This is a genomic window from Roseateles depolymerans, assembly GCF_003387155.1.
Taxonomy (GTDB): domain Bacteria; phylum Pseudomonadota; class Gammaproteobacteria; order Burkholderiales; family Burkholderiaceae_C; genus Roseateles; species Roseateles depolymerans.
In genome coordinates this window covers 67694-990439 of sequence record NZ_QUMT01000002.1, presented here as the reverse complement: position 1 = coordinate 990439, position 922746 = coordinate 67694, and the positions used below count along the sequence as shown (strand labels likewise).

At 66.8% G+C, this 922746-nt stretch carries 780 protein-coding genes, 10 tRNA genes, 2 other RNA genes, 3 pseudogenes and 1 riboswitch (1 of these 796 running past the window's edge); of the genes and pseudogenes, 385 read left to right on the top strand and 410 right to left on the bottom strand.

What is annotated here, in order from left to right:
• From DES44_RS12300 to DES44_RS12290, 3 genes are all read left to right on the top strand, one after another.
• Positions 1-1146, top strand: the 3' portion of a protein-coding gene (locus DES44_RS12300; RefSeq protein WP_083525589.1) for an FAD-binding domain-containing protein. It extends 180 nt beyond the left edge of the window; 1146 of the gene's 1326 nt are visible here — the last part of the coding sequence; the start codon falls outside the window, past its left edge; it ends in the stop codon at positions 1144-1146.
• Between the two features lie 72 nt (positions 1147-1218).
• Positions 1219-1950, top strand: a complete 732-nt coding sequence (locus tag DES44_RS12295) for an SDR family NAD(P)-dependent oxidoreductase (RefSeq protein WP_058935187.1) — start codon at positions 1219-1221, stop codon at positions 1948-1950.
• Between the two features lie 153 nt (positions 1951-2103).
• The gene (locus DES44_RS12290) at positions 2104-4131 is read left to right on the top strand and encodes a hypothetical protein (RefSeq protein WP_147307063.1); all 2028 of its coding nucleotides are present in this window, start codon (positions 2104-2106) and stop codon (positions 4129-4131) included.
• Between the two features lie 38 nt (positions 4132-4169).
• Here the strand turns inward: DES44_RS12290 and DES44_RS12285 are convergent, their stop codons facing one another.
• Entirely contained in the window at positions 4170-4613 is a 444-nt protein-coding gene (locus DES44_RS12285) for a DUF2726 domain-containing protein (RefSeq protein WP_257720742.1), read from the bottom strand.
• A gap of 562 nt (positions 4614-5175) precedes the next feature.
• Positions 5176-6504 (bottom strand): outer membrane protein transport protein, encoded by a 1329-nt coding sequence (locus DES44_RS12280; protein WP_198164768.1) that lies wholly within the window; start codon positions 6502-6504, stop codon positions 5176-5178.
• A 192-nt stretch (positions 6505-6696) separates the two neighbouring features.
• Between DES44_RS12280 and DES44_RS12275 the strand changes: the two genes are divergently transcribed.
• The 13 genes from DES44_RS12275 to DES44_RS12205 all read left to right on the top strand — a co-directional run bounded on the left by DES44_RS12275 (position 6697) and on the right by DES44_RS12205 (position 20570).
• Complete coding sequence (locus DES44_RS12275; protein ID WP_058935183.1) at positions 6697-7296, top strand: TetR/AcrR family transcriptional regulator; 600 nt, start codon at positions 6697-6699, stop codon at positions 7294-7296.
• Positions 7297-7560: 264 nt separating this feature from the next.
• Positions 7561-9000 carry a pectate lyase family protein gene (locus DES44_RS12265; protein ID WP_198164766.1) on the top strand — a complete coding sequence of 480 codons (1440 nt, stop codon included), beginning with the start codon at positions 7561-7563 and terminating at the stop codon, positions 8998-9000.
• A gap of 221 nt (positions 9001-9221) precedes the next feature.
• On the top strand, positions 9222-9971 hold the full coding sequence (locus DES44_RS12260) for a hypothetical protein (RefSeq protein WP_058935180.1): 750 nt from the start codon (positions 9222-9224) through the stop codon (positions 9969-9971).
• A gap of 226 nt (positions 9972-10197) precedes the next feature.
• On the top strand, positions 10198-11028 hold the full coding sequence (locus tag DES44_RS12255) for a MipA/OmpV family protein (protein WP_058935179.1): 831 nt from the start codon (positions 10198-10200) through the stop codon (positions 11026-11028).
• A 103-nt stretch (positions 11029-11131) separates the two neighbouring features.
• Positions 11132-12334: a sterol desaturase family protein gene (locus DES44_RS12250; protein WP_083525588.1), complete on the top strand. Its 1203-nt coding sequence runs from the start codon at positions 11132-11134 to the stop codon at positions 12332-12334.
• A gap of 158 nt (positions 12335-12492) precedes the next feature.
• Positions 12493-13779 carry a hypothetical protein gene (locus DES44_RS12240; RefSeq protein ID WP_147307062.1) on the top strand — a complete coding sequence of 429 codons (1287 nt, stop codon included), beginning with the start codon at positions 12493-12495 and terminating at the stop codon, positions 13777-13779.
• A 26-nt stretch (positions 13780-13805) separates the two neighbouring features.
• The gene (locus DES44_RS12235) at positions 13806-14093 is read left to right on the top strand and encodes a hypothetical protein (RefSeq protein WP_198165055.1); all 288 of its coding nucleotides are present in this window, start codon (positions 13806-13808) and stop codon (positions 14091-14093) included.
• Between the two features lie 9 nt (positions 14094-14102).
• Positions 14103-15167: a DUF2169 family type VI secretion system accessory protein gene (locus DES44_RS12230; RefSeq protein ID WP_058935176.1), complete on the top strand. Its 1065-nt coding sequence runs from the start codon at positions 14103-14105 to the stop codon at positions 15165-15167.
• A complete protein-coding gene (locus DES44_RS12225; RefSeq protein ID WP_058935175.1) occupies positions 15164-16309 on the top strand; it encodes a hypothetical protein in 1146 nt (381 codons plus the stop codon). Before DES44_RS12230 ends, DES44_RS12225 begins: the two co-directional genes overlap by 4 nt.
• Positions 16300-17349 (top strand): DUF4150 domain-containing protein, encoded by a 1050-nt coding sequence (locus tag DES44_RS12220; protein WP_058935174.1) that lies wholly within the window; start codon positions 16300-16302, stop codon positions 17347-17349. Before DES44_RS12225 ends, DES44_RS12220 begins: the two co-directional genes overlap by 10 nt.
• Before the next feature lie 17 nt (positions 17350-17366).
• Positions 17367-18368: a type VI immunity family protein gene (locus tag DES44_RS12215; RefSeq protein WP_232309766.1), complete on the top strand. Its 1002-nt coding sequence runs from the start codon at positions 17367-17369 to the stop codon at positions 18366-18368.
• Between the two features lie 120 nt (positions 18369-18488).
• A complete protein-coding gene (locus tag DES44_RS12210) occupies positions 18489-19274 on the top strand; it encodes a putative signal transducing protein (RefSeq protein ID WP_147307061.1) in 786 nt (261 codons plus the stop codon).
• A 195-nt stretch (positions 19275-19469) separates the two neighbouring features.
• Positions 19470-20570, top strand: coding sequence for an ABC transporter substrate-binding protein (locus tag DES44_RS12205; protein ID WP_058935172.1), 1101 nt, complete (start codon positions 19470-19472; stop codon positions 20568-20570).
• A gap of 19 nt (positions 20571-20589) precedes the next feature.
• Here the strand turns inward: DES44_RS12205 and DES44_RS12200 are convergent, their stop codons facing one another.
• A complete protein-coding gene (locus DES44_RS12200) occupies positions 20590-21486 on the bottom strand; it encodes a LysR family transcriptional regulator (RefSeq protein ID WP_058935171.1) in 897 nt (298 codons plus the stop codon).
• Positions 21487-21606: 120 nt separating this feature from the next.
• On the opposite strand from DES44_RS12200, the gene DES44_RS12195 reads away from it, so the two are divergent.
• Both DES44_RS12195 and DES44_RS12190 read left to right on the top strand, forming a co-directional pair.
• The gene (locus tag DES44_RS12195) at positions 21607-22404 is read left to right on the top strand and encodes an NAD(P)H-dependent oxidoreductase (protein ID WP_058935170.1); all 798 of its coding nucleotides are present in this window, start codon (positions 21607-21609) and stop codon (positions 22402-22404) included.
• A gap of 196 nt (positions 22405-22600) precedes the next feature.
• Positions 22601-25414 (top strand): TonB-dependent receptor plug domain-containing protein, encoded by a 2814-nt coding sequence (locus tag DES44_RS12190; RefSeq protein ID WP_232309765.1) that lies wholly within the window; start codon positions 22601-22603, stop codon positions 25412-25414.
• A gap of 7 nt (positions 25415-25421) precedes the next feature.
• Here DES44_RS12190 and DES44_RS12185 read toward each other — a convergent pair whose 3' ends face one another.
• A complete protein-coding gene (locus DES44_RS12185) occupies positions 25422-25997 on the bottom strand; it encodes a hypothetical protein (RefSeq protein WP_058935169.1) in 576 nt (191 codons plus the stop codon).
• A gap of 205 nt (positions 25998-26202) precedes the next feature.
• Here DES44_RS12185 and DES44_RS12180 point away from each other — a divergent pair, with 205 nt between their 5' ends.
• Together DES44_RS12180 and DES44_RS12175 are read left to right on the top strand one after the other, a co-directional pair.
• Positions 26203-27795, top strand: coding sequence for a hypothetical protein (locus DES44_RS12180; protein WP_058935168.1), 1593 nt, complete (start codon positions 26203-26205; stop codon positions 27793-27795).
• A 118-nt stretch (positions 27796-27913) separates the two neighbouring features.
• Positions 27914-28918, top strand: a complete 1005-nt coding sequence (locus tag DES44_RS12175; RefSeq protein WP_058935167.1) for an alpha/beta hydrolase — start codon at positions 27914-27916, stop codon at positions 28916-28918.
• Between the two features lie 24 nt (positions 28919-28942).
• Here DES44_RS12175 and DES44_RS12170 read toward each other — a convergent pair whose 3' ends face one another.
• From DES44_RS12170 to DES44_RS12160, 3 genes are all read right to left on the bottom strand, one after another.
• Positions 28943-29800, bottom strand: coding sequence for a hypothetical protein (locus tag DES44_RS12170; RefSeq protein ID WP_147307060.1), 858 nt, complete (start codon positions 29798-29800; stop codon positions 28943-28945).
• Positions 29801-29816: 16 nt separating this feature from the next.
• Positions 29817-30491, bottom strand: a complete 675-nt coding sequence (locus tag DES44_RS12165; protein ID WP_058935165.1) for a DUF6345 domain-containing protein — start codon at positions 30489-30491, stop codon at positions 29817-29819.
• Positions 30492-30634: 143 nt separating this feature from the next.
• Entirely contained in the window at positions 30635-31138 is a 504-nt protein-coding gene (locus tag DES44_RS12160; protein WP_058935164.1) for a cupin domain-containing protein, read from the bottom strand.
• Between the two features lie 1087 nt (positions 31139-32225).
• On the opposite strand from DES44_RS12160, the gene DES44_RS12155 reads away from it, so the two are divergent.
• Positions 32226-32486 carry a hypothetical protein gene (locus tag DES44_RS12155; RefSeq protein WP_058935163.1) on the top strand — a complete coding sequence of 87 codons (261 nt, stop codon included), beginning with the start codon at positions 32226-32228 and terminating at the stop codon, positions 32484-32486.
• Between the two features lie 169 nt (positions 32487-32655).
• Here DES44_RS12155 and DES44_RS12150 read toward each other — a convergent pair whose 3' ends face one another.
• On the bottom strand, positions 32656-33561 hold the full coding sequence (locus DES44_RS12150; protein ID WP_058937414.1) for a LysR family transcriptional regulator: 906 nt from the start codon (positions 33559-33561) through the stop codon (positions 32656-32658).
• A gap of 122 nt (positions 33562-33683) precedes the next feature.
• Here DES44_RS12150 and DES44_RS12145 point away from each other — a divergent pair, with 122 nt between their 5' ends.
• Positions 33684-34070 carry a RidA family protein gene (locus tag DES44_RS12145; protein WP_058935162.1) on the top strand — a complete coding sequence of 129 codons (387 nt, stop codon included), beginning with the start codon at positions 33684-33686 and terminating at the stop codon, positions 34068-34070.
• A 35-nt stretch (positions 34071-34105) separates the two neighbouring features.
• On the opposite strand, the gene DES44_RS12140 is transcribed toward DES44_RS12145, so the two are convergent.
• Complete coding sequence (locus tag DES44_RS12140; protein ID WP_058935161.1) at positions 34106-35581, bottom strand: GntP family permease; 1476 nt, start codon at positions 35579-35581, stop codon at positions 34106-34108.
• A 290-nt stretch (positions 35582-35871) separates the two neighbouring features.
• Here DES44_RS12140 and DES44_RS12135 point away from each other — a divergent pair, with 290 nt between their 5' ends.
• Genes DES44_RS12135 through DES44_RS12115 form a run of 5 tightly spaced genes read left to right on the top strand, consistent with a single transcriptional unit; the run spans position 35872 to position 43200 of the window.
• Complete coding sequence (locus DES44_RS12135; RefSeq protein WP_058935160.1) at positions 35872-37029, top strand: efflux RND transporter periplasmic adaptor subunit; 1158 nt, start codon at positions 35872-35874, stop codon at positions 37027-37029.
• Between the two features lie 15 nt (positions 37030-37044).
• Positions 37045-40191, top strand: a complete 3147-nt coding sequence (locus DES44_RS12130) for a multidrug efflux RND transporter permease subunit (protein ID WP_058935159.1) — start codon at positions 37045-37047, stop codon at positions 40189-40191.
• Between the two features lie 30 nt (positions 40192-40221).
• A complete protein-coding gene (locus DES44_RS12125) occupies positions 40222-40941 on the top strand; it encodes a response regulator (RefSeq protein WP_058935158.1) in 720 nt (239 codons plus the stop codon).
• Complete coding sequence (locus DES44_RS12120) at positions 40938-42050, top strand: ATP-binding protein (RefSeq protein ID WP_058935157.1); 1113 nt, start codon at positions 40938-40940, stop codon at positions 42048-42050. The genes DES44_RS12125 and DES44_RS12120 overlap by 4 nt, the downstream gene beginning before the upstream one ends.
• Before the next feature lie 34 nt (positions 42051-42084).
• Complete coding sequence (locus tag DES44_RS12115; RefSeq protein WP_083525584.1) at positions 42085-43200, top strand: glycosyltransferase family 4 protein; 1116 nt, start codon at positions 42085-42087, stop codon at positions 43198-43200.
• On the opposite strand, the gene DES44_RS12110 is transcribed toward DES44_RS12115, so the two are convergent.
• The 8 genes from DES44_RS12110 to DES44_RS12075 all read right to left on the bottom strand — a co-directional run bounded on the left by DES44_RS12110 (position 43161) and on the right by DES44_RS12075 (position 53219).
• Entirely contained in the window at positions 43161-43619 is a 459-nt protein-coding gene (locus DES44_RS12110) for an SgcJ/EcaC family oxidoreductase (protein WP_375137525.1), read from the bottom strand. The genes DES44_RS12115 and DES44_RS12110 overlap by 40 nt on opposite strands.
• Before the next feature lie 251 nt (positions 43620-43870).
• Positions 43871-44566 carry a response regulator transcription factor gene (locus DES44_RS12105; protein ID WP_198164764.1) on the bottom strand — a complete coding sequence of 232 codons (696 nt, stop codon included), beginning with the start codon at positions 44564-44566 and terminating at the stop codon, positions 43871-43873.
• A 2-nt stretch (positions 44567-44568) separates the two neighbouring features.
• The gene (locus DES44_RS12100) at positions 44569-46290 is read right to left on the bottom strand and encodes a sensor histidine kinase (protein ID WP_083525583.1); all 1722 of its coding nucleotides are present in this window, start codon (positions 46288-46290) and stop codon (positions 44569-44571) included.
• Between the two features lie 84 nt (positions 46291-46374).
• On the bottom strand, positions 46375-47244 hold the full coding sequence (locus tag DES44_RS12095) for an alpha/beta hydrolase (RefSeq protein WP_211326935.1): 870 nt from the start codon (positions 47242-47244) through the stop codon (positions 46375-46377).
• 304 nt (positions 47245-47548) lie between these two features.
• On the bottom strand, positions 47549-49981 hold the full coding sequence (locus DES44_RS12090; RefSeq protein ID WP_147307059.1) for a DOMON domain-containing protein: 2433 nt from the start codon (positions 49979-49981) through the stop codon (positions 47549-47551).
• Between the two features lie 78 nt (positions 49982-50059).
• Positions 50060-51691 (bottom strand): hypothetical protein, encoded by a 1632-nt coding sequence (locus DES44_RS12085; protein ID WP_058935152.1) that lies wholly within the window; start codon positions 51689-51691, stop codon positions 50060-50062.
• A gap of 176 nt (positions 51692-51867) precedes the next feature.
• Positions 51868-52734, bottom strand: coding sequence for a DUF2145 domain-containing protein (locus tag DES44_RS12080; RefSeq protein WP_232309764.1), 867 nt, complete (start codon positions 52732-52734; stop codon positions 51868-51870).
• Positions 52735-52760: 26 nt separating this feature from the next.
• The gene (locus tag DES44_RS12075; protein WP_058935151.1) at positions 52761-53219 is read right to left on the bottom strand and encodes a hypothetical protein; all 459 of its coding nucleotides are present in this window, start codon (positions 53217-53219) and stop codon (positions 52761-52763) included.
• A 341-nt stretch (positions 53220-53560) separates the two neighbouring features.
• On the opposite strand from DES44_RS12075, the gene DES44_RS12070 reads away from it, so the two are divergent.
• From DES44_RS12070 to DES44_RS11995, 16 genes are all read left to right on the top strand, one after another.
• Positions 53561-55489: a methyl-accepting chemotaxis protein gene (locus DES44_RS12070; RefSeq protein ID WP_058935150.1), complete on the top strand. Its 1929-nt coding sequence runs from the start codon at positions 53561-53563 to the stop codon at positions 55487-55489.
• Positions 55490-55512: 23 nt separating this feature from the next.
• Complete coding sequence (locus DES44_RS12065; protein WP_058935149.1) at positions 55513-57201, top strand: chemotaxis protein CheW; 1689 nt, start codon at positions 55513-55515, stop codon at positions 57199-57201.
• 9 nt (positions 57202-57210) lie between these two features.
• The gene (cheB, locus tag DES44_RS12060; RefSeq protein WP_058935148.1) at positions 57211-58389 is read left to right on the top strand and encodes a chemotaxis-specific protein-glutamate methyltransferase CheB; all 1179 of its coding nucleotides are present in this window, start codon (positions 57211-57213) and stop codon (positions 58387-58389) included.
• A 22-nt stretch (positions 58390-58411) separates the two neighbouring features.
• Positions 58412-59035, top strand: a complete 624-nt coding sequence (locus tag DES44_RS12055) for a HEAT repeat domain-containing protein (protein ID WP_116001526.1) — start codon at positions 58412-58414, stop codon at positions 59033-59035.
• Positions 59032-59913: a CheR family methyltransferase gene (locus tag DES44_RS12050; protein WP_058935147.1), complete on the top strand. Its 882-nt coding sequence runs from the start codon at positions 59032-59034 to the stop codon at positions 59911-59913. The genes DES44_RS12055 and DES44_RS12050 overlap by 4 nt, the downstream gene beginning before the upstream one ends.
• A complete protein-coding gene (locus DES44_RS12045) occupies positions 59910-60350 on the top strand; it encodes a response regulator transcription factor (protein ID WP_058935146.1) in 441 nt (146 codons plus the stop codon). Before DES44_RS12050 ends, DES44_RS12045 begins: the two co-directional genes overlap by 4 nt.
• Positions 60347-62950: a chemotaxis protein CheA gene (locus DES44_RS12040; protein WP_058935145.1), complete on the top strand. Its 2604-nt coding sequence runs from the start codon at positions 60347-60349 to the stop codon at positions 62948-62950. The genes DES44_RS12045 and DES44_RS12040 overlap by 4 nt, the downstream gene beginning before the upstream one ends.
• Positions 62950-63210 carry a hypothetical protein gene (locus DES44_RS12035; protein ID WP_058935144.1) on the top strand — a complete coding sequence of 87 codons (261 nt, stop codon included), beginning with the start codon at positions 62950-62952 and terminating at the stop codon, positions 63208-63210. The genes DES44_RS12040 and DES44_RS12035 overlap by 1 nt, the downstream gene beginning before the upstream one ends.
• A complete protein-coding gene (locus DES44_RS12030) occupies positions 63207-63575 on the top strand; it encodes a response regulator (protein WP_058935143.1) in 369 nt (122 codons plus the stop codon). Before DES44_RS12035 ends, DES44_RS12030 begins: the two co-directional genes overlap by 4 nt.
• A gap of 13 nt (positions 63576-63588) precedes the next feature.
• Positions 63589-65007 carry a methyl-accepting chemotaxis protein gene (locus DES44_RS12025; protein ID WP_058935142.1) on the top strand — a complete coding sequence of 473 codons (1419 nt, stop codon included), beginning with the start codon at positions 63589-63591 and terminating at the stop codon, positions 65005-65007.
• Positions 65008-65033: 26 nt separating this feature from the next.
• On the top strand, positions 65034-66266 hold the full coding sequence (locus DES44_RS12020; RefSeq protein WP_083526045.1) for a patatin-like phospholipase family protein: 1233 nt from the start codon (positions 65034-65036) through the stop codon (positions 66264-66266).
• A gap of 316 nt (positions 66267-66582) precedes the next feature.
• Positions 66583-72885, top strand: a complete 6303-nt coding sequence (locus DES44_RS12015; RefSeq protein WP_058935141.1) for a DUF4347 domain-containing protein — start codon at positions 66583-66585, stop codon at positions 72883-72885.
• Positions 72886-72917: 32 nt separating this feature from the next.
• Positions 72918-74438, top strand: coding sequence for a TolC family protein (locus tag DES44_RS12010; RefSeq protein WP_058935140.1), 1521 nt, complete (start codon positions 72918-72920; stop codon positions 74436-74438).
• Positions 74435-75241 carry an efflux RND transporter periplasmic adaptor subunit gene (locus DES44_RS12005; RefSeq protein ID WP_116001524.1) on the top strand — a complete coding sequence of 269 codons (807 nt, stop codon included), beginning with the start codon at positions 74435-74437 and terminating at the stop codon, positions 75239-75241. The genes DES44_RS12010 and DES44_RS12005 overlap by 4 nt, the downstream gene beginning before the upstream one ends.
• 10 nt (positions 75242-75251) lie before the next feature.
• Positions 75252-76586 carry an efflux RND transporter periplasmic adaptor subunit gene (locus DES44_RS12000; RefSeq protein ID WP_058935138.1) on the top strand — a complete coding sequence of 445 codons (1335 nt, stop codon included), beginning with the start codon at positions 75252-75254 and terminating at the stop codon, positions 76584-76586.
• Positions 76571-78700: a site-2 protease family protein gene (locus tag DES44_RS11995; RefSeq protein WP_232309762.1), complete on the top strand. Its 2130-nt coding sequence runs from the start codon at positions 76571-76573 to the stop codon at positions 78698-78700. The genes DES44_RS12000 and DES44_RS11995 overlap by 16 nt, the downstream gene beginning before the upstream one ends.
• 31 nt (positions 78701-78731) lie before the next feature.
• On the opposite strand, the gene DES44_RS11990 is transcribed toward DES44_RS11995, so the two are convergent.
• The 5 genes from DES44_RS11990 to DES44_RS11970 form a co-directional block, all read right to left on the bottom strand.
• Positions 78732-80297, bottom strand: a complete 1566-nt coding sequence (locus tag DES44_RS11990) for a methyl-accepting chemotaxis protein (protein WP_058935137.1) — start codon at positions 80295-80297, stop codon at positions 78732-78734.
• A 240-nt stretch (positions 80298-80537) separates the two neighbouring features.
• Complete coding sequence (locus DES44_RS11985) at positions 80538-83018, bottom strand: sensor histidine kinase (RefSeq protein WP_083525581.1); 2481 nt, start codon at positions 83016-83018, stop codon at positions 80538-80540.
• A gap of 3 nt (positions 83019-83021) precedes the next feature.
• Entirely contained in the window at positions 83022-83894 is an 873-nt protein-coding gene (locus tag DES44_RS11980; RefSeq protein WP_232309760.1) for an ABC transporter substrate-binding protein, read from the bottom strand.
• A gap of 150 nt (positions 83895-84044) precedes the next feature.
• Positions 84045-84782: an HD-GYP domain-containing protein gene (locus DES44_RS11975; RefSeq protein WP_058935136.1), complete on the bottom strand. Its 738-nt coding sequence runs from the start codon at positions 84780-84782 to the stop codon at positions 84045-84047.
• An 11-nt stretch (positions 84783-84793) separates the two neighbouring features.
• Positions 84794-85165 carry a response regulator transcription factor gene (locus DES44_RS11970; protein ID WP_058935135.1) on the bottom strand — a complete coding sequence of 124 codons (372 nt, stop codon included), beginning with the start codon at positions 85163-85165 and terminating at the stop codon, positions 84794-84796.
• A 201-nt stretch (positions 85166-85366) separates the two neighbouring features.
• Here DES44_RS11970 and DES44_RS11965 point away from each other — a divergent pair, with 201 nt between their 5' ends.
• From DES44_RS11965 to DES44_RS11950, 4 genes are all read left to right on the top strand, one after another.
• Positions 85367-86428, top strand: coding sequence for a cyclopropane-fatty-acyl-phospholipid synthase family protein (locus DES44_RS11965; protein WP_058935134.1), 1062 nt, complete (start codon positions 85367-85369; stop codon positions 86426-86428).
• Positions 86429-86521: 93 nt separating this feature from the next.
• Entirely contained in the window at positions 86522-87346 is an 825-nt protein-coding gene (locus DES44_RS11960) for a DUF1295 domain-containing protein (protein WP_058937407.1), read from the top strand.
• A 30-nt stretch (positions 87347-87376) separates the two neighbouring features.
• Positions 87377-88069, top strand: a complete 693-nt coding sequence (locus DES44_RS11955; protein ID WP_058935133.1) for a DUF6134 family protein — start codon at positions 87377-87379, stop codon at positions 88067-88069.
• A 184-nt stretch (positions 88070-88253) separates the two neighbouring features.
• Complete coding sequence (locus tag DES44_RS11950) at positions 88254-88796, top strand: DUF2177 family protein (protein WP_083525580.1); 543 nt, start codon at positions 88254-88256, stop codon at positions 88794-88796.
• Here the strand turns inward: DES44_RS11950 and DES44_RS11945 are convergent.
• Positions 88759-89454, bottom strand: coding sequence for a ChrR family anti-sigma-E factor (locus tag DES44_RS11945; protein ID WP_058935132.1), 696 nt, complete (start codon positions 89452-89454; stop codon positions 88759-88761). The two genes, DES44_RS11950 and DES44_RS11945, sit on opposite strands and share 38 nt — an antisense overlap.
• A gap of 10 nt (positions 89455-89464) precedes the next feature.
• Positions 89465-90175, bottom strand: coding sequence for a sigma-70 family RNA polymerase sigma factor (locus DES44_RS11940; protein ID WP_232309757.1), 711 nt, complete (start codon positions 90173-90175; stop codon positions 89465-89467).
• Between the two features lie 266 nt (positions 90176-90441).
• Here DES44_RS11940 and DES44_RS11935 point away from each other — a divergent pair, with 266 nt between their 5' ends.
• The 8 genes from DES44_RS11935 to epsC all read left to right on the top strand — a co-directional run bounded on the left by DES44_RS11935 (position 90442) and on the right by epsC (position 102381).
• A complete protein-coding gene (locus DES44_RS11935) occupies positions 90442-91827 on the top strand; it encodes an NAD(P)/FAD-dependent oxidoreductase (protein ID WP_058935131.1) in 1386 nt (461 codons plus the stop codon).
• Positions 91824-92660: a DUF1365 domain-containing protein gene (locus DES44_RS11930; RefSeq protein WP_058935130.1), complete on the top strand. Its 837-nt coding sequence runs from the start codon at positions 91824-91826 to the stop codon at positions 92658-92660. Before DES44_RS11935 ends, DES44_RS11930 begins: the two co-directional genes overlap by 4 nt.
• Before the next feature lie 32 nt (positions 92661-92692).
• A complete protein-coding gene (locus DES44_RS11925; protein WP_083525578.1) occupies positions 92693-93961 on the top strand; it encodes an SAM-dependent methyltransferase in 1269 nt (422 codons plus the stop codon).
• Between the two features lie 181 nt (positions 93962-94142).
• The gene (locus tag DES44_RS11920; RefSeq protein WP_232309755.1) at positions 94143-95717 is read left to right on the top strand and encodes a methyl-accepting chemotaxis protein; all 1575 of its coding nucleotides are present in this window, start codon (positions 94143-94145) and stop codon (positions 95715-95717) included.
• Between the two features lie 99 nt (positions 95718-95816).
• Positions 95817-98486, top strand: coding sequence for an excinuclease ABC subunit UvrA (locus tag DES44_RS11915; RefSeq protein WP_083525577.1), 2670 nt, complete (start codon positions 95817-95819; stop codon positions 98484-98486).
• A 393-nt stretch (positions 98487-98879) separates the two neighbouring features.
• Complete coding sequence (locus tag DES44_RS11910; RefSeq protein ID WP_058935128.1) at positions 98880-100706, top strand: M4 family metallopeptidase; 1827 nt, start codon at positions 98880-98882, stop codon at positions 100704-100706.
• 227 nt (positions 100707-100933) lie between these two features.
• Entirely contained in the window at positions 100934-101329 is a 396-nt protein-coding gene (locus DES44_RS11905) for a hypothetical protein (RefSeq protein ID WP_058935127.1), read from the top strand.
• Between the two features lie 122 nt (positions 101330-101451).
• Positions 101452-102381, top strand: coding sequence for a serine O-acetyltransferase EpsC (gene epsC / locus DES44_RS11900; RefSeq protein WP_116001522.1), 930 nt, complete (start codon positions 101452-101454; stop codon positions 102379-102381).
• Here epsC and DES44_RS11895 read toward each other — a convergent pair.
• The 3 genes from DES44_RS11895 to DES44_RS11885 all read right to left on the bottom strand — a co-directional run bounded on the left by DES44_RS11895 (position 102360) and on the right by DES44_RS11885 (position 105153).
• Complete coding sequence (locus tag DES44_RS11895) at positions 102360-103589, bottom strand: NAD(P)H-dependent flavin oxidoreductase (RefSeq protein WP_058935125.1); 1230 nt, start codon at positions 103587-103589, stop codon at positions 102360-102362. The genes epsC and DES44_RS11895 overlap by 22 nt on opposite strands.
• Positions 103590-103680: 91 nt before the next feature.
• Complete coding sequence (locus DES44_RS11890) at positions 103681-104790, bottom strand: S-(hydroxymethyl)glutathione dehydrogenase/class III alcohol dehydrogenase (RefSeq protein ID WP_058935124.1); 1110 nt, start codon at positions 104788-104790, stop codon at positions 103681-103683.
• An 87-nt stretch (positions 104791-104877) separates the two neighbouring features.
• Positions 104878-105153: a metal/formaldehyde-sensitive transcriptional repressor gene (locus DES44_RS11885; protein WP_058935123.1), complete on the bottom strand. Its 276-nt coding sequence runs from the start codon at positions 105151-105153 to the stop codon at positions 104878-104880.
• Between the two features lie 185 nt (positions 105154-105338).
• Here DES44_RS11885 and DES44_RS11880 point away from each other — a divergent pair, with 185 nt between their 5' ends.
• The gene (locus DES44_RS11880) at positions 105339-106781 is read left to right on the top strand and encodes an FAD-containing oxidoreductase (RefSeq protein WP_083526041.1); all 1443 of its coding nucleotides are present in this window, start codon (positions 105339-105341) and stop codon (positions 106779-106781) included.
• Here DES44_RS11880 and DES44_RS11875 read toward each other — a convergent pair.
• The gene (locus tag DES44_RS11875; protein WP_058935122.1) at positions 106708-107607 is read right to left on the bottom strand and encodes a LysR family transcriptional regulator; all 900 of its coding nucleotides are present in this window, start codon (positions 107605-107607) and stop codon (positions 106708-106710) included. The genes DES44_RS11880 and DES44_RS11875 overlap by 74 nt on opposite strands.
• 193 nt (positions 107608-107800) lie before the next feature.
• On the opposite strand from DES44_RS11875, the gene DES44_RS11870 reads away from it, so the two are divergent.
• Positions 107801-108922, top strand: a complete 1122-nt coding sequence (locus DES44_RS11870; RefSeq protein ID WP_058935121.1) for an ABC transporter substrate-binding protein — start codon at positions 107801-107803, stop codon at positions 108920-108922.
• Positions 108923-108962: 40 nt separating this feature from the next.
• Here the strand turns inward: DES44_RS11870 and DES44_RS11865 are convergent, their stop codons facing one another.
• Entirely contained in the window at positions 108963-109646 is a 684-nt protein-coding gene (locus DES44_RS11865) for a TetR/AcrR family transcriptional regulator (RefSeq protein ID WP_058935120.1), read from the bottom strand.
• Between the two features lie 252 nt (positions 109647-109898).
• Here DES44_RS11865 and DES44_RS11860 point away from each other — a divergent pair, with 252 nt between their 5' ends.
• The 9 genes from DES44_RS11860 to DES44_RS11820 all read left to right on the top strand — a co-directional run bounded on the left by DES44_RS11860 (position 109899) and on the right by DES44_RS11820 (position 120279).
• Positions 109899-111083 carry an MFS transporter gene (locus DES44_RS11860; protein WP_058935119.1) on the top strand — a complete coding sequence of 395 codons (1185 nt, stop codon included), beginning with the start codon at positions 109899-109901 and terminating at the stop codon, positions 111081-111083.
• 221 nt (positions 111084-111304) lie between these two features.
• Entirely contained in the window at positions 111305-111787 is a 483-nt protein-coding gene (locus DES44_RS11855; RefSeq protein WP_232309751.1) for a DUF2147 domain-containing protein, read from the top strand.
• An 87-nt stretch (positions 111788-111874) separates the two neighbouring features.
• Entirely contained in the window at positions 111875-112783 is a 909-nt protein-coding gene (locus DES44_RS11850; RefSeq protein WP_058935118.1) for a TorF family putative porin, read from the top strand.
• A gap of 14 nt (positions 112784-112797) precedes the next feature.
• The gene (locus DES44_RS11845) at positions 112798-114405 is read left to right on the top strand and encodes a xylulokinase (RefSeq protein ID WP_232309749.1); all 1608 of its coding nucleotides are present in this window, start codon (positions 112798-112800) and stop codon (positions 114403-114405) included.
• On the top strand, positions 114402-115055 hold the full coding sequence (locus DES44_RS11840; RefSeq protein WP_058935116.1) for a class II aldolase/adducin family protein: 654 nt from the start codon (positions 114402-114404) through the stop codon (positions 115053-115055). Before DES44_RS11845 ends, DES44_RS11840 begins: the two co-directional genes overlap by 4 nt.
• A complete protein-coding gene (locus DES44_RS11835) occupies positions 115052-116599 on the top strand; it encodes an aspartate aminotransferase family protein (protein ID WP_083525576.1) in 1548 nt (515 codons plus the stop codon). Before DES44_RS11840 ends, DES44_RS11835 begins: the two co-directional genes overlap by 4 nt.
• A 12-nt stretch (positions 116600-116611) precedes the next feature.
• A complete protein-coding gene (locus tag DES44_RS11830; protein ID WP_058935115.1) occupies positions 116612-117244 on the top strand; it encodes a hypothetical protein in 633 nt (210 codons plus the stop codon).
• 217 nt (positions 117245-117461) lie between these two features.
• On the top strand, positions 117462-118730 hold the full coding sequence (locus DES44_RS11825; protein WP_083525575.1) for an MFS transporter: 1269 nt from the start codon (positions 117462-117464) through the stop codon (positions 118728-118730).
• A gap of 364 nt (positions 118731-119094) precedes the next feature.
• Positions 119095-120279 (top strand): SRPBCC family protein, encoded by a 1185-nt coding sequence (locus tag DES44_RS11820; RefSeq protein WP_058935114.1) that lies wholly within the window; start codon positions 119095-119097, stop codon positions 120277-120279.
• 1 nt (position 120280) lies between these two features.
• Here DES44_RS11820 and DES44_RS11815 read toward each other — a convergent pair whose 3' ends face one another.
• A complete protein-coding gene (locus DES44_RS11815; protein ID WP_058935113.1) occupies positions 120281-121456 on the bottom strand; it encodes an MFS transporter in 1176 nt (391 codons plus the stop codon).
• A 302-nt stretch (positions 121457-121758) separates the two neighbouring features.
• Here DES44_RS11815 and DES44_RS11810 point away from each other — a divergent pair, with 302 nt between their 5' ends.
• Both DES44_RS11810 and DES44_RS11805 read left to right on the top strand, forming a co-directional pair.
• On the top strand, positions 121759-122859 hold the full coding sequence (locus tag DES44_RS11810; RefSeq protein ID WP_083525574.1) for a glycosyl hydrolase: 1101 nt from the start codon (positions 121759-121761) through the stop codon (positions 122857-122859).
• A 125-nt stretch (positions 122860-122984) separates the two neighbouring features.
• The gene (locus tag DES44_RS11805) at positions 122985-123614 is read left to right on the top strand and encodes a DUF4142 domain-containing protein (RefSeq protein ID WP_083525573.1); all 630 of its coding nucleotides are present in this window, start codon (positions 122985-122987) and stop codon (positions 123612-123614) included.
• Between the two features lie 36 nt (positions 123615-123650).
• Here DES44_RS11805 and DES44_RS11800 read toward each other — a convergent pair whose 3' ends face one another.
• Positions 123651-124172: a Rossmann-fold NAD(P)-binding domain-containing protein gene (locus tag DES44_RS11800; RefSeq protein ID WP_147307058.1), complete on the bottom strand. Its 522-nt coding sequence runs from the start codon at positions 124170-124172 to the stop codon at positions 123651-123653.
• A gap of 262 nt (positions 124173-124434) precedes the next feature.
• On the opposite strand from DES44_RS11800, the gene DES44_RS11795 reads away from it, so the two are divergent.
• Positions 124435-125301 carry a Crp/Fnr family transcriptional regulator gene (locus DES44_RS11795; protein ID WP_232309747.1) on the top strand — a complete coding sequence of 289 codons (867 nt, stop codon included), beginning with the start codon at positions 124435-124437 and terminating at the stop codon, positions 125299-125301.
• Between the two features lie 44 nt (positions 125302-125345).
• Here DES44_RS11795 and DES44_RS11790 read toward each other — a convergent pair whose 3' ends face one another.
• The 5 genes from DES44_RS11790 to DES44_RS11775 are packed head-to-tail and all read right to left on the bottom strand — an operon-like array spanning position 125346 to position 130649.
• The gene (locus DES44_RS11790) at positions 125346-126809 is read right to left on the bottom strand and encodes an ATP-binding protein (RefSeq protein WP_233441648.1); all 1464 of its coding nucleotides are present in this window, start codon (positions 126807-126809) and stop codon (positions 125346-125348) included.
• Complete coding sequence (locus tag DES44_RS25610) at positions 126755-127429, bottom strand: PAS domain S-box protein (protein ID WP_232309743.1); 675 nt, start codon at positions 127427-127429, stop codon at positions 126755-126757. Before DES44_RS25610 ends, DES44_RS11790 begins: the two co-directional genes overlap by 55 nt.
• An 8-nt stretch (positions 127430-127437) precedes the next feature.
• Entirely contained in the window at positions 127438-128262 is an 825-nt protein-coding gene (locus DES44_RS11785; RefSeq protein WP_058935111.1) for a winged helix-turn-helix domain-containing protein, read from the bottom strand.
• Between the two features lie 31 nt (positions 128263-128293).
• Positions 128294-129919 (bottom strand): hybrid sensor histidine kinase/response regulator, encoded by a 1626-nt coding sequence (locus DES44_RS11780; protein ID WP_058935110.1) that lies wholly within the window; start codon positions 129917-129919, stop codon positions 128294-128296.
• Between the two features lie 10 nt (positions 129920-129929).
• Positions 129930-130649: an MEDS domain-containing protein gene (locus DES44_RS11775; RefSeq protein WP_233441647.1), complete on the bottom strand. Its 720-nt coding sequence runs from the start codon at positions 130647-130649 to the stop codon at positions 129930-129932.
• Between the two features lie 103 nt (positions 130650-130752).
• On the opposite strand from DES44_RS11775, the gene DES44_RS11770 reads away from it, so the two are divergent.
• Positions 130753-130983, top strand: a complete 231-nt coding sequence (locus tag DES44_RS11770) for a DUF2789 domain-containing protein (protein WP_058935109.1) — start codon at positions 130753-130755, stop codon at positions 130981-130983.
• A gap of 170 nt (positions 130984-131153) precedes the next feature.
• Positions 131154-133229: a sensor histidine kinase gene (locus tag DES44_RS11765; protein WP_211326934.1), complete on the top strand. Its 2076-nt coding sequence runs from the start codon at positions 131154-131156 to the stop codon at positions 133227-133229.
• On the opposite strand, the gene DES44_RS11760 is transcribed toward DES44_RS11765, so the two are convergent.
• The 3 genes from DES44_RS11760 to DES44_RS11750 form a co-directional block, all read right to left on the bottom strand.
• Complete coding sequence (locus tag DES44_RS11760) at positions 133204-134406, bottom strand: YuxH family protein (RefSeq protein WP_058935107.1); 1203 nt, start codon at positions 134404-134406, stop codon at positions 133204-133206. The genes DES44_RS11765 and DES44_RS11760 overlap by 26 nt on opposite strands.
• Positions 134407-134506: 100 nt before the next feature.
• Positions 134507-137440 carry an Ig-like domain-containing protein gene (locus tag DES44_RS11755; RefSeq protein WP_170156658.1) on the bottom strand — a complete coding sequence of 978 codons (2934 nt, stop codon included), beginning with the start codon at positions 137438-137440 and terminating at the stop codon, positions 134507-134509.
• A 486-nt stretch (positions 137441-137926) separates the two neighbouring features.
• Positions 137927-138292, bottom strand: coding sequence for a four-helix bundle copper-binding protein (locus tag DES44_RS11750; protein WP_058935105.1), 366 nt, complete (start codon positions 138290-138292; stop codon positions 137927-137929).
• A 349-nt stretch (positions 138293-138641) separates the two neighbouring features.
• Here DES44_RS11750 and DES44_RS11745 point away from each other — a divergent pair, with 349 nt between their 5' ends.
• The 6 genes from DES44_RS11745 (at position 138642) to DES44_RS11720 (ending at position 146809) form a co-directional block, all read left to right on the top strand.
• Positions 138642-139946, top strand: coding sequence for a TolC family protein (locus DES44_RS11745; protein WP_058935104.1), 1305 nt, complete (start codon positions 138642-138644; stop codon positions 139944-139946).
• A 143-nt stretch (positions 139947-140089) separates the two neighbouring features.
• The gene (locus DES44_RS11740; protein ID WP_058935103.1) at positions 140090-142531 is read left to right on the top strand and encodes an ATP-binding cassette domain-containing protein; all 2442 of its coding nucleotides are present in this window, start codon (positions 140090-140092) and stop codon (positions 142529-142531) included.
• A gap of 21 nt (positions 142532-142552) precedes the next feature.
• Positions 142553-143710, top strand: a complete 1158-nt coding sequence (locus DES44_RS11735) for a beta-barrel domain-containing protein (RefSeq protein ID WP_058935102.1) — start codon at positions 142553-142555, stop codon at positions 143708-143710.
• 114 nt (positions 143711-143824) lie between these two features.
• Entirely contained in the window at positions 143825-144493 is a 669-nt protein-coding gene (locus DES44_RS11730; protein WP_058935101.1) for a response regulator, read from the top strand.
• Positions 144494-144663: 170 nt separating this feature from the next.
• Positions 144664-145929, top strand: a complete 1266-nt coding sequence (locus tag DES44_RS11725) for an EAL and HDOD domain-containing protein (protein WP_083525570.1) — start codon at positions 144664-144666, stop codon at positions 145927-145929.
• Positions 145930-146131: 202 nt separating this feature from the next.
• Entirely contained in the window at positions 146132-146809 is a 678-nt protein-coding gene (locus tag DES44_RS11720; RefSeq protein WP_058935099.1) for a YiaD family glycine zipper/OmpA-like lipoprotein, read from the top strand.
• A gap of 136 nt (positions 146810-146945) precedes the next feature.
• On the opposite strand, the gene DES44_RS11715 is transcribed toward DES44_RS11720, so the two are convergent.
• Together DES44_RS11715 and DES44_RS25835 are read right to left on the bottom strand one after the other, a co-directional pair.
• A complete protein-coding gene (locus DES44_RS11715) occupies positions 146946-147188 on the bottom strand; it encodes a hypothetical protein (RefSeq protein WP_058935098.1) in 243 nt (80 codons plus the stop codon).
• Between the two features lie 27 nt (positions 147189-147215).
• Complete coding sequence (locus DES44_RS25835) at positions 147216-147764, bottom strand: hypothetical protein (RefSeq protein WP_058935097.1); 549 nt, start codon at positions 147762-147764, stop codon at positions 147216-147218.
• 342 nt (positions 147765-148106) lie between these two features.
• Between DES44_RS25835 and DES44_RS11705 the strand changes: the two genes are divergently transcribed.
• The 5 genes from DES44_RS11705 to DES44_RS11685 all read left to right on the top strand — a co-directional run bounded on the left by DES44_RS11705 (position 148107) and on the right by DES44_RS11685 (position 153224).
• Positions 148107-148283 (top strand): DUF1328 family protein, encoded by a 177-nt coding sequence (locus tag DES44_RS11705; RefSeq protein WP_083525569.1) that lies wholly within the window; start codon positions 148107-148109, stop codon positions 148281-148283.
• 91 nt (positions 148284-148374) lie between these two features.
• Positions 148375-148914, top strand: coding sequence for a ferritin-like domain-containing protein (locus DES44_RS11700; RefSeq protein WP_058935096.1), 540 nt, complete (start codon positions 148375-148377; stop codon positions 148912-148914).
• A gap of 7 nt (positions 148915-148921) precedes the next feature.
• Complete coding sequence (locus DES44_RS11695) at positions 148922-150451, top strand: phospholipase D-like domain-containing protein (RefSeq protein ID WP_058935095.1); 1530 nt, start codon at positions 148922-148924, stop codon at positions 150449-150451.
• A 5-nt stretch (positions 150452-150456) separates the two neighbouring features.
• Positions 150457-152802, top strand: coding sequence for an AsmA family protein (locus tag DES44_RS11690; RefSeq protein ID WP_116001518.1), 2346 nt, complete (start codon positions 150457-150459; stop codon positions 152800-152802).
• An 11-nt stretch (positions 152803-152813) separates the two neighbouring features.
• Positions 152814-153224 (top strand): response regulator, encoded by a 411-nt coding sequence (locus DES44_RS11685; RefSeq protein WP_058935093.1) that lies wholly within the window; start codon positions 152814-152816, stop codon positions 153222-153224.
• Here the strand turns inward: DES44_RS11685 and DES44_RS11680 are convergent.
• The 5 genes from DES44_RS11680 to DES44_RS11660 all read right to left on the bottom strand — a co-directional run bounded on the left by DES44_RS11680 (position 153190) and on the right by DES44_RS11660 (position 161061).
• Positions 153190-155613: a PAS domain-containing protein gene (locus tag DES44_RS11680; RefSeq protein ID WP_170156657.1), complete on the bottom strand. Its 2424-nt coding sequence runs from the start codon at positions 155611-155613 to the stop codon at positions 153190-153192. The genes DES44_RS11685 and DES44_RS11680 overlap by 35 nt on opposite strands.
• 210 nt (positions 155614-155823) lie before the next feature.
• Positions 155824-157443: a DHA2 family efflux MFS transporter permease subunit gene (locus DES44_RS11675; RefSeq protein ID WP_058935091.1), complete on the bottom strand. Its 1620-nt coding sequence runs from the start codon at positions 157441-157443 to the stop codon at positions 155824-155826.
• 74 nt (positions 157444-157517) lie between these two features.
• Entirely contained in the window at positions 157518-158867 is a 1350-nt protein-coding gene (locus DES44_RS11670; protein ID WP_083525568.1) for an HlyD family secretion protein, read from the bottom strand.
• Positions 158868-158944: 77 nt separating this feature from the next.
• Positions 158945-160432 carry an efflux transporter outer membrane subunit gene (locus tag DES44_RS11665; RefSeq protein ID WP_058935090.1) on the bottom strand — a complete coding sequence of 496 codons (1488 nt, stop codon included), beginning with the start codon at positions 160430-160432 and terminating at the stop codon, positions 158945-158947.
• Positions 160433-160530: 98 nt separating this feature from the next.
• Entirely contained in the window at positions 160531-161061 is a 531-nt protein-coding gene (locus DES44_RS11660) for a MarR family winged helix-turn-helix transcriptional regulator (protein WP_058935089.1), read from the bottom strand.
• A gap of 258 nt (positions 161062-161319) precedes the next feature.
• On the opposite strand from DES44_RS11660, the gene DES44_RS11655 reads away from it, so the two are divergent.
• The 5 genes from DES44_RS11655 (at position 161320) to DES44_RS11635 (ending at position 166354) form a co-directional block, all read left to right on the top strand.
• Positions 161320-163059: an ABC transporter transmembrane domain-containing protein gene (locus DES44_RS11655; protein WP_232310032.1), complete on the top strand. Its 1740-nt coding sequence runs from the start codon at positions 161320-161322 to the stop codon at positions 163057-163059.
• Positions 163060-163153: 94 nt separating this feature from the next.
• Positions 163154-163963, top strand: a complete 810-nt coding sequence (locus DES44_RS11650) for a thymidylate synthase (RefSeq protein WP_083525567.1) — start codon at positions 163154-163156, stop codon at positions 163961-163963.
• An 82-nt stretch (positions 163964-164045) separates the two neighbouring features.
• Positions 164046-164954 (top strand): CPBP family intramembrane glutamic endopeptidase, encoded by a 909-nt coding sequence (locus DES44_RS11645; RefSeq protein ID WP_232309997.1) that lies wholly within the window; start codon positions 164046-164048, stop codon positions 164952-164954.
• A gap of 39 nt (positions 164955-164993) precedes the next feature.
• Positions 164994-165599, top strand: a complete 606-nt coding sequence (locus tag DES44_RS11640; protein ID WP_058935085.1) for a hypothetical protein — start codon at positions 164994-164996, stop codon at positions 165597-165599.
• A 155-nt stretch (positions 165600-165754) separates the two neighbouring features.
• Positions 165755-166354 carry a hypothetical protein gene (locus tag DES44_RS11635; protein ID WP_058935084.1) on the top strand — a complete coding sequence of 200 codons (600 nt, stop codon included), beginning with the start codon at positions 165755-165757 and terminating at the stop codon, positions 166352-166354.
• Positions 166355-166391: 37 nt separating this feature from the next.
• Here the strand turns inward: DES44_RS11635 and DES44_RS11630 are convergent, their stop codons facing one another.
• From DES44_RS11630 to pcaC, 3 genes are all read right to left on the bottom strand, one after another.
• Positions 166392-167639 carry a PrpF domain-containing protein gene (locus DES44_RS11630; RefSeq protein WP_058935083.1) on the bottom strand — a complete coding sequence of 416 codons (1248 nt, stop codon included), beginning with the start codon at positions 167637-167639 and terminating at the stop codon, positions 166392-166394.
• Positions 167640-167750: 111 nt separating this feature from the next.
• Positions 167751-169277, bottom strand: coding sequence for a methyl-accepting chemotaxis protein (locus DES44_RS11625; RefSeq protein WP_058935082.1), 1527 nt, complete (start codon positions 169275-169277; stop codon positions 167751-167753).
• Between the two features lie 164 nt (positions 169278-169441).
• Positions 169442-169861, bottom strand: a complete 420-nt coding sequence (gene pcaC, locus DES44_RS11620; RefSeq protein ID WP_058935081.1) for a 4-carboxymuconolactone decarboxylase — start codon at positions 169859-169861, stop codon at positions 169442-169444.
• 151 nt (positions 169862-170012) lie between these two features.
• Between pcaC and DES44_RS11615 the strand changes: the two genes are divergently transcribed.
• The 3 genes from DES44_RS11615 to DES44_RS11605 all read left to right on the top strand — a co-directional run bounded on the left by DES44_RS11615 (position 170013) and on the right by DES44_RS11605 (position 173659).
• Entirely contained in the window at positions 170013-170522 is a 510-nt protein-coding gene (locus DES44_RS11615; RefSeq protein WP_058935080.1) for a dihydrofolate reductase, read from the top strand.
• A gap of 130 nt (positions 170523-170652) precedes the next feature.
• The gene (locus DES44_RS11610; protein ID WP_058935079.1) at positions 170653-171231 is read left to right on the top strand and encodes a DUF4337 domain-containing protein; all 579 of its coding nucleotides are present in this window, start codon (positions 170653-170655) and stop codon (positions 171229-171231) included.
• A gap of 484 nt (positions 171232-171715) precedes the next feature.
• Positions 171716-173659, top strand: a complete 1944-nt coding sequence (locus DES44_RS11605) for a secretin GspD/PilQ domain-containing protein (RefSeq protein ID WP_170156656.1) — start codon at positions 171716-171718, stop codon at positions 173657-173659.
• Positions 173660-173823: 164 nt separating this feature from the next.
• Here the strand turns inward: DES44_RS11605 and DES44_RS11600 are convergent, their stop codons facing one another.
• The 6 genes from DES44_RS11600 to DES44_RS11575 form a co-directional block, all read right to left on the bottom strand.
• Positions 173824-174762: a glucosamine inositolphosphorylceramide transferase family protein gene (locus DES44_RS11600; RefSeq protein WP_058935077.1), complete on the bottom strand. Its 939-nt coding sequence runs from the start codon at positions 174760-174762 to the stop codon at positions 173824-173826.
• Complete coding sequence (locus DES44_RS11595) at positions 174755-175831, bottom strand: glycosyltransferase family 4 protein (RefSeq protein WP_083525565.1); 1077 nt, start codon at positions 175829-175831, stop codon at positions 174755-174757. Before DES44_RS11595 ends, DES44_RS11600 begins: the two co-directional genes overlap by 8 nt.
• 230 nt (positions 175832-176061) lie before the next feature.
• On the bottom strand, positions 176062-176799 hold the full coding sequence (gene arsH, locus DES44_RS11590; RefSeq protein ID WP_058935075.1) for an arsenical resistance protein ArsH: 738 nt from the start codon (positions 176797-176799) through the stop codon (positions 176062-176064).
• A complete protein-coding gene (locus tag DES44_RS11585) occupies positions 176792-177487 on the bottom strand; it encodes an aquaporin (protein ID WP_058935074.1) in 696 nt (231 codons plus the stop codon). Before DES44_RS11585 ends, arsH begins: the two co-directional genes overlap by 8 nt.
• Before the next feature lie 2 nt (positions 177488-177489).
• Positions 177490-178002: an arsenate reductase ArsC gene (locus DES44_RS11580; RefSeq protein WP_058935073.1), complete on the bottom strand. Its 513-nt coding sequence runs from the start codon at positions 178000-178002 to the stop codon at positions 177490-177492.
• A gap of 11 nt (positions 178003-178013) precedes the next feature.
• The gene (locus tag DES44_RS11575) at positions 178014-178340 is read right to left on the bottom strand and encodes an ArsR/SmtB family transcription factor (RefSeq protein WP_058937394.1); all 327 of its coding nucleotides are present in this window, start codon (positions 178338-178340) and stop codon (positions 178014-178016) included.
• Positions 178341-178499: 159 nt separating this feature from the next.
• On the opposite strand from DES44_RS11575, the gene xth reads away from it, so the two are divergent.
• Positions 178500-179273, top strand: a complete 774-nt coding sequence (gene xth, locus DES44_RS11570; RefSeq protein ID WP_058935072.1) for an exodeoxyribonuclease III — start codon at positions 178500-178502, stop codon at positions 179271-179273.
• Positions 179274-179294: 21 nt separating this feature from the next.
• Entirely contained in the window at positions 179295-179717 is a 423-nt protein-coding gene (arsC, locus tag DES44_RS11565) for an arsenate reductase (glutaredoxin) (protein WP_058935071.1), read from the top strand.
• A gap of 82 nt (positions 179718-179799) precedes the next feature.
• Here the strand turns inward: arsC and DES44_RS11560 are convergent, their stop codons facing one another.
• The gene (locus DES44_RS11560; RefSeq protein WP_058935070.1) at positions 179800-180435 is read right to left on the bottom strand and encodes a bifunctional 4-hydroxy-2-oxoglutarate aldolase/2-dehydro-3-deoxy-phosphogluconate aldolase; all 636 of its coding nucleotides are present in this window, start codon (positions 180433-180435) and stop codon (positions 179800-179802) included.
• A gap of 35 nt (positions 180436-180470) precedes the next feature.
• Positions 180471-182291: a phosphogluconate dehydratase gene (gene edd, locus DES44_RS11555; RefSeq protein ID WP_058935069.1), complete on the bottom strand. Its 1821-nt coding sequence runs from the start codon at positions 182289-182291 to the stop codon at positions 180471-180473.
• Between the two features lie 139 nt (positions 182292-182430).
• On the opposite strand from edd, the gene DES44_RS11550 reads away from it, so the two are divergent.
• Together DES44_RS11550 and DES44_RS11545 are read left to right on the top strand one after the other, a co-directional pair.
• Complete coding sequence (locus DES44_RS11550) at positions 182431-183336, top strand: DMT family transporter (RefSeq protein ID WP_058935068.1); 906 nt, start codon at positions 182431-182433, stop codon at positions 183334-183336.
• A 74-nt stretch (positions 183337-183410) separates the two neighbouring features.
• The gene (locus DES44_RS11545; protein WP_083525564.1) at positions 183411-184088 is read left to right on the top strand and encodes a gamma-glutamylcyclotransferase; all 678 of its coding nucleotides are present in this window, start codon (positions 183411-183413) and stop codon (positions 184086-184088) included.
• 47 nt (positions 184089-184135) lie between these two features.
• On the opposite strand, the gene DES44_RS11540 is transcribed toward DES44_RS11545, so the two are convergent.
• Positions 184136-184804 carry a nucleotidyltransferase family protein gene (locus tag DES44_RS11540; protein ID WP_058935067.1) on the bottom strand — a complete coding sequence of 223 codons (669 nt, stop codon included), beginning with the start codon at positions 184802-184804 and terminating at the stop codon, positions 184136-184138.
• A 145-nt stretch (positions 184805-184949) separates the two neighbouring features.
• On the opposite strand from DES44_RS11540, the gene pdxH reads away from it, so the two are divergent.
• Positions 184950-185585, top strand: coding sequence for a pyridoxamine 5'-phosphate oxidase (pdxH, locus tag DES44_RS11535; protein ID WP_058935066.1), 636 nt, complete (start codon positions 184950-184952; stop codon positions 185583-185585).
• Positions 185586-185685: 100 nt separating this feature from the next.
• Here the strand turns inward: pdxH and DES44_RS11530 are convergent, their stop codons facing one another.
• The 5 genes from DES44_RS11530 to DES44_RS25060 form a co-directional block, all read right to left on the bottom strand.
• Positions 185686-188058, bottom strand: coding sequence for a TonB-dependent receptor (locus DES44_RS11530; protein ID WP_116001514.1), 2373 nt, complete (start codon positions 188056-188058; stop codon positions 185686-185688).
• 337 nt (positions 188059-188395) lie between these two features.
• Positions 188396-188815 (bottom strand): hypothetical protein, encoded by a 420-nt coding sequence (locus DES44_RS11525; protein ID WP_116001512.1) that lies wholly within the window; start codon positions 188813-188815, stop codon positions 188396-188398.
• 156 nt (positions 188816-188971) lie between these two features.
• The gene (msrA, locus tag DES44_RS11520) at positions 188972-189526 is read right to left on the bottom strand and encodes a peptide-methionine (S)-S-oxide reductase MsrA (RefSeq protein ID WP_058935063.1); all 555 of its coding nucleotides are present in this window, start codon (positions 189524-189526) and stop codon (positions 188972-188974) included.
• Positions 189527-189911: 385 nt separating this feature from the next.
• Complete coding sequence (locus DES44_RS11515; RefSeq protein ID WP_058935062.1) at positions 189912-190718, bottom strand: DUF3800 domain-containing protein; 807 nt, start codon at positions 190716-190718, stop codon at positions 189912-189914.
• 233 nt (positions 190719-190951) lie between these two features.
• Entirely contained in the window at positions 190952-195337 is a 4386-nt protein-coding gene (locus DES44_RS25060; RefSeq protein ID WP_058935061.1) for a DUF748 domain-containing protein, read from the bottom strand.
• A gap of 64 nt (positions 195338-195401) precedes the next feature.
• On the opposite strand from DES44_RS25060, the gene DES44_RS11490 reads away from it, so the two are divergent.
• Complete coding sequence (locus DES44_RS11490; RefSeq protein ID WP_058935060.1) at positions 195402-196169, top strand: YdcF family protein; 768 nt, start codon at positions 195402-195404, stop codon at positions 196167-196169.
• Positions 196170-196430: 261 nt separating this feature from the next.
• Here DES44_RS11490 and DES44_RS11485 read toward each other — a convergent pair whose 3' ends face one another.
• On the bottom strand, positions 196431-197984 hold the full coding sequence (locus DES44_RS11485; protein WP_058935059.1) for a UbiD family decarboxylase domain-containing protein: 1554 nt from the start codon (positions 197982-197984) through the stop codon (positions 196431-196433).
• 267 nt (positions 197985-198251) lie between these two features.
• Here DES44_RS11485 and DES44_RS11480 point away from each other — a divergent pair, with 267 nt between their 5' ends.
• The 3 genes from DES44_RS11480 to nrdR all read left to right on the top strand — a co-directional run bounded on the left by DES44_RS11480 (position 198252) and on the right by nrdR (position 201179).
• Positions 198252-199115: a lytic transglycosylase domain-containing protein gene (locus tag DES44_RS11480; protein ID WP_058935058.1), complete on the top strand. Its 864-nt coding sequence runs from the start codon at positions 198252-198254 to the stop codon at positions 199113-199115.
• 69 nt (positions 199116-199184) lie between these two features.
• Positions 199185-199330: riboswitch (ZMP/ZTP riboswitch) on the top strand.
• Positions 199331-199471: 141 nt separating this feature from the next.
• Complete coding sequence (gene glyA, locus DES44_RS11475) at positions 199472-200722, top strand: serine hydroxymethyltransferase (RefSeq protein ID WP_058935057.1); 1251 nt, start codon at positions 199472-199474, stop codon at positions 200720-200722.
• A 13-nt stretch (positions 200723-200735) separates the two neighbouring features.
• Positions 200736-201179: a transcriptional regulator NrdR gene (gene nrdR, locus DES44_RS11470; RefSeq protein WP_058935056.1), complete on the top strand. Its 444-nt coding sequence runs from the start codon at positions 200736-200738 to the stop codon at positions 201177-201179.
• A 39-nt stretch (positions 201180-201218) separates the two neighbouring features.
• On the opposite strand, the gene DES44_RS11465 is transcribed toward nrdR, so the two are convergent.
• The gene (locus DES44_RS11465) at positions 201219-201488 is read right to left on the bottom strand and encodes a hypothetical protein (protein ID WP_058935055.1); all 270 of its coding nucleotides are present in this window, start codon (positions 201486-201488) and stop codon (positions 201219-201221) included.
• Positions 201489-201573: 85 nt separating this feature from the next.
• Here DES44_RS11465 and DES44_RS11460 point away from each other — a divergent pair, with 85 nt between their 5' ends.
• Positions 201574-201954, top strand: coding sequence for a T6SS amidase immunity protein Tai4 family protein (locus tag DES44_RS11460; RefSeq protein ID WP_198164950.1), 381 nt, complete (start codon positions 201574-201576; stop codon positions 201952-201954).
• A 120-nt stretch (positions 201955-202074) separates the two neighbouring features.
• Here DES44_RS11460 and DES44_RS11455 read toward each other — a convergent pair whose 3' ends face one another.
• Positions 202075-202527 (bottom strand): OsmC family protein, encoded by a 453-nt coding sequence (locus tag DES44_RS11455; protein ID WP_269465244.1) that lies wholly within the window; start codon positions 202525-202527, stop codon positions 202075-202077.
• Positions 202528-202931: 404 nt separating this feature from the next.
• Between DES44_RS11455 and DES44_RS11450 the strand changes: the two genes are divergently transcribed.
• The 14 genes from DES44_RS11450 (at position 202932) to tolA (ending at position 214182) form a co-directional block, all read left to right on the top strand.
• Positions 202932-203549 carry a GspH/FimT family pseudopilin gene (locus DES44_RS11450; protein ID WP_058935053.1) on the top strand — a complete coding sequence of 206 codons (618 nt, stop codon included), beginning with the start codon at positions 202932-202934 and terminating at the stop codon, positions 203547-203549.
• Positions 203549-204016: a type IV pilin protein gene (locus DES44_RS11445; protein ID WP_083525563.1), complete on the top strand. Its 468-nt coding sequence runs from the start codon at positions 203549-203551 to the stop codon at positions 204014-204016. The genes DES44_RS11450 and DES44_RS11445 overlap by 1 nt, the downstream gene beginning before the upstream one ends.
• 293 nt (positions 204017-204309) lie before the next feature.
• Complete coding sequence (locus DES44_RS11440) at positions 204310-205023, top strand: hypothetical protein (protein WP_058935051.1); 714 nt, start codon at positions 204310-204312, stop codon at positions 205021-205023.
• Positions 205020-206219, top strand: coding sequence for a hypothetical protein (locus DES44_RS11435; RefSeq protein ID WP_147307057.1), 1200 nt, complete (start codon positions 205020-205022; stop codon positions 206217-206219). Before DES44_RS11440 ends, DES44_RS11435 begins: the two co-directional genes overlap by 4 nt.
• A gap of 296 nt (positions 206220-206515) precedes the next feature.
• Entirely contained in the window at positions 206516-206896 is a 381-nt protein-coding gene (locus tag DES44_RS11430) for a hypothetical protein (protein ID WP_058935049.1), read from the top strand.
• A 10-nt stretch (positions 206897-206906) separates the two neighbouring features.
• Complete coding sequence (gene ribD / locus DES44_RS11425) at positions 206907-208070, top strand: bifunctional diaminohydroxyphosphoribosylaminopyrimidine deaminase/5-amino-6-(5-phosphoribosylamino)uracil reductase RibD (protein WP_058935048.1); 1164 nt, start codon at positions 206907-206909, stop codon at positions 208068-208070.
• Between the two features lie 45 nt (positions 208071-208115).
• A complete protein-coding gene (ribBA, locus tag DES44_RS11420; protein ID WP_058935047.1) occupies positions 208116-209210 on the top strand; it encodes a bifunctional 3,4-dihydroxy-2-butanone-4-phosphate synthase/GTP cyclohydrolase II in 1095 nt (364 codons plus the stop codon).
• A gap of 12 nt (positions 209211-209222) precedes the next feature.
• Positions 209223-209687 carry a 6,7-dimethyl-8-ribityllumazine synthase gene (gene ribH, locus DES44_RS11415; protein ID WP_058935046.1) on the top strand — a complete coding sequence of 155 codons (465 nt, stop codon included), beginning with the start codon at positions 209223-209225 and terminating at the stop codon, positions 209685-209687.
• Positions 209684-210190, top strand: a complete 507-nt coding sequence (nusB, locus tag DES44_RS11410) for a transcription antitermination factor NusB (RefSeq protein WP_058935045.1) — start codon at positions 209684-209686, stop codon at positions 210188-210190. Before ribH ends, nusB begins: the two co-directional genes overlap by 4 nt.
• A gap of 128 nt (positions 210191-210318) precedes the next feature.
• Positions 210319-211527 carry a pyridoxal phosphate-dependent aminotransferase gene (locus DES44_RS11405; protein ID WP_058935044.1) on the top strand — a complete coding sequence of 403 codons (1209 nt, stop codon included), beginning with the start codon at positions 210319-210321 and terminating at the stop codon, positions 211525-211527.
• On the top strand, positions 211524-211979 hold the full coding sequence (gene ybgC, locus DES44_RS11400) for a tol-pal system-associated acyl-CoA thioesterase (RefSeq protein ID WP_058935043.1): 456 nt from the start codon (positions 211524-211526) through the stop codon (positions 211977-211979). Before DES44_RS11405 ends, ybgC begins: the two co-directional genes overlap by 4 nt.
• Positions 211980-212099: 120 nt before the next feature.
• On the top strand, positions 212100-212792 hold the full coding sequence (tolQ, locus tag DES44_RS11395) for a protein TolQ (RefSeq protein WP_058935042.1): 693 nt from the start codon (positions 212100-212102) through the stop codon (positions 212790-212792).
• Positions 212793-212826: 34 nt separating this feature from the next.
• The gene (gene tolR / locus DES44_RS11390) at positions 212827-213264 is read left to right on the top strand and encodes a protein TolR (protein WP_058935041.1); all 438 of its coding nucleotides are present in this window, start codon (positions 212827-212829) and stop codon (positions 213262-213264) included.
• A 6-nt stretch (positions 213265-213270) separates the two neighbouring features.
• Positions 213271-214182 carry a cell envelope integrity protein TolA gene (tolA, locus tag DES44_RS11385; RefSeq protein ID WP_232309995.1) on the top strand — a complete coding sequence of 304 codons (912 nt, stop codon included), beginning with the start codon at positions 213271-213273 and terminating at the stop codon, positions 214180-214182.
• 82 nt (positions 214183-214264) lie between these two features.
• Here tolA and pcp read toward each other — a convergent pair whose 3' ends face one another.
• A complete protein-coding gene (pcp, locus tag DES44_RS11380) occupies positions 214265-214903 on the bottom strand; it encodes a pyroglutamyl-peptidase I (RefSeq protein WP_058935039.1) in 639 nt (212 codons plus the stop codon).
• A 120-nt stretch (positions 214904-215023) separates the two neighbouring features.
• On the opposite strand from pcp, the gene DES44_RS11375 reads away from it, so the two are divergent.
• Positions 215024-217612, top strand: a complete 2589-nt coding sequence (locus DES44_RS11375; protein ID WP_083525562.1) for a GspE/PulE family protein — start codon at positions 215024-215026, stop codon at positions 217610-217612.
• A 193-nt stretch (positions 217613-217805) separates the two neighbouring features.
• On the opposite strand, the gene DES44_RS11370 is transcribed toward DES44_RS11375, so the two are convergent.
• The gene (locus tag DES44_RS11370) at positions 217806-219191 is read right to left on the bottom strand and encodes a 3-deoxy-D-manno-octulosonic acid transferase (RefSeq protein ID WP_058935038.1); all 1386 of its coding nucleotides are present in this window, start codon (positions 219189-219191) and stop codon (positions 217806-217808) included.
• 95 nt (positions 219192-219286) lie between these two features.
• Positions 219287-220675, bottom strand: coding sequence for a phosphomannomutase/phosphoglucomutase (locus DES44_RS11365; protein WP_058935037.1), 1389 nt, complete (start codon positions 220673-220675; stop codon positions 219287-219289).
• A 259-nt stretch (positions 220676-220934) separates the two neighbouring features.
• On the opposite strand from DES44_RS11365, the gene DES44_RS11360 reads away from it, so the two are divergent.
• The 3 genes from DES44_RS11360 to DES44_RS11345 are packed head-to-tail and all read left to right on the top strand — an operon-like array spanning position 220935 to position 224490.
• Complete coding sequence (locus DES44_RS11360; RefSeq protein ID WP_232309994.1) at positions 220935-222725, top strand: Ada metal-binding domain-containing protein; 1791 nt, start codon at positions 220935-220937, stop codon at positions 222723-222725.
• Positions 222722-223600 carry a methylated-DNA--[protein]-cysteine S-methyltransferase gene (locus DES44_RS25975; RefSeq protein ID WP_310732362.1) on the top strand — a complete coding sequence of 293 codons (879 nt, stop codon included), beginning with the start codon at positions 222722-222724 and terminating at the stop codon, positions 223598-223600. The genes DES44_RS11360 and DES44_RS25975 overlap by 4 nt, the downstream gene beginning before the upstream one ends.
• Positions 223597-224490, top strand: coding sequence for a DMT family transporter (locus DES44_RS11345; RefSeq protein ID WP_058935036.1), 894 nt, complete (start codon positions 223597-223599; stop codon positions 224488-224490). The genes DES44_RS25975 and DES44_RS11345 overlap by 4 nt, the downstream gene beginning before the upstream one ends.
• 5 nt (positions 224491-224495) lie before the next feature.
• Here the strand turns inward: DES44_RS11345 and ligA are convergent, their stop codons facing one another.
• On the bottom strand, positions 224496-226562 hold the full coding sequence (ligA, locus tag DES44_RS11340) for an NAD-dependent DNA ligase LigA (protein WP_058935035.1): 2067 nt from the start codon (positions 226560-226562) through the stop codon (positions 224496-224498).
• Between the two features lie 249 nt (positions 226563-226811).
• On the opposite strand from ligA, the gene DES44_RS11335 reads away from it, so the two are divergent.
• The 9 genes from DES44_RS11335 (at position 226812) to DES44_RS11290 (ending at position 238076) form a co-directional block, all read left to right on the top strand.
• Entirely contained in the window at positions 226812-227486 is a 675-nt protein-coding gene (locus tag DES44_RS11335; protein WP_170156654.1) for a prepilin-type N-terminal cleavage/methylation domain-containing protein, read from the top strand.
• Positions 227487-227565: 79 nt separating this feature from the next.
• Positions 227566-228285 (top strand): toxin co-regulated pilus biosynthesis Q family protein, encoded by a 720-nt coding sequence (locus tag DES44_RS11330; RefSeq protein WP_083525560.1) that lies wholly within the window; start codon positions 227566-227568, stop codon positions 228283-228285.
• Positions 228282-230087 carry a secretin GspD/PilQ domain-containing protein gene (locus DES44_RS11325; RefSeq protein WP_147307056.1) on the top strand — a complete coding sequence of 602 codons (1806 nt, stop codon included), beginning with the start codon at positions 228282-228284 and terminating at the stop codon, positions 230085-230087. Before DES44_RS11330 ends, DES44_RS11325 begins: the two co-directional genes overlap by 4 nt.
• A gap of 10 nt (positions 230088-230097) precedes the next feature.
• A complete protein-coding gene (locus DES44_RS11320) occupies positions 230098-231510 on the top strand; it encodes a type IV pilus inner membrane component PilO (RefSeq protein ID WP_058935031.1) in 1413 nt (470 codons plus the stop codon).
• Positions 231488-232273 carry a hypothetical protein gene (locus tag DES44_RS11315; protein WP_058935030.1) on the top strand — a complete coding sequence of 262 codons (786 nt, stop codon included), beginning with the start codon at positions 231488-231490 and terminating at the stop codon, positions 232271-232273. The genes DES44_RS11320 and DES44_RS11315 overlap by 23 nt, the downstream gene beginning before the upstream one ends.
• A gap of 1 nt (position 232274) precedes the next feature.
• A complete protein-coding gene (locus DES44_RS11310) occupies positions 232275-234104 on the top strand; it encodes a GspE/PulE family protein (RefSeq protein ID WP_058935029.1) in 1830 nt (609 codons plus the stop codon).
• 54 nt (positions 234105-234158) lie between these two features.
• On the top strand, positions 234159-235244 hold the full coding sequence (locus DES44_RS11305) for a type II secretion system F family protein (RefSeq protein WP_058935028.1): 1086 nt from the start codon (positions 234159-234161) through the stop codon (positions 235242-235244).
• A gap of 308 nt (positions 235245-235552) precedes the next feature.
• Complete coding sequence (locus tag DES44_RS11295) at positions 235553-236116, top strand: lytic transglycosylase domain-containing protein (RefSeq protein ID WP_083525559.1); 564 nt, start codon at positions 235553-235555, stop codon at positions 236114-236116.
• A gap of 88 nt (positions 236117-236204) precedes the next feature.
• Positions 236205-238076, top strand: a complete 1872-nt coding sequence (locus DES44_RS11290; protein WP_170156653.1) for a helicase HerA domain-containing protein — start codon at positions 236205-236207, stop codon at positions 238074-238076.
• A 7-nt stretch (positions 238077-238083) separates the two neighbouring features.
• On the opposite strand, the gene paeA is transcribed toward DES44_RS11290, so the two are convergent.
• Complete coding sequence (paeA, locus tag DES44_RS11285) at positions 238084-239427, bottom strand: polyamine export protein PaeA (protein WP_058935026.1); 1344 nt, start codon at positions 239425-239427, stop codon at positions 238084-238086.
• Between the two features lie 30 nt (positions 239428-239457).
• Positions 239458-239934 (bottom strand): SixA phosphatase family protein, encoded by a 477-nt coding sequence (locus DES44_RS11280; RefSeq protein WP_058935025.1) that lies wholly within the window; start codon positions 239932-239934, stop codon positions 239458-239460.
• A gap of 163 nt (positions 239935-240097) precedes the next feature.
• On the opposite strand from DES44_RS11280, the gene DES44_RS11275 reads away from it, so the two are divergent.
• Positions 240098-244042 (top strand): ATP-binding protein, encoded by a 3945-nt coding sequence (locus DES44_RS11275; RefSeq protein WP_058935024.1) that lies wholly within the window; start codon positions 240098-240100, stop codon positions 244040-244042.
• Between the two features lie 120 nt (positions 244043-244162).
• Here the strand turns inward: DES44_RS11275 and ligD are convergent, their stop codons facing one another.
• Positions 244163-247054: a DNA ligase D gene (gene ligD / locus DES44_RS11270; RefSeq protein WP_058935023.1), complete on the bottom strand. Its 2892-nt coding sequence runs from the start codon at positions 247052-247054 to the stop codon at positions 244163-244165.
• A 64-nt stretch (positions 247055-247118) separates the two neighbouring features.
• On the bottom strand, positions 247119-248075 hold the full coding sequence (gene ku, locus DES44_RS11265; protein ID WP_083525557.1) for a non-homologous end joining protein Ku: 957 nt from the start codon (positions 248073-248075) through the stop codon (positions 247119-247121).
• Positions 248076-248468: 393 nt separating this feature from the next.
• Here ku (DES44_RS11265) and DES44_RS11260 point away from each other — a divergent pair, with 393 nt between their 5' ends.
• The 3 genes from DES44_RS11260 (at position 248469) to DES44_RS11245 (ending at position 251330) form a co-directional block, all read left to right on the top strand.
• Positions 248469-249314, top strand: a complete 846-nt coding sequence (locus DES44_RS11260) for a pectate lyase (RefSeq protein ID WP_083525556.1) — start codon at positions 248469-248471, stop codon at positions 249312-249314.
• Positions 249311-250330, top strand: a complete 1020-nt coding sequence (locus DES44_RS11255) for a hypothetical protein (RefSeq protein ID WP_058935021.1) — start codon at positions 249311-249313, stop codon at positions 250328-250330. The genes DES44_RS11260 and DES44_RS11255 overlap by 4 nt, the downstream gene beginning before the upstream one ends.
• A 577-nt stretch (positions 250331-250907) precedes the next feature.
• Entirely contained in the window at positions 250908-251330 is a 423-nt protein-coding gene (locus DES44_RS11245; protein WP_147307055.1) for a DUF7684 family protein, read from the top strand.
• Positions 251331-251366: 36 nt separating this feature from the next.
• Here DES44_RS11245 and DES44_RS11240 read toward each other — a convergent pair whose 3' ends face one another.
• Together DES44_RS11240 and DES44_RS11235 are read right to left on the bottom strand one after the other, a co-directional pair.
• Positions 251367-252368, bottom strand: coding sequence for an NADP-dependent oxidoreductase (locus DES44_RS11240; protein WP_058935018.1), 1002 nt, complete (start codon positions 252366-252368; stop codon positions 251367-251369).
• Between the two features lie 113 nt (positions 252369-252481).
• Positions 252482-253282 carry an SDR family NAD(P)-dependent oxidoreductase gene (locus DES44_RS11235; protein WP_058935017.1) on the bottom strand — a complete coding sequence of 267 codons (801 nt, stop codon included), beginning with the start codon at positions 253280-253282 and terminating at the stop codon, positions 252482-252484.
• 129 nt (positions 253283-253411) lie between these two features.
• Between DES44_RS11235 and DES44_RS11230 the strand changes: the two genes are divergently transcribed.
• Complete coding sequence (locus DES44_RS11230; RefSeq protein WP_058935016.1) at positions 253412-254101, top strand: TetR/AcrR family transcriptional regulator; 690 nt, start codon at positions 253412-253414, stop codon at positions 254099-254101.
• 86 nt (positions 254102-254187) lie between these two features.
• On the opposite strand, the gene DES44_RS11225 is transcribed toward DES44_RS11230, so the two are convergent.
• The 3 genes from DES44_RS11225 to smc form a co-directional block, all read right to left on the bottom strand.
• The gene (locus DES44_RS11225) at positions 254188-254583 is read right to left on the bottom strand and encodes a hypothetical protein (RefSeq protein WP_058935015.1); all 396 of its coding nucleotides are present in this window, start codon (positions 254581-254583) and stop codon (positions 254188-254190) included.
• A 179-nt stretch (positions 254584-254762) separates the two neighbouring features.
• Positions 254763-255848 (bottom strand): hypothetical protein, encoded by a 1086-nt coding sequence (locus tag DES44_RS11220; protein WP_058935014.1) that lies wholly within the window; start codon positions 255846-255848, stop codon positions 254763-254765.
• A 93-nt stretch (positions 255849-255941) separates the two neighbouring features.
• Positions 255942-259454: a chromosome segregation protein SMC gene (gene smc, locus DES44_RS11215; RefSeq protein ID WP_058935013.1), complete on the bottom strand. Its 3513-nt coding sequence runs from the start codon at positions 259452-259454 to the stop codon at positions 255942-255944.
• 298 nt (positions 259455-259752) lie between these two features.
• On the opposite strand from smc, the gene queF reads away from it, so the two are divergent.
• Together queF and DES44_RS11205 are read left to right on the top strand one after the other, a co-directional pair.
• Positions 259753-260184, top strand: coding sequence for a preQ(1) synthase (gene queF / locus DES44_RS11210; protein WP_058937390.1), 432 nt, complete (start codon positions 259753-259755; stop codon positions 260182-260184).
• A 10-nt stretch (positions 260185-260194) separates the two neighbouring features.
• Positions 260195-260620, top strand: coding sequence for an SET domain-containing protein (locus tag DES44_RS11205; RefSeq protein ID WP_198164948.1), 426 nt, complete (start codon positions 260195-260197; stop codon positions 260618-260620).
• 70 nt (positions 260621-260690) lie between these two features.
• Here the strand turns inward: DES44_RS11205 and DES44_RS11200 are convergent, their stop codons facing one another.
• Positions 260691-263687 carry an ImpA family metalloprotease gene (locus tag DES44_RS11200; RefSeq protein ID WP_147307054.1) on the bottom strand — a complete coding sequence of 999 codons (2997 nt, stop codon included), beginning with the start codon at positions 263685-263687 and terminating at the stop codon, positions 260691-260693.
• Positions 263688-263925: 238 nt separating this feature from the next.
• Between DES44_RS11200 and dapC the strand changes: the two genes are divergently transcribed.
• From dapC to DES44_RS11160, 8 genes are all read left to right on the top strand, one after another.
• Positions 263926-265155: a succinyldiaminopimelate transaminase gene (gene dapC / locus DES44_RS11195; protein ID WP_058935011.1), complete on the top strand. Its 1230-nt coding sequence runs from the start codon at positions 263926-263928 to the stop codon at positions 265153-265155.
• Positions 265156-265272: 117 nt separating this feature from the next.
• Positions 265273-266094: a 2,3,4,5-tetrahydropyridine-2,6-dicarboxylate N-succinyltransferase gene (gene dapD, locus DES44_RS11190; protein ID WP_058935010.1), complete on the top strand. Its 822-nt coding sequence runs from the start codon at positions 265273-265275 to the stop codon at positions 266092-266094.
• A 162-nt stretch (positions 266095-266256) separates the two neighbouring features.
• Complete coding sequence (locus tag DES44_RS11185; RefSeq protein WP_058935009.1) at positions 266257-267417, top strand: PilT/PilU family type 4a pilus ATPase; 1161 nt, start codon at positions 266257-266259, stop codon at positions 267415-267417.
• 269 nt (positions 267418-267686) lie between these two features.
• Positions 267687-268838, top strand: coding sequence for a succinyl-diaminopimelate desuccinylase (dapE, locus tag DES44_RS11180; RefSeq protein ID WP_058937389.1), 1152 nt, complete (start codon positions 267687-267689; stop codon positions 268836-268838).
• The gene (gene prmB, locus DES44_RS11175; protein WP_058935008.1) at positions 268835-269704 is read left to right on the top strand and encodes a 50S ribosomal protein L3 N(5)-glutamine methyltransferase; all 870 of its coding nucleotides are present in this window, start codon (positions 268835-268837) and stop codon (positions 269702-269704) included. Before dapE ends, prmB begins: the two co-directional genes overlap by 4 nt.
• Entirely contained in the window at positions 269701-271845 is a 2145-nt protein-coding gene (locus DES44_RS11170) for an ABC-F family ATP-binding cassette domain-containing protein (RefSeq protein ID WP_058935007.1), read from the top strand. The genes prmB and DES44_RS11170 overlap by 4 nt, the downstream gene beginning before the upstream one ends.
• Positions 271846-271960: 115 nt before the next feature.
• Positions 271961-272479, top strand: coding sequence for a MarR family winged helix-turn-helix transcriptional regulator (locus DES44_RS11165; protein ID WP_058935006.1), 519 nt, complete (start codon positions 271961-271963; stop codon positions 272477-272479).
• Between the two features lie 46 nt (positions 272480-272525).
• On the top strand, positions 272526-272960 hold the full coding sequence (locus DES44_RS11160) for an organic hydroperoxide resistance protein (RefSeq protein WP_058935005.1): 435 nt from the start codon (positions 272526-272528) through the stop codon (positions 272958-272960).
• A 165-nt stretch (positions 272961-273125) separates the two neighbouring features.
• Here DES44_RS11160 and DES44_RS11155 read toward each other — a convergent pair whose 3' ends face one another.
• Positions 273126-274061, bottom strand: a complete 936-nt coding sequence (locus DES44_RS11155) for an asparaginase (RefSeq protein ID WP_058935004.1) — start codon at positions 274059-274061, stop codon at positions 273126-273128.
• Between DES44_RS11155 and lexA the strand changes: the two genes are divergently transcribed.
• Positions 274047-274793 (top strand): transcriptional repressor LexA, encoded by a 747-nt coding sequence (gene lexA / locus DES44_RS11150; RefSeq protein ID WP_083525554.1) that lies wholly within the window; start codon positions 274047-274049, stop codon positions 274791-274793. The two genes, DES44_RS11155 and lexA, sit on opposite strands and share 15 nt — an antisense overlap.
• Positions 274794-275603: 810 nt before the next feature.
• Here lexA and DES44_RS11145 read toward each other — a convergent pair.
• From DES44_RS11145 to DES44_RS25050, 25 genes are all read right to left on the bottom strand, one after another.
• Positions 275604-275680, bottom strand: a tRNA-Asp gene (locus DES44_RS11145).
• A 112-nt stretch (positions 275681-275792) separates the two neighbouring features.
• A tRNA-Glu gene (locus DES44_RS11140) sits at positions 275793-275868 on the bottom strand.
• Positions 275869-275915: 47 nt separating this feature from the next.
• Positions 275916-275991, bottom strand: a tRNA-Ala gene (locus tag DES44_RS11135).
• Positions 275992-276066: 75 nt separating this feature from the next.
• Positions 276067-276143 (bottom strand) — tRNA-Asp (locus tag DES44_RS11130).
• A 202-nt stretch (positions 276144-276345) separates the two neighbouring features.
• A tRNA-Glu gene (locus tag DES44_RS11125) sits at positions 276346-276421 on the bottom strand.
• Positions 276422-276458: 37 nt separating this feature from the next.
• Positions 276459-276534 (bottom strand) — tRNA-Ala (locus tag DES44_RS11120).
• A gap of 310 nt (positions 276535-276844) precedes the next feature.
• Complete coding sequence (gltX, locus tag DES44_RS11115) at positions 276845-278272, bottom strand: glutamate--tRNA ligase (RefSeq protein WP_058935002.1); 1428 nt, start codon at positions 278270-278272, stop codon at positions 276845-276847.
• The gene (locus tag DES44_RS11110; RefSeq protein WP_058935001.1) at positions 278269-279531 is read right to left on the bottom strand and encodes an O-succinylhomoserine sulfhydrylase; all 1263 of its coding nucleotides are present in this window, start codon (positions 279529-279531) and stop codon (positions 278269-278271) included. Before DES44_RS11110 ends, gltX begins: the two co-directional genes overlap by 4 nt.
• Positions 279528-281039 carry an amidophosphoribosyltransferase gene (gene purF, locus DES44_RS11105; protein WP_058935000.1) on the bottom strand — a complete coding sequence of 504 codons (1512 nt, stop codon included), beginning with the start codon at positions 281037-281039 and terminating at the stop codon, positions 279528-279530. Before purF ends, DES44_RS11110 begins: the two co-directional genes overlap by 4 nt.
• A 51-nt stretch (positions 281040-281090) precedes the next feature.
• Entirely contained in the window at positions 281091-281588 is a 498-nt protein-coding gene (locus DES44_RS11100; RefSeq protein WP_058934999.1) for a CvpA family protein, read from the bottom strand.
• A 7-nt stretch (positions 281589-281595) separates the two neighbouring features.
• A complete protein-coding gene (locus DES44_RS11095) occupies positions 281596-282579 on the bottom strand; it encodes an SPOR domain-containing protein (protein WP_058934998.1) in 984 nt (327 codons plus the stop codon).
• A 46-nt stretch (positions 282580-282625) separates the two neighbouring features.
• On the bottom strand, positions 282626-283924 hold the full coding sequence (gene folC / locus DES44_RS11090) for a bifunctional tetrahydrofolate synthase/dihydrofolate synthase (protein ID WP_375137523.1): 1299 nt from the start codon (positions 283922-283924) through the stop codon (positions 282626-282628).
• 249 nt (positions 283925-284173) lie between these two features.
• Positions 284174-285046 (bottom strand): acetyl-CoA carboxylase, carboxyltransferase subunit beta, encoded by an 873-nt coding sequence (accD, locus tag DES44_RS11085; protein ID WP_058934997.1) that lies wholly within the window; start codon positions 285044-285046, stop codon positions 284174-284176.
• A gap of 41 nt (positions 285047-285087) precedes the next feature.
• Complete coding sequence (trpA, locus tag DES44_RS11080; RefSeq protein WP_058934996.1) at positions 285088-285885, bottom strand: tryptophan synthase subunit alpha; 798 nt, start codon at positions 285883-285885, stop codon at positions 285088-285090.
• Positions 285882-287198, bottom strand: coding sequence for a tryptophan synthase subunit beta (gene trpB / locus DES44_RS11075; RefSeq protein ID WP_375137522.1), 1317 nt, complete (start codon positions 287196-287198; stop codon positions 285882-285884). Before trpB ends, trpA begins: the two co-directional genes overlap by 4 nt.
• A gap of 107 nt (positions 287199-287305) precedes the next feature.
• A complete protein-coding gene (locus DES44_RS11070) occupies positions 287306-287947 on the bottom strand; it encodes a phosphoribosylanthranilate isomerase (RefSeq protein WP_058934995.1) in 642 nt (213 codons plus the stop codon).
• 91 nt (positions 287948-288038) lie between these two features.
• Complete coding sequence (gene truA, locus DES44_RS11065; RefSeq protein WP_058937386.1) at positions 288039-288821, bottom strand: tRNA pseudouridine(38-40) synthase TruA; 783 nt, start codon at positions 288819-288821, stop codon at positions 288039-288041.
• A gap of 119 nt (positions 288822-288940) precedes the next feature.
• Complete coding sequence (locus DES44_RS11060; RefSeq protein WP_232309993.1) at positions 288941-291589, bottom strand: motility hub landmark protein FimV; 2649 nt, start codon at positions 291587-291589, stop codon at positions 288941-288943.
• A 427-nt stretch (positions 291590-292016) separates the two neighbouring features.
• On the bottom strand, positions 292017-293147 hold the full coding sequence (gene asd / locus DES44_RS11055; protein ID WP_058934994.1) for an aspartate-semialdehyde dehydrogenase: 1131 nt from the start codon (positions 293145-293147) through the stop codon (positions 292017-292019).
• Between the two features lie 112 nt (positions 293148-293259).
• Positions 293260-294372: a 3-isopropylmalate dehydrogenase gene (gene leuB / locus DES44_RS11050; protein ID WP_058934993.1), complete on the bottom strand. Its 1113-nt coding sequence runs from the start codon at positions 294370-294372 to the stop codon at positions 293260-293262.
• A gap of 63 nt (positions 294373-294435) precedes the next feature.
• A complete protein-coding gene (gene leuD, locus DES44_RS11045; protein ID WP_058934992.1) occupies positions 294436-295086 on the bottom strand; it encodes a 3-isopropylmalate dehydratase small subunit in 651 nt (216 codons plus the stop codon).
• Position 295087: 1 nt separating this feature from the next.
• The gene (leuC, locus tag DES44_RS11040; protein WP_058934991.1) at positions 295088-296518 is read right to left on the bottom strand and encodes a 3-isopropylmalate dehydratase large subunit; all 1431 of its coding nucleotides are present in this window, start codon (positions 296516-296518) and stop codon (positions 295088-295090) included.
• A 98-nt stretch (positions 296519-296616) separates the two neighbouring features.
• On the bottom strand, positions 296617-297510 hold the full coding sequence (locus DES44_RS11035) for a LysR family transcriptional regulator (RefSeq protein WP_058934990.1): 894 nt from the start codon (positions 297508-297510) through the stop codon (positions 296617-296619).
• A gap of 126 nt (positions 297511-297636) precedes the next feature.
• Positions 297637-299307 (bottom strand): NAD(P)/FAD-dependent oxidoreductase, encoded by a 1671-nt coding sequence (locus DES44_RS11030; RefSeq protein ID WP_058934989.1) that lies wholly within the window; start codon positions 299305-299307, stop codon positions 297637-297639.
• Positions 299308-299396: 89 nt separating this feature from the next.
• Complete coding sequence (locus tag DES44_RS25050; RefSeq protein ID WP_170156651.1) at positions 299397-299561, bottom strand: hypothetical protein; 165 nt, start codon at positions 299559-299561, stop codon at positions 299397-299399.
• Between the two features lie 606 nt (positions 299562-300167).
• Here DES44_RS25050 and DES44_RS11025 point away from each other — a divergent pair.
• Positions 300168-301805 (top strand): vWA domain-containing protein, encoded by a 1638-nt coding sequence (locus tag DES44_RS11025; RefSeq protein WP_232309992.1) that lies wholly within the window; start codon positions 300168-300170, stop codon positions 301803-301805.
• Between the two features lie 246 nt (positions 301806-302051).
• Here DES44_RS11025 and DES44_RS11020 read toward each other — a convergent pair whose 3' ends face one another.
• The 7 genes from DES44_RS11020 to scpA all read right to left on the bottom strand — a co-directional run bounded on the left by DES44_RS11020 (position 302052) and on the right by scpA (position 313544).
• The gene (locus DES44_RS11020; RefSeq protein ID WP_147307053.1) at positions 302052-302714 is read right to left on the bottom strand and encodes a hypothetical protein; all 663 of its coding nucleotides are present in this window, start codon (positions 302712-302714) and stop codon (positions 302052-302054) included.
• 294 nt (positions 302715-303008) lie between these two features.
• A complete protein-coding gene (locus DES44_RS11015; RefSeq protein WP_058934986.1) occupies positions 303009-306008 on the bottom strand; it encodes a sensor histidine kinase in 3000 nt (999 codons plus the stop codon).
• 141 nt (positions 306009-306149) lie between these two features.
• Complete coding sequence (locus DES44_RS11010) at positions 306150-306614, bottom strand: VOC family protein (RefSeq protein WP_058934985.1); 465 nt, start codon at positions 306612-306614, stop codon at positions 306150-306152.
• Positions 306615-306624: 10 nt separating this feature from the next.
• Entirely contained in the window at positions 306625-308673 is a 2049-nt protein-coding gene (locus DES44_RS11005) for an acetyl-CoA carboxylase biotin carboxylase subunit (protein ID WP_058934984.1), read from the bottom strand.
• Positions 308674-308685: 12 nt separating this feature from the next.
• Entirely contained in the window at positions 308686-310218 is a 1533-nt protein-coding gene (locus DES44_RS11000) for an acyl-CoA carboxylase subunit beta (RefSeq protein WP_058934983.1), read from the bottom strand.
• Positions 310211-311290 carry a methylmalonyl Co-A mutase-associated GTPase MeaB gene (gene meaB / locus DES44_RS10995; RefSeq protein WP_083525549.1) on the bottom strand — a complete coding sequence of 360 codons (1080 nt, stop codon included), beginning with the start codon at positions 311288-311290 and terminating at the stop codon, positions 310211-310213. The genes DES44_RS11000 and meaB overlap by 8 nt, the downstream gene beginning before the upstream one ends.
• A gap of 4 nt (positions 311291-311294) precedes the next feature.
• A complete protein-coding gene (scpA, locus tag DES44_RS10990) occupies positions 311295-313544 on the bottom strand; it encodes a methylmalonyl-CoA mutase (protein WP_232309991.1) in 2250 nt (749 codons plus the stop codon).
• Positions 313545-313707: 163 nt separating this feature from the next.
• Between scpA and DES44_RS10985 the strand changes: the two genes are divergently transcribed.
• The 7 genes from DES44_RS10985 to DES44_RS25970 all read left to right on the top strand — a co-directional run bounded on the left by DES44_RS10985 (position 313708) and on the right by DES44_RS25970 (position 333946).
• Positions 313708-314391, top strand: coding sequence for a GntR family transcriptional regulator (locus DES44_RS10985; RefSeq protein ID WP_375137517.1), 684 nt, complete (start codon positions 313708-313710; stop codon positions 314389-314391).
• Between the two features lie 448 nt (positions 314392-314839).
• Positions 314840-324298 (top strand): beta strand repeat-containing protein, encoded by a 9459-nt coding sequence (locus DES44_RS10980; RefSeq protein WP_058934981.1) that lies wholly within the window; start codon positions 314840-314842, stop codon positions 324296-324298.
• 146 nt (positions 324299-324444) lie between these two features.
• A complete protein-coding gene (locus DES44_RS10975; RefSeq protein ID WP_058934980.1) occupies positions 324445-328869 on the top strand; it encodes an SPM autocatalytic domain-containing protein in 4425 nt (1474 codons plus the stop codon).
• 242 nt (positions 328870-329111) lie between these two features.
• Positions 329112-330269, top strand: a complete 1158-nt coding sequence (locus DES44_RS10970) for a glycosyltransferase family 4 protein (RefSeq protein WP_157592954.1) — start codon at positions 329112-329114, stop codon at positions 330267-330269.
• A gap of 11 nt (positions 330270-330280) precedes the next feature.
• Complete coding sequence (locus tag DES44_RS10965) at positions 330281-331171, top strand: DUF5672 family protein (protein ID WP_058934978.1); 891 nt, start codon at positions 330281-330283, stop codon at positions 331169-331171.
• Positions 331172-331225: 54 nt separating this feature from the next.
• The gene (locus tag DES44_RS10960) at positions 331226-332203 is read left to right on the top strand and encodes a hypothetical protein (protein ID WP_058934977.1); all 978 of its coding nucleotides are present in this window, start codon (positions 331226-331228) and stop codon (positions 332201-332203) included.
• A gap of 168 nt (positions 332204-332371) precedes the next feature.
• The gene (locus DES44_RS25970; protein ID WP_058934976.1) at positions 332372-333946 is read left to right on the top strand and encodes a methyl-accepting chemotaxis protein; all 1575 of its coding nucleotides are present in this window, start codon (positions 332372-332374) and stop codon (positions 333944-333946) included.
• Here the strand turns inward: DES44_RS25970 and DES44_RS10950 are convergent.
• On the bottom strand, positions 333915-334703 hold the full coding sequence (locus DES44_RS10950) for a PEP-CTERM sorting domain-containing protein (protein ID WP_083525548.1): 789 nt from the start codon (positions 334701-334703) through the stop codon (positions 333915-333917). The genes DES44_RS25970 and DES44_RS10950 overlap by 32 nt on opposite strands.
• Positions 334704-334810: 107 nt before the next feature.
• On the opposite strand from DES44_RS10950, the gene DES44_RS10945 reads away from it, so the two are divergent.
• On the top strand, positions 334811-335155 hold the full coding sequence (locus tag DES44_RS10945; RefSeq protein WP_083525547.1) for a 4a-hydroxytetrahydrobiopterin dehydratase: 345 nt from the start codon (positions 334811-334813) through the stop codon (positions 335153-335155).
• Here the strand turns inward: DES44_RS10945 and DES44_RS10940 are convergent.
• The 9 genes from DES44_RS10940 to DES44_RS10900 form a co-directional block, all read right to left on the bottom strand.
• Positions 335106-336032 carry a S1 family peptidase gene (locus DES44_RS10940; RefSeq protein WP_058934973.1) on the bottom strand — a complete coding sequence of 309 codons (927 nt, stop codon included), beginning with the start codon at positions 336030-336032 and terminating at the stop codon, positions 335106-335108. The two genes, DES44_RS10945 and DES44_RS10940, sit on opposite strands and share 50 nt — an antisense overlap.
• 17 nt (positions 336033-336049) lie before the next feature.
• On the bottom strand, positions 336050-337351 hold the full coding sequence (locus DES44_RS10935) for a GNAT family N-acetyltransferase (protein ID WP_058934972.1): 1302 nt from the start codon (positions 337349-337351) through the stop codon (positions 336050-336052).
• 43 nt (positions 337352-337394) lie between these two features.
• On the bottom strand, positions 337395-340343 hold the full coding sequence (gene prsT / locus DES44_RS10930) for an XrtA/PEP-CTERM system TPR-repeat protein PrsT (protein ID WP_058934971.1): 2949 nt from the start codon (positions 340341-340343) through the stop codon (positions 337395-337397).
• 43 nt (positions 340344-340386) lie between these two features.
• Complete coding sequence (gene prsR, locus DES44_RS10925; RefSeq protein ID WP_058934970.1) at positions 340387-341748, bottom strand: PEP-CTERM-box response regulator transcription factor; 1362 nt, start codon at positions 341746-341748, stop codon at positions 340387-340389.
• Between the two features lie 82 nt (positions 341749-341830).
• Positions 341831-343999, bottom strand: coding sequence for an XrtA/PEP-CTERM system histidine kinase PrsK (prsK, locus tag DES44_RS10920; protein WP_058934969.1), 2169 nt, complete (start codon positions 343997-343999; stop codon positions 341831-341833).
• A gap of 73 nt (positions 344000-344072) precedes the next feature.
• Entirely contained in the window at positions 344073-345452 is a 1380-nt protein-coding gene (locus DES44_RS10915; RefSeq protein WP_058934968.1) for a TIGR03013 family XrtA/PEP-CTERM system glycosyltransferase, read from the bottom strand.
• A 686-nt stretch (positions 345453-346138) separates the two neighbouring features.
• Positions 346139-347239, bottom strand: coding sequence for a branched-chain amino acid ABC transporter substrate-binding protein (locus DES44_RS10910; protein WP_375137521.1), 1101 nt, complete (start codon positions 347237-347239; stop codon positions 346139-346141).
• A gap of 862 nt (positions 347240-348101) precedes the next feature.
• A complete protein-coding gene (locus DES44_RS10905; RefSeq protein ID WP_058934966.1) occupies positions 348102-348542 on the bottom strand; it encodes a DNA polymerase III subunit chi in 441 nt (146 codons plus the stop codon).
• Positions 348543-348561: 19 nt separating this feature from the next.
• Entirely contained in the window at positions 348562-350022 is a 1461-nt protein-coding gene (locus DES44_RS10900; RefSeq protein ID WP_058934965.1) for a leucyl aminopeptidase, read from the bottom strand.
• Between the two features lie 28 nt (positions 350023-350050).
• Between DES44_RS10900 and lptF the strand changes: the two genes are divergently transcribed.
• Genes lptF through DES44_RS10875 form a run of 5 tightly spaced genes read left to right on the top strand, consistent with a single transcriptional unit; the run spans position 350051 to position 355198 of the window.
• Complete coding sequence (gene lptF, locus DES44_RS10895; RefSeq protein ID WP_083525545.1) at positions 350051-351256, top strand: LPS export ABC transporter permease LptF; 1206 nt, start codon at positions 350051-350053, stop codon at positions 351254-351256.
• On the top strand, positions 351253-352416 hold the full coding sequence (lptG, locus tag DES44_RS10890) for an LPS export ABC transporter permease LptG (protein ID WP_058934964.1): 1164 nt from the start codon (positions 351253-351255) through the stop codon (positions 352414-352416). The genes lptF and lptG overlap by 4 nt, the downstream gene beginning before the upstream one ends.
• Positions 352417-352435: 19 nt before the next feature.
• Positions 352436-353041 carry a sirohydrochlorin chelatase gene (locus tag DES44_RS10885; RefSeq protein WP_083526033.1) on the top strand — a complete coding sequence of 202 codons (606 nt, stop codon included), beginning with the start codon at positions 352436-352438 and terminating at the stop codon, positions 353039-353041.
• Entirely contained in the window at positions 353038-353982 is a 945-nt protein-coding gene (locus DES44_RS10880; RefSeq protein WP_058934963.1) for a CysB family HTH-type transcriptional regulator, read from the top strand. Before DES44_RS10885 ends, DES44_RS10880 begins: the two co-directional genes overlap by 4 nt.
• Before the next feature lie 7 nt (positions 353983-353989).
• Positions 353990-355198 (top strand): pyridoxal phosphate-dependent aminotransferase, encoded by a 1209-nt coding sequence (locus DES44_RS10875; protein WP_058934962.1) that lies wholly within the window; start codon positions 353990-353992, stop codon positions 355196-355198.
• Positions 355199-355264: 66 nt separating this feature from the next.
• Here the strand turns inward: DES44_RS10875 and DES44_RS10870 are convergent, their stop codons facing one another.
• Complete coding sequence (locus DES44_RS10870) at positions 355265-357427, bottom strand: type IV pilus assembly protein FimV (RefSeq protein ID WP_147307052.1); 2163 nt, start codon at positions 357425-357427, stop codon at positions 355265-355267.
• A 315-nt stretch (positions 357428-357742) separates the two neighbouring features.
• On the opposite strand from DES44_RS10870, the gene DES44_RS10865 reads away from it, so the two are divergent.
• The 3 genes from DES44_RS10865 to DES44_RS10855 all read left to right on the top strand — a co-directional run bounded on the left by DES44_RS10865 (position 357743) and on the right by DES44_RS10855 (position 362223).
• Positions 357743-360169 (top strand): TonB-dependent receptor plug domain-containing protein, encoded by a 2427-nt coding sequence (locus tag DES44_RS10865; RefSeq protein ID WP_198164946.1) that lies wholly within the window; start codon positions 357743-357745, stop codon positions 360167-360169.
• Between the two features lie 187 nt (positions 360170-360356).
• A complete protein-coding gene (locus tag DES44_RS10860; protein WP_058934960.1) occupies positions 360357-361073 on the top strand; it encodes a Crp/Fnr family transcriptional regulator in 717 nt (238 codons plus the stop codon).
• 115 nt (positions 361074-361188) lie between these two features.
• The gene (locus tag DES44_RS10855) at positions 361189-362223 is read left to right on the top strand and encodes a phosphotransferase (protein ID WP_058937381.1); all 1035 of its coding nucleotides are present in this window, start codon (positions 361189-361191) and stop codon (positions 362221-362223) included.
• Between the two features lie 136 nt (positions 362224-362359).
• Here DES44_RS10855 and DES44_RS10850 read toward each other — a convergent pair whose 3' ends face one another.
• The gene (locus tag DES44_RS10850; protein ID WP_058934959.1) at positions 362360-363106 is read right to left on the bottom strand and encodes a hypothetical protein; all 747 of its coding nucleotides are present in this window, start codon (positions 363104-363106) and stop codon (positions 362360-362362) included.
• 58 nt (positions 363107-363164) lie between these two features.
• Here DES44_RS10850 and DES44_RS10845 point away from each other — a divergent pair, with 58 nt between their 5' ends.
• Positions 363165-363857 (top strand): glutathione binding-like protein, encoded by a 693-nt coding sequence (locus DES44_RS10845; protein ID WP_058937380.1) that lies wholly within the window; start codon positions 363165-363167, stop codon positions 363855-363857.
• Between the two features lie 43 nt (positions 363858-363900).
• Here the strand turns inward: DES44_RS10845 and DES44_RS10840 are convergent, their stop codons facing one another.
• Positions 363901-364119 carry a hypothetical protein gene (locus tag DES44_RS10840; protein WP_058934958.1) on the bottom strand — a complete coding sequence of 73 codons (219 nt, stop codon included), beginning with the start codon at positions 364117-364119 and terminating at the stop codon, positions 363901-363903.
• A 192-nt stretch (positions 364120-364311) separates the two neighbouring features.
• Between DES44_RS10840 and DES44_RS10835 the strand changes: the two genes are divergently transcribed.
• A complete protein-coding gene (locus DES44_RS10835) occupies positions 364312-364590 on the top strand; it encodes a hypothetical protein (RefSeq protein WP_147307051.1) in 279 nt (92 codons plus the stop codon).
• A 109-nt stretch (positions 364591-364699) separates the two neighbouring features.
• Here DES44_RS10835 and DES44_RS10830 read toward each other — a convergent pair whose 3' ends face one another.
• Positions 364700-365071 (bottom strand): hypothetical protein, encoded by a 372-nt coding sequence (locus tag DES44_RS10830; protein ID WP_058934956.1) that lies wholly within the window; start codon positions 365069-365071, stop codon positions 364700-364702.
• Positions 365072-365287: 216 nt separating this feature from the next.
• Between DES44_RS10830 and DES44_RS10825 the strand changes: the two genes are divergently transcribed.
• The gene (locus DES44_RS10825; RefSeq protein ID WP_157592953.1) at positions 365288-366868 is read left to right on the top strand and encodes a methyl-accepting chemotaxis protein; all 1581 of its coding nucleotides are present in this window, start codon (positions 365288-365290) and stop codon (positions 366866-366868) included.
• Positions 366869-366974: 106 nt separating this feature from the next.
• On the opposite strand, the gene DES44_RS10820 is transcribed toward DES44_RS10825, so the two are convergent.
• On the bottom strand, positions 366975-367739 hold the full coding sequence (locus tag DES44_RS10820) for an SOS response-associated peptidase (RefSeq protein WP_083525544.1): 765 nt from the start codon (positions 367737-367739) through the stop codon (positions 366975-366977).
• Positions 367740-367953: 214 nt separating this feature from the next.
• Here DES44_RS10820 and DES44_RS25965 point away from each other — a divergent pair, with 214 nt between their 5' ends.
• Positions 367954-369834, top strand: coding sequence for a methyl-accepting chemotaxis protein (locus DES44_RS25965; RefSeq protein WP_083525543.1), 1881 nt, complete (start codon positions 367954-367956; stop codon positions 369832-369834).
• 153 nt (positions 369835-369987) lie between these two features.
• On the opposite strand, the gene DES44_RS10810 is transcribed toward DES44_RS25965, so the two are convergent.
• From DES44_RS10810 to DES44_RS10625, 40 genes are all read right to left on the bottom strand, one after another.
• On the bottom strand, positions 369988-370632 hold the full coding sequence (locus DES44_RS10810) for a hypothetical protein (RefSeq protein ID WP_147307050.1): 645 nt from the start codon (positions 370630-370632) through the stop codon (positions 369988-369990).
• 319 nt (positions 370633-370951) lie between these two features.
• Positions 370952-371398, bottom strand: coding sequence for a hypothetical protein (locus DES44_RS10800; protein WP_058934952.1), 447 nt, complete (start codon positions 371396-371398; stop codon positions 370952-370954).
• Positions 371395-371751 carry a ubiquitination-like system serine protease family protein gene (locus DES44_RS10795; protein ID WP_058934951.1) on the bottom strand — a complete coding sequence of 119 codons (357 nt, stop codon included), beginning with the start codon at positions 371749-371751 and terminating at the stop codon, positions 371395-371397. The genes DES44_RS10800 and DES44_RS10795 overlap by 4 nt, the downstream gene beginning before the upstream one ends.
• A gap of 9 nt (positions 371752-371760) precedes the next feature.
• Entirely contained in the window at positions 371761-372186 is a 426-nt protein-coding gene (locus DES44_RS10790) for a D-Ala-D-Ala carboxypeptidase family metallohydrolase (RefSeq protein WP_058934950.1), read from the bottom strand.
• Positions 372183-372533 (bottom strand): hypothetical protein, encoded by a 351-nt coding sequence (locus tag DES44_RS10785; protein WP_058934949.1) that lies wholly within the window; start codon positions 372531-372533, stop codon positions 372183-372185. Before DES44_RS10785 ends, DES44_RS10790 begins: the two co-directional genes overlap by 4 nt.
• Positions 372530-372901 carry a hypothetical protein gene (locus DES44_RS10780; RefSeq protein WP_058934948.1) on the bottom strand — a complete coding sequence of 124 codons (372 nt, stop codon included), beginning with the start codon at positions 372899-372901 and terminating at the stop codon, positions 372530-372532. Before DES44_RS10780 ends, DES44_RS10785 begins: the two co-directional genes overlap by 4 nt.
• Complete coding sequence (locus tag DES44_RS10775; RefSeq protein WP_058934947.1) at positions 372898-373251, bottom strand: hypothetical protein; 354 nt, start codon at positions 373249-373251, stop codon at positions 372898-372900. Before DES44_RS10775 ends, DES44_RS10780 begins: the two co-directional genes overlap by 4 nt.
• Positions 373251-373505, bottom strand: coding sequence for a hypothetical protein (locus DES44_RS10770; protein ID WP_058934946.1), 255 nt, complete (start codon positions 373503-373505; stop codon positions 373251-373253). Before DES44_RS10770 ends, DES44_RS10775 begins: the two co-directional genes overlap by 1 nt.
• A gap of 1 nt (position 373506) precedes the next feature.
• On the bottom strand, positions 373507-375696 hold the full coding sequence (locus DES44_RS10765; protein ID WP_058934945.1) for a hypothetical protein: 2190 nt from the start codon (positions 375694-375696) through the stop codon (positions 373507-373509).
• Between the two features lie 169 nt (positions 375697-375865).
• Positions 375866-378256: a hypothetical protein gene (locus tag DES44_RS10760; protein ID WP_058934944.1), complete on the bottom strand. Its 2391-nt coding sequence runs from the start codon at positions 378254-378256 to the stop codon at positions 375866-375868.
• Between the two features lies 1 nt (position 378257).
• Positions 378258-379712 carry a hypothetical protein gene (locus DES44_RS10755; protein WP_058934943.1) on the bottom strand — a complete coding sequence of 485 codons (1455 nt, stop codon included), beginning with the start codon at positions 379710-379712 and terminating at the stop codon, positions 378258-378260.
• 12 nt (positions 379713-379724) lie between these two features.
• Entirely contained in the window at positions 379725-380408 is a 684-nt protein-coding gene (locus DES44_RS10750) for a hypothetical protein (RefSeq protein WP_058934942.1), read from the bottom strand.
• 1 nt (position 380409) lies between these two features.
• Entirely contained in the window at positions 380410-381168 is a 759-nt protein-coding gene (locus DES44_RS10745; protein WP_058934941.1) for a hypothetical protein, read from the bottom strand.
• Between the two features lie 66 nt (positions 381169-381234).
• The gene (locus DES44_RS24650) at positions 381235-382434 is read right to left on the bottom strand and encodes a hypothetical protein (RefSeq protein ID WP_157592952.1); all 1200 of its coding nucleotides are present in this window, start codon (positions 382432-382434) and stop codon (positions 381235-381237) included.
• Position 382435: 1 nt separating this feature from the next.
• A complete protein-coding gene (locus DES44_RS10735; RefSeq protein WP_058934939.1) occupies positions 382436-382924 on the bottom strand; it encodes a hypothetical protein in 489 nt (162 codons plus the stop codon).
• Positions 382921-384429 (bottom strand): hypothetical protein, encoded by a 1509-nt coding sequence (locus DES44_RS10730; protein WP_058934938.1) that lies wholly within the window; start codon positions 384427-384429, stop codon positions 382921-382923. Before DES44_RS10730 ends, DES44_RS10735 begins: the two co-directional genes overlap by 4 nt.
• 42 nt (positions 384430-384471) lie before the next feature.
• A complete protein-coding gene (locus DES44_RS10725; RefSeq protein WP_058934937.1) occupies positions 384472-385158 on the bottom strand; it encodes a phage adaptor protein in 687 nt (228 codons plus the stop codon).
• A gap of 3 nt (positions 385159-385161) precedes the next feature.
• Complete coding sequence (locus DES44_RS10720) at positions 385162-385461, bottom strand: hypothetical protein (RefSeq protein ID WP_058934936.1); 300 nt, start codon at positions 385459-385461, stop codon at positions 385162-385164.
• Between the two features lie 35 nt (positions 385462-385496).
• Complete coding sequence (locus DES44_RS25045) at positions 385497-386108, bottom strand: hypothetical protein (protein ID WP_157592951.1); 612 nt, start codon at positions 386106-386108, stop codon at positions 385497-385499.
• 152 nt (positions 386109-386260) lie between these two features.
• Positions 386261-387319, bottom strand: a complete 1059-nt coding sequence (locus DES44_RS10715) for a phage major capsid protein (protein ID WP_170156649.1) — start codon at positions 387317-387319, stop codon at positions 386261-386263.
• 182 nt (positions 387320-387501) lie between these two features.
• On the bottom strand, positions 387502-388503 hold the full coding sequence (locus DES44_RS25285) for a hypothetical protein (RefSeq protein ID WP_058934933.1): 1002 nt from the start codon (positions 388501-388503) through the stop codon (positions 387502-387504).
• Positions 388504-388707: 204 nt separating this feature from the next.
• Complete coding sequence (locus DES44_RS10705) at positions 388708-390819, bottom strand: hypothetical protein (protein ID WP_116001498.1); 2112 nt, start codon at positions 390817-390819, stop codon at positions 388708-388710.
• Between the two features lie 30 nt (positions 390820-390849).
• Complete coding sequence (locus tag DES44_RS10700) at positions 390850-391461, bottom strand: hypothetical protein (protein ID WP_058934931.1); 612 nt, start codon at positions 391459-391461, stop codon at positions 390850-390852.
• Between the two features lie 185 nt (positions 391462-391646).
• Positions 391647-392153, bottom strand: coding sequence for a hypothetical protein (locus tag DES44_RS10695; RefSeq protein ID WP_147307048.1), 507 nt, complete (start codon positions 392151-392153; stop codon positions 391647-391649).
• Positions 392154-392191: 38 nt separating this feature from the next.
• Complete coding sequence (locus DES44_RS10690; RefSeq protein WP_058934929.1) at positions 392192-393727, bottom strand: terminase large subunit domain-containing protein; 1536 nt, start codon at positions 393725-393727, stop codon at positions 392192-392194.
• On the bottom strand, positions 393724-394278 hold the full coding sequence (locus DES44_RS10685) for a terminase small subunit (protein ID WP_083526032.1): 555 nt from the start codon (positions 394276-394278) through the stop codon (positions 393724-393726). The genes DES44_RS10690 and DES44_RS10685 overlap by 4 nt, the downstream gene beginning before the upstream one ends.
• Before the next feature lie 5 nt (positions 394279-394283).
• Positions 394284-394607: a hypothetical protein gene (locus DES44_RS10680; protein ID WP_058934927.1), complete on the bottom strand. Its 324-nt coding sequence runs from the start codon at positions 394605-394607 to the stop codon at positions 394284-394286.
• A gap of 34 nt (positions 394608-394641) precedes the next feature.
• Positions 394642-394818, bottom strand: coding sequence for a hypothetical protein (locus DES44_RS25035; protein WP_157592950.1), 177 nt, complete (start codon positions 394816-394818; stop codon positions 394642-394644).
• Between the two features lie 2 nt (positions 394819-394820).
• Positions 394821-395039 carry a DUF7696 family protein gene (locus DES44_RS10675; RefSeq protein WP_058934926.1) on the bottom strand — a complete coding sequence of 73 codons (219 nt, stop codon included), beginning with the start codon at positions 395037-395039 and terminating at the stop codon, positions 394821-394823.
• A complete protein-coding gene (locus tag DES44_RS10670; RefSeq protein WP_058934925.1) occupies positions 395036-395224 on the bottom strand; it encodes a hypothetical protein in 189 nt (62 codons plus the stop codon). Before DES44_RS10670 ends, DES44_RS10675 begins: the two co-directional genes overlap by 4 nt.
• Position 395225: 1 nt before the next feature.
• Positions 395226-395642, bottom strand: coding sequence for a hypothetical protein (locus DES44_RS10665; protein ID WP_058934924.1), 417 nt, complete (start codon positions 395640-395642; stop codon positions 395226-395228).
• A gap of 50 nt (positions 395643-395692) precedes the next feature.
• Entirely contained in the window at positions 395693-396163 is a 471-nt protein-coding gene (locus DES44_RS10660) for a RusA family crossover junction endodeoxyribonuclease (protein WP_058934923.1), read from the bottom strand.
• Positions 396160-396378 (bottom strand): hypothetical protein, encoded by a 219-nt coding sequence (locus DES44_RS24645; protein ID WP_058934922.1) that lies wholly within the window; start codon positions 396376-396378, stop codon positions 396160-396162. Before DES44_RS24645 ends, DES44_RS10660 begins: the two co-directional genes overlap by 4 nt.
• 11 nt (positions 396379-396389) lie before the next feature.
• A complete protein-coding gene (locus tag DES44_RS10655) occupies positions 396390-396617 on the bottom strand; it encodes a hypothetical protein (RefSeq protein ID WP_058934921.1) in 228 nt (75 codons plus the stop codon).
• Positions 396611-397123, bottom strand: coding sequence for a hypothetical protein (locus DES44_RS10650; protein WP_058934920.1), 513 nt, complete (start codon positions 397121-397123; stop codon positions 396611-396613). Before DES44_RS10650 ends, DES44_RS10655 begins: the two co-directional genes overlap by 7 nt.
• Positions 397120-398124, bottom strand: coding sequence for a YdaU family protein (locus tag DES44_RS10645; protein WP_058934919.1), 1005 nt, complete (start codon positions 398122-398124; stop codon positions 397120-397122). The genes DES44_RS10650 and DES44_RS10645 overlap by 4 nt, the downstream gene beginning before the upstream one ends.
• An 18-nt stretch (positions 398125-398142) precedes the next feature.
• Positions 398143-398997 carry a DNA adenine methylase gene (locus DES44_RS10640; RefSeq protein WP_058934918.1) on the bottom strand — a complete coding sequence of 285 codons (855 nt, stop codon included), beginning with the start codon at positions 398995-398997 and terminating at the stop codon, positions 398143-398145.
• Positions 398994-399257 carry a hypothetical protein gene (locus DES44_RS10635; protein WP_058934917.1) on the bottom strand — a complete coding sequence of 88 codons (264 nt, stop codon included), beginning with the start codon at positions 399255-399257 and terminating at the stop codon, positions 398994-398996. Before DES44_RS10635 ends, DES44_RS10640 begins: the two co-directional genes overlap by 4 nt.
• Positions 399254-399562: a hypothetical protein gene (locus DES44_RS10630; RefSeq protein WP_058934916.1), complete on the bottom strand. Its 309-nt coding sequence runs from the start codon at positions 399560-399562 to the stop codon at positions 399254-399256. The genes DES44_RS10635 and DES44_RS10630 overlap by 4 nt, the downstream gene beginning before the upstream one ends.
• Positions 399559-399987, bottom strand: a complete 429-nt coding sequence (locus DES44_RS10625) for a hypothetical protein (protein ID WP_058934915.1) — start codon at positions 399985-399987, stop codon at positions 399559-399561. Before DES44_RS10625 ends, DES44_RS10630 begins: the two co-directional genes overlap by 4 nt.
• Before the next feature lie 148 nt (positions 399988-400135).
• Here DES44_RS10625 and DES44_RS25830 point away from each other — a divergent pair, with 148 nt between their 5' ends.
• Positions 400136-400270 carry a hypothetical protein gene (locus DES44_RS25830; protein ID WP_257720736.1) on the top strand — a complete coding sequence of 45 codons (135 nt, stop codon included), beginning with the start codon at positions 400136-400138 and terminating at the stop codon, positions 400268-400270.
• 11 nt (positions 400271-400281) lie between these two features.
• Here DES44_RS25830 and DES44_RS10615 read toward each other — a convergent pair whose 3' ends face one another.
• Positions 400282-400494, bottom strand: coding sequence for a helix-turn-helix domain-containing protein (locus tag DES44_RS10615; RefSeq protein WP_058934913.1), 213 nt, complete (start codon positions 400492-400494; stop codon positions 400282-400284).
• 68 nt (positions 400495-400562) lie between these two features.
• Between DES44_RS10615 and DES44_RS26060 the strand changes: the two genes are divergently transcribed.
• The 18 genes from DES44_RS26060 to DES44_RS10545 all read left to right on the top strand — a co-directional run bounded on the left by DES44_RS26060 (position 400563) and on the right by DES44_RS10545 (position 411446).
• Positions 400563-401171, top strand: coding sequence for a LexA family transcriptional regulator (locus DES44_RS26060; protein WP_058934912.1), 609 nt, complete (start codon positions 400563-400565; stop codon positions 401169-401171).
• Positions 401168-401716 carry a hypothetical protein gene (locus tag DES44_RS24640; RefSeq protein WP_147307047.1) on the top strand — a complete coding sequence of 183 codons (549 nt, stop codon included), beginning with the start codon at positions 401168-401170 and terminating at the stop codon, positions 401714-401716. Before DES44_RS26060 ends, DES44_RS24640 begins: the two co-directional genes overlap by 4 nt.
• A gap of 136 nt (positions 401717-401852) precedes the next feature.
• Positions 401853-402026 (top strand): hypothetical protein, encoded by a 174-nt coding sequence (locus tag DES44_RS25030; protein ID WP_157592949.1) that lies wholly within the window; start codon positions 401853-401855, stop codon positions 402024-402026.
• On the top strand, positions 402023-402247 hold the full coding sequence (locus tag DES44_RS10605; protein ID WP_058934911.1) for a hypothetical protein: 225 nt from the start codon (positions 402023-402025) through the stop codon (positions 402245-402247). Before DES44_RS25030 ends, DES44_RS10605 begins: the two co-directional genes overlap by 4 nt.
• Positions 402244-402492, top strand: coding sequence for a hypothetical protein (locus DES44_RS10600; protein ID WP_058934910.1), 249 nt, complete (start codon positions 402244-402246; stop codon positions 402490-402492). The genes DES44_RS10605 and DES44_RS10600 overlap by 4 nt, the downstream gene beginning before the upstream one ends.
• Positions 402493-402601: 109 nt before the next feature.
• Positions 402602-403459 carry a RecT family recombinase gene (locus DES44_RS10595; protein WP_058934909.1) on the top strand — a complete coding sequence of 286 codons (858 nt, stop codon included), beginning with the start codon at positions 402602-402604 and terminating at the stop codon, positions 403457-403459.
• Complete coding sequence (locus DES44_RS10590; protein WP_058934908.1) at positions 403456-405396, top strand: YqaJ viral recombinase family protein; 1941 nt, start codon at positions 403456-403458, stop codon at positions 405394-405396. The genes DES44_RS10595 and DES44_RS10590 overlap by 4 nt, the downstream gene beginning before the upstream one ends.
• A gap of 151 nt (positions 405397-405547) precedes the next feature.
• Positions 405548-406180: a 3'-5' exonuclease gene (locus DES44_RS10585; protein WP_058934907.1), complete on the top strand. Its 633-nt coding sequence runs from the start codon at positions 405548-405550 to the stop codon at positions 406178-406180.
• Positions 406181-406294: 114 nt separating this feature from the next.
• A complete protein-coding gene (locus DES44_RS25025; RefSeq protein WP_157592948.1) occupies positions 406295-406468 on the top strand; it encodes a hypothetical protein in 174 nt (57 codons plus the stop codon).
• A gap of 55 nt (positions 406469-406523) precedes the next feature.
• On the top strand, positions 406524-406880 hold the full coding sequence (locus tag DES44_RS24635) for a hypothetical protein (RefSeq protein WP_147307046.1): 357 nt from the start codon (positions 406524-406526) through the stop codon (positions 406878-406880).
• Entirely contained in the window at positions 406877-407245 is a 369-nt protein-coding gene (locus DES44_RS10580) for an ASCH domain-containing protein (protein ID WP_198164944.1), read from the top strand. The genes DES44_RS24635 and DES44_RS10580 overlap by 4 nt, the downstream gene beginning before the upstream one ends.
• Before the next feature lie 3 nt (positions 407246-407248).
• Positions 407249-408274 (top strand): replication factor C small subunit, encoded by a 1026-nt coding sequence (locus DES44_RS10575; protein ID WP_058934905.1) that lies wholly within the window; start codon positions 407249-407251, stop codon positions 408272-408274.
• Complete coding sequence (locus tag DES44_RS10570) at positions 408267-408929, top strand: hypothetical protein (protein ID WP_058934904.1); 663 nt, start codon at positions 408267-408269, stop codon at positions 408927-408929. Before DES44_RS10575 ends, DES44_RS10570 begins: the two co-directional genes overlap by 8 nt.
• Positions 408922-409149, top strand: coding sequence for a hypothetical protein (locus DES44_RS10565; protein WP_058934903.1), 228 nt, complete (start codon positions 408922-408924; stop codon positions 409147-409149). The genes DES44_RS10570 and DES44_RS10565 overlap by 8 nt, the downstream gene beginning before the upstream one ends.
• The gene (locus tag DES44_RS10560; RefSeq protein ID WP_058934902.1) at positions 409133-409564 is read left to right on the top strand and encodes a hypothetical protein; all 432 of its coding nucleotides are present in this window, start codon (positions 409133-409135) and stop codon (positions 409562-409564) included. The genes DES44_RS10565 and DES44_RS10560 overlap by 17 nt, the downstream gene beginning before the upstream one ends.
• Before the next feature lie 154 nt (positions 409565-409718).
• Positions 409719-410237, top strand: coding sequence for a hypothetical protein (locus DES44_RS10555; protein ID WP_058934901.1), 519 nt, complete (start codon positions 409719-409721; stop codon positions 410235-410237).
• Positions 410230-410466: a DUF4224 domain-containing protein gene (locus tag DES44_RS10550; RefSeq protein WP_058934900.1), complete on the top strand. Its 237-nt coding sequence runs from the start codon at positions 410230-410232 to the stop codon at positions 410464-410466. Before DES44_RS10555 ends, DES44_RS10550 begins: the two co-directional genes overlap by 8 nt.
• Positions 410463-411446 carry a tyrosine-type recombinase/integrase gene (locus DES44_RS10545; protein WP_058934899.1) on the top strand — a complete coding sequence of 328 codons (984 nt, stop codon included), beginning with the start codon at positions 410463-410465 and terminating at the stop codon, positions 411444-411446. Before DES44_RS10550 ends, DES44_RS10545 begins: the two co-directional genes overlap by 4 nt.
• 69 nt (positions 411447-411515) lie before the next feature.
• Here the strand turns inward: DES44_RS10545 and DES44_RS10540 are convergent.
• The 3 genes from DES44_RS10540 to DES44_RS10530 form a co-directional block, all read right to left on the bottom strand.
• Positions 411516-411592: transfer RNA gene (locus DES44_RS10540), tRNA-Arg, on the bottom strand.
• 111 nt (positions 411593-411703) lie between these two features.
• Positions 411704-413689, bottom strand: coding sequence for an OPT family oligopeptide transporter (locus DES44_RS10535; protein WP_083525542.1), 1986 nt, complete (start codon positions 413687-413689; stop codon positions 411704-411706).
• 238 nt (positions 413690-413927) lie between these two features.
• The gene (locus DES44_RS10530) at positions 413928-415007 is read right to left on the bottom strand and encodes an acyltransferase family protein (protein ID WP_058934897.1); all 1080 of its coding nucleotides are present in this window, start codon (positions 415005-415007) and stop codon (positions 413928-413930) included.
• 218 nt (positions 415008-415225) lie between these two features.
• Here DES44_RS10530 and DES44_RS10525 point away from each other — a divergent pair, with 218 nt between their 5' ends.
• The 8 genes from DES44_RS10525 (at position 415226) to DES44_RS10490 (ending at position 424847) form a co-directional block, all read left to right on the top strand.
• The gene (locus tag DES44_RS10525) at positions 415226-416050 is read left to right on the top strand and encodes an NAD-dependent epimerase/dehydratase family protein (protein ID WP_058934896.1); all 825 of its coding nucleotides are present in this window, start codon (positions 415226-415228) and stop codon (positions 416048-416050) included.
• A 208-nt stretch (positions 416051-416258) separates the two neighbouring features.
• A complete protein-coding gene (locus DES44_RS10520) occupies positions 416259-417170 on the top strand; it encodes a TRAP transporter substrate-binding protein (RefSeq protein ID WP_058934895.1) in 912 nt (303 codons plus the stop codon).
• A complete protein-coding gene (locus tag DES44_RS10515; RefSeq protein ID WP_058934894.1) occupies positions 417167-417697 on the top strand; it encodes a TRAP transporter small permease in 531 nt (176 codons plus the stop codon). Before DES44_RS10520 ends, DES44_RS10515 begins: the two co-directional genes overlap by 4 nt.
• A complete protein-coding gene (locus DES44_RS10510; RefSeq protein WP_058934893.1) occupies positions 417688-418989 on the top strand; it encodes a TRAP transporter large permease in 1302 nt (433 codons plus the stop codon). Before DES44_RS10515 ends, DES44_RS10510 begins: the two co-directional genes overlap by 10 nt.
• Positions 418990-419261: 272 nt before the next feature.
• Positions 419262-419768: a sigma-70 family RNA polymerase sigma factor gene (locus DES44_RS10505; protein WP_058934892.1), complete on the top strand. Its 507-nt coding sequence runs from the start codon at positions 419262-419264 to the stop codon at positions 419766-419768.
• Positions 419750-420703: a FecR domain-containing protein gene (locus DES44_RS10500; protein WP_083525539.1), complete on the top strand. Its 954-nt coding sequence runs from the start codon at positions 419750-419752 to the stop codon at positions 420701-420703. The genes DES44_RS10505 and DES44_RS10500 overlap by 19 nt, the downstream gene beginning before the upstream one ends.
• A 285-nt stretch (positions 420704-420988) precedes the next feature.
• Complete coding sequence (locus DES44_RS10495; protein WP_211326932.1) at positions 420989-423724, top strand: TonB-dependent receptor; 2736 nt, start codon at positions 420989-420991, stop codon at positions 423722-423724.
• Complete coding sequence (locus DES44_RS10490; protein ID WP_058934889.1) at positions 423714-424847, top strand: cytochrome-c peroxidase; 1134 nt, start codon at positions 423714-423716, stop codon at positions 424845-424847. The genes DES44_RS10495 and DES44_RS10490 overlap by 11 nt, the downstream gene beginning before the upstream one ends.
• A gap of 4 nt (positions 424848-424851) precedes the next feature.
• Here the strand turns inward: DES44_RS10490 and DES44_RS10485 are convergent, their stop codons facing one another.
• The 5 genes from DES44_RS10485 to DES44_RS10465 are packed head-to-tail and all read right to left on the bottom strand — an operon-like array spanning position 424852 to position 430799.
• Entirely contained in the window at positions 424852-426618 is a 1767-nt protein-coding gene (locus tag DES44_RS10485; RefSeq protein ID WP_058934888.1) for an ATP-binding protein, read from the bottom strand.
• A gap of 16 nt (positions 426619-426634) precedes the next feature.
• Positions 426635-428302, bottom strand: coding sequence for a 5-oxoprolinase subunit B/C family protein (locus tag DES44_RS10480; RefSeq protein WP_058934887.1), 1668 nt, complete (start codon positions 428300-428302; stop codon positions 426635-426637).
• Positions 428299-429063: a LamB/YcsF family protein gene (locus DES44_RS10475; protein WP_058934886.1), complete on the bottom strand. Its 765-nt coding sequence runs from the start codon at positions 429061-429063 to the stop codon at positions 428299-428301. Before DES44_RS10475 ends, DES44_RS10480 begins: the two co-directional genes overlap by 4 nt.
• Positions 429064-429085: 22 nt before the next feature.
• Positions 429086-430042, bottom strand: coding sequence for a DUF979 domain-containing protein (locus DES44_RS10470; protein ID WP_058934885.1), 957 nt, complete (start codon positions 430040-430042; stop codon positions 429086-429088).
• A gap of 1 nt (position 430043) precedes the next feature.
• The gene (locus DES44_RS10465; protein WP_058934884.1) at positions 430044-430799 is read right to left on the bottom strand and encodes a DUF969 domain-containing protein; all 756 of its coding nucleotides are present in this window, start codon (positions 430797-430799) and stop codon (positions 430044-430046) included.
• A 332-nt stretch (positions 430800-431131) separates the two neighbouring features.
• Between DES44_RS10465 and DES44_RS10460 the strand changes: the two genes are divergently transcribed.
• Positions 431132-431764 (top strand): GntR family transcriptional regulator, encoded by a 633-nt coding sequence (locus DES44_RS10460; protein WP_232309990.1) that lies wholly within the window; start codon positions 431132-431134, stop codon positions 431762-431764.
• 7 nt (positions 431765-431771) lie between these two features.
• Here the strand turns inward: DES44_RS10460 and proX are convergent, their stop codons facing one another.
• From proX to proV, 3 genes are all read right to left on the bottom strand, one after another.
• A complete protein-coding gene (proX, locus tag DES44_RS10455; RefSeq protein ID WP_058937377.1) occupies positions 431772-432806 on the bottom strand; it encodes a glycine betaine/L-proline ABC transporter substrate-binding protein ProX in 1035 nt (344 codons plus the stop codon).
• 83 nt (positions 432807-432889) lie between these two features.
• Positions 432890-434092: a glycine betaine/L-proline ABC transporter permease ProW gene (gene proW, locus DES44_RS10450; protein ID WP_058934883.1), complete on the bottom strand. Its 1203-nt coding sequence runs from the start codon at positions 434090-434092 to the stop codon at positions 432890-432892.
• Positions 434093-434108: 16 nt separating this feature from the next.
• Positions 434109-435374, bottom strand: a complete 1266-nt coding sequence (proV, locus tag DES44_RS10445; RefSeq protein ID WP_058934882.1) for a glycine betaine/L-proline ABC transporter ATP-binding protein ProV — start codon at positions 435372-435374, stop codon at positions 434109-434111.
• A gap of 544 nt (positions 435375-435918) precedes the next feature.
• Between proV and DES44_RS10440 the strand changes: the two genes are divergently transcribed.
• Entirely contained in the window at positions 435919-436683 is a 765-nt protein-coding gene (locus DES44_RS10440; RefSeq protein ID WP_170156647.1) for a DUF481 domain-containing protein, read from the top strand.
• A 98-nt stretch (positions 436684-436781) separates the two neighbouring features.
• Here DES44_RS10440 and infA read toward each other — a convergent pair whose 3' ends face one another.
• The 4 genes from infA to DES44_RS10420 form a co-directional block, all read right to left on the bottom strand.
• Positions 436782-437048, bottom strand: a complete 267-nt coding sequence (infA, locus tag DES44_RS10435; RefSeq protein ID WP_058934880.1) for a translation initiation factor IF-1 — start codon at positions 437046-437048, stop codon at positions 436782-436784.
• A gap of 174 nt (positions 437049-437222) precedes the next feature.
• Complete coding sequence (locus DES44_RS10430) at positions 437223-437435, bottom strand: cold-shock protein (protein WP_058934879.1); 213 nt, start codon at positions 437433-437435, stop codon at positions 437223-437225.
• A gap of 391 nt (positions 437436-437826) precedes the next feature.
• Positions 437827-440046, bottom strand: coding sequence for a PhoX family protein (locus tag DES44_RS10425; protein WP_058934878.1), 2220 nt, complete (start codon positions 440044-440046; stop codon positions 437827-437829).
• 123 nt (positions 440047-440169) lie between these two features.
• A complete protein-coding gene (locus DES44_RS10420) occupies positions 440170-441609 on the bottom strand; it encodes an APC family permease (protein ID WP_083525534.1) in 1440 nt (479 codons plus the stop codon).
• A gap of 195 nt (positions 441610-441804) precedes the next feature.
• Here DES44_RS10420 and DES44_RS10415 point away from each other — a divergent pair, with 195 nt between their 5' ends.
• From DES44_RS10415 to DES44_RS10400, 4 genes are all read left to right on the top strand, one after another.
• Complete coding sequence (locus DES44_RS10415) at positions 441805-444264, top strand: TonB-dependent receptor plug domain-containing protein (protein ID WP_211326931.1); 2460 nt, start codon at positions 441805-441807, stop codon at positions 444262-444264.
• 227 nt (positions 444265-444491) lie between these two features.
• Positions 444492-445505: an acyltransferase family protein gene (locus tag DES44_RS10410; protein ID WP_058934877.1), complete on the top strand. Its 1014-nt coding sequence runs from the start codon at positions 444492-444494 to the stop codon at positions 445503-445505.
• Positions 445506-445757: 252 nt separating this feature from the next.
• Entirely contained in the window at positions 445758-446060 is a 303-nt protein-coding gene (locus DES44_RS10405; protein ID WP_058934876.1) for a DUF4258 domain-containing protein, read from the top strand.
• A gap of 13 nt (positions 446061-446073) precedes the next feature.
• Positions 446074-446553: a helix-turn-helix domain-containing protein gene (locus DES44_RS10400; RefSeq protein ID WP_058934875.1), complete on the top strand. Its 480-nt coding sequence runs from the start codon at positions 446074-446076 to the stop codon at positions 446551-446553.
• A 58-nt stretch (positions 446554-446611) separates the two neighbouring features.
• Here the strand turns inward: DES44_RS10400 and DES44_RS10395 are convergent, their stop codons facing one another.
• Positions 446612-448159, bottom strand: coding sequence for a methyl-accepting chemotaxis protein (locus DES44_RS10395; protein ID WP_058934874.1), 1548 nt, complete (start codon positions 448157-448159; stop codon positions 446612-446614).
• A gap of 291 nt (positions 448160-448450) precedes the next feature.
• On the opposite strand from DES44_RS10395, the gene DES44_RS25960 reads away from it, so the two are divergent.
• Together DES44_RS25960 and DES44_RS10385 are read left to right on the top strand one after the other, a co-directional pair.
• The gene (locus DES44_RS25960) at positions 448451-450013 is read left to right on the top strand and encodes a methyl-accepting chemotaxis protein (protein ID WP_058934873.1); all 1563 of its coding nucleotides are present in this window, start codon (positions 448451-448453) and stop codon (positions 450011-450013) included.
• Between the two features lie 155 nt (positions 450014-450168).
• Positions 450169-450354, top strand: a complete 186-nt coding sequence (locus tag DES44_RS10385) for a hypothetical protein (RefSeq protein WP_058934872.1) — start codon at positions 450169-450171, stop codon at positions 450352-450354.
• A 191-nt stretch (positions 450355-450545) separates the two neighbouring features.
• On the opposite strand, the gene DES44_RS10380 is transcribed toward DES44_RS10385, so the two are convergent.
• The 3 genes from DES44_RS10380 to DES44_RS10370 all read right to left on the bottom strand — a co-directional run bounded on the left by DES44_RS10380 (position 450546) and on the right by DES44_RS10370 (position 457110).
• A tRNA-Pro gene (locus DES44_RS10380) sits at positions 450546-450622 on the bottom strand.
• Positions 450623-450649: 27 nt separating this feature from the next.
• The gene (locus DES44_RS10375; protein ID WP_116001490.1) at positions 450650-454429 is read right to left on the bottom strand and encodes a UvrD-helicase domain-containing protein; all 3780 of its coding nucleotides are present in this window, start codon (positions 454427-454429) and stop codon (positions 450650-450652) included.
• On the bottom strand, positions 454426-457110 hold the full coding sequence (locus tag DES44_RS10370) for a PD-(D/E)XK nuclease family protein (protein ID WP_058934869.1): 2685 nt from the start codon (positions 457108-457110) through the stop codon (positions 454426-454428). The genes DES44_RS10375 and DES44_RS10370 overlap by 4 nt, the downstream gene beginning before the upstream one ends.
• Before the next feature lie 401 nt (positions 457111-457511).
• Here DES44_RS10370 and trxA point away from each other — a divergent pair, with 401 nt between their 5' ends.
• The 4 genes from trxA to DES44_RS10350 all read left to right on the top strand — a co-directional run bounded on the left by trxA (position 457512) and on the right by DES44_RS10350 (position 461780).
• Positions 457512-457838 carry a thioredoxin TrxA gene (gene trxA, locus DES44_RS10365; RefSeq protein ID WP_058934868.1) on the top strand — a complete coding sequence of 109 codons (327 nt, stop codon included), beginning with the start codon at positions 457512-457514 and terminating at the stop codon, positions 457836-457838.
• A 371-nt stretch (positions 457839-458209) separates the two neighbouring features.
• The gene (rho, locus tag DES44_RS10360) at positions 458210-459472 is read left to right on the top strand and encodes a transcription termination factor Rho (RefSeq protein ID WP_058934867.1); all 1263 of its coding nucleotides are present in this window, start codon (positions 458210-458212) and stop codon (positions 459470-459472) included.
• A 207-nt stretch (positions 459473-459679) separates the two neighbouring features.
• Entirely contained in the window at positions 459680-459946 is a 267-nt protein-coding gene (locus DES44_RS10355; protein ID WP_058934866.1) for a type B 50S ribosomal protein L31, read from the top strand.
• Positions 459947-460127: 181 nt separating this feature from the next.
• A complete protein-coding gene (locus DES44_RS10350) occupies positions 460128-461780 on the top strand; it encodes a hypothetical protein (protein WP_058934865.1) in 1653 nt (550 codons plus the stop codon).
• Between the two features lie 59 nt (positions 461781-461839).
• On the opposite strand, the gene phoR is transcribed toward DES44_RS10350, so the two are convergent.
• The 11 genes from phoR to DES44_RS10295 all read right to left on the bottom strand — a co-directional run bounded on the left by phoR (position 461840) and on the right by DES44_RS10295 (position 474477).
• The gene (gene phoR, locus DES44_RS10345; RefSeq protein ID WP_058934864.1) at positions 461840-463228 is read right to left on the bottom strand and encodes a phosphate regulon sensor histidine kinase PhoR; all 1389 of its coding nucleotides are present in this window, start codon (positions 463226-463228) and stop codon (positions 461840-461842) included.
• 10 nt (positions 463229-463238) lie between these two features.
• Positions 463239-463940: a phosphate regulon transcriptional regulator PhoB gene (phoB, locus tag DES44_RS10340; protein ID WP_058934863.1), complete on the bottom strand. Its 702-nt coding sequence runs from the start codon at positions 463938-463940 to the stop codon at positions 463239-463241.
• A gap of 28 nt (positions 463941-463968) precedes the next feature.
• Entirely contained in the window at positions 463969-464676 is a 708-nt protein-coding gene (phoU, locus tag DES44_RS10335; protein WP_058934862.1) for a phosphate signaling complex protein PhoU, read from the bottom strand.
• A gap of 62 nt (positions 464677-464738) precedes the next feature.
• Entirely contained in the window at positions 464739-465524 is a 786-nt protein-coding gene (gene pstB / locus DES44_RS10330; RefSeq protein WP_058934861.1) for a phosphate ABC transporter ATP-binding protein PstB, read from the bottom strand.
• Positions 465525-465589: 65 nt separating this feature from the next.
• The gene (gene pstA / locus DES44_RS10325) at positions 465590-466450 is read right to left on the bottom strand and encodes a phosphate ABC transporter permease PstA (RefSeq protein WP_058934860.1); all 861 of its coding nucleotides are present in this window, start codon (positions 466448-466450) and stop codon (positions 465590-465592) included.
• On the bottom strand, positions 466447-467463 hold the full coding sequence (gene pstC, locus DES44_RS10320; RefSeq protein WP_083526031.1) for a phosphate ABC transporter permease subunit PstC: 1017 nt from the start codon (positions 467461-467463) through the stop codon (positions 466447-466449). Before pstC ends, pstA begins: the two co-directional genes overlap by 4 nt.
• A gap of 156 nt (positions 467464-467619) precedes the next feature.
• Positions 467620-468654: a phosphate ABC transporter substrate-binding protein PstS gene (gene pstS, locus DES44_RS10315; RefSeq protein WP_375137516.1), complete on the bottom strand. Its 1035-nt coding sequence runs from the start codon at positions 468652-468654 to the stop codon at positions 467620-467622.
• A 600-nt stretch (positions 468655-469254) separates the two neighbouring features.
• Entirely contained in the window at positions 469255-470589 is a 1335-nt protein-coding gene (gene glmM / locus DES44_RS10310) for a phosphoglucosamine mutase (protein ID WP_058934857.1), read from the bottom strand.
• Between the two features lie 62 nt (positions 470590-470651).
• On the bottom strand, positions 470652-471500 hold the full coding sequence (folP, locus tag DES44_RS10305) for a dihydropteroate synthase (RefSeq protein ID WP_058934856.1): 849 nt from the start codon (positions 471498-471500) through the stop codon (positions 470652-470654).
• 135 nt (positions 471501-471635) lie between these two features.
• The gene (gene ftsH, locus DES44_RS10300; RefSeq protein ID WP_058934855.1) at positions 471636-473540 is read right to left on the bottom strand and encodes an ATP-dependent zinc metalloprotease FtsH; all 1905 of its coding nucleotides are present in this window, start codon (positions 473538-473540) and stop codon (positions 471636-471638) included.
• 265 nt (positions 473541-473805) lie between these two features.
• Entirely contained in the window at positions 473806-474477 is a 672-nt protein-coding gene (locus DES44_RS10295) for an RlmE family RNA methyltransferase (RefSeq protein ID WP_058934854.1), read from the bottom strand.
• Positions 474478-474712: 235 nt separating this feature from the next.
• On the opposite strand from DES44_RS10295, the gene yhbY reads away from it, so the two are divergent.
• On the top strand, positions 474713-475189 hold the full coding sequence (gene yhbY, locus DES44_RS10290; protein ID WP_058937374.1) for a ribosome assembly RNA-binding protein YhbY: 477 nt from the start codon (positions 474713-474715) through the stop codon (positions 475187-475189).
• A 50-nt stretch (positions 475190-475239) separates the two neighbouring features.
• On the opposite strand, the gene DES44_RS10285 is transcribed toward yhbY, so the two are convergent.
• The 5 genes from DES44_RS10285 to DES44_RS10265 all read right to left on the bottom strand — a co-directional run bounded on the left by DES44_RS10285 (position 475240) and on the right by DES44_RS10265 (position 481645).
• Positions 475240-475677, bottom strand: a complete 438-nt coding sequence (locus DES44_RS10285) for a DUF4149 domain-containing protein (protein WP_058934853.1) — start codon at positions 475675-475677, stop codon at positions 475240-475242.
• Positions 475677-476153, bottom strand: a complete 477-nt coding sequence (greA, locus tag DES44_RS10280; RefSeq protein ID WP_058934852.1) for a transcription elongation factor GreA — start codon at positions 476151-476153, stop codon at positions 475677-475679. The genes DES44_RS10285 and greA overlap by 1 nt, the downstream gene beginning before the upstream one ends.
• Positions 476154-476236: 83 nt before the next feature.
• Positions 476237-479503: a carbamoyl-phosphate synthase large subunit gene (gene carB, locus DES44_RS10275; protein WP_058934851.1), complete on the bottom strand. Its 3267-nt coding sequence runs from the start codon at positions 479501-479503 to the stop codon at positions 476237-476239.
• Positions 479504-479515: 12 nt separating this feature from the next.
• Positions 479516-480676, bottom strand: a complete 1161-nt coding sequence (gene carA / locus DES44_RS10270) for a glutamine-hydrolyzing carbamoyl-phosphate synthase small subunit (protein ID WP_058934850.1) — start codon at positions 480674-480676, stop codon at positions 479516-479518.
• A 567-nt stretch (positions 480677-481243) separates the two neighbouring features.
• Positions 481244-481645 (bottom strand): GlcG/HbpS family heme-binding protein, encoded by a 402-nt coding sequence (locus DES44_RS10265; protein WP_058934849.1) that lies wholly within the window; start codon positions 481643-481645, stop codon positions 481244-481246.
• Positions 481646-481753: 108 nt separating this feature from the next.
• Between DES44_RS10265 and DES44_RS10260 the strand changes: the two genes are divergently transcribed.
• Positions 481754-482470 (top strand): Bax inhibitor-1/YccA family protein, encoded by a 717-nt coding sequence (locus tag DES44_RS10260; protein ID WP_058934848.1) that lies wholly within the window; start codon positions 481754-481756, stop codon positions 482468-482470.
• Between the two features lie 413 nt (positions 482471-482883).
• Here the strand turns inward: DES44_RS10260 and rlmD are convergent, their stop codons facing one another.
• The 5 genes from rlmD to surE all read right to left on the bottom strand — a co-directional run bounded on the left by rlmD (position 482884) and on the right by surE (position 488307).
• The gene (rlmD, locus tag DES44_RS10255; protein WP_058934847.1) at positions 482884-484248 is read right to left on the bottom strand and encodes a 23S rRNA (uracil(1939)-C(5))-methyltransferase RlmD; all 1365 of its coding nucleotides are present in this window, start codon (positions 484246-484248) and stop codon (positions 482884-482886) included.
• Positions 484249-484301: 53 nt separating this feature from the next.
• On the bottom strand, positions 484302-485273 hold the full coding sequence (gene rpoS, locus DES44_RS10250) for an RNA polymerase sigma factor RpoS (protein ID WP_083526030.1): 972 nt from the start codon (positions 485271-485273) through the stop codon (positions 484302-484304).
• Between the two features lie 448 nt (positions 485274-485721).
• Entirely contained in the window at positions 485722-486675 is a 954-nt protein-coding gene (locus DES44_RS10245; RefSeq protein ID WP_058934846.1) for a peptidoglycan DD-metalloendopeptidase family protein, read from the bottom strand.
• 49 nt (positions 486676-486724) lie between these two features.
• Entirely contained in the window at positions 486725-487555 is an 831-nt protein-coding gene (locus DES44_RS10240) for a protein-L-isoaspartate(D-aspartate) O-methyltransferase (RefSeq protein ID WP_058934845.1), read from the bottom strand.
• Positions 487552-488307 carry a 5'/3'-nucleotidase SurE gene (gene surE, locus DES44_RS10235; protein ID WP_058937372.1) on the bottom strand — a complete coding sequence of 252 codons (756 nt, stop codon included), beginning with the start codon at positions 488305-488307 and terminating at the stop codon, positions 487552-487554. Before surE ends, DES44_RS10240 begins: the two co-directional genes overlap by 4 nt.
• A gap of 101 nt (positions 488308-488408) precedes the next feature.
• On the opposite strand from surE, the gene DES44_RS10230 reads away from it, so the two are divergent.
• The 5 genes from DES44_RS10230 (at position 488409) to DES44_RS10205 (ending at position 492691) form a co-directional block, all read left to right on the top strand.
• Positions 488409-489389, top strand: a complete 981-nt coding sequence (locus DES44_RS10230; protein ID WP_058934844.1) for an NADPH:quinone oxidoreductase family protein — start codon at positions 488409-488411, stop codon at positions 489387-489389.
• A 121-nt stretch (positions 489390-489510) separates the two neighbouring features.
• A complete protein-coding gene (locus tag DES44_RS10225) occupies positions 489511-490251 on the top strand; it encodes a LuxR C-terminal-related transcriptional regulator (RefSeq protein ID WP_058934843.1) in 741 nt (246 codons plus the stop codon).
• A 232-nt stretch (positions 490252-490483) separates the two neighbouring features.
• Positions 490484-491140, top strand: coding sequence for a DUF4145 domain-containing protein (locus DES44_RS10220; RefSeq protein WP_170156646.1), 657 nt, complete (start codon positions 490484-490486; stop codon positions 491138-491140).
• 409 nt (positions 491141-491549) lie between these two features.
• Positions 491550-492062 (top strand): META domain-containing protein, encoded by a 513-nt coding sequence (locus tag DES44_RS10210; protein ID WP_170156645.1) that lies wholly within the window; start codon positions 491550-491552, stop codon positions 492060-492062.
• Positions 492063-492184: 122 nt separating this feature from the next.
• Complete coding sequence (locus tag DES44_RS10205; protein ID WP_170156644.1) at positions 492185-492691, top strand: DUF3592 domain-containing protein; 507 nt, start codon at positions 492185-492187, stop codon at positions 492689-492691.
• Positions 492692-492929: 238 nt separating this feature from the next.
• Here the strand turns inward: DES44_RS10205 and DES44_RS10200 are convergent.
• The 7 genes from DES44_RS10200 to uvrC all read right to left on the bottom strand — a co-directional run bounded on the left by DES44_RS10200 (position 492930) and on the right by uvrC (position 499338).
• A tRNA-His gene (locus DES44_RS10200) sits at positions 492930-493005 on the bottom strand.
• 137 nt (positions 493006-493142) lie between these two features.
• On the bottom strand, positions 493143-495074 hold the full coding sequence (locus tag DES44_RS10195) for a peptidylprolyl isomerase (RefSeq protein ID WP_058934839.1): 1932 nt from the start codon (positions 495072-495074) through the stop codon (positions 493143-493145).
• Positions 495075-495158: 84 nt separating this feature from the next.
• Positions 495159-495234, bottom strand: a tRNA-Val gene (locus tag DES44_RS10190).
• 77 nt (positions 495235-495311) lie between these two features.
• Complete coding sequence (locus DES44_RS10185; protein ID WP_058934838.1) at positions 495312-495584, bottom strand: HU family DNA-binding protein; 273 nt, start codon at positions 495582-495584, stop codon at positions 495312-495314.
• Positions 495585-495804: 220 nt separating this feature from the next.
• Positions 495805-496371 carry a CDP-diacylglycerol--glycerol-3-phosphate 3-phosphatidyltransferase gene (gene pgsA / locus DES44_RS10180; protein ID WP_058934837.1) on the bottom strand — a complete coding sequence of 189 codons (567 nt, stop codon included), beginning with the start codon at positions 496369-496371 and terminating at the stop codon, positions 495805-495807.
• Positions 496372-496473: 102 nt separating this feature from the next.
• The gene (locus DES44_RS10175; RefSeq protein ID WP_232309988.1) at positions 496474-497034 is read right to left on the bottom strand and encodes an energy transducer TonB; all 561 of its coding nucleotides are present in this window, start codon (positions 497032-497034) and stop codon (positions 496474-496476) included.
• Between the two features lie 234 nt (positions 497035-497268).
• Positions 497269-499338, bottom strand: coding sequence for an excinuclease ABC subunit UvrC (uvrC, locus tag DES44_RS10170; RefSeq protein WP_058937370.1), 2070 nt, complete (start codon positions 499336-499338; stop codon positions 497269-497271).
• 181 nt (positions 499339-499519) lie between these two features.
• Here uvrC and earP point away from each other — a divergent pair, with 181 nt between their 5' ends.
• Both earP and efp read left to right on the top strand, forming a co-directional pair.
• Positions 499520-500779, top strand: coding sequence for an elongation factor P maturation arginine rhamnosyltransferase EarP (earP, locus tag DES44_RS10165; protein ID WP_116001486.1), 1260 nt, complete (start codon positions 499520-499522; stop codon positions 500777-500779).
• Between the two features lie 210 nt (positions 500780-500989).
• Entirely contained in the window at positions 500990-501544 is a 555-nt protein-coding gene (efp, locus tag DES44_RS10160) for an elongation factor P (protein WP_058934835.1), read from the top strand.
• A gap of 101 nt (positions 501545-501645) precedes the next feature.
• Here the strand turns inward: efp and DES44_RS10155 are convergent, their stop codons facing one another.
• From DES44_RS10155 to DES44_RS10125, 7 genes are all read right to left on the bottom strand, one after another.
• Entirely contained in the window at positions 501646-502185 is a 540-nt protein-coding gene (locus tag DES44_RS10155; RefSeq protein WP_147307045.1) for a hypothetical protein, read from the bottom strand.
• Positions 502186-502293: 108 nt separating this feature from the next.
• On the bottom strand, positions 502294-503154 hold the full coding sequence (locus tag DES44_RS10150) for a 2OG-Fe(II) oxygenase (protein ID WP_058934833.1): 861 nt from the start codon (positions 503152-503154) through the stop codon (positions 502294-502296).
• A 44-nt stretch (positions 503155-503198) separates the two neighbouring features.
• Positions 503199-503984 carry a peroxide stress protein YaaA gene (yaaA, locus tag DES44_RS10145; protein ID WP_058934832.1) on the bottom strand — a complete coding sequence of 262 codons (786 nt, stop codon included), beginning with the start codon at positions 503982-503984 and terminating at the stop codon, positions 503199-503201.
• 516 nt (positions 503985-504500) lie between these two features.
• A complete protein-coding gene (locus tag DES44_RS10140) occupies positions 504501-505847 on the bottom strand; it encodes a TolC family outer membrane protein (RefSeq protein ID WP_058934831.1) in 1347 nt (448 codons plus the stop codon).
• 44 nt (positions 505848-505891) lie between these two features.
• The gene (locus DES44_RS10135) at positions 505892-506221 is read right to left on the bottom strand and encodes a rhodanese-like domain-containing protein (RefSeq protein ID WP_058934830.1); all 330 of its coding nucleotides are present in this window, start codon (positions 506219-506221) and stop codon (positions 505892-505894) included.
• 69 nt (positions 506222-506290) lie between these two features.
• A complete protein-coding gene (locus tag DES44_RS10130) occupies positions 506291-506944 on the bottom strand; it encodes a protein-L-isoaspartate O-methyltransferase family protein (RefSeq protein WP_058937369.1) in 654 nt (217 codons plus the stop codon).
• 47 nt (positions 506945-506991) lie between these two features.
• Positions 506992-507672: a TetR/AcrR family transcriptional regulator gene (locus DES44_RS10125; RefSeq protein WP_058934829.1), complete on the bottom strand. Its 681-nt coding sequence runs from the start codon at positions 507670-507672 to the stop codon at positions 506992-506994.
• A 276-nt stretch (positions 507673-507948) separates the two neighbouring features.
• On the opposite strand from DES44_RS10125, the gene DES44_RS10120 reads away from it, so the two are divergent.
• The 4 genes from DES44_RS10120 to mnmH all read left to right on the top strand — a co-directional run bounded on the left by DES44_RS10120 (position 507949) and on the right by mnmH (position 513787).
• Positions 507949-508776, top strand: coding sequence for an undecaprenyl-diphosphate phosphatase (locus tag DES44_RS10120; RefSeq protein ID WP_058937368.1), 828 nt, complete (start codon positions 507949-507951; stop codon positions 508774-508776).
• A gap of 156 nt (positions 508777-508932) precedes the next feature.
• The gene (gene map, locus DES44_RS10115) at positions 508933-509751 is read left to right on the top strand and encodes a type I methionyl aminopeptidase (RefSeq protein ID WP_058934828.1); all 819 of its coding nucleotides are present in this window, start codon (positions 508933-508935) and stop codon (positions 509749-509751) included.
• Between the two features lie 76 nt (positions 509752-509827).
• On the top strand, positions 509828-512464 hold the full coding sequence (locus tag DES44_RS10110; protein WP_058934827.1) for a [protein-PII] uridylyltransferase: 2637 nt from the start codon (positions 509828-509830) through the stop codon (positions 512462-512464).
• A 219-nt stretch (positions 512465-512683) separates the two neighbouring features.
• Entirely contained in the window at positions 512684-513787 is a 1104-nt protein-coding gene (gene mnmH / locus DES44_RS10105; RefSeq protein WP_058934826.1) for a tRNA 2-selenouridine(34) synthase MnmH, read from the top strand.
• A gap of 144 nt (positions 513788-513931) precedes the next feature.
• Here mnmH and DES44_RS25575 read toward each other — a convergent pair whose 3' ends face one another.
• From DES44_RS25575 to DES44_RS10080, 7 genes and pseudogenes are all read right to left on the bottom strand, one after another.
• The gene (locus DES44_RS25575; RefSeq protein WP_232310027.1) at positions 513932-514285 is read right to left on the bottom strand and encodes an FKBP-type peptidyl-prolyl cis-trans isomerase; all 354 of its coding nucleotides are present in this window, start codon (positions 514283-514285) and stop codon (positions 513932-513934) included.
• Between the two features lie 24 nt (positions 514286-514309).
• Positions 514310-514654: pseudogene (locus tag DES44_RS25570) on the bottom strand (FKBP-type peptidyl-prolyl cis-trans isomerase); the annotation flags it as partial.
• Between the two features lie 265 nt (positions 514655-514919).
• A complete protein-coding gene (locus tag DES44_RS10095; RefSeq protein ID WP_116001484.1) occupies positions 514920-515882 on the bottom strand; it encodes a lysozyme inhibitor LprI family protein in 963 nt (320 codons plus the stop codon).
• Positions 515883-515949: 67 nt separating this feature from the next.
• The gene (locus DES44_RS24630; protein ID WP_147307044.1) at positions 515950-516534 is read right to left on the bottom strand and encodes a hypothetical protein; all 585 of its coding nucleotides are present in this window, start codon (positions 516532-516534) and stop codon (positions 515950-515952) included.
• Positions 516535-516585: 51 nt separating this feature from the next.
• Positions 516586-517443, bottom strand: a complete 858-nt coding sequence (locus DES44_RS10090; protein ID WP_058934824.1) for a hypothetical protein — start codon at positions 517441-517443, stop codon at positions 516586-516588.
• 177 nt (positions 517444-517620) lie between these two features.
• On the bottom strand, positions 517621-518574 hold the full coding sequence (gene gluQRS / locus DES44_RS10085) for a tRNA glutamyl-Q(34) synthetase GluQRS (RefSeq protein ID WP_058934823.1): 954 nt from the start codon (positions 518572-518574) through the stop codon (positions 517621-517623).
• Complete coding sequence (locus DES44_RS10080; protein ID WP_058934822.1) at positions 518571-519533, bottom strand: LysR substrate-binding domain-containing protein; 963 nt, start codon at positions 519531-519533, stop codon at positions 518571-518573. The genes gluQRS and DES44_RS10080 overlap by 4 nt, the downstream gene beginning before the upstream one ends.
• Positions 519534-519633: 100 nt before the next feature.
• Here DES44_RS10080 and DES44_RS10075 point away from each other — a divergent pair, with 100 nt between their 5' ends.
• On the top strand, positions 519634-520356 hold the full coding sequence (locus DES44_RS10075; protein WP_058934821.1) for a pirin family protein: 723 nt from the start codon (positions 519634-519636) through the stop codon (positions 520354-520356).
• Positions 520357-520872: 516 nt separating this feature from the next.
• Here DES44_RS10075 and clpB read toward each other — a convergent pair.
• From clpB to DES44_RS10050, 5 genes are all read right to left on the bottom strand, one after another.
• On the bottom strand, positions 520873-523467 hold the full coding sequence (clpB, locus tag DES44_RS10070; RefSeq protein ID WP_058934820.1) for an ATP-dependent chaperone ClpB: 2595 nt from the start codon (positions 523465-523467) through the stop codon (positions 520873-520875).
• A 111-nt stretch (positions 523468-523578) separates the two neighbouring features.
• On the bottom strand, positions 523579-523980 hold the full coding sequence (locus tag DES44_RS10065; RefSeq protein WP_198164940.1) for a hypothetical protein: 402 nt from the start codon (positions 523978-523980) through the stop codon (positions 523579-523581).
• 65 nt (positions 523981-524045) lie between these two features.
• Complete coding sequence (locus tag DES44_RS10060) at positions 524046-524921, bottom strand: CheR family methyltransferase (RefSeq protein ID WP_083526028.1); 876 nt, start codon at positions 524919-524921, stop codon at positions 524046-524048.
• Between the two features lie 17 nt (positions 524922-524938).
• Positions 524939-528502, bottom strand: a complete 3564-nt coding sequence (locus DES44_RS10055; RefSeq protein WP_058934819.1) for a response regulator — start codon at positions 528500-528502, stop codon at positions 524939-524941.
• Positions 528503-528591: 89 nt separating this feature from the next.
• On the bottom strand, positions 528592-529785 hold the full coding sequence (locus DES44_RS10050; RefSeq protein ID WP_058934818.1) for an ATP-binding response regulator: 1194 nt from the start codon (positions 529783-529785) through the stop codon (positions 528592-528594).
• A gap of 187 nt (positions 529786-529972) precedes the next feature.
• On the opposite strand from DES44_RS10050, the gene DES44_RS10045 reads away from it, so the two are divergent.
• The 6 genes from DES44_RS10045 to DES44_RS10020 are packed head-to-tail and all read left to right on the top strand — an operon-like array spanning position 529973 to position 535551.
• Positions 529973-530854 carry an STAS domain-containing protein gene (locus DES44_RS10045; protein ID WP_058934817.1) on the top strand — a complete coding sequence of 294 codons (882 nt, stop codon included), beginning with the start codon at positions 529973-529975 and terminating at the stop codon, positions 530852-530854.
• A gap of 3 nt (positions 530855-530857) precedes the next feature.
• The gene (locus tag DES44_RS10040; RefSeq protein ID WP_058934816.1) at positions 530858-531259 is read left to right on the top strand and encodes an STAS domain-containing protein; all 402 of its coding nucleotides are present in this window, start codon (positions 530858-530860) and stop codon (positions 531257-531259) included.
• Positions 531222-531656 carry an anti-sigma regulatory factor gene (locus DES44_RS10035; RefSeq protein ID WP_232309987.1) on the top strand — a complete coding sequence of 145 codons (435 nt, stop codon included), beginning with the start codon at positions 531222-531224 and terminating at the stop codon, positions 531654-531656. The genes DES44_RS10040 and DES44_RS10035 overlap by 38 nt, the downstream gene beginning before the upstream one ends.
• A 3-nt stretch (positions 531657-531659) precedes the next feature.
• Positions 531660-532685 carry a SpoIIE family protein phosphatase gene (locus tag DES44_RS10030; RefSeq protein WP_058934815.1) on the top strand — a complete coding sequence of 342 codons (1026 nt, stop codon included), beginning with the start codon at positions 531660-531662 and terminating at the stop codon, positions 532683-532685.
• Positions 532686-532693: 8 nt separating this feature from the next.
• On the top strand, positions 532694-533584 hold the full coding sequence (locus DES44_RS10025) for an ATP-binding protein (protein WP_058934814.1): 891 nt from the start codon (positions 532694-532696) through the stop codon (positions 533582-533584).
• Positions 533581-535551 (top strand): hybrid sensor histidine kinase/response regulator, encoded by a 1971-nt coding sequence (locus tag DES44_RS10020; RefSeq protein ID WP_058934813.1) that lies wholly within the window; start codon positions 533581-533583, stop codon positions 535549-535551. The genes DES44_RS10025 and DES44_RS10020 overlap by 4 nt, the downstream gene beginning before the upstream one ends.
• Before the next feature lie 22 nt (positions 535552-535573).
• Here DES44_RS10020 and DES44_RS10015 read toward each other — a convergent pair whose 3' ends face one another.
• Positions 535574-537694 carry a TonB-dependent receptor family protein gene (locus DES44_RS10015; RefSeq protein ID WP_233441646.1) on the bottom strand — a complete coding sequence of 707 codons (2121 nt, stop codon included), beginning with the start codon at positions 537692-537694 and terminating at the stop codon, positions 535574-535576.
• A 324-nt stretch (positions 537695-538018) separates the two neighbouring features.
• Between DES44_RS10015 and DES44_RS24625 the strand changes: the two genes are divergently transcribed.
• Positions 538019-538717 (top strand): hypothetical protein, encoded by a 699-nt coding sequence (locus DES44_RS24625; RefSeq protein ID WP_147307043.1) that lies wholly within the window; start codon positions 538019-538021, stop codon positions 538715-538717.
• Here DES44_RS24625 and DES44_RS10010 read toward each other — a convergent pair.
• Entirely contained in the window at positions 538653-539726 is a 1074-nt protein-coding gene (locus DES44_RS10010) for a M15 family metallopeptidase (protein WP_170156643.1), read from the bottom strand. The two genes, DES44_RS24625 and DES44_RS10010, sit on opposite strands and share 65 nt — an antisense overlap.
• A 295-nt stretch (positions 539727-540021) precedes the next feature.
• Here DES44_RS10010 and DES44_RS10005 point away from each other — a divergent pair, with 295 nt between their 5' ends.
• Positions 540022-541365: a PQQ-dependent sugar dehydrogenase gene (locus DES44_RS10005; protein ID WP_058934811.1), complete on the top strand. Its 1344-nt coding sequence runs from the start codon at positions 540022-540024 to the stop codon at positions 541363-541365.
• Between the two features lie 130 nt (positions 541366-541495).
• Here DES44_RS10005 and DES44_RS10000 read toward each other — a convergent pair whose 3' ends face one another.
• Positions 541496-541693 (bottom strand): DUF6496 domain-containing protein, encoded by a 198-nt coding sequence (locus DES44_RS10000; RefSeq protein WP_232309986.1) that lies wholly within the window; start codon positions 541691-541693, stop codon positions 541496-541498.
• A gap of 538 nt (positions 541694-542231) precedes the next feature.
• Here DES44_RS10000 and DES44_RS09995 point away from each other — a divergent pair.
• Positions 542232-544640, top strand: coding sequence for a catalase (locus DES44_RS09995; protein ID WP_058937363.1), 2409 nt, complete (start codon positions 542232-542234; stop codon positions 544638-544640).
• 340 nt (positions 544641-544980) lie between these two features.
• Positions 544981-545880, top strand: coding sequence for a DNA/RNA non-specific endonuclease (locus DES44_RS09990; protein WP_058934810.1), 900 nt, complete (start codon positions 544981-544983; stop codon positions 545878-545880).
• Positions 545881-545904: 24 nt separating this feature from the next.
• Here DES44_RS09990 and DES44_RS09985 read toward each other — a convergent pair whose 3' ends face one another.
• The 3 genes from DES44_RS09985 to DES44_RS09975 all read right to left on the bottom strand — a co-directional run bounded on the left by DES44_RS09985 (position 545905) and on the right by DES44_RS09975 (position 548381).
• Positions 545905-546465 (bottom strand): hemerythrin domain-containing protein, encoded by a 561-nt coding sequence (locus DES44_RS09985; RefSeq protein ID WP_058934809.1) that lies wholly within the window; start codon positions 546463-546465, stop codon positions 545905-545907.
• The gene (locus tag DES44_RS09980) at positions 546462-547091 is read right to left on the bottom strand and encodes a hypothetical protein (RefSeq protein WP_058934808.1); all 630 of its coding nucleotides are present in this window, start codon (positions 547089-547091) and stop codon (positions 546462-546464) included. The genes DES44_RS09985 and DES44_RS09980 overlap by 4 nt, the downstream gene beginning before the upstream one ends.
• 303 nt (positions 547092-547394) lie before the next feature.
• Positions 547395-548381, bottom strand: coding sequence for an SDR family oxidoreductase (locus DES44_RS09975; RefSeq protein ID WP_058934807.1), 987 nt, complete (start codon positions 548379-548381; stop codon positions 547395-547397).
• Positions 548382-548506: 125 nt separating this feature from the next.
• On the opposite strand from DES44_RS09975, the gene DES44_RS09970 reads away from it, so the two are divergent.
• From DES44_RS09970 to otsB, 4 genes are all read left to right on the top strand, one after another.
• Positions 548507-548725, top strand: coding sequence for a hypothetical protein (locus tag DES44_RS09970; protein ID WP_157592945.1), 219 nt, complete (start codon positions 548507-548509; stop codon positions 548723-548725).
• Positions 548726-548868: 143 nt separating this feature from the next.
• Positions 548869-549402, top strand: coding sequence for a hypothetical protein (locus tag DES44_RS09965; protein WP_058934805.1), 534 nt, complete (start codon positions 548869-548871; stop codon positions 549400-549402).
• Positions 549399-551684: an alpha,alpha-trehalose-phosphate synthase (UDP-forming) gene (locus DES44_RS09960; protein ID WP_058934804.1), complete on the top strand. Its 2286-nt coding sequence runs from the start codon at positions 549399-549401 to the stop codon at positions 551682-551684. Before DES44_RS09965 ends, DES44_RS09960 begins: the two co-directional genes overlap by 4 nt.
• Positions 551681-552445 (top strand): trehalose-phosphatase, encoded by a 765-nt coding sequence (gene otsB / locus DES44_RS09955; RefSeq protein ID WP_058934803.1) that lies wholly within the window; start codon positions 551681-551683, stop codon positions 552443-552445. Before DES44_RS09960 ends, otsB begins: the two co-directional genes overlap by 4 nt.
• Positions 552446-552480: 35 nt before the next feature.
• Here otsB and DES44_RS25020 read toward each other — a convergent pair whose 3' ends face one another.
• The 5 genes from DES44_RS25020 to DES44_RS09930 all read right to left on the bottom strand — a co-directional run bounded on the left by DES44_RS25020 (position 552481) and on the right by DES44_RS09930 (position 560185).
• On the bottom strand, positions 552481-553971 hold the full coding sequence (locus DES44_RS25020; RefSeq protein ID WP_170156642.1) for a hypothetical protein: 1491 nt from the start codon (positions 553969-553971) through the stop codon (positions 552481-552483).
• A gap of 125 nt (positions 553972-554096) precedes the next feature.
• A complete protein-coding gene (locus tag DES44_RS09945; protein ID WP_116001478.1) occupies positions 554097-555770 on the bottom strand; it encodes a hypothetical protein in 1674 nt (557 codons plus the stop codon).
• Positions 555770-557191 carry a hypothetical protein gene (locus tag DES44_RS09940; RefSeq protein WP_058934800.1) on the bottom strand — a complete coding sequence of 474 codons (1422 nt, stop codon included), beginning with the start codon at positions 557189-557191 and terminating at the stop codon, positions 555770-555772. Before DES44_RS09940 ends, DES44_RS09945 begins: the two co-directional genes overlap by 1 nt.
• 158 nt (positions 557192-557349) lie before the next feature.
• Positions 557350-558471, bottom strand: coding sequence for a mechanosensitive ion channel family protein (locus DES44_RS09935; RefSeq protein WP_116001476.1), 1122 nt, complete (start codon positions 558469-558471; stop codon positions 557350-557352).
• 94 nt (positions 558472-558565) lie between these two features.
• On the bottom strand, positions 558566-560185 hold the full coding sequence (locus DES44_RS09930) for a hypothetical protein (RefSeq protein WP_147307040.1): 1620 nt from the start codon (positions 560183-560185) through the stop codon (positions 558566-558568).
• A gap of 156 nt (positions 560186-560341) precedes the next feature.
• Here DES44_RS09930 and DES44_RS25280 point away from each other — a divergent pair, with 156 nt between their 5' ends.
• Positions 560342-560737 carry a hypothetical protein gene (locus tag DES44_RS25280; RefSeq protein ID WP_058934798.1) on the top strand — a complete coding sequence of 132 codons (396 nt, stop codon included), beginning with the start codon at positions 560342-560344 and terminating at the stop codon, positions 560735-560737.
• 69 nt (positions 560738-560806) lie between these two features.
• Here the strand turns inward: DES44_RS25280 and rpoN are convergent, their stop codons facing one another.
• Positions 560807-562219: an RNA polymerase factor sigma-54 gene (rpoN, locus tag DES44_RS09920; RefSeq protein ID WP_058934797.1), complete on the bottom strand. Its 1413-nt coding sequence runs from the start codon at positions 562217-562219 to the stop codon at positions 560807-560809.
• Positions 562220-562831: 612 nt separating this feature from the next.
• Between rpoN and DES44_RS09915 the strand changes: the two genes are divergently transcribed.
• The 3 genes from DES44_RS09915 (at position 562832) to DES44_RS09905 (ending at position 567052) form a co-directional block, all read left to right on the top strand.
• Positions 562832-564058 carry an AI-2E family transporter gene (locus DES44_RS09915; RefSeq protein WP_058934796.1) on the top strand — a complete coding sequence of 409 codons (1227 nt, stop codon included), beginning with the start codon at positions 562832-562834 and terminating at the stop codon, positions 564056-564058.
• A gap of 107 nt (positions 564059-564165) precedes the next feature.
• Positions 564166-566523, top strand: coding sequence for an ATP-binding protein (locus tag DES44_RS09910; RefSeq protein ID WP_058934795.1), 2358 nt, complete (start codon positions 564166-564168; stop codon positions 566521-566523).
• 67 nt (positions 566524-566590) lie between these two features.
• The gene (locus DES44_RS09905) at positions 566591-567052 is read left to right on the top strand and encodes a PA2169 family four-helix-bundle protein (protein WP_058934794.1); all 462 of its coding nucleotides are present in this window, start codon (positions 566591-566593) and stop codon (positions 567050-567052) included.
• A gap of 92 nt (positions 567053-567144) precedes the next feature.
• Here DES44_RS09905 and DES44_RS09900 read toward each other — a convergent pair whose 3' ends face one another.
• The 4 genes from DES44_RS09900 to DES44_RS09885 all read right to left on the bottom strand — a co-directional run bounded on the left by DES44_RS09900 (position 567145) and on the right by DES44_RS09885 (position 569389).
• A complete protein-coding gene (locus DES44_RS09900) occupies positions 567145-567852 on the bottom strand; it encodes a hypothetical protein (protein ID WP_058934793.1) in 708 nt (235 codons plus the stop codon).
• A complete protein-coding gene (locus tag DES44_RS24620) occupies positions 567824-568426 on the bottom strand; it encodes a hypothetical protein (protein ID WP_147307038.1) in 603 nt (200 codons plus the stop codon). Before DES44_RS24620 ends, DES44_RS09900 begins: the two co-directional genes overlap by 29 nt.
• Before the next feature lie 13 nt (positions 568427-568439).
• Positions 568440-568808 carry an ElaB/YgaM/YqjD family protein gene (locus tag DES44_RS09890; RefSeq protein ID WP_058934791.1) on the bottom strand — a complete coding sequence of 123 codons (369 nt, stop codon included), beginning with the start codon at positions 568806-568808 and terminating at the stop codon, positions 568440-568442.
• Positions 568809-568879: 71 nt separating this feature from the next.
• Entirely contained in the window at positions 568880-569389 is a 510-nt protein-coding gene (locus DES44_RS09885) for a hypothetical protein (RefSeq protein ID WP_058934790.1), read from the bottom strand.
• 157 nt (positions 569390-569546) lie between these two features.
• Here DES44_RS09885 and DES44_RS09880 point away from each other — a divergent pair, with 157 nt between their 5' ends.
• From DES44_RS09880 to DES44_RS25565, 3 genes and pseudogenes are all read left to right on the top strand, one after another.
• Positions 569547-570098 carry a response regulator gene (locus DES44_RS09880; RefSeq protein WP_058934789.1) on the top strand — a complete coding sequence of 184 codons (552 nt, stop codon included), beginning with the start codon at positions 569547-569549 and terminating at the stop codon, positions 570096-570098.
• 356 nt (positions 570099-570454) lie between these two features.
• Positions 570455-571261 carry an SDR family oxidoreductase gene (locus DES44_RS09875; RefSeq protein WP_083525526.1) on the top strand — a complete coding sequence of 269 codons (807 nt, stop codon included), beginning with the start codon at positions 570455-570457 and terminating at the stop codon, positions 571259-571261.
• Positions 571258-571761, top strand: a pseudogene (locus DES44_RS25565) (D-glycero-alpha-D-manno-heptose-1,7-bisphosphate 7-phosphatase); the annotation flags it as partial. The gene DES44_RS09875 and the pseudogene DES44_RS25565, both read left to right, overlap by 4 nt.
• A 268-nt stretch (positions 571762-572029) precedes the next feature.
• On the opposite strand, the gene DES44_RS09865 reads toward DES44_RS25565, so the two are convergent.
• The 3 genes from DES44_RS09865 to DES44_RS09855 form a co-directional block, all read right to left on the bottom strand.
• On the bottom strand, positions 572030-573241 hold the full coding sequence (locus tag DES44_RS09865) for a DNA topoisomerase IB (RefSeq protein ID WP_083525524.1): 1212 nt from the start codon (positions 573239-573241) through the stop codon (positions 572030-572032).
• Between the two features lie 145 nt (positions 573242-573386).
• Positions 573387-574880, bottom strand: a complete 1494-nt coding sequence (locus DES44_RS09860) for a sigma-54-dependent transcriptional regulator (RefSeq protein WP_058934787.1) — start codon at positions 574878-574880, stop codon at positions 573387-573389.
• 305 nt (positions 574881-575185) lie between these two features.
• Positions 575186-575500 (bottom strand): hypothetical protein, encoded by a 315-nt coding sequence (locus DES44_RS09855; protein ID WP_170156641.1) that lies wholly within the window; start codon positions 575498-575500, stop codon positions 575186-575188.
• 248 nt (positions 575501-575748) lie between these two features.
• Here DES44_RS09855 and DES44_RS09850 point away from each other — a divergent pair, with 248 nt between their 5' ends.
• From DES44_RS09850 to DES44_RS09830, 5 genes are all read left to right on the top strand, one after another.
• Entirely contained in the window at positions 575749-578169 is a 2421-nt protein-coding gene (locus DES44_RS09850) for a hybrid sensor histidine kinase/response regulator (RefSeq protein ID WP_116001472.1), read from the top strand.
• Between the two features lie 34 nt (positions 578170-578203).
• Entirely contained in the window at positions 578204-578743 is a 540-nt protein-coding gene (locus tag DES44_RS09845) for a nucleotidyl transferase family protein (protein WP_233441645.1), read from the top strand.
• 115 nt (positions 578744-578858) lie between these two features.
• Entirely contained in the window at positions 578859-579869 is a 1011-nt protein-coding gene (locus DES44_RS09840; RefSeq protein ID WP_083525523.1) for a bifunctional heptose 7-phosphate kinase/heptose 1-phosphate adenyltransferase, read from the top strand.
• Positions 579866-580516, top strand: coding sequence for a D-sedoheptulose-7-phosphate isomerase (locus DES44_RS09835; protein ID WP_083525522.1), 651 nt, complete (start codon positions 579866-579868; stop codon positions 580514-580516). The genes DES44_RS09840 and DES44_RS09835 overlap by 4 nt, the downstream gene beginning before the upstream one ends.
• A 7-nt stretch (positions 580517-580523) precedes the next feature.
• A complete protein-coding gene (locus DES44_RS09830; RefSeq protein WP_058934783.1) occupies positions 580524-582809 on the top strand; it encodes a hypothetical protein in 2286 nt (761 codons plus the stop codon).
• Between the two features lie 3 nt (positions 582810-582812).
• On the opposite strand, the gene DES44_RS09825 is transcribed toward DES44_RS09830, so the two are convergent.
• From DES44_RS09825 to DES44_RS09785, 8 genes are all read right to left on the bottom strand, one after another.
• On the bottom strand, positions 582813-583460 hold the full coding sequence (locus tag DES44_RS09825) for a hypothetical protein (protein WP_147307037.1): 648 nt from the start codon (positions 583458-583460) through the stop codon (positions 582813-582815).
• Positions 583461-583927: 467 nt separating this feature from the next.
• Entirely contained in the window at positions 583928-585013 is a 1086-nt protein-coding gene (locus DES44_RS24615; RefSeq protein ID WP_147307036.1) for a hypothetical protein, read from the bottom strand.
• Positions 585014-585382: 369 nt separating this feature from the next.
• Positions 585383-586354: a UDP-glucuronic acid decarboxylase family protein gene (locus tag DES44_RS09810; RefSeq protein WP_058934779.1), complete on the bottom strand. Its 972-nt coding sequence runs from the start codon at positions 586352-586354 to the stop codon at positions 585383-585385.
• On the bottom strand, positions 586351-587304 hold the full coding sequence (locus tag DES44_RS09805) for a glycosyltransferase (RefSeq protein ID WP_198165002.1): 954 nt from the start codon (positions 587302-587304) through the stop codon (positions 586351-586353). The genes DES44_RS09810 and DES44_RS09805 overlap by 4 nt, the downstream gene beginning before the upstream one ends.
• Positions 587225-588433 carry a glycosyltransferase family 9 protein gene (locus DES44_RS09800; RefSeq protein WP_232309984.1) on the bottom strand — a complete coding sequence of 403 codons (1209 nt, stop codon included), beginning with the start codon at positions 588431-588433 and terminating at the stop codon, positions 587225-587227. Before DES44_RS09800 ends, DES44_RS09805 begins: the two co-directional genes overlap by 80 nt.
• A 50-nt stretch (positions 588434-588483) precedes the next feature.
• A complete protein-coding gene (locus DES44_RS09795; RefSeq protein WP_083525521.1) occupies positions 588484-589545 on the bottom strand; it encodes a glycosyltransferase family 2 protein in 1062 nt (353 codons plus the stop codon).
• Positions 589542-590678 carry a glycosyltransferase family 9 protein gene (locus DES44_RS09790; protein WP_058934776.1) on the bottom strand — a complete coding sequence of 379 codons (1137 nt, stop codon included), beginning with the start codon at positions 590676-590678 and terminating at the stop codon, positions 589542-589544. The genes DES44_RS09795 and DES44_RS09790 overlap by 4 nt, the downstream gene beginning before the upstream one ends.
• Positions 590675-592072 (bottom strand): glycosyltransferase, encoded by a 1398-nt coding sequence (locus DES44_RS09785; protein WP_232309983.1) that lies wholly within the window; start codon positions 592070-592072, stop codon positions 590675-590677. The genes DES44_RS09790 and DES44_RS09785 overlap by 4 nt, the downstream gene beginning before the upstream one ends.
• Here DES44_RS09785 and DES44_RS25825 point away from each other — a divergent pair.
• Positions 592071-592199 (top strand): hypothetical protein, encoded by a 129-nt coding sequence (locus tag DES44_RS25825; protein WP_257720734.1) that lies wholly within the window; start codon positions 592071-592073, stop codon positions 592197-592199. The two genes, DES44_RS09785 and DES44_RS25825, sit on opposite strands and share 2 nt — an antisense overlap.
• A 95-nt stretch (positions 592200-592294) precedes the next feature.
• Here the strand turns inward: DES44_RS25825 and DES44_RS09780 are convergent, their stop codons facing one another.
• The 5 genes from DES44_RS09780 to DES44_RS09760 all read right to left on the bottom strand — a co-directional run bounded on the left by DES44_RS09780 (position 592295) and on the right by DES44_RS09760 (position 597959).
• The gene (locus DES44_RS09780; RefSeq protein WP_058934775.1) at positions 592295-592780 is read right to left on the bottom strand and encodes a hypothetical protein; all 486 of its coding nucleotides are present in this window, start codon (positions 592778-592780) and stop codon (positions 592295-592297) included.
• Positions 592781-592929: 149 nt separating this feature from the next.
• The gene (locus DES44_RS09775; protein ID WP_170156640.1) at positions 592930-594144 is read right to left on the bottom strand and encodes a glycosyltransferase; all 1215 of its coding nucleotides are present in this window, start codon (positions 594142-594144) and stop codon (positions 592930-592932) included.
• 47 nt (positions 594145-594191) lie between these two features.
• Positions 594192-595133, bottom strand: a complete 942-nt coding sequence (locus DES44_RS09770; protein ID WP_058934773.1) for an amidohydrolase family protein — start codon at positions 595131-595133, stop codon at positions 594192-594194.
• 2 nt (positions 595134-595135) lie between these two features.
• Positions 595136-596320, bottom strand: coding sequence for a glycosyltransferase (locus DES44_RS09765; RefSeq protein ID WP_058934772.1), 1185 nt, complete (start codon positions 596318-596320; stop codon positions 595136-595138).
• Between the two features lie 205 nt (positions 596321-596525).
• A complete protein-coding gene (locus tag DES44_RS09760; RefSeq protein WP_058934771.1) occupies positions 596526-597959 on the bottom strand; it encodes a hypothetical protein in 1434 nt (477 codons plus the stop codon).
• Positions 597960-598188: 229 nt separating this feature from the next.
• Between DES44_RS09760 and DES44_RS25015 the strand changes: the two genes are divergently transcribed.
• Positions 598189-598356, top strand: coding sequence for a hypothetical protein (locus tag DES44_RS25015; RefSeq protein WP_157592943.1), 168 nt, complete (start codon positions 598189-598191; stop codon positions 598354-598356).
• Positions 598357-598503: 147 nt separating this feature from the next.
• On the opposite strand, the gene DES44_RS09755 is transcribed toward DES44_RS25015, so the two are convergent.
• Positions 598504-599493: a YihY/virulence factor BrkB family protein gene (locus DES44_RS09755; protein ID WP_233441644.1), complete on the bottom strand. Its 990-nt coding sequence runs from the start codon at positions 599491-599493 to the stop codon at positions 598504-598506.
• A gap of 42 nt (positions 599494-599535) precedes the next feature.
• On the opposite strand from DES44_RS09755, the gene DES44_RS09750 reads away from it, so the two are divergent.
• The 3 genes from DES44_RS09750 (at position 599536) to DES44_RS09740 (ending at position 604719) form a co-directional block, all read left to right on the top strand.
• A complete protein-coding gene (locus tag DES44_RS09750) occupies positions 599536-602253 on the top strand; it encodes an ATP-binding cassette domain-containing protein (RefSeq protein WP_083525518.1) in 2718 nt (905 codons plus the stop codon).
• 128 nt (positions 602254-602381) lie between these two features.
• On the top strand, positions 602382-604337 hold the full coding sequence (locus tag DES44_RS09745; RefSeq protein ID WP_083525517.1) for a carbamoyltransferase family protein: 1956 nt from the start codon (positions 602382-602384) through the stop codon (positions 604335-604337).
• Between the two features lie 40 nt (positions 604338-604377).
• Complete coding sequence (locus DES44_RS09740) at positions 604378-604719, top strand: PRC-barrel domain-containing protein (protein ID WP_058934769.1); 342 nt, start codon at positions 604378-604380, stop codon at positions 604717-604719.
• Between the two features lie 127 nt (positions 604720-604846).
• On the opposite strand, the gene DES44_RS09735 is transcribed toward DES44_RS09740, so the two are convergent.
• Positions 604847-605173 (bottom strand): hypothetical protein, encoded by a 327-nt coding sequence (locus tag DES44_RS09735; protein ID WP_147307035.1) that lies wholly within the window; start codon positions 605171-605173, stop codon positions 604847-604849.
• A 581-nt stretch (positions 605174-605754) separates the two neighbouring features.
• Here DES44_RS09735 and DES44_RS09730 point away from each other — a divergent pair.
• Entirely contained in the window at positions 605755-605967 is a 213-nt protein-coding gene (locus tag DES44_RS09730) for a hypothetical protein (protein ID WP_058934767.1), read from the top strand.
• Between the two features lie 136 nt (positions 605968-606103).
• Positions 606104-606319, top strand: a complete 216-nt coding sequence (locus DES44_RS09725; protein WP_058934766.1) for a CsbD family protein — start codon at positions 606104-606106, stop codon at positions 606317-606319.
• A 203-nt stretch (positions 606320-606522) separates the two neighbouring features.
• Here the strand turns inward: DES44_RS09725 and DES44_RS09720 are convergent, their stop codons facing one another.
• The 13 genes from DES44_RS09720 to uvrB all read right to left on the bottom strand — a co-directional run bounded on the left by DES44_RS09720 (position 606523) and on the right by uvrB (position 619729).
• The gene (locus DES44_RS09720; protein ID WP_083525516.1) at positions 606523-607200 is read right to left on the bottom strand and encodes a response regulator; all 678 of its coding nucleotides are present in this window, start codon (positions 607198-607200) and stop codon (positions 606523-606525) included.
• A gap of 57 nt (positions 607201-607257) precedes the next feature.
• Positions 607258-608550, bottom strand: a complete 1293-nt coding sequence (locus tag DES44_RS09715; RefSeq protein WP_083525515.1) for an MFS transporter — start codon at positions 608548-608550, stop codon at positions 607258-607260.
• A gap of 178 nt (positions 608551-608728) precedes the next feature.
• The gene (locus DES44_RS09710) at positions 608729-610000 is read right to left on the bottom strand and encodes a branched-chain amino acid ABC transporter substrate-binding protein (protein ID WP_375137515.1); all 1272 of its coding nucleotides are present in this window, start codon (positions 609998-610000) and stop codon (positions 608729-608731) included.
• Positions 610001-610055: 55 nt separating this feature from the next.
• A complete protein-coding gene (tsaD, locus tag DES44_RS09705) occupies positions 610056-611096 on the bottom strand; it encodes a tRNA (adenosine(37)-N6)-threonylcarbamoyltransferase complex transferase subunit TsaD (RefSeq protein WP_058934764.1) in 1041 nt (346 codons plus the stop codon).
• Positions 611097-611110: 14 nt separating this feature from the next.
• Positions 611111-611449 carry an ISC system 2Fe-2S type ferredoxin gene (gene fdx / locus DES44_RS09700; protein WP_058934763.1) on the bottom strand — a complete coding sequence of 113 codons (339 nt, stop codon included), beginning with the start codon at positions 611447-611449 and terminating at the stop codon, positions 611111-611113.
• 33 nt (positions 611450-611482) lie between these two features.
• Complete coding sequence (hscA, locus tag DES44_RS09695) at positions 611483-613339, bottom strand: Fe-S protein assembly chaperone HscA (RefSeq protein WP_058934762.1); 1857 nt, start codon at positions 613337-613339, stop codon at positions 611483-611485.
• Between the two features lie 67 nt (positions 613340-613406).
• Positions 613407-613931 carry a Fe-S protein assembly co-chaperone HscB gene (hscB, locus tag DES44_RS09690; protein ID WP_058934761.1) on the bottom strand — a complete coding sequence of 175 codons (525 nt, stop codon included), beginning with the start codon at positions 613929-613931 and terminating at the stop codon, positions 613407-613409.
• 280 nt (positions 613932-614211) lie between these two features.
• Positions 614212-614535, bottom strand: coding sequence for an iron-sulfur cluster assembly protein IscA (gene iscA, locus DES44_RS09685; protein WP_058934760.1), 324 nt, complete (start codon positions 614533-614535; stop codon positions 614212-614214).
• 17 nt (positions 614536-614552) lie between these two features.
• A complete protein-coding gene (iscU, locus tag DES44_RS09680) occupies positions 614553-614939 on the bottom strand; it encodes a Fe-S cluster assembly scaffold IscU (protein WP_058934759.1) in 387 nt (128 codons plus the stop codon).
• Between the two features lie 49 nt (positions 614940-614988).
• Positions 614989-616209 carry an IscS subfamily cysteine desulfurase gene (locus tag DES44_RS09675; protein ID WP_058934758.1) on the bottom strand — a complete coding sequence of 407 codons (1221 nt, stop codon included), beginning with the start codon at positions 616207-616209 and terminating at the stop codon, positions 614989-614991.
• 23 nt (positions 616210-616232) lie between these two features.
• Positions 616233-616766: a Fe-S cluster assembly transcription factor gene (locus tag DES44_RS09670; RefSeq protein ID WP_058934757.1), complete on the bottom strand. Its 534-nt coding sequence runs from the start codon at positions 616764-616766 to the stop codon at positions 616233-616235.
• A gap of 306 nt (positions 616767-617072) precedes the next feature.
• Positions 617073-617462 (bottom strand): hypothetical protein, encoded by a 390-nt coding sequence (locus DES44_RS09665; protein ID WP_058934756.1) that lies wholly within the window; start codon positions 617460-617462, stop codon positions 617073-617075.
• An 83-nt stretch (positions 617463-617545) separates the two neighbouring features.
• Complete coding sequence (gene uvrB, locus DES44_RS09660) at positions 617546-619729, bottom strand: excinuclease ABC subunit UvrB (protein ID WP_083525514.1); 2184 nt, start codon at positions 619727-619729, stop codon at positions 617546-617548.
• A gap of 204 nt (positions 619730-619933) precedes the next feature.
• Here uvrB and DES44_RS09655 point away from each other — a divergent pair, with 204 nt between their 5' ends.
• From DES44_RS09655 to DES44_RS09620, 8 genes are all read left to right on the top strand, one after another.
• Positions 619934-621136: an amino acid aminotransferase gene (locus DES44_RS09655; protein ID WP_058934755.1), complete on the top strand. Its 1203-nt coding sequence runs from the start codon at positions 619934-619936 to the stop codon at positions 621134-621136.
• A 353-nt stretch (positions 621137-621489) separates the two neighbouring features.
• Positions 621490-622803: a polyhydroxyalkanoate depolymerase gene (locus tag DES44_RS09650; RefSeq protein WP_058934754.1), complete on the top strand. Its 1314-nt coding sequence runs from the start codon at positions 621490-621492 to the stop codon at positions 622801-622803.
• A complete protein-coding gene (gene rsxB / locus DES44_RS09645; protein WP_232309981.1) occupies positions 622800-623468 on the top strand; it encodes an electron transport complex subunit RsxB in 669 nt (222 codons plus the stop codon). The genes DES44_RS09650 and rsxB overlap by 4 nt, the downstream gene beginning before the upstream one ends.
• A gap of 13 nt (positions 623469-623481) precedes the next feature.
• A complete protein-coding gene (gene nth / locus DES44_RS09640; RefSeq protein WP_058934753.1) occupies positions 623482-624120 on the top strand; it encodes an endonuclease III in 639 nt (212 codons plus the stop codon).
• 81 nt (positions 624121-624201) lie between these two features.
• Positions 624202-624420, top strand: a complete 219-nt coding sequence (locus DES44_RS09635; protein ID WP_058934752.1) for a cell division protein ZapB — start codon at positions 624202-624204, stop codon at positions 624418-624420.
• Positions 624417-624794: a cell division protein ZapA gene (locus DES44_RS09630; protein WP_058934751.1), complete on the top strand. Its 378-nt coding sequence runs from the start codon at positions 624417-624419 to the stop codon at positions 624792-624794. The genes DES44_RS09635 and DES44_RS09630 overlap by 4 nt, the downstream gene beginning before the upstream one ends.
• A 28-nt stretch (positions 624795-624822) precedes the next feature.
• Positions 624823-625001: non-coding RNA, 6S RNA (gene ssrS / locus DES44_RS09625), on the top strand.
• A gap of 12 nt (positions 625002-625013) precedes the next feature.
• Positions 625014-625499, top strand: a complete 486-nt coding sequence (locus DES44_RS09620) for an EVE domain-containing protein (RefSeq protein ID WP_058934750.1) — start codon at positions 625014-625016, stop codon at positions 625497-625499.
• A 93-nt stretch (positions 625500-625592) separates the two neighbouring features.
• Here DES44_RS09620 and DES44_RS09615 read toward each other — a convergent pair whose 3' ends face one another.
• Positions 625593-626618, bottom strand: coding sequence for a GGDEF domain-containing protein (locus DES44_RS09615; RefSeq protein WP_083525513.1), 1026 nt, complete (start codon positions 626616-626618; stop codon positions 625593-625595).
• Positions 626619-627224: 606 nt separating this feature from the next.
• Between DES44_RS09615 and rpsU the strand changes: the two genes are divergently transcribed.
• The 5 genes from rpsU (at position 627225) to DES44_RS09590 (ending at position 630758) form a co-directional block, all read left to right on the top strand.
• Positions 627225-627437, top strand: a complete 213-nt coding sequence (rpsU, locus tag DES44_RS09610; protein WP_012346814.1) for a 30S ribosomal protein S21 — start codon at positions 627225-627227, stop codon at positions 627435-627437.
• A 159-nt stretch (positions 627438-627596) separates the two neighbouring features.
• A complete protein-coding gene (locus tag DES44_RS09605; protein ID WP_058937352.1) occupies positions 627597-628043 on the top strand; it encodes a GatB/YqeY domain-containing protein in 447 nt (148 codons plus the stop codon).
• 69 nt (positions 628044-628112) lie between these two features.
• A complete protein-coding gene (locus DES44_RS09600) occupies positions 628113-628454 on the top strand; it encodes a protein tyrosine phosphatase family protein (protein WP_058934749.1) in 342 nt (113 codons plus the stop codon).
• 178 nt (positions 628455-628632) lie between these two features.
• A complete protein-coding gene (locus tag DES44_RS09595; RefSeq protein WP_058934748.1) occupies positions 628633-629241 on the top strand; it encodes a TRAP transporter small permease subunit in 609 nt (202 codons plus the stop codon).
• Entirely contained in the window at positions 629241-630758 is a 1518-nt protein-coding gene (locus DES44_RS09590; RefSeq protein WP_058937351.1) for a TRAP transporter large permease, read from the top strand. The genes DES44_RS09595 and DES44_RS09590 overlap by 1 nt, the downstream gene beginning before the upstream one ends.
• A gap of 121 nt (positions 630759-630879) precedes the next feature.
• On the opposite strand, the gene DES44_RS09585 is transcribed toward DES44_RS09590, so the two are convergent.
• Positions 630880-631377 (bottom strand): hypothetical protein, encoded by a 498-nt coding sequence (locus DES44_RS09585; protein ID WP_058934747.1) that lies wholly within the window; start codon positions 631375-631377, stop codon positions 630880-630882.
• Between the two features lie 307 nt (positions 631378-631684).
• On the opposite strand from DES44_RS09585, the gene DES44_RS09580 reads away from it, so the two are divergent.
• Positions 631685-634717: a ligand-binding sensor domain-containing protein gene (locus DES44_RS09580; protein ID WP_211326930.1), complete on the top strand. Its 3033-nt coding sequence runs from the start codon at positions 631685-631687 to the stop codon at positions 634715-634717.
• Here DES44_RS09580 and DES44_RS09575 read toward each other — a convergent pair.
• From DES44_RS09575 to DES44_RS09555, 5 genes are all read right to left on the bottom strand, one after another.
• Positions 634708-635772 (bottom strand): amino acid ABC transporter substrate-binding protein, encoded by a 1065-nt coding sequence (locus DES44_RS09575; protein ID WP_147307034.1) that lies wholly within the window; start codon positions 635770-635772, stop codon positions 634708-634710. The two genes, DES44_RS09580 and DES44_RS09575, sit on opposite strands and share 10 nt — an antisense overlap.
• 4 nt (positions 635773-635776) lie before the next feature.
• Positions 635777-637147, bottom strand: coding sequence for a replication-associated recombination protein A (locus DES44_RS09570; protein ID WP_083525510.1), 1371 nt, complete (start codon positions 637145-637147; stop codon positions 635777-635779).
• 65 nt (positions 637148-637212) lie between these two features.
• Positions 637213-637893, bottom strand: a complete 681-nt coding sequence (gene lolA, locus DES44_RS09565) for an outer membrane lipoprotein periplasmic chaperone LolA (protein WP_083525509.1) — start codon at positions 637891-637893, stop codon at positions 637213-637215.
• Positions 637894-637919: 26 nt separating this feature from the next.
• Positions 637920-640112 (bottom strand): DNA translocase FtsK, encoded by a 2193-nt coding sequence (locus DES44_RS09560; RefSeq protein WP_232310024.1) that lies wholly within the window; start codon positions 640110-640112, stop codon positions 637920-637922.
• Positions 640113-640425: 313 nt separating this feature from the next.
• The gene (locus DES44_RS09555) at positions 640426-641094 is read right to left on the bottom strand and encodes a Crp/Fnr family transcriptional regulator (RefSeq protein ID WP_058934744.1); all 669 of its coding nucleotides are present in this window, start codon (positions 641092-641094) and stop codon (positions 640426-640428) included.
• 170 nt (positions 641095-641264) lie between these two features.
• Here DES44_RS09555 and trxB point away from each other — a divergent pair, with 170 nt between their 5' ends.
• The 3 genes from trxB (at position 641265) to rpmG (ending at position 642944) form a co-directional block, all read left to right on the top strand.
• A complete protein-coding gene (gene trxB / locus DES44_RS09550; protein WP_058934743.1) occupies positions 641265-642224 on the top strand; it encodes a thioredoxin-disulfide reductase in 960 nt (319 codons plus the stop codon).
• A gap of 296 nt (positions 642225-642520) precedes the next feature.
• The gene (rpmB, locus tag DES44_RS09545) at positions 642521-642754 is read left to right on the top strand and encodes a 50S ribosomal protein L28 (RefSeq protein ID WP_058934742.1); all 234 of its coding nucleotides are present in this window, start codon (positions 642521-642523) and stop codon (positions 642752-642754) included.
• Positions 642755-642773: 19 nt separating this feature from the next.
• Positions 642774-642944: a 50S ribosomal protein L33 gene (gene rpmG / locus DES44_RS09540; RefSeq protein WP_058934741.1), complete on the top strand. Its 171-nt coding sequence runs from the start codon at positions 642774-642776 to the stop codon at positions 642942-642944.
• Between the two features lie 111 nt (positions 642945-643055).
• Here rpmG and DES44_RS09535 read toward each other — a convergent pair whose 3' ends face one another.
• Both DES44_RS09535 and acs read right to left on the bottom strand, forming a co-directional pair.
• The gene (locus DES44_RS09535; RefSeq protein ID WP_058934740.1) at positions 643056-643577 is read right to left on the bottom strand and encodes a DUF3016 domain-containing protein; all 522 of its coding nucleotides are present in this window, start codon (positions 643575-643577) and stop codon (positions 643056-643058) included.
• A gap of 115 nt (positions 643578-643692) precedes the next feature.
• Positions 643693-645651, bottom strand: a complete 1959-nt coding sequence (acs, locus tag DES44_RS09530; protein WP_058934739.1) for an acetate--CoA ligase — start codon at positions 645649-645651, stop codon at positions 643693-643695.
• Between the two features lie 224 nt (positions 645652-645875).
• On the opposite strand from acs, the gene DES44_RS09525 reads away from it, so the two are divergent.
• Positions 645876-646502, top strand: a complete 627-nt coding sequence (locus DES44_RS09525; RefSeq protein WP_058934738.1) for a TIGR00645 family protein — start codon at positions 645876-645878, stop codon at positions 646500-646502.
• 76 nt (positions 646503-646578) lie between these two features.
• On the opposite strand, the gene nhaA is transcribed toward DES44_RS09525, so the two are convergent.
• Positions 646579-647757, bottom strand: coding sequence for a Na+/H+ antiporter NhaA (nhaA, locus tag DES44_RS09520; protein ID WP_058934737.1), 1179 nt, complete (start codon positions 647755-647757; stop codon positions 646579-646581).
• 161 nt (positions 647758-647918) lie between these two features.
• On the opposite strand from nhaA, the gene DES44_RS09515 reads away from it, so the two are divergent.
• From DES44_RS09515 to DES44_RS09490, 6 genes are all read left to right on the top strand, one after another.
• Positions 647919-648179 (top strand): hypothetical protein, encoded by a 261-nt coding sequence (locus tag DES44_RS09515; RefSeq protein WP_058934736.1) that lies wholly within the window; start codon positions 647919-647921, stop codon positions 648177-648179.
• 1 nt (position 648180) lies between these two features.
• Complete coding sequence (locus tag DES44_RS09510; protein ID WP_058934735.1) at positions 648181-648627, top strand: DUF4265 domain-containing protein; 447 nt, start codon at positions 648181-648183, stop codon at positions 648625-648627.
• A 16-nt stretch (positions 648628-648643) separates the two neighbouring features.
• Positions 648644-648847 carry a hypothetical protein gene (locus DES44_RS09505; RefSeq protein WP_058934734.1) on the top strand — a complete coding sequence of 68 codons (204 nt, stop codon included), beginning with the start codon at positions 648644-648646 and terminating at the stop codon, positions 648845-648847.
• Positions 648848-648908: 61 nt separating this feature from the next.
• Complete coding sequence (locus DES44_RS09500; protein ID WP_058934733.1) at positions 648909-649478, top strand: hypothetical protein; 570 nt, start codon at positions 648909-648911, stop codon at positions 649476-649478.
• A gap of 71 nt (positions 649479-649549) precedes the next feature.
• A complete protein-coding gene (locus DES44_RS09495) occupies positions 649550-651091 on the top strand; it encodes a fumarate hydratase (protein WP_058934732.1) in 1542 nt (513 codons plus the stop codon).
• Positions 651092-651382: 291 nt separating this feature from the next.
• Positions 651383-651967, top strand: coding sequence for a protein tyrosine phosphatase family protein (locus DES44_RS09490; RefSeq protein ID WP_083525507.1), 585 nt, complete (start codon positions 651383-651385; stop codon positions 651965-651967).
• Positions 651968-652605: 638 nt separating this feature from the next.
• Here the strand turns inward: DES44_RS09490 and DES44_RS24610 are convergent.
• On the bottom strand, positions 652606-653046 hold the full coding sequence (locus DES44_RS24610) for an STY0301 family protein (protein WP_147307033.1): 441 nt from the start codon (positions 653044-653046) through the stop codon (positions 652606-652608).
• Positions 653047-653297: 251 nt separating this feature from the next.
• On the opposite strand from DES44_RS24610, the gene DES44_RS09480 reads away from it, so the two are divergent.
• Positions 653298-655880 (top strand): PKD domain-containing protein, encoded by a 2583-nt coding sequence (locus tag DES44_RS09480; RefSeq protein WP_170156638.1) that lies wholly within the window; start codon positions 653298-653300, stop codon positions 655878-655880.
• A 39-nt stretch (positions 655881-655919) separates the two neighbouring features.
• Here DES44_RS09480 and DES44_RS09475 read toward each other — a convergent pair whose 3' ends face one another.
• The gene (locus DES44_RS09475) at positions 655920-657230 is read right to left on the bottom strand and encodes a mechanosensitive ion channel family protein (RefSeq protein ID WP_058934729.1); all 1311 of its coding nucleotides are present in this window, start codon (positions 657228-657230) and stop codon (positions 655920-655922) included.
• A 7-nt stretch (positions 657231-657237) separates the two neighbouring features.
• Complete coding sequence (locus tag DES44_RS09470; RefSeq protein WP_083525505.1) at positions 657238-658191, bottom strand: histone deacetylase family protein; 954 nt, start codon at positions 658189-658191, stop codon at positions 657238-657240.
• Between the two features lie 90 nt (positions 658192-658281).
• Between DES44_RS09470 and DES44_RS09465 the strand changes: the two genes are divergently transcribed.
• The 4 genes from DES44_RS09465 (at position 658282) to mltB (ending at position 663695) form a co-directional block, all read left to right on the top strand.
• Positions 658282-659220 (top strand): AAA family ATPase, encoded by a 939-nt coding sequence (locus DES44_RS09465; RefSeq protein ID WP_058937347.1) that lies wholly within the window; start codon positions 658282-658284, stop codon positions 659218-659220.
• 58 nt (positions 659221-659278) lie between these two features.
• Positions 659279-660340 carry a DUF58 domain-containing protein gene (locus DES44_RS09460; protein ID WP_083526025.1) on the top strand — a complete coding sequence of 354 codons (1062 nt, stop codon included), beginning with the start codon at positions 659279-659281 and terminating at the stop codon, positions 660338-660340.
• On the top strand, positions 660337-662388 hold the full coding sequence (locus tag DES44_RS09455) for a transglutaminase TgpA family protein (RefSeq protein ID WP_058934726.1): 2052 nt from the start codon (positions 660337-660339) through the stop codon (positions 662386-662388). The genes DES44_RS09460 and DES44_RS09455 overlap by 4 nt, the downstream gene beginning before the upstream one ends.
• A 155-nt stretch (positions 662389-662543) precedes the next feature.
• Positions 662544-663695, top strand: a complete 1152-nt coding sequence (gene mltB / locus DES44_RS09450) for a lytic murein transglycosylase B (protein ID WP_058934725.1) — start codon at positions 662544-662546, stop codon at positions 663693-663695.
• Here the strand turns inward: mltB and DES44_RS09445 are convergent.
• From DES44_RS09445 to DES44_RS09430, 4 genes are all read right to left on the bottom strand, one after another.
• Positions 663680-664291 (bottom strand): class I SAM-dependent methyltransferase, encoded by a 612-nt coding sequence (locus DES44_RS09445; RefSeq protein ID WP_198164938.1) that lies wholly within the window; start codon positions 664289-664291, stop codon positions 663680-663682. The two genes, mltB and DES44_RS09445, sit on opposite strands and share 16 nt — an antisense overlap.
• 150 nt (positions 664292-664441) lie before the next feature.
• Positions 664442-666334 carry a M48 family metallopeptidase gene (locus DES44_RS09440; RefSeq protein ID WP_058934724.1) on the bottom strand — a complete coding sequence of 631 codons (1893 nt, stop codon included), beginning with the start codon at positions 666332-666334 and terminating at the stop codon, positions 664442-664444.
• 133 nt (positions 666335-666467) lie between these two features.
• Positions 666468-667496 carry an alpha/beta hydrolase gene (locus tag DES44_RS09435; RefSeq protein ID WP_083525503.1) on the bottom strand — a complete coding sequence of 343 codons (1029 nt, stop codon included), beginning with the start codon at positions 667494-667496 and terminating at the stop codon, positions 666468-666470.
• 120 nt (positions 667497-667616) lie between these two features.
• Positions 667617-668525, bottom strand: a complete 909-nt coding sequence (locus DES44_RS09430; protein ID WP_058934722.1) for a LysR family transcriptional regulator — start codon at positions 668523-668525, stop codon at positions 667617-667619.
• A 102-nt stretch (positions 668526-668627) separates the two neighbouring features.
• Here DES44_RS09430 and DES44_RS09425 point away from each other — a divergent pair, with 102 nt between their 5' ends.
• Complete coding sequence (locus tag DES44_RS09425) at positions 668628-669398, top strand: enoyl-CoA hydratase/isomerase family protein (protein ID WP_058934721.1); 771 nt, start codon at positions 668628-668630, stop codon at positions 669396-669398.
• 33 nt (positions 669399-669431) lie between these two features.
• Entirely contained in the window at positions 669432-670115 is a 684-nt protein-coding gene (locus DES44_RS09420) for a peroxiredoxin-like family protein (protein WP_058937345.1), read from the top strand.
• Between the two features lie 28 nt (positions 670116-670143).
• On the opposite strand, the gene DES44_RS09415 is transcribed toward DES44_RS09420, so the two are convergent.
• From DES44_RS09415 to DES44_RS25010, 3 genes are all read right to left on the bottom strand, one after another.
• Complete coding sequence (locus DES44_RS09415; protein WP_058934720.1) at positions 670144-672720, bottom strand: DNA internalization-related competence protein ComEC/Rec2; 2577 nt, start codon at positions 672718-672720, stop codon at positions 670144-670146.
• Positions 672721-673092: 372 nt separating this feature from the next.
• On the bottom strand, positions 673093-673593 hold the full coding sequence (locus DES44_RS09410) for a hypothetical protein (protein ID WP_157592942.1): 501 nt from the start codon (positions 673591-673593) through the stop codon (positions 673093-673095).
• Between the two features lie 70 nt (positions 673594-673663).
• Positions 673664-673834, bottom strand: a complete 171-nt coding sequence (locus tag DES44_RS25010) for a hypothetical protein (protein ID WP_157592941.1) — start codon at positions 673832-673834, stop codon at positions 673664-673666.
• 112 nt (positions 673835-673946) lie between these two features.
• Between DES44_RS25010 and DES44_RS09400 the strand changes: the two genes are divergently transcribed.
• Both DES44_RS09400 and DES44_RS09395 read left to right on the top strand, forming a co-directional pair.
• Positions 673947-674348 (top strand): hypothetical protein, encoded by a 402-nt coding sequence (locus DES44_RS09400; protein WP_058934717.1) that lies wholly within the window; start codon positions 673947-673949, stop codon positions 674346-674348.
• Between the two features lie 742 nt (positions 674349-675090).
• Positions 675091-675906: a DUF72 domain-containing protein gene (locus tag DES44_RS09395; protein WP_083525501.1), complete on the top strand. Its 816-nt coding sequence runs from the start codon at positions 675091-675093 to the stop codon at positions 675904-675906.
• On the opposite strand, the gene DES44_RS09390 is transcribed toward DES44_RS09395, so the two are convergent.
• From DES44_RS09390 to DES44_RS09370, 5 genes are all read right to left on the bottom strand, one after another.
• Positions 675830-676072 (bottom strand): hypothetical protein, encoded by a 243-nt coding sequence (locus DES44_RS09390; protein ID WP_058934715.1) that lies wholly within the window; start codon positions 676070-676072, stop codon positions 675830-675832. The two genes, DES44_RS09395 and DES44_RS09390, sit on opposite strands and share 77 nt — an antisense overlap.
• Positions 676072-676779 carry a glycosyltransferase family 2 protein gene (locus tag DES44_RS09385; RefSeq protein WP_058934714.1) on the bottom strand — a complete coding sequence of 236 codons (708 nt, stop codon included), beginning with the start codon at positions 676777-676779 and terminating at the stop codon, positions 676072-676074. Before DES44_RS09385 ends, DES44_RS09390 begins: the two co-directional genes overlap by 1 nt.
• The gene (locus tag DES44_RS09380; protein WP_058934713.1) at positions 676776-677399 is read right to left on the bottom strand and encodes an SAM-dependent methyltransferase; all 624 of its coding nucleotides are present in this window, start codon (positions 677397-677399) and stop codon (positions 676776-676778) included. Before DES44_RS09380 ends, DES44_RS09385 begins: the two co-directional genes overlap by 4 nt.
• A 74-nt stretch (positions 677400-677473) precedes the next feature.
• Positions 677474-678547 (bottom strand): PIG-L deacetylase family protein, encoded by a 1074-nt coding sequence (locus DES44_RS09375; protein WP_083525500.1) that lies wholly within the window; start codon positions 678545-678547, stop codon positions 677474-677476.
• On the bottom strand, positions 678535-679731 hold the full coding sequence (locus tag DES44_RS09370; RefSeq protein WP_116001461.1) for an acyl-CoA dehydrogenase family protein: 1197 nt from the start codon (positions 679729-679731) through the stop codon (positions 678535-678537). The genes DES44_RS09375 and DES44_RS09370 overlap by 13 nt, the downstream gene beginning before the upstream one ends.
• A gap of 250 nt (positions 679732-679981) precedes the next feature.
• On the opposite strand from DES44_RS09370, the gene DES44_RS09365 reads away from it, so the two are divergent.
• Both DES44_RS09365 and DES44_RS09360 read left to right on the top strand, forming a co-directional pair.
• The gene (locus DES44_RS09365; protein WP_058934710.1) at positions 679982-680461 is read left to right on the top strand and encodes a RidA family protein; all 480 of its coding nucleotides are present in this window, start codon (positions 679982-679984) and stop codon (positions 680459-680461) included.
• Positions 680461-680961, top strand: a complete 501-nt coding sequence (locus tag DES44_RS09360; protein WP_058934709.1) for a disulfide bond formation protein B — start codon at positions 680461-680463, stop codon at positions 680959-680961. Before DES44_RS09365 ends, DES44_RS09360 begins: the two co-directional genes overlap by 1 nt.
• A 327-nt stretch (positions 680962-681288) precedes the next feature.
• Here DES44_RS09360 and DES44_RS09355 read toward each other — a convergent pair whose 3' ends face one another.
• Positions 681289-681912, bottom strand: coding sequence for a LysE family translocator (locus tag DES44_RS09355; RefSeq protein WP_058934708.1), 624 nt, complete (start codon positions 681910-681912; stop codon positions 681289-681291).
• Positions 681913-682023: 111 nt separating this feature from the next.
• Between DES44_RS09355 and DES44_RS09350 the strand changes: the two genes are divergently transcribed.
• Positions 682024-683613, top strand: coding sequence for an alkaline phosphatase D family protein (locus tag DES44_RS09350; protein WP_058934707.1), 1590 nt, complete (start codon positions 682024-682026; stop codon positions 683611-683613).
• Positions 683614-683718: 105 nt separating this feature from the next.
• Here the strand turns inward: DES44_RS09350 and DES44_RS09345 are convergent, their stop codons facing one another.
• The 3 genes from DES44_RS09345 to DES44_RS09335 all read right to left on the bottom strand — a co-directional run bounded on the left by DES44_RS09345 (position 683719) and on the right by DES44_RS09335 (position 687708).
• Entirely contained in the window at positions 683719-684378 is a 660-nt protein-coding gene (locus DES44_RS09345) for a helix-turn-helix transcriptional regulator (protein WP_147307031.1), read from the bottom strand.
• 195 nt (positions 684379-684573) lie between these two features.
• Positions 684574-685962: a DUF1501 domain-containing protein gene (locus DES44_RS09340; RefSeq protein ID WP_058934705.1), complete on the bottom strand. Its 1389-nt coding sequence runs from the start codon at positions 685960-685962 to the stop codon at positions 684574-684576.
• A gap of 15 nt (positions 685963-685977) precedes the next feature.
• Positions 685978-687708: a DUF1800 domain-containing protein gene (locus tag DES44_RS09335; RefSeq protein WP_083525499.1), complete on the bottom strand. Its 1731-nt coding sequence runs from the start codon at positions 687706-687708 to the stop codon at positions 685978-685980.
• 363 nt (positions 687709-688071) lie between these two features.
• Here DES44_RS09335 and DES44_RS09330 point away from each other — a divergent pair, with 363 nt between their 5' ends.
• On the top strand, positions 688072-688461 hold the full coding sequence (locus DES44_RS09330; protein WP_058934704.1) for a hypothetical protein: 390 nt from the start codon (positions 688072-688074) through the stop codon (positions 688459-688461).
• Positions 688462-688548: 87 nt separating this feature from the next.
• Here DES44_RS09330 and DES44_RS09325 read toward each other — a convergent pair whose 3' ends face one another.
• Positions 688549-689187, bottom strand: a complete 639-nt coding sequence (locus DES44_RS09325; RefSeq protein ID WP_058934703.1) for a 3-oxoacid CoA-transferase subunit B — start codon at positions 689185-689187, stop codon at positions 688549-688551.
• A gap of 10 nt (positions 689188-689197) precedes the next feature.
• Positions 689198-689899: a CoA transferase subunit A gene (locus DES44_RS09320; RefSeq protein ID WP_058934702.1), complete on the bottom strand. Its 702-nt coding sequence runs from the start codon at positions 689897-689899 to the stop codon at positions 689198-689200.
• Positions 689900-690009: 110 nt separating this feature from the next.
• On the opposite strand from DES44_RS09320, the gene DES44_RS09315 reads away from it, so the two are divergent.
• From DES44_RS09315 to DES44_RS09300, 4 genes are all read left to right on the top strand, one after another.
• Positions 690010-690423 (top strand): PaaI family thioesterase, encoded by a 414-nt coding sequence (locus tag DES44_RS09315; protein WP_058934701.1) that lies wholly within the window; start codon positions 690010-690012, stop codon positions 690421-690423.
• A gap of 2 nt (positions 690424-690425) precedes the next feature.
• Positions 690426-690977: a LuxR C-terminal-related transcriptional regulator gene (locus tag DES44_RS09310; protein WP_058934700.1), complete on the top strand. Its 552-nt coding sequence runs from the start codon at positions 690426-690428 to the stop codon at positions 690975-690977.
• 200 nt (positions 690978-691177) lie between these two features.
• Positions 691178-691543, top strand: a complete 366-nt coding sequence (locus DES44_RS09305; RefSeq protein WP_375137514.1) for an HU family DNA-binding protein — start codon at positions 691178-691180, stop codon at positions 691541-691543.
• 93 nt (positions 691544-691636) lie between these two features.
• Positions 691637-693553 carry a B12-binding domain-containing radical SAM protein gene (locus DES44_RS09300; RefSeq protein WP_058934698.1) on the top strand — a complete coding sequence of 639 codons (1917 nt, stop codon included), beginning with the start codon at positions 691637-691639 and terminating at the stop codon, positions 693551-693553.
• Positions 693554-693577: 24 nt separating this feature from the next.
• On the opposite strand, the gene DES44_RS09295 is transcribed toward DES44_RS09300, so the two are convergent.
• Positions 693578-694285 (bottom strand): winged helix-turn-helix domain-containing protein, encoded by a 708-nt coding sequence (locus DES44_RS09295; protein ID WP_058934697.1) that lies wholly within the window; start codon positions 694283-694285, stop codon positions 693578-693580.
• A gap of 483 nt (positions 694286-694768) precedes the next feature.
• Between DES44_RS09295 and DES44_RS09290 the strand changes: the two genes are divergently transcribed.
• The gene (locus tag DES44_RS09290; RefSeq protein WP_058934696.1) at positions 694769-696418 is read left to right on the top strand and encodes a DEAD/DEAH box helicase; all 1650 of its coding nucleotides are present in this window, start codon (positions 694769-694771) and stop codon (positions 696416-696418) included.
• A gap of 229 nt (positions 696419-696647) precedes the next feature.
• Positions 696648-698630 (top strand): bifunctional tRNA (5-methylaminomethyl-2-thiouridine)(34)-methyltransferase MnmC2/FAD-dependent 5-carboxymethylaminomethyl-2-thiouridine(34) oxidoreductase MnmC1, encoded by a 1983-nt coding sequence (mnmC, locus tag DES44_RS09285; RefSeq protein WP_058934695.1) that lies wholly within the window; start codon positions 696648-696650, stop codon positions 698628-698630.
• Between the two features lie 81 nt (positions 698631-698711).
• Here mnmC and DES44_RS09280 read toward each other — a convergent pair whose 3' ends face one another.
• Positions 698712-699023 carry a putative quinol monooxygenase gene (locus DES44_RS09280; protein WP_058937343.1) on the bottom strand — a complete coding sequence of 104 codons (312 nt, stop codon included), beginning with the start codon at positions 699021-699023 and terminating at the stop codon, positions 698712-698714.
• A gap of 407 nt (positions 699024-699430) precedes the next feature.
• Between DES44_RS09280 and DES44_RS25955 the strand changes: the two genes are divergently transcribed.
• Positions 699431-700981: a methyl-accepting chemotaxis protein gene (locus DES44_RS25955; RefSeq protein WP_058934694.1), complete on the top strand. Its 1551-nt coding sequence runs from the start codon at positions 699431-699433 to the stop codon at positions 700979-700981.
• A 123-nt stretch (positions 700982-701104) separates the two neighbouring features.
• Here DES44_RS25955 and rpiA read toward each other — a convergent pair whose 3' ends face one another.
• Complete coding sequence (gene rpiA, locus DES44_RS09270) at positions 701105-701764, bottom strand: ribose-5-phosphate isomerase RpiA (protein ID WP_198164933.1); 660 nt, start codon at positions 701762-701764, stop codon at positions 701105-701107.
• Positions 701765-701942: 178 nt separating this feature from the next.
• Here rpiA and DES44_RS09265 point away from each other — a divergent pair, with 178 nt between their 5' ends.
• Positions 701943-702539, top strand: coding sequence for a DUF6088 family protein (locus DES44_RS09265; RefSeq protein WP_058934692.1), 597 nt, complete (start codon positions 701943-701945; stop codon positions 702537-702539).
• Positions 702532-703557: a nucleotidyl transferase AbiEii/AbiGii toxin family protein gene (locus tag DES44_RS09260; RefSeq protein WP_058934691.1), complete on the top strand. Its 1026-nt coding sequence runs from the start codon at positions 702532-702534 to the stop codon at positions 703555-703557. The genes DES44_RS09265 and DES44_RS09260 overlap by 8 nt, the downstream gene beginning before the upstream one ends.
• Positions 703558-703631: 74 nt before the next feature.
• On the opposite strand, the gene DES44_RS09255 is transcribed toward DES44_RS09260, so the two are convergent.
• Both DES44_RS09255 and DES44_RS09250 read right to left on the bottom strand, forming a co-directional pair.
• Entirely contained in the window at positions 703632-704069 is a 438-nt protein-coding gene (locus DES44_RS09255) for a hypothetical protein (RefSeq protein ID WP_116001459.1), read from the bottom strand.
• A gap of 179 nt (positions 704070-704248) precedes the next feature.
• Complete coding sequence (locus DES44_RS09250; protein WP_058934689.1) at positions 704249-705388, bottom strand: 3-deoxy-7-phosphoheptulonate synthase; 1140 nt, start codon at positions 705386-705388, stop codon at positions 704249-704251.
• 166 nt (positions 705389-705554) lie between these two features.
• Here DES44_RS09250 and DES44_RS09245 point away from each other — a divergent pair, with 166 nt between their 5' ends.
• Entirely contained in the window at positions 705555-706595 is a 1041-nt protein-coding gene (locus tag DES44_RS09245; RefSeq protein WP_058934688.1) for a quinone-dependent dihydroorotate dehydrogenase, read from the top strand.
• Positions 706596-706642: 47 nt separating this feature from the next.
• Here the strand turns inward: DES44_RS09245 and DES44_RS09240 are convergent, their stop codons facing one another.
• A complete protein-coding gene (locus DES44_RS09240) occupies positions 706643-707563 on the bottom strand; it encodes a helix-turn-helix transcriptional regulator (RefSeq protein WP_058937342.1) in 921 nt (306 codons plus the stop codon).
• 167 nt (positions 707564-707730) lie between these two features.
• Between DES44_RS09240 and DES44_RS09235 the strand changes: the two genes are divergently transcribed.
• Both DES44_RS09235 and DES44_RS09230 read left to right on the top strand, forming a co-directional pair.
• Positions 707731-708627 carry an SDR family oxidoreductase gene (locus DES44_RS09235; RefSeq protein ID WP_058934687.1) on the top strand — a complete coding sequence of 299 codons (897 nt, stop codon included), beginning with the start codon at positions 707731-707733 and terminating at the stop codon, positions 708625-708627.
• A gap of 74 nt (positions 708628-708701) precedes the next feature.
• Positions 708702-709448, top strand: coding sequence for an ion channel (locus tag DES44_RS09230; protein WP_198164931.1), 747 nt, complete (start codon positions 708702-708704; stop codon positions 709446-709448).
• A 62-nt stretch (positions 709449-709510) separates the two neighbouring features.
• Here the strand turns inward: DES44_RS09230 and parC are convergent, their stop codons facing one another.
• From parC to DES44_RS09210, 4 genes are all read right to left on the bottom strand, one after another.
• The gene (gene parC / locus DES44_RS09225) at positions 709511-711838 is read right to left on the bottom strand and encodes a DNA topoisomerase IV subunit A (RefSeq protein WP_058934686.1); all 2328 of its coding nucleotides are present in this window, start codon (positions 711836-711838) and stop codon (positions 709511-709513) included.
• A gap of 71 nt (positions 711839-711909) precedes the next feature.
• Positions 711910-712692, bottom strand: a complete 783-nt coding sequence (locus DES44_RS09220; RefSeq protein ID WP_232309980.1) for a lytic transglycosylase domain-containing protein — start codon at positions 712690-712692, stop codon at positions 711910-711912.
• Positions 712689-713231, bottom strand: a complete 543-nt coding sequence (locus DES44_RS09215; protein ID WP_058934685.1) for a GNAT family N-acetyltransferase — start codon at positions 713229-713231, stop codon at positions 712689-712691. Before DES44_RS09215 ends, DES44_RS09220 begins: the two co-directional genes overlap by 4 nt.
• A 15-nt stretch (positions 713232-713246) precedes the next feature.
• Positions 713247-715235, bottom strand: coding sequence for a DNA topoisomerase IV subunit B (locus DES44_RS09210; RefSeq protein ID WP_058934684.1), 1989 nt, complete (start codon positions 715233-715235; stop codon positions 713247-713249).
• 222 nt (positions 715236-715457) lie between these two features.
• Between DES44_RS09210 and DES44_RS09205 the strand changes: the two genes are divergently transcribed.
• The 6 genes from DES44_RS09205 (at position 715458) to bamC (ending at position 722255) form a co-directional block, all read left to right on the top strand.
• Positions 715458-716954 carry an amidohydrolase family protein gene (locus DES44_RS09205; RefSeq protein ID WP_058934683.1) on the top strand — a complete coding sequence of 499 codons (1497 nt, stop codon included), beginning with the start codon at positions 715458-715460 and terminating at the stop codon, positions 716952-716954.
• A 36-nt stretch (positions 716955-716990) separates the two neighbouring features.
• Entirely contained in the window at positions 716991-718274 is a 1284-nt protein-coding gene (locus tag DES44_RS09200; RefSeq protein WP_058934682.1) for an MFS transporter, read from the top strand.
• Between the two features lie 271 nt (positions 718275-718545).
• Positions 718546-719349, top strand: a complete 804-nt coding sequence (locus DES44_RS09195) for an SDR family oxidoreductase (protein ID WP_058934681.1) — start codon at positions 718546-718548, stop codon at positions 719347-719349.
• A complete protein-coding gene (locus DES44_RS09190; protein ID WP_083525498.1) occupies positions 719346-720014 on the top strand; it encodes a class I SAM-dependent methyltransferase in 669 nt (222 codons plus the stop codon). The genes DES44_RS09195 and DES44_RS09190 overlap by 4 nt, the downstream gene beginning before the upstream one ends.
• 135 nt (positions 720015-720149) lie before the next feature.
• Entirely contained in the window at positions 720150-721031 is an 882-nt protein-coding gene (dapA, locus tag DES44_RS09185) for a 4-hydroxy-tetrahydrodipicolinate synthase (RefSeq protein WP_058934680.1), read from the top strand.
• A gap of 69 nt (positions 721032-721100) precedes the next feature.
• Positions 721101-722255: an NlpB/DapX family lipoprotein gene (bamC, locus tag DES44_RS09180; protein WP_232309979.1), complete on the top strand. Its 1155-nt coding sequence runs from the start codon at positions 721101-721103 to the stop codon at positions 722253-722255.
• Between the two features lie 308 nt (positions 722256-722563).
• Here the strand turns inward: bamC and DES44_RS09175 are convergent, their stop codons facing one another.
• The 3 genes from DES44_RS09175 to DES44_RS09165 form a co-directional block, all read right to left on the bottom strand.
• Complete coding sequence (locus DES44_RS09175; protein ID WP_058934679.1) at positions 722564-722764, bottom strand: hypothetical protein; 201 nt, start codon at positions 722762-722764, stop codon at positions 722564-722566.
• Between the two features lie 196 nt (positions 722765-722960).
• Positions 722961-723458 (bottom strand): hypothetical protein, encoded by a 498-nt coding sequence (locus DES44_RS09170; RefSeq protein ID WP_058934678.1) that lies wholly within the window; start codon positions 723456-723458, stop codon positions 722961-722963.
• Between the two features lie 20 nt (positions 723459-723478).
• Entirely contained in the window at positions 723479-724615 is a 1137-nt protein-coding gene (locus DES44_RS09165; protein ID WP_058937337.1) for a JmjC domain-containing protein, read from the bottom strand.
• Positions 724616-724855: 240 nt separating this feature from the next.
• Here DES44_RS09165 and DES44_RS09160 point away from each other — a divergent pair, with 240 nt between their 5' ends.
• Complete coding sequence (locus tag DES44_RS09160; RefSeq protein ID WP_058934677.1) at positions 724856-725377, top strand: FKBP-type peptidyl-prolyl cis-trans isomerase; 522 nt, start codon at positions 724856-724858, stop codon at positions 725375-725377.
• 80 nt (positions 725378-725457) lie between these two features.
• Here DES44_RS09160 and dut read toward each other — a convergent pair whose 3' ends face one another.
• The 11 genes from dut to DES44_RS09105 all read right to left on the bottom strand — a co-directional run bounded on the left by dut (position 725458) and on the right by DES44_RS09105 (position 736515).
• Complete coding sequence (gene dut, locus DES44_RS09155) at positions 725458-725907, bottom strand: dUTP diphosphatase (protein ID WP_058934676.1); 450 nt, start codon at positions 725905-725907, stop codon at positions 725458-725460.
• Positions 725908-725947: 40 nt separating this feature from the next.
• Positions 725948-727177, bottom strand: coding sequence for a bifunctional phosphopantothenoylcysteine decarboxylase/phosphopantothenate--cysteine ligase CoaBC (coaBC, locus tag DES44_RS09150; protein WP_058934675.1), 1230 nt, complete (start codon positions 727175-727177; stop codon positions 725948-725950).
• A gap of 153 nt (positions 727178-727330) precedes the next feature.
• Positions 727331-728074, bottom strand: a complete 744-nt coding sequence (trmB, locus tag DES44_RS09145; RefSeq protein WP_058934674.1) for a tRNA (guanosine(46)-N7)-methyltransferase TrmB — start codon at positions 728072-728074, stop codon at positions 727331-727333.
• A 131-nt stretch (positions 728075-728205) separates the two neighbouring features.
• Positions 728206-729525, bottom strand: coding sequence for a thymidine phosphorylase (gene deoA, locus DES44_RS09140; protein ID WP_058934673.1), 1320 nt, complete (start codon positions 729523-729525; stop codon positions 728206-728208).
• 13 nt (positions 729526-729538) lie between these two features.
• Positions 729539-730303, bottom strand: a complete 765-nt coding sequence (gene deoC / locus DES44_RS09135) for a deoxyribose-phosphate aldolase (protein ID WP_116001568.1) — start codon at positions 730301-730303, stop codon at positions 729539-729541.
• Between the two features lie 44 nt (positions 730304-730347).
• The gene (locus tag DES44_RS09130) at positions 730348-731205 is read right to left on the bottom strand and encodes a purine-nucleoside phosphorylase (RefSeq protein WP_198164929.1); all 858 of its coding nucleotides are present in this window, start codon (positions 731203-731205) and stop codon (positions 730348-730350) included.
• 11 nt (positions 731206-731216) lie between these two features.
• Positions 731217-731648 carry a cytidine deaminase gene (gene cdd, locus DES44_RS09125; protein ID WP_232309978.1) on the bottom strand — a complete coding sequence of 144 codons (432 nt, stop codon included), beginning with the start codon at positions 731646-731648 and terminating at the stop codon, positions 731217-731219.
• Between the two features lie 174 nt (positions 731649-731822).
• On the bottom strand, positions 731823-732788 hold the full coding sequence (locus tag DES44_RS09120; RefSeq protein WP_058934671.1) for an ABC transporter permease: 966 nt from the start codon (positions 732786-732788) through the stop codon (positions 731823-731825).
• Positions 732781-733920, bottom strand: coding sequence for an ABC transporter permease (locus DES44_RS09115; protein WP_058934670.1), 1140 nt, complete (start codon positions 733918-733920; stop codon positions 732781-732783). Before DES44_RS09115 ends, DES44_RS09120 begins: the two co-directional genes overlap by 8 nt.
• Positions 733917-735518: an ABC transporter ATP-binding protein gene (locus DES44_RS09110; protein WP_058934669.1), complete on the bottom strand. Its 1602-nt coding sequence runs from the start codon at positions 735516-735518 to the stop codon at positions 733917-733919. The genes DES44_RS09115 and DES44_RS09110 overlap by 4 nt, the downstream gene beginning before the upstream one ends.
• A 16-nt stretch (positions 735519-735534) precedes the next feature.
• Positions 735535-736515 carry a BMP family lipoprotein gene (locus tag DES44_RS09105; RefSeq protein WP_310732355.1) on the bottom strand — a complete coding sequence of 327 codons (981 nt, stop codon included), beginning with the start codon at positions 736513-736515 and terminating at the stop codon, positions 735535-735537.
• 415 nt (positions 736516-736930) lie between these two features.
• Here DES44_RS09105 and DES44_RS09100 point away from each other — a divergent pair, with 415 nt between their 5' ends.
• From DES44_RS09100 to DES44_RS09085, 4 genes are all read left to right on the top strand, one after another.
• Positions 736931-737233 carry a FeoA family protein gene (locus DES44_RS09100; RefSeq protein ID WP_058934667.1) on the top strand — a complete coding sequence of 101 codons (303 nt, stop codon included), beginning with the start codon at positions 736931-736933 and terminating at the stop codon, positions 737231-737233.
• Positions 737226-739112, top strand: a complete 1887-nt coding sequence (feoB, locus tag DES44_RS09095; RefSeq protein ID WP_058934666.1) for a ferrous iron transporter B — start codon at positions 737226-737228, stop codon at positions 739110-739112. Before DES44_RS09100 ends, feoB begins: the two co-directional genes overlap by 8 nt.
• 226 nt (positions 739113-739338) lie before the next feature.
• Positions 739339-741237, top strand: a complete 1899-nt coding sequence (locus DES44_RS09090) for a DUF885 domain-containing protein (RefSeq protein WP_058934665.1) — start codon at positions 739339-739341, stop codon at positions 741235-741237.
• Positions 741238-741285: 48 nt separating this feature from the next.
• Positions 741286-741534: a SlyX family protein gene (locus DES44_RS09085; protein ID WP_058934664.1), complete on the top strand. Its 249-nt coding sequence runs from the start codon at positions 741286-741288 to the stop codon at positions 741532-741534.
• A gap of 87 nt (positions 741535-741621) precedes the next feature.
• On the opposite strand, the gene DES44_RS09080 is transcribed toward DES44_RS09085, so the two are convergent.
• Together DES44_RS09080 and DES44_RS09075 are read right to left on the bottom strand one after the other, a co-directional pair.
• Complete coding sequence (locus DES44_RS09080; protein WP_058934663.1) at positions 741622-742326, bottom strand: glutathione S-transferase N-terminal domain-containing protein; 705 nt, start codon at positions 742324-742326, stop codon at positions 741622-741624.
• Positions 742327-742392: 66 nt separating this feature from the next.
• The gene (locus DES44_RS09075; RefSeq protein ID WP_083525497.1) at positions 742393-743838 is read right to left on the bottom strand and encodes a cytochrome-c peroxidase; all 1446 of its coding nucleotides are present in this window, start codon (positions 743836-743838) and stop codon (positions 742393-742395) included.
• A gap of 261 nt (positions 743839-744099) precedes the next feature.
• Here DES44_RS09075 and acpA point away from each other — a divergent pair, with 261 nt between their 5' ends.
• From acpA to DES44_RS09045, 6 genes are all read left to right on the top strand, one after another.
• The gene (gene acpA / locus DES44_RS09070; protein WP_083525496.1) at positions 744100-745806 is read left to right on the top strand and encodes an acid phosphatase; all 1707 of its coding nucleotides are present in this window, start codon (positions 744100-744102) and stop codon (positions 745804-745806) included.
• Between the two features lie 63 nt (positions 745807-745869).
• Positions 745870-746499: an alpha-ketoglutarate-dependent dioxygenase AlkB gene (locus DES44_RS09065; protein ID WP_058934662.1), complete on the top strand. Its 630-nt coding sequence runs from the start codon at positions 745870-745872 to the stop codon at positions 746497-746499.
• A gap of 93 nt (positions 746500-746592) precedes the next feature.
• Positions 746593-747507: a non-homologous end joining protein Ku gene (ku, locus tag DES44_RS09060; protein WP_058934661.1), complete on the top strand. Its 915-nt coding sequence runs from the start codon at positions 746593-746595 to the stop codon at positions 747505-747507.
• Positions 747507-748472, top strand: a complete 966-nt coding sequence (locus DES44_RS09055) for a tetratricopeptide repeat protein (RefSeq protein WP_058934660.1) — start codon at positions 747507-747509, stop codon at positions 748470-748472. Before ku (DES44_RS09060) ends, DES44_RS09055 begins: the two co-directional genes overlap by 1 nt.
• Before the next feature lie 83 nt (positions 748473-748555).
• A complete protein-coding gene (locus DES44_RS25005) occupies positions 748556-749218 on the top strand; it encodes a CAP domain-containing protein (RefSeq protein ID WP_083525495.1) in 663 nt (220 codons plus the stop codon).
• A gap of 189 nt (positions 749219-749407) precedes the next feature.
• Positions 749408-751678: a S8 family serine peptidase gene (locus tag DES44_RS09045; RefSeq protein ID WP_083525494.1), complete on the top strand. Its 2271-nt coding sequence runs from the start codon at positions 749408-749410 to the stop codon at positions 751676-751678.
• A gap of 84 nt (positions 751679-751762) precedes the next feature.
• Here DES44_RS09045 and DES44_RS09040 read toward each other — a convergent pair whose 3' ends face one another.
• Positions 751763-752938 (bottom strand): DUF4126 family protein, encoded by a 1176-nt coding sequence (locus DES44_RS09040; RefSeq protein WP_147307030.1) that lies wholly within the window; start codon positions 752936-752938, stop codon positions 751763-751765.
• An 83-nt stretch (positions 752939-753021) separates the two neighbouring features.
• On the opposite strand from DES44_RS09040, the gene DES44_RS09035 reads away from it, so the two are divergent.
• From DES44_RS09035 to DES44_RS09015, 5 genes are all read left to right on the top strand, one after another.
• Positions 753022-753729: a DNA adenine methylase gene (locus DES44_RS09035; protein ID WP_058937332.1), complete on the top strand. Its 708-nt coding sequence runs from the start codon at positions 753022-753024 to the stop codon at positions 753727-753729.
• Positions 753726-754562, top strand: coding sequence for an 8-oxoguanine DNA glycosylase (locus DES44_RS09030; RefSeq protein WP_058934657.1), 837 nt, complete (start codon positions 753726-753728; stop codon positions 754560-754562). The genes DES44_RS09035 and DES44_RS09030 overlap by 4 nt, the downstream gene beginning before the upstream one ends.
• A 514-nt stretch (positions 754563-755076) precedes the next feature.
• Complete coding sequence (locus tag DES44_RS09025) at positions 755077-757203, top strand: TonB-dependent siderophore receptor (RefSeq protein ID WP_058934656.1); 2127 nt, start codon at positions 755077-755079, stop codon at positions 757201-757203.
• Between the two features lie 166 nt (positions 757204-757369).
• Positions 757370-758152 (top strand): DeoR/GlpR family DNA-binding transcription regulator, encoded by a 783-nt coding sequence (locus DES44_RS09020; RefSeq protein ID WP_058937331.1) that lies wholly within the window; start codon positions 757370-757372, stop codon positions 758150-758152.
• Positions 758149-759360 (top strand): MFS transporter, encoded by a 1212-nt coding sequence (locus tag DES44_RS09015; RefSeq protein WP_232309975.1) that lies wholly within the window; start codon positions 758149-758151, stop codon positions 759358-759360. Before DES44_RS09020 ends, DES44_RS09015 begins: the two co-directional genes overlap by 4 nt.
• A gap of 94 nt (positions 759361-759454) precedes the next feature.
• Here the strand turns inward: DES44_RS09015 and DES44_RS09010 are convergent, their stop codons facing one another.
• Complete coding sequence (locus DES44_RS09010; protein ID WP_058934655.1) at positions 759455-761551, bottom strand: MASE4 domain-containing protein; 2097 nt, start codon at positions 761549-761551, stop codon at positions 759455-759457.
• Between the two features lie 117 nt (positions 761552-761668).
• The gene (locus DES44_RS09005) at positions 761669-761953 is read right to left on the bottom strand and encodes a MerR family transcriptional regulator (protein ID WP_058934654.1); all 285 of its coding nucleotides are present in this window, start codon (positions 761951-761953) and stop codon (positions 761669-761671) included.
• A gap of 346 nt (positions 761954-762299) precedes the next feature.
• Here DES44_RS09005 and DES44_RS25950 point away from each other — a divergent pair, with 346 nt between their 5' ends.
• Positions 762300-763907: a chitinase gene (locus DES44_RS25950; protein ID WP_269465242.1), complete on the top strand. Its 1608-nt coding sequence runs from the start codon at positions 762300-762302 to the stop codon at positions 763905-763907.
• A gap of 59 nt (positions 763908-763966) precedes the next feature.
• On the opposite strand, the gene DES44_RS08995 is transcribed toward DES44_RS25950, so the two are convergent.
• The 8 genes from DES44_RS08995 to ompA all read right to left on the bottom strand — a co-directional run bounded on the left by DES44_RS08995 (position 763967) and on the right by ompA (position 771005).
• The gene (locus tag DES44_RS08995) at positions 763967-764734 is read right to left on the bottom strand and encodes a PqiC family protein (protein WP_083525492.1); all 768 of its coding nucleotides are present in this window, start codon (positions 764732-764734) and stop codon (positions 763967-763969) included.
• Positions 764731-766893 carry a PqiB family protein gene (locus tag DES44_RS08990; protein WP_310732353.1) on the bottom strand — a complete coding sequence of 721 codons (2163 nt, stop codon included), beginning with the start codon at positions 766891-766893 and terminating at the stop codon, positions 764731-764733. The genes DES44_RS08995 and DES44_RS08990 overlap by 4 nt, the downstream gene beginning before the upstream one ends.
• Positions 766877-767545: a paraquat-inducible protein A gene (locus DES44_RS08985; protein WP_083525490.1), complete on the bottom strand. Its 669-nt coding sequence runs from the start codon at positions 767543-767545 to the stop codon at positions 766877-766879. Before DES44_RS08985 ends, DES44_RS08990 begins: the two co-directional genes overlap by 17 nt.
• The gene (locus tag DES44_RS08980; protein WP_058934652.1) at positions 767538-768215 is read right to left on the bottom strand and encodes a paraquat-inducible protein A; all 678 of its coding nucleotides are present in this window, start codon (positions 768213-768215) and stop codon (positions 767538-767540) included. Before DES44_RS08980 ends, DES44_RS08985 begins: the two co-directional genes overlap by 8 nt.
• Before the next feature lie 95 nt (positions 768216-768310).
• Positions 768311-768684: a transfer-messenger RNA gene (ssrA, locus tag DES44_RS08975) on the bottom strand.
• A 61-nt stretch (positions 768685-768745) separates the two neighbouring features.
• Positions 768746-769432, bottom strand: coding sequence for a phosphoglycolate phosphatase (gene gph / locus DES44_RS08970; RefSeq protein ID WP_232309974.1), 687 nt, complete (start codon positions 769430-769432; stop codon positions 768746-768748).
• A gap of 104 nt (positions 769433-769536) precedes the next feature.
• The gene (ubiG, locus tag DES44_RS08965) at positions 769537-770238 is read right to left on the bottom strand and encodes a bifunctional 2-polyprenyl-6-hydroxyphenol methylase/3-demethylubiquinol 3-O-methyltransferase UbiG (protein WP_058934651.1); all 702 of its coding nucleotides are present in this window, start codon (positions 770236-770238) and stop codon (positions 769537-769539) included.
• 113 nt (positions 770239-770351) lie between these two features.
• Positions 770352-771005 carry an outer membrane protein OmpA gene (ompA, locus tag DES44_RS08960; RefSeq protein WP_058934650.1) on the bottom strand — a complete coding sequence of 218 codons (654 nt, stop codon included), beginning with the start codon at positions 771003-771005 and terminating at the stop codon, positions 770352-770354.
• Between the two features lie 293 nt (positions 771006-771298).
• Between ompA and gyrA the strand changes: the two genes are divergently transcribed.
• The 12 genes from gyrA (at position 771299) to DES44_RS08900 (ending at position 786237) form a co-directional block, all read left to right on the top strand.
• Positions 771299-773986: a DNA gyrase subunit A gene (gyrA, locus tag DES44_RS08955; RefSeq protein WP_058934649.1), complete on the top strand. Its 2688-nt coding sequence runs from the start codon at positions 771299-771301 to the stop codon at positions 773984-773986.
• A 5-nt stretch (positions 773987-773991) separates the two neighbouring features.
• Positions 773992-774591, top strand: coding sequence for a DUF2059 domain-containing protein (locus tag DES44_RS08950; RefSeq protein WP_170156637.1), 600 nt, complete (start codon positions 773992-773994; stop codon positions 774589-774591).
• Positions 774592-774613: 22 nt separating this feature from the next.
• Positions 774614-775747, top strand: a complete 1134-nt coding sequence (gene serC, locus DES44_RS08945; RefSeq protein ID WP_116001455.1) for a 3-phosphoserine/phosphohydroxythreonine transaminase — start codon at positions 774614-774616, stop codon at positions 775745-775747.
• Positions 775740-776864: a prephenate dehydratase gene (gene pheA / locus DES44_RS08940; RefSeq protein ID WP_058934646.1), complete on the top strand. Its 1125-nt coding sequence runs from the start codon at positions 775740-775742 to the stop codon at positions 776862-776864. Before serC ends, pheA begins: the two co-directional genes overlap by 8 nt.
• A 222-nt stretch (positions 776865-777086) precedes the next feature.
• Positions 777087-777983 (top strand): prephenate dehydrogenase, encoded by an 897-nt coding sequence (locus DES44_RS08935; RefSeq protein ID WP_257720732.1) that lies wholly within the window; start codon positions 777087-777089, stop codon positions 777981-777983.
• Between the two features lie 172 nt (positions 777984-778155).
• Positions 778156-780201 carry a bifunctional 3-phosphoshikimate 1-carboxyvinyltransferase/cytidylate kinase gene (locus tag DES44_RS08930; protein ID WP_058934644.1) on the top strand — a complete coding sequence of 682 codons (2046 nt, stop codon included), beginning with the start codon at positions 778156-778158 and terminating at the stop codon, positions 780199-780201.
• 200 nt (positions 780202-780401) lie between these two features.
• On the top strand, positions 780402-782081 hold the full coding sequence (gene rpsA / locus DES44_RS08925) for a 30S ribosomal protein S1 (protein WP_058934643.1): 1680 nt from the start codon (positions 780402-780404) through the stop codon (positions 782079-782081).
• Between the two features lie 364 nt (positions 782082-782445).
• Entirely contained in the window at positions 782446-782754 is a 309-nt protein-coding gene (locus tag DES44_RS08920) for an integration host factor subunit beta (RefSeq protein WP_058934642.1), read from the top strand.
• Positions 782755-782783: 29 nt separating this feature from the next.
• Complete coding sequence (locus DES44_RS08915; RefSeq protein ID WP_058934641.1) at positions 782784-783071, top strand: LapA family protein; 288 nt, start codon at positions 782784-782786, stop codon at positions 783069-783071.
• On the top strand, positions 783061-784218 hold the full coding sequence (lapB, locus tag DES44_RS08910) for a lipopolysaccharide assembly protein LapB (protein WP_058934640.1): 1158 nt from the start codon (positions 783061-783063) through the stop codon (positions 784216-784218). Before DES44_RS08915 ends, lapB begins: the two co-directional genes overlap by 11 nt.
• 127 nt (positions 784219-784345) lie before the next feature.
• Complete coding sequence (locus tag DES44_RS08905) at positions 784346-785098, top strand: hypothetical protein (protein ID WP_058934639.1); 753 nt, start codon at positions 784346-784348, stop codon at positions 785096-785098.
• Between the two features lie 11 nt (positions 785099-785109).
• Positions 785110-786237 carry a glycosyltransferase family 2 protein gene (locus tag DES44_RS08900; RefSeq protein WP_058934638.1) on the top strand — a complete coding sequence of 376 codons (1128 nt, stop codon included), beginning with the start codon at positions 785110-785112 and terminating at the stop codon, positions 786235-786237.
• Between the two features lie 60 nt (positions 786238-786297).
• Here DES44_RS08900 and DES44_RS08895 read toward each other — a convergent pair whose 3' ends face one another.
• Positions 786298-787440, bottom strand: coding sequence for a glycosyltransferase (locus DES44_RS08895; RefSeq protein ID WP_058934637.1), 1143 nt, complete (start codon positions 787438-787440; stop codon positions 786298-786300).
• Positions 787441-787869: 429 nt separating this feature from the next.
• Here DES44_RS08895 and glf point away from each other — a divergent pair, with 429 nt between their 5' ends.
• From glf to DES44_RS08870, 5 genes are all read left to right on the top strand, one after another.
• Entirely contained in the window at positions 787870-788982 is a 1113-nt protein-coding gene (glf, locus tag DES44_RS08890) for a UDP-galactopyranose mutase (protein ID WP_058934636.1), read from the top strand.
• A gap of 140 nt (positions 788983-789122) precedes the next feature.
• Entirely contained in the window at positions 789123-790826 is a 1704-nt protein-coding gene (locus DES44_RS08885) for an ATP-binding cassette domain-containing protein (RefSeq protein WP_232309973.1), read from the top strand.
• A 180-nt stretch (positions 790827-791006) separates the two neighbouring features.
• Positions 791007-792002 (top strand): intradiol ring-cleavage dioxygenase, encoded by a 996-nt coding sequence (locus tag DES44_RS08880; protein WP_116001453.1) that lies wholly within the window; start codon positions 791007-791009, stop codon positions 792000-792002.
• 140 nt (positions 792003-792142) lie between these two features.
• Positions 792143-792847 carry a response regulator gene (locus tag DES44_RS08875; protein WP_083525488.1) on the top strand — a complete coding sequence of 235 codons (705 nt, stop codon included), beginning with the start codon at positions 792143-792145 and terminating at the stop codon, positions 792845-792847.
• Positions 792844-794292: an ATP-binding protein gene (locus DES44_RS08870; RefSeq protein ID WP_116001451.1), complete on the top strand. Its 1449-nt coding sequence runs from the start codon at positions 792844-792846 to the stop codon at positions 794290-794292. Before DES44_RS08875 ends, DES44_RS08870 begins: the two co-directional genes overlap by 4 nt.
• A 12-nt stretch (positions 794293-794304) precedes the next feature.
• Here the strand turns inward: DES44_RS08870 and DES44_RS08865 are convergent, their stop codons facing one another.
• The gene (locus DES44_RS08865; protein WP_083525487.1) at positions 794305-795600 is read right to left on the bottom strand and encodes a patatin-like phospholipase family protein; all 1296 of its coding nucleotides are present in this window, start codon (positions 795598-795600) and stop codon (positions 794305-794307) included.
• A 111-nt stretch (positions 795601-795711) separates the two neighbouring features.
• On the bottom strand, positions 795712-799266 hold the full coding sequence (gene dnaE / locus DES44_RS08860; RefSeq protein WP_058934633.1) for a DNA polymerase III subunit alpha: 3555 nt from the start codon (positions 799264-799266) through the stop codon (positions 795712-795714).
• 110 nt (positions 799267-799376) lie between these two features.
• On the opposite strand from dnaE, the gene DES44_RS08855 reads away from it, so the two are divergent.
• From DES44_RS08855 to DES44_RS08820, 8 genes are all read left to right on the top strand, one after another.
• On the top strand, positions 799377-800645 hold the full coding sequence (locus DES44_RS08855; RefSeq protein ID WP_232309972.1) for a peptidylprolyl isomerase: 1269 nt from the start codon (positions 799377-799379) through the stop codon (positions 800643-800645).
• Between the two features lie 93 nt (positions 800646-800738).
• Positions 800739-801527 carry a sulfurtransferase gene (locus tag DES44_RS08850; RefSeq protein ID WP_232309971.1) on the top strand — a complete coding sequence of 263 codons (789 nt, stop codon included), beginning with the start codon at positions 800739-800741 and terminating at the stop codon, positions 801525-801527.
• A 5-nt stretch (positions 801528-801532) separates the two neighbouring features.
• Complete coding sequence (locus DES44_RS08845) at positions 801533-802507, top strand: alpha/beta fold hydrolase (RefSeq protein WP_058934632.1); 975 nt, start codon at positions 801533-801535, stop codon at positions 802505-802507.
• Positions 802508-802575: 68 nt separating this feature from the next.
• Positions 802576-803370: an L-arginine-binding protein AotJ gene (aotJ, locus tag DES44_RS08840; RefSeq protein WP_058934631.1), complete on the top strand. Its 795-nt coding sequence runs from the start codon at positions 802576-802578 to the stop codon at positions 803368-803370.
• 144 nt (positions 803371-803514) lie between these two features.
• Positions 803515-804207 carry an ABC transporter permease gene (locus DES44_RS08835; protein ID WP_058934630.1) on the top strand — a complete coding sequence of 231 codons (693 nt, stop codon included), beginning with the start codon at positions 803515-803517 and terminating at the stop codon, positions 804205-804207.
• 40 nt (positions 804208-804247) lie between these two features.
• The gene (locus tag DES44_RS08830) at positions 804248-804934 is read left to right on the top strand and encodes an ABC transporter permease (protein ID WP_058934629.1); all 687 of its coding nucleotides are present in this window, start codon (positions 804248-804250) and stop codon (positions 804932-804934) included.
• Between the two features lie 21 nt (positions 804935-804955).
• A complete protein-coding gene (locus DES44_RS08825) occupies positions 804956-806077 on the top strand; it encodes a succinylglutamate desuccinylase/aspartoacylase family protein (protein ID WP_058934628.1) in 1122 nt (373 codons plus the stop codon).
• A complete protein-coding gene (locus DES44_RS08820; RefSeq protein WP_058934627.1) occupies positions 806077-806847 on the top strand; it encodes an ABC transporter ATP-binding protein in 771 nt (256 codons plus the stop codon). Before DES44_RS08825 ends, DES44_RS08820 begins: the two co-directional genes overlap by 1 nt.
• A gap of 69 nt (positions 806848-806916) precedes the next feature.
• On the opposite strand, the gene DES44_RS08815 is transcribed toward DES44_RS08820, so the two are convergent.
• The 3 genes from DES44_RS08815 to DES44_RS08805 all read right to left on the bottom strand — a co-directional run bounded on the left by DES44_RS08815 (position 806917) and on the right by DES44_RS08805 (position 810754).
• Positions 806917-807939 (bottom strand): hypothetical protein, encoded by a 1023-nt coding sequence (locus tag DES44_RS08815; RefSeq protein ID WP_147307029.1) that lies wholly within the window; start codon positions 807937-807939, stop codon positions 806917-806919.
• A 109-nt stretch (positions 807940-808048) separates the two neighbouring features.
• The gene (locus DES44_RS08810; protein ID WP_058934625.1) at positions 808049-808927 is read right to left on the bottom strand and encodes a flagellin N-terminal helical domain-containing protein; all 879 of its coding nucleotides are present in this window, start codon (positions 808925-808927) and stop codon (positions 808049-808051) included.
• 117 nt (positions 808928-809044) lie between these two features.
• Positions 809045-810754 carry a hypothetical protein gene (locus tag DES44_RS08805; RefSeq protein WP_147307028.1) on the bottom strand — a complete coding sequence of 570 codons (1710 nt, stop codon included), beginning with the start codon at positions 810752-810754 and terminating at the stop codon, positions 809045-809047.
• 524 nt (positions 810755-811278) lie between these two features.
• Between DES44_RS08805 and ampC the strand changes: the two are divergent.
• Positions 811279-812424, top strand: a pseudogene (ampC, locus tag DES44_RS08795) (class C beta-lactamase); the annotation flags it as partial.
• Positions 812425-812465: 41 nt separating this feature from the next.
• Here ampC and DES44_RS26055 read toward each other — a convergent pair.
• Complete coding sequence (locus DES44_RS26055; protein ID WP_058934623.1) at positions 812466-813167, bottom strand: hypothetical protein; 702 nt, start codon at positions 813165-813167, stop codon at positions 812466-812468.
• A 102-nt stretch (positions 813168-813269) separates the two neighbouring features.
• The gene (locus DES44_RS08790; RefSeq protein WP_083525485.1) at positions 813270-814607 is read right to left on the bottom strand and encodes a class I SAM-dependent methyltransferase; all 1338 of its coding nucleotides are present in this window, start codon (positions 814605-814607) and stop codon (positions 813270-813272) included.
• Positions 814608-815008: 401 nt separating this feature from the next.
• Between DES44_RS08790 and acnA the strand changes: the two genes are divergently transcribed.
• A complete protein-coding gene (gene acnA / locus DES44_RS08785) occupies positions 815009-817729 on the top strand; it encodes an aconitate hydratase AcnA (protein ID WP_058934622.1) in 2721 nt (906 codons plus the stop codon).
• A gap of 135 nt (positions 817730-817864) precedes the next feature.
• On the opposite strand, the gene DES44_RS08780 is transcribed toward acnA, so the two are convergent.
• Positions 817865-818578: a CerR family C-terminal domain-containing protein gene (locus tag DES44_RS08780; RefSeq protein ID WP_058934621.1), complete on the bottom strand. Its 714-nt coding sequence runs from the start codon at positions 818576-818578 to the stop codon at positions 817865-817867.
• Between the two features lie 131 nt (positions 818579-818709).
• On the opposite strand from DES44_RS08780, the gene DES44_RS08775 reads away from it, so the two are divergent.
• The 5 genes from DES44_RS08775 to DES44_RS08755 all read left to right on the top strand — a co-directional run bounded on the left by DES44_RS08775 (position 818710) and on the right by DES44_RS08755 (position 825002).
• Positions 818710-819882 carry an HlyD family secretion protein gene (locus tag DES44_RS08775; protein ID WP_083526019.1) on the top strand — a complete coding sequence of 391 codons (1173 nt, stop codon included), beginning with the start codon at positions 818710-818712 and terminating at the stop codon, positions 819880-819882.
• The gene (locus DES44_RS08770; RefSeq protein WP_058934620.1) at positions 819875-821443 is read left to right on the top strand and encodes an MDR family MFS transporter; all 1569 of its coding nucleotides are present in this window, start codon (positions 819875-819877) and stop codon (positions 821441-821443) included. The genes DES44_RS08775 and DES44_RS08770 overlap by 8 nt, the downstream gene beginning before the upstream one ends.
• A gap of 14 nt (positions 821444-821457) precedes the next feature.
• Positions 821458-823032 carry an efflux transporter outer membrane subunit gene (locus DES44_RS08765; protein ID WP_058934619.1) on the top strand — a complete coding sequence of 525 codons (1575 nt, stop codon included), beginning with the start codon at positions 821458-821460 and terminating at the stop codon, positions 823030-823032.
• A gap of 123 nt (positions 823033-823155) precedes the next feature.
• A complete protein-coding gene (locus DES44_RS08760; protein WP_058934618.1) occupies positions 823156-823722 on the top strand; it encodes a nucleotidyltransferase family protein in 567 nt (188 codons plus the stop codon).
• Between the two features lie 176 nt (positions 823723-823898).
• A complete protein-coding gene (locus tag DES44_RS08755; RefSeq protein ID WP_147307027.1) occupies positions 823899-825002 on the top strand; it encodes a hypothetical protein in 1104 nt (367 codons plus the stop codon).
• Between the two features lie 475 nt (positions 825003-825477).
• On the opposite strand, the gene DES44_RS08745 is transcribed toward DES44_RS08755, so the two are convergent.
• The 16 genes from DES44_RS08745 to DES44_RS08670 form a co-directional block, all read right to left on the bottom strand.
• Positions 825478-826440 carry a polysaccharide deacetylase family protein gene (locus DES44_RS08745; protein ID WP_083525484.1) on the bottom strand — a complete coding sequence of 321 codons (963 nt, stop codon included), beginning with the start codon at positions 826438-826440 and terminating at the stop codon, positions 825478-825480.
• Positions 826440-827756, bottom strand: coding sequence for a putative O-glycosylation ligase, exosortase A system-associated (locus DES44_RS08740; protein ID WP_058934615.1), 1317 nt, complete (start codon positions 827754-827756; stop codon positions 826440-826442). Before DES44_RS08740 ends, DES44_RS08745 begins: the two co-directional genes overlap by 1 nt.
• Positions 827749-828951 carry a glycosyltransferase family 4 protein gene (locus DES44_RS08735; protein ID WP_058937319.1) on the bottom strand — a complete coding sequence of 401 codons (1203 nt, stop codon included), beginning with the start codon at positions 828949-828951 and terminating at the stop codon, positions 827749-827751. Before DES44_RS08735 ends, DES44_RS08740 begins: the two co-directional genes overlap by 8 nt.
• A 31-nt stretch (positions 828952-828982) precedes the next feature.
• Entirely contained in the window at positions 828983-830179 is a 1197-nt protein-coding gene (locus DES44_RS08730) for a glycosyltransferase family 4 protein (protein WP_058934614.1), read from the bottom strand.
• Between the two features lie 27 nt (positions 830180-830206).
• On the bottom strand, positions 830207-832123 hold the full coding sequence (locus DES44_RS08725) for an XrtA/PEP-CTERM system amidotransferase (protein WP_058934613.1): 1917 nt from the start codon (positions 832121-832123) through the stop codon (positions 830207-830209).
• Between the two features lie 13 nt (positions 832124-832136).
• Complete coding sequence (locus tag DES44_RS08720) at positions 832137-833351, bottom strand: TIGR03088 family PEP-CTERM/XrtA system glycosyltransferase (protein ID WP_058934612.1); 1215 nt, start codon at positions 833349-833351, stop codon at positions 832137-832139.
• Entirely contained in the window at positions 833348-835096 is a 1749-nt protein-coding gene (gene xrtA / locus DES44_RS08715) for an exosortase A (RefSeq protein ID WP_058934611.1), read from the bottom strand. Before xrtA ends, DES44_RS08720 begins: the two co-directional genes overlap by 4 nt.
• Positions 835093-836322, bottom strand: coding sequence for a TIGR03087 family PEP-CTERM/XrtA system glycosyltransferase (locus DES44_RS08710; protein WP_058934610.1), 1230 nt, complete (start codon positions 836320-836322; stop codon positions 835093-835095). Before DES44_RS08710 ends, xrtA begins: the two co-directional genes overlap by 4 nt.
• Positions 836323-836333: 11 nt before the next feature.
• Positions 836334-837368 carry a FemAB family XrtA/PEP-CTERM system-associated protein gene (locus DES44_RS08705; RefSeq protein WP_058934609.1) on the bottom strand — a complete coding sequence of 345 codons (1035 nt, stop codon included), beginning with the start codon at positions 837366-837368 and terminating at the stop codon, positions 836334-836336.
• Complete coding sequence (locus DES44_RS08700) at positions 837365-838270, bottom strand: XrtA system polysaccharide deacetylase (RefSeq protein ID WP_375137513.1); 906 nt, start codon at positions 838268-838270, stop codon at positions 837365-837367. Before DES44_RS08700 ends, DES44_RS08705 begins: the two co-directional genes overlap by 4 nt.
• A 49-nt stretch (positions 838271-838319) precedes the next feature.
• Positions 838320-839408 (bottom strand): XrtA/PEP-CTERM system-associated ATPase, encoded by a 1089-nt coding sequence (locus DES44_RS08695; protein WP_058934608.1) that lies wholly within the window; start codon positions 839406-839408, stop codon positions 838320-838322.
• A gap of 12 nt (positions 839409-839420) precedes the next feature.
• The gene (locus DES44_RS08690) at positions 839421-841016 is read right to left on the bottom strand and encodes a TIGR03016 family PEP-CTERM system-associated outer membrane protein (protein ID WP_058934607.1); all 1596 of its coding nucleotides are present in this window, start codon (positions 841014-841016) and stop codon (positions 839421-839423) included.
• Positions 841017-841027: 11 nt separating this feature from the next.
• Positions 841028-842110 carry an XrtA-associated tyrosine autokinase gene (locus DES44_RS08685; protein ID WP_058934606.1) on the bottom strand — a complete coding sequence of 361 codons (1083 nt, stop codon included), beginning with the start codon at positions 842108-842110 and terminating at the stop codon, positions 841028-841030.
• 4 nt (positions 842111-842114) lie between these two features.
• Positions 842115-843704 carry an XrtA system polysaccharide chain length determinant gene (locus DES44_RS08680; protein WP_058934605.1) on the bottom strand — a complete coding sequence of 530 codons (1590 nt, stop codon included), beginning with the start codon at positions 843702-843704 and terminating at the stop codon, positions 842115-842117.
• Positions 843705-843817: 113 nt separating this feature from the next.
• Complete coding sequence (locus DES44_RS08675) at positions 843818-844465, bottom strand: XrtA/PEP-CTERM system exopolysaccharide export protein (protein WP_083525482.1); 648 nt, start codon at positions 844463-844465, stop codon at positions 843818-843820.
• A 138-nt stretch (positions 844466-844603) separates the two neighbouring features.
• Complete coding sequence (locus DES44_RS08670) at positions 844604-845509, bottom strand: ThiF family adenylyltransferase (RefSeq protein WP_058934604.1); 906 nt, start codon at positions 845507-845509, stop codon at positions 844604-844606.
• Positions 845510-845775: 266 nt separating this feature from the next.
• Here DES44_RS08670 and DES44_RS08665 point away from each other — a divergent pair, with 266 nt between their 5' ends.
• Positions 845776-846732, top strand: a complete 957-nt coding sequence (locus DES44_RS08665; RefSeq protein WP_058934603.1) for a PEP-CTERM sorting domain-containing protein — start codon at positions 845776-845778, stop codon at positions 846730-846732.
• 311 nt (positions 846733-847043) lie between these two features.
• Here the strand turns inward: DES44_RS08665 and DES44_RS08660 are convergent, their stop codons facing one another.
• The 4 genes from DES44_RS08660 to DES44_RS08645 form a co-directional block, all read right to left on the bottom strand.
• Positions 847044-848441, bottom strand: a complete 1398-nt coding sequence (locus DES44_RS08660) for a TolC family protein (protein WP_083525481.1) — start codon at positions 848439-848441, stop codon at positions 847044-847046.
• 302 nt (positions 848442-848743) lie between these two features.
• Positions 848744-849952: a beta-barrel domain-containing protein gene (locus DES44_RS08655; protein ID WP_058934601.1), complete on the bottom strand. Its 1209-nt coding sequence runs from the start codon at positions 849950-849952 to the stop codon at positions 848744-848746.
• 2 nt (positions 849953-849954) lie between these two features.
• Complete coding sequence (locus DES44_RS08650) at positions 849955-852387, bottom strand: type I secretion system permease/ATPase (RefSeq protein WP_058934600.1); 2433 nt, start codon at positions 852385-852387, stop codon at positions 849955-849957.
• A 19-nt stretch (positions 852388-852406) separates the two neighbouring features.
• Complete coding sequence (locus DES44_RS08645) at positions 852407-854296, bottom strand: O-linked N-acetylglucosamine transferase, SPINDLY family protein (protein WP_058934599.1); 1890 nt, start codon at positions 854294-854296, stop codon at positions 852407-852409.
• Positions 854297-854891: 595 nt separating this feature from the next.
• Here DES44_RS08645 and DES44_RS08640 point away from each other — a divergent pair.
• The gene (locus tag DES44_RS08640) at positions 854892-855425 is read left to right on the top strand and encodes a hypothetical protein (RefSeq protein WP_157592940.1); all 534 of its coding nucleotides are present in this window, start codon (positions 854892-854894) and stop codon (positions 855423-855425) included.
• A 95-nt stretch (positions 855426-855520) separates the two neighbouring features.
• Here the strand turns inward: DES44_RS08640 and DES44_RS08635 are convergent, their stop codons facing one another.
• Entirely contained in the window at positions 855521-856024 is a 504-nt protein-coding gene (locus DES44_RS08635) for a DUF1993 domain-containing protein (protein WP_375137512.1), read from the bottom strand.
• Positions 856025-856187: 163 nt separating this feature from the next.
• On the opposite strand from DES44_RS08635, the gene DES44_RS08630 reads away from it, so the two are divergent.
• Entirely contained in the window at positions 856188-857195 is a 1008-nt protein-coding gene (locus DES44_RS08630; protein WP_058934596.1) for a D-2-hydroxyacid dehydrogenase family protein, read from the top strand.
• A gap of 180 nt (positions 857196-857375) precedes the next feature.
• Here the strand turns inward: DES44_RS08630 and minE are convergent, their stop codons facing one another.
• From minE to minC, 3 genes are all read right to left on the bottom strand, one after another.
• Positions 857376-857633: a cell division topological specificity factor MinE gene (gene minE, locus DES44_RS08625; RefSeq protein WP_058934595.1), complete on the bottom strand. Its 258-nt coding sequence runs from the start codon at positions 857631-857633 to the stop codon at positions 857376-857378.
• Between the two features lie 18 nt (positions 857634-857651).
• On the bottom strand, positions 857652-858464 hold the full coding sequence (minD, locus tag DES44_RS08620) for a septum site-determining protein MinD (protein WP_058934594.1): 813 nt from the start codon (positions 858462-858464) through the stop codon (positions 857652-857654).
• A 93-nt stretch (positions 858465-858557) separates the two neighbouring features.
• Positions 858558-859574 (bottom strand): septum site-determining protein MinC, encoded by a 1017-nt coding sequence (gene minC / locus DES44_RS26050; RefSeq protein WP_058934593.1) that lies wholly within the window; start codon positions 859572-859574, stop codon positions 858558-858560.
• A gap of 709 nt (positions 859575-860283) precedes the next feature.
• Between minC and DES44_RS08610 the strand changes: the two genes are divergently transcribed.
• From DES44_RS08610 to DES44_RS08595, 4 genes are all read left to right on the top strand, one after another.
• Positions 860284-861315, top strand: a complete 1032-nt coding sequence (locus DES44_RS08610; RefSeq protein WP_058934592.1) for a bile acid:sodium symporter family protein — start codon at positions 860284-860286, stop codon at positions 861313-861315.
• A 64-nt stretch (positions 861316-861379) separates the two neighbouring features.
• A complete protein-coding gene (gene metG / locus DES44_RS08605; protein WP_058934591.1) occupies positions 861380-863425 on the top strand; it encodes a methionine--tRNA ligase in 2046 nt (681 codons plus the stop codon).
• 75 nt (positions 863426-863500) lie between these two features.
• Positions 863501-863704: a DUF3460 family protein gene (locus tag DES44_RS08600; RefSeq protein ID WP_058934590.1), complete on the top strand. Its 204-nt coding sequence runs from the start codon at positions 863501-863503 to the stop codon at positions 863702-863704.
• A 65-nt stretch (positions 863705-863769) separates the two neighbouring features.
• A complete protein-coding gene (locus DES44_RS08595) occupies positions 863770-864642 on the top strand; it encodes a segregation and condensation protein A (protein ID WP_058937316.1) in 873 nt (290 codons plus the stop codon).
• A 365-nt stretch (positions 864643-865007) separates the two neighbouring features.
• Here DES44_RS08595 and DES44_RS08590 read toward each other — a convergent pair whose 3' ends face one another.
• From DES44_RS08590 to DES44_RS08580, 3 genes are all read right to left on the bottom strand, one after another.
• On the bottom strand, positions 865008-865751 hold the full coding sequence (locus DES44_RS08590) for a response regulator (RefSeq protein ID WP_058934589.1): 744 nt from the start codon (positions 865749-865751) through the stop codon (positions 865008-865010).
• 210 nt (positions 865752-865961) lie between these two features.
• Positions 865962-866414, bottom strand: a complete 453-nt coding sequence (locus tag DES44_RS08585; protein ID WP_058934588.1) for a MaoC family dehydratase — start codon at positions 866412-866414, stop codon at positions 865962-865964.
• 39 nt (positions 866415-866453) lie between these two features.
• Positions 866454-867098, bottom strand: coding sequence for a ParA family protein (locus DES44_RS08580; protein ID WP_058934587.1), 645 nt, complete (start codon positions 867096-867098; stop codon positions 866454-866456).
• Positions 867099-867223: 125 nt separating this feature from the next.
• Between DES44_RS08580 and kefF the strand changes: the two genes are divergently transcribed.
• The 3 genes from kefF to DES44_RS08565 are packed head-to-tail and all read left to right on the top strand — an operon-like array spanning position 867224 to position 870177.
• Complete coding sequence (gene kefF, locus DES44_RS08575) at positions 867224-867862, top strand: glutathione-regulated potassium-efflux system oxidoreductase KefF (RefSeq protein WP_058934586.1); 639 nt, start codon at positions 867224-867226, stop codon at positions 867860-867862.
• Positions 867862-869721, top strand: a complete 1860-nt coding sequence (gene kefC / locus DES44_RS08570) for a glutathione-regulated potassium-efflux system protein KefC (protein WP_058934585.1) — start codon at positions 867862-867864, stop codon at positions 869719-869721. The genes kefF and kefC overlap by 1 nt, the downstream gene beginning before the upstream one ends.
• A gap of 24 nt (positions 869722-869745) precedes the next feature.
• Positions 869746-870177 (top strand): DUF1841 family protein, encoded by a 432-nt coding sequence (locus DES44_RS08565; protein ID WP_058934584.1) that lies wholly within the window; start codon positions 869746-869748, stop codon positions 870175-870177.
• 105 nt (positions 870178-870282) lie between these two features.
• Here DES44_RS08565 and DES44_RS08560 read toward each other — a convergent pair whose 3' ends face one another.
• The 3 genes from DES44_RS08560 to flgA form a co-directional block, all read right to left on the bottom strand.
• Positions 870283-870675, bottom strand: coding sequence for a hypothetical protein (locus tag DES44_RS08560; protein ID WP_058937315.1), 393 nt, complete (start codon positions 870673-870675; stop codon positions 870283-870285).
• Positions 870676-870753: 78 nt separating this feature from the next.
• Entirely contained in the window at positions 870754-871134 is a 381-nt protein-coding gene (gene flgM / locus DES44_RS08555; protein ID WP_058934583.1) for a flagellar biosynthesis anti-sigma factor FlgM, read from the bottom strand.
• Between the two features lie 204 nt (positions 871135-871338).
• A complete protein-coding gene (gene flgA / locus DES44_RS08550; RefSeq protein WP_058934582.1) occupies positions 871339-872505 on the bottom strand; it encodes a flagellar basal body P-ring formation chaperone FlgA in 1167 nt (388 codons plus the stop codon).
• A 247-nt stretch (positions 872506-872752) separates the two neighbouring features.
• On the opposite strand from flgA, the gene flgB reads away from it, so the two are divergent.
• From flgB to DES44_RS08480, 14 genes are all read left to right on the top strand, one after another.
• On the top strand, positions 872753-873136 hold the full coding sequence (flgB, locus tag DES44_RS08545; RefSeq protein WP_058934581.1) for a flagellar basal body rod protein FlgB: 384 nt from the start codon (positions 872753-872755) through the stop codon (positions 873134-873136).
• A 36-nt stretch (positions 873137-873172) separates the two neighbouring features.
• Positions 873173-873595, top strand: coding sequence for a flagellar basal body rod protein FlgC (flgC, locus tag DES44_RS08540; RefSeq protein ID WP_058934580.1), 423 nt, complete (start codon positions 873173-873175; stop codon positions 873593-873595).
• Positions 873596-873653: 58 nt separating this feature from the next.
• On the top strand, positions 873654-874310 hold the full coding sequence (locus DES44_RS08535) for a flagellar hook assembly protein FlgD (RefSeq protein WP_058934579.1): 657 nt from the start codon (positions 873654-873656) through the stop codon (positions 874308-874310).
• A 56-nt stretch (positions 874311-874366) separates the two neighbouring features.
• Positions 874367-875770, top strand: coding sequence for a flagellar hook protein FlgE (gene flgE / locus DES44_RS08530; protein WP_058934578.1), 1404 nt, complete (start codon positions 874367-874369; stop codon positions 875768-875770).
• A gap of 49 nt (positions 875771-875819) precedes the next feature.
• Positions 875820-876548, top strand: coding sequence for a flagellar basal-body rod protein FlgF (gene flgF, locus DES44_RS08525; RefSeq protein ID WP_058934577.1), 729 nt, complete (start codon positions 875820-875822; stop codon positions 876546-876548).
• Between the two features lie 109 nt (positions 876549-876657).
• The gene (gene flgG, locus DES44_RS08520; RefSeq protein WP_058934576.1) at positions 876658-877440 is read left to right on the top strand and encodes a flagellar basal-body rod protein FlgG; all 783 of its coding nucleotides are present in this window, start codon (positions 876658-876660) and stop codon (positions 877438-877440) included.
• Positions 877441-877549: 109 nt separating this feature from the next.
• The gene (locus DES44_RS08515; protein ID WP_083525478.1) at positions 877550-878311 is read left to right on the top strand and encodes a flagellar basal body L-ring protein FlgH; all 762 of its coding nucleotides are present in this window, start codon (positions 877550-877552) and stop codon (positions 878309-878311) included.
• A 46-nt stretch (positions 878312-878357) separates the two neighbouring features.
• The gene (locus DES44_RS08510) at positions 878358-879512 is read left to right on the top strand and encodes a flagellar basal body P-ring protein FlgI (protein WP_058934575.1); all 1155 of its coding nucleotides are present in this window, start codon (positions 878358-878360) and stop codon (positions 879510-879512) included.
• Position 879513: 1 nt separating this feature from the next.
• Positions 879514-880395: a flagellar assembly peptidoglycan hydrolase FlgJ gene (gene flgJ, locus DES44_RS08505; RefSeq protein ID WP_058934574.1), complete on the top strand. Its 882-nt coding sequence runs from the start codon at positions 879514-879516 to the stop codon at positions 880393-880395.
• Between the two features lie 17 nt (positions 880396-880412).
• Entirely contained in the window at positions 880413-882386 is a 1974-nt protein-coding gene (gene flgK / locus DES44_RS08500; protein WP_058934573.1) for a flagellar hook-associated protein FlgK, read from the top strand.
• Positions 882387-882441: 55 nt separating this feature from the next.
• Complete coding sequence (gene flgL / locus DES44_RS08495; RefSeq protein WP_058934572.1) at positions 882442-883689, top strand: flagellar hook-associated protein FlgL; 1248 nt, start codon at positions 882442-882444, stop codon at positions 883687-883689.
• 13 nt (positions 883690-883702) lie between these two features.
• Complete coding sequence (locus tag DES44_RS08490) at positions 883703-884866, top strand: EAL and HDOD domain-containing protein (protein ID WP_058934571.1); 1164 nt, start codon at positions 883703-883705, stop codon at positions 884864-884866.
• 11 nt (positions 884867-884877) lie between these two features.
• The gene (locus DES44_RS08485; RefSeq protein ID WP_058934570.1) at positions 884878-888324 is read left to right on the top strand and encodes a PAS domain S-box protein; all 3447 of its coding nucleotides are present in this window, start codon (positions 884878-884880) and stop codon (positions 888322-888324) included.
• A 269-nt stretch (positions 888325-888593) separates the two neighbouring features.
• Positions 888594-889310 carry an ANTAR domain-containing response regulator gene (locus tag DES44_RS08480; RefSeq protein WP_232309967.1) on the top strand — a complete coding sequence of 239 codons (717 nt, stop codon included), beginning with the start codon at positions 888594-888596 and terminating at the stop codon, positions 889308-889310.
• A gap of 85 nt (positions 889311-889395) precedes the next feature.
• Here DES44_RS08480 and DES44_RS08475 read toward each other — a convergent pair whose 3' ends face one another.
• Complete coding sequence (locus DES44_RS08475) at positions 889396-891030, bottom strand: ATP-binding protein (RefSeq protein WP_147307026.1); 1635 nt, start codon at positions 891028-891030, stop codon at positions 889396-889398.
• A gap of 260 nt (positions 891031-891290) precedes the next feature.
• Here DES44_RS08475 and DES44_RS08470 point away from each other — a divergent pair, with 260 nt between their 5' ends.
• The 5 genes from DES44_RS08470 (at position 891291) to DES44_RS08445 (ending at position 900572) form a co-directional block, all read left to right on the top strand.
• Positions 891291-891659 (top strand): Hpt domain-containing protein, encoded by a 369-nt coding sequence (locus tag DES44_RS08470; RefSeq protein WP_198164924.1) that lies wholly within the window; start codon positions 891291-891293, stop codon positions 891657-891659.
• Positions 891660-891684: 25 nt separating this feature from the next.
• Entirely contained in the window at positions 891685-893865 is a 2181-nt protein-coding gene (locus tag DES44_RS08465; RefSeq protein ID WP_232309966.1) for a putative bifunctional diguanylate cyclase/phosphodiesterase, read from the top strand.
• Between the two features lie 15 nt (positions 893866-893880).
• Positions 893881-895731, top strand: coding sequence for a GGDEF domain-containing protein (locus DES44_RS08460; RefSeq protein WP_058934566.1), 1851 nt, complete (start codon positions 893881-893883; stop codon positions 895729-895731).
• Positions 895732-896318: 587 nt separating this feature from the next.
• Complete coding sequence (locus tag DES44_RS08450; protein WP_147307025.1) at positions 896319-898157, top strand: hypothetical protein; 1839 nt, start codon at positions 896319-896321, stop codon at positions 898155-898157.
• A gap of 390 nt (positions 898158-898547) precedes the next feature.
• Positions 898548-900572 carry a hypothetical protein gene (locus DES44_RS08445; protein ID WP_058934563.1) on the top strand — a complete coding sequence of 675 codons (2025 nt, stop codon included), beginning with the start codon at positions 898548-898550 and terminating at the stop codon, positions 900570-900572.
• 25 nt (positions 900573-900597) lie between these two features.
• Here DES44_RS08445 and DES44_RS08440 read toward each other — a convergent pair whose 3' ends face one another.
• Genes DES44_RS08440 through DES44_RS08430 form a run of 3 tightly spaced genes read right to left on the bottom strand, consistent with a single transcriptional unit; the run spans position 900598 to position 903053 of the window.
• Positions 900598-901383 (bottom strand): metallophosphoesterase family protein, encoded by a 786-nt coding sequence (locus DES44_RS08440; RefSeq protein WP_058934562.1) that lies wholly within the window; start codon positions 901381-901383, stop codon positions 900598-900600.
• Positions 901380-902495, bottom strand: coding sequence for a diacylglycerol/lipid kinase family protein (locus DES44_RS08435; protein ID WP_083525477.1), 1116 nt, complete (start codon positions 902493-902495; stop codon positions 901380-901382). Before DES44_RS08435 ends, DES44_RS08440 begins: the two co-directional genes overlap by 4 nt.
• Before the next feature lie 24 nt (positions 902496-902519).
• Positions 902520-903053: a pyridoxamine 5'-phosphate oxidase family protein gene (locus DES44_RS08430; protein WP_058934561.1), complete on the bottom strand. Its 534-nt coding sequence runs from the start codon at positions 903051-903053 to the stop codon at positions 902520-902522.
• A gap of 101 nt (positions 903054-903154) precedes the next feature.
• On the opposite strand from DES44_RS08430, the gene DES44_RS08425 reads away from it, so the two are divergent.
• Positions 903155-903880, top strand: coding sequence for a PA4824 family protein (locus DES44_RS08425; RefSeq protein WP_147307024.1), 726 nt, complete (start codon positions 903155-903157; stop codon positions 903878-903880).
• Here the strand turns inward: DES44_RS08425 and DES44_RS08420 are convergent.
• Positions 903861-904871, bottom strand: coding sequence for a SphA family protein (locus DES44_RS08420; protein ID WP_083525476.1), 1011 nt, complete (start codon positions 904869-904871; stop codon positions 903861-903863). The genes DES44_RS08425 and DES44_RS08420 overlap by 20 nt on opposite strands.
• Positions 904872-905237: 366 nt before the next feature.
• Between DES44_RS08420 and DES44_RS08415 the strand changes: the two genes are divergently transcribed.
• Entirely contained in the window at positions 905238-905831 is a 594-nt protein-coding gene (locus tag DES44_RS08415; RefSeq protein ID WP_058934558.1) for a chalcone isomerase family protein, read from the top strand.
• Positions 905832-905870: 39 nt separating this feature from the next.
• Here DES44_RS08415 and DES44_RS08410 read toward each other — a convergent pair whose 3' ends face one another.
• From DES44_RS08410 to flhC (DES44_RS08335), 16 genes are all read right to left on the bottom strand, one after another.
• On the bottom strand, positions 905871-907115 hold the full coding sequence (locus DES44_RS08410; RefSeq protein WP_058934557.1) for a DUF445 domain-containing protein: 1245 nt from the start codon (positions 907113-907115) through the stop codon (positions 905871-905873).
• A gap of 68 nt (positions 907116-907183) precedes the next feature.
• The gene (locus tag DES44_RS08405; protein WP_058934556.1) at positions 907184-908569 is read right to left on the bottom strand and encodes a methyl-accepting chemotaxis protein; all 1386 of its coding nucleotides are present in this window, start codon (positions 908567-908569) and stop codon (positions 907184-907186) included.
• A gap of 129 nt (positions 908570-908698) precedes the next feature.
• Entirely contained in the window at positions 908699-909412 is a 714-nt protein-coding gene (locus tag DES44_RS08400; RefSeq protein ID WP_058934555.1) for an RNA polymerase sigma factor FliA, read from the bottom strand.
• Positions 909413-909435: 23 nt separating this feature from the next.
• On the bottom strand, positions 909436-910254 hold the full coding sequence (locus DES44_RS08395; RefSeq protein ID WP_116001441.1) for a MinD/ParA family ATP-binding protein: 819 nt from the start codon (positions 910252-910254) through the stop codon (positions 909436-909438).
• Positions 910255-910438: 184 nt separating this feature from the next.
• Positions 910439-912139, bottom strand: coding sequence for a flagellar biosynthesis GTPase FlhF (flhF, locus tag DES44_RS08390; RefSeq protein ID WP_058934554.1), 1701 nt, complete (start codon positions 912137-912139; stop codon positions 910439-910441).
• The gene (gene flhA / locus DES44_RS08385; RefSeq protein WP_083525475.1) at positions 912136-914235 is read right to left on the bottom strand and encodes a flagellar biosynthesis protein FlhA; all 2100 of its coding nucleotides are present in this window, start codon (positions 914233-914235) and stop codon (positions 912136-912138) included. The genes flhF and flhA overlap by 4 nt, the downstream gene beginning before the upstream one ends.
• Positions 914236-914258: 23 nt before the next feature.
• Positions 914259-915458 carry an EscU/YscU/HrcU family type III secretion system export apparatus switch protein gene (locus DES44_RS08380; RefSeq protein ID WP_058937311.1) on the bottom strand — a complete coding sequence of 400 codons (1200 nt, stop codon included), beginning with the start codon at positions 915456-915458 and terminating at the stop codon, positions 914259-914261.
• A gap of 295 nt (positions 915459-915753) precedes the next feature.
• Positions 915754-916392 (bottom strand): protein phosphatase CheZ, encoded by a 639-nt coding sequence (locus DES44_RS08375; protein WP_058934553.1) that lies wholly within the window; start codon positions 916390-916392, stop codon positions 915754-915756.
• Between the two features lie 18 nt (positions 916393-916410).
• Positions 916411-916803, bottom strand: coding sequence for a chemotaxis response regulator CheY (gene cheY / locus DES44_RS08370; protein WP_058934552.1), 393 nt, complete (start codon positions 916801-916803; stop codon positions 916411-916413).
• Between the two features lie 64 nt (positions 916804-916867).
• Positions 916868-917812 carry a flagellar motor protein MotB gene (gene motB / locus DES44_RS08365; protein ID WP_058934551.1) on the bottom strand — a complete coding sequence of 315 codons (945 nt, stop codon included), beginning with the start codon at positions 917810-917812 and terminating at the stop codon, positions 916868-916870.
• 21 nt (positions 917813-917833) lie between these two features.
• The gene (motA, locus tag DES44_RS08360) at positions 917834-918691 is read right to left on the bottom strand and encodes a flagellar motor stator protein MotA (protein WP_058934550.1); all 858 of its coding nucleotides are present in this window, start codon (positions 918689-918691) and stop codon (positions 917834-917836) included.
• Between the two features lie 104 nt (positions 918692-918795).
• Positions 918796-919596, bottom strand: a complete 801-nt coding sequence (locus DES44_RS08355; RefSeq protein WP_147307023.1) for a class I SAM-dependent methyltransferase — start codon at positions 919594-919596, stop codon at positions 918796-918798.
• A gap of 111 nt (positions 919597-919707) precedes the next feature.
• Positions 919708-920244, bottom strand: coding sequence for a flagellar transcriptional regulator FlhC (flhC, locus tag DES44_RS08350; protein ID WP_058934548.1), 537 nt, complete (start codon positions 920242-920244; stop codon positions 919708-919710).
• A 67-nt stretch (positions 920245-920311) separates the two neighbouring features.
• Positions 920312-920635, bottom strand: a complete 324-nt coding sequence (gene flhD, locus DES44_RS08345) for a flagellar transcriptional regulator FlhD (protein WP_058934547.1) — start codon at positions 920633-920635, stop codon at positions 920312-920314.
• 291 nt (positions 920636-920926) lie between these two features.
• Positions 920927-922030 (bottom strand): glycosyltransferase family 2 protein, encoded by a 1104-nt coding sequence (locus DES44_RS08340; protein WP_058934546.1) that lies wholly within the window; start codon positions 922028-922030, stop codon positions 920927-920929.
• Positions 922031-922039: 9 nt separating this feature from the next.
• On the bottom strand, positions 922040-922576 hold the full coding sequence (gene flhC / locus DES44_RS08335; protein WP_058934545.1) for a flagellar transcriptional regulator FlhC: 537 nt from the start codon (positions 922574-922576) through the stop codon (positions 922040-922042).
• Positions 922577-922746: the final 170 nt, after the last annotated feature.

The following is a 922746-nucleotide window of genomic DNA, read 5'->3' as shown; positions in this document are numbered from 1 at the left end:
AACGCGATCGAAGGCGCGGTCACAGGACTGTCGCCCTACATCACCCATGGCCTGCTCACGCTGCCGCAAGTGCTGGCCGATGTGAATGCCCGGCATGCGCTGGAGATCGACCACAAGTTTGTTTATGAGCTGGGGTGGCGGGAGTTTTTTCGGCATGTCTGGCGTCATCGGGGCGAGGCCATTGCGTCTTCGCTGCACGACGGGCCATTGCCGGACTCGGCCTATGCCCGCACCCTGCCGGACGACATCCGCCAGGCGCGCACCGGTGTGCCGGTCGTCGACCAGGCGGTGAAGACGCTTTATGTCACCGGCACGCTGCACAACCATGCCCGCATGTGGCTGGCCAGTTATGTCGTGCATCTGCGCAAGGTGCATTGGCGCGCCGGCGCTGACTGGATGTACGGCCACCTGCTGGACGGCGACCTGGCCAGCAACCATTTGAGCTGGCAATGGGTGGCTGGCACCGGCAGCACCAAACCGTATCTGTTCAATGCGGACAACGTGGCCCGTTATGCACCGCCGCATTGGCACAGCCCGGGCAGCGTGGTGGACACGTCCTACGACGCGCTGGAGGCATGGGCGCGAACGGCCTCCCGGCGAGCCGAACCGGAGATCGACCCGGAAGTCGACCCAGCATGGGCCACGCCCGTGGACGGCGTCGAGGAGCCGCGGCTGCACAGTGCGCCCCCGCCCTCCATGGCGCGCAATCCGCTGGACGCGGTGCCGGTCGACGGACGCGAGGTGTGGCTGGTCCACCCCTGGAGCCTGGGCGAGCTGCCGCAGGACCTGCCACCGCAGACGCTGGTGATCGGCGTCTATCTGAAGGAGTTTCACGAGGCCTGGCCGTGGAGTGACGTGCGCTGGCGCTTCGTGGACGAGCGCATGGCCGCGCTCACCCCCATTCGCTGCTGGAGCGATGCTGCCGCGCTGCAGCACCAGCTCTCCCGCGCTGCGCAGGTGCGGGGCCAGTGGGACGAGCACCTGCGGCCCTGGGCCGGCAGCTGGGCGGACTGGATGCCGCCGCCGTCGCTGTTTCCCGACGTGCCGCAGCGCTGCGACAGCTTCTCGCAATGGTGGCGCCGGGCCGTGAAAGGCCTGCACACCGCGGAGGAGCTGCTCTCGCAGCGCCCACGACCGGCGTGGTGAGGCGCTCCCGGGCCCGCCGCGCGCGCATGGCCTCTCATTCCCCGGACATCACGACCCCAAGGACCCGACATCATGACTTCCATTGCACTCATCACCGGCGCTTCGGGCGGCATCGGCCGCGCACTGGCCGGCCAGCTCCGCGCACAAGGCCTGCGGGTGGCCGGCGTGAGCCGGGATCCTGAGCGGCTGGCCGATGTGCCGGTCGATTTGCGTATCGGCTCCGACGTCACCACGCCGGAAGGGGCTGCAGCGGCCGTGCAGGCTTGTGTGGAGGGGCTGGGCGCAGCGCCCACCGTGCTGGCCCATTGCATCGGCACCACGCTGATTGCGCCGCTGCATCGCACCAAGCCCGAGGTCTATCGCGACATCATCCGCGTGAATCTGGACAGCGCCTTTTTCATGCTGCAGGCGTGGATGGCGGCGCTCAAGGGCGCTCCCGGGGCGGCTGTCTTCGCAAGCTCGGTGGTGGCGCGCATCGGCGTGGCCAATCATGAAGCCATTGCCGCGGCCAAGGGCGGCGTGGAGGCGCTGGTGCGCAGCGCCGCCGCCACGTATGCCGCGCAGGGCGTGCGCGTCAATGCCATCGCGCCTGGCATGACGGAAACGCCCATGACCGCCGGCATCCTCAGCATGCCGGCGATGCGAGAAGGGGCAGGGCGGCAGTACCCGCTCGGAGGCGTGCAGTCGGCCGAGCAGGTGGCGCAGGTGCTGGCCTGGTTGCTTGGAGACCAGGCCAGCCGCATCACCGGGCAGATCATCCCGGTGGACGGTGGCTTCACGACCATCCGTCCGCTGGTGAAGTAAGCCGTCGGGTCCAGGAAAGCCCTTACAGGAAACTCCCAAGCGTCTCCACCGACTCCAGCGAGAACCCCGCCCGCAGCCTGCTGACTAATCCGGACCAATGTCTGGATGCCATTCAGGGAGACCACTGTGATGCGGATGTCGATGAGTGCGGACGTGCCCGCCAGCGCGGATGCGTGGGTCGCGGGGGAGGCGGAGGGGAGCGGGGAGACCTGTCGAGAAGCGGCTGGACCCGCAGGGGCCAGGGCCTTGTCGCTCGATTCTGAGACGCTGTCGGGGCTGCGAAAAGACTACCTGGAGCGCGTCGCCACGACCACTGGCGACATGCTGGCGACCTTGGCGGGCACCGCGCGATCGGACGTCGTGCGAGAAGCCGCCACGCAGCGGCTTCAGAAGTCGCTGGAGGGTCGTGCGCAGGCCCTGCTGGAAAGCCAGCTGCAGCAAGCAGCGTCGAGCCTTCAGGCTGCAAGGCAACAAACGGAGGAGGGCTCCCCCGTTTTTTGCGGTGCTGATCCGGACTTGCAGCCCTGGATCGTTCAAGCGGCTGCGGAAATGGCGCGGCGCGTGAACGTGGAAGTGCCGCGCAAGCAACTGACGGAGGCGCTGTGCATCACGAGCAACCAGTGGCGGCAAGCGCTGTCCAACGCGTCGGAACAGGCGCTCGCCAATCTGCATGTGCAGATCGACAGCGATGCGGGCGCTGAGGACGGCAGCCGGTCCGGGTCGGAGATCAGGTTCGACGCGCTGGTCGAGCAGGTGCGGCGTCGGTATCACCTTGCTGAAGCGGGATCTCTGGCGTCGGGTGCAGGGGCACGTTCAGACTTGAAAGCCGGGCAGGGGGCCGGGAGGGAGACCGGGCCGAGCGCGAAGGCGCTGCGTACGGCTGCTGCCATCGAGCCGGAGGTACGCAAGCTGGTGGGCCACCTCACGCCGGGGCTGACCGATGCCATGCAGCGGATGGGGTTGGATGCCAAGGCGCATGCGGCCGAGGGCCAACAGGCGTTGCGGGAAGCCGCCATCATCCTGGTCGATCACGGGTTGAACACGCCCGAGCAGGTCCGGGCGTTTCTGGATCAGGTGAATCGGCACGACGACAGGCTGGCCTTTCTGACCGGTGTGCTGGCACAGGTCGGTTATCCGGCGGGCATGGCCGCCTTCCTGTGGGGTATCGCGCCCCAGTTGGCGCCCAGCCTGCTGGGGTCGGCCGGTGGCGTTCCGGGTGCACTGGCGTTTGGCGCGCTGGCGGGCGCCATGATCGGATGGACCGACTCGGCCGCCGGTAGCGGCGCGTCGGCTGTGTATCGTGCGCTGGCGTATGGAGGCTCCGGGGCGTCTGTCAGTCCGCTGGCGCAGAAGCTGCATTTGCCCAAATCGCGTGACCTGCGGGTGCGCGCGGGGACATCCGCAGCAGCGACCTTTGTGAAGAATGCGCTGCTGCGGGCGGTGATCCCGTCCGTGGTGTATGGCGCGGCGTTTCCGGACGGCGTGGATCGTGCATTTCGGGACCATGTGGATTTCGTGGGCGACGCGGGCGGCGGTTTCTTTTCCGGAGGCGCGACAGCGTTGCTCACACGGCGTCGGCTGGATAGCCGCCCTTCTAGGGACTTCAAGGTTCTGACCCAGGACAACCTTCCCGACATGATTGAACGGTCTCAGCAGGGAGACGGATGGCGGCGCACGATGGGGAAATCCGTGTCCGCCTTCGGCCAGGGGCTCGGTGCCGGGGCCCTGGCGCCTTCGACCTGGGCGGTGACAGGGCTGGTGATGACGCCGTTGGTGGCCTTGCTCATGGGCATCAACCTGGGGCTGGTGCCGAAACTGGGATGGTCGGAGGGGCTCGGGGCGACGGGAGCGCCTTTAGGGCATGAGGGTGTGCCGGGCACGGCGGTCAATGGGACGACGGCGGCTGGCTCGTCAGCCGACATGATCGCGGCGGCGGAGCATGCGCTGAAGGCGACGGTCAGCACGCTGTTGATGGCGGTGCTGGCAGGCGGCGCCACGGGCGTCGGCAACTGGGTGGGACGCCGTGCAGATGCGGATTGTCTGGCGGCGGTGTTCGGTGCGGTGCGCACGGCCGCGGAGCGATTGCGAGCGGCCGTGGAGCCCGCCAAGGCGGGCGGCGATGTGATGCTGACGGGGTTGAGGCGGCGCAATGCAACGGAGACGGAGTGGGCGCGGTATTGAGGCGTCTACGCCGGCACCGTTGCCAGCGGCGGCTTGCGTTAGACCGCGCGTGTGGCCTTGCGACGCGGGGCGGTGTCGGCGCTTTCAGATACCACTGAGGGTGCGTGCTGTTGTGATGAGACAGGGTGTTGCTGAGGGTTCGCCGCACTGGGCGCGGGCGGCATCAGCCTGGCACGTAGAACGCCTGCGTCAGGGATTTGAGCGAAACGTTCCACGCGGTAGCCGGCACGGGTCAGCAAGGCCTGGCGCTTGGCATCGGCCTGTTCGCGCCCTTGATGGCTGGCATCGTCCAGTTCGATCACGGCGATGACCTCAAACCCCTTGGAGCAAAGAACGAAGTCGCAGACCTTGCGGTCGAACGTCGCGCGTGTGGGTCGGTCCTTGGTGGTGAGGATGGCGGAAAACGCTACCTGCGCCAGCACCACGTGGTCTGGAAATGTCTCGACCAACCGAAAGTACATGGACTGTTCACGCGGGGTCAGCGGACTGGGAAGTTGGGATGGGTCACTGCATGCGTCGCAACGCGTGAGGATTGCTCGGTGAAGCTGGGGGCGTTGGGGGATGGAGCTGAAGTGCAGCGCGGTGATCCTGGGGTGGATGAGCCGGGAAGCTGTCGGCTGGGCACATGGGCCTTCGGTTGGTCAATTGCCCCTATAGATACTACAAGGTGCATTATGTGACCTTTCAAAGAAGGCGGGGCTGTCTGAATTTCTGTGTTCGAGGCTCTATATCGGCCTCAGCGCCGCCGGCGCGGTACGCCGCCGTAGTTGCCGCGCTTCGAGAGTTGATCCGCCTGCAGCATGTCCCTCATCTGCCCGTCCTCAACAGGGTTCCGCGGCCCGCCATACCGCACCGCCCTACTTCAGACTTAAAAAAAGCCCCAGACGTTGCCGTCTGAGGCGAAGGAGTTGTCGCAGCGAAGACCGCAGACAACCCTGGATCGGTATCGAATCGCTCCGGACCTCACGCCTCGCTTGGCGAGACGCTCAGTTGCCGCCGGGCTGGCGACCAGCCAAGATCCCGGAGGCAAGACCGACCGAACGGTCAGAAGCTGTAGCGGCCCGACACGGCCAGGATGTCGCTCCCAAGCTTGTAGCGACCCTGCAAGGTGCTGGCCGAGGCGGAGGTCAAGTTGACGGTGGTATCGCTGATGAACAGGTGGGTGTAGCCCAGGCTGTACGTCAGCTGCGGACTCGCCCGCCATGTGGCCCCCAGCGACAACCAGCGACGACTGACGTCAGGCACCCGCACGTCCCGCACGGCATCGGTCACCGGCGTCTGGTCGTAGGCGAAGCCACCGCGCAAGGTCCACGCGTCGTTGAGCTTGTAATCAGCGCCCACGGAATAGAAGGACGCATCGCGGTAGCCGAAGTTCAGGGTCTGGTTGGGCAGGTTGGAGGAGAAATCCAGCACCACCTTGTCGAACTTGCCCCAGTAGGTCCGGGAGTAATCCGCCATCACCGTCCAGCGGTCATTCAGGCGCTGGCTGATGCTGAGCGTCCAGGAGTCCGGCAATGTGATGTCAGTGTCGACCGAGCTGTTCACGAAGGTGTTGGGAGCGGCCACCGACAGCACCGCATTCGCAGCGGTCGGCACGGTGAACGTCGCGTCCACGCCCCGTGCCTTGTGCTTGACTTCGGAGCGATAAGCCAGCCCCACTGCGGTGCCAGCCGCCGGCCGCCACAGCGCGCCGAGCGTGTAGCCCACTTCGGTGTTGTCTCCCTTGATCTTCAAGCGCCCATCGGCGCTGGTCGGCAGGAAGCCCGGCACCTTGGACGCCGCCAACTGGGCGCCAAAATCCACGGCATTCCCAAGTTCCACATCCAGCCGTTCGGCAAAGACCGAGACACCCAGCGACAGCGTGTCGTTGACCTTGTACGACCCCGACACGCCCACGTCGACCGTCTTGAGCGACGTCTTCAGGCCTTGATAGCGACCGACCCATCCGTCGTCGTATTCCGTCTTGAACCCGAAGGGCGCCGTGACGGAGAAGCCCAGATGGAACCGGTCGTTCACGGGCGTGTGGAAATAGATCGAAGGAATGACGGCGGTCGTGCCGGCGTCACCGCCATTGCCGCCCGACAGCGGTCGCCCCAGTGCGTCACGCCCACTGCCGCTGAACTTGGCGGAGTAGTTCACGACGAAAGCGTCCGCCTGGAAGATGTTCCCGCCCATGAAGGCCATGGCGGCAGGATTGTTGGCGATGACTGCGGCGTCGTCCGCCTCACTCACCGAGCCCGCAAAGGCCCGCCCCTGCCCGACTGCACTTTGCTCCTTGAGCTTGAAGGCAGCGGCATGGCCCAGGCTGGCGCAGGCGAGTCCTGCAGCCAGCACCAGCAGGGAATGGGGCCGAATCTTGGGCAAAGTCTTCACACGGATCTCCTCTGTTCTCGCTGGCCGCATCCCACCCACAGGATGAGTGCCAGGCAATGCTTGGTTATTGAATGTTGGGCATCATATAACGCTTGTAATGGTGTACGCTAGGACCGCCGAGTCCTGCCCGTATGATTTGCGCATCGCAAGGCACCAGGTGCAGTCGGCCTGGGATCACCCCCCACCAAGCACATGCGCTACGACGCCCAGCACAAGCAACGGACCCGCGAAAAGGTGGTCGCCGCCACCGCCAAGGCGATCCGGCGACACGGACCGGAGTCCATCGGCATTGCCTCCCTGATGGGACAGGTCGGCCTGACGCACGGAGGCTTTTATGCGCACTTCAGCAGCAAGGACGACCTTCTGCGAGAAGCCATTCTGTGGATGTTCGATGAGAGCTACGCCCTGCTGCTGGAGGCGTTGCAAGACCTGCCACCGCCGCAGCGGCTGGTGGCCCTCGTGGAGCGATACCTCAGTCCAGAGCACTGCGAGCAACGGGACATGGGCTGCCCGATGGCGGCACTGTCGGGCGATCTCCCGCGCATGACGCAGACGGTACGCGCTGCCTTTCTGGAGGGTGCAAAACGGTCGTTGAATCGCCTCGCATCCCTTCTGGAAGAAGCGGGTTACGCCGACACACAGGCATTGGCCCTGTCAATTCAATCCGAGATGCTGGGTGCTGTGGCCCTGGCCAGAGCCATGCCGGACACGGCCTTTGCGCAGACGGTCCTGACTTCCTGCCGGGACCAGATCGTGCACCGGCTTCAGCTGCGGGACGTTCCCGCACCGTAGCCGTTTCATCGCACTTTTTACGGCTTGTAACGGGTTCGTTAAGCGTTCAACCCGTAGAGTTCCGTGCGCTGGCGAACACACCAGCCCATACAGAGAGCGAAGGCCAACCACCACAATCACAACGGCCCTTTGCCACGAGACGAGGGGCCTGAGCACGAGCATGGACGCGAGGTACGTGCGTGTCGGCGAAGGCATGGAGCAGCGGTTGGGACGTCGCAGTGGACGGCTCGGCGGAGCTGCGCTCATTTGCGACAACTGACCTTTATGACACGCACTCAACTTGGACCGGTGGAGCTCGCCCAGCTCCGCTATTTCGCGGCTGCACTGGCCGCTGCAGCCATCACCGTCGGTTGCGGTGGCGGCGGCAGCAACGCTGAGACCGACACCTCTACCTCCGGCAGCGGCGGCGGCACGCCGGTGGCTGCACCTTCGCCCTCGCCAGCCGCCTCGGGTGGCACCACCAGCCTGGCGCCAGCGCCAAGTCCCACGACCTCGCCCGCACCCGCGCCCGGCTCATCCGCTTCACCGGCGCCGAGCCCAACGACTTCACCGGCGCCGAGCCCGGCCGCAACACCGGCCCCTGCCCCGTCCCCCACGACCTCCCCAACCCCTGCGCCGAAGCCGGCCCCATCGCCTTCAACCCCGCCGGCACCGTCGCCGGCCCCTTCCGCGCCCACCACCACCGACACCAATACCGGCGGCTTTGCAGGCACCGTCACCGGCGGCGGCAGCAAGACGGCCGTCAGCGTCAGCACGGCTGCGCAAATGCAGGCCGCCATCGATGCCTACAGCGGCAGCGGCGGTCTGGTGCTCACCTACACCGGCACCTTTGATTTCTCCACCATTCCAGACCCCTGCACGCAGTGGAAAAAGGCGGCGGGCGACATCGTTGAAATCAAGAACAAGAACGACATCACCATCCAAGGGGCCAACGGATCGGCGGCCAACTTCGGACTGGCGATCAAGGCAGCCTCCAGCAACATCATCATCCGCAACATGACCATCGGCCTGCTGCCCGGCTCCATCGATGCCATCGGCATTGAAGGCCAGAGCGGCAAGTATCCCGGCTACATCTGGGTGGACCACAACACGCTCTTCAGCTCGATGGCGGAGTGTTCCGGTGCTGGCGACCTGGAGTTCGATGGCCTGGTGGACAACAAGGCAGGCGCCCACCACATCACCTACAGCTACAACCACCTGCACGACCACCACAAGGTCGGCCTGATGGGCAGCAGCGACAGCGATGTGAGCGACCGGTACGTCACGTTCCACCACAACTACTTCGCCAACATCGGTTCGCGGGTGCCGCTGCAGCGGGGCGGCTACACCCATCTCTACAACAACCTCTACAGCGGCATCAGCGCGTCGGGGGTCAACATCCGCATGGGCGGCTATTCGTTGGTGGAGTCCAACTATTTCGAGAACGCCAACAACCCGGTGACCTCGCGGGACAGCTCCGCCATCGGCTATTGGGAACTTCGCAACAACAACATCACCAAGCCGGCGGACTTCAGCACCTACGGCATCAAGTGGAGCGATGGCAGCAGCAGCCCGTGGGTCAATGCCACCGCATGGACCACCACAGCCACTTTCCCGGTGGCGATTCCCTACACCTACACCCCGGACGCCCCGAGCTGCGTGAAGGCGCGGCTGCCGTCCGTGGCGGGTGCTGGCACCAATCTGGCCAAGCTGACCTGCCCCTGATCAGGAGGAATCTCCGCGGACTGACGCGCGCATCAAGAACCGGGCTCTGGCCCGGTTTTTTTTTGATAAGCGCCAGCTGCCGCAAGTTCTCCCCCTCGGAGAAACTGCCGGGCTTCATCGGCCCTTCGCCTTACGCTTCTGCCGCATCCTCTGATTCCGGTTCGCCACTTTTTGGAGACCCTCAGGTTCGCGATGTCGCGTATTTTTGAAGAGGCAACCTGATGATCTACCTGTTCTCCAAAAAGCCTGGCCCGCTGTCTGATGGCGCCCAGTTCATGAAGCTGAAGCATGCAGCGCTGCACCCCGCCGACCCTGCTTTCTACCTGGCCTCGCAGAGTCACCCGTTGCACGGATGCCTGGGTAACCTCGGCCCCGACAGTGACTTCAAAAATGTGGATTGCCGACTGAACGCAGGCGAGGCGGTTATCGTCATTGGCCACGGCGGGAGCGATACCAACCTATACGATGAAGCCGGCAATGACGTGACGCAAGCCGCGCTGCGGCTCATGGCCAAGATCGCCGCGGACAATCAGGATCAACGGTACCGATTCTTCCTGGCGGCCTGCGGCGGAGGCGTCCGCCAGCCCAAACAGGAGACCTCCTTGCTCACCACACTGGTCAAGGCCACTCCACCCACGGCAGACCGGCTGAAAAATCGCACCGTCGAGTGCCATGCCTACACCGCGTCAGCTGGGCTTGTGGACCTGGGCGCTGGAGTTCCCGTAAACCGTCAGGGCACCCACATCTACGGCACCCTGACGGACTCGCAGAACGTGGAGCATCACTGCGGCTATGACTGCCGCATCACGACGCAGCTGTTTCGGCTCACCAACGGCACCTACCTCACGATCTACTTCTCGCCCAGCCTCTACCCGCTGAGCGACGTCGTCAGCTGGGCGGAAAAAGGCTTCAAGCCAGACATGGATCAGCAGTTTCCGTTACTGCTCGAAACGGTTCAACCGGTGCAATAACGCGCGCCCCCAAAGACGCCGACCCCAGGCCGCTCGTCGCATGAAAGCGGGCGTCCGGGGCCGCCCTGCCGTCCAATGTGACGAACGTCAGTCTTGACGACACGAGCGCGGCCCGGCGAGCTTGACCGCCTGCCTGGCAGCCGGACGCGCCCCGTCGACGGCCCGTCGACGGCCAGCCGACAGCCTCAAGCAAGGTCCGCACTGCCCCCGCTCCCTAGAATTCGGCGTGACCTTCCCAACGCCCGCCAACGCCCTGCCCCGCTTGCTCCGCCTGCCGCTGCTCTGCGCCGGCGTTCTGGCCAGCGCCACTTCGTCCTGGGCCGCTGGAAGCCTCGTGCTGATGGACGCGCCCCCCGCCGAATCGACCTGGTCGGGCGGTGTCTCCACCCGCAGTTGGCCGTCGGCGCCGGGCTCCCGCGCCCGGAGCAACGACCTGTTGCCTGCCGTCGAATACCTCGCGCCCAGCGGTGCCTTCGTCTCCACGGACCTGGGGGTGGGATGGAACCTGGTCCCGCTGCTGGCAGATGCTGAGGCCGCCAAGACCTGGCAAGCAGGCGCACGCCTGTGGCCGCAGTTTGGCCGGCCTTCGCGGGTGACGCCGCAAGGCATCGACCGCCTGGGCTCGCGCATCACCACCGAAGCTTTTGCCAATGTGCAGGCGACCTCCTGGCTGCTGCTGCAATCGGGCGCGTCCTGGGGAAGCGGGCGCCATCACGACGGTCAACAGCTGGAGCTCGGCATGACTTCGGGCATTCCCATCGGCGATGACCTGATCGGCGTCACCCTCGCGACGACGTTCGCCAACGCCGCGCATCTGCGCAGCAGTTATGGCATTGGCCCGCGTGAGGCGCTGGCCAGCGGCCTGCCGGAATGGCATCCACGCGCCGGGATGATGGACTGGAGCATTGCGCTCAATGGCGAGCACAAGTTTTCCTCTCGCTGGTCGATCAGCGGCCAGTGGCTGGATGCGCGGCTGGTGGGCGATGCGGCGCATTCGCCGCTCACCAAAGCCAAGTCGCAACAGACCTTCAGCGCCAGTCTCTGGTACCGGTTCTGATCGCGGAAGGCCGGATCTCGATTCAGCGGCCCCTGCGAAAACCTCACTCCCGCCGTCCTCCGCCGTCCATCCGCCCTCCCCACCGTCGACAGCGCTTCTTGCCATGCATCGTGTCCTCCTGATCGCCGTCCCGCTGTTCGCGCTCTGCATTGCGCTCGAATGGCTGTGGGGCCGTTGGCAGGGCCGCGACACCCACGACCTGGCGGACTCGCTGAGCAGCCTCAGCCAGGGCCTGATGAGCCTGGCGGTGGCCGCGGTGACGCCGCTCTTCCAGACCGGGCTGTATGCCTGGACGCTCCCGCATGTGGCCCGGCTGCCGGCATCCGCCTGGTCGGGCTGGTGGGCATGGGCGGCGGCCATCGTGGTCTACGACTTCTGCGATTACTGGCTGCATCGCGTCAGCCACGAGAGCGCGATTTTCTGGGCGGCCCACGCGGTGCACCATCAGAGCGAACGCTTCAACCTGACGACGGCCCTGCGGCAGGAGAGCTTCTACGCGGTGATGGGGGCGCCCTTTTTCCTGCCGATGGCGCTGCTGGGCATGCCGGTCGATCTCTACCTGGGTGCGGGTCTGTTCGTGCTGCTGTACCAGTTCTGGATCCACACGGAGCTCATCGGCAAGCTCGGCTGGCTGGACCGGGTGATTTCCACCCCGTCCAACCACCGGGTGCATCACGCGGTGAATCCGGGCTATCTCGACAAAAACTACGGCGCGGTGCTGGTGATCTGGGACCGTATCTTCGGCAGCTTCGTCGAGGAGACCGAGCCCTGCGTGTACGGGACGGTGAAGCCCCTGCACAGCTGGTCGCCGCTGCGCGCCATCGGGCAGTTTTACGGTGAGTTGTTCGAACGAGCGCGGGCCACGCCGCGCTGGCGCGATCGGGTGCGGGTGCTGTTCAAGTCACCCGGGTGGGCGCCGCCGGGGCTCCCGCCCTTCGCGCCGCCGGATGAGGCACGGCTGCGGCAGCCGCGCTTTGCCTCGCACATGGAGGCATTGGATGTGGGCAGGGCCATCAGCCTGTTCCTGGTCACAGCGGCGGCGACGGCAATGTGGCTGGAGGTGGCCGATGATCTCGGCGAGGGCCCCAACCTGCTGGCTGCCGCGGTGATCACCATCGGCTTGTCGGCCACAGGGGCGATGCTCGCGCGCGACGTGCGGGATGGGAATCCGGGCAGGGAGCGCGACGGCAACGGGCCTCGCGACGGCCATCGTTCCTCCCAGCGGCGAGCCTGGGGCCTCTACCTCGGTGCAATGGCCCTGTGCATGGGGCTGCTCGGGACGCTGCTGCTGCAGATGCCGAATTGATCGACCCACTGCTGCCAGGTTGACGACATGACTTTGGTCAGCTCACACGGGCCCTCCCCCGCATGGTCTGACCCCTACACTGCGAAACGCCTCATCCATGAGGACTCGGCCGACGACCGCTTGCTGGCGCCGGCTGTTCTCAGTTCCTTGGCGCGAGCATGTCGTTGTTGCATCCACTCACAAGCACTGCTGCCAAACTCGTCGACCACCACCTCGACGGGCTGGGATTCGGTTGGCGCCGCCGCTCCGATCGATTCATTCATCCTGACGCCGACGTCGCCGACCTGGTCGCGTACGACGACAGGATGCTTGCGTCCCAGGAAGCGCTTCGCGAATTGCACCAGGCGGGGAGCTTCGTCACCGACCATGCGCATCTTCGGCTGAAGCATCCACTGCGGCTTGCCGAGCTTTTTGCGCTCACCGTGCATGCGGTGGTGTCCGATGAAAGGTGGCTGCTCAACACCTGCCACGACCTCAGTGTGGGGCTCCCGGACTATTCGGAAGCCTTTGATGCAGCGCTGGCCTGGGCGCCCGCGTCGGACGGCGTGGCCCAGGCGATCCAAGCCTTGCCGCCGCAGCGTCGCCTGGCGCTGGCAGCCCGCCGCCGGCTCGACATGCCTCGGTTGGTGGACGCAACGCTGGTTGAACTGTCCGCAGCGCCGTGGAATGAAGAACTCCTTCCCGCGACGATCGCCTTTGCCTGCGACATCGGACGCCGCGATCTCACTGACCGCTTGGCACCGCTGCTCGATCATTCCAATGCTGCGGTACGCCTGGAGACCGCGCGTTATCTCGTCATGCTCGCGCCTCGGGATGACAGAGCACTTGCCGCGCAGGTCAGCGCGACGCTGCAAGCGCTGATTGCATCCAGCGCCCATGAACACGGGCCGTCGAGTCGTGTGGCCCAGGCCCTTTGCCTTCACCAGCCGGACGCCGCACGGGAAGTCCTGCCGGATCTGTTCACCCAAGCGCCGCGGCTGGCCGTTCAAATGTTGGGTTGGCTGGGCAATCCCGCCGACATGCCGACCCTGATCCACGCCATGCGCCACGCAGACTTGGCGCGCGTTGCAGGGGCGTCGGCCAGCCTGATCACGGGATCTCATCCGGGTCGTGACGGCTGGTCGATGCGCGGTCCTGATCGTGCCCCCCGTGAATCAACCCCTGATGCGATTCCCGCCATCGAGGCTGATGACGCCCTGCCTTGGCCGGATGCTCACGCTTTTGCGGCATGGTGGCAGGCTCACGCCGATTCCTTCGGCACCCACCAGCGATTCGCCGGTTTGCCGGCGGCGCCGCCCGGGTGGCGCGAGGTGTTGCGCCGCGGCCCCTTGCGTTGGCGACCGATGGCCGCCGACCGACTGCAACACCATCACCAAGGGCCGGGCTTTCCCACCGACGCGCCAGCGTTCCGCCAATGGACCTGGATGGCCGGCTTTCCCGCTTGACCCGCCCACCACAGAAGGAGCGCACTGTGACCGTTTCCATTGACCTTTCGACTGCCGCGCCTGAGGCGCCAGTCGGCACCGCCACGCCCGCCCAAGCGCCCGCCTCCGTGCCCGCCCCAAGGTTGGATACCCCAGAGCCCGCGCTGATGCCGCAGGAACTGGTTTTCGAGGCGAGTCAGCAAGTCACCATCCGCTGCGGCAAGTCCAGCATCACGCTGTATCCGAACGGAAAGATCGCGCTGCGCGGTGAGTACATCGTGAGCGACGCGGAGGGCGTGAACCGTATCGTCGGCGGCCAGATCGAATTGAACTGAGCGCTCGTCATGTGGCAGGTCGACAACCGCACGCGCTATGTCGCCGATGGCGCTTGGCATCGAGATTCCGAAGGGGCCGAGGTCTGGGTGGTTGCCGTGAAGGCGACGTATGAGGTGCTGCCCTCCGGAGCCCTGCGTATCGCGCGTGTTCAAGAGCCGCTTCGTTCGGGGCCGGAGCCCTTTCCGGGGCTGGTGAGTCCCCGCTGGGAGAGCGACTTCGGTCCGCGAAAGGCGGCGACCGACATTGTGTTGACCGGCCATGCCTACGCCCCCACCGGCGCGGACGGACAGCCGCATCCGGTGGATCAGTTGGTGGCGGGGTTCAGTGTCGGCCCCGTGCATCGGCGCCTGCGCGTCTGGGGCGACCGCCACTGGTCGTCCAACGCAACAAACGCCTCGCCATCGAGGCCGACGCCGTTCCTGCGGATGCCATTGGTGTTCGAGCGTGCGTTCGGCGGTCCCGGCGAGGTCGGCGGCCGGTTGGCAGCAAACCCCGTTGGCCTGGGATGGCCGGGCGCAGCCGGATCGGAGCGGAGCGGGCTGCCCAACTTGGAGATGGACGATCATCCGATCCGTGGCCCTCGCGATCAGCCGGAACCCGCTGGCGTCGGCGTGGTCGCCAGCCATTGGCCGTGGCGCAGCCGTTATGCGGGCACGCATGATGACCGGTGGATGCAGGAACGCTATCCGTTGCCTCCGCTCGACCAAGATCCCAGGTTCTTCCAGATTGCTCCGCCCGCGCAGCAGGTGCCGGGGTACTTGAGAGGCGGCGAGCCGGTCTCCTTGTTCAACCTCACCCCGCCAGGCTGCGCACAGGAGGGCCGTATCGACTTCCGGCTGCCGCGGCTGAGCCTGGCTTTCACGACGCAATTCAATCAGGGTCCCAAGGAGCGAAGCCGATCGGTCATCCACACGGTGATCCTCGATACCGATGCGCCGAGGCTGATCGTCGTCCATCACATGGCCCTGCCCTGCCACGCGCGGGTGAATGATTTGCGCAAGACAGTCGTCGAGGAAATGGCGCGGCCGCTCGACCGCGATGCGTCGCTGGCCAATGACGAGGGGGCGGCATGAGCAGCGATACCCCTGTGTGGATGCTGGCGGCGTCCTGCTGCTTTCCGTCGGGTCCCAACGTCGCGCTGGCGGACGCTGCGCTGCGGTCCCAGGTGAGCCTCACGCGCCGTCATCCAACCTACCGGGACCGCGCAGGCATTCCGGTCCGCGTGAGCAGCTTTCCGGACTCGGAGGATCGTATCGAAGGCAGTCCGGATGCCCATCGCTGGGGGTGGTTGGCGCGCCATGCGCTCGCGCAGCTCACCACCTCGCTGGCGCCGCATTGGGAGGCGCTGCTGGACCACCCGCGGTGGCTGTGGCTGGTGCTGCCCGACGAGCAGCGACCGGGCGTGCCGACCGACCTGCCTGCCGCATTGCGACAGGCCATGACCCACGAGCTGTGGCCTTGGTCCCAGGTGAATGTGGTCCGCGGCGGCCATGCAGCCGGGCTGCTTGCGCTCGAGCAGGCGCACAACGCGCTCCGGGAGGCGTCGATGCGGTCGGGCGAGCCGCAACCCCTTGCCGTCGTGCTGGCCACGGATGCGGCGACCGACGCTGAATCCCTGGCCTGGCTGGACGCCCAGAATCTACTGCATGGCGCGCATCTGCATCGCCCTGCGGGCCCTCGCGCGATCGCGCATGGGCGAGTGCCCGGCGAAGGTGCTGCGGCGCTGGCCTTGATGAGCGCGCCTGATCCCTCCCGCTTTCGCGCACAGCCCTGGGCGCGGGTTCTGGGCTGTTCGACGGCGCTAGAACCGACGGAGCGTCATGGACAGCGTCCCGCTGTGGGCGCTGGACTCTCCGGTGCTGCACGGAACGCATTGGCTCAGGCCGGGGGCGGCCGTCCTCCAATCGGACTGCTGTTCTCCGACCTGAACGGCGAGCCCTCTCGCGCCGACGAGTTCGGCTTCACAGCGCTGCGTCTGGGTCCGGATCTGCGCGACGGGTGGCAGCGGCGAACGCCGGCGCTGGTGAGCGGCGACCTGCATGGTGCCAGCGGCGTGACGAACCTCGCAATGGCGGCCTATCAGCTCTCGAAACTGACGACCCAGCAGGGATGCCTGGTGCTGTCGAGCTCGGACGATCCGCTTCGCGGCGCCGCCCTGCTCGCCAGCGCTGGGACCGGAAACAATCTGCCTTTGGAGGTGCAGGCGTGGCGGTAAGCATCAACATCAACGGGCTGACGCTCTGCCACAAGGGCAGCGGTGGCGTGACCCTCAACACCTTGCCGGACGTCTGCAAAACGCCCGACAAGGGCCTGCCACTGCCCTACCGCAACGAGGCCTACTCACGCGATCTGGTCAAGGGCACCACCAGTGTCTTCGCCGATGGCCACATGAGCATCGCGAAGTACGGCAGCCAGTTCCACAAGAGCGTCTACGACGAAGCGGGCAGCATGGGCGGCGTGGCATCGGGGACGCACAAGGCGGAGGCCGAGTGGATCACGCACAGCTTTGACGTCTTCTTCGAAGGTCAACCGGCTTGTCGACTGACAGACAAGATGTTCATGAATCACCGAAACACGGTGAACATGGCCGGGCTCAAGCAGCGTGATCTGCCGCAGTCGGATCAGGAGTTCTATGACGAGCTCTGTCGAATGGCGTGTGAGTGCTTGGCGCTGAAGGGGTCGATGACGAAGGGGCAGACGTTTCAGGACTGCGTGCGAAAGAAGATCGATGAGGCGCACTACGAGGGCCGCTACCCGAAGCCGGATGCGAAAATGTGGCGAGAGGTTCCGTATGACCGGGGGTCGGGTTGGGACATGATCGGTAGCCAGTCAAATTCCGGGGTGCCGACATCTAACTTCATTCGGCCCGACTCTCGTCGCCTGGACGTGGTGCGGCTCGGTCCGGATGGGAAGCCGACCAAGATGATTGATATGAAGTTTGGGGACGATTCGCTGACGGCAGAAGCGGAGAAGGACTACAAGCGCATTGCAAAAAAGCACACCGGCTCGAGCGACGGCTTCGAAGAGTTTCGAGTGGAAGAGAAATGCGACTGTGACGATGGAGAGAATCCGCCGAGGCAGCCGGTGCCGGTCACAGCGCCGGCTCAACAGAAGGAGGGGTTCCTCGACAAGTTCGGCAAGGCTCTGGAGCAGTCGACCGGCATTAAGCTTGCCGGTGGCGCCCTGCTCGCCTTCTTCGTCGTCTCCGAGGTGTCGCGGCTCTTCCCTGCTCGTAACCTCGTGCCGGTTCCCTGAGCGCACGATCCCATGATGTGACCATCGAAATGACCACCACAACGACCATTGCCGAGTTTGTTCGTGCCAACGGCGGCGCTGCCGTCTTGGACGGCATTCATCTGCCCTATGCCGATGCGAAGGCTGGCCCCGCAGCCAAATTCGGTTTGCGCGCAGAACTTTATTTGCCCGATGAGGACCGATCACTGCTGCGCACCCAAGCCGCCGAGTTTCTCCATGAGTTCTGGGCGATGTTCCCCGATCAGGTCAACGAATTCCTTCAGCGGGATAAAAAGCGTTCGACGCGTTTCGGGGGCGATCCTGGCGCGGCCATAGAAGCAGACATCGCAAGTTCCGCACCGAAAACTGGTTACTCCGGGGCACTGTTTGGCCGAGCCGACATCGGATTGCCAAACGACGACATCCCTGTCTACCAAGCCAATGTATTGGTCAACCGAGCGGGGGACAGTGATCTTTCCTTCTTCGACCTCAGCATGCCGCTGGCATCAGTATCCGGATCCTTGCACACCGTACCGCTGCTCGAGCGATTCTTGGGTTGGTGCCGTCGTTTCAAGCCGCGCCACGGGTCGGCAGGCTTTTCATTCATCGTGTGTCCAGGGATGTCGCAAAACAGCGTCTATGCCCTGCAGCTCATGAACCGTTTCCCGGGCTTTGATTTTCCGAGCGCAGTCGATTTCACGATGGAAGTGGGCGGCGTGCACGATCGGATCAAGTCCGTGAATTGGCTGACGGCATTGGGCGACGAACTCGTGGCACAACTGGGTGGTCTGGAGATGATGCGACAGGCGCTGGAGCCTGCATGCACGGTGCACGGATACGACGGCGGTGTCGTGATCCAGGCCGGGCCGACGCCGCGGCTCGGGGACACCCACGCCAACGACGTTCCAGCGGAATACCGACTCGCCGCACGTGTCACGCGCCCGGTTCGGTTCGAGGACTACGACGAAGGACTGTTCCGCGTTCCGAAGGAACTCAACAAGCGAGATGAGACCCTCAAATGGATCAGGCGTTTTGATTGATTGCGCTGCCATCCGATCTCGACTGACGCGACTCATCGCCATCCATCCAGCGGTAGAGCAACACGTCCTCGCGGCCCTTCTCTGCAGATGCTAACGTGCGCATCGGCGAGAAGAACCGTCATGACAACAAAACACACTACCAGCGATCAAACCGATCCCCATCAAGCCCTCGTGCAGCCTCCCGTGCTCGAAACATCCGGAACACCTCAAGCTCCCGAAGTCCCAGCGCCGACGGAAGACTTCGTGCGCATTGCCGCTTTCGCCACACCCGCTGAAGCACATGTGTTGCGCGGCCTGCTGGTCTCTGCCGGCCTCTCGGCCGTCGTCACCGACGCCAATACCGGTCAGGGCAACCCCTGGGTGACTCAATCGACTCATGCCGTCGGCGTGCTGGTGCCAGAGTCCCAAGAGGCTGCGGCGCGCGAAACGCTGGCCGCGTTCGAGTCTGGCGCCTACACGCTGGCAGATGACACCGCACCGGCCCCCTCCCCTGCCAAAGCTCAGCCGGCGCTGATCTTCAATCCCGATCGTGCCGCCTTGCTGAGCTTCGTGCTCAGCCCCATCTTCGGCGTCTTGGTCCTGATGGCCAATGCCCGCGCGGTGGGCTGGACGTCATCCGGCTTCTCCCGCTGGATGTGGCTGTTGGTCACCACGACGGTGACCGCCACTGGCGTGTTTCTGCTGAACGGGATTGCGCCGGGATGGTTGGTGGGCTTTCGCGCCAATCTGGTTTTTGTAGGGGGGCTCACCGTCCTTTGGTACTTCTTCAGCGCGCAGGCACAGACCCGACAGATCATCGAAGCCTACGGGCCGCACTATCGGCGCAGGTCCCTGCTGGTGCCGGCCGCCGGCACTGCGCTCGCCTGGCTGGTGCTGGGAATGCTGCTGACGCACTGGCCGGACTGACACCTTCGCGCCCGTCGAGCGCCATTACAGCTGCTCACAAGTCGTTGGTAACAACACGGTGACTGCAAGCGCTTTCACCGTTGAAATGCGCACTCCGTCACACCCAATGATGACCTTAGGGGAATCCCTTGGAGCTTTGAAGGAAAGTCCGTCGAGCATCCGCTCCCATAACCATCCATACCCAGGGAGACGTGAATGAGACTGCTGTCCTTGCTCGCATTGGCCGTGCTGCCGCTGGCCGCCCAAGCGGACATCCTGATCGGCCAGACGGCCGGATTTACCGGGCCCGTCGCGGCCAGCGTCACCGAGACGACGGACGGCGCGAAGCTCTACCTCGACTCGATCAATGCGTCCGGCGGCGTCAATGGCCAGACCGTGAAACTGGTGTCGATGGACGACAAGTTCGACCCGCCCACTGCCGCCGCCAATGCGCAAAAGCTGATCACCGGCGACAACGTCCTGGCGCTGTTCCTGACGCGCGGCACGCCGCACAACCAGGCCATCCTGCCGCTGCTGTCGACGCATCATGTGCCGCTCATCGCGCCCTCCTCCGGCGCGGCCCTGCTCCACTTCCCCGTCAATCAGTGGGTCTTCAACGTGCGCGCCACCTATCAGCGCGAAGCGGAACGGGCAGTGCGTCACCTGAGTCTCATCGGCATCGAGCGCATCGGCATCGTGCAGGTGGACGATTCGTTTGGCGCTGACGCCGTGATTGGCGCCAACAATGGTCTGGCTCAGGTCAACAAGACCGCTGTGTTCTCGACCAAGTTCGACCGCGCCAAGCCCGACTTCAAGGCGACTGCCCAGAGTGCGGTGTCTAGCAATGCGCAGGCCATCCTGTTCCTGGGCTCCGGCAAGGCCGTTGCAGACGGCATTGCCGCCATTCGCGCAGCGGGCTCCAAAGCGCAGATCGTGACGCTGTCCAACAATGCCGCACAAGGTTTTGTGAGCCAACTGGGCGAGAACGCACGCGGCGTGATGGTGACCCAGGTCTTCCCCTACGAGCGCTCCAAGGTCAGCAAGATCGTGACGGAGGCATCCCAGCTCGCCCAGGCCAAGGGCAAGGGCGAGATCACCCCCGCCATGATGGAAGGCTATGCCGCTGCCAAGGTGCTGGTGGAAGGCCTGCGCCGCGCCGGACCCAATCCCACCCGCCAGAAACTGCGCGATGCGCTGGAAGGCATGCGCAAGCTCGATATCGGCGGTCTCGAGGTCTCCTTCTCGCCGAATGATCACACCGGTCTGGACTACACGGACCTGTCGATCATTGGCCCGGACGGCAAGTTCATGCGCTGACGCATCTTCCTGGGCTGCGTCACCCAACCAGCGCCAGGATCTCCTCCCTCACCCACCGCTGCGCGACATGCCCATGGTTTCGCTCATGCCAGACCATCGCCATCTCGAACCCTTCGATCGGCACCGGGCATTCCAGCACCTGCAGCCGGCTGGAGCGGCCTTTCACCAGCCGCTCCGGCACGAGCGCCACGAGGTCCGACTTCATCACAATGTCGGGCACGAAGAGGAATGAAGCCGCAGACAACACCACGGTGCGCTTGAGGCCCCGCGCCGCGAGCGCCTGGTCCACCGGTGACGAAAACGCCCCGCCCGAGGGCGACACGATCACCTGCTCCAGCTTCGCGAACTGACGCGCTGTCAGCGTGCCCTGCACGCCGGGATGATCCCGCCGTGCAATGAGCACATACCGCTCGTGAAACAGATGCCGCTGTCGCGCCGAGGGGGGCGCCTCGCTCGGCATCAACAGCCCCACATCCACATCCCCCCGCGACAACTGCGCATCGATCTGATGCGGGTCCAAGTGGCGCACCGCCACCCGCAGGCCGGGGGCCCGCTTGCGAAGCCGCAGCACCAGCGGCTGCACCACGGCCGTCTGCATGTAGTCCGACCCGGCCATCGTCACCACCAGCGAGGCCGTCGACGGATCGAACTCGAGATGGGACGTGACGGCGCCGCGCACCTGGTCCAGCGCGGCGCGCAGCGGTTCCAGGATCTCCAGGGCCTTGGTGGTCGGGGTCATGCCGCGCTGCGCCGGCAGCAGCAGCGGGTCATCAAACACATCGCGAAGCCGGTTGAGCTGGGCGCTCACCGCCGGTTGGCTCAGGTGCAGGCGCGCCGCAGCCCGGGTCACATTGCGCTCGGTCAGCAGCGCTTCCAGGGTGACCAGCAGGTTGAGGTCCAGGCGGTTGGTATCCATGCCGTGGATAGTAGGACATCAAACAGACGATTTCACGGATGGCAGGCAAAGACCCACACTGCGATGCATCGGCCTCCCGGCCTTTGTTCATGTTCCCTCCTTCCCACCATCGAGCCTGCCATGTCCATCCCCACCCAGCGCCGCACCATCCTCCTCGTCCATGCCCAGCCGGAGCCCACATCACTGACCCGGTCCATGGTCAATACCGCCCGATCCACCTTCGAGCAGGCGGGCCACGAGGTGCTGGAGTCCGACCTCTACGGCATGGGCTGGAAGGCGGTGTATGACGCGCAGGACTTTCCCAACCGCGTCGACGCCGAGCGGCTGTCCTTCGTGCAGGAGAGCGGCCATGCCTACACCAGCGGTACGCAACCCGCCGATGTGGTGGAGGAACAGCGCAAGCTGCTCCGTGCCGATCTGGTGATTCTTCAGTTCCCGCTTTGGTGGTTCGGCATGCCGGCGATCATGAAAGGCTGGATCGACCGCGTCTGGGCGCAGGGCCTGGCCTACGGCTACCAAGGCGCCGGCAATCGCCACCGGTATGGCGAAGGCGGCTTCCAGGGGCGCCGGGCGATGCTGGCCGTCACCACAGGCGGGCCCGCCGCCGATTACGGCCCACGCGGCATCAACGGGCCGCTGGAGGACCTGCTCTTCCCCATCACCCACGGCGTGCTCTTCTACCCCGGCATGGACGTGCTGGCCACTCATGCCGTGCATGGCGTCGGGCGCATGGGCAGCAGCGACATCCGCGCCGCGCTGGACACCTGGAGCTCACGCCTGGCCCACATCTTCGAGGAGTCGCCCATCCCCTATCGGGCCCAGAACGGCGGCGACTTCGATGAGCACAGGCATCAGTTGCGCGATGAGGTCCAGCCGGGCGTGGTGGGATTCGCGGCGCACCTTCGGGACAGCGTCTGATCCCGCCCAGGCTGTTGGGAAACCCCAACCTCCTGGGTTTCTCAACAGCCACGCAGGGCCGGCCCCCCGGCCCTTCTGCATCGGGGCAATAAACAAATCAGAAACCCTTCTTTCACGGGAAGGACATGCATTTCTAGAGTGCGCTGCTTTCGCAGATCCCGGCCCGCCCAGGGCCCCGCACACAAAAGGAATGCCCTTGACCCCGACCGTTGACCCCGCGCTTCGTGCCATTGCGCTGGCCGCCACCCTGACTTGCCTGGGCAGCACGCTGGCGTTGGCCCAGACGACGCCATCCCCCGCGCCCGCGTCCCCTGCACCGGCCTCGGCTGCGGCGAGTGAACCCACCCGCACGGCCGCCCCTCGCACGAAATCCGCCGATGCGGCGTCCTCGACCCCGAACGCCGCCCCGGCCACCGACAAGACGCTCTCCACCGTCGTGGTCACCGGCTCGCGCATCTCCCGCATCGGCTCGGAAGGCCCCAGCCCCGTCACCGTGCTCAAGGGCGAGGACCTGGACCGGCTGGGTTATCGCAACGTGTCCGACGCGCTCTCCGGCCTCACGCAGAACACCGGCTTCACCCAGGGCGAGGACTTCGGCAACACCTTCACGCCGGCCGCCAATGCCATCAGCCTGCGAGGCCTGGGCCCGAATCACACGCTGGTGCTGGTCAATGGGCGCCGCGTGGCGGACTACCCCAGTCCCTACAACGGCTCGGTGAACTTCGTGAACATCGCCAACATCCCGTCGGCGCTGATTGACCGCATCGAGACGCTCAGCGGCGGCGCGTCGGCCATCTACGGCTCCGATGCCATCGCCGGCGTGGTCAACATCGTGCTCAAGCGCCACGTCGACGGGGTCACCCTCAACCTGCGGGCCGGTGCCAGCCAGCAAGGCGGCGGTGAAAACGCCCGCGCCCAGCTGACAGGCGGCTTCGAAGCCGGCGCGCTCAGCGGGGTCTACGGGGTCGAATTGAGCGGGCGACAGCCCATCTGGAGCCGTCAACGCGACTTCATGGCGGACACCACGCTCCAGGGCGCTGCACCGAGCGTGGTCATCGGGCGCCGCGATGCCAGCTCCGGACGTTATCTGGCGCCGACTGACGGCTGCGACGCCGGCAGCGGCCTGTTCCAGGGCTCGACGTCGGCCTACAGCTCGCGCAGCGGTGTGTACTGCGGCAGCGGCCGCACGTCCCCCAGCTTCTGGACCACCCAGACCGGCAACCGCAGCGTCCAGGCGGCTGGCGCGCTGACCTATGCGCTGGGCAATGGGCTCGAACTGTTTGCGGAAGGCCAGTTCGGCTGGGCGCACACTGAGAACAACACCCGCGGTCCCTCGTGGACGTCGCAGGCCGCAGGACTGGGCTATTTCCGCAACGCCAACACCGGATTGCTGGAGACCTGGACGCGCCGCTTCTCCCCGGAGGAAATCGGCGATATCGACCGCTACAACCGGATCTGGCAGGACTCCACCCACAACGTGGTGGCCGGCGTGCGCGGTGACCTGACCGGCACCTGGACCTTCGAGCTGTCCGCCTCCAGCGCCTACTACCTGAACAAGACCACCACGCCGCGCCTGCTGGCCAGCGTTGAGCAACTGTTGCTCGGCCCGCGCCTGGGCACCGAGGCCAATGGCACCGCGATCTACGCCGCGGACCCGGCGCGACTGTTCACCCCGCTCACCAACGCGGAATTCGACAGCGTGCTGGGCAAGAGCCGGGGCCGCAACAACAGCTGGAACCAGCAGGTCAGCGCCAGTGCCAGCGGTGAATGGTTGAAGCTTCCCGCCGGTCCGCTGCGCGCCGCTGTGGTGGCGGAAGCCGGCACCCAGGGCCTCACCAATGTCACCGATCCGCGTCTGGGCCAGGGCGTCTTCTACAACACCACGGAGGGGACCAACATCCGCGGCACCCGCGACCGTTTCGCCGTCGGCGCGGAACTCAATGCGCCCATCACCCGCCAGTTGACGGCCACGGTGGCCGGACGATACGACCGCTATCACTTCGACGGCCGCAACGAAGGCAAAACCACCTACAACGCGGGTCTCGAATTCCGCCCCGTCGATTCCCTGCTGCTGCGCGCCCAGCACGCCACGAGCTTCCGGGCACCGGACATGAACTACGTGTTTGCGCCGGAGACACGCGGGTATTACTCGTCCTCGACCGACTATTACCGCTGCGCCCAGAGCGGCGTGCCCTTGGCGCAATGTGATTTCGTCAATGTCTCGCCCGGCTTCAATTTCGTGCGGACCGGCGGCGATCTGAAGTCCGAACGCGGCCGGTCCTGGGGACTGGGGACAGTCTGGCAGCCGACGTCCAGCTTCGACGCCTCTCTCGACCTCTGGAAGGTCCGCATCAACGACCTGGTCACCGACCTGGATGCGGACCAGGTGCTGCGCAACGAAGCTGACTGCCGCACCGGCAAGCAGGAGGCGACCTCCCCGGTGTGCGTGGACGCCATCAGCCGCGTGACGCGCAACCCCGACAATGCGCTGGTGCGGCCCGGAGAGGTCACGCTGGTGCGAGTCAATCCAATCAATGCCGCACGCGAATCGACCTGGGGCTTCGACCTGGGCGCCCGCTACAGCTGGACGCTGCAGGACTGGGGCCGGTGGACGCTGGACGTGAAGTACACGCAGGTGCAGGACTACCGCTACCAGCAGTCCAGCGGTGACCGCGACTACAACCAGGTCGGCACCACCGACTTCACCGACTGGCGCAACAAGCTCAATGCGAATCTGACGTGGAAGGTGGGCGCTTGGACCCACACCCTGGCGGCGCAGCGCAACAGCAAGATTCCGCAGGCGGACGAGGAAGGCTATCTGCCCGCCTACTGGAATTTCAATGGCAGCACGCAGTGGCAGGTGAGCAGGCGCACCAGCGTCAGCCTGACGGTGAACAACCTGTTCAACAAGATCCGCAAGGACTCGACCTCAAGCTGGCCCTACTACCCGGTGGGCTACTACTTCCCGTACGGACGGCAGGGCTGGATCGAACTGGACCACCGGTTCTGATCGCGGATCAACGTCCCACCAGCCGGAAGTCGAATTGGATCGACAGCCGGCTGTCGGTGACCTGGACGGCATCGATCTTGAGCATCTGCACGTCGGCCTGAAGTCGGCTGCCAGTGCTCTTGAGCATGTCCTCCACCGCTTTCTTGACGTTGATCTCGACGGCGCCTGGCAGCGTCGGCGCGAGGCCCAGGTTCAACAGGTTGCGCGTGTTGGCGTCTTCTACTTCGTCGACGCGGATGTCGGTCAACCGTACGACCTGGCCCTGGGCGGCAGGGACGGCCGAGACGGTGGCGCCGCTGTTCAGCGAGACGCCGACACACTCCTTGCCCGATGGCACGCCCAGCCGGCTGTTCAGATGCGCGCGGATGATCACGCGCCCGCCTTGCAGCGACACCTTGGGGTCGTCAAGGTATGCGAAGCAGACGCCCTTTTGCAGATAGAGCCGGCCGTTGTCCTTGAACAGGCCTTCCACGACGAGCGACTGCACCGCGGACTGCTCCAGCACGATCTCGGCGCAGCGTGCGCTCAAGGGCCAGGCCAGTACGGCAGCGGCGAATAGGGCAGCAGGGAGCGCAGTCTTCATGGGCGGGTGTCCTCGATAGGTCTGTTGATCAGGGCAAACCGCGTGCGATGGCCTGCCGGGACGTGCGCGGGCGCGAACAGGTTACAGCGCCTTACGCCTTCCCCTAAGCCAGACAGTTTCGAGACAGCTTCCCGACAGGTTGTCCGTCAACTGCGCCTCTAAGGTGTCCGTTCTGACAACATCCTTTGGCAGCACGGACACCCTCATGCGTTGTTCCCTCAGCATTCTCGCCACTGCAACCGCCGCCCTGCTGGCCGCCTGCGCAGCGCCTCACCACACCAGCGTGCACGCGGACGTCGCCGTCGGCCGGCCCTGGACGCCGCCGCCACCGGCCTATCCGCCGCCACCGCCGCCGGTCAGCGTCTACGTGGAACCGCCTCTGGTGCAGCCGCCGCCGGTGCTCATCGATGTCGCGCCGCCGCCCATGCTGGTGGAAGTGCCCCCTCCGCCGCCCTACCCCGGCGCCGTCTGGACCGGCGGTTATTGGGGATGGCAAGGCCGCTGGGTCTGGTGCGCCGGCCGCTGGCTGGAACCGCCGCGGCCGGGGTATGTGTGGATGCAGCCCTACTATGAGCATCGCGACGGTGCCATTGTCTTCGTACCGGGCTTCTGGGCAGCGGAGCATGTGGCCTTCGTGCCGCCGCCGCGAGGCCTGCATCTGTCGCTGGAGATTGCCATTGGCGGCGGTAGTCGTCCGATGGGGCCGGAAGGCGTGTTCGTGCCACCTCCACCTGGCTCGCGCCCCGGCCTGATCGTGCCGGCCCCTGTGGGCACCGCGCCGGCCGTGGTGGTGAGCGCACCGCCCATCGTGAACGTGGGCATGCGGGTGCAGCAGAACGTCACCAACACCACCAATGTCACCAACGTCACCAATGTGACGAACGTGACCAACGTCCGGAACGTGACGAACAACGTCAACACGGTCAACAACGTGACCATCGTGGCCCCCGCCTCGGCGACCGCGAACGGACGGGCGTTCGAGGGACACGCACCGGCAGCGGCCCATCTGGCGGCGGCCATGCCACCAGTGGTCCGTGCTGTAGCGCCAGTGCCGACCAATCCGACGCCGGTGCCGGTTTACAGCGCGCAGCACATGGCGCCTGATCGCAATGGTGGCCCGGCCTTCGGTGCTCCTGGGGGGCACGGGGCATCGGGCGCCCCTGTCGGACCGCAAGGCCTGCCAGAGCAGCCGCCAGCGCAGGCCGGTCCACACCCGCAGATGGACCGGCCAGGATCCCAGCCGCCCCAGGGGCAGCCCGCTCAAGGCTTCGGCAATGCGCCGCAGATGCAGCCTCAGGCGCAACCGCACTCGCCTGCGCCTCAAGCGTGGGAGAACGGCTCGCAGCATCCCTCCTCGCCTGCAGAGGCCGGTCGCGAGTCGCCCGAGATGCAGCGTGGCCAGGGCACCCGCCAGGCAGCTGGCATGCATCCGCCTGCGGACCTGCGGCAAGCGCCCGACGCACGATGGACGCCCGACGCAGCGCCTGCAAATGATCGCCATGACAGCCACGATGGCCACGACGGACATGGCGCTCGCGATGGTCGCGATGGTCGCGACTACCGTGACGCCCACGCCCGCCCCAGCGATGTGAGGCCGGACGCCAACGAAGCCCGCGGCTCCCACGGTGGGCATCCCCAGGAGGCCCGCCCGCAGGACGCGCATGCTCACCCCGCGCCCCAGCATGCGGCGCCTGCGCGTCCAGGTGCGCCTTCGCATGAAGAGGGCAAGAAGGCCCCTGGCAAGGACAAGGAGCATCCGCGCAAGGAGGAGGCCGAACGGGCTGAGCGGGAACGCTGAGTGCTGCGTGCCACCGGGGCCCGCGCCCGTCTGGGCGTCGGCCCCTGTGGCAGTGGAGGTAGCGGGTGATAAGCTCCATCGACCCGCCCTCCACCGCCCCTCAGCCCTCAGGACCACCATGCATCGTGACCCCCTCACCCCCGCCGGCACCGTCCATCGACTGACGCTCAACAGCGAAGTGCTCGCCGGCAATCTGGTCGGCGCCCCCACGCGCCGGCAGATCGACGTTTACCTGCCGCACGGCCACGACGGACGCGGTCTGCCGCTGCTGGTGGATGTGGTGGGCTTCACCGCGGGTGGCCCCGTCCACACCAACTGGAAGAACTTCGGGGAAAACCTGCCGGAGCGGCTGGACCGTCTGATCGCTTCCGGCCAGATGCCGCCGGCCGTGGTCGCCTTCCCGGACTGCTTCACCCGCCTGGGCGGCAACCAGTATGTGAACTCAGTGGCCATGGGCCGCTGGGACGATTTCCTCCGCGACGAGGTGGTGCCTTTTGTGGAGTCCAGCTTCTCCTGCGGCGGCACGGGCCGACGCGGCATCTTCGGCAAATCCAGCGGTGGCTACGGCGCCATGGTGCACGCCCTGCTGCATCCGGACTTCTGGGCGGGCGCGGCGGTGCATTCGGGCGATATGGGCTTTGAGCTGCTTTACCGGCACGAATTCGTGCTGGTGCTGCGTGCCCTGGCCAAGGAACCGGACATCGGCCGCTGGGTCGACGGCTTCTGGAACGGCAAGAAGTTCAAGGACAGTGATGTCTACATCCTCATGATGCTGGCGCAGGCCGCCAGCTTCGATCCGGACCCGACCGCGCCCTATGGCGTGCGCCTGCCGGTGACCTTGGACACCTGCGAGCTGATCCCCGAACGCTGGGACAACTGGCTGGCCTGGGATCCGCTGTCGCTGGTCGAATCCCACGGCCAGGGGCTGAAGGCCCTCAAGGCGCTCTACATCGACTGCGGCGACGTCGATCAATACAACCTCGTGTACGGCGCCCGGCGGATGCACAAGCGCCTGACGGCGCTGGGGGTGGCTCACGTCTACGAAGAATTTCCCGACGACCACACCGCCGTGGACTACCGGATGGACGTGAGCCTGCCCCTGCTGGCCAAGGCGCTGGGCTGAGGCGCCGGGCCAAGGCCGTCTCCCTCAGGCCGCCAGCAAAGCGGGCCTGGCTTGCTGCCAGCGGCGGCGCTTGATGTCCGCATCGCCCATCTCGGTCGCCGCCACATACCGGACGAAGTCGTACTGCGGCAGCATGCGGGTGCTGATGCGGCCCTTGATCACATAGACCGGCACCAGCACGCTCTGCACCTCCGTGGGCGGGATCGACAGCAGACCCAGTTCCAGAGACGTGATGCTCACCTTGGACTTCGCGTCCAGCTGCGCGAACATGTCGGTGGCTGCGAACCGGCGCAGCACTTCCTCCGCCGGCACCGTGGCCCGGCTCTGGATGCGTTCCACGGCGCGCGCGAAGCGGTAGGCCTGCATCATCTCTCCGTCGCCACCTACGGTTACCTGCGCCTTCGCGCCGGGGCCGACCAGCGGCATGCCGTCCAGCGCGTAGCGGTAGTTGACCTGCAGGCCCACCACCTGGCGCTCTTCTTCCTTTTGCCCTCGGACGGCACGCCGCACTTCCAGCTCGGTCACGGAGTGCACCTGCGGCTTGGCATAGTCTTCGCCGATCATGCGCATCACCCGCTCGGCCATGGCAAGCGCGCGCTCGCGGTCCGGCGGCTCCTGCGGACCTTGGGACTTGCCGCGCCCTTCGCCATCGACATCCAGGCGCTCGATGCGCAGCGAGTGGCTGGCCTGGTAGACCTCCAGCATCTGCCGGTCATTGCGGCACACCCACCAGAGCCCGGCATCGGCCACGTCGCCCTTCAAGTCGAAGCGCTCGGCCAGTTGGGCCACCTGATCCGGCTTCCAGGCCGGCGGCAAGGCGGCATACACCGGCAGCTCGGACGGGGCATGAGGAAACTCGGGGAATTGGATCTTGACTGTCATGGTGTTCTCCATTGCCTCAGCAGGCGCCGCGTGCGTAAGCCAGGACCGTCGGGTTGACGGGGTCGGACGAGACGCTGCCCTTGCCCCACCAGTGGTCGTTGTAGGTGTCGGTGCCGGCGGCATCCGCGCGCAGGTAGGCCCACTCGGTGTCCGACGACTCGGTGTCCTGGCAGGCCTTGATCCAGGCGCGGCGCATGGTCTCGCCGGCATTGAGGTACTGCGCCAGCAACCGGCCGCGATCCGGTTCGTCCGAGGTCGTGGTGTGAAAGCCCAGGATGTAGTGCAGGCCCTTGAACACAGGCCAACCCCAGCGGCCGAACACGCCATCGGCCTCCAGCACATTGCAGGCATCGAGCGCGATGAATTCGAGGTCCTGGTCGCCCCAGCGGATCTCGGTCGGCCGCGCCCGCGCGTCATCGATCTTCACGCCGAACATGAAGCCGCCCGGGGATCCGTGGCCGGAGAAGAACACCATGTCGACGTTGTCGGCCCAGGTGGTGTCAGTCCCGGAGGACGGGCTGCCGACGCCCTGCTGCTCGAAGTCCCGGTCCCAGGCCAGGTCGTCTCCCCACTGGAAACGCCGCGTGGCGCTGAGGGTGTTGTAGAAGCCTTCAGCCTGAGGCTTGGTGTTGTTGAGGTTCGATGCCAGACCGTGGTACTGGCGAACCCATTCGATTCCGATACTGCCCATTGCACTACTCCTTCAGAACCGGCGCATTGGCCGTGCTAGAGAGGGCGCAACGATGCGCCTTCGGTTCTGCGGTCGACATCCACAAAGGAGTGGACGCGGAGGGGCTGAGGGAGAAGAAGCTAGGGGGGCGAAGTTAGGGGCCTTCAGTCGCGGGGGAGCGGGGGTTCGGTGCTTTCGCCGTCGTAGTAGTCGACCGTGCTGGCGGCGCGGAACATCTTGTGCACGCCGGGGGATGGTGCGTCTGCGTGGACGCCGATCTTGTCTGAGTCGGGGTATTCGCAGACCTCGATCTCAGCGAGCGTGGACAGCGACAGATACCGCATCGTTGTGCTGCCGGTGTTGATGATCTGATGGGCGGTGGAGCGGTCGCCGGTGGGGCAGGCAATCACGTCATGCGGGCGGATTTTGTAGCGCTGGTCGCCGTAGCGCAGTTCCCCTTCTCCCTCCAGGATCAGGAACATCTCTTCCTCCGCGCGGTGGTTGTGGAAGGGGCACTGGGCTTTGCCGGGGGGCAGTTCCGTCAGGTTGTAGCCCAGCTTCTTGGCGCCGATGGCGGCGCTGAACTGCGCGCGTTTGGAGGTGTAGTAGCCGTTTTCTTCGATGTCGGTGAAGACGACGTCGTTGAGGTTGACAAGGGGCTTGGGCATGGGGGCTCCGTGGGCGTTTGAGGGCGTAGACAACGGGATGACGGGGATGGCCAGGGCATCGTGCCCCCCAGCCGTTGCCTCCGCAAGGACCATACGCGTCAAGTCTTTGCAGCCACGAGGGGCACCCAGCAACGCAGTGCCAGTATGGCCAAAAGCCCGCCGAGGACCATGAAGGCAGCAACCCACACAACATCGGAGGTGAATGCGGCAAACAGACCGAATGGAAAGAGGATCACCTCACTGAGAACGCTGCTGGCCGTCCGAGCTGGATGAAATCGCCCCCCGCATTGCTTGCATTTGGCAGGGAAGCGCGCAGTTGAACCTTAGGCTATGAGCGGATTTACACGGTGAGGTCGGTTGCAGGTAGGGCAGTCGCTCATGGAGCTTGGACGAAGGCAGTGCTTGCAAATCGTAGCCGACCGAGGTTGCGTGCCCTCGGGTCTATCGCGGCAAGGTAACATTTCCGGATGACGTTTTACGCTGGCGGATTTGAGAGTCCGACTTTTCGTCGGTTTGCAATGGAGCAGCGTTCTTACAGGGCCCGGTCTATAGCGTTCAGCCGACAGCCGCCGCGTGAAGGACCGCTCTTACTCTAAAGCGCCTACGAACCATGAAGGGCCGCTTTGCAGCGAAATCGGACCCCGTACCATCTAGGGCCATGAAGCTTCTCTTTGTCGTAGAGCACGCCTTTCAAATCGCTGGAGGGGGCTGCGTTCTCGCGCCCGGCCCGGCCGCGGGTACTGGAGGTAGAGTGATGAAAGTTGGATCGGCAATTCGACTTGAGCTAGACGATGGCACGGTGCGTGACACATATGTCAACGGCATCGAGATGCTCCACTATGGCTCACGTCCCCGGCCCACAGTCCTCACGGTGCCAATCCTTCTTCCGAACGACCTGAAGAAGGATGACGTTCCTCCCGGAACACGGGTCTTCCTTCTCTCGGACTGACTTCCGTTTTCAGCCTGAATCTGCGGCGAAATCGCAGCTTCATTGGACTCGGATGATTTAGGCTTCCAACTTTGCAGGCGCACGCGCTCGTACCATTCCCCACGGCCCCAAAAGTCGATGTTGCTCCTTCAACAACAAATGAAGCTGTTCTATGAGGCTGCCAATCGCTACCTCGACGGGGATGCGAATGTGCAGGAGCTGAATGGCATCGTGGCGTATTGCGCGTGGCTTGCTTCGCAGGGCGATGCGCCATCGAGCTTCCGTGAGCTGATTGCCGAGTGGGGTGACACGGTGAGCCGGCGATGGAATGAATGCGGCATGGAGGAACGACCATTGTCCGAAGGCGAGTTCAGGGCATGGCTACGGGAGCAGCTCCCCTTCCGTGCTGATAGTTCTTGACTTCCGCTTCCAGCCTGAAGCTCCCCGCACCTTGAAGCGCGGCCTTACAGCAGAAGCAAACTCCCGGTGTACTACCAGTCACCGCATGCACCTACGCTCAGAGACCCGTAAGCGTTCCGAGAAGTCATATTGACGCGCGCGGAGCGCCGACAAGGCCCCAAAGCAAGCGTTAGCCCGGAAGGTTCTTCATCAAGCTGTCCATCCACTCGATGAAGACCTGCAACTTCGCACTCCGATGCCGATGCGGCGGAAACGCCACCGACATCGGCATCGGCTCACATTCCCACCCCTCAAACAGCCGCACAAGCGCCCCACTGGCGACAGCATCCACCGCCATATAGGTCGGCAACCAGAGCACCCCCATCCCGGCCAAGCCCGCACCGAGGTAGGCATTGCCATCGTCCAGCGCCACCGCGTAGCGCCCTTGAATCTCGACGCGCGTGCTGCCCTGCCGCAAGTTCAGCGGCAACACCCGCCCGCTTCGCGAGCTTAAGAACCCCACCACCCGGTGATGCGAATCCTCCAAGTCCTTCGGGTGCCCCGGCGTTCCCGCAAGTGCCAGATACCCCGGCGCGGCATAGACGCCCAGCTGCAGCTCCCCGATGCGCCTGGCCACCAGCGTCGAATCCGCCAATTGGCCGCCACGCACCACGCAGTCGACGTTGTCCCCGATGACATCGACCTCCCGGTCACTCACCCCTACTTCCAGCTGCAGGTCCGGATACCGCGCATGAAAAGCCGGCAATGCCGGCACCAGCACCTTCAATGCAAACGGACTGGGCACATCCACCCGCAACAAGCCACGCGGCGAAGACGACGCTGTCCTCACGCTGGTATCGGCCTCATCCAGATCCGCCAGCAGCCTTACGGCACGGTCGTAATAGGCGGCGCCTTCCGCCGTCACCTTCACCTGCCGCGTCGTCCGATTCAGCAGCCGGACCCGCAGGTGGGCCTCCAACTGCTGGATCTGCTGTGTCACCGTGGTCTTGCTCAGCTGCAAGGTGTCAGCCGCTCTGGTGAAGCTGCCCGCCTCTACGACGCGCACAAAGGCCTTCAGCGTGTCGAAACGATCCAAGGCGCACCCCATTGTTTGGTGGATTCAAACAGTGATTGTGCGACAGCCCTGTTTATTCGCATCCGACAAATTCCTACAGTCCCCGCAGCCCTTCATTCTTTTCACTGCCAAGGACGCTTTGCATGTCACGCGACGTTGTTTTCCCCACCGGCCGTCAGGCGCTGTACGAGCGCAACCGCTATTCCCCCGCCATTCGCTCCAATGGCTTCCTGTTTGTATCGGGACAGGTGGGTAGCCTGCCGGACGGCGCGCCAGAGGCCGACCTGGAAGCCCAGGTCAAACTGGCCTTTACCAACCTCAATGCCATCCTGGAAGCCGCAGGCTGCAGCTTCAAGGACGTTGTGGATGTGACGGTGTTCCTGGTGAACCCGGAGGCCATCTTCGACCGCGTCTGGCCGGTGGTGATGTCCCACTGGGGCGAAGCGCCCTACCCCACGCTGACCGGCGTGGGTGTGACCTGGCTGTACGGCTTCCAGTTCGAGATCAAGGTCATCGCACGGATTCCGTAATCAGCCTCCGACAAGACCGCGTCCTGACCAGCAGGCTAGCCCAGCGGCGGCATTAGGTTCAGCAAGAACACCATCCCCAGGCCCACCAGCGACACGATGGACTGCACCACCGAGATCGTCTTGGTGGCCTCCCCCATGCTCATGCCGAAGGATTCCTTCACCAGCCAGAAGCCGGCGTGATTGGCGTAGTTGAAGAAAAGCGATCCGCAGCCGATGGACAGCGCCAGCAGCGGCTGGTTGATGCCGCCCCCGGAAGCGGCCAGCGGGGCCAACAGCCCGGCGGCTCCCACGATGCCGACAGTCGCCGAACCGGTCGACACGGACAGCAACATCGAGATCAACCAGCCCAGCAGCAGCGGCGAAACCGCGAACTGATGGCTCATGTGGACAATCGCATCGCCCACCTGCGCATCGGTGAGCACCTGCTGGAAGGCGCCGCCGCCGGCAATGATGAGCAGCACATTGCTGATCGGCTTGACGCTGGCGCTCAGCGACCTGCGCACGGATTCCGGATCACCGGACCGCAGCAGGACCATCGCCAACAGCAGGCCCAGCAGCATGGCCACGATCGGATTGCCGACAAAGGCCGACACGTGAAGCAGGCCTGAGGTCTTGTCGAGCAGCACCTCGGCCACCGCATGGAACAGCATCAGCAAGGCTGGCAGCAAGGCGCACAACACGCCGATCCCCACGCCGGGCCCGCCCGTCGATGGAGCGTGAGTTGCCTCAACGGCCCCGGTCTTCCCGTGTGCCTCCCTCGTAGCGGACCCCGACGAATTTGACGCTTGGGCAGAGCCGTCTCCGTGACCGTCCTCCCCGTCATGCGGCACATACTGATGAATCATCGCCTCGTCCGGACGAGCCTTCATGCGCGGCGCGATGAAGGCCGCGTATAGCGGCCCTCCCAGAATGATGGCCGGGATGGCCGCCACAAAGCCATAGATCATGGTGGCCCCCACGCTCGTCTTGAGCGTCGCAATGGCCGTCAGCGGCCCAGGATGTGGCGGCACCATCCCATGCATGGCCGCCAGCGCGGCAATCACCGGCACTGACACATACACATAGGCCGACCCGTTGCCCTGGCGGCTGGTCTCCAGCTTGCGCGCCACACCGAAGATCAGCGGTAGCAGCACCACCAGCCCCACCTCGAAGAACATGGGAATGCCGATGATGAAGGCCACGCCTGCCATGGCCCAGGGCAGAGCGCGGTAGGACGACCGGCTCACGATCGCGTCGGCGATGCGGCTGGTGACGCCGGAATCCGCCAGCAGCTTGCCCAGCATCGCCCCCAGCGCGACGACCAGACCCACCGCCCCCAGCGTTTTCCCGGCGCCGGACGAGATGGCCGAGGCCAGCTTGTTCAGCGGCATGCCGGTCGCCAGCCCCACGGCCATGGACACGACCAGCAAGGCTACGAGCGGATGCAGTCGCGGTTTCAGCACGATCAGGCCCACCAGGCCCAGCACGCTGAACAGCGCAATCAAGAGTAGTTCGATGTCGGCAAGGCTCATGGGCCAGTCTCCTGAGTCGTCACGCCTGCGCCAGGGAAGAAGGTCCTGCGGGCAAGCGTGCGGTGCTCCACGTTATCAGTGCCTCAGCCGCTCCCGGGCGAAGGCTGGCCACGCAGGGGGCGGCGCCGTCATTCGCGTGCGCTTATCGCCTGCCAACCGCGGCCCGCAATCGCCCCCACCTCCACGCAATCTCCACACGCCCGCAGCGTCCGCTCCATCCCCCGCTTTCAAACTTCCGGGCTTTGTGACCGTGACCGAACCCGGTTGCGGCCAACGACGCTTGGAGTGACATGAGCAGAACCCTGCCCCGATGCGGGCACCGCCCCCCCTGGATCGCCGCTGCCCTGCTGGCGGCTTGCAGCGCCCAGGCTCCCACGGAGCCCGGTGCACCCGCGCCTGCGCAAGCACCCGCACCGGTCGTCAGCACGCTGACCGTCCAACCGGCGCCGCTGGAGGTGAGCGACGTTTTCCCGGCGCGGGTCAGTCCCGTGCGGGTGGCGGAAATCCGTGCGCAGGTCAGCGGCATCGTCACGGAGCGCCGGTTCGAACAAGGCGCCGACGTCCGCGCCGGACAAGCCCTCTTCACCCTGCAATCAGCGCCCTTCAAGGCCGAGGCCGCCATCGCCGCGGCCACGCTGCAACGCGCCGAGGTGGCCCTTCGACACGCCCAGGCGCAAGTCGCCCGCCTGTCGCCACTGGCGGCGGAGCGTGCCATCAGCCAACAGGCCTTCGAGGAGGTCAAGACGCAGCGCGACCAGGCGGCGGCCGAGGTCGCGCAAGCCAAGGCCACGCTGGAACGCCGGGAGCTGGATCTTGCCTTCACCACCGTGCGGGCCCCGATCTCCGGCCGCGTCGATCAAGCCTTGCAGACGGAAGGCGCGCTGGTGGCGGCCACCGACACCATGCCGCTGGCGCGCATCGTGCAGTTGGACCAGGTCTACGTGGATGTGCGGCAGCCCGCAGCCCTGCTCACGCCGCTGCAGCAGTCACCACAGTCCCGCGCCTCCGCGCCTGCGCCTGCGCGCGCCGCATCGAAGCCGATCACCCTGCTCCGCGCGGACGGCAGCGAGGTGCAAGCGACGGGCCGCGTGCTGTTCTCCGGCGTGAGCGTGGATGCCGGCTCGGGCGATGTGCTGGTGCGCGTCCTCGTGGACAACCCCGATCGCGCCTTGCTGCCCGGCATGTTCGTGCGGGTCCGGATGCCGATGGCGTCTTATGCGCAGGCGATGACCGTCCCGCAGGATGCCGTCCTTCGCAGCGGGGCAGACACTCGGGTCTGGCGGGTCGACGCCCAGGGCCAGGTGAAAGCGGTTCCCGTCCAGCTCGCGGAAGTCGTGGCGGGACGCTACCGTGTCGTGAGCGGGCTATCGGCCGGCGACCGACTCGTGACGGGCGGCCTGGACAAACTGACGGACGGCATGCGGGTGACCCCGTCTGCCCACCCCTGACCCGGAGCGCCCGTCATGGCTGACTTCTTCATCCGGCGCCCGGTATTTGCATGGGTGCTGTCCCTGTTCATCGTGCTCTTCGGCGTGCTGGCCTTGCCCCAGTTGCCGATCACGCGCTACCCCTCGGTCGCGCCCCCCACGGTGAGCATCCAGGCCACCTATCCCGGCGCCACGCCCCAAACCCTGAACGACAGCGTCGTCACCCCCATAGAACGGGAGCTGTCCAGCGTCAAAGGCCTGATCTACTTTGAATCCTCCGCGGACGCATCCGGCTCGGCGTCGATCACCGCCACGTTCAAGCCGGGCACCGATCCGGCCATGGCTCAGGTCGAGATCCAGAACCGGCTCAAGTCCATCGAGCCCCGATTGCCGCAGGTGGTGCGTCAGAACGGGCTGGGCGTCGAGTCGGCCTCGGCCAACTTCCTGATGATCGTGGGGCTGACCTCCGACGACCCCAGCGTCTCCGAAGTCACCCTCAGCGACTACATGGCCCGCACCACCCTGGAGGAGCTGCGTCGCATCGAAGGCGTCGGCCGCGTGCAGCTGTTCGGCGCCGAGCAGGCCCTTCGCGTGTGGGTGGACCCCGCCAAGCTGATCGGCTATGGCCTGACCCTGTCCGACGTCACCACGGCCCTGAGCCGGCAGAACATCCAGATCGCGCCGGGACGGCTTGGCGATGCGCCGACGGTGCCCGGTCAGCGGATCTCCGTGCCGCTGACGGTGCAGTCCCAGCTCACCTCGGTCGAGGAGTTCGCCGCCGTGGTGATCCGGGCGCAGGAGGACGGCTCGCGGGTGCTGTTGCAGGATGTGGCCCGCGTGGAGCTGGGCGCGCAGTCGTATGGCTTCTCCAGCACCGAAAACGGTCGGACCGCGACCGCCGCCGCCGTGATGTTGTCCCCGGGCGGCAATGCGGTGCGCACGGCGCAGGCGGTGTCCGACCGTCTGGCGCAGCTCGCCCCCTCCCTGCCCACGGGCATGCACTACACCGTGCCCTTCAACACGGCGCCTTTTGTGAAGATCTCCATCCACCAGGTGCTGACGACCCTGGCCGAAGCCATGGTGCTGGTCTTCCTGGTGATGCTGCTGTTCCTCCAGAACGTGCGCTACACGCTGATTCCGGCCATCGTGGCGCCTATCGCGCTGCTGGGCACCCTGACGGTGATGCTGCTGGCGGGCTACTCGATCAACGTGCTCACCATGTTCGGCATGGTGCTGGCCATCGGCATCATCGTGGACGACGCCATCGTGGTGGTGGAGAACGTCGAGCGGCTGATGGCCACCGAAGGTCTGGGGCCGAAGGAGGCCACTCGCCGGGCCATGAAGGACATCAGCGGCGCGGTGGTGGGCATCACGCTGGTGCTCACAGCGGTGTTTCTGCCGATGGCCTTCTCGAGCGGGTCGGTGGGCGTCATCTACCGGCAGTTCAGCCTGTCGATGGCCGTGTCCATTCTGTTCTCCGCGTTCCTGGCCTTGACGCTGACGCCGGCCTTGTGCGCGACGCTGCTGACGCCGGTGTCGCACGGGCACGGGGATGGGCCACGCCGAGGCTTCTTCGGGCTCTTCAACCGGCAGCTGGCACGCATGACCGACCGCTATGCGTCCGGTGTCACCCGGCTGATCCAGCGCCCGATCCGGATGATGCTGGGCTTCGTGGCCGTGTCGGTGGCCCTGCTCCTGGGGTTCCGTCTGCTGCCGGCCGCCTTCCTGCCGGAGGAAGACCAGGGCTATTTCATGACGATGTTCCAGCTGCCCGCCGACGCCACGGCTGAGCGCACGATCGCGACGGTGAAGGCCTACGAGCGACATCTGGCCACGCGCCCCGCCATCGACAGCAACATGTCGATCGTCGGCTTTGGCATGTCCGGCTCCGGCGCCAATACCGCCATGGCCTACACCAACCTCAAGGACTGGTCGGCGCGCCAGGGCGCCACCACGGCTGACGAAGCGAAGAAGGCGCAGGAGGCCATGGCGTCCCAGGAGGGGCTGATCATGACCCTGATGCCGCCCGCCATCGAGGAACTGGGCAGTGCGTCCGGCTTCTCGCTGCGCCTGCTGGACCAGGCCAATCGCGGGCCGCAAGCGCTCAAGGCCGCCCGGGACCAGTTGCTGGCCCTTGCCGCTGGCAGCCCCCTGCTGGCCAACGTGTATGCCGAGGACTTGCCCGACGGCAGCAGCATCCGCCTGGACATTGACCGTCAGAAGGCGCGCGCGCTGGGGGTGGACTTCAACGACCTGAGCGACACCCTCAGCACCGCGATGGGCTCCCAGTATGTCAACGACTTTCCCAACCGCGGCCGCATGCAGCAGGTGATCGTGCAGGCGGAGGCCGGTGCCCGCATGCAGATCGGGGACGTACTGCGCATGACGGTGCGCAATGACAGAGGAAGCCTCGTGCGCCTGTCCGAGATGGTCACCCCGGTGTGGCAGGAAGCGCCGCTGCAAAAGGTGCGGTACCAGGGCTATTCGGCGGCCCGCATCACCGGGGCTGCCGCTGCGGGAGTGTCCAGCGGCGCCGCGATGGCCGAAATGGAGACCCTGGCAGCGCAGTTGCCCAGGGGCTTTGCGCTGGCCTGGGTCGGACAGTCGCTGCAGGAGCGGGAATCGGCCGCGCAGGCCCCCCTGTTGATGGCCTTGTCGATGCTGGTGGTCTTCCTGGTGCTGGCGGCGCTGTATGAAAGCTGGTCGATTCCGCTGTCCGTCATGCTGGTGGTTCCACTGGGACTGATCGGCGCCGTGGCGGCGGTGCTGCTGCGCGGGCTGCCCAATGACGTGTTCTTCAAGGTCGGGCTCATCACCGTGATCGGCCTGTCGGCCAAGAATGCAATCCTGATCGTGGAATTTGCCAAGCAACTGCGAGACCAGGGCTTGAGCCTGCAGGAAGCCGCGGTGCAGGCCGCACGCCTGCGCCTTCGCCCGCTGCTGATGACCTCGCTGGCATTTGCGCTGGGTGTGCTGCCGCTGATGCTGGCTTCCGGCGCGGCCGCTGAGTCCCAGCGCGCCATTGGCACCGGGGTGTTCGGGGGCATGCTCGGCGCGACAGTGCTGGCGATCTTCTTCGTGCCGGTGTTCTTCGTGGTCGTGCTCAGTGCCGCGGACCGCCTGTCGGCCTGGCGACGCCCCCGTGACGCCGGGGCCGCAGACGGACTGCCCCCCGCCGCGTGACAATCAGACCCTCCTGGAGATGAAGACACCATGCTCGATGTGCTGACCTCGCCCCTTGTGCTGATTGCCGAGGACGAGAGCGAAATCGCCGACATTCTGGAGGCCTATCTGCAACGGGCGGGGCTGCGCACCGTCCGGGCCGCGGACGGGCGGCGCGCGCTGGAACTGCACCTCTCCATGCGCCCGGACCTCGTGCTGCTGGATGTGCAGATGCCGCTGATGGACGGATGGCAGGTGCTGGCCACCCTCCGTCAGCGCGGCGACACCGCCGTCATCATGCTCACCGCCCTGGACCAGGACCTGGACAAGCTCACCGGGCTGCGCATCGGTGCCGACGACTACGTGGTCAAGCCCTTCAATCCAGCGGAGGTGGTCGCGCGGGTGCAGGCCGTGCTGCGTCGCAGCAGCCGCAGCGCCCGCAGCAGCCCCGTCGCTGCACAGCTGCTGCGCGTGGACCCGTTCGAGATCGACCTGGAGAACCACGTGGCGACCGTCACCGTGGACGGCAGTGCCCACACCCTCAACCTCACCCTGACCGAGTTCCGGCTGCTGGCCACGATGGCCCGCCACCCCAAACGCGCCTATGCCCGGATGGAGCTGCTGGAAGCCTGCCTGCCCGAAGGCGACACGCTGGAGCGCACCGTGGACAGCCACGTCAGCAAGCTGCGCAAGAAGCTGGAAGACCTGGGCGTGGTGGGCGTGCCGGCGAGCGTGCGTGGCGTCGGTTATCGATTCCGGGATCTGGGATGAAAACACCCAGCCTCAGCCGGCAGATGGTGCGCGCCATGGCGAGCCTGGCGCTGCTGATCAATCTGTCGGTGGTCATCACCTCGTATTCGTTCTACTACCTCGTCTTCAACTACTTCCCCGAGTGGAGCCCGGACGAAGTGGACAGTCTCGCGCCCACCGCTCCGGAGCTGGTGTGGATGGCGGTCACGGCCGTTCTGGCGGTGGTCGCGGCTACCGCAGCCGCCACGCGGCTCGCGCGCAAGATGCTCATTCCCGTGACCTCGGTCGCCGAGAGTCTGCACAAGATCGCGGATGGGGACCTGAGCGCCCGTGCCAGTGGCGGCGACCCGGCCTTCGGGGAGGTGACGCGCCTGGTCAAGGACTTCAACACCATGGCGGACCAGCTCGAGCGCGTCACCCAGGAGCAGGCGCAGTGGAGCGCTGCCATTGCGCATGAGCTGCGCACCCCCGTCACCATCCTCAAAGGCCGGCTGCAAGGGTTGGCCGACGGCGTCTTCGAGCCCACGCCGTCCCTCTTCCTCAAGCTGCTGGCCCAGGTGGAAGGGCTGAACCATTTGATCGAGGACCTGCGCCTGCTGGGCTTGTCCGACATCGGCCATCTGCACATGCAGATCACCCAGGCGGACCTGGCGCAGGAGGTGCGCAAGGTGGCGGAGGTGTTTGAGCCGACGCTGCAAGGCTCGGGGCATCGCCTGGCCTTGCAACTGGGCGAAGGCGTTGCATTTTTCGATCCGGTCCGCATCCGGCAGGCGCTGCTGGCCCTGCTGCACAACGCCAGCCAATACGCGGTGGCGGGTACGGTGCGGGTGTCGGTGATGGTGTCGTCCGCCACCTGCGTCCTGCGGGTGGAGGACGAGGGACCGGGCATCCCGGCAGGCAGCGCGGAGCGGATGTTCGACGCCTTCTGGCGCGGCGAGGCCTCGCGTTCGCGACACAGTGGCGGCTCCGGGCTGGGCCTGGCGGTGGTGGCCGCCATCGCCCGTGCCCATGGCGGCCATGCCCTGTGTGTGCCCTCAGCCCATGGAGGCACGGCGATCGAGTTGTCCTGGCCCAGCCGTCTCCATCATTCCTCAATGAACCCTCCACCGGACCTGGACCCTGCCCGCTGAGACTGAACGCTCTTCTTGAGCCTTCAGTCTCCGCATGTCCTCCTTCTCCAGTTCCCCTCTCACCATCGTTCACGCGGTGTTCTCCTCCCGCATTGCAGGGGCTGAGCGCCACGCCATGGACCTGGCCGCGGCGCAGGCCGAACGGGGCCACCGTGTGCATCTGGTCGGACCCTGGCGGTCGGACCTGCGCGCGGGCCTCTCCCCGCAGGTGACGTATCACGGCCTCATGTCACCGCTGTGGCGCGCCGCGCGCCTGCGCGCGCTGGTGCATGAACTGCAGGCCGACATCGTGCACGGCCATCTGGGGCCTGCCTGCAAGAGCGTGGCTCGCTGCGAAGGCGCGGCCCGGCTGGGCACGCTGCACGTGGGCTACAAGGCCCATCAGCACGGGCGGCTGGACGGCGTGATCTGCGTCAACAACGCCCAGAAGACCTCCACACGCACCTTCCAGGGCGAGGTCCGCGTCATCCACAACTGGCCGCCCAAGCCCACTGCCCGGACCACACGGCCAGGCGCCCCACGCAACATTCGGGAGGAACTGGGCCTGTCGCATCATCGGCTGCTGGTGGGTTGCGTGGCCCGGCTGCACCCCAGCAAAGGGGTGGATGTGCTGATCAATGCCTTCCTGTCGGACGCCAGTCTGGATGCCACGCTGGTCATCGTGGGAGAGGGCCGTGAAGCCCGCAGCCTCAAGCGACTGGCCGCCTACGACTCGCGCATCCGTTTCCTCGGGTTCCGCGACGACGTGGACGAGATCCTCACGTCGCTGGATCTGCTGGTCTCACCGTCGCGCGAGGAGGCGCTGCCGCTGGCGGTGCTGGAAGGCATGCGAGCGGGGCTGCCGATCGTGGCCACGCGCACCGACAGCGCCCTGCAGTTGCTGTCCGACGAGACCGCGACCCTGGTGGCGCTGAACGATCCCATCGAGATGGGCGCGGCCCTGCGGGCGGCCCTTCGGACCATGACCACCCAGCACGGCACCCGCATCCTGCCGCCGTGGCGCGTGCGATACGACCTGTCCCGTTACGACCGCACCTTCGCCATCGATCAGGTCGACGCCCTGTATCGGGACCTGCTGCTTCGCCGGGTGCCGGGGCACCTGCCGAGCGATCAGCTCGACTTGGCCTCAGGCATGGCCGATGAATGGTGATGGGCGATCAGCCACTGCCCGTCCTTCCATTCATAGACATAGGTGTAGCGCGCCTTCACGGTCTGCCCGTCGCCAAAGCGGAAGGTGTAAGTGCCGACGTCCTGCGCCACATTGCAGCCGATCTTGATCACCCGCTTGTCGATGGTGCCCTGAGGTTGATTCTTCAGGAACTTCACGAAGTAGTCGCGGATCTCCGCCGGCGTGGTGCGCGGTTCATTGGTCACCGTGGGCAGCAGCACCGCATCCGGCGCGTAATTGGCAGCCACCCGCTCCGGGCTCCCGGTGGCCAGCGATGCATTCCAGCGATCGAACAGGCCTGCGATCTGCGCCGGCTGGGCGCTGACGCACGCCGGGGCCTGCGCGGCGACGGGCGTCGGTGCCTGAGCCGAGGCCGTGCCAGCGGCGGCCAGCAGGACCATCGCTGCGGCGGGCGTCCAGCGAGCACGGGTCATCGGGCTTTGGACCCGGGCGGCAGCGCGTGGGCGGGAAAAAACGGTCATGAGCAGGAACTCCAGAAGTGGGTTGAGACCAGGCACCGGTGGGTGCCGCACCGGACGTGTCCGCCCGACGCCTTCACGATTCTGGAAAGCCGCGATGAACCGCAGCGCATGGATCGATGAAGCTTTGGTGAGCGCAAGATGAACTGAAAATGAACGCGCTCGCCGCGCGCTCACTCCGCCGCGTCGTCCATCCGGTAGCCCAGGCCGCGCACCGTCTTGAGCAGCGGCAGCGCCTGGTCCTTGTCGATCTTGGCCCGCAGCCGCCGCACATACACATCCACGATGTTGGTCAGCGGATCGACCTGCGCCCCCCAGACGTTGGCCAGGATCCGCTCGCGGCTGAACAACCGGCCAGGAGCGGCCATCAGCAGCTCCAGAAAGGCCAGTTCCTTGGCGGTCAGGGTGATGGGCCGCCCTGCGCGCCGCACCTGGCGTCGCTCGCGGTCGAACTCCAGGTCCGCCAGCCGCAGCACCGAGGCCTCCACCCGCTGCTCCCGTCCCCGGCGCTGCAAGGCCAGCAGACGGGCCAGCAGTTCTTCGAAGTCGAAGGGTTTGACCATGTAGTCGTCCGCGCCCAGCCGCAGGCCGCGCACCTTGTCCGCCTGGGCGTCCATGGCGGTGAGCATCAGGATGGCGGCATGATGGCCCTCGGCCCGGAGCGTCTGGCACAGCTCCAACCCGCTCAGACCCGGCAGCATCAGGTCCAGGATGATCAGCGCGGGCTGGCTGGCGCGGGCCCGTGCCAGGCCCTCCGGCCCGGTGGTGGCCACCTCCACCACATAGCCCTCGGCACTCAGGCCGCGGCACAGGAAGTCGGCGATGCGCGCGTCGTCCTCGATGAGGAGGAGTTGTCGGTTCAGGGTCATCGTCAGAGGTCGGCGTGGGAGCGAGGCGAAGGGTCGGGAGCCGTGGGGACCGCGGAGCCGGCCGGCACCGCTGATGCGGTCGAAGGCGTCGAATGGGGAGTTGCTGTGAGCAGCGCAGGCGCGGTGTCGCTGCCCACATCCGGAATCAGGATCGAGACACAAGTGCCCTGCCCTTCGAGACTGCGGAACTCCAGCCGTCCGCCATGCGCCTGCAGCAGCGTCGCGGCAATGGACAGCCCGATGCCGGTGCCGTCCGCACGATGCGCCCGGGCCAGGCGGCCGCGGTTGAAGCGCTCGAACAGGTGCGGCAGTTCATCGTCGGGGATGCCGATGCCGTCATCCTGGACCTGGAGGCAGTGCATGCCCTCGGCCAGCGTCCATGACACCCGCACCTCCCCACCGGGTCGGGAGTAGCGAATGGCATTGTCCAGCACGATCACCAGCACCTGGCGCAGGCGCATGGCGTCGACCTTGACGTCCACCCCGTCCGGCACTTCCTGCACGCTGAGCGTGAGGCGCTGCGCGGCGGCCTGCGCCTGCACCTGTCCGACCGCGTCTTCCAGCAGCACGCTCAGGGGCAGCCAGTCGGGCGCGATGTGGAGGTCATTGGCCTGGGCGCGGGCAATCAGCATCAGGTCATCCACCACGCCGGTGAGTTGCTTGACGGCGGCGACGATGCGGCCGAGTGCCAGCCGGTAGTCGTCCACGCGCCCCGAATTCGAGCGCAGGGCCACATCCGCCTCACCCCGGATGACCGTGGCAGGCGTTCGCAACTCATGCCCCAGGTCCGCGAAGAGCTGGCGTCGACGCTGGTCCAGCTCCTGCAGTTCCCGGTGGGCCCGGGCCAGTTCCCCGGTGCGCGCCTGCACCTCGTCCTCCAGCCCGCGGCGGATCGCCTCTGCGGACTCCCGGTGCTGCTGCACTTCCTGGGCCATGTCGTTGAAGCGCTGCGCCACCTGATCGAACTCGTCCCCGGCGCCCACGGGGATGCGGTGGTCCAACTGCCCGGCGCGCACTGCCTGGGCCCCGGCCACGAGTGCGTCCAGCGGGCGCTTGAGTCGGCGCCCCAGATGCAGGCTCAGGCCCACCGCCAGCAGGAAGGTCAGCGCGGCCAGGGCCACGGCCTGCACACGCAGCCGCTCGATGCCTTGCTCGGTCGAGGCGCGGGCGATGGGCACGGCCTTGCGCTGCACCTCGATCGCGCCGTTGAGCAGGTCCCGCAGGTCGCGGCCGTGGGTCATGTCAAAGACCTGGTTCAGGCGGCGCCAGACCTCCTCGAAACCTTCGCGGTCCTGATGGGGGGTGAGTTCGCGCAGCTGCTTGCGCACCTGCGCAATGTTGTCGGGCAGCAGGCGACTGATCTCGACCAGGTGGGTAACTTCAGGCGGCACCGCTCCGCCGTCCTGGGCGGTGATGTCCTGCCAGGAGGCCAGGTGGCGACGAGACATGTCGTCCAGCCGCCGGGCGCTGCTGTCCATCGCGTCGAGCAGGCGCTCCCGGGCAGCATCGGTGGCGCCCACGCCCATGACCCGCTGCGCCGCCCAGTTGCGCAGCCGCTGCTTGTTGGCCGACAGGTCCAGCAGCTCGGACAGCAGGTCGCTGGTGAGCCGGCTGTGGCGCGCGTAGCCTTCCACGCGCACCGACCCCCAATACACAATGCCAGCCTGCAAACAGACCAGCGCCAGCATCAGGCTCAAGGCCAGGTTGAGTCGAAGACGGTACATGGCGCCGATTCTAGGGATGTCGTCTTCGGGTGCCGTCTGCGGATGCGGCGTGGGACAGGCGGAAGCGGCCCGTGCCTCAGAGGGTCAACCCGGCAGCGACCAGAGCAGGCCCCGCGTAGCGCCGGAGGGTGCAACGGTCAGGTGGTCTTCGCCCGGCAGCACCTGGCTGTGGATGCGCAGCGACGAAAAGCGGCCACGTGCCAGCACGGCCTGAAACCGACGGGTGTCCGCCACCATGTCTTCGTCCCGGCTGTTGCGCGCGCCCGGGCCGGGCCTTTCGTCCGCACCGACGTACTGGAAGAGCCGCGCGTCCAGGTCCCGATGCGACCGGACATATGCGGCCGCCATCTCCAGCAGCACGCCATCGTCGAACCAGTAGGAGGGGCTGCCCAGAATGTAGTGACTGAACAGCTCGGTGCGAGTGAGCAGGGCCTGGGCGGCCAGCAGCGCGCCATAGGAATGCCCCAGGATCAGGCGCCGCCGAGGGTCGAGCCCGTAGTGCGCAGACACGGCCGGCACGGCGATGTCAGCCAGGTACCGCAGGTAGGCCGGTCCGCCGCCGTACCCCTGGCCGCCGTAGTGCTGGGTGCGCCGCGCCGTGCGTCGAAGCGGATCCGTCGGCGTGTAGTCGCGGTTGCGCATGTCGACGGCGGATTCGTCAGGCGGGCCGGCGAGACCGACCAGCACGAAATCAGCGATGTTCTGGCCGCGCTGGCCCACCCGATGCCGCAAGGCGCGGACCATGGGGAAGGCATACGGCGCATCGGTGACAAACACGGAAGGCAGCATGGCCGACTGGGCGGCGGACACACCAGGGGGCAGGTCCACCCACACCTCATACCGCCGCCCGCTTGCGGGGTCAGGCAAGCGGTGAACAAAGGTGTTGGGCAGCGCATACGGGCCGATCGCCGCAGGCAAGGGCACGGCGGGCGGGTCTCCCGCACGCAAGTCCAAGGCGCCGGCTGCGCTGCTGGGGGATGTGCGGGAAGATGGGTCAGTGGATCGCCCGGAGGCTGGGCCAGAGGATGCGGCGTTGAGAGGTGTTGAATCGCCGGGGCCTGGGAAGGCCGTCAGCCCGGCCAGGGCCGATAAAAGGAGATGCCTGCGGGATGTGTTGGAGGTGTGCATGAGAAGGTCGCGATTGTGAAGCGACCCTCCCGCGACGCTCGACCTGAGATGGGTTACCGCCGTGACACGCTGCGGCGGCCCTCCCCGCTCGCCCCTCAGCCGTCAGCCCTCAGCCTTCATCCGCCCACCTTCACCCCTCCTCACCCAGCGCCGCCTCCAGCTTGAGGAACACCTCCCGCGTCGACGGCTGCTGCGGCCGCGATTCCCACTGCGCGCCCAGCGCAAGCTGCCAGCGGGACGACACCCGCTTCTTCCACATCAGGGACCGGTGACGGCTGGTGTCCGACACCGCGGCCTGGAGCGCCGTCGCGCCGCGCCCGCTGCGCTCGTTCTGCACGATCACCCGCAGGCTCTCCCGCGCATTCAGATGCAGCAGCGTCAGCAGCCGCACCCCGGTCTCGCGCAGCGCCGGGAACGGCCCCTCGCCCGCGATCCGGGTGCCGGTGAGCACCGGGTCGATCTCCAGGCTCCGGTCTCCCGGCAAGGCCCACCGCGTGCTGGCCTGCAGCGACCACCAGCCGCCCTGCCCCACACGGTCCAGGTCGGTGTCGAGCTGCCGCCCGACGCTGCCTTCGGCCGTCAGCCGAGCCATCCAGGCGAAGGGCGTGGTCTCGATGCCGCCGTGCCAGGCAGGCACGTCGTGCAGCCGGCCACCACTGCGGGCGCGCTGCTGATCCAGCCCGAGGTGCAGCCAGGCATTCGTGCGGCGCGTCGTGGCCAGCCAGAGGCCGGTGCGGCGTTCGCGAAGGATCACCTCGCCGCCCGGTTCATCGCGCGAGGCATCGCGCAGGCTTCGGGCCTCCTTGAAGCCCCAATGCCATTCCAGCTGATTCAGCAGCAGGTCGCCAGGCAGCCGGAATTCCCCGAGACGCCGATTCAGCTCGCCCGAGGCTCGCCACAGCCCGGCCTGGTCCACAAAGCCCAGCAGATTCACGAAGTCCGGGCCGATCACCGAGACCTCGGCCGCATTGAGCCAATCGTCGTCGCTGTAGAGCAGATTGGCCCAGGCAGAAGCGTCACGCCGCAGCGGACCTCGGCCGGTAGTGACGCGGTCGTCACCGTCGACGGACAGCGTGTGCCGGCTGGCCATCAGGCTCCATTGTGCTTTCCAGTGGCGACCCTGGTGGCTCTGTCGCCAGAGTCCGTCCACGCCCAGCAACTCGCCCTGTCCTGCGCCCTCCAGCGTCCTTCGGGACAACAAGGTGCCCAGGGTCAGCGCCTGATGGTCGCCTGTCTTGCTGGCATCGTCGCCGCCTTCATAGCCGCGCTCATTGCCGCGCTCATTGCCGCGTTGCGGGTCGCGCTCCTCGACACCGACTTTGCCGCCTACCGGGTTGTGTTCACTGCGGTCGGGATGGCCGCCCGCCGCGCCGACCTGCCAACGGCTGCGCAGCACCTGGGCGCTGCTCGGCGCGCCCAAGGTCCATTCGTCCGTCCCCCAAGGGCGCCCACGCGTGACCACGGTGCCCGCGCGATCTTCCGCCAGCAGCAAGGTGGCGTCCGCCTGCTCGCCCCGCCAGGTGGCGCGTACGCCCCAGCGCGGGTCGGCCACGGTGCGGGAGTAAAAGCCGGACAAAGGCAGCCCCAGCACGTCCGCGCTCTCCAGAAAGTAGCGTCGCTTCTCCGGCAACGCGAGCGCCACCGCGCGGTTGCCACTGGTCTGCGGCGCGTCGATGTCCACCTGCGCAAAGTCCGGATTCAGCGTGGCATTCACCAGCCAATCAGCGCGCGGACGCCACCAGCCTTCCACGCCCACACTGCCGCGGTTCGACGTGGCGCCTTCGGACCGCACCGATCGGCCGGTCCATTCCACCGTCACGTCGCCCTCCGGCTGGTCCCGATGGCGGGACAGCACCGTCGTCAGTCCGGTGACCGGCTCACTGGCATGCAGGAAGCTCAGCGCCTCGGCGTCCGCTTCGCCGCTGACCAGCAGCAGATCATTGGCACTGGGCACCGCGCGGGCCACCACCATGCGCCACGGGGCCGCCGCCTGATAGGGATACCTCAGCGCCGACAGCGGCCAGCGGATCTCCATGCTGTAGCCGTCGGGCAGCCGAACGGCCGCCACCTGGACGGGGAAATCCGGCCCCAGGTCCTCTTCATCATCCGAGGCGCGATAAAGCCCGTCGGTCACGACGCCCGCCAGGCTCGCCTTGACGAACATGGCGGACTCGCCGCGGCCGTTGGTGTCGATCCACACGCCGACCATGTCCTGGTCCCGCTGCACGGCGTCCCGCCGGGACAACAGGCTGCGCGGCGGCTGGGCCGACCACGCGCGGATGCCGATGACCAGCGCCCGAGCGTCGGCCACCACCCGGACTTCGGTCCGAAGATCCTGCGGATGGCCGGCGCCCGCGGTGGGCTGCAATTGGGCAAAGCGGCCATGCACCGCGGCACGTTGCCAGACCGCCTCGTCCAGACGGCCATCGATCACCACCGGCGCGTCGTCGCGGCCAAGGGGCAGCACCTCGAAGGCCTGGGCGGCCGCTGTGCTGCCCAGCAGGCACAGGGCTGGTGCCCAACGGCGCGGCCACGGTGACAAAAGACAAGACAGCAACTTCACTCCCCGGATCCTGCTCACTCCCCGGTCGATGTGTGCCGGAGTGGCCGGGAGTATGTCACCGTGGGCGACGCAGGGCTGTTATTTCACCGTCACAAAGATCGGGTTCGAATAGAACCACAGGCTGCCGTAGTTCCGGTCGTTGATCTGGTCATGCCGGGTGGCGTTGTCGGTGGTGGTGATCTTCTGGTCGGGCAGCGGCTCGCCGGCGGCACTCAGGCCCGCCACGTTTTCCGCCAGGTTGGTGCCACGCAGCCGGAAGTACTGGCTCTTGCTGGCCGTGACGGTGGTGGTCACGCTGTAGTAGCCGTCGGCGTCCTGCTTCCAGTCGGCGCTGGTGAAGCGCTTGAGCACCCGGGTGCTGGGGTTGGTGGCCAGGTTGTAGGCCTCGGTGCCCGGCGCGGCCTTCGGTCCCACATCGCCCACGATCAGGTCGACGTGATGCACCTTCGGCACCATGTTGCCCAGGTTGCCGCTGTTCACCGGACGCTGGTAGTTGTTCACCGCCGGGCTCTTGAAGCGAATGGTCAGCGTGACGGTGCGACCCGCTGCCGTCGGCAGGTCCTGCCCCATGGCGGCCTTGGCCGAATCGGCGCTGGCGGTGAAGTCCAGCGCCTGGATCAGGTCGCCGAACACCCCGAAGCTGCGGCCGGCGCGCAGGCTGTCGAGCAGGCCGGCCACGCCAGTGTTGCCCTTCGGCACCCACACATGGTTCTTCGCATACTCGCCCGGGAAATACCCCGAGCTGTTGCCCGCCGCGTCGATCTCGAAGTGGGAATCCGAGTTGGCCACGTTCCAGATGCGGCGGCCCTCCCCCAGCAGCGCATCCCACACGCCCCCGACCTTGGCCACCACTGCATCGGTGCCGCCATAGGTGCGGTTGGGCAGGTTCGCATCGACATAGGCAGAGGTGTAGCCGCCCCGGTCCGGCTCCATCTGGTTGCCCACCATGCCCTCGATGGCAAACACGATCTTCGGCGCCAGGTCATTCATCTGGCGGAAATCGGCAATCGTGTACTTGCCGGGATTGCGGGACGGGTGGTTGATCAGCGCGTAGCTGGTGTCCGGATAGTTGTCCTTCAGCCAGCTGATGCCCTTGAGCGTGTCCGCGGCCGTGCTGTTGAACCGCTGCGGGTATTTCGCCTGGAAGCGGGTCACATCCTCCGCCTTGAACAGCGATGCATCGGCCGTGGTGAAGACCCACTGGAATTCCTTGAAGGCACTGGGCGACGACGTCAGCGGCGTGCCTGCGGTGCCGCCGTCGAAGATGCCGACGCCGATATGGTCATGCGCCGGGGCATCCCATTCGAAGCCGGAGAAGATCAGCTTGTTGCTGTAGGTGCCCGCCGCCTGCAAGGCCTTGATGCGGGGCATCTCGTACGCTTCCATGCCGTAGGCAAAGGCCACCGGCGCGGTCAGCAGCGTGCCGTTGTTGTCGTACTTGGACGAGCGCAGGTGGTTGGTCACCGCCATCCAGTCCAGGCCATGCGTCGTGAAGGCCTTGCCGAGGACGAAGTCCAGGGTCTGGGTGGTGCGGGAGTCGTCCGATTGCACCGTGTGCACATGCAGGTCGCCGGTGGTCCAGGCGCCCTGTTCCATGGGGTCGGTGCTGTCGCTGCCGCCGCAGGAAGCGAGGGCCACTGCGGCCGCCATGGCGACGGAGGACAGGAAGAAACGGCTGCGGGCCGTCGAAGAGGCGCGGAGGAGGTGCATCACGGAAGCGGGGCCGAAACGGCGCGTTGACAACAGCGCAGCACTGTGTCGGCCGCCGGTGTCACGTCCGTGACAACAGGGTCCGGGGCCACGTCTTGCGTGCGAATGTCAGAGCGGCGGCCGGGCGCACCCCACCGCGCCCCCCCGCACCATTCCTCGCCATCGCCCTCGCCCGATCAGCGCGGCATGCGCACGATGGTCGGCGCCGCTCCCCAACCGCTGCGGGATAACCACTGGAAGATCGTGTCCGCCGTGGTGGTGTCGATATGGCCGCTGTAGCGCCGGGCGGACGGATGGTCGTCGAAGGCCACATTGGCCATGCCGATGCGCGCCCCCAGCCGCTTGAAGGTGGAGATCTTCAGGTCGCTGGGCTGGTAACCCGCGCTCTTGAGCCACTGCTGGGCCTGCGGCCGGTTGAAGACTTCACCCGGCGCCGCCGCGCCCGCCAGTGTCTCCAGCGCCCACTGGTTGCTCTGCTGGTACTGCTGCGACCACGGATAGGCCAGCATGCTGTAGGCCGGGGTGTGCAGGGCGGCGGCACGGGCGTTGTCCTTGAGCACCGGCAGCAACGCGTCCTGCAGGGCCGGCTTGAGCACCGAGAACGCGCCCTCCATCCGGTAGGGGCGGTCCATGAAGAACTCCGCCAGCCCTTGCCGATACAAGTCGGCCTGCGCGGTGCCGCACTCATTGAGCTTGTGCATCACGCGCCAGACGGGCTTGCCGCCCGCATCGACGTCCCGGTAGACGTAGCCGACATGGGACCAGCGCAGCCCGTATTCATCGAGGTTCTGCCCGGCACGCGCCAGCAGCACCACCTGCGCGCCGGACCGGTCCAGCGCCTCGGCCGTGGCCTGCGCCAGGGCCATGCCGTTGCGCACCTGCTCGGGCGTCAGCGGGGTTTCTTCGCAGGTCCGGCCGGCATGGGCGGCGCCGGGCATCGCCAGCGCCATGGCGACCGCGGTGGCCCCCACAAGCAAAACGGGCCGCAGGAAAGCCCCCGCCGTGTCGGCGAGGTGGCGCAGCGACGGGCGCTGAATCGACATCCGCTGAATCGCCCACCCCTTCGCGCTCATCGCAGCACCTCGTCCTTGCGAGTGACACGCTCGTTGTGCAGCAGCGAGGCGCCGATCTCATTGGGAATGAAGGCAATCACCTCCCCCGCCTTGGACAGGATGTAGCCCGTCCCCACCACGCTCACGGTGACCGCCGTACCCACGCCCACGACGGACGCGCCCACCGCATCGCTGACGAATCGCACGCTGAACTGCACGCCGTCGGAAGCCCGCTCCAGCACCCAGACCGTGCCCTGCGCCGTGGACTCCACGGCCTTGACCGTGAGGCCCACGGTCACGCCGATGGCCGCGCCGATCAGGATGGCCGGCACGGCGACGGACACCGCCACCGGCACCAGCGAGGCTTCACTCGCACGGCTCAAGCCGCCGCGATGCGCGTGGGCGGGGGTGGCCAAGGCGGCGGTCAGCAGCAGGGCCGCCGTCACAGCGCTGCCGGTACGTTTCATCACAGTCATTCATGTCCTCCCAGGCGTTTCGTTGGGCATCCCCGCGTGGTTCGCAGGTGATGTCGCCGAGCCTCTGCGCAGGAGCGAGGGCTGGCTGGCAAATGCTACTCAACTTTGAGGGGTGGCCCACAGACGCGCGCGTTACGGACAAGACGGGAAGCTGGATCGATCAAAATCATTTCTATTAACTTGAAACCGCCACATTCATCACATTAGTGAGGCAAATATGCCGATTTGAGGGATTTGATACTTTCTCTTTTACTGTTTGAGGATTTAAATTTTTGCTCGTGGACGCGCCCCAAGCACCGAGGGACGGTGCCGCGCCCCACGGCAGATCAAGGAGCTCAGACATGTCTTTGGTGATGAAAAACCGCCAGGCCCTGGACACTCAACCCGCGCCGGCGATCGTGGCCAAAGGCCTGAATCGTCAGGTCAACCGGGATGCAGAGGCGAACCGCCGCCGGGCCCGGACCCTGGCCAAGCAGCAGCAGGCCGCCGAGCGGGTGGCCAGTGCCAGTGCGCAACTGGCCGCCGGCATCAACGAAGCGGCCTCGGCCGCCGAGGAACTCAAGCGCGCCTCTGACCAGATTGCGGGCGGCGCGGAAGAAGCCTCCGGGGCCGCCCAGGAATCGCTGGCAGCCATCACCCAGATCAGCGCTGCGTTGACCCGCCAGCTCAATGCCTGCCAGCACTCGCAGGCCAAGGCGGAAACCATGCGCGACCTGGCGGCTCGCATCAACCAGGATGTGTCCGCCGCGATCGGCGCCGTGGGCGTGGCCGCCGAGCGGCAGGCCAATTCGGTCAAGATGGTGGCCGAGCTGGAACGCCAGGCCGCCAACATCGGCGACATCGTCAAGGCCGTGGCCCGCATCGCCGACCAGACCAACCTGCTGGCCCTGAACGCGGCCATCGAGGCGGCCCGCGCCGGCCAGCATGGCAAGGGCTTTGCGGTAGTGGCCGATGAGGTCCGCACCCTGGCCGAGACCAGCGAAAAAAGCGCCAAGCAAATCCAGGATCTGGTGGCCCAGATCCAGACCGAAGTGCAGAGCATTGCCGGCGGCATCAATGAGTCGGCCGACACCATCCAGAGCGAAGTCCAGAAGAGCCAGGTCATCACCGAGCAACTGGACCGCATCCGCACGGACGCCGGCGAGATCGTCAGCGGCGCGCTGCAAATTGCCACCGCCGCCAGCCAGAGCAGCGTGGCGGCTCAGCAGGCCCTCAAGGGCGCCGAGCAGATCGCCGCAGCCGCCACCGAACAGGGCTCTGCCTGCGAGGAATCGGCCAAGACCATCGAGGAGCAGGCCACCGCCCTGGCCGAATGCGAGCAGACCGCCGCCAGCCTGTCCGAGATCGCCGAGGAACTGAAGAACTCGACCGACATCGCCAAGAGCGCCGAGGAAGTGGCGTCGGCGGCGGAGGAACTCTCCAGCACGGTGCAGGAAATCACCCGCGCGGCCAGCCAGATCATGATCGCGCTGGAGCAGATCCGCAAAGGCTCCCAGGCTCAGGCCGCCGCCACCGCGCAGTCGGCCGCCGCCATCACCCAGATCACCAACGGGGCGGAGCTCTCCGAACGCCGTGCCAATGAGGCCAGCGGCCGCGCCTCCACCATCCGCGGCCTGATGGGCGAGAACAAGCAGCACATCGATTCGCTGGTCGCCAGCATCGGCCGCGGCGTGGACTCGACCCGCATCAGCCTGCAGCAGATCAAGGAACTGGAGCTGGTCAGCCGCAAGATCGACAAGATCGTCGACGCCATCACCCAGGTCTCGGTGCAGACCAACATGCTGGCGGTCAACGGCAGCATCGAAGCCGCCCGGGCCGGCGAATACGGCAAGGGCTTCGTCGTGGTGGCCACCGACATCCGCAACCTGGCCCACGATTCCGCCGAGAACGCCGACCGCATCAAGGATCTGGTCAAGAGCATCCAGGACCAGATCGCGCTGGTCGGCCGGGACCTGGTGGAGATCATGTCGTCCGCCCAGGCCGAGATCGAAAAGACCCGCGCCATCACCCAGAACCTGCAGACGATGGAGCGGGATGTGGCGGACCTGGAGCGCGGCAATGTGGAGGCCGCCCAGACCTCCGCCGAGATCGTCACCGCGCTGGGCCAGGTCCGTACCGGCGTGGAGCAGATCTCGGCCGCGGCCCACCAGGCCGAGAAGGCCGCTGAACAAGCCGCCACCGCCGCCCGCCAGCAGTCCCAGGGCGCCGATGAACTCAGTGCCGCCATCGAGGAAATCTCCTCCCTGGCCGATGAGCTGCAGAGCAACTGAGCCGGTCCGCGGGGGAGTTGAGCATGAATGACCACGTCCACCACGGTCACCAGGATCCACACAGTCACCCGGAACAGGCAGGCGCACCGGCCGACCGCCAGTTCGTCAGCTTCGAGCTGGCCGGCGAGCGCTTCGCCGTGCCGATGGGGCCGGTGCAGGAGATCATCCGCCTGCCGGAGGTGGCACGACTGCCGCTGGCCCCGACCGCCCTGCTGGGCCTGGCCAACCTGCGGGGCCGGGTGCTGCCGCTGATGAGCCTGCGGCGTCTGCTGGGACTGCCGGACCAGGCGCACAGTGACACCGCGCGAGCCTTGGTGATCCACTGCGGCCAGGCGCTGGGCTTCCTGGTGGACCGCGTCTGCAGCGTGCTGCAGGTGGAGGCCGATGAGCTGGAACCTGCCCAGGCGCTGGGCCATGTGCACAGCACCGAATCCCTGGCCGGCCTGATTCGCCGACCCGGTGCGGACGGCCAGGACGAGCTGCTGATGGTGCTCGACTTCGACCACCTGGTGCGCACCGCCTTCGCGATGACCCAGCCGCAGGACGATCGCGGGGCCGCACGCGGCGGCGCCGAAGCCGCGCAGCTGCTCGCGGACACGCCGTCCCAGGCACAGGGTCAGGAAGCGGAGCTGCGGCTGGTGAGCTTCACCGTCGATGCGCAGGAGTACGGCGTCCCCATCGAGGACGTCCAGGAAATCGTCCAGATGCCGGAGCAGATCACCGTGCTGCCGCAGGCACCGGCGCACATGCGGGGCGTGATGACGCTGCGTCGGCGCCTGCTGCCGTTGGTCGATCTGCGCAGCCTGTTCGGTCTTGGGCGCCAGCGCCAGGACGAGCATCAGCGCATCGTCGTGGTGGCGCTGCCGGGCTGCGGTCCGGTCGGGCTGGTGACCGACACCGTCAAGGAAGTGATGAGCGTGCCGCGTCAGCAGACCAGCGGCATGCCGGACCTGCTGGCCCGCGACGGCCAGCACCATGAATTCGATGCCATCTGCCAGCTGGACCAGGGCCGCCGCCTGATCTCGGTGCTGTCCGCGCCCCGCCTGCTGGGACTCGATGCCCTGCGCGACGCCAGCGCGGCCGCACAGGCGCTGGCCCATACCCACGGCGCCTCCGCGCCCGCCCCTTCCTCGATGCAGACAGGAGACGCCATGCCCGCCAGTGTCCCCCTCAACGCCGCCACCCCAACGACTGCCGCCCCTGCTGAAGACATGCAGCTCGTGGTCTTCCGCCTGGGCGCCGAGGAATTCGGCGTGCCCATCATGTGTGTGCAGGAAATCGTGCGGGTGCCGGAACAGCTCACCCGGGTGCCGCGCACACCGGCCTTCGTGGAAGGCGTGATCAATCTGCGGGGCGCCGTGCTGCCGGTCATCGACCTGCGCGGCCGGCTGGGGCTGGAAGGCGTGGCCCGCAACGACGGCCAGCGGATCATGGTGTTCGCGCAGGGCAGCCAGCGCACCGGCTTCATCGTCGATGCGGTGGCCGAGGTGCTGCGGGTGTCGCACGGCAGCCTGGCCCCGGCACCGGACCTCAGCGGCCCGCACAGCCGGCTGATCCATCAGGTGGCGCGGCTGCACAACGGCCAGCGCCTGGTCATGCTGATCGACCCGGAACTGCTGCTGGGCTGGCAGCGGGAGGCGCATCCCGACCTGCCCTCCTCCGCGCCGGCGGCTGCCGGGGCCCCGTCGTCTTCGCTCCCCCTGGCTGCTTGAGGAGGCCGCATGCCCAGGTCTGCAAGCACGCCCAAGAAGGTGCTGGTGGTCGATGACTCCGCGCTGATGCGCAAGGTGCTGCGCGAAGTGCTGACCGACGCCGGCTTCCAGGTGGAGGCCGCCCGCAGCGGCATGGAAGGGGTCGACCTGGCCCAGCAGTTCCTGCCGGATGTGGTCACCCTGGACATCAACATGCCGGAGATGGATGGCCTCACCGCCCTGTCGCTGTTGATGAGCATCCGGCCCACGCCGGTGGTGATGGTCTCGTCGCTGACCCAGCAGGGCACCATCAGCACGCTGGAGGCGCTGGCGCTGGGGGCGGTCGACTATGTGGCCAAGCCGGGCGGCACCATTTCACTGAACCTCAAGGACATCTCGGACGAGCTGGTGCGCAAGGTGCGGACCGCCAGCACGGCCCGGGTGCGCTCCGGCGTGCGGCCGCCCGGTCAGACGCAGGCGACGGCGCTGCGGCGGGCGCCGGGTCGATCGCGGCCGCCAAGCGCCTCCAGCGAGCACGCAGAACTGCGCAGCGGCCGTGCTGGAGGAAGCCTCTCCTTCAAGCCGGCTCTCACGCCCGGCCTGGCGGCACCGCCCGCCCGCCTTGGCATGCCGGAGGGGCTGGTCGTCATCGGCGTGTCCACCGGCGGCCCGCGGACCCTGGAAGAAGTCCTGCCCCGACTGCCTGCGGACTTTCCCTGGCCGGTGCTGGTGGCCCAGCACATGCCGCCGCATTTCACCGCGGCCTTCGCCCAGCGCATGGATCAGCTCTGTGCCCTGCAGGTGCGGGAATGCAATGGCCCGATGCCGCTGCAAGCCGGACAGATCCTGGTGGCCCAGGGCGGCCACGACATGGTGGTGGTCGAGCGCCTGGGGCGTCTGCTGGCCCAGCCGGCGCCGGAGGCCCGGGCCTACCCCTGGCATCCCTGCGTCGATGTGCTGATGGACAGCGCCATGCAGCACATGCCCTGCGAACGACTGGTGGGCGTGCTGCTCACCGGCATGGGCGACGACGGCGCGGCCAGCATGGCCCGGCTGCGCCAGCGCGGTGGCCACACGATTGCCGAGTCCGCCGAGACCGCGATCGTCTACGGCATGCCGCAGGAGCTGGTGAACCGGCAAGGCGCGGAATGCGTGCTGCCGGCGCATCACATCGGCGACCAGTTGCGAAGCTGGGCCCGGCCCCATTAAGACGAGGACGCATGAGGACGCCATGGCACTGCGTAAAGCCCACACCCCTGCCCTGCATCCGGTGCACGCCCGCGAGCATGCCCGCGACTTTGCAGGCTTGACCCAGCAACTGGCCAGCCCCGATCCGGTCCAGCGCCGCCACGCCGCGCGGGACCTGGCCGCTCTGCCCCAAGCCAGCCAGGTGCTGGGCCAGGCGCTGGCCCGGGAGACCGACCCGTCGGTCCGCCAGGCTCTGTTCACCAGCCTCGGGACCCTGGCCAGCGCTGCCGCGGTGCAGGCCCTCATTCCCCTGCTGCGCAGCGAGGATGCGGGCCTGCGCAACGGCGCCATCGAGACGCTCAGCAGCATGCCCGAAGTGGTGGGACCGTCCATCCAGCACCTGCTGCGCGATCCGGACCCGGATGTACGGCTGTTCACCGTCAACCTGCTGGGCGACCTGCGCCACGACGAGGTCAACGCCTGGCTATGCCAGGTGCTGCGGCAGGACAGCGAGGTCAATGTGGTGGCGGCTGCCATCGAGGTGCTGGCCGAGACGGGCAGCGGCGCCGAACGCGCCGCCCTGCTCGAGGCCCGCAGCCGCTTTGCGGACGACCCTTTCATCGGCTTTGCCACCCAGGTGGCGCTGGAACGCATCGAGGCCCCATGAACCAAGCCCTGCGGACACCGGCCGGCCGATCCAAGCTCGCCATCACCGACGCGGACTTCCAGAAGTTCCGCGAGTTCTTCTATCGCAAGACAGGCATCCACTTCGACGACAACAAGCGCTACTTCGTGGACAAGCGGCTGGTGGAGCGGATCGAGGCCACCGGGTCCGAGGACTTCCGCCACTACTTCGTCGGCCTGCGTTTCGAGAGGGACGGCCGCGAATTGCAGCAGCTGGTCAATTCGATGACGGTCAACGAGACCTACTTCCTGCGCGAGAGCTACCAGTTCGACTGCATGACCAACAACCTGCTGGACGAGCTGCTGCGCCACAAGCCGCGGGGCGAGCGCATCCGCATCTGGTCGATTCCCTCTTCCACTGGCGAAGAGCCCTACTCCATCGCCATGCAACTGCTCGAGCGCTGGCCCGGCATCGACCAGCATGAGGTGGAGATCTTTTCCTCCGACATCGACACCACGGTGCTGCAGGCGGCCCAGCGCGGCATCTACAGCCAGCGCTCGGTGGCCAACGTGCCCAAGGCCTGGCTGGACCGCTACTTCAAGCCGGTGGGCAACGGGGAATGGGCCATCTCGCGGGACCTGGTGGCCGCCGTCGAATTCAGCCAGGTCAACCTCAGCAATCCGGCGGACACCGCGCGCTTTCGGGACATCGACCTGATCTTCTGCCGCAACCTGCTGATCTATTTCGACGACGTGTCCCGCCGCGCCGCGGCCGAGGCGCTCTATGACGCGCTGCGACCCGGCGGCTTCGTGTGCCTGGGGCATTCCGAATCGATGAGCCGCATCACGTCGCTCTACAAGGTGCGCCGCTTTGCCGACGCCATGGTCTATCAGAAGCCCTTGACCGGGGAGGCCCCATGACAAGCACAACCCGCATCCTGGTGGTGGACGACGCCGCCACCGTGCGCATGTACCACCGCAAGCTGCTGGGCGATGCCGGCTGGAGCACCGATGAGGCGGTCAACGGCATGGAGGCGCTGGAGAAGGTGGTGGCCGCCGGCGACCAGCGTCCCTTCGACCTGTACGTGGTGGACATCAACATGCCCAAGCTGGACGGCTACGGCTTCGTGCGCGAGCTGCGCCGGCTGCAAGCCGCCGTGCAGGCGCCGGTGATGATGGTCTCCACCGAGTCCCAGCTGCAGGACGCCGAGGCCGCCCGGCAGGCCGGCGCCAACTGCTACATGATCAAGCCGGCCCGGCCGGCGGAACTGGTGCTGAGCGCCGCCCTGCTGCTGGGCGACGGTCCGGCGGCGGCGCGGGCCGCTGCCTCGATTCCGGTGAAGGGGAGCCAACGATGAACGACGCCGCCGAGATCCTGGCGCAATTCATTCTGGAAGCGCGCGAATGTCTGGAGACCATCGGGCAGCGACTGTTGCAGATCGAGCGGGATCCGACCCACCTGGAACTGCTGAACGACCTGTTCCGTTCGGTGCACACGCTCAAGGGCAACTGCGGCATGTTCGAGTTCGGCGCGCTGGAGCGGGTGGTGCATGCCGGCGAGGACGTGCTGGACCGGGTGCGGGCCGGCAAACTGCCCTACACCAGCGCCATGGCCGACCTGCTGCTGGCCGCCATGGACCACAGCGCCGAGATGATCGATGCGCTGGAGTCCACAGGCGAGCTGCCGGCGTCGGCCGAGCAGCGTTCCCATCAGTTGGCGCGTGATCTGCGTGCGTTCCTGCAGGACGGACCGACGGGGACAGCGTCGGCATCGACCGCAGTGGGCGGATCGGGAAGCGGGGCGGCCTCTCCTGCGGCGTCCCGCGCGGCTTCTCACGCAGATGCCGCAGCGGTGCAGGCCATTGCCGCGGCGGCCTTGTCCGCCGGGGCGTATGCCGCCGCGCCACAGCCGGCCGTGCCGCTGGTGCCGCCTGCGCCCGATTGGGTGCTGGCCCTGCCGCAGGACTGGCAGCGCCCCGGTGCCTGCGTGGTGCGGTATCTGCCGGAGCCCGAATGCTTCTTCAAAGGCGAGGACCCCTGGGCGCTGGTGCAGCAAGCCCCGGGCCTGCTGGCCCTGCAGGTGCTCCCGCCAGCGGACTGGGGCCCGGCCGATGCCTTTGACTGCTACCAATGCCGCCTCGGTTTCCTGGTGCTGTGCGATGCGCCGCAGGCCTATGTGGAGGAGCATTTCCGGTATGTGCCGGAACAGTGCGAGTGGCACGTGATCCAGCCCGTCGCCACGGCGGCCTCGGGAGCTGGTGCGGCAACGTCAAACGGCCTGGCGGGTTCGGACCCGCAGGGGGCCACGGGCAGCCCGGGGGCTTCGGCGCTTGCATCCGGGGGACCGTCCAGCGCGACCGCGAACGCGTCGGCAAACGGGTCGACCAACGGGTCCGCAGCCAGATCCGCAAACGGGGCTCCCTCTGGCGCTGGCACCGGCGACACCGCCACCGACGCCGGCACCGCCCCCTCCAGGACCGCGCTGCTGCTTCGCGCCGCCGAGATCTGGCAGGAACAACTCGCCCTGCTCGACCGCCCCGGATGCAGCGCTGGCACGCTGGAGGCCGTGGCCCAGGTGTTGAGCCGCCTGCTGCCGCTGCTGAACGACGCCCAGGGCGCCGCTGCCGTCACGTCCATGCCCCTGACGACCGAGGGAGCCCCCGCCCTGGCGGCATGGGCGCGACGCGTGCGCCCAGAGGCCGCCGACACCGCTCTCCCCAGCGGATCCGCCGGCCCGGTCCGCCTCAGCACGGGCGACGAAGCCCTGGCTCAGGACCGCGGCGGCCATCGGGTCCTCAAGGTCGCACAGGACAAGATCGACCGCCTGATGGACCTAATCGGCGAAATGGTCGTGGCCAAGAATGCCCTGCCCTATCTCGCCCAACGTGCCGAAACGCAGTTCGGCCAGCGCGAAATGGCCCGCGAGATCAAGAACCAATATGCGGTCATCAACCGCATCGCCGAGGACATGCAGCACGCCATCATGCAGGTGCGCATGCTGCCGGTGGGCACCGTCTTCCAGCGCTTCGGCCGCCTGGTGCGAGACCTCTCCAAGCGCCTGGGCAAGGAGGTGCAACTGGTGATCGAAGGCGAGGACACCGAGGCCGACAAGAACGTCATCGAATCCCTGGCCGATCCGCTGATCCACATCCTGCGCAACAGCCTGGACCATGGCATCGAACTGCCCGCCGACCGCGTGGCTGCCGGCAAACCCGCACAAGGCACGCTGCGGGTGCAGGCACGCCAGGAAGGCGACCGGGTCATCCTGGACATCAGCGACGACGGCGCCGGCATCAACACCGCCCGGGTTCGAGCCAAGGCGGTGGAGCGCGGACTGATCCCCGCCGACCGGGCCGATGCCCTGAGCGAGGCCGAGGCGGTGCAGCTCATCTTCCTGCCCGGCTTCTCGACCACCGACAGCATTTCCGACCTCTCCGGCCGCGGCGTCGGCATGGACGTGGTGCGGTCGGCGGTGGAGCGCATCAACGGTACCGTCAGCCTGTCCAGCGAACGTGGCCAGGGCACGCGCATCCGCTTGACCCTGCCGCTGTCGATGGCGGTCACCCACGTGATGATGATCCGAGCCGCCGGCTGCCGCTTCGGCGTGCCGATGGACCTGATCGTGGAGACGGTCCGGGTGCCAGCCGAGGACATCCACCGCTTCAAGCAGGCACAAACGGTGGTGCTGCGCGGGCGGGTCGTCCCGCTGCGTCCGCTCAACCAGATGCTGGCGCTGGAGGAGCCGCCCCGCCTGAATGCCGAAGGCGAGCATGCGGTGCTGGTGCTGCGCTGGGGCGGCGAGCAGATCGGCCTGATCGTCGATGAATTCGACGGGACCTGCGACATCATCCTGCGCCCGCTGGAAGGCGTGCTCGGCGGCCTGGCCGGATTTGCCGGCTCGGCGCTGATGGGCGACGGCAGCGTGCTGATGATCCTCAACCCCAAGGAGCTGCTCTGATGGCCATCGACTATCTCAAGACCGTGGCCCGCCTCCAGGGCCATGTGGATGCTGAAGCCGCCGAAGGACTGCAGCAGTGGCTGCGCGCGGGAAAGAAGCGCACGGTCGATCTGGGCCGCTGCGACAGCCTGCATACCGCCGTGCTGCAGACCCTGCTCGCTTTGGCGCCCCCCATCAAGACACCGCCGCCGCACGAGCGGCTGCGCCAGGCGCTGGGACTGGACCCGGCGCCGCAGGTTTCCGAAAGGAGTGAGACATGAGCAAGAAAATCTTCCTGGTGGATGACTCCGCCACCATGCTGATGAGCCTGAGCAAGACGCTCAAGATCAGCGGCTTCGAGGTGGAGACCGCCTCGGACGGCAGTGCGGCGCTGGAGCGCCTTCAATCGGGCTTCAAGCCGGACCTGATCATCACCGACATCAACATGCCCAAGCTCGACGGCCTGGGACTGATCCGCGAAACCCGCCGCCTGCTGCGCTTCACGCCCATCCTGGCCCTGACCACCGAAAGCCAGCAGCACAAGCGGGACGAAGCCAAGCGCAATGGCGCCACCGGCTGGCTGGTCAAGCCGGTGGGCGGCAATGACCTGCTGCAGGTGATCCGGCAGGTGCTGCCGGGCGCTTGATGGGAGGTGTGCCATGGACGACTTGAAGGTGATTGCGATGCCGACTGCCCGGGACAGCAGCACAGGCAGCGACTCGAATGAAGGCGGCGATACGCTCTCCCATACGGCCTCCCACACGCCCTCCATCACGCCCTCCATCACGCCCGAAGCGGACCAAACGGCCCGGCGCCTGACCGCGCACTGGCGCCGCTGGATCTGGCCGCTGGTGGGCGCCGTGGTGCTGACCCCGCTGGTGATGATGGAATGGCCGCAGGTCCAGCCCCTGGACCGGCTCGACCCACTGGGCTGGGTCGGCCTGGGCCTGCTGCTGGGCTGGGCCCTGCGCAGCTGGATGAGCTGGCGGCGTTTCCGGTCCCAGTCGGCCGCGGCGGCCTTCCCGGCGGAGCTGGTCACCCAGGACATCTCCACGCTGCAGCAGGCCTTCGCGGTGCTGACGCAGCAGGTCAATGCCACCATCCAGACCTCCGAGACGGCGGTGATGGACATGGGCGAACGCCTGACGCGGGTGCATGACCAGACCGGCGAGCTGCATCAACGCATCGTGGCGGCGGTGGCGCGCTCCGAAGAGCTGTCCGCCCATTCCCTCAGCCAGGCGGACCAGCATGCAGCAGCGGTCAACCAGTTGGCCCAGCACCAGGCGCTGTTCGAGCAGACCCGCCAGAGCCTGCTGGACCGGGTCCGTGCCTCGGCCGAGCAGGTGCGCCGTCTCTCGCCGCTGGCCGAGATGATTTCGGACATCGCCCGCCAGACCAACCTGCTGGCCATCAATGCCGCCATTGAAGCGGCTCGGGCTGGACCCGAAGGTTCGGGCTTCAAGGTGGTGGCGGCCGAGGTGCGACGCCTGAGCGGCCAGACCGCCGAAGCCGCCCGCCAGGTTACCGATGGCATCGGGCAGGCCGCGCAGGCGATCTCGCAGGAGGCCGGAAAGCTGGAAGAGAACATGGGCGAAAGCGCCGCCGCGCAGATGGGGCAAATTGCCGAGCACATCCAGGGCATGAGCCGCACGCTGGGCGAGGTGGTGCCTTATCTGAGCCAGCTGTCGCAGGACATGGACGGCGGCGTGGACCGCATCACCTCCGACATCATCGACACCCTGGGCGACATGCAGTTCCAGGACATCAACCGGCAATTGCTGGAACAGATCAACAATGCGCTGGGCGGGCTGTCGACCCACTTTGCCCAGATCTACCAACTGATCGACGGTCGCGCGCCGCCGCCGCCGGTGCAGCTGGAAGAACTGCTGCAGATGTGGACCAAGGACTATGTGATGCATGCCCAGCGGGTGGCGCATGTGCTGGCCGGGCAGGAACGCCGGTCGCCAGCGGGGGGTGGTGCCAGTGGTGGCGGTGGCGGTGCCCAGGTCATCCCGCTGCATGAACCGCGTCCGGTGGAACTGGCCGTGGCCAACGGGCCGCGCATCGAGCTGTTCTAAGCCTGAGTCGAGAGGCCACGTCCATGATGTATGAACTCCCTCTGACCGGCCTGGTGCTCAGCGGCGGCGGTGCCCGCGCTGCCTACCAGGTGGGGGTACTGCGGGCCATTGCGCAACTGCGCCGCGACCATCTCACCCCGCAGGCGCGCAAGCGCAATCCCTTTGGTGTGATCACCGGCACCTCGGCCGGCGCCATCAACGGCACCGCCCTGGCCTGTTATGCCGATGACTTCGAGGAAGGCGTGGGGCGGCTGGTCAGTGCCTGGTCGCAGATGCATGCGGAGCAGGTCTACCGCTGCGATGCCCTTCACATGCTGGGCAATGGCGCCCGCTGGCTGTCGATGATGTCGCTGGGCTGGGCCCTGCGGCGCTGGCGCCCACGCTCGCTGCTGGACAACACGCCGCTGGCCTCCCTGCTGCGGGACCTGGTGCCGATGCAGCGCCTGCCCACGCTGCTGGCCCGACGCTATCTGCATGCCGTCGCGGTGACCGCCTCCAGCTACAGCAACGGGCATCACGTCAGCTTCTATCAGAGCCGGGCCGCCATCACGCCGTGGGTGCGCACCCAGCGTCTGGCAGCGCCCACCATGCTGGTGCATGAGCATCTGCTGGCCTCGTCGGCCATTCCCTTCATCTTTCCGGCGACGCGGCTGCATCACGAGGGCGCTGGCGCCTGGTATGGCGATGGGTCGATGCGGCAGAGCGCGCCGCTGTCTCCGGCCATCCATCTGGGCGCCAAGCAGCTGTTGATTATTGGCGCCGGTCGCATGCATGAGCCGGCCGTGAGCGACGCCCAGGACCATCGCTACCCCAGCCTGGCCCAGGTGGCCGGGCATGCGCTGTCCAGCATCTTCCTGGATGCGCTGTCGGTCGACATCGAGCGGATGGAGCGCATCAACCGCACCTTGGCCATGCTCACGCCGGAGCAGCGCGAACAGCATTCGCTGCGACCGGTGAATGCGCTGGTCATCGCGCCCAGTGAACGGCTCGATGCTATTGCCGCGCGGCATATCGACAGTCTGCCCAGGCCGGTGCAGTTGCTGCTCAAGTCCGCGGGCGCTCGGCAGGGCCATGCGCAGGGCGGCGCCCTGGCCAGCTATCTGCTGTTTGAACCGGGCTACACGCAGGAGCTGATGGCCCTTGGAGAAAAGGACGCGATGCAGCAGAAGGACAAGCTGCTGGCCTGGCTGCATCCGTCGGAGCTGGCGCAGGCCAGGGACCGGAGACTGGCGCCGGCCCTCAGTCTGGCCGAAGGCTGACTCAGGCGCGCCTCAGCGCTTGCTCCCATCGTATGTTGCACAGGGTTTTCCCTGAGGGCGGCGGACCGACAGTCTCCGCTTGGCCCCCTGCTGTCCGTCAGACCCTTCCCGTATGATTCTCAGACAAAGGGAACAGGACAATCGGGGAGGTTGAATGGACAAGTTCTGGAAGCGCGTGCTTGGCGCGCGCGTGGGTACGCTCAGCCGGGCATTGCGTCCATACGATCCTCCGTCCCATCGACCCTCGCAGCGCCCGACCGGCGCCGCATCCACCGAGTCCTCCACCGCAGGCATGGCAGGTGGAGGCAGCCCGCTCATGATGGCGCTGGAGCCGCGGCTGATGTTCGACGCCTCGGTGGGCGTGACCGCAGCCGCCGTGGTGGCCGACCACCCCGCGCAGGACCACAGCCGTGACGCGTCCATCGACGTGCGTCCGACCCTCGCACAAGCGACACCAGCGACACCAGAAACCCCGCAGGCGTCAGAAACGACGACTGCGGCGGCAACCGCTGGGGCCGCCCCTGCGCGTCATGAGATCGTCTTCGTGGACGGTCAGGTGGCCAACGCCCAGCAGATCATCAGCGCACTGCCCGCCGGCATCGAAGTCGTCGTTCTGGACGGCAGCAAAGATGGTTTTGCGCAGATGGCCAGCTACCTGAGCGGCCGCCACGACATCGATGCCATTGCACTGATTTCCCACGGCGATACCGGCCGGGTACAAGCCGGCACGGTCTGGCTCACGAGCGATTCCATCGCCGCCCATGCAGACGCGCTCAGGGCGATCGGCGCCGCCCTGTCGGCAGATGGTGACCTGCTGCTCTACGGCTGCAAAACCGCAGAAGGCAGCGCGGGTCAGCACTTTCTCGACCAGATCGCGGCCATCACCTCGGCGGATGTGGCCGGCTCCACCGACAACACCGGCGCGGCGGCCTACAGCGGCAATTGGACGCTGGAACGAAGCACCGGCGCCATCGAGGCGGCCAACCTGGGCCGCGCGCTCGCGGGCTACAACGCGTTGTTGGCCGCACCGAGCTATGAGACGTTTGATGGGCTGATCCTGCCGGATGACGGCGGCCAGCGTTACTTCATTCCTTACGGCCAGGAACTTGTCTTCAACGGCTGGCGATTCGGCATCACGGACCAATTCGGCAATCTCGATGCTGGCAGCCGCCTGTTTGGCACCAATCAGTCGCTGGACACCAATCTCGCCAATGACAGCCAGGACAAAGCCCTGATCGTGGAGGGTCCTAACTCACCCAACGCCTATCAGTTGGTCATCAAGTCAAACAGCGGGGAGGAGTTCGCCTTCAACTCGATCACCGTGGAAGATCTGCTGGGCGGCGACACCCGCTACAGACTGTTGGGTTACAGGAATGGTGTCCAGGTCAGCGGTGCCATCTTTGACTTCACGGCGCCTTACGCAGGTGGCGCCGGCGGCAATGGCCTGGTGGTGGATCCCACGGACCAATTGCCCTGGAACTCGGTGGATGAAATTCGCATCGTTCACCTCGACACCACCTTAGGCACTCAATTGGCGATCGATGACCTCAATGTCTCAGCGGCGATCAGCAATGCCGTCCCGGTGATTGCCAATCTCAACGGCGACGCCTTCACCTACCTGGAAGGCAGCGGAACGGTGAAGATCGACGTGGGCCAGAACGCCACGGTCACCGACACCGACAGCACCGATTTCTCCGGCGGCAACCTGACCGTCCAGATCGTCACCAATTACCAGAGCGGGACCGGCGCGCAGGACTCCCTCAACATCGTGAACGAGGGGACGGGTGTCGGCCAGATCGGCCTTTCCGGCACCAACGTCACTTATGGCGGCACCATCATCGGCACGGCGACCGGCAATGGCACCGGCACGCTGGTGGTCAGCTTCAACGCCGCTGCCACGCCCGCCGCCGTCCAGGCCTTGGTTCGCGACATCGGCTTCAACCACGACGGGAACAATCCGGCTGCACTGGTCCGCACCGTCCAGTTCAGACTCAATGACGGTGATTCCGTCGACAACAGCGTCAGTTCCAACGTGTCGATTGATGTTCGGCCCGTCAACGATGCCCCGACGCTGACGGCGACTGGCCAAAACCCGGCCTTCACAGAAAACGGTTCCGGAGTCGTCCTCTTCGGCACCACGGCGATCAGCACCATCGAAAGCAGCCAATCGGTGCGGACCTTGACGCTCAACGTCAGCAATGTGTCGGACGGCGCCAGCGAAAGGCTCACCATCGACGGCACCACGGTGGGCCTGTTCAACGGCAACAGCCTCACCACCGCCACCCTCGGCATTGCCGTGTCGGTCAGCGTCAGTGGTGGAGTGGCCACGGTGACCCTGGACAAATCCGGCGGGTTGTCGGCGGCCCAGGCGCAGACCCTGGTGAACGGACTGACGTACAGCGACACCAGCGAAGCCCCAACGGCCGGGAACCGTGCCATCACGCTGACCTCGGTCAAGGACACCGGCGGCACGGCCGATGGCGGGGCCGACACCACCGTCCTGGCCATCACCTCCACCGTCACCGTCGTGGCGGTGAACGACGCCCCGATCCTCACCACCTCCGGGGGCAATGCGGCCTTCACAGCGGGTGACAACACGGCCTCCACCCCCGTGGTGGTGGACAGCGGCCTGACCCTGTCGGACGTCGATAGCAGCACGATGGCGTCCGCCACCGTCCGCATTTCCGGCAACTTTGTCAGCGGTGAGGATCTGCTGATCTTCTCCAACAACAACAGCGCGCTCTACGGCAACATCAGCGCCAGCTTCAACAGCGCCACCGGCGTGCTGACCATGACCTCGGCCGGCAGCACCGCCACCACCGCCCAGTGGCAGGCGGCCATGCGCAGCGTGCGCTACACCGACACCGCGGTCACCCCCAACACCGCCACCCGCACGATCAGCTTCCAGGTCAACGACGGGACGGACGACAGCCTGACCAGCACCCGCAATGTGAGCGTGGCGGCGACCGACCAAACCCCGCTGCTGAGCAACAGCGGCGGCAGCGCCACCTTCACCGAAAACCAGGGCCCGGCTCAGGTGGACCCTGGCCTGACCGTCTCCGACCTGGACAACGCCACGCTGAGTTCCGCGGCGGTGCAGATTGCCGGCAATTTCCGCAGCGGCGAAGACCTGCTGCTGTTCACCAACACCAGCAGCGTCACCTACGGCAACATCATCGGCAGCTATAACGCCGGCACCGGCGTGCTGACCCTGACCTCGGCCGGCAGCACCGCCACTGTGTCGCAATGGCAGGCCGCGCTGCGAAGCGTCAATTACGCCAACACCTCATTCGACCCGGACACGGCCACCCGTACCATTGCCTTCACCGTGAGTGACGGCACCAAGACCAGTGCGGCCGGCACGCGGAACGTGAATGTGGTCTCGGTGGACATCCCACCGGTGCTCGGCGCCTCGGGCGGCAGCGCCACCTTCACCGAAGGCAATCAGGTGGCTGGCACCCCGGTGGTGGTCGACAGCGGCCTGACCCTGTCGGATGCGGACAGCACCACCCTGGCCAGCGCCACGGTCGCCGTCACGGGCAACTTCCAGTCCGGCGCGGATGTGCTGGGTTTCATCAACACCAACTTCACGACCTACGGCAACATCATCGGGAGCTACGACGCCTCCACTGGCGTGCTCTCGCTCAGCTCGGCCGGCGCCACCGCCACCGTGGCGCAGTGGCAAGCCGCGCTACGCAGCGTGAGTTACGCCAACACGTCGGACACACCCAGTGCCTCGACCCGCACCATCAGCTTCACCGTCAACGACGGCGGCGTCGACAGCAACTCGGTCAGCCGCACCGTGAATGTCGTACCGGTGGACGACACCCCCGTGCTCAGCGGCGGCACCGGCACCCCGGTGTTCCAGGAACTCGATGGGCAGGCCGCATCGCCCGTGGCCATTGCGCCGGCGCTAGTCATCTCCGATGCCGACAGCCCGACGCTGGTCAGCGCCACGGTCGCCATCACCGGCAACCTGCAGACGACCCAGGACCTGCTGAGCTTCATCAATGGGGACGCCACGCAATTCGGCAACATCAGTGGCAGCTACAACGCGGCCACCGGCGTGCTCTCCCTCAGCTCCGCCGGCGGCACCGCCACGGCCGCGCAGTGGCAGGCCGCCCTGCGCTCGGTCACCTACAGCAACAGCTCGGAAGCGCCCAACACCGCCACCCGTGCCATCAGCATCACGGTGAATGACGGCAGCACCGACAGCAACACGGTGGTGCGCAGCGTGGCGGTCACCAGCACCAACGACACGCCGGTCAACCAGACCCCGGTGGCTGAGCAGCATGTCTTCCAGGACGGCACGCTGGTGTTCGGCACCGCGCAAGGCAATGCCCTGTCCATCAGCGATGCAGACGCCGGCAACGGCCTGGTGCAGGTCACCCTGACCGCCAGCCATGGCACGCTCAGCCTGTCCGGCGTCAACGGCCTGAGCTTTGCCGTGGGCACCGGCAGCGCCGACGCCACGATGACGTTCACCGGCAGCGTGGCCGACATCAATGCGGCGCTGCAAGGCCTGAGCTTTGCGCCGACGGCAGGCTATCGAGGCCCGGCCAGCCTGCAGATCACCACCGATGACCTGGGCAACAGCGGTGGCCCGGCGCGCACGGACACCGACACGGTCACCGTCAGCGTCGATCCCACCTTCCCGACCATCACCGGCGTGAACACCCCCACCCCGGATGGCGGCTACAAGGTGGGCGACATCGTCACCACCACCATCACCTTCGACCAGGCGGTGGTGGTCGACGCCAGCAACGGCACGCCCAGCCTGTTGCTGGAAACCGGTGCGGTGGACCGGCAGGCGGTCTATGTGTCCGGCTCCGGCACCAACACCCTCACCTTCCGGTATGTGGTGCAGGCTGGCGACACCACGACGCGCCTGGACTACGCCTCGTCCGCCGCCCTGGCCCTGAACGGCGCCAGCATCCGCAGCGCCACGCAGTTCGACGCGGTCCTCGCCCTGCCGACGCCCGGCGGCGGGGATTCGCTGGCCGCCCAGCATGCCATCCGGATCGACGGCGTCGCGCCGACGGTGACGGGGGTGCAGTTGCCGGCCGCCGGCACCTATGTGGCTGGGCAGGCGCTGGACATCACCGTCAACTACAGCGAAGCGGTGACGGTGTCGGGCAATGGCGCGGCACCGCGCCTGGCCGTGACGCTGGAGGATGGCCGCATCGCCTACGCCGACTATGTGTCCGGCTCCGGCAGCAATGCGCTGCTGTTTCGCTACACCGTGCAGGCAGGCCAGCAAGCCGCCACCGGCATTGCCCTGGCGGGCAGCCTCGATGCCAACGGCGCCGCGTTGCGGGATGCAGTGGGCAATACCGCAGCGACCACGCTCACCGGCGTGGGGGCCACCAGCGGCATTCGCGTCGATGCGGTCACCCCGACCGTCGCCGCCATCACCCGACTGGACGGCAGCGCCACCTCCGGCCAGCCGGTGCGTTATCAGGTCAGCTTCACCGAGAACGTCTCCGGCGTGGATGCGGCGGACTTCACCCTGAGCACCACCGGCAATGCCAGCGCCGCCGTGCTGGGCGTGACGCAGGTGGACGGCCGCACCTATGTGGTCGAAGTGGGGCAGATCGTGGGCGCCGGCCAGGTCAGCCTGAACCTGGCGGCCACGGCCAGCGGCATCGCGGATACCGCCGGCAACGCGCTGGCGTCCAGCGCCAGCGGCCCGGCCTATGCGGTCTCACCGGTCGCTCCCCCGCCGCTGCCCGCCGACCCGCCTGCCCCGGCGCCGGCGCCGGTCGCCATCCCCGTGATCGCGCCCTACTCGCCCCCGATCACCTTCGATGCGGGTCCGTCCCTGCCCAGCGTGGACGCGCCCCAGGCTGCGACCCTGAGCGGCCGCGACAGCTCGGCCTCCACGGCCTTGCCGGTGGCGCTGGGCCTGTCGGTGCCGCTCCAGCCCAATGCGCTGGACCGAAACGTGGTCGCAACGCCGGTGCCGGTGCCTTCGGGCCCGGCCCGCGACACGGCCGAGTCCGCCACCCGCAACCTGTCGGGCCTGGAAGCGACCCGGGGCTATTCGGTCAACGCCGGCGAGCCGATGCGCATCGCCCTGCCCATCGACACGCTGTCCGCCCTGGGCCGTGACGGCCCGGTCACCGTCGAAGTGAAACTGGCCAATGGCCGTCCGCTGCCTGCATGGCTGAAGTACGACCCGGTGACCAACACCCTGGTGGGCCGTGCCCCGGCCGGTTTGAGCCAGAAGCTGTCCATCGAGGTGGTGGTGCGGGACAGCAAGGGCCAGCGCGTCTCCAATGTGGTGGAGGTGGACGTCAAGCCGAGCAGCGGTCCGCGCAGCGCCGCACCGCTGGAGTCGCGTCCCTCCGCACAAGGGAGCGACGCTGAGCGTGCATCGGTGGCCGGCAAGGCCCCGGAGTCGCCCGAAGCGCGTACGGCCGCGGCCCTTGCCACGGCCCCCGGTGCAGGCCGCCTGAGCGACAGCCACAGCGGCAGCGACAGCGACCCCGCAGCGCCCGCGCCCGCAGGCCGCCCCGGCCTGGCCGCCCAGTTCAATCGCCACGGCCACGCCGCCTGGCAGGCCGAGCGCCAGCAGTGGGAGCAGTTCCTGGACGCCGCCCGACACACAACGGCCTGAGGCCACGACAAGATTCAGAGGAGAAGCACAAGATGACGATGGAACGACTGCCCCGCCGCACCCCGATGGCGCTTGCCGCGCTGGCCCTGCTGGCCGCTGGACTGACCGGATGCGCCGTGGGGCCGCAGGCCTTGACCTTTGATGAGCGGCAAAGCCTGATCCAGGCGGACCGCCAGCAGCTGACCCAGGAGCAGGAGCCCATCCAGGGACCGATCTCGCTGGAAGAGGCGATGGCCCGTGCCATCAAGTACAACCTGGACCATCGCGTCAAGCTGATGGAAGCGGCGGTGGCCCAGCGACAGCTGGACCTCTCGCGCAGCGACCTGCTGCCCAAGCTGGCCTTGTCCGCCGGCTACAACTGGCGCGACAGCGAGCTGGCGTCCTCCTCCCGCAGCGTGCTGAGCGGCCAGCAGTCCCTGGAGCCTTCCACCTCCTCGGACCGTGAACGCAACACCGCCGACCTCACCTTGAGCTGGAACGTGCTGGACTTCGGCGTCAGCTACTACGGCGCCCGTCAGCAGGCCGACCGTGTGCTGGTGGCCGAAGAACGCCGCCGCAAGGTGCTGCACCTGTTGATGCAGCAGACCGCGCAGGCCTACTGGCAAGCCGCCGGCGCCCAGATGCTGGAAGGCAAGATCGAGCCGGTGCTGGAGATGTCCCGCCGGGCGCTGGAGGATTCGCGCAAGGTGGAGGTCGAGAAACTCCGCTCGCCGCTGGAAGCGCTGAATTACCAGCGCCAGTTGCTGGACATCGTGCGCCAGCTCGAAGCGGTGCGGGATGAACTGGCCCAGGCCAAGCCCCGCCTGGCCGCCATCATGAACCTGGAGCCGGGCAAGAGCTTCACCGTGCAGATGCCGTCGTCGATGCAGGCGCCCCGCATCAGCCTGCCGGCGGCCGGCATGGAAGAAGCGGCCCTGATGCGTCGGCCGGAACTGGTCGAGGCGCAGTACAACGAACGCATCGGCGTGCTGGAGACCCGCAAAGCCCTGGCGCGTCTGATGCCCGGTCTGGAATTCAGCGTCGGCGGGCATTACGACAGCAACAGCTTCCTGGTGAACCGCCAGTGGGGCGATGCTGGTCTGCGGGTGAGCTGGAACCTCTTTAACGTGCTGAATGCCAGCAACATCCGCGGCATGGCGCAGGCCCAGCTGGATCTCGTGCGCCAGCAGCGTCTGGCGCTGAACATGGCCGTACTGACCCAGGTGCATGTGGCTCGCCTGGATTACCAGGGGCGCCTGCGCCAGTTTGAACTGACCGAGCAGCTCAACGGCGTGGAGCAGCGCATTCTGGGCTACACCCGCAATGCCGCCACTGCCAACAGCCAGGGCAAGCTGGAGGAAATCCGTGCGTCCGCGGCGGCGATGATGTCGGAGCTGCGCCTGTATCAGACCTACGGTGCACTCCAAGGCGCCTACAGCCAGCTGGTGGCCACGCTGGGTCTGGACCCGCTGCCGCAGTCGGTGCCCGGCCACGACCTCAAGAGCCTGGGGGAAGCGGTGAAGGCGTCCGAACAGAACTGGACCAAGACGATGAATCCCGAGGGCGGCGCATGACGGTTTGCAGGGAGGGCCAGGTCGGGCAGTTTGGGGATCTTGGGCACTGGGCCCTGGGTCTCATGCTCACCAGCCTCATGGCCGTGGCGCAGGCACAGACTGCCGCGCCAGCGGCGCCGGCAGGACCGGCCGCCGACAAGGACGGACGCATTCGCACCCAGCTCAATGCGCGCAATGCGGTGACCATCGCCGCCGAGATTCCGGCGCGGGTGGCCACGCTGCGCCTGCGTGAGGGCGATGCCTTCCGCGCGGGTGAACTGCTGGTGGGACTGGACTGCTCGCTGCACCAGAGCCAGCAGCGCAAGGCGGAGGCGGCGGTCGAGGCCGCCAGCGCGGTGGTCGCGTCCAACCAGCGGCTGTCCGAGCTCAATTCCATCGGGGCGCTGGAGGTCCAGCAGGGCCAGGCGCGATTGAAGGAAGCCCAGGCCGAACTGGCAGGCAACCGCCTGCTGGTCAACCGCTGCAACATCTCCGCGCCGTTCTCCGGCCGGGTGGCCAAGCGCCATGTGGCGGCCCATCAGTTCGTATCGCCGGGCAACCCGTTGCTGGACATCATCGACACCGGTCAGCTGGAAGTGCAGATGATCGTGCCCTCGCGCTGGCTCGCCTGGCTGCGGCCGGGCGCCGCCTTCCAGGTGGATGTGGAAGAACTGGGCAAGCGGTATCCGGCCCGCGTGCAGCGGCTGGGCGCCCAGATCGATCCGGTGAGCCAGACCGTGGCCGTGTTCGGTGTCATGGACGGCAACCAGCCTGGCCTGCTGCCAGGCATGAGCGGTTGGGCTGTGTTCCCGGGTCGTCCGTGAAGGTCCAGGCATGACCGCGCCGGAACGCTCGGCCCCGCTGGTCAGCCTGCTGCAGTTGCAGCGACGGGCCCGCCAGGCCGCCACGCCGCAGGCCCTGGGCTTCGTGGCGGTGAATGAAACCCTGCAGTTGGTGCCTTACCGGCAGGCCGCCTTGTGGACGGCCTCGGGGCTGGGTCAGGTCGCGGCCGTGTCCGGCCCTCCCCTGCCCGACCCGCAGGCGCCCTATGTGCAGTGGCTGGGCCAGTTGTTCCGCCACCTGATGCGCGAGCAGCCGGCCGCCGGCGAAGTGCAGACCGATACCCTGCCGGAGACCCTGCGCACCGAATGGCAGGAATGGCTGCCGGCCCATGCCCTATGGCTGCCGCTGGCGGTGCATGATCGGCCGCCCGCGGCCGGCCTGCTGTTGGCGCGAGACACGCCCTGGTCCCCGCATGAGCTGGGCCTGCTGACCGAACTGGCCCATGCCTACGGGCATGCGCTGGATGCCCTGCAGCCCCGCCGCCCCTGGCGCGAAGGCCTGCTGGGGGTGCTGCGCCGCGCCCGCACCCGCCGCTGGCTGGCGGTGGGAGTGCTGGCGGTGTGTCTGTGCCCGGTCCGGCTGACGGCCCTGGCGCAGGCGGAAGTGGTGCCGTCCGATCCTTTCATGGTGCGGGCGCCGCTGGATGGCGTCATCGACCGGTTCAATGTCCGCCCCAACCAGGCGGTGCAGCCCGGCACCCCGCTTTTCAGCCTGGACACGACGGCCCTGCGGGCCCGTATGGAGGTGGCCCGCAAGGCCGTCGACACCGCGCAGGAGGAATACCGCCAGTCCGCCCAGGCGGCAGTGACCAATGACAAGACCCGCGCCGACCTGGTGCTGCGCCGCGGCAAGGTCCAGGAAAAAACGGTGGAGCTGGACTACACCGCCGAGCAGCTTGCCCGGGTCCAGGTGAAGGCCGACCGGGCCGGCATCGCCGTCTTTCCCGACGCCAACGACTGGGTCGGCAAGGCGGTGACGCTGGGCGAGCGGGTGCTGCTGGTGGCGGACCCGGCGAAGGTGGAACTGGTCGCCTGGATGCCGGCGGCGGATCGGCTGCCGGTGTCCCCCGGCGACACGCTGACGCTGCATCCGCAGGGCGCGCCCCTGCAGTCGTTTGAGGCGCAGGTGATGACGGTGGCCTACCGCGCCGAACCCACCCGCGACGGCTTCATGGCCTACCGCATCAAGGCCAGCTTCGTGCCGGGCCAGGCCTTGCCCCGCATCGGGCAGCTCGGCAGTGCCCGGGTCCAGGGCGGCTGGGCGCCGCTGCTGTACGTGGCCCTGCGCCGGCCCCTGTCGACGGCGCGGCAATGGCTGGGCTGGTGATGCTGCCGCCGCTGCGGGAAGACCTCGGCCTGCATCCGGGCCCCGAGGCCCTGGACGGCTCGCCGACCTGGACCCTGCATGACCCGGCCAGCCACCGGTTTTTTTCCCTGAGCTGGCCGGCGTTCGAGCTGCTGTCGCGCTGGGGTCTGCGCGACCCGTCGGCGCTGCTGGCGGCCGTGCAGCGGGACACGCCGCTGCAGGTCACGGAGCAAGACCTGCAAGCCCTGCTGGACATGCTGCGCTCCAATCATCTGCTGGTGGCCAGCGATGCGCAGAACACCGAGCAGCTGGCACGCCAGGCTGCCGCCACGCGGATGTCGCCGGGGCAATGGCTGCTCAAGCACTATCTCTTTTTCCGCGTGCCGGTGCTGCAACCGATGCGCTGGCTGCAACGCAGCAGTCGCTGGGTGCGATGGGCCTTCCAGCCCGCATTCTGGGCCGGCTGCCTGGCCCTGACGGTGCTGGGCCTGGTGCTGGCCGGCCGACGCTGGGATGAGTTCAGCCACACCCTCACCAGTTATGCGAGCTGGGAAGGCCTGCTGGCCGTGGGCCTGGCGCTGAGCGGCGCCAAGGTGCTGCATGAACTGGGACATGCCTTCACCGCCACCCGCTTCGGCTGCCGGGTGCCCACCATGGGCGTGGCCTTCCTGGTGATGTGGCCGGTGCTCTACACCGACACCAACGAGGCCTGGAAACTCACCTCGCGCCGCCAGCGGCTGCTGGTGGGCGCGGCCGGCATGCTCAGCGAGATGGCGCTGGCCTCGGTCGCCCTGGTGGCCTGGAGCGTGCTGCCGGACACGCCGGCCTGGGCACCGATCCGCTCCGGCGCCTTCTTGCTGGCCACCACCACCTGGCTGCTGACGGTGGCGGTCAATGCCAGCCCCTTCATGCGCTTTGACGGCTACTTCCTCCTGTCGGACGCCATCAACATGCCCAACCTGCATGACCGCGCCTTTGCGCTGGGTCGCTGGCGGCTGCGCGAAGCGCTGTTCGGCTGGGGCGATCCGCCGCCTGAGCGCTTCAGTGCCGCGCGGCAGCGGGGGTTGATTGTGTTTGCCTTTGCCACGTGGCTTTACCGGCTGGTGCTGTTCTTCGGCATTGCGCTGCTGGTCTATCACGCCTTTTTCAAGGCGCTGGGACTGCTGCTGCTGGCGGTGGAGCTGGTGTGGTTCATTGCGCGTCCGGTGTGGCGCGAATGGCAGGTCTGGTGGCAGCAGCGACAGCGCTGGCGCTGGAACGGCGCGACCCGCCGGACGGTGGCCTTGCTGGCGGGGTTGCTCCTGCTGTTGTGCTGGCCCTGGAGCGGCTCGGTGCGGGTGCCCGGCGTGCTGTCTCCCAGCGAGGTTCAGGTGGTGGCGGCGAGCTATGCGGCCCAGGTGGTGGGGCCGGCGCCGCGCGAAGGTCAGGCCGTCCGGGCCGGCGACCTGCTGCTGCAACTGCGTTCTCCCGAACTGGAGCAGCAATGGCAGCAGGCGGTGGTGCAGGAGCAGCAACTGCGGCTGCAGCTGGAACAGCAGCCCTTTGATGAACGCCTGCGGGAACTGGGCCCGGCCCTGCGCAAGCAGTGGGAAGGCGCGGTGGCGGCGGTGCAGGGCCTCAGCGCCCAGAAGGATCAACTGGCCGTCCGGGCGCCCTTCGCAGGCACCGTGGTGGAGGTGGACGAGGGGCTGCATCCGGGCGTCTGGGTGCCCGCCGGCGAGCGGTTGCTGAGCCTGGCCGGCCCTGGTGGCCTCAAGGTGGACGCCTATGCCGACGAGACGGCCCTGCCGGGTCTGGAGACCGGCACCCCTGCCACCTTCGTGCCGGCCGTGCCGGAAGAGCGCAGCCGCCGCTGCGAGTTGAGCCGGATTGATCCGGTGCAGTTGGCCACGCTGGAGGAGCCGGGCCTGGCCGATGTGCATGGCGGACCGGTGGCGGTGCAGCGGCTGCCGGACGGCCGTTACGCACCGCAGCGACCGACCTTCCATCTGCGACTGGACCATTGCGACACGCAGGCCGCCCCGCGCCGCGAGATCTTCGGCACCGTGCATCTGGCGGCATCCGAACGACGGTCCTGGCTGGGCAGCGGGCTGCGCTACCTCATCGCGTTGTGGCACCGCGAAGCAGTGCTGTGATGGCGCATCAAACAGCCCATCAAACAGCCCATCAAGCCTTGAACAGCACCACCGCAGAAGCCAATGCCTGAGTCTGGCTGTTGAGGCTGTGCGCCGCCGCGGCCATGCGGCCCACCAGCACCGCGTTCTGCTGCGAGTCGGCATCCACGCTGCCGACGTCATCGGTGGCGCTGGCGATTTCATGTGTCTGGCGCTGGGCTGCCTCGCTGATGTCGCTGATCAGCGCCGCCAGCCGGTTGACCTGGCTGACGATGTCGCCGATGGCCGTGCCCGCCGACGTGGCCAGCGCACTGCCGGTGGACACACTGGCGACGTTCGCATCGATCAGCGTCTTGATCTCCTTGGCCGCATCCGCGCTGCGCTGCGCCAGGGTCCGGACCTCGGCTGCGACCACCGCAAATCCCTTGCCGTGGCTGCCCGCCCGTGCTGCCTCCACCGCCGCATTCAGGGCCAGCAGATTGGTCTGGAACGCGATGGCTTCGATCAACCCGACCATCTCGATCATGCGATGGGACTGGGTGGAGATGTTGTCCATGGTGCTGACGACCTGATGGACCACCGCCCCGCCCCGCTGGGCCGCGGTCTGGGCGGACTGGGCCAGCTGCGTCGCCTCCACCGCATTGCTCGACGTCCCCCGTGCCGAATCGGTGACCTGGGTCATGGCGCCGGCGGTGTGGCGCAGCTTGCTGACCTGGTTTTCAGTGCGGTTGGACAGGTCCTGATTGCCCTCGGCAATCTGGGCGGCATCTTGCGCAATGGCCAGGGCACTGGCGCGGACCTGGTTCACGATCCCTGCCAGCGAGCGCTGCATCTTGGACAGCGAGGCCACCACGCTGTGGGATGGCGCATCCGGCACCGCGGTCTGCGAGCTCAGGTCCCCGGAGGCCAGACGGTCCGCGATCTCGCGCAGCACGCCGGGGTCCACCCCGAGCGAGCGCAGCAGGCGCCGGGTGATCACCACCGACAACACCACCGCGGCCAGCACCGCAGCCAAGGTGATGATGGCGGTGGTGATCCTCTGGCGTTCAATGCTGGACGTGGTCTGCCGCATCTCTTCATTGCTGGCCGAGGTGATGAAGGACGAGTAGGCCGAGGTGGCCTGGATCAGCTGCCTGAGCAGGGGTCGGCACTCGGCATTCATCTTGGCAATCGCCTGCTCACGTTGCCCGGCGAGGGCCATGTCGACGATGGCCAGCGCCACCCGGCCGTATTCCGCCTCCACCTGCTCCATGCGTTGGAAAAGCGCCCGTTCTTCGGCGGGGACAGTCGACAGCTTGAGGGCTTCGCGAAGCTTTTCCAGGCTCTGGGTGACCCGTGTGTGGGCGGCCAGCACGGCCACCCGTTCTTCTTCCACCGAGGCGCGGTCGGTCACCAGGATGAGGTTGCGCGCGGCAATGGCACGCGCACTGGCGGCTGCCCGCACGTCGCGCCCCAGCATGGCTCGCTGCAGCTCATCCCCGACCACGGACTGCAACCGATGTTGCGCGCCGCTGAGTCCGTAGACCGCGTACAGCGCAACCACCAGCAGCAGGCTCAGTTGAAGCGCGAAAGAGAGCACCAGCACTTGGCGCATGGACAGCCGTTGAATCCAGGACATCGTCACTTCCTCATCCCTCCGGCGTTTACGACGCCTTCAATGCGGCTGGGGCGGCGAATCGGCGTGCCAGCCATGGTGGGGTCCTGGACCTGCCGGGAACCGGTCAGGTCGCGACGCCCGGATGGAAGGGCGTCTCAGGTGATTCGCCAAACCAATGTAGGCGCTGCACCCGGGATATTGATTGAAGTGATAAATACGAAATCCACAAAACGCTAATCGTGAGAACAATGTCGCACCGACTCAAGTCTCCACCGCAACCCCCAGCGGCATCAGCACGTGGAAGACGGCGCCGCCGCCGGGCCGGTTTTCGGCATAGATCCGCCCGCCCAGCGCCGCCATGATCTTGCGGCAGATCGCCAGGCCCAGGCCGGTCCCGCCCGCGCCGGTGCTGGTGGCGCTGGACTGCACGAAGGCGTCGAAGATGCGCTCGAGCTCCGGCTCCGGAATGCCCGGCCCGCGGTCCATGATGGCCAGGTGCGCCTGGCCCTGCGACTGGCGCAGGGAGCGCACCGTGATGGCGCCCCCCTCCGGCGAGAAACGGATGGCATTGGCCAGCACGTTGCGGATGACCTGCTGGAATCGCAAGGGGTCCACCCGGGCCACCAGCGGCTCCGGCGCCTGCGACATCTCCAGCGTCAGGCGCCGCGCCGTCATCAAGGGCTTGAGTTCCCGCACCACCGCGGTGATGTGCGGCCGGATGTCGCAGCGCTCCAGGCTGAAGGTGCCTACGCCGCTCTCCAGCGCCGACACATCCAGCAGGTCGTTGACCAGGTCCAGCATGCGCCGTCCGGAATCGTGGATGTCGCCGAACATGGCGGACAGCTTGGGACAGGTGGCCTCGCCGCGGCTGCGCCCGAGTTCCGAATAGCCGATGATCGATTGCAGCGGGGTGCGCAGTTCATGGCTCATGTTGGCAATGAACTCCGACTTGACCCGCGAGGCTTCCTCCGCCGCTTCCTTGGCTTCCAGCGTGGCCCGTTCGGCGCGACGGAATTCGGACACGTCCGTCAGCGTGAACAGCACGCCGGCCGGTCCGTTCTCGTCGCCGGGCACCACCACCTTGGATTGCACCACGTCGCGGCAATCGTGATTGCGGTCGTAGAACTGCGTCTCGTAGCGCAGCAGGCTCTGGCCCTGGATGCCTTCCATCGGCACCCAATCCGACGTGGGCGGCTCCATGCCGCATTCCGGCAGGTGCCGGTCCACCGGCTGACCCACCACCTCTTCGCGTCGCCGGCCGGTGAAGTCTTCCCAGGCACGGTTGACGGTCACATAGCAGCCTTCGCGGTCGACCATGGAGGTGGGCTGCGGGCTGAGCTCCAGCAGCAGCGCCACCAGATGCAACTGCTGCTGCAGCCGGGCTTCGGCTTCGTACCGCTCGGTCACGTCCACGGCGGAGCCGGCAAAGCCGTCGATGCGGGACCCGGTCCTCAGCGGCACGACGGCCAGCGAGAACCGTCGCAGCTCGCCAGGGGAGACCGGCACACTGACCTCCGCGTGGCGCACGCCGTCCGGCGCCGTTTCGGAAAACAGCCGCTCCACCTGGGCCCGGTCCGCCGGCGCTGCCAGGGTGGAGATCTTGCGCCCCAGGATCTTCTGGGTCGGCTCCCGGGTGACCAGGCTCCACCGGGCATTGACGAAGACGAGTTCCCCGTCGGCATTGGTGCGGAAGATCAGTTCCTGGATGCTGCGTAGCACCAGCGACATTTCCTGCTCGCTGGCCGACAGCTTGGCATAGGCCTCATCGAGGACCTTCTGCGCCTGGGCCCGGGTGGCCAGCGCCCGCAGCGCGGCCGCCATGCCGCCCAGGATCAGCAGTTCCATCACCAGCAGCGCGCCCGCGTTCCACCAGAGTCCGTCCCGCCATTCGGCCAGCAGTCGGCTGCGCTCCTGCTCCACGACCACGACCATCGGGCGCGACCGCGAAACGCGATAGGTCACCATCTGATGGCCCTCGCTGAATCCAGCGCCCTGCCATCCCCCGATGGCCTGGGCCGGCAAGGCTTCCCGGAACAGCCGATGCGCCTGCTGCCAGGTGCCGGGCTTGAGCGGGAATTCGGTGGTGGCCGCCAGCAACTGGCCCTGGTAGCTGAACAAGGCGGCATGCCATTCCGGCTCCGCCACACCCTGTTGGTAATTGGCCAGCGCGTCAGGGTTGACCAAGGCCACCAGGTACAGGCGCCGTGCATGCGACTGGAAGGGCATCACCAGCGGCAGGTAGGACACCTGGTCGATTCGCTGCGGCCGTCGGCCTTCCAGCAGACCGCGCCCGCCCTGCAGGTGCATCAGGGTGACCTTGCCATCGCCGCCCGGCAGCGGCCCCCATTCGCCCAGCCGCACCAGGCTGCCCGGGGGGTGACCAGCGGAACTGCTGATGATCTGGCCGCTTTCGCTGAGCAGCGCCGCTTCCCGCAGCGCCGGCTGGGCCAGCAGCATCTGGCCGAGCATCTGCGACACATGCGTCGGGTCCACCGCCGGCTGGGTGCGGATGGCATCGCCCAGGGTGCCCAGCGCCAGCGCGGCGGATTCGATCGTCTGCGTGGCATGGTCCTCCAGCACGCGGGCAATCAGCCGGCTGCGTTCCTGTGCCGCGTCCAGCGCCTCATTGCGGCTCTGCCACGTCAGGAAGCCGACGCCCAGTGCAGCCGCCAGCGCCAGGGCCGCACCGACCCCGCGGGCCAGCCACACCAGCGAGACGGTCTGCGGGCGGCGGTTGGCCATGAGTCAGCGCGCGACGATGTCGGTTAAGCCGTGCCGGCGGGCCGCAGCGGTCAGGCGGCCGTCCGCCTTGATGGCCGCCACGAACGCATTGATGCGGGCCAGCCAGGGCTCGTCACCGGGGCGCACCGCATAGGCATAGGGAATCACGTGAAAGGGCTTGGGCGGGGGGATCAGCCGCATCCAGTCGGCGTTCTCCAGCAGCCGCCGGCTGTAGGGATAGTCGGTCATGAAGACATCGATGCGCCCGGCCGCCAGTTCCGCCTCACGGGTCTTGGGCGGGCGAATGACCACCAGCCGTGCCTGCTTCAGCCGCGCCGTCATCACCGGCTCCATGAAGGTGCCGGCCTGCACGGCGACCGCCACGCCGGGCTGGTCGATGTCGTCCCAGGACTTCACCAGGCGGCTGGACCGGGTGGTGATGCCGTAGATGTCGCTTTGCAGGTAGGCCGTGCTGAAGGCCAGGCGCTCCCGGCGCTGCGGCGTCACGCCGATGGCAAACATGGCGATGTCGCAGCGGCCCTTGGTGACGTCGTCAATCAGGGTCGCAAAGGACGACTCCACATAACGGAGCTTGACGCCCAGGTCCTTGGCAAAGGCCTCGGACAGGTCGACGTCGATGCCGCTGAGCTGTCCGGTGTAGGGATTGCGGAAGGTGATGCCGTAGTAGTCCGGCCAGACGCAGACCGGGAGTTCACCGGTGGACTTGAGACGGTTCAGCACCGGCACGCTGAGGTCGGGCGCGGGGGCCGCGGCCGCGACGGCTTTGCCTGGCGGCGGCGGGGGCGGTTCCGGCGAGGCCGCGCGGCTGGCGCCGGACAGTCCGAACAGGCTGAACACGCCGAACAGCCCGCCCATGCTGCCGGCCACGGCCAGCACCAGGGCCCGCGCTTTCCTGCGGCCTGAGGCCAGAGTCAGGCCTGGGTGCCTCGCGCGCGCAGCCGGGGTGGATTCAGCGGTCCTTGGACGCCGCGGCGTCCCGTGCAACGAGAGCGATGACATGGAACCTCCCTGTGTCCCGACAGCCGTTCAGAGGCTGCCCAGCAATTCGTCGTGGGTTGGAGGGGCCGCATTGATGCGGGCCCGCAGCGCCAGCAGTTCTTCGAAATGGTCGGTGAAGGCCTGCACCACCTGCGGATCAAAGGCCTTTGCGCTTTCCGCCTGCAGCATGCCCAGCGCCACCTCGGGCGCGAAGGCGGACCGGTAGCAGCGGTCCATGGCCAGCGCGTCGAAGAAGTCGGCCACGGCCACGATGCGCGCGGAAATCGGAATGTCCTCGCCCTTGAGGCCGCGCGGATACCCCAGCCCGTTCCAGCGTTCATGGTGGCAAAGCGCCACTTCGGCGGCCAGCACAAAGATCGGGATGTTGGACCGGCCCAGGATGTCGGCGCCGATTTCCGGATGACGATTCATGATCGCCCGCTCCTCCACGGTCAGCGGCCCCTGCTTCTTGAGCACATGGTCCGGAATGCCGATCTTGCCAATGTCATGCATGGGCGCGGCACGGCGCAGCAGCCGGGCAAAGGACTCGCCCTGCCCCAGCTTGAGGGCCAGGGCCTCGGCCAGATAACCGATGCGGAAGATGTGCACGCCGGTATCGTCATCTCGGAGCTCCGCCGCGCGGGCCAGTCGCATCAGGGCATCGTGATGCGCACGGGTGACCTGACGCAGGGCTTCATTGCGCTCACGATACATGATGCGCAGGTCGGAGACGATGCGCTCCATCTGCGCAAACGCCTGGGCATCATATGAATTGGTGTCGGACATGGTCACGGTCGTCAGGCGGCCTTGGCACTGGCCCGGCTCAGTTCATGAATCAGCTGCAGCGGACTGAACGGCTTGACGAGGTAGGCGCTGCCGCCGGCCTTGAGACCTTCGTCGGTGTCCCGCGCATGGCCGCGGGCGCTCAGGAACAGCACCGGGATGTGGCGGGTGGCCGGCTGGTCGCGGATGGTGCGGCACAGGGTGAAGCCGTCCATGCCCGGCATCATCACGTCGATGAGGATGGCGTCCGGCGTCCAGTCCTGCAGCACGGCCAGGGCGCCGGGGCCGTCCGGCGCTTCGCGCACCTCGAAATCCTCGAAGTCCAGCGTGAGCCGGATCAGCCGACGGATGTCGGCGTGGTCGTCCACCACCAGCACTTTCTTCATGACAACACCTCCCAGATGGCTCGGACTATACGGGCGAGCTGCGCTTCGAATTGATATCCATGACACGCGAGTCGTGACTGAATCGATAAAAGCGCTCGAATCGCTGCAGCGTTCAAGCATTCAATCGAATTGCGTTTCCCCTCAGATCCAGCAGCCCTCGGCGCGCGTACAAGTGCACAAGTCCACCTGCCTACGCGCTCCATGACGCTCAAACTGTCTTCCCTCGCCGTCCACATGGCCGAACGTGGCCTCTTGCCCGATGTGGCGCTGCGTGCCGGCATTCGCCAACTGCTGCGACAGCGGCTGGATGAATCGCAGGCCCGGCATGCGGAGTCCGCAGCCCAGCTGACGGCGCAGTTCCTGGCCTCCCTGGACCGATCGGCCCTGGCGCTGGTGCCGGAGAAGGCCAATGAGCAGCACTACGAGCTGCCGGCGGCGCTCTACCTGAACATGCTGGGCCCCCATCTGAAGTACAGCTGCTGCTGGTGGCCCGAAGGCGTGGAGACGCTGGAAGCCGCAGAGGCCGCTGCGCTGCAGGAAACCGCGCGCCGCGCCGGGCTGGCGGACGGCCAGACCATCCTGGAACTGGGCTGCGGCTGGGGGTCGATGAGCCTGTGGATGGCGGCGCATTACCCGCAGGCGCGCATCACCGCGGTGTCCAATTCCGCTTCGCAGCGGGAATTCATCTTGGCGCGTGCCCAGGAGCGCGGCCTGCACAACCTGCAGGTGCTGACCATGGACTTCAACCGCCTGGGCGACGATGGCGCCATGGACGGCCAATTCGACCGCATCGTCTCGGTCGAGATGTTCGAGCATCTGCGCAACTGGCCGCAGGCCTTCCGCAAGGTCTCGCGCTGGCTGCGGGACGACGGCCGCTTCTTCATGCATGTCTTCGCCCACCGCGGTGCTCCCTACGCCTTCGAGGTGCGGGACGAGACCGACTGGATGAGCCAGTATTTCTTCTCCGGCGGCATGATGCCCAGCGACGATCTGGCCCTTCGCTGCCAGGGCGACCTGGCCCTGCAGCAGCAATGGCGCTGGGACGGCCGGCACTATGCGCGCACCGCAGGCGCCTGGCTCGAGAAGTTCGATGCAAACCGCCTGGCGGTGATGCCGGTGCTGGAGTCGGTCTACGGCGCGGCGCAGGCCCCCATGTGGTGGCAGCGCTGGCGGCTGTTCCTGCTGTCGGTGCAGGAGCTGTTCGCCTATGACCAGGGCCAGCAGTGGTGGGTGAGCCACTACCTGTTCGCGCCGCGTCGCTGACCGGCGGCCTGCCAGCCCCTCCCCCCTGCTGGCGCCCCACTTGCCCTCTGACAGCAGCTTCCTTCCTTGCAGCCGACCCTGCAGAAACCCGACATGGACCTCCTCGACGCCGTGCTCCACCCCTCCAGCCTCTGGGCCGCCGCTGGCGGCGGGCTGCTGATCTGCGTGCTGATTGCGCTGCCAACCTGGCTGATCAGCATTCCCCTGCGCGACGCCAGCGTGGCCGACCGGGTCTGGTCCGCCTTCATCACCGCCCCGGCGCTTTGGTACGTCTGGCGCCTGGGCACCGACCCGCGCACGCTGGTCATGGTGGGCATCACCCTGGTCTGGGCGGTGCGGCTGGGCGTGTACATCACGGCGCGCAACTGGGGGCATGGCGAAGACCGGCGCTATCGCGAGATGCGCGAGCGCAACCAGCCCGGCTTTGCCTTCAAGAGCCTGTTCCTTGTGTTCCTGCTGCAGGCGGTGCTGGGCTGGATGGTCAGCCTGCCGTTCCTGGCGGCAGCCGCGCCGGACCGCGCAGCCTGGGGCCCGCTGGACACGCTGGGGGCTGTGCTGGCCGCCGTCGGCGTGCTGATGGAAGCGGTGGCGGATGCGCAGCTGGCGCGCTTTCGGCGCGTGCCGCGCCAAGGGGACCGTGTGCTGGACACCGGCCTGTGGCGCTACAGCCGCCACCCCAACTACTTCGGTGAATGCTGCCTGTGGTGGGGCGTGGGGCTGATGGCGATGTCGGCCGCCGGCTTGTCCGGCGCCTGGGCGCTGATCTCCCCGTTGCTGATGACGGTGCTGCTGCTGAAGGTGTCCGGCGTAAGCCTGCTGGAAAAGGACATCGGCGAGCGCCGCCCGGCCTACCGCGACTACATCGCCCGCACCAGCGCTTTCATTCCCTGGCCGCCCCGGCGCAAGGGTGCGGCCTGACCCCCATTCGTTCACTTCCGGTGCCTTCTGATGCAGATGCCCTCTTCCGTCCATCGTCCGCTGGGTGTCCTGGTGCTGAGCTCGCTGCTGGGGTTCAGCGGCATGAGCCAGGCCCAGACCTGGAATTTCGACATTCGCCTCGATGGCAAGCCGATCGGCACCCATCGCTTCGAGGTGTCCGGCCCGGCCGACGCTCGCACCGTCACCAGTGACGCCACCATGGCGGTGAAGATGCTGGGCATCACCGTGTTCCGCTACCGCCATCAGGCGCAGGAACGCTGGAAGGGTGACTGCGTCGACGCGGTGCAGAGCACCACCGACGATGACGGCAAGGCCGAGAAGGTGGATTGGCGCCGGGACGGCAGCGGCAGCGGCAGCAGCTCTGGCAATGGCAGCGGCGCCAGCGCCGACGGTGCCGCCAGCGCGGCCAAGGGCGACTGCGTGATGAGCTACGCCTACTGGCATCCCGCCTTGGTCCAGCAGACCCGCCTGCTCAATCCGCAGACCGGCAAGATGGATGAGGTCAAGGTGGAGCGCCTGCCCGACGCCACCATCCAGGTCGCCGGCCGCGAGGTGATGGCGGCGCGCTGGCAACTGGTCACCAAGCCGCCCAAGGGCGACCCGCAGCGCCTGACGCTCTGGCTGGACCGCAGCGACCAGCGCTGGCTGGGGCTGGATGCCCGGGTGCGCGGCGACCGCCTGCTGACCTACCGATTGCTCTGAACCTGTGCGCCGGCCCGCTGCCGGGCGGCGCAGGTCTTGTTGTTGATCGCGCAAGAGGGCAGCGATCCGCATCCGGCTCGGAGTGCGGGCCTGCCCCTCGTTCCTCTTTTTTCGGCTTGGTGCTGCTCATGGCGGCTCTTTAAGCTTCCCCTCCCTGTTCACCGCTGCTCATCAGGAGTTCCTCATGCCCCCCGCCCACAGTGCTTCTCCCTCCGCCGGCAACGCCGGCAACCGGCCACGCGCCCCGCAGCCAGGCCGTGCTTTTGCGGCCGACGGCTCCGCGCCCGTGGCAGCGCCCGTCTGGCGCTGGCCGCTGGCCTACGGGCTCACCGCCGTGATCTTCCTGGGCATGGACGCCGTCTGGCTCAGCCAGGCGAACCAGGCGCTCTACCAACCCGCCATCGGCCACCTCATGGCGAGCTCGGTCGACTGGGCGGCAGCGGCGCTGTTCTACCTGCTGTATATCGGGGGGGTGGTGTTCTTTGGCGAGGCGCCGGCGCTGCAGCAAGGCCGCAGCCTGGTGGCGCTGGGCCGGGGCGCGCTGTTTGGCCTGATGGCCTACGCCACCTACGACCTCACCAACCAGGCCACGATGCGCGACTGGCCGTGGTCGGTGACGGTGATGGACCTGATCTGGGGATCGTTCGCCAGCGGTGTGGCCGCCTGGGCCGCCACCGCCCTCACCCTGGCTACATGCCGACGAGTGAGCCGAACCAGCGGGCGATAAACCCGTCAAAGCTCAGCCGTCCCTCGACGGCAGCGATGCAGATGCATTCGCTGCCGTCCTGCACCACCGGCTGATGGTGCACATCGCCATCGGCCATGTCGAAGTCCCCAGGGCCAAACAGCTCGCGGCCGTCATGGAAATGGCCGTAGATGACCTGGGTCAGTTCCACGCCCTCGTGGGTGTGCTGCGGCAGGTACTTGCCGGCACCGATGCGCAGCAGAAAGACATTGGCGTCCGGCGACTCCGGCACGCTGACCCGGCTCCATCGCATGCCCGGGCCCAGCCAGCGCCACCGGGTGGCACTGCAGTGGGACAAGGCCTTGGGCCAGACCGCGCCGGCGGGCAGCGGCGGCGGGCCGGCCACCTTGAGCGGGCGCGGCGCTTCCTGATCCAGGGCGTCGATGGCGGCGAAGGCCTTCTCCAGCGCATCGTCCCGCATCGGGGCGGGCGGCTGGTCTTCCAGCACCACACCCCCCAGCGCTTCCAGCATCGCCACGCGGTCGCGGCAGCTGCGGCACAGCTCCAGATGGGTGAGGGTCACCAGCCGGATGCCGACGGGCAGCGTGCCCGCCGCCAGCGCCAGCAGATGCTCATCAAAGGGATGGTGTTGGATGCCGGCCTTGGAGCGGGTCGGTGCGACAGGGGCGGAAACGGTCATGGCTAACATGTCAGGCGTCCAGCATCTTGCGCAGCTGCGCCACGGCCAGCCGGATGCGCGACTTCACGGTTCCCAGCGGGAGTCCGAGTTCGGCGGCAATCCGGGCATGTGGCTCGTCGTCGTAATAGGAAAGACGCAGCACCTGGGCCTGCTCGGCAGGCAGCCGGCCCAGCGCGTCACGGATGCGCCGGCTCAGGCGGACGGCGTCGGTGTGCTCACCCACGTCCCGCTGATCGGCTTCCAGGCGGTCAAAGTCATAACTTTCATCGCCGGTGTCCTCCAGCCGATGCCGACGGGCGGCATCGATCCGCAGGCGGCGGGCGATGGTGAAGATCCAGGTCGACACCGCCGCCTGGGCAGGGTCGAACAGGGCAGCCTTGCGCCAGACGGTCACCAGCGCTTCCTGCGACAGGTCTTCGGCCATCTGTTCACTGCTGCCGGTGCGCATGAGATAACTCTTCACTCGCGGGGCAAAATGCTGGAACAAACGGGCGAAGGCATCACGGTCCTTGTGCTCGGCAATGCGCCGGGTCAGTTGGGACCATTCGTCGCCGGAGACCGCAGAGACGCCAGGCGCCGCGGCTTCCACGGATGCAGACGCGGACCCGGGCGCAAAATTGGCCGGATCTTTGGCCGGATCTTCGGCAGCCCCACCACCGCCGGGCGGCTGACCGCGCAACGGATCCAGGGGAGGCTCGCCATGGAGGGAAACAATTTTCAAGTGAGGCACGGCCGACGGGGACGGCTTGGGCAAAGCCGTCGTGCCCGGCGGTTCAGCCGGGGTCTGTGCCAGGGAGTCGCGTCGCAGGGTGCCCATGCAGCCTATACGCGTCAGGTGGCGGTTCGGATCATCGCTGATCCATGACACGATCGCCACCCGGGCGATTCGCGCCCAGGCTGCCCGCCCGGTCAAGGGTTCTCCCGAATCGGGAGGACGATCCAAAAGTCGTTGGCGCGCGTACAAGTGAAAATTCAACGAAACGCCTCATGGACCGCCCCCACCTTCACGCCCTTCCGCCCCACCCCGCTCCGGCGAACGACCGCCCGCTGCGCATTGCGGTGGTGGGCAGCGGCATCTCCGGACTGTCCTGCGCCTGGCTGCTGTCGCAGCGTCATGAGGTCGAGGTCTTCGAGGCCGACGGCCGCATCGGCGGCCACAGCAACACGGTCGACGCGCCCTGCGGCATCCGGCAGGTCGCGGTGGACACCGGCTTCATCGTCTACAACGAACCCTCCTACCCCAACCTGACTGCCCTGTTCCAGCACCTGGGCGTGCCCACCCGGGCGTCCGACATGTCCTTCGCGGTGAGCCTGGACAACGGCCGGCTGGAATATGCCGGCACTGACCTCAACGGCCTCTTTGCCCAGCGCAGCAACCTGGTGCGCCCGCGTTTCTGGCGGATGCTGCGCGAGCTGCTGCGCTTCTACCGCGAGGCACCGGCCGATGTCGCCCAGTGTGGAGACCTGGCCCTGGACGACTACCTCGACGCTCGCGGCTATGGCCGGGCCTTCCGAGACGATCACCTCTATCCGATGGGCGCGGCGATCTGGTCGTCCACCGCGTCGGACATCGGGCGCTATCCGATGGCGTCCTTCGTGCGCTTTTGCGAGAACCACGGGCTGCTGAAGGTCTCGGGCCGGCCGGTCTGGCGCACGGTGGACGGCGGAAGTCGCGAATATGTCCGCCGCCTGGCCGAGCCGCTGGGGGACCGCATCCATCGCAATGAATCGGTGCTGGCCGTGCTGCGGGAGCCCGGCGGCGTGCGCCTGCACACACGCAGCGGCGCGCTGAGCCGGCTGTTCGACCATGTGGTGATCGCCGCGCATTCGGACCAGGCCCTGCGCATGCTGCCCTCGCCCACCGCCGATGAGCGCCGGGTGCTGGGCGCCCTGACCTACAGCCGCAATCTGGCCGTGCTGCACCACGACCCGGCCCTGATGCCGCGCCGCCGGTCGGTCTGGTGCAGCTGGAACTATCTGGCCGGCAGCGGCGAGGCGGCCAGCAAGGCGCCCCCCACCGTCACCTACTGGATGAACCGGCTGCAGCCGCATCTGCCGCAGGGCCCCCAGGCCACGCCGCTGTTCGTGACCCTGAACCCGACGGTGGAGCCGCGTGCGGACCTGCTGGTGTCCACCGAGGTGTATGAGCATCCGCGTTTTGACGGAGCCGCCATCCAGGCGCAGCGCCAGCTCTGGAGCCTGCAGGGGCAGCAGAACACCTGGTTCTGCGGCGCGTATTTCGGCTCGGGCTTCCATGAGGATGGCCTGCAGGCCGGACTGGCGGTGGCCGAGGCGCTCGGCGGCGTGCGCCGGCCGTGGACCGTTGCGGGCGAGTCGGCCCGCATTCACCTGCCGCAGGTGGCGACCGCATGAGTCAGACCCAGGACGTGTCCGGCGCATCCGCCATCTACCGCGGTGAGGTGATGCATCAGCGCCTGCGGCCGATGCGGCATCGCCTGCAGTACCGCCTGTTCACCCTGCTGCTGGACCTGGACGAGCTGCCGGACCTGGACCGCCGCCTGCGCTGGTTCAGCATCGGCCGCTTCAATCTCTTCAGCTTCCGTCCGTCCGACCATGGCGACGGCCAGGCGCCGGACGTGGCGACACTGCGCGCGCAGATGGACGCCCACCTGGCCCGCGCCGGCCTGCCCACCGGCGGCCCGATGCGGCTGCTGACCATGCCGCGCCTGCTGGGGTATGCCTTCAATCCGCTGAGCGTCTGGTTCTGCCATGCGCCCGACGGCGACCTGCAGGCGATCATCTACGAGGTCAACAACACCTTCGGACAGCGGCACAGCTACCTGGCCGAGGTGGCCCCGGAGCAGCGGCAGGCCCGGACGGTGCAGCAGCGCTGCGACAAGCAGCTGTATGTCTCGCCCTTCCTGGGCATGGACCTGCACTACCGCTTCCGCATCGATCCGCCGCGGGAGCAGCTGTCCTTGGGCATCTCGGTCCACGACAACGCGGACGGGGCGCCGGTGCTCAACGCCCGCCACGATGCCCGCCGCGTGCCGCTGACCGACCGGGGGCTGCTGAGCCTGCTGGTCGCCTATCCGCTGCTGACGCTCAAGGTGATCGTCGGCATCCACTGGGAAGCGCTGCGCCTGTGGATCAAGGGCGCCCGCCTGCATGACCGCGGACAGCCGCCCCAGCCCCCCCTCACCATCGTGCGACCCGCCCAGCCGGTCCCGACCGATCTTCCCTGAGCGGTGCCCCCGCGACCGCCCATCACGACTTCATGAAACAGGAACGAAGCGCCATGCCCCACCACAGCCGCACGCTCCCGGACAGTGCCGCCAGCACCGCCACCCGGAAACACTGGCTGTTCCGCCTCCCGGCCGTCCGCCGCGCCTGCGAGCGGATCCGCCACGGCCAACTCGATCTGACGATGCCCGACGGCAGCACGATGGTGCTGGGCGGCGCCCTGCCCGGACCGCGGGCGGCCCTGCATCTGCACCGCTGGCGGCCCCTGCTGCGCCTGGCGATGGAGGGCGACCTGGGCCTGGCCTTTTCCTACCGCGACGGGGACTGGACCACGCCCGACCTCACCGCGCTGCTGTCCTTTGGTCTGGCCAATGAATCCGCGCTGAAGAGCCAGGGCCGCGCCCGCGGCCCGGCGCGCTGGCTGGGCCTGCTGCTGCACCGGGCCAATGCCAATACCCGTCGCCGCAGCCGCGACAACATCTCGGCGCACTACGACCTCGGCAACCGGTTCTACGAGCAGTGGCTGGACGCCAGCATGCTCTACTCGAGCGCCCTGTATGAGGCGGAAACGCCCAACGCCGCCCCCTCGCTGGAAGCGGCCCAGCAGCGCCGGCTGGACCGCATCGTGTCCCTGCTGGACGCCCAGCCGGGTCAGCGCGTGCTGGAGATCGGCTGCGGCTGGGGGACGCTGGCGGCCACGCTGGCCCAGCGCTGCCAGGCCGACGTGGTGGGCCTGACGCTGTCGACCGAGCAGCTGGCCTTTGCCCAGGACCGGGCCCGGGAGTGGCAGGTGGCGGACCGGGTCGACCTGCGTCTGCAGGACTACCGGGATGTGGACGGCCAGTTCGACCGCATCGTGTCCATCGAGATGATCGAGGCGGTGGGCGAGTCGTATTGGCCGGTGTATTTCCAGACTCTGAAGGACCGGCTCAAGCCCGGCGGCTCGGCGGTGCTGCAGGCCATCACCATCGACGAGGCGCATTTCGAGGCCTACCGGTCCAGCCCGGACTTCATCCAGCGCTGCATCTTCCCGGGCGGCATGCTGCCAACGCCGGAGCGCATGGCCGAGCAGGCCCGCCGCGTGGGCCTGACCTTCAGCACCGAGCTGCGCTTCGGCCGCGACTATGCCCGCACCCTGGCCGACTGGCGCCAGCGCTTCCTGGCGCAGTGGCCGGCGATCGAAGCGCTGGGGTTCGACCTGCCGTTCAAGCGGATCTGGGAGTACTACCTCAGCTATTGCGAAGCCGGCTTCCTCGCGGGACGCGTGGATGTGGGGCTCTATCGGCTGGAACGGCCGGCCTGAGGAATTTTCCTCGCCCCCTTGCGCCGAGAGGACAGCTGCCCCACCCCGCGCGATGATCGCCCACGTACGATCAACGGTTGGGACGTCAGGGAGAAAGACGGGCGACAGGCGCGGCATGCCGACGCTGGATCGACCGCTTGCATCGGCTTGAAGCCTTCGTACGGCTTCCGGGGAGATCACCTTGGTAACCACAGCACCGGCGGGCGGTCTGGGCGCGCGTTTCAGCATCGCCCAGCAGTTCGTACTTCTGGTGGCGTTTGCCGCCGCCATCCTTCTGGGCCTGAGCGGCGTCAGCCTGGTCCGGGTCAATCAGTTGGGCCACACGGTCGATCAGCTGGCCAACGAGCAGGTCGAGCGGCTGCAGCTGGCCCAGCGCTGGCGCACCAACATCGCGGTCAACTCCACCCGGGTCTTCGCGGTGATCATGTCCGACGGCGACGAGCTCCAGAACTATTTCAAGGACGCCATCGCCGCCACCACCAAGGACACCTCGGAGACCCAGAAGCGCTATGTCGAGCTGGAAAAGAGTCCGGAGGGCCTGGCCATCCTGGAGGAACTCGGCGACGCCCGAAAGCCCTATCTAGAAGCCCGGGACAAGTCGCTGGCGCTGAAGAAAAGCGGTGACCTGGCCCAGGCCAAGTCCCTGGCGCAGAGCAGCTATGCGCCCCTGATGGACAAGTACAACGCCATGGCGGAGAAGATGGTGGCGTACCAGGCCCGTCGCTCCGCCGAGCAGGCAGAGCAGGCGCTGCAGATGGTCAACACCTACCGCTGGATCATCATCGTTTCCGCCGGCAGTGGCCTGGCCCTGCTGGGGTTCCTGGCCTGGCTGGTGGTGGCGGGCATCCGGCGCTCGCTGGGCCAGGCCATCCAGGCGGTGAAGGCCATCGGTGACGGGGATCTGTCCCAGGACATCCACGTGGTCGGACGCGGTGAGGTGGCAGACATGCTCAGCGCCACGCGCCACATGCAGACCTCGCTGGCCCGCATCGTCAGCACGGTGCGCCAGGGCAGCGAGAACATCGCGACCGGCTCCAGCGAAATCGCCAACGGCAATGCCGACCTCAGCCAGCGCACCGAGCAGCAGGCGGCCAATCTGGAGGAAACCGCCGCGTCGATGGAAGAGCTGACCAGCACGGTCCGCAGCAATGCCGACACCGCGCAGGAAGCGGCCCGGCTGGCGACGGAAGCGTCCGCGGCGGCGGCCGGCGGCGGCGTGGTGGTGGGCAACGTGGTCTCGACGATGCAGGACATCGTCAGCTCGTCGCGTCGCATCACCGACATCATCGGCGTCATCGACGGCATCGCTTTCCAGACCAATATCCTGGCGCTGAATGCGGCCGTCGAGGCGGCGCGAGCGGGTGAACAGGGCCGCGGCTTTGCGGTCGTGGCCTCGGAAGTGCGGACGCTGGCGCAGCGTTCGGCCAGCGCCGCCAAGGAGATCAAGCAACTGATCGAGGACAGTTCTCAGAAGGTCGAGACCGGCACCCGCCTGGTGGACGAGGCCGGACGCAGCATGACGTCCATCGTGTCGCAGGTGCAGAAGGTCAATGACCTGCTGGGCGAGATTTCCCATTCCACCACCGAGCAGACCTCCGGCATCAGCCAGGTCAGTGATGCGGTGGCGCAGCTGGACCAGGTGACCCAGCAAAACGCCGCGCTGGTGGAACAGAGCGCCGCTGCGGCGGACAGCCTGCGGCATCAGGCGGAAGCCCTGGCGCAGACGGTGCGGGTGTTCAAGCTCAGGGCGACCTAATGGGCTGAGCGGCTGAGCGGCTGAGCGGCGGATCAGGCACCTGGTTTGCTGAAGGGGCGCAGGTCCGATACTCCTGCTCCCTCTTCCTCAGGTGCTGCCTTGCCGAAACAACCGACCCGCCCCGCACGCCCCGCTCATCCCTCCAGCACCGAAGGCACGGCAGGCGCCTCACGCACGTCACACCCCGGCCGCGCAGCGGGTGCCGCAGGGGCTCCACGTGCTGGAGGGGCTGCCCGCGCGGACCGCCCGGACTGCGTCCAGGTCCGCGGGGCGCGGGAGCACAACCTCAAGAACGTGGACGTCGACATCCCCCGCGACGCCCTGGTCGCCTTCACCGGCGTGTCCGGCTCCGGCAAGTCCTCCCTGGCCTTCGGCACCATCTACGCCGAGGCCCAGCGTCGCTACTTCGAATCCGTCGCGCCCTATGCCCGCCGCCTGATCGACCAGGTCGGCGTGCCGGCGGTGGACGCCATCCACGGCCTGCCGCCCGCAGTGGCGCTGCAGCAGCAGCGCGGCACGCCCAATGCGCGGTCGTCGGTCGGCAGTGTGACCGGTCTGTCCTCGCTGCTGCGCATGCTGTATTCACGCGCCGGGCGTTATCCCGCCGGTCAGGCGATGCTGTATGCGGAGGACTTCTCCCCCAACACCCCGCAAGGCGCCTGCCCCCACTGCCACGGCCTGGGCCGCGTCTACGAAGTGACGGAAGCCTCGATGGTGCCGGACCCGAGCCTGACCATCCGCGAGCGGGCCGTCGCCGCCTGGCCGCCCGCCTGGCACGGGCAGAACCTGCGCGACATCCTCGTCACCCTGGGCATCGATGTCGACACCCCGTGGCGGGACCTGCCGCGCAAGACGCGCGACTGGATCCTCTTCACCGACGAGCAGCCCACCGTGCCGGTGTATGCCGGCTTCACGCCCGCCGAGACCCGCGCGGCGCTCAAGCGCAAGACGGAGCCCAGCTACCAGGGCACCTTCAGCAGCGCCCGGCGCTATGTGATGCACACCTTTGCCACCACCCAGAGCGCGCTGATGAAACGCCGGGTGTCGCGCTACATGATCGGCGGCGCCTGCCCGGTCTGTGACGGCAAGCGGCTCAAGCGCGAGGCACTGTCGGTGACCTTTGACGGGCTGGACATCGGCACCTTGTCCCAGCTGTCCCTGGCCGACGTCGCACAGCGGCTCAAGGCGGTGCGCCACACCGGCAGCTCCCAGGAAAAACGCATCGCCGCGGAACGCATCGTGGCCGATGTGCTGATGCGCCTGGCACCGCTGCTGACCCTGGGCCTGGGCCATCTGTCGCTGGACCGCGCCACGCCCAGCGTCTCGCCCGGCGAGCTGCAACGGCTGCGGCTGGCCACGCAGATCTGCTCCAACCTGTTCGGGGTGATCTATGTGCTGGATGAACCCTCCGCGGGCCTGCATCCGGCCGACGGTGAAGCCTTGATGGCGGCGCTGCGCCAGCTCCAGGCGGCGGGCAACTCGGTCTATGTGGTCGAGCATGACCTCCACCTCATGCGGCAGGCCGACTGGCTGGTCGACGTCGGACCGCAGGCCGGGGAGCGCGGCGGACAGGTGCTCTACAGCGGGCCGGTCGATGGCCTGCGCGGGGTCAAGGGGTCGAGCACCGCCGCGCATTTGTTCCCTCCCAGCGAGGGCAAGGGCCAGCCCGCGCGACCGCCTCGCACGCCGCAGGCCTGGCTGCGCCTGGAGGGCGTCACCCAAAACAACCTGAACGATCTCGCCGCAGAGTTCCCGCTGGGTGTCTTCACCGCGGTGACCGGCGTGTCCGGCTCCGGCAAGTCGTCCCTGGTGAGCCGGGCGCTGGTGGACCTGGTGTCCGAGCACCTGGGCCAGGACACCACCAGCCCGTCCGAGGAGGACGAGGACCTCGATGGCGAGCCCGTCGCCAGCACTGGCGGACGCATCGTGGACGGTGCGGCCCACATTCGGCGGCTGGTGCAGGTGGACCAGAAACCGATTGGCCGCACACCCCGCTCCAACCTGGCGACCTACACCGGCCTCTTCGACCACGTGCGCAAACTGTTTTCCGCCACGCCGGCGGCGCGGTCGCGCCGGTTCGACGCCGGTCGCTTCTCCTTCAACGTGGCCAAGGGCCGCTGCGAGACCTGTGAGGGCGAAGGCTGCGTCAGCGTGGAACTGCTGTTCATGCCCAGCGTCTTTGCGCCCTGCCCCACCTGCCATGGCGCCCGCTACAACGAGGCGACGCTGAAGGTCCGCTACCGGGACCAGTCGATCGCCGACGTGCTGGGCATGACGGTGGAGTCCGCCCTCGCGTTCTTCGCCGACGAGCCCGCCCTTGCCCGCCCGCTGGGGCTGCTGCAGGGCATCGGGCTGGGGTATCTGCGGCTGGGTCAGCCCGCCACCGAGCTGTCCGGCGGCGAGGCGCAGCGCATCAAGCTGGTGACCGAGCTGCAGCGCACGGCACGCGGGCACACGCTGTATGTGCTGGATGAACCGACCACCGGGCTGCACCCGTCGGATGTCGACAAGCTCATGGCGCAGCTCAATGACCTGGTCGAGGCCGGCCACAGCGTCGTGGTGGTGGAGCACGACATGCGGGTGGTCGCGCAGGCTGACTGGGTGATCGACCTCGGCCCCGGCGCGGGCCAGGCCGGGGGCCGCATCGTCGCGGCAGGGACGCCGCAGGCGGTGGCGAAGGTGACGGCATCGGTCACGGCGCCCTACATCGAGGTGACACCGGTCGTCGGCAGCAGCCGCGCAGGCCGAGTGCCGGCGGCGCAGGGCTGACGAGGGCACGCGCCCTGCACGCGCCGCGCCGCAAGCGCCCGGCGTCCCCTGATGAAGTGGCAGTTGCACCTCGGCGCCTGCGGCGAACGAGCCACACGGGGTTCCCCGGAGTCGTGATCCCGCCCGCAGGGCATTCCTGCGTCTTCCGACGCACGCCGCACATGGGCTGTTACCGACTGCGCCCACCAAATCCATGACACGGGTTATCACGGATGTCAGATCTGACAGTCCGTTCGAGCCATCGGACTGCCTACATTCGCAGCCTTGCAGTCACCAACACCCACCCCTCTCCGACACCCGGCGAGCAAGTGGGGGACCAGCCCCTCCACCACAGTTCAAGGGCTGGATTTGTATTCGGGAGATCTTCAACCACGATCTATCGAAAGCACACCCATGAAGAAGGCATCCCTTCACCGCTTCCTGCAGGCCAGCCTCCTGGCCGCCGCCGCCTCGGCCACCTGCCAGGCCTGGGCCGCGAACCGTGTCAACCTGGACGACACCACGCCGGTCAGCACCTTCCAGACCGCCACCGCCGCCAGCGGACCACAAGCCGCGGCAACCGCGCTGGGTCTGGCCCCGACCGACCTCCAGGCGGTGCGCAGCCAGATCTATCCCAACGGCCGGGTCATCACCCGCCATCAGCAGTACTACCAGGGCGTGCCCATCTGGGGCGAAGCCGTCGTCGAGCACCGCGACCCCGGCGTCAGCGCCGCCCGCTTCTCGGGCAGCCTGGTGACCGACATCCAGCAGGACCTCAACACCACGCAGGCCAGCATTTCTCCGGCCAGCGTGCTGACCATCGCCAAGAGCGCGATCAACGCCACCATCACCGAGAACGAGCAGGTCAAGCTCTACATCAAGCTGGACGACAGCAACAAGGCCCAGCTGTTCTACCTGGTGTCCTTCGTGCGCCATGACCGCAGCAAGCCCAGCCGGCCGCACTTCATGATCGACGCCAACACCGGCGCCGTGTTGCAGCGCTGGGAAGGCCTGGCCCACCGGGATGCCACCGGCCCCGGCGGCAATGCCAAAACCGGCAAGTATGAATACGGGACCAACTACCCCGCGCTGCAGGTGACCGACACCTGCCAGATGAACACCAACAACAATGTGATCACCGTCAACCTCAATGGCGGCACGAGTGGCAGCACGCCGTTCCAGTTCACCTGCCCGCGCAATGAGTACAAGCAGATCAACGGCGCTTATTCGCCCATCAACGATGCCCACTTCTTCGGCAACGTGATCTTCAACATGTACCGGGACTGGTTCAATCTGCGGCCGATCTCCCAGACCCTCTACATGAAGGTGCACTACAGCAGCAACTACGAGAACGCTTTCTGGGACGGCACCGCGATGTACTTTGGTGACGGCGCCACCACCTTCTATCCGCTGGTGTCGCTGGATGTGTCCGCCCACGAGGTGAGCCACGGTTTCACCGAGCAGAACTCCGGCCTGGTGTATTCCGGCCAGTCGGGCGGCATGAACGAAGCTTTCTCCGACATGGCCGGTGAAGCCGCCGAGTACTACGCCCGCAATGGCGTGAATGACTGGCTGGTAGGCTCGGAAATCTTCAAGAGCAGCGGCGCCCTGCGCTACTTCGCCGACCCCACCCGCGATGGGCGCTCCATCGACAACGCCAGCAAGTACACCAGCGGGCTGGATGTGCACTATTCCAGCGGCGTCTACAACAAGGCCTTCTACACCCTGGCCAAGACCGCCGGCTGGAACACGCGCAAGGCCTTTGAGGTGATGGTGGATGCCAACCGTCTGTACTGGACGCCCAACAGCACCTTCAACCAGGGCGCCTGCGGCGTGGAAAAGGCCGCGACGGCCCGTGGCTACGTCACGGCGGATGTGACCAAGGCCTTTGCGGCCGTGGGCGTGAGCTGCAGCGGCGGCACCACGCCGACCACCACCGTGCTGTCCACCGGCGTGCCGGTGACCGGTATCAGCCTGACCAAGAACGCGACGCGGCTGTTCAGCATCTCGGTGCCGGCCGGTCGCAGCACGCTGGTGGTGAAGCTGTCCGGCGGTTCGGGCGACGGCGACATCTATGTCCGCCGTGGCTCCGCCCCGACTACCTCCACCTATGACGGCAAGTCCGACGGCAGCACCAATGCAGAATCGGTGACGCTGTCGGCGACCACGGCAGGCACCTACTACATCCTGCTCAATGCCTACGCCACGGTGAGCGGCGCGTCGCTGGTGGCGACCTACTGATCCACTGAGATCCTGAAAAGGCCCGTCGGGACGCAGGTCCCGCGGGCCTTTTTTCATGGGGCACATCGCGCACGGGTAGGCACGGGTAGGCGTGTCCGGCGGGGTCCGGCGCGCCCCACCCCGCCGCCCCTGGCTGTTGCGTCGTGAAACGGTCATGAAACGGCTGGCTGCGACAGTTCGTATCCATCGACAGACCGGGACTGATCCCGGCGATCAGGACATGGGTCATGCAGGTTCAGCTTCATCAATTCCGGCAGGTCAACGGCAGCATGTCGATGGTGACCTTCGAGTCGCCCCTGGGCTGGGGCACCGCCCAATGGGTGGGGCAGCGGCCGGAGGAAGGCGCGCGTCGCCAGGTGGAACTGGCCGTGCCCGGCATGCTGACCTGGGGCTATGAAGTGGCGGGCAGCCCCCACGAGGAAGAAGCCATCTTCGAGGAAGAGGGCCGGGTCTGCCTGGTCGGACGGGTGCGCTGGAGCAGCGAGGACGGCGTGACCGCCGTGAAGCTGGGCAACGACCTGGTGCTGGTGGGCATCGCCAACGCGCCGGCGCTGATGCCCACCCATCTGCTGCTCCGGGTGCCGCGGCTGCAGCTCTTCGATGTGCTGGCCTGCGCGGCCTGAATGCAGCCCTGAACGCAACAACGGTTACCTCCTGCTTCCCTAAGCAGCTTGCCCAGGCCTCGGCCTGGGTTTTTTTTGTTTGTTAGGCTTGGGCACTCATTTTTCTTCTCCAGGACTTCTCAGTGAGCAATGCCCCCAAACGCCATGGCGGCGACTGGCCTTTGGACGATGTGGTCGCGGGCCTGCGGGCCGCCCGGCAAGCGTGGCGCGAGCATCACCGTCCGCATGAACCGCGGGGCCGCGAGCTGCCCTCGACCGAAGTGCTGGACGGCATCGTGCAGGGGCTGCGCGGCGTGCTCTTCCCGCTGCGGCTGGGTCCGCCCACCCTGCGGCCGGAAGCGGAGGACTACTACATCGGCCATACGCTGGACACCCAGTTGCAGGCGCTGCGGCAGCAGGTGCTGCTGGAGCTGACCGCCGCCGCCGGCGCCGACCCCGCGGACCCGGAGATGCTGGCCCGGGCGGACCAGGTGACGGCGGACTTCGCGCGGGAGCTGCCGACCATCCGCCGCCTGCTGGATGCCGACGTGCTGGCCGCCTTCCAGGGCGACCCCGCCGCTCGCAGCGTGGACGAGGTGCTGCTGTGCTACCCCGGCATCGCCGCGATGATCCATCATCGCCTGGCCCACAAGCTCTACACGCTGGGCGTGCCGCTGCTGGCCCGCATCGTGGCCGAGCTGGCCCACAGCCGCACCGGCATCGACATCCATCCGGGCGCGACCATCGGCCCGGGCCTGTTCATCGACCATGGCACCGGGGTGGTGATCGGTGAGACGGCCGTGATCGGCGAGCGGGTACGCATCTACCAGGCGGTGACCCTGGGCGCCCGCAGCTTCCCCACCGACGAGCAGGGCCAGATCCGCAAGGGTGCGCCACGCCATCCGGTGGTGGAGGACGATGTGACGATCTATGCCGGCGCGACCATCCTGGGCCGCATCACCCTGGGCAAGGGCTCGGTGATCGGCGGGAATGTGTGGCTGACCCGCAGCGTGGAGCCCGGCAGCCACGTCAGCCAGGCCAACTCACAGAGTCAGGTGCCCGGGCTGGTCTGAGGCGTCGGGAGGGCGACGCCGGGGGTCAGGACCCGCTCCAGCAGCTCTCGCACCGACGCGATCTGCGACCCGAAGGGCAAGGCGCCCTTGCCCCGGAAGAACAGCCCTTTGTCGACCTCGCCCCGCAGCGCCGCGGCCAGCCGCTGGTCGATGCAGAACTGCCCCCAGCCCTTGAGCCCGTCGCGCAGGCCGCATTGGGCCAGGCAGTCGAAGGCCATGGTGCAATGCTTCTTCAGCTGGGCCACGGTCTGCAGCCGCTGCTCTGCCCCGAGGTATTTGCGCAGCCAGGGCGTCATGACGGCACGGGCCGGCAGTCCGGCCACGCTGGTGAATTCCACCAGTGCGTCGTCCGGCGCCTCGGCCAGGACCCGCTTGAATTCAGGATGGGCATCGCATTCATGGGTGGCCACAAAGGGCGTGCCCATCTGCACCCCATCCGCACCCAGGGCCTGCAGGCGCTGGATGTCCTCGCAGCGACGGATGCCACCGGCGGCGATCAGCGGCACGCGGCCTTCCATGCCGGCGTCCCGGATCCATTGGCGCACCGCGGGGATGACCACCTCAAAATCGAAGCGGCTGTCGGAGACGTCCGCCACCCGGGCCGCGCCCAGATGCCCGCCCGCGTGGCCGGGATGCTCGATGATGAGGGCGTCCGGCACCCGCTTGCGGCGTTCCCATTTGCGCCACAGCAGCGACACGCCGCGGGCGTCGGAGAGGATGGGGATCAGCGCGGTTTTCGGATGGTCACTGGCCAGGTCCGGCAGTTCCAGCGGGAGGCCGGCGCCGACGACCAGCGCGTCCACCCCCTGCTCCAGCGACGTGCGCACCGAGCTGGCGTAATCACTGACGGCCCGCATGATGTTCACCGCCAGCAGCCCGCTTTGCTTGCACAACTCGCGGGCCCGCTGGATTTCCCGGGCCAGAGCCATCTGGTTGGCGGCCACGATGGCCGTCTTGCGGGCCTCCAGGTCGTGGCCGACCTCGGCAGCGCTGCACTGGGCCATCAGGTCCGGATGATGGCGACGCAGGTCGACCGAGGAGATGGTGCCCATCGCCCCTTGCGCCGCCACGCTGCCCGCCAGCCGGTGGGCGGATACCCCCACCCCCATGCCCCCCTGCACGATGGGGAGCAACTGGCGCCCGGCCAGGGTCAGCGGCTGGAGACCGGCCAGCTTGAGACGGTCGAACAGGGACAAGGTGCTGGGCATGGACAGGCCGATTCAGTCATGAAGCGGACCATCCTGCCAGCGACCTCCTCGCCTGTCCTTGCACTAAATCAAGGCTTGCAGCGAAGCCGGGTCAGAAGTGCACGACGGAGCGGATCGACTTGCCTTCATGCATCAGGTCGAACGCCTCGTTGATGCCGGTCAGTGGCATGGTGTGGGTGACGAACGGCGCCAGCTGGATGTCGCCGCGCATGGCTTCCTCCACCATGCCGGGCAATTGCGAGCGGCCCTTGACGCCGCCGAAGGCCGAGCCCTTCCAGGTGCGGCCGGTCACCAGTTGGAACGGACGGGTGGAGATTTCCTGACCCGCGCCTGCCACGCCGATGATCACCGACTGACCCCAGCCGCGGTGGGCACATTCCAGCGCCGCGCGCATGACATTCACATTGCCGATGCACTCGAAGGAGTGGTCCACCCCCCAACCAGTCATCTCCACGATCACCTGCTGGATGGGCTTGTCGAAGTCCTTGGGGTTGATGCAGTCGGTGGCGCCGAACACCCGGGCCAGGTCGAACTTGGTGGGGTTGGTGTCGATGCCGATGATGCGGCCGGCCTGCGCCAGCTTGGCACCCTGGATGACAGCCAGACCGATGCCGCCCAGTCCGAACACGGCCACCGTGTCCCCCGGCTGCACCTTGGCGGTGTTCTTCACTGCGCCCAGGCCTGTGGTCACGCCGCAGCCCAGCAGGCAGACCTGCTCCGGATTGGCATCCGGGTTGATCTTGGCCAGCGACACCTCCGCCACCACCGTGTACTCGCTGAAGGTGGAGCAGCCCATGTAGTGATAGAGCGGCTGGCCGTTGTAGGAGAAGCGGGTGGTGCCGTCCGGCATCACGCCCTTGCCCTGGGTGGCCCGCACCGACACGCACAGGTTGGTCTTGCCGGACTTGCAGAACAGGCATTCGCCGCATTCGGCGGTGTAGAGGGGAATGACATGGTCGCCCGGCTTGACGCTGGTCACGCCCTCGCCCACTTCCACCACGACGCCGGCCCCTTCATGGCCCAGCACCACCGGGAACAGACCCTCGGGGTCGTCGCCGCTCAGGGTGAAGGCGTCGGTGTGGCAGACGCCCGTGTGGGTGATGCGCACCAGCACTTCGCCCTTTTGGGGCGGCGCCACATCGATCTCGACGACTTGCAGCGGCTTGCCGGCCTCGAATGCAACAGCGGCACGTGATTTCATGGGACAACCTTTCAAAACAGAGTGAGGGCCCGGCAGAGAGGCCAGACCGGCGATTCATGGGCAATTCAGGAGCGATTCAGGGGCGATTCATTTGAGATAGGTGCGCACCAGCGTGGTCATGTCCTGCGCCAGCTGGGCATGGCGATCATCCGCCTCCGGCAGCGCCCCCAGTTCCTCGCGGATATGGGATTGCAGGATTTCCGACATCAGACCGTTCACGGCCCCGCGAATGGCCGCCAGTTGCACCAGCACCGGGCCACAGTCCTCCCCGGCTTCCAGGGCCCGGGCCAGAGCCTCGGTCTGCCCCTGGATGCGGCGCACCCGCAGCAGGGCCTTGCGTTTGTCTTCCGGGGCATGTGGCATGGGGCGAAGTCTATACCCCCCTGGGGTATGGTCAAGCCCCATCCGCGCCGTCATCCCCTCCAGACGGGACACCATTCGCCCACCCACCTGGGGCGAGGGTGCGCCATCCGGCTTGCGCACCGCGCCGGATGCTTCTAGGCTGGGCCACCCCTTCGTGGAAACACCCCTTCTTGGAAAGCGCCCGCATGGAAGCCACCACGTTTGACGCGATCATCATCGGCGCCGGTCAGGCCGGCCCGCCCCTGGCGGAACGCATGTCCCAGGCCGGTTGGCGGGTGGCGGTGATCGAGCGCAGCCGCGTCGGCGGCACCTGCGTCAATACCGGCTGCATTCCCACCAAGGCCATGGTCGCCAGCGCGCATGCCGCCTGGGTGGTGCAGCACGCGCAGCGCTGGGGCGTGCGGGTGCCCCCGGGGGCGGAGGTCGACCTGGCGGCGGTGCTGGCGCGCAAGGACCGCATCTCGGGCAAGTCCCGGCAAAGCGTGGACCAATGGCTGCGCGGCATGCGGCAGGTGGAATTGATCATGGGGCATGCGCAGTTCGAGGACGACCACACCGTGCGCGTCGGCGAGCGCCGGCTGCAGGCGGAACGGATCTTCCTCAATGTCGGCGGACGGCCGGCGCAGCCCGGCGTCGAAGGCCTGGACCAGGTGCCCTGGCTCACCAATGCCAGCATCATGCAGCTGGACCGCCTGCCGCGGCATCTGGTGGTGGTGGGCGGCAGCTACATCGGGCTGGAATTCGCGCAGATGTTCCGCCGCTTTGGCGCCGAGGTGACGGTGGTGCAGCGCGGCGCGCAACTGGTGCCGCGCGAAGACCCGGACGTGGCCCAGGCGCTGCAGCAACTGCTGGAAGGCGAAGGCATCGCCATCCGCACCGGGGCCGAATGCGTGCGGCTGGCCCCGGCCCGGGACGAGATCGCGGTGGATGTGAACTGCAACGACGGCGCGCCCCGCCTGCTGGGCACCCATGTGCTGGTCGCCACCGGCCGCCAGCCCAATACCCACGACCTGGGGCTGGACCGGGCCGGCGTGGCGGTCGACGCGCGGGGGTATGTGCAGGTCAACGACCAGTTGCAGACGAACAAGCCGCACATCTGGGCGCTGGGAGACTGCAACGGCCGCGGTGCGTTCACCCACACCGCCTGGAACGACTTCGAAGTGCTGGCGGACAACCTCTTCAACGGCACCCAGCGCAGCATCAAGGACCGGCTGGTGACCTATGCGCTCTACACCGACCCGCCGCTGGCGCGCATCGGGCTGAGTGAGCAGGAGGTGCGCAAGAGCGGCCGCCCGGCCCTCATCGGCACACGCCCAATGACACGGGTGGGTCGCGCGGTGGAAAAAGGCGAGGACGCCGGCTTCATCAAGCTGATCGTGGATGCCGAGACCCGCGCGCTGGTGAGCGCCACGCTGTTCGGGGTGGATGGCGACGAAGCGATCCAGTCCCTGCTGGACGTGATGGCCGCGCGCCGTCCCTACACCGAGATCCTCACCGGCGGGGTCCGCATCCACCCGACGGTCAGCGAGCTGTTGCCGACCGTGCTGCAGTCGCTCAAGCCGATGCCGGTGGAGGCTCCGTGGGCGGCGAGCCCGACGCCGGACCGGACGCCGAAGCAGGGTTCATGACGGCGCGCAGCCCCTCCAGCGCGGGCCGCACCACGGACATGTCCGCCCCTTCGGCAAACACCGCATAAGCCGGATAGAGAAACTCCGGCGCGCCTTGAATGCGCCGCATGCGGCCGCTCTTCAAATGCGGCGTGACCACCTGCAGCCGGAAATAGGCGGTGCCCCCGGCGGCCAGCACATATTCCCGGCCCAGCGGGCCCAGCCCCACGCTGATGCCGGCATTGACCAGATGCGGAAAGGCCAGCCCGTGCTGCGCCGCGAACTCGGGGCCCCAGTCGACGTAGACGTAATCCTCGGGATGCAGGGTGGCGGATTCGCGGGTGGTCACCAGCACCAGCTTCTCTTCCAGCAGCAGCTCGATGCGCAGACCCGGCCGCAGCTGCGGTGCATAGACCACCGCCACGTCCAGCGTGCCATTGGCCACGCGGTCGATCAGCGCATCGGTCTGGCCCACCTCGGTGCGCAGCGCCAGATGGGGCGCGGCCGTGCGCATGTGCAGCAGCCAGTCCAGCAGCAGCGGGTCCCAGAGGCTGAGTTCGCAGCCGATGGTGATGATGGACTCCCGCCCCGGCGGCAGGGCCACCTGGTGACGCGCCCGTTCCCAGATCTGCACCAGCATGGCGGCATGGCGGGTGAACTGCTCACCGGCATGGGTGAGCGTGGCCCCGGCCTTGTTGCGCACGAACAGCTTGGCGTCCAGATGCTCTTCCAGCGTGCGCACCCGGGCGCTCACCGCCGTTTGGGTGATGTGCAGGTTCTCGGCCGCACGCACGAAGCTGCCGGAGGCAACGATCTCGAGAAAGGTCTGGGCGAGCGTGATGTCCATGGCGTGACAAAAATTGAATGCAGTATTTTTGCATTGAACAAGCAATAAGAATCGCTTTACCGAAGGGCAATAGTTCGCCACCATGCACAACTTCGCGATTACCCTAATTGCCAAGCTTGACAATTCGTGAAGCTTGTCACGAAACGTCAATCAGTCCTCCACCCCAGCCGCCAGGCTGCCGCAGACATTCCCGATGAACCTCGCCTTTGCTCCCCGCGTTCGCCGCCTTCTCGCCTTGTTGTGCCTTGCTGCCGCTCCCGCCGCGCATGCCGACATCGTCATCGGCCAGGTCGCTCCGTTCAGCGGCCCGCAGGCAGTCACCGGCAAGGCCATTCGTGCCGGCGCCAAGCTCTGGCTGGACGAGGTCAATGCCCGTGGCGGCATCAAGGGCCAGAAGCTCAAGCTGGTCACGCGGGACGACGGCCAGAAGCCGGAAGAAACGGTGCGCCTGGTCAAGGAACTGATCGAGCAGGACAACCCCGCCGCGCTGATCGGCACCATCGGCACCAGCAATCTGGAAGCGCTCAAGCAGGACGGCATCCTGGAAAAGAGCAAGATCTCGATGCTGGGCGCGGTCTCCGGCGCCACCAGCGTGGTCAGCGCCCGCAACATGTACCCGGTGAAGGCCACCTACCGTGAGGAGGTGGAACGCCTGTTCAAGCAGCTCGGCGAAATGGGCCGCACCCGCGTTGGCGTGGTCTACCAGGACGACGGCCTGGGCCGCGACGCCCTGGCTGGCGCACAGGCCTCCGCCAAGATGCATGGCCTGACCCTGGTGGCCCAGTCCGGTTACGCCCGCAACACCACCGAAGTGACGGCAGCCGTCAATGAGATGGTCAAGCAGCAGCCGGACGTGATCTTCCTGGCCGCCACCACCGCCGCCGCCATCGAGTTCACCAACCGCTACCAGACTGCCGGCGGCCGCGCCGGTCTGTATGGCATGTCGATCATCGACGTGCAGGAACTGCTGACCAAGCTGGGTCCGGACCGGGCTCGCGGTTTCGCCTTCTCGATGACGCTGCCCACCGACGACCGCCAGGACCGCGAAGTCATGCGCGACTACGCCCGCCTGCGTCAGAACGCCAAGGACCCGGACCTGTCCGCCCGTTCGGTGGAAGGCTTCATTGCCGCCAAGGCCCTGACCAAGGCGCTGGAGCGCAGCACCAGCCTGACCGCTGCCAGCCTGTCCGAGGTTCTGGAACGCGGCATGGACACCGACATCGGCGGTCACCGCCTGAGCTTTGGCAAGGGCCAGGCCACGTCCAAGTATGTTGACTTCGCCATCCTGGGCTCCGGCGGACGCCTGGTGCGCTGAGGTCCCGCGCTGCGGCTGACCGGCCGCAGCCCACAACCGCTCAGGCGCCGGGCATCACCCGCTGCAGGTGGCTGGCCATCATGCCGGCCGCGATGCGCGCCACGTCCTTGGGCTTGAGCGATTCGTCGAAGAGCATTTCCACGGTGGCGTAGATCAGCTCCACCACGATCCGGCTGGCGAGCTTCAGCTCCGAGCGACGAGCCCCCGGCAGCGCCTTCACCAGCAGCTGCGTCTGGGCTTCCGTCACCGCGGCATGCGAGGCCAGCCGCACTTCCTGCAGCGCCGGGACGGCGCGCATGGCCCGCATGATCCACACGCCCCCCTCAGTCCGGCGCGTGACCTCATACGTCTCCAGCAGCAGACCGGCCAGGGCTTGCTCCAGCGCCGGCACGCCGGCCTGGATCACCTCCGGCGACATCCACCGCGCGACGCACTCATTCTGGCGCTGCATCAGCCGCTGGCCGAGCTCATGCAGCAACGCATATTTGTTGGGGAAGTAGCGATACAGCGCCGGCGGCGAGACGCCCGCCCGCTCACACACCAGATTGGTGGAGAGGCGCTCGATGCCCACCTCGATCAAGGTCTGGGCAGCGGCTTCCAGCAGCCGCTCATAGGTTTCCGTGGCCCGTTGCTGGGCGGGTTGCAGCTTGGTGGCCAGGTCCGGGCCAGCAGGCGGCACCGGGGCCGGTGGGGGGACAGCAGTCTTGCGGCGGGAAGTGGGCATTCAAAGCACTACGAGGCAGGCGTCGATTCAAGAATACCGCGACCGACGCGTCCACGGCGACGCCGTCCGGTGCAGGGATTCTCCCAGGGTGGCCCGAGCGGCCACAAAGATAGCCATGACTATAAGATCGTTCCACCAGCCAGGATGTGACGCAAGGACGTGACGCCAGGAGGTGACCGCGCAGGTCACGCCTGATGCGGTGTCAGGCACGGCGACACAGGCCCGGCATCACTCTTCCATGGGACAGGGGCGATGCAAGCATCCAGACATACCGGGCGGACCGAGGCCGCGCTGGCCATCACCGTGGGGTCGGTCGCGCTGCTGATGTTGGGCCTGCAGCCCCTGCTGCTGGGCGCCCTGCTGGAAGCCGGCGCAGTGACGCTGGAGGGCGTGGGGCTGGTGGCCATGGGGGAAATCGTGGCCCTGGGCGTGGGCGTGTTGATCGGGGACCTGCGGCTGCCGGTGCGCTGGCTGCGGCCCGTGACGGTGCTGGCGGCCCTGGCGGCGGCGGCGCTGGACCTGGCCACGACACGCGCCCATGGCGACCTGCTGCTGGGCGGCGTGCGTGCGGCGGCAGGCATTGCGGAAGGTCTGCTGGTGTGGAGCACCACCGCCGTCATCGTGCGTTCGGCGACGCCGGAGCAGCTGGCGGGTCTGTTTTTCGTGGTGCAGACGCTGGCGCAGGCCCTGCTGGGGCTGGTGCTGGCGCATGCGGTGATGCCGCGGCTGGGTTGGCCCGGCGGCTTCCAGACACTGGCCGGACTGGCCGTCGTGGCGGCGCTGCTGGCGGCGGTGTGGGCGCGACCACTGGACCCCTTGACGCCGACGGTCAGCCAAGCCGGCGTGGGGATGCGCTGGACGGCGCCCCGCATCGGCACCTTGCTGGTGGTGTTCCTCCAGCTCGCCACACTCGGGTCGTTCTGGGCCTATGCCGAGCCGCTGGGCACCCGCGCCGGCTTTTCACCAGTGGCCGTGCAGACCCTGATCGCTGCCGGGCTGGGCATGCAGGTGCTGGGCGGGAGTGTGGGCACCGCCTTGGTCAAGCGGCTGCCGCCCGTGCCCACCCTCCTGGGCTGCTGCGTCACCCTCGGCGTGTGCGCCCTTGGCGTGGCCGGTGGGGCGCAACACGGGCCCCTGCCCTTTGCCGCCCTGTGCGGCGTGTTCACCTTCACCTGGCTGTTCATGCTGCCCTTCCAGATGGCACTGGCCTTTCGCACCGATGGCAGCGGGCAGGTCGCGGCCCTGGTGCCGGCCGCGCAGTTGTTTGGCAGCGCGTTCGGTCCTCTGGTGGCTTCGCTGATGTTGTCCGGCGAGGAGGTCGGACCGGTGCCGATGGTGGCCACCGGATTTGCCGCCGCCGCTGGCGCGGTGCTGGTCGTCACCCAGCGTTTGCGCGCGCGCCCCGAAGCAGTCGCGACAGCCGAGCGAGGACGCTGACACGCCGTACAGACCCGGCGGCGCTCCGCGCGCTTGACTCGCCGTCGCGCTTCGTGCCTGCGAGGGTTTTTCCCCAGATCCAAAAAAAATAGCCATCGCTACGATAGTTATCACTATCCAATCAATGCGGGACGTTCTCCCGCAGGAGATCCGCGATGCCTGGAACGTCTGGCCAAGCGCCTGGCCATTCCCTCCGCTCTTTCATCACTGGCCTGCGTGCCATGCGGACGCACCTGCGCACCGCGCCGACGGCCGCACCGACGGCCGCGCGGATGACCGCGCGAATGGCCGCGCTGGTGACATCGCTCGTGACTGCGCTGGCCCCCGCCTCCGCCGCCCACGCCACCACTCCGGACGAGGCCAAGGGCCTGTGGCTCAGCGCCGACGGCGGCGCCGTGATCGAGTTCAAGCCCTGCGCCGACCGACCCACCGCGCTGTGCGGCCGCATCGTCTGGGACAAGGACGCAGGCAAGCCGGCCGACACCTGCGGCATCCAGATTGCGCAGCTCGACCGATTCGAGAACGACGCCTGGCGCGACGGCTGGGTCTACGACCCGCGCGACCGCAAGAAATACAAGGGCGCGCTGCGCATCAAGAACGGCGATCTGCACATCCGCGCCTACATCGGCACCGAGATCCTGGGGCAGACCGAGCAGATGCGCCGGGTGACGGAGCTGCCGGCCACGCCGGTGTGCAAGTCCTGAGCGTGTGCGCCGCCGCCTTGCCCTTCCCCGGACCCCAAGCGTCGAGTCCCCCTTTCGATCTCCCATCTCCCCAAGAGGAGCCGCCCCATGCCCTGCACAGCCCTGCGCCCCGCCGCGCGCCGCCGCCCGTCCCTGATCACGCTCGCCATGCTGCTCGCCACGACCGCAGCGCCGGTGTTGGCCGACACGTCCGGCACGGCCACCATGGCCATCGACACCGAGGTGAAGCTGCTTTCCGACCTGCGCAATCGCGGCATCTCCGACTCCGGCCGCAAGCCGTCCGCCCAGCTGAACCTGCAACTGGCGCACGAGAGCGGGCTGATTGCCCTGGCCCAGCTGTCCACCGTCAGCGACAAGGCCTTCACCGGCTCGGACGGCTACAACCTTTTGCTGGGCACCGGCTACCGCTGGGGCGACCCGGACGGCTGGCATTTTGGCGTGGGCCTGGCCAAGGAATTCTTTCCCGGCGCCCGGTTCGACGCACCGCATGCCATCGACCTGGAGGTCGGCGAGCCGGTGGACTTCCGCCGCACCCGCTACGACACCGCCTATGCCGTGCTGGAGCTGGGCTGGGGCAAACTGGAGGGACGCATCCTCAACGTGATCTCCCGCACCTATCGCGGCGCGGACACCGGCGGGGTCTGCGGTCAGATCCTGGCCGCCGCCGTCGACCCCACGCCCGCCATCGAGTGCTACCTGCGGGGTGACAAGAACTCCCGCGGCAGCATGCTCTACGACATCGGCTACAAGCTCGACCTCACGCCCACAACCACGCTCAATCTACATGCCGGCACCCAGCGCATCCGGCATTTCAAGGAAGCGGACTTCAGCGACTACAGCCTCGGCGTCACCCACCAGCGCTGGGGCATGAGCTTCACCGCCGAATGGGTGACCACCCGCACCCACCGCCCGGAGCTGTTCCTGATTCCGGACGGCAACGGCTGGAAGCGGCAGGATGACGACCGGCTGGTGGTGTCGGTCGGCTACAAGTTCTGATGGCGGGAGCGCCTGTGACTGCTGAGCCGGACACTGCCCCGCTGGTCCTGTCCATCGACCTGGGCACCTCCGGCTGCAAATGCGCATTGGTGACCCTGGACGGCGAGGTGCAGGGCTGGGCCTTCCGCCCGGTGGCCTTGCATGTGCAAGGCGTGCAGGCGGAGCAGGACCCGCATGACTGGTGGCAGGCGCTGCTGGGGGCCGCCGACGAACTGCTGGCGGCGGACGCCCAGCGCCGGCGCCGCGTCACGGTCGTGTGCTGCTCCACCCAGACCGAAGTGACGGTCTGCGTGGACCGCCAGGGCGAGCCGATCGGCCGCGCCTTCAGCTGGCTGGATGCACGCGGCGCGCAGGCGATGGCCCGGCGCACGCGGGGCCGCTGGCTCAACATCGAAGGCTACGGGCCGCTCAAGCTGTGGCGCTGGCTGCACCTGACCGGCGGCGCCCCGTCCACCACCGGGCGCGACGGCGCCGGCCACATGGCCTATGTGCGGGACCATCTGCCGCAGGTCTATGAACGCACCCATCAGTTCCTCAATGCGCTGGACTACCTGAACTTCCGGCTCTGCGGACGCCTGTGCGCCACGCAGGATTCCATCCTCACCAGTTGGGTGACCAACAACCGCGACCCGGCGCGGGTGCACTACGACGCGCGGCTGATCCGCATGCTGGACCTGGATGCCGCCAAGCTGCCGGAGATCGTCTCCTCCACCGACGTGCTGGGCCCCTTGCGACCGGAGGTGGCGCAGCGGCTGGGGCTCGCGCCCGACACCCGCGTCGTGGCGGGCGCGGTGGACACGTCGGCGGTGGCGGTCAGCGCGGCGGTGCGGGACTTCGAGACCCATCTGTACCTGGGCACCTCGTCCTGGCTGGGCGCTCACGTCCCCACCATGCGCACGGACGTGCGACACAAGATTGCCGCCGTCCCCTGCGCGGTACCGCAGCGCTACCTGGCGCTGGCGCTGCAATCCACGGCCGGCGCCAACCTCTCCTTCCTGCGCGACCGCATCCTCTTCCATCCCGATGAACTGGCCAGCGACGAGGAGCATCCCGCCGTCTACGAGGTGCTCAACCGCATCGCCGCGCGAGTGCCGCCCGGGGCCCGCGGACTCATCTACACCCCGTGGCTCTTCGGGGAACGCACCCCCGTGGATGACCCGCTGCTGCGCGCCGGGCTGCTGAACCTGTCGCTGGCCCATTCGCGGGAGGACATCTTCCGCGCCTTCCTGGAGGGCGTGGCCTTGAACACCCGCTGGATGATGGAGCCCTTTGCCCGGTTGCTCGGTCGCTCGCCGGGCACCATCGCCGCCGTCGGGGGCGGCGCGCAGAGTGATGTGTGGTGCCAGATCCTGGCGGATGTGACCGGGCAGCCGATCCGGCAACTGGCGCAGCCCATCCAGGCCAATGCGATCGGCGCCGCCTTCCTCGGCGCCATCGGCATCGGCGAGCGGCGTTTCGACGACCTGCCCGAGCTGCGGCGCACCCGCCGGGTGTATGAGCCCGCTGCGTCGCTCAGCCGGCTCTATACCGACCAGTTCGAGACCTTCAAGGAAGTGCGGCAGCGACTGGCACCGCTGTACCACCGGCTCAACCGCGTGCCGGCGGCAGGAGCGCCCGCATGATGCATGCATCCACCCGGCAGGCGGTCGTGGCACTCTGCTTGCGGCTGTCGGAGCGCGGCTATTTCGCCGGGACCGGTGGCAACCTGATGCTGCGTATCGACGACGTGCTCGTGGCCGTCACGCCCTCGGCCACGGACTATCTGACGATGGCGCCGGAGGATGTCTGCCTGCTGCGCCTGGCCGACCTGGGCGTGGTGGACGGCGAGCGGCCGCCTTCGGTCGAAACCGGCCTGCATGCCCGGGTGATGCGGGCCCGCCCGGACGTCGGCTGCACCATCCACACCCATCAGCCGCTGGCCAGCGCCTGCGCGCTGATCGGGGAGCCGCTGGAGGTGCCGCGATCCCAGCATGCCGTGCTGGGACGCACCGTGCCGGTCGTCGGGTATGCCCCCTCGGGCACCGGATGGCTGGCTGGCAAACTCGCCGCTGCGGTCCGTCCCGACCGGCAGGCCTGGCTGTTGCGCAATCACGGTATCGTGTGCTGCGGGCGGGACAGCACAGCGGCCCTCGAAGCGGTCGAGCAATTGGAGCAACTCGCGCGAGGGCATCTGGCCGCGCGCATCGAACGGCAGATGCAGCAGCAGCCGGGCTCGCGGGCCCAGTTGGCGGCACTCAGGCAACTGCTGCTTTCGTCGAAGGAACTGTCATGATCGAGACGACTCGTGGGGCGCATGCAGAGGCGCCGGCATTGTTGAATTCCCAAGCGAAGGGGCTCGCCGGCAGCACACCGCCCTCCCCGCCTGAGGACACCCAGCAATACGCCGTCTCCGAATGGCCGGACACCCACGCGCTGTACGCCCGCCTGGCCGAGCTGGTCCGCCAGCCGATGCGCCCCATCCGCCCCGACGCCCTGCCCAAGGTGATGCGCTGGTTCGACGAGCGCTGCGCCGGCTCCAAGGCCATGGCCACCCGCGCCCAGGCGGTCATCCCGGGCGGCGTGCAGCACAACCTGGCCTTCAACCATCCGTTCCCGCTGGCCATCCGCCAGGCCGAGGGCGCGTGGCTGACCGACATCGACGGCAACCGCTACATCGACTTTCTGCAAGCCGGCGGCCCGACCCTGCTGGGCAGCAACCCGCCCGCCGTGCGGGAGAAGGTGCATGCCGTGCTGGACGAATGCGGCCCGGTCACCGGCCTGCTGCATGAATACGAGGTGAAGCTGGCAGAGCTGGTCTGCCGCCACATGCCGGGCGTGCAGATGCTGCGCATGCTGGGCTCCGGCACCGAAGCGGTCATGGGCGCCGTGCGGCTGGCCCGCACCCACACCCGCAAGCGCTGGATCATCAAGATCGGCGGGGCCTATCACGGCTGGAGCGACCAGCTCGTCTACGGCATGCGGCTGCCCAAGACCGGCCGCATGGAGGCCACCGGCATTCCGCGCGGCGCAACGGCCTACACGCAGGAGTGCCTGCCCAACGACCCGGAGGCCTTGCGACGGCTGTTGCGCTGGAACCGCCTGCGCGGCGGCACGGCGGCGGTGATGGTGGAGCCCTTCGGCCCGGAAAGCGGCACGCGGCCGGTCCACAAGGCCTTTAATGCGCAGGTGCGCGCGCTGTGCGATGAATTCGGCGCGCTGCTGATCTTCGACGAGGTGGTGACCGGCTTTCGCGCCGGCATGGGCGGCGCACAGGGCTATTTCGGCGTCACGCCCGACCTGACGGTGCTGGGCAAGTGCCTGACCGCGGGCTACCCGATGTCGGGCGCCATTGGGGGCCGAAAGGACATCATGATGTCGCTGGTGGGCGGCATCGGCACCACCTCGCGCCGGGCGTTTGTCGGGGGCACGCTCTCGGCCAATCCGCTGACCTGCGTGGCGGGTTACCACGCGCTGCTGGAGACCGAACGCACCCGCGCGCCGGTGATGGCGGGACGGGCGGGTGACCGGCTGCGGCGCGGGCTGGACGAGATCATCCAGCGGCGCGGCCTGCCCTATGTGGCCTACAACCTCGGCTCCATCGTCCACCTGCAGACCTCCGGCGTGCTGCTGCTGGACACCAGCAGCCTGCTGAAGCTGCTGCGGGTCAAGGAGGAGGCCAAGCGGCGCAAGCACATGATGGAGGAGATGGGCGCGGCCTTCACCGCGCACGGGCTGATCTCGGTGGCCGGCAGCCGCCTCTACACGAGCCTGGCCGATACCGACGAGATCATCGACGAGGCGCTGAACCGCTTCGACGATGTGTTTGCGCTGGTGTGAGGGCGTCGCCCGATGCAGGACCAATGGTTCGCGCTGCGCCACCGGCTGCTGAGCCGGGGGTTGATGCCGTCGCCGGCTGACAGCCTCTCCCTGCGGCTGCCCGGTGAGGACGCGATGTGGTGGGGAACGGCCGGGGATGCACAGCCGCAGCGGGTGGCGCTCGACGGGTCCCAGGGTCCGCCGGACACGTCTTGGCCGATTTCCGTTCACCGCCAGGTCTATGCCTGGCGACAGGACGCCTGCGCGATGCTCTACGGGGGCGGCGCCTTTGGCCGCCAGTTGCCGCACTTTGGCGGCCACATGCCGGCCGTGTTTGATGAACAGATCCGGCAACTGGGCATCATGGGCCCGGCCAGCGGCGATCTCGTTGGTCTGCACCGTTCGCTGGCCCAGGGCGGCAATGCTGCCGTCCTGGATGGACAGGTGCTGCTGCTGGGAATGACGGCCTCCCGGCTGGCGCTCAATGCGGAGCTCTTCGAGAAGTGCGCCAAGGCGTATGTGTGCGCGGTGGCCGGCGGTGGCCGCGTCCGTCCGCTTCCCTGGCTGGTCCGCACCATCGCCAACGGTCGGCTGATGAAGGAGGAAGGTGCGGCGCGGGTCATGGTGCGGTCGGGACGGCTCCCAGCGGAAACGCGGGGCTATTGAGTCGAATCGGGGCGACAGCAGGACGGCAGACAGGCGCACCTCTCACCGCGGACGGAGGGCTCAGCGCGGAACACGGAGATTACCAATCGCCCAACCAGCCATCGGTGGCCGATTCTCGACAGAACTTGGCCCGTTGACGACAAGCAGCCACCCTAGACTGCAAGGCCCTCTCCTGTTGTCCCCGCGTCGGTCCCTGCACCGCCGCGGTTCCCGATCCATGAGCACCTTGTCCGACCGCCTGCAGCCCGGCGCTGCCGACGCTGCCGCATCCACGACCCCGCCCGCCGCAACAGCCGCCGCTTCCAGTGGCAATGCCCCGGCCAGCGCCAGCACCCTGGTCCTGCCCATCGTGGGCGCCGTCGCCTTCGTGCATCTGCTCAACGACCTGATCCAGGCCACGCTGCCCGCCATCTATCCGATGCTCAAGGACCAGTTCGGCCTGAGCTTCACCCAGGTGGGGTTGATCTCGCTGGTCTACCAGTGCACGGCGTCGCTGCTGCAGCCGTGGATCGGCCTGTATACCGACAAGCATCCCAAGCCTTACCTGCTGCCCATCGGCATGTTCTTCACCCTGGCGGGCCTGGCCCTGCTGGCGGTGGTCCACAGCTTCCCCCTGCTGCTGGGCGCGGCGGCGCTGATCGGCATTGGCTCCAGCACCTTCCATCCAGAGGCGTCGCGCGTGGCCCGCATGGCCTCGGGCGGGCGCTTTGGCCTGGCGCAGTCCTGCTTCCAGGTGGGCGGCAATACCGGATCGGCCTTCGGGCCGCTGCTGGCCGCGGCCATCATCATCCCGCGCGGGCAAGGCGCCATCGGCTGGTTCACGCTGTTTGCCATGCTGGCCATCACGGTGCTGTTCCGCGTCAGCGGATGGACGGTGCGCCACCAGGCCGCGCGGGGCCACAAAGGGGCCGCCAAGGCCAACGGGCTGAGCAACCGTCAGGTGGTCCTGGCACTGGCGGTGCTGGCGCTGCTGGTGTTCTCCAAGTTCATCTACATGGCCAGCCTCAGCACCTACTACACCTTCTATCTGATCGACAAATTCCAGTTGTCGGTGCAGGCGGCCCAGCTCTATCTGTTCCTGTTCCTCGCGGCGGTGGCGGTCGGCACCTTCGCCGGCGGACCGCTGGGGGACCGCATCGGGCGCAAGTATGTGATCTGGGTGTCGATCCTGGGCGTGGCGCCGCTCACCCTGCTGCTGCCGCATGCGAACCTGTTCTGGACCGCGGTGCTGACGGTGATGATCGGACTGGTCATGTCCTCCGCCTTCTCCGCCATCGTGGTGTATGCGCAGGAGCTCGTGCCGGGCCGTGTCGGCTTGATCGCAGGCCTGATGTTCGGCCTGATGTTCGGGGTCAGCGGCATTGCCGCGGCGGGGCTGGGCCAGGTGGCGGACCACTACGGCATCCGCCAGGTCTACGCCCTGTGCGCTTACCTGCCGCTGCTGGGCATCATCACTGCGCTGCTGCCGAACCTGGAGCGCCGCTGATCGGCCGACGGCAGAAAGAAGACGGCCCTGGTTTTGCGACCAGGGCAGAAAGAAAAAGGCCCTGATCTTGCGATCAGGGCCAAATGGTTGTCCGTCCGCAGAGGGAAGAGACGGACCATGCGAGAGAGAAGCATGAACAGCGAAGCTCGAGTTCCGCTGTCAGGATCAACTCTACGCAGCCGGCCCCGTCGCCGCACGTCGCAATCCGCCGATGGCACCCGCTGGCTTCGACCGAAAGCCTTGAAGGGTTTTTACCTACACCCGGTTGATGATCCCGGCTCCGCGCTGTCGCTGCGGGTCGGCGCAGGCGCCGGTGTGGGTTAGCATCCCGCGGCCCATGAGGGGGCCAGAGGGAGCAGAGCGCATGAGCGCCGATCAGAACCACGATCCAAGCCAGGATCAGCAGAACCACCACAGCAACGAGCCGAGCATCCACCCGCGGAACGCTCTTCAGCCCGTCCACACCGGCGGCGGCCCGGCATCCACCTCCGAGCAGGCCGCCGAGCCGCAGCAGCAGCCGCAGCAGGCCCTGGACGGCGGCGACACCCCCATGGCGCCGCTGTATTGGATCGCCCCGCTGACCGGCGGCCTGTACGGGCTGGCCATCCGCTACCTGGCGGGTTGGGCCGGGCCCTTCCTTCAGTCCATCGGCGTCAACAGCCGCATGGCCGGGGTGATGAGCATCGGTTTCATCATGCTCACGCCGGTGATCCTGGGTGCCCTGACGGTCTATCTGCTGCGCAACACCCGGCCCAGCTGGATGGCGACCTTCTTCACCCCCTGGATCGCCACCGCGCTGATGATGATGGGCTCGATGCTGACCCTGATGGAGGGCTCCATCTGCGTGGTGATCCTGTCACCGGTGTTCCTGGTGCTGTCCTCGCTGGGCGGCCTGCTGATGCGGGCCATCCTGAATGTCATGGAGGTGCAGGGACGCCACATCGGCGGCCTTGCGGTGCTGCCGCTGCTGGCCCTGGTGGTCGAAGGGCCGGTCACGCCGCAGGACCGCTGGCAGCGGATCGAGCGGTCCACCGTCGTTGCCGCCGCGCCGCAGCGGGTGTGGAACGAGATCGTGCAGGCCCGCGACATTCGCCGGGAGGAACTCAAGCCGACCCTGGCCCATCTCATCGGCGTGCCGCGCCCGGTGGAGGGCATCAACCACACGACCGCGCAGGGCGAGGTGCGCGAGTCGCGCTGGGAACGGGGCGTGCATTTCCGCGGCCGGGTGACCGACCGCGTCGAAGGCCGGACCCTCGCCTGGCGTTATGAGTTTTCCCCAGACTCCTTTCCGCCGGGCACCATGGACGACCATGTGGTGCTGGGCGGCCAGTATCTGGACCTGGGCGAGACGCGCTTCACCCTCACGCCGATCGATGCCGACCATACCCGGCTGGACGTGGTGGCCCATTACCGGGTGACGTCCACCATCAATGTCTATGCGGTCCCGGTGGCCGACCTGCTGGGCCGTGACTTCGTGGACATGCTGCTGGACCTGTATCGCCGGCGCAGCGAAGCGGCGGGGCCTTTGGCATCCGGTCCGCCGGCCTGATTCAAGGCGACCCGGCCTGCCGCAGCGCCCGCGGCGCCGCCACCGCCATGAAGACGGCGAACAGCACGACGCAGCCCAGCCCCAGGGTCAGGGAACTGTGCTCGGCGACCAAGCCAATCAGCGGCGGCCCGGCCATCATGCCCAGGTAGCCGACGGCGGACACGGCGGCAATGCCATGGGCCGGCGCCATGCCGGGGATCCGCGATGCCGCGCTGAACAGCACCGGCACCACGTTCGACAAGCCCAATCCCACCAAGGCGAAACCGAGCAGGCCTGCCTGCGCCGCCGGCACCAGCAGCGCCATCGCCATGCCCGCCGCGGCCAGCACGCCGCTCAGCACCATCAGCGGGATGGGCGCCACGCGGGCCCGCACGGCATCCCCGCCAAAGCGCCCCAGCGCCATCGCCAGGCTGAAGCTCGCATAACCCAGTGCGGCAAGGCTGACGTCGCTGTGGCGCTCCTGCTTGAGGAACAGCACGCTCCAGTCATACATCGCGCCTTCCGCGATCAGGCCCAGCGCCGCCAGCAGGCCGATCAGCGCCAGCGGCCCACGCGGCAGGCTCAGCGGGTGGGTGTCGTCCGCAGGGCCTTGCATCGGCAGCATCGCGGCGCAGGCGCCCCAGACCATCAGCAGCGCGAGGACGGACGCCAGCATCAGATGCATCGCCGCTCCCATGCCCCATGCGGGCAGCAGGCTGCCCACGCCCGCGCCCACCATGCCGCCCAGGCTGAACAGGGCGTGGAAGCCGCTCATCAGGGGACGGCCGGCACGGGCTTCGATCTCGCTGGCTTCGGCATTGATGGACACATCGAACAGACTGGCGCTGCAACCGAACACCACCATCGTGACCACAAGCCCGGCGTAGGCCTGGGTCAACAGCAGGCTGGCGATGGCTGCGCACAGCAGCAACCCCATCGCCGCCGCCACCCGACGAGGCCCGAAACGCCCCACCACACGGCCGGCCTGGGTCAACGCCAACACGGCGCCCACGCCCGAGGCCAGCATGGCCAGCGCCAGCGATTGCTCGCCGAGCCCGTAATGGGCCTTCACCGTGGGGACATGGACGCCCCAGGTCGCAAACATCGCGCCGGCGACGAAAAACTGCGTGCGCAGGGCCCAGGCGGCGGGGCGGAGAGACGGGGGGAGAGACGGGGCGGCATGAACGAGGGAGGTCATCGGCGGACATTGTGACGCTGCTGAACAGGTGTGCCGGAAGGTCCGCCGGAAGCTCCCTCGGACTCGCGCAAGACTCGTGCCGTCCCCCGCGCGCAGCTCGCCCGAAACACAACATTTTTTGTCAACGGGTGACGCGCTTGGGTCGATGCGAGGCCGCCAGAAAAGTCAGTCTTTTAGACGTCTGTCAGCAAGATTAACAAGATGTGTCCGGCTCATCCGTACGGCGTCAGGCGCCGCCATACTCCGGCCCGCATGGACTTCCCCTGACTCCGGGGACAGCCTCTTTGGCCAGGTAGCATCGAATGAACCGTTCACAGACTCCTCCCCGTCCCCTGATCGCCCCTCTGCCGCCAGAAGGCAGCGAAGCCGTGGACAGCCGACGCCGCACGCTGGTCGCAGCGGCCGGTGCAGCCTTGCTGACCGCGTGCGGCGGTGGCGGAGGCGGGAGCGGAACGGATTCGACGCCCGCGGCGCCGACGCCGACACCTTCGCCGTCACCGTCGCCATCGCCATCGCCGTCTCCCTCCCCTTCCCCTTCGCCGTCCCCCTCGCCGACGCCTTCGCCGTCTCCCTCCCCGTCCCCGTCGCCAAGCCCGGCGCCATCGCCCACGCCCAGCCCCGCGCCGCCGCCCGTCGGCAAGCGCGGTATCGCCTATGACCTGAAGGACGCTGGCGATTTCGTCGCCCTCAGCGGCCCGGTGGGCTGGTGGTACAACTGGGCGTTGGACCCCGCGTCCTCCGTGCAGGCCAATCCTTCCATCGCCCAGGCCATGACCCATGTGCCGATGCTGTGGAACTTCAATTTCGACAGCGCGCAGGTCATCGCGGCGCTCAAGGCGCGTCCCACGGTCAAGCATCTGCTGGTGCTCAATGAACCCAATCTGAAGACCGAGGCCAACCTCAAGCCAGCGGAGGCCGCGGCCCTGTGGCCCCGGTACGAAGCGATTGCGGCCCAGACCGGTGTCCAGATCGTCGGCCCGGCGATCACCTGGGGCACGATGGACGGCTTTGCCGATCCGGTCGTCTGGCTGGATGCCTTCTATGCGGCCTACCGCGCCAACAATGGCGGTCGCGATCCGCAGATCGATGCCCTGGCCTTCCACTGGTATGACTACGGCCTGGGCGGCCAGCTGGACCGGCTGAAGAAATATGGCAAGCCGTTCTGGGTGACCGAAATGGCCAACTGGCATAGCCAGGCCGACGGCGCGCAGATCGACACCGCCGCCAAGCAGATCGCCCAGATGGCGGACATGGTCAAGACCTGCGAATCACGGACGGATGTCGTGCGCTACGCATGGTTTACCGGACGCTGGGACAACGATACCCACTACACCAGCCTGCTGGCAGGCACCGGTGCGCTCACGGCCCTGGGCCAGAGTTACAAGCAACAGCCCACCAGCTAAGCGTCTGGGTCGCCTCTGGGTGGCCATTGGCGCCTTGAGCGGCCTTGAGCGGCGTTGTGCGGCCGTTGTGGCAGGAATCCCGATTGCTTGGAGAGGCCATCTCCCCAACAAGTCTGGAGTCCTCCATGAATGACGTCGTGATCCGCAGCAGCCGTCCCCATTCCGCCGTCCGCTGGGGCCGTGTGGCTTTGGCGGCCGCCGCCGTCGGCCTGATTGCCAGCGTGCAGGCCCCTGCGGCCTTCGCCCAGGCCGTGGTGCCGGGCGCCTCTGCTTCGGCGGCAGCCGGCAAGATCAGCCACAAGGATTCCGCCTTCCTGAAGCAGGCCGCTGAAAACGGTCATGCCGAGGTGGAAAGCAGCAAGCTGGCGCTGCAGAAATCGGGCAATGCCGACGTGAAGGCATTCGCTCAGAAGATGGTGGATGAGCACACCAAGGCCGGCGAGGAGCTGTCCGCGCTGGCCGCCTCCAAGGGCGTGGACCTGCCCAAGGACCCGTCGATGACGCAAAAGGGCAAGATGAAGGTGCTCAGCGCCCGCGATGGCACCAGCTTCGATCGCCACTATGCGGAGTCGGTGGGTGTCGAGGCGCACCGTGACACCGTCAAGCTGTTCGACAAGGCCGCCAAGCAGTCCGACGATGCGGATGTGAAGGCTTTCGCCGCCAAGACGCTGCCCACCTTGCAGCACCATTTGCAGGAAGCGCAGGCGCTGCAGACCGCCACCCGTGCGGCAGACGGCAAGAAGCCGAAGCAGTAATCGAGAGACGGCGACACCGGGCGGCTGGGGCCGCCTTTAAAGTGCGCTCAACAAGGCCTGCCGCACACGCGCCAGGCCTTGTTCCCATTCGGGCGTGCCGCATTCGGGCGCTTGATCGGCGTCCTGTTCCAGCGCCCGGGCCCCCAGATTCGCCAGCACCGGCACGGCGACCCGCTCGGCAATGTGCCGCACGGCGGCCGAGGGCAGGTCCTGGCACTCGATCACGTCATACAGGCGCGACAGCATGCGCATCAGCTTGTCCTGCTGGGCTTCGCCGGCGTCCAGGACGTCGGTGGCCTGCAGCACCGCCACTTGCGCGCCCAGGCTTTCGGCCGCCTGGATGAACAGCGCCGCTGCCGGCGCCTGTCGGGACGCGCAGATCAGGCCGATGCGGCGGCCGTTCAGGGCCTGACCGTTCGCCCCGGCGCCTCCCCCCGCGGCTGCACCCTCCCCCCCGATCGACCGATCGCCATCAGCAGGCGTGCCGCCCACCGGCTGCGCCGTGGCTGCCGCAGGACAGCGGGACGGTTCTCGATCGGACGGGGGAGCATGAAGCATGGCTGGCAGGGGATGCCACGGGCGGTGGCACGACTTGTACGTGGACGACAGCCTAAGTGCCTCACCGCCAGCAATCGTTGATTGTTGTCAATCAACCAACTCCTCTTCGGGAGTACAGGCCCAAACAACGGACGGGGATGCGCAAAGACATCTGATCGTTACCGTCGGTTCACTCAGTGTTACCCAGCGATGTTGTCGATTGCCACGCCAGTTGCGGCCGTTTTTTACGATGCGTGTCAACACCTCAACCACCGAAACGATCATGTCCGAAGCCGCCCAACTCATTCACCACGACCGCTCCCATCAAATTTCGTCGCGTGAGCGTCTGCCGTCCTTCCCCTCCCGCGCCCCCGCCGGCATGCCGTCGCCGATGATGGATGACTCGGCAGATCTGCAGGACAGCATCCTCCCGTTCCAGGGATTCCAGACCCTGCAAGACCCGCAGCAGCGCATGCTGGAAATGATGCGCACGGTCCGCGAGCTGGTGCAGCCCGCTTCCAAGGTCGTGCGCCCCGGGGATGTGCTCTATCACTCCGGGCTGCCCTTCAACACCGTGTTCCTGATCAACTCCGGCGCCTACAAGCTGGTCAGCCGCAGCCTGGACGGGCGCGAGCAGATCGTCAGCCTGAAGTTCCGCGGCGACTGGCTGGGCTTCAGCGGCATCGCCCACGGCCGCCATGCCTGCGATGCCGTGGCCATGGACACCGGCAACGTCTCCATCATCCCCTACGCCACCCTGCTGGAAGGCTGCGTGCGTCACCCCGAACTGATGGCGGTGGTCCATGAAGCCATGAGCACCGAAATCCGCCGCGAGCGTGAATCGCTGATGTCCGTGTGTACCCTGGCCTCGCAGGCCCGCGTGGCGGAATTCCTCTGCGCCTGGGCGCGCAGCATGGCCCAGCGCGGCCTGCGGGCGGACGAGCTCACCTTGCGCATGACCCGCGCAGACCTGGGCAACTATCTGGGCATGACGCTGGAAACGGTCAGCCGTTGCCTGTCCCGCCTGAACCGCGAACAGCTGATCCGTTTCGGAGAGCGCGGCCGTCGCCAGATCAGCATTCCGGACCTGGCCCGCCTGGAGCAGTACGTAATCAGCGGTTCGTCCGCCCGCACCGCACGCCTGCAGTGAGGTCGTGGGTCATGGGCGCGGGCGCAGTGCCGCAGCACTTGCGCTCAGTCCCGCAGCACGCGGGCCAGCGCCTCGGCCAGTTCCGCCCGGTTGTAGGGCTTGGGCAGCAGTGGCCACGGCCAGTCCGACGCCCCTTGCAGCAAGTCGGCTGAAAAGCCCGAGGTCAGCAGAATCCGCAGCTCCGGCCAGTGGTCCTGCACCTGACGCGCCAGCTCGGTGCCGCGCATGCCCGCGCCCAGCGCCACGTCGCTCAGCAGACAGGCCGGAGAAGGGTCCCCGCGCTCCCGCTGCTCCTGAAGCCAGGCCAGTGCTTCTTCGCCGCTGGCGCAGGCGGTGACACAGCAGCCGAGATCCTTGAGGAATCGGCGCGCCACCAGCCTCACTTCCGCATCATCTTCCACCAGCAAGACCCGGGTCCCCGGCGCCAGTTCGCTGGCTGCGGGCAATTCGGCGCGAGCGTCCAGTGCCTCCACAGGCGGTTGCGGCAGCACGATGCTGAGCACCGTGCCATGGCCGGCTTCGCTGTCGATCAGCACCGTGCCTTGCGACTGCCGTGCAAATCCATACACCGTACTCAGACCCAGCCCGGTGCCCCGGCCGGCCTGCTTGGTGGTGAAGAACGGCTCGAACGCGCGCTCCTTCACCGCCTCCGGCATGCCGGTGCCGGTGTCGCTGATGGCGATGCGCACATAGTCGGGTGATGGGTCCTGCGGCCCCAGCTCCAGTTGCTCCCGCAATTCAGCGGTCAGCGCCGGCAGGGGGGCGGCGGAGAAAACCAGGTCGCCCCCGTCCGGCATTGCATCCCGCGCATTGATCGCAATGTTGAGGACCGCGGATTCAAGTTGACTCGCATCCGCCAGCACATCCGGACAGCCGCTGGCGACATCGACATGGATGCGGATGCGCTGGTCCAGCGTCCGGCGCAGCATGTCCGCCAGCGAACGCAGCAGCGCCTCCACATCGACAGCGGTCGGTTGCAGCACCTGCCGCCGGGAGAATGCCAGCAGCTTGCCGGTCAGATCAGCCCCTCGGCGTGAGGCGCGGGTCGCCGCCGCCACCAGTTGAGGCGCCAGCGGGTCGGCCGTGACGGAGGGCAGGTCCGCCAGCACCTGCAGGTTGCCCTGGATGACGGTGAGCAGATTGTTGAAGTCATGCGCGATGCCGCCGGTCAACTGCCCTACCGCCTCCAGGCGCTGGGAATGGCTGAGGGCCTCTTCGGTCTGGGCCCGCTGCAGGCAGGTGCCCAGCAGGTTCGCCACCGATTCCATGAAACGCAGCTCCGCATCCCCGAAGCGCCGGTCCAGCGCGGACCAGACCGTCAGCGCCCCCACCACCTTGCCCCGGTCCGAGACGGGGACCGACAGCAGGGACAAGCGGCCGAGCCGCAGCGCATGCTCGACCGGGAAGCGCGTTTCCTGCCGCAAGTCCTCCACCATCAGGGGTTCGGAGCGGGTCAGCACCAGGCCTTCCGGAGAGTCGGCGCGCCAGGCCTCGCTGACGCCCAGCACTTCCCGGCGCCCAGTCCCACGCCGCCCGCGAGCCGCAGCAAGGTGCGCCCCGGGTCCAAAAGATGCAGCATGGCCGTGCGCAGTTCCAGCGCTTCGGCGGCAATCGCAGGCGCCTGGCCCAGGATCTCCTGCGGGTCCCGCGAGTCCACCGCCAGCTTGCCCAGCTGGGCCAGATGCTCGCTGCAGCGCGCCCGCTGCAGCGCCTGCCGCACGCGGGGATATTCCCCAATGCCGCGCACCGACGCCATCACATACGGCAGTCCATGCGACTGCAGCGGGCTGAGCGCAATTTCCACCATGACTTCGGTGCCGTCGCGGCGCTTGGCCACCAGGTCCATCTGCGTGCCCATGGGCCGGGCTCGCGGCGCGTGGCCGTACCGCTCGCGGAATTGGGCATGACGCGGGCGGATGCTGTCGGGCACCAGCGCTTCGATATGCAGGCCGGCCAGGGTGCCGGATTCATAACCGAGCAAGCGCTCGGCGGACGGACTGGCCAGCAGGATGGCGCCCTGCGCATCCACCAGCAGGATGCCGTCGGGCGACGCGACAAACAGCGAGCGAAAGACAGTGGTGGCGTCGATACCGGGCGGCAGCGGCGCCGAGACGAGCGGCTCGTTCACCGCCCCGCTCATGGGGCCGTCCGCGTGGTGGTAACCCGGGGCACGAAGAGGTAGCCAGCGCCGCGAATGGACTTGATCCACTTGCCGTCGTTGGCATCCGTGCCCAGCTTGCGACGCAGGCGTCCCACCTGCACGTCGATCGTGCGGTCGAACGGTGAAGATTCCCGTCCGCGGGTGTGCTCCAGCAGGAAGTCGCGGGACAACACGCGGCCCGGATGCTGGGCAAAGGTCAGCAGCAGATCGAATTCACCGGTCGTCAGCATGACTTCCTCTCCGGCCTGATCGTTCAGCCGCCGGGCCGCCACGTCCAGCGACCAGCCATCGAAATGCAGCAGTTCCCGGTCATCCGGCTCGTCCGGCAGCCCGCTCGGCGCTGCCGCGACGCCCACGGCGACTGGTGCCGGCGCGGCTGCGGGCTCGGCCTGCAGCCGGCGAAGCACGGCCTTGACCCGCGCCACCAGCTCGCGCAAGTCAAAGGGCTTGGTGACGTAATCGTCCGCGCCAATTTCCAGGCCGACCACCTTGTCCACCGCATCGCCCCGGCCGGTGACGATCACCAGGCCGCAGCGCCAGTGCTCCCGCAGCTGCCGTGCGATGGCAAAACCGTCTTCGCCGGGCAGGCCCAGGTCCAGCAAGACCAGATGGGGCGGGTCGCTGGCCATCAGGTCCATCAAGGCGCGGCCGCTGTGCAGTTGCGTCGTCCGGAACCCATGCGTGCCGAGATAACCCGCCAGCAGCAGGGTGATGTCGGGCTCATCATCCAGGACGGCGATGTGGGTGGGCGCCGGCGTGCCGGACAAAGGAGCAACAGGAGAGGGACCGGTCAAGGACATGGGCGCCAGCGCGCAAAAGTTCAGGGGGATTCTAGGGGGACTGGCGGGGGATCATCCCCTCCAAGGTGTGGAGCAGGCGCTCCAGGTCGATGGGCTTGACCATGTGTTCGTCGAACCCGGTGGCCAGCGCCTTGTCGCGGTCAGACGACTGCCCGTAACCGGTCAGCGCGATCAGCCGCGGGGTCCGCTCCGCCATGCCCGCGCGGATCAGCGCGGCGAGTTCATAACCGTCGATCACCGGCATGCCGATGTCCAGCACGGCCACATCGAAGCGGTGCCGGGCCAGCAGGCCCAGTACTTCCTGCGGCAAGGTGGTGGTCTCCACCTCGTAGCCGCTGTAGCGCAGCGCCAGGCCGAGCGTCTCAGCGGCATCGCGGTTGTCATCGACCACCAGGATGCGACCCGGCGCCCCCTGGTCGAGGCGTTGGGGCGTCTGGGGCGCGTGGGCCGGCGCTTCGGCCGACACCCGCACCGCCGGCAGCATCACCCGGAAGCGGGCCCCCTGCCCCACGCCTTCGCTGTGTGCCTCCACGCGCCCGCCGTGCAGGTCGACCAGTTGCTTGACGATGGCCAGGCCAATCCCCAATCCACCTTTGGCACGATCCAGCGTGGTGGTGCCTTGCTCGAACAGGTCGAAGATGCGCGGCAGCAGTTCGGGGTCGATCCCGGCACCGTTGTCGCTGACCTCGATCAGCACCTGCTGCGCGCCCAGCACTTCGGCCCGGATGCTCACCTGACCGTGCACCGGTGTGTATTTGGCGGCATTGCTGAGCAGATTGACCATCACCTGGCGCAGGCGCCCCGGGTCGCCCACCAGTTGGACGTCGGCCGGCACCTCGAAGCGGGTGCTGAGCAATTGCTGGCGCTCCTCCAGCAGCGGACTGACGCCCTCGATGGCATCGGTGAGCAGCGCTTCCACCTCCACCGGCTCACGGCTCAGTTCCACCTTGCCGCGGGTGATGCGGGTGATGTCCAGCAGGTCGTCCACCAGCTTGGACAGGTGGCCGACCTGACGCTCGATGATCTGGTGCTCGCGGCCCAGGCCGTCGTTGCGCATCTTGATGAGGTGCAAGGCGGTGGAGATGGGCGCCAGCGGATTGCGCAGTTCATGGCCCAGCATGGCCAGGAACTCGTCCTTCGCTCGAGCGGCGCGCTCGCGTTCCTGGTCCAGCCGGGCCGCATGCAGGCCGGTGCCGGCCAGCGTGGCGGCGGCGCGCATGAAGGCGCTTTGATGCAGGGACGGAAAGTCCGCCCGCGAGGAGCCGAACCACAGGCCGCCGAAACGTCCGGCGGGCCCGAGGTGCAAGCGCACCACCCTGAGCGTGCCCAGGGGCGACGAAAGGCTCACCGGGTCTTCGGGCCCTTCGTCGATGCGCAGGCAGGTGTCGATGAAACCATCCCAGGCGGATTCGGCATCCACCTCGACCCCGCCGACATACAGCCAGGTGGACGCCTCGGCACCCGCCGACAGCGGCGCCCGAACCAGGCAGACCGCCGTGCTGACGATGCTGTTCACCGCCTCCGTGGTCAGCTGCAGCACGGTGGCGGCATCGCGTCCGACCCACAGGGCAGGCAGCGCCAGCAGGCCCATCAGGTCCCGCAGCGCCTCGTCGGCCGGCGACGTCGGCCGGCCCGTATCAACATGCAGTGCGCGCATTGGAGGGTCGTCAGGTCATCGTGAGCCGCACCGACGCCGCACCCGCTTCGGCGCCGCCCCCTCGGCGGGCGGCCAGCTCCCTCAGCATCTGGGCGGGTGGCGTGTAGAAAGGGTTTTCCCGGAGCGCGCCGCCGATCAGGGTCAGCGGATGGGTGCGCAGCAGGTCCATCATCATCGCGCCGTCCAAGGTGGCAATGTCGTAGACACAGATGGCCGGCTGCTGATGCCGGGACAGTACTTCGTTGACCTCGGCTTCATAGGCAATGACTTCGGAGCGGTCCACGCCTGGCTGGACGATCCAGTCCATCTGGCCCATCACCCGCACCGGCACCGAGCCGGGGGCACTGGCCTCGCGGGTGACCTGCTCGATCAGCGTCAGCACGCGCTGCCGGTCGAAGACGCCCGCATCGTCCAGATAGGCATGGTGCCAGGGCATCATGACCAGTTGCCCGCAGGCCTCACAGCCCGGCACATCCATGCCGCCTGCAGCCAGATGGCCGCGATGCGCCACCATAGAACCCGACTCCACCAGATGCAGATTGCGCTCGCCCAGCCGCACGCCGTCCCGGTAAAAAGAGCCCAGCACCTGATGTTCCTCTTCCCGGCTGTTGAAGAACGCGCAGACATGGAAGTGTCGCAGCCGGCTGCCCGCGAGCCGCAGGCGTGACTCGTCCGCCGCGTCGCTGGCGGGCGGTACGGGCTGTCGCTGGACCTGGCTTGTTGTCATCATTCCTCCGCTGGAGACCCCAGGCACGATGTTAGCCTTGACGGGAGGTCTCTCGTGCGAGAGGCAAAGCAGCATTTTCAAAGAACTGACCGACCAGGAGTCTTGAATGGAACCCAGCGTCCATCCCTTTTCCGAACTTTTCGATCAACTCGGTCTGCCGTCCTCGGAATCCGACATCCAGGCCTTCATCGACGAGCACCGCCCCCTGCCCAATGACGTCAAGATCACCGACGCCCCGTTCTGGACGCCTTCTCAGGCGCGCCTGCTGAAGGACCTGCTGCTGGAGGACGCCGACTGGGCCGAGGTGGTCGACCAGCTGAATCTGGCGCTACATTAATGACGTTGTACGTCAGCGCCTCTGACTCTGATTGAGGCGCGCGCCCTGCCCGACGCTGGTCGGTGCCCGCCGGCAGGACCCACCGACCAGGCAGCGGCACCGAAGGGCCGTTTCGCCATGGCACGTCAGGGCCGGGGCGGCCACCTGACCCGGGGGGTGAGATGTCCACGATGCCCGTTTTGCCGGCCTGGCCCTCGCAGGAAACCGCGGGCCGGCGATTCTGGTGGAGCCCGCTCCTGGCCTTGAGCATCGTGATGGTGTTCATGGGCCTGATGGTCTGGAACATTGCCTCGGAGCTGGCCGCGATCCACACCATTCCCTCCGCCGAGCGGTACGAGCTGCGCGTGGTGCCGGCAGACGACCCCAAGGCCCTGAGATTCGACGGCCCGCTGGTGGACAGCGAGGTCGATGCGCCCCTGCCCTTGGTGGACCACGAAGAAGGACCGTCGCAACTGCGCAAGGCCCGATTGGTCATTGACCTCGACGCCTACCTGGAACCCTCCGACAGTTTCGATGACACGCTGGAGGGCAACCGCGAGGTGCATCTGCGCGGGCCGTCCAAAGCCATTCTCGTCAGCCAGGCGGTGCATGGCCTGGATGTGTTCCTGAATGGCGTCTGGCTGGACGGCTTTCCGCGTTCCACGGCGGACGACCGCTTCATGTGGTTCCGTCCCATCATGGTGCCGCTGCCGGCCAAAGTCTTGCGGCCTCACGGGCCGAACCGACTGACCATTGAATACACCAGTTGGGAACCCCACCTCACCTTTTCCCCGGTCTATGTCGGGGAAGTGGGCCACATTGCCTTCATCACCGAAGTGCTGGACTTCATCGGTGGGTCCCTGGCCAATGCCAGCAAGGCGTTCTGCCTGCTCACCGGGCTGTTCATGGTGGGCATCTGGATGGTCAACCGGCGGGACGACACCTTCGGGCTGATCGGAGCCGTCGCGCTGCTCTGGGCCACGGTCTACACGCTGTCCCTCTGGGTGCACCTGCCTGCGTCGTGGCGCGATGCCTGGCTGTGGGCCTTTTATGCCTGCACCGGGAGCCTGAACGCGCTGACCCTCCTGTTTGTGTTGCGTTTCATCCAGGAACCTTTGACCCGGCCGATGGCGGTGCTGGTCACGCTGTCATCGTCCGCGGCGGCGGTCATCTCCCCGTTTCTGGGCAGTCGCGGGGAGGTGCATCTGGCGCATGTCTGGATCTGGCTGATGTTGCCCCTGCAGGTCTGGGTCCTGCTGCGACTGGTGAAGTACATTCGCAGGACCCGCAGCCGTTCAGCCATCCTGCTGCTGCTGCATATGCTGCTGGCGGGCTTGTTGATCGTTCACGATTTCCTGGTGATGGCTCACCAGGTCAGCCCGCCCAGTGGCATTGCCGAAGGCTCCTTGCTCCGCCTCCTCGGCACCCCGATCTACCTCACCCACCTGGTGCTGCCGCCGCTGCTGATCGTGATGGCACGGGTGCATTTGCTGAAGTACGGTGAGAGCATCCAGCGGGTGAAAGAAGCCAACCAGGTCCTGGCGGACAGCCTGCGGCGGCGTGAAATGGAGCTGACGCTGGCCTATGACCGCCAGAGTGGCCTGGAGCGGCGGGAGGCTGCGCAGGAAGAGCGGGAACGGCTGTATCGCGAGCTGCATGACGGCATCGGCTCGCGCCTGGTCACGACGCTGTTCTCGGTCCGGGATGGTCATCTGAATGCAGCGCAACTGGAGCAGAACCTGCTGGACCTGCTGCAGGGCGTGCGCAGCCTCGTGTCCAACAGCCCGCAGCGGGAGGAGCGGGAATTCCAGAACATCCTGTTTGATTACTGCGTCAATCTGGACTCCCTGCTGAGCGGCAAAGACTTCCAGCTGGAATACGAGGTGCCGTCCGGGCAGGAATTCGTGTTGCTGGAGGATGGGGCCAAAGAGCTGCTGCGGGTGGTGGAGGAGACAGTGGCCAACACCCTCAAATATGCCAACGCCACCCGCGTCACCATCCAGATGCAGCAGACCGACCACAGCATGAGTCTGCGCATCACCGACAACGGCCGGTCGGCGCTGGCCCAGTCCCTGCCGCAACGGCCAGCCTTCGGCACCTCCACGGGCATGGGCCTGACCCATATGCGCAAGCGGATGGAGAGCCTGGGCGGACAGTTCGACTTTCAGCTGACCGACACCGGTGCCGTGACCCGGGTGGAGCTTCCCCTGGTCCAGGCGGCGGTCCCGACACCGGCCAGGGTCAGCCCGGATGCCGCAGCGTCTTGAGGTAGTGGCTCGGGCTGCACAGGCGCCGCAGAAACAGCCACACGGATGCGTCGACCGCTTCGCGATCTTGTGAGTCGCTCTGGCGCAGGACTGACCGCTGATAGACCTCGACCTGATCACGGACCGCACGGCCCCACCCGAGATGGTGGCCATGGCAGGCGGTGCGCCGAAGGATCTCCAGCCAGGCCGACAACACGCCCCGGGGCAGCGACTTCACCAGCGCAGCCAGGGACACCGGTTCCTCCTCGCGACGGCCCACATAGAGGCGATGCAGCACCAGCAGCCGCATCACCAGGGCCGGGTCGGCGGACAGTGCCGTGGCCATGGCTTGCGCGGAGACATGGTTGGCCTGCAGCAGCTGCATGCGGCGCAGGACCGCCTCATCGCAGCCGGGCAAGGCGGGGACGATCAACTCCAGCGGCGCAGCAATGACGGGGCCCTGCAGCTTGGTCACCACCAGATGTTCCAGACGTCGGTATCCGGTCATGGACTGGACACCGCAGCCGATCACCTCCAGCCCTTCGGCATCGGCCCGGGCGACTAGCGTATGGAGCATGTCGGGCGCGGTCTGGTCCAGGTGCAGGCGGACCGAGTCCGCATAGGGCGCGAGCAGCCAGCGGGGATCGTCCAAGCTGCTGACGCCGTCGATGCTGAAGCGGATGCCCAGCGCCCGCAGCTGAGCCACCCGCATCAGGACCTGCGTGGTCACGGCGAGTGACGGGTGCAGCAGGATGGCACCAATATCCGGGGTCAACGCTGGCGCGATCGGCGAGCTCAGCACCGCTTCGTCCATGGGCACCAGCAACTCGCCGGTCGGGAGACTGTTGGCGGCGTAGCCCTCCAGCAGGGCATTGGCCAGCGAGCAGCTCACGCGGGTGATCGAATCATGGTCGGCGGTGGGCAGCACCATGCTGTCACGTCGGAACAGCAGGTCCCGGCCGTGCACACGGCCGTGATCATCGGCAATGTCCAGCAGCGCAAACCGTCGCTCGGCGCTGAGGCCGCGAGAGTGTGGCCTGGGGGTGACGCAGTGGCCGGGGCGGATGGCTGCATCGTTCAAGGGGGTGGCAACGTCCAGCAGGGAATGCTGGGACGGCAACGGCAGCGCAATGGCGCCGGGCGGCAGGCCTGTCCGGGTGGGAGCGCTGGAGGTCGGGGCGGTGGAGGGGAAAAACATGGCGGTGTCCTGGATCTGTGAGGCACGGTGGGGCGGATTTGGCTGATGCGGCGGATGCGGCGGATGGAGTTGAGATGCGATGGAAAGGCCGGAGCGGGTGTCAGACCCCGGCCACGGGGGGTACCAAGGCCGCGCCGCCTGCGAAGGGGCTGCCCGACAACGCGTTCACCCACAACGCTTCCGTCGCCGAGAGCGCGTGCGCGCTGTTTCCGGCGTCGGGATCCGCGCCGAATACCGCCGCACCGCTGCTGCGGCTGACGTCGCCGGCCTGTGGGGCGACCTGCCAGGCCACGGACGCGGTGGTTGCGGCATTGCCAGCCGCATCGGTCACCACGGCCCGGAAGACGTAGTCCCCCGCCGCCAGTCCAACACTGTGGGCCGAGACCGGCTGCCAGGTCTGCCCATGGTCCAGGGACACCTGATAAACAAGGGTGTCCGGCGTCTCGGCACCGGCCCATTGGAGGTCCACACCGTTGGATCCGATCACTGTCAGGCTCAAGGCCCCTGCGTCCGGCGCTTGGGTGTCCACCGTCACCACCCGGGGGGCTCCCAGGCGGGTGTTGCCGGCCAGGTCGGTGACCTCGGTACGGAACCAGTAGTCGCCATCGGCCAGCCCTTGCTGCGAGGCGTCGGTGGGGGACCAGCTCAAGCCATCGTCCGTAGACCGCAAGTAACGCACCGTGGCCCCGGCCTCCAGCGGCGGCGTGGTGAGGGTGAAACTGGCATCCGACGTGACACGGTCCCCAACGGCGCCGGTGTCGTCGAAGTCGGCCAATTGCAAGGGCGCGGCTGCGGGGGCGTCACGGTCCACCACGACTTTCAGCGTCTTGCTGGGCGCCAGGGCCCCGCCCACTTCGACGGAGGTCGCCTTGAACCAGTAGGTGCCCGAAGGCAGGTCCTGCTGCGCCGACGTCGGCAGCCAGCCGCCGTTGCCGGTGAAGGACACTTCGAAGACGGTGGTGGCGTCCGGAGAGGCACCCGAAGCGGTCAGGGTGAAGCGGCCGTCCTGCGTGATGAAGTCGTTGCTCGAGGCGCCCGTGTCGTCCAGGCCGGTCAGAGACAGGGTCGGCACAGGCCCTGGCATCGCGTCCACGGTGACATCCACGCTGCGGGTGGTGTGGACCTGGCCTTGATCGTCCGTGACCAGCGCGCGGAAGACGTAGTGGCCGTCGGTGCTGATCGTCTGGGGGAGGCTCGTCTGGGTGCCGCCTCGGATGTTGGACCAGTTGACGCCATTGTCGAAGCTTTGCTGCCACTGAATGGCGGTGACCGGGCCGCTGGGCACATGAACGAGGGTGAAGCTGTCGTCCGTGGAGATGCGGTCCGACGCATTCCGACCGGTGTCCTGGTAGTTGCCGAGCGTGATGGTGCCGGCGCCCGGCTGGCGGGTATCCACCTCCACGATCACGGTGTTGGAGTAAGTGATGTTGCCAGCGGGGTCGCGAAGGCCAGCCCGGTACTCGTATCGGCCATCCAGCATGCCTACGCCGTGTAGATCCGTCCGGCTCCAGGCGAGCGTGCCTTCCACCCGGAACTCACCGATCAGCTGTGCATCCGGATCGGTGCGGTCGGGCATGATCTGAAAGTTGCCGTCCCGGGATAGATAGCTGCTGGTTCCGTTGACCTGCCCGTTCTGCATGACGGCGGAGATGGACAGACCCGGCAGCGGCGTCTTGTCCACGGTGAGCTTGACTGGATCCAGCGCAGTCTCGTTGCCAGCAGCATCCCTGAGGATGGCGCGGAAGCTGTAGTTGCCCTCCGCCAGGCCGCTCACGCTGGACGGCACGGTCGTCCAGTTGTGTCCGCCATCGGTTGACTGCTGGTACACCGCCGTGACACCGGCTGGCAAGGCGAGCTTGAGGTCGACCGCGCCGGTGCTGCTCAGTGGAGAGAGCGCATCCCAGCCCTGCTCCCCGACCTTGCGCAGTTGCAGCGGTATGGGCGCGGGGGCCGTGGTGTCCACGGTGATGCTTTGTACGGCAGTGAAGCTCTGGTTGCCTGCGGCGTCGGTGACCACGCCGCGCAGCAGGTAGTCGCCGTCCAGGAGCCCGGACAGCGCGTCTTTGGTGCGATGCCAGGTGCGTCCCTGGTCCAGCGAGATGTCGTAAGCCTGTGTGGCGCCGGCCTCGACGCCACTCATCGCCAGATTCACCAGGCCCAGGGCCGGTCTGCCGGAGACCAGCAACTCGGCGGTCGCGGGGGCCTGGGTGTCGAGCGTCAGGGGCACGGACGCGGTCACGGATTCCGCGGCGCCATTGTTGACGACCGCTCGCAGCAGGTAGGTTCCGTCGGGCCAGGGTGCCGTCAGGCCGGTGTTGTCCTGCCAGGTCCGTCCGCCGTCCAGTGAATGCTCATAACGAACGGTCGTGCCGGGATCCGCATCGATCACCGCCAGCTGGAATTGCGCGTCGGCGGTGATGCCGTCCACGGCGCTGCGGCCGGTGTCGGCGGCGAGTTGAACCTTCAGGTGGCCTGCGCGCGGAGGCGTCGCGACGGGGGGTTGCGTCGGGCTGGTGGGGTCAGGGACGGATGGGGCTGCGTTGGAGGGATCCGGCACCGACGGCTGCGCCTCGCCGGTGCCGGGCTGGGATGGAACGCCGGGCGTGCCCGGCAGCGGCGCGGTGGGCCCTTCCCCAACCGGCGACGGGCCTGACGCTGGACCGTCATGCGACGACGACTTGCCCCCGGCCATCAGCACAATGCCGCCGATGCCGGCAGCCCCGCCCAGCGCCCAGAGGGCCAGACCTTTGTGACGGTCGTCGTCCTCGGCAGCGGTGGTTTCGGCGGTGGCGGCGGTCGGGGATGCCAGGTCAGCCAGCGTGGCGCTTGGCACGCCCGCGGATGGCGCCTGCAGGGAGCCTTCCTGGTCCGCGTGGGACACCGGGGAAGAGGCCGCGTCAGCCGCTGCAGCCAGGGGCGCCGACGTGTCAACGGACGCGTCAACAGACGTACCCGCTGATCCGTCCGCGGCCTGATCCGCCGAGTCGTCCACCGACTCTTCCGCCCGACGCTTGGCGCGCGGAAGGTCAGCCACAGCGATGCTGGATGCCTCCTGTGCAGCCCGGAGGCCCACCGCCTTCAGGCGGAGCGTGCGTGTCAACGGCGTAGGCGCTGCATCGGTAGCAGCCGCTGCTGAGGCAGACGCTGCGGGATTCGAGGAGGCTGCAAGGCGATCTGGGGTGCTGACGGGATGGGTCATGGCGCTTCAGAAGTGGGTGGCGCAATTGCAGCCCTGAGAGAGCCGCAGCGATGTGCCCAACTGCTGAAACATGCCAGCCCATTTCCGTCGCCATGCTCTGCAAATGCTTCAAATCCGGGTTTGAAACCGAGATTGAACGCGAGCACGGAACCGAGATTGGATTAGCGACTTAATAAAACCTGAAGGATGGAATATTCGGCAGACGGGCAACGAGGAAAATTCTATAAAGCCCGCCTGCCGACTTGGATAGCAAACTCTTCGCGCAGGTCTTTCTAAACTGCCACTTCTTTGCGCCCAATTAGCACCTTTGTGCTATCCAGTTCAGTGGGTGCCCGGCAAGGCATGGCGCTCACCCGAATGCACGGCACACGCCGCCTCACAGGCCCGGCAGGCGGCAGCGCAACGGCGGCAGTGCGCATGCTGATGCTGTTCGCAGGCCTCGGCGCAGGCCCGGCAGATGTGCTGGCACAGGGCGCAGAAATCACCATGGTGCGGCGACTGTCGCAGCAGCACATTGAGGGTGGCCTGGCAGATGGACGCACAGTCCAGCGCCGCCAGGGCACACGCCTCCAAGGAACGGTCACCGGAGCGGATGCAGGCATTGGCGCAAGCCTGGGTCTGCTCCAGCGCCGCCAGACAGGCGCTGACGCAGGCGGAAAGGTCTTCAGTGGTCGGGTCGGTGTGCATGGATCCTCCTAAGTAGGGTGTGCCGCATCGGCAACTCCCATTCCTTGGGGGGTGTTCCGCGATTTTTCTGCTTCGCATGTGCAGATAAAACCCCGGTTTCCACGCAGTGATTGGGCGTCTACCTACAAACTATTGCTAGCCACCAATGCTGATGTCAGCTGAATACCCAATACTTTGCAGTTAACTAGCACATCGATGCTATTGTTGCCTTTGCAAGCGGCGCTCGAAACTCTCGGCATACCCCAGCCAGGAGAGTTTTCTCATGACAACCCACCGATTGTTTAGCCCAACTGCTCATTGCCCTCAAAAGAGTGGGATCAATCCCAAACAACAGTGGGTAATCGTCTTGATGGCCTGTGGCCTGACCGGGACGCCGACCTTTGGCGCTGAAACCACCGAAACCAGCGCCGCCGCGCCGGTCAGCACCGAAGTGGTGAGCATCGGGCTGGACGATGGCAAGGCCGCCGCCGCGGCGCCCACCGAGCCCGCCGTGGCCGCTGACGCAGCCCTGCCCTGGGGCCACGCGATGGACGACTTCATCGCCACCGCACTGTCCGCCGACCCCTCCATGGACCGCGCCCGCGCCAACATGAACGCCGCCACGCAAGGGGTGACCGCCGCCAAATGGCAGTTTGGCCCCACCCCCAGCCTGACGGTCGAGCCTGGCGGCGCCGGTCATTACGTTCAAGTGCTGCGCATCCAGCAGCCGCTCTACACCGGCGGTGCCCTGACCGCCAATCTGCGGTCCGCCCAAATTGCGGTGCAAAGCAGCCAACAGGAGCTGGCCGCCGCACGGCGTCAGCTCAAGATCAACCTGGTCACCACCTGGGCCGATTGGGTCAAGTCCAGCCAGCGAGCCGCGGCCCTCGAACAGCTGACGCAGCAGCACAAAGATCTGCTGGCCATGATTCAGCGCCGTGCCGCTGCCGGCACAGCCACCAACGCCGACGCCGCCCTGGCGGCGGCCCGGCTCAGCGCCGTCCAGGCGGAATGGAACCAGGCACGGCTGGAGTCGGACATGCAGCGACAGCAACTGCAGCGCCTGGCCCATCGGCCGGTGGAAACCTCCCTGATGCAGGCACTGGATGGCGATGCCCCTCCGGCCCCGACGCTCGCCGGCATGCTCGACAGCATCCAGCTGTCGCCCGACATGGCCATCGCCCGGGCCGGCGTCGATCAAGCCCATCAGGAACTGGCCAAGTCCAAGGCCAGCCTGCTGCCCACGCTGAGCCTGCGCATCGACAAGCAGACCGGCGTCGCCAATGACCGCCGCGTGGGCCTGGTGCTGCAGTCGGGTCTCACCGGCGGGCTGGGCACCTTCGCTGGCATCAACGCCGCGCGCAGCCGCATCCTGGCTGCCCAGGCTGCCGTTTCCGCCACCGAGCAGGAACTGTTCAGCCGTTACCAGCTGGAGTTCACCCGCCATGCCTCGGCCAGTGCATCCGCCCGCAGCGCGGTGGACACGGCGGCCAGCAGCGATCAGGTGCTCGCCTCCTACCAACGTCAGTTTGCCGCCGGCAAGCGCGCCTGGCTGGACCTGCTCAACATGGTCCGTGAGAACCACAGCGCCCGGCAGTCGCTGCTCGAGGCCGCCATCGAGGAGCGCGCCAGCCTCTACCGCCTTCGCGTCCTGATGGACACCCGCACCGATTGAGCAACGCGGTGGCCACATGGGCCGCCGCCCCCGATATCGCCCGACATCAACCGGTGGGCCGGCTGCAGCGCCTCACGCGCGCCTGCTCCGCCCCGCTGCCCTCCCCGATTTCTTCCCCAAGTTCGTCCAGAAAGGTTGGCCCCATGTCCTGGTTCTTCTCCTCCCGGCAGACCGCCGCCCCCGACGCCACGCAGGACTCCGCTGCGCTGGCCCACTGCTTCCAGCAATGGATGCGCCTCAAGGGCTTCGCGCTGCCGGCCGATCGCATCCGTCAGCAGTTGGTGGCGATGACAAGCGCCGGCTCCTCCTCTGCCACCGGCGTCGCACTGGCCCGGGACCTGGCAGTCGTCCTGGACGAACACACGCGCTTCGTGTCGCTCAAGGCGCCCCAGCAGGCGGCTCTGCCGCTGCTCACCCACCACGCCGAGCACGGCTGGCTGGTGATCACCGCCCGCACCGTCGAGGGGCTGTGGCGCTGCACCGATGCCAGTGGCACGCGCCATGAACTGGTGCTGCAAGACAGCCCCTGCTTACATGCCATTGAGGATCACGGCGCCGAGCACGACGACATCCGCAGTGCCCGCGGCCTCATGATGGCTCAGATCCGAGGCAACTGGCCGGTGTTCCTCGAGGCGGCCGGCCTGTCCGTGGTGCTGGCAGCGGTCAGCATCGGCGTGAGCTTCTACAGCATGCACGTCTACGACCGGGTCATTCCGAACCAGGGGCTGCAGACGCTGTGGGTGCTGACCCTGGGCGTGGCGCTGGCCATCGGCCTGGAATGGCTGCTGAAGCTGGCGCGAGCGGGGTTGCTGGAGCCACGGCTGAAGTCGCTGGACGTGAGCATTTCCAAGGCCTTGATGAGCCGTCTGAATGCCATTCGTATGGATCAGCGCCCGGGGTCCATCGGCACCCTGGCCTCGCAGATTCAGAGCTTTGAATCGATCCGCGCCATTCTGTCCACCTCGACGCTGTTCCTGCTGTTCGACCTGCCTCTGGCGCTGCTGTTTGCCGCGGTCATTGCGGCCGTGGGCGGCCCCTTGATGGCTGTGCCGGCCGTGGTGCTGTTCGGCATGACCCTGCTGACCGGCCTGCTGCGCGCCCGCCGCATTGCGCGGCTGACCGCCAGCAACCAGACTGGCGCGAACGCCAAGACCGGCCTGCTGGTGGAGGCGATCGAAGGGGCCGAGGCCATCAAGGGCATGGGGGCTGCGTGGCGCTTCGAAGCCCGATGGGCCGGGATGTCCGACGCCAATGCCGTGCAGAGCCTGGCGCTCAAGCACGAGACCGACGGTGCGGGGTACCTGGCCGCCGGTCTGCAGCAGGTGAGTTATGTCGCGCTGATCTGCACCGGCGCGGTGCTGGCGGTGGACGGCCACATCACCCAGGGCGCGATCGTAGCGTGCTCGATCCTCTCCGGCCGCGTGCTGGCGCCTATGGCCTCGATCCCTGGATTGCTGGTGCAACTGGGCAACGCCATCAGCTCGATGAAGGCGCTGGATGCCATCTTCCGACTGGAGACTGACAACCATGACGTCGCCCGGCCCCTGGTGCCGGAACACACCGACGGCGATTTCGTCTTCGACAACGTGGAATTCGCCTACCCCGGCCAGAAGCAAGGCATCCGCGTGGGCAACCTGCGGGTGCGCTCCGGTGAGAAGGTGGCCATCCTGGGTACGGTGGGCGCCGGAAAGTCCACGCTGCTGGCCCTGGCCTGCGGCCTGACCAAGCCCACCACCGGCACCGTCTATTTCGGCGGTGTGGACCAGCAACAGCTGCATGCGGGCTGGCGCAGTGAACACATGGCCTACTGCCCGCAACACGCCTGGCTGTTCTCGGGCACCCTGCGGGACAACCTGGCCTTTGGCCTGACCGATGTCAGCGACGAACAGATCATGCGTGCCGCTCAGCGGACCGGCCTGCTGGGCCTCATCGCCCAGCATCCGATGGGTCTGGACCGCAAGCTGTCCGAAGGCGGGCGGGGGCTGTCGGGCGGGCAACGCCAGCTGGTGATGCTCACCCGGCTGCTGCTGGCCGACCGTCGCCACTGGCTGCTGGACGAGCCCACCGCCAGCATGGATGACGGCATGGAGCAGGCCACCATCGCGCAGCTCAAGTCGGCGCTGAAGGCCGACACCACGCTGCTGCTGGTGACCCACCGCCTGTCGCTGCTGGCGCTGGTGGACCGAATCATCGTCATGACGCCGGGCGGCATCGTGATGGACGGCCCTCGCGACGAGGTGCTGGCCCGTCTGCGCCAGCGTCCGGACGCACCTGCGGCGGCCGCAGCCGCTCCCTCATCGGCTACGGCATCGGCCGCGGCATCGGCCACTGCAGCGGCCACCGCCCCAGGTGCCGCACCGGTCGCTGCGCCGGTCGCTACACCGGTCGCTACACCGGTCGCTTCTCCAGCCGTTGAACCGGCCGCTGCACCGGCCAAGCCGGCCCGCTACACCGTCGCCCTGCCCACGGTTCAGCGCGTGGCTGCTGTGACCACGCCCGTGACCGTGTTGCCGGTCACACCGCCGTCGGCTGCCCCAGGCGCAGCACCGAAGACCGCCCTGGCGGCCACCACCACCGCCGGCTGACCGGCCATCCGGAGAACCATCATGAACGATTCCGCATTCACCCACCACAACGCCAGCCGTATCCGCTTCACCATGCTCACCGTCGTGGCCGTCCTCGGCGCCGGAGCCTTCTGGGCCTCCCGCGCGAGCATTGATGAGGTGACTCGCACAACCGGCAAGGTCATGGCATCCTCACGGACACAAGTGATCCAGGCCGCCGACGGAGGCATCGTGGAGAAGATCTTTGTGCGGGAAGGTGAGACGGTCAAGCAGGGCGACCTGCTGGTGCAACTGGACGACACCAAGTCCAGGGCCGCGCTGGCCGAGGCCAGCCAGAAGTCCGCTGCGCTGCAGGCGTCGCTGTCCCGTCTGCGCGCCGAGACCCTGGGCACGAGCTACCAGCCGCGGTCCCAGACCAGTTTCGACGTCATCCAGGGCCGCCTGTACGAACGCCGCTTGACGGCGCTGCAGGAAGACCTGGCAGTGCTGGAAAAGTCGGCCCGCCTGGCCGCCGAGGAAGTCCGTCTGAACGAGCCGCTTTTCAAGGCGGGCGACATCAGCGCGGCCGAATTCCTGCGCCTGCAACGTGCCGCCAACGAGGCGGCCGGTCAGGTGACCACCCGCCGCAACAAATTCCTGCAAGACGCCCAGGCCGAACTGGCCAAGACAGAGGAAGACCTGGCCACCGTTCATCAGCAGCTGAATGACCGCCAGGGCATGGTGGAGCACACCCAGTTGCGTGCACCGCAGGACGGGGTCGTCAACCTGATCACGCAGACGACGCTGGGCGCCGTGCTGCGACCGGGTGACGAAATCATGCAGTTGCTGCCCACGGGCGGCGACCTGATCATCGAAAGCCGGCTGAAAGCGGCCGACATCGGTTTTGTGCGTCCCGGCATGCAGGCCACCATCAAGCTCGATGCGTTTGACTACAGCATTTATGGCAGTCTGGAGGGTGAAGTGACCTATATCAGTCCCGACGCCTTGACCGAGCGCACGCCTCAAGGGACGGAAGTGCCCTACTACCGCACTCACATCCGCATCAAGGGCACCCGTTTCAAGGGGGAACTGGCCCACACCATCAAGGTGCAACCCGGCATGACGGCCACCGCGGAAATCATCACCGGCAAGCACACGGTCTTGGACTACTTGCTCAAACCTGTCAAGAAAACACTGTCTGAGTCGATGGGGGAGCGCTGAGGCTCATGCGCATGAGGGGGGTTTTTCCCACTGACACCCACCTGAACCGCGCAGGTCCAGCGTCCGCGCCTCAGGCCTGACTGCCACAACCCCGACCCTACAAGAGGGATTTTCATGACCATTTCCGTCACCATCATCGAAGACGACGCCAATGTGCTTCAGCGCCTGATCGACGTCGTGTCGGCCAGCAGCGCCTGCCAGATCGTCGGCATTGGCCGCAACCGCGGCGAGGCGGTGTCCGCCATCCTGGCCAACCGGGCCGACATCTATCTGGTGGACCTGGGCCTGCCCGATGTCGACGGCATCGACTTGATCAAACTGATCAAGGAAAAATGCCCGGACGCCCACAGCATCGTGGTGAGCACCTTTGGCGACTCCAAGCACGTGATGCGCAGCCTGCGGGCAGGTGCCACCGGCTACCTGCTCAAGGAAGAGATCCAGCCCTCGCTGATCGAGAAGATCATCGCCACCCACAACGGCCACGCGCCGCTGAGTCCGGCGGTGTCCCGCCTGGTGCTGGAAAAGCTGGAGAGCCTGGAAACGGGCGTGAAACCCAAGGTGGACCGCAGCCAGAAGCTCAAGGAACTCGGGCTGGGTCAGCGGGAATGGAGCGTGCTGAACCTGCTGATCGAGGGCCTGCCCATCGTGGACATCGGCAACCGTCTGTCCATCTCTCGCTTCACCGTCAACCAGCATCTGCGATCGATCTATCGCAAATTGAATGTGAACTCCCGTGCGATGGCCACCAGCGTGGCGCGCATGCACGGGCTGGTGGACGACTGAGCGCGGACCGGCCTGGCCCCCTCCCCGCCCCGACCTGCACAACAGGCCGGGGCTTTTGCTTTTTGGGTTGCCGACCGCCAAGCGCGGGGTCAAGGACTGCAAACATTTGCTAGTCGAGTGAAGGGGCCGACCTCCATGGGTTATTCAGCCCGGCGGCACTGATCCCTAGCATGAGGATCAGTACAAACCAGCAAGGCAGCATCATGTGGAAGGACGATTTCTCTCGACCCGGTCAGCCGTTGCCGACCTCCCTCTGGACGGGGACGCATCCCTCCATCCTGCGGCCTTGGGACCGTCGCGAACGGCCCACCAGCGCCCTGCGCGCTGGGCACCTGGGCACTGGCACAGCGGTGCCCGTTGCGCTGAAGGCACCCGCGGTGCAGCACCAGGCAACGCCGGCGGCCCGCCCCCCCTCGGCGGACGTCGAGCACGCCACCTCCCACCTCCGGTTTGCGGTGCAGCCCATCGTCACCGCGCAGGGCCATGTCACCGGCCATGAGCTCCTTTTCCGGTGGAACAGTGCGGATGCGCCGGTCCACCCCTCCCTGGGCGCCTACGCCACCGCCTCGGCCCTCAGTCATGCCCTGGTCGACGGCCAATTGCTGACGGTGCACCCGCTGGCGCCTTCCGTCGGCACCCTCTATGTCAACATGGACGAGCGCTTCCTGCTCAGCCCGATGGCGGAGGTGATGACCCCCGATCTGGGCGTCATCGAACTGCTCGAAACCATCACGCCCACCGACACCGTGCAGAAACGGGTGCAAGCCCTGCATCAACGCGGCTATCGCTTCTCGCTGGACGATGTGGAGTCGACGGACGACCCGCGCTGGGTGCTGGCTGAATACGTGGAGAGCATCAAGATCGATGTCCGCGCCACGCTGCCGGACGAAATCCCCCGCATCATCTCGCTGGCCCGCGCCGCCGGCCTGACCGTGGTGGCCGAGAAGGTCGAGACGCCGGAGCAGATCGAAGAACTGGCCGCGCTGGGCGCCCAGCTGTTCCAGGGTTATGCCGTCCAGCGCCCCATCGTCACCCAAGTGCCGGCCCTGCCGGGCTGCAGCGGCCGTGTGCTGGGCGTGCTCCATCAGATGATGGCCGACGGTGCCGGGCCGGAGGCGCTGTCCATGGTGGCGGACACCGACCCCGCGCTGGTGGCCCGTCTGCTGCGTCTGCAGGCGCTGCACGCGCCGCGGGAGGTTGCGATGGCGCAGGATCTCGCCCAGGTGCTCGCCAGCCTTCCCCGCCCGGTACTGGCCGGATGGCTGACGCAATGGCTGATCGCAGCCCAGCACGTCCGGCGACAGGATGCGGTCGCCCGCGTGTCCAAACAACTGTCCCTCTACCGGGGCGAGCTGGCCGCTCAGGGTGTCATGTTCGGCGTGGAGCGCCGCTCTCGCGTGTTCAACCGCTACAGGGAACTGGTCCAGACGCTCTGAGCCGCTCTGGATCCCGCACGGTATTGCCGCGCCGGGTCATGCACGGTCTACCGCACTGGAACCCCATTGAAAGCCGCATCCCGCACCGCGCCGCTGCGCCAGGACCGGTTCTTGCCCCTGAGCGGGCCCGAGCGGAGATACTCGGCCCCGAGGCATCACCGCCCCTGGCGGCGCCTCATCGAACAGACAAGGAGATCCCAACATGCGATTCACACACCCATCCCGGCGAACCCAAGGCGCCGCATGCGCCGCTGTGCTGCTGGCCCTGCTGGCGGGCTGCGCCAACATGGATGAACGCCAACGCGGCACCGCCGGTGGTGCGGCCATCGGTGCGGCTGCGGGCGCTGTGCTCAGCTCCGCCACCGGCGGCAAGGCGGGCACGGGCGCCCTGGTGGGCGGCGCGCTCGGCGCGGTGGCCGGCAACATCTGGTCTCGGCGCATGGAAGAAAAGCGCCAGGCCATGGAACAGGCGACCCAAGGCACCGGTGTCGAGGTGACTCGCACCGCGGACAACCAGCTGAAGCTGGACGTGCCCAGCGACATCTCCTTCGCCACCAACAGTGCTGCGGTGGAGCCGCGCCTGCGCCCCGTGCTGGACGGCTTTGCCAATGGCCTGGGAAGCGGCCCAGCCACGGTGGTGCGCATCATTGGCCACACTGACAACACCGGCAGCGACGCCATCAACGATCCGCTGTCGCTGCGCCGGGCGGAGAGTGTTCGCAACTACCTGATCGATCGTGGCGTGCCCGGCCATCGGATCGAAGTCGCCGGACGCGGCTCGCGTGAGCCGCTGGTCTCCAACGACACCGCTGAAAACCGCGCCCGCAACCGCCGCGTGGAAATCTTCTTGCGCGAGCCGCAGCAAGGCACGGGCGGCTAAAGCTCTCCTGCAGCCCGCAAGCAAAATGGCCACCGCAAGGTGGCCATTTTTCGTTGGGCGTTTCTGACCTGTCACGCCCGCGCCTGGGCTCGGCGCAAACGGTGAGGGTCAGCGGTTGAGGGTCAGCGCTGCGGACTCAGTGCAGTCCCGCCGCAGCCGCTGCTGGGCCGCCACGCGGATCTTCCACGATGGCTTTGCTGTGCGTCGGCTCCGGTCCGAGCTGGGCGCCGGTCTGATGCAGGGCGCCGCCCTCACCTTCCCAGGTCGTCACTTCCTCGGGTTTCTTACCCACCGCGGAATGCTGCTCGCGGCTGCGCGACTTCTGCCATTGCCACAGGGCATAACCGGCCAGGGCCAGCGGAACAATGCGTTTGAACATCAGAGTCTCCTCGACGTGGGATGAAGATCAACGGGCCGAAGCACTGGCCGGCGGCAGCGGATGCGGCGGGGCCTTGGGGCGCTGCGGCTTCTGGTCGGGGGCCACCGGCGGGGCCGGCGGTGCAGGAGGAGCCGGCGGTGCCGACGCAGCCGGACCGGCGGCGGTCGGGTTCTCTTCCACCATCCGGTCGATGCGCTTCAAGATGCCGCCACTCTGCACGCTGCCGTCCTCGGTCCCTTGACCCAGCACCATGTCGCGGCAGTCCTGCCGGTCTTCCTCGGCCACGCGCTGGCACCGCAGCAAGGCGTTGTTGGCCAGCTCTTCCTCACTGGCCGTCTTGAGGTGGCCTCGACGGGCTTCTTCCCGTGCGGCAGCCGCTTCCTTCAGGCAGGTTTTCTGGTCCTGGCCGGTACGGCCGGCCAGGCAGGCGGCGCGCTCCTTGTTGTAGGTGGCATCGACCGAGGCCTGCGCCCCGCCGGTGGCAGCGAAGGCCGTGGTGGCCACCATCATCACCGCGGACAGCACCGCACCAGCGGTCACCAGCGCAGTCGTGGACGTGTTCGTCAGCAGCTTCATGTCTTCTCCTTGCGCCGGTCCCCCAGGGGCCGGTCTGATGCCTTCACATCAGGGAAGGCGGGTCTTGGACGGTCACGAGGACCTTGGATGACTGAAGCGTACCGACCGGTCCCACCCCCGTCTGTCGTACCGCGCCGTCGCCGGATGTAGGACATATCCGGCAACGCATCGCTGCAACGGGGCAAGGCCGCAGACAGACGCGGACCAGCTGCCCACGCATTTGCAGCCGGCGGCGTCCTGTCCTACAGACGGACGTGGGCCTCGCTGATCCCTTCACGAACGCCGCATCCCTACAGTGACTTCGAGTGCCGCGACGCGGTTTCGAAGTGAAAGGACATCATCATGTTGAAGTGGGCCCTGATCTTTGCCGTCATCTCCCTGGTGGCAGGCGTGCTCGGCTTTACCGGTATCGCTGCAGGTGCAGCGGGTATTGCCAAGATTCTGTTCGGCATCTTCCTGGTCATCTTCCTGGTGCTCCTGGTGCTGGGCATCACCGGCGTCAACGCCATCCGCAAATAACCCCCGGTGACCGGCGATCCGGCTCGCGCCGGCGGGGCATCTCCCCAACGCCCGTCACCGCTTTCAGCCACTCCCAACCTGGAGCCAGCCAATGGAACAGAACACAGACAACACCACGATGCAACTCGACGAAGCGGCCCTCGACCGGGCCCGCAAGCACCTGGACGACGGCGCCGTCACCCCCAGCTACGGACCCTGGCGTGACCAGATCGTGAAGCTGCTGAACGACGCACTGGCCACCGAGCTGGTGTGCGTGCTGCGCTACAAGCGCCACTACTTCACCGCCCATGGCCTGTCGTCGCCGAGCATCGCCGAGGAGTTCCTCGAGCATGCCAACGAGGAAAGCGCCCACGCCGACAAGCTGGCCGAGCGCATCGTGCAGTTGGGCGGCGAGCCCGACTTCAATCCGGATTCGCTGACCAAGCGCAGCCACGCCGAGTACGACGATTCGGACGACCTCAAGGCCATGGTTCGCGCCAACCTGGTGGCTGAGCGTGTGGCGGTGGAGAGCTATCGCCAGATGATCAACCTGATCGGCGACAAGGACCCGACCACCCGTCGCATCCTTGAAGAAGTGCTGGCGGACGAGGAAGAGCACGCCGACGAGCTGCTCGACATGCTCAAGGACTGAGCCTCCCATGTTCGTGCCCTGCCTGCCCGCCGCCAGCGATGTGCCCACCGCCTCCCAGCGGGGCTCCCGATGGAGCGGGTGGCCGGGGTTCGCGGTCGGGCGTTCGGCCGCGGTGCTGGTCAGTCTGCTGACGGCGGTCGCTTTGTCCGCCTGCGCGACACCCGCCCCCCCGGTGCAGGGCCCGCTGCCGCCCCCGCCCGCCTCCACCCCCGCCATGGCGAAGGTGGCCAGCGCGGTGGAGGTGGTGGGCGCCCAGGGCACGCTGGGTCCGCAGCGACGGGAACAGGTCATCCGCAACGCGGCGGCGCAGGGCAGCGCGGATCTGCTCAAGCGCCAGCTGGCTGCGATGGCCTCGTTCGGCGACGTGGACCTCTACGCCAACAACGATACCCGGCTGCTGATTGACGGCCCGGCCACTTTCGAGGCCATGTTCGCCGCCATCAGCCAGGCCAAAAAGCAAATCCTGCTGGAGAGCTACATCATCGAGGACGCGGCCGTGGCCCAGCGTCTGGCCGACCTCTTGGTCCAGCGCCAGCAGCAAGGGGTGCAGGTGGCGGTCATCTACGACGCCATCGGCTCGCTGTCCACGCAGGACGCCTACTTCGACCGGATGCGACAGTCCGGCGTGGCCGTCTGCGCCTTCAATCCGGTCAACCCACTCAAGAGCCGCCGCTACCAGGACATCACCAAGCGCGACCATCGCAAGATTTTGGTGGTGGACAACGCAGTGGGTTTCACCGGCGGCATCAACATCAGTGCGGTGTACTCGTCGGGCTCTGGCTCCTTCGGGGGCAGCAAGGGTCGCCAGAAACCGTCCAAGGACGGACAGGACGACAGCAAGGCCAAAGATCGCGGCTGGCGCGACACCATGATCCAGGTGCGCGGCCCAGCCGTCCAGGCATTGCACGGCCTGGTCCTGCAGACCTGGCAACACCAGGCCTGCGGCGGCGCCCTGCAGCCACTGCCGCCGCCGGAAGGCGTGGCCGGCCAGCAGCTGATGCGCATCATCCCCAGCACGCCGCAGGACAAGGAAAACCGCATCTACACCCTGCTGCTGGGCAGCATCCGCGCCGCGCAAAAAAGCGTCTACCTGACCATGGCCTACTTCGCACCGGGTCAGGACATGGTGGATGCCTTGAGCGATGCCGCCCGGCGTGGCGTGGACGTTCAGCTCATCCTCCCCTCGCAGAGCGATTTCTCGCCGGTGATGCATGCAGGCAGGAGCCACTATGAGCGGCTGCTTAAGGCCGGGGTGAAGATCCACGAGCTCAAGGACGCCGTGCTGCATGCCAAGACCGCGGTGATCGATGGCGTGGTCTCCACCGTCGGCTCCAGCAACATGGACTGGCGCAGCTTCGTGCACAACAACGAAGTCAATGCGGTGGTGCTGGGGGAAGACTTCGGCACCGCCATGACCCGCATGTTCGAAAAAGACCGCGACGCCTCTCACCACATCGACCTGACCGCCTGGCAGCACCGACCGGTGCTGCAGCGTGGCAAGGAATATTTCTACAGCCTGCTTGAACATTGGTGGTGAACACAATGACAACAATCCCGCCAACGCCCACGGGCGCAACGACTCCGCCGCCATCTCCCTCGCCCGCTCCTGCATCGCCGCGTCGCCGTTACCCCTGGCTCAAGGGCGCGGCGGTGGTGATCGCACTGCTGGTCGGCGGCGTGGCCGTGTGTGAATGGATGGGCTGGCCATTCCTGCGCCGTCCATTGGAGAACTGGCTGAGTCAGAAGCTGGACCGCATGGTGAGTTTCGACGGATCGGGCGAAACCCGCTGGACGCTGCGCTTCATCGGCGGGCTGCGTCTTCAGACGGACAGCCTGACCATCGCCGGTCCGAGCTGGAGCACGATGGGCCCGATGGTGGTGGCCCGCGATGCCAGCCTGTCCCTGCGCTACAGCGACCTGCTGGACCTGCGCCACGGCGATCCGCTGCGCGTCAAGAGCCTGCAGGCGGGCGATCTCGCCCTGCGTCTGGCGCGCGATGTGGAGGGCCGTGCCAGTTGGCAGTTCGGTCCGCAGCCGGACAGCAGCACGCAGGTGCGCGAGCGGCCGAAGATGGACGGCATCCGCTTCGACCTGCTGGAGGTGCGCCAGGGGTCGGCCACGGTCGACGACAAGATCCAGCAACTGTCACTGCTGGTGAAATTCGCGCTGCGGGAAGCCTGGGAGCTGCCTCCGGCCGACGAGCATCTGTTGGACCGCGCCGATATCCAGTTTGGCGACTCCGCCCGAAGGGCCGCGTCATCGCCGCTCCTCGCGTCCACCTCCACGTCCACCTCCCCGCCCGCAAACACGTCCGCAAGCAGGTCCACCGCAGCGGCTCGCAACACGGCCGCGGCATCCGGCCAGCCCGTGCCAACTGCCCCCAATGGCGCCGCCTCCACCGCCAGTGGCCCAGCAGCCGGTCGCGATTCACGCACCCCAACCGCCGGCGAGCGCCGCCTGGGCGTGATCGCCACGGCCGAGGGCCATTTCCACGACATGCCGGTGAAGGCCGCGCTGCGCACCAGCTCGGCCCTGCCCTGGCTCTCGTCAGACCCCAATGCCCCGGCCGTGGCGGTGACGCTGCGTGGGGACATCGGCCGCGCCAAGCTCTCCTTTGACGGCGAAGTGCGGGACCTGCTGGGTAGCCAGGGGCTCGCTGGGCGTTATCAGCTCTCGGGTCCGTCGCTGGCCGCAGTCGGTGAACCGCTGGGCGTCACGCTGCCCACCACCCCGCCGTTTGCAATGAAGGGCACGCTGCGTCGTTCGGGTACCCTGTGGTCCACCGTGGTGCAGACGGCCACCATCGGCAAGAGCAAGCTGAACGGCCACTTTGAATTCAATGCACCGCGCAACCAGAAATCCAAGTTGACCGGGGAGCTGCGGGGCAGCGAGCTGTGGATGGCCGACCTGGGCCCCTCCATCGGTCTGCCCACCGAGCCCAAGGCGCGTCCGTCCACCCGCCCCAACCGGGTGTTGCCGGACCGCCAGTTCGACCTCCCCTCCCTGCGGGCCATGGATGCCGACGTGACGGTCAATCTGGACCGTTTCGAATCCGGCACCGCCGTCCTGCAGGCCGCGCGGCCGCTGCGAGGCCACATCGTGCTGGCGGATGGTGTGCTGCAGATCCGCGACATCGACGCGCGCGTGGCCAAGGGCCAGTTTGCCGGCAGCATCACCCTGGACGGCCGGCAACCCACCGCCCGCTGGCAGGTGCGCCTGCGGGTGGCGGGGGTGCATCTGGAGCAATGGCTGCAGGTGGAGCGTCCGGGCAACAAGCCGCCGTACGTGACCGGCCTGATGGGCGGTCGCATCAACCTGGACGGTGAAGGCCGCTCCACCGCAGACCTGCTCGCCACCGCGGACGGCCGCATCGTCTTGTATTGGACCCAGGGCAGTGTGTCGCACCTGATCGTGGAAGCCGCCGGCATCGACCTGGCCCAGGCCGTGGGCGTGCTGATCCGCGGCGACAAGGACCTGCCGGTCCAATGCGGCATTGCCGACCTGACGGTGAAGGACGGCCGGGTGACGCCGCAGCCGATGATCGTGGACACCCGCGACTCCCTGGTGCGGGTGGAAGGCGACGTCTCGCTGGCGACCGAACGGATGAAGCTCCGCGCGAAGGTGGAGCCCAAGGATGCGAGCCCGCTCACGCTTCGCACACCGCTGAAGGTGGAAGGCACCCTGTCCGACCCGGACATCAGCCTGGAAAAGGCGCCGCTCCTGCGCCGCGTGCTGCCGGCCGCCGTGCTGGGCGTGGCCGTGACGCCGCTGGCCGCCCTGCTGCCGCTGGCGGACCTGGGGGAAGAACCGGATGATCAGACCAAGGCAGCGCTGTCTGAATGCAACGCGGCCTTCGCACGGCGCGCCAAGCAGGGCGCCGGTTCGTGATAATCGCCCCCATGTCCGTGACGCTTCCGACCCACGCAACGCCTGGCCCCCTCAGCTGCTTCCTGGTGGAAGACAGCCCGCTCATCCGCGAAAACCTGGTGGCCACTCTGCAGGAGATGGTGAATCTGCAGGTGGTCGGCCAGGCGGAGGATGAAGCGGGCGCCCTGCGCTGGCTGCTCGACGAGGCCGTGCCCTGCGATGTGCTGATCATCGACATCTTCCTCAAGCGCGGCACCGGCCTGTCCCTGCTGCCCAAGGCCCGCAAGCTGCAGCCGGAAGCCAAGATCATCATCCTGAGCAACTACGCCACGGCGGACATGCGCACCCGCTGCCGGGAGCTGGGCGCCGACCGGGTGTTCGACAAGTCCAGCGAGCTGGACGACCTGATCACGTACCTGGTGGATCTGCCGATGCCGGGCTGAGGCTCTCCGGCGCAGCGCCGAACTGGCCGTTGAGCGTGCGCCGCAGGGTCTCGATGTCGAACGGCTTGCGCAGCACCACGGCCTCGCGGCCGGTCGCCGCATGGAAGGCATCCGCGTCCGGATGGCCGCTGGCAAACACCACTTTCAGGTCGGGCCGCAGCGCCAGCGCATGGCGGGCCAGCTCGGCGCCGTCCATCTGCGGCATGGAGAAATCCGCCAGCAGCAGGTCCACCCGTTCCGTGCCCAGCACGCGCAGGGCTTCCCGGCCGTCGGCGGCAGCCACCACGTCGTGCCCGAGCGCGCGGACCGCATCGGTGAGGAAGTCCCGCACATCGGCGTCGTCATCCACCACCAGGACATGATGGCGGCGCGCATCCCCTTGCGGATTCGGACGCTCGGCATCACAGGCGGACGGATCCGGCTGGGCCCGGCGCAGTCGCAGCGTCACGGTGGTGCCCTGGCCCGGCGCACTCTGCACATCCACCGAGCCGTCCACCCGCTTGCACATGCCGTAGACCTGGCTCAGCCCCAGGCCGCTGCCCTTGCCCACGGCCTTGGTGGTGAAGAACGGATCGAAGCAGCGTGCCAGCACGTCCGGCGTCATGCCGGCGCCGTCGTCGGTCACCCGGATCAGCACGCTGTTGCCGTCCTCCTCCACCGCCAGCACCAGGCGGCCGCCGTCGCTCATCGCGTCCCGCGCATTGATGACCAGGTTGAGCAGCGCCATTTCCAGCTGCACCGCATCCGCCAGCACACACACGTCCAGCGACTGCGCCTCGCGGCGATAGTCGATGCGGGCCCCCAGCGTGGTGCGGAACAGCGGCTCCAGGTCCTGCAGCAGCCGGCGCAGGCTGACGGGTTTAAGATCAAAACTGTGTTCGCGTGAGAACGCCAGCAACTGCGAGGTCAGCTTGGACGCGCGCTCGGAGATCGACTGCCCCTTCTCGGCACAGCGGGCCACCAGCTCGGCGTCCGAGGCCCGCCGCGCGATGATGTCGAAGTTGCCGCGGATGGCCTGCAGCAGGTTGTTGAAGTCATGGGCAATGCCACCGACCAACTGGCCGATGGCCTCCATCTTCTGCGCCTGCGCCAGCGCGGCTTCGGTGCGGGCCAGGCGCTCTTCCTTCTCGATGCGCTCGGTCACGTCATAGACGAACTGATAGGCGCCGATGCGGCGGCCATCCCGGTGCAGCGACCGGAAATGCATCTCGTAGTGACGGCTGCGCCCTTCCCGCCCGAACTCCCGCACCTCGGTGAATTCCTCCCCGGAGAGGGCACGGCGCCAGAGGGTCTCCACCCAGCGCTGCTGCTCCGGAAAGTCCTTCAGCAGGACCAGCATGTTGTCGCCGACCTTGGGGCGCACCCCGAAGATGCGCTCGAACTCGCTGGCCGAGGCATGGTTGATGGCCATGAAGTTGTAGTGATGGTCGGACACCTGCACCATCGCATCGGTGCCCTCCACCAGGTCGCCGAACAGCCGGCGCTCGGCCAGGTACAGCGACAGCTTCTGCTCCAGCGCATCGTTGAGGTCGCGGATGCGCTGCTCGTCATGCTTGCGCTGGGTGATGTCGATCACCGAGCCCACCACCCGCTTGATCTGCCCATGGGCATCCATCACCGGCACACCGCGGGCGGCCACCCAGCGGACGTGCCCGTCCTCCTTGCCCACCGTCCGGTACTCCACGTTGTAGAGCTTGGCACCGCCGGGCACGGTCACGGCGGCGAAAGCCTCGGACGTGGCCTTGAAGTCGGCCGGATGCAGGCCTTCGTAAAAATCGCGCAGGGACACCGGCCGGTCGCTGAAGATGCCGAAGAGCTCACGGGTGCGGGTGGTCCAGTAGATCATGCCGCTGGCCAGGTCCACGTCCCAGACGCCCACGCCGCCGCCTTCAGTGGCCTGACGGAGCTGCTCTTCCTTGGCCGCCAGCTTGTCCTGCGCCTGCGCGCGGGCCGTGACGTCCGAGCCCAGCACGAACACGCCGGTCACCTGCCCGGCTTCGTCCAGCAGCGGCTGGCAGACAAAGTCCACCGTCACCCAGCGGGGCGACGTTCCCGGCGCTTCGATCCGGTAGGTCACCTCGGTGCCGGCATGCGGCCGGCCGAGGCGGTAGACCTGGTCCAGGATGTCCAGATAGCCTTGCTCACGGGCCTCGGGCAGCGCGTCCCGCGCCGCACGCCCCAGCAGCGGACGCTGACCCACCAGATTCAGATAAGCCGGATTGGCCATGGTGAAGACATGGTCCGGACCGCTGTGCAGCGCCATGAAGGACGGCGCCTGCTGGAACAGCCGCGCGAACTGCATCGGATCGCCCCGCATCAGGCGGGCCACCTCGCTCTCACCGACTTCGGGGGTGGGCGGGTCGAGCGGGCTGAGCCCGTCGGTCGGCATGGAAGGGTCCCCGGCCATCGCTGTCCCTCAAGAATGCCTGGGCAGGCGGTCATCGAACCGCACGCGATCCGGGGCGGAGGGCGTGTCGGAAAGCGCCGATCTTAAGGGGCGAAAGACCCACCGCGCAGCAAAAACGCCGGACGACCTGGCGGCCGACCGGCGTTGACTGCGAGCGCTGGGCCCCTCAGGGCCTGCGGACCCAGCGGGGTGTCAGTGCGCCCCGCCCGCGTCCACCGGACCGGCCATCTTCGGCGGCCGCTTGGTGAGCCATACGAAGGCGATCAAGCCGACGAACAGCACCGCCGAGGCCAGGAAGATGTCGTCCGCGGCCCGGGTGAAGGCCTGCTGGTCGACCAGCCGGTTGAGATAGGCCAGGGCCTGGTCATAACTCATGCCGGCGCTTTGCAGCGTGCTCAGCGACTGCCCCGCCACCGGATCCCCCAGGCCGATGTGCTCGACCAGATGGGTGTGATGCAGCGTCGCCCGGTTCTCCCACAGCGTGGTGGAGATGGACGTGCCCATCGCACCCGCGGTGATCCGCACGAAGTTGGACAGGCCGGCCGCCGCCGCGATCCGGTCCGGCGTGATGCCCGACAGCGTGAGCGTGGTCAGCGGGATGAAGAAGAAGGCCAGCGCCGCGCCCTGCAGCACCGTCGGCACCATGATGATGCCCAGGCTCGTGTCGGTGGTGAACATCGAGCGCATGAGCAGCACGATGAAGAACATCACGAAGGCGAAGCTGGCCATCAGGCGCGGATCCCAGACCGACACCTTGCGCCCCACCACCGGCGACAGCAGGATGGCCAGCACCCCCACCGGCGCCAGCGCAAAGCCGGCCGCCGTGGCGGTGTAGCCCATGAACTGCTGCAGCCACAGCGGCAGGAGCACCACGTTGCCGAAGAACAGGCCATAGGCCACCGACAGCACCGAGGCCCCAAACAGGAAGTTGCGCCGTCCGAAGAGCCGCAGGTCCACCACCGGGTGTTCCGCCGTCAGCTCCCACACCACGAAGACGGCGAACCCGACCACGGCCAGCACGGCCAGGATCTGGATCTGCCCGGACTCGAACCAGTCCAGCTCCTTGCCCTTGTCCAGCATGATCTGCAACGCACCGACCCACAGCACCAGCAGGGCCAGGCCCACGCTGTCGATCGGCAGCTTCTTGGTCGGGGTTTCGCGGGTGCGGTAGATGCTCCAGGTCAGGCCCGCGGCAAACAGGCCCACCGGGACGTTGATGTAGAAGATCCAGGGCCAGGTCATGTTGTCGGTGATCCAGCCGCCCAGCAGCGGCCCGACCACCGGCGCGACCAGCGTGGTCATGCCCCATAACGCGAGCGCCGTGCCCGCCTTGTGCTTGGGATAACTGGCCAGCAGCAGCGTCTGCGACAACGGGATCATCGGACCGGCCACCAGGCCCTGCAGCACCCGGGCCGCCACCAGCATCTCCAGCGAGTGGGCGAAGCCGCACAGCCAGGAGGCCAGCACGAACAGCAGCACGCTGGTGGTGAACAGCCGCACCGCGCCGAAGCGCTGGGTCAGCCAGCCGGTGAGCGGCACGGAGATCGCATTGGCCACGCCAAAGCTCGTGATCACCCAGGTGCCCTGCGTCGCACTGACGCCCAGGTCACCGGCAATGGCCGGGAGGGACACGTTGGCGATGGACGAGTCCAGCACGTTCATGAAGGTCGCCAGGGACAGCGACACGGTGCCCAGCACCAGGGCGGAACCGCTCAGCGGCTGCGGACCTGCCGGAGGCACGGGTGCGGCCGCGGGGGGCGGCGGGGCCGTCGGGCCCGAAGGCCCCGATGCGGCCGAAGCGACATTACTCATCTTGTTTCGCTTTTTCTCTGGTGGCGGGACGGGACAGCGACGCAGTCGCCCTGCCCTGGCCTGCCGTCCGAGGATCAGGCCTGTGCGCCGTGGGCAGCCGCACGCTGAGCGGTCGTCTTGGCGGCAGGGGCTGCGCCGGACGTCTTGCCCGACTTGCCGGCCTTTTTGCCAAGGTTGGCGGCAATGATCTGGTTCACCTGCTCATCGGCGGCGCGTTCCTGGGCGTCGAAGATGTTGGTGGTCAGTGCCGGCGCCTGACGCTGGCCCTGCGACAGCGTCTTGCCGTCCTGGTTGCGGATGTCGACCTGCACGTCCATCGACAGGCCCACGCGCAGCGGATGCTCCGCCACTTCCTTCGGATCCAGTGCAATGCGCACCGGCACCCGCTGTACCACCTTGATCCAGTTGCCGGTGGCGTTCTGGGCCGGCAGCAGCGCAAAAGCTGCGCCGGTGCCCGCGCCCAGGCCCTGCACGGTGCCGTGGTATTCGGTCTTCTTGCCGTAGACGTCGGCTTCCAGCGTCACTGCCTGGCCGATGCGCAGCTTGGCCAGCTGGCTTTCCTTGAAGTTGGCATCCACCCAGACCTGCTGCAGGCCCACCACCGCCATCAGCGGGCTGCCGGCGGCCACGCGCTGGCCCAGTTGCACCGAGCGGCGGGCGACCCAGCCGTCCACCGGCGCCACCAGGTCTGCACGCTGGTAGGCCAGGAAGGCCTCGCGGAAACGGGCGGCGGCGCGTTGCACGTTGGGATGCTGTTCCACATCCACGCCATCGGTCAGCGCCTGGTTGGACTGCAGCTGTTCCTGGGCCGCGAGCATGGCCGACTGGGCGGCGGTGTAGGCGGCGCGAGCGGCGGTCAGCTGGGCCTGGGTGTGGTCCAGCTCTTCCTTGCTCACCGCGCCGGTGGCCAGCAGCGGCTGGCGGCGGGCCAGGTCGGCCTGCAGGCGGGCCATTTCGGACTGGGCGCGTTGCTGCTCCGCCTGACGCACCTGCACCTGCGCGGCCAGGCTGCTGTTGTTGGCAAACAGGGTGCGCACTTCACGCACCGTCTGGGCCAGTTGGGCCTGGGCCTGTTCCAGCGCGACGCGAGCATCGGCCGGGTCCAGGCTGACCAGCTTCTGGCCGGCCTTCACATAGTCGGTGTCGTCGGCATAGACGGCGCGCACCGTGCCGCCCACCAGCGGCGTGATCTGCACGACATTGGCCTGCACGTAGGCGTTGTCGGTTTCTTCATAACGGCTGCTGACCAGCCACTGGTAACCGCCGTAGCCGATGCCGGCGATGATCACGGCCGCTGCGATCAGGGCCAGGCCCTTCTTGCGCTGGCCATTGGCCTTGCCGTTGCCATTGCCGTTGGCGTTGCCGTTAGCGTTGCCATTCGCGGCGGGAGTCTTGGACGGGTTGTTGTCGGGCGTGGCGCTCATGATGATGTTCTGACCTGTTCTTGGATGTTGCTTACGGCGGCGACCGGCTCACACGGGCGGTCGGCCGCTGATGGGGTTCAGCTGCGAGAAGCGGATGTCTGGGGGGCCGGCGAGGTGCTGGCGGATGCGGAGGGCTGGGTGGCCGGGTCGGCATACCCGCCGCCCAGGGCGCGGATCAGGTTGATCTGGGCATCCACCGTCTGCGCCTGCAGATCCAATTGACCGCGCTGCTGGGTGACGCGCGATTGCTGGGCATTGATCACCGCCAAGCGGTTGACCAGTCCGGCCTGGAAACGCTGCTGAGCCAGGCTGTACTGGCTGTCGGCGTTGGCCACCAGGGCGTCCTGCGCGGTCTGCTGCTGGCGCAGCGACTGCAGGCTGGCGAACTGGTCGCTGGCGTCGCGAACGGCATCCAGCACGGCGGCGTTGTAGCTGGCGATGGCGGCGTCCTGCTCGGCAGCACTGCCGCGCAGGTTGGCCCGCAGATGGCCGGCATCGAACAGCGGCAGGCTCAGCGCCGGGCCACCGCCCCATTGGCGGCTGCCGGACTTGAACAGCTCATCCAGCCCGATGGCATTCAGGCCGACAAAGGCGCTCAGCGACACGCTGGGATAGAACCGGGTGCGCGCCGCCCGCACGTCCTGCGCGCTGGCTTCCACCCGGGCACGGGCGGCGGCCAGGTCGGGACGACGTCCGAGCAGGTCCAGGCTTGGGGCCTGTTGCCAGTCCAGCGAGCGGGGCAGCGTGGCCTGCAGGGTGGCGGTGCCGGACGGCCCCTGGCCGGTGAGTGCAGCGATCTGGTTGCGCAGCAGCGTCTGCTGTTCCTGCAGCACCAGTTGCTGGCGCTGAAGGTCCGGCAGCGGCGCTTCGGCCTGGCGCAGCTCCTGGGTGTTGTCCAGGCCAGCCTCGGAGCGCTGGCGCACCAGCTCGAAGCCCTGTTGGCGCAGGGCGACCTGCTCCTGCAGCAAGCGGCTCTGGGCCTGGCTGCGCGCCAGGGCCACATAGGCCTTGGTGATGGCGTTGGCCACGCTCAGGCGGGCCGCGGCGGCGTCCGCTTCGGCGGCGCGCTTCTGGCCCAGGGCGGCCTTGAGCTCCGCTTCATGGCGGCCGAAGAAGTCCCATTCATAGCTGAGCCCGGCCTGGACATTGCCAAAGGTGCGGATGCTGCCGGCCAGCGGCACGGGGTAGATGCCGTTTTCAGTGATCCGCTGGCGGGTGACGCTGGCATCCAGCGCCGCATTCGGACGCTCGTTCGCTTCAGCGTTTTCGGTCATGGCGGCGGCGCGGGCAATCCGGGCACGCGCCAGGGCCAGCGACGGCGACTGGGCCATGGCCTGGTCCACCAGCGCATCCAGCTGCGCATCCCCGAACTGCTTCCACCACTGCTGGTCCACCGCCTGGCCGGAACCGTTCGTGAGACCGAGCTGGCGGGCGGCGATGTCGCCGTCCAGCGTCTGGCCGGGTTGTTCCAGCTTGGGGATGGGCGCGCAGGCGGCGAGCACGAGCAGCAAGGCGGCGCCCATGGCCAGCGCCAGGGTGGTTCGGTGGAGGGAACGGGGCGTCATGGAGAGAGTCCTCGACATCATGTTGTTGTTCTCTATGAGAGGCAGTGTGGGTGTTGTTCTTGGGGATCAGGAGGCGGCTGCGGCGGACCTGTGGGGCTTCAGCTGTCGTCCTCCGTGCTGCAGGACAGCGACGATGAATCAGAGGCATTGCCCCCGTCCCGGATGGCCTGACCATTGGCCACGACGCGCTGCAGCAGGCCGATCAAGGTGCGGAATTCCTCGTGGGTGAAGCCCGCCAGATGCTCGTTGGACACCTGGGACAGCACCGCCGGTGCACGGGCCATGGCGTTCTGGCCATGGTCGGTGAGCGACACCATCACCACGCGGCGGTCTTCGGTCGAGCGCTCGCGCTGCACCAGGTTCTTGGCTTCCAGCCGGTCCAGGAGCCGCGTCATGGCGCCGCCGTCCATGGCCAACTCCCGCGCCAGAGCGGCGCTGGACATCGGCCCGTGGAAACGCAGGCGCAGCATCGGCGCCCATTGGGCATGGGTCAGGTCATGGGCGCCGAGCAGCTTGTCGGCCTGGCAGATCATGGACTGCTTGATCTGGCGCAGCAGCCAGCCGATGCTCGGTTCCTTGGTGAAACTGTCGGCGGTATAGAACTCAGGCGTTGGCGGGCGGGGGCTCACGGCATTGACTCAGTGGCTGTCGGTGCGCAATTATTGCCTAGGCAGTATTTGCCTTGCCATGTAGTTGTCGCCAAAGGCCTGGATTTCGCAGGGGTATTCCCTGCTTTGACCGGACCGTGCGATGCGTCACAGACCTGCCCCTACACTGTTTCGATGTCCGCGCACCCTGCCAACGCTTCCACTTCGGCCCCCAATGCAGCCCCGACTTCGGCGGCTGGTTCGGCCGCCGCCCCTGCAGCCAGCCCGCCCCTGCGCGCCATGTGGCCGGCGCTCTGGCCCTTTCTTCGTCCCTACAAAGGCCGGATCGCTGCAGCGGTGCTGTTCCTGATCCTGGCGGCGGTGGCCACCCTCATCTTTCCGCTCGCCCTGCGCCAATTGATCGACCAGGGCCTGATCTCCGCCGACCCGGGCGACCGGATGATGGCGCTGCGGGAGCACTTCCTGGGTCTCTTCGCCGTGGGCGCCGCATTGGGCGTTTTCTCGGCCCTTCGGTTCTATGCCGTCACCTGGCTCGGAGAGCGGGTCAGCGCGGACCTGCGCAGTGCGGTGTACGCCCACGTGCTGCGGCAAAGCCCCGAGTTCTTCGAAACCACGCAGACCGGGGAAGTCATCAGCCGGATCACCACGGACACCACCGTCATCCAGAACATCGTCGGCTCCAGCCTGTCGATGGGCCTGCGCAACATGATCATGGGCCTGGGCGCGGTCGGTTTGCTGATCGCCACCAACCCCTGGGTGATGAGCCAGGTGATGGGCATTCTGGTGCTGGTGGTGCTGCCGGCGATGTTCTTCGGACGCCGGGTGCGACGCCTGTCGCGGGCCAGCCAGGACCGGGTGGCCGACACGAGCGCCATCGCCGCCGAGATGCTCAACGCGATTTCCGTGGTGCAGTCCCATGCGCAGGAGGACCGGGAAGCCCGGCGCTTCGGCGTTGCCAGCGAGGCGGCGTTCGACACCGCCCGCAAGCGCACCAAGGTCCGGTCGCTGCTGGTGGCCTTCATCATCACCGCGACCTTTGGGGCGCTGCTGTGGGGGCTGTACCAAGGCACGCAGGCGGTGATGGCCGGGCACATCACGGCGGGTCACCTGGGGCAGACGGTGGTCTATGTGATCTTGCTGGTGTCGTCGGTGGCGGTGCTGGCGGAAGTGTGGGGCGACCTGCTGCGGGCCGCCGGCGCGACCGAACGGTTGATGGAACTGCTGGCCGCGCGCTCACCGGTGGCTGACCCCGCCGCGCCGCTGGCGATGACCCCGGTGGAAGGCCCGGCCCACGTGCAGTTCCGCCAGGTGCGGTTCCACTATCCGTCGCGTCCGGATCGCGCGGCGCTGAATGCGTTCGACCTGGACATCGCGCCCGGGGAAACCGTGGCCCTGGTCGGCCCCAGCGGCGCCGGCAAGAGCACCGTGCTGCAGTTGCTGCAGCGCTTCTACGACGTGCAGGACGGGGACATCCTGGTCGACGGCCTGCGCGTGGACCGCGTGCGCCTGGCCGACCTGCGTGCACGCATGGCGCTGGTGCCGCAGCAGAGCGTCATCTTCTCGGCCACGGCCCTGGACAACATTCGCTATGGCCGCCCGGACGCCAGTCGTGAAGAGGTGGTGGCCGCGGCCCAGGCGGCCCATGCCCACGAGTTCATCGAGCAATTGCCGCAGGGCTATGACAGCTTCCTGGGCGAGCGCGGCGTGCGGCTGTCCGGCGGACAGCGCCAGCGCATTGCCATCGCCCGGGCGATGCTGCAAAACGCCCCGCTGCTGCTGCTGGACGAGGCCACCAGCGCCCTGGACGCCGAAAGCGAGCGGCTGGTGCAGCAGGCCCTGGACGAAGCCATGCGGGATCGAACCACGCTGGTCATTGCCCACCGGCTGGCAACGGTGCAGCGGGCGGATCGCATCATCGTGATGGACCAGGGCCGTATCGTGGAGCAAGGCCGGCATGCGGAACTGGTGGCGCAAGGCGGGCTGTATGCGCGGCTGGCGGCGTTGCAGTTCAATCATTGAAGAGGTGTCGCAGGCGGACGCCCCACTAAAATGCGCCTTTGACCGCCCCCTCAAGGCCTTAAAAGGCCTCCCTACAAGGCCCACCGAGCAGCCCATGACACGCCCCGTCCGCCACCAATACGAAGATTTCATGCGCCATGTGTTCGAGCATGGCGTGGCCAAGGGCGACCGCACCGGCACGGGCACCCGTAGTGTCTTCGGGCATCAGATGCGGTTTGACCTCAGCGAGGGCTTCCCGCTGGTCACCACCAAGAAGGTGCACCTGAAGTCCATCATCCTGGAACTGCTGTGGTTCCTGCGCGGCGACTCCAATGTGAAGTGGCTGCAGGAACGCGGCTGCACCATCTGGGACGAATGGGCGCGCGACGACGGCGACCTGGGTCCGGTCTATGGCGTGCAGTGGCGCAACTGGCCGACGCCCGATGGTGGCCACATCGACCAGATCAGCCAGGTGGTGCAGCAGCTCAAGAGCAACCCCGATTCACGGCGCATCATCGTCAGCGCCTGGAACGTCGCGGACCTGGACAAGATGGCGCTGATGCCCTGCCACGCCTTCTTCCAGTTCTATGTGGCGGACGGCAAGTTGTCCTGCCAGCTGTACCAGCGCAGTGCGGACATCTTCCTCGGCGTGCCGTTCAACATCGCCAGCTATGCCCTGCTGACGATGATGCTGGCCCAGCAGTGCGACCTGGGTCTGGGGGACTTCATCTGGACGGGCGGCGACTGCCACATCTATTCCAACCATTTCGAGCAGGTGCAGACGCAGCTCAGCCGCGAACCGTTCCCCTACCCCACGATGCACATCAAGCGCCGGCCGGCTTCGATCTTTGACTACGAGTTCGAAGACTTCGAGCTGCAGGACTATCAGCATCACGCGCCGATCAAGGCGCCGGTGGCCGTTTGAAGCCCTGAGGGGATCCGCCGTGAGGCGTGGGCGCTTGGCCGCTTAACCCGGACTGACAATGCCGGCTCCTTTTGTCCTGCTGATGCTGGCCATCGCGGCCGTGTGGCTGCCACCTTTGCGTGTGGGCGCCCGGTGGCATGTGGCGCCGTGGGGCTTGCTGTATGCGGCTGCGACCGGCCTGGCGCTGGTGCAGGGCTATGTCGGCCCGGCGGGCGTGGCGGCGCTCGTTGCGCTGGTGGGGCTGGCGGAAGTGCTGCGACGTCAGGCGCGTTTGCCGTCAGGATCGGCCGCTCCCCCCGTTGCGAGCCCTGCGCTTTATTGGTCGGCGTTTGCAGCGCTGCTCGTCCTGGCGGTCGCACTGTCGCTACATGCGGTGCCGGGTTTCAGGAACCCGGTGGCCATCGACGCTGTGAAGTTCTCCGAAGACGGACGAGCCTTCACGCAATATCTGAACTTCGACAAGGGGTCGGTCGGCCTGGTCCTGCTCGCCCTCCTGGCGCCGCGACTCCACCGCGGCGATGCAGTGCTGAGAACGGTAGGCAGCACGCTGCTGCAAACCGCGGTCGTTGCGATCGCTGTACTCGGCTTGGCGACCGCGCTGGGCATGATCCAGTGGGATCCGAAATGGCCGCCGCAGACGTTGCAGTTCCTCGTGACCAATCTGCTGTTGACCTGCGTCGCTGAGGAGGCGCTGTTTCGTTGGATGGTGCAGGACCGGCTGGCATTTGGATCCCGCCCGCCTGAGCAGGCGGATGCCATCGCGGCGCCCCGCTGGGGAGGGCGCCCGCTGACCGCACTCGTGGTCTCCGCCCTCCTCTTCGGGGCCGCGCATGCCGGTGCAGGGCCCGGCATGATCGTCGTTGCAACGGTGGCAGGCCTGGGCTATGCCGCGGCTTATCAGTGGCATCGGCGGATCGAGTCGGCCGTGCTGATGCACTTCGGCGTCAATGCCCTGCATTTTGTGCTGTTCACCTATCCCCTCAAGGCCTGAACGCTGCCCCGCTCCCATCAAACGTCAGGAAATCGCCCCATGCCCCCGCGTCAACCCTGGGCCTTCGAGCTGCTCGCGCATCATGATGGCTCCTACATGCTGGGCGACGCCACCTTCAAGCCGCCCCCTCCCCTGACCGACTGGCGATTCGGCTCACCGGGTCATCCGCATCCGGCCACTTGCGCCACCTGCGGAGCGAAGGTGGACAAGACCTTCGTCGCAGCGCACTTCCGCGTGAACAAGCGCCGCCGGGACATCACGGCGACTTACGATGGCTACACACTGGTCTCGGCACGGCTGCGAGACACGCTCCTGCGCCATGGGGCCACTCCGGAGGACTTTCGGGCTCTGCCCGCCGACCCCGCTTATTGGTGGTTGTCGCCGCAGCAAGTGCTGGACTTTTCGGCGGCTAAGCGGAACAACCCCTGCCGCGCCTGCGGAGAGTATTTCGATGAAGTGGTACCCGAACCTCGTTTTCTGGAACGCCTTGCAGGGCCTTTGTCCATGGGCGTGTACCGTTCTTCGCTGGAGTTCGGGTCCGTGCCGCTGAAAGGGACGGCGCTGGTGATCGGCGTTGACACGGCCCAGGCGCTTCGCGACGCCTCCCTGACCGGACTGATTCTGGACCCGCTTCGTTGCCCCTGACGCAGCGAAGCAGCGGACGAAGCGGCGGAGCAAAGCGGGCCCGCGTTGCTGGCCGGTAAACGAATTGCAACGGCGAGTGATGTTTGTGGAGGCGGTCATCGGCCGTGTGAACCGGTTCGTTGTATCGACACCGACACACTCTCTGGAGCCTCTCCATGAACCGCAACCTTCTTGTCACTGCCCTGATCGCCACCGCTGCCATCGGCAGCAGCTTTGCGGCATCGGCCCAAACCAACGCCGCCGCCACGACGCAGCGGGACGTCAAGCAGGAGCAGCGCATCGAAAACGGCCTGCGCAACGGCACCATCACCGCCCGTGAGAATGCCAAGCTGCAAAGCGACGAGGCGCGTGTGGACCGTCTGGAAGCCAAGGCCCTGAAGGACGGCAAGATGACCGCTGCCAAGCGTGCCCAGGTCACGGAAGCGCAGAACAAGGCCAGCCGCGACATCCATACCGCCACGACCAACGGCGTCAATGGCAATCCGCTGTCGGCTTCGTCGCAGCGTGCCCAGGCCGATGTGCAGCGCAACATTGGGCAGGAACAGCGCATCAACCAGGGCGTGCGCAGCGGCAGCCTGACCAACCGCGAAGCCGCCACCCTGGAACGTGGCCAGGCGCATGTGGATGCCCGTGAAGCACATGCCGGCGCGGATGGACACATCAGCGCCCGCGAGCAGCGCAACATCCAGCATGCTGAGAATCGTCAGAGCGCGCGCATCTACAACAAGAAGCACAACGCGGCCGTCAAGGACTGAGGTCGGTCCTGAGGCCAGTGCCACACGGCCCCTGGCCTCAGAATGCCGCTGCTCCAGACGCCACAGCCGCCAACGCCTGCTTGAGCCGTTCCGACGCGCCAGGCAGCGGCACAAACCCCCGCATCAACACCTGCGCGCTGCGCTGGTAGGCGGCGGATGCAATCTTCACGCTTGTGCCGTGGGCGTCGATCGCGCCGTCGCCGGCATCGGTCGCAGCAACCACTGTGGTGGACAACACGCCCGCCGGGTTTTCAATGTCGACAGCAAACTCGCTCAAGCTCGGCGTGGCCGTCTTCGGCGCGAGCTGCCAGGCCACCGATCCTGGAATCAAGGTCGCCGAAGCAAGGCAGCAACCACCGGACACGGCCAGCGACGGATGCCCCGTCTGCGGCGTGAAGTAGCGGACCGCCAGATCCGCCTCGCCCGATGCCGGGCCCACGATGCAGACCTTCGGAATGGTCTCGCTCAGCGCCAGGTCTTCAGCGGTCATGAGGCCACCGTCCTTGCGCCGCAGTCCCATCCGAAGGCCGGCCGCCACCCACAACTGACGCAGACGCTGCATGAAGACGGTGTCGCCCGTCAAGGCGGACATCGGTTCCTGCGCGGTCTTGCCCAGATCACTGGCGCGGATGATGACCATCGGCACCGCCACATCGACGCAGCTGAGGTGCACGCCATCGATCACCTCCAGCGCTTGACCCGTCGGCAGCAGCCGGCCGGTCTTGGCACCGGCGGGGGCATGCAGGAACAGGTCCACGGCGGGGTGCTGGCCCAGCACGCCGGGAATGCCGGTGGTGGCGAGCGTTCCGTCCGGCTGGATCAGCATTCGGGAGGTGGTCAGGACGCCGGTGTTGGTGTTGCGGATGTCGAGGGTCTGCGGTCCTGTTCCGGACGGCAGCATCCGTTCGGTATCCAGCGCCCAGAGCTGCAAGGCGGAGGACATGTTGCCGCAGTTGACGCTCCAATCGACCCGGCCATGCTCTGCGGCCAACTGCGCCAGCGTGCTCACCAGGCGCGGACCGGAGGGTGTGTCTTCCATCTCCGCAAAGAAGACTTTATTGCTCGTGGCCGAGCCGCGGCCCAGGCCGGTGGTCTGCCGGTTCCCAGGCTGCTCGCCCGCCAGCGGCACGCCCATCAGGTGTCGCAGCAGCTCTTCCCGCAGGGCCTCTTCGGCAGGGGCGATCGGCGCCCAGATCACCAGCCCCGTCGACGTGCCCCCGCGCATGTGATGCACCGGGAATTCCCAGGTGTGATGGCGGAACTGGGGGCGAAGGAGCACAGACATGCGGGAGCGGTGCAAGCGTTGCCGAGCGGCACGATGCCAGAGATTATGCGGTGCGCCCCAGAGGAGGGCCGGGAGCGGCCTTCTTGCGGGTTCGTGCGGGTTCAGGCGGGTTCAGGCGGTCCTGAATTTCGCCATCAATGCGACCAACTGCTCTGACCGACGGCGCAGACTCTCCGCTGCCGCGCTGGTCTCCTCCACCATCGCCGCATTCTGCTGCGTGCCATGTTCGAGCCGGCGAATCGCCTCATTCACCTGCCCCACTTCGGCACTTTGCTGGGCGCTGGACGCGCTGATCGCCTGGATGAGCCCACTGAGTCGGCCGATCGACGATTCCACGTCCCGGATGGTGACGCTGGCGCCCTCCACTTCCTGGGCACCCGCACTGACCCGCGCCGTGCTGGCCAGGATCAGTTCGCGAATCTCCCGGGCCGCGCTGGAACTGCGCTGGGCCAGCGAACGCACCTCCCCGGCCACCACCGCAAAGCCGCGTCCCTGGCTGCCGGCCCGCGCGGCTTCAATGGCGGCATTCAGCGCCAGGATGTTGGTCTGGAAGGCGATGCCGTCGATGACCTCGATGATGGGAACCACCCGCTGCGACGCGTCCTGGATGCTGGACATGGTGCCGATCACCGCCGCAATCGCCTGCCCGCCGCGGGTGGCGACCTCGCTGGCTTGCTGCGCCAGTTGATGGGCCTGCTGGGCATGCACATCGTTGTTGCGTACGCCGCCGGCCAACTCTTCCATGGAGGTCACGGTGGTGAGCAGGGCCGACGCCTGGTGTTCAGTGCGCTCGGCCAGGTTGCCATTGCCGGCAGCGATTTCGGAACTGGCCGATGCCACCTGCTCGGCATTGCCACGCACTTCATTGACCAAGGCACTCAGGTCCGCCTGCATCGCGGCCAGCGCGCGCAACAGCTGACCGACTTCGTCGGAGCGGTCGGTGGTGATCGTCTCCACGAGGTTGCCCTGCGCCACCGCCGTGGCCACGCTGACGGCTTGCTCCAGCGGTCGGACCACCGCACGGGTGATGCGCCAGGCGATGAACACACCCAGCACTGCCGCCACCACCATCATGCTGAAGCTGAGCCAGATCGCCTGGGTGCCGAAGGCATAGGCCTTGTCGGCCACGGCACGGCTCTGCTGCGCAATCGCGGTCTTCAGTTGCTGCAACTGCTGGGCCGGCTCCCGGTCCACGCCCTTGACAGCCATGTCACCGACGGAGGAGTCAAAACCCACCATCTGGAACTTGTCCAGACCGGTTCGAAAGCCCGCCGCCATTTTCTGATGCTGGGCCTGGAACTGCTCCACCTGCTGGCGCAGGTCCGGGTCCGCGAGCATGCCTTTGAGCACTGCGGTCTGTTCCTGCACTGCCTTCTCGTGCGCCTGGAAACCGGCCCAGTGCTTCTCAAAAAGCGCGGCATCGGAGCCGCGAAGCAGCACGTCTTTCCATTCCTGGATCTGCCCCTTGAAATGACTCTCCACGTCCGCTGCCACCCGCTCGGCGGCGGCGTGGCCTTGCACGTCGTTCTGGAAGGTGCCCAGCGATTGATGGGCCGTCCAAAGACCGAAGAGTCCGGCAGCGAGGGTGAGGATCAAGGCCATGGCGATGGCCAAGGGCAATTTGTGACGGAGGTTCATGCGGCTTCCCAAACAACTGGATCAGGGCCTTCTTATTGAGGCCCTGGACCGCCGGGATTCTGCGCAGCCAGCCGCGCACGCTGCCATCACGGCTCTGTGACAGTTGCTTACGATCTCGGCCAGTCTGTGAAATCCGTCCGACCTTGACAAGCGTCCTTCAAAGGTCAACCGGCGCCATGCGAGCGGGCTGCGTCCGCCTCCTTCAGCACCTCAGCCGCCGTGCGAAACGCATCCATCGCGGCAGGGACGCCGCAGTAGATGGCGGTCTGAAGCAGCACCTCCTTGATCTCGTCCTGCGTCACGCCGTTGTTCAGCGCGCCGCGTACATGCAGCTTCAGTTCGTGGGGCTTGTTCAGCGCGGTCAGCATCGCCAGGTTCAGCATCGACCGCGTGCGGCGGTCCAGTCCGGGGCGATTCCAGACATCCCCCCAGCAGTACTGGGTGACCAGTTCCTGCATGTCCAGGGTGAAGTCGGTGGCGTGCGCCAGCGCGTTGTCGACCACCTGGTCGCCGAGCACGGCCTTGCGGGTGGCCAGGCCCGCATCGAACAGGGCCTGATTCTTGGGGGCGAGAGGACGGGTCATGAGGGGCTCCGCAGTTTGGGGGTGTTTGGGGGATGTTGGGGTGTCTGGGGGTCCAGTCTCCCCCGAAATCGTTGACGATCCGTCACAGGCGGCAGGGTCGCGCGCCCTAAAATCCTTCGTCGTTTGCTGACCTACCCTGGAGTGTTTCGCCATGCCTCATCTCATCCTCATCGCGGCGCTGGACCGTGCACGAGGCATCGGCCGTGACAACGAACTGCTGTGCCGCCTGCCGCAGGACATGGCCCGCTTCAAGGCGCTCACGCTCGGCCACACCGTGCTGATGGGCCGCAAGACCTGGGACTCCATTCCCGCACGCTTTCGTCCGCTGGTGCAGCGGCGCAACCTGGTGCTGTCCCGGCAGCCGGGGCTCACGCTGGAGGGGGCTGAAGTGTTCTCCACCGTGGACGCCGCCCTGGCCGCATGCGCCGCGGACGAGACGGTCTACGTGATGGGCGGGGCGCAGATTTACGCACAGACCCTGCCCCTGGCAGACGCTCTTGAACTCACCGAGATCGACCACAGTTTCGTCGCCGACGCGCATTTCCCGGCGGTCGACCCCGCGCAGTTCCGCGAGACGAAGCGGGAGCGCCACTTCAGTCCGGCCGATCAAGGCCATGGATGGCACTTCGACTTCGTTCGGTATGAGCGTGTGCATCGCTGATCCACGGACCCACTCATGGGCCTGCGGCGGGAATCGATGCGCGACTCGCGTTGATGCCTGGCGGTCCATCCACTGAGCTTGTGGCCGCCTTTCTGATTTCTCTTTGACTCTTTCTCTCTCTGGAGCCCGAATGTCCGGCAGTCATTTCCACGTCCACGGCCCGCATGACCACGAACTGGAGCACGCCGCCCAGCACGAACCCAAGGGTCTCGGTGGGCAGTTGGCCGTCATCACCGCCATCCTGGCGACGGTCGGCGCCTTCTTCAGCTACATGGGCGGCGCCACGCAGGCCAATGCGGGCCTCTACAAGAACAACGCGGCCATCACCAAGACCGAAGCCGCCAACCAGTGGAACTACTTCCAGGCCAAGAGCAGCAAGCAAAGCCTGGCGGAGCTGGCCGTGGAACTGGCGCCCAGCGAAGAGCAGAAAGCCAAGTACCGCGACAAGGTGGCCCGCTACGAGTCCGAGAAGAACGAGATCAAGACCAAGGCCGACAAGCTGGAAGCCCAGTCGCAGGAATGGGACCACCGCAGCGAAGAGCAGATGCATCTGCATCACCGCTGGGCCCAGGCCACGACCGCGCTGCAGATCGGCATCGCACTGGCCGCCATTGCGCTGCTGACGCGTCGCCGCTGGATGGAATACGCCACCATTGGCGTCGGTGTGGTCGGTGTCGGTCTCGGCATCGCGGCCTGGCTGCATCTTTGAGTGCACACGAGCATGTCAGGCCTGACATGCGCCAGCAGCGCTGCGCTGTGAACGGGCGCTTGAGGCAGGGCTTGTGTCAGCCGCCTGCGTGTTTCACCCCTTCGCTTCACAACTCTCGGCGCTCAAGCAACCGCGCAGCAACTGCGCGCGGTTGAAATGACTGGACGGATCGCCCGATGTCCCGGGCGACCGCAGCCAGCATTCCGAGACGTTGAAGAACACTGCCTCCGCCCCTGCCATCGGCCCTGCCCCCGGCTCTGCCCTCTCTTCGGCCTCTCCCATGGACCGACGGCTACCCCTCGTCGGGTGGATGCTTCTGGCGGTTCTTTGCGGCGCGTCCGCAAGCGCTGCAGCGGACACACCAACCAACGGAAAGAGTGACGCAGGCACCGCCACCTGGTCACGGACGCCATCGCCATCCGGCAAGGCAACGCCAAGCAAACCCGGCGCCCCGGCCGCGATGAGCACCTCATCGCTCGCCGTCGTGAAATTCATTGACGCCGACGTGGATGCCGTCGCCCGCGCCGTCGCCGCCATCCTGGGTCGCCCCATCCTCGTGGACCCTCGCGTCAAGGGCAAGATGACGCTGGTGAGCGACGAAGGCCTGACCCGCCCGCAGGTCTACCAATACTTCGCCAGCACGCTTCGCGGCCTCGGCTATGCCGTCGTGGAAAGCGCCGGCCTGCTCAAGATCGTGCCGGAGAGCGACGCCAAGGTGCAGTCCGGCACCGTGGTCGCCGGCCCCGATGCGCGCAGCCAGGACCAGATCGTCACCCGCATCTTCCCGCTGCAATACGAGAACGCCAGCAACCTGGTGTCGGTGCTGCGGCCTTTGATCGCGGCCAACAACACCATCAACGTGAACGCGGGCAACAACTCGCTGGTCATCACCGACTATGCGGACAACCAGGCCCGACTGGCGTCGATCATCGCCGCGCTGGACACCCCCAGTGCCACCGATGTCGAGGTCATTCCCCTCAAGCACATGCAGGCGGCCACGGTGGCGCAGATCGTCTCCAAGATGGTCGATGGCGTGCAGCGGGCGCAAGGGGCATCGGGCAGCGGCACGGCGACGGTCACGGGCGGCAACAGCCCCGCGCAAGGCAGCACGGCCGGCAGCAGCGCCGCGCAGGTTTACGCCGACATCAGCAGCAACGCCCTCCTCGTGCGCGCGCCCAGCCAGGCACGGCTCCAGGCCATTCGTGCCCTCGTCTCGCGGCTGGACAAACCCGGCACCAACGGCATTGCCGGCAGCAGCATCCATGTGATCTACCTCAAGCATGCGGAAGCCACCCGGCTGGCTTCGGTGCTGCGGGCGGCATTCTCGGCACAGGACAGCAACAACGGCTTGAACGACAGCGGCAGTGGCGCCAGCGGCGGAGGCGGCAGCCGCTCGAGCAGTGCTTCGAGCGGATTGGCGTCCACGTCGGGCGGGTCCGCGAGCACTTCAGACAGCAGCACCGGCAGCGGCGCCAGCAGCAAGCAGGCCACCGCGCCGGTCTCGGCCACGGCCGATCCCTCCACGGGAGGCTTCATCCAGGCGGATCCGGCCACCAATGCGCTGATCATCACCGCCTCCGAGCCGCGCTTTCGGGAACTGAGTGCCGTGGTCGATCTGCTCGACGCCAACCGGGCGCAGGTCTATGTCGAGTCGCTGATCGTCGAGGTGGATGCCAGCAAGGCGCTGGACGTGGGCATCCAGTGGAAGCAGATCTTCAACATCAGCGCCACCACCACCGACATCACCCTCGGCACCGTGGTGAATGCGCTGGAATCGATGTCCGGCACCAACATTCTCTCCACCGCCAACCTGGTGACGCTGGACAACGAAGAAGCCAAGATCGTCGTGGGCCAGAACGTGCCCTTCGTCACCGGCTCCTACACCACCACCAGCAGCTCCAGCAGTTCCCCGTTCCAGACCATCGAACGCAAGGACGTCGGCATCACGCTGCGCATCCGTCCGCAAATCGGCCCGAATGGCAGCATCCGGCTGACCATCTATCAGGAATCGTCGTCGGTGGCCTCCACCACCACGCCGGGCACGACCAATGCGGGCCCCACCACCAACAAGCGGTCGGTGGAATCGACGGTGACGGTCAAGGACGGGAAGATCATCGTGCTGGGTGGCCTGATCGAGGACAGCGACACGGCGGATGCGGATCACCTCTACGGACTGGGCCGCTTGCCGCTGGTCGGCAGCCTGTTCAGCAGCCGCAGCCACACCCGCAAGAAGACCAATCTGCTGGTGTTCCTGCGGCCGGTCATCATGCTGGACGACGATGCCGCGGAGCGCCTCACCCTGGACCGCTACGACATGATCCGCGCCCGCCAGCAGGCCCAGCCCGCCGATGTGCGGAACGTTCTGAAGGACGAGCCGCCGCCAGCGTTGCTGCCGACTCAGGATGCGGCCAAGGCGTCGCAGCCTTGATGCGGGTCCGCGCGGCGGGCTGGAGGGCGGCCGCGCTAGCGCGACCGGCGTGACCAACATGACCGGCGCAGTCGGCGTGGCCGGCGTGACCGACCGCCCCAAGTGCCATGACCGCGTGATCGGAGTCCGGATCCCTGGCGATCAGGGGCCGAGGGACCAGGAGATCAGGGCATCACACGCCGCACGGCGCGGCGGAAGCGGCGCTTCATGTCGATCAGCGTGCGGGCGCGCGAGCGGTCAATGCGCTTGACGTCCAGCAGCGTCACGTCTCCGCAGGCGGTGAGCGTGTGCAGCCCGTCGGGGAAGTCCGAATGGGCCAGGTCGCCGGTGTAGCGGGTGCCAAGGTCTTGCACCTCGATGGCCGACGGGCTCAGCCCATCCACGCGCACCAGCCGCGCGCCAGAGCCGTACCCGAATCGCCGGTCCTGCACCGGCAGATGGATCTTGCCGTCCCGCCCGACAAACGGCGTGCCGCCGGGTCGCGCGCCCTGCTCGCTGGTCAGCACCGGATTGGCGGGGTGGACGGACCAAGGACCGGTCAACTCAGGCGCGTGGGCCACATGCAGCTCACGCTGGTCCTTCTTGTGGGGGCCGATCACGGCATAGAACATCCACCAGCGTCCGTCGTGCTGGATCAGCGAGGCATCCACCCCCGGCACGTCGGCCAGCAGCGGGCCCACACGGGTCCAGCGCGAGGTCGGATCCTCCGACGGGCCATCCGCTCGGTAGAGCGCAATCTCGCCGGCCTGGCTGGACTCCGGCACCATCCACCACTGGCCTTCGTGCTGCAACACAAAGGGATAGGACAGGTGGCACGGTAGCTGCAGCACGCACACTGGTGCGGTCCAGGTGCCGGTGGCCAGGTCCAGCGTCAGGCGCCGCAGCTCTCCCTTCTTGCTGCGGTAATCGAAGTGCTCCACGAACACATGCAGCCGATCGCCCTCGCGCAGGCCAAAGGGATCGGCGTAGTACTGCCAATCGCCGGCCAGGGGCATCCACTGAATCTGGTCTTTGAGCGCCCGCAGCCGCTCGGGCGTCAGGTGGGAGAGCTTTTCGGGAACAACACCAACGGTCCAGAAGTCGGTCTTGGGCCGTTTAAGCACGCGCGTCTTCCAGCGTCGTTTCCTTGAGTTCGGGTCGGGTCGCACCGCGGTGCTGAGCGACTTCCGTGTAGAAATCCAGCGTCGATTTCACGGCGGTGGCGCGGTCGAACCGGCTCATGTCGTATTCAATGTGGCGTTGCACGCCCTGCACACCGGGCACCAGCGCATGGGCAATGGCCTGGCCCATGGCCGGGACGTTGCCAATCGGGACGATGGCCGACTGCGCCGGCGACAGCATTTCACAAGCGCCCTGGGTGGCGGTGGCCACGATCGGCAGGCCAGCTCGCATGGCCTCCAGCATGGACAGCGGGAACTGCTCTTCCAGCGAGGCGGAGACGTAAAGGGTCGCATCGGCGAGCAGCGCATCCACGTCCCAGCGGAACCCGACAAGGTGAATGCGGGCATCACCCGCCGCCAGGGTTTCCAGTTCCTGCCGCTGCGGGCCTTCGCCGATCAGCACCAGATGCGCCTGGGGAGGCGCATACACCTGGAACGCCTGGATCAGCGAATGCATGCCTTTGGACGGATGCAAGCGGCCGACGGACACCACCACCGGGACCTCTGCCGGAATGCCGAGTTCGGAACGCAAGGGGCTGGCGCTGGTCTGGCCGGTGGACACGCACGAACCGCGTTCCGGCGCCCAGTTGTAGATGACCTGATGCGGCCCTTTGTAGCCGCCCAGCGTGTCCACCTGCTTGATGTTGACGCAGATGACACCGTCCATCTTCGCGTGATGATGCGGCTTGTAGCCGACATGCAGCGTGCCCACGCGCACATGCGGCGTGGCGCAGGCCGTCGCCTTGCAGGCGGGGCCCAGATGGCCGTGAACGACGTCGGCCCCGAGCGCACCGGCAAGGCGCCTCAGACGCCATCCCCGCAGCAGCGGAAAGCGCATGCCGTGATAGGTCACTCGCGCACACAGTGCCTTGGACACCTGGGCGCCAGCTGGCCCCACCACATGCACTTCATGACCCAGCTCCGCTTGCGCGTTGGCAAGGTCAGCACAGTGCTGCTCTCCGCCGGCCAGTTTTGAAGAGAACACCGCGTGAACGATTCGAAGCCGCGTCATGAAATCCAGAGACGTACGTCGTAATTTTCGAAGTGTATCGCTTCACATTCCTTAACGTACCAAGACGTTTCCCTTAGTCGCGGGCTTGTGCAGCAATTGAGGCCTAGGTGCGCACTTCAGCACACCCGGTTCTCCAGCGAAAACAACGATGTGCGACCTGCGGTGCACTCGTGTCGTGACCGAGGTCCGATGGCAGCTGGGACCGCCTGCGTCATCAGGCGGGACCAGGGTCAGCCAGCCGCCGCCGGCAGGTTGACCCGGCGGGACAATTCCTCCGCGCTTTCCTTGCGCTCGCTGTAGCGGTCCACGAGGTACGGACCCAGGTCGCGCGTGAGCAGCGTGAACTTGAACAGCTCTTCCATCACGTCCACGACACGGTCGTAGAAGGGTGAAGGCTTCATGCGGTCGTCCTCGCCGAATTCGCTGAACGCTTTCGCGACCGAGGACTGGTTGGGGATGGTGAGCATGCGCATCCAGCGGCCCAGTACCCGCATCTGATTCACCGCGTTGAAGGACTGCGACCCGCCGCACACCTGCATCAGCGCGAGTGTCTTGCCCTGCGTGGGGCGCACCGATCCGGTGGACAGCGGAATCCAGTCGATCTGGGCTTTCATGATGCCGGTCATGGCGCCGTGGCGCTCCGGGGAGCACCAGACCATGCCTTCGCTCCAGGCGGCCAGGCTGCGCAGTTCCTGCACCTTGGGATGGGTGTCGGGGGCATCGTCGGGCAGCGGCAAGCCGCTGGGGTGGAAGATCCGCACTTCGGCGCCCATGGCTTCCAGCAGCCGTGCGGCCTCGAAGGTCAGCAGCCGGCTGAAGGAGCGCTGCCGCAAGGAGCCGTAGAGCATCAGGATGCGCGGCGGGTGCTGCGACGGCTGAGCGACGGTCAAGCGGTGCTGACTGGGAATGTCCAGCAGTCCGGCGTCGAGGGCTGGAAAGGTCGCATCGGGGAACAGAGCGTCAGGCATGTCGTGCGGGAGGGGTTGGGTGGGCGCTGGCCTCATCGACGGGCCGGGCTGGCGACAGCAGGCGATTCACGCCCACGGCCAAAGCGGCGCCGATCAGCTCGGCGATGACGAAACCAGGCGCGCTGGTCGGAGCGATGCCCGCAAAGCTGTCGCTGAACATGCGCCCGACCACGGCTGCGGGATTCGCGAAGGACGTGGAGGCCGTGAACCAGTAGGCAGCGCCGATGTAGGCGGCGACCATGGCAGACGCACGGCCGGCCGGCGCGCGCAGGATGACCAGCAGCAGGCCGAAGGTGGCGACGCCCTCGGCGATCCACTGGCCGGTGCCGGTACGCAGCTTGGTGGACCACTGCAGCACCGTCATGTCGAACATGGCGTGAGCCAGCCAGGCGCCCAGCACGGCACCGATGAGCTGGGCAGCGATGTAAGGCACCAGGGCGGTCTTGGGCAGTTCACCGCGCCAGGCCATGACGGCGCTGACAGCAGGGTTGAAGTGGGCCCCGCTGAGAGGGCCGAACACCTCGATGAGGATGTAGAGGCCACCGACGGTGGCCAGCGTGTTGGCCAGCAGCGCCATTGCAACGTTGCCGCCGGACAGCCGCTCGGCCATGACGCCAGAGCCGATGACGACGGCGAGCAGCAGCGCGGTGCCCAGGGCTTCAGCGAGCAGCTTGCGGGGCAGGCTCATGCTCAGTCCTTGGAGATGCCGACCAGGGCTTGCTGCAATTCCGCCCTGCTCATGCTTTCCAGCGGCAGCATCAGCATTTGCAGCATGCGGTAGCCGATGGCCTGCCGGGTCAACTCGAACGCGCGGCGCTTGCCTTCGTCGCCGCCCTCGGCGCTGGACGGGTCGGGGTAGCCCCAGTGCACCTTGACGGGCTGGCCTGTGCCGCCAAAAAAGACGGGGCATTGCTCGGCCGCCGCGCTGTCGCACACGGTGATGACGATCGACAGGGGCGCGGCCTCAGGCGTGGTGAACTCGTCCCAACTCTTGCTGCGGTAGCCGCTGGTGTCGATGCCGGCGTTTTGCAGGGCTTCGACGGCGAAGGGGTTGATGCGGCCACTCGGGGCGCTGCCCGCGCTGTGGGCCTGCACGTCCTTGCCCAGGCGCTTGGCCCAGTGGTTGAGCATGCCCTCGCCAAGGACGCTACGGGCGGAGTTGTGGGTGCAGAGGATGAGGACGTGGACAGTCTTTTCAAGCATATGGACCCCAGTCAGCAGCCGCAGGACGCAGCGGTCGCATCCACGGCGCAGGCAGCGCCCTGGCAGCAGTTCTGGGTGAGGTAGCCCAGCACGGCGTTCATCCGCTCGAAATTGGCGCGGTAGATGAGATGACGGCTGGCCCGCTCCTGGGTCACCAGGCCGGCGGAGACCAGCTCCTTCAGATGAAAGGACAGCGTGGCCGGCGGCACACCCAGTGCGTCGTTCATCGCTCCAGGCGTCAGGCCCTGCTCGCCCACCACTACGAGGGCACGAAACACCTGCAGCCGCAAGGGCTGGGCCAGGGCGGCCAGACCCTTGATGACGTCTTGTTCTTCCATCATTCCATTTTTATGGAAATACGAAATAGATGCAAGCGGGGGCCCCCGGATGGGCCGGCGGCACAGGGCGCTTTCCTATACTGCTCGAATTGCCTTGGTGACCCACCGGCGCTCGTGCCTCCCGCCGAAGGCCGGCACTTCAATTGAAATTGGACCGTCATGAAACTCGCCACCTGGAACGTCAACTCCCTCGCGGTGCGGCTGCCGCAACTGCTGGACTGGCTCGCCGCCAACCCGGTCGATGCCATCGTGCTGCAGGAGACCAAGCTGACGGACGACAAATTCCCCGCCAAGGAAATCCAGGACGCTGGCTACCAGGTGCAATGGTTCGGCCAGAAGACCTACAACGGCGTCGCCCTCATCAGCAAGGAGCCCGCCACCGACATCGCCCGCAACATCCTGGGCTATGCCGATGAACAGGCCCGGGTCATCTCCGGCACGGTCGCCGGCGTACGGGTCATCGGCGCTTACTTCCCCAACGGCCAGGCGCCGGACAGCGAGAAGTTCGTCTACAAGATGGCCTGGCTGGACGGCCTGCGCGCGCAGGTGAAGGAAGAGCTCAAGACCCATCCCAACCTGGTGCTGATGGGCGACTTCAACATCGCCCCCGAAGACCGCGACGTCTACGACCCGGTCGCCTGGGCCGGACAAATCCACTGCACGCCGCAGGAGCGGGAACATTTCCAGCAGCTGCTGGCGGCCGGTCTCGTCGATGCCTTCCGGCTCTTCGAGCAACCGCCCAAGAGCTGGAGCTGGTGGGACTATCGCAACCTCGCCTTCCGCAAGAACCAGGGCCTGCGCATCGACCACATCCTGGTGAGCGAAGCGCTCAAGCCGCGGGTCACGGCCTGCGTCATCGACAAGGCACCGCGCAAGAACGAACGGCCCAGCGACCACGCACCGGTCATCGTGACGCTGGATACGGCGGCCTAAGCAAGGTCCAGGACAACCGCCATGAGCAACATCGTCATCTATCACAACCCCAAGTGCGGCACGTCCCGCAACACGCTGGCGCTGATCCGGCATGCGGGGCTGGAGCCGACCGTCGTCGAGTACCTGAAGACGCCGCTGGGCAAGGAAGAGCTGCGTGCGCTGGTCGCCGCCACCGGGGAGCCGGTGCGGGCGCTGCTGCGGGCCAAGGAATCGCAGGCCACGGAGCTGGGCCTGAATGACCCCACCGTCTCCGATGAGGCGCTGCTGGACGCGATGGCTGCCCATCCCATCCTGATGAACCGGCCCGTCGTCGTCACGCCCCTGGGCACCGCGCTGTGCCGGCCGTCCGAGCGGGTGCTGGAGCTCTTGCCTGTCGGTCCCCTGCCCCCCTTCACCAAGGAAGACGGCGAGGTCGTGAACGACAGTGGCGCTCGCCGCGCCTGAAGTCAAAAAAAGGCCGACCCAGCGCCGCTACAGGGCGCCGGGTCGGCCTTCTTCTTTTGGGTGGCGTGGTGTGGCCGTGGACTTAAGCGCGCAGCGCTCCCGCTTCCTTCGCCAGACGCGTGATGCGGTCCCAATCGCCGGCCTTCACCGCGTCACCAGGCGTCAGCCAGGAGCCGCCGCAGACCTTCACATTGGGCAGCGCCAGGAAGTCCGGCGCCGTCTGCACGGTGATGCCGCCGGTCGGGCAGAAGGCGATGTCCGGGAACGGCCCGGCCAAAGCCTTCAGCAGGCTGGTGCCGCCCACGGCGGTGGCCGGGAACAGCTTCAGGAAGCGATAACCGGCATCCGCGGCCATCATCACTTCGCTGGCAGTGGAGACACCCGGCAGCAGCGGCAGGCCCTGCGCTTCGCAGGCCTGGGCCAGTTCCGCAGTAAAGCCCGGGCTGACCGCAAACCGGCTTCCCGCCTGCTTGGCCGCTGCCGCATCCGCGGCGGTGCGCAGCGTGCCGGCACCGACGATCGCTTCGGGCACCTCCCGGGCAATGGCCGCGATGGCGTCCAGCGCCACCGGCGTGCGCAGCGTCACTTCCAGCACCTTCACGCCACCGGCCACCAGGGCCCGGGCCAGCGGCACCGCATGGGCCAACTGGTCAATGACGATCACGGGAATCACCGGGCCGTGCTGGGCCAGGCTCAGGGTGTCGAGGGTCTCGCTCATGGGTTCTTGTCCTTGTCGATCATGGGATAACCGGCTCAGAGCCAGGTCACCGCGCCCTCTTCGGCGCTGGAGACATTGCGGCGCATGCCGGCAAACAGCTCGCGGCCCAGGCCCTCGCCGTTGTCGCGCACCGCTTCAGGCGTGATCTGGGCGATCTCGCGGGCGGCCCAGGTGGCTTCGTCCACCAGCGCGGTCAGTGCGCCGGTGTTGGCGCAGACCCGCACCAGATCGCCGTCCCGCAGCTTGGCCAGCGGACCGCCAGACAGCGCCTCCGGGCTGACGTGGATGGCCGCCGGCACCTTGCCGGACGCACCGCTCATGCGGCCGTCCGTCACCAGCGCCACCTTGAAGCCCTTGCCCTGCAGCACGGCCAGCGGCGGCGTCAGCTTGTGCAGCTCCGGCATGCCGTTGGCCTGAGGGCCCTGGAAGCGCACGACCACCACCACGTCGCGCTCGAGCTCGCCATTCTTGAAGGCGACCTGCATGGCTTCCTGGCTGTCGAAAATCCGGGCCGGGGCTTCCACCGTGTGGCGGTCTTCCGGCACGGCGGAGACCTTGATCACCGCACGGCCCAGATTGCCGGCCAGCAGCTTCAGGCCACCGGTGGCCGAGAACGGCGCCGCGGCGGTGCGCAGCACGGTCTCGTCGCTGCTCGCGTCGGGCAGGTCCTGCCAGTGGACGCTGCCATCTTCCGCCCGCTTGGGCAGACGGGTATAGGCACTGAGCGATTCACCGGACACGCTGGTCAGCACATCGCCGTGCATGGCACCGGACTTGAGCAGTTCGCGGATCACGAACCCCGGCCCACCCGCGGCCTGGAACTGGTTCACATCGGCGCTGCCGTTCGGATAGACGCGGGCCAGCAGCGGCACGACGGCGGACAGGTCGGAGAAGTCGCTCCAGTCGATCAGGATGCCGGCCGAACGGGCCACGGCCACCCAGTGGATCAGATGGTTGGTCGAGCCGCCGGTAGCCAGCAGCGCAACCATGGCGTTGACGATGCAGCGCTCGTCCACCACACGGCCGATCGGACGGTAGTCGCGCTGCGGGATGATGCCCAGCAGTTGCCGGACGGCCTCGCGGGTCAGCGCCTCGCGCAGCCCGTCATGCGGATGCACGAAAGCGGCCCCCGGCACATGCAGGCCCATGGCTTCCAGCAGCATCTGATTGCTGTTGGCCGTGCCGTAGAAGGTGCAGGTGCCGGCGCCGTGATAGGCGGCGGACTCGGCCTTGAGCAGCTCGTCGCGGCCCACCTTGCCCTGCGCATACAGCTCGCGCACCTTGGCCTTGTCGTTGTTGGACAGACCCGAGCTCATCGGCCCGGCCGGCACGAACACGCAGGGCAGATGACCGAAATGCAAGGCGCCGATCAGCAGGCCCGGCACGATCTTGTCGCAGATGCCCAGCAGCAGCGCGCCGTCGTAGACATCGTGGGACAGGGCCACGGCCGTGCCCATCGCGATGGTGTCGCGGGAAAACAGGCTCAGCTCCATGCCGGGCGTGCCCTGCGTGACGCCGTCACACATCGCCGGCACGCCGCCGGCCACCTGGGCCGTTGCGCCCTGGCGATGCACCTCGTCCCGGATCAGCGCCGGATAGGCTTCGTACGGCTGATGGGCCGACAGCATGTCGTTGTAGGCCGTCACGATGCCCAGATGCGGCGCCTTCTCGGCGACGATGCGCAGCTTGTCGTTCTCCGGCAACGCCGCCACCGCATGGGCGACGTTCGCGCAGCCCATGCGCTGCACGCCGCGTTGACGGCCGGACATGCGGTCGATCAGATCCAGATAGCGCTCGCGGCTGGCGGCGCTGCGGGCACGAATGCGTGCCGTAACCTCGAGTAGCGTCTTGTTCATGCCTGCTGCCGATGTAACTCAGCTTGGGTTGGATTGGTAACCATATTACACGCTCGACAGAGACCCTTCGAGCGTTTTTGGGGTACGAAACGGTTACGGGCCCGGGTGAAGGCCAGTCCTTTTCGGCCACACTCGGGGCATGCGAGATTCCCGACCCGCGGTGGAAGCGCTCTACCCGCTGTTGTTCGTGGTGCTGTGGAGCACCGGCTTCATTGGTGCGAAATTCGGACTGCCCTATGCCGCGCCGCTGACCTTCCTGGCGTGGCGGTATGCCGCAGTGATTGTCCTGATGGGGTTGATCGTCGCGGTCACCCGCGCGGCCTGGCCGCCCGACTGGGGCGCCAGGGGCCACATCGCCGTCTCGGGCCTGCTGGTGCACGGGGTGTACCTCGGCGGCGTGTTCACCGCCATCAGCCACGGCCTGCCGGCAGGCATTACGGCGCTGGTGGTGGGCTTGCAGCCGGTGGTCACTGCGCTGGGCGCGCGAGCAGTGCTGGGCGAGCAGGTGCGCCCAGCCCAGTGGGCGGGGCTCGCACTGGGTTTCCTGGGCGTCGGCCTGGTGGTCGCTGCCAAGACCCGGTCCGTGCCCTCGGACGCGCTGGTGACGATGCTGGTGCCGGCTGTCATCGCCTTGCTGGGCATCACCGCCGGCACGCTCTACCAAAAGCGCTACTGCCCTTCTTTCGATCTGCGCACGGGCGCCGTCATCCAGTTCGTGCCTTGCCTGGCGGTCACGGCCGCGCTGGCCCTGGCCACCGAGGACACGACGGTGCACTGGACCCCCTCCTTCCAGTTTGCGCTGGGCTGGCTGGTGCTGGTGCTGTCCATCGGGGCGGTGAGCCTGCTGAATGTGCTGATCCGGCGCGGCAGCGCCGTCAACGTGGCCAGCCTGTTCTATCTCACGCCTCCGACCACGGCGGTGATTGCCTGGGCCCTGTTCGGGGAAACGCTCGCAGGCCTGGCCATCGTGGGCATGGGCCTGTCGGTGTTTGGCGTCTGGCTGGCGCGCAACACGCCGCCTGTGCGAGGGTCGCAACAGCGGTGATTTCCTGTGTCACCCCCGCTCGGATTGTGACTACCTGAGGACGAGCGGCAGGTCCTTGTGGCAGGATCAAGGCCATGTTGAATGCGCCCGCTCCCGCCGCCCAGGGGCATCCCACGGCGGCGCATGCCCAGGACTGCCCGGTGGACCCGCTCGCGGGGGCCCGCATCGAGGACCTTCCTCCCCACAGCCGCGAGTGGCTGGACCAGTTCCAGCAGGAATGGGACCGCTCGACCGGCCTGTGGATCTTTGCCTACGGTTCGTTGATGTGGAACCCGGGCTTCACGCCCGCCGACACCTTGGTCGCCAAGGTGCAGGGCTATCACCGTGCACTGCGGCTGCGGTCGCTGGTCAACCGGGGCAGCGCCGAGCAGCCGGGGCTGGTCATGACGCTGCTGTCCGGCGGTAGCTGCCGCGGGCTGGTCTACCGGATTGCGCCGGAACGCGCCCAGGCCGAGCTGCAGCGCCTGTGGCTGCGCGAGATGGTCGTAGGCACCTATGTGCCGCGCTGGCTGCCCTGCTTCACCCAGGACGGCGAGCACCGTGCGCTGGCCTTTACGCTGTCACGGCGCAGCCCGGGATGGGCTGGTGACCTGCCGGACGAGCGCCTGCTGCACATCCTGCGCCATGCGCGCGGGCGGTACGGCACGACGCTGGACTATCTGGAGCGGGCCGTGCATTGCCTGCGCCAGCACGGCATTCACGACCGGTCGCTGGAACACCAGTTGGCGCTGGCGCGGGCCCACGGGCTCTGAGGCCGGCGCCGCGACGCAGCGCTTGCCCGATGATCGCCGGCAGCCGCTCACCCTGCGGCGCTGCCCCCCGCCCGTTGCAGACGGTGCCGCGCGGACGCCGGGGTCGGCACGTCGGGATGCACCGACAGCACCCGCTGCAGGTCCTCCACCGTGTCCACATCCACCAGCACCCCGGGGTCATTCACATCCACGGCCTGCGCCGGGAAGCGCGCCAGCAGCTTGCGGGCGCCCTCGTCGCCCTGCAGGGCGGTCAGCTCGGAAAACAATTCCGCACTGAAGCCCACCGGATGGCCGCGCTGGCCGTCGTACTGGGCATAGGCAATCGGGTCGTGCTCCAGCGCTCGCGCAACGGCCAGCAGCGTGCTGGTCTGCAGCAGCGGCATGTCCGCCGGCACGATCAGCCAGCCTTGCGCATCACCGGTGGCGGCCACGCCGGCCGCGATCGAATGGCCCATGCCCACCGGCACTGGGCGTCCCAGCCGGTCCTGCGTCGGCAGCACCAGCATGTCGCGTTCCGCCACATGGCCCCGCACCAGCGGCGCCAGGGTTGCGGACGTCACCACCAAGAAACGCAATCCGGAGGCCATCGTCTGGCGCAGGGTGTGAGCCAACACCGTCTCCCCACCCACCAACTGCTCGAGCTTGTGACCCTCGCCGCGAAAGCGCTGGCCTCGTCCTGCCGCGAGCACGACGACAGCCGGTCGTCGCTGATCCATGCGTACTTCCTTCAGGTTGATTCCTCGCTGCGGCTGACTCTTTGGCGATCAGTTGGCCTCAGCATGCCTGCCCGGGGCGCATCATCACACCCGGAGTTTCACGGTTGGGAACGTTACCTAAGGATTCGCCCCATACTTCACCCTTATGGACAAACTTGCCGACCTCCGAAAGAGCTACGAGCGGGACGAGCTCGATGAAAACGCCTCGGCCTCCGAGCCACTGGTGCAGTTCCAGCAATGGCTGCGCCAGGCCATGGACGCCCAGATTCCCGAACCCAACGCCATGACCCTGGCCACCGTGGGTCCCGACGGACGCCCGTCCACCCGCATTGTCCTCATCAAGGACATGGATGAACGGGGCCTCGTCTGGTACACCAACTATGACAGCCGCAAGGGTCAGCAGCTCGCAGGCAATCCGTTTGCCGCCCTGCAGTTCCACTGGGTGGAGCTGGAGCGGGTGGTGCGCATTGAAGGCGTGGTGGAGAAAGTGGACGCCGCACAGTCGGACGCCTACTTTGCGTCCCGCCCGCTGGATTCGCGCCTGGGCGCCTGGGCCTCGCCTCAGAGCCAGGTGATCAGCAGCCGCGCCGTGCTGGTGGCCAATGCGGCCAAGGCGGCCGCCCAGCACGGACTCAGCCCGAGCCGGCCGCCGCATTGGGGCGGCTACCGGCTCAAGCCGGATCGCTGGGAGTTCTGGCAGGGCCGCAGGTCGCGTCTGCATGATCGGCTGTGCTATCGGCTCGAGGACGGGCGCTGGGTGCGGGAGCGACTGGCGCCCTGACTGGGCTGACTAGCCCGGTTACCCGGCCTGGTTACCCAACCCGACTGCCCAGCCCCGGGAACGCCAGGGCTGGGCGGCTCAAGGGCCAGGGCTCACGCCCTCAGAACTTCACCTGCACGCCGGTGAAGATGCTGCGGCCCGGCAGCGGCGTCAGATCGCGGATGGTGGCCACGCTGCTGGCGCTGTAGGCCAGCTTGTTGGCCAGGTTGTCCAGCTTCACGTACCAGAGCGCGTCGTAGCTGCCCAGGTCGAAATGCCGGGCCACATTCAGACGCAGCGTGCCGTAGCCGCCCGTCGGCGTGTCCAGCGCCGGCACCCGGTTCTGGCGCGCCGCACCGCGCACCTCCGCCTGCACCATCCAGGGTCCGCGCTCGGCCTGCAGCGACAGCGAGCCATGCAGCGGGGCCAGCCGCGGCAGCGCCTCGCCCGTCTGGCGGTTGGTGCCGCGCACCAGGTCCACGGTCGTGCCCAGCGTCAGGTCCCAGCCGGCCAGCGACGGCAGCGGCTGGCGTCCTTCAAGCTCCACGCCGTGCATGCGCGCCGGCACGCCGCGGTAGACATAGACCGGAATGGATTCCGCCTCACCGGCATCGTTGACTTCGGTGCGGGTGTCGCCGTTGGCATCCATGGCGATGAAGTTGGAGAAGCGCGTCTGGTAGACCTGCACGCCCCACTTCGCGCCGTTCTGTTGCCAGTGCAGACCCAGGTCCACCGACTTGGCCTTTTCTGGGCGCAGCGACGCATCGCCGATTTCAAACGCGCCGGAAGCCACGTGCACGCCGTTGGCGAAGAGCTCGTAGAAGGTCGGAGCACGCTCGGAGCTGCTGATGCTGCTGGAGAGGCTGAAGCCGCTGCCCACGTCCACCGCACCGGACAGCGAGAAGCTCTTCGGGCTGAAGCGCTTGGAGGTCGGCGCACCGAACTTGTCCTCATCCCCGCCGGTGGACGACACCGTGACCCGCTCGGACCGGGCGCCGGCCTGCAGGCTCCATGGGCCGGACTTGAAGTTCTCGATCAGGAACAGTGCGCCGCTGCGGGTGGTGGTGTTGGGCACAAGGGCTTCGTCCCCCAGCGCGGAGAAATCGCTGTTCTCCCACTGCCAGCCGACAACGCCCTGCAACGGCCCCCACGGCGTTTGCACGGCGGCATGCTGGGCCTCGATGCGGGCATCCTTGCCGTCGGACTGGAAGGTGGTGCCGACGGCGCCGTCGCCCTCCACCTCCTGGTGTTTGTAGCGGCTGCTGGCGAACTGCCACTGGACGCGCGCAATGCCCGGCGCCACATCCCGCCACTCACCGGCGGTGGCAATGCGCTGGCGCTGCATCTGGATGCGGGTGTCGGGCTCGACGGTCACGCCGTAGTTGGTGTGATAGTCCTCGACCGAGACGCCGGCATAACCGTCGGAGAAAAAGAACGATCCGCCCAGCGCGCCGCTGCGGCTGTGGCTGTCGGAGTTGCGCACGTGCGTGCTGGTGGTGCCTTCGTTATCGGTGAAGCGGGGCACGCGCTGGTCGTCGGCGTGACGGTCGGCGGCATCGACGTGCCATCCGAACTGCTGCGTGCCCCCGTCCAGCACCGCAGCGCCGCCGTATTCATTGGCAGCGCCGCCCAGGCGGACCTCGGCCGCGCCATTGATGCCGGGCTGCGGTGCGCGCGGGATGCGGTTGTCCAGGGTGTTCACCACGCCGCCAATGGCGTTGCCGCCGTATTGCAGCGCGGCGGCACCGCGCAGAACCTCGACACGGGTCAGCACCAGCGGGTCGACCGGCAGGGCATGGTCGAAGCTGAGGCTGGACGCATCGACCGACGAGCCGGAGTTGCTCAGCATCTTGACGCGGTCCCCGTCCAGGCCGCGGATGGTCGGACGGTTGCTGTTGGGGCCGAAGTAGGTGGAGCCGACGCCGGACATGTCCTCCAGCGTGTCACCTAGCGTGGCGCCGCGTTTGAGGGTCAGCGCGTCGCCGCTGAGGGTCTGCACCGGGATGACCAGGTCCCGCAGGCCCAGCGGGTTGCCGGTGACGACCACGGGCTGCAGGCTCTGCTTCTGGCGGGGCTTGGGCTGGGCGGCATTGCTGCCGCTGCTGCCGCCGCTCCCGCCTGCGTCGGCGCTGGAGGCGTCTGCGGGTGCGCCGCCGCCGTCTGAGGATGCGGATGCGGATGTGGATGTGGCGGCAGATGTGGAGTTGCCCGCTGCGGATGCGGTGGCACCGGTTGCGGAAGCGCCGCTACCGGCCGCTGCCTCGCGGCTGGAGGCAGTGCTGTCAGCACGAGCCGAGGTGACGGGTGCTGACGTCTGCGCGATGGCGGCGCCGCAACTCATTGCCAGAGCCAGGCCAAGCGCCTGCGTCAGTGGGGACAAGGTCAGACGGGGCGACGGAGAAACGACGCTTCCAGCCCCTGCAACGCTGCGGGCGGATGCGGTGGAGGTGGCGGAAATGGCAGAGGACAGAACCAGCGAAAAAGACTTGGACATAGAAATGCTTTCGGATCGGCAGCGCGCGGCCAGGGGCCGGCCTCATCCCTCGATGAAGGCCCATGCCAGGCAGCCCAGGTCCAAGGCCCGAAGACGGGCCCTGACCGGAGCGCGCCGCGGCGCCAGGAACAGGGTTGCGCTCCGTGATCCAGACGGCGGCATGCCGGCGACGGGATCAGCGGATCGATGACAGTCAGGGGTGGGGTGCCGATGCCGCCAGCCGCAGCGCAGTCACGGTGAAACACCGGCTCGTGCGAAGGACTTCGACAGCGATCAGCCCCGGGGACAGCCCGGGACAGCCCGGGGACAGGTCCGGGCAGGCCCGGAACACGCCCGTTCAGGCGACGGGCGGAGCGCGCGCGGGTGCGCGCCAGGTCTGGGCGACCGTGGCGCTGTGAGGCTGCGGCGTCGAAACCGGATGGTCCGGCAGCAGCGCGGTCCAGGCGAGCGCCTGGGTGATCGGGCCCAGCGCGGTGCTGAGCTCGTCCAGCAACTGGCAGTCGGTGCTGCCCGGCAAGTGGCCGAGGCTGGGGGATTTCAGGATGGCCGGCGTACCGGTGGCCTCCGCCACCAGCACGGCACGCGGCGCTCTACTCCCGCCGTGCAAACTGCGGTGCACCAGCCCCAGGGACTGGAAGCCCAGCAGCGACACCAGGCACAGCATCACCCACCACCGCAGCGCAGGCGGCAGTGCTGGCATGCCGGTGTGGGCATGACGGGGGTGAGGCCGGCGCGCGGCTGCAGTCGGGGTGAACATGGTGGGGTTCAGAGCAGCCGCGATTGTGCCTGCGTCACAGGCTCGCTGACTGAAGTCACCGACTTCTGGAGGGGGACCTCCCCTCACCGGAGGGTCGAGACGGGCGCCATCCGCCCATCTCATCCGAGAAAGACCCCGACGGAGCGGGGACTGGGATCAGGCCGAGTCCGCCCGCACCAGCTCGCGGAACTTCTTCAGGAACTTGTCGACCTTCGGGGCCACCACAAAGGCGCAGTAGCCCTGCTCGGGATGGTTCTCGAAGTAGCGCTGGTGGTAGGCCTCGGCGGGCCAGTAGTTCTGCTCCGGCTGCACCTCGGTGACCACCTTGCCGCCATGCGCCGCATTGGCTTCGTCCAGCACCTGGCGGATCTCGCCGAGCTGGTCGGGCCGGTGGTAGTAGATGCCGGAGCGGTACTGCGTGCCCACATCCGCACCCTGCCGGTTCAGCGTCGTCGGATCGTGAATGGCGAAGAACACTTGCAGCAGCTCGGTCAGGCTGACCACGGACGGGTCAAAGCGCACCCGCACCACTTCCGAGTGCCCGGTCTGGCCGGAACAGACCTGCTCGTAGTTCGGATGCTGGACGTGGCCATTGGTGTAGCCGGACTCGACCGACAGGACGCCCTTGACCTTCAGGAAGACGGCCTCGGTGCACCAGAAGCAGCCGCCGCCGAGGGTGATGAGGTCAGTACCGCCAACTTCTTGATTCATATCGCGTTTTTCCATTTCTCTTCACCGTCCTGATAGGGCGTAACACCGCAAAGGCTGGGCAGGGATCTGCCAAGAAGAAACGCCAATCGCGTCCGCCCTACCCCTATGCATCGCTTCCGAGACATGGAAGAACGGGGGAACAGGGATCAGCCATTGCAGCCACTGTTTGAAAGTGAGGATACAGCCCAGAGATTTCAATGCTGACCGGTTGTTCGATGACCTTCAAGCGGCGCCCCAGTTTTAGGACGCTGCAGTGGAGTTGCGCTACAGCACCGCCGCGACAACCAGCGGGCGCTGAAGGCCCAGCCACTGCCGATGCGGCTGGGCGCCTGTATCGATGCGAGCGGCACGACTCGCGGCACAGGGAGTGGCCAGCTTCAGGATCTCATAGGCACGTCGCAGGCTCGACGGACCGCGCGCCTACCAGTGCGCCGGTAGGGTCAGGAAACGGATATTTGTGCGGCTCGATGGCAGCCAAAGCCGCCTCGGTGGCGGGCGTCACCGAGGTCACCAAGCCGACCCGTTGATGTGCGCGGCGCAGGATGGAGGGCTCGATCAATCGGAAGCCACGGTCATCCTTCGATTGGTAGTACCGGAAGATCCAGTACGCGACCAAGTCGGCCATCTGAATGAGGCGCGACGCCTTTGAGTCCAAGAACAGCGGGACCTCAGCAAAGTTGCGCAGGCGGCCCAACGCGTGGCCCTGATGTTTGAACAAGGACGAAAGCGCTTGCAGCTTTTGCTCGTACGAAGCCTTGTCGCAAATGACCAGTCCACGTTGCGCATCGCCGCGCCGAACCCACATGTCCGCTAGATACTGGTCGAACTGATGCGCGACGGCTTCAAATGAGCGCTCGAGGATCTGATCCTCCGGCATCGTAGACTTTTCGATGACGGAGGCGAATACACGAAGCTGCAGTTGTCGATTGCTGAGCAAGCTCAGCACATCGACTAGCGCCTGGACACGATCCGTCGGAGCGATGCCCGCCCACTCGTCCTTGGCCGAATGCATCGGCGAGCCATGGAACTCAATCGTGGAGGGGTCCCGCGGCCTGAACCGCGCGGCGATCGGGTTGATCTTTGACTCCAGCCAGTGCGTGGAACGTTCGAATACCGCAAAGCCTGCCAAGACAAAAAACTGCGTGCTCGGATCCTGTGGATGGCCCGACTCGTCGAGGTACAAGAGATGCACTGGCCGCCTCGCAAATGAAAACGGGCCGCGATAACGCGACCCGTCAAGATGGGGGAGCCAGGTGGAACAATCGTCCAACGCACCGTGATCGACAGCGCTCCCGACTCGAGGGCAATTCTATCGCAGGCCATCCGAGGCCGCAATGCCGCCCGTGCTGGCGCGCGTCCACGCGCACCCCGTCCAACGCCTGGTAGAACTTCCGACGCAAGCAAGGGCACGTCTCCGCCCTGCCCTCATTGGGTCGACAGCGACAGATCCACCTTGGGGCTCCAGGGAGATCCGCGCCCCTCCCCGGCGTCGCTCGCCTCGGTCACGTGCAATTTGGGCGAGGACAGGAACATCCGCGCATTGGGCACGCCTTTGGCAATCAGCGCATCCCGCACAGCCACGGACCGCTGCAGCGCCAGCTCGCGCATCTGCTCGTCCGTGACCGTATAGCTGTCCATCAGCAGCTCCCGCATCTCGGCAGGCGGCAAGTCCTTGGCCAATCCCAGCAGGTTGCGTGGCTTGTTGGGCAGTCTGGCGTTGTCGTAGACCACCTTGAGCAGGCGCTGACGCTGGGTGTCGTCCAGGGTGATCGGGGGCGTGCTCGCCGGGACACCGGCTCCTGCTTCGGTACCCGCAGCAGCGCCAGCGGCCGAAGCTGCGGATGCCGACGCGGACGCGGATGTGGGAGCAAGTGCGGATGAGCCAGGCGACGCAGAGGACGCAGAGGACGCTGGGGACGCGGACGCCGGCGCCGGCGCGGCTGCCGCCGCTGCCGGCTCCCGCAACTGCTGCCGGCGCAGTTCCCTGCGACGTTCATTCAGCAACGCCTCCTCCAGCCGGGCCGCCTGTGCCGCACGCCGCTCCGCTGCCGGGTCCACCCAGCCGGTGATGCTCAACTGCAGGCCCGGTTTTTCCTTGAGCACCTTGGCCACCTTGTCCAGCGCCTGGTCGGTTGCGGCGGGCAGCGCGGCCGTTCCCGGATCAAAGGCCAGATGGCTCATGTCCACACCCCGCCCGCCGGAGAGCAGCGAGAACGGCGAGGTCAACGCCTTGGCCAGCAGATTCACGATCAGCTTGCCAATCACCCCGCCAACGCTGAACTCCGGATCATTGATGGAACCGCTGACCGGCAGATCCACATCGATCACGCCATTGCTGTCCTTGAGCAACGCCACCGCCAGCCGCACCGGCAGTTGCGTCGCCACCGGGCTGTCGATGCGCTCCCCAAAACTCAGCTGGTTCAGCACGATCTTGTTGTCGGCCACCAATTGACCGCTCGGGTCGATCCGGTAGTGCACGCGTGAAGACAGTTTGCCGCGTTCGATCGCATAGCCGGCGTATTTGCCGGCATAGGGTGACAGCGGCGCCAGCTCGATGTCGGTGGCGCTGGCGGTGATGTCCAAGGTCAGCGGCAGGCTGCCCGGATTAATCTGGCCGCTGACATCCAGCTCGCCCGTCCCCGCCACCCGGCCCTTGAGCTGCAGCGGCGCCATGTCGCTGGCACCTGCGCTGAAGCGGCCCAGCGTACCGGTCAGGTCGCTGACCTGCGCGGTGTAGTTGGGCTTGATGAAGCGGTCGGTGAAGTCCACGCGCCCGCCGGTGAGCTCGGTGCCGTTGATGCTCAGGCGCAGCGGCGGCCCCGATGCAGCCGGGGCAGCCGCCGGTGACGCACTGGCAGACGCAGCACTGGCAGACGCAGCGCTGGCAGCCGTCGATCCACCGGCCGCCGAGACGAGGGCGGACACCGGCGCCGATGCAGCCGCCGTCCCCGCCACCGCAGCCACCGCCTGCCCCTGCGACGTCTGCCGCAGGTCCCGCAGGTTCAAGCGCCCTTGTTCATTGATGATCAAGCGCGCATAGAACTCGTCCAGGCTGGCCAGCCGGATGGCGATATCGGGCACCTGGGTGGGTGCCATCTGGAGCTTGAAGCCAGCCAGCCGCAGCGCCTGCCAGCTCAGCAGGTCTTCAGCAGAACGGCGGCGCCCGTCGAGCAGACGGGTCTGACGCAATCGCAGCTCGGACAGTTGCAGGTCTCCGGTCGCCTGCACCTGCGGCCCGGCTGCGGGCAATGCCAGCGACAGGTCGCCCTTGAAGCTGCCCTCGGCGCGCTGCAGATGGATGCCGATAGACGGGTCCAGGTACGGATCGGCCCAATGCAGCGGCAGGTGCTCCGCCTGCAGCTTTCCGGTCAGCCGCAGCGGGGCCAGGGCGAGTTGGCCGTCCCACTGCAGCCGGGCGGGGTCTCGCACATTGCGGATCTTCGCGTCCGGGCGGCGGGCGATCAGCGAGACGCGCATCGGGAGCGGACCCCGCAGTTGCGATCCATCCCAATCGACCCCGGTCAGGCGCACATTCAGGTCCTGCACGCCGATCGGGCGGGCGGGTTCGTCATCGAGCATGTGCGCGGATTGGTCCAGCAACTGGACCTGCCCGCCTTCGAGCACCAGTTCCGCCACTCGGGCTCGCCAGGGACCCTGCGGCGGAGCCTGCGAAGGCGCGGCAGGGGTGGACGCTGCGGTGACGATGCCCGGCGAGGAATCTGAAAGCGGCGCCGAGCCCGAGCCCGAGCCCGAGCCCGAGCCCGAGCCCGAAGCCGAAGCTTGAGCCTGAGCCGAAGCCGAAACCCCGACGACTGCCTCTGACGGATCCGACAGTCGCAGCACTGGACGTCCGCTGGGCGCCGCCCGGACCGGCTGCCGTACAGGCTGAGGCTGGGTCATCCAGGAAGCCCAGTTCCACCCGCCCCCCGCATCGCGGGCCAGACGAACCTGCGGCTGCTTCACGGTGAGACGTCCAATCTGAAGCTCCCGGCTCACCAGATTGACATCCAGCTTGTCCAGGGATGCGTCCGCCAGACTGATCACTGGCGTTGCCGCTTCCACCACCTCCAGTTGCGAAACCTGGATCTCCTTGAATCCCAGCGGACGCATCTGGCCGTTGGCATCCGTCTGGATCTGCCCTTGCAGCGCCAGTTGGCCCCGCAACTGCAATGCGGTGACGGGACGCAGATAGGGCGCGACCCAGGCCAGCGACAGGCGGTCCGCCTTCCAATCCACCGAAAGGCCGGACGGGCTGGCCTGACCATTGGCTTTGAGCGATGCGCCGGATGGCTCGGCGTCGGAACGGGACCGGGGAGCCGCCGCGGCTGCTGCGTGAAGTGAAGCCGTCAGTTCGACGCTCCCGGCGGGCGCCGCCAGCGGCCAGTTCAGAGCGCGGCCCTTGATCGCCAGATCGCTCAGGCGCCATTGAGCAGCCGGCGCCACCGACGCGTCCTGCAGCGCCACGCGGCCTTGCTTCAAGTCCAGCTCACGGATGCCGATCCGCCAGACTCCCTCGGCAGGCGGTGATGAAGCCAGCGAGGAAGACGCGGCTCCCGATGCACTTGGGGCGGCCTGTGCCTGCGCCCGTGTGATCGCCTGCTGTGCGCGCGCCTGCTGTTCCTGTTTCTGCTGTACCTGCTGTGCCGGTGCTTGTGCCTGCTGTGCCTGTGCCTGTGCCTGCTGTGCCTGCGCCGCCGGCACCTCCCCAGGCATCTGCCCGACCTTCACCGGCTCCCCCTGCGGCACGGGCAGCCAAACCTGTCCGCTCGCATCACGAGTCAGGCTCAGCGACGGTGCGTCCACCACCACCTTGTCCAGCAGCACCTGCTTCTTGAGCGGCTGTACATCCGCCAGACCCACGCTGAGCCGCTTCCATTGCAGCCAGTCGTCCCAGCCGCCGCCCTTGTTGTCGGCATCCGACCGTCCAGCGCCGTCCAGCCGCCGCTGCAACACCAGGTCCCGCACATCCGCCAGGCCGCTGATCTTGAATTCCGGGGACTGGTCCTTGGGCAGTTGGAATTTCAGCGTCAGGTTGGCGTCCACCTTGCCGGAGGCCAGCCGCACCGGCAAGGTCTTGGGCCAGTAGGCCCGATACGCCGCCAGGTCCAGCGCTTCCATCTTGAAGCTCAGGCTGGCCACTCGTTTTTGTGCAAACGGCTGCAGCTGACCTTCGGTGCTGAATGCAATGCCGTTGAGCTGCCCCGACAGATGCGGGGCCACGGTGACCTCCACATCGGCATCCAGGGTGGAAATGAAGGGCAGGCCCAGTTGCAGCCCGGTCAGTTGGTGCACCATGCCGGCTGGCCTGTCTTCCAGTTGCACCCGCCCGTCCACGAGTTCCAGGTTGTACAGCGCCAGCGGCGTGTCCTTGGACGCCCCCGGGGGAGGAGCTGGCCGGCTGCGCAGCCGCGCCAGGATGTCGTCGATATCGGTGTGCCCCTGCCCCAGCAAACCCAGTTGCACCGACGGCTGCTCGATCCGGAGCGACGACACAATGGGTGTGAAACGCCACAGCGTGCGCGGCGACAGCACCAGCTCCACCCGCTTGACAGTCAACAGGTCAGCCCCGCCCGGCTGGGCGCCGCCGATGCGCAGGCCGTCCAGGCTCAGCGCCAGCCGCCAGGGCGTGAAATGCGCCGCGTCGAGTGTCACGGGCCGACCGAGTTGCTCGCTGACGCGTCGCACCCCCGGACCTTCCAGCCATAGCGGCAGCGCCCCCCAGGCGATCAGCATCAGGGTCAGCAGGAGCAGCAGGAATGCGGCCAGGCCTTGAATCAGGCGCCGAAGCCAACGGGGGAATGCAGCAAACAACAAGTTACAGCCGGATCAGTCGTGTGGGCTCCGATTATGCTGGCGGGCTCAACACCTGACACTGATGAACGACATCATCCATAGCGTGGCCGCCTGGCTGCTGCCGCCCATGGGGGCGGTTCCCCTTTTGCTTCTGGCCTGGTGGTGGCGCTCGCGACGGCCCCGGCTGGCCAATGGCCTCTTTGCCGTGTCCCTGTTGGCCCTGTGGGTGGGCAGCAGTGACCTCGGTGCCCAATGGCTGCAAGACCGGCTGATGGGGCGTTACGAGCCGCTGGCCCTGGAGCGCCTGCAGCAAGGTCCGCCGGAGCAGACGGCGATCGTGGTGCTGGGCGCCGGCGGACGGCTCATGGTGCCCGAATATCAGATCGCGCAGCTCAAGACCCTCTCCATCGAGCGCCTTCGCTATGGCATCTGGCTGGCCCGCCGCTGCAATTGCCCGTTGCTGTTCACCGGCGGCACCGGCCGCGCGGCCAAGCCCGGGCAGCCCAGCGAGGCGGCGCTGGCCGACCATCTGGCCCGAGAGCAGTTCGGTTTTGAGCCCCGCTGGCTGGAAGACCGCGCCTTCGACACCCGGGAGAATGCGCTCTACAGCGCCGACATGCTGCGCGGCACCGGGGTGAAGCGCGTCATCCTGGTGACCCACGACCTGCACATGCGTCGCGCCCTGCGCGCCTTCCGTGCTGCATTGCCCCCGGAGGTGGAACTGGTGCCGGCGCCCATTGGCCTGAGCGGCGAAGGATGGGAATGGCGGGACACCCTGCCTTCTGCCGAAGGCATCACCCGCGCCCGCTACCTGGGCTATGAATGGCTGGGCTGGATCGCCGGCCACTGAAGCGCCTGGCGGGCCCCCAAATAGAAACCCCTCCCCACCCGGAGAACCGGACTGGGAAGGGGTGGGCGGACCAGCCGCCTTTGGGGCTCCGTGGCCATCTGCCACAGGGCTCCTGGCGCGCAGTGACTGCGCCAGAGGGAATGCCTCGAAAGGCCTATTCACATTAGGTGGGCGGGCCCGCAGTTTCAAGGCGGTGACGCTTGCACCCCCTCAAATCAGTCCCCGGTCCGGCCTTCCTTCACGCCGCTGCGCCAGCCCTCTTCAACCGCCGAACAAACGTGCATAGAGCGCCTTCGCGCGGGCCGTCTGCTCGGCCGGCATGTCGATCACACGGCCCCATTCCCGCGAAGTCTCGCCCGGCCACTTGTTGGTGGCATCCAGCCCCATCTTGCCGCCCAGTCCACTGACCGGGGATGCAAAGTCCAGATAGTCGATCGGGGTGTTTTCCACCAGGGTCGTATCCCGGGCGGGGTCCATCCGGGTGGTGATGGCCCAGATCACGTCCTGCCAGCTGCGGATGTTCACATCCTCATCCACCACGACGATGAACTTCGTATACATGAACTGCCGCAGGTAACTCCACAGGCCGAACATCAGCCGCTTGGCATGACCGGGGTAAGCCTTGCGGATGGAGATGACCGCCATGCGGTAGCTGCAGCCTTCGGGGGGCAGATAGAAGTCCACGATTTCCGGGAACTGCTTCTGGAGGATGGGCACGAACACCTCGTTCAGCGCCACGCCCAGCACCGCAGGCTCGTCCGGCGGCTTGCCGGTGTAGGTGGAGTGATAGATGGCGCCGTCCCGCTGGGTGATGCGGTTGACCTCGAAGACCGGGAACCAGTCCTGCTCGTTGTAGTAGCCGGTGTGGTCGCCGAAGGGGCCTTCCAGCGCGTGCAGGTAGCCGCCCTTTTCCTTGAGCGGCACACCGTCCTCGCTGTGCCCGGTGAACCCGGGGGCGGCCGGTGGAATGCAGCCTTCCAGCACGAATTCGGCGCTGGCAGGCACCTGCAGCATGCGGCCGGCTTCGCCCGCCTGCGTGTCCGCCAGTTCGGTCCGGGAGCCGCGCAGAAGACCAGCGAACTGGTATTCAGAGAGGGTGTCGGGCACCGGGGTCACCGCGCCAAGGATGGTGGCCGGGTCCGCCCCGAGCGCCACGACGATAGGAAACGGCTGTCCCGGATTCGCGAGGGCAAAGTCCCGGAAATCCAGGGCGCCGCCGCGGTGGGCCAGCCAGCGCATGATCAGCTGGCGACGCCCGATGAGTTGCTGGCGGTAGATGCCCAGGTTCTGGCGAAGCCGGGGCTGCGCGATGGTCTGCGGCCCCCGCGTAACCACCAGGCCCCAGGTCAGCAGCGGGCCGATGTCTCCCGGCCAGCAGGTCTGGATGGGCAGGCGTTTGAGGTCCACGTCGTCCCCCTCGATCACCTGCTCCTGGCACGGCGGGCGACGCACGACGGACGGTTTCATGTCCCACAGCGCCTTGGCCATTTGCGCCAGTCGTCCCACGTCCTTCAGGCCACGCGGCGGTTCCGGCTCTTTCAGGCTGGCCAGCAGCTGTCCGACCTCCCTCAATTGAGTGGTGGACTCCGCGCCCATGCCCAACGCCACCCGGCGCGGGGTACCGAACAGATTGGCGAGGACGGGTGTGCGATATCCGCTCGGGTGTTCGAACAGCAATGCAGGCCCTTCCGCCTTCAACACCATGTCACTGAGGGCTGTCATTTCCAGCACTGGAGACACCGGCTCCGCGACACGGCGCAGCTCGCCCATGCCTTCCAGAGCGCCGATAAAGTCACGCAAATCCCGATACTTCATAACTAAAAGAAATTTAGAAGAGCCCCCATCAGCTTGACGGGTTATTTTTGGTCCATAGAATCGCGCCCTGCCCTGACTTCAGGGTAATCCCGGTCCTTGCTTTGGGACAGCAGGACCGGCCCGCTGCCAATGGACGCCGGAAGTCCTGGTGCCAGTCTCGTCGTTCTCGACGATGCCGGTGCAGGTCAGACCCGGCCCATTATCGCCAGCCCTGGTGGCGACCTCCTTCAAGGGGTTGCTGACGGGGATGTCGGAGAAAGGAGTCGCATGACAGCGCGTTCACATGTTCTTTCCCTCTCGCTCCAGGCGCGTTCCGCCCTGGTCCTGTTCATCAAGGATATTGGCCAGGGTCTTCTGGTCGTCAGTCACAACACGCTCGCCCTGCTCGGTTTTGCCGTCCTGGCCGTCGGCATCGTGTTCGCCAGCCAGGCGGACCTGCGCCAGGACACCGAAAGCAAGGTGCTCGGATGGCTCAACGCCCGGCATGAAGCCCGGGTGGAAGCGTCCGGCGACGTGCTCGCCCTGATGGCCGAGCCGGACGCGATCAGCCGCGCCACTGCGGTGGATCCCAAGCAGCTCAATCGTCAGCAGGCCGCCGTGGCCCAGTATTTGGCCCGCCGCTACCGCGTCGCGCCGGAGCCGGTCAGCCGTCTGGTCAAGGAAGCCTACGACGTGGGTCAGCGGGCGCGGGTTGATCCCACGCTCATCCTGTCCATCATGGCCATCGAATCGGGCTTCAACCCGTTTGCCCAAAGCTCCGTCGGCGCTCAGGGCCTCATGCAGGTGCTGACCCGCGTGCATGACGACAAGTACGAGGCCTTCGGCGGCAACCTAGCGGCCTTCGACCCGATCACCAACCTGCGGGTGGGTGTGCAGGTGTTGAAGGAATGCATCCAGCGCGCCGGCAGCGTCGAAGAAGGCCTGCGCCGGTATGTGGGCGCCGCCAACCTGCCTGACGACACCGGTTACGCCGCCCGCGTGCTGGCCGAGCAGGACCTGCTGAAGATGGTGGTGGCCGGCCGCAACGTGTCGCCGAACGCCCCGCGCCCCGCGCGTGAGCCGTCTTCCTCGCCAGCCCCGAGCGCGCCGAATGGCGAGCAGGTGGCGATGGTGAGCCACACGCCCAACTGATGTCCCTCCTACGGACGTCTCTCCACTGACGCCCTTGTTCCCTCCCCGCTGACGCGGCGGAGGTACACTTGGCGTTCGCGCAACTGGCGATGAGGTCGGGCTTGTCTGGTCCGGCCAAGGTGGGTCACCACCGGGGAGCGCGAACAATGGGGACCACAGCGGTGCAAAGCCGCCAGCGGCCCTCGTTGTCCGTGCCGTTCGCCTGGGCCGCCACTCGCAGTGGATGCAGGTTCGTCCCTTGTTGCTGTCCTGGTGCCAGGCCTGCGCTGTCAGGTCTGTGCGGTCAGGGCGGTCTGTCACCCTGGGCGACCCCGCGGCCACCGCCGGGCGGCGCCAACCCTTGAGCCGACACCATCATGTTTGACCGCAATCAACACACCCTCGCCAACGTGGACGCGGAAGTCTTTGCCGCGATCCAGCAGGAAACCCAGCGCCAGGAAGATCACATCGAGCTGATCGCTTCCGAAAACTACACCTCCCCGGCGGTGATGCAGGCCCAGGGCAGCCAGCTGACCAACAAATATGCCGAGGGCTACCCCGGCAAGCGCTACTACGGCGGCTGCGAATACGTGGACATCGTGGAACAGCTGGCCATCGACCGCCTGAAGCAGCTGTTCGGCGCCGAATACGCCAACGTGCAACCCAATTCCGGCTCGCAGGCCAATCAGGGCGTGTTCTTCGCCCTGCTGCAGCCCGGTGACACCATCATGGGCATGAGCCTGTCCGAAGGCGGTCACCTGACCCACGGCATGCCGCTGAACATGAGCGGCAAGTGGTTCAACGTCATCAGCTACGGTCTCAACGACAAGGAAGAGATCGACTACGACGCCATGGAAGCCCTGGCTCGCGAGAAGAAGCCCAAGCTGATCATCGCTGGCGCCTCCGCCTACGCCCTGCGCATCGACTTCGAACGCTTCTCCCGCGTGGCCAAGGAGATCGGCGCCTACTTCATGGTGGACATGGCCCACTACGCCGGCCTGATCGCTGCTGGCGTCTACCCGAACCCCCTGCCCTTTGCCGACGTGGTCACGTCCACGACGCACAAGAGCCTGCGCGGCCCGCGCGGCGGCATCATCCTGATGAACGACGAGGCGATCGCCAAGAAGATCAACTCGGCCATCTTCCCCGGCATCCAGGGCGGCCCGCTGATGCATGTCATCGCCGGCAAGGCCGTGGCCTTCAAGGAAGCGCTGACCCCGGAGTTCAAGGCCTACCAGCAGCAGGTGGTGGCCAATGCCAAGGTGCTGGCTGAAACGCTGATCGAGCGCGGCCTGCGCATCGTCTCCGGCCGCACCGAAAGCCATGTGATGCTGGTGGACCTGCGTCCCAAGGGCCTGACCGGCAAGGAAGCGGAAGCCATCCTGGGCGCGGCCCACATGACCTGCAACAAGAACGGCATCCCGAACGACCCGCAAAAGCCGATGGTCACCAGCGGCATCCGCCTGGGCACGCCGGCCATGACGACCCGCGGTTTCAAGGAAGAGCAGGCCCGCCAGACCGCCCATCTGATCGCCGACGTGCTGGACAACCCGCACGACGAAGCGAACCTGGCCAAGGTGCGCGAGCAAGTGGCCGAACTGGCCCGCCGGTTCCCGGTCTACCGCTAAGAGGACGGCGCACATGCGTTGCCCGTTTTGCGGCCATGGCGACACGCAAGTGTCGGAGACCCGTGAGTCCGATGAAGGTGACGTGGTGCGCCGGCGCCGCCGGTGCCAGTCCTGCGACAAGCGTTTCACCACCTACGAACGGGCGGACATAGCGCTGCCCATGGTGGTGAAGAAGGACGGCACGCGGGCGGACTTTGATCCGGCCAAGTTGCGCGCGTCGATGGCACTGGCCTTGCGCAAGCGGCCGGTGAGCATCGAACAGGTGGATGCGGCGCTGGAGCGCATCCAGGAAAAGCTGCTGACCAGCGGCGCACGGGAAGTGGCGTCGACCAAGCTGGGCGAGCATGTGATGCGCGAACTCAAGCGCATCGACAAGGTGGCCTACGTGCGCTTCGCGTCGGTCTATCGCAGCTTTGAAGATGTGGATGAGTTCCGGCAGTTGATCCGGGATATCTGAGCCACGTCCTGAGCCACTTACTCAGCCGGCCCTGCCGCATCACTCCAGCGGCAACGACGTCAACCGTGACGCAAGAACTTCGAGGGACGTGCCACCACGGTAGTTTCCGGGGTCTGTCCTCTCACCGCCGTTTGGATTGTCGTAGGCGCTCCAAGAGGCTGCAATCAGCTCACGAAAGCTGACCTTGCCTTCCAACTGAGTGCGAACGTCCTTGAAGTTGTAGGTCATCGTCCGACCGGTGTAGCCATTCTGGCCCGTGAAAGCGGTGTTGAGGTCGGTCGTCTCCAGGTACGACTCCGCAGCGTCCATGTAGCGGCCAACCGCGCCCCACCAAGCTCTGGTCCTTGTTCAGGCATTTTTAGTCGGCTGCGACTGCTCCCATTTGGACCACGCGATGAAACTTCATTGGCTTGCCGCCGCCCTCTTCTCGATGTCCGTTTTGGCTCAAGCCCAGACGCAAAAAGAGACGGCTGACCCACCCGCTACGGCGAGCTACTCCCAAAAGGTCCTGCTCAAAAACTGGGCGTTCAGCGTGTGTCTTGCCAAGGTTGCCAAGACCCAAGATGCCAAAGACGCTGCAAACGCAGCGGCAAGCGCCTACCTCGAGTTTGGCAAGCTTCCCATAGCGTCTTATGAGCCGCTGCGAGCGCTCGCCGACCGCTATGCCAAGCGGGTGTACGGCGGAGCCACCCCGGGTGAATTCAACACAATGAAGTGCATTGACCTGATGCACAGCGAGGAACTCGAAGCGTTGGCGTCGAAGCTCGCCAGGTAAGGTTTTACGCAAGGCTCGTGATTGCCTGCACCTATCGGCGCACCGACGCATCCGATTGTTCTAACCAGACGATGCAGCTTTCTGAATTCACCTCGATGCCAGCGTCCGCGGCATCCATCGCTAAGTCCCCGCCCCACCCCCACTGCCTTCATCGGCGAGTGCCGCCGACAAGGAAATCTCCGTCTTGAGCGCTTTGGACACCGGGCAACCGACCTTGGCCAAATTTGCGAGTTCTACGAACTTGGCGTTGTCGATTCCCGGCACTTCGCCGCGCAGTGTCAGGTGAACGCTCGTGATGGCAAAGCCATCCTCGACCTTTTCCAGCGCCACATCGGCAGACGTCTTCAGCGAGGTGGCCTTCAAACCTGCCTCTGTCAGGATGAGCGACAGCGCCATCGTGAAGCAGGCGGCGTGGGCCGCGCCCAGCAACTCCTCCGGATTGGTGCCCGGCCCGCTCTCGAATCGGCTGCTGAAGCCGTAGGGCACCGCGGCCAAGGCGCCGCTTTTGGTCGACACGCTGCCGACGCCGTCCTTGATGCCGCCGGACCAGCCGACCGAACCCGTTCTGACGATCTTCATCACGCTCTCCTGGGTAGTGCAGCGACCTGCACGAAATGACTCCATAGAGTCCTCTCATCACGCGGCGCTCACATCAGACGTTTCGGGGTGAGGACTCTCCCTCCTATGGGGTAGTCATTCGGCGCAACACACATGCGCCGCATCACACCCCCGGCACCTGGCTCCCCTGCCTCCTGGCCCCCATCTCCGGCTCATCGGGATCCGCCAAAGCACACGGATGCCCTCCACGGAGTGCCCCGGCTCCTCCTTGAAGGGGGCCTGATTCCCACAGTCAGGGCGAAGCGCTGGGAGGCGCAAGTTCTTAGAGTCATGTCCATGCCGACAGCGCCGCTGCCGGCCTCGTTTCCGGGCCTGCATCAGCCATCGCATCAGGCCCGGCGTCCGGGAAGGATTGGCTCATGACTCCACCACCTCGATTCCATTCGCCGCTCTGGCTGCACACCGCAGGCAAGCGTGATGCGCGCCTGCGTCTCCACACTGCCCGGCCGCGTGGCTTCACGCTGCTGGAAGCCCTGGTGGCCGTGCTGCTGCTGAGCCTGTTGTTGGCCTTTGCGCTTCCGGCAGGTCATCGCTGGTTGCAACGTCAGCGGCTTTGGCATGCGGCGGAAACTGTGCTGGCGGACCTGTACTTCGCCCGCAGCGAATCCCTGCACGGCAGCCGCAACGTGATGCTGCGCTTCCTCTCAACACCCTCCGGTGCGTGCTACGTCATCTACAGCGGGCCGCAGAACAGCTGCCAGTGCGAGACCGAAGGGCCCTCGACCTGCCTGCCCGGCGGCCAGGCGTACCGGACCTACCAGACACCGCGTCGCGACGGCTTTCCTATGTTGAGCAGTAATGTCTCGTCCATGCTGTTCAGCAGCCGCCTGGGCACCGTGGCGCTGGCCGCGACGTTCCGACTGAGTACGGAGGGGGTCGGGGAGGTGCGGCATATCGTGGGCATCACGGGCCGCGTGCGCAGTTGCTCCGCCGACCGCAGTTTCACCCGCTGGCCTGCCTGCGAGGGAGTGGTGTGATGCGATCTGCGACATCAACCGGATCAGCCAAATCCGCTCAATCCTCACAGCAGGCACAGACCGGAATCACCCTGCTGGAGCTGCTGGTGACGCTTCTACTGATGAGCGTCCTGGTGAGTCTGGCTGTGCCGGGCTTTCGAGCCCAGTGGCGCGCTGCCCATCGCTCGGAAGGCGTGCAGGCATTAACGGCGCTCCAGATGGCCCAGGAAAACTTTCGAAGCCGTCAGACCCGCTACGCCCAAAGCCTGGCCGAACTGGTGATGCCCGAGCAGTCCGCCAACGGGCGATTCCGGCTCAGCGTGGTGCAAGCCAGCGCGAACGCCTTCACGCTGGAAGCCCAAGCCGAAGGGGATCAGGCCCGAGACGACCGCTGTCAGCGTCTTCGCCTCGTGCAGACCCAGGGGCAGGTCAGCCTGCTCAGCTTTGCCCCCGGTCAAGTGCCGACGAGTGGCTGCTGGCCGCAATGAGTGGACTGGAGAGTACTGCGATGCACATACCCCCGATCTGCGTCAGGGTCCGAGTCCTTGATGACCCCATTCCTATGCGACCGCGTACGGCCAGGTGGCGATGGCCATCGCGGGCCCACCAATCGGAACGTCAAACGGAACGCCAAGCGAGACACCCGTGGAACCGCCATTCGGAAGGCCATTGGGAGCGCCATTCGGAACGCCAGTTGGACCGCCCATCCGAGCGCCAATCAGCACGCTACCGGACGTTGCGCTTCAGTTCGCCACGCCGCCGGTCAAATGGCTTCACGGTGATGGAACTCCTGGTGGGTCTCGCACTGGGACTGAGCGTGGTGTCTGCCGCGCTGGCATGGGCCGGCCAGTCCTTGGGCGCGATCGTGCGCCAGCATCGCGCTTGGCAGCTGCACCAGGACCTGCGAGCGATAGCCCAGCCGCTGCAGATGGAGCTGCGCCGCGCTGGCGCGCACGGTCGCCCGTCGCTGTTGGTGTGGCAGCCGGACGCCACCGCGGCCACCGCCTCTGCCTCTTCCGTCAGCGCCAATGCCAATGCCAATGCCAGCGCCAACACAAGCGCAAACGCAAGCCCGCCCACCAACGCAGGCACGTCACCAAGCGCGGGAGCAGCACCCACCTCCAATCCCTTCACCACCCTCGCGGTGACCGACGCCGGCACCACGCTGCGCCTGAGCCGCGCCCTCGACGCAAACGTGGTCCAGCCGGACGCTGGCACTGAGGTCGCATTCCGCTGGATTGATGGCCGTATGGACCAGACCGTCGGCGGCCGCTTCCAGCCGATGACCGACCCGGTCCTGATGCAGCTTCAGCAATTCCGCGCGGACATCCAGTCCACCGCCCACCTCGGTGACCGTCCCTGCGCAGACACGGTGCTGTCGCGGACGGTCCAGTTGCAGGTTCAGGCACAGCCGACGCAGGACGCCACATTCACCGCAGCGGCCACCTGGTCGGTGCATGTACGCAATGACCAGATTGCCGGAGCTTGCCCATGAGTCCCCGAACGCCATGCGGCAGTGGCCGCCGACAGGGGCTCTCGGGCGCCCAACGGGGAGTGAATGCCCCGCCGCCCAAGATCGCGCGCCCTCAGCGCGGCGCCGCCACCCTGCTGATGTGCAGCCTGCTGCTGATGCTGCTGGCATTGGCCGTTCTCTGGTCCGCGCGCCCCTTGGCCGCCGCCCAGCGCATCGCGGCCAACGACCACCGCTCGACCGCCGCGGTGCAGGCCGCCGATGCCGGCCTGGCCTGGGCGGCTGCCATGCTGAACACCGGCCGGGTGGACGACAACTGTCGCCCGGCTTTCGACGCCGGCCTGGACTTCCGTAGCCGCGTGCTCAAGTCGGACACCTCCGGCTCCCCCGTGGCCCGGTCCTCGACCTCCTGGGTCGCTGCCTGCACCCACAACGGATCGCTCCGCTGGAGCTGCCGATGCGACGGGCAAGTACCTGCGTCGGCCTCGAGCACGGCTGGGCCTGGCCTGGAAACCACCTTCGCCATCCGGGTCACGGATGCCGATGTCCCGGGCCAGTTCATCCTCCTGGCTCGGGGCTGCAGCGGTGCACCGCCGACCTGCGCCGTCAGCGACCTGCCGCCACCCGACGGCACCGGGCTGGCGGAACACAGCCAACATCTGGCGCTGCTGAGCGCGCTGCGCCGCCCGCCGTCCACCGGCTTGATCGAAGGCGGTCAGGTCGCCTCGCAGAATCAGCCGAATCAGCCGAAGCAGACCAGCCCAGCTTTCGTTCGCGTGTTTGGCTTCCCATCCAGCCAGTACCGACTGCAGCCCGCGCTCACCCGTCTGGCGTGCGGGGACCACTGCGGGCCAGAGCTGCGGCAGGCCTTGTCACGGGGGCGCCGACTGATCTGGATCGACGGCAACGTCACACTGCGGGAAGCGCTGCCGCCCCCATCGGACGGACAGCCGCTGGTGTTGCTGGTGGATGGGCAGCTGGACATCGAGACCGCCCAGTCTTTCTCCGGATTGATCTATGCGCGCAGCGACGTGCGCTGGGCGTCACCGACCGGCAGCAGTTCGGTGGTGCGCGGTGCCTTGGTCACGGATGGCCGCCTCATCCGCACCGGCGATGCGGGCACCCTCCAGCTGGAATGGGACGAAGCTCTGCTGCGGCGCATCCAGTGGGAGATGGGCAGCTATCTTCCCGTGCCGGGTGGGTGGAGCAACAGTCGATGAACCCGCTCACGCTCCCCCGCCGTCAACGGTCTGCCGCTTTCGGAGGCGGGCCAGAGCTCGGCTTGCCGAGTTTCGGCTTGCCTAGGTACGACCTGCCTGGGTACGACTTGCTTAGCCACGGCGCCGCTGGCTACGGCTCGTCAAGGTACGGTCGGCCAAGGATTGGCGGGCCCAAGATAGGCCTGCAGGGAAACCGTTGCCGGCGCGCATGCGCAGGCCTGGCTCTCCTCGAAGCCCTCATCGCCGCCGCGCTGCTCGCCACCGGCGCCGCCGGGCTGATCCGACTGCAGGCGCAGTTGGCATGGGCCGGTGAGGAAGTCCGTCACCAGGGCGAGGCCTTGTGGCTGGCCCAGCAGGCGCTGGAGCAGGGCCGGGACTCGCTGCAAGTCACCCCCACGCGCTGGACCGGTCGCACCGCCACCTTCGACCTGCAAGGCGAAGCCACCGACACCACGCCCGACGGCCTGCCTGCCACCTCGGCACCGACGCCGATGCCGATTCCCACACCAACATCATCACCAGCACCACCCCTCACCGATCCTTTCCCCCTGCGCGCCCTCAGCGTGCACGTCTCCTGGACCGACCGCCGCGGCCACCCGCAGCGCCTGGACCTGCACACCCTGGTGCCGTCCGCCAACCGCTCCCTGACGGCCTGGCTGACCCGGGCCGACAGCTAGACTTCACCCCATGCATCCCGATTCCTCCCCTTCCGGCACGCCGCTGTCCCCGCAGGACCTCCAGCACCTCGCGGCGGCCCTGGCGCTGGCCGAGCAGGCCATCGGCCTGACCGATCCGAATCCGCGTGTCGGCTGCATCATCACCACGGCCCATGGCGAGGTCCTGGGTGCCGGCCACACCCAGCCCGCCGGTCAGGCCCATGCCGAAGTGATGGCGCTGCGCGACGTCACCGACCGCGGTCACGACCCGCGCGGCGCCACGGTCTACGTCACGCTGGAACCCTGCGCCCACCACGGCCGCACGCCGCCCTGCTGCGATGCGCTGATCGCCGCTGGCGTGGCGCGGGTGGTCGTGGCGCTGGGAGACCCCAATCCGCTGGTCGGCGGTCACGGCCTGGCCCGGCTTCGGGCGGCCGGGGTCCAGACGCATCTGCTTGAACCGGACCACGCGCTGGCCGTCGCCGCCCGTGAGCTCAACATCGGCTTCCTCTCCCGCATGGAGCGCGGACGTCCGTTCGTGCGCATGAAGATTGCCGCCTCGCTCGACGGACGCACCGCCCTGCACAACGGCGTGAGCCAATGGATCACCGGCCCGCAGGCCCGGGCGGACGGCCACGCCTGGCGCCGACGTGCCGGCGCGGTGCTGACCGGCATCGGCACGGCCAAGGAAGACAACCCTCGCCTGGATGTGCGGGAGGTCCCCACCGCCCGGCAGCCGCAGCGGGTGCTGGTCGATTCCCGCCTGACCCTGTTCCCGGAAGCCCGCCTGCTGGACCCCCCGGGCACCCTCTGGGTCTACCACGCACAGCCCGATGGCGGCGCCCTGGGGGACGCCCTGACTGCCCGCGGCGCCGAACTCATCTCACTGCCCGACCCCAACGGCAAGGTCGACCTGACCGCGATGATCCAGGACCTGGGCCGTCGCGGCATCAATGAACTGCACCTGGAAGCCGGCAACAAGCTCAATGGCTCCTTGCTGCGCACCGGGCTGGTGGACGAGCTGCTGGTCTACTTGGCGCCCATGCTGATGGGCGACGGCCGCGGCATGGTGAACCTGGGCAGCCTGACCGCCCTGGACCAGGCGCCGCGTTACGAGGTGGTCGATATGCGCCCCATCGGCGCCGACATCCGCCTCCGCCTGCGGCCCACCACCGTCCCCCGCGACGCCCGGTAGCCCCACCGCCCCGCAGCCCCGCCCCGCCCGCCTACAATCACGCCCATGCCTATTTCTCCGATTCCTGAGCTGGTTGCCGAACTGGCGGCCGGCCGTATGGTCATCCTGGTCGATGAGGAAGACCGCGAAAACGAGGGTGACCTTGTCATCGCGGCCGACCATGTCACGCCCGAAGCCATCAATTTCATGGCCAAGTACGGCCGCGGCCTGATCTGCCTGACGCTCACCCGCGAGCGCTGCGAGCAGTTGCAACTGCCCCCCATGGCCACCCGCAACGGCACCAAGCACGGCACGGCCTTCACCGTGTCGATCGAAGCGGCCACCGGCGTCAGCACCGGCATTTCCGCGGCGGACCGCGCCCGCACCGTGCAGGCCGCCGTGGCCCGCAATGCGGTGGCGGCGGACCTGGTCCAGCCCGGGCACATCTTCCCGCTGCAGGCCCAGGACGGCGGCGTGCTGATGCGCGCTGGTCATACCGAAGCCGGTTGCGACCTCTCCCGCATGGCCGGCCTCACCCCCGCCAGCGTCATCTGCGAGGTGATGAACGACGACGGCACCATGGCCCGCCTGCCGGACCTGGAAGTCTTCGCCCAGGAGCACGGCCTGAAGATCGGCACCATTGCCGACCTCATTGAATACCGCAGCCGCAATGAATCGCTGGTGCAGCGCGTCACCCAGCGCCCGCTGGAAACCCGCCAGGGCCGCTTCGACTGCCACGTCTTCCGCGACCGCACCGGTGGCGTCCACATGGCCCTGATGCTGGGCGAATGGAAGCCCGAGGACGAGGTTCTGGTGCGCGTGCACGAGCCCTTCTCCGCGCTGGACCTGCTGGAAGCCGGCCGCTGTGGCCACTCCTGGCCGCTGCCCGAAGCGCTGTCCGCCATCCAGTCTCAGGGCCGCGGCGTCGCGGTGCTGCTGAACTGCGGCGAAGAACCGGACGGCCTGCTGGGTCGCCTGCAGGCGCCTGCGGGTGAAGAGGCCCGCCCTGCGGTGGACCTGCGCACCTACGGCGTCGGCGCACAGATCCTTCGCGACCTGGGCGTGCAACGCATGAAGCTGCTGGGCAGCCCGCGCCGCATGCCCAGCATGACCGGCTACGGGCTGGAAGTCACCGGCTTCCAGGCCGCACAGAACTGCTGAGACGAGGGCTGCATGCAAGGATCTGACAAGGGTCATTCGACCCCCCTGAACGGCCAAGGCCTGCGCGTGGGCATCGTGCAGGCGCGTTTCAACGACTCGCTGACCACCGCCCTGGCCAAGGCCTGTCTGGCGTCGCTGCATCAGCACGGCGTGGCAGAGGCGGACATCCGTCACGTCACCGTGCCGGGCGCGCTGGAAGTGCCGGTGGCCCTCCAGGCCATGGCCCGCAGCGGACGCTTTGACGCCCTGGTGGCCCTGGGCTGCATCATCCGCGGCGAGACCTATCACTTCGAGCTGGTGGCCAATGAAAGTGGCGCCGGCGTCACCCGCCTGACGCTCGACCACGGTCTGCCCATTGCCAATGCCATCCTGACCGTCGAAAACGAAGCCCAGGCCTGGGCTCGTGCCGAAGAAAAGGGCCGGGATGCCGGCACCGTTGCGGTCGAAATGGCCCTGCTGCTGAAAGAACTCCAGTGACCTCCAAGGACAACCTCCCCTCCACCGGCGCCAAGTCTGCAGGTGGCAAGCCCGCGCCCAAGCGCCCTGCCGTCAAGTCCGCCCGCCGCCGTGCCCGTGAACATGCCCTGCAGAGCGTCTACCAGTGGCTGCTGACAGGCGACGACCTGGGCGTCATCGATGCCCACACCCGTGAGCAGGAAGGCTTCGACAAGAGCGACCGCGGCCACTACGACAAGCTGTTTACCGGTGCCGTCGAAGAAGCCGCTTCGCTGGATGAAGTGCTGGCCCGCCATGCGGACCGCAAGACGACCGAGCTGTCGCCCATCGAGCATGCCATCCTGATGCTGGGCGCGTACGAGCTCAAGCACTGCATCGACATCCCCTACAAGGTCGCCATCAACGAAGCGGTCGAGCTGGCCAAGTCCTTCGGGGGCACCGACGGCCACAAGTACGTCAACGGCGTGCTGGACCGCGCCGCGGAAGATCTGCGTCCGGTGGAAGTCAAGGCCGCGCGCGGCTGAGCGCCGGGGCGGCGTCCGTCGCCCGCCCCGTCACGACGGGCGGCGTGCATCGCGAAGCGGTTTTTCGGGGCTCACGAGGTCTTATCATCGGGGCCACGCCAGTGACCGCATCGCACGCGCCCCACCCCATGTCGCACGAACTCAGGCTTTCTCAACGCGTCGCCCGCATCCAGCCGTTCTACGTGATGGAGTGCGCCAAACGCGCCGACGAGATCGCGCGCTCCGCCGTCTGTGACCCGGCCCAGGGCGGCCGGCACATGATCTACCTGAACATCGGCGAGCCGGATTTCGGCGCCAGCGCCGCGGTGCGCGAAGCTGCCTCCCGCTTCACCGCCGCCGGCCAGGTGCCCTACACCCAGGCCACCGGGCTGGTGGCGCTGCGCCAGCGGCTGTCCGACTGGTATCGCAACACCCAGAACCTGAGCATCGCGCCGGAGCGCATCGTCATCACCGCGGGCGCCTCCGCAGCCCTGCAGCTGGCCTGCCTGGCCCTGTTCGAGCAGGGCGACGACGTGCTCATGCCGGACCCCAGCTACCCGTGCAACCGGCACTTCGTCGCGGCGGTGGACGCCACGCCGGTGCTGCTGCCCGCTGGCGCGGAAGACCGCTTCCAGCTCACCGAAGCCCAGGTGCGTCACCACTGGACCAGCCGCAGCCGCGGCGTGCTGCTGGCCTCGCCCAGCAACCCCACCGGCACCTCGGTCGCGCCGGACGAACTCGCCCGCATCCACGCCTTCGTGCGGGAACGCGGCGGCGTGATGGTGGTGGACGAGATCTACCAGGCGCTGAGCTACGACGACCGCTATCGCCGCAGCGCCCTGGCCCTGGGCGATGACGTCATCTCCATCAACAGCTTCTCCAAGTATTTCGGCATGACCGGCTGGCGACTGGGCTGGTTGGTGCTGCCCGAATCCCTGGTCTATCCGGTGGAGAAGCTGGCGCAAAACCTCTACATCTGCCCGTCCACCATCGCCCAGAAGGCGGCGCTGGCGAATTTCGAGCCGGAGTCTCTGGCCGAGTTCGAGCGTCGCCGCGAAGAGCTGCGCCGCCGTCGCGACCTGGTCGTGCCGGCCCTCAACGCGATGGGCCTGCCGGTGCCGGTGGTGCCCGACGGCGCGTTCTACGCCTGGGCCGATGCCTCCGGCACCCGACTGAGCAGTTGGGATCTGTGCATGGACCTGATGCAGCATGCCCAGGTCGCCCTCACCCCTGGCCGCGACTTCGGTCCCGCCCTGGGCGAGCGCTTCCTGCGTCTGTCTTTTGCCAGCAGCATGGACGACCTGCGCGAGGCCCTGAGCCGGATGCGCGTCCGTGTGGCTCAACTCCAATCGTCATGACCAGCACCGCCCTCCTCGACCCCAACGCGCCCACCGCCGCCGCGAAGGCCGGCCTGCCCGCCTTCCAGCATGAGCTGCGCATCTACTGGGAAGACACCGACGCCGGCGGCGTCGTCTTCTACGCCAACTACCTCAAGTTCATGGAGCGCGCCCGCACCGAATGGCTGCGCGCACTCGGCTTTGAGCAGGAAGTGATGCGGCGCGAAGAAGGCCTGATGTTCGTGGTCAGCGACACCGCCCTGCGCTACCTCAGCCCGGCCCGGCTGGATGACTGGCTCCGCGTCACCGTCAACCCGGCGGAGATCGGCCGCGTCAGCCTCACCATCGACCAGCAGGTCTGGCGCGGCGAGACGCTGCTGACCGAAGGTCGCATCCGCATCGGCTGCGTCGATGCGGCCAGCCTCAAGCCCGCCCGCATCCCGGCACGCATCCTGCAATGTCTGCAGCGCTGAAACGCTTCAGCCAACATCCAGACACAGGACCGGTCGTATTTCGAGCAAAAATGACCGGTTTGCAGACAGACCTCCAGCGCCGACCTGGCGTCGGCCCCTCGTTGAGCTTCCTCTGACTCCATGAACCAAGACCTTTCCATCATCTCCCTGATCATGCATGCCAGCCTGACGGTGCAGCTGGTCATTGCAGCGCTGCTGCTGGTGTCGCTGGCCAGTTGGAGCGTCATCTTCAGCAAGCTGATCTCGCTGTCCCGCGTGAAGGCCCGCAACGAGCATTTCGAGCAGGAGTTCTGGTCCGGCAAGAACCTCAACGACCTCTACAACAGCGTCTCCAACCATCAGGACGGCGCCCCGCTGGAGCGCATCTTCGCCTCCGGCATGCGGGAATTCCTGAAGCTGCGGGAACGCCGCGTGTCCGAGCCCACCGCCCTGCTGGACGGCGCCCGCCGCGCCATGCGGGCCAGCTTCCAGCGCGAGCTCGACGCGATGGAATCGCACCTGTCCTTCCTGGCCTCGGTCGGGTCGGTCTCGCCCTATGTGGGCCTGTTCGGCACCATCTGGGGGATCATGCATGCCTTCGTCGGCCTGTCCAACCTCACCCAGGTGACGCTGGCCACCGTCGCCCCCGGCATCGCCGAAGCCCTGGTGGCCACCGCCATCGGCCTGTTCGCCGCCATTCCCGCGGTGCTGGCCTACAACCGCTTCGCCCGCCAGATCGACCGCAATGCCATCACGCTGGAGAGCTTCATCGAGGAGTTCTCCAACATCCTGCAGCGCAATGCCGGCCAGCCGGCACCTGCCGCCGCCCGCTGAAGCCTGAAGTCGATACCCCGGAAAGCGCACCGCCATGCCCGCGATGTCCTCCCGCAGCGGCTCCCGCCGCCGCACCATGAATGAAATCAACATGGTGCCCTTCATCGACGTGATGCTGGTCCTGCTCATCATCTTCATGGTGAGCGCCCCGCTGATCACCACGGGGGTGGTGGACCTGCCCAGCGTCGGCACCAGCAAGCAGCAACCGACCCATGTCATCCAGGTGGTGGTGGGCAAGGATGAGCAGCTCAAGATCAAGCTGGACGGCGACCAGGATCCCCAGCCGGTGCCGCTCAAGGCCCTGGCCGCCCGGGTGAAGGACGCCCAGGCCGGCGATGCCAACACGCCGGTGGTGATCTCCGCCGACCGCAATGTGAAGTACGAGGCCGTGGTCAAGACCATGGACGTGCTGCAGCGCGCCGGCATCCAGCGGGTGGGCCTGTCGGTCAAGAACGGCCCTTCGGACAGCTGATCGCCCATGAGCAGTCTCGTTTCCCGTTTCCCGATGGACCGCGACCCGCTGCGGCCGCCGCCCGCGCCCGGGCTGGGCCGCGGCATGGCCCTGGCCGCCGTCGCCCACGTGCTGCTGGTGCTGGCGCTGAGCTTTGGCGTGAGCTGGCGGTCGGCCCCGATTCCGGCGGCGGAAGCGGAGCTGTGGGCGTCCGTGCCGGTGGCCGCTGCCCCCAAGGAGCAGCTGCCGCCGGAGGAATCTCCCCCGCCCAAACCCGAGCCCAAGCCGGAACCCAAACCCGAGCCGCCCAAGCCCACGCCTCAGGAGGTCCAGGCGCAGCGCGATGCCGACATCGCCATCGCCAAGGCCAAGGAACGCAAGCTCAAGGAAGAGCAGGAGCAGCGCGAGCTGGAGGACAAGAAGCGCAAGCTCGAGCAGCAGAAGAAGGACGAGGCCGAGAAGCAGGAGCGCGAGCGCAAGGAGAAGGACGAAAAGGCCAAGAAGGACAAGGCGGAGCAGGCCGACAAGGCCAAGGCCGAGAAGGCCCGCAAGGACGCCGAAGCCCGGGCCGAGCAGGCGCGCCAGGACAATCTCAAGCGCATCATGGGCATGGCCGGCGCGACCGGCGCGCCCAATGCCACCGGCACGGCGCAAAAGAGCGCCGGACCGTCCGCCAACTACGCCGGCCGGATCAAGGCACGGGTCAAGCCCAACATCGTCTACCAGGACCCGGGCGGCGCGGCCAACCCCGAGGCGGAAGTGGAAGTGCGCTGCAGCCCGGACGGCACGATCATCGCGCGTCGTGTGATCAAGTCCAGCGGACTGCCGGACTTTGACGCCGCCGTGCTGCGGGCGCTGGACAAGACCGAGGTCCTGCCCCGCGACACCGACGGCACCGTGCCGCGGGTGATGACGCTGGTCTTCCGGCCCCGGGAGTAAGAAGCGGGATCAGGGGTCGGGGCCAGGCCGCAGGGGCCGCCATTCAGCGGCTGGGCCCACGTCTGCGGTCAGTCCCGTCCGATCAGTCCAGTTGCCCGGCGCCCATCCGGATCTCGTTCTGGGTGAGTGCCGTGTGCAGCGCCAGCCGGGTGGCTGCGACGAGCGTCTCCAGCGGCAGGCTGGCCGCACCGGGATGCTGCGCCGCCTGCTGCGGCAGATACGGAATGTGCATGAAGCCGCTGGGCACGCCCTGCCCCGCCAGCCGGTGCTGCAAGCCGTAGAAGACATGGTTGCAGACGAAGGTGCCGGCCGTCTGCGACACCGAGGCCGGATACCCGGCCGTGCGCAGCGCCGCGACCATCGCCTTGATGGGCAGCGTGCTGAAGTAGGCCGCCGGCCCGTCCGGCACGACCGGCTCATCCACCGGCTGCGCGCCGGCGTTGTCCGGAATGCGGGCATCGTCCACATTGATAGCCACCCGCTCCAGGGACAGGTCACAACGCCCCCCCGCCTGCCCCACCGCCAGCACCAGCGCTGGCCTCACGCGCACCAGCGCCTCGTCCAGCGTGCTCAGTGCGACACCGAACACACAAGGCAGTTGCAGGGCCACGACCCGGGTGTCCGCGATGACCTCGCCCCCCAGCGCATGGGCCAGCTCCCAGGACGGGTTGACCGCCTCGCCACCAAAGGGCTCGAAGCCCGTGATCAGGATGTTCTTCACGGAACCGAGTCTAGCGGGCCTCTCCCATGCTTTTCCTTGTGATGCATCATCGACAAACGCGTTAGGCTTAGGCCTACGGCGTCCTTTGGCCGTCAAGAGAATCACCGCGGAGACCGCTACATGTCCGACCCGTCCGTGCCACTGAAATGGCCCCAAACCGAGCCTGGAGCGCTTGTCGAGCCCTCACGGCCCGCGTCGCTGGGCGCCACTCCGGTGGCCAGGACCGCGGCGCGTCGCAATGCCGACGGCGACTTCGAATGGCCCACGCCCCCCTTTGCCGCCTACCCCCGGCCCAAGCCGCAGCGCGATCCGCTGGCCTGCGAGATCCTCGGCCTGAACGGCAGTCGCACGGTCGGTAAGGTCATCCTGATGGTGCCGCAGGAGCGCCTGGCCCAGGTGCTGGTGCCGCCGGCGCGCAATGCGATGCCGCTGAAGTTCTCGCAGTTCCGGGCGCTGAAGCTGCTGCACGCCATTGAAGTGCCGCCCCGGGATCCCGCGTCGGTGGACGACCCGATGTCCCTGGACCAGCGGCCGCGGGACGAATTCCGCCTCGTCTATCAGGGCGGCGAGGAATTCAAGGGTACGACCATCGGCCATGTGGAAAGCGACATCGGCCTCTTCCTGTTCCCGCCCGTCAGCGACACCAGCGACTGGGTGCGCTGCATGTTCGTGCCGCGCGAGGTGCTGACCAGCTACGAGGTCGGCGACCGCATCGGCGACCTGCTGGTGCGCGAGCAGGTCGCCACCACCGCGCAGGTGGAAGAAGCCGTGCAGGAACAGAAGGACCTGCGCGACCGCCGCGTGGGCGACATCCTCGTGGCCCAGCACCTGGTCAGCAGCGAGCAGCTGATGCAGGCCATCGAGCAGCAGGCCCGCATGCCGATGGTGCGCATCGGCGAGGCGCTGCTGGCCCTGGAGCTGGTGACGCAGGCGCAACTGGACGAAGCCCTGGCCCAGCAGAAAAACGACCGCTCGGTGCCACTGGGTGAGTTGCTGGTGCGCAAGGGCGTGGTCACCCGGGCGCAGCTGCAATCGGCGCTGGCCCGCAAGATGGGCTATCCGCTGGTGGACGTGGACAACTTCGCCATCGAACCCGAGGCGGTGCTGAAGCTGCCGCTGTCGGTGGCGCGTCGCCTGGAAGTGCTGCCGCTGGTGGTGCGGGATGGCCGCCTCATCGTGGCGATGGAAGACCCGACCCGGCGCGACTGCATCGACGAGGTGGAATTCATCACCCAGCTGAAGGTGGTGCCGGCGCTGGCGCGCGTGGGCTCCCTGCAGTTCGCCCTGCCCTCCGCCTACGAGCGCTACGGCAACCAGCCGGTGTCCAGCCGCGACACCGGCCTGCCCACCCTGGGTATCGACTTCGAGCTGGACAGCTCCGACAAGCTGATCGAGACCCTGGAGCGCGAAGGCCAGGAGCAGGTGGCGCGGGAGGCGGCCCGCGAGGAAGAGCGCCCGATCGAGCAGAGCGACAACTCGCTGGTGCGGCTGATCAACACCATGATCATCGATGCCCACAACCAGCATGTGTCGGACATCCACATCGAGACCTATCCGGGCAAGGACAAGGTGCGCATCCGTTTCCGCAAGGACGGCGTGCTCCAGCCCCACCTGGAACTGCCGCACACCTACCGCAGCGCCCTGATCGCGCGGATCAAGATCATGTGCGACCTGGACATCTCCGAGCGTCGCAAGCCGCAGGACGGCAAGATCAACTTCGCCCGCTTCTCCTCGCAGCATCCGATCGAGCTGCGGGTGGCCACCATCCCGACCAACAACGGGATGGAAGACGTGGTGATGCGGATCCTGGCCTCGGCCAAGCCCATCCCGATGGAGAAGCTGGGCCTGTCGCCCTACAACTTCGAGCAGCTCAAGATTGCCTCGGCCCGGCCTTATGGAATGGTGCTGTGCGTGGGCCCGACCGGCTCCGGCAAGACCACCACGCTGCATTCGGTGCTGGCCCAGATCAACACGCCGGACCGCAAGGTCTGGACGGCGGAAGATCCGGTGGAAATCACCCAGGCCGGGCTGCGGCAGGTGCAGGTCAATCCGAAGATCGACTGGACCTTCGCCAAGGCCTTGCGCGCCTTCCTGCGGGCCGATCCGGACGTGATCATGGTCGGTGAAATCCGGGACGAGGAAACCGCCGAGATTGCGGTGGAAGCGTCCCTGACCGGCCACTTGGTGCTGTCCACCCTGCACACCAACAGCGCTCCGGAAACCGTGACCCGTCTGCTGGACATGGGCATGGACCCCTTCAACTTTGCCGACTCGCTGCTGGCGGTGCTGGCCCAGCGTCTGGTGCGTCGCCTGTGCCCGTCCTGCCGCAAGGCCGAGCCGATGCCCGACGAGAAGCTGCAGGAATTGCTGGACGACTACCTGCATGTGTTCTCGGCGGAGAACCGGCCGACCCGCGAATCGGTGCTGGCCCAGTGGCAAGGCGCCTATGGTCAGCCGGGTCTGCTGCACTATCACAGCCCGGGCTGCGCCAAGTGCGACAACACCGGCTTCAAGGGCCGTGCCGGCCTGCATGAGCTGCTGGTGGTGTCTCGCACGCTGCGCCGCCTGATCCAGACCGGGTCTCGCGCGGAGGAACTGATGCACCAGGGCATGGCCGAGGGCATGCGCACCTTGCGTCAGGACGGCATCGCCAAGGTGCTGCAGGGCGTGACCACGCTTAGCGAAGTAAGGGCGACCAGCAACCAGTAGCGCAGCTTGCCCGCTGTGGCATTGCTGTGGCGCGATGGCGCTGCGGTGCGGCGTCGCGGTTTCGTGGCGCGGTATCGCGGTGTCGCGGCGCTGTGCGGCTGTGTCGCTGTGTCGCGGCAGGGTGGCGCTGTGGCGCGGCGGAGTGGCGCGGCGGAGTGGCGCGGGGTCGCAGCGGGGTGGTCACCGCGGCCGGTCAGCGGATGAGGTCCAGGATGCGCGCGGCCATCCGCTGCGCTGCGCCACGATGCGCAGCGGCAAATGCCGTGGCGGCCGCGGCCATCCCGGTCCGCGTGGGCGCATCAGCCAGCAAGGACAAAGCCTGTGCCACACCCTGGTCCAGCGATTCCACCCGCCGGGCAGCGCCCGCCTCCAGCGACAGCGTGGCCGCTTCGGCGAAGTTGAAGGTGTGGGGGCCCATCAGCAACGGCACGCCGCATGCGGCCGCCTCGATCAGGTTCTGCCCGCCCAGCGGCTCGAAGCTGCCGCCCAGCAGGGCCACGTCGGCCAGGCCGTAATACAGCGCCATCTCCCGCATCGAATCCCCCAGCCACACGTCGGCCGCCTGGTCCTGCGCCGACGGACCCTCCGCCCCCCAGGCACTGCGACGCGCGAGTGACCAGCCAGCTTGTTGCACCAGCACAGCCACCTCGTCGAAACGCTGCGGATGCCGGGGCACGATGACGAGCAGCGGCGGGCGGGCGCCTGCCGTGCTTTCAGCGCCGAGGGACACGCCGCTGGAATTCGAACCGGCAGGACGCGATCCGTCGACCGACAAGCCTGGCGCTTGGGCTTTGATTTGGGCCCACTGCGCCAGCAGCGCCGCCTCTTCCCCTTCCCGGGAAACTGCCATGAGCACCACCGGCCGTCCCAGGGCTGCGCGCCAGGCGCGGCCTTGCGCCAGCAGCGCCTCGTCCGGCTGCAGATCAAACTTGAGGTTGCCGCACACCTGCACCTCCGGCACTCCGGCCTGGGTGAGCCGCTGCGCGTCCTCGCGGGTCTGCGCCAGTGCCAGGCGCAGCGTGCGGGCAGCCGGGGCCAGCAGCCACTTGAAGCGCTCGCCGCGACGCAGGCTGCGGGCCGACAGCCGCGCATTGGCCAGCACCATCGGCACGCCCGCCTGCGCGGCGGCCTGCTGGAGATTGGGCCAGATTTCGGTTTCCATCAGCACGCCCACCGACGGCTGAGTGCCTTGCAGGAAACGCCGAACCGCGCCGGGCGTGTCGAACGGCAGCCAGCGCTGCACATCCCCCGGACGCAGCAGCGCCTGCCCCGCCTCCCGGCCGGTCGCCGTCGTATGGGTCAGCAGCAATCGCATGCCCGGGCGTTCCTGCCGCAGCCGCTCGATCAGCGGCGCCGCGGCCCGGGTCTCGCCCAGCGACACGGCATGCACCCAGATCGAGCCGGGCTCCACATCCAGGCCAAAGCCGAAACGCTCCGGCAGATGGGCCCGGTACAGCGGCTCGGCCCGGCCCCGACGCATCAGGCGCAGCAGGTACAGCGGCGTTCCCAGCCGCAGCACCGTGCTGAAAAAACCGCGAGCCAGCCGCTCACGCCAGGAATCACCAGGGGGCGGAGTCATCAGGGGCCGCTTTATCAGGCTAGACAGAATTCAGATCTTCAACGGCTGCGGCCGGCGGGACCTTGGCCCCGCCCCGGCCGCGCCGTGGCCGCGGATCAGTGACCGGCGGTGAAGGTGATGTCCGGCTTCACCCGCTTGAGCTGGGCCAGCACTTCCTTCTGGATGCGCTCCAGCGCTTCCTGGGTATGACCCTCGAAGCGCAGCACCAACACCGGCGTGGTGTTGGACGCGCGCACCAGGCCAAAGCCGTCGTCGTATTCCACGCGGATGCCGTCGATGGTGATCACATCCTTGGCATTCGGGAACTCGGCGATTTCCTTGAGCTTGGCCACCACTTCATGGTGCTCGCCCTCGGCGCAGGGCACGTTCAGCTCCGGCGTGTTGATGCTGTTGGGCAGGTCGTTCAGCACCTGGCTGGGGTCGTCGCTGCGCGAGAGGATTTCCAGCATGCGGGCGGCGGTGTACATGGCGTCGTCAAAGCCATACCAGCGTTCGCCGAAGAAGATGTGGCCGGACAGCTCACCCGCCAGCGGTGCACCGGTTTCCTTCAGCTTGGCCTTGGCCAGCGAATGGCCGGTCATCCACATCAGCGGCTTGCCGCCATGTTCCTCGATCCACGGACCCAGGCGCTGCGAGCACTTCACGTCGAAGATGATCTCGGAACCCGGCTTGCGCTTGAGGATGTCGGCGGCCAGCAGCATGATCTGGCGGTCCGGCATGATCATCGTGCCGTCCTTGGTGACGATGCCCAGGCGGTCGCCGTCCCCGTCGAAGGCCAGGCCCAGTTCCGCATCGGTGGCATGCACGATGCGCTTGAGGTCTTCCAGGTTTTCCGGGCGCGACGGGTCCGGATGGTGGTTGGGGAAGTCCCCGTCCACCTTGGAGAAGATGTCCACCACCTCGCAGCCCAGGGCGCGCAGGATGGCCGGCGCGGTGGCGCCGGGGATGCCGTTGCCGCTGTCCACCACCACCTTCATCGGGCGCGACAGCTTGGCGTCGGTGACGATGCGGTGGGTGTATTCCGGCACGATGTCCATCTGGCCGACACGGCCCTTGCCGGTTTCATAGTCTTCGGCTTCGATGCGACGCTTCAGGCCCTGGATCTGCTCGCCATACACGGCGGCGCCCTTGAGCACCATCTTGAAGCCGTTGTAGTCCTTGGGGTTGTGGCTGCCCGTGACCTGGATGCCGGAATGGCAGCCATGCTTGCCACGGGTGGCGGCCACGTAATAGAGCATCGGGGTGGTGACCGCACCGATGTCCACCACATCCAGACCGGTCGAGGTCAGGCCGCGGATCAGCGCTTCCACCAGGCCCGGGCCCGACAGCCGGCCGTCCCGGCCCACGGCCACGGCCGTTTCGCCGGCCCGCTTGGCCTCGGTCCCGAAGGCACGGCCGAGGTGCTCGGCCAGCTCTTCGTTCAGGGTCTGACCCACAACACCGCGAATGTCATAGGCCTTGAAAATGGAAGCATGAACTTGCATGAGCGTCCCTGTGCAAATGTGATCAAGTAACGAAAACTGGGGCGGATTGTAGGCAGTAGAAACGACTGTCCCGTGTAACCCCGGGTGATGAATCGCGTCTCCGGATGTCACCTGCCGTAAACCCGGTGGCATGGAGGGCAAAAAGCGGACCTGCCCGGGCGCACGGTCCGGTCGTCCACCCAGCCAGCTGTCATGCCTTGTCAGGGACATGTCCGAAAACGGCCAGCGCCTGTCACCCGCGCTGCCTATGATGCCCAGCATGGTCTCCCCTCTCACTCCCCACCATTGCTACCCGGCCCTGCTGGCCCGGGACGCGCGTTTTGACGGCCAATGGTTCGTGGCGGTGAAGACCACCGGCATCTACTGCCGGCCGATCTGCCGGGTTCGTGCGCCCAAGCTGGAAAACTGCCTGTTCTTTCCCACGGCCAGCCAGGCGGAAGCTGCACGCTTCAGGCCCTGCCTGAAGTGCCGCCCTGAATTGGCGCCCGCCGCCCGTCCGTGGAGCGCGATGGACGCCAGCGAGGTGCTGGCCCGAGAGGCCGCACGCTGGCTGGATGAATGCGCGCCGGACCAGGCCAGCCTGCCAGCGCTGGCCACGCATCTGGGGGTGAGCGAGCGGCATGTGCGGCGCATCTTCACCGCCGTGCATGGGGTGGCGCCGCTCCAATACCTGCAGACCCGCCGTCTGCTGCTGGCCAAGCAGTTGCTGACCGACACCCGGCTGCCGGTCGCCCAGGTGGCGCTGGCGGCGGGGTTTTCCAGCCTGCGTCGATTCAATGCGGCGTTTTCGGAACATTACCGCTTGAGTCCGACCGCCCTGCGGGACGGCGGAGCGCGACGCCGTCCGGCCTCGGAGGACGACGCGCTTGAACTGCGTCTGGATCTGCGCCCGCCGCTGCTGACGACTGCCCTGCTCCAGTTCCTGGCCGCGCGGGCGGTGCCGGGGGTGGAGCAGGTGGACCTTGCGGGGCTGCGGGTGCTGCGCAGCGTGCGTCTGTCGCTGGCCGACCCGCCTGACGTCCTGGGATGGGTGACCGTAGCGCTCCCGCCCGACGGCGCTGAGCGTCCCCAAGTTCGCGTGCGGCTGAGCGCATCGCTCTGGCCTCACGTGGCGGCCTTGATGCCGAAGTTGCGGCGCTGGCTGGACCTGGACGCGGACCCGCATGCCATTGCCGCCGCCCTGGGCGACGAGCTGGGCCCCTCCGCCCTGGGGCTGCGGCTGCCGGGTACGCTGGACCGCTTTGAACTGGCGGTGCGGGCGGTGCTGGGTCAGCAGGTCACGGTGGCCGCGGCGCGGACCTTGGCAACGCGCCTGGTGGCGGCTTTTGGGGAACCGCTGCCTGCAGCACTGGACGCACCGGCGCCGGTCACCCATGCCTTCCCCGCTGCCGCCCGCCTGGCCTCCGCCACGGTGGATGAGGTGGCCGCGCTGGGCATGCCGGGCAGGCGGGCGCAGGCCCTGATCCATCTGGCGGCCGAATGGCCCCGACTGGCGTTTGCACAGGGCCGCGGCACGGTCGAGGACGCGATGGCCGAACTGGCGGCGCTGCCGGGGCTGGGCCCCTGGACGGCGCACTACATGCTGATGCGCGGCTGGAGCTGGCCCGATGCCTTCCTGCCGGGCGATGTGGTGCTGCGCCAGCGGCTGGAAAGCCGCGCTGGGGATTCGATGCGGCCAGCCGCGCTGGTCGCCGCCGCCCAGCGTTATGCACCGTACCGCAGTTACGCGGTGCTGCAGTTGTGGCGGGAAGCGAGCGCGCTGGGGAAGGCCGGCACCAGCACCAGCACCAGCACCAGCACTAGCGCCAGCGCCGGTACCAGCACGGGCAGCATCGGTAGCAACAGCAGCACGGGCACAACGTCTAGCAGCATCAGCACGGGCTCCACAGCTAGCAAGAGCAGCACGGGCACCCCTGGTAGCACCAGCAGCACCAGCAGCAACAGCAGCAACAGGAGCACCGGCACCATCAGCACCACCGGCAGAACTAGCGCCAGCAACCGCAAGCGCATCCGCCGTAGCGCGTCTCTCGCGGAAGGACCCCTCTCATGAGCTCGCATCGACTGACCCAGCAAACCGACGTCGCCACCCCACTCGGACGCATGCTTCTCGCGCGGGATGCCCGTGGGCTCTGCGGCGTGTGGTTCGAAGGCCAAAAATACCATCCCGGAACGCTGACGGTGCCGCGTGACGATCAGGATCCGATCCTGAAACAGGCTGCCGACTGGCTCCGGGCCTACTTCGCCGGCATGACGGACATCGAGCGAGGCGTCATGCAGGAGGCCAGGCGCGAAGGACCTGCGGCCGCGCTGCCCCCGCTGTCGCTGCTCGGCACGGATTTTCAGCAGGCGGTCTGGCGCGAGCTGCTCCAGATCCCCTTTGGGCATACCGTCAGTTATGGCGACCTGGCTGCTCGCCTGGGGCGACGGGAAGCGGTGCGAGCCGTGGCGGCGGCGGTCGGGCGCAATCCGATCTCGGTGCTGGTGCCTTGTCATCGCGTGGTCGGCGGCAACGGGCAGTTGACCGGTTATGCCGGCGGCCTCGATCGCAAGCGGGCGTTGCTGGGGATGGAAGCGCAAGCGCCGTTTGCAGGGGAAGCCCTGTCGCTGTCTGCGGCGGAAGCGAAAGCACCACTTGTGCTGGAAGCGAATGCGCCGTTCAAGCATGAGGCGCAAGCACGGTTTTCGCCGGAAGCGAGCGCGCCCGTGCCACTGGAAGCGCGGGGCATTCGGTCAACCGCGTCTCTACTCGCATCCGAGCCCACAGCGCCGACCCTGCGGATGGGTTGGAGCCCCGATGACCTCACGCCCGCCACAGGCGCAGGCGCAGGCGCAGGCGCAGGCGCAGCCGCAGGCCCGGACAGTCCTTCCACGACCCGCTCCAGCGGAACCCTCTTTTCCTCTCACCTCCAAGGAGCAGGCGCTTGAAGCAACGCGACCTGGTTGAACTCACCCTGCTGGCGGCCATCTGGGGCGCCTCCTTCCTCTTCATGCGCATCGCCGCCCCGGAGTTCGGCCCCGTGGCCACCGCCTTTGTGCGGGTGGCCGGCGCCTCCTTGCTGCTGATGCCGCTGCTGTTCCTGCGTGAAGGCTTCCAGGACCTGCGCCGCTTCTGGCCGGGTCTGCTCTTGGTGGGGCTGCTCAACGGCGCCCTGCCCTTTGCCCTGTTCAGTTTCGCCGCGCTGTCCATCAACGCTGGCCTGTCCAGCATCCTCAACGCCACCACGCCCATGTGGGGCGCGCTGGTGGCCTGGATCTGGTTCGGCCAGCGCCTGGACGGCTCCCGGCTGGTCGGGCTGGCGCTGGGGTTCACCGGCGTGGTGATCCTGGCCTGGGACAAGGCGTCCTTCAAGCCCGGCGGGGGCGGTTTTGCCATCCTGGCGGTGCTGCTGGCCACGCTCAGCTACGGGGTGGCGGCCAATGCCACCAAGCGCTTCCTGAGCCAGGCGTCGCCCCTGGCCGTGGCTACCGGCAGCCAGTTTGGCGCGGCCTTGCTGCTGGCGCTGCCGGCCCTGCTGCAGCAGCCGGCGCAGATGCCGTCGCTCAAGGCCTGGGGGGCGGTGGCCCTGCTGGCCCTGCTGTGCACCAGCGTGGCCTACATCCTGTTCTTCCGGCTGATGAAGCGGGTGGGCCCGACCAACACCATCGCCGTGACCTTCCTGATTCCGGTCTTCGCGCTGATCTGGGGGTTTGTGTTCCTGCACGAAACCCTGACCACCAGCATGGCGCTGGGCTGCCTGGTCGTGCTGCTCGGCACCGGGCTGGCGGTGGGCGTGCTGCGGCTGCCGGCGACGCCGGTGACGCGGCCGGCGAAATAATCCACTCAGCCTTGCAGCAGCGCGTGCAAGCCCGCCTCATCCAGCACGGTCACGCCCAGTTCCTGGGCCTTGTCCAGCTTGGATCCCGCCTCTTCGCCGGCCACCACGTAGCTCGTCTTCTTGGAGACGGACCCGCTGACCTTGCCGCCCGCCGCCTCGATCAAGGCCTTGGCCTCGTCCCGTGACAGGGTCGGCAGCGACCCGGTCAACACCAGCGTCTTGCCGGCCAGCGGCTGCGGCCCTTGCGGCTCGGCAGCGGCGCCATCGGTCTTGGGATAGTCCACACCCGCAGCGATCAACTGCTCCACCACCTCCCGGTTGTGCGGCTCGGCGAAGAAGGCCGCGATGCTCTTGGCCACCACCGGGCCCACATCCTTGACGGCCAGCAGTTGCTCCTCGGTGGCGGCCATCAACGCGTCCATGTTGCCGAAGTGCTTCGCCAGGTCCTTGGCCGTGGTCTCGCCCACATGGCGGATGCCCAGCGCATACAGGAAGCGCGGCAGCGTCGTGGTCTTGCTCTTTTGCAAGGCCTCAAACAGGTTCTGCGCGCTCTTCTCCCCCATGCGTTCCAGCGCCGACAGCTTGGCCACGCCCAGCTTGTACAGGCCGGGCAGGCTGGTGACGATGCCGCCATCCACCAACTGGTCCACCAGCTTGTCGCCCAGGCCCTCGATGTCCATGGCACGCCGGCCGGCAAAATGCAGCAAGGCCTGCTTGCGCTGCGCCGGGCAGAAGATGCCGCCGCTGCAGCGATGGTCGATGCCGCCCTTCTCCCGCAACACATCACTCCCGCAAATCGGGCAGTGGCGCGGCATGTGGAAGTTGGCCACATACTGCGCCCGAGGAGCATCCACCTTGCCGACGATTTCCGGGATCACATCCCCCGCGCGCCGGACGATGACCTGATCCCCCACCCGCACCCGCTTGCGGCGCAGCTCGAAGACGTTGTGCAGCGTCGCATTGCTGACGGTCGTGCCGCCTACAAACACCGGTTCAAGCTTGGCCACTGGCGTGAGTTTGCCGGTGCGGCCCACCTGGATGTCGATGGCATTGAGCCGGGTGATCTGTTCCTGCGCCGGGTACTTGTGAGCCACCGCCCAGCGCGGTTCGCGTGAGACAAAGCCCAGACGACGCTGCAGTTCACGGCTGTTGACCTTGTAGACCACACCGTCGATGTCAAACGGCAACTCGTCCCGCTTGGCCCCCATCTGCTGGTGGAACTTCACCAGACCCTCGGCGCCTCGCACCACGGCGCGGTCGTCGGAGACCGGCAGCCCCATCGCCTTCAAGGCATCGAGCAGGCCGGAATGGGTGGGCGGGATGTCCCAGCCCTGCACGTCCCCCAGGCCGTAGGCGAAGAAACTCAGCGGACGCTGCCGCACCAGGCCCGGATCCAGTTGTCGAATGGCACCTGCGGCCGTGTTGCGCGGATTCACGAAGGTCTTTTCGTTGGCCGCGCGCTGACGCTCATTCAGCGCCTCGAAATCATCGCGGCGCATGTAGACCTCGCCACGCACCTCCAGCACCGCCGCCTGCGCCCCGTCGCCGGACAGCCGCAGGGGGATCTGGCCGATGGTGCGCACGTTCTGGGTCACGTCCTCACCAGTCTCGCCGTTGCCGCGGGTGGCCGCCTGCACCAGCACACCGTGCTCATAACGCAGGTTGATGGCCAGACCATCGAACTTGAGCTCGGCCGCGTATTCCACCGGCGCGGCGCTGGGCTCCAGGTCCAGTTCCCGGCGCACGCGTGCATCGAAGGTCTCGGCGCCGCTGGCTTCGGTATCGGTCTCGGTGCGGATGGACAGCATCGGCACGGTATGACGGACCGGCACGAACCCCTCCAGCACCTTGCCGCCCACCCGCTGCGTCGGGGAATCCGGCGTCAGCAGCGACGGATGGCGGGCCTCCAGGGCCTGCAATTCCTGGAACAACTGGTCGTAGGCGGCATCCGGAAGCGCCGGCGCGTCCAGCACGTAATACAGGTGGGCATGGTGATGCAGCTGCTCGCGCAGCTCAGCCGCACGGGCTGCGGCGTCTGCCGGCACGACATCAGGAGAACGATCGGAATTCATCCCCGGATTGTGGCTCAGCGGCACTGCGGGAAGGGTCGTCCCGGGAGCGCTTGTCTTTGCAGAAGGCACCGGCCTGCATGAAGGAGAGATGGCCTATGCAGGCTGTCATTTCTATCAATGTATGGAAGTTATTTTTATCAAACGGATCTCTACGATTCCGCTCCATGTTGTTCAACCGTGAGCGACATCAGCCGCCACACATTCATCCGGAGCAACCGTGGCGCGCTGCATTCCACCCAAAGGACCACCATGAAACGCAATCCTTCCCTTCGCAAGCTGTCCGCCCGTCAGATCCCCGCCCTCGCGGCACGCCAGAAGGGCTTCACCCTGATCGAGCTGTCCATCGCGCTGGCCATCGTCTCGGTGCTCATCGTCGGCTCGCTGATCGGCGTGCAGCGCATCCTGGCCAACAACCGTGCCAACAACCTGCTGGCCGAGGTGCCGCGCATCAACGCAGCGCTGGTGGGGGCAGCTGTGAACAGCAGCAACTTCGCCTCCATCACCACCAAGAAGGCTGCAGCGCTGGGCGCCTTCTCGCCCAACACGGTGAAGTGGGAAAACGACACGCCCACCGTCAGCAACGCCTTTGGCGGTTCCCTGTACATCCAGGGCAATGACTCCAACATGGACGGCGTGGGCGGCAAGGACCGCGGCTACATCGTCGTGGCCACCGGCATCCCGACCGACATGTGCGCCACCGTGGTGAACGGCCTGGCCCCGCTGGCGCAGGTCCTGTGGGTGGACGCGCCCGCCACGCAGGCCACCCCCGCCAACTTCGACCAGCCTCTGACCAGTGCGCCGGCAGCGACCGACATGATCAAGGGCCCGGACGCCACGTCCGCCATCAACATCGACAAGCTGGCAGAACGGTGCCGCGGCGGCAACTCCAACACCCGCGTGGTCTACGCATTCGTTCCGCTGTAAATCAGCCACGTCCCGTCCGGGCCTGCGTCCTGCAGGCCCGGACTTTGGCTCGTTCTGAACGGCTCTCCTTGACATCTCCATGAAAACACTCAGGCTGCTTCCGCTGTTCGTCATTGGCCTGCTCACGGGTGCGCAGGCCGCCTCTGCATCACCCGCCCCGAGCAAGTTCCGTCCCGCCACGCCTGCGTCCGCCAGCGGCGACATCGCCACTTCTGCGTTTGCATCTGCCGCTGCTTCCGCAGGCATCGCTGCGGGGGCCTCTGCAGGGGCGTCTGCGGGCCCTTCTGTTGGGCCTTCTGCTGGACCTTCTGGCGCCACGCCCAAAGCCAAAGCCAGCGCCGCCAACAACGCCGGAAGCCCGAGCAAGGTCCGCGCTGAGGTCCGCGCTGAGGTCCCCGCTGAAGTTCCAGGGTATGGCGAAGTGGAATGGATCCGTACCCCCCGACCTCAAGCCCTGGGGACCCGTCCCGACGGCAGCACGCTGGACCCCACCCAAGACAAGGCCCTGGAGGGGCTGCGCAGTGAAGCCCCCACCGAATGGACCGTCGAACTGTCGGACCGCACGTTCCGACAAACGCTTCTGCGCTGGACCCGTATCGCGAATTGGCAACTGGTCTGGGAGGTCGATCGCGACTTCGCCATCGACGCCCAGGTCACGCTCAACGGGAACTTTCTGGAAGCCCTGAACCAGGCCATGACCTCCCTGCGAGATACCGACTATCCGGTGCAGGCCCGCATCAATCCCGACACCCGCGTGCTGCGCGTGGTGCGTTACATGCTAGATGGAGAACGGCGTTGATCCGACTTTCCCACGTTATGACTGGCGGCCGGCTGGCCCCGGCCACCGTGCTGATCCAGCGGCCCCGCCGGTGGCCTGAGCTTTCCCCCCTGCCCGGCCGTCTGGCCCTGGCGCTGGGATGTGTGCTGTCCACCGGCTGTGCGGTGCAGTCGACCCATCTGGCCCAGCAGGACTACAACCGGGACAAGACACGGATGGGTCAGTTCCAGACGCAGGCTCGCGAACCGCAGCGCCTGCCGACGCTGGTGCAGGCGGACACCCTGCCGCGCTTTGCACGGCAGTCCATCCCGCTGCAACGGGCGTCCACCCTGCCCACCCACATCGGCCAGGTGACCCTGCGCTACCCCGGTCGGCATTCGCTGCCCATCGTGGCGGAACTGATCTCGCGGCTGATCGACATCCCCGTCATCATGACGCCCGATGCGCTCGCCAGCGCCACCGACTTCGCGCCCGGCACCCTGATTGCGGCCGAAGGCGCGCCCTCATCGGCCGGCACGGCAGCTCGCGGCACGACCGGCGCCACATCCTCGTCGGCAGACGCCGTCACTGTCGTGCAGCAGGCGGAAGCCGCCGGTGCCCTGTCGCTCAGCCTGCAGCCCCGTGAACTGCTGAACACGATTGAGCTCGACTACTCCGGCCCCTTGTCCGGCCTGCTCGACCTGGTCGCCACCCGCGCCGGCCTGCAGTGGGAATACAACGGCGGCAAGATCGTCTTCAGCCGGCTCATTACCCGGTCCATCCTGGTCAAAGCACTGCCCAACGGTCTCAAGACCAATGGCTCCTTCGACATCTTTGGCGGCGGCTCCAAGGACGGCGGCAACAGCGGCTCTGGCAACAGTGGCGGCGGCAGCAGCACCAACGCCGGCTCGCTGACCGTCGACTTCCAGACCGAGAGCGATTACTGGAGCGGCCTGCGGGACGCGCTCAAGGGCATGCTGTCGGCCCGCGCCCACCTGCAGGTCGATCCCCGCTCCGGCCTCGTGACGGTGACCGACGCCCTGGGCAATGTGGAACGGGTGGAAGCCTTCCTGCAGGAGGTCAACACCTCGCTGCTCCGCCAGGTGGTGCTGGAGGTGGAAGTCCTGCAGGTCGACCTGACCGATCAATACAGCAACGGTATCAACTGGCAGGCCGTGCTCGGAAAAGCCACCGGCAATCAACTGACGCTGACGGGTCCGCAAGGCCCGGGCGCACTGTCCGGCAACACACCCGGCTCCTTGTCGTTCCTGCTGGCCCCGTCGTCATCCCGCAGCTCACCCAGCCGACTGGTGGCGGATTCGCTGCAGGAATACGGCAAGGTCTCCACCGCCTATTCCAGCGTGGTGACCACCACCAACCGCATGCCGGTGCCGGTCGGATCGCTGCAGACCCAGTCCTACGTGAGACAGACCACCGCGCCCGTGGTGAACGGCACCACGGGGGTGACCACCGCCGGTTCCCTGGTGCCGGGCTCCATCTCTACCGGTCTGGGCCTGATGATTCTCCCGGTCATCCTGGACTCCAACCGCGTCCTGTTGCAGACCGTGATGCAGGTGAGCGAACTGCGTGAGATCAAGGCGTTCACCAGCGGCAGCGGATCCACCGCGCAGTCCATCCAGTTGCCCAACACCGTCAGCTTCTCGTCGCTGCAGCGCATCAGCGTGCCCGCCGGCCAGACCCTCGTGCTGGTGGGCTACGAGCGGGAGCAGGCCCAGGCCGATGACAGCGACGTGATCCGCGGCCTGCTGCCCATCTCCAAGCGCGGCGGCCGCAGCAAGCAGGGCACCGTGATTCTGATCACGCCGCGTCTGACCGACCGCTAAGGGGGCACTCATGGCATACAACCCAGGCGGCACCGGCAACATCGGCACCGGCAACATGGGCTCCGGCGACCTCCTCGGCCTGTCCGGCGGCAGCGACACCTCAGCCGCCGGCTCGGGCGCCGTCGCCAAGAGCTGCGTGCTGGCGGGCACCCGCGTGATCTTCGAGCTCGAATGGAGTCCCACGCAAGACCGTGAAGACCCCGCTGCCGAATTCCAGCGGGCCCGCAAGCTGGGCTACAGCTTCGCCACGATGCTGCCGGACAAAAGCCTGATCGGCCTGACCCGGGGCCTGCAGGCAGGGCCCGGCCGCCCTCACTCGGCGGTGGTGCTGCTGATCGAGCGGTTTGCTTCCGGCGGTGCCGAAGCGGTCCTGCTGTCGGCCGGCAACCGGGTCGCCTTCATCGGTCTGATGGACCGCCGCCCGGTGCCCGGCTTCGACCGGCTCGTCCACTCGCTGGAGGCCGCGCTGGCGCTGTTGAAGGAGTTCCGAGACATCCACATCGACCAGGATGTGCGCGTGGCCACGGACCTGCGCGACGCCATTCCCAACGGCGAACCGCTGCCGGTGCAGGCCATCTTCGAAATGCCGGAGGCGACCTCGCTGGTGCGGCCCCTGATCAACCGCGTGCTGCGGCGAACGCTGGTGGGCGGCGTGGCCGTGGCCCTGCTGGCAGGCTCTGGCCTGGGCTACATGCTCTGGAACCAGTATCAGGCGCGCAAGGCGGCGGAAGAGGCCGCCCGTCTGGCCCGGGAGAACGACCCGAACCGGCTCTATGAACAGGCCATCGAGACCTTGATGGCCGGCGCGGGCCAGCCGGGCAACACCGTGCTGGACCACTGGCGCACGCTGCTCAGCCGCGTCCCCCTGACACGTGAAGGCTGGGCCCTGCAGCGCTTCACCTGCAGCCAGACCAGCCGGGACTGCCAGGCCACCTGGACCCGGAATTTCGGCAACTTCCAGGACTTCCTCACCGACGCGCCGCGTCCCGATCCTGCCAGCCCCGCGCCGCAAGTCACCGCCGATGGCAATGGCGATCTGCTGGGGGCCACGATCACCACCCACTACAGCTGGGAGGAGGGTGCCCCAGCCCCGTCCCTGGTCCGCGAGCAGCTCCCGCTGGTGGACGGCGTGACCCAGACCTGGGGCAGCCGTCTCCAAGACCTGTCGCTCGTGGCGGGCAATGCCCAGGCCGCATCGCTGAAACCAGCCCGGCTCTTCGGCCCACCGTCCGTTACCCAGCTGACTGCGCTTCACCGCCCGGTGGTCAGCCTGTCCTGGCAGGTGACGGACGGCGTGTGGTCCCTGCCGTCCATCGAACTGCCGCCGTCCGCGGTCCCGGAGACCCTCACGGTGCTCCTCACCCCGGGCCAGGTCACCTACACCCTCACAGGACAAATCTATGCAAAAGGCAAACCTTTCTGATCTCGCCGGCGTCCGTCGCACCCGCCGGCTGCGCGCGGCCCGCGGCCTGCTGGCCAGCGTGCTGAGCGTGTGTGCAGGCCAGGCGTGGATGTCCGGCGCGGCGGTCGCCGCGGAGGATGCCCACGGTGCGTCGTCGGCCTCCATGCAGCAGGTCATTGAAGCCGCCCGCCGCAAGAAGGCGCAGGAACTGGATGCGGCGGCCCGCCGCCTGCTGGGCCAGGATGCCGCTCAGACGCCCGCAGCCTCCGCCGCTCCTTCAGCGCCGCCTGCACCGTCCGCGCCGGCCCGAGCCGTGGAGGTGCCCCGGGTCTGGTCATTGACCGGCGTGGGACGGCGGCTGGATTCAGAACTGCTGTATGAGGGCCGCATTTATCGCGTATCGGTCCCCGATGCCTCGGCCCTCAAGCCGGATGGCGCCGCCCTCGCCCAGATCGGCCCCTGGCGCGTGCAGGCGATCAGCCCCAATGGCGTCACCGTGTCGCTGCAAGGCACGGCAGCGGGCGTCGGCAAGGCGCAACGGGTGCATCTGCTGCCCGCCCCGTCACGCGGCAGCTCCATGGCGGGTTATGCCTTCTTCAACGGCGCGGGAGGCGTCATGCTGGCTGGCCCCGAGCCCTTGCCCGCCTCGGCCATGAGCCCGGCGGCACTGCCCCCGTCAGCCCTGCGCGCCAGCGAACTGCCGCTCACGGGGCAGCCCGTGGGGCAACCCATGGGACAGCCCATGGCGCCCACGGCCATGGCTTCACGCACGGACATCCGCTGACATGAGCGCCGACGCACCGCCCCTGGCTGGCAACACTGGCGCGACGGAAGCGACGCGCAGCGCCCCCCGCGCCAGCACCTTGTCGAGCAGCACCAGCAACGCTCCCGACGGAAGCGCCGCTTCTGCAGCCGCGCCGTCCAGTCATCCAGGCTCCACCCGCCACCTCACCGACTACGCGCAACTGCCGCCCTTCGACCGCGTGCTGTCGGTGGTGTCGGACAACGTCATGGGCGGGCGGGACGAGCGGCAGGTGCGCGTCTCCCGGGACAAGGAAAACAAGCTGATGGCGCTGGCCCTCCCCGCGCAGCGTTTCCTGGTCCTGTCCACCGAAGACGAATTGCGCAGCCCGGACTGGTACCACGTCGTGCAGGCCGGCAAGCGGTTGGGCTACGACTTCCAGGGGTTCTACACCGCCTCCCCCGACATCTTCGAGCTGATCACCTATCGCAGCCAGCGGCGTGACGTCGGCGGCAGCGAGGGCGAAAGCGCCCGCGCCATCGAAACCATGGTGGCCAACTCATCCCCGCTGGAGTGGTTCCGCACCGTCATTCACCGCTGTGTGCTGGCGGGCGCCAGCGATCTGCACCTGGAACTGCGGGGCGAGATCGGCCGTGCCCGCGTGCGGCTGGATGGCCTGATGCGCACCCTGGGCAGCTTTCCGGCGCGCATCGTGATGGACGGCATCTCCGCCGCCTACACCGTGCTGGCGGAAGAGAACTCGCGCAGCGAAGTGGCCTTCAACGGCGGCGTGCCCCAGGCCGCCATGATCCCGCTGGACCTGCCGGACATGCGCCTGACCTTGCGCTACCAGAGCCACCCGGCTGTTGGCGGCATGGATGTGGTGATGCGCATCCTGCGCTCCAACAACGCGGCCCGCATGCAGCAGCTGACGCTGGACAACCTGGGTTTCACGCCCTGGCAGGTCGAGCGGCTGCACGACGCCCTCAGTTCCGCCTGGGGCGGCATTTTCGTGGCGGGAATCACCGGGTCCGGCAAGACCACCACGCTCAACACCATGCTGGCCCACCTGGCGCAGGAGGGCACCCGCAAGCTCATCACCATTGAAGACCCGGTGGAATACGAGCTGGCCGGTGCCTCCCACCTTTCCATCCAGCGGGGGGCGCTGGAAGCCGTTGGCGGCACCAACCCCTTCCATGGCGCGATGCTGTCCTTCCTGCGCATGGACCCGGACGTGGGCCTGTTCGGGGAGATCCGTGACTCCCTGTCCGCCAACATGGCGCAGGTGGCCATCCAGACTGGCCACAAGATCCTGTCCACCGTCCATGCCACCTCGGCGCTGGGCGTGGTCAGCCGGCTCAACTCCCACATCGTCGGTCTTCAGCGGGACGACCTGTGCAGCCCGGAGTTCATGTCCGCGCTGGTCTACCAGGTGCTGGTGCCGCTCAACTGCGACCACTGCAAGGTGCCCGCCCGGCGGCTGATGTCGCCGGAAGCGCTGAATGTGTATGTGGAGGGCTTTGGCCTGGACGCCGATCACATCTTCTGCGCCAGCGACCGGGGGTGCCCGCACTGCCAGAAGCCGCTCATCGACTACAGCACGGGCGAGCGCAACGGCACGCGCGGGATGAAGGTGGGCGCTGAAGTGATCGTGCCGGACCTGCGACTGCTGGAGCTGCTGCTGGAGCGGCGGGACCTGGAAGCCCGTCGCTACTGGCGAAGCCGCCAGAAGGCGCCCTTCACCGATCCGGACATGGACGGCAAGGAAGCCTGGGGACATGTGCTGTATGACCTGTCTCAGGGCCGTGTGGACCCCTTTTACTTCGAACGCACCTTCGGTCGGGCATCACTACTGGCCCAGTCGCTGCTCTAGGACCCCGATCGCCCGCCCCGCCCACGCGCCCCCCCACTTCCCGCATCGCCCCCCATGCAGATCATTGACAGAATCCGGTTCCGCGCCGCCGCCCAACGCCTGAAACAGCGCCGCGCCGACTTCTATTACGACATGGCCAGCGCCCTGGAAGACAAGGTGCCGCTGTTCACCATCCTTCGCAAGTACGAAGCCCGCGGCCGCACCCGGTCCCGCGGTGATGCCCTGCTCTACCGGCACATGCTGCGCGAGGCCATGGGCGGATCCTTGTCGCAATCCTTGATCGGTGTCGTGCCCACCACCGAACTGATCCTGATCGACGCCATCCAGGGCAGCGGCGATGCCGGCCTGGCGCGGGGCTTGTATTTCCTCTCCGAAACCGTGGAGAAAGTCGACCGGATGTTTGCCACCGTGCGCAAAGCGGTGATGTATCCGGTGATCCTCATGGTGCTGTTTGCGGGCCTGCTGACCGGGTTTTCGCTGTTCGCGGTCCCCATCCTGGCGGACCTGCTGCCCCCGGAGCGATGGCCGGCGATGGGGCAGGCGCTCTACGCCGTGTCCTATACCGTCAGCCATTACGGGATCTTGCTCGGGCTGGCCTTGGTGGCGCTGGTGGTGGCCTTTGGCCTGTCCCTGTCCCGCTGGCAGGGCCCGCTGCGGCGTCGGCTGGACCACTGGGCGCCCTATAGCCTCTACCGGGACTTCTCCGGCGCGATGCTCATCGTCTCGATTGCGTCGCTGATGCGGGCAGGTGTGTCGCTGCGGTCGGCGCTGGAACGCGCGGCGCGATTCAGTTCCCCCTGGATGCGGTGGCATTTGCGGGAAATCCTGTCCAGGTTGTCGTCCGAGCAGTCCACCCAGTTCGGTCAGGCCTTCGCGACCGGCGTGCTGAATGGCCCGCTGGAGGACCGGGTGCAGGACGCGTCGGAACGACGGGACCCGATTGCCGCCTTCGTCAAGATCGGGGTGGGCTCCATTGACCGCATCGAGCGCAGCATCCAGCGGTCCGCCAGCCGCCTCAACAGTGCCCTGATGGCGGTAGCGGGCATCACCCTGGCCGCCATGATGTTCGGTTTTTTCGCCACTGCCTTCGAAATGCAGAGCGGCATCCAGGCGAGCCCGACCACGGCCCTGAAGCCATGAGCGGGGCCGGGACTGCACGGCAGCAGGCCGGCGGGCGTGAGCTTGCGCATAACCTGGCGCATAACCTGGCGCATGCCTTGGCGCATGACCTGCCGCGCCGCATCGTGCTCGGTCTGGCCCTCTCCCTGTTGTCCGTGGTGACAGCGGTCGGGGCGAGCCCCCGCACGGGCGGCGCTTCGGCCCTCCCCACGCCGACCCGCCCCGCCGTCAGCCGCCCCTCCCCGGTTCTGACCGCTTCGGCCGGACCCGCTCCCGCGCGCCCCGCCCCCGTCAGGCCAACGGCCCCCGTCCACCCGCTGACCCCCGCCATGGCCCAATGCTTCGAATGGGCCTCGGCACGCTTTGGCATGTCCGCCCACCTGCTCTACGCCATCGCGCTGCAGGAATCCGGCCTGAACCCTCGGGCGGTCAATCGCAACACCAATGGTTCCCAGGACATTGGTCTGATGCAGATCAATTCGAGCTGGGGCCCGACGCTGCTGCGCTACGGCATCCGCCCCACCGACCTGTGGGACCCCTGCACCAACATCTTCGTAGGCGCCTGGATCCTGGGCGACAACATCGTCCGCATGGGTCCGACGGTGGCCGCCCTCGGGGCCTACAACGCCCGCGACCCCATCAAGCGCGAAGCCTATGCGCGCCGGGTGCTGGAACGCCTGCACCGGCTGAGCGCCCCCTCATCGGACGCACCCGCCCGGCGGCAGTCCCCCGCCCCGGTCAAGGTGAGCGCCATGGCGGAGGTGTCGGCCTCGCCGCAGGCGCCCGCTCCCGTGCAGTCCCCCGTGTCCGTCTCGCGGCAGTCAGGCGAGTTGCGGACCGTGTCTTCGGCCGTGGTGTCTTCTGCCACTGGCCTTCCCCTTGCATCCCCCTGACCTGCCCATGCTCGTTCATCCCGAAGACATGCTGCCCGGCCTTTGGCTGGGTCCCCTTGTTAGCCTTTGCCACGACCACGCGGTGCTGATGACGGACCGCACCCAGTGGGACGACCAGTCCACCCTGGGCCGCGGCGCCTTCTGCTTCATGGTGGAAAGCACCCGCCGCCAGACGGCCATGCCGCTCCACCAGCCGCCTGCGCATGCCGACATTCGGGCGGACCGTCTGGTGCTGCTGAGACTGCTGGATTTCCCGGCCTGGCCGGACGCCGGCACCGGCCAGCGGGAGCGCATCGACACGCTCATGAAGGGCCACACCGGCGGCGGTGACTCGCAGAGCCAGGTGATGCTGGTGCGCTTTTCGGTGCTCGGCTGCTATGTGCTGGACAACGATCCGTCCTCCACGCACCCGGCCGGCACCCCACGCTTTTCGGGAGAGCCCGGCCACCTGCTGCATGCCGACCGTTATGGCGTGTTCGCCCCCACGGCCCGCATGCAGGACCTGCTGATCAACGGCACCGTCACCCCGGAGCAGCGCATCCGCTTTGGCCTGCTGCGCCACGACGAATCGCTGGTCTACCGACACAACGGCGTCACCAGTTGCCTGTCGATGCTGGACATCCGCGGCCGCCGCACCGCCATGTTCGGCAAGACCCGCCTGGGCAAGTCCAACGTGGTGAAGCTGCTGGTGCAGGGCATGCTCGACGTCACCGCCGAGCATCGGGACGTCGGGCAGCTGATCTTTGACGTCAACGGCGAATATGCCAACAGCAATCCGCAAGATGGTGCCGACAACATCGGCAGCGTCTACGCCGACCGCTGCACGCTCTACTACCTGTCCGAAGGCAAGGCCGCCGGGCCTAACGGCAAGCTGCTGCGCTTCAACTTCCACGAGCGGCCAGAAGAGGCCATGAACACGCTGCGGGAGCTTCTGCCCGCCGACCTGGCCGAGTCCGACTATGTCCGGCCCTTGCTGAGCTGTCGGCTGCCCGCCCTCGGGTTCAATGCCGAGGAACTGCCGGAGATGGCCCTGCGGCGGCTGCGCAAGCTGATGGTGTTCTGGACGGTGTTGCATCACGCCGGTTTTGAGCACGACGAGACCCGCCTGGCAGCGCTGCTGCACAGCCACGGCTACAGCCAGCCGTTCAACCCGGGTTTCAGTCAGCCGCTGCGTCTGTCGGCCTACCAGGCGGTGAACGGCTGCAGCGCGCCGGCGCTGCCCCGCAGCTTTGCCGACATGGTGGCGGAAATCTCGCTGATGCTGCGCTTCAGCCTGAGTTATCCCAACGACCCGACGCTGCGCAAGCAAGGCAGCTTCCTCTTCGATGCCGACGAGGAGATCATGGCCCGCTTCATCTATCCGCAGGAAGGCGCCGGCCCCTACGTGCTGCGACCGGCGGTGCCCTTCCATTCGCCCCGGGTGGACAACTTCATCACCGAGGTGCTGGCCACCATCGACCAGGGCGACACCGTCATCGTGGACCTGGGCAGCGCCAACGAGCGCATCATCCGCTACTTCGCCAAGACGCTGTCGGTGGCGGTGTTCCTCCATCAGGAACGCAAGTTCGTGCGCAATGAGATGGCAGGCCGGTATGTGCAGATCTACTTCGAGGAAGCGCACATGATCTTCCCGCCCAATGCCGGCAATGTGATCGACGTCTATTCCCGGTTTGCCAAGGAAGGCGCCAAGTTCAACATCGGCATCGTCTATTCCACGCAGTCCCCGTCCACCATCAACCACGACCTGCTGGCGCAGACCGAGAATTTCTTCATCGGCCATCTCTCCAGCCAGCAGGAAGCGGCCATGCTCAGCACGGTGCAGTATGCGTTCCGGGGGCTGGAAGAAGACCTGATGCGCACCCGCACCCCGGGCTTCATGCGCGCGTTGACGGCTTCACACCGCTATCCAATTCCGGTGCAGGCCAACCGGTATGACGGCCGGACGCTGCTGATGGGCTGAACCGCCCTCAGCCCTGCGCGGTGTCCTTGGACGGGGGCTGCACCCGGGCGATCATCACCTGGTCGACCCGGTGGCTGTCCACGTCCACCACCTCGAACCGCCAGCCTTCCCACTCCACCACATCGGTGCGCTTGGGGATGCGGCGCAGCATCACCATCAGGAAGCCGGCCAGGGTGTCGTACTGGCCCGGATGCGGGAACTCGTCCAGGCCCAGGGACCGCTGGACATCGGGAATCGGCGTGATGCCGTCGGCCAGAAAACTGCCGTCATCCCGGCGGATGATCTGCTGCTCTTCCTCGTCGGTATGCACCAGGCTGCCCATCACGGTGGACATCACATCGTTGAGGGTGATCACCCCCACCACCAGGCTGTATTCATTGACGATGACCGCAAAGTCCTCATGCGCCTGGCGGAACTGCGTGAGCACCTCGGCCAGCGTCAGCCGGTCCGGCACGATCAGCACCTTCTTGACCAGGGCCGGCTCGGCCCGCAAGTTGATCGGGTCGCCCAGCAGCACCCGCTGGAACAAGTCGGTGGCATCCACATACCCGACGACCTGGTCGATGTCCTGCTCGCACACCAGGTAGGTGGAATGCGGAGAGTCTGCAATCCGGGTGCGGACCAGCGCTTCGTCGTCGTCCAGCGCAAAGTAGACGATGCGCTCGCGGGACGTCATCGCCGACTCCACCGTTCGGGTGTCCAGTTCGAAGATGTTTTCAATCACCTGCTGCTCGGCATCGGCCACCACGCCGGCCTGGTGACCGGCTTCGGCCAGGGCCAGGATGTCGGCATGGGTGATGGTGTTGTCCGGCTTCACCGGGCGGCCCAGCACCCGCAGCAGCAGGTCGGTCAGTGCGTTCAAGGCCCAGGCCACCGGACGCAGCACCAGCGTGAGGAACAGCATGGGGCCGACCAGAATCATCGCCACGCGCTCGGGCTCGTTCATCGACAGCCGCTTGGGCAGCAGGTCGGCCAGCACCACGAACATCATGGTGACGCATCCGAAGGACAAGGCAAAAGCCAGGCGCTGCGCGTTGTCGATCTCCATGATGGGGCGCAGCAGGGTCTCGAAATGCGGCGTCAGCGCGCCCTCGCCCACCACACCGGCCAGGATGGCCAGGGTGTTCACGCCGATCTGGACTACGGTGAAGTAGTAGCCCGGCTGCTCCTGCACCTTCAGTACCTGCGAGGCCCGGTTGTCTCCTTCGTCCGCCAGTTGCCTCAGCCTCAAGCGACGGGAGGCGGCCAGAGACAATTCCGCCATCGAAAAGAATGCGCTGGCGACAATCAGGACAAAGATCAACAGCAGGCTGGAACTCAAGGCAGCTTTCGGAGTATGAACAGCTGCCAGTGTACCGGGCGGCTCAGGGGCTGAGTGGGGTCAGGCCAGGTCGGGCGTTCGAACCGACAGCACCACCACCCCCGGGCGGTCATGCCGCGGGTGCTCGCAGCGGATCCACCAAAGCCCGGCCTTGGGCAAGCGCCAGGGCATGGCCTGCGCCAGCGGCACGCCGCCCACCACATGCGCCAGCACCATGCCCAGGGTGGGCTGGTGGCCGACGATCACGACCGGATGACCTGCGTGGGGCCATCCGGACGCTCGCAACAGCATCTGAGCGCCCTTGCGTGGGGCCAGGTCGTCCACCACCCGGGTGGGCCGCCGCACTTCCTGCACCGTCTGCCGCGTGCGCACGGCAGGGCTGACGAGGACCTGCGTGTCCTGCGGCAGGTGGCGATTCAGCCATTCGGCCATGCGGCCGGCGTCGCGCTCGCCCTGGGTGGTGAGCACCCGGGACATATCGTCCATGCCGGGGCCGGCTTCAACGGCCTCCGCATGGCGCCACAAGATCAGATCCATGGAACACCTTTGATTCGTGGCGCGACAGGGCAAATGGCGCGCCCACCCCTTCTTCGGTGCGAGGCCGCCGTACATCCAACGCACAACCCAAAAATCCGCGGGTTCGCTGGGAAAGCGGCTTGTAGACTCGGCGCTTTGCGATCTGGATTGGGAGCCCGGCCGCATGCCTTCAACGAATGGCGCTTCAAGCGGCACCGCGAGTGCCCGCATCACCGGCACTTCGGAGGACTTGGCGGCCACGCCGCCCTTCCTGCGGGGGGGTGGCGAAATGGGCGCCCGCATGCGGGCCCACGATTGGTCGACCACCCCGCTGGGCCCGCCGGACACCTGGCCGCAGTCCCTGCGTACGCACGTGCGCATCATGCTGGACTCCCGGTATGCCATGTGGATGGGCTGGTCGTCCGACCTGCGTTTCTTCTTTAATGACGCCTACATGCCCACCCTGGGCCTGAAGCGGGACTGGGCCCTCGGCGAACGCACGGACAAGGTCTGGGAAGAGATCTGGCCGGACATCGCTCCCCGCCTTGAGCATGTGCTGACACAGGCAGAAGCGACATGGGACGAAGCGCTGATGCTCTATCTGGAACGCAGCGGCTTCAAGGAAGAGACCTATCACACCTTTTCCTACAGCCCCGCCTTCGACGACAACGACCAGGTGGCAGGCATGCTGTGCGTGGTGACCGAGGTCACCGAGCGGGTCATCGACGAGCGCCGCCTGCGGGTGCTTCGGGACCTGGCCGCGCGGGCCACCGGCGCGGAAGACATCCACCAGTGCTGCCGTCACGCTTGCAAGGTGCTGCAGGACTATCCGCGGGATGTCCCGTTTGCGGCCATCTACCTGACGCAGCCGCAGGAGCGCATGGCCCGGCTGGCGTTCTCCACCGACCCCGCGCAGGCGGCGCAGTTGCCGGATCAACTGCCGCTGGACGATGCCCCGAGCGGGTGGCCGATTGCCGCGTTGTACGGTGAGCAAAGCGCGCAGGACCTGCCGTCACTGGAAGCGCTGTCGCTCCAGCTGACGGTCGACAACTGGGCGGAGCCGGTCCGACAAGGCCTGTTGCTGCCGCTCAAGGGGGCCGGACAGGACCTCACCGGCTTCCTGCTGGTGGGCTGCAGCCCTCGCCGCCCGCTGGACGAAGGCTACCGGAGCTTCCTGAACCTGGTGGCCGGGCAGCTGTCCGCCGCCCTCACCGACGCGCAGGCCTATGAAGAGGAGCGTCGCCGCGCCGAAGCGCTGGCGGAGTTGGACCGAGCCAAGACCGCGTTTTTCTCCAACGTCAGCCACGAGTTCCGCACCCCGCTCACCTTGATGCTGGGGCCGCTGGAGGAACTGGCGGTGGGCGGCGACCTGAGTGACGCGCAGCGCCAACGCCTGGCGCTTATTCTTCGCAATGCGGGCCGTCTGCAGCGGCTGGTCAATGCACTGCTGGATTTCTCCCGACTGGAAGCCGGGCGCGCGCAGGCCTATTTCGAGCCGGAAGATCTGGCCGCCCTCACGCGCGACATCGCCAGCAGCTTCCGCTCCGCCATGGAGCGCGCCGGGCTGCGGTTCGAGGTGGACTGCCCCGCACTTCCCGAGCCGGTGATGGTGGACCGGGACCTGTGGGAGAAGATCGTCCTGAACCTGCTGTCCAACGCCTTCAAGTTCACGCTGCAAGGGGGCGTGACGCTGCGCATGGGTCAGGATGGCGCGCAGGTCTGGATGACGGTGTCCGACACCGGCATAGGCATTGCCGCCGACGAACTGCCGCGGCTCTTCGAGCGCTTTCACCGCATTGCCGGTGTGGAGGGGCGGACCCACGAAGGCTCTGGCATCGGGCTGGCGCTGGTGCAGGAACTGGTCCGCTTGCACGGCGGGACCATTGCGGCCACCAGCGAGCCGGGTCAGGGGACCACCTTCCGGCTGACGATTCCGCTGGGGCAGGACCATGTGCCCAGGAACCAGCAACGGCCTCGCGCGCCGGGTCGGGGCGCCCGAACGTCGGCGGCTCGCGCCTTTGTCGACGAGGCGATGCGCTGGCTGCCTGATGGGCCTAATGGGCCTAATGGGCCTGATGTACCTGATTTGCCTGATGGGCCGGACAACGCGCCGACGCCCTTCCCCGCCGCGCCCCGCATGAGCTCGCGCGCCGACGCGCTGCCCCCACCCACCCAGCTGTCCGTGCTGGCGGCCCAGTCCCTGCCCCCGAGCGACCAGCGCTTTGCGCCCACCTTTGGCGCCCGCATCCTCCTGGCGGACGACAACGCCGACATGCGGGGCTACCTGCGCGACCTGCTGGCTCCCTACTACCAGGTGGAAGCCGTGCCCGACGGTCGGGCGGCCCTGGAAGCGGCCCGCCGCCAACCGCCGGACGTGATCCTCAGCGACGTGATGATGCCGCGCCTGGACGGCATGGGCCTGCTGGCCGCCGTCCGGGCCGATGCGGTGCTGCGGCCCACCCCGGTGGTGTTGCTGTCGGCACGGGCCGGCGAGGAGTCCCGGATCGAAGGCCTGGACGCGGGGGCGGACGACTACCTCATCAAGCCGTTCTCGGCCCGTGAGCTGCTGGCCCGTCTGGGCGCCCTGCTGGAGCTGCGCCACATGCGGCGGGCCGCCGAAGCGGCCACGCAGCGCCGCAATGCGCAGTTTGAAACCCTGCTCAATGCCGCGCCCATCGGCGTGTTCCTGGTGCATGAGGTGCAGGGGCGCCTGTTCCTGCGGGAGGCCAATCCCGCCGCGCGTTTGGCCCTCGTGCCGCCGGAAGACCATGCGCACGGAGACTTTGAAGCCATGATGATCCGTCAGTGGGGCCCGCCCCTGGCCGCCGAGATCATCGCCAATTTTTGGTCCACGCTCCACACCGGCAACAGCTTCCATGCGCCCGAATTCATCGCCCGGCGCAGCGACCGCGGCCATCTGGAGGCTTACGACTGGCAGGCTCACCGCATCCCGCTGGCCGAAGGCGGGCTCGGGGTGGTGTGCTACTTCCGCGAGATCTCCGCCCATGTCCAGGCCCGCCAGCACCTGGAGGCGGCCGACCGGCAGAAGGACCAGTTCCTGGCGATGCTGGCCCATGAGCTGCGCAATCCGATGGCGCCCATCCGCAGCGCCAGCGACGTGCTGATGCGGCTGGAGCTGGAGGATCCGCGGGCCCGTCGCGTGGTGGGCATCATCCAGCGGCAGGTCGGCACCCTGACCCGGCTGGTGGACGATCTGCTGGACATTTCCCGCATCACCCAGGGCCGGGTGCAGTTGCAGCTGAGCCCGGTGGCGCTGGTGGATGTGCTGGCGCAGGCGGTGGAGACGGTGGAGCCGCTGATGCGAGAGCGCCGGCATGTGTTTTCCATGACCAGCGGCCGGCCGCTGCGGGTGCGGGGCGACCAGGCCCGCCTGGTGCAATGCGTGGCCAATCTGCTGACCAATGCCGCCAAGTACACCGACCCGGAAGGACAGATCCAGCTGCGGATGGATGAGGACGCCGACCGGCAGCAGGCGGTGATCACCGTGACCGACAACGGCATCGGCATTGCGCCCGATCTGCGTCCGCAGATCTTCGACCTGTTCGTGCAGGGGGAGCGGGCGCTGGACCGGTCTCAGGGCGGGCTGGGCATCGGGCTGTCGCTGGTGCGGCGGCTGGTGGAGATGCATCAGGGGTCAGTGGCCGCCTTCAGCGACGGGCCCGGCTGCGGCGCGCGGTTCGAGATGCGCCTGCCGCTGCTGGCGGAGGAGTCCGGCGTCGTGGCGCCGGTGCTCACCCCGACGGCGGCGCCGCGGCGCATTCTGGTGGTGGATGACAACGAGGATGCAGCCGCGTCGCTGGCCATGATCCTGTCGATGGAAGGCCATCAGGTCGAGCAGGTGCACAGCGGGGCAGACGCGCTCAAGCATCTGGGCGAGGCGCTGCCGGACCTGGCTTTGCTGGACATCGGGCTGCCAGGCATGAGCGGTTATGAACTGGCCCAGCACATCCGCGCTCAGCCGGCGTGGGCCCAGCTGCGGCTGATCGCGCTGACCGGGTATGGCCGGCAGGAGGACCGGGAACAGGCGCTGCATGCGGGTTTCGACGCCCACGTGGTCAAACCGGCGGATCCGGACACCTTGCTGCGGACGATTGCGGCGCTGTCGTAAAGGCAGTCCTTCGGCGCTGTGTTGACGCACGGTGGCAAGCCGCTGGCGTCAGGCACTCGGCCACCTGGCATGGCGCCAAGGCGGCGTGGCCCGTGCATTCAGGTTTGCACCAAGCGGCGGTCAGTCCTCTGCTTGCAGCATTCGCAGACCCGCTGTGAGGGTCTGCCGGCAGGTCCAGTAGTCGGCCCAGGGGTCGCGCTTGACGAAACTCAGGTGGTCCCGGGCGTCCCGCAGCGTCCAGTGGTCGCCCCCCTTGAGGTCGGGCAACTGGTCCCAATCCACCGGCATCGACACGCCCATGCCCGGACGCGCCCGCACCGAGAATGCCGCCGCCGTGGTCTGCCCTTCCCCATTGCGCAGGTAGTCCACGAAGATCTTGCCCACCCGGTTGCGCGGACCGCTCTTGGCCGAGAAGCGCTTGGGCAGCGTGGCCGCCAGGTGGTCCACCACCGCGTGACTGAAGGCCTTGCAGGCGTCGTGATCGGCCCGGCGGGTCAGCGGCACCACCACATGCAGGCCCTTGCCGCCACTGGTCTTGAGCCAGGCCTTGAGCTGCAGCTCCTCCAGCAGTGCGCGGACCAACTGGGCGCCTTCGCGCACCTGCGCAAAGCTGACGCCTTCGCCGGGGTCCAGGTCAAAGACGATGCGGTCGGGTTTGTCGAGCTTGTCGGCGCGGCTGTTCCAGGTGTGGAACTCCACGGTGTTGAGCTGCGTGAACTCGAGCACCTGCGCCATGTTGCGCACCACGATCAGGTCGTCGCCTTCCACATGCTTCTGGAAGAACAGCTGTCCGCCCACGCCGTCGGGCGCACGGACCAGCGCCAGCGGACGCTGGTCCAGGTGGGGCAGCAGCCATTCGGACACGCTTTCGTAATAGCGCACCAGCTGGATCTTGGTGGCGCCGGAGGCTTCGTCGATCACGCGGTCCGGGTGGGTGATGCGCAGTTGGCTGTTGGCGGGGGATGAGGATGTGCGGCTCGATGTGCCTGCGGTCTTGCTGGCGCGTGCGCTGGATCGGGACTCGCCCGCGGCACTGGCTGCGGTCTGGGTGGACACCTTGCCTGAGCGCTTGGCTGGTGACTGGGACGCAGTCTTGGAGGCAGGTTGAGCTGAGGTTTTGGAGCTCTTGGCCGAAGTTTTCGAGCCGGCGCGTCGGCCCCCGCTTCCAACATCCTCCGGGCTTTTCGCTGCTTCCATTCCAATCTCCTCGGCGGGTTTGTCCTCCCGCACCCCTTGAAACGCTGCATGCCGGATGTGGCCGTCCGGGGTCCATTCGGCAAACGCCACCTCCACCACCATGTCCGGACGCACCCAGTGCTCGTCCCCACCCGGTCGGCGGGCCCAATGGCTGCGCTGGATGTCTTCGGCGGTAAACAGGGGCTTGTCGATGGCAAGAGTCTCTAGCTGTGCCCGCAAGGCCGCGCCCTGCGCCAGCGACCATCCCGTCCCCACCCGACCGGCGTAACGCCAGCCAGAGGCGCCTTTGGACGCACGCCCGGAAGCCTGGTCGTCCCGCACGGCCAGCAGCAGGCTGCCCAGCCCCTTGGGGGCGTCGCTTCGCGGCGTGAAGCCGACCACCACGAACTCCTGCCGGAGCTGGCACTTGAGCTTCACCCAGGTGTCGCTTCGGGTGCTGACGTACGGTGCGTCCGGCCGCTTCAGGATCAGCCCTTCCAGCCGCATCTGGCACGCGGCGGCCAGCATCTCGTTGGGCGGCGCTTCCAGCGCTTCGCTGAAACGCAGGTGATCGTCCGGCTGGTCGGCCAGCAGGGTCTGCAGCACGCGGCGGCGCTCGCGCAGTGGCACCTCACGCAGGTCATGACCCTGGAGGTAGGGCACGTCGAACAGGAAATACACGATGTCCGCCTCGCCCGGCGCAGCGACTCCGCTGGAACCGTTGGTACCGTTAGCGGCGTTGGCAGCCTTGGTACCGTGGGCAGCGTTGGTACGCTTGGCACCGCTGGATGCACCGGATCTGGCGGATCCGCCTCTGGCCGGCCGGCCCGATCGGCCGATGGCGTTTTGCAGCAGATTGAATACCGGAGCCCCTTCCGGCCCCAGCACCACCACCTCGCCGTCCAGCCAGGCGGAGTCCAGGTTCAGGTCGGCCAGCGCCTTCGCCAGGGTTGGCATGCGGTCGGTCCAGTCGTGGCCGCCCCGGGTGATCAGTTGGACCCGGCCCTTGGTAATGCGGGTCATCAGGCGGTAGCCGTCGAGCTTCGCCTCGCTGATCCATTCGCCGGGCGGCGTGCTGGACACCAGCGTGGCCAGTTGGGGCGACATCTCGGCGGGTTGCCGGGCCTTGCGAGCGCGGGAGAGGTCCGGTTCGGAAGTGTCCGCAGCCGCTGCATCAGCGCTTGGGACGGAGGCTTCATCGGATGACGAAGCCTGGGCGCTGCCCGCCGCCGACTCCCGATCCTCCACCCGCCCCAGCGGCTTGGCCACCACGCTGTCCGGCAGTTCCATCGTCACGTCGTAGTCGTCGTGCGGGCGCTCCCAGGCGTCGTGCTTCTTGATGAGCAGCCATTGCTCCCGCTTGGCGTCCCCCTTGGAGGTGCGCACCAGTTGCCAGAGCCCCGCCAGCTTCTGGCCATGCAGCCGGAAAACGAACTTCCCGTCGCGCAGCCCCGCCTTGGGGTCGCCGACCGGCTCCCAGGTGCCGTTGTCCCAGATGATCACCTCGCCGGCGCCGTACTGCTTGGGCGGGATGGTGCCCTCGAAGCTGCCGTAGTCCACCGGGTGGTCTTCCACCTGCACGGCCATGCGCCGCTGGCGGGGGTCCAGCGACGGCCCCTTGGGGACCGCCCAACTCAGCAGCACCCCGTCCAGCTCCAGCCGGAAGTCGTAATGCAGATGGCTGGCCCAGTGCTTCTGGATGACGAAACTCAGCGCCTCCTTAGCGCGACGACGGACCACACGGCCTTTGGGCTCGGACGTGCCGCCCGCGAAGTTGCGTTTGGCGATGTAGCGGCTCAGGGGCGCTTCGGCCCCGGTCTGGGCGCGGGAAGGCATGGCGAGTTCCGTGGTGGCAGAGCAATCGACCAGCAAATGGCGCGCCCGCGCTTAGCCGGCGGGATCACGCCCGTTTGGCCGGCTTCCTCCCTCCACCGAGGCTGCGCTTGAGCAAATCGGTCAGGTCCACCACATTCCCCTCGGCTTGCGCCGGCGCCTCCTCCAGCGGCTCCACCGACTGCGCCTCCCCCGCCTTGACCTTGTGCTCGATCAGTTTGCGGATGGCGACAGTGAACTCGTCCTGGTAGTCCTGCGGGCGCCAATCCGCGGTCATCTCCTCGATCAACTGCCGGGCCATCTTCAACTCGGCCGGTTTGATGCCGTTGGCGCTGACGCCTTCGTCCGGGAGGTCCAGGTCTTGCGCGGGACGGATCTCGTTGGCCCAGCGCATCAGCCCGATCATCAGCGCCGGCCCGGCCGGCAGCAGCGCGGCCAGATGCTCCTTGCTGTGGATGACCAGCCGCGCCACGGCGATCAGCCCTGCCTGCGCCATCGCCTCCCGCAGCAGCGCATACACCTTGGCCGTCTTGCCCACCGGCGCCAGGTAGTAGGGCCGCTCCAGGTAGACGAAGGAAATCTGCTCGGCCGGGACGAAGGTCTCGATGTTGATCGTCTGGGTGGTGGCGGGATAGGCCTGGCGGATCTCGTCTTCGCTCAGCACCACGTAGTCGCCGTTCTCCTGCTTGACGCCCTTGACGATCTGCTCCTTGTCGATCTCACGCCCGGTGCGCTTGTTGATGCGCTTGTAGCCCACCGGGTCGAGGGTGCGTTTGTCCAGCCAGTCGAAGTCCACCTCCTCGTCCCGGGTGGCGGGGTACAGGGCCACCGGCACGTGGACCAGTCCGAAGCTGATGGCGCCTTTCCAGATCGCGCGGCGTGGGGCGGGTGCGGCGTCGGGCTGGGACGTCGCCTTGGATTGGGTGCGGGATTGGGATTTGGCCCGGGTCTTGGGTCTGGTCTGCGGCCGGGTCGGCGACTTGGCGGCGGATTTGTCCGCGGATTTGGCTCGAGAAGTGGGCATGGAAGGCAGGCTCCGTCAGACGGGGTGCGCGAGGCACGGCGCACCCACGCGGCAAATCCCGCACCACCCCACCCCCTGCAAACTCTTACAGTGGCCCCACGGTACCGGTGTCAACACAATGGCCAGGCCCGAGGAGACAACGCCGGACTCAACCGGCGGACCAGGACCACCAGGGCACACGGACCGCCATCCTGGTCCGTGCGAACCCTGGATCCTCAGACTTTCCCTGCTCGTCCCCCTGCGCGGGACGAAGCAGCGGCCACCTCTTCCATCGATCGGACAGACGGGTCCTGACGGCCCGCCGCGATTGCCGGATGCGAGCCCCGCCTCGGCGGACTCCGTCCAGCCCGCCTCCCCGGGTGAACCTTTCATCCATCTCTGCAAGGGACTGTCATGAACCGATTGATTGAACGTGTGTCGTTCGGCGTGCTGCTGCATGCCGTGTTGGCCCTGGTGGCGCTTTTCCTGGCCGCACAGGCCCAGGCCGCTCCGGGCGTGAGAACCGTGCCCAGTTGTACCAAGGTCAACGTCAGCGCCACCATCGAGGTGCCGGCGGGCACCACCTGGGACGGGACCGTTGTCTATGGGAAATGGGTCTGCCTGGTGGGCACCGCTTCCAACATGAAGGGCACCCAGAGCGAAAGCCAGATTCCGATGTTCAAGCTGAACAATGGGGCCACGGTGAAAAACGTGGTGATTGGGGACGGGTCGCTGGGCAGCGGCACCAACCTGGCCGCCGGCGGCGCTGATGGCGTGCACTGCTATGGCCAGTGCAACATCACCAATGTCTACTGGGCTGACGTGGGCGAGGACGCGGCCACCGCGATCAAGCTCAGCGGCGTCACCAGCAAGCTGACCATCTCCGGCGGCGCCGCGTTCAAGGCCGCTGACAAGGTGTTCCAGCACAACGGCGACGGCACGGTGGTCATCTCTGACTTCTACGTGGACAACGTCGGCAAGCTCTACCGCTCCTGCGGCAACTGCTCCACGCAGTACGCCCGCAAGGTGACGGTGTCCGGCGTGCGGATGGGCACCGTGAGTGCCGGTGGCGTAGGGGTGAACAGCAGCTACGACAGCAAGTCCGGCATCGCCGGGCAGTACGACGTGGCCACCATCTCCGACCTGGTCTATTCCGGCTCCAAGCCCAAGTGCATCACCTATGTGGGCACCGGCAAGGGCAGTGAGCCCGGCAAGGACACGAACAGCAGCAACATTGCGCGGTCCTGCATCCTGAAATGAAACCGCAGAGGAGCTACTTCCTCCCTGCCGGGGCCGATCCGGAACCGCCGCGCCGTGGTCGGTTCCAGTGGGGCCTCGGCCTGGCCGCGGCCGTGGTGATCGGGGGGTGGGTGAGTAGCGGGATCTTGGGAAGCCCGGACGAGGACGCGCCCTCCTCCGGCGTCCTGATGGCCGGGGATGCCTACCAGGACCCGTGGCGGCAGTTGGCGTCCGCCACCGCACGGGCGGATGACAGCGCGACTGTGGCGGGCAGTTTGGGCTGCGGGGTTGCGTTGGCGGATTGCCAGGGGCTGCTGCTGTCGATGATGGCCAAAGATCCAGTGACAGCCTGGCGACTGGCCTTGCGGTGGGCGTCACAACGTCCGGACTGGGCACAGGCGCTGGTGGATCCCCTGCTGGAGCCGCTGTGGCAGCGGCGGATATTCGACGAGATGTTGGTGGCGCTGGATCAGGCAGCGGGATTGGAGGACGCGCTGCGCAGCGGCTGGACGGAGGCGACGCTGGCCCGCTGGGCGGAGACGGCACCGACACAGGCCGCTGCGTGGGCTGCCGGGCGGGCCGGGCGCATTGCTGGAGTGACGGGCACCAGCGGTGCCGACCTTCTGGCCGTGGTCAATGACCGCTGGGCGCATCAGGATGCACGCTCCGCCACTGTGTTTGCCAGCACCCTGCCCCCTGCGATTGGGAGGCCGCTGATGACGGAGGCGCTCAATCGCTGGCTGGCGATGGATGGGCTCGCGGCTCGGGCGTGGATACGCGCGCAAGGCGTCAACCCGGCGCTGGATGCGTCCATCGTGCAGCATGCGACTGCGGATGAACTGGCCCGGCAGTCGCCTCAGGATGCCGTGGATCTGGTGCGGCGCATTGCGGATCCGTCCGTGCGTCAGCAGGCGCAGTGGGGGTTGGCCAGGACGTTCCGGGATATTGATCCGGCGCGGGAGGATTGGCAGGTTCAGGCGTTGGCGGGGGGGCAGCCGTTGCCGGTGGAGGAGAGGCAGTCGCCTGGGCTTGACTGAGGGGGAGCTGATGCGCAGACCTTGGATAACGGTTGCGCGCGAAGGCAGGGCGAAGTGGCAGTGTCCAGCCAAGGTTGGCAGCGGGTGAGGGTCGGCTCTGCAGCGAAGCGGACCTCGCTCGGCTACAGTTCCTGCGCATCCACTACACCACGCAAGAATCAGAGAGTTGAAGCGAATGTACCCAGTTCCGTCTTTAGCGCGGCAGCTCGAAACCGAGTGGGCGTCCGAGCTCGCGGCGCATTTCGGACGGTCTGTTGACGATGTTCTGCAACAGGTTCGGCCGTGGTTTGGGTTCCCGGGAGGTCAACTACGAATCGAGCTGATGGACGGCTCTGTGATGCAGTTTGAGTCGGCATTTCATATCGCCAGCGAACCAAAGCGCGCTATCGCAGTATTCACGGAGCATTGCGGGCATCATGTCTTCCCGTATCACGACGCAAAGGTCTACCGCGATGGAAGGTTGGTCTATGCACAGGCAGCATGACTGAGCAGGAACTGGTGCGGGAACCTTGGACAACACCAGCCGAGGCGTGGCGAAGCCGGTCTCAAGCAACCGCCTTCAGATAAGCTCTCCGCCATGAATGCCCCATTGCGCTACCTTCACCTCCCTCCGGAAGCGCCACTGCCCCCGCATCCTTTCAGCCAGCCCTTCCGTGCGGTTGTCGCTGCGGAAGTGATGGTCAGCCCCGACTGGATGTCAGCCGTCAGTGAATGGCTTGTCGACGGCGGCTGCCTTTTCGCCATGGCCTGGGGTCTCCAGGGTACTTATTGGGATACGGCGATTGACGAAGCCAACCTGGAGAAGTACGAGTTCGGCAAGATTCCTGAAAACAGGTTCGTCATGACCAGTTGGCACGACGACGAGTCCCTGGGAGAGGTCTTCTGGTTCTGCAAAAACCTCGCGCACCATCCCTCTGTGGACTTGCGAGCCACGCTCATCCTGCACATCTCGCCTGTCCCTGATGAGCCCGCCTACCGGCAAAGCTACGACGCTGCCTGACCGTCCCACCAACGAAGCCGACCCGCGCAATGCGCGTCACTTCACCTTGATAACCACCTTCCCCTTGGCTCGTCCGGACTCCACGTACGACAGGGCCTCATTCGTCGATGAAAACGGGAATGTCCGGTCGATCACCGGGCGAATCGCCCCCCGTTCAATGAGCCGGGTGATCTCGCGCAACTGAGCCCCGTTCGCCCTCATGAACAGGAACGAGTAACGCACCTCCCGGCGCCTGGATTTGCGCCGGATGCCCATGCTCAGCAGGCGCATCACAAAGCGGAGGAAGCCGGGATACGAGTGTTCGGCAGCAAAGTCCGGGTCTGGCGGGCCCGAGATCGAAATCAGCCTCCCGCCCTGCTTGAGCACGTTTAGCGACTTCGCAAGCGTCTTGCCATCCTGGCTGTTGAGCACGACGTCGTAGTCGCGCAGGACCTCTTCGAAGTCCTGCGTCCTGTAGTCGACCACAACGTCGGCACCCAGCCCTTTGACCAGCGCCGTGTTACCCGCGCTCGTGGTCGTGGCCACCGTGGCCCCCAGGTGCTTGGCCAACTGAATGGCGAAGGTGCCGACGCCCCCCGAACCCGCCTGAATGAAGACCTTCTGCCCACGCTGCAGTCCAGCCCTTTCGACCAGGGTCTGCCATGCCGTCAGACCCACCAGCGGGATGGAAGCGGCCTCTTCCATGGTGAGGTTCTTCGGCTTGGGCGCCAACGAAGCCTCCTGGACAGGCACGAACTCAGCAAAAGTCCCGATCCGGAAGTCGTCCACCCGCGCATAGACCTCGTCCCCCACCTTGAACTGCCGCGCGCCCGGACCGACCTTCACGACGACGCCGGCCACGTCGTGGCCCAGGGCCGTGGGCAGGCGGTAAGGCAGGATCAGCTTGAATTCACCGTCTCTGATCTTGGCGTCGATCAGGTTGACGCCAGCAGCATGCACCTCGACCAGAACTTCGCCCTCGCGGAGTTCCGGCAGCGGGACATCCGCGCCCCGCAGCGGGCGCTTCTTGCCATAGCGTTCCAGGAGAAATGCTTTCATGGTGTGCCTTGCAGTGCGCCGGACGCCGCCGGCGTCAACGGCTTGCGTTGCAACGTTCGGGCTCATAAGAGGAGCTGGCATGGCGAGCGTTCCTAGGGCGGTATCGAGGGCGTTCAGGCCTTGGCTTGGTAGCGCTCAGCGGCATGGGCCTGGCGGATGTCGGAGAGCAGCCCCTGCCGCGCACCGTCCAGGGCATCCCAGCGGGCCGCCACATGCAGCGGCGGAATGGTGACCGGCTCGCGGCGGTCGTAACCGATCAAGGCCGCATCGACCAGTTCTTCGACATCCATGACCTCGGGCAGGCTGTTGACGTCCATGCCGGCACGCTCCCAGATCTCCGTGCGGGTGGCTGCCGGCAGCACGGCTTGCACGTAGATGCCCTTGGGTGAGAGTTCGAGCTGCAGGCCTTGCGACAGGAACAACACAAACGCCTTGGTCGCGCCATAGACCGTCATGCCGAGTTCAGGCGCCAGGCCCACCACAGAGCCGATGTTCACGATGGAGCCTGCGCCGGCCTCCACCAGACGCGGCGCGATGGCGGCCGCCAGGCGCGTCACGGCTGTGGTGTTGAGATCGATCAGCGTGTCGATCGCTTGGGCGCCTTGCTGGACGAAAGCACCGGTCTGCGCCATGCCTGCGTTGTTGATCAGGACGCCAATGCGTGCGTCCGAACGCAGCCGCGCCTCGACCGCTTCCAGGTCGGCCGGCTGCGTCAGGTCGGCCTGCAACACATCGATCTTCACACCGTGCGTTTCGCTCAGGCGAGCAGCAAGGGCATCCAGGCGCGACTTGTCACGGGCGACCAGGACGAGGTCATGACCGCGCCGGGCGAAGCGTTCCGCATAGACGGCGCCGATGCCGCTGGAGGCGCCGGTGATGAGGACAGCAGGACGGAGAGTGGGCTGGGTGGACATGGAGGATGACCTTCAAAAGGGTTGGAGTGCCCCAATGATGATGTACGTAATCTTTAAAGTCAAGGATTTGATGATGACCAACATCAATATAGAATTCCCCCAAGGCGAAACAACTCGGAGCACAACAGGATGAAGGTCACGAAAGCTCAGGCGCAGGCCAACCGCGCCCGCGTGGTCGAGACGGCTTCCCAGCTGTTTCGAGAACGTGGTTATGACGGTGTGGGTGTGGCCGACCTGATGGCGGCGGCCGGGTTCACGCACGGCGGCTTCTACAAGCAGTTCGGTTCCAAGACCGATCTGATTGCGGAATCGACGGCGTGCGGCATTGCGCAGACGGTCGCGATGACCGAGGGAGGACTGGATGCCGCCTCCTTCGTCGCGCAGTACCTGTCGCGGGAGCACCGGGACGGCCGTGCCACCGGGTGCACGATGGCCGCCCTTGCCGGCGATGCGGCGCGTCAGCCTGACACGGTGAAGGCTGCTTTTGCGGCGGGCATTGAGTCCCTGATCGCGGCATTCAGCGCCAACAGGGAATCAGCGCTCCGCGCGGAGGGATCCGAAGGATCAGCGGGCTCGGACGGACGCGACCAGCCGGACGCTGACGAAACCCGGAACAAGATCTTGAACACGCTCTCGCAAGCCGTTGGGGCGCTGGTGCTGTCTCGTGCCTGCCCGGATGACTCCCCGCTCGCGGATGAGTTTCTCAACGCGGGCCGCGCCGCCCTCTTGCAGTCGCTCAGCACCGACGCATCGCGGGGCCGGCCGCATCTGCCTGCTGAACCCGGCAGCGTTGCGCCCACGCCAGGGAAGGCTCCGTAAACGGGACCGGATCCCTTCTCGTTCCTCGAGGAAAATACTGTGCGACTCCCGGTGGTCTCAACGTCGTAGCCAGCTTTCAAACGGTTCTACACACCGAAGGCTGCTGCGATGCCCAGCGCGCCCAGCGCGACGACGAAGCAAGCAAGGAGCCAACGCATGCTGGTGCGCACGCCGAAGATGCTTTTGTTTGCCACCTCCAACAATCGCTCCCGCAGCAGCCGCGCCCGTATTGCCCTCGGTGCGGCGACAAGTGCGAAAGCGATCAGGAGGCATGCGGCAAGTACGGCCGTTGCGAAAACAAGCATGCCTCCCACTGCGAGGCTGAACGCGACGGGCGATTCCGCATACGTGTAGATCACTGACCTTGCCTTACCGACCGTCACGTAACCCTGAGCCAATGAAGTCCCGGCAAGGAAAAAGAAACAGGCCGACACGGCTGCGGCCAGCAGTCCAAGAGCGGCGATTTTGAGAGTCTCTTTCACTTCGGATACTTGTCAACGAAGCTGAGCCACGAGCGGGGACGTCACGACCAACCCAATGGCGAAAAGCAAGGAAAGCCGCACCTTCTTCGAGAGAGAGGCCGCTTCCGTGATAAGGGTTGGCTCTTGCAGCCCCTTGAAGCTTGATGTTGAGCCGTCATCAGCGACTGGTGGCCCTAGCCTCAACTAAAGAGCCGCCTCGCCACCGGCGACCCCGCCGCCAGGTCCCGCGCGGCCAGCGCCTTGTACAGCGTCGCCAGTTCCTGCCCAATGGCCTGGAACGCATGCAGGTTCAGCACCTGCCCGCGGTCGTCACAGATGTCCGCCTCGAAGTCCCTGGCCAGTTGGCGCGCCGATTCCTGCCACACCGCAAACGGCTCCTGCGCCTCCGGCGTCTGCAGCACATCCAGCGCCAGCGTCAGCTCCCGCAGGGACGACGCCTGCGGGTCGTCCGCCAGCGCCGCCTGGGCATCGAACTGCAGCGCCAGCACGGGCGGCGCGCCCTCCTCCGGCGCCGGCAGCACCAGCCGGCCCGGCATCGAGCCCGGCACAAACCCATGACGCAGCGCGCCCTGCTGCACGAACCCCAGCGTCCAGGCCGCGCCCTTGGCCTTCAGCCGGATGGCCAGTTGCGCATCGTGGCTGGCGGCGAACTGATCCAGCTCACGGGCGCGGGCCACCACATCCAACATGTCCGGGAACTCGACCATGGCGCCCAGGCCATCGGCAAAGCCCTGCACCTTCTGGATGAACTCCGAATATTCAATCTCGTTGAGCGCCCCGCTGCGGTTGGCCATCTGCAGCCCCGCCTGGAACTCCGAATAACGCTGGCCGGGTTGCGGCAGCTCCCAGTCACCGGTGGCCGCATTCAAGCCTTCGATCTGGAACGGCTTGGTCCCCGCACGCCGGCTGCCCGGCAGGTGGGACAACGCCATCTCCCCGCTCACCGGGGCTTCCGGCGTGACCGTGGCCAGCGCATCGATCAGCGCATCGATGCGGGTGGAGGTCTTGCGGGTGCGCGCCACGGCGGGCACGGTTTCATCCAGGGTCCGCAGGTCGGGCAGCGGGTCCGCGGGCGTGCCGTCGGCCGCCGCTGCGCCGGCAGCGCCGCCCAGGCTGGGCTCGTGCCGGTCCACCGGCGCCCCCTTGGGCGCAGCCCGCTTAGGGCCGGCGCGCCGGGCGCTCCACCAACCTTGGGCGAGGACACCCGCCAGCACCACGCCGCCCAGGGCGGCCAGCATGGCGGTAAGGCTCCAGTCGGTCGTCATGACGTCATTGTCTCCGTCTCCCGGAGGGCGGGCCGGCGATCCCTCGCCCTGTCGCTGTGCCTCATCACCCGGGACATCTTGTTCATGGGAGGGTCACTGCTCCGCCATGGCCAGGGCAGACTCCATGTCCACCGCCACGATGCGAGACACCCCTTGTTCCTGCATCGTCACCCCGATCAGCTGCTTGGCCATTTCCATCGCAATCTTGTTGTGGGAGATGAAGAGGAACTGCGTCACCTTGCTCATTTCCGACACCAGCCGCGCATAACGCTCAGTGTTGGCATCGTCCAGCGGCGCGTCCACCTCGTCCAGCAGGCAGAACGGCGCCGGATTCAGCTGGAAGATGGCAAACACCAGCGCAATCGCCGTCAGCGCCTTCTCGCCGCCGGACAGCAGATGGATGGTGCTGTTTTTCTTGCCCGGGGGCTGGGCCATCACCTGCACGCCAGCGTCCAGGATCTCGTCGCCGGTCATCACCAGCTTGGCCTGGCCGCCGCCGAACAGGCTGGGGAACATCCGCCCGAAATGCTCATTGACCTGCTGGAAGGTCGTGCCCAGCAGGTCGCGGGTTTCCAGGTCGATCTTGTGGATGGCGTCTTCCAGCGTCGTGATGGCGTTGGTCAGGTCGGCGTATTGAGAGTCCAGGAAGGTCTTGCGCTCGCGCGCAGCGCCCAGCTCGTCCAGGGCCGCCAGGTTGACCGCGCCCAGCGCGGCGATCTCGCGGTTGATGCGGTCGATCTCGCCCTGCAGGCCGTAGAGCTTCACGCCCCCGTCCTCGATCGTCTTGGCCAGCGCTTCCAGGTCCACATTGGCCGCCACCAGCTGTTCCATGAACTGCTGGCCGCCCAATGCCGCTGCCTGCTCATCCAGTTGCAGCCGGGTGATGCGCTCGCGCATCGGCTCCAGCGCCCGTTCGATGCCCAGGCGCTGCTCTTCGCCGCGCTTCAAACGCAGGCTCAGGTCGTCATACGCCGCGCGCACCGTGGCCAGCGCCGCTTCGCGCTCCATCTTGAGCGCCAGCGCTTCCTGCAGACCGGCCTGGGCGGCGGCGTCGTCGAGTTCCTCGCGTTCGCGGCCCATGTTCTGGATGGTCTGCTCGTTGACCTGCACCTGCTGGCGCGAGGTCTCGATGCTGCGCTGCAGCTCCCCGCGCTTGGCCGCCAGCGCCCGGGCGCTGAACACCGCTTCCTGCGCGCGGCGCTCCAGCACCCGCTGCTGTTCACGCGCTTCGGTCAGCTTGCGCTCGGCCTGGATGACGGCTTCGTCCAGCTCGGCATGGCGCTCCTGGGTGGTGGCCAGTTGCAGGTCCAGCTCCTCGAAGCGGGCCTCGCCTTCCATGCGCCGCTCCATCAGGCCTTCCTGCTGGGCGTCGATGTCCGCCAGTTCTTCGTCGAGCTGGCTGCGGCGGGACAGGGCCGCTTCGGTCTGCTGCGTCAGGCGCAGCAGTTCCACCTGCAGTTGATGGGCACGGGCCTGGGTCTCGCTGGCCTCGCGGCGCAGCACCGACAGGCGCTGGGCGGCATCGGTATAGGCCGCTTCGGCACGGATGGCCTGGGCCCGCGCTTCGTCGCTGATCAGGGTCTGGGCCCGCTGTTCCAGCGCCAGTTGCTCGATCTCCTGGGCGCGGGCCAGCAGGCCGGCGGTTTCGCTGTCGGCCGCATAGAAGCTGACCGCGAACTGGCTGACCGCATGGCCTTCGCGGGTCATGATGACCTCGCCGTGGCTGAGCTTGGGACGGTCCGCCAGCGCCTGGGCGATGGATTCGGCGGTGTAGATGCCTTCCAGCCAGTCGTTCATCAGCGCCCGCAGGCCCGGCGACTCCAGCTTGAGCAGGTCGGTCAGCGGCGACAGGGCGCGGTGGGTGTTGCTGATCTCGCCCTGCGGCGCGGCATAGAAGGCCAGGCGGGCGGGTGGCGGGTCCTGCACGAAGGCCTGCACCGTCTCCAGACGGCCCACGGACAAGGCGCCCATGCGCTCGCGCAGCGCGGCCTCCAGGGCGTTTTCCCACCCCTGGGTGATGTGCAGCTGGGTCCACAGTCCCTGCAGGTCCTGCAGGCCGTGCCGGGCCAGCCACGGCTTGAGCTTGCCTTCGGTCTGGACCTTCTCCTGCAGCGCCCGCAAGGCGGCCAGGCGGGCGGCGATGTCGGTCAGCCGTGCGGCCTGCGTCTGGGCTTCCTGCTGGGCAGCCTGGCGGTGCTCGTCAGCCTGCGGCACGGCTTCGGCCAGCTCGGACAGACGAGCGTCGGCCACGGCCTGCTGTTCATCGGCAGCGGCACTCAGTCGGCGCACCTCCTCCAGCTTGTCCTGCTGCGGCGCGGCCAGGCCCTGGCGCTCCTGGGCCAGACGGTCGCGACGGGCCCGCAGGCCACGCAGTTGCTCGTCCACGCTGCGGCTTTCCGCCGCCAGCACCTGGATCTGCTGCTGCACCTGGGCCACCTGGCTGCGCTGCTCGTTGGCGCGGGCCTGGGCGGCGCGCACCTGGTCCTCGACCTCGGGCAGCTTCATCGCCTGGTCTTCGGCCTGGGCAGCGAGGATCTCGCTCTGCTCTTCCGCCTGGGCGATCTGGCCAGCCACCTCGTCCAGTTCCAACTGAGCCTGTTCGGCGCGTTCCTGCCACTGCTGGTTCTGGGTCTGCAGTTCCACCAGCCGCTGCTCCAGCCGCTGGCGGCCTTCCACCACATAGCGGATGCGCTCTTCCAGACGGCTCACTTCCAGCTGCGCCTCGGCCATACGGCCCTGGGCGGCATGCAGGTCGTCACCAGCGGCATAGTGGGCCTGGCGGATGGTTTCCAGCTCGGCTTCCAGATGGCGCAGCTCGGCCATGCGGGCTTCCAGCGCATTGACCGCCTCGGCATGCTCGGTCTTGACGCGGGTGGCTTCGCCGGAGGCGTCCCGGTGTTTCAGGAACCACAGCTGGTGCAGCTTCAGCGTGCCCTGGTCCTGGAGCGATCGGTAGCTGGCGGCGATCTCGGCCTGGCGCTCGAGTTTTTCGAGGTTGCTGTTGAGCTCGCGGAGGATGTCCTCCACCCGGGTCATGTTCTCGCGGGTGTCCTTGAGGCGGTTCTCCGTCTCGCGGCGGCGTTCCTTGTACTTGCTGACGCCAGCGGCTTCCTCCAGGAACATCCGCAGCTCTTCCGGCTTGGACTCGATGATCCGGCTGATGGTGCCCTGGCCGATGATGGCGTAGGCGCGCGGGCCCAGGCCCGTGCCCAGGAACACGTCCTGCACGTCACGGCGACGCACCGGCTGGTTGTTGATGAAGTAGCTGCTGGTGCCGTCCCGGGTCAGCACCCGCTTGACGGCAATCTCGGTGAACTGGTTCCACTGCCCGCCGGCGCGGGCGCTGGTGTTGTCGAACACCAGCTCGACGCTGGAGCGGCTGGCGGGCTTGCGGTTGCCCGAGCCGTTGAAGATGACGTCCTGCATGGATTCCCCACGCAGTTCGCTGGCCTTGCTTTCGCCCAGCACCCAGCGGACGGCGTCCATGATGTTGGACTTGCCGCAACCATTGGGCCCCACCACGCCCACCAGTTGCCCCGGCAACTGAAAGTTGGTCGGGTCGGCGAAGGACTTGAAGCCCGAGAGCTTGATCGAGTTCAGTCGCATCGGGATGGAAGATGCCTAAGCCTTTGATTTGATTGTGGAAACGCCCCTGTGCGGGGCGCTTGTTTCGCGCCGGATGATACCATCGCCCCCTGCACCTGCCGGCCACACCGTGAGCCGCTTTTTTCCCCCGTACAAGACCATGGCCAAGACCACTTCCGCCAAGACCTCCTCCGCTGCCGCCTCGACGGACAGCAAGCCTGCGCCGAAAGCCGAACGCAACGCAGCCCTGAAGCCGACCGCGAGCGAAGCCAAGGGTGCCAACAAGGGCAAGCCGGCTGCCCAGCCCAAGATGCGCGAGATGCCGCCCAACCCGCCCAGCGCCCCGAGCAAGGAGATCCACGTCTTCCCCAATCCGGCGCCCGAGCGGGACTATGTGATCCAGTTCCAGGTGCCCGAGTTCACCTGCCACTGCCCGCTGACCGGCCAGCCCGACTTCGCCCACTTCACGATCGACATGATCGCGGATGAGTACTGCGTCGAGCTCAAGAGCCTGAAGATGTATTTCTGGAGCTACCGCAACGAAGGCGCGTTCCACGAGAAGGTGACCAACACCATCCTGGACGACATCGTGAAGGTCACCAAGCCTCGCTACATCCGCATCACCGCCAAGTGGTATGTGCGGGGCGGCATCTACACGAACGTGGTGGCCGAGCACCGCAAGAAAGGCTGGAAGCCGCTGCCGGCCGTGGACATCCCGTCGCACAGCTTCGAGTCGGGGCTGCTGCGCTGATCTGCCCCTGATGGCCCTGCAATTTGACGCCCGCAACACCGACGTGGCCGTGACGCTGCGGCGCAGCCGCATCGACGGCTACGGTGTGTTTGCGCAGCAGGCGATTCATGCGGGCCAGCGGCTGGGGCAGCTCACCGGCGAGTCGATCACCGTGGCGGAAGCGCGGCGACGCGCCCAGGCCGGGGGGCGGCTGATGCTGGTGGAGTTGTCGCCAGCGCGCGCCATCGATGCCAGCCGGTCCCAGGACGCCCTGCGCTTCACCAATCACAGCTGCGCGCCCAATGCGCGCATCCAGGTGGAGGACGGTGAAGTGCAGTTCCTGGCGATCCGGGACATTGCCGACGGCGAGGAGCTCACTGTCGATTACGGCCTCACCCATCACGAGGGCCGGCTGGCTTGCCAGTGCGGCGCCCCGGGGTGCCGGCACTGGCTTTGAGTCGGCCTACGTACGGTCGGTACGCTGCGTACGGTCCTCAGGCTCCGCACGCTCCGTAGGCTCCGTACGCTCAGTACGGCCACGCCGGCTGACTGCTCTCCACATCCAGCCACTGCCCGGTGGCCAGCTGGTTGTGTTTCCCCGCCGGCAGCGCATAGAAGCTGCGTGAGGCCATCGGCAGATTGAGGTCAGCCACCGAGCCCAGCGCCGTGTCGCTCAGCGGGAGCCCATACATCCAGAACACCTTGCGCAGATCCTGCCCGATGATGCGGGAGCTCAGCACATACAGCAGGTCGTGGTTGGTGATGCTGTTGCTGGTGTAGCGCCCCATGCCGTAGCTGGCCGCCGAGGCCGCGCTGAAGGACTTGCTCACCAGCCGGTCTCCCTTGGTCAGCAGTGCGAAGAAGTCCATCGTGCTGTCCAGCGTCGGCTGGTTCAGGCCGCTGCGGGTCTTGCTGAAGAGGAAGGCCAGCTGGAAGTGCACCGACCGCATCACGTCCTGCGAGCTGTCGTTCCAGATGCGGCGGGTCTGGTCCGCCACCAGGGCATCACCGCTCAGGCCGCTGGCGCGGTTGGCCTTGATGGCGGCATACAGCCCCGCATGGTCCAGCGGATGGCCGCTGCTGATCTCCCGGCCCCACAGCGCATACGCCCGCAAGGCGGTGGCGCTGGCCAGGATGTTGTTGTCGCATTCGGTGCTGCAGCCGGTGGTGCCCTCCGGCACGATGCGCATCACCCGCTGCACCGTGTTGTGACCCAGCTCGTGCGCATAGCCCCAGCCCAGGCCGATGCCGGCATAACCGTCGATCGGATTGCCGGAACACAGGTAGCCGCAGGTGGCGATCCAGCCCACGAAATGCTGCACCGACGGTGTGTCGTGCACCGGGCCATTGCAGGTCCAGCCGAAGCTGCCGCACAGGCTCGCCACCTTGGCACTCAGGCCGGCATCGTTGTAGCCATTGGCCAGGTGGTTGCTCATGAAGAGCCCATCCCGGATGTGGATGTTGGCGTAGTCCGACGGAGCCAGCGTGCCGATGGTGCTCTTGGCATAGGCCATGATCTGCTGCACCTCCCCGCCCACCACCTTGGTGGTCTGCCAGCCGTAGGTGCCGGCATTGAGCGCGGCGACGGCGTCGGCGACATCGGCGTCGCTCATCGCGGTGGTGTAGTCGAAATGGGCATACCGCGTGACGCCCTTGATGCGCAGCGTGACCACGGTGTTCGGCGTGGCGCCGCTGTAGCTCAGCATCAACGGACCGCCGTTGGGCGACACGAAGGCCGTCACCCCGGTGGTGCTCAGCGGAATGTTGAAGGAGTGCGGACGCAGCGGCCGGGCATAGGTATCCGCTTCATCGGTCAGCGGATTGCCCCAGGTGCGCAGCAGGCTGGTCTGCAGACCCAGCGTCGCGCCCGCGGCATCCACCACTTCCACCTGCACGCCGCGCGCCGGCAAGGCGCCGCGGCCGATCAGCGTCGTGCCGCTGGCCTGCGGCAGGGTGATGCGCAACTCCTCGGCCGTGGTGCTGGGCGTCAGGGTCTGGGCACTGGCCGGCATGTAGTCGCCCTGCCCCGCCGTGGCGGCCTTGGTGTTGCTGCGGGCGAACCACTGGAAGGCATCCGCCGCGTAAGTGCGCAGGAAAGCGGCGGCATCGCTGCGGCTCACCTTGCCGTAGCTCAGGTCCGGACGCTGCTGATCGGCCCACAGCACCAACAGGCGGTGCAGCAGGAAACGCGCGTCGTCATTGAAGATCGGCTGGCCGGTGCTCTGCAGGTTGCCCAGCTCACCGAGGAAGTCCTTGAACGGCGTGAGCGCGGAGCTGTCTGCCTTGAGGTCCAGCGCGGGGGCACTGCTCTGCAGCAGCTTGAGCGAGGTGGGCAGTTCACTCAGCATCGTCTTGGCGGCCAGCACCTGCGCCGGGGTGCGACTGCCGGAGACCGACACGCCGGCGGCGGCGGCAAAGTAATTGCCGGGATATCCGCCCAGCTTCATGCCCAGTCCGGCCAGCACCTGAGAACCGCCGGCCGACTGGCCCCAGTTCGGATGCATGTAGACCACCGCCTTGCCGCCGGCCAGGTAGCTGCGGACCAGCGCGGTCAGTCCGGTGGAAGCAGGCACGCTGCCGCCCAGCACGATCAGGTCGGCGCTGCTCCAGCAGGTGTTGGCCGGATCGGCCACGGCGCAGTCAACGGCTTCACCGGTCACGCCGGCGCGGGTGAGGAAGTTCTTGACCGTGGTGGCGTTGTAGCCGGCGGTGGCGAACTTGAGGCTGGTCGGCAGCGCGGCACTGCCGCTGCCGGTCATCAGCCAGCGGAAGCTGCGCAGGAACAGCGGGTAGTGCTGCTGCTCCTTGGTGGTGGCGGACATCCACTGCAGCACGTCGGCGCCGTAGGCCAGCCCGCGACCCTTGCCGTCCACCACCACGGCAGCCAAGCCGTTGCCGTTGTCCGACCGGAGGGTGGACACCGCCGTGGTGGAACTCAGCGGCGTGATGCTGGCGCTGTTGGTGCCGAGGTTGAAGCTCAGGTCCAGGGGCGCGCTGCCGTCGCCATAGACGGCGGAGAGCACGGCCAGCTCGGACTGGCGACGGCTGGTTGCTTCGGCAATCGCCCGCTCCAGCAGCGTGGGCGCGTCGGCGCTGGTCAGGCCACTGGGGTCGCCCGCCGTGAGGGCGGCACTGATGCGTTGGTCGGCCGTCGGGCCGGCACTGCCGCTGGGGCCACCGCCGGCATCCGGGCCGGCGGTGTTCGAGGACCCATTGCCCGAGCCACCGCCGCAGGCGGCCAGGGTCAGGACCGTGGCGGCGAGGACGGCGCGGGGCATCATGCGCAGGAACGCGTCGGTGAGCGTGAGGCCCAGCGCATCGATCCAGCGGGTGACGGCGAAGTCACCGGGGACGCCCTTCAGCGGCGCCGGCGCCTGCAGTTCCGGCTTCGCCGTGTTCGCGGTGATGGTCGTGTTCGTTTCAGGCGCATCGGGCGTCTGCTGCGTCTGCTGCGTCTGCAACGTTTCGCTGGGGCGGTCGCTCCGGGAGCGCCCCTGGTCCGGCAAGTGTCTCTTCGGTGTCATGGCGGTCAGCCTGCGTCGCCAAAGGCGCGGGCCTGGATTTTTGGAATGCCTGCACTGTCCGGGATGGGCGTTTCATGGTCGTTTCATCGGCGTTTCATGGAGACGGACCACCCGCCCCGCGCCCAGCAACCCACGGTTGCCCAACCAAGTAAGCCAGACGGCCGCCGCACGCCCTCAAACCCGCTGCGCCGACCCGCCGCCCCACTATGATTCGCCGATCACTGACACCCCAGCAGCTATGTCGACCACCACCCCGGTCAACCCCCGCCTGGCGCTCCTGAACCCCTACCCGTTCGAACGCCTGCGCGCCCTGACGCAAGACATCGTCCCCAATCCGGACCTGGCCCACATCTCGCTGGGCCTGGGCGAACCTCGCCATCCCGCGCCCAAGCTGGTGGAAGAGGCCTTGATGGCCAATCTCAAGGGCCTGTCCAACTACCCGAGCACCCTGGGCACACCGGCCCTTCGCGAGGCCATCGCCGGCTGGATCCAGCGGCGCTACGACCTGACGGTGGACCCGGCCACGCAGATCCTGCCGGTCATCGGCTCGCGCGAGGCGCTGTTCTCGCTGGCCCAGGTGGTGATCGACCCCACCCGGCCCGGCGCCACCGTGGTCTGCCCGAATCCGTTCTATCAGATCTATGAAGGCGCGGCCCTGCTGGCCGGCGCCACGCCCGCATTCGCCAATTCCGATCCGGCACGCAATTTCGCGGCCGATTGGTCGCAGATCGACGAGGCGACCTGGGCCCGCACCCAGCTGCTCTACGTCTGCTCGCCGGGCAATCCCACCGGGGCGGTGATGCCGCTGTCGGAGTGGAAGACGCTGTTCGAGCTGAGCGACCGATTCGGCTTCGTCATCGCTTCCGACGAGTGTTATTCGGAGATCTACTTCCGCGAAGGGCCGGATGCGGCGCCCTTGTCCGGCCTTCAGGCCGCGGTGCAGCTGGGCCGCCCGGACTTCCGCAACCTGATCGCCTTGAGCAGCCTGTCCAAGCGCTCCAACGTGCCGGGCATGCGCTCCGGCTTCGTGGCCGGGGATGCGGCCTGGATCAAGCGTTTCCTGCTCTATCGCACCTACCATGGCAGCGCCATGAGCCCGATGGTCCAGGCGGCCAGCGTGGCGGCATGGAACGATGAGCAGCATGTGGTGGAGAACCGCGCCCAGTACCGGGCCAAGTTCGCCGCCGTGACGCCGCTGCTGGCGCAGGTGCTGGACGTGGCGCTGCCCGACGCCGGGTTCTACCTCTGGGCGGGCGTGCCCGATGGCGACGACATCGGCTTCGCCCAGGGACTGCTGGCTCAATACAATGTGGGCGTCCTGCCGGGCAGCCTGCTGGCCCGTGACGCGCATGGCATCAATCCGGGTGCCGGACGGGTGCGCCTGGCCTTGGTGGCCGAGCAGGCGGAATGCCTGGAAGCCGCGGAGCGGATCGTGGCCTACACCCGGGCGCGGTTCTCCAACGATTGACTGACTTCCCGCTGGCGCGGGGCACCCGGGGGCCGATGCAGGCCTTCAGCATGCCGAGCCTGAGACCGAACGCTCGTTGCCTTCGCCAGCCCCTCCACTTCTGACTGACGACACACCATGACGCAAGATCTGCAATCCATCATCGACCTGGCCTGGGAAGGCCGCGCCAACCTCAACCCCGCCAATGCGCCGGACGTGCGCCGCGCCGTGGACGAAGTGCTGGCGGGCCTGGACGCTGGCACGCTGCGCGTGGCCGAGCGCAAGAGCGTGGGCGACTGGACGGTGCACCAGTGGGTGAAGAAGGCGGTGCTGCTGTCCTTCCGCCTGAATGACAACCGCCAGATGGGCGCGGGCGACATGACCTTCTTCGACAAGGTGCCCACCAAGTTCGGCGGCATGAGCGACGAGCAGCTGCGTGCCACCGGCGTGCGCGTGGTGCCGCCGGCGGTGGCTCGCCGCGGCAGCTTCATGGCCCGCAACGTGGTGCTGATGCCGTCCTACGTGAACATCGGCGCCTATGTGGATGAAGGCACGATGGTGGACACCTGGGCCACCGTCGGCTCCTGCGCCCAGATCGGCAAGAACGTGCACCTGAGCGGCGGCGTGGGCATCGGCGGCGTGCTGGAGCCGCTGCAGGCCAACCCGACGATCATCGAGGACAACTGCTTCATCGGCGCCCGTTCCGAAATCGTCGAGGGCGTGATCGTGGAAGAGAACTCCGTCATCTCCATGGGCGTGTACATCGGCCAGAGCACCCCGATCTACGACCGCGAGACCGACACGGTCACCTATGGCCGCGTGCCGGCCGGCTCGGTCGTGATCAGCGGCTCGCTGCCCAAGAATGACGGCAAGTACAGCCTCTACGCCGCCATCATCGTCAAGAAGGTGGACGCCGGCACCCGCGCCAAGACCTCCATCAACGAGCTGCTCCGGGCTTGAGGCCCCGGCCAGGCCCGCGCCTGCTTGCGCACGTGTCCCCGCACGTGCCCCCGCGCTGGGCCCGGCCAAAAATTACCTCCTTTTTCAAATGGGGAGGCCAGCGGGCGGTGATACAAATTCGATAATGTCGGATTCAGGCCACTGGCCGCTGGGAAGGGACTCATGAGCACTGGGAATATGGAGCGGATCCTCCGCTTGATGGCCGAAAAGGGCGCGTCCGATACCTATCTGTCGGCCAACATGCCGGTGTTGATCAAGATCAACGGGCAGATGGTCCAGGTGTCCGACCAGTTGCTCACGCCCACCCAGCCCAAGCAGCTGATCGCCGAAGTCATCGACCCGCAGCACCTCGCGGAACTCGACCAGACTGGCGAGCTCAACCTGGCAGTCTCCATCCCCAAGGTCGGCAGCTTCCGGCTGTCGGGTTTTCGCCAGCGCGGCTCCATCGCCGCCGTTTTCCGGCACATCCCGCACGTCATCCCGTCCCTGGACAGCCTGGGCCTGCCCGGCATCCTGGGCAAGCTGGTGACCGAAAAGCGGGGCCTGATCCTGATGGTCGGCGCCACCGGCACCGGCAAGAGCACCACGCTGGCCTCCATGCTGGAGCATCGCAACCAGACGATGACCGGCCACATCCTCACCATCGAGGACCCCGTTGAATACCTGTTCGCCAACAAGCGCTCGCTGGTGAACCAGCGTGAGGTCGGCCGAGACACCGCCACGCTGCAGGTCGCCCTGAAAAACGCCCTGCGCCAGGCGCCGGACTGCATCCTGATCGGCGAAATCCGGGACCGCGACACCATGACCGCGGCCATCTCCTACGCCCTGTCCGGCCACCTGGTGCTGGCCACCCTGCACGGCAACAACAGCTATCACGCGCTCAACCGGATCATGTCGTTCTACACGCCGGAGTCCCGTCCGGCCATGCTGAACGACCTGGGCGCCGGCCTGAAAGCCGTGGTGTCCCAGCGTCTGCTGCGCTCCACCCAGGGCGGTCGGGTGCCTGCCATCGAAATCCTGCTCAATACCAAGCTGATTTCCGAGCTGATCGAGCAAGGTGACTTCGCCGGCGTGAAGGAAGCGATGGAAAAGTCCATCGCCGAAGGCTCCCAGAGCTTCGAGGAACACTTCGCCCAGCTCATCAACACCGGTGTCATCACCCGCGAGGAAGGCCTGGCCTTCGCCGACTCGCCGACCAACCTGCTCTGGCGTCTGCAGAACGACATGACCGGCGGCAAGCAGCAAGGCGGCAACAAGAAGGAAGAGCCCGCTGCGGATGAGGCCAGCTTCACGTCCATCACGCTGGATGTGCAGCCGGGTTGAGCCTGCCCGGGCGTAGGCTGGGCGACGATCACCGAAGCGACGGCAACCTGAAGGCCAGTGACCTGGGGAAGCGTGACCTGAGGGCCCGTGACGTGAGGGGGCGCGATCTCAGACCCTGCAACCTAAGAGACAATAGGGCGGTGAGCTCCGCCCTGCCCCCTTCCCCCTCGGTTGACCCGACGCACCCCGCTGACGACCTCGGCGGGCGCTTTCGCGGCCCCTATTCCCCGCTGACGCCCACCTTCGCCGCCCAGCGGGACACCGCCGATGTGCAGACGCGCACCCTCGCCCTGCTGGAACAGCTGATCGCCCGCCCATCCGTCACCCCGGATGACGCCGGCTGCCTCACCCTGATCGGCGAGCGGCTGGAGGTGCTGGGCTTCCGGCTGGAACGCATGGACAGCGGCCCCGACGACTTCCGTGTGCACAACCTCTGGGCGGTGAAGGACGGCAGCGATCCGTCCGCCCCGCGCCTGGTCTTTGCCGGCCACACCGATGTCGTGCCCACCGGCGAGCTGGCCCGCTGGACCAGTGATCCGTTCGTGCCCACCGTGCGCGGCGGCCAGCTTTATGGACGCGGCGCGGCCGACATGAAGACCTCGCTGGCCGCCATGGTGGTGGCAGCCGAGGACTTCGTCGCTGCCCACCCGCACCATGCCGGCAGCATCGCCTTCCTGCTGACCAGTGACGAGGAAGGCCCTGCCCGCGATGGCACCGTCGTCTGCGTGGAGCAGCTCCGCCAGCGCGGGGAACGGCTGGATTTCTGCATCGTCGGCGAACCGACTTCGGTCGAACGGCTGGGTGACACGGTCAAGAATGGGCGCCGCGGCTCGCTGTCCGGCAAGCTGCGGGTGATGGGCATCCAGGGCCACGTGGCCTATCCGCATCTGGCGCGCAACCCGGTGCACCAGGCCGCCCCTGCGCTGGCTGCACTGGCGGCCATGACCTGGGACGCCGGCAACGACTACTTCCCGCCCACCACCTTCCAGATCTCCAACATCCAGGCCGGCACCGGTGCCGGCAATGTGATCCCCGGCGAGGTGGTGGTGGACTTCAATTTCCGCTTCTCCACCGAATCCACCCCGCAAGGCCTGCGCGAACGCGTGCAGGCGCTGCTGGAGGAACACGGCCTGGAGTACCAGCTGGACTGGACCTTGTCCGGCGAACCCTTCCTCACGCCGGTGGGCAGCCTCTCCGCCGCCCTCAGCGCCGCCATCGCCGAGGAAACCGGCGTGGCCACGGAACTCTCCACCACCGGCGGCACGTCGGATGGGCGCTTCATCGCGCGCATCTGTCCGCAAGTGGTGGAATTCGGACCGCTCAATGCGAGCATCCACAAGATCAACGAATATGTGCCGCTGGACCAGATTGCGCCGCTGACGCGCATCTACTGCCGCACCCTGGAGCATTTGCTGCTGTGACGCTGCTGGAACTGATCGAGGCCCAGGCCGCCCGCCTCTCCGAGGCGGGCGTTTCATTTGGGCATGGCACCACCAACGCCTTTGACGAGGCCGCTTGGCTGGTGATGTGGAAACTGGGCGTGCCGCTGGATGCGCTGGACGACCATGCGCAGGACGCCGTGTCGGGCGAGGACACCGAAGCGGTCCTCGCGTTGGTGCAGGAGCGGATCACCACCCGCAAGCCGGCGGCCTACCTCACCCGCGAGGCCTGGCTGCAAGGCGTGCCCTTCTATGTGGACGAGCGGGCCATCGTGCCGCGCAGCTTCATTGCCGAGCTGCTGGCCGACGCCACCATCGACGCCTGGCTGTCCGACCAGACGGTGCGGGTGCTGGACCTGTGCACCGGCAACGGCAGCCTGGCCGTGCTGGCGGCCATGGCCTGGCCGGAGGTGCAGGTGGACGCCATCGATTTGAGCGCGGACGCGCTGGCGGTGGCCCGCATCAATGTGGACCGCCACGGCCTGGCCGACCGCATCCGTCTGCTGCAAGGCGACGGACTGAGCCCGGCCGAGGGCGCCTACGACCTCATCCTTTGCAACCCGCCGTATGTGAACAGCGCGTCGATGCAGGCCCTGCCGCTGGAATACCAGGCCGAACCGGCGCTGGCGCTGGCGGGCGGCAATGACGGCATGGACTTCATCCGCCAGATGCTGGACAAGGCGCCCGACCATCTGAGCGAGCACGGCGTGCTGGTGCTGGAGATCGGCAACGAGCGCGAGTACTTCGAGGCCGCTTTCCCGGCGCTGGAAGTCGCCTGGCTGGACACGTCCGCCGGCGAGGACCAGGTGCTGCTCATCACCCGCGACGCACTGGTGGCTGCCCGATGATCACGCTGCGCAACATCACGCTGCGGCGTGGCACGAAGGTGGTGCTGGACGATGCCAGCGTCACCCTGCAACCCGGAGAAAAAGTCGGCCTGGTGGGCCGCAACGGCGCGGGCAAGTCCAGCCTGTTTGCGCTGCTGACCGACCGGCTGCACAGCGACAAGGGCGAGGTGGAGATTCCGCGCCAGTGGGCCGTGGGCGAGGTCGCCCAGAACATGCCCGAGACGGACATGCCCGCCACCGACTTCGTGCTGGAAGGCGACACCCGGCTGATGGCGGCGCGCGAAGCCCTGGCGCAGGCGGAAGCCGCGGACGACGGCCACGCCATCGCCGAAGCGCATGCGCTGCTGATGGATGCCGGCGCCTTTGACGCGCCCGCCCGCGCCCAGGCGCTGCTGATGGGCCTGGGCTTCAAGGGCGCGCAGGTGGATGCACCGGTCAACAGCTTCTCCGGCGGCTGGCGCATGCGCCTGCAACTGGCGCGCGCGCTGATGTGCCCCGCCGATCTGATGCTGCTGGACGAGCCGACCAACCACCTGGACCTGGATGCCCTGGTCTGGCTGGAAGCCTGGCTGCAGCGCTATGAAGGCACGCTGATCGTCATCAGCCACGACCGTGAATTCCTGGATGCGATCACCAAGGTCACGCTGCATCTGGACGAGGCCAAGCTGCACCGCTACGGCGGGAACTACACCGCCTTCGAGGCGATGCGCGCCGAGCGCATGGTGCTGCAGCAGGCCGCCTTCGAGAAGCAGCAGGACCGTGTGGCCCATCTGCAGAAGTTCATCGACCGCTTCAAGGCCAAGGCCAGCAAGGCCAAGCAGGCCCAGAGCCGGGTCAAGGCACTGGAGCGGATGGAGCGGCTGGCGCCGGTGCTGACGTCGGCGGATTTCAGCTTCTCCTTCCGCGAGCCGCTGAGCCTGCCCAATCCGATGCTGATGTTCGATCAGGTGTCGGTCGGGTATCTGACGCCGGGTGCGCCAGAGGGCGATGAAAAGGTCATCGTGCGCGGCGTGGACCGCTCGGTGCTGGCCGGCCAGCGCTTTGGCATCCTGGGCGCCAACGGCCAGGGCAAGTCGACGCTGGTCAAGACGATTGCGCGCATGCAGCCGTCGCTGGGCGGCACCATCACCGAGGGCAAGGGCCTGTCCATCGGCTACTTCGCCCAGCAGGAAATGGATGTGCTGCGGCCGGATGAAGGTCCGCTGCAGCACATGGTGCGGCTGGCCAAGGAGGTCAGTCCCTCAGCGCGCGAGCAGGAACTGCGGGACTTCCTCGGCCAGTTCCGCTTTGTCGGCGACATGGTGAACCAGGCGGTGGGCAGTCTCTCCGGCGGAGAAAAAGCCCGCCTGGTGCTGGCCATGCTGGTCTGGCAGCGCCCCAACCTGCTGCTGCTGGACGAGCCGACCAACCATCTGGATCTGCAGACCCGTGAGGCGCTGTCCATGGCGCTGAACGAGTTCGAAGGCACGGTGATGCTGGTCAGCCATGACCGGGCCCTGCTGCGCGAGGTTTGCGACGAGTTCTGGTTGGTGGCCGAAGGCAAGGTGGCGCCGTTCGACGGCGACCTGGACGACTACCAGCGCTGGCTGCTGGAGCAGTCCAAGGAGGCGGCGCGGCAGGCGAAGGAGCTGGCCAAGCGGGATAAGGCTGCGGCGGCGGGGTCTGCGGGGTCGGCGGCGGGGGGATCTTCCGCGTCGGCAGCGGGGAGCGGCGCTGCTTCTGGCGCTTCTGGCGCTCCCGGCGGCGCGGGGGCTTCGAACGGCTCCGGCGCGTCGGGCAGCACAGCGGGTGCCGGATTCGGCGGCGCTGGCTCTGGCGTTGTTGCGCCGGTGGCAGCGCCCGTCGCTGCGCCTGCCCCGATTGCGTCCCGCGAGGACCGCAAGGCCGCCGGCCAGGCCCGCCAGCGTGTGGCTGAGCAGACGCGGCCCCTGCGCAAGGAGATGGAGCAGATCGACGCCCGACTCAAAGCGCTGCATGCGGAGCGGGAGGGCCTGGAGTCGCAGCTGTCCAGCGGCACGCTCTCGCCCGCCCAGATCGCCGAGGCCGGCAAACGGCTCAAGGCCATCGGGGATGAAGTGGACGAGAAGGAAATGCGCTGGCTTGAACTGAGCGAGCAGGTGGACGCGCTGCAGGCGAGCTGAGCCGACTCCGCATCCAGTCCCAGTGGCGCTGAGGGCGGCAGCCTCTTCCAGGCAGCCGCCCTTTTAAAGACCACTTTGATTGTGTGCAATTGAATTGCTCGCTACAGTAGAGCCCATGTCGAACGCAGCCCCCTCCTCCCCACCGGTGACCGCCGCTCCCGCAGCGGCGCCCGCGGACTGGTTGCGGCTGGACCTGCAGCTGTGCTTTGCGCTGTATTCGAGCTCGCTGGCCATGACCAAGCTGTACAAGCCCTTGCTTGCACCGCTGGGCCTGACCTATCCGCAATACCTGGTGATGCTGGTGCTGTGGGAGTCGGACGGCCTGGCCGTCTCCGCGCTGGGGCAACGCCTGGGCCTGGACTCGGGCACGCTGACCCCACTGCTCAAGCGTTTGGAAAGCCAGGGCCTGGTGGAGCGGCGCCGCAGCGCGCAGGATGAGCGGCGGGTCGACATCCATCTGACCGATGCCGGTCGCGGTCTGCGCGAGCAGGCCGTCCGCATCCCTGAACAACTGGCCTGCGCCAGTGCCTGCAGCCTGGACGAGCTACAGACGCTGACGCGGCAATTGCAAGATCTGCGGTCCAGCCTGCTCCACCATCTGGAGCAGATGGACAGCACCCTTCCCCCGGGCTGACCCCGGGTCTCTCTCACAACAACCCTGCAACCCCAAGGAGCGCCACATGGCCATCGAGAAAGCCCTCTACACCGCCACCGCCACCGCCACCGGAGGCCGCGCCGGCACCGCCCAGTCGTCGGACGGCGCCCTGAAGCTGGACCTGTCCACCCCCAAGGAACTGGGCGGCGCGGGCGGCAACGGCACCAATCCGGAACAGCTGTTCGCGGCCGGTTATTCGGCTTGCTTCATCGGCGCCATGAAGGCCGTGTCGGCCCGCAACAAGGTGGCCCTGCCGGCTGAAGTGTCCATCACCAGCGACGTGTCCATCGGCCCGCATGCCAACAAGCCGGGCGCTTTCGGCATCGCCGTGGCCATGAAGATCTCGGTGCCGGGCATGGACCGCGCCGCGCTGGAAAAGCTGGTGGCCGACGCGCACGAAGTCTGCCCGTATTCGAACGCCACCCGCGGCAACGTCGACGTCACGCTGACGATTGTTTGAGGCCATGACGGCTCGGCGCTGACAAGCGCCTGAGTTCGGGCTGGGCCTGCGCAAGGCGCGCCTGCTCGCTGGATCCGCTCACGCAGCGGTGAAGGTGGGCGGCGCGCCTTGTTGCTGTTTAGCGGGTGTGGGCGCGGGCGTGGGCGCGGTTTCGGTTGCGGTTCATCAACCCCGACGCAAGAGCTCCAGAGTGAGCTCGACACGCGCCGCCCACGGCGTGAGCGCCGCCGCTTTTTCATCCGGCGCGCCGACGATCCGGCCCTGCGCACAGCGCGTGGTGCGCCACACCGGCACACCGGATTGACGCAAGGCCTCAACCGCAGCAGCCAGCGCCTGATGCACCGTGCCATTGCCGGTGCAAGCCAGCACCAAGCCTTGCAAACCCGCTGCACGCCAGGCCTCCAGCGCCTGCGGGCGAGCGCCGCCGTGGCTGGCCAGCACTTCGACCCATGGCCACAGGGCCGGGTCTTGCGGCAGCAGGTCGGCGCCCAATGCATCGCCGGTGGGCCAGTCGCGGAAGGCGCGCACGACGCCCTCCTCCACCACGCCCAGCAACCCTGTGTCCGGTCCCGGCTCGAAAGCGTCCAGCCGATAAGTGTGGGTCTTGCGGATCTCCAGGCCATGCAGGACCTGACCTGCCACCACGGCCACCACGCCGCGAGCGCCTGGCGTCTTGGCGACCGCCACCGCATCGAGCAGGTTCTGCGGGCCGTCGGCCTGCAGCGCCGTCGCCGGCCGCATGGCGGCAGTCAGCACGACCGGTTTGCGAGGCGCCAGCACGCGTTGCAGCAGGTAGGCCGTTTCCTCCAGTGTGTCGGTGCCGTGGGTGATCACGATGCCGCGGACCTCCTCCCGGTCCAGATGCTGCTGCACCCGGCGAGCCAGCCGCGCCCAGGTGGACTCATCCATGTCCTTGCTGTCGAGCTGCGCCAGTTGCTCGGCCTCCAGGGCCTCGGCTTGCAGGGCCGGCACGGCGGCCACGAGCGAACCCACGGAGAGCTGTCCGGCCTTGTAGCCGACGTTGTCGGTGGCCGATCCGGCCGCGCCGGCAATGGTCCCGCCGGTGCCGATGATGACAATTTGCTCATGGGCGCTTTGCAATTTGGCTTCTCCTGGATAAAAATACAGAGCACTGGATGGATACTCAGGTCAACCGTGAACACACCACCAAAACTCACCGCCCGCCAACAACAGATCTTTGACCTGGTCCGGCGCAGCATCGAGCGCACCGGCTCGCCACCCACCCGCGCGGAAATCGCTCAGCAACTGGGCTTTCGCTCGGCCAATGCGGCGGAAGAACATCTGCAGGCGCTTGCGCGCAAGGGGGTGATCGAACTGGTGGGCGGCACCGCCCGCGGCATCCGCCTGCCCTCACCCGCGCTCAAGCAGGTGAACCAGGCGCGTGAACACAGTCAGTTCGCGCTGCCCCTGGCCAGCCTGGCGCAGCTCACGCTTCCGCTCGTCGGCCGCGTCGCTGCTGGCGCTCCCATCCTGGCGGAAGAACATGTGGAGCAGCACTATAGCGTTGATCCCTCCACCTTCTCCCGCGTCCCGGACTACCTGCTGCGCGTGCGCGGCATGAGCATGAAGGACATCGGCATCATGGACGGCGACCTGCTCGCCGTGCAGAAGGCCAGTGAAGCGCGTAACGGACAGATCGTGGTGGCCCGACTGGGCGACGAGGTCACCGTGAAGCGATTCCAACGCCACGCTGGGGGAGTGCGACTGCTGCCGGAGAACACGGACTTCGAGCCGATCGACGTGGCAGCGGGCGATGAATCCTTCGCGCTGGAAGGCTTGGCGGTGGGATTGATTCGGGCTCAGTTCAACTGAGCGCGGTCATGCCGGGGGGCGTCGGCCTCGCTCGAGGGTGCTCTGCCTAGACCCACCCTTGGACCCTAACGCCCACCCTGGCACCCCCACCCCATCGTGCAAACGCAATTGCGCCCACCTTTTTGCTCGCGTCACCGCGTCCGCTCATTTCGCCTACCCGACCGCGCCTGCTTCACTGCGCCTACTGATCGCACAGCCGTGGTGAAGAGTCTGCCCGGAGCGGCCGTGGCGCAGCAGCAGAAGGCTGAAAAAGGCACCTATGAAGAGATTCGTAGGTGCCTTTTGTTATTGGGTAACGGTTATCGGCGTCTTATCGAGAGCCTGAAGGTTTTGGTACAGACGCAGCGCTAACAAGATCTTCGGCGTGCGATATGTGAAAGCGTCGATTTCGCGCGTCCATACCGAAGCACCGCGCTTGCGTTGCCCACCATCGATATGGCGTTCAAACGATTGGAGGGGGTATGCGTTTCAATGCCACGCGGCGACCCGCGGAGTATGCGTGCAGCCAATCAGCAGAGGACTTCTGCCCCAGATACTGCTGAACCATCGCGCAACTGCAATACAAAAGCGATTTGGCGCAGTCTTGAGAATGCTGCAAGCGAGAACTCGAGTGGAACGCCAATCGAAGCACCCGCTCGAAGCAGCTCGAATATCCAAGGCTCACGACGAAAGCCCATCACCAAACTCGCAGCGAGTTGAACGCCATTCCAACAGCATCCAAGCCCAAAGCCCAAAACCCACAACCCACAACCCAAAACCAAACGCCCAAAAACAAAACCCCGCTAACTTTCGCTAGCGGGGTTTGAAGATTGGCGGAGTGGACGGGGCTCGAACCCGCGACCCCCGGCGTGACAGGCCGGTATTCTAACCAACTGAACTACCACTCCAGATTCAAGGCCAGTTATGAACTGTTCTGTTGCCTCAATCCTTCGGACAAGTTGTGCCGCAGATTCCAAAGCGCCAAGCGCTTCATCACTACGAGCCAAGCCTTGTCAAACTTGGCGTCCCCTAGGGGATTCGAACCCCTGTTACAACCGTGAAAGGGTCGTGTCCTAGGCCTCTAGACGAAGGGGACTTAACTCTTTCAGTGCTACCGCTCTCGCGTCAGCCACCAAGAAAACTTGGTGGAGGTAAGCGGGATCGAACCGCTGACCTCTTGCATGCCATGCAAGCGCTCTCCCAGCTGAGCTATACCCCCGAATACTTGACTGCAAGGCTTTCGCCCCGCTTTGCATCGTGGACCAACTCGAGTCCGGCAGCAAAGATAGATTGTTGGCGGAGTGGACGGGGCTCGAACCCGCGACCCCCGGCGTGACAGGCCGGTATTCTAACCAACTGAACTACCACTCCAGATACGCTGACAATGGGCTTTCGCTCATTGACTTTGCATCTTTGTCATTTCACTTCGCAATTCTTTTAAAGTTCTGCGCTGCTCAACGACATTTGCAATTTCTTGCGACGTTTTCGTTACTGTACCAGATTTTTTTGATGATTCTTTCGAATTAACGAACTTATCAATCACTCTTCTGGTCAATAACCAAGTACATCAACTTGGCGTCCCCTAGGGGATTCGAACCCCTGTTACAACCGTGAAAGGGTCGTGTCCTAGGCCTCTAGACGAAGGGGACTAAACCTTCTTCTCTTGAACTGCGCGCCACCTTGAATTGGTGGAGGTAAGCGGGATCGAACCGCTGACCTCTTGCATGCCATGCAAGCGCTCTCCCAGCTGAGCTATACCCCCTTTTTCGAAACCTGATGCTTGCGTACTCGGCATCAAACTTCTCAATTCGGGCAACGTCTTCATTCACAACTGAGTGATTGACGTGATGTCTGCTGAGATTCAGATTCTATAACCAAATATGCAGCAAATTTGCATCTGATTTTAAATCTAACTCTCTAGCGGCTCACGAACCAGTTTGTTTGGCAGCTCGTTGGTGGCTTTTTCAAACCCCCACCTGCAACCTAACTCACCGGCGTCAATCAAAAAACAATCAGTTGTTTCTGATTTCGTTTCGCGCTGTTCAAGCGAGAACGAGAGTATAGAACGAGTTTTAAACGGAACGCAAGCGGTTCACCAAAATTTCTTTGTTGAAGAGTTCCAACACCGCATCCACAGAAGGCGTCTGTGCACGACCGCACACCAGCACCCGCACCGGGATGGCCAGTTGCGGCATCTTCAGACCATGCGCCGTGATGGTTTCCTTGATGGCGGCACTGATGGCAGCTTTGGTCCAGTCCGCCGGTGCCAAGGCGTCCAGCTTGTCGGCCAGCGTCAGGATGGCGGGTTTGATGGCATCGGTCAGATGCGTGGCCTTGTCTTCGTCCGACGGCGTGACCGGGGCCACATACATGGCCAGCCAATCCGCCAGGGCCACAGTGGTGCTGCAGCGGTCCTTGAACAAGGCACACAGCGCCGGCAGACGCTCGGGCGCCGACAGGCCGCGCTTGGCGAGTTGGGCGGTGACCAAGGTGGCCAGACGCTCGTCATCCGCCTGCTTGATGTAGTGGGCATTGACCCATTCCAGCTTGGCCGGGTCCCACTGGGCCGGGCTCTTGGAAATATGGGTGCCGTCGAACCACTGCACCAGCTGGTCGCGGGTGAACAGCTCATCGTCGCCGTGGCTCCAGCCCAGGCGTGCCAGATAGTTCAGCATGCCTTCGGGCAGATAGCCGTTCTCTTCATAGGCCGTGACGCTGACCGCGCCGCGGCGCTTGGACAGCTTCAGGCCATCGTCGCCCAGGATCACCGGGATGTGACCGAACTGCGGCAGCGGTGCCCCGAGCGCCCGGAAGATGTTGATCTGCCAGGGCGTGTTGTTGATGTGCTCGTCGCCGCGGAACACATGCGTGATCGCCATGTCCCAATCGTCCACCACCACGGCGAAGTTGTAGGTGGGCACGCCCAGCGCGCCCTCCCCGGCCTGGGCATCGGCCGGCCGCATGATGATCAAGTCGTCGATCTCGCGGTTGTTGATGGTGATCGGGCCCTTAACCAGGTCGTCCCAGGTCACATCGCCTTCCAGCGGATTCTTGAAGCGCACCACCGGCCTCACGCCGGCCGGCACTGCCGGCAGCGTCTTGCCGGGTTCCGGACGCCAGCGCCCGTCATAACGGGTCTTCTCGCCGCGGGCTTTCTGCCCTTCGCGCATCTCGTCGAGTTCCTGCGGCGTGCAGTAGCAGTAGTAGGCCGTCCCGGCCTCGATCATCTGCTGCACCACCGCGTGGTAGCGCTCCAGACGCTGCATCTGGTAGACCGGGCCCTCGTCATAGCCCAGGCCCAGCCACTGCATCGAGGCCAGGATCTGCTCGACCGAATCCTGGGTGGAACGGGCCACGTCCGTGTCTTCAATGCGCAGCACGAACTCGCCACCATGGTGACGGGCGTAGGCCCAGGAGAACAAGGCGGTGCGGGCAGTGCCCAGATGCAGGAAGCCGGTGGGCGACGGCGCGATGCGAGTGCGGATCACAGTGGAGCTCATAGTGAATTCAGGCCTCGGGCCAGGTCGGCCTTCAGGTCTTCGATGTCTTCCAGGCCGACCGCCACGCGGATCAGTCCCTGGGTGATGCCGGCAGCCTGTCGCTGGGCCTCGGTCAGGCGTCCATGCGAGGTGCTGGCGGGATGGGTGATGGTGGTCTTGGTGTCGCCCAGGTTGGCGGTGATGGAGCAGATGCGGGTGTGGTCGATGACATGGAAGGCGGCTGCACGGCCGCCGTCTTCCGCGCCGGGGTGGCTGCGCACCACGAACGACACCACTGCCCCGCCCTGCCCGTTCTGCTGACGCATGGCCAGCTCATGCTGGGGATGCGACTTCAGGCCCGGGTAGTAGACACGCTCGATGGCGGGATGCGCTTCCAGCCACTGCGCCAGGACAGCGGCGCTTTCGGTTTGCGCCTTCATGCGCACCCCCAGCGTTTCCATGCCCTTGAGCACGACCCACGCATTGAACGGCGACAGCGACATGCCGACACTGCGCATCACCGGCGTGAAGACGTTGTCGATGTAGTGCGCGCTGGCGCAGATGGCGCCGGCAATGACCCGGCCCTGCCCATCCAGGTATTTGGTGCCCGAGTGGATGATGAAGTCCGCACCCATGCGCGCCGGTTGCTGCAAGGCGGGCGACGCGAAGCAGTTGTCCACCGCCAGCAGGGCCCCATGCCCATGGGCGATGTCGGCCAGCGCCGCGACGTCGCAGACCTCGGTCAGCGGATTGGTCGGCGTTTCGGCAAACAGCAGCCGGGTGTTGGGCTGCAGCGCGGCCTTCCACTCGGCCAGGTCGGTCTGCGACACGAAGCTGACCTGCACGCCGAACTTGCCGAACTCGCCCTGCAGCAGCTTGATGGTGGAGCCGAACACCGAGCGCGAGCACACCACATGGTCGCCGGCCTTGAGCAGCCCCATCACCAGCAGCATGATGGCGGACATGCCCGACGACGTGCCGATGCAGGCCTCGGTGCCCTCCAGCGCCGCCAGGCGGCGCTCCATCATCATCACCGTGGGGTTGGAGAAGCGGCTGTAGACAAAGGCCTCTTCCTCATTGGCGAACCGGCGGGCCGCGGTGGCCGCGTCGGGGTGCACGAATGAGCTGGTCAGGAACAGGGCTTCGGAGTTCTCGCCCCAGGGTGTGGGCGGCAGACCTTCGCGCACCGCCAGCGTGGCCAGGCGCGCATCGTCCGGCAGCGCCACGCGGGGGATGCCGCCCTGCTTGGCGTCCTTGGGAGTGCCCGCGCCTGCGCTCACTGATCACCTCCGCTTTGCAGCGCCAGGCGGCTGCGGGCCGGCAGGTCGTCTTCCTCGGCCTGCGACTTGCGCTGAGCCTGGATGGTGGCGAAATCTTCCGCCGACACATCGCCGGTGATGTAGCGGCCGTCGAAGCAGGAGGCCTCGAAGCCGTTCAGCCCGGGGCGCAGCTGGGCGACTACGCGCTTCATCGCATCCACGTCCTGGTAGATCAGCGCATCGGCGCCGATGAACTGGCGGATCTCCTCGATGGAGCGGCCATGGGCGATCAGCTCTTCCTTGGTCGGCATGTCGATGCCATAGACGTTGGGGAAACGCACCGGCGGCGCCGCCGACGCCAGGTAGACCTTGCGGGCCCCGGCCTCGCGCGCCATCTGGACGATTTCCTTGGAGGTGGTGCCCCGCACGATGGAGTCATCCACCAGCAGCACATTGCGGTCCTTGAACTCCAGGCCGATGGCATTGAGCTTCTGACGCACCGACTTCTTGCGGGTGGACTGACCCGGCATGATGAAGGTCCGGCCCACATAGCGGTTCTTCACGAAACCTTCGCGATACGGCTTGCCGATGCGGTGAGCCAGTTGCATGGCCGAAGGACGGCTGGATTCGGGAATGGGGATCACCACGTCGATCTCGGTCGGCGGGATGGTGGAGATGAGGCGCTGGGCCAGGGTCTCGCCCATGTTCAGGCGGGACTGGTAGACCGAGATGCCGTCCATGACCGAGTCCGGGCGCGCCAGGTAGACGAACTCGAACATGCAGGGGTTGAGTGTCGGGTTCTCGGCGCACTGCTGGGTGTGGACCGTGCCCTGGGTGTCGATGAACAGAGCTTCGCCCGGTGCCACGTCGCGGGTCAGCTGATGGCCGGTGCCTTCCAGCGCCACGCTTTCGCTGGCCACCATCACATCGCCTTCGGCCGACTGGCCAAAGCACAGCGGACGGATGCCATAGGGGTCGCGGAAGGCCAGCAGGCCGTGGCCGGCGATCAGCGCGATCACCGCATAGGAGCCCTTGATGCGCTTGTGCACCTCGCTCACTGCCTTGAAGACCGACGCGGGCGTCAGCGGCAGTTCACGGCCGGCCATCTCCAGCTCGTGGGCCAGCACGTTGATCAGCACCTCGGTGTCGCTTTCGGTGTTGATGTGGCGGCGGTCCACCTCGAACAGTTGGTCCTTCAATGCATGCGCATTGGTCAGGTTGCCGTTGTGCACCAGCACGATGCCGTAGGGCGCATTGACATAGAAGGGCTGGGCCTCTTCCTCGCTGTAGGCATTGCCGGCCGTCGGATAACGGACCTGCCCCAGGCCCACCGTGCCCGGCAGCGCCCGCATGTTGCGGGTGCGGAACACGTCCCGCACCATGCCGCGCGCCTTGTGCATGAAGCACTTCTTGCCCTGCATGGTGACGATGCCAGCCGCATCCTGCCCACGGTGCTGCAGCAGCAGCAGCGCGTCATAAATGAGCTGGTTGACCGGCGCCTTGGAAATCACACCGACGATGCCACACATGCCTGATCCTTCAAATCACAGAGAACAATGAGGCCCGACCCCTTGTGGAGGTCAGGCCGGAATGGGAATGTAGTCGTGCAGGGCCTGCGGCAGCAGCGGCCGGACCTGCACCAGGGTGCCCTGCAGCCAGGGCGCCAGAAGCGATTCCTTCCAGGACGGCGACTGCACCGCCGGCGTCATGCCCACCACCATGGCCACGACCAGCCCCAGCAGCACGCCCCGCAGCACGCCGAACACGGCGCCGCCCAGACGGTCCACGAGGCTCAGCGGTGTGGCCTGGATCAGCGCCCGCACCAGCTTGGCCCCCAGACCCCACAGCAGCAGCACCAGCAGGAAGGCCAGCACCAGGCCCAGCGCATGCAACAGCGTCGGGCTCCATTTGTCCTGCGGCAGCAGATGCTCGATCCAGGGCGACACAAAAGGCGCCGCCAGCCAGGCCACCAGCCACCCCACGATGGTCATCACCTCGAACACCAGGCCGCGCCAGACGCCCAGCAGGACGGAGACGACCAGCATGGCCAGGAGTGCGAGGTCGACCCAGCTCATCATGCGGCCGTCAGAGCGTCAGGACCGCAGAGCTGAGACCGCCGCTGCGGACCTTGGCCGCCACCTTGTCGGCTTCATCCCGGCTGCCGAACGGGCCGACGCGCACACGGATGCGTTTGCCGTCGGGCGTCTCGACCGCCTGGGTATAGGTCTTCAGGCCCATGCGCTCGACCTTGCTGCGTGCATCCTGGGCCGCCTTGGCATCGGCATAGGCACCCACCTGGACGATGAAGCGGCTGCCATTGGCGGCTGCGGGGGCCGCGCCCGCCGCTGCGGCGTCCGCCGCCTTGCGGTCGTTGGCATGGCCGTCCAGCAGTGCCTGGACACGGGCGGATTCATTGGGGGCGGCGGGCCGCTTGGCCTCGGCACGGGCGTCCGAACGGCTGTCGGCACGGCTATCGGCACGGGTATCTGGCTTGGCCGGCTTGGTCTCGGCCACCCGTGTTTCCGCTGGCTTGTCGGCGGGCTTGTCCGCCGGCTTGGGCCGCGTCTCGACATGCGCCGGCTCCGCCATCCGGGCCTTGGCCTCGGGCTTGACGTCGCTGCGGGCGGCGGGATCCACCACCGGGTCTCGCGGTGCTTCCGCCGTTTGGGGCGGCGGCACGGGCCGGTCGGCGGCCGCCTGCTCGGCGGTTTCCTGGATGATGGCACGACCCGCTTCCTTGGGGTCCACCGTGTCGTCGATCCTGGCCACCTTGGGGGCCGGCACACTGAGCGGCGCAGCGCCTTCCTTCTTGGGGATCTCGATGGGCAGATCGACCGGAATCGGGCGCGGTTGGGTCTGGAACAACAGCGGGAACACGATCACCCCCACCCCCACCAGCACCACCGACCCGATCAGCCGGCGCCGCGCCCGCAGGCGCAGTTGCTGCACGTCATCCACCGCTTCCGCCGAGGCACGGGCATTCCTGGCCGACTTGCCGGCAGCGGCGGGACTGGCCGCCTTGGCGCCGTCATCCGCACCACCGCGCTTCAGAAAAGACAACAGACCCATGGAGCTTCAATGCCTATGCTGGCGTTAGAAAGAAAGGCCGCCGTCGTCAAAGGGCGCCATTCCCGGAGGTCGGCCCGTTCCCGGGGGGCGGCGCATCTTCGGGCATCGCGCCCGCGCCCAGGCGCGGCAGGCCATGCTTGAGCACACCCCCAACGGTATAGAACGAACCAAAGACCAAAATTCTATCAGCGGGGTCCGCCTGCTCTGCGGCCGAGGCCAATGCCGAGGCCGGGTCCGGATGCACACTGGTCCCCACGTCGGCCGGGGATTTCAGCAGGCCTTGCGCCCGTCCCTCCTCGAAGCGCTGGGCCAACGCCTGGGCGGTCGCCGCACGGGGGATGGGCAGGTCGCAGAAATGCCAATGGTCGATCAGCGGGGCGATGCGGGAGAGGATGTTGGCCAGGTCCTTGTCCGCCATGGCGCCGAAGACCGCCCGGGTGCGCGGATAAAAGCCCATCTGGTCCAGGTTCTGGGCCAGCGCGGCCACCGCATGCGGGTTGTGGGCCACGTCCAGCACCAGCATCGGGGACCCCGGCACCACCTGGAAGCGGCCGGGCAGCTCCACCAGGGCCAGACCCGCCCGCACCGCCTGCGCGCTGATGGGCAGGCGCTCGTACAACGCTTCGAACACCGCCAGCACGCCAGCCGCATTCAGCAGCTGGTTCACGCCGCGCAGCGCCGGATACGACATGCCGCTGTAGCGACGGTTGCGACCGGCCCAGTTCCACTGCTGGCGGTCACCGCTGTAGGTGAAATCGCGGCCCAGCTGGCGCAGGTCGGCGCCGATGGCCGTTGCATGGGCGGCAATGCTCTCCGGCGGCATCGGGTCGGACACCACCACCGGCTTGCCGGGGCGCATGATGTGCGCCTTCTCCCGGCCCACCGATTCGCGGTCCGGGCCGAGGTATTCGGTGTGGTCCAGGTCGATGCTGGTGATGACGCTGCAGTCCGCATCGATGACATTGACCGCATCCAGGCGTCCGCCCAGGCCCACTTCCAGGATGACCAGGTCCAGCGGCTCGGCCGCCAGCCGGTGCAGGATGGCCAGGGTGGTGAATTCGAAATAGGTCAGCGCCTGGTCTCCGCGGGCGGCTTCCACCGCCTGGAAGTGCGGCAGCAGCGACGCCGCATCCACCGGACGGCCGTCCACCCGGCAGCGCTCCTGGAAGTGAACCAGGTGCGGCTTGATGTAGAGACCGACGCGATAACCCGCCTGCAGCGCGACGCTTTCCAGCATCGCGCAGGTCGAGCCCTTGCCGTTGGTCCCGGCCACCATCACGACCGGCGTTTCGCCGAAGCCCAGTCCCAGCGTCTCACGCACCCGGGCCACTCGGGCCAGGGTCATGTCGATTTCCTTGGGATGCAGCCGCTCGCAGTGGGCCAGCCACTGTTCCAGCGCTTGCTGCGGATCGGCGGAAACCGTCGGAGGAACGGCGGGGGACGCGTCAGGGGAAGCAGTGGGGGGAACGCCAGGAGTTGTCATGCGAATCTAGGCCCAAAACAAACACGGCCAGTCCGTTGCCGGCCTGGCCATTGAGTCAAAGCACCCCGGCGGAGAACGCCGGGGTGGTGGGATCCGAGGGGTGCGTACGGATCAGGCGACCGCGTCAGCGCTTTGGCGCTGCAGCATGGCCAGGCTGCGGGCGATGGTTTCGCGCAGCTTGCGACGGTCCACGATCATGTCCACGGCGCCCTTTTCCAGGAGGAACTCGGCGCGCTGGAAGCCCGGGGGCAGCTTTTCGCGCACGGTGTTCTCGATCACCCGCGGACCGGCAAAGCCGATCAGGGCCTTGGGTTCGGCGATGACGATGTCGCCCACGAAGGCGAAACTGGCCGACACGCCGCCCATGGTCGGGTCGGTCAGCACGCTGATGTAGGGGAGCTTGGCCTTGGCCAGACGCGTCAGGGCCGCATTGGACTTGGCCATCTGCATCAGCGAGAGCAGGCCTTCCTGCATGCGGGCGCCGCCGGTCGCGGTGAAGCAGATGAACGGGGTCTTCTGCTCCAGCGCGGTTTCCACGCCGCGGGCGAAACGCTCGCCCACCACGGAGCCCATCGAGCCGCCCATGAAGTCGAACTCGAAACAGGCGGCCACCACCGGCACGCTCATCACCGCGCCGCCCATCACCACCAGGGCGTCGGTCTCGCCGGTGGATTCCAGCGCTTCCTTGAGCCGGTCCGGATACTTCTTGCTGTCCTTGAACTTCAGGGCGTCCACGGGCAGGACTTCCTGGCCGACCTCATAACGGCCTTCGCCGTCGAGGAAGGCGTCCAGGCGCGCACGGGCACCGATGCGGTGGTGGTGCGAGCACTTGGGGCAGACGTTGACGTTCTGCTCCAGGTCCGTCTTGTACAGAACGGTTTCACAGGACGGGCACTTGATCCACAGACCTTCCGGCACCGTGCGGCGCTGGTCCGGGTCCGTCTGTTGAATCTTGGGCGGTAGCAGTTTCTCAAGCCAACTCATGGCGGGCTCCTTGGTAGGCGACAGTCCGCGGATCGGATCGATCAGCGGTCCAGTGCTTGGCGGATTTCTTGGATGAAGGCCGCCGCCTGGTTGGCGACATTATCGCGTGTCTGGACCTCGATCAGTTGGACGAGTGCCGAACCGATCACCACCGCGTCCGACACGCGCGCAACCGCGGCGGCTGTCTGGCCGTCCCGGATGCCGAATCCGACCCCCAGCGGGATCTTCACATGGGCCCGCAGGCGAGGCATGGCGTCCGCCACCGCACTGGTGTCCAGGTGGCCGGCGCCGGTGACGCCCTTGAGGGAGACGTAGTAGACGTAGCCGCTGGCCAGCTCGCCGATGCGGCGGACCCGTTCATCGGTGGAGGTGGGCGCCAGCAGGAAGATCGGGTCCAGCCCCTGGGCCTTGAGCGAGGCCGCAAAGACGTCGCTTTCCTCGGGCGGATAGTCCACCACCAGCACGCCGTCCACGCCGGCCTGCTTGGCGGCGTCGACGAAGGCCTGGGTGCCCATGCGCTCGATCGGGTTGGCGTAGCCCATCAGCACGACCGGGGTGTCGGCATCCTGGTCTCGGAATTCCCGCACCATGGACAGGACATGCCGCAGGGAAATCCCCTTGGCCAGGGCCCGCTCGCTGGCGCGCTGGATGACCGGACCGTCCGCCATCGGATCGGAAAACGGGATACCCAGTTCGATCACATCCGCGCCCGCACGCGCCATGGCCAGCATCAGCTCGACGGTGACATCGGCATACGGGTCCCCGGCGGTGATGTAGGGAATGAGGGCCTTGCGGCCCTGTGCCTTCAGGCGCTCGAAGGTGGATTGGATGCGGCTCATTGCGCCCCCCCTTGGCGACCCTGCTCGCCCTGGGCCGACAGTTCGGCCCCGCCCTTGACCGCATGGCCGCCCATCGACGGGCGGTCGAAGTAGGTGGCGCCGGAGAGGTCGGCCACCGTGCCGATGTCCTTGTCCCCGCGGCCGGAGAGGTTGATCAGCAGGTGCTGGTCCGGACGCATGGTCGGCGCCAGCTTGAGGGCATGCGCCAGCGCATGGCTGGATTCCAGCGCGGGGATGATGCCTTCGGTGCGGCACAGGCGGTGGAAGGCGGCCAGCGCCTCCGCATCCGTGGCGCCGACGTATTCCGCGCGGCCGATGTCCTTCAGGTAGGCATGCTCCGGCCCGACGCCCGGATAGTCCAGGCCGGCGGAAATCGAGTGCGTCTCGATGATCTGCCCGGCCTCGTCCTGCAGCAGGTAGGTGCGGTTGCCATGCAGCACGCCCGGCGTGCCGGCGCTCAGCGTGGCGGCATGCTTGGGCGTGTCCACGCCCTGCCCCGCCGCTTCCACGCCGATCAGGCGCACGTCCGTGTGCGGGATGTAGGGATAGAAGATGCCGATGGCATTGCTGCCGCCGCCGACGCAGGCAATCACCGCATCGGGCTGGCGACCGATCATCTCCGGCATCTGGGTCAGGCATTCGTCGCCGATGATGCGCTGGAAGTCCCGCACCATCATCGGATAGGGATGTGGACCCGCCACCGTGCCGATGATGTAGAAGGTGTTTTCGATGTTGGTGACCCAGTCGCGCATGGCTTCATTGAGCGCGTCCTTGAGGGTGCGGGAGCCGGACTCCACCGGCACCACCTTCGCGCCCAGCAGGTGCATGCGGTAGACGTTGGGCGACTGGCGCTTCACATCCTCCGCGCCCATGTAGACCACGCATTCCATGCCGTAGCGGGCACAGATGGTGGCGGTCGCCACGCCGTGCTGCCCAGCGCCGGTCTCGGCGATCACCCGCTTCTTGCCCATGCGACGGGCCAGCAGCGCCTGCCCGATGGTGTTGTTCACCTTGTGGGCGCCGGTGTGGTTGAGGTCTTCGCGCTTGAGGAAGATCTGCGCGCCGCCGAGCTCCTCGCTCAGCCGGCGGGCGTGATAGATGGGGCTGGGCCGCCCGACGAAATGCGCCAGCTCGTACTGGTACTCGCGGATGAATTCCGGGTCCTTGCTGTACTTCTCGTAGGCTTCGTTCAACTCATCCAGGGCGTGGATCAGCGTCTCGGCGACGAAGCGTCCGCCGTAATAGCCACTGGAGGCCGGCGTCTGCACCGGGCCGAAGCGGCCGGCAGCATCGGGCTGGGCATAGCCCTGCAGGGGCGTGGTCAGGGAAACGGGGACATCCGCGGAACGGTTCAGCGAACCGTCCTGGGAGCGATCAAGCAATGTGGAAGACATGAGGCGTCCTCAAGTGAGGGCAACGCTCAATGGCCGGATGACCCCTGTTGGTCGGCCTGGCGCACGGCGTCGCAGAAATGGCGGATCTTGTCGGCGTCCTTGAGGCCCTTGGCGACCTCGACACCGGAACTGACATCAACGGCCCAGGGCCGTACCTTCAGCACGCCATCGATCACGTTGGCTGCACTCAACCCACCAGACAAAACGACCGGAGAGGGAACGCTTGGAGGCAGCAGTGACCAATCAAACACCTTTCCACCCCCACCATACCCGTCAACGAATGCGTCGAGCAGGACAGCCTGGGCGCTGGAGAAACGATGAGCGAAGTCTAACAAATCAAAGCCGGGTGCCATGCGAGCCGCACGCAAATAGGGGCGATTCCAGCGCTCGCAGTCTTCGGGGGACTCGTCGCCGTGGAATTGCAGCGTGAGCGTGGGGATCGCCTGCAGCGCGGCTTCGATGTCCGCAGCTTCAGCATTCACAAACAGCCCCACCGGCGTGACGAAGGGGGGCAGCCGGCGCGCCAGCTCAACCGCGCGGGCCACGGTGACGGCCCGGGGGCTTTTGTCATAGAGCACCAGGCCAATCGCGTCCGCGCCAGCCTGCACGGCGGCATCGACATCGGCCTCGCGGGTCAGGCCACAGATCTTGATTCGGGTTCGGTTCATAGACGTGCTCGGTGGGACGGGGACGAGGAACGAAATCGGGGAACGGGGGCGGGGAACGGGGATGAGGGGGTGACGGTCGGACCACCGCCGGTCAGGGCAGCCAGTCCATCGCTGCGGTGCGCTCGGGCAGCCCCAGCGGGGCGTCGTAGTACGGGCCCACAAAATACAGCCCGTCCGGCGCGAAAGTCGGCGCAGCCGCATCCCGGGATCGGGCAGCCAGCACCTCATCGATCCAGGCCGGCGGCCGGTTGCCGGTGCCCACCGCAATCAGGCAGCCCATCAGGTTGCGCACCATGTGGTGCAGGAAGGCCGAGGCATCGAATTCGAAGCGCCAGTAGGCCCCGCGCCGATGGATCTCGATCTTGCGCAGTTGCTTGATCGGCGAAGCCGCCTGGCACTCCGCCGAGCGGAAGGAACTGAAGTCATGTTCGCCGATCAGGCGGGCGGCGGCATCGCGCATCGCGTCGCCATCGAGCGGACGGAAGGTCCAGCCGACTGCGCCGTGCTCGATGGCCGGGCGCACATTCGACTCCAGCAGCAAATAGCAGTAGCGGCGCCCGCGGGCCCAGTTGCGGGCATGAAAGCCCTCCCCGGGGAAGGCGCACCACTGCACGGCGATGTCCGGCGGCAGGTAGCGATTGGTGCCGCGCACCCAGGAAAACTTCTCACGGTCCACCGGTGAATCGAAGTGCACCACCTGGTTCAGGCCATGCACGCCGGTGTCCGTGCGGCCGGCGCAGATCGTGCGGACGGGCTGCGCGGCAAACTGGGCCAGCGCGGCTTCCAGCGCATCCTGCACCGTGCCGCCCCCAGGCTGGCTCTGCCAGCCCTTGTACGCCCCACCGCGATAACTCACACCCAGCGCCACGCGCATGCCCTGCCCTCGTCCGTCCATCGCCATCCAAAAACAAAAGGCGCCCGGCATGGCCGAGCGCCTTTGATCAAGTGTAGCCGCTGCCGTTCGGGCGCAGCGTCAGTGGGGACGCAGCGGGTTCAGCGCAGCTGGTTCAGCATCGCCTGTGCACGGTCGCGCAGCGGGCCGGAGGCCTTGGCCACCAGTTCCTGCAGCACGTCGCGGGCGCCTTCGGTGTCGCCGATCTGACGGAACTCTTCTGCCAGTTCCAGCTGACGCTGCAGGGCGTCATCGTCGTTCGGGTCGATGCTGTCCAGGTCCACGCCCAGGTCGTCCAGGCTCAGCGTGTCGGCGGCGGGCGCCGGGGCCGGAGCGGGAACGTCCAGATCGGGCAGGTCCAGCGACCCCATGTCCAGCGTCTGGCCCGGAGCCGGGCTCGGCGAAGCCGGCAGGTCCAGGTCGATGCCACCCAGGTCGAAGTCCAGGGACTCGGGGGCCTGGGCCGGGGCCGACTTCGGCGCCGCACGCGGCGTCTCGTCCAGATCACCCAGATCGAACTGCAGGTCGTCGCGAGCGGAGGTCGCGGCGGACGGCGGGGTGCTCAGGTCCAGATCCATGCCCAGGTCGGGCTGGTTCACGGCGCTGGGCAGGGCCTGCGTCGATGCCATGGCAGGCGCCGGTGCGGGGGTCGAGCCCAGGTCCAGATCCAGGTCCAGGTCCATCAAGCTGGACGGACCGGCGTCGCGAGGAGCGGCAGCCACGGCGGCAGCAGCAGCGGCGGCCGCAGCAGCCGGCGCCGCACGGCTGGCGGGCGGCGGCACGAGGCCGGCAGCCGGCAGCGTGCTGGCGTTCATCGGCTCGGGACGGTCTTCGTCATCCCCCAGCAGGACAGGCGCGCCGCCCGGCTGGTACAGCGGATTTTCCGGATCCACCTGACGGCCCAGTTCCTGCACCTTGGCCCAGTCTTCGCCTTGACCGCGGGTCTCGGCATACAGCTGGACAGCCAGTTGCTCAAAGCCCTTGATGTCGCGACGCTTGCCGTAGACCTCCAGCAGCTTCAGGCGGATGGCCAAGCGCTCCGGATTGGCGCGCAGCGCTTCCTTCAGGATTTCTTCGGCCTGCAGGTCACGGCCATAGGCCAGGTAGACGTCGGCTTCGGCGACCGGATCCACGTCGCCGATGGCATCGAGCTGGCTCAGCGAATAGCTCATCGACGACTGGCCGCTGGCGGCGCCGTCGCGGGTGTCCACGCGCTGGCCACCGCTGTGGCCGAAGAACAAGTCCGGCGCCAGACGGCTTTCGGCGAAGGCCGTCTCACCGCGGTTGGCAGCGTCCTTCTTGGCCTTCCAGGTGCGATAGCCGATGCCCCCGACGATGACCAGCAGCGCAGCGCCAATGGCCGGCAGGTAGTCCTTGAGCGAGTCCAGCAGGCCCGGCTCTTCCGGCTCGGGTTGCGGCTGCGGCATCGGACGGGCCACGACCGGGGCGGACGCAGCCACCGGTGCAGAAGCGGCATCGGCCAGGACCGGCGACGAAGCCACGTCCGACGCGGGGACCGACGCCGCAGCCGGCGTGGTGCCAGCGACGGTGACGGCCGGCACGGCGGGAGCGGCCACCGGTGCCGGGGCCGGCGCGGGAGCAGGCGCCGGTGCGGGCGAGGCCGCCGGAGCGGTCGCCGAGGCCGGCTTGGCCGCTGCGCTGAGCTTCTTGAGCTCTTCCACGTTGCGGGTCAGCTCGGCCACGCGGGCGGCGGAGTCTTTCTTCTCGGTGTCCTTGGAGGCCTTGGAGAGCTTGTTGTCGGCCTTCTCGGCGGCAGCGCCCTTGCTCAGGGTCAGCTTGTCCGGTGTCGGCGCGGCAGCGTTCTTGCGCTCTTCCACGGCGGCCTGCACCTGGCCCTTGGCCTGGCGCTCGCTGTCAGTCTGCTTCAGCGTCGGGGCGGCTTCGGCCAGACGCGACCGGTAACTACCGAAGTCGCTGCTCTGCGCCTGGATGACCTGACGGGCTTCCTGCGGCGTAATGCCGCTGAGCGCGTCACTGCCCGGCACCTGCAACACGGCACCGGACTTCAGCCGGTTCATGTTGTTGTTGATGAAGGCATCGGGGTTGTTGCGATACAGGCCCACCAGCATCTGGTCCAGCGACACGCCGGAGGGCTGCGTCTTGGCGGCGATGCGCGAGAGCGTGTCGCCCTGCTTGACCGTGTATTCGCTGGCGCCGGTGGCCGGCGCGGGAGCCTGGGCCGTCGGGGCCGGTGCAGCCGTCTTGGGGCGAGCCGTCACGGCCGGAGCCGGCGGCATCGGTGCGGCCGAGGCCGCACGGCCATTGCCACTGGCCACGGCGGGCGCACCGGAGCCCTGGGCCGTGCTGGCCGGTGCCGAGATCACGGGCGAGGTGCCGGTGTCGGGGCTGCGTGCCACGTTGTTGGACGGCGGATCGAACAGCAGCGTGAATTCGCGGGTCAGCCGGCCGTTGGACCAGTTCAGCTCCAGGATCACGTCCACGAACGGTTCCTGCACTGCGCGGTCACTGGTGACCCGCAGGTAAGGACGACCGTCGGCCCGACGCGCCAGTTGCACCTGGGCGCTGGTCAGCACCGCGTTGTAATCCAGACCGCTGGCCCGATACGTATCGGGGGGCGCCACCTTCAGCTTCAAGGAAGCTGCTTCCTCGGGCGTCAGACTGGTGACGTCGATTTCAGCGCGCAGAGTCTCCCCCAGCGCCGATTGCACCGTCAGCTTGCCCAGTCCCAACCCCCAGGCCGAACCCGCTGCGAGACCGAGAGCAGTCACCGCAGCCACTTGGCTCAGGGCAAATCGCGCATAAGCGCTTGCATGTTTTTTCAAGGCGTCCCCCAAAGCAACAAAGCGGCCCCTCAAACTTGGACCGCCTGTCATGACGTATTGTTGTTGTGCGACGCGAGCGTTTGGCAGTGCCCGCTCCGTTCCCGCGGTAGAAAATCACAACGGTGGCAAGCATATACGCTCCGTTGCTGAGAAAGCTCCTGAATAGCATGGATGAACTAGCCTCGGTTCACAGGCGGTTACCAGCTTGTCGCGTACGGGCAACGCGAAATGCATCACGAAGCAGGGAAAGCCCAGGTCCGGACGTGCCGCCGCCCCGGCGGCGCCCCTTGAAGAGGGCACATCCGGGGCGGCGTTGGTCACAGGCGGCGACCGGTGTTACCGGCCCGCGGTGAGGCTGATGGCCGTGGGCGCTTCAGCGCTCCAGCAGGATGCGCAGCATGCGGCGCAGCGGCTCGGCGGCACCCCACAGCAGTTGGTCGCCCACGGTGAAGGCGCCCAGGTACTCCGGCCCCATGGCCAGCTTGCGCAAACGGCCGACCGGAATGGTCATCGTGCCGGTGACGGCCACCGGCGTCAGGTCGCGGATGGTGGCTTCGCGGGTGTTGGGCACCACCTTCACCCATTCGTTGTCCGCGGCGATCATGGCTTCGATGTCGGCCAGCGGCACGTCCTTCTTGAGCTTGAAGGTCAGCGCCTGGCTGTGGCAGCGCATGGCGCCGATGCGCACACAGAAGCCGTCCACCGGCACGGCGGCGGTGCCGAAGCCCTCGCCCTGCCCCAGGATCTTGTTGGTCTCCGCCATGCCCTTCCACTCTTCCTTGGACTGGCCGTTACCGAGGTCCTTGTCGATCCAGGGGATGAGGGAGCCACCCAGCGGCACGCCAAAGTTGGCGGTCTCGTCGGCGGACAGGCTGCGCTGCTTCTCGACGATCTTGCGGTCGATTTCCAGGATGGCGCTCTTGGGGTCGTCCAGCAGGGCGCGGACCTCGGCATTGAGCGTCCCGTACTGGGTCAGCAGCTCACGCATGTGCTGCGCGCCACCGCCGGAAGCGGCCTGGTAGGTCTGGGTGGACATCCATTCCACCAGGCCCGCCTTGTACAGCGCGCCCACACCCATCAGCATGCAGCTGACGGTGCAGTTGCCGCCGATCCAGTCCCGGCCGCCCTTGGCCAGCGACTGCTGAATGACCGGCAGGTTCACCGGGTCCAGCACGATGACGGCGTCGCTGGCCATGCGCAGCGTGGAGGCGGCGTCGATCCAGTGACCGGCCCAGCCGGCCGCACGCAGCTTGGGATAGACCTCGCTGGTGTAGTCGCCGCCCTGGCAGGTGATGATGATCTCGCAGCGCTTGAGCTGCTCCAGATCAAAGGCGTTTTGCAGTTGGGTTTCGTTCTTCGCGAACGACGGGGCAGCGCCGCCGGCGTTCGAGGTGCTGAAGAACAGCGGCTCGATCAGGTCGAAGTCCCGCTCCTGGGCCATGCGGTCCATGAGCACCGAGCCCACCATGCCGCGCCATCCCACCAGTCCAACCAATGTCGTCATCTTGCGTTCCTTGCGTTGCTTACGTTGCTTGCGTTCGTCTCATCACAAACCCTGGAGCCCCTGCCCGGCTCGCTTCGCCGGGTTTGTGCAGGGGCGAGACGAACCGGAGCAGTCAGCTCTTGATGGTTTTGGTGGTGGCGGTGGCAGACGTGCCAGCTTTGACAGCCGCAACGACCGCATCGCCCATCTCGCGGGTGCTCACCTTCTGGGTGCCCTCGCTCCAGATGTCTGCGGTGCGCAGACCCTGGGCCAGCACGGCTTGAACCGCCTGCTCGATACGAGCAGCGGCTTCGGGCTGGTGGAGGGAGAACTTGAGCATCATGGCAGCGGAAAGGATTGTAGCCAGCGGATTGGCAATTCCCTTCCCCGCGATGTCGGGGGCGCTGCCATGGCTGGGCTCATACAGGCCCTTGTTGTTCTTGTCCAACGAGGCCGAAGGCAGCATGCCAATGGAGCCGGTGAGCATGGCCGCCTCGTCCGACAGGATGTCGCCGAACATGTTGCCGGTGACCACCACGTCAAACTTCTTGGGCGCCTTCACCAGCTGCATGGCGGCGTTGTCCACGTACATGTGCTCCAGCTCCACGTCCGGATACTGGGCATGCACCTCGGTGACCACGTCCTTCCAGAACTGGAAGGTCTCCAGCACGTTGGCCTTGTCCACGCTGGTGACCTTGCGGTTGCGCAGGCGCGCGGCCTGGAAGGCGACGTGGGCGATGCGCTCGATCTCCGGGCGCGAGTAGCGCATGGTGTCGAAGGCTTCTTCGCTGCCGGGGAAATGTCCGTCCACCGCCGTGCGGCGGCCCCGCGGCTGGCCGAAATAGATGTCGCCGGTCAGCTCGCGGATGATCAGGATGTCCAGACCCGCCACCAGCTCGGGCTTGAGGCTGGACGCGTGCGTGAGCTGCTCATAGCAGATGGCCGGGCGGAAATTGGCAAACAGGCCCAGGGCCTTGCGCAGACCCAGGATGGCCTGCTCCGGGCGCAGCGCCCGCTCGAGCTTGTCGTACTTCCAGTCGCCCACGGCGCCGAACAACACCGCATCGGCCTGCTGGGCCAGCTTGAGCGTGGCCTCCGGCAACGGATGGCCGGCCGCTTCATAAGCGGCGCCGCCGACCGGCGCGGTCTCCATCTCCAGCGGCAGGTCCAGCACCTTCAGGACCTTGACGGCCTCGGCAATGATTTCCGTGCCAATGCCGTCACCCGGCAGAACTGCAATCTTCATGGGATCTCCCTGGGGCGCGGCGTGGCGCCCGCAACGGGCGCGCGACAGCCGCGCTGGACTGGTTTAACGGGGAAGCTGGTGGTTCAGCCACGGCTTGGTGGCGATGCGCTCGGCCTCGAAGGCCTTGATCTTGTCGGCATGGCGAAGCGTCAGGCCGATGTCGTCGAAGCCGTTGAGCAGGCAGTACTTGCGGAAGGGCTGCACGTCAAAGGGCAGTTCTTGCCCATCGGGCTTGATCACCACCTGGCGCTGCAGGTCCACCGTCAGTTGGTAGCCCGGGAAAGCGGCCACCTCGTCGAACAGACGGGCCACCTGGCTTTCAGGCAGCACGATCGGCAGCACACCGTTCTTGAAGGTGTTGTTGAAGAAGATGTCGGCGAAGCTGGGCGCGATCAGGGCGCGGAAACCGTATTGCTGAAGCGCCCAGGGGGCATGCTCACGGCTGGAGCCGCAGCCGAAGTTGGCCCGCGCGATGAGGATGGACGCGCCCTGGTAGCGCGGCTGGTTCAGCACGAAGTCCGGGTTGGGCTTGCGGGTGGCGGGGTCCTGGCCAGGTTCGCCGTGGTCCAGGTAGCGCCACTCGTCAAACAGGTTGGGACCGAAGCCGGTCCGCTTGATCGACTTAAGGAATTGCTTCGGAATGATCGCGTCGGTATCGACGTTCTCACGGTCCATCGGGGCCACCAGGCCCTTGTGAAGGGTGAACGCTTCCATGTCAGGCTCCCAGCTTGCGGACGTCAACGAAATGGCCCTGCATGGCCGCTGCCGCTGCCATGGCGGGGCTCACCAGGTGGGTACGCCCCCCGGCCCCTTGCCGTCCTTCGAAATTCCGGTTGCTGGTGGACGCGCAGCGCTCGCCCGGCTCCAGCCGGTCCGCATTCATGGCCAGGCACATCGAGCAGCCGGGCTCGCGCCATTCGAAGCCGGCGGCCTTGAAGACCTGGTCCAGCCCTTCGGCTTCGGCCTGCGCCTTGACCAGGCCGGACCCCGGCACCACCAGGGCCAGCTTCACATTGCTGGCAATGCGACCGCCCAGACGGCGCACCACGGCGGCGGCCTCGCGCATGTCCTCGATGCGGCTGTTGGTGCAGGAGCCGATGAAGACCTTGTCGATGCGGATGTCGTTGATCGCCTTGTTCGGCTCCAGCGACATGTATTGCAGCGCCCGCTCCATGGCGCCGCGCTTGACGGCGTCCTTCTCCTTGTCCGGGTCCGGCACGCGGTCCTCGATGGACAGCACCATCTCGGGCGAGGTGCCCCAGGTCACCTGCGGACGGATCTGCGCGGCGTCGAGTTCCACCACCTTGTCGAAATGCGCGCCTTCGTCCGAATGCAGGGTGCGCCAGTACTGCACGGCCTGGTCCCATTCGACGCCGGTCGGCGAGAAGGGACGGCCCTTCACATACTGGATCGTGGTGTCGTCCACCGCAATCAGGCCTGCCCGCGCACCGGCCTCGATGGCCATGTTGCAGACGGTCATGCGGCCCTCCATGCTCAGGGCGCGGATGGCCGAGCCGGCGAACTCGATGGTGTAGCCGGTGCCACCCGCCGTGCCGATGCGGCCGATGATGGCCAGCACGATGTCCTTGGCGCCCACGCCCGGCGCGACGCGGCCGTCGACCTTGATGAGCATGTTCCTGGCCTTCTTGGCCAGCAGCGTCTGCGTGGCCAGCACATGCTCCACCTCGGAGGTGCCGATGCCATGCGCCAGCGCACCAAAGGCGCCGTGGGTGGAGGTGTGGCTGTCGCCGCAGACCACCGTCATGCCGGGCAGCGTGGCGCCCTGCTCCGGGCCGATCACATGCACGATGCCCTGGCGGCGGTCGCTCATCTTGAACTGGGTGATGCCGAAGCGGTCGCAGTTGGCGTCCAGCGTGTCGACCTGCAGCCGCGAGACCGGGTCGGCGATGCCCTGGCTGCGGTCGGTGGTGGGCACGTTGTGGTCGCTGACCGCCAGGTTGGCCGACAGGCGCCAGACCTTGCGGCCGGCGATGTCCAGCCCTTCGAAGGCCTGCGGGCTGGTCACTTCATGGACCAGATGACGGTCGATGTACAGCACCGCGGTGCCGTCTTCCTCGGTGTGCACCACATGCTCGTCCCAGAGCTTGTCGTAGAGGGTGCGCGGGGTGGCGTGGGGGTTGGTCATGGGACTCTCCATCACTGCAAGGTCACGGGGCGTTTTTGGGGGTGTCGGGGCTGCGTTTCAGCGAGTCTGGGGCGCTTGAGGGGGTCTGGCCGGTCGAATCACTTGGCGGGCGGCGGGCATAGCGCATCCACGAAGCGCTGCACCACGGTGGGCAGACGCTCCTGGCGCGCCACCCCCAGAACATAGTCGCGACGGGCCCAGGCTTCATCCAGATCCAGCCGCTGGACGTCGAAAACCTGGGCGAATCGGCGGGCGGGGGCGTCCGGCAACACGGCCACGCCCATGCCGGCTTCCACCAGTTGGGCAATCGCGTCGAAGCCGCGCACCTGCAGCCGGGCCTTGAGCGTGCGGCCGCGGGCCATGGCTTCCTGCAGCATCAGCTCCTGCGCAGCAGCGCCGCTGTGCAGGCCGACGAGGTCATGGTCCAGCAGGTCATCGAAGGTGACCGAGCTGCGGTCCGACAAGGCATGCCGGTTGGGCACCAGCACCGACAGGCGCCCGTGGCGGTAATTCCAGGTCTGCAGCCGGTTGTCCAGCAGCGGCGTGGTGAACACACCCACATCGGCACGGCCTTCCGCCACCGCCGCCTGCACTTCCGCACTGGTCTGGTCTTCCAGGCTGATGCGGATCTGGGGATGGGCTTGGGAGAAGGCGGCCAGATCGGGCGGCAGCGCCTCGGCGATGGCGCCGGCATTGGCGGCAATGCGCAGGTGGCCCTTGATGCCGCGCGCGAATTCCACCACTTCGCTCTCCAGCGCATGCAGCGAGGCATGCAGCGAACGGATGTGGCGGACCAGGGCCCGGCAGGCTTCGGTCGGCTCGACCCCACGGGCGCGGCGCTCGAAGAGCTGCACGCCCAGACGGGTCTCGAGATCGGAGATCCGCTTGCTGGCGGCGGCCAGCGCCAGATGCTCGCGCTCGGCTCCCCGGGTGATCGACCGGGTCTGTTCGATGGCCAAGACGAGGTTGAGGGTGGTGAGATCGAGGCGCATGGTGGGCTTCTGGCTAGGTTGAACTGTAGCCTTCGCCATCATGGCGTGGACTACCGACCTCCATGATAGTCCCTTCGTCCCCAGCGAAGCCTGGGGTTTCTACGTTCCGCCCTCAGCGCACCGCCTTCATTGCTCGGCCAGCAGCGCTTGCCCGAGCGCTTCCGCCACCTCGATGCCGTCCACCCCGGCGGACATGATGCCGCCGGCATAACCCGCGCCTTCGCCAGCGGGGTACAGGCCGCGCACGTTCAGGCTCTGGTAGTCCTTGCCCCGGGTGATGCGCAGCGGCGAGGAGGTGCGGGTTTCAACGCCGGTCAGCACCGCGTCGTTCATCGAGAAGCCGCGGATCTGCCGCTCGAAGGCCGGCAGCGCTTCGCGGATGGCGTCCAGCGCGTACTCCGGCAGGCTGCCACGGCCCTTTTGCTGCAGATCGGTCATGGTCACGCCGGGCTTGTAGCTCGGCTCGACCGCGCCCAGCATGGTGCTGCGCTGGCGCTTGATGAAGTCACCCACCAGGGCGGCGGGGGCACGGTAGTCGCCCTCCCCCAGCTCAAACGCGCGCGACTCCCAGAAGCGCTGGAAGGCCAGGCCGTCCAGCGGATTCACCAGGCTGCCGTCCTTCTTGCCGTCTTGCCGATAGTCTTCCGGCGAGATGCCCACCACGATGCCGGCATTGGCATTGCGCTCGGCGCGGGAGTATTGGCTCATGCCGTTGGTGACCACGCGGTTGGGCTCGGACGTCGCGGCCACCACCGTGCCGCCGGGGCACATGCAGAAGCTGTAGACCGAGCGGCCGTTGGACGCATGATGGACCAGCTTGTAATCCGCCGCGCCCAGGATGGGATGGCCGGCATTGGGGCCGAAGCGGGCCTTGTCGATGATCGACTGCGGATGCTCGATCCGGTAGCCGATGGAAAACGGCTTGGCTTCCATGTAGACGCCGCGCTCGTGCAGCATCGTGAAGGTGTCCCGCGCGCTGTGGCCCAGGGCCACGACCACATGGTCCGCGCGCAATTGCTCGCCGGATTCCAGCGTGACGCCGCGCACGTGCTGGACGCCCTGGGCATCGGGCTCGATCAGCAGGTCCGTCACCTTCTGCTGGAAGCGGATTTCGCCACCCAGCCGCTCGATCTCCGCGCGGATCTTGATGACCATGCTCACCAGGCGGAAGGTGCCGATGTGCGGCTTGCTGACGTAGAGGATTTCCTCCGGCGCGCCAGCCTTGACGAACTCGGTCAGCACCTTCCGGGTGAGGAAGCGGGGGTCGGAGATCTGGCTGTAGAGCTTGCCGTCGGAGAAGGTGCCGGCGCCGCCCTCACCGAACTGAACGTTCGACTCGGGGTTGAGCTCGCTCTGACGCCACAGGCCCCAGGTGTCCTTGGTCCGCTCGCGCACCTGCTTGCCGCGCTCCAGCACGATGGGCCGCAGCCCCATCTGCGCCAGGATCAGCGCGGCAAAGATGCCGCACGGCCCGAACCCGATGACCACGGGCCGAGGGCGCTCGCCGGCATAGAAGTCGGCCGGCGCATGGCCGACGAACTTGTAGGACGTGTCGGGAGACGGCTTCACGTGCGCGTCGCCCTGCAGGCGATGCAGCACGGCGGCTTCGTTCTCCACCTCGCAGTCGATGCTGTAGATCAGCACCATGGCGGTCTTCTTGCGCGCGTCGTAGCTGCGCTTGAAGACGGTGAAGGATTGGAGCTGCGTGTCCGGGATGCCCAGGCGGGCCACGATGGCCGGGCGCAGGGCCTCTTCCGGATGGTTGAGCGGCAGACGGAGTTCGTTGATGCGGATCATGGTGATTGATCAAGCCTGAAATGAAAACAGGCCCCGCCGGAGGGCGTGGGCCTGCTTGGGAGAGACACGGTCCGTGAGGACCGAACCCCTCAACCCGAATGAGGACGCTTGCCCGGGTTCTTCTTGCTGCGGGTGTGCGAACCACGCTCCAGGCTGCTCTTCTGGCCACGCACGGTGGTCACGGTCACGCCCTTGGGAGGAACGGGACGGGGGGTAGCGCGGCGATCGGCTTCGGTGATGATCTTGTTGCCCATGTTGGCTCCGGTAATGAATTGAACGACACCCAACCGAAGTCACAACTCGCCAGCCGTGACGCTGGCGGGAGGACCCCGCCGGTCAAAACGTGCTTCGAGCAGCGTCGGAAATTCGGTGAAGCCGGGGAGTTTACCTCAGCTCAGCGGCGACTTTGAGGCAGGCCATGGACATCAGGGACCCGGTCAACCGCCCCGTGCGTGATGCGTTGTGCAACATGCGCACCGACAGGGCCTCACGCACGTCGACTCGCCGAGCCTTTTGGGCATCGGCCGGCGACATCCCGCAGCAGGGCTCCGCGGTACGACCCCACGACGCAAGGCGACAGCACGCCGCAGCGGCGAGGTGATTCATGTCAGCACAGCCGGCCTGCAGGCCGGACCAGGGAGAGACTCAGCATGCGCACCTTCTTCGGGCTTCAAGGTCAGTGGTCCCAGCGGCCCCACCCGCAACTCCGGCTCACACGACCGCGGCTGACACGACCGCAGCCGTCAGGACCGCTGGCGCTCGCCGCGCTGGCAATGGCAGCGGTGCTGCTCAACGCGTGCACCATCGGCCCCCCGCACCCTCAGAACACCGAGGCTGCCAAAACGCCTGGCACCCCTTCGATGGCTGATGTCCAGCCGGCTCCTGCGGTCGCTCCAGCCGCCCAACACGCGCCGGCTCCCGTCGCCGCGAACGTGACCGGCTACGCGCCGCCCGCCATGGCGCCTGCGCTGTCGCGCAGCCGGATCATGACGGCGCCGTCCTTCGTGCCGCCGATGCAGGCGCCCGACACCGCGAAATACGAAACCTACACCGACAACCCCTGGCAGCAGGTGGCGGAGCAGCCAGTCTCCACCTTCAGCGCCAGCGTGGACACCGGCAGCTACGCCAACATCCGCCGCTTCATCAACCGGGGCCAGTTGCCGCCCAAGGATGCCGTGCGGGTGGAAGAGCTGGTCAACTATTTCGGCTTTGACGACACCGGCCCGGCGCCGGACGCACGCGATCCTTTCAAGGTGCGGGCGCAGGTCATCGCCTCCCCGTGGATGCCGGAGCGCGGCCTGATCCGCATCACCATCAAGGGCAAGGACGTGGCCAAGGCCACCCTGCCCCCCGCGAACCTGGTGTTCCTGGTGGATGTGTCGGGTTCCATGTCGCCGCAGGACCGGCTGCCGCTGGTGCAATCCGGCCTGAAGCTGTTGACCGCGCAGTTGCGCCCGCAGGACCGGGTCAGCCTGGTGACCTATGCCAGCGGCTCGCAGGTGGTTCTACCACCGACGCCGGGGGATCAGAAGGACCGCATCAACCAGGCCATCGACCAGTTGCGCGCCAGCGGCGGCACTTACGGGGAAGGCGGCGTCCGCCTTGCGTATGCGCAGGCCCGTGAAGGCCTGATCAAGGACGGCATCAACCGCGTGCTGCTGGCCACCGACGGCGACCTGAACATTGGCGTCACCGACCCGCTGATCCTGAAGACCTTGGTGGAAGAGCAGCGCAAGAAGGGCATCAGCCTGACGACGCTGGGCGTTGGAGACAGCAACTACAACGAGGCGCTGATGAAGCGTCTGGCGGATGTGGGCAATGGCAGCTATCACTACCTGGATTCGCTGCAGGAAGCGCACAAGGTGCTGGTCAATGAAATGACCTCGACATTGGCCGTCATTGCACAAGACCTGAAGCTGCAGGTGGAGTTCAATCCGGCGACAGTGCAGGAATATCGCCTGATCGGCTATGAGCTGCATGCCCTGAAGCGGGAAGATTTCAACAACGACAAGGTGGACGCAGGCGACATCGGCGCCGGCCATCAGGTCACGGCCCTGTATGAGTTCATTCCGAAGGGCGCCAAGGGGACGGTGGACCCGCTGAGGTATGGCAGTGAAGACAGCAAGGACCGCAAGCAGGGTCAACAGCCCGCCAGCGATGCGCGCGGCACCCGCGATGCCGGCACCAACGCCCGGATGAACGAACTGGCCTGGGTGAAGCTGCGCTACAAGCAACCCGGCGAGGAACGCAGCCTACTGACGGAACTGCCGGTGAACCGCCCTGCCTCGCTGCCGACGGTGGACTCGCTCGATGCCGATGCCCGCTTCGCGGTGGCGGTGGCCGCCTGGGGCCAGTGGTTGCGCGGCAGCAGCCTGATCGGCGACTACGGCCCCACCCAATTCGTGAAGCTGGCGCGTGAGTCGCGCGGCGAAGACCGCTACGGAAACCGCGCCGAGTTTGCGCGACTGGCAGAGCTGTCGGCGACGTTGAAGCAGTGATGAGCAGCAGTTCGGGGGCCGGGTCTTTACCGACCTCCCCCCGCCGCCGCTGGCGCTAGGTCACTGGTTGGGTCGTGGACTCACCCATCGGGGTCGTGCACAGGCGAGGTCCAGCAGCCGCGCGCTGGACACTGAGCGTGTCATCGCAAGTGGCATTTTCCCGCCCAGCCCCCCGCGAAGCACCCAGCTGGTTGGCCTCAGCCATGGACATGGGGCGGGTCACACGACGCAGGAATTCAAGGGCATTCATGGCAGCACCTCAATGTGGCGGTCTTCAGTATATTGGGCTAGACGCCTCCAACTCCTCGAGCTGGGACGCAGGTCGAATTCAGTCCAAAGCGTCTCCCCATGCTCGAACCAGAACGCCCCCCCTTCCGGCGTGCTCATCAAATCCAGCAGCGAAGAGTGACGGTCGATCTGAGTGGGGAGCTCTGGGTGGTCTATCAAATGTTTCGGAATCGGCGCATCGAAACCCATGAGAGGCCAGACGTAATAGCCTCGTAGCGGCACTTCAGCCTCGAACGACGCTCGGTTGCCGAGGGCCCAGGTTCGTACACAACGAATGAAGCCGAGCTCTCGCGCCTGATGAAGCTGGATCACCACGCCTCTGGGGCCGATGCCCCGGGACAGCAACCAATCGTTGATGACGAATGCGGCATTCAAGACGTGAAACGAATAACCGTCCGATTCCTGGATCAGCAATCGGACCATGTCCTCCCGGAGAATGTCGGAATTGGTGACGCGAAGCTCGATGGCACGCCCATCCAGAACACTGACGTTCAAGATGCTGTTCTTAGGCGCGCCTGACAGGCGGATCAATTCCTCATCGCTAAGCCAGCCTTCAAGATCGCGATGCCTCTTCACCGTCACCGTTGAAGTGACAAACCATGCTTTCGTCGTTTCGTCCATGGTGCCCACCACCGAGTTGCGCAGCTGTTCGGCAACTCGATGTGAGATCACTCGAGCGGGAATGCTGCCACGTTGACTACTCCTGGATAGAACCGATGGAGAGATAACGGCAGTCTCTCGCAGCGGGCGCTGCTAGAAAATTGCAAATCAGTGGGCTCAACAGTCCCGCTTGACTGGATAAAACGGGCGGCATGACTTGAACTGGCCAGTGGCTTGCGCGCAGCTCTTCATTGCCTCTACTCGTCCGGCTCTCTGCTCCCCTAGGTGCCAAGGTCAAAGGTAGGCCGGAGCGCCTCACCGGGAGACATAGGCCAGTCCGGCAGGCACGGTCACCCGGACGCAGGTGCCGCCGGCCGAGCCCTGGAGCCAATCGATCCTGGCGCCGATCACCTCGGCGCGCTCCTTCATGCCGCGCAGCCCAAAATGCAGCGGCGGCGCCTGCGCACCGGTGGCCAGGGACTTCGCCATGCCGCGACCGTTGTCCTCCACACGCACCTGCAGGTCTCGCCGTCCATAGCTCACCTCCAGCACCAGTGCCTGGCCGCCGGAATGCGAGATCGCATTCCGGGCCGCTTCCAGCACGATCGCCATCAGCTCCTCCACCACGATCGGGTGGACCGACCGTTGCCGGCCTTGCTCGGACAGCCTGAGCACCCACCCTTCTGCCGCCAGCAGACCCGCCAGCGACTTTTGTAGACTGATCGCCAGATCCCTCGCGACGCCTTCCCCTCGAACGTTGACCAGTTGCTCCCGCGTTTCCTCCACGACCCCTTCCGCCTGCTCCAGCGCCGCTTCCACTTTCTGGCGCACCGGATGCGTGGCGTCCAATCCCCGGAGGTGTCTCTGGATCTGGAGCACGAGCCCGACGATGCTCTGTAGCAGGCTGTCATGCAGGTCCCGCGCGATCCGCTCGCGCTCCCGGAGCTTGAGCTCCAGCAACTGCTCGGACCGCCGCAGCAACCATCGGATCCGGATCCGGATCATCAACGTGACGGTCACCATCACCAACAGGATCACCGTGGCCCGGAACCACCACGTCTGGTAGAGGGCCGGCAGCACCTGCACCTCCACCACCGCCATCTGCGCGTCGTCCCACGGCTGGCGCGGCGTTGCGGCCTGCACCTTCAAACGATAGTGGCCCGGCGCAAGCCCTCCGAAAGCAAAACGTCGGTTGTTGCCGAGCAAGGTCCAATCGCTGTCCAGGCCTTCGAGCATGACGCGGAACTGCGTGGTGACGGCATCCCGGAGATCGGTCGCCGCAAACACCAGACGGATCTGCTGCTCCGGCGTGCTCGCCACGATGCGGTTCGGCGGGAAGACCGGCGTGTCGTCCACCGCCGCTTCAAGGATCAAGGGCCGCAGGGCCGTCCGAGTGGTCGGCAAGGCCTGCGGATCGAACCAGGCGATGATGCCTCCACGATTGATCCACAGGCGGCCCGAAGGCTCCTCGACCAGCGACGGAAACGTCCGGTTGGGATGCAAGGCCCCATGCACGCCATCGGTGGGTCCATATCGCTCGGCGGGAACGGGCGTTTGCGGTGATGCGCGCCAGGTGGCCAACACCGATGCGGCAATGCGGATCAGCCCATTGGCCTCGTTGATCCACAGATCCCCCGAGGTCGATTCCACAATGCCGGTGACCCGTCCCGGCGATGCGCCTTGCAGCACCAGCGGGACCACGCTGCCCGGACGCACAAGCAGCACCCCTTGATCGCCGCCGACCCAGAGCTGGTCGCCCTTCGCATGCAGGGCCAGGATCCGACCCAGGCCAGACGGCAAGGGCACGCGACGGGAGTGGCCGTGGTCGATCAGCACCAGCCGTCCATCCTCGAACCCGGCGGCGATGCCTTGAGGCGTCGCCGCGAGGATGGTGCACCGGCCCGCCAGGGTGCCGTCGGTCACCGACTGCCAGCGACCTTGCCTCCACGTCCACAGGCCGCCGTCCATCAGGCTCATCCACAGGCGCCCGTCTGGATCATCGGCCAGGGACTGCACCAACCGACCCTGCGCAGCCTCAGGCATCGGCTGCAGCGGGACACTGTGCTCCCCCACCAGTTGCCACACCCGTTCGTAGCCCCCGATGAACACGGAACCGGACCGCGCGGTGTAGACCGCGGTGCCTCCATGGCTCTTGACCTCGTCATCGCCGAGGGTCTGATGCTGGGTCAGGTCGGGGCGGATGTACAGCGGCGCAATGCCCTGGCGCGTCACCCAGACGCCGCCCCTGGCGTCCGGCCCGATCGTCCCGCCCACGCGGCCGGGCAGCTTCACCGGATTGACCGGCGCCATGCCAAACCGGTCCAGACCGGTGGACGTGCCCATCCACACGGTGCCCTGTCGATCCAGGAAATACGACAGCATCACCGGTCCGCTCACCCCGGTGATGTCGGCCGGACGAATGCGCTGCAAAGGGCGGCGCGCGTCGAACACCTGCGGAACGAGCAGGCTTCCGTGCTCGGTGAAGAAGACCCAAAGGTCGCCGTGCGCATCGAGCATGAATCCGTAGGGTGCTTCCAGTCCGAGGTGCCGCACCTGGGGAGGCCCGGGGGTCCCAGGCTTTCCGGACGTCCCCGGCGCTGCGGGCAGCCCGGGCTGGACGAGATCCCCGTTCTTCATCCAGCGCACCCATCGACCATCCGGCAGCTGGTACAGATTGGCGACTTCGGCCAGCTCGGCCGCCGGCACCGCGGGCGCACCCGGCCTGGGCGCCCGCAACCATTGAAGGTGTTCGGTCCGCAGCAGCAAGGTGCCATCGACGTCCGGGAAGATCATGTCCACATAACCGTCGCCCAGGGCAGGACCCAGCGCCCACTTGCGCCACTGCTCACCGTCCTGCCAATAGACCCCTGCGGTGGTGACGACCACCAGCGTCCCCTGGACCACTGCAAATCCAGCCGCCCGGGCCACCGGCAGGCCGGAGGCCGGCCCCTGACGGACCACTCGATGGGTGGAGGGCCAATACCGTACGACGCCATACGAACGGTAGCTCACCATCAGCGACTGGTCCGGCATGACAAACACATCCGCCAGATTCTGCGGCTCGGTGGCGTCTGGTGGCGCCAGGTTCACCAGCTGGAAATGCTCGCCGTCAAAACGCACCAGCCCGCGGTCGGTGGCCAGCCACAGCAGGCCGTCGGCGGTTTGGGCAATGCCCGCCACGTCGCCGGGTGCGCCGCGCACATCGGTCCAGGCAAAGTGTTCCAGGTGGCGTTGGCCCTGCGCCCACGTGGCCGGGGAAACAAGGGCGAAGATGAGCGCTGCGACCCATGCGAAAAAGATACGGCGTCGCCTCATGCGGACCCTCGAAGATCGAGGTCCTGATTCTGTCAGCGGGGACCGCTACGCCAAGCGCCCCCCTCTCCCTGACTGGCGCTGGTTCACTCTCCCGGATGGGGGATGACAAGGACCCATCGCCTCAGGACAGGGCTGTTTCGCTCAGCCCAGTGCAGCAATCACGTCCGGCGGCGCCTGCACCAGCTCGATCAGCACCCCTTCCCCGCCGATCGGGAACTCGTCATTGCTCTTGGGATGGATGAAGCAGATGTCGAAACCCGCAGCGCCTTTGCGAATGCCGCCGGGAGCGAAGCGCACGCCGTGGGCCGTCATCCATTCCACCGCCTTGGGCAGATCGTCCACCCACAGGCCGACGTGGTTCAGCGGCGTGGCATGCACGGCCGGTTTCTTGTCCGGGTCCAGCGGCTGCATCAGGTCGACCTCCACCCGGTGCGGGCCGCTGCCGATGGTGCAGATGTCCTCATCCACATTCTCGCGCTCGGAAGTGAACTGACCGGTCACGCTCAGCCCCAGCACGTCCACCCACAGGCGCCGCAGCGCCTGCTTGTCCGGCCCGCCGATGGCGATCTGCTGGATGCCCAGAATCCGGTACGGTTTGTCGCTCATGGTGCGGCCCTCATTCAAAGCGCAGGATCGGCTGATCCACCGCCAGGCTTTCGCCGGTCTTGGCCAGCACCTCGGCCACCTTCACGTCCTGGGTGGCAAGCAGGATGTTCTCCATCTTCATCGCCTCGATGACCGCCAGGCGCTCACCGGCCTGCACCGCCTGGCCGGGCTGCACCGCAATGTGCACCAGCAGGCCCGGCATCGGGGACAGCAGCTGCTTGCTGGTGTCGGGCGGCGCCTTGTAGGGCATGAGCTGATGCAGCTCGGCGGCGCGCGGCGACAACACGGTCACCTCGATGGCCCGCCCGTTGTGCTGGATGCGGTAGGCCAGCGGCGCCTTCGGCGTGCCGCGCTCGGCCTGGGCAGTGAAGGCGCGGCCGTTGACCGTGCCGCTGATGCGGATGTCATTGAGGCGCGACTGGCTGACGATGCGGTAGGACTGGCCGCCGCCCACGCTCACCAGGGCCTCGCCCAGGCTGCCGACGTATTCCGTGATGCTCATCGGGAAGCGGCTGAAGCGCCCGCCGCCTTCATGGACCACGGCCACATAGTCGGTCTCCACCTTCACCTCGTGGCCGGGCAATTGGCCGCTGATGCCTGCCTCACGCTCACGGGCCTTGCGGCGGATGAAGCCGGCCAGCGCAACGAGGAAGTCGGGGTCGTCATGCGGCACGTCCTCGGCATGGAAGCCGCTGGCGTAGTGCTGCGCGATGAAGCCGGTGTTGAAGTGGCCAGCCTGGAAATCCGGATGCGCCAGCAGTGCGGACTGGAACGGGATGTTGCTGGAGATGCCGCGAATGACAAAGCCGTTGAGCGCTTCCCGCATCTTGGCAATCGCATCCGCGCGGTCGGTGCCATGCACGATGAGCTTGGCGATCATCGAGTCATAGAACATCGGGATTTCGCCGCCTTCGTAGACGCCGGTGTCCACCCGCACGCCGAAACGCTCTGGCCGGGCCGCCGCCATCGTCGTGTCTGGCGGCTGGTATTTGACCAGGCGTCCGGTGGACGGGAGGAAGTTGCGGAACGGGTCTTCCGCATTGATGCGGCATTCGATGGCCCAGCCGTCACGCTTGAGGTCTTCCTGCCGGAAGGACAGCGGCTCGCCCGCGGCCACGCGGATCATCTGCTCCACCAGGTCCAGCCCGGTGATGCATTCGGTGACCGGATGCTCCACCTGCAGCCGGGTGTTCATCTCCAGGAAGTAAAAGCTTTGGTCCTTGCCGACCACGAATTCCACGGTGCCGGCGCTCTGGTACTTCACCGCCTTGGCCAGGGCCACGGCCTGCTCGCCCATGGCGCGGCGGGTGGCTTCGCTGATGAAGGGGGACGGTGCCTCCTCGATCACCTTCTGGTGGCGGCGCTGGATGGAGCATTCGCGCTCCCAGAGGTAGACCACCTCGCCATGGCTGTCGCCCAGCACCTGGATCTCGATATGGCGGGGTTCCTCGACGAACTTCTCCATGAAGACCCGGTCGTCGCCGAAGCTGTTGCGGGCTTCATTGCGGCAGCTGGTGAAGCCTTCGAAGCATTCCTTGTCGTTGAAGGCCACGCGCAGACCTTTGCCGCCGCCACCGGCGCTGGCCTTAATCATCACCGGATACCCGACCCGCTGAGCGATCTGCACGGCTTCTTCCGCCGACTCGATCGGCTCGTTGTGGCCGGGAATCGTGTTGACGCGGGCTTCGCCGGCCAGTTTCTTGGAGGCGATCTTGTCGCCCATGGCGGCGATGGAATAGTGCTTGGGCCCGATGAACACCAGGCCTTCCTCTTCCACGCGACGGGCGAAGTCCTCGTTCTCCGACAGGAAGCCATAGCCCGGATGAATGGCTTCGGCGCCGGTCTGACGCGCCGCGGCCAGGATCTTGTCGGCCACCAGATACGACTCGCGCGAGGGCGCCGGCCCCAGCAGCACGGCCTCATCGGCCAGCTCCACGTGCCGCGCGTCCTTGTCCGCCTCCGAATACACGGCCACCGTGGCGATGCCCATGCGGCGCGCCGTCTGGATCACGCGGCAGGCGATCTCACCGCGGTTGGCAATCAGAATCTTCTTGAACATGGGAGCGGTTCCTTACAGAGGAATGTTCCCGTGCTTGCGCCACGGGTTGTCGAGCTGCTTGTCCTTGAGCATCACGAGCGAGCGGCAGATGCGCTTGCGCGTCTCATGCGGCTGGATCACGTCGTCAATGAAGCCGCGTGCGCCCGCCACGAAAGGATTGGCAAACCGCTCCTTGTATTCCGCCTCCCGCGCCGCGAGCTTGACCGGATCGTTCTTGTCCTCGCGGAAGATGATCTCCACCGCGCCCTTGGCCCCCATCACCGCGATCTCCGCATTGGGCCAGGCGAAGTTCACATCGCCGCGCAGGTGCTTGGAGCTCATCACGTCATACGCACCGCCATAGGCCTTGCGGGTGATCACCGTCACCTTGGGCACCGTGCACTCCGCATAGGCATACAGCAGCTTGGCGCCATGCTTGATGATGCCGCCGTACTCCTGGCTGGTGCCCGGCATGAACCCGGGCACGTCCACGAAGGTGATCACCGGGATATTGAAGGCATCGCAAAAGCGCACGAAGCGCGCGGCCTTGATGCTGCTGCGAATGTCCAGGCACCCGGCCAGCACCAGCGGCTGGTTGGCCACGATGCCCACCGTCTGCCCTTCCATGCGCCCGAAGCCGGTGATGATGTTCTTGGCGTTCTCCGGCTGCAGCTCGAAGAAATCGCCGTCGTCCACCACCTTCAGGATCAGCTCCTTCATGTCGTAGGGCTTGTTCGGGTTGTCCGGCACCAGGGTGTCCAACGAATGGTCCAGACGATTGCCCGGGTCGCCGCTGGGGCGGCACGGCGCCTTCTCGCGGTTGTTCAGCGGCAGGTAGTTGAAGAAGCGTCGCAGCATCAGGATGGCTTCGACGTCGTTCTCCAACGCCAGGTCCGCCACGCCGCTGCGGCTGGTGTGGGTGGCGGCACCGCCCAGCTCTTCCGCCGTCACTTCCTCGTGCGTCACCGTCTTGACCACTTCCGGGCCGGTGACAAACATGTAGCTCGAGTCCTTCACCATGAAGATGAAGTCGGTCATGGCCGGGGAATAGACCGCGCCACCGGCGCAGGGGCCCATGATCATGCTGATCTGCGGAATGACGCCCGAGGCCATCACATTGCGCTGGAAGACCTCGGCATATCCGCCCAGGGACGCCACCCCTTCCTGGATGCGCGCGCCGCCCGAATCATTCAGGCCGATCACCGGCGCGCCGACCTTCATCGCCTGGTCCATCACCTTGCAGATCTTCTCTGCATGGGCTTCGGACAGGGCCCCACCAAAGACGGTGAAGTCCTGGCTGAAGGCAAAGGCCAGGCGGCCGTTGATCATGCCGTAGCCGGTCACCACGCCGTCGCCCGGAATGCGCTGGTCGGCCATGCCGAAGTCCACGCAGCGGTGCTCGACGAACATGTCCCATTCTTCGAAAGTGCCGTCGTCAAACAGCAGGTCCAGCCGCTCCCGCGCGGTCAGCTTGCCCTTGCCATGCTGGGCCGCGATGCGGCGTTCTCCCCCACCCTGGCGGGCCTGCTCGCGCTTGTTTTCGAGCATTTGTTGAATGTCATGCATCTGTGTTGTCTCCGGAGAATCGTGCGAGCAGCCGGCGCGCCGCCGTCGAGGCGGCCAGCCGGCCTTCCAGCACCTGGGCCAGGGTCTCGTCCATCACCTGCCGCACGGCGGGGGCGGACATGAACTGTTGCTGCAGGCCGGCCTGGATGCGTTCCCACATCCAGGTGCGGGCCTGCTGGCGTCGCTTATGGGCCAGGCCGCCGTTGCGGTCCTGGACGGTTCTGAATTCGGTCACGGCGGACCAGAACTCGGCCAGGCCCTGCCCCTTCAGCGCGGACAGCCGCATCACCCGCGGCTGCCAGGCGGCGGCGGCCACCTCGGGCGCGGTGCGCCGGTGCATGCCGTAGAGCCGCAGCGACGAGGTGATCTGGGCCTGTGCGCGGGTGGCCGCCGCATCGTCCAGATCGGCCTTGTTGATCATCACGAGGTCCGCCAGCTCCATCACGCCTTTCTTGATGGCCTGGAGATCGTCCCCGGCATTGGGCAGTTGGAGCAGGCAGTACATGTCGGTCATGCCGGCCACGGCGGTTTCGCTCTGCCCGACGCCGACCGTCTCCACGATCACCACGTCAAAGCCCGCCGCCTCGCAGACCAGCATGGCCTCGCGGGTTTTTTCGGCGACGCCGCCCAGCGTGCCGCTGGAGGGGCTGGGACGGATGTAGGCGCGCTCGTCCATGGACAGGCGCTCCATGCGCGTCTTGTCGCCAAGGATGGAGCCGCCCGAGACGCTGCTGGAGGGGTCGATGGCCAGGACCGCCACGCGGTGGCCCTGCTCGATGAGCGACAGGCCCAGCGTTTCGATGAAGGTACTCTTGCCCACCCCCGGCACGCCGGAGATGCCCAGGCGAAAGGACGCGCCGGTGCGCGGCAGCAACTCGGTCAGCAGCGCATCGGCCTGGACCCGGTGGTCATTGCGGGTGGATTCCAGCAGCGTGATGGCCTTGGCCATGGCGCGACGCTGGCGCGGACCGGCGCCGGCCAGGATGTCCTGGACCAACCCCGCCACCACCGGCGAGAGGGTTGCGGGCGCTCCGGCAGCCGCTGCCGGCGAAGAAGGCGATTCGGCGCGCATCGCCTCAGACGGTGGCCGTGGCCTTGCGGATCTGCTCCAGCACGTCCTTGGCGCTGGCCGGGATGGGCGTGCCGGGGCCATAGATGCCCTTCACGCCGGCTTCATAGAGGAAGTCGTAGTCCTGCGCCGGAATCACGCCGCCGACAAACACGATGATGTCGTCCGCGCCCTGGTCCCGCAGCGCCTGGATGATGGCCGGCACCAGGGTCTTGTGGCCGGCCGCCAGCGTGGACACACCCACCGCATGCACGTCGTTCTCGATGGCCTGGCGGGCGCATTCCTCGGGCGTCTGGAACAGCGGCCCCATGTCGACGTCAAAGCCCAGGTCCGCATAGGCGGTGGCCACCACCTTCGCACCGCGGTCGTGGCCGTCCTGGCCCAGCTTGGCGATCATCACCCGTGGGCGACGCCCCTGCGCCTCGGCGAAATCGGCGATTTCCTTCTGCAGGCGTTCCCAGCCCTCGGCCGAGTCATACGCCGCGGCATACACGCCGCTGACCTTCTGCGTGTCGGCGCGGTGGCGGCCGAACACCGCCTCCAGCGCGTCGGACACTTCGCCCACCGTCGCCCGCAGGCGGATGGCGCGGATGCTCAGGTCCAGCAGATTGCCCTGGCCGCTGCGGGCGGCATCGGTCAGCGCCTGCAGGGCCGCCGTCACCGCCGCGCCGTCCCGCGTCGCGCGCAGTTGCTGGAGGCGGGCGATCTGGCTGTCGCGGACCTTGACGTTGTCCACCTCCAGGATTTCCACCGGATCTTCCTTGGCCAGCCGGTACTTGTTGACCCCGACGATCACGTCCTTGCCGGCATCGATGCGGGCCTGCTTCTCAGCGGCGCTGGCCTCGATCTTGAGCTTGGCCCAGCCTGAGTCCACCGCCTTGGTCATGCCGCCCATCGCATCCACTTCCTGGATGATGGACCAGGCCTTGTCGGCCATGTCCTGCGTCAGCGACTCCATCATGTAGCTGCCGGCCCAGGGGTCGATCACGCTGGTGATGTGGGTCTCTTCCTGGATGATCAGCTGGGTGTTGCGGGCGATGCGGGCGCTGAATTCGGTGGGCAGGGCGATCGCCTCGTCCAGCGAATTGGTGTGCAGCGACTGGGTGCCGCCGAAGACCGCTGCCATGGCCTCGATAGTGGTGCGCACCACGTTGTTGTAGGGGTCCTGCTCGGTCAGGCTCCAGCCGGAGGTCTGGCTGTGAGTGCGCAGCATCAGGCTCTTGGGGTTCTTGGCGCCGAAGCCCTTCATGATCCGGCACCAGAGCAGGCGCGCGGCCCGCATCTTGGCAATCTCCAGATAGAAGTTCATGCCGACCGCCCAGAAGAAGGACAGGCGCCCGGCGAAGTCGTCCACATCCATGCCCTTGGCAATGGCCGTCTTCACATATTCCTTGCCGTCGGCCAGGGTGAAGGCCAGCTCCAGCGCCTGGTTGGCGCCGGCTTCCTGCATGTGGTAGCCGCTGATGGAGATCGAGTTGAACTTGGGCATGTGCCGCGCGGTGTACTCGATGATGTCGCCGATGATGCGCATCGACGGCTCCGGCGGATAGATGTAGGTGTTGCGGACCATGAACTCCTTGAGGATGTCGTTCTGGATGGTGCCGCTGAGCTGCTCCTGCGAAACGCCCTGCTCTTCCGCCGCCACCACATAACCGGCCAGCACCGGCAGGACGGCGCCGTTCATGGTCATGGAGACGGAGACGCGGTCCAGCGGGATGCCGTCGAACAGGATCTTCATGTCCTCCACCGAGTCGATGGCCACGCCGGCCTTGCCGACGTCGCCCGTCACGCGGGGATGGTCCGAGTCATAACCGCGGTGGGTGGCCAGGTCAAATGCCACCGAAACGCCCTGCCCGCCAGCGGCTAGCGCCTTGCGGTAGAAGGCATTGCTTTCTTCGGCGGTGGAAAAGCCGGCGTACTGGCGGATGGTCCAGGGACGCACCGCATACATGGTGGCCTGAGGGCCGCGCAGGAAAGGCTCGAAACCCGGCAACGTGTTGGCATGGGGCAGGCCCTGCACATCTTCCGCCGTGTAGAGCGGCTTGACGACCAGGCCTTCCGGCGTGTGCCAGTTCAGCGCGTCCACCTGCCCGCCAGGTGCTGACTTGGCAGCGGCCTTGCGCCACTGCTCCAGGGTGACCGGCGCAAATTCAGGGGTGGCGGCACCGCCTGGCACCTGCGCTGCGGCGTCACCGGTAAGGTCGCTGGCCGCAGGGCCCGCGGCGGCCGGACGGGAAAGCCTGGATTCGTCAGACATGAAAGCTATCTCCTGAGGCGACGGCGATCATAGCGCCCCGCTTATTCATAATTATGAATTCAAGATTTGACTACACTCTGACGCCGACCTGAGTGATGGAGGCTGACGAACCGCAAAGACGGTGCGTCAGTCGCCCGCGTCGGTGGACCCACTCCCTTTCTATATGTCGCCCCTACCCTCGTCGATGTCAGCCCCGCTGGCCCCGCGTGCCCTCTATGAAGAGGTGGCGGAGCGGCTGCGCCAGCGCATCTTCAATCGGGAACTGGAACCGGGCAGCTGGATCGACGAGCTCAAGCTCTGCGCCGAGCTGGGCATCAGCCGCACGCCTCTGCGTGAGGCCCTGAAGGTGCTGGCCAGCGAAGGCCTGGTGACGATGCGGGTCCGCCGCGGCGCCTATGTGACGGAAATGTCCGAGCGGGATGTCCGGGAGGCCTATCAACTGCTGTCCCTGCTGGAGAGCGATGCCGCCGCGCAGGTCGCCCGCCAGGGCTCCGACGCGGACCTGGCCGAGTTGACGGCCCTGCATGAGGTGCTGGAAGCATCCCTGCCGGACCGGGAGCGGTTCTTCGCGGCGAATGAACGCTTTCATCTGCGCATCATCGAGCTGGACGGCAATCGCTGGCGGCTGCAATTCATCACCGACCTGCGCCGGGTGATGAAACTCAACCGGCACCATTCCCTCTTTATGCAGGGACGCCTCCAGGATTCCCTGCAGGAACACCGCGACATTCTTCACGCTTTGTTGCAACGCGACCCCGACACGGTCGCCCGATTGATGCGTCTGCATTTTGAGCACGGCCTCAAAGCGACCGGCCATACCGCCCCGGCCGCGCCCTCTACGCAATAAGTCACACCCGAATTTCAATCATTTGGGCTTCGCGATAAAAGTCGCTGAAACCATGTCAGCGGCGACACAAAAACCGGCCCGATATTGCACCGGCCGCAGCAACATTCCTGAAATGCGACTTTTGTCACGCCGCCACCGCTGCGGCGTGCCGCATGGCTTCGGACCCGCGCCGCAAGGCCGATGAACACGGGCTGAACGCAAGACCCCCACCCCCCGCATCCACGGGCTGTACGCAGCGCTCGTTACCGTGAACTGAGGCCGACAAGGGCGCCTTTTGTTTGCTTCAACGTAAAGACAAGCGCCATACCATTTCTGAGCTGGCTCAAGTTTGTCAATTCGTGTCCGAAAACCGAATGACGGGAGCCGGTCGCTCGACCCCCCCTGCAGTTTGAGATCGACAACGAGCGCCTATGGGCGCACCGGCCCATAGTCCCACGGAGCTTCAAAGATGGCATCGCTCATTACCAACCTGTCCACCGACCAGATCCAGACGCTGACGTCCACGACGCTTGCGCGTCTGACCAGCGAGGACTGGGCGGCGTTCACCACCGAACAGTTCCAGGCCCTGACCACCGAGCAATTTGCCTCGCTGGGCACCAAGGCCGTGTCGTTTTTCACGACCACGAATATCGCCGCCATCGAGTCGCAGGACCTGCAGGTGCTCAGCACCGCCGCGATCCGCAGCCTGACCACCGAGCAGATCAATGCCCTGGGGTCGGACCAGTTCGGCGCGATGACCACCCGCCAGGTGGGCTCGCTGACCACGCAGCAGGTGCGCAACCTCGAGTCCGATGACCTGAATGCGCTGGGCTCCGACCAGATTCGCTCGCTGAGCAGCCAGCAGGTGGCCGCCATCTCCACCTCGCTGATCAGCACCCTGACCTCCGACGACCTGCAGGCCCTGAAGACGGACCAGATCCGTGCCCTGAGCTCCGCGCAGGTCGCTGCCATTGCCACCGACGGCGTCGCCGCCCTCGGCACCCAGCAGGCCGCTGCCATCACCAGCACCCAGGCCGCTGCCCTGAATTCCGACCAGACCGCCGCGCTGACCTCCGACGCCGTCAAGGCCCTGAGCACCGCCGCCGTCCATGCGCTGGGCACCGACCAGGTGGCCGCGCTGAGCTCCAGCCAGGTCGCCGCACTGACCACCCAGCAGATCGCCGCGCTGACCACCAGCCAGATCCGCCAGCTCAGCAGCGACGACATCTCGGCCCTGGACACCAACCAGATCCGTTCCATCACCACGCAGCAGATCGCTGCCCTGTCCACCGACCAGATCGGCGGCCTGGCCAGCGACGATGTGCAGGCGTTGTCGACCGCGCAGGTGCGCGCCCTGAGCTCCAGCCAGCTCGGCGCCCTGACCTCCGATTCCATCGAGGCGATGAGCTCCGGCCAGATCGGCGCCCTCACCTCCACCCAGGCCAAGGGCCTGACGACCGACCAGATCGCGGCCATCGGCACGGACGACATCAAGGCCATCTCCACCGCCACGCTGCGGTCGCTGGGCACCGACCAGGTCCAGGCCCTGGGCTCGGACCAGATCGCCGCCATGAGCTCCAGCCAGGTCGGCTCCCTGACCACCGCCCAGGTGCAGGTGCTCTCCACCGATGAGCTCAATGCGCTGGACAGCAGCCAGATCCGCGCCCTGGGCACCGCCCAGATCGCCGCCCTGTCCACCGACCAGGTGCAGGGCATGGAAAGCGCCGATGTGCAGGCGCTGACCACCGGCCAGATCAGTGCGCTCAGCTCGGCTCAGATCGCCGCGCTGTCCACCGAGGCCATCGTGGCGCTGACCTCGGGTCAGGTCGCCTCGTTGACCAGCAAGCAGCTGCTGGGCCTGTCCACCGACCAGGTCGCCGCCATCGAGTCCGGCGACCTGCGCGCGATGTCGACCAACGCCCTGCGTTCCCTGACCACGGCCCAGTTCGACGCCCTGACCTCCGACCAGGTCGGTGCGCTGACCACCCAGCAGGTCGCCGCGCTGACGACCGGCCAGGTGGCCGCCATGGCCACTGATGACCTCAATGCCCTGGGCACCGGCCAGATCCGCGCCCTGAGCACCGCCCAGGTCGCCGCGCTGACGACCGACCAGGTCCACGGCATGGAAAGCGCCGACCTGCAGGCCCTGAGCACCGGTCAGGTGCAGGCGCTGAGCTCGGCCCAGATGGCCGCGCTGACGACGGACAACGTCGCCGCCCTGACCTCGGCCCAGGTCGCCACCCTGAGCACCAAGCAGATTTCCGGCCTGACGACCGACCAGGTCGCTGCCATCGAGACCGGTGACCTGCGCGCGATGTCCACCGCGGCCATCCGCTCGCTGACCACCGACCAGTTCAATGCCCTGGGCTCCGACCAGGTCCAGGCCCTGAGCACCGGCCAGGTCGCCGCGCTGACCACCGGCCAGGTGGCCGCCATGTCCAGCGATGACCTGAACGCCCTGGGCAGCGCCCAGATCCGTGCGCTGGGCACTGCACAAGTCGCCGCCCTGACGACCGACCAGGTCCAAGGCATGGAAAGCGCCGATGTGCAGGCGCTGACCACCAACCAGGTCGCCGCGCTGAGCTCCGCCCAGATGGGTGCGCTGGCGACGGAGAACATCGCCGCCCTGAGCTCCACCCAGGTCGCTGCGCTGAGCACCAAGCAGATCTCCGGACTGAGCACGGACCAGGTGGCCGCCATTGAAACGGCCGACCTGCGTGCCCTGTCCACCGGCGCCATCCGTTCCCTGACCACCGACCAGTTCGATGCCCTGGGCTCCGACCAGGTGGCCGCCCTGACGACCGCGCAGGTCGCCGCGCTGACCACCGGCCAGGTGGCCGCCATGTCCAGCGACGACCTGAATGCCCTGGGCAGCGCGCAGATCCGCGCCCTGGGCACCGCCCAGATCGCCGCGCTGACGACGGACCAGATCCACAACATGACCAGCGAGGATGTGCAGGCGCTGACCACCGCGCAGGTGCAGGCCCTGGGCTCCGCACAGATTGCTGCGCTGGCCACCGACAACATCGCTGCGCTGTCCTCCTCGCAGGTCGCTGCGCTCGGCACCAAGCAGGCCGCGGGCCTCGGCACCGACCAGATCGCCGCCATCGAAACCGGTGACCTGAAGGCGCTGACCACGGCGGTGATCCGCTCGCTGGACAGCAGCCAACTGGACGCCCTGAGCTCCGACCAGGTCGCCGCGCTGAACACCGCCCAGGTGGCCGCGCTGAGCACGACCCAGGTCAGCAACCTCTCCAGCGACGACCTGAACGCCCTGACCAGCGGCCAGATCCGTTCGCTGTCCACCGCGCAGGTCGCCGCGCTCACCACCGCGCAGGTCAGCACCATGACCAGCGAGGACGTGCAGGCCCTGAGCACCAACCAGATTGCCGCGCTGAGCTCGGCTCAGGTGGGTGCCCTGTCCACCGACAACATCGCTGCACTGAGCTCTCAGCAGATTGCGCCGATCAGCACCAAGCAGGTCGGTGGCCTGACGACCGACCAGGTCGGCGCCATCGAAACCGTCGATGTGAAGGCCCTGTCCACGCAGGCCCTGCGTGCGCTGACCACCGACCAGGTGGCCGCCCTCACCTCCGACCAGGTGGCGGCGCTCACGACCGCGCAAGTCGCCGCCCTGAGCACCCAGCAAGTGGTGGCCCTGGGCAGTGAAGACCTCAATGCGCTAGGCACCGCCCAGATCCGTGCCCTGGGTACCGCCCAGATCGCCGCGCTGACGACCGACCAGGTCCGCGGCATGGAAAGCGCCGATGTGCAGGCCCTGACCAGCGGCCAGGTCGGCGCGTTCAGCTCCACCCAGATCGGCGCCCTGTCCACCGACAACGTCGCGGCCCTGACCTCCACCCAGGTCGGCGCCCTGACCAGCAAGCAGGCCCTGGGCCTGACGACCGACCAGATCGCCGCCATCGAAACCGGCGACATCAAGGCCCTGTCCACCACCGCCCTGCGCGCCCTGGACAGCAGCCAGCTCGATGCGCTGGGCTCCGACCAGATCGCCGCGCTGAGCACCACCCAGGTGGCCTCGCTGAGCACCGGCCAGATCTCCACGCTGTCCAGCGATGACCTGAACGCCCTGACCAGCGCCCAGATCAAGGCCCTGAGCACCGCGCAGGTGGCCGCCCTGACGACCGGCCAGGTCAGCACCATGACCAGCGACGACGTCGCGGCCCTGACGACCAACCAACTGCAGGCGCTGGGCTCGGCCCAGGTCGGCGCCCTGAGCACCGATGCCATCGTGGCCCTGGGCTCGACCCAGATCGGCTCGCTGACCACCAAGCAGGTGGCGGGCCTGACGACCGACCAGATGGCCGCCATCGAAACCGGCGACCTCAAGGCCCTGAACACGGCGGCCCTGCGCTCGCTGACCTCCGACCAGCTCAATGCGTTGGGGTCCGACCAGGTCCAGGCGCTGACCACCACCCAGGTGGCCTCGCTGAGCACCGGCCAGGTCTCCAGCCTGACCAGTGACGACCTCAATGCCCTGACCAGCGGCCAGGTCCGCGCGCTGGGCACGGCCCAGGTGGCAGCACTGACGACCGGCCAGGTCAACACCATGGAGTCGGCCGACGTCTCCGCCCTGGCAACGAACCAGGTGGCCGCGCTGAGCTCCGCCCAGGTGGGCGCGCTGAGCACCGAGGCCATCGTGGCCCTGAGCTCCACGCAAGTGGCGGCTCTGAGCTCGAAGCAGGCTGCGGGCCTGGGCACGGACCAGATCGCCGCGCTGGAATCGGCCGATGTGAAGGCCATCACCACCAACACGCTGGCGTCGCTGACCTCCGCGCAGCTGGAGGCGATGAACTCCGACCAGATCGCGGCGCTGAGCACCCAGCAGGTGGCGGCCCTGACCACCGGCCAGGTGAGCAACCTGACCAGCGACGACCTGAACGCGCTGACCAGCGGCCAGATCCGTGCGCTGTCCACTCAGCAGGTGGCCGCCCTGACCACCGGTCAGATCAGCACCATGACCAGCGACGACGTGCAGGCCCTGGCCACCAACCAGATCGCCGCGCTGAGCTCGGCCCAGGTGGGTGCGCTGGCCACGGACGCCATCGAAGCGCTGACCTCCGCGCAAGTCGGCGCCCTGACCAGCCGCCAGGTGGCTGGCCTGACGACCGACCAGATCGCCGCCCTTGAAACCGGCGACCTGCGAGCCCTGAACACGGTGGCCCTGCGCGCCCTGACCAGCGATCAGCTTCAGGCCCTGGGCACCGACCAGGTGCAGGCCCTGACGACCGCCCAAGTCGCCTCGCTGACGACCACCCAGGTCAGCCAGCTGGCCACCGACGACTTCGCCGCCCTGACCACCGGCCAGCTGCGCGCCCTGACCACCGCCCAGGTGGCCGCGCTGAGCAGCGCCGAGCTGGATGCCCTGGGCAGCGACCAGATCGCGGCCCTGGCCACCAACCAGGTCGCCGCCCTGACGACGGCCCAGATCTCCACCCTGGCCAGCGACGACCTCAACGCGCTGACCAGCAGCCAGATCAAGGCGCTGACCACCGCCCAGGTGGCCGCGCTGACGACCGGTCAGATCAACACCATGGAATCGGCCGATGTGGCCGCCCTGGCGACCAACCAGGTGGCTGCGCTGAGCTCCGCCCAGGTGGGTGCGCTGAGCACCGAAGCCATCGTGGCCCTGAGCTCCGTCCAGGTGGCGGCGCTGACCACCAAGCAGGTGGCCGGCCTGACGACCGACCAGATCGCCGCCCTCGAAACCGGCGACCTCAAGGCCCTGACCAGCACCGCCCTGCGCGCCCTGGACAGCACCCAGCTGGATGCCCTGGGCTCCGACCAGGTGCAGGCGCTGACCACCGCCCAGGTGGCCGCGCTGACGACCACCCAGGTGAGCACGCTCTCCAGCGATGACCTGAACGCCCTGACCAGCGCCCAGATCAAGGCCCTGAGCACCCAGCAAGTGGCCGCCCTGACCACCGGCCAGGTCTCGACCATGACCAGCGACGACGTCGCCGCCCTGACGACCAACCAGGTCGCCGCCCTGAGCTCCGGCCAGGTGGGTGCGCTCACGACCGATGCGGTCGAGGCACTGACGTCCAGCCAGGTCGCCGCGATGACCAGCAAGCAGGTCGCCGGCCTGACGACCGACCAGATGGCCGCCATCGAGACGGGCGACCTCAAGGCCCTGTCCACGACCGCCCTGCGCTCGCTGACCACTGACCAGATCGACGCCCTGGGCTCCGACCAGATCGCCGCGCTGACGACCGCCCAGGTGGCGGCCCTGAGCACCGGCCAGATCAGCAGCCTGGCCAGCGACGACCTGAATGCCCTGACCAGCGCCCAGATCAAGGCCCTGAGCACCCAGCAGGTGGCCGCGCTGACGACGGGTCAGGTCTCCAACATGACCAGCGACGACGTCGCCGCCCTGACCTCCAACCAGGTGGCCGCGCTGAGCTCGGCCCAGGTGGGAGCGCTGAGCACCGACGCCGTGGTGGCCCTGAGCTCCGGCCAGATCGCCGCGCTGACCAGCCGCCAGGCCGCCGGCCTGACGACCGACCAGATCGCGGCCATCGAGACCGGTGACATCAAGGCGCTGACGACCAACACCCTGCAGTCGCTCACCTCCACCCAGCTGGATGCCCTGGGCTCCGACCAGGTGGCGGCGCTGAGCACCCAGCAGGTGGTGGCCCTGACCACCGGCCAGGTGAGCACCCTCTCCAGCGACGACCTGAATGCGCTGACCAGCGCCCAGATCAAGGCCCTGAGCACCCAGCAGGTCGCGGCGCTGACGACGGCGCAGGTCTCCACCATGACCAGCGACGATGTCCAGGCCCTGGCCACCAACCAGATTGCCGCGCTGAGCTCGGCCCAGGTCGGTGCGCTGGCGACGGATTCCATCGTGGCCCTGACCTCGGGCCAGGTCGCCGCGCTGACGAGCCGCCAGGTGGCCGGTCTGACGACCGACCAGATGGCCGCCATCGAATCGGCGGACCTGAAGTCCCTGAACACCGTCGCCCTGCGCGCCCTGACCAGCGACCAGCTGCAGGCCCTGAGCTCGGATCAGGTGCAGGCGCTGACGACGACGCAGGTGGCTTCGCTGACGACCGGCCAGGTCAGCCAGCTGGCGACCGACGACTTCGCGGCCTTGACCACCGGCCAGCTGCGTGCGCTGACCACCGCCCAGGTGGCCGCGCTGAGCAGCGCCGAGCTGGAAGCCCTGGACAGCGACCAGATCGCCGCCCTGAGCACCGCCCAGGTCGCCGCGCTGACCACCGGCCAGATCAGCAACCTGACCAGCGATGACCTGAACGCCCTGACCAGCGCTCAGATCAAGGCGCTGAGCACGGCCCAGGTGGCCGCGCTGACGACCGGCCAGATCAACACCATGGAGACGGCCGACGTGGCCGCCCTGGCGACCAACCAGGTGGCCGCGCTGAGCTCGGCCCAGGTGGGTGCGCTGGCGACCGATGCAATCGAAGCGCTGAGCTCGCTGCAGGTGGCCGCCCTCGGCACCAAGCAGGTGGCGGGCCTGACGACCGACCAGATCGCCGCCATCGAAACCGGCGACCTCAAGGCCCTGACGACCTCGGCCCTGCGCAGCCTGACCAGCGACCAGGTCAATGCCCTGGGCACCGACCAGGTCCAGGCGCTGACCACCGCCCAGGTGGCCGCGCTGACGACCGGTCAGGTGAGCAACCTGGCCAGCGACGACCTGAACGCCCTGACCAGCGCCCAGATCCGTGCGCTGACCACGGCCCAGGTGGCGTCGCTGACGACGACGCAGGTCTCCACCATGACCAGCGACGACGTCGCGGCCCTGGCCTCCAGCCAGATCCAGGCGCTGAACTCGGCCCAGGTGGGGGCGCTCGCCACCGACGCGGTGGTGGCGCTGACCTCCACCCAGGTGGCGGCACTGACCTCCGCCCAGGTGCAGGGTCTGACGACCGAGCAGATGGCGGTGATCGAAAGCGGTGACCTGAAGTCGCTCTCGACCGTGGCCCTGCGTGCCCTGAGCAGCGCTCAGCTCGAGGCCCTGGACAGCGACCAGATCGCGGCCCTGACGACCAGCCAGGTTAATTCCCTGACCACGGCCCAGATCGCCAACCTGACCAGCGACGACCTGAACGCGCTGACCAGCGGCCAGATCCGCGCCCTGACCAACGGCCAGCTGCAGGCCCTGACCACCGCGCAGGTCTCGACGATGACCAGCGACGACGTGGCGGCGCTGACCAGCACCCAGCTGCAGGCGCTGAGCTCGGCCCAGATCGGCGCGCTGAGCACCGAAGCGATCGTGGCCCTGAGCTCGATCCAGGCGGCAGCGCTGAGCTCCGCCCAGGTCGATGGCCTGACCACCGACCAGATGGCGGCCTTCGAGACGGCCGACCTGCGCGCCCTGAGCACGCTGGCCATCCGCTCGCTGGACAGCGCCCAGCTCGAGGCCCTGGACTCCAACCAGATCGCCGCGCTGAGCACCCAGCAGGTGGCGGCCTTCTCCACCCTGCAGGTGAGCCAGCTGGCGACGGATGACGTCGCGGCCCTGACCTCGGCCCAGGTGGTGGCGTTCAACTCGGCGCAACTGCATGCCTTCACCACCGACCAGGTGGCGGCGCTGGACACCGGCGACCTGGCGGCCATCAGCAGCGCCAACATGGTGGCCTTCGGTTCCGCGGACTTCGAAGCCTTCAGCTCGGATCAGATCCATGCCCTGACGGCCTCGCAGTGGGGCGCGGTGAGCAGCGCGCAGATCGTGGGCATCGAGACGGCCGACATCGGCTCGATCACCACGGCCGGCATCCATGCGCTGAGCACGGCGGCCGTCCATGCCTTCAGCACCGACCAGGTGGCGGCGCTGACGACCGAGCAGATCCATGAGTTCTCGACCGCACAGATCCGCGCCCTGGGCACCGACCAGATCGCGGCCCTGACGACCGACGACATCACGGCCCTGACCAGCCAGCATTTCGCGACGATGACCTCGGCGCAGATCCATGCGCTGACCACCGACCAGATCGTGGCCTTCGGCTCCGAAGACATCCGTGCGCTAACCTCGGTGCAGGTGCAGGGGCTGTCCACCGACCAGATCGCGGCGATGAGCTCGGATCAGTTCATCGGCTGGGACACGCAGGATCTGGCCTCGATGAGCATGGCGCAGTCGCTGGTCATCACATCCGAGCAACAGGCCGGCTGGTCGAATGAACAGCGCAACGCGCTCTTCCTGTCCACGCCGATCATGCTGGACCTGGACGGCAACGGCATCCAGACGCTGTCGGCCAGCCAGGGCGTCCACTTCGACCTGAACAACTCCGGTCATAACGACAAGTGGGGCTGGGTGGGTGGCAACGACGGCCTGCTGGTGATGGATCTGAACGGCGACGGGAAGATCAACAACGGCGGCGAGCTGTTCGGCGCGGGCACGGTGGTGAACGGTCAGAAGGGTGCGGACGGCTTCACGGCCCTGGGCACACTCGACAGCAACCACGACGGCCACATCAACGCCCTGGACGGCAACTTCAGCAAGCTGCAGGTGTGGGTGGATGCGAACCACGACGGCAAGACCGACGCGGGTGAGCTCAAGACCCTGGCCGATCTGGGTATCGCCGACCTGAACCTGAACGCCACCAAGGGCTCGGATGTGCAGAACGGCAACGTGATGGGCCTGGTCTCCAGCTACACCAAGGCGGATGGCACAACCCACGAGATGACCGACGTCTGGCTGGCCAAGGACGGCAGCCCGCAGAATGCCCACACGGCGCATGCGCCGGCCCTGGGCGACCTGCTGGCCGCACCGACCGCCAACCTGCTGGGCGATCCGGGCAGCTCGGCGACCTCCGCCACCGGCACGCCGGCCACCACCTCGGTGACCACGGCCACCACCGGCACCACGGTCCACCATGACCTGCTGGCGGCGCTGTCCAAGCCCAAGCTCGACGAGGAGAACGGCAACACACCGCTGATCTAAGGCGGGTCCCGGCCCCGGTGGCGCAAGCGCCGGGGCCGACGCTCTTTTTCCGCCCTTCGGGGTGCGGCCGCCTCGAGCGGCCGTTGTTGCATCCGAACCCTGGTTCCGGTTTTGGCTTTCACCCTGGCATCTGATTGATCGACTGAATGGCCACCTTCGACGTCTCAGCGCTGACCCCGGAACAGATCGGGGCCCTGACCACTGCCCAGCTCAACACGCTGACCGGTGAGGAATGGGCACTGCTGACCGCCGCCCAGGTGGTCGGGTTGACGACCTACCAGGTGCATGCGCTGACCGCCCGCCAGCTGACGTCGCTGGCCTCCGGGCAACTGTCCGCCATGGAGCTGACCGATGTGCAGGCGATCAGCACCGCCGCCATCCGTACGCTCAGCACGCTGACGGTGCAGGCCCTGACCTCGGACCAGGTGCATGCGCTGACCACCGACCAGGTGCCCGCGCTGACCATCGACCGCCTGCGGCGGCTGGACAGCGTGCAGTTCAGCGCCCTGGACAGCACCCAGATTCAGGCGCTGACCTCGGTGCAGGTGCGGGGCCTCAACACCGCCCAGATCGCGCTGCTGGCCACCGACGAGGTAGCGGCGCTGACCGCCCAGCAGGTCAAGGCGCTGAGCACCGGCCAGCTCGGCTCGCTGAGCACCGACCAGCTCCAGGCCCTGGACACCGCCCAGATCAACACCCTCAGCGGCAACCAGAGCCGGGGCCTGACGGCCGAGCAGCTCAACAGTCTCACCAGTGATGCGCTGCATGCGCTGAACACCCAGGCGGTGCGCTATCTGACGACCACCGCTGTCTCGCATCTGAGCTCCGATGCGCTGGTCAGCCTGGACTCCCGCCAGATCAGCGCCCTGACGAGCCAGCAGTTCCGCACCCTGACCACGGACAACCTGGCCGCCCTGACCACCGAGCAGATGAGCGCGGTCGGCACCCTGCAGATCAAGGCGCTCAACACCGCCCAGGTGGCGGCGCTGGAGGCCGAGGACCTGGGCGTCATCGGCACCAAGGGTCTGCGGGCCCTGGACTCGGCCCAGCTGTCGGCGCTGAGCTCCGACCAGCTCAATGGTCTGACGGCCCAGCAGGTGGCCAGCTTCACCTCGCTGCAGCTCAAAGGCCTGCATTCGGAGCAACTGCCCTCCTTCAGCACCGATGAATTGCGGTCGCTGAGCAGTGCCGCCCTGGCTGGACTGCGGCCGGACGTGATGGCGGCGATGGATCCGGAGCAACTGGCGGCGCTCAAGACCGCGCAGATCCAGTCCATCACCACGCGGCAACTGGCCGCCTTCGACACCGACGATCTGGCGGCCCTGACCACCAGCCAGATCCATGCCCTGACGTCCAGCCAACTGGCCGCCCTGTCCGGCAGCCAGCTGCATTCGCTGACCACCGAGGACCTGGCCGCCCTGAGCAGCACCGCGCTGAAGGGGCTGAGCGGCGCGCAACTGGCGGCGCTGGACCCCGGTCAACTGGCGGCCCTGAGCAGCAGCCAGGCCGGTGCCATCGGCACCCGTCAACTGAGCGACCTCACGTCCGAGCAGTTGATGTCGCTGAGCACCGGTGCCATCCAGGCACTGTCCACCCGGGTGGTGGCCACGTTGACCACCGATCAGCTCGATCTGCTCACCACCGATCAACTGGTGGCCCTGACCTCGGCCCAGGTGCGGGCGCTGACCACGGCACAGTTGTCCGCCTTGACGCCGGACGACCTCAACAGCCTCACCACGGGGCAGTTCTCCGCATTCAGCTCCCAGCAGTTCCGCGGCCTGACCACCGAACAGGTGTCGCTGCTCCAGTCGGAGGACTTTGGGGCCTTGTCCGGCACGGTGATCCGGTCGCTCAGCACGGCGCAGATCAGCGCGCTGGATGTGTCGCTGGTGGGCGGCATCACCACCGCGCAGTCGCAGGTGCTTAATTCCGGGCAGATCGCCGCGCTGCGGGTGGACCAGATCACGGCTTTGAGCACCGATGCCCTGGCCGCCATCAACACGCTGGCCATCAAGGGCCTGACATCGGACCAGTTCGATGCCCTGGGCGCCAGCGCCCTCACCTCGCTGCGCACCAGCCAGCTCGTCGCCCTGAGCACCGCCCAGGTCCGGGAGCTGGACCATGAGCAGTTCAATGCACTGGGCACCCAGCATTTTGCGGCGCTGACGTCGTTCCAGATCGCTGCCATTTCCAGCAATGAAATCGGGCAGTTGGCGCCGGAGATGCTGGCCGCCATCAAGCCGGCCTACCTGACGGTGCTGGGGGCCACCCAGATCGGGCAGATGACCCGGGAGCAGTTTGGCGCCTTCGGCAGCAGCCAGACGGCGCAGCTCAGCACCAGCCAGGTTGCGGCGATGACGCCCGACCAGATCGATGCGCTCTCCAGCCAGGGCGTGATCGGCCTGAGCGTGACGGCGGTGCAAGCGCTGAGCACCACCCAGCTCAATGCCCTGGTGGACTCGCAGATCGATGCGATGCGCACCAACCAGATCGCCGCCTTGACCACCGCCCAGCTCGCGGCTTGGTCCCAGGGCGATCTGAACGCGATGAACACGGCGCAGTACGCGGTGCTGTCTTCGCGGCAGATCGCTGCGCTGACCACCGACCAGATCGCCAACCTGGAGCTGGCCGACGTGGCCGCCCTCAGCACCCGCGCCCTGGCGGGTTGGAACTCGGCCCAGATTGCGGCCTTGAGCGGCGACAGCGTCGCCAGCCTGACCGATGCGCAATTGGCGTCGCTCACCTCGAAACAGCTGATGGGCATGACGGTGGACCAACTGGACCACCTCTCGCCGGGGCAGTTGTCCAAGATTTCCAGCACCGCCTTGCTGGGGCTGGGCAGCGACCAGTTCGCGTCGCTGGACGGCGCGCAGATGGCGACCTTTTCGGCCAAGCAGATCGCCGCGCTGACCTCGCTGCAGATTGCCGCGATGCCCAGTGAGGTGCTGCAGGCGCTGACCACCGCGCAGTTCGCGGCCCTGCGCTCGTCGCAACTGGCGGCCCTGGATGCCAGCCAGGTGGCGGCGCTGGAGACGCAGGACCTGGCCCAGTTGCACACGACCTCGCTGCGGGCCCTGACCACCGACCAGATCGGCTGGCTGACGCTGGACCAGATCCAGGCCTTGAACACCTCACAGGTGGCGTCGCTGACCTTCCAGCAGGCCGCCGCGATGCATACCGACCAGATCGCGGCGCTGGACACCCACCAGGTCGCCGCACTGACCAATGTGCAGGTGCTGGCCTGGACCAGCGACCAGATTGCCGCGCTGGACCCGCAGGACATCGCCATGTTGCCGGGACGGGCCATCCGGGTGATGGACGCCGGAGATTTTTCCGCGCTCAACACCGACCAGATGCACCTGCTGACCAGCACGCAGGTGGCCGAGCTGACGCTCAACCAGCTGGGCGGATTCGCCACCGAGGATTTCGCGGCGCTGAGTTCCGCCGCCATGCGTGGCTTCAGCTCCAGCATGCTGAACGGGCTGGGCACCGACATGATCGCGGCCCTGGGGTCGGACCAGATCAACGGGCTGAGCACCCAGGTGCTGCGCGCCCTGCACACCGAGCAGATCGCCGCGCTGAACACCGACGCCATCCAGGCGCTGGACAGCCGCGACATCGCCGCCATGACCAGCCTGCAGATTGCGGCGATCTCGTCCGACGGCTTTGCGGTCATGTCCAGCGAGGATCTGACCGCCCTCACCCGCGACCAGGCCCGCGCCCTGACGGTGGACCAGATCCACGCCATCACCAGCGATGCCGTCATCGGCCTGGAGACCCGCGACCTGGCGGCCCTGAACATGGATCAGGTGCTGGCCTTCAGCACCGATGCGCTGCATGCGATGACCGGCAAGCAGCTCGATGCGCTGTTCCTGGCCACGCCCATCATGCTCAACCTGGATGGGACGGGTCTGTCGACCGTGGCGTCCGAGCATGGGGTGATGTTCGACATGAACGGCACCGGGCATCAGCAGCAGTGGGGCTGGATGGCCGGCGGCAACGGCCTGCTGGCGCGGGACCTCAATGGCGACGGGGTGATCAATTCCGGCGCGGAGCTGTTCGGCTCCGGCACGGTGCTGGCCAACGGGCAGCATGCGGCCAATGGCTACCAGGCCATGATGGCCATGGACAGCAACCACGACCACAAGCTGACGGCGGCGGATGCCGGGTTCTCCGAGCTGCGGATCTGGGCTGATGCCAATGGCGACGGCAAGACCGACGCGGGCGAGCTCAAGACGCTGGCGGAGCTGGGCATCGTGGAGCTGGATCTGAATGCTCAGGTCAGCTCGGCCCAGGACAACGGCAACCGGCTGGCGCTGATCTCGGGCTACAAGACGGCCGACGGGGTGACGCATGAGATGGCGGACGTCTGGTTCGCCAAGGGCGGCACCAGCGTCCAGGCGTCGGATGTGCTGGCGGCGCCCGGCCACGCGGGGCAGGATGCGGGCGGCTTGCTGTCCGCCGCGGTCCCGGTCAGCCCCTCCGCGGACGCCGGCCATGCGCCCATGGCGCATCTGCCGCTGATGCGGCGCCATTCGGACGACGACAATACCGCCACGCCGCTGATCTGATCCGGCGGCATCGGCGCCCGGCAGCCGGGGACGCAGGCCCAGACCCCAGACAGGAAGGCCAGGCATGCCAGCCAGGCATGTCCGACCCCAACCGTCCGGCCGAAGGCGCCCAGACAGAGATGCCCGGACAGAATCCGGCTTTTCGCCGCTTGCCCGGATTCACCATCGCGACACAATGGGCCTGAAGCTGCCCCATCGTGGCCCGTCCACGGGTGCCCGGGGCCAACCGGAAGGACGTCGCGTTGAAAACTCTGTGCATCGAGGGCTGGCGGGGAGTGAATCACTCCATCGCCATGGTCAACCAGAACCAGATCCTGGAGATGGTGAAGGACCCGCGCTTCCAGCTCTTCCACCGGGACGCGCCCTTCTTCATGCCGCATTGGGACCGCAGCAAGCTGGACTCCGGCTTCTCGCCCGAGGAGCGTGCCGTCATCGACGGCCTGCCGGACCCCGGCGAGCGGGTGATGGACACCTGCCTGCGCATTGCCTCGCCGGTGCGGCTCACCCATCCGTCCCTGGCCCGGCGCCACCTCACCTTCGTCGTGACCGAGTTCGGCCTGAGCGGCAAGAGCTTTGATCCGCCGGAGCTGCAGCCCTCCGCCTTCACCCAGGGCGAGGACCAGGTCATCACCCCCACCCGCTGGTCCAAGGCCCGGCTGGTGGAGTATGGGTTCGACCCGGACAAGGTGGAGGTCGTGCCCCACGGCTACAAGACCGACACCTTCTTCCCGATGACCGAGGAGCAGCGCCAGCAGGCCCGCGCCGCGCTGAACATCCGGCCGGAGGAAACCGTCTTCACCAATGTCGGCGTGGCCACCTGGAACAAGGGCATCGATCTGCTGCTGCTGGCCTTTGCGGAGCTGCGGCTGTCCGGCCTGCCGGTGCGGCTGATCCTCAAGGACCATCAGGGCCTTTACGGCATCTCGGTGGAGCGCGTGTTCGCGGAAATGGCCGCCCGAGCGCCGCAACTGGGCCTGCCCGTGGTGCGGGACGGCATTGCGGTGCTGTCCACCAGTCTCAACCTGCCGCAGATCCGCTCGCTGTATGCGCTGTCGGACGCCTATGTCTCGCCCTACCGGGCCGAAGGCTTCAATTTGCCGGTGCTCGAAGCCATGGGCTGCGGCACCCATGTGATCGTCAGCGGCGGCGGCGCCACCGACGACTTCACCCCGCCCGAACTCTGCCACCGGCTGTTCACCCGCCCCGGCACGCCGGCCGATGCGCCGCAACCGGTCGGCGGTGCGTTTGTGGTGCCGGACCTGGAAGACCTGCGCGAATCCATGCTGCAGGTCGTTGAAAAACGCCTGCCACCGCCCGCACGCCGGGAAGCCGCCCGCCAGCGGCTGGCCCAGCGTTTTTCCTGGGCCCAGGTGACTCGCCAACTGCTCGACCTCTGCTGACAAGGCGTCTCATGACCCCCACCTCCTCCGGCGCCGCCGGCACGTCTGCAACGTCCGACCCTGCCGCCAACGATCCGTCCGTGGCGCCGCCGCGCGCCGCGGGGCCCAGCCTGGCGGTGGCGATCATCGACACCGACCTGCATCAGCTGGCCCGTCAGGCGCTGCTGCACAGCATGCAGTCGATGGAGCGCCAGGGGCTGCCCTTCTCCCAGGTGCTGATCTATTCCGACAAGCCCGAGCTGTGGCCCGGCCTGCCGGTGATCCGCATTCCGACCCTGCGGTCCATCAGCGAGTACAACCTGCTGGTCACCCGGGAGCTGGCGCGGCATCTGAGCGCAGATTTCGTGCTGGTCATCCAGTACGACGGCTTCGTGCTCAATGCCGATCAGTTCTCGCCGCATTTCCTGCATTACGACTACATCGGCGCGCCGTGGCCCAACTACGACCGGCATGAGGTGGGCAATGGCGGGTTTTCCTGGCGCTCCCGGCGCCTGGTGCAGGCCGTGGCCCAGTTGGACTATGACGATCCGACCGAGGCGGAGGACCTCTTCATCTGCCGCCGCATGCGCGAGACGCTGGAGCGCCAGGGCTGCCGATTCGCCCCCAAGGCCATCGCCCAGCACTTCTCGGTGGAGTTCCCGGCCGTGCCCTTCCCGACCTTCGGCTTCCACGGCATCTTCCATCTGCCGTCGGTGTATCGGGAGAGTCCGGACTTCCTGGTGGAGCATCTCTCCGACCGAATCATCAAGAGCCGCAGCAACTATCTGCTGCCTGGCCTGCAGGTGGTGTCTCCGGCCGCAGCGCAGCGCTTGCAGCAGCGGCTGGCGGCCTTGCAAGCCGCGGACGCGGTGGCCGCAGCGGCCACCGCCGCGACGTCTGCCGCCACGCCGCCGCAGGCCTGAAGGCGGACCCTTTTCGCGCCCTGCCCCTTCACGCTTCCAGCACCGAGCCCCACGATGAAACAGATCATCATCCTGATCCCCCACGGCGTGCAGACCGGCGGGCCCGAGGCCCTGCATCAGCTCTCCGACGCTCTTTTGCGGCAGGGCCATGACGCACGGGTCTGGTATGTGCTGCCCAGCGATCTGGCCGCCATCGACCAACTGCATCGCGGCAACGGCCTGGGCCCCGAGACGGCGCTGCGCCTGCAGCCCCGGCCCAACACGGTGGCGGACTACGAGAAGTACCAGGTGCGGCTGGCCGAGCAGATCGTGATGAATGCCGACACCTGCGTGGTGCTGGCCGAGACCTACGTGCACTGGTTGCGCTATTTCCAGCCCTGCACGCCCATGGTCTGGTGGCTGAGCATCGACAACGCGTTTGAATATCTGTCGGTGCAGAAGGTCAACCTCAATGCCCTTCGGACCGAACGGGTGCTGCACACCTACCAGTCCAGCTATGCGCATCAGGTGATCCGAGCGCTGGGCTGCCACCGGACGCTGCCGCTGTCGGACTACACCCCGGGCGCCGATGCGGCGCAGCAGTGGCCCAAGACCGACATCGCCATCAATGCCAATCACAAGGTGCTGTATGACGTCGCCGCCATTGCCGCGCGGCTGGAGCGGGAGAACGACTGCCGGGTGCATCTGATCCGCGGCATGAGCCGGGCGCAGGTGTATGAGGCGCTGGGCCGCAGCCGGCTGTTCATCGACCTGGGCACTTTCCCCGGCAAGGACCGGCTGGCCCGCGAGGCCCTGACGCGCAACTGCTGCGTGTTTGCGCTGGATGTGGGCGCCGCCCGGGACTACCTGCTTCCGGCGGAGTGCTACTTCAAGCCGGACCAGGTGGACCAGGTCTTCGCCGGGGCCCGGCAGCTGATGCAGCAGTACGAGTTCTATCTGGACCTGAGCCTGCCCGCGCGGCAGGCGGTGATGCGCGAGCGCATGATTTTTGAGCGGGAAGTGGCGGGCCTAGCGCACGCCTTCGGCGCGTGACGAGCAGCCCGCCTCACCGGAGCGGGTTTACCCTGTAGGTCAACGCCGGACAGCCAAATCAGCCGGTCCCCGGCCCGTGTCATCGCCAGTTCGCTCTTCTGCTGCGCGGGGCGCTATCCGAAGATTCGCTTGCACTGAACCGAATCCATTTGTCGCGAGAGGCCCCCTATGAAGCTGCTGTCACTGAAGGTCAAGACCAAACTCTGGGCAGGCTTTGGCCTGATGGCCCTGATCGTGGCGCTCGTGGCGGGCGCCGCCCTCGTGTGGCTGGACCATGCCAACAGCCGGTTCCAGGACTACCTGGACGGCGTGGGCTACCGGCAGCGGCTGGTGAGTGAGCTGGAAACGGCGACCAAGTCTCGGGCGATCGCAGCGCGCAATCTGGTGCTGGTCAGCACGGCGGACGACCGCCGCCTGGAATACGCGGCGGTGACCGAGGCCCACAAGGCGGTTCAGGACAGCCTCGACAAGCTGAAGAAGGACATGTCGGACCCGACGGCAACGGCCAAGGACCGCGACCTGTTCGCCGCCGTCGCGTCCGTGGAAGAGAAATACGGGCCGGTGGCGCTGAGCATCGTCGCCATGGCCCAGCAGGGCCAGCGGGACGAGGCCATCACCAAGATGAACAATGAGTGCCGCCCGCTGCTGGCCGCACTGCTCAAAGCCACCAAGGATTTCATTGCGTATGAGGACCAGCGCGCCGCCAGCGAGACGGCCGATGCGACGGCCCGTCTGGCCCAGGACCGCTGGATGCTGGGCATCAGCGCGCTGGTGGCGGCCCTGGCGGCGGGGGTGCTGGGCTGGCTGATCAGCCGCGCCGTGACCCGTCCGCTGTCGCATGCCATCAGCCTGGCGCAATCCGTGGCGCAGGGTGATCTGCGGCAGGAGATCGAGGTGAGCGGACAGGACGAGATGGCCCAGTTGCTCGCGGCGCTGCGCGCCATGAGTGACAACCTGTCCGGCATGGTGACCAATGTGCGGGAAGCGGCGGACGGCATCGCCACCGCCTCGTCGCAGATCGCCATCGGCAATCAGGACCTGTCGGCGCGGACCGAGTCCCAGGCCAGTGCGCTGCAGCAGACGGCCTCGTCCATGGCCCACATGACCTCCACGGTGCAGCACAGCGCCGCGACCTCCCGCAAGGCGACCGACCTGGCCAGCGAAGCGGCCAAGGTGGCCGGCCAGGGCGGCGAGGTGGTGGGCCGGGTGATCAGCACGATGGAAGCGATCAATGGATCCAGCCGCCGTATTCACGACATCATCGGTGTGATTGACGGCATCGCCTTCCAGACCAACATCCTGGCGCTCAATGCCGCGGTGGAAGCGGCACGGGCCGGTGAGCAAGGGCGTGGATTTGCGGTGGTGGCGGGTGAAGTGCGGGCTCTGGCCCAGCGCTCGGCCAATGCAGCCAAGGAAATCAAGACGCTGATCTCGGACAGCGTGGAGAAGGTGGATGCGGGCGGCGCCCTGGTCAACGAGGCAGGCCGCACGATGGAGGACATCGTTCGTCAAGTGCGGACGGTGACGGAGCTGATGACCGACATCAACCAGTCCAGCGAACAGCAAAGCACCGGCATCGGAGAAGTGAATGCCGCGGTGTCGGCCATCGACCAAGGCACGCAGCAGAACGCGGCGCTGGTGGAAGAAAGCGCAGCCGCGGCCGAGAGCCTGCGTCAACAGGCGCAGGCGCTGACGGAGATGATCTCGCGCTTCAAGCTGCGGGATGGGCTGCGGATGGCGTGATGTCAAGGGCGAGCGCGACACGAGCGCGGCCGGTGTTCCGCCGGCGCTGCCAGAACAGTGCCCCGCCGCCGGCCAAAACCAGCGCGAGCGACGCGGGTTCCGGCACTTCGGTGCTCCGCAGGGCGATGGCATCGACCTGCAAGGCGCTGTAGAGAGTCGGATCCTCCGTCTGCTGCACACCGAAGTAAATCGACCACAGTCCGCCCTGTCCGAAGGTGAAGGACGACGTGCTGCTGCGCAGGTCGATCACCGCCTCCGTGATGCCATTGGACGCAATGAAAAAGGCATTGTCGACATTGCCCGCACTGCCCGCCGTGCCCACGGCCACTTCGCCGAATCGCTTCGACAGCCAGTCGAGCGTGTCACCGGCCGAGACATTCACGTCCTGCGCGATAAAGCCCCCTCGAAGGAAACGGCCCGCCAGGTTCTGGGAGAAGAAGGTGGGCGCCGCCGCGCCCGACGGACTGAAGGGCGCCGGCTGCGGACAGTTGATGTTCCAGGGGTCGCTCGTGCAGGTCACGTTCTCGTTCAGGTCATGCAGCGACATCGCCACGATCAACGCCGACTGGTTGCCCGTCAGCGCTGGATACCCATTGCCCGCATTCACAATGGCCGTGGACGACCCACCCACGAACGCCCCGCTGGCGTACCAGCCGTTCAAGGTGCCGCTTTCGAAATCGCCGTTCACCACGGCAGCGCCCTGCGCTGACAAGGACACGGCAGCGCCCAGCAGCGCGGCGCTCAATGCTCGTTTCATGGTTGCTCCCTGATGGTGGCGCGCGCTGTGCGCGTCGCCACTATCCTAGGAGGCCGACTCGCGAAGGCCATCCCTAGATAAAACCGATCTCCTCAGGAGGCGCAGCCATGCCGACACCCGCACGTCCAGTAGAACTCTCAGCACAGCACTTAGCATCCATTCCCGAGTGGACGTTCAAGGACAACAAACTCTACCGAAGGATCGAGTTCGGCAGCTTCCCCGAAGCGATTGGCTTCATGTGCCAGGCCGCCTTCACCTGTGAGCGCATGGACCACCATCCGGAGTGGCTGAATGTCTACAAGGTGGTCGAAGTCTGGCTGACCTCGCATGACCAGGGCCGGGTCACCGAGCGTGACGTCCAGCTGGCACAAGCGCTGGATGCACAGTTGCAGAAGTCCGCGATCAAGGCACCAGAAGCGGCAGCACGTACTTCACCGGCACCGCATAACTGATCCCGCTCGGCGCGCTCAGCGCCGATTCACGGGTGCTCTTGAGCGCCACCATGTTCACCACGCCCACCACCTTGCCGGTGCGGATGTCCAGCAGCGGCCCACCGCTGTTGCCTGGATAAGCGGTGATATCCAGCTGCAGGAACTCCATATCGCCCGCCCGCAGTTGCCGGATGGCCCGCTCCGACAGGTTGCCGGAGGTCGGCGCCGGCAGCGCTGCCTTGGTCAGCGCCGCGACGATGCCGCGATGCGTCACCAGTTGCACGCCCAGCGAGGTGCCCAGCGGATAACCCATCAACGCCACCGCCACCCCTTCCCTCACCACCGTGGCGCTGTCGTCCACCGAGGCGAGCGTCAGCGTGACGGGCAGCGCCGCGCCGTCCTCCAGCGCCAGCACCGCCAGGTCCCGCGTGGCGTCCCGCCGCAGCAGGCGGACTGGGCGTTGCTGGGGCTGGCCCGTGGGCGAGCCGGATCCCGGCACGAGGATGGCCAGGTCCTTCTCCTGCGGGTTCGGAATCACATGGGCGCAGGTAACGATGGTCTTGCCGTCGCCCACCACGAAGCCGGTGCCGCGAAAGCCGAAGCGCGGGTTGTCCGTGGCACTGAAGGTGCCCACGGCCACCACCGCCTGTCGGCTTTTGTCGATCAGGTCCGGCAGCATGTTGGACATTTCCTGCGCGTGGGCCGCTTGGGGGCTGAACAGCCCGGTCACCAGTCCCGCCGTCAGTCCCGCCGTCAGTCCCGCCGCCCCTGCGGCAACGGGCGGCCGCCCCATCAGCGACGCTGCCGCCCAGCCAAGCGTCTGTCGCCGGTTGAGGCCCGCGGTTTCGGCGCAGGGTGCAGGTGCGGTAGTCCCCGCGGCCTTGCTGTCATGCTTCATGTCGTTGCTCTCATCAGTCACGCCGCCAGATCCCGCGCCGTCTGCCCCATCTCGAGTTCCGAGACAAAACTGCGCCAGGTGCGGTCCGGATCGTCGATCCGAAAACCGTAGAAGGTCCCCTGCTCCGTCTCCCGCTTGCGCACCGCATGGGCCAGCAACCGAGCGCGAGTGTTGTGCCCGAGTTCAATCTCCACCCGGCCTTCCACGTTCAGGGGCAGCTCATGCTTGCATTCCGCCTGGAAGCCTTGGGCCGACACTTCGATCACATCCAGCTGAACATGCCCGATGGCCGGCAGTCCATTCACCGCCGGCAGGTCGATGTGACCGGGGCAGCGCATGGAGTAACGCGGGTATTGCCGCAAGGCGCGTCCCAGGTCCTCGCCACCGCTGAGCATTGGCAGCACCGGGCGGAACTCCGGCTGCCGGTAGACCGACCACAGCAGCGCCTTCTTGCGATCCGGCAATTGCGCAAACACCTGCACCCGCTGGTTGAAGAAATGGTCCAGCAGATGCGGCGTCATCACCGGATCGTTGGTGGTGTGATAGCGCCGCTCCGGCAGCTTGATGTTGGGCAGCTTCTGGCGGAAGAAGTACTGATGCAGATTCTTGCGAAGGGGCCGGCCGCGATAGCCCTGGGCGAAGACCTCGTCGGCCTCCTGCAGGTCCAGCGTGGCGCCCACGGCCGGTGCCCCGTTGGCGAAGTCGTAGTTGTCGACCGTCTGCTCCTTCAGTCGCTTGAAGAACAGCAGCGCTTCATACAGCTCGATCTTGTCCGGGTTCACCGCAATCACCAGATGCCGGGTGTCGAAGAACTCGGTGCAGTACTGGTGCATGAACTTCATCAGCGGGAACAGAATGGCGCCGCCTGTCTTGCGGAACGCCGGCGCCACCGCCAGGGCGGAGATCTCCGCCACCTTGCCGCCCTTGGCTCGCACGCCTTCCAGATCGAACACCGACTGCAGCGGAAAGCCGAACACCCCTTCGCGCACCATCGAGATGGTGCCCACGACCTCGCCGTCGTACTTGGCGCACAGGGTCGTGGTGGTCGGCAGCGCGTGGTAGATGGTGACGCGCAGGCCGCTGGGGTCCGGCTTCATGAAGCCGCTGCCCACATACGCGTCATGCAGGATGTGAAAGCACGCCTCCAGCTCTTCCTCGGTCTCCGCGACCTTCAGCTCCAGCCTGTCGCTGGGGGCGGGATCGCAGTCCACCATGCGGCGGTAGACCGCAAAGCGCCAGGGTTTGGGCAGGCTCGAAAACAGCTTGCGCAGCCCCTGATGGAAGCGCTTGCGCAGACCGGATCGACGAATCTGGCTCATATGACCGTCTCCCTAGCGGTGCGGTCGGCTGCCGGCCTTTGGCTTATCGGATCGCGGCCTGCAGCTTCTGCACCTCGGCTTGTTGCTCGAATTGTGGTCCCAGGTCGGCCAGGCGCTTGAGTTCGGTCTGCGCCTCGGCCTTCTTGCCGCCCGTCACATACAACTGTGCCAGCCGCAACCGGTAGGCAGGCACATTCGGTGCCTGACTCACCGCCTGCTGCTGCACCTCGATGGCCTTGTCGGTCTGGCCTTTGGCCGCCAGGGCTTCGGCCCAGGTGTCCAGATACGGCGCCACCTTGGGCCGCAGCTGGTTGGCCTTCTCCGCATACTTCAGGCTCTCGTCGGTGCGGCCCGCGCGCAGCTTCAGCCACGCGATGTTGTTGGCCGCAGCCGCGTTGTCCGGGGTGTCGGCAAGCACGCCTTGATAGTACTGCTCCGCCAGGTCCCACTGGCCCTTGGTGAGGGCCACATCGCCCAGGTGGTACCTGAAAAGAGCGTCCTGCTTGTGTTGACTGACCCACGCATTCGCAAATTGCTTCGCTTCTTCGCCCTTGCCCGACTCCACCAGCACACTGTGCAGGGCCACCGCCAGCGCGGTGTTGGGCACGGTGGCACCGGCCGACTTGGAGAGCTGCTCCGCACGCCGGTAGGCGGCCAGCGCAGCGGGCCAGTCCTTGCGGGCACGGGCCACGTCCCCTTCCAGCTTCCAGCCCAGGCCAAAGGTCGGACGGGTGGACTGCAAGCCCTTGGCCGCCTGCAGGGCCACTTCCGGCCGGCCGATCATCAAAGCCTTGCCGGCCACCTTCTCGGCCATCTCGCCGTCTCCGGGGGCGATGGCCTGCGCGCGCTTGAGGGACGCTGCGGCCTGGTCGCGGTCCGCCGGCGTGCCGCCCGCGATGTACAGGTCCGCCAGGCGCAGGTGCCCCAGCGGCGATTTGGGCGACAGCGCGGCCACCTTGTTGAAGCTGTTGATGGCGGACTGCCGCTCCCCCTGGGCCTGTTGCACCTGGCCCAGCGCATCCACCAGTTCGGCGGAGTCGGGATTGGCCACGATGCCTTCCTGCGCCACCGACGCCGCCTGCTTCAGGTCCTGCTTGTTGACCAGCAGGCTCACCAGGGCCAGGCGCGGCGCGGCTTCACTGGGGAAGCGGCGCACGATGTCGCCCAGTTGCTGGATGGCCTCGTCCGGCTTGATGAGCCCATGCGTCACCCGCACGCCCATCTGCGCCATCACCGGCTTCACATTCTTCGGATCGGCCTTGATGGCGGCGTCATAGCGTTTGGCGGCGTCCCCCGGCTTGCGGTCCTGCAGGTCCATCGCGGCGAGGTTGTTGGCCGGCGCCAGGGCCTTGGGCTCGCGGCGGATGGCCTCCTCGAACTGCTTGCGGGCGCCGTCGCGGTCCCCCCGGAACAGGGCGACACGGCCGCGAAGTTCCGGCGCGGCGCCGCTCTGCGGGGTCTTGCGGTCGATGCCGTTGATCACCTCGTCGGCCTGGGCCCAGTCCTTCTTGCGCAGGGCCAGGCTCACCAGGGCCAGGTCGGCGGTGATGCCCTTGTCCTCGGCCGACAGCTTGCGCAGGGCCTCCACGGCCTGCGCTTCCTGACCCTTGCGGGCCTGGGTCAGCGCCAGGCCGACGCGGCTGGTGATGTCCTTGGGGTTCAGCTCGGCGGCGCGGGCCAGCAGACGCTCTGCATCGTCCCCCTGCCCTTGCTTGAGCTTGATCTCCGCGGCCAGGGCCAGGGCTTCGCCGCTGGGGCCGGGCTTGCCCTCCAGCAGAGGCTGCAGCGTGGTCCACGCCTGGTCCGCATCGCCGCCGCGCAGTTGCACCTGCGCCAGTGCAATGCGCGCCTGCGGAGCGTCCGGCGTGGTGCTCACCACCTTGGCAAAGTTGCTCTCGGCCTGGCGCAGGTCGCCTGAGGCCTGCGCCACGCGGCCGGCCAGGTACAGCGCACGCTCATTGCCCGGCGCGATTTTCAGCAAGGCCTGGCTGAGCTCGGTGGCTTCCTTCACGTTGCCGTCTTCCAGCGCAAAGATGGCGGCGTAGTAGAAGGTCTGCGCGTGGGTGGGCAGTGCGGTCTTCATCGCGGCCACGGCCTCCTTGGCCGCGGCTTTGTCGTCCTTGCGCATCAGGCTGGTGATCAGGCCGGAGTGGGCCGCCGCCAGTTTCTTGTCCAGCGCCAGGGCCTTGCGGTAGGCGTCGATACGCTCGTCCTGCGGCGCATCGGCCAGCTCCAGCAAATCGCCCTTGGCCTGCCAGGCTTCGGCAGCGTTGGGAGACTTGGCCAGCAGCGTGTCGAGCTGGGCCAGCGCGTCCTTGAGCTTGCCCTCGGCAGTCATCAGACGCACGTTCATCAGCTGCACGGTCATGCTGTCGGGCTGGGCCTTGAGGGCCGCATCGGCCGCCGCGCGGGCTTCCGGCAACTGGCGCTTGGCGAGGTAGGCACCGACCAGGCTGCCTTGCAGATCCGCCTCGTCCGGTGCACTGGCCAGATGCCGGCCCGCGAACTGGCTCACCACCTCTTCCGGCTTGCCCTGGAGCAGGAGCAGACGCGCCTGCAGGGCCGTCAGGCTGTCGCTGGTGTAGCCCTGCGCCTTGGCCTTGTCGGCCTCGATCACAGCCCCCGGCACATCGCCCGCATCCAGCAGCGCGCGCGCCAGCAGATAGCGGGCCTCGCCGAGCGTGCCGTCCTTCTGCAGCGCATTCTTGAGCTGGATGATGGCGGCCTTGGGATCCTTCTTGTCCAGGTGCTCGCGGGCGGACTTGACCATGTCCTGCGCCGACTCGCCCAGGCACCCACCGAGCAGCAGGGCCGAGCCCAGCGCCAGGATGCCGGCCCCGCGGCTCAGGTCACGCGCCAGGCGCGAGGGCGCAAAGGGGCGCTGAGCGGATGTCCCGGCATGCGCACCGGCAGGATCATCGGCAGACGCGCCATGGTGGGCGGTCGGGGCTTGAGGGCGGCTGTAACGGCTGTTCTTGGCGTCTCGGGACATGCTTGTCTCTCTCGGATGCTCTCGTCTGCAAAGGGGCCGCGGCTCAGGTCTTCAGTCCCAGCTTGGCCATCAGGTCGTACAAGGTCGGCCGGCTGACTCCCAGCAGATCGGCCGCCTTGGCGATGTTGTTATCGGTTCGGGACAGCGCCGCGACCACGGCCTGGCGCTCGGCCCGCTCGCGCACGGTGCGCAGGTCCAGTTCGGTGTCGTCGGCCGCCGGTGCGTCCGGCACGGCCAGGCCCAGGTCCTCGGCGGTGATGCGGTCGCCGTCGGCCATGATGGAGGCGCGCTTCATCATGTTTTGCAATTCGCGCACGTTGCCGGGCCAGCGGTGGGCTTCAACGGCCCGGATGGCCTCGTCCGTCAGGCGCAGGATGGGCCGGCGCTGCTCGGATGAGAAGCGGCGCAGGAAGGCATGGGCCAGCAGCACCGCATCTCCGGCCCGGTCACGCAGCGGCGGGATGTCGACGACGATCTCGGCCAGGCGGTAGTACAGGTCTTCGCGGAACAGGCCCTGCTCGATCTGGGCCTTCAGGTCCTGATGGGTGGCGCCGACGATGCGCACGTCCACCGCAATCTCCTGCCGGCCGCCCAGGCGCTCGATGTTGCGCTCCTGCAGGAAGCGCAGCAGCTTGGCCTGCAGCGACATCGGCAGGTCGCCGATTTCGTCGAGCATCAGCGTGCCGCCGTGGGCCGTTTCGATCTTACCCACCGTTGTCTTGGTGGCGCCGGTGAAGGCGCCGCGCTCGTAGCCGAAGAGCTCGCTTTCCAGCAGCGCTTCGGGAATGGCGGCGCAATTGATGGCCACGAACCGGCCCTTGCGGCGCGAGGCATCGTGCAGGGCCTGGGCCAGCAGTTCCTTGCCGGTGCCCGATTCGCCCAGCAGCAGCACGGTGGCGTCACTGGCCGACACCCGCTCGATCGTGCGGCACAGGCGCTGCATCTGCGCATCGCGCGTCAGCAGCTTGCCGGTGGGTTCGCCCTCCTGCTGCGTCAGCAGGCGCTGGTTCTCCTGCTGCAACTCGTGCAGGCGCATGGCGCGCTCGACGGTCAGCACCAGCACATCCGGGTCGACCGGCTTGGCCAGGAAATCGTAGGCCCCCATGCGGATGGCGCGCAGGGCATTGTTCTGGTCGTTCTGGCCGGTCAGCACGATGACCTTGGTGGTCGGCTCCAGCTCGATGAGCTTTTCCAGAAGCCGGAACCCTTCGGAGACCGAGTCCTGGTCGGGCGGCAGGCCCAGGTCCATGGTGACCACGGCCGGCTTGTGGCGACGGAATTGCAGCACCGCGCTGGCGACATCGTCCGCGGTGACGGATTCAAAACGGTCCATCGACCACTTCAGCTGCTTCTGCAGGGCCAGATCGTCCTCGACGATCAGCAGGGAGGGAGGCTGGGCGCTCATCGGGCTCTTACGGTGGCATTACGGGGCACTACGGGGGCACTGGGATCGCGGGCGGATCAAACGCGGGCGCACGACGTCCGCGTCACGGACGCGTGACCGTTGCGTCACGACCGGCATCCGGCTCGCCATGGCGGCGCACGGGCTCGGCATCGGCAAAGAACAGCGGCAGCAGGATCTTGACCTGCGTACCACGGCCGGGGGCGCTCTCCACGTTGATCTTTCCTCCAAGTTCCTGCAGGTACTGGTAGCTCTCGTAGGCCCCGATGCCCATGCCAGCGCTCTTGGTGGTCTGGAAGGGCTTGAAGAGGCGCTGGTCCATGAACTCCTGCGTCATGCCGCAACCAGTATCCTCCACTTCCACCTGGGCATGGCTGCCGATGCGTTGTAAGCGCAGTAAAACCCTCCCCTCAATCGGGGTGGCATCCAGCGCGTTCTGGACCACATGGCCGAGGACGCGTTCGATGCGTTCTTCATGGCCGCGGGCGCTGACCTCGTCCCGCAGGTCCAGCTCCAGGGCGCGGCCCTTGGAGACGGCCGATGCCGCCAGCCGCCGGGCGATGGGGGCCAGCGCCACGCCGCCGGTGCTGCCGTGATGCGGCTTGTCGCCTTCGCGCAGCTGCAGCATGAGCTGGCGCATCTTCTCCAGCGAGTTCTCGACGGTGTCCAGCATGTCCTGCTGGAACTCGGGGTTGTCGCGCAGCCGCTTGGCGTTTTTCATCATCAGCGACAGCTGGGTGATGATGTTCTTCAGGTCATGCACCACGAAGGCCGACATGCGGTTGAAGGCCTCGAACTTGCGCGCCTCCAGCAGCGCTTCGGTGGCCTGCATCTGCGCCAGGTAGCTGGCGGCCTGCTGGGCGGCGGTGCGCAGCAGGTCGCGCACTTCCCAGTTCAGCTCCAGCGGGGTGCGGGGCTGGCCCAGCACCACCCAGCCGATCAGGCCGCCGGCCTGAATCAACGGCACGATCAGCCAGTGGCGTTCGTCGTCGGCCAAGGCAGGGGGCAGCGCCACCTGCTCATAGACCTCCGGATGCTGGCGCCATTCCGGGATGTCGATGATCCAGGCGCGTGACTGCAACCAGCGCAGCAGGGCCTCGTCGGGCACCAGGCTGTCGCGATGTTCCTGCAGGTTCCAGCGGGCGGTCTGCACGAAGTCCTCGGCGGCGGGGCCGCGGCGCAGCCAGAGTGCACCGGACGGGCCTTCCACCAGGTTGGCCATGCCGTGGATGACCGACTCTCCCAGCTGCGCTGGCGAGGCGCTGGCCGACAGCATGCCGGTGAAGCGCAGCCACTCCTGCCGATAGTCGTAGCGGTAGCTGAAGAAATTCTTGCTGATGTAGACCCGCAGCTTGGCCCGCATCGATCCGGACAGGGCCATCAGCAGCAGCGCCAGCACGCCCACGGCCAGCAGCACCTGCTGCAGCGCCCTGCCCCATTCGCCGCCGGTGTAGCGGACGTAGTAGCCCAGGCCCGAGACCACCAGCAGGTAGACACCCACGATGAGCAGCGTCAGCGACTGGAAGGCGGCGGCGCGGGAGACGTGCAGCTTGTCCAGCCATTTGCGGTGCCGGCGGCTGGCCAGCCACAGCAGCGGCACGGCCATGCTGTGGACCAGGGCGCGGACGCTCAGGGCGTCGCCGTCGAACTGCTGGAAGAGCGACGCCTGGGAGAAGACAAAGACGTCGAACACAAACACCGCGCCCAGGCCCAGGCAGACCGGTTTGGCATTCCAGCGGGCATCGCGGTCGATGTTGCGCAGCATCTGCTCCAGCAGCACCAGGCCCAGCACGCCCAGGCCGAGCGAGGCCAGGGCCATGGGGCGCTGCATCAGCAGGACCGGGGTGTCGCCCCAGAGGCGCCACATCGGCAGCACGGCCGCGATGACGACGCAGGACCAGGCCAGGACCTGGAGCGAGCCTGGCACACCGGAGGCGCGCCGCCCGTCCGGCTGGGGCGGCAGTTCCACCAGGGCCAGGATGAAGGCGAACCAGGCGCCGTACCGCAGGGCGTCTGCGACGGGCAAGGCGAGTTGGGTCAGGGGGCCGCGTCCGGAGACCCAGCCCAGGGCCTCGACGGTGTCCAGGGCGGCCCAGACGGCGGTGAGCAGCAAGGCGGCCTGCAGGCGCAGGGCGCGGCGGGGCTGACGCTGGATTTGCGGCCAGACGACCACCGCCAGCGCCAGGTGCGCCAGCAGGCACAGCAGGCCGGAGGCTGCTGCCAGGAGGGAGGGAGAAGACAGATCGCTCAGCATCGCGCACGGCGTGCCGCGGGACCGACGAAGGCGTGGGTCACTCGCGACGTCCGCGGGGACACCGCAGGGGCGTTCAGCGGGCGCCCCGGCCGGTCAGCACCACGGCCACGGTCTCCAGCATGATCAGGAGGTCCAGGAACAGGGTGTGATTCTTGACGTAGTAGAGGTCGTACTGCAGCTTTTCCAGCGAATCCTCGATAGTGGAGCCGTATTCGTAACGGACCTGGGCCCAGCCGGTGACGCCGGGCTTCACGCTGTGGCGCACGGCGTAGTAGGGAATGTTGGCGACCAGCTCATCGACGAAGAAGGGACGCTCGGGCCGGGGGCCGACCATGCTCATTTCGCCGCGCAGGACGTTGAAGAGCTGCGGCAGCTCGTCGATGCGCACCTTGCGGATGATGTTGCCGATGCGGGTGACGCGGCTGTCGTTCTTGGAGGCCCATTGCGGCCGGCCGTCTTTTTCGGCGTCCTGGCGCATGCTGCGGAACTTGATGACCTTGAAGGTGCGGCCGTTCAGACCGACGCGCTCCTGGGTGTAGAACACCGGGCCGGGCGATTCGAGCTTGATGAGCACGGCGGTGACCAGCATCACCGGCATGGTGGTGATCAGCAGCACGAACGAGGAGACCAGGTCGAAGACGCGCTTGACGGCGCTGCGCAGCATGCCCTGGTTGAAGCCGTCGCCGAAGATGAGCCAGCCGGCGTGGACGTGGCTGATCTTGATCTGGGCCAGGGTCTTTTCGAAGTAGGTGGCCAGGTCCACGACGCGGATGCCGTAGAGCTTGCAGTCCAGCAGCTGGCGCAGCGGCATGCTGCCACCGCGGCGCTCGGACAGGGCGACGACGATTTCGTCCACGCCCAGGCGCAGGGCGGCCTCGGTGAGGGATTCGTCGGAGGTGATCAGTTCATGGGGCGGCACCAGCGGGTCCACCTCATTGGGGCCAGGCAGGAAGCCGACGATCTGGGCATGCGGGTCGGCGGCGCGCAGGCTGTTGCTGACGGCCAGGGCGGCGGCGCCGCTGCCGAAGATCAAAATCTTGGTGCGACCGCTGGACTGGGCGCCGGCGTGGGCGGCATACACGCGGTGGATCATGACCATGCCGACGGCCAGCATGGCGGTGGTGGTGATGAGTTCGCGGTGGGAGGCGGTGGCCGGCATCAGGCTGAACAGGCCGTAGGCGAGCGGTAGGCCGATGAGCAGCGCGAAGAGTGCACGGGCGCAGGACTGGGTGAGCGAGCGCTTGTGGGACTGCTGGTAGAGGCCGGAGGCGGAATTGATGACAAACATGCCACCGGCCAGGGAGATCCCATAGGACGCGGCGAAGGTGACCATGTGTTCGTTGCTGCTCTGGCTGAGTGCCACAGCGAAGACGGCCGCCACGATGAGCCCCAGGTCGAAGCACACCTGGATCAGGGTGCGACGATGGAGGTAGTGATTAAAAATTCGAATCATGCCAGTCCCCACAGCAGGTCAAGGCATCTCTTGGATGCTGGATCGACCGCCTGGCTTTCCCCTGCGTCCGCCCGCTTTGCACGCTGTCAAAAGATACATTTGGCAACGTTTGATGCGGGCGGATCATGCCTCCCACCTGAGGCCTTGAAAGCCCCCCGTTTGCAGGGGAGCGGGGCCGTTGGTGCTCAGAGAGAAATCCACCACGGATGTCCATCGCGTTCAGGTGCCCGAAATGCCCTTTTCGCAACATGACGGCGCCATTGTCGGCAGGGGCGCAGGGGCGCAAACCCCCTGACTGAATGCTTTGGGGGTGCCACGTGCGGGAATGCACGCGAGTGGGGGGGATGACCCCGTGTTCGGGGGACACGTGGTGTCGGGTTGGGGGGATTGCTTTTGCGCGGGTGTGGGGGTGGATTCGGTGGACCTGGCGGGCGGAGCATGCGGGGGACCGAGTTTGCACAGCATGCGACGGACCGAGCATGCGGGCCATGAGCCCGGGGGGTATTGACTCCATGTCCCTCCTGTCTCGCTCCGCGAGCCATTCCTTCCTTGACTTCCGTCAATACCCCCCGGGCTCATGCCCCTCTCGTCACACTCGCTGCCTGCGCTGCCCTCCCCTGCGCGCGGTTGCGCGGGGCGAAAAAAAACGCCACCCGAAGGTGGCGTTCTTGGTTGGCGGAGCGGGATCAGCGGACGACGGCCAGCTGCTCGCGGTTGCCACCCTTGTAGGTGTACAGGGTCAGAGCGCCGTTCTTGATGTCGCCCTTGTCGTCGAAGGCGATGGTGCCCGTCACGCCCTTGTAGCCTTCGGTCTTGGCCAGCACCGGCAGGTACTTGGCCGGCTCGGCAGAACCGGCCTTGACCATGGCGGCCACCATCACGTTCACAGCGTCATAGACGTAAGGAGCGTAGATCTGGACGTCAACTTTGTACTTTTCCTTGAACTTGGACTTGAAGGCATCCAGCGACTTCTTGCTTTCGCCTTCCACGCCACCAGCCTCAGCGCAGACAACTTGGTTGTCGGCCATGGTGCCGGCGGACAGCTTCGGCAGCTCAGCCGTGCAGATGCCGTCACCGCCCATGAACTTGGCTTCGATGCCCAGTTGCTTCATCTGGCGCAGCATCGGGCCGGCAACGGCGTCCATGCCACCGAAGAACACCACGTCGGGCTTCTTGCCCTTCAGGGAGGTCAGGATGGCGGTGAAGTCCGTAGCCTTGTCGTTCGTGAATTCGCGACCGACGACCTTGCCGCCAGCAGCCTTCACGCCCTTTTCGAACTCGTCCGCCACGCCTTGGCCGTAAGCGGTGCGGTCGTCGATGACGGCGATGGACTTGCCCTTGACCGTGGTCACGGCGTACTTGCCCAGCGTGCCACCCAGATGCACGTCGTCAGCCACGACGCGGAAAGCCGTCTTGTAGCCGTTGCGGGTGTACTTGGGGTTGGTGGCCGACGGCGAGATCTGCGGAATGCCCGCGTCGCTGTAGATCTTCGAGGCCGGGATGGTGGTGCCGGAGTTCAGGTGGCCCACGACGCCGTTGACCTTCGAGTCCACCAGCTTCTGAGCAGCGGCCGTGCCCTGCTTCGGATCGCCAGCATCGTCTTCAGCCAGCAGCTCGAACTTCACCTTCTTGCCGCCGATGGTCACGCCTTTGGCATTGAGCTCATCAATGGCCATGCGTGCGCCCAGCTCGTTGTCCTTGCCCAGGTGGGCAATGCCGCCGCTGGTCGGGCCCACGTGGCCGATCTTCACCACTTCCTGCGACATGGCGACACCGCTCAGGGTCATGGCGATAGCGCCCACGATCACATTCAGCTTGGTTTGCATCTAAGAACCTCCGACTCGGGATATGTGGAATGACGTTGAGTTCTCAACGCGCTGGAACATACTCCCTTTCCCCTCTGGGAGCCATAGTGAAAATGCTGTGAACCCACTCGTGCCAACGACGTTGTCGCGCCCCGTTCACCTGGGCATTCCCCAATGGGCATTTCACGCATGCTCGACGCCCGTGCACGCAAGCCCCCATCCTGTGCAAACCCCGACCACATCGGGGCAAAACGCCGAGTGCGGATTCCCGCACTCCCCTCCAAAACCCAGTGCGACTCACCACACAAACCATCATTCAACGCTCCGAACGTTGCCGATAACGAGCCCAATGGCGATGGAGGCAGCGAGGGTGCGGGTGCGGGTGCCGGTGAGGGCGAGGACAACGGCAAGGGCAAGGGCTGCGGCCCAAACCACAATGCAGTCTTGATGGGGTTGAGGTTGGGGGAGCGTGGCGCCATCACGCCCGATGGCTGACTCGCAAGATCTGCAAGCCTGGAACCTTCGCACCAGGAGGGCCGTCGCCGGCAACGCGTGAGAGAAGAGAGATGCGGGAGAGCCGTCGGAGCCAAAGACCTAGAGAGCGGGGAGCTGGCCGGCCCGTCGCAGTGAACCCCTTAGAACGAAGCGAGCCGGGCGGCCGATCGCAGTCAACGACCGATAGAGCAGCGCGCCGGTACGTCCGTCGCAGTCAACGTGCTGGAAAGGACCGGGCCGGGGCCTGTTTGCGGAAGTCAAGGAAGGAATGGCCCGCGAAGCGGGACAGGAGGGACATGGAGCAAACAGGCCCCGGCCCGGTCCTTTCGTCCGCAGGCAAAGAACGAAATCAGCCCCCGCCAGAAGCGGCGAGATTAAAGTGATTCACCGCCAAGCCCAGTGACTTGTAGGTCTTGAACCGTACCCGCCCTGCCGCGACTTGTTCCGGCTCGGTCGACACCAGTTCCAGCACCCGCTGAAACCGTTCCAACTCCGGCGGCGGGTCTGGCTCGAAGTTGAGGAGTGCCTGGCACCCCACGAGGTCTTCAAGCCGATCGGACAGCAGCACAGGCGTCTGCTCCCGCAGCGCTGTGGGCGTGTCCGGCTTGACCAGCACGTGGGGCAGGAACTCTTGGGGATCGAAGGTCCAGAGCGTCTGATCCAGCCGCTCCAGCAGCCGCATCGGCCCCCAGACGCCGGTTTTGAGCCCGGCGCCCAAGGTCTTGCGCAGCAGTCGGCAGGCGTAGGCCTGCCGGTCGGGAACTCCGGTGTAGAAATTGACTTCGGTCACCAGGAACTCCCCAGCTCGCTCAGCGGACCTGCGACAGCACGAAGTGCGTCAGCAGACCGACCGGACGACCCGTGCCACCCTTGGCGGCGCCGCCCTTCCACGCCGTACCCGCGATGTCCAGATGCCCCCAGCGGTACTTCGAAGCGAAGCGCTGCAGGAACTTGGCTGCCGTGATCGAACCACCTTCGCGGCCCGCCACGTTCGCCACGTCCGCGAAGTTGGATTTCAGACCTTCCGCATAGTCGTCGTCCAGCGGCAGACGCCAGCACGGATCCAGCGCGGCTTCACCGGCAGCGCTCAGCGAGGCTGCCAGCTCATCGTCGCTGGCATACATGCCGCTGCGCACACCGCCCAGGGCGATCACGCAGGCGCCCGTCAGCGTGGCCACGTCCACCACCACCGCCGGCTTGAAGCGCTCCGCGTAGGTCAGCGCGTCGCACAGGATCAGACGGCCTTCCGCATCAGTATTCAGGATCTCGATCGTCTGGCCCGACATCGACGTCACCACGTCGCCCGGCTTGACCGCATTGCCGCTCGGCATGTTTTCGCAAGCCGCCACGATCACCACCAGATTGATTTTCGGCTTGAGCTCGGCCACCGCACGCAGCGTGCCCAGCACGCTGGCCGCGCCGCCCATGTCGAACTTCATCTCGTCCATGCCGGCGCCCGGCTTGATCGAAATGCCGCCCGAGTCAAAGGTAATGCCCTTGCCCACCAGCACCACCGGCGCCTGGGTCTTGGCCGCACCTTCATAACGCGCCACGATGAAACGCGGCGCCTCGGCCGACCCCTTGGCCACCGACAGGAAGGAGCCCATGCCCAGCTTCTCGATCGCCTTCTGGTCCATCACCTCGACCTTCAGGCCATGGCTGCGGCCCAGAGCCTTGGCCTGCTCGCCCAGATAGGTCGGCGTAGCCACGTTCGGCGGCAGATTGGCGCATTCGCGGGCCAGTGCAATGCCATTGGCCACCGCCTGACCACGCGTCAGACCGGCCTTGACCGCCTTGGCATCGTCCTTGCCCACCAGCAGCGTGATCTTCTCCAGCTTGGAAGCCGCCGGAGCGCTCGGCTTGGTGGCACGGTACACATACACCGCCTCATGCGCCGCCAACACCGTCTGCTCCACAAGCGATTCCGTCAGCGAAGCCTCGAACCCCACCAGGGCGATGGCCGCATGCGACACGCCGCGACCCTTGACCTGACCCAGCGCAGCCGCCACCGCTGCACGACCCGCCTTCAGCGAGCTGCCGCTGGCCGCCAGCACCAGGCGTGCGGCCTTCACACCGGCCGGACGCGTCAGGGTCACCACCTGACCCGCCTTCAGCTCGAAATCACCCAGCTTGATGGCGTCCTTGACCAGACCCGCAACGGTCTTGTCCAAGCCAGCAGGCAGCGTGTCACCAGCCATCACAACCACCAGAGCGTCTGCTGTTTGCGACGCCAGCGCGTCCTGCGACGCGGACAGAGTGCGAAAGTCCATAATACCGAGAAGTAGATAAAGTGCCCGGATGTTATTCGATTCAACCGTACGCAAGGAAACGGCCCGAAGTTTCGGCCTCGCTTTCGTGGTCATCCTCACCATCGTGGTGACGATGCTGCTGGTGCGTTCCCTCGGCATGGCCGCCAAAGGCTCCGTCGCGCCCCAGCACGTGCTGCTGTCCCTGGGCTACCTGACCCTGGCGCAGTTGCCCGTCATGCTCAGCCTGTCCCTGTTCGTGGCCGTGGTGATGTCCCTGGGCCGGATGTACAAGGAATCCGAGATGACCATCTGGTTCGCCAGCGGCCTCGGACTTTCCCGCTTCATCCGCCCCGTGCTGGCCACCGCCTGGCCCGTCATCCTGGTCGTGGCCCTGCTCATGACCATCGTCTGGCCCTGGAGCAACAACAGCAGCGCCCAGCTGCGCCAGCAATTCGAGCAGCGCAGCGACCTCTCCCGCGTCGCCCCCGGCCAGTTCCAGACCTCCAACGACGGCAGTCGCGTGTTCTTCATCGAACGCGACCCCACCAATGAGGCCGCCGCCCGCAACGTGTTCATCATGAGCAACAGCGAGCACCTGGAATCGGTCACCACCTCCGCCCAGGGCTCGCTGGTCACCCAGAACGACCAGCGGCTGCTGGTGCTGGAACACGGCCAGCGCAACGACGTCGACACCCGCAACGGCGACAAGTCCGTCGCCCGATTCGACCGCTACCTGGTCACCGTGGACGACGGCGTCATGCGCAGCAGCGACACCCGCCCGCCCAAGACCCTGTCCACCTTCGAACTGCTGGCCAACCGCAGCAAGCCCAACGACGGCGAGCTGGCCTACCGCTTCGGCATGATCCTGGGCTGCGTCAACCTGGTGCTGCTGGGCATCGGCATCTCGGCCACCAATCCGCGACGCGCCAGCAACTGGAATCTGCTGTTCGCCCTGCTGGCCTTCATCGTGTATTTCAACCTGATCAACCTGACGCAGAGCTGGGTGGTGAACGGCAAATACGCGCTGGGCAGCAGCCTGCTGGGCCTGCACGGCCTGGCCTTCGTCGTGAACATGCTGCTGCTGGCCTGGCGCGACATGGGCAACCGCTTCAGCCTGCCCTGGAAGCGCGTGCCACCCAGCCCGCCTGCCCCGCCGCCGGCCGCACCGCCCCCGCCGGCCGCCCCCATCATCGCGCCCGCACTCGGCACCCCGTTGTCCATGCAGAACCCCACCACGCCGGGAGTGCCGGTATGAAGACCGTCCGCCGCCTGCTCTACCGGGACATCCTCAGCTCCTTCGCCCTGGTGATGGCCGGCTTCCTGGCCCTGTTCTTCTTCGTTGATTTCATCGACGACCTGGACCGCTTCCAGCGCCTGGGCCTGGGCGTGGGCTGGGCCATCTGGTCCTGCATCCTCAAGATGCCGGGCCGCTTCTATGAGCTGATGCCCATCGCCGTGCTGATCGGCACCATCTTCAGCCTGGCCCGCCTGGCCCAGTCCAGCGAATTCACCATCCTGCGCACCGGCGGCCTCAGCCCGGCGCGGGCGCTGGGCCTGCTCAGCATCATTGCCCTCTTCTTCGCCCTGACCGCCTTCGTGGTGGGCGACTACCTCACGCCCTGGGCGGACAAGCAGGCGCAACTGCTCAAGTCCACCGGCAACGGCGGCGTCACCAACGCGTCCGGCGCCTGGATGAAAGACCGGGACGGCGACTACAGCTATGCCGTTCATGTCGGCCGCGCCAAGGCCAGCGGGGTGATGGAAGACGTGCTGATCATGGAATTCGACCCCAAGGGCGCCATGACCACCCGGCTGACCGCCCGGCAAGGCGCGGTGGACAGCAGCGGCCGCTGGCAGCTGCAGGACGTCAAGCTGATGCAGTGGACCCGCGCCCTCACCCCGCTCAACCGCGCCGCCGGCAGCGTGACCGACCCGAAGAACTCGCAGGCCCCGCAGGACAAGCTCAGCGACAACCCGAGCGTGCGCGAACTGCTGCTGCCGCAGTACAGCTGGCAGAGCCAGTTGCCCAGCGGGGTGGTGGCCGCGGCCGTGCAGCCCACCTGGAACATGTCCACGCTGGAGCTGTACCGCTACACCCGCCACCTGTCGTCGCAGGAACAGGCGTCCCAGCAGCCGGAGATCCAGTTCTGGCGCAAGGCGTTTTATCCCTTCGCCTGCATGGTGATGGTGGCCCTGGCGCTGCCCTTCGCTTATCTTCACTTCCGCTCCGGCGGCATCAGCGTGAAGGTGTTCGGCGGCATCATGCTGGGCATCAGCTTCGTGGTGCTCAACGCCATCACCGGCCACGTCGGCCTGCTGCGGGACTGGACGCCCTGGCTGGTGGCCTCCGCGCCAAGCCTGTTCTACCTGGGCATTTCCATGGCCGCCTTCGGCTGGCTGGTCCGTTACCGTTGAAGTGAAGGACACCCTGGCCATGACCAAGCCCTCCCCCCCCACGTCCGCAACGTCCGCGGCTTCCGCGGCTTCCACCAGCTCCGTGCCTTCCGTGCCCTCCGTCCCTTCAGCGCCTTCCGCCCCGCCTGCATCCGCCGCCTTCCCCAGCGGCCGCCCGGAGCCCGAGTCCGCCAACGGGGACGGCCTGCTGCTGTTTGCGCACGGCGCGCGCGACCCCGCCTGGGCGGCGCCGTTCCAGGCCATCGCGGCCGAGCTTCAGAACCGCCGGCCCGGCCTGCCGCTGGCACTGGCCTATCTGGAACTGATGACCCCCGACCTGGCCACCGCCGCTGGCGCCCTGGTGGCCCTGGGCTGCCAGCGCATCCAGATCGTGCCGATGTTCCTCGGCTCCAGCGGCCATGTCCGCCGGGACGTGCCGCCGCAGGTGGAGGCCCTGCGCCGTGAATACCCCGGCGTGCTCTTCCTGCTGCATGACGCCATTGGCGAGCAGCCGTCCGTCATCCGCGCCATGGCCGCCGCCACGCTGGACGTGGTCTCCGCCGTCTCCTCCCTGCCCGGCGCCCTGCTGACCGCACCGCAAGATCCGGCGGCCGCGTCGGCGACCGAAGCCACCCGCCAGCCATGAATCTGCATCAGTTCCGGTTCGTGCAGGAAGCGGCACGCCGCAACCTCAACCTCACCGAGACCGCCAAGGCGCTCTACACCTCCCAGCCCGGCGTGTCCAAGGCGATCCTGGAGCTCGAGGAAGAGCTGGGCGTGGACATCTTCTCCCGGCACGGCAAGCGGCTACGCAGCATCACCGAGCCCGGCCGGCAGGTGCTCAAGTCGATCGAGATCATCATGCGCGAGGTGGGCAACCTCAAGCGCATCGGCGAGGAGTATTCCAAGCAGGACGCCGGCACCCTCTCCATCGCCACCACCCACACCCAGGCCCGCTACGTCTTGCCCGGCCCGGTGACGCAGTTGCGTCGGCAGTTCCCGCAGGTCAACATCGGCCTGCATCAGGGCAGCCCGGACCAGGTCGCCCGCATGCTGATCGACGAGACGGCGGACGTGGGCCTGGCCACGGAATCCCTGTCGCAGTTCGAAGAACTGGTGACACTGCCGGCCTACGAATGGCAGCACGTGCTGGTGATGCGGGCCGAGCATCCGCTGGCGCAGATGGAGCGCATCGACCTGGAGCAGATCGCCCATGAGCCGCTGGTGTCCTATCACCCCAGCTTCACCGGCCGCACCCGCATCGACCGGGCCTTCGCCCAGCGCCACCTGACGCCCAACATCGTGCTGGAGGCCATCGACTCGGACGTGATCAAGACCTACGTGCGGCTGGGCCTGGGCATCGGCATCGTGGCCGAGATGGCGGTGCGGGAAGACCCGCCGGGTGGGGAACTGGTCTCGCGGCCGCTGGGCCACCTGCTGGGCCAAAACATTGCGCGCATCGCCTTCAAGCGCGGCGCCTACCTGCGCAACTATGTCTACAGCTTTGCCGAGCTGCTGTCGGACCGCCTCAATCGCAGCCTGCTGCAGCGCGCCATGAGCGGAGATTCCAACGACTACGGGCTGTGAAGTCACCATGATCCAAGCGTACCCCACACCGCACACGCCGGCGGTGGCAAGCCGCCTGCCGCAACTGGGCACCACCGTTTTCAGCGTGATGTCCGCGCTGGCGCAGCAGCATGGCGCCGTGAACCTGGGCCAGGGCTTCCCGGACTTCGAGGGCGATCCAGCCCTGCTGGACGCGGTGGACCGGGCCATGCGCAGCGGCCACAACCAGTACCCGCCGATGCCCGGCGCGCCTGCGCTGCGGCAGGCGATTGCCGCCAAGATCGAGACCCTCTACGGCCACCGCTATGACGTGGACCGGGAGATCACCGTCACCGCCGGTGCCACCCAGGGCATCCTGACCGCCCTACTGGCGGTCGTGCATCCTGGCGATGAAGTCATCGTGCTGGAGCCGGCCTACGACAGCTACGGCCCCAACATCACCCTGGCCGGCGGCACCATGGTGCCGGTGCCGCTGGACCCGCACACCTTCCGGCCGGACTTCGAGCGCATCCGCGCAGCGCTCACGCCGCGCACCCGCGTGCTGATGATCAACACGCCGCACAACCCCAGCGGCAATGTCTGGACGGCCGACGAGATGCGCCAGCTCGCCCAGCTGCTGGACGGCACCGACGTGCTGGTGGTCAGTGACGAGGTCTATGAGCACATGGTCTACGACGGCCAGCAGCACCAGAGCGTGGCGCGGCTCCCGGCCCTGGCCGCCCGCAGCTTCGTGGTGTCGAGCTTCGGCAAGACCTACCATGTGACCGGGTGGAAGGTCGGTTTCGTGGCGGCGCCGGCGCCGCTGATGGCCGAGTTCCGCAAGGTGCACCAGTACAACGTCTTCACCGTCAACTCGCCGATGCAGGTGGGCCTGGCGGCCTACATGGCCGATCCGGCGCCTTACCTGGGTCTGAGCGACTTCTACCAGCGCAAGCGGGACCGCTTCCGCGCCGGGCTGGCGGGCACCCCGTTCAAGCTGCTGCCCTGCCCCGGGAGTTACTTCCAGTGCGTGGATTACAGCGGCCTGCCTGCACCGCTGGCCGGGATGGACGACATGGCGCTGTGTCAGTGGCTCACCCGGGAAGCGGGTGTGGCGGCCATTCCCATGTCGGCGTTCTACAGCACCCCGGCCTCGACCGGCGGGCGCCCGTCCATCATCCGCTTCTGCTTCGCGAAGAAGGACGAGACGCTGGATCTGGCGCTGGATCGGCTGCGAAAGCTGCCAGGGGCGGCCTGAGCGAATCAGGCTCGACCTTTTCAGCGTCCTTCAGGGTCCTTCAGCGACCCTCAGCGCCCCTCAGCGTCAGTAAGCCTTGGGCTTCTTGGGCTGGTCATCGTCGTCGTTGGCCAGCGTGAGGTCCAGGTCGACATCGAGCGACTGCCCCACCCCAGGCCGCAGCGACCGGCCGCTGCTCCCCGCAGCAGGCGCCGACGCCGGGGCCTGCCACGTCATGGTGGCCATCATGTCCGGCGGCGCCGTGGCATCCAGCGGCAGGAAGACGTCGATGTCCTGCGTCCGCGATTCATGTTCGGCGCGGTCTCGCGCCACTGCGTACAGCAGCAGCAGGTCGCGGTAAGCCGGCAGGCCCAGCTCGCCGCTGTATTCCTGATGGTGCGAGAACAGGTCCTGCAACAGGCTCATGCTGCCCGCTGCATCCACCCAGGCACTTTGCAGGCGGTCCACAAGCTCCGGATGGGCTTCCAGGCCCGCCCCTTCGTTCAGGTCGTCACTCCACGCTGGCGGACGGGCGCGGAACTGCTGGCTGAAACGGGTCGCGACACGGTCGAAGGAGGCCCGGTCCGCGCGGCGCTGGTAGAGCTCCATCAGCTTCAGATAGGGCAGCCCGCTGGCCGCGTCCCGCTCGCCCAGGCGGCTGGAGAGCAGCTCGATGGCGGCATCGTCCTGGCCCAGGACCAGGAAGAAGTCCACCTGCTGCTCCAGGTCGATCAGCTCTTCCACCGTCACGGCGCCCAGGCCGTTGAGGTCTCGCAGCAGCGGGGCCGGACGGGTGTCGCCGGGAGGCTCGCGCATCTCGAAGCTCAGCGGCTGCATGGCATCCAGGCTGGCCAGTGCGTCCAGCGCGTCATCTGCCGCGGCGGTGGCGGCACTGCGACCCGGGCGGCTGGCTTGCAGCCCGGACGCGGCGGCGCTCACCTCCGGCGACGGCGCAGGGGCCGCGCGTGGCGGCAACTGCATGGTGCGTTCAGGATCGGTGATGCTCAGTGGCATCGGCATGGTGGTGGGCGCGTGCGTGGCGGCGCTGAGTTCCTTGCGGTCCAGGGCCACCAATGCGGCGGCGGCCGCACCGGGCGCGCTGTGCAGCGCACCGGTGCCTGAATCCAGGTCCGCGCCGGCCGCGCCCGGGGCTCCGGCTCCGCTGCCCGGGCCACCCGGGCCGGACGGCACCGCAGCGCCGGCTTGCGCGCCTTCGCCCTGCGCCTCTCCCCACCAGGTCTGCGGGGCATCCTTGCGGTCGCGACCGCGGTTGCGCCACAGCAGCAGGCTGCTGGCGGCCAGAGCCAGACTGAGCAACGTCAGCGCCAGCATCCACACCGGCGTGCCGGCACTGTCGCGCTGCTCACGCGTGGCCTTGAGTTCTTCGCGCAAGGCCTGCAGGACGTCATTGGTGCGGCGCTGCTCCGCCTGCAGATCGGCCACGCGCTTTTCCATGACCGCCAGTTGGGCGCGCGCCTCGGCAGCGGCGCTGGCCGCACTGGCAGCCTCGGCAATCAGCGGGGCGTTGGGTGCAGGGGCCAGGATCTCTGCGGGCTCCATGGACAGGCGCGCACCGCCGGACTTCTGCGGCGCCGCTGCAGCCGCCGCAGCGGCCACGTTCCCAGCGTTGCGCGCCGCCGTCTGCCGACGCTTGCGCGGAGGTGCGCTGGCGGCCGAGGCGGGGGCGGCCGCGCCGGAGATGTCCGGAATCGGACCGGACCGGGTGCGCGAGGGCGATGCGTCCCGCGCGTTGATGCGTGTCTCGCCGCCGGTGGCCACCTGGAAGGCCGGGGCCAGCGCGGTCTCGGACTGCGAGCCGGCATCGGCCAGTGGCTCCGCGCTGTGGCCGGGCGGGTCGATGAAGGCGGTGTACTGGCGCGTAAATGAACTGCTGCAACCGAGGGTCAGGTTGACCACCACCAGCGGTTCATTGATGGACTGGCTGCTGCGCAGCCGCACGCCGCGCAGGGTCTGCTGCCCGTCGGTTTCCAGCTGCCAGCGCAGGCTGGAGCTGGGCAACTGGGATTCACCGGCGGTGACATCGGCGCGAATGCAGTCCGCGGTGACGACTTCCCCCGGCGCGATCTGCACCGGGAAAAACAGGTTGAGCGGCTGACCCAGCGACGACGCGGTCTGGGGGCGGCCCACACCCAGGCTCCATGCGGAGGTGGACATCATCGCCAGGCAAGCGAGCATCAGCGCGCTGGGGGCGGGACAGCGGGCCCGCTGGCTGTGATGTTGTCTATTCATCCCACTTTGAAAAGGCTTGTTGGGTGCGTTTCACTCTAGCACGGCCTTTTACATCCGAGACGGGGTTTCCCCCCGCATTCCCTCGTCGGAATGCCCCGGTTGCCACGTCTTCCCGCCACACGGGGTGGAGCACGCACAGCCCCGGGCGCATGGCAGACACCGTACACGACGCAGAACCAGAACCCTTGACCCCGGACTGAAGGACGACATGTCCGCTGCCCGGCGTCAACCCATAAGCTTGCTCTGTTCGCTTCTTTGCGCCGCTGCGCTGCTGGCGGCACCCTGGCGGCTTTCCACGGTGGAGCCCTGACCCTCATGCCTGCGTTTCCGTTCACGACGACCTCCCTGGCGCTGGCCGCAAGCACGCTGTCCTCGCTGGCCGCCATGACTGCAATGACCGCCATGAGCGCCATGAGCGCCCCTGCCCTGGCACAGACCCCACCGCCCGCCACCGCTACCGGGGCCAGCGCCTCTGCCGGAGCCCAGGCCAGTCTCCAGGCCGTGGTGGTGACCGGCACCCGGCGCAGTGACCGATCGCTGGCCGAGTCCGAGTCCCCCGTGGATGTGATCGATGCGGCAGAACTGCGACGCAGCGGCAGCACCGAACTCGCCACCGCGCTGGCACAGCTGCTGCCCTCGCTGAACTTCCCCCGTCCTTCGCTGACGGACGCGTCCGACGCGGTCCGCCCCGCACAGCTGCGGGGACTGTCGCCGGACCAGACGCTGGTGCTGATCGACGGCAAACGCCGCCACAGCGGCAGCGTCGTCAACATCAACGGCACCCAGGGTCGCGGCTCGGCGCCGGTGGACCTGAACGCCATTCCCATCGCCGCCATCGACCGGGTGGAGGTGCTGCGGGACGGCGCCGCGGCGCAATATGGCTCGGACGCCATTGCCGGCGTCATCAACATCGTCCTGAAGAAAGGCCCCACCGGCGGCAGCATTGCGGGCGACTGGGGCCAGACCGATGCCGGGGACGGCGGGCGGGCCATTGTGTCGGCCCAGTTCGGCCTCGCGCTGGGGGACGCCGGATGGCTGCGGCTGGCGGCGGAGAACCGCCATCAGCAGCGCACCAATCGCGCTGGCGTGGACACGCGGGACGCCGCCACCGAGCCCCGCCGGGGCCAGGTCAACAACCGCCTGGGCGACCCGGACAGCACCCAGCAGTCGGTGATTCTCAATGGCCAACTGGAGGCCGCTGGCCTGCAGGTCTATTCGGTTGCCAGCTACAGCCACCGGGACACGGTCTCCGCCGCCTTCTGGCGCACGCAGGCCACCGCCGTGGCCAACAATGTGGGGTCGCTGTATCCGGAAGGCTTTTTGCCGCTGGAGGACAGCACCAGCCAGGACGCGAGCCTGGTGCTGGGTGTGCGCGGACAGGCCGGCGCCTGGCAATGGGACGCCAGCCTCAACCACGGGCGCAACGAGTTCGACATCGCCGTGGCCAACACCGCCAACTACTCGCTGGGCGCCGCCAGCCCCACCCGCTTCGATGCAGGCCGGCTGAGCAACCGGCAGACGCTGGCCAATGTCGATGCCTCACGGGAAATCGACTGGGGAGGATTCCGCCCGGCCGTGTTGTCGGTCGGCGCCGAGTGGCGGCAGGAGCGGTATTCGATCGAGGCGGGGGAGCCCGGCAGCTACACCGGCGGCGGCGCGTCGGGCTTTCCGGGCTTTCAGCCCAGCAATGCGGGCAGCCATCGTCGGGACAATGTGTCGGTCTATGCCGGCCTGGAAGGGTCATGGACCCGGGACTTCAGCACGTCCGTGGCCGCCCGTGTCGAGGACTACAGCGACTTCGGCCATGCCTCGGCGCTGAAGCTGTCCGGCCGGTATGTCGTGGCCTCCAGCCTGTCGGTGCGCGGCACGCTGTCCAGCGGCTTCCGTGCGCCGTCCCTGGCACAGCAGTATTTCGCGACCACCTCCACCAACCTCATCAACGGTGCGCTGGTGGAGGCCGGGACCTTCCCGGTCGGCTCGGCGGCGGCGCAGGCACTGGGGGCGCAGCCGCTCAAGGCAGAGAAGTCCCGCCAGGCCAGCCTGGGCCTGCAGTGGCAGCCGACCCGGCAGTGGCAGACCACCCTGGATGTCTACCAGATCGACATCGACCACCGCATCCTGCTGTCCGCCAACCTCAGCCTGCCCACGGCGCTGCGCAACCAGTTGGCGGCCCAGGGTGTGCTGGTCAGCGCCGGGCGCTACTTCACCAATGCGCTGGACACCCGCACCCGCGGCGTGGACCTGGTCAGCAGCCTGCAGCAGGACTGGGGCGTGGGCGGACGTGGCACCTACACGCTGGCCTTCAACCACAACAAGAACAGCATCCGGGGCGTCGACGCCAATCCGCAGGTGCTGACGGACAACAACCTCCAACTGATCGACCGGGTGACCCTGGCCCGCGCCACCGTGAGCGCCCCTACCACCAAGCTGCTGCTGGCCGCGCAGCATCAGTGGGGGGCGTGGAATGCGCGGGTGGCCACCACACGCTATGGCCACTACGAGGTGCGGCAGAGCAACCCGGTCAATGACCAGCGCTTCAGTGCCGCCTGGCTGGTGGATGTGTCGGCCGGCTGGACCCAGGGCCCCTGGGACGCCCAACTGGGCGTGGAAAACCTGGGCAACCGCTACCCGGACCCGGTGCTGGCCGCCAATTCGGTGGGCGGCATCCTGCGCTACAGCAGCTTCTCGCCCTTCGGATTCAACGGCCGGCAGTACGTGGCCAAGCTGGCCTATCGCTGGTGAGCGCACGCGCCTGAGTGCCCCCCCGCGCTGGTGCAAGGCCAGCGCGCGTTCAGCGCTCCTGGCGGGTTCTGCATCGTTCTGGTTTACCCAAAGCCATCGTCAACCCGGCCGCGTCGGGCCGCCTCGTCATACACAATAGGCCCGACGCATCTGGAGACGACTGGCGCTGTCACGCCAGCGACAAAGCATGAACAGCTCGGTTCTTTCAATTTCTGAACGCAACAACATCGAGTCGGGGCCTTGGTTTTCCAAACTGTCTCTGCCCTTGCGCAGCGACATCCTGGCGCGCGCGTTTGTCCGCCGCGTGCCCGACGGCGCCCTGATGTCCGTGCGCGGCGAACCCGCGGTGGAATGGGTGGGCGTGGCCAAGGGCGCGGTGCGGGTGAGTTCGGTCTCGCTGTCCGGCAAGCAGGTCACGCTGACCTATGTCGAGCCTGGCACCTGGTTTGGCGACATTGCCCTGTTCGACGGCCTGCCGCGCACCCACGATGCCAGCGCCCATGGCGAGACCACGCTGCTGGTGGTGCGCAAGGCGGATTTCAAGGACCTGCTGTCCCGCCACACCGAGCTCTACGAAGCCCTGCTGCGCCTGAACTGCCGCCGCCTGCGGCTGATGTTCGACGTGGTGGAAGACCTCAACACCCGGCCGCTGGCCTCCCGCCTGGCCAAGCAGATCCTGCTGCTCGCCCGCAGCTACGGGGTGTCGCAGGGCGCCGAGGGCACGGAGGAAATCCGCATCGGCCTGCAGCTGGCGCAGGAAGACCTGGCGCAATTGCTGGGTGCGTCCCGGCAGCGGGTCAATCAGGAGCTCAAGGGCTTCGAGCGCGAAGGCGCGGTGCGGGTGGAACCCACCCGGCTCGTGCTGCTGAGCAAGGACAAGCTGCTGGCCATTGCCAACCGCTGAACGCCGCCCCACGCCCTGCGACGCAGGGGCTGCGGTGGCGCCACCCGACCCCTTTCGAAAAACAGGAGACATCGTGGACGACGTATTCACCGGCACGCGGGCCCTCGCCCAACCCATGGACATCGAAGCCCTGCAGGCCTGGCTGAGCCAGCATGTACCGGGCTTTCATGGGCCGTTGAGCGTGGAGCAGTTCAAGGGGGGACAGTCCAATCCCACCTACAAGCTGATCACGCCGCAGATGCAGTACGTGATGCGCTCCAAGCCGGCCCCGGTGGCCAAGCTGCTGCCGTCGGCCCATGCCATCGAGCGGGAGTTCACCGTGATGCGGGCGCTGGCCGGCTCCGACGTGCCGGTGCCGCAGATGCTGGCGCTGTGCGAGGACGAGTCCATCATCGGCCGCGCGTTCTACATCATGGCCTTCGTACAGGGCCGGGTGATGTGGGACCAGTCGCTGCCGGGCGCCTCCAATGCCGAGCGCAGTGCCATCTACGACGAGATGAACCGCGTCATGGCCGCCCTGCACCAGGTGGATGTGAAGGCGGTCGGGCTGGAGCAGTACGGCAAGCCGGGCAACTACTTCGAGCGGCAGATCGGCCGCTGGAGCAAGCAATACCAGGCCTCGGTCACCGGCCCGAATGAAGCGATGGACCGGCTGATCGACTGGCTGCCGCAGCACATTCCCGCGTCGGCGCGGGATGAGCGCGAGGTGTCCATCGTGCACGGCGACTACCGGCTGGACAACCTCGTCTTCCACCCGACCGAGCCGCGTGTGCTGGCCGTGCTGGACTGGGAGCTATCCACCCTGGGGCATCCGCTGGCGGACTTCAGCTATCACTGCATGTCCTGGCATATCCGCCAGAGCGGCGCGGCGCGGGGCCTGGGCGGTGTGGACCTGGCCGGGCTGGGCATTCCGGATGAGCTGAGCTATGTGCGCCGTTATTGCGAGCGGACCGGCCGAGCGGATGTGGAGACGGTCATGAAGGACTGGAACTTCTACCTGGCCTACAACCTGTTCCGCATTGCCGCGATCCTGCAAGGCATCGCCAAGCGGGTCGAGGACGGCACCGCGTCGAGCGCGCGGGCCCGGGAGGCTGCCGCGGGCGCAGTGCCGATGGCGGCGCTGGGCTGGCAGTTTGCCCAGCGGGCTTGAGCCGGACGGCGCTGGGCGGAAGCCGACCAGATCCGCGGCAGGCCTGATCTGCCGCACGTGATCTGTCGCGCGTGATTGGCCACGCGTGATCCCAGTAAGCCCAATCTGAAGCGGCCTGGGTGGCCGCCGAGCGAGCTCAAGCCGAAGCGCCGTCCTCGCTCTCGGCCGCCCGGTTGTGCCAGGCGGCCGATGTCGTGGTGGGCCACATCGCATCCCCGCCATTGCGGCGGCTCAGGTCCTGGGCGCTCTGCGCCGCTGCCTCCAGCACGCTCACCAGGCCCTGGACCTCATTGAGCGTCGCATCCGGCATGGCCGTGCGCAGGTAGATGTTGCCGCGCAGGCTCAGCAGCACGAACGGACGCCCCTCCACCAGGATGTCCTGGCTGGCCTGCGCCAGCCGCGCACACAGCTCCGGCGACAACCAGTTGCTGGACAGCTCCCGGCTCACGCTCACCGCACCAAAACGCTGCTTCACCAGCTTGGACTCCTGCACCGGCTGCTTCGGGAACATCACCAGCCAGCGCATTTCCTCCGGGGTGTCGGTGTCAACGCGGGTGCGCAGGGTGTCGGTGTAGGCCTCGAAGACGCTGCGCTCGAGCTCGTCCATCAGCTGCCGCTCGATGATCATCATCTGCAGGTCCGGATGCAGCTTCAGCTCGCAGCGCATGCGCAGCTCCGCGCCCTTGATGTAGCTGCGCTGGGACGGGCCCCATTCGATGCGGGTCAGCCCGGGCAGCGCCCGGGGCAGGTCGATGACAAAACCCCGGCCGTCGCGGGTATGCCGCAGCACGCCGCCGCGCTGCTCGGCCCACTCCGTCAGCGGACGCCACCGCGCGGCATTGGCACGAACGGTGAACCACTGTCTGATTTGTTTGATTACCATGAGGCTGGGGAAGCGCGGGGGCCGGAACCTGGCCCTGCGCCCCAACGGAGAACACAAGATGATCGAAGTGTATTCATGGCCCACGCCCAATGGGCACAAGGTGCACATCATGCTGGAGGAATGTCGCCTCCCCTACCGGGTGATTCCCGTGGATATTGGCGCCGGGGACCAGTTCGACCCCGCCTTCCTGCGCATCAGCCCGAACAACAAGATTCCGGCCATCGTGGACCCGGACGGCCCGGACGGCGCGCCGATGTCGATGTTCGAATCGGGCGCCATCCTGCTCTACCTGGCGGGCAAGACCGGCCAGTTCCTGCCGGAGGACACCCGCGGGCGGTATGAGGTGCTGCAGTGGCTGATGTTCCAGATGGGCGGTGTGGGCCCGATGCTGGGGCAGGCCCACCACTTCCGCATCTACGCACCCGAGAAGATCGAGTACGCCATCGAGCGCTACACGAACGAGGCCCAGCGGCTGTACCGGGTGATCGACAAGCGCCTGGCCCAGAGCCGCTACATCGCCGGGGACCTCTACACCATCGCCGACATGGCCATCTTCCCGTGGCTGCGCAGCTGGAAGAACCAGGGCGTGGAATTGAGCGAGTTCACCCACCTCAAGGGATGGTTCGACGAGATCGCAGCCCGCCCCGCCGTGCAGCGGGCGGTGGAGGTGCTGGCCGAACGGCGCAAGCCGCTGGTCGACGACAAGGCGCGCGAGAACCTCTTCGGTTCGTCGCAATACAAGCGGCGCTGATCAGCGCTGAGCGGCGCTGAACGTCGAAGCGCCGCTGGCCGGGTCAGAGCTTGCCCAGGCGGACCCGGTCTCCCAACTCGGTGAGCCAGCGCCGGCCGTCCTCACGGATGCCGGTGGCCAGGCCTTTGTCCTGCAGCCGCTGCTGCATCTCTTCGCTGACGATCATGCCGCCCGGCGCCTGCGGAATGAAGTACAGGGCCGCGCGCTCTTCGGGGGTGATGACCAGGGTCTCCTGGGAGGGCGTGGACGGGGTCGATGACATGGGAATCGGAACCGGCAATCGGGTTGGAACAATGAACGGCCCGCAGTATGCCAAGACTGACCGCTTCGCTGTGCGGTGCGTCACACCCGAGGCCTTCCCCCCTCATCCCTGGGGCGGGATGCGAACCCGGATGGCCTGAGAATCCCGGCTCGGGCGAAAAAGCTGCGCCACAGCAGCGTTCACGAGGGTGGGATGAATCCAACAACACAACAAGGATGCCAGGAGCCATCCGGCTGGCTGCATGGCGTGGCCCGCAAACTGCTGGTCGCCGGCATGTGCGCGATGGCGGTGCTGGCGCTGGTCTATCCGGAATCGCGCCGGCGCGAACTCTCCGCGGCAGCCGAGGCGGTTCACCAATGTGATCTTGCGGCCGCGCGGGCGGAGTTGGGCGAAGAGGCCCGGCGACAGGCTCTGGCGCACTGCCGGGCGCTGCGGGTCGCTTACCGAGACCAGTACGGCCAGGAGCTCTGAGCCAGCGGGCGTCGATCAACGGCGCTGCAAGGGCCAACTGGCCGCTGAAACTGGCCGTTGAGACCGGTCGCGGAGACCGGCAAGTGAGCCCGACCGCTGCAGTCGATCTTCAGCAGGCCACTGCGTCCAGTTCCTGGACGGACTCGTCTTCTTGGGCATCCCAGGTATCCCAGGCATCGCGGGGGTCCCGCTCGTCCTGACCGGCGAAATCATCGGCCTGCAGCACGCCCTCTTCCCGGGCCAGTTGCTCGTCATGCGACGGGGGCACCTGCGCCACCTCATTCGCCGCGCGCCGCAGCTCCGCTTCCCGCAGCATCACCGCCGTGCGGGGGTTGGCCCGGATCATCTGCGATGCCAGCGCAATGGCGCCACGAACCTCCGGACGCCGTTGCGCCCAGTCGGCCAGCAGCGGGCCGTGGCGTTCGGGAAAGACTTCCCACCATGCAACGATGCTTTTGGGGTCGTTCAGGTCGAGCAGCATGTTCGTTCCTTTGTTCCCATTCATGGGAGGCATGCGACAACTGTATACGCATACAGTGGTTTTGCCAATCACCCCGAAATCCTCCCTTGGCGGGGAGGCTCACCCTCGGTTTCTGCGTAGGGCGATGCCTCACGCAGCCCTGGTGGAACACCGTACGCCGCAAAGCCCCCTGCCCCGACTGACCGGGAACCGGACGCCGTCTAGAGTCGCGCATCCTTGCTTCAGCCTGCCGACCAACGGCCCGACGTCCACATGCGCTTCATCGACAACATCAAGATTGGGAAACGACTGCTGCTGGCCTTTGCGGGCGTATGCGCTCTGCTGGCGGCCATCAGCGTGCTGGCCTACACCGGGCTGAAGGGCGTCGGCGCCCAGGTGGACAAGATCACTGATGACGCCTACCCCAAGGTCAAGCAGGCGGCCATCATGACGCGCGCGGTGAATCAGCAGGCGCGCTCGGCGCGGAACCTGGTGATCGTGAGCGATGCCAGCCAACGCGCCAGCGAATTGCAAAAGCTGCTGGATCAGTCTCCCGTGGTGGATGGAGCGTTCCGCACGCTCACCCCGATGATGACGTCGGACGTAGGCAAGGCGATGCTGGCCAGGCTGGTGGAAAAGCGCAGCCTCTACCGGGAGCAGCTCGCCGTGTTTGTCGAGAAGGCCAGGGCCGATGATGTGGAAGGCGCCCGCACAGCCCTCCTCAACAAGGTGCGCGTGCCGCAACTCGACTACATGAAGGAGCTGGAAGCATTCACCTTGCATGAGGAATCGCGCATGGAGCAGTCCGGCGAAGATGCCGACAAGGCCATGGCGCGAGCGATGAGTGCGCTGATCGGGGGCAGCCTGCTGGCCGTGCTGTTTGCGGTGGCGGCCGGTGTGCTGATCTCCCGCTCCATCACCCGACCGGTCGGCGAGGCGGTGCAGGCGCTCAAGCGCGTGGCGTCCGGCGACCTGACTGCGGACCTCGTGGTGGATCGCCAGGATGAAATGGGCGAACTGCTGCGCGCGGTGGATCAGACCACTCGCTCCCTGCGCCAGGTGGTGAGCTCGGTCCGGCAGGGGGTGGACTCCGTGTCCACCGCGGCCGGCCAGATCGCCGCCGGCAATCTCGACCTTTCCGGTCGTACCGAGCAACAGGCCAGCGCGCTTCAGCAGACCGCATCGTCGATGGAGCAGCTCACCAGCAACGTGTCGGAAAGCGCCACCTCGGCCCGCCAGGCGGCGGAACTTGCCACGGCGGCCAGCGCGTCCGCGGGCAAGGGCGGCGCGGTGGTGGCCGATGTGGTCAGCACCATGAACGAGATCACCGACTCCAGCAAGAAGATCGGCAACATCACCAGCGTCATTGACGGCATTGCATTCCAGACCAACATCCTCGCCCTGAATGCAGCCGTGGAAGCCGCCCGGGCGGGCGAGCATGGCCGCGGCTTTGCCGTGGTGGCCGCGGAAGTCCGCACGCTGGCCCAGCGCTCCGCACAGGCGGCCAAGGAGATCAACAGCCTGATTGGCACTTCCATCGAGCGCGTGGAAGCCGGTGCGCATCATGCGTCGCTGGCCGGGTCCACCATGCGGGAGATCGTCTCCCAGGTGGACAAGGTGTCCCATTTGATCCGGGAGATCTCGTCGGCGGCCTCCGAGCAAAGCAGCGGCATTGGCCAGGTCAATGTGGCCGTGTCGCATATGGACCAGGCCACTCAGCAAAATGCGGCGCTGGTGGAAGAGAGTGCTGCGGCGGCCCAGAGCCTGGACGAGCAGGCCCGCACGCTGCTCAAGACGGTGGAGGCGTTCCGCGTTTGATGCGCGCGCCCGCGCATTAACCCCGACGGGCAGTCCTGGCGGGCTCTCCTATCATCCGGACCGCGTCGAGGCATGGCCGCTTGCCTACAGCCCGGTCTTCTCAGGGTCAACCGCTGCTGGCCTGCAGGGCCAGGGCTTGATCGGTGGACCGCGCATCCGCCTGGTCAAAGAACTCCGAGGGCTGTGGACGCAGCAATGCCTGCGCCCGCGCCACCGTCCCGGTCAGCCACGCGGCCCAGTCCTGCGGTTCGATGTGGATCACCGCCCGCTTGTCCTGCGCCTGCGGCGGCAGTGTGGGGTCAGGCTTGTGCAGACGGCCCAGGAGCGGGTGGCCATCGCAATTGCAGGTCAGCAGGGTGAAGTTGGGCACGACCTCCCCCGTGGCCGGGTCCACCCATTCATTCCAGAGGCCGCCCAGCATCCAGGGCTGGCCATCGGCGCGTTTGAGCTGCCACCAGATGTTCTTCCCCGTCTCCCAGTTGGGTTCCTGATACCAGCTCGCGGGAATCAGGCATCGCCTGCCTTCATTCCAGGCGGCACGAAAGGTCGGCGATGTGGCGACCGTCTCAATACGGGCATTGTTGGTGGTGCGGGCCCGCGGCGCGGCGGGCTTGCGCCCCGGCACCACCTTGGGCTGCATCATGTCCTTTCGGGCCGGTGCACCAGGGCGGATCAAACCCCACTGGCCCAGCACGCCTTGCAACGTCAGAACGCCCTCTTCCTGCCCCGCCGGCCGTAGAAACAGGCCGGTGTCGAACGGGCCGACAAAGGGCTTGGGCGGCTCGTACTCCGGCAACCACAGCCGGGCCAGATGCCGACGCACATAGACCTCCAGGTCGTTCTTGGGGGTCATGTGATAGAGATTGCACATCAGCGACTCCGAGCTTGCGCGGGAATATTCCCGGTGCGAATGAACGGCTTTCCCCACCAAGTGACAGATGACCGTTTCCTCCCCATTATTTCCGGGTCTTTCGTTTGAAGTGCGGCCCCAAACTCATTAAGGTCATTGTCGGCTCGTCGTTGGGCTTGTTCTTGCCCGCTGGCGTCGCGTGACACACGGTTAGATTCAACAGGAAGGAACCTCAATGAAAAATCTTCGGGTAGCGTGGAAACTGGGACTGGGCTTTGGCACAGTGGGCCTGCTGCTGCTGGTGCTGGCCGTTTCAGCCTGGGCCTCGCTGGTGAAGGTGGACGAAATGGTCGACCTGATCGTCGAGGACCGGTACGTGAAGGTCATGATGGTTCGCGACATCGACGGTGAGTTGAACCAGCAGGCAAGGCTGACGCGCAACATCGTCATTTTTGATGATGCGCAGCAACGCAAGACGCAGCTGGAGCAGTTGGCCACCTCCCGCAAGGAAGCCGGCGAGCTCTATGACAAGCTGGCGGCCTTGATCGAGTCCGAAGATGGCAAGGCGCTGATGGCCAAGGCCCTGACGTCCCGAGAAGGCTACAAGAAGGCGATGGACGTTTTTGTGGCGCAAGCACAGGCCAATGACCCAGCGCTGCGCGAGACGCTGCTGACGCAATTGCGTCCGGCCCAGCTCGCTTATGAGAAGAACCTGAATGAACTGTCGAAGTTCCAGGCCGACCTGATGAGCAAGGACGCCAAGAGCAGTCAGGCGTCTGTGGACCGGGCGGAGCTGACCATTCTGATCACGGCGGGGCTGGGCCTGACGCTGGCCGTGTTCGCCGCACTGCTGGTGACCGGCAGCATCACCAAGCCGATCCAGCGTCTGGTGGAATCGATGGACACGATGTCCGCCGGTGACCTGACGGCTGAAGTGACGACCGACCGCGAAGACGAAATCGGCCAGTTGCAGAAAGGCCTGCATCGCCTGCGCGAGGCGCTGGTCAATACGGTGCGGCTGGTCCGGTCCAATGCGGAGAGCGTGGCTACCGCCAGTGCACAGATTGCGCAGGGCAATCAGGACCTGAGCCAGCGTACCGAAGAGCAGGCCAGCGCCCTGGAGCAAACGGCTGCCACGATGGAAGAGCTGGGCAGCACGGTGCAGAGCAACGCGGACAATGCGCGGCAGGCTGACGGGCTGTCCCGCAATGCCGCCGAAGTAGCGTCGCGCGGTGGCGAGATGGTGGGGCATGTGGTGGCCACCATGCAGGGCATCAGCGACAGCAGCCGCAAGATCGGCGACATCATTGGCGTGATCGACGGCATTGCTTTCCAGACCAACATCCTGGCGCTCAATGCCGCTGTGGAAGCGGCACGCGCTGGCGAGCAAGGCCGCGGGTTTGCCGTGGTGGCTGGGGAAGTGCGCACCCTCGCGCAGCGCAGTGCGCAGGCGGCGCGGGAAATCAAGACGCTGATCACCAGCAACGTCGAGCAGGTCGAGCAAGGCAATGCGCTGGTCGACGGCGCGGGCCGGACGATGGAAGAGATCGTCGGCTCGATCAAGCGGGTCAGCGACATCGTCAGCGAGATCACCGCCGCAACGGTGGAACAGAGCAACGGCATTCACCAGGTGGGTGAGGCCGTCGGGCAGATGGACATGGTGACGCAGCAGAACGCGGCGCTGGTGGAAGAAAGCGCCGCGGCGGCGGAGAGTTTGAAGACCCAGGCCCAGCAGCTGCTGGAGGCGGTGGACTTCTTCAAGCTGGCCGGGGGGACGCGGGCGGCTTCGGGCGCTTCCGCATTGGGCGCATCGGCATCGGTGAGCAGGTCAGGGCCAGCTTCGGACGGGTCAGGTGGATCGGGCGCGTCCGGGAGGTCTCAGGCACCGAAGCTGTCCAAGACGGCTGGTGGCAGCGCCTCTTCTCCCTCCGCCCCGTCCTTCAAGCCTTCGAAGACAAGTGCATCGGGATCCAAGCTGGGCAGTCAACCAGCGTTGAAGGCCGCTACATCGCCCGCCAAGCCAAGCCCGCCTGCACGGCCCGTCGCTCCGGCCAAGCCGGCATTAGCGGTGGCGGCGGATGCGCCCGGGGCGGATGATCAGTGGACGTCGTTTTGAGGGGGTGAGAGGGAGGCCGACGCCTGTCGCCACACACCTCTGAAAAGGCCCGCTTGCATGCTTGCAGCGGGCCTTTCTCATTTCACCCATGCATGGATTGCGGACCCGCCGCCGACCCGTGCATCGCAAGAGGAAAGAGCTCGACCTACTAGACTAGTCGTCCTCGCTGTCCGAGTCCGAGTCCGAGTATTCGTTGCCATTGGGCTCGTTGTCTCCATAGGTGTCGCCGCTGCTCTGATAGATATCCCTCTCATTGGCGCTGCCGCCGCCTCCCCGATGAATGTTGAACTTTCTCGGGCCGTGCTTTCCGTGCTTGCTGTCGACTTCAACGACGAAATTCGTATTCGTCATTTGGAGGAATGTCGCTGCGCCGCTCTTGACTGCCTCAATCGCATGCAGCAAGACAGCCTCTTGCGATTGATTGCTGAAACCCTGGCCACGCCGCTTTCTCGCCTTGTTGTTTCCCTTGACGTGTTTATCCTTGAAAACGAGAACGATCTCGCCGTTGGCGACCTGGCCTTGAAAGGTGTTCCATTCCTGGTTGAGTTGGGCGACGCCGGCATGGTTCGCCAATCGTTGAACCTGCCCGCTCCTGCCCACCCGGACGCTGTTGTCCGCCAGCATCTGCATCTGCCTTTGCACCATCGCTCGAGGGCCGTTGCCCTCGTGCGTCGTGCCTTGCGCGACAGCTTCGAAGGGCGACAGCCCCTCTCGGCGCTGAGCCGTTGCTCGACCCTGCGAGAACTCCACGTCAGAGCCACGATGGCTCGCCCCACGTCGCTCGGATTCTGAAGCCATGATGTCCCCCTGAATGCAACACCTGTTCAGCGTGACAGGGGTGCGCACGGGAGACGATCGGTCAAAGACGGAAATCCAGCTTCCGATTTTCCCAGCCTTGCGGTGGTCGCCACCAATGACTTGGGCCCAGCATCGAAGCAGCACTGGCGACCCGGTTTGCGCGGTGACGACTGCGGCAGATCGCAGCCTTTGAAGAATTGGCCTGCCCGGAGGGACTCGAACCCCCGACCTGCTGCTTAGAAGGCAGGCGCAGAATCCAGCAACGGCGCTGGTACCGGTCGATTCTGTCTAACTCCAATGTCCACAAGCATGGCCCATTTCATGGGGCTTCGGACTCAGGAGTTAGACGCCCACTCAGCTCCCGCTGGCAGGCCCTGAGGCGGTCGGCGACGGCGTCGGCGCTGCTGGCGAGCTGGACAAGATCCTCTCTAGTTCGGTCAGAAATGCGCCAGGCGGCGGGGCTGGGATCATCATTTCGGCCGGGACATGAGGCCGCTGCACCGGGAGCGGTGGAGGCGAGGTCGCGCAGCCGCTGAGCAGTGCCAGCAGCAGCGCGCTCGGTGCGCAGACGGTCGTTTGTGAGGGCATCAGCATTCTCCGCGGCGCGCCTGGATTCTTGGGCCTCCAGCACCCGGGCCGCGCGCTCCTGGGCCAGTTGCTTGATCTGGGCGTCCCTGTGGGCCTCCCGAGTGGCCTTACCCCAGCCGGCGGCGAAGCTCGCAGCCAGCGCGAGCAGCAGGGCTAGGATTTTGGCGGGTAGGCTCATCCGTCTCTCCACTCGCCTTCGGCGTAGGGCCAGTCCGGGATGGGGACCGTCTGTCCAGCGAGCGGGTGCGTGCAGTCACCGAGCATCTGCATCTGGCCATCCACGACGAATGAGTGACACACCCGATTGATGTCGTGTTGCTCGTCACCAGCCAGCGCCGGATCGTCGCTTGGTTCTTTCCACGTGACCAAGACGCTGGGCGTGAAAGTCGGCTTGTCCACGCTCCCATTCCAGCCCCAACGCGGCCCCTCGCCGTCTCCGGTCAGGATCTGATGAGAGTGATTGCACCCAGGGCACCACCACGTGAGCCGCCCGTCACTGCCATTGCGAAGGATCGAAGAGAGTCGTCCCATTGCTTCACCTCAGGGATAAAAGACGCGGCGACCTGACCCAGGCGGCACCGTCTGCACGTGGCACCAGCCCTTGGTGGCGGACGGGTGCTCCATCCACAGTCCCAGGGCGGACAGCACGGCCTGGCCCTGACCAGTCATCAGCCACTCGTCCAGGTCTCCGTCTGGGTCATAGATGTCGATCGCCTGCCCGGTCATGTGTTTGGACCTGGCGGCGGAATTGGGCGTTGCCGCGTTGACCTCCGGCGGCCGCCAGCCGCTGCTGACGGTCGAGTGATTGGCCGGATGCTGGTCCACCGTCACGCCGTAGCTCTGCGCCTCGGTGAGCAACTTGTTGGCCAGGTCCACCGTGCGGGCGGCGTTGCGCTCGATCTCGGTGGTGAGCGCGGCCGGGTATTTCTCGCGGCGGCCCATGAAGTAGTCGTCAAGGGTGATCATGGCTTCCTCCAGCTGCGCACGGACTGCATGAAATGCTCGGCATGCCTGCCGCGCTTGGTGAACGGCAGCGGCAGGCCTCCGCGCCACAAGTGGGCCGACACCGCCTGCGTGCCCAGCGCCGCCAGGCTCAGCGCCAGCAGCGCTCCGGGCAGCCAGTCAGGCCGCAGGAACGCAACAATGGGCAGGGTGAATCCGGCGCCGGCCAGCGCCGTGGTGGCGTACCGCATGGGCGCCAATGTGGTCGCCTTGGTCATCCAGCGGGCGCGGCAGAGGCAGGAATACACCAGGCCCAGCCCGGCCGCCGTGATGGCCCATTGCATCCAAGGGTGGAATTCGACGGTGATCATGGGGACTCCTTCTTGCCGAAAGGCCACGCCAGCTTGATCCAGTCCAGCAGCCGTTCCTGCTGCCAGCCGATCAGGCCAGCAGTGGGCAGCAGCAGCACGTCGGTGCTGAACTTCATGGTGCTGGGCGCCAGCGCTGCCAGCGCGGCCGCGGCGATGCCGGTGAACAACACGCTCATGCCCAGGCCCCGCGCCAGCACCACAGCAGCGGAGCGGAAGCTGGGCGTCGGCAGCAGAGACACGGCCAGGAAGCTGCCGACGAAGCCTCCGATCAGGATCAGGGCCCACTCGGCCAGCAGCGGGCCAAGAGCAGCACCTAGGGCAGCGAACAGCAGGGACGTGGATGCGGTGGTGGACGTTGGTTCGGTCACGATTTCCTCCCTCGTGTGAGCACGGTGGCGCCGATGACAGACGCCGCGATTACGTATGGCCAGGGCCCGAATGCCTCGATGCAGAGGTCTGATTTAGGTATGGAGCCCCAGGCGTACACGCTGCACACGACAGCCTGGGTGGATTCGATGGCACCGAGCCAGCAGCTCGTCACGGCCAGGAAGGCGAAGCGCTGCGCGCGGCGCGCGGCCGGCAGCAGCAGCACCAGGGTCAGCACCACCAGCAGATGGGTGCCGATGTACGCCGCCCAAGACCGGCCCATCGGGTCCGGCCACAGGTAGTAGGCATAGTGCGCACCGGCCACGCCCAGGGCCAGCAGCACCGCGCTCATCACAGCCGGGGCCCCGGGCCGCCGCCGCCGTTGGACGTGTCTCCCACGGCCGGCACGCCGTCGGGGTATTGAACTTCGAACTCGTCGTAAGCTGGATACGCGTCACGGCCAAAAGCGATGAGCGCAGCCTCATCAGCAGCTTGAGCGGCGGACAGCGTCCAGCCTCCCATGGTGATTTCCCCATCCCAGTTGCTGGCCGTCCAGTAGTCAGCCGGCGGCGCTGGAGGGCGGACGATGATGGTGATCTTGGCCATATCAGATGTCCTTGTGCAGGCCTATGTAAGCCTGGTTGTTGATGGTCAGGCTGTTGCCCGCAAGATTGATCACTGAAAGCGTTCCGCCGCCGTCAGAAGTGCATCGATAGGGCACGCGCACGAAGCACAGGCCGGAAGCAGCTCCCAGGTAGATGTTCGTCGCCGCCCAGCCGCTCCCCGACTCCAGCACCATGCCTGTTGGCGGAATGATCTGGATGCCCTGGGTCGCTGCGTTGGCGCCGCTGTAGGGCAGGTTGATGATGATGTCGCCGCGCTCGCCCTTGCAAAAGGCCCAGGCCACGCTTCCAATCGTGGCGCCAACGGCGAAGGTGCCATTGATGTTGGACGCGCTGACGGCTCTGATCAGGTTGGCGACGCTGGTGCCACCAACAGGAACTCCGACAAGAAGCACGGGACGCCCTGCCCCCACCAGTCCGCCAATGGTGTCTCCCGAAACTGGACCAATGACGCATCCGGCTCCGTTTGGCCCGTTGAGCACGATGCCGTTTGTGTAGGTGCTGTCGAACTTGCCTCGTGCGGTGATGCGAGCGTTGTTGTTCGATCCCAGGATGCCAATCGCGGTCCCGCTGCCGTTCTTGGCTATGACATTGATGTCGATGTCTGACGCGTTGTTTTCAATGGCCCAGGCGGTCCCAGGCGTATTGATGTTGTGAACGTCGATCTTGGCGTGGTAAGCAACGCCGCTTGCGGATGCGACGAATCGGCTCCGGCCCGCCACCACGATGCCGCCCGCGAGCTCAATCTCCTCACACAGGTTGGTGGTGGGCGCCTGGAACTGAAAGACGTAGCCGGAGGTCGCGGCCAGCGCACCCGCGACGCCGTGGTACCCGCCGATCACCTGATAGACGAAGCAGTCCGATATGTCGTGCGAAATCTCGAAGTTATCAACGGTGCAATTGACGACCGAAATTCCTTCGTTGTAGTAGGTGGTGCCTCCTGTGCTTCGCAGGCGGATTCCGTAGGTGCCTGCCACACCCGTCGAGCTGTAGATGATCGAGTCGCTGATCATCGCCTCGACGTTCTTTCCGTTGAACAGGAAGCCGCTTTGCGTGTAGATCATGCACGCACGGATAAAGATCTGGCGGCACGCGCGATTGAACGTTGCGAAGCGCGTAATGGTGGAAGACGTGGCATGCACGCCCTCGATCCGAATCTGTCGATCGTATTGGCTTGCCGCGGTGGGCTGATCGGTCAAGCCGTCGAAGTACAAAACGTCTGAGCACGTGCCAGTGATCTGGCCTGCCGTGTCCGAAGATCCCCCGCCAATGATGGCGAGGCCCTCCTTTGCGCCGGTGTAGGAGAACAAGGGCGTCGCGCCGGTCACAGCCACAATTGAGCCGCCTCTCAGATCGACGCAGGCACCGGCCGGCAGGGCGATGGTGCTGGTGATTCGCCATTTTCGGTTTCTCAAATCCAGCGTTTTTGAGTAGATGAACGCTGCATTGATGTAGGCCGTGTCATCCGCAACACCGTCGGCTGTAGCGCCAAATGCTCGCGGGCTCGCGCCGATGTCCAGCAGCCTGGCCCCGATGGTCCGTACCGCATAGTTCTGGTCGCCGCCAAACCCGACCATGCTGGAGCCGTACAGCGGGCTGGTGTAGTTGGCCAGGTTCGCAATCAACGTTGCGTCACCTGCCGCCGCAGATGCGATTGCGGCATTGATGAGCGTCCTCAGATCGCTGTCAAGTTCCTCAATGGCGGCCTGCACATTGGTGGCCGCGATGTTGGCCGTCGCCGTGAACACCACCTGGGTAGCGCCCGGGGACGCGCTCAGAGAGAAAAGCAGCCATTTGCCCGCGGCAAGGTCTGTCGCGAACACGCCAGAGATGTGGGGAGAAACCGCGATGTAGGTGTTGCCGCCCTGGTTGACGAGATCCTTCAATCCGTAGAGCGTTGCCGTTTGCCAGTTCCCTCTTGGGGTGCACCCGTAGGAGGCCAAGAGTGCCAACACCTCAGATGCGAGCGTGAAGAGCTTCACGCGCCCGTCTCGGATGTTCCCGTCATCGCGCTGATTCAGCGACTGATTGGACCGCAGCGCATTGATGGAACTGGCAATGGCTGCCAGCTCTGCGTCAAGGTTGGCTGTGCGCACCGTTGACCGGCCGCCGACGTTGTTGCGCTCGTCGTCGGAAAAATCCGTGGTCGGGGTGTACTGGGGGGCTTGTGCCATCACAGGCTCCGGGCATGGGTGCTCATGCCAAGGATTGGGCCCGTCATGGGGTGGCGTTTTCGCTCAGGTTTGCGGCGCGGTAGACTCTTGCCCCATGGACAACGACCTGCTCCGGATCGCGCTGGCAGCGGCGCTTGGGCCCATCTTCTGGGCCCTGGTTGATGCCGTCTTAGAAGCCATTGCCCGCCGTCGCCCCGGCGCCCTGCGCAGCCGGCGTCAGGAACATCTGAATCGCGCGTACCTGTTCGGGCGTCAGCTCGGTAGGCGTCTGCACCGCCGCTGAGGGCTGGGCCCGTGCGGCCTGCTGGATTGCGCGCTCGTTCGCGATCTCCCCGGCCTGGTTGGCCAAGCCACGCACCCCAGGGATGTTCCGCAGCAGTGGCGCGTCCCCGATTTTCTGCAACAGGTTGAACACGCCAGCAGCCGTGCCGCTCGTGTTCACCGCGTTCTTCGCGCCCGCAGGAATGCTGTTGATGTCCGAAGCCACCTTGCCGGCCAGGTTGAAGCGCATGATCTCCTCGGGGCTGAAGAAAACCCGAAGGCGCTCAGGCCCGATGCTGCGCAGCGTGGCCGCGAAGCGCGCCGCAGCGAAGTTGCCGTCCCCCGACAGGTTGTCGCCGAATGCGGCGCGCTTGAGGTGATTGGCGATCTGGGCCCGGGCCTGATCCAGCGCTTCCGGGCTGTTCTCCAGAACCCTGCGCATGGCTGCCAGATCACGGGCGTCGGCGCCGATGATGTAGCGCTGAACGAATCGGTCTGGAGCCTCACCTTCAAGCGCTGCGCGCAGCGCTGGCGTACTCTCAATGGTGGCGAACCGATCGCGTGCGGCGCGCCGGGCCTGCTCGAAGGCTGCCCGCGCAGCCTCACCCTCACTCATGCGTGGCGCAGCCTGCTGGGCAACAGGCCCCACAGCTGTCCCAGGCTGAGCCGGCTGCGGCATCTGGAAATCTGCCTCGGTGGCAAGCTGGCGACCGGGAGCGGCCGGCAGCGCCCGCTGGCCGGGAAGCCCGGTTGGCATCACGTCCCGGAACGGGACATCCGTGATCCCGTTGTCCACCACGCCGGCCGCACGCGCGGCCTCTGCCACACCGGGGGCGCGGGTGGCTGCCTGCTCTGCCGCAAGAGGAGCGTTGTTCAGTGAGGTGCGCACGATGCCGATGGCCGCTGCCGCAGCATCATCGCCAGCACGCGCTGCACGGCGCTGAGCGGCCGACAGGAAACTGTCGATCTGGACCGAGTTCCCGACATTGAGCGGCGTCTTGCCGCTGGTGATGTCGTTGAGGACGTTTCGCACGTCCGCCGGCAGCGAGTGGCCCCACATGCCTTCGTCGAGCGCCCGATTCGCAGTTTGGCTGAAGGCGGCACTGTCCAACTCGGCGGCGCGGCCTCCGGTCATCGCCCGGGCGGTGTTGTAGAGGTCGTCCACGCCTGCCCGCACCGGCGCATCGGCGGCCCGCAGGGCGTCCATGATGGGGATGCCGGCGCTGTTGGGGTTGACCGCGCGGGTGGCGCCCGCTTGGTCGAAGACGCCCTGCAGCGCGTTTGCCTGAGCCTGGAACCGGTCGGCCAGCATGTTGCTGGGCCCCGTGGGCGTCTGGATTTCAATGCCAGACAGGTTGCGCTCTCTGGCGTACTGCATCGGGCTGCGGGCGGCTTGGCCTGCCGTCAGCGCGGCATCCCCGGTCAGGCCCACCGCCTCGGCCTCGGCGATGCGGATTGCAGCCGCTGGGTCCACACGACGTCCGGTGGACACTGCTTCGGCCAGTTGACGGCGCACGGAGTCCTGGATCTGCTGCGGCACCTCGCGGGCGTTCATTCCCTGCGATTCCAAGACCCGGTTGATTGAGATCTCCATCTGGGCAGGCGTCAGGGCCATGGGAGCGCTGGGCATGACCGCATTGATGGCCTTGCCACCCACATTCGTTGCGACCTGGATGCCCTTCGCCAAGACGGGAGTTACCAGCCCTCCGGCGAGCGCGCCTGCTGCCACCTGCTTGGCCTTGGATTCCCAGAAGTTGTCCGTGTCCTCGGTCACCGGCTGCAGCAGGCCGTTGGCCGCGCCGGCCTTCATGCCGCCAACTGCCAGTGCCCGCAGGCCGTTGGCGTTCCCAACGCCTGGCAGCACGCGATTGACGGGATTGATGACGTTGCCCGTCAGGCGTGCCACGTCGAAGCCAGCGCGGCCGGCGGCAGCGCGGTCGGCTTCGTACTGGGCGTTGGTGTCCTTGACGATCTTGTCAACGCCGCCGACGCCTTCAGAGCGCGCCACCGGCAGGCCCATGTCGGCGAGCGCGTTCCCGAAACGGTCCACCGCCTGGCCCACCGAGTCCGGCACCAGCCGGCGCAGGATCTGCGCACCGCCGTCGATTGGGTCGCGCAGGCCGCGCACGATGCCGCCGAGCACGCCGCCGTCCGAGGCATTGCCTTTCGGCCCGGCGGGCTTTTGCTGGCCGGAGAAGTTGCTGATTACGAAGCTGCGGACCTGCTCAGGGGTGGCGTCGTCCGGGGCGTTGATCTCGTAGGAGCCGCCGTCCGGGCCGGTGATCTGGTACTTGGCCATGTCAATTGATCCTCTTGATAGACCAGCCGCTGGCGTCGGCCGGTGCGGCGTCTCCCCAGCCTCCGGAGGTGCTGCCTGTGTTTACCGGCACGGCATCGGGTGGCATGCGTCCGGCTTTTGCCTCGCCGACGATGCGTTCGAAGTCCGGGCTGAGTGAGTCGCCGATCTCGGCCTTGAAGCCCTGGATTGCTGCGCGGCGGTTGGCCGCCTTCTGGCGCAGCACCTGCGGCGTGTCGCCGGGCTGTGGGAAGTACTGCCGCTTGGCGTTCGCGAACTCGCTCTCTGCAATGGCAGCGCCAGACTCGCGCCGCAGCACCGCGTTGATGAAATCCCGCTGAGCCTGCTCAACCTGTTGCTGCTGAGGCGTTTGGCTGAAGTTCGCGAGCGTCCCAAGCGCCCCGCCAACCACCGGCACAGACTCCAGCGCCCGCTTCGTCCGGCTGTTCTCGTTGACGCCCTGGGATGCCAGCTCGTTGATGATGTCGTCCGCGATCTGCATGCGAGACCCGAACAGCAATGCCTTGGCCTGGCCCTCGGTGGGCGGCTTGGTCTGCTTGGCGCCCTTGGTGTTCGGGTCAGCGGGCCCGCCTGGAATGGGCTCCAGGCCGGAGCCGTCAGCCATCCAGCGGTATCCGGTCGGAGCTTTCGCACCGGCCCGGTTGAGACCGTCGCGCATCTCGGTGCGCAGCTTCTCGGCGTTGGCGCGGGAGTTCTCCGCGGAGGCGTAGGACTGGACAGCATTGGCGCGCTGAGCGCCAGCTTGGGCCCCACGCAGCGCGATTGCCGCCTGGGCCATCGGGTTGGAGGTGTCCAAACCGCCGCCGAACAGGTCCAGCACGGCGCCCGAGGCGTCCGAGTTGTAGAGCGGCTTTGCAGCCACAGCGGCCTGAGCGCGACCGACATCGCTGGCACTACGCTGCCCGTTGAGCACTTGGTCGCCCAGGTCCATGTTGCGGTACTGGCCCTGCGCGTTGGCCCAGTCGTCGATCTTGAAGTCCTTGCTGTTGAGCAAGACCGGCGCCAAGCGCTGGAGCTGCTGGGCGATGCGGCCCGACACAGCAGGCTCAACGCCCACCTGCAGGGCGCTGCCGTCCGGCATGGGGCCGACGCCATCAATCTGAGCAGGCTGCCCGGTCTGGATGGCCTTGCGCACAGCCTGTACGGTCGGCAGATCAGCGCCCGCCGCGCTGGCCACGAGCGATTCGTACTGGTCCGGGCGCCCCTTGAGCAGCGCGGTTTCTGCGGCCTGCTGGTCAGCCTTGGCGTTGTTCTCGCGCGCCATGGCATTGGCGGCCCCGATCTGAGCCAGCGACTTGGCGATGTTGCTCTGTAGCCCCAGCTCCTGGTCGTAGCCCTGCTGGTAGGCCTGATCGCCGCCAAGCAGCGAAGACGCGAGCCGGCCCAGGCCCTGGTTCGCAGCGCCGAATGCGGTACCGGCAAAGCTGGTGCGTGGCATGTTGAGATCCCCTTATGCGAAGCCGATGCCAGGCACCGCGGTGTTGACGGCGCTGCCGTTGACGATCCCGCCACCAGCGCCTGCACCGGCGCCGCCAAGTGCGCCCGCTGCGTAGATCGTGCCCAGCGTGCTGGCGAGCTTTCCGAGCTGCCCATACCAGGGGGTCTGCACGCTCTGCGCGTCCAGTTGCGCAGCCCGCGCCATGGCCTGGTTGCTGGAGGCGTTGCTGGCCAGGTTGCCGCTGAGGTTTGCGCGGCGCATGCTGTCCTGCAGGGATTGCTGGCCAGGCGCCCGAACCTTCGCCAGCTCGCGCGCAACCTGCGTGATGCGATTGCCCTCGCTGATCGCCTTGTCTGCCTTGGCCTTGAGGAAGTCGCCGCTCACGGCGCCATCAGTTCCAGCGGTGTCGATGGTCACTCCGGCGTTGCCGCCCTGCCCCATGCCGATGTCGTTGAGGGACTGGTTGTAGGTGGCGTCCTGCTGCGCGCTGATCGCGTCCAGACGCTTCTCACCGCCGTAGTTGGCGCCCTCGTCCAGCACCTGCGAGGTGGCCTTCTGCTGCGCCTCGTTGTTGCGCTCCATCGCCTGGTTGAGGATGCTGCGTTGCTGCCGCTGGGCGCTTCGCTGGCCGAGGATGTTCAGGGCCGCGCCACCGCCCAGCAGGGCCGCAGCACCGAGAGGGATTCCAGCTGCCATATCAAACTCCGGTGTTGCTGATGATGCCGGTAGAGCCTGCCTGCTTGCGCAGGCCCTGCGAATAGACGCTGAAGGGGTCGTAAGCGGATGCGGCCGCCCTGCCCCGGGCTGCGTTGGACTTGGTGTAAAGCAGGCCCGCGTCTGCGAACGTGTCGCCCAGCGTGGTGCCGGCCGCTTCGGCCGCCGCCTTGCTGTTGTTGTTCTGGAGCTGGGCCAGCGCAGACGACAGGGCGCTGTTCTGGTCCATGCCGGCGTCGATGGACTGCAGCAAACCCAGGCGCGTCTGCTCGTCGTTGCTCTGGAAGTCGGCCTTGGCGGCGTCAGCCTTGGCGCCGAGGTCCAGCAGGCCCTGGTTATAGGTCCGCTCAAGCAGCGCGTTCTGATCGACATCCTCCGAGCCACCGGCCAGGCCCTGAGCGAAGAGCGCGAACTTGTTGTTGCGCGCGGCATCCGTCTTTCGCTCGTCGAAGGTCCGCTTGCCGGCGTTGTAGGCATTGGTGCGGATGTCGTTGTAAAGAGCATCGCGCGCCGTCTTGTTCGTGGCCGCTTTGCTGGCCAGAGTCGGGTCAGTCGTTGACGATCCAGGCAGACGGATCTCCCCGTCTACCGATTCCAGCATTCCGCCGGACGATCCCGTCGAAGACGACGCACTCGGAGCCACCCCGAAGATCGCGTTGAGCTGGTCTCGCGCGGCCTGCTTCTGCCGCTCGATCCGCTGCTGCTCTTCCCGATACCCGCCGTCTCCACCGCCGCCGCCCATAGTGGCCTCCGTTGTCCAATTGCCGCCAGTCTGACGGTGGCGGCCTGGTGGTTTCGCTCAGATTGCTCAGGGGGTTGCGTATAGACCCTGCTGCTGAGCGGCCGTGAGAGAGTTGACCGCCGTGATGATGGCATCGCTACGAGATGCCATGCCGAAATCGCCTGGGTGGAACTTGTCGCCCAAAGAGCGGTTCTCAGCGACATCAGGATCAGCCAGAACAATCACGTTGGAAAATTCAGAGGCCACCGTGCGTACGTCAACGTCGAGCGCAGCCTTGTTGGCCACCGTAAGCGGATAGTTCACAGGACCATTCATGCCAGCTCCACCAGCATCGTAGATGGGCAACTGGTCAAGGAAGGTGATGATCGGAACAGGCCGATCATGTGGGACGAAGAAGGCATCAATGTAGATGTTCGTCGCCGTGGCGTCAGTTTTTGTGATGGTGAAGTTGTGCACGCCTGGGCTCGCCACGATTTTCAGCATCACAGGGAATACCGTCTGTGCACCGCCACTGCCTCGCCGGCTGAAGATCGACGCGCACGGGTAGTCGGATGCGTTGTAAGTCAGGTAGGTGGTTCCGCCCTCAGTGACCGTGAATTGCCCCTGCCCGGCATCAGCAACAACGACATAGGTGAGCAGCCACACATATCCGGCTGATGGAACCGTCACTGCATAGGTGGAGGTGCTTCCCTGGACAGCCGTGCGCTGCAGTTCCGCATTTGAATATTGAGCGCCAGCGCCAGAAACCCAAGTTCCTGTCTGGCCCGTGAAGGCAGATGAATCAACACGAGATGCACTCGAAAGCACTGCAAAGATCGTCCGCATGCAATCGCGGAAATTTGCCCGGTTCACCGCGGTAAGCGGGACTGTGGGAGTGTTGGCGTTGAAATCGGCAGGGTTGTAGCTGTCGTTCGCCTGCGTATCCACAATGACCAGCCCGCGGCGAGTCCCAACCCATGTGGAGCCCGTTTTGGCGGTGCGCACAGCTTGTCCAACGACATCCTGTGCGGTGTCTACCGCCCTGCCACTAGCAACACCGTAGCTCGTCGATCCGGACGCCCCCAGCGCTTTTGCCGCGAGCTTGAAGAACTCGTTGCCGGCCGTGCACCAGGAACCTGGGTCAGTAGTGAAGCTGTGGCCGTACACCCAGATGGGCGTATTGATGGCTTCGCTTTTGGCTCCTCCGCCAGAGTTGGCGAGCGGTCCTGACGGCTGATCCGGATACGTCACCCACTGCCCACCTGGGCCCACACCTTGAGTCGGCATTTCAGTTCTCCTGTTGCTCTCGGACCTTGGCCCAAATCTGGATGTCGGCACCGGTGCTGCCGGCGGCGCGACGTGTTCCCTCGTGCTCCATGCCCACCTGCGCCACCAGCGCCTGCGCCTGTGGCCACGACGCCAGCACATGCGCCTCGACGCGGCGCCGGCCGTGCTCATTGAGCGGGTCCATGGCGTTCACGAGGATTGTTCGCGTGTGGCGCACGAGTTTTCGCCACGATTGCAGCGGCAGACCGTCGGCCACCACCAGCCACAGCACGCCAGTCCAGCCGCTGACCAGCGTCAGGCCGCCAATTGCCCATGGCATACCGGCTTCATCACGGAGCGCCCAGGCGGGGCCATAGCTGCGGTACCGGTCAATCGCGAAGTCGTCGTCCGAGATCTCGCCAACCAGCTCGCGGACGCATTCGCGGTCCCGATCACGCATTCGGCCGACCACGCTGATCGCGTCCGCCAGGGTCAACTCGGTCAGCGTCATCGGATCGCGCCCAGCACCTGGAAATAGAAGGTGGCCTGCGTCAGCTCGAAGTCCTCGTCCGCCTGGTGGCGGAAAACGGGCGCCAGGGCGGTCGCCTGGATCTCGACGGGGATCACGTCTCCGGGCCGCGTGTCGCCGGAGATGTTCTGGGGGATGCTCTCCTTGCCCAGATCGCGCGGGTCGTACTTGAACGACACGTCGGCGCCGCCCACCATGACGTAATCGGCCCCGGTGAATTGCTTGCTCACACCCGGCGACTTGGCATCTTGGAATGCCATCTGCACTTCGACCGGGACAGGCGTTCCGTCGTCCGTGAAGGTGCCGGCGTCAATCTCGTAGAGCGCGCTGGCGGTGCGCAGATACACCTTGCCGCCGAGGGATGCCAGCGCGGTGGCGCGCACCGGAAGCGTGTATTCCGACCAGCAGCCGATCTTGGCCGACTTACTGAAGCTGTAGGCCCACACTTTGGACGTGACGCCATTGTCGAACACGCACCAGTACTGGCCGAGCTGAGGAATCCAGGCGCCGAACGGTTCGATGCGAGAGACGAAACTCAGCGCATTGGATGTGGCGATGTCATCGACCACCGGTGCATCGATGGGAACGCCCAGATCCGTGTCGTCAATGCGATCGGTGTTCGCGGCCACGGTCATGGAGCGAAAACCGAACTGGCTCAGGAAGCCAAGGTCCAGGGCCCATGACGCCAATGTCATCGGATAGTTGGTCCCGACACCATAGATGCGCTTGCGGATCTGGTTGGCGCTGGGGTCCACGGCCACATCCCAGATCTGAGCACCCTCCGGGAAGAACACCACGAGCGAGTCCTGGAAAGTGCCCACCGCGGTGCACGGCTCTTTCGTGTCTTGCTGCAGCGCCACCGGCAGGAATCCGGCATCGCTGGCCGTCGTCCAATTGCGAGCAGCACCGGCGGCGCAATAGCGTACCGTCTCGCCATTGATTGCGAAGATGCGGGAGGCTGCCTTGGTCGCCGATGGCGTGCGCGGGCAGTTGACGTCCGCAATCAGGGTGCTGGGGTTGGTGTCAACATAGTGGTGGTAGTAGGCCAACTGTGTTGGGTTGGGCATAGATGGCGAGTACTGAACCAGGTACTTCGCCACGACATACGGATACCCCTGGAAAATGTCTGCGTAGTTGATGCCAATGAGGTTGGCAGACGCGTCGGCAATGGACGGTATGTCGAGTTGGTACTGCGTCACCAGCGGCTTAAACGAGGTCCCACTTTGAATCGTGGCCATCGCCGTTGGAAGCGTGATTGGAGAACCACGCGGGACAAAGACTGCCAACTGCCCGTTGACGTTCTCCAGGCCATAGGAGCCCGTCAGCGTGTAGTCCGCCAGGCGCTTCAGGCAAGGGCGCTTCTTCAGGCGCCGACCGAGCGTCACATAGGCATTGCGCAGCACCCACAGGCGCGACGCGTCTTGGACGTTGATCGGCAGCCGCAGATCGAGGCCGCCGGAGAAGTCGTTGAAGGTGACGCTTGGCATGCCCGCATCGTGCGCGGGCGGCCGGGGAGAATTCGCGCAGCTTTACGGAACGTCGCGCCCAACTACTGCGGGCTTGGGCTCCATCGTCCGTCCGTCATCGCGCCGGAACACGCCATTGCTGCCGATGGACTGGCCGCGAATCTTGGCCAGCAGCGTGTTGAGCTGGCCCTGGTAGATCTGCGCATCCGGGTGGCGGTAGTGCGCCTTGGCGTTCGTGATCGCGTGCAGCAGGATCATCTCGTCATCGATGGTCGCTCGGTCGTTGTCCTCTGTGAAGCGCCCAAGGTCGGCCACGAACCAGACGCGCAGCGTGTAGGCGGCATCCGCCTTGGGATAGACCAGGATTTGCGCCAGGCGGTCATATCGCTGCGGCTGGCTGAGCGTGTCCATCGTGTTCCACATCTCTGTGGTGATGCCCTCGCGCAGCGTCGTGAACTGGTTGTTGACCTTCGTCTCCAGACGCAGGACGCGCTGGTACTGCGAGCACCCTGAAGCCTGCAACGTGCCCTGGGTCGGGTAGTCGTAGGTGTTCTGCTGGGCGCCGGTGGTGATGTCGTAGAAGTCAGTCAGGTGCTTCCAGTCCTGCAGTGCGTAGAGCTGGGCCTGGCCATTGCGCAGGAAGCTGTTGACGAGCGCGCCGTTCGCGCCCCCGGACGCGCCCATGGCGCCCATGCCCAGGCGGGCCAGCAGCTCAGCGCGAAGGTCTCCGAGGGTGCGAAACAGCGGCATGGCTTATTTCCCCTTCTTGGCGGTCTTGCGGGCCGGTGCAGGATCCGGAGCCTGCTCGGCTTGAACCTCGTCCGGGGCATCATCGCTGCCGGCCTCTTCGGCCTGCTCGGCTTCCTGATGGGTTTTCAGCTTCTCCTCGTACGACGGATCGATGTACGGGTTTTCGTCCAAGGGCAGCAGCTCACCGTTCTCGCCAATGCGCTGCACGCCGAAGCCCTGCTCCAGGAAGGCCTTGGCCTCCTCCAGGCTGCAGTCCTTCGGGATCTTGGTGGAGGAGTCTTTCTCGATCAGGAACAGGGGCATGGTGCTCTCCGGTGGTGGATGAAGACGGCGGCCGTTCAGGCCAGCTCGCCGGCCAGGTTGGTGACCAGCTCCAGCAGCTGCTCACGGCTCATCGTGAACAGTTTGCGGCGCTCCTCGGCCTGGGCCAGGCGCTCCTCTTTCGTGGAGTCCTGATTGACCGTCGGCAGGTGGCCGTGGGCGATGGCGATCTCGCGCAGTTGCGCGTCGGGCATGTCGCTGAAGTCGGGCAGGCCCAGCATGCGCTCGAAGCGACGGTCCTGGAACCGGCCGTAGACATGCTCCACATACGGGATGTTGTGGTCCGTGTGGCGACCGTAGACCTCTGCCAGGCGGTCGTATTCGCTGCGGGCATCGCCGACGAACACGAAGCCGATGCCGGCCACTTCGGACGGGCGCTGGATCAGATCCTGCTTCTTGTTGTGCGGCAGCAGGGCCGGGCTGATCTTGTCGGTGTAGCCGTCGTCCAGCACCGCCGGATCCAGCTCGACCACGTTGCCTTCGCCCCAGATCTCTTCCAGGATCGGGACCTCGTGCTGCCACACGATGCGGGGCAGCGAGGACGTGATGTCGCCACCAATGCGAACCAGCACGCGGCGCGGCAGTTCACGGTCAGCAGGTGCGGGGGCGGTCTTCTGGATGCGGGCCATGTGGATCTCCATCTGTGGCTGTGGATGTGGCGGTCAAAAAGGACCGGGAGGCAACTGCGCAGCTCCCCGGCCAAAAGGCCCTGCCGACCGCCGTCTGCAGGATCTGGAAACAGGAGGCGGCGACCGCCGAAGCAGCCGCCGCCGGGGTGCCGTTAGGCCAGGGCCAGAACGGCGTTGGCGTTGGACCGATTCATGGTCAGGCCACCGCGCCAGGTGATGGCCCAGTAGTACTCGTAACGGTCATAGGCGCGCGGCGGCTTGCGGGTGATCATGTCGTGACCTTCCAGCGGGCGCAGCCGGATGGTGTTGGTGTTGAGCATGTACATCCGCTTTTCCCAGGGCGTGGCCGGCGCGAAGCGCGCGTCCAGGTCCGAGAACTCCGGTGCCCACTTGATCTCCGTGCCTTGGAACATCAGTTCCTCGGTGCCGCCGCTCACGCTCTTGCCGAAGGCCTGGACGCCGTAATCGACGCGGCCGAAGCTGTTCAGCATGAAGTTGCGATAGCCGTCGATGAAGTTGGATCCGGCGATCATCAGATCCGGGCGGCCACCGTTGCGGCGGCAGTTCCGGTAGGTGACCTCCATCTGGTTCAGGATGGTGCCGGTGCCGGTCGTGGTCGTCAGGCCGGTGGCCACGTTGTTGCGCCAGTAGGCGTTGGCCGCGACCGAGCGGTCGATGCCGCCCACCACGCCCACGGTCGGGGTCAGCGACACCAGCGCGTCCAGGCCGGTGATCGCGTCCGGGCTCTGAGAGCCGTCCACGTGCAGGGCGTAGGAGAACTGCTCCTGGAAGCCCAGGCGCAGCACTTCCGACTGCTCTTCGAACAGGTTGGTGAGCTGGATCTTTTCGGCCTGGCTGGCGTTGCTGGGGCCGCGGTCATCGGTCACTTGAATACCGTTCTGGGCCAGCCGGTCCTCGTCCAGCGCAAAGCCGTCGTGGCACGAGCGCCATGCGTAGTTCGCCTGCTCCAGGGTGGCGCGACGGTTGTACGTCACGACCTGCGAGCCGTTGAACCATTGGAAGTTGGATTGGTAGCCCTTGCGCAGCTGCTCGACGATGAACTGCTTCGCGCCGGGGGCGTTCTTCTTCTTGGCCTGCAGCGCCACCATCAGCACGCGGTCAACGGCGACCTGATCGACGGGGTTGTTGGCCAGATAGAAGTCGAGACCGGCCTTGCCGGCGTCTTGGATGTCTTGAGCGGAAAACGGCATGGTGTCCTCCATGTGCATGTGAAACCGGGCTGGCCCGGCGGCTCGCGGCGGACGAATCCCGCAAATGCGTCCCACATGCCCTCGGCGACCTGGGCTCACGCCTGACTGCACCGCTTGGCTTGCGCCGGGGCGGTGCCACCCTGGTGCTGGTGCGCGGGGCCAGCGTTATCGCGCGGTGACGGTCAGCGGTTGGCCCACATCGCGTCGAACATGTTGCCCGGCTTGGCGGCGCCTGCGACGGTGCCGGTGGGCCTGAGCGGTTGGGCGGCAGGCGCAGCGGATCCGCCGCCACGGCTTTGCGTCGCCACCCGTTTGATGAGCTGGTACTGCGTCTTGACTACCTGCAGCCATTGAGCTGGCGGCACGCTTTGAAGCATGTCCTTCAGCACCGGCTCAAGCTGGGCCTCAATGTGCGGATAGTCCAGGTCGGCGCGCGCCATTTCTTTGGTGAAGTCGTCCACCGCCTTGAGGGCAGTGTGCAGCTCCTGCTGCTGCCGCTGCGCCTGCTGGTCCTGCTCATGCTGGCGTTGCTGTTGCTGCTGCTGGGCCTGCATGCGCTGCTGACCCATCTGCTCCATGCGGCGGGCGCGCGCCATCTGCAGTGCGTCTTCCTCCGCAATCAGGAAGTTGTTGACCTTCTGGCGCAGGTCCGGGAACTCGGCCAACGGATCGATTTGCCCGGGGGCCTGACCAGCCAGAACGGAGAGCTGCTGCAACTGCTCCTGCAGCGCCTGCATGGCGCCGACATAGTCGCCGCGGTTCATGGCGCCGATGACGCCCATGGCCATCTGGAACTGTTCGGGCTGAACCTGGTTCTCGGTCCAGATCTCCCGCATGGCGTTGACGCTCTGCTCGTACTGCTCGACCTTGGCCGTGAGATCGCGGTTGGTGTTCGCGAGCTTCTGGAACCGCTCCTGTGCCTTCTGGCCCAGGCCCTCGGGCATCTGGGTCAGATCTTCAGCGCCGGGCGGCTTCTGCTTGGCGGCTTCCTGGGCGGCAAGGGCGGCTGCCTGATCGGGGGCGAGGTTACCCTGCTCATCGACCGCCTGGCCCTGTGCGTTCTTGTGAGTGAAGCGGCCCAGCTCATCGCGGGGCTGTGCACCGGCCGGAGCAGGCGACGCACCGGGCGCTGGAGCAGGCGCGGCGGCCGACTGGCCCAGGCCTCGCTCGATGGCTTCCAGCATGGAAGCAGGACCAGCAGGAGCTGGCGCGGGCGCCGGGCTCGGCGCAGCGGGCGCTGCCTCAGCAGGCGCTGGAGCCGGCGCCTGGGATTCGAGGACGCCAACGCCTCCTCCCAGGTTTGATCCGTCGCCGTCCTCCGGCTTTTGGTACCGGGGGGCCTTTCTGAGGAAGAAAAGTTTGAGCATGGCGGTCTGTGGGCTGTTGGTTTAGTCGTCGGTCACCGATTGCTCAGGCGGCATCGGCGTACCCATATCGTCGGACTGTGGCTCGGGGGTTTTCTCGGAGCTTTCCACGGAGCGCACCACCTGCAGGGACTGCACGAACGCGATGGCGGCGGCCGCGGGGTTGGCAGAGGTTGCGATGCTGGTTGCGGCAGTGACATAGCCCTTCTCCACCTCTTCCTGTGCCTTTTCCAGTTGCTCGGTCAGGTCCTTGACCTTCATCTGGAGTTCCTGCACCTGCTGCATCAGCAGGGTGGGGTCCTGCTGGCCCTGCTCCGGCGGCTTGGGCAGCAGCGCGTCCAGGTCGATCCGCTCGTCGAAGCGGCGCAGCGTCTCGCGCAGCATCTCCACCAGGGCCTGTCCGAGCTGGACCTGGCCCTTCGAGTAGAGGTCTGCCACCGTGATGACGGTTTCCTTGATGACCGGCTGCAGCTTCGTCCACCGGTCCTGCTCTTGCAGGCGATCTGGACGGCCGGTGGAGCCAGCACGAACGCGCACGGTCACCTGGTCGAAGATCTCCTCGGCGCTGAGCTGCGGCCACTGAGCATCAGGCCCGGCGATGCGCTTGACCTCGGACTCGCTCAGCTTTCTCAGGCAGATCTGCAGCGAGTCGCTGCCCAGATCGGACAGCAGGTCCTCCTGGATGTCCTGGCGTTCGGCGCTGCGGCCCCGCAGGCCCTGGCTCAGGATCTCGGCTTCGGTGGCGGTCTTGGCCTGGAGCACGGAACCGCGGCTTGCATCGCCGCCGCCCAGGATCTGCTCGATGTCGGCGCGAGCCGGCGCGGTGTCGTAGTTGCGTGGGTCGATGCTGCCCAGCGTGATGGCCGCTAGGTCGTTCGTGATGGGGTTGTTGCCGGCGCCCTCGACCATGATCAGGTCGTTGCCCTTGCGGTTGCGGATGTTGGCCAGGTCGTTGTCAGTGAGTGAGCCGCCCTTGCGGCCCACCGTGAACGGCCGCGAGTCGCGCCGGTCCTGTACGAAGTCGTCCCGGGCCTCGTTGTACTCGTCGACAAGGGGCTTGATGAGCGACACGTCTGCCAGCGGATACATGCCGCCGTCCACCTCGTTCCAGGCCAGCAGGTAGAAGGGATACCAGCGTCGGGCCGTCCAGTCCGGAGAGAACGACGGACGGCAAAAGCCCTCCTCGCCCATGCAGATGGTGTGCACGCGATTCTGGGACTTGTCCCAGATCTCCCAGACGCACAGCAGGTCGTCGTCCTTGCTGCCCTTGTTGCCGGACATGGTGGCCGGCGCCTGCTCCTTGCCTTCGCCGCCGGCCTGCTTATAGGTCTTGGCCTTCTTCGGGTCGTAGCCAAATGCCTTCACGTAGGCCGCGCGGGTCATCCACACGCGGTGGGCGATGGCCTCGGAGCGCTCGTAGTCAGTCACCTCGCGGACGCTGCTGTCGAGCACCAGGATGTCTTCGGAGAGCACAAAGTCCAGCACCAGCCCACGCCAGATGACGATCTCGGACTGGCTCTGCAGGCCCGCTAGCGTCTCGCGTAGCTGGGCCAGCTCCAGGTCCTGATCCGATCCGGCCTGCGGGTCCTCCAGGCAGTCGCGCAGCTGCTGCAGCCGAGCGATGTTGTCCTGTGTGTCGTCCATCCGCGCCTGAATCTGCGGGTCTTTCTGCCGCTCTTCCTGCCAGGACAGCTTCAGCCAGCCCACTGACGTGGCGTAGGCGCTCGTCAACTGGCGCTTGGCCTTCTTCTTGAGCTTGCAGTCCACCACCAGCATCTGCGTGAGCACGGTCTGGGCCGTCTCACCGAACTTGCGCACCAGCGGTACCTGCTCGGTCGGAACGCCGGAGGTGGGCTCGACGCTGAACTCCGGGTCCTTGGCGTAGATCTGCGGACGGATGGAAGCCAGGTTCGAGTAATAGAGGTTCGAGCGCAGGCGCTTTTTCTGCGTGCCGTCGCCGGGCTCAAAGCCTCTCAGCCGCGTGCGGTTGTGCTCGAACTCGTGAAAGGTGTCCTTCACGCAGGGGCGGGAGAGCGCGGTCTCCACGCGCCGCTGGTAGTCGGACGAGAGCTTCTTGTCTTGGTCGGACACTTCCCTCTCGCCGTAACCGGCCCGCTGTGGTTGACTTGCGTCCATGACTTGCTCTCCCGCCATGCGTTGCTCCGGTTACGCCTCGACGGACACGCCCAGCGTGCCGGACGTGTAGGCCGACAGGCTGGCGCGCAGATAGCGCGGCATCTTCATCTCCATCACCATGCCCTGGTTGGTGGCCGCCACCACGATGGACGAGCTGGCCACCGTGCTGGACGATGCCGCCGACGCGGAGGTGTTGGTGATGCCCGGCAGACCAGGCGACAGCACCGGCGCGGGGACGATGCCCAACTGCGCGTTGTTGCCGGCCGCGAACTCAGCGTAGCTCTCGAAGGCCTCCAGCAGCAGCGTGGCCACGCCGTTGCCCCACAGGTGCAGGGCTGCGGAGTGGTTGCGCATGCCGGGGGTGGCATCGAAGATGGTCGCGACGCGCGGAGTTCCACCGAAGACGCCGTTGCCGACCGAGCCGACCAGCGTTGCCGTGGTGGCGCCGACGCTCGCCAGCGTCCACTCGCCGTTGGCGTTGGTGTTGCCGGTGACGCCAGCGATGGCAATGCGGTCACCGTTTTTCAGGCCGTGGCCAGCGCCAAGCGTGATGACGATGGGCGTCGCGTTGGTGGCGCCGCTGATGGTGATCAGGCCGCCCGCAGCGCCTGCAGAGCCGATGGTGAGTACCTTGTTGGACATGATGGTCTCCTATGCAGAGAACGGCCCTGCCAGCCGGGTGCGAAGCGAGGGGCCGCACCGCCCCATGAAAACGGCCGGGTTGACCGGCCGGCTGATCAGCAGCGCTTCTTGCCGCCGCCGCCCTTGCCCTTCTTCTTCATGGCGCTTCCTTTCGCGTGGTGGTTGAAAACCCGGGGAGGCTCGTTTCAGGTCTTGGGCTCGTCGGGGCCAACCACACCACCGGCGGCCAGGATGATCCCGTCGCCGCGCAGGGGTCGGATCGCTTCCATGTCGGCGACGAACTGGTCGGACTTGTCGCTGTCGGGCTTGATGGCCTGGTTGATGACTTCCAGGAAGCCGACGCTGTTCAGGCGCTCCAGGGCGGCCTTCGATTGCAGAAAGGCAGCGGCCTCGGCGTCCAGAGCGCGGACCGTGTCTTCCAGGTTCACCGCCGCAATCTCGGTGGCAGCCTCGACGCTGTCCACGCCACTGATGACAATCGTGTCGCCGCCCACGGTGCAACCACCCTGCACGCTGCCCACCGGCAGGCCGTCAAGCGTGCCGCCGACGGTGAACACGTAGAAGGGCTGCATGTCGCTGTCGCGCCCCTCGTGTTCGAAGACGACGCACAGGTCATCCAGGCGGCGCAGTTCTGACGCGGTCAGGTCGCGGCGCTGGCTGAAGTCGGGGGCTACGTTGGCTGCGGAGATCATGCGGACCATTGGGCCCGCGCGCGCGTTGGGTTTTCGCGCTACTTCTGCGCGAGGACCCACTCCAAGGTGAATGGCTTCGGGCCGCCGGCCAGCTTCCTGGGCTTGGGAACGCGGCTGACCGGCCGCGCCATGCAGGCATACCGCGTCTCGTCGGCGGCGTGGTCCTCCATCCGGCTGTCCAGGTCTTCCATGTTCTTCTCGTCGTGCATCAGGGCCGGCACGGTGCGCCACCAGTCGTAGCAGGTCTCCACCACGTACAGCATGGGCTCGCCGTGGTCCATCTCCTGGTACTTCATGCGGTCGTACATCTGCTGCCAGCCCTGCACGCGGCTGTTGTCAGCGGCTCGGAACCTGGGCCCTACGAACTGACCGGGGCGCTTGGGGTCGCACTTGAGCATGCGCTCCACGAAGCTGGGGCCGCCGTCCTCCTTCCACATGGACGGGTCGCACACGCTGAGGTTCTCGTCGATCTTCTCTCCGGCCTCGCGCTCCATGATGCCGCGCGCCACCGCCTCAGCGCTCAGCCGCAGGCCCACGTCAGGCATCACCTTGCCCTGCTCGTCCTTCTTCACGCCATACCACTCGCGATAGCGCACGATGGCGCCCTGCGGCAGCATGCGCTCCTTTCCGTCGCTGAACTTCACCCACTCGCCGCCCTCTGCGACGCACCACCAGCCCACGGAGAACGGCTTGGCAGAGCCCCAGTCCATCGAGCGGAAGCGGGTCCAGTGCTTGGGCGGCGTGAATGGCGGGAGCGCGTGCACGTCGCGGCGCAGGATGTCGAAGAAACTGCCGGCCACCACGTCCCAATCCCCGTCGAGCATCGCCCGGACGAGTTCCTCGGACCCCAGGCCCATCAGCTTTGCCTCGTAATCCTCCGCATCAACGTGCCGGTTGTCCTGCAGCTTGGCGGGGATGAACTGGCGCAGCATGCCGCCCTCCTTGGCCGGCATCCGGCGAACCTCGTAGGGCTTCACGCCGTCGATGAACGACGACTTCACCCACTGGTGTCCGATGTTGCCGGGGTTGCTGCCCAGGATCGCGAGGGGGATCTTCTCGGACAGTTCCACGCCGAACTGCGCCTTGAAGTAGTCGATGGCCCACTTGGGCATCTTCAGGCCTGGCGCCCGCATCCGGCCCCGTAGGAAGCGGTAGATCTTCTCGGTGAACATGGTCGCCTCGTCGATCAGCAGCACGTGGATTTCCGCGCCCTGGTACTTGAAGCGGTCCTTCTCGTACTGGCAGTGGCAGAGGAAGATCTTCGACCCGTTCCAGAACCTGACCTCGTTCTCCACGATCTTGACGTGGCCGGACAGCACCAGCTCGGACAGCATCTCCGGGAATCCGCCGGTGCCCTCGATGTGGTTCTTGATCAGGTCGTCGTACAGACGCCGGAACAGGTAGACGTTCAGCCCAGGGATCAGCCCACACAGGATGATCGCCAGGGCCCGCATGAAGTAGGACTTGCCGCCGCCGGCCGCGCCGCCGTAGAGGATCTCCGTTGCCGGAGACTTGACGGCCCGCGACTGCTTGGCCGTGAACTTGATGTCGAAGCGGGGCGGGTTCTGGGTCATTCGTCGTCGGTTGACAGCGTCACGTTGAACACCGGCGCCATGGCCGGCAGGGGCTGGCCACCGGGTCCGGAGTGCTCCACCTTGTCCCGCAGCATGCCGAGATGGCGCATCGCCAGCGTCAGGGCGCTGACCTTGTCCACCGCCTTGATCTTGCGGGTCCAGGTGGTGGTGGCGCCGGCCTCTTTCTCCAGCCCCTCGATGGTCTCCACGGCGGCCAGTGCGGCCGCGGTCTCGTCGTCCAGCTCGGTCGGCTTCTTCATGGAGCCGTCCTCGTTGTAGAGCTTTCGGATGTCGAAGAACGCCACGCGGGCCAGCTCCTGCAGGATGCGGTCGGCTGTGATGTTGGTCCGGTTGGCGCGCTCCTTCATGGCCTCCTCAATGGCGGCCGCAACCTTCGGCTTCTCCAGCAGGTATGAGCCAATTCGGCCCGCAGTCTTCGCGCTGTAGCCGGCCCGAAGTGCTGCCTTCGATGCGTTTAGGTCGATCAGGTATTCATCAACGAACAGGCGCTGCAGGTGGGTGAGCACACTCAAGTCTTTCTTGATGGGCATGGTCGTCACTCGTCGGTGTCGTCAACGAAAGGCAGATCAAAGTTCTCGCCCTCGTCCACTGTCCGTTCCATCTCGGCGCGGATGCTGAACTGGGCCTGGTGCTCCCGGTACTTGGCCGGGCACACGCGGGCATAGATCGCCAGCACGGTGCGGGCGTCGGATTCCTTGGGCTCGCTGCCCTCGGCCCACATGCGCACGGTGCTGCTGTGCAGGCCGCACTTGCGGGCCACGAGGGACATGGACACGCCGGCAGCGCTGAGGTCACGCAGGATGCGGAACCAGTCGCGCTTCTTCCGGGTGTGCAGCGGTAGCGTGATGGTTGTGGTCATGGTGTGCTCCCAACGGCGGCCGGATCGGTGCCGGTCAGATCGTGATTCCTTTGTACGGGTCCGGCAGATCCGTCCTCAGCCTGCCGTTCTGGTCCTGCTGGATGCCGGGCGTGCCGGTGGGCTTCCAGACCTCGGGCTGTGGCTGCGGTGCAGGCTTGGGCGCCACGGGCGGCAGCTTGAAGTTGTCGGTGGGCTCGTTCGGGGTGCGCATGCTCATGCTCCTTCGATCAGTTGCTTGGCCACCGCGCGCAGGCGGTCGGCGGCGAGATCTCCGCGGGAGGCGCGGACCTTGTCGACGTGGTCGCGGCGCTCGCGGTTGGTGGCCATGCGGGCCACGCGCAGCGCTTCCTCATACCGGGCCGCGCACTCGGCGCGCCAGGCCTCGCTGGCGCTGTCCACGTGCTGGCTGGTGATGAGGGTGACGGTCTTCACTTCGACAGCTCCTCATGGCACGTCGCACACACGCGCTGGCGCAGCCCCTGGATGTGGCGCAGCTTGGAGCCGGTCTGCGAGGAAGGCTTGCCGCACACGGGGCACAGGAAGCGGATGTGCAGCCCAGGGCTCACCGGCGTCACCATGCTGGCGGCCTGGCCGCGTTGGTCGTTGTCGTGGCTCATGTCACACCATCACGAGGTTGGCCGGCTTCGTCTTGGCGCGCAGCAGCGCGTTGAGCCGGTTCTGGGTTTCCTGCTGGGCCTTGGCCATCTCGGCCTCGGTGAAGCCCTGCAGGCACTGGTCGTAGACGTCGATCACCTGGCGCAGCGCGATCAGGCCGGGGCCGTCCAGGCGCATGCCCTGCCCTGCCCGGTACCGCTTGGCGGCACCCACCATGGCGGCGATGGACTGATCGACCAGCGGCATGACCTCGTGGTCGAGCAGCTTGCCCATCAGCACCATGGTCTCCAGCGTGTTGATGGCGTCGGACAGACTGCGCCACTCTTCCTCGCCCGGGTGCTGGCCGGCGGCGATTGCCTCCAGCGCGGTGTGGAAGGTCAGCATCACGCGGTCGCGCTTGGCCTTGGGCGCGACCTGCATGCGCGTTAGCGGGTTAACCAGCTCGCGCGGGCGGCGGTGGCAGTGCTTTCTCATGCCGGCTCTCCCAGCAGCTCGCGCTGCGGCTGGTCAGCCGACACCGGCTGCAGTTCCACCGCGGCGAACCGCACGCAAGGCGTGGCGCTGTACTGCTTCACCACGGTGACCTGCACCACCTGCACATCGTCCTTCCACAGCACGCCGTTGCAGCCGTCGAAGACGGCCTTGATGACGTTGTCGATGTCCGGCTTCGTGGTGGGCATGACCTCGCCGTTGATGGCTGCGCGCTGCTTCTTCTGCGACCAGCTGCCTGGCACTTGGCACTCGACGGCCAGGCGCACATGGACTGGGCCTTGGAGCAACGGCCGACCCGCGAGTGCCATCTGCGCCGCGTGTGCCACCAGCCCCTCATACGCGACGGTCTTCGCGGGCGTTGCCATGCGCGAGAAGCCGCCGATCTTCACGATCTTGGCCCGGCCCTTGCCTTGAGGCTGCCCAGGGACGACGAAGGTGACGGCGCTCATGGTGCCACCCCGAACAGGCTCACCACGCTGGCGCAGGCCAGAACGGCGAAGAGCGTCAAGAAAACGTCCAGTAGGCCTTTGCGGTAGGCGGTGGCCACCACCCCCTTAGCTGCATCGCGTTCGGCGCTTGTGGGCTTGATGCGCAAGCGCTGGGGGCATTCGCGCCCCTGGTTGCAGCTGCCGTCGCAACAGAAGTTTTTCGAATGGTGGTTCACAGGGTTTCTCCTTACGCGATCCGCCAGACGCGCAGCGTGCCGTCTGGCTGGGTTTCGGTGGTGAAGCGCTCGCCGTTGTAGGCGCCGTACTTCGACGCGGCTTTGCGAGCGGCGGTGATCTCGGTGGCCTGGACGACGAAGGAGTCGCCGGGGCTCATGCGGTCGAAGGGCCAGCGCTTGAAGGCGCCTTGGCGGGCTGCCGGTGGCGGCACGTCGTGGGTGATGGCATGGGTCACCATGGCGCTGCCTCCAGCTCGTCCTGGACGTCGGCGATGTAGGGCCCATCGTCGAACTCGGCCTGCGGTGCGGGCTCGACCAGGGGTGCCTGGGCCGGCTCGTCGTGCACGCCCAAGGCATCGCGCCACATGGACCGCTGGGCCTCGGTCAGCTTCTCGCCGCGCTGCTCGCGATCGCGGAGCTTGTGGGCCCATTGGCGGCCGCCCTGCTGCCGGATGGCCTGGCGCAGCTTCTGGCCGATGGCGCGCTTTTCGTCGATCGTCATGGGCCGCTTGCGGGGCTTGGGCTGCTCCTGGCTGGCGCGCATGGCCCGACGGGCCTGGGCGTCGAGCTGCTCGTCGGTGATGCGGGCCCACTGGTGCGGCTGGGCCCATGCGTGGGCGCTGCAGCAGCGTCCGGCGGGGCCGTCCACGGACCAGGGGTTCGGGCAGCCACCGACACGGCACATGAGCGCGGCGTCGTGCTGCAGGGTCTCGTCGGCGATGCGCTGATCGCGTTTCGTGCTCATGCGGTTTGCTCCTTTGCGGCCAAGCGGCGCTTGACCTCGGCGAGGTACTGGCCCCGGGTCATGCCGCGGCCCGTGAGGGCGTCGGCGGCGTTCCAGCGGTTCATGCCGAGGTTCAGGGCCCGGTCCTCGACCTGGGTCCAGTTGCGGGTCCAGGCCTCGGGGTCCTGGGCGTCAAGCTGCTGCTGGGTGGGGGCGAGGCGCAGCTGTGCGGCCTCCTCGCGTCGGCTGGCCAGGACCGTGAGGACCCAGGCGAAGCCCTTGCCCTTGGCCACGGCCTCCTCGGCGATGCCCTCGAACTCCTCGACGGTTGCGCCCTGGGCGATGAGCGCCAGAAGGCGGGGGTCTCCGGGGTTGACCTGGGCCAGGCCCTTGGCCTTCATCGCCCGGCAGGCGAGTCCGGCGGGGGTGGGCTGGTGGCCGGTGGTGTCGGGCGATTCGTCACGTGAGCGCGCGCCAACAGTGCTGGCAGTAGCGCGCCCTATTTCTTCTTTTGGTGTCTGGTGTCTGGTGTCTGGTGTCTGGGTAGCCGTAGCAGGCGTTGCAGGTGCCGTTGCAGGTAACGGCTGCAAATGCCGTTTCACGAGCTCGCGCAACTCGCTCATGCTGACGTTCCAGGGGGCATGCTGGCCGGCATCAGTGAGCAGCTTAAAAAGCCGCGCACGCTCCTCGCGGTGGCGCTTCAAGCGGTTTGACTCGTTGGCCTTTTTGATCTCCCGCTCGGGCTCTCCATCGGCGTAGCGCGCGATCTCGGAATCACACCTTTCGTTGTGCCAGCCGTCGTCGGCCAGAACAAAAAATTCTTCGAGCACAGCGCTGACCGCATCACGTTCTGCCTTGCTGGAGGCTCGAACCAGGCGGCAAACCTGTTTCAGGTCCGCAGGGATCGGACGCTCGGTGCGGTAGTACACGCGCAGCAGACGCGAGTAGATGCCGTCCTCCAGCACGGACAGATGAGCTGTCGCGCTGTCGTAGTCGCCGATGTGATGCTCGTAGTAGTTCAAGGATCTGCCTCTGTTGATTCAGGCGGCGGCAAACAGTCCACCGCGGCTTCGCTCGAGCGCCGCGCTGCAGGCGGGGTTGAGCCAGACCACCTCGGTGCGCTCGCGTGCGCCATCGGCCATGGCGACGCGCTCGTGACGTTCCCAGTTGGCGAATAGCTGACGGTCGTAGAGTTCGCACGCGTATCCGCTCAGGACCACCATTCCCTTCAGGCTATGCAGCGTCGCTGCGAGCGCCTGATGGTCTTCGGTGGTCATTTCGTGGCGGTAGGCCTGGTCGTTGTGGCTCTTGATCGCCGAGCGCGTTTCGTGCGGATACGGTGGGTCCACGTAGAACAGCGTGCGCTCGGTGTCCTGTTGGGCCATCACCTCCAGAGCGTCCCTGTTCTCGATCACCACACCGCGGAGGCGCTCGGTGAATGTGGCCACATGCGCCGGGTAGTTCGTCCAGTCGATCTGGGCGGGCTGGGTCTGGCGATTCGCCTTCGCCCTGAAGCCGGTTCGGTTGTGCCGCAGCGTGGTCGTGCCGAAGCCCATGAAGCTGCGGACTAGCGTGCGCCGAGCGCCTTCCACTGGGTCTGTGGTCTCTGCGTATGCGTCTCGGAACTCATCCCGCGAGAACGGCGTCAAATAGAGGGCCTTTTGCAGCTGCTCCGCCAGATTGGCCTCCCGCAGCACGCGAAAGAAATTCACGACCTCGAGGTCAAGGTCGTTGTATATCTCCGCGTAGCTTCGGTCTTTCAATAGCAGCACCGACGCGCCGCCACCGAACGGTTCGACGTAGATGTGGTGCGGCGGAAAGAACTGCAGGATCCACGGCGCCAGGCGGAACTTGCCGCCGTGGTAGCGCAGCGCGGGGCGGGTGATGGCGGTCATTGCGCCCCCCACTGCACCGCCCGGAACACCTCCGGCACCGGCCGGGCGACGGGCTGCGCTTCCTTGCCGCGGCGGATGACCTTGGAGCAGTACTTGCAGACGCACTTCCAGCTACCGCGGGAAGCGACATGCCAGAAGGTGGAGTCCAGGGGCCACCAGTCGCCGCAGGCCTTGCACTGCTGCTCGGTGCCCAGCTCGGTGGCGCAGCGGCAGTTGTCGCCGCGGTGGCGGATGACCGCTTCGGTGGATGTGCTGGTCATGCCGACCTCGCCTTCAGCATGGCGTCGGCCAGCGTGTAAGCGCACCTCGCAAGGCCGGCGTTCTGCTCGGGATGGCTCGGGCCGAAGGCTGTGCCGCCGGGAACCATTCCAATCAGTGCCGCCATGGCCTTCGCCGCAAATTCGTCGCGCAGCTTGCGCGTCGTCGCGGGGTGTGTGATGGCAGTCACCTTGTGCAGGTTGTCGCGCAGGTTCGTGTACTGCGCATCAAAGTCGGGGCGCCAGCCCAGGCTGAAGAGCAGTTCGGCCAACTGGTAGTACGGCGCTTCGTAGTCGTGTTGGCTCATGCCCGCACTCCTTGCAGTTCCCGCAGCTCGGCCTGCAGCGCGGCGATGCGCTGGGCCTGGCTGTCCTTGAGAACGATCTCAGCGCCCATCTGCTCGGCAAGCCACTGCAGCGGGGCAAGCGAGCGCGTGCGGCGCATGAAGGTCACCAGCTTTTGTCCGTGGAGGCCGGCGGTGCCCTTGAGGATCTTGCTCATGTAGCTGTGCGAGACCGGAATGTCGTCGGCGACCTCGTAGTCGTCGGCGCCGGAGTTCTGCACGGCGTAGCGCAGGCTGGAGTCCCAGCTGCAGCGGCGGATGAAGGCGACGTTGGCCAGCTGCAGAGGGGGCAGCTCGATCACGTCGGAGAAGAAAGCGCCCGGAAGCGTCGAAGCCTTTTCAGTGCTGTCTCGATCTTTCCATTGGGCTGCGGAAAAACTTTGGTTCATGCAATCCCCATTGCGGTTGTTGAAGGCTGAAGGCCGGACGGCCTTCGGGGAGCGCACGACCCGATCCACCGTTGCATCCGCAATGGGGAACCGCCTCTGCAAGGCATCACAGGACATGCGCTCCCCGAAGGGAGCCAGGAAGGAAGAGATGAAGCGAGAACCAAACCGGGCCGAACACGACTGGGCCGCCGACAAGCTCTTGCTGCTGTGGGAGCTGGTGGCCAGGCGCCTGGCAGCGGACGGCCAGCCGGAGCTGGCGGCCAAGCTGAGGGCGTGGAGGTGAGCGCGCATGGCTCAGGCCTGGGCGGCTTCGCTGGGCGCCTTTTGGTCGCCAACCACTTCAGCGTGCAATTCCTGAAGGCGGCGGTAATTGCGGGAGAGAACATCGGCCACTTCTCCCCGATAGACCTTGCTGACGGTTGGCTGGCCCATGCCGGTTTTTTCGGCGATCTGAGCCTGGGTCATACCGGCACCCAGCAGGGCGATGACGTAGTCGCGTGCTTCCATGGCTTGCATTCCTTTGGGACTATTGTGCCAGTCCTGCGGGAATATTCAAGTGGGATTAAATCCCCCTCATGGCAAGAGAACTCATGACGCTGGGCCAAAGACTCCAGCACGCGCGAAAGATGCGGCACATGACACAGGCGCAGCTAGCCGAGGCTGCCGAGCTTGGACAGCCGGCCGTGTCCAAGATTGAGAAGGGTGATACCCAGGAGACCCCAGCAATCGCGCGGCTCGCTGCAGCCGTGCAGGTGCCAACCGCGTGGCTCGAACGTGGCCTTGGGCCCGAACCAAATTGGTCATCCCCCGCAGTGGGGGTGGCTCATTCAGTGAGCCAGTTGGTCGTCGAGACTGTCCCAACAATGACGTGGGAGCAGATCCAGATGACAGATCGGGACAAGCTGCCGCCGGTGTTTCGGGTCCAGATTGATGACGCGGCCATGGCGCCGCGCGTGCCGTCTGGTGCGTGGGTGCAGTTCGACCGCCGCGTGACTCCGCGACCTGGCGACGGAGTGCTGTTGAGGGACAGCACAGGTGGAGTGTGTTTCAGGTACTACCGGGCGGGGAGGCCTGGATGTTGGGAAGCACACGCCGAGAACGCGGCCTATGCGCCGCTTGACAGTCAGCGCGACGGCCTTGAAATCCTGGCAGTGCTGACTGCAGTCGAAGGGAGGTGGTCATGAGGAAAGCGGCGCTCGCGGCCTTGATGTCGGTGCTTGCGGGATGCTCACACGCTCCTTCTGAGCTTGAGCGCTGGCAGGCTGTCTCAGCAGAATTGGCGCGCACTCCGCTGCGCTATGACTACGCTTACGCGGATGGAAGGTCTGCGCCAAATACCGCGCCCGCCGACGTTAGAGCCGCCACGGACGCAAAGATCGAACGCAGTTGTCTGGAAGGCCCAAAAGAGTCGTTTGATGTCTTCAGACGCAGTTTCCTTCTTGCTCCGGACATCGCCAGAGCTTCCCAAGCCGCGGAGTTCGGCAGGTTTTCGGACATCTTTGATCAACAGTTCCCGCAGTGCTTGGCAAGGCTTGGATTTCAAGGGCAAGCGTTCTGGGAGTGGGATGGCCGCCGACTGAATACCGTGGAGTTCAGCCGCGTGATCATCAACCATGCCTCCGCGAAGCCCGCCGCGCCGGCACGGTTCTTCCTCATTGGTGGGTGCGGCTCAAGAGGCGGGCCAGGCTACAGACGCCCGGATGGGCAATGCGCTAGCTGGCAAGACTGAGTACAAGCACGAACCACAAGCCCGCGCCCTAGCGGGCATTTTTTTGCGTGCAAATATTCCTACAAGCTTGACAAGGAATATTCCTGCGCGCATAGTTGATCCCAACGCGCCACCCCGGCGCACTTGGGAGCAAAACATGAACCGACTTCGCGAAATCGCATCGTCGCCATCGCTGTGGATGGCCCTGGTGTGCGCGCTGATGCTGTGCAATCTGCTCACCGGCTGCGGCGGCGGTGGTGACGACGACGAGGACCAGCGGCAGAGCAACCTGCCCGTGGACTGCAAGGCTCATCCGGAGCAGTGCAAGTGAGCGCCGCGCTGAAGGCCGAACTGGCCAAGCGCCTGCGAGAGGCGAACGACTACCTGGCTGCTGCCATGGAGCACCGCGCTCTGGCAGCGGAGCCGGAAAAGACGCTGATGCAGCGCGAGTACCACGCCACGCGTGAGCTGCAGTTCCTCGACCAGTCCGCGGCAGCCCGCAAGCTGGCCAATGCTGCCCGCCGCCAACTGACCGATCGGGTGCCGGCATGAACGCCGTCACTCTGGACCAGATGGCCGACATGGACGACACGGCCCGCTTCGCCTGCAAGTTGTCTGAGGCTGAGCTCGACGAGTTCATCCACAACCGCGATGCCCGCGTTTTCCACCTGGCGGTTCGTCCGCGCGGTGGCCAGCGCATTGAGATGCCGGTCATCGGCCAGCGCAGCGGCGACATCGCGGAATGGGCGCTGGAGTTCTTCGGCGCCGACAGCTTTGTCTCCGTGAGGCCCGCATGAAGCGCCGCGCCTACCCCTTCGCACCGCAGGTCATCACCTGCTTCCGCCGCCGCGGCCCGCTGGAGCTGCTGCGCGACCTCTTTCAACGACTCTTCAACCGGAGCCTCTGATGTCCGAAATCGCCCCCGTCAACCAGACGGCCATCGCAGCAAACACCGACCTCGGCAATCCGTCGGCGTTCCTGTTCGACTCCGAGCGCATGACGGCGCTGATGGAGTTCTCCAACCTCATGTCTCGCGGCAGCGTCACGGTGCCCAAGCACCTGCAAGGCAAGCCGGCCGATTGCATGGCCATCACGCTGCAGGCGATGCGCTGGCGCATGGACCCGTACATCGTGGGCAGCAAAACGCACCTTGTGAACGGGAACCTGGGGTATGAGGCACAGCTCGTCGTGGCCGTGCTGAAGAACTCCGGCGCGGTCAAAGGCCGGCCGCACTACGAGTTCCGCGGCGAAGGCAACAATCTGGAGTGCCGCGCCGGATTCATCCCCGCCGGTGAAGATGCTGTGCTGTGGACCGAGTGGCTGTCCATCAGCGGCATCAAGGTGAAGAACTCGCCACTGTGGCAGACGAACCCCAAGCAGCAGTTCGGCTACCTGCAGGCCCGCAACTGGGCTCGTCTGTATGCGCCCGACGCGCTGCTGGGTGTCTACACCGAAGACGAGCTGCAGGTGATGCCGTCGCAGCCGTCGGTGCGCGATATGGGCCAAGCCGAGGAAGTCGCCCGCCCCGCCCTGCCCGCCTATCCGCAGGCCGACTTCGACAAGAACTTGCCTGGCTGGCGCAACGTGGTCGAGTCCGGCCGTAAGAGCGCCCCGGACCTGCTGGCCATGCTGCAGACCAAGGCCACTTTCTCCGCTGAGCAGCAGGAAGCCATCCTGGCGCTGGGCGTGATTGAGCAGGATGCCGCCGAGGTGGACGACCCGTTCGTCCGCGACATGGAAGCTGCCGAGGGAGAACAGCAATGAAGATCCACAACCTTCGCCAAGGCAGCCCCGAGTGGCTGGCCTATCGCGCCCAGCACTTCAACGCCAGCGATGCGCCGGCAATGATGGGCGTGTCTCCCTACAAGACGCGCGCCGAGCTGCTGCGCGAGCTGCACACGGGCGTGGCCGCCGAGATCGACGAGGGCACACAGCGCCGCTACGACAACGGGCACCGCGCCGAGGCGCTGGCCCGGCCGCTGGCCGAGGAGTTCATTGGCCAGGAGCTGTACCCGGTCACCGGCTCGAATGGCCGCTTGTCCGCCAGCTTCGACGGACTGACGCTGGACTATTCCATCGGCTTCGAGCACAAGGCGCTGAACAACGAGCTCCGCGAATGCTTCCGCCGCGTTGCGACTCCGGAGTACCGCGAATGCGATCCCGGCCGCGAGCTGCCCATCTATCACCGCGTGCAGATGGAGCAGCAGCTCATGATCAGCGGCGCCGAGAAGGTGCTGTTCATGGCCAGCCAGTGGAACGGTGAGGAGCTGGTGGAGGAGCAGCACTGCTGGTATTTCCCGGACGCAGCACTGCGCGCCGAGATCGTCGCCGGCTGGGACCAGTTCGCCAAGGATCTGGCAGCCTACAAGCTGCCCGAAGCCGCAGAGCCTGCACCGGTCGGAAAGGCACCTGAAGCGCTGCCGGCGCTGCTGATCGAGGTCACCGGCAAGGTCACCTCCAGCAACTTGGCCGACTTCAAGCGCACAGCCCTGGCCGCCATCGGCTCGGTGAACCGTGACCTGAAGACCGACAAGGACTTCGCCGACGCCGCCAAGGCGGTGAAGTGGTGCTCCGAAGTGGAGGAGCGCCTGGCCGCCGCCAAGCAGCACGCGCTGAGCCAGACCAGCAGCATCGACGAGCTGTTCCGCACCATCGACGAGATCAGCGGCGAGGCACGCCGCGTGCGGCTGGACCTGGACAAGCTGGTCACCCGCCGCAAGACGGAGGTCAAGGAAGAGGCGGTTGTCCGCGCCCGGGCGGCGCTGCACGACCACTACGCGGTACTGAATGCAGAGCTGGCACCCGGTGCCTCGCCCATCCTGCCGACGCCCCTGGTGGACTTCGCTGGCGCCATCAAGGGACTGCGCTCTTTCGACAGCATGCAGGAGGCGCTGGACACCCTGCTGGCCAAGTCCAAGATTTCCGCAGACATGGCCGCCCGCGCTGTACGCTCCAACATGGCGGCACTGCGTGAGCAGGCTGACGGCTTCGGCTTCCTGTTCCCGGACCTGCATCAGATCGTCACCAAGGCGCCGGAAGACTTCGCCATGGTGATCCGCGCTCGCATCGCCGAGCACAAGCAGGCCGAGGCAGACAAGGTCGCAGCCGCGAAGGCGGCGGAAGAGCAGCGCCAGGCGCGACTGGATGCCGACCGCAAGGCCCGGATCGATGCGCGCATCGCTCAGTTGGAAACAGCGCTGGTGGAGTACGGCCCGCTCCCCTCCGGCGCCATCGACGCCAAGCGTATGGCCATCATGGCCAACGAGCCCAGCGAAGACCTTTATGGCGACCGCTTGGCCGAGGCCGTGAAGCTGCGCTCCCAGGTGCTGATCGCGCTGGGTGAGCAGCACCAGGCCGCCCTGGTCCGTGAGGAAGCTGCAGCGCAGGCAGCCCGCGATGAGCTGGCAGCCAAGGCCGCAGCCCAGGTCGCCGCCGAGGTGGTGCCTGTGGCTACGCCGATGCCACCGGCGGCAGCGCCCGTGCACCGCGCTCCGGTCGCTGAGGTTCCAACGCTGAAACTGGGCGTCATCAACGAGCGCCTGGGCTTCGTCATGACGTCGGATTTCCTGGCCAGCCTGGGCTTTACCGCTCACACGGACCGCTCGGCCCGGCTGTATCGCGAAGGCGACTTCTCAGCGATCTGCGCCGCGATCTCGGCGCACGTCCTGGCAGTGGCCGCCGAGATCGAACAGGCCGTCTGATCAACGGGGCGGAATGCGCAGGCTGATGCGAGCGGCGCGGCGCCGCGGCCAACTGGAACACCACCGGACCCGCTGAAACAGAGCGAAAGAGTCATGCCGGGATCAGCTCCGGCCCGCCCCACCCTTTACCCACCTACCGAGACCACACACCATGAGCCTGATCCTCTTTTTCGACACGGAAACCACCGGCTTTCCGGACTTCAAAGCACCCAGCGAGGCCAAGCACCAGCCCCACCTCACGCAGGTTGGCGCGATCCTCGTGAACGAGTCCACCCGCGAAGAGGTGGACATGATGGACGTGCTGGTCAAGCCGGACGGCTGGGTCATTCCGGAGGAGGCGGCAACGCTCACCGGAATCACCACCGAGCGAGCGCTAGCAGAAGGCATCCCGGAAGCGGAGGCCGTGGAGAAGTTCATGGCCATGCATGCCCGTGCTGGCGGCCGGATCGCATTCAACGAGGCCTTCGACATGCGCATCCTCCGCATCGCCCTGATGCGGTACCGCGATCAGGAAGCTGCCGACGCATGGAAGGCCGCACCCGCGCTGTGCGCCGCAACCGCTGCCACGCCGATCTGCAAGCTGCCGCCCACGGCCAAGATGATCGCCGCGCGCCGCAATCATCCGAAAACCCCCAAGCTGTCCGAGGCCTACGAGTTCTTCACCGGCCGCAAGCTCGAAGGCGCACACAGCGCAATCGTGGACGTACGCGCCCTGATGGCGGTCTGGTGGGCCATCCAGGACGGCATCCGCGAGCGCGTTGTGCTCGACCAGGCCGCCGCCTGACAACAGTTTCCCCGGGCTTTGACGGCGGGACAGCGGGCCTTTCCTCCCTGGGCCGACCTCCTCCATTCCCCGCCTGAGCCCGTTTTTCTTCCAACCACTCCAGCAGGAGATCACATGAGCACCCTCCCCACGCTGTTTGAGCAGCACATCGACGGCAGTTTCACGGTGAGCGACCAGGTGCCAAGCCGCAACCCGGATCGGATGGAGCCGACCTTCTACGTGCGGCATCCCGACAACTCGTTCTCGGTGTTTGACCCGGCGGTGCACTGCCACGCCATTGCGAGCTGAGCCCAGCCGCTCAGGGCCTGCTGGGCCCTGGCGAGTGGATTCAATGGAGGACCACATGACCGACAAGACACCGGAAGCGCTGGAGATTGCAGCTTGGCTAGAGCAAGGCCAAGGCCGTTGGCACTCTCGTGCGCCTCAAATTCTCCGCCGCCAGCACCAGCGGATTGAGGAGCTGGAGAAGGCGCTGTTAGAAGCCGTCTGCTCGCTCAATGACTACCGAGCTGGCATCGAATGGCATGAAGATTATGACGGAGTGGCCTTAGAGGTCGCCCACGCCCTCCTCTCAACCACCCAAGCCCGGGAACACCAACCAGGGTGCGATGCGTTGGGCGGATATGGGCATGGCGTCGGCCCATGCTCGTGCACCCTCTCCACCACCCAACAAGAGGACAGCCAAGCATGCGGAACATGAGCTTTGCCCTCACCGTGCCCCAAATCCAGGCCGGAACGAAGGATGTGACGCGACGCCTGGGCTGGCTGCAACTCAAGCCCGGCGAGCTCATCCGCCCGGTGCGCAAGTGCATGGGCCTACGGCCCGGCGAGACCATCGAGCCGTTGCGCGCACCTCTGCGGGTGGTGGATGTGCGCCGCGAGCCCTTGCGGATGATGACCGACGACATGGATTACGGCTTCGAGGAAGTGCGGCGCGAGGGCTTCGCTCTCCACCCTACCTACTGCTGGCCCACCGAGTGGATCGCCATGTTCTGCAAGACCCACAAGGGCTGCGAGCCGTCCACCATCATCACCCGAATCGAGTTCGCCTACACCGAGGATTGAACCATGACCACCAACATCACTATGGAACTTGCGGAGGCACTTCAGGCGCTTCTGGATGAGCAAAACGGGCCTCCGCTTGAGGTCTTTGCGGACCAATGGAACGAGGCCGTCAAAAGGTCCCGTTCTGCCCTTGCCGCATACGCCGCCCTCGCCTCTGCCCCTGCACAGCCGGTGGCAGCGATGGATGAGCAGTGGGCCGACTTCCAGAGCCAGTTGACCGCCATTCACGGCATGGCCGAGGGTGAAGTTCGTCGCGCCGTGTTTAAGCTCGCGACTGCCTTTGCCGAGGTCCGCGCCCTCGCCGCCCAGGCAGCGCCGAAGGTGCCGGGCCACACGTCAATCTCGACTGAAGAACTGGTGGAACGCATCGGCGAAGCACATGACGCGAGCCTGGATGATGACCACCGGGGCGCGCGTCAAATCCTCAGCGTGCTCATGCATGATCTTGTCCGCACCACCGAATACTCTGCCACCTCGCCAGAAGCCAAGGCGCAGGTATCAACGGAACCCCCGCCCGCTCATAGTCTGCCCGATTGGGACGAATGCAAAGCGCGCGTCGATTCCGGCACGGCCACGCACCTGCATCAGTTCATCTACGACCACGACGACGCTGACCCGAATAGGTCTGGATGGTTCCTGTACCGCCTGGAGCAGGTGATCGAGGAAGCCAAGGCGCAGGCGGTTCCGAAATGTAAAGTGGTGGAAGTTGGCTTTCGTTGGGACGGCGACGCGCTTCACCACGTGCCGCAACTTGTAGTCGAGTTTGACCCGGTGCCCATGGACAGCCCTATTGGCGCTAAGGGTTGGAAGGACCGTGATGCGTTGCATCGACTGCTTGCCGCCGCCCCTCGGCCTCCCAAGCAAGAAGAGCGCAAGCCGCTGACGGATGAGCAGATCGTCGATCTGCAAGATAAGTATGTCGGTCTCCCTTCAGCCTCGTATCCGCTGACGACTAGTGATTGGGTCAATTTCGCACGCGCCATTGAAGCCGAACACGGCATCCGCTCCACTGGAGGCGAGCATGAGTGACCGGGAACTGCTGAAGGTGGCCGCACTGGCAATCGAAGAGCACGCTGCATGGGTGGAACGCAATGAGGCGCGGGCGGCCTTGAGGCGCAAGCTCAAGGCGGCTGACGTGGATCGCTTTCCACTCACCGAAAGCGATTGGGATCCAGACGAGTGGGCAGAGTGGCAGGTGCTGCTCGGCGCCGCGAGTAAGGCGCAGGCGAAGCTGGGGGTGCGCCGTGTCGCCACACGTCGAGCCATCACTCGTGGTGTCATCTGCGCCAAACCTGAAACCAAGGCGCAGGCGGTGCCGGAAGGGTGGAAGCTGGTACCGGTGGAGCCCACGGAGGCGATGGGGATCGCGGGTGGCATCGCACTGGAGGCGTCTTCGGCGCATGACATTATTGGCCCGCTGATTGATGCTTGGTCCGCCATGCTCGCCGCCGCCCCTCAGCCCGCCACCAGCGAGCAGCGCAAGCCGCTGACGGATGAGCAGTTGCAGGAGTTGAAAGCGAAACACCTCTGGAAACCTTACGTAGCCCAAGAGTGGGTCGAGGAAACCGACAGCCGCCCGGGCTATTACAAGGAAGTCCAGCGCGGATATGACGATTTCATTGGGTTCGCCCGCGCCATCGAAGCTGCCCACGGCATCCGCTCCACTGGAGGCGAGCATGAGTGACCAGATCACCACCGAGCAGCGAGCCGATGCAGCAGTGTTGGCGCAGCAAATGGCGAAGGCAGCCGGGAAGACTCATCCCGTCGTGATGGTCGTGGCGTGCTCGATGCTGATCGAGCTGGCCTACATGACTAGCTTCCCGGATGAATACATCGACTGGAAGAACGCCAACGACCGCCGCGCCGCCATGTCTGAGGGAGGCGAGCATGCCAATCAAGCCTGAGAACCGCGCCCGCTACCCGGCGAACTGGAAGCAGATCCGCGCATCAATCCTGGAGCGTGCTGGCCATCGCTGTGAGCGCTGCAAGGCGCCAAACCGACAGCGCATTGCACGCGGCGGCGGGGACGATGCGGGTACCTACATGCTGGACACCGCCGAGGTCTTCAGCGATCAGACCGGCGAGCGCCTGGGCCAGATCCACATGAGCGACTACGACGTGGCGCGGATGGTGAACGTGGTGCTGACCATCGCTCACATGGACCACGTGCCGGAGAACTGCGATCCCGCGAACCTGCGGGCGTGGTGCCAGAAGTGCCACCTGTCTCACGACGCCCAGCACCACCGGGCCAATGCCCAAGCCACTCGCCGCGCCCGTAAAGCGCTGGCGGATTTGTTCGAGGGAGGCGAGCAAGCATGAGCTACTGCCCCCGATGGATCAGCCAATCCTATGAGGAATGGATGAACGACATGGCAACTGATGTGACAGATCCGCCACCGCTGAGTGGCAATGCACGTCAGCGTCGAAAGCTGCTGCGAGCCTGGAGATACGGCCACGCCGTGAAAGGAATCCGATGACCGACCACATCACACGCCTGAAGGAGGCGCTGGAGGGCGTGGCACCAGCGGGGTCATGGTCGCGCCATGGTGCCACTGTCGAGATTGAAGAGTCGGACGAGTGGGCGCGGGTCACTATCCAGTGCCGCGCCAACAAGCTCATCAATCGCAAAGTTGCCGCGTATGTGGCTGCCGCCAATCCTGACTCGATCCGCGAGCTGCTTGCCGAGCGCCAATCCATGCTGGAGAAGCTGGAGCAGGAAAACGCCGCGCGCCGCCAGGCTCAGGAAGAGAACGTAGAACTGAAGGCAAGGCTTGCATCGCAGCGCGTGGAATTGATGCGTGAGCTGCGGGGAAAGATGGAACAGGCGGACAAGGATGCGAGGCGCTGGCAATGGTTCTGCAACAACGCCAGCAGTGGAAGCATCGGTTTCAGTAGCTCAAGCTGGTTTGACGCCAGCGACTTACGGGATGGCACGGCATCAAGAATCATCGACGCAGCCATCGCTTCACAGGAAGGGGGACGGGATGGCTGACCTAATTCTGTCCAGCCTGGAGATCGAGGCGCTGACTGGCTACAAGCAGCCGGCCATGCAGCTCACCGCTCTGAAGGCCCAGGGCTTCCACCGCGCCCGGCGCAATGCCGCCGGCCAGGTGGTGCTTGAGCGGGCCCACTACGATGCCGTGTGCACTGGCCGCGAGCAGACAGCGCCGCCTCCAGCCCTTCGCCCCGTCAAGCCTCCGCGCCTTCGCACCGTCACATGATCCGCAAGCTTGGCTCCCTGCCCCGCCGCGTCTACCAGAAGCACGGGGCCTTCTATTTCGTCACCATCGAGCGCAAGTGGATCCGGCTGTGCTCCGTCGCCGACGGCATGGCCGCGATGTATGAGGCCCTGGCCGCCACGCTCAAGGCTGACAACACCCACGACAGCATGCCCGCCGTGATCGGTCGCTGGGTGGATTCCAAGCGCGGCGAGTGGGCGGACAAGACTGCCACGGACCAGGAACGGATCTCCAAGGTGATGGCCGAGGCATTCGCCGACTTGGCGCCGGCCCAGGTGACGACGCCGGTGTGCGCCGAATACCTGAAGAATTTTTCCGAGACCCCGCGCACCTACAACTTGCACAGGACCATGCTGCGGCAGGTGCTGGCCTTCGCTGCGCTGGAGGGCCTGCGCGAGGGATTCAACCCCATCGACAACGTGCCGACCAAGACGCTGGCCGGCCGCAAGCGCCTGGTGACGGACGCGGAGATCGCCGCTCTGAAGGTGGCTGCCATGCAGCAGGCCCGCAACGGAGAGGCGCTGGTGCAAATGATCGACCTGGCCCTGCTGACCGGGCAGCGCATCGGCGACCTGATCAAGATGCGGTGGCAGGACGTGACCGACGATGGCCTGCTGGTCGAGCAGGGAAAGACCGGCCAGCGCCTGCTGATCCAGTGGAGCCCAGCGCTGCGGGCCGCCATCGAGGCATGCGCCCGCGGCGACAAGATCGGGCACGTGCTCAAGACTCAGAGCGGCCGGGGTTACCAGTACGCCGGGATCCGCAGCGCCTGGGTGCGTGCATGCGAGCGAGCAGGCATCAAGGATCTCAACATCCACGACTTGCGTGGCCGGGCTGGGATGGATGCGCGAGAGGCTGGCAGCCTGGAGGCTGCGAAGGAGCTGCTGGGGCACAAGTCCATTCGCATGACAGAGGCCTACGTGGACGGCAAGGCGCCGCGCAAAGCGAAGCCTTCGCGCTGAAAGTTAGACAGTGTCTAACTTCTGGTGCAATCGCAGGGGGTTGTGGCGCAGCTAAGCTGTTGATTTGCTTGGCCTGCCCGGAGGGACTCGAACCCCCGACCTGCTGCTTAGAAGGCAGCTGCTCTATCCAGTTGAGCTACGGGCAGACAGACACATCGGCACCTGAAATAAATCAGGCCCTCCTCGGCATTCCCATGCCGGCAGAGGGCCCGAATTGTGCCATGCCGCCGGCCTGACGCCGGCGGCCGATGCATGCATCAGATCAGCACATTGACAATGGCGTTGCCGATGCCCATCAGCGCTGCGCCCGAGATCAGGCCCGCGCAGATCGGCTCACATCCGTCCACCCAGCGGCGCCAGCCGGCCGTGCCGGGCGTCTTGTAGACCTTGGCCGCCACGAAGAAGATCATCGCGCCGATCCACATCGCGAAGGTCGACTCCGGCGGCAGCACCACGCCCAGGCCGATCGACACCGACGACAGCGGGAACTTGCCGCGCGTGACCAGGCGCAGCACCTCGATGATCACCGCAGCCGCAGCCGCCACGCCCATCGTGATCAGTGCCGACGCCGGCAGGCTGTGCAGCCCGTTGGCGATGATCTCGGCCACACCCTTCCACTGCACCGCCGCCGGCATGGCGAACTGGTCGGAAATGATGGAGGCCGTCGAGCGCACGCCCTCGGCATTCTTCGGCACGAACAGCAGGAAGAACAGCGGCACGCAGGCCAGCACGCCCGCGAAGATGCCGATCACGTGGCCAATGGCCTGGTGGCGCGGCTTGCCGCCCAGCATGTAGCCCGGCTTGATGTCCGACAGCAGGTTGGCCGCGTTGGAGGCAATCTCCGCCGTCATGCCCGCGGGCACGAGGTTGGACGCCGGGTTGCTGCGGTCGATCGCGCCCATGGTGAACTGGGTGATCTTGGACAGCGCACCCGTCGGCGTCCAGGAGGTCAGTGCCATCGAGTTGGTGCAGATCACCGTCAGCACCAAGATCAACGGCAGCGACACCAGCGCCAGCATCATCGGCACGCCAAAGAAGACGTGGCCGGTCCAGGCCGACAGGAAGCCAAACACCGGCACGCCGATGTAGGACACCCACAGCGGCACTTCAATGTGCGCCAGCAGGTCCGGGCCCTTGTCCTTGTTCTTGTTGCGGTTGGTCAGCGACTTGAACGCATTGGTGAAGATGTCCGGCTTGGCCAGCAGGCTGGTCACCGAACCGGCCACCATCATGGCCACGCCCCACCACATCGACCACTGGTTCACGATCTCCACCCGCGAGATGGGAATCACCGCGCCATTGGGGCCCACGCGCTGGACGATGTCGCCGGCGTTGATCATGATCGGCGCCAGCACGGCGAAGTTCACGAAGGCCCCCAGCAGGCAACTGGTGGCCACGGCAATGCCCATCAGGCCACCCACACCCAGCATGGCCACGTCCAGCGTCAGGCGCAGGCCCAGCACGCGGAAGTCCACGCCCATGATCTTGGGGATCCAGGCGTCCGCCTTCACCGCCCAGCTGTAGTAGTACTGGTCCAGGCGTTCATGGAAGGTCCAGGGCTCCTTCATGCCGGCCCACTGGTCCATGCGCAGCAGCTTGAACTGGATCAGCTTCATCCAGCCATCGCTGACGATGGCCTGGTAGAACGCGGCCAGTCCCGCCACCTTGGCCAGCAGCGCCGCCTTATACAGGCCCTCGCCGCCTTGCCCGGTGTAGAGCGAATCCAGCACCACGCCGCAGGCGCGCCCTTCCGGGAACGGCAATTGGTCTTCATTGATGAAGCGACGCTTCATCGGGAAGGCCACCAGCACCCCGGTGATCGAGCTCAGGACCATCCAGATCATCATCTGCCACCACGGGATGATGCGGTCCACCACCAGCATGTAGGCCACCAGGCTGGAGATCAGCGGGGTCACCACATAACCGGCCGCCGTGGCGATGGACTGGGTGCAGTTGTTCTCCAGGATGGTGTAGTCATCGGCCCAGCCCATCTGATTGAGCAGACGGAACATGGCGAAGGCCAGGATCACCGACGTCAGGCCCACGCCCACACTGATGCCGGTCTTGGCGCCGATGTAGAGCGATGTGGCGGCCAGGATGCCGCCCAGGAAAAAACCGGTCAGGCCGGAACGCAGCGAGAGCTGCGCCATGTCACCGCGGAAGACGTTCTTGAACCACCACTCGTCTTTTTGGGCCCGCGTCCAGGTGCGGACCTGTTCGTCGGTCAAGTGCTGTAGCGCCATGCTCTGCTCGATCCTTCGTTACGCCCGTTGTCAGGCTTGTGGCCAGGATCGGGCGTTCTTTTGAAACAAAAAAACAGCGCGCATTGTCCCAGTCCGTCATCGGCCTGACATCGCCAGGAAACAAGGGTTTCCCCTTAATTTCCGGGCCTAAACGCGGTGGATGTGCGAGGGCGACTCGTGCGGTCGCGTCCGATCACGTGCGGATACAGAGCAGCAGTGCTTGTTCACCAAGCAAGGCTCAAGCCCGCTGAGGCACCCCGGCAGCAGAGGGAGTGCGGCGCAGACGCCGCATCAGCGCCGCCCGCAGCGGCTCGTCGTACAAGCGCAGCGCCAGTTGCGCAAGCACGCCGGCCAGCAGCATGGTCAGCACCGCCAGCAGCGGTTTGGGCACGTCGCTGATGTTCAGGTCCCGCGCCAGGCGCAGCAGCGGCTCATGCAGCAGGTAGAACGGGTAAGACAAGGCGCCCAGCCATTCGAGCCCGCGCAGGCTGATGCTGTGCGGCTGCACATCGGCCGCAGCGCCAAACGCCACGATCAGCGGCAGCACCGCGAGCAGACAGACCAGATCAAACACCGGCTCATGCCGCCACCAGGGGCACATCAGCACCCCCAGCAGCACCAGCATCGGCAGCGTCCAATGCACCTGCGGAAGGCGGCGATGAATACCACTGCGGCAGATGCACATGCCCACCACAAAGGGAAAGGCCACCCGCACGACACCCAGCACGAAGTTGCGCGGCCCATCAAACCCGATCGGGTCCACGCCGTTTTGCAGCAGCACCGCTCCGGCCAGGGCCACCCCCAGGGCGCCCACCAACGCCACCACAGCAGCCGGCTTGAGCGGTCGACCGTATTTGGTGTGCAGTCCGTAGACCGCATTGGCACAGAGCTCGAAGAACAGCGACCAGATCGGGTTGTTCACCGGATAGGCCTGGAACTGGTACTTCAGGCCCATGGGCATCAGCACAAAGGCCGAGGCAATCAACAGCAGGGTCTGCTTCCAGGCCAGATCGCCGCGCAGCAGAGCCAGCAGCAGCACCACCGCGCCAACGGCAATGCCCAGCGCGATCATCGGGTAGAGGCGGATCAGCCGCATGGCGAAGAAGCGCTGAATCGACAGCCCCGGCACCTTGCGGTCATAGGCAAACGCCACGACAAAGCCGCTCAGGCAGAAGAAAAAGTCCACGGCCAGTGACGCGTGAAAGGGCTTGTAGCCCAGCTTGAGCAATTGGCTGGCATGCAGCACCGCCACGCAAAGCGCTGCCACGCCGCGCATGCCGTCGAGCACCACATACCGTTTCGTGTCCTGATCCAGCATTCCCATGTCCCAAACAGTTGGAGTGACGCAGGCAACGGCCAAGGGTTGCCCCCACTCTGAAAACCGCATCTTGCATCGCGATTGCTGCATTGCAGCATGCCGCCTCCCCTTTTTTTGGGGACGCCTCCAGCCTCAGGGTCTCCCCGGGGCGATCTCCAGTTGCCGGATCTGCCCCGCTCTCCGATACTGTTTCGAAACGCCGTTTTAAAAAATAGAACATGACATCCTCTCCCGCCGCTGCCGGCCTGGACACCGTGCTCTTGACCGGCGCTGCCGGCACCCTGGGACGGATGCTGCGGGCGCCGCTGGGCACCGCATGCCGCCGCCTCATCCTGAGCGACCTGCGCCCACTCGAGGGTCCGCTGGCCGATCATGAAGAAGACCGCCCCTGCGATCTGACCGACCGGGCCGCCGTCCAGCGACTGCTGCAAGGCGTGGATGCGGTGGTGCATCTGGGCGCCCATTCCGTGGAAGCGCCCTTCGAGCAAATGGCCCGCGCCAATCTGGACGGCGTGTTCCACCTCTATGAAGCCGCACGCCTGGCCGGCACGCGGCGCGTGGTCTTCGCCAGCTCCAACCATGTCACCGGCTGCTATCCGCAGGGGCATCCGCTGGACCCGACCGATCCAGCCCGCCCGGACGGCTACTACGGCGTCACCAAGCTGTTTGGCGAAGGCATGGCGCAGTTGTACTGGTATCGCTATGGCGTGGAATCGGTGTGCCTGCGCATCGGCACCTGCCTGCCCGAGCCGCCGGACCGGCGCGCCCTGTCCACCTGGATCAGCCCTCGCGACCTGTTCAGCCTGGTCTGCGCATCGCTGCGAGCGCCGGAGGTCGGCTGCCTGGTCACCTATGCCATTTCCGACAACCCAGCCCGCTGGTACAGCGACACGGGCTGGGCCCAACTGGGCTACCAGCCGCAGGACAGCGCCGAGCCCTGGCGCGACCAAGTCGGCGACAAGGTGTTCCCGGAAGACAGTCTGATGGCCCGCCTGCAGGGCGGCAGCTTCCTGGGCATTGGGCCCTTTGACCCGCCTGCATGACCCGCCTGCATGAACCGCCTGCAGTCCTGTCCTTCCAACAAGAACCCACGGAGACCGCACGATGCAACGAACTGGAACGGCCCTCAGCCCCCTGCCCGCTCGCGGGCGCCCTGAAGGGTCCATCGCCCATGACGCCGCAGGGAGCGCGCGACGGCCCCTTCGCTGGGTCACGGCCCTGACCCTTGCGCTGGCGGCGACCACCCCCGCCATGGCGGTCGAGTTCCGCTCCGCCGATGTGCACAACAGCGACGACTACCCCACCGTTGCCGCCGTCAAGCACATGAGCGAGGTGCTGAACCAGCGCAGCGGCGGCAAATACAAGATCAAGGTCTTCAACAAAAGCGCCCTGGGCACCGAAAAGGAGACGCTGGACCAGCTCAAGATCGGCGCCCTGGAGATGAATCGGGTGAACATCAGTTCCCTCAATTCCATCTGCCCCAAGAGCCTGGTGCCCACCATGCCCTTCCTCTTCCACTCGGTCGCCCACATGCGCAAGGTGCTGGACGGCCCGATTGGCGAAGAGATCTTGAAGGGCTGTGAATCCCAGGGCATGGTCGGCCTGGCGTTCTATGACAGCGGGTCCCGCTCGATCTATGCCAAGAAGGCTGTACGCACCCCCGCGGACAGCAAGGGCCTGAAGATCCGCGTGCAGCAATCGGAGCTCTGGGTGGCCATTGCCTCCGCCATCGGCGCCAATGCCACGCCGATGCCCACCAGCGAGATCTACACCGCACTCAAGACCGGGCTGATCGATGCGGCGGAAAACAACATCCCGTCCTATGCCGGTTTCAAGCACTATGAAGCGGTGAAGGTCTACTCGCTCACCGAGCATTCCATGGCGCCGGAGATGCTGCTGATGTCCAAGCTGGTGTGGGACAAGCTCTCCAAGGCCGACCAGGATCTGTTCCGGGCCGCGGCGAAGGAATCGGTCAGCTTCCAGCGGCAGCGGTGGGACGAACAGGAAGCCAAGGACAAGGCGCTGGTGCAAAAGGCCGGGTCCCAGATCGTGACCGACGTGGACAAGGCCGCCTTCAAGGCAGCCATGGCGCCGGTGTACGCGCGGTTCATCAACACCCCGGACCTGCAGCGCCTCGTCAAGGCCGTGCAGGACACGCCATGAGCGTCCTCCCCATGACGGCGCCGGCAGCGTCCCGGCATCCCTACACGCGGTTGTGTGCCTGGCTGTCGAAGATCAGCCTGATGGCGGCCGTCGGCATGCTGGTGGTGATCATCGTGGCGGTGCAGGTGCAGGTGGTGGGCCGCTATTTGTTCAACGACACCCCGACCTGGGCCGAGGGTCTGGCCCTGCAACTGGTGCTGTATGTCACCGCGCTGGGCGTGGCCGTGGGCGTGCGGGATGCCGGCCACATCGGCCTGGAGTCGCTGGCCGCGTTGCTGCCAGAGGCGTGGCGGCTGAAGCTGGAACTGCTCATCCACGCGCTGGTGGGGGTGTTTGGTGGCCTGATGACCTGGAGCGGCTGGACCTGGACCCGGCTGAAATGGGACGAACTCGACCCGATGCTGGGCGTTCCCGTCGGCCTGGACTACCTGGCCCTGGTGATTGCCGGTGTCCTGATCGTGCTGTTTTCGATGGAGCACATGGTGGCGCTCATCCGTCGTGAAGAGGTGGTGCCCTCATGGAACTGACTGTCTTGCTGGTGAGCTTTTCGGTGTTGCTGGTGCTGGGCGTGCCGGTGGCGTTCTCCATCGGCCTCGCCTCGGTGGCCACCATCCTGGCAGCGGGCCTGCCGATCGCCGTCGTGTTCCAGAAGATGGTCGGCGGCATGCAGATCTTTTCCTTCCTGGCCATCCCGTTCTTCATCTTTGCCGGGGAGCTGATGCTTTACGGCGGCATTGCCGACCGCATCGTGCGCTTTGCCAACTCCCTGGTGGGCCATGTGCGCGGCGGTCTGGGCATGAGCAATGTGCTGGGCTGCACCTTGTTTGGCGGCGTGGCGGGCTCTCCACTGGCCGATGTGTCCGCCATGGGCTCGGTCATGATTCCGCTGATGAAGAAGGAAGGCTACGACGCGGACTATGCGGTGAACGTCACCACCCATGCCGCCCTGGTGGGCGCCCTCATGCCCACCTCCCACAACCTCATCATCTTTACCCTGGCAACGACCGGGATCGCGTCGGTCAGTGTGTTCAGCCTGATCCTGGCGGGCGTCATCCCTGCGCTGCTGCTCACCGTCTGCAACCTGGCCGCGGCCTACTATGTGGCCGTCAAGCGCGGCTACAGCACGCATGGACAGTTCCCGGGCTGGAAGGAAGTGCTGGTGGCCCTGCTCGGCGCCATGCCGGGCCTGCTGGTGGTGGTGATCATCCTGGCCGGGATTCTGTCCGGCATCTTCACGGCCACCGAGTCGGCCGCCACCGCGGTCTTCTGGGCGCTGCTGGTGACCGTGCTGGCCTATCGCAGCCTGAGCTGGGAGCACTTCCTCAAGGCCTGCGCCAAGGCCTGCAAGACCACCGGCGTGGTGCTGTTCCTGATCGGCATCTCATCGGCCTTCGGCTACTTCATGGCGCTGTACGAAGTGCCGCAGAAGACCGGCGACCTGATGAAGTCCATCACCAGCGAGCCGTGGGTCATCTTCCTGATGATCAACCTGCTGCTGTTCGTGCTGGGCACCTTCCTGGACATGGCCGCGACCATCCTCATCTGCACGCCGATCTTCCTGCCGATTGCCAGCCAGTTCGGCATGGACCCGGTGCAGTTTGGCATCGTGATGCTGATCAACTGCGCACTGGGGCTGAACACCCCGCCGGTCGGTGTCACGCAGTTCGTGGGATGCGCCATTGGCGGCGTCTCGGTGGGCCAGGTGATGCGGTCCATCCTGCCGTTCTATGGGGCGCTGGGAGTGACCTTGATGCTGGTGACCTATGTGCCCAGCCTGTCGCTGTGGCTGCCGAGACTGTTCAATCCGGCGGCAGGCTAAGGCGGGTTGCGGTGGAGCGAGACCCGCCAAAGTCCACGTGGCGTGGGAGACACGAAGATGAGAAAGGTTCTCATCTTCTCATCTACAATCTGGCCCCGTGGCACAGCCAGCCGTTCGCAGTCTGCGACGGGCCAGCCGGAGGCCCTTGTGTGAAACGCCCCTCCGGATTTCGTCATGCCCAGCCCTTCGCGCGTGGCCCGGCTCCATGCCGGCCCGACACCCTCCCACGCCTCCCGTGACCCTGCGCCCGCTCGCCTGAAAGCGCTGGCATCATGAGTCTGGCGGAACCGGCCGTACTCAGCCATGAAGGGCTGTATCGCGACCATCGGTCCTGGCTGGCTGACTGGCTGCGCCGACGTCTGGGGGGCTGTTCCGAACGCGCCGCCGACCTGATGCAGGACACCTTCGTGCGCCTGTTGCAAACCGGTGATCGTCCCCCCGTCTTGAACCAGCCCCGGGCCTATCTGACGACGATCGCCAAGGGCCTGCTGGTGGATCATTACCGGCGTCAGGACCTGGAGCGCGCCTACCTACAGGAACTGTCCGCGCTCCCCGCCGACCTGGCCCCCTCCCCGGAAGAGCGCGCCCTGGCCCTGGAAGCGCTACTGACGCTGGACCGGCTGCTCGAGGGTCTCGGCCCGAAGGTCCGCGAAGCCTTTTTGCTGGCGCAACTGGAGGGGTGGGAACATGCCCGCATCGCGGACCACCTGGGGGTGTCGGTGAGCAGCATCAAGAAATACATGCACAAGGCGTTGGTGCAATGTCTGACGCTGCTGTGAATCCGCAGCATCTGGCGCAGGCGGCCGACTGGCATTTGCGATTGAGCGACAGCGCCGCCACCGAAGCCGATCACGCCGCGTGGCGAGATTGGCTGGCCCAAGCCGACGGCCATCGACTCGCATGGCAGCGCATGGAGCGCCTGAAGGATTTGCTCGCCCTCACGCCGTCCAACGCCAGTCAAGCATTGCGCCGCCCGAATCGGATCAGCCGTCGTCAGGCACTGAGCGGCCTGGGGGCGGCAGGCGGGCTCGGCGCACTGGCCATCGTGGCCCTGGTGATGCGCTCCTGGTCCGGCAGGGAAATGCCCATCGAATGGATGACCACGGATGCCGGCGAACGTCGGGCTGTGACGCTGCCCGATGGCGGGCAGTTGCTGGTAGCGCCTGAAACACGATGGGGCATTGCCTACAGCCCAACGCAGCGCACCCTGCATCTGAGCGGCGGCGCGCTGCAATTGCAAACGGCCCCAGACCCCCTGCAACGCCCCCTCCAGATCCACACCCGGGACGGCCGCATCACTCCGCTCGGCACGCGGCTGACGGTGGAGCAGTCAGGGCGGAACACCGTCGTGGCGGTACAGGCCCATGCGGTGGAGGTCTGGCCGGAGGGCAGCTCGCTCCCGGTGAGGGTGTTGCAAGGACAGAAACTGCGGTTCTTCCGCGGAGGTCATGAGGCTGTGGAGCAAGCCGGCTTTGCGGACGAAGCCTGGACCCGCGGCATGCTGGTGGTCATGGATCAGCGCCTGGACATCTTCCTGCGCGACTTTCAACGCCACTCCGGCGCGGCCATGCGGGGCGACCCGTCGATATCGGGGCTGCGCGTCTCCGGCAGTTTCCTCATCACGCAACCGCAGCGCTCGCTCGCGACCCTGGCGGACCAATTGGGACTGCGGCTTGAGCAGCGTGGGGACACCCTGGTCTTGCGGCCGCGCTGAGTCGGTGGGCGGCCGCCCTAAAAAAAATTGTCACCGCATTGTCCTTTTGGCGATTTCGTTCGGCCTTCATCGGTCAGTGACATCCACCGAACCATGAACGACCGCCGTTTCTTCTCGCCACGACTGTCCCTCCCGGCCACCGCTGCGTGCGCGCCAGGCTCCGCGCAGCGCTTGCAACATCGACCATCAGCGCTGCTGATGGCGGTATTCAGCGCGGGCCTGTGTTCTGCCCCGGCCGTCGCCGCCTCGATATCGCCGCAGCCTGGCGCGGCGGAGAAGCCCTCCGTGTCCCGCGCCGCAGGGCCGGCCCGCCAGTACGACATCCCTGCGTCTTCGCTGGCCGATGCGCTCTACCGGTTCGCGGCCGAGGCAGGCGTGGTGGTGGTGTTTGATGCCTCTCTGGTGCAGGGGCACCGGACCCAGGGACTGAAAGGACGCTACGACATCATGGCGGCTTTCAGCGTGCTGCTGGCGGGCACCTCGCTGGAAGCGGTGTCCTCTCCGGCCGGTGGTCTGATGGTGCGTCAGCGTGCAGCCTCTCGCCCGGGCGATGCCGCGGATGAGGACAACGACCGCAACGCTCTCGTGCCTCAGCTCCAGCACCTGCCGCGGGTGGCCGTGCAAGGCAACGCGCTGCCGACCGTCCAGCGCCTGGACCGTGCCATGCTCCGCCACCTGCCCGCCCTCAACGGGGACCTGACCAGCCAGCTCAAGCTCAACCCCAACATTCAGTACAGCGAAGGTCAGCTCGCTTCCTACACCGGCGGAGAAATCGCCCCGGCCGAGATCTCCATCCACGGGTCCAAGCCCTATCAGAACGAGATCCTGCTGGACGGGGTATCGGCCATGAACGATCTGGACCCGGGACTGAAGATCACGCCCAGCAGTCCGGAGTTCGTGCCGGGTGCGTCGCAGGCACTGGCGGTGGACAGCAGTGTGCTGTGCGAGGTGGAAGTCAGGGACGCCAGCGTTTCGGCCGAGTATGGCCGCTTCACCGGCGGCGTGGTGGATGCGCGCCTGTGCTCGGCGCGCAAGAGCTTCGGTGGCAGCGTGGCGGTGGGGTACACCTCGTCGGACTGGACTCACGTCTTCATCGACCCGGCCCGCCGGGCCGAGTTCGAAGCCTCGTCCAATGCCGACATGCAGCCGAAGTTCCGCAAGTGGACGTACAAGACCACCGTGGAGGGGCGTCCCAGCGAACAGTGGGGCATTCTGGCCAGTGTCGTGCGACGTCAGTCCGACATTCCCCTGCGCCGCTTCACCACCGACAACAGCACCAGCACCGAGTCCCGCGAGGTAACGCAGCAGCGCCGGCAAGACACCCTGGTGCTCAAGACCGATTTCACGCCCGCTGGCGGCATCCACAAAGCGGACCTGAGTCTGGTCTACGCGCCATCGGACAACCGATACTTCATCGAGGACTTCCGCAACAGCGACTACACGCTGCAAAGCGGCGGCCTGAGCCTTTCCGGGCGGTGGGAGTCGCGATGGGAACCCGTCACCGTCACGCACCAGCTCTCATACAGCGCCACCTCGCAGTCACGCCGAAGCGATGCCGACTATTACCGCAACTGGCGCTGGTCCACCGACAAGAACTGGGGCGACCCCACCGAACGCGTCCCCACCAGCGGCGAAGGCGCGTGGGGAGACGTCGATCAGGGTCTCAAGGCCATGGCCTACAAGGTCAAGGCCGCGTTCAAGCCCATCGCCACCGGAGCGCTGCAGCATCGCGTGAGCACGGGCCTGGAACTGCGCCATCAGGAAGCCGAATACGAACGGCTGAAAGCGCAGCACTACTATCTCGTGGCCAGCAACCTGCCCACCAGCGGGGCCATCTCACGATGCACCCGCGCAGACGGTTCCGTCGACACCGACGCCTGCTCCGCCACGGCGTCCATCAACCGCCAGGTGGGCCAGTATTTCACCCAGCAGATCACTTACAACGCGGGCCGCTTCGATCTTGCGGCAGATGCCTTCAGCGCGTTCCTGGAAGACGAGATCCGCTGGAAGACCCTGAAGCTGCGCGCCGGCCTACGCGCGGACAAGGACACCCTCACGGACCAAGTCAACACCGCTCCGCGGCTCGCTCTGACGTGGCAGCCGATGGACACGCTGCTGCTGGACCTGGGTGCCAGCCGCTATGTTGGACGCAGCCTGTTTGCGTACGCGCTTCAGGAAAAGATCCACACCTTGCAGGTCACCCAGACACGCAGCGGCACGCTGACCTGGGGCAAGGCCGTGCAGGCCTTGCCTCTGAACCGCCTGGACGCCATGAAGACGCCGCATGATGATGAGCTCACTGCAGGTCTGGTGTTCGCACCGGCCTGGCTCGGCGGACCGCTCAGCCTGCGCGTCACAGACCGTGACGGCAAGGACCAGGTGGTCAAGCGGGTGGTCACCAAGCAAACCGCCTGCAACGGCAACAGCTGCTATATCTACACCAACGACGGTCGCAGCAGGACCCGGGACTGGACCCTGAGCTGGTCCAGCGCCACAGCCTTCAAGACTGGCCCCGTGGTGACGCGTTGGTGGATGGCCGTCAACAAGAGCGAGGTGCGCTCCAACTACAGCACGTATGCGGACAACTACTCGACAGACAAGGTCAATGACGTCATCGTTCAATACGACGGCCAGTTCATTCGTTACTCCGACATCCCTGCCGACAACTACAACCGCCCCTGGACCTTCCGCCTGGGCGCCATGAGCAGCCTGCCGGCCTACCACCTCACCATCAGCCATCTGTTGCGGGTGCGCGACCGCTATCAGCAGATGCTGTCCACTGGCACCACCGACTACCAGGGCAGTACCGTCGACGTGTACCAGCGTGCGCAATTGCCACGCTCGCTGGCCGTGGACACGGTCATTCACTGGGAACCGCGCGTGCGCGGCGACGAGCGGTTGCAGATCAAGCTGACGCTCGAGAACCTGACCAACCGCAAGAACAAGACCACCGTCAGCGACACCTATGCCACCTACGAGCGAGGCCGCAGCGTGGCATTGGAGGTGGGTTATGAGTTCTGATCGCCCGCCCCTGCTCCGACGTGCCCGCCAGGGCCTGCCCTGGCTGGTCAGTCTTCTGCTGGCGAGCGCGACCGCGCCCCTGCTGGCGACCCCTGCTGCTGCTGGCGCCAGTGGGGCTGTGGCGGCAGGTAGCGCGGACGGCGATGCCGCGGCCCTTCTGAAGGCCTACCGTGGCGATCGCAGTCAATGGCCGGCCCCCACCGTGGACGCCGGCGTTCGCTGGGAAGAGCTGGGGCCGCGGCCCGCCTTGCCCGCCCCGCCAGCGGCGCTGGTGAAGCTGGGTGAACAGTTGTTCTTCGACCCCCGTCTTTCCCGCGACGGAACGCTCAGTTGCGCCAGTTGCCATGCGCCGCATCTGGGTTTCTCCGATGGGCGACGTCTCGCCCTGGGCCTGGAGGCCCAGACGGGCCCTCGCCATACGCCGCATCTGTTGGGGGTGGCCTTTGTGCCTCGCCTGATGTGGGACGGGCGGGCTGGTGATCTGGAAAGTCAGGCCCTGATGCCGATTGCCAACCCGGTGGAGATGGGCATGGACCTCGGAGCCTTGCAGCAGCGGCTCCTGCGGGAGACGGACTACCCGCAGCGCTTCAAGGAAGTGTTCGGATCTGGGGAGGTCGACCTGGCGCGGCTGGCCCAGGCGCTGGCCGCTTTCGAGCGCCGTATCGAAGCGCCTCGTAGCCGCTTCGACGACTTCATCGAGGGACAACGCATGGCCTTGAGCGAGCAGGAGATCCGCGGGCTGCATCTGTTCCGCACCAAGGCGCGCTGCATGAACTGCCACAGCGGACCGCAATTCACGCAGCACGAGTTCCACCAGATCGGCATGAGCGCGCTGGGTCGGCGTCTGCAGGACCTGGGTCGACAGGCGGTCACGAGCAAGGAGGAGGACCTGGGCGCGTTCCGCACGCCCTCCTTGCGCGGCATCGCCCGGACCGCGCCCTACTTCCACAACGGCTCGACGCCCACGCTGCGCGGTGTGCTGGAGACCTACAACGCGGGCATGCCGCAGCCCCCCAAAAACGCACAGGGTCTGATGGCCATTCCGCCCTCATCCCGCATCCAGCCGCTGCGGCTGAGTGCCAAGGAGCTTCAGGACCTGGAGGCTTTTTTGCGGGCCCTGTGACGGCTCACTCGATGCGCGCCAGTGCGGCTCCGGCGGTCAGGGTAGCCCCTGCCGCCGCGAGTTGCGACACCCGCCCGCTGCGATGCGCCAGCACCTGCGTCTCCATCTTCATCGCCTCCAGGACGGCAATGAGCTGACCTTCCTGCACCTGCTCGCCGTCCTCGACCTTCCAGGCCTGCAGCAGGCCGCTCATCGGGGCCTCGATCGCCGCGGGGTCGCCGGCCGCGGCGGGGGCCGTGGCGTCGCCTGCGACGGAGGCGAAGGGCGCCCCGTCCCCGTCCACGCCCCCACCGGCCGCGCCGGCCGCCAGCCCCTTCAGCAGATCCGCCGGCAAGCCCAGCCGTACGCGCCGGCCATCCAGCTCGATCGTCAGCTGATGCAGCGGCGCCTGCGGCACCGGCGCCACCCGGGTCGCCGCGGCCAGCGCCGTCGCGAAGTCGGTTTCGATCCAGCGCGTATGCACCTTGAAGCCGCTGCCCGCCGTGAAGTCCGGATGCCGCAGCACTTCGCGATGGAACGGCAGCACGGTGGGCACGCCCTCGATGCGGAACTCGGCCAGCGCGCGACGAGCCCTTGCAAGCGCCTGCTCCCGGGTCGCACCGGTCACGATCAGCTTCGCCATCAGCGAATCAAAGGCGGGTGGCACCACCGAGCCGGACACCACGCCGCTGTCCACCCGCACCCCCGGGCCGGACGGCGCCTCAAACAGGTGCACCGGGCCCGGCGCGGGCAGGAAGCCCCGCCCCACATCTTCCGCGTTGATGCGAAATTCAATGGCATGGCCGCGGGGCGCCGGTGTTTCCGTCAGCGTGAGCGGCAAACCATCGGCGATGCGCAATTGCTCCACCACCAGATCCAGCCCGCAGGTCTCCTCGGTGACCGGATGCTCGACCTGCAGCCGCGTATTCACCTCCAGGAATGAAATCGCCCCGGTGCTGCTGAGCAGGAACTCCACCGTGCCCGCACCCACATAGCCCGCCCGCCGGCAGACATCCCGGGCCGCGCTGTGAATCCGCTCGCGCTGCTCATCACTCAGGAAAGGGGCCGGCGCCTCCTCCACCAGCTTTTGATTGCGACGCTGCAGCGAGCAGTCCCGCGTGCCCAGCACCACCACCTGGCCCAGGCTGTCGGCCATCACCTGCGCCTCGACATGCCGGGGGCGGTCCAGGAACTGCTCGACGAAGCATTCGCCCCGTCCAAAGGCGGCCGTCGCTTCGCGGACGGCGGAATCGAACTGCTCGGCCACGTCCTCCATCTTCCAGACCACCTTCATGCCGCGCCCCCCGCCCCCGAAGGCGGCCTTGATGGCAATCGGCAGCCCGTGCTGACGCGCAAACGCCAGGACCTGCTCGGCGTTCTCGACCGGCCCGGGAGACCCGGCCACCAGCGGCGCGCCGGCCTCCATCGCCAGGCGACGGGCGGACACCTTGTCGCCCAGTTGCTCGATGGCCGATGGCGGCGGACCGATCCAGGTGAACCCTGCTTCCAGCACCGCGCGGGCGAAGGCGGCGTTCTCAGAGAGGAAGCCGTAGCCGGGATGCACCGCATCCGCGCCGCTTCGGCGGGCAGCGTCCAGCAGCTTGTCGATGGACAGATAGGTCTCGGCGGGGCGCTGGCCATTCAGGCCGTAGGCCTCATCCGCCAGGCGCGCATGCAGCGCGTCGAGATCGGGGTCGGCATAGACCGCCACGGAACGCACGCCATAGTCGGCACAGGCGCGGATGATGCGAACGGCGATCTCGCCCCGGTTGGCGATCAGGACTTTCTTCATGGGCATGGACTTTCCCTCAGCGTCGGGTTTCGATGACCAGCGGATCAAAGCCGCTCACCACCTGAAAACGCAGCCGCGTGCCCACCGGCAACTGGCCTGCGAGGTCCAGATGCCAGGGCGCCACGCAGGCGATGACCGGATAACCGCCGGTGAGCGGATGGTCGGCCAGGAACAGCACCGGCTGGCCGTTGGCAGGCACCTGCAGGGCGCCCAGCGGCGTGCCCTCGCTGGGCAGCTCGGCGGTCACGGCGCGGGACAGCGCGGTGTCGCCCTGCAGCCGAAGCCCGACGCGGTTGGACTGCGGTGTGACGGTCCACGGCTGGGACACCAGCGTGGACAGCGCTTGCGAAGTGAACCAGTCGGCGCGCGGGCCGAGGTGGAGGTCGAGGACGACTTCGTCATCGGCCGCGGGCCATTGGGTCCAGGCGGATTCCGGATGGCCGACGACCGCACCCGGGCGACTTGGGCGCAGGCACAGGCGGTCGCCCGCCTTGAGCGGCGCGGGGCCAACATCCGCCAGTGAATCGTAGGAGCGGCTGCCCAGCACCGTCGGCACGGCAAAGCCTCCACGCACGGCGATATAACTGCGGACGCCGGCCGTCGGAGCCCCCAGGCGCAGCCGATCACCAGGGGACAAAGCCAGAGGCGCATGGCGTTGCACGTCGTGGCTGCGCCCGTCCGGGCTCGTCAGCTGGAGCGGTCCGTCTGCACCGGTCACGGCCACCACGAGGTCGCCCTGGCTGATCCACTCGAAGCCCCCCAGCACCGCCTCGATACAGGCTTCGCCTTCGTCGTTGCCCACCAGGCGGTTGGCCGCCTTGAGCGAGCGTCGGTCCATCGCCCCCGAGGCGGAGACGCCCTGCCCCGCCTGGCCGGGTCGGCCCAGGTCCTGCAGCAGTGACTGGAGACCGGTCTGCCGGATGTCGAGCGCGGGGGTCGATGCATCGAGGCTGGGCGGCGATGCGTCAGCCCCTCTTCCCTCCTCTGCGTCTCCCGCGGCGTCCGACGTGCCGGCGTCCATGGAATCGGCGGCTGCCGCCGTCCGCGGCCCCGCATCCACGAACCGCACCCGCTGCCCGGGCTGCAACAACGCCGGGGGCTGGCGCTGCACATCCCACATCGGCGTGAGCGTCTGACCCAGCAACTGCCACCCGCCCGGACTGGCCTTCGGATAGACGCCACTGAACCCACCCGCCGCGGCCACGGCGCCCGGGGGAATGCGGGTGCGCGGCGAGCTGCGACGAGGCAGCGTGCGCAGCAGCTCGTCCCCGCCCGTCAGATAGGCAAAGCCCGGGGCGAAGCCGGTGAACGCTACGAACCAGTCGCTGCCAGTGTGGCGGCGAACGACTTCCTCGGGGGAGATCTGAAGCAGCGCGGCCACGTCGGCCAGGTCTTCCCCGTCGTAATGCACCGGGATTTCGACGAGGGTTCCGGCAGCGGTCTCGCGCACGTCGAGCGAGCGCGCGGCCAGCGCCTGGGCCAGCGCGTCGCGGCTGAGCTGCTGCGTATCCAGCGTCAGCAGCAAGGTGCGCGCGCCGGGCACGATCTCTTTCACATCCGGTATCGGGTCAGCCTGCAGCGAGGCCAGCAGCGCCAGGGTCCGAGGCAGGTCGGCCAGTTCCACCAGCACCGCCTCCCCGGCGGGCAGCAGGCGAAGGGTGCGTTCCGCTTGAGGCGTTGTCATGCAAGGTCCATGAAGGCGCGGATGGCGATGCCCTCGGCCGTGAGCCGCTCGCGCAAGCGCTGCGCCATGGCCACCGCGCCGGGGCTGTCGCCGTGCACGCAGATGGATTGCGCATGGACGCGCACCACGCTGCCATCCACCGCCGTCACCGTGCCCTCACGCGCCAGTTGCAGCATGCGTTCGGCGATAGCGTCGGGGTCATGCAGCACCGCGCCGGGTTGATTGCGCGGCACGAGGCTGCCGTCCGCCCGGTAGCCGCGGTCGGCGAATGCTTCCTCCACGGTACGCAGCCCCGCCTCCCGCGCCCAGCCGGCCAGCGCCGACCCGGCCAGCACCACCAGGCCCAGGGAAGCGTCCACCGCCTTCACGGCGGCGATCACATCAGCAGCCTGGCGGGCATCATGGGCGATGAAGTTGTAGAGCGCGCCATGCGGCTTGACGTACCGCACCCGGGTGCCGGCCGCGGCCGCAAGGCCCTGCAGCGCGCCGATCTGATAGATCACGCTGGCTTGCAGATCTGCACTGGCCAGGTCCATGTTGCGTCGCCCAAAACCGGCCAGGTCCGGATAGGCCACATGCGCGCCGACACTCACCCCATGGGCCGCGGCCGAGCGCAGCGTCGCCAGAATGCCGGCCGGGTCGCCCGCATGGAAGCCGCACGCCACGTTCGCGCTGCTGACGATGGCCAGCATGGCGGCGTCGTCGCCCATGCGCCAGGCGCCGAAGCTTTCGCCGAGGTCACTGTTCAGATCGATGTTCATAGGTGTTTCACGGTCCCCGGACTTACCGGAACATGAGCAGGTTGAGCAGCACGACATTCACCGCCAGCAGCGTCAATGCGGTGGGGATCTGCACCCGGATCACCGCATTCTTGTCGGGCAGTTCCAGCAGTGCCGCCGGCACGATGTTGAAGTTGGCCGCCATCGGGGTCATCAGCGTGCCGCAGTAGCCCGACAGCATGCCGATGGCCGCCATCACCGCCGGGTCGCCATGGTAGACGCCGACCAGCACCGGCACGCCCACGCCACCGGTCATCACCGGGAAGGCGGCAAAGCCGTTGCCCATGATGACGGTGAAGAGCGCCATGCCCACCACATACACGGTGACGGCCACGAAACGCAGGTCCATGTTGATGGTGCTGGTGGTGACGTACGCCACCGCCTTGCCCACGCCCGCATCCGAGAACACCAGGCCCAGCATGCCCAGCATCTGCGGCAGCACCAGGGCCCAGCCCAGGGCGTCGATGAGGCGACGGGCTTCGCGCACGCCCTGCACCGGCGTTTCCCGGGTGAGCCAGCAGGCCAGCCCCAGGGCCACGACGCAGGACAGGCCCAGGCTGACCAAGGTGGCGTTCTTCGGGTCGATCAGCGGCAGGCCGCCCACGACCAGGTGCTTGGCCGACAGCGTGCCCACCATCGTCAGCAGCGGAATGGTCAGGGCCGGCACAAAGAGCTTGTGGCCCAGGCGCCTGGCGCTGGCCGCGCAAGCCTGCGCCGATGGCAACTGGAGCCCGCCCGGACCCACCCCGCGCAGCCCCACCAGCAAGGCCATCAGCAGCACGCCGGCGCCGACCCATTCGGGCGGCACGAGCGGGCCGGCGAGGAACATCGCCGCATACAAGCCCCAGAACAGGCCGGTGGTCCAGCGCTTGGGATGGCTGCGATCCAGCAGCGTCATCACCGCCACAGCGGCCAGCAGCAGGCCGGCCAGGGTGAAGAGCAGATCCAGGGAGAGCGTCATGTCAGGACTCCTTGGTGCCGGGGGTCCGCGAAGGGGCGGCGCTGGGGGTGGAGGGGTCGACGCTGCGCGGCCCGTCGAGCTCGCGCTTGAGCGTCGCGTCCAACCGGCGCAGGCGCCATGCGTGAATCAGAAACGCCGAGATGCCGGTCGGCAGGCCCCATAGCGCCACATGGATGGGCTCCACGTCGATGCCGGCTTCATGGAGGAAGGTGGTCATCAGCACCACGGCACCAAAGGCCACGAAGATGTCTTCACCAAAGAACAGCCCGACGTTGTCCGTGGCCGCGGCATACGCACGCAGGCGGTGCCGGATGCGATCCGGCAGGGCCCCGAGGCGCGCTTCGGTCGCGCCCTCGGCCATCGGCGCCAGCAGGGGCCGCACCATCTGCGGATGCCCACCCAGACTCGTCAGGCCGATGGCCGCCGTCAACTGCCGGGCAGCCAGATAGACGATCAACAGGCGCCCCGCCGTGGCCGACTTGAAACGGGAAATCCACTGCTGCGCATGCTGCCGCAGGCCGTGTCGCTCCAGCAAGCCGATGACCGCCAATGGCAGCAGCAGGATCAAGGGCAGGTTACGGGTCTTGATGAAGCCGGTGCCCAGCGTCGCCAGCATCTTCTGCACCGGGAAGCCGGCCGCGACCGCGGTGACCACCGCGGTCACCGCCACCACCACCAACGGATTGAAGCGCAGCACAAAGCCCAGAATGATCACGGCCACCCCGAGCAGGGGCCAGAGGGAGGGATCGTGGGTCATGACGTCTGCGCTCCTGAAGGGCAATCCAGATGGATTGTTGAACAATCCACGCCATGGTGCCCCATCAAACCAGCCCGCGCCTTGGTGCAAACCCGCAGGGCTGATCGACAAACGGCGCGTGAGGGGGAGAATCCGGCCCCATGCCTGCTCAACGATCCCGCCGCGCTCCGTCCAAGCCCGCTAGCGCTTCCGCTCCCGTGTCCGTTCCCAAGTCCCCTCGCCAATCCCCTCCCACGCCAGCTCGCTCGCGCGCGTCCTCTCCAGTTGCCTCATCCGCATCGGATTCCGCATCGGGATCCGCAGCCGACGAGGCGCTGCCCCTGACCGACCGGGTGTCCGAGCAACTCCGCCAGAAGCTCACGGCCGGCGAGTTTGCGCCGGGTCAGCGTTTGTCCGAGCAGGCGCTGGCGGAACAGCTGGGCATCTCCCGCAACACGCTGCGCGAGGTGTTCCGCGGGCTCACCAAGGACGGACTGCTGCGGCATGAGCCCAACCGCGGGGTGTTTGTGTCGGTGCCCAGCATTGCCGCGATCATCGACATCTACCGCGTCCGGCGGCTGATCGAGTGCCAGGCGCTGGCCCAGGCCTACCCGCGCCACCCCGCCAAGAAGCACATGCGGCAGGCCGTCGAGCAGGCGCTGGCGGCCCGCGACCGCGGGGACTGGGTGGCCGTGGGCACGGCCAACATGGCCTTTCACATGGGCATCGTGGAGCTGGCCGACAGCGAGCGGCTCAACCTCCTGTTTGCACAGGTGCTGGCGGAACTGCGGCTGGCATTCGGACTGCTGCGGGATGCGGAGTTCCTGCATGCGCCCTACGTGGACATGAACCGGGAGATCCTGGAACTGGCCGAGGCCGGCGAGTTCGCCAAGGCTTCGGCACGGCTGAACGACTACCTCGTCCACTCCGAGCGCATCGTGCTGGCGGTGTATGCCCGCAAGCTGGAGGAAGGCGCGCAGCGCTGAGCGTGCGTTAAGGCCCTGCCGCTCTCGCCTGCGCAATCCATCCATCAAACTGCGCCTGGTGCGCGCGGATCCAGCCGTCGGTGTGCCGGGCGATGTCGCGCTCGGTGTTGGCGCCGTCATTCATCCGCAGGTTCTGCGCATTGATGTCGGAGATGGGCAGGCGCATCACCTCGAACAACTTCGCTGCGGCTGGATTGCGCTGGATGAAGTCGCGGTTGGCCACGATCTCTTCCTGGTCCGCCGCAAAGCCGTAGTTCTTGCCGTTGGGCTGCTGCGTGTCGGTCGTGCCGTCCTTGGACGCAGAGAACGGCACCTGCAGCCACACCACGTCAGCCCCGGGGCGCAGGACCGCGCTGACCCAATAGGGCGTCCAGGTGTAGTAGAGGATGGGCTTGCCCTGCTTGAAGCGAGACATGGTGTCCGCCATCAGCGCGGTGTAGCTGCCCTGGCGATGGGTGACGGTGCTGCGAAGCTGGTAGGCATCCAGGTGATGCTCGATGGCGCCTTCGCAGCCCCAGCCGGGGTTGCAGCCGGTCAGGTCGGCGCGGCCGTCGCCGTCGGTGTCGAACAGGCGGGCGATGGCGGGGTCTCGCAACTGGTCCAGCCGGGTGATGTGATGGGCCTCGGCGGTCTTCCGGTCGATCAGGTAGCCCTGGACCGCGCCCTGCGCATAAGGACCGAAGCGCACCAGACGTGCGTCCCCGCCGCTGTTGCGATAGAAGTCCTGGTGCAGCAGGCGCCAGTGGTTGGCCATGAAGGTGGCGTCCCCGTTGGCAATGGCCAGATGCTCGGTGGCGGGCTCCAGGTCCTTCATCGGCAGGACGGTGTAGCCGAGCTTTTCCAGCGCGCGGGAGACCAGCAGCGTCTGGAACGCTTCTTCGGCCAGCGAGCTTTTCAGGGGCTGGACGGTGATGCCCTTGCCGGGCATGACGGCATCCGGCGCAGGGGCGTGGGCGTTTGCCCGTGTCTGAGCCGGCGCCTGCGCCGCAGCGGCGGATGGAGCGGCGGCAGTGGCCGCGCCGAGCAGCGCGGCCGGTCCCATCAGGAGTGCGAGTGTGACGGTGCGAATCTGGATCATCCGGGAGAGTCCTTTCCTCAGAGGTTCAAAGGCGTCAAGCGGCCGCTTCAAGACTGCGAGGCCGTGCGCATCGGTTCCGGCAGCCGCGAAGACAACGGCGAACCCGCCTCGCCCGCCGCAGCCTTCGACGACCGAGACACCGCCGCGACGACGCGCATCACCAGCCCCACCGGCCCGCCCTGCCACCAGCGCTGGCCGGCGACACGGCCCGGTCGGCCCAGCGCCTGCGTCAGACGGTCCAGCGTGATGGCCAGGATCACGATGCCGACGCCCCCGACGGTGGCCAGGCCCATGTCCAGCCGGCCGATGCCGCGCAGCACCATCTGGCCCAGGCCGCCCACGGCGATCATGGAAGCGATCACCACCATCGACAGCGACAGCATCAGCGCCTGGTTGATACCGGCCATGATGGACGGCAAGGCCAGCGGCAGCTTCACCTTCCACAGCATCTGCCACGGCGACGCCCCGTAGGCACGGGCCGCCTCGATCAGATCGGGGCGCACTTGGCGCAGACCCAGGTTGGTCAGGCGGGCCAGCGGCGCCAGCGCAAAGACGATGGTGACGATGACCCCCGGCACATTGCCGATGCCAAACAGCATCACGACCGGGACGAGGTAGACGAAGGCCGGGGTGGTCTGCATCGCGTCGAGCACGGGGCGCATGATGCCCTCCGCGCGTTCACTGCTGGCCAGCAGCACGCCCAGCGGCAGGCCCACCAGCAGGCAAAAGAGCAGCGAGGTCAGCACCAGCGACAGCGTCACCATCGCTTCCGGCCAGATGCCCAGCGCCGCGACCACGGCCAGCGCCAGGGTCGTGCCGACCGCCAGACGCCGTCCGGCGAATTGCCAGGCCAGCAGGCCGATGAGCGCAAGCATCGCCGGCGCCGGCAGTTGGGTCAGCAGCCCCTGCACCGTGTTCAGCGTGCCGTCGATGGGCAGGCGCAGCGCCTGGAAGTACGGGCGGCCATGGTCCACGGCCCAGGACAGGCCGGTGTTGATCCAGGATTCGATGGGCAGCGTGCCGTTGAAGGCCTGGTGGAGCGTGTCGGCCAGGCCTTGGCCGGTTGCGGCGGCGGCGTGCGGATCCGTGGCGCCTGCGGCTTGTGAGGGCGCATCCAGCCACGCGGCCGTCGCGGAAGGGTCCGGGGCTTGGGACATCGCTTCCCAGGGGTCCAGGGCGGTCGAAGCGGGCGACATCGGCGCGGATGCGGCGGATGCAGCGGCTACAGCGGTGAGAACGTTTGATTGCATCAGGCCTCCTGGGTGATCAAAGGGTCATGGCCGAAGCGGCCTGGCTGGAAGGATGGGCCGAAGGGCCTGCCACCGGCTCGATGGGTGGCGTGTCGCGGTCCAGGAACTTCAGCAGCGTGGTCTTGGAAATGGCACCCCGGAAACGCCCATCTGCATCCACCACCGGCACCCCGCAGGGCGCCTGTGCCACCTGTCCAAAGAGATCCGCCACCGGTGCCTCCGACGCGATCGGCACCAGGCCATCGATGAAGGCATGGTGCAACCCCAGCGGCCCGACATGCCCGTCCAGCGCGGCGCGCAAGGAGTCGGCCGAGACCGTGCCGAGGTAACGTCGGGACGGGCTCACCACATGCGCGAATTCGCGGTCCTGGTCCTCCAGGGTCTTGAGTCCGGCGCGGGCCCCGCGTGTGGTGTGCTCCGCCACCAGCGTGAGCGGCTGCCGCGCAATGTCGGCGGCCTTGAAGACGGCCGCCGTGTCCACGCCGCGGATGAAGCTGCGCACGAAATCGTTGGCGGGGCTGCGCAGGATCTCATCCGGCGTGCCCACCTGCACCACCTGCCCGTCCTTCATGATGGCAATGCGGTCCCCGATGCGCATGGCTTCGTCCAGGTCATGCGAGATGAAGACGATGGTGCGGCGCTTGACCTGCTGCAGGCGAAGCAACTCCGATTGCATCTCGGTGCGGATGATGGGGTCCAGCGCGGAGAACGCTTCGTCCATCAGCAGGATGGACGGGTCCGAAGCCAGCGCGCGGGCCAGCCCGACACGCTGCTGCATGCCGCCGGAGAGTTCGTCGGGGTACTTGTGGCCCCACCCGGCCAGACCCACTTGCTCCAGCGCCAGGTCCGCCTGGGCCAATCGGTGCTGGCGGTCGGCGCCGGCCAGTTCCAGGCCGAAGGCCGTGTTGTCCCGCACCGTCATGTGCGGCATCAGGGCGAAGGACTGGAACACCATGCTGATGTCCTTGCGGCGCAGCGCGCGGAGCTGCCGCGGCGAGTGGGTGTTGATGTCTTCCCCGTCGATCACGATGCGCCCCGCACTGGGCTCGATCAGGCGGTTGAGCAGCCGCACCAGCGTCGACTTGCCGGAGCCCGACAAGCCCATGATGACGAAGATCTCCCCCGCCTGGATGTCGAAGCTGGCGTCGAACACGCCAATGGACTGGCCGGTGCGGGCCAGGATCTCCTGTTTGGACAGGCCCTCCCGGGCCAGCGCCACGGCCTGCTCCGGCGCGTCGCCGAAGACCTTGAACACGTGATCGATGAGGATGCCTTTCGCCATGGCCGAAACTCCTTGTGTGCAGTGGTGAAGCAATGCCGGCGCATGCAGCGCGGCAGCGATCACGCCAACCGTCAGGGGGACGCCCTCGAGCGGCCCTGGAGCGGGCCATGGGGCGCACAGCGGCGTCCAGCGGCCTCAACGGCTGCCGACGGGCACTGACAACAAAGCACTGACACCAGCACCCGCGGCAGGCTCACGGTGCAGCCCGCGGGCCTGGTCAAGGGGCACGGACTGGAGGAGCCTGGCGTGGCATGGCGCCGGCCCGGGGCCGGCTGGAGGTGCCGGGCCTTGGGACCCGGCGGCGAGAGTTCCTGCACCGCGAGCGATTCGAAGATCCGTTCGTCGCCGAAGCACTCCGCGAAAGAGTGCGGAAGGAGGCAGAACGATGCGGACCGATGCAGGAAAGTTGCGGGGCGGCCAGGGCCGCTTGCAAGTCGATAGCTTAACACAGCCCCCGTACGCGTCCGGTTGCAAGGGCTTTGTGCGCACAGCGGGAGCGGAGCTTGCCAAATGGGCCGCGTTGAAACTCATGCAAGGATCCGCCATGCAGACGTCGCGCCTGCTTGTAGCCACTGCCTGCCTCGCGCTCGCGCCACTGTCCAGCTGGGCCCAGGTCACCGTGAAGAACGATGGCCAGTGGCGAGCGCTGTTCACCGCAGGGGCCAGTGTGGCCTCGGGCAACAGCAACTCCACCACCATCAACCTCAGCGGCGAAGCCGTGAAGGCCACGACCACCGACAAGCTAACCCTCAACGGGCGCGGCCTGTATGTGGACAATGAGGACACGGAAGCAGAAAAGCGCCTCTCCGCCGGCCTGGCCTACCAGCGCGATCTGAACGAGAAGATCTTCGGCTTTGGTCAGCTCGACGCCCTGCGGGATGAGCCGGCCAACCTGTCCCTGCGCGGCTCGGTGGGGGGCGGTCTGGGTTATCACCTGATCCGGCGAGATGACCTCACCTTCGACGTCTCCGCCGGTGTGGGCTACACGCAGGAGCGCTACCTGAATCCGGAACTCCAGGACGACGGCAGCTACCGCACCCGCCGCAGCAATGCAGAAGTCCTGCTGGCGGAAGAGTCCACCCACAAGTTCTCCGAGAACACGACCTTCCGGCAAAAGCTGTCGTACCTGCCCGACCTGCGGGACAGCGGAGAGTTCCGCGCCACGTTTGACACCGCTTTGTCGGTGGCCATGACCAAGCGCCTGAGCCTCACGGCGTCCGTCTCGCACCGCTATGACAGCAACCCGGGTCCGGGACTGAAAAAGGGCGACACGCTCTTCATCACCGGCGTCTCGTTCCGGATTGACTGAGCAGACACGCCCATACAGACGAAAAAAAAGCGGCGCAAGCCGCTTTTCTTGTGGGCGGGGCCCGGTGTGAACACAGGCCCTGCCATTGCAATCCGTGGTCAGTGACGTGCGCCACCGCCATTGCCACTGGGCGGGCCACCGCGACGCTCCAGATGACGGAAGGTGATACGGCCCTTGGACAGGTCGTACACCGACAGTTCCAGCGTCACGGCATCACCCGCCAGAATGCGGATGTGGTGCTTGCGCATCTTGCCGCCGGTATAGGCGATCACCTCATGCCCGTTTTCCAGCTTCACGCGGAAACGGGAGTCCGGCAGCACCTCATTGACGGTGCCACGCATCTCAATCAGCTCTTCTTTTGCCATTGGGGTCCTTTTGGTTTGGGCCTGCAGGTCTGGTGGCCGGCGGCTGGGTCAGCCGCTGCACTGCCAGTGCCCTGCAGACCGATTCAATGAACGTTGGATCGGCTGGAACCGTCTAACGCGGTTTCAGATGCTGGGGCGATGAACCGCGCCCCACGCGGTGAAGCCGAGCAAGGCTCAGAGCTGGCGGATGTTGGCCGCCTGCAGGCCCTTGGGGCCTTCCTTGACTTCGAATTCGACGGTAGCGCCTTCAGCCAGCGTGCGGAAGCCGCCGTTGTTGCGGATTTCGCTGTGGTGGGCGAACAGGTCCTTGGTGCCGTTGGCCGGCGTGATGAAGCCGAAGCCCTTGCCGTCGTCGAACCACTTCACGGTGCCTTGTTGAGTCGTCATGATGTTTCCTTTATTGATTTGGAATGGATGGGAACACTCCGCCGCGCCACCTGGCGGTAGCGGAGACAGACACACTCAAGAGCAATCAGCAGGGGTGAAGCTGTAGCGAGCCGCTCGCGAAGGGGTCTGAGAAAACCCGGCGGGGCTGCAGATAACACCTTGGAAGAACGGTCTTGTGCGAATCTATGCACCCGAATGTATCACAGCCGCAAGCCCCTCACACGAAGAATGGCGATGAAGCTCGCTGAAAGGTCTTGGCGCTCAGTCTGCAGGCCTCATTGCCGCGCCCAAGTGTGAGAGGCGTGAGAAGCGTAGAGAGGCGGATGTCTCCCGACATCCGCCACATGGGGTCAATGCCGGGCCGATCAAGACCGGCCCGGTGATCCGACGATCACAGTCCGATATCGCCGCCGTCCTTCTTGGTGATCACCACCGTGGCCGAGCGCGGACGCTTCTTCACGTTGGCATCGGCCTGGTTAGCGGGCCAGTAGCTGCCGAAGGTGCCGGCCGCCCAGTCCGGCGTGGTGTCTTCGCCGGGATGCTGCACGTTGAAGAACAGCGTCTTGTTATCGGGCGTCACCGTGATGCCGGTGATTTCACATTCCTTCGGGCCGACCAGGAAACGGCGCACGGTATCGGCCGTGGCATTGGCGCCCTTGATGGTGCTGGTGCCCCCTGCCGCCACCGCCACACCCCCGTCACCCACCTTGCCGGGCACGGCGGCCAGCATCATGCAGTTGGTGATGTCGGTGTAGGCGCCGTCGTCGGTCTGGATCCACAGCATGCCGCGCTTGTCGAAGTACAGGCCGTCGGGGCTGGAGAAGTCGTTCACGTCGGTCAGGCCCGACAGGTTCACGTCGGACGCGGCGTCGGCCTGGGCGCCGAACAGGTAGATGTCCCAATTCAGCTTGGTCACGTCCGTGCCGTTTTCGCGCCAGCGGATGATGTGGCCGTTGGGGTTGCCCTTCTGCGAGGTCGTGCCCTTGAGGTCTTCGTAGTAACGCGGGTTGGCCGCGTCCGGCTTGAGCTGGCTGCCGGTGGGCGTCGCGGTGTTGGCCACGCGGTTGCTGTTGTTGGTGAGGGTCATGTAGACCTCACGGGTGGTCGGATGCACCGCGCCCCATTCCGGACGGTCCATCTTGGTGGCACCCAGCTTGTCGGCGGCCAGGCGGGCATTGACCAGCACGTCGCCCTGGTCGGCGAAGGGATAGGCCGCATTGGTGGCGTCCAGGCCGTTCTTGCCGTAGGTCAGCTCCAGCCACTCACCGCTGCCGTCCGCATTGAAGCGGGCCACATACAGCGTGCCTTCGTCCAGATACTTGGCGCCGGCCGCCATGCCCTTGCCCACGTCGGCGGCATCCCACAGGGCCTTGGAGACGAACTTGTAGATGTACTCGTTGCGCGAATCGTCACCCATGTAGATCACGATCGGCTGACCCACCACCGCAGGAGCGGGCCACGCACCTTCGTGGTTGAAGCGGCCCAGGGCCGTGCGCTTGGCCGGCGTCGAGGTGGGCGCGAACGGGTCGATCTCCACCACCCAGCCGAAGGTGTTGATGGTGTTGCGATAGTCGTCCGCGCTGGTGGCGCCGGTCACCGACGAATTCCAGCGGGCGAACAGGTCGGCCGTGCCGGCCGTTTCCCACAGGTAGGGGCTCTTGCGGTTCTGCGGCAGCCCATAGCGGTTCAGGCCGGCGATTTCCTTGGCGCTGCGCAGCGCGTCGTCACCCGCAGCGCGGCTGATGACGTTGAGGTAGTTCTCTTCGCAGGTCAGGTAGGTGCCCCACGGCGTGTAGCCGTTGGCGCAGTTGTTGTTGGTGCCGCGGGTCTGCTGGCCGGCCGGATTGAACTTGGTGGCCAGCAGCGCATGGCCACGGGCGGGACCGGTGAAGTCCATGGTGGTGGCGGAGGTCACGCGGCGGTTGTAGCTGGACCCGCGGACCATGCCGGTGGTGCCGTTGGCGCGCTTGACCTCCACGATGCTCACGCCGTGGGCGTAGATTTCCTTTTCCACTTCCGTCGCATTGCGGGCGGCGCCTGCGGTGCGGCCGGCCGGATGCAGGACATAGGGCGCCACCACATACTCGTGGTTGACGGCCAGCAGGCCGCGGTCGGACCGGTCGGCCTGGTAGGTGCCGGTGTCGGACATGCCGAAGTAGTACATGCCGTCGTGGCCATCGCCGATGCGGCGGTTGTAGGAATCGGCGGTCTCGCTGCCGTCGTCCTTCCACGACTCGTCGCCATAGTGCAGCGGGTCGCCCAGTGCATGCAAGATGCTGACGTTGTAGCCCTCGGCCACCGTCACCAGGTCGTTCTTGTTCTTCGCCACGGCGGCAAAGCCGAGCTTGGGCGGAGTCGCCGGTGCAGGGGCCGGCGCGGGCGTCGGGGCAGCGGGGGTGCTGGCGTCGTCGCCCCCATCACCGCCGCAGGCGCTCAGGACGGAGCCGCCCAGCAGCGCGGCTGCCGTCGTGCTGATACCGCCCTTGAGCGCCACCCGGCGGCTCAGGCGAGCGGCCAGCACATCGGCAAACGTCGGATTGGCCGACGGGTTGACGATGGTGTCTTCGTCGTATTCGTTCGGGGCTGGGCAGGTGCCGGGCAAGGTGCTCATGTGAAGTCTCCGCAAAGGACTGTTACCAAGCGGCGCAGTCTCGAAAGACTTCATGAACCGGCCGTGACAACGGCCCGATCGGCTTATCGGTTTCCTCGCGCAATCACTTCCGAAAAACCGAAGTCACTCACTTCGGGGACGCGAAAGACGGGCGGAGGTCCTGCGGCCGTGCCCCCACAGCATGAGCGCGCCCACCGCCAGCACGACCACGCCGACCATGGCCCCGGCCTTCACGTAGACCAGGCTGGACCAGAGCACATAGGCGCTGCAGGCGCTGAAGACCAGCGGCAGCAGCGGGTAGAGCGGCACGCGGAAAGGCCGCGCGCGCTGGGGCTCCTTGCGCCGCAGCACGATGACCGCCAGGCCGCTGAGGGTGATGAAGAACCAGAAGACCGGGGAGAGGTAGTCGACCATCGTGGCAAAGCCTCCCCGCGTGATCGCACCGAAGGCCACCAGCACCAGCGCCACTGCACTGGTGGCCAGCACAGCCGCGCTGGGCGTGCCGCGGCGGCCATTCCAGCGGGCCAGATGCCATTCGGCGGCCAGGTCCCGCGCGGCGGCATAGGTGGTGCGAGGGCCTGCGATCAGGATGGCGTTCATCACCGACAACGCCGTGAGCGTCACCACGCCCACCATCAACAGCTCGGCACCCCGCCCGAAGACGATGCGCATCAGGTCCGCCGCCGGTGCCGGGCTTGCCGCCAGGCCGGACAGCCCCAGCACCCGCACATAGGCCCAGTTGGCCACCAGGTACATGCCCATCACCAGCCCCAGGCCGATGAGCAAGGCGCGCACGATGCCGCGCCGTTCGTCCTTCATCTCCGCGGAGAGCGTCGCCGCGTCACTCCAGCCGCCGTAGGCGAGGAAAACAAACACCATGGCCTGCCCCCAGTCCGGCACGGCCGCTCCGGTGTGCGGCAGCGCCGGAGGAACGCCCTGCCCTTGCTGAACCCCAGCGCCCACCCCCAGCAACAGCAGGCCGACCAGCACCAGGCTGGTCAGACCCAGCTGCGTCCCCAGCCCGACCTGCACGCCCAGCAGGTTGAGCCCGGTGAGCAGCACGATCAGCCCGCCCGCCATCCAGGCGCTGGCGTAGGGTCCCAGCCAGGGCGACAGATCCACCACCTGCGCCAGATAGTCCCCGAAGACAAAACCCAGCAGCGCCATCGAGCCGGTGTGGATCACCGCAAAGCGGGACCATGCGAAGAGAAAGCCCAGGCGATGGCCGTATGCACGGCGCAGGAAGTGATAGTCCCCGCCCGTGTCCGGAAAGGTGGCGGCCAGTTCCGCAAAGCACAGCCCGCCGATGACGGACAGCAGGCCCCCCAGCGCCCAGGCGATGTAGAGCTGCTCCGGGCTGCTCAGCGCCTGAGCCACCATCGGCGAGGTCTTGAAGATGCCTGCCCCCACCACCATGCCGACGCACAGCGCCACGGCGTGCTTCACATCCAGAATGCGGCGCGGCTGCGCGCCCTGCCCGCTTGCGCCTTCCGATGCGGCTGCCTGGGCGTGGGTCCGCACGGGCGCGGTGGAGGACGAGGCGGCGGGATCGGAGGCAGTCATGGGGCGGGATGCAGGCCGTAGGCGGCAGTGAGAGCAGCGATGAAGGCGCAGCGGCGGGCGATCGTACGGTCAAAGCCGCCCGCCGGATCACAGCAGTCTCCCAGCGTCGCAGCGCCGCCACGGCATGAGCTTATGAGCAAGACATCTGAAGCCAAACCCGGGGTTTCCTACGCCCAATCGGTAGGCTTGCGGCCCTTGCCCGTCAATGTTTTGCTCACACCGTTCTTCGCCATGCGCCAGCTCCGACCGATCACCCTCGCCTGCCTGACCCTGCTGCTGGAGGGCGGCGCCCTGATGGCCCAGGCCCAAGCCCAGACACAGACCCCGACAGCAGACACGTCCACCCAGAACCTCCAGCCGGTGCTGGTCACCGGCACCCGGGCCAAGGACCGCACCGTGGCGGACAGCCAGGTGCCGGTGGATGTGCTGAGCCGCGACGACGTCCTGCGGGCGGCGGGTCCGGACGGCACCCTGGCCGCCGCGCTGCAGGCGCTGCTGCCCTCCTTCAACTTCCCCCGGCAGTCCAACTCCGGCGGCGCGGACCATGTGCGGGCCGCGCAGCTTCGGGGGCTGTCGCCGGACCAGGTGCTGGTGCTGGTGAACGGCAAGCGCCGCCACACGTCGGCCCTGGTGAACCTGGAGTCCAAGACCGGCAAGGGCACCAACCCGGTGGACTTCAACACCATCCCGCTGTCGGCCGTGCAGCGCATCGAGGTGGTGCGGGACGGCGCTGGCGCCCAGTACGGATCGGACGCCATCGCCGGGGTGGTCAACATCATCCTGGACGACCGCCGCACCGGCACCGAAATCAGCGCCGAAGCCGGCCTGTTCCACACCGACTTCGCTCCGACCGGCCGCACGATCAACGACGGCCAGACCCAGTCCGCCAGCTTGACCCACGGTGTGGCGCTGGGCGACAAGGGCTTCCTGCGCGCCGGCCTGGAGGGGCTGCATCGCAACGCCACCAACCGCAGCGGCCTGGATCAATTGCCCGATTGGGAAGACCGCACGCCGGACAACCTGGCCACCGCCGGACAGCGCAACTACGCCGCCGGCGAGCCGGCCACCCGGCAATGGCAGGCCTTCTTCAACGGCGCGGTGGATCTGTCCGCCGACCAGCAGGCCTATGCGTTCGGCACCTGGCAGGAACGCCGCTCGGTGGGCGCCGCTTACTTCCGCTACCCCGACAGCAGCGCCAACATCAAAAGCGTCCATCCCGACGGCTACCGGCCGGAGACCACCGGCCACAACCGCGACCTGCAACTGGCGGCGGGCCTGCGCGGCGCTCGGGGAGAGTGGGACTACGACCTCTCCCTCAACCATGGCCGCAATGACTTCGACTACGGCGTGCAGCGCTCCTTGAACGTGTCGCTGGGCGAGACCAGCCCGACCCGCTTCCATCTCGGGGATTTCAGCAGCCGGCTGACCAGCGCCAACCTCGACCTGACACGCCCGGTGGCCGTGCCGGGCCTGGCACGCCCCGCCACGCTGGCGCTGGGGCTGGACGCGCGTGAAGAGCGCTTTGCCACCGGCGCCGGCGACCCGGCCTCCTATGCCGTGGGCGCCTTCGACGGTCCCGCCGGTGCCCAGGCGGGGCCGGGCCTGCAGGCGGGGGATGCGACCCGCCTGTCGCGGCGTGTGGTGGGCGCCTATGCCGATCTGAGCGCCCATCTGAGCCGCGATTGGGAAGCCGAGGCCGCCCTGCGCCACGACCATTACAACGACTTCGGCAACGCCACCACCGCCAAGCTGTCGAGCCGCTGGGCCCTGACGAAGGAGATCGCGCTGCGCGGCGCCGTCTCCAGCAACTTCCGCGCGCCTTCGCTGGCGCAGCGCGGCTTCAGCTTCACCGTCACCGACCGCGGTGATGGCGGCACCCTCAGCCAGGTCAAGACCGTGCCTGCGGACAGCGACATCGGACGCTACCTCGGCGCCCAGCCGCTCAAGGCCGAACGCTCCCGCAATGCGAGCCTGGGCCTGACGTGGCAGCCGGCCCGGGACTGGTCCACGACGCTGGACGCCTACACCATCCGGGTCAAGAACCGCATCACCCTGTCCCAGCGCATCAGCCGCGACGGACTCGCCGACGAGCTGGCGTCGCAGTTTGGCGTGGTGGGCGTGCAAGGCGTCAACTTCTTCACCAACGGCGTGGACACCCGCACGCGCGGTGCCGACCTCGTGACCCAATGGACCGGTGCAGGACTGGGCGGACAGCTCAAGCTGTCCTGGGCAGCGTCCTACAACAAGACCACCGTGCGCACCCATGCGGATGCGGAGGTGGGACTGGAGGAGATCAATACGCTGACCACCGCGTCCCCGCGCCAGCGTCATATCTTCACCGCGCAATGGCAACGCGGCGAATGGGCCCTGCTGGCGCGCGCCACGCGCCACGGCAGCACCACCCGGGTGTTTGATTTCGGAGATGGCTTTGTGCCCACCCAGACCTATGCCGCCGTCTGGCAGCTGGATGTGGAAGGGCAATGGCAGGTGACACGCGCCTTGACGCTGAGCGTGGGCGCACTCAATGCGACCGATCGTTATCCCAGCCAGTCCTCGGCAGACATCGCCTACTACGGCAACTTCCCCTATGACGTGTTGTCACCCATCGGCTTTAATGGCGCGTATTACTACGCCCGGGCGCGCCTCTCGTTCTGAAGGTGGTCCGCCCCACATTGTTCTGAGGGCCAGGACACGCAAAGAGCGCCCATTCGCGCGTGATGCGCGATAGGCGCCGCTGTACGGCTTACGGGTGCGCGTGACGTACCCGCTGTCCCCTGCATTGAGCATCGGGCATGCAGCCTCGCGAATAGGATGAATGTTGGCAGGAGGCACGGCGGCAGTCAGTGCCTCTTTCACGCTGACTCGCCTTCAGGAGCGCCGCTTTGTCCAGTGGTCTGTCGATCAATACGCTGCGTGGTGTCGCCTGTCTGCTGCTGGTGGGGTATCACGTCATTGGCGACAGCAGCAGCTCGGGATTGAGACTGCCCGACGAGCACCTCGCCAGTCAGCTCAATGACTGGCTGGCATTGGTGCGCATGCCGCTGTTCTCTTTTCTGTCGGGCATCGTGTATGCGCGGCGGCCATTGACCGGTGCCATCACACCGTTTGCCATTGGGAAGACCCGCCGGCTGCTGCTCCCAATGCTGATCGTCGGGACCGGTTTCGCCTTGCTGCAGAACCTGACCGATGGCACCAACAATGAGGGCGACTACAACTGGTGGCTGCTGCACACCGTGCCGGTGGCGCATTACTGGTTCCTGGAAGCGCTGTTCATCCTCTTCATTGCCACTGCAGTGCTGGAGCGGCTGGGCTGGCTATCGACGCCGCGCAGCTTCTGGACGATCTGGCTGCTGGCCGCAGCGCTGCATTGCTGGGGGCGTCTGCCGGTGTACTTTGGCCTCAATGGCGCGGCGTATCTGGCGCCGTTCTTTCTGCTGGGGGTGGCGGCACAGCGCTTCGGGCTGCACCTGGCCGGGCCTCGATGGACCCCTGCCCTGCTGCTGTCCGTGATTGGTGGCTTGATCCTGCTGTGGGCGCTCATCGATGCGCCCACAGACAACCAGCCGGGCCTGCAGCGCCTGGTGGTCAGCGTGTGCCTGTGCCTGCTGCTGCTGCGTCTGCAGCCCGAGTCGCGCTGGCTGGCCTGGGTGGGCACCTGGTCCTTTGGCATCTACCTGTTCCACCCGGTGTTCACCGCAGGCGCACGCATGCTGCTCAAGTCGGTCCAGGTGCAGGAGGTGGGCGTCCTGCTGACGGCGGGCCTGCTGGCGGGCCTGGCGGGCTCCATCGCCTTGACGGCGATGCTCAGGCGCATGCCCTACGGCCACTGGGCCCTGGGCGAAAAGCCGTCGCGGCGGCCGACGACACGCACCGATGCCGCCGCCGCTGCGCCGTAAAGTGCGCTGACGCACGCACCCACACGTGCTTGAGTCTCGCCGACCACGGGAGTGAGTCAGGCAGGGCCAAGATCTCACCTGAAGCAAGGCTGGCGTCGCCACAGGCGGTTTGGCGACAGTGAACACCTGTGGCGCACCTTCTGCGCCCCCCGCTGTTCCAGGAGCCAGCCTCATGCCAAACCTGCCATGCCTTCTTCACGGAAGTCCAAAAATCCCTTACCATTGGACCCATAATTTTTATGGGTTGCAGCCATGAGCCTGACCCGGCTTTCGCTGCAGCAGTTGCAACGCCACATCCGCACGCAAGCGGCCCGCACGGAGCTGGTCTTCCTGACCACTCATGCGCGCAAACGCATGGCGGAACGAAAGGTGTCCATGGCCGAGGTCCTTGAATGTCTGAGACGGGGCAGTCTTCGCACGCCGGCGGAGGTGGACGTCAAGACCGGCCACCTCATCTGCCGGATGAATTGGTGGGGGGCCGAGCGAGACCTGACCACCTGCGTGGCGCTGTCCGACGATGAGCCGTCGCTCATCGTGATCACCGTGATTGTCTGAAAGAGAGTTGCTCATGCATCACTACACCGAATGCGGGCTGGACAACGTCTGGCTGGCCAATGGCTACACGACCCAGAAAACGGCCTATGGCCCCGCCGTCTCCGTGGCCCGTGCGGATGAACTGCTGTCGCTGCTGGCGCAGCGCATCGTCGGCAAGCCCGCGCGTCTGTCGGGCAAGGAGTTCCGTTTCCTGCGGGTGCAGATGGGCATCTCCCAAGCTGCGCTCGCAAAGGCCCAGGGTGTCAGCGAACAGGCGGTGAGCCTCTGGGAACGCCATGGCAAGGTCCCCAAAGCCAACGACGCACTCATCCGGCTGTGCTATCTCTCCCATGCCAGCGGCGACCAACCGCTGCGGCAGGCCTTCCACCGAGTGATGGAAGTGGAGCGCTTGATCCACCAGAAGATCGTCGCTACGGCAGGCCCCAGGGGGTGGAAGTCCACCGTGGAGGAAGAACCTCCCACCGCCACGGAACCGGCATCGGCCGACGCTTGAGGGTCGCGCCTCATCGCCCCTCCCCTCGCCCCGGCGCGCCACCCCGCCCGCACGCCTCTCAGGTGGCCATGCCCACCTTGAACACTGCCACCACTTCCGCCAGCCGCTCCGCCTGGTCTCGCAATGACGCAGCAGCCGCGGACGACTCCTCGACCAACGCGGCGTTCTGCTGGGTCATCTGATCCAGATTGGCCACCGACTGGTTGACCTGGTTGATGCCGTCCCGCTGCTCGCTGCTGGCAGCAGCGATCTCGCCCATCAGATCGGTCACGCGGTTCACCCCCGTCACGATCAGGCCCATGGCCTCACCGGCCTGGGAGACATCGGAAGCGCCGGCACTGACCGTCTTCACCGAATGGTCGATCAGGCTCCGGATCTCCTTGGCGGCGACTGCACTGCGCTGCGCCAGGGTCCGCACCTCGCTGGCGACCACGGCAAAGCCGCGCCCCTGCTCACCGGCGCGGGCGGCTTCCACCGCCGCGTTCAGCGCGAGGATGTTGGTCTGGAAGGCAATGCTGTCGATGGTGCTGGTGATGTCGCTGATACGGCGCGACGATTCACTGATCTCGCGCATGCGCTCCACCACCTGCTCGACGGCCTTGCCGCCCTTCTGCGCGGCCTCCGCAGCACTGGCGGCCATCTGGTTGGCTTGACGGGCGGTATCGGCAGACTGCGACACCGTCCCGGTCAGTTGTTCCATACTGGAAGCCGTCTGCTGGAGGTTGGCCGACGTGCTTTCGGTGCGTGAGGACAGGTCCGAGTTGCCCGCAGCAATCTGGCCAGACGCGCCGGACACGGCGGACACACCATCTCGCACCTGGGCCACGACCCCCTTGAGACGCTCCACCATCCGCAGCAGGGACAGTTGCAACTGGGTGACTTCATCGGTGCCTCGCACGTCCAGGGTCACGGTCAGGTCGCCCGAAGCAACGGTTTCAGCCAGCTTCACCGACTCTGCGAGTGGTCGGGTGATGCCACGGGTAATGACAAAGGCACAGACACTGCCCACCACAATGGCCAGCAGACTCACCACAGCGACCACGATTTTGCCGGCCGTATAGATGCGATTACCCAGCGCGGCCGCTTCTTGCGCGCCCATGCTGTTGAACTCCACCAGCTCATCCATGGCCTTGGTGAGTTGGTCATAGGTGGTCAGCCCGTCGACGGTCACCAGGCGTTTGGCCAGCGCCTGATCGCCTGCCAAAGCGGCGGCCTTGAGGGGATCGGCACGCTCCAGGTACTTGGCCCAGAGGGTCGTCACTTCCTTGTACTTGCGGCCTTCCATTTCGGAACTCACCATCGGTGCATAGGCGGCAATGGCCTTGTCCACCGTGTCCTTGGACTCCTGCAACTTTCCGAGCACGGACTGCATCTTGTCGGCCTCGGTGATGAGGATGCGGTATTCGCGGATGCGGTAGCGACTGACCGACTGGGAGATCTGGCCGACTTGCCGGGTGGAGGGAAGCCAGTTGCTGTGCATGTCCTCGGTGACGTCATTGACATGCGCGAGCTGGAATACAGCGGTGATGCCCAGACCGATGAGCATGAGCAGGACCAGCGCGAAGCTTGCGGCGAGCTTTGCGCCGACGCCAAGACGGGATTTCATGACAGCCTCCTATTTGATACAAATGATTAGTTGATGTCATTTTGTATCATTTGATGTCGATGGAAATTTATCGGCAGCGATTAATTGATAAATTTGCATCAAAAGGCGAACTGAATTGCGGTGCTAGCGCGGGTTCTTCCAGGCGACTTTCCGATTCAAAGCTCTTCAAAAGTGATACATGTGACTTTTTCACATTTGTCATAAATGATAGTTTCATACAGTCACGCCCGTTGTGCTGCATCTCTCGGTCAGCGCACACCGGTCTGACTAGCCCCATCCTAGGAACTCCTTATGAAGACATTGACCGTCGGCAAGCGCTTGGCCTTGGGCTTTGGCTTGACCATCATCCTGGGCATTGCCAGCGTCACCTTCGCGGTGGTGAAGCTCAACAGCCTCAGCAATGACATCGAGCAACTGGCCACCAATCGCATGGTGAAGGTGTCCCAGTTCAGCGAGCTGAAAGACAACATGCAGTCCATCGCCCGGTTCGTGCGCAACTGCGTCATCAATACCGACCCTGCGTTTGTCGAGGCAGAGAAGAAAAAAATCGCCGAGCTCAGGGCCAAGAACCAGGAACTGCTGAACAAGCTCGAAAAGACCGTCTTGCTGCCCAAAGGCAAGGAGCTTCTGAAGACCATCATGGAGCAGCGCCCGATCTACAACCGGTCTCTTGATGAAGCCATCCAGATGGCCGCCAACGGCGACAAGGCAGCGGCTGGCGAATTCCTGGTGGGGAAGGTGCGCATGATTCAGACTTCCCTGTTCGAAGCCGTCGACCAGTCCAAAGCCATGCAACAGGAGATTGCCGACCAACTGGCGACTGACGCCAGGCAGACTGCACGCTCCTCCGCGGTGATCATGTTTTCCCTGGCAGTCGTGATGGCGCTTGTCGGTGGCGCGGTGGGCTGGTCGCTGTCCCGCAATCTGCGCAAGGCGCTGGGCGCGGAGCCCGATGCCTTGAGCGAAGCCGTGGCTCGCGTGGCCGGGGGTGATCTCAGCTGCCCATTGCAGGCGCCAGCCGAGGACACTTCCAGCGTGCTGGCCAATGTGGCCCGCATGCAATCGAGCCTGGCGAATGTCGTTTCTGGCGTTCGTGCCAACTCGGAAAGCGTTGCCACGGCCAGTGCCCAGATCGCCCAAGGCAATCAGGACCTGAGCCAGCGCACCGAACAGCAGGCCAGCGCCCTGCAGCAGACTGCGGCCACCATGGAACAGCTCAACACCACCGTGCGCAACAACGCCGAGCATGCGCAGCAAGCCAATCAACTGGCCCAGACGGCCACCCGCGTGGCCACCGAAGGCGGCGAAGTGGTCAGCAAGGTGGTGGCCACGATGCAAGGCATCAGTGACAGCAGCCGCAAGATTGGCGACATCATTGGCGTCATTGACGGCATTGCATTCCAGACCAACATCCTGGCCCTGAATGCAGCGGTCGAGGCTGCGCGTGCCGGCGAACAGGGACGCGGCTTTGCGGTCGTGGCAGGTGAGGTGCGCACCCTGGCCCAGCGCAGCGCAGAGGCGGCCAAGGAAATCAAGAGCTTGATCCACCACAGCGTGTCCCAGGTGGAACAGGGCACGGCTCTGGTGGACCATGCGGGCACGACGATGGGTCAGATCGTCGAATCGATTCGCCGGGTGAATGACATCGTGGCGGAAATCAGCACCGCCAGCCAGGAGCAAAGCTCAGGCATCTTCCAGGTGGGCGAGGCGGTGAGCCAGATGGACAAGGTCACGCAGCAGAATGCCGCGCTGGTGGAGGAAAGCGCCGCAGCGGCCGAAAGCCTGAAGATGCAGGCGGAGCAGTTGGTCGGGAACGTTGCCATATTCAAACTGCAGACAGCCGCCATGGCATAAGTTCACGCATTGCGGCCGGATCCCATTGAGGCGTCGCACGGGGCCGCCCGGATAATGACCTTGCCATATCGGGGTGCTGGCACACGAAAGCCGTGCGCCAGCACCCCGAGACCATTCCATTAAACGCCTTCCATAAGGCGCATCAGGGACGATCCATGAAGCAAGGTTTATCCGTTCAGAGCATCGCAGTCTCGCTGCTCGCAGCGTTGCCATCCGTAGTCTTTGCGGTCGATACAACCAGCGAGGCTTATGCAAAGGGGCACGCTGCCGGTAAGGTCACCGGCTACATCGTGCTTGGCCTGGTGGCCATTGCCATCGTGCGCAAGTTTCTGAAGAAGTAACTCAAGCGCCAGCCCTGCCGGACGTCCGCATGCGGACGGACCGCGGTCAGTGGCTGAAGAGGCAGATGCGCCACCAGACTATTCAGTCTGATAGGTCTGATTCGCAGCAGCCCAGCATCCCCCAGCACAGACAAAAAAATGAGCCGCAAAGGGAATTTCCTTTGCGGCTCAATGACTTATCAGAAATAAGTTGGTCGGGGCGGCGGGATTCGAACTCGCGACCCTCTGCTCCCAAAGCAGATGCGCTACCAGACTGCGCTACGCCCCGACGAAGCTCGAGATTGTAGCCACATTTTCAGCTCTCAAAGTCGAATCTGTCAGCAACTTGTTCTGTGCAGTCAATCAGCCGTCCCTGGCCGGTGATGAATGCGCACCTGACCGGCTCGCCCGGCTGCAGCGCACGGACCGCTTCCCGGTAGCGCCACAGCTGGCTCACGTACTCCTGGTTGTTCTGCGGCGCCGGGTGCAACTTGTAGTCCAGCACCCACCAGGTATCGGGCACAGCGCCATCCCCGCGCAGGCACACCAGGCGATCCAGCCGCATGTCCAGCTCCCGCCAGCTCAGCGGCACTTCGTTGCCCTGCCAGCGCAGACTTGCAGGGTCGAAGAACGGCGCGCAGGCCGCGCTACCGAGAATGGCCTTCACACTGCGCTGCAGGCGTTCGTCGCGCCGGGCATCCAGGCCATACATCTGCGCGGCGGCCGCCATCAGCCGCTCCAGCGTGTGCTGACGCCCCTGGGGGCCGCTGTGCCATTCCAGCACCCGGTGCAAGGCTTCGCCCAAGGCGGCGCTGTCGTCGACCACTTCCGGCCCTTGACCCAGTGCGCCGCCCGCATGGCCGCCGTCGCCGTTGGCGCTGTCAGCACCAGCACCGACACCAGCACCACCAGCCTCCGGACCGCTGACGCCACTCGCCGCCCTCCCCCCCGCCGGTGAGGCCACAGAGGCCGTCCTGGCTGGGGCGCTTGGCAACTGCTTCAGCATCGCAATGACCGGCGAGGTCAGCCCGGAACCTTCCGCTGACGCTTCCGACGTGCTGCCGGCCGCCCGGCCCTCACTCACTGCCCACGCCTTGGACAGCGGCATCAGCCTCGCCCACCAGCTTGCGGTGCTGCTGGCCCGTTTCGCGGGCGTGCGGCTGATCACCAGCCGGTGCCGTGCCCGCGTCAGGGCCACATACAGCGCATTGAGCTCTTCGCGCTGACGCTGCTCCTTCTCATCGTCCAGCAGGGGCTGCAATGAAGCGGGCGGACGACTCTCGGAGACCAGGAACGCCACCGTCTGCGGCACCGCCTCCTGCACCGGCCATGCCACCGCCAGGCCCATCGACTCCGCCCGTGCGGGACCGGCTTCGGTATCCATCAGGATGACTACCTTGGCTTCCAGCCCCTTGGCGCCGTGCACGGTCAACAGCTGCACCGCTTCGGGCTCTGCCGGAGCGGCCAGCTTCAACGTGCGCTGTTTCAGCGACCGGACAAATCCATACAGCCCGGCGTAGCGCCCTCCATCCAGATCCAGCGCCAGGGCCAGCAGGGCCTCCACCGCATGCAGACGGGCACGCCGCTCGCTGGGCGGGACCACGGCGGCGATCCGCGCCATCAGGTCGCCCTCGTGGACGATCGCGTCCAGCAGGTCGTGGGGACTGCGCTCGACCGCGCAGATCGCCCAGCGGGGCAGCAGCCGTTGTGCCCGCTGCAGGGCCTCACTCAGGAGGGACGGATCCGCCTCCATCAACGCGGCCCACCAGCCGCGGGGTTCAGGGGCCCTTTCCGGACCGTCGACCTCGGCGGCTGACCCGACACCTTCGGCAGTCTCTTCCTCGATGGGTACAGCGTCATGCCACTGCGGCGGACTCGCGTCAGCGTCCGCGCCTGAGTGCGCCGCTGCGTCTGCATCTGCCTCTGAATCCGCAGCCGCACCTGCCGCTGCCTCGACCATCGGACGCATCGCCGCCTCCGGCCCCGGAGTCGCCTCCCGGGCCATCGCCGCCAATTGCAGCAGGTCCGACTCCGACGCGCCAAAGAGCGGACTGCGCAGCGCATGCGCCAAAGAGAGGTGATGGCCGGGCGATGCCAGCACATCCAGCAGGGCGAGCAAGTCCTGCACATCCGGCGCATCCTTGAGGTCCATGTCCTCCGGCGCAGCATGCGCAATCCCCCTCGACTTCAGCACCTGCGCCAGCACCCGCAGGCCGTCGCGCTTGCGCGCCAGCACGAAGATGTCGCCCGGCTCGCACTCGCCGGTCTTCAGCAGAGCGTCGATGGCATCCGCAATGCGACAGGCTTCCGCCTCTCGCCGATGCAATTCGGCCTCACGCCGGGGTTCCGTCAGGCTGGGCCGCCATGTGTCCGGGTCCCTGGCAGCGGCGCCTTCGCTGCTTCCCGTCCGAGGACCGCCACTTTCCAGGCCTGCATCAGGATCGCGATCGGTCGCACCAGCACCAGCAGCCACCGCGCCGGTGTCGTCACCCGCGTCGCCCTCCTCCACCCCGTCATCCATGAGGTGGAACACCCCATCCAGCGGATGCCCGTCTCCGGACTCGGTGGTGTGCGGACGAAAGCCGCTGTACTGCTGCGCCAGCGTCGCGGATTCAAACACGGCATTCACCACGTCCAGCACCTGGGGCGAGTTGCGCCGCGTGTGGTCGCAAGCCAGCAGGACGCCGCCCAGCCCCTCTCGCACAAAGTCTCGCGCGGCGGCAAAGACCCGCGGCTCTGCACGGCGGAAGCGGTAGATGCTCTGCTTCGGGTCGCCGACGATGAAGACCGACGGCGGCCGCTGTCCGCTGGCACCGCCACCGGCCCCGACATAGCCGGAGAGCCAGGCATACAGCGCATGCCACTGCAGCGGGCTGGTGTCCTGGAATTCATCGATCAGCAGATGGCGCACCTGCGCATCCAGCCGCTCCTGCACCCATCCGGCCAGTCCTGCATCCCCAAGCAACGCCAGCGCGCCGCGTTCGAGGTCGTTCATGTCGACGAGGCCGCGCTCGCGCTTGAGCTGCTCGAACTCGTCCAGCAGCACCTGGGCCAGGCCGCACATCTGGACGTGCCAGACGCGTGCCTGTCGTTGATCCAAGGCCAGTTGAAGGCGGTTCAACCGATCGAGCAATTGCATCAGCGCAGGGTCATCACCCAGGGCCTTGAGCGGCTGGCCTTTCTGGGTGAACAGGGCCGCGCGCACGCCAGCCAGCGCCTGCGCATCGTCCATCATCAGCGCCTGCTCCACGGCGGTTGCGGCCTGCTTCGCCTTGACCCCCTTCATGCCGCCCAGCACCACCGCCTGGGCCTGGAGCTCCACGCGCAAGGGGCCGAAGGCCTGCAGGGGATCGTCATAGGCCGCGAACTCTGGCGCCACGTCGGCCGCATCCGGCATGCTCGCCAGCAGACGTCCGGACTGATGCGCCAGCCGCAGTTCCACCCGCTTCGAAAAGGCCGACATCAGCCAGTCCGTCAGACGTTTGCGCCCCTGCGTGAGGCAGAGGGATTCATAGTCGGCCAGCAATGCGGCGTCCGACAGGACGGCGGTGTGAAAGCGCCGCCACAGCTCCGGCATGAGGTCGCTTTCATCCTCCAGCAACTGCAGTTCGGGAGACAAGCCCTGGGCCTGCAGGAGCTCCAGCGGCGCGGCCCGCAGCAGTTGGGAGAACCATGCGTGGAAGGTGCGGATCTCCACCGCACGGGCGCCCTGCAGCAGGCGCTGCTGCAGGCCCGCCAGCGCCGGCGCCAGCGTGTGGGCTTCCGCCTCGGACAGACCCCGCTGCCGCAGCGCGAGCACCCGCCCCGCAGTGTCGCAATGGGCGAACTCGTGCAGCCACTCATTCAGTCGCTCACGCATCTCACCCGCCGCCTTGCGGGTGAAGGTGATGGCCACGATGTCCTGCGGCTGCGTGCCGTCGAGCAACGCCCGCAGGATGCGGGACACCAGCATCCAGGTCTTGCCCGCGCCGGCGCAGGCCTCCACCACGACGCTCCGTGCGGGGTCGCAGGCCAGTGCATAAAAACGTTCGCGGGCGACCGGCGCGCCATTGAGCGTGTAAGCGGCGACGGTGGCCGCATCCTCCACCACCGTCATGGCGCGGCTCCTTCCCAATCATCCCGGCGGCACAGGCCGCGCATGTCGCAATACTCGCAGGCCACGCCTTCGCCCAGCGCCGGCAGTGCCTCGCCGCGATGGATAGCCAGCAGGTCGTCACCCAGCCCCTGCACCAGCTCGGCCGCGGTCCGGACCACGTCCGGATGCTCGACGGCGGCGATGCCCTTGGTATCGTCCAGTGCCAGGTAAGCCGCATGCAGCGCGGCCGGGGCCTGGCCCGCCGCATCATCGCCAGCCTGCATGAGCGTGGCATAAACGGCCAGCTGCGTGTCTTCCAGCGGGTCCGACACCTTGTCCTTCAGCGTCTGGAGGCTGCCCGTCTTGTAGTCGATGAGGCGACGCCCTTGCGGACCTTCGTCGATCCGGTCGATGCGTCCGCGCAGCCGCACCGGCGCGAGGGCCGGATCACCGTCCCGCCACGGATGGACCTCTCGATCCACCTCGCCTTGCAGGAAGGCATGCCCTTGTGCAGCCTGGTCCTGGAGCCACGCCAGATAGGCGGGGACAAATCGCGCAAAGCTGGCGGAGAACGGCAGGAACTCGGCTTCGGACAGCGCCAGCAACTGCATCTGGGTCCGCGCCGCGTGGTGCAGGCGCGCTTCGTCGCTCAGCCCGTCGTCCGGGTTGGCCAGGCGCTCGGTGTGGAACTGATGCAGCACCGCATGCAGCCAGGTGCCGTAGTCGCGCTTGTCGGCCTGCTGGTCCAACTCCTGCACTTCGCGAAGACCCAGCAGCATGCGGGAGAAAAACTGATAGGGACATTGCCGCAGCGATTCGACCGCACTGGCACTCAAGGCCGCCGGCAGACGCCCCGGCGCGACAGCCCGCGCACGGCGCTGCAATGTCACCGGAATGGCCTGCTCCACCCGTGGGTCGCGCCACAGCGGCAGCGGCCCGAGCCCGGCCGCCTGACGGGCCAGGTCCAGACGGTCCAGCAGCGGGCTGGCCGCCAGCGGCTCACTGCCGCGATGGGCGCAGCGCAGCAGCGTGACCGCCGGCGCGCGCAGCAACTGGGTGAACTGGCTGGCCAGGGCGTCGCGCTTGTCCTCGAGGGTCGGCAGTCCGATCTGGCGGGCCAGTGCGTCGCTGACCAGCACGGGGCCGGCCGGCACCGGACCCAGGGTGGCGGCGTCGGCGCCCGGCAGCACCACCGCCCCGAACGGACGCAGCATGGCGCGGGCCAGCGGCGTGATCATCACCTGCAGCTCGCCCTGTAGCGGCGGCACGTATTGAGCGGCCTCCAGGGTGGCGGACACCCAGGCGGTGAACTCCGACGCGCTGAGCGTCGTCTCTTTCAGCACGGCTTCGTGGGCAGACCCTGGCCAGGGCGAACGCTTGAGCCAGAGCGCATCCAGCAGCTGCGGTCCACCGGCGGGTTGCGCCGCCAGCCGCTCCTCCGCGCCCAGTCGCTTGAGCAGGGTCTTGAGCAGGTCCAGCCAGTCTTCGAGACTGCGCACACCGCCCGCCTGCAGCGTGGCGACCGCCTCCCGGGACAGTGTCCACAAGCGCGCCGCCGTGGGAGGCAGCCGGTCGTCGCGGACGGAGGTCGTCGACGACCAGCCGCGCTGGCGGCACCGCGCCTCCAGCACGGACAGCGCGCCGCTGCCCGCTCGCTCGCAGAGGCCGGCCGCCAGCGGTGTCTTGAGCCAGGCCAGCCACTCGTCCACCGTGGCGTCGCGCCGGGCCGCCCGCAGCAAGGCCATGAGCTGGGCGGCGGGGGCGGTGGTGGCCAGCGTCCAGCCGGTTTCGTCGGAAATGCCCACGCTTTGCCGCTCGAGCAAGGCCCGCACGCGGCGCAGCAGCACCCGGTCCTGCGCAATCAGGGCCACGGGGGCACGGCCGCTTCGCAGGTGGTCCAGCACCGATGCGGCGCTGCACTGGGCCAGGTCTTCAAAATCGTCGCACAGGGCCTGCTCCAGGTGGGCCGGCGGCCGTCCGTGGGAAAAGGCTTCGTCGAGCGGCAGGTCGGCACTCAGGCGCAGGCAAGGCACCCCGGCAGCCTCGGCGGACGCCAGCAGCGCCTGGGCCAGCAGGTCCGGCCCGCCCGCCTGCAAGTGCAGCCAGGCGCTGGGACGCAGGTCGAAGAGCGCATCGGTCGCCGGGGATCGGGGATCGGAGGCGGCCCATTCAAGGGCCACCAGCAGCAGCGCCCGCTCCAGTTGGCCGGCTCCGCTCTGGGCCGCCACCGTCTCGCGGGCCTGCGACCAGAACGCCTGCCGGCTGGCCGGCGAGAGCAGATGAGCGGCGCGAGCCAACGCATGGGCCGCTTCCACCAGCCGCAGCACAGCCGCCTCAAAAGCACGCGGGTCTTCCTGTCGCAGCGCCTGCGCCCAGGACTGCCCGCTCAGCAACTGGCGGGCGGCCAGCGCATCGATCGCGGCATCGAAACTGAGCTGCAGCGCCTGCGGCAGCGCGCTCGGCCCCAGCGCGGACGCCAGGCTGTGGGTCGTCTCGATGCGGGGCTGCCAGCGGCAGAGCTTCATCCAGGCGCGCCGCGCCGGGGCCAGATGCTGGGCAAAGGGCAGCAGCAGCACGGCGTCCCGCGCAGGCAGCCCCCGGGCCTCCAGCCAGCCAGCGGCCCGCTCCGCCAGACGGTCCCAGAACACGGCGTTGGCATGGGCGGCATCCAGCGCGAAGGTCTCGTCCGGTGGCCGCACCATTGCTGCGACGTCCCCTGGCAGTTGGCCCTCCTGAGGCGCGGACGCAACACCCCCCTCGGAAGCGGGCGTTGGGGAAGCCGGTGACGGGACGAAGGGGGAAGCGTGGGTCGGGCTCACGAAATCTGGTCTGCTGGGAGAATGCGGGAGAACGTTGGGGGCGAGAACGTGGGGCGAGAATTTGGGGCGAGCGCGCGGCGCCGAGCAAGTGGTGACGACATCACCCTGCAGCCTTGAGTTGTCAGCCAACACCCATATGTGGGTCTTCTATCCACTCGACAAGCGGGTTCGGGGCTTTGTGTAAGAATCATTGTGCCTGGATCCCCGCCCTTTTCGACCTTCACGGCCCATCCCAGTGATCCCCGCTTCGGGCCAGCCACCGGGTTTCAAGCAAGGACTCCTTCATGAGCGAACAGATCAAACACATCTCCGACGCGTCCTTCGACAGCGACGTCATCCAAGCCGACAAGCCCGTGCTGGTCGATTTCTGGGCCGAATGGTGCGGCCCCTGCAAGATGATTGCGCCGATTCTGGAAGAAGTCGCCCAGTCGTCGGCCGACCGCGTCAGCATCACCAAGCTGAATGTCGACGACAACCGTGAAGTGGCCGCCAAGTACGGCATCCGCAGCATTCCGACGCTGATGCTGTTCAAGGGTGGCCAGCTGGTCGCCTCCAAGGTTGGCGCGCTGAACAAGGCGCAGTTGACGTCCTTCCTGGACGCCCACCTATAATCTCCTCATCCGCAGTGGGCCGAGCGCCTCTGCGGACCTGTTGCCACCACGCCCGCCCCGGGTTGAGCGCCAGGCCACTGTGCATCACAAGCACGGCCTGGCAAGCACCCCGGATGAGCGCGTGGACTCGGCGCCCAAGCTCCCGCATGTCCCTCAGCTTCCAGTCGAAGCTCGCAGGTCGCCACGTAACGTGACGCCCTGCCTGCCGCGGCCCATGAAGTCACCAGGCCGGCGAACGCCAAGGTTTCATTCCTTGCGCTCGCTGGGTCCGGCATGGAGAAGTCCTCCATGGAGCGCCGCGGGACGCCTGGACTCGCCGTTGTTTGTGTCCCTGGCCTTGGCAGGTCCTGGACGACAGACCGGGTCACCCCATGCATCTTTCTGAACTGAAGGCGCTTCACGTCTCCGCCCTGATCAAAATGGGCGAAGAACTGGAGATCGACAACGTCGCTCGCTTGCGCAAGCAGGAGCTGATGTTCGCGATCATGAAAAAACGCGCCAAAGCCGGCGAGCAAGTCTTCGGCGACGGCGTGCTGGAAGTCCTGCCGGACGGTTTCGGCTTCCTGCGTTCGCCCGAGACCAGCTACATGGCCTCGACGGACGACATCTATCTCTCCCCCAGCCAGATCCGCCGGTTCAATCTGCACACCGGCGACATGATCGAAGGCGAAGTGCGCGTGCCCAAGGACGGCGAGCGCTATTTCGCGCTGGTCAAGGTGGACCGCGTCAACGGCCTGACGCCCGAGGAGTCCAAGCACAAGATCATGTTCGAGAACTTGACCCCGCTCTTCCCCAAAGAGCAGTTCAAGCTGGAACGTGACATCCGCGGTGACGACAACATCACCAGCCGCATCATCGACCTGATCGCCCCGCTGGGCAAAGGCCAGCGCGCCCTGCTCGTGGCCCCGCCCAAGAGCGGCAAGACGGTGATGATGCAGCACCTGGCCCACTCGATCGCCGCCAACTACCCGGACGCCCATCTGATGGTGCTGCTGGTGGATGAGCGTCCCGAGGAAGTGACCGAAATGCAGCGCACCGTGCGCGGCGAAGTCATCAGCTCCACCTTCGACGAGCCGGCCGCTCGCCACGTGCAGGTGGCCGAGATGGTGATCGAGCGCGCCAAGCGTCTGGTCGAGCTGCGCAAGGACGTGATCATCCTGCTGGACTCGATCACCCGCCTGGCCCGCGCCTACAACAACGTGCTGCCCAGCTCCGGCAAGGTGCTGACCGGTGGTGTGGACGCCAATGCCCTGCAGCGCCCCAAGCGCTTCTTCGGCGCGGCCCGCAACATCGAGGAAGGCGGCTCGCTGACCATCATCGGCACCGCCCTGGTGGACACCGGCTCCAAGATGGACGAGGTGATCTACGAAGAGTTCAAGGGCACCGGCAACTGCGAAATCCACCTGGATCGCCGCATGGCCGAAAAGCGGGTCTACCCGTCCATCCTGCTGAACAAGTCGGGCACCCGTCGTGAAGAGCTGCTGCTCAAGCCGGAGATCCTGCAAAAGGCCTGGATCCTGCGCAAGCTGCTCTACCCGATGGACGAGATCGAGGCGATGGAGTTCATCCTCGACAAGATGAAGTCGTCGAAGAACAACCATGATTTCTTCGACATGATGCGTCGCGGCGGCTGAGTTCCAGCCGGCGCCCCAGCGTCAGGACTTCACGAAAGCCGCCCCACCGGGCGGCTTTTGCATTCCTGGGGCCCCGCCATGGGCACTGACGCAGCGCTGCGCATTGAGGCGGGTGCCTCTTTTCCGCTATACTCGCCGTTTTTCCGCTGTCGACAAGTGCATCGCACGGTGCGATGTGGCTGGCGGCACCACAGCGAGGTTTCCAAAATGGCTAAAGAAGGCATTCACCCCAACTACCGCGACGTCGCGTTCCTGGACCAGTCCAACGGTTTCCAGTTCATCACCCGTTCGACCGTGGTGACCAAGGACACCATCAAGCTGGACGACGGCCGCGAACTGCCGCTGGTCAAGCTGGAAACCTCCAGCGAATCGCACCCGTTCTACACCGGCACCCAGAAGAGCGTGGACAGCCTGGGCGGTCGCGTCGAGAAGTTCCGCAACAAGTTTGCGAAGCTCACCCCGACCAAGAAGTAATCCAGGTCCGCAGCCTCCTCGGCTGTACCGACCCTTGCATGCGGCCTCCCCGGTCGCATCGCTCAAAAAGGCAGCCTCACTGGCTGCCTTTTTTCATGTCCGCCCCTGAAGTTGATCACCGCAGGGCCTCAACTGCGGCATGATCGCCCCGTCCCCGATAACGACAACGAGACCGACGCGCATGAATCTGCCCACCCCGGCCGTCGTGGCCGAGCGAAGCGCCCATCCCATCCCGCGCTGGCCCCTGTTGCTGCTGTGCGCCGCCTACGTGCTCCCTGGCCTGTTCGGCCGCGACCCGTGGCGCAATGCCGACCTGTCGGCTTTCGGCTTCATGGCCAGCATCGCCCAAGGTCACGCCCCCTGGTCGCAACCGGCCATTGCCGGCATCCCCGCAGAAGGCGGCCTGCTGCCGTACTGGATCGGCGCCTTGTTCATCAAGCTGCTGCCCTTCCTGGAGCCCTCCACGGCCGCCCGCATTCCGTTTGGCCTGCTGCTGGCGGCGGTGCTGGCCCTGGTCTGGTACACCTGCCTGCATCTGGCCCGCACCGAAGCGGCACAGCCGGTGGCCTTCGCCTTTGGTGGGGAAGCCCATGCGGTGGACTACGCCCGCGCGATGGCCGACGGCAGTTTGCTGGCGCTGATTGCCAGCATCGGGCTGCTCAGGCTCGGCCATGAGACCACGCCGGAGATCCTGCAACTGGTCGGGATCTCGCTGCTGATGTATGCCCTGGCGGCCGCGCCCTTCCGTCGCTGGAAGTCGCGTCTGGCGCTGATGCTGTCGCTGTCGGTGCTGGCCACCAGCGGGGCGCCGGCGGTCGCGGTGGCGCTGTCGGTGGGGGCCTTGTGGCTGAGTCATCGCTCGATTTACGACGAGGCCCGCAAGCTGGTGCCCTGGCTGCTCGGCGCCGTGTTGCTGGCCGCCGCCGTGGCCTGGCCCATGCATGGCTGGGCGTGGCGCATTGATGCCAACGGGCGCAGCCTGTGGGCGTGGATGCGGCTCGTGGGCTGGTTCTGCTGGCCGGCCTGGCCGCTGGCGCTGTGGTCGCTGTGGCGCTGGCGGGGCCATCTGCAGCGCCGCCATGTGTCGGTGCCCATTCTGACGGGCGCCATCCCGCTGGTGTGCAGCCTGCTGATGGATGCGGACGACCGCGCCCTGTTGCTGGCGCTGCCGCCGCTGGCGGTCCTGGCCAGCTTTGCGCTGCCGACCTTCCAGCGCAGCGCCAGTGCGCTGCTGGACTGGTTTTCGGTGTTCTTCTTCAGCGCGGGTGCCATTTTCCTGTGGCTCTACTACAGCGCCTTGCAGCTGGGCTGGCCGGCCAAGTTCCTGGCCAACGTGCGACGGCTGGCGCAGGGCTACCAGCCTGAATTCGGTTGGCTCACCTTTGTGACGGCGGTGCTGGGCACGCTGGCCTGGGTGTGGCTGGTGCGCTGGCGAACGGCCCGCCACCGCCATGCCATCTGGAAGAGCCTGGCCCTGCCCGCGGGCGGTGTGGCGCTGAGCTGGCTGCTGGCGATGACGCTGGGCCTGCACCCGCTGAACTATGCGCGCAGCAACTCGCCCCTCGTGGAGCGTGTCGGCGCCCATCTGCCGGCGCAGGTGGACTGCATTGCGGCGCCGGGTGTGCCGCTGCACGTGCTGGCAGCGCTGGAATTCCAGGGCCGCTGGAAGGTGGACGCCACCCAGCCGCTGGAGTCGTCCAGTTGCCACGCGGGTCTGATCGCCCAGGGCGATGGTGCCCCGGTGGCACCGGCCGGCTGGCGTGTGGAAGCCATCGTGCGACGCCCGACGGACCGCACGGGCAGCTTCATCGTGCTACAGCGGCCGGCGCTTTGACCTCGCTGGAAGCAAAAACGGCAGCCCTCGGGCTGCCGTTTTTGATTGCGCGTCCTGTATCACGCCGCCTCGTCATCCTCCCGCGACGCCAGCATGGCCGGCGCGGACTCCTCCCCCATCGCCGGCGCATCCACCAGCCGCAAGCGCGTCGCCGGGAACAGCAAGCGGAAGGCCGATCCATGGCCGGGCTCGCTGTCGATGCGCAGCTCGCCGCCATGCCGCTGGATCACATGCTTGACGATGGACAGCCCAAGCCCCGTCCCCCCAGTGTCTCGTGAACGGCTGCCATCCACCCGGTAGAAGCGCTCGGTCAGACGCGGCAGGTGTTCCCGCGCAATGCCGGGGCCGTTGTCCACCACCGAGATCTCGCCGCCCTTTTCTCCCATCCAGCGCCAATGCAGCTCGATACGCCCGCCTTCCGGCGTGTAGCGCACCGCATTGCTCACCAGATTGGCGATGGCGCTGAGCAACTCGGTCTCCACACCGGCCACCTCGACCTGCGTCAGACGGTCACACACCAGCTCATGCCGCCCGGCCGACAAGGCCCGGGCGTCGGCGGCAATGCGCGCCAGCAACGGGTCCAGCGCAATCCAGTGGTCCGGTGCCGGACGCGGGCTGCCTTCCAGTTGCGCCAGCGTCAGCAGGTCGCCCACCAGCGTCTGCATGCGCTGCGTCTGCTGCTGCATCAGCTGCAACACCCGCTTGCGCTCAGCCTCCGTCAGGTTCAGGCTGGCCATCGTCTCGATGAAGCCCGACAGCACCGTCAGCGGCGTGCGGATCTCATGCGACACATTGGCCACGAAGTCCCGGCGCATGGATTCATTGCGCTCGCGGTCGGTGACGTCCAGCGACAGGATCAGCCGCCGGCATTCGCCGCCCACGCCGTAGTCCCGCATCAACACCTGCAGATGCGCCTTGCCCCGCGAGTTCTGCAGCGCCAGCGGCTGGTTGTACTGCCGCGACTGCAGATAGGACACGAACGCAGGATATCGGACCAGGTTGGTGATGCGCTGCAGCTTGTCCCGCTGCGGATCCAGCTGGAAGTGATGCGCCGCCAGCGTGTTGCACCACTGGATCTGGTCTTGATCGTCCAGCAGGATCACGCCGTTGGGGGACGCCTCCATCGCCTGCAGGAACTGCTCCAGCTGCTGACGTTCACGCTCATAGCGGCGCTCGCGGTCCCGCAGGCCCCGCTCCATCCGGTAGGCAATCTCGCCCCAGATGCCGCCCAGCCGCGGCGCATCCTCCGTCTGATCACCGCGCAGCCAGTTCACCAGACGGTGCGCCCGGGCGGCGTCCCAGAGCCCCATCAGCGACACGGCCACACCGGCCCCCAGACCCGCTGCCAGCGGGGGCGCCAGCATCCAATGCCCCAGCCACCAACCGATCCACCCGCCGATGCCGGTGCCCAGCACCAGCATCAGCACTCGCGACAACAACCAGCTCATTGAACGCGACTCAGGCGGACAGCGCGCTGCTTTGCTGAGTCAGGCGGTAACCGGCGCCCCGCACCGTTTCGATCATGCGCTGGCACTGGACCTTCTCCAGCGCCTCGCGCAGGCGCTTCACATGAACGTCCACGGTGCGCTCTTCGATGAAGACATGGTCGCCCCAGACCCGGTCCAGCAGCTGCGAGCGGCTGTGCACCCGCTCCGGATGGGTCATGAAGAAATGCAGCAGGCGGAATTCGGTCGGGCCGAGCTTGACCTCGACACCGTCACGGCTCACGCGCCGGGTGCCCGGGTCCAGCACCAAGCCGCCCACGTCCACCGCCGAATCCAGCGCCTCGGGCGCCTTGCGGCGCAGCACCGCGCGGATGCGGGCCAGCAGTTCATTGGTGGAGAACGGCTTGGTCAGGTAGTCGTCCGCGCCGGCATCCAGGCCGGACACCTTGTCCGCCTCTTCCGCACGAGCGGTCAGCATGATGATGGGCAGCTCGCGGGTGCGGGTGGCACCGCGCCAGGCGCGCGCCAGGCCGATGCCGGACTGGCCGGGCAGCATCCAGTCCAGCACCACGAGGTCCGGCAAGACCCGGTCCACTTCCAGTTGCGCCTGTTCGGCATTGGCCGCGAGCGTGACCTCGAAACCGGCATGACGCAGATTGATGGAGATCAGCTCGGCAATTGCCGATTCGTCTTCCACGACCAGGATACGGCTCATTCGCAGGTCCCCTTCTTCTTCACTGCGCTCAACGCACCATGTTTTCAACGGCATCCGGCGTGTTGTGACGCACGTCGGTCCCCTTGACCACATAGATGATGACCTCGGCCAGGTTCTTGGCATGGTCGCCCACCCGCTCGATGGCCTTGGCCACGAACACCAGGTCGATGCTCGAGGAAATGGTGCGCGGGTCTTCCATCATGTAGGTGATGAGCTTGCGCATCAGGCCGTCGAATTCCTTATCGATCTGGTCGTCCTGCTTGAGCACTTCCAGCGCACGGTCCACGTCCAGGCGGGCGAAGGCGTCCAGGGCCTTGCGCAGCGAGGCGGTGGCCAGTTCGGCCTCGTAGGACAGGTCGGCCATCGGCAGGCGCAGACGGCTGGACACGCCAGTGTTGATCAGGCGCTGCACCGTGCGGGCGATGCGGGCGGCTTCGTCCCCGACGCGCTCCAGGTTGGCGATGGTCTTGGAGACGGCGATCAACAGGCGCAGGTCCCGGGCCGTGGGCTGGCGACGGGCAATGATGGTGGAGAGGTCGCGGTCGATCTCCACTTCCATCGTGTTGACCAGCTCTTCCTGTTTGAGCACATGGCTGGCGATCTCGCCGCTGAAGGTGCCCAGGGCTTCGATGGCCTGGGCCACCTGGGATTCCACCAAGCCTCCCATTTCGAGCACGCGGGTGGAGATGCCGCTGAGTTCGGCGTCGAATTGGGTGGAGAGATGCTTGTCTGTCATGGAATTCTCCTATCGTGTGGAGCGTCGCGGCAGTGTGCGCTCAAAGAGCTCCGGCCGGGGTCTCAGCCGAAACGGCCGGTGATGTAGTCCTCGGTGTCCTTGCGCTTGGGCTTCATGAAGAGCTCGGCGGTCGGGCCAAACTCGATCAGGTCGCCCAGGTACATGTAGGCGGTGTAGTCCGAGCAGCGGGCCGCCTGCTGCATGTTGTGGGTCACGATGGCCACGGTGTAGTCGTGCTTGAGCTCGTGGATCAGCTCTTCGATCTTGCCGGTGGAGATCGGGTCCAGCGCCGAGCAGGGTTCGTCCAGCAGCAGCACTTCAGGCTTGATGGCAATGCCGCGGGCAATGCACAGACGCTGCTGCTGACCGCCGGACAGGCCGGAACCACTCTGGTTCAGCTTGTCCTTGACCTCGTTCCACAGGGCGGCCTTCTTCAGCGCCCATTCCACCCGCTCGTCCATCTCCACGCGGGAGAGGGTTTCGAAGAGACGCACGCCGAAGGCGATGTTGTCGTAGATGGACATCGGGAACGGCGTCGGCTTCTGGAACACCATGCCCACCTTGGCACGGATCAGCGACACGTCTTCCTTGCTGGAGAGGATGTCCTCCCCGTCCAGCAGGATCTGGCCTTCCGCCCGCTGCTCCGGATACAGCTCGAACATCCGGTTGAGCGTGCGCAGCAGCGTGGACTTGCCGCAGCCCGAGGGACCGATGAAGGCGGTCACCTTGTTCTCCGGAATGTCCAGATTGATGTTCTTCAGCGCGTGGAAGCTGCCGTAATAGAAGTTCAGGTTCTTCACCGAGAGCTTTGCGCGCTCGGTCACCGGCATATCGACTTTGGCGTCCATGATCAGGGCCTTTTGAATTCGTTGGGACAGTTGGGGGTCTCGCGTCAGCGGTGCGGACACCCGCCTCAATGTTTGTTCTTGAACAGCACCCGCGCGGCGATGTTGAGCAACAGCACGCCGACGGTGATGATGAAGACCGCCGCCCAGGCGAGCTGTCGCCAGTTCTCGTAGGGGCTCATGGCGAAGTCGAAGATCACCTTGGGCAGGTTGGCCATCGGGCCGGTGAGGTCGGTCGACCAGAAGCGGTTGTTGAAGGCGGTCAGCAGCAGCGGTGCGGTTTCGCCGGAAACGCGGGCCAGGGCCAGCAGCACACCGGTCAGCACACCGGCACGGGCCGCCTTGAGCGTCACCGTCATGATGACCTTCCACTTGGGCGTGCCCAGGGCATAGGCGGCTTCACGCAGGGCGCTGGGCACCAGGTTCAGCATGTTCTCGGTGGTGCGGATGACCACCGGGATGACGATCAGCGCCAGTGCCACCACACCGGCCCAGCCGGAGAAGCCGCGAAAGCGCATCACGATCAGGCTGTAGACGAACAGGCCGATCACGATGGAGGGCGCCGACAGCAGGATGTCGTTGATGAAACGCACGCTGTTGCCCAGCCAGGTCTTCTGGCCGTACTCCGCCAGATAGACCCCCGACAACACACCGATGGGCGTGCCGATCACCGTGGCCAGGCAGACCATCATCAGCGAGCCGAAGATGGCATTGGCCAGACCGCCCTCGTCCGAATTGGGCGGCGGGGTCATCTGGGTGAAGGTGGCCCAGCTCAGACCGCCCACGCCCTGCGTGATGGTCTCGAACAGGATCCAGACCAGCCAGATCAGACCGAGCGACATGGCGCCCATCGACAGCGTCAGCGCCACGATGTTGATGCGGCGGCGCTTGTTGTACATGGCCAGACGGCCGGTGGAGGTCGCGCTCATGTGCGGGTCCCTTCGTTCTTCTTGAGCCTGTTCAGCAGCACCTTGGAGAAGGCCAGCACCACGAAAGTGATGAAGAACAGCACCAGGGCCAGGTACAGCAGCGACGCCTGATGCAGGCTGCCCGGACCCGATTCCCCGAATTCATTGGCCAGCACCGAGGTGATGGTGTTGGCCGCTTCAAACAGCGACAGCGAGGTCAGCTGGCTGGCATTGCCGATCACGAAGGTGACGGCCATGGTTTCGCCCAGGGCGCGGCCCAGGCCCAGCATGATGCCGCCGATGACACCGGTCTTGGTGTAGGGCAGCACCACGCGCCAGACCACTTCCCAGGTGGTCGAACCCAGCCCGTAGGCGGATTCCTTCAGCATCGCCGGCGTCACTTCGAAGACGTCGCGCATGACCGAGGCGATGAAGGGAATGATCATGATGGCCAGGATGATGCCGGCCGACAGGATGCCCAGGCCCACCGGGGGGCCGGACACCAGCGCGCCCAGCACCGGCACGCCCGTCAGCAGGCCCTGCAGGGGCGCCTGGACATACTTGGCCAGCAGCGGGCCGAAGACGAACAGGCCCCACATGCCGTAGACGATGGACGGCACGGCGGCCAGCAGCTCGATGGCAATGCCCAGCGGGCGGCGCAGCCAGCTCGGGGCCAGCTCGGTGAGGAACAGCGCAATGCCGAAGCTCACCGGCACCGCGATCACCAGCGCCAGGAAGGAGGTCACCAGCGTGCCGTAGATCATGGCCAGGCCGCCGAACTTCTCCTGCACCGGATCCCAGTCACTGCTCACCAGGAAGCCCAGCCCGTACTGCTTGATGGCCGGCGCGGCGCCCATCAGCAGCGACAGGATGATGCCGGCCAGCATGGCCAGCGTCAGCCAGGCCGCCGCGTGGGCCAGGAAGGAGAAAACAGTGTCCGCCCAGGGGGCGACGCGACGCCGCGCGGGCGGTCGGCCCTGGGGCTTGACGCGCTCATCGCCACGCTGACGGTCGATGGAGTTGGCTGGAAGTATTGCGGCCACGGGGCCTCCGCTGGTTGCTTCTGGATGCTTCTGGATGCTTCTCTTGTCGCGCAGCGCTGCCGGTGCGGCGCGCTGCGCTCCGGTCGCCCCTTGTGCAAAAGCCCGGTGACCGTTGGAGGACACCGGGCTGCACTCAGGGGTGCCGGATTACTTCAGGCTGATCGCCTTGCCGGAACCGTCCTTCAGGTTGTCCGCCCACTGCTTGCGGATCAGGTCCTTCACGCTGGCCGGCAGGGCCACGTAGTCCAGGTCATCAGCCATCTTGTCGCCTTGGGTGTAGGCCCAGTCGAAGAACTTCAGCGCGGCCTTGGCGGTGTCGGCCTTGTCCTGCTGCTTGTGCATCAGGATGAAGGTGGCGCCGGTGATGGGCCAGCTTTCCTTGCCCGGCTGTTCGGTCAGCACTTGGTAGAACGATTCGTTCCACTTGGCGCCGGCCGCAGCGGCCTTAAAGGCGTCGTCGCTCGGGCTGACGATCTGACCGTCAGCGTTCTTGAGCAGAACGTAGGTCATCTTGTTTTGCTTGACGTAGGCGTATTCGACGTAGCCGATCGAGTTCTGCAGACGGCTCACGTAAGAGGCGACCCCTTCGTTGCCCTTGCCGCCCACACCGGCCGGCCAGTTCACCGACGTGCCCTCGCCCACCTTGGACTTCCACTCGGCGTTCACCTTCGACAGGTAGTTGGTGAACAGGAAGCTGGTGCCCGAACCGTCGGCGCGGCGAACCACGGCGATGGGAGCGTCCGGCAGGGACACGCCAGCGTTCAGCGCGGTGATGGCCGCGTCATTCCACTTGGTGATCTTGCCCAGGTAGATGTCGCCCAGCACCTGGCCGTTCAGCTTGATCTGGCCGGGCTTCACGCCGGGGATGTTCACCACCGGCACCACGCCGCCGATGACGGTCGGGAACTGGATCAGGCCGTCCTTGGCCAGTTGGTCGTCCTTCAGCGGAGCGTCGGACGCGCCGAAGTCCACCGTCTTGGCCTGGATCTGCTTGATGCCGGCACCGGAACCCACCGATTGGTAGTTGATGCGAACGCCAGTGGCCTTGTTGTAGGCGTCAGCCCACTTGGTGTACACGGGCGCCGGGAAGGAGGCACCTGCACCGGTCACTTCCTGGGCCTGGGCCACCGAGAACACGGTAGCGCAAGCGGCGAACAGCAGGCCAGCACGGAGTTGATTCATGGTCATTCAGTCCTATCGCTAGGTTTGTTGGCGAACGGAACGGATGGTATGAACCGAATGTGACACAACAGTGACGACTATGACAGTTCCGAGGGAAGCCGCACAGTGTGGCGAAATACGCCCAGACGGGCGGGTGGCGTGCGGCCTTCGCGCACTTTCTCACAAACCGGCAGCCCGCGGCAACGGGCCGGCGGCGCGGATGGCCGGCGGCGGACCCGCCCGAAAGAGCCAGGCGCCGCGCGGGGCACACAGCCGGGAGGTTGCACGGCCGCCTTTGTCTGGCGGCGCTGCACCCTCATCGCTGGCTGTCATATTCGATTCACCCGGCTGTCATCTTGGCTTTTTAAGCTATCGGTCAGCGGGAATCGTTCAGACGGACGAAGGGAGATAGCGCGGAAATCACGCGTGGATGAGGCAGAAAGGCTTCACCGCTCGGACGGGCAGCACGCAAATGCTGCCCGCGCCAGGACCGGCACCAACAACAACTCGAACACCAGAACATCAATGCGATTGCGCCGGGTCATGCCCGGCGCTTTTTTTTGATGGAGCTGTTCAAGGTCCCGGCGGATGTGCGGGACCCAGGCCTTGCGGCTTTTTCGCTCAGCCCTTGACGGCTTCGACCAAGCGCTCCGCGCAGCGGCGGGCCAGATCGGCGTCGCTGGCTTCCACCATCACGCGCAGCAGCGGCTCGGTGCCGGACTTGCGGATCAGCACCCGTCCCCGGTCGCCCAGCTCGGCGGTGACTTCCGCTTCGGTCCGGGCCAGCGCCGGATTCGCCTTCCAGTCCTGCTGGTCGGCCTGCAGGCGGACGTTGATCAGCGTCTGCGGGAACAGCGTCACGCCTTCCAGCAGGTCGGCCAGCGGGCGACCGCTGCGGGCAATGGCTTCCAGCACCAGCAGGCTGCTGACGATGCCGTCGCCGGTGGTGTGCTTGTCCAGGGCCAGCAGGTGGCCGGAGCCCTCCCCGCCCAGTTGCCAGCCGCGATTCGCCAGCTCTTCCAGCACATAACGGTCGCCGACCTTGGCGCGGACGAATTCCACATCACGCTGGCGCAGCGCCAGTTCCACCGCCATGTTGGTCATCAGCGTTCCGACCGCACCGGGCACGCGCTCGCCGCGGGCGAGGCGGTCGGCCACCATGACAAACAGCAGCTCGTCCCCGTTGAACAGCCGCCCCTGGGCGTCCACCATCTGCAGTCGGTCGGCATCACCGTCCAGCGCGACGCCGTAATCGGCGCCGTGCTCCTTCACCGCCGCCACCAGGGCTTGCGGTGCGGTGGCGCCGACCTTGTCGTTGATGTTGAAGCCGTCCGGCTTGGTGCCGATGGAGATGACTTCGGCGCCCAGCTCATGGAAGACCGACGGCGCCACCTGATAGGCCGCGCCATTGGCCGCGTCCACCACCAGCTTCATGCCGCGCAGGCTCAGGTCAGTGCTGAAACTGGCCTTGCAGAATTCGATGTACCGGCCCTGGGCGTCATCCAGGCGACGCGCCCGGCCCAGGCTGGCGGAATCGACCCAGACGGGGGACTCTTCCAGCACCGCCTCCACATCCAGCTCCCAGGCGTCCGGCAGCTTCTCGCCCTTGGCGGAGAAGAACTTGATGCCGTTGTCCGCAAAAGGATTGTGGGACGCGGAAATCACCACGCCCAGATGCTGGCGCAGCGCGCGGGTGAGATAGGCCACGCCCGGCGTGGGCAGCGGCCCGGTCAGCAGCACGTTCACGCCGGCCGATGCAAAACCGGCCTCCAGGGCCGACTCGAGCATGTAGCCGGAGATGCGGGTGTCCTTGCCGATCAGCACGCTGGGCTTGGCATAGCTCCGCTTGAGCACACGCCCGACCGCATGGCCCAGCTGCAGCATGAAATCGGGGGTGATGGGGGTCTGGCCCACCGTACCGCGGATTCCATCGGTACCGAAATACTTCCGGCTCATAGGGAGCAACCTCTGACTGTTCGATCGTGAACCGTCATTGTCGCCGATGCGGACGGCGGTTTTCAGGCCGTTGGTCTGACGAAGGCCTGCCAGACCTTCAGCGCGTCCACCGTCGCAGCGACATCGTGCACGCGCACCACCCGTGCGCCCTGTGCCACCGTGGCCAGTGCCGCCGCCACGCTGGCGCTCAGGCGCTCGTCCACCGCGCGGCCGGTAATCGCGCCCAGCGTGCTCTTGCGGGACCATCCCACCAGCAGCGGACGCCCCAGCGACAGCAGTTCCGCCTGGCGCTGCTGCAGCGCGATGTTCTGCTCTGCCGTCTTCGCAAACCCATAGCCGGGATCGAGCGTGATGCGATCGAAGGCCACGCCGTGCGCGGCGAGGCTGTCCAGCCGCTGCTGGAGGAAATCGCGCACTTCGGCCACGACGTCGGTGTAGAGCGCCTGCTGCTGCATGGTGGTGGGGTCGCCGCGCATGTGCATCAGGCAGATGCCGGCGGAGCCATGACCGGCCAGCAGCGCCTCCGCGCCCTCGTCCCGCAGGGCCATCACGTCATTGATGATGTCCACGCCCAGATCCAGCGCCCGCCGCATGACCTCGGTCTTGCTGGTGTCCACCGAGACCGGAACCCCCAGGCTCAGCGCGGCCCGCAGCACCGGCTCCAGCCGATGCCATTCCTCGTCGGCGCTGACCTTGGGCGCGCCGGGACGGGTGGACTCGGCACCCAGGTCCAGGATGTCGACGTCTTCTCCCAGCAGCCGCTCGCAGAAATCGATGGCCCGGGCGGGGTCGTCATGCAGCCCGCCGTCCGAGAACGAATCGGGCGTGACGTTGACGATGCCCATGACCAGCGGACGCTCCGACAGATCCAGGTCGAAGCGGGTGGTTTTCCAGATCTGACGAGCACTCATAGGACGGGACCATTCGAGACAGGCCGACGGTGCCGGGCGGCCTTCCACCCCACAGTCGCCAAAAGAAAAAGGCCGGTTCATCAGAACCGGCCTTGAGAGATTAACGCATCCGGGATGCGTGATCTCGGGTCAGGGTCAAGCCGCTGCGTGCGCACCGCCCGTGGTCACCGCGGGCGTGCCGCCGTTGTCGGGCTTGTTGGTGGGCGGGGTCCAGTCCTTCGGAGGACGGGGAGGACGGCCTTCCATGATGTCGTCGATCTGCTCGGCGTCGATGGTTTCCCATTCGAGCAGCGCCGTCGCCATGGCGTGCATCTTGTCCTTGTTCTCCTCGATCAGGCGGCGAGCCGTGCTGTACTGGTCGTCGATGATCTTGCGGATCTCGTTGTCGACCTTGCGCATGGTCTCTTCCGACATGTTGGTCGTCTTCGTGACCGAGCGGCCCAGGAAGACTTCACCTTCATTGTCGGCATAGACCATCGGGCCCAGCTCGTCGGTCATGCCGTAGCGGGTGACCATGTCACGGGCGATGGCGGTGGCGCGCTCGAAGTCGTTGCTGGCGCCGGTGGTCATCTGGTTCATGAACACCTCTTCCGCGATACGGCCGCCGAACAGCACCGAGATGGTCGAGAGCATGCGCTCCTTGTCCATGCTGTAGCGGTCGCCTTCCGGCAGCTGCATCGTCACGCCCAGGGCACGACCACGCGGGATGACGGTGACCTTGTGGACCGGGTCGGTCTTGGGCAGCAGACGCGCCACCAGCGCATGGCCGGCTTCGTGATAGGCGGTGTTCTTGCGCTCTTCCTCGGGCATGACCATGGACTTGCGCTCGGGGCCCATCATGATCTTGTCCTTGGCCTTTTCGAAGTCCTGCATGTCCACCACGCGGCCATTGCGGCGGGCGGCAAACAGGGCGGCTTCGTTGACCAGGTTGGCCAGATCGGCACCAGAGAAACCGGGCGTGCCACGGGCCAGGATGTCGGCACGGACGTCCTGCCCCACCGGCACCTTGCGCATGTGCACATTCAGGATCTGCTCACGGCCGCGCACATCCGGCAGCGTGACGTAGACCTGGCGGTCGAAACGGCCGGGACGCAGCAGGGCCGGGTCCAGGATGTCCGGACGGTTGGTGGCGGCCATGACGATCACACCGAGGTTGGTGTCGAAGCCGTCCATCTCCACCAGCATCTGGTTGAGGGTCTGCTCGCGCTCGTCGTTGCCGCCGCCCAGGCCTGCGCCGCGGTGACGACCGACCGCGTCGATTTCGTCCACGAAGATGATGCAGGGGGCGCTCTTCTTGGCCTGCTCGAACATATCGCGGACCCGGGCTGCGCCCACGCCGACGAACATTTCCACGAAGTCAGAACCGGAAATCGTGAAGAACGGCACCTTGGCTTCGCCAGCGATGGCCTTGGCCAGCAGCGTCTTGCCGGTCCCGGGAGGGCCGACCAGCAGCACGCCGCGGGGAATGCGACCGCCCAGCTTCTGGAACTTCTGCGGGTCCTTCAGGAAGTCCACCAGCTCCTTGACCTCTTCCTTGGCTTCGTCGCAACCGGCGACGTCCGCAAAGGTGGTTGAGTTGTTGGCTTCGTCCAGCATGCGCGCCTTGGACTTGCCGAAGCTGAAGGCGCCGCCCTTGCCGCCGCCCTGCATCTGGCGCATGAAGTACACCCAGACGGCGATGAGCAGCAGCATCGGGCCCCAGCTGAGCAGGATGCCCATCAGGACCGACGGCTCTTCGCGCGGCTTGACGTCGAACTTGACGCCGTTGTTGATCAGGTCACCGATCAGACCACGGTCCAGGTAGGTGGCCGTGGTGCGCACCTTGGCGCCTTCCGAGTTGACCGCCACGATTTCCGTGCCGCTGGACCCTTCCTGCAGGGTGACCTGCTTGATGCGCTTGGCACGCACATCGTCGAGGAAGTCGGAGTAAGCGACCTGATTCCCCTGCGTTGCGCTGCGATCAAACTGCTTGAAGACGGTGAACAGCACAAGGGCGATCACCATCCATACAGCCACTTTCGAGAACCACTGATTGTTCACCGCGACTCCTTCATCTTTCCGTCCCCTGCAGCCACGACGAACTTCCGAGGCGCAGGACTTGGACGGTACATGGGGTTGATTCTAGGACAGTCAAGTCCCCACCCCTGATTGGCAATTCCATGTCCGCTGATAGATATTGCCATGTTCACCGGCCCCCGGTGGCACTGATTCGAGGCCTTTGCGTCGATCTCATCAGGGTTTGGGGCCGATTTCGCCAGTTTTTTGTGGGCTTTGTCCCTGAATGTGCCGCACTGCCGGGCGAAGCCTAGCGTTTCAGGCCAATGCCCACCAGAAAGTTTTCTGACGATTTATCTCTCGAGGCCTTGGGTTTGGCGGTTTTGACCTTGCGAAACTGGTCCTTGAAGGCCTTGACCAGCTCATCGTACCCCGCACCGTGAAACACCTTGGCCACCAGGGCGCCTTCAGGCTTGAGGTGGCGGGCGGAGAAATCCAGCGCCAGCTCGATCAGGTGGGCAATGCGGGCCGCGTCCGTGGCGGCAATGCCGGAGAGGTTGGGCGCCATGTCCGACACCACCAGGTCCACCGGCGCGCCGCCCAGTGAGGCTTCCAGCTGGGCCAGCACCTCGTCTTCCCGGAAATCCCCCTGGATGAATTCGACGCCCTCGATGGGCTCGAACTCCAGCAGGTCCAGGGCGATGATGCGGCCATTGAGCTGCCCCGCGGCCGCCCCGCCCACGCCCGCCTCTTTCGGGGCGAAGCGGCGGCGCAGGTATTGGCTCCAGGCGCCGGGCGAAGCCCCCAGGTCCACCACCACCTGACCGGGACGGATCAGCTGGAATTCCTCATCGATTTCCTTGAGCTTGTAGGCGGCGCGGGACCGAAACCCCTCTTTCTGGGCGAGCCGGACGTAGGGGTCATTCACGTGCTGATTCAGCCACGCCTTGTTGACCTTCTTGCTTTTGGTGTCGATTTTCATGAGGGGGGAGTCAATGCGGGAATTGCAGGCGCGCAGGTCGGCGCCGGAGCAACGGACAGCGATTTTGCCTGAATGTCCCTGGCGCCAATGGCGAGCTTGGGCAAGGCTTGGGACGGGTGCGCCAGAGCCGGCGCCCTGCCCTGTTGTCACGACACGACGACCTGAGTGACCCGCTCTGTCCTTGCCGCGGCTTGTCACCGCACGGAAAAGCCGCCACTCACGGATAATGCGCATCATGCCTGCTATTCAACTGACTCCTGCCCAGCGCAAGGAAAAACGCGCCGACGCCCACCATCTGGATCCGGTGGTGATGATCGGCGCCGACGGCCTGACCCCGGCCGTGACCAAGGAAGTGGACGCCGCCCTGAAGGCCCACGGCCTGATCAAGGTGCGTGTGATGTCCGACGACCGGGACGGTCGCGAATCCATCCTGGCCACTCTGGCCGAAGAACTCGACGCGGCCCCCATCCAGCACATCGGCAAGCTGCTGGTGCTGTGGCGCCCGATGCCGGAGAAGGAAAAGGCGGTGCGTGAGGACGCCCGTCCCGCCCCGAAGACGGTCAAGATCGTCAAGTTCTCCAAGAGCGGCAACAACCGCCCGCAGATCAAGAAGGTGCAAGTGCTGGGCAACCAGCGCGTGACCCAGGGCGGCGAAATCAAGCGCGCCAAGAAGCCGCGCCAGACCAGCGTCAAGAAGACCAGCGTTTCCTGAGCGATCGGGCCCACCAAGAAAAAAGGACGGTCACTGACCGTCCTTTTTTTTCAGGGCTTGCTGCGCGGCATCACCCGCCAGGCCAGCACCACCACCGCCACCATCCTCAGGCCAAACAGCGCCATGGACACCGCATGCAGTTGCAGGAAGGTCCAGGACCCCTGCCCTTGCTTGGCCGACTCCATCAGCGGCTGCAGGCCGTAATAGCCCAGCACGGTGAGAAACAGCGCCACCAGCGGCAGCACCAGGGCCCAGCCCATGGCCGAGCCGGCGCTCTGCCCGTCGCGATGCAGGCGCCGCTCCATCATCACCAGCAGCACGCCGGCCGCCAGCGCGATGCGGGCGTCCATCTCGAAGAGGCGGCCCACATACAGGCCGGCCTGCGTCCGCTCCAGCGTGGCAAAGGCATTGGGCGCGGCGAGCCAGGCCACGGTGAGCAGCTCACCGGCCCACAGCGCCGCCAGCAGCGCCCTCGCCCGCGCCAGCATCACAGGTACCGGACGTCGACGATCTCGTAGCGCTTGATGCCGCCCGGGGCTTGCACCTCGGCCACATCACCGGCTTCCTTGCCGATCAGGGCGCGTGCAATGGGCGAGCTGATCGAGATCAGGCCCTGCTTCAGGTCGGCTTCGTCGTCGCCCACGATCTGGTAGGTGACGGCGGCGCCGCTTTCCTCTTCTTCCAGATCCACGGTGGTGCCAAAGACCACGCGGCCGCCCGCGTCCAGCTCGGACGGGTCGATCACCTGCGCGGCCGCCAGCTTGCCTTCGATCTCGAGGATGCGGCCTTCGATGAAGCCTTGCTTGTCCTTGGCCGCTTCATATTCCGCGTTCTCGGACAGGTCGCCTTGCGCGCGCGCCTCGGAGATGGCGTTGATCACGGCATGACGCTCGACCGTCTTGAGTCGATGCAGTTCTTCCTTCAGCTTTTCAGCGCCGCGCTTGGTCAGGGGGATCGTGGCCATGTGTAGAACCTAGAAATTACAAAACAAACCGCCGCTGCCGCTCAGGGACGCTGAGCAGCGGCGGCGGAATGGATATCACCAGTTTAATGCAGTTCGGCGTGCAGTTCCTGCAGCGATTGCACCAGTAGACCGTCGCGATGCTTCATGCCCTCCGCGGCGGCTTCGCAGCCGGCCATGGTGGTGTAGTAGGTCACGCGGTTGGCCAGGGCAGCCTGGCGGATGTGGCGGCTGTCGGCGATCGCGGCGCGGGTCTCATCCACGGTGGTGAACACCAGCTGGATGTCGCCGCCCTTGATCATGTCCACGATGTGCGGACGGCCGTCCTTGACCTTGTTGACCACCTTCACCGGAATGCCGGCGTCGGCAATCGCCGCAGCCGTACCCTTGGTGGCCACCACGCCAAAGCCCAGGGCCACGAGGTCGCGGGCCAGCACCACGGCACGGTCCTTGTCGCCGTTCTTGACGGTGATCAGCACGTTGCCCTGGCGCGGCAGGCGCGAACCTGCGCCCAGCTGGCTCTTGAGCATGGCTTCGCCGAAGGTGCGGCCGGCCCCCATGACTTCACCGGTCGAACGCATTTCCGGGCTGAGGATCGGGTCCACGCCAGGGAACTTGTTGAACGGGAACACGGCTTCCTTGACCGAGTAGTACGGCGGCTGGATTTCCACCGGCGGCTTGCCGCCTGCGGCCTTCTGGTCCTTGAGCTTGGTGCCGGCCATGCAGCGCGCGGCGATCTTGGCCAGCGGCTGGCTGGTGGCCTTGGAGACGAACGGCACGGTGCGGGACGCACGCGGGTTCACTTCCAGCACGTACACCGTGTTGTCGGCCAGGCCCTTGGTCACATCGCCCTGGATGGCGAACTGCACGTTCATCAGGCCGATCACCTTCAGCGCTCGGGCCATGGCGGCCGTCTGGCGGCGCAGCTCTTCCTGCAGTTCCTTGGACAGCGTGTAGGGCGGCAGCGAGCAGGCCGAGTCGCCGGAGTGGATACCGGCTGCCTCGACGTGTTCCATGATGCCGCCCATCATGACGTCCTCGCCGTCGCAGATGCAATCGACGTCCACTTCCACGGCGTCTTCCAGGAAGCGGTCCAGCAGCACCGGAGACTTCTCGGAGACCCGCACCGCTTCGCGCATGTAGCGCTCCAGGTCCTTGTCGCCGTGCACGATTTCCATCGCGCGGCCGCCCAGCACGTAGCTGGGGCGCACCACCAGCGGGTAGCCGATCTCGTTGGCCAGCGCCACGGCCTGCTCTTCATTGCGGGCGGTGCGGTTGGGCGGCTGCTTCAGGCCCAGCTTGTGCAGCAGTTGCTGGAAGCGCTCGCGGTCCTCGGCCATGTCGATGGAATCGGGCGTGGTGCCGATGATGGGCACGCCATTGGCTTCCAGGTCCAGCGCCAGCTTCAGCGGGGTCTGGCCGCCGTACTGCACGATCACGCCGACCGGCTTTTCCTTGGCCACGATTTCCAGCACGTCTTCCAGCGTCACCGGCTCGAAGTAGAGGCGGTCGGAGGTGTCGTAGTCGGTCGAGACGGTCTCGGGGTTGCAGTTGACCATGATGGTCTCGTAGCCGTCTTCGCGCATGGCGAGGGCGGCATGGACGCAGCAGTAGTCGAACTCGATGCCCTGACCGATCCGGTTCGGACCACCGCCCAGCACCATGATCTTCTTCTTGTCGGTCGGGTTGGCTTCGCACTCCTCGTCATAGGTGGAGTACATGTAGGCCGTCTGCGTCGCGAATTCGGCGGCGCAGGTGTCCACCCGCTTGTAGACCGGACGCACATTCAGCGCGTGGCGGGTCTGGCGGACCTCATGCTGGTTCGTGCCCAGCAGCTTGGCCAGGCGCTTGTCCGAGAAGCCCTTCTTCTTGAGCAGACGCAGCTCGTCGGCGCTGAGCGACGCCAGCGTGCGGCCCTTGAGGCTCTGCTCGATCTTGATCAGCTGCTCGATCTGGGCCAGGAACCAGGGGTCCACGGCCGTCTCTTCGTAGACCTCATCCAGCGTCATGCCGACGCGGAAGGCGTCGCCCAGGAAGAGGATGCGCTCCGGGCCGGGCTCGCCGATTTCCTGGATGATTTCCTCGCGGTCGCTGCTGCGCTCGGTCAGGCCGTCGATGCCGGTTTCCAGGCCTCGCAGGGCCTTCTGGAACGACTCCTGGAAGCTGCGGCCCATGGCCATCACTTCACCGACCGACTTCATCTGCGTCGTCAGGCGCGAGTCGGCCATCGGGAACTTCTCGAAGGCAAAACGCGGGATCTTGGTGACCACGTAGTCGATGCTGGGCTCGAACGAGGCCGGGGTGATGCCGCCGGTGATGTCGTTACGCAGCTCGTCCAGCGTATAGCCCACTGCCAGCTTGGCGGCGATCTTGGCGATCGGGAAGCCGGTGGCCTTGGACGCCAGGGCCGACGACCGGGACACACGCGGGTTCATCTCGATCACGATCATCCGGCCGTTTTCCGGATTGATCGAGAACTGCACGTTCGAGCCGCCGGTGTCCACGCCGATCTCGCGCAGGATGGCGATGGAGGCATTGCGCAGCAGCTGGTATTCCTTGTCGGTCAGCGTCTGCGCGGGGGCCACGGTGATGGAGTCCCCGGTGTGGATGCCCATCGGGTCCAGGTTCTCGATCGAGCAGACGATGATGCAGTTGTCCGCCTTGTCGCGGACCACTTCCATCTCGTATTCCTTCCAGCCGATCAGCGACTCTTCGATCAGCAGCTCATTGGTCGGGGACAGGTCCAGACCGCGCTTGCAGATCTCTTCGAATTCTTCCGGGTTGTAGGCGATGCCGCCGCCGGTGCCGCCCAGCGTGAAGCTGGGGCGGATGACCATGGGGAAGCCGCTGCCGCCGATGTCGGCCTGGATGCGCTTTTGCACCGCCCAGGCTTCTTCCATCGAATGCGCGATGCCGGACTTGGCTGAGTCCAGGCCGATCTTGGTCATCGCGTCCTTGAACTTCAGGCGGTCTTCCGCCTTCTCGATGGCCTTCTCGTTCGCGCCGATCATCTCGACCTTGTACTTCTCCAGCACGCCATGCTTGTGCAGGTCGAGCGCGCAGTTCAGTGCGGTCTGGCCGCCCATGGTGGGCAGGATGGCGTCCGGGCGCTCCTTGGCGATGATCTTCTCGACCACCTGCCAGGTGATGGGCTCGATGTAGGTGACATCGGCCGTGTCGGGGTCGGTCATGATGGTCGCAGGATTGCTGTTGACCAGAATGACCTTGTAGCCTTCTTCGCGGAGGGCCTTGCAGGCCTGGGCGCCGGAGTAGTCGAACTCGCAGGCCTGGCCGATGATGATCGGGCCCGCGCCGATGATCAGGATGCTTTGAATGTCAGAACGTTTTGGCATTGCGGGTCTCCATCAGGCCTTGGACATCAGACCGATGAAGCGGTCGAACAGATAGGAAATGTCATGCGGGCCGGGGCTGGCTTCCGGGTGACCCTGGAAGCAGAACGCCGGCTTGTCGGTGCGGGCCAGGCCTTGCAGCGTGCCGTCGAACAGGCTCACATGGGTGGCGCGCAGGTTGGCCGGCAGCGATTCGGGATCCACTGCGAAGCCGTGGTTCTGGCTGGTGATGCTGACGCGGCCGTTGTCCAGGTCCTTGACCGGATGGTTCGCGCCGTGGTGGCCGAACTTCATCTTGAAGGTCTTGGCGCCGGAGGCCAGGGCCATGATCTGGTGCCCCAGGCAGATGCCGAAGGTGGGAATGCCGGCTTCGATCAGCTGGGCCGTGGCCTTGATGGCGTAGTCGCAGGGTTCCGGATCGCCGGGGCCGTTGGAGAGGAAGACACCATCGGGTTCCAGGTCGAAGACCTCGGAGGCCGGCGTCTGGGCCGGCACGATGGTGATGCGGCAGCCGCGCGAGGCCAGCATGCGCAGGATGTTGCTCTTCACGCCGAAGTCGTAGGCCACCACGTGGAAACGGGGCGCGGTCTGGTCGCCGTAGCCCTTGCCCAGGGTCCACTCGGTCTGGGTCCAGGTCTCGCGCTCGGTGCGGCTGACGACCTTGGCCAGGTCCAGGCCGGCCATGCTGGGCGCGCCCTGGGCCAGCGCGATGGCTTCGGCGATCAGCGCATCGGTGATCTGCTCGCCTGCCTGCAGGGCCAGGATGCAACCGTTCTGGGCGCCCTTTTCACGCAGCACGCGGGTGAGGCGGCGGGTGTCGATGTCTGCGATGGCGACCGTGCCTTCGTCCTGCAGGTACTGGCGCAGCGATCGCGTCTTGCGGAAGTTGGAATCAAGGACCGGGGCTTCCTTGATGATCAGGCCTGCGGCATGGATCTTCGTGGCCTCGACGTCCTCATCATTGATCCCGTAGTTGCCGATGTGCGGATACGTCAGGGTGACGATCTGGCGGCAGTAGCTGGGGTCCGTGAGAATTTCTTGGTAGCCGGTGAGCGAGGTGTTGAACACCACTTCACCGACGGTCCGGCCGGCAGCGCCGAGCGCGGAACCCTTGAAGACCGTGCCGTCTGCCAGGGCGAGGATCGCTGGGGGGGAGGAAAGCAGATCGGGCAGCACGGGTAACTCCGTTGTTGTGCGCGCGCCCAGCTCTGCTCCAGCCTCGCGGTAGCCCATGGAGTCAGTGACGTTGGCGCTGGGGTCCTGGTACCGCTTGGGTACTTCTTCGGCATGTCCTGGGGACTTCCTGGACCCTGTGCAGGCGCCTTGGCTCCCTGGATGGGCGCGGTAGGCTGCAGGCTGCGGGCAATTCAGGAGGACCGATCAAGAAGTGGCGAAAGACAGGTTGCGGCGCGAAGGTCGGCTGCTCGAAGTCGGGCTACTTAAAGGTCAATCGGGAAAGAGTGATTCCTTGCGAGGGGTGAAGTGTGCGAGGCGCGGTAGGTTGCGGGTAAACCTGCTAAGTATAGCCTGCCAGGGTATGTACTGACCAGATTTGCGCAAACGGATGAGGTGAGCTGGGCGCGCTGCGACGCACCATGCAGCACGGTGGTGCAAAGGCGCGATGCAACCCAAGCTTTGCACGGCGGCGCGCCGGCAAGCCAGCCACGGCAGACGTGACGACGGGGATGGCAGGCGGCCAACCGCCCCTCCATCGCCCTCATCGTTCGCCTGCAGCGCGGCCGATCAACCCAATGCGGCGATGCCTGCCTTCGCCACTTGCGCATCCTCGGCGGACTTCACGCCGCTGACGCCCACGGCGCCCACACAGTGACCATCCACCATGACGGGCACACCGCCTTCGAGCAGGCCTTCGAGGGGCACGCTGAGGAAGGCGGCGCGGCCGTTGTTGACGATGTCTTCATACACCTTGGACTCGCGGCGCCCCATGGCGGCGACCTTGGCCTTGGCGGGGGCGATGACGGCGGAGCTGGCGGCGGCGCCGTCCTGACGCTGGAGCCACAGCAGGTGGCCGCCGTCATCCACGATGGCGATGGTCACGGCCCACTGGTGCTTTGCGGCTTCGGCCTCTGCGGCGGCAGCGATGCGCTTGACGTCTTCCAGACTCAGGTAGGGCTTTTGCTTCATGGTGGTAAGGTAAGGGTCAATGGGGAAGCTGCCACTTTAGCCAAGGTGGCGGCGCACTCTGCAACCCCGCCCTACAATCAGGACAGTTTCTTTTTCATGGAGGTTCGTATGAACAACCAAGGTCTGCAAAACCAACCCGGCTCGCAACCCGGCTCGTTCGGGGGGTATGGTGGCTCTCTGGCGGTCGACCGTCAGCGGGTGCTGCGCAACACGTATCTGCTGCTGGCGCTGTCGCTGGTGCCGACGGTGCTGGGGGCCTGGCTGGGCGTCCAGACGCACTTGTTCGAAGGCATGCGGCATGGTTTGACCAGCCTGGTGTTCTTCGTGGGCGCCATTGGCCTGATGTTCCTGGTGGAGAAGAACAAGAACTCGGGCTGGGGCGTGGCCTTCCTGATGGGCTTCACCTTCTTCATGGGGCTGATGCTGTCGCGCCTGGTGGGTGCGGTGCTGGGCCTGTCGAACGGTCCGTCGCTGATCATGACCGCGTTCGGTGGCACGGCCGCCATTTTCCTGGCGATGGCTTCGCTGGCCACGGTGGTCAAGCGTGACCTGTCGGGCCTGGCCAAGTTTCTGTTCGTGGGCGCTGTCATTCTGATGATCGCGGGCATTGCCAACATCTTCCTGCAATCGTCGGCGCTGATGCTGACGATGCTGGTGGGCGTGCTGGGCGTGTTCTCGGCCTTCATGCTGGTGGACGTCAAGCGGATTCTGGACGGCGGCGAGACCAACTACATCAGCGCGACGCTGGCCCTGTACCTGGACATCTACAACGTCTTCCAGGCCCTCCTCTCCCTCCTCGGCATCTTCGGCGGGGACAGGGACTAACCTCCCTACGCGCTGCGCGCGCCCCCCAGGGGGCAAGGCGGAGCCCGGCAAAGCCGGATCTCCAGCCTTCGCTGGGGGCGGGTGGCAGGGAGACTGTCTCGGCAGCATCCAGCCAGCGGCCACCCTTGATTTTCCGTGCGCAACGGGAAGGCGCTTATCGCAGCACTGACTGTTTTCTACGAGAGCAGTCCGCCGAAAAAACAAATGGGCCCTCGGGCCCATTTTTTTCGTCCATCCAAACCACCACCCGCGCCATACGCGCCACACGCGCCACCCCACCTGACCAAGGGTGGCCGCTCGGTTTGTCCTGCCGCGACGGTCGCGCTGCCACCCGCCCCCAGCAGAGTCTGGAGATCCGGCTTTGCCGGGCTCCGACTGCCCCCCTTGGGGGGCGCGCGTAGCGCGTAGGGGGGTTACCTAGTGAACACTGCGATGGATTCGACGTGGGCGGTGTGGGGGAACATGTTGACGGCGCCGGCGCCCACGCAGCGGTAGCCCGCCACGTTCACCAGCAGACCGGCGTCTCGCGCCAGCGTGGCCGGATTGCAGGAGACATACACAATCCGCTTCGGAGGGGTCCAGCCCGGCGCCAGCGATGGGTCCTGCACCAGGTCCGCCAACGCCTTGGACAGCGCAAAAGCACCCTCTCGCGGCGGGTCGATCAGCCAGCGGTCCGCCACCCCATCCGCCGCCAACAGCTGCGGCGTCATCTCGAACAGGTTGCGCGCCACAAACGACGCCTTGTGGCTCAGCCCATTGCGCTGCGCATTCTCCCGGGACCGCTGCACCAGCGCCTCGCTCCCCTCGATGCCCAGCACCTCACGCGCCTGCGTCGCCAGCGGCAGCGTGAAGTTGCCCAGCCCGCAGAACCAGTCAATCACCCGCTCCTGCGGCTGCACACCCAGCAGGCGCAGCGCGCGCCCCACCAGCACCGTGTTGATGTGGTGATTCACCTGAGTGAAGTCGGTGGGCTTGAAAGGCATCACCACCCCAAACTCCGGCAGGGTGTAGGCCAACTCCGGCCCGCCTTCGTCCAGCAGGTGCACCGTCTCCGGACCCTTGGGCTGCAGCCACCATTGCACGCCGTATTCGGCAGCAAAGGCGCGCAGCTTGGCCACATCCCCTGCACTCAGCGGCTCCAGGTGGCGCAGCACCAGCGCAATCACCTGCACGCCATTGCTGTCACCAATGGCCAGCTCGATTTGCGGCAGGCGGTCCCGCGCATCCATCGACCCCACCAGCGCCCGCAGTGGCATCAGCATGTCGCTGACCTGCGGCGGCAGCACCTTGCAGACCTGCATGTCGGCGATGTAGCGGCTCTTGCGCTCGTGGAAACCCACCAGCACATGCCCCTTCTTCGGCACGTAGCGCACCGACAGCCGCGCCCGGTATCGATAGCCCGTCGCCGGACCCTCGATGGGCCGCAGCAGCGATTCCGCCTTCACCTTGCCCAGGTGCCAGAGGTTGTCCTCCAGCACCCGCTGCTTCACCGCCACCTGCGCGCCCGGATGCAGATGCTGCATCTTGCAGCCGCCACAGGCGCCGGCATGCAGCCCAAAGTGCGGACAGACCGGCCGCACCCGCTGCGAACTCTCACGGCGCATGGCCACCAGGGCCGCCTGCTCCCAGTTGTTCTTCTTGCGGCCGACGCTGACCTGCACCTCTTCACCGGGCAGCGCGCCCTCGATGAAAACGACCTTGCCTTCGCTGTTGTGGGCCACGCCCTGCGCTTCAAGGTCCAGCGATTCGACCTTCAGCCATTCCGAAACATCAGTCATAACCGCGCATTATCTGGCATGGGCACGTCGGCATGCCGGGCCGCGAGGCGAAGTCAGAAGATGGAATCGCGGTTGATGCCCTGCCGCAGCATGTTGCGCTTGAGCTTGGCCTGCGCCTCGATCTGGATCTGCCGGATGCGCTCCCGCGTCAGCCCCAGCCGCACAGCCAGCACGTCCAGGGTTTCCGGCTCACGGTCGGCCAGCCCATAACGCCCGGCCAGCACCTCCCGCTCGCGCTCGCTGAGCGAGGCCAGCCCCGCCTTGAGCAGCCCCTCCAGCTCATGCGTGAGACGCAGCCCCGCCGGATCCATCGCCTGTTCATCGGCCACGAGATCCAGCATCGATTCGCTGCCCTCCCCGTTGCGATCCACCGGCGAGTCCAGGGAACTCGGCAACTCCGCATAGGCGAGCAAGGCGGCGATTTCCTCCACCGGCCGGCCCAGTGCGCGGGCCACATCCTCGTCCCGCACCTGCGACTCACCGCCCTGCCCCGCAGACAACGCCTCCAGCGAGCGCCGTGCCTTCAGCACCTGATTCAGCTCCCGCACGATGTGCACCGGCAGCCGCACCAGCCGCGCCTGATGCATCAGCGCCCGCTCCACCGCCTGTCGGATCCACCAGCTGGCGTAGGTCGAGAAACGAAAGCCGCGTTCGGGCTCGAACTTGCCGATGGCATGCATCAAGCCGAGGTTGCCCTCCTCGATCAAGTCGCTCATCGGCAGGCCGCGGCCCAGGTAGTTCTTGGCGATGCTCACCACCAGGCGCAGGTTGTGCTCGATCATGGCCTGGCGGGCTTCGAAGTCGCCGGCGCGTGCCCGGGTGGCCGTCTCGAATTCCTGTTGCGGGGTCAGCAGCGGCGTGCGGCGGATGTCGCGCAGATAGGCCTGCAAGGCATTGCCGAGATCGCCCCCTTCCATGGGCGCGAGCAGCGGCTGGCTGGCCCGGCCTTCTTCCGGGGCGTCAGGCGCATCAGCCTCCCCACCGTCCCCAGCTTCCGCGCCAGAGACACCCACCGCCACTTCCATTTCGGCTTCCGCCACGAGCAGCAGGTCAGCGTCATCGACCACCACTGGCAGATCGACCGCGGCGTCATCACCCACCTCGAGCAATTCCACGGCGACATCGTCCGGGTCGAAGTCAGCTGCCTCGGTGACGCCGGCAGCATCGGCGGGATCGGCCGAATCTGCGTAATGCACGGAATCCACCGACCCGTCAGATCCGTCGAATCCATCGGCTTGGTCGGGCTCTTCGTCCGTCGGCGAGTCTGCCACCGCCTCTTCGGGCGGCGACATGTCGTGGATGTGAGGGACATCCTTCGCCAGCGCCCCTTCCATCACGGCGGGCGGGCGGGCCGCCAGCGAAGGCGGCAATCCATAACGGCCAGCTTCCTGGCCTGGAGACCGGTTGGGCAAGTCATGCCCATCCCGTGAGGCGGCGCGTTGACTCATGTCGCGGCGCCTCCTTCAGCGCCTGCTAACGGTTGGGCAACAGCTTGGCAGGGTCGATTGGCTTGCCCTGCTTGCGCACCTCGAAGTGCAGCTTGACCCGGTCCGTGTCGGTATCACCCATCTCAGCGATCTTCTGACCCTTGCGCACCACCTGATCTTCCTTCACGAGCAAGGTCTGGTTGTGAGCGTAAGCCGTCAGATAGTTCGTGCTGTGCTTGATGATGATCATGTTGCCGTATCCGCGCAAGCCCGCACCCGCGTACATCACGCGGCCATCGGCGGCGGCGAAGACGGGATCGCCGGCTTTGCCGGCAAAGGCCAAGCCCTTGTTGCGGACTTCGTCAAAGCCTGCTAGGACCTGACCGGAGGCGGGCCAGCCCCAGCTGATGTCGTCATCGTCCTTGATGACAGGCGCCGTGGGAGCCGAAGCCACCACGCCCGTGGGGCCGCTGGACGGCAATGCGCTGGTAGCCGGCGCCGAGGCGCCGTTGCCCGTGGTGGTGGCTGCGGAGGTGGCGCCAGACCCAGCCCCTGATGCAGCCCCCGATGCCGCACCCTTGGCATCCAGCGGACGGCTGTCCACGCGGGTGGACGCCAGCGGACGGGTGGTCACCGAGGTGGGATCGACACCCGGCGGCACCACACGCAACACCTGTCCCACTTCGATGATGTTGGGATTGTCCATGCCGTTCCAGCGCGCCAGTTCGCGCCAGGACTGGCCGTTGTCCAGCGCAATGCGGATGAGCGTGTCCCCCGGCTTGACGGTGTAGTAGCCCGGCTTGCCGGCGTTCTCGGCACCCGGCAGCGGCTTGGGCGGCTCGGCCACAGGCGTCGGGGACGGGGCCGAAGTGGTCGGCGCGGGCGGCTTGCCAACGGTGCGTTCCTCCACGGGCGCGCGGTGCGGCGTGACGGTACACCCGACCAGCGCCAGCAACAGCACGGAGACCCCTACCAGCGGAAGACGATGAAGATGTTGCATGCGCTTTTGTTTGTCGTTACAGAACGCTGTATCCGGATCTGTCGACCCGTTACATGACGCCCGATTTTAGGGGCACGAACAGGACCGCCTCATGCAAGCTGCGCACAAAGCGAGAACCCTGCGCATCGCGCACATGGTCGATCAGCACCAGCACCTGGCCGCGGCCGCTGGGGGCGGTCATCGGGGCCACCAGGCGGCCACCCGGGGCGAGCTGGTCCAGCCAGGCCTGGGGGATGTCGTCCCCGCCGGCGGCTGAAATGATGCTGTCGTAAGGGGCCGAGGGCGCATGGCCGAGCATGCCGTCGCCCCACACGAGGCGTACCCGCGAATAACCGGTCAGATGGCCACGGGCCTTGTCGTGCAGCGGCTTGAGCCGCTCCACCGACACCACCTGGCGTGCCACCTGCATCAGCAGCGCCGCCTGATAACCGCAGCCGGTGCCGATCTCCAGCACGCGGCCGAGGTCGCCCCGGGCCTGCGCGCCCGGCGCCGCCAGCATCAGCGCAATCATGCGCCCCACCACCGACGGTTTGGAGATGGTCTGGCCGTGGCCAATGGGCAGGCTCGTGTCCTCGTAGGCCTGGATGGCCAGGGCGGTGTCGACGAACTCGTGCCGCGGCACAGTGGCCAGGGCATTGAGCACCCGCTCATCGGTCAAGCCTTCCATCCGCAGCCGCTGGACCATGCGCTGGCGCACGCCGGCCGAGTCCAGCCCGAGGCCGCTGGGCGGCGTCGTGCGCGCCTTGAGGGCCGCCGCCTGCTGCCAGTGCCCCTGCGGCTTCAGCGGTTCACGCGCCACGGCGGCGCCAGGCTTGGGCGTGCTGCCCAGCTGTTGCAGCGACAGCGGGAACCGCTTGGCGCGCGGCGGGGTGTCACTCATGCCGCGCCGTTGAGCTTGAGGCGCTGGCGCCAGGCCCCCAGGGAGGCATGCTCGGTCAGGTCCACCTGCAGCGGGGTGATGGAGACCTTGCCGCTGGCCGTGGCGTGGAAGTCGGTGCCCTCCCCGGCCTCGCGCGCATCGCCGGCCGGGCCGATCCAGTAGATCATCTCGCCGCGCGGGCTGCGCTGCTGGATGGTCGCTTCGCTGGCATGCCGGCGGCCCAGGCGGGTGACTTCACGCGGCAGTTGAGCAGCATCGGAACGATTGGGAATGTTCACGCTCAGCAGGAAGGGCTGGCCCAGCCCGCCGGCGATCACCTCTTGCACCAGCTGGCGGGCCATGGCAGCGGCCGCATCCAGGTGGCCCCAGCCCTTTTCGACCTGCGAGAACGCAATGGACGGGATGCCGAACAGGTAGCCCTCGGTGGCTGCCGCAACGGTGCCCGAATACAGGGTGTCGTCGCCCATGTTGGCGCCGTTGTTGATGCCGGAGAGCACCAGGTCGGGCCGGTAATCCAGCAGCCCGGTCAGCGCCAGGTGGACGCAGTCCGACGGCGTGCCGTTGACATACCGGAAGCCGTTGGCCGCGGTGAACACCGACAGCGGTCGGGTCAGCGTCAGCGAATTCGAAGTGCCGCTGGCATTTTGCTCAGGGGCAATGACCTCAATCTGCCCCAGCCCTTCGCAGGCACGCACCAGCGCGTGCAGACCAGGGGCGAGGTATCCGTCGTCGTTGGCGATAAGTATGCGCATGAACCGCATTGTAGGCAGACGTCACCTGAGGGACGCAGCAGCCCCGGGCGGCTCCCTATCATCGACCCGACATTGAACCGACAAGCACAAGGAGCGCCCCCATGAAAGCCTGGCTCTGCGAGAACCCGACCGGCGTCGAAGCCCTGCAATGGAAGGACCTGCCCCAGCCGCAACCCGGGCCGGGCCAGCTGCGGGTGAGCATCCGCGCGGCGAGCCTGAACTTTCCGGACCTGCTGATCATCCAGAACAAGTACCAGATGAAGCCACCGCTGCCCTTTGTGCCGGGGACGGAATTCGCGGGCGTGGTGGATGCGGTGGGCGACGGCGTGACCGGCTTCAAGCCGGGCGACACGGTGGCCGCCTTCACCGGCACCGGCGGGTTCGCCACCGAAGCCCTGGTGCCCGCCGCGCTGGCGCTGCCACTGCCCGCGGGCTTTCCGTTCGAAGACGCAGCCGCCTTCATCTGCACCTATGCCACCAGCCACCATGCGTTGATGGACCGGGCCGCGCTGCAAGCCGGAGAGACGGTGCTGATCCTGGGCGCTGCCGGTGGGGTCGGCACCGCCGCCATCCAGATTGCCAAGGCCGCCGGCGCCCGGGTCATCGCTGCCGCGTCCACGGACGCGAAGTGCGCCCGCTGCAAGGAGCTGGGGGCCGACGCCACCATCAACTACGGCACCCAGTCGCTGCGGGATGAACTCAAGACCTTGACCGAGGGCCGCGGCCCGGACGTCATCTACGACCCGGTGGGTGGCGATCTCTCCGAAGCCGCTTTCCGCTCCATCGCCTGGCGCGGTCGATACCTGGTTGTGGGCTTTGCACAAGGCCAGATCCCGGCGCTGCCGCTGAACCTGGCGCTGCTCAAGGGCGCTTCGATCGTGGGCGTGTTCTGGGGCGAATTCGCGAAGCGGGAACCGAAGCGCAATGCGGAGATGATGAAGGCTCTGGCCACCTGGTATGCACAGGGCAAGGTCAAGCCGGTGATCGACCAGGTGCTGGCGATGGAGGACCTGCCGCAGGCCTTTGCCCGCATGAGCGGCCGCGCGGTCGTGGGCAAGCTGGTGGTGGTCAACCGTACCTGAGACGAACAGGGGTACAGTTCTGGAGACTGCCCCATAAAAAAGCCGGCCTCCACCCTCTTCGCGGGGGCGTGGGGGGACTGAGCCTGCGCTAGGATGCCGGAGCTCTAGCTTACGCATTCCCATGGCCGTCAAAGTTCTCATCGTCGAAGACAATCCGGTAGCCCGCAGCTTCCTGTGCCGGGTCGTGCGCGAGAGTTTCAGCGACGGCATGGAGATCACTGAAGCCGGCGACCTGGAAGGCGCGCGCCAGCAGCTGGCCCGCGCGGACGCCGAGGCGGGCAGCCCCGGCTTCAAGCTGATCCTCATCGACCTGGAACTGCCGGACGGCAACGGCATGGAGTTCCTGGGCGAGCTGGCCAATCGGCCGGCGGTGAAGATCGTCACCACGCTGTATTCCGACGACGATCACCTCTTCCCCGCCCTGCAGCGTGGGGCGGACGGCTACCTGCTCAAGGAAGACCGCTTCGAGGTGCTGGTGGAAGAGCTGCAGCGCATCGTGCGCGGCCAGCCGCCGCTGTCCCCCGCCATTGCGCGGCGCCTGCTGTCGCACTTCCGGCCAGGGTCCAGCGGCGATTCAGGCCCGATGGGTCTGAACTCGGGCTTCGGCACCCTCACCTCCAGCGCCACGCCCAGCGGGCGCGGCGTCACGCTGGACCCGCTGCCCGAATGGGAACGGCTGACGCCTCGCGAGAATGAGGTGCTGACCTACTTGAGCAAGGGCTTCACCATCAAGGAAATCGCCAACCTGATGGGCATCAAGTGGTTCACCGTGAATGACCACATCAAGAGCATCTACAAGAAGCTCAATGTGTCCAGCCGCGCAGAGGCGGCCGTGCTGGCCAGCAAGCAGGGGCTGGTTTGATTTGCCTATGAAGGCAAGAACTTAGTCTTTCGGGGTTTGTGGCTTCTATGCCACCAGTGCGCGCCTCGGACGAGCCACGGCACGCTTAAACAAAGCCTTTTAGGGGCTGCAACGGGCTCGTTCTGGCACACGGTTAGTACATACGTGGCACGAGTCTGAAAGCGACTGGCCTCGCTTCGGTCCAATGCCACGATGGCATAGCATTGGCGACCACCAACGCGCCTCGCTCGTCATGCATCTTGATCCCATCGTCACACGCCGCTTTGCTGAACTCAAGCAAAAGGGGGAAGCGGTGCTTGCTGCCAAGAGCGTGGACTTCACAACCTTGGAAGGTCGTCCTGTCTACAAGGTGCCGTCCGATGCCTACAAGGAATGGGCGACCAACGTCCTGAACTTACTGCACCGCACATTCGGGCAAGACAGCGTCCATTACAAGCACTTTTCCGAACATTACAGCGCATTTCAAGGATGGCTGCGCGACGGCGAGGACAGTTTTGCCATCTTCTGCGCAGCCCGGGAGGACTACGAGGGCGGCTACCTGTTTCGGATGCGGACCCTTGCGAAAGCAGAAGTCCTTTCGGACGCGCTGAGCCAAGCGCAGTCGCTTCTGGCGTCTGGCTACAAAGACCCTGCCTGTGTCCTCGCCCGCGTCGCACTTGAGTCCACCTTAAAAGACCTTGCCGACATGCACGGCCTGCCACAAGGGAAGCTAGAAAAGATGAACGTAGAACTTTGCCAAGCTGGCGCCTACAACATGGCCAAACAGAAGCAGATCACGGCTTGGGCAGATATTGGCAACAAGGCTGCTCATGGCAAATGGAACGACTATTCAGACCAAGACGCCAGAGCAATGGTTGCAGGCGTCGAAGCTCTGGTCGCAGACCTGTAGCAGTGCATCCGGACCACCCCAGACTCGCGACTTCCAGCCGAAAAATGTCAGCGGGTATTTGATAGCGAATCGGGCCAAAGTACGGCCCGCCCCACCCCTCGTTTCCCGCAGACGTCCCAACGCCACTAGAGGGCTAGGCGAGCGACGTGGACCTCCGCCGCGCTGTGCTTCATATGTGGTTCACCGCCGATGACCACATCAAGAGCATCTACAAGAAGCTCAATGTGTCCAGCCGCGCAGAGGCGACGGTGCTGGCCAGCAAGCAGGGATTGGTCTAACACCCCTTCTGGCGGACAGATTGCCCTCCCCGATGGGAGAGTCATCCTCTCATCGGCGGCACAACTCTGTTGCCTTGGGTAAGCTGGGTTCGACACGATCACGGTTGATCGACAGAACCTGGAGAAAACCCATGACAACATCCCAGCCTCCTTCATCGGCGACACGCACAGGGTTGCAGCGGCGTGCACCCCTCATGGTCATGGCGGCCGCTGCGCTGCTGGCAGGCTTGAGCGCCTGCGCCAGCGGGCCGGCCACCCCGACGACGCCTGCGGGCAGCCTGCCTCACACTTCGCGCTGGGATCAGCAGGAATGGGTGGTGACGGCCCTGAATGGCGCTGAACTGCCCGTCACGGGCCCGCGCCCCACCTTGAGCATCCAGGACGGCGTGGCCTCGGGGACCGATGGCTGCAACCGATATCGGCGTCCACTCAAGCCGGCGTCGGACGTGCCGTCCGCGTTGCGCTTTGATGATGCGGGGGGTGCCTCCACGCGCATGGCTTGCCCGGGCGAGGCGGAGTCCGTCTCTCGCGGATGGAATGCCGCCATGCTGGCCACGCGCTCGGTGCGCACCGAGCCCAAGCGGCTGACCTTGGTGGACGAGAGCGGCAACATCGTGGCAAGGCTCGCACCGCTCAAGCCTTGAGACGCAGGCGCGCAAAGCGGGACGCTTGGGATGGCGGGGCCTCTACACTCGGCGGTCCACCCATCAGCGCCTGACCTGGGCGCGCCTGTCCCCCGCCAATGAAAGACAAAATGGTCCCGATCATGCTCACGCTCCTGGCATCGGTGTTCGTGCTGGCGGGGCTCTTCTTTCTGTACGGCGCGCTCAGCAACCTTCTCAAGAGTCACCGGACATCATCGTGGCCCACAGCGACCGCTGCGCTGACTTCGGTGGAGCTGAAGCGGCATACCGCATCCAAACGCGCCACCTACGAAGCTGACGTCCGCTACACCTACCGGGTGGGTGGACAGTCCTACGAGGGCAGCACCCTGTCCGTCGGATATGGCGGGTCCAGCGACGCATCCGCCCATGAGGCACTGGTGAGAAAGCTCGAGTCGGCCAGAACCGTGGTGGTGCGATACAACCCGGATGCACCGGCTGAGTCCGTGCTCATTCCAGGGATCAGCCGCGCCCACTGGTTTCTTCTTGCGTTCTCACTGACGTGGCTGGTGGCGGTGATCGGGATGATCACCACGGCGATTCTGGGCCTGCAATCGGACGCCTCGTGGCTGGATCGGCTGGTGGTGATTGAAGGAAAGACAGCGCCGTAAGCGCAAGACACCCCAATCGATGGCCTTGGCGCTGGCCATGCGCCGCCGTGATCCTTCAATCGCTTTCCAGCCCCTCCAAGCGGCTTCCTGCGCCTTCAGGCGCCCTCGCCCGCGCAGCGACCACTGCCGCACCGTCACCGACCAATGCGTGCCATGCAGGGCTTTGGCAACGCCACAAACAAAAACGCCGACAAGACGTTGATCTTGTCGGCGTTCGCGGCATTGCTGCCTTATCCGGTGGGGTGGCTGATGGGACTCGAACCCACGACAACCAGAATCACAATCTGGGACTCTACCAACTGAGCTACAGCCACCGGCGAAGAAATAGATTATGGCTCAGATTTCTCTCTGTAGGAAGCGTCTGAAGAACATTTCCTGAGAATTTTTTGAATCGCACTCAACGCATGTGCGATGAGCGAGCAGCCACCTTCGCGGTGGCTGCCCAAAGCCATTACGGCGCTGGCGACGAGGCCGCTTCCGAAGCCGCCAGCGACTTCTGCACCGCCGGCTTGATGGCGGCCTTGTACTGGGTCTTCATCGCGTTGTAGAAGCTCATCAGTTCCGCAGCCGCCCAGGTCTGGGCGTACTGGTCCGACGCGCGCTTCGGATCGATCAGCGACGGGTCACGCGGCAGCACCTTGTTGATGCGCACCACCAAGTATTGACCGTCGCCCGCATCCACGCCCACGAAGGCCGGCAGCTTGGACGTATCCGCACGCAGCACCTGCTCCAGCGCCTTGCCCTGCAGGCCCGACGGCTTGGCGCGCGACACCACGGTCGCTTCGCTCAGACCCTTGGCATCACCGCCCTTTTGCAGTTCCGCCAAGCGCGCCTGGCCCGCCTTCGTGGCCGCTTCCTTGGCATGCTGCTGCACCCAGGCGGCGGCCACAGCAGCCTTCACATCGGCCAGCGCCGGTGTGCGGCTCGGGTGGTAGGCCACCACGCGGGCCGACACCAGTTGGCTGGAGCCAGTCTCCACCGCAGCGGTGTTGCGCTTGTTGTTCAGCGTGTCGTTGGCAAACACGGCATCCAGCAGCTTGCTCGAGGCCAGCACGCCGGTCGCATTGGCAGCCGGCTTGCGCTGCACGGTGGCCTTCTGCACGGTCAGCTTGAACTTGTCAGCGGCCGGCTTGAGGCTGTCGCTTTGCTCGTAGACCAGATTACCGAAGTCATCGGCCATCTCGGTGTAGCGCTTCTGCGCGAGTTCCTTGCGCAGGGCTGCTTCGATTTCGGGACGCACTTCTTCCAGCGGACGCAGCTTGCCACCGCGGATGCCGGTCAGCTTGATGATGTGATAGCCGAAGTCCGACTCCACCAGGTTGCTGATCTCGCCTTCCTTCATCGAGAAGGCCGCGTCCTGGAACGGCTTGACCATGGCGCCTTCACCGAAGAAGTCCAGGTCGCCTCCGCGCGCGGCGGAACCCGGGTCGTCCGAGTTCTTTTTGGCCAGTTCGGCAAAACCGTCAGGGTTCTTCTTGGCTTCGGCCAGCAGCGATTCCGCCTTGGCTTTGGCCTTGGCCTTGTCGGCCGCCGACATGTCCGGCGTCGTCTTCACCAGGATGTGGCTGGCGCGGCGCTCTTCCGGAGCCTTGAAGTTCTTTTCGTTCTGCTTGTAGAAGCCTTCAACGTCCGCCGGATTGATCGTGACGTTGCTGCTCAGCGCGGCCTGGTCCAGCACCACGTATTCGATGTCGGCGGTCTCCGGCTGCACGAACTTGGCGGAGACCTTCGGGTCCTTGTAGAAGGTTTCGAGGTCGGCATCGGTGGGCGTCAGCGTCGCAGCGAATTCACGCACGTCAAAACGCTGGAACTGCACCTCACGCTGCTGCAGCAGGGCATCGAAGGCCAGGTTCGCACTGGACTGCGTCGGCAGCGCGCTTTCGGCAATCGGGCCCAGCACCTGGTTGGACAGCGCGCCCTGACGCACACGTGCCAGCAGGCCATCCGCCGTCAGGCCCATGGCCGACAGCATCTCCTTGCGCAGCTTGCCCGATTCGTCATACAGGAAGGACAGCTGAGGGTCGGTGCGGATGAGGCTCACCAGCTGCTGATCGCTCAGGCTGCGGTGTTCCTTCTCGACGGCCGTGGCCACCACGCGGTCGCGCACGAGGGTGTCGAGCACCTGGCGGCGCATCTCGGGCGTGTCGAACAGCTTGGGATCCGCATTGGGCGCCTGCTGGCGCATGCGCTCCTGCTGGTCTCGCACGGCCGCATCCCATTCGGTCTGCGTGATCTTGCGATCACCCACCGAAGCGACGGCGGAATTGCTGCCGTCCATGAAACGGCTGTAGCCCTCGACACCCACCAGCACGAAGGACGGCAGGATCACAATCAGCAGCAGGAACTGGAGCAGTCGCGTGTGCTTGCGAACGAAATCAAACATCAACAACCTCAGATGAGCCTTGCGCACATACGACAAAGGCGAACCTCGGTTCGCCTTTGCGCAGCGGCATTCTAGCCTCGGGATTGGTGGGCGCTGACGGTCTCGAACCGCCGACCTACTCCTTGTAAGGGAGCCGCTCTACCAACTGAGCTAAGCGCCCGAGGATCTGTCCCTTCCCTGCAAATGCCGGGTTGGGGGGCGAAGCCTACCAGAAACTGGAGGCCTCAAAAGAATCAATCAGTTCACTGCGTCCTTCAGTGCCTTGCCGGGACGGAACTTCGGAACCTTGGCCGATTTGATCTTGATCGCATCGCCGGTGCGCGGGTTACGGCCGCTGCGTGCAGCGCGCTTGGTCACGCTGAAGGTGCCAAAGCCCACCAGCGACACCGAGCCGTTTTTCTTGAGCGTGGTTTTGACGCCGCCGATCAAGGCTTCCAGCGCACGCCCCGCAGCAGCTTTGGAGATATCCGCCTGCTTGGCAATGTGCTCGATCAATTCGGACTTGTTCACGAAGGTACCCCCTCTATGGTTTCAACGCGGGAGACGCCACCTTGGCGGCCGCCGCACGACCCGATCCGGTTGCGCTTCACGGGTTCACAGGGGGAAAAACATGCTGTTCCCCGTGAGGCGCGGGAAGCGGATTCTAGACGGATTCACCTCGGCGCCCGATCAGGGAAAAGTCCCGATACAAAGGACACGCTCGCCGGTCGCCCATGGCTGCGCTGGCCGTTCAGCGCACCTTGGCGCGAATTTCCGGCAGGGCTTTTTGCAGGTAATAGACCATCGACCAGATGGTCAGCACCGCCGCCAGATAAATCAGCCAGGTGCCCCACAGCCGGGTGTGGATCAGGCCGAACAGCACCCCGTCGTACAGCAGGAAGGGAATGGCCACCATCTGCACGGTCGTCTTGAGCTTGCCCAGCATGTGGACCGCCACCGAACGCGAGGCGCCGATCTGCGCCATCCATTCGCGCAGGGCCGAGATGGCGATCTCACGCCCCACGATCACCAGCGCCACCAGTGCATCGACCCGCTGCTGCTCCAGCAGCACCAGCAGCGCTGCGCAGACCAGGAATTTGTCCGCCACCGGATCGAGGAAGGCACCGAAAGAGGACGTCTGGTTGAGCTTGCGCGCCAGATAGCCGTCCGCCCAATCGGTCAGTGCCACCGTGATGAACAGCACCGTCGCGATCAGGTTCTGATGCGCGGGTGTCATCTGAAGATGGAACAGCCCCACGATCAGTGGAATGGCCACGATGCGGGCCCAGGTCAACAGGGTTGGCAGGGTCAGGAACATGGACGGGATTGTGCCCACCTTTTGGGGGTGTTCGCCCCGATCTTGCGGGTTTGCATGCAATGAATTCCTGGGGCGGGCTCGGCGCCCCCCCGCCCTGCCGCCTCAGTCCAGCGTGCGGGGCTTGAACCGGCGGTCGTTGTTGAACAGGAAGACTTCATTGAACTTCCAGGGATGCGGCAGGTGGCTCACATCGCCATAGGGAGCAGCCTTGCGCACCGCCGCCATGGCCAGTTCAATGGTGTCCACGGCCTGGCCCGGACGCCGCAGCACGCGAATGTTGCGTACCGAACCGTCGCGGTTGAGTTCGACCTCCAGCACCGGGATGGCCAGCAGCACGGCAGGCACCTCCCCCATGTACGTGCCATCGGGATTGGCGGCGACCAGGCGCAGGGCCGCCTGATGGCGCAGTTCCTCATGGGTGGAGACCGCATGCGGCGGATCCAGACGCCCCTGGGCATTGACCAGGGCGGCGGGGACCTCCGGCGCGGGCACCGGTGCGGGGGACGCTGGCGATGCGGGCCGGGCGCTGGCAGCGGGCGACGTGGCCGGCGCCGTGGCGGTTCGCTGCGACGGGCCACCGCCGCAACCGGCCATCAGCACACCAGCGCCGAGCACCGCAGCCCAGCGCAGCCCTTGCCGCAGGGTGTCACGCAGAGCGGCCAAGCTCCCCGTCACAGTGCCTGTCAGAGTCCCCGTCACAGCCCTTGTCTCAGTCCTCGTCTCAGTCCTCGTCAAAGTCGCCGCGACACCCGACATCACGTCTACCGCCGCCACTGCGACCGGCGTTAGCACGGCCTCACGGCCCTCGGTGCCCTGCACCTTGCCACCGCTGACTGCATCCTCTGCGGCCTGGCTCATCTTTGTTGAATTCATTGTCGTCACACGCATCTTTGCTGTTCAGTGCAGGGCACGGTAAATCTCTTCGGCCAGTTCACGGGAGACCCCCTTCACACTGGCCAGTTCCTCAATGCTGGCACCCGCCACCCCGCGCACACCGCCAAAGCGTTGCAGCAGCTGGGCGCGTTTCTTGGGCCCGACGCCCGGCACGTCCTCCAGCCGGGACGCCCCGGTGCGCACGGACGCGCGCTTGGCCCGCATGCCGGTGATGGCGAAGCGGTGCGCCTCGTCCCGGATCTGCGCCACCAGCATCAGCGCGGCGGAATCCCGGCCCAGATAGACCTTCTCCCGCCCGTCGGCAAACACCAGCTCTTCCAGGCCCACCTTACGGCCTTCACCCTTCTCCACGCCGACGATCAGCGACAGATCCAGGCCCAGTTCCTCAAAAACTTCACGGGCCATGGACACCTGGCCTTTGCCGCCGTCCACCAGCACCAAGTCCGGCAGGCGCCCGGTGCCATTCTGGGCAGCTTCGGCCATGCGGCTGTAACGACGTGTCAGCACCTGCCGCATGGCGGCATAGTCGTCGCCGGGGGTGATGCCTTCGATGTTGAAGCGGCGGTACTGGCTGCTCTGCATCTGGTGACCTTCGAAGACCACGCAGGAGGCTTGCGTGGCCTCGCCGGCCGTGTGGCTGATGTCAAAACATTCGATGCGGAACTTGTCCAATTCGGTGATGCTGAGATCCAGGGCATCGACCAGCGCCCGGGTGCGGGCCTGCTGGGAGCCTTCTTCGGACAGCAGCCGCGCCAGGGCCAGTTCGGCGCCCTTGGCACACATCTCCTGCCAGATGCGTCGCTGGCCGCGCGGCTGCGCCTGCGTGGTGACGCGATAACCGGCTTGTGCACTCAGGGCCTCGGACAAGGCGGGGTCGACCGCGTGAGAGAGCACCAGCAGCGAGGGCACCGGCGCTTCCAGGTAGTGCTGGGCGATGAAGGCCTCCAGCACCTGGCGTTCTGCGCTGGGCGGCGCACGACGCGGCGCCGGGGCAGCCGCCAAGGGTGCACCCTCCGAGGGGGCTGCGTCCGCAGGAGCCCCCTCCACAGGAACACCCTCCACAGGGAAGACCTCCCCTGTGACGCCCGCCACAGGGACCGCAGCGCCTTCATGGACCGAGGCGACCTCCTCCTCTGCGAGGACGACGTCATCGTCTTCCAGCAAGGACACCGCCGTCGCGTCTTCCACATGCTTGGGGAAATACGCCCGGTCGCCCAGATGTCGTCCGCCCCGCACCATCGCCAGGTTGACGCAGGCACGGCCGCCTTGCAGCCGCACCACCAGGATGTCGACATCGCGGTCGCGGCCGGTGGCACTGTTTTCATCCACGGCCTGCTGCTGCAGCACCTTGGACAGCGCAGAGATCTGGTTGCGCAGCTCCGCCGCCTGCTCGTACTGCATGCGTTCGGCATGCGCCATCATCTGCGCCTGCAGCCCGTCCATCACCTCCTGGGTCTCGCCCAGCAGGAAGCGCTCGGCATGGCTGACGTTGCGGGCGTAGTCCTCCGTCTGCCCTTCCGGCACGCAGGGGCCGGAGCAGCGGTGGATCTGGTAGAGCAGGCAAGGCCGGCTGCGGTTGTTGAAGACGGTGTCCTCGCAGGTGCGCAGGCGGAAGACCTTCTGCAGCAGCTGGATGGACTCCTTCACCGCCCAGGCGCTGGGGAACGGCCCGAAATACCGATGGCGCCGGTCCACCGCGCCGCGGTAGTAGCTGATGCGGGGCCACTGATGCCCGGACAGGCGCAGATACGGATAGCTCTTGTCGTCCCGGAACAGGATGTTGAACCGCGGGTTCAGCGCCTTGATCAGGTTGTTTTCCAGCAGCAGCGCTTCGGCCTCGGTGCGCACCACCGTGGTTTCCAGGCGGGCGATACGCGCCACCATCATGCCGATGCGGGTGCCGCCGTGGTCTTTCTGAAAGTAGCTGGAGACGCGGCGCTTGAGGTTCTTGGCCTTGCCCACGTACAGCACGTGGTCCTGGGCATCGAAATAGCGGTAGACGCCGGGCAGTGCGGGCAGGGCCGCCACTTCCGCCAGGACGCGGTCGCGCACCTCGCAGGCGGCGCGCTCCATGTCTCGCACGCGCTGGCCTTCGGCCACCTCGATGGCCTGGCCTTGCTCGTTCCAGGTCTGGGCCTGGCGGTCGCGCGGGGTGGGGTCGGTGGAATCGGAAGAAGGGGAAGCCGGCGCCGGGAGATCCGGGTCGGTCGGAATGGTGCTCATGGGCGGAATTGTGCCGCCGGATAATCCACCGATGGCCGAGCCTCCAGATTGCACCCCGACCACCGCTGCCCATCCCGTGCCCAACGACGCCTCCAACCCGCTGCTCCACGCCCCGACCACCGCCCTGCCCCACACCCTGCGCCGCTGGGACCTGTTCTGCCGCGTCATCGACAACCATGGGGATCTGGGCGTGTGCCTGCGGCTGGGGCGAGACCTCGCCGCCCGAGGTGCGCAGGTGCGGCTGTGGTGTGACGACCTGTCGGCGCTGGCGTGGATGCAGCCGACGCCTGTGCCCGGCTTGCAGGTGCTGCCGTGGCAGGAGGATGCAGGCGGCGCCATGGCGTCGTCTGCGGCCGGTGCACCCGCGTTGGCCCAGAGCAGCGAGGTGACCCACGACACGGCATCGCTCTCGCTGTCAGAGGCAGAACCCGCCGATGTGGTCCTTGAGACCTTCGGCTGCAACCTGCCACAGGTCTATCTGGCCCGCATGGCGGCCCGCGAGGTTCCACCGGTGTGGATCAACCTGGAATACCTGAGCGCCGAAGCGTATGTCGAGCGCAGCCACGGTCTCCAGTCGCCGCAGTTCAGCGGGCCGGGCGCCGGCCTGAGCAAATGGTTCTTCTACCCCGGCTTTACCTCACGCACAGGCGGCTTGCTGCGTGAACCGGCGCTGATCGATGCGGTCCAGCGGCACGACGGCCGCGCCTGGCTGGCCGAACGCGGCTGGGCGCCGGGTGCGGGCGAACGGGTGCTGAGCGCCTTTGCCTATCCGCACGCCCCCTGGGACGCGCTGCTGGAACATCTGACCGGCCCATGGCTCCTGCTGCTGTGCCCGGGAAGTGCCCAGCAGACGGTCCCGCCGCGCCTGCGACCGGGCCAGCGCAGCATCGCACTGCCCTATCTCAGCCAGGCGGACTACGACCGGCTGCTGTGGTCCTGCGACCTGAACCTGGTGCGGGGGGAAGACTCCTTTGTGCGGGCGCAATGGGCAGGGCGGCCGATGCTCTGGCAGATCTACTTCCAGGACGATGGCGCGCACGGTCCCAAGTTGCAGGCCTTCCTGGACCTGGCGTGGGACGGCGAGGATGCAGCGGTGCGGTCGTCGTGGACGCGCCTGGCCCAGGCCTGGAATGGCCTCACGTCGTGGGAGGGGGTGCCGGAGGTGACCGCTGCAAACCTTGACGCGATCGGACCGCAGAGTCTGGCCTGGCGTGCCAAATTGATGCGGCAGCCGGATCTCGTCACCCAGCTCATGGGCTTTGCCTTGGGGAAGGCGGGGCTTTCGAGCTAGAATGCGAGGCTTTTCGCCGCACCGCCTCCAGTTTGGGCCACCTGTTTTGACTGTTTTAAGGGTTTGAACGGGCGAGCCGGACTGCCATGCCTGTGGCCCCACACTGCCGGAGCAGTACGGATCTCGCCATATCAGGCACGCGGTCACCCCATCGGGCCCGCGGCCTGAGCCGCACCCCAGAGACTGTCCCGGATCTATCCCGGAATCATCATGAAGATTGCTCAAGAAATTCGCGCCGGCAACGTGATCATGCACGGCAAGGACCCGATGGTCGTGCTGAAGACGGAATACAGCCGCGGTGGCCGCAATGCCGCGACGGTCCGTATGAAGCTGAAGAGCCTGCTGAACAATTCGGGCACTGAAGTCGTCTTCAAGGCTGACGACAAGATGGACCAGATCATTCTGGACAAGAAGGAGTGCACCTACTCCTACTTCGCCGACCCGATGTATGTGTTCATGGACACTGAGTACAACCAGTACGAAGTGGAAGCCGAGAACATGGGCGACGCCATCAACTACCTGCAAGACGGCATGGAAGTGGAAGTGGTGTTCTATGACGGCAAGGCCATCTCGGTGGAACTGCCGACCAGCGTGGTGCGTGAAGTGACCTGGACGGAACCTGCCGTCAAGGGCGACACCTCGGGCAAGGTGCTCAAGCCTGCCAAGATCTCCACCGGTTTCGAAATCCCCGTGCCCATTTTCGTGGCCCAAGGCGACAACATCGAAATCGACACCCGTACGCACGAGTATCGCAAGCGCGTCTAAGCCTCACGGCTGACGCCGGGCGCCTCCCTCCCCCACGGGAGCGGGGAGCGCCCCAACAAAAAAGCAGCCCGCGGGCTGCTTTTTTTATTTCCGCTGGCTTTTCAGGTCCGTACCGTGCCGGCCCCATGATGCTTGTCGGACACGGGGCGCGCATGGCGCTTGGCCACGACCGTGGACCGACCCTGGCTTGAGGCCGCGTGACGCGAGGACCCGCCAGTCGCAGGCGCGCGAGCGGACGATGAAGACGATGGCGATCCGCCTGCGCGCGCCGAGTTCATCGTCGACCGGGCCGGCTTGCTGCTCTTGCCCGCCGCCTGGCTGCCGGACTTCGCCGGCTTGGCAGACTTTGTGGACTTGGCCGTCTTGCCGACCTTGCCGCTGCTCTTGCTGCCGTCCTGCTTGGTGGCCTTGGCCTTCTTGCTGGCCTTTTGAGACGCAGCCTTCTTCGCAGCCGGCTTCTTGGCAGCCGGTTTCTTGGCGGCGTTTTGCCGCGAGCCGGACTCCGCGGCCGCCGGTGCTGGCGTGCCGGCCACCGCTGGCGCCACCATGCCTTGCTGGGCCATCACGGGCGTCGCGAGCAGTGCGGAAACACCGATCGCCACGCCCAAGGCGGCGGACTTGATGGCGGACAAGGGGTTCATGAATACCTCGGCAGGAAAGGGTTCAGGGATGCAGCGCTGCATCGCTTGCGGCAGTCTATCGCCGCTGGGTGGGGGACCGCACAGTGAAAGGCGGGCAGGTCCCCGAGATCAGACAAACTCGCCCTGACGCAGCCATTTGGTGGCCACCCATTTTTCCCCTTCCAGCACGGGCGCGCCGCCGTGCAGGGTCAGGGTGCCGGGTTCGGGCCGGTCGTAGCTGAAGAACACGGCATTGCCTTTTTGCGCCATCACATCCAGCTTCACATCCGGGAAGACGGTCGCACCGCCGCGCGTCGGTGTATTGAGGTACATCACGAGCGTTCCCACCCGCTGCCCGCCGCGCTGCAAGATCGCCTTGCTGCTGGCATGACGCGGATCAAAGTAGTCGTAGTGGGGCTGATATTCCGCCCCGGTGCGATAGCGCAGCACCTGCAGGCCTTCGCCATTGCGCACGGGCCAGTTCAGCAGCGCGGCAATACGCGCTTCCACGCGGGCCACCACCTCGGACTCCGCGCGCTCGAAGAACATGCCTTCGCTGGTGCGGGCGGCATTCACCTCGCTGCCTTCCTTCTGTGTGGCCACTGTTTCTGACCGTGCCAGGCGCACGCTGGCGGCAGCCACGATGGCATCGCACTCCTCTTCAGTCAGCAGGCCGCCGAACACCACCACGCGCGGACGCGCCAGGCTCATCAGCACTTCCACCCGATGGCCATCGGGCAACAGCACCGAGCGCTGGTCGCCGAGATCCGGCTCGGGCACCACGCCGGGCTGCACGACGGGCTCGGCGACCACGGGCAGGCTGAGCGCCGGCTCTGCGGACGGATGCTCTTCCAGGGCCTGGCGGGCCAGATCGGGCTGCCAGCCGCTGCTGAGCATGGCTTGGTACAGCGCCTCACGTGTGATGCCGTTGTGCAGTTGCGCCGTGATCCACTGACGCAGTTCGGTGGTGAGATATTGCGAGCTACTCATGATGGTGTGCCTGCGCGTCCCTGTGGGGTGCTCCTGTATCTGATTCAGTCCGTCAGCCGGCGCCGGAACACCAGACGGTCCGGGGTACTGACCTCGGAGGCGTAAGCGTAGCCGTCCACAGCAAATTCTTGCAGAGCCGCTGGTGTCTGGATGTGATTCTGAATGGCATAACGCGCCATCAGGCCACGGGCCCGTTTCGCGAAGAAGCTGATGATCTTGTAGCGACCGCCCTTCCAGTCCTCGAACTGACATTCGATCACTCGAGGCTTGAGCGTCTTGCGGGCGGCGGCCTTGAAGTATTCCTGGGAGGCCAGGTTGACGATCACGGGCGACTGCAACTGGGCGCTGCGTTCATTCAGATGCTGCGCAATGGTGTCTCCCCAGTACGCATACAGATTGGCGCCTTTCGGATTGGCCAGCGCCGTCCCCATCTCGAGCCGATAGGGTTGCAGCCGATCCAGGGGACGCAGCACGCCATAGAGGCCGGAGAGGATGGCCAGGTGCTGCTGGGCCCACTGCAGGTCTGCCACGCTGAGCGTGCTGGCCTGCAGCCCGTCGTAGACGTCGCCATTGAACGCCAGCACCGCGGGCTTGCTATTGGCCTCGGTGAAGCGGGTGGACCATGCCTCATAGCGGGCCAGGTTCAGCGACGCCAGTGCGTCCGAGATGTCCATCAGCCCGGAAATCTCGGCTTGGCTCTTGGCCTTCAGCAACTCGATCAACTCTGCGGACTGCGGGATGAACGAGGGACGGGTGGCCAGCGCGGCGACCTCGGCCGGCGTGGGGGTGTCGTAGTCCAGTGACTTGGCGGGAGAGATCACAAACAGCATGGCGGCGATTGTCGCCGAGCGCCGGCGCACCCCGAACCAAACCGGCGCCTTGACCCACGCATGACGCGCACAGAGCCCCGCCGGCACTTACCCCGCAATGACTGGCCCTGCGACACCCCACCCCGTCACAGTTCGCAACACCTTGCCTCACGCCATGACCCGCAGAGCAGCCTCGCCGACGGTGGAGGCGGTGGAGGCGGTGGAGGCGGTGGAGGCGGTGACGGTTGCTGCGTACTGTTTGCTCGGCGCCGGAGGCAGCCATGCGGATGGCCCTTGGCCTGCTTAGCTGGCCGTTCGATGCCTCACTCGTTGCAGACCCCCCCCTACTCTCCCGCACACCACTGCTGGAGGGAGCGGCGAGCCGGGTGCTGTTTGCGGAAGTTAAGAAGGGAATGGCCGGCGAAGCCGGACAGGAATGACATGGAGCAAACAGTGCCCGGCTCGCCGCTTCCGATCGCAGTGCAAAAACCCAAAACCCTAAAAAGACAGAAGCCACCCGAAGGTGGCCAAAACCGATCACCGAGCCAAGAGCCCGTTCACCGCCGTCACGTCTTCCGGCCGCAACTGCCCTGAGGCTTGCCGCAACCGCAGGCTGTTGACCAGCACGTCATATCGAGCACGCGCCAGATCGCGCTGCGTTGTGTAGAGCTGGAGCTGCGCATTCAGCACATCCAGGTTGACCCGCACCCCGACCTTGTAGCCGAGTTGGGTGGCCTCGAGCGCCAACTGGGAGGATGCTTCGGCGGCTTCATAGGCTTTCACCTGAGCCAACAGCGACTGCACCCCAAAGAAGGCTCGCTTGGTGCCTTCTTCCACGCTGCGCTGCGCATATGCCAGATCGTTACGCGACTTCTCTTCCAGCGAGACCGTTTCACGGATTCGATTGGTGATCGCACCGCCGCTGTAAAGAGGCATGTTCAACGCCACCGCTGCCTGCGCATTGGTGGTCGTGCCGGTGTAGCTGACCCCAGTCCCGGTGGTGTGCTGGCTACCGAAGCTGCCGCTCAGGTCCACGGTCGGCAGACGCGCCGCCTTCGCCTTATCGATCTCCAACCGCGCCACATCCAGCCCCAACTGCGCCTTCCGAATAGCGGGATGACTGCTCTCCGCCGTATTCACCCAGGCATCCACGGTGGACGGCGTGACCGGCGGCAGCGCCACCGGCTGTGCCAGCGGACGCGGCTGCACGCCCACCCGGCCGACCAACTGGTCCAGCGTCACGCCCTTCACCCGAAGGTCATTGTCGGCCGCCAGTTCCTGCGCCGTTGCCAGGTCATACCGCGCCTGCGCTTCCCGCGTATCGGTGATGGTGGCCGTACCCACCTCGAAGTTTCGCTTCGCCGAAGCCAACTGCTCCGCAATCGCCGTCTTGTTCGCCTGCGTCGTCGCCAGCGCATCCTTGGCAGCCAGCACATCGAAATAAGCCGTCGCAATCCGAATGATCAGATCCTGCTCCGCCGTATCCAGATCGGACTGCGCCACCTCCACATTTTTCCGCGCCTGCTCGATGGTCACGCTGTTGCTGCGATTGAACAACGCATACGACGCCGTCAACCCCGCATTCGACACGGTGTTCCCAAACCGATCCCGCGACACCTTGCTGGGCGGATCGGTCTCGGTCCGGGTGGCGCTCACCCCCAACCCGACCTTCGGCCGGTTCAGCGCCTCGGCCTGCCCCAGCTGATACTGGGCCGAGTCTGCCACCGCACGGGCGGCCAGATAGGTGGCGTCATAGGCGCGGGCAGCTTCATACAGCTCCTGCAGGCTCTGTGCACGCACGGCGCCGGCCAGCCCGAGGGCGACCATCAACAGCGTCATCCGCAGCGGGCGGCGGGTCAGGGATGTACGGCGATCAGCGGCCATGAAGCTTCCTCTTGTCTATGTAATGTTCTCGAACAGGCAATGGGTCAGTAACGCGGCACCGATGGGTCGATCTCCCTGGACCAGGCGTCGATGCCGCCGGCGAGGTTATAGACGACATCAAAGCCTTGCCGGGTCAGAAATGCGACGACCTGCTGACTTCGGACACCGTGATGACAATAAACGGCGATGGGCTGCTCAGGATCCAGCCGCTGCAAGTCTGACGGAATATCCCCCATCGGCAGATGCAGACTGGCAAGACCCGGCACGTCAATGCGGGCCAGCGCCACCTCCCACGGCTCGCGCACGTCCAGCAGCAGCGCCGATGGCGTCTGCCGGGCCCAGGCGTCCAGTTCCTCGACAGTCAGGGTGAGCATGGTGGGAGTCGTGGGCGTGGTCGTGGGCGTGGACGTGAGCGAGCGGACGTGGGCCTGGCGGCGTGACCGTCAGAACGTGAACTGCGAACCGGCTTCGAAGCCAGGCAGGCGCTCCACCACCGTCTCGAACAGGTTCTCACGCTTGTATTCGCGCTCGCCAGTGCGGTAGGTAATGCTGGCCACCATCGCCGGCTCGTCCCCGACGATCGCGCCCAGACGGCCGCCGACCTTGAGCTGGTCCAGCAGCACCTGAGGCACCTGATGCACCGATCCGGACAGCAGGATCACGTCGAACGGCGCTTCGCCGGGCAGGCCCTTGGCACCGTCGCCCTCCACCACCGTGACGTTCAGCACCCCGGCGCGGCGCAGCGACTCACGCGCCTGCGCGGCCAGCGCGGCGTCGCGCTCGACGGTGAACACCTGTTGCACCTTGTAGCCCAGCAGCGCGGCCAGATAGCCGGTGCCGGTGCCGATTTCCAACACCTTCTCATGCCGCTTGACCTGCAGCTCCTGCATCCAGCGGGCTTCCACCCGCGGCGGCAGCGCATGGCGACCCTGACCCAGGGGCAGCTCGACGTCGGTGAAGGCCTTGTCGCGCAGCGCGGCGGGAACGAAGTCCTCGCGCTTGACGACGGCCAGCAGATCCAGCACGGAGGTGTCCAGCACATCCCAGGGGCGGATCTGCTGCTCGATCATGTTGAAGCGGGCTTTTTCGAAGTTCATGTCCAGTCCTTCCGGTGGCCCCATGGCGCACCGATGCGGGCGATATTCTAGGCGTGGGCGGCGGACCCGCCTTCATGGTCCGGGCGGTTGAGGAGTCCCTTGAAAAGCAGGTCCATGTGCAGCGCGATGACCGCTTCGGGATCTTTCTTGGGCCCCAGGTCGAGTCCGCAGGCGCCGATGGAGTATTGATGCAGCACCAGATGCAGCACCGGCCCGATGAGCACATGCACGGCCGCATCGGGGTCCACCGGGCGGAATTCGCCGCTGGCCACGCCGCGGCGGATCACTTCGGCCAGCATGTTGCAGCTGGGGTCGATCACCTCGTCCACATAGAACGCGGCAATCTCGGGGAAATTGCGGGCCTCGGCCAGCATGATCTTCATGATGCCGCCAGCAGGCGTCTGGCCCAGGCGCATCCACCATTCCTGCATCAGCCAGACCAGCAGTTCCGCCATCGGGCCCTGGTGCTTGTCCAGCTCTTCGCGCCCCTCGGCGATCTTGCTGCCCAGCGACTCGCGGATGACCGCCTTGAACAGCTCTTCCTTGGACGGGTAATACAGGTACAGCGTGCCCTTGGACACGCCGGCCCGTGCGGCCACCTCTTCCGACCGGGTCGCGGCGAAGCCTTTTTCGACGAAAAGGGCCAGGGCCGCATCCAGCAGTTCCTGCGGACGGGCTTCCTTGCGCCGCTGTCGCTGCGAGGGGGAGGCGTGGGAGGGGGATGACATGGGCGCAACTGACTAACCGGTCAGTACTGTAGCGCCGGGACCCGGGCACAGCAAGGGGCACTCACCCCCACCACCTGCCTGCTCACCGCGCTGTCTGTTCCCCGGACACTTCGAAGCTGTCTGCGGGCTGTCAGCGAGTTGTCTGTTCGCTGTCCAACGTTCATTCGGGGGTACGAAGCGCCGCGATTCGCCCGTGGGCCCCGGGCAACTCCCCTATCATGCCCCGGCCCCGCGCCGATGTCCGGAAAGCGGACGGTAGCCCACCTGGAGTTGATGTTGGACACAGTGATGTTGATCAAAGCCGCGATCATGGGGATCGTGGAAGGCCTGACCGAATTCTTGCCGATCTCCTCGACCGGCCATCTGATTTTGGCGGGCTCGCTGCTCGGCGGGTTCGATGACACCCGGGGCAAGGTTTTCGAGATTGCCATCCAGACCGGCGCCATCCTGGCGGTGATCATCGTCTACTGGCAGCGCCTGCGCGAGACGGCTGCGGGCCTGGGCAATGATGAGCGGGCCCGCCGCTTCGTGCTGAACGTGGCCATCGGCTTCCTGCCGGCGGTGATCCTGGGCCTGCTCTTCGGCAAGGCCATCAAGGCCCACCTGTTCACGCCGGTGGTGGTGGCCACCACCTTCATCGTGGGCGGCATCATCATCCTTTGGGCGGAGCGTCGTCCCGCCAGTGCCGTGCGGGTGCATGAGGTCGACCAGATGACCCCTTGGGATGCCCTGAAGGTTGGCCTGGTGCAGTGCCTGGCCATGGTGCCGGGCACCAGCCGGTCGGGCTCGACCATCATCGGCGGCATGCTGCTGGGCCTGTCCCGCAAGGCGGCCACCGACTTCAGCTTCTTCCTGGCCATCCCGACCCTGATCGGCGCGGGCCTGTACAGCCTCTACAAGGAGCGCGACTCGCTGGCGGTGGCCGATGTGCCGCTGTTTGCCGTGGGCCTGCTGTTTTCCTTCATCAGTGCCTGGATCTGCGTGCGCTGGCTGCTGCGCTACATCGCCAGCCACAGCTTCACGCCGTTTGCCTGGTATCGCATCGCCTTTGGCATCGTGGTGCTGGTGACGGCCTACACCGGCGTCGTGGTCTGGCAAGACTGAGCGGACGAAGCCGGGCGCCGGCATCCGGGCGCCCAGAGCCGGGCGCTCACAGCCGGACGCCCAGAGCCGGACGCCCTTGTGCGGAATTGGCGTCAGCCCGCCCGGCACTGTCCCTGATGCCTGCCTGGACAGGCCCTGTTCGCTAGAATCGGGCCCATGACCATCACGATCAAGACCGGCGCCGACATCGACGCCATGCGCATCGCCGGCCGCCTCGCTTCCGAGGTGCTGGACATGCTCACCCCGCATGTCAAACCCGGCGTGACCACCGAACACCTGGACAAGCTGGCGCACGACTACATCGTCAATGTGCAGCAGGCCATTCCAGCGCCGCTGAACTACCAGCCGCCCGGCTATACGCCCTACCCCAAGTCCATCTGCACCTCGATCAACCATCAGGTGTGCCATGGCATCCCCAATGACCGCCCGCTGAAAAACGGGGACATCCTCAACATCGATGTCACCGTCATCAAGGATGGCTGGCACGGGGACACCAGCCGCATGTTTGTGGTGGGGGAAGGCTCCATTGCCGCCAATCGGCTGTGCAACTTCACCTATGAAGCCATGTGGAAGGGCATCCAGAAGGTGCGACCGGGTGGGCGCCTGGGCGACATCGGCCATGCCATCCAGACCTTTGCCGAAAGCGCGGGCTTCTCCGTGGTGCGCGAATACTGCGGGCACGGCATCGGCCAGAAGTTCCACGAAGAGCCGCAGGTACTGCACTACGGCCGCCCCGGCACGCTGCAGGAGATGGTGCCCGGCATGATCTTCACCGTCGAGCCGATGATCAACGCCGGCCGCCGCGAAATCGGCGAACTGCGGGACGGCTGGACCATCGTCACCAAGGACCGCTCCCTTTCCGCGCAGTGGGAACACACCGTCCTGGTCACCGAAACCGGCTACGAGATCCTGACGCAGTCGGCCGGCACGCCGCCCCCGCCCGCCTTTGTGCTGGCGCAGACGGCTTCGGCCTGACCCGTGAGCGCCCGCGGGCCGGATCCAGCCGCGTCTGCGCGACGATCCTGCCCGCCCTTTTCCCGAGCACCGTGACATGAGCGCAGTCCCTGCCCCCGGCCGCATGCCCGCCCCTGCGGGTGCCCCGACCCCGATTGCGACGCTGCGACAGGACTTCAAGTCCGGCAAGCAGGCCCTGCTGCAGGAATTCGCCGCTTCCAAGCCGACCATCTCGGCCGCCACCCGGCTGATGCGCCAACTGGCTCGTCATGTGGACGGCACCTTGCAGCGCCTGTGGACCTTCGCCGGCCTCGCCGAGCAGGCACCCGACGCCGCGCTGGTGGCGGTGGGCGGTTATGGCCGCGGCGAGCTCTTCCCCCATTCCGACGTCGACGTCCTGCTGCTGCTGCCCGAGGGCCTGGAAGCGGACCAGCCGGGTCCGCTGAAGCAGGCCATCGAAACCTTCATCACGGCCTGCTGGGACATCGGGCTGGAGATCGGCTCGTCGGTGCGGACGGTGCGGGAATGCCTGGACGAGGCGGCGGCGGACGTGACCATTCAGACGGCGCTGCTCGAATCCCGCTGGCTGGCGGGCGGCCGCGCGCTGGTGCGGCAGTTCGACAAGGCCTTCAACCAGGCCATGGACCCGCGCGCCTTCATGCGGGCCAAGACCCTTGAGATGCGGCAGCGGCACACCAAGTACGAGGACACACCCTACGCGCTGGAGCCCAACTGCAAGGAAAGCCCCGGTGGACTGCGGGACCTGCAGGTGCTCATCTGGATTGCACGGGCCGCGTCGCTGGGCAAGACCTGGCCGCAACTGGCGGCCAAGGGGCTGATCACCGCCCTGGAAGCGCGTGCCCTGCAGCGCAACGAAGGCGTGCTCAAGCTCATCCGCTGCCGGCTGCACATTGCGGCGGGCCGGCGCGAGGACCGCCTGGTCTTCGACCTGCAGACAGCCGTTGCGGAAAGCTTCGGTTATGCCTCCACCCCGTCCCTGCGCGCGTCCGAACACCTGATGCGACGCTACTACTGGGCCGCCAAGGCGGTGACCCAGCTGAACCTGATCACCCTGCTCAACCTGGAAGAGCAGGTCAACGGCACGCGGGACAACGGCCTGCGCCCGGTCAACGACTTCTTCGTTGAGCGTTCCGGCATGCTGGAAGTCGTCACGGATGACCTCTACGAGCGGCATCCCGAGGCCATCCTCCAGACCTTCCTGGTCTACCAGCAGACCACCGGTATCAAAGGCCTGTCGGCCAAGACGCTGCGCGCGCTGTATCACGCACGTGGCCTCATGAACAGCGGCTTCCGGCGCGACCCGGCCAACCGCGAGACCTTCATGCGCATCCTGCAGCAGACGCAGGGGCAGACCCACGCTTTCCGCCTGATGAACCAGACCTCGGTGCTGGGCCGTTACCTGTGGCCCTTCCGCGCCATCGTCGGGCAGATGCAGCATGACCTGTTCCACGTCTACACGGTGGACCAGCACATCCTGATGGTGCTGCGCAACATGCGCCGGTTCTTTGTGCCGGAGCACACCCACGAATATCCGTTCTGCTCGCAACTGGCGGTGCAGTTCGACCGGCCGGAGGTGCTCTACATCGCCGCCCTTTTCCACGACATTGCCAAGGGCCGCGGCGGGGACCATTCCGAGCTGGGCGCGGTCGAGGCGCGTCGGTTCTGCCGAGCGCATCACCTGTCCAAGGAAGATGCCGACCTGGTGGAGTTCCTGGTGGAGCATCACCTCACCCTCTCTCGGGTGGCGCAGAAAGAGGACTTGTCCGACCCGGACGTCATCGAGCAGTTCGCGGCGCTGGTCAAGGACGAGCGCCACCTCACCGCGCTTTACCTGCTGACGGTGGCGGACATCCGCGGCACCGGCCCCAAGGTCTGGAATGCCTGGAAGGGCAAGCTGCTGGAAGACTGCTACCGGCTGACGCTGCGCGCTCTGGGCGGTGCCAAGCCCAATCTGGCGGCCGAGATCGAGGCCCGCAAGACCGAAGCGCGCCATGCGCTGGCACTGCTGGCGCAGTTGCCGGGCACGGAGGACGCCTTGTGGAAGACGCTGGACCTCAGCTACTTTGCCCGGCATGACGCCCAGGACCTGGCCTGGCATGCGCGCGCGCTCTGGCGCCATGTCGACAGCACCGAGCCGGTGGTGCGGGCGCGCCCGTCGCCGGTGGGCGAAGGCCTGCAGGTGCTGGTCTATGCCCGGGACCAGCAGGACTTGTTTGCCCGCATCTGCGGGTACTTCGATGGCGCTGGCTTCAACATTTTGGACGCGAAGGTCCACACCACGCGCAGCGGTTATGCGCTGGACACCTTCCAGGTCATCGCGCCGGAGCTGGACCTGCACCACCGCGACCTGACGGCGCTGGTGGAGTCCAAGCTCTCGCTGGCGCTGGTCTCGCCCAACCCGCTGCCGGAGCCGCGCAAGGGGCGGCTCTCGCGTCGGGTCAAGAGTTTCCCGTTCACGCCCCGGGTGGACCTGCGGCCGGACGAACGTGCGCAGCGCTGGCTGCTGTCGGTCAGCGCGAGCGACCGTGCGGGGCTGCTGTACGGCATCGCCCGGGTGCTGGCGCGTCACGGCATCAACCTGCAGCTGGCGAAGGTGTCCACCCTGGGCGAGCGGGTGGAAGATACGTTCCTGCTGGATGGAGCCGCGCTGCAGCAGAGCCGGATGCAACTGCAGATCGAAGGGGAACTGCTGGACGTGCTGTCGGTCCACTGACCCTCGGCGCCCCACCGACCGCATCAACCGACGGCACCAGGACAATCACGCGGGGGCCTCCCGATTGCTCCACCGTTGGACCCGTCTCCTGGCGGCCGTCCAGTGGCAGTGGCCCTGCAGCCCGGTTCCCACCGCGGCTTCGGCTTCGGCTTCGGCTTCGGCTTCGGCTTCGAGGTCATCCGGTGACGGGCCGGCGACCTTTCTCAATTGTTCGGGCTTATGAGCACCTACCACCAGATTCCCGCCGACCAGGCCTTTGCCAAGCTCGACGCGTTCCACCACATCATTGACGTGCGCACGCCGCTGGAGTTTGCCGAGGATCACGTTCCCGGCGCCGTGAACTGGCCGGTGCTGAGCAACGAAGAGCGAGTGACGGTGGGCACGTTGTACCGGCAGGATCCGCTGGAGGCGCGCAAGGTGGGTGCAGCCATGGTGGCCCGCAACATTGCCCGCCACCTGGACGAGCAGCGGGACTTGATGCAGAAGCACTGGCGGCCGCTGGTGTACTGCTGGCGAGGGGGCCAGCGCTCCGGCAGCATGAACTGGTTCCTCAACCAGATTGGCTTCAAGTCCCTGCAACTGGTGGGCGGCTACAAGGCCTTCCGCGGCGAAGTCATCAAGACGCTGGCGGACTTGCCGCGGCAACTGCGCTTCGTGGTCCTGTGCGGGCGCACCGGCACCGGCAAGACGCGGTTGCTTCGCCACCTGGCGGAGCAAGGCGAGCAGGTATTGGACCTGGAAGGCCTGGCCCGCCATCGCGGCTCGGTCCTGGGCGCACTGCCGGGAGAACCGCAACCCAGCCAGAAGGCCTTCGACACGGCGATGTGGCAGGCACTCTCCCGCCTCGACCCTCAGCGCCCGGTCTTTGTGGAGAGCGAGAGCCGCAAGATCGGCAGCGTGCAGCTCCCTGAGCCGCTGCACCAGCAACTGCGCGACAACGGCCAGTGCATCTGGATCTCAATGGAAGAAGCGGGCCGCGTCCAGCTGCTGCTGGAGGACTATGCCCACTTCCATGCTCAGCCGGACGCCTTCGGCGCACTCCTGGAGGGCCTGGTCAGCCTGCGCGGCCGCGAGCGCGTGCGTCGCTGGCAGTCGCAGGCCAGCGCGGGCCAATGGGCCGACGTTTTCGGGGAGCTCATGCGGGACCACTACGACCCCGGGTACGAACGCTCGCTCACCAACCACTTCCCGCAGTTGGCCAAGGCGCCCAAGGTGCTGTTGCGCGACGCCAGCGAAGCCGAACTGGCACGAGCCGCCGCAGAATTGCGGACGCTCATGGTGCCACCGCCAGGGCTCACGGCTGCGGCACCGCAACTGACATAGCGCCTGCAACGGCGCGTTCAACTGCGTCTGCAACGGCGTCTGTAGAGACGCCTTCAATGTGGCGCCTGCCATAGCACCGTCCCAGACGCTGCGGCACGGATGGCGCCACCCCGACTCGACGCCGGGGCGGCCCACCGCGGTCGATCAGACCGCCAGCAGTTCCACTTCGAACAGCAGGGTGGCGTGCGGGGGAATCACACCGCCGGCGCCGTAAGCGCCATAGCCCAGCTCGGACGGGATGACCAGATAGCGGGTGCCGCCGACCTTCATGCCTTGCACGCCTTCATCCCAACCCTGGATCACTTCGCCGCCGCCCAGATGGAAGCGGAACGGATCGCGACGGTCCTTGCTGGAATCGAACTTGCGGCCGCGCTGACCGTCCTTGAACAGCCAGCCGGTGTAGTGCACGGTCACGCGCTTGCCGGCTTCGGCCACGGCGCCCTCGCCTTCCACCGTGTCCTGATACTGCAGGCCGCTGGGGGTGCTGGTCAGGGTCAGCGAGATGGGCTCGGAGCCGCCGCTCACGCCCAGCAGCTCCACTTCGAACATCAGCGTTGCGTTCGGCGGAATCACGCCACCGGCACCGCGGGCGCCGTAGCCCAGATTCGGCGGGATCACCAGCACGCGGGTGCCGCCCACCTGCATGCCTTGCACGCCTTCGTCCCAGCCCTTGATGACCATGCCGCCGTCGAGCTCGAACTCAAACGGCTCGCCGCGGTCCTTGCTGGAGTCGAACTTGGCGCCCTTCTGGCCGTCCTGGTAGAGCCAGCCGGTGTAATGCACCTTCACGTCCTGACCGGCCTTGGCGGTCGCGCCAGTACCTGGCGTGGTGTCTTCGTATTGCAGGCCGCTGGGGGTCGTGGTCATGGTGATCCTTGGAATTGCAAAACCCGCATGATGCCAGCCCTTGAACCTGCCTGAGGCGGAGGGGTGTGCGGGGTGGATACACCGAGGCCGCTCCAGGGGCGATCAGCCTTGATGCAGGCGGGAGTTGGCCGAAGCGGCTGGGCTATTGGAAGGTTTGAGGGACCTTGGCCGCTCGGGAGGCTCCTGGTCTTGATGAGGCCTGCGCGTTTGATATGTCGTCAATGACAGGGTTTTCGTATCAGTCATTGTCTTTCGCATTCAACTTTCAAAACGATCTTTCAAAAAGCTTTTCGATAGCATTATCGACGCAAGACACCTCCGTGCGTAGGTCCAGCCCCAAACTGATTGGACCGCATTTCTTTTCGACCAAGGGCAAAAGGTCGTTCAAATCCACAAGATGAATCCCTTGGTTGAGCGACAGTGCATCCGAGTCGAAATCTGACGTGAGGCGAATGAGTATTTCTCTTGGAGGCGGGGCGAATGCGGCATATTGGTTGAATAACCAGATCGCACCCAGCCCGTTGAAATCAAACGTCCGCGCGACTTCTTTGCAACTCTTAACCCCTTCGTCATGAAGACGTCTCGAAAGGGCCATCAACCTTCGCGTTTCACCGCCTGCGGTCTCTACTACGCGAAGTACGGCCGAGCTGGCACCACAGTAGCCAAGACCTCTAAAATTCTCGATAGAGAGACGCTTATGATTCCACAGCTGGAAATCGTCATCAAAGAGTATTAACTCAGGATGCCGTCCAGACCGAACATCAATTTCTTTCTTTGCCGGAACCGAGAACTGTCGTAGCTTCCCTTTATTGTCGAGTACCGCAACCGCATCCAAAATGCCGGCGGAGGTCGAATTAACTCCTGATATCCACCAGCCATTTGGGAATTTCATTTCCCATGATTCCTGGGCATCGGGAATAAAAGACTTCTCCCCGATATCCTTTAGCCGCTGCCTGTAAATCCTTAGCAAACATTCACGCGACTGACACTGATTTCTCTCGGCGATCCAGGTGCGCTGCAAATTTCGCAAGCCCGCTGGATCTTCACTTGTCGCTAGCCGTTTTACATAGACACGCGCTATTTGCCCGTCCATGTGCGACAACCTGGCATCTAGGCAAATTGTAAATTCCACTTTTGACGTCGCGTCAACACACGAAAATCCTGCCGCGAATGTGCTCTGCATCATGAGAGACAGGATCACCAACGTCAACGCTCGGACAATATTCATCACTAATCTCTACAAAAAGGGCTCATCGACAACTCGCAAATCTTTGTGACTCAAAGCCAAGATTTTGTTAGTTATAGAGATAAAAAATTGAGATACTCTTCAGACATGCTCCAATGCCAGTGCGAGAGCCATCGTCATACGGTGGATTAGTCCGCAACATATATTGATGACTACCATCGTCTCTTTGAAAATCAAAACGCATATGGTGACTTGAGACCGCTTGCTTCCATTCCGGGGACATGAGTCGCCGCAGATCTTGCGTGGAAAAACAATCCTTCAGGAAAAATGTGCGATTTCCCGTTTCACCAGCCGCAAAATCAATCGATAACAACTGAGCCGCCCACTGAGGATCTTTTGCCTCACCGATGCCCAGACTTATTGCTTCTATCAGCCTAGATTCAACTCGCCCCTTCAGAATTTTCTCGCCTCCCGCATCAACCTCTTCTTCAACCAAAAACCCGGGAATCTGCTTTAGGCGAGATGGGGAGAAACCTGACAGCTCGCGATTGTTGACGAGACGTTCAACGACGACTCGCGCCAACTCGATGTCCCGCAGCCGCGTCTCTTGGGGAAGCGGTTCGGCGCTCACCACGAACCCTGATAAAGCATTTGCCAGGAAAAGCGTCAAAAGACTGTATTTGGCGGATTTCACGACATTTTCCCTCTTTCAATTTTAATATTTTTCCTCAGCGCACCCGGGCGCTTACCTCTGGTCTTCTGCAATCATTGCAGCCTCAATTCTCTTAGGAATCTTCAGGGAAAAGACAAAAGTCTCAAGCTCTCGTGGTGCTATCGATTCTGCCCAGCTCAATCGCTGTTCGTCCGGACGACGCAAGTGGTCGATCAGAAAATAAAGATCCTGTTGAGAAGTTCGCCGCTTCCAGATGGATCGGTGTGTGAATCCGAGCTGTCCGTGAACGGCGAGGTAATCGAGACCATCCAGAATTCCCTCAAAGAACGTTCGCAGGTACATGCCTCCAAAGCGGATATTGGTCTTTCCGTCCGCCACCGTAGCCAACAAAATTTGACTGGAATCGAAGATGCTCACTCCACTAGCACCTGCGGGGACCTGACCGCTCTTCAGACGAGCCTGGGTGGAAGAAAGCTTTTCGTTGATCAGGTTTACCGAAGGGGCCGAGATGCTGTCGAAAAAACGACCTTCACGTGCATGCATCACAGCGTTGTGTCGGACGTAGATTTCGAGAACATGGTCCTTCAGCGGATTGCACGTCTCGACGCCTTCAGTCAGGATGCACGCCTGCGTGTCGTAGTCTTCTGCTCGCCGATAAGCCACTGCCTCGACACCCTGCGGCAGGTCAGCGTCCACGAAGCTATCCGGCATGCAGTAATCTGCCGCAAACTTGGCCGAAACGGCCCACACGAAGGAGTCCTTGCGGTATGAGGTTTTCCCAGGAACCTTTCCCGCGTATGTCCCCTTCTCACATCGACTGGGTACTTCCTCGCCGGCCCATGTCGCCGAAGTCAGGAACGCACAGACCAGAGCCGCCACGGTCAAGCGAACTCTTGTCATTCTCTTGATGGCTCCATTTTTCACCTCCATTACTACATACTCCCTTATTCGATGATGACTTGATCCGCATCACGTATTTGCAGCCCACGGGCAGGCAGCGATGGCTGCGGCGCCGTGTGGGGCCACTGGCCCTGGCCATGGAGCAAACAGGGGCCAGCTAGGCCCTTTCGGGCGCAGTCAAAGAGCACAGCGCCCCGACTACCGGCGCTACCAGTGCCGAAGCCCGACCTTGTCACGCCAAGCGGCGACCGCCGAAGCCAGCACCTCTGGCACGGTGAACCGACGCCCGCCGGAAAGGTCGCGATCCAACCCCAGCCCCAACCCCAGCCCCAGTCGCGCTGCAGCGCGTAAAAGCGCCCCAACCGGATCCGAAAGATCCAGTGCCTGAGCCCCGTTCTGCTTGGAGAGTTTTTCCCCGTTATCCCCCAGCACCAACGGCGTGTGCAGATAACGGGGTTGGGGCAACCCCAGCAACTGCTGAAGCCGAATCTGCCGCGGCGTGTTGTCCGCCAGGTCTTCCCCGCGAACCACGTCGGTGATTCCCTGCCACCCGTCGTCCACCACCACGGCCAGCTGATAGGCCCACAGCCCATCCGCCCGCAGCAGCACGAAGTCTCCCACCTCGCGGGTGAGGTTTTGCTGCTGCACCCCCAACCGCCGATCTTCCCAGGACAGTGTCAGATCCTGCCCCTCGCACTGCCCGGCACCAGGCTCCGTCGTACTCAAAAGCCGCCACGCCCGCGCCTCCCGCCCCCGCAAGCCGCATCGGCAAGTGCCGGGATACACCAGTTCCCCATGCCGCTCCCGAGCCTCCCCCTGCGCCTGCAGCGCCTGGGCGATGTCCTTCCGCGAACATGCACACGGATAAGCCCACCGCTGCGCAGCCAGCGACTCCAGCGCCTGCTGATAGCGCAACTCCTGCGCTGCTGCCGACTGCCACACCGGCGGCTCATCCGGCCGCAACCCCGCCTGATGCAACTGGGACAAGATCAGGGCGTCCGTCCCCGGCGGGCACCGGGGCCGATCCACATCCTCGATCCGCACCAGCCACTGCCCCCCATGCGCCCGCGCATCCAGCCAACTGGCCAGCGCCGCCACCAGCGAGCCTTCATGCAACGGCCCGGTCGGTGACGGCGCAAACCGCCCGCGATAGGGTCTCACAGCAGCAGCCCCTCATGCTGCTCCAACAACGCCCGCCGAGTCGTCTCGTTGTGCAACTGCTTCAACCACCACGCCAGCGCCTTCGCCGGCGGATGCCCCGTATTGCGCCACGCATAGTTCATCGGCGACACCCGCTTGCCCTGGAACGTCTGCTTCACCAGCAGCCGCCCGGCCTCCACATGCCGGCGCACCATCGACGTCGGCAGGAACCCGCAGCCCAGCCCCCGCACCAGCGCCTCCAGCTTGGTCGCCATCGACGGCACCGTCAGCACCTCCTGCCCGGGCATCACCCCCAGCGTCATCGGCGCCAGACTGCGCGCCGTATCCGCCACCGCCACGATGCGATGCGGCGCAAGATCCGCCGAAGTCAACGTGCCTTCCACCTTCGCCAGCGGATGATGCGGAGCGACGCAAAACACCATCTCCATCGGCCCGAGCACCTCGCAGATCACCGAGCTGCCCGGCGGCTGCGCGCTGGTCCCGATGGCCAGGTCTGCCTGACCGGACATCAGCGCCTCCCAGGTGCCCGCCATCACCTCTGTGCGCAGCTTCAGCCGCGTGGGCGGCGGATGACCGTCCTCGGTGTACTGATAAAACGATTCCATCAGATCAAACAGTGCCCGCCGCGCCAGCGCATCGTCCACCGCGATGGTCAGCTCGCTCTCCCACCCCGTGGCCACCCGCTTCACCCGGTTGGCCACCGCATCGATCTCCAGCAGCAGGCGCCGCCCTTCCGTCAGCAGCTCCTGCCCGGCCGAGGTCAGCACCGCCTGCCGCGAACTGCGATCGAACAGCAGCACATCCAGCGCATCTTCCAGCTGCCGAACGCTGTAGGTCAGCGCCGAGGGCACCTTGCCCATCTCCCGCGCGGCCGCGGCAAAGCTGCCGCTGCGCGCGATGCTGTCCATCATCGCCAGGGCTTCCGGCGTCAGGGCCCGTCGTTTGTCGTGTTGTGACATGCCTTCATCTTATTTGAATGCAGGCCTCAAAACCCCTCCCCCTCGGGAGGGGCGCGCTTGCCTACAGTGAAGCCATCGCAAGTCAACAAGGAGCAACAACATGCGTGAACTGATCAAGTCCTCGGACCGTGGTTATGCGGACCATGGGTGGCTCAAGAGCTTCCACAGCTTTTCGTTTGCCAACTACTACAACCCCCGTCGCATGGGGTTCGGCCCACTGCGGGTGATCAATGAGGACAAGGTGGCCGGCGGCACCGGTTTTGGCACCCACGGCCACCGGGACATGGAGATCATCAGCTATGTGCTGAGCGGCGAGCTCGCCCACCAGGACAGCATGGGCAACGGCAAGCCGGGCGGTGCGAACGCCGGCGTCATCCGTCCCGGGGACGTGCAGCGTATGAGCGCTGGCACCGGCGTGATGCACAGCGAGTACAACCACTCGAAGGACGGCCAGACCCACTTCCTGCAGATCTGGATCATGCCGGACCGTCAAGGCGTGGCCCCGAGCTATGAGCAGAAGCACTTCCCGGACAGCGACAAGCGAGGCCAGTTGCGCCTGATCGCCTCGCCGGATGGTGCGCAGGATTCGGTGTCCCTCCATCAGGACGCCCGCCTGCATGTGGGTCTGTTCAATGGCGATGAACGGGCGGAACTGCCGCTGGCGGCGGGGCGCCTGAGCTATGTGCACCTGGTGCGCGGTGAACTGACGGTGAATGGAGAAAAGCTGTCCGCCGGCGACGCGCTGCAGATGAGTCAGGAAGAACGGGTGGTGCTGGAAAACGGCCAGGACGCTGAAGTGCTGGTGTTCGACCTGCCGGCCTGACCCTGCGCGGCAGGCGGGGGAATCGCGCCGCGGCTTCAGTGCGGCGCGATTCCGATGGAACACCTGCCCCCTCTCGGGTGACTGACCCCGCAGGCTCCCACCCTGCGGGGCCGCAAGGATTGCCGTGCACCCAGTCCCCGCCTTCGATCCAGCGCCGCTTTCGTTCTTCGACGCGCTGGAAATTCCTGGCTCGCCGACGAGTGGCGCTCCCTGAGCAGCATCAGCAAGTATCTGCCCTGTCAGAGCGCACAGGCGCAGGAGCAGCAATCTCAGACGGCGCAGTTGCAGCCGGTGCAGTGGCAGCCGGTGCAGCAGCCTCTGAGAGCGCAGCAGTTGCAGCAGTTGCAGCGGCAACAGGAACCGTAGCGCCTCTACAAAGCCGCGCGGCGCCGGCAGTACCAACGACCGCGTGAGCGAATGCCCCCGTCAGAAGGACGAGGCACACGCAGCAGGCGGCGCACGCCATCCACACGCAGCAGACGAGCCCGGTCTACCGAGCCCGTCTGCCCTCCGCGCTTAGTGCACCACGCGACCGAAGCTGAAGTCGCCATTCTCCACGCTGACCGGAATCACATCCTTGGGCCCGAAACGCCCCTGGAGGATCAGCTTGGACAGCGGGTTCTCGATCCGCTGCTGGATGGCCCGCTTGAGCGGCCGCGCTCCGAAGACCGGGTCGAAGCCCACCTTGGCCAATTCGTCCAGCGCCTCTTCGCTCACATCCAGCTTCATCTCCAGCTTGTCCAGACGCTGCTCCAGCTGACGCAGCTGAATGCGGGCAATCGACTTGATGTGCTGCGCGCCCAGGGCATGGAAGATGACGGTCTCGTCGATGCGGTTGAGGAACTCCGGCCGGAAATGCGCCTTGACCTCGCCCCACACCGCGTCCCGCACCACCTCATCGGACTCGCCTTGCAAGGCCATGATGTGCTGCGACCCGAGGTTGCTGGTCATCACGATCACACAGTTCTTGAAGTCCACCGTTCGGCCCTGGCCGTCGGTCAGGCGACCGTCGTCCAGCACCTGCAGCAGCACATTGAACACGTCCGGATGGGCCTTCTCCACCTCATCCAGCAGCAGCACGCTGTAAGGCTTGCGGCGCACGGCTTCGGTCAGGTAGCCGCCTTCGTCGTAGCCCACATAGCCCGGAGGCGCGCCGATGAGGCGGCTGACCGAATGCTTCTCCATGAACTCGCTCATGTCGATGCGCACCATGTGGTCTTCGCTGTCGAACAGGAACCCGGCCAGGGCCTTGCACAGCTCCGTCTTGCCCACGCCGGTCGGGCCCAGGAACAGGAAGCTGCCCAGCGGACGGTTCGGGTCGGACAGGCCGGCGCGGGAGCGGCGAATGGCATCCGCCACCGCCACGATGGCTTCGTCCTGCCCCACCACACGTTCGTGCAGCTTGGACTCCATCTGCAGCAGCTTGTCGCGCTCGCCCTGCATCAGCTTGCTGACCGGAATGCCGGTGGCCCGCGACACCACTTCGGCAATCTCTTCCGCACCGACCATGGTGCGCAGCAACTGCGGAACGGTCTTGTCCTTGGCCTTGCCGGCTTCCTTCGCCTGCGCTTCACCCAGGCGCTTCTCCAAAGCCGGCAACTGCCCGTATTGCAGTTCGGCCACCTTGTTGAAGTCGCCCTTGCGCTTGAATTCCTCGATCTGGAACTTGATCCGGTCGATCTCTTCCTTCACATGCGCGGAGCCCTGGGCCTGCGCCTTCTCGGCGGTCCAGATCTCTTCCAGGTCGTTGTATTCGCGCTGGAGCTTGAGCAGTTCTTCCTCGATCAGGGCCAGCCGGCGCTGGGACGCCTCGTCCTTTTCCTTGCGCACGGCTTCCCGCTCGATCTTGAGCTGGATGACGCGGCGGTCCAGGCGGTCCATGGCCTCCGGCTTGGAGTCGATCTCGATCTTGATCTTGGCCGCCGCCTCGTCGATGAGGTCGATGGCCTTGTCCGGCAGGAAGCGGTCGGTGATGTAGCGATGGCTCAGCTCGGCCGCCGCCACGATGGCCGGGTCGGTGATCTCCACCCCGTGGTGCACCTCATACTTTTCCTGCAGACCGCGCAGGATGGCGATGGTGGCTTCCACGCTGGGCTCGTCCACCAGCACCTTCTGGAAGCGGCGCTCCAGGGCGGCGTCCTTTTCCACGTACTTGCGGTATTCATCCAGCGTGGTGGCGCCGATGCAGTGCAGCTCGCCACGGGCCAGGGCCGGCTTGAGCATGTTGCCGGCATCCATGGCGCCCTCGGCCTTGCCGGCGCCCACCATGGTGTGGATCTCGTCGATGAAGAGAATGATGCGACCTTCGTCCGCCGCCACTTCCTTGAGCACCGACTTCAGCCGTTCCTCGAATTCGCCGCGGAACTTGGCGCCGGCCAGCAGGCCCGCCATGTCCAGCACCAGGACGCGCTTGTCCTTGAGGCTTTCCGGCACTTCGCCATTGACGATGCGTTGGGCCAGGCCTTCCACGATGGCGGTTTTGCCCACGCCCGGTTCGCCGATCAGCACCGGGTTGTTCTTGGTGCGCCGCTGCAGCACCTGGATGGCGCGGCGGATTTCGTCGTCCCGGCCGATCACCGGGTCCAGCTTGCCGGCGCGTGCGCGCTCGGTCAGGTCCAGGGTGTATTTCTTGAGGGCTTCACGATTGCCTTCCGATTCCTGGCTGTCCACCTTCTGGCCGCCGCGCACCGCCTCGATGGCGGTCTCCAGCGCCTTGCGGGTCAGTCCGTGACCGCGCGCGACACCGGCGAGGTCGGACTTGGCGTCCGCCAGGGACAGCAGGAACATTTCGCTGGCAATGAAATGGTCGCCGCGCTTGGAGGCTTCCTTCTCGGACGCCTGCAGCAGGCTGATGAGATCCCGACTGGGCTGGACCTGCTGGCCCTCGCCCTGCACCTGGGGCAGCCCGGTGAGGATGCCGTCCACGGCGGACTTCAGCGCCGGCGTCTTGACGCCCGCCCGCTCCAGCAGGGCGCGCGGACCATCGTCCTGCGCCAGCATGGCGGACAGGACGTGGACGGGTTCGATGTAGGGGTTGTCGCGCGTCACGGCCAGGCTTTGGGCCTCGGCCAGCGCTTCCTGAAATCGTGTGGTGAGCTTGTCGACTCGCATGGGATGAACCTCCGTTGGTCGAGCAGATGGGACTGTGTCCCTCTATTTCAAGAGCCTATCGGAGGAGAGCGCGGCGCGGTCGACTTTTGTCAACAACCGCGCCGGCGGACCTCAGGCGGCGTCCAGGTCCTCGTCCTCATGCTCGGGATCCGGCCCGGCCGACGGATCGTCGCCGCTGGCCAGTTCGTCCACATCGATGCTGTCGTCCACCTGGCCCAGCACCGCGTCCGCTTCGGCGATGCGGTCGGGGCTGATGTCGCCGTCGGCGCGGTCATTGCGGCCGCCGGGGGTGGCCGAGGCGCGCTCGCCGGTACCGAAGCGGTCGCTGTCGCTGCCGGGGTTGCTGGGCACGGCGCCGAGGTTGTCCGGATCATCCGGACCGGTGGCCATCGGGCGTTCGCCCATCACGTCGCTGCCGCTGTCCGAGCTGTCGCTCGGGCCCAGGGCGTCGGTGCCGCGGCCGTCGGCCTGCTGGGGGGCGGGCGTGCCGCCGAGGATGCTGCTGGTTGCCATGATGTCTGCTCCTGGAAAGGGGAATGCCTTTCCAGGGCAAGGCCCGCGCCTGTGTGGGCAGGCGACTACCCCTTGCGCTGGTAGATCCGCTCGTGCGGCGCCACTTCGTTGAAATCCCCGGCATGCGCCGAGAACCGAAGGGTCTCCCGTGCGCCCAGCCCCAGGAAGCCATTGCGGCACAGGGCCTCGCTGAACAGCCCGAAAGCCCGGTCCTGCAGCGCCCGGTTGAAATAGATCAGGACATTGCGGCAGGACACCAGCTGCACCTCCGCAAACACGCTGTCGGTGGACAGACTGTGGTCGCTGAAGACGATGCGCTCCTTCAGCGCCTTGTCCAGCAGGATGTGGTCATAAGCCGCGGTGTAGTGCTCCGACAGCGAGCCCTTGCCGCCCGAGAGACGATGGTTTTCGGTGAAGCCAGGCACCAGGTCGATCCGGTAGACACCGGCCTGGGCCTGCATCAGCGCTTCCTGGCTGATGTCGGTCGCGTAGATCAGGGTGCGCTCCAGCAGCCCTTCTTCTTTCATCAGGATGGCCAGCGAATACGCCTCCTCCCCGCTGCTGCAGCCCGCCACCCAGATCTTGAGGGACGGATAGGTGCGCAGCACCGGCACCACCTGCTCGCGCAGGGCCCGGAAGTACTCCGGGTCGCGGAACATCTCGCTGACCTGCACCGTCAGGTCCTTCAGGACCGAGCGGAAGACTTCGCCCTCCCGCAGCAGGCGCCCCTGCAACTGGGACAGCGTGGGGCAGTCGAAGCGCTGCATGGCCGCCTTGAGCCGCCGGCGCAGCGACGTCTGGGCGTAATCCCGGAAGTCGTAGTGGTAGCGCTGGTAGATCGCCTCCAGGATCAACCGCACCTCGATGTCCACCTCCGGATGGGCCGGCAGGTGGTCATCGCCCAGCAGCCCCCCGAACGCGCCTTCAGTCCCGGACTTCATGACACCGCCCTCGTCCATCAGCGCGGCATCCAGACCCGCACCAGGGAGAGCAGCTTTTCCACGTCCAGCGGCTTGGCGATGTAGTCATTCGCCCCCGCGGCCATGCACTTCTCCTGGTCGTCCTTCATCGCCTTGGCCGTGAGCGCGATGATCGGCAGGCGGCGCCAGTCCGGCCGCTCGCGGATGGCCCGCATGGCGGTGAAGCCGTCCATCTCCGGCATCATGATGTCCATCAGCACCAGGTCGATCGGTGGCTTGTTGCCGCCCTCGCCCGGTCCGGGGCCGGACGACTGGGCCAGCCGCTCCAGCGCCTCGCGGCCATTGCGGGCGATTTCCACCTTCACACCCTTGGGCTCCAGCACGGCCGACAGCGCAAAGATGTTGCGCACATCGTCTTCCACCACCAGGATGCGACGGCCTTCCAGCATGTTGTCGCGCGCCCTCACCTCCTTGAGCATGCGCTGACGCTCCGGCGGCAGCTGCGCTTCCACCTGGTGGAGGAACAGCGTCACCTCGTCCAGCAGCCGCTCGGGCGACCGGGCGCCCTTGATGATGATGGAGCGGGAATAGCGGCGCAGCTGCGTCTCCTGCACCGGCGAGAGGTTGTGGCCGGTGTAGACGATCACCGGCGGGAAGGCCACCTCGTCCTGCAGGGCCATCTGGTCCAGCAGGTCGAAGCCACTCATGTCCGGCAGATGCAGGTCCATCACCATGCAGTCGAAGGTGGTGCTGCGCAGGGCTTCCAGCGCCTCGGCCGCGGTGGCCACGCCCTGGATCTGCACATCATCGGCCGCCAGCAGGTGGCGGATGCTGTCGAGCTGGCGGGCGTCGTCTTCCACCACCAGCACGCGGCGCATGCGCTGCGAGAACTTGGCCTCCAGCCGCTGCAGCGCATGCTCGAGCTCGTCGCGCTTGACCGGCTTGAGCGCATAGCCGATGGCACCGCGCTCCAGGGCCTCATGGCTGTAATCTTCCACCGAGGCCACATGCACGGGGATGTGACGGGTCAGCGGGTCGCGCTTGAGGCGATCCAGCACGCCCAGGCCCGAATGGTCCGGCAGGTTCATGTCCAGCAGGATGGCGCTGGGCGCATACCGCTGCGCGACCGCAAGGCCGTTTTCCGCGGTGTGGGCCATCAGGCACAGGAAGCCCATTTCGCGGATCAGGTCCCGCAGGATGGCGGCAAAGCGCTCGTCATCCTCGATCACCAGGATGGAGCGGGCACCCGGCACCCAGCGCAGGCGGTCGTCGTCGAGCTGCGGCAGACGCGCTTCGTGGGTGGCGGGGGCGGGACGGCTCGGGATGTCGCCTTCGCCGCCACTTCCCCCTGCCAGGGTCCCCGTCGCCACCGCGCTGATGGCCGGCACCATGGCGGGCGGCGCCATCACTGGCGAGCGGGCGGGCGAAGGTGCCTGGGCCGGCGGCAGCGAACGCGGCGAGTCGCTCTGCGCCGGCGCCACATGCTTCTGCGGCAACACCAGGCTGAAGGTGCTGCCCAGGCCCGGGCTGCTTTCCAGATAGATGTCCCCGCCCAGCAGACGGGCCAGGTCCCGCGAGATCGACAAGCCCAGCCCCGTGCCGCCATATTTGCGGTGGGTGCTGCCATCGGCCTGGCGGAAAGCCTCGAAGATCTGGTCCTGATGTTCCGGCGCGATGCCGATGCCGGTGTCCTTCACCGCAAACACCAGGCGGCCGTCCGCGGTGCCGCCCACTTCCATCCGCACCGAGCCCTTCTCGGTGAACTTCAGGGCGTTGGACAGCAGGTTCTTCAGCACCTGGCTGATGCGGCCTTCGTCGGTTTCCAGCCAGTCGGGCGCGCCCGGCTGCAGGTTCAGGCCGAAGGCCAGATGGCGCTGTGCGGCGATGGGCGCGAAGGTCTGCGTCAACTGCTGCAGCAGGCGCGGCACCGGCACCCGCTCGATCTGAACCTCCACCTTGCCGGCCTCGATCTTGGACAGGTCCAGGATGTCGTTGATCAGCGCCAGCAGGTCGTTGCCGGCCGAGGTGATGGTCTCGGCAAAACGCACCTGTTCGGAGCTCAGGTTGCCGTCCTTGTTGTCGGCCAGCAGCTTGGCCAGGATCAGGGTGGAGTTCAGCGGGGTGCGCAGCTCGTGGCTCATGTTGGCCAGGAACTCGCTCTTGTACTGGTTGGACCGCTCCAGCGCATCCGCCCGCTCCGTCAGCAGCCCCTGGGCACTCTCCAGCTCGGAGCGCTGCAGCTCCAGCTGCTTGGCCTGCTCTTCCAGCTGGGCATTGCTCTGCTCCAGCTCGGTCTGTTGATGCTCCAGCCGCAGCTGCGATTCACGCAGGGCGCGGCCCTGCTCTTCCAGCTCTTCATTGCTGGCGCGCAGTTCTTCCTGCTGAGCCTGCAGTTCCTCGGACTGGCGACGGCTTTCTTCCAGCAGTTGTTCCAGACGGCTGCGGTCCTTGGCCGAGCGAAGGGCCATGGCGATGAACTCCCCGGCGCGGGTCAAGAGCTCACGCTCGTGTTCTCCCACTTCGCGCAAGTAGCCCAGTTCGACCACGCACTGAATGCCGCCATCGATGCCGGAAGGTCCAATCAGCACCTCACGCGAGTTGGACTTCCCCAGGCTGGAGGCCACATTGAAGTAGTCCTTCGGAAGATTCTTCAGGTGCACCGTGCGCCGGTCCTTGACGGCCTGGCCCAGCAAACTGTCGCCACTGCGCACCAGCGGCGGGGCGGCATCGCCGGTGGGCAAAGCGTAGCCAGCGACTCGCTCAAAGCTTCCGTCTTCCTGGGCGACATAAAAAGCGCCAACCTGCGCCTGGGTGTACCGGGCCAGCGCACTCACCACGATTTCACCCAGACGCTCGATGCGCGGATCTCCCTGCATTTGCGCGACCAGCTGGGATTTACCCGCCTTGATCCAGTCCTCGGCCTTGGTGGCTCGATAGTTGCGGATGGTCAGCACCAGGGCCACCAGCACCAGCACCAGCAGCAGCGCCGAGCCGCCCCAGAGCATCGCCTGGGTCTGCAGCACGGCAGCGTCCCAGGTGGACCGCCGGTTGGCGGCGCGTTCGCGCTCCTCGCGCTCCATCTCGCCCAGCAGCGTGCGGATGCGGTCCATCAGGATGCGGCCGCGGTCGCCCTGCACGGTGTTGAGCGCATCGATGCGGTCCCCACGACGGCGAAGGTCGATGGTCTCCTGCATTTCGGTGAGCTTGGTCTTGTAGAGCATCTCCACCGTATCCAGCCGGGCCAGCTGCGGCGGGTTGTCCGCCCAGCTCACCCGAAGACGCTGCACTGCCAGCGGCAGCACCACCTGGGCGGTGTTGAACGGCAGCAGATAAGTGTCCACGCCGGTCAGCAGATAACCCCGCTGGCCGGTCTCTGCATCCTTGATCGCCGAGCCCAGCGCCTGGATCTGTTCCTGCACGACCAGCGTACTGGCCATGGCATCGGCGGTGGCCGACTGCTCCTGCTGGGAGCGCCAGGACATGAAGGCCGTCATGAAGATCGTCAGGATGGCCAGGGCAAAGCCCAGCATCGTGGGTGCCGGCAGCCATCGGATCCGGTGGAGGGCCAGGTCCGGGGTCGAAGCCGAAGAGGAGGTGGTCATGGGAGTCAAGAAAGCCGTTCAGCCATGAGGGGGCGCATTCTGGCCGGTTTCGTCCGGCCGGTGCGCGATGGGGGAAGCCAGTGGAAGCGTCAGGGGCGATCGGCCTGGTGGCGGGGCAGCAGCAGCTCGAGCAGCGTACCCTGACGCTGCCGGGAGCCACCGATCAGGGAGCCGCCATGGGCGCGGGCCACCCGCTCCGGCTCTTCCAGGCCCGGCCCCACATGGGGCGAGGCCATGCCGGAGACCGGCTCATGGCCGCCGAACAGATGGATGGAAGCTTCGGCCGACAGCACCGTGTCAAAGCTCAGCCGCAGCATCAGCGACCGGTGGGCACTGCCGTCCACCTGGATGCGGATGGGGGCATCGCCGGCATGGGTGGCGGCCTGCATCAACAGCTGGTCGATGGCACGGGCCAGCGCCTCCGCGTCGAAGTCCCCGGCGGTGTCGCCGATGCGCTCGAAGCTCGGCGGCGCCCACAGCACGGCCTGGTTGCTCTCCAGGTCCAGCCGCTGGGCCGTCAGCGCGGCCAGGTCGCCCCGGCGCGGATGCACTTCCAGCAGCTCGCACGGGCGCTGGGCCAGGCTGCCCAGATGGTCCACCTGGCGACCCAGCAGCGTGGCAGCCGCCTTCATGCGGGCGCCGGCCTTTTGCAGCACCGGCTGGTCCGCCTGGCGGATCAGCAGTTCGGCATTGAGCATCATCACGGACAGCGGGCCGCGGATGTCATGGGAGAGTGCGCTCAGCATCAGCGCATTGACCCGGGCCAGGCGCTCCTGGGCCTCGATCCGTTCGGCCAGCAACTGGCGCTGGCGATGCAGGTCGGCAAAAACCGCCACCTTGCTGCGCATGACATGGGCGTCCACCGGCTTGTAGATGAAGTCCACCGCCCCCGCCTCATAGCCCTTGAAGCTGCGCTGCGCTTCCCGGGCCCCGGCGGTCAGGAAGATGATGGGCACATGCCGGGTACGTTCCGTGCCCCGCATCAGTTCTGCCAAGGTGAAGCCATCCATGCCTGGCATCTGCACATCCAGCAAGGCCAGCATGACTTCGTGTTCCAGCAGCAGTTCCAGGGCGGCCGGCCCCGAATCCGCCGTCAGCACCTGCAGGTCCGGCTCCAGGCCATCTCCCAGCAAGGCTTTCATGGCCAGCAGATTCTGCGGCTTGTCGTCCACCACCAGCACATTCATTGGCCGCCGTGGCGACACGTCCGCCGCCCCGGCGTTGGTGCCGGGGGTCTGCTCTTGCGCCACTTCTGTCTCCCAGTCGATCAGCATCTTCATCATTCGTCAGTCTTGTGCGGTAGGCCACCGCCAAATCCAGATGGGCAAACGGCGTGCCACCCCCCTCAGGGACAACAAGGCCCCCACTGTAGGGTCGGCAGTCCTCCAAGGCAGGGTTAATATGCCGCCGCCTCCCCTTTGACACGCATTGTGTCGCCCTCTCCGTTCCCCCAGTCCACCCGAGGAATCCATGAATCCACACAGCGTTGCGGTTGAAGACCTGCTGGCCCATCACAAGGAACAGGTCCTGTCCGAATGGCAGGCGGAACTCCGCGCCACCGGGGGCGGCCGTGACCTGCACAGCGACAGCCGCGAAACCAGCGAACTGCTGGAGGCGCTGCTGGCCGGCCTGCGCGCCAGCGGCGGCCTGACGGACCTGGACGCCGCCGGCTGGTCCCGCCTGCGCGACCTGCTGGCCCGCCTGTCCGCCTCCCGCGCGGCCCAAGGGGCGACCGCCGCGGACACCAGCCGCTTCGTGCTGGCCCTCAAGAAGCCGCTGTTCGGCGGCCTGCAGCGCGCCTTCAGCAGCCAGCCGGACCTGCTCTTCGCCGCCACCTGGGAGGTCTCCACCCTGCTGGACGCCATGGCCCAGCACACGGTGTCCGCCTACCAGCGCACCCGCGAAGACATCATCGCCCGCCAGCAGCAGGACCTGCTGGAGCTGTCCACGCCGGTGGTCAAGCTCTGGGAGGGCGTGCTGGCCGTGCCCATGATCGGCACGCTGGACAGCGGTCGCACCCAGATCGTCATGGAAGCGCTGCTGGAGCGCATCGTTGAGACGGGCTCTGCGCTGGCCATCATCGACATCACCGGCGTGCCCACGGTGGATACGCTGGTCGCCCAGCATCTGATGAAGACCGTCACCGCCATCCGCCTGATGGGGGCGGACTGCATCATCAGCGGCATCCGTCCGCAGATCGCCCAGACCATCGTGCACCTGGGGATCGATCTGGAAGGCATCACCACCAAGGCGTCGCTGGCCGACGCCCTGTCGCTGGCCCTGCGCCGCACCGGGTACGTGATCACCCGCAACCGCGGCGCCGCGGAAGTCGTCTCCGGCCGGATGGACTGAGCCATGCAGCGCATCCCCATCCTGCAAATGGGCCGGACCCTGCTGGTGACCATCCAGGTCGACCTGCAGGACCAGACCGCCCTGGCGCTCCAGGACGACCTGGCCAACAAGATCCAGTCCTCCAGCGCCACCGGTGTGCTGATCGACATCTCCGCCATGGAAATCGTCGATTCCTTCATCGGCCGCATGCTGGCCAGCATTTCCGGCATTGCCAGGGTGCTGGGCGCCACCACCGTGGTGGTGGGCATGCAGCCGGCGGTGGCCATCACCCTGGTGGAGCTGGGACTGTCGCTGGACGGCGTGCGGACCGCCCTGAATGTGGAACGCGGCCTGCAGCTGCTCAAGGCAACGGACGAGGAGCAGTTCCATGACGGCCATGACCGCGATCACCACGATGTCGACTGAGTCCGAACAGGGCCAGATGCCCATCCGCAGCGAGGCGGACATCGTGCTGGCCCGCCAGCAGGTGCGCCGGCTCACGCAGCAGCTCAAGTTCAGCCTGGTCGACCAGACCAAGATGATCACCGCGGCCAGCGAGCTGTCCCGCAACACCCTCATCTACGGGGGCGGCGGCGACATGTTGTGGCAGTTGGTCCAAAACGGCCTGCGCCAGGGCCTGCGGCTGTCCTTCGTGGACCAGGGCCCCGGCATTGCCGACATCGACCTGGCGCTCAAGGACGGCTGGACCTCCGGCGGCGGCCTGGGCATGGGCCTGTCCGGCAGCAAGCGGCTGGTGAACGACTTCGAGCTCGAGACGGCGCCTGGCCAGGGCACACGGGTCACCATCACCCGCTGGAAATAGGCGATGCAGCCGCATCTGCGTTTTCCCATCGAGGACGTCAGCCAGGTGGGCGAAGCGCGCCGGGCGGCCCTGCATCTGGCGGGCGGCCTGGGCTTCGACCCCGAGGCCTGCGGACGGCTGGCCCTGATGGTCACCGAGCTGGGCACCAACCTGCACCGCCATGTCGGCCCCGGCCGGCAGGCCGCGCTGCTGATGGCGGCCGTGGACGGCCAGGTGGAGGTGCTGTCCCTGGACCAGGGCCCCGGCATGGACGTGCACCGCTGCCTGCAGGACGGCTACAGCACCGGCGGCACAGCCGGCACGGGCCTGGGCGCCATCCGGCGGCTGGCGGCGCGTTTTGACGCCTTCTCCGCCCCGGGCCGCGGCACGGTGATCGCCACCCGCGCCTCGGCCGACGCCCCGGAGCGCCGCCCTGTCGTGCCGCCCACTCCCGGCTTCGACATCGTCGGCCTGACCCTGGCCGCTCCCGGCGAGCAGGTCAGTGGCGATGCCTGGACCGTGCGGACGCTGGAGGACCACTGCCTGCTGCTGGTGGCCGACGGGCTGGGCCATGGGCCCGACGCTGCCGAGGCGGCGGACCTCATGGTGAGTTTGCTGCACCGGATGCCGGATGGCACCGCGTCTCCCGCATCGATCCTGGAGCGGACCCATGACCCGATGCGCAGCACCCGCGGCGCCGCCGTCACCCTGGCCTGCCTGGACCTGACAACGCCGAGCCTGGTGGTGTCGGGGGCCGGCAACGTCAGCGGGCGCCTGATCTCGGGGGTGGTCGACCGCAGCCTCCTGGTCCAACATGGCACGCTGGGGGTGCAGGTGCGCCGATTGCAGGACATGCGCTACGAGTGGCCGGCCCATGCGGTGCTTGTCCTGCATTCAGATGGCATCCAGAGCCGCTGGAAGCTTGATGATGTACCGGGCCTGCTGCAAGCCGGACCGGCCTGCGTGGCCGCCTGGATTCTGCGGGACCACCTCCGCGGCCGCGACGATGCCACCGTGGTGGTCGCGGCGCCCCGCCGCCCTGTTGCCTGACCCGAACGATGACCGAAGCACTGCCTGATCAAGATCCCGATGCCCTGCGTGCGGCCCTGGCCGAGTTGGATCAGACCCGGCGACAGCTCCAGGAGCTCCAGATGGAGCTGGACGAAACCAACCGCGGCGTGCTGGCGCTGTATGCCGAACTGGACACCCAGGCGCAGCAACTGCGCCAGGCCACCGAGCTCAAGAGCCGCTTCCTGGCCTACATGAGCCATGAGTTCCGCACCCCCATTTCCTCCATCCGCAGCCTCACCCGGCTGCTGCTGGACCGGGTGGACGGGCCGCTGACGCCGGAGCAGGAAAAACAGATCCAGTTCATCCGCACCACGTCGGAGGAATTTACCGACATGGTGAACGACCTGCTCGACCTGGCGAAGGTGGAGGCCGGCCGGATCGACATCTCTCCGGCCTGGTTTGAACTGGTCGATCTGTTTGCCGCCCTGCGCGGCATGTTCAAGCCGGTGCTGGTCAATCCGGAGGTGCAGCTGATCTTCGAAGAGCCGGTGGGCACCGGACAGCTCTTCACCGACAACGGCAAGCTGTCGCAGATCCTGCGCAACTTCATCTCCAACGCCCTCAAGTTCACCCAGCACGGGGAAATCCGGGTGTCGGCGGTGCAGGAAGGCGAGAGCATGGTGTTCTCGGTCAGCGACACCGGCATCGGCATCGCGCCGGAATTCCACGACGCCATCTTCCAGGACTTCATCCAGCTGGATTCGCCCATTCAGAAGCGCCTGCGGGGCACGGGCCTGGGCCTGTCGCTCAGCAAGCGGCTGGCGGAACTGCTGGGGGGGCATGTGGGGCTGCAGAGCGAGGCGGGCAAGGGCTCGGTGTTCTCCGTGACGGTGCCGCTGCGGCTGGCCCCTGGCTTCGCCGGAGAAACGCGCGCATGAACGAGCCTCGGGCCATCGATCGCTCCCAGCACCGGCTGCTGGTGGTCAACGACGACCCGGTCGGCCGCTACACCACCGTGCGCCTGCTCAATGCCGCCGGCTTCCCGACCGAGGAAGCCGCCACCGGCGCCCAGGCCCTGGAGATTGCCGACCGGGGCATCTCGGCGGTGGTGCTCGACATCCACCTGCCGGACATCGACGGTTTCGAGCTGTGCCGCCGGCTGCGCGCCCGCAACATCACCTTCCGTCTGCCGGTGATCCACCTGACCGCCGCCTACCTGTCCGATGAGGACAAGGTGCGTGGCCTGGATGCCGGCGCGGACGCCTACCTGACCCATCCGGTCGAACCGGCGGTGCTGGTGTCCACCATCCAGGCGCTGGTGCGCACCCAGGCCGCCGAGGCGGCAATGCGGGCGAGCGAGGTGAAGTTCCGCACCGTGTATGCCCAGGCGCCCAGCGGCATCTGCCTGCTGCAGGCCAGCGACGGCGCCGTGCTGGACGCCAACCCCGCCATGCTGGCCTTGCTGGAGCGCAGCAGCGCCGAGGTGGTGGGCCAGCCGATGCTGGACTTCGTGGCCCCGGCGGACCGGCCAGTGGCCCTGCAGTTTTTCCAGCAGCTTGAGGACAGCGGCCACCGGGCCCAGTTCTCGCTGCTCACCCCGTCCGGGGATGCGGTGACGGTGGAGTGGACCACCTCCCCGCCGGTCGAGCCCGGCGTGGGCATGGTGATGGCCATGGATGTGTCGCACCAGCAGCAACTGGTGCAGCAGCGGCAGGCCATGCTGGACCGCGAACGCACCGCCCGCAGCGAGGCCGAACGGCTGAGCCGCCTCAAGGACGACCTGATCGCCGTGCTCTCCCACGAGCTGCGCACGCCGCTCAATGCCATCATGGGCTGGGCCCATGTGCTGCAGCGCCACAGCCCGCCGGAGCTGCTCAGCAAGGGCCTGACCGCCATCGAGCGCAACGTCAGCATCCAGGCGCGGATGATTTCCGACATCCTGGACATGTCGCGGCTGAATGTCGGCAAGCTGCCGCTGAGCCGGGAGGTGGAGGAAGCCGGCGCCATCGTGCGGGCGGCCGTCTCGGCCGTGCAGGCGGGGGTGCAGGCCGGCGGCCATACGCTGGAGCTGGATCTGCAGGACGAGCATCTGCTGCTCATGGCCGACAGCGGCCGGGTGCAGCAGGTGATCTGGAACCTGGTGGGCAATGCCGCGAAGTTCTCGCCCAAGGGCAGCACCATCACGCTCACGCTGCGGGCGCAGGACGGCGGCGCGCTGATCGAGGTGCGCGACCAGGGCCAGGGCATCGACCCCGAGTTCCTGCCCTACATCTTTGACCGTTTCACCCAGAGTGACGCCTCCAGCAACCGCCAGCACGGGGGCCTGGGACTGGGCCTGGCCATCGTGAAGAGCCTGGTGGAGGCGCATGGCGGCTGGGTGCAGGTGCACAGCGACGGGCCCGGCCTGGGCGCCCGCATCGCCTTCTGGCTGCCGGGCGCCGATGCCTCGCAGCCGGCGGAGGGTCCGGACACCGGTGCCGGCCTGCTGGGCCCCGCCGAGGGCCCGGAGACCACCAATGCCGCCGGGCTGGCGGGCCTGAAGGTGCTGCTGGTGGACGACGATGCCGATGCGGGTTCGATGCTGCGCCTGATCCTGGGTGAGCGCGACATCCGCGTGACGCTGGTGCAGTCCGCCGATGACGCGCTGGCCACCCTGGCGCGCACGCATTTCGACCTGCTCATCAGCGACGTGGGCATGCCCGGCAAGGACGGCTACGAGCTGATCCGCGAGCTGCGGCAGCGCGAAGCTGCGGGGCGACGCCTGCCGGCGATTGCGCTGACGGCCTTCTCCCGCGACCTGGACCGACAGCAGGCACTGCAGGCCGGGTTTGATGCCCATCTCAGCAAGCCGCTGCGTCCGCAGCAGCTGCTGCGGATGATGGAGCAGCTGACGCAGAGCGCCTGAGCGGAGATCGGCTCCGCTCCCGTCAGGAGCCAAGCGTCGTGGCCAGCTTCAGGCCCAGCCACCAGGTGCGCCCCGGCGCGGGTTCATAGAAGCGGCCATTGCCATCGTTCACGATGACGCTGCCCACATACCGGCGGTCCATCAGGTTCTCCACACGCGCCGTCCAGGTCCAGCGGCCCACGCTCGCCTGTCCGTCTTGGGTGAGCCGCAAGTGCATCAGCCCGTACCCCGGCGCGAACTCGCTGTTGGTGTCGTTGACCGCCGTTTTCTTCACGCCACGCCACTCCAGCGCGGCTTCGCCGCCGCGCCACACGGGGGGCTTCCAGGCCAGTTCCACAAAGGCGCTGCCGCCGTTGGTGCCCGCAATGCGCATGCCGGAGGGCACCGCCACCGTCGGCGTGGGACAAGGCGTGCCGGTGCAGGTGACGAAGCTGTCGCGGTAGCGTGCGGTCAGGGTGCTGAGCGTTCCGGCCAGGCGCCAGGCAGCGGCCGGACGCCAGTCACCGGACAGCTCTGCCCCGCTGCGCCGCGTGCGGCCAACGTTCTGGTAGCTGGAGCGGCCGCCGCTGTTGGTCAGCACGGCAATCTCGTCGCGGGTGCCGATGTGAAAGAGCGTGGCATCCAGCGAGGCCCGCTCGCCCCGCCACTTCAGCCCCAGTTCCTGCTGCTGGCTCTTCTGCGCCTTCAGGGCGGTGTTGAAGCCACCCGTGCCGTCCGAGCGGTAGGCCAGCTCGTTCAAGGCGGGCGACTCGAAGCCCCGGCCAACCGCCGCATGCAGCAGCAGCGCGGGCGTCAGGCGCCAGCCCAGGCCCACGGCCGGATTGGCGTAGCGGAAGCGGCGCGCGCCGGAATCGTCGCCATTGCTGAGAAAACGGTCCTGCGCGGACATGCGCACCTCGCCGCCGCGCACGCCCACCATCGCGTCCAGCGTGGAGGTGAGCGCGCCGTCCCATTGGGCATAGGCCTCTCGGGTGGTGGCGCGGTTGTCCTCGTCGCGCCGCAAAGCGCCGGTCACGCCCAGTTGCTGGGCGGCGCCCGTGCCGATGAAATTCTGGAAGCCCTGCCGGTCGTCCCGCTGCCGTTCCAGGTTCACGCCGGTGGCCAGGGACCCGCCGGCCAGGCGCCACACCAGGCGGCCATCCACACCGTCATAGCGGCGGTCCACGTCGACCACGCCGCCCCCACTGCCCGCGGCCGACTGGGCACCGACGGTGATCGACTGCCACTGGGTCACGCTGCGCCAGCCGGTGTAGGCCATCAGGCTGCTGCTGGACAGCGGGCTGGCGGCGTCGAAGCGATGGGTCCAGCGTCCGCCCAGCTGGGTCTGGCTGGCTTCCTTGCGGGTGTTGAACTGGATCGCCTGCGGCGTGGTCTGGTCCGGGTCCTGCTGCCATTGCGCGCGGGTCAGGCCCAGCGGGTCCTGGGCGTTCTGGCGGAAGGTGTTGAGCAGCAGCACCAGCCGGTCCGATTCGCCGGACCAGGCCAGTCGGCCGGTGGCCAGCGTGCGATGGGCCTCGCTCTGCGGACGGAAGCCGTCGATATGCAGGCCGCTCAGGCTGGCCTGCCCGTCCCAGCCGCTGCCCAGCGGCGCGCCGATGCTGACGCGGCCCTGGCGCAGGCCGTCCGCGCCGGCATCCAGGGACAGGTCGGCACCGGCCTGGGTGACCGGTGCGGTGAAGGCGGCGATGACGCCGCCCGAGCTGTTGCCGTACAAGGCCGTGAACGGGCCGCGCACCACTTCCACGCGCTGCGCCGAGGCAATGTCGAAGTGGGAGACCTGGCCCTGGCCGTCCGGCATGGTGGCCGGAATGCCGTCGGTGTAGAGCCGCAGGCCGCGCACGCCAAAGGGCGCGCGGGCGCCGAAGCCGCGCGAGGAGAGCTGCAGGTCCTGGGCGTAATTCTGGCGGTTGTTGGCGGTGATGCCTGGCACGCGGACCAGGGCCTCGGACAGATTCACCATCGGGCCGGATTGGCGCAGAGTGTCGGCGTCCAGGACGGAAGCGGCGTACGGGGCGGCTTCCAGCGCGCGTTCGGAGACGCTGCCGGTGACGACCACGGCGGGGAGCACGGCGGCTGGCGGCGTCTGGGACTGCGCGACGGCTGCGCCACTGAGTCCCATCAGCGTGGCCACAGCGGTTGCCACGGCCGTCGCCATGGCCGCATTCGGGCACGCGCGCTGCAAAACATCCCTGCTTCGAATCATCCGTACATCCTCTCGAGGCCCGAAGAGCGCTTGTCCCCTGCGGCCTGTTTTGTGCGTTTCATGGGTTTCACGTCAGTATCCGCGCTCTGAAAGGTTCCCACGGCGACGCCGGAGACCCCACCCGATGTGGCGGATGGCACGCGACGGCAAGCCGCGAGCCCGGTCTCCGGGTGAACAGGTCGCCAACGGGGAACCGCCGGGGAGCGGATCTTCACCCAAGCCACAGCCTGTTATTGCCGCGGCGCTGCGCCGCCGATGTCGCCCATGATCGATTCGCCCCGCCGACTGTCCTCATCCCCAACCTCCTCGACGGCCTCGCCTGCGGCGGCCCTGGCGGGCGACCCCTGGCCGGATTGGGCGATTGGCTTGCATGAAGGGTGGCTGGCTTTCCGAGTGAGCCTGGAAGCCTGGCTGCAAGCGTTGCACTTGCCGCCGAATGGACAAGCGCGGTGGGATGACACGGGGAACGGCCCACCGCGCATCGTTGCACCGCCAGGCGATGCATCGAAGGGCGACACGTTGCAGGCGGGCTCGCCCCATCCGGAGCGTCCGCATGGCGGCAGGTCAGTGCTGGAACTCAGCCACGCGCTGTGCCTGCAGCTCAGCCACTGGCACTGCGAATGGGTGCAGGCCCTGCCGCTGTCAGGGCCGGACCTGGCGGTCGCTCAGGCGCTGGTGGAGCGCACCCAGGCGTGGCTGCACAACGAGGCGCTGATCGACACCCTGGACCAGATCACCATGACCGCCCGGCGCCCCGAGGCCGACTCGTCCCCGGAACGCGTCCCCGCTCCCTCGATGCCTGCGTCTCTGCGAGACCTGCTCATTCAATCGCTGGGCGAGCTCACCCTTCTCCTGTCGATGGCCCCCGGCTTGAGTCCGCTCGCTGGGGCCTCCAGCCTCAGCCCAACTGCACACACCGCATCAACTCCCCCATCGCATCCCGACGCAGCCATGGGTGGATGAGTCCATTGCGAATCGGCCCGTGATGCTTGATGGTCACCCGCAGCAAACGGGCGCAGTACTCCAGCGCAAACGCGTGATTGGCCTTGGTCTGCGCGATGAAGCTCTCGCAGCTGCCGTCCCCGCCCGCGGCGATCAGCAGTTCCTTGAGGCCCGGCGCCAGGCTCATCGAATTGCCGGAGCACTGGAAGATGCCCGCCTCTTCGGTGCAAGGCGTATTGGAGGACGGATTGGTCACATCCCGTCCCGCCTGCCAGTCCCAGGAACTCTCAAAGCCGCCCAGCACCCGCAGCACTTCCAGCATCGCGGCCCGCCGATGCAGATCGTTCTGCCACGGCCCGAGCACCCCCACCACGCTGGTGTAGATGTCCGCGGCGGTGTTGCGCTGGAAGATCTCCACCGGTGCGTCCCGGCCCCAGGCCACCAGCGCCTGCAGGAAGTCCACCGGCGGCCGACCCCGGTTGTGCACCCGCTGCAGGCAGGCGGTGAAGGTGCTGTCGCCGGTGGCGGCGGGAGCGTCCACAGGCTCGGAGAACTTGCGCACCTCGAAGTGCATCGGGTCCGCGAAGTCCGCGCCCCAGGTGAATCCATTGGCAATGAAATGCGGCGCCACCGGGGCGACCGAAGCGCCCAGGCTTCCATCATCCGAGTTCAGGTCGATGGCCACCCCGAAGGCATGGTTGGAGGGCAGCTTGCTCAAGCCGCCGGACGTAGGCCTGCGCAGGCGACGGTTCAACGTGCCGGCACAGGTGCGGATGTGATGCAGCACGCCGGCCGCCTCGATGTCCGCAAAGGCCTTCTTCAGCTGCGCATGGCCCCGGCGATGAAACGGCAGCGTGCCAGCGTCCGAGCCCGGAACGGCTGCCAGCTGCGGGATCTGGACGGGGACGATCTCGCTCTCGTCAAAACCGCCGATGAAGCTGATGCGGTCGCCGCGCACCCACTGCGTGGCATTGGCGGTGCGGAAGGTCACCTCGCCGAAGAGCGGGTGGACAAACGTACTGGTGGGCATGAGCGCTCCTTGGGGCATGGGCACAAAGGCGGCTTTTTTTCATGCACCGGCGCTGCGGGCCATCCCCAGCTTGCTGTACGGCGTCATCAGTCTTGAGGACGCGATGAGAGGCGGCGCCGCCTGCTCAGGCCCGTGAAGCACCGGACCCGCCGCGACCGGATTCCCAAGCGCACTGGGCACCCCGATTGCTGGACAGGGCCCGGTCGCCGCTCGCCTTAGGCGCAAGCCTCTCTGCAGGCCTGTGTCTCATCGCCTGCGGCATCTGTCCTCGTCCCCGTCCAGACCGGAGCCTTTCATGCACAAGAACAATGTCCTGCCCGCCTTGCGACCCGTCGTCATGGCGGCCGCCCTGCTGGCCTGCCTCGGTGTGTCCACCGTGCAGGCCCAGGAGGCCCCGCCGACCACGCCGCCGGGCTACGGCCCCAACCCCACCCTGCCCGAGCCCAACAAGGCCCTGCTGGTGCCCACCATCAACGTCGCCAAGGCGGTGGGATGGTCCGGGCAGGCGCAGCCGCAGGCAGCGGCCGGGCTGAAGGTGGTCCGCTTTGCCGACAAGCTGGTGCATCCGCGCTGGATCTATGTGCTGCCCAACGGCGACGTGCTGGTGGCCGAGACCAACGGCCCCGAGCGGCCGGATGACGGCAAGGGCCCCAAGGCCTGGGTGACCAAGCAGTTCCAGAAGAAGGCCGGCGCCACGGTCAAGAGCGCCAACCGCATCACCTTGCTGCGTGACACCAATGGCGACGGCGTGGCCGACCAGCGCTTCGTGTTCGCGGAAGGCCTGAACTCGCCCTTCGGCATGGCGCTGGTGGGCGACCAGTTCTACGTGGCCAACACCGATGCCATCGTGAAGTTCCCCTACAGCGAAGGCCAGACCCGGCTGGCAGGCCCGCCGATGAAGGTGACCGACCTGCCCGGCGGCCGCATCAACCACCACTGGACCAAGAGCCTGATCGCCAATGGCGACGGCACCAAGCTCTATGCGGGCATCGGCTCCAACAGCAACGTGGCCGAGAACGGCATGGAGGCGGAGCAGGAGCGTGCGGCCATCCTGGAGATCGACATCAAGACCGGCGCCAGCCGCGTCTTCGCCAGCGGCCTGCGCAATCCGGTGGGCATGGCCTGGGAGCCGACCAGCAAGGCCCTGTGGGTGGCGGTGAACGAGCGTGATGAACTCGGCGACGACCTGGTGCCGGACTACATCACCTCGGTGCAGGAAAACGGCTTCTACGGCTGGCCCTACAGCTACTACGGCAAGAACGTCGACACCCGCGTGACGCCGCCGCGCCCGGACCTGGTGGAAAAGGCCATCGTGCCGGACTATGCCGTCGGCGCCCACACCGCGTCCCTGGGCCTGGCCGCCAGCGATGGCAACAAGCTGTCGCAAGCGTACGCCCACGGCATGTTCATCGGCCAGCATGGCTCCTGGAACCGCAAGAATCCGGCCGGCTACAAGGTCGTGTTCGTGCCCTTCGTCGGCGCCAAGCCCAGCGGCATGCCGCTGGATGTGCTGACCGGCTTCCTCGATGCCAAGGGCCAGGCCCAGGGCCGGCCGGTGGGCGTGGCGCTGGACAAGCAGGGCGCGCTGCTGGTGGCCGATGACGTCGGCAATGTGATCTGGAAGGTGCAGGCGCGCTGAACCGGCTCAGGCGCAGTGAGCGCCTGGCCCCGAGCCTCAAGGCTTAGGACCCAGGCGCTGACAAGGCCACCATGCAAAAAGGGGCAGCTTCAACGGCTGCCCCTTTTGTTTTCCTTCGCCCGTTATAGGGTTAATGGCGCGTCGCGTTGCGCTTGGACGGCACCTTGGCCCCTTCCTTGCGGGCCTTGGACAGTCCGATGGCAATGGCCTGCTTGCGGCTGGTCACCGTCTTGCCGCTTTTGCCGCTCTTGAGTTCATGGTGCTTCTCCTCATGAAGCGCCTTCCCCACTTCTTCCTGGGCCTTCTTGCCGTACTTGGTGGTCATCATGATCTCCGATGAAGGATGAAGGAGCGATGCGCAGGAACATCGCCGCTTGGTCCTTGGAACCGGCAACCCGGATGCCACCCATGCCACCCATGCCACCCGTCCGACGCAGCCCGGCGCCACAGCGCATCGCGTCGCTCTACCGCTGACCGCGCTGCCGCACTGCCCACGGCACGGGGCTTGCCATCTTTCCCTGGCGTTCCCAATCGCGCCCCACGCCCTCCCTCCCATGCCGGCACGCCCGGACCCATTCGCACAGACGAGGACTCTCATGCCCACCAAGAAACCCGCGCCTAGCGCCGCCAGCGGCACCGCGCCTGCCCGCAAGACCGAGTCATCCGCATCCAGCACTGCAAGCGCCAAGACCCCCGCCAAGGCAGACGCCAAGGCCGCCGCCAGCAGCAAGGCCCCTGCCAAGTCCGCCGGCGGTGCGGCCCCCTCACGCAGCGCAGCGGCCACCAAGTCGCCGGCCCGTGGCGGCAAGTCCACCACCACCACCGCCCTGCCCCCGGGCCCGCCTGACGAAGGCCTGGGCTCGGCCATGAGCACCATTGCCGGCCCGGCCCGCAGCGAACTGGTCACCAGCGCCGCCGCCACCGAGTCGCAAGTGCGGCTGGCCCGCAAAATGAGCGGCACGGAATCCCTGGCCGCGGCCATTCCCTCCAACGAGAACAAGGCGGCCGAACATGGCCGTGACAACGCCGTGTCGCCGCCCCAAGGCACGACGGTCGACAGCCCCGACGACATCGTCTCCGGCAGCACCGTCACCGAGGACTTCGCCTCCGACAAGGTCGGCGACGGCATGCCGGAGCTGAGCTACAACCCGACCAATGAAGCCCTGGACCGCGTGCGGGTGGACTCGAGCGGCCAGGCGCTGACCACCAACCAAGGCGTGCGTGTCGCCGACAACCAGAACTCGCTCAAGGCCGGCTTGCGCGGTCCGACGCTGATGGAGGACTTCATCCTCCGCGAGAAGATCACCCACTTCGACCATGAACGCATCCCGGAACGGGTGGTCCATGCACGCGGCTCCGCCGCCCACGGCTATTTCGAGAGCTACGAAGCGCTGGATGACCTGACCGTCGCCGCGCCCTTTGCGGCCGCCGGCAAGCGCACGCCGGTCTTCGTTCGCTTCTCCACCGTGGCGGGCGAACGCGGATCGACCGACACCGCGCGGGACGTGCGCGGCTTTGCCGTCAAGTTCTATACCGACGAAGGCAACTGGGACCTGGTGGGCAACAACATCCCGGTGTTCTTCATCCAGGATGCGATGAAGTTCCCGGACCTGATCCACGCCGTCAAGCCCGAGCCGCACCACGGCATGCCGCAGGCTGCCAGCGCCCACGACACCTTCTGGGACTTCGTGTCGCTGATGCCCGAATCGGCCCACATGCTGATGTGGGCCATGTCCGACCGGGCCATTCCCCGCAGCTACCGGATGATGCAGGGCTTCGGCGTGCACACCTTCCGGATGATCAATGCCAACGGCGAGGCCCATTTCGTCAAGTTCCACTGGACGCCCAAGGCCGGCACCCATTCGCTGGTGTGGGACGAAGCGGTGAAGATCTCCGGCGCGGATTCCGACTTCCACCGCCGCGACCTGTGGGAAGCCATCGAGGCCGGCAACTATCCCGAATGGGAGCTGAGCCTGCAGGTCTTCACCGAAGAGCAGGCCGAGCAATGGTCCTTCGACATCCTGGATGCGACCAAGCTGGTGCCGGAAGAACTGGTGCCGCTGCGCCCGGTCGGCCGCATGGTGCTGACCCGCAATCCGGACAACTTCTTCGCCGAGACCGAGCAGGTGGCCTTCTGCACCGCCCACATCATCCCGGGGCTGGACTTCACCAACGACCCGCTGCTGGCCGGCCGCATCCACTCGTATGTGGACACCCAGATCACCCGCCTGGGCGGCCCGAATTTCCACGAGATTCCCATCAACGCGCCGGTCACGCAGATCCACAATAACCAGCGCGACGGCCTGCACCGCCAGGCCATTCCGCGCGGTCGGGTGGCTTATGAGCCCAATTCGCTGGGCGGCGGCTGCCCCTTCCAGGCGGGGCGCAGCGGCTTTGTGTCCTATCCCAAGGCCATCCAGGGCGAAGCGCTGCGCGGCAAGCCGGAGCGCTTTGCGGAGCACTACAACCAGGCCCGGTTGTTCTGGAACAGCCAGAGCGAGGCGGAGCAGAACCACATCGTGGGCGCCTACCGCTTTGAATTGACCCGCGTGCAGACGCCGGCCATCCGTCAGCGGGTGCTGGCGCTGCTGGCCCGGATCGATGCCACCCTGGTGCAGCGCGTGGCCGACGGGCTGGGCATGGAGGTGCCGCCACCGTTGCCGGACTTTGCGCCCGGCAGCGAGGTCGGCGCCGGCGTGGAAGGCTCGGTGCAGCCGCCGGAGGTGACCCAGTCGCCGGCGCTGTCGCTGCTGGCGCGTCCAGGGGACGGCGCGCTCAATGGCCGTCGGGTCGCGCTGCTGGTGCATCAGGGCGTGGACGGTGCGGCCATCCGCGCGGTGCATACGGCCATCCTGAAGGCCGGCGGCGTGCCGCGCCTGATCGGCCACCGTCTGGGCGACGTGCAGCCGGCCAGCGGCGACCCGATGCAGGTGGAGATCACCCTGGAGACCGCGCCGGGCGCCTTGTGGGATGCGGTCGTGCTGCCGGATGAATCGGCCGAGCGCCCCAACCTGTCCATCTCCGGCCAGGCGGTGAGCTTCGTGCAGGACCTGTACCGGCATTGCAAGCCGATCCTGGTGCTGGGCAGCGGCAGTGCGCTGCTGGCAGCCACGGGCGCGCCGGGCACGGCGGAAGAAGGCGGCGGCGATCCGGGTCTGTTCTTCCTGGATGCCGATGGCCAGGGCGATGTGGACGGCGATGTGCTGAGTACCTTCGTCACTGCCATCGGCCAGCATCGTCCGTTTGAGCGCGAGACGGACCCGCCGATGGTCTGATGTCCGAGGGGCCGGGCGAGCGTCCGGCCTTGGCTTTGGCCTGACCTCCCCTCACCTTGAACGCCGACTGTCCAAAAAGACGGTCGGCGTTTTTCCATCCATCACAGCCGCACCGCAACGCGCACACACATGCAGCGACGCACTGCCATTCACCGGTAGCCTCGCACCGTCATTGAGTCCCCCCTAGAGTTGCGTGCTGGTCCCTTCTTTGCGTCTGCTGCGTTCCGCCCCTCCTGTCCATCGCCTCGGAGGATCCCGACCCCTCCACGATCACCCCGTCTTCTGTGAAACGTCAGCTGAGGCGACGAGTCGTTCGACACCTTCGCGCCTCGTCACAGCCTTGCTGCTGGCTGCCGGGCTGTCCATGCCAGGCTTTGCGACGGCGGACACCACCCGATCGCTGACTCGCGATCTGCAACGCGCGCTGGAACCATTCGGCGCTCCGCAGTCGCCCGGCGGCCGTTCTTCCGGCGGCCGGGGCAGCCCCTCGCAGAGCCGCACGGCGGACCTGCCGCCGGTCTCCGGTTCGTTCCAGGCTTGCGCATCCCACTTCTATCGCGGGCAAGCGCCCGTGGTGGTGGCCGGGCCTTCAGGAGAGGCCGGCCTCTCCCGCTACGGAACGCTGCGCGCCCTGTGCTACGACCAGTTCGCAGTGCTGCATGCGGGCGGCCTCAAGGGGCCGCTGTTCTCCGCCGAGCGCCTGACCGCCGAGGAACTGCGCGAGGGGGCGGACGTCAAGCGTCCGGATGGACGCAAGGCTTTCTTCGCCGACGCCCGGCTGCCCGAGCGCGAGCGGGCGCAGCTGGACGACTATGCCGGTGAATCGCGCCTGCCCAAGGCCGAGCGCCACGACCGCGGCCACTTGACGCCCGCCCGGGACATGCGGGACGAGCGGTCCATGGCGCAGTCCTTCTCGCTGGCGAACGTGGTGCCGCAGAACGCGGTCAACAACCAGCAGCCCTGGAACAAGATCGAGAAGGACACCCGCGCGTATGTGATGCGGGCCAGCGGTCCAGTGACGATCATCACCGGCGCTTATTACGAGGCCCGGCCGGCGCGGCTGGGTGAGGACGGTCCGGCCATTCCTTCTGCGATGTACAAGCTGGTGCATGACGACACCACCGGCCGCAGTTGGGCGCATTGGCTGCCCAACACGGCCACGGCGCGCATCCAGCCGCCGATCAGTTACGAGGAACTGGTTCGTCGCACAGGCATCAAGTTTCTGCCGGGTCAGGGCTAAGGCCCCAGCTCAAGGTTCCGACACTCAAGCGCGAGGCGCCTTGCCCGGCGTGCCCAGGTCCTGCTGCCACTGCACCCGCAGCTCCTCGCGACGCCGATGCAGATCCGTCGCCAGCCGTTGCCATCCGAGCGACGCCACGGCATTGAGGCGCGGCAAGATGCCCTGCTCCACGTCCTTGACGTGATGCTCCACATACCGTCCCAGCACACCCAGGAGCGGCTCGAACTGCGGGTCCTGCGCCTCCATGCGGCGCAGCTGTGACATCAGGATGCGCACCACCAGCTGCTCCACTTCCGCTTCGTGGATGAGCCGGCGCTCGGCCTTGCCCACGTCCGGGCAACGCCGCAGCGCGGGGTAGAGCACCTCTTCTTCCAGCGTGCTGTGCAGCGTGATCAGGGCACAGATGCGGCGCACCTGGGCTTCGCGCTCGGCGGCCGAGGCACCCGCACCGGCGCTGAGACGCTCGTACTGACGCAGGGCCAGCAGCACCTGCTGATGGTCCTCCATCAACAGGGCGACGGCTTCATCCCGCGCTTGGCGTTCCCCCTGCCACGGCAGGTCCAAGGGCTGGAAGACATGGCTCATGGCAGAGGCTCCGCCACGGCCTGAGGCTGGCCGCGGGAGGACATGCGCCGCGTGGAGCCGTAGTCATCGTGGTAGCGCTTGGGCCCGTCCGGATGCACGCCCGGATCGTTCGGCACCTCTTGCGGCGGTCCCTTGTCGTCGGCATTGTCATCGGTCTGCCTGGCCGGGTCCGGCGTGCGCGGCACGCTGCCGGAGCGGCTGGTGTCCGGGTCGCCGCTGGCCCACAGATGCTCCCAGGACGGCTCCACCTCCTGCTCTGGCGAACGGCGCAGCTCCTGCACCCCTTCCACCAGGCCGAAGATGTGAAGGCGCCCCGTCACCGGGTCGCGCCAGCGGTAGCGGCGTTCCCGCACTTGATAGAGATGCAGGTCGGCGCCCAGCATGCGGTACTCCAGCAGCGGGTCGCCCGCCTGCGGCACCGTCTGGGCAAAGAAAGGTCGGGGCAGGACCGCAGCGTCCGCCGGCAGCACCGCATGGTTCCACTGCAGCGGATCTTCCATCAGCGCGCCGGGCGTCATGCCCAGCACCGAGGCCACCGAGTCGCTGACATGCAGCAGGCGTTCATCGGCCGCGTCCGCGCACCAGAACAGTTGCCAGGGGGTTTCAAAGGGCTTGTCGTCATTCATGCTCGATTGCCTCCTTGGCAGTGTCCCGGAGAGCGAGCGGCGCTTCATCTGGGGAACGCGCTGCCACTCAACCGGGGAAACGGGATGCCATTCATCCGGGGAACGAGATGCCGTTCATCCGGCAACTGGAATGCCAGTCCTGTGGCAAACGGGGTGCCCTTCTTACGCGCCAGGGTCTCCGATGGATCCCTTCCGGCGACAAAGAGGTCCCGCGACCCCGCTTTGAAGCAGGGTGCGGGAGACGCGCCGCGAGCGCCGCCAAGGCAGCGCGCGCCGCGAAGGTGGCGCATGCCGCTGAGGGCCTTAAATCGCGCCGATGCTGCCCGTCACCGGCAGCACGATCCCGGTGATGTAGCCCGCGCACACCGGCGAGGCCAGGAACACATAGGCCGGCGACAGCTCCTCCGGCTGCGCTGCGCGCTTGACGTCGCTGGTGCTGCCGAAGGTCGCGACCTTGTCCGCCGGCGCATCCGCGGGATTCAGCGGCGTCCACACCGGCCCCGGCGCCACCGCATTCACCCGGATGCCCTTGGGCAGCAGGTTCTGCGCCAGCGACTTGGTGAAGGCATGGATGGCGCCCTTGGTCGATGCATAGTCCAGCAGCGTGCCACTGCCCTGCAGGCCCACCACCGAGCCGGTGTTGACGATGGCGCTGCCTTCCTTCAAGTGCGGCAGCGCGGCCTGGGCCATGTGGAAGTAGCCAAAGATGTTGGTGCGGAAGGTCAGGTCCAGCCGCTCCTCGGTGATGTCCTGCAGCGACTCCGCATGCTCCTGGAACGCGGCGTTGTTGACCAGCACGTCCAGCTTGCCAAAGCGCTCCACCGTCTGGCGGACCGCGTCCTTGCAGAACGCGCGGTCCTGCACATCGCCCCGGATGAGCAGGCACTGTCGCCCTTCCGCTTCGATGTGACGCTGGGTCTCGCGGGCGTCGTCATCCTCGTTCAGGTAGACGATGGCCACATCGGCCCCTTCGCGGGCGTAGAGCACCGCCACCGACCGGCCAATGCCGGAATCGGCGCCGGTGATCAGCGCCACCATGTCCTGCAGCTTGCCCGAGCCCTTGTAGTCCGGCGCCAGGAAACGGGGCGCCAAGGTCAGGTCCGCTTCATGGCCAGGCTTGTCCAGATGCTGGGCTGGAAAACGGCTGGGCTGTTCGCGCGCGCCGGCTTGCAGGGGCTTCTTCTTCTCATCCTGGCCTTTGGACGATGCGTCCTGCTGACCGGCCTGATCCGACTGGTCCTGCTGCTGCTGAATGTGGCGCTGCAGCTCCTGGGTGGTCTTGCTGGTCATGGCGAAGGTCCTTGTCGATGTGGAAACGATGTTGAAGAAATGGGAGCGAATGCCAAGGACTGGCAAGCCGCGCACCGGGCGCGCCGCTTGCAGGACGACTGCGCACACTTCCAAGGACACCGTTCATGACACCCACTCTTGCCGGATCTGCGCAAGTGCAGGCCCAAAGCATTCCGCCGTCGCCGCCCTTCCCCGACGAAGTGCCCAGCGTGCCGCCGCCCCCGCACGGCCCGCCAACCGTGCCGGAGCCCGGCCCCCCGGAAATCATCGACCCGCCCCTGCCGGAGAACCCGGTGCCTGTGCGTGAGCCGCCCTACATGCCGCCGCCCACCGCCCTGCAGTAGCCTGGCCCCGCAGGCCCGATGCCATCGGGCTTTGCGGCCCGGCGAACCTGATTCGTTCGACATGCGGCTGCGTCCGGCGGCCAGGCTTGGCACGGTGATTGCCTAGGACCGGGGGTTGTTTCTCTCTGTCACAGGAGTCGCCTTTGAAGGGTTTGCTGATCCAGGCGCTGCGACGCGCCGCCGTTGAAGGCATGTGGGCCAGCCTGCTGTCCGGCGTGGCCTTGCTGCGAGGCAGCCGCACCGACCATGCCCACCGCGTGGGCCCGCTGACCGGTGCGCGGGAATACCGCGTCGGTCGTCCGCCGCTGTCTGCCCGCGCTTCCACGCTGGCGCTGCATGCCGCCCATTCCATCTTCTGGGGTGCCCTCTACGACCGGGTGCGCTGCCTGCGGCGGCGCCAGACCCGCCTCAATGCCTGCACCGACGCGCTGATGCTGACCGCAGTGGCCGCTGGCATCGACGAGGTGCTGCGTCCGCGGCGCCTGACGCCATCGGCCGACCGCGCCGCGGAGGCCGGCAGCAAATGGCTGCTGTGGGGCGGCTTTGCCGCTGGCCTGGCCTTTGGCGGCCTGATGGCCCTGCGCGACGAGACCTCTGATCACGATCACAGCGAGCACACCGACGGCCGGTCCGAAGACCGACCGTGGTGGCCCTCGCGGCCCGGGAGGGGCGAATGAAATCCATCCATCTTCAGATCCGGTTCCTGGTGCCCTTGATGGTCACCCTGACCGTGGCCGCGCTGCTGGCGCTGCCGCTGCTGGATCGCATGACACTGCGCTGGTTCTCGCGCGACCTCAGCGCACGCGGCGCCATGGTGGCCAAGACGCTGTCGCTGGCCATCTCCGACATCGAGCCCAATGCCAAGCTGGACCGCCTGCGCGGCCTGCTCGAGCGCGGCGTGCTGGACGAGCGCCTGGTGGGCATTGCGCTGTGCAGTGCCACCAACCAGCAGATCCTGAGCACCAAGGGCTTCCCCGGCTCGCTGACCTGCAAGGAGGCGCGGGAGATTGCGCTGCAGCAGAACCCGCGGCTGGAGCTGTCCAGCGGTGCGGTGCACATCGGCGACTTCCCGGTCAATCCGCAGCAGGCCGATTCCGACCGGCTGGTGCTGCTGCATGACCTGAGCCTGCCGGACCGCCGCAGTATCGACACGCGGCGCTACATGATCATCTTCATCACCGTGCTGGGTCTGGCGGTGGCGGGCATCACCATGATCGTGGCGCAGCTGAGCTGGCGCGGCTGGGTGTCCGGCATGCGGGCCATCCTGCGCGGCGAAGGGCTGGTGCGGCCGCTGCTGCAGACCGGCGGCACCAGCACCGGCGGCGACAGCGCCCCCCCGGAGCTGCAGCCGCTGGAGGTGGAAATCCGCCAGCATCTGCGCGAGCTGGAGGACAACCTCTACCGTGAGCACGGCCCCCTCACGCCGTGGGACCCGGAGCGGCTGCGCGGCCTGCTGCGCACGCAGCTGCGGGGCGACCAGGTGATCGTGGTGTCCAACCGCGAGCCCTACATCCACATCAAGGGCAAGGAAGGCATCCAGGTGAGCCGACCGGCCAGCGGCCTGGTGACGGCGGTGGAGCCGGTGATGCGGGCCTGCTCCGGCACCTGGATCGCGCACGGCAGCGGCAGCGCCGACCGCGAGACGGTGGACGAGCACGACCGCGTGGCCGTCCCGCCCGACACCCAGGACTACGTGCTGCGCCGCATCTGGCTCACCGAGGAAGAGGAACAGGGCTACTACCAGGGCTTTGCCAACGAAGGCCTGTGGCCGCTGTGCCACGTGGCCCACGTGCGGCCCGTCTTCCGCGAGTCCGACTGGGCGCAATACCGCGCGGTGAACCAGCGCTTTGCCGATGCGGTGGTGGCCGAGGCCCGCAGCGACGACCCGATCGTGCTGGTGCAGGACTATCACTTCGCCCTGCTGCCGGCCATGGTGCGCGAGAAGCTGCCCAAGGCCACCATCATCACCTTCTGGCACATCCCATGGCCCAACCCGGAGTCCTTCGGCATCTGCCCGTGGCGACGCGAGCTGCTGCAGGGCATGCTGGGCAGCACCATCCTGGGCTTCCACACCCGCTTCCACTGCAAGAATTTCACCGAGACGGTGGACCGGTATCTGGAAGCGCGCATCGAGCACGAACACTCGACCATCAGCTACCAGGGCGAGCCGACGCTGGTGCAGAGCTATCCGATCTCGATCGCCTGGCCCACCGATGAGGAGCGCCTGCGCTGGCCCGCCCCCAGCGAAGCCCGCCGCGCCGTGATCGACCGCCTGAAGCTGCCGGAAGACGCCTGCATTGCCGTGGGCGTGGACCGCTTCGACTACACCAAGGGCATCCTGGAGCGGCTGCATGCGGTGGAGCGGCTGCTGGAGAAATATCCGCAGTGGCAGGGCCGCTTCGTGCTGGTGCAGGTGGCTGCTCCCACCCGCAATGCGCTGGAGGAATACCGCGAGTTCCAGGACCGCATCCATCGCGTGACCGACCGCATCAACCAGCGCTTCGGCACCGACGCCTACCAGCCGGTGCGCCTGCTGGCCGAGCATCACGACCATGCCGCCCTGATGGAGCTCTACCGCGCGGCCGACATGTGCGTGGTGACCAGCCTGCATGACGGCATGAACCTGGTCTGCAAGGAGTTCATCGCGGCTCGGGACGATGAACAGGGCGTGCTGATCCTCAGCCGCTTTGCCGGCGCTGCGCGGGAACTGCCGGAAGCCCTGGTCATCAACCCTTACCACGTGGAAGAGACCACCGACGCGCTGCACCGCGCCGCCAACATGCCGCCGCAGGAGCAGCGCGAACGCATGGCCAGCCTGCGCATGACGGTGCGGGAATTCAATGTCTACCGCTGGGCCGGCCGCATGCTGGCCGATGCGGGACAGTGGCGGCTGCGCGAGCGCATCACGCGCCGCGTGCAGCGCCGTGCGCGCGAAGGATCGGAGGCCATGAACGCATGAGTCTGCAACAACATCTGCTGAGTCCGGAGGGGCGCGAGGCCCTGACCCGGCTGGTGCAGCAGCAGCCGCTGCTGGCCTTCGACTTCGACGGGACCCTCGCCCCCATCGTCATGCACCCGGAGACGGCCCGCACGCCGCCGGAGATGGTGCCGCTGCTGACCACGCTGGCGCAGCGTCTGCCGCTGGTGATCCTCACCGGCCGGCAGGTGGACGATGTGCGGCAGCGCCTGGGATTCACGCCCACTCACATCGTGGGCAACCATGGCGCGGAGGACCTGCTGGAGGGACCGGATGCCGCCGCCGTGGAGGCGCTGGCGCCGTTCCGGGCGCGGGTGGACGCGCGTCGCACCGCGCTGTCCACCGCGGGCGTGTTCATCGAGGACAAGGGGGCGTCCATCGCCATCCATTACCGGCTGTCGCCAGACCCGGTGCAGGCCCGTGCGGTCATCGAGGAGCTGCTGACCGAGCTGCCGCCGCAGGTGCTCATCGAGCCCGGCAAGCAGGTGGTCAATGTGCTGGTGGACAGTGCCCCCGACAAGGGGGATGCGATGCACCGGTTGATGGCCCGATACGGCTGCCGCAGCGGCTTCTACGCCGGGGACGACACCAACGACGAGCCGGTGTTCGAGCGGGCCGAGCGGGACTGGGTCACCGTGCGGGTCGGGCCGCGGCTGGACCACAGCCATGCGCGCTACTACCTGCAGGAGCAGGCGGAAATGGCGCAGGTGCTGCAGCAGATGGTGGACGCGCTGGGCCGTTAAGCGGCTGCGGCTGAGCGGATGAGCGGCTGAGAGCCTTATGCCTGCGGTCCTCCCTGGTGGAATCCGAGGGCTCGGACCGTGTTCAAGGTGGCACTCAGCGCCTGCAGCATCCGCTGCGCCTGTTTGGCATCATCGGCGGTGTGAAACGCCCACTCCTGAGCCTTGAATCGTTGACGGAGTCGGTCCTGGATCAGGGGGGCCGGTCCATTTTTGACCTGAGCCAGTTGCTGGCGAAGCGATGAGCAACGCTGCAGTTGAGCCTCTGCATCCGGCCACAGGCCTTGCTGAATCTGCCGGGCCTTCTCGCGGGCCTTGGTGGCGAGCGTCAGGCATTCACTGGCTCGTTCCGCCTTCAACGCCAACTGCCCGGCTTTACCGGCATCGGCAGCCGCTTTCTGCAACTTCTCGGCCTGCTCCACCATCCACGTCAGCGTCTGCTGCGTGGCAGGGTCGGCCTTGACGACTTTCTTGAGACTGATGACCGCCTCCCTGGCGTCCCTCAACTGCTGCTGAGCCGCCCGTGCCCGCTCGACGTCCGCCTCCAGCCGCTGCAGAGAAGCCAGGTAAGACGGCGACGGGGAAGCTTGCTGGGACGTCGCCAGCGCTTCCAGCATGGCCAGGCGCAGACTCAGGTGGCTGTCCGGATCCAGCTCCGTGGGTTGTATCTGTATCCGGTCCAGACGCGTGAGACACGCTCGCACGGTGCCATCCGCACGGCTGTGAGCCTGCAATTCGCGCCCGGCAGAGGTGCCGCGCCCCTGGAGCGACAGGTCCAGCGCCATCAGTCTCTCCATCAGAGGCGTCTCGGCACGGAGGGTCGCCGCCGGGCTGCTGGCCGCCGCGGCCATGAGTGACGTCGGGGTCGAGGTCGAGGTCGAGGTCGAGGTCGAGGTCGAGGTCGCGGATGCAGCCAGAGAGGTGCCGGCAGTCGCTGGAGGGCGGCGAGGAGGAATCGGCGGCGGCGGCATCAGACTCGCAGGAAAGGGGCCGCCCTGGCACAGGTTGTGATCCCATGGCGCCTCGCGCAGATAAGCTTGAAACTGCCGAGTTGCAGCCATCGACACATCGGCCTGGAGGTAGAGCGCCTGAAGCTTCTCTTTTTGCTGCGGAGTGCCATATTGATAGCAGCGAATGACGGATTCCGCCAAATCACAGTCGGTCATGGCAAACCCGTGAAGATCGATCGCGGCAGTCCGGTACCCATGCTGGAAAGAGTCCCAGGCCCTTTGAAACTGCTTCTGCGCATCCGACACATACTCCAACACGAGCAAGTCATACGGCTGCTCCAGCGGCTCCGTCAGGGTCCATGCAAAGCGGTCGATTCGCCGTTGGCTCAGACCGGGCAGGTGCTCCCAAATCTCCTGGTAGAACTCGACCTCCCTATCCAGCGTGTCCATGAAGGTGGCCCACTCGTCGTTGACGGTGCGCAGGGTCAGAATGCGGGACTCAGCGCCCTCGCACGAGTCCTTGAGCGTCCGGAGTTGTCCGCCCGCCGGGTTCCAGGCTCTGAGCTGGTCCAGCCGCACCGTGAGCCGATGGTGAAGATCCGGCAGGGCGGCGGAGTCCGTGCCGGCATCGCCTGAAGGGTCATTCCATAACCCGGTAATCAGCGAACTGGTGCTGCGCAATGCATCGAGAACTTGGGAAAACATCAGAGCTCCGGAGGGGCGGCTGTGTGGGGATCGATGGGGAGATCGATGGGGGGATCGGTCTGCGTTGCGACGGAAACGCTGGAGGGATGCCCGGACGCCGCGCCTTCGGCAGGCACGCTCGCGCCATTGACCGCCGCTCTGCGATAGGGCTGGTTGTAGAACTTGGCCAGCTTCAGGCTCTGCGCCATGCCCGCCAGCGCCTGATCAGCCTGAGCGGGATCGGTGGCGAGGTCAAATCGGCGTGCGTACTCATGGAACCGCTCGACCATGTGCTGGGCCGTCAGGTACTTGAGGTCTCGGCCCGATTGGACGCGCGCATCGGCGAGCCGTTTCCATTCCTTGACCTGCGATGGCAGGCTCGGCCAATCCCCCGACGTCCATGCCTTGGCCTTGACAAGGCACGCCGTCGCCGATTCCAGAGCGACGCGCGCACGGTAGTGAGCTCGCTCATAGTGACCTCGCTGCGCTTTCTGCGCGCTCTCGAGTTGCCACGCCCGTACGGGATTGACGAAATGCTTCAGCAGATCCTTGAGAAAGGGGTCGGATTCCAGGAACGTCTCCAGGCTCGCTTGAGCCTGCGCCGCGCTGTGCCTGAGCTGCTGGAGGGCGCTGGCCTGTTGGACCTCTGTCTCCAGCGCACCGAGCAGGGACAAATAGCGCGGCGTCGCCGGCGTGCCATTGTGCGGCCGCTCCTGGATGAGAAGGTCCAGGGCCGCCTTCATCCTGCCACCTGGGTCGGCCAGCGGCTCAGCCGGAGTGCCCCGGCAGACGCCGATGACCTGCAGCTGGAGCGGCGAAGGGGCCAAGGTTTCACGCAAGGACTGCAGTCGCTGGCCCACGGTGAGCCCCACCCCGGCAGCGTCCCCGGTGGCGGCCGGGGACGACACGCGGGGAACGGATGACGCCGTGGTGCGGGAGACCTTTGAGCGCTTTGCAGCGGACGTGCCTGCCCTCCAGGGGGCGTCAGCGATCAAGCCCTTGAATCCCTTGAAGCTGTTGACCGACATGCCGAGGTCGAACAACAAGCTCAGCATTTGCGCATGCTCAGGCGTCCCGATGCGTTCACACTCGATCAGGGCATCTGCCAGGGCGCAGAAATCCATGGCTGCGTCATGCCATTGAAGGGCCTCTGTCAGGTGACCCTGCAGGAAGCTCCGATGGGCCTGACCGAACCGGAAACCCGCCTGGGCCAATTGGCGCTGCACCAGGTCATCGAACGGCGCCTTCAAGGGTTGCGTGAGGGTCCATTCATAGTGCTCCATCTTCTTTTCCCGCACCCCGCGCATCTTGTCCCAGGTGTGCAGGAAGGGGGCGAGATCGCTCGCCAACTGCACCGCATGCTGACGTTCCGCCGCGGACGGCGTGCCTCCCTTGAGCGCCACCGCCTCAGCCGCCAGGGCTTTGTCCAGCAGCTCCTTCAAACGCCCTTTGTCGGGAGCCCATTCGCGCAATGGACGCACGCTCTCCATGACCTTGAGGTAGAGGGCCACCGGCGAGGCCAGTTCAGGATGCACCTCGGACGCGCCGGGCGCGCCGGACGCGCCGGACACACCGGTCGCGATGGGGGTGGACGCACTGACATTCGCGGGCCCCGTGCGGGTCGGGGGCTCGTCGGGGTCATGACCGGGTACTGCACAGTACTCGTCCGCCTTGATGTTCCGGAATGCAAACATCACGCCCCCATCAGCGATTCCGGCGTCCATGCAGGGCGACTGCGGCTGGTGCGCGCATTCGCCGCGGCGGTCTGGAGCATCCCTACGCTCATCTCCAGCTCATACAGGCATCTATTGATCATCTCAACGTCGGTGGCCTTGTCCATCATGGCAAGCGCCCGCTCAACGCTGTCCTTCAGCCTCCGCTCCAGGAAGGTCGTCGCCCGGTTCAGCAAAGGCTCGGCGATGGCCACATAGTGATTGCGCAGCTCAAAGGCGTTGGACAGGTAGTTCCTGTCATAGTCCCCCTCCGCCAGCATGAGGGTGGCTTGGTTCACATGCCGGGCTTGCGCAAAGATCTGCGCGGCTTTGCTGTAGTCCCCGTCGTGATACGCAACGGTCAGCCTGTTCCACCGGTCCGCGGCCTCATCCCTTCGATAATGCAAGGACAACGGCAACTTCTTGACGGCGTCATCCACCTTGCTCAGTTGTTCCTCGGCGGCATTCCTCAGCTTGCGGACATTCGAATCCACCTTCAAAGTGGTCTGCAGGGCATTCAATTGCTGGCGCACCACGTCCATGGACACCGACGGGGTCCTTTTGCTCATCTCTCGATGCATGGCCTCACAGTGCGCCAGGAACGACATCCTGAGCCTCTGGCTGGCCGGCAGGGCCCTGGCCTGCTCCTTCAGCGTCCGAAGGAGTTTGATGACGTCCCCCGGCTCAGCCGGAGCGTCTGCAGCCTCCGCGGAGGTTACCGACCATTGCCCCTCCGACGGGAGCGCACGTCGGCCGGGGTTCTGAACGTCCTGCACCAGACCGGCGAGCTTTCGATCCACCTCAGCAAAGCTGTTGACCGTCCGGTTTCGCTCAAGCATCTCGACGATCAAGCTGTGTTCCGCCGGTATCGCCTTGGAAAAGACATCGATCAGCTTGCCGGCCCGGTCCAGATGCTCCCCTGCACTGGCATCCAGCTCCCTCGCGGAGAAAAACCTCTGATTGCTGAAGGCGTCGAGCCCCCGTTCAATGTCCTGCTGGGCGTAGACCAGCTGTTCGTCCACATGCACCTGAAAATCAGGCGGCAGCTGCCGCCGGGACACCTGTTGCCACTCACTCAGCGACTGCATCGGCAGGGTTTGAAACTGGGCCCATTGCTCCTTGAAACGCTGCACATTGCTCTGCCACTGTTGGATCTCCTCCTTCAGGGTCTTATCCCCCCGATCACTGCGGTTGACCCTGCTGACCAAGTCCCGACCTTCGGCGATCTGCCGCAGCACCGTTGAGGCCTTCGGCCAGGCCTGCATGGCCTGCAAGTCCTCCAGGACCCCCTGCATCTGCATGAAGCGGGTGGTGGTGCCACTGCGGGAGGCCTGCGATCCGCGGACCGATGCGCTGCGGTTCGCAGGCGCGATGCCATCGCGGCTGCATTCGGCCTCGCCCATCGGCTCATCGGGGACATCCGCGCCGCGCAGGCAATGGGGCAGGCAGGCGGTGAATGAGTGGAACACGGTCTCTCCTTGTAGATCGCCTCGCACCACACCCTCCTTGGGGTGGCGTCGACGGCTTCTCAGTCAAGGACAGGGCCCGTTTGTTCACCCGCTCAGGGCGATGGCGAGGGAGGCAGCGACGGCTGCACCATCGGCGCAGTCGGGGCTGGTTCGCTCTCCACCAGCGCCCGCATCCGCGGCAGCGACTGCGGGTGCGCCTTTTGCAGCCAGGCGATCAGGCCTTCGCGCAATTCACAGCGCAGATCGAAGTTGCTGCCCGAGTCCTTGGAGCTGACCAGCACGCGGATCTGCATCGTCCGGTCGGTACTGTCGGTGACCTGCACACCGCACACGCGTCCATCCCAATGCACCGAGCGGCGGCACATGGCCTGGGCCTGTTCGCGCAGGTCGGTGACTGGCAAGGTGTAATCGACCCACAGCATCACCGAGCCGAGGATGCTGGAACTGGTGCGGGTCCAGTTCTGGAAGGGATGCTCGATGAACCACTGCAGCGGAATGATCAGGCGGCGCTCGTCCCAGATCTTCAGCACGACATAGGTGCTGGTGATTTCTTCGACGCGGCCCCACTCCCCTTCCACGATCAGCACATCGTCCAGCCGGATGGGCTGCGCCATGGCGATCTGCAGCCCGGCCAGCAAGTTGCTGAAGACCGACCGCGCCGCAATACCCACCACCAGGCCGGCGATGCCCGCCGAGGCCAGCAGGCTGGCGCCGAGCTGCCGCGCGCGCGGGAAGGTCATCAGCACAAAGGCCAGGGCCGTCAGCATGAGCGCACCGCTGGCAATGCGCGCCAGCACCTTGGTCTGGGTCTGGATGCGGCGGGCATTGAGGTTGTCGGCAACGTTGGCGGGATGCAGCTCGGCAATGCCGTCGGCCACGCCGGAGATGGCGGACACCCCAAGCCAGGCCAGCACGAGGATGGTGAGCACGCCCAGCAGATGCTGCACGCCTTCCAGACCGGCGGTGCCTTCTGGAAGACCTTGCGAGGCGATGAGCAGGCCCACCACCGGCATGGCCCAGCGGGAGGCGCGGTCGATCCGGCGCACCACCGCAGTGGCCACCACCGAGAACCGCGCCAGGCGCTGCGCCAGGGGCCGCAGCAGGCGATGCAGCAGGAGCGCTGCGATGACGATGATCACCGCCCCCACCAGCCATTGCCCCCACGTCTCGATGTCCATCGCCCGCAGGCGCATTTCCCAGGCAGAAGTATTCATGCCGCGCTTCGGGCAAGTCGGGTGCCGGTGGCGCCGCGGCGGTCGACTCTGCGAACGGAGGCGGGCCGACGCGCTGACGCCTAGGGGACTACGCCTACGCGCCCTGGGTTGCCTGCAGGCGCGTGACCACGTAGTCCTCCAACTCCAAGGGAAGGTGCATGCCGCACAGGTGCAGGGCTACCACTCGGGCATGGGTCTCTTCCTCGGAGACACCCAGCGGGAATCCCAGCGGGACATTCTCCGCGGCGACGGCAAGCGCTTCCAGAAAGCTGCCTTGCGGCAGGTCGAGCTCGCAGTCGGCCGCGCAGCGACCCGCCACCGACTCGAACCTGCGGGAGGCGGGGACCCTCTTCGATGCCGCAAGGCCCTGCGTCGTGTCGGGACCCACCGCGGTGGACGGACCCCCGACCGTGTGGGCCGGGTCGTTCCAGCCGTCCACGACCATCCGCCCGACTTCCATCCAGAAGCGCGGCGGGCGACCATCGGAGTGGGCGAGCTGGGTTGAAGGAATCTCCAGGCGCGGCTGAGGGCCTCGCCAGGAAGGTGATGAGGCGTCGTCGTCGCCATCGTCATCAGAATGGTCACCCGAGCGCCTGCCTGGGCCGCCGGTGGCCTTCACGCCGACCACCAAGGTGCGGGTGTAGGGGCAATAACGCGCCAGCTCATGATCGGCTCGCCCCGCAAACACCCGCTCCGCAGCCGGCGTGCCCACGCGAACCGCAACGACCTTGGCATCGCTGGTCATCACGGCCACCGCGCAAGGCGTGGGCAGTGCCATCCATGGCGCGAGGATGGCCTCCACATCCCGGGGCCCGGCGTCCCGGTCATACAGAAACCGCTCGAAGGCGTCGAATGGAAAACACAGACCGGCCTCGGTCCAACGGTTCCAAAGGACCAGCAGCCTTGCACTCGACATCGCCCGCGCGGGCGGCTCCCACGGCGGCAGCGACGGCGGGACCGGCGCGTCCTTCCAGCAGCTGAACTCAGGCCGGAAGCGCCGGTAGGGGTTGTGCCCCTGGTCCACCTCGATGGCCATTGCTTCGTCCACCGGCCGCAGGTCCACCTGCACGATCCGGTTCAGGAAATCCGGATCCAGCTCCGGTGCGATCCGCATCCGTTGGGCCGTACTCAGGCAGACGCGTCGGATGAATTCCAGCTCGCGTGGGTGCCCGTCGGTGCGGATCTTTTCAAGCTGGTCCATCAGCTTGTTGGCGGTTCTAAGCGCTTGAAGGCGCCTGCGTCCCATCGCGGCTTGTGCGCGGGGCCCTGCCTCGTCCTCCATCTCGGCTGCAATGGCGTCCTCCAGGACTTCATTCACCACCGACAGTCGCGAATCAGCCGCCATACTGTCCTCGGTCAACACGCCGACGAGACGACGGCTCAAGTCTTCAAACCGCTGGAAGGTCAGCCGGGTGAGCTTGTCCACCTGGCGGGTGAGGGTGTCCAGAACAATTGGACGTGGCTGGGGCGACGGCAAGTCGCGCGCGCCAGGTGCGCCAGGTGCGCCGGGTGCACAAGATGCGCCAGGTGCATCAGCGCCCAGCAGCGCGTTCAGGTCCGGCACGCGGGTGCGGCCGCTGGGATGTGGGGAGGTCGGGGACACCGGCGACCCCGGGAGCGGTGGAGCACCCGCCAGAGGCGGAGCAATGGCTTCCTCCTCCATGGCCTCCAGCTCGGCCAATACGGGGGCAGGCAGGGCGTGGGGAGGCGGCATCTGGAACATCGTGAACCTCAAACTTCATCATGCAGAGGCACACCATGCTAGGACTGCCGGGTCTGAGGGATCTTGCGATTTGCCCGATTCATTTGACAACTTGGGCGGGCCGGTCGATTGCCAAACAGCAGCAGGACCGATTCGAAGGAGACTCTCATGACCCGTTCCCCTACCCGACCCGAAGGCGGCGAACCCGCCCATTTGCTGAACAAGAATCCGGTCGCGCCCGGCACGCAAGCCCCTGGCGCCGACGCCGACGCGGACGCGGATGCGGATACGCAGTCGGACCGCGACCTGCAACTGCCCCATGAGCGGGACCAGTCCACCGGCTCGGACGCCACCGGCGGCATGGGCACCGGCGCCGCCGGCGACCGGCAGCGCGAAGTGCTGCAACAAGCCCACCAGGACCTGAAGGACGGCCAGGTGGACACCGACCTGCGGGCCACGCCGGGACTGGATGCGCAGCAGCGCAAAGGCCTGGTGGACGACCCCAAGGGCGCGCCTGCGCCGCGGGGCTCCGTGGCTGAGCACGGCAAGGCCGGCCGGTCCTGAAGCCGCAGCCGACATGAAAAGGCCCGCTGAAAAGCGGGCCGATGAGAACGAGCGCCTTGCTCAGCGACCTCAGCTGTGCTGACGACGGCGATCCACCGCTTCGATGCGCAGCATCTGGCGGTACTTGGTCACCGTGCGACGCGCCACCACCAGCCCCTGGCGGGCCAACTGACGCGTGATCTCGGCATCGGACAGCGGGCTGTCCGGCTTCTCCGCCTCGATGATGTCCTTGATCAGCCCGCGGATGGCAGTGCCCGAGCAAGCGCTGCCGTTGCTGCTGACGATGGCGCGCGAGAAGAAGTACTTCAGCTCATACACGCCGGTGGGCGTGGCCAGGTACTTGTTGTTGGTCACGCGGGAGACGGTCGATTCGTGGATGCCCACCTCGTCCGCGATCTCCTTCAGGCCCAGCGGCTTCATCGCCATCGCGCCGAATTCCAGGAAATGACGCTGGCGACGCACGATGGCGTTGGCCACGTCCAGGATGGTGGAGAAGCGCTGCTCGATATTGCGCATCGTCCAGCGGGCCTCCTGCAGGTGATTGGCCAGCTCCGAATGCCCCTGGTTGCGGTGGCGCTGGAACAGCTCCGCATACACCTGGTTCATGCGCACCTTCGGAATCACGGCAGGGTTGAGCTGCACGCGCCACTGGCCGCGCACCTTGGTGGTCAGCACGTCCGGCACGATGTAGGGGGCCTGCGTGGTCTCATACCGCCAGCCCGGTCGCGGATCAAAACGCCGCAGCTTCAGGCACACCGCCTCGGCTTCCGCCACGGTGATGTCCAGCAACTGCGCCAGCGACGGGATGTCCCGCGAGGCCAGCAGGTTCAGATGCTGCGTGAGGATGCGCTCGGCCAACTGGCGGCTGCGGCCGCAGTCGATCTTGGGCAGCTGCAGCAGCAGGCATTCCGCCACGCTGCGAGCGCCCACGCCCAGCGGGTCCAGGGCCTGCACGCGCTTGAGCGCAATCTGCATTTCCCCCAGCTCGGGCGCCGGATTGAGCTGCGACACGGCGGCCAGCTCTTCCAGCGAGCTGCGCAGATAGCCGTCGTCATCCACCGACTCGGCCACGATGGACGCCAGCAGCAAATCCCGCGGTGACAGCCGCAGCACATTGAGCTGGCTGCGCAGATGCTCACGCAGGCAGGTCTGCGCGGCGGTCATCTCCAGCGCGCTCATTTCACCGTCGTCCGCGCGGCGCAGCGAGCTGCCGCTGTCAGCGCGCCAGATCTCGCGATCGTCCGGCAGCGATTCCGGTACATCGGACATCACCGGCGATTCCGCCACCGGCATGTCGCCTTCAAGCGCCGCACCTTCCTCCGATCCTTCCGTCACTTCCAGGAAGGGGTTGCGCCCCAGCATGTCCGTGACCATCGTCGAAAAGTCCAGCGAGGACATCTGCAGCAACCTGACGGCATGTTGCAGACGTGGGGACAGCGTCTGAGACTGCCTGTGCTCGTGCCGTAGTTCCAAGGCTCCCACTGTTGCTACTCCTGTGAGGTGTGTAATGGGCCGGTCCGCGCAGGCAGACAACGACCAGATGCCCATGCAACGCAAGACCCATGCCGCCTCGCAGTCCCGCGCGCTTCCAGCGGTGGTTTCGGGGCCCGCCAAGGCCGCTTCAGGCCCGCCGGGACTGTTCGCAAATGCCCGGAAAGCCCCTCAACCACGGGCTAAACCGCAATTGTTCGCTCAGGCACGCGGCCTGCCCACATTGTTTCAAACTGTCGCGAAACGACTCGCGGCTGTCCCGTCAAAACGGCGCCTGGCGCCCATCACGCTGATTCCACCCGCGTGATCCGGCATCGTTTACGGCAGCATTTACAGCCTCAGCGTGTACCTGCGCGGTAATTTGCCGTCGATGAGCACCAACGCGCCGACTGTCAGGACCCGTCGGGATGCCAGGCATTCGGTCATGCCCCTCACGCAGGGGGCGCAGGCCTCATCGCAGTCCCTCAAACAGCCAATCCCTTCACGGTTTCCAGGCGCTCCAGCCGACACCGCCGCGCATTGGCGCGCCGCTTGCTTTAAAGCCCCCCAGGATGATTCCACCGGGTCATTCCTACCTTCCTGGACAGCCTGGAGTGCCCGCCCTTGCGAGCCTTTTCCCTACCCCGCCCGACGACGGTCCGCCGATGGGCCTCACGCGGCCTGCTGCTGATTGCCTTGCTTTTCCTGCTCAGGGAAGCGAGCAGCATCGTGCTGCCCGTCCTGGTGGCGCTGATCCTGACCTTCGTGCTGGCCCCGGCCGTGCGGACCATGCGCCATCACGGCATTCCCGAAGGCATCAGCGCAGCCATGCTGGTGACCACCCTGGTGGGCTGCAGTGTGCTGGCGCTGGCCCTGCTGGCGGAACCGGCTGCGCAGTGGTGGCAGCGGGCCCCGGAGGCGGTGTCTCAGGCGCTCAACCGGGTGGACCGGTGGCGGGCCACCATTCCAGGCTTCGGGCCGGAGCGGCGATCCGGCTCGCGCGCCGGCACCCCGGCGCCAGACCCCTTGCGTGAAAAGCTCACCACGGAGAGCGTGGCCCTCACCGCCACGGTCGTGGGCAAGGGCCTGCACTTCGTCGTGTCCGCGGCGGCCACCACCGTGCTGCTGTATTTCCTGCTGGCGTCAGAGCACTGGGTGCTGTCGCGCTGCATCGAACTGCTGCCGGCGCGCACCCGATTGCGGGCCGGCGTGCTGGGAGGCCTGCGGGCGGCGCAGCGGGACATCTCGCGCTATGTGGTGTCGGTGGCGCTGATCAACAGTGGCGTCGGCATCGTGGTGGCGAGCGTCATGTGGATGCTGGACCTGCCCAATCCGGGCCTGTGGGGCGCAATGGCCGCGCTGATGAATTTCATCCCCTACCTCGGCCCGCTGATCATGGCGGGACTGCTGCTGGCCGCATCGCTGGCGTCGTCGCTGGGCGACGGCAGCGTCCTGGCGCTGTGCAGCCCGATGCTGGCCTACCTGCTGATCCATGCAGTGGAGGCCAATGCGGTGACGCCCATGGTGGTGGGGAAGCAGCTGTCGATGAACCCGCTGTCGGTGCTGCTGTCGGTGATGTTCTGGGGCTGGCTGTGGGGCATGGCCGGCGCGGTGCTGGCCGTGCCGCTGCTCATCTGCCTGAAGGCCATCAGCCAGCGCAATCGGCTGATGCGCCCCATCTCCGTCTACCTGCAAGGGAGCGACCGGCCCTGCCCCAGCCTGGCGTCGCTGCTGCGGCCGCCCGGCGTCGCCGTGGCCGTCACCACCATTGACACCACCATTCACACGGAAGTCGTGCAGCGACCGGCCGAGCCGGCTGCCGATGTCTCGCACCCCCGGTCTGCCCCTTAGACTGCCAACTGTTGCGTTTTGAATTGAACAGCATCCTCTCCCACCCGTCGTCCAGGACCGATGCCGGCGCCTGGCCGCGCTGGCGTGTCCGTAGCGCCTCCCAGCCCATGCCTCTTTCCATTCGAACCCGTCTGCTGCTGCTTGTTGTCTCGGTGATGGTGCCCAGCATGCTGGCCGCCCTCTGGCTGAGCTGGCAGACCTGGCAGGACGAACAGAAGGCGCTGGTGCGTCATCTGCAGGACAACACCCGGGCCCTGTCCATGGTGGTGGACAAGGAACTGTCGCAGCGCGCCGGCATCGCGCGGATGCTGTCCCTGTCCCAGACGCTGGACAAGGGACCGGCGCTGTCGCCGGAAGATCTGGCCACGCTGCAACTCCAGTCGCGGCGCGCCTTGCAAGGCATGGCGGGCTGGGTGGAGCTGACCACGGCGGATCAAGTGCTGATGAGCACGCGGGAGACGACGCCCCCGGGCGCGGCCCTGTCGCCGGGGCAGGCCGGGCCGTCGGGCCAGCCGGGCGCCATCGGGATGCAGCGCGGCAACGGCGGCGCTTCAGTGGGCTCGGCCGCGCCGCGTGGGGTCGCGGCCAGCGCCATCGCAGCGGGCGCGGGGAGCGCAGGGAGCACCGTGCAGCCGCTGGTGGACAAGCCGGTCATCGGCGGCCTGGAGCCCGACCCGGTGACGGGACAGCTGCGGGCCGTGATCGTCCAGCCGGTGGAGCGAAACGGCCGTGTGCTGATGAACCTGTCGATGACGCTGCTGCCGCAGGAACTCCAGCAGATCATCGATGCCCAGAAAATGCCTGACGACTGGACCGCCACCATCATGGATGCCGCCGGCACCGTGGTGGCCCGCCATCCGGGCGGCACCAGCCATGCGGGCCGGCGTGCGACGCAGGACCTGCAGCAGCGCATGATGGAACATCGGGAGTCGGTTTTTGAATCCGTGTCGCTGGACGGCACCCCGGTGATCGGTTTCTTCAGCACCTCGCCCCAGGGCTGGACCTTTTTGACGGCGGTGCCACGCCAGACCCTGCTGGGCGGCCGGACGCAGGCCCTGCGCCCGATCGTGCTGGGGTCGCTGGTGCTGATCCTGGGCGGCTTCGGCGGCGCCTTGTGGATCAGCCGACGCATCTCCCGCCCCATCCATCAGCTGACCGACATCGCCAACAAGCTGCGGGCCGGTGAACCGGTACAGGCCGGCCCCACCGGCATGGCCGAATGCGACGAGGTGGCCCTGGCCCTGGAAGACGCCAGCGCCGCCATCCGGCAAGGGCGTGGCGAGCTGGAGCGGCGCGTCAATGAAGCCATCATCCGCACCCGCGAGGCCGAGCAGCGCAGCTCCCGCACGCAGCGCACGGCAGCCCTGGGTCGCCTGACCGGCGGTGTGGCGCACGACTTCAACAACCTGCTGGGCGTCATCAGCAACAGCGCCCATTTGATCCAGCGCAGCCCGCATGCCGAGTCCCTGGCCATGCCGGTGGGCGCCATCATGCGGTCGGTGGAGGTGGGCAGCCGCCTGACACAGCACCTGCTGCGGGTGTCCGGCCGCCAGCCGGTGCGTCCGCAGGTGCTGGACATGGCCACCGCGCTGGGTGAGATGAAGGAACTGCTGGCCACGGTGCTGGGCAAGCGCATGCAGCTGCGGCTACTGGTGGCACCGGACACCCGCACCATCCAGGTGGACGCGGCGGAACTGGAGCTGGCGATGATCAACATCGCCCTCAATGCCCGCGACGCCACCAACGGCATGGGCGACATCCTGCTGGAGGCCCGCAATGCCGAGCCGTATGAGCGGCAGGACGTCGGCCCCGGTGACTTCGTGGTCATCACCTTCACCGACAAGGGCAGCGGCATTCCCGAGGACGTGCAGGCCCGTGTCTTCGAGCCCTTCTTCACCACCAAGGATGTGGGCAAGGGCACTGGCCTGGGCCTGAGCCAGGTGCTGGGCTTTTGCGTGCAGGCCGGTGGCACGGCCCGCATCGCCAGCCAGCCGGGCCACGGCACCACCGTCACGCTGCTGCTGCCGGCCAGCACCTCGGCGCCAGCTGCCAGGCCCGAGGTCGTCACCGACCCCGGCGCCCTGGCTGGCGCCAGCGTGCTGCTGGTGGAGGACAACGAGGAGCTCAACCGCGTCACCGCCAGCCTGCTGCGCAGCCTCTCCTGCCAGGTCACCACCGCCGCCAATGCGGAGGAAGCGCTGAAGCAGTTCGGCAGCGGCGCGGCGTTTGACGTGGTGCTGTCGGACGTGGTGATGCCCGGCGGCATGGATGGTCAGGCGCTGGTGCGAGAGCTGCGGCGTCGGCGGCCGGGTCTGCCGGTGGTGCTGATCAGCGGCTACAGCGAAGCGCTGACGGCGGAGTCCTCGTTCCCGGTGCTGCGAAAGCCGGCGTCTCCGGCCCAGTTGCTCGATGCCCTGGCCCGCGCCATGGGCAAGACCGCCACCGCTCGCGGCGCGGCCGACTGAGCCGGCAGTTCTCACGGGAACACCCATTGCTTCCTGGAAGGCATCAACCCCTTCAAAAGGCAGCACCATGGACACCAAAGACCTGATCGACGAACTCAACACGCTCATCGAGACCAGCAAGGACGGTGAATACGGCTTCCTGAGCTGCGCCGAGCATGTGCGCAGCGCCAGCCTGCGTGAAGTCTTCGCCAAGCGCGCTGCCGAGTGCCGTGAAGCAACTGCCGAGTTGCAGCAACTCGTGCGGCAGCAAGGCGGCAAGCCCGAAGACGAGGGCAGCACCAGCGGCGCCTTGCATCGCGGCTGGGTGGCGGTGAAGGGCACCCTCACCGGCTACAGCGACGTGGCCATGCTGGAGGAATGCGAGCGCGGTGAGGACGCCGCCGTGGCGCGTTACCGCAAGGCGGCCCAGAAGGCTCTGCCGGCCGGCGTGATGGAGGTGGTGCAGCGTCAGCTGGCCGGTGTGCTGCGCAATCACGACCAGATCCGCCTGTTGCGTGATCAGGCGCGTAACGCCGCTGACAAGAGCTGACGCTCTTTCTTCACCCTCGTCATTTCCACGTTAAAAAGGCCTGTCACGAATCGATCGTGACAGGCCTTTTGTTGTGAGGCAAAACGCCTGCGTCAAGGCGCCGGTGGGCGCACCGGACCGACGGGGCTGGTGAAACGGTCGCTTTCAGGCGAAACGCCCGCAGATCCGGCTGCATGCGCTGCACCGGGCGCGCCCGTTGTCGCGGCACCCGTACCGGCACCCGCCCCCTGCGCGGCCGCTTCACTGCGCGCCTTGCGCTTGTGCTGCATGCCCTGCATGAGTCCAGCCACTAGGCCCAGCAGCAGCTGGGTGGTGTCGGGCCCGAGACTGCCGCGAATGCGTGCCGGCATGAAGCCCCACGCCATGGTGAGCATCTGCAGCATGCCCAGCTCTGGCCGGGCCTTGCCTTCATGGCCGGCAGTGCTGCCAGGCCCGCCCTGTGCGGCACCACCGTGGCCCGACGGACCCGCAGCTTCCGCTGCTTTAGCCCCCAGCAGTGAGCCCAGCAGGCCGCTGAGCAAGCCGGCTCCCAGCGGCGGCCGACCGCCGGCCGCTGCCTCACGTGCGCCATGACGGCGCGGACGCCGACGCAGCAGACGCCAGAACAGCCAGCCCGACCCCACGCCCAGCACCGGCCGCAACCAGTGGCTGGGCGCCATCAGCGCATGGCCACGGGCCTTGAGGGATTGAGCATGGTGACGGAACTCCATGTCACGGCGCACCACCCGCAGCTCGATCAGGTCGATGCGGGCATTCAGCTCTTCGAGCGTTTCAGGCACTGGGGGCTGAGGGGCGGCCATCGGCGGAGGTGTCCTCTTGGTCTCGGGGATCATTGAAGAGCCAGTGGAACTGGCGACGGGAGGCGGGCAACGACATCAGCGGCGCCAGGGACTTCATCGCGGAGGCGACCCATCCCAGCAGCAGCAGGTTGATCACCACCACACCGGCACAAGCCCACGGCAGGGCCAGCCCCAGGTGCACGGCCAGGGCGATGAGTCCCGCCCACAGCGCGAACCAGGCGGTAGAGCCGGCAATCGCGGCCACCACCAGCAGCACCATCAGGTTGATGAGGCCATGGCGGGCACGTTCCAGCTCCAGTACCAGCAACAGCGCGCGGCTTTGGAACATGCCGCGTGCGGCCTGGGCCAGACCTTGAAGATCTCCCAGCCAGCCAATGTCCGGTCGGAAGGGCCCTTCCGGCGAGCCGGCAGGACCTGCTGCACCACTCGCGCGGGTCGCGCCCGCATGATCGGCAGGCGCTGCGTTCGGACGCGCCCCCTCCTCCACCGCGGCTGAAGCAGCGGTGGAGGACGTGGGGGGCGTCAGCCCGTCGGGCAGCGGCGCGGGACCCGTGTCGCGACGGGGATCACTCATGGACGCGCCGCGCTCAACGGGCCAGGCGGGCGATCAGCAGGCCCAGCGCGAAGGCGGTGCCCACGGCCACCAGCGGATGCTCGCGCACGCCGGAGCGGGCGCTTTCGGCCCATTCGTCGCCGGCACTGCGCAGCTTGTCCGCACGGTCGTGCAGCAGCTCACCGGTGCCCTCCAGGCTTTTCTGCAAATGCTGCACCGCCGGCGTGGCCTGGTTGGCCAGCTTGTCGATGGCAGCGTGGGCGCTTTGGGCCACACGATTTACCAGCTCGACGCCGGAGGTGCTGCCAATGCCATTGCCGGACTGCGCCACCTTGGCGGCATCGTCGGAGGTGGTGAAGGGGACGGTCTTGTCGCTCTTCTCGTTGTTGGGTGTCGTGCTCATGATCGTTTCCTTTCGTTGGCCATGTCCGGGATTGGATGGGGAGGTTTTGGCAAGCGGCATGCCGGGACCCCTCAGGGCAAGGGCGGCTTTGGATGCATGTCCAGCCCGCGGTCCGGCGATTCCGCCACCTGCGGGCGGCCCGCTTCCGGATCGATCATTTCCTCAATGATGAAATGACCGTAGTACTGGGCCCGTTCGGCCCCCTGCGCCCGCACGGTCTCGGCAATGCGGCGCGCCGCCGCGTCGTCCTTGGCTTTCACCACCAGGAAGTGATAACCCCGCTCGGCCAACTCTCCGTGCGCCCGCAGCAGGTTGATTTCCTGACCGATGGCGGCCAGCGGACTGGCGTTCTTGAGATCTTGCGCCACTTGGTCCACCATCTGTGCATCGGAGAAGGCGTGGATGTCCGCGTCCTCCAGCGGCAAAGCCCGCAGCGCGTCGCGCGCGGCCTGCGCCTGAGCGGCCTGCGCAAAACTGATCACCAGATGGTCCACCGGCTTGTACACGCCAAAGCTGGTGGGGCGGTCCTTGGAGCCCGGCTCGTGGTCGGAGCCCGGCGTTGTTGCCGTCGGATTTGCCATGGGAAGTCCCTCGCAGTCCAGGAGCCATCGGCTCGAAGCCCTGCATCAGGCAAGGGCGGTGCCCATGGCGAACCGTGGGGCGAGATTCAGTGGGCACGGCGCTTGCCGATGTCCCCGGATTCACTGACCTGATCTTCGCAAGGGAAGGAGCGACAAGATGAACGACGGTCTCACCTCAGTGCTGTACGTGGAGGACAGCCCGCTCAACGTCATCGTGATGGAAGCGATGTTTGAGCAACGCCGGGACCTGCGTCTGCACGTGGCCGAGGCGGGCATGCCCGCCTGGCGCCTGAGCGCCCGCCTGCAGCCGTCGCTCTTGCTGATCGACCTGAATCTGCCGGATTGCCACGGCTCCGAACTGCTGAAACTGCTGCGCATGCGTCGCGGCTGGGCGCGTGTGCCGGCCATTGCCGTGACCGCGGATTCGGACTTTGACGCCCTGGGTGCCGGTTTCCAGGAAATGTGGCCCAAGCCGCTGGATGTGCGGCGCACCCTGGCGCGCCTGGCGGAACTGCTGCCGCCGCCCAAGGGCGCCTGGTCCGGCCCGGGCGGCCGGGAAGGTGGCGCGATGGAAGAGGACGGCCGTGGTCGCACCGACGGCGGGCTGCCCGACCTCACCCGCCACGCTGCCCCGCTGCCTCAAGCGTTCAGCTCGCCGCTGGCGGCCCACCGCCCTCACCTGCCGGCCTTCCGTCCGGAGGTCCGATGACCGAAGGCCCCCGCTTCCTGACGGACATCCTGGCGCAGCAGATGCGCACCCTGGTGTGGGAGGCCGCAGACCGGGCCCGGTGACAGCCGCCTCGTTGCGGTGAATGCGGGCGTGACACGCAGGAATCAAGGGCGGTGGCGAGCGGATCGGCGCTGTCCTCGTTTCAGGTGGCGTGGGCCGGGCCGGCCTGGTCTTGTCAACGGCACGCCGCCTGCCATGACGACAAAGCACCCTGGCACCGCCGCGCCCTCCCGCCCGACCGGGACGCACCCCGCCGCTGCAGCCATCGCCTTGGCGCGAACTGCGGCGCTCAGCGACGGCACTGCCAGCACCCGAACACCCACAGGATTCCGACCATGATCGACACCCCGACCGAGACCACCGCCCCGTCCTATTCCGTCCCTGCGCCGGAAGCGTCCCCGCAGCCCTTTGACCTGGCCTCCCTGCACGGTCAGGTGGCCCTGATCACCGGCGGCAGCCGTGGACTGGGCGCTGCCATTGCGCAGGTGCTGGGCGAAAGCGGCATGCGCGTGGTGCTGGCCGACATCGACCTGCAGCGCGCGCAGGACCGTGCCGCCCTGCTGGGCGAGCGCGACATCCAGGCCATGCCCATGGCGCTGGACGTGACCGATCCGCGCCAGTGCGCCGATGTGGTGGACGCCGTCGCCCAGCGCTTCGGCCGTGTGGATGCGCTGATCAACAACGCCGCCATCGACGTGACCGCCCCGCTGTCCGAGCTCAGCATCGAGGACTGGCAGCGGGTGCTCAACACCAACCTCTCCGGCCCGATGATGATGGCCAAGTACGCCAGCGCGCAGATGTTCCGCCAGGGCGGCGGCGGCCACATCGTCAACATCGCCTCCACGGCGTCCAAGCGTGCCTGGCCCAATGCCAGCGCCTATCACGCCACCAAGTGGGGCCTGCTGGGCCTCTCGCATGCGCTGCATGCCGAACTGCGCGACAAGCATGTGCGTGTGAGCGCCATCGTCGCCGGCGGCATGAAGACCCCTTTCCTGCTGGACCGTTTCCCGGGCATTGACGAAACGCGTCTGCAGGATCCCATCCACGTGGCCCGAGCTGTCCGCTACGTGCTTCAACAGCCCGAGGGCACCGTCATTCCCGAGTTGACGGTCCTGCCCACCCTTGAAAGCTCCTGGCCTTGACCACCTTCCTCCCCACCGACACCTTCACCGGTTCACCGGCCCGGCCGCTGCGTCCCTGCCTGTTCCTGGACAAGGATGGGACGCTGATCGAGAACGTGCCCTACAACGTGGACCCGTCCCAGTTGCGTTTCATGCCCGGCGCCGGGGAAGCGCTGGCACGGCTGCGCGAGGCGGGCCTGTCGCTGGTCATCGTGACCAACCAGGCCGGCATCGCCAAGGGGCTCTTCACCCGCGCCCAGTTCGCCCGCTTGCAGGAAGTGCTGCTGCGCCGCCTGAAAGACGAGTTCGGCGTGGTGATCGACGATGTGGCGGTCTGCCCGCACAGCCCGGATGCCAAGGGCCGTCCGGCCTGTTTGTGCCGCAAGCCCGCACCGGGCATGCTCATCCGCGCCGCCCGCGCGCATCATCTGGACCTGGCGCGCTCCTGGATGGTGGGCGACACCCTGGATGATGTGGAAGCGGGCCACCGCGCCGGCGCGCGCGGCCTGCTCTTCGACAGCGGCGGCGAAACCGAATGGCGCCGCTCACCGCTGCGCGAGCCCTCTGGCACCTTCACGTCGTGGCCGGCACTGGCGGAGCATCTGCTGGCGGCGATGAAGGCCGATGCGATGCCGCCGGGGACCTCTTCGGAACAGACGTCGGGCAGCGCGTCGGCGGAGCCGTCTTCGCAGACGCATTCAACGGCTTCGGCAGCTTCGACCGCACGTTCGGCACTGTCTTCGTCTGCCGCATCCTCTGCCTCTTCCTCCGCCTCCTTGCAGGCGCCCTCTACGCTGTCGCGGCTGCAGCGCTTGTCTTCTTTCGTGCGGTCTTCACCGGTGCGCTCACTGCCGGTGATGGCGTCGACGGCGCAGTCGCCCTCCGCGTCGTCGTCTTCCCTGCGGGCCGCGTCGCCCCTACCTCCGCAGAGCGCCGCAGCGACCGCTTGAGCGTGCGGGCCAGCGGCTCCTCGGCCGCGGCCTGCGCCTTGGCTTGGTCCTTGGCCGCCGCCCGCAACAGCCCCAACAGGCGCCGCTCCGCCAGGCTCAGGCCCGCCGCGGACGGCGGTTGGCGCACCCAGCGCTGGTCCAGCAGCGTGGGCAGCGTGTCCGCCTGCGCCAGCGCCAGCACGCCCGGATGCACATAGGACTTCCGGCACACCGCCACCGTATTGCCCAGCCGGGTGGACACCTGCACCAGCGTGTCCTTCAAAGCCACGCCAGGCGCCGTACCCGCGCGGGCATGGCCACACAGCAGGTCCAGCGCGAGCACGCTCGCATGCCAGGTGCGGAACACCTTCGCACTGCACACTTCGCCGCCCAGCCGGGCCAGCCATTCATTGACGTCGGACGCATCGATGCGATGGGGCTGCCCCTGCTCGTCCTCGTAGCCGAACAGCTCCTTGCCGGGCAGGTCCCGGCAGCGACGCACCAGCGCCGCCACCTGTTCGTCCTTCACCGCCAGCTGATGCCGCACGCCGCTCTTGCCGACGAAGCTGAGCATCAAGGCATCCCCGCTGACCTTCACATGACGGCACAGCAGCGTGCTCAAGCCGTAGGAGCCATTCTGGCGGGCATATTCGCGGCCGCCGATGCGCATCCAGGTGCGGTCGAGCAGCCGCACCAGTGCGGCCACCACGCGTTCGCGGTCCAGGCCGCCGGCCCGCAGGCGCCGCTGCACCTGTCGTCGCAGGCGCGGCAGGCGCAGGGCGAAGTCGCTCAGCAGGCCGAACTTGTTCTCGCCCCGCTCCTGCATCCAGTCGGGGTGATAGCGGTACTGCTTGCGGCCGCGCGCGTCGCGCCCGGTGGCCTGCAGGTGACCGTCCTCGCGCGGGCAGATCCACACGTCCTCATAGGCCGGGGGAATCGCCAGCTTCTGGATGCGGCGGATGACGGCGGCGTCCCGCACCGCGCGGCCGTTGGCGTCGACATACCGGAAACCCTTGGCCGTGCGCAGGCGGCGCAGACCCGGTTCAACATCGGAGACCCAGCACAGGGGCATGTGATCCTCTGCAGGAAAGCCATGGATGCGCTGTGGAGGCAGGCCGCATGCCCAAAAAGAACTCGGGGCCGCCACCGCAGCGTTGTGCGCTGCGCTGGGGCCCCGGCCCTTTGTCGCCTCGGTGGCTGTTGTCGTGTGCGGAGGATCAGTGTGCGGAGGAGTTGTCCACGGCGGCCGCGTCCTCGGCGGCGTATTCCTTCAAGCGGTTGTAGAGCGTCTTGAGGCTGATGCCCAGCACCGCCGCCGTCTGCTCCTTGTGATGCTTGTAATGCTGCAGCGTCGCCAGGATGAAGGCCTTCTCCACCTGCGCCATCGAGCTGCCCAGGGGCATGACGATGGACGGGCCGGACTGCTCGGCAGGTGCCGGAGCCGACACGGGCGGTGCGGCCACCACGCCTGCCGGGGACTGACCCCCGAGCGCCGGAGACACGGCTGCAAAGGTGCCGGCGCTGGCGGACAGGGCAGAGACGGCCTCATGCGCCGGGTCCGGACGCGGCAGCCACTGCTCGTCGATGACATCGGCCGCCGCCATCACATAGGCGCGCTGCACGGCATTGCGCAGTTCCCGGACATTGCCCGGCCAGTGATAGGTCTGCAGCTGCGCCAATGCCCGCGGCGTGAAGCGCTTGTTCTTGCCTTCCTTGGCGGCGATGGCCTTGAGGAAGTGGTCGGCCAGCAGCGGAACGTCGTCCAGACGCTCCCGCAGCGGCGGCATCTCGATCGGGAAGACGTTCAAGCGATAGAGCAAGTCCTCCCGCAGCTTGCCGGCCTGCACCGCCTGCAGCAGCGGGCGATTGGAAGCGGCGATCACGCGCACGTCCGCATCGATCGTGGTGGTGGAGCCCACCCGCATGAAGCGGCCGGTCTCCAGCACCCGCAGCAGCTTGACCTGCAGCTCCAGCGGCATCTCGGTCAGCTCGTCCAGGAACAGCGTGCCGCCGCTGGCGCGTTCGAAGAAACCTTCGTGCTGCTTGTCGGCCCCGGTGAAGGCGCCCTTCTCGTGACCGAAGATTTCGCTCTCGATCAGGTTGGGCGAGATGGCGCCGCAGTTCACCGCCAGGAAAGGCTTCTTGCGGCGGCGGCTCAGGTCATGCACCGTCTGCGCGACCAGCTCCTTGCCGGTGCCGCTCTCGCCGTTGATGAACACCGAGACGCTGGTGCCGGCCACCCGCGAGATCTGCTCATAGATGCGCTGCATCGGCGGCGTGCGCCCCCACAGCAAACCGAAATGGCCGCTGTTGGCCAGGTTGGCATTGAGGTCGGCCACCTCGGCCTGCAGCGCCGCCGGCTTCATGATGCGGGACAGCACGCCCTGCAACTGGCGGATGTTGATCGGCTTGACCAGATAGTCCGCCGCGCCCAGGCGCAGCGCCTGGATGGACGTATCCAGGCTGGCATGGCCGGTGATCAGCACCACTTCGGAATTGGCCACCAACTGCGGGTCGGAGAACAGCTCCATCCCGTTGCCGTCAGGCAGTTGAAGGTCCAGCAGCACCACATCGGGCTGCTGCAGCGCAATATGCCGGCGCGCATCCCGCAGGGTATGGGCCACCGAGACGGTGAACTTTTCGCTCGCAATCAGTTCTTGCAAGGTGGCGACGGAATCGATGTCGTCGTCCACGATCAAGGCATGGGTCACCGCAACGTCCTTAGGTGTTGGGCCCGGCGGCACAGGCCGCCCGGCCGGGGTACTCGGCTGTTTCGAACACTGAATCAGCCGTTTCGATGGAATCGATGGAATCGGGGGAGAGGTCGAGCGACGCGCATGACAAGCGCTTCGCCGGCCCGGTGACGTGAATTGTTGTCACTTGAAAGCCGTGGCTTATTCTTGCAGCAACCACGCACCGGAAGCACCCCTTGGCCGGAGGAATTTGAAAAAAATTCCGTGTCACCTGTTCGGTGGACGGCCCTGTTCAACGGCATTCAGCGGGCACTCATCGGCTTTCAGCGTGCGCCGGAGCGGCGTCGCTGAAACCACCCCACCAGCGCCAATCCTCCCACCAGGGCGGTCAAGCCCTTGAGGTCGCGAGGGGCATTGGGCTCCTGAGGGGTGGGGACCGCCACTTGCGGCTGCGCAGTCGCGGTCGCGCCTGCCGCGCGGCCCGTGAGAGTGCCCGGCACCGGCGCGCCCACGGGCCCGCCGCTTTTGGAGGACGTGTCCAGTGCAGCGACCGTCACGGGCGCCGCCGTGTCCTGTGCCCAGACCATCGACGTTGCCACCAGTAGCGGCATCACTCCAGCCAGCTTGCGCAGGCACATGTCCATCTCCCCTCGAATGCGTGAATGAAAGGCTGCACGGCAGCCCGTTTGCTTGTTTCTGCAGGACTCAGGCCAGCATCGACCGGCGCGCCCTACAACCGGACAAAAGGGGCAAATACCGTGCCTGCAAAAACGTTCGGTGACCATTTGCCACGAAGTTGTGGGCAGTTTTTTACGGTCTGGGCCCCATCAAATGTTTCAATCCGCTTGACCCGGCTTGTGCGGTGCAGCCGGCTGAAAGTGTTCGAATGAAGGTCCGATTCATGCTGCTCAGCGATGCGAGCAGACAACTCCTGCTGCGGCTGGCCTTTGTGGTGGGCCTGGCGCTGCTGGCCATGCTGCTGCAATGGCTGGCCCAGCCCCTGATCGGCAAGGGCGAGCCCTTTCTGTTCTTCCTGCCGGCGGTGGCGCTGGCAGCGGTCTGGTTCGGCCCCATCCCGGGCGCGGTGGTGCTGCTGGCGGGTCTGGCCAGCGCCGGCATGGACGAGGCGTCCTTCCAGGCCTTCTGGCATCAGTCCAACGACGGACGGGTCACCATCGCCGCCTATCTGATCTATGGCGTGCTGCTGCTCGCCCTGGGAGAGCGGCTGCGACAGGGAGGTTTGCGTACCGCGCAGGCCCAGGCGCGGCTGCGCCTGCTGGCGGAAGAGACCGACGTCGGCCTCTTTGAATTCGACAAGGTGGCCGGCACGCTGTACGTGAGCCCGCCGCTGGCACGGCTGTGCGGCGTGACCGCACCGGACCGGGCCATGCCCGCCCTGGCCCTGCTCTCCCGCTTCCCGCCGCAGCTCGTGGCCCAGGCCCGACTGGCGCAGGAACATCTGCTGCACCGGCAGGGCGACCGGTTCGAGCATGAGCTGGCCTGGCCGTCCCCGGACGGCATGAAATGGCTGCTGCTGCGGGTGCGCCTGATCCGTGACGACCTGCAGGTGACCCATGTGCGGGGCGCGGTGGCGGACATCACCGAACGCAAGCGCATGGAGAACCAGCTCAAGGACACGCAGGAAAAACTGAGCGTGCGGGTCAACGACCTGCACCGCCTGCAGGAGCTCAGCACCCGGCTGCTGGAGCCGCGCCCGCTGGTGCAGCAGTTCCAGGTGGTGCTGGATGTGGTGGTGGCGCTGCATCATGCGGAGCACGGCCTGCTGGCCTTTGTGGACGAGGACGATGGCCAGCTGAAGATCAAGGCCTCCGTCGGCCACGATGCTCAGGCACTGGACCAGCTGCAGCGCCTGATGGACGCCGGTCGGGGCAGCTGCGGCCTGGCGCGGGTGCAGCGCAGCCGTGTCGTGGTGAACGACTTCCAGACCGATCCGCGCTGCCAGGACCTGCGAGCGCTGGCGGCTTCGCTGGGCCTGGGCGCGGCGCACACCACGCCCCTGCTGAGCGACAGCGGCGAGCTGATGGGCCTGATCAGCGTGCACTTCCCCGAGCCGCACGACATCACCCTGCGCGAAACCGACCTCACCGACCTGTGCACCCGCAAGATCATCGTGCATGCGGAGCGGGCCCGGGCGCGGGCCGAGCTGCAGGCCGCCGACCGCCGCAAGGATGAATTCCTGGCCACGCTGGCCCATGAACTGCGCAATCCGCTGGCGCCGATCCGGCAGGCCGCCCTGCTCTCCAGCGCCGCGCAAGCCACCGATGCCCAGAAGCGCTGGAGCCATGGCGTCATTGAGCGGCAGGTGCAGCACATGGCCCTGCTGCTGGACGACCTGCTGGATATTTCCCGCATCACCCGCGGCGCGCTCAGCCTGCGGCTGGAGGAAGTGCAGCTGCATGCGGTGATCGAATCGGCGGTCGAGACCGCCCGCCCCACCATCGAAGGGCGCCAGCACCAATTGCAGGTGGAGCTGCCGGCCCAGCCGCTGCGCTTCGAAGGCGACGCACTGCGGCTGGCCCAGGTGGTCGCCAACCTGCTCACCAATGCGGCCAAGTACACCGAGCCCGGCGGCCAGCTCGTGATCCGCGCCAGCCGATGTGTGCGGGACGGCGCTGGTGAAGTGCTGATCGAAGTCTGCGACAACGGCATCGGCATTCCCCGGGAGTCGCTGGGCGAGGTGTTCAACATGTTCACCCAGCTTCGCCGGGTGAGCGGACGGGTCAATGAAGGGCTGGGCATCGGCCTGGCGCTGACACGCGGGCTGGTGGAGCTGCATGGCGGACGCATCAGCGCCCACAGCGATGGCCCGGGCTGCGGCAGCCGCTTTGAAGTGCGCCTGCCGCTGCGCGCCGCGGCCGCCCCCTCGCAACCGGTGAGCCGCCTGGCTGGCTATCGCGGCGGACCGCTCAACATCCTGGTCGCCGACGACAACCGCGACGCGGCCGAGAGCCTGGCCGAGCTGCTGCGCCTGCATGGCCACTCGGTGATGCTGGCCTTCGACGGCGAACAGGCCCTGGAAGTGTTCGACCAGACCGCGCCGGACGCCTGCCTGCTGGACATCGGCATGCCGCGACTGGACGGCAATGAGGTGGCCCGCCGCCTGCGCGCCCGCGGCGACCTGCATGCGCCGGTGCTGGTGGCGATCACCGGCTGGGGACAGGCGTCCGACCGCTCCGAGGCAATGGAGGCCGGCTTCGACCACCACCTCACCAAACCGGTGGACCCGGACAAACTGCTGCAACTTCTGGCGCTGCACCGCCCTCCCGCTCAGGCCCGGGCTGCCTGACCCCCTATCTTGCAGACGGCTTCAGGCATGCGGTGTGCTCTTTCTGCTGGCACACCGGGAGAAGTACGTGCTCGACAAGTGGAACAGTTCCCTCAAATGCCTGCCGCCGGAACGGCTGCTGGACATGGCCCCACGGCTGGCGCGGCCGCTGGTGTTCACCCACGGCGTCTTTGATCTGCTGCAGGTCAACGATGTGAGCGACCTGGAGGCCGCAAGCGCCCACGGCAGCTGCCTGGTGGTGGCGCTGCACAGCGATCGGTCGGTCCGGTCCGGGTCGGCGACTGGCGATGGCCCCGTCCACCCACTCAGCGATCGGGCCCGTGTGGTCGCGGCGCTGGGCTGCGTGTCCTGGGTCACCTGGTTTGATGAGGACACGCCGGCCGCCTTGCTGGCGGCATTGCGTCCAGAGGTGTATGTCAAAGGCGGCCATGGCCAGTTCGAGAGCCCGCTGGACAGCCTGCCGGAGGCCACCTTGGTCGCGAGCTGGGGGGGACGAGTGGCCTTGGCGCCGAATGTCAGCGGCGGCAGTGGCACAGCCGGGCTGATGCAGCGCCTGGGTGCGTTGGCGCCGTGACGCTACACCGGCGCTTTGCGCCCTTTGCGCCCTTTACACCCTTTACGGGCGTTGAAGGGGGTGCCGGGGCATCGGCCCGGTCACTGCGTCAGCCCCTGCGTTGGAAAACGGCGCCATGACCCCGAAATTCGAATGGCCACTGTCGCCCCATGGAGGCGCTGTAGCGCCTGCGGCCGGGGCCACCTCCGCATCAAGGGCTGCGCCGGGCTCTCGTGCGCCGTCGGTCCTGATCGCCGGGGACTGCATGCTGGACGTCTATCTGGAAGGGGCGGTGCACCGTATTTCGCCAGAGGCGCCGGTGCCGGTGCTGCATCTGCGGCAGCAGTCGCATCGGGCGGGCGGCGCTGCCAATGTGGCGCTGAACCTCTCCACGCTGGACTGTCCCTGCACGGTCACCGGCGTGGTGGGCGACGACTCGGCGGGCGAGCAGTTGGCAGCCCTGCTGGACCGTCCTGGCATCCACCAGCACTTGATCCGCAGCGACGAAGTCAACACGACGCAGAAGATCCGGCTGGTCAGCCAGCGACAGCAACTGCTGCGCATGGACGTGGAAGACCCGCTCCCGGAGGCCTGCGTTCAATCATTCAATGCATTGGCCCGCGACCTAGCCCACCGCCACCGTTGGGTGCTGGTGTCCGACTACGGCAAGGGCGCCTTGAGAGACGTGCAGGCCTTGATCGGCGCTTGGCGCCACCAGCCTTGCCGGGTGCTGGTCGACCCCAAGCGCCCCGACCTCCAGGCCTACCGCGGTGCCTGGCTGCTCAAGCCCAACCTGAGCGAAATGCGAGCCGCGGTCGGTCACTGGACCGATGAGAAGGACCTGTGCGAGCGGGTGGCGGGGCTGCAGCGGTCGCTGGAGATCGATCACATCCTGCTCACGCGCGGCGAGGCCGGCATGACCTTGTTCTCCCGCGAGGGCCTGAGCCTGCATGTGCCGGCCCTGGCGCGCGAGGTGTATGACGTGAGCGGCGCCGGCGACACCGTGCTGGCCGCCCTCACCTGTTTTTTGGTGCGGGGCGAAACCCTGGAAGACGCCGTGCGCGCGGCCAACCGTGCGGCTGGCCTCGTGGTGCAGAAATTCGGCACGGCCTCGGTCACTCTGGAAGAAATGGGGATGGCGGCATGAGCTTTCTGGCGCGACACATCGAACATCCGGCGGAGCTGGCAGGCGCGGACATCCGTCCCTGGCCAGCGCCGGCCAGGCGGCCCTACTTCGATGAATCGCTGCACCAGCATCGGCTGCTGTTCCAGCTGATGGACAGCTTGCGCCCTCAGATCGAGCAGGCGGCCGTGCTGATGGCCGACACGCTGCGCGCCAATCGCAAGATCATGCTGATGGGCAACGGCGGCTCCGCTGCGGACTGCCAGCACCTGGCGGCGGAATTCACCGGCCGGTTCCAGCAGGAGCGCCGGCCACTGGCCGCCCTGGCGCTGACCACCGACACCTCCGCCCTCACCTGCATCGGCAATGACTATGGCTTCGAGCATGTGTTCGAGCGCCAGTTGGCGGGCCTGGCGCAGCCCGGAGATTGCGCCGTGGGCATCTCCACCTCCGGGCAGTCGGCCAATGTCCTGCGGGCCCTGGAGCGGGCCCGCACGCTGGGCCTGACCACTGTCGGCCTGAGTGGCCGGGACGGCGGGCCGATGGCCGAGCTGTGTGATGTCTGCGTGGTGGTGCCGCATGCCGACACGGCCCGCATCCAGGAGGCGCACATCTTCATCGGCCATTGCTGGTGCGGGCTGGTGGAGCAGTCCCTGGCCGCGCTGCCCTGAGGGCCACATGCCGGGCCGCCCTGCCGCGCCACCCTTCGCCTCCTTCTGGATGGGGGGCTTTGAAGGTGCGGACCACATCAATGGCCGCGGAGATGCGCTGGACATGGTGCGGGCGACGGGCCATGCCGACCGGCTGGATCAGGATTACCGCCGCGCCCGTCTGCTCGGCCTGCGGGTGGTACGCGAGAGCATCGGCTGGCGGCTGACCGAAGATGCCCAGGGACACTTCGATTTCAGCCGCGCCATCGCCATGGCGGAAGCGGCCCGTCGGCAGGGTCTTCAGATTCTCTGGACGCTGATGCACTACGGCGTGCCGCCTGGCCTGACGCTTCTGGACGACGCCCTGGTGCCGCGTTTTGCCCGCTTCGCGGCAGAGGCGGCCCGGGTGCTGACGCCGTTGTGCCCCGGACCGCGCTTCTACACACCGGTCAACGAGATCAGCTTCCTGTCGTGGGCGGCGTCCGCCAGCGATGCGATGGGGCCGGCCGGCGTTCCGGCGTCCGAGCGGCAGCCGGACTTGGAAAAGGACTCGCGCGTGAGTGGGTTCCAGATCAAGCGACGCTTGGTGCGGGCGGCCCTGGCCGGTATCCGGGCGATTCGCGCGGTGGACCCGGAAGCCCGGTTCCTGCATGTGGAGCCGGTGGTGCATGTGGCGCCCAAAGGCGGCCAGATCGGTCAAGCGGGCCAAGCCGGTCAAGCGGGCCAGGAGGATCAAGGCGATCCGCTGGATTCGTCGGATTGGCAGGCGCAGGCAGACCGCATCAGCGCATTCCAATGGCAGGCCTTCGACTTGCTGGCCGGCCGCATGGAGCCCGAGCTGGGCGGCCATGCCGACGCGCTGGATGTGCTGGGGCTGAACCACTATCACAGCAGCCAGTGGGAGACGCCCGGCGAGAAACGCCTGGCCTGGCATCTGCGGGATCCGCGGCGCATGCCGATGGCCGATCTGCTGGAAGGCGTCTGGCGGCGTTATCGCCGGCCCTTGATCGTGGCGGAGACGGGGCATATCGGGATTGGACGCGGCGCCTGGCTGCAGGAGGTGGCGGGGGAAGCGCAGCGGGCGCATGCGCGTGGCGTGCCGCTGAACGGCGTCTGCCTGTATCCGCTGCTGGACCGGCCGGACTGGGCCGACGACCAGGTGTGGCACCGCAGCGGGCTGTGGCACGTCACGCCTGCGCTCCGCCGCCGGCTGAACAAGCCGTACGCGCGCGCGCTGATGAACTGGCGGCCACTGAGCGCGGACAGTCCGGTGGCCCTGCCCTCACCGGATGGCGCCGACACCCCCAAGCCCGGCCTGCTGCTGATGCTGCCTCAGCCGTGGGAGCATTTTCCGGCCCGTCATCAGGCCGCCGCGCTGGCGCTGGCGGACGACTTCGTGCTGCGACTGGTGGAACCGCCGCGGGATTCGGTGCTGCCGCCGGTGCTGCGCCGCCATACGCTGGCGCCGCATGCAGAGCTGCTGGTGCCGCATCGGCCGAGATCGGAGGGTGCGCAGGGGCTGGGCGGGGGCAAACGGGATGGACTCGAGGCACGTGACGGATGGGCCTGCGTGCCGGACGAAGACACGCTCGCGCTGCTCCGGAAGGACCGCGAGCAGCTCGGCCCCCGGCGCTGGTGGTGCTGGCCCTGGAGCGCTGCGGCCGGCGCCGTGGATGCGGCCTGGGTGACGGCGCTGGCCGGCGACGGATGGATTCACCATCCCTGTCAGCTGGGCGACCCGCCGCCGGTGACGCTGCAGGCCCTGCTGCGCCTTGAAGTGCCAGCCGACTGGCCCGCGCCGCTGGTGGCCTGGCGGGGGCTGGTGCCGGACGGCTATGAAGCGGAAGAAACCCGGCGCTGGGGCGCGGGCCTGCGAGATGCGTCGGGGCTGACCCGCCCGACCCTCTGGCTGCAGGCGAAGCCCGGGGCTGAAAGCATCGACGTCGAACAGGTGCATGCCATCCGCGTGCTGGCGCGTCAGCATCCTGGCTGGCAGGTGCTGGTGGACAGCCGGGGCCCGATGGTCGCTGGAGCGGCGGATGCGGCCATAGAAACAGATCCCCCCAATCTTCGCTGGATAGGGCGACTGCCGCCGCCACTGGAAGCGCCCATGGCGGCAGCCGTTCAGGCAGCCGTTCCCTTTGAGGTCTGGGCGCCCCTCGCGGTGACGCCGCGCGCACTGTCGGCTTTGTGCGGAGAAGCCATGGCGCCCGTGGACCCGTCCCAATTGCGCGCAGACGCGCAGCGGGTCCTGGCCGCCCATCAGGCCCAGGGGGCGCTGATCCGGCAGCGTCTCAGGCAGCTGCTGGTGTGAGGATCAGGTGAAGCAGCGCTCCACCCGCAGTTCGCTGCTGGCCAGGCCGGCCGCGATCAACAGGCTGCGCGCGGCGCCCTGACGCTGCGCCCATGGGTCCATCAGGACGGCATCCTCGGGCAGGTCGTGCCAGTCGGTCACCCCCTCCGGCAACTGCGCAGCCACCAGCACAAACTCGCTGCCGAACCCTTCCGCGGTGGCGGTCCACACCGACAGCCCGCTGTTGTCCCGCGCAATGCGAGCTGCGAGCAGACGCGCGCACTGTGGACTGTCGGCAAATTTGAGGCGGTTGATCATCTGCTCGTAGCGTGGGTCGCCGTACACGGCGCGCGCCAGCTCCGGTTCATCCGCATAGGGATGGCTGCGGCGATAGTCGCTGGCCAGTTGCGCCTCGAAGGCCAGCAGGGTCTGGCGGGATTGGGCAAGCGTCAGCAAGCGTTGCATCACCGGCAGCCGGCACAGGGCGACCAGATCAGCGGGTGCCGCCGCTTCGGCAGATCCGACCTCGGTGCGTGCGTCCGCCACGGGCGCCTTGTCAGGGGTGGCGGCAGGCGGGGCGCCAGGGGGGCCGCCTGCCTTCATGGCAGGGCTGGTGGCCGCCATCGAGCCGGCCATCGAGCCAGCCATCGTGGCCGCGAGGGTGCCCGCCATCCTGCCTGCCATCGTGGCCCCAAGGGTGCCCGCCATCTGGCCTGCCATCGTGGCTGCAGGGGTGCGCGCCATCCGGCCTGCCATCGTGGCCGCCGTGCTCCCATTGGCTGAGCCCGTGCTCCCATTGCCTGAGCCTGCGGTCTGATGCCCTGGGCCCGTGCCCGGAGCAGCTGTCCCCGCCGCCCCGATCGGGGTCGGATCGCCCGCCACGTCCATGTGACAGCGAACCCGGTAGACCGCCCCCGGGTCCAGCATGAAGGTCAGGCCAACCGGTCTGGACGACGCCGCCCGTCCGTCCTCCCCGGCGTTCTTCGCCTCATCGGTGCGCGACGAAGCAGGCCGGCCCAGTGCCGTTCCGGCCACGGGCCAGGGCTGGCGCCGGGGCGGCGGCGTCTGCAGGCTGGCGGGACGGGGCGCACGCAGATGGCGCAGATGGCCCGGGGCGAGACGACTGGGATCCATCGCGGTCAGCAGAAGGGGTGGCCGAAGGCGAACGACCCGAGCATGTGACCGAGCCCCGCCCCCATGCCCGCACCGATGCCCGCACCGATGCCTGCCCCCAGCCCCATGCCGAGTCCGGACAAGGCCCCGTCTGCCCAGCACGGCGCCAGCGGGGAGGTCATGCCGAATCCGACGGCTGGCCAGCCCGGTGCGGCCATCGGGTTCCACATCGGGTAGGGAGGATAAGGAACCATGCCGCCACAGGCGTCCCAGACGATGGGCGGAGACGGCATGAAGGGCGTGGGAGCGATGACCGTTTGAGGCGCCACCACGACCGGCGGTGACCACCCCGGTGCGGCCACAACGGGAGCACCCACAACGGGAGCGGCACTGGACCACTGCGCCACGACAGGGCCCTGCATGTTCAGCGGCGACGGCGGGAGGCTGGACCATCCGGTCTGGATGGTGGCGCCGCCCGGCGTGGTGGTGACCGTCTGGATGGACGTCTGGGGCCCCAGCAGTGGCGACCCCGGCCGGGACCATGGCGGCGCGCTCGGCGCCTGCCCTGCCATCAACGGCCCCGCCCCAGGGACCGCACCAGGGACCGCACCAGGGTGGCCAGGATGGCCTGCCCGACCTTGATGGCCGGAGGGATGACCAGGCCCCGACGATGAAGGGCCCCGTGCCGCAGCTCCGCCAGGACCGACCTGCGCGCCTTGCTTGGCATGCGGGGCATGCGTTATGTGCTTGGCATGCGGAGTGTGCGTGGCATGCGGCGCATGCGGAGTGTGCTTGGCCTGCCTGGCATGCGGGCCAGACGCGTCCGCCTCTGCACGCGGGTCCCCGCCTTCTCCATAGGTCAGGACGTGGGCCATCGCCTGCGGGTCATGCCGGCGCTGCTCCATCTGCTGCAATTGCGCGGCCGTGGCCGGCAGCAGATGCCGCTGCACCACCGCCTGCTCCTCCGGGCTCAGGCTCTGGCAGACCCGGGCGAAAGACTCCAGAGTCGGCAACCAGGCGGCTATGTGGCCATAGTTTGCAGACAAGCGGTGCAGCACTTGCTGCGTGACCGCATCGTCATGGGACAAGCCCCCCGGACCCTGCAGGGGCATGGAGGGATGTTGCCAGGGACCCCCAGCACCGGGCCAGGGCTGTGCGGTTGACCCCTGCCCTGGCTGCCCAGGCTGCCAGTGTGGCGAGAAAGGCGTGGACGGCCCCACCATGGGGGCAAAAGCGGGATGCGGAAAAGACATGTGCGGCTCGCCTTTGGAAGACCTTGGATGCCCGACTGGACATCGTCCCCCTAGGTGGGTCCACGCGCCTGAAGCTGCATGACAACCGCTCGAGCGAGGCGCCGCTCATTGCGAAATCTCAAGGTCGCGCATCACCCCGCGAACCATTCCGCCCCCGCCCCTACCCTTCAGCACCCGCCTGCCCCCAACACGCACCCATCCGCACTTCGCGCCCATCCGCACTTGCCGTCACGCCACGATTACCCGCTGCTGCCCCAGCAGTTGCCGGAAATGATGCAGGGTTCGCTCCAGCCCTTCCTCCAGGCTGACCTGCGGCACCCACCCCAGCCGCTCGCGGGCCCGCTCGATGTCCGGACATCGCCGGCGCGGATCGTCCTGCGGCAAGGGCCGGAACACCAGGCGTGAGCGGCTGCCCGTCAGGCGCAGGATCATCTCCGCCAGCGCCAGCATCGTGTGCTCGCCGGGGTTGCCCACGTTCACCGGGCCGATCTCCTCGCCCTCCATCAGCAGCATCAGCGCCCGCACGGTGTCGCTCACATAGCAGAAGCTGCGCGTTTGCTGGCCGTCCCCATAAACGGTCAGGTCCTGCCCCTGCAGCGCCTGCATGATGAAGTTGCTCACCACCCGACCATCGCCTGGCCGAAGCCGCGGGCCGTAGGTATTGAAGATCCGCGCGATGCGCACATCCACCTTCCGCTCGTGGTGGTAGGCCATCATCATCGCTTCGCCGCAGCGCTTGCCCTCGTCGTAGCAGGACCGCGCCCCGTTGGGGTTGACGTTGCCCCAGTAGTTCTCCCGCTGCGGATGCTGCTCGGCATCGCCGTAGACCTCGCTGGTGGAGGTCTGCAGCAGGCGTGCGCCGGTGCGCTGCGCCAGCTCCAGCAGCCGCCACAGCCCCAGCACGCTGCACAGCACCGTGTCCACCGGCGCCGTCTGGTAATACGCGGGACTGGCAGGGCAGGCCAGGTTGAAGACGCGGCGCGCCTCCACCAGTTCACGCGGCGGCTCCAGGCACACGTCCCGTCGCTGGAAGGTGAAGGCCTTGTGACCCAGCAGGCCGTCCATATGGCCAATGTCGCCGGTGCTGAGATTGTCCAGCGCCATGACACGATGCCCCTGCGCCAGCAGGGCCTCGCACAGATGGCTGCCCACGAAACCGGCGGCGCCGGTCACCACCACGGGAAGAGAGTCCTGGTTCATGTCGTGACCTCGTGAAGGATGTGCAGCCAGTCCGAAACAAATCGATCGATACCGAAGCGCTGTTGCGCCAGCACGCGTCCGCGTGCGCCCCAGTCGCGGGCCAGGCCGGGGTCCCGCAGCAGTTCCTGCATGACGTCCGCCAGTGCGTCGGGGCGGTTGTCGATGAAGCCGTTGTCACCGCTGCGGATCACGGTGCTGAGTTCCGTCGTGGCCAGGCCCACCACCGGCTGGCCGATCAGCATGGCCTCGATGAGCGCCAGGCCCAGGCTCGTGTAGCGCACGGGATGGAAGAAGAACCGATGGGACGCCATGTAGCTTGGCAGCGCCTGTTGCGACACCTCCCCCACCCCACCCGGCAGGCCCTCGCTGCCCATGCCCACCAGCGACAGCGGCACGGCGTCCAGCATCTGACGGTACAGGTCCAGTCCCAGCCGACGGCCGCGCCGCTCCAGATGGTTGATGACGACCAGCCCCTGCGCCAGCTCGCCGTGATAGTGCGCCTGGCCCAGCGGTTTCACGCCGTGCTCCACCACCCGCCAGGGTGTGACCCCGTTGTTCCACATCAGCGCATTGAAGTGGGTGCAGTGCACCAGCATCGCCGCGCGGTCCTGCACCCAGTGCAGCGTGTCCGTCGGGTGCTGCTGGGGCGGGTCATGCTCCAGATACAACCGGGGCAGCTGCTGCTGGGCCGCGGACAACCAGCGGGGCCGGTCCTCGTCCCAGCCGATGCGGTGCTGGTAGAGCACCACATCGAAGGGCATGTGGGCAATCTGATCGACGACAGCCTCGAACACGTTGTCGCCCCAGGGCAGGCTGCCCACCCGGCCCACCCGGCCCGGGGATCGCTGCGGGTCGGTCACCAGGTAGAAGTCATGCGGCACCTGCGTGAGGTTGTAGAGGTAGTTGCCATGCACGTGCCAGGTGAGGATGCGAAGGCGTCGGGCCATCAGGGAGCTCCTGCTGAGGAAGGGGATGGGCCAGCAGGTCGTCCAGCGCCTGCAGGACCTCGAACACGGACAAGGCATTCGCGCAGGCATGCCCGTTGGGACATTCCGCATAGGCGCATGGCCGGCACGGCGCCGGTTTGGCCAGCACCCGGTGCAGGCGCTGATCGGGCGGCGCCCAGCGCATCGGCTCGCTGCCGCAGGACACCACCACGCTGGGCACCCGCAGGGCCGCCGCGATGTGGGAGACCCCGGTGTCGTTGCACACCAGCACACGGGCCCGGCGCAGCAGCGCGCCCAGCGACCAGAGCGTGGTCCGGCCGATGAGGTTGATGCTGGGCACCTTCAGCGCCTCCAGCAGCATGCGCAGTTCCTCGCCCAGCGCGGCTTCGGACGGCGTGCCGGTCAGCACCACCGTCTGGCCGCCGTCATGCAGGGATTGGGCCACCGCAGCAAACCGACGCAGCGGCCAGCGCCGCGACGGCAGTTGCGCGCCCACATGCACGCAGGCGTAGGCCTCGCAGTCCTCCCAGCCGGGCCAGGACTGACGCAGCGCGAGGTCGTCCTGCGGTCGCAGAGGAAACTCCAGGGCGTCTCCATCGACCGGCAGACCCAGGTGATGGCACAGGCCCAGCAGCCGCTGGGTTTCATGTCCCAGCACCGGCCAGGGGACGAAGCGCTGCGCATCCCCGGGCGGCACCCAGGCACCCGGCCCATGGAAGCCGGCCATCTGGCGTGCGCCAGCCAAAGCCAGGAAGGGATTGGTCACCTGGCCGCTGCCATGCAGCTGGAGGGCGAGGTCCCAGTCCATCGACTGCAGCAGGGCCAGCGCCGGCGGCAGTCCCCGCACGTCCACCGTCTGCTCCGGCAGGCCCGGCCAGCCCGGAAACGGCAGCCATTCGTCGACATGGCCGATGCGGGAGAGGTACTCGCGCGACGCCGGCACGCCCATCACACAGATCCGCGCCGCCGGCCAGGCGCGCCGCATGGCCCGGAGTGCCGGCACGGCGCAGATCATGTCGCCCAGCATGAGCGCACGCAGCACCAGCACGCGGCGGATGGGGCCTTCCACCCTGCCCGCTCCCCCGGGGGACTGCGGTGCAGCGGTGAGGGGCGAATGAGGGTCCAGGGTCACGGAGGGTCTCCAGGTCTGCAAGGTCAGCGAGGTCAACAGGGTGACGGGATCTACAGGAACAGCGTCCGGAAATGCCAGGCCCCTCGCAGGCGCCAATACACCGACAGGAAGGGAATGGCGGCCGACGTGGCCACCATCTCCAGCACATGACGGGGCGCATGCGAGGTGTGGCGCAATCGCCGCCGGGCCAGCATCAGGATCAGCAGCGCCGCGCCGGCCAGCGACAGGAAGGCCGGCACCGCCCGGCCCATCGCCAACAGCGCCACGGCCGCGATCGTCAGTGCCACGACGGCGTAGTAGTCCCAGGGCGGTACCGGCCGGATGCGACTGCGATAGAGCGACGGATGCTTGCGGTACAGCAAGGCATCGAAGAAGACATTGCGCTGCTGGCGCAAGGACACGCCCCAGCGCTCTGGCCGCACCGGATGCCAGACCTGGGCCTGCTCGATCCGGCCCACCGGCCCGAGCGCCTGCAGCCGGAACTGCAGGTCGGAGTCCTCCCGCCACGCACGGCGAAAGCGCTCATCAAAGCCGTCGATGCGGGTCATCGCCTCCCGCCGGACGAAGGCATTGGCCGTGACGAACTCCGCTGTCTCCAGCCCCCGGGTCATCAGTTCATGGTCGGTCGGCCGTTCCTGCCGGTGCAGCGGAGGGGCCGGTCTCGGCACCTGCACCCGGCCCGAGGCGGCCACCCAGTCCGGGTGGTCCGCCATCGCTTCAAGACCGCGCGCCAGCCAGTCAACGTCGGGGATGGTGTCGTCGTCCGTGAAGGCCACCACCGTCCCGTTTGCGCCCCGCCAGCCCGCATTGCGCGCAACGGCGGGGCCGCGTCCATGGTCCGGGCGCAGGTAGCGCATGACCGGAGCATCGGTCCGTGAGGCCAGGACCTGCACCCGCTCGCGAGTGCGATCGTCGTGACCGTCGTCCACCACCACGATCTCGAAGCGCTCTCGCGGCAGCGACTGGGCCAGGAGGGCCAGCAGGCAGCGCTCCAGCAACATCGGCCGCAGGTAGGTGGGAACCACGACGCTGAGCGTCGGGACGGCGGCGTAGACCGTGTCGGCCGTGTCGGCGGTATCGGCGGTGTCGGACCTACCGGAGGGCATGCTCATGTCACCGTCTCCCTCATCAGGCTCGATGCGGCGCGTGCCACGTCAGCCGGATCCACCAGCCGCAGGCAGTCATGGTGGCCCTGCACGCAGACGCTTCTCTGGCAATTGCGGCAGGGCACGTCATGGTTGAGGACCCGGGCTGGCACCCGCCAGGGGGTGTGCTGCGGATTGGTCAGCGCATACAGGTCCACCACCGGCGTGCCCACGGCGGCGGCCAGGTGCACCGGACCGCTGTTGTTGGCCACCAGCACCCGTGCACCGGCGATCAGCGCCGCCAGTTCGCCCAGAGTCGGTGGCCGGGGCAGCACAAGGCTGGATTCGCGCATGGCAGCACGCGCTTCATCCACCAGCGCCTGTTCATGGGCGCCCGCGCACCACACGATGGCCGTGCCCTCGGCGCCAGGGTCCTGGCGCATCCGATCCGCCGCGGCCGCAAACGCCGTCGGCGCATACCGTCGTGACGGCGCGCTGGCGCCAGGGTGCACCACCGCATACGGCTGCCCATCCTGCAGGCCGGCGGCGGCCAGCGCGCGCTGAGCGGCCTGCTGGTCCCGGGGCAACACGCGGAAGCGAAGACGGTCGTCCTTCGTGAACAGGCCGACATGGGCCACCAGGTCCAGCTGGCGCTGCACCTCGTGCCGCATTCCCGTCTGGACGATGTCCGGGTCCGGCAGTTCGTCGCTGAGCAGGCCGTAGGCCCGTTCGCGGACATGGGCCAGCACCAGCGGAATGCCGGCCATGCGGCAGATCAGGGCCGCGGGCAGCGCGCTCTGGGTGCAGACCGTGAAGAGAATCGCGGCATCAAAACGGGCCCGGCCCAGCCGGCGCACGAGGTGGCGCTCGGCCTCTCCTCGCATCTCGGGCGGCTCGGTATCCAGCACGCTGGCGCCCGTCTTCATCCAGGACGCATGAAAGCCGATCATCTCGTCGATCATGGCCAGATGCGGCCGCAGAGGCTCTGAACCCGGTGCGGCCAGCAGCGTGAGGTGGGCCCAGGGCAAGGTCTCCCGGACAGCGGCGAAGGCCGGAGTGCTCATCAGCACATCGCCCAGATTGTCCAGCCGGACCAGCAGCACACGGCGCACATTCAACCAGCGGCGGTGGCGCTCCCGGTCCAGCAGGTCGCCGGTCATTTCGCCTCCACCCGTTGGCGTGGCACAGCGGCCAAGGCCACCACTGGGGCGCGGTCGACCGACGGGTAGGCGGTCGGCTGCGCCAGGGCGGGCGCGCCACCGGTCTCCGTCACCGGCTGCGGCATCAGACGCAGACCGGTCTCCGCTGCGCGGATGCGACGCTGCTTCATCACCCGCAGGTAGACCTGCGTCAGCTTGTCCGCCACGCCGTCCCAGGTGAACTCACGCTGCACGCGGGCGAGGCCGGCGCGGCCCATCATCCGGCCGAGTTCGGGATGCTGCCGCAGGTCGTCCAAGCGAAGCGCCAGGGCGTCCGGATCCTTGGCAGGCACCAGATAGCCGGTCAGCCCGTCCACCACCGTGTGCTGGATGCCCCCGACCTCCGCCCCGATCACGGGCGTGCCGCAGGCCATGGCTTCGAGCGGCGTGATGCCAAAGGGCTCGTACCAGGGCGTGGTCACAAACACGTCGGCGGCGAGGTAGTAGTCGCGCAATTGCGCCCGGTCCCGTCTCCCCACGAAATGCACCCACGGCTCGCAGCCCTCTGCCTGGGCCACCCGCCGCAGGCGGCCGATTTCCGGGGTACGGACCTCGTCCGCCACCACAGAATCTCCGCCGACGATGAGCAGTCGCCAGGGCACATGGCGGTCGAGCCGGGCCACGGCGCGGATCACGTTGTCCACGCCCTTGCGCGGCACCAGCCGCCCCAGTTGCAGCACGATGAACTCGTGCTCCGGCAAGCCCAGCCGGCGGCGGGCCAGGCGACGGTCGCCCGGCCCGAATTCCTCCAGGTCCACCCCGCAAGGCACCTGGGCGATGCGGGCCTTGGGCGCGCCGTAATGCATCACCAGGTCCTGCGCATCCTGCGGGCATTCCGCAATCACGCAGTCCGCCTCACAGGCAATGCGCCGCTCCTGCTGCAGGCGCTCGGGCGGGAAGGCATCCGCCTCCCGCTGATGCAGTTGCCGCACCGCCCCCAACGCATGGAAGGTCTGCACCAGAGGAACCTGCAGCTGGCGTTGCAGACGCAGGCCCACCAGGCCCGACATGAAGAAATTGGCATGCACCACGTCGTACGGCAGGCTGCGTCGAATCAGGCGCAGCGCTTCACTGCCGAACGTCTTCATGTAGGGCATCAATTGTTCTTTGGGCACAAAGGCGGGAGGGCCCGCGTCGATATGCAGCACGCGCACGCCAGGACGCATGTCCACGGCGGTGGGCAGGGCGCGATGGTCGCGCCGCGTCAGCACATCGACGTGATGGCCCCGCCGCGCCAGCGCTGCCGCGACATGGTGGACATACACGTTCTGTCCCCCCGCATCCACGCTGCCCTGCTGGGCGAGCGGGGAGGCATGCTCGCTGATCAACGCCACTCTCAAGGACTGGTCTGCCATGACTGCTCCGTTCGTGATGCATGGAACGCGGCAAGCCGCATACCACCGCTTCCAGCTTGAATCGACCGAATGTCCCCTTTTCATCGGCATTCCGCGCGATCAGACCCTTCATTGGAACGCCTTGTGAACAACGGGGATCCAGGCACCTGCGGCGCACTCATCCCGCGCTCCAGGCAAGAAAAAAGCGACCCGGAGGTCGCTTCGACTTGAGGTGGGGAACGATCAGTTGCGGTCGGCACGGGCCGGCAGCGAGCTGTCGTTGGAACCGGCGGCCGTGTTGTCGGTGGACATGGCCCCCGAGTTGTTGGCATCCATGCCCGACGAGCGGTTGGTACCGCTGTTGTTCATATTGTTCGAGTTGTTGCCCGTGTTGTTGCGGTTGGGGTCCTGCCAGGTCTCGGTGGTGTTGTTGTTGCCGTTGTTCTGGCTGCTGGTGGCGGTGCCAGTGTTCTGACCATTGGTGGTGGTCGCGGCGCCATTGGTCGAATTGTTCATGCCATTCGTCGTGGACGAATTGGTCGTCGTGGCGTTGCCCGCCTTCATCTGGTCATTGTTGTTGGACAGCGGATCATTGGTCCGGTCGCGGGCGCTGGTGCTGCCCGAGCTACCCTGCCCATTGCCGCCTGCGCCTTGTGCATGCAGGATGCCGACGCCGCTGGCCAGTGCCACGGCCATGGCCACGGTGGTGATCTTGGAACGGTTGTTCATGGCTATCTCCTTGAATCGTTGAAAACAACAGGATTACGCGTAGAACCAGGCGTACACCCCGGATCGGGGACGTCGGCCCTGTGCATCCGTTGTTTGGCAAGCCCGGTGCCCGTCCATGAACGGGCATTCAGTAGGCCTTGCTGCAGGCCTCACCGCCCTGCCCTCGGGCGAAGGTCAGCGCTGCCAGGGACGGCCCGGGGTGCGCTGCCAATCCGTCGCGGCTCCGCAGCGGCCGGACGCGCCAACTGCAGCAGCCGCTGCGCCACGGCCTCCAGCCGGCTGGACAGCGGATGACGCTGCACCATGCTGTCCCGCGCGCGCTCCCCCATGCGCCGACGCAGGTCCGGCTGGGTCAGCATCTGGTGAATGCGGCCCGCGATGTCCTCATGGTCCCGGGCAGCGACCAACCAGCCGCTGCGGCCGTGTTCGACGATCTCCGGCACGCCGCCCACTCGCGTGGCCACCACGCACAATCCGGTGGCCATGCCTTCCATCAGCGCCAGGGGCATCGCCTCCGAATGCGAGCTGCTCACCTGCAGGTCGAGGTCGTGATAGATGGGCAGCACATCGTCGATACGACCGAGCAAATGCACATGCGACTGCAATCCCTGCCGCTCGATGGCCTCCACCAGCTGCGTGCGCATCGGTCCCTCGCCAGCGATCATGAAGTGGACGTCGGGCAGGCGTTCATGCAAGAGCGAGGCGGCGCGCACCAGCACGTCCGGCGCCTTCTCGGGAGACAGGCGGCCCACCAGGCCCACCAGCAGCGTGTCCCGCGGCAGGCCGAAGCGCTCCCGCAGGCCCTGCTCGGGCCGGGGGCCCGGATGAAAGGCCTGCGTATCCACCCCGTTGGGCTCGCAACTGAGCTTGTCCGGGTCGATGCCCAGCCCCAGCGCGTGGTAGTAGCTGTGCTGGCAGACCACGCTGAGGTGGCTGCCCACCATGCGATGCACTTCCAGGTCGGGCATGATGATCTGCCGGCCGTGGATGGTGGAGACCACCGGCACCCCGGTGATGCGGCCCACCACACCGGCGAGCTGATGGGCATTGGGCAGATGAGCATGCAGCAGGTCGACCCGTCCATGCCGCACCAGCCCCGTCACCATCTGCAGGGCAGCCCAGGGCGGATCCTCCGGCATGGGCACCACCATCACCTGCGCGCCGGCGGCGCGGACGCGATCGGTGAAGTCTCCCTCGAAGGGACACAGGACGGTGAACCGGAACCGGTCCCCGCGTCCGAGATGCTCGATCAGCCGCTCGACGCAGCGCTCCATGCCGCCGACGATGCCGTTGCCCACCACCTCCATGACGTGGAGCCGTGGGCTGGACGGATCCAGTCGAGAGAAGGAAGGGGTCTTGTCCATGAGGGGCATCGAGGTCGGTGGATCTTCCGCAGCCCGCCGATGCCGCCTCAGCAGCAGATCGGACGCCAGGGGCGCGGGACAGAAGACGAAGCGGCGCCGCCGGCGCCGTCCTCATCGTTGGCACTGAGGCGGGGCAGCAGATGCCCGGGATGGGAGGAGCGCTGTGCCTGGCCCTCGGCCTCCAGCTTCAGCCCCAGCCAGGCGGCCGCGGTGTCGCACCAGATCTGGCGGCGGGCGGCGGCGTCCAGGTCCAGCATGTCCATCAGGTCCTCGACCCACTGTCGACGCTCGCGCACGTGGGCCCCGGAACACGGCAGGAAACAGTCGCTGCCGAATTGCAGGGACCCGGCGCCCAGCACCTCCAGCATGCGGGCCAGGACCTCCCGCCGATAGGCCGGGGGTGGCCCGAAGGAGATGTCCAGGCGGAACTGCACCTGTGCATGCGGCACGCCGTGGATGCGGTCGATCAGCGCCACGGCCAGGGCCTCGTCCGTCCACGGCCACCCCATGTGGGCCAGGGCGACGCGGGTGCGGGGATGGTCCCGAAGCGCTTCGAAGTAGGTGGGGCGGCAAAAGCGACCCGAGCGGCCGTCGATGAAGATGCCGCTGTGAAACAGCAGCGGCAGGGCCAGCGCATGGGCCATGGCGAAGACCGGCTGCACCCGCTCTTCATAGGGATACCAGCCGGTGGGCACCATCTTGCAGCCGCGCAGGCCCAGGTCCTCGATGGCATGGCGCAGGTCGTCCGGTGCTGCCGGGTCCCGCGGGTCGACCACGGCAAAACCGATCAGCCGGTCCGGGTGATGGCGGACCAGGCGCGACAGGTGCTCATTGGCGCGCCGCAGCGACGCGGCGTCGTCGATGGAATAGCCGTCCCCCAGGAACGGCGCCAGCAGCACGCCTTTGTCGATGCCGGCTTCGTCCAACGTGCGCAGCACATCGTCCGTGCGTTCCCGGCCGGTGCAGTGGAGATGGGCGTCGATGATCATGCTCAGGCCGCGCGCAGCCGGGTGCCGGCGACCGCCGCCCTCGGATGGGCCGGGCGGGCCACATCCGCCAGCCAGCGGCGCACCTGGGCGGCACTGGCATCCCAGCTGGACGCCGCCACGACCGCCATCGAGGACTGTCCCTCACGGCGTCGCTGCTCGCTGCTCAGCGCCAGCGCGTCCTCGCAGTGGCGGATGAAACCGTCCGCATCCTCCGCGACGCGCACCACCGCGCCATACAGTCCCACCACATCCGTGACCGGCGTGCTCACCACCGGTCGTTCGCCGGCGAGGTATTCCAGGGTCTTGGTCGGGCTGATGAACCGGGTGGACTCGTTCAACGCAAACGGCATCAGGCAGACGTCCCAGGCGGACAGCAAATACGGCAGCACCGGATAACGCTGCATGCCCAGCCAGTGCAGGTTGGGCCGCCGCGGCAGCTCCGATTCCGAGATCTTCACCACCGGGCCAGCCATCACGACCTGCCAGTCGGGCCGGGCCTCTGCCACCGCCGCCACCAGGGCCAGGTCCATGCGTTCGTCAATGACCCCGAAAAAGCCCAGGCGTGGCCGTGCGATGCCGGCCTGCATCCGCTCCGCCTCGGCGGCCTCGAGGCTGTCCGCCTTCAGTCGTGCCGGGGAAAAGTGCGGAGCATCCACGGCACTGGGCAGGCAATAGACGCGGGGGTTGAGCGCACGCTTGGCCCGGTGCAGGGCCGGACCCCCACACAGCACCAGATCGGCCGTTTGCATCAGCGCGCTTTCGCGTTGCCGCAGCTGCGCCGGGGCCTGCTTGAAGGCGGAGAGCTCATCCATGCAGTCGTACACCAGCGCGCGCGGGTCCAGCCCGGCCACCAGGGGCAGCGCCATAGGGGTGTAGAGCCACACCAGATAGTCCCGCACGTCGCGTTCGGCCAGTGCCTGCTCCACCAGCGGCAGCAGAGTCGGCAATTGGGCATCGTCGAATCCGGCGGCTGCCACCGGGGTGTAGGGCACCAGCACCTCCACCGGCGCGCCACCGCCGGGCGGCGATTCCAGACGGCTTTCGATGCGTGCCGGACCGGTGCGGTCCAGCACCGGCTCTTCGATGAACAGCACTCGATAAGCCGCTGCCAGCCGTGACATCAGATGCTGGGGGCGCTGGTAGACGAACCCCCAGCGCAGGTGGGAGAAGACAAGAAGGTGTGGCATGGTGGATCCCAGACGCGCGGCACCGCGGCGCCCTGAAGGGGGAGACCTGCATTGCTGCAGGCGGGGGACCGGCCCTGGGGACCGGTCCTGTGGCCATTCGGGCCGCCAGGCGTCCGGCGGCTGGAACTCATGCCGGGAACCCGCCGGCGGCGCCTGCAGAGGCACCGCGGAGACACCCGCGGGGTGCCGCCGGCAGGAACACGGTTTACTTCGTCTTGCCCGACGAAGAGGACGAGGACAGCGACGAGCCGGAGCTGCTGTCGCTGCCGCTGCCGCCGCTCAACGAGCTGCCAGCGCCACTGCCCAGCGAGCTGCCGCTGCCCAGGCTCGAAGTGCCGGTGCCACCGGTGCTGCCGGTGCTGCCGGATGAGCCGGACGATGCCGAGGAACCCGGTGTGCTGCTGGATCCCGACAGTCCGCTCGTGCCGCTACCGGTCGATCCGCTGCCCACGGACAGCTCGGACGTGTTGGACGAACCGCTGCCGGAGCGGTTGGAACGCCACTTGTTGAAGTCCTCGCTGAACTTCTTGTAGCGGTCCTGGCGCCAGGAGTGGTAGTCGTCATCCAGGTTGCGCAGCTGCTCGGTGCGCCACTGGTGGTAGTCCGGGTCATGGTGGGTCTGGGGACTACTGCCGTAGTTCTGGCCCTGACCATAACCGCCGTAGCCGCCCTGCTGCGACCCCTGATAGCCGCCCTGTCCGGAAGACCCTTGGTAGCCGCTTTGCCCACCTTGGTAGCCGCTTTGTCCACCTTGGTAGCCGCTTTGTCCACCTTGGTAGCCGCTCTGTCCGCTTTGATAGCCGCTCTGTCCGCTTTGATAGCCGCCTTGGTAGTTGCCCGCCTGGGACCCGCCCTGGTAGCCGCCGCCTTGGTAGTTGCCGCCCTGATAGCCGCCCTGGTGGCCACCCTGATAGCCGCCAGACGACTGGCCGTAGCCACCGGACTGGTAGGTACCGCCCTGGTAGCCGCCGGGCCGTTGGTCCGTGCCATGCATGCCTTGCAGGCTCTGGTTCAGGCCGCCGAGGCCGCCGCCATAACCACCCTGGTTGCCGTAGCCCCCCTGGTGGCCATAACCCTGGCCGCCATCACCGGATCTGCCTTGTGCGCCCTGGCCCGAGTAGCTGCCCTGGCCGCCGTAGTTGCCACCGTAGTTGCCGCCGTAGCCGCTCTGCCCGCCATACCCACCGGCGCTGCTGCCATAGCCGCTGGGGGCGCCATAGTGGCCGCTGAAATCCTGGGAACCGCCGCGGTCCTCACGCCAGCCCTCGTGCCGAGGCCCCTGGTCGCGATAACCGGCCTGCTGACCACCGCTCTGGTAGCCGGCGTAGCCTTCGCCGCCTTCATAGCTACGCGAGCCGCCCTGCATGCTGCCGGGATAGCTGCCCTGCGAGCCGCCTTGGTAGCCGCCGCTTTGCGAGCCGCTGTGGCTGCCGTACTGACCCGTCTGGCCGTACTCATCCCGTTGGCCGCCCTGCCCCTGGTAGGACTGCTGGCCCGACTGCCCTTGCGAGCTGCCCCACTGTTGTCCTGCCTGGCCGCCATGTTGCTGGCCAGTGTCACTGCGCTGCGAGGACTGCTGTTGTCCTTCGGTGCTGCGCTGATCTTCGTTGCGTCCTCGGTGTTGCCCTTGCTGGTTCATGTCGAATTCCTTTCGGTCGTCTGAACGATTGAACAAACCTGGTGGGCCGACGGGCTCCATGAAGAGACACCGTTGGCCCGGGTCCGTTCTTCAATTCGGCAATGGGTGTGCCGCGACGGTTCCAGGGTCCAGAAACAGCGGGGCGTTCTGAAGCGACTTCTGGAGGTGATTCAGCAAGGCAGTTTCTGAGCGAAACGCTCAATGATGGCGTGGGGTCACGAGGGCGTTGATGGACGCTGTGAAGACGCCTTGGAAAGCGCAGCGCCCGCGCAGCGACCGGCACGCAGCGTTCTGGGTGGGGAGACTCGATGTTCATCTGGCAGAAGCGTTTCTTGCAGCACCGCTTGCGAGCGATAGCCTCGATTCCATCGATATTTGCGGGCATTTTGACAATTGAAGCGATGCTGTCTCTAAGTCCGTTTTCATTGCCCGATTCAATGGTCGCGCTAACACGGCGCAGGCATTTGCGAAGACACGTGCGCCGGCGGGTGCCAAGGCTTGTGCGCGGGCTTGTGCGCATCCATGAAGTGGCGCCCGGATGCGCCTACTCCAGCCCAGCCTCGATCGCCATTGCATGCTCCTTCAAGCTATGCCGCCGCGAAAAGGCCCAACTCAATTCGGCACCCATGAGGAACACCTGCGTCGAGTAATAGACCCACAGCATCATCACCACCAGCGACGCCGCGGCGCCGTACGCCGAACTCACCGCGCTGCGCCCGATGTAGAGCCCGATGAGCGACTTGCCCAGGCTGAAAAGCGCGGCCGTGATCAAAGCCCCCACCCACACATCTCGCCAGCGGATCGGGACATCCGGCACCCACTTGTAGATCACCGCAAACATGACGGTGATGAGCGCGTACGACAGCACCGCATTGAGCACCTGGGCCAGCAGCAGGAAGTCGTCCCCCAGCCAGGGCGTCCACCACTTCCCCATGGCCGCCAGGGCGGCACTGGCCACCATCGAGATCATCGACAGGAAACCCAGCCCCATGATGAGCCCCAGCGACAGCAGGCGACGGCGGATGACGGTCCAGAGGCTGCGCCACACCGGGATGGACTTCGGCGGCGGCACCTTCCAGATGCGGCTGAGCGAATTCTGCAGTTCGGCAAAGACCGAGGTGGCGCCGATGATCAGCACCACCGTGCCGATGACCGCCGCCCAGCCCCCCTCCTCCGGCCGGTTGACCCGCTTGAGCAGGTCTTCCACGGCCATGGCGCCCTGCAGGCCGATGAGGTCGGACAGCTGGTCCATCACTTCGCCGCGGGCGGCCTGTTCGCCAAACACCAGCCCGGCCACCGCAATCACGATGAGCAGCAGGGGCGCGATGGAGAACAGCGTGTAGTAGGCGAGCGCGGCGCCCATGCTGGGGACGTTGTCGTCGCTCCAGCCCTGGGCGGCTTCGGTGACCAGTTCGGCGGCTTCTCGAAGAGGATGCGGCAGTTTGATGATGAATCTCCTGACGGGTGAGGCCCACAGGGAGCAAGGGTAATACCTGCCCCACCCCTCGTCCTGTGCGGCCCTGGCGACCGTCAAGAACCCGATCCCGTCGGGAACGCGGATTGCGGGGCCCCTCCCATGGAGTCCAGCCCCCCACGCCCGACCACCGCCCGCGTGGTCTCCGGACTATGGTCCGCCTTGTGGCAATGGCGCTGGCGCGTGCTGGTGGCGCTGGTGCTGCTGGTGGCCTCCAAGCTGGCCGCGGTGGGCGTTCCTGGCCTGCTCAAGGCGATCGTGGACCACCTCACGCCCGCCCCGGTGCCGGGCGCTTCCGCCGCTCAGGGGCTGGCGATCGGTCTGACCCTGCCCGTCTGGCTGCTGATCGGTTATGCGCTGCTGCGTTATGCCAGCACCCTCTTCACCGAACTGCGGGACCTGGTGTTTGCGCGGGTGGGCAAGCAAGTGGTGAGTGGGTTCTCTGAACGGGCCTTCGCCCATCTGCTGGCGATGAGCCCCCGCTTTCATGCCCAGCGCAACACCGGCTCGCTGGTCCGCGAAGTCGAGCGTGGGACGCATGGCATGGGCTATCTCCTCGGGGCGGGCGTCTTCACCGTCGTCCCCACCGCGGTGGAGTTTGCCGCGGTCCTGGTGGTGCTGTTGCAGTACGGTGTGGGCTTCGTGGTGATCATCGCGGGCAGCATGGCGCTGTACGCCATCTGGACCGGCTGGATGACCCGCGCCCGGGTGGAGAAGCAGCGGGTGATGAACGCCTTCGACTCCCGCGCCCACGGCCTGCTGGTGGACACGCTGCTGAACTATGACGCGGTGAAGACCCACGGCCGGGAGCAGGCCGAACGTGCGCGGTATGGCAGCGTGTTGTCCGAATGGGTGGAGGGCAGCGTGTCCAGCCAGAAGACGCTGTCGGCGCTGCATCTGGGACAGGCCGCCATCATCGCCGCGGGGGTGGCCGGCGTCATGTTGATGGCCGGTCAGGACACGGTGCAGGGCCGAATGAGCATCGGCGACCTGGTGCTGGTCAATGCCTACCTCATCCAGGTGTTCCTGCCGCTGAACACGCTGGGCTTCGTGTTCCGCGAGACCCGGGATGCGCTGCTCAACACCGAGGCCCTCTTTGCGTTGCTGGACCGCCCGCCCGACATCCAGGATGCGCCCGATGCCGCGCCGCTGGCCCCTGGCGACACGACTGTTCGCTTCGAACGCATCGACTTCGCTTATGACCCGCAGCGGCAGATCCTGCATGACCTCAGCCTGGAGATTCCCCATGGCAAGACCTTTGCGGTGGTGGGCAGCAGCGGCTCCGGCAAGTCCACCCTGGCGCGCCTGCTGATGCGCCTGTGGGACCCGGATCGTGGTCAGGTGCGCATCGGCACGCAGGACCTGCGCGAGGTCTCTCAGCAAAGCCTGCGGCAGGTGATCGGGGTAGTGCCGCAGGACCCGGTGCTGTTCAACGACACCATCGCCTACAACATCGCCTACGGAAAACCCGATGCCACGCGCGACGAACTGGTCGCCGCCGCCAAGGCCGCACAGGCAGACGACTTCATCCGCATGCTGCCGGAGCAGTACGACACGCGGGTGGGTGAGCGCGGTGCGCGGCTCTCCGGCGGGGAGAAACAGCGCATCGCCATTGCCCGTGCCTTTCTCAAGAACCCGCCGATCATCGTGCTGGACGAGGCCACCTCCGCGCTGGACACCCGGGCCGAACGAGCCATCCAGGGCGCACTGGAGAACGTGGCCAAGGACCGCACCTCGCTGATCATCGCCCACCGGCTCTCCACCATCGTGGGGGCGGACGAGATCATCGTGATGGACCGGGGCCGCATCGCCGAGCGCGGCCGCCATGACGAATTGCTGGCCCACCCGGGCCTATACGCCCAGCTGTGGGAACTGCAGCGCCAGCAGCAGCAGGCCGAGACCCTGGAGCGGCGCCTGGCCCAGCATCCGGTCAACCTGGCCGGGCTGCTGGTGCTGAGCCTGGACAGCCTGCGCGAGCAACTGGCCGCCACCGCCACCGAGCTCTACACCGACATCGACCTGGATGTGGCCAGTGTCATCGGCGATGCGGCGCACATGGCGCGCATCGTGCAGCTGATGTGCCAGCTCGCGCTGCACGGGGCCGCCGGCGGGCGGATGGAAGCCCGGGTGGAGCGCGGCATGAGAGCCAGCTCGCTGACCATCGGCTACCACGGCCGGCTGGCGCTGGAGGCGCTGGGGCCACCCGACACGCTGGAGTTGCGCACGCTGGTGGCGGGCAGCAACGGGCATCTGTCGATGCTGATGGATCCGTTTGTCGGGGTGCAGCAGTATCAGTTGGACTTCCCACTGCCCGCCCTGGCGCCGCCGCCCTTGCCCACGGCAGCGGTGCAGGAGGTGGTGCCCTCGGAAACCCTCTCCGCCGACGAGCGGGCCGCACTGGACGAACATCCGCTCAGCGGCCTGCATGTGATGTGCGTGGACGATGACGAGGACGCGCTGAGTTCGCTGGGCCATCTGCTGGAGCATGACGGCGCCCGCACCGAGCGCATCAGCTCCGGCCATGAAGCCTTGTCCCGCCTGCATGCGCGCGCCACGGTGGACTGGCCCGATGTGCTGGTCTGCGACATCGCCCTGGGTCCCGAGGACGGCCATGCCGTGGTGCGCAGCATCCGCACGCTGGAAGCGCAGCGAGAGGTGCCGCTGGACCAGCGCCTGCCAGCGGTGGCCCTGACCGGCCTGGCGCAACCCGAAGACCGCTTGCGTGCGCTGGTGGCCGGCTTCCAGCGTCACCTGGCCAAACCCGTCAACCCGGACGAGCTGGTGCGTGCGCTGCATCAGCTGGCGCGGGTGCATGCCTGAACGCTGGCGGTTCGCCCTCGACCCGTCTCTCGGCCCCAGCGCCCGTCCCCAGCCCCGGTTTCAAGTCCCCGTCCGCCCGGCCCCACTGTCTCTCCCGGCCCTCCCGTCCCACCCTCCAAGGAGACCTCATGTCCCATCCACTCCCGCCCCAGACGGCGTCCCTGCCCCTGCGCGAGCCCGACGCCAAAGCCCGCCCGCTCTTCACCCTCGGCATCAACGCCAGCTTCCATGACTCCGCTGCGGCCCTGCTGCGGGACGGGGAAGTGCTGGCGGCCTCCGAGGAGGAACGCTTCACCCGCATCAAGCATGGCAAGCGGCCCGTGCCGTTCACCGCCTGGGAACTGCCCTACCACGCGATCAACGACTGCCTGAAGCAGGCCGGCATCACCCTCGCGGAGGTCTCGCATGTGGCCTACAGCTTCGACCCGCATCACTTCATCGGCCAGCGCGCGCCGGACCAGCGCTTCACCCTGCCCCTGCGCCCCTCCGACTTCGACCGCGGCGACTGGGAGAACCCCTGGGACCCGCTCTTTGCGGCCTACATCCTGAACGCGCCCCGCCAGCTGACCGACGGCGTGCCCCATCATCTGAAGAAACGCTTTGACGGTGTCCAGCATCACCGGGCGCCCTATCGCTGGCATTTCGTGCCGCACCACCTGTGTCACCAGGCCAGCGCCTTCCTGGCCGCGCCCTTCTCCAGCTGCGCGGTGATGACGCTGGACGGCCGGGGGGAACATGCGTCCACCTGCTATGGCCGGTATCGCAACAACCGCTACGACGCGCTGGGCGAGGTCCGGGTGCCGCATTCGCTGGGCCTGCTGTATGAGCAGGTCACCGCCTACCTGGGCTTTCTGCACTCCAGCGACGAATACAAGGTCATGGCCCTGGCGGCGCTGGGCACGCCGCGGCATGCGGCGCTGCTGAAGTCCCATGTGCAGGTGATGCCGGACGGCCGGTACGAGATCCACCCCCTGGATCTGGAGAAGACCTTCGGGCCGCGCCGGGTATCGGGCGGGCCGATGAGCGAGCACTATCTGGACCTGGCCGCTTCGCTGCAGGAGGTGCTGGAAGACACCGTCCTGCAACTGGCCGGCTGGCTGCGAGAGGCCAGCGGCGAGGACCGGCTGGCCATGGCCGGCGGCGTGGCCCTGAACTGCGTGATGAATGCGCGCCTGCGGGATGCCGGCATCTTCCGGGAGGTGTGGGTGCAGCCCGCCGCAGGGGATGCCGGCACGGCACTGGGCGCGGCGCTATGGGTGGATGCGCGGGAGCGGCGGCAGGCCGATTCTGCGCACGCGCCTGCCGAGCCACCGGCGCGTCCAGAGGAAGCGGTCGCGGCCGCCACGCTCAGCACGGCCTCCGGCGGAAAGGCCGAGGTCGAAGGCCCCTTGACCGGGGAACGCGGCAGCTTCGCGCTGGCCCCGCGGGTCTGGTCCATGCAGCATGCCTACCTGGGTCCGGCCTTCACCGATGAGGAGATCGAAGCGCTGCTGCAATGGGCGCAGCTGGACTATCGCCGCTCGGACGATGTGGCCGAGGACACCGCCCGCCTGCTGGCCGACAACAAGATCATCGGATGGTTCCAGGGCCGCATGGAATTCGGCCCGCGTGCGCTCGGAGCCCGGTCGCTGCTGGCCTCTCCCGTGGACCCCGCGATGCAGGCCCGCCTCAATGAACTCAAGGACCGCGAGGATTTCCGGCCGGTGGCGCCGGCGGTGAACCGTGAAGACCTGGCGGACTGGTTCGAGCCGGCGCAGGCGAATCAGGGGGAATCGCCCTTCATGCTGTTCGTCTACCGGGTCAAGCCAGGCCGCAGCGAACGCATTCCGTCGGCCCTGCATACCGATCGCACCGCCCGTGTGCAGACGGTGGATGGCGCCACCAACCCCATCTTCCACGACCTGCTCGCGGCCGTGGGGCGGCACACCGGCGTGCCGGTGCTGGTCAACACCTCGTTCAATGTTCGCGGGGAGCCGATCGTGGGCTCCCCGAAGGCCGCATTGGAGGCCTTCTTCAGCACCCCGCTGGACGCGCTGGTGATCGGGTCCTTCATTCTGGAAAAACCGAAGCGCGGCGGCACGTGATTTGCCATCCATGCAGCGTAGCAACCCCAAGGAGACCTCTATGGCAAGCACCACCATTTCGTCCGACCGCGTTGAAGGCACCAAGGTCTACAACGGCAACGGCGACAAGCTCGGCACGATCGACAATCTCGTCATCGACAAGCGCTCGGGCCTGGTCCGTTATGCGGCGCTGGAATTCGGCGGCTTCATGGGCATCGGCACCGACCGTTATCCCATCCCCTGGAACATGCTGAAGTACGACACCGGCCTGGACGGCTATGTCGTGCCGCTGCGTGAAGACCAGCTGGAGAAGGCGCCGAAGTACGCGCAGGCCGATCGTCCGGAATACTCCGACGAATACGGCCGCAAGATCTACGACTACTACGGCGTGGCGTGGATGTGATGAACAGCGCCTGAGTCCGCTCAGGCACTTTGTGTTTTTTCCTGCAATGAAGAATCGCCCCCTCGGGGGCGATTTTCATGGGGCTTGAACCGGCGTGGCGGTCAGCCGGCGCTGCTGGGCGTGGTGGTCAGCCAGCGCTGGGCGTGGCCGGCACCACCGGCTTGATGGCACCGGTGCCGACGAACCGGGCATATTCGGTGCGGGGCATCACCGCGCTCATGCGGTTGTCCTCGTCTTCCCAGCCCAGCGTCACGTCGTGCTCTCCCACCGAGACCTTCACCGGTCCCTGGGGAATCTGCAGCATCGGACCGTCACCGGTCCGGTAGCTCACCTCGCCGCAGACAAAGGCGCTGTTGTCCAGCGGTTGATCATCCACCTGCTGCATGGCGACCGAGGCGTCCAACACGGACTCATCAGCGGGATGCTCGGGGGGCAAAGGGGGTCGGGCGCTCATGGCAAATCCTCCAGGTGATCATCCTGTCCCAGGTCCTCGAGAAACTGCCACAGGCGCAGGGCCAGGGCGGTGGCGGTGCAGGAAGCCAGCGTCATCAGCATCAACATGTCGTCCATGGAAGACCTCGTGATTGGTGGCATGAAGGCGGATGGCGCCGCAAGGCATGCACGGGCTGGAGGCTGGCATTCCTGCTGCTCGCTGAATCCGTGGCTGGGGCCGGTGAGGCCAGTAGCGGGAATCAGCAAGCGTCGAGAAAGCCGGGGAACAGGATCAGGTTGCGGTACTGCATATCCTGCCCGCCGAGGCGGCAGGCATCGAAGCGGCCAAGGCCGCGAACGGGTGTAGGCGCAGTCCCACAAGGCATTCATCGCCCGCGTTGCATGCGACTAATGCTGTGATGCCTTCATGGCAGGGGCGGTGCCGTACGGCGGCCGGGCGTGCGGCTTGCAAGCAGCGTGTGTAGGACGAAACCGTACATCGGTCGGTTCGCCTGACCGACAAGCGCCACCGATGTCCACCTATGGAAGCCGGAACCTCTGGCGACCATATTTCACTCAAAGCTTCTCGCAAGGAGAAATTCGATGAGCTCCCTCCACATCTCCGCTGACGACGCGCAGCACTATGAAGTGCGGTTTGAGTCGATGTTCGATCCGGGACGGGCCATGTCCTTCCCCTGTGACCACGAAGGCCATGTCGATCTGGACAGCCTCCCGGCTCGCGCCCGCAATAACTACCTCTTCGCACGCGCCATGGTGGGCAAGGATTACCTGCCGCCCCATGTTCTCAAACATTGAAGCTTGGATTGAAGCGTGGATGGGGCGTGGGGCCTGACGGTCTTGTCCTACAAATGCTTCGAAGCTTGTCTGACCCCGGGCTGAACAGGGCCTCGCTACAGTGAACTCATTCCCCAACCCGAGCAAGGAGTTCACCATGAACTGGGACCGTATCGAAGGCAACTGGACCCAACTCAAGGGCAAGGTCCGCGAGCAATGGGGCAAGCTGACCGATGACGATATTGATGTGATTGCCGGCAAGCGCGAACAGCTCTCCGGCAAGATCCAGGAACGGTATGGCATTGCCCGCGACGAAGCGGACCGCCAGCTGGACACCTGGCAAAAGAATGCCGACGACCGTTGGCTGAGCTGATCGGTAACGATCCGCTCCTGCTCCCTGCCCCTCTCACAGGCAATCGTGAGGCTGACGAGAGGGGTGGCGGGCAACGGGGAAGCGCGCTTCCCCCGCTCTTTGTGCGTTTGACTTGTGACTCTCTCTGACTCTCTGACTGCATCCTCCCTGTTGCCGCGCGGTGTCCTCGGGCCCGTGCGGCATTTTTTTGAGTCAGGGCGAGGTCACGGCGAGAAATAACCGCGCTTGAGCGCGATGGTCACCGCATGCGTGCGGTCATTGGCATTGAGCTTGGACAGCACGCTCTTCATGTGCATCTTCACCGTCTCTTCGCTCACTCCCAGCGCCACACCCACCCGCTTGTTGGAGTGGCCCTCCGACACCAGTCGCAGCACCTCGATCTCCCGAGGTGACAGGCTGCCTTCGGTGTCCTCGTCCAGCATGCGGGCGACCTCGCCCGGAATGCAGCGCTGGCCCTCATGCACCGCACGGATGGTGTCCACCAGGTCCTTGCGCAGCATGCTCTTGAGCAGATAGCCCATCGCCCCACCGGCCAGCGCGCGGCGCACCTGCACGTCGCCACGGTAGGTGGTCAGGATGATGATGCGGGCATCCGGGAACTCCTGCCGCAAGGTGGCCATGCAGTCGATGCCGTCCATGTCGGGCAGGCGTACATCCATCAGGGTGATGTCCGGGCGATGCTCCCGAAACCGCGCCAGCGCTTCCTGGCCGCTGGCCGCTTCCGCCACCAGACGCAGGTCCGGCTCGTCCTCCAGCGTCCCGGCGATGCCCTCGCGCAGCAGCGGGTGGTCATCGACGGTCAGGATGCGGATGGGCGACTGCAGGCGTCCTGCAACAGGAGGCGCCACGGGCGGAGAACGGTCAGGAGGAAGATCGGCCATGCTTCATACGATACCGGAACGGCCCGCATCATCGGGCCCATGACCCTGCTGCGTCGATTACCCGATCGGGTTACGAAGGGCCGGCGTGGCTTCCTCGAACCGGTTGACCTGCCGCAGCGGCTTGAACAGCACGGCCCAGGCGCTGACCACGCCCAGCGTGCACAGCGCCCCCGTCACCGCCGCGGGCACCACGCCCAGCGCTGCCGCCGCACTGCCGGCGCGGAACTCCCCAAGCTCGTTGGAGGAGCCGATGAACAGCATATTGACCGCATTGACCCGGCCTCGCATGTCGTCCGGGGTGGAGAACTGCACCAGGGCGCCGCGGATGTAGACGCTGACCATGTCTGCCGCGCCGGCGATCATCAGCGCGGCGAAGGACAGCCAGAAGGTGGTCGACAGCGAAAACACCAGATTCGCCACGCCAAAGATGGCCACCGCGATGAACATGGTGCGCCCCACCTGCCGATCGAAGGGCCGCATGCTGAGGTAGAGCCCGGCACTGACCTCCCCCACCGCCATGGCGCTGCGCAGGGCGCCCAGGCCCTGCGGGCCGGCGTGCAGGACCTCGGCGGCGTAGATGGGCAGCAAGGCCACCACACCGCCCAGCAGGACGGCGAACAGGTCCAGCGAGATCGTGCCCAGGATGATGGGCCGCGTGCGGATGAAATAGATGCCGGCGCCGAACCGCTGCCAGATGTTGCCCTGCGTGGCCGCCAGGGAGACGGTCACCGGCCGGACCCGCACGCCGAAGACAAAGAGCAAGGTGCCCAGCGAGAAGCAGATGAAGCAGACCGCGAAGGTGAGCTGCGCCCCGCCATAGGCATACAGCAGGCCCCCGACGAAGGGGCCGCCGATGTTCGCGGCCCGCATCAGCATGCTGTTGGCCGCAATGGCCTGGGCCAGCTGTTCACGCGGCACGACCTGGGGCAGCAGGCTCTGCAGGGCCGGACCGGAGAAGGCCCGGGCACAGCCAAAGACCACCAGCACCGCATAGATGCCGCTGACGCCTGCATGACCATGCCCGGCCAGCCACCACAGGGCCGCGCCGCACAGGCCGCTCAGGCCCCAGCTCAGCGCCAGGATGGGCTTGCGGCTGAACCGGTCGATCAGGTCACCTGCCGGCAGCAGCAGCACCAGCATGGGAAGGAACTGGGCCAGGCCCACATAGGCCAGGGCCAGAGGCTGCCGGGTGAGGTCATAGACCTGCCAGGCCACGACCACCGCCTGGATCTGCCCCGCCAGCACCGCCAGCAGCCGCGCCGCGAGGAAGGTGGTGAAGGCGCGTTGGCCAAAGACACTCGCGGGGTCGGCGGCGCGCTCGGGCGCCGGGGCGGAAGAAGGAGCACTCACGGCAGGACCATCCAGCAGGATCGGGTTGACGCATCGGCCGCTGCGGCGGGCGTGGCCCGAAGCGGTCGAGTGTAGCCAGCGGCATGACGCGGCGTGCGGCGGGGGTAGCCGGCCTGTGGCGACGCGGCCGCCGGTCGCACGGACTGGCGATGCGCGCACGTGGGGGCGGCCCTCACCGTCAGCGCGCCGGGCGCTTCATCCGGCACGCCGTCTCCGGCAGTTCCGCCTGGGCCGCATCCAGGTAGCGCAGGGTGCGGAACCCGTAGCCGGATCCTTCATTGTCGTGCGGCACACCCGCCTCCCCGGCCCGCCGCATGATGCTCACATAGAGCGGCTGCTGCAGCTGGTGGTCCGTCGGCCGCATCCAGCCCTGGTGGGCCACGCCCAGCGGCCGGCCGTCCAGGCGCAGGTTCTCCAGCGCCAGGGCCACCGCCCGGGGCTCGTCGGTCCCGGCTTTTTCCATGGCCGCCACCAGCATCTCGACCATCAACTGCATGCGCGCATGCAGATAGTCGTCCTCCGGCCGGGGGAAGCGCTGGCGGAAGGCTTGGTAGAACCGCTCGGAGGCTGAGTCGCCGGCATTGGGATGCCATTCGGCCACCGCCAGCACCCGGTCCACGCCGGCATCACCCAGCACGCCCGGCACGCCCAGGGCATTGCCGTAGAAGGTGTAGAAGCGGGTGCCCAGCCCCAGGTCCCGGGCGGCCTTGATCAGCAGCGTCAGGTCATTGCCCCAGTTGCCGGTCAGCACCGCCTGCGCGCCACTGCTGCGGATCTTGCTGGCATAGGGCATGAAGTCCTTGACCCGGCCCAGCGGATGCAGCTCGTCGCCGACGATCTCCAGGTCCGGCCGGCGTTGCGCCAGCAGGGCCCGCGCCTGCGTGCGCAGATGCTGGCCGAAGCTGTAGTCCTGGCCGATCAGGTAGAGCTTCTTGAGCTGGCGGTCCTGCGCAATCACCTCCACCAGCGCCGCCAGCCGCATGTCGGTGTGGGCGTCGAAGCGGAAATGCCAGAAGCTGCACTGCGCGCCGGTCAGCAGCGGGTCCACCGCCGCATAGTTGAGCAGCAGGGCTCGATGCGCGGGGTCGCGTTCATTGTGGCGGTCCAGGGCCACGATCAGCGCGCTGGCCACCGCGGAGCTGTTGCCTTGCAGGACGACTTTCACGCCCTGGTCGGTGGCGGCGCGCAGCAGGGACAGGGACTCTTCCACCGAGCCCTTGCTGTCGTAGCGCAGCACCTGCAGCGGCCGGGCGCCGCCGGGCAGCTTGACGCCGCCGCGGGCATTGACCCGCTCGCTGGCCCACACCAGATTGCGCAGCACGGCTTCGCCGCCGTTGCCCAGCGGGCCGGAGAGACCTTCGATCAGGCCGAGGCGTATGGGTTCCGGGTTCGGAGCTGCGGCAGCGGCAGCGGCAGCGGGTTGGACGATCGTCGCGCAAATCCAGGCCACAACGACCCAAAGCCTGATGGCGGCTAGCCGGAGAACCTTCACACCCACGCCTTGCTCAGATCGATGCGAGGTCCCAGCGCGGACGCACCTCAAAGCCACCGCCGCGGGTCAGTGCGCCCATGTCGCGCTGCAGCCGAAGCGCGGCCGCCAGGGCGATCATGGCGCCGTTGTCGGTGCACAGATGCAGCTCGGGATAGTGCACCCGCACCTTGCGGCGCTCACAGGCCGCATTGAGCTGCTCACGCAAATGGCGGTTGGCCCCCACGCCACCGGCCACCACCAGGCGCTTGAGGCCGGTCTCCTTCAGCGCCAGCAGGGACTTCTTGACCAGCACCTCCACGATCGCCGCCTGGGTCGAGGCGGCCAGATCGGCGCGCTGGCCTTCGGTGATGCCACCGGACTGCTGTTCCAGCCGGCGGACCTGGGTCAGCACCGCCGTTTTCAGGCCCGCGAAGCTGAAATCCGGCTTGCCGCTGTGCAGCAGCGGACGCGGCAGCGCAAACGCGTCCGCCTGCCCCTGCTCGGCCAGCCGGGACAGATGCGGGCCGCCGGGATACGGCAGGCCCAGCAGCTTGGCGGACTTGTCGAAGGCTTCGCCCGCCGCGTCGTCGATGGTCTCGCCCAGCAGCTCGTAGCTGCCGACATCGTCCACCCGCATCAGCTGGGTATGGCCCCCGGACACCAGCAGCGCCACGAAGGGAAACTCCGGCGGATCGGCCGACAGGAACGGCGACAGCAGATGGCCTTCCAGATGGTGCACGCCCAGCACCGGACGGTCCAGCGCGGCGCCCAGCGACGCGGCCACCCCCGCCCCCACCAGCAGCGCGCCGGCCAGGCCTGGGCCTTGCGTGTAGGCGACCACGTCCACATCCTGCAGGGACAGGCCCGCGCCGGCCAGCACCTCGCGGGTCAGCGGCAGCACGCGGCGGATGTGGTCCCGCGATGCCAGCTCCGGCACCACGCCGCCATAGGCCTGGTGCATGCTGATCTGGCTGTGCAGCGCATGCGAGAGCAGGCGCGGCACGCCGTCGCCGGAGCCGTCCACCAGCGCCACGCCGGTTTCATCGCAGGAAGATTCAATGCCGAGGACACGCATGGACCATCGTCCGATCAGTGGTTTTCCTTGGCGTGATTGATCGAGTACTTGGGGATCTCGACCGTCACCGGCGTATTGGAGAGGATGGCCTGGCAGGACAGGCGCGAGTTGGGTTCCAGGCCCCAGGCGCGGTCCAGCATGTCTTCCTCGTTCTCTTCCATCTCGGACAGCGAGGCGAAACCTTCCCGCACGATGACGTGGCAGGTGGTGCAGGCACAGACCTGGTCGCAGGCGTGTTCGATCTCGACGCCGTTGTCCAGCAGCGCCTCGCAGATGGTGGTGCCGGCGGGCGCCTCCAGCGTGCGGCCTTCAGGGGCGTATTCGGGATGGGGGAGGATCTTGATGATGGGCATGGGGGTTCCTTGGTGCGCGCAGGGCTGCCGGGGTCAGACCGAGTCGATGCTGCGGCCGGTCAGGGCCTGCTGGATGCCGCGGTTCATGCGCGCGGCGGCAAAGCCTTCGGTGCCTTTGGCCAGGGCCTCGACCGCGAGGGTGATGGCATCGGCGTCTTCGGTTTGCGCCTGGCTGCGCAGTTGGTCTTCCAGCACGGCGATGGAGCGGCGCTCCTCGTCGCTGAGCAGGTCGCCGTCGGCATTCAGGGCCGAGGCGGTGGCCAGCAGCATGCGTTCAGCCTCGACACGGGCCTCGCGCAGCTTGCGAGCCTGCATGTCGCTCTCGGCGCTGGCAAAGCCTTCGCGCAGCATGGTGGCGATCTGGTCGTCGGACAAACCGTAGCTGGGCTTGACCTGCACGGCGGCTTCCACGCCGGAATTCATCTCGCGGGCGGACACGCTCAGCAGCCCGTCGGCATCCACCTGGAAGCTGACGCGGATGCGGGCGGCGCCGGCGGCCATCGGCGGGATGCCGCGCAGCTCGAAGCGGGCCAGGGAGCGGCATTCGCTCACCAGCTCGCGCTCGCCCTGCAGCACATGCACGGCCAGGGCGGTCTGTCCGTCCTTGAAGGTGGTGAAGTCCTGGGCCTTGGCCACGGGGATGGTGGCATTGCGCTCGATGATGCGCTCCACCAGGCCGCCCATGGTTTCCAGGCCGAGGGACAGGGGAATCACGTCCAGCAGCAGGATCTCGCCGTCGGCGCTGTTGCCGGCCAGTTGGTTGGCCTGCAGCGCGGCGCCCAGGGCCACCACCTCGTCGGGATTCAGATTGGTCAGCACCTCGCGGCCGAACAGCTCGCTCACCGCGCGCCGGACGCCCGGCATGCGGGTGGAGCCGCCCACCATCACCGTGCCCTGCACCTCGTCGGCGCTGACCTTGGCATCGCGCAGCACGCGGCGGACGGCCAGCAGGGTCTTGTCCACCAGGGCGCGGGTGAGGCTGTCGAACTGCTCGCGGCTGACCGGCACCTGCAAGGCGCCGGCATCCAGCGTGGCGGACAGTGTGACCTGCGGATGGTCCGTCAGGGCTTCCTTGGCGGCGCGCGCGGCCACCAGCACGCGGCGCTTGTCCTGGGCGGTGCGCACGACCAGACCGGCCTGCTGAAGGGCCCAGTCGGCCAGCAGGCGGTCGAAGTCGTCGCCGCCCAGCTGCGCATCGCCGCCGGTGGCCACCACCTCGAACACGCCGCGGGTCAGGCGCAGCAGGGAGATGTCGAAGGTACCGCCGCCCAGGTCGTAGACGGCGTAGAGGCCTTCGCTGCCGTTGTCCAGGCCATAGGCGATGGCGGCGGCGGTCGGCTCGTTGATCAGGCGCAGCACGTTCAGGCCGGCCAGCTCGGCGGCGTCCTTGGTGGCCTGGCGCTGGGCGTCGTCGAAATAGGCGGGCACCGTGATCACGGCGCCGAACAGATCGTCGTTGAAGGTGTCTTCGGCGCGCTGGCGCAGCGTGGCCAGGATCTCGGCGGAGATCTCCACCGGCGACTTGGGTCCTTCGCGGGTCACCAGGCTGAGCATGCCGGGGGTGTCCAGGAACTGGTAGGGCAACTGATCGCGGCCGACCACGTCCTCGACGCGGCGGCCCATGAAGCGCTTGACCGACACGATGGTGTTTTCCGGGTCGTCGGCCTGGGCCGCGATGGCATCAAAGCCGATCTGGCGGCGGCCTTCCGGCAGCAGGCGCACGGCGGAGGGCAGGATGACGCGGCCTTGCTCATCGGGCAGGCATTCCGACACGCCATGGCGCACGGCGGCCACCAGGGAGTGGGTGGTGCCCAGGTCGATGCCGACGGCGATGCGGCGCTGATGGGGATCGGGCGAGGCGCCGGGTTCGGAGATCTGGAGCAAGGCCATGGTGGGGACTCTTTTGTTGTTGTGCGGGGCCGCGAGGCAATGGAACCTGGGCCCTGGAGAAATCAGGTCAGGAGGTAGCGTCCAGGGTGTCCAGCCGCCGGTCGATGTCGGCGCGAAAGCGGCTGAGGAACATCAGCGCGCGCACGGCCTGGGCGGCCTCGGCGGGTTGCTGGCGCACATCCAGCGCCTGGCCGGCCTGGGCCAGTAGGGCCTTCTCGCGGGCAGCGACTTCGCGGTCGATGGCCAGGATGGCGGCGCTGTCACGGGCCTCTTCCAGCGACTCACGCCACTCCATCTGTTCCATCAGGAAAGCGGCCGGCATGCTGGTGTTTTCGTGGGCCTCGATCGGCGCGCCGCGCAGCTCACAGAGGTAGGCGGCACGCTTGAGCGGATCCTTGAGCCGCTGATAGGCTTCATTGACGCGCAGCGACCACTGCATGGCCAGACGCTGGGAGGCGGCGCCATCGGCGGTGAACCGGTCCGGATGCACTTTCGCCGCCAGCGCTTTCCAGCGGGCGGCGATCTCGGTGGTGTCCTGCTCAAACTGAGCGGGCAGCCCAAACAAAGCGAAGTCGTCGTCGTCCAGTTTCACAACACGATGCGATCCAGAAGTGCAAATGGCGGGTCACCCGCCACTGCCAAACCAAAACCATTCCACCCGCCGCCAGCGCCCCTACCAGCCGCCCTTATCAGGCCCGGCCCGTCGCGCCCCGCACCACCCACCACAAGGGTGCGCGCAGCGCCACCACCGCAAGGGTGCGCGCAGCGCCACCCCCTCCAGCGGAGCCCGTGGAACTGGCTCCGCCAGGCCACCGGGCTCGCCCCCCTGGGGGGGCCGCCGTCGGGCGGTAGGGGGGGGCCAATCCCTGGGGTCAGATCCGAAAGCTTTCGCCGCACCCGCAGCGATCTTTTTCACGCGGGTTCCGGAACTTGAAGCCCTCGTTCAGGCCTTCGCGCACGAAGTCGAGCTCGGTGCCATCCAGATAAGGCAGGCTCTTCGGGTCCACCAGCACCTTCACGCCATGGCCTTCAAAGACCACGTCCTCCGGTGTCACCTCGTCGGCATATTCCAGCTTGTAAGCCAGACCCGAGCAACCGGTGGTCTTCACGCCCAGGCGCACCCCCACGCCACGTCCCCGCTTGGAGATGTAGCGCGTCACATGGCGTGCCGCGGATTCAGTCAGAGTGACAGACATGATGGATCCCGCCCGCCTTATTGGGCGTGCTTGGCGCGGTAATCGTCCACCGCGGCCTTGATGGCGTCTTCCGCCAGGATGGAGCAGTGGATCTTCACCGGCGGCAGCGCCAGTTCTTCAGCGATGTGGGTGTTCTTGATGGACAGCGCCTCATCCAGCGACTTGCCCTTGACCCATTCGGTCACCAGCGAGCTCGACGCGATGGCGGAACCGCAGCCATAGGTCTTGAACTTGGCGTCCTCGATCAGCCCGGTGGACGGGTTGACCTTGATCTGCAGGCGCATCACGTCGCCGCAGGCCGGCGCGCCCACCATGCCGGTCCCCACCGAATCGTCGCCCTTTTCGAAGGCGCCCACATTGCGGGGGTTGTCGTAGTGGTCCAGCACTTTGTCACTGTATGCCATGGTTGTTCTCCAACGTCTTTATTGAGGTCAGGATGACGGTGTCAGCCGGTCAGTGGGCGGCCCACTGGATGGTGCTGATGTCCACGCCTTCCTTGTACATGTCCCACAGGGGCGAGAGGTCGCGCAGCTTGGCGACCCGGTCCTTGAGCAGCGAGACGGCGTAATCGATCTCTTCTTCGGTCGTGAAACGGCCGATGGTCATGCGCAGGGAGGAATGCGCCAGTTCGTCGCTGCGACCCAGGGCGCGCAGCACATAGCTGGGTTCCAGGCTCGCCGAGGTACAGGCCGAGCCGGACGACACGGCAATGCCCTTGATGCCCATGATCAGCGACTCGCCCTCCACGAAATTGAAGGACGCGTTGACGTTGTGGGGCACACGGCGGGTCAGGTCGCCGTTGATGAACACCTGTTCGATGTCCTTCAGGCCGTCCAGCAGGCGCTGCTGCAGCGCCTTGATGCGCGGCAGCTCGGTGGCCATTTCTTCGCGGGCAATGCGGAAGGCTTCCCCCATGCCAACGATCTGGTGCGTGGGCAGCGTGCCCGAGCGCAGACCGCGTTCATGGCCGCCACCGTGCATTTGCGCTTCCAGGCGCACCCGGGGCTTGCGGCGCACATACAGCGCGCCGATGCCCTTGGGGCCGTAGCTCTTGTGCGAGGCCAGGCTCATCAGGTCCACCGGGAGGGTGGCCATGTCGATCTCCACCTTGCCGGTGGCCTGCGCGGCGTCCACATGGAAGACGATGCCCTTTTCACGGCACATCGCGCCGATGGTGGGGATGTCCTGGATCACCCCGATCTCGTTGTTCACGAACATGACCGAGATCAGGATGGTGTCCGGACGGATGGCGGCCTTGAGCACATCCAGGTCGATCAGGCCGTTTTCCTGGACATCCAGATAGGTCACCTCGAAGCCCTGGCGCTCCAGCTCGCGGGTGGTGTCCAGCACCGCCTTGTGCTCGGTCTTGATGGTGATGAGGTGCTTGCCGCGCGTCTTGTAGAACTGCGCCGCGCCCTTGATCGCCAGGTTGTTGGACTCGGTCGCCCCGGAGGTCCAGACGATCTCGCGCGGGTCGGCATTGATCAGCGCCGCCACCTGGCCGCGCGCCTTTTCCACGGCTTCTTCCGCTTCCCAGCCCCAGGCGTGGCTGCGAGAAGCCGGATTGCCGAAATGCTCGCGAAGCCAGGGAATCATCGCGTCAACGACGCGCGGATCCACCGGCGTCGTGGCGCCGTAATCCATGTAGATGGGGAAGTGCGGGGTCATGTCCATGGGAACAGGTCTTCTTGTGGCTTTTACTTGCTCAGGGCGTTGCCCAGGGCGAACACGGAATTGGGGGCGGTGATGCGGATCGGCTTGACGACCGGCGTGGTGGAGATGGCTCGCTTGATGGGCGCTTCTTCCACGGTGACGCCCTTGGCCAGTTGGTCATCCACCAGCTTGCGCAGGGTGACCGAGTCGAGGTACTCGATCATCTTGTTGTTCAGGGCGGTCCACAGGTCATGGGTGATGCACCGGCCGGTGTCGTCGCCCATGCAGTTTTCCTTGCCGCCGCAGCCGGTGGCATCGATGGGTTCATCCACCGCGACGATGATGTCGGCCACGGTGATCTCGTCGGAGCGACGACCCAGGGAGTAACCGCCGCCAGGACCACGGGTGCTTTCCACCAGTTGGTGGCGGCGCAGCTTGCCGAACAGCTGCTCCAGGTAGGACAGCGAAATCTGTTGGCGTTGGCTGATCGCCGCCAGCGCGACCGGGCCGCTGTTTTCACGCAGCGCCAGATCAATCATCGCGGTGACAGCAAAACGACCTTTGGTGGTGAGACGCATCGAACTTCTCCTTGGCCGATGAAGGCATCAGGACCTGAGGCAACAGCCCGGGACGTCCGGACTGACTCACGCAGCAGGGTTAACCCCCTGCTATGTCCGAGCATTCTACTAGGTTAAGGAGATTCTTGCCGGGCTTACCCCAGGGCGGCGGCGGGGTGGCCCGTTTCAGCGTGTGCGTACGGGGACAATTTCCGCTAGGGGGCACGAGAGGCCACGCCCACGCCCACGCCCTCCAGCGGGAACGGGGCCTCCCCTTTGGGCCGCCCCCCGCTCTCCAGGGACATCAGGGCTGCCATCAACCCTTGGTCAGGCAGGGTTTTCGGCGTCCTGACCGGCTGCGGCGTCGGCCTGCGGCACGACGAGCCCTGCCCCTGCCGCCACGTCCGCAGGTGCAGGTGCAGGTGCAGGCTGCGAGGTATCAGCGGGCTGCTCCACGGACAGCGACATCGGGGACGACACAGGGCCGGTCCATCGCTTGGTCAGCACCAGACCCGCGCCGCCGCCGATGGACATGACCGCCAAAGCGATCAGCACCCATCGCTGGAGCGCAGAGTCCATCCAGCGCTGAAGGTCGATGAACCGGTGCTGCATGTCGTCTCGAAGTCGGCCTTCGAGGGCGAGCAGGTCTTCACGGGTTGCCAGAGTGGGGACGACCGTGTCCCACTTGGTTTCGAGGGTGGTGAGGCGTGTTTGCATGAGCAGGATGCTCGCGCTTCGCCCCGTAGGGGTCAATAACTCGAACTTCGGGCCGAACCGACTTGAATGAAGGGGGGCGCCACTCAGCCCTTCGCGCTGGTGATGGGCACGACGTTGTCGTGCACCGCCGCGCCAAAGGCCTGCTCCTTGAGCTGGGACAGCTGATCCCGCAGCCGCGCCGCCTTCTCGAACTCGAGGTTGCGCGCATGCTCCAGCATCTGCTTTTCCAGCTGGGTGATGCGGCGGCTGAGATCCTTCTCGCTCATGGCCTCGACCTCGGCCACCTGCTCGATCAGCTTGACATCGTCGCGGCCCGGCTTGTCGCTGTAGACGCCCTCGATCAGTTCCTTGATGCGCTTGAAGACCCCACGCGGCGTGATGCCGTTGGCCGCATTGAATTCGATCTGCTTGGCCCGGCGGCGTTCCGTCTCCCCGATGGCCTTACGCATGGACTCGGTGATGCGGTCGGCATACAAAATGGCCTTGCCGTTCACATTCCGCGCGGCGCGCCCGATGGTCTGGATCAGGCTGCGTTCGGCGCGCAGGAAACCTTCCTTGTCGGCATCCAGGATGGCCACCAGCGAGACCTCCGGAATGTCCAGGCCCTCCCGCAGCAGGTTGATGCCCACCAGCACGTCGAAGGTACCCAGGCGCAGGTCGCGCAGGATCTCCACCCGCTCGACCGTGTCCACGTCCGAGTGCAGGTAGCGCACCTTCACGCCGTTGTCGCTCAGGTATTCGGTCAACTGCTCGGCCATGCGCTTGGTCAGCGTGGTGATCAGCACCCGCTCGTTGATCTCGACGCGGTCGCGGATCTCCTGCAGCACATCGTCCACCTGGTGGACCGCCGGGCGCACTTCCACCACCGGATCGACCAGACCCGTCGGACGCACCACCTGCTCCACCACCTGCCCGGCCTGTCGCTTCTCATAGTCGCCCGGCGTGGCCGAGACGAAGATGGCCTGGCGCATCTTGCGCTCGTATTCCTCGAACTTCAGCGGGCGGTTGTCCATGGCCGAGGGCAGTCGGAATCCGTATTCCACCAGCGTGGTCTTGCGGGCCCGGTCGCCGTTGTACATGGCACCGAACTGGCCGATCAGCACATGGCTTTCGTCCAGGAACATCAGCGCATCGGGCGGCAGATAGTCCACCAGCGTGGGCGGCGGCTCGCCCGGCGCGGCGCCGGACAGATGCCGGGTGTAGTTCTCGATGCCCTTGCAGTGGCCCACCTCCTGCAGCATTTCCAGGTCGAACCGGGTGCGCTGCTCCAGCCGCTGCGCCTCCACCAGCTTGCCTTCCTTGACGAAGAAGGCCACACGCTCGCGCAGCTCTTCCTTGATGGTCTCCATGGCCGCCACCACCCGGTCCCGCGGGGTCACGTAGTGGCTGGACGGGTAGACGGTGAAGCGAGGAATCTTCTGCCGGATGTGGCCGGTGAGCGGATCGAACAGCTGCAGGCCGTCCACCTCGTCATCGAACAGCTCGATGCGCAGGGCCAGTTCGGAATGCTCCGCCGGGAAGACGTCAATGGTGTCCCCGCGCACGCGGAAGTGGCCCCGGGTGAATTCGGTTTCGTTGCGGGTGTACTGCATGCGGGCGAGCTGGGCGATCACGTCCCGCTGGCCCAGCTTGTCCCCCACCCGCAGCGTCATGACCATCTGGTGGTAGTCGCTCGGGTTGCCGATACCGTAGATGGCCGACACCGACGCCACGATCACCACATCCCGCCGCTCCAGCAGGCTCTTGGTGCAGGACAGGCGCAACTGCTCGATCTGCTCGTTGATGGCGCTGTCCTTCTCGATGAAGAGATCGCGCTGCGGCACATAGGCTTCGGGCTGGTAGTAGTCGTAGTAGCTGACGAAATACTCCACCGCATTCTTCGGAAAGAATTCCCGGAACTCGCTGTAGAGCTGCGCCGCCAGCGTCTTGTTGGGCGCGAACACGATGGCCGGCCGCCCCAGGCGGGCAATGGTGTTGGCCATGGTGAAGGTCTTGCCCGACCCGGTCACGCCCAGCAGGGTCTGGAAGCTCAGCCCGTCCTGGACCCCCTCGACCAGTTGCTGGATGGCCGTGGGCTGGTCGCCGGCCGGCGGGTAAGGCTGGAACAGCTGGAAGGGAGAGCCTTCGAAAGCAACGAATTCGCCCTTCGGCGGCTCGCTGCCGGCGCCGGCCGCACCCTCGCCCTGCCCGAGGGCATGGGCTTCGGACGATGAAGCGGCGCCGCCGCGGGCGGCTGCAAGGGTCTTGGCAACAGTGGTACGACTCATCGGGTAATCCCTGGGCAACGCCCGTTCCCTGCCTACAATCGGCAAGCTGCGTTGGGCAACCAACGGTACAGCGTAGCAAACCCGTCAACATGTCCGTCAACTTGCCCGTCAACTTGCACCTGTGACTGGTTGGCCGGGTGGCGCCGCACATTCTCGCCGCCCCTCGTGCCAACGTAGTGTCAGGACACCTGTCAGGAAATCTCCATGTCCCTGTTCGCCGCCGTCGCCATGGCCCCCCGCGACCCCATCCTGGGGCTGAACGAGCAATTCAATGCCGACCCCAATCCCAACAAGGTGAATCTGGGCGTGGGTGTCTACTACGACGACAACGGCAAGTTGCCCCTGCTGGCCTGCGTGGCCGCCGCCGAGGCGCAGATGCTGGCCGCCCCCAAGGCCCGCGGCTATTTGCCCATCGACGGCATCGCCGCCTATGACCAGGCGGTGCAGGGCCTGGTGTTCGGCGCCGACTCGGACGTGGTGAAGAACAAGCGCGTGGCCACCGTCCAGGCGCTGGGCGGCACCGGCGGCCTGAAGGTCGGCGCGGACTTCCTCAAGCGGCTCAATCCGTCGGCCAAGGTGCTGATCTCCGACCCGTCCTGGGAAAACCACCGCGCGCTGTTCACCAACGCCGGCTTCACCGTCGAGACCTATCCCTACTACGACGCCGCCAACCGCGGCATCCACTTCGACGGCATGCTGGCCGCGCTCAAGGCCGCCCCGGCCGGCACCATCGTCGTGCTGCATGCCTGCTGCCACAACCCCACCGGCTACGACCTGACCAGCGCCCAGTGGGAACAGGTGGTGGAAGCCGTCAAGACCGCGGGCCTGGTGCCCTTCCTGGACATGGCCTATCAGGGCTTTGGCGAGGGCATCGCCGAAGATGGCGCGGTCATCCGCCAGTTCCTGGCGGCCGGCCTGGACTTCTTCGTGTCCACCAGCTTCTCCAAGAGCTTCTCGCTGTATGGCGAGCGCGTGGGCGCCCTGAGCGTGGTTTGCAGCACTGCCGAAGAAACCACCAAGGTGCTGAGCCAGCTCAAGATCGTCATCCGCACCAACTACTCCAACCCGCCCACTCATGGCGCCCAGGTGGTGGCCACGGTGCTGTCCACGCCCGCCCTGCGGGCGCAGTGGGAGGAAGAGCTGGGCGGCATGCGCGTGCGCATCCGCCAGATGCGTGAAGCGCTGGTGCAGGAGCTCAAGGCCGCGGGCATCACTGAAGACCTGAGCTTCGTCACCCGCCAGAAGGGCATGTTCAGCTATTCGGGGCTGAGCGTGGAACAGATGCAGCGCCTGCGCAGCGAATTCGGCGTGTACGGCGTGGACTCGGGCCGGATCTGCGTGGCTGCACTCAACAGCAAGAACATCAAGGCCGTGGCGGCCGCCATTGCCGCCGTCAAGAAGGCCTGATCCGCTTCCCTTGCCCACATCGAACTTGCCAGCGCTGCCGCCCCAAGCGGCATGAACGGCAAGGCACAAGGGCCGATCCGCCAGCGCGGGTCGGCCCTTTTCCACAACCTTCCAAGGCTGACGCCAGACTGACGCCCCAACCCGGCGCATGGCCTGTCCGTCCCCTCACGCCCTGCACGTCTCCCCCACTTACGTGACGAAAACCCTGTCCGTTCGGGTTGCACCGGCCTCATCGCTGCGCGGATGTCGCATTCGCGGCGGACACTGAACGCCTCGCCGCCCTAGAATTGCTGCATTGCACAATCCGCGGGGCGCTTGCTCCAGGTCCACCGCTTTTCCGTAGGGGTCGCCAGATGCTTTACCAGCTCTATGAAACCCAGCGCGCGCTGATGAGTCCGTTCGCCGAATTCGCGAGCGCCGCTGCCAAGCTCTACAGCCATCCGCTGTCGCCCTTCTCGCACATGCCGGCCTCCCAGCGCCTGTCCGCAGGCCTGGACCTGATGCACCGGCTGGCCAAGGAATACGAAAAGCCCGCCTTCAACATCCCGTCCGTCCAGGTCGACGGGGTGGACGTGGCCGTGCAGGAACTGGTGGCGCTGGAAAAACCGTTCTGCCGCCTGGTGCGCTTCAAGCGATACAGCGACGACGAAGCCGTGCTGGCCAAGATGAAGTCGCAGCCCACGGTGCTGGTGGTGGCCCCACTCTCCGGCCACCATGCCACGCTGCTGCGCGACACGGTGCGGCAGCTGCTCAAGGACCACAAGGTGTATATCACCGACTGGACCGACGCCCGCATGGTCCCGCTGGACCAGGGGGCCTTCCACCTCGACGACTACATCTTCTACGTGCAGGAGTTCATCCGGCATGTGGGCACGGATTGCCACGTCATCTCCGTCTGCCAGCCCACCGTCCCGGTGCTGGCGGCCATTTCGCTGATGGCCAGCAACGGCGAGACCACGCCTCGCTCGATGACCATGATGGGCGGCCCCATCGACGCCCGTCGCAGCCCCACCGCGGTCAACAACCTGGCGATGAACAAGAGCTACAGCTGGTTCGAGAACAACGTCATCCACCGCGTGCCGACCAACTATCCGGGCGAAGGCCGCCGCGTCTACCCCGGCTTCCTGCAGCACACCGGCTTCGTGGCGATGAATCCGGACCGCCACCTCACCTCCCATTACGACTACTTCCTGGACCTGGTGCGCGGCGATGACGACAGCGCCGAGTCCCACCGCCGTTTCTACGACGAGTACAACGCGGTGCTGGACATGCCGGCCGAGTACTACCTGGACACCATCCGCACCGTCTTCCAGGACTTTGCGCTGGTGAACGGCACCTGGGAGGTGGCGGGCCAGCTGGTGCGCCCGCAGGACATCCAAGAGACCGCCCTGCTGACGGTGGAAGGCGAGCTGGACGACATCTCCGGCGCGGGCCAGACCAAGGCCGCGCATGAGCTGTGCAGCGGCATTGCGCCGGAGCATCAGAACCACTACGACGCCATCGGCGCCGGCCACTACGGCATTTTCTCGGGCCGCCGCTGGCGCGAGAAGGTCTATCCGACCGTGCGCGACTTCATTGCCAAGTACGATGCAGCCCCGTTGCATCAGACAGCCGCGCCCCGGCGCTCGTCCGCCAAGACCAGCCGCCAGCGCCAGACGACCGAGTGAATTCCCAAGCCCTGCAGGCCCTGGTCCATCAACTGGACCAGGCCTTGCCGCAGACGCAGTGCACGCGCTGCGGCTATCCCGACTGCCATTCGTATGCGCACGCCATCGCCCACGGCGAGGCGGCGATCAACCAGTGCCCGCCTGGCGGCGCCGAGGGCATCCGCCGCCTGGCGGCCGTCACCGGCCAGCCGGTGGTCCCGCTCAACCCGGAACACGGCGTGGAAGGCCCGCTGCGCCTGGCGGTGATTGACGAGGACTGGTGCATTGGCTGCACGCTCTGCATCAAGGCCTGCCCGGTAGATGCCATTTTGGGCAGCAACAAGCAGATGCATGTCGTGCTGGAAGAAGACTGCACCGGCTGCGAGCTGTGCATTCCCGTCTGTCCGGTGGACTGCATTTCACTCAAGGACGTCACCCCCGGCCGCACCGGTTGGGACGCCTGGAGCCCGGCGCAAGCGGACACCGCCCGCACCCGCTACCGCGCCCATGAAGTGCGAACCGCACGCCAGCAGCAGGAACAGGCCCTGGCGCTGGAAGCCAAGGCCCAGCACAAGCTGGAGCATCTGGAGGAAGCCTCCCGGCTGACCGACCCGGTGCAACTGGACCGCAAGCGCGCGGTGATCGAAGCCGCCCTGGCCCGCGCACGCGCCAAGCGCGGCGCCTGAAGAGGCATCGGCCATGAACCGTCAGCAGATCCAGACCTTTTTTGAAACCCTGCGCCGGGCCAATCCGTCCCCGCAGACGGAGCTTGAATACGCCAGCGTGTTTGAGCTGCTGGCCGCCGTGCTGCTGTCGGCGCAGGCGACCGATGTGGGCGTGAACAAGGCCACCCGGCGACTCTTCGTGGTGGCCAATACGCCGCAGAAGATGCTGGACCTGGGCGAAGAGCGGCTGGCCGAGTTCATCAAGACCATTGGCCTCTACAAGACCAAGGCGCGCAACCTGTACGCCACCTGCCGCATCCTGGTGGAACAACACGGCGGCCAGGTGCCACGCAGCCGGGAAGCGCTGGAAGCCCTGCCCGGCGTCGGCCGCAAGACCGCCAATGTGGTGCTCAATGTGGCCTTCGGCGAAGCCACCATGGCGGTGGACACGCACATCTTCCGCGTCAGCAATCGCACGGGCCTGGCGCCCGGGAAAAACGTCCTGGAAGTCGAGCAGCAACTGCTGGCGCGGGTGCCGGCCGAATTCCTGGTGGATGCCCACCACTGGCTGATCTTGCATGGCCGTTATGTCTGCCAGGCGCGCCGCCCGCTGTGCGAGCGGTGCGCAGTCGTTTCCGAATGTGACAGCGCCCCCCTGGCTGGGGCCCGTTGAGCCTTGCGCCCGCACCACGACGCCTACAATCTTTGGGTGGCCGCGACGCCACACCGATTTATCTGACGGACTCCTGCCACCATGCCCAGCCTGAACGACCTTGTCGATCGTGTGGAGCGCCTGCTTGTGCGCCATGAAGAGCTCACGCGGACCAATGCGCTGCTGCAGGAACAGGTGCAGGCCCTGACGGTGGAGCGTGACAGCCTGCGCTCGCGCCTGGCCGCCGCACGGGCCCGGGTGGATGCACTGCTGGACCGCCTGCCCCTCGAATCCTCTGACTCGCAAAAGAGCGGCACATGAAGCAAATGGAAGTCACCATCATGGGCCAGAGCTACCTGCTGGGCTGCCCCGAGGGCGGTGAAGCGGCCCTGACCAAGGCGGTTGCGCGGGTGGACAAGGAAATGTGCGCCATCCGCGACTCCGGCAAGATCAAGGCCCGTGAACGCATTGCGGTGCTGGCTGCACTGAACCTGGCTTTCTCGCTGAGCGATGCGGCAGCACTGGCAGCCGCTTCCGAGTCGGGCGGTGCTGCTGCAGCGTCGTCCGGCCTTCCGGCAGCATCGAATGCCCCGCTCTCGGCCAGCACGGAAATCTCCGCAGAAGTCCTACCCGAAATTGACGTCTTGTTGAAGCGGATCGATGAAGCCCTTGCTCAAGATGGGCAACTGCTTTGAGCGGTCCACACCGGCGTAGAATCTTCCCTGTCCACCGCGTTCGCGTGAGTTTTATATTTCCTTGAACCGATGCTTTCGCGAGCAAGGGCTTGGAACATTGCAAGGCTGGTGTGAGCGTCTCGCGTCAGATGAACCCGAAGCTTTGCTGACCTCGCCCACCTGTACCCCTAGGGTTCAGGAATGCGACTCACGGTTCGCTGTGGACACCTCTTACTCTTCATGACGCACCCTCCAGCGCATTCTTCGGCCACCCCGCAATACTGGCTGATGAAGTCCGAACCGGACGAAGCCTCCATCGACCATCTCGAAGCCGCCGGCACCCTCCCCTGGACCGGCGTGCGCAACTACCAGGCGCGCAACTTCATGCGGGATGCGATGCGCATCGGCGATGGCGTGCTGTTCTATCACTCGTCCTGCCCGCAGCCCGGCATCGCGGGCTTCGCGGAAGTCAGCAGCGCGGCGTATCCCGACGCGACGCAGTTCGACCCGTCCAGCCCCTACTACGACGCGAAGTCGATCAAACAATCCCCGCGCTGGGTGCATGTGGACGTGCGCTTCCTGCGCAAGACGCGGCTGCTGTCGCTGGCGGAGATGAAAGCAGATCCGCTGCTGGCGGGCATGCGGACGCTGCAGCCGGGCAATCGGTTGTCGATCACGCCGGTGACGCCCGAGGAGTGGGCGCACGTCCAGCGCCTGCTGGCCTGAGTCCATCGGGCGCGGGAGCCGTCTCGCGGCGGCCTATCGAGGGGTGCCGACCCAGCCAGTCGTGGCGGTCGGCCCGCCAGACATCTTGCCGGATCAGCCGCCGAGTCCGAACGGGATCGACGCCAGCACCACCTGATTGCCGCCACGGCGCTGCGCTTCATTCACCGCCATCTCCGCAGCCTGCAGCAATTCCTCCTGCCGCGACGCGGTATGCGGGAAGCTGGCCACCCCCATGGACAGGGACAGGCCCAGGTCCTGGCCGTGCAGCACCACGATCTGTGCATGGCACTGACGGCGCAGTTGCTCCATGCGCGCATGGGCGGTCGCCAGCCCCACGCCGGACAGCAGCACCGCGAACATGTCCTCGCCAATGCGGCAGGCCGCATCCATCGCACGGGTGTTGGCCCGCAGCATGCGGCCCAGCCCTTCCAGCAACCGGGTACGGGCTTCCGCACTCAGCGGCTCGCCGTCGCTGGCCGGCTGCGCATCCAGCGCAATCAGCACCAGAGTGAACTCGCGGTGTTCGCGGGTGGAGAGATCGATCTCGCGCAGCAGCTGGTCGTCAAACTGGGCGCGCATGTAGAGGCCCGACACATCGTCTCGTCCACTGCCCTGCTGCAGTTCGCGGCGCATCTGCTCCAGCGCCTTTTGCTGCTGCTCGAGTTGCTGCAAGGCCCGCTGCAGGTGGGATTCGCGATGACGCTCCTCGGTCTTGTCGCTCCACAGCGCCATCAGGTGGTCCGTGCCCAGCGGGATGCGGGTGACGGTGACCTCGCGACGCCGCCCGCCCAGCTCCAGGCGGTGCTCCGAGCTCACGACGCTGCGCTGGGCCAGCGTGGCCTGCTCGGCCCGGCGCATGGCCTGCATTTCATCGACGCGCATCAACTCGTTGTCGGTGTTGCCGACCACACCGTCTTCGGCGCGGCCCAGCAGCTCCGCCATGCCCGGGCTGGCGAAGACATAACGTCCGGTCGCCATGGACTTGATGGTGAGGCAGGCCCCGGTCGGCTCCATCAGGCTCAGCAGGGCGGCGGCCACCGGCGCCTGGGGCGCCCCGAGGGTGGCAAGCCAAGCTTCAAAACTGGCTGGCGCAGGGGACGCAGCGGCAGAAAATTCCATGGGACGGGCCGGGCCAGGATGGGCCTGGCGGTCGAATGGTGGATGACTGAATGTAGATGCCCTGAACGAACCGGGGCAAGAGCCCAAGGCTGCAATCGCCCTTGACTCCCCCTAAGCTTGGGGCTCCGCATCCTAGCGTGACCCCCAGGGGCAAGAAGGCGCCCCGTGCGAGCACTCGATCACGCCGTGAATGCCCTGCGAACGTTTGATACTACGGTCGCCCGAAGATGCCACCAGAAGGAATCGGCACGATACCATCTCCCATCTCGGGCAGCGGCCGGGTCGCCACCCGCAGCGCGGGGGGGCTTCCTCCCCCAAATGTGCCCTTGTGCCGGGTTCGGCCCGCTTTGGACAGCTCCTCCCGTGCTGCTCCGCGATATTTCACAAGGCGGCCGCGACACGTTTTCACTGGTTTGTTGGTCAGCCTCAAAAAATAAGGCTAGAATCCGCGTCTTTGCTGGCAAACCCTGCGCGTCGATTCGGAAGCGGAATCCGGATACCCCGCTTCGAGAGCCCAGCCAAAGACAGCTCATTCAGTCCCTGAATCAACTGCTTTGGCAGCGATCCTTGCGAACACCGAGCGCTATTTGAAGGAATTCTTTTTTCATGACCACCATTCGCGTCAAAGAAAACGAGCCGTTCGACGTGGCCCTGCGCCGCTTCAAGCGCACCATTGAAAAGCTGGGCCTGCTCACCGAGCTGCGCGCCCGCGAGTTCTACGAAAAGCCGACCGCCGAGCGCAAGCGCAAGAAGGCCGCCGCGGTGAAGCGCCACTACAAGCGCGTGCGCAGCATGCAGCTGCCCAAGAAGCTGTACTGATCGAGCGCCGCTGACGCGTCCATTCCGTCAGCCCGCCTCAGTCGCTTCCGGCTCCGAAGCCCCACCCCGGTGGCGCTTCACGGCCAGAACAGCACAAGAAGCCCGCGCAGGACGCTGCCGCGGGCTTTTTTGTTTCATGATTCCAACGGAGAGATGCCCATGAGCCTCAAAGAACAAATCACCGAAGACATGAAGACCGCCATGCGTGCCAAGGACAGTGAGCGTCTGGGCACCATCCGCATGCTGCTGGCCGCCGTCAAGCAAAAGGAAGTGGACGAGCGGGTCGAGGTGGACGACGTGATGCTGGTCGGCATCGTGGACAAGCTGATCAAGCAGCGCAAGGACGCCATCAGCCAGTTCAGCGCCGCCGGTCGCCAGGACCTGGCCGACAAGGAGACCGCGGAGGTCAAGGTGCTGGAAGCCTACCTGCCGCAGCGCCTGAGCGCTGAAGAGATCCAGGCCGCCGTGGCCGCCATCGTGGCCGAGCTGGGCGCCAAGGGCCCTGGCGACATGGGCAAGGTCATGGGCGCCGTCAAGACGCAACTGGCCGGCAAGGCCGACATGGGTCTGGTGTCCGCCGCGGTGAAGGCGGCACTGGCCGGCTGATCCAAGTCCGGGCCTGGGTCCGACGCCGCTCCGACACCTGGCCCGGCCCTTCCTTCTTCAGGAGTCTCCATGGAACTGACCGTGCAACAACTGACGCAGGACTTCTGCGTTGCTCCGCAGATCACCCCGGAGGTCATGCCCGCACTGGCGCAGGCCGGTTTCAAGAGCGTGATCAACAACCGCCCGGACTTCGAAGGCGGCCCGGACCAGCCCACCAGCGCGCAGATGCAGGCCGCGGCCGAAGCGGCCGGGCTGGCCTACCGCTATCTGCCGGTCCAGGGGGGCTACCAGTCCCCTGAAGAAATCCAGGCCATGCGCCAGCTGATCGACGAGTTGCCCACGCCGGTGCTCGCCTTCTGCCGCTCCGGCGCACGCGCCACCAAGCTGTTCGCCGCCGCGACGCAGTTGTGATCCGCCGCGGGTCCGATCAGGGCCCGCGCACCCAGGTCACCGAGGGGAGGACTTTCCCTCAGCCGGGCCCGAATGACTTCGCGCCCTCCCCGACCCTGGCTACAGTCTCCGCATGACCGGTTCACGGTCACAGCAGGACCCCACTCACGAGGGTCCGTCCGGAGACTGACCCGCCTTGATGACCGCCCTGCTTGCCCTCACCAGAGGCATCGACCGACTGAACGATCGCTTCAGCATCTTCGCTGCCTGGGCCGTTCTGCTGTCCTGCCTCATCAGCGCCACCAATGCGGTGGTCCGCTACGGCCTGAACTACAGCTCCAACGCCTTCCTCGAAATCCAGTGGTACTTGTTCGCCGCCTGCGTCATGCTGGGCGCTGCCCAGGCCCTGCGGCTCAATGAACATGTCCGGGTGGACCTGATCTACAGCCGGCTCTCCGGTCGCAGCAAGGTGCTGGTGGACACCTTCGGCCTGCTGGTGTTTTTGCTGCCGGTGGTTTGCTGGGCCACCTGGGTGTCCTGGGACTTTTTCCTGGTCAAGCTGACCACCGGCATGCGGCCGGAAGACAGCGTTCAGACGCTGGGCCTGCCCGGCTACGTCTGGAAGCTGCTCAGCAGCGGTGAAAGCTCCGGCAATGCCGGCGGGCTGATGCGCTGGCCGGTCGCCGCCATGCTGCCGCTGGGCTTTGGCATGCTGTCGCTGCAAGGCTTGTCGGAACTGATCAAGCGCATCGCCTGGCTGGGTCACCGCCTCGAGATGGACACCCATTACGAGAGGCCGCTGCAATGATCCCGATGGAGTGGTTCCCCCCGCTGATGTTCGCGGGGCTGATCGTCATCATGCTGATCGGCTTCCCGGTGGCCTTTTCCCTGGCCGCGCTGGGGCTGGGCTGCGGGCTCTATGCCTTGAGCCAGGGCTGGTTCCCGCCGGAGTTCCTGTCTGCCGTGCCGCAGAATGTGCTGGGCATTCTGTCCAACGACCTGCTGCTGGCCATCCCGTTTTTCACCCTGATGGGCGCGGTGCTGGAAAAGTGCGGCCTGGCCGAGGACATGCTCGATTCCATGGGCCAGTTGTTCGGCCCGATCCGCGGCGGGCTGGGCTACTCGGTGATCATCGTGGGATTCATCCTGGGCGCCATCACCGGCACCGTGGCCGGACAGGTCATCGCCATGGCGATGATCTCGCTGCCGGTGATGATGCGCTACGGCTACCACATGCGCTACGCCACCGGTGTGCTGGCCGCGTCGGGCACCATCACGCAACTGGTGCCGCCGTCCCTGGTGCTGGTGGTGCTGGCCGACCAGCTCGGACGGCCGGTGGGAGACATGTACAAGGGCGCCTGGGGCCCGTCCCTGCTGCAGGTGCTGATCTTTGCGCTCTACACCTTCCTGCTGGCCCGCTTCAAGCCGCATCATGTGCCGGGCGTGCCCAAGACGGCCCGCACGCTCCAGGGATGGGCGCTCTGGCGCAAATGCCTGCGCGGCATCGTGCCGTCGGCGGTGCTGATCTTTGCGGTGCTGGGCTCCATGGGTGGGCTGCCGGGCGTGAACACCGCCATCTGCACGCCAACCGAGGCCGGTGCGATGGGCGCGGTCGGTGCCTTCATCCTGGCCGCCCTGCATGGGCGCCTGAACTGGCCGCTGCTGCGAGAGGCCATGCAGGGGACCATGCGCATCACCGCGATGGTGGTGTTCATCCTGATCGGCTCGCGCATCTTTTCCCTGGTCTTCCATGGGGTGGAAGGCGGCGTCTGGATCGAGCATCAGCTGTCGCAGTTGCCCGGCGGCCAGATCGGCTTCCTGATCGCGGTCAACATCTTCATTTTCTTCCTGGCCTTCTTCCTCGACTTCTTCGAGATCGCCTTCATCATCTTGCCGCTGCTGGCTCCGGTCGCGCAGAAGATGGGCATCGACCTGGTGTGGTTCGGCGTCATGCTCTGCGTGAACATGCAGACCAGCTTCATGCATCCGCCGTTCGGATTTGCGCTGTTCTATCTGCGGGGCATTGCGGACTCGCTGTTCAAGAGCGGCGCTCTGCCGCGCAAGGTGGAGTCCAAGGACATCTACCTGGGCTCGATCCCCTGGGTGTTGATGCAACTGCTGCTGGTGGCGGTGGTGATCTTTTTCCCGGTCACGGTGACCGCTTTCCTGGACAAGGAAGAAGTGCGGGACCTGGACAAGGGCGCCGAGATGCTCCAGAACGTGGACACGCAGCGAGACGAGTCCCCCGCGCAAGACCCGGCCCAGCTGTTTGAACCGGCTGAACCGGCGGCCCCTGCGTCGGAGGCGGCGTCCGCAGGGTCATGAGCGTTCCGCAGCGCCACCCTTGAGCCGGAAACAATGAAACCGGCGGGACCTTCGCCCCGCCGGTTTCACGATGCGCGTCGGTGACGGGTCAGCGACCGGTCAGCGAACGATCAGCGACCGATCAGCGTGTGGATGGTGGCATGCCAGAGTTTTCCTTCACCCGCTGCCACGCATCCCGCGCGGCAGGACGGGCACGGTCCCACTCCAACGACGAGCTGTGGCGCTGGCCGCCCCAGTCCCGGTGCAGTTCGCTTTCGAAATCCTCGAACTCACGGTCGGGATACCGGCTGAACGCGTCCACGCCATAGGCATAGGCCGGGCCGTAATCGTCGTAGGTCGTGCCCGGTTCGATGTACGGGCGCTGGGCGTAGTTGTCCTTCCAATAGGCCTCTTCGGCCGTCGGGTCGATGGACTCCGCCACGCCCTTGCCGGCCAGGCCGCCGACCACCGCACCCACGGCCGCTCCTACCGCCGTCCCCAGCGGGCCTGCCACGGTCCCCACCGCCGCCCCGGCCGCCATGCCACCCACGGCAGCCCCCACGCCGGTGCCGACGGGATGGGCGCCCGGGGCTTTGGTGATCGGATCCAGATTGGCATCACGCGGTTTGGAATCGTTCATTGCAGTCTCCTTGATGACGATGAAGGCGGGCCAGTGCCAGCGAACTGCCGGCCCGGTCCCGATGCCAAAGACTGGCAAGCGTCATGCCGCCCACGCGTCACAGGCCGGCGCGGCCCGGGTGGCATACTGGCCGTCCGCCCTGCCATCCATGCGTTTCCGCTTCTTGCTCCCCGACCCCTGGCCGCGCGCGCTCCTCCGCACTGGGCGCGTGGCGCTCGGCGCCGTGCTGCTGGCGAGCGCGTTGGCGGCGATCGCGGTGCCTGCGGGCACTGCGGACGCTGCGCGGCCTCTCGCTGGCGCTTCGCCGATGCCTGCGGCCGCCGGCATCCGGGACTACGCCTTCACCCCCCTGGCCGTGAATGACGGCGCGCCCGCCGACATCTGGACCCTGGAGCAAGGCCCCAACGGCCTGCTGTGGCTGGGCACCGGCATGGGCCTGTTCCGCTTCGATGGCCTGCGCTTCGCGCCGTATCCGGTGCGGGAAGGTCAACGCCTGCCCTCGACCAACATCAATGCGCTGAAGCTGATGCCCGATGGCGACATCTGGCTGGGCTTCTACGGCGGCGGTGCCGCGCGGCTGCATGACGGGCATGTGCAGGCGTTCAGCGTCCGGGACGGGCTGCCCAACGGCCGCATCCTGCATTTCGCGCAGACCGGCGACGGCGCCCTCTGGGCGGCCGCCGGTACCGGCCTGGCCCGCTTCCTGGACGGCCACTGGCGCACGGTGGGCGCCGACTGGGGTTTCCAGGACCCGGCGGTGGATTACGTCTACGTGGACCGCCGCGGGGTGCTGTGGGTCTGTACGTCGCGGCGCCTGCTGTTCCTGCTGCCCGGTGAACGGCGCTTCCGGGATCCAGGGGTCCCGCTGGCCCGCAGCGCGGTCGTTGCGGAGGACCTGGATGGTCGCCTGTGGCTGAGCGAAGGCCTGCAGGGCACCCGCCCCTTGCCGGACTTGACCGAAGCGCCCCCCTCCACCGATGCGCCGCCCGCACCCGCACCCGCACCTGCACCCACACCCAAGGCCCCGCCCGCCTTTGCCACCGCCAAGCAGATGCTGTTTGCCCGGGACGGCTCGGTCTGGCTGACCGTCGCTGGGTCTGGCGTGTGGCGCCTGCCGGCCGCTGCCGCCATCCCCACGGGCCGCGCCGTCACCCCGCAGGACCGTCCTCAGCGCTTCGAGCGGGAGCAGGGCCTGAGCTCGCCGGTGGTCGTGCCGGTGATCGAGGACCGTGAAGGCACGGTCTGGGTGGGCAGCAACAACGGCCTGGCCAGCTTCCAGCGCACCCGGCTGCAGGACCTGCCCGACCTCGCCGGCGCCTCGCTGAGCGGCTTCGTCATGGTCCCGCACGGCGACGGCATGCTGGTGGCGAACGCCCAGACGGCCGTCGAGGTGGACCCGCCGACCCCGCCGCGCGAATGGCCCGGCCCGGTGCCCACCCGCGATGCGCTCCGCGCTGCGGACGGTGCCGTGTGGTGGATGACGCAAGGCCGTCTCCTGCGCCGCGACGCCCATGCCACGCGCGAGCTGCCGATGCCGGAGGCCATGCGTCAGGGCGCCGTGCTGGCCGCGTGGCCGGATGGGGGCAGCGGGATCTGGATCTCCGTGGAGGATCAGGGCCTGTACCTGGCCCGCCCCGACGGCGTGCGCCTGGACCCGCGTCTTCGGGAACTGAAGGCTCCGCAGGCCATGACGGTCGGACCGGACGGCGCCCTGTGGATGGCCCATGAGGACGAGGTGCTGCGCTGGAGCGACGACACCCTCACCCGCTGGACGCAACAGGACGGCCTCGCCATCGGGCGCGCCACCGCCATCAGCATGACCGACCGACGCCTGGTCGTCGCGGGCGAAAACGGCGTCGCCTTCTTTGATGGCCGCCGATTCACCACCCTGACCCAAAGCATGGATGCGGTCTATGGCCACGTGACCGGCATCGTTGAATCCTTGTCCGGCGATGTGTGGCTCAACGGCGGACGCGGGGTGGTGCAGGTGCGGGCGGAGGACCTGCGCGCCTTTGCCGAGCGGCCGAACACGCCGCTGAACTACCGGCTGTTCGACCGCCGCGACGGCCTGCCCGGCATTGCACTGCAGGCGTCGATGGTGCCCACCGCGCTGCGGGACCATCGCGGCCGGCTCTGGTTTGCCACCAACCGCGGGGTGGCCTGGCTGGACCCGGCCAGCGTCCCGCGCAACAACCAGCCGCCGCTGACCGAGATCCATGCGCTTCGCAGCGGCGAGCAGCTTTTCCGTCCCGACCCGGGCCTGGTGCTGCCGGCGGGCACCCGCCATGTGACGCTGAGCTACACCGCCATCACCCTGGCTGCGGCCGACCGGGCCCGTTTCCGCTACCGGCTCGAAGGGGTGGATCCGGACTGGCACGAAGCGGGCAATGTCCGCGAGGCCACCTATGCCAATCTGGGCCCGGGCAGCTACCGCTTCCAGGTCATCTCCGCCAATGGGGATGGCGTCTGGGACACCCGCGGGGCGACGCTGGAGTTTCAGATCGAACCGACCTGGACCCAGACGCGGTCTTTCGTATGGGGCCTCGTGGCCCTGGTGCTGCTGCTGGCCTGGGCGGCATACCGGATGCGCACCCGGGCGATTGCCCGGCAGGTGCGGTGGCGCATGGAGGAGCGGCTGCGGGAACGCGAGCGGATCGCCCGGGAGCTGCACGACACCCTGCTGCAGGGGGTGCAGGGGCTGGTGCTGCAATTCAACGGCGTGGTGCGTCGGGTGAAGGAACCGGAGCTCAACGACCGGCTGGAGCGAGCTCTTGGCAATGCGGAGCGGCTGCTGCTGGCCGCCCGCGACCGCGTGTCCGACCTGCGCAGCCATGCCGGGCCGCTGAGCGAAGATCTGGCCGCCGCCGCAGCCGCGCACAGCGATGGGCGGGTGGCAGTGCAGATCGATGTGCAGGGTGTCGAGCGGGCCTTGCGACCCACCGTGCAGGACGAACTGCTGATGATCGCCCGCGAAGCACTGAGCAATGCGCTGCGGCATGCGGGCGCCTCGCAATTGGGGCTATGGCTTCACTTTGAGCCGCGCAGGATGACCCTGCGCATCGTTGACGACGGACGCGGCGTGCCGCCGGAGTTCATCGGCCCGGACGGGCGACCCGGCCACCACGGCATCAAGGGCATGTTCGAGCGCGCCCGGCGCCTGCATGGCAGCCTGCGCTTGCGCAACCGACCAGAGGGCGGCACCGAAGTGGAGGTGCGGGTGCTGGGCAGCGAGGCCTACGCGCCTGCGGCCCGTGCGCAGCGCCGCAGACGGCTGCGGGCCGTGGTGTCCCGCTGGGCACGTCCGCTGCGCGCGTTGCTGCGCCGTCGGCTTCAGCGATAGCGGGCCGGGTCCGGCGAATCGGTGGGCTGGGCAATCACGCGACGCAATGCAGCGCTCATGGGCAACTGGAGATTGACCCCTGAGTTCGGCAAAGGCGCCTCAAACCAGCGCCTGTAGATGTTGAAGATCTCGCCGCTGCGGTACAGACCCGCCAGGGTCTCATCGACCATCGCCTTGAAGGCTGGGTCGTCGCGGTTCAGGCCAATGGCATAGGGCTCGACCGTCAGGCCGCGGTCCGACACCACATAGTCCCGGGCCGACACCGCCGCGCCCTGCTGGGCCAGCAGGCTGCGCAGCAGCACATCGTCCATCAGGAAGGCTTCTGCCCGGCCGCTGCGCAGCAGCTGGAAGGCGTCCGGATCGTCCAGGCCCGCAACGATGCGGATGCCCAGCTGCTGCTGCTCATTGACCGCCGCCAGATGCTGGATGCTGGTGGTGCCGATGGTGCTCACCACCGGCTTGCCCCGCAGTTCCGACAAGCTCTGCACCCGCTCCCCGTTGCGCGTCATCAGGCGCGTCTCGGCCACGAAGATGGTCAGCGAGAAGGCCTGGCTGCGAGCCCGCTCCGCCGTGTTGGTGGTAATGCCGCATTCCAGGTCCAGCGTGCCGTTGGTGACCATGGGCAGCCGCGTCGCGGAACCGACCGCCACGCGGCGCACTTCCAGGTCCGGCAGGTTCAGGCGCACCCGCAGAGCCTGGATCACGCGGTCGCACAACTCGACGGTGTAGCCGATCGGTTTAAGCTGGGCGTCCAGATAGGAAAACGGCAGGGAGGCCGGGCGATAGCCCATCACGATCACGCCGGTGTCCCGGATGCGGGCCAGCGTCGGACCCTCCGGCGGCCGCAGGGAGGGGGCGGCCCCCTTCGGTGCCGTCACAGCGGCGGGTGCGGCGGCCGGCGCCACCAGGGCGTTAGAAGCAGTCGGCCCTGCCAGCGCGGGTTTAACGGCCGGTGCGGCCGGCGCGGCCGGTGCGGCCAGTGCGGGGCTCACCACGGCTACCGCCAGCGCGGTCACAGCGCCCGCCGCCCGCACCCGCGCGCACATCCCGCGCATGAGCTCAGTCCAGGCCGTCTTCATCCTGCTCATCCCGCGCCGCTGCATCCAGGCGGCGCAGCTCCTTCAGGCGCTCGCCGATCTTGAGCTCCAGGCCGCGAGGCACCGGCTCATAAAAGCGCTGGTCCTCCAGCCCGTCCGGCAGGTACTGCTCGCCCGCCACGTAGGCGCCGGGGAAATCATGCGCGTACCGGTAGGCCTTGCCGTAGCCCAGCTCCTTCATCAGCCGGGTCGGCGCATTGCGCAAATGCACCGGCACCGGACGCGAGCTGTCCTGCTTGATCAGCGCCTTGACCTGGTTGTAGGCGTTGTAGACCGCATTCGACTTGGGCGCGATGGCCAGGTAGACCGCCGCCTCGGCCAGCGTCAGCTCGCCTTCGGGCGAGCCGAGTCGCTCGTAGGTTTCGGCCGCGTCCAGGCAGATGCGCAGCGCCCGCGGGTCGGCCAGGCCGATGTCCTCGCTGGCCATGCGGATCAGGCGCCGGCTGATGTAGCGGGCATCGACGCCGCCATCGAGCATGCGCACCATCCAGTACAGCGCCGCATCCGGATTGGAGCCGCGCACCGACTTGTGCAGCGCGGAGATGACGTCGTAGAACTGGTCCCCGCCCTTGTCATAGCGCCGCAGCTGTTCACCCAGGGTGCGCTCCAGCAGCGCTTCGTCGATCTCGGTCGTGCCGGGCGGCGTGAGCTGCGCGGCCGTCTCCAGCGTATTGAGCAGGCGACGGGCATCGCCGTCGGCATAACCGATCAGCCGCTGCACGGCGGTGTCACTCAGCGGCGGGCTGCCCAGCAGCGCACCGCCGCGGCGCAGCAGCTCACGCATGTCGTCTTCGTCCAGCGCCTTGAGCACATGCACCGTGGCGCGGGACAGCAGCGCGGAATTCACCTCGAACGATGGGTTCTCGGTGGTCGCGCCGATGAAGCTGAACAGGCCCGACTCCACATGCGGCAGGAAGGCGTCCTGCTGGGCCTTGTTGAAGCGGTGCACCTCGTCCACGAAGACGATGGTGCGGCGGCCCTGCCCGGCCGCGGCCAGCGCACGGTCCACGGCTTCGCGGATGTCCTTCACGCCGCCCAGCACCGCCGAGATGGCGATGAACTGCGCGTCGAAGAACTGGGCCATCAGTCGCGCCAGCGTGGTCTTGCCCACGCCGGGCGGGCCCCACAGGATCATGCTGTGCGGGCGTCCGCTTTCCAGGGCGACGCGCAGCGGCATGCCCGGCCCGAGCAGGTGACGCTGGCCGACCACGTCCTCCAGCTTGCGGGGGCGCAGCCGCTCGGGTAGCGGCGCATGGGCGCTGACGGGCGCCGGCACCGCGGCAGCACCGGGCACCGGATCGAATTCATCCGGGAACAGGGAAGCGTTGCTCATGACGGCTCAGTCAGCGGGGCGGCAAAGAGGTGCAGCAAAGAGGTGCGGACGAGAGCGGGCCCGGGTCAGCGCTGTTCCATCACGTCAGTGCCGGCCGGCGGATCGAAGCGGAAACGCTCCGGGGCCACCTTGGCATTGACCTGCACCGAGTTGAACTGCATCACCGACCGCTGGCCGAAGGCGTCCACGATCTCCAGCGCCACCAGTTCACGGCCGCGAAAGCCCAGTCGCAGGCTTTGCAGCCCGCTGTCGCTGCGCTTGGGGGTGGCCAGGGCCCATTCCACGCCCTGCTCCGCGGGCTGCGACTTGAGGATGAAGTCCTTGGACAGATCGCCCCCGGCCAGCAGTGCCACCGGCGTGGCCCCCAGGGCCTGGTCCATGTTGCGCACGCTCGCCTGCGCCAGATCCGGGTCGTACACCCAGACCTTCTTGCCGTCGCCGATGATCAACTGCTCGGCCGGCTTGTCGTAGCTGAAGCGGAACTGGTTGGGGCGCTGGAACTCGAAGGTGCCGGTGGTGGCCTTCTTGCGCTTGCCGTCGGGCGCGGTGACGGTCTGATTGAAGGTGGCCCGGCCGCTCTTCACTTCGGTGACGAACTGCTGCAGCGAAGCCACCCCATCGGCACGCGCCAGTCCGGTCGCGGCCAGCAGCACAAGGCCTGCCAGTGTGCCGTGGGCACGGGCGCGGACGGGGGTGACGGAGCGGCCGTGGAACACCTGCAAAGCTTTGAAGCGCAAAAAGGGCATGAAAGATCGGATTCAGTAAAGCGCCATCATTCGTCCCGCTTGGGGACCACGATGTCGCGGTTGCCATTGGTGGCCATCGCCGAGACGAGACCGGATTTCTCCATCTGCTCCAGCAAACGGGCCGCCCGGTTGTAGCCGATGCGCAAGTGGCGCTGCACCAGCGAGATCGACGCCCGCTTGTGCTGCAGCACCACCGCCACGGCCTGGTCGTACATCGGGTCGGATTCTCCGTCGCCGCCGGCCACCAGGCCCGGCAGGCCATCCCCACCGCCGGCGTCATCCAGCACGCCGCCTTCGAGGATGCCTTCGATGTAGTTGGGCTCGCCGCCCTGCTCTTTCAAGTACTCCACCACGCGGTGCACTTCATCGTCGCTGACGAAGGCGCCGTGCACCCGCACCGGCAGGCCGGTGCCGGAGGGCATGTAGAGCATGTCGCCCATGCCCAGCAGGGCTTCGGCGCCCATCTGGTCCAGGATGGTGCGGCTGTCGATCTTGCTGCTCACCTGGAAGGACAGACGGGTCGGGATGTTGGCCTTGATCAGGCCGGTGATCACGTCCACCGACGGACGCTGCGTCGCCAGGATCAGGTGGATGCCGGCCGCCCGGGCCTTCTGGGCCAGACGGGCGATCAGCTCTTCGATCTTTTTGCCCACCACCATCATCAGGTCGGCCAGCTCGTCGATCACCACGACGATGTGAGGCAGTCGGTCCAGCGGCTCCGGCTCTTCCGGCGTCAGGCTGAACGGGTTGGGAATCTTCTCTTCACGCTCGGCGGCATCGGTGATCTTCTTGTTGTAGCCCGCCAGGTTGCGCACGCCCATCTTGGACATCAGCTTGTAGCGCCGCTCCATCTCGCCCACACACCAGTTCAGCGCATTGCTGGCCTGCTTCATGTCGGTCACGACCGGCGCCAGCAGATGCGGAATGCCTTCGTAGACGCTCATTTCCAGCATCTTCGGGTCGATCAGGATCAGCCGCACATCCCGGGCCTCGGCCTTGTAGAGCAGGCTCAGGATCATCGCGTTGATGCCCACCGACTTGCCCGAGCCGGTGGTACCGGCCACCAGGCAGTGCGGCATCTTGGCCAGGTCCGCCACCACCGGCAGGCCGACGATGTCCTTGCCCAGGCCCATGGTGAGCGGGGAGGACGCGTCGGCATACACCTGCGAGCCGAGGATTTCGGACAGGCGGATGGTCTGGCGCCGCGCATTGGGCAGCTCCAGGGCCATGAAGTTCTTGCCGGGAATGGTCTCCACCACCCGGATGGAGGTCAGGCTCAGCGACCGGGCCAGGTCCTTGGCCAGGTTGACGATCTGCGAGCCCTTCACGCCGGTGGCCGGCTCAATCTCGTAGCGGGTGATGACCGGGCCCGGCGAGGCCGCCACCACCCGGACTTCCACGCCGAAGTCCTTGAGCTTCTTCTCGATCATGCGGCTGGTCATTTCCAGCGACTCGGGCGTGACGGTTTCCACCCTCGGCGGCGGGGCGTCCAGCAGGTCGACCTGCGGCAGCTTGGTGTCGGCCGGATCGACGAACAGCGTCTGCTGGCGCTCCTTGGCCACGCGGGTGGACTTGGGCACTTCCACCACGGCCGGCTCGATCACGATGGGCACATGCTCCTCGACAAGCACCTGGCGCTCCACCTCGACGACGGCTTCACGCTCCTGCTTGGCGACCTTGCCCACCCGCTTGTCTTCGGCGATCTCGCGCTTGACCACGCGCTTTTCGCGCAGTTGCTCCAGCCAGGCGCCGATGTGCTCGGCCACCCGCAGCCAGGAGAATTTCAGCGCCAGCGAAAAGCCGGCCACCAGGGCCGCGATCCAGACCACGGCCGAACCGTCGAAGCCCAGCAGCTTCATGCTCAGCGGGCCCAGCAGGTAGCCCAGCACGCCGCCGGCATGGCTGGGCAGGTGCGCTTCCCAGGTGTACAGACGCGTCCATTCCAGCGAACAGCTGGCCGCCATCAGCAGCACCACGCCCGCGGCGGTGGGCAGGCGTTCTTTGAAAGTGGGGGCGGTGGAGCCGTCGGCCCGCAGCAGACGCGCCAGACTGCCCAGCCAGCTGCGCAGCCCGACCAGCAGCAGCCACCAGCAGGAGTAGCCGAAGCCGAACAGCAGCAGGTCGGAGATCCACGCGCCCAGCGTGCCCATGCGGTTGTGGGTGATGGCCTGGCCGGTGGCCACGCTGAAGGCGTTGTCGGCCTTGTCGTGACTCACCATGGCCAGCAGCACCAGGCACCACACCAGCCCGCTGGCCAGCAGCCAGATGGGCGTGCGCAGCGGACTGGCCGGCGCCGGGGTCACCGGCGCGGCCTTGCGGGGCTTGCGGGCGGGGCGATCGGATGAACGGTCGGCAGAACGCTCAGCCGCACGTTCCGATGAACGCTCGGCACGTTCATTCGGGCGGTCGGCTGGAAGATCGGACAGCTCAGCGGCGGCGTCATCGCCGCCCAGCAGGGAACCGGGGAAGCTCATGGTGCGATTGTGACGCAGCTATCCCCCGGATCTGCCGGGCAGCCCGCCCTGAACATGTTCAATCGTGTTGCAGGCGTTCCTTGATGACCACGGAACCGTTCTCCAGGGTCTCGATCACGCCCTTGTCTTCCAGGTCCTTCATGACCCGGCTGACCATTTCACGGGACGCGCCCACCACCTTGGCCATGTCCTGGCGGGACACCTTGCCGCGGATGATCTTCACGCCCTTCTCTTCCTCGGCCATGTCCAGCAGCGTGCGGGCCACGCGACCGTAGACGTCCAGCAGGGCCAGCGATTCGATCTGCCGGTCCGCATTGCGCAGACGCGCGACCAGGCCGCGCAGGATGCCGTAGGCCAGGCTGCTGGGCTCCGGCAGGCCGCGGGCGAAGTCCGACCGGCCCAGCACGAGCATGTCGGTCTGCACCTCGGCCCGGACGGTGGCCGAATGCGGTTCGTTGTCGATGAGGCTCATCTCGCCCACATAGTCGCCGGGCTGGAGCACCGCCAGGATGACCTCGCGGCCGCGGTTGTCCGCGGTCAGGACGCGTGCGCGCCCATTGAGCAGAATGAACAGGGCATTGGACTTCGTCCCTTGTTCGACGATCAGTTCACCACGCTTGAAGCGCCGCTTGACGACACTGTCCGCAATGGACTGGGCCTGGTCAGCAGTCAACAGGGAGAACAAAGGGACCCTGCGGATCAGATCCAGGTTGGACAACATGGCCATAAAGAGGCACCTCCTGTCGGGGTCTAGGGTCAATCTCTGAGATTCCGGCTGCACCCCCAAGGTGCAACCTAGAATGGATGCATTGTGCCAACTTGTTCTCGGGTGTTGATAGGGTGAAGGCCGTAGGCTGTCCCCCTTGTGCGCTCGAAGCGCGTCCCCATCTTGTTCCCATGAGCCAAACCACCCGCCACACCCAGCTGCTGATCCTGGGGTCCGGCCCTGCCGGTTATACCGCCGCCATCTATGCGGCACGTGCCAATTTGAAGCCTTTGCTGGTGACCGGCATGGCGCAGGGCGGCCAGCTCATGACCACCACGGAAGTCGACAACTGGCCCGCCGACGTGATGGGGGTGCAGGGTCCGGAGCTGATGCAGCGCTTCCAGGAGCATGCCGAGCGCTTCCAGACCGAGATCGTCTTCGACCACGTCAATTCGGTGGATTTCAGCAAGCGGCCGTTCACCCTGGTGGGCGACAGCAACACCTACACCGCGGACGCCGTCATCATCGCCACCGGCGCGTCGGCGCAATACCTGGGCCTGCCCTCGGAAGAGTCCTTCATGGGCCGTGGCGTCAGTGCCTGCGCCACCTGTGACGGCTTCTTCTACCGCGAACAGGAAGTCTGCGTGGTGGGCGGCGGCAATACGGCGGTGGAAGAAGCGCTGTATTTGTCCAACATCGCCAGCAAGGTGCATGTGATCCACCGCCGCGACAAGTTCCGCGCCGAACCGATCCTGGTGGACAAGCTGATGGACAAGGTGCGGGCCGGCAAGATCGAGCTGCATCTGTTCAGCACGCTGGATGAAGTGCTGGGCGACGCCAGCGGTGTCACCGGCATTCGCGTGCGCAGCACCAAGGACGACAGCACCGAGGACGTCAAGCTGCAAGGCGTCTTCATCGCCATCGGCCACCGCCCCAACACCGAGATCTTCCAGAACCAGATCGAGATGAAGGACGGCTACATCCGCACCCGCAGCGGTCTGGACGGCTTTGCCACCATGACCAGCGTGCCCGGCGTGTTTGCCGCCGGCGACGTGCAGGACCATGTCTACCGCCAGGCCATCACCAGCGCCGGCACCGGCTGCATGGCCGCACTGGACGCCCAGCGCTTCCTGGAGCAGGAAGCGGGCTGATGACGGCCGGCCCGGCGAGGCGCAGGACGGCCTCGCGGCCGTGGGCGGCGCGCGTACTTTGATGCAGATCTGACGCATATCTGATGCAGGTTCCGGGCTGATTTCAGGTCAGCCGCTGCGCAGCCCTACCGCTTTGTGCTACACTCCGCGTTTTCCCAAATCGACCTCCTGTGAAGGGCTTCGATGCGGGAAGGGTTACCGCCACCCTTTTTCATGGCGAGGTGAGGCCGCCGTTTCCTGGATCCCTTGGGTTTCCAAGTCAACGGTCGCTGTATGACAAGTATCGGAGTGTCCTCATGGCACGCGTCTGCGAAGTCACGGGCAAGAAGCCCATGGTCGGGAACAACGTTTCCCACGCCAACAACAAAACCAAGCGCCGGTTCCTCCCGAACCTGCAATACCGTCGTTTCTGGGTCGAAAGCGAAAACCGCTGGGTCCGTCTGCGCATCAGCAATGCTGGCCTGCGTCTGATCGACAAGAACGGCATCGACGCCGTGCTGGCCGACCTGCGTGCTCGCGGTCAAGCCTAATCACTGAAGGAGCGACACCATGGCATCCAAAGGCGGACGCGAAAAGATCAAGCTGGAATCCACTGCCGGCACCGGTCATTTCTACACCACCAACAAGAACAAGAAGACCACGCCCGAAAAGCTGGAATTCATGAAGTTCGACCCCAAGGCACGCAAGCACGTGCTGTACAAGGAAACCAAGCTGAAGTAATTCAGCCCGGTTCCTCAAAAAAAACCCGCCACTGGCGGGTTTTTTTATGGGCCCGCCGATCGAGGGTGGGTTGTTGTTGCTGTTGTGGTTGGCGCCAGAGTTTGCGCCAGATCAAGGCCCGGTGCGCGCCAACCGGTCCTTGTGCAGCAGCTCCTTGGCCATCCAGTCATCCAGCAGCTTCTTTTCGTAGCGGAACGGCTCGCTGTCGAAGTAGCGGTTGGTGGAGTTCTGGTAGTTCAGGTCATTGATGGTGGCCTTGCCCTGCTCCAGCACCTTGCCGTTCTCGCTGAGGGTGTAGGTGAACTCCAGGCGGGGAATGGTCACCGTCCGCAGCACACGAATCCGGTTGGCCGCCACGCGGGGCTCCAGCTCGCCGGCCAGGTCGATGTCGGTGAACTCGATCTTGAGCTGCTTGCCGGCCAGCTCACGATCGGCCTGCCGCTTGATGTGCTCCTCGAGCTGCTTCATGGCGTTCTGCCGGTCCCAGTGGGTCTCGCCCAGGTCGGAGAACTTGTCGGGATCCTTGAAGCTCACCTCAGCCTGCGCATGCGCGGACGTCGCCAGCGCCAGGAACGAAGCGGACACCACACCCAGCACACGCAGGGAAGACAGGACGGTTGAGAGTCGGCGCATGACGTGCTCCAGAAGTGGAAGATGCACACCGATTATGAGCACGCTCCCGCAGGGACCGCCAGCCGGCAGGGCCTTCCCCCTGCCGACAGGCGGATCATCCCTCGCACGCGCGAGATCAGTAAGCCTGACCCAGTTGCTCCAGGATGGCCGGGTTCTCCAGCGTGGAGGTGTCCTGCGTGACCGTCTCGCCCTTGGCCACCGAGCGCAGCAGCCGCCGCATGATCTTGCCGCTGCGGGTCTTGGGCAGGTTGTCGCCAAAGCGGATGTCCTTGGGCTTGGCGATCGGGCCGATCTCCTTGGCCACCCAGTCGCGCAGTTGCTTGGCGATGGCCTTGGCCTCGTCCCCGGTGGGGCGCGGACGCTTGAGCACCACGAAGGCGCAGATCGCCTCGCCGGTGGTGTCGTCCGGACGACCCACCACCGCCGCCTCCGCCACCAGCTCGGTGCAGCTGACCAGCGCCGACTCGATCTCCATCGTGCCCATGCGGTGCCCGGACACGTTCAGCACATCGTCGATCCGGCCGGTGATGGTGAAGTAGCCGGTCTTCTCGTCCCGGATGGCGCCGTCGCCGGCCAGGTAGTAGCCCTTGAGCTCCGGCGGGTAGTAGCTCTTCTTGAAGCGCTCGGGGTCGCCGTAGATGGTGCGGATCATCGACGGCCACGGCTTCTTCACCACCAGGATGCCGCCCTGCCCGTTCGGCACGTCATGACCGGTCTCGTCCACGATGGCCGCGGCAATGCCGGGGAACGGCAGCGTGCAGGAGCCCGGCACCAGCGGCGTAGCCCCCGGCAGCGGCGTGATCATGTGGCCGCCGGTCTCCGTCTGCCAGAAGGTGTCCACGATCGGGCAGCGGCCGCCGCCCACATGCTGGTGGTACCACTCCCACGCGGCAGGATTGATGGGCTCGCCCACCGAGCCCAGGATGCGCAGCGAGCTCAGGTCGTAATGCTTGGGATGCACCGCGTCATGGGTCTCCGCCGCCTTGATCAAGGACCGGATGGCGGTGGGCGCGGTGTAGAAGATGGTGACCTTGTGCTTCTGGATCATCTGCCAGAAGCGACCGGCGTCCGGATAGGTCGGGATCCCTTCGAACACCACCTCGGTCCCGCCCAGAGCCAGCGGGCCATAGGTGATGTAGGTGTGGCCCGTCACCCAGCCGATGTCGGCAGTACACCAGAAGATGTCACTATCCTTCAGGTCGAAGGTCCACTTGGTGGTGAGCGCCGCATGTAGCAGATACCCGCCGGTGCTGTGCTGCACGCCCTTGGGCTTGCCGGTGGAGCCCGAGGTGTAGAGCAGGAAGAGCGGATGTTCCGCTTCCACCCATTCCGGCTCGCAGGTGGTGGGCTGGTCGGCCAGGGCCTCATGCAGCCACTGGTCGCGTCCGTCCACCCAGCCGACCTTCCCGCCGGTGCGGCGGTAGACGATCACCTGACGGATGGTCGGGCAGCTGTTGTCGGCCAGGGCTTCGTCCACGATGCTCTTGAGCGGCAACGACTTGCCACCGCGAGCCTGTTCATCGGCCGTCAGCACCAGCACGGCGCCGGCGTCCTGCACGCGGTCGCGCAGCGACTGGGCGGAGAAGCCCCCGAACACCACCGAATGCGTCGCGCCGATGCGGGCGCAGGCCTGCATGGCCACCACGCCTTCGACCGACATCGGCATGTAGATGACCACCCGGTCGCCCTTGTTCACGCCCCGAGCGCGCAGCGCATTTGCCAGCTGGCAGGTTTTGGCCAGCAGCTCCGAGTAGGTGACGCGGGTGACGTTGCCGTCATCCGCTTCGAAGATCAGCGCCACGCGGTCGCCGCGGCCGGCCTCGACATGGCGGTCCAGGCAGTTGTAGCTGGCATTGAGCCGGCCGTCTTCGAACCATTTGAAGAACGGCGCCTGGCTGTCGTTGAGCACCTGGGTGAAGGGCTGCTTCCAGGTCAGCAGTTCACGGGCGAGCCGGGCCCAGTAGCCGGTGTAGTCCGATTCAGCTTCCTTGCACAGCGCCTCATAGGCCGCCATGCCCGATACGTGCGCACCCTCTACTGCGGATGCCGGGGGGGTGTAGATCTTGTCGCTCATGCCTTTGTCTCCGTGAAGGCGGGATCGTGATGCGGAAGCGTCGGGATTCAACAATCCTTGTCGGCGCGACTTTGCGGTTTCACACTGACGATCGCCTTACTCTACCGAAGGCCGGGGCTCACTAAAATCGCCGGCGACAGTGCTTCGCACACCTGTGGATACGTGGACGTCCCACACGTCTCATCCGTCCCCTCTCTCATCTTTCATCTTTCAGCAAGCCACCCATGTCCGACCAACAACCCGACCGAGCGCCGCGGCCCACCTCCAACTTGGGGTTTTTCCCAGCTGTGATGTTCCACAGCCGCTGGCTGCAGCTGCCGTTGTACCTGGGCCTCATCGTCGCCCAGGGCGTGTACGTGGTGCAGTTCTGGAGCGAGCTGATCCATCTGGTGGAAGCCGCCTTCGGCAACACCGATGCACTGCGGCTGCTGGTCAAGAGCGTCGGCTACAAGGCCGAGCTGCTGAACGAGGGAGGCCCGCTCAAGCTCAACGAGACCATCGTGATGCTGGCCGTCCTGGGCCTGATCGACGTGGTGATGATCTCCAACCTGCTCATCATGGTGATCGTGGGCGGTTACGAGACCTTTGTGTCGCGCCTCAAGCTGGAGGGCCATCCAGACCAGCCGGAGTGGCTGGACCACGTGAATGCCTCGGTGCTGAAGGTCAAGCTGGCCACCGCCATCATCGGCATCTCGTCCATCCACCTGCTCAAGACCTTCATCAATGCCAACAACATTGAAGAGAAGGTGCTGATCTGGCAGACGGTCATCCACGTGGCCTTCCTGTTCTCCGCGCTGGCCATCGCGGCCACGGACCGGCTGCTGTCCGGCAGTTCCTCTCACAAGCACTGAGCGACCGCCTGACAGGGTCGGTGGCGGGTAACACCGGCCCCGGCCCTGGCCCCTTCTTGCGCGGTGCGCCCTTCGCTCAGCGGCGCCTCAACAGAATCAGCGTGCCCAGCACGCCGGACAACACCGAGCCGCCGATCACGCCCAGCTTCACCCGCGTCTCATAGTCGGCGGACAGCCCCTCGAAGGCCAGCCCGCCGATGAACAGGCTCATGGTGAAGCCAATGCCACACAGCACGCAGACGCCGAAGAGCTGAGCCCAGTCCGAGCCGCCAGGCCGGCTGGCCCAGCCCAGGCGGATCATCAGCCAGGCGGTGCCGAACACGCCGACCGCCTTGCCCAGCAGCAGCCCCACGGCAATGCCCAGGGACACGGGATGCAGCAGGTCCGCCACCGACAGCCCCCGCAGGGACACCCCCGCATTGGCAAATGCGAACATGGGCAGGATCAGGAAGGCCACCCACGGGTGCAGCCCGTGTTCCAGTTGCTCGGCGGGGGACTGCCCCTCCTCCCCCTGCGCAGGAATGAACAGCGCCGTTGCGACACCCGCCAGGGTGGCATGCACCCCGGACTTCAGCACACACAGCCACAGCACCAGCCCGACCGCGATGTACAGGTCGACCCGCTTCACACCGCTGCGATGGAGCAGCCCCAGCACCAGCAGGCAGACCGCTGCCGCCGCCAGCATGGTCAGGGACAGCTGGCTGGTGTAGAACAGGGCGATCACGACGATGGCGCCCAGGTCGTCCATGATCGCCACCGCCGTGAGGAAGATCTTGAGCGATGCAGGCACCCTCGGCCCCAGCAGCATCACGATGCCGATGGCAAAGGCGATGTCGGTGGCCGCGGGAATGGCCCAGCCGTTCAGGGCCGTCGGGTCCTGCCGGTTGAACGCGGCATAGATCAGGGCGGGCACAACCATGCCGCCCAGCGCCGCCACCGCCGGGAGCACCGCCTGCGACCGCTGGGCCAGCTCGCCGCTGACGAACTCGCGTTTGATCTCCAGACCCACCAAAAAGAAGAACACCGCCATCCACAGGTCATTGACCCAGACGATGAGCGGCTTGGCCAGCACCAGCGCCCCGTCGCCGATGCGGATCTCGCCCGGCACCTGGGTGAAGGCGGTGTAGAGCGGCGCCCAGGCGGAATTGCTGAAGATCAGCGCGGCCACGGCGGCCACCGCGAGCACGATGCCCCCGGAGGATTCGCTGGCGAAGAACCGGTGAAGGCCGGAGGTCAGGCGCGGCAAGGTCTGCATGGGGGTGGGCATCCTGGAGGTCGTGTCGCTGGCAACAGGCTAACACCCTGCGCGTGAAGCGGGGAGAACCCGAAGGCATCAATCCGCCTCGAGAGGGATGTCCGCTGCAAACTGAACTGCTAGCATCCCCGCCGCTTACCACCACAAAAGAGGGAGTTGTGATGCGAATCGCCGTTGCCATCGCCATGCCGATGCTGATCCTGTCTGCCTGCGCCACCAACGAACCGGCCAAGACCGACACCAATCCGCCTGTCGCCCAGACCCGCCAATGCGAACGCGGAGAGAGCCAGACCGGCTCCATGCTGGCCAAGCGGGTCTGCGGCCCGGCGCCGACGGAAGAAGAGCGCCGCCGCCTGGCCGAAGAAGCGGCCCGCATGGCCCGTCCCACCTCGGGCGGCCGGGCCACGGGTGGCGGCAACTGAGATGAGCGCGGCATTCAAGGTGCTCTGGCACCTTGAGCAAGACGAGGACGAGTGGCCGCCCTACCCGGTCGAGTCGATCTGGTGCAGCGAAGTGGCAACTGGCCATTTCAAGCTGCTCAACGTGCCTTACTTCGCCCACGGCGTGGCCTGGGGCGATGTGGTCACGGTGACGGAAAAGGATGACGGCCGCTGGTTTGCAGCGGTGGTCGTCCGCTCAGGGTATTCGACCGTCCACGCGTTCTGTGCCGACCCCGCGACGCAGGAAAAGCTGCGAGCCTGGGCGGAGCAGCTGCAATGTGTGGTGGAAACCGCCTATGGCGGGAAGTACTGGGCGATTGGCATTCCGCCGGAGGTCCCGATTGCGCAGTGGCAGGGGTTTCTGACGTCGCTGGAGGCGGATGGTCTGGAATATGACGTCGCCTGGAGCGCCGGCGCGCTCGCGGGATGACGCGGGGAGTGAACAAATGGCCATCAGACTGATCGTCAGTGAATACAACATCCTTTGGGCTGCCCTGAAGCACTATCGGCAGCATCTGGAGCACGTCGCTGCAACCACCGCGGATGAAGACCAGCAACTGAACGCCGATGAAGATCTGATGAAGATGGACTATATGGCCCAAAGCATCCAGGCATGCGCGAAGGAAGATTGGGGCCTGGAGCTTCGGTAACCAGGAAGGCGCCCAGCAATAGGGCCTTAGTTTCCAGTGGAGCCTGCAGCGCGAAGCCATCATGGACCCAACGAATTCGGTGTTGATCATCCTGGGACTGCCGCTGGGCCTTTTCGCCAGCGTCGCCTTGGCCGCGCGGCGCATGTCTTGGATGAGAGCCCACCGCAAGATCTTCACCCATTCAAAGAAAAGCATAGGGCTCTATCTAGCCTTCTCCGGCCTCGTCCTTCTGGTGGCCTACTTTCCCATCGTCACCGCGCTCCTTGACCTCCAGCATCGGGGCCCCCTGGTCCCGGCGGAGTATCACGAGCTGCTGCTGATTTCCATCGTGGGCTGCGCATTCGCTGCCTGGGGAAGCCTGCCGCCGTTCTTCGAATACGCCACCATCGAGGAAAGGCGCATCCACTGGCATCCCGCGCTCGGCTTGCGGCGCACAGTGAATATCGACGACGTGCTGGATGCAACGTTGGCCAAAGGCCCGAATTCGATGGGTGTTGCCCTTAAAACCTCGAAGTCATCCCACTACTTGAAAGCATCTTTGGAACCCGAATTCTGGACCACGCTCCTCAAGCTGCGTCCGGCGTTTCCATTCAGTCCGGCGGTCAGGAAGGCGCTCCAAATCGCTCCCTGACCCGAACCCGCGTCAGCAAGCCGTCCACGAGCTAGCGATAATGCGTGCTTGGTTCACCGAGACAAGCTGCCATGACCACCACGATCCGCTACGCCGACCTCGTCGAAAGCGTCGCCGCCGCCCTGCAGTACATCAGCTACTACCACCCGGCCGATTACATCCAGCATCTGGCCCGCGCCTACGAGCGTGAGCAGAGCGCCGCCGCGAAGGACGCCATCGCGCAGATCCTGACCAACTCCAAGATGTGCGCGGAAGGCCGTCGCCCCATCTGCCAGGACACCGGCATCGTCAACGTCTTCCTGAAGATCGGCATGGACGTGCGCTTCGCCGATTTCCCGGGTTCGATCGACGACGCGGTCAATGAAGGCGTGCGCCGGGCCTACAACCACCCGGACAACAAGCTGCGCGCCTCGGTGCTCTCCGATCCCCTTTTCGAACGCAAGAACACCAAGGACAACACGCCTGCCGTGATTTCCATGAGCCTGGTCCCGGGCAACACCGTCGACGTGATGGTGGCCGCCAAGGGCGGTGGCTCGGAGAACAAGAGCAAGTTCGTCATGATGAACCCCAGCGACAACCTGGTCGACTGGGTGCTCAAGACGGTGCCGACCATGGGCGCCGGCTGGTGCCCGCCCGGCATGCTGGGCCTGGGTGTCGGTGGCACCGCCGAGAAGGCGATGCTCATGGCCAAGGAATCGTTGATGGAAGACATCGACATGTATGAGCTGCTGGCCCGCGGCCCCCAGAATAAGCTGGAGGAACTGCGGATCGAGCTCTACGAGAAGGTCAACGCCCTGGGCATCGGCGCCCAGGGCCTGGGCGGCCTGACCACGGTGCTGGACGTCAAGATCAAGACCTACCCGACCCATGCGGCCTCCAAGCCGGTGGCGATGATCCCCAACTGCGCCGCCACCCGCCATGCTCACTTCGTGCTGGACGGCAGCGGCCCTGCCTACATCGACCCGCCGAGCCTGGACCTGTGGCCCGATGTCGAATGGGCGCCGGACTACAACAAGAGCAAGCGCGTCGACCTGAATACGCTGACCAAGGAAGAAGTGGCCAGCTGGAAGCCGGGAGACACGCTGCTGCTCAACGGCAAGATGCTCACCGGCCGTGATGCGGCGCACAAGCGCATCCAGGACATGCTGGCCAAGGGCGAATCGCTGCCGGTGGACTTCACCAACCGCGTCATCTATTACGTGGGCCCGGTGGATCCGGTGCGTGACGAAGTGGTGGGCCCGGCCGGCCCGACCACCGCCACCCGCATGGACAAGTTCACCGACATGATGCTGGAGCAGACCGGCCTCATCGCCATGATCGGCAAGGCCGAGCGCGGCCCGGTGGCCATCGAGTCGATCCGCAACCACAAGAGCGCCTACCTGATGGCGGTGGGCGGCTCGGCCTATCTGGTCTCCAAGGCCATCAAGGCTGCCAAGGTCGTGGGCTTCGAGGACCTGGGCATGGAAGCCATCTACGAATTTGATGTGGTGGACATGCCGGTAACCGTGGCCGTGGACGCCGGCGGCACCAGCGCCCACATCACCGGCCCGGCCGAGTGGAAAGAGCGCATTGCCTCCGGCAAGGCAGTGACGATTCCGGTGACGGCACTCTGAGCCTTCTGCGCCGGGTGAGCGCCAAGGCGTGAACCCGGGCTCAGCGCAAACGCCAAAACGGCCTGACGTCGGTGATGAACCGGGGTCAGGCCAAGCTCTCCTCCAATCGCCGCGCCGTCTTCATCGCAAGCGGACCGGGGTCCCAAATGCGTGCGCTACGCTTTGCGAGCCATGGAAGTAGCGCGAAACGATACCGGACCGGTCAATGCGCGCGACTCTTCTTGATGCTCGCTCCAGGTTCGACGTCTCAGCGTCTAATGGGTGAATCCATTCACTCATTGCGCCGCCGGGATGACCACTCAACGAGCCCTGCCAACCTGGATCTCCCCCAGGAGAGCATTTCTGTACAGCCTGCTATTGGCGACGACCGCTGTTCTTGCCATTGCCGCATGGTCGCGGCACCTGGACGCTCAATCTCTGGCGCGCATAGCACCCCGTCCCCTATCGCCTTCCATCGACGTCACGACCCAACTTCATACCGAAGATCTGGCTGCGGTTGGCAGGCGATATTCCGTGGTCGTCGATCTCCGCCCGGACGGTGAGGCGGCCGGGCAACCGTCGTCACAGGAGATGGCGTCAGTGGCCCACCGGAACGGGCTTAAATTCAATTACGTCCCGGTTCCTCATGGCGAAATACCTGAGGAAGCGGTGACCCGGCTGCGGCGTGTGCTTGACGCTCCGCATGGCGATGTTTTGCTGTATTGCCGTAGCGGAAAGCGTGCTGCACGCACCTGGGCCTTGGCCGAAGCTTCACGCCTCAACGGCATGTCGGCGACCGACATCATTGCTGCGGTTCACGCGGCGGGCCAAGATGCTGAGGATCTGCGTGGGCGCATCCAGGCCGCTGTGGATGGCCGTCAACAGGTGCAGCCATGACCCCAATGACGTCTGAAGTTACCACCGGACAGGCCCTCCACTCCGCCGCGGCCCAACCAGCGTCTTTGGCCGGACGTTGGGTGTTGATCGTCCTGTGCTCGATGTTGGGACTGGTCAGCGGCGCGGTCGTTGGCGTCATAGTCGGCGTCTTTACGGGACTCATCCCGTTTTCATGCTGACGCGCAGTGGAATGAATTCAATGAAACGGATTCTCATACTTCTGCCGATTGCATGGGCGCTGGCGTCGCTGCCGATACATGCGCAGTCCAAATGTCTAACCATCACCTACGTTCTGGAAGGGCAGGTGCTCGACCGATCCGGTCAACCGGCTGTTGGCGCGCGGGTACGGGCGACCTGGATACAGTCGCATCAGGCTGCGGGGCCAGTCATGGCCGCCGCCGATCGCTTCGGACGGTATCGCTTGGAAGTTCCGTTCACGCCCGACGACGACCTGCCAATGAGCGGGCCGGCCTGCCTGCAGTCATTGGGTGACGTCAGCGTCATGGCCTATCGAGGTCGCCTTCGTTCGGCGACGATTCGTGTGGTGGCGACGAAGCCAAGTCAGCGCCTGCCGGTTCTCACGATCAAGAAGCAGCCGGGATTCAGGGCCGGTCGACACGTCGAGAGAACCGCTGCGGCTAGTGGCACTCGGCACTCTGCAACTCGAACGCCCCGCCTTTCTGCTTGCGGCTGACCGCCGTGCAGGTGGAGTACCCCTCCAAAGATCGAGTCAGGACCACACTGGTGAAGGAATAGCCACAGATGACCAAAGCCCCGGGCGTCTTGGGCACCGACCAAACCCACCGCTCCGTGACCGTGCCCTTCGCATCCGTCTGCGTCTTCACATCGTCGTCAATGGCGCCCGCCCGCTTTTCCAATGGACCTTCATTGATGCGAAAGGCATCCAGCACGTGTTTCGCTGGCTCCTGTGTCGCGACGAAACCGGCAGGCGTTTCCTGCGCCTGCTGGAGCGTTGCTGGCAATAGCGGGGGACAGGTAAACGGCTCGACGCCTGCAAAGGCTGATGCACTGCCGAGCAGCGCGATCAGGCTTCCAAGGGACAAAACAATGGACGGCATGGGCATTGACCACAGGATCGGGGCGCAAGAGGGGTGACGAGTTTGCCAAAGAACCCAGAGTGCTGACTGGTGGTTTGGCTGGGGAAAGGAGATCGGCCCATCGCTGGCCCTCCATTCAAGGGATCAAAGCTCGAGCGGGCTCGAACAGGCCCAACACTTCGTTAACATTCCCGACACAGCCACGCCGCGTGCACTGCCCTCATCCGGGCGCCACTCCAAGAATTCTCGCGGCGGACCAGGGAGGACTTTTCGTGAATCGATTTATTTCGCGCTGGCGAGTCATCGCCGGCTCCGCCGTGCTCGCGCTGCTGACTGCCTGCGGGGGCGGAGGAGGCGACTCGCCTGAGTCACCTACGCCCACCTCAGGCCAGAAACCGCCTGCTGGCTCGACACCGCTGAGTGGCTGGAAAGTCGAAGCCAGTGTGCCGACCGATCCGTTCGCTTCCCAACGCATCTCGCTCAAGGCCAGTGGCGTCGGCACGGCTGACCGCATCGTGTGGGACTTCGGCGACGGAACCTCGCAAACGGATTACGTCGGAGAAGGCTCCGTCACCCACAACTATGCCAAGACCGGCGAGTTTGTGGTGACGGCCACCCTGACGGGTCGAGCCGGCGACCAGCAGGTCGTAACGACCAAAGTCACCGTCTTGCCGAACGCGGGTGAATTGCAGATTTCGCAGTCGGTGGATCCGAAGATCCCACTGCTCCCTGGCGCGCGGGTGCGTTTCGCCGCTTCGGGCGTCGTTCCCTACTCGTCGGACCCTCGGTACATCAATCCCATCACGGCGCCAGCGGGCATGACCTATCGGTGGACCTTCAGCGACGGCGCCACAGGCGACACGGCCGCCATGGTCCGAAGCTTCGACACCGCAGGCCGCTATGACGTTGAACTGACCGGCACCGATCGGTATGGCCGCAAGATCAGCGCCAAGCGCACATTGGTCGTGTCCTCGGTGGCCGTACCGACGATGCTACAGACCAACCTGGCTGGGCCAGGCTCGATCAACTACGGGCCCCTCTCCCTTTTGGGGGGCGGTCGTACTGCCATCGTGCGAGACAAAGCCGGCAATACATTCATCCTTGATGCGAGAAATCAGGTCATCCGCAAAGTCACACCGACCGGCATCTGGTCAGACTTTGTGGGCGCCAGCGGCATCGAAGGACTGGTCGATGGCACCGGTCCCGAGGCGCGGCTGAGCAGCTTCAGCACGCCAATGGCCATTGCTGCCGACGACACGATCTATTTCTACGATAAGGGTGCCCTGCGCTCGGTCACTCCCAAGGGGGAGGTCACTACCTTCGACCCCCTCGTGCTGGTCGGTGGGGATGAGAACGCGGCCAAAAAATTGAATCTGGGCGCCACCGGCATGGCGGTCGGCCCGGACGGCTCGATCTACATCACGACATCACGCCAACTGATGCGCGTGAAGGAGGGCCGCCTTAGCGTGGTGGCCGGATCGGATGATGGGTCGCCGGCATGGGTCGACGGCACCGCTAGCTCGGCGCGTTTTGGCGAGCTCAGTGGTGTGACGGTCCGAGCGAACGGCGAGGTGTTGGTCGCCGACAGGTGCTTTGGTGTGCGCCGCATTGGCACCGACGGGCAGGTGTCCGGCGTGGCCCAGTTCCAGTATTTCTCAGGGTCTCCGGTGACCCCGGCTGGCGGCTGTGCCAATCTCGCCGACATGGCCATGACCATGGCTGCCGACGGCAGCGTTCTGGTGTTGGGGCAAGGCTTGCTTCGCGTGATCGACAAGGACAACGCAGTGCGCACCGTGGCCATCAACGTCTATGGCAGCACCATCGTTTCGGTCGATGCGACAACCGCCTGGACCACGGGGGATTGGCGGCCCACGGTGGATTGGATTCGGCTGGACTACGGCACTTCCAATGTGCAATTTGGCCGCTCAGCCGACACCAATGAGGCCGTCGTACCTTTTGCGAACAGTCGCACGGGGGGTGTGGCGCCAGGATTCGGTATTGCAATGGACGAGAACGACAATGTCGTGTTCGCCAGCAAAGGAACCATCTACCGCTACTACGTCTCCTCGCACGATTCTTCCGCCATCGTGGTGAGCCAGCCCGGCGTGATGGCGGACGGGCCATCGGGGGACGCAATCATCAGCGGCGCCTCCCACATCGTCACTGACGCCGCCGGCAACATCTATTTCAGTGACGGCAACGACTCTGCGTTGCGACGTCGTGATGCGTCCACTGGATACATCCGCACGCTGGCCGGTTCGTCCTCGCGAGGCACCGCAGACGGCATCGGCGGCGCGGCAAAGTTCAATCAGATTACGAGGCTGGTCGTGACTCCCGGAGGTACGGCCTTTTTGATCGACGACTTTTCGCGCCTTGTGCGGGTGTCCCCGACGGGCGAGGCAACGACGGTTCTGAACTTCCCGGATCGTGCCTCGGTGGAACTTGGCATGACGCCCGCCGGGCAGTTGCTGATCGCGCGCGCCAACCGCATACACCGGCTAGAGCCAGACAACTCGCTCACGGTGCTGGGCGGCACGACCGACCAGAGTGCAGCCCGCGAAAGCCGACTGTATTGGCCTGCCCCCAACATCGTGGTCTCGCCCGACGGCAAGATCTATGTCCTGGACGAAGAGTACACAAGTTCTGAAAACCGCCGGACGTTGCGACGACTCGAATCATCGGGCCAGTTCACCGACATCGCGCAGGACAGTCCGATGGCGAAAAATCTGTTTGCGGACCGGGACGCTCTGGAGCTCCCCTTCTCGTTCAGGCTTGCGACCTTCCGCCGCGACGGGAAACTCATGGTCTTCGCCGGCCAGCCGCATTCGTGGTGGCTGCTGGACGGTCTGCGTTAAACAGTTAAAGAATCGCCCGGCCTAAGCGGCCGGGCTTCCTTACGTCCCCGCCGCCACCGTCCTCACCACCCGCTGCGGATACGGAATCTCGATATTCAGCCGGTTGAGCAAGCGCAGGATCGCCAGGTTCACCTCGGACTTCACCCCGCCCTGCCCGTTGTGCGGGTCCGAGATCCAGAACGAGCAGGTCAGCTCCAGCCCATCCGCCGCGAAGGCGCTCAGGTTCACGCTCGGCCCCGGGTCGCTGAGCACGCGCCGCACCTGGCGGATCTCTTCGATCAGTTGCGGGAACAGCGCATCCAGGTCGGTCCCATAGGCCACCTGCACCACCGTGCTCACCAGCACCTGCGGGTCGGCCAGGGACAGGTTCTCCACCCGATTGGTGATCAGCGTCTCATTCGGCACGATGGCCTCACGCCCGCCCAGCGCCCGGATGACGGTGTAGCGGGTCTTGATGTCGCTGATGCGGCCTTCGAAGTTGTCGATCTTGACCATGTCCCCGATTCGCAGCGAACGCTCCGCCAGGATCATGAAGCCCGACACATAGTTGGCCGCGATCTTCTGCAGACCAAAACCCAGGCCCACGCCCACCGCCCCGCCCAGCCAGGACAAGGCGCTCAGATCAAGCCCGAACGTCTTGAGCCCCACCAAGGCCCCGGTCACCAGCAGCAGCGTGCGGGTGATGTTCACCGCGATCTTGCGCATCGACAGGTCGGCCACCTTGCCACGCAGAAAACGCGACTCCACCCCGGACGACAGCCACAGCACCAGGATCATCACCAGGCCCACCGACAGCACGTCGCCCAGCACATCCGCCAGGCTCGGCACGCGCGTGCCCTGCTTCATGAAACGCACCGGAATGTGGTCCAGCCAGTCCACCAGCACCGGCAGCAGCCCGACGATCCACAGGATGGAGCCAATCCACGCCACCCAGGACACACTGCGCTCGAGCAGCCGCGTGCCCAGGGAATCCGGGAAGGCCGCGCGCAGCACCCGGGCCACGAAGCGGATCACCACCAGCGACATCAGCACCGGAATCACCAGCCGCAGCAGCGCCACCGGCTGACCCAGCAGCGGCATCAGCCCTCGGGCCGCAAAGGCCAGCAGCAGCGCCAGCACCGGGAACAGCAGGCCGTCGAACACCCGCCGGCCCAGCAGCACCGATTGCGGCCCTTTGGCCGCCGGGAATCGCCGGCTGAAGCCGTGCACGATCAGCCAGGAAACGGCCAGGCAGGCCAACAGCAGACCCACTTCGATCAGCGCCGTGGGCTGGGTCAGCTGGGTGATCAGGGCCTTGAGCTCGGCCAGGTTCAGGGAATCGGTCAGGGAAAACAAGGTCGGGTCAGTCATCAAGCCATCAAAGTCCTGCCAGCGCGCGCAGATGCACGCCGACGCTCCGCCCCAGGGCGCTCAGGTGGTAGCCGCCCTCCAGGCAGGACACAATGCGGCCCTTGGCATGGCGCCTGGCCACGTCCATGATCCGCAGCGTGATCCATTCATAGTCCGCCTCCACCAGGCCCAGCTGCGCCAGGTCGTCTTCACGGTGGGCGTCAAAACCAGCCGAGATGAACACCATCTGGGGCTTGAAGCGCTCCAGGGCCGGCATCCACAAGGCCTCGATCATCTCCCGCACTTCCGGCCCCCGCGTATACGGCGGCACCGGCACATTCAACATGTTGGGCCCCAGCGGCTCGCCCCCGCTATAGGGGTAGAGCGGGTCCTGGAAGATGCTGACCATCAGCACCCGGTCGTCATTGGCCAGGATGTCTTCCGTGCCGTTGCCGTGGTGCACATCGAAGTCCACCACCGCCACCCGGTCCAGGCCCCGCACGTCCAGCGCATGACGCGCCGCCACCGCCACGTTGTTGAAGAAGCAAAAGCCCATGGCCTGCTCGCGGGTGGCATGGTGGCCGGGCGGGCGCACCGCGCAGAAGGCGTTCTCGGCCTGGCCGTCCAGCACCAGGTCGGTGGCCCGGACCGCCGCGCCCGCTGCGCGCAAGGCGGCCGCCCAAGTGTGACCATTGGCAAAAGTGTCGGGGTCCAGCGCCCGGGGCGCGACCGGGGTGCCGCCTGCGGCTTCCCGCTCCAGCCCTTCCAGCAGGGCCTGCATTTCCGCGACGTAGCGGGCGGAATGGGCGCGACCGAGACAGGCCAGATCGACCTTGGGCGCGTCGTGACGGTCCAGGGCGACGTCCATGCCGTGGGCGATCAGCCAGTCTTCGATGGCGTCCAGCCGCTGCGGGCATTCCGGGTGGCCGCCGCCCATCTCATGACGGTGGCAGTCCTGATGGGTGAGGTACGCGGTAGACATCTGTGTGAAACACTCCCAAGGACACGCCGGACCTGCTCTGAATGCCCAGCGATTTTGCGCTATGGTGCGCCGATGGACTCCGAAGCCACCATGACGCTCACGTCTCAACCACTGGCCGACCTGCGTCGGCAGATTAGCACGATCATCAAGGGGAAACAGACGCAGACGGAGGACTGTCTGGCCTGTCTGCTGGCAGGCGGCCATCTGCTGATCGAGGACTTGCCCGGCGTGGGCAAGACCACCCTGGCCCATGTGCTGTCGATCTCCCTGGGGCTGCGTTTTTCCCGGGTGCAGTTCACCACCGACCTGATGCCGGCCGACCTGCTGGGCGTCAGCGTCTACAACCCGGCCGCCGCGGCCACCGGGGCGCAAGCCTTCCAGTTCCATCCGGGTCCGGTCTTCAGCCAGGTGTTGCTGGCCGACGAGATCAATCGCGCCGGTCCCAAGACCCAGAGCGCGCTGCTGGAGGCGATGGAGGAATTCCAGGTCAGCGTGGACGGGGTGACCCATCCCCTGCCCCGCCCTTTCTTCGTGATCGCGACCCAGAACCCCAGCGAGCAGCTCGGCACGCATCCACTGCCCGAGTCCCAGTTGGACCGGTTCCTGATGTGCATCAGCCTGGGCTACCCCGACCGCCATTCCGAACGGGAGATGCTCATGGGCGAGGACAGCCGCGAGCAACTGCGCCAGCTCAAGCCGGTGATGACGCCGGAGCAGCTCCAGGTGTTGCAGCGCCAGGTGTTGCAGGTGCATGTGGCGCCTTCGCTGCTGGACTACCTGCAGGCCCTGCTGGAAGCCACCCGCTCCGGGGAATGGTTCCAGGAAGGCCTGAGCCCCCGGGCGGGCCTGGCGCTGCTGCGGGCAGCACGGGCCAAGGCGCTGCTCAGCGGCCGCGACTATGTCTCTCCCGACGACCTGCAGGCCATCCTGCCCCAAACCATCGCCCACCGACTGCGTCCACGCGGCGGCAGTGCGCGGGGCGCGCGTGAACAGGTCCGGGCGATGATGGCCGCGGTGCCGCTGCCGTGAGGCCGCGACCGCGCTCGCTGCGTTCGCTTTTTTCGCCGCTCTTGCCGGTATGCCGTCCATGCTCCAACGTCTGAAGCTGGGTCTGACTCGTGACGCAGGGGGTGCCCCGCGCACCCGCTGGCGCTGGCCCTGGCAGGACCGCTGGGACCGCTGGTGGGAGGCGCGCCATCCGCGCAGCGACACCACCTCGCTCACCCAGCGCAACCTCTACATCCTGCCCAGCCGGCCGGGCGTGGCCTTCTGCGCCACCTTGCTGCTGTTGCTGCTGGCTTCCATCAACGACCAGCTCAGCCTCGGCTACCTGCTCACCTTCCTGCTGGCCGGCGCCGGGCTGGCCTCGATGCACAGCACCCATAACAACCTGCGGGGTCTCAAGCTGGATCTCAAGCAGCCGGCCGCTGCCTATGCGGGCCAGCCCTTGCTGCTGGACGTGCGCCTGCACAACACCGGCAAGGCCCGGTGGGGCGTCGGCATGCGGCTGCCGGAGGGCCGCTTCAGCGACATCGCCTTCACCGACGTCCCGGCCCAGGGCCATGCGCAGCTGCATCTGCAGGTGAGTTTTCCCACGCGCGGACGGCATCTGCTGCCGGTGCTGCGCATCGAGTCACGATTCCCGCTGGGGCTGTTCGGCGCCTGGAGCCTGTGGCGCCCAGCGGCGGTGGCCTGGGTCTATCCGGCCCCGGAGATCGATGCGCCGCAGGCCGGCCAGAGCGAAGAAGCGCTGCCCCAAGGCCAGGGCCAGCCGGGCCTGGGGGAAGACCCCGGGCTGCGTCCCTACCGCCACGGCGATTCCCCGCGTCAGATCCTCTGGAAGAAATCCGCCATGGCCCTGGCCCAGCCGCAACCCCCATCGGGCGGCATCAACAGCGGCGCCGCCCCACTGCTGGTGCGCGAGCGCCTGGGCAGCCGCGCCAGCGAGCAATGGCTGGACCTGGAACAGACGCGCGGCCTGCCGTTCGAGGCCCGGCTGTCGCGGCTGGCCGCCTGGATCCAGCGGGCCGAGGAAGCGGGCCTGCCGTATGGTCTGCGCCTGGGCTCGCTGACCCTCGACCCCGATCTCGGGCCGGATCACTTCCGGGTCTGCATGGAAGCCCTGACGCTGCAAAAGGACCGGTCATGAGCGCCGTGCTGTCGCCTTCAGGCGCTCGCTCCCGCCTGCGCAGCCCGTTGCCGCGGGAAGCGCGGGACACGCTGTTCCTGCTGGCCATCATCGCGGCCACGCTGGTGCCGCATGTGGGCCATCTGCCGTGGTGGTGCTCGGCGGTCACGGCCATTGTGCTGGCCTGGCGCGCCCGCCTGGCCTGGCGCAGCGGCGCCCTGCCCGGCCGCTGGACGCTCGTGGGGGCGCTGTTGGTGATCATGGTGCTCACCTGGACCACCCACCGCACCCTGCTCGGCCGTGAGGCCGGCATCACCATGCTGGCCATGCTGATGGGCCTGAAGACCCTGGAGCTGCGAGCGCGACGGGATGCCTTCGTGGTGTTCTTCCTCGGCTTCTTCCTGGTGCTGACGCAGTTCCTGTATTCCCAGTCGCTGCTGACGGCGGTGTGGACGCTGCTGTGCGTCTGGGGCCTGCTGTCGGCGTTGGTGCTGGCCCAGATGCCGCAAGGGGTGCCCAGCCTCAAGCTGGCGGCACGCATCGCCGCGCGCAACACCGCCTTCGGACTGCCGGTGATGCTGCTGCTGTTCATGCTGTTTCCCCGGCTGCCGCCACTGTGGGGGCTGCCCAAGGATGCAGGCGCCCGCACGGGCCTGTCCGACACCATGGAATTCGGCTCGTTTGCCGACGTAGCGCTGGACGACAGCATTGCGATGCGTCTGCGGTTCAACGGCGCCCAACCGCCGCAGAGCCAGCTGTATTTCCGGGCGCAGGTGCTCTCGCGTTTCGACGGTCGCACCTGGATGGTCCCTCGTGGGTACTGGAGCGTCACGGCCGACGACGTCCGGCTGACCGGGCCCGTCTACCGCTTCCAGGTGACCATGGAGGCGCTGCGGGTGACGGTGCTGCCGATGCTCGAGTTCAGTCCGCCGCCGCCGGGCGATGGACTGCGGGTCAGCGACATGCTCCTCGTGCGCGGCTCCCAGGCCCAATGGATCGCACCACGACCGGTGACCGAGCGACTGCGACTGGAGTACGAGGCCTGGCCGCAAGCCCGGTGGGGGGCGAAGCAGTCCAAAGCCGAGGTGGCGCAGGACCTGCAACTGCCCGCGGGCCTGAATCCGCGCGCCATCGCGCTGGGGGCGGCGCTGCGGGAGCGGTATGAGTCGAAGGACGACGCCGACCGCGCCGCCGCCATCAGCGCCGACCTGCTGCGACAGATCCGCAGCAATGGCTACACCTACACCTTGTCCCCCGGCGTCTACGGCGAGTTCACACCACACGCCATCGACGAATTCTGGTTCGACCGCAAGCTGGGCTTCTGCGAGCATTTCAGCGCGGCGTATGTGGTGCTGATGCGCGCCGCCGGCGTGCCCACCCGCGTGGTCACCGGCTTCCAGGGGTCCGATCTGGAGCCGCAGGACGGGGACATGGTGGTGCGCATGGCCATGGCGCACGCCTGGGCGGAGTACTGGACGCCCCGCGACGGCTGGGTCCGGGTCGACCCGACGGCGGCGGTAGCACCCGATCGCGTACAAGGCCGGCGGCTGCAGCGCCCCCCGGGTGCCATCGCCGGCGTGTTCGACACCGTGAGCCCGGGATCGCTGCAACGCATGCGCCGGGCCTGGGAATCGCTGAACAACGCCTGGCAGCAGCGGGTGCTGAGCTTTTCCACCGGCGAGCAGATGAACCTGCTCAAGCAATTGGGCTTTGAAGACCCGGACTGGTCACTGCTGGTGCAACTGGCAGGCATGGCCTTCGCGGCGGTGGCTGTCGGGGGCGCGGGCATCGCGGCCTGGCAGCGACGGCCGCATGACCCATGGTCGCGCCAGCGCGCCAGAATCCGCCGTGCGCTGGACGGACTGGGCCTGACCACCACCGACCAGGACACGCCTCGTCAATGGGCCCAGCAACTGCAAAGTCGTCATGGCGACCGCGCTCAGGCGCTGGTGGACGCCCTGCGGGAACTGGAGGCTCAGCGCTACCGCCAGGATCAGGCCGTGGGCACGTCACAATGGCAGAAGCGTTTCCTGGACGCCTGCGAGGCCTTGAGGCGGCAACGGCCTTGACGGGCTTCCCGGCTGTCCATGAGCGCCCACGACCACCGATGACGACCGCCCGTGACGACCGCGCCTGAGGCCCCTCCCCGTGGCCGATCCTCAGGACCGGCCGGCACGATCGACCGACACGAACGACCCCCACGACCGACTTTCTGGCAGTTTGCATGACCCTTCGACGTCGTACCCTTCTTGGCGCCTCCTGGGCCGCCGCACTCCCCTCGCTGGCCGCCCTGCCCCTGGTAGCCACCGCCGCGACGGCAGGCAAGAAAAAACCCCTGAAGCTCCGCCCGGCCGCTCAGGCTCCCGCCTTTGGCGAGCGGGCCGACCTGATGCAGTTTGCCGACCAGCAGGCTGCTGCCCTCGGCTACGACCCGCAAGCGCTGAAAACGCTGCTGGCGCAGGCGCGGGTGCAGGCGTCCGTGCAGCGGCTGATCCTGCCCGGTGCCCCCGGTCAGGCCAAGGACTGGGGCGCGTACCGCCAGCGCTTCATCGAACCGCAGCGACTGCAGGCGGGCCTGGGCTTCTGGGCCACCTACGAGGCCGACCTGGCCCGGGCCGAAGCCACCTACGGCGTGCCGGCGCAGATCATTGCCGCCATCATCGGCGTGGAGACCTTCTACGGACGCATCATGGGCGGCTACCGGGTGCTGGACGCGCTCACCACGCTGGCCTTTGACTATCCCTCGCCGCTGCCGCCGGGCGCCCGGGACCGCAGCGGCTACTTCCGGGAAGAACTGCGCCAGTTCCTGATCCTGGCCCGCGAAAACGGCCTGGACCCGCTGAGCATGAAAGGCTCGTATGCCGGTGCGATGGGCTGGGGCCAGTTCATGCCGGGCAGTTGGCGGCGTTTTGCGGTCGACTTCGACCGGGATGGCCACATCGACCTGATCGACAGTCCGGTGGACGCCATTGGCTCGGTGGCGCACTTCCTGCGCGAGCATGGCTGGAAGCCGGGGCTGCCCACCCATTACAGCGTGCAACCCCCGGTGGATACGGCGGCGCGGGCGCAACTGCTGGTCAGCGATGTGCTGCCGCAGCTGGACGTGAACCAATTCCTCGCGGCTGGCGCGGACCTCAGCCAGGAGGGCTTGAGCCATGTCGGGCCGCTGGCGCTGATCGAGCTGCAGATGGGCGGAGCGGCCCCGGTGTACGTGGCCGGCACGCAGAACTTCTATACCGTCACGCGCTACAACCAGAGCAGCTATTACGCGATGGCGGTGATCGAGTTTGCCTCGACGCTGGCGAGCTGGCGCAAGGCGGGGCAGTCCGGGGCGGCGTCCACCGCCGTCGGCCAGCCCGATCAGCAGGCCAGATAGAGCATCAGGCCACGCTTGAGCAGCACAGGCTCCACCCGCGCAAACCCGGCGCGCTGCAGCGCCTCGCGCTGTTCGTCGATGCTCATGTAGAGCTGGTCGTTCTTCATGCCACCGGGGCCGGAGAAGTGATCGCAGACGAGATACCGTCCACCGGGCGCGAGCAGACCTCGGACCTGTTCATGCAGCATGGGGGTGTAGCGCTTGTGCCGCAGCTCATGCACGGCCTGATGCGTCACGACATGGTCGAAGGGCCCCAGTCCCTCCACCCAGGCCGGTTCACGAAAGCTTCGCTCGACGAAGCGCACACGGGATTGCAGGGCACCCAGCCGCTCCGCCGCCAGCTGATGCATCGCGGCTGAAAAATCCAGCGCGGTGTACTGGATCTGCGGCAGGGCCTCCAGCAGATGCCGAGCCAGGAAGCCGGGGCCGGAGCCCAGTTCCAGCACCTGCTGGGCTTCCCCTTCATCGAGCACACGCGCGAACTCGGCGAAGAACTCGGTTCGCCAGGGACGTTTGAGCATCGCCTGTTGCGCCCATTCACGGGCGTCATCCATGCGGGTCAGATCAATCGGGCTGGGCACATCCTGGAGCAACATGGGCGTGCGAATCGAGTGGGCGACGTCTGACTCTACTCCGATTGCCGACCCTCAAAACCGAACTGGCGGGCGCAGTGCTGCTTCGTTGCCACATTGCAATGCGGCGGGGCCGGCGCCGCTGCGGCGTGACTGAGCCACGCCCTGCGCTGTTCAAAGCAGTCGTGCGCCCTCCTGCGCCTGAATGCGCTTGCACAGCGCCTTGTACGGTGCCACCTCCAGGCAGAAATGCCCGGCAACGGTCTCCCCGCCGTTGACCGCGGCCTGAAGCAGCTGACCTCCCTGGTTGCGCCAGCGGGTCCACCATCCAGGGCGCAGCACCACTACGAAGCTGCGGGCCTGCGGTGCGGCCGGCAAGACCCGCCGCGCCACCCAGGCCCCTGCCACGCGGGGCTTCAGTGTGCGCAGCATCTCCACCAACGCATCACGCTCGTCCGCGCTCAGCTCGGCGGGCGTCACCGCGCCTGCGGGCTCCAACGTGCTCAACTGGCGCTGACGTTCCGCCTCGAAGTTCTGCCGGTGCTGCCAACGGTCGGCGTACGCCTGGGCCCGCGGATCCTTGCGCTGGGACAGGAATTCGAAGGCGCGCTCGCAGGCGGGACGGATCGCTTCCTCATCCAGCGTCATCGCACGGTCCAGCAGGGCCAGGCCGGTTTCATCGTCCGCCTTGAGCCGGAGCATGCCTTCCAGGTACAGCCCAATGGCCAGGTCCGGATGGGCCTCATTGAAGGCCCGGGCCGCGGGAAGATGGTTGTCGTCCGGATGGAGCTGGACCGTCAGGCGCAGCACCTCATGTTCTTCCGTCACGGAGCGCTCATTCTGGGCCTGAAGGCTCTGCAGTCGGTGGCGCAGCTCCGTCCATTCCTGGAACTGCTCGCGCCAGCCCCGTGACACTTGGTCTTTCCACTGCGTCTGCAAGGTCTTGCGGACCGAAGGCAGGTGCTCGCGCAGCCAGCGCACCGCCGCCGATTCCGTCGTCAGGGGTGTGGGCGGCTCGTCCAGCTGATGATCGGGCACGCCCAGCGCCTTGAGCCGCTGACGCAGGCTGGGATGGGTGTCGGCCACGCCAGGGTCGCGTCCCAGCGCCTGGACCAGGTCCTGCCGGGCGCGGTCCCGTTGCAGCGGTTCCGCGGCAACGCGCGCCCAGCGGTCGGACAGGTCGTCCGGCGGCGCGGATTCGGTGCGCATGGTCTTGAAGGTGGCCTCCAGGAATCGGGCGTAGTCCCGTCCGCTCACATCCACCCGCTTGAGAGCCGACACGGCTGCCTCACGGCCCACCAGCGCCGCGGAGGCTGCATCGGCCTCGTATTCGTTGGCCCGGGCCAGCACGAAGGTGTAGGCATTGAAGTAAGGGGCATACCAGCGCAGCGGCTTGCGCAGCAGGCCGGCCAGCACGCCGGTCCACTGGTCCACGATGGCCTGGATGGTGGCCCAGGACAGCCGCAGCCGGTAGATGAAGGCGCCGAAGCGGCCATGGGATCCGGCCAGGTGGCCGTATTCATGCGCCACCACTGCCAGCGCTTCGGCCGGACTGGTGCTTTCCAGCAGCGGCAGGCCCAGCAGCAGGTAGTTGCGCGGAAAGCCAATGAGACCGAACAGCGGACGCTGCACCACCGCTGCGTTCATGTCGTCCACCAGCAGCACTTGATGGAAACGCGGGCCCTTCATGCGTCGGCGCATGTCCTCCAGCGCCGCGAAGAGATGCGGGGCTTGCTGGCGCGTGACCGGCAGCCCTTGAGGGGCCGGCAGCCGCACGAAAAGCGCCTGCAGCGAGGACTTCACCAGGAACCACAGCGGCAGGGCCAGAAGCACCAGCAGCTTGCCGAGCTTGAGCAAGACGATGAGCGCGCCGCCCCCGGTGGCCAACAGCGCCACCGCAATGCCCACCAGCACCAGCAGCCCGGCGCCGGCCACGCCCAGCATCAGGCCCAGCAGGCCAAATCCCAACAGGGCCAATAAGGCCACCTTGGCCTTGTAGCCCCAGGGGGACGTTTCACTCTCCCTCTCCAACCGAGCCACCATGGGCTCGAAGTCCGCCGTATTCATTCGTGTGGTCCTCGCATGCGCCGGCCGGGCCTGGCCGCAGCGCTTTTCTTGGGGTCCCGGTGAGCCCGGGTCTTGTTCTTGAATTGTCCCCGTGCGCCGCGCATCGGGGCTATGCCGCCAAAGGGGGCCCTCTTCAGTCGGTCTTGGATTGGCAGCCGTCTACGGGCGTCCACGCACCGGGCTTGCCCTGGCCCACCCACGCATCAAACGACACCAGCGCCTTGACCAGGGTCGTGTCCAGCGGCTGCGTCAGGTTGGTGTAGGAGGACAGGTCCCCTGCCGGTGCATCCTTGAGGACATGATTCATGCCTGCAATGATGCAGATCGAGGCTTCCTTGCGGGCCTGGGCGAGCGCCGTGGCGTCCTTGACCAGCACCTGGACATCGGTGGCGCCCTGCACGATGAGCGTGGGCACCTTCACCTTCGCGAATTCCACGCGGGGGTCGATGGCGAAGGAAGAGATCAGGAAGCGCTGGACTGTGGGCGAGTAGAGGCTCATCAGTTCGGCGGGCACATCGTCCACTGTCTTCCCGCTCTCCAGGGTCTTCAGGATCCGCTCGCTCTCCGCCACCAGGGCGGGGGGCAGCTTCGGGTGGACCTGGCGACGCAAAACGTCGGACAGCCGATCGGCCGCACCGGCCACCGCCACCAGCGCTGCCGCCTTGGAACGCTGCACGGCCTGGGCGCCGATCAGCGCGCCTTCACTGTGGCCCACAACCACCACCCGACTGAAGCGGGGGTCGGCGGCGAATCGGTTGACCCAGGCGACCACATCGTCCACTTGCATCTCGAAGCGGATGTCGCTGTTCTTGGTGGGCGGCGAGGCGGTGGGCAATACCCGCTTGTCGTAGCGAAGGGAGGAAATGCCGGCGTCCGCCAGTGCATCGGCCAGCAGGCGCTGGTGGTTGCTGCCCACCTTGGCGCCCCATGGGTTGCCGTCTCGATCCCACCCGCCGGACCCTGGCACGATCACCATCAATGGGGTGGGGCCGGTGCCCGCAGCCACCCGCAGGGAGCCGCTCAAGGTGGTGCCGGTGCTCGGCTGGGTGACCGGGGTGTCCCGCTCATCCGGCGCTTGGGTCACGGCATCTGCCGACTGGGCCAGCGCGCAGGCCAGCACGCCGGCGATCAGAACGCCCAGTGGACGCATCAAACGATTCATTCCCACACTCCCTGTTTTTGATGGCCGTGCTTTTAGCGCAAGCCGAAGGGCGGATCCAGGCAGAGACACCCTGGATGGGCGATTGGTGGTGGCACTTCCCCCTTCAGTGGGAGCGGCCTGTCAGCCCAGGACATCGGGATCGTGGGTAGGCGGCTCTTGCAGCGACGCTTCCATGAAGGCCGCAAAGGCTCTGGCCTTGGCACTGGCCAGGCGACCGGTGGGATAGACGGCCCACAGCTCGATCTCCGGCAGCGACCAGTCGGTCAACAGGCGCTCCACGCGCCCGTCCGCCAGTTCAGGCGCGAACATCCAGTCCGACGCAATGGTCAGGCCCATGTCGGCCAGGACCGCCGCGCGCACGCCTTCCGCGGCGCTCAGCCGCACCCGGCCGCGCACGGTGACCGAGGACTGCGCCGTCCCCTTCTGGAACTGCCACGCCGGCGCGTTCTGCGAGAACAGCAGGGCCTCGTGGTCGGCCAGGTCGGCGGGCACCTGGGGGCGACCCGCACGCGCCAGATAGCCGGGCGTCGCCAGCACCGATCGCTGCGAGCGCGCCAGGACCCGGGCCACGGCGCCCGAGTCCGACAGTTGGCCGGTGCGCAAGGACAGGTCGATGCCCTCGGCCACCAGGTCGATGGGGCGGTCGTCCAGCACCATGTCGATGGAGAGATCCGGATGCGCGTCGAGGAAGCGCGGCAGTTGCGGAATGACGTGCAGGCGAGCAAACGTCGGCGCCGCGGACAGGCGCAACACGCCGGAGAGGCCCCGCCCTGCGCCCCGCGCTGCCAGTTCCGCCTCCTCCGCTTCCTGCAGCGCCACCTTCGCATGCTCGTGAAAGCGCTGGCCGGCCTCGGTCGGTGTCAGCCCCCGTGTGGAGCGCACCAGCAGGCTCACCCCCAATTGCGACTCGAGCTGCGCCACCGTCTTGGAGACGGCGGGTTGCCCCACCTGCAGCAGCCTGGCCGCAGCGGAGAACGAGCCAGTCTCCACCACCCTCACGAAGGCCGTCATCGCCTGGAACCTGTCCATCGTATTCCTACCGGGAATGAATCGTATGCCTGGAGTCTATCTTCCATGCCGGCCGCCGCAGAGGAACACTTCAGTCCATTCCCAACCCTTCAAGGAATTTTCATGACTCGCTTCGACAGCTACCAGAACGCATTCGCCAACGCCCGCCTGACCCGCTCCCCCAGCGGCGTCCTGGAGGTCACCCTGCACACCCAGGGCGGCAAGCTGGTGTTTGACGGTCACACCCACGAGCAGTTCGTGGAGCTCTTCCACCAGATCGGCTCGGACCCGGACAACCGCGTGGTCATCCTGACCGGCGCCGGCGACGCCTTCATGGACGCGATCAGTCCCGAGGGCTTCGACTTCTTCACCCCGCGCGGCTACGACAAGATCTACCGCGAAGGCAAGAAGGTGCTGATGAACCTGCTCGACATCGAAGTGCCGGTGATTGCAGCGCTCAACGGCCCCGTCCGCCTGCACTCCGAATACGTGCTGCTGTCCGACATCGTGCTGGCTGCGCCCACCACCGTGTTCCAGGACAAGCCGCATTTTGAATTCGGCATCGTGCCCGGCGACGGCGTGAATCTGCTGTGGCCGGAAGTGATTGGTAGCGTCCGCGGTCGCTACTTCCTGCTGACCCGGCAGGAATTGGACGCGACCACTGCGCAGGCCTGGGGCGCGGTGAACGAGGTCGTGCCGGCCGACCGGCTGCTGGCCCGTGCCCATGAGATCGCCGAGTCGCTGGCGCAGTTGCCCCCGCTGACCAGCCGCTACACCCGCATCGCCCTCACGCAGAAGCTGCGCCGGCTCATCGACGAAGGCGTGGGCTATAGCCTGGCCCTGGAAGGCATCAGCGCCGCCGAAGTGGCGCGCTCCATGGCTGCCGCCGCCTGATTCATCCCTCCAACCGCACACGAAAGAAACATGATGTCTTTGCAAGCCCAACTGGATGCCTTCAAGGCCGACTTCGAAGCCGGCAAGCCGCCCTACCAGGTGCCGCCGGAGGTGATTGCGGTCATGCACCGGGCGACCGCCGAATTGGTGGCGTCAGGCGCGGCGCAGCGTGCGCTCAAGGCGGGCGACCGCGCCCCGGCGTTCACACTGCCCGATGCCGACGGCACCCTGGTCAGTTCCGCGCAATTGCTGGAGCGCGGCCCGCTGGTGGTGAGCTTCTACCGCGGCGTCTGGTGCCCGTACTGCAACATGGAACTGCAGGCCTTGCAGGCTGCCCTGCCGGACTACCGCGCCGCCGGCGCGAACCTGGTCGCCCTGTCGCCGCAGACGGCTGCCAACAGCCGCAAGTCGGCGCGGCAGAACGGGGTGGAGTTTCCGATCCTGTCGGACCTGCGCAATGAAGTGGCGGCAGCCTTCGGTCTTCGCTTCGAGCTGCCTGAGTATCTGGTGGACCTGTACAAGCAGCTCAAGAACGATCTGCCAGGCTTCAATGCCGACCCCAGTTGGACACTGCCGATGCCGGCCCGCTACGTGATCGCCCCGAGCGGCGAGATCGTGTATGCGGAGGTGAATCCGGACTACACGCGACGGCCAGAGCCGAGTGACTTGCTGCCGGCGCTTCGCAGCATTGCGACGAGGACGCCGAGCCCTCTGTAAGCCCTGCGGCTTTGCCTGGCGTCGCGGATCAAGGCCCTTCAGGTCCTTGCACGCCACTGACCGGAGGCGGTAGCCAATACCGCCTTCGGTGCGCTCGTTCGCAGCCCGGCTCGAGTCCGAGTCCGGACGTCCAGAAGGGCCGGCCTGACATTGCGACGCTGTCGGGCTTATCGGGCTTATCGGGCTTATCGGGCTTATCAGGCTTGTCAGGCTTGTCAAGCACGTCTGGCTTGCCAGGCCCGTCTGGCTCCGCTGGCACCGCTGGCTTGGCGGAATTGAGGCGATTGGCTGGGTTGGCTGGGTCGGCGGAGTTAGCTTGCATAGCTTGAGTGCTGCTCCGCCAGACCCAGGCGCCGCAGTCCGGGCTGTTGACCACCAAGGCCCCTCGCTGCCGGTATCGGTCCACCACCTCGGGACGCGGATGACCAAAACGGTTGAGGTACCCGGACTGCACAGCCGCCACCGTGGGGGAGGTCGCGTCCACGAATGCGGCGGTGGATGAGGTGCGACTGCCATGGTGGGGCACGACCAGCACATCGGTCCCCAGGCCTTCCCATCCGTCCATGGTCACCAGCTTCGCCTCCTGCGCCGCCTCGATGTCGCCGGTCAGCAGCACGCGTCTCCCGCCAGCTTCCACGCGCAGCACACATGAGCTGGCATTGCGCTTGAGGTCCGCGGCCTGGCCGGGTGGCGGCCACAACACGTCGAATTGCACCTGGTCCCACACCCAGTGCTGGCCCCGCTCGCAAGGCTGTGCATCCGGCACTGCGCCCCAGCGGTGGGTGACATGCAGCCCTCGGAGCAGCGGCTCGGTACCGCCGGCATGGTCCTGGTCGGCGTGGCTGACCATCAGCAGGTCCAGCGTCCGCTCCCCCAGCCCGCGCAGAAGGGGCAGCAGGACTCGATCCCCCGCATCCGCGTCCACGCCCCAGGCCGGACCGCTGTCGAAGACCAGCGTGTAGCGGTGGGTGCGCACCACCGCCGCACTGCCCTGCCCCACATCCGGCAGCAGCAACTCAAAGGTTCCTGGGTCAGGTCGATACAGGACCGGCCACAGCAGGGGCACGCAGAGGCCAAGACCAGCCAGACGCACCGTCCAGGTCCACGGCAGCGCCACCACCACGCCCCCCACGAGACCCAGCACCTGCGCCCACAACGGCGCCCATGGCAAGAACCAGACGGCTGCGTCCACGCGGTCCAGCCATTCCAGCCAGAGATTCAGCCCTGAGACGAGCCAAGCGCCGGCCTGCCAAAGCGGGGTCCACACAATGCCGAGCAAGGCCAGCGGTGTGAGGGCGTAGGACACCAGGGGAATGGCCAGCGCATTGGCCAGCAGACCCACCACCGACAGCTGCTGGAACAGCAGCAAGGTCAGCGGGGCCAGGCCGACCGTGATGACCCATTGCGAGCGCAGACCCCCAAAGACAGTGGCGCGCCAGCCGCCCTGCGATCCGTTGGCGGCCGATGAAACTGCAGAAGGGAGTCCGCCGGACGACATCAGCAGCGCCACCGCCCCGAATGACAGCCAGTACCCTGGCTGCGTCAGCGCCCATGGGTCGGCACCGGTCACGCCCAGCGCCGCGACGGCCAGGCTCATCGACCACGGCCATTGCGCGCGCGCCTGTTGCAGCAGCGCCAGGATCAGCAGCAGCCCGAAGGTCCGCTGCGCCGGCACGCCCCACCCCGAAAAGAGCGCATACGCACCTGCCGCCAGGATGCCGATCCACAAGGCCGCGCGAGGTGCCGGCCACCACAGACACAGCAGGGAACTGCGCCGCCAGCACCATCCCGCCAGGCCTCCCGCCATCCATGCAAACATGGTCACGTGCATGCCGCTAACGGACAAGAGGTGTGCCACGCCGGTGTCCCGGTACAGGGCCCAGTCCGCGGATGACACGGCGCCTTGATCGCCCAGGCTCAGGGCCGAGAGCACGCCGGCTCCACGGGCGTCGTCCACCTCGCGCTGGATCGCTTCACGAAAGCGTTGCCGCCAGGCGTCCACGGACCAAGGGCGGCCGTCGCTCTCCCGCGTCTGAGCTTTGCCGCTGCAACTGCCGACGGCGGGAATGTTCTGGGACAGCAGCCACAGGGCGCTGTCACTGCCATGCGGATTCATCAGACCGCGCGGTCGCCGCCATTTGACCTGCAAGGACCAGCGCTCGCCGACCTGTGGCGTTGACGGCATGCCGTAGCAGGACAGCAGAACGCGGCTGGGCCACGGGGGCGTCTGAGGCGTCTGAGGCGAAAGCTTGAACTCAAAGCGCCAGCCCTCGGTCCCACCCATGCCCAACACCTGCTGGGGCAGTGAATCGACAAGTCCTTGCACGGCCTGCGTCTTGCCTTCCAGGCGCGGGTCCAGCCGATCGTCCATCCGCATCTGGGCGCGGGCGGCGCACCAGACGAAGCCGAGCAGCAGCGCCGCAAGACCCCACATCCACCAGCGCCGCGTCTTCAGAGAGAGCGACACCATGAGCACCAGCATCCAGCCGCACACGGCCCACTCCCACGCCGCTGGCAAGCGGGGCAGACGATGCACGATGCCGATGCCGCAGAGCGGCGCGATCAGCACCAGGGTCCATTGCCAGGCGGTGGAGCGCGTCAGCACCGGGAGTGGCTGCGGCTGAGATCGCGATGGAGATCGAGATGGCGGCGATTGGATCGACACGGCGACGGTACCGGCTGGGTCATGGAGCGCCATCCGTCTCAAGAAGGCGACATGCCGGTAATCGTGAACGGTCTCAGCCGCTCAGACTTTGCTTCGCATCAACGCTTGGCCGCAGCCACCCGCCAGGGGGTCATCGAGGGGAGGACGAGCACCCCTTTTAGTCGGCCTCGCAACATTCATTCGCAGGCGAACCGGAGTGGGACAAAAGCCGGCATGGCGTTGGCACTCGACATCGGCGCCAAGGTCAACAGGGCGACGTGCAGTGGTGAGGGGCAAAGCCCGTTTCCCTGCACCGCCCAAGTGACGGGCCGGTCATTGGCAGCTGCCGCTATCCCAGCCCGGAGAATTCTCCGCAATCAGCTTGATCCGGCGTTCTGCACCGCGGCCCAGCACGCAGAACTTCGCGTAGTAGCCCCGCGTGGGATCGGAGCGGTCAGACGGCCTGACGTTCAGGCTGACGTAATAAGCCCGGTTCTCTGCCAACTCGAGGGCAGGCGATGCAGGGACGCCTTCCAGCGTCTGTCCATAGGCAATGCACGAGAGGGACGAGACGGGGAGACCTCCCCCTTGCATCTCCCACAGCCGCGGCGCCCACATCTTGCGGCCCGACTGATCGGCGTCATCCACCACGGACATCGCCTGGATACGGGCAGCGGGGTCCCGTTTGGCGTTCTTGGCCGGCACCGCAAAACACGCCCGGCCGTCTTCCAGCAGCGTGACCTCCGCAGTCCCCATGCCGGACATCGCCCAGCCTGGCACGGCAGCCAGGAGTGCGATGGAAGCGACGAGCGCGCTGTTGCGGAAGATTGGCACGGTCGGCAGGGTTCTCGAAGAAATCGCAGAGTACCTCTTCATACAGGGCGATGTCCTTGATGTGGTGAGGCTAGGCGGATTCTCCATGCTCGTTGAGGTGCGTGAGCACGAAGTAGTCGGCCAGGATATTGCCCTGCGCTTCCATGTTGTAGTCGCTGAGCTTGCGGCCCGTCTTCAGCCCGTACTGCTGCGCGGCGCTTTCCGCATCGGGCTTTCGCTCACTCTTTGCGGTCGGTAGCACTCATCCATTGCGCGGGAGGCAGATATGCTTCTCTGGCATCTCGCCATCTCCATTTCCACCGCCACCGCATGAAGTCGCTGCCGCTTGAATCACCACCCGCCATGAGGCCCGAATGCCGTACGCATTGACGTTCATCAAGCAAGTGGAACTGTCGAGGCCCGACGAGTACATCAACGACTGCTGCAAGGGTGGGGACGTGGTGCTGGATCGCCTGCTGCCAGCGCTGCGGATGCGCTACGGCAACCACCTCCAGTCCAACCAGGAAGACTGGGGCTGGTTCATCTGGTCTGTAGACGGGCCGGTCCAGCTCGCCGTGGACATCGCGACGGACGATGATGGATTGACCTTCCAGCTGCATCTCACTTCCCGCCGGCCCAGGTTCCTCCTGAGCGACAAGATTGAAGACAGCCCCCAACTCGAATCACTCCGAGATTCGGTGGTGAGAGAACTGACCACCTGGCCTGTTTCGAACCTCACGGTTGAACGTGTCAACGAGAAATACCTACCCAGCTAGCTAGCAGGCCGAGCAACGACGCAGAAACCTTGTCATCAGGCTTGCCACGCCACCCTGCCAATGGTTCAACTCCATCGCGTCCATCGCCTGCTCCACCGCCCTCAACCTGCGACGCTGGCTGCAAGTCTTGCTGCCGTATGGCTCATGCGGCATTCTGTAAAAACATCCAACACCGAGATTCAATTCCAACTATCGTTTGGCCAGCTTATTTCTTTTCGCGCAAGCCATGACTACGACACCCACAAGAAATCCTAACGCGATCATGATTGACTTATGCAACGCGACTGAATAATCAAATCTGTCAATCATCATTGCAAAATTACTCCCAATAACAACCAAAAGAAATATCAGAAGTTTCCACCAACCCGTTTTTGATACAAAATGACTTGCGAATCGAACCATGAAGAAAACATACACAATAGAATTAACAAATATCTGAGGGTCCATATTTAAATAAACACAAAGGGAGCAACTTGGCGGGGGAGACGGCCGACTCCTTTACTCAGTGCAAATCACCTCGCTGTTGGGCGGTAGTAAAAACCCTGGAAGCAATCACGACGCCGACCCACGCAAGGCGGAGGCCGACTGAGCGATGCGTTCTTGCAATTGCGCCACTGCTGCACGAGACGTCGCAGTCTTCGCGGCTCCTGTGATCAAGGAAGCAATCAAGGCAACGCGCCGGGAATTGGAATTGCTGTGTCATTGACAGGCAGCAAGCCAGCCGCAAACGCTCGAGTCGCCCATGCCCCCTCCCCTCGTCATCGGCACTGCCGGCTGGAGCATCCCCAGCGCTGAATCCGCCGATTTCCCGGGCGAAGGCAGCCACCTGCAGCGCTACTCACGCACGCTCACCGGTGTGGAGGTCAACAGCTCCTTCTACCGCCCCCACCAGCCGCAGACCTACGCGCGATGGGCCGCTGAAACCTCGCCAGATTTTCAGTTCTCGGTGAAGATGCCCAAGGCCATCACCCATGAAGCCGCACTGGCGCCCAGCGAGGACCTGCTGGTCCCCTTCCTGGAGGGAGTCGCGCAGTTGGGCGAACGGCTGAAAGTGCTGCTGATCCAGCTGCCGCCGTCCCTGTCGTGGGACCGCCGCACCGCTGCCGCGTTCTTCCGGCTGCTCTCGAAACTGACCGATGTGCCGGCCGTCTGCGAACCTCGCCACGCCAGTTGGTTCGCGCCAGAGGCGGACCAGCAACTGCACGCTGCCCGCATCGGCCGGGTGGCGGTGGACCCCGCGCACCATCCGGATGCCGCGCTGCCCGGCGGATGGCTGGGCCCACAGGCAGACGGTGCGGGCGCGGTGTTGTACCGGCGATGGCATGGAGCGCCTCGCATGTACTGGTCAGCCTACGACCCAGCGTGGTTGCAATCGCGTGCGGATGAATTGCTACGCTGGCATAACGACGCCCAGCAATGGGTCATCTTCGACAACACCGCGTCCGGCGCAGCCACGGCCAATGCGCTGGACTTCCAGCAGCTTACTGGGACTGTTCCTCGTCGTTCTTCCGAATCCCCCGAAGGTTCATCAAGAACAAACCGACCTGCAGCGCGATGAGGGCATAGGCCTGGGTGTGCCATCCCCACACAACCCACAGCAGGTTGCTCAGCACAAAGGCCCAGAAGCCCCAGAGCCGCTTGCCAGGACTCTTGGCCGCCACCAGCCAGCCCGCGACCAGGGTGACCACCATGGCTGGCCATTGGACCGCGTCCAGCCAGTCCATCACAGCACCTGCCGATCCGCCCCAACACTCAGTGCGCCGAGGGCGGCTGCCCCGAGTCCATTGAGATAACTGGCAAAGCCGCCGACGACCCGGCCCGTGCGGCGCGCGCTGGTGGACACCCTCACCGTATTGGTCCGGGCGATGGTGCCGCCCATGGCCTTGAGCCGCTGGACCAGGTCCGCATCCTCATGGCAGGCCAGCGGTGCGAATCCGCCGGTGCGCAGATAGGCTTCCGCAGAAATGCCCAGGCTGGCGCCGTGTACATGGCCATGGCCCTCGCGGTCGTCGTAGAGCGACTCGTAATGCTCACGCTCGCGCCGGCTGAAGCCTTGCCAGTCCTCCACCGTCACAACGCCGCAGACCGCATCCGCCCGCTTCCCGCGCGACCACGCGGCCTGCTGCGCCAGCCAGCATGGCGCAACGGCTGTGTCGGCGTCGGTGAAACACAGCCAGCTCACCCCGCGCTCGATCAGCGCAATGGCCCCGGCAGCGCGGGTCCTGCCCACATTGCGATGCTGCACGTCCAGCGTCTCGATGCCAAGGACGGCCGCTACCTCGCCGGTGCGGTCCGTGCAGGCATCGAGCACCACGAGCACCTGCACCGGTTCACCGCCCAGGTCGGGATGCTGTGCCGCCCTGCGCAGTGCTTGCAGGCACTGGCCGATCAACGCTTCCTCGTTGTGGGCCGGCACCACCACGCCCATCATGATCGGCCTCCGTTGTCTGCGCAGAAATCCGCGCCACCGCCGGCGCCGCGCTCCACTTGGGGCGACCGCCCCTGGATCCAGACGTCGATCAGGAAATCCTTCTCGCGATGCATGCGCACGTGGCTCATGTCGCCGGAGGCCTCGAACACGTCCTGAAGCACGCCATGGGAAATCTCGCCGGTGGAGAGGAAATCGTCCGCCGACTGTCGCCAGTGACAGGCCAGCAAGGTGCCGCCGGGGCGAAGGCTGCGGAGACACCGCTGGGCGACCGCATGGCAGGCCGGCGTGTCCAGGTAGTAGAGCAGCTCGCTCAGCACGATCAGGTCGAAGCGTTCGGTGGGCCATTCATCCGGGACTGTCATCTGGCGCCAGGTCAGCCCCGGTCGAGCGCCCACCTGCTCAGCGGCGCGGCCCAACGCCGCAGCGCTTGCATCGGCACAGAGCAACTGATCGCAGCGGGCCAGCAATTGCTCGCTGAGCACGCCGTTGGCGCAGCCGGGCTCGAAGGCACTGGCATAACGACGTTGCGGCAGGCAGGCCAGAGTGACGGCGCGCTTGCGGATTTCGTAGGGACTGGTGCGGTAGTTCCAGGGGTCGGGACGCTGGAACAGCTGGTCCATGTGGTGGATGAGGGGAACGCCACAAGGGCTACCCGCCAGGGACGAGGCGACCGCGGTCGCAGAAGAAGCGAAGGTCACGCGGTGTCCTCTCGAAAGAAAAATTCCGACGGGCGCAGCACGCGCTCCGTGGCGGTGGGCGGCAGCACGGAGGGACGTTCATCGTCCGGCTCGATCTGGCTGCGGTGGGCCTGCAAGGCGGCCTGCTTGCGCTGACGCACCGCCTCAGGAAGGGGCAGTTGCATCAGCCGATGCCAGGGCACCCGGGGGTCGCCGGGCGACGCCCAATGCCACATCCACACCGGCATCTCCAGCAAACGGAAACCCATGCGCTGCGCCAGCACCGCGCAGGCGCGCCCGCAGGCTTCATGGTCGGGATGCCCGTCCAGGCGCCAGGTGGTGACCACGAGGTCGTCGGGCCGCAGCAGCGACGAGAGCTTCTGCACCAGTTCCGCTTCACGCTGGGCCACCTGACCATCCGGCAAGCGGAGCAGCCGCAGCGACACGCCGCTGCCCAGTGCGGTCAGGCCGCGAGCCCGTTCGCAGGCCCGCTGACGGACCAGCTCCATGGGAGTCCAGCGGGTGGAGTCGGGATGGCTGCCTTCACCGTCGGTGACGCCGATGAGCAGCGGCTGCCGATCCGTCTCGGGGACATCGGCGGGGCCACCCATGGTGTCGGCGGTGCCCCAGAAACGAGACGCGCTGACGCTGCTGAACGACGTCGCTCGGTGGGACGAGCGGGGTGCGCTCGCAGTCGCCGATGCGCTGGCAGTCGCCGATGCGCTGGCAGTCGCCGATACGCTGGGAGACGCCGTTGCGCTGGGAGACGCCGTTGCGCTGAAAGACGTCGAGTCACGCGCAGTCGCCAAAGCCCTCGCTGCTGCGTTCTGCGCCGCGATCGAAAGCAGCCCACCACAGCCTAGCACTTCATCGTCCGGATGCGGCGCCACGACCACCAGGCGTGCTGTTGACGACAGCAGGTCATCCATGTTCAAGGACGGGAGGGCCAGCAGCGTGGAATCGGCCCACCACGCCGCCTCAGAAGTCCCGGCGCCTTCGATCTTTCGGTCGCCGACGTCCGTCACCGGCAGGGTCGGCAGCACAGTCGTTGCAAAGGGGGTGGCGGGAGCCGCTCCGTTTACAAGCGCCATGGCTGCGCACCCGAGGGCTCTGCCTCATCCACCAGGACCGACAGCGCACCGAGCGCGGCCAGATCCCGATCGCCATGGCTCTGGCGGAGAAACACTGGCAGATCGGCCATCAGCCGCGCCAGATGGGCATGCCGACAGAAGGGGCCAGGGCCGAGCGCCTGGGTGACTGCCCGGATCACCAGTTGGGCGGTCTCGTCGGTGGCGGTCCGCACGCGCAGGGTCCAGGCCCGCGCTTCGGCGCTGGGATGGCGGTCGATCCAGGCGGCGGCCTCGCGCAGCAGAGCGGCGTTGGCACTGAGCAGCGCGTCCACCTGACCCATGGCCAATTGGAGATGCCAGGCTTCGCCCTGGCGCAGGCTGGTGGCCAGCCGCAGCGCTTCGGCCAGGGCTTCCAGGGCGCCGTGCCAGCAGGCGGCGATGCCTGCGCCGCCTTGCCAGAAGCCCGGTCGGTGCAGATAGGCGCCTTCACGCCCGAGCAGCCGCGCGGGCACCTGATCAAAGGTGACGCTTGCGGTCCCGGTCGCGGCCATGCCGACGGCGGCCCAGGCCGAGTCATCCCGATGCACGCCCTGCTGGCGCAGGTCCACGTCAGCCAGCCAGGGTCCGCTGCCATCGGACATCCACACGGTCAGCAGGGCCCGCTGCACGTCGCTTGCACCGGAGCACCAGGCCTTGCGACCGGTCAGCACCACGCGGCCGTCGGCGGCACGCGCTGCCTCGACCCGCGCATCCGGCGCTTCCGCCGCCCACACCGCATAGGCCGGCGGCACGGGCGCGGGCCCGCCCCCTTGAGCGGCCACGCCCGACTGCATCGATGGCGACTGCAGATCCGCGGCCGGCACCACCTCGGTCAGCACCGGCGCCGCGGCCACTCGCGGCCCGCGCGTCGCACCGACCGATTCCAGTTCGCTCAGGATGGCCCGCGCATCGGTATGGGATTCATACAACTTGGCGAGCGCCAGATCGTCCGAGGCCACCAGACCCAGCATCCGCCAGCGCACCAGTGTGCTGCCCTGGCCGGGACGGGGCAGATCATCCAGTCCGGCGTCGATCAACTGGCGCAGCCGCGCGCCAGGGCTCTGGCCCTGGCTCAGGCGCAGGCCGTCGCCGAGGCGTCGCAGCGGAAGCGTGTCGGCATCAACCGACGCGTTCAGCACGGGAACAGGGACTTCGAGCAGTTGCATGCTGAGGAATTGGCAAGCGCCGTGCCCTGATCTACGTCTTGCAACGCCGAGCGGCCTGCACCGCCTTTCCTGGGGCAGGCCTTGCCTATGCCCGCCAAGTGGTTGGCTGCATGGAGCAGGCGGCCCGAAGCCGGCGCGGCGTCCGTCGCGTCCGTCGCGTCCGTCGCGTCCGGGACGTCTGTTCCTCTCCAGCGGCGTTGTGTCGTGGGGTGTAGGATTCGCTGGATTCAGCAACCTTTTCCTGTTTCCCATGACCTCTGCCGCCCCTTCCACTGTTCAAGAGCGCCTGCAACAACTGGGCATCACCTTGCCGCCCGTGGCGGTGCCGGCTGCCGCCTACGTGCCCTTTGTGCGCACGGGGAACCTGGTGTTCCTGTCGGGCCACATTGCCAAGAAGGATGGAAAGACCTGGGTGGGGCAACTGGGCAAGGACACGGACACGGCCACGGGCAAGGCTGCGGCGCGCGCCATTGCCATTGACCTGATGGGCACGCTGCAGGCGGCGGTGGGCGACCTGAGCAAGGTGACTCGCATCGTCAAGCTCATGAGCCTGGTCAACAGCACGCCCGACTTCACCGAGCATCACCTGGTGACCAACGGTGCTTCCGAGCTTTTCGTGGAAGTCTTTGGTCCGGAGGTTGGCGCCCATGCTCGCAGCGCCTTTGGCGTGGCCCAGATCCCGACCGGTGCCTGCGTCGAGATTGAACTGATTGCCGAGGTCCGCGCCTGATGCGCTTCCTGCTGACCCCGCCGCGGATGCTGGCCACCGCGGCGGTTGTTTCGCTGGCTGCTCTGGCGGCCGCGCTCGTGGCCCAGTATCAGTTCGACATCAAGCCCTGTCCTTGGTGTGTGATGCAGCGCGGCATCTTCATCATGATTGCCGTGGTCAGCGTCCTGGGCTGGTGTCTGCACCGTGTCAAGGCAGCGCGAATCGTCGCCTTGCTGCTGGTGGCGGCGCTCGGCGTCGCCGGCCTGGTGGCTGCGGGCTACCAGCACGAAGTCGCATCGAAGCTTGCCAGCTGCGACATGACCTTTGCGGACAAGGTGCTCACTGCGCTGGACCTGGAAGCGCGTTGGCCCAGCGTCTTCATGGTGACGGCGTCGTGCAGTGAGGCTTCGGCCTACACCTTGCTGGGCCAGCCCTACGAGATCTGGAGCGGCCTGCTGTTCACGCTGATTGCGCTGGGGTCGCTGCTGACGCTCAAGCGCCGCCCTCGCCTGCACGCATAGTCACCGCTGCACCTTGGACAAAGTCCTCGGTGCAGTGATCGACGACGTCCTCGGTGCAGTCACAAACGAAGTCCTCGGTGCAGTGACCGACGACGCCCTCGGTGCAGTGACTGACGACGTCCTCGGTGCAGGGATGTGACGGGCCGGGTGCCTTTTGCGGAAGTCAAGGAAGGAATGGCCCGCGAAGCGGGACAGGAGGGACATGGAGCAAAAGGTGCCCGGCCCGTCAAATCCCGTGTTGAGCGCGCAGCCTCCCCCGTCACATCCCGTGTCGAGCGCGCAGCCTCCCCCGTCACATTCCAAGTTCAAGCGCAAAGACCACGCCCCTCACCGCCCGACCACCAGCTTCACCCCGAGCCCGACAAAGACGGCCCCCGCCAAGCGATCGAGCCAGAGCCCCACGCGGGGTTGGCGATGAATCCACCGCCCGATGGCCCCTGAGAAATAGCCTAGCAGCCCGAACAGCAACGCGGCCTGCGCGGTGAAGACCAGCCCTAGCTGCGCCAACTGCAGGCTTTCATCCCCTCGGCCTGTCACCACGAACTGCGGCAGGAAGGACAGGAAGAACAGCACCACCTTTGGATTGATGGCGTTGGCAAACACCCCTTTGAAGAACAGCCGCCCCAGCGACTCCTCCACGGGCGCCTGATCCAACCGCAGGGACCCGGAGCTCCGCAGAGCTCGCACGCCCATCCACACCAGATAAGCGCCCCCGCAGACTTTCAGCGCGGTGAAGGCTACGGGCGAGGCCGCGATCAACGCGCTCACTCCCACCACCGCCAAAACCGTGTGGCTCAGACACCCCAACGCACAGCCTAGCCCGAAGGCCATGCCATGCCGACGTCCTTTGGACAGGCCCATGCTCAGCACCATCAGGTTGTCGGGACCTGGCGACGCGGTCACCAGCAGGGCGGCGGCGAGAAACGCCAGCAGTTGTTCAATCGACAGCATGGCTGCAATCTTAGGGCCGGTCGCTCCTTCGCCCCGAGGCCGTGTCGCGTCATGGACCTGTCACGCCGCCCGGCCAGCATCCCGGTTTTTGCCACCTCGGGAGTCACTCTCATGGACCGCCGCCGCTTCCTCAATGCCAGCGCCCTGCTCGGTGGCGCCACCTTGCTTGCGCCTCATGCGGCGCGAGCCCAGGCACCCGCGCTCATCACCCGCGACGGCATGCGCCCGCAAATGCCTTCCGGCGTGCAAAGCGGCGACCCCCTGGCCGATGCGGCCGTGGTCTGGACCCGCGGCGACCGCCCCTCCCGCATGTGGCTGGAATGGTCCACCACCGCCAGCTTTGCCAATACCCAGCGCGTCCGCGGCCCCCACCTCCTGCCCGACACCGACTTTACCGGCCGCATCGACCTGCGCCAGCTCCCCCCGGGCCAGGAGATTTTCTACCGCGTCATGCTCCAGGACCTGCACAACGAGCGCGTCATGTCCGAGCCCCTGCAGGGCCACCTGCGCCTGCCCGGCGCCGCCGGCCGATCACCGCTGCGCAACGTCCGCTTCTGCTGGAGCGGCGACACCATGGGCCAGGGCTGGGGCATCAACCCGGCGTGGGGCGGCATCGGCATCTATGAGCAGATCCGCCGCCTCAGCCCCGATTTTTTCCTGCACAGCGGCGACACCATCTACGCCGACAGCCCCATCCCGGCCGAGATCAAACTGGCCAATGGCGACATCTGGAAGAACCTCGTCACCGAAGAGGTGAGCAAGGTCGCCGAAACCCTGGACGAATACCGCGGCCGCTACCGCTACAACCTCATGGACGAGCATATCCGCCACATGTCCGCCGAGGTCCCGCAGATCTGGCAGTGGGACGACCATGAGATCAGCAACAACTACTCGGACAGCAAGGACGTCTCCGCCGACGCTCGCTACAAGGAGAAGAACGTCCCGCTGCTGGTCGCCCGCGGCACCCGGGCCTTCATGGAATACGCCCCCATGCGCCGCTTCGGCGATGAGGAAGTGGAACGGGTCTACCGCCACCTCCCGCAAGGCCCGCTGCTGGATGTGTTCGTGCTGGACATGCGCAGCTACCGCGGCCCCAACGGCGCCAACCTCGAGACTGAAGAAAACGCCACCAGCGCCTTCCTCGGCCGCACCCAGGTCGACTGGCTGCTGGACGGCCTGCGTCGCTCAAAATCGGTGTGGAAAGTGATCGCCGCGGACATGCCCATCGGCCTGCAAGTGGGCGACGGCAAGGATGCGTCGGGCCGCGACAAGTGGGAAGCCATCGCCAACGGTGACAACGGCGCGCCGCGTGGCCGCGAGATCGAGATCGCCCGCCTGCTGCGCGGCATCAAGCAGCTGGGCCTGCACAACGTGGTCTGGTTGACCGCCGACGTGCATTACACCGCCGCCCATTACTTCGAACCCGCCCGTGCCCAGTTCAACGACTTCCTGCCCTTCTGGGAATTCGTCTCCGGACCGCTGCACGCCGGGGGCTTCGGCCCCAACAAGGCGGATGCGACCTTCGGCATGCAGGTGATGTACGAAAAGGCGCCCAAGGAAGCCAACTCACCGCCGTCCGACGGACTGCAGTTCTTTGGCCAGGTCGACATCGACGCCCGCACCCGCGCGCTCACCGTCACCCTCAAGGACCTGACCGGGGCGTCGCTCTACAGCAAGACACTCGAGCCTCGCCGGGCGTGACCGTGGCGGGGACGATGCCAGCCTGAGGGGCACAGGCAAGCCAGGGCGAGCGGCGCGGCGATGCTCCTGCATGAGGGGCGCCGCCGTCCCGCCGCGCCGACCGGCTCACCGGTATTCGATGGCCCGCAACACGCCCTGCAGCGGCGGCAACTGCGCCACCATCGCCACCAATTCCCGGATGCTTTCGGTGGCGGTCTTGGCCCGAACGCTGGCAATCTGGGTCCGCACCGTGGAGATCGCCACCCCGTGGCGCAACGCGATTTCCTGCGGCTGCAGCCCTTCGCACAGGGCCTGCAGCACGCCCTGCTCCGCCGCCGTCAGCTGATGTTCGCGGGCAAACGCCAGCATCGGCAGTTCCCCGCAGAGGTTGCGTTTACCCAGCACCAGCAGCGCATGCGTCTGCTGGCCATCCACCATCGGCAGCACCGACAGCGACAACCGATGCGGACCACGTCCCAGGCAGATGAGATGTCGCAGGCTGCGCTGCTGCGCATCCAGCAGCGCCTGCTCCAGACGCTGCTGATCATTGCGCTCGGTGGCCGCCAGCAACCCGTCAACCACCTGCACCGGCGCCTCGGGCCCGAGCTGCTCCCGCGCCGTGCAATTCGCATAGACCAGCCGCCCGCCCAGTCCGACCAGGCAGACGCCCAGATCGATCGCGTCCAGCGCGCTGCGCCACCATTTGTCGTGCCCACGCCGGCGCTCAGGCCCGCGGTAGACCGACCACCAATCGAAGTCCTGGGACCTCCCCAGCATTCCATCCATTGCTGCCTCCATCTTCGGGCCAGAGGAACGCGGCTCCGTCTTCGCATCTTCGACACTATGTGCGAATAGCGGAACAACGGCTGGATGTTACGAGATGTGGCCCGGACTGCGTAAGCCAATTTCTAGGGGCTTCGCCCCCCTGTGTTGGGGGGCGAACACATGTCGGGTCTTCCGGACTTTTTACGTGAGCGGCCGTCAGGCGGCCATGAAACCCAGATTCGGGTTGCTGAAGTTGCCGATGCCGGGCAGCACCGACGGCAGGTCGGACGCGCTCACGCCCATCCACAGCGCCAGGGTGGCTGCCAGTTGGTCCACCGCGGTGGTCGGCAGCAAGCGGCCCTGGCCGACGTCATCCGGACCGTTGACCGTCACCGACGGCAGCGTGCCGTAGAAGCGCCCGCCCTTGACCGCGCCGCCCATCACCAGATGGTGGCTGCCCCAGCCGTGGTCGGAGCCGTCGCCGTTGGAGGTCAGCGTGCGACCGAAATCCGAGGCGGTGAAGGTGGTGACGTTGTTGGCCACCCCCAGTTCCTGCAGGGCCGCATCGAAGCTGGCCATGGCGCCGCCCACCTGCGCCAGCAGCTTGGGATGCTGGTCCACCAGCAGGTCATGCAGGTCAAAGCCGCCGATCGACACAAAGAACACCTGACGCGCCGCCCCCAGGGAGGAACGGGCGGCGATCAGCTTGGCCACCATGCTCAGTTGCGACGACAGCGACGAGGTGTCGAACGGCGTGGTCAGGTTGACGCTGGACAGCGCGGTGCTGACGGTGGCCTGGGCATTGATCGAGCGCGCCGTCACCCGGTTGAGTTCCGACTCCATCCAGTGGGTCCGGTCGCCGGTGACCAGCGTGCGAAGCGCTTCGCTGCAGGCCTGCGAGCCAAACAGGCTGCGGGTGACGCCGTTGATGGCGACGGCGCCGCCGCTGCTCATCTGGTACTGCACGGCCTGCCCACCCGACATGAACACCGCATTGCCCGACACGTTGATGCAGGTGAAGGTGGCATTGCCGTTGCTGGAAAGGAACCGGTCCCCCAGGCGACCGCCCCAGCCGGAGATGGCGCCTTCCGGCTTGGACGATTGCCACAGGCTCTGCTGGTCGTTGTGGGAGAACAGCTTGGGCGGCAGCGGCACGCTCTGGGCCTTGTACTGGGCCAGGGTGGTGGGCTGCATCAGGGTGCCGATGTTGAGCATCACCGCCAGGCGGCCGGCGTCGAACACGGGCTTGATGGCGGACAGCGTGGGCGCCAGGGCCATCTGGCGGCCGTCCGGCAGCGCCACCGAGGGCGTCAGGGCGGTAGCGGCCAGTTGATCGCGCGGCGTGGCCAGCGTCTGGCGGATGGTGGAATACGCTGCATGGCTGGCGGCGTCATACGGCACCACCGTATTGCCATAGTCATTGCCGCCATACAGGAAGATGCAGACCAGCGCCTTGTAGTCGCCGGAGCCAGTGGCCGCCGCGGCTTCGTTGATGGCGGCCAGTTGCAGCGCCCAGGGGGCGGCGGTGCCGGCCACTGACAGGGCCGAGGCATGCTTGAGGAATTCGCGGCGCTTGAGCGACGCCAGGCGGGACACGTGGGCCATGGTGAGGAGCTCCGCTTATTTCTGGATCTGGTAGTCGGGGGAAGCCAGCAGCAACAGCCAGCCGGCCTTGACGCGGTTGAGCTTGCCGGCGTCATTGGTCGCGGCAATCGTCCCCACGGCAGTGGTGATGGTGGTCAGCGTGGCGTCGGAGACACCGCCCAGCAGCGTGGCCTGACGCTTGACCAGGCTCGCGGCATCGGCCGCCAGGGCCAGGTCGGCGGTGTAGTCGGGTTTCATGTCCCCGATGCCGCCATTCACCAGGCTCTGCATGAAGTTCAGATAACCCGCCACCGTGCTTTCATTGCACAGCTGGAACTCCGGCGCCGTCACATTGTTGGTGCCCAGCTGCGAGTTGGGCGGCACATAGCCGGGACGGAAGAAGTTGAAGACCGAGCCGCTGCGCAGCGGGCTCTGGCCCAGGCGGCTGGACGGGTTGCTGCAGTCGCCGATGGCCCAGAGGTCCCCCGGCGAGGTGAAGCCGACCGTGCGCGCCCACTGCACCATGCGCTGGATGGGTTCGCGCAGCTTGCCGCCGCTGGGGCTGGTGGTGGCGGTGCGGGCCTCGTTGTCCAGCAGGATGGCGCGGATGACGGCACGCATGTCGCCACGTTCGCCCTTGCCGTTGTTGTCGAACACCGCGGCCACGCGCTGCACGTATTCCGGGCTGGGGTTGGACGCCACCAGGCGCTGGATCAGTTGCCGGCCGATGAAGGGGCCGACATTGGGATGCGCCACCAGCGTGTCAAGGGCCATCTTCATGGCGGTCGGACCGTCGGCGGTGTCCGGGATGGTCACGTCCAGCACCTTCTTGGCGCCGGTGGAGAACCGGGAGGCGGTGTGCACCATCGGCCGGTTCATGTAGCTGTAGTCGAGGCCGTTGGCGTCGGTGGTGGCGAAGTCCCAGCCGGTGAAGACCCGCGCCAGCGCCGTGATCTGGTCCAGCGTGTAGGTGTCGATCGTCTTGCCGTTGGCGGTCTTGGGCGTGCCGTCCGGATTGAGCTGGCTCAGGCCAATGGTGAAGAGCTGCATCACCTCCCGCGCATAGTTCTCGTCGGGTTGACGGCCGGTCTTGGGATCTTCCTTGCGGTTGCCGCGCATGGCCAGGTACACGCCCATGGCCGGGGACAGCGTCACGCCTTCCAGCAGGTCCCGGAAGCTGCCAAAGCAGCGGGCTTCCAGCATGTCCACATAAGCGGCCGTCGCGAATTGCGGCCAGGCCACCGGGATGCCGTTCATCGACACCACGAAGATTTCCGAGAGCGCCAGTGTCACGCGCTGACGCAACTGGTCGGGCGAGCCGATCAGCTTGCGCCACAGCGTGCTGTCCATGCCGGCCAGGCTGTATTTGTAGCTCTCGGCGCCGTAGCCCTTGGCCACCAGCCAGTCGTAGTGACTGGTGGTGCGGGGCACGCTGAACTGCTGGTCCAGCCACGCGGTGAAGCCGTCGGCCTTGAGCTTGGTGATGTCACTGTCGCTGGCGGCGAAGCCGGCCTGGCCGAGGAAGCGCGCAGCTTCTGCATCGGAGGCGGGCTTGGCGCTTTGCGGCACGGTGTTGGGCGTGTCGCCGCCGCTGTCGGCGCCTCCGCCGCATGCAGCCAACACAGCGGCTGCCGCAGCGGCGGCCGTCAGGGCACCGGGCTTGAACACGGCGTCATCGCCTGCCTGCGCACTCAGCGGCGCGCTCGACGTCGTGGTCAATGGCGCGTGGGAGGCGGTGACGAAGTCAGAGGTTTCAGTGGTGTGCATCGCGACACATGGGCTTCAGTGGATGCCGCATGGTGTCGGGATTGCGCGCGCTGCGCACCGTCATTTGTATAACAGGTGCATCGGGCAGCAACAAAGCGGAAATGTGTGATTTCCTCACTGCCTGAAAAACGGCCTTTGCATTAAGTCAAAAGCCGCTGCGCAAAAGGTCTGCCTTTTATTGTCATAGGGAGAAGCCCGGAGATGCAATGAGATTGAGCGGATTCATTTCAAAAGTTACAGGCGCTTTCGTCCGAAAGTAACAAGCGGGCCTCGCGCAGATATTCCGGACGGGACGCCGCCGCTGGCCGTCGCTACCATGCCGCCTCTCGCGAACGGACAATCCTCACCGATTCTGGTCTGACGATGGTCATTGAATTCAAGAAACTGCCCGCTCGGGCCCATCGTCATCCGGGCGCGGCGGCGGTGGCAGCGGCCCTGTGGGCTGCGCTTTGCATCGCCTGCACGGCGACAAATCCCACCCAGGACAAGCCCGATCCGAATGAATTGCGCGCGTTCCTGGAGCGCCGCGAACTGTGTGATCACCTGCGGGGTGAGATTCCCGATCCGGGTGATCCCGACGCGACCCGTGACGCAGTGGCCGCCATCAACCAGTACTGCACCGGCACGGACGCTCAGCTCAGCCGGCTCAAGCGCCTGTTTGCCGCGGATGCGGCGGTGATGAAACAGCTCAATACGCTCGAGCCCTGCATTGAAAGCGGCTCGCAATGCCGCACCAGCGGCGCGCCACGCTAACCGCAAATCCGGCCCGGGCGCCAGGCCCGGGCCTCATTGCCGCCGCAGCGCCGCAGCGCCGCAGCGCCGCAGCACCAGCAGCCGCCGTCAGTGCAGCGGCACGCCGGTCTTGCTTTGCACGAACTCGCGGGTCACGCCGGGCGCCAGCTCCACCAGCTTCAGCCCCTGCGGCGTGACGTCGATGACGGCCAGGTCGGTGATGATGCGATTCACCACCCCCACGCCGGTCAAGGGCAGCGTGCAGGACGGAATGATCTTGAGGTCTTCCGTGCCGTCCTTCTTGCGGGCCACATGCTCCATCAGCACGATCACGCGCGGCACGCCGGCCACCAGGTCCATGGCGCCGCCCATGCCCTTGACCATCTTGCCGGGAATCATCCAGTTGGCCAGGTCGCCCTTCTCGCTCACCTGCATGGCGCCGAGGATGGACAGGTTGATCTTGCCGCCGCGAATCATCGCGAAGCTGTCGTGGCTGCCGAAGATGGAGCTGCCGGGAATGGTCGTCACCGTCTGCTTGCCGGCATTGATCAGGTCGGCATCCACCTCCTCTTCCGTCGGGAAGGGGCCGATGCCCAGCATGCCGTTTTCGCTCTGCAGCCAGACTTCCTTGTCCGCCGGCACGAAGTTGGCCACCAGCGTGGGAATGCCGATGCCGAGATTCACATAGAAGCCGTCTTGCAGCTCGTCGGCGGCACGGGCCGCCATCTGGTCTTGGGTCCAGGGCATGTCAGTCTCCTCAGGCAGCAGGACGGATGGTGCGCTTTTCAATGCGCTTTTCCGGATTCGGGTTGTGCACGATGCGGTGCACATAGATGCCGGGCAGATGAATGGCGTCCGGATCCAGGTCGCCCACCTCCACCACCTGCTCCACTTCCACCACCGTCAGCTTGCCGGCCATGGCACAGGCCGGATTGAAGTTGCGGGCCGTGCGGCGGAAGATGAGATTGCCGCTCTTGTCGGCAATGTGGGCCTTGACCAGCGCCACATCGGGATTCAAGGCCCGCTCCATCACGTACGCATGTCCGTCGAATTCGCGGATCTCCTTGCCTTCGGCCACCAGCGTGCCCACGCCCGTGCGGGTGAAAAAGGCCGGAATGCCGGCGCCGCCCGCCCGCAGCTTTTCCGCCAGGGTGCCCTGCGGCGTGAATTCCAGCTCCAGCTCACCGGCCAGGTATTGGCGCTCGAATTCCTTGTTCTCTCCCACGTAGCTGGAGATCATCTTGCGGATCTGCCGGGTCTCCAGCAGCTGGCCCAGGCCGAAGCCGTCCACGCCCGCATTGTTGGATATGACGGTCAGGTCCTTCACGCCGCTGTCCCGCAGCGCCTGGATCAGCGCTTCGGGAATGCCGCACAACCCGAATCCGCCCACGGCCATCAACTGGCCGTCACGCACGATGCCGTCCAGCGCCGCTGCGGCGCTGGGATAAAGCTTGTTCATCAATGTCTCCTGGTGGCTCCACCTGTGAAAAAGCGTACTACGTAAGCGCTTAAGTAGCGGGTACGTAGAATTAACTAAGCTCCCTCTTCCCAGCCCTTCGCGAGGACCCGATGCCCATCAGCCTGGATGTCCTGCAGCAGCAGATGCCCCGCATCTTCGCGCCCTGGATCCTCTCACTGCAGATCCGGCCCGTCCATGTGGATGCGGGCCGCCTGCGGCTGATCATGCCGCTGACCCCGGACCTGATCCATGTGGGCGGCGTGCTCTGCGGCCAGGCCAGCATGGCGGCGGCCGACACGGCCATGGTGCTGCTGATGATCAGCGAGCTGGGGGACTTCCAGCCCATGACCACCGTGCAATTGCAAACCACCTTCCTGCGTCCCGTCTCCGGCACCGAGCTGCGCATCGACGCCCGGCTGCTGCGACGCGGCCGCCAACTGGCCTTTGGCCAGATCGACCTGCTGGACGACCAGGACCGTCTGGCCGTCCAGGCCACCACCACCTATGCCCTGCTTCAGACCTGAGCATGCCGCTGGACTACCGCACTGCCTTTGACCAGGCCCCGATTGGCCTGGTGATCTCCGAAAACCGCCTGATCCGTGATTGCAACCGGCAACTGCTGGCCATCTTCGGCGCCGAACGTGACCAGCTCATCGGCCACAGCTTTGCCCTGCTCTATCCGAGCCCGGTGGAATTCGAGCGGACCGGTGAGCGCATCCTCGCCAGCCTGGATGCCAACGGCTATTACGCCGATGAGCGGGTGATGAAGCGGGTGGGTGGGCCCCGCGCCGGTGAGCTGTTCTGGTGCCATGTGTCCGGCCGGGCGCTGGACCCGGCGCAGCCGCATGCCAGCGGCATCTGGAGTTTCGAGGACCTGTCGGCGCGTCGCCAGCTCAAGGCCGAGCTGACGCCGCGCGAGCGGGAGATTGCCGCGCTGCTGATCGAGGGCCTGACCAGCAAGTTGATCGGCCGCAAGCTGGGCGTGAGCCCGCGCACGGTGGATGTGTACCGGGCACGCTTGATGAAGAAGTATGGCGCGGCCAGCACGCCGGACCTGGTGCACCGGCTGCTGGTGTGAGTTCCGGCGTGGTTTGCAAGGGACGGTTTCAGTCGCTGACGAATCGTCGCAGACCCCGATCAACAGGGGTATTCCTCAAGACCTGGCCCTGGATGTGCGATTTCATCGTGGCTTCATCGTGATTTTGCGGGGCAACCCGCAGTCGCACGGGTGATTTCTCTTGCACAATACGCGGCGTCCGGCGCTACGTCGGGCTTAACTTGCAAGAGTCCAATCGAATGAACAAGACCGAACTGATCGAACACCTGGCTTCCAAGCACGAACTGACCAAGGCCGAAGCTGGCCGCATCCTGGAAACGCTGCTGGACGCCGTGGTCACTACGGTGAAGAAGGGTGGCCAAGTGTCCATCCCGGGCTTCGGCTCCTTCAAGCAGCACGCTCGTGCCGCTCGCACCGGCGTGAACCCCAGCACCGGCGACAAGATCAAGATCGCTGCCGCCAAGCTGCCCAAGTTCACCCCGGGCGCTGGCTTCAAGGCTGCTGTGGACCCGAAGGCTGCTGCCCGCAAGGCTGCTGCCAAGCCGGCTGCGGCTGCCAAGCCCGCCAAGAAGGCCGCCAAGAAGTAATTCCGGCAGCATTCGTCTGCTGAAGGCCCTTCGTGGGCCTTCCCGCAAACCCGGCTCTGGCCGGGTTTGTTTTTTTGCTTCTACAGTTGCTGCATGTCTGTTTCGTCGCTCCGCGTGCTGTCGCTCATCCCTCCGATGACGCAGCTCAACACGCCCTACCCCTCCACCGCCTACCTGACGGGCTTCCTGCGCTCACGCGGGCTGACCGCCCACCAGCGGGACCTGGCGCTGGCGCTGGTGCTGCGGCTGTTCTCGCGGGACGGGCTGCAGCAGATCCTTCAGGCCGTGCAGGCCCTCCCGGCGCAGGACCGCGGGCCGGCCTCCACCCACTTCGTCGAACACTTCGACCGGTACTTTTCCACGATTGCCGCGACCATCGCCTTCTTGCAGGGGCGCGACACGACGCTGGCCCACCGCATCAACACGCGGGGGTTCCTGCCCGAGGGGGCCCGCTTCCAGTCGCTGGACGTCTATGTGTCCGAAGAGGGCGAAGATCCGCTGGCCTGGGCCTTTGGCGCCCTGGGGTTGCAGGACCGGGCGCGGCATCTGGCCACGCTGTATCTGAATGACCTGGCGGACGTGCTGCGAGAGTCGGTGGATGCCCGCTTTGAATTCGTGCGCTACGCCGAGCAACTGGCCACCAGCCAGCCGACCTTTGATCCGCTGCATGAGGCGCTGCAAGCGCCGCCGAATCTGGTGGACCAGTTGCTGGAGCAACTGACGCTGCAGGCGCTGGACGAAGAGCAGCCCGATGTGGTGCTGCTGTCCGTGCCCTTCCCGGGCGCCGTGTATGCCGCGCTGCGCATCGGCCAGACGATCAAGCGCGTGCGGCCGGGCCTGCCGGTGGTGCTGGGCGGCGGCTTCGTCAATACCGAGCTGCGGGAACTGACGGAGACACGGCTGTTTGACTACGTCGATTACGTGACGCTGGACGCCGGCGAGCGTCCGCTGCTGGCGCTGCTGGAGCATCTGGCCGGCAAGCGCGGACCCAAACGGCTGGTGCGGACGTTCGTGCGTGAGCTGGACGCGGACGCGACATCAGTCGTCCGCTACATCAACTTCGCCGAACCCGACGTGCCCTTCGAGGACGTGGGCACCCCCACCTGGGACGGACTGCCGCTGGGCAGCTACCTTTCCCTGCTGGACATGCTCAATCCGATGAACCGGCTCTGGAGCGACGGTCGCTGGAACAAGCTGACCGTGGCCCACGGCTGCTACTGGAAGAAGTGCAGCTTCTGCGACATCACGCTGGACTACATCTCCCGCTACGAGGCCGCTTCCGCCAAGACGCTGGTCGACCGCATCGAGGCCATCGTGCAGGAGACCGGCCAGACCGGTTTCCACTTCGTGGATGAGGCCGCGCCGCCCAAGGTGCTGCGGGCACTGGCGCAGGAGCTGATCGATCGCGGCGTCTCCATCAGCTGGTGGGGCAATGTGCGTTTTGAGAAGACGTTCACGCCCGAGCTGTGCCAGTTGCTGGCGGACAGCGGCTGCATCGCCATCAGTGGCGGACTGGAGGTGGCGTCGGACCGTCTGCTCAAGCTGATGCAAAAGGGCGTGTCGGTCGAGCAGGTGGCGCGCGTGACCCGGGCCTTCACCGAATCCGGCATCCTGGTGCATGCCTACCTGATGTACGGCTTCCCGACGCAGACGGTGCAGGACACGGTGGATGCGCTGGAATACGTGCGTCAGCTGTTCGAGAACGGCTGCATCCAAAGCGGGTTTTTCCACCGCTTTGCCTGCACGGTGCATTCCCCGGTGGGCAAGAACCCGGAGGCCTTCGGCGTGGAGCTGCTGCCGCTGCCGCCCTCCCCCTTCGCCAAGAACGACGTCGGTTTCGTGGACCCGACCGGGACGGACCACGACGCCATGGGCGACGCGCTGAAGAAGGCGCTCTACAACTTCATGCACGGCATCGGCCTGGAGCAGGACGTGCGGCGCTGGTTCAGCGTGCGGGTGCCCAAGCCGAAGGTGGCGCGGGACTTCATCGAGCGGGCATTGAACGGGTGATGGGCTGCCCCAGCCTTGCAAGGATCAGCGCAGCGGCGGATCGAACAAGTATCCGACGCCGCGCACCGTGCGGATCAGCGGGGAGCTGGGATCGTCATTGAGCTTCTGGCGCAGGCGGGAGACCATCAGGTCCACGCTGCGCTCCAGCGCCGTCACCCCATCCCCGCGCGCCAGGTGCAGCAGTTCCTGTCGCTGCAACACGCTGTGCGGGCGCTCCAGGAAGGCCCGCAGCAGCTTGTATTCGCTCTGGGACAGCACCACGCAGAAACCGCCGGGACCGGACAGGCGGCGGGTCATCGGCTCCAGCTTGAAGCGGCCGAACATCAGCACTTCCGCCGCATCCCCCTCGCGCGGGCGCAGCAGCGCCTTGATGCGGGCCTGCAGCTCCCTCGGCTCACCGTCCTTGGGCACCACCGCATCCGCGCCCCGCTCCAGCGCCAGCACCCGCTCCAGCGTGCTGTCGTGCTGCAGCAGCACGATCACCGGCAGGCGCGAGCGCTGACGCAAGCGGTTCAGCGCCGACCATCCGGCCTCCCGCGCATCGCTGGGGTCCAGCAGGCACAGGTCCACCGGCAGCAGCGGAATACGGTCCAGCAGTGCGGGTTCGCTGCTGTCGGTGACGCGATATCCCCACGCCCTGAGCAACGCGGCACAGCGCAGCCGCGCGTGAGGGTCCGGGTCCAACAGCAGCAGATGGGTGCCGATGGCGGGATCGGGGAAGGGAGAGCTCATCGTCGGGCATGAAACAAGTGGTGACTGCGCCCGAGACTATGCCGACAGAATTGTTTTTGAAGGCGGAACTGAACCGGTCTCACAGTGCTTTTTACCCTCGCTTTACGAGCGTGATACACGGTTGCGTCCACCGACATGATCGGCCCCTCCACGCTGATGATTTCGGGCGAATGGCAGCCTTTTTGAAGGGCGCCGCACCCGGGTTTCGTCGCTGCTCGCACACCGCTTTCGCGCAGCAGCCTTCCCCCGGAGGGGACATTCGCCTCAGATACAATGCCCAGCAACGCCTCGGCCACAGTCTTGCCGCGGCCCGATGTTTTGAGTGCTTGTCCATGGCCGGCCTGCCCTGATTGGCGGAAGCTGCCCAGACCTCTCTTCACAGCCCTCTCCACAGCAGCCGAAGACTGGCACCTCCTCACCGGACGGTGTGCTGCACAAGTCCCGCACGGCAACCCCGGGTGGGCACCACAACAAAGCAGCCTTATGAGTTTTGATGCACTGGGACTCTCCCAGCCCCTGCTTCGCGCCATTGCCGAAGTCGGTTACTCCTCTCCCACCCCCATCCAGAGCCAGGCCATTCCGGCCGTGCTCAGCGGCGGCGACCTGATGGCCGGCGCCCAGACCGGCACCGGCAAGACCGCCGGTTTCACCCTCCCCCTGCTTCAGCGCCTGTCCACCGGCAAGCCGGTGCGTGATGGCCGCGGCCGCCTGGCCGTGCGCGCGCTGGTGCTCACCCCCACCCGTGAACTCGCGGCGCAGGTGGAAGAAAGCGTGCGCACCTACGGCAAGTACCTGCCCCTGACCAGCATGGTCATGTTCGGCGGCGTCGGCATGCAGCCGCAGATCGACAAGCTGCGCAAGGGCGTGGACATCCTCGTGGCCACCCCGGGCCGTCTGCTGGACCATGCGCAGCAGGGCACGCTGGACCTGTCCCACGTCGAGATCCTGGTGCTGGACGAAGCCGACCGCATGCTGGACATGGGCTTCATCCATGACATCAAGAAGGTGCTGGCCCTGCTGCCGCAGAAGAAGCAGAGCCTGCTGTTCTCGGCCACCTTCAGCGACGAGATCAAGGCCCTGGCCGACCGCCTGCTGGACAAGCCGGGCCTGATCGAAGTGGCGCGCCGCAATGCCACGGCCGACACCATCGCGCAGAAGATCCACCCGGTGGACCGCGACAAGAAAAAGGAACTGCTGGCCCATCTGATCCGTCAGCATGACTGGCATCAGGTGCTGGTGTTCACCCGCATGAAACATGGCGCCAACCGCCTGGCCGAATACCTGGACAAGCAGGGCATCACGGCCATGGCCATCCACGGCAACAAGAGCCAGGGTGCGCGCACCAAGGCGCTGGCCGAGTTCAAGAGCGGCGACCTGCAGGTGCTGGTGGCCACCGACATCGCGGCCCGCGGCATCGACATCGACCAGCTGCCGCACGTGGTGAACTACGAGCTGCCGAATGTGTCGGAAGACTATGTGCACCGCATCGGCCGTACCGGTCGCGCTGGCGCGCAGGGCGAGGCGATCTCGCTGGTGTGCATCGACGAGGAAGGCTTCCTGCGCGACATCCAGAAGCTGATCAAGCGTGAGATTCCGCGTGAGGTGGTGCCGGGCTTCGAGCCCGATCCCAATGCCAAGCCGGAACCGATCGTCATGGGCCGCATGGTGCTCAATGGCGGGCTGGGCCGCTCGGGCGGGTCGGCACGTCCTTCCGGTGGCGGTGGCGGTGGCCAGCGCCGTGGAGGTGGTGGCGGTGGTGGCCGTGACGGGCACCGCGAGGGCGGTCGTGACGGCGGTCGCGAGGGTGGCCGTGACGGTGCGCGTGCAGGCTCGGGCGGTCAAGGCCGTCCGGCGGGCTCGGGCGGTCGTCCGGCGCAGGGCCAGTCGCAAGGTCGCTCTGGCGCCCAGGGTGGCCAGGGCGGTCGTGGCCAGGGTCACGGCGGTGCTGGCGGCGCGGGCGGTGGCGCTGGCCGCGCTGGTGCGGCTCAGGGCCAGCCGCGTCCGGCTCATCAAGGCCAGGGCGCTGCCCGCCAGGGCGACCGTCGTCCGGCCGGTGGCGGCAACGGTGGTGGCGGTGGCAATGGCGGCCGCTCCTCCGGCGGCGCGCTGACGCGTCCGAAGTCGCAGGGCTGATCCCACGAGGATCGTGCAGGCCGCCGCATGACGGCCTGCATCGGACCACATGGGCCCACAGGGGCCGGCTTCGACCGGCAAGGGCCAAGGCGCCTGCAGCCCATTGAGCGCCGGTTGAGCGCGCATTGAGCGCCCGTTGAGCGCGCATTGAGCGCCCGTTGAGCGCCGGTTGAGCTGCCGTTGAACGCTCAGCGGTCGCCCCCAGGCGCGGCATACTTCGGGCCTCGCCATGAAGACCGCGCCCATCATTCCCGCCGTCGTCGATTTCTCCGACGCCAGCGCTCCCCTCTCGCCTGCCTACGGCGACTACTACCACACCCCCTCGGGCGCCTACGGCCAGGCACGCCATGTGTTCCTGGGCGGCAATCAGTTGCCCGCCCGATGGGCCGGCCGCACCCGCTTCGTGGTGCTGGAAACCGGTTTTGGCCTGGGCACCAATTTCCTGGCCACCTGGGCCGCCTGGCGGGCGGATCCGCAGCGCTGCGAGCACCTCGTCTTCATCAGCCTCGAAAAACACCCGCTGCGGCGCGAGGATCTGGCACAGGCGCAGGCCCAGTCGCCGGAGCCCGCGCTGGTGCAGGCCCTGCTGGACGCCTGGCCCCCCCTCACACCCAATCTGCACACGCTGGACTTCGACGGCGGCCAGGTGCGGCTGATGCTGGCGCTGGGCGATGCGCAGGCCTGGTTGCCCGCCCTGGTGGCGCAGGTCGATGCGTTCTACCTGGATGGTTTCGCGCCGTCGAAGAACCCCGATCTCTGGGTGCCCGAGATCTACAAGCAGATCAGCCGGCTGGCAGCGCCAGACGCCACCCTGGCGACCTGGTGCCTGGCGCGTCGGCTGCTGGACGGGCTGGCGGAGGTGGGTTTCGAGGTCCGCCTGCAGCCCGGCTTTGCACGGCGCCGTGAAATGACCGCGGCCCGCTTTGCGCCCCGTCACCGGCCGCCGCTGGCGCCCGGCCGGATGGCCTCGGCGCCGCATGCGCGGCATGTCTTGGTCGTGGGCGCCGGGCTGGCGGGCGCGGCCTGTGCGCGGGCCTTGCAGCGTCGCGGCATGGCCTGCACGGTGCTGGAAGCCGGCGACGGACCTGCGGGGCAGGCCTCCGGCAATCCAGGCGGGCTGTTCCACGGCACGCTGCATGCGGACGACGGCCCGCATGCCCGCTTCAACCGGACTGCGGCGCTGGCCACCGAGCGGGAACTCCGCCGCATCGGTGACGAGCTGCCCTGGCTGCAGTGGGGTCTGCTGAGGGTCGAGCGCGACGGTGCGCAGGCCTCGAACCTGAGCGCCATGCAGGACCTGCTGGCGGTCACCGGACTGCCGCCCGACTACGTTCAGGCGCTCTCCGCGCAGGAGGCGTCCCAGTGGGCGGGTGCGACGCTGTCCCAGCCGGCATGGGCCTTCCCGGGCGGCGGTGCGGTGTCGCCGGGCGCACTGGTGCGGCTGTGGCTCTCGCAGGCGCAGGCGCTGCCCAAGACCCGGGCACGGGTGGCGTCGCTCCAGCAGATCACCGGCAGCGACGGAACGTCGTCAGGCCCCTGGCGGGCGCTGGATGCCCACGGCAGCGTCATCGCGGAAGCGGATGCAGTGGTGCTGGCCGCCGGCACGGCCAATGAAGCGTTGGCGGCGCCCTGGCTGGCCGGTCCGGCCTGGCCCTGGGTCTCGCAGCGGGGACAGTTGAGCATCGTGCCGCCGGGGACTGCGGCCCCGCTGCCGTCCCGGCCGGTGGCCGGTGTGGGTTATGCCCTCGCCCTGCCCGATGGCCACCTGTGCTTTGGCGCGAGTGCAGACGCTGGCGACGCCGACCCGGCCCTGCGTGAGCGCGACCAGCGCCAGAACCTGCAGCGCCTGGGCCAGTTGCTGCCCGGCCTGCGCCTGGGGGGACGGACGCCGGCACAAGCCGCCGACAGCGCCGACATGCCGCTGCAAGGACGGGTGGGATGGCGCAGCCTGCTGCCCGACCGCCTGCCGGTCGTCGGCGCCCTGCCCTCCAGCGTGCCCACGCAGCGCGCGGAGCAGGCGCGATTCTGGCCGCGCCATGTGGGGCTGCTGATCTGCGCTGGCCTGGCTTCGCGCGGCATTACCTGGGCCACGCTGTGCGGCGAGCTGATCGCGGCTCAGATCACCGGAGAGCCACTACCGCTGGAAACGGATTTGGTGGACTTGCTGGATCCGGCGCGCTTCGGCGCGAAAGTGCAGCGGCGCTTGACCTGACGCACGGGGGGTGCCGCGGGCGGCTTCACGTCCTCACGCGGGCTCACGCTGCGCCGCGCCCGACCCGTTGGTGGCGGCTTGTCAGCGGCTCACCGCGCGAGCCGGCATCCCCGGCTCGGCCGCATAGACCATGGCGCTGGTCACGGTGCGCGACACCAGCATCGGAATGATGGTGCCAAAACCCAGCCGCTGGAAGTGCTCCGACGCGCGATGCGCGTCCAGGCCCGCCGCATCGGTGTATTGCTCCAGGATCACGAAGCGGTCCGGATCCTGCGGAGACCGGAAGAACTCATAGGACAGGTTGGCCGGCTCCTGCCGCGTCGCTTCGGTCAACTGACCCAGCAGCTCGCTCACCTGGTCCCCCAGTCCTGGCTTGGCGTGGTAGTGGGCAATGACCTGGAGGTAAGGCGATGCCGGTGCCGCGGCCGTGGAGGACGGGGAGGCTGAAGCGTGCGATGACGCCGCGGAAGATGCAGTCGAATCAGGCATGAAGACTCCCAAGAGGGTGAACTCGCTTCGAAAAACGCTGACCCATGCTGCCTGAAATCCCGATCCCTCACGCGGGCTGGGCCTGCTCCCCGCTCGCAAGGCGCACGGATGTTTGACAAATCCGTCGCTCGTTCAGGGGGCCTTGCTTGCAGTCGGCACAAGCGTGGAATTGTTGCCTCAAGACTTTGCCCCAACGCGCCGATATGACGCGAAGATGCCCCTTCTCAGGGCGAACAGACCAGCCGGCACGTTTGCGGTGCAGCCGCCGGTCGTCGACAACAGACAGACACCTCATCAAGGGGAGCCACTTCATGATCACGACTCTTGCCGGCCGCACGATTGGCCAGCGACTGGGCCTTGTGCTGGGCCTGGTGCTACTGATTTCCTTCGTCGGCTCAGGCCTGAGCTATGTCGCGCTCAAACGCGTGGCCGAGAACACGAACACCATGTTCAACGAAGACCTGGAGGCCGAACGGGCGGCGAGCGACTGGTACCGCAACATCACCAACGGCGTGAACCGCACGACCGCCATTGCCATCAGCGCCGACACCAGCCTGACCGAATTCTTCGCCGCCAGCGTGGCCGAGTCGACCAAGCAGGCCGGCGAGCTGCAGAAGAAGCTGGACGGCTTCATGAAAACGCCGGAAGAGCGCGTGCTGTTCGACAAACTGGGGGAAGCCCGCAAGGCCTACCTCAGCACACGGGACGCCGTGATGGCGGCCAAAAAAGGCGGCGACGCCGAGAAGGCCCGCCAGATCTTCGATCAGCAGTTCCAGCCGGCAGCGGCCAAGTTCCAGGAAGCCATCCAGTCCATCGTGCAGAACCAGCGCAGTGCGCTGGACGAGGCGGCGCAGAAGGTGGACCAGTCCAACGCCAATGCTCGCACCACACTGCTGGTGTTCTCGGCCATCGCGCTGGCGCTGGGGGTCTGGTTCGCGGTGACGCTGACCCGCTCCATCACCGTGCCGCTGCGCGGTGCGGCCGGGGTGGCCGATGCGATTGCGCATTTCGACCTGAGCCGCCAGGTGCCCAAGGGCGGCGCCGACGAGACTGGACAGCTGCTGGGCTCGCTCAGCGGCATGCAGGAGCAGTTGCTCAAGCTGATCGGTGATGTGCGCAGCTCCGCCGAGAACATCGGCACGGCCAGCGCCGAGATCGCCGTCGGCAACCATGACCTGAGCGCCCGCACCGAGCAGACGGCCTCCAACCTGCAGCAGGTGGCCGCGTCCATGACGCAACTGACCGGCACCGTGCGCCAGACGGCGGACAGCGCCATGACGGCGAATCAGCTGTCCAGCTCGGCCGCGGAAACGGCCCAGCGCGGCGGTGCGGTGATGGGCGAGATGGTCGCCACCATGGGGGCCATCACGGAAAGCTCGCGCCGGATTGCCGACATCATCGGGGTCATCGACGGCATTGCCTTCCAGACCAACATCCTGGCCCTGAATGCCGCGGTGGAAGCCGCGCGGGCCGGGGAGCAAGGACGGGGCTTTGCGGTGGTGGCCAGCGAAGTGCGTTCGCTGGCGCAGCGCAGCGCCGAAGCGGCCAAGGAGATCAAGTCGCTGATCGGGGCGAGTGTGGAGCGGGTCGAGTCCGGCTCCCGGCTGGTGTCGGACGCCGGCGGCGCCATGACCGACATCGTCGCCAGCGTGCAGCGGGTGGCCGACATCATCGGCGAGATCAGCGCCGCGGCCCGCGAGCAGAGCGACGGCATCAACCAGGTGAACGCCGCCGTGGGGCATCTGGACCAGATGACGCAGCAGAACGCTGCGCTGGTGGAAGAATCGGCCGCAGCGGCTGAGAGCCTCAAGGAGCAGTCGCAGCGCCTGGCTGGCGCGATCTCGGTGTTCCGGCTGCGCTGAAGACCGAGCCCGCTCGGAGAGCACCACAAACAGCAAGGGGACCCTCGGGTCCCCTTCTGCATTCTGTCGTGTGTCTTGTGTCTTGTGTCTTGTGTCTTGTGTCTTGTCCGCGGCGCAGGGCCGTCAGAACGTCAGTGTCTTCACACCTGCCGAGGTGCCCAGCAGGCACACCGACGCCTTGTTGCGGGCAAACACCCCCACGGTGACCACACCGGGCCATTGCGTGACCTCGGCCTCAAAGGCGGCGGGGTCGGTGATGCTCAGGCCGCGCACGTCGAGGATGTGGCAGCTGTTGTCGGTCACGCAGCCCTCGCGCAGCGTGGCCTGCGCGCCCATGGCCTTGAAGCGACGCGCGATCTGGGCGGCGGCCATTGGAATCACCTCCACCGGCAGCGGAAAGCGGCCCAGGGTGTCCACCAGCTTGCTCTCGTCGGCGATGCAGATGAAGCGCTCGGCCAGATCGGCAACGATCTTTTCGCGGGTCAGCGCGGCGCCGCCGCCCTTGACCATGTGGCCCTGGTGATCGATCTCATCGGCGCCGTCGATATAGACCTGGAGCGATTCGACTTCGGACGCATCCAGCACCGGAATGCCCAGGGCCTTCATGCGCTCGGTGCTGCGCACCGAACTCGACACGGCGCCGCGCAGGCGGATCTGACTGGCGGCCAGGGCGTCGATGAACTTGTCGACCGTGGAGCCGGTGCCGACCCCCACGATGGAGTCGGGGGTCACGTACTGCACGGCGGCCTGGCCGACCAGGGCCTTCAATTCGTCTTGGGTCATGGAAGCATTCATGCGGGAGGGCGATGCCGGATTATCGCGTGACCGCAGCGTTGTCCTTGCGCACTGCGCTCTGCCAGTGAACAGCGGCCTCAGGCGACTTCGCCTCTACGCGGCCGGATCTGGCACGAACCAAATGTCAGAAACGTTGATACACTTCTGACATCGCGAGGTGATTTCCATGAGCACACTTCCCCAATCCATCCTGGCGCATGCGGATGCCCTGCCCGAGGGCGGCTTGTTGTCGCCCAAGGAGTTTCTGCACCTCGGAAGCCGGGCGGCGGTGGACCAGGCGTTTTCACGCCTGACCAAGAACGGCAAGCTGCTTCGCATCGCCCGTGGCACCTATGTAAAGCCTGTCGCCAGCCGGTTCGGTCTCCGAGCCCCAGCTTCGGACAAGGTCGTGCAGTCCCTGGCCACGCGAAGTGGTGAGGTGGTGGCACCGCACGGTGCCAGCGCAGCAAACGCCCTCGGATTGACCCAGCAGGTGCCCATACGGGAGGTGTATCTGACCTCCGGACGTAGCCGGCAATTGAAGCTGGGGCGGTATGAGGTGATGGTGCGCCACGCTCCCCCTTGGATGTTGGCCCTGGGGGCTGGACAGGCCGGCGCTGCGGTGCGGGCCCTGGCCTGGATGGGGCCCTCGCACGTGCGGAACTCGCTCGCCACCCTGCGGCGGACTCTTCCGTCCAGAGACTGGCAAGCGTTGACGGCAGGCCGTGCTCGGCTGCCCGCTTGGATGGCCCAGGCGATCGGTGAAGAAGCGACTCGTGGCTGATGTCTATTTCTCCCTCAGCCCGTCCGATCAAGGTGATGTGCTTGAACTCGGGCGAGAGCGGACCGGTCGCCCGGCCCATCTCCTGGAAAAAGACATCTGGGTCGTATGGACGCTCAATGCGCTCTTCGCATCCCGCGCTGGCTGCGATTTGACATTCAAGGGCGGAACCTCCCTCTCCAAGGCATACCGCCTGATCGACCGTTTTTCTGAAGACCTCGATCTGACCTATGACATTCGCAAACTCATCGGTGACCTCACCGGGGCCGATGCGTTTGTGCCCGCCAACCGCAGTCAGGCTGGCAAGTGGACACGAGCCGTGCGCGCCCGCCTTCCAGAGTGGATTCGTGAAGAGGTGCAGCCAGCGATTCAGGAGGCGCTCGACCGAGAGGGTTTGGCAGCAAGACTCGAACTGTCAGGCATTGAGCGGGACAAACTGCTGCTGCACTATCCCGCGGTGAGGCGAGGCACCGGTTACGTCGCTCCGGTCATCACGCTGGAGTTTGGTGCGCGTGCCACTGGCGAGCCGCACGCTGCCATGTCGGTCACATGCGATGTGGCCCCGTACGTCGACAGCGTCGTCTTCCCAACGGCGACGCCGATAGTGATGAGCATCGCGCGCACGTTCTGGGAAAAAGCCACAGCGGCGCACGTGTACTGCGCACAAGGCCGAATCCGAAGCGAACGCTATGCGCGGCATTGGCACGATCTGGCGGCCATCATGAAAAGCGAGTACTTTGACTCGATCATCAAAGACCGCACAGTCGCAAACGCCGTGGCCCAGCACAAATCTCACTTTTTCATTGAGAAGGATGCGGCCGGACAAACGGTGGACTATGCCGCCGCGGTGACCGGCTCTTTGCAGTTGGTGCCAGAGGATGCCGCCCGTGAAGCCCTGGCGGAAGACTACCGCCGCATGCTGGAAGACCAACTGATGGTGGGGGATGCGCTTCCATTCGACAGACTGATGCAGACCTGCTCTGAACTGACCGCCCTGGCGAATGCAGCGGCAGGTCGCTGACCTGCTCCCGCACTCCATCAGGTCCTCACAAAGTCACGGCTGACGGGAAGTGCCCTGCGACCGATCGATTCGGCTCACACCACCGCAATCCACCGCCCGCACACAATGACCGCGAGCCACAGCATCAGCGAAGCCAGCGCCTGAGCGCGGCCCCGGCGCCCCGATCCGCCCCGTCGGCCCAACCCGCCCAATCGCCCGAATCGGCCCCGGGCCTCCCCGGTCCCACCCAGCAGGTGGAAGCTCGCCGCATTCACCCCGGCCAGCACGATCAGCAGCAGCTTCAGCCGGAAGGCGTTGTTGACCCACAGCTCTTCCGGCTGACTGGCAAACATGGCCAGGCCACTGACCAGGCACAGCGCAAAACCACCCAGCGCCACCGGCACGACCAGCCGCGTCAACGGCTCCACGTCCAGCGCACGCTGCCAGCCCAGCAGCCTCAATTCAAGCAGCAGCAACCCGCCAAACAGCGATGCCAGGCCGACCAGATGGACCACCTCCAACCCACGGTACACGCGAGGATCCGCAGCGAGAGTGGCCCAGTCGTTGAGAGTCACGGGGTAGTGGCGTTGGCGCTGGCGAGGCGGTGGGTGGATGGGTAGCACGATGGGACGTGCCGTGGTCAGGTCGCTGAGGTCGCTGAGGTCGCTAAAGCCGCTTGGGCCACTTGTGCCGCTCGAGCCGCTTGGGCCAGTTAGGCCGGCTGAGCCGGCTGCTCGCGCCGTTGCCGCACAGCCGCTGCCAGCTCGCGCAGCAGCGGCTCGGTTTGACTCCAGCCCAGGCACGCGTCGGTGATCGACACGCCCGGCAGCAGGTCCGCCTTGGTCTGGCCGGCCAGCAGGTCCTGGCGCCCCGGCTGCAGGTGCGACTCGATCATCACGCCCGCCACGCGGCGGTCGCCACCGGCGATTTGCGCGGCCACGTCATGACCCACATCGATCTGCCGCTCGAATTTCTTCGAGGAATTGGCATGGGAGAAATCAATCATCAGCTGCTGGCGCAAGCCTGCGGACTTCAGGACTTCCGCAGCCGCCTGCACCGATGCTGCGTCGTAGTTCGGGGCCTTGCCGCCGCGCAGGATCAGGTGGCAGTCGTCATTGCCGCGGGTCTCGAAGATCGCCGCCAGACCCATCTTGGTCATGCCCATGAACGCGTGGCTGGCACGCGCGGCCAGCACGGCATCCGCCGCGATCTTGACCGAGCCGTCCGTGCCGTTCTTGAAGCCCACCGGGCAGGACAGGCCGGACGCCAGTTGGCGATGGCTCTGGCTTTCGGTGGTGCGCGCCCCGATGGCCCCCCAGGCGATCAAGTCGGAGATGTATTGCGGCGACAGCAGGTCCAGGAACTCGGTGCCGGCGGGCAGGCCCAGCGCCGTCACGTCCAGCAGCAGCTGGCGCGCCAGGCGCAGGCCTTCGTTCATGTGGAAGCTGCCGTCCAAATGCGGGTCGTTGATGTAGCCCTTCCATCCAACCGTGGTGCGCGGCTTCTCGAAATAGACGCGCATGACGATCAGCAGGTCCTTGTCCAGCTCTGAACGCAGGTCCTTGAGCAGGCGGGCATAGTCCATCGCCTGGCCGTGATCATGGATGGAGCACGGGCCCACCACGCACAGCAGACGGTCGTCGCGACCGTGCAGCACGTCGCTGATCTCCTGACGGGCCGATTCGACGATGCGCAGCGACGCCTCGGGCAGCGGCAGCTCGTCCAGCAGCAGGGCCGGCGAGATCAGGGGGCGGACGGCGTCGATACGGGTGTCGTCGGTGCGGGTGGCATCGCGGGTGGCGTCGGCGGAGCCGACTTCCCGGTCGTGCTGGGGATGGTCAAGAGTGTTCATGGCAATGGGCTGTCTGAAGCCGGTAACTGCGCCGATTATCCGCGCCTGCGGCGGACGAGGGGTCAACCTCCCCCTCCCAGGGGACTTCTTCCCCCGAGGATCACGCCTGCGGGGGCTGGCGCGCCCGTGCAACGGTCCGTCACAGGCGACCCCCTAAAATGCGGGCATGTCCCTGATTCCCTATTCTTTTGCGCGCCCTTTCCTGTTCGGCCTGGATGCTGAACATGCTCATGAAGTGACGCTGGGGGCGATTGCCCGTCTCCAGAACACGCCGGCCCAATGCGCCTGGGCGCAGACCCGTATCCAGGACCCGGTCACCGTGGCCGGCCTGCGCTTTCCCAACCGCATCGGCCTGGCCGCCGGCCTGGACAAGAACGGCCGCTGCATCGACGGCCTGGGCGCCATGGGGTTCGGCTTCGTGGAAGTTGGCACGGTCACGCCCAAGGCGCAGCCGGGCAACGACAAGCCCCGCATGTTCCGCCTGCCGCAGAAACAGGCCCTGATCAACCGCCTGGGCTTCAACAACGAAGGGCTGGACAGCTTCGTGCGCAATGTCCATCGGTCCTACAGCTTCCGCGCCGCTGGCGGCCTGCTGGGACTGAACATCGGCAAGAACGCCGCCACGCCGATTGAACGCGCGGTGGACGACTACCTCATCGGCCTGGAAGGCGTGTATCCGCATGCGGACTACATCACCGTCAACATCTCCAGCCCCAACACCAAGAACCTGCGTCAGTTGCAGAGCGACGAAGCGCTGGACGCTCTGCTGGGCCCGCTGCAGACGCGTCGGCTGCAGCTGCAGGACAGTACCGGCCGCCGGGTGCCGCTGTTTGTCAAGATCGCCCCCGACCTGGATGAAGACCAGGTGTCGGTGATCGCCGCCAGCCTGCGCCGCCACGGCATCGATGGCGTGATCGCCACCAACACCACCATTGCCCGCGACGCGGTGCAAGGCCTGCCGCATGCGCAGGAGACCGGCGGCCTGTCCGGTGCGCCGGTGTTCGAGGCCAGCAACCGCATCATCCGCCTGCTGCGTGCAGCACTGGGCCGGGACTTCCCCATCATCGGGGTGGGCGGCGTGCTCAGCGGGGAAGACGCCCGCGCCAAGCTGCAGGCGGGTGCAGACCTGGTGCAGCTCTATACCGGCCTGATCTATCGCGGTCCGGCGCTGGTGCCGGAGTGCGCCAAGGCCATGGCAAGGCTCTAAGCCGAGACACTGGCCAGCGTCTTGACGCGCAACCGCGCTGCTGCGGCTTATGTGGCCGCGGCGGCCGCTGCGGCTGCTTCTGCAACTGCTGCTTCTGATGACCCGGGCGCGGATGCCATCAACTGATGGATCTTGTCCCGGTCTTGCGCCGTCAGCGGATGAAACACCACCATCGCCAGGTCTGGCCGCCCATCGATCGTCAGCGACGAATACTCGAACTGCAGCGGCCCGACCACTGCGTGGCGCAACTGCTTGGTGCCCTCCCCATAGGAGCGCACTGAGTTGTCCCGCCACATGGCGGCGAATTCCGGGCTGCGCTGCGTCAACTCGGTGATGAGCGGCTTGGCCTCTTCCATGGCACCCGCGCGGGCCAGGTCCGCGCGGAACGCCGCCACCACGAAGCGGGCCGCTGCCGCCCAGTCCGCCTGCGCTTCACGCACCGCCGGTTCCAGGAACATCAGTCGCAGGATGTTGCGGTCGCGGGGAGCCAGGCTGCCATAGTCCCGCAGCACCAGCGACGCCGCGCGATTCCACGCCACCACCTGCCACGTGGGCGTCTTCACCAGCGCGGGACAGAACCCCAACGCGTCCAATATCCGCTGCAGGCGCGGCGTGGCGTCCGCTGCACCTCGGTACGTGACTTCGGGCGCGCGTCCCAGGCCCAGCAGGAAAAGATGCTCCCGCTCCACCTCGGTGAGCATCAGCGCCGTGGCGATGCGGTGCAGCACCTCGGCAGACGGCGCCCCGCCGCGCCCCTGCTCCAGCCAGGTGTACCAAGTCGGGCTGATGTGGGCGCGCAGCGCCACCTCTTCCCGCCGCAGCCCGGCCGTGCGGCGGCGCTGCGTGGAGTAGCCCAGCGCCTGGGCGTCCAGCCGGGTGCGGCAATCCTTCAGGTACTGGCCCAGCGGGTTGATGGCACGGGCCGTCCCCTCTTGTGCCTGCGCGGGCACGTCGGATGACGCCGCCATGGCCTTGCGCGATGCAGAAGCAGCCGGCGCAGCAGGGGACAGGGGAAGGATTGGAAAGTCGTCGGCCATCAACACATCCTGGTGGGAGCCATACCTGGATAACGTCACTACTTTAACTGGATAAGCCGGATCGACAGACTGGCGACTTCTTTGAACGGAGTGTTGCCATGAGAGTGTTTGTGACGGGCGCCAGCGGTTTTGTCGGGTCTGCGGTGGTGGCGGAACTTTTGTCCTTCGGGCATGAAGTCCGTGGACTGGTGCGAAGCGCCGATGCGGCGGCGCGGCTGACCCAGGCCGGAGCACACCCCCTGCTGGGCACGCTGGACGACGCCCGGGTGCTTCGGGCCGGCGCCGACTGGGCCGAGGGCGTGATCCACACCGCGTTCCACCACGACTTCAGCCAGTTTGCGCAGGCCTGTACGCTGGACCAGCGAGCGATCGAGACCCTGGGCGAGACGCTGCTGGGCAGCGAGCGCCCTTTGCTGGTGACCAGCGGTCTGGCCCGATTGGCGCAGGGACGGCCAGCGACCGAGGACGATCTGCCCCCGCCGCGCAGCGACGCCTATCCCCGCGTGTCCGAAGCCGCTGCGCAGGCGCTGCAGGCTCGCGGCGTGCGTGCAGCGACGGTCCGTCTGGCACCGTCCGTCCACGGCGCGGGCGATCACGGCTTTGTGCCGATGCTCATCCAGATTGCGCGGCAGCGCGGCGTGTCCGCCTATGTCGGAGACGGACTGAACCAATGGTCTGCAGTGCACCGCCTGGATGCGGCGCGGCTCTACCGGCTCGCCCTGGCGTCAACGAGTCCCGCCCCCCGGCTGCATGCGGTCGGCGAAGAAGGCATTCCATTCCGGGAGATTGCGGAGGCCATCGGGCGGGGCCTGGGTCTGCCCACCGTGTCCCTGTCGCCCCAGGAAGCGAGCGGGCATTTCGGTGCCTGGTTCAGCCACTTCCCTGCTGCCGAGCTGAGTGGGGCTTCGCAGGCGACGCGGGAGCGGCTCGGCTGGAGCCCCTCCCATCCCGGCCTGCTGGAGGACCTCAGCGAAGGCTTTTACTTCCAGGCCTGAGCACCGGTGCCGTCACCCCAACCTGCGGCATTCCACCGTCTTGCCGATGCGCCCGTGCAGCCAGAATCGGGCCTATGCGCCTGATCCGTTACCTCGCCATCACCCGCCGCCACCCTTCCGCCATCCTGCTGCTGGTCCAGTTGCTGGGGCTGGTGCTGTATCCGCTGGTGGAAGACACCCGGGCCGGGCCGCTGGCCCTGAGTGCCATGGGCATCGTCGTGCTCATCTTCACTACCCGCATGGTGCGCAGCACACCAGGCTTGCTGTGGCTGAGCGTGGGCATTGCCCTGCCCGCCATCGTGCTGCTGCTGATGCAGGGGCTGATGGACCGGCCGGACCTGTTGCCATGGTCCTCCGGCCTGGAAGCCCTGTTCTACTTCTACGCGGCCGGCAGCCTGATCGCCTACATGATGAGCGACCAGCATGCCACCACCGACGAGCTCTTCGCCGCCGGCGCCACCTTCACCCTGCTGGCCTGGGCCTTTGCCTATGTGTTCGTGGTGGTGCAGGCGGTCCAGCCGGGCAGCTTCTCTGCGGCGGTGCGGCCGGGTGATCCCCGCACCTGGACCGAGCTGATCTTCCTGAGTTTTGCGCTGCTCTCCAGCACCGGCATCGGCGATGTCATCCCGGTGCGGCCGCTGGCGCGTGCCATCACGACCATCGAGATGTTTGCCGGCGTGATGTACCTGGCCGCGGTCGTGTCCCGGCTGATCGGGCTGACGCTGGTGGATCACTCGGGAGAGGGACGCATCGGCGTGCGGCGATCGCGGGTGCTGCGTGCGCCACGCAGCAGCCGGTCGCAGGAGCCGGATGAAGGATGAGGGATGAGGCGTGAACGCTGAGGGCTGAAGGGGGCCGACCGTGAGTCGTCCCCCTCCTAGCCTCAGGCGGGCAGCACCCGCATCACCTTCTGCAGGCCATCCACGGCCTTGCCCTTGCGGGCGCGCTTGCCGGCATGCGCCGACAGGGCCGCGCCCTTGAGCACCTCTTCCTTGGCCTTGCCGCCGCGACCACTGCCCTGCACCAGCAGCGACTGCGAGAACGCCGCCACGCTGATCAGCGCATCCTTGGGCTCCAGGTCGATCAGGGTCAGGCCACGACCGCCCTTGGGCTGGTGCTTCAGCTCGTCCAGGGTGAAGGTCAGCAGACGGCCACTGAGCGTCAGGCAGGCCAGTTGCGTGGCGCCGGCCGGCACCACCGCCGGCGGCAGTGGCAGTTCCTGGCCTTCCAGGCTCAGGAAGCTCTTGCCGGCCTTCTGACGGCCGACCAGGTCGCCCACCTCCGCCACCAGACCGAAGCCGCCCGTGCCCGACAGCACCAGGCGCTGCGACGAAGCGCCCGCAAAGTAGTGGGCGATCTGGCTGCCGGACTCCAGCTCGATCAGTGTCGTGATCGGTTGTCCGTCCCCGCGTCCGCCCGGCAGGGCCGACACCGGCACCGAATACGCCCGGCCATTGGTGCCCAGCACCACCAGCGGATCCACCGTGCGGCAGGGGAAGACGCCATACAGCGAGTCGCCCGACTTGAAGGCCAGCGCCGCGGGGTCCACCTCATGGCCCTTGAGCGCACGCACCCAGCCCTTGAGGCTCACCACCACCGTCACCGGCTCGTCCACGATGCGGACTTCGGCCACGGCGCGCTTGTCTTCCTGGATCAGCGTGCGGCGCTCATCGCCGTACTGCTTGGCATCGGCTTCGATTTCCTTGACCACCGTGCGACGCAGCGACGACGGGTTGGACAGGATTTCTTCCAGCTTGGCCGCCTCTTCGCGCAGTTGCTTGAGCTCCTGCTCGATCTTGAGGAACTCCAGGCGCGCGAGTTGGCGCAGCCGGATTTCCAGGATGTCCTCGGCCTGGCGGTCGCTGAGCTTGAAGCGCTCGATCAGGGCCGGCTTGGGCTCATCCGAGTTGCGGATGATCTTGATGACCTCGTCGATGTGCAGCAGGATCTGATGACGACCTTCCAGCACGTGGATGCGGTCCCGCACCTTGTCCAGGCGATGCTGGGTGCGGCGCGTGACGGTGCCCAGGCGGAACTGCAGCCATTCCGTCAGGATGGTGCGCAGGTTCTTCTGCATCGGCCGGCCGTCGCCGCCCACCATGGTCAGGTTGACCGAGGCGGAGGTCTCCAGGCTGGTGTGGGCCAGCAGCGTGTTGATCAGGTCCTGCTGGTCGATGGTGCGGCTCTTGGGCTCGACCACCAGACGCACCGGCGCGTCCTTGCTGGATTCGTCGCGCACCTTGTCCAGCACCGCCAGCATCGTGCCCTTGAGCTGGAGCTGCTCCGGCGAGACCGTCTTCTTGCCGGCCTTGACCTTGGGGTTGGTCAGCTCCTCGATCTCTTCCAGCACCTTCTGCGCGCTGACGCCATGCGGCAGTTCATGCACCACCAGTTGCCACTGCCCGCGCGCCAGGTCTTCGATCTTCCAGCGCGCCCGCAGCTTCAGGCTGCCGCGACCGCTGCCGTAGGCTGAGCGGATGTCGTCGGCGGAGCTGATCAGCTGGCCGCCGCCCGGATAGTCCGGGCCCGGCAGCAGGCTGAAAAGCTCGTCGTCGCTGAGCTTGTCGTTCTTCAGCAGCGCCACCGCAGCCGCCGCCACTTCCCGCAGGTTGTGGCTGGGCACCTCGGTGGCCATGCCCACGGCAATGCCGGAGGCGCCATTAAGCAGCACAAACGGCAGGCGGGCCGGCAGGTCCTTGGGTTCCTGGAACTCGCCGTCGTAGTTGGGCTGGAAGTCCACCGTGCCCATGTCCAGCTCGTCCAGCAGCAGGCGGGCGTAGGGAGACAGACGGGCTTCCGTGTAGCGCATGGCGGCGGCGCCGTCACCGTCGCGGCTGCCGAAGTTGCCCTGGCCATCGATCAGCGGATAGCGCTGGCTGAAGTCCTGGGCCATGCGCACCAGGGCGTCATAGGCGGCCTGGTCCCCGTGCGGGTGATATTTACCCAGCACCTCACCGACCACACGGGCGCTCTTGACCGCCTTGGCGCCGGCGTTGCCGGTGAAGGACAGGCCCAGCCGCTCCATGGTGAACAGCAAACGCCGCTGCACCGGCTTCTGGCCGTCGCTGCAGGCCGGCAGGGCCCGGCCCTTCACCACCGACAGCGCATATTCGAGATAAGCCTGCTGGGCATATTGCGCCAGCGTCAGCGAATCGCCCGACGGCGGCGTGCCGGGGGGCTGGGTATCGAAATCAAAGGTCTCTTGGGTCATTGAATTCACCGGCTGTGCCGGTCATTGGATCGGGTCAGGCCGCCGCCCTTGGGGCAACGGGCCAGGGTTTTTTATGGCGCATCCAGCGGCTGCAGCGTCATCTGCTGGGCCTGCGCGCCCATGCGCCGCTGCAGCAGCGCCCAGTACAGCTCCAGCACCAGGTGCACATGGGCCTGGGTTTCGTCGATGTCCGGCACGCCGCCACCGGCGCGTCGCACAGTCCCCTCGCCGGCATTCCAGGCCGCCAGGGCGCCGTCGATGCGGCCAAAGCGCCGGATGAGATCGGCCAGCATGCGCGCGCCGATCAGGATGTTGGTGCGGGCCTCCAACAACGCGGTCGGCCGGCGCAGTTCGTCTGCGGTGCCGTAGCGCTGCGCGCTGACGGCGGTGATCTGCATCAGGCCGATAGCGCCGCGCGGCGACACCGCGTCATGGCGAAAGCCCGATTCCACCGCGATGATGGCCTTGAGCAGTTCCATATGCACGCCGGTCTGGGCTTCCGCCTCGCGAAGATAGGGCGTCACCGCCTTCACCTCCGGCGAGATGTCCAGCCAGGTCAGCAGCCGCGAGCCGTTGTCCAGCTTGCCGGGCACCCGCTGGGTGGGGCTGGCCGGGGACAGCACCGGCTGATAGCGGGCGTCCACGCGGTGCGAGGCGAAGTGCGCCATGCCGGCGCCGTCCACATAGCCCCACAGCTCGGTTCTCTCGGCTCTCTCGGCTCTCTCGGCCCGCGCGGAGGTCGCCACACCGGCCATCAGGACCAGTCCCACGACAAGGCTCGTCGCCAGACCAGCGCCCAGGTTGATGCCCAGCCTTGAGACCCCTCGCAGCAGTGAACTCCGCATCCAGCTCATGACGGCTCCCTTCCCTGCGTCTGGCGCGCCTCGAATTCGCGCCGCAGCAGTGACATCACGATGAGATCGTCGAAGACATCGGCCCCGTCCGCGCCCACCTCGCCTTCGATGCGCACGGATTCCCTCAGCCGGCCCTCTTCGACAAAGCCCTCGCTGAGATAAAGCTGCAAGGCCCGCAGGTTGCGGCCCTTCACATCCAGCCAGAAGCGGTGCGCGCCCAACTGGCGAAACGCCAGCGCCTTGAGCTTGCGCACGCATTCGCGCCCGACGCCCTGCCCCTTGGACAGCAGCACGATGCGCTTGAGTTCTACCGACCGGTTGGGATTGCGGCAGCCCTGCAGGATGACAAACCCCACGCTGGCCGCGTCCAGCTCCACGACGAAGTGTCTCGCATCCGGAAACCGGATGGCCCCTTCATGCTGCGGACGCTCCCACGGCGTGATGAAGGGCCGGTTGGCGGCGTCCTGCTCCACGCCCACGACGAAGTCCAGATCGGACAGCATCGTCGGGCGCAAGGTGACCCGGGTGTGGAGCGTCATGGCCACGCCGTGTGCTTACACGTCCACTTCGATGGAATCGCCGTGCAGCTCCATGAGCTCGCGGCGGGCGGCGGCTTCCCCCTTGCCCATCAGCTTGTTCATGGCGCCTTCGGTGTCTCCGACATCAAAGTCTCCGTAGGCCACGCGCAGCAGGCGGCGGGTTTCCGGATTGAGCGTGGTGTCCCACAGCTGCTCGGCATTCATCTCGCCCAGGCCCTTGAAGCGGCCAATGCTCCAGCTGCCGTCGCGGGCGCCTTCCTTGCGCAGCTTGTCCAGGATGGCGTGCAGTTCGGCCTCGTCCAGCGCATAGAGCTTGGCGGCGGGCTTCTTGCCGCGGGCCGGGGCGTCCACGCGGAACAGCGGTGGACGCGCCACGTAGACATGGCCGGTGGCGATCAGCTTGGGGAAATGGCGGAAGAACAGCGTCAGCAGCAGCACCTGGATGTGGGCGCCGTCCACGTCCGCGTCGGACAGGATGCAGATCTTGCCGTAGCGCAGCCCGGAGAGGTCGGGCTCGTCATTCTTGCCGTGCGGGTCCACGCCGATGGCCACCGAGATGTCGTGGATCTCGTTGTTGGCGAACAGCCGGTCCTTTTCCACTTCCCAGGCATTGAGCACCTTGCCGCGCAGCGGCAGGATGGCCTGCGTTTCCTTGTCGCGGCCCATCTTGGCCGAGCCGCCGGCGGAGTCGCCCTCCACCAGGAACAGTTCGTTGTGCAGCAGGTCGGTGCTTTCGCAGTCGGTCAGCTTGCCGGGCAGCACGGCCACGCCGCTGCTCTTGCGCTTTTCCACCTTCTGCGCCGCGCGCTGGCGGGTCTGCGCCTGCTTGATGACCAGCTCGGCCAGCTTCTTGCCGTGCTCCACATGCTGGTTGAGCCACAGCTCCAGCGCCGGCTTGACGAAGGCGGACACCAGCCGCAGCGCGTCCCGGGAGTTCAGCCGTTCCTTGGTCTGGCCCTGGAATTGCGGGTCCAGCACCTTGGCGGACAGGACGAAACTGGCGCGGGAGAACACGTCTTCGGCCATCAGCTTCACGCCCTTGGGCGCAAGGGCATGCATCTCGATGAAGCCCTTGACGGCGGCAAAGAGACCGTCCTTCAGGCCCGATTCATGCGTGCCGCCGGCCACCGTCGGAATCAGGTTCACATAGCTTTCACGCATGACCTGTCCTTCTTCGGTGAAGGCCACGCACCACGCGGCGCCCTCGCCTTCGGCGAAGTTCTCGCTTTCGTTGGCGGATGCGTAATGCTCCCCTTCGAACAGCGGGATCATCGGGTCGGCTGGCAGCGACTGCATCAGGTAGTCGCGCAGGCCGCCCTTGTAGGTCCAGGTCTGGACGTCGCCGGTCTTTTCCTGGGTCAGGGTCACGATGACCCCGGGCATCAGCACCGCCTTGGAACGCAGCAGATGCACCAGCTCGCCCTTGGGCAGCTCGGCGCTTTCAAAATAGGAGGCATCCGGCCACACCCGCACGGTGGTGCCCTGCTTGCGGTCACCGGCCTTGAGGTCGGCCCGGCGCACCTGCACCGGCTCGATGACGTCCCCGCCGGAGAAAGCCAGCGTCGCCACCTGCCCTTCGCGGTAGACGGTCACCTCCAGCCGCTTGGCCAGCGCATTGGTCACCGACACGCCCACGCCGTGCAGGCCGCCGGAGAAGCTGTAGGCGCCGCCGGCGCCCTTGTCGAACTTGCCGCCCGCATGCAGCCGGGTGTAGACGATCTCCACCACCGGCACGCCCTCTTCCGGGTGCAGGCCAAAGGGAATGCCCCGGCCGTCGTCCTCGATGGTCACCGAACCGTCCGTGTGCTGGATGACCGTGATGCGCTTGCCGTGCCCAGCCAGGGCCTCGTCGGCGGCGTTGTCGATCACCTCCTGAATGATGTGCAGGGGGTTGTCGGTGCGGGTGTACATGCCCGGGCGCTGCTTGACGGGCTCCAGGCCCTTGAGGACGCGGATCGAGCCCTCGCTGTAGCTGCCGGGGGAAGTGACTGCTTTGGTTGCCATGGGGCGGGATTCTAGGGGAGCCCGGCGGGCGGCCGGCCACGTCGCCCGGTGGAGGGGACGCCTCCCCGACAGGGAGGAAGTCACACCCGGACCGCGGACGCGGGCCATTTTTCACACCAATCGTTCACAGGGCGCATCGCAGAACATGCGGTTACTTCGTTGGGCGGAGCGCGGTTACATGCTGACGTAGCATCGGCGGCTGATTTCTAGGTCCTTTGCCTGATGTTCAAGTCTTCTCGTCTTGCGGCCGGTCTGCTGGCCCCCTTGGCCAAGGTCCAGGCCCGGCTTCTGGCCGAGGTTCAAGCCCTTCGCCTGACCCGGACCGCCCTGGCCGCAGCCCTGCTCGGGCCGCTGCTGGCCCTTCCGGCGAGCGCTGCCGATTTCAAGGCCAGTCCGGAAATGGCCATCGAGCTGCGCCATGCGCAATGGTTCGACGGCGAAAAGCTCCAGCGGGGGTCGCTCTACATCGACGACGGCGTCTTCACCGACAAGCGCCCCAAGAAGGTCAACCGGCTGATGGAACTCAAGGGCCAGACCCTGGTGCCGCCGCTGGCCGAGGGCCACAACCACAATCTGCAGGGGGAATGGGGGCTGGAGCGCTTCGGCCAGGACTACCTGCGCGACGGCGTCTTCTACGCCGCCATGCTCTGCGCCGACCCGGCAACCATCGACCCGATCCGCTCCCGCATTGACCTGGCCGACACGCCGGACGTGCTGTTCGCCACCGCCTGCATCACCTCCTCCGACGGCCAGCCGCTGGCCATGCTGCAGTCGGCCCAGCCGCCGATGACGCTGGACCAGATCGTGGACCGGGCGGTGCTGATCATGGACACCCCGTCGGATGTTTCCCGCAAATGGCCGCTGGTCAAGGAGCGCCGCACCGATCTGGTCAAGGTCATCATGAGTTACCACGACCGGCCGGAGCTGCGTCAGCAGGCCGACCAGCGCGGCAAGCTGGGCGTGACGCCGGAGGTGGTGGCGGAGGTGGTGCGCCTGGCCCATCAGGATGGGCTGCGGGTGGTGGCCCATGTGGAAAGTGCCAAGGATTTCGAGGCCGCCGTGCGGGCAGGCGTGGACTTCATCGCCGAGCTGCCGGGCTACTTCCCGCAGCATGGCGAAGCGCCGGAAACCCATGAGATTCCTGCCGAGGTGGCGGTGATGGCGGCCGAGCGCAAGATCGGCGTGATCACGGCGACGGTGGCGACGCAACTGTTCCAGCCGCCGCCGGAGCTGCTGGCGCGGATCGAGGACGTCCAGAAGCGCAACCTCGCCCGGCTCAAGGAAGCGGGCGTGCGGCTGCTGGTGGGCTCCGACCTGTTCACCGGCAATGCGCTCAGCGAAGTCCATCACCTGGACAGCCTGGGCGTGCTGGACAAGCCCACCCTGCTGCGCATGGCCACCCAGGACACGCCGCGGGCCCTGTTCCCCAAGCGCAAGCTGGGCTGCTTCCAGCCGGGCTGCGAGGCCAGTTTCCTGGTGCTGGGCGGCAATCCGCTGGACGACCTGGCGGCGCTGGACAAGCCGCTGCTGCGCATCAAGCAGGGCCGGGTGCTGACCCAGCTGGACGATGTGGCCGCCACCGCCGGCAATGACAACACGCTGGCGGAAGGCGAAGCGGCGCATCGGGCGTCGGCGAAGTCGTCCAAGTCCAGCAAGGGCAAGGGCAAGTCGTCGAAGTCGAGTGCCAGCAAGAGCAAGGGCACGGCGACCAAGAAGTGACACCCAGGACCCGCCGCTGACGCTACATTCGGGCCCATGAGCGCCCCGCCCCCTTCGCCCGCCGAGGCCGGCTCCAACGCCGCCCCCTCATCCGCTGCAACGCCAGCCGCGTCCCTCAGCCTCCAGCAGGTGCTGCTGTGCGGAGCGGCCATCGTCACCCTGTCCATGGGCATCCGCCACGGCTTCGGTCTGTGGCTGACGCCCATCACCGTGGACCGCGGCTGGACCCGCGAAGCCTTCTCCCTCGCCCTGGCGGTGCAGAACCTGGCCTGGGGCGCGGCGGGCCCCATGGCCGGCATGCTGGCCGACCGCTTCGGCGCCATGCGGGTGCTGGTGGGCGGCGCCCTGCTGTATGCCGCCGGCCTGGCCTTGATGGCGGTCTCCAGCACGGCGGCCGGCTTCCTGGGCAGCGCCGGTGTGCTGATCGGCCTGGCCCAGTCCGGCACGACCTATGCGGTGGTCTATGGCGTGATCGCCCGCCAGGTGGCACCGGAGCGGCGCTCCTGGGCGATGGGGGTGGCGGCAGCGGCCGGTTCCTTCGGACAGTTCCTGATGGTGCCGGTGGAGAACTGGCTGATCGGACACACCGGTTGGCAGAACGCGCTGTTCGTGCTGTCGCTGGCGGCCTGCCTGATCATTCCGCTGGCCTTCGGCCTGCGCGAGCCGGCGCAGACGCGCCATGCAGGCGGCCATCACCAGAGCATCGGCGAGGCGCTGCGGGAAGCCTTCGGCTACCGCAGTTTCCAGTTGCTGATGCTGGGTTACTTCGTCTGCGGATTCCAGGTGGTGTTCATCGGGGTGCACATGCCCAGCTACCTGAAGGACCACGGCCTGTCGCCGCAGGTGGCCACCGTGGCGCTGGCGCTGATCGGCCTCTTTAATGTCATCGGCACCTATGCGGCCGGCACGCTGGGGCAGCACATGCCCAAGCGCTATGTGCTGTCGGCCATCTACGGGCTGCGGGCGGTTGCCATCTTCATCTTCCTGCAGGTGCCACTGACGCCCTGGAGCGTCTATATCTTCTCGGCGGTGATGGGCGTGCTGTGGCTGTCCACCGTGCCGCCGACCAATGCGATCGTGGCCCAGATCTTCGGGGTGCAACACATGTCCATGCTGGGGGGCTTTGTCTTCTTCAGCCACCAGATCGGCAGCTTCCTGGGCGTGTGGCTGGGCGGCAAGCTGTATGACGCCACCGGCAGCTACGACATCGTGTGGTGGCTGGCCATCGGGCTGGGCATCATGGCCTTGCTGGCCAATCTGCCGGTGCGGGAAGGCGCCATTGCACGGGCCGCACGGCCCGCGCGGGCGGCTGCGGCTTGAGGGCGCTTGGCATGGGCCGCGTGGGACCTTCAGAGAATCCGGCTTCAGCGGGAACGGCTGCGGCCGGTCCGTCCGGCGGCAGGACTGGGGACGTCGGTCGGGCTCGTCACGGCAGGCCCTGGCTCTGGCCCTGGTTCTGGCGAGTGGCTGCAGCGCTGGTGCTGGCGCTGGTTTTCCTGGCCTATGCGCAACCCTCGCTGATGCAACACTTGGCGGATCAGGTCTGGGGCTGCTTCTGAGCCCCCATTATTCCAATCAGGGTGGAGACAACATGGTGGTGATCATCACCGGCGCCTCGGACGGCATTGGCGCCGAACTGGCCCGGCAATGGGCGCAGCGGGAAGGGTCCAAGCTGTCGCTGGTGCTGGCGGCTCGCAGTCGCGACAAGCTGGAGGCGGTAGCCGCCGAATGCGAGGCGCTGGGCGCGCGCACGCTGGTGCAATGGTGTGACGTGGAAGACCAGACGGCCTGCCAGGCCCTGGTCCACGCCGCGCTGGGCGCCTTCGGCAGCATCGACGTGCTGGTCAACAATGCGGGCATGTCGGCCCATGCGCTGTTTGACGAGGTCAAGGACCTGGCCTGGTATCAGCGGCTGATGCAGATCAACCTGTGGGGCCCGGCCTGGATCACCCAGGCAGCGCTGCCCGCCATCAAGGCCAGCCGGGGCCGGATCGTGGCTGTCTCCAGCCTGGCAGGCCTGCTGGGCATTCCCGGCCGGACCGCCTACAGCGCCACCAAGTTCGCCATGACCGGGTTCTTCGAGGCACTGCGCACCGAGGTCGCCTCGCATGGGGTGAGCGTCACCATCGCTTATCCGGGGGTCGTGGATACGCAGATCCGCTACCGCGGCTTCAATGCCCGGGGCGAGGCGTCGGGACACAGCAGCATGGACGAACGCGGCGCCATGAGCGTGCAGACCTGCGCCCGCCTGATCCTGAACGGCACCCTGGCGCGGGAGCGCGACATCGTCATGACCACCAAGGGCAAGCTGGGCCGATGGCTGAAGCTGCTGGCGCCGTCGCTGGTGGACCGGTTGGCCCTTCAGGCCCTGAAGCGGGAGCAGCGGCCGCAATGAGTGACCTTCCCCTGTCCGCGTCTCACACGGGTAGCGACCCGCTTCCATCGAGTCCAGCCGGTCCGGCAAGCTCACCGCACCCGCCGAGCCTGCAGAGTGCTCCGAGCGACTGGCTGATCCGCTGGCGACAGGCCTGGGAACGTCCCGGGCTGACCGCACTGGATGTGGCCTGCGGTTCGGGACGCCATGTGCGGGTGCTGGCCCAGGCGGGGCTGCAGGTCACCGGCGTGGACCGGGACGCCCAAGCGCTGGCCGGTCTGCGCGGCCTGCCCGGGGTCGAGACGGTGCAGGCGGATATCGAAGCGGGGCCTTGGCCGTTCGCGGACCGTCAATTCGACCTGGTGCTGGTCACGCACTACCTCTGGCGCCCCCTGCTGCCGCAGATCAAGGCGGCGGTCGCCCCCGGCGGCTGGCTGATTTACGAAACTTTTACCGATGGACAGCAGACCATCGGCCGCCCCGCCCGGCCGGAGTTCCTGCTGCGCCCGGGAGAACTGCTGGACGTCTGCAAGGGCATGCGGGTGGTCGGCTTCGAGGACGGCTTCCTGCCCCCCGGTGCGTTGCCGACGGCGGTCAACGGCCGCTATGTCCAGCGCGTTGCTGCCGTGCAGCTGCGCGGCACCGATCCTGTCACTTACCCGCAATATCGCCTGAATCCCGCCTGAACTCCGCCTGGGTCCCCTCTGACTCTCGTCTGAGTCCAGCCCCGGACGCCCAGGCTTGAAGACGGCGACGGCCCGGGTGTGTTCAGGAACGGTCCGCCGCTTCAGTAGAATCCGCCAGATCTCGAGGAATCCTCAATGAACGCAATTGTTGGCAGCATCGTCGCCCTGGTGACGCCGATGCATGAAGACGGCCGTATCGACTTCGACGGGCTGCGCGCCCTGATCGACTGGCATATCGACCAAGGCACCGATGTGATCGGTGTGGTGGGCACCACCGGTGAATCCCCCACCGTCACGATGGAGGAGAACCGCGAGGTCATCCGCGTGGCCGTGGAGCATGTCAAGGGCCGCAAGCCGGTGCTGGCCGGCACGGGTGCGAATTCGACGGCCGAGGCCATCGAGCTGAGCCGCTTTGCCAAGCAGGTGGGTGCGGACGCGACGCTGTCGGTGGTCCCCTACTACAACAAGCCGTCGCAGGAAGGCATCTATCAGCACTTCAAGGCCATCGCCGAGGCGGTGGACATCCCGATGATGCTGTACAACGTGCCCGGCCGCACGGTGGCGGACATGAGCCCGGAGACGGCCGTGCGCTGCGCCTCGCTGCCCGGTGTGTTCGGCATCAAGGAAGCGACCGGCAACATCGAGCGGGCCGCCTGGCTGATCAAGCATGCGCCCAAGCACTTCGGCATCTACTCCGGCGATGACGGCACCGCCGTGGCCCTGATGCTGCTGGGCGGCCGCGGCCATGTGAGCGTGACCGCCAACGTGGCCCCGCGGGACATGCATGAGATGTGCATGGCCGCCATCGAGGGCCGGGTGCGGGAAGCCACGCAGCTGCATTTCAAGCTGCTGGGCCTGCACAAGCAACTGTTCTGCGAACCCAGCCCGGCTCCCACCAAGTGGGCGCTGGCCCAGATGGGTCGCTGCGGCAACCATCTGCGTCTGCCGCTGACCCCGCTGACGGCCGCTGGCCAGCAGCTGGTGGGCGCCGCCATGAAAGAAGCCGGCCTGCTGTAAGCCTGCTCTAATCACTCACCTTGTTTCTGAATGCGGCTGGGCCGCGGTGACCAAACGGAGATGTCTAGCGTGACTCGTTCCCTTTCCGATACCTGCGCTTCCACCCCGGTGCGCCTGGCCTGCCTGGTGGCAGTGGCCTCGCTCGCGGCGTGCAGCTCGCTGGACAGCATGACCACCGGTGACAAGGTCGACTACAAGACCCAGGCCAAGCAGACCTCGGGCCTGGATGTGCCCCCCGACCTGACCCAGCTGCCCCGCGACACCCGTCCGGCCGGCGGCACCGTCAGCGCCGCCCAGCTGGCCAGCCAGCCCACCGCACAGCGCCCAGTCGCCGCCACCGGCAACTCGGTGGCCCTGTCCAAGGCGGGTGAGGTGGAATTCCAGCGCCTGGGCAACAGCCGCTGGCTGCACAGCAGCCAGTCGCCGGAAGAGCTCTGGCCGCAACTGAAGGCGTTCTGGGTGGAGCGTGGCCTGCAGGTGGAATCCGAAGATGCCGCCGTAGGCGTGATGGAAACCAACTGGGCCGAGAACCGCGCCAAGCTGCCGCAGGACTTCATCCGCAAGGCCATCGGCACCATGCTGGATTCGGTCTACTCCACCGGCGAGCGCGACATGTATCGCACCCGGGTCGAGCGCAACCCCAACGGCGGGACGGACATCTACATCGCCCACCGCGGCATGGTGGAGGTCTACACCAACACCCAGAAGGACGACACCGCCTGGCAGCCCCGTCCGTCGGATCCGGAACTGGAATCCATCATGCTGTCGCGCCTGCTGCTGAAGCTGGGCGGCAAGGAAGACGCGGCGCAGGCCATCGCCAGCAAGCAGCCGCAGGCCCAGAGCACGGACAGCCGTCCGGCCCCGGTGCCGCGTTCGCTGGGGGATGTGCCCAACAGCATCGCGCTCAACGAAGGCTTCGACCGCGCCTGGCGTCGGGTGGGCCAGTCCCTGGACCGCCACGGTTTCACCATCGAGGACCGGGACCGCAAGCAGGGCCTGTTCTTCCTGCGGTATGCCGACCCCAGCCAGGCCGGCAAGGACGAGCCGGGCTTCTGGTCCCGCCTGTTCGGGTCGGACAAGGGCGCGACCTCGGTGCGCTACCGCGTGTCGGTCAAGTCCGAGGGCGAGCGCTCCACCGTGGTCATCCTCGACGACAAGGGCCAGCAGCAGACCAACGACATGGCCAAGCGCATCCTGCAACTTCTGCTGGAAGATCTGCGCTGATCCGGGCACGGCCCTGGTGGGTCGAACGCCTCTGCTTAAACGCCACCTTCGGGTGGCGTTTTTCATGGGGTATTGAGTTTGCGAGTTTGCGAGCGAATACTCGAGCGGCGTGCCGTCGAGTATCCAACCCTGCCCCGAGTAACCCGGCCATCGCGCGGGGAATTGACCAGCCAGAGCAGCGGCAAAGGTGCCGGTAAAGCTCCGGCGAAGCATCGTCCAAGCACCGGCAACACACCGGCACAGCAGGGCCAAAGAAAAAGCCGCCAGGGCCAGAGCCCAGGCGGCTTTTTCAGGACGAGTGGATCGTCTTAGTTGCTCGCGGCCGAAGCGGGAGCCGAAGCGTCCATGGCCGGAGCCGAAGCGGCGTCCATCATCGGAGCCGAAGCGGGAGCCGAAGCTTCCGGAGCCGGGGTGGCGACCGGAGCAGGAGCCGGAGCTTCTTCCTTCTTGCCGCAAGCGGTCAGTGCAACAGCGGCCAGCAGGGAGGCCAACAGGATCGACTTTTTCATACTTGTCCTCAAGTAACTTTTAGACGAACAATCAATTACCGGTAATTAATGAAGTCGTACAACAGTCCAGGAGGACCACCGTTCGGTTAATCCAGGTCGAGTACGCATGCACGAGCTTCAAGCAGACCAAGACGGGGAAAACCTCGAGCGCTTTCCTCGCCTAGCCAACGATTATAGCCATCAGTTTGTAATCTCCTTACAAGCCTAGTGTGCTGCCTGCGAATGAGTCGTTCGAGCGTTGCTCAATAGCGTCAAACCATTCGAGAGTGGTCGCCTCTTCCCGGGCATTCCGCAAGCTCAATGAGGCGCGCGTGGGGGTCCATCGCTTGAACACCAGCAATCCGGGTGCCAGCACCACGCCGATGGGCGACGGCTGACTGCGCTCCACCGCCTCTGCACGATCGAATGCCTTGGCGGCAATGACGTGGTCATGCAATTGACGCCATTGCACAAAGCGCGGGTGGGCGCGGCGCAGCGGCTCATAGTCAGCCGCCAGCAGACGCAGTCGACGATGGGGCAGCGCCCAGCCGTGCAGCGCCTCCAGCAGCGGCCCGTCCGACAACGGCCAGTCGGTGAAATCGCTGTCCATCCAGCACAACTCCCGACCGCCCTGCTCCGCGCACAGCAGCAGGACCTGCCGCAGCAGTTGCTGAATCTCGTCCCGCGATTCGTAAACGCCGTCCTTCAGTTCCATGGTCGCTCCTGCAAGCAGCTTCAGTCCGCCTGGACCCACCCGTCTTCGGCCCACTGGTCCAGCAAGCTGCGGGCCCCCTCGCTCAGACGGGCCACATCCGATGCCGGCAGCCGCCGCTGATCGGCCAGGCGGCGCATCAGCGTGGCATCCCGGCCTCCGGCACGGAACGCGGCGCCGTTGATGAAGACATGGGCGCTGTCATACATCATCCGGGTGCGAGCATCCAGGCGGACATCGACCCCTTCCGGCAGGGCCTCGCCAGCCTCGAAGAACACCAAAGGCTTGGGCTCGGTCAGCGCCTCGCCCAGCGCCCGCTCCAGCGCCAACGGTTCATGCACCGCCTTGAGCACGGCTTCGCGGGCGAAGGCCAGCAACTGCTCGGGGATCAGGCCCGGCGCGGTGGTGGCCGGCTGCTTCGGGTCGGCATACATGCGATCGGACCCGGGAGCGTCGTCTTCATCCCCCTCATCCGTCAGCCGGACCAGCAGCTCGTTGGCCAGTTCCGCCCGCCAGGGGGAACGGAAGCCGACCGACGCCGTCATGCAGTCCCCGCCCACTGCCACGCCGTCATGGGCCCAGCCGGGCGGCAGGTACAGCATGTCGCCGGGCTCGAGGATGAAGTCCTGCTCCGGCGTGAAGTCGGCCAGCACCTTGAGCGGCACGTCGTCGCGCAGCGTGCCGGTGGTGGCCACGCCGCGCCGGCCAATATGCCAGTGACGACGACCGCTGACCTGGATCAGGAACACATCGTAGGAATCGAAATGCGGGCCGACGCCGCCGCCGTCGCTGGCATAGGACAGCATCAGGTCGTCCAGCCGGGCTTCCGGCACGAAGCGGAAGCGGCTGAGCAGGTCGTGAGCGGCCGGCACATGCAGGTCCAGGCCCTGCAGCAGCACGGTCCATTGCGGCTTGCTCCAGGCCGGCAGCTTGGCGATGGGCCCTTTGCGCATCGACCAGCGACCCTCCGCCTGCTGACTGACCAAGCGCGATTCCACCTCGTCACTGGCGGCCAGTTGGGCCACCGTGGCCCGGTCGATGGGCGGCTGCACGCCCGGCAGGGCCTGGCGCACCAGCAGCGGTTGCTTCTGCCAGTGGCGCTTCATGAACTGTTCCGGGCTCAACCCGCCCAGCAGCTCGGTGGGGGCGCTGATGTCGATGCCGCTGGCGCTGGCCGCGGCCTTGGCGGCAGTTGCGGCAGTCGATGGGGTCTTGGGAGCCTTGGCGGCTTTGGAAGTCTTGGCAGTCATGCCGGCATTGTCCCCGGATTGGCCGACGCCGCCGAGCGACAGCGGGGCTCCTTCGGGCTGCGCGCATCGATCCGCGCAAATCCCGATGCGACGCACTGCCCATGCCGCGCACCCTGCCCGGCGTCAATCGGCCCATGCGAGAATTGCCGCATGCAAATCACCGCCCCCTGCGTGGTCTCCCTGACGTGGAGACTGGAAGATGCCCAAGGCCAGTCCGTGGAAGAACTGAATCCCGCAATGGAATTCTTCTACGGCGGCGAAGACCTGTTTGCGAAGGTCGAAGAAGCCCTCGCGGGCCATGTCACTGGTGACGAAGTGAGCGTGGCGTTGCAGCCGGAAGACGCGTTTGGCGACTATGACAGCGCCCTCGTCTGCTTCGAGCCGCGGGACGTGATGCCGGAAAACGTGGTGGTGGGCATGCAGTTCGAAGGTCTGCCCGAAGGCGCCTCGACGCCGGACATGCCGGCCGACCGCATCTACACCGTGACCGAGGTCTACCCCGAGCATGTGGTGCTGGATGGCAACCATCCGCTGGCCGGCATCGGCCTGCGCATCCATGTCACCGTTTGCGACGTGCGCGAAGCCACGGAAGAAGAAGTCGAAGCCGGCACGCTGGGGGATTCCGGCTTGTCCGTGCTCAACGGTCCGGCCCCGGACGAACCCCTGCACTAACCCGCCGAGCCGGCGCCAGCGCCTGCTGAGCGCCGCACGGCTGGGCTGGGCTGGGCGTGTGCGCTGGCGTGTGCCCCGCCTCAGCCCTTGCCGGTGGACCCGAAGCCGCCCGTGCCCCGCGACGACGCATCGAAGTCGTCCACGAGGCGGAACTGCGCCTGCACCACCGGCACGATCACCAGTTGGGCCATGCGGTCCATCGGCTGCAGCGTGAAGCTGTCCTGGCCACGATTCCAGACGCTGACCATCAACTGGCCCTGGTAGTCCGAATCGATCAGCCCCACCAAGTTCCCCAGCACGATGCCATGCTTGTGGCCCAGGCCCGAGCGCGGCAGGATCATGGCCGCCAGTCCCGGGTCGGCGATGTGGATGGACAGGCCGGTCGGCACCAGATGGGTCTGGCCGGGGGCGAGGGTCAGGGGCTCGTCCAGGCAGGCGCGCAGGTCCAGGCCGGCGCTGCCGGGCGTGGCGTAGGCGGGCAGGTGCTCCGCCATGCGGGGGTCGAGGACTTTCAGGTCAATGGTCGTCATACGGGGCGGCCGTTCAGGCCGTTATTTCTGGCCGGTGGTTTCAGGCCGGGTAGGTCGTCAGTCGCTGGGCGATGTCACGCACCAGTTCGCGGGCCAGGGTGAGCTTGTCGGCACGGGAGAGTTCGCGCTCCCCGCGGGCGTCCACCAGCACCAGCGTGTTGTCGTCCTGGCCGAACGTGGCGGGGCCGAGGTTGCCGACGATCAGCGGCACGTTCTTGCGCTGGCGCTTTTCGCGGGCATGCTTGACCAGGTCCTGGCTTTCCGCGGCAAAGCCCACGCACAGCGGCGGGTGCGGCAGCGCGGCGATGGTGGCCAGGATGTCGGGGTTCTCCGCCAGCGCCAGGTGCGGCACCTGAGCCTCGCCGGGCGCGGCGTTTTTCTTGATCTTGTGGTCGGCGGCCTGCGCGGGACGCCAGTCGGCAACTGCGGCGGTGGCCACGAACACATCGTTGGAGGCCGCCAGCGGCAGCACCGCGTCCAGCATGTCCCGGGCGCTCATCACATCGATGCGGCGCACGCCCTGCGGCGTGGGCAGATGCACCGGACCCGCCACCAGGGTCACGTCAGCCCCGGCTTCTGCCGCGGCGCGGGCGATGGCAAATCCCATCTTGCCGCTGGAGCGGTTGGTGATGCCGCGCACCGGATCGATGGCTTCATAGGTCGGCCCCGCGGTGATGAGCAGCTTGCGGCCCGCCAGCACCTTGGGCTGGAAGTGCGACACCACCAGCTCCAGCAGTTGCTGGGGCTCGAGCATGCGGCCGTCGCCGACTTCGCCGCAGGCCTGGTCCCCATTGCCCACGCCCAGCACCACGGCGCCGTCGTCCTGCACCTGGCGCACATTGCGCTGGGTGGCCGGATGGGCCCACATCTCGCGGTTCATCGCCGGCGCGATCAGCAGCGCGCAGCGGTGCGCGGGACGAGCCAGCGCAGTGAGCGTCAGCAGGTCATCCGCACGGCCCTGCGACAGCTTGGCGATCACATCGCCGCTGGCCGGCGCGATCAGCATCGCATCCGCCTCGCGGCTGAGGTTGATGTGGGCCATGTTGTTGTCCGGCCTGGCGTCCCACTGGCTGGTGTAGACCGGACGGTTGGACAGCGCCTGCATCGTCACCGGCGTGATGAAGGACTCGGCGGCCTCCGTCATGATGACCTGGACGGTGGCGCCGGCCTTGACCAGCAGACGGGTCAGTTCGGCGATCTTGTAGCAGGCGATGCCGCCAGACAGGCCCAGCAGCAGATGCTTGCCGGCCAAGGGGTTGGATTCGGACATAGCGTGCGACTCTATCAGCGCGGGCCCTGCCCCGGTTTTCTGCCGGAACAAACACCGCGGGTCAACTGACCTTGGTCATGAGACGCCCCGTACCGTGCGCACACTGCGCGCACGAAACAGGACTGAAACACGGGCGGGACCGGACGGATGGTTCTACTTGCGGCGGAAGACCAGGTCCCAGACACCATGGCCCAGCTTCAGGCCCCGGTTTTCGAACTTGGTGAGGGGCCGGTAGGCGGGCTTGTCGGCGTAAGCGCCATCGGCGGCGGTGTTCACCAGATCCGGGTCGGCGCCGAGCACCTCCAGCATCTGCTCGGCATAGGGCTGCCAGTCGGTGGCGCAATGCAGATAACCGCCGGGCGCCAGATGCCGCACCAGGCGCGCCACGAACGGCGGCTGGATCAGGCGGCGCTTGTTGTGGCGCTTCTTGTGCCAGGGGTCGGGGAAGAAGATGTGCACACCGGCCAGCGAGCCTTCCGGGATCATGTGTTCCAGCACCTCCACCGCGTCGTGCTGGAAGATGCGGATGTTGGGGATGTTCTGTTCCCCGATCAGCTTGAGCAGTGCGCCGACACCGGGCTCATGCACCTCACAGCCGATGAAATCATGGTCCGGCAGGGTCTGCGCGATCTGCGCGGTGGCCCCGCCCATGCCAAAGCCGATCTCCAGCACGACCGGCGCCTGGCGGCCGAACACCTGCGCGGTGTCCAGGGGCCGCTGCTCGAAGGGCAGCACGAACCGCGGACCCAGCTCGGCCAGGGCCTTGATCTGGCCCGTGCCCATGCGGCCGGCGCGGACCACGAAGCTGCGGATGCGGGCGCGATGGGCGACGCCGTCGGCGAGGCTGTCGTCGCCGTCGCCATGGGGGTCAGAAGAAGGAGAGGTGGGAAGCGACATGGTGCAGGGGCGGAAATGACACCAGCCTCGAGGGCGAGGCTGGCAGGAAGCGCGATTTTAAGGGCCTTGGCGTGGGGCCGGCCGCTTGGGGGCCGGCCGCGTGGGCAACTGGGTGGCGACCGGCCAGCGCCTCAGGCCAGGCGACCCAGCACCAGCGGCGCCGCGGTCCACGGCGCTGAAGCGTCGCTCAGGGTGATGGCGGCTTGCAGGCGCGCGGCAGCGGCATCGGCCGCCTGAACGCTGGCCGCATGCACGTAGGCCAGCGGCTCGCCCGCGTCCACCACATCCCCCAGTTGCCGCACGCCATTGAAGCCGACCCGCATGTCCAGGGTGTCGCCCGGCAGGCGACGTCCGCCGCCCAGCTCCACGATGATCAGGCCGATGTCCCGCGTCTGCATGGCGGTCAGGCGCCCGGCTCGAGGCGCCGGCACCGGACGGATGACCGGGGCGGCGGGCAGGTGGCGTCCGGGATCCTCCAGCAGGTCCGTCGGACCGCCCAGCGCTGCCACCATGCGGCCAAACCGCTCGGCCGCCGCGCCGCTGTCCAGCGCGGCCTGCAGCGTCTTGCGGGCCGCAGGCAGATCCGGGGCCAGGCCGCCCATCAGCAGCATCTCCGCCGCCAGGGACAGCGTCAGCTCATGGGTGCGCGGGTCGCGAGGCACACGACCGGTGAGGTAGTCCAGCGCGCCCTGCACTTCCAGCGCATTGCCGATCTCCGCGCCCAGCACCTGGTTCATGTCGGTGATCAGCGCATGGGTGCGCAGACCGGCACCCTGCGCCACCTCCACGATGCTGCCCGCCAGTTCCTGCGCGAAGGCCGGCGTGGCCGCGAAGGCGCCGTTGCCGCATTTGACGTCCATGGCCAGGCCCTGCAGGCCGGCCGCCAGCTTCTTCGACAGGATGCTGGCGGTGATCAGCGGCACGCTCTCCACCGTGGCCGTGACGTCCCGCGTGGCGTAGAAGCGCTTGTCCGCCGGAGCCAGGTCCCCGGTCTGGCCGATGATGGCGCAGCCCAGGGTGCGCACGATCCGGTCGAAGTCCGCGGGCGACGGCGTGGTGCAGTAACCCGGGATGGCTTCGAGCTTGTCCACCGTGCCGCCGGTGTGGCCCAGGCCTCGTCCGGCGATCATCGGCACATGGCCGCCGCATGCGGCCACCAGCGGGGCCAGCATCAGGCTGAGCTTGTCCCCCACGCCGCCGCTGGAATGCTTGTCCAGCACCGGGCCGGGCATGTCCGGCCAGCTGAGCACCCGGCCGCTGTGCTGCATCGCGCGCGTCAGGGCCACCGCCTCGTCCCGCGTCATGCCCCGCAGAAAGATGGCCATGCCCAGCGCGGCCACCTGGCCTTCGCTCCAGCTGCCATCGACCAGTCCGCGCACGAAGTGCTGGATCTGGGTCTCGTCCAGCGAATGGCCTTCGCGTTTGGTGCGGATGATTTCCTGCGCCAGCATGGACCGCGGCCTCTCAGTACGCGCTGGGCACGGCCTGGCTGGCCTGGCCGGCGAGCACCGCCTCGATATCGTCCAGCAGCCCGCTGGCACCAAAGCGCATGCGGCGCGGCTGCAGCGCGTCAGTGCCCAGCGTGTCGGCCACCTGCTGCAGATAGCCTCGCGCATCCGCCACCGACCGGATGCCGCCGCTGGCCTTGAAGCCGGCATGTCCCAGACCGCTGGCCTGGATTTCCGACAACATGGCGCGGGCCGCCTCGGGCGTCGCGGACACCGGCGTCTTGCCGGTGCTGGTCTTGACGAAGTCGGCGCCGGCCATCAGCGCCAGGCGCGTGGCTTCCTTGATCAGGTCCTGCGTCTTGAGCACGCCGGATTCGATGATGACCTTGAGGGTCAGCGGGCGGGTGGCGTGGCGCACCTCCGCCAGGAATTCGGCGACCTCGCCGGCCTGGCCCTGCTGGAGCGCGGCATACGGCAGCACCACATCCACTTCCTGAGCACCAGCGCTGGCGATGTCACGGATCTCCGCCAGCACCCGCGGCAGGTCCAGGCTGCCATCGGGGAAGTTGGCCACCGCGGCCACCTGGATGCCGGCCGGCAGCGCGGCACGGGCCTGCGCCACGAAACGCGGCCACACGCATACGGCGGCCACCGGCCCGCGGCCCTCGGCACCGACGGCGCGGCGGCACAGCGCCTCGATGGTGGCGGGCGTGTCCCCCTCGTTCAGGCTGGTCAGGTCCAGGCATTGCAGCGCCAGACGCGCCGCTTGTTCGAGACTCATGTCGGTCTTCATCGTCAACTCCCTGCAGGCTGCGCCGCCCGATCTCAGGCGCGCAGCGATTCCATCGTGGCCAGCGAGGCCAGCAGCTGACCCAGGAAGGCCGCGGCGCGGTCCCCGGAAGCCTTGGCCTGCTGCAGCGTCAGCGCATGCGTCAGCGCTTCGTCGGACAGGCCGGCGGCCATGTTGGTGATCAGCGCCAGACCGCCCACCCGCAGGCCGGCATGGCGGGCCAGGATGGTTTCCGGCACGGTGCTCATGCCGACGGCATCGGCGCCCCAGGCGGAGAACATGCGGATCTCGGCCGGCGTTTCGAACTGCGGACCCACGGCCCACACGTACACGCCCTGCCCCAGCACCAGGTTGTGGGTCTGGGCGACCTTGACCGCCTGCTGGCGCAGTTCGACGTCGTAGGCGGTGCTCATGTCGGTGAAGCGGTCATTGCCCGGCAGGCCGGTCAGCGGCGAGCGCTGCGGCGCATTGATGTGATCGGAGATCATCATCAGGCTGCCCGGGGGCAGGTGCGAGCGCAGGCTGCCCGACGCATTGGTCAGCAGCAGCAGCTTCACGCCCCAGGCCTTGAGGCTGCGGATGGCGCCGGCCATGCCGGTGCAGTCGCCGCTCTCATAGGTATGGGCGCGACCGCGCAGCATCACGACCCGTTGCTGGCCCACCCGGCCGACGGTGATTTCGGCCACGTGGCCTTCCACCTTGGGCTGCGGGAAAGCGGGCAGTTGGGCATAGGGCAGGTGCTGCTGGTCCTGCAACTGCTCGACCGCACCGCTCCAGCCGGAGCCCAGTACGACGGCGACTTCCGGCGCGGTCTCGCCGAAGGTGGCCTTGAGCGTGGCGAGGCTGGTGGTGATGGCGGCTTCCAGGGCGGCGCCTTGCAAGGGCATGGACATGAGGTTCTCCTTCAGGCGTTCTTGAGATGGTCGGGGCCGAAGCTGGCGGGCAGCAACTGCTCCAGCGTCCAGTGGGCGCGCACGCCAGTGCTGTCGCCGGCGATGACGATCAGGTCGGCAGGCTGCGCGAACTCACGCAGCTTTTGGCGGCAGCCGCCGCAGGGCGTGATGATTTCGCTGCCGGCGCCGGTCACCATGACGGCACGGGCGATGCGTCCGCCCGCCATGATCATGTGGCCCAGGGCGGTGGTCTCGGCGCACCAGCCTTGCGGATAGGCGGCGTTTTCGATGTTGCAGCCGGCATGGATGCGGCCCTGCTCATCCAGCACGGCAGCGCCAACGAGGTATTTCGAATACGGTGCGTACGAGTGCTGACGCGCGTCCATCGCGGCCTTCAGCAATTGCTGCACCAGGGCGTCGTTCAAACCTGGAATCTGCATCATCGTTCCCTTCATTCTTCAGTGTCTGTTCAGTCGACACGGGGCGCCTAGCCCAGCGCGCGGGCATGGGCGCTGGCACGCTGAAAGCGTCGCAGAACCGCGCCGGGCGCGCGGCCTCGATGAACACGGTGCGGCCGATCGAGGACGGACAAGCCCTCGAGCATGCCGGGCCGCCGCTCAGCGTTCCTTCACATACGGCTTGCTCAGCGCCTTCGGCGCCACCGCCTGGCCGATGAAGCCAGCCAGCAGGACCACCGTCAGCACATAGGGCAGCGCCTGGATGGCCTGCACCGGCACTTCGCCGATGCCAGGCAGCGAGACGCCCTGCAGCCGAATGGCGATGGCATCGAGGAAACCGAACAGCAGGCAGGCGGCCAGCGTCGGCAGCGGTTTCCACTTGCCGAAGATCATCGCAGCCAGCGCGATGAAGCCACGACCCGCCGTCATGTTGGGCGAGAACGAAGCGTTCTGCGCCAGCGTCAGGTAAGCGCCGCCCAGGCCGCACAGCAGGCCATTGAGCATCAGGGCGGTGTAGCGCAGACGCGGCACCGACACGCCGGCGGCATCCACCATCGCCGGGTTCTCACCGACGGCCCGCAGGCGCAGGCCCGGACGGGTGCGTTCCAGGAAGAACCACACCACCAGCACCAGCGCAAAGGCCAGGTACACCAGCAGGTTGTGGCTGAGCAGCCCGTGGCCGATGACCGAGCCGACCCAACTGCCGGGCACCGGTTCCGCGAACTGCGGCAGCAGGCCGGTCAGGCGCTGGCTGGCGTCGATCGGCGGCGTCTGTCCCCCTTGGGCAAACCAGGCAATGCCCAGCACCACGGTCAGGCCGGCGGCGACCATGTTGAGGGCCACGCCGGAGACGACCTGGTCCCCGCGATGGGTCACGCAGGCAAAGCCGTGCAGACCCGACATGGCACAGGCCACCAGCATGGCCGCGCCAATGCCCAGCGGCGCGGAATGCGTGACGCTGGTGACGGCCGCGGCCGCAAAGGCGGCGGCCAGCATCTTGCCTTCCAGCCCGATGTCCACCACGCCGGAGCGCTCGCACAGCAGACCCGCCAGGGCCGCGAACAGCAGCGGCGTGGTGACGCGCAGCGTCGAGGCCAGCACCGACCCGATCAGCACCTCATCCATGGGTTGTCCCCTCAACAGCCGCGCTGCGGGCGCGGCGGGTCAGCATCGTGTAGAGCCGGGCGAACATCGGGGCGCTCACCATGGCCATGGCACCGGCGAAGAGCACGATCAGGCCCTGGACGGTCACCACCATCTCGCGGCTGAAGCCCGGCACCTCGAAGGACACTTCCACGCCGCCCTGGTAGAGCACGCCGAAGAGCAGCGACGCCAGCACGATGCCCACCGGATGGTTGCGGCCCATCAGCGCCACCGCAATGCCGGTGAAGCCGGCGCCGGCCACGAAGTCCAGCGTCAGTTTGCCCTGCACGCCGGCGATTTCATTGATGCCCACCAGGCCCGCCAGCGCGCCGGACAGGCCCATGGCCGCGAGCACCTGCCAGCGCGGACGGATGCCGGCATAGTGCGCGGCATTGGCATTGGCGCCCACGGCGCGCAGCACGTAGCCGGCGCGGCTGCGCCACAGGAACCACCACACGAACACGCAGGCCAGCACGGCCAGCACGATGGACAGGTTCAGCGGCGACGACGGCAGTTCCCAGCCGAAGCGGGCAGCCAGTTCATGCAGGGCCGGCATGCGGGCCGAGGGCGCGAAGTCCGAGCTCTCCACCGACATCGAGCCGGACGGGCGCAACCAGTTCACCAGCAGGTAGCCGTTCAGGCTGGCCGCCAGGAAGTTGAACATGATGGTGGTGATGACCACATGGCTGCCGCGCCAGGCCTGCAGGTATCCCGGCACCGCGGCCCACAGCATGCCGAAGGCGGCGGCCGCCAGGATGGCCAGCGGCAGCATGATCACCGCCGGCAGCTTCGGGCCCAGCCACAGCGACAGCAGCGCCACGCCGATGCCGCCCAGCGTCGCCTGCCCTTCCCCGCCGATGTTAAAGAGGCCGCCGTGGAAGGCCACGGCCACGGCCAGGCCGGTGAAGATGAAGGTGGTGGTGTAGTAGAGCGTGTAGCCCAGGCCGCGGGCGCTGCCCAGTGCGCCTTCCAGCAGCACGGTCAGGGCCTGCAGCGGGCTCGCGCCGATCAACAGCACCACGCCGCCGGCCACCAGCAGGGCGATCAGCAGGTTCCACAGCGGCAGCAGCACCAGATCCATCCAGCGCGGCATTTGCAAGGCTTGGCTACTCATGAGGAGGCTTTCGCGGCAGGGGCGCCCGAGGGCGTGTCCGCGCGGTCAGGGGTGGCGGCCATCAGCAGGCCCAGGGTCTTTTCGTTGCACTGCTCGATGCTGAGCTCGCCGGTGATGCGGCCGGCATTCATCACCACCACGCGGTCGGCCAGGGCCAGGATCTCGTCGAGTTCACTGGAGACCAGCAAGATGGCGCAGCCGGCGTCGCGCAACTGGCGCAGCCGGTTGTGGATGAATTCGATCGCGCCAATGTCCACGCCGCGGGTCGGCTGGCCCACCAGCAGCACCGCCGGCTGCTGGCCGATCTCGCGCGCCAGGATGAGCTTTTGCTGATTGCCGCCGGAGAACTTGGACGAGCCCAGTTCCGCATTGCGCGGGCGGACGTCGAAGTCCTCCATCATGCGGGCGGTCTGGGCGCGCAGGTGGCGCTGGTTCATGGCCAGGCCCAGCGGGCCGGCGCAGTACTGGTCCTGCTCGTGGTAGCCCAGCGCGGCGGTTTCCCAGGCGGGGAAGCTCAGCACCATGCCCAGCAGGTGGCGGTCTTCCGGCACATGGGCCAGCTTCAGGTCGCGGGCGGTGCGCGGGTCCAGCCAGGTGGCGGGACGGAAGTCGCGCCCGGCCAGGTGCATCGAGCCCGCATCGGGCGCGCGCATGCCGGCCAGCACTTCCAGCAGCTCGCTCTGGCCGTTGCCCGAGACACCGGCCACGCCGACGATCTCGCCCGGGCGCAGGGCCAGCTGCACATTGGTGAGCAGATGCACGCCGGCGCCGCTGGCCACGCTCAGGCCTTCGGCGCGCAGCACCGGCTGGTCCGACTGCGGCTGGGCGGCACCACCGGCCCGGCCCAGGTTGACCTTGCGACCGACCATGCTCTCGGCCAGGTCCTCGGGGCTGGTGTCGCCGATCGGCGTGGTCTTGACCACCGCGCCGGCACGCATCACCGTGACCGCGTCGCACAGGGCCATCACTTCACGCAGCTTGTGGGTGATCAGCAGGATGGTCGTGCCGCGCTCGCGCAGACGCCGCAGCACGTCGAACAGCTGGTCGGTTTCCTGCGGCGTCAGCACCGCCGTCGGTTCGTCCAGGATCAGGATGCGGGCGCCGCGGTACAGCGCCTTCAGAATCTCCAGCCGCTGCAGCTCGCCCACCGGCAGGTCGGCCACCGTGGCGTCCAGCCGCACATGCAGGCCGGTGTCGCGCATCAGCGTTTCCAGGTCCTTGCGCACCTGACGCTTGGCACGGGCGAGGAAGAAAGCCGGCTCCGCGCCGAGCATGACGTTGTCCAGCGCGGACAGCGTGTCCACCAGCATGAAGTGCTGATGGACCATGCCGATGCCCAGGGCAATGGCCTGATGCGAATTGGCAATCTGTACCGCCTGGCCATTGATCTCAATGTGGCCCTCGTCGGCATGGTAGTAGCCGTAGAGGATGGCCATCAAGGTGCTCTTGCCGGCACCGTTCTCGCCGACCAGGCCATGCACCGTGCCGGGCATGACCGAGAGGCTGACCGAGCGGTTGGCCTGCACCGCGCCGAAGCGCTTGGAAATGTCGCACAGGCGTACCGCGGGCGCGGGTCCGCCGCGTGAGGACTCTGTCATGGTGAACGCCAGGGAATCAGTTCTTGCAGGCGTTGTCGGCCATGTAGTCGGCCACCTTGATCTTGCCGGCAACGATGTCGGCCTTGTAGCCGTCCAGCTTGGCCTTCACCGCCGGCGAGATCAGCTTGGCATTGTCCTGGTCCAGCGCGTACTCGACGCCGCCTTCCTTCAGGCCCAGCACCAGCACGCCCGGCTTCCATTCCTTCAGCACGTTGTAGACGGCCACGTCCACCCGCTTGACCATCGAGCTCAGCATGGTGCCGGGCTGCAGGTGGTTCTGGTTGCTGTCCACGCCGATGGCGAACTTGCCGGCGTCCTTGGCGGCCTGGTAGATGCCCACGCCGGTCCCCCCAGCGGCAGCGAAGACCACGTCCACGCCCTTGGCAAACTGGGCCTTGGCCAGCTCACCGCCGCGGGTGGGGTCGTTCCACGCGGTGGCGGTCGTGCCGGTCATGTTCTTGAAGAGCTCGACCTTGGGGTTGGCGGCCTTGGCGCCCTGCTCGTAGCCGCATTCAAACTTGCGGATCAGCGGGATGTCCATGCCGCCGATGAAACCGACCTTGCCGGTCTTGCTGGTCAGCGAGGCCAGCGCGCCCACCAGGAAGCTGCCTTCCTGTTCCTTGAACAGCACGGACTGCACGTTGGGCTGGTTGACCTTCTCGTCGATGATGACGAACTTGGTCTTGGGGAAGTCCTTGGCCACCTGGTTCAGCGCCGAGGCCTGCGCAAAACCCACCGAGATGATGGGGCTGGCGCCCCGCTCGGCCATGCGGCGGATGGCCTGCACGCGCTGGGTTTCGTTGCTGATCTCGAATTCGAAATACTTGCCGCCGGTGTCGGCCTTCCACTTCTCGACGCCGCGGTAGGCGGCCTCGTTGAAGGATTTGTCGAACTTGCCGCCCATGTCGAAGATGACCGCCGGCGTGGTGGCTTGCGCCAGCGCCGTGCCGGACACCAGTGCCAGCACCAGGCCGGACATGAGCGAGGAAAGCGACATGGAAGGCTTCATTGCAGTCCCGATTCAACGAGGGAAGAGTCCAAACACAAGCCCGTCAGCATGCACGATCCGGGCCATCCCGCTGCCAAAGACCTTATCAACCGTGGCGCACGGACGGTGGCCGCAGGCGCATCGGTGGGGCAGCAGGAGGGGAGCGGAAGACAGGTGCCGGCTGGACGGAGCGGGGCGGATTTTAAGGATCGCGGAGTGTAGACGAGTCTAAGGAAAACGCTAAACGTTTGCGGCCCCTGGCGATCTGGGGCGCGGGCTCTAAACGGGGTCGCGCCGCGGACCGAGCGCCAATCGCCCAGCTCTTGCCCGCCAGGGTCCCCAAGCGATTCCGCAGAGTTGAGAATTACTTTCATTTAGAATTGTCACTTCGCCAGCTCTTTCGGCTCGCCTGGATTCCCAACTCATGAGCGCTGTCCCGATCCCTACCCTCGCCCACGCCGCCATCGGCCAGGCGCACCGCGTCAAGGCGCTGCAGGCTCCCGCCTACGCGCCGGAATGGAAGCAATGGCTGGAAGAACTCGGCTTCGTGGCCGGTGAACATGTGGCCGTGCTGGCACGCGCTCTGCCGGGGCAGGACCCGCTGGTGGTGCGCATCGGACAGTCCACGTTCGCACTGCGACGTGCGGAGGCAGACTGTGTCCATCTGCTGGGGATGGATGAGGATGCGTCGTGCATCGCGCCGCTGAACGGAGCCCCGCATGCGTGAGGCCGTGATCCACGTCCACCCCGCTGGCCCGTTGCTGGCCCTGGTGGGCAATCCCAACTGCGGCAAGACCGCGCTCTTCAACCGCCTCACCGGCAGCCGCCAAAAGGTCGCCAACTATGCGGGCGTGACGGTCGAGCGCAAGGAAGGCCGGCTGCGCACCGCCGCCGGCAAGCTGCTGCGCGTGCTGGACCTGCCGGGCACCTACAGCCTCTATCCGCGCTCGCCGGACGAGCGCGTCACCGTGGATGTGCTGGCCGGCCGCGCTCAGGGCGAAAAGCGCCCCGACCTGGTGGTGTGTGTGCTCGACGCCACCAATCTGCGCCGCAATCTGCGCCTCTTCTTTGCCGTGCAGCGTCAGGGCGTGCCCTGCGTGGTGGCGCTGAACATGTCCGACCTGGCGGCCCGTCGCGGCATTCAAGTGGACACGCAGCGTTTCAGCCAGTTGCTGGGCGTGCCGGTGGTGCGCACCGTGGCCACCGATGGCCACGGCCTGGATGAGCTGCGCGCGGTGCTGGACCAGCCCGAGACCTGGCAGGCCGCCGATCCCCTGCAGGCTGCGCAGCCCGGCGAGGCGGCGGAAGGCGACGACCAGCAACGCATCACCACCATCCTGCGCGAGCTCAAGCTCGACAGCCACCAGGGCGAGCTGCCCAGCGACAAGGTGGACCGCATCGTGCTGCATCCGGTGCTGGGCCCGATCATCCTGGCGGTGTTGCTGTTCTTCCTGTTCCAGGCGGTGTTCTCCTGGGCCGAGCCGCCCAAGGACGTGATCGAAGGCGGCATTGCCTGGCTCGGCGAGCGGGTTGGCGCCCTGCTACCGGAAGGCTACTTCCGCAGCCTGATCGTGGACGGGTTGATCGCGGGCGTCGGCTCGGTGCTGGTCTTCCTGCCGCAGATCCTGATCCTGTTCTTCTTCATCCTGATCCTGGAAGAGTCCGGCTATCTGCCGCGTGCCGCCTTCCTGCTGGATCGGATCATGGGGTCGGTGGGCCTGTCGGGCCGCAGCTTCATCCCGCTGCTGTCCAGCTTTGCCTGCGCCATTCCCGGCATCATGGCCACCCGCTCGATCGCCAATCCGCGCGACCGCCTGGTGACCATCCTGATCGCGCCCTTGATGACCTGCTCGGCCCGCCTGCCGGTGTATGCGCTGCTGATCGGCGCCTTCATTCCGGAGCGCACCGTCTGGGGCGGCATCGGCCTGCAGGGGCTGGTGTTGTTCGCGCTCTACATGGCCGGCATCCTCGCGGCCATGGGCGTGGCCTGGGTGCTCAAGCGCTTCACCAGCAGCGGCCGCCAGGTGCGTCCGCTGATGATGGAGCTGCCCAGCTACCACTGGCCGCATGGCCGCAGCATCGCCATCGGCCTGTGGCAGCGCACCGAGATCTTCATCAAGCGCGTGGGCACCATCATCCTGGCGCTGACGCTGCTGCTGTGGCTGCTCTCCAGCTTCCCGGCACCGCCGCCGGGTGCGACCGGCGCGCCGATCGAATACAGCATCGCCGGCATGCTGGGCCGTGCGCTCGCGGTGGTGTTCGAGCCGATCGGCTTCAACTGGCAGATCAGCCTTGCGCTGGTGCCGGGGCTGGCGGCGCGGGAGATCGCGGTGAGCGCGCTGGGCACGGTGTATTCGCTGTCCGCCACGGCGGAAGATGCCGCCCAGGCCCTGACGCCGCTGATCGTGCAGACCTGGAGCCTGCCGACCGCCTTCTCGCTGCTGGCCTGGTATGTGTTCGCGCCGCAGTGCCTGTCCACCATTGCGGCCGTCAAGCGCGAGACCAACGGCTACAAGATTCCCGCGATCATGCTGGGCTACCTGTTCGCGCTGGCCTATCTGGCCTCGTGGCTCACCTTCCGCATCAGCACCTGGCTGATCGGATAACGCTGGCTCGGAGGCTTCTACCCGCGCCTGCGGGCCTCCGGGCCTCCGCTTCTCTGCCCCTCGCGCCTGCGCACCGGTCATCGCTTCGCCGCACGGCGGGGCGATGATCGCCGCATTGACGGCCAAGCTGGGGTTCACGCGCTTGGCACCGACCACCCCGTCGTTATGCTGGCGCCCCATGACTGCCCCCACCCTCCTCCGTCTGGGCTCTCGCGCGCGCTGCGGGATGCCGTCCCTGTCTCCGACCCGATCGCTGCTGGCCACCGCCGCGCTGATGACCGCAAGCGTCTTCAGCGGCGTGACGCTGGCCGCCGGCCTGCCGGATGTTGCGGCCCAAAATGCCGCCGAACGTGCGGCCGAACATGCGGCCGAACGTGCAGCCCCCGGCGCGGCGTCCGCATCGGCAGGCACGGCCAGCCCTTCCCGGCCCCTCCCCTCGTCCGCCGCGGACAAGCGCTTCCAGCGTCTTGCCCATGACTTCATCGAAGCGCTGTGGCGCCTGGACCCCGATGCCGCCGTGGCCGCAGGGCGCTATGAATTCGCGGCCCGGCTCAACCTGCCCGACAACAAAAGCCGCGCGGCCCAGCTGAGCTTTGTGCGCCAGTGGCTGCAGCGCTTCGAAGCGGTGCAGGCCGCGTCCCTGAGCGCGGCGTCCCGCACCGACCTGGGCCAGTTGCTCAACAAGCTGCGCAGCGACCAGTTCGCCCTGACCGAACTGCGCGAATTCGAATGGAACCCGGCCTCGGTGAATGTGGCGAGCCTGCTCGACCTCATCCTCAACACCGACTATGCCCCGCTGCCCCAGCGGCTGCGCGCCCTGTCCAGCCGACTGGCGCAGGTGCCGGCCTACTACCAGGCGGGCGCCGCCAACCTGAACCATCCCACGCTGGAGCACACCCAGCTCGCCATCGACCAGGCCCCTGGCGTGCTGAGCGTGCTGGAGGACATCCAGAAAGCCGCCGACAGCGATGCGGCCAAAGGCCTGAGCAAGGCCGAGCGCCAACAGCTTCAGCAGCGCCTGGCCGCCGCCCGCGCTGCCGTGCAGGGCTGGCGCAGCAGCCTGACGCAGACGCTGGCCACGCTCAAGGCGGATGGATCGGCGCGCAGCTTCCGTCTCGGCCAGGCGCTGTACGAGAAAAAATTCGGCTACGACATCCAGTCGGCCCACAGCGCCGAGCAGATGTACCAGAAGGCCCTGGCCGCCCGCGAGGAACTGCTGACCCGCATGGACGGCCTGGCCGATCAGCTGTGGACGCAGACGCAGGGCGACGCCCCCAAGCCCGCCGACCGTTTTGCCAAGATCGGTGCGGTGATCGGCACGCTCTCGGCCCAGCATGTGAAGCGGGAGAACTTCGTGGCGGAGATCCGCGCCCAGATCCCGCAACTGGAGCGCTGGATCGTGGACCACGACCTGCTCGTCATGGACCCCAGCAAGCCGCTGATGGTGCGTGAGACACCGGTCTACCAGCGCGGCGTGGCCGGCGCCGGCATCGAAGCCCCCGGCCCGTATCGGCCGCAGGACCGCACCTACTACAACGTCACGCCGCTGGACGACCTGACCGACGAGCAGGCGGAAAGCACCCTGCGCGAGTACAACCACTGGATCCTGCAAATCCTCAACATCCATGAAGCGGTGCCGGGCCACTACACGCAGCTGGTGCATGCGAACAAGTCACCGTCGCTGGTGAAGGCGCTGTTCGGCAACGGTGCCATGGTGGAAGGCTGGGCGGTGTATGGCGAGCGGATGATGCTGGAGTCCGGCTACGGCAACCAGGCGCCCGAGATGTGGCTGATGTACAGCAAGTGGAACCTGCGCAGCGTGACCAACACGATCCTGGACTACAGCGTGCACGTGAAGGGCATGACGCAGGAGCAGGCGCTCGATCTGCTGATGCGCCAGGCCTTCCAGACCGAGCGGGAAGCCCGTGAGAAGTGGCGCCGGGTGCAACTGACCTCGGTGCAGTTGACCAGCTACTTCAGCGGCTACGCCGACATCATGGAACTGCGCGAGAAACGTCGCCAGGCGCTGGGCGATCGCTTCAAGCTCAAGGACTTCCACGAGGAATTCCTGAGCTACGGCAATGCGCCGGTGCCGGTGATTGCGGAGCTGATGTCGCAGCGGTGATGCGGTGATCCGCGGCGCGGTCGAGGCAATGATGTTCCAATCCTGGCCATGAGCCAGGAATTCGAACCCTCATCCGTCCCCGAGACCGCTGCCCAACTGGAGCAGCGCATCACCGAGCTGGAGATCAAGGCCAGCTTCACCGAAGACCTGCTGGACACGCTCAATGCCCAGGTCGCCTTGCAGCAACAGCAGATCGAGGCGCTGGTGCGCGAAATCACCCAACTGCGGCGCCAGATGCCCGACGGACGCGGCGACGGCCCCCGCAGCCTGCGGGATGAACTGCCGCCGCATTATTGAGATCGAGGCGAGCGCCCCGTCAAAGTCGCTTGACGAAGCCGCTCGCCGATGTCGCTGGGCACCCGCGCGCGGACCGCATGAACCCGCTCAGGTCCGTGCGGGAGCATTCAGCCCCCGCTGCACCGCATCCCGTGCCAGGAAGGCTTCCAGCACACGCTGCACATCCTTGAACTCCGACAGGCCGACCAGATCACCGGCCTCATAGAAGTGGGCCAGCGTGTTGACCCACGGCCAGATGGCGATGTCGGCAATGGTGTAGTCGTTGCCCATGATCCAGCCGCGGCCGGTCAGGCGGTCGTTCAGCACCTTCAGCAGCCGCTTGGACTCGGCTACGTAGCGGTCGCGAGGGCGCTTGTCCTCGAAGTCCTTGCCCGCGAATTTGTGGAAGAAGCCCAGTTGGCCAAACATCGGGCCCACGCCGCCCATCTGGAACATCACCCATTGCAGCGTCTCATAACGACGCGCCGGATCGGTGGGCAGCAACTGCCCGGTCTTCTCGGCCAGGTAGATCAGGATGGCACCGGACTCGAACAGGGCCAGCGGCTCGCCGCCCGGGCCTTGCGGATCGAGGATGGCGGGAATCTTGTTGTTGGGGTTCAGCGACAGGAATTCCGGCGACAGCTGGTCATTCGTCTGGAAGCTCACCAGGTGGGCTTCGTAAGGCAGCCCCACCTCTTCCAGGAAGATCGAGACCTTCACGCCGTTGGGCGTCGGCAGCGAATACAGCTGCAAACGGTCGGGATGCTGCGCGGGCCATTTCTGGGTGATGGGGAAGCGGGACAGATCGGTCATGGTGCGAGAAGGAAGCAATGATCGGTCGATTGTGACCAACGCAGCAAAAGCGTGCAGAGGGTCCGGTCAAGGCCTTGCAGGTCCAGCATCCATCGTCGCATCCCTTCTGCTCGTGGCGCTCATGGCGCTTGTGTCCCTTGTGGCGCTCATGGCGTTCATGGCGCTCTCAGCGCTTGCGGTGGAGACGCTCCCGCCGTTCTTGCCCGTCCCGCGCTCCGCCGCCTTCGGAGCATCGGTCAAGGTCTTCAGAAAGGCCACCACGTCCGCGATGTCCTGCTCGCTCATCGTGGCCCGGCCGCCCGGCTGCCCGCCAAAGGGCACCTCCCGGTTGACGTTGGCGTGATAGGCCGGTGGCAGGTCATCGAACTTGCGCACCCGCCCCTTGGCATCCCTCGGATACCAACGCTCCGGATGCACGTCCCGCTCAGCGTAGAAACGCACGGCTTGATCCAGCCGCGTCATGCTGCCGTTGTGGAAGAAGACCTGTCGCGTGGCCACGTTGCGCAAGGACGGCGTCTTGAAGCGGCCACAGTAGTCCGCATGCTGCGTCAGGTCCTGGCGCAGAGGACCGCACAGCCCCAGGTCGTACCAGTCGGCCTGACGGTTGGCCGGGATGGCAGGGTTGCGGGGCACGCCCAGGGCGATGTGGCCCATGTCGGTGAACAGCGGAAAGGCGCCGCGCTTGATGTCGCTGATGTGGCAGGACGCGCAGTTGCCTCGGGTGGCGTCATTGAAGACCCGCAGCCCGCGGCTTTCCGCTGCCGTCAGCGTGACCTTGCCGCGCAGGTAGTCGTCATAACGGCTGCTGAAGGGTGCGAAGTCGCCGGGGCTTTGCTGAAAGACTTCCAGCGCCAACACCAGGCCCTTCCACCCAGTCGCCGTATCGTCCAGGACCTGCGGACCGAAGGTGGCGCGCATCGCCGACGCGGACGGGGACGCCGCCAGCCGTTTCACCACCTCGCCACGATCGCGGTTGGCCATCTCGAACGGCGACAGCAGCGGTGCCTGCGCCTGTTCATGCGCCGAGCCGGCGCGACCATCCCAGGCGAAGCCGCCAGTCGGCCCCTGGTCTTCGGCGTCATTGCCGTCGTTGTCGAAGAAGTGCTCGCTGAACGGGGGCGTGGTCTGCCGGTACATCAGCGACGGCACCGCGCGCAGGCCCGGCACGCCCTGCGCGCCCGCGCCGCCCCACTGAACGGCGCGGCCGTTGGGAGGCCCGTAGGCATGGGCCGGATCGTGGCAGGACGCGCAGGACATGCGCCCGCTGGCCGACAAGGCCGTCTCATGGAAGAGCTGCCGGCCGAGCTCGGTCAATTCGGCGGGGCTTGGATTGCGCTGGAAGGTGCTTGCGTAGAAAGGGGTCGCAGGTGGGTCCACCTTCGCCACCTGCGCGCTTGCCGCAATGGTCGGCCGCGTCGCGCCGTCATGCACAGCGGCCCAGGCCGCCCGCACGTGGAACACCGTTGGTACGCCCAGCAGCAGCACGAGAGCCAGCGCGGAAACGGGCCACATGCCCGTCCCCACGGGCCGACCCACGACACCCCGCCACAGCCCCACCACACCTCGAAGACACAACGATGACACGCTCACAGAGAAACCTCACAGACACAGCCGACACATGTCGAGCAACACAAGGATTCGGAAACACAACAGGCCTGGCAGGCCCGTGCGCGCTTGCTGTGTACCCAGCCGCTGTGACACGTACATGTCATGTGACAGCCGCAACCTTCGGCCGGTTCGCTTTTTCCGAATGGCTTGTCTCAGGAGACCGATATGAAGTTCCCCTCCCGCCTCGTCCGCCCGCTGCGTCCAGGCTCCCTTCTGACGCCCGTGGCGCTGGGCACGCTGCTCAGCCTGGGCGGCTGCTTCGGCGGCAATGGCGGCACCACGGACACCACCACCGCCTTGCAGGACAAGGTGCAGAACATCGTGGTGATCTATGCCGAGAACCGTGCGTTTGACAACCTGTACGGACGCTTCCCCAACGCCAACGGCCTGAGCACGGTGCTGAACACGGACGGCACGGTGACCGCCGCCTACCTGCCGCAGAAGGACCGCGACGGCAGCACGACGCTGTCCGCGCTCCCGCCGGTCTGGGGCGGTGTCACGGCACCGGGCAGCTCGGTCACCGTGACCCAGGCGCAAAGCGCCGGCCAGCCCAACAGCCCGTTCAACATCGGCACGGCCTTCCGGGCCAGCGCCAATGCAACGATCGACGGCAGCGTCGTCACCCGCGACCTCTATCACCGCTTCTTCGAAAACCAGATGCAGATCCACGACGGCAAGAACGACCTGTTCGCCGCCTGGGCGGATTCCGGCGGCCTGGTGATGGGCTACTTCGACTACAGCGCCTCGCCGCTGTACAAGCTGGCGCAGCAATACACCCTGGCGGACAACTTCTTCCAGGGCGCCTTCGGTGGCTCCTTCCTGAACCACCAATACCTGATCTGCGCCTGCGCGCCCGAGTATCCGAATGCGGACACCGCCGCCGCCAAGCCGACGATCACGGTGCTGGACAAGAACCCTGACGGCAGCTACACGCATCAGCTGTCGGTGGCCGCCACGTCCAAGGCTTCGGCACTGGATGCCGCGCCGGTCTTCCAGCTCTCCGGCAACATCACGCCGGCCAACTACTTCGGTGACGGCAAGTTCTACGCCGTCAACACGATGCAGGCGCCCTTCCAGCCCAGCGGCAATGCGCCGGTGGATGTCAGCGGCAACAACGGGCTCTACGCCGACCCGTCCAAGGCCACGACCCTGCCGGCCCAGACCCAGACCAACATCGGCGACCAGCTCAGCGCCCGCAATGTGAGCTGGGCCTGGTATGGCGGCGCGTGGAACGCGGCGCTGAAGGACGGCACCCAGGCGCCAACGACCAAGCGCAGCGTGATCTACGCGGCCAACAGCAGCGGCGTGGCCAGCACCGACGCGGTCGACTTCCAGCCGCATCACCAGCCCTTCAACTACTACGCCAACATGGACCCGGTGACGCACGCCGCCGACCGGTCCACCCACCTCAAGGACTACGACAACCTGGTGGCCGATGCCGCCGCAGGAACCCTGCCTGCCGTGGCCTTCTACAAGCCGGAAGGCCTGTACAACCAGCATCCGGGCTACGCCAACATCACCAACGCGGACCAGCGCATCGCCGACGTGGTGGCCAAGCTGCAGGCCAGCCCGCAGTGGAAGAACATGGTCATCGTCATCACCTATGACGAGAACGGCGGCCAGTGGGACCACGTGTCGCCGCCCAAGGGCGACAAGCTGGGCCCCGGCACCCGGGTGCCCGCGCTGGTGATCTCGCCCTTCTCCAAGAAGGGCACGGTGGACCACACGCAGTACGACACGGCCTCGGTGCTGCGCCTGATCACGCGTCGTTTCGGCCTGACGCCGCTGCCGGGCCTCACGGCGCGCGACAAGGCGCTGACCGCCAACGGCGCGCAGCCGATGGGCGATCTGACGCAAGCGCTGAACCTGTGATGGGCGGAGGGCAACAGCCCTGACGTGAGCCCCGGAACGGCTCAGACGCCACAATGCAGTGGCATGAGCCCTCTTCCATCGCCGTCTCAGTTTGGTCTGTTCGACGAACTGCCCATTCCGCAGGACCGTCTGCCGGACGGACTGCGCCTCCAGGACAGCTTTCTGTCGCGCGAGGAAGAGGCGCACCTGTTGACGGTGGTGGCGTCGCTGCCACTCGAAGCGGCCCGCTACAAGCAGTACACGGCCCGCCGTCAGGTGGTCAGTTATGGGGGCAGCTTCGACTACGACACCAACCGCCTCGAGCCGTCCGCGCCGCTCATCGACGCGCTGCATCCGCTGCGTGACCGCGTCGCGGCCTGGGCGGGCGTGGCGCCGTCGTCGCTGGTGCACACCCTGGTGGCGGCCTATGCACCGGGCACGCCGCTGGGCTGGCATCGCGACGTGCCCGAGTTCGAGCAGATCTTCGGCGTGTCGCTGGGCGGACCGGCCACCCTGCGCTTCCGACCGTATCCGCACGAGCCGACTCACAAGCAAGAAGTCCTGCGCCTGAAGGTCGAACCGCGGTCCATCTACGCCATTACCGGCGTCGCCCGCTGGGACTGGCAACACAGCGTGGCACCCGTGGACCAGATGCGCTGGTCCCTCACCTTCCGCACGGCACGCCAGGGCCGTCACGGCCGGCAGCGCCCTTGAGGCCTCCTGCTGTCCTACAGCACAACGGACGGCCGTCGGATGCCGCTGGCCTGCGCCTGCCCCTACCCTCAAGGGCATCTCCAGGAGTACGCCATGGCCACCTCCGCCCGTTCCATTGCTTCGCTCACCCTCAGCTTCGGTCTCGTGAATGTGCCGGTGCGGCTGTATTCCGCCACCGAGCCAGGGTCCGACGTGCGCTTCAATCTGCTGGACAAGGACGGCTCGCGCCTGAAGCAGCAGTATGTGAAAGAGCGCACCCGTCAGGTCGTGGAGCGCAAGGACATGATGAAAGGCTACGAGGTCGAGAAGGACCACTTCGTGCTGTTCACGCCGGAGGAGCTGAAGAACCTGGAGGAAGGCAGCAGCCGCGTCATCGACATCGTCAGCTTCGTGCCCCTGAGCTCCATCGACCCGCTGTTCTACGACAAGAGCTATCTGCTGGCGCCGGACAAGCGCGGCGCCAAGCCCTATTCCCTGCTGGCCGAAGCCATGCGCCAGTCGGACCGGTGTGCCCTGGCCAAATGGGCCTTCAAGGCCAAGCAGTACATCGTGCAGGTGCGTGCCGATGAGCACGGCCTGATTCTTCAGCAGCTGCGATACGCCGAAGAGGTGCGTTCCCTGGCGGACCTGGACATCGAGACCGCGCCGGTCTCCAGCACCGAGCTGCAACTGGCGCTGCAACTGGTGGACCAGATTGCCGCCGACACCTTCGACCCGGCACAGTTCCAGGACGAGGAGAAGGCCCGCGTACTCGCCGCGATCGATGAGAAGGTGCAGGGTAAGGAAATCGTGGCATCGGCCCATGGCGAGGAGGAACCCGCCAGCGGCCAGGTGATCGATCTGATGGACGCCTTGCGATCCAGCCTGCAAAAGAAAAGGCCTGCGGGCAAGGCGACCAACGTCACCAAGCTCAAGCCCGCGCCCGCAGCCCGCAAGCCGGCCAAGCGGGCCGTGACCGCGCCCGAACCCCAGGCGGCGCCCGCCCCGCGCAGCCGCGCCCGCAAGTGATGCCGACCGCGGACAGCGGCTACAGCCTGCGGCAGGCGGAAAAGCTGGTCGGGGTGAGTCGGCGCTTCATCCAGGCGCTGGTGGAGGCCGACATCCTGCGACCGTCCCCCGCCCCGCCCGATGACTGGCGCTTCAGCCTGCGCGACATGGTGGTGCTGCGTACCGCCAAAGCCCTGCGGGACGCTCGCATTCCACATCGCAAGGTGGTGCAGGCGCTGCGCAATGTGCAGGCGTCGCTGGGGGAGGATGAACATCTGGCCAGCATCCGGCTGCGTGCGTCGGGCCGCGCCATCGAGGCCAGCGACCAGGGCTTGCGGCGTGATGCGCTGTCGGGGCAATTGCTGCTGCCGCTGGAGGACCTGTCGTCCGCGGCGACGATGGCGACCTCTGCCTCCCCAGCCTCCTCTGCCTCCTCTGACTCCTCTGACTCTTTTGAGGCCTCTGACGCCTCTGACTCCGTTGACGCGTCCGACGACTCGCGCTCTCCAGACCCGGCGGCGGCTTCGTTTTTGAAAGAGGCCCCAGCCGTTGCCGGCACCGATTCATCCATCGCCTGGCGACGATTCCAGCAGGCGCTGCATCTGGAGGCCAGCGACGCTGCGGCCGCGGAAGCGGCGTATCGGCAGGCCATCGCCCTGGATCCGTGCCTGGACGTGGCGTATGTGAATCTAGGCGCCCTGCTCTGCGAGTCCCATCGCTGCAAGGAGGCGGTCACCCTGTACGACCGCGCCCTGGCCCACTGCGGGGACACGCCCCTGATCCACTTCAACCGCGCCACCGCGCTGGAAGACACCGGCCGCCTGCATCAGGCCGTCCAGGCCTACGAACGGGCGCTGGTGCTGGACCCGGGACTGGCCGATGCCCACTACAACCTGAGCGTATTGATGGAGCGGCTGGGCCAGACCCAGGCGTCGCTGCGACACCTCAGCGCCTACCGCCGGTTGCATCCCCCGGAGGATTCATGAACATTTGCACATCTTCTGCGGCGGTGTCGCCAGGGATACGTTTGGTTCCAGACGTATCGGATGTCACTTTCTATGATTCCGGGATGGACACGTCTTTGACACACGAACGCGCCGCCGGTCCTCTCCGCGCTGGTGCCGCGCAAGCCGCTCATGCTGGTCATGCCGCTGATGCCACCCCTGGCCGCCGTGCCGTCTGGCCGGCGCTGCTGCTCAGCCTGACGCTTGCCGCTTGCGGTGGCGGCGGCAGCGACTCCGCCAGCAGCGGTGGCACCGGAACCAACCCGGACGCACAGACCAACTGCGGCCTGGGCACGCAAGCGGCTTTCGAGCAAGAGCTGCTCAACCGCATCAATGCCGCACGTGCCGCGGGCGCCAATTGCGGGACCTCGGGCACGTTTGCGGCCACCAGTGCGCTCAGCTGGAATGCCCTGCTGGCGCAGGCCGCTGACAACCACGCGGTCGATATGTCGTCCAAAAACTTCTTCAGCCACACCGGCTCCAACGGCAGCACCCTGGGTAGCCGGGTCACCGCCGTCGGCTATCCGTGGGTCGGCCTGGCCGAGAACATTGCCGCCGGCCAGGGGTCGGTGCAGAGCGTGATGGACGGATGGCTCGCCAGCCCTGGCCATTGCGCCAACATCATGAATCCGAACCTCCAGGAAGTGGGCGTGTCCTGCCGCGTGGCGGCCTCCACCGCCAACACCTACTCCACCTACTGGGTGATGGACCTGGGCACCCGTCGCTAAGTGAGCAGCGGTGCAGGGCCGATCAACGGGCCCTGCGCCACACCTCGCGGCCCACGCATCCGCTGCTCACCAATCGCGGTCTCGTGTTCAAACTGACACGAACCGCTCAACATTCGCAACTCTGTATCTCCCCTTCGCGGCATAGACTGCCGCCACCGCGGCTGCTGGCCGTTCGAGCGAGGGGAATTCATGTCGTTGTTGCGTCGTTCACTGCTGCCGCTGGCCCTGCTGGCCGGGGCCGGTCTTCTGGGAGCCGCCGTCTCGGGCGAACAGAACAAGGTCGTCTCGCATCAAGCCCCCGCGGCGGATGTCAGCAGCACCTCGGCCCGGGTGATCGTCAAGTACCGCAACAACGCCTCGGTGCTGTCCACCGGACGTGCCACCGCCCAGAGCGCGACCAACGTCACCGCTGCCGGCGCGCAATTCGCCTCCACCATGACCGCCCGCTTGGGCGTGGCCCTGAGCGATGGCCGTGCCATCAGCCCCAGCAGCCAGGTGCTGATGGCCTCCGGCATGAGCTCGAAGGTGCTGGCCGACAAGCTGGCCGCCGACAGCGACGTGGAATGGGCCGTGGTGGACCAGCGCCGCTTCGCGCTGGGCGCCTACACCCCCAACGACCCGCTGTATGCGGACAACCAGACCAGCACCATGCCGGTGGCCGGCCAGTGGTATTTGCGCGCACCGACCACCAGCCTGAAGTCCGCCATCGATGTGGAGACCGCCTGGGCGGTCACGCAGGGCAGCAGCAGCGTGGTGGTGGCGGTGCTGGATACCGGCGTCGTCAAGAGCCATCCGGACCTGGCCTCCAAGCTGGTGGCCGGTTATGACTTCATCAGCGATGCCACCGTGGCCAATGACGGCGGTGGCCGCGACAGCGACCCGTCCGATCCCGGCGACTGGGTGACCTCCACCGAGGCCGCTTCCGGCGCGCTGAAGGATTGCACCGTGGAAGACAGCAGCTGGCACGGCACGCAGACCGCCAGCCTGATCGGCGCCGCGACCAACAATGGCGTGGGCATGGCGGGCGTGGCCCCCAATGTGATGCTGATGCCGGTGCGGGTGCTGGGCAAGTGCGGCGGTTATGACTCGGACATCCAGGCCGGCATGCGCTGGGCTGCGGGGCTGAGCGGGACCGGCATCACCGCGCCCACGACGCCGGCCAAGGTGCTCAACCTGAGCCTGGGCAGTTCGGGCAGTTGCAGCGTGGCTTACCAGTCGGTGGTCAATGAGCTGAACGCCGCTGGGGTCGTGGTGGTGGCCGCCGCCGGCAATGACGGCCTGGCCGTTGGCACTCCGGCGAATTGCAGCGGTGTGATCGGCGTGGTGGGGGTGCGGCACAGCGGCACCAAGGTGGGCTATTCCGATCTCGGATCTGCCGCCTCCATTGCGGCGCCGGCCGGCAACTGCGTCAACAGCAGCGGCACCTGCGTCTACCCGATCATCACCGCGACCAACAGCGGCACCACGTCGCCCAGCACCAACACCTACAGCGACGGCACGAACTACGCCGCAGGGACCAGCTTCTCCGCGCCGCTGGTGGCTGGTACCGCCGCCTTGATGATGTCGGCCAACACCGGCCTGACGCCGGGCGAGGTCACTTCGCTGATCAAGAGCACCGCCAACGCCTTCCCCGGCGCTGAAAGCGGCGTGGCAGCCTGCCAGGCGCCCAGCGGCACGGCGCAGACGACGGAGTGCTACTGCACCACCAGCACCTGCGGCGCCGGCATGCTCAACACCGGCGCTGCAGTGGCCGCAGCCAAGGCCATCGCGCCGACGCCGGTGCTGAACGCCTCTGCGACCACCGTGCTGGCGGGCGAGACGATCACGCTGGACGCCAGCGCCTCGACCGCACCGAGCGGCCGGACGGTGGCCAGCTACCTGTGGCAGATCACCAGTGGCACCAGCCTGGCCGCCTTCAGCAGCGGCACGACCAGCGCGTCCACCACGCTGCTGACCAGCGGCGCCGGCACGGTGACGGTGCAGCTGACGGTGACCGACAGCACCGGCCACAGTGCCAGCACAACGAAGTCCTTCACCGTGGCCGCCGGGAAACCGACCGCCGCGTTCACCGCATCGACCACGTCGCCGGTGGTGGGCGCCAGCGTGACGCTGGACGCCAGCACATCCAAGGCGGCGAGCGGGGCCAGTCTGACCGGGTATCTGTGGGAGATCACCAGCGGCACCACGTCCGCCAGCCTGAGCGGCTCCGCCACCGCATCGACCACGACCCTGAGCGCCACCGCAGCAGGCACGGTGGTGGTGCGGCTGACGGTGACCGACAGCAATGGCTACACCAGCAGCTCATCGCAGACGCTGACGGTGGTCACCTCGGACAGCTCGACAAAGTCCACCTCGACGACCAGCAGCAGTGGCGGCGGCGGTGCGATGTCGCTGCTTTGGGGATTGGGACTGCTGGCGCTGACCCTGCTGCTGGGCCTTCAGCGACGTGCGAATCGCTGAGCGGCCGAATTCGCCACTGAGCATGAAGAAGCCGCCCCTCGGGGCGGCTTTGTTTTGTCGGTGCAGGTGAACGGGACGGAGCGCTCAATCCTGGGCGATGCGCTCGCGCTCCGGCGCCAGGGCGGCCACGCAGACCATCGCAGCGCCGCCATAAGCCAGCAGGTCCTCAGACGCCGCCACGGCCCAGTCATTCCCCAGGGCGCGCGACAGGCGCGTGCGCAGGGCGTGGCCGATGTAGGTCGCCACGATGGAGCCTGCCGCGCCGGCCAGCGCGGCGGAAGCGGAACGACCGCCTGCCAGCGCCGCCCCGGCGACAGCGCCGCTGGTCACGCGCGCCACCACCCCGACCGGCTGGGTGCGGTCCGGCGTTGAGGGGAGCTTGTCGACGACCAGCTCGCCAATGGCCATGGGCGTGGTGACCGCGACTGCACGGTTGCTCGCCAGCCCCGACAACGGCGAGTCCTTCACCGAGATCAGACCCAGGCGGGCAGCCCATGTCACGGCGGTGATGGGTGCGCTGGTGCGCGGCCCTGCGGTGGCGCCCAGCAGAAAGGCCAGCAGCAGGGTCTGGCGGGAGGCAGACGGTCCGCGTCGGGAGCTGGCCGTCCCATCGCCGAGGGTCTCTTGCGGGTCTGCCGTCGCTTCGCCGAGCCCTTGACGTGCACGCGCCAGTTCCTCGGTCTGCTTCATGGCCGCGCCTTGTCGCAGCGCCTCCCGCAGGGTCCATCCCGAGCGACGGATCTGGTCCGCGCCGTCCTTGACCTTGCCGAAGAAACGGCGGAAGAGTTTGCGTGCGCCTTCGGTGGCGGTGCCATACACGACATGCGACGCATAGGAATACGGATGCGACACGGCCGGGGCGCGCCAGACCGGATCCCCGAGGCGCAGTGCGGGCACCAGCGTTTCATCGACCACCGTGGCAGCCACGACGCCAAAGGCCGCGCCCTGCCCGGCGGTGACCGCCGGCTGGACCTCGGCGGCGGCGCCGTACAGGCCTCCGATCAGCGAGCCGGTGGCGTAGTGCACCGCTTCGCCGGCCGCTTCCCGCCTGCGGGACGGCACGGGGCGTCCGGTGACCAGCCGTGCGGCGCGGTCGGCCGCCTTTTCGGTCGAGGGCGTGCCCTTCACCCCGGAGGTCACGCCGCCCCGCGCGAGCGCGGATTGGAAGCCTGTCATCACCAGCGCGCCGACCAGGCCAGCCGCCAGCCCCGATGCAACGCCCAGAGCGACGTCGCTGTCTTCGTTGTGATCAGTGTTCATGAGGGCGAATCTGGCAATCCGCATGCCACGGGACACGACCCAGGGCATTGACATCATCGTCAGATCTGACGATGATTCAGCCCATGAAGTATCCAGGCGGCAAGGGCAAGACCTATCAACACATCATCAACCTGATGCCGCCGCATCGCGTCTATATCGAGACGCATCTGGGCGGCGGCGCCGTGCTGCGAAACAAGCGGCCCGCCGAGCATTCCATCGGCATCGATGCCGACGAACGTGTGGTGGCCCAATGGCGCGCACGGACGGCGGACCCGCCCACCGACACTGCGTATCCAGACCTTGAGCTGATATGCGGGCGGGCGGAGGAATTCCTCGCCCGCTATTCGTTTCTGGGGGATGAACTGGTCTATGTGGACCCGCCCTATCACCCAGAGACGCGTCGGCAACCCCGGGTTTATCGATGTGACTATGACGTCGAGGACCATGTGGAGTTGCTGTCGCTGCTGGCCCGGCTGCCGTGCCCGGTGATCGTGTCAGGCTATGCCCATCCGCTGTATGACGAACTGCTGGGCGGATGGAATCAGAGAACGTTTCAAGCGAAGACCCATACCGACGTCAGGACCGAGACTTTGTGGTTCAACTTTGAACCGCCCGACCAACTTCACGACAGCCGTCACCGCGGAGACAACTTCCGCGAGCGGCAGACTTTGAAACGGCGCATGGAGCGCCTGCAAGACCGAGTGCGGGCCATGGACCCGGCCGAGCGCCATGCGTTCGCCCAGTGGCTGCACGACACCTATCCCGTTGCTCCCCGGAGCATTTCCGTATGACCCAGATTCTTGCCATCCTGACCCGACACGGTTCCCTGCAGCGCGAAATTCCCGCTCCCGATCAATGTGTGATGCCCGGCGTGCGCTGGGGCCATGCCGATGAGTTCCCGGCCGCCGCCTATTGGCTGCAACGTGCGCTGACGTGGCGGTTGGAGCAGGAAACGCCGCTGCGTCGCTCCAACCGGACACTGGCGGAGGAGGTGGGGGCCTGGCTGCTCGGCGGGCAAGGCGTGACGGCGGCCGTGGCGCAGGCGGCGTTTGAACGTCTGCGGGGGAAGGGAGCGTTTGTCCGTGCAGGCGTGAGTGAAGCGGAGTGCCTGCTCTGGCTGAGCGAGCCGCTGGAGGTCGCCGGGCAGGCAGTGGCGTACCGGCTGGCAGCGCAGCGGGCCAAGTATCTGGCCGCGACATTGCCCGCCGTGTTTGAGGTGCCGTCGACGCTGGAAGGACGCGAGTTGCGGGATTGGCTGATGGCGCTCCCAGGCTTGGGACCGAAGTCGGCGTCGGGCATCGTGCGGCAGTGGTCGGGGGCGACGGATGTGGCGCTGCTGGATAACTACGTACTGCGGGTCGGCCAGGTGATGGGGCTGTTTGGGCGCAAGCTGACGGTGGAGCGACATTACCTGGAGATGGAGGCGCGGTTCCTTCAGCTGTGCAAAGCCATGAATGTGGCGGCTCCCGATGTGGAAGCAGTGATGGCGCAGGAACTGATCCGGTCTCCGGAGACTGCCCGCTTTTTGACGGACTATCTCAAGGCCACGGAACCCAAGCCGAAAGCGGCTGCAACGCGGCGGGCGCAGGCGCCGGAGCAGTTGTCGCTGGTGTTTACGGGGTGATGATCTGAACGGGGTCTCGGTCTCGGTCTCGGTCTAGGTCTAGGTCTAGCTCCAGCCCAAGGTCGCGTTGGCCGGCTGAGACAAAGCCGCAAGAGGGTCTGGTGCACCGCGCCAGAAGGAGCAGGGGCGGGCACCTTTTGCTTCATGTCCCCCGCCCCTTCGGGGCTCCTCCTTTTACTTCCGCAAAAGGCACCCGCCCCTGCCCCTTCCGACACCCAGCACTGCAGCGATCCATGGGGTGCCTCCGTCGCTTCCGTAAACGGCACCCCCTCCCCCCCCCACTTCCGACACCCAGCACTGCAGCGATCCGTGGGACGCCTCCGTCGCTTCCGTAACAACACCCGCACCGCCACTTCGGACATCCAGCGGTGCGGCGAGCCTAGGGGGCACCGGGGGGCTTTTGTTGCTTTAACGGGATTCGCACAGGCGTTCAATTTTTCTTAAGAATTATTCGCATTTACTTTTAGACTGCGCGGCGGGGTGACGGTGGCGTCGCCCATACACGGAGAACTCGATGAAGCACCCCTTCCTCATGACCGCCTGCGCCTTCGCCGCCTGTGTGGCCATCAGTGACGCTCGCGCCCAGGAAGCGGCCACGCCCGACACGTCCACCGGCCGCGCTGCCGACGTTTCCCTCGACCGGGTGCACGTGCAGGTCAGGCGCGAATCCCGTGTGTCCAAAGGCGCCACCGGGCTGCCCATCGCCATCAAGGACACCCCCCAGTCGATCAGCACGCTGGACAAGGAAGACATGGCCAATTTCGGCCTGACCGGCTCGAATGACGCCTTGCGTCTGGCCACCGGGGTGAACGTCGATCAGTACGAAACCAACCGCGCCACCTTCAATTCGCGGGGCTTCGAGGTGCAACTGACGCAAATCGACGGCGTCGGCATGACCAACGACTGGGCCACGGTGGTGGGCCAGGAGGACACCTTCCTGTTCGAGCGCATCGAGCTGATCCGCGGCGCCAACGCCATGTTGACCGGCGTGGGCAATGCGTCCGGCACCATCAACTACATCCGCAAGCGCCCGACCAATGTGGACGGCGGCGAAGTGAATGTCACCTATGGCCAATGGGGCCAGGTGCGCGGCGCGCTGGACTACAACAAGGTCCTGACCCAGGACGGCAACTGGGCAGGCCGTCTGGTGGTCACGCATGAGGACAAGGACTCCTATCTGCGCGCGCTCAACGACAAGCGCTCGACCGTCTATGGCGTCATCGACGGCCAGATCGGCGATGCCGGCACACTGACCTTCGGCGCCACCCTCAACGATTCGAAGCAGCATTCGCCGATGTGGGGCTCGCTGATCCTGCGCCACGCGGACGGCACCCAGGCGGATCTGCCCTCCTCCACCTCCACCTCCGTGGACTGGACCTACTGGAACACCCGCACCCAGAATGCCTTCGCCGAGTACACGCACCAGTTGGCGAAGGGCTGGGAAGCGAAGGCGACCTACAACTACCGTCACTACGATGAGGACGTGAAGCTGCTGTATGCATCCGGCACGCTGAATGCAGACAACACGGGACTGAACGGCTGGCCCTACCGCGCCCAAAAGACGGTCATCAACCGGATGTTCGACCTGAGCCTGAATGGCGAGTTCGATGCGCTCGGCCGCAAGCATTCCGTGATGGTCGGCGCCAGCCGCTCTACCCAGAGCAACAGCATCGACACCTACGCATTCGGTGCTGGCCAAGGCAGCCTGCTGCTGCCCGCCCTGCCCTACGGCGGTGATGCCTACCCGGAACCGACCTGGGGCCCTCGCACCCCGAGCAGCAGTGGCGAGCAGACGCTGACGCGCGCCTACGGCGTCACTCGCCTGGCCGTGACCAATGAACTCAAGGCCATCCTCGGCTTCAATGCAGTGAAGCTGGAGCGCGAAGGCGCCTCCGGTTATGGCAACGCCGCCAATTCGCGCAGCTATCCGGACACCAAGAAAACCACGCCTTATGCCGGCCTGACCTACGACTTCACGCCCGATGTGATGGGCTACGTGTCCTACTCGACCATCTTCCAGAACCAGGACCAGACAGACATCAACAACAACTACCTGGATCCGGTCAAAGGCAAGAACGTGGAAGTGGGGGTGAAGTCGGACTGGCTGAACAAGCAGCTGATGACCACCTTTGCCTTGTTCAAGGCTGAACAGCTGGGCCTGGCGACCTACGCGGGCACGAGGATCGACCCGAGCGATCCGACCAACCCCATTTCCTATTACGGCCCCAAGGACGTGAAGTCCAAAGGCTTCGAATTCGAAGCCACCGGCCGCCTGAGCCGGGACAGCCGGATCACCGTCGGCTACACCCGCCTGATCCTGACCGGCCCGGATGGCAAGAGCATCTACGACTGGGTGCCGCGCACCACCATCAACGCGGTCTTCGACACCCGCATCAGCGCCCTGCCCGCCCTGCGCGTGGGGGTCGCCGGACGCTGGCAGTCGGAGGTGGTCGGCCCGAACGCGTCGCAAGGCGCCTACCTGACGGCTGACGCTTTCGCCAGCTATGAGCTCAGCGACAAGGCGTCTGTGCGCCTGAACCTGAACAACGTTCTGGACAAGAAGTACCTGCGCGGCATCGCTTACGGCGCCATCTACGGCGCGCCGCGAAACGCAGCAGTGACGCTGAACTACAAGCTCTGACGACCCTGACCTCCCGCCTTTCGTCAAAGGCCTCTGGCATCAGCGCTACGGCGCGGATCCAGAGGCCTTTTTCATGGCAAGCACGATGCGACCTGCAAGACCGTGCAAGACCGTGCACAAACAAGAATTTGATGGCATGATGCAGATCGGATTTGCCGTACCTGCCATGACCGTCACCCCTGACCTCCCCCGCGCGCGCCGCGACGTGATTGCCGACCGCCTGGCCGCCGGCCATCCGGTGGTCGCGGCCGAGCTGGCCGCCGAGTTCTCGCTGTCCGAAGACGCCATCCGCCGCGACCTGCGCGCCCTCGCTGCGCAAGGGCTGTGCCGCCGGGTCTACGGCGGCGCCATTCCCATCCCCAGCCACGACCGGCCCATCACCGCCCGTCTCAACGAACATCCCGAGCGCAAGACCGCGCTGGCCCGCGCCGGCGCCGCCCTGGTCCGACCCGGCGAGCTGGTCTTCCTCGACAGTGGCAGCACCCACGTCTGCATGATCGAGCACCTGCCGGAAGATGCCGACATCACCATCGCCACCAATGGCGTGGATGTCGCAGCCGCCGCCCTGCGCCGCCAGGACCTGCGCCTGCTGCTCATCGGCGGACAAGTCGATCCCCATCTGGGCGGCAGCGTCGACGCCGCCGCTGTCACCAGCCTGCAGCAACTCCGCATCGACCGGTGCTTCGTCGGCGTCTGCGGCCTCACGGTGGAGGACGGCGCCATGGCCACCCACTTCAACGAGGTCGTCTTCAAACGCACCCTGGTGGCCCGTAGCCGTCACCGCGCGGCCCTGCTGTCCAGCGACAAACTCAGCGCGCCGGTGCACTACCCCTTCGCCGCACTGGCGGACCTGCACACCGTCGTCGTCGAACACGACGCCGATGAACAACTGCTTCGTCCGCTGCGGGACGCCGGCCTTCACCTCCTCCAGGCAGAGCCCCTCCGATGAGCGCCACACCGCATTCCAGTTCCGCCCAGGCTGAAAACGCCGATCTCCCCTCCGACCGCAAAGCCGACAAGGCCGACCTCGCCCGCAACGACCGCCCCGAAAACCGTCTCGCCGTGCGCCTGGCCTTCCTGGTGGCCGGCTTCGGCGTGGCCTGCTGGGCCCCGCTTGTGCCCTTTGCCCGTCTGCGCCTGGGCATCGATGAAGGCGCATTGGGGGCCCTGCTGCTGTGCCTGGGGCTGGGGTCGGTCTCGGCCATGGTCATGGCCGGCCTGATCAGCGCCCGTTACGGCACCAAGCCGCTGATCATCGCCAGCGGCCTGGGCATGGCGCTGGTGCTGCCGCTGCTCAGCGTGCTGTCCACGCCCCTGTCTCTCGGACTCGCACTGGCGGCCTTCGGCGCCTGCCTGGGCTCCCTGGACGTCGCGATGAACGTCAATGCGGTGGAGGTGGAAAAGCAGAGCGGCCAGCCGCTGATGTCCGGCTTCCATGCGCTCTACAGCGTCGGCGGTTTTGCCGGCGCCGGCTTCATGACGCTGCTGCTATCGCTGGAGTTCGAGCCGCTGCATGCCACGCTGCTGGGCGCCGTCCTGATGGCCGCCGCCGTGGTGATGGCCTGGCCCTACCTGCTGATCACCTCCAGCTCCAGCCAGGGCCCGCTCTTCGTCGCTCCGCGCGGCATCGTGCTGCTGCTGGCCGCCCTGGCGGGCGTGACCTTCCTCGTGGAAGGCGCCATCCTGGACTGGAGCGCCCTGCTGATGACCAGCACCGGTCGCGTCTCCACGGCGCAGGGCGGCCTGGGCTTCATGCTGTTTTCGGTGGCGATGACGGTGGGCCGCTTCACCGGCGATGCACTGGTGTCCCGTCTGGGTGACCGGACCACGCTGGTGACCGGCGGACTGATCGGAGCGCTGGGCGTAGCGATCGTGATCCTGGCGCCAGTGGCTGCAATCGCTGCGGTCGGCTTCGTGATGGTCGGCCTGGGCGCTTCCAACCTGGTGCCGGTGCTGTTCCGCCGTGCCGGCCAGCAAACAGCCATGCCGCCGGCCTTTGCCGTGGCGGCGGTCACCACCACCGGTTATGCCGGCGTGCTGCTGGGACCGGCGCTGATCGGCTTCGTGGCCCACGGCGTCGGGCTGTCCAATGCCTTCTGGCTGCTGGGCGGGCTGTTGTGCCTGGTGCCGCTGTGTGCGGGCCGGGTGGCGCGTTGAGTAGCGGCGCTTGGACCGGCGATCCAGGAGCCCTCCCAATCCCGAAACCATCCAGGTCCGATCCAGTCCCGATCAAACGCCGTCCGGCGCCCCATCAGGGGAAGAACGCATTCAACAGCGCCGTCAGGTCATACGGCTTGCGGACCACCGGAAACCCTTCCTCGATGGCCCCCTGTGCCATCTCGCTGTAGCCGGTCACCAGGACCACGCGCACATCGGGACGCCTGGCCTTGATGCGACGGGCCAGCTCCAGGCCGTTCATGGCGCCCGGCATCACGATGTCGGAGATCAGCACATCCGGCACCAGGCCCTCGTCCATCCATCGCAGCGCTTCGCTGGCATCCTTGGCCGTGCGGACCGCAAAGCCGGCGGACATCAGCAACTGCTGGGAGGCCTCGCGGACATCGTCGTTGTCATCCACCAGCAGGATCACCTCGCCGGCCTGGAGACTGGCCATTGAAGACGCGACCGACTGCTCAGCGCCCACGGCCGACGTTTGTGGCCCGGCCGTCCATCCAGTCGCCGCAGTCAATGCAGTGCCTGCAGTCGCCGCAGACCCTGCAGGTCCGGCAGTCGCCGTCGTCACCGCACTTCCAGCCTCGATCCTGCGCTCGGACACAGGGAACACCAGCGCCAACCGCGTCCCCTGCCCGGGCCGGCTGTCCACCTCGACGTGTCCGCCGCTGGCCTTGGCAAAGCCGTAGACCTGGGCCAGCCCCAGCCCGGTGCCCTTGCCCGGCTCCTTGGTGGTGAAGAAGGGCTCGAAAATCCGCTCCAGCACTTCCGGCCGGATGCCGGGTCCGCGGTCCTTGACGGTCACCGTCACCGACGCCTGGCCGTCCACCGAGCGCTCCATCCGGGCGCCCAGCACGATCGTGCCGCCGTCAGGCATGGCATCGCGGGCATTGGTCATCAGATTGGTCAGCGCGATTTCCAGCTCCAGCGGATCGAGCGCCACATCCGGCAGCGGCTGCTCCAGCTCCAGCCGCACCGGGTAGCGCTCATCCAGCAGCGCGCGCACCGACTCCGCAATGTCCGTCAAGGCCGTCGCCAGGTTCAGCGGCTGCACATTCATCCGCCGGCGCCCGGACAGCAGCGTCAACTGGCGCGTCATGGCTTCAGCCTTGCGCACATTGCGGCGAATGACTTCGACATCCGCATCGGCCAGCGTGCCTGCACGGCGATGCAGGATGGACAAGCGCCCGGTGATCACCTGCAGGATGTTGTTGAGGTCGTGGGACAGCCCCGCCCCCAGTTGCCCCACCGCCTCCATCTTCTTGGCCTGCGCCAGTTTCGCTTCCGCGCTTTCACGGCGATGGATCTCCGCCTGCAGGTCGTCGGTGCGCGCTTTCAGGATGGCCACCGTGTCGGCGAGATGCCGCTGCAGCCGCCGGAAATGCTGCGCCAGCAGGAGCAGCAGCACGGCACTGGCGATGAGGCCTTCCACCCGCGTCGTGTACCAGGCCAGCGTGTAGCGCCCGCCGCTGTAGGTGCTGAGCCAGACGCCCGCGGCTTCGGCGGTCAGCACGAACATCAACCAGACGAAGATGGATCGATGGTGGAGTTCACGCAGCCAGATCATGCCCACCGCGCCAGCGGCGAGCACGGCCGCGACGTAGGAGCCATACACGGTGAAGAGGGTGAAGCGCTCTCGCTGTCCATCGTTGGACACAGCGCCCGCGTCGTTCATCTGGGACACCAGGAACGCCATCAGCGCGGCCAGGACGGCGACCAGCGCCGGCCAGCGGTTGGAGGAACTTCGGGTGGGACGTTCGGGCGCCCCCTCCACCAGCACGGCCCACAGGATGAAGAGCGGAAAACCGGCCCGCCAGGTGATGAAGATCCAGCTGGCGGCATGGGCGGAGCCGATCACCGGGCGTTCGGGAAAGACGGCGCCAGGAAAACACAGCACATACGCCACCGCCATCAGGCCGCCGAACAGATACGCGGCTGCAATGACGGCATGCGACCGAGGCTGGTGGGACGCGGAGATCAGCAACCAGAAGGTGGCCAGATCGATCATCGCGATCGCCGCGCCATACATGCCGCTCACATGCGGCAGTGGTGGCAGCGGCTGGGCCGCATGGGGAAACACGAGCGCAATGCCGCCGAGCAGCAGAAGCGACAGCCCGATGGCCAGTCGAAGCTGCGATCGACTCGCAACCTCCTCGACAACCTCCGGGTAGGGCATGAATCCGGCTCCTCTTAGCACTCAATGCGGCGCGCGATTGTCGCAGTGTCCGCTGCACGGGTGGTTCACACCCTGCCGGGAAACGGCAGCAGTGTGCGAGGAGAACCGGTTCTCGCGTCAGTGCGGCTTCGAGACGCCCTTGAATCGAAGGCTGTCCTGGTAAGCAGCCGGCACCAGCGACCGGCGCACATTGGCCAGCGCGGCAATGATGCGATCGCTCGACACCCCCTGGTCCTGCAGACGCCGCGCCGCATGCAGCAGCACCAGATCCTGGAAGGTGAAACGCGCGCCGGAAGAGGAATCCAGCAGATCGGTGTCGAGCAGGGAGTCGATCACCTGCTCGGGAATGCCGGCCATGTGGACGGCTTGCGACTTGGTGAAGGGGGCGAGTGCTTTGTCCATGATCGTCGTCTCCGGGTGATTGGGCTCAACGGTAACCAGACGCTCGCGTCTGCCCTGAAGGTAGAGGGCGGACTTGCGTGTAGGACAGCGCCTGAGCCGTGCCTGGCCTGCTGAGTGGGCCGTCCTCGTCTCCACGTTTTGTCACCACGACCCAGGGTTTCCCCTCGGGACGAACGGACCACTTTTCCCGAAAGTGGTATTGCAGCGGTGGCAATCAACGGCGATTTTGTAATACCAATTGAATTCCACCGCCGATGTTGACTGCCATCCGCGGGGTCCCGCGAGCGCAGTCTTCGGGGGGTGACACCGCCCTCGCCCGGTCCTTCAACCTTGGGAATCCCTCACCATGACTGCTCCCGTCCTCAGCGCCGACCAGCGCCGGTCCCGCCGCCCGATGCACTCGATTCGCGCGATCGTGGCGCTTGGCACCGCAGCGCTCGCCATGCAGGTGGCCGCACAGACCGCCGCCTGGAAGCCGGATACGTACTACACCGCCGGCACGGTGGTGAGCTACAACGGCCAGCTGTACCGCGCCAACGTCAACCAGACCGACTACAGCAGCACCGGCTGGAATCCCACCAATGCCTCGTTGTGGACCTTGATCGGTCCGGCGAGCGGGAGTCCGTCGCCGTCGCCATCGCCGAGCCCTTCTCCGTCACCGTCACCGTCTCCCTCTCCGTCGCCATCGCCGTCACCGTCGCCGAGCCCGGCCCCCGCCCCCAACGGCGCCTGGAGCGCCACCACCGCCTACTCCGGCGGCGCCATCGTCAGCGAAGGGGGCGTGCTGTATCGCGCCAATTGGTGGACGCAGGGGGACCGTCCGTCCACCCACAACGGGCCGACCGGATCCGGACAGCCCTGGACGGTCTACAGCGGCACGCCATCACCGACTCCGTCCCCGAGTCCGTCGCCGTCCCCCTCTCCATCACCGTCGCCGTCGCCGTCGCCGTCGCCTTCACCGTCACCCGCCCCTTCCCCGGGTCCCGCCCCGGCCCCTGGCGCGCATCAGCTGATCGGCTACTGGCACAACTTCACCAACCCGTCCGGCCCCACCTTCCCGATCAGCGAGGTGCCGGCCGACTATGACGTCATCGTCGTGGCCTTTGCCGACGATGCCGGCAACGGCAACATCGCCTTCAACCTGGACAGCGGCGCCGGCGGCGAGAGCCGCTTCATCGCCGATGTGGCCGCGGCGCGGGCCAAGGGCAAGAAGGTCGTGCTGTCCTTTGGCGGACAGAACGGCACCGTCACGCTGAACAACGCCACGCAGGTGAGCAACTTCGTCAACAGCGTCGAGGCCATCATGCGTCGCTACGGCTTTGACGGCATCGACATCGACCTGGAAAGCGGCGCCGGTGTCACCGCCGGGGCGGCGGTGCAGACCAATCTGGTGACGGCGGTGAAGCAGCTCAAGGCCCGCATCGGCAGCGGCTTTTATCTGTCGATGGCGCCGGAGCATCCGTATGTGCAGGGCGGCTACGTGGCCTATGGCGGCATCTGGGGCGCGTACCTGCCCATCATCGACGGCCTGCGCAACGAGCTGAACGTGCTGCATGTCCAGTACTACAACAACGGCGCCGTCTACACGCCCTACGCCACGCAGGGACTGGCCGAAGGCAGCGCCGACATGCTTGTGGCCACCAGCCGCATGCTGATCGAGGGCTTCACCACCAACAACGGCACCGGGCCTTATGTGTTCCGGGGACTGCGTCCGGATCAGGTGGCCTTCGGGCTGCCCTCGGGGCCTTCATCGGCCAACAGCGGCCAAGCCAGTGTCGCCACCATCACGGCGGCGTTGAACTGCCTGACCAAGCTCACCCAGTGTGGCGCCATCAAGCCGCCGGTGGCCTATCCGACCTTGCGGGGGGTGATGACCTGGTCCATCAACTGGGACCGTCATGACGGGCTGGCGTTCTCCCGCGGCGTGCGGGCGTCGCTGAACGCGCTGCCTTGACCGCCATGTGCTGACAACAGCCCGGCGCCGGGAGGTGCCGGGCTGTGGAGGAGCGGCGTCTACTGCGCCGAGCGACCCTCGCAGCTGCCCTGCGGCCATCGCGTCGCCACGGCGGCCACTGCCTCGGCGAGCGACGCCACCAGACGCTGCTGCGCCTGCACCACATCGCTCACGTCGGCCCCTGCGGGCTGCGTCAACTCGGTGTGGCAACTCACACGCCGCTGCGAGTCGGACGACTGGGCCAGGCTCCAGTCCGCGGCCAGATGCACCTGCTGCCCCGGCCAGGCCTCGAAACGTCTCATCTGCACCTTGATGCGCAACACATCGCGGCCCGCCGGCACGCTCAGCCCGGCGACATCCTGCGTCCCCAGCTGGCGGGACAACTGCGACGACAAGGCACTGCGCAGTTCCTGGCTCAGCGGGGCCGACCAGCGTGCCTGCTCCAGCACCACGACGGCGCTGTCACTCTTGCGGATGACGATCTGCGGCTGGTCCAGCGATTCGGGCAGGCCCACGGGCATGACGTCGATCCACCAGGGCGAGGTGGGGCTGCCCGATTGAGCAGGCTGCTGCGGCTGGGGCTGCTGCTGCTGCTGCTGAGGCTGCTGCTGTTGCGCCTGCTGCTGCTGCTGCTGGGGCTGTGGCGCTGTCTGCTGCCGCGCTGACTGCTGCTGCGCCGCCACTGGCTGCATCGGCGGTGGCGTCAGCGTGTAGTACGTCGTCACCGGTGCAGAACCGCAGCCCGCGAGCAGACCCAGCGCACCCATCGCCAACACCCCAGCGCCGTTCACCGCGCATCGCACCATCGGTTGAAGAGACATCATCATGGTTGCTTGGGCTCCTGGGCATTCGTGGGACGAGGGGCCGCTGCACCTGGCCCGGGGACTGACGACGGAGATGGTTTTTGGGATCCCGACGGGGACGGAGACGGTGACTGGGCCCCCGACTGGGACTGGGACTGGGACTGGGATTGCGAATGGGACTGCGGCTGCGGCTGCGGCTGGGGCTGCGGCAGGGGCTGCGACGGCGACTGCGCCGGCCCTGGCAAAGGCCCATCCGCCGGACGCCCACGGATCAGCGATTCAGGATGGCGGGACAGCATGTCGGTCAGGCTCCGCAGCGAGCGCGCCGAACGCTCCACTTCCCGCAGCGTCGCGGACAGGTCCTGCTGCAGATGCGAGTCTTCTCCCACCGCGCCGCCCACGGCGCTGAGCGTGCGCTGCGCCTGCTGGAAGGTGGCGGTGGCTTCCGGCAGCACCTGGCCATTCACCTGGTTGAGCGTCTGATGGAAGGTCAACAGGGTGCCGTTGAGTTCCAGCAGGCTGTTGTTGAGGTTGTTGGCCACCTGCTCCATCGGCAGCTTCTCGATCTTGTCGAGGATGTGCACCACCTGCTCCGGAATCTGATCCACCTTCTTGTCGATGGTCGGGATCTGCAGCGGGCTCTGCAGGGCCATCGTCATCTTGGGCTGGCCGGGGTAGAACTCCAGCGAGATGTAGCGTTGGCCCGTCAGCAGGTTGCTGGTGCGGGCTTCCGCGCGCAGGCCTGCCTCCACCAGGTTCTTGACGAACTGCATGGTCACCGATTCCGGATCCCCCTCCTTCACCGGCACATGCTGCATGGCGGCGTCGAGCCGGTGCGGGAAGATCTCGGCGCTCACCACCGCGGGGAAGCGCTTGCGCACCGGGTCGAAGTCCAGCGACACCGCCGTCACCCGCCCGATGTTGAGCCCCAGGAATTCCACCGGCGCGCCCACGGTGAGGCCGCGCAGCGACTGCTCGAAACGGAAACGCGCATATTGCGGCGGACCGTCGGCACGGGCCATGGCGGTCTGCTCGTCATTGGCCAGCATGTAGACGGAGCGCGATGCAGAGGGCGGCGTCACATCGTCCACCGGCGTCGCGAAGGCAATGCCGCCCGCGACGATGGTCGCGACGGACTGGGTGTTGAGCTTGAGCCCTTCGGCGCCCAGCGAGATGTCCAGTCCGCTCGCATTCCAGAAACGGGTGTTGCTGTTGACGAAGCGGTCATACGGCGCGTCGACGAAGATCTGCAGGTCGATGCCGGAGCCGGCTTCATTGAGCTTGTAGGTCGCCACGCGGCCCACCTGCACCCGGCGGAAATACACGGGCGATCCGATGTCCAGCGACCCCAGGTCGGACGCACGCAGCATGAAGGTCCTGCCCGGCATGCCGTTGATCACCGCGGGGGGCTCCTCCAGGCCTTTGAAGTCGTGCTGCGGCTCTTCCGACTTGCCGGTGTCCACGCCGATGTAGGCGCCCGAGAGCAAGGTGTCCACGCCAGAGACCCCGCCCACGCCGATGCGGGGCCGCACCACCCAGAAGCGCGAATCGGTGCGGGCGAGGCTGGCGGCGCTGTGGGTCAGCTGCACGGTGGCCAGCACATGGGTGCGGTCGGGGCTGAGGCGGATGTCGCGCACGCTGCCGACGGTCACGTCCTTGTATTTGACCGGGGTCTTGCCTGCTTCGAGACCCGCTGCAGTCTGGAAGCTGATGACGATCTCCGGCCCTTCGTTGCTCCAGCTGCGCGCGAAAATGGACAACGCCACGATCGCCGCCACGGCGGGCACGATCCACACCAGCGACACCCCGCGGCGGCGACGCACGGCGGGAGTGCCAACACCGGGGACGTCGGGGGGCTCACCGCCGGAGCCATCGGAGCCGCCGGAGCCGCTTGGGCCGCGAGGGCCACCCGTACCGTCGGCCCCCCTGGCACCACCGGCCCCAGCGAGGCCGCTCGGCTCACCCGTGTTGCCTTGCGTACCGAGGCTATCCGACGTGCTGTCCACACCCGGCATGCCAGGCAAGGGTCCCGGTCCTGCAGACACCGGCAGGTCCTGCGGCGATGCTTGCAGGGATCCGGACGACGAGGGCGAGGAAGACGCGGACGACGACGACGACGACGACGACGACGGCGATGGCGACGGCGAGGGCGGCAATGAGGCGGAATCAGTGCGAGGGTTCATTCGATGTCTCGGCGTCCCAGATCAGGCGCGGGTCGAAGCTCATGGCGGAGAGCATGGTCAGGATCACGACCATGCCAAAGAAGAGGATGCCGATGCGCGGCTCGATGTCGCTGAGCTGGCGGAACTTCACCAGCGCGGCCACCAGCGCCACCACCACCACGTCCAGCATCGACCAGTAGCCAATCAACTCCACGAAGCGGTAGAGGCGGCTGCGCTCGGCCTGGGCCCAGGTGCTGCGCCGCTGGGTGGTGATCAGCAACACCGCCATCGCGACGAACTTGGTGCAGGGCACGGCGACACTGGCGATAAAGATGATGGCGGCGATGTCCCACGCGCCTGAGCGCCAGAACTCGATGACGCCGTTCATGATGGTGCTTTCGGCGCGCTGGCCCAGCATCTGGGTGAACATCACCGGATAGAGATTGGCAGGGACATAGCAGATCAGCCCCGCGATCAGCAGCGCCCACGCGCGCACGATGCTGTTGGGCTTGCGGTGATGCATGGGAGCGCCGCAGCGGGGACAGGCCTGCGAATCGAACATGCCGCGACGCGGGCTCACCTGGCCGCAGGTGGGGCAGCCGATCAGGCCCAGTTCATGCGCACGCGGTCGGCGATGCGGCTCGCTGCCCGAGGCTGCGGGGGAATCAACCATGACGCCCGTCCATGGCGGCGCCCTCGTCCGACAGTCCTTCCTCACGGGCGAGCGCGGGCTCGTCCACCAGATCCCAGAGCCAGTGCATGTCGCGACTGGCAATGACCGCCATCAGCAAGGTCAACACGGCCATGGCCCAGGTCCCGGCCCCCAGCTGGACCGACACCACATCGGACAGCTTGATCATCGACACCAGAATGCCCAGCAGGCAAACCTCCACCATGCTCCAGGGACGCAGCCCCACCAGGAGGCGCATCAACAGCTCGAAGGCAGGCGGCCGCTGGCCCGCCCGGGCATGGCCGAGCACCCAGAGCAGCGCAGCAATCTGCAGCAGCGGCACGATGATCAAGGTGAGCGCCATCGGCACCGCGATGGGGGCCGTCGGCCGCTGGGCCAGCGCGATGATCGCGCCCCAGACGGTGGCCTCGTTGTGCGCCCCCTGGAAGTTGATCAGCACCACCGGGCGCAGATTGGCAATCAGGAAGGTGATGGCGGCCGCCACGGTCAAGGCCAGCCACTGGTCCAGCGTGAGCCGGTTGGCGCGCAGCAGCACCGCGCCGCAGACGTTGCAGCGGGCCACTTCATGACCGGTGAGCGCCGGCCGGCGATAGAGCGTGTCGCAGTGCTCGCAGGCGAAGTAATGACGATAAAGGTGCGGTCTGGCACTCATGGGGGTACGCAGAGCAAACAGCGTGCCGATGATAGGTCCGCCCCGCGTCGCCAAAAATAAAAGGGCCCGGAGTTCATCCGAGCCCTTCTTGAAAATGGTGGAGGCGGGGGGAATTGAACCCCCGTCCGCAAGCCGTCCACGTACAGTTCTACATGCGTAGCTGTCTGTTTTGGATCTCGCCAGTCAGGTCGCGCAGCAGCACGCTACCTCACCAGCCAGCACCCTAGATCTCACTCATGCCCAAGGTGCCCGGACACAAGCCAGCCTATGTAATTAACCTCTCAGTCTTTGCCTTGCGGCTCAGACCCGGCCCATAGGCCAACCGTTGAGAGGCTCACATGCAATTAAGCAGCGAGTGCGAACTTTGAGTCGTTTGCAGTTACTTTGTTTCCAGGTGGATTTACGAGGATACTGGCCCTCGGCATGCCCTGCGACGCATCAGAACCCACGTCGAAACCAGGTCGCCCCCTTTTGAAGCGTGACATCAGTATACACCCGTGCCCTCGTCCCCGAGGACCACGGGGACAGGCTCAGCGGCGGCTCTCGCTCAGCCAGTCCAGCAGCTCTGAAGGACGATCGAAAATGACGTCCGCACCCCATGCCTCGATGGGCTCACCCTGCCCCAGGTAGCCCCAGCGCACGGCGACCGTCGGCATGCCCGCGGCCTTGCCGGCCTGGATGTCACGCACATCATCCCCGACATACACACAGTGCTGCGGCGCCACCCCGCTGCGACGGGCCGCTTCCAGCAGCGGTGCCGGATGCGGCTTGGCATGCGCCGTCGTGTCGCCGCCGACCACCGCCGCCGCCACACCCTCCCAGCCCATGCCTCGCGCCAGCGGCAAGGCAAAGCGCTCGATCTTGTTGGTGACGATGCCCCATCGCAGCCCGGCCTCGGACAGGCCGGCCAGCAGGTCCGTCACGCCGTCGAAGGGCCGTGTATCCTGAAGCAGCCGGGCCTCATAGCGGTCAAAGAATTCGGTGCGCAGGTCCGCGAAGGCGGCATCTTGCGGCGTGATGCCGAAGGCCACCCCCATCATGCCGCGCGCGCCCGCCCCCACCATGGGACGCAGTCGTTCGAAGGGTACGGCAGGCAGGCCGCGCACCGCCAGCATGTCGTTGGTCGCCCCGGCCAGGTCCGGCGCACTGTCCACCAGGGTCCCGTCAAGATCAAACAGCACCGCCCGCACCGGCAGCGCCGGACTTTTCCCGTTCACGACATCGACTCCACACAGGCCGCCCCCTGGACAAGGGACAGGCAAAAACCCTTCAAACCATGGGCCGGCATGACCTGGCCCCACCCCTGGACCGCTCGCGCCGCTCACCCAGGGCGGCGGCAGGCCATCAGGTAGTTCACATCGGTATCGCTGCCCAGCTTGTAGCGCTGCGTCAGCGGGTTGAAGGTCAGCCCTTTGGCGCCCTGCAGCTCCAGACCGGCCTCGCGGCACATCTGGGCGAGCTCGGACGGCTTGATGAACCGGTTGTATTCGTGGGTGCCCGCCGGCAGCAGGCGCAGCACATATTCCGCACCCACAATGGCCATGAGGAAGGACTTGGCATTGCGGTTCAGCGTGGACAGGAACACCCAGCCGCCCGGCTTCACCAGCTTGCCCAGTGACGTCACGACGGAGGCTGGATCCGGCACGTGTTCCAGCATTTCCATGCAGGTCACCACATCGAATTCACCCGCACGCTGCGCCGCCAGATCTTCGACCGCGATCTCCTGGTACTCGACGTTCTCGGTGCCAGCTTCCATCGCATGCAGCTCGGCCACGCGCAGGGACTTCACCGCCAGGTCGATGCCCAGCACATGGGCGCCCTTGCGGGCCATCGCATCCGCCAGGATACCGCCGCCGCAGCCCACATCCAGCACCCGTTTGCCAGCGAGCGGGCTGTAGCCATCGATCCAGTTCAATCGCAGTGGATTGATGCGGTGCAGAGGTTTGAATTCACTTTCGGTATCCCACCAGCGGTGGGCCAGCTCGCTGAATTTTGCGAGTTCGTTTGCATCGACGTTGGCCATGGGGCGCAATGGTAGTTCAAGCAAAGCAAGAAAAAACCCCGCAAGCCTTTGGGCCTGCGGGGTTTGGATCGTTTCGGCATCAGGCCGCTGACGGCCTGAGGTCCGGGGAACGATTACTTGACGGCGCGGGTACCGACCACTTCGATTTCGACGCGGCGGTTCTTGGCGCGGCCTTCGGCGGTGGCGTTGTCAGCCACAGGCTGCTTCTCGCCCTTGCCTTCGGTGTACACGCGGTTCTTTTCCAGACCCTTGCTCACCAGATAGGCCTTGACGGCTTCAGCGCGGCGAACCGACAGCTTCTGGTTGTACTCGTCGGAACCGACGCTGTCGGTGTGGCCGACGGCGATGATCACTTCGAGGTTGATGTCGCCGGTCTTGCCGACCAGGTCGTCCAGCGCGGTCTTGGCGTCCGGCTTCAGGACCGACTTGTCGAAGTCGAAGAAGGCGTCAGCAGCGTAGGTGACCTTTTCGCTGGTGGGCTTCGGCGGAACCACGACCGGAGCCGGGGTCGGAGCAGCGGCCGGAGCCGGTGCGGGGGCCGGAGCCGGTGCCACAGCAGGAGCTGCGGCCGGCTTCAGGGCGCCGTCGCATTCCTTGGCGGCGGTTGCCGGGGTCCAAAAGGCATCGCGCCAGCACAGCTCGTTCGTGCCGTTCTTCCAAACGGTGCCGTCAGTAGCACGCCAGTTGTCCACGGTCTGGGCCATTGCACCGGAGGTGGCCAAAGCAGCGACAGCGAAAAGCGACGCCACGCGGTTCAGTTTCTTCATGATTCTCCTCTCAAGGAAAGCCGCAGTTGCCCTGCGAAATGTCCAATGTCGGAACTAAAAACCTCAAGAGCCACCAGCGACCGCGCGTACTACTGTACTACTGCACGCGACCAAGGGTTTCTCCTAGGGACCGACCGATTGTGCCATAGGGCAACAGGTCGATTTCATTCTCGCCGGGTGCACCGCGATCGCGCACGAAGCTGTTGCGCAGGTGCGACAAGCGCAGGCCTTTAGAATGTCATTCTTCTGCTAATTCCAGAGGCCGGCGTTCCCATGCGCGCGGCCTGCCGCGCATGACCCAGTTCGCCAAGGAAACCCTGCCGATCAGCCTCGAAGAGGAGATGCGCCGCTCCTACCTCGATTACGCGATGAGCGTGATCGTGGGTCGCGCCCTCCCCGACGCGCGTGACGGCCTCAAACCCGTGCATCGGCGCGTGCTCTTCGCGATGCACGAGCTGAACAACGACTGGAACCGTCCCTACAAGAAGTCCGCCCGTATCGTGGGCGACGTGATTGGTAAATACCACCCGCACGGTGACAGCGCGGTCTACGACACGATCGTGCGTCTGGCCCAGGATTTCTCCCTGCGCCACATGCTGGTGGACGGCCAGGGCAATTTCGGCTCGGTGGACGGCGACAACGCCGCCGCGATGCGTTACACCGAAATCCGCTTGTCGAAAATCGCCCACGAAATGCTGGCCGATATCGACAAGGAAACCGTCGATTACGGCCCCAATTACGACGGCAGCGAAAAGGAACCGCTGGTATTGCCCAACCGGTTGCCCAACCTGCTGGTCAACGGTTCGTCGGGTATTGCAGTGGGCATGGCCACGAATATCCCGCCGCACAACCTCAATGAGGTGGTGGACGCCTGCCTGCATGCACTGAAGAACCCGGAATGCTCCATCGATGAACTGATGGAAATCATCCCGGCGCCCGACTTCCCCACCGCCGGCATCATTTATGGCCTCAGCGGCGTGCGCGAAGGCTACCGCACCGGTCGCGGCAAGGTGGTGATGCGCGCCAAGGTCCATTTCGAGGACATCGACCGCGGCCAGCGCCAGGCCATCATCGTTGACGAGATTCCCTATCAAGTTAACAAGAAGACGCTGCTGGAGCGCATTGCCGAGCTGGTCCAGGAAAAGAAGATCGAGGGCATCAGCCACATCCAGGACGAGTCCGACAAGTCCGGCATGCGGGTGGTCATCGAGCTCAAGCGCGGTGAAGTGCCGGAGGTGGTGCTCAACAACCTCTACAAGCAGACCCAGCTGCAGGACAGCTTCGGCATCAACATGGTGGCGCTGATCGACGGTCAGCCCAAGCTGTGCAACCTGAAGGACCTGATCACGGTCTTCCTGGAGCACCGCCGCGAAGTCGTCACCCGCCGCACCATCTTCGAACTGCGCAAGGCCCGCGAGCGCGGCCACGTGCTGGAAGGCCTGGCGGTGGCGCTGGCCAACATCGACGAGTTCATCAAGATCATCCGCGAGTCGCCCACCCCGCCGGTGGCCAAGGCCGAGCTGATGGCCCGTTCCTGGGATTCATCGCTGGTGCGCGAGATGCTCACCCGCGCTGCAGGCGACACCGCCGGTGGCTCCAACGCCTACCGTCCGGAGGGCCTGCCGTTGCAATACGGCATGCAGCCCGATGGGCTGTATCGCCTGTCCGACGACCAGGCCGGTGAAATCCTGCAGATGCGCCTGCAGCGCCTGACGGGACTGGAGCAAGACAAGATCGTTGGCGAATACCGCGACGTGATGGCCCAGATCGCCGACCTGCTGGACATCCTGGCCACGCCGGCCCGCGTGACCAGCATCATCAGCGACGAGCTGGTGGCCGTGCGCCAGGAATTCGGCCAGACCAAGCTGGGCGCACGCCGCAGCGTGATCGAGCACAACGCCCAGGAGCTGGGCACCGAAGACCTGATCACCCCCACCGACATGGTGGTGACGCTCTCCCACACCGGCTACATCAAGAGCCAGGCGTTGAGCGAATACCGGGCACAGCGCCGAGGTGGCCGCGGCAAGCAGGCCACCGCCACCAAGGAAGACGACTGGATCGACCAGCTCTTCATCGCCAACACCCACGACTGGATGCTGTGCTTCAGCAACCGCGGCCGGGTGTACTGGCTCAAGGTCTGGGAAGTGCCGCAGGGCTCGCGCAACTCGCGCGGCAAGCCCATCGTGAACATGTTCCCGCTGCAGCCGGAAGAGAAGATCAACGTCGTGCTGCCGCTGACCGGCGAATTCCGCACCTTCCCCGAAGACCACTTCATCTTCTTCGCCACCGCCCTGGGCACGGTGAAGAAGACCTCGCTGAAGGACTTCAGCAATCCGCGCAAGGCCGGCATCATTGCGGTCGACCTGGATGACGGCGACTACCTCATCGGCGCCGCCCTCACCGACGGTCAGCACGACGTGATGCTGTTCTCCGACGGTGGCAAGGCGGTTCGCTTCGACGAGGACGACGTCCGCCCGATGGGCCGTCAGGCCCGCGGCGTGCGCGGCATGATGCTGGAACCCGACCAGCGCCTGATCGCCATGCTGGTGGCCGAGGACGAAAGCCAGAGCGTGCTCACCGCCACCGAGAACGGCTACGGCAAGCGCACGAGCATCACCGAATACACGCGCCACGGCCGCGGCACCAAGGGCATGATTGCCATCCAGCAGAGCGAGCGAAATGGTCGCGTGGTGGCCGCCACGCTGGTGCGTCCTGAAGATGAGATCATGCTCATCACCGACACCGGCGTTCTGGTGCGCACCCGCGTCTCCGAAATCCGCGAACTGGGCCGCGCCACGCAGGGCGTGACGCTGATCGCGCTGGACGAAGGCGCCAAGCTCTCCGGCCTGCAACGCATCGTCGAAAACGATGCCAACGACACCCTGGTCGAAGGCAGCGACGCCACCGACGGCACTCCCACCCCGGACTCCGATGGCACCGGCGCCACCGGTTCCACTTCCGAACCTGACGCGAAGGAATGATCTTGTTGCTCAAGCCTGTACACGTGGGGGCCCTCGCGGCCGCCCTGCTGATCTCCCCCCTGGCTTTTGCCCAGAAGGCGGACAGCTCGCCCGCCAAGAAGGAACTGATCGGCAAGGTGCTCAAGCTGCAGCAGCCGGCCATCGAGCAACTGACGGTGAGCGTGCTGAGCCGCCCGGTCAATGACCTGGCCCAGAAGCTGATGCCCGCCATCCGCAATCTGCCGGAAGCCAAGCGCGAATCCACCGCGAAGTCCATCGACGCCACGCTGCGCAAGTTCATGGACGACAACGGCCCCGCGCTGGTCGAAAAGGGCAAGTCGGTCCAGGCCTCGACCATCGGCGTGACGCTGGACGAGAAGTTCACCGAAGACGAACTGAAGCAACTGGTGGCCTGGCTGGAATCGCCGGTCAGCAAGAAGTTCGCTGAAGTGGCCCCGGAACTGCAGGCCGCCTACACCAAGCGCCTGATCGACGACAACGGCAAGTCGCTGGACGAGAAGTTCAACACCCTGCAGACCAACATCGCCAAGCAGCTGGGTCTGGACACGCCGGCCAACGCGGGTCCCGCCTCGGGCGCGCAGAAGCCGGCCACGCCGAAGAAGTAAGGCTGGATCCATGACCGCATCGATGACCGCTTCATTGTCCGCTTCGCATCGCCCGTTCAACTTCTCCGCCGGTCCCTCCGCAGTGCCTGAAGAGGTGCTGACCCAGGTGGCCGCGGAGATGCTGGACTGGCAAGGCAGCGGCATGTCGGTCATGGAGATGAGCCACCGCGGCAAGGAGTTCGGCAGCATCCACGAAGCCGCCCTGCGCAACCTGCGGGAGCTGCTGCAGATCCCGCCGAACTTCCGCATCCTGTTCATGCAGGGGGGCGGGCTGGGCGAAAACGCCATCGTCCCGATGAACCTGTCGCGAGGCGGTGCGGTGGATGTGGTGGTGACCGGCGCCTGGTCCCGCAAGAGCGCGGGCGAGGCCCGCCGCTATGCCGACGTGAAAATCGCCGCCGACGGCGCCAATGCCGCCGGCCGCCACGAATCGATTCCGCCTGCGGCCAGTTGGCAGATCCGCCCCGATGCGTCCTACGTGCACCTGTGCAGCAACGAGACCATCGATGGCCTGGAATTCCAGCACCTGCCCGACCTCAAGGCCCTGGGCTCGGACGCCCCGCTGGTCGTGGACTGCTCCTCCCACATCCTGTCGCGGACGGTGGACTGGTCCAAGGTCGGACTGGCTTTCGCCGGTGCACAGAAAAACGTCGGCCCTGCCGGCCTGACACTGGTGGTGGTGCGCGAGGACCTGCTGGGTCATGCCCTGCCCATCTGCCCGTCGGCCTTCAACTACCAGACGGTGGCCGACAACAATTCCATGTTCAACACCCCGCCGACCTTCGCGATCTATGTCGCCGGCCTGGTGTTCGAATGGATCCAGCGCTTCCAGTACGCCGGCAAGACCGGCCTGGCCGCCCTGGAGCAACGCAACATCGACAAGGCCACCCTGCTCTACCAGACGCTGGATGCCTCGTCGCTGTTCGAAAACCGTGTCGCGCCCGAGGCGCGGTCGCGGATGAACATTCCATTCTTCCTGCGCGACGAGCGTCTGAATGACGACTTCCTGGCCGGTGCCAGGGCGCGCGGGCTGCTGCAACTCAAAGGCCACAAGTCGGTAGGCGGCATGCGGGCATCGATCTACAACGCGATGCCGCTGGAGGGTGTCCAGGCTCTGGTGAGCTACCTCAAGGACTTCGAGACCCAACATGGCTGACGCCACCGACCCTTCCCAACTGCCGCCGCCCGTGGCCAGCCCTGAGCTGCTGGTGTTGCGCGACCAGATCGATGCCCTGGACAGCCAGCTGCTGACCCTGCTGAACCAGCGCGCCCACGTGGCCGAGCAGGTCGGCGAGATCAAGCGCCGCGACGGCACGCCCTTCTTCCGCCCGGACCGCGTGGCCCAGGTTATCGCCAAGATCAAGGCCGCCAACCCCGGCCCGCTCAAGAGCGAACATGTGGCCGCCATCTGGCGCGAGATCATGTCCGCCTGCCTGGCGCTGGAATCGCCCCAGCGGGTGGCCGTGCTGGGGCCGTTCGGCACCTTCTGCGAGCAGGCCGCCATTGAATACTTCGGCGGCGCGGCCGACCTCATCTACTGCAACAGCTTCGATGAAGTCTTCCACGCCACCGCCTCCGGCAGCGCCCAATACGGCGTGGTCGGCGTGGAGAACATGACCGAGGGCGTGGTCACCCGCTCTCTCGACCTGTTCCTGCACACCCCCACCCACCAGGTTGGCGAAGTCAGCCTGCTGATCCGCCACAACCTGCTGCGCAAGGACAACTCGCTGGAAGGCGTGGAAGCCGTGCTGGCGCATCCGCAGGCCCTGGCCCAGTGCCAGAACTGGCTGTCCAAGCACCTGCCGAATGCGGAACGCCGCGCTGTCTCCAGCAATGCGGAAGGCGCCCGACTGGCCGCGACGAATCCAGCCTGGGCGGCGATCGCCAGCGAACGCGCGGCGCCGCTGTTCGGCCTGCACATCGTGGCCCATGCCGTCCAGGACGAGGCCTACAACCGCACGCGCTTTGCCATCATCACGCTGCCGCAGACCATGGACATGCCGCCTGCCAGCGGCCGGGACTGCACCAGCCTCGTGGTGTCGGTCCACAACCGGCCCGGCGCCATGCATGACCTGCTGGTGCCGCTCAAGCAGCACGGCGTGTCCATGACGCGGCTCGAGTCCCGGCCGGCCCGCACCGGCCAGTGGGAGTATTACTTCTATATCGACCTGGACGGCCATCCGTCCCAGCCGCATGTGGCGGCGGCCCTGTCGGAGTTGCGGGAACTCTGCGCATTCTTCAAGATCATTGGCGCCTATCCATTGAAGGCCTGAGTGCGGTAGCCCCCAAGCCGGGGCAGGCACGAAGGCGTTCAAGCCTCACAATCACGGGGTGACAAGACGGCTACTCGAACAGGCAATGCAAATGGGAGCTCAGCAGCTGGCACATCGGATGCCGCCATGAGCAGGTCGGCCGAAAAAAGCGGCAGTCCGGGGGCTCACAAGGCCTCCAGCAAAACAGGTAGTCAATCAGCTAGCAAGGCGGGTAGAAAAGCGGTGTCTGCGACCTTCAATCAACTCGGTGTGATCGGCTGTGGCCTCATGGGAGGCTCTTTTGCGCTGGCCATGAAAAAGGCCGGGCTGGTCCGCCGCGTGGTGGGCTACAGCAAATCGCCCTCCACCACCGAGACCGCCCGCCGCATGGGCGTGATCGACCTGGCGGCGGAATCCGCCCTGCTGGCGGTGTCCGGGTCGGACATCGTGCTGCTGGCGGTGCCGGTGGCCGCCACCGAATCCACGCTCAAGGCCATCCGCCATCTGATCCACAGCGATGTGCTGCTGATGGACGTCGGCTCCACCAAGGGCGATGTGGTGGACGCCGCTCGCCGCGCGCTGGGCAAGCAGTTGCCCACCTTCGTGCCGGCCCATCCGATTGCCGGCAAGGAAAGCGCCGGCGTGCAGCATGCGGACGCCAACCTCTACCAGGGTCGCCAGGTCATCCTCACGCCACTGGAGCAGACCCGTCCGGAGCTGGTGCAGCGCGCCACCGACGTCTGGTCGGCCCTTGGCTGTCAGGTGCTGAAGATGGCGCCGCACAACCATGACGCCGCCTTTGCCGCCGTCAGCCACCTGCCCCACCTGCTGGCCTATGCCTACTTCAACGCCGTGGCCCGGCAGCCGTCGGGCCGTGACTTCCTGAGCCTGGCCGGTTCCGGATTCCGCGATTTCACCCGCATCGCGGCCAGCGACCCCACCATCTGGCGCGACATCCTCATCGCCAACAAGCAGGAACTGCTGACCCAGACGCAGAAGTTCCGGGAGTCGCTGGATGCGATGGAGCAGGCCATCCAGAAGGGCGACACGTCCGGCCTGGAAGCCATGATCCGCCAGGCCTCCGAAGGCCGGGGCCAGTGGCAGCTGAGCTCGCCGCCCACCCCGCCGAAGTCAAAGTAGCGTTCTCGGGAAGGCGCGGGCCGCCTTCCTGCACCGACAATCGCGCAGGCCCCCCCGGGCGTCGCCGTCCGGGTCCTCCTGCTTTCACTCTGCCGAACCGGAACCTACCGCCCGCCGCACTGCTTGTCCTGCCGGGTGGGGGCTGCCGCTTCGGCCGATCCGGACCATCGCCATGTACAAGACCGCCTACCTCGACCTGCCGCCGCTGCGTGGCGCTGCCGGCACCGTGTCCCTGCCGGGCTCCAAGAGCATTTCCAACCGCGTGCTGCTGCTGGCGGGCCTGTCCGAGGGCGAGACCCTGGTGCACGACCTGCTGGATTCCGATGACACCAAGGTGATGATCGCCGCGCTGCGGGAGCTGGGCTGCGAGCTGCATCACCGGGACGACGGCGTGCTGTCGGTCATCGGTTTGGGCGGACGGCTGCGGCAGAAGCAGGCCCAGCTGTTCCTGGGCAATGCCGGCACTGCCATGCGTCCGCTCACCGCGGCCCTGGCCGTGCTGGCGGCGACGCAGGGCGGGCAGTTCGAGCTGTCCGGCGTGCCGCGCATGCATGAACGGCCGATCGGCGATCTGGTGGATGCCCTCCGCGCGCTGGGCTGCCCCATCGACTGCCTGGGCCAGGAAGGCTACCCGCCGCTGCGCCTGCGCGGCCCCGCCCCGCTCAGCCTGACCGCGCCGGTGCAGGTGCGCGGAGACGTCTCCAGCCAGTTCCTGACCGCCCTGCTGCTGGCGCTGCCGCTGGTGGCGGCGGGCGGCGTTGACGGCCAGGCGCCGCGGGACATCGTCATCGAGGTCACCGGCGAGCTCATCTCCAAACCCTACGTCCAGATCACCCTGGACCTGCTGGCGCGTTTTGGCGTGCAGGTGCAGCGGGATGCGGACTGGCAGCGCTTTGTCATCCCGGCCGGCAGCCGGTATGCATCGCCGGGCGTGGTGCATGTGGAAGGCGATGCCTCCTCGGCGTCGTATTTCGTGGCGCTGGGCGCCATCGCGGCCGACCAGGCGCCGGTGCGGATCGAAGGCGTGGGATCGAGCTCGGTGCAGGGCGATGTTCGCTTCGTCGAGGCGGCTCAGGCCATGGGCGCGGCAGTCACCCTGGGCCCCAACTGGCTGGAAGTGCGCCGCGGCGCCTGGCCGCTGCGGGCGCTGGACCTGGATTGCAACCACATCCCGGACGCCGCCATGACCCTGGCCGTCATGGCCTTGTATGCCGACGGCCCCACGGTGCTGCGCAACATCGCCTCCTGGCGGGTGAAGGAAACCGACCGCATCGCCGCCATGGCCACCGAGCTGCGCAAGCTCGGCGCCGAGGTCGAGGAAGGTCCGGACTGGCTGCGAGTGTTCCCGCTGCAGCACTGGCAGCCGGCCGCCATCCACACCTATGACGACCACCGGGTGGCCATGTGCTTTTCGCTGGCGGCCTTCAACGGCCTGGTGCCCGGCCGCTCGGAAGAGGCGGTGCCGGTTCGCATCCTGGACCCGCAATGCGTGGCCAAGACCTTCCCGGACTACTTCGAGACCCTGTTCAGCGTGGTCCAGGCCCGCCCGCAGGACATTCCCGTCATCACCATCGACGGCCCGACGGCCTCCGGCAAGGGCACGCTGACGGACGAGGTGGCCCGGGCGCTGGGGTACGGTGTCCTGGATTCCGGATCGCTCTACCGCGTCACCGGCCTGGCCGCCCATCGGGCTGGGCTGGACCTGAACGACGGCGCTGCCGTCGCTGCCCTGGTGCCGACCCTGGACCTGCGCTTCGAGGAGGGCCGGGTGCTGCTGGACGAAGAGGACGTCAGCAACGAACTCCGCCAGGAGGCCACCGGCCTGATGGCGTCCCAGGTGGGGGCACATCCGCCGGTGCGCCAGGCGCTGCACCAGCTGCAGCTGGATTTCCGTCGGCTGCCGGGCCTGGTGGCCGACGGCCGGGACATGGGAACGGCCATCTTCCCGGATGCCTCGCTCAAGGTCTTCCTGACCGCCAGCGCCGCCACCCGGGCCGAGCGCCGGTTCAATCAATTGATTTCCAAGGGAGTCCCGGCTAAACTCGACGACTTGCGCGCAGATCTGGAAGCGCGTGATGCGCGGGATAAAACCCGCAGTGCATCACCCCTTCAGGCAGCTGCGGACGCGATCGAGCTAGACAACTCCGCACATTCCGTTGAGGCTTCAAAGGACCTGGTGCTGGGCTGGTGGCAGACAAAGCGCCCGTTCCCGCACTGATCCCCCCAGCCCGCTGGGCGTTTTTCGCTGTTCGCAAGCCAGGAGCGTCACCCCTCCCTCCGAACGTCAGTTCATCGGGGGTGGCGCGTTCAACAACCTAACCCGCAAGTTCCGCTTGCAAAAAACGCCCGCGCACCTCTCGGATCAGGCCGCTTGTCTTTCAAGCGCCGGACGCTCTGTGCCTGGCAAGGAAATCTCACATGTCTGAATCTTTTGCCGCCCTTTTCGAGGAATCGCTGCAACGCGCCAACATGCGCACCGGCGAGGTCATCTCGGCTGAAGTGGTCCGTATCGAGCACAACTTCGTGGTGGTCAACGCCGGCCTGAAGTCTGAAGCCTACGTGCCCATCGAAGAGTTCAAGAATGACCAGGGCGAAGTCGAAGTCCAGGTGGGCGACTTCATCTCGGTGGCCATCGACGCCATCGAGAACGGCTACGGCGACACCATCCTGTCGCGCGACAAGGCCAAGCGCCTGGCTTCGTGGCTGTCGCTGGAGAACGCGCTGGAATCCGGCGAGTTCGTCACCGGCACCGTCTCCGGCAAGGTCAAGGGCGGCCTGACCGTTCTGGTCAACGGCATCCGCGCCTTCCTGCCCGGTTCCCTGCTGGACACCCGTCCGGTCAAGGACATGAGCCCGTTCGAGGGCAAGACCATGGAATTCAAGGTCATCAAGCTCGACCGCAAGCGCAACAATGTTGTGCTGTCGCGTCGTGCCGTGGTGGAAGCCTCCATGGGTGAAGAGCGCGCCAAGCTGCTGGAAACGCTGACCGAAGGCGCCATCGTCAACGGCGTGGTCAAGAACATCACCGAATACGGTGCGTTCGTGGACCTGGGCGGCATCGACGGCCTGCTGCACATCACCGACATGGCCTGGCGCCGTGTCCGTCACCCGAGCGAAGTGGTGACGGTGGGTCAAGAGCTGACCGCCAAGGTCCTGAAGTTCGACGCAGAAAAGAACCGCGTCTCGCTGGGCCTGAAGCAGCTGGGCGACGACCCCTGGTTCGGCGTGTCGCGCCGCTACCCGGCCAACACCCGCCTGTTCGGCAAGGTCACCAACATCGCTGACTACGGCGCGTTCGTTGAGATTGAACCGGGCATCGAAGGTCTGGTGCACGTGTCCGAAATGGACTGGACCAACAAGAACGTGGCTCCTTCCAAGGTCGTCTCCCTGGGCGACGAAGTGGAAGTCATGGTCCTGGAGATCGACGAAGACAAGCGTCGCATCTCGCTGGGCATGAAGCAGTGCCGTGCCAACCCGTGGGAAGAGTTCGCCGAGAACGTCAAGCGCGGCGACCGCGTCAAGGGCCCCATCAAGTCGATCACCGACTTCGGCGTGTTCGTGGGCCTGGCCCAGGGCATCGACGGCCTGGTGCACCTGTCCGACCTGTCGTGGAACGAGCCGGGCGAAACGGCTGTCCGCAACTACAAGAAGGGCCAGGAAGTCGAAGCCATCGTGCTGGCTGTGGACGTCGAGCGCGAGCGCATCTCGCTGGGCATCAAGCAGCTGGACGGCGACCCGTTCTCGACCTTCGTCTCGGTCAATGACCGTGGCATGTCGGTCACCGGCAAGGTCAAGACCGTGGACGCCCGCGGCGCTGAGATCGACCTGGGTGAAGACGTCACCGGCTACCTGCGCGCTTCGGAAATCGCCCGCGACCGCGTGGAAGATGCCCGCAACGTGCTGAAGGAAGGCGACGAAGTCACCGCGATCATCATCAACGTCGATCGCAAGACCCGCAGCATCCAGCTGTCCATCAAGGCCAAGGACAGCGCCGACCAGCAGGAAGCCATGCAGCGCCTGTCGCAGTCGAACGAGCGTGAGAACGCTGGTACGACCAGCCTCGGCGCCCTTCTCCGCGCCAAACTGGACCAAAACTAAGCCCCCCAGTCGCTTCGCTCCTGCCCCCGAGGGGCGCCATCCTGGAGTCAGGGAGACCCTGACTCCGGATGTTGCTGGAGGGACGGCCGGTGGGCTTTGCCCACCGAGCCTCTTTGCAGTAGCCGGCGGGCTTGCTCACCGGGCCTTTCTGCGGTAGCTGGTGGGCTTTGCCCACCAAGCCTCTCTTTGGAGTGCGGCGACTTGGTTTGAGGCGGGAAGTGCGGCGGTTGCGTTGCATTTTTCGCGGAGAATCAGGCTTTTACTGGTACAGAGCGGCATGGGCCTGAGGTAGGCTGGTGTCGCTACAAGTCCCCTTCGACAGGCTCGCATGTGCGGGCCTGTTGTTCTTCAGATTCCGAGAACCATGACCCGATCCGACCTGGTGGCCCACCTGTCCGAGCGCTTCAGCCAGCTCACCCAACGTGACACGGAATTCGCGGTCAAGACCATCCTCGACGCCATGTCCGATGCCCTGGCCCGCGGCCACCGCATCGAGATCCGCGGCTTCGGCAGCTTCTCCATCAACCGTCGCCCTCCCCGCACCGGACGCAATCCCCGCAGCGGCGAACAGGTGCTGATCCCCGAGAAGCTCGTGCCCCACTTCAAGCCCGGCAAAGCCCTGCGCGAAGCCGTCGATGCACAGCTGCCCGCCGACACAAGCCCTTCGGAATAATCCGCTCCGCGGCGCCTAGAATCGCGCCCATGCGAATCCTGGTCTGGCTTTTCCGCGCCTTCCTGTTCATCACCCTCTTCGCCTTCGCGCTGAACAACAGCCAGGAGGTCGTCGTGCACTGGTTCTTCGGCCAGTCCTGGCGCGCCCCCCTGGTAATCGTCGTGCTGATGGTCTTTGCCATCGGCTGCGCCTTCGGCGTGCTGGCCATGGTGCCCGCCTGGTGGCGCCACAAACGCGCCGCCGCCCGCAGCCTGCCGCCCCCGGCCGACCTGCCCTCCCCTCCCTCTCCCGACCCCAAACTCCCCGATGGAATTTGATCTCACCTGGCTGCTGATCGGCGTCCCCGTCATCTTCGGCCTCGGGTGGCTGGCGTCCAAGCTGGACTCCCGCCAATGGAAACGGGAACAGCGCGACGCCCCCCGTGCCTATTTCAAGGGACTCAACCTGCTGCTCAACGAGCAGCAGGACAAGGCCATCGACGCCTTCATCGAAGCCGTCCAGGCCGACCCCGACACCTCCGAGCTGCACTTCGCGCTGGGCAACCTGTTCCGCCGCCGCGGTGAGTACGAACGCGCCGTGCGCGTGCACCAGCACCTGCTCTCCCGCGGCGACCTGCCCAAGGACGAACGCGACCGCGCCCAATACGCGCTGGCCCAGGACTTCTTCAAGGCCGGCCTCTTCGACCGCGCCGAAACCGCCTACGAAGCCCTCAAGGGCACCGCCTTCGACCGCGAAGCCGCCCTGGCCCTGCTGTCCCTGTTCGAGCGCTCCCGCGAATGGGCCAAGGCGGCCGACGTGGCCGAATCCCTGGAAGCCAGCGGCACCGGCTCGTTTGCCAGCCGCATCGCCAACTACTGGTGTGAACTGGCCCTGGAAGCGCAGAGCAACCAGGACCTGCCTGCCGCCCGTCAGTGGCTGGATCGCGCCCGCCAGCGCGCCCCGCAGTCGGCCCGCGCCTATGTGCTGCTGGGCCAGATGCTGACCCGCGCCGGCGACCAGACCGGCACCCTGGCCATCTATGGCGACCTGCTCAAGGCCAACCCCGACGCCTTCAACCTGGTGGCCCGTGACTACGCCCAGTCCGCCCTGGCCACCCAGTCCGTGCCGCAGGCCCTGACGCTGCTGGAAGCCCAGTACCGCCGCCATCCCAGCATGGCCATGCTACAGGCCATCGCCCTGCTGGAAGCCGATCCCGAGGCCCAGCGCCGCCGTCTGGCCGAGCATCTGCGGGTGGAACCGGCCCTGTCCGCCGCCACGCAGTTGCTGCAGCAGAGCCAGGCGCGCCAGCAACCGCTCAACGAGGACGAAGCCCAACTGGTCGGCGGCGCCCTGCAGCGGGCCGTTCGCCCCTTGCAACGCTACCGCTGCGCCGCCTGCGGCTTTGAATCACAGCACTATTTCTGGCAATGTCCGGGCTGCCTGAGCTGGGACAGTTATCCGCCTCGCTGGGTCGAGGAGCTCTGAAGGACATAGCGCCCGCCTCAACCCGGGCCGCTCCCACCTTCCACTGATCCTCCCGGCATTGCGCAACAGCACCGCCCCGCACCGCCCCACACCACCCGCGCTCCACCCGCACCCCACCGCACCCACCATGTCGACGAGCCCCGCTTCCCCCGACGCCGAACGCGTCATCCTCTGCATGAAGTGGGGCACCAAGTACGGCCCTGAGTACGTCAACCGTCTCTACGCGATGGTGCGCCGCCACCTGCGGGGCGACTTCCGGTTCGTCTGCCTGACCGACCGCAGCGAGGGCATCCGTGCCGAGGTGCAATGCCTGCCGATTCCGGCCCTGGCCTTGCCCGAGGGCATCCCGGAGCGCGGCTGGACCAAGCTCACCACCTTCGAGGCCGACCTGCATGGCCTGCGTGGCACGGCCCTCTTCCTGGATCTGGACGTGGTGATCGTGGACGACATCACCCCGTTCTTCGAGGTGCCCGGCGAATTCCTCATCATTCATGACTGGAAGCGGCCCTGGCGCATCACCGGCAATTCGTCGGTCTACCGCTTCACCCTCGGCGCGCATGCCGACGTGCTGGCCAAATTCCGCCGCGAGTTCGAGACCATCCGCACGACTTTCCGCAACGAGCAGGCCTATCTCTCCGACGAGATCCACCGCAAGGGCCAGTTGCAGTACTGGGACCCGCGCTGGTGCGCCAGCTTCAAGTACCACTGCATTCCGCGCTGGCCGCTGAACTACTGGAAGGCGCCCAGCATTCCGGACGGTGCCCGCATCCTGATCTTCCACGGCGTGATGAATCCGCCCGATGCCCTGGCAGGCCGCAGCAACGGCAACTGGCGCCGTCCGCTGCCGGCGCCGTGGATTGCGGATCACTGGCGCGAGTGAGCGGGTGGCAGATGTCGTCGCCCTCCATGGCCATGAATGAAGCGGCCTCCAGCGTCCCCGGCTTTCCTGGCGCCCCTTCGACCGACGCCCGTAGCGCCCGTAGTGACGGGCAGGCCCCCCACACGCCGCGTCCCTGGCTGAGCTTTCTCATCCCGGCCTACAACGTGCAGGGCTACCTGCGCGAGAGCGTGGCGTCGGCGCTGGGCCAGTCGGATGCGCAGGTGGAAGTGCTGATCGTGGACGACTGCTCCACCGACGACACGCCTGCATTGATGCGGCGCCTGGCGGAAGAAGACTCGCGGGTGCGCTGCATCTTCCATGAGCGCAACCAGGGCGTCTCCGTCACCCGCAACACGCTGCTCGACCATGCCCGCGGCGACTACTTCTGGTTCCTGGATGCGGACGACTGGCTGATGCCCGGCGCCGTGCCGCGCCTGCGCGCGATCATCGAGCAGCAGGCCCCGTCGCTGGTGATGTGTGACTACCGCATGATCCGCGAGGCGCCAAAGCTCAAGCACCGGCTGCGCGGCCATCCGCGCAAGAGCACCTTCAAGGGCCCGGTGCGGCAGCGCATCACCGAGGCCAGCACCATCATGACCGGCACCTTCCGCGGTGGGCAGATGCACCCGTGGTCCAAGATTGCGCGGCGCGAGTTGTGGGGCAGCGACCTGCGGTTCCCTGCGGGACGTCATTTCGAGGACATGCACCTGCTGCCCTTCCTCGCACTGCGCGCGCCCGACCTCTGGTATGAGCCGGCGGTGTGGGTGGCCTACCGGCAGCGAGCGGGCTCCATCATGCACACCTTGAATCCGGACAAGGCCGGCGACCTCGCCTGGGCCATGAGCGGGTTGAAGGAAGCCGCCGAAGCGGGTGACCGCAGCCCGAAGCGGCTGGGTGACGAGGCGTGTTTTGCCTGGTCCAACACGGTGGCGCGCAAGTTCATCGGCGCCTCTCGCATGATGTGGCGCTTTGACCCCGTTCGGGCGCCTGCGCTGATCGACGACTATCGCCGCCTGATGGAGAGCCAGCTGCCGATCCCGCTGGACGCGCTGCTGTCCGGCTACCGCCGACGTGGCTGGTGGCTGCGCGCCTGGCGGCTGGAGCGCTGGCTGGCCCGGGCGGTCCCAGCGCGTCGATAGGACTTTTGATCCAAGCGCTGATCGATCTCGATGCGATCAGCGGGACTTCCCCGAGAGACCTCAGCGCGGCTGGCCGTCGCTGGCCGGCAGGCTCATCAGCAGGTCTTCATAACGCTGCATCATCAGCCCCACGCTGTGCTCCTCGATGGCTCGCTGCCGTGCGGCCTGACCCAGGCGCTGCGCCAGAGCCTCGTCCCGCAGCAGCTGCTCCAGCGCGTCGGCCAGCGCCTTGGCGTCGCCTTCCGGCGTCAGCAAGCCGGTCTTGCCGGGCTCCAGCACGCCTTCCACCCCGGGCACCAGCGACGCCACACAAGCACAGCCCGCCGCCATGCCTTCCAGGAGCGCCAGCGGCATTCCTTCCCAATGGGTGCTCAGCACATAGATCCGCTGGCTCATCAACAGCTGCGCCATGTTCTTGTGATACCCGAGAAAGCGCACCTGCTCTTCCAGGCCCAGCCGCTTCACCAGGCGCTGCGACGCCCCCATGTAGAACGGATGACCGCTGCCGGCCAGATACACCGTCGGCCGCAGCCCGCGCTCGGCCAGCAGGCCGATGGCTCGGATCAGCGTGGGCTGATCCTTCTGCCGCGCAAACCGCGCCGACATCACGATGCCCGGCTCGCGCTGCGCATGCGGATGCGAGTCCGCCTCCGCAAAACGCTCCAGCCGAATCCCATTCGGAATCGCGACGGTCAGCGACTCCGGCATGCCCAGCGCCACCAGTCGCCGCCGCACTCCTTCGGACACACCCACCAGCTTGGCGCTGCGCCGCGCCAGGCGCCGCGCCTTCCGCAAGGACCAGAACCCATAGCGCTCCCGCGAGCTGTGCTCGACCTGCACGACCACTGGCACTCCGGCTCGGAGGGCGGCCTCGCGGCCCAGCAGATGTTCAGGAAAACCGTGCGCCAGCATCACATCCGGCCGCAGCTGTTCACACAGGCGACGCAGCGCCCACACGGTCACCAAGTGGGCCCAGCCGGGCACCAGATGGACCTCCAGCCCCTGGTCGCGCAGGGCCTGCACTTTGGCGGGATCGGTCGTGCGTTTGCGGCGCAGCACGAGGATGGGCTGAAGCCGCCCGGCCTTGCGCTGGGACAGGCACAGCTCCACGGCGACCTGTGTGGCGCCAGAAAAGCCGCCGGTGACGAAATGAAGCACGCGCCGGGTCCCCCCCGCGGGCGTGCCCGAAGCGGGAACGGTCATGGAAACAGTGTATCGGACGCTTCACAGACCCTTTGCACGGCCCCCAAGCAAGCCGTTCCCAACAGTAAACGGGGCAGCCTGCGGAGCGAGCTGATCCGTTGCAGGAATGGTGTTGAAAACAGTGTGACGCCACCGCACAGATCGCTCGCAGGGCAGCCGGGCGAGCCTTTCCCGGAAGTCAAGGAGGAGACCGCGAAGCGGGCGGGGGACATGGAGGGAAAGGCTTGCCCGGCTGCCACGCTCGATCCTTGCCACCGCCACGTCGTTGCGATGGAAGGACGCCGGCCTGCGGGTCGAGCAAGCCCGTCGCTGGAATGGTATTGGAACAGTGCGACGACACCGCACCAACCGCTCGCCCGGCTGCACCGCTCCACCGCCACAACCATGACGCACAATCACCCCAAACGCCACCGCCCCACCGGACATTCCATGACCACAGACTTCCTCATCGTCGGCGCCGGCTACGCCGGCTCCGTCTGCGCCCGTGTGCTGGCCGACGCCGGCAAGACGGTCCACCTGATCGACAAGCGCCCGCACATCGGCGGCAATGCCTACGACGAGCGGGATGCTCACGGCGTGCTCATCCACCCCTATGGTCCGCACATCTTCCACACCAACGCGAAGAAGGTGATCGAGTTCCTCTCTCGCTTCACCACCTGGCGCTTCTACGAACACCGCGTGCTGGCCCAGGTTGGCGAGCAACTGCTGCCGATCCCCATCAACCGCACGACCATCAACCAGCTCTACGGCCTGTCCCTCAGCGAAGACGAAGTACAGGGCTATCTGGAGACGGTCCGCGAACCCCGCGACCCGCTGCAGACCAGCGAGGACGTGGTGCTCAACAGCGTCGGCCGCGACCTCTGCGACAAGTTTTTCCGCGGCTACACCCGCAAGCAATGGGGGCTGGACCTCTCCCAGCTCTCCGCTGGTGTCGCCGCCCGCATCCCCACCCGCAGCAACGACGACGACCGCTACTTCGCCGACACCTACCAGTTCATGCCCGCCGACGGCTACACCGCCATGTTCGAGCGCATGCTGGACCACCCCGGCATCACGGTGCGCACCGGCGTCGACTTCAAGGACGTGCGCGGCGACTTCCCGGGCAGCCACATCCTCTACACCGGCCCGATCGACGCCTACTTCGACCACTGCTACGGCCCCCTGCCCTACCGCAGCCTGCGCTTTGACCACCAGCACCTGCCCGACACCGAGCACTACCAGCCGGTCGGCACGGTCAACTATCCGAATGACCACGACTACACCCGCATCACCGAATTCAAGCACCTGACCGGCGAACAGCATCCCGGCACCTCCATCGTGCGCGAATTTCCGCAGGCCGAGGGCGACCCCTACTACCCGGTGCCCCGCCCTGAAAACGAAGCCCTGTTCAAGCGCTACGCCGCCCTGGCCGAAGCTGCCCAGGGCGTGACCTTCGTCGGCCGGCTGGCGCAGTACCGCTACTACAACATGGACCAGATCGTGGCCGCGGCGCTGAAAACCGCCCAGGACCTGCTGGACGGCAGCCCGGCAGCGGCCGCCTGATTCCGGGCACAATCCGTTTTTCGCCTTTTTGCGCACGCGCCCCCGGGGCGTGCGCCGCCCCCGCCTCCATGTGCGCAGCTCCTTCCGCTTCCACGCCTCTTGAACCCCTGGGCCCCACGGCCAGCCGGCTCTGGCGCTTCATGAAACCCCATCGGGTGGGGCTGTTCCTGACGGTGCTGTCCTACCTGCTGGTGGCAGCCACCGAACCGCTCATCCCCAACCTGATCAACTTTGCGCTCGGGGAAGGCTTCAATCCCAAGACCGGCGCGGTCGGCACGGCGCAGTACAGCTTTCCCATCTGGATGGTGCCGGTCACCCTGGTCGGTCTGTTTGCACTGCGCGGCCTGTTCAGCTTCTGCGGCCAGTACCTGCTGAACTGGACCATCTCCCGCACCGTCATGGACATCCGCGCCGCGCTGCTGCAGGTGCTGCTGCGCGCCGATGCGCGGGTCTACACCAACCTGCAGCCCGCCACCGCGGTGAGCAAGGTGGTGAGTGATCCGCAGCAGGTCGTTGCCCTGGTGGCCGGCTCCCTGGTGACCATCCTGCGGGACGGGTTGCCGGCGCTGTCCCTGATGGGCTACCTGTTCTACCTCAACTGGCAGCTGACCCTGCTGTCGCTGATCACCGTGCCGGGCCTGGCCTTCGTGGTGCGCAAGGTCAACCGCCGGGTGCGCCGCATGGGCACCTGGGCCTACGACTCGCAGCTGCGGCTGGTGTCCGTCATCGAGGACGTCACCCGTGCCTGGCGCGTGGTGCGCAGCTTCGACGCCGCCGATCACGAACGGGACCGATTCGCCCAGCGCGCCAAGGAAGTGCAGCGCAGCGCCCTGAAGACGGCCGCCGCCAATGCCCTGGCGCAGCCGCTGTCGCAATTGATGGCCAGCATCGGCATCTCCATCATCGTGAGCCTGGCGCTGCTGCAGGCGCGGGAAAACGGCACGGGCGTCGGAGAGTTCGCCGGCTTTGTCACCGCGCTGCTGCTGATGAGCTCGCGCCTGCGCCACCTCAGCGATGTGATGCAGCCCATCACCAATGCGCTGGTGATCGCCCGCGGCTGCATGGGCATGCTGGACCTGCCCGCCGAGCGCGACACCGGCACCCGCGAAATCCATGGTGGCCGCGGCCACATCCAGCTGCAGCAGGTCACGCTGCGTTATCCCGGCGCCAATCGGGACGCGCTGCAGGCGCTGGACCTGGACATTCCCGCCGGCCGCACCACCGCCCTGGTGGGCAGCTCCGGGGCCGGCAAGAGCTCGGTGGTGAGCTTGCTGCTGGGCTTCGAGCATCCGGACAGCGGCCGCGTCCTGTTCGACGGCGTGCCCATCGACGAATTGACCAAGGCCAACCTGCGGCGGCAGTTCGCGGTGGTGTCCCAGGACATCGTGCTGTTCGACAGCTCGGTGGCGGACAACATCGCCTATGCCCAGCCGCGCGACGACGCCAAGCTGGAACAGGTGCTGCGGGCCGCCGCGCTGTGGGACTTTGTCCAGGGCCTGCCGGAAGGGCTGGACACCAACATCGGCGCCAATGGCAGCAAGCTGTCGGGCGGCCAGCGCCAGCGGGTGGCGATCGCCCGGGCGCTGTACAAGGACGCGCCCGTCTGGATCTTCGACGAGGCCACCTCCGCCCTGGACACCGAAAGCGAACGCGCGGTGCAGCAGGCCCTGGAGCAGTGGCAGGGCCGCAAGACGCTGATCGTGATCGCCCACCGGCTCTCCACCATCCGTCGCGCGGATGTGATCCAGGTGATGGCCGACGGCCAGGTCATCGAACGCGGCAGCCACGATGAGCTGATGGCCACCGGCGGCACCTATGCCGGCATGGTGCAGGTGCAGCACTGAGTGAGCGGCGGACTCGGCGCCCCGAGTCCAGCGCTGTGCCGGAGCTGCGTTCAGCGGCCCAGCGGTTGAGCGGCATTGCATCACGCACCGCCCGCTCGATGTTTCGGTGCTGACACAAACTGGCTAAGTCTCAGACATTCAGCGTCGCTCCAATGAGGACTCCCATCGACGGAGTTCCTCATGCCTCTCAGCCGACACCGCTTCCGCCCCTCCGCCCTGGTCGCGAACGTTTCCGACGCCGGTCTGTCCGCCACGGCGGGCCTGGGCGGCAATGCCCCCGGCCACCCGCATGATGCGGACCCTCACCTGGGCCTGGCCCACGACCTGGCCCTGATCAGCCAGCAGCAGCAACGCCGGCGCGCACTGGGCCTGCTGGCCGGCGTGGCCGGCCTGGGCGCCTTGCCGCTACTGGGCTGCGGCGGCGGGGGCTCCGACGACAGCAGCACGTCCACTTCCTCCAGCTCCGGCAGCTCGTCCAGCAGTTCCGGCAGCAGCGGCAGCACCGGCACCGGGTCCACCGGCAGCAGCAGTTGCAGCGTCATCCCGGAAGAAACCGCCGGCCCCTATCCCGGCGACGGCTCCAACAGCACCAGCAGCGGCGTCGTCAATGCACTGGCCTTGTCCGGCATCGTGCGCAGCGACATCCGCAGCAGCATCGGCTCGGCCAGCGGCACTGCGGACGGCGTGCCCCTGACCGTCACGCTGACCCTGGTCAATGCCGCCAGCAGTTGCGCCGACCTCGCCGGTTACGCCATCTACCTGTGGCACTGCGACCGGCTGGGCCGCTATTCGCTCTACAGCAGCGGCGTCACCGGCGAGAACTATCTGCGCGGCGTGCAGGTGACCGGCAGCGACGGCACCGTCACCTTCACCACCATCTTCCCGGGCTGTTATTCCGGCCGCATGCCCCACATGCATTTCGAGGTCTACCGCAGCGCCAGCACGGCCACGTCCTACAGCAACAAGCTCAAGACCTCGCAGATCGCCTTCCCCACCGATGTGTGCAACAGCGTCTATGCGCTGTCCACCTACAGCAGCAGCCTGACCAACTTCAACCAGATCAGCTTCGCCACCGACAACATCTTCAGTGACGGCTACAGCACCCAGCTGGCCACCGTCACCGGCAGCACCACCGCCGGCTATGCCGCCACCCTGACCGTGGGAATCTCTGCGTGACCCGACCCCCGTTCCCCTCCACCTGGCCGCCGGCGGACCCCGGCACCGCGCCGCCCCCGGCCCCTCCCGCCCTGCCCGCCGGTCGTGTATCGTGCGGCGACGCACCGGTCTCGCGCCCGGTGCCTCAGGTGGAGGAGCGAATGACCCGTTGTCTGGTGGTCGATGACGATGCGGAGATCCGCACGTCCTTGCAGGACTATCTGCAGAAGTTTGGCGTCACGGTCAGTGCCGCGGCGGACGGCCGCGAGATGCGCCGCCTGATGGCCGCGCAGGTGTTCGACGTGGTGGTACTGGACCTGATGCTGCCGGATGAAAACGGCCTGAGCTTGTGCCAGTGGATCCAGCAGCATCACGCCAGCGTGCCGGTGATCATGCTCACCGCCCATGGCGACCCGATCAGCCGGGTGCTGGGGCTGGAGATGGGCGCGGACGATTACCTCGCCAAGCCCTTCGAACCGCGTGAGCTGGTGGCCCGCATCCATGCCATCCGTCGGCGGGCCAAGCGCGGCGAGAGCGACGCCCAGACCCGGCGCGAATTCCGCTTCGAAGGCTGGAGTTTCGACCGTCTGCTGCGCCAGTTGATCTCCCCGCAGCAGGTGGTGGTGCCGCTGTCCAGCGCCGAATACCGCATGCTGACGGCGCTGGTGGAGCGGCCCGGCCGGGTGCTGTCCCGCGAGCAGTTGATCGAACTCACCCGGGCGCCGGGGGTGGAGGTCAATGACCGCAGCGTCGACCTCACCATCTCCCGTCTGCGCCAGAAACTGGGCGATTCGCCCAAGGAGCCGCGCCTGATCCGCACCATGCGCGGTGAAGGCTATCTCTTCGACGCCCAGGTGCAGTCTTGATCGAGCCAGCCGCCACGCGCGCCGGCTGGCGTCACTGGATGGGCCGCCTGCTGGGCGACACCCTGGCCCGCCGCATCTTCCTGCTGCTGTGGGTGACGCTGGTGGCGGCGCAGGTGCTGGCCATCCTGGCCGTGCAGTGGTTCGAAGGCTGGAGCATGCCGCTGACGCACATGCCGGTGGCGCCGACGCTGCCGCCGATGGGGCAGATCGGCGCCCCCATGGGCGGCATGGGCAGCCCGGGCGACAGGAGCGACAGGAGCGACAGGAGCGACAGGGGCGGGATAGGCGGCCAACGCCGGCCAGCGCCCCAGGACTCGACCGCCAGCAGCGCGGACGCCCATGGCCAGGCCGATCTGGACGCGTCAATTCCCGGCACCGGCCCCGACTTTCTGGAGCGCGGTCCCGATTATCGGGACGGTGAGCCGCGCGGCTTGGATCGCGGCCGAGCCTTTAGCCCGGGTGCTGGCCCGGGTGCTGGCCCAGGGGCCGGCCCCGGCGAGGGTTTCGGCCCCGGCGAGGGCCCGGGCTTCGGCCCGGACGGCGGCCGCGACCGCGGTCCCTTTCGCGGGTTGAGCAACAAAGCCTTGATGCTGGACTACGGCATCCGTTTGCTGGTCACCGCACTGGCGGCCTGGCTGGCCTCCCGCTGGCTGGCCCGTCCGATGCGGGATCTGGTGAAGGCTTCCCGCACGCTGGGCCACTCGCTGCACCAGCAGGACAAGCTGCCGCTGCTCGATGAACACCACGGCACGCTGGAAGTGCGCGAGACCGCGCAGGTGTTCAACGCGATGGCCCGGCAACTGCGGCGGCAGTTCAACGAACGCGGCCTGATGGTGGCGGCCATCTCCCACGACCTGCGCACGCCGCTGACCCGGCTGCGCATGCGGCTGGAGACGCTGGACATCGAGGAACAGCAGCGGGTGCGGTCGGTGGAGGACATCCGCGAGATGAATGCGCTGGTGGATGCGGTGATGGAGCTGTTCCGCGGGGACGGCCCTGGCGCCGGGGAAGACATGCAGGACGTGGACGTCGGGGCCTTGGCGCAGTCCCTGGTGGACGACCTGGCCGAGCAGGGCCAGGCGGTCAGCTTCGATCTGCAGGGAACGGCCGTGGTCGCGAAGAGCCAGCCGATGGCCCTGCGCCGCGTGCTGGGCAACCTGATCGGCAATGCGCTGCGCTATGGGGGACGCGCCGATGTCCATGCCGGCCGCGACAGCCGTGGCGCCTGGGTGCGGGTCTGTGACAACGGTCCGGGCATCCCGCCGGACAAGCTCGAGGCGGTCTTCGAGCCGTTCTACCGCCTGGAGGAGTCCCGCAATCGCCACACCGGCGGGGCGGGCCTGGGGCTCTACATCGCGCGGGAGCTGACGCAGCGGCAAGGCGGCGAGCTGACCCTGACCAATCGGCCGTCCGGCGGCCTGATGGCGGAGCTTCGGCTCCCCTGAGCGGCGTCCCGCTCAGGCCACCAGCCGCGGCGGCCCGGGCGGCTGCGGAGGCATCTGCAGCGCAAACCCACCTGCGCGCTTGCGCATCGAGGCCGGATCCAGCTGCGGCGCCTGCGCCGGCCAGCCGAAAAACCGCTGGATGTCACTGCGCCGGGCCAGCGTATCGGCCATGCCCAGGGTGATCAGCTCGGTCGTGTAGGCAGGCTCGAACAGCAGGTAACTCAGCAGCGCTGACCCACTGGCGCTGGCCCCCTCGCCGGACACCCCCACGCTGCGCAGCAGCGCCCGGATCGGCGGCGGCAAATGGCCCACATGCTCGGACGCCAGGCTGTCCAGCGGGCGGCTGGGTGCGATCACCAGCGCCTCCAGCGGACGCAGCGGCGTGTTGCGCAGCGCGTCGGCGGGCAGCAGCGACAGGGTCTTGTTGATGCGCTGCATCCGTTCGATGTCCACCGCCAGCGCATCCAGGAAGATGTTGGACAGCGCATGGCCGGCGATCTGCGCCAGGCTGGGATGCCCGGCCGGTGTCGGGCTGCTCGGCCCCTCCCCGCCCGCTTCATGCATGCGCCCGGCGCCGATGATCAGCACCTTGTCCGCCCCCAGATGGACCGCCGGCGAGATGGGCGCCGTCTGGCGCATCGACCCGTCCCCGAACCATTCCATCCGGCCCTGCAGGTCCAGCGGCTCGGCCGGGAAGATGAAGGGAATGGCCGACGAGGCCATCAGATGTTCGATGCTCAGCCGCTGCGTCTGCACCGCCAGCCGCTGGCTGCGCACCCACGGCGCCCGCACTTCGCGGGTCTGGTAGAAGGTGACGTGTTGGCCGGAGGTGTAGCTGGAGCCGGTCACCGCCAGCGCATCCAGGTGGCCCTGGGCCAGCATCTCGTCCAGCCGGTCCAACTGGATCCACCGGCTCAGCAGGCCGCGCAGCGGCGTGTTGTCCAGCAGGCTGCGGGGCCGCGTGCGTCGCCAGCGGGCCAGGGCCCAGCCCAGGCTCATCATCGTCAACCAGCGGGCCCCGCTGCGGATCACACCCAGGGAATCGGCCGCGTACACCTGGTCCACATGGATGTTCTGCCAGATGTACATCAGGCCATCGATGGCCGAGCAGAAGTCGTCCGCCTGGCAGGCCAGCGTGGCCGCATTGATGGCGCCGGCCGAGGTGCCGGCAATCACCTGGAAGGGGCTGCCGTCGGTGGCGCAGGCATCGCGCCGCAGCTGGGCGATCGCCGCCAGCACGCCCACCTGGTAGGCCGCACGCGCCCCGCCTCCCGTGAGGATCAGGCCGGTTTTGGTCGGGGCGTCCATGGTGGGTCAAGCTTACGCTCGACAACCTCGGCTGAACGCCGGATTTGATCCGTCAAATGGGGGATCGACAGCGGATCGACTCGCGCCTCTGAATGCCGACGGGAGCGGCGTTCAGCCGCCCGCGTCGTAGACGATTTCCGCAGGCGCCAGCTTCTTCAGCGCCTCGTCGCAGGGCCAGAACTTGCCGGCGCCGCCCAGTCCCAGCTCGGCGACCGCGCCATCCCGGCGGATGGGGATCCGCAGCTCCAGGCCCTGGCTCAGCACGCCCTGGTCGGTCTCCACCCGCTTGGCCGGCCAGGTGCGGATCAGCTCCATCACCGTTGAGGCCGGCAGGTTGGGCGCTGTGCGCAGGAAGCGGCCGAACTTGGCCCGAGCCGCCGGAAGGCTGTAGACCTGCTGGATGTTCATGCGCAGGCCGCCGGAGAAGCGGTCGTTCTGCACCTTGCCCACCGCGATGACCAGCTCGTCCTCGGTCAGCAGTTCCTTGTTGGCATTGAGCATCTCTTCATTGGCGACCGCCTCGATGGCATCGGTCTTGTCGTCCAGCTTGAAGATGCCCACCCGGCCGCGCTGCCCGTTGATGACGCGCATGTCGCTGACGATGCCGGCCACCACCACCGGCTCGCGGCTGTCCTGCAGGTCGACGATGCGCCGCCGCACCATCTTGCGGATCTCGGTCTCGCACTGGTCGAACAGGTGGCCGGAGAGGTAGAAACCAATGGCCGTCTTCTCCAGGCTCAGCCGCTCCTTGATGCCCCAGCTGGGCACGTCCACCAGTTCCGGCTCGGCGGTGGAGCTGCCATGGGTGTCGTCGAAGTCGAACAGGCCGCCCTGGTTGACGTTCTGGGCCAGGTTGTCCGCATAGGTGTAGCCCAGCGCGACGCTGGCCAGCAGGCGGGCGCGGTCGGGCTCCAGCGCATCGAAGGCGCCGGCCTTGATCAGCGCTTCCACCACCCGCTTGTTCACCGCCTTGCGGTCCACCCGGGCGCAGAAATCGAAGAAGCTCTTGAACGGCCCGCCTTCGGTCCGTGCGCGCACGATGGCCTCGATCGCGCCGGCACCGGTGCCCTTGATGGCGCCCAGGCTGTAGTTGATCTTGCGGGACCTCGGCGTGCCGCCGCGCTTGTCGGCGCCGGCCTCGCTGCCCGGGGCGGGCGGCATCGGCTCGAAGCGGCCGACGCCCAGGTTGATGTTGGGCGGCTCGAAGTCGATGCCAAACAGCTTGGCGTCCTTCATCAGGACCTTGAGCTTGTCGGTGTCGTCCGATTCGATGGTCATGTTCGCGGCGAAGAACTCCGCCGTGAAATGCACCTTCAGCCAGCCGGTGTGATAGGCCAGCAGCGAGTAGGCGGCTGCATGCGACTTGTTGAAGCCGTAGCCCGCGAACTTCTCCATCAGGTCGAAGACCTCGTCGGCCTTGTCCTGGTCGATGCCCTTGCCCGCGGCGCCCTTGCGGAACAGCTCGCGGTGCATGGCCATTTCCTCGGCCTTCTTCTTGCCCATGGCCCGGCGCAGCATGTCCGCGCCGCCCAGCGAGTAGCCGCCCAGCACCTGCGCGGTCTGCATCACCTGTTCCTGGTAGACCATGATGCCGTAGGTCTCGGACAGCACGGGCTCGACCAGCGGATGCGGATACTCCACCACTTCCTTGCCGTGCTTGCGGGCCACGAAGCTGGGGATCAGGTCCATCGGACCCGGGCGGTACAGCGCGTTCAAGGCGATCAGGTCTTCCAGGCGGGACGGCTTGGCGTCCTTGAGCATGCGCTGCATGCCGCTGGATTCAAACTGGAACACCGACTCGGTCAGGCCGTCGGAGAAGAGCTTGTAGGTCTTCTTGTCGTCCAGCGGAATGGTCTCGAAGGCGAAGTCCTTGTGCTCCGGGTACTGCGCCACGATGAAGTTCTTGGCCAGCTCCAGGATGGTCAGCGTGGCCAGCCCCAGAAAGTCGAACTTCACCAGGCCAATGGCCTCGACGTCGTCCTTGTCGTACTGGCTCACCGCCGAGGTGGACCCCGGCTGCTGGTACTGCGGGCAGAAGTCGGTGATCTTGCCGGGGGCGATCAGCACGCCGCCCGCATGCATGCCGATGGATCGCACCGTGCCCTCCACCCGCGCAGCCATCTCCAGCAGGCCGGCCACTTCCTCGTCCTGCTTCTCGCGTTCCTCGATCTCGGGGGACTCGTGCCGCGCATAGACCATCTTGGCCTTGTCGGGGTCGAAGTCGGGCGGCAGCTTCGCCAGCGTCACCGTCTTGCCCGGCGGCGCGGGCACCAGCTTGGCGATGGAGTCCACATGGCCGAAGCCCATGCCCAGCACCCGGCCGATGTCTCGCAGCGCGCCCTTGGCGGCCATGGTGCCGAAGGTGGCAATCTGGCTCACGGCGGGGCGGCCGTACTTGTCCTTCACATATTCGATCACCCGGTCCCGGTTGCCCTGGCAGAAGTCGATGTCGAAGTCAGGCATCGAGACCCGCTCGGGGTTCAGGAAACGTTCGAACAGCAGGTTGTACTGCAGCGGGTCCAGGTCGGTGATCAGCAGCACATAGGCCACCAGCGAGCCGGCGCCGGAGCCCCGTCCCGGGCCCACCGGGCAGCCGTTGTTCTTCGCCCAGCGGATGAAGTCCCCCACGATGAGGAAGTAGCCGGGGAAGCCCATCTTGATGATGGTGTTGAGCTCGAACTCCAGCCGCTCCACATAGCGCGGGCGCACTTCCTCGCGTTTGGCGGGGTCCGGGTAGAGCAGGTTCAGGCGGTCTTCCAGTCCTTCATACGAGAGCTGGCGGAAGTACTGCTCCATCGGCATGGGCGTGCCGTCGGCGCGGATGGGGGTGGGGAAGTTGGGCAGTTGCGGCTTGCCCAGCACCAAAGTCAGGCTGCAGCGCCGGGCGATTTCCACCGTGTTGGTGATGGCGCTGGGGATGTCGGCGAACAGCGCCTCCATCTCGGCCTGCTTCTTGAAATGCTGGCTGGGCAGGAAACGCTTGATGCGCTTGGGGTTGGACAGCGTCTCGCCCTCGGCCACGCAGACCCGCGCCTCGTGGGCCTCGAAATCGTCCTCTTCCAGGAACTGGATGGGATGGGTGGCGACGACCGGCAAACCGGCCTGGGCGGCCAGCGGCACCAACTGGCGCACCAGCGCCTCCTGGCCCGGCAGGCCGGCGCGCTGCAGCTCGACATAGAAGCGGTTGGGATAGATGGCCGCCAGGCGCCGGGCCCAGTCCAGAGCGCGGTTGGCGTCGCCCGCGATGAGCGCCTGCCCGATCGGGCCGAACTGCATGCCGCCCAGGCAGATCAGACCCTCGTTGAGCTCCTGCATCCATTCCAGCTTCAGCAGCGCCTGGTTGCGCTGCACGTTCTGGATCCAGGCCCGCGACAGCAGCTCGCTCAGGTTCAGGTAGCCCTGGTAGTTCTGCACCAACAGCAGCACGCGGCTGGGCGGTTTGTCCAGGCTGTCCGCCTCCAGCCAGACCTCGGCGCCGAGGATCGGCTTGACGCCCTTCTTGCGGCAGGCGTTGTAGAACTTCACCCCGCCGAACATGTTGGCCAGGTCGGTCAGGCCCAGGGCCACCTGGCCGTCCTTGGCGGCAGCCTTGGCGGCATCGTCGACGCGCAGGGTGCCGTCGACCACGGAAAACTCGGTATGAATGCGGAGGTGAACAAAAGCCATATCCGGGATTGTAGGGAGGCCGGACCACCCTCCGGGCGTCTGGCATCCCCTTCCCGGGCGCTATGCTCACCCCACCCTTTGTTGTCCCTCCTTGCCGGAGCGCCTGGAAGATGCCTGACTTCTCCCCCGTGCCTGTGTCCGCCCCGAAATCCACCTGGCAGCCGCTGAGCGGCGCCATGTGCAGCGTCCTGGCGGCAATGTGTCTGGCGGGGCCGGGGCCGGTTCTGGCGGCGGACGGTGGGGCCAGCAGTGGGGCCGCGACCGCGACGGGAAGCGCAGGGAACCCCGCGGTGAACGCCAAGGCCAACAGCACGGCTGATGGCGCGGCAAACAACACCCCGGCGAAGAGCGCGGCGCCCGCGCCGGAGGCCGCCCGGACCGGCGCCGTTCGGAAGGCGGCAACGACGGGCGCTTCTGCGCCACGCGACAAGACGGCCCCAGGCGCCGCACTGGCGCCGGCCTCATCGGCATCCGGCGCGGCTCGGGACCTGCCCACCAGCGCCGACATCATCGCCACCGCGCCTCCCGCCGCCTGGCGCGACGTGGACCCGGACAACCTGCTCATCATGACCCTGCCGCAAGGCGAGGCCTACATCGAGCTGGCGCCTCGTTTTGCCCCGCGCCATGTGGACAACATCCGCGCCCTGGCCCGCGGCGGCTACTGGGACGGGCTGGCCATCCTGCGGGTGCAGGACAACTACGTGACGCAGTGGGGCGACCCGAAGGCCGACGACGAAGACACCGGCATGAAAGGCCAGGGCCGGCCCTTCCCGGCGGGCGCAGCCGCCCATCTGCCGGCGGAATTCGACGTGCCGCTCAAGGGCCTGCCCCTGACCGTGCTGCCGGATGTGGACGGCTGGGCGCCGCGCGCCGGCCATGTGGACGGATTCCCGGTCGCCGCCGACCCGGCCCGCGGACGCGCCTGGATGGCGCACTGCTACGGCACGGTCGGTGCGGGCCGCGGCAACGCGGTCGACTCCAGCACCGGCGCCGAGCTGTACGTGGTCATCGGCCATGCGCCGCGCGGGCTGGACCTGAACATCACCGTGGTCGGCCGCGTGCTCAAAGGCATGGACGTGCTGTCCTCGCTGCCGCGCGGCACCGGCCGCCTGGGCTTCTACGAAAAGGCCGAACAGCACCAGCCGATCACCCGCGTGACCCTGGCCGCCGCACTGCCGCCGGACCAGCGTCCTGCGCTGCAGGTGCTGCGCACCGACACGCCCACCTGGCAGGCCCTGCTCAATGCCCGGCGCCACCGCGGCGGCTGGTTCGTGCACAGCCCGGAGCACACCGAGATCTGCACCGCCAATGCGCCGGTGCGCACCCGTCCGACCGATGTCAAACTGGACCGCACCCCACCGCGGGAGACCAGCCGCTGACACGGCCGCGGCCCCTGTCGCTGACCGATTTCCCACCCCCTACAATCGGCGGTTTTGCACCGTAGCCACGGGCCCTGTGCCCGGTTTGCCGACGTGAACCCCGACGTAAATCTTTCCGGCCTGACCATCCTCAACATCTCCTGCTACCTGTTCGTTGGCATCGCCGACCCGCATGCGCTGCGCGACCAGTTGCATGCGCACGCCTCGCAGTTGGGCCTCAAGGGCACGGTGCTGATCGCCGAAGAGGGCATCAACCTGTTCCTGGCCGGTCCGGCCGCCGATGTGCGGGCCTGGGTGGACGCGCTGCGGGCCGACGAACGCTTCGCGCCGCTGGCCCCCAAGGAAAGCTGGAGCGATGCCGTCCCCTTCCGCAAGCTGCTGGTGAAGGTCAAGCCGGAGATCATCCGGATGAACCATCCCACCATCCGGCCGGACCTCAGCCCCCGCGCCCCGGCCCTGCCCGCCGCCACGCTCAAGCGCTGGCTGGACCAGGGTCATGATGATGACGGTCGCCCGGTGGTCACGCTGGACACCCGCAACGGCTTCGAAGTGGACGTAGGCGCCTTCGACGGCGCCATCGACTGGCGCATCACCAAGTTCAGCGAATTCCCGGAGGCGGTCAAGGCCCACCGCGCCGAGCTGGAAGGCAAGACGGTGGTGAGCTACTGCACCGGCGGCATCCGCTGCGAAAAGGCCGCCCTCTACCTGGCCGAGCAGAACCTGGGCGCCCCCATCTATCAGCTCGAGGGCGGCATCCTCAAGTATTTCGAGGAAGTCGGCAGCGCCCACTATCACGGCGACTGCTTCGTGTTTGACGAGCGACGGGCGGTCGATCCTGAATTGGCCCCTTCACCGCACAACCCAGCCCTGGATCGCCACTGAGCGGCATGACCGAACGTCCCACCGTCCTTGCCAGGCTGATGAAGCTGCTGGGCATGCTGGTGCTGGCCACCGCGCTGCTGGCCATGGCCTTCCATGCGCCCGACCGGCCGCTGGAGAGCCTGCTCAGCCGCTGGGCCGAGGCGCCCTCCGATTTCATCGAGCTGCCGGTGGGCGACGGCAGGACGCAGCTGGTGCATCTGCGCGACGAAGGCCCCCGGGACGACGCCGCGCCCATCGTGCTGCTGCACGGCACGGCCGCCAGCCTGCATACCTGGGCCGGCTGGGTGTCCGAGCTCAAGACCGAGCGCCGGGTCATCACCCTGGACCTGCCTGGCTTCGGCCTCACCGGCCCCTCGGTGCTAGGCGATTACAGCGACGAGGCCTATGACCGATTCCTGCAGTCCTTCCTGACCCACCTGAAGCTGGACCGGGTGGTGCTGGGCGGCAATTCCCTCGGCGGTGGCATCGCCTGGGGCTATGCCGCCCGCCATCCGCAGCAGGTGGCGGCGCTGGTGCTGGTGGATGCGGGCAACCTGGCGGTGGCCAGCACCTCGGTCCCGGCTGGCTTCCAGGTGCCGCAGTCCGCCGTGCTGCGTGCGCTGGCGCGTAATTTCCTGCCCCGGCCGCTGGTGGAGCGCAGTGTGAAGAATGTCTATGGGGATCCGTCCAAGGTCACGGCAGCCCTGGTGGACCGGTATTTCGAGCTGACGTTGCGTGAAGGCAACCGCGAGGCGCTGGCGCGCCGGCTGGCCCAGCGCACCCCCGGACGTTTCGCCGACCTGCTGCCCCGCATCCAGGCGCCAACGCTGATCCTCTGGGGTGGGCAGGACCGGCTGATCCCGCCCGAGGCCGCCCGTATCTTCCAGCAGCAGATCCCGAACAGCCGGCTGGAAATCTTCCCGACGCTGGGCCATGTCCCCCAGGAGGAGGACCCGTTGTCCACCGTCAGGCCGGTCTACACGTTTTTGCACTCTCTATAACCCTGATGGTTGCGAGTCATGCCGCATTGCAACATCGGCCTTTCTGAATCCCCCACAAAGGAAACTTCATGCAACGTCGCTTTCTGATCGCCCGCGCCACCCTGGTGGCGGCTGCCATGCTGGCTGCGGCCGGTGTCCAGGCCCAGGCCCCCGAGTGGAAGAAGATCCGCATTGGCGTGGAAGGCGCCTACCCGCCCTTCTCGGAAGTCGGCGCGGACGGCAAGCTCAAGGGCTTTGAAATCGACCTGGCCAATGCCCTGTGCGCCCAGATGAAGGCCGAGTGCACGCTGGTGCAGCAGGACTTCGACGGCCTGATCCCCGCCCTGCAATCGCGCAAGGTGGACGCCATCATCGCGTCGATGTCCATCACCGACGAGCGCAAGAAGGTCATCGCCTTCTCCAACCCCTACTACAGCGTCCCGGCCCGCTTTGCGGCCAAGTCCGGTGCCAAGTTCGACTTCACCCCGGCAGGCCTGAAGGGCAAGAAGATCGGTGTGCAGCGCGCCACCATCCATGAGAAGTTCGTGGACGCCACCTTCAAGCAGAGCGACATCGTGCGCTACGCCACCCAGGACCAGGCCTTCCTGGACCTGAAGTCCGGCCGCGTGGACCTGACGCTGGCCGACATGGTCGCCACCGACATGGGCTTCATCCAGACCCCGGCCGGCAAGGGCTATGAAATGGTCGGCCCGGAATACAACGATCCGAAGTACTTCGGCGTCGGTGTGGGCGTCGGCCTGCGCAAGCAGGACGAAAAGACGCTGGCCAAGAAGTTCAATGACGGCATTGCCGCCCTCAAGACCAGCGGCGAATTCAAGAAGCTGAACGACAAGTACTTCAAGTACGACATCTCGGTGAAGTGATCTGTGCCGGGGCACCCCGCCCCGGCCTCGCCCCACTCACCATCCGGTGACGCGCCGAGGGCCCCTCGGCGCCGGTCGCTTCCCTGGGGCAGGGCCTGCCGCCACGCTCGTGGCCGCCGGCCTTTTCTGGACAAAGAGACGTTGATGAATCTGCATGGGTTTCTGCCCAGCCTGCTGGAAGGCTCCTTGCTGACCCTGGCTGTGGCGCTGAGTTCAATGGCGCTGGCCATGCTGCTGGGCCTTCTGGGCGCACTGGCCAAGCTGTCGCGCTGGCGGGCGGCCAGGCTGGTGGCCACTGTCTACACCACCGTCATCCGCGGCGTGCCCGACCTGCTGCTGATGCTGCTGATCTTCTTCGGCGGCCAGGTGCTGGTGAACAGCATTGCGCTGTCGCTGGGTCATGAGGACTACATCGACATCAACCCCTTCGTAGCCGGTGTGCTCACCATCGGCTTCATCTTCGGCGCCTACCTCACCGAGGCCTTCCGCGGCGCCTTCCTGGCGGTGCCGCCGGGGCAACGGGAAGCGGGCCTGGCCTACGGCATGTCGGCCCGCCAGGTGGCGTGGCGCATCACTTTCCCGCAGATGTTCCGCCATGCACTGCCCGGCCTGTCCAACAACTGGCTGGTGCTGATCAAGAGCACCGCCATCGTCTCGGTCATCGGCCTGCACGACCTCATGACCCGCGGCATGCAGGCGGCCGGCAGCACCCGCGAACCGTTTGTGTTCTACAGCGCGGTCGCGGTCATCTACCTGCTGTTCACCACCGCGTCCGAACTGCTGTTCAGCCATCTGAACCAGCGCCTGTCCATCGGAGTCCGGCGCCAGTCGCTGTGACCTGTCTTTCTGCGAACCGCCTTCCCTTGCGCTGCCGCTCATGAATCTGGACGCCATCCTCGAGAACTTTCCCCGCTACCTGGAAGGGGCCCAGGCCACTGCCGAGCTGCTGGCCATTTCCCTGCTGATCGGGCTGGTCCTGGCCATTCCGTTGGCGGTGCTGCGCACATTGCCCATTCCGTGGCTGTCCCGCCCGATCTGGGTCTACACCTACGTGTTTCGCGGCACCCCGATGCTGGTACAGCTCTTCCTCATCTACTACGGGCTGGGCCAGTTCGAATGGATGCAGCAAAGCGCCCTGTGGCCGCTGTTCAGCTCCGCCTGGTTCTGCGCCTGCCTGACCTTTGTGCTGAACACCTGCGCCTACACCACCGAGATCATCGCCGGCTCCATCCGGGCCCTGCCCTACGGCGAGATCGAGGCGGCCAAGGCGCTGGGCATGACCCGCTGGGTGATGCTGCGCCGCATCGTGCTGCCCTCGGCCCTGCGCCGCTCGCTGCCCGCCTACAGCAACGAGGTGATCTTCATGCTGCACGGCACTTCGCTGGCCAGCGTCGTCACCATCATGGATCTCACCGGCGCGGCCCGGGAAATCAACTCCACCTACTACATTCCCTTCGAAGCCTTCATCACGGCGGCTCTGTTCTACTTCAGCTTCACCCTGGTGCTGGTGGGCCTGTTCCACAAGGCCGAGGCCCGGTGGCTCAAGCCGCTGATGCCGCGCTGACGGTCCCTTTCCCTCTCTTTCATGCAACTTCGACAACACCTCCTGCCCAGCCCCGCGCCGGGCACCCAGCGCGAACTCGTCTCGCTGCACTACGGCCGTCCGGGCAGCGGTCCCAAGGTCTACATCCAGGCGTCGCTGCATGCGGACGAACTGCCCGGCATGCTCACCGCCTGGCATCTGCGCCGCCAGCTGGATGCGCTGGAAAGCGCCGGCCGCATCCAGGGCGAGATCGTGCTGGTGCCGATGGCCAATCCGATCGGCCTGTCGCAGTGGTGGCTGCAGTCGCACCTGGGGCGCTTTGAATCGCTCTCGGGCGAGAACTTCAACCGTCACTACCCCGTCTTCATCGACGCCGCTGCCGCCAAGGCCGAGCCGCTGCTGGGCAGCGACGCGGCCCACAACGTCGCCGTGCTGCGCCGCGCGCTGCTGGACGAGATCGACGCGGCCCCCGCCGCCACCGAGCTCCAGGCCCTGCGCAAGACGCTGATGCGGCTGGCCTGTGATGCCGACGTGGTGCTGGACCTGCACTGCGACGCCCAGGCGCTGATGCACCTCTACACCGAGACCCCCTGCTGGCCCGACTGCGAGCCGCTGGCCGCCTACCTGGGCGCCGCGGTGACGCTGCTGGCCCAGGACTCCGGCGACCAGCCCTTCGACGAGGCCTGCTCGCAGCCCTGGTGGCGCTGGAAGGACCACTTCGGCAGCCGCTTCCCCATTCCGCAGGCCTGCCTGTCGGTGACGGTGGAACTGCGCGGCCAGCAGGATGTGCACCACGACCTGGCCAGCAAGGACGCCCAGGCCCTGCTGGACTTCCTGACCTTCCGCGGGGTCATCAGCGGCCCGGTGCCCCCGGCCCCGGCCCCTGTGGGCGACGCACGTCCGCTGGCGGGTTGCATGCCCATTCAGAGTCCGGTGCCCGGCGTGCTGACCTTCGTGCGGGAGGTCGGTGACGTGGTGGCGCAGGGCGACGTGCTGGCCCATGTCATTGATCCGATCAGCGCAGCGGTGACCGAACTGAAAAGTCCGGTGGACGGACTGCTGTTTGCCCGCGACACGCTGCGTCTCGTGACCGCCGGCGCAAAGGTTGCAAAAGTCGCTGGCCGCGAAGCGCTGCGGACCGGCAAGTTGTTGGGAGCTCGTTGATGTCCGCCGCCAGTCTTTCTGTCCTTGACCTGCACAAGCGCTATGGCGAGCGGGAGGTGCTCAAGGGCGTCTCGCTGTCGGCCAAGCCCGGCGACGTGATCACGCTGATCGGCTCCAGCGGCTCTGGCAAAAGCACCTTCCTGCGCTGCCTCAACCTGCTGGAGCAGCCCTACGAGGGCACGCTGCGCCTGGGCGAGGAGCAACTGAAGCTGGTGCGGGACCGCGACGGCAGCCTGCGGGCGGCCGATGCCGCCCAGTTGCAGCGCTGGCGCGCGCGCCTGGCCATGGTGTTCCAGAACTTCAATCTGTGGGCCCACCGCACGGTGCTGGAAAACGTCATCGAAGCGCCGGTGCATGTGCTCAAGCAGCCGCGTGCGCAGGCCATCGAAAAGGCCGAGGCGCTGCTGGCCCGTGTCGGCGTGGCGCATCGCAAGGACGTCTACCCGGCGCAGCTGTCCGGCGGCGAGCAGCAACGGGTGGCCATTGCCCGCGCTTTGGCGGTGGAGCCGGAGGTGATGCTCTTTGACGAACCCACGTCCGCGCTGGACCCGGAGCTGGTCGGCGAAGTGCTCAAGGTCATGCGCGACCTGGCCGCCGAGGGCCGCACCATGATCGTCGTGACGCATGAGATGGGCTTTGCACGGGAGGTGTCAACGCACACCATGTTCCTGCACCAGGGTCGGGTGGAAGAACAGGGGCATCCGCGCGAGGTGCTGACCTCGCCGCAGAGCGAGCGGCTCAAGGCCTTCCTCAGTGGTGGCCTGAAGTGATGGCTTGAGGTGATGGCTTGAAGTGATGCAAGCGGGGCGTGATGCCCTGCTCCGCGCCGGGTCGCCGCCTCAGCGCAGCGCCAGCATCAACTCCGCCGCGGCACTGAGCAGGCCCGCATCCGCTCGCAGGTCCGGGAACGGATCCACCGGCACCCACAGCGCCTGCTGACGCCATCCCAGGCGCTGCAGCCGCACACCGGCTCGCACCAGCGCGGCCACCAGGGCCGGCAGCTCACTGCGCAGGGCCGTCAGCACCTGTTCGGTTTCTGCCAGCAGCGTCAGCTTGAGCGCATGACGGGGCCCCTGCAACTGCATGCCGATGGCGGCGTCCTTCCATTTGAAGAGCAGGCTCAGGGCGGGCTCGTCGTCCAGGTCCGGCTCCAGCGAACGCGGTCGTTGGGAATTCTGGGCATCCCGTTCATGGCGCAGCCAGTACGGCTGAGGCAGCAGCCAGAAGGGTTCCCCGCCAGGGCCGACGGGCGGACGTCCCTGCGCAAGCGCCTCGGCCCAGGCCTGCATCAGTTGCGCGGTATTGAGCGAGCGCGACGGCATGCCCGGGTCGGCCAGCATCTGCCGACGCCAGCCCGCGAGGTCGGCCCGAAGAGAACTCAGCTGGGCCCAGGTGCTGTCCCCGCGCAGGGGCGGCGGCGCACCGGCGAGCGGGTGGTCAGCACGTCTGGAATCCTCGGCAGCGCCTGAGCGGCTGGCGGCTCCGGCGCGAAGGCCATCGACGTCGGCGGTGCCCGGTGCATCGGGCGATGCACCCGCGGCGGCGCGGCCTGCACTTGCACCTGCGCCAGCCGCACCTCCCGCGCCCCGACGCTCCACCACCTCCAGCGCCAACCGGGGCAACACGCTCACCACCCGCATCAGCAACTCGTCGCCGGGCGCCAGGTCGTCCAGGGGCGGCTGGATGAGGGACAGCACCTGGCTTCCCTCCAGCGATTCCAGCGTCCATCCGCTGGACGACGCGCCGCCAGGCCGCAGCCGCAGCAGATCGCCGGTCTGCAGGCCCTGGGGGTCGCGACCCGCCGGCGCGACACGCACCGCAGCCGAGACCGGCGAGACGGGAGAGGTCGATCCTGTCGCCATGGCGCCCTACCTCCGTGCCCATGCAGGCGAAAAAAAACAGCCGGGGGACACCCGGCTGTCGAGAAATGCGGTGCGGGGGCGCACCGCCGAGGGGGGTGTGAGTCGGGAATCAGCCCAGCAGGGACATCACCAGACCGGACATGCTGTTGCTCTGCTTGAGCATGGCGGTGCCGGACTGCAGCAGCATCTGCTTGGTGGTCATCGTGGACGACTCGGCGGCGAAGTCGGTGTCCATGATGCGGCCCTTGGCAGCCGTCGTGTTGGTGCTCATGTTCTGCAGGTTGTTGTAGACATGGTCCAGACGGTTGGCCGCGGCACCGAAGGACGCGCGCAGTTCACCCACCTTGTCGATGGCGGTGCCCAGCGTGGTCAGCAGCGTGTTGGCGGTGGCCGACAGTTCGGTACCGGCGGCGGGGGTGGCGTTGTACTGCGACGAGACGGCGCCCAGCGAGGTGGCCAGGGCGGTCAGCTGGGTGCTGACATCCACCGACATGGTTTCGCCGGCGGAGGCGCCGATCTGGAAGCTCATGGCGGCGCTCATCTTGCCGTTGGAGCCGTCGATGGTGGTGCCGTCGGAGAACAGCTGGGTGCCGCCGAAGCTGGTGTTCTTGACGATGTTGGTGAGTTCGGTGCCCAGGGCGTCGTACTCGTTCTGCATCGCGGTCTTGTCGGTCGCGGTGGACGATGCCGAGAAGGCTTCCGTGGCCAGGTCCTTCATGCGCAGCAGGATGTTGCTGACTTCATTCAGGGCGCCTTCACCGGTTTGCAGCATCGAGATGCCGTTTTGGGTGTTGCGCTGGGCGACGGCCATGCCGCGGGTCTGGGAATCCAGGCGGGTGGCGATCTGCAGGCCAGCGGCGTCGTCCATCGCGGAATTGACGCGATAGCCGGTGCCCAGGCGGGTCATGGAGGTGGAGAGGCTCTTTTGCGTCGAGCTCAGCGAGTTCTGGGTCGACAGGGCCGCGGCATTGGTGTGCAGGCTCAACATGATGTTCGCTCCTAAAGAGTGGTCTTGCGCTTGTTTGGTGAGGGGCGGGTTGAACTGCCCTCACCTGCTTAGGACGACTGGGGGGAGCGGGGACTTAAATGCCGCGGCAAAAAAACTTCATCGCCGCTTGGCACGTTCCCGGGCGGACGGGAGCGCCGGCGGGGCAGCAGGCGCCGGGGCCGGCGCGCCGACGGGCATGGTGTCCGCCCCGGTCGATGCCACCGGGGTGGGCGGCTGGCAGCCCGGTGTGGAGCAGTTGGCGGTCAGAAAGCCCCAGACAAAATCCGTCTGCAGGACCGTCAAAGCCGGGGGCTGCCCGCTTTTGTGGAACCAGTCGGGCAGCGGCAGGCCCCGGCTGCCCGGCAGATAACCGGACTCGGTCAAGCCGTTCACGAACACCCCCAGCGCGAGCGGCACCGTGCCAGTGCCCGACGTGCCTGCGCGCGCATGGCAGGTCATGCAGGACGACGTGGTGACAAAACCGCCTTCCGTCACCGAATTGCCCAGGTGGACCGGGCGCCCCATCGAATCACTGAAATTCACCTGGGAGCCCTTGAGCCGGTAGGACAACCAGGCCCGGTCGCTGAACTTGGGTACCAGGGTCGGGTTGTCGTCCCGCCCGATGCCCATGCCGCGGAACACCGCCGCCAGATCGTCGTTGATGGTGCCGCCGTCGTAGGCCTTGCCCAGGTCGAAGACCCAGGAGGGCAGCGGCAGGTTGTCGCACTTGAGCTTCGGACTGGTGTAGTTGGTGGCCAGCTGCTTGGGAACCGGGTCCGGCGAGCGGTAGCCGTAGGAATCATTGCAGCCGGTGTAATCGCAGCGCCCCGGGTTGTTCACATGCTCGAAGGTGGTCCACACCCAGTTCGGAATGTCCTTCGATGAGAAATGCGCCGCCACCAGCCAGTGCTCCCCGGGCTCCAGGATGGTGCCGTTGTTGTCGGTCACCGCGGAGGTGATGTTCATCTTGATGTAGGGGTTCTTCGGATCGTCCTTCAGACCCATCTGCGCGGCCCGTTCCTTGGAAATCCAGTCGCTCTTGATCATCACCGAGCTGCTGGGAAAGTCGATCTCGGAGAGGGCCTTGTTGCCATTGGCCACGCGATAAGGCGCGCCGCTGGACGACCCGCTGCCAATGTTGCTGGCATTGCGACGGAAGACGTCGATCACGCCCTCCTGCGTATAGAGGTTGTTGCGGAACACGTAGTCGAACATCGGCTTGTTGCGGAACACGATCTCGGCCATGGACTGCCGGATCTTGCGGCCTGGCGTTTCCTCCGTCAGCCGGGTGCGCATGAACGGGTCGGCCGCGAAACTCACGGTGTGCGCCTTGGACGGCGCCACCCCGAGCCGCTCCGGCATGCCGGACGGGAAACTGGAGAGATGATCGCCCGGGAAGAAGGGGCAGTACTTGGCTGGATTGCGAGGGTCGTTGTAGCCCGGGTTGTTCTGGGCATAGGGGTTGCAACACTGGCCGCCAACGATCTGGGGCGAGCAGATCGGCAGAGGACGGGACTGACAGGGGGAATCGCCGGGGCCGCAGCTCACGCCTGGCCAGGTCTCCTGGTCGGCGGCCCATTTCTTCCAGAACTCGTCTTTCACCGCTTCGGCAAACAGCTTCCACGAGAACATGTCGGGACAGGTCATCGCCGGATTGGAGGTCGGTGCTTTCACCACGATCTTTCCATTGACCACCTCCATGGAGCACTGCGCGGCATCCTGCGGTTTGCTCAGCAGGTAGGTGACCCAGCGGATGTCATTGCTTGCTGTGTTGGGGGGCTTGCCACAGACCGGGTCGGCGGCGAGTGCCGCGGTGGAGACTGCCAAGGAGAGCGCCGAAGAGAGCGCCCAAGCGGCCAGGATTGTGGGACGACGTCCGAGCTTGAACATACGAGACTCCCTGTGAAATCAATGCGCGGATTGCGAAGGCTGGATTGCGAAGGATGTCGAGCGATGTGCAATGACCATTGCAATGAGCATCTCAATGAGGTTTGCAATGAAGGTCGCGATGACACGCTCTGCATTGACCTGCAGTGGTGGAGTATGTCGGCGACGGTCCTTGTAATGCTGGACAGACATCCTCCGACTTGTGGATGTCATTGCGATCGAGTGAGCAGGCCGAGCAATGGCAGGCATTGATTTCATTGGCGTGCGGGATGCACCGTCTGCAACGGCGCAACCGTCCGCAATCCGTTACGCAGGCCCGGATGTAACGCAGCTTGCCGCCACCGGGAACGGTGCCTGCCGTTAAGGTTCGCCGCGTGTCGTGCCGTCCGCACGACGTGCTTGCAAGAGGAAACAGGATGACCCGTCTTTCCCGCTTCACCGCCCGACTGGCCCGAATGGCCCGAATGGCCCGAATGGCCCGAATAGCCCAAATGGCCCTGCTGGTCGTTGCCGTGGCGACTCAGTGGCCCGCACATGCGCAGCCCTTCCCCGACGCCGCTTCGGTCCGTGCGGTCGTGGAGGCTGCCGTCCGCCCCGTGATGGCGCGCCATCAATTGCCCGGCCTGGCGGTGGGCGTGGCCGTGAATGGGCGGGCCTTTGTCTTCAATTACGGCGTGTCGTCATTGCAAACAAAAAGGCCAGTGGACGACCAGACGCTGTTCGAGATCGGCTCCATCAGCAAGACCTTCGCAGCCACGCTGGGGGCGCAGGCACAGGTTCAAGGCAAGTTGTCGCTGCAGGATTCGCCGGGGCGTTACCTGCCGGCCCTGCGCGGCAGGCCCATCGACCAGGCCACGCTCCTGCAACTGCTCACCTACACCGCAGGCGGACTGCCGCTCCAGGTGCCGGAGAAAATCAAGAGCGATGCGGCCATGGACCAGTTCCTGCAGCGCTGGACACCTGCCTACACGCCGGGCACGCGGCGTCAGTATTCCAATGTGAGCATCGGCGTGTTTGGAAGCGCGGTCGCTGCGGCCCTGGGCACCCGTTATGCGGACGCGGTGCAATCGGACCTGCTGCCCAAGCTTGGCCTGCACCATACCCACATCGAGGTGCCCGCGAGGGCGATGCCCCACTATGCATGGGGCTACGACGGTGACAAGCCGGTGCGCTTCACGCCCGATGTGTTTGATGCGCAGGCCTATGGCATCCGCACCACCGCCGCGGACCTGCTGCGTTACGTGCAAGCCAACATCGACCCGCGGGGACTCGACCCGGTCCTGCGCCAGGCCCTCGAGGCGACCCACCAGGGCGTGTATCAGACCGGGCCGATGACCCAGTCACTGGGGTGGGAGCAATATCCTTGGCCGATGCCGCTGGAACCGCTGCAGGCGGGCAATGCAATGGGACGGGTGGTGAGCGACGTCATGCCCCTCAAGCAGGCGCCCTCCGGCCCACGCTGGTTCAACAAGACCGGCTCGACGCGTGGCTTTGGGGCCTATGCGGCCTTTGTGCCGGAGCGGCGGCTGGGCATCGTGCTGCTGGCCAATCGCGGGTGGCCCATTGCGGACCGGGTCAAGGTCGCTTATGAGCTGCTTCAGGCGCTGGACGGTCAATCGGGAAGCACGGCCGCTGCTGTGACCCCCTGGGCTCACACCGTATACGGCTCACCGGTGAATCCCAACGCCGCCATGTCCGCCGCGGACCGCAGATACGGATTGGTGGCGGGATTCAGCCCCTCCAGTCGCGCATGCCGGCTTGGTGCCACCAGCTCCGCCGGTGTCGGGGGCTGGGTGTCGTGGAAGGTGTAGTCCCGATCGTCCGCGCGCCGCGGAGAGGACTGCGCTTTCGCTTGGGGCGCCCCGGCCCACCAGGCGCGAAACGCCGGGTCCCGTCCGCAGACATGTTCCGCCATCAAGAGGGTGCCCAGCGCGAACCGTCGCACCATCGAGGTCTCTCCCGCTTCCAGGCTTTCCACCACGCCGCCAATGGCACGCCTCACCCGCCACTCGGGCAAGGTCCAGGCGTCGTCGGGGGCCACCTTGGAGGGGTCCGCGTCCGCCAGCGTCGAGTACCTGGGATCGACGGTGGCGGCCCAGGCCGACTGCAGTCGCAACAGACCGTCCTCCACAGGCATGTGATGCTGGACACGGGCCACGATGCGTTCGGCCGCTGCCAGATAAAGGTCAGCTGCCCCGTAGATATTCAGCGCTTCCAGCGCGTCAGCCAGTTGGGGGTGGCTGTCGTCGGAGGCCGCAATGAAGCCATTGCCAATCAGGGTGCTCCATTCGTAATCGAGCGGCAGGCCGGCCAGTTGCAAGGCTTCGTCGGGGGTCAGTGTCTTGAACTGCATCGGTTTCAACGGGATCTTTCGGTCGCACATTCCGTCGCACATTCGGTCGCACATTCGATCGCACATTCGATCGAACACCATGAGACGGTCGATGGCGCGGAGTCAATCGTACAGATAACGCCTGGTCAAGGGCACCGGCGCCGCCCCACCATCACGCTTGCTGGCCAGGATCTGATAGAGCCCCAGCTCACCCGTTTCGAACTCTAGTGCACTCGCTGCCATGTAGAGCCGCCAGATCCGGTAATGGGCTTCATCCACGTATTGCAGCGCCTCGTCATGCCGCGCTTCCAGCCGCGCCACCCAGGCCCGCAAGGTCTTGGCGTAGTGCATGCGCAGTCCCTCCACATCGTGAATCTCGAACTGCTGCTGCTCCATCTCCCGCATCACGTTGCTGACGCGGTCCAGTTCTCCGTCCGGGAACACATAGCGGTTGATGAAGCGCGAACTCAGCGCCTCCCCCCAGCCGTCCTCCTGATGGGTGATGCCGTGGTTCAGGAACAGGCCACCGGGCCGGAGCAGTCGCTGCACGGTCTCGAAGTACACCGGCAGGTTTTTCAGCCCCACATGCTCGAACATGCCCACGCTCGCGACCTTGTCGAACTCACCCGTCATGTCCCGGTAATCACACAGGCGCAGATCCACCTGCGCCGCCAGCCCCTGCGCCTGGACCCGTTCATGCGCCAGCGCCAGTTGACGCTCGGACAAGGTGATGCCCACCGCCTGCACCCCGTAATGGCGTGCCGCATGCATCACCAGGGCGCCCCATCCGCAGCCGATGTCCAGCAGGCGGTCGCCGGGACGCAGTTGCAGCTTGCGGCAGATATGGTCCAGCTTGGCCGTTTGCGCCTGCGCGAGCTCGGTCTGCTCGGTCTCGTAATAGGCGCAGGAATAGACCATTTGCGGGTCCAGCCACAACGCATAGAAATCATTGGAGAGGTCGTAATGGAAGGCAATGGCCGCCTTGTTTTCTGCGCGGGAATGGCGTCGCACGCCGGACGCCTGCAGGGCCTCGTCGGCGCTGCCGGGCGGCGGCGCCAGCAAGCGCACCGCCAGACGCAGCCGGTCACGCCACGACAGGGTCAGGGCCGGCAGGTGGTCCTTGATCTGAAGCGCCTCGAAGAAGTCCCCTTCCACGTCCAGCGCGCCGGTGAAATAGGCCTGCGCAAACCGCAGCGGATCCCGCCCAAGCAGCAGCCGACGCAAGGCAGCGGGGTCCTGCAGCACCAGCGTGGCGCTGGGCGCCAGATGCGCCATTCGCCCCAGCCGTGTGCTCCAGGTGCCCACCCGCAGCCCCAGGCTGCCGGGATAGCCTTCGAAAAGCCGTTGCAGCCAGATCAGTCCCGCCGGCGGCAAGGGCCCCGGACCGACCGGCCCGGCTTCGCGCCGTGGGAGGGCCTTGACTTCGTCGCCCCTGGCTGGCGACAGCAGTTCCTGCTCCATGCGATTCCCCGTTGAAGCACTGTTTCGGAACGAAGATCGTGATCACTCGATCCTAGTCCGACCGAGTAACGCACCGGACCGGCGGCGCACAGCCCCTGAGTCCCGTCAGGGGATTGGGCGAGCTTCGCGCCGATCCCGGGCGATCTGCATGCAATCCTTGTGCCCGGGTCTGCGTCTTGCCCTCAGAGGCCCTCTGGCCCCTGCCCATTGCACATCACCCAACAGAGTCATCACAGCGCTGGAGAACAGCGCCACAATCAGGCGAGGACGGCTTCGTATTCCGTCATCGCTGCCGAGTCAGCAGTCAGGTCAGCAGCCACGAATCCCTTTCCCGCTCGCCGGGATCGACATTCCCGTAAAACCAGGCACCCAAACAGCCAAGATCAGCCAAGGAGTGAGCCATGCCCCATGCGTTTGCCAGCACCCTCGCCAGTTTCACGACCGCCTCCGGCACCAAAGGCCAGTACTACTCGCTGCCCCGTCTGGCAGAGCAGTTCCCCAGCGTCGCCAAGTTGCCGGTGTCGATCCGTCTGGTGCTGGAATCGGTGCTGCGCAACTGTGACGGCCAGCGGGTGACCGCGGAGCACGTGGAGCAACTGGCGCACTGGAAGCCCAATGCGCCCCGCAACGAGGAAATCCCCTTCGTCGTGGCCCGGGTGGTGCTGCAGGACTTCACCGGCGTGCCCCTGCTGGCCGACCTGGCCGCCATGCGCAACGTGGCCGCCGCGCAGGGCAAGAATCCCAAGACCATCGAGCCGCTGGTGCCGGTGGATCTGGTCGTCGACCATTCGGTGATGATCGACTACTTTGGCGACAAGAAGGCGCTCGATCTCAACATGAAGCTGGAGTTCCAGCGCAATCGCGAGCGTTATGAATTCATGAAGTGGGGCATGCAGGCCTTCGACACCTTTGGTGTGGTGCCCCCGGGCTTCGGCATCGTCCACCAGGTGAATCTGGAATACCTGGCCCGCGGCGTGCACAAGACCGGCACCGGCCCGAATGCCGTTTATTACCCGGACACGCTGGTGGGCACGGACAGCCACACCACCATGATCAACGGCGTGGGCGTGGTGGGCTGGGGCGTGGGCGGCATCGAGGCGGAAGCCGGCATGCTGGGTCAGCCAGTTTACTTCCTGACCCCGGACGTGGTCGGTTTCGAGCTGACGGGCCGTCTGCGTGAAGGCGTCACCGCCACCGACCTGGTGCTCACCGTCACCGAGATCCTGCGCAAGGCCAAGGTGGTGGGCAAGTTCGTCGAGTTCTTCGGCGAAGGCACCGCCAGCCTGTCCGTGCCGGACCGTGCCACCATCGGCAACATGGCCCCCGAATATGGCGCCACCATGGGCTTCTTCCCGGTGGACGAGCGCACCATCGACTATTTCAAGGGAACCGGCCGCACCCAGGACGAAATCGAGGCCTTCGAGGCCTACTTCCGCGCGCAGGGCCTGTTCGGCGTGCCCCGCACCGGGGACATCCAATACAGCCAGGTGGTGTCGCTGGACCTGGGGACCGTGGCGCCGTCCCTGGCCGGTCCCAAGCGTCCGCAGGACCGGATCGTCATCACCGACCTGGCCAAGACCTTCAGCAGCCTGTTCAGCAAGCCGGTGGCCGAGAACGGCTTCAACCAGCCGGCGGACAAGCTCAAGAAGAAGTTCCCGGTCGCCAGCCCCAAGGGTCTGGACATCGCCAACGGCGACGTGCTGATCGCCGCCATCACCTCCTGCACCAACACCTCCAACCCCAGCGTGCTGCTGGCGGCCGGTCTGCTGGCCAAGAAGGCGGTGTATGCCGGCCTGAAGGTGCAGCCGCACATCAAGACCTCGCTGGCGCCCGGCTCGCGCATCGTCACCGAATATCTGGAAAAGGCCGGTCTGCTGCCCTACCTGGAAAAGCTGGGCTTTGCCGTGGCGGCCTATGGCTGCACCACCTGCATCGGCAATGCGGGTGACCTGACGGCCGAGATCAACGAGACCATCGTCAACAACGACCTCATCTGCGCGGCCGTGCTCTCCGGCAACCGCAATTTCGAGGCGCGCATCCACCCCAACATCAAGGCCAACTTCCTGGCCAGCCCGCCCCTGGTGGTGGCCTACGCCATCGCCGGCAATGTCACCCGCGACCTGATGACCGAGCCGGTGGGCTACGGCACCGACAACAAGCCGGTCTACCTGGGCGACATCTGGCCCACCAGCGACGAGATCTACGCCCTGCTCAAGCTGGCGCTCAACCCGGACGCCTACCGCGCCAACTATGCCAAGGTGAAATCCGAGCCTGGCAAGCTGTGGGAGAAGATCCAGGGCGGCAAGGGCCAGGTCTACGAATGGCCCAAGAGCACCTACATCGCGCAGCCGCCGTTCTTCGAAGGCTTCACGCAGGTGCCGCAGGCGCAGGAAGTGGGCGTCAAGCAGGCGCGCATCATGGCGCTGTTTGGCGACTCCATCACCACCGACCACATCTCCCCGGCCGGTGCCATCAAGGAAGCCTCGCCCGCAGGGAGCTACCTGAAGGAACAGGGCGTGATCAAGGCCGACTTCAACAGCTACGGCTCGCGTCGCGGCAACCATGAAGTGATGATGCGCGGCACCTTTGCCAACGTGCGGATCAAGAATCTGATGATCCCTGCGAAGGCGGACGGCGCCCGCGAGGAAGGCGGCCTGACGCTGTTCCAGCCCAGCGGCGAAAAGCTCTTCATCTATGACGCCGCCATGCGCTACATCGAAGCCGGTGTGCCCACCGTCATCTTCGCCGGCGAGGAATACGGCACCGGCTCCAGCCGCGACTGGGCGGCCAAGGGCACGCAGTTGCTGGGCATCAAGGCGGTGGTCGCCAAGAGCTTCGAGCGCATCCACCGCTCCAACCTGGTGGGCATGGGCGTGCTGCCGCTGCAGTTCCGGCCGGGCGATTCCTGGGAAAGCCTGGGGCTCAAGGGCGATGAGCTGATCGACATCCAGTTGGGCGCGGAGATCCTGCCTCAGTCGGAAGCGTTCATGACCATCACCACGGCCGATGGCGCCACCCGCAAGGTGCCGCTGATCCTGCGCATCGACACGCCGATCGAGGTGGAGTATTACCGGCACGGCGGCATCCTGCCCTACGTGCTGCGGCAGTTGCTCGCGGCCTGACGCCAGAGAGTCCCGCCAAAAGCGGCGCCCTCACCCGGCGCCGCTTTTTTTGTGGTGGCCCGCATGCATTCGCAAGAGGCCATGCAACGCCCTTGGAGCGGATTCAGCCCAGGCCGGCTGCTAAGGGGTCACAGGCTACTCAGCCGCTTCCCGCCAATGGTCCATCAGCACACGGCACTGCTCCCGCGCCGCCTGCTTGATGGTGGCCACTTCCTTGGGACCAAAGCGCTCCCACCCCAACTTGGCCAGTTGCATCCGCCGCCCCAGTGAGAACACCATCAACTGGCCCATCATCATCAGGATCCGCATGCTCAGCGTCGGGTCTTTGAGGTCCATGCCGCTGTAGCGCGACACCAGGTGCGTGGTCACCCGCGCCATGCGGGGGCGCAGCGTCTTGTCCATCATCTGGAAGATCAGGTTGGGCCCATGGCCCACCTGCTCATGCGCCATGAACAAACGCCGGTGCTCTGCGTCGTCCGGCAGCAGCTGGTGTTCCGCGATGGCGTCCAGCAGTCCCCCAAACGCCGCAAACAGATCGTCGCGCGACGCATCCGGCCGCTCCAGGACCTCTTCCGCCCGCTCCACCGCCGGGAGGAAATGCTCGATGGAGCTGTCCACGATGTGTTTGGCGCAAGCCTGGTAGACGCCTTCCTTGTTGTCGAAGTAGTACTGAAGGGCCGGCGCATTGACACCCGCCTGCTTGGCGATCTCCCGTGTCGAGGCGCCCTCGAACCCGCGCTCCGCGAAGAGGCGCAGCGCCACTTCGATGATGCGTCGGCGGGTTTCCTCGCCCCGGGCATAGCCGGCTTCGGGGCGGTGTCTCGGGGCTCGGGCGGGTCGTTCGGTCATGCGTCGTTTCGGGTGGGTAAAGCCGCGGCCAGGACGTGGCGCGGTGCACAGTTTTCAAAATATATCAGTTGACAGAATTCTTCCAGGTGGAAAAAGATATCGACCGGAATAAATTCAACTGATGGATGTTCATGTCCGCGCCGTCTTCTTCCCCCGCTCCGATTCCGTCCTCGACGCCTCACACCGCCTCCCCTTCGGCCTCCCCTCCGGCCCCACCTCAGCCCCCGAGTCCTCCCAGCCGCCGCCGCCCCATCCTTCTTTTGCTGGGCATCGCGGCCCTGCTGGGCGGCGCGATCTATGGCGCGCACTGGTGGCGTGTCGGCCGCTTCATCGAAAGCACCGATGACGCCTATCTCAAGGCGGACAGCGTCACCGTGGCGCCCAAGGTGGTGGGCTATGTGACCGAGGTGTTCGTCCAGCCCAATCAGGCCGTCAAGCGCGGCGACCCGCTGGTGCGCCTGGACCGCCGGCAGTACGAAGCCATGCTGGCGCAGGCGCAGGCCACCATCGAGGCGCGCAAGGCGGACATCCAGAGAGCGCAGGCGGACATCCTTCAACAGAAGGCCCAGTGGGCGCAGGCCCGGGCGCAGGTGCAGTCGGCCACGTTGGCGCTGACCCATGCCCAACAGGAGTTCGAACGGTTTGCGCCGCTGGTGGCCACAGGCGCCACCACCGAAGAACGCCTGGCCGAGTTGCGCAACACCCGCGATCAGGCCAAGGCCACCCTGGCCGCCAATCAAGCCGCCGAAGCCGCGGCGGCCAGCCGGATCCAGTCCACCGAAGCTCAGGTGGCGCAGTCCAAGGCGCAGGTGCAGGCGGCGGACGCTGCCCGCAACCAGACCCATCTGGACGTGGATGACACGGTGGTGCGAGCCGCCATCGACGGTCGGGTGGGCGACAGCACCGTTCGGGTTGGTCAACTGGTGCAGCCCGGCACGCGCCTGATGACGCTGGTGCCGGTGCAGGAGGTTTATCTGGTGGCCAATTTCAAAGAAACGCAGATCGGCCGCATGCGTGCAGGTCAGCCGGTGACGCTGCATGTGGACGCCCTGCCCGACCTGACCTTGCACGGGGCCGTGGAAAGTTTCTCGCCCGGCACCGGCGCCCAGTTCGCGCTGCTGCCCTCCGAAAACGCGACCGGCAACTTCACCAAAATCGTGCAGCGGGTGCCGGTGCGGATTCGGGTGCTGGCCGATGCCGCTGTGCGCGAGCGGCTGCTGCCCGGCCTGTCCGTCACCACCGAAGTAGACACCCGCGAGGACGCCGCCACGCATCAGGCCGCGAGCGGAGACCAACATGGCTGAGGCCACCGAGCCCAATGCCAAGGCCGCCGACTGGATTGCCGTCGCCGCCGGGGCCCTCGGGGCGCTGATGGCCACGCTGGACATCTCGATCACCAACTCGGCGCTGCCGCAGATCCAGGGCGCGGTGGGTGCCACCGGCACGGAAGGCACCTGGATCTCGACGGGCTACCTGATGTCGGAGATCGTGATGATCCCGCTGGCCGCCTGGCTCACGCGGGTCTTCGGACTGCGCAACTTCCTGGTGGGCAATGCCACCTTGTTCACGCTGTTCTCGGTACTGTGCGGCTTCTCCGGCAACCTGGCCACGCTGATCCTGGCCCGTATCGGCCAGGGCTTCACCGGCGGCGCCATGATCCCGACTGCGCAGACCATCATCCGCACCCGTCTGCCGCGCCATCAACTGCCGGTGGGCATGACCATGTTCGGGCTGATCGTCATCCTGGGCCCGCTGCTCGGGCCGGTGGTCGGCGGCTGGCTGACCGAGAACGTCAGCTGGCATTGGTGCTTCTTCATCAACGTGCCAGTGTGCGCCGCATTGCTGGCTCTGCTGCTGCTGGGACTGCCGCGCGAGCGCATGCATCTGGACCAGTTCCTGCGGGCCGACTGGCTCGGCATCGTCGGGCTGGCGGTGGGCCTGTCCACGCTGACCGTCGTGCTGGAGGAAGGCCAGCGAGAGCGCTGGTTTGAATCGACCCTGATCCTCTGGCTGAGCGTGACCTCCGCCGCAGGCCTGGCGCTGGTGGGGCTGTCGCAGCGCTGGTCGGCCAAGCCCATCCTGCGGCTGAGCCTGATGCGCAACAGAAGCTATGCCAGCGTCATCTTCATTGTGTTTGTCGTGGGCGCCGGCCTGTACGGCGTGTCCTACCTGGTGCCGCAGTTCCTCGCGCTGATTTCAGGCTACAACGCCCAGCAGTCCGGCGCAGTCATGCTGCTGGCGGGCCTGCCGGCGTTCCTGATGATGCCCATCCTGCCGCGGCTCATCACGCGGCTGGACTTCCGGGTGTTGGTGATTGCCGGCCTGCTGTGCTTTGCCGTCAGTTGCCTGCTGGACATCAGCCTCACCGCGCAGAGCGTGGGCCATGACTTCACGATGTCCCAGTTGCTGCGCGGTGTGGGCCAGATGCTGTGCATGATGCCGCTGAACCAGGCGTCGATGGCGGCGGTCAGCCGCGAGGAATCCGGCGACGCGGCCGGCCTCTACAACATGGCCCGCAACCTGGGCGGCTCGGTGGGCCTGGCGGTGCTCGGCACCTTCATTGACCGGCGCAACGCGCTGCACGTAGACCGTCTGCATGAGACCTTGAACGCCAATTCACCGTTGGTGCAGGAACGGGTGGCCGCCAGCACCGCCAGCCACCTGGCACAGGTGGGCGACGCGGCACATGCGCAGTTGCAGGCGCTCAAGGAGATCGCGCTGCAGATTCAGCAGCAGGCCAGCGTCATGACCTTCTCCGAAACCTTCTATGCCCTGGCGGTTGCACTGCTGCTGTGCGTCCCCCTGGCCCTGCTCCTGAAGACGCCGCGCCCGGGACAGGCGCCCGCGGTCAGTGAAGCCCATTGATACGGACCTCTTTCATGTTTTCACGTCTTTCCTCCATCCAGCCGGTGCTGCTGGCCGGGTCCGTGCTGATCGGACTGGTGGGCTGCACCACGGTCGGCCCGGATTACGCGGGCGCCCCGGCCGTGGCCGAGCAGGCCATGAAGGCGCCGCGCTTTGCACGCGACGTCCAGGACATTCGCGACACAGGCGACACGGGTGGCAAGGCTCGCACCCGCGATAGCCGCGACACCCGCGATGAGCCCCCGGCACAGCCCGGCACGGCCGCGTGGTGGACCTTGCTGAACGACGCGCCGCTCAACGCGCTGATCGAACAGGCCTTGGCCAACAGTCCCACGCTACAGGCGGCGCAAGCGCGTCTGCGCCAGTCCCGCGCGGCGCTGCGCCAGCAGGAAGCGCAGAAGATGCCCAAAGGATCAGCCTCGGCCCTGGCCGCCGGCGTCTGGCAAGCGCCCGGCACGCGGGATGACACCACGCTGCATCTCTACAGCGCCGGGTTTGACGCGACCTGGGAAGCCGATCTCTTCGGCGGCACGCGCCGGGCCACCGAGGCGGCGGCAGCGCAGGCCCAGGCGGTGCAGGCGGATCTTGCGGATGCGCAGGTGTGCCTGGCCGCTGAAGTGGCCCAGGCCTACGCCAGCCTGCGGGCCCAGCAACAGCGGCAGGCCCTGCTGCGCGCAACGGCCAACGCGGATGCACAGACGCTGGACCTCACCCGGCAGCGTCAATCACGCGGCGTGTCGGCGGCCGAGGACGTGGAGCAGCGGCTGCTGCAGGGTGAGTCCACGCAGGCCTCGCTGGCCGATGTCGCCGCGCAGATCAGCGCCTGGCTCGATCAGTTGGCGCTGCTGACCGGCCAGGCGCCCGGCGCGCTCGACGCGCAGCTCTCCACCACGTCGCCGCACTTGCCGGTATTGCCGCAACGCGTGGCCGTGGGCGACCCGGCAGGCCTGTTGCAGCGCCGGCCGGACATCCGTGCCGCCGAGCGACGACTGGCCGCCGGTCAGGCCCGGATCGGCCAGAAGGAAGCCGGCTACTTTCCCAAGCTCACGCTGCTGGGGGACATCGGGCTGGCCGGCACGGACCTCGGTCATCTGCTGACCAGCAAGAGCCTGGCCTTGGTGGGCGTGCCCTACCTCAGCTGGAATGTGCTGGACTTTGGCCGCACCCAGGCGGAGGTGCGGCAAGCCGAGGCCGGGCGGGATGAGGCCCTGGCGCTGTATCAGGCCGCTGTGCTGGGCGCCTTGCAGGACGCCAACACGGCGCTGTCGCGCTTTGGGCAGCAGCGTCAGGCGCTGGTGCATCTGCAGGCGCAGCAGGCCTCCGCGGACCGCTCGCTGGCGCTGACCCGGCAGCGACGCCAGGCTGGGGCCGCCAGTCAACTGGACCTGCTCGATGCTCAGCGAAATCGCGATGCCGCAGCGCTTCGCACGCTGGACGGCGAGGCGGCGTTGCTCAAGGACTTCGTGTCGCTGCAAAAGAGCCTGGGGCTGGGGTGGGAGTCGGCGGTATCCGGCAATGCCGCGGCGTCCGCCTCTGTCTCAGCCGCCGTGTCAGCCAAAGGCACAACGCCTGCGTCTACGCAGCGATGAACCGGAAGTGCATGCACGAGGCCACGCGAAAGGGCGTGCGCAGCCCGCTGGGTCAGTGATACTGGACGGTGCCGCTCCGCGGCCAAGTGTCCCCGCGACCCATCCGCTCCGCTGTCCTCGTCCATGCACGACCGCTTCTACGCCGACATCCTTCGCACCCCCCACAACCGCGCCATCCTGGACCGCTGGGACGCGCTGGCCCTGCCCGACGGCTGGCTGGTGGCCGGATGCCTGTTCCAGACGGTCTGGAACCTGAAGACCGGCCGACCGCCCACCGCCGACATCCAGGACTACGACCTCTTCTACTTCAACCCCGACGATGTCACCGACGACGGCGAGCGCCGCATGCAGGCGCACGTCGACAGCCTGCTGGGCGACCTGGGCGTGCGGATCGAGGCCACCAACCAGGCCCGCGTGCATCTCTGGTACGAGGACTACTTCGGTCATCCTTATGCGCCGCTGGCATCGTCCCGGGAAGGCATCGACCGGTTCCTGGTGCCGTGCACCTGCGTGGGCGTGCGTCCCGGCGGTGAGGTCTACGCGCCCAATGGCCTGGCCTCGTTGTATGCCGGCGAGCTGCGCATGAATCCCCTGGCGCCTCACGGGGACCTCTTCGAGCGCAAGGCCGCCTCCTACCAGGCGCGCTGGCCCTGGCTGACGATCCACTCACCGGAACCGCTTCCAGGTTGACGGCGACATGGCCGGACGCGCTTGAGCCGCTCGCCGTCCGGCACTCCTTCACGAAAGACGCCAGGACCGCAACGGTTCCCCTCTTGGTGGGATCCCCCTGAACAGGGGGGTCGCTTAACCTGCCGCCCTTTGTCCGCCAAGACCGGCGCCTTGAGAGCGCTGGGGTTGCCACCGCCATGCCGTCTTCCACAGTTCGCCCGTCTTTCACCACCCTCTTCTCGGCCGCCCCCGCCCAGGGGAGCACCCGTCCCGCAAGGGCCCTGACTGCGCCTGCGATGGGCCTGCCGCGCCTGACCGCCTGTGCCGTGGCCTTGATCCTGAGCGGACTGCCCCTGGTCAGCCATGCAGCCAAGCAAAGCCCGGAGAGCGAGATCTTCACCCGCATGGACTTTCCCGACGGCCTGCCCTTCCTGGGCGCCGACACGCGGATGAAAGCGGCCCTCAAGCAGCGCTGGCAGGAGACCCAGGCCCGGGGTGGTTTCACGTCCTATGGCGAGCCTTGGGTCAATTCACTCGGAATGCTGGAGCGGGTCCAGATCAGCCCCAACTACCCGGTGCCCGCCAGCGCCCTGACGGGTGCCCTGGACGGTCAGGTGTGGAACGAGTTCTGGGTGCTCAGCTCGCAGTCAGCCGTGGAAGGCCAGCAGCAAGCGCCGCGGTCCACGGCCACCCGTTATGCACTTCGCTGCCAACCCTTGACCGTGATGGAACTGGGCTGGGTGTACTACCCTACGCTCGATGCCTCCGGGGAACCTCGCTCGGTGTCGGCGGAGTACAACCGGGTCCGCTCCGCCGGCGTCTACCAGACGTCAACGCCCAACCACATGGCGCGCGTGAAGGAAACCTGCGGCAAGGAATTCGACGCGCTGCAACAGCAGCAGGCTGATGCACGGGCCAAGGAACAGGCGGCACGCATCGAAGACATCCAGAAGGTGCTGGCCGTGCAACTGCACAAGGCGCTGGATCCGGCCACCGCGATCCAGATCGGCACGATGTTTCAAGCCACGATGATGCCGGAGTCCGCCGCGTCCGCCTCGGGTAACGCAGCCGGAAACGCAGCCGGAAACCCCGCTACGAAGGCCGACGCCCCCCGCATGGACACCCGAGGGCCATGCCCAGGCTGCAGAAGCCGCGATGGCCCGCCTCAAGGCCCTCCAGCAGGACCCCACCGTCTTCGACGACAAGGGCGAGCCCCGGCCGTCACGCCTGCGCGTGTTCGCGGTCAACGGCGGCGCGGCTTTCCTGCACAAGGGAGCGGCCTGCTACAGCGACGACACTGAATTGATGGTGGGCGGCGGATTGGCCAATTCCTTCAAGTCGCTCACCGGCACCGCCAGCAACCTCAGCATCGGCATGCCCGAGACGGAGCGTTCACGGCAGGTGCAGGCCGGTGGCTGGAACATGGGAAACCAGTGGTACTACCAGGAACACGAACTCCCGCCTGCCGAGGTGAGCACCCTGCGGCTCACCGTCGGCAACTGCCAGTGGGTGTCGGCCGCTTTCATGCCGGTGCCCGGCGTGGACTACGAAGCACACCTGGTGGCAGAGCCACAGCTCAAGCGCTGCGTCATGACGATCAACCGCATCCTGCCGGCCGGAGATCTCAAGCCGGTGCCGCTCCTGCCTGCCAAGAAGTGCACGCCGGAAGAGATCGCCGTGCGGCGTGCCGCAGCCGAGGAACGGGCCGCCATGGACAAGGAGATCGCCCGTATGCGTGCGGCGGGCGTCGTGCCCCCGGTCATTGCTCCGCGCTGATCAAACCACCGCCGCCGGCCCACCCATGCGCGCATTGCGCATCATCCTCGCCGCAAACATCGTGATGGAGCGGCCCCACGGCGTGTAACGCGGCAGCTGGAACAGATCGGCGCCCGGCCGGGCCACACCAGCGGCAGTCGACACCGCCGCTTCGAAACCCAGCTCCCGCAGCAGCGCCGCATGGCTGGCGTCATAGTCCCGCTCCGGCCGGCCGTTGGGATACGCAAAGCTGCGCACCGGTCCCCCGGTCAGGCGCTCCAGATGCTCGCGGCCGGTCTGCACCTGATGGCGCGCGGCCTCCGGGCTCAGCGTCGTCAGCACCGTGTGGTCCACCGTGTGGCCCCCCACCTCGTGGCCCACATCGGCCCACTGCCGCAGTTGCAGATCGGTGAGCATCAGGTCGCCGGGCAGCGCTCCCACCGGATGCGCCGCCAGCATGCGCTCCACCTGGGCGTCGCGCTCTGCAGGCGCCAGATACTTCAACTGGACCTGCAAGGCGGTGATCGCTCTGAGCCGTTCCTCCACCGTGGCAATCGCATGGCTGCCCATGCCGACGGCCGAGAGGTCCAGCACCGGTCCCTGCGCCTTGCGCACGAACTCGATCACCGTGTCGCTGAACATGCGTCCGCCATTGAGATAGCCGGTGGCCACGAACAGCGTGGCTTTCGCGTGGTGACGCGCCAGGATGGGATGGGCCACCGTCAGGTTGTCGGCATACCCGTCGTCGAAGGTGATGCAGGCTGCTCGTCGCGGCAGGCGCCCTTCCTTCAACGCGGCTGCGGCGTCCGACACCGTCATCAGGCTGAAATGCCTCGAGAGGAAACGCGTCTGCGCCTCAAACAGCGCCGCGTCGATCTCCCCCGGTCGCAAGGGATCGGGCTGCGGCAGCACCCGGTGGTAGATCAGGATGCTCAGCGCCGGCGCGCCGCCCGGCCAGCCCAGCAGACTCAGCGAGGCCAGCATCAGGTGCCTCCCCAATACGGCGAATGCACATTCACCGGCCGCGCGCCAGCGGCCACTGCCGCCTTGCTGCGCGCCTCCATCTCCCGCGCCACGATGCGATCCAGCGCCACCACCATCAGCACCAGGTAGTAGGGCATGTCGAAGTAGACCAGGCTCAGGAAGGCGCCGCCGGTCGCATAGCCGATCAAACCCACCTGACACATGGCCGCCAGGTCTCGCGCCCATTGCAGCTCCGGCACGTTCTTCGTGGCGCGGATCAACTTCGTGGCCCGCCGCCAGGTGAGGAAGAAGATGCCCAGGAACAGGAACAGCCCCATGAACCCGTGCTCGCCCAGCGCCTGGAAGTAGATGCTGTGCGCCGTCAGCGGGATGGTCGGGTCCGGCGCATATTTGGCGAAGGCCGCTGGCCCCGGCACCGTGAAGCCCCCGCCCAGCGGGAACAGGTCGACTGCCAGCCGCCACGCGGTCTGCCAGGCATTGATGCGGCCCATGGCCGAGCCGTCCTGGTCATAGGTCTTGATCGTCTCCATGCGGTCGGTCCAGCTGTCCGGCATGAAGACGAAGATCAGCGGCAGCGCCACCAGCACCACCAGCGCCAGCGGCAGCTTGTTGCGGCTCTTGAGCCACATGAAGAAGGACATGGCCAGGATCGCCAGGAAGGCCCCGCGCGACTGCGACCCCACCGCCGAGGCCATGCACAGCAGCATCGCCACCACCGCCAGGTGGCGCTGCCAGCGCTTCGTGGCCTGCAGCTGCAGGTAGCGGATCAGCGGCACCGTCATGATGGTGGCCAGGGCCAGCGAGTTGTTGTCCTCGATGAACGAGCCCTCCGGCCCCCACACCCGCGCCGCGCCACCGGTCATGATGGTGAACAGCCCGCCCTTGAGCCCGTAGTAGCCGATGGAAATCACCAGCACCAGCGCCAGCCAGTCCAGGTCGCGCCGGCGCTGCACCACCAGCATCGACACCAGCACCATCAGCACCACCTTGAAGGCCCGGGACCACGGCGCGAACTCGCGCTCCGGATAAAAGGAGTGGATCAGCGGCGACACCCCGATCCACAAGATCCAGATCAGCAGCAACACCGTCACCCCGTTGACCGGAAAGCGGGTGAGCTTGTCCCGGTGGACGATCAGGCTCAGGAACAGCGCCAGCGCAATCACCATGGACCACGGCGCATCGTGCGCCCAGCCATACGCCAGCCGGTGCGGGTTCATCACCCCCATCCACACCCAGCCCAGCACGCCCCAGATCGGCTCCTTCATCGTCTTCCAGATGAGCAGCGAGAACAGGGCCAGCATGATCAGGTCACGCATGTCGGAACTCCGGCAAACCCCGAGCGGCGAGGATCCGCTGGAACAGGTCGATCTGGCCCTGGGTGGTCGTGTCCCAGGAGAACTGCTCGGCATACCGCCGCACGACGGCCCGGTCTCGCGGCACCGCGCGCAGCTGCCGCACCGCAGCGGCCACGCCGGCGGCCGTGCGTTCCGGCATCAGCTCGCCGGCTTCCGGACCGGACACCACTTCCGGCGTGCCCCACACATTGGACGCGGCCACCGGCGTGCCGCAGGCCATCGCCTCCAGCAGCACATTGGCCCAGCCTTCGCGGCTGGATGCCAGCACCAGCGCATCCACGCCGGCATACACCTCTCGCAGGCCGGCCTGGGGCAAGGCGCCGAGGAAGCGCACGCGGTCGGCCACGCCCAGGTCGGCCGCCAGGCGTCGCAGGGCGGCCTCCTCAGGGCCGCTGCCCGCGATCAGCAGGTCCACGTCCGTCAGGTCCTTGAGCGCGCCGATCACCAGCTCATGGCCCTTGCGCTCGATCAGGTGCCCCACCGACGCCAGCGTGAAACGCCCCGGCGCCAGACCCAGCCGGCGGCGGCAGGCGTCGCGGTCGCCGGGATGGAACAGCGTGAGGTCCACGCCGTTGCGCAGCACCTGGATCTTGTCCGCGTCCGCGCCCAGCAGCACCAGCTCGTCCTTGAGCGCCGCGCAGACGGTGATCGCCGCATCGGCCTGACGGGCCGCCTGCAGGATCAGCTTGCGCGGAAAGGTATAGGCCGGGATCAGGTTGATGTCGGTGCCGCGGGCGGTGATCACCAGCGGCTTGTCCAGCGCCCGGGCCACCATGGCGGCGGCCACGCCGTCCGGATAGAAGTAGTGGGCATCGATCAGATCGAAGTCAAAACCCTCCCGCTGAAGCGCACGGGCGGCGCGCAGGGCCGTCCAGGCCAGCGTGTAGGGCGCACTGCTCATGCCGACCTTGGGCAGGCGCACGAATCGCGGATGGGTCACCGACAGGCCATGGCGCTGCTCGGTGTGCGGCGTGGCGGCAAAGCGGCCGTATTCGCCGAAGCGCGGGCCCTTGAAGGGAAACCACGGCACCGGCGCCACGACCCGCGCCTGCACCTGCCCGGAGGCGACCAGGTGACGCAGCCGGGTCTCGACGAAGATGCCGTGACTGGGCATTTCGCGGCTGGGGTAGAGCGTGGAGAAGGTGAGGATCTTCAGCATGGCAGCACGCGATGGTTCATGCTCGGTGTCATGCCTTGGCATCGCCCAGCGTGGAGGCAGGGGCTTCACGCAGCGACCGCGCCAGCGCGACCACCCGCTCGGCATTGCCCAGCCACGTCAGGTTCAGCCGACCGATGGTGGCCCCGGCGCCCTCCCCCAGGCGTTGCCGCAGGCCCGGGTCGTTGGCCAGGCGTGCCAGCAGGGTCTCCAGCGCCTGAGGCTCAGCAGGGTCGAACAGCAGCGCATTGCGGCCGTCTTCCAGCACCTCTTCGATGTTGGGCTGGCGCGGCGCCACGATGGCCTTGGCCAGGGCCAGGTATTCAAACAGCTTCAGCGGCGATGCATAGGGCACCACCGCCGGTTGCAGCGCGACATCGAAGGCCGCCACATGACGCGGCACCTCGTCGCGCGAGATGACCCCGGTGAAGCGCACGCGCTCGCCCAGGTCCAGCTGACGCGCCAGCGCTTCCAGGTCCGCCCGCGCGGGGCCGTCCCCCACCAGCAGCAGCCGTGCATTGGCCGGCGCCGCGGGCGTGGCCATCCAGCGGATCACCCGGTCCATGCCGTGCCAGTCCCGCACGAAGCCGGTGAAGCCCAGCACCAGCGCATCCGCCCAGCCCAGCGCCGCCTTGGCCGCCTGCGGAGACGGGGCTTCGGCAAAGTGTTCCTGGTTGATGCCGTTGGGCACCACCATCAGCCGCTCTTGCGGCACGCCCTGGGCGGCCACCATGTCGCCCAGCACGCGGGTGACGGGCAGCACCATGTCCGCACCGCGCCAGACCACGCGCTCCGCCCAGCGCGCCAGACGCGGCAGCGCCAGCCCGCCAAACCGCTCCCGCTCGTCGGCCAGTGGCGCATTCACCTCCAGCAGCAGCGGCAGACCGGTCCTGCGCTTGAGCAGCAGACCGGCCAGCAGGAAGAGGTTGTAGCGTTCGTAGATCGCGTCCGGCCGGAACTCCCGCGCAGCGCGGGCCAGGCGGCGATAGGCCAGCAGCGAATAGCCCAGCTCCAGCAGCTCGTAGACCCACTTGGGCAGACGGGCGCGCAGACGCTGCACCCAGCCGACATCGTCGCCCATGCGGGCCTTCTCCTGCGGCGGCGATTCCCCCCCAGGCGCCACGACCCGCACCTCATGCCCCAGGGCACGCAGCGAGCCGATCATCTCTTCGATATGGACCGCCTGGCCGTCCTTGGACGCGGTGCGGTGGTGATAGAGGATCTTCATGCGGTGCGTATCTCGCAAAGCGGACGGTCAGGCGGCCTGACGCATCGGCGCCATGCCCATGACGTTGCGCAGGAAGGCGTCATACATCAGCAGCGTCCACAGCGGCGTGCTGTGGTCCCGGCTGCCATTCTCATGCTGCTCCACCAACTGGCCGATGGCCTTGAGGTCGAACCAGCCCGAATCGGCCAGCGGCCCGCCCAGCAGCGACCCGCGCACCCGCTGGCGCAGCGGCCCGCGGAACCAGCGGGCCAGCGGCACGGCAAAGCCCATCTTGGGCCGGTAAAGCACATCCCGCGGCAGATGCGGCTCCAGCGACTTCTTGAAGAGGTATTTGCCCTCTCCGCCGCGCAGCTTCAGGTGGGACGGCAGCGTGGCCAGCCATTCCACCAGCGGATGGTCCATCAGCGGCTCGCGCACTTCCAGCGAATGCGCCATCGAGGCGCGGTCCACCTTGGTGTTGATGTCGCCCACCAGGTAGGTGTGCAGGTCGATGTACTGGATCATCGCCAGCGGATCATCGGTATTGGCGCGCTCGGCATGCCGCAGGAACAGCTCGCGGGCGTTGTAGCCGCCCAGCTCCGATTTGAAGCGGGCGCTGTACAGGGGCATGCGTTCGTTGTCCCGGATCACCGACATGGTGTGGAAATAGGCCTCGACCGAATTGCGGGCCAGCGCCTGGAAGGTCGTCTTGGCGCGGAAGACGCGCGGTGCCCAGTCCGCTTTCGGGTACAGCCGCCCCAGGGTGCCGAACAGCGGCCGGCGCAGGCCCAGCGGCAGGCTGGCGCGCATGCGCTCTTCCATCATGTGCAGACGGTAGCGGCGATAGCCGCCAAAGCTCTCGTCGCCGCCGTCCCCGGACAGGGCCACCGTCACATGCTTGCGGGCCAGCTGGCAGACCCGGTAGGTGGGGATGGCGGAGCTGTCGGCATAGGGCTCGTCGTACAGACGCGCCAGGGTGTCGATCAGGTCGAAGTCGTCGCTCTGCACCGTCTCCACGTGATGGTCGGTGTGATAGCGCTCGGCCACCTGGCGGGCGAATTCGGATTCGTTGTAGGCCGGGTCGTCGAAGGCGATGGAGCAGGTCTTGACCGGACCACTGCTCTCACCCGCCATCATGGCCACGACGGCGCTGGAATCGACGCCGCCGGAGAGGAAGGCCCCCAGCGGCACCTCGGCGATCATGCGCAGCTTCACCGATTCACGCAGGCGGCGCAGCAGCTCTTCCTGGGCCTGCACCTCGTCGATGCGGGCGTCCAGGGTGAAGCTCACATCCCAGTAGCGTCGCGGCTGGCCCAGCGGCTCGCCGCGGCGCACCACCAGGGTGTGGCCCGGCGGCAGCTTCAGCGCCTGGCGGAAGACGGTGCGCGGCTCGGCCACGTAGCCGAGCGCGAAGTACTCTTCCACCGCCTGCGGCTCGATGTCGCGCCGCAGCTGCGGATGGGCCATCAGCGCCTTGAGCTCGGAGCCGAAGACCAGCGCGCCATCGTCCAGCAGGCCGTAGTACATCGGCTTGACGCCCATGCGGTCGCGGGCCAGGAACAGCACATCCCTCGCCTGGTCCCACAAGGCGAAGGCGAACATGCCGCGCAGCTTGAGCACGCAGTCCTCGCCCCAGGCGGACCAGGCATGCACGATGACCTCGGTGTCGCTGCGGGTGCGGAACACGTAGCCCAGCGCCTGCAGCTCGGCCATCAGCGACTGGTAGTTGTAGATCTCGCCGTTGAAGACGATGCCCACCGTGCCCTGCGCATTGAACAGCGGCTGCTGCCCGGTGGCGATGTCGATGATGGACAGGCGCCGGTGGCCGAAGCCCAGGCCCGGCTGCAGGTGGATGGACCCTTCATCCGGCCCGCGGTGATGCAGGGTGTCGTTGATGCGATGCATCAGGGCGGCGTCGAAGTCGCGCCGGCCCCGGGTGTCGAAGATGCCACTGATTCCGCACATGGTGCTGTTCCCGTCAATGCCCGGAGGCCGGCGACTGGCCGCGCAGGCGGTCGTACAGTCCCTGATAGCGGGCCACCATGGCCCGCATGCTGAAGTCCCGCTCCACCCGCTGCCGCCCGGCCTCGCCCATGGCGGCGGCCTGCGCCGGGTTGCGCACCAGACGCAGCAACGCGCCGGCCATCGGTTGCGGGTCGCCGGCGGCCACCAGCAGGCCGGTGATCTGCGGCGTCACCAGGTCGGCATTGCCGCCCACCTCGGTGGCTGCCACCGGCAGCCCGCTGGCCATGGCCTCCAGGATGGTGTTGGAAATGCCTTCGGCCAGCGACGGCAGGGCAAACACATGCAGGCCGCGCATCACTGCGGGCACGTCGCTGCGCTCGCCTGGCAGCCACGCAAGGTCGGTCATGCCCGCTTCGTCCAGCAGGGCCTGGCACTGCGCACGCAGCGGCCCGTCGCCCACCATCACCAGACGCAGGCGCTCGCGCAGTTCCGGCGCCGCATGCACCGTCAGGATAAAGGCGCGGGTCAGCATCAGCTGGTCCTTGACCGCCTGCATGCGACCCACGGTGCCGACGATCCAGTGGCAGCGCGGGTCGAACGGGCAGCCGGCAATGGGCTGTGGCAGGCGTTCCGTGGCTCCGCCTGCGTAGGTGCTGAAGCGCTCGGTGTCCACGCCGTTGACGAACTGGCTGACCCGGTCCGCGGGCACCCCGATGGGGCCGGTCAGGTAGTCGCCCAGGTCGCGCGACAAGGCGATGTAGTGGGACACGAACGGCCGGTAGAAGCGGCGCACCCGCTGGTAGGTGCGGTTGCGGCCATCCAGGTCGCCCACGTCGCGCCCATGCTCGCCATGGATGCGCACCGGCACCCGCGCCAGCCACGCTGGCAACTGCACTTCCAGCGCGGCCAGATTGCGGCTGTGCACAACCGCCGGACGCAGCTCACGGAACAGCCGGTACAGCTGCGGATACAGCCAGAAGCCCTGCCCCGGCGGCTTGTTCAGGGCAAAGCACTCCACATCGTCCCGCTGGATCCGGTGGCGGAAGTCCGTCACCTCGGTCAGCGCGAGGATGGCGTGGCGATAGCGGTCGGCCGGCATGTGGTTGATCAGGTTGACCACGCCATTTTCCAGCCCGCCGGTGTCGAAACGGTACATGACATGCAGCACCAGCGGGCGCGGGTCACTGCGGCGATCGGTGCCGTCGGCGCGAGGCAGGCTGACGGTCATGGGCGGCCTCCGCTGGGGGTCGAAGGGGCCGCAGCGCTGGCAGGTGTGCGCTGCGCACGCACATGCTGAAGCTCCGCATCGATGGCGGGCCAGTGCTGCCGCAGGAACTGCTGCAGCCGCTCGGGGGCGGCGTCGTCTTGCGGCGTGTAGACCAGCACCAGCGCGGCATCGTCGCCCTGCCCCGTCATGCGTTGCCAGGCGCCCCAGAGGCGGGCGCGCCACTCGCGGGTCTCCAGCCGGCCGTTGATCCAGTAGAGATGCCAGGCCAGCAGGCGCTGCGAGCTGCTGGCTTCCAGGCCCGCCGCGCGGATCTGCGTGGTCAGCAGCGGCAGGACCGCCGTGCCGCCGCTGGACGGCAGCTCCATCGAGGTCTGCCCCTGCGCCACCGTCGCCCATTGCTTGCTCTCCGGTGGCACCACGCGGTTGCTGGAGCTGACCAGCTTGCGCTCGTAGTCCTGGTCCCGGAAATACTGCAGGTGCAGGCCGACCGGCGGCTGCGTGCCCTGCTGGAACTGCTCCTGCAGACGGGCGTTGGCGCCTGTGAATCCAGGCTCCCAGGCCAGATCGGTGGCAGACGGGGTGCTGCCGGGTGCGATGGCTTGGACGACGGTCCAGCCGGGCGCGGGAGCCAGGGCCGTCAGCCCCGTGACCACCGTGCCGCTGCCCTGCTGCAGCCAGGCGCTGGCGGCCGCGGGCACGGCCAGGACGGCGGCCAGCAGCGCCACCGTGGGCCAGGTGGACGCGGGGCTCACTGCTCGCGGCGTCGGAGCGCGGGGGGTGACGTTGGAGGCGCCGCCGGATGGACCGTTGGATGCGCCATTGGATGCGCGGTTGAGGCCGCCGTGATCACGATCATCGGCCAGGTCCTCCGAGCTCAGCGGCTTCAACGGCAGCTCCGGCTGGGCCCACCGACCGCCGATCAGGAACATCGCCAGCATCACCGCGCCGAAGAAGACCCAGCCGTAGATCAGGTGGTCCACGCCCACGGCCAGGGTGTTGCCGGACAGATGCCCGATCATCACGATCAGATAGGCCCGCGCCCAGTTGGCCACCAGCGGCAGCGCCAGTGCAAAGGCGATGAAGGCCAGCCGCCGGCGCAGCGTCTGGTAGCTGAGGTAAGCGTAGAGCGTACCCACCATCAGCGACGCAATCAGGTAGCGCACGCCGGAGCAGGCCTCCACCACCGACCATTGGCCGCTTGGAATGATGAACTGCAGCCCTTCCTGGTAGACCGGGATGCCGCTCAGCCGCAAGGCGATGACGGTGAAGTGGGCGGTCCAGGTCATCAGCTGCGGCAGCAGGAACTCCCCCACCGGCACGCAGAAAAAGAGGAAGCCCAGCGGAAAGATCATCTCGCGGGTGACTGTCCAGCCCAGCACGGCCGGCACCAGCAGCACCAGCATGGCCACCAGCAGGAACTGCGTGGCGGCATTGATGGCGGCGAAGTCCGCCAGCAGCCAGACCGCGCCCATCAACGCCAGTGGGGCCGCCAGCCAGGGCACGGGCCGGGGCGTCAACCCTGCCACCACCGACCGACGGCGCCAGGCCAGCCACAGCACGATCGGCGGCACCAGGAAGGCATGGGTGAAGGTGCCGGACCGCCACCAGATGTTCACCATGCCCAGCGCCGTCTGGCGGTAGAGCAGCAGCACCGCCAGCATCAGCAGCACCAGCAGGGCCAGCGGCCGGCGCCAGGCCAGCGGCAGGCTCAGCGGGCCGAGCATCTGCGGCGTGAGCACGCTCATGCGGCCGCCTTGGCCGTCACCGGCAGGTAGTGGTCCAGGCGGGAGAGATGGGCATGCCAGCTGAACTGGCGCAGCACCCGCTCGCGCGCCTGCTGTCCGATGGCCTGGGCCCGCTGCGGCGCGGCCAGCAGCGCATGCAGCAGCTCGAGGTAGTCCCCGGCCGAATCGGCCGAGAGCAGGTCCTGGCCGGCCAGCACGCCGTTGGCGCTGAGCGCTTCGACACAGCTTCGGGCCGCCACCACCGGACGCCCCACCGCCATCGCTTCCAGGATCTTGTTCTGCACGCCGCGCGCCAGCCGCAGCGGCGCCACCACGGCGGCGGCATGTTGCAAATAGGGCCGCACATCCGGCACGGTGCCGGTGACCCGCACCGCGTCCCCCGCGAGGGCCTGCACGGCCGGGGTCGGGCTGCGGCCCACGATGGTGAACTTCAGGCGCGGCCAGCGCTGGCGCAGGCCGGGCAGCACTTCGCTGGCGAACCACTGCACTGCATCCACGTTGGGCCAGTAATCCATCGCGCCGGTGAAGACCAGGGGCAGCTCATCCGGCTCGAACGGGTTGTCCTGTGCCGGCAGTGGCGAGAAGTAGCCGCTGTCCACGCCATTGCACAGCGCTTCCACCTTCGCACGGCTGGCCGACAACTGCTGGAACAGCGCCTTCTCGCTCTCGGTCACGAAAAAGGAGCAACGCGCCTGCTCGGCCACCTGCCGCTCATAGGCCAGCAGCTCCCGGCCCTCGCGCCGGTACAGCCAGGACATCGGCCAGCGATGGGCCTTGGCATAGTCGGTCCACTTGGCCGAATCCACATCGACGAAGTCCACCAGCATCGGGACCTCGCCCATGGCCTGGCGCAACTGCAGGGCGTACTGGGCCATGGTGGAGGAGAACACCACGATGGCGTCGAAGCGGGGGCCGCGGGCCAGGCCGTCGATCCAGGCCCGCATGGCCCGGTGCCGGTAGTACGGCAGGCTCAGCGCCTCGCCGCTGACCAGCCCGCGAAGGCTGGCCACCCGCGACAGCAATGGATTCAGTCCGGCGACGAACACGTCCGCGCAGGACTCGCGCAGCGCGGGCACATGGGCCCAGTCCTCGGCATCATCGATGAAGCTGCCCAGCACCACCTCATGGCTGGCGGCCAGATGCTTGAGCAGATGGTAGGAGCGCAGCTTGTCGCCCTTGTTGGGCGGGTACGGCAGGCGGTGCACCAGGTACAGGATACGGGCCATCGATGCTCCCCTCAGCCCAGGCTGCGCACGATGTGCGGCCCCAGCCAGTTGGCCACCCCGATGGGCAGGCGGCGCCAGGCCTTGATCATCAGCTGGTACTTGGCATTGCTGGGATTGTTCTGCGGCACGGCCTCGCGGCGGTAGAGGCAGTACTCGTAATGCAGCGGCGTGGGCTCGAAGCCCCAGTTCTTCTTGAAGGCGAAAGAGCCGGTGTCCTGCTTGCTGCGGCCGTAGTCGAAGACCTTGAGCCCGCGGGCGCAGGCACGGCGCATCAGCTCCCAGTACTTGAAGTCGTTGGCGGCCAGGTCGCGGGCGGCCACGGCGTCGCCGGCATAGTACGGCAGCACCTCATCGCGGAAGTAGAAGCTCAGCACTGCCGAGAGCGGCTCGCCCTGCTCGCTGCTGACCACCAGCACCTCGGCCGCATCACCGAATTCATCGAGCAGCGCCTGGAAGTAGCGGCGCGGCATGGCGGGCGTGCCGTGGCGATGCACGTTGTCGGCATAGAGCGCAAAGAAGCGATCGACCGTGCTGTCGATCTCGGCCCGCAGGTTGTTCTTGATGCCCTTGCGCACCATGGCCCGCTGCTTGCGCGGAATGGCCAGCATGTTGGCCTCCTCGTCGGGCAGGATCTCCTTGCGGAAGGTGACGTAGAGGTCCTGGTGCGGCCAGTCTTCATGACGGCGGATGCGGTTGCGCATCTCCAGGTGTTCCACCTTGAGTTCACGCGCCGTCTTCTGGGCCTCGGCTTCCAGCGCCTGCGCTGCGTCGGGCGTGCTGGCGGCCACGCCGCCATACACCGCGAATGGCAGGCTCACCAGCGCATGGCCAAACAGCCGGCTCTTGTTTTCGGCCAGCGGCAGCACGCCTTCGATGCGGCCGTCCCGCTCGGCATAGAGGAAGTAGCCTTCATGGCCGAACTGCCGCCGCAGGATGCGCTGCCAGGCGCTGAGGTGGAAGAAGGTGGCCTCGGGACAGGCCTGCACAAACGCGTCCCAGCGACGCGCCGTCTCCGCATCGCCCAGGGCCAGGCGTCGGACGATCATGCCGCCTCCCGCCGGTCCGCTGCCGGGGGCAGGAAGAGCTCGTCCATGCGGGCCCATTCGAAGTCGGCCAGCAGTTGGGCGATGCGGCCTTCGGTCCGGCCGATGTTCACGTAATGGCGGAAGCGCGTCTTGGCGTCGATGCCTTCGATGCGCGGCTGCTCCGGATCGATTTCCCAGGGATGGAAATAGAACACCGCGCTGCGGCCTTCGATGCGGTTGAATCGCTCGATCATCCAGCGGGTCACGCCGTAGGGCAGCAGGCGGAACCAGCCGCCGCCGCTGCTCGGGTAGTTGCGCCCGCGAAAACGCAGCGTCGTCACCGGCACCTCGATCAGGCCTGGCCGCACCTCGTAGGCAAACCGCGGCGAGTCGGGCATGCCGTAGTGGTCATGCTCGATCGGATAGACGCTGGAGCTGTAGCGGTAGCCGCAGTCAGCCACCACATCAAAGGCCCAGAGGTTGGATTCGCCGATGGAAAAACTCGGGGCCCGGTAGCCGTTCACCGCCACGCCGCCCAGGTCTTCCAGCAACTGCTTGGCGCTGAGGATGTCCTGCCGGAAGGCCTGCGGCGTCAGGTCGCTGGCCCGCTCATGACCGTAGCCGTGGCTGGCCAGCTCGTGGCCGCGGGCGACGATGTCCCGCACCAGCTGCGGATAACGCTGCGCAATCCAGCCCAGCGTGAAGAAGGTGGCCTTCACGCCGCGCGCGTCGAGCAGGTCCAGGATGCGGCCGACATTGCGCTGCACCCGGCATTCGCGCCGGTCCCAGTCGCCTCGCTGGATGTAGGGGGCAAAGGCGCTGACCTGGAAGTAGTCCTCCACGTCGATGCTCATCGCATTGCGGATGCGGGAGCTGCTCATGGCGCTGCGGGCCGGGCGCTCTGCCGAGGCGGGAGTCGTCATGTCGTGTGTCCTTCCCTGATGGGGGCTGTGCCGGGCCTGTGTCGGGCGCTCACGGCGCCTTCACCGCGCCCACCAGCTTCTGCAGCAGCGCCAGGGTCTGCTGGTTGATGCGCTCCAGCCGCATGAGGCTGTCCTCGATGCGCTGCAGCCGCGCGTCCTGGCCCTCCAGGCCCAGGCCGGCCAGTTCCTGCGCCAGTGCGCCGACGTCGGCACCGGCCTCACGCGCCTGCAGGCGCAGGCGCGACAGGCCCAGGCCCAGCGAGGCCGCATCCACCGGCTCCCCGTCTTCGTTCAGCGCCACGGTCACCACCGGCGGCGGTGCAAAGGCTGACTCGCGGGAGAGATCCGCCACCACCTCGTCGACATCGGCTTCGGTGAGATGCACCCGCTCGGCCATGCAGCCCAGCAGCAGCAGCCGGTCGCACAGCGTGTTGATGCGGCGGGGAATGCCGTGGCTGGCCCGGTGCAGCGCGCCGAAGGCGGCGGGCTCGAAGGTCGGCTTGCCATCGGCGCCGGCGCACTTGAGGCGGTGCTCGATGTAGCGCTGGGTGTCCTCTTCGTCCAGCGGACCGATGTGGCAACTGGCCGCGATGCGCTGGCGGAACTGCTCCATCTCCGGCCGCTGCAGGATGGCGCGGAACTCCGGCTGCCCCACCAGGAAGGTCTGCACCAGGGACTGATTGCCAAACTGGAAGTTGGACAGCATGCGCAGTTCCTCCACCGCCCGCGCGGTCAGGTTCTGCGCCTCGTCCACGATCAGCAGGCAGCGCTTGCCGCGGCTGGCTTCGCTGACGAAGAACGCCTCCAGTGCCATCAGCACCTCGCTCTTGGGCAGGTCCTTGACCCGCACCCCAAAGGCCGCGCCGACCAGCCGGAGCGTGTCTTCCGCATCGAGCTGCGTGGTGACCACGTTGCCGATCACGACATTGCTGCGGTTCAGGCTGTCCAGCAGACCGCGCACCAGCGTGGTCTTGCCGGCGCCGATCTCGCCGGTGATGACGATGAACCCGTCGCTGCGCAGCACCCCGTAGTCCAGATAGGCCTTGGCCTTGCGGTGCTGCTTGCTGCCGAAATAAAAACTCGGATCGGGACTGAGCTGGAACGGCTTGCTGCTCAGCCCGTAGAAGGCCTCATACATCGCGGTGGCTGCCTAGAAACGCTGCGTCATCTGGGCATAGACCGCGGTCTCGCGGTAGCCCAGGGACTGGTCGTCGGAACGGGTGTGGCGCAGGCCCAGCGTCGCATCGGTGCGCGGGCCCAGGCGGGTGGTGGTGGTGGCGGTCAGCGACGACATGCCGCTGGAGAGATTGCCGCTGCCGTCGCCGCTGCTGTGCTGGCGGGTGTAGGTGACGTTGCCGGTGCTCAGCGGCGTGAAGCGGTAGGCCACGCTGAGGGTGACACCACGCTGATGGATGTTGCTGGCCAGGGCCAGGTCGTCCGTGGCGTTGGTCGTCGTGCCCAGGGCGCGGCTCTTGTTGTCGTTGGCGGACAGGGTCAGCGTCATGCGCGGGCTGGTCCAGGCCAGCGCGGCTTCGTTGCGCTGCTGCAGCGTCGCCGTGTTGGCCAGGAAGCCGGTGCTGCTGACGGCATTGGGGCTCAGGCCCAGCGCCGCCAGCATCGAACGCACCAGGGCGTCACGCTTGGCGGCATCGGGCTCGAGGCTGCTGTACTGAAGGTCCAGCAGCTGGTAATTGGTCATCTGGCCGCTGGGGTCGCTGCCGGTGCTCACCGCCTGGGTGCTGGTCAGGCGAAGCACCAGCTGCGTCATGCGGTGCTCCAGCACGGCGTTGTGGCTGTTGCCATAGCTGTGGCGCTGCCAGTCGCCGCTGACGGTGGTGCGCGGCGTCGGGGTCCACTTGATGTTGGCCCCATAGACGCTGCTGGTCTCGTTGCCGAGATAGTCGCTTTTCTCGCGGCCGCCGGTGACACCCAGCACCCAGTCCACATCCGGCACCCAGCTGAGCGAGGCCACGGCACTGCTGCTGCGGTTGTCCAGGCCGGTGAGCTCGTAGTGGATGCGGCGCGTGTAGGCCTGCAGGCCCCAGTTCAGCGCACGGCCCTGCGGCCCACTCAGGCTCAGGTTCAGCGAGCCTTCCTTGGTGTCGCCGCTGGCCGAGCTGACGCCGGTGCCGCCATCGCTGGAGTCGCGCATCTGGCCGGTCGCCCGCAGCTCGAAACTGGCCACCGTGCCCAGCAGGCCGCGCCAGTACGGGGACACGGTCAGGGTGCGGACTTCGGTGCGGTTGGGGTTGTCCAGTTCACCGCCCGGCGAGGTCTGGCCGAAGGCCGATATCGTCTGCTGGCTGATGTTGGCATTCGCGTCGACGAACACCTTCGACGGGACCACCTCCGCATTGCCGCGCGCCTGCAGCTGGTTCTGCACCCGGCTGCTGCGGTCGCTCTTGAGGTAGATGAGCCCGTCCATCTGGTAGTCCAGCACGCCGCGCAGCCAGCCGGTGCGGTTGGTGATGGAAATGCCGGGCGAGACACTGGTGATCAGCGCGCGGTCCCGCTGGCCGTCCGGGGCCAGCGCGAGGTTGTCCGTCCAGGTCTCGGACAGGCCGATGCGCGGCACCACCGTCAGGCCCAGCCGCTTGGTGCCGTCGCCGCCGCTGCTGTCGCCGCTCGCTGCCTCGGTCTGGGCCTGCACCGTCGCCGCCATGCCGATCAGCCCGCAGGCCAGCAGGCAGGCGGCCTGATGCCGGGCATTCCGGGGATGACGGGAAAGACGGTGACGACCTGCCATGCGCTGCCTCCTCAAGCCTTGCCGGTGGCCGGTCGCGCGCCGTCGGCCCCGTCGGGGCTGTCGCCCTGGCGGTAGCCGTAGCCGTAACCCTGGCCATAGCCATAGCTGCCGTAGTGATAGCCGTAACCGGCATCGGCCTTGGCCGAGGCCTGGTTCAGCAGCGCCATCTTCAGCGGGCAGCTTTCGATGGTGGCGATGGCCTGCATCACCGCACTCTGCGGTGTGCGCTCGGCCTGGATCACCACGACGATCTGCCCCATGTGGGTGGCCAGCACGCGGGACTCGGTGGTGAGCAGCAGCGGCGGCGAATCGAAGATGATGATGCGGTCGGAATAACGCTTGGCCATGTGGTCCAGCAGGCCGGTCATCGCATCGCTGGCCAGCAGTTCGGTGGCGCGGTCGTGCGGACGACCGCTGGGCAGCAGGGTCAGCTTGTCGACATTGGTCTTGATCAGCACGTCTGCCATGTCGACCGAATTCTCCAGCACGTCCAGCAGGCCCGGGCCAGGCGGCAGGCCCAGCATGCGCAGCATGGACGGGCGGGCCACGTCGGCATCCACCAGCATCACGGTGTTGTCGAACTCGGCCGCGATGCTCATGGCAAGATTCAGCGAGGTGAAGCTCTTGCCCTCCCCCGGCAAGGCGCTGGTGACCATGATGAGATTGGCATTGTTGAGGGTCGCGGCCCCCTTGCCCATCGCATTGCGGATCAGCGGACGCTTGATGTTGCGGTACTGGTCGGCCAGGTAGCTGCGCGGCGCATTGGGCGTGAGGAAGCCCTGGGCGGTGAGCGCCTCCAGGTCCAGCTCCACCCGCTTGGAGGTGCCGTCTTGCGGCGCACGAGCGCGGGGCGCGGCAGCCTCGGCGCTAGGGGGCGAGACGACCGGGGTGGCACCATGCGTTGCGAATGGGGCCGCTGCGGCAGCGGTCGCGGACGATCCCGCACCCGGCGTCGTGATGCCCACCGGCGCGCCCTGTGCCGCGGGGGCGGTCGCCGCGGACTCACCCGCCGGGGACGCAGGCGATGCCACGTCGACGCCGGCCTGCTTGAGTTGCTCCAGCCGGCGTGCGGCTTGTTCGATCAGGCTTGTCATCACGTCACCCCACCTGCCGGCTCAGCCAGATCGCCATGCCGATCAATCCCAGCGCATACACACCCGCCAGGCCACCCGAGGCCGCGCCGAAACGCAGCAGGTCCACCTTCGCGCGGCGCCGGTCCTCCGGCGTTTCCTGGCGCGACACCACGCCCAGGATCGGCATCTCCAGACGCTGGCGCAGCTCGCTGAGGTCGTGGAAGACCGGGCGCACCTGGCTGGCACCGAAGGCCGTCACCAGACCGGCCAGCACCGCCACCACCAGGCCCGCAGCCAGCAGCATCAGACGATTGGGCGCGACCGGCTTGGACGAGGCGCGCGGCGGATCGATGATGCGGAAGTCCGCCACGCCGGAGGTGTTGTCCAGGTCGGTGGACAGGCTGGCCGACTCGCGGCGGGCCACCATTTCCTCGTAGTTCTTCTTGATGACGTCGTAGTCGCGGTTGAGCTGGGAGAACTCCGCTTCCAGCTGCGGCGCCATCTTGATGGCGGCCTGCGCCTGGGTGTAGCGGCCCTGCAGCTCTTCGACCCGGGTGCGCAGCGTGGCGACTTCCTGTTCCTTGTTGGCCAGCGTCAGCGACAGCTGCTGGGCCACCAGGCTGTCACCCCGGCCACCAGCCGAGGGATTGTTCAGCGCGGCCTTCTGCAGTTCCGCCACTTCCTTCTTTTTCTGGTCTTCCAGGTCCTTGATCAGGCGCTTGGTGTTCACCACGTCCGGATGCTGGTCGGTGTAGCGCTGCTGCAGCGCGTCCAGGTTGCGCTTGAGGCCTTCGATGCGGCTGTCGATCTCCGGCGTGGCCAGCTTCTGCGCGCTTTCCTGCATCAGGCTCTGCAGGCTGCCGCCGCCGGTGGTGCGCTTGTTGTCCATCTCCAGCTGCTGCTTGGCCACGTCGCGGGCGCTGACGGCTTCGCGCAGTTGCAGCCGGGCGGTGTCGAGCTGCGCGCTGGCCTCGGCCAGGCGGGCGGCGGAGTCCTTGCCGTCCTGGGCGGTCAACTGCAGGTTGCGCAGGCGGAATTCCTTGCGACGGGTCTCGGCCTCTTCCAGCTTGGCCTCGTAGTTCTTGATCTGCTCATTCAGGAAGGTGGCCGCAGTGGTGCTGTCCTTGCGGCTGGCGCCCAGGCTCGATTCCATGAAGATGTTGAGCAGCGACGCCACCACCTTCTTGGAGACTTCCGGCGACGAATCCCGGTAGCTCAGGATGTAGAGGTTGTTGGTCGTGCCGCCGGCCGACTGGATGGACAGGTTGCGGGTGACGCGGTCGATCAGTGCTTCCTGGTCCGACTTGCTGGTGGCGCGAAGGTCCAGGTCGGCCATGCGCACCAGCTTCTCGACATTGGGCCGGCTGATGAGCGTGCGGCTGAGCACGCTGACCTGCTGCTCCGTGTTGTTGAGCACCGCCAGGTTGGTCATCAGGGGCTTGAGCATGGACTGTGTGTCCACATACACCCGGGCGCTGGCCTCGAAACGGTCCGGCACCACGAACACCACCACGGCCGCGACGATGCCCACCAGCCAGGCGGCGATCAGCCCCGGCCAGCGGTAGCGCCACATGCGCTTGAACACAGCCATCAGCTGGGCGATGAGGGAATCCATGCGGCGATCTCTCTAAGGCGCGGTACTCGGCGCGTGACGCTGAGCAGTACTGCAAAAACACGGTCCCCGCGCAGCGTCCAGGCGGGCGTCTGCGCGGCGGCCGGCGTCAGGAATCAAAGAATGCTCTGGGGAATGATGAGGATATCGCCGGGGCGCATTTCGACATTGGCCGACACGTCCCCGCGGCGGATCAAGTCCTTCAGCCGCACGGAATATTGCTTGTTGCCCTCGGCGGTGCGCAGGATGCTGGCGCCGTTGCCGTCGGCAAAGTCGGTGAGGCCGCCCACGGCGATCATCACGTCCAGCAGCGTCATGTTCTGCTTGTAGGGCAGGAACATCGGCTTGGCCGCTTCACCCACCACGCGGATCTGCTCGCTGTAGGGTCCGACGAAAGTGGTGACGATGACGGTGACCACCGGATCGCGGACGTATTTGGAGAGGGTTTTTTCGATGTCCCGGGCGATCTGCACCGAATTCTTGCCCTGCACCGGCAATTCATCGATCAGCGGCGCGGCAATCTTGCCGTCCGGGCGCACCGGCACGGTGGTGGACAGCTCCGGGTTGCGCCAGACAATGATGTTGAGGTTGTCGCCGGCGCCCACCACATAGCTGTAATCAGCCTGGCTGGCGCTCACCGGCGCGGGCGGATATTTGCCTGCGGTGGAGCAGCCGGTCAGCGCCAGCGACACCGCCAGCAGCCCTCCCAGCACCCGCAGAATTCCGCGGCCCGTCCAGTGCATTGATGCAGTCTTCTTGAACATGTCCACCCCTCTGGAAACTAGCCGGATTGCACCTCAGTGCGCCCCCGGAGGGAACCCCCTGGACTGAGGGCGATCCCCAGGGGGCGTGATCGAATTCCGTGCTAATTCCTGGCTGGCGCGGTAGGGGGCTTCAGACGCTCATCCCCCTCGAAGCAGGGGTTTGATCAGGCTGATCAAGAGGCGCTGGATGGGGTTGGCATTGCCCAGGGGCCGCCAGGTGTGCTTGAGGATGCCCCGGTAGGCGTCCAGATGCAGGCCCCAGGGGGCCGCACGCAGGGGCCCGCGGCCCAGCAACAGCTTGAGCACCTGAGTGCCCATCATGCCGGCGCACAGCTCGCAGGCCATGCCGGTGGAGGGGCCGCGGCGTTCGGCGAAATTCACCGATTCCGGCACCACCAGGTATTTGCGGTTGAGCATGGCCGGGGACACGCCGGCAATGAAGCGGGCGTATTGATCGGTGGACGGGCGGCCTTCCAGCTTGAAGTATTCCTCGAAGCTCATGCCGGTCGGGCTGAAATACAAAAAGGCGGAACCCATGCCCAGCGGCGCGGCCGTCATGGCGGGAATGCCGAGTTCGCGGCACCGCTGGAACACCTTTCGGCGGGTGGGCAGGACAAACAGGTCGAGGCTGTCCACATACACATCCACGTCCTTCAGAAAATCATCCAGGTTGTGGTCCTGCACCCCCTCCGGAAACAGCCGGATGTTGCTTTCCGGATTCACATCCAGCGCCATGCGTTCCATCACCTTGAGTTTGGAATGGCCCATGGTGGACATGAAGGCGCCGGCCTGGCGATTCATGTTGTGGACGTCGAATTCGTCGAAATCCGCAATGTTGAAGTTGGCCACGCCCAGCCGGGACAAGGTCAGGATGTGGGCCCCACCCACGCCGCCCAGGCCAGCGATCGCCACCCGCGCCTTGCGCAGGCGCTGCTGCTCCTCTGGGGTCACCCAGCCGATGTTGCGGGAAAAGGCCCGCTCGTAGTTGAAGGTGTAGCCGGCGGGCGATTCTTCACTTGGCAGGGCGCGGTTGGCGCTTGTCATCGGGCACCCCCTCATGCTTGTAGTCGTGTAGCAGAAGTATGCCGTGACGGTTGGCAAGCGAAAGCCGGGGCGGGCCGCGGTGATGTCCCCGAATCCGTGTCGACAAACTTGACAGTCCCTCCGAAGAATTCACGCAACCAAACGTTAAGTGGTTGATTTTGAATGGTTAAAGGAGGCTGGCACAGTCCTCGCTATTTAACCGGGCAAGAAGTCGGCAACCCCGCTTCCCTGTGCATCTGGCAAGACGCATCTCAAAGGAGAGACACATGTTCAAGCAAGCGAAGCTCGCCCTGGCCGCCCTGGTAGTGGTGGGTGCAGCTGCGGCGCCAGCCCTGGCGTCGCCCCTGTATATCAACACGGGTTCCGATTTCAATTTCGAACCCAACGGTTCCACCACGACGGCGGTGTTCGACCAGCTGGGCTACAGCGGCACGCTGGCCACCTCCATCTACCTGGGTAATCCGGCCACGCCGGGCACCACGGTGGTGGACACCAACATCCCGTCGATCATGAGCTTCTACGGGTTCAGCGCGGGCTCGAAGACGGCTATTGACGGTTCGACCCCGCTGAGCTTTTCCTTCCCGAACATTCCGTCGCAGAACAACATCGACACGCTGAACAATCCGTCGGCGCCCGACCTGAACGGGTTTACCGGCGGCGAGGCCTTCCCGCAGTACGGTGCAGGGGCCATTGGCGGCCTGGGCGGCGCGTGGGGTCTGACCTATGCCTACCAGATCGTCGGCACGACGGTGGACAAGGACGGCGACGGGGTGTCCGATACGGTGGAATACAACACCGGCGTCTTCAGCCTGTACTATCAAAGCGCGGCGACCGATCCCAACAACAACAAGGAAGTGCTGCGCCTGGTGGTGGAAAGCTCGGAAGTCACCGATGCCAACCTCTACATCAAGGGTGTGGTGGACTACAGCTACGCGGCCGGCGACTCCTTCATCCAGAACTTCTTCAATTCTGGCGAAGGCCTGGGTTCGCTCTACAGCAACTGGCTGAACAACCCGATCTCGGTGAGCTGGATCCTGGACACCAACGTGGATCCCCCGCTGGCGACTCCGTCGCAACTGTGGAACTCCGGTTCTGCCCTGATCCGTCAATCGGGTCTGGACGGATCGGTGACGCTGAATGTGCCGGAACCTGGCAGCCTGGCGCTGGTGGGTCTGGCCCTGGCCGGCCTGGGCTTCGCCCAGCGTCGCCGCAGCGTCAAGTAATCAGGGACGCGGGCTGCAAGGCCCGCGCGCTGGATGCAGGAGAGCCGCCTTCGGGCGGCTTTTTTCATGGGTGCGCCCGCAGCGTCCGGACGGCGGCTGACTGGTTCGAGCTAGCGGATGGGTGTGAGTGACGGCGGCGTGACGCACCATCACCGCCGTAAGTGCGGTCTCGCTCTGGTACAAAAGCAAGGCGCTGAATCGCGCCGTGCGTTTGGCACAACGTTGCCTCGCTCGGCCCGGCCTGATGCCCGCGGCCCGGGAGCAACTGGAGAAGCTTTGTGCAGCCATGCCCGGCGCCGCGCGCCCAGCCCTCAACGCAGCGGCGTCACCACCCCACGCCCCTGCGACCAGATGATGGCCACCACCTGCTGGGCGTCGTACAGCGCATTCACATGCGCGATCCGCATCGAGTAGTAGTCGCCTTCGGCGGCCATCACATCAAACAGCGAGCGTTTGCCCAGCTGCTGCCACTGCTGCAGCGTAAAGCCCCGCACCCGGTCGCTGTTGCGCAGAATGTCCACGATGCGACGCGACCGGTCCAGCGACGACTGCGCGGCTTCAAACATCTCCTGCACTCGGTAGCGCTTGGCCTCGATCGTGTCGTCCCGTTGCATCGACGCGGCCTGGGCACGTCGCCTGGCCGACGTCAGCGCTGAATCCGCGCCCGGCTGCACGATCGGAATGTTGACCTGCACGCCGCCGATCCAGTCGTTCTGCTTGGCCTGACCCACCGTCGCACTGCCCTGCACCAGCAGGCTCACGCTGGGCTGCTGGCCCGCCCGCACCGACTCCGCATAGCTGCGCTGCGCTTGAGCCGTGGCCGAGGCCTGCGACACATCCGCCGACACCAGCACATCGGCCATGGCTTCATTCAGATCTGGCAGACGGGCCAGCACCGAGCTCATCGCCGCGGGACGTGGCAATTCCTCGCCCACATACCGCCGCAGCCGCACTTCCGTCGTGCGCAGGGCCGAGACCGTCTGCTCGTAGGAGAGGTCCGCCTGCTGCAGGCTCTTTTGCGCCTGCACCAGTTCACTGGCGCGACCGCGGTCCGCCTTGGTGATGATTTCCAGCGCCTCGACCAGACAGGCCATCTTGCGGGTGTACTGGCTGTAGACCTGCGCCTGTAGCTGATAACGACCGCGGTCCAGCGCCAGCGACACGGTTTGCAGGGCCACCTGCTCTTCCGCACTGTTCTGGCTGTAGCGCGCAGCCTCCGCCAGTTGCGCCCGCCATTCGGTCAGCTTGGTGATGCGCCCCGAGTCATACAGCGGCGCCGTCACGCTCAGCGTGCCGCGCCCTTGCAGGCCGGAGCTGCGGCCGGCCGGTCCGTCGCCCGGAATCTGCGAGCCCACATGCGAGCCGGTCAGGCCCAGGTTGACCGTGGGCAGGCGCTGCGCCTTGGCTTCCGCCAGATCGGCCTCCGCCGCCTGCGCCAGCAATCGGCTGGCACCGATGGACTTGCTGCGATCCAGCGCCTTCTGCACCAGCTCCTGCAGTTGCGAGCGCGGGTCGGCCGAGCCGGTTTCCAGCAAGGTCGCATCCCGCGCCGCGGCGGATGACGGCGGCAGGCTGCCATCGTCGCTGCAGCGGCTGGGCGGCGGGTCCTGTGCCCAGGCGGGCGACACCAGCGTGGCCGCCAATGCGAAGGCCACGGGGGTGCTGAACGAGAGGCGCCGCAAGCTCCGGCGCAGAGTCGGTTGAGTCATGGTGATGCGGACTACAAGCAATTTCCCATGCCTCTACTGGACCATGTCCGGCTCCGCGCAAAGCCTCGATAAGCAGCCAAAGCCCAGCCCTCCTCCGCGCTCCCGCGCCCCGTCTGCGTCCACACCCACGCGCACGCCGACACCCACTGGAGCGGACTGTCCGGCCACCGCCGCCCGTCTGTGAACCGGGCACCTGGTAAGCGCTGCGTCCAAACGTGACGACAGCCGCGCACGGCGGCTGTCTGCATGAAGGACATCACGGCTTCTGCCCCGTCCTTGCGGCGCAGATCCGTCCCGTGGGGCTACCGCTCCCGCAGCGCTTCCCGCGACTTGAGCATCGGCCGCAGCAGATAACTCAGCACCGAGCGCTCCCCGGTGCGGATCTCCAGCGAGGCGGTCATGCCGGGGATGACCGGCAGCGGCTCGCCATGCAGCTTGATGTCGACCCGCTCGGCGGCCACGATCACCCGGTAGTAGGTGCCTTCGCCGTTCTTCTCGGTCTCGCCCAGCGCATCCGGACTGATGTATTCGATCTTGCCGTGCATGCCGCCGTTGACGTTGAAGTCGTAGCCGTTGACCTTCACCACTGCGGACTGGCCCACCTGCAGGAAGCCGATGTCCTTGGGCTTGATGCGGGCCTCCACCAGCACCCGCGCGCCCATCGGCACGATCTCCATGATGGCCGCGCCGGACGACACCGCGCTGCCCACGGTGTTCATCTTGATGTTCTTGACGAAGCCCTTGACCGGCGACTTCAGCACGGTGTGCTGCAGCGCATCGCGGCGCACCACCATCTGCTCGTCGATCTGCGCCAGCTCGGTCTGCACCCGCGACAGATCGGTGCTGGCCTCTTGACGGAAGCGGCTGATGCGCTCGTTGCGCTGCTGCTGCAGCTCGTTGACCTGGCGGTTCAGCCGCATCACCTCGACGTTGGACATCAGGCCCTTGGCCGACATGTCCTGCGCCATCTTCAGCTCCGACGCCAGCAGCCCGATGCTGCGGTTGTAGCTGGACACTGCTTCGTCCAGCACGCGCCGGCGGGTGTCGAAGACTTCGGATTCGCTATCGACCAGCCGCTGCACCTGCTGCACTTCCGGCGGGAACTTCAGGGCCAGCCCGAGCGCTTCGGCCCGCAGCCGGGCCACCTGCGCCATCAGGCCCAGGCGCTTGACCTGGCTTTCATTCTGGGCGGCCTCGGCGCGGGTGGGATCCAGCTCGGCCAGCGGCTGCCCGGCCTCGACTTCCTCGCCCTCACGCACCAGCAGCTTGCTCAGCACGCCGCTCTCCAGGCTGGTGACGATCTGCTCCTTGCCGTCCGGCACGATGCGGGCGTCGCTGCGGGTGACCTCGTCGACAGTGGCCAGCGACGACCAGGCAATGCCCGCCACCAGTACGATCGCCAGCAGATACAGCACCCAGACGGTCTTGGGCAGCGGCTCGTCGATCATGGCCGACTGCACGCTGCTGATGAAGAGGTTGTCCTCGCGGGACAGGGTTCGGGGCTGGGACATGCTCACACCGCCGCGTTACGGTTCACCGGCTGTGCCGCCGGATGCATGTGCACGGTGCCGTTGGCCACCTGCGCTGCCTGCGCCGCATGGGCCGCCTGGGCGGCCTGCGCGGCGGCCGGGTTGGGCGCCCCACCCTGTGCCTGCTGGCCCGGCGCGCCGCCCGGGCGCACGCCCGACAGCGCCGCCAGCACCTGGTCGCGCGGGCCGTCCATCACCAGCCGGCCCGAATCCACCACCAGGATGCGGGAGACCAGCTCCAGCACCGCCGGGCGGTGCGTCACCATGACCAGCGTGCAGTCGCCGGCCGCATCCCGCAACTGGCGAAGGAAGGCGATTTCGGACTGGGCGTCCATCGAGCTGGTGGGCTCGTCCATCAGCAGGATCTGCGGGCGGGTGACCAGGCTGCGCGCCAGCGCCACCAGTTGCCGCTGTCCGCCGGACAGCAGGCTGCCCATTTCACCCACGGGCAGGTCCCAGCCCATCGGATGGTTGGCCACCACCCGGTCCAGGCCGGTCAGCTTGGCCACCTCGACCAGGCGCTGCGCATCCACATGACGGCCCATCAGCACGTTGTCGCGCAGGGTGCCGTGGAACAGCCGCGGTTCCTGCGACACGAAACCGACCTTGCTGCGGAATTCGGCGGGGTCCACCTGCCGCAGGTCGATGCCGTCCACTTCCACCATGCCTTCGGTCGGCTGATAGAGCCCCGCGAGCATGCGCAGCACAGTGGACTTGCCGCTGCCGATGCGGCCCAGCACCGCAATGCGCTCGCCCGGATTGATGCGCAGCGTGACATTGCGCAGCACCTTGGGCGACTGGGCATCGCCTTGCGCCGGGTAGCTGAAACCGACATCGGTCAGGCCCATGCGGCCGGTGACCTGGGTCAGCGGCACATAGTTGCGCTGGGACTCGCGCTCGGTCGGCGCGCTCATCACCGAGTTGAGCGACAGCATCGCGGCCCGCGCCCCTTGGTACCGCGTGGCCAGGCTGACCAGGCTGTTCAGCGGCATGGTGGCCCGGCCGGCAAACATGACGGCGCCGATCAGCGCACCGGCCGTGATCGTGCCGTCGCCGATGAGATACACGCCCCACACCAGCATCACCAGGTTGATGAGCTGCTGCATGGTCATGGAGATGTTCATGCTCCAGCTGGACATGGTGCGGGCCCGCAGCGCGGACTCGGCCACGATGGCAGTGCTCTGCTCGTAGCGACGCAGGAAGCGCCCTTCCGCGCCGGAGGTCTTGAGGTCTTCCAGGCCCTCCAGCGCTTCCACCAGCGTGCCGTGCAGGTCGGCCGCCTCGGCCATGTTGGTGCGCATCGCGCGGCGCAGGTAGCCCTGGATGGCCAGGCTCATGCCCAGCATCAAGGGAATCGCGGCCATCAGCACCCAGCCCAGCGGCCCGCCCACGATGAAGGTCATGGCCACGAAGAGGACGATGAACGGCAGGTCGGTCAGCGCCGACATGGTGGCGGAGGTGAAGAAGTCCCGCACCACTTCCACCTGGGCCAGGTAGTGGGCATAGGAGCCGGCCGACGCTGGCTTGTGTTCCATCCGCACGCCCAGCGTCTGGCGGAACAGCTTGGCGCCGATGATCAGGTCGGTCTTGCGGCCGGCCAGGTCGATGAGGTGGCTGCGCAGCTGGCGCGAGAACATGTCGAACAGCAGCGCCAGGCCGGCGCCCACCGCCAGGGTCCACAGCGTCACGTAGGCCTGGTGCGGGATCACCTTGTCGTAGATCACCGAGGTGACCAGCCCCGACACCAGCATCAGCACGTTGCTCAGCAGCGCGGCCAGCATGGCGGAGCGGTAATACGGCACGAAGCGGCGCAGCGTGCCCCAAAGCCAGTGTTTTTCCGGCTGCAGCAGCGGCGGTTCACCCGCCAGCGGCTTGGCCTGCGACTGTTCCTGCGGCGTGACTGCCAGGATGAAGCCGCTGTATTCCTGGTCCAGTTCCGAGGCCGGTGCGACGCAGCTGGCCGCTTCCGGGCCGGGGAAGACCACTTCATAACGGGCACCGCCGCCGGACTGCCCATCGTCCAGGCGCCGCACCAGCACGCAGGCATCGCCGCCATTGAGCAGCAGCACCGCGGGCAGCAGCAGCGCATTGATTTCGTCGATGCCCTTGCGCAGCAGCCCGGCGTTGTAGCCGGCCTCGCGCATGAGGCGGATGCCCTGGTCCGGGCTGAGCGGGCCCTCGATCGGCGCGCCGGCCCGCAGCGATTCCGGCGATCGCGCACGGCCGTGGTGCTGGGTCAGCCAGGCCAGGCAGTGCAGCAGCGGGTCGATGGCCGGCTGGTCCGCCAGACCGGCCAGCGGGTCCTGCGGTTCCTCCGGCATGCCAGGCGCGCGCTGCCCGTCCTCGGCGGCCAGGCGCAGGCCGGGGCGGCGTGCGCGCTGGTCACCGTCGAAGAAAGGGTCGTGCGGCCGGCTCATAGGGGGAATCGTGGATCAATCAGGCGCGATGGGCCAGTGTCAATTGCTCGAATTCGCGCTCAATGTCACGAACAATCTGCGGCATGTTGAATAGTTGGCTGCGGCGGCCTTCATCCCGCAGGTAGCGCTTGTAGGAACGGGCCCGTCCAGGGTTCTGGCCGATCTGGATGGCCCGCTGCTCATACTCGGCCAGCGAGAAGGTGATCAGGTCGGGCAGGCCCACGGCCGTCAGCAGGCTGCCGCACATGCGGGAGATGTAGCTGCGCCCGCTGCGGGTCAGGATGGGCGTGCCCATCCAGAGGCAGTCGCTGGCGGTGGTGCCGGCGTTGTAGGGGAAGGTGTCCAGCACCAGGTCCGGCAGGGTGAAGCGCGCCAGGTAGTCCGGCGGCGCCACCCGCGGCGCAAAGATAAGCCGGGAGGGGTCCACGCCAGCAGCTTCGGCCTCGCGGCGCAGGTTGGCCTTGGCCCAGTCGTTGTCCGCCAGCAACCACAGCACGCTGCCCGGCACTGCCAGCAGGATGCGCATCCAGGCGCCGAACATCTCGGCGTTCATCTTGTGGTTGTTGTTGAACGAGCAGAAGACAAAAGCGTCTTCCGGCAGCTCGTACTGGGCGCGGGTGGGCATGGCGCCTACTTCGCGCTGGCGGTCGCTGACCTGGTAGCAATGCGGCAGGTAGATCGGCTTTTCGCTGCAGTACGGCAGGTACTCCGGCGGCATGGTGAAGCGGTCGGCCAGGATCCAGTCCACGCCGGGCAGCAGCGAGGTGGCCGGCAAACCCAGGTAGCTCACCTGCACCGGCGCCGGCCGGTAAGCCAGGATGTTGGGACGGGCGCCGCTGGTCAGCCCCTGCAGGTCCACCAGCACGTCGATGCCGGTCTGGGCAATCAGTTTGGCAGCGTTCGTGTCGTCCATGGCGTTGATGCGCCAGACCTTGTCGAAGGACTTCAGCAGGCGATGGCGCAGCGGCGTGCCGTCTTCGCGGCTCCAGCAGAAGGCATGGATTTCGAATTTCTCGCGGTCGTGCAGCTCGTACAGCTCGGCGGTCAGCAGGCCGACGGCATGCATGCACAGGTCGCCGGACAGATAGCCGATGCGGATCTTGCCGCCCTGCTGCCGCGCGGCCACCGAGGCGGGATGCCGCCACAGCGGCGCTTCTTTCGGGCGGGTGACCTTTTCGTAGACGAAGCGCTGGGCGGCGCCCATCTGCAGGGCCGGATCGTCGGTGGCGCTGAGCGTGGCCAAGAGCGAGGTGGCCAGCAGCAGCGCGTTGTGGGTGACCTCGCCGAAGGGCTGGTAGACCGGCCACTTGCACTGCTTCTGACGGATGTGCACGTAGTGCTGCATCACATCGGTCTGGTCCGGCTTGAGGGTGAGGCTGCGCACCATCAGCGCTTCGGACTCCTCATACCGGCGCTGCAGTTCGAGCAGCCGGGCGGCATTGTTCAGCGCATGGGTGCGCAGGCCCAGCAGGTCGGCGCCCAGCGCCTCCATCGGGCCTTCATGGTCATAGACGCTGCGCCAGGCGGCCAGCGCCTCGTCCACCCGCTGCTGGTGCTCGAGCTGGTGGCCCAGGTTCAATCGCGCCTGGGCAAAGCTGGGGCTGATGGCCAGCGCCTGCTGGTAGACCTGCTCGGCCTGCTGGTGCTGCTGGATGTTGCCCAGCACGGTGCCCCAGTTGTAGAGCGCCACCAGGCGGCTGGCCGGCGGGTGGCCCTCCACCGACAGCCACGTCTCATACAAGGCGGCGGCGGCCTGCCCCAGTTGACGGTTCTGCAGGAAGTTGGCCCGGTCCATCAGCTCCGGCAGCGGCAGGCTGCCTTCACCGGCGCGTTGAAGCAGGAGTGCCCATTCCTGGGCCAGCTCGGCGGGGACGCTGAGAGTCTGCATGCGGTTGGCGGCTGAATCCATGAGTGGCTCGATGAACGACGGTGGCGGGAGGACGAACCCGGACGGGCATGCCCAAGGCCGGGCCCGCCTCCTGTCAGGATTGTGAACGTCCGTGACAGGTTTGAAACCGGCCAAATGCCGGGCTCGGACCGGTCAATTCCATTTCTTCCACATCTGAGGGGATTCGCTGCGGGCTGCGCCTCGATCGGGCCCTCACCTTCCACAGGGGCGGCCTGCGCCCTTTCAAAGAGGCCGATCGCACACACTCGCCACCTCTCGCCCGGTCATCGCTGGAAGGTCGAATCCGTCAGCGCGAGTGTCACAAACCGCTGATTCAATCCGTTATCGGCCGACCAGATGCCAACTTGAGCACGAATTGAAGGCCCGGAAGCGGCCTTTTTGCGGAATCGTTGGCAGCTTCGGCTCGACACAATCCATTCGCGATCCAGGCCCTTCAAGGACCGGACGCCGCGCGAGCGGGCCCATCGCCAGGCCCGGGGACATCGGGGACGCGCGACACACCTACAGGCCGATGGTCAAACAAATGAAGGTCAAGTCTTGTTGGGATGATCAGGAAACCCATGCGGCATGTCCGGCATGGGCGGTGGCTGGCGGCATGTCTGAGCCGCTGTCTGAGCCGCTATCTGAGCCGCTGTCGGGAGGGTTGTCCGAGCCGATGACCGATCTCGACGCCGTCTCGAATCTCCCGGGCGTGACGGGCACGGCCGGCGGGGTGGGCACCGCGGCCGCTGCGGGCGTGGCGCCGACCGCCATGGGCGGGCTGCGGCGACGGGCCAGTGACTCCATCTTCCAGAGCCTGATGCGCCTGTGGCCGCGGGAAGGACGTCGTCCGGAGGCGAGCGCGCAGACCATGGCGCGCTTGCGGTCGGCCTTCCGCGACGTCCTGGCCGACCTGATGCAGGAAGCCCGGGTGGGCGGCGACGTTCGCAGCCAGCTGCGGCTGGAAGCGCTGTTCGGCCACATCGTGCACAGCACCCATCCGGAGGATCTGTGGCATTTGCGGGCCTCGGTCTACACCGAGGTGGCACGCGCCCGCAGCCAGACGGAAGCGGAGCGCCGCGTGGCGCTGCTCACGCTGCAGTTCGATCTGAGCCACGGCCGGCTCAAGTTGTGGAGCGGCCGCGGCTGAGGCTCAAGCGCTTATGGATGAGCGCTTACGGATGAGCGCCGAAGGATGAGCGCTGAAGGCTGAGGGCTGTGCGCTTTTAGCGGGAATTCACCCGATCAGCGGTTGCCCAGGAAGTCCATCTTGCCCAGCGGCACGCCGGCGTGGCGCAGCAGCGCATACAGCGTGGTGGCATGGAAGTAGAGGTTGGGCGTGGCGAAGAAGCGCAGGAAGTCCTCGCCGCTGAACTTGAACGGGTCGCCCTGGCGACGGGGCACGGTCACCTCGCGCTGCTCGCTGCCGTTGAGTTGCTCCGGCTTGAAGCTGTTCACGTAGTCGCGGGTTTTCTGCAGGCGGGCCAGCAGGTCGTCCAGGGTGACTTCGCTGTCGGCCCAGCTGGGCACGTCCTGGCCGGACAGGCGGGCCACGGCGCCTTTGGCGCCATCGCTGGCGATCTGGACCTGGCGGGGCAACGGCAGCATGTCCGGTGCCAGGCGCAGGGTCAGGTAGACCGATTCGTCGAAGCCTTTGGTCTTGGCGTGCTCGCGAGCGATGCCGATCCAGGCCTGCATGCTGCCCAGCATGCGATCAAACACCGGCACGGTGGCGGTGAACATGTCCATCTGCAATCTCCTTGTCGAATCGGCGGTGCTGCCGGGGTGCGGCACCTGCGAAAGCTCCGAAACGGCGCGGATGCTATCCGCTGTTCGCATCTGTTGCATTGACCTCGATGAATCAGCCTTGGGAACCATGTGCAGACGCGGTTAGGATGGAGACCGCACGCCTATGAACATCATCATCCTCGACGATTACCAGGACGCCGTGCGCAAGCTGCCTTGCGCCGCCAAGCTGGACGCGCTGAACGCCAAGGTCTTCACCAACACGGTCAAGGGAATCGGCCAGTTGTCCGTGCGCTTGCGGGACGCGGAAGTGCTGGTGACCATCCGTGAGCGGACTCAGTTCCCCCGTCAACTGCTGGAGAAGCTGCCCAAGCTGAAGCTGATTTCGCAGACGGGCCGGGTGGGCAAGCACATTGACCTGGAGGCCTGCACCCGGCTGGGCATTGCCGTGGCGGAGGGGGGTGGCTCGCCGATTGCGCCGGCGGAGCTGACCTGGGCGCTGATCATGGCGGCGATGCGGCGGCTGCCGCAATACATCTCCACGCTCAAGCATGGGGTGTGGCAGCAATCGGGGCTGAAGTCGGCCTCCATGCCGCCGAACTTTGGGCTGGGCATGGTGCTGCGGGGCAAGACGCTGGGCATCTGGGGCTACGGCAAGATTGGCCAGATGGTGGCCGGTTACGGCAAGGCCTTTGGCATGCAGGTGCTGGTCTGGGGCAGCGAAGCTGCCCGACTGCGCGCGCAAACAGACGGCCACCAAGCGGCAGACAGCCGCGAGGCCTTCTTCGAGCAATCCGACGTCCTGAGCCTGCATCTGCGACTGGCGGACGCAACCCTGGGCATCGTGACCGCCGAGGACCTGGCCCGCATGAAGCCCACGTCCCTCTTCGTGAACACCTCGAGGGCCGAGCTGGTGGCGGACGGCGCGCTGGTCTCTGGCCTGAACCGTGGTCGTCCTGGCATGGCGGCCGTGGACGTCTTCGAAAGCGAGCCCATCCTGCAGGGCCACCCCCTGCTGCGCCTGGAGAACGCTGTCTGCACGCCCCACATCGGCTACGTAGAGCTGGACAGCTACCAGATGTACTTCGACGCCGCCTTCGACAACGTCCTGAACTACATCGCCGGCACGCCGAGCAACATCGTCAACCCCGACGCTCTCAAAGTCTTGCGCTGACCGCCCACCACCGCGGCACCCATCGCCAAACCAACCGCCGTCGGCAGTACAAAACGCCCCGGCAGCAAGTGCCGCCCTAGGCGGCACTTGCTGCCCCCTCAAGCGGAGCTCATGGAACCGGCTTTGCCGGGCCATCGAGCTCGCCCCCCTGGGGGGGCCGCCGTCAGGCGGTAGGGGGGGTTACCTTTTTTCGGGTAGTTCGATTTTGACTTCGAGGACCTCGAGGTCATCCTGGCGCTCCATGTGCACCTTGATGTCATCGGGATTGATGGACACGTACTTGGAAATCACCGCCAGCAGCTCCCGCTGCAGCTGCGGCAAATAATCGGGGCTGGCGCTGCGGCCATTGCGCTCGTGGGCGAGGATCAGTTGCAGCCGCTCTTTCGCGACGCTGGCCGTGCTTTTCTTCTCACCCAGGAAAAAGGACATGAATCCCATGATGGCTCCTGGTGGATGTCAGCGGCTGAACAGACGCTTGAAGAAGCCGGGTTTGACCGCCTCCACAAAACGCATCGGCTTGTCTTCCCCCAGGAAGCGCGCCACCACATCGGCATAGGCCTCGGACACGTCCGAGCCCTTCATGTGGATGGCCGGCAGACCCTGGTTGGACGCCTGCAGCACGATCTCGCTCTCCGGAATGACCCCGATCAGCGGCGTGCGCAAAATCTCATGGATGTCTTCCAGCGACAGCATCTGCCCCCCTTCCACCCGATTCGGGTTGTAGCGGGTGATCAAGAGATGCTCCTTGACCGGCTCCTTGCCCTCGATGGCCCGCTTGGTCTTGCTGTTGAGCATGCCCAGGATGCGGTCCGAATCCCGCACCGACGAGACTTCCGGATTGGTCACCACCAGCGCCTCGTCCGCATAGTGCATGGCCATCAGCGCGCCGGTCTCGATGCCGGCCGGCGAGTCGCAGATGATGTAGTCGAACTCCATCGCCTTGAGCTCTTCCAGCACCCGCTCCACGCCTTCCTGCTTGAGGGCGTCCTTGTCGCGGGTCTGGCTGGCGGCCAGGATGTAGAGCTTGTCCAGCTGCTTGTCCTTGATCAGGGCCTGGCTCAGCTTGATCTCGTCGTTGATGACGTTGATGAGGTCATACACCACGCGTCGCTCGCAGCCCATGATCAGGTCCAGATTGCGCAGGCCGACGTCGAAGTCAATGACGGCCGTCTTGTAGCCGCGCATCGCCAGCCCGGTGGCAAAGCTGGCGCTGGTGGTGGTCTTGCCCACGCCACCTTTGCCGGAAGTCACCACAACGATCTTGGTCATGGGTCGGAGTCCTTTCAGTGATTCAGTCGCTGATCGTTCAGCGTGATCTCGGTTGGTTGATGATCAGCCCGCCGACTGGCGGACCGACATGCGTCATTGGGGCAAGGGGTCCATCAGCAGCTTTTCACCGTCCAGCCGCACCATCGCGGCCTTGCCGCGGACGTTGTCCGGCAGCGGGTTCTCGGTGGTGCGGTAGATGCCGGCGATGGCGATGAGCTCCGCTTCCAGGCATTGCGCAAAGATGCGGGCGTCGGTGTTGCCGCGTGCCCCGGCAATTGCCTTGCCACGCAGCGGTGCATAGATGTGGATGTTGCCGTCGGCGATGACTTCGGCGCCATGGTTGACCAGCGCCAGCACCACCAGGTCGGCGCCCTTGGCATAGACCTGCTGACCGGAGCGCAGCGGCTTGTCGACGAAGACCGTGCGGGCCTCGCTCATCACCGGCACTTCGACCTGGCGCTCGACCACCACTTCCTTGATGACCTGCTGGACCACGGTTTCCACGCGCGGCTCGGCGCGGGCCACCGGCGCAGGGGCTTCCGGCGCTTCGGCCAGGCCCAGTTCGGCGGCCTGCGACAGCTCGGCGGCATTGGCGCCCACCACGCCCACCGGCTGAAGGCGGTGACGGCGCAGCAGCGGCAGCAGGGCGGCCAGGTCCAGGCGGGCGGCATCGGCCGCGGGGCCCACCTGCACGGTGGCCTGCACTATGGGCTGCGGCTCGGCACTCACGGCGCCTGCTGGGCTCAAGGCATCGAGGCTGAGCTGACCGTTCGCATCCACCTTCGGGGGTGCATCGACGGCCTCGGAGTCCCCCGTCCCCGCGTCTGCAGACACGGCCTGTGCCGGTGCAGCGCCCTCCGCGGACGCATCTCCGCCCGGCAGCGGCAACTGACTGAGGTCCACCAATAGCGGGTCATGGTGAAACGCGTCGGGCGTCTCCCCCAAGCGCGCCACCAGCGACTGCTCCAGCGCCGCCAGGTCGGCGGTCTTCAGCACCAGCGAGAGGAGGCTCAGCGAAGCGCTCTTCAGCTCGAAAAGATCCGGCGCCTTGCCGGTCGTTGCGGATCGTGCCGCCGCGGTGTCTGGGGTTCCCGCCAAAGCCTGCGCCATGTAGGTGGTCAATGCGATAACAAAGTGGCGGATTTTAGCGGTCCGTTCCCCCCGAACTTTCAGGGTCCTCACGGGGCGGGGTCACCCACCCCCCGTGTGAGGTGGCGGCCCAGTGCCACTTCTTGCAGCAAATCAGTCAAAGCCATGGCCTGACAACCACTTGCAGGTGTCATCGCCAGACAGCCCACATGGTTGTCCACAGCGGAGGTGGACAGTCTGGTGCTCGTCGGTCGCCACTTCCGGGGTCAGTCGGGCTCTGTCAAGCTCAAAATCAGCACCCAGGGGGTTGACTTATCCCCACTTGCAAGATCCAGACACATTCGTCGCCCAGCAGGGGACAAAGCCGTGACAGGCTGTTGCAGGCATCGCTAAGTCGTTGATTCATATAGACGAAAGTCGGCCGCTCGAAAATGAGGCAACCAACCTCCACCCACGATCAATCAAGGGTTTAGAGGCCGCCGGGACAGGTTTCCCACACATTTATCCACAGGCTCAGTGGATAGGTCGGAGACGCTTTTGAAATCAAGGCTTTACGGGCCAAGCTTGAACGCATTTCGAAGTCAGCCCACCCCTCGTTAGAGTCAGCGGTATGTCCGAACCACGCGTTGTGCGCAAAGCGGTGGTCATTTTTGCGCGCGGTAAACGCCCGCTTGATGACAGCGTTCGGGGCGCGACCGTGCCACGGCGCAGAACCGCTAGAGTTCCGGCCATGAGTTCAATCGCAAAAGTGGGTGGGCGCCTTCGCAAGGAGTGGTTTCTTCTCGCGCTGGTCGCCGCCGTGGCGCTGGCGAGCGTCTGGCCGGACCTGGGTCGCAGCGGCGGGCTGCTGCGGCTGGAAGTCGTCAGCAACTGGGGCGTCGCCCTGGTGTTCTTCCTGACGGGGCTTGGTCTGTCAGCAGCGGCGCTGCGCGACGGAGCGATGAAGTGGCAGGTGCATCTGCTGGTGCAACTGAGCACCTACGCGCTCTTCCCGCTGCTTTGGTGGGCCTTCATGGCGCTGTTCAGCCGCTGGCTGCCGCAAGACCTGGCGCTGGGGTTTGCCTACCTGTGCGCCCTGCCCTCGACCATCTCGTCCTCGGTGGCCATGACGGTGTTGGCCCGCGGCAATGTGCCGGCCGCCATCTTTAATGCCAGCGCGTCCAGCCTGCTGGGCATCGTGCTCACGCCGGCGCTGGTGAGCGTGATGTCGGGCAGCAGCGGGGCGGCCCTGCCCTTTGGCGAAGCGGTCTGGAAACTGACCCAGTTGCTGCTGCTGCCGCTGCTGGCCGGACAACTGCTGCGCCCCTTGCTGCTGAGCTTTCATCAGCGGCACAAGGCCCGGATTTCGTTGGTGGACCGGTGGGTGATCATCCTGCTGGTGCTGTCCGCCTTCAGTGATTCGGTCGCATCGGGCCTGTGGCGGGACCACGGGGCGGGACTGCTGGTGAAGGCCGCCGTCGGGGCGGGCCTGTTCCTGGTCGTGGTGGTGGCGCTGACGCGCTGGGGGGCCCGGCTGCTGGGCCTGTCGGTCGAAGACGAGATCGCGGCGGTGTTCTGCGGCTCCAAGAAGACCCTCGCTTCCGGCGTGCCGATGGCCAAGCTGCTGTTCGGCGCCCATCCGGCGGTGGGCGTCATCGTCCTGCCCATCATGTTCTACCACCAGTTGCAGTTGATCCTGTGCTCCTGGATGGCGCAGCGGTATGCCGCCAGAAAGATCGAGTCGCCCCCGTCCGCGACCTCCGCACAACAAGCAGCCCGCTGACGCCTAGAATGGCGGGTTTCCCCTGCTTCGCGCCGCGCCGGGCCCTCACCGCAGATCGTTCGCCATGACACGCAAACTCTTTGTCACCACCGCCCTTCCCTACGCCAATGCGAACTTCCACATTGGCCACATCATGGAGTACACCCAGGCCGACATCTGGGTGCGCTTCCAGCGGATGATGGGCCACGAGGTGCACTTCGTCTGCGCGGACGATGCCCACGGCGCGCCCATCATGATTTCCGCCGAGAAGGCCGGCAAGACGCCGCAGGACTTCGTGGCGGGCATTGCCGCTGGCCGGCGCCAGTATCTGGACGGCTTCCACATCAGTTTCGACAACTGGAGCTCCACCGACAGCCCGGAGAATCACGCGCTGTCCAAGGAAATCTACAAGTCGCTGCGGGCCAATGAGCTGATCTCGGTCAAGACGATCGAGCAGTTCTTCGATCCGCAAAAGTCGATGTTCCTGCCGGACCGCTTCATCAAGGGCGAGTGCCCCAAGTGCGGCGCCAAGGACCAGTACGGCGATTCCTGCGAAGTGTGCGGCGCCGTCTACACGCCGACCGAGCTGAAGAACCCGTTCTCGGTGCTGACCGGTGCCACGCCGGTGATGAAGAGCTCGGAGCATTATTTCTTCCGCCTCTCCGACCCACGCTGCGTGGAATTCCTGGAACAGTGGACCCAGACCCCCGGCCGTCTGCAGAGCGAGGTGCTCAACAAGATCAAGGAATGGTTCACCAAGGACGAGGACGGCAACGGCGGCCTGGGCGACTGGGACATCAGCCGTGATGCGCCCTACTTCGGCATCGAGATTCCGGATGCGCCGGGCAAATACTTCTATGTGTGGCTGGACGCCCCGATCGGCTATTTGGCTTCGCTGAAGAACTACTTCGGCAAGATCGGCCGTGATTTCGACGCCTTCCTGGCCGACGAGTCCACCGAGCAGGTGCATTTCATCGGCAAGGACATCACCTATTTCCACACGCTGTTCTGGCCGGCCATGCTGCATTTCAGCGGCCGCAAGACGCCCAACCATGTGTTCGTGCATGGCTTCCTGACCATCAATGGCGGGGAGAAGATGAGCAAGAGCCGCGGCACCGGGCTGGACCCGCTGAAGTACCTGAGCCTGGGCATGAATGCCGAATGGCTGCGCTACTACCTGGCGGCCAAGCTCAACAGCAAGGTCGAAGACGTGGACTTCAACCCCGACGACTTTGTCGCCCGGGTGAATTCCGACCTGGTGGGCAAGTACATCAACATCGCCAGCCGGGCCGCCGGTTTCCTGGCCAAGCGTTTCGGCGGCCAGTTGTCAGCGGACGTGGGCGTGGAAGGCAAGGTGCTGCTGGACGGCCTGCGGGCCCACAAGGGCCAGATCGTGGAGCTGTACGAGACCCGCGAATTCGGCAAGGCCCTGCGCGAGATCATGCTGCTGGCCGACCGGGTCAACGAGTATGTGGACCAGAACAAGCCCTGGGAGCTGGCGCGCCAGGAAGGCAAGGACCAGGTGCTGCAGGACGTGTGCACCGTCTGCATCGAGGCCTTCCGTCTGCTGAGCATCTACCTCAAGCCGGTGTTGCCGGCGCTGGTGGCGCAGGTGGAAAACTTCCTGCAGGTGGCCCCGATGCGCTTCGACGATGCCGACCGCGCCTTGGGCGCCCATCGCATTGGTGTCTATGAGCATCTGATGCAGCGGGTGGACCCCAAGCTGCTGGAAGCGCTGTTCGAGCCGCCGGCACCGCCCAAGGTGATCCCGGGTGGGGAAGACCTTGCACCGGAGATCAAGATCGACGACTTCTCCAAGGTCGATCTGCGGGTGGCCAAAATCGTGAAGGCGGAACTGGTGGAGGGCTCGGACAAGCTGCTGCGCCTGACGCTGGACGCCGGTGAAGGCCGCCTGCGCAATGTGTTCAGCGGCATCCGCAGCGCCTACAGCCCCGAGCAGCTGGAAGGCAAGCTGACGGTGATGGTGGCCAACCTGGCGCCGCGCAAAATGAAGTTCGGTGTGTCCGAGGGCATGGTGCTGGCCGCCAGCCATGCGGACGAGAAGGCGCATCCCGGCATCTTTGTGCTGGAGCCGTTCCCGGGCGCCCAGCCGGGGATGCGCATTCGCTGAAGTCCCTCAGCGGTGGCCGGGCCTGCGGGGTCGGCCACCATTAGAATCCTGTCAGTCATTCATTCGCACAACGCCATGCCGCTCTTCTGGAAGCCCTACAAGTCCGACGTCACGCAGTTCATTGAACAGCTCAAGGCCCAGAAACCGACGCTGGAAGCCGAGCAGCGCGCCGGCCGCGGCCTGCTGTGGGACCGCCACATCGACCGCAGCGCGCAGTCGGAGTTCCGCGATGCCCGCGTGGAGCAGCAGCCCTACGTCTATCAGACGAAGTCAGAATGAGCCGGGGGTGCGGCGCTGTGTGTCCGCACCGACCCTGTCCACCGACTTGAGTCGCGGTGAGCGACCTGCCTGAGACCGCCCCTCCCCTGGCCCTGCCGGATCCTCCGGCTGGGGTGGATGGGTCGTCGACGACGCCAGAGACGGTGGACAACGTGGCGGTGGCGCGTCTGTATGGCGAGCCACTGTTCACGCTGCCGCAAGACCTCTACATCCCACCGGATGCGCTGGAGGTGTTCCTGGAAGCGTTCCAGGGGCCGCTGGACTTGCTGCTGTATCTGATCCGCAAGCAAAACTTCAACATCCTGGATATTCCGCTGGCGGAGGTGACCCGTCAGTATCTGAGCTATGTGGAGCAGATCCGCCGGCACAACCTGGAGTTGGCCAGCGAATATCTGCTGATGGCGGCGATGCTGATCGAGATCAAGTCGCGGATGCTGCTGCCACCGAAAAAATCGGACGATGGCGCGGAGCCGGAAGACCCTCGGGCTGAGCTGGTGCGCAGGCTGCTGGAGTACGAGCAGATGAAGCAGGCCGCCATGCGGCTGGATCAGTTGCCGGTGCTGGGGCGCGACTTTCTGCGGGCCCAGATCCATATCGAGCAATCATTGGCGCCTCGGCTGCCTGAAGTCAGCGTGGACGATCTGCGCGCGGCCTGGGCCGACCTGATGCGCCGGGCCAAGCTGCATCAACATCACAAAATCTCCCGGGAGCAGTTGTCCGTCCGGGAGTACATGAGTCATCTGTTGCGCAGGCTTCAAGGGCAGAAGTTTGTGGAGTTCGAAGACCTCTTCGAGCTCGACCGGGGGCCGCAGGTGCTGGTGGTGAGCTTTATCGCCATGCTGGAGTTGTCGCGGGAGCGGCTGGTGGAAATCACGCAGGCGGAGGCGTTTGCGCCTATCTATGTGCGGCTTACCTATGAGGCGGTGGCGAGGGCTTGAGGCATTGGCCTTGGGCACTTCTGCTTTCTGACTGCGCGTCGGAAAGAGGGAGCCCGGGGCCCCTTTGCTCCATGTCACTCCTGTCCGGCTGCGCCGGCCATTCCCCTCTTTACTTCCGCAAAGGGGCCCCGGGCTCCCTCTTTCCTGCACCGAGCACTGCCGTCCGGACCGAGCAGCACGCTAACAGCACCGCACTTCGCGACACCCCAACACTGCGGCTCGAGGCAGGACTCATGCGTCGATGGAACGCTCCATCCGCCGTCCACCACCCCCATCAAGACCCGAAATCCGCCGCAGTGCACCGCCGCTCCTACAACGCTCAGCGCCCCGGCTAACTCCCGTCCCGGGTCTGGGGATCGCCGCGCTCAGCGGAAGGTGGTGAACGCCGCGTTCGGCTGACGCTGCACCATCTGCCCCACCGCCAGCACAGCCTGCGTGCGGGAGCTGACACCCAGCGCCTTGAGCACCGCCGCCACGTGGTCCTTGATGGTCTCCACCGAGACGCCCAGCTCTCGGGCAATGATCTTGTTGGGCTTGCCCTGCAGAAGCAGCGCCAGCACGTCCGTCTGACGCGGGGTCAACTGCAGGCCCTCCAGGCCAGTGGTCGTCTGGTAGCCCGCCTGCGAGGCCAGTGCATGCACCTGCTGGAGCTTGTCCGCCATGGTGACCGGACCCGCTTCATGCACAGCCATTTCGACCGGCTCCGGCGCTTCACTGCCCAGCGACATCGGCGGCACATAGATGCCGCCGGACATGACCAGCTTCAGCGCCTGGGCCAACACCTCGTTGCTGGTGCGCTTGGGAATGAAGCCCATCGCACCCTGGTCAATCGCGCGGATGACATCGCTGGCCCGGTCCGAAGCGGAAATCACCACCACCGGCAGCGACGGGTACAAAGCCCGGAATTCCTCCAGGACGTCAAAACCACTGGCATCGCCCAAGTTCAGATCGAGCAGCACCAGATCGAAATCCTGCCGGGCCTTGAGAGTGTCGCGAGCCTGGGCAGCACTGTCCGCCCCCAGCACCTGCACATCCTCGCCCAGGCCTTGGATGACGGTCTGCAGCGCGGCCAGAATCAAGGGGTGGTCGTCGATCAGCAGAACCCTCACGCGTATCTCTCCTCATTCCTGTCGCCAGGACAACGGTGCACATCGGGCACTTCGCCCTTGGAAGGCGCGATCATAGGTTGGGTGTTGTGCCGAAACACTCCCCCTTACGGTGGCATGACGGGCGATTGGAAGTTCTGTAAAAGAACATGCCGGAGCGTGGGTTTCGGGTGGTTACGGGGGAGACAGCGGCCTTGCCATTTCGGGCTTGATTCAGCGGTATTGGCGGGTAATCGATTCAGCCACGCAGACCGGCTTGCCGCCTCGCTCGGTCTCGACGGTCACCTCCACCAGCAGTTGCATGCCGCCTTCGACAGGGTCCAGCTTTTTCAGGACGAAACGTCCGCGCAGGCGGCTGCCCGTCGGGACCGGCGCCGGAAAGCGCACGCGGTCCAGGCCGTAGTTGACCCCCATGCGGGTTTCGCGGACGCGAAATCCGGTCTCGAAGAAGTGGGGCAGCAGGCTGAGCGTGAGAAAACCATGCGCAATGGGGCCGCCGAAAGGCCCCTGTGCCGCCCGCGCCGGGTCGGTGTGGATCCACTGACGGTCTTCGGTGGCCTCGGCGAAGGCGTTGATGCGGGCCTGGTCCACCTCCACCCAGTCGGACAGGCCAATCTCCTGTCCGATCAGCGGCTGTAGTTGGTCCAGGGTGTCAAACATGCGCATGCGGGTCTCCTGTGGGTTGCAGGCACCCGGCGCGCACGCTCAGTTGAGAGTGGGCGGCTCCAGCCAGGCGCACAGCTCGTGCCATTGCTCCAGGTCGCGAGCCACCCGGCCCGGCGCGATGTCCCACAAGGTGAGCCCCCGCGCGGCCAGTTGCACATAGTTCTGCGTGTCCCGCAGCTCGGCCAGCAAGGGCAGGCCCAGTTGCTGGATGAACTGCTGCAGCTGCTGCTGCGACAAGGTGCCCTCGCGCACCCGCATCGCCACCAGCGCCACCGACAGACGCTGCCCATGCGTGCCGCGATCCTGCCGGGCATCTTGCAGCTCCTGCACAAAATCGTATGTCGCCTGGATGTCAAAGAGGCTGGGCTGCAGCGGCACCACCACGCGGTCCGCAATCTTCAGCGCCTGCGCCAGCTTCTTGCCGTGCAGGCCCGCCGGCGTGTCCAGCACCGCATGCGTCACACCCTTGGGTGTGCGAAGACCGTCCACCGATTGCAGCTCCCACCCCCGCACCAGCGGGACGCTGGCCGGCCGCTGCGCCAGCCATCGGGCCGAGGATTGCTGACGGTCGATATCGCCCAGCATCACGCTGTGGCCGCGATGGGACAGGTAGCCCGCAATGTTGCTGGCTAGCGTGCTTTTGCCAACGCCCCCTTTGGGGTTGGCGACCAGAATCACCGACATGGCCCCTCCTCTTCTGGATGTTGTCCTCGACAGGGAGCCACAGGATCTTAGGGGATACCGCATACTCCCGGCCCATGTCTTCACGCCAACTCCCCCCTGGTGGCAACCCTGAGAGGGACAGCCGCATGCCGCTGCCGCCGCAGTCCGATCCGGCCGCCCCGGTGCTGATCTTGGCCGCCCATCCCGACCTGGCCCATTCGCGGGTGACCCGCGCCCTGCTGTCCGCCGTGCACGGCCAGCCCCACGTGCGGGTGCGTGACCTGTATGCGCTCTATCCCGACTACTCCATCGACGTCCATGCCGAGAAGGAAGCGCTGCGCGCGGCCAAGCTGCTGGTGTGGTTGCACCCCATGCACTGGTATGGCATGCCGGCCCTGATGAAGCTGTGGGTGGACGAAGTGCTGAGCGTCGGCTTTGCCTACGGCAGCAGCGGACACGCCCTGCATGGCAAGGACCTGTGGCTGGTGATGTCCACCGGCGGCAGCCAGCACGCCTATAGCCCCGAAGGCTACAACCACCACCCGGTGGAAGAATTCCTGCTGCCGTATGCGCAGACCGCCGCCCTGTGTGGCATGCGGTTCGTGCCGCCGCTGCTGCTGCACAGTGCCCAGAAAGCCTCGGACGAGGAGATCCAGGCCCATGCCCGTCGGTTCGTGGAAGGCCTGACCGAGGTGCCGCATTGGTGCGACCTCCAGCCCGAGCCCGCCCAGGAGGAGGTGCCCAACGAGGACCGCCCGGCCAGCCAGGAAGGAGTGCCGGTCTGATGGAATCGCATGGCAACTGGTTGATGACGCCACTGGTGCTGCTGGCGGCCGCGGTGCTGGCCGTGCCGCTGGCGCGGGGGCTGAAATTGGGCGCGATCCTGGGCTACCTGGTGGCCGGCGTGCTGCTGGGGCCGCAGGTGCTGGGGCTGATCAGCCATCCCTCCACCGTGCTGGAAATCGGCGAATTTGGCGTGGTGCTGATGATGTTCCTGGTCGGCCTGGAACTCGAGCCCAAGCGACTGTGGGCGATGCGCCGGCCCATCTTCGGCTGGGGGTCGGCCCAGATGCTGGGCTGCGCCGCCCTGCTGCTGGTGCCCGCCTTCTGGCTGGATTCGGACTGGCACACCGCCGTGATCGCCGCCTTGGGCCTGGCCATGTCGTCCACCGCCGTGGCGCTGGCGGTGCTGGCCGAGAAAAACCTGGGCGGCACCCGGGCCGGCCAAAGCGTGATCAGCGTGGCGTTGCTGCAGGACATCGCCGCCATCCCGGTGCTGGCCCTGGTTCCATTGCTGGCCAGCCAGGGCCGCCCCGCCGCCGGACACAACAGCGCCAAGCTGTGGCTGGCGCTGGGCGCGCTGGTGGCCATCGTGCTGGGGGGCCGGCTGCTGCTGCGCCCGCTGCTGCGCTGGATCGCGCGCAGTGGCACGCCGGAGATCTTCACGGCAGCCTCGCTGCTGCTGGTGCTGGGCACCGCAGCGCTGATGCAGAAGGTGGGCCTGTCCATGGCGCTGGGCGCCTTCGCCGCCGGGGTGCTGCTGGCCGAGAGCGAATACCGCCGCGCCCTGGAGGCCGACCTGGAGCCGTTCAAGGGGCTGCTGCTGGGCATGTTCTTCATCGCCGTCGGCATGGGGCTGGACCTGACCGTGCTGTGGGAGCGGCCGATGATGGTGCTGGGCCTGCTGGCCGCCCTGTGGATCTGCAAGGGCCTGGTGCTGTTCGCCCTGGCCCGCCTGATGGATCTGCCCAAGCTGGAACGGCCGGTGTTTGTCATCCTGCTGGCGCAAGGGGGTGAGTTCGGTTTTGTGGTGTTCCAACTGGCCGAGCAGGCCACGTTGCTGGACGCCGCCCAGCGCTCGGTGCTGGTGGCGGCGGTGGCCTTGTCCCTGGCGCTGACACCGGCCCTGCTGGCCTGGGTGCAGCGGCGGGCTCGGCAGCAGACCCGCAGCTCCCCGCATGAACTCAAGGAGCAGCAGGACTCGCCAGTGATCATTGCCGGCTTTGGCCGCTACGGGCAGATCATCGGCCGGGTGCTCAATGCCAACGGGGTCAGTGCAACGGTGCTGGACCATGACGCCGATACCGTCGAGTCCCTGCGGCGCTTCGGCTGGCGCGTGTTCTGGGGGGATGCGACCCGGCTGGAACTGCTGCGTATTGCCGGCGCGGACACCGCCCATGTGCTGGTGATCGCGGTGGACGACGTCAACCACAGTCTCAAAATCGCCGAACTGGCGCGGGAGCAGTTTCCGCACCTGCAGGTCGTGGCGCGGGCCCGCAATGTGCAGCACTACTACGGTCTGCGCGAACTGGGGGTGGAGATGATCGAGCGTGAAACGCTGGATTCCGCCCTGATGAGCGCCCGCAGCGTGATGGAGAAAATCGGCTGGACACCGCATGCGGCGCGGCAACTGGCCATGCGGTTCCGGCGCCACAGCGTGGAACAGATGGAAGCAATGCGTCCGCATCGCGGCGACCTGGACACGCTGATCGCCATGTCCAAGCAGGGCCGGCAGCAACTGGAGGAGCGCCTGGCGCAGGAACGCCGCGCGATGGCGGACGGTGCCGGCGCGCGCCCCTGGCAGGAGCCGGAGCGGCAGCCCGAGCAGCAGCCGGAACAGCAGCCCCAAGTCGGCAGGCCTTGAGCGGTCAGGCGACAATCCAGCGCTATGTTTGCTCCTTCCCAACTTGAAGTCCGCAAGTTCTTCTGCGAGACCTATCGCAAGCAGCGCGAGAGCCTGCCCTTGACACCGATGGAGGCCATCGCGGCGGACTGGATCGTCGAGCACCCTGAGTACCACGACGATCTGGCCGACCCGGCGGCTGCACTGGCAGCGGTCTATACGGTGGAGGACGGCCGCACCAACCCGTTCCTGCACCTGTCGATGCACCTGACGCTGATCGAGCAGCACAAGATCGACCAGCCGCGGGGTGTGCGGCAGGCGCTGGACCTGCTGGCAGCGCGCCGCCAGTCCCTGCACGAGGCCCATCATGAAGCGATGGAATGCCTGGGCGAGATGATCTGGACCTCGCAGCGCAGCGGGCTGCCGCCGGATGGCCACGCGTATCTGGACTGCCTGCGCCGCAAGGCCACACGCTGAATCCTCACAACCGGGCAGGCCCGGCGATCACCGGATCAGGGACGAAAAAAACCCAGCAGCGCTGGGTTTCATTCTTTTGGGAGCGGCCGCAGCCGCCAGGGCCCGTCAGGCCTGGATCGACCCGCCCGACAGCGCCGACTTGCGCTCGCTCTTGCCGGACGCCCCGTACAGCCCCGAGGGCTCACCGGGCATCAGCACGTCGATGGCGCGGTCCAAGGCCGCGGTGGCGCGTGCCAGGGATTCACGCTGGGCCGCCACACGGCCGCCGGCCTGCACCAGCCGCGTACGAAGACCCGCCGGCACCGTGCCGCTGCGTGCCGCCAGCGTGAACTGCTCGATGGCGCGCGCCAGCGCCAGATGCAGGCTGGCCGCATGCAGTTCGATGGCCTGGGTGTCCCGTCGATGCAGGGCGTCGCCCAGCAGGTTCAGGCAGCTTTCCACCTCTTGCAGGGGCTGCTCAAGGTCGACCGAGGGCTGGGCATTGGGCGTTGCAGACATGGCGACACCAGGCACGTTGACGGACACGTTGATCTTCGGGGCGGACACGCGATGGGGCTTTCAGGAGGTCTTGGCGTTTCAGTGAGACTGTACCTTGCCCAGCAGCTCCGCCGTGTTGGCAATGAGCTTGTCGGCGATCACACCGGCATTGATGCTGAATTCCCCGTTGCGGATGGCAGCGGCAATGCGGTTGACCTTATCCATGTCCACCGTGTCGTCCGACGACACCGACGACGACATCAGCGTGCTGGCCGTGCTGGACAGCGCCACCTGGGACGCCGCGTCCTGTGCCGCCACACCGGTCGCCCGGGTGGGGCCGCTGCTGACCGCATCCGGCGTGCCGGAAGTGGCAGCGGCATTGGTATTCGTGGGGGTGGCACGGCCGGCCTCTGCCCCACCGGTGCGCGTGCTGCTCACCTTGGTGTAGGCATTGAGTTCTGGACTGTTACCGATCTTCATGGCCACTCTCCTGGCATTCATCCGTGGGCCCGACCGCAGCCAGACCCCATTCGATATTCGGTATATCGACCTGTGCAGACCAGACTTTAGGGCCAGTCCTCACGAAATGGCTAGCGAAGAACGGGGCAAACCCCGCCCAATTCACGCTACGGCCCGCCAAAACAGGGGGCGGCACCGGTTCAAGGCCTGATTGTCCCGCCGGTTTCACAGCAAAACCTCGACTTTACGTTCACCCACCGTCCGCCCGGTGACCATGCGGCCATTGTCGAAGCGGATGCGGACGTCCTGTCCCTCCAGCCCCACGCCCATCGCCTGGCCTTCGCCCGACACGGCATAACCGTTCCCCGCCGCCTGCACCTGCACCCGGTCGCCCGGCTGCACCCACTGGCGCAGCTTCAGGTCGGTCGAACGCAGCGCCTCTCCGGCCATCAGCCCCTTGGCCAGATGACGGCCGACCCAGGCTTCGGGCTGGGTGAAGATCACCCCCACTTCGCCCGCAATGTCGGTTTCGGCCAGACGCAGCCGTTCTTGAGTCAGTTCGGTACCGACCGGGAGGTCCGTCACCGCCACATACGCCGGGGCGAACACCCGGATGGTCAGCGGCAGGCTCACATTCCACTTGGTCGGGCCGCTCAGGCAGCGGATGCCGATGCGGGTGCGACCCCACATCCGCTGATTGGGTGGGAGATACGGCTGAATCTGTTCGCAAGGCGCGAGCCGAAGGCGCGGATCCAGCCGCCCCAGCTCCACTTCCACCCGTGCCGACGCCGGCGCCACCTGGCGGGCCCCCGCCAGCGCCAGCGTTTGGAGCGTCTCCTGCAGGCTGGATTCCAGCGGGCTGGGAGGCGGCAGGGACGGGGCGGCACTCATACGGACGCTGCCGGTGGCCCCCGGCCCCGTGGAAGTCAGTGCGTCCGCGGCAATGTTCGCGGGCGGTAGGGTCGCGGCCCCGGCGGAGTTGTGAGGGACAACATTGGCGTTGGCGCTGGCATCCACCGCCGCCCCCTGCGCCCGGTTGATCCCCGAGAGGGCCGAAGAAGACCCCTTCAGGGCGCCCGGGGGAACCGGCGCTGGCTGGAACGATGTGGCCAGTTGCCGCTGCGGCATCGGCCCGGACACCGCCGACGGAGCCAGTGCCGTGCGCCCGCCCGTCCCCGATGAGCGGTTGGCAGCGGCCGGCGCCGTCGCGCCCTCGGTTCCTGGCGCGGCGCGCTGCGCATCCGCCGCCGCCATCGTCGGATCAATGATGGGCTCCGGCAACGAACCCGCCCACGCCGATCCCGCGCTCCCCAGTCCACCGACCAGCAGCAGGGCGGCGCCGGCGATCGAGCGCGTCGCCCGGACCGCGCCGAATGCGCTGATTCCGCTCATTCGTCCGATGCCACGGATCAAGCGGGCGCACCAAGCCAGGTCGCCGGAGCCGGCGCGCGCGTGGGGGGAGTGGTACTTCGACATGACACCGCACTCTATCGATCCCCTCCCCCCACATGGCGCCGAAATGGCCGGCAAACCCCCGTCTTATCGCGCTCATGTTTTCCGGCGCGCTGCCCACAATGCCCGGACGTACAAGCCCAATGGCCCCGTCCACCCCGGACAGACGCCGCACAGGAGCCGCACCATGATGAACCGACTGACCGACGCGATGAACTTCCAGGCCCAGGCATTGACCCTGCGGGCGGAGCGTCAGCGCCTGCTCGCCAGCAACATCGCCAATGCGGACACCCCGGGCTATCAGTCGCGGGACCTGGATTTCGCCAAGGCGCTGCGCGAGGCCACCTCGCCGGCGGCTGAAACGTCCAACCAGACGCTGACCCAGCGCACCCAGGGCGTGCTGCAGAACTCCCTCACCGCCATGACCAGCATGGACAGCAACACGGTGGACATGGACCGCGAACGGGCCAGCTTTGCCGACAACACCGTCAAGTACGAAGCATCCCTGCGCTTCATCAATGGCAGCGTCCGCACCCTGATGGATGCGATGAAGTCGCCCAACGCCGCCTGATCAAGCCGGATGACGCCCCAGTAGGAGGACCCCGCCATGTCCATGTTCAGCATCTTCCACATCTCCGGCAGCGCCGTCAGTGCGCAGAGCCAGCGCCTGAACGCGGTGGCCAGCAACATGGCCAATGCGGACACCGTCGCCGGCCCGGACGGCCAGGCCTACAAGGCCCGCGAGGTGGTGTTCCAGAGCCTGATGAACCGCAACGGCGGCATGACCGACGCCACCGACGTCGGCGTGCAGGTGGTCGCGGTCAAGGAGAACCAGGCCCCTGGCCGCCGCGTGCATGACCCGAGCCACCAGCTCGCCGATGCCGATGGCTACGTCACCTACAGCAACGTCAACACGGTGGAGGAGATGGTCAACATGATCTCCGCCTCGCGTTCCTACCAGAACAACCTCGAAGTCATGGGCACGGCCAAGTCGCTGCTGCTCAAGACGCTCCAGATGGGCCAGGGCTGACGCCGCCGCTGCGCAACCCGCCTGATCGCCTCAACCTCCCGCACCAGGATCGCCCATCATGGACTTCACCACCCTGAACAGCACCAGCAAGACGTCCACCGGCACCGGCGGCGCGTCCAGCAGCTCGTCGCCCAATGCCGCCGACACCCAGGACCGCTTCCTCAAGCTGCTGGTGGCGCAGATGCAGAACCAGGATCCGATGAATCCGATGGACAACGCCCAGGTCACGACCCAGCTGGCGCAGATCCAGACGGTCACCGGCGTGGGCAACGTCAACACCAGCATCCAGAGCCTGGCCAACCAGTTCAGCCAGATGCAGGCGCTGCAGAGCGTCAGCCTGGTGGGCCGCTCGGTGACCGTGCCGGGCAACAAGGTGGCGGTGGACAACGGCAAGGCGCAGCTCAACTACGAGCTGGCCAACCCCGCCGACTCGGTCAAGCTGGAAGTGCTCAACGGCGCCGGCACCGTGATCTCCACCCAGGACCTCGGCGCCCAGAAGGCCGGCAACCAGACCTACACCTGGGACGCCAGCAAGTCCGGTGAAACCACCGGCCTGACCTTCCGCGTCACCGCCACCAAGAACACCAACCCGGTCACCGCCACGACCTACACCCGCGATGTGGTGAGTGCGGTGAACACCAGCGGCGCCACCCTGCAGCTGGAACTCAAGAACAGCGGTCTGGTCGATTACGACAAGGTCCGCAACATCGTCTGACCGACTGAACCGACCCGGCCCGAACCGACCCGAACCGAACTGCCCAAGGACTTCCCATGAGCTTCCAACAAGGCCTCTCCGGATTGAACGCTTCCAGCAAGAACCTGGAAGTCATCGGCAACAACATTGCCAACGCCCAGACCTACGGGGCGAAATCGTCGCGCGCCGAATTCGCCGACATGTACGCCACCGCGCTCAACGGGGCCGGCACCAACCAGATCGGCATCGGCGTGCAGCTGCAGACCGTGGCCCAGCAGTTCACGCAGGGCAACATCACCGTCACCGAAAACCCGATGGACCTGGCCATCAACGGCAACGGCTTCTTCCAGGTCAGCGACGGCAAGAGCCCGACCATGTACACCCGCAACGGCCAGTTCAAGGTCGACCGCGAGGGCTACATCGTCAACAACGACCAGCTCAAGCTGCAGGGTTATCCGGCAGACGGCAACGGCGTCATCCAGCCGGGCCTGGCCACGTCCCTGAAGCTGCCCACCGGTGGCATCGACCCCAAGGTGACCGGCAACATCGCGATGGAATTCACCCTGGACTCCCGCGCCGGCGCCACCGCGCCGTTCGAGCTGAGCGACCCGGCCGATCCGAATTCCGCGAAGATCGACAAGACCGGCATCACGCTGAGCGACCCCAAGACCTACAACAACGCCACGTCGCTCACCGTCTACGACGCCAAGGGACAGCCGGTGGCCGTGACGCTGTACTACCAGCGCGCCAACAACGATGACGCCAACGGCAACACCGTCTGGAACGTCTATGTGACGGCCAACGGCAGTGCGGTGCAGTACGACGCCCAGGGCAATCCGATCCAGACCGAAGACGGCACCGCCACCGGCAATCCGCTCACGCCTTTCACCCAGGTCACCTTCCTGCCCACCGGCGGCAATCCGGTGTCTCCGGCCGCCAACGAGCTGCTGAACCTGAAGATCCCGGCGGGCGTGAACTCCCAAGGCGCGCCCACACTGGCCATTCCGGCGCCGCCGGCCGACCCGTCCGATCCTTCCGTCAAGGGCATTTCACTGGACATGACCTCGGCCGTGGAAAACGGCGCCAACTTCGCCGTCACCAGCCTGACCCAGGACGGCTACGCGCCGGGCCAGCTGACCGGCATCAGCATCGAGAACAACGGCATCGTCACCGCCCGGTATTCCAACGGCCAGTCCAAGCCGGCGGGCCAGGTGGAACTGGCCACCTTCCGCAATCCGCAAGGCCTGCAGCCGCTGGGCGGCAACCTGTGGAACCGCACCAATGCGTCCGGCGATGCGGTGGTGGGCGTGCCCGGGGACGGCAACCTCGGCGCGCTCAAGGCCGGCTCGCTGGAGGAGTCCAACGTGGACCTGACCAATGAGCTGGTGAACATGGTGACCGCGCAGCGCGTCTACCAGGCCAACGCCCAGACCATCAAGACCCAGGACCAGGTGCTGCAGACGCTGGTGAACCTGCGCTGATCGCCCCGGCCCCGATTGACGTCACAAGCAACGCCAAGGAACGCTGACCATGGACCGCATGATCTATCTGTCGATGAGTGGCGCACAAGCCGCCCTCTCGCGCCAGGACGTGCTGGCCAACAACCTGGCCAACGTCAACAGCAACGGCTTTCGCGCCGAGCTGCAGGCCTTCCGTTCGGTGCCGGTGCGCGGCGACGGCTCCACCGTGCGGGCCTTCTCGCTGGAAACCACCACCGGGCACGACCTGTCGGCCGGGCCGCTGGAAACCACCGGCCGCAACCTGGACGTGGCCATGAAGGGCAAGACCTGGATGGCGGTGCAGGCCCTGGACGGCACCGAGGCCTACACCCGCGCCGGCTCGATGGACGTGAATGCCGAAGGCCTGCTGGTCATGCGCAACGGCCTGCAGGTGCTGGGCGACGGCGGCCCCATCAGCGTGCCTCCCAACTCGACGGTGGACATCGGCAATGACGGCACCATCACCGCCAAGTCCGGCAACCAGCGCCCGGTGAACATCGGCAAGCTCAAGCTGGTGACCGAGGACGGCCGCTTCACCCGCCGCACCGACGGCCTGTTCGCCCCGGCAGATGGCGAGCCGCTGCCGGCCGACCCGAACGGCCGAGTCCAGGCCGGCGCGCTGGAAGGCTCCAACGTGTCGCCGGTGGAAACCATGGTGGGCATGATCGCCGCGGCCCGGCAGTTCGAGCAGCAGATGAAGCTGCTGCAGATTGCCCAGACCCACGGCCAGGCCGCGTCCAAATTGCTGAGCGACAGCTGATGCCTCGCCCGCAGAACACCGGGAAACGCCCCGGCAATCCCATGCTCATCCGGGCTTTGACCGCCCGGGATGAGGGCACAGTGCCCGTCTGAAGAATCAGGAGTTCAACATGCTACGTTCCCTCTGGATCGCCAAGACCGGCATGGAAGCCCAGCAGATGCAGCTGGATGTGGTCTCGCACAACCTGGCCAACGTCTCGACCAATGGCTACAAGCGCGAGCATGCGGTGTTCGAGGATCTGATGTATCAGAACCTGCGCCCGGCCGGCTCCGCCACGTCCGAGCAGACCAGCCTGCCCACCGGATTGCAGGTGGGCCTGGGCGTGCGTGCCGTGGCCACCTCCCGCAACCACACCCAGGGCTCGCTCCAGCAGTCGGGCAACTATCTGGATGTGGCGATCAAGGGCAATGGCTTCTTCCAGATCCAGATGCCGGACGGCACCACCGCCTACACCCGCGACGGCAGCTTCCAGCTGGACGCCAACGGTCAGGTGGTCACCAACAACGGCTATACCGTGCTGCCCGGCCTGATCGTGCCGGCGGACGCCAAGTCCCTGACCATCGGCCAGGACGGCACGGTGTCCGTCACCACGGCTGGCAACACCAACCCCACCACGCTGGGGCAGTTGCAACTGGCCAACTTCATCAATCCGCCCGGACTGGAGTCGCTGGGCGGCAACCTGTATGCGGAAACCGTCGCCTCGGGCACGCCGCAGACCGGCGCTCCAGGCACCAACAGCCTGGGCGCGGTCCAGCAGGGCTTCACCGAAACCTCCAATGTGAATGTGGTGGAAGAGCTGGTCTCCATGATCCAGACCCAGCGCGCCTACGAGCTCAACTCGAAGGCCATCCAGACCTCGGATCAGATGTTGCAGAAGCTGGCGCAGATCTGACGTTAACGGGGAATCGCTGATGGGATGGGGGCTGCGCACCGGCGTGCCCCGCCACCGATCGGATGCCCCTTCTCCGCCACTGTGCCCGACGACGCTCCAGGAGTTGCTCATGTCCCGCTCCCCCCTCGCCCAGACTTCCCTCGCCCGACCGGCCCTCCCCCGGTCGGCTCGCCGGGTGTCCGCACTGGCCCGCCACATCGTGCTCGGCCTGTCCGTGCCTGCTGCAGCGCTGCTGAGCGCCTGCAGCACGCCCTATCCGCAGCCCCGGGTGGACATGCAGCCGGCCCCGGTGGTGCGCATGCCCGAGCCGATCCCCGCCTCGGCCAACAATGGCGCCATCTACCAGAACGCGAACTTCCGCCCGCTCTTCGAAGACCATCGCGCCCGGCTGGTAGGGGACATCGTCACCGTCACCATCACCGAGAAGGTCAGCGCCAGCCAGAAGTCCAGCTCCGCGCTGGACAAGACCGGCGCCCTGTCGGCCGGTGTGACCGCCATCCCGGGCTTTGCCGCGAATTCCTTCGGCACCGGCCGTGCGGAGGTGGGCGCCACCTCGTCCAACAAGAACACCGGCAAGGGCACCAACGAGAACACCAACGACTTCTCCGGCACCATCACCGCCGTGGTCACGGGCGTGCTGCCCAACGGCCACCTGCTGATCTCCGGGGAAAAGCAGGTGGGTGTGAACAATAACGTCGATGTGCTGCGCTTCTTCGGCCAGGTCGACCCGCAGACCATCCGCCAGGGGAACACGGTGCCGTCCACGGCCGTGGCCAATGTGCGGGTGGAGCAGCGCGGCCGTGGTGCCGTGGCCGATGCACATTCAATTGGCTGGCTATCCCGGTTCTTCTTGAACCTTTCGCCGACTTAAGTTTGCCCACAATCGGTCACACGAGTCTGCCTCACGTGTGACCGAGATGTACCCAAGCACCTACCTCCCCCTCCGCCGCTTTTTCAGTCCCTGCCCCCGCCTGCTGGCAAGCGGCCTGCTGAGCCTGATGGCGCTGCTGGCTGTGGCCACCCCGGCCCAGGCCACCCGCATCAAGGAAGTGGCGGCCGTGCAGGGCGTGCGTTCCAACCCGCTGACCGGCTACGGCCTGGTGGTGGGCCTGGACGGCACCGGCGACCAGACCACCCAGGCCCCCTTCACCGGACAAAGCCTGGCCGCCATGCTGCAGGCCTTCGGCGTCACGCTGCCCCAGGGCATCACCATGCAGCCGCGCAACGTGGCCGCGGTGATGATCACCACCCAGTTGCCGCCCTTCGCCCAGCCCGGCCAGCCGCTGGATGTGGTGGTCTCCTCCATGGGCAATGCCAAGAGCCTGCGCGGCGGCACGCTGATCGCCACGCCGCTGCGCGGTGCCGACGGCCAGGTCTACGCCATCGCCCAGGGCAACCTGGTGGTCGGTGGCGCAGGCGCCTCCGCCGGCGGCTCCAAGGTGCAGATCAACCATCTGAGCGCCGGCCGCATCCCCAATGGCGCGTTGGTGGAACGCAGCGTCCCCACGCCGCTGCAGCAGAACGAATTCCTGCAGCTCGACCTCAACGCCTCCGATTTCGGCACCGCCCGCGCGGTCGCCCGGGCCATCAACAAGGCCAAGGGCGAAGGCACGGCCCAGCCGCTGGACGGCCGGGTGGTGCGGGTGCGGGCGCCCCTCGCGCCGGACGCTCGCGTGGCCTTCCTGGCGGACATGGAAAACCTGCCCATCGACCTGGAAACGCCGGCCGCCCGCATCGTCATCAATGCCCGCACCGGCTCGGTGGTGATGAACCAGGCGGTGACGCTGTCGCCCTGCGCGGTGGCCCATGGCAACCTGGCGGTGACGATTTCCAGCACGCCGCAGGTCAGCCAGCCCAATGCGCTGTCCGGCGGACAGACCACGGTGACGGAGAAGACCGACATCTCCATCAAGCAGGACCCCGGCACGCTGATCCAGCTGCCGGCCGGCACCCGCCTCAATGATGTGGTCAAGGCGCTCAACACGCTGGGCGCCACCCCCCAGGACCTGCTGGCCATCCTGCAGGCCATGAAAAGTGCCGGCGCGCTCAATGCCGAGCTGGAGGTGATCTGACATGGCGCTCTCGACTCCCCTGAGCACCGCCCTGGGCAACGGCGGCCTCACCAACGACACCCGCTCCATCGACCAGCTCAAGTCGGTCGCCGCGCGCGACCCGAAGGCGGCCGTCAAGGAGACGGCCAAGCAGTTCGAAACCCTCTTCATGCAGGAAGTGATGAAGAGCATGCGCCAGGCCACGATGAGCTCGGGCATGCTGGACAACTCCGCCACGCAGATGGGCGGCGAGATGCTGGACCAGCAGTACGCCGGCAAGATGGCCGGTCTGCCCGGCGGCCTGTCGCAGGCCATCGAGCGGCATCTGCAGCGCCAGCTGGGCGTGAAGGACGGTGAGCTGCCCAGTGCCAAGGCCGCCGCCGCCACACAGCAGCTGCCGCAGCTGGCCACCAAGAACGTGCAGCCGCATGTGCAGGACTTCATCCAGAAGCACGACAGCGCCGCCAAGTCCGCCCAGGCCGCCACCGGCATTCCGGCCAGCTTCATGATCGCCCAGGCGGCGCATGAGTCCGGCTGGGGCAAGCGCGAGATCCTGAACAAGGACGGCAGCAGCAGCTTCAATGTCTTCGGCATCAAGGCCGGTCCGAGCTGGACCGGCAAGGTGGCCGAGGTCAGCACCACCGAATATGTGGACGGCAAGCCGCAGCGGGTGACGGCCAAGTTCCGCGCCTATGGCAGCTACGAGGAAGCGTTCAAGGACTATGCCAAGCTGATCAGCGGCAACGACCGTTATCGCGACGTCGTGGCCAAGGCCAGCACCGGCAGTGCCGAAGGCTTTGCCAAGGGCCTGCAGAAGGCCGGCTATGCCACCGACCCCGAATACGCGTCCAAGCTGGCGCGTGTCATCAACACCACCATGCGCGTGCAACGCGCCATGGCCTGACGCTCTAGGACACCAGCATGTCGACCTCCGCCCTGCTTTCCCTCGGCGTGCGGGCCATGTTCGCCAACCAGGCGGCCCTGCAGACCATCGGCCAGAACATCGCCAATGCCAACGTGGCCGGGTATTCGCGCCAGGAAGTGGTGCTCACCACGCCCGAGGGGCAGTTCACCGGCGCGGGCTATTTCGGCAAGGGCGTGAATGTCCAGACGGTCACCCGCTCCCACAACGAATTCCTGACCCGCGAAGCGGCGGCGGCCAAGTCGCAGGCCTTCATGGACAACACCATGCAGGCGCAGCTGTCGCAGCTGGAAAACGTCTTCCCCACCGGCTCGGACGGCATCGGCCAGGCGAGCAACGACTTCCTCAATGCGCTGGTCGATGTGGCCAGCCGGCCCTCTGACCCGTCCGCCCGCCAGGTGGTGCTGGGCAAGGCGCAGGAACTGGCGGCCCGCTTCCAGAGCGCCGGCCAGCAACTGGCCGACCTGCAGTCGGGCGTGGTCAGCGACATGAAGGCGGACGTCAAGACCGTCAACGAGCTGGCCAAGCAGATCGCCGCGGCCAACGACCAGATCGCCCGCGCCAACGGCACCAGCCATTCCCCCAACGACCTGCTGGACAAGCGCGACCAGTTGGTCTCCCAGCTGAGCCAGTATGTGCAGGTCTCGACCGTGGCCAGCAGCGACGGCACGGTGGGTGTGTTCATCGGCGGCGGCCAGCGCCTGGTGCTGGGCAGCCAGGCCCAGGAGCTGCAGGTCACGCCCGACCCCTACGACAATTCCCGCGCGCAGCTGTCCATCACCGAAGCCAACGGCACCCGGGTGCTGGACGACAGCACCCTGACCGGCGGCTCCCTGACCGCGCTGCTGCGCTACCAGAACACCCACCTGCAGGATGCCCGCAACCTGCTGGGCCAGATGGCCACCGCCATTGCCACGCGGGTGAATGAGCAGCAGGCCCTGGGCGTGGACCTGAAGGCCTCGGCCGGCGGTCCGCTGTTCAGCATCGCCCCGCCGACCGTCATGCCGGCCATCACCAACAAGGGCGATGCCAAGCTGTCGGCCACCATCACCGATGGCTCGCTGGTCCCGGCCCTGTCCTTCGTCATCTCGGCCGACCCGACCGGCACGCCCGACAGCTACCAGGTCGCGGTGCGCCCGGACGGCACGGCCACGACGATGAACAAGGACCAGATCGAGAAGGCCTACGGCATCAGCCTGACGATGACCGGCACGATGCAGGCCAATGACCGCTTCGTGCTGGAGCCGGTCGCCGCCGCCTCCACCAGCTTCAAGCGCGCGCTGGACGACCCCAGCGGCCTGGCCGCCGCTGCGCCGGTGGTGGGCACGGTGGACGTGAACAACAAGGGCACGGCCACGGTGGACTCGCTCTACGCGGTCAACCCCAAGTTCGACAAGAGCCTGCAGCCGTCCACCGTGCAGTTCGGCACCGTCAATGCCGACCAGAGCATCAACTACACCATCACCCTGGCGGACAACACCAGCTACACCGGCACCTGGAAGGCCGGCCAGGCCATCGGCAACGACCCGGCCAACAATGTGGACCTGGGCTTCGAGCTGCGCCTGAACGGCGTGCCCCGCGAGGGGGACAAGATCAACCTGCAGCCGTCGGATGCGGTGGTCTCGACCAACAATGGCAATGCCAAGGCCTTCCTGAAGCTGCAAAGCGACACCTTCGTCGGCAAGCAGTTGCAGGCCGACGGCACCCTCTCCCGCGGTCAGACCGTCACCGAGGCCTATGCAGCCGCGATTGCCGACGTCGGCTCGCGGGTGCAGGGCGCGGAGTACCTGGCCAGCGTCTCCACGACGGTGGCCAGCCAGGCCGAGGCCACCCGTTCCGGCCAGGCCGGCGTCAACCTCGACGAGGAAGCCGCCCGGCTGATGCAGTTCCAGCAGGGCTACCAGGCTGCTGCCAAGGTGCTGCAGACCGCCCAGACCATCTTTGACCAACTGCTGAGCATCGTGCAGCGCTGATTCTCCGGATCCACCGCCGCACGCCCCCCAGTGAACTGACGCCAGGACGACCGCCATGCGCCTCTCCACCGCCAACATGTTCGAGGCCAGCATCTCGACGCTGCAGAAACGCCAGCAGGAGATGCAGGACGCCCAGCAACGCCTGACTTCCGGCAAGCGGGTCGAAAAAGGCAGCGACGACCCCACCGGCGCCGCCCGTGCCGAGCGCGCCCGCACGGCCATCGGCCAGGTGGACGCCAGCACCCGCGCGCTGGACGCCAGCCGCAACAGCATGACGCTGGCCGAAAGCGCCCTGGGCGATGCCAACGAAATCATGCAGCAGATCCGCGAGACGCTGATCGCCGCCGGCAATGCCAGCTACACCGATGCCGAGCGCAAGAGCCTGGCCAACAAGGTGCAGGGCCTGCGCGACCAGTTGCTGTCCATTGCCAACCGCGGCGACGGCGCCGGCGGCTACCTGTTCTCCGGCCAGGGCACCACCGGCACGCCCTTCCTGGACAATCCGGTGCAGCGGGACGCGGCGGGTAACCGCACCGGCGGCGGGGTCAGCTTCGAGGGCATCGGCGGCAATGTGACCACCGGCAACCTCGAGAACTATCCGCTCAGCGTGGACGGCCGGGCCGCCTGGGAGCAGGCGCGCAGCGGCAACGGCACCTTCGTGACCGGGGCCGGCACCAACGCCACCACCGGTGCGGCGCCGGCCGGCTGGATCGATGCCGGCCGGGTGACCGACCCCACGGCCGTCACCGGCGCGTCCTACTCCATCACCATCACCGGCACCGCTCCGTCGCAGACTTACACCGTCTACAACGAGACGCAGGGCCATGTCCCCGTGGCCAGCGACAACTACACGGCGGGCAACACCGTCAAGTTCGACGGCCTGGCCATGACCATCGGCGGCAGCCCGGTGGACGGCGACACCTTCACCGTCGCCCCCGCCACCAACGACCTGAAGGTCTTCGACGTGCTGGACCGCACCATCGAATCCCTGCGCAAGGACGGCCGCACCGGCACCCAGGTCACCCAGGACAACCTGGTCAACCTGCGGGATCTGGACGCCGTCATGGGCAACCTGACCAACGTGCGCAGCCAGGTCGGCGAGCAGATGAACAACCTGGACGGATCCCAGGCGCGGCTCCAGACCCTGAAGGTTTACAACCAGGCTGAGCAATCTGCCGCAGAGGACCTGGATATGACGCAGGGCATTTCCGATTTCCAGAACCAGCAGACGGGCTACGATGCGGCGTTGAAGACTTACGCCATGGTGCAGCGCATGTCGCTGTTCCAATACCTCAACTCCTGACGCCGCCATCTGCATGAACTCGACGCACGCCGTGCTGGGCCAATTGGCCCTGGGATACGCGCCCCTGGTTACCAGGCCACTCGACATCGAAGCCACCCGCGTCACCGTGTTCGCTTTGCGCCCCGAAGCGACCCCCGCTCCGGCGGAGGTGCTGGCGGCGCTGACGGACGCCTTCCCGGCCAAGCCGGTGGTGCTGAACGTGGCGCATGAAGGGCTGCTCAAAGGCCTGCTCGCCACCTCGCTGCCGCGCCACTTCCGGGTGGAGGTGCCCGCCTTCCTGGTCGGGGACGCGGAACTGGCCACCCACATCCAGGCCCGCGCCGCCGAAGGCGTGGTCACCCTGCTCAAGGGCCGGTCGGAAGCCCCGGGCTTCAAGCAGATCGTGCTGGACCTGTCCGACCTGGCCAGCGGCCCTGCCCCGGCCGGCAAGACCGTGCTGGTGTCGGGCGCCCGCAGCTCCGACGACTTCAAGCAGGCCTGGGACAAGGGCGCTGCCGGCGTGCTGGGCTGGCCCTTCCACGGTGAATTCGACGCGCCCGCCACGCCGCCCGCCGGCAAGGACACCCAGGCGGCGGACCTGCAGGTCATCGTGGAACTGATGTCCCGCGTGGACCAGGGCGAGGATGTGGAGCGGCTGGAGCAGACGCTCAAGCGCGACCCGAGCCTGGCCTTTAAGCTGCTGCGTTACATGAATTCCGCGGCCTTTGGCCTGTCGGTGGAGGTGTCGTCCTTCCGCCACGCCATCATGCTGCTGGGCTACGCCCGCCTGCGCCGCTGGCTGGCCCTGCTGCTGGCCACCGCCAGCAAGGAACATGCGATGCGCCCGGTGATGTTCGCCGCGCTGCGCCGCGGCCTGCTGATGGAAGACCTGGCCAAGAGCATGGCCGAGGCCGAGCTGCGCGATGAAATGTTCATCTGCGGCCTGTTCTCGCTGCTGGACCACATGCTGCGCCAGCCCTTCGAGAAGCTGCTGCAGTCGATTCCGGTGCCCGAGCGGGTGCGCCAGGCGCTGGTGGACCAGAACGGCCCGTACAAGCCCTACCTGGACCTGGTGCAGGCCATCGAGAACGAATCCGTCTTCGACACCCGCACCGCCATCGACGCCCTGATGCTGTCGCCGGAAGAGGTCAACAACGCCGTGCTGCGCGCCCTGCACAAGGCCGGCCAGCTGGAGTAAGCACCGCGCCCATGGACCCGACCCGCGCCGACCCTTTCCGCTCGCTGCTGGGCAAGCGGTCGGTCGCCGGGTCTTCCCTGCTGACGGGGCTCTGGGAAGGGCCCTGGCCGGCGCTGCTCATCGACGGGCAGGGCCAGGTCCTGCTGGTCAACGACCGGCTGATGGAACTGCTGGGGCCGGTCACGCTCCACAGCCGCCGTTTCAGCGGCACGCACGGCACCCACGGCACGCACAGCCCCAACCGCAGCCAGGAACTGCGCCTGCTGGACGACCAGCGGCGTGAACACCTGCTGCAGGCCTCGCTGCATCCGCTGGACGGCAGTGACCTGACGCTGGCGCTGCTGCAGGACCACAGCACCGAGCAGGCCGCGCGGGAGCGGGCCGAACGCATGCAGACCGAAATCGAGCAGTGGCTGGACCTGTGCCCGCTGCCCGCCTTGATGCAGGACGACCAGGGCCTGCTGCTGCGAAGCAATGCCGCCTTTGCCCGGCTGGCGCGGCGCCTGTGCCCGCAGCCGCCCGCCAGCCTTCAGGACCTGCCGCCCGACTGGTGCGCCCTGCTCAGCGGGCCGGTGCCGGAAGCTGGCACCGAAGTGCACCGCGAAGCCCTGGTGGCCGAGCCGCAAGGCCGTCCCCGCTGGATGCGCCTGCGTGCGCGCCGGCTGAGCGGCCCCTGGGACCGGCCCCGCCTGCTGCTGATGCTGGAAGACCGCAGCCGGGACCAGGCGCTGGAGCTGGCCCAGTTGCAATTGCAGGCCTTGATGGACACCGCCGGCGTCGGGCTGGCCACCTTCCAGCCCGATGTGGGCTGGCTGAGGCCGGGTGAGGCGCCGGAGGATCTGGCGGCGGTGCCCGCGGCGTCCGTCAGCGCAGAGGCGGGCAGGATGGGCGTCGGCAATGGCGTTGGGACCGGCCCCGCAGCCGGCTCCGCCGCCCGTTCGGCCTCCACCGCTCAGACCGCCCCGACAGCTTCAACCGCCAGCCGCGCCGATGCAACCTCCGCCAAGGCCAGCGCGCTGCAAGGCGTCAACCGCGAGATGGTCGATGCCGACTCCCGCGCGGACTACGAAAAGCTCCAGCAGGCCATCAAGCAAAGCCAGCCGCTGGCCCTGCGCTACGCCGTGCGCCATCCCGAGCTGGGCCTGCGCTGGCTGCTGACCCGGGTGGAACCGGGCGCCCTGTCGTCCGGCCAACGCCTGACCTCGGTGCTGACGCTGGACATCACCGACAACCAGCAGGCCCAGGCCCGCTACGAGCTGCTGCTGCGCGAGCTCGGCGCCATGCTGGACGGCGCCGGCCTGGGCATGGCGTATGTCCGCCGGCATCGTCTGCTGCGCAGCAACGGCGCGCTGGGCCGGATGTTGGGGCTGGGCGGCGAGCCCGAGCCGGGCACGCCGTTCGAATCCCTCTTCCAGGCGCTGCCGACGCTGCATGCCCAGGTGATGGCCGCGCTGCCGACGCTGGACGAAGCCGGACTGGAGTTTGAATTCGAGTGGCCGGGCACGGCCAGAGGCGCCGGAGACGCCAGAGACGACGACATCGTCGGAAGCGCCGAGCCGCGCTGGCATGCCCTCTCGCTGCGGCGGGTGGTGCCGCCCGAGGCGCCGCAGGAGCACGCGCTGGTGGCCGTGGTCAGCGACATCTCCCGGCTCAAGGCCCAGCAGGCCCAGCTGGAAGCCCTGGCGCAGGACCGGGAGCTGATGTTCGACCTGTCCGACGTCGGCATCGCCATCCTGCGTGACGAGCGCGTGGTGCGGGCCAACGAGGCCCTGGGCCAGATGCTGGGCTACCGGCAGGACGAACTGGTCGGCCTGCCCCATGCGGAGCTGTTTGAATCGCCCGCCGAATTCGAGCGCGACCGCCGCTCCCAGTCCCGCATCCTGGCCGAGGCCGGTCTGTGGCGGGGAGAGCGGCGCGTGCGTCGCCGGGACGGCTCGATCCTGTGGATGCAGGTCAGCAAGCGGCCGGTGCGGCCGGGGCAGCCGCAGGCGGGTGTCATCGCCACCTACCTGAGCGTGGACGAGCGCCACCGGGCGCAGCAGTCGCTGCTGCTGCAGACCGAGCGGGAGCGTGCGGTGCTGGACTCGGTGCTGGTGGGCATCGTCACGGTCGGGCGCCATGGCATCGAATGGATGAACCGATCGGCGCGGCGCATGTTCGGCGGCGACCTGGCGGCCTTCGCCGGTCGGCCGATCAGCATCGTGGCGACCGAGGCCCCGGACCATCCCTTCCGCCAGACTCACTATCTGGACGAGCTGCCGGAGGGCCAGGCCGAAACCTTCGAATGCCGTCTGGTGGCCCGCGACGGCCGCGAATTCTGGGTGGTGGGCAATGCGGTGGTCACCGGCAGCGGGCCGGATGGCGAGCGGCAGCTGACCTATGCCCTGCTGGACATCGAACGCCGACGCCAGGCGGAGGCGCAGAGCGAGCAGGCCCAGGCCTCCCTGCAGCGCATCATCGAAGCAGCACCCATCGCCATCAGCCTGCATGACGCGCGCACGCTGCAGGTCCGGCAGATCAACCAAGCGGCCACGGCCCTGGCCGGGCGGCAGGAAGAGGAACTGGTGGGCGCAAGCCTGGAGGCGCTGTTCGGCACCGAACAGGCCGAAGCGGTGCGGGCCGACATGGAATTCGCCCTGGAAAGCTCCGAGGTGCTGCAGCGGGAATACCGGCTGCAGGTCGGCGGCCATACCCGGGTGTGGGACACGCGGCTGCTGCATCTGTCCGGCCTGAATGACGCCAGCGGCGAGGTCGAACCCGAGCAGTTGCTGCTGGTGGCCACCGATGTCACCCAGCAGCGGGCCCAGGAAGCGGCGCGGCTGGAAGCGGCCATTGCGCAGCGGGAACTGCTGGTGCGGGAGGTCCATCACCGGATCAAGAACAACCTGCAGGGGGTGGCCGGGCTGCTCCAGCAGATCGCTGCCCGTCGGCCGGAGGTGGCGGGTGTCATCAACGAGGCGGTGGGCCAGGTGCAGGCGATTGCGCAGGTGTACGGGTTGCAGGTCGGGGCGTCCGGCCCGCTGCGACTGCGCCGCGTGATCGAGGCGGTGCTGGGCTCGGTGCAGCGGATGTTCGGTCGGGAGATCCGGGTGGAGGTCAGCGGCGCGGTGGCGCAGGAGTCCGAGCGCTGGGGCCTGCCGGAGGTGGAGGCCATCCCGATCGCCCTCACCCTCAACGAACTGTTCACCAATGCCCTCAAGCATGGCGGCAGCGCACCGGTGTTGTGCGAGCTGGTGTTTGATCCGGAGCAGGTGCTGCTGCGCATCATCAACGAAGGCCAATTGCCTGCAGGCTTCGACCTCAAGCAGATCCGTGGCGGGGTATCCGGGCTGGGGCTGGTACGCGCCTTGCTGCCGCGGCGCAGCGCGCTGCTCACGCTCCAGCAGGAAGGAGAGCAGGTGCTGTGTGAATTGAGCCTGTGGCCGCCTGGGGTGAGTTGGCTGCCCCAGACCGCCTGACCCCGTGAATGGGTGGTGTGCCGGGCGCGGGTGCGACGCATCACCCCGCCCGCAGGCGCAGGCGCAGGTGTAGGTGCAACGCACCGCTCAAGGCCTGTTCTGGCCCCGTGCCGCGCCCGCTCTGGCCCCGCTCCCGCAGAGCGCCACCGCGTGATGTAGCCGCTTTGTGAAGGGCCCGCGCGAGATTGTGACGGCTCGCAAACGAGCGGGGCGGTCTCCGGCATTTCGGTGACAATGTTCGATCAGCCAAAGAAAGCTTGGACAGCAGCGTGAACAGCGTGAGTGGCTTGGGCGACCGCCCATTCGGGAATCGACCGGATCCGGCTGGACGGGGGGCGGCTTATGGCGCCCGCGGTCCCCACGGCGCAGGCGATGGCCTGTCTGGCGACAACTACGGCAACAAAGGCCGCATCCTGGTCGTGGACGACGACCGGCTGGTGCTGGCCACGCTCACCCATGGCCTGTCGCAGGCCGGCTACGACGTGCTGGATGCCGACAATGGCGACGACGCCATCCTCATCGCCCGCCAGCAGCGCCCTGACCTGGCCTTGCTGGACATCCGCATGGAAGGCATGAGCGGCTTTGATGTCGCCGGCTACCTGCGGGACTATCTGCAAATCCCTTTCATGTTCCTCTCCGCCTTTGCGGACGAGGCCACGGTGGCCAAGGTGAAGGAACTGGGCGCGCTGGCGTATCTCGTCAAGCCGCTGGACATCCACCAGATCGTGCCGGCGGTGGAAGCCGCCTTCGCCAACCGACCCGCCCGCGGCAGCGCGGAGCCGGCCCCGGCGGCCCCGGTCGAAAGCCAGGAAGCGCTGGACCGGGTGGAGGCGATGGCCCTGGGCATCCTGATGCACCGCTACTCGTTGACCCGCGCCCAGGCGCTGGCACGCCTTCAGCGCATGGCGGCGGAACAGAAGATCAGCCCGGTGGACCAGGCCCAGCGCCTCATCGAAGCAGTCGAGCAGCTCGCGCTGGGCGCCTGAAGACGGCACACGCGGGCGGCGCACGCCCAGGCATTGCCTCCAGCGCCGGGCCGGCGCGGCGCCAGGCCCGCCGCAGCCGCACGGATCACGCCGGCGGCAGGCTGAAGTAAAAGCGCGCGCCCTTGCCCACTTCGGACTCGGCCCAGATGTCTCCGCCATGCCGGCGCACGATGCGCCGGGCGGAGGCCAAACCGACCCCGGTCCCCTGGAATTCGCTGGCACTGTGCAGCCGCTGGAACACGCCGAACAGGCGGTCGGCAAAACGCATGTCGAAGCCGGCGCCGTTGTCGGACACCACAAAGACCGGCTCGCCGTCCCGCCACATGCTCTCGAAGCGGATCGCCGCCTCCTCCTGACGGCTGCTGTATTTCCAGGCATTGCCCAGCAGGTTCTCCAGCACCATGCGCAGCAGGGTCGGGTCACCCGTCACCCGCAGCCCCGGCTGCACGAAGGTCTCCACCCGCCGCTCCGGCGCGGATCGACGCAATTCCTCCAGCACCATCGACGCCAGCAGCGACAGGTCCACCGTCTCCTGGCGCAGGGTCTGCGCGGACAGCTGGGACAAGGCCAGCAGCGCGTCGATCATCGCGTGCATGCGGCCCGCTGCGCTCAGCACACGGTCCAGATGATCGTTGCCGGCGCGGTCCAGCAGCCGACCATAGTCTTCCTTCAGGATGCGGGTGAAGCCCTCCACCACCCGCAGCGGTGCCCGCAGGTCATGGGAGACGGTGTAGCTGAAGGACGCCTGATCGGCCCGGGCCTGCTCCGCCGCGCGCATGGCCAGCGCCGCCGGGACGGTGTCCGCAGCCCCTTGCGGCCACAGGCTCAGCAACTGGCCCTGCCCCTGCGGGACCGGGGTCAGGCAGAGCCACCAGGCGCCGCAGGCACTGCCGGACTGCAGGTCCGGATCGGCCAGGGCCTGCCGCAATTCCTCCGGCAACCGCTCCTCGCAGGCGCGCCACAGCTGCCCCTTGACCTCGACCGTGCCGCCCATCATCTGGGAGGCTGCGTCATTGAAATCCATCAGCCGGGTCGCCGTCCCGGTCGCGACATCGCTCAGCAGCCAGGCGGGGCCCGGCAGGGCCTGGAGCCAGTCGGTAGCGACCACTGGCACGGGGAGTGACGCCTGGGCCTCTTTCTCCGGCTCCGGTCGGGCCGTGCCCAGAAAGCCATTGAAATGCCCGGTCGCGTCCAGCACCGGCTGCCCGCGCAGTTCCCAGCAGCGGCCCTGGGCATCCCGCACCCGCCATCCATTGAATGATTGCCCGGCGGTCATTCCAGCGGCCAGGTCCAGGCCCTCGTCCGCCGGCTCGAAGCGCTCCCACAGGGTCTGCGTCACGGCGCCATGCAAGGGGCCGCCCACCCAGTTGGAGGCCGGGGCGCCCTGCGGCGCCTGCCAGCGCACCAGATGATGGGACGCATCGGTCTGCCAATGCCAGTCCGGCAGCAATTGCGTCAGCACTTGCGATTGCTGACGCGATTCCCGCAGCAATTCACCGAATTGCGCCCGCGCCAGACGGACCGCCATGTGCCAGGACACGGCCGCCACGAACAGCATCAGCACGGCACCGGCCACCAGGGCGGTCAGCACCAGCCCGGGCCCCGCCTGTTCCAGATTCAGCGCCACCAACAGGACGAGGGCAAGAGCCGCCAGCCCCAAGGCCAGCGCTGCTCCCTTCCACGGCCGACGGCGAACGACGGCTTGCCCCAACCTAGTCATGCTAGCCATTGTAGGCAGGCATGCCAGGGGATCGTCAGGTCGCCGTGGCGTCTCATCAAACGGATGGAGGCCGGTCACACGGCAAAAACCAAGGGCTTACCCCGATTTCGGTTGGTGGCGGCCCCAGATTTGCCGCTTTTTCGCACGACTGAGGCCTTAGGCTGACAGACAATGCAGCGTGACCTTGCGTGAAATCATCACTGCAGATCCATCATTAAAAGATGTCACCAGACCCCATCCTGACGATGCCTTCGCGCCCGATGCCCCCCCCCACCGTGCTGGACGAGCAGGCCCTGGCCCGTCTGCGCGAGCTGGACCCGGGTGGCACCAACCATCTGCTGGAGCGAGTGGTCGGCGCCTTTCTCAAGGCCCTGGAGCAGCAGGAGGAGGTGCTGCGCCAGGGGCTGGCGCCGGATCCCGACCTGGCGGCGGTGCGGCATGTGGCCCATACGCTGAAGTCGGCGTCGGCCAGCCTGGGCGCGCTGTCGCTGTCGCAGCGCTGCGCGGACATCGAGGCGGCCGCACGGGCCGGCGACGGGCCGCTGCTGCCGGCCCTCACCAGTGCCGTGCTCATGGAAATCGACGCTGCACGCCAGGCCATGCAGCCCTTGCTGTCGCCCACGCAATGAAAGGGGCGACGTGAAGGACAGCCTGTTGAATGAACGTCCCCGCGTCCTGCTGGTGGACGATGACCCGGTCAACCTGATGTTGATCGAAGCCGCGCTGCGCGAGCACGGCTTCGAGGTGACCAGCATCCACAGCGGCGAGCAAGCGCTGGAGCTGGTGACGCAATGGACCCCCGAGCTGATCGTGCTGGACGCGCTGATGCCCGGTCTGGATGGTTTCCAGACCTGCGAGCGTTTGCGTGCAATGCCCGGCTTCGAGAACTCACCCATCCTGATGCTCACCGGGCTGGATGACGAAGCGTCCATCAATCGCGCCTACCAGGCCGGTGCCACCGACTTCTTCGTCAAGTCCACGCAATGGCGCCTGCTGGCGGGCCGGCTGCGTTATCTGCTGCGCAGCTCCCGCACCCGCATCGAGCTGGAACGCAGCAAGGCCAAGCTGGCGCGTGCGCAGGACCTGGCCCGCATGGGCAGCTTCGAATGGCAGACTGGCCAGGGATTCAAGCTGGCCAACGAGGCGCTGCGGGTCTTTGGACGCAGCCCGACCGATCCGCTCGACTTCATCGGCGTCATGCGCATGGTGCCGCGCGAGGAGCGGCTGCTGTTCATGCGGCTGCTGCGGGACGTGGTGGCCCACAACTCGGTGCTGGTCACCGACCTGCCCTTCACCCTGCTGGACGGCCGGCAACGCGTCATCCACATCGAAGCCGAGCCGGAGTTCAATGAACACGGCAATGCCTGCGGCTATACCGGCGTCATCCAGGATGTGACCGACCGGCGCATGGCCGAGGACCGCATACGGCAACTGGCCAATTTCGATGCCCTCACCGGCCTGCCCAATCGCCGTCAGCTGATGTGGCGGGCCGAGAGGGCCATCGAGGCGGGACGGCGCATGGGCCACGACGTCGGCCTGCTGCTGATCGACCTGGACCGGTTCAAGGTCATCAACGACACCCTGGGCCATGCGGCCGGCGACGAGCTGCTGATGGAAGTGGGCCGCCGGCTGCGCTCCTGCGTCCGCCATTCCGATCAGGTGATGGAAGGCATGCTGGAATCGGTCGGCACGCGCTCGCACCGCACGCTGGAAGCGGTGGGCCGGCTGGGCGGTGACGAATTCGTGGCCCTGCTGCCCGAAGTCAGCGATGAAGGCGATGCCGAGCGCGTGGCCGAGCGGGTGCTGGAAGCCCTGCGCGAGCCCATCTTCATTGCCGGACAGGAATGCTTCGTGACGGCCAGCGTGGGCATTGCGCTGTATCCGCGGGACGGGCTGACCATGGCCGACCTGCTGCGCAATGCCGACGTGGCCATGTATGCGGTGAAGAACCAGGGCCGCAATGCGTCGGCGCTGTATTCCCCGATGCTGGCCGGCCGGGGCCGCGAAAAGCTGGAACTGGAATCGGCACTGCACAAGGCCATCGAGCGCGACGAGCTGGTGCTGCACTACCAGCCCAAGATCGACGTGCGCACGGCCCGCATGGTGGGCGCCGAAGCGCTGATGCGCTGGCGCCGCGGCAACACCCTGGTCCCGCCCGGTGAATTCATTCCGCTGGCGGAGGAGACCGGCCTGATCGTGCCCCTGTCCGAATGGGCGCTGCGCGAGGCCGCGCGGCAGGCCAAGGTATGGCAGCTCAATTTCGGCTTCTCCGAATCGATCGCGGTGAACCTGCCCAACCGGCTGTTCGAGCGTTCCGACCTGGTGGAGCACATCCACCAGTTCGTCAGCGCCTGGGGCGTGCCCCACCGGGCCATTCAGCTGGAGATCACCGAAACCGGCTTGATGAAGGACCTGCAGAGCGTCATTCCGTCACTGCATCGTCTCAATGAAGTCGGCGTGGAGATCTCCATTGACGACTTCGGCACCGGTTATTCCTCGCTGGCCTACCTCACCACGCTGCCGATCTCGGAAGTGAAGATTGACCGTAGTTTTGTGAGGGATCTGGGCATTACGCCGCAGAGTTCTGCCGTGGTTACTGCGATCATTGCATTGGCCCGTTCGCTGGGCTTGCAGGTGATTGCCGAAGGCGTGGAGACTCTGCGCCAGATGGAAGTGCTGCGGCGGCTGGATTGCAGCCTGATGCAGGGCTTCCTGTTCAGCAAGCCGCTGCCCCCGGACGAGCTGGAGCGTTGGCTGGCGCAGACTGTGCTGCCCCGCAAGGCTCCCTGGATCCTTCCCTCGGCCGATGCGGGTGAAGAACTGTCCCAACGCTGATTTCAAGTTTTACCGATGCCGCAGCAGCCCCCCGCACTGATTGCCAAGGCGGCCCTGCGCCGACTGGCGCTGGACAAGCTGGAACCCACGCCGGAGAACTACGCACGGGCCTATGCCCAGGAGGCGGGTGAACCTGCCCGAGACAACGGCGCCCTGCCCGACCGGGCCCAGGCCCCCATCAGCCGTCTGCTGAGCCTGGCGGTGCCCGACCTGCAGGTGCGCACCGGCCTGGCCACGCAGCTCAAGGAAGGCCGCTGGGATGAACTGCAACGGGCCCTGGAGGCCCTGCAGCAGACCCATGGTGCCGGCGCGCAGGCCGAGCAGATGGCGCAGTTGATCGAGCGTCTGATGAAGGGGCTGGAGCGCGGTGGACGGCAATGGACCCTGGCTCGAAAGAAGGACGGCGTGCTGCGCGTGCTGGCCAGCAACCGCACCGACCCGCAGCGGCTGATGCAGCGCCTGCGCCAGCTGGTGGGCAGCTGGGACAGCGACACCAGCGACGCGCGGGTGGAGACCCAGCCGGCGCCGCTGGATGACGGCCTGGAGGACGACGACGATCGCAACGGCGGCACGCCCAGCCAGTTCTTCACCGAAGACGAAGTGGCGGCGGCGGACTCCGACGCGGCCCGCTACGGCGAGCTGTCCAGCCTGCTGGGCGCCCAGGGCCCCGGCGAGGCCCGCTGGCCCGACATCGGCACCAGCCTGACCGGCACGGTGCAGCATGCACTGCGCGGCGAGGATCCACGCGCGGTCGACCTGGTGGCGGAACTCGATGCCGCGCTGGCCGAGATCCGGCAGGGCGGCGCCACACCTGAACGCGCCGAAGCCATGGAAGCCTTGTGCCTGCGGGTGCGCCGCTGGCTGGACCACCGCGATCATGCCTTCGTGGAGCTGGGCAAGCTCTGCGGCGCGCTCACCGAAAGCCTGGCCGATCTGGCCGAGGACGATTCCTGGGCCCGCGGCCAGTGCGAAGCCATGGGCCAGACCCTGGCGCAAGGGCTGACGGCCCGCAGTGTCCGCTCGGTCAACGAGTTGCTGGTCAACACCCGCAGCCGCCAGGCGAGCCTGCGGGAAGAACGCAGCCGCGCACGGGATGCCCTCAAGGGCCTGATCAACCGCATGCTGCAGGAGCTCGGCGAACTGGGCCAGCACACCGACCGCTTCAGCGACAGCGTCGGCCGCTATGCCGAAGTCATCGAGCAGGCCGACACGCTGGAGAGCCTGGCCGGCGTGGTGCGCGAGATGGTCGAGGAAAGCCGCAGCGTGCAGTCGCTGGTGCAGCAGACCCAGGGCCGCCTGCGGGATGAACACGACCGCGCCAGCCAGCTCGCGGAGCGGGTGGAGGCCCTGGAGGATGAGCTGCGCAAGCTGTCCAACGAGGTGCAGACCGACCAGCTCACGCAGGTGGCCAACCGGCGCGGCCTGATCGCCACCTTCGAGACCGAGCGGGCCAAGCTCGAGCGCGAGCCGCGTCCGCTGGCCCTGGCGCTGCTGGACATCGACAACTTCAAGAAGCTCAACGACAGCCTGGGCCATGCGGCCGGTGACGAGGCCCTGAAGTCGCTGGCGGCGCGGGTGTCCAGCATGCTGCGTCCCGGGGACAAGGTGGGGCGCTGGGGCGGCGAGGAATTCGTGCTGATCCTGCCGGAAGCCCCGCTGGAAGAGGCGCAGGCGGTGCTGCTGCGGTTGCAGCGCTCGCTGTCGGCCAGCCTCTTCATGCATGAAGGGCGCGACGTGTTCGTGACCTTCTCGGCGGGCGTGACGCTCTACCGCCAGGGCGAGACCCTGGAGCATGCGCTGGACCGCGCCGACGAGGCCTTGTATGAGGCCAAGCGCACGGGGAAGAACCGGGCTTGTGTGGCGTGAGACCGCGGCGCTGATGCAGCGAACGTCATGCCGCGAACAAATTGAGCGGATGCGCCACTGACCGGTTTCCAAACAACCGGAGTGCGCACATGATCAGCCCCGTTGCAGTCGACCAGACGCCAGGGATGGAGAACTGGTGGTCCGAGTGGATGGCGCCGATGGCACCCACTGCGGCTCAGCCTGTCGAGAACCCTCACGAGGGAGCGCATGGGGGCGCGTATCAAGAACCCAATCAGACCGCGTATGGGAGCGCCTATGAGGGCGCCTATGGGGGGTCGGAGCCCCGTCGCTCTCCCCTTCAGTTGCCACACCTGTCTCTCCTTACTTCGCCGGCCACGTCTCCCATCGCTTCTCCCATCGCTTCTCCCATCGCGCCCCCCATCGCGTCTTCCATCGCGTCCCCCATCGCGCCCTCACTCTCGCCGCTCCGTCCGTCCACCCTCGTGGCACCCCAGGGGTCGTTCGATGTCCCCCCCCTTCTGTCTCCCATTTCCGCGCCGCCGTCCACCTCCCCGCCCGCTGCGACGTCGCCGTCTTCCAGCGCTCCGCCAACCCGGATGCGGCCGCATGACGACAGCAGCGCGCCCGTGGCGTGGTCGGAGGGCTCGCTCGATCTTGTGCCTTTGCTTCAGCGGATCAAGGACATTCCGTGGGGCGCAACCCTCTCCGCCGCCCACGACCGGACCGCGGCGTCGCTGATGGAAGCCATCGCCCAATCACCGCGCGTTTTCCTGCGGGCGGACGACGAGTTCTGGATGCTGGCCGAGCAGACGCGGCACCCGTTCATTCAATTGCTGACCCGACCCCCTTCCGGCGAAGCCCGTCCGCTTGGTACCCAAACTGCTTTGAACCAATTCCGGGACCAATGGATACGCTTGATGAGCATGCACCATCTTCCGGGCACGCCATTGATGGTGCACAAGGTCGTCCCGCTGGACAGGGATTTGATTGAAGCGTCCGCCCACACGCTGCCGATCACCCTGGGCGCGCAGCATCCCGAGGGATATCGGAACCTGGCCGCCACGACGGCGACGAACGGCGAGGTCAGAGCCGTCAAGGAGTTGCCCGGCCCCCCAGCGCTGTTGTCACTCGTCAGCGTTCCAGGGGGGCTGCGCCTGGCCACCTGTTCAGGAGAGCCGGACGAGGTCGGTTTCCGACGCGGCGCCCCCCCGCGTCATGACGAAGCCCGTGAACACTTTAGAACCGTGTTCCAGGAGGCGGCGGCTCTGCAGGAGGATCTGTCCACGGCTGTCCACAGGTACAACTGCAAGGTCCCGAAAGCGCTGCAGCTGACGCTGCGCGCCGACCTACCCGGCGGCATGACGGCGGCGACGCTGCAGCGGGGCAGCCGCGCCAGCCGTGAACGGATGTTGTGGTTTGACTACCGCCTTCTGGCCAGTCCGGGCCGCGTGGATGAACGGATCACAGATCCCTCGACCCAGTTCTTCCTCAAGCAGTGCCGCAACCATGCGCGGCAGGATGTCAATGCGCTCAACCTCCATCCTGCCAGAATGCCCATCCCCGCCGAGATCTGCCGTCAGGAGGTCGTCATCGGCTGCGCCGTCCAGCTCCGGGTCGAGGCCAAGCAGGCGGACCTGCCCGAGCACGAAAAGCGGATACGGTTCGGTCTCTCGATCGACGACATCATGGACCTGCTGACTTTTCCGGAACGTCGCATGGTCGAGGCGCTACAGAAACAGATCCGGCCGCAAGCGCCGAGCGGCGCTGCGTCAGAAGCCGCCACCACCGCCCGGCCCGCACTTCCGGTCACCTATGTCCTGCAGCACACGGGGCATCCGATGAACTGCATGCTGGTGGTCACCCCGCTCGCCGAGGCCGCATCGTCAAAACAGAAACGGGCACCAGCGGCGACTGCCTCATCAGAGACCAAATCGGAACCCACCAGCCCCCACCGGGTGGGCGGGCAGGACGATGCGATGTTCGATGTTCTGGTCGGCACCTTGGCCGCTGACATTCGCCAATCCGGGCACTGGCATTTGCTGACCGCGAAACTGCCGCCGCTGCTGCTGCAGGGCTGCACGGGCTGGCCCATCGGGCGGCCCTTGGAGGTGGTGCAGGCGGACACCCTGGCGGGCCCGCAGTGGACCGATGGGCACGCAGGTGGGAGCGCCACGATCGAACCGGTGCGAATTCTGCAGTCGCCGCAGACCGGACGGTATATCGGCTGGAGGGACGGCCAACGGGTCGAGGTGAGTCCGGACGGTGACAGTTTCTACGCCGCCGTCCTGTGCAGCTTGTCCGACGCAGAGCGCCAGACCCTGCTGATGGCCTGCGGAATGGATCAACAGCAGATGGCCTACGTGTCCCTTGCCATAACCGCCCTTCGACAACACGTTGCGAACTCGCTCTTCATGCATCGTGCGGACTATCGACGCCTCATCATCGATCTGTCCGCAGCCCCGTGACGGTCTTGATCACAGACCTGCGAACGCCCAGCGGCGACCCGGCACTCAAGGTCGTTTCCATCGGCCGGAGTGCCTTGCATGATCAGCTCCTTCCCTGCGACGTCTGCGTTGAAAGACCTCAACCAGGACGTGTCCACGTCGGATATGTCTTCAGCCGCCCAGTCACCGGCATCTCTTCCGGCGGCGAGCGAATCGACGAGTGAATCCGCGAGCGAACCGTCCGCCTTTTCCTCCCTGCCGCCCTCACGGTCCCGCCCTTTGCCCGCGCGTCCCGCTGTGGAACTGCTGAGCCACCCTCGACCTCACCGCCCGGCCTCGGACCCGCCGCCGCCCCCGCTCCCTCGCCGCCCGCCACTGGACCGCCCCGTCGCGCAGGACGCGCGTGCGGGCATGGTGGTCGCCAAGAGCACCCCGCCCCACCGTCCGCCCCCTCCCCCTCCCGTCCTCACGCCGCAGGACATCAAGGACGTGTGCAAGGCCTACCTGCAAACCTCGACATCGCCGGATGCAGCCACCCGGAGCCTCATCCCCTTCCTGTACGGCATCAGTTCCGCCTGGGCCTACGAGAGCGGCTCGCCAACGGAGCGGCTGCAGGTGCCCCATCGGATGATGACGCTGGCGGAGGAGATTGCCCGGACCCCGACCTTCGAGGTGCCTCCCATCCGCCTGCTCTGGGAGGCCGCGCAGGTCCTGGCCCCGCAGATGGACCGGTTGCTTCGGCAGCCCGAAGTCATCCAACAGATGCCTGTTGGCGCGCAGTTGGCCCTCAATGCCTTCCTGTCCGTCTGGGATCGGGTGCTGGGCGAAGGACCGAGTTCAACCCAGACGTCCACGCTGTCCAAGTGCGTGCCCGTGGAGTCCGCGCTCACGCTGGCCCCCGCCTTCAGGCTGAACATCGGCCTGACGCCGTCCCATCCGCCCGCGGGGACGCTGGTGGCCAGCAGCACGCCGCGGACGCTGTCGAAGGACTTCAGCTGGAGCCCCGTGCTGCCACCGCCGCTGATCACCCTCACCAGCGTGAACGGGGGACTGCTGCTGGACGCCGCGCCCGCCGATGTGAAAGACAAGCGGCACGCCGAGGCTGCCCGGCATGCGATGTCCACGCTGGAGGCGGAGCTGCAGGATGCCGCCGCCAAGGGGCAGGGTTTGTCTGACGCGCTGCGGCGTTTCAACACGAAGGTGGCCAAGGAATGGCAATTGAGGCCGCTACTGGGCAACAGCGCCACACAGGGCGCCGGGCTCGTGCGTACGAACGCAGCCGCCAAGACCTGTGCTCACACGGTATGGTTCAGATTTGAAGACCTGGGGAAGGAAGATGGCGTGCGGGCCCTGCTGACCGAGCCAGACGCCGGTTATCGCTTGCGCGGGGCCTATGAAGTCGCGGCACTGAGCACGGCCCGCCAACTGCGGGACTGGAACAAGCGCCACCCCGACACCTCGGCCAACATCCGGTCTGAACTGCTGAAGGGTGTCGCGACTCAGCACTGCATCGAGATCACGCAAAGTTCCAGATCGAAAGGCATGCACCTGAAATTCCTCGTGGGCGTGCAGGACGTGCGACAGGTGATGACGGCGCAGGAGCAAGACGTGCTGGATGCGATTTTGAAGGATGTGGAGGCAACTCTGAAGTCTGCCAAGTTCAACCTCTATCCTCTGAAACCGCGCGAGCCCCGGAAGATTCCGGTCGTGACCCTGGACAAGGGAGATCCGATGGGGTGCCTGCAGTTGCTGGAAAAGACAGCGCGCACGGAGGCGCCCAAACCGGTACAACCTTCCCCTTCCGCTTACCCTTCCCCTGTCCCTTCCCAGCTTCGCTTCAACCAGCTCAGATCTTCGCTCCTTCAACCCCTGTGGCTGGATTCGCTGAGCACGGACACCGTGATGGAAGACCCGGGGCTTCTGCTCACCGACATCGACACCGCGTTCTCCAGGGACTACGACGCCGCCATGCGCCCTCTCCTGGACGACATTCGAACGCCCGGTGTCTGGTCCCAATTCAGCGCGGAACTGGCCCCTCGCCTGCTGGCTGACTGTCCGGGATGGCCCAAGGGCCGCGCGCTGTTCATCCACGACGCCGTCAACGGTGATCTGCGTTCCACCGCCGGGCCCAAGGGTACGGGCATGGAGCCCATCCGATTGGCGCTCGGCATGGCCAATCAACACTATCGCCCCCTGGCCGATGGCCGAATGCTGGACGTTCCGCTTGATGGCGACTGCTTCTACACCGCCGTGCTGGCCGCCATGCAGCCCAAAGAGCGCCTGACCTTGCTCAAAGCCTGCGGCTGTGCCGAGGAAGACCGCGAGACGCTGGGCCCGGCGGCGCTCTCGCTGCGTCGCCATTTTGCGGACTACGTGGACCGTCACCGCGAGGACTACCGCAAGCAGATCATCGAATGGCACGCCGTGCTCGACTGAGCCGGTCCGGCAATCCGCGCAGCCGTCATCGCAGCATCGTGGTGCCCGCCTGCACGAAGCGTCCGGACGCATCGTCGAAGTCCCAACGCTCGACCGACCACTGCGCGCCCAGCTCGATGAGGTTGACCGAATTGGGCACGCCCCCTCGCACCCGGGTGCTCAATGCGGTGCCGGCCTGCACCGCCCACATCGGACGCGCCAGGGTCGGCCAGCGCTCGCGCAGCGGCACGACAAAAGGCAGATGGATGTGCCCGCCCACGATCAGGTCGGCGCCCGCCTCCGCGAATGCGTGGACCGCGGCTTCATGGCCGTGCAGCAGGTTGCTGATGTCACTCTCGCGCGTGACCGCCACTGGCTGATGCACGGCCACCACGCGGCAGCGCGCATGTTCAGCGGCCCGCAGGCGCTGCACCACACGCTCGATCTGCTGGACGGACAGTTCTCCATCCGTGTGCCGATACCAGCGCGTCGTGTTCACCGCGACCACCTGCACGTCTGCCGTGAGGAACTCCCCATCCAGCGCGGGTTGGAAATGACGCTGGAATCGCCGGTAGGGATGCAGCAGACGACTCCAAACGTCAAACAGGGGAATGTCGTGGTTGCCGGGAATGGCCAGCAACGCACGCGGCGCGAGGCGGTCGATGAATGCCCGCGCTGCACGAAATTCCGGCACGCGGGCGCGCTGGGTGATGTCCCCGGTCAGCAGCAGCAGGTCGGGCGCACGCTCGCGCCAGAGCGCTTCCAGCGCGGCCACCACGGCAGGCCGTTCGGTCCCAAAATGCGGGTCACTGACCTGCAGCAGCAAGGTCACGGAGGCGGTCCTTCCGTGGCTGGCTGAGGCGATGCAAGCGAAGACGCCGATGAAGGCGCTGAATGCGCTGAGGGCGAAGTCAAGGTCGAACCCTGAGGATTCTGGGGCGGTAAGCCGCGGGGCGCATCGAGGCCTTGCTGCGACGCCTCCTGTGCCCCCTGTTGCTGCGCGGCCCGCTCCGGCGCCAATCCGCGCGGACGCACCAGCATCAGCGGCTCGGGCGCCACCTCGAAGGTCAGCGGCAGCTGCATCCAGACAATCTCGCCATCGGTGGCCACCTTCACCCGGCGCGTGCCGAATCGTCGCGCCCGCACCGTCATGTGCTTGAAGGAGAAATCCACCAGCTCATCCGCCTCGCCCAGCCGGCCCAGCGCGCCTTGCAGCAGCAGCCCCAGCAAGGCCCAGCGGCCCACTGGCCGCAAGGCCACGCCCGCCAGTTCGCCGCGGTCAATGGCGCGCGATTCCGGCAGCCCCACCTGCTCCATCTGCAGCGCGTTGTTGCCCACAAACAAGGTGGGCGTGCGGAGGTCCCGCGGCGCTTGCGGCGCGTCCGGCGCATCGAAGTGCAGACGCAGCGACCGGTGCCCCTTGAGCAGCGTCGCAATGCCCGCACCCAGCGCCACCAGGCGGCTGCGGCCAAATTGCTGCTTCCAGCTTTCCCGGTCTTCCAGCAGTTGCGGATACAGCCCGACGCTGGCATTGACGAGAAAGGCCCGTCCGTTGACCAGCCCCACCTGCACCGGTTGCGGCGTCTCCTCCAGCAAGGTCTTCATGGCCTCGCGGATATCCGCCGAAATGCCGTGGGTGCGGCTGAAATAGTTGAAGGTGCCGCGCGGCAGCACACCGTAGGCGCAACCGCTGCCCAGCGTGGCCTGGGCGACGGCGCTGAGGGTGCCGTCCCCGCCCGCGGCCACGACGATGCCGCCGGCCTTCTGGGCCCGGCGCACGGCCTCGTGCGCCGTCTCCATCAGCCGATCGGGGGCATCGACCGTCAGCAGTTCGGCCTGTCGGCCCTGCGCGGCACAGGCGGATTCGATCTCACGGCGGACCTCCTCACGGTCGCCACGACCGGAGGCCAGATTGAACACGACAAAAAGAGGAGGACCCGCCATGAATAAACCCTTGTTCCTGTTGCTTCAGCCGGCGTTCATGCGCACATCGCCGGTCTCGCCCAGTTTTTTCGGCGGCTCGCCGGTGACGACGCTCTTGGCCATCGCGTACAGCTGCATCAGCTTGCTGGCCTTGACGTCCCAGTAACTGGCGTGAGTGATTTTGACCTGCACCAGCGCCACGTCCGGATCGTCCACGCCTTGCGGGAACCAGGCCTGGGCGGCCTTGTTCCACAGCTGCTCGCGGCGAGCGCGGTCTTCCACCAGCGCCGCGCGGCCGGAGACGCTGACGTAAGAGTCGCTGTCCGTATTGGCGAAGCTGACGTTCACGATCGAGTCGCCCTGAATGTCCGCCACCGGATCGCCGGACCGGGACATGAAGAACCACAGGGTGTCGTCCTCGTCCACCGACCGGTTCTGCAGCGTCATGGGACGCGAATGCAGATGGCCGTTGGCATGGCGGGTGGTGAACATCGCAAAGCGCGTGTCCTTGATGAGATCCCACAACTTGTGCCGACGTTCAGCGTCGTTGACGGGGGTGGTCGTGCTGGAAACAGACATGGTGTGAACTCCTGAAGACTTGACCGCTTCCGTGGCAAGGGGCGTGCCTTTACCATCCGCGCACTTTTGCAGTGCGGCCTGTCCCCAGGCCAGACGTTCCGATGCTGTGTCCTCGCATCCTTCAAGAAGCCCCGCTGGCGGCCCCATGGGCGCTGATGATCAAGGCAGGCCTGGCGGGCCTCGCCGGCCTGATCGCAGCCTCGGCCCAAGCGGCCGGGGGCCACCATGCGGTGGACGACGCCAGCATCATGGACCCCGGCCAATGCCAGCTCGAGCTCTGGCAGGAACGCAACGTCCACGACAGCGGCACGCTCACGCATGCAGGCCCCGGCTGCCGGCTGGGTGCGCTGGAATGGGGATTGAATCTGGACCGCGTGCGTGCGCCCGGAGAAGCTGCTTTGACCCTCGTTGGTCCCCAGGCCAAATGGGCCATGCCGCTCAACCCAAGCTGGAGCGTGGGCGCGTCGGTGGGCGCGAACTGGACCGGTCGTGAGGGCCGCTACACCAGCAGCCAGCTCTTGGTACCGGTGACATGGCAAGCCACGCCCGCGCTGGCGGTGCATGGCAACCTGGGGCTGGACCAGCAGCCGGGCGTGGGCTCGTCGTCACGACGTGGCTTGGCGGCGGAATGGACCCCGTCGCCCCACTGGTCGTTCGTGGCGGAACGCTTTGACGACCATGGGGCCCGCCACTGGCGGGGCGGGGTTCGCTATCTGGTGGATGAACGCCTGTCGCTGGACCTGAGCCGAGCGGCTCATCTGGGCCCGCAGACACGCCCGTGGTGGGCGTTCGGCGTCAACTGGACCTTCAGTCGAGACGGACGTTGAGGCGCAGCCAGGTGACCGTGCCCTGGGGACGGTTGCGGACCGCGAATTCCTGCATGGTCTTCAGGTCCACGCCCCAGTTGCCGCTCTCGGCCACATAGGCGATGACCGGGCCGGCCGACAGGGCCTGCACCTTGTTGGGCAGCGTGCCAGCACCGGTGTCGGCGGTGAACTGCTTGACCACATAGCCCTGCAGACCCAGTTGCCACTGGTCGGTCACGCGGTACATGCCGCTCCAGTCCGCATGCAGGTACTGGCCCGACTTCACGCCGGTGTCGTCATTGCGAGTGTTGAACGAGTAGGTGGCGCGCAGGCCGACGGAGAAACCGTTCTCCCAGGCGCGCGTGGCCACCAGCAGCGGCTTGAAGGTCCAGTACTTGCCGGCGCCGGTATTGACCACGCGGTTCTTGTCGTAGTCCCCCAGCGGCGGATTCATCGCCACACCGGCCACGATGCGCGACTCATCCTGGGCCCAGTCGATGTAGGCGGCCAGTTCAGGGTCCGCCAGACCCGAATGGCTGCCCGAGCGCTGCGCGCTGGCCGTGGCCAGGGCGCCGTTCACCGCAGCCACCACCTGCTGCGGCGTGGCGGCCGGCAGCGTGGTGCTCAGGTTCACATGGGTGGTCTGGTGCACCATCGGCAGCGCCGCGGAAAAGCCCAGGCGGCCGTCCCACACGATCTGGTCGGTAACGAAGGTCACGCGCGGCACCAGCACATCGGCGCGCACACTGCCCTGCACCGTCAGCGGCAGCGTGCCGACACCGGGAATGGTGGTGCTGGTGGTGGGCGTGTTGCCATTGGCATCGCGCAGCTTGGTCGCTTCATAGTGCTGCGCCCAGATCTGGCCGTACACGCCGGGAAACTGGGGCGTGGCCAGTTCGTAGGACGGTGCCCCCAGCAGGCCACGGACCTGGCTGTTCTCAGTGGCCCAGGTGGCGCCGGCCGTCAGGCACAGCGCAGCAGCCGCCAAGGCGCGGCAATGAAGCATCGTCATAGAACCCTCGATGAAGTTGTTGTCTCAGTCTGTTGGTGGGTGTTGCGCCGGACCGCCCGCGGTCCTTGTGGCCACAACCCCTGATGCGCGGAAAGGCCGATGTGCACGGCTTTTGCGACGATGCGAATCATGCCGACACGCGGCCAAAGGCGGCGTGCCAAACGTCACAAGGCGTGTCAATTAGAGGCGGACCCCCACACTGCGGGGCTGTCCGGGAGGCGGTGCTTCCGCTGTAATTCGCGGCGCTGAATCGCCGACGGCTTCGATGCCATCGGCGCAAACAGCGGTGCACGCAGGTTAGGGTGAAGTCACAGCCTGCGTCGCATCACAAGAACACGACATGATCGAACCACGAGGAGCAGCTCCATGAACCGTCTTTCCATCCGCATTCTGAGCCTGGCGATGGGCCTGGCCGCAGCCACCACCACGGCCTGGGCCGAAGTCGATGTGGAGGGCTACAAGTTCCAGGACACGGAAGCGGTCTACGGACAGAACCTCGTGCTCAACGGCGCTGCCACGTCCAGCATTCTTTCGACTCGCTCCACTGCTGTCGGTTTTTATCTGCCCAAGAAGCAGACCACGATGGAAGGTGCCGTGGCCGAGAAGGGCGTGAAGCGCATCCAGTTCTACATGCTGCGCGACGTGTCCGCACGCGACCTGTCCAACGCGATGCTGGACCGCATCCGTCAGAACGCGCAGGAAGAATTCGCCAAGAACATCATCCAGACTTCGCAGCTGGGCATTGTGTTCGGCAGCCGTTCCAAGCTGCTCAAGGGCGAGCTGGTGACCATCGACTACGACCCGGCCAAGCGCACCACCAGCTTCGCGGTGAACGGCCAGAAGATGGGTGATCCCATCGAAGGCGAGAGCTTCTTCCCGATGATGATGAAGGTGTGGATCGGCCCGAAGGTGCGCGGCAGCACCCGCGACGGTCTGCTGGGCGTGGCTCCCGCGAAGTAAGCCGGGCCCTTCGTGCGAGGGCGGCCAGGGCCGCCTCGCTCAGCCCTGCAGCCAGGTCTTGACGGCATGCAGCAGCAGGCCGATGGCCCCGCCCACCAGCGTGCCGTTGAGGCGGATGAACTGCAGGTCGCGGCCCACGCTCAACTCGATCTGACGCGCCAGGCTGCGGTCGTCCCAGGACTTGACGGTCGAGGCAATGTGCTCCGTCACGCCGCCGCGCAGTCGCGACACCAGATGCTCGGCCATCGACAGCAGGTGATCGTTGATGGCCTGGGACAGCCCCTCGTCATGGGCCATGCGCTGAGACAGCGCCTGCAGGGATTGCACCAGGTGACGCAGCAGCGCGGAGTCGTCGCGACGGATGTCGGCCTCGATGGCGGCCCGCAGTTCCACCCACAAACCGTCCAGATACGCGCGGACATCGGCACTCTGGACGATCCGGTCCTTCAGCGCATTGATCTCCAGCGCAAAGGCCTCGTCCTCGCGCAGGCGCTGGATGAAGTCGTGGATCCAGACATCGAATTCGCGCCGCACCTTGTGATCGGGTTGGGAGAGGGCCTCCTGCACTTCCTCCACCAGTTGCAGCGCCAGCTTGTCCGACAGGCTGTCGGCCATCTTGTCGACGCTGGAGAGGGCATCCACCACCGACGTCACCTTGGGCCACTGCGCCCGCGAGAACTTGACCAGCCGCGCCGCGACCAGCGAACGTACCTCCGGCGTGGCCAGGTAGTCGCGCAGCTTCTCCAGCGCGCCGTCCAGCACCTGCTGATGCCGACCGGCATCGGTCAGCACATCCAGCACACCGGCCGCCGTGGTGGTGGCATTCCATGAGAGTGCGCGCTTGAGCAGAAACTCACCGAGCGCGCGGCGCACCGTGTCCTCGTTCAGCAGGGACAGCGCCTCCAGCGCCATGCTGCGCGCCGAGCTGGCCACCTGAGCCTGATGCGCTGGCGATGCAAGCCATTGGCTGAGCTGCCGCGCCGGATCGAAGCGCTCCAGCTTGGCCATGAGCACCTCGGGATGCAGGAAGTTGTCGCGCACGAAAGCCGCCAGGCTGTCGGCGATGCGATGCTTGCCTTGCGGAATCAGCGCGGTGTGGGGAATGGGCAGACCCAGCGGATGGCGAAACAGCGCGGTCACCGCAAACCAGTCGGCCAGGGCGCCGACCGTGGCGGCCTCGCAAAAGGCCTGGAACCACGCCCAGCCGCCCTGCCCGCCCATGCCGATGCTCAGGCCCAGCCCCGCCAGCGCCAGCACCAGGCCGCCCAGCGCCGCGCCCTTCATCCGTTGCAAGGCTCGTAGCCGGTGATCAGCGTCCGTCATCCCTCAATACCCGGCATCAGACACCGGCGTCAAAAACCGAACGCCAGCCGCAGGCCTCCCCAGTGACGTCCGGCCACGGTAATGGGCGCGGACGCCTCCTTGAGCAGGACGAACTGGCCGCCGCCCATGTCGCGGCGATAGGTCTGGAGCAGGAAGGGCCGCTGGTTGCGGGCGGAGGCCAGGCCGGTGCGGTCGTTGAAGATGCGGCGGTATCGGCTGTTAGCCGTGTTCCACGCCGTCTCGCCGGCCCGCTGCGGGTGGCAGTAGCGCTTGTTGTGGGTGGGCACATAACCGTTGCGGTCCACTGCGATGCAGAACACCACCTTGTCGGAGAAGGTCAGCATGCGCTCCTGCACCGCGGGGAACAGCTGGTCGGCCAGTTCGGTGAAGCGGGTGCGGAACTGCTGCGGATCGGTGCCGGGCAGCGGCTGATACTGTTCGTCGAACAGGGCGGCGGCATCGATGCGCCGCGCGGCCAGGGCCTCTTCCAGCAGCGCGGTGATCTCTGACGCGGCGCGCTGCGCGGCCTCGATGTAGGGCGAGTCATCCACCGGCACGCCGCTGGAGGCGATCTGCTCGATCATCTGCTCGGACAGGCGCAGGAAGCGGTCGCTGCAGGCGAAGGCGGACTCCAGCTTCTTCATCGCCTGCTGGATCTCCAGCCCCAGTTCGCCGGAACGCTCCGCCAGTTGCTGGGTGGTGAGCTGGCTCTGTTGGGCGGACCGGGAGATCAGGTCCACATCGGTCTCGACATCGGCAAAGGCGCGGTGGATGGTGCTCTGCCCCACCCCATCCGGGCCGCCCTGCGCATGCAGTTCACGGCTGAAGGCTTCGATGCGGGTGTCCAGCGTGCCCACCGTGCCCATGATGGCCTTGGAGGACGCCTCCACCTGCGCGGCCAGGTCCTTGACCGCATCGGCCACGACACCGAAGCCGCGGCCCGCCTCACCGGCCCGCTTGGCTTCAACAGAGGCGTTGAATGCGACCAGCCGGGTCTGCAGGGCAATGCGGGTGATGTCCGAGGCCGCATCCGCCACCTGCCGCAGCGTGGTCATGATGCCGCCGACCTCGTCCCCGACGCCGGCCAGCGCCACACGGGCGCGGCCCACGGCTTCGCGGGTCTGGGAGGTGGATTGATTGATGGCGTCCTGGGCATGCCGGACCTGGTCCAGCTCGCTGCCCAGCGCCTGCATGGCCTGGGCCTGGGACAACACGACCTTCTGCGTATCTTCGAGAAGGCCGCGCACTTCGGCCGCGTCGCGGCCCAGCCGGGACACGCCGCCGGACAGCTCCCGCACCACACGGGTGGTGGCTGCTGCATCGTTGATTCCGCCTGGGGCTGCATCCAGTGCAGCCCTCGTTGCGTCAGGCGCGTTGCCGTCTTTCGGGCCGCGCCGGCGCCATGTCTCCCACATCGCCGCTCCTTGTGGCTTCCGAGCCGCCCAGGATGAGCGGCCTTTCCAGAAGCTGGTGGGCCTGGTGTTGCTCGGGCAACTTCCAGGCCTGGGGGTCGCCTCCCTCTGGCGGGCCCCCAGCGGTCTCTTTTACCAGTCGCGCAGCTTCACGCGCAAGCGGGCAATCGCCTGACTGTGCAACTGGCAGACCCGGGATTCGGTCACCTTCAACACCGCCGCGATTTCCTTGAGGTTCATGTCGTGCTCGTAATACATCGACATGACATAGCCCTCGCGCTCGGGCAGGTTCTTGATGGCCTCCACCAGCGCCTCGCGCATGCGGTGGTCGCGCAGCATGCTCATCGGGTCGGCGGTGTCGTCGCCGACATGCCGGTCCAGGTAGTCGTCGCTGTCGTCGTCGCCGGAGATGTCTTCCAGGTAGACCAGCTGGGTGCCGCGCACCTTCGAGAGCATCTCCTGGTAGTCGGCCAGGCTGATGCCCATTTCCTGCGCGATCTCGGATTCCTGCGGCGCACGGCCGAGCTTTTGCTCCAGCTTGTGCACGGCCGATTCGATCGAGCGCTGCTGGCGCCGGCTGCCGCGGCTCATCCAGTCGGAGCCGCGCAGTTCGTCGAGCATCGCGCCGCGGATGCGCTGGGTGGCGAAGGTCTCGAACTGCACGCCCTGCGCGGTGTCGAACCGCGAGAGCGCATCGGTCAGGCCGATCAGGCCGACCTGGATCAGGTCATCCAGTTCCACATTGGCCGGCAGCTTGGCGATCATCTGATGCGCCAGGCGGCGCACCAGCGGGCTGTACTGGCGGATCAGCGTGTTGTTGTCGAGTTGGCCCTTGGCGGTATACATGCTTGTCTCCAAGACCCGGACGCTCAGTGAGACGACACCTGCGCACGCGTGGCAGGCGGTTGCCACATCGGACGCGGACGCAGCGGCATGGCTTCGGCGGCGCTGTCCAGCGCAGCACCCGGCACCGAGGCCAGCAGCAGTTCGCGCGCCATGTGGCGCAGTTCAGGGCTCAGCGGCGCGGACACCGGCTGCTTGGGATCCAGGCAGCTCCATTCCCGCAGCACCGCGCCCAGGAAACCGTCGCCGCAGCTGGAGAGCTGCTGGGCGATGCGCTCGGCCAGGCGCAGTTGCGGCGAGCAGGCCAGCAGCAGGCTGTAGACCATGAGGCCGGCGCGCTGGGTCAGCCACTTCATGCCGGCGTAGGCATGGGTAACGCTTTGCACATCGGTGTCGGCCAGCAGCACCGGGCGCACTTCGCGGGAGACCAGCACCCGCGAGAGTTCCGCCGCGCTGGCGTGCAGCAGCACGACATCGGCAAACGGGGCGGCGTCGGTCACCGCTTCCAGGAACTGGGCGGCCGAGCCGTTGGCATTGACATAGCGCATCGGCAGGCCGCGCGCAGCGAGGAAGGAGACGCGGGCCGACAGCGGCTCCACGCAGGCGGCCAGATCGACCGCGGCCAGTTCGGAGGCGGCCGCGGCTTGCTCGCCGGCATCGACCACCAGGGTGTGCAGACCGAGTTCGCCGAAGGCGGCGCACAGGCCTTCCAGCAGCGCGCCGCTGCCCACCACATGCGGGTTGCTCACCACCGGCACCACGCGAACGCGGGCGGTGGCAAACAGTCGGCGCAGGCCATCGGCCTGGTCCTTGGGCGCATTGCTGAGGCTCATCGGGTCGCGCATGGGCTGCTCTGTATTTCTGCTGGTCCGTTGCCGGAAGTGTCGCGTTGAGTGCCGGATCCCCAGACTCGATTGAACGGGCAAATCACCCTGCTTTTCAAGTCCATTCCCCAGGCACCCGAAGGGCGTTTGAGCACTTGTGCCAACGGCGGTGTCCCGCCCCTGGGCGACAAGCGCCACTGGACAATCAATTCATTCCCATTGCCGGCATCGCCCCGGCCGACGCGCCCGGCACCGAGCCGGAGGCGAAGATCAGGTTGACGTCCGAGGCATCCATGCGCCAGGCCGACGGGCCCTGGCTGCGCAGCGCCCGCTGCACCAGGGCCTGCGAGGACAGGCGATGCCAATCTTCCGGCACGCGCTGGCCGTTGGCCACGCCCAGCACCCGCAGCTTGTGACGGATCACCGTATCCAGGGCCGGCGCCAGCTTCACTGCCTCATCAATCTTGGAGAGGATCACGCCCTGGGCTTCGCTGCCGCGCCAGGCCTGGACCACGTCCTCGATGGTTTCGCCCTGCTGGGCGGCATTGACCACCAGGATGCGCTTGATGTTGCGGTGGGCCAGCATGTCCAGCAGCTCGGCGGTGCGGCTGTCCCGCTGGGCGGTGCCGGCGGTGTCGATCAGCACCATCTTCTTGGCGGCCAGCAGGTCCAGCAGGTCTTCCAGCGATGCGCGGTCATGGGCGGTGTGCACCGGCACGCCGAGGATGCGGCCGTAGGCGCGCAGTTGCTCGTGGGCGCCGATCCGGTAGGCATCCAGGGTGATCAGGCCCAGCTGGCTGGCGCCGTACTTCGTGGCGAAAGCCGCGGCAATCTTGGCCGTGGTGGTGGTCTTGCCCACACCGGTCGAGCCGATCATGGCAAAGACACCGCCCTGGTCTTCCAGCGCCGGCATCTGCTCGGCGGTGGCGACATTGCGCGACAGCACATTGCCGGCCCAGGCGCTCCAGTCGGATTCCTCGGTCAGATGGGCCGGCAGGCCTTCCACCAGCTTGCGCACCAGGGCCGGCGAGAAACCGGCGTCCAGCAGCTTCTGGGTCAGGCGGGCCTGGGTCGGCTGGCGCTGCAGCTTTTCCATGAAGGCCAGGGCGCCGAAGCGTTCCTCGATCAGGCCCTTCATGGCGCGCAGCTCGGTCATCATTTCCTGCTCGCGACGGGCGGGCAGGCTGTCCAGGCTTGGCACGCCGTAGCCGCCGAGGTCTGGCGCATGCACCGGCGCGTTCACACGGATTTCGTCGCGCAGCACCGGCGGCACGATGCGCTGGCTCGCCTGCGGCTGGTGGTGGTGGCCGTGGGCCTGGTGGGCATGGGCCTGCGCATGCGCCGGATGCTGGGCAGGGGCGGCATAGGCCGGCGTGTCTTCCACGCGGCGGGCACCCAGCGTCTGCATGGCGCTGCGGGCACGCTGGTCACGGGCGGCCATCATCGAGGCCACCGATTCCTGCATCTGGGCCGGCTCCTGCGTGTCCATCACCGGGTCGGGCAGGCCGTTCATCTCGGCCGCGCGGCGCTTGAGCATGCGTTCACGCACATAGTCCTGGAAGGACAGCGTGCTCATGGCCATCGCATTCACATCGTCACCCACGGACGGCGGCTGGCTGTTGGCAAACCCCGGCTCCTGACGGGCCGACAGGCGCTGCTTCACGGCCTGGCGCGGCTGCGGCTCGGCGCGGGCGCTGGCCTGCGGGGCCTGGCGCGGCGCGGCCACCCGGGGGGCGGAGGCGGCCACACGCTCGATCTGCGACATGCCCTCCGGCGCCATGGCCAGCACTTCCACCCCTTCGGGGCAGGGCTTGTTGGACAGCACCACGGCGTCGTCGCCAAAAGCCTGGCGGACCAGGTTCATGGCTTCGCGGGTGTTGCGGGCGGTAAATCGCTTGACGTTCATGCCGTGCCTCCGATGATGGAGCCGATGCGGATAGTGTGCGTTTCCGGGATCTCGCTATGACCCAGCACCTTCAGACGCGGCGCAGCGCGCTTGAGGAGCCGGGCCAGGGGGGCGCGGATCAGGTCGGGAACCAGCAGGCAGGCAGGCAGGCCACGGTCTTCCTGAGACTGGGCGGTCTGCGCGGCGCTGCGGGCCAGCGTGTCAGCCACGCCGGGGTCCAGGGCAGCGCCGTGCGGAGAATTCAGGGCCTGGGTCACCAGGCGCTCCAGTTCGGGTTCGAGGGCGATGACATCCAGCTCCTTGGCCGGTCCGTAGATCTGCTGCACGATCGCCGGGGCGATGTGGATGCGGATGCGACGGGCCAGCTCGGCCGGATCGTTGGTCAGCCCGGCGTTTTCCGCCAGGCTTTCCACGATGGAACGCATATCGCGGATGTGCACGCCCTCTTCCAGCAGGAACTGGAGGACTCGTTGCAGGTTGGCGATATTGACCATCTTTGGAATCACGTCTTCGATCAACTGAGGCGCTTGCTTGGTGAGGTGTTCCACCAGCTGCTGGGTTTCCACCCGGCCCAACAATCGGGCCGCGTGGACTTGCATCAAGTGTGAGAGATGTGTGGCCACCACGGTCGCGCAATCAACGACGGTAAAGCCCGCCATTTGTGCCATTTCCCTTTGCCGGTCTTCGATCCAGACCGCTGGCAGGCCGAAGGCGGGGTCGGTGGTCTGGGTGCCGATCAGCTTCTGGGTGGCATGCCCGGGGTTGATCGCCAGCCACATGCCGGGGTAGGCCTCGGCCTCGCCGATCACCGCCCCGCGCAGCGTGACGCGGTACTGGCTGGGGCGCAGCTCCAGGTTGTCGCGGATGTGCACCGACGGCGGCAGGAAACCCACGTCCTGCGCAAACTTGCGGCGTACGCCCTTGATGCGGCTGAGCAGGTCGCCTTCGCGGCTCTTGTCGACCAGAGCGATCAGGCGGTAGCCGACTTCCAGGCCCAGGGTGTCCACCTGGGCGACATCTTCCCAGGAAGCTTCGGCATCCGGATTCGGGCCCGTCGCGGCCGGAGCGGCGGCCTTGCTGGCTTCGGCGGCCTTGGCCTTGGCTTCCTTCTGCTGCATCCAGTAGGCCAGGTAGCCCAGGCCGCCGGCGATGATCAGGAACACCAGGTGCGGCATGCCGGGGATCAGGCCCACCACGCCCACCACGCCCGCGGTGATGGCCACCGCCTTGGTGGAGCCAAAGACCTGCTTGCCGATCATCGCGCCGACGTCCTTGTCCTTGCCCACGCGGGACACGACCAGGGCCGAGGCCACCGAGATCAACAGGGCCGGCACCTGGGCGACCAGCGCGTCACCGACGGCCAGCAGGATGTAGCTGTCGGCGGCCTGGCCGGCGGACAGCCCGTGCTGGGCCACGCCGATGATGAAGCCGCCGATGATGTTGATGAACAGGATCAGGATGCCGGCGACCGCATCGCCGCGCACGAACTTGCTGGCACCGTCCATGGAGCCGAAGAAGTCCGCTTCGTCGCTCAGCTCGGCGCGGCGGCGCTTGGCTTCCTTCTCGTCGATCAGGCCGGCGGACAGGTCGGCGTCCACCGCCATCTGCTTGCCGGGCATGGCGTCCAGGGTGAAGCGCGCGCCGACTTCGGCGATGCGCTCCGCGCCCTTGGTGACCACGATGAAGTTGATGACCACCAGGATGGCGAACACGATCAGGCCGACCGCGAAATTCCCGCCGATCAGGAAGTGGCCGAAGCTCTCGATCACCTGCCCTGCCGCGCCGGCGCCGGTGTGGCCTTCCATCAGCACCACGCGAGTGGAGGCCACGTTCAGCGACAGGCGCATCAGCGTGGTCAGCAGCAGCACCGTGGGGAAGGCGGCGAAGTCCAGCGGCCGCACCATGTGCGAGGCCACCAGCATCACCATGATGGCCATGGCGATGTTGAAGGTGAAGAACAGGTCCAGGACGAAAGGCGGCAGCGGCAGCACCATCATCGCCAGGATCATCATGATGGCGATCGGCGCGCCCAGGGCGCTGATGATCGCAGCACGGGGTCCGAGGAGGTTTTGCAGACGGGCCATCAGCTCGTTCATGGTTCAGCCTTCTTGAATCTGCTTCAACGTTGAGAGGCGGCGTCGGGGAACAGGTCGTCCTGCTCCTCGGCGGGCGGCTTCCAGCCTGGCTTCTTGTGCGGATCGAGCTCGTCCGGCACCGACGGATTGGGCGCCTCGTTCGGCGTCATGCCGCGACCGGCCAGTGCCGCCTTGAGCTGGTAGACGTAGGCCAGCACCTGCGCCACGGCGCCGAACAGCGCGCCGGGGATTTCGCGGTCGATCTCGGCATGGGCGTACAGGGCACGAGCCAGGGCCGGCGCGCGCAGCACCGGCACCTTGTTGTCCTTGGCGATGTCGCGGATCTTGAAAGCCAGCAGGTCCAGGCCCTTGGCGACGACCCGGGGCGCGCCCATCTTGGTTTCGTCGTACTGGATGGCGACGGCATAGTGGCTGGGGTTCATCACCACCAGGTCGGCCTTGGGCACGGCGGCCAGCATCTGGCGCTTGATGAGCTCGCGGGCCTTCTGGCGCATGCGGTGCTTCATCTCCAGGTTGCCCTCGGCCTCCTTCATTTCGTTCTTGGCCTCTTCGCGGGACATCTTCAGCCGCTTGAGGTACATGAAGCGTTGCAGCGGCAGGTCGATGGCGGCGAACAGGAACAGGGCCAGGCCCAGCAGCATCAGGCCGCCCATCAGCTGCTGGCCGGCATAGGCGATGGCAGCGGGCAGCGGCACCGACATGATGCCGACGAAGCCGGCCACACGGTCCTTCAGCGCCAGCGCGCCGATGACGCCCAGCACCAGGGCCAGCAGGCAGGCCTTGAGGGCCTGCGTCAGGTTCTGCCACTGGAACAGACGGCCAAAACCGGTGATGGGATTGAGATGGGAGAACTTGGGCGCCAGCGGCTTCATGGTGAAGTTCCAGCCGCCACCCGCCAGGTGGCCGGCAATGGCGGCCACGCTCAGGATCAGCAGCGCCGGCAGGGCCAGCGCAAAGGCCTGCCAGGTCAGGCCCGACAGACGCTCGGTCATCACACCGGCGGTGCGCAGCTGCTCGGCATCAAACCGCAGCGCGCCTTCCAGCATCCGCTGCATGCGCTCCAGCACCATTGGCATGCCCGAGGCCATCATGGCGCCGCCCGCGGCCATCACGGTGAAGTGCGGCAGGTCGCGGGAGCGCGGCAGTTGCCCTTCCTTGCGAGACCTTTCGATCTTCTTCTGCGAGGCGGGTAAGTTGCGGTCTTGGGCGTCTTGGTCGGCCATGGCGGGGTGCAGGTCTACGGCACCATGCCGCAGCACCGCCATTGTTCGGCGACCGGGGTCCGGGCTTTAGCCGGATAAAGGGGGGAAAGCGGCGGTTCTTTTGCGCCGGGGTGTGCGCGGGACGCCGGGCGGCGTCAGTGCGTCGATGCGTGCGCCCTGCCCTCACGGGCCGGAAAGCAAAACAGGAGATCCGAAGATCTCCTGTTGAGGGGCCGCTCGCTTGGTCGGCCCGGGATCGGACCGGCCGCAGGGGGCGGCGGATTGGCGGGGGGTGGGTGGGCTGTGCCCGCCGGACTCAGAAGCCCAGCGACGCGAGCAGGTCGTCCACTTCCGACTGGTTGTTGACCACGTCGGTGCGGCCTTCCGGATTGACCACCGGGCCTTGCAGGATGCTGGGGTCCACCTTTTCGCGCTGATCGGGCGGCACCACCTGCACCAGCAGCTTGACCAGGCTGTCTTCCAGGTCATTGGCCAGGGTGACGACCTTGGCGACGACCTGACCGGTGAGGTCATGGAAGTCCTGGGCCATCATGATGTCGGTCAGGTGGTTGTCGATCTTGGAGGTCGATTCCTCGACTTCCTTGACGAAGTTGAACACCGCGCCGGTGGCCACGGCCTTGACCGGGTCGGCGGTGATGGCCTGGGCCATGGCGTTGGCAGCCGCGGAGATGCGGGCATGCTCGGCCTTGGCCTGGTCCACGTGATTGAGCACCTTGTTGGCAGCATCGGCCGTCTTGGTGGCAATGTAGGTCAGGCGGCTGCGCGCATCGGGCAGACCGTCCGTGGCCACCTGCAGCTTGGGCATGACGCCCAGTTGCTGCATGGTGTCATGCAGCACCCGGGTGATATTGCCCAGCTGCTGAAACACTTCGGGCGACACCGACAAGGGCTCGGTGGCGTTTTGACTCAGTTTGGCCAACTCTTCCATCTGCATGGTGCTACTCCCAACGCATCAGGCCGCAGCGGCCAGTTTCTGCATGATCTTCTGGACCTTTTCTTCCAGCGTCGCCTTGGTGAAGGGTTTGACGATGTAGCCGGCGGCGCCGCTCTGGGCGGCCAGCACGATGTCTTCCTTGCGGGCTTCGGCGGTCACCATCAGCACCGGCAGGTGCTTGAGGCTGGCGTCTTCCTTGATGGCCTTGAGCAGTTCAAAGCCATTCATGTTGGGCATGTTGATGTCACTGACGACGAAATCGTATTTCGCCTGTTTCAGCATGCTCAGGGCCTCGACGCCATCTTCCGCCTCTTCGGCGTTGTTGTAGCCGATTTCCTTCAGCAACCCGCGCACGATCCGGCGCATGGTCGAGAAGTCATCGACGATCAAGAATTTCATGTCAGTGCTCATGGCGTTCCTCTGAGGGGACTGGAGGGCTTGGGGGCGATATCCGGGATTTCAAAGACGCCGCGGGTTACCGGCCCGCTGCTGCCGGGCTGGCGGCCATCGGTTCGCTGGCTGCTTCGCTCGGGGCATCTTCATCATCCGTCAAGTTCTTCAGGACTGCATCTTCAGCATCGCGATTCATCACGATGATGCTGATGCGGCGATTGACCGGGCTTTTTGAATCCTTGGTGTCGAGCAACTTGCTGGAAGCCAGACCCTGCACGCGCAGTACCCGGCTGTCCGGCAGCCCGCCCGCCAGCAACTCGCGGCGCGAGGCGTTGGCACGGTCGGCGGACAACTCCCAGTTGCTGTATCCGCGCTCGCCTCCGGAAAACGGTTGGGAGTCCGTATGACCTTCCAGCGTCAGCCGATTGGGCACCTCGGACAGTACTCCCCCCAGTTCCTGGAGCAGCTCGCGCATATACGGCTTCACCACGGCACTGCCACTGTCAAACATAGGACGATTATTCTCGTCCACGATTTGGATGCGCAAGCCCTCGCGGGTCATGTCCAGCCGTATTTGTCCACCTAATGCCGCAATTTTTGGGTTGTCGGCAATGATTTTTTCCACCTTGTCCTTGAGTTGTTGCAGGCGCACCCGTTCTGCACGGCGCTGCTCTTCTTTCAAGGCCTTGAGGTTGACCGTCTTGCGGGGAGATTCCACATCGCCGGCCTTGACCTGGCCGGTCTGGCGGGTGAGGTCCTGGCCGCCGCCCTTGATGATGTGGGAGGCATCGCCCGAGCCGGAGCCGCCGAACATGGCGACCTTCAGCGGCGAGGCGAAATAGTCGGCAATGCCTTTCTTGTCGCCCTCGGTGGTGGAGCCCAGCAGCCACATCAGCAGGAAGAAGGCCATCATCGCGGTCACGAAGTCCGCATAGGCGATCTTCCAGGCGCCGCCATGGGCGGCATGGCCGCCCTTCTTGACGCGCTTGATGATGATGGGCTGCAGTTTCTTGGCGTCTCCGGCCATGGTGCTGTCCTTGCGCCTGGGTTACTTCTTCTTCACGTGGCCTTCCAGCTCGGCGAAGGTCGGACGTTCGGTGGAGTACAGGACCTTGCGGCCGAATTCAATGGCCACCTGCGGGGCATAGCCCTGCATGGACGCCAGCAGCGTGGTCTTGATGCACTGCAATTCCTTGCCGGCTTCATCGACCTTGGCCTCCAGGGCGCCGGCCAGGGGTTCGGCAAAGGCATAGGCCAGCAGAATGCCCAGGAAGGTGCCCACCAGGGCCGAGCCGATCATCCCGCCCAGCACGGCCGGCGGTTGCCCCACCGAGCCCATGGTGTTCACCACGCCCAGCACGGCGGCCACGATGCCGAAGGCCGGCAGCCCGCCGGCCAGGCGCTGGATGGCCTGCACGGCCAGGAAGGCTTCGTGGTGGTGGGTGTCGATTTCGGCATCCATCAGCGACTCGATCTCATGGGCGTTGAGGTTGCCCGAGACCATCATGCGCAGGTAATCCGTGATGAATTCCGCAACATGGTGATCGTTGCCGACGGTGGGGTATTTCTGGAACAGCGCCGAGCTGTGCGGATCTTCCACATCCTTTTCAATCGACATCAGGCCTTCCTTGCGGGCCTTTTGCAGGATGTCATAGAGCAGCGCCAGCAGGTCCATGTAGCGGGCCTTTGTGTATTTGCTGCCTTTGAAGCATTCCCCCAATCCCTTCATGGTCGCCTTCATGACCTTGGGGGGATTGGTGGCCAGCATGCCGCCGATGGCGGCACCGAAGATGGTGGTCATCTCGAACGGCAGTGCATGCAGCACCACGCCGATGTTTCCTCCGTGCGCGATGAACACGCCGAAGATGCAAGCCAACGCCAGCACCCAACCAATGATGACAAACATGGAAGTGGTTCCGTCCTGAATATTCCGCCGCGTCCGTTGCCGGCACGACCCGTCTCATCTGATATCGACCGGCGCCCCCCGGGCCTTGAGCGGTCTTTTGCCGCTCAAGCCGGCGGCAAGGGCGGCGCGGGCCGCAGGTCCTCGATCCGGTAGACATGCAGCCGATGGCGGGTGCCGGTCTCCAGCTGCGCATGGGCGGTCTGCCCGGGCAGCGGAAAATCCAGACTCACCAGCCAGCGGCCCGTGTGCATCTCGGCCAGCGCCTTGTCCAGCGCCCGCGGCATGGATTCGGGACGCTGGAACAGGTAGACCAGGTCCATCTCCCGCCACGACTGGGCCCAGAGGTCGCCCCGGGACACCGTGGCCCAGGGGCAGCGCAACCGGGCCAGCAGCCACAGGAACGGACTGTATTCAATCCCGTGCAGGCGCACGGCGGGATAAGCGCGGCGAAGCGCTACCAATCCATCGCCCAGGCCACAGCCGGCGTCAAGAACGTGAGCTTGTTCACGCAGCGCAATCACCGCGGGCAAGCCCTTGAGCGCGTCATGGGGGGTGGGGAACAGCGGCGCGTCGGACCAGCCGCGGCGCGGATAGGCCACGAGAAGAACGGCCAGCGGAATCAGCCAGGCCCAGCCGGGCAGCGCGGCGCCGCTGACCAGCAGCGCAAGCGGGAATCCGGCGGCGACCATGGCGCGGCGCCAGGGCTGGGCATGCAGGCCGGCGAGCATCAGCCCCAGCCCAAGCGCGACCACGGCGGCCGGCCAGCCCGGCCCGAAGGCGTGCGACACGCCCGCGTAGGTGATCCAGCAGGCGGCCCAGCTCGCCAAAGCAAGCGCCGGCCAGCGCCAGGTGGGGGCCGCGCTGACCGAGGTCATGGAGGAGAGGGGGTCGGGGTGGTCGTTCAAGCCGACAGTCCGGGAGGAGGACGCCCGCATTGTGCGGGAGCCGGGGCCTCGCCGACCAGTGCCGGTGGGCCCGGATGTCGTCTGGGTGGGTGACGGCAAGGTCACTGCCGGTCAGTGCATCTGCAGGCCACCGGCGGCCTTGCCCTTGCCGGCGCGGGCCGGCGGGTTGCACAGGCCACACACATAGTGCTTGGCCACTTCATGGGGATGGGTGACGAAATGCCCCTGGCACTTGCTGCACTTGGTCAGCGTCAACATGCCGTTGTCCACGAACTTGACCAGGCGCCAGGCGCGGGTCACGGACAGCAGCGGCTCCAGGTTCTGGGCCTGGGTGTGCTCCTGGTAGAGCTGGTAGGCCTTGATCACGGTGTCGATCTCATCCATCTCGGCCACCTTGTTCAGGTATTCATGGATGTTCATGAACAGCGTGGCGTGGATGTTGGGCTGCCAGCTCATGAACCAGTCGGTCGAGAACGGCAGTTGGCCCTTGCTCGGGCTCTTGCCCGAGACTTCCTTGTACAGACGCAGCAGACGCTCATAGCTCAGATCGGTTTCCGACTCCAGCACCTGCAGACGCGCGCCCAGGTTGATCAGCGTGACGGCGCGCTCGATCTGCTTGGCTTCGGTCAGGATGGACTTGGTACGCATGGGAAACCTCTCGGAACTCGATGGCGGGAGCTGGGGGAGCTTGGAAAGCTTCAGTCGGGCGCTGGGCTCAGGCCGCTTCGTGATGGCGACCGGCCATCAGGATGGAGGCGTGCAGGCGGGAGACCGAATCGTTCGCGGCGGGCTTGCCGTGGCTGGTCAGCAGGCCCCAGACCAGGTCGTCGTCCATGCGGAAGCGGCACAGCAGCGTGTTGCCGGCGGCGACCTTCATCATCTGGGCGGGGCTCAGGGTGTTGAGCAGCGTGGCGGTCTCTTCCGAGATGCCCAGGCGGAACAGGGCCTGCTCGCGGTCCGAGCGGATGAGGCTCTGGGCCAGCATCAGGTAGGACAGGTTGGCTTCGCGGATTTCAGCAAGGATCTGGTCAGCGTTCATCTCGTTTACCTCGGTCTGTGTTCGGGGCCTTGTGGGCGTCGTCGTGGTGACGTCGCGGCATGGGTTGAACTGTAGAGAACGAGAAACAAACCCGACATCAGGGTGCTTCTATGAGCGTCTTAGGGCGCAGGACGACGGCTTTGTCAGGGAACTTCCTACAAGCTGCCAGATCAGCACCGAGGCGACCCTGCTTTTCTGCGCATCACGTCACGATTGAGAGGGGCCGGGTGCGCCAAGCAGCCGGGAAGCCCTTCCAGGGACATCCCCTGGCCTGTCAGAGCCTGTCAGAGTTCAAGGCCGTGTAGGGGCGGGAAACTCGGTCCGCAGGGCCTTTGCCTCATCCGCCCTGCCCGTCCCTTCCAGCACCAGGGCCAGATTGTGGGCGGCGAGATGGCTGCCGCGTCCGCTGACGGCGCCGGGCAGGTCCGGGCGTTCGCCCAGGACCAGGCAGCGGCGCCAGGCTTCTTCGATCATCGGCAGCAACACCTCGGCCTGGGTGGGGTCTTCCGCGGCCCAGTCCAGCAGCAGGTCGCCCAGCGCGAAGAAGACATCGGGCGAGTGCTCGCAGGCGGCGAGCTGGCTGTCTGCAAAGACCACGCCGTCGGCATGGCGTGCCAGGCGCTTCAGACCAAAGAGACGACGCGCCACCAGATCCGGCCACCATGACGGGTTGCCGATCGGGCTGACGTTCGTGCTGGCGCTTGTGCTGCCGCTTGTGCTGGCGCTTGTGCTCCCGCTCAGGCAGGCGGCACAGGTGGCGAAGGCGTCCTCGCTGGCGGCAAAGTCTTCATAGACCGACGCGTCCTTACCCAGCTGATACCAGAGGTAGGCGTCCTGCGGATGGTCCGCCAGGGCGGCCTCCAGCAGCTTGCGGTTGCGGCCTTGCTTGTCTTTCAGGCGTGAGCCCAGATAACCGTCATGGCCGATGCGCACCGGCAGCGGCTGAATGGGCAGCGCATGCCGCGGCTGTTCATGAATGCGGCCGGCATACCGGACGGTGCCCGGCAGCACCCGGCTCAGCCGCGTGTGGGCGATGCCGTCGTCGAAGTGGTCGTCCAGCGCCAGCGTGCCCACGAAGCCTGGCGGCGTCTGGCGCAGGGCCTGCAGCGCCTCGCCACCGTCGATCAGCCATTCATCGGCATCCATGACCACATGCCAGTCCGCGGACGCGAGGTCCAGCGCGGCATTGCGCGCGCGCGAGAAATCGTCGGGCCAGGCGATATGTGCCACGCGGGCGCCGGCTTGGGCAGCCAGGATGGGTGTGGGGTCGGTGGAGCCGGTGTCCAGCACCAGCATGTCATCCACCCAAGGCCGGACGCTGTCCAGCAGCCGCCCGATGTGGGCGGCTTCGTTCCTGGCGATGACCACCAGGCAGGTACGCCAGCGTGCGGACATGACGCAGTATCAGTGCATTTGCAGTGCGCCAGCGGCCTTGCCCTTGCCGGCACGTGCCGGCGGGTTGCACAGGCCACACACATAGTGCTTGGCCACTTCATGGGGATGGGTGACGAAATGCCCCTGGCACTTGCTGCACTTGGTCAGCGTCAGCATGCCGTTGTCCACGAACTTGACCAGGCGCCAGGCGCGGGTCACGGACAGCAGCGGCTCCAGGTTCTGGGCCTGGGTGTGCTCCTGATAGAGCTGGTAGGCCTTGATCACGGTGTCGATCTCATCCATCTCGGCCACCTTGTTCAGGTATTCGTGGATGTTCATGAACAGCGTGGCGTGGATGTTGGGCTGCCAGCTCATGAACCAGTCGGTCGAGAACGGCAGTTGGCCCTTGCTCGGGCTCTTGCCCGAGACTTCCTTGTACAGACGCAGCAGACGCTCATAGCTCAGATCGGTTTCCGACTCCAGCACCTGCAGACGGGCGCCCAGCTTGATCAGCGTCACGGCGCGTTCGATCTGCTTGGCTTCGGTCAGGATGGACTTGGTGCGCATGGGAAACCTCTCGGAACTGGATGGCGGGAACGGGGTGAGCTTGGAAAGCTTCGGTCGGGCGCTGAGCTCAGGCCGCTTCGTGATGGCGACCGGCCATCAGGATGGAGGCGTGCAGGCGGGAGACCGAATCGTTCGCGGCGGGCTTGCCGTGGCTGGTCAGCAGGTTCCAG

Excerpts from the sequence above, each read along its gene's own strand:
- DES44_RS12295 (WP_058935187.1), top strand. The coding sequence starts at position 1,219 with ATGACTTCCATTGCACTCATCACCGGCGCTTCGGGCGGCATCGGCCGC.
- DES44_RS12275 (WP_058935183.1), top strand. The coding sequence starts at position 6,697 with ATGCGCTACGACGCCCAGCACAAGCAACGGACCCGCGAAAAGGTGGTC.
- DES44_RS12265 (WP_198164766.1), top strand. The coding sequence starts at position 7,561 with ATGACACGCACTCAACTTGGACCGGTGGAGCTCGCCCAGCTCCGCTAT.
- DES44_RS12260 (WP_058935180.1), top strand. The coding sequence starts at position 9,222 with ATGATCTACCTGTTCTCCAAAAAGCCTGGCCCGCTGTCTGATGGCGCC.
- DES44_RS12250 (WP_083525588.1), top strand. The coding sequence starts at position 11,132 with ATGCATCGTGTCCTCCTGATCGCCGTCCCGCTGTTCGCGCTCTGCATT.
- DES44_RS12240 (WP_147307062.1), top strand. The coding sequence starts at position 12,493 with ATGTCGTTGTTGCATCCACTCACAAGCACTGCTGCCAAACTCGTCGAC.
- DES44_RS12230 (WP_058935176.1), top strand. The coding sequence starts at position 14,103 with ATGTGGCAGGTCGACAACCGCACGCGCTATGTCGCCGATGGCGCTTGG.
- DES44_RS12225 (WP_058935175.1), top strand. The coding sequence starts at position 15,164 with ATGAGCAGCGATACCCCTGTGTGGATGCTGGCGGCGTCCTGCTGCTTT.
- DES44_RS12210 (WP_147307061.1), top strand. The coding sequence starts at position 18,489 with ATGACAACAAAACACACTACCAGCGATCAAACCGATCCCCATCAAGCC.
- DES44_RS12205 (WP_058935172.1), top strand. The coding sequence starts at position 19,470 with ATGAGACTGCTGTCCTTGCTCGCATTGGCCGTGCTGCCGCTGGCCGCC.
- DES44_RS12200 (WP_058935171.1), bottom strand. The coding sequence starts at position 21,486 with ATGGATACCAACCGCCTGGACCTCAACCTGCTGGTCACCCTGGAAGCG.
- DES44_RS12195 (WP_058935170.1), top strand. The coding sequence starts at position 21,607 with ATGTCCATCCCCACCCAGCGCCGCACCATCCTCCTCGTCCATGCCCAG.
- DES44_RS12185 (WP_058935169.1), bottom strand. The coding sequence starts at position 25,997 with ATGAAGACTGCGCTCCCTGCTGCCCTATTCGCCGCTGCCGTACTGGCC.
- DES44_RS12180 (WP_058935168.1), top strand. The coding sequence starts at position 26,203 with ATGCGTTGTTCCCTCAGCATTCTCGCCACTGCAACCGCCGCCCTGCTG.
- DES44_RS12175 (WP_058935167.1), top strand. The coding sequence starts at position 27,914 with ATGCATCGTGACCCCCTCACCCCCGCCGGCACCGTCCATCGACTGACG.
- DES44_RS12170 (WP_147307060.1), bottom strand. The coding sequence starts at position 29,800 with ATGACAGTCAAGATCCAATTCCCCGAGTTTCCTCATGCCCCGTCCGAG.
- DES44_RS12165 (WP_058935165.1), bottom strand. The coding sequence starts at position 30,491 with ATGGGCAGTATCGGAATCGAATGGGTTCGCCAGTACCACGGTCTGGCA.
- DES44_RS12160 (WP_058935164.1), bottom strand. The coding sequence starts at position 31,138 with ATGCCCAAGCCCCTTGTCAACCTCAACGACGTCGTCTTCACCGACATC.
- DES44_RS12155 (WP_058935163.1), top strand. The coding sequence starts at position 32,226 with ATGAAGCTGTTCTATGAGGCTGCCAATCGCTACCTCGACGGGGATGCG.
- DES44_RS12145 (WP_058935162.1), top strand. The coding sequence starts at position 33,684 with ATGTCACGCGACGTTGTTTTCCCCACCGGCCGTCAGGCGCTGTACGAG.
- DES44_RS12140 (WP_058935161.1), bottom strand. The coding sequence starts at position 35,581 with ATGAGCCTTGCCGACATCGAACTACTCTTGATTGCGCTGTTCAGCGTG.
- DES44_RS12135 (WP_058935160.1), top strand. The coding sequence starts at position 35,872 with ATGAGCAGAACCCTGCCCCGATGCGGGCACCGCCCCCCCTGGATCGCC.
- DES44_RS12130 (WP_058935159.1), top strand. The coding sequence starts at position 37,045 with ATGGCTGACTTCTTCATCCGGCGCCCGGTATTTGCATGGGTGCTGTCC.
- DES44_RS12125 (WP_058935158.1), top strand. The coding sequence starts at position 40,222 with ATGCTCGATGTGCTGACCTCGCCCCTTGTGCTGATTGCCGAGGACGAG.
- DES44_RS12120 (WP_058935157.1), top strand. The coding sequence starts at position 40,938 with ATGAAAACACCCAGCCTCAGCCGGCAGATGGTGCGCGCCATGGCGAGC.
- DES44_RS12115 (WP_083525584.1), top strand. The coding sequence starts at position 42,085 with ATGTCCTCCTTCTCCAGTTCCCCTCTCACCATCGTTCACGCGGTGTTC.
- DES44_RS12110 (WP_375137525.1), bottom strand. The coding sequence starts at position 43,619 with ATGGTCCTGCTGGCCGCCGCTGGCACGGCCTCGGCTCAGGCACCGACG.
- DES44_RS12105 (WP_198164764.1), bottom strand. The coding sequence starts at position 44,566 with ATGACCCTGAACCGACAACTCCTCCTCATCGAGGACGACGCGCGCATC.
- DES44_RS12100 (WP_083525583.1), bottom strand. The coding sequence starts at position 46,290 with ATGTACCGTCTTCGACTCAACCTGGCCTTGAGCCTGATGCTGGCGCTG.
- DES44_RS12085 (WP_058935152.1), bottom strand. The coding sequence starts at position 51,691 with ATGCACCTCCTCCGCGCCTCTTCGACGGCCCGCAGCCGTTTCTTCCTG.
- DES44_RS12080 (WP_232309764.1), bottom strand. The coding sequence starts at position 52,734 with ATGTCGATTCAGCGCCCGTCGCTGCGCCACCTCGCCGACACGGCGGGG.
- DES44_RS12075 (WP_058935151.1), bottom strand. The coding sequence starts at position 53,219 with ATGACTGTGATGAAACGTACCGGCAGCGCTGTGACGGCGGCCCTGCTG.
- DES44_RS12070 (WP_058935150.1), top strand. The coding sequence starts at position 53,561 with ATGTCTTTGGTGATGAAAAACCGCCAGGCCCTGGACACTCAACCCGCG.
- DES44_RS12065 (WP_058935149.1), top strand. The coding sequence starts at position 55,513 with ATGAATGACCACGTCCACCACGGTCACCAGGATCCACACAGTCACCCG.
- cheB (WP_058935148.1), top strand. The coding sequence starts at position 57,211 with ATGCCCAGGTCTGCAAGCACGCCCAAGAAGGTGCTGGTGGTCGATGAC.
- DES44_RS12055 (WP_116001526.1), top strand. The coding sequence starts at position 58,412 with ATGGCACTGCGTAAAGCCCACACCCCTGCCCTGCATCCGGTGCACGCC.
- DES44_RS12050 (WP_058935147.1), top strand. The coding sequence starts at position 59,032 with ATGAACCAAGCCCTGCGGACACCGGCCGGCCGATCCAAGCTCGCCATC.
- DES44_RS12045 (WP_058935146.1), top strand. The coding sequence starts at position 59,910 with ATGACAAGCACAACCCGCATCCTGGTGGTGGACGACGCCGCCACCGTG.
- DES44_RS12040 (WP_058935145.1), top strand. The coding sequence starts at position 60,347 with ATGAACGACGCCGCCGAGATCCTGGCGCAATTCATTCTGGAAGCGCGC.
- DES44_RS12035 (WP_058935144.1), top strand. The coding sequence starts at position 62,950 with ATGGCCATCGACTATCTCAAGACCGTGGCCCGCCTCCAGGGCCATGTG.
- DES44_RS12030 (WP_058935143.1), top strand. The coding sequence starts at position 63,207 with ATGAGCAAGAAAATCTTCCTGGTGGATGACTCCGCCACCATGCTGATG.
- DES44_RS12025 (WP_058935142.1), top strand. The coding sequence starts at position 63,589 with ATGGACGACTTGAAGGTGATTGCGATGCCGACTGCCCGGGACAGCAGC.
- DES44_RS12020 (WP_083526045.1), top strand. The coding sequence starts at position 65,034 with ATGTATGAACTCCCTCTGACCGGCCTGGTGCTCAGCGGCGGCGGTGCC.
- DES44_RS12015 (WP_058935141.1), top strand. The coding sequence starts at position 66,583 with ATGATGGCGCTGGAGCCGCGGCTGATGTTCGACGCCTCGGTGGGCGTG.
- DES44_RS12010 (WP_058935140.1), top strand. The coding sequence starts at position 72,918 with ATGACGATGGAACGACTGCCCCGCCGCACCCCGATGGCGCTTGCCGCG.
- DES44_RS12005 (WP_116001524.1), top strand. The coding sequence starts at position 74,435 with ATGACGGTTTGCAGGGAGGGCCAGGTCGGGCAGTTTGGGGATCTTGGG.
- DES44_RS12000 (WP_058935138.1), top strand. The coding sequence starts at position 75,252 with ATGACCGCGCCGGAACGCTCGGCCCCGCTGGTCAGCCTGCTGCAGTTG.
- DES44_RS11995 (WP_232309762.1), top strand. The coding sequence starts at position 76,571 with ATGGCTGGGCTGGTGATGCTGCCGCCGCTGCGGGAAGACCTCGGCCTG.
- DES44_RS11990 (WP_058935137.1), bottom strand. The coding sequence starts at position 80,297 with ATGTCCTGGATTCAACGGCTGTCCATGCGCCAAGTGCTGGTGCTCTCT.
- DES44_RS11985 (WP_083525581.1), bottom strand. The coding sequence starts at position 83,018 with ATGGCCAACCGCCGCCCGCAGACCGTCTCGCTGGTGTGGCTGGCCCGC.
- DES44_RS11975 (WP_058935136.1), bottom strand. The coding sequence starts at position 84,782 with ATGTCCGACACCAATTCATATGATGCCCAGGCGTTTGCGCAGATGGAG.
- DES44_RS11970 (WP_058935135.1), bottom strand. The coding sequence starts at position 85,165 with ATGAAGAAAGTGCTGGTGGTGGACGACCACGCCGACATCCGTCGGCTG.
- DES44_RS11965 (WP_058935134.1), top strand. The coding sequence starts at position 85,367 with ATGACGCTCAAACTGTCTTCCCTCGCCGTCCACATGGCCGAACGTGGC.
- DES44_RS11960 (WP_058937407.1), top strand. The coding sequence starts at position 86,522 with ATGGACCTCCTCGACGCCGTGCTCCACCCCTCCAGCCTCTGGGCCGCC.
- DES44_RS11955 (WP_058935133.1), top strand. The coding sequence starts at position 87,377 with ATGCAGATGCCCTCTTCCGTCCATCGTCCGCTGGGTGTCCTGGTGCTG.
- DES44_RS11950 (WP_083525580.1), top strand. The coding sequence starts at position 88,254 with ATGCCCCCCGCCCACAGTGCTTCTCCCTCCGCCGGCAACGCCGGCAAC.
- DES44_RS11945 (WP_058935132.1), bottom strand. The coding sequence starts at position 89,454 with ATGACCGTTTCCGCCCCTGTCGCACCGACCCGCTCCAAGGCCGGCATC.
- DES44_RS11935 (WP_058935131.1), top strand. The coding sequence starts at position 90,442 with ATGGACCGCCCCCACCTTCACGCCCTTCCGCCCCACCCCGCTCCGGCG.
- DES44_RS11930 (WP_058935130.1), top strand. The coding sequence starts at position 91,824 with ATGAGTCAGACCCAGGACGTGTCCGGCGCATCCGCCATCTACCGCGGT.
- DES44_RS11925 (WP_083525578.1), top strand. The coding sequence starts at position 92,693 with ATGAAACAGGAACGAAGCGCCATGCCCCACCACAGCCGCACGCTCCCG.
- DES44_RS11910 (WP_058935128.1), top strand. The coding sequence starts at position 98,880 with ATGAAGAAGGCATCCCTTCACCGCTTCCTGCAGGCCAGCCTCCTGGCC.
- DES44_RS11905 (WP_058935127.1), top strand. The coding sequence starts at position 100,934 with ATGCAGGTTCAGCTTCATCAATTCCGGCAGGTCAACGGCAGCATGTCG.
- DES44_RS11895 (WP_058935125.1), bottom strand. The coding sequence starts at position 103,589 with ATGCCCAGCACCTTGTCCCTGTTCGACCGTCTCAAGCTGGCCGGTCTC.
- DES44_RS11890 (WP_058935124.1), bottom strand. The coding sequence starts at position 104,790 with ATGAAATCACGTGCCGCTGTTGCATTCGAGGCCGGCAAGCCGCTGCAA.
- DES44_RS11885 (WP_058935123.1), bottom strand. The coding sequence starts at position 105,153 with ATGCCACATGCCCCGGAAGACAAACGCAAGGCCCTGCTGCGGGTGCGC.
- DES44_RS11880 (WP_083526041.1), top strand. The coding sequence starts at position 105,339 with ATGGAAGCCACCACGTTTGACGCGATCATCATCGGCGCCGGTCAGGCC.
- DES44_RS11875 (WP_058935122.1), bottom strand. The coding sequence starts at position 107,607 with ATGGACATCACGCTCGCCCAGACCTTTCTCGAGATCGTTGCCTCCGGC.
- DES44_RS11870 (WP_058935121.1), top strand. The coding sequence starts at position 107,801 with ATGAACCTCGCCTTTGCTCCCCGCGTTCGCCGCCTTCTCGCCTTGTTG.
- DES44_RS11865 (WP_058935120.1), bottom strand. The coding sequence starts at position 109,646 with ATGCCCACTTCCCGCCGCAAGACTGCTGTCCCCCCACCGGCCCCGGTG.
- DES44_RS11860 (WP_058935119.1), top strand. The coding sequence starts at position 109,899 with ATGCAAGCATCCAGACATACCGGGCGGACCGAGGCCGCGCTGGCCATC.
- DES44_RS11855 (WP_232309751.1), top strand. The coding sequence starts at position 111,305 with ATGCGGACGCACCTGCGCACCGCGCCGACGGCCGCACCGACGGCCGCG.
- DES44_RS11850 (WP_058935118.1), top strand. The coding sequence starts at position 111,875 with ATGCCCTGCACAGCCCTGCGCCCCGCCGCGCGCCGCCGCCCGTCCCTG.
- DES44_RS11840 (WP_058935116.1), top strand. The coding sequence starts at position 114,402 with ATGATGCATGCATCCACCCGGCAGGCGGTCGTGGCACTCTGCTTGCGG.
- DES44_RS11835 (WP_083525576.1), top strand. The coding sequence starts at position 115,052 with ATGATCGAGACGACTCGTGGGGCGCATGCAGAGGCGCCGGCATTGTTG.
- DES44_RS11830 (WP_058935115.1), top strand. The coding sequence starts at position 116,612 with ATGCAGGACCAATGGTTCGCGCTGCGCCACCGGCTGCTGAGCCGGGGG.
- DES44_RS11825 (WP_083525575.1), top strand. The coding sequence starts at position 117,462 with ATGAGCACCTTGTCCGACCGCCTGCAGCCCGGCGCTGCCGACGCTGCC.
- DES44_RS11820 (WP_058935114.1), top strand. The coding sequence starts at position 119,095 with ATGAGCGCCGATCAGAACCACGATCCAAGCCAGGATCAGCAGAACCAC.
- DES44_RS11815 (WP_058935113.1), bottom strand. The coding sequence starts at position 121,456 with ATGACCTCCCTCGTTCATGCCGCCCCGTCTCTCCCCCCGTCTCTCCGC.
- DES44_RS11810 (WP_083525574.1), top strand. The coding sequence starts at position 121,759 with ATGAACCGTTCACAGACTCCTCCCCGTCCCCTGATCGCCCCTCTGCCG.
- DES44_RS11805 (WP_083525573.1), top strand. The coding sequence starts at position 122,985 with ATGAATGACGTCGTGATCCGCAGCAGCCGTCCCCATTCCGCCGTCCGC.
- DES44_RS11800 (WP_147307058.1), bottom strand. The coding sequence starts at position 124,172 with ATGCTTCATGCTCCCCCGTCCGATCGAGAACCGTCCCGCTGTCCTGCG.
- DES44_RS11795 (WP_232309747.1), top strand. The coding sequence starts at position 124,435 with ATGTCCGAAGCCGCCCAACTCATTCACCACGACCGCTCCCATCAAATT.
- DES44_RS11785 (WP_058935111.1), bottom strand. The coding sequence starts at position 128,262 with ATGTCCTTGACCGGTCCCTCTCCTGTTGCTCCTTTGTCCGGCACGCCG.
- DES44_RS11780 (WP_058935110.1), bottom strand. The coding sequence starts at position 129,919 with ATGCGCGCACTGCATGTTGATACGGGCCGGCCGACGTCGCCGGCCGAC.
- DES44_RS11775 (WP_233441647.1), bottom strand. The coding sequence starts at position 130,649 with ATGATGACAACAAGCCAGGTCCAGCGACAGCCCGTACCGCCCGCCAGC.
- DES44_RS11770 (WP_058935109.1), top strand. The coding sequence starts at position 130,753 with ATGGAACCCAGCGTCCATCCCTTTTCCGAACTTTTCGATCAACTCGGT.
- DES44_RS11765 (WP_211326934.1), top strand. The coding sequence starts at position 131,154 with ATGCCCGTTTTGCCGGCCTGGCCCTCGCAGGAAACCGCGGGCCGGCGA.
- DES44_RS11760 (WP_058935107.1), bottom strand. The coding sequence starts at position 134,406 with ATGTTTTTCCCCTCCACCGCCCCGACCTCCAGCGCTCCCACCCGGACA.
- DES44_RS11750 (WP_058935105.1), bottom strand. The coding sequence starts at position 138,292 with ATGCACACCGACCCGACCACTGAAGACCTTTCCGCCTGCGTCAGCGCC.
- DES44_RS11745 (WP_058935104.1), top strand. The coding sequence starts at position 138,642 with ATGGCCTGTGGCCTGACCGGGACGCCGACCTTTGGCGCTGAAACCACC.
- DES44_RS11740 (WP_058935103.1), top strand. The coding sequence starts at position 140,090 with ATGTCCTGGTTCTTCTCCTCCCGGCAGACCGCCGCCCCCGACGCCACG.
- DES44_RS11735 (WP_058935102.1), top strand. The coding sequence starts at position 142,553 with ATGAACGATTCCGCATTCACCCACCACAACGCCAGCCGTATCCGCTTC.
- DES44_RS11730 (WP_058935101.1), top strand. The coding sequence starts at position 143,825 with ATGACCATTTCCGTCACCATCATCGAAGACGACGCCAATGTGCTTCAG.
- DES44_RS11725 (WP_083525570.1), top strand. The coding sequence starts at position 144,664 with ATGAGGATCAGTACAAACCAGCAAGGCAGCATCATGTGGAAGGACGAT.
- DES44_RS11720 (WP_058935099.1), top strand. The coding sequence starts at position 146,132 with ATGCGATTCACACACCCATCCCGGCGAACCCAAGGCGCCGCATGCGCC.
- DES44_RS11715 (WP_058935098.1), bottom strand. The coding sequence starts at position 147,188 with ATGTTCAAACGCATTGTTCCGCTGGCCCTGGCCGGTTATGCCCTGTGG.
- DES44_RS25835 (WP_058935097.1), bottom strand. The coding sequence starts at position 147,764 with ATGAAGCTGCTGACGAACACGTCCACGACTGCGCTGGTGACCGCTGGT.
- DES44_RS11705 (WP_083525569.1), top strand. The coding sequence starts at position 148,107 with ATGTTGAAGTGGGCCCTGATCTTTGCCGTCATCTCCCTGGTGGCAGGC.
- DES44_RS11700 (WP_058935096.1), top strand. The coding sequence starts at position 148,375 with ATGGAACAGAACACAGACAACACCACGATGCAACTCGACGAAGCGGCC.
- DES44_RS11695 (WP_058935095.1), top strand. The coding sequence starts at position 148,922 with ATGTTCGTGCCCTGCCTGCCCGCCGCCAGCGATGTGCCCACCGCCTCC.
- DES44_RS11690 (WP_116001518.1), top strand. The coding sequence starts at position 150,457 with ATGACAACAATCCCGCCAACGCCCACGGGCGCAACGACTCCGCCGCCA.
- DES44_RS11685 (WP_058935093.1), top strand. The coding sequence starts at position 152,814 with ATGTCCGTGACGCTTCCGACCCACGCAACGCCTGGCCCCCTCAGCTGC.
- DES44_RS11680 (WP_170156657.1), bottom strand. The coding sequence starts at position 155,613 with ATGCCGACCGACGGGCTCAGCCCGCTCGACCCGCCCACCCCCGAAGTC.
- DES44_RS11675 (WP_058935091.1), bottom strand. The coding sequence starts at position 157,443 with ATGAGTAATGTCGCTTCGGCCGCATCGGGGCCTTCGGGCCCGACGGCC.
- DES44_RS11670 (WP_083525568.1), bottom strand. The coding sequence starts at position 158,867 with ATGAGCGCCACGCCCGACAACAACCCGTCCAAGACTCCCGCCGCGAAT.
- DES44_RS11665 (WP_058935090.1), bottom strand. The coding sequence starts at position 160,432 with ATGACGCCCCGTTCCCTCCACCGAACCACCCTGGCGCTGGCCATGGGC.
- DES44_RS11655 (WP_232310032.1), top strand. The coding sequence starts at position 161,320 with ATGTGGCCGGCGCTCTGGCCCTTTCTTCGTCCCTACAAAGGCCGGATC.
- DES44_RS11650 (WP_083525567.1), top strand. The coding sequence starts at position 163,154 with ATGACACGCCCCGTCCGCCACCAATACGAAGATTTCATGCGCCATGTG.
- DES44_RS11645 (WP_232309997.1), top strand. The coding sequence starts at position 164,046 with ATGCTGGCCATCGCGGCCGTGTGGCTGCCACCTTTGCGTGTGGGCGCC.
- DES44_RS11640 (WP_058935085.1), top strand. The coding sequence starts at position 164,994 with ATGCCCCCGCGTCAACCCTGGGCCTTCGAGCTGCTCGCGCATCATGAT.
- DES44_RS11635 (WP_058935084.1), top strand. The coding sequence starts at position 165,755 with ATGAACCGCAACCTTCTTGTCACTGCCCTGATCGCCACCGCTGCCATC.
- DES44_RS11630 (WP_058935083.1), bottom strand. The coding sequence starts at position 167,639 with ATGTCTGTGCTCCTTCGCCCCCAGTTCCGCCATCACACCTGGGAATTC.
- DES44_RS11625 (WP_058935082.1), bottom strand. The coding sequence starts at position 169,277 with ATGAACCTCCGTCACAAATTGCCCTTGGCCATCGCCATGGCCTTGATC.
- pcaC (WP_058935081.1), bottom strand. The coding sequence starts at position 169,861 with ATGACCCGTCCTCTCGCCCCCAAGAATCAGGCCCTGTTCGATGCGGGC.
- DES44_RS11615 (WP_058935080.1), top strand. The coding sequence starts at position 170,013 with ATGCCTCATCTCATCCTCATCGCGGCGCTGGACCGTGCACGAGGCATC.
- DES44_RS11610 (WP_058935079.1), top strand. The coding sequence starts at position 170,653 with ATGTCCGGCAGTCATTTCCACGTCCACGGCCCGCATGACCACGAACTG.
- DES44_RS11595 (WP_083525565.1), bottom strand. The coding sequence starts at position 175,831 with ATGACGCGGCTTCGAATCGTTCACGCGGTGTTCTCTTCAAAACTGGCC.
- arsH (WP_058935075.1), bottom strand. The coding sequence starts at position 176,799 with ATGCCTGACGCTCTGTTCCCCGATGCGACCTTTCCAGCCCTCGACGCC.
- DES44_RS11585 (WP_058935074.1), bottom strand. The coding sequence starts at position 177,487 with ATGAGCCTGCCCCGCAAGCTGCTCGCTGAAGCCCTGGGCACCGCGCTG.
- DES44_RS11580 (WP_058935073.1), bottom strand. The coding sequence starts at position 178,002 with ATGCTTGAAAAGACTGTCCACGTCCTCATCCTCTGCACCCACAACTCC.
- DES44_RS11575 (WP_058937394.1), bottom strand. The coding sequence starts at position 178,340 with ATGGAAGAACAAGACGTCATCAAGGGTCTGGCCGCCCTGGCCCAGCCC.
- xth (WP_058935072.1), top strand. The coding sequence starts at position 178,500 with ATGAAACTCGCCACCTGGAACGTCAACTCCCTCGCGGTGCGGCTGCCG.
- arsC (WP_058935071.1), top strand. The coding sequence starts at position 179,295 with ATGAGCAACATCGTCATCTATCACAACCCCAAGTGCGGCACGTCCCGC.
- DES44_RS11560 (WP_058935070.1), bottom strand. The coding sequence starts at position 180,435 with ATGAGCGAGACCCTCGACACCCTGAGCCTGGCCCAGCACGGCCCGGTG.
- edd (WP_058935069.1), bottom strand. The coding sequence starts at position 182,291 with ATGAACAAGACGCTACTCGAGGTTACGGCACGCATTCGTGCCCGCAGC.
- DES44_RS11550 (WP_058935068.1), top strand. The coding sequence starts at position 182,431 with ATGCGAGATTCCCGACCCGCGGTGGAAGCGCTCTACCCGCTGTTGTTC.
- DES44_RS11545 (WP_083525564.1), top strand. The coding sequence starts at position 183,411 with ATGTTGAATGCGCCCGCTCCCGCCGCCCAGGGGCATCCCACGGCGGCG.
- DES44_RS11540 (WP_058935067.1), bottom strand. The coding sequence starts at position 184,804 with ATGGATCAGCGACGACCGGCTGTCGTCGTGCTCGCGGCAGGACGAGGC.
- pdxH (WP_058935066.1), top strand. The coding sequence starts at position 184,950 with ATGGACAAACTTGCCGACCTCCGAAAGAGCTACGAGCGGGACGAGCTC.
- DES44_RS11530 (WP_116001514.1), bottom strand. The coding sequence starts at position 188,058 with ATGTCCAAGTCTTTTTCGCTGGTTCTGTCCTCTGCCATTTCCGCCACC.
- DES44_RS11525 (WP_116001512.1), bottom strand. The coding sequence starts at position 188,815 with ATGTTCACCCCGACTGCAGCCGCGCGCCGGCCTCACCCCCGTCATGCC.
- msrA (WP_058935063.1), bottom strand. The coding sequence starts at position 189,526 with ATGAATCAAGAAGTTGGCGGTACTGACCTCATCACCCTCGGCGGCGGC.
- DES44_RS11490 (WP_058935060.1), top strand. The coding sequence starts at position 195,402 with ATGAACGACATCATCCATAGCGTGGCCGCCTGGCTGCTGCCGCCCATG.
- DES44_RS11485 (WP_058935059.1), bottom strand. The coding sequence starts at position 197,984 with ATGAAGTATCGGGATTTGCGTGACTTTATCGGCGCTCTGGAAGGCATG.
- DES44_RS11480 (WP_058935058.1), top strand. The coding sequence starts at position 198,252 with ATGACAGCGCGTTCACATGTTCTTTCCCTCTCGCTCCAGGCGCGTTCC.
- glyA (WP_058935057.1), top strand. The coding sequence starts at position 199,472 with ATGTTTGACCGCAATCAACACACCCTCGCCAACGTGGACGCGGAAGTC.
- nrdR (WP_058935056.1), top strand. The coding sequence starts at position 200,736 with ATGCGTTGCCCGTTTTGCGGCCATGGCGACACGCAAGTGTCGGAGACC.
- DES44_RS11465 (WP_058935055.1), bottom strand. The coding sequence starts at position 201,488 with ATGGACGCTGCGGAGTCGTACCTGGAGACGACCGACCTCAACACCGCT.
- DES44_RS11460 (WP_198164950.1), top strand. The coding sequence starts at position 201,574 with ATGAAACTTCATTGGCTTGCCGCCGCCCTCTTCTCGATGTCCGTTTTG.
- DES44_RS11450 (WP_058935053.1), top strand. The coding sequence starts at position 202,932 with ATGACTCCACCACCTCGATTCCATTCGCCGCTCTGGCTGCACACCGCA.
- DES44_RS11445 (WP_083525563.1), top strand. The coding sequence starts at position 203,549 with ATGCGATCTGCGACATCAACCGGATCAGCCAAATCCGCTCAATCCTCA.
- DES44_RS11440 (WP_058935051.1), top strand. The coding sequence starts at position 204,310 with ATGGAACTCCTGGTGGGTCTCGCACTGGGACTGAGCGTGGTGTCTGCC.
- DES44_RS11435 (WP_147307057.1), top strand. The coding sequence starts at position 205,020 with ATGAGTCCCCGAACGCCATGCGGCAGTGGCCGCCGACAGGGGCTCTCG.
- ribD (WP_058935048.1), top strand. The coding sequence starts at position 206,907 with ATGCATCCCGATTCCTCCCCTTCCGGCACGCCGCTGTCCCCGCAGGAC.
- ribBA (WP_058935047.1), top strand. The coding sequence starts at position 208,116 with ATGCCTATTTCTCCGATTCCTGAGCTGGTTGCCGAACTGGCGGCCGGC.
- ribH (WP_058935046.1), top strand. The coding sequence starts at position 209,223 with ATGCAAGGATCTGACAAGGGTCATTCGACCCCCCTGAACGGCCAAGGC.
- DES44_RS11405 (WP_058935044.1), top strand. The coding sequence starts at position 210,319 with ATGTCGCACGAACTCAGGCTTTCTCAACGCGTCGCCCGCATCCAGCCG.
- ybgC (WP_058935043.1), top strand. The coding sequence starts at position 211,524 with ATGACCAGCACCGCCCTCCTCGACCCCAACGCGCCCACCGCCGCCGCG.
- tolQ (WP_058935042.1), top strand. The coding sequence starts at position 212,100 with ATGAACCAAGACCTTTCCATCATCTCCCTGATCATGCATGCCAGCCTG.
- tolR (WP_058935041.1), top strand. The coding sequence starts at position 212,827 with ATGCCCGCGATGTCCTCCCGCAGCGGCTCCCGCCGCCGCACCATGAAT.
- tolA (WP_232309995.1), top strand. The coding sequence starts at position 213,271 with ATGAGCAGTCTCGTTTCCCGTTTCCCGATGGACCGCGACCCGCTGCGG.
- DES44_RS11375 (WP_083525562.1), top strand. The coding sequence starts at position 215,024 with ATGTCCGACCCGTCCGTGCCACTGAAATGGCCCCAAACCGAGCCTGGA.
- DES44_RS11370 (WP_058935038.1), bottom strand. The coding sequence starts at position 219,191 with ATGACTCCGCCCCCTGGTGATTCCTGGCGTGAGCGGCTGGCTCGCGGT.
- DES44_RS11365 (WP_058935037.1), bottom strand. The coding sequence starts at position 220,675 with ATGCAAGTTCATGCTTCCATTTTCAAGGCCTATGACATTCGCGGTGTT.
- DES44_RS11360 (WP_232309994.1), top strand. The coding sequence starts at position 220,935 with ATGGTCTCCCCTCTCACTCCCCACCATTGCTACCCGGCCCTGCTGGCC.
- DES44_RS25975 (WP_310732362.1), top strand. The coding sequence starts at position 222,722 with ATGAGCTCGCATCGACTGACCCAGCAAACCGACGTCGCCACCCCACTC.
- ligA (WP_058935035.1), bottom strand. The coding sequence starts at position 226,562 with ATGAATTCCGATCGTTCTCCTGATGTCGTGCCGGCAGACGCCGCAGCC.
- DES44_RS11335 (WP_170156654.1), top strand. The coding sequence starts at position 226,812 with ATGAAACGCAATCCTTCCCTTCGCAAGCTGTCCGCCCGTCAGATCCCC.
- DES44_RS11330 (WP_083525560.1), top strand. The coding sequence starts at position 227,566 with ATGAAAACACTCAGGCTGCTTCCGCTGTTCGTCATTGGCCTGCTCACG.
- DES44_RS11320 (WP_058935031.1), top strand. The coding sequence starts at position 230,098 with ATGGCATACAACCCAGGCGGCACCGGCAACATCGGCACCGGCAACATG.
- DES44_RS11315 (WP_058935030.1), top strand. The coding sequence starts at position 231,488 with ATGCAAAAGGCAAACCTTTCTGATCTCGCCGGCGTCCGTCGCACCCGC.
- DES44_RS11310 (WP_058935029.1), top strand. The coding sequence starts at position 232,275 with ATGAGCGCCGACGCACCGCCCCTGGCTGGCAACACTGGCGCGACGGAA.
- DES44_RS11305 (WP_058935028.1), top strand. The coding sequence starts at position 234,159 with ATGCAGATCATTGACAGAATCCGGTTCCGCGCCGCCGCCCAACGCCTG.
- DES44_RS11295 (WP_083525559.1), top strand. The coding sequence starts at position 235,553 with ATGGCCCAATGCTTCGAATGGGCCTCGGCACGCTTTGGCATGTCCGCC.
- DES44_RS11290 (WP_170156653.1), top strand. The coding sequence starts at position 236,205 with ATGACGGACCGCACCCAGTGGGACGACCAGTCCACCCTGGGCCGCGGC.
- DES44_RS11280 (WP_058935025.1), bottom strand. The coding sequence starts at position 239,934 with ATGGATCTGATCTTGTGGCGCCATGCGGAGGCCGTTGAAGCCGGCCCC.
- DES44_RS11275 (WP_058935024.1), top strand. The coding sequence starts at position 240,098 with ATGCCTTCAACGAATGGCGCTTCAAGCGGCACCGCGAGTGCCCGCATC.
- ligD (WP_058935023.1), bottom strand. The coding sequence starts at position 247,054 with ATGCCTTCCCGCGCCCAGACCGGGGCCGAAGCGCCCCTGAGCCGCTAC.
- ku (WP_083525557.1), bottom strand. The coding sequence starts at position 248,075 with ATGCCCACTTCTCGAGCCAAATCCGCGGACAAATCCGCCGCCAAGTCG.
- DES44_RS11260 (WP_083525556.1), top strand. The coding sequence starts at position 248,469 with ATGAACCGATTGATTGAACGTGTGTCGTTCGGCGTGCTGCTGCATGCC.
- DES44_RS11255 (WP_058935021.1), top strand. The coding sequence starts at position 249,311 with ATGAAACCGCAGAGGAGCTACTTCCTCCCTGCCGGGGCCGATCCGGAA.
- DES44_RS11245 (WP_147307055.1), top strand. The coding sequence starts at position 250,908 with ATGAATGCCCCATTGCGCTACCTTCACCTCCCTCCGGAAGCGCCACTG.
- DES44_RS11240 (WP_058935018.1), bottom strand. The coding sequence starts at position 252,368 with ATGAAAGCATTTCTCCTGGAACGCTATGGCAAGAAGCGCCCGCTGCGG.
- DES44_RS11235 (WP_058935017.1), bottom strand. The coding sequence starts at position 253,282 with ATGTCCACCCAGCCCACTCTCCGTCCTGCTGTCCTCATCACCGGCGCC.
- DES44_RS11230 (WP_058935016.1), top strand. The coding sequence starts at position 253,412 with ATGAAGGTCACGAAAGCTCAGGCGCAGGCCAACCGCGCCCGCGTGGTC.
- DES44_RS11220 (WP_058935014.1), bottom strand. The coding sequence starts at position 255,848 with ATGACGACCGACTGGAGCCTTACCGCCATGCTGGCCGCCCTGGGCGGC.
- smc (WP_058935013.1), bottom strand. The coding sequence starts at position 259,454 with ATGCGACTGAACTCGATCAAGCTCTCGGGCTTCAAGTCCTTCGCCGAC.
- queF (WP_058937390.1), top strand. The coding sequence starts at position 259,753 with ATGCCGCCCAACCCGCCCAGCGCCCCGAGCAAGGAGATCCACGTCTTC.
- DES44_RS11205 (WP_198164948.1), top strand. The coding sequence starts at position 260,195 with ATGGCCCTGCAATTTGACGCCCGCAACACCGACGTGGCCGTGACGCTG.
- DES44_RS11200 (WP_147307054.1), bottom strand. The coding sequence starts at position 263,687 with ATGACACCGAAGAGACACTTGCCGGACCAGGGGCGCTCCCGGAGCGAC.
- dapC (WP_058935011.1), top strand. The coding sequence starts at position 263,926 with ATGTCGACCACCACCCCGGTCAACCCCCGCCTGGCGCTCCTGAACCCC.
- dapD (WP_058935010.1), top strand. The coding sequence starts at position 265,273 with ATGACGCAAGATCTGCAATCCATCATCGACCTGGCCTGGGAAGGCCGC.
- DES44_RS11185 (WP_058935009.1), top strand. The coding sequence starts at position 266,257 with ATGAGCACTGGGAATATGGAGCGGATCCTCCGCTTGATGGCCGAAAAG.
- DES44_RS11170 (WP_058935007.1), top strand. The coding sequence starts at position 269,701 with ATGATCACGCTGCGCAACATCACGCTGCGGCGTGGCACGAAGGTGGTG.
- DES44_RS11165 (WP_058935006.1), top strand. The coding sequence starts at position 271,961 with ATGTCGAACGCAGCCCCCTCCTCCCCACCGGTGACCGCCGCTCCCGCA.
- DES44_RS11160 (WP_058935005.1), top strand. The coding sequence starts at position 272,526 with ATGGCCATCGAGAAAGCCCTCTACACCGCCACCGCCACCGCCACCGGA.
- lexA (WP_083525554.1), top strand. The coding sequence starts at position 274,047 with ATGGGCGCTTTGCAATTTGGCTTCTCCTGGATAAAAATACAGAGCACT.
- gltX (WP_058935002.1), bottom strand. The coding sequence starts at position 278,272 with ATGAGCTCCACTGTGATCCGCACTCGCATCGCGCCGTCGCCCACCGGC.
- purF (WP_058935000.1), bottom strand. The coding sequence starts at position 281,039 with ATGTGTGGCATCGTCGGTGTGATTTCCAAGGCGCCGGTCAACCAGCTC.
- DES44_RS11100 (WP_058934999.1), bottom strand. The coding sequence starts at position 281,588 with ATGATGAGCTGGGTCGACCTCGCACTCCTGGCCATGCTGGTCGTCTCC.
- DES44_RS11095 (WP_058934998.1), bottom strand. The coding sequence starts at position 282,579 with ATGGGTCTGTTGTCTTTTCTGAAGCGCGGTGGTGCGGATGACGGCGCC.
- folC (WP_375137523.1), bottom strand. The coding sequence starts at position 283,924 with ATGACCCTGGCCCGAGTGGCCCGGGTGCGTGAGACGCTGGGACTGGGC.
- accD (WP_058934997.1), bottom strand. The coding sequence starts at position 285,046 with ATGAGTTGGCTTGAGAAACTGCTACCGCCCAAGATTCAACAGACGGAC.
- trpA (WP_058934996.1), bottom strand. The coding sequence starts at position 285,885 with ATGAGCCGCATCCAATCCACCTTCGAGCGCCTGAAGGCACAGGGCCGC.
- DES44_RS11070 (WP_058934995.1), bottom strand. The coding sequence starts at position 287,947 with ATGAACCGAACCCGAATCAAGATCTGTGGCCTGACCCGCGAGGCCGAT.
- truA (WP_058937386.1), bottom strand. The coding sequence starts at position 288,821 with ATGCGCGTGGCGCTGGGTGTGAGTTATCGCGGTGGGGCGTACAAGGGC.
- asd (WP_058934994.1), bottom strand. The coding sequence starts at position 293,147 with ATGACGACATTGGTTGGACTGGTGGGATGGCGCGGCATGGTGGGCTCG.
- leuB (WP_058934993.1), bottom strand. The coding sequence starts at position 294,372 with ATGAAGATTGCAGTTCTGCCGGGTGACGGCATTGGCACGGAAATCATT.
- leuD (WP_058934992.1), bottom strand. The coding sequence starts at position 295,086 with ATGGAAGCGTTCACCCTTCACAAGGGCCTGGTGGCCCCGATGGACCGT.
- leuC (WP_058934991.1), bottom strand. The coding sequence starts at position 296,518 with ATGACCAACCCCCACGCCACCCCGCGCACCCTCTACGACAAGCTCTGG.
- DES44_RS11035 (WP_058934990.1), bottom strand. The coding sequence starts at position 297,510 with ATGCGCCTCGATCTCACCACCCTCAACCTCGTCTTGGCCATCGAACAG.
- DES44_RS11030 (WP_058934989.1), bottom strand. The coding sequence starts at position 299,307 with ATGATCCGCATCAACGAACTCCGTCTGCCGCTCAACCATCCGGAAGAG.
- DES44_RS25050 (WP_170156651.1), bottom strand. The coding sequence starts at position 299,561 with ATGGGCAACAAGATCATCACCGAAGCCGATCGCCGCGCTACCCCCCGT.
- DES44_RS11025 (WP_232309992.1), top strand. The coding sequence starts at position 300,168 with ATGGCTGATGTCCAGCCGGCTCCTGCGGTCGCTCCAGCCGCCCAACAC.
- DES44_RS11020 (WP_147307053.1), bottom strand. The coding sequence starts at position 302,714 with ATGGACGAAACGACGAAAGCATGGTTTGTCACTTCAACGGTGACGGTG.
- DES44_RS11015 (WP_058934986.1), bottom strand. The coding sequence starts at position 306,008 with ATGAGGCGACGCCGTATCTTTTTCGCATGGGTCGCAGCGCTCATCTTC.
- DES44_RS11010 (WP_058934985.1), bottom strand. The coding sequence starts at position 306,614 with ATGAGCGACAAACCGTACCGGATTCTGGGCATCCAGCAGATCGCCATC.
- DES44_RS11005 (WP_058934984.1), bottom strand. The coding sequence starts at position 308,673 with ATGTTCAAGAAGATTCTGATTGCCAACCGCGGTGAGATCGCCTGCCGC.
- DES44_RS11000 (WP_058934983.1), bottom strand. The coding sequence starts at position 310,218 with ATGCATGACATTCAACAAATGCTCGAAAACAAGCGCGAGCAGGCCCGC.
- meaB (WP_083525549.1), bottom strand. The coding sequence starts at position 311,290 with ATGCGCGCCGAATCGCCTTCTTCGCCGGCAGCGGCTGCCGGAGCGCCC.
- scpA (WP_232309991.1), bottom strand. The coding sequence starts at position 313,544 with ATGTCTGACGAATCCAGGCTTTCCCGTCCGGCCGCCGCGGGCCCTGCG.
- DES44_RS10985 (WP_375137517.1), top strand. The coding sequence starts at position 313,708 with ATGTCGCCCCTACCCTCGTCGATGTCAGCCCCGCTGGCCCCGCGTGCC.
- DES44_RS10980 (WP_058934981.1), top strand. The coding sequence starts at position 314,840 with ATGGCATCGCTCATTACCAACCTGTCCACCGACCAGATCCAGACGCTG.
- DES44_RS10975 (WP_058934980.1), top strand. The coding sequence starts at position 324,445 with ATGGCCACCTTCGACGTCTCAGCGCTGACCCCGGAACAGATCGGGGCC.
- DES44_RS10965 (WP_058934978.1), top strand. The coding sequence starts at position 330,281 with ATGACCCCCACCTCCTCCGGCGCCGCCGGCACGTCTGCAACGTCCGAC.
- DES44_RS10960 (WP_058934977.1), top strand. The coding sequence starts at position 331,226 with ATGAAACAGATCATCATCCTGATCCCCCACGGCGTGCAGACCGGCGGG.
- DES44_RS25970 (WP_058934976.1), top strand. The coding sequence starts at position 332,372 with ATGAAGCTGCTGTCACTGAAGGTCAAGACCAAACTCTGGGCAGGCTTT.
- DES44_RS10950 (WP_083525548.1), bottom strand. The coding sequence starts at position 334,703 with ATGAAACGAGCATTGAGCGCCGCGCTGCTGGGCGCTGCCGTGTCCTTG.
- DES44_RS10945 (WP_083525547.1), top strand. The coding sequence starts at position 334,811 with ATGCCGACACCCGCACGTCCAGTAGAACTCTCAGCACAGCACTTAGCA.
- DES44_RS10940 (WP_058934973.1), bottom strand. The coding sequence starts at position 336,032 with ATGAAGCATGACAGCAAGGCCGCGGGGACTACCGCACCTGCACCCTGC.
- DES44_RS10935 (WP_058934972.1), bottom strand. The coding sequence starts at position 337,351 with ATGAGCCAGATTCGTCGATCCGGTCTGCGCAAGCGCTTCCATCAGGGG.
- prsT (WP_058934971.1), bottom strand. The coding sequence starts at position 340,343 with ATGTCCCGAGACGCCAAGAACAGCCGTTACAGCCGCCCTCAAGCCCCG.
- prsR (WP_058934970.1), bottom strand. The coding sequence starts at position 341,748 with ATGAGCGCCCAGCCTCCCTCCCTGCTGATCGTCGAGGACGATCTGGCC.
- prsK (WP_058934969.1), bottom strand. The coding sequence starts at position 343,999 with ATGCTGAGCGATCTGTCTTCTCCCTCCCTCCTGGCAGCAGCCTCCGGC.
- DES44_RS10915 (WP_058934968.1), bottom strand. The coding sequence starts at position 345,452 with ATGATTCGAATTTTTAATCACTACCTCCATCGTCGCACCCTGATCCAG.
- DES44_RS10910 (WP_375137521.1), bottom strand. The coding sequence starts at position 347,239 with ATGACCCTGAGCGGTGTCGCCATGTCGCAGGAAGTGGTGAAGATCGGC.
- DES44_RS10900 (WP_058934965.1), bottom strand. The coding sequence starts at position 350,022 with ATGGACTTTCGCACTCTGTCCGCGTCGCAGGACGCGCTGGCGTCGCAA.
- lptF (WP_083525545.1), top strand. The coding sequence starts at position 350,051 with ATGTTATTCGATTCAACCGTACGCAAGGAAACGGCCCGAAGTTTCGGC.
- lptG (WP_058934964.1), top strand. The coding sequence starts at position 351,253 with ATGAAGACCGTCCGCCGCCTGCTCTACCGGGACATCCTCAGCTCCTTC.
- DES44_RS10885 (WP_083526033.1), top strand. The coding sequence starts at position 352,436 with ATGACCAAGCCCTCCCCCCCCACGTCCGCAACGTCCGCGGCTTCCGCG.
- DES44_RS10880 (WP_058934963.1), top strand. The coding sequence starts at position 353,038 with ATGAATCTGCATCAGTTCCGGTTCGTGCAGGAAGCGGCACGCCGCAAC.
- DES44_RS10875 (WP_058934962.1), top strand. The coding sequence starts at position 353,990 with ATGATCCAAGCGTACCCCACACCGCACACGCCGGCGGTGGCAAGCCGC.
- DES44_RS10870 (WP_147307052.1), bottom strand. The coding sequence starts at position 357,427 with ATGAATAGACAACATCACAGCCAGCGGGCCCGCTGTCCCGCCCCCAGC.
- DES44_RS10865 (WP_198164946.1), top strand. The coding sequence starts at position 357,743 with ATGCCTGCGTTTCCGTTCACGACGACCTCCCTGGCGCTGGCCGCAAGC.
- DES44_RS10860 (WP_058934960.1), top strand. The coding sequence starts at position 360,357 with ATGAACAGCTCGGTTCTTTCAATTTCTGAACGCAACAACATCGAGTCG.
- DES44_RS10855 (WP_058937381.1), top strand. The coding sequence starts at position 361,189 with ATGGACATCGAAGCCCTGCAGGCCTGGCTGAGCCAGCATGTACCGGGC.
- DES44_RS10850 (WP_058934959.1), bottom strand. The coding sequence starts at position 363,106 with ATGGTAATCAAACAAATCAGACAGTGGTTCACCGTTCGTGCCAATGCC.
- DES44_RS10845 (WP_058937380.1), top strand. The coding sequence starts at position 363,165 with ATGATCGAAGTGTATTCATGGCCCACGCCCAATGGGCACAAGGTGCAC.
- DES44_RS10840 (WP_058934958.1), bottom strand. The coding sequence starts at position 364,119 with ATGTCATCGACCCCGTCCACGCCCTCCCAGGAGACCCTGGTCATCACC.
- DES44_RS10835 (WP_147307051.1), top strand. The coding sequence starts at position 364,312 with ATGAATCCAACAACACAACAAGGATGCCAGGAGCCATCCGGCTGGCTG.
- DES44_RS10830 (WP_058934956.1), bottom strand. The coding sequence starts at position 365,071 with ATGCTGCTCGACCTGAACGACCCCAAAAGCATCGTTGCATGGTGGGAA.
- DES44_RS10820 (WP_083525544.1), bottom strand. The coding sequence starts at position 367,739 with ATGTGCAATCTCTATCACATGACCCCCAAGAACGACCTGGAGGTCTAT.
- DES44_RS25965 (WP_083525543.1), top strand. The coding sequence starts at position 367,954 with ATGAAAAATCTTCGGGTAGCGTGGAAACTGGGACTGGGCTTTGGCACA.
- DES44_RS10810 (WP_147307050.1), bottom strand. The coding sequence starts at position 370,632 with ATGGCTTCAGAATCCGAGCGACGTGGGGCGAGCCATCGTGGCTCTGAC.
- DES44_RS10800 (WP_058934952.1), bottom strand. The coding sequence starts at position 371,398 with ATGAGCCTACCCGCCAAAATCCTAGCCCTGCTGCTCGCGCTGGCTGCG.
- DES44_RS10795 (WP_058934951.1), bottom strand. The coding sequence starts at position 371,751 with ATGGGACGACTCTCTTCGATCCTTCGCAATGGCAGTGACGGGCGGCTC.
- DES44_RS10790 (WP_058934950.1), bottom strand. The coding sequence starts at position 372,186 with ATGATCACCCTTGACGACTACTTCATGGGCCGCCGCGAGAAATACCCG.
- DES44_RS10785 (WP_058934949.1), bottom strand. The coding sequence starts at position 372,533 with ATGATCACCGTCGAATTCCACCCTTGGATGCAATGGGCCATCACGGCG.
- DES44_RS10775 (WP_058934947.1), bottom strand. The coding sequence starts at position 373,251 with ATGAGCGCGGTGCTGCTGGCCCTGGGCGTGGCCGGTGCGCACTATGCC.
- DES44_RS10770 (WP_058934946.1), bottom strand. The coding sequence starts at position 373,505 with ATGGCCAAGATCACCATCATCGTCCGCCCTCCAGCGCCGCCGGCTGAC.
- DES44_RS10765 (WP_058934945.1), bottom strand. The coding sequence starts at position 375,696 with ATGGCACAAGCCCCCCAGTACACCCCGACCACGGATTTTTCCGACGAC.
- DES44_RS10760 (WP_058934944.1), bottom strand. The coding sequence starts at position 378,256 with ATGGCCAAGTACCAGATCACCGGCCCGGACGGCGGCTCCTACGAGATC.
- DES44_RS10755 (WP_058934943.1), bottom strand. The coding sequence starts at position 379,712 with ATGCCACGCACCAGCTTTGCCGGTACCGCATTCGGCGCTGCGAACCAG.
- DES44_RS10750 (WP_058934942.1), bottom strand. The coding sequence starts at position 380,408 with ATGGCAGCTGGAATCCCTCTCGGTGCTGCGGCCCTGCTGGGCGGTGGC.
- DES44_RS10745 (WP_058934941.1), bottom strand. The coding sequence starts at position 381,168 with ATGGGCGGCGGCGGTGGAGACGGCGGGTATCGGGAAGAGCAGCAGCGG.
- DES44_RS24650 (WP_157592952.1), bottom strand. The coding sequence starts at position 382,434 with ATGCCGACTCAAGGTGTGGGCCCAGGTGGGCAGTGGGTGACGTATCCG.
- DES44_RS10735 (WP_058934939.1), bottom strand. The coding sequence starts at position 382,924 with ATGACGCTGACCGAGTTGACCCTGGCGGACGCGATCAGCGTGGTCGGC.
- DES44_RS10730 (WP_058934938.1), bottom strand. The coding sequence starts at position 384,429 with ATGCCAAGCGTCACCTTCAACGACTTCTCCGGCGGCCTCGATCTGCGG.
- DES44_RS10725 (WP_058934937.1), bottom strand. The coding sequence starts at position 385,158 with ATGCCGCTGTTTCGCACCCTCGGAGACCTTCGCGCTGAGCTGCTGGCC.
- DES44_RS10720 (WP_058934936.1), bottom strand. The coding sequence starts at position 385,461 with ATGCCCCTGTTCCTGATCGAGAAAGACTCCTCCACCAAGATCCCGAAG.
- DES44_RS25045 (WP_157592951.1), bottom strand. The coding sequence starts at position 386,108 with ATGGCCCGCATCCAGAAGACCGCCCCCGCACCTGCTGACCGTGAACTG.
- DES44_RS10715 (WP_170156649.1), bottom strand. The coding sequence starts at position 387,319 with ATGCCGTTTTCCGCTCAAGACATCCAAGACGCCGGCAAGGCCGGTCTC.
- DES44_RS25285 (WP_058934933.1), bottom strand. The coding sequence starts at position 388,503 with ATGCTGGAAGCCATCGAGCGAGGCCTGGGCCAGTCGGCCGCCGCGCCT.
- DES44_RS10705 (WP_116001498.1), bottom strand. The coding sequence starts at position 390,819 with ATGGACGCAAGTCAACCACAGCGGGCCGGTTACGGCGAGAGGGAAGTG.
- DES44_RS10700 (WP_058934931.1), bottom strand. The coding sequence starts at position 391,461 with ATGTCCAACAAGGTACTCACCATCGGCTCTGCAGGCGCTGCGGGCGGC.
- DES44_RS10695 (WP_147307048.1), bottom strand. The coding sequence starts at position 392,153 with ATGATCTCCGCAGCCAACGTAGCCCCCGACTTCAGCCAGCGCCGCGAC.
- DES44_RS10690 (WP_058934929.1), bottom strand. The coding sequence starts at position 393,727 with ATGACCCAGAACCCGCCCCGCTTCGACATCAAGTTCACGGCCAAGCAG.
- DES44_RS10685 (WP_083526032.1), bottom strand. The coding sequence starts at position 394,278 with ATGCCCATCAAGAAAGACTTGAGTGTGCTCACCCACCTGCAGCGCCTG.
- DES44_RS10680 (WP_058934927.1), bottom strand. The coding sequence starts at position 394,607 with ATGACCACAACCATCACGCTACCGCTGCACACCCGGAAGAAGCGCGAC.
- DES44_RS25035 (WP_157592950.1), bottom strand. The coding sequence starts at position 394,818 with ATGCGCACCCCGAACGAGCCCACCGACAACTTCAAGCTGCCGCCCGTG.
- DES44_RS10670 (WP_058934925.1), bottom strand. The coding sequence starts at position 395,224 with ATGAGCCACGACAACGACCAACGCGGCCAGGCCGCCAGCATGGTGACG.
- DES44_RS10665 (WP_058934924.1), bottom strand. The coding sequence starts at position 395,642 with ATGCAGGTCGCGCCCAAGGCCAAGCGCGACCGCGTGATGCTGACCTTC.
- DES44_RS10660 (WP_058934923.1), bottom strand. The coding sequence starts at position 396,163 with ATGAGCGCCGTCACCTTCGTCGTCCCTGGGCAGCCTCAAGGCAAGGGC.
- DES44_RS10655 (WP_058934921.1), bottom strand. The coding sequence starts at position 396,617 with ATGGTGACCCATGCCATCACCCACGACGTGCCGCCACCGGCAGCCCGC.
- DES44_RS10650 (WP_058934920.1), bottom strand. The coding sequence starts at position 397,123 with ATGAGCACGAAACGCGATCAGCGCATCGCCGACGAGACCCTGCAGCAC.
- DES44_RS10640 (WP_058934918.1), bottom strand. The coding sequence starts at position 398,997 with ATGACCGCCATCACCCGCCCCGCGCTGCGCTACCACGGCGGCAAGTTC.
- DES44_RS10635 (WP_058934917.1), bottom strand. The coding sequence starts at position 399,257 with ATGACCAGCACATCCACCGAAGCGGTCATCCGCCACCGCGGCGACAAC.
- DES44_RS10630 (WP_058934916.1), bottom strand. The coding sequence starts at position 399,562 with ATGAGCCAACACGACTACGAAGCGCCGTACTACCAGTTGGCCGAACTG.
- DES44_RS10625 (WP_058934915.1), bottom strand. The coding sequence starts at position 399,987 with ATGAACCAAAGTTTTTCCGCAGCCCAATGGAAAGATCGAGACAGCACT.
- DES44_RS25830 (WP_257720736.1), top strand. The coding sequence starts at position 400,136 with ATGAAGCGAGAACCAAACCGGGCCGAACACGACTGGGCCGCCGACAAG.
- DES44_RS10615 (WP_058934913.1), bottom strand. The coding sequence starts at position 400,494 with ATGGAAGCACGCGACTACGTCATCGCCCTGCTGGGTGCCGGTATGACC.
- DES44_RS26060 (WP_058934912.1), top strand. The coding sequence starts at position 400,563 with ATGGCAAGAGAACTCATGACGCTGGGCCAAAGACTCCAGCACGCGCGA.
- DES44_RS24640 (WP_147307047.1), top strand. The coding sequence starts at position 401,168 with ATGAGGAAAGCGGCGCTCGCGGCCTTGATGTCGGTGCTTGCGGGATGC.
- DES44_RS25030 (WP_157592949.1), top strand. The coding sequence starts at position 401,853 with ATGAACCGACTTCGCGAAATCGCATCGTCGCCATCGCTGTGGATGGCC.
- DES44_RS10600 (WP_058934910.1), top strand. The coding sequence starts at position 402,244 with ATGAACGCCGTCACTCTGGACCAGATGGCCGACATGGACGACACGGCC.
- DES44_RS10595 (WP_058934909.1), top strand. The coding sequence starts at position 402,602 with ATGTCCGAAATCGCCCCCGTCAACCAGACGGCCATCGCAGCAAACACC.
- DES44_RS10590 (WP_058934908.1), top strand. The coding sequence starts at position 403,456 with ATGAAGATCCACAACCTTCGCCAAGGCAGCCCCGAGTGGCTGGCCTAT.
- DES44_RS10585 (WP_058934907.1), top strand. The coding sequence starts at position 405,548 with ATGAGCCTGATCCTCTTTTTCGACACGGAAACCACCGGCTTTCCGGAC.
- DES44_RS25025 (WP_157592948.1), top strand. The coding sequence starts at position 406,295 with ATGAGCACCCTCCCCACGCTGTTTGAGCAGCACATCGACGGCAGTTTC.
- DES44_RS24635 (WP_147307046.1), top strand. The coding sequence starts at position 406,524 with ATGACCGACAAGACACCGGAAGCGCTGGAGATTGCAGCTTGGCTAGAG.
- DES44_RS10580 (WP_198164944.1), top strand. The coding sequence starts at position 406,877 with ATGAGCTTTGCCCTCACCGTGCCCCAAATCCAGGCCGGAACGAAGGAT.
- DES44_RS10575 (WP_058934905.1), top strand. The coding sequence starts at position 407,249 with ATGACCACCAACATCACTATGGAACTTGCGGAGGCACTTCAGGCGCTT.
- DES44_RS10570 (WP_058934904.1), top strand. The coding sequence starts at position 408,267 with ATGAGTGACCGGGAACTGCTGAAGGTGGCCGCACTGGCAATCGAAGAG.
- DES44_RS10565 (WP_058934903.1), top strand. The coding sequence starts at position 408,922 with ATGAGTGACCAGATCACCACCGAGCAGCGAGCCGATGCAGCAGTGTTG.
- DES44_RS10560 (WP_058934902.1), top strand. The coding sequence starts at position 409,133 with ATGCCAATCAAGCCTGAGAACCGCGCCCGCTACCCGGCGAACTGGAAG.
- DES44_RS10555 (WP_058934901.1), top strand. The coding sequence starts at position 409,719 with ATGACCGACCACATCACACGCCTGAAGGAGGCGCTGGAGGGCGTGGCA.
- DES44_RS10550 (WP_058934900.1), top strand. The coding sequence starts at position 410,230 with ATGGCTGACCTAATTCTGTCCAGCCTGGAGATCGAGGCGCTGACTGGC.
- DES44_RS10545 (WP_058934899.1), top strand. The coding sequence starts at position 410,463 with ATGATCCGCAAGCTTGGCTCCCTGCCCCGCCGCGTCTACCAGAAGCAC.
- DES44_RS10535 (WP_083525542.1), bottom strand. The coding sequence starts at position 413,689 with ATGGCGCTACAGCACTTGACCGACGAACAGGTCCGCACCTGGACGCGG.
- DES44_RS10530 (WP_058934897.1), bottom strand. The coding sequence starts at position 415,007 with ATGCTGGATCAGGACACGAAACGGTATGTGGTGCTCGACGGCATGCGC.
- DES44_RS10525 (WP_058934896.1), top strand. The coding sequence starts at position 415,226 with ATGACATCCTCTCCCGCCGCTGCCGGCCTGGACACCGTGCTCTTGACC.
- DES44_RS10520 (WP_058934895.1), top strand. The coding sequence starts at position 416,259 with ATGGCGGTCGAGTTCCGCTCCGCCGATGTGCACAACAGCGACGACTAC.
- DES44_RS10515 (WP_058934894.1), top strand. The coding sequence starts at position 417,167 with ATGAGCGTCCTCCCCATGACGGCGCCGGCAGCGTCCCGGCATCCCTAC.
- DES44_RS10510 (WP_058934893.1), top strand. The coding sequence starts at position 417,688 with ATGGAACTGACTGTCTTGCTGGTGAGCTTTTCGGTGTTGCTGGTGCTG.
- DES44_RS10505 (WP_058934892.1), top strand. The coding sequence starts at position 419,262 with ATGAGTCTGGCGGAACCGGCCGTACTCAGCCATGAAGGGCTGTATCGC.
- DES44_RS10500 (WP_083525539.1), top strand. The coding sequence starts at position 419,750 with ATGTCTGACGCTGCTGTGAATCCGCAGCATCTGGCGCAGGCGGCCGAC.
- DES44_RS10490 (WP_058934889.1), top strand. The coding sequence starts at position 423,714 with ATGAGTTCTGATCGCCCGCCCCTGCTCCGACGTGCCCGCCAGGGCCTG.
- DES44_RS10485 (WP_058934888.1), bottom strand. The coding sequence starts at position 426,618 with ATGAAGAAAGTCCTGATCGCCAACCGGGGCGAGATCGCCGTTCGCATC.
- DES44_RS10480 (WP_058934887.1), bottom strand. The coding sequence starts at position 428,302 with ATGACAACGCCTCAAGCGGAACGCACCCTTCGCCTGCTGCCCGCCGGG.
- DES44_RS10475 (WP_058934886.1), bottom strand. The coding sequence starts at position 429,063 with ATGAACATCGATCTGAACAGTGACCTCGGCGAAAGCTTCGGCGCCTGG.
- DES44_RS10470 (WP_058934885.1), bottom strand. The coding sequence starts at position 430,042 with ATGACGCTCTCCCTGGATCTGCTCTTCACCCTGGCCGGCCTGCTGCTG.
- DES44_RS10465 (WP_058934884.1), bottom strand. The coding sequence starts at position 430,799 with ATGACCCACGATCCCTCCCTCTGGCCCCTGCTCGGGGTGGCCGTGATC.
- proX (WP_058937377.1), bottom strand. The coding sequence starts at position 432,806 with ATGGGACCGGCCGCGCTGCTCGGCGCGGCCACTGCCGCCGCTCCATCC.
- proW (WP_058934883.1), bottom strand. The coding sequence starts at position 434,092 with ATGCAATCAAACGTTCTCACCGCTGTAGCCGCTGCATCCGCCGCATCC.
- proV (WP_058934882.1), bottom strand. The coding sequence starts at position 435,374 with ATGGCGAAAGGCATCCTCATCGATCACGTGTTCAAGGTCTTCGGCGAC.
- DES44_RS10440 (WP_170156647.1), top strand. The coding sequence starts at position 435,919 with ATGCAGACGTCGCGCCTGCTTGTAGCCACTGCCTGCCTCGCGCTCGCG.
- infA (WP_058934880.1), bottom strand. The coding sequence starts at position 437,048 with ATGGCAAAAGAAGAGCTGATTGAGATGCGTGGCACCGTCAATGAGGTG.
- DES44_RS10430 (WP_058934879.1), bottom strand. The coding sequence starts at position 437,435 with ATGACGACTCAACAAGGCACCGTGAAGTGGTTCGACGACGGCAAGGGC.
- DES44_RS10425 (WP_058934878.1), bottom strand. The coding sequence starts at position 440,046 with ATGAGCACCTTGCCCGGCACCTGCCCAGCCCCGAACGAATACGACGAA.
- DES44_RS10420 (WP_083525534.1), bottom strand. The coding sequence starts at position 441,609 with ATGACTGCCTCCGATCCCGCCGCCTCGTCCTCCACCGCGCCCGTGCGG.
- DES44_RS10405 (WP_058934876.1), top strand. The coding sequence starts at position 445,758 with ATGAGCCTGACCCGGCTTTCGCTGCAGCAGTTGCAACGCCACATCCGC.
- DES44_RS10400 (WP_058934875.1), top strand. The coding sequence starts at position 446,074 with ATGCATCACTACACCGAATGCGGGCTGGACAACGTCTGGCTGGCCAAT.
- DES44_RS10395 (WP_058934874.1), bottom strand. The coding sequence starts at position 448,159 with ATGAAATCCCGTCTTGGCGTCGGCGCAAAGCTCGCCGCAAGCTTCGCG.
- DES44_RS25960 (WP_058934873.1), top strand. The coding sequence starts at position 448,451 with ATGAAGACATTGACCGTCGGCAAGCGCTTGGCCTTGGGCTTTGGCTTG.
- DES44_RS10385 (WP_058934872.1), top strand. The coding sequence starts at position 450,169 with ATGAAGCAAGGTTTATCCGTTCAGAGCATCGCAGTCTCGCTGCTCGCA.
- DES44_RS10375 (WP_116001490.1), bottom strand. The coding sequence starts at position 454,429 with ATGACGGTGGTGGAGGATGCGGCCACCGTCGCCGCTTACACGCTCAAT.
- DES44_RS10370 (WP_058934869.1), bottom strand. The coding sequence starts at position 457,110 with ATGGTGCGGCCACCGGACGAGACCTTCGCGCTGGATGCCGCCCATGCC.
- trxA (WP_058934868.1), top strand. The coding sequence starts at position 457,512 with ATGAGCGAACAGATCAAACACATCTCCGACGCGTCCTTCGACAGCGAC.
- rho (WP_058934867.1), top strand. The coding sequence starts at position 458,210 with ATGCATCTTTCTGAACTGAAGGCGCTTCACGTCTCCGCCCTGATCAAA.
- DES44_RS10355 (WP_058934866.1), top strand. The coding sequence starts at position 459,680 with ATGGCTAAAGAAGGCATTCACCCCAACTACCGCGACGTCGCGTTCCTG.
- DES44_RS10350 (WP_058934865.1), top strand. The coding sequence starts at position 460,128 with ATGAATCTGCCCACCCCGGCCGTCGTGGCCGAGCGAAGCGCCCATCCC.
- phoR (WP_058934864.1), bottom strand. The coding sequence starts at position 463,228 with ATGAGCTGGTTGTTGTCGCGAGTGCTGATGCTGGTGCTGGGCACCGGC.
- phoB (WP_058934863.1), bottom strand. The coding sequence starts at position 463,940 with ATGAGCCGTATCCTGGTCGTGGAAGACGAATCGGCAATTGCCGAGCTG.
- phoU (WP_058934862.1), bottom strand. The coding sequence starts at position 464,676 with ATGACAGACAAGCATCTCTCCACCCAATTCGACGCCGAACTCAGCGGC.
- pstB (WP_058934861.1), bottom strand. The coding sequence starts at position 465,524 with ATGGACGCCAAAGTCGATATGCCGGTGACCGAGCGCGCAAAGCTCTCG.
- pstA (WP_058934860.1), bottom strand. The coding sequence starts at position 466,450 with ATGAGCGCGACCTCCACCGGCCGTCTGGCCATGTACAACAAGCGCCGC.
- pstS (WP_375137516.1), bottom strand. The coding sequence starts at position 468,654 with ATGAATCAACTCCGTGCTGGCCTGCTGTTCGCCGCTTGCGCTACCGTG.
- glmM (WP_058934857.1), bottom strand. The coding sequence starts at position 470,589 with ATGAGCCGGAAGTATTTCGGTACCGATGGAATCCGCGGTACGGTGGGC.
- folP (WP_058934856.1), bottom strand. The coding sequence starts at position 471,500 with ATGAGTGCTCGTCAGATCTGGAAAACCACCCGCTTCGACCTGGATCTG.
- DES44_RS10295 (WP_058934854.1), bottom strand. The coding sequence starts at position 474,477 with ATGAAAATCGACACCAAAAGCAAGAAGGTCAACAAGGCGTGGCTGAAT.
- yhbY (WP_058937374.1), top strand. The coding sequence starts at position 474,713 with ATGCCTGCTATTCAACTGACTCCTGCCCAGCGCAAGGAAAAACGCGCC.
- DES44_RS10285 (WP_058934853.1), bottom strand. The coding sequence starts at position 475,677 with ATGCTGGCGCGGGCGAGGGCGCTGCTGGCGGCGCTGTGGGCCGGTGAG.
- greA (WP_058934852.1), bottom strand. The coding sequence starts at position 476,153 with ATGGCCACGATCCCCCTGACCAAGCGCGGCGCTGAAAAGCTGAAGGAA.
- carB (WP_058934851.1), bottom strand. The coding sequence starts at position 479,503 with ATGCCAAAACGTTCTGACATTCAAAGCATCCTGATCATCGGCGCGGGC.
- DES44_RS10265 (WP_058934849.1), bottom strand. The coding sequence starts at position 481,645 with ATGAAGCAAAAGCCCTACCTGAGTCTGGAAGACGTCAAGCGCATCGCT.
- DES44_RS10260 (WP_058934848.1), top strand. The coding sequence starts at position 481,754 with ATGAACAACCAAGGTCTGCAAAACCAACCCGGCTCGCAACCCGGCTCG.
- rlmD (WP_058934847.1), bottom strand. The coding sequence starts at position 484,248 with ATGACTGATGTTTCGGAATGGCTGAAGGTCGAATCGCTGGACCTTGAA.
- rpoS (WP_083526030.1), bottom strand. The coding sequence starts at position 485,273 with ATGGAAGTGGCGGTGGGTGTCTCTGGCGCGGAAGCTGGGGACGGTGGG.
- DES44_RS10245 (WP_058934846.1), bottom strand. The coding sequence starts at position 486,675 with ATGCAACATCTTCATCGTCTTCCGCTGGTAGGGGTCTCCGTGCTGTTG.
- DES44_RS10240 (WP_058934845.1), bottom strand. The coding sequence starts at position 487,555 with ATGAGTGACACCCCGCCGCGCGCCAAGCGGTTCCCGCTGTCGCTGCAA.
- surE (WP_058937372.1), bottom strand. The coding sequence starts at position 488,307 with ATGCGCATACTTATCGCCAACGACGACGGATACCTCGCCCCTGGTCTG.
- DES44_RS10230 (WP_058934844.1), top strand. The coding sequence starts at position 488,409 with ATGAAAGCCTGGCTCTGCGAGAACCCGACCGGCGTCGAAGCCCTGCAA.
- DES44_RS10225 (WP_058934843.1), top strand. The coding sequence starts at position 489,511 with ATGGCCGTCAAAGTTCTCATCGTCGAAGACAATCCGGTAGCCCGCAGC.
- DES44_RS10220 (WP_170156646.1), top strand. The coding sequence starts at position 490,484 with ATGCATCTTGATCCCATCGTCACACGCCGCTTTGCTGAACTCAAGCAA.
- DES44_RS10210 (WP_170156645.1), top strand. The coding sequence starts at position 491,550 with ATGACAACATCCCAGCCTCCTTCATCGGCGACACGCACAGGGTTGCAG.
- DES44_RS10205 (WP_170156644.1), top strand. The coding sequence starts at position 492,185 with ATGCTCACGCTCCTGGCATCGGTGTTCGTGCTGGCGGGGCTCTTCTTT.
- DES44_RS10195 (WP_058934839.1), bottom strand. The coding sequence starts at position 495,074 with ATGTTTGATTTCGTTCGCAAGCACACGCGACTGCTCCAGTTCCTGCTG.
- pgsA (WP_058934837.1), bottom strand. The coding sequence starts at position 496,371 with ATGTTCCTGACCCTGCCAACCCTGTTGACCTGGGCCCGCATCGTGGCC.
- uvrC (WP_058937370.1), bottom strand. The coding sequence starts at position 499,338 with ATGGAGCGCGCCGCCTGCGAGGTGCGCGACCGCGTCCTGGCGGAAGTG.
- earP (WP_116001486.1), top strand. The coding sequence starts at position 499,520 with ATGGCCGAGCCTCCAGATTGCACCCCGACCACCGCTGCCCATCCCGTG.
- efp (WP_058934835.1), top strand. The coding sequence starts at position 500,990 with ATGAAGATTGCTCAAGAAATTCGCGCCGGCAACGTGATCATGCACGGC.
- DES44_RS10155 (WP_147307045.1), bottom strand. The coding sequence starts at position 502,185 with ATGAACCCCTTGTCCGCCATCAAGTCCGCCGCCTTGGGCGTGGCGATC.
- DES44_RS10150 (WP_058934833.1), bottom strand. The coding sequence starts at position 503,154 with ATGAGTAGCTCGCAATATCTCACCACCGAACTGCGTCAGTGGATCACG.
- yaaA (WP_058934832.1), bottom strand. The coding sequence starts at position 503,984 with ATGCTGTTTGTGATCTCTCCCGCCAAGTCACTGGACTACGACACCCCC.
- DES44_RS10140 (WP_058934831.1), bottom strand. The coding sequence starts at position 505,847 with ATGGCCGCTGATCGCCGTACATCCCTGACCCGCCGCCCGCTGCGGATG.
- DES44_RS10135 (WP_058934830.1), bottom strand. The coding sequence starts at position 506,221 with ATGCTCACCCTGACTGTCGAGGAACTGGACGCCTGGGCCCGGCAGACG.
- DES44_RS10130 (WP_058937369.1), bottom strand. The coding sequence starts at position 506,944 with ATGAACTTCGAAAAAGCCCGCTTCAACATGATCGAGCAGCAGATCCGC.
- DES44_RS10125 (WP_058934829.1), bottom strand. The coding sequence starts at position 507,672 with ATGTCATCCCCCTCCCACGCCTCCCCCTCGCAGCGACAGCGGCGCAAG.
- map (WP_058934828.1), top strand. The coding sequence starts at position 508,933 with ATGACCATCACGATCAAGACCGGCGCCGACATCGACGCCATGCGCATC.
- DES44_RS10110 (WP_058934827.1), top strand. The coding sequence starts at position 509,828 with ATGAGCGCAGTCCCTGCCCCCGGCCGCATGCCCGCCCCTGCGGGTGCC.
- mnmH (WP_058934826.1), top strand. The coding sequence starts at position 512,684 with ATGAGCACCTACCACCAGATTCCCGCCGACCAGGCCTTTGCCAAGCTC.
- DES44_RS10095 (WP_116001484.1), bottom strand. The coding sequence starts at position 515,882 with ATGAATATTGTCCGAGCGTTGACGTTGGTGATCCTGTCTCTCATGATG.
- DES44_RS10090 (WP_058934824.1), bottom strand. The coding sequence starts at position 517,443 with ATGGAGGTGAAAAATGGAGCCATCAAGAGAATGACAAGAGTTCGCTTG.
- DES44_RS10080 (WP_058934822.1), bottom strand. The coding sequence starts at position 519,533 with ATGTCACAACACGACAAACGACGGGCCCTGACGCCGGAAGCCCTGGCG.
- DES44_RS10075 (WP_058934821.1), top strand. The coding sequence starts at position 519,634 with ATGCGTGAACTGATCAAGTCCTCGGACCGTGGTTATGCGGACCATGGG.
- clpB (WP_058934820.1), bottom strand. The coding sequence starts at position 523,467 with ATGCGAGTCGACAAGCTCACCACACGATTTCAGGAAGCGCTGGCCGAG.
- DES44_RS10065 (WP_198164940.1), bottom strand. The coding sequence starts at position 523,980 with ATGGCAACCAGCAGCATCCTCGGCGGCACGCCCGCCCCCCAGCAGGCC.
- DES44_RS10060 (WP_083526028.1), bottom strand. The coding sequence starts at position 524,921 with ATGAAGTCCGGGACTGAAGGCGCGTTCGGGGGGCTGCTGGGCGATGAC.
- DES44_RS10055 (WP_058934819.1), bottom strand. The coding sequence starts at position 528,502 with ATGACCACCTCCTCTTCGGCTTCGACCCCGGACCTGGCCCTCCACCGG.
- DES44_RS10050 (WP_058934818.1), bottom strand. The coding sequence starts at position 529,785 with ATGATGAAGATGCTGATCGACTGGGAGACAGAAGTGGCGCAAGAGCAG.
- DES44_RS10045 (WP_058934817.1), top strand. The coding sequence starts at position 529,973 with ATGAATCCACACAGCGTTGCGGTTGAAGACCTGCTGGCCCATCACAAG.
- DES44_RS10040 (WP_058934816.1), top strand. The coding sequence starts at position 530,858 with ATGCAGCGCATCCCCATCCTGCAAATGGGCCGGACCCTGCTGGTGACC.
- DES44_RS10035 (WP_232309987.1), top strand. The coding sequence starts at position 531,222 with ATGACGGCCATGACCGCGATCACCACGATGTCGACTGAGTCCGAACAG.
- DES44_RS10030 (WP_058934815.1), top strand. The coding sequence starts at position 531,660 with ATGCAGCCGCATCTGCGTTTTCCCATCGAGGACGTCAGCCAGGTGGGC.
- DES44_RS10025 (WP_058934814.1), top strand. The coding sequence starts at position 532,694 with ATGACCGAAGCACTGCCTGATCAAGATCCCGATGCCCTGCGTGCGGCC.
- DES44_RS10020 (WP_058934813.1), top strand. The coding sequence starts at position 533,581 with ATGAACGAGCCTCGGGCCATCGATCGCTCCCAGCACCGGCTGCTGGTG.
- DES44_RS24625 (WP_147307043.1), top strand. The coding sequence starts at position 538,019 with ATGATCGATTCGCCCCGCCGACTGTCCTCATCCCCAACCTCCTCGACG.
- DES44_RS10010 (WP_170156643.1), bottom strand. The coding sequence starts at position 539,726 with ATGCCCACCAGTACGTTTGTCCACCCGCTCTTCGGCGAGGTGACCTTC.
- DES44_RS10005 (WP_058934811.1), top strand. The coding sequence starts at position 540,022 with ATGCACAAGAACAATGTCCTGCCCGCCTTGCGACCCGTCGTCATGGCG.
- DES44_RS10000 (WP_232309986.1), bottom strand. The coding sequence starts at position 541,693 with ATGATGACCACCAAGTACGGCAAGAAGGCCCAGGAAGAAGTGGGGAAG.
- DES44_RS09995 (WP_058937363.1), top strand. The coding sequence starts at position 542,232 with ATGAGCACCATTGCCGGCCCGGCCCGCAGCGAACTGGTCACCAGCGCC.
- DES44_RS09985 (WP_058934809.1), bottom strand. The coding sequence starts at position 546,465 with ATGAGCCATGTCTTCCAGCCCTTGGACCTGCCGTGGCAGGGGGAACGC.
- DES44_RS09980 (WP_058934808.1), bottom strand. The coding sequence starts at position 547,091 with ATGAATGACGACAAGCCCTTTGAAACCCCCTGGCAACTGTTCTGGTGC.
- DES44_RS09975 (WP_058934807.1), bottom strand. The coding sequence starts at position 548,381 with ATGACCAGCAAGACCACCCAGGAGCTGCAGCGCCACATTCAGCAGCAG.
- DES44_RS09970 (WP_157592945.1), top strand. The coding sequence starts at position 548,507 with ATGACACCCACTCTTGCCGGATCTGCGCAAGTGCAGGCCCAAAGCATT.
- DES44_RS09960 (WP_058934804.1), top strand. The coding sequence starts at position 549,399 with ATGAAATCCATCCATCTTCAGATCCGGTTCCTGGTGCCCTTGATGGTC.
- otsB (WP_058934803.1), top strand. The coding sequence starts at position 551,681 with ATGAGTCTGCAACAACATCTGCTGAGTCCGGAGGGGCGCGAGGCCCTG.
- DES44_RS09945 (WP_116001478.1), bottom strand. The coding sequence starts at position 555,770 with ATGTTTGCATTCCGGAACATCAAGGCGGACGAGTACTGTGCAGTACCC.
- DES44_RS09940 (WP_058934800.1), bottom strand. The coding sequence starts at position 557,191 with ATGGGCGAGGCCGAATGCAGCCGCGATGGCATCGCGCCTGCGAACCGC.
- DES44_RS09935 (WP_116001476.1), bottom strand. The coding sequence starts at position 558,471 with ATGAATACTTCTGCCTGGGAAATGCGCCTGCGGGCGATGGACATCGAG.
- DES44_RS09930 (WP_147307040.1), bottom strand. The coding sequence starts at position 560,185 with ATGCCGCCTCCCCACGCCCTGCCTGCCCCCGTATTGGCCGAGCTGGAG.
- DES44_RS25280 (WP_058934798.1), top strand. The coding sequence starts at position 560,342 with ATGACCCGTTCCCCTACCCGACCCGAAGGCGGCGAACCCGCCCATTTG.
- DES44_RS09910 (WP_058934795.1), top strand. The coding sequence starts at position 564,166 with ATGCCTCTTTCCATTCGAACCCGTCTGCTGCTGCTTGTTGTCTCGGTG.
- DES44_RS09905 (WP_058934794.1), top strand. The coding sequence starts at position 566,591 with ATGGACACCAAAGACCTGATCGACGAACTCAACACGCTCATCGAGACC.
- DES44_RS09900 (WP_058934793.1), bottom strand. The coding sequence starts at position 567,852 with ATGGCCGCCCCTCAGCCCCCAGTGCCTGAAACGCTCGAAGAGCTGAAT.
- DES44_RS24620 (WP_147307038.1), bottom strand. The coding sequence starts at position 568,426 with ATGAGTGATCCCCGTCGCGACACGGGTCCCGCGCCGCTGCCCGACGGG.
- DES44_RS09890 (WP_058934791.1), bottom strand. The coding sequence starts at position 568,808 with ATGAGCACGACACCCAACAACGAGAAGAGCGACAAGACCGTCCCCTTC.
- DES44_RS09885 (WP_058934790.1), bottom strand. The coding sequence starts at position 569,389 with ATGGCAAATCCGACGGCAACAACGCCGGGCTCCGACCACGAGCCGGGC.
- DES44_RS09880 (WP_058934789.1), top strand. The coding sequence starts at position 569,547 with ATGAACGACGGTCTCACCTCAGTGCTGTACGTGGAGGACAGCCCGCTC.
- DES44_RS09875 (WP_083525526.1), top strand. The coding sequence starts at position 570,455 with ATGATCGACACCCCGACCGAGACCACCGCCCCGTCCTATTCCGTCCCT.
- DES44_RS09865 (WP_083525524.1), bottom strand. The coding sequence starts at position 573,241 with ATGCCCCTGTGCTGGGTCTCCGATGTTGAACCGGGTCTGCGCCGCCTG.
- DES44_RS09855 (WP_170156641.1), bottom strand. The coding sequence starts at position 575,500 with ATGTGCCTGCGCAAGCTGGCTGGAGTGATGCCGCTACTGGTGGCAACG.
- DES44_RS09850 (WP_116001472.1), top strand. The coding sequence starts at position 575,749 with ATGAAGGTCCGATTCATGCTGCTCAGCGATGCGAGCAGACAACTCCTG.
- DES44_RS09840 (WP_083525523.1), top strand. The coding sequence starts at position 578,859 with ATGACCCCGAAATTCGAATGGCCACTGTCGCCCCATGGAGGCGCTGTA.
- DES44_RS09835 (WP_083525522.1), top strand. The coding sequence starts at position 579,866 with ATGAGCTTTCTGGCGCGACACATCGAACATCCGGCGGAGCTGGCAGGC.
- DES44_RS09830 (WP_058934783.1), top strand. The coding sequence starts at position 580,524 with ATGCCGGGCCGCCCTGCCGCGCCACCCTTCGCCTCCTTCTGGATGGGG.
- DES44_RS09825 (WP_147307037.1), bottom strand. The coding sequence starts at position 583,460 with ATGGCGGGCACCCTCGCGGCCACGATGGCTGGCTCGATGGCCGGCTCG.
- DES44_RS24615 (WP_147307036.1), bottom strand. The coding sequence starts at position 585,013 with ATGCCCCTGCAGGGTCCGGGGGGCTTGTCCCATGACGATGCGGTCACG.
- DES44_RS09810 (WP_058934779.1), bottom strand. The coding sequence starts at position 586,354 with ATGAACCAGGACTCTCTTCCCGTGGTGGTGACCGGCGCCGCCGGTTTC.
- DES44_RS09795 (WP_083525521.1), bottom strand. The coding sequence starts at position 589,545 with ATGAGCATGCCCTCCGGTAGGTCCGACACCGCCGATACCGCCGACACG.
- DES44_RS09790 (WP_058934776.1), bottom strand. The coding sequence starts at position 590,678 with ATGACCGGCGACCTGCTGGACCGGGAGCGCCACCGCCGCTGGTTGAAT.
- DES44_RS25825 (WP_257720734.1), top strand. The coding sequence starts at position 592,071 with ATGACTGCTCCGTTCGTGATGCATGGAACGCGGCAAGCCGCATACCAC.
- DES44_RS09785 (WP_232309983.1), bottom strand. The coding sequence starts at position 592,072 with ATGGCAGACCAGTCCTTGAGAGTGGCGTTGATCAGCGAGCATGCCTCC.
- DES44_RS09780 (WP_058934775.1), bottom strand. The coding sequence starts at position 592,780 with ATGAACAACCGTTCCAAGATCACCACCGTGGCCATGGCCGTGGCACTG.
- DES44_RS09775 (WP_170156640.1), bottom strand. The coding sequence starts at position 594,144 with ATGGACAAGACCCCTTCCTTCTCTCGACTGGATCCGTCCAGCCCACGG.
- DES44_RS09770 (WP_058934773.1), bottom strand. The coding sequence starts at position 595,133 with ATGATCATCGACGCCCATCTCCACTGCACCGGCCGGGAACGCACGGAC.
- DES44_RS09765 (WP_058934772.1), bottom strand. The coding sequence starts at position 596,320 with ATGCCACACCTTCTTGTCTTCTCCCACCTGCGCTGGGGGTTCGTCTAC.
- DES44_RS09760 (WP_058934771.1), bottom strand. The coding sequence starts at position 597,959 with ATGAACCAGCAAGGGCAACACCGAGGACGCAACGAAGATCAGCGCAGC.
- DES44_RS25015 (WP_157592943.1), top strand. The coding sequence starts at position 598,189 with ATGGACGCTGTGAAGACGCCTTGGAAAGCGCAGCGCCCGCGCAGCGAC.
- DES44_RS09750 (WP_083525518.1), top strand. The coding sequence starts at position 599,536 with ATGGAGTCCAGCCCCCCACGCCCGACCACCGCCCGCGTGGTCTCCGGA.
- DES44_RS09745 (WP_083525517.1), top strand. The coding sequence starts at position 602,382 with ATGTCCCATCCACTCCCGCCCCAGACGGCGTCCCTGCCCCTGCGCGAG.
- DES44_RS09740 (WP_058934769.1), top strand. The coding sequence starts at position 604,378 with ATGGCAAGCACCACCATTTCGTCCGACCGCGTTGAAGGCACCAAGGTC.
- DES44_RS09735 (WP_147307035.1), bottom strand. The coding sequence starts at position 605,173 with ATGAGCGCCCGACCCCCTTTGCCCCCCGAGCATCCCGCTGATGAGTCC.
- DES44_RS09730 (WP_058934767.1), top strand. The coding sequence starts at position 605,755 with ATGAGCTCCCTCCACATCTCCGCTGACGACGCGCAGCACTATGAAGTG.
- DES44_RS09725 (WP_058934766.1), top strand. The coding sequence starts at position 606,104 with ATGAACTGGGACCGTATCGAAGGCAACTGGACCCAACTCAAGGGCAAG.
- DES44_RS09720 (WP_083525516.1), bottom strand. The coding sequence starts at position 607,200 with ATGGCCGATCTTCCTCCTGACCGTTCTCCGCCCGTGGCGCCTCCTGTT.
- tsaD (WP_058934764.1), bottom strand. The coding sequence starts at position 611,096 with ATGCGTGTCCTCGGCATTGAATCTTCCTGCGATGAAACCGGCGTGGCG.
- fdx (WP_058934763.1), bottom strand. The coding sequence starts at position 611,449 with ATGCCCATCATCAAGATCCTCCCCCATCCCGAATACGCCCCTGAAGGC.
- hscA (WP_058934762.1), bottom strand. The coding sequence starts at position 613,339 with ATGGCCTTGCTCCAGATCTCCGAACCCGGCGCCTCGCCCGATCCCCAT.
- iscA (WP_058934760.1), bottom strand. The coding sequence starts at position 614,535 with ATGTCTGTCACTCTGACTGAATCCGCGGCACGCCATGTGACGCGCTAC.
- iscU (WP_058934759.1), bottom strand. The coding sequence starts at position 614,939 with ATGGCATACAGTGACAAAGTGCTGGACCACTACGACAACCCCCGCAAT.
- DES44_RS09675 (WP_058934758.1), bottom strand. The coding sequence starts at position 616,209 with ATGGACATGACCCCGCACTTCCCCATCTACATGGATTACGGCGCCACG.
- DES44_RS09670 (WP_058934757.1), bottom strand. The coding sequence starts at position 616,766 with ATGCGTCTCACCACCAAAGGTCGTTTTGCTGTCACCGCGATGATTGAT.
- DES44_RS09665 (WP_058934756.1), bottom strand. The coding sequence starts at position 617,462 with ATGCAAACACGCCTCACCACCCTCGAAACCAAGTGGGACACGGTCGTC.
- uvrB (WP_083525514.1), bottom strand. The coding sequence starts at position 619,729 with ATGAGTCGTACCACTGTTGCCAAGACCCTTGCAGCCGCCCGCGGCGGC.
- DES44_RS09655 (WP_058934755.1), top strand. The coding sequence starts at position 619,934 with ATGTCCCTGTTCGCCGCCGTCGCCATGGCCCCCCGCGACCCCATCCTG.
- DES44_RS09650 (WP_058934754.1), top strand. The coding sequence starts at position 621,490 with ATGCTTTACCAGCTCTATGAAACCCAGCGCGCGCTGATGAGTCCGTTC.
- nth (WP_058934753.1), top strand. The coding sequence starts at position 623,482 with ATGAACCGTCAGCAGATCCAGACCTTTTTTGAAACCCTGCGCCGGGCC.
- DES44_RS09635 (WP_058934752.1), top strand. The coding sequence starts at position 624,202 with ATGCCCAGCCTGAACGACCTTGTCGATCGTGTGGAGCGCCTGCTTGTG.
- DES44_RS09630 (WP_058934751.1), top strand. The coding sequence starts at position 624,417 with ATGAAGCAAATGGAAGTCACCATCATGGGCCAGAGCTACCTGCTGGGC.
- DES44_RS09620 (WP_058934750.1), top strand. The coding sequence starts at position 625,014 with ATGACGCACCCTCCAGCGCATTCTTCGGCCACCCCGCAATACTGGCTG.
- DES44_RS09615 (WP_083525513.1), bottom strand. The coding sequence starts at position 626,618 with ATGGAATTTTCTGCCGCTGCGTCCCCTGCGCCAGCCAGTTTTGAAGCT.
- rpsU (WP_012346814.1), top strand. The coding sequence starts at position 627,225 with ATGACCACCATTCGCGTCAAAGAAAACGAGCCGTTCGACGTGGCCCTG.
- DES44_RS09605 (WP_058937352.1), top strand. The coding sequence starts at position 627,597 with ATGAGCCTCAAAGAACAAATCACCGAAGACATGAAGACCGCCATGCGT.
- DES44_RS09600 (WP_058934749.1), top strand. The coding sequence starts at position 628,113 with ATGGAACTGACCGTGCAACAACTGACGCAGGACTTCTGCGTTGCTCCG.
- DES44_RS09595 (WP_058934748.1), top strand. The coding sequence starts at position 628,633 with ATGACCGCCCTGCTTGCCCTCACCAGAGGCATCGACCGACTGAACGAT.
- DES44_RS09585 (WP_058934747.1), bottom strand. The coding sequence starts at position 631,377 with ATGAACGATTCCAAACCGCGTGATGCCAATCTGGATCCGATCACCAAA.
- DES44_RS09580 (WP_211326930.1), top strand. The coding sequence starts at position 631,685 with ATGCCTGCGGCCGCCGGCATCCGGGACTACGCCTTCACCCCCCTGGCC.
- DES44_RS09575 (WP_147307034.1), bottom strand. The coding sequence starts at position 635,772 with ATGCGCGGGATGTGCGCGCGGGTGCGGGCGGCGGGCGCTGTGACCGCG.
- DES44_RS09570 (WP_083525510.1), bottom strand. The coding sequence starts at position 637,147 with ATGAGCAACGCTTCCCTGTTCCCGGATGAATTCGATCCGGTGCCCGGT.
- lolA (WP_083525509.1), bottom strand. The coding sequence starts at position 637,893 with ATGCCCTTTTTGCGCTTCAAAGCTTTGCAGGTGTTCCACGGCCGCTCC.
- DES44_RS09560 (WP_232310024.1), bottom strand. The coding sequence starts at position 640,112 with ATGGTGAGTCACGACAAGGCCGACAACGCCTTCAGCGTGGCCACCGGC.
- DES44_RS09555 (WP_058934744.1), bottom strand. The coding sequence starts at position 641,094 with ATGGCCATGTTGTCCAACCTGGATCTGATCCGCAGGGTCCCTTTGTTC.
- trxB (WP_058934743.1), top strand. The coding sequence starts at position 641,265 with ATGAGCCAAACCACCCGCCACACCCAGCTGCTGATCCTGGGGTCCGGC.
- rpmB (WP_058934742.1), top strand. The coding sequence starts at position 642,521 with ATGGCACGCGTCTGCGAAGTCACGGGCAAGAAGCCCATGGTCGGGAAC.
- rpmG (WP_058934741.1), top strand. The coding sequence starts at position 642,774 with ATGGCATCCAAAGGCGGACGCGAAAAGATCAAGCTGGAATCCACTGCC.
- DES44_RS09535 (WP_058934740.1), bottom strand. The coding sequence starts at position 643,577 with ATGCGCCGACTCTCAACCGTCCTGTCTTCCCTGCGTGTGCTGGGTGTG.
- acs (WP_058934739.1), bottom strand. The coding sequence starts at position 645,651 with ATGAGCGACAAGATCTACACCCCCCCGGCATCCGCAGTAGAGGGTGCG.
- DES44_RS09525 (WP_058934738.1), top strand. The coding sequence starts at position 645,876 with ATGTCCGACCAACAACCCGACCGAGCGCCGCGGCCCACCTCCAACTTG.
- nhaA (WP_058934737.1), bottom strand. The coding sequence starts at position 647,757 with ATGCAGACCTTGCCGCGCCTGACCTCCGGCCTTCACCGGTTCTTCGCC.
- DES44_RS09515 (WP_058934736.1), top strand. The coding sequence starts at position 647,919 with ATGCGAATCGCCGTTGCCATCGCCATGCCGATGCTGATCCTGTCTGCC.
- DES44_RS09510 (WP_058934735.1), top strand. The coding sequence starts at position 648,181 with ATGAGCGCGGCATTCAAGGTGCTCTGGCACCTTGAGCAAGACGAGGAC.
- DES44_RS09505 (WP_058934734.1), top strand. The coding sequence starts at position 648,644 with ATGGCCATCAGACTGATCGTCAGTGAATACAACATCCTTTGGGCTGCC.
- DES44_RS09500 (WP_058934733.1), top strand. The coding sequence starts at position 648,909 with ATGGACCCAACGAATTCGGTGTTGATCATCCTGGGACTGCCGCTGGGC.
- DES44_RS09495 (WP_058934732.1), top strand. The coding sequence starts at position 649,550 with ATGACCACCACGATCCGCTACGCCGACCTCGTCGAAAGCGTCGCCGCC.
- DES44_RS09490 (WP_083525507.1), top strand. The coding sequence starts at position 651,383 with ATGACCACTCAACGAGCCCTGCCAACCTGGATCTCCCCCAGGAGAGCA.
- DES44_RS24610 (WP_147307033.1), bottom strand. The coding sequence starts at position 653,046 with ATGCCGTCCATTGTTTTGTCCCTTGGAAGCCTGATCGCGCTGCTCGGC.
- DES44_RS09475 (WP_058934729.1), bottom strand. The coding sequence starts at position 657,230 with ATGACTGACCCGACCTTGTTTTCCCTGACCGATTCCCTGAACCTGGCC.
- DES44_RS09470 (WP_083525505.1), bottom strand. The coding sequence starts at position 658,191 with ATGTCTACCGCGTACCTCACCCATCAGGACTGCCACCGTCATGAGATG.
- DES44_RS09465 (WP_058937347.1), top strand. The coding sequence starts at position 658,282 with ATGACGCTCACGTCTCAACCACTGGCCGACCTGCGTCGGCAGATTAGC.
- DES44_RS09460 (WP_083526025.1), top strand. The coding sequence starts at position 659,279 with ATGCTCCAACGTCTGAAGCTGGGTCTGACTCGTGACGCAGGGGGTGCC.
- DES44_RS09455 (WP_058934726.1), top strand. The coding sequence starts at position 660,337 with ATGAGCGCCGTGCTGTCGCCTTCAGGCGCTCGCTCCCGCCTGCGCAGC.
- mltB (WP_058934725.1), top strand. The coding sequence starts at position 662,544 with ATGACCCTTCGACGTCGTACCCTTCTTGGCGCCTCCTGGGCCGCCGCA.
- DES44_RS09445 (WP_198164938.1), bottom strand. The coding sequence starts at position 664,291 with ATGTTGCTCCAGGATGTGCCCAGCCCGATTGATCTGACCCGCATGGAT.
- DES44_RS09440 (WP_058934724.1), bottom strand. The coding sequence starts at position 666,334 with ATGAATACGGCGGACTTCGAGCCCATGGTGGCTCGGTTGGAGAGGGAG.
- DES44_RS09435 (WP_083525503.1), bottom strand. The coding sequence starts at position 667,496 with ATGAATCGTTTGATGCGTCCACTGGGCGTTCTGATCGCCGGCGTGCTG.
- DES44_RS09430 (WP_058934722.1), bottom strand. The coding sequence starts at position 668,525 with ATGGACAGGTTCCAGGCGATGACGGCCTTCGTGAGGGTGGTGGAGACT.
- DES44_RS09425 (WP_058934721.1), top strand. The coding sequence starts at position 668,628 with ATGACTCGCTTCGACAGCTACCAGAACGCATTCGCCAACGCCCGCCTG.
- DES44_RS09420 (WP_058937345.1), top strand. The coding sequence starts at position 669,432 with ATGTCTTTGCAAGCCCAACTGGATGCCTTCAAGGCCGACTTCGAAGCC.
- DES44_RS09400 (WP_058934717.1), top strand. The coding sequence starts at position 673,947 with ATGCCGTACGCATTGACGTTCATCAAGCAAGTGGAACTGTCGAGGCCC.
- DES44_RS09395 (WP_083525501.1), top strand. The coding sequence starts at position 675,091 with ATGCCCCCTCCCCTCGTCATCGGCACTGCCGGCTGGAGCATCCCCAGC.
- DES44_RS09390 (WP_058934715.1), bottom strand. The coding sequence starts at position 676,072 with ATGGACTGGCTGGACGCGGTCCAATGGCCAGCCATGGTGGTCACCCTG.
- DES44_RS09385 (WP_058934714.1), bottom strand. The coding sequence starts at position 676,779 with ATGATGGGCGTGGTGGTGCCGGCCCACAACGAGGAAGCGTTGATCGGC.
- DES44_RS09380 (WP_058934713.1), bottom strand. The coding sequence starts at position 677,399 with ATGGACCAGCTGTTCCAGCGTCCCGACCCCTGGAACTACCGCACCAGT.
- DES44_RS09375 (WP_083525500.1), bottom strand. The coding sequence starts at position 678,547 with ATGGCGCTTGTAAACGGAGCGGCTCCCGCCACCCCCTTTGCAACGACT.
- DES44_RS09370 (WP_116001461.1), bottom strand. The coding sequence starts at position 679,731 with ATGCAACTGCTCGAAGTCCCTGTTCCCGTGCTGAACGCGTCGGTTGAT.
- DES44_RS09365 (WP_058934710.1), top strand. The coding sequence starts at position 679,982 with ATGACCTCTGCCGCCCCTTCCACTGTTCAAGAGCGCCTGCAACAACTG.
- DES44_RS09360 (WP_058934709.1), top strand. The coding sequence starts at position 680,461 with ATGCGCTTCCTGCTGACCCCGCCGCGGATGCTGGCCACCGCGGCGGTT.
- DES44_RS09355 (WP_058934708.1), bottom strand. The coding sequence starts at position 681,912 with ATGCTGTCGATTGAACAACTGCTGGCGTTTCTCGCCGCCGCCCTGCTG.
- DES44_RS09350 (WP_058934707.1), top strand. The coding sequence starts at position 682,024 with ATGGACCGCCGCCGCTTCCTCAATGCCAGCGCCCTGCTCGGTGGCGCC.
- DES44_RS09345 (WP_147307031.1), bottom strand. The coding sequence starts at position 684,378 with ATGGATGGAATGCTGGGGAGGTCCCAGGACTTCGATTGGTGGTCGGTC.
- DES44_RS09340 (WP_058934705.1), bottom strand. The coding sequence starts at position 685,962 with ATGGCCCACGTGTCCCGCCTGGCGTCGCTCAAGCGCCGCGAATTCCTC.
- DES44_RS09335 (WP_083525499.1), bottom strand. The coding sequence starts at position 687,708 with ATGCACACCACTGAAACCTCTGACTTCGTCACCGCCTCCCACGCGCCA.
- DES44_RS09330 (WP_058934704.1), top strand. The coding sequence starts at position 688,072 with ATGGTCATTGAATTCAAGAAACTGCCCGCTCGGGCCCATCGTCATCCG.
- DES44_RS09325 (WP_058934703.1), bottom strand. The coding sequence starts at position 689,187 with ATGCCCTGGACCCAAGACCAGATGGCGGCCCGTGCCGCCGACGAGCTG.
- DES44_RS09320 (WP_058934702.1), bottom strand. The coding sequence starts at position 689,899 with ATGAACAAGCTTTATCCCAGCGCCGCAGCGGCGCTGGACGGCATCGTG.
- DES44_RS09315 (WP_058934701.1), top strand. The coding sequence starts at position 690,010 with ATGCCCATCAGCCTGGATGTCCTGCAGCAGCAGATGCCCCGCATCTTC.
- DES44_RS09310 (WP_058934700.1), top strand. The coding sequence starts at position 690,426 with ATGCCGCTGGACTACCGCACTGCCTTTGACCAGGCCCCGATTGGCCTG.
- DES44_RS09300 (WP_058934698.1), top strand. The coding sequence starts at position 691,637 with ATGTCTGTTTCGTCGCTCCGCGTGCTGTCGCTCATCCCTCCGATGACG.
- DES44_RS09295 (WP_058934697.1), bottom strand. The coding sequence starts at position 694,285 with ATGAGCTCTCCCTTCCCCGATCCCGCCATCGGCACCCATCTGCTGCTG.
- DES44_RS09290 (WP_058934696.1), top strand. The coding sequence starts at position 694,769 with ATGAGTTTTGATGCACTGGGACTCTCCCAGCCCCTGCTTCGCGCCATT.
- mnmC (WP_058934695.1), top strand. The coding sequence starts at position 696,648 with ATGAAGACCGCGCCCATCATTCCCGCCGTCGTCGATTTCTCCGACGCC.
- DES44_RS25955 (WP_058934694.1), top strand. The coding sequence starts at position 699,431 with ATGATCACGACTCTTGCCGGCCGCACGATTGGCCAGCGACTGGGCCTT.
- rpiA (WP_198164933.1), bottom strand. The coding sequence starts at position 701,764 with ATGACCCAAGACGAATTGAAGGCCCTGGTCGGCCAGGCCGCCGTGCAG.
- DES44_RS09265 (WP_058934692.1), top strand. The coding sequence starts at position 701,943 with ATGAGCACACTTCCCCAATCCATCCTGGCGCATGCGGATGCCCTGCCC.
- DES44_RS09250 (WP_058934689.1), bottom strand. The coding sequence starts at position 705,388 with ATGAACACTCTTGACCATCCCCAGCACGACCGGGAAGTCGGCTCCGCC.
- DES44_RS09245 (WP_058934688.1), top strand. The coding sequence starts at position 705,555 with ATGTCCCTGATTCCCTATTCTTTTGCGCGCCCTTTCCTGTTCGGCCTG.
- DES44_RS09240 (WP_058937342.1), bottom strand. The coding sequence starts at position 707,563 with ATGGCGGCGTCATCCGACGTGCCCGCGCAGGCACAAGAGGGGACGGCC.
- DES44_RS09235 (WP_058934687.1), top strand. The coding sequence starts at position 707,731 with ATGAGAGTGTTTGTGACGGGCGCCAGCGGTTTTGTCGGGTCTGCGGTG.
- DES44_RS09230 (WP_198164931.1), top strand. The coding sequence starts at position 708,702 with ATGCGCCTGATCCGTTACCTCGCCATCACCCGCCGCCACCCTTCCGCC.
- parC (WP_058934686.1), bottom strand. The coding sequence starts at position 711,838 with ATGACCCAAGAGACCTTTGATTTCGATACCCAGCCCCCCGGCACGCCG.
- DES44_RS09220 (WP_232309980.1), bottom strand. The coding sequence starts at position 712,692 with ATGAGCTGGATGCGGAGTTCACTGCTGCGAGGGGTCTCAAGGCTGGGC.
- DES44_RS09215 (WP_058934685.1), bottom strand. The coding sequence starts at position 713,231 with ATGACGCTCCACACCCGGGTCACCTTGCGCCCGACGATGCTGTCCGAT.
- DES44_RS09210 (WP_058934684.1), bottom strand. The coding sequence starts at position 715,235 with ATGGCAACCAAAGCAGTCACTTCCCCCGGCAGCTACAGCGAGGGCTCG.
- DES44_RS09205 (WP_058934683.1), top strand. The coding sequence starts at position 715,458 with ATGTTCAAGTCTTCTCGTCTTGCGGCCGGTCTGCTGGCCCCCTTGGCC.
- DES44_RS09200 (WP_058934682.1), top strand. The coding sequence starts at position 716,991 with ATGAGCGCCCCGCCCCCTTCGCCCGCCGAGGCCGGCTCCAACGCCGCC.
- DES44_RS09195 (WP_058934681.1), top strand. The coding sequence starts at position 718,546 with ATGGTGGTGATCATCACCGGCGCCTCGGACGGCATTGGCGCCGAACTG.
- DES44_RS09190 (WP_083525498.1), top strand. The coding sequence starts at position 719,346 with ATGAGTGACCTTCCCCTGTCCGCGTCTCACACGGGTAGCGACCCGCTT.
- dapA (WP_058934680.1), top strand. The coding sequence starts at position 720,150 with ATGAACGCAATTGTTGGCAGCATCGTCGCCCTGGTGACGCCGATGCAT.
- DES44_RS09175 (WP_058934679.1), bottom strand. The coding sequence starts at position 722,764 with ATGAAAAAGTCGATCCTGTTGGCCTCCCTGCTGGCCGCTGTTGCACTG.
- DES44_RS09170 (WP_058934678.1), bottom strand. The coding sequence starts at position 723,458 with ATGGAACTGAAGGACGGCGTTTACGAATCGCGGGACGAGATTCAGCAA.
- DES44_RS09160 (WP_058934677.1), top strand. The coding sequence starts at position 724,856 with ATGCAAATCACCGCCCCCTGCGTGGTCTCCCTGACGTGGAGACTGGAA.
- dut (WP_058934676.1), bottom strand. The coding sequence starts at position 725,907 with ATGACGACCATTGACCTGAAAGTCCTCGACCCCCGCATGGCGGAGCAC.
- coaBC (WP_058934675.1), bottom strand. The coding sequence starts at position 727,177 with ATGTCCGAATCCAACCCCTTGGCCGGCAAGCATCTGCTGCTGGGCCTG.
- trmB (WP_058934674.1), bottom strand. The coding sequence starts at position 728,074 with ATGTCGCTTCCCACCTCTCCTTCTTCTGACCCCCATGGCGACGGCGAC.
- deoA (WP_058934673.1), bottom strand. The coding sequence starts at position 729,525 with ATGCTGGCGCAGGAAATCATCCGCACCAAACGCGAAGGCCATTCGCTG.
- deoC (WP_116001568.1), bottom strand. The coding sequence starts at position 730,303 with ATGAGTCTCGAACAAGCGGCGCGTCTGGCGCTGCAATGCCTGGACCTG.
- DES44_RS09130 (WP_198164929.1), bottom strand. The coding sequence starts at position 731,205 with ATGTCCATGCCCTTGCAAGGCGCCGCCCTGGAAGCCGCCATCACCACC.
- cdd (WP_232309978.1), bottom strand. The coding sequence starts at position 731,648 with ATGATGCAGATTCCAGGTTTGAACGACGCCCTGGTGCAGCAATTGCTG.
- DES44_RS09120 (WP_058934671.1), bottom strand. The coding sequence starts at position 732,788 with ATGGATGAGGTGCTGATCGGGTCGGTGCTGGCCTCGACGCTGCGCGTC.
- DES44_RS09115 (WP_058934670.1), bottom strand. The coding sequence starts at position 733,920 with ATGAGTAGCCAAGCCTTGCAAATGCCGCGCTGGATGGATCTGGTGCTG.
- DES44_RS09110 (WP_058934669.1), bottom strand. The coding sequence starts at position 735,518 with ATGACAGAGTCCTCACGCGGCGGACCCGCGCCCGCGGTACGCCTGTGC.
- DES44_RS09105 (WP_310732355.1), bottom strand. The coding sequence starts at position 736,515 with ATGTCGCTTTCCTCGCTCATGTCCGGCCTGGTGCTGGCACTGGTGTCC.
- DES44_RS09100 (WP_058934667.1), top strand. The coding sequence starts at position 736,931 with ATGAGCGCTGTCCCGATCCCTACCCTCGCCCACGCCGCCATCGGCCAG.
- feoB (WP_058934666.1), top strand. The coding sequence starts at position 737,226 with ATGCGTGAGGCCGTGATCCACGTCCACCCCGCTGGCCCGTTGCTGGCC.
- DES44_RS09090 (WP_058934665.1), top strand. The coding sequence starts at position 739,339 with ATGCCGTCCCTGTCTCCGACCCGATCGCTGCTGGCCACCGCCGCGCTG.
- DES44_RS09085 (WP_058934664.1), top strand. The coding sequence starts at position 741,286 with ATGAGCCAGGAATTCGAACCCTCATCCGTCCCCGAGACCGCTGCCCAA.
- DES44_RS09080 (WP_058934663.1), bottom strand. The coding sequence starts at position 742,326 with ATGACCGATCTGTCCCGCTTCCCCATCACCCAGAAATGGCCCGCGCAG.
- DES44_RS09075 (WP_083525497.1), bottom strand. The coding sequence starts at position 743,838 with ATGTGGCCCGTTTCCGCGCTGGCTCTCGTGCTGCTGCTGGGCGTACCA.
- acpA (WP_083525496.1), top strand. The coding sequence starts at position 744,100 with ATGAAGTTCCCCTCCCGCCTCGTCCGCCCGCTGCGTCCAGGCTCCCTT.
- DES44_RS09065 (WP_058934662.1), top strand. The coding sequence starts at position 745,870 with ATGAGCCCTCTTCCATCGCCGTCTCAGTTTGGTCTGTTCGACGAACTG.
- ku (WP_058934661.1), top strand. The coding sequence starts at position 746,593 with ATGGCCACCTCCGCCCGTTCCATTGCTTCGCTCACCCTCAGCTTCGGT.
- DES44_RS09055 (WP_058934660.1), top strand. The coding sequence starts at position 747,507 with ATGCCGACCGCGGACAGCGGCTACAGCCTGCGGCAGGCGGAAAAGCTG.
- DES44_RS25005 (WP_083525495.1), top strand. The coding sequence starts at position 748,556 with ATGGACACGTCTTTGACACACGAACGCGCCGCCGGTCCTCTCCGCGCT.
- DES44_RS09045 (WP_083525494.1), top strand. The coding sequence starts at position 749,408 with ATGTCGTTGTTGCGTCGTTCACTGCTGCCGCTGGCCCTGCTGGCCGGG.
- DES44_RS09040 (WP_147307030.1), bottom strand. The coding sequence starts at position 752,938 with ATGAACACTGATCACAACGAAGACAGCGACGTCGCTCTGGGCGTTGCA.
- DES44_RS09035 (WP_058937332.1), top strand. The coding sequence starts at position 753,022 with ATGAAGTATCCAGGCGGCAAGGGCAAGACCTATCAACACATCATCAAC.
- DES44_RS09030 (WP_058934657.1), top strand. The coding sequence starts at position 753,726 with ATGACCCAGATTCTTGCCATCCTGACCCGACACGGTTCCCTGCAGCGC.
- DES44_RS09025 (WP_058934656.1), top strand. The coding sequence starts at position 755,077 with ATGAAGCACCCCTTCCTCATGACCGCCTGCGCCTTCGCCGCCTGTGTG.
- DES44_RS09020 (WP_058937331.1), top strand. The coding sequence starts at position 757,370 with ATGACCGTCACCCCTGACCTCCCCCGCGCGCGCCGCGACGTGATTGCC.
- DES44_RS09015 (WP_232309975.1), top strand. The coding sequence starts at position 758,149 with ATGAGCGCCACACCGCATTCCAGTTCCGCCCAGGCTGAAAACGCCGAT.
- DES44_RS09010 (WP_058934655.1), bottom strand. The coding sequence starts at position 761,551 with ATGCCCTACCCGGAGGTTGTCGAGGAGGTTGCGAGTCGATCGCAGCTT.
- DES44_RS09005 (WP_058934654.1), bottom strand. The coding sequence starts at position 761,953 with ATGGACAAAGCACTCGCCCCCTTCACCAAGTCGCAAGCCGTCCACATG.
- DES44_RS25950 (WP_269465242.1), top strand. The coding sequence starts at position 762,300 with ATGACTGCTCCCGTCCTCAGCGCCGACCAGCGCCGGTCCCGCCGCCCG.
- DES44_RS08995 (WP_083525492.1), bottom strand. The coding sequence starts at position 764,734 with ATGATGATGTCTCTTCAACCGATGGTGCGATGCGCGGTGAACGGCGCT.
- DES44_RS08990 (WP_310732353.1), bottom strand. The coding sequence starts at position 766,893 with ATGAACCCTCGCACTGATTCCGCCTCATTGCCGCCCTCGCCGTCGCCA.
- DES44_RS08985 (WP_083525490.1), bottom strand. The coding sequence starts at position 767,545 with ATGGTTGATTCCCCCGCAGCCTCGGGCAGCGAGCCGCATCGCCGACCG.
- DES44_RS08980 (WP_058934652.1), bottom strand. The coding sequence starts at position 768,215 with ATGAGTGCCAGACCGCACCTTTATCGTCATTACTTCGCCTGCGAGCAC.
- ubiG (WP_058934651.1), bottom strand. The coding sequence starts at position 770,238 with ATGGCCAACGTCGATGCAAACGAACTCGCAAAATTCAGCGAGCTGGCC.
- ompA (WP_058934650.1), bottom strand. The coding sequence starts at position 771,005 with ATGAAGAAACTGAACCGCGTGGCGTCGCTTTTCGCTGTCGCTGCTTTG.
- gyrA (WP_058934649.1), top strand. The coding sequence starts at position 771,299 with ATGACCCAGTTCGCCAAGGAAACCCTGCCGATCAGCCTCGAAGAGGAG.
- serC (WP_116001455.1), top strand. The coding sequence starts at position 774,614 with ATGACCGCTTCATTGTCCGCTTCGCATCGCCCGTTCAACTTCTCCGCC.
- pheA (WP_058934646.1), top strand. The coding sequence starts at position 775,740 with ATGGCTGACGCCACCGACCCTTCCCAACTGCCGCCGCCCGTGGCCAGC.
- DES44_RS08930 (WP_058934644.1), top strand. The coding sequence starts at position 778,156 with ATGTACAAGACCGCCTACCTCGACCTGCCGCCGCTGCGTGGCGCTGCC.
- rpsA (WP_058934643.1), top strand. The coding sequence starts at position 780,402 with ATGTCTGAATCTTTTGCCGCCCTTTTCGAGGAATCGCTGCAACGCGCC.
- DES44_RS08920 (WP_058934642.1), top strand. The coding sequence starts at position 782,446 with ATGACCCGATCCGACCTGGTGGCCCACCTGTCCGAGCGCTTCAGCCAG.
- DES44_RS08915 (WP_058934641.1), top strand. The coding sequence starts at position 782,784 with ATGCGAATCCTGGTCTGGCTTTTCCGCGCCTTCCTGTTCATCACCCTC.
- lapB (WP_058934640.1), top strand. The coding sequence starts at position 783,061 with ATGGAATTTGATCTCACCTGGCTGCTGATCGGCGTCCCCGTCATCTTC.
- DES44_RS08905 (WP_058934639.1), top strand. The coding sequence starts at position 784,346 with ATGTCGACGAGCCCCGCTTCCCCCGACGCCGAACGCGTCATCCTCTGC.
- DES44_RS08900 (WP_058934638.1), top strand. The coding sequence starts at position 785,110 with ATGTCGTCGCCCTCCATGGCCATGAATGAAGCGGCCTCCAGCGTCCCC.
- DES44_RS08895 (WP_058934637.1), bottom strand. The coding sequence starts at position 787,440 with ATGACCGTTCCCGCTTCGGGCACGCCCGCGGGGGGGACCCGGCGCGTG.
- glf (WP_058934636.1), top strand. The coding sequence starts at position 787,870 with ATGACCACAGACTTCCTCATCGTCGGCGCCGGCTACGCCGGCTCCGTC.
- DES44_RS08885 (WP_232309973.1), top strand. The coding sequence starts at position 789,123 with ATGAAACCCCATCGGGTGGGGCTGTTCCTGACGGTGCTGTCCTACCTG.
- DES44_RS08880 (WP_116001453.1), top strand. The coding sequence starts at position 791,007 with ATGCCTCTCAGCCGACACCGCTTCCGCCCCTCCGCCCTGGTCGCGAAC.
- DES44_RS08875 (WP_083525488.1), top strand. The coding sequence starts at position 792,143 with ATGACCCGTTGTCTGGTGGTCGATGACGATGCGGAGATCCGCACGTCC.
- DES44_RS08865 (WP_083525487.1), bottom strand. The coding sequence starts at position 795,600 with ATGGACGCCCCGACCAAAACCGGCCTGATCCTCACGGGAGGCGGGGCG.
- dnaE (WP_058934633.1), bottom strand. The coding sequence starts at position 799,266 with ATGGCTTTTGTTCACCTCCGCATTCATACCGAGTTTTCCGTGGTCGAC.
- DES44_RS08855 (WP_232309972.1), top strand. The coding sequence starts at position 799,377 with ATGCCTGACTTCTCCCCCGTGCCTGTGTCCGCCCCGAAATCCACCTGG.
- DES44_RS08845 (WP_058934632.1), top strand. The coding sequence starts at position 801,533 with ATGACCGAACGTCCCACCGTCCTTGCCAGGCTGATGAAGCTGCTGGGC.
- aotJ (WP_058934631.1), top strand. The coding sequence starts at position 802,576 with ATGCAACGTCGCTTTCTGATCGCCCGCGCCACCCTGGTGGCGGCTGCC.
- DES44_RS08835 (WP_058934630.1), top strand. The coding sequence starts at position 803,515 with ATGAATCTGCATGGGTTTCTGCCCAGCCTGCTGGAAGGCTCCTTGCTG.
- DES44_RS08830 (WP_058934629.1), top strand. The coding sequence starts at position 804,248 with ATGAATCTGGACGCCATCCTCGAGAACTTTCCCCGCTACCTGGAAGGG.
- DES44_RS08825 (WP_058934628.1), top strand. The coding sequence starts at position 804,956 with ATGCAACTTCGACAACACCTCCTGCCCAGCCCCGCGCCGGGCACCCAG.
- DES44_RS08820 (WP_058934627.1), top strand. The coding sequence starts at position 806,077 with ATGTCCGCCGCCAGTCTTTCTGTCCTTGACCTGCACAAGCGCTATGGC.
- DES44_RS08815 (WP_147307029.1), bottom strand. The coding sequence starts at position 807,939 with ATGGCGACAGGATCGACCTCTCCCGTCTCGCCGGTCTCGGCTGCGGTG.
- DES44_RS08810 (WP_058934625.1), bottom strand. The coding sequence starts at position 808,927 with ATGTTGAGCCTGCACACCAATGCCGCGGCCCTGTCGACCCAGAACTCG.
- DES44_RS26055 (WP_058934623.1), bottom strand. The coding sequence starts at position 813,167 with ATGCAGTTCAAGACACTGACCCCCGACGAAGCCTTGCAACTGGCCGGC.
- DES44_RS08790 (WP_083525485.1), bottom strand. The coding sequence starts at position 814,607 with ATGGAGCAGGAACTGCTGTCGCCAGCCAGGGGCGACGAAGTCAAGGCC.
- acnA (WP_058934622.1), top strand. The coding sequence starts at position 815,009 with ATGCCCCATGCGTTTGCCAGCACCCTCGCCAGTTTCACGACCGCCTCC.
- DES44_RS08780 (WP_058934621.1), bottom strand. The coding sequence starts at position 818,578 with ATGACCGAACGACCCGCCCGAGCCCCGAGACACCGCCCCGAAGCCGGC.
- DES44_RS08775 (WP_083526019.1), top strand. The coding sequence starts at position 818,710 with ATGTCCGCGCCGTCTTCTTCCCCCGCTCCGATTCCGTCCTCGACGCCT.
- DES44_RS08770 (WP_058934620.1), top strand. The coding sequence starts at position 819,875 with ATGGCTGAGGCCACCGAGCCCAATGCCAAGGCCGCCGACTGGATTGCC.
- DES44_RS08765 (WP_058934619.1), top strand. The coding sequence starts at position 821,458 with ATGTTTTCACGTCTTTCCTCCATCCAGCCGGTGCTGCTGGCCGGGTCC.
- DES44_RS08760 (WP_058934618.1), top strand. The coding sequence starts at position 823,156 with ATGCACGACCGCTTCTACGCCGACATCCTTCGCACCCCCCACAACCGC.
- DES44_RS08755 (WP_147307027.1), top strand. The coding sequence starts at position 823,899 with ATGCCGTCTTCCACAGTTCGCCCGTCTTTCACCACCCTCTTCTCGGCC.
- DES44_RS08745 (WP_083525484.1), bottom strand. The coding sequence starts at position 826,440 with ATGCTGGCCTCGCTGAGTCTGCTGGGCTGGCCGGGCGGCGCGCCGGCG.
- DES44_RS08740 (WP_058934615.1), bottom strand. The coding sequence starts at position 827,756 with ATGCGTGACCTGATCATGCTGGCCCTGTTCTCGCTGCTCATCTGGAAG.
- DES44_RS08730 (WP_058934614.1), bottom strand. The coding sequence starts at position 830,179 with ATGAAGATCCTCTATCACCACCGCACCGCGTCCAAGGACGGCCAGGCG.
- DES44_RS08725 (WP_058934613.1), bottom strand. The coding sequence starts at position 832,123 with ATGTGCGGAATCAGTGGCATCTTCGACACCCGGGGCCGGCGCGACTTC.
- DES44_RS08720 (WP_058934612.1), bottom strand. The coding sequence starts at position 833,351 with ATGACCGTCAGCCTGCCTCGCGCCGACGGCACCGATCGCCGCAGTGAC.
- xrtA (WP_058934611.1), bottom strand. The coding sequence starts at position 835,096 with ATGAGCGTGCTCACGCCGCAGATGCTCGGCCCGCTGAGCCTGCCGCTG.
- DES44_RS08710 (WP_058934610.1), bottom strand. The coding sequence starts at position 836,322 with ATGGCCCGTATCCTGTACCTGGTGCACCGCCTGCCGTACCCGCCCAAC.
- DES44_RS08705 (WP_058934609.1), bottom strand. The coding sequence starts at position 837,368 with ATGATCGTCCGACGCCTGGCCCTGGGCGATGCGGAGACGGCGCGTCGC.
- DES44_RS08700 (WP_375137513.1), bottom strand. The coding sequence starts at position 838,270 with ATGACGACTCCCGCCTCGGCAGAGCGCCCGGCCCGCAGCGCCATGAGC.
- DES44_RS08695 (WP_058934608.1), bottom strand. The coding sequence starts at position 839,408 with ATGTATGAGGCCTTCTACGGGCTGAGCAGCAAGCCGTTCCAGCTCAGT.
- DES44_RS08690 (WP_058934607.1), bottom strand. The coding sequence starts at position 841,016 with ATGGCAGGTCGTCACCGTCTTTCCCGTCATCCCCGGAATGCCCGGCAT.
- DES44_RS08685 (WP_058934606.1), bottom strand. The coding sequence starts at position 842,110 with ATGACAAGCCTGATCGAACAAGCCGCACGCCGGCTGGAGCAACTCAAG.
- DES44_RS08680 (WP_058934605.1), bottom strand. The coding sequence starts at position 843,704 with ATGGATTCCCTCATCGCCCAGCTGATGGCTGTGTTCAAGCGCATGTGG.
- DES44_RS08675 (WP_083525482.1), bottom strand. The coding sequence starts at position 844,465 with ATGTTCAAGAAGACTGCATCAATGCACTGGACGGGCCGCGGAATTCTG.
- DES44_RS08670 (WP_058934604.1), bottom strand. The coding sequence starts at position 845,509 with ATGACAAGCGCCAACCGCGCCCTGCCAAGTGAAGAATCGCCCGCCGGC.
- DES44_RS08665 (WP_058934603.1), top strand. The coding sequence starts at position 845,776 with ATGTTCAAGCAAGCGAAGCTCGCCCTGGCCGCCCTGGTAGTGGTGGGT.
- DES44_RS08660 (WP_083525481.1), bottom strand. The coding sequence starts at position 848,441 with ATGACTCAACCGACTCTGCGCCGGAGCTTGCGGCGCCTCTCGTTCAGC.
- DES44_RS08655 (WP_058934601.1), bottom strand. The coding sequence starts at position 849,952 with ATGTCCCAGCCCCGAACCCTGTCCCGCGAGGACAACCTCTTCATCAGC.
- DES44_RS08650 (WP_058934600.1), bottom strand. The coding sequence starts at position 852,387 with ATGAGCCGGCCGCACGACCCTTTCTTCGACGGTGACCAGCGCGCACGC.
- DES44_RS08645 (WP_058934599.1), bottom strand. The coding sequence starts at position 854,296 with ATGGATTCAGCCGCCAACCGCATGCAGACTCTCAGCGTCCCCGCCGAG.
- DES44_RS08640 (WP_157592940.1), top strand. The coding sequence starts at position 854,892 with ATGTCTGAGCCGCTGTCTGAGCCGCTATCTGAGCCGCTGTCGGGAGGG.
- DES44_RS08635 (WP_375137512.1), bottom strand. The coding sequence starts at position 856,024 with ATGGACATGTTCACCGCCACCGTGCCGGTGTTTGATCGCATGCTGGGC.
- DES44_RS08630 (WP_058934596.1), top strand. The coding sequence starts at position 856,188 with ATGAACATCATCATCCTCGACGATTACCAGGACGCCGTGCGCAAGCTG.
- minE (WP_058934595.1), bottom strand. The coding sequence starts at position 857,633 with ATGGGATTCATGTCCTTTTTCCTGGGTGAGAAGAAAAGCACGGCCAGC.
- minD (WP_058934594.1), bottom strand. The coding sequence starts at position 858,464 with ATGACCAAGATCGTTGTGGTGACTTCCGGCAAAGGTGGCGTGGGCAAG.
- minC (WP_058934593.1), bottom strand. The coding sequence starts at position 859,574 with ATGGCGCAGGCTTTGGCGGGAACCCCAGACACCGCGGCGGCACGATCC.
- DES44_RS08610 (WP_058934592.1), top strand. The coding sequence starts at position 860,284 with ATGAGTTCAATCGCAAAAGTGGGTGGGCGCCTTCGCAAGGAGTGGTTT.
- metG (WP_058934591.1), top strand. The coding sequence starts at position 861,380 with ATGACACGCAAACTCTTTGTCACCACCGCCCTTCCCTACGCCAATGCG.
- DES44_RS08600 (WP_058934590.1), top strand. The coding sequence starts at position 863,501 with ATGCCGCTCTTCTGGAAGCCCTACAAGTCCGACGTCACGCAGTTCATT.
- DES44_RS08585 (WP_058934588.1), bottom strand. The coding sequence starts at position 866,414 with ATGCGCATGTTTGACACCCTGGACCAACTACAGCCGCTGATCGGACAG.
- DES44_RS08580 (WP_058934587.1), bottom strand. The coding sequence starts at position 867,098 with ATGTCGGTGATTCTGGTCGCCAACCCCAAAGGGGGCGTTGGCAAAAGC.
- kefF (WP_058934586.1), top strand. The coding sequence starts at position 867,224 with ATGCCGCTGCCGCCGCAGTCCGATCCGGCCGCCCCGGTGCTGATCTTG.
- kefC (WP_058934585.1), top strand. The coding sequence starts at position 867,862 with ATGGAATCGCATGGCAACTGGTTGATGACGCCACTGGTGCTGCTGGCG.
- DES44_RS08565 (WP_058934584.1), top strand. The coding sequence starts at position 869,746 with ATGTTTGCTCCTTCCCAACTTGAAGTCCGCAAGTTCTTCTGCGAGACC.
- DES44_RS08560 (WP_058937315.1), bottom strand. The coding sequence starts at position 870,675 with ATGTCTGCAACGCCCAATGCCCAGCCCTCGGTCGACCTTGAGCAGCCC.
- flgM (WP_058934583.1), bottom strand. The coding sequence starts at position 871,134 with ATGAAGATCGGTAACAGTCCAGAACTCAATGCCTACACCAAGGTGAGC.
- flgA (WP_058934582.1), bottom strand. The coding sequence starts at position 872,505 with ATGAGCGGAATCAGCGCATTCGGCGCGGTCCGGGCGACGCGCTCGATC.
- flgB (WP_058934581.1), top strand. The coding sequence starts at position 872,753 with ATGATGAACCGACTGACCGACGCGATGAACTTCCAGGCCCAGGCATTG.
- flgC (WP_058934580.1), top strand. The coding sequence starts at position 873,173 with ATGTCCATGTTCAGCATCTTCCACATCTCCGGCAGCGCCGTCAGTGCG.
- DES44_RS08535 (WP_058934579.1), top strand. The coding sequence starts at position 873,654 with ATGGACTTCACCACCCTGAACAGCACCAGCAAGACGTCCACCGGCACC.
- flgE (WP_058934578.1), top strand. The coding sequence starts at position 874,367 with ATGAGCTTCCAACAAGGCCTCTCCGGATTGAACGCTTCCAGCAAGAAC.
- flgF (WP_058934577.1), top strand. The coding sequence starts at position 875,820 with ATGGACCGCATGATCTATCTGTCGATGAGTGGCGCACAAGCCGCCCTC.
- flgG (WP_058934576.1), top strand. The coding sequence starts at position 876,658 with ATGCTACGTTCCCTCTGGATCGCCAAGACCGGCATGGAAGCCCAGCAG.
- DES44_RS08515 (WP_083525478.1), top strand. The coding sequence starts at position 877,550 with ATGTCCCGCTCCCCCCTCGCCCAGACTTCCCTCGCCCGACCGGCCCTC.
- DES44_RS08510 (WP_058934575.1), top strand. The coding sequence starts at position 878,358 with ATGTACCCAAGCACCTACCTCCCCCTCCGCCGCTTTTTCAGTCCCTGC.
- flgJ (WP_058934574.1), top strand. The coding sequence starts at position 879,514 with ATGGCGCTCTCGACTCCCCTGAGCACCGCCCTGGGCAACGGCGGCCTC.
- flgK (WP_058934573.1), top strand. The coding sequence starts at position 880,413 with ATGTCGACCTCCGCCCTGCTTTCCCTCGGCGTGCGGGCCATGTTCGCC.
- flgL (WP_058934572.1), top strand. The coding sequence starts at position 882,442 with ATGCGCCTCTCCACCGCCAACATGTTCGAGGCCAGCATCTCGACGCTG.
- DES44_RS08490 (WP_058934571.1), top strand. The coding sequence starts at position 883,703 with ATGAACTCGACGCACGCCGTGCTGGGCCAATTGGCCCTGGGATACGCG.
- DES44_RS08485 (WP_058934570.1), top strand. The coding sequence starts at position 884,878 with ATGGACCCGACCCGCGCCGACCCTTTCCGCTCGCTGCTGGGCAAGCGG.
- DES44_RS08475 (WP_147307026.1), bottom strand. The coding sequence starts at position 891,030 with ATGACTAGGTTGGGGCAAGCCGTCGTTCGCCGTCGGCCGTGGAAGGGA.
- DES44_RS08470 (WP_198164924.1), top strand. The coding sequence starts at position 891,291 with ATGCCCCCCCCCACCGTGCTGGACGAGCAGGCCCTGGCCCGTCTGCGC.
- DES44_RS08460 (WP_058934566.1), top strand. The coding sequence starts at position 893,881 with ATGCCGCAGCAGCCCCCCGCACTGATTGCCAAGGCGGCCCTGCGCCGA.
- DES44_RS08445 (WP_058934563.1), top strand. The coding sequence starts at position 898,548 with ATGGTGGTCGCCAAGAGCACCCCGCCCCACCGTCCGCCCCCTCCCCCT.
- DES44_RS08435 (WP_083525477.1), bottom strand. The coding sequence starts at position 902,495 with ATGGCGGGTCCTCCTCTTTTTGTCGTGTTCAATCTGGCCTCCGGTCGT.
- DES44_RS08430 (WP_058934561.1), bottom strand. The coding sequence starts at position 903,053 with ATGTCTGTTTCCAGCACGACCACCCCCGTCAACGACGCTGAACGTCGG.
- DES44_RS08425 (WP_147307024.1), top strand. The coding sequence starts at position 903,155 with ATGCTGTGTCCTCGCATCCTTCAAGAAGCCCCGCTGGCGGCCCCATGG.
- DES44_RS08420 (WP_083525476.1), bottom strand. The coding sequence starts at position 904,871 with ATGACGATGCTTCATTGCCGCGCCTTGGCGGCTGCTGCGCTGTGCCTG.
- DES44_RS08415 (WP_058934558.1), top strand. The coding sequence starts at position 905,238 with ATGAACCGTCTTTCCATCCGCATTCTGAGCCTGGCGATGGGCCTGGCC.
- DES44_RS08410 (WP_058934557.1), bottom strand. The coding sequence starts at position 907,115 with ATGAAGGGCGCGGCGCTGGGCGGCCTGGTGCTGGCGCTGGCGGGGCTG.
- DES44_RS08405 (WP_058934556.1), bottom strand. The coding sequence starts at position 908,569 with ATGTGGGAGACATGGCGCCGGCGCGGCCCGAAAGACGGCAACGCGCCT.
- DES44_RS08400 (WP_058934555.1), bottom strand. The coding sequence starts at position 909,412 with ATGTATACCGCCAAGGGCCAACTCGACAACAACACGCTGATCCGCCAG.
- DES44_RS08395 (WP_116001441.1), bottom strand. The coding sequence starts at position 910,254 with ATGCGCGACCCGATGAGCCTCAGCAATGCGCCCAAGGACCAGGCCGAT.
- flhF (WP_058934554.1), bottom strand. The coding sequence starts at position 912,139 with ATGAACGTCAAGCGATTTACCGCCCGCAACACCCGCGAAGCCATGAAC.
- flhA (WP_083525475.1), bottom strand. The coding sequence starts at position 914,235 with ATGAACGAGCTGATGGCCCGTCTGCAAAACCTCCTCGGACCCCGTGCT.
- DES44_RS08380 (WP_058937311.1), bottom strand. The coding sequence starts at position 915,458 with ATGGCCGACCAAGACGCCCAAGACCGCAACTTACCCGCCTCGCAGAAG.
- DES44_RS08375 (WP_058934553.1), bottom strand. The coding sequence starts at position 916,392 with ATGCAGATGGAAGAGTTGGCCAAACTGAGTCAAAACGCCACCGAGCCC.
- cheY (WP_058934552.1), bottom strand. The coding sequence starts at position 916,803 with ATGAGCACTGACATGAAATTCTTGATCGTCGATGACTTCTCGACCATG.
- motB (WP_058934551.1), bottom strand. The coding sequence starts at position 917,812 with ATGGCCGGAGACGCCAAGAAACTGCAGCCCATCATCATCAAGCGCGTC.
- motA (WP_058934550.1), bottom strand. The coding sequence starts at position 918,691 with ATGTTTGTCATCATTGGTTGGGTGCTGGCGTTGGCTTGCATCTTCGGC.
- flhC (WP_058934548.1), bottom strand. The coding sequence starts at position 920,244 with ATGCGTACCAAGTCCATCCTGACCGAAGCCAAGCAGATCGAGCGCGCC.
- flhD (WP_058934547.1), bottom strand. The coding sequence starts at position 920,635 with ATGAACGCTGACCAGATCCTTGCTGAAATCCGCGAAGCCAACCTGTCC.
- DES44_RS08340 (WP_058934546.1), bottom strand. The coding sequence starts at position 922,030 with ATGTCCGCACGCTGGCGTACCTGCCTGGTGGTCATCGCCAGGAACGAA.
- flhC (WP_058934545.1), bottom strand. The coding sequence starts at position 922,576 with ATGCGCACCAAGTCCATCCTGACCGAAGCCAAGCAGATCGAACGCGCC.